693 protein-coding genes, 13 tRNA genes, 1 other RNA gene, 2 pseudogenes, 3 CRISPR repeat arrays and 2 riboswitches (2 of these 714 running past the window's edge) are annotated in these 922,746 nt (G+C 44.4%); of the genes and pseudogenes, 344 read left to right on the forward strand and 365 right to left on the reverse strand.

Annotated elements, in window-relative coordinates; translation table 11 throughout:
• A protein-coding gene (locus dnm_RS17205) for an RpnC/YadD family protein (protein ID WP_207678146.1) crosses the window boundary here: on the forward strand, positions 1 to 613 show its 3' portion. Its footprint begins 350 nt before the window's first position; only the last 613 of its 963 coding nucleotides appear in the window; the start codon falls outside the window, past its left edge; its stop codon occupies positions 611 to 613.
• Positions 614 to 790: 177 nt separating this feature from the next.
• Positions 791 to 928: a hypothetical protein gene (locus dnm_RS17210; RefSeq protein WP_207678147.1), complete on the forward strand. Its 138-nt coding sequence runs from the start codon at positions 791 to 793 to the stop codon at positions 926 to 928.
• A gap of 206 nt (positions 929 to 1,134) precedes the next feature.
• Here the strand turns inward: dnm_RS17210 and dnm_RS17215 are convergent, their stop codons facing one another.
• From dnm_RS17215 to dnm_RS17235, 5 genes are all read right to left on the reverse strand, one after another.
• The gene (locus tag dnm_RS17215; protein ID WP_207678148.1) at positions 1,135 to 1,512 is read right to left on the reverse strand and encodes a DUF1667 domain-containing protein; all 378 of its coding nucleotides are present in this window, start codon (positions 1,510 to 1,512) and stop codon (positions 1,135 to 1,137) included.
• Positions 1,509 to 2,750, reverse strand: coding sequence for an NAD(P)/FAD-dependent oxidoreductase (locus dnm_RS17220; RefSeq protein ID WP_207678149.1), 1,242 nt, complete (start codon positions 2,748 to 2,750; stop codon positions 1,509 to 1,511). The genes dnm_RS17215 and dnm_RS17220 overlap by 4 nt, the downstream gene beginning before the upstream one ends.
• Positions 2,751 to 2,763: 13 nt before the next feature.
• Positions 2,764 to 4,224 (reverse strand): NAD(P)/FAD-dependent oxidoreductase, encoded by a 1,461-nt coding sequence (locus tag dnm_RS17225; protein ID WP_207678150.1) that lies wholly within the window; start codon positions 4,222 to 4,224, stop codon positions 2,764 to 2,766.
• A gap of 305 nt (positions 4,225 to 4,529) precedes the next feature.
• Positions 4,530 to 5,966: a 4-hydroxyphenylacetate 3-hydroxylase N-terminal domain-containing protein gene (locus dnm_RS17230; RefSeq protein WP_207678151.1), complete on the reverse strand. Its 1,437-nt coding sequence runs from the start codon at positions 5,964 to 5,966 to the stop codon at positions 4,530 to 4,532.
• Positions 5,967 to 6,036: 70 nt separating this feature from the next.
• The gene (locus dnm_RS17235) at positions 6,037 to 6,738 is read right to left on the reverse strand and encodes a GntR family transcriptional regulator (protein ID WP_207678152.1); all 702 of its coding nucleotides are present in this window, start codon (positions 6,736 to 6,738) and stop codon (positions 6,037 to 6,039) included.
• 1,037 nt (positions 6,739 to 7,775) lie between these two features.
• Here dnm_RS17235 and dnm_RS17240 point away from each other — a divergent pair.
• Together dnm_RS17240 and sucD (dnm_RS17245) are read left to right on the forward strand one after the other, a co-directional pair.
• Positions 7,776 to 8,918, forward strand: a complete 1,143-nt coding sequence (locus dnm_RS17240; RefSeq protein WP_207678153.1) for a succinate--CoA ligase subunit beta — start codon at positions 7,776 to 7,778, stop codon at positions 8,916 to 8,918.
• Positions 8,919 to 9,026: 108 nt separating this feature from the next.
• Positions 9,027 to 9,899: a succinate--CoA ligase subunit alpha gene (gene sucD, locus dnm_RS17245; protein ID WP_207678154.1), complete on the forward strand. Its 873-nt coding sequence runs from the start codon at positions 9,027 to 9,029 to the stop codon at positions 9,897 to 9,899.
• A 381-nt stretch (positions 9,900 to 10,280) separates the two neighbouring features.
• On the opposite strand, the gene dnm_RS17250 is transcribed toward sucD (dnm_RS17245), so the two are convergent.
• The 4 genes from dnm_RS17250 to dnm_RS17265 all read right to left on the reverse strand — a co-directional run bounded on the left by dnm_RS17250 (position 10,281) and on the right by dnm_RS17265 (position 16,968).
• Positions 10,281 to 10,925 carry a hypothetical protein gene (locus dnm_RS17250; RefSeq protein ID WP_207678155.1) on the reverse strand — a complete coding sequence of 215 codons (645 nt, stop codon included), beginning with the start codon at positions 10,923 to 10,925 and terminating at the stop codon, positions 10,281 to 10,283.
• 441 nt (positions 10,926 to 11,366) lie between these two features.
• Positions 11,367 to 14,915, reverse strand: coding sequence for a chromosome segregation protein SMC (gene smc, locus dnm_RS17255; protein WP_207678156.1), 3,549 nt, complete (start codon positions 14,913 to 14,915; stop codon positions 11,367 to 11,369).
• 853 nt (positions 14,916 to 15,768) lie between these two features.
• On the reverse strand, positions 15,769 to 15,951 hold the full coding sequence (locus dnm_RS17260) for a hypothetical protein (protein WP_207678157.1): 183 nt from the start codon (positions 15,949 to 15,951) through the stop codon (positions 15,769 to 15,771).
• A 111-nt stretch (positions 15,952 to 16,062) separates the two neighbouring features.
• Positions 16,063 to 16,968 carry a hypothetical protein gene (locus dnm_RS17265; RefSeq protein WP_207678158.1) on the reverse strand — a complete coding sequence of 302 codons (906 nt, stop codon included), beginning with the start codon at positions 16,966 to 16,968 and terminating at the stop codon, positions 16,063 to 16,065.
• On the opposite strand from dnm_RS17265, the gene dnm_RS17270 reads away from it, so the two are divergent.
• Entirely contained in the window at positions 16,952 to 17,191 is a 240-nt protein-coding gene (locus tag dnm_RS17270) for a hypothetical protein (RefSeq protein WP_207678159.1), read from the forward strand. The genes dnm_RS17265 and dnm_RS17270 overlap by 17 nt on opposite strands.
• A gap of 286 nt (positions 17,192 to 17,477) precedes the next feature.
• Here dnm_RS17270 and dnm_RS17275 read toward each other — a convergent pair whose 3' ends face one another.
• The 7 genes from dnm_RS17275 to dnm_RS17305 form a co-directional block, all read right to left on the reverse strand.
• Positions 17,478 to 19,583 carry a TonB-dependent receptor plug domain-containing protein gene (locus dnm_RS17275; protein WP_207678160.1) on the reverse strand — a complete coding sequence of 702 codons (2,106 nt, stop codon included), beginning with the start codon at positions 19,581 to 19,583 and terminating at the stop codon, positions 17,478 to 17,480.
• Between the two features lie 116 nt (positions 19,584 to 19,699).
• Positions 19,700 to 20,854 carry an ABC transporter substrate-binding protein gene (locus dnm_RS17280; protein ID WP_207678161.1) on the reverse strand — a complete coding sequence of 385 codons (1,155 nt, stop codon included), beginning with the start codon at positions 20,852 to 20,854 and terminating at the stop codon, positions 19,700 to 19,702.
• Positions 20,855 to 20,884: 30 nt separating this feature from the next.
• Positions 20,885 to 22,969: a TonB-dependent receptor plug domain-containing protein gene (locus dnm_RS17285; protein WP_207678162.1), complete on the reverse strand. Its 2,085-nt coding sequence runs from the start codon at positions 22,967 to 22,969 to the stop codon at positions 20,885 to 20,887.
• A 77-nt stretch (positions 22,970 to 23,046) separates the two neighbouring features.
• On the reverse strand, positions 23,047 to 24,546 hold the full coding sequence (locus tag dnm_RS17290) for a methyl-accepting chemotaxis protein (RefSeq protein ID WP_207678163.1): 1,500 nt from the start codon (positions 24,544 to 24,546) through the stop codon (positions 23,047 to 23,049).
• A gap of 839 nt (positions 24,547 to 25,385) precedes the next feature.
• Positions 25,386 to 25,895, reverse strand: a complete 510-nt coding sequence (locus dnm_RS17295; protein ID WP_207678164.1) for an ATP-binding response regulator — start codon at positions 25,893 to 25,895, stop codon at positions 25,386 to 25,388.
• Positions 25,896 to 26,660: 765 nt separating this feature from the next.
• Complete coding sequence (locus dnm_RS17300) at positions 26,661 to 26,930, reverse strand: transporter substrate-binding domain-containing protein (RefSeq protein ID WP_207678165.1); 270 nt, start codon at positions 26,928 to 26,930, stop codon at positions 26,661 to 26,663.
• Between the two features lie 89 nt (positions 26,931 to 27,019).
• Positions 27,020 to 27,469: a transporter substrate-binding domain-containing protein gene (locus dnm_RS17305; RefSeq protein WP_207678166.1), complete on the reverse strand. Its 450-nt coding sequence runs from the start codon at positions 27,467 to 27,469 to the stop codon at positions 27,020 to 27,022.
• Positions 27,470 to 28,193: 724 nt separating this feature from the next.
• Here dnm_RS17305 and dnm_RS17310 point away from each other — a divergent pair.
• Positions 28,194 to 29,150 carry a cohesin domain-containing protein gene (locus tag dnm_RS17310; RefSeq protein WP_207678167.1) on the forward strand — a complete coding sequence of 319 codons (957 nt, stop codon included), beginning with the start codon at positions 28,194 to 28,196 and terminating at the stop codon, positions 29,148 to 29,150.
• Positions 29,151 to 29,441: 291 nt separating this feature from the next.
• Here dnm_RS17310 and dnm_RS17315 read toward each other — a convergent pair whose 3' ends face one another.
• Positions 29,442 to 30,359, reverse strand: coding sequence for a tyrosine-type recombinase/integrase (locus tag dnm_RS17315; protein ID WP_207678168.1), 918 nt, complete (start codon positions 30,357 to 30,359; stop codon positions 29,442 to 29,444).
• A 590-nt stretch (positions 30,360 to 30,949) separates the two neighbouring features.
• Between dnm_RS17315 and dnm_RS17320 the strand changes: the two genes are divergently transcribed.
• On the forward strand, positions 30,950 to 31,174 hold the full coding sequence (locus tag dnm_RS17320) for a hypothetical protein (RefSeq protein ID WP_207678169.1): 225 nt from the start codon (positions 30,950 to 30,952) through the stop codon (positions 31,172 to 31,174).
• 136 nt (positions 31,175 to 31,310) lie between these two features.
• Here the strand turns inward: dnm_RS17320 and dnm_RS17325 are convergent, their stop codons facing one another.
• The 3 genes from dnm_RS17325 to dnm_RS17335 all read right to left on the reverse strand — a co-directional run bounded on the left by dnm_RS17325 (position 31,311) and on the right by dnm_RS17335 (position 34,630).
• On the reverse strand, positions 31,311 to 31,463 hold the full coding sequence (locus dnm_RS17325; protein ID WP_207678170.1) for a hypothetical protein: 153 nt from the start codon (positions 31,461 to 31,463) through the stop codon (positions 31,311 to 31,313).
• Positions 31,464 to 31,473: 10 nt separating this feature from the next.
• Complete coding sequence (locus dnm_RS17330) at positions 31,474 to 33,786, reverse strand: chemotaxis protein CheA (protein ID WP_207678171.1); 2,313 nt, start codon at positions 33,784 to 33,786, stop codon at positions 31,474 to 31,476.
• 538 nt (positions 33,787 to 34,324) lie between these two features.
• Entirely contained in the window at positions 34,325 to 34,630 is a 306-nt protein-coding gene (locus dnm_RS17335; protein WP_207678172.1) for a hypothetical protein, read from the reverse strand.
• Positions 34,631 to 35,503: 873 nt separating this feature from the next.
• Here dnm_RS17335 and dnm_RS17340 point away from each other — a divergent pair.
• Entirely contained in the window at positions 35,504 to 36,247 is a 744-nt protein-coding gene (locus dnm_RS17340) for a class I SAM-dependent methyltransferase (RefSeq protein ID WP_246556024.1), read from the forward strand.
• 137 nt (positions 36,248 to 36,384) lie between these two features.
• Here dnm_RS17340 and dnm_RS17345 read toward each other — a convergent pair whose 3' ends face one another.
• Together dnm_RS17345 and dnm_RS17350 are read right to left on the reverse strand one after the other, a co-directional pair.
• The gene (locus dnm_RS17345; protein ID WP_207678174.1) at positions 36,385 to 36,723 is read right to left on the reverse strand and encodes a hypothetical protein; all 339 of its coding nucleotides are present in this window, start codon (positions 36,721 to 36,723) and stop codon (positions 36,385 to 36,387) included.
• A 97-nt stretch (positions 36,724 to 36,820) separates the two neighbouring features.
• Complete coding sequence (locus dnm_RS17350) at positions 36,821 to 37,660, reverse strand: radical SAM protein (RefSeq protein WP_246556386.1); 840 nt, start codon at positions 37,658 to 37,660, stop codon at positions 36,821 to 36,823.
• 319 nt (positions 37,661 to 37,979) lie between these two features.
• On the opposite strand from dnm_RS17350, the gene dnm_RS17355 reads away from it, so the two are divergent.
• On the forward strand, positions 37,980 to 39,299 hold the full coding sequence (locus dnm_RS17355; RefSeq protein ID WP_207678176.1) for a transposase: 1,320 nt from the start codon (positions 37,980 to 37,982) through the stop codon (positions 39,297 to 39,299).
• Positions 39,300 to 39,527: 228 nt separating this feature from the next.
• On the opposite strand, the gene dnm_RS17360 is transcribed toward dnm_RS17355, so the two are convergent.
• The 3 genes from dnm_RS17360 to dnm_RS17370 form a co-directional block, all read right to left on the reverse strand.
• A complete protein-coding gene (locus dnm_RS17360) occupies positions 39,528 to 41,102 on the reverse strand; it encodes a hypothetical protein (protein ID WP_207678177.1) in 1,575 nt (524 codons plus the stop codon).
• Between the two features lie 356 nt (positions 41,103 to 41,458).
• The gene (locus tag dnm_RS17365; RefSeq protein WP_207678178.1) at positions 41,459 to 43,657 is read right to left on the reverse strand and encodes a PEP/pyruvate-binding domain-containing protein; all 2,199 of its coding nucleotides are present in this window, start codon (positions 43,655 to 43,657) and stop codon (positions 41,459 to 41,461) included.
• Positions 43,654 to 44,106, reverse strand: coding sequence for a pyridoxamine 5'-phosphate oxidase family protein (locus dnm_RS17370; protein WP_207678179.1), 453 nt, complete (start codon positions 44,104 to 44,106; stop codon positions 43,654 to 43,656). Before dnm_RS17370 ends, dnm_RS17365 begins: the two co-directional genes overlap by 4 nt.
• A gap of 2,121 nt (positions 44,107 to 46,227) precedes the next feature.
• Here dnm_RS17370 and dnm_RS17375 point away from each other — a divergent pair.
• Positions 46,228 to 47,538 carry a YcaO-like family protein gene (locus dnm_RS17375; protein WP_207678180.1) on the forward strand — a complete coding sequence of 437 codons (1,311 nt, stop codon included), beginning with the start codon at positions 46,228 to 46,230 and terminating at the stop codon, positions 47,536 to 47,538.
• A gap of 160 nt (positions 47,539 to 47,698) precedes the next feature.
• Here dnm_RS17375 and dnm_RS17380 read toward each other — a convergent pair whose 3' ends face one another.
• Positions 47,699 to 47,986: a hypothetical protein gene (locus tag dnm_RS17380; protein WP_207678181.1), complete on the reverse strand. Its 288-nt coding sequence runs from the start codon at positions 47,984 to 47,986 to the stop codon at positions 47,699 to 47,701.
• A gap of 266 nt (positions 47,987 to 48,252) precedes the next feature.
• Positions 48,253 to 48,423, reverse strand: a complete 171-nt coding sequence (locus tag dnm_RS17385) for a hypothetical protein (RefSeq protein WP_207678182.1) — start codon at positions 48,421 to 48,423, stop codon at positions 48,253 to 48,255.
• Positions 48,424 to 48,527: 104 nt separating this feature from the next.
• Here dnm_RS17385 and dnm_RS17390 point away from each other — a divergent pair, with 104 nt between their 5' ends.
• From dnm_RS17390 to dnm_RS17445, 13 genes are all read left to right on the forward strand, one after another.
• Entirely contained in the window at positions 48,528 to 48,713 is a 186-nt protein-coding gene (locus dnm_RS17390) for a hypothetical protein (RefSeq protein ID WP_207678183.1), read from the forward strand.
• Between the two features lie 179 nt (positions 48,714 to 48,892).
• Positions 48,893 to 49,156, forward strand: coding sequence for a DUF4007 family protein (locus dnm_RS17395; RefSeq protein WP_207678184.1), 264 nt, complete (start codon positions 48,893 to 48,895; stop codon positions 49,154 to 49,156).
• Positions 49,157 to 49,187: 31 nt separating this feature from the next.
• A complete protein-coding gene (locus tag dnm_RS17400) occupies positions 49,188 to 49,355 on the forward strand; it encodes a hypothetical protein (RefSeq protein ID WP_207678185.1) in 168 nt (55 codons plus the stop codon).
• 23 nt (positions 49,356 to 49,378) lie between these two features.
• Positions 49,379 to 49,510: a hypothetical protein gene (locus dnm_RS31325; protein ID WP_276571809.1), complete on the forward strand. Its 132-nt coding sequence runs from the start codon at positions 49,379 to 49,381 to the stop codon at positions 49,508 to 49,510.
• Positions 49,511 to 49,648: 138 nt separating this feature from the next.
• Positions 49,649 to 52,267 (forward strand): HsdM family class I SAM-dependent methyltransferase, encoded by a 2,619-nt coding sequence (locus dnm_RS17405; RefSeq protein WP_207678186.1) that lies wholly within the window; start codon positions 49,649 to 49,651, stop codon positions 52,265 to 52,267.
• Entirely contained in the window at positions 52,260 to 53,618 is a 1,359-nt protein-coding gene (locus tag dnm_RS17410) for a P-loop NTPase family protein (protein ID WP_207678187.1), read from the forward strand. Before dnm_RS17405 ends, dnm_RS17410 begins: the two co-directional genes overlap by 8 nt.
• A gap of 63 nt (positions 53,619 to 53,681) precedes the next feature.
• Positions 53,682 to 53,897 (forward strand): hypothetical protein, encoded by a 216-nt coding sequence (locus tag dnm_RS17415; protein ID WP_207678188.1) that lies wholly within the window; start codon positions 53,682 to 53,684, stop codon positions 53,895 to 53,897.
• 3 nt (positions 53,898 to 53,900) lie between these two features.
• A complete protein-coding gene (locus dnm_RS17420) occupies positions 53,901 to 54,182 on the forward strand; it encodes a hypothetical protein (RefSeq protein WP_207678189.1) in 282 nt (93 codons plus the stop codon).
• A gap of 216 nt (positions 54,183 to 54,398) precedes the next feature.
• Positions 54,399 to 55,907 carry an ISKra4 family transposase gene (locus dnm_RS17425; protein ID WP_207678190.1) on the forward strand — a complete coding sequence of 503 codons (1,509 nt, stop codon included), beginning with the start codon at positions 54,399 to 54,401 and terminating at the stop codon, positions 55,905 to 55,907.
• A gap of 36 nt (positions 55,908 to 55,943) precedes the next feature.
• Positions 55,944 to 56,186 (forward strand): toxin-antitoxin system TumE family protein, encoded by a 243-nt coding sequence (locus tag dnm_RS17430; RefSeq protein WP_207678191.1) that lies wholly within the window; start codon positions 55,944 to 55,946, stop codon positions 56,184 to 56,186.
• Positions 56,187 to 56,226: 40 nt separating this feature from the next.
• Positions 56,227 to 56,502 (forward strand): UPF0175 family protein, encoded by a 276-nt coding sequence (locus dnm_RS17435; RefSeq protein WP_207678192.1) that lies wholly within the window; start codon positions 56,227 to 56,229, stop codon positions 56,500 to 56,502.
• A gap of 196 nt (positions 56,503 to 56,698) precedes the next feature.
• Positions 56,699 to 58,051: an AAA family ATPase gene (locus dnm_RS17440; protein WP_207678193.1), complete on the forward strand. Its 1,353-nt coding sequence runs from the start codon at positions 56,699 to 56,701 to the stop codon at positions 58,049 to 58,051.
• 1 nt (position 58,052) lies between these two features.
• On the forward strand, positions 58,053 to 58,457 hold the full coding sequence (locus dnm_RS17445) for an RloB family protein (protein ID WP_207678194.1): 405 nt from the start codon (positions 58,053 to 58,055) through the stop codon (positions 58,455 to 58,457).
• Positions 58,458 to 58,512: 55 nt separating this feature from the next.
• Here dnm_RS17445 and dnm_RS17450 read toward each other — a convergent pair whose 3' ends face one another.
• A complete protein-coding gene (locus dnm_RS17450; protein WP_207678195.1) occupies positions 58,513 to 60,150 on the reverse strand; it encodes a hypothetical protein in 1,638 nt (545 codons plus the stop codon).
• A 768-nt stretch (positions 60,151 to 60,918) separates the two neighbouring features.
• Here dnm_RS17450 and dnm_RS17455 point away from each other — a divergent pair.
• The 20 genes from dnm_RS17455 to dnm_RS17550 all read left to right on the forward strand — a co-directional run bounded on the left by dnm_RS17455 (position 60,919) and on the right by dnm_RS17550 (position 88,978).
• A complete protein-coding gene (locus dnm_RS17455; RefSeq protein ID WP_207678196.1) occupies positions 60,919 to 63,744 on the forward strand; it encodes a DEAD/DEAH box helicase family protein in 2,826 nt (941 codons plus the stop codon).
• A gap of 199 nt (positions 63,745 to 63,943) precedes the next feature.
• The gene (locus dnm_RS17460; protein WP_207678197.1) at positions 63,944 to 66,316 is read left to right on the forward strand and encodes a phosphoadenosine phosphosulfate reductase domain-containing protein; all 2,373 of its coding nucleotides are present in this window, start codon (positions 63,944 to 63,946) and stop codon (positions 66,314 to 66,316) included.
• 60 nt (positions 66,317 to 66,376) lie between these two features.
• On the forward strand, positions 66,377 to 69,766 hold the full coding sequence (locus dnm_RS17465; protein ID WP_207678198.1) for a DUF6079 family protein: 3,390 nt from the start codon (positions 66,377 to 66,379) through the stop codon (positions 69,764 to 69,766).
• Position 69,767: 1 nt separating this feature from the next.
• Positions 69,768 to 72,161 carry a BREX-4 system phosphatase PglZ gene (gene pglZ, locus dnm_RS17470; protein ID WP_207678199.1) on the forward strand — a complete coding sequence of 798 codons (2,394 nt, stop codon included), beginning with the start codon at positions 69,768 to 69,770 and terminating at the stop codon, positions 72,159 to 72,161.
• Positions 72,161 to 73,588, forward strand: a complete 1,428-nt coding sequence (gene brxL / locus dnm_RS17475; RefSeq protein ID WP_207678200.1) for a BREX system Lon protease-like protein BrxL — start codon at positions 72,161 to 72,163, stop codon at positions 73,586 to 73,588. Before pglZ ends, brxL begins: the two co-directional genes overlap by 1 nt.
• 248 nt (positions 73,589 to 73,836) lie before the next feature.
• Entirely contained in the window at positions 73,837 to 74,346 is a 510-nt protein-coding gene (locus tag dnm_RS17480; RefSeq protein WP_207678201.1) for a phosphorothioated DNA-binding restriction endonuclease family protein, read from the forward strand.
• Positions 74,347 to 74,491: 145 nt separating this feature from the next.
• Positions 74,492 to 75,646, forward strand: coding sequence for a hypothetical protein (locus dnm_RS17485; RefSeq protein WP_207678202.1), 1,155 nt, complete (start codon positions 74,492 to 74,494; stop codon positions 75,644 to 75,646).
• A gap of 52 nt (positions 75,647 to 75,698) precedes the next feature.
• Positions 75,699 to 76,463: a hypothetical protein gene (locus dnm_RS17490; protein WP_207678203.1), complete on the forward strand. Its 765-nt coding sequence runs from the start codon at positions 75,699 to 75,701 to the stop codon at positions 76,461 to 76,463.
• A gap of 237 nt (positions 76,464 to 76,700) precedes the next feature.
• The gene (locus dnm_RS17495) at positions 76,701 to 76,811 is read left to right on the forward strand and encodes a ParA family protein (RefSeq protein ID WP_207678204.1); all 111 of its coding nucleotides are present in this window, start codon (positions 76,701 to 76,703) and stop codon (positions 76,809 to 76,811) included.
• Between the two features lie 293 nt (positions 76,812 to 77,104).
• Positions 77,105 to 77,389 (forward strand): hypothetical protein, encoded by a 285-nt coding sequence (locus dnm_RS17500; protein WP_207678205.1) that lies wholly within the window; start codon positions 77,105 to 77,107, stop codon positions 77,387 to 77,389.
• A gap of 8 nt (positions 77,390 to 77,397) precedes the next feature.
• Complete coding sequence (locus tag dnm_RS17505; RefSeq protein ID WP_207678206.1) at positions 77,398 to 77,988, forward strand: hypothetical protein; 591 nt, start codon at positions 77,398 to 77,400, stop codon at positions 77,986 to 77,988.
• A gap of 161 nt (positions 77,989 to 78,149) precedes the next feature.
• Positions 78,150 to 78,497 (forward strand): hypothetical protein, encoded by a 348-nt coding sequence (locus dnm_RS17510; RefSeq protein ID WP_207678207.1) that lies wholly within the window; start codon positions 78,150 to 78,152, stop codon positions 78,495 to 78,497.
• A 440-nt stretch (positions 78,498 to 78,937) separates the two neighbouring features.
• Positions 78,938 to 80,905, forward strand: coding sequence for a methyl-accepting chemotaxis protein (locus dnm_RS17515; RefSeq protein ID WP_207678208.1), 1,968 nt, complete (start codon positions 78,938 to 78,940; stop codon positions 80,903 to 80,905).
• Between the two features lie 58 nt (positions 80,906 to 80,963).
• Complete coding sequence (phnD, locus tag dnm_RS17520) at positions 80,964 to 81,836, forward strand: phosphonate ABC transporter substrate-binding protein (RefSeq protein WP_207678209.1); 873 nt, start codon at positions 80,964 to 80,966, stop codon at positions 81,834 to 81,836.
• A 92-nt stretch (positions 81,837 to 81,928) separates the two neighbouring features.
• On the forward strand, positions 81,929 to 82,189 hold the full coding sequence (locus dnm_RS17525; RefSeq protein WP_207678210.1) for a hypothetical protein: 261 nt from the start codon (positions 81,929 to 81,931) through the stop codon (positions 82,187 to 82,189).
• Between the two features lie 493 nt (positions 82,190 to 82,682).
• On the forward strand, positions 82,683 to 83,879 hold the full coding sequence (locus dnm_RS17530) for an FmdE family protein (RefSeq protein ID WP_207678211.1): 1,197 nt from the start codon (positions 82,683 to 82,685) through the stop codon (positions 83,877 to 83,879).
• 354 nt (positions 83,880 to 84,233) lie between these two features.
• Positions 84,234 to 86,348, forward strand: a complete 2,115-nt coding sequence (locus dnm_RS17535) for a TonB-dependent receptor (protein WP_207678212.1) — start codon at positions 84,234 to 84,236, stop codon at positions 86,346 to 86,348.
• A 211-nt stretch (positions 86,349 to 86,559) separates the two neighbouring features.
• The gene (locus dnm_RS17540) at positions 86,560 to 87,642 is read left to right on the forward strand and encodes an FmdE family protein (RefSeq protein WP_207678213.1); all 1,083 of its coding nucleotides are present in this window, start codon (positions 86,560 to 86,562) and stop codon (positions 87,640 to 87,642) included.
• Between the two features lie 13 nt (positions 87,643 to 87,655).
• A complete protein-coding gene (locus dnm_RS17545) occupies positions 87,656 to 88,264 on the forward strand; it encodes a flavin reductase family protein (protein WP_207678214.1) in 609 nt (202 codons plus the stop codon).
• A gap of 165 nt (positions 88,265 to 88,429) precedes the next feature.
• Positions 88,430 to 88,978 carry a dTDP-4-dehydrorhamnose 3,5-epimerase family protein gene (locus dnm_RS17550; protein ID WP_207678215.1) on the forward strand — a complete coding sequence of 183 codons (549 nt, stop codon included), beginning with the start codon at positions 88,430 to 88,432 and terminating at the stop codon, positions 88,976 to 88,978.
• 100 nt (positions 88,979 to 89,078) lie between these two features.
• Here dnm_RS17550 and dnm_RS17555 read toward each other — a convergent pair whose 3' ends face one another.
• Both dnm_RS17555 and dnm_RS17560 read right to left on the reverse strand, forming a co-directional pair.
• The gene (locus tag dnm_RS17555; RefSeq protein ID WP_337833620.1) at positions 89,079 to 89,786 is read right to left on the reverse strand and encodes a response regulator; all 708 of its coding nucleotides are present in this window, start codon (positions 89,784 to 89,786) and stop codon (positions 89,079 to 89,081) included.
• A gap of 27 nt (positions 89,787 to 89,813) precedes the next feature.
• Positions 89,814 to 90,824 (reverse strand): histidine kinase dimerization/phospho-acceptor domain-containing protein, encoded by a 1,011-nt coding sequence (locus dnm_RS17560; protein WP_207678217.1) that lies wholly within the window; start codon positions 90,822 to 90,824, stop codon positions 89,814 to 89,816.
• Positions 90,825 to 91,973: 1,149 nt separating this feature from the next.
• Here dnm_RS17560 and dnm_RS17565 point away from each other — a divergent pair.
• Together dnm_RS17565 and dnm_RS17570 are read left to right on the forward strand one after the other, a co-directional pair.
• Positions 91,974 to 92,594: a YcjF family protein gene (locus tag dnm_RS17565; protein ID WP_207678218.1), complete on the forward strand. Its 621-nt coding sequence runs from the start codon at positions 91,974 to 91,976 to the stop codon at positions 92,592 to 92,594.
• Positions 92,595 to 92,830: 236 nt separating this feature from the next.
• Entirely contained in the window at positions 92,831 to 93,040 is a 210-nt protein-coding gene (locus dnm_RS17570) for a hypothetical protein (RefSeq protein WP_207678219.1), read from the forward strand.
• Between the two features lie 103 nt (positions 93,041 to 93,143).
• On the opposite strand, the gene dnm_RS17575 is transcribed toward dnm_RS17570, so the two are convergent.
• From dnm_RS17575 to had, 4 genes are all read right to left on the reverse strand, one after another.
• On the reverse strand, positions 93,144 to 93,350 hold the full coding sequence (locus dnm_RS17575) for a hypothetical protein (RefSeq protein WP_207678220.1): 207 nt from the start codon (positions 93,348 to 93,350) through the stop codon (positions 93,144 to 93,146).
• Positions 93,351 to 93,802: 452 nt separating this feature from the next.
• On the reverse strand, positions 93,803 to 94,660 hold the full coding sequence (locus tag dnm_RS17580; RefSeq protein WP_207678221.1) for an amidohydrolase family protein: 858 nt from the start codon (positions 94,658 to 94,660) through the stop codon (positions 93,803 to 93,805).
• Positions 94,661 to 94,873: 213 nt separating this feature from the next.
• Positions 94,874 to 96,019, reverse strand: a complete 1,146-nt coding sequence (gene oah, locus dnm_RS17585) for a 6-oxocyclohex-1-ene-1-carbonyl-CoA hydratase (protein ID WP_207678222.1) — start codon at positions 96,017 to 96,019, stop codon at positions 94,874 to 94,876.
• Between the two features lie 64 nt (positions 96,020 to 96,083).
• Positions 96,084 to 97,187, reverse strand: coding sequence for a 6-hydroxycyclohex-1-ene-1-carbonyl-CoA dehydrogenase (gene had, locus dnm_RS17590; protein WP_207678223.1), 1,104 nt, complete (start codon positions 97,185 to 97,187; stop codon positions 96,084 to 96,086).
• Positions 97,188 to 97,595: 408 nt separating this feature from the next.
• On the opposite strand from had, the gene dnm_RS17595 reads away from it, so the two are divergent.
• Positions 97,596 to 97,937 (forward strand): cupin domain-containing protein, encoded by a 342-nt coding sequence (locus dnm_RS17595; protein ID WP_207678224.1) that lies wholly within the window; start codon positions 97,596 to 97,598, stop codon positions 97,935 to 97,937.
• Between the two features lie 15 nt (positions 97,938 to 97,952).
• Here dnm_RS17595 and dnm_RS17600 read toward each other — a convergent pair whose 3' ends face one another.
• Both dnm_RS17600 and dnm_RS17605 read right to left on the reverse strand, forming a co-directional pair.
• On the reverse strand, positions 97,953 to 98,288 hold the full coding sequence (locus dnm_RS17600) for a hypothetical protein (protein ID WP_207678225.1): 336 nt from the start codon (positions 98,286 to 98,288) through the stop codon (positions 97,953 to 97,955).
• Positions 98,285 to 98,626 carry a hypothetical protein gene (locus tag dnm_RS17605; protein ID WP_207678226.1) on the reverse strand — a complete coding sequence of 114 codons (342 nt, stop codon included), beginning with the start codon at positions 98,624 to 98,626 and terminating at the stop codon, positions 98,285 to 98,287. Before dnm_RS17605 ends, dnm_RS17600 begins: the two co-directional genes overlap by 4 nt.
• Positions 98,627 to 99,591: 965 nt before the next feature.
• Between dnm_RS17605 and dnm_RS17610 the strand changes: the two genes are divergently transcribed.
• Positions 99,592 to 100,788, forward strand: a complete 1,197-nt coding sequence (locus dnm_RS17610) for a M24 family metallopeptidase (protein WP_207678227.1) — start codon at positions 99,592 to 99,594, stop codon at positions 100,786 to 100,788.
• A 426-nt stretch (positions 100,789 to 101,214) separates the two neighbouring features.
• On the opposite strand, the gene dnm_RS17615 is transcribed toward dnm_RS17610, so the two are convergent.
• Both dnm_RS17615 and dnm_RS17620 read right to left on the reverse strand, forming a co-directional pair.
• On the reverse strand, positions 101,215 to 101,535 hold the full coding sequence (locus dnm_RS17615) for a cupin domain-containing protein (RefSeq protein WP_207678228.1): 321 nt from the start codon (positions 101,533 to 101,535) through the stop codon (positions 101,215 to 101,217).
• A 480-nt stretch (positions 101,536 to 102,015) separates the two neighbouring features.
• The gene (locus dnm_RS17620; protein ID WP_207678229.1) at positions 102,016 to 103,299 is read right to left on the reverse strand and encodes a (Fe-S)-binding protein; all 1,284 of its coding nucleotides are present in this window, start codon (positions 103,297 to 103,299) and stop codon (positions 102,016 to 102,018) included.
• A 612-nt stretch (positions 103,300 to 103,911) separates the two neighbouring features.
• Here dnm_RS17620 and dnm_RS17625 point away from each other — a divergent pair.
• The 5 genes from dnm_RS17625 to arcC all read left to right on the forward strand — a co-directional run bounded on the left by dnm_RS17625 (position 103,912) and on the right by arcC (position 108,311).
• Positions 103,912 to 104,454 carry a PocR ligand-binding domain-containing protein gene (locus tag dnm_RS17625; RefSeq protein ID WP_207678230.1) on the forward strand — a complete coding sequence of 181 codons (543 nt, stop codon included), beginning with the start codon at positions 103,912 to 103,914 and terminating at the stop codon, positions 104,452 to 104,454.
• A gap of 957 nt (positions 104,455 to 105,411) precedes the next feature.
• Entirely contained in the window at positions 105,412 to 105,762 is a 351-nt protein-coding gene (locus tag dnm_RS17630; RefSeq protein ID WP_207678231.1) for a DUF4258 domain-containing protein, read from the forward strand.
• A gap of 181 nt (positions 105,763 to 105,943) precedes the next feature.
• Complete coding sequence (locus dnm_RS17635) at positions 105,944 to 106,372, forward strand: PilZ domain-containing protein (RefSeq protein ID WP_207678232.1); 429 nt, start codon at positions 105,944 to 105,946, stop codon at positions 106,370 to 106,372.
• Between the two features lie 286 nt (positions 106,373 to 106,658).
• On the forward strand, positions 106,659 to 106,871 hold the full coding sequence (locus dnm_RS17640) for a hypothetical protein (RefSeq protein WP_207678233.1): 213 nt from the start codon (positions 106,659 to 106,661) through the stop codon (positions 106,869 to 106,871).
• A gap of 474 nt (positions 106,872 to 107,345) precedes the next feature.
• On the forward strand, positions 107,346 to 108,311 hold the full coding sequence (gene arcC, locus dnm_RS17645) for a carbamate kinase (RefSeq protein ID WP_207678234.1): 966 nt from the start codon (positions 107,346 to 107,348) through the stop codon (positions 108,309 to 108,311).
• A gap of 107 nt (positions 108,312 to 108,418) precedes the next feature.
• On the opposite strand, the gene dnm_RS17650 is transcribed toward arcC, so the two are convergent.
• From dnm_RS17650 to rocD, 3 genes are all read right to left on the reverse strand, one after another.
• Positions 108,419 to 109,174, reverse strand: coding sequence for a substrate-binding periplasmic protein (locus dnm_RS17650; protein WP_207678235.1), 756 nt, complete (start codon positions 109,172 to 109,174; stop codon positions 108,419 to 108,421).
• Between the two features lie 153 nt (positions 109,175 to 109,327).
• Complete coding sequence (locus tag dnm_RS17655; protein WP_207678195.1) at positions 109,328 to 110,965, reverse strand: hypothetical protein; 1,638 nt, start codon at positions 110,963 to 110,965, stop codon at positions 109,328 to 109,330.
• 390 nt (positions 110,966 to 111,355) lie between these two features.
• Entirely contained in the window at positions 111,356 to 112,555 is a 1,200-nt protein-coding gene (rocD, locus tag dnm_RS17660; RefSeq protein WP_207678236.1) for an ornithine--oxo-acid transaminase, read from the reverse strand.
• 1,098 nt (positions 112,556 to 113,653) lie between these two features.
• On the opposite strand from rocD, the gene dnm_RS17665 reads away from it, so the two are divergent.
• From dnm_RS17665 to dnm_RS17715, 11 genes are all read left to right on the forward strand, one after another.
• On the forward strand, positions 113,654 to 114,700 hold the full coding sequence (locus dnm_RS17665) for a hypothetical protein (RefSeq protein WP_207678237.1): 1,047 nt from the start codon (positions 113,654 to 113,656) through the stop codon (positions 114,698 to 114,700).
• 35 nt (positions 114,701 to 114,735) lie between these two features.
• Positions 114,736 to 115,548: a cobamide remodeling phosphodiesterase CbiR gene (cbiR, locus tag dnm_RS17670; RefSeq protein WP_207678238.1), complete on the forward strand. Its 813-nt coding sequence runs from the start codon at positions 114,736 to 114,738 to the stop codon at positions 115,546 to 115,548.
• Positions 115,545 to 116,333: a dihydropteroate synthase gene (locus dnm_RS17675; protein WP_207678239.1), complete on the forward strand. Its 789-nt coding sequence runs from the start codon at positions 115,545 to 115,547 to the stop codon at positions 116,331 to 116,333. Before cbiR ends, dnm_RS17675 begins: the two co-directional genes overlap by 4 nt.
• Before the next feature lies 1 nt (position 116,334).
• On the forward strand, positions 116,335 to 117,147 hold the full coding sequence (gene fdhD, locus dnm_RS17680; RefSeq protein WP_207678240.1) for a formate dehydrogenase accessory sulfurtransferase FdhD: 813 nt from the start codon (positions 116,335 to 116,337) through the stop codon (positions 117,145 to 117,147).
• Positions 117,148 to 117,455: 308 nt separating this feature from the next.
• A complete protein-coding gene (locus dnm_RS17685) occupies positions 117,456 to 118,154 on the forward strand; it encodes an MBL fold metallo-hydrolase (protein WP_207678241.1) in 699 nt (232 codons plus the stop codon).
• 21 nt (positions 118,155 to 118,175) lie between these two features.
• Positions 118,176 to 119,183: a hypothetical protein gene (locus dnm_RS17690; RefSeq protein ID WP_207678242.1), complete on the forward strand. Its 1,008-nt coding sequence runs from the start codon at positions 118,176 to 118,178 to the stop codon at positions 119,181 to 119,183.
• Between the two features lie 98 nt (positions 119,184 to 119,281).
• Entirely contained in the window at positions 119,282 to 120,187 is a 906-nt protein-coding gene (gene speE / locus dnm_RS17695) for a polyamine aminopropyltransferase (RefSeq protein WP_207678243.1), read from the forward strand.
• Positions 120,188 to 120,495: 308 nt separating this feature from the next.
• Positions 120,496 to 120,951: a pyridoxamine 5'-phosphate oxidase family protein gene (locus dnm_RS17700; RefSeq protein WP_207678244.1), complete on the forward strand. Its 456-nt coding sequence runs from the start codon at positions 120,496 to 120,498 to the stop codon at positions 120,949 to 120,951.
• 3 nt (positions 120,952 to 120,954) lie between these two features.
• Complete coding sequence (locus dnm_RS17705) at positions 120,955 to 122,193, forward strand: AAA family ATPase (protein WP_207678245.1); 1,239 nt, start codon at positions 120,955 to 120,957, stop codon at positions 122,191 to 122,193.
• 253 nt (positions 122,194 to 122,446) lie between these two features.
• Positions 122,447 to 123,469 carry an FAD:protein FMN transferase gene (locus dnm_RS17710; RefSeq protein ID WP_207678246.1) on the forward strand — a complete coding sequence of 341 codons (1,023 nt, stop codon included), beginning with the start codon at positions 122,447 to 122,449 and terminating at the stop codon, positions 123,467 to 123,469.
• 23 nt (positions 123,470 to 123,492) lie between these two features.
• Entirely contained in the window at positions 123,493 to 124,074 is a 582-nt protein-coding gene (locus tag dnm_RS17715) for a GNAT family N-acetyltransferase (protein ID WP_207678247.1), read from the forward strand.
• Here dnm_RS17715 and dnm_RS17720 read toward each other — a convergent pair.
• Positions 124,043 to 124,702 (reverse strand): diacylglycerol/polyprenol kinase family protein, encoded by a 660-nt coding sequence (locus dnm_RS17720; protein ID WP_207678248.1) that lies wholly within the window; start codon positions 124,700 to 124,702, stop codon positions 124,043 to 124,045. The genes dnm_RS17715 and dnm_RS17720 overlap by 32 nt on opposite strands.
• A gap of 274 nt (positions 124,703 to 124,976) precedes the next feature.
• Here dnm_RS17720 and dnm_RS17725 point away from each other — a divergent pair, with 274 nt between their 5' ends.
• Complete coding sequence (locus tag dnm_RS17725) at positions 124,977 to 126,587, forward strand: B12-binding domain-containing radical SAM protein (protein WP_207678249.1); 1,611 nt, start codon at positions 124,977 to 124,979, stop codon at positions 126,585 to 126,587.
• 305 nt (positions 126,588 to 126,892) lie between these two features.
• Here the strand turns inward: dnm_RS17725 and dnm_RS31455 are convergent, their stop codons facing one another.
• The gene (locus dnm_RS31455) at positions 126,893 to 128,041 is read right to left on the reverse strand and encodes a PocR ligand-binding domain-containing protein (protein ID WP_207678250.1); all 1,149 of its coding nucleotides are present in this window, start codon (positions 128,039 to 128,041) and stop codon (positions 126,893 to 126,895) included.
• A 665-nt stretch (positions 128,042 to 128,706) separates the two neighbouring features.
• On the opposite strand from dnm_RS31455, the gene dnm_RS17735 reads away from it, so the two are divergent.
• The 6 genes from dnm_RS17735 to dnm_RS17760 all read left to right on the forward strand — a co-directional run bounded on the left by dnm_RS17735 (position 128,707) and on the right by dnm_RS17760 (position 135,081).
• A complete protein-coding gene (locus dnm_RS17735) occupies positions 128,707 to 129,813 on the forward strand; it encodes a radical SAM protein (RefSeq protein WP_207678251.1) in 1,107 nt (368 codons plus the stop codon).
• A 10-nt stretch (positions 129,814 to 129,823) separates the two neighbouring features.
• A complete protein-coding gene (locus tag dnm_RS17740) occupies positions 129,824 to 130,639 on the forward strand; it encodes a menaquinone biosynthesis protein (protein ID WP_207678252.1) in 816 nt (271 codons plus the stop codon).
• Positions 130,640 to 130,713: 74 nt separating this feature from the next.
• Positions 130,714 to 131,793 carry a CofH family radical SAM protein gene (locus dnm_RS17745; protein WP_207678253.1) on the forward strand — a complete coding sequence of 360 codons (1,080 nt, stop codon included), beginning with the start codon at positions 130,714 to 130,716 and terminating at the stop codon, positions 131,791 to 131,793.
• Complete coding sequence (locus dnm_RS17750; protein WP_207678254.1) at positions 131,790 to 132,602, forward strand: 1,4-dihydroxy-6-naphtoate synthase; 813 nt, start codon at positions 131,790 to 131,792, stop codon at positions 132,600 to 132,602. Before dnm_RS17745 ends, dnm_RS17750 begins: the two co-directional genes overlap by 4 nt.
• Positions 132,584 to 133,216 (forward strand): 5'-methylthioadenosine/S-adenosylhomocysteine nucleosidase family protein, encoded by a 633-nt coding sequence (locus dnm_RS17755; protein ID WP_207678255.1) that lies wholly within the window; start codon positions 132,584 to 132,586, stop codon positions 133,214 to 133,216. The genes dnm_RS17750 and dnm_RS17755 overlap by 19 nt, the downstream gene beginning before the upstream one ends.
• A 293-nt stretch (positions 133,217 to 133,509) precedes the next feature.
• Entirely contained in the window at positions 133,510 to 135,081 is a 1,572-nt protein-coding gene (locus dnm_RS17760) for an NAD(P)H-hydrate dehydratase (RefSeq protein WP_207678256.1), read from the forward strand.
• Between the two features lie 439 nt (positions 135,082 to 135,520).
• Here dnm_RS17760 and dnm_RS17765 read toward each other — a convergent pair whose 3' ends face one another.
• Positions 135,521 to 136,117, reverse strand: coding sequence for a polyhydroxyalkanoate synthesis regulator DNA-binding domain-containing protein (locus dnm_RS17765; RefSeq protein ID WP_207678257.1), 597 nt, complete (start codon positions 136,115 to 136,117; stop codon positions 135,521 to 135,523).
• 597 nt (positions 136,118 to 136,714) lie between these two features.
• Between dnm_RS17765 and dnm_RS17770 the strand changes: the two genes are divergently transcribed.
• Together dnm_RS17770 and dnm_RS17775 are read left to right on the forward strand one after the other, a co-directional pair.
• The gene (locus dnm_RS17770) at positions 136,715 to 137,092 is read left to right on the forward strand and encodes a hypothetical protein (protein WP_207678258.1); all 378 of its coding nucleotides are present in this window, start codon (positions 136,715 to 136,717) and stop codon (positions 137,090 to 137,092) included.
• Positions 137,093 to 137,138: 46 nt separating this feature from the next.
• The gene (locus tag dnm_RS17775) at positions 137,139 to 137,735 is read left to right on the forward strand and encodes a hypothetical protein (RefSeq protein ID WP_207678259.1); all 597 of its coding nucleotides are present in this window, start codon (positions 137,139 to 137,141) and stop codon (positions 137,733 to 137,735) included.
• Positions 137,736 to 137,851: 116 nt separating this feature from the next.
• Here the strand turns inward: dnm_RS17775 and dnm_RS17780 are convergent, their stop codons facing one another.
• Positions 137,852 to 138,298: a hypothetical protein gene (locus dnm_RS17780; RefSeq protein WP_207678260.1), complete on the reverse strand. Its 447-nt coding sequence runs from the start codon at positions 138,296 to 138,298 to the stop codon at positions 137,852 to 137,854.
• A 148-nt stretch (positions 138,299 to 138,446) separates the two neighbouring features.
• On the opposite strand from dnm_RS17780, the gene dnm_RS17785 reads away from it, so the two are divergent.
• The 3 genes from dnm_RS17785 to dnm_RS17795 are packed head-to-tail and all read left to right on the forward strand — an operon-like array spanning position 138,447 to position 141,393.
• Positions 138,447 to 139,439, forward strand: coding sequence for a hypothetical protein (locus dnm_RS17785; RefSeq protein ID WP_207678261.1), 993 nt, complete (start codon positions 138,447 to 138,449; stop codon positions 139,437 to 139,439).
• Positions 139,415 to 139,834 (forward strand): hypothetical protein, encoded by a 420-nt coding sequence (locus dnm_RS17790; protein ID WP_207678262.1) that lies wholly within the window; start codon positions 139,415 to 139,417, stop codon positions 139,832 to 139,834. Before dnm_RS17785 ends, dnm_RS17790 begins: the two co-directional genes overlap by 25 nt.
• On the forward strand, positions 139,831 to 141,393 hold the full coding sequence (locus dnm_RS17795; protein WP_207678263.1) for a sensor histidine kinase: 1,563 nt from the start codon (positions 139,831 to 139,833) through the stop codon (positions 141,391 to 141,393). The genes dnm_RS17790 and dnm_RS17795 overlap by 4 nt, the downstream gene beginning before the upstream one ends.
• 700 nt (positions 141,394 to 142,093) lie before the next feature.
• On the opposite strand, the gene dnm_RS17800 is transcribed toward dnm_RS17795, so the two are convergent.
• On the reverse strand, positions 142,094 to 143,416 hold the full coding sequence (locus dnm_RS17800) for a cyclic 2,3-diphosphoglycerate synthase (protein ID WP_207678264.1): 1,323 nt from the start codon (positions 143,414 to 143,416) through the stop codon (positions 142,094 to 142,096).
• 449 nt (positions 143,417 to 143,865) lie between these two features.
• Here dnm_RS17800 and dnm_RS17805 point away from each other — a divergent pair, with 449 nt between their 5' ends.
• On the forward strand, positions 143,866 to 144,627 hold the full coding sequence (locus tag dnm_RS17805; RefSeq protein ID WP_207678265.1) for an alpha/beta hydrolase: 762 nt from the start codon (positions 143,866 to 143,868) through the stop codon (positions 144,625 to 144,627).
• 680 nt (positions 144,628 to 145,307) lie between these two features.
• Positions 145,308 to 146,363, forward strand: a complete 1,056-nt coding sequence (locus tag dnm_RS17810) for a deoxyguanosinetriphosphate triphosphohydrolase (protein WP_207678266.1) — start codon at positions 145,308 to 145,310, stop codon at positions 146,361 to 146,363.
• A 119-nt stretch (positions 146,364 to 146,482) separates the two neighbouring features.
• Here dnm_RS17810 and dnm_RS17815 read toward each other — a convergent pair whose 3' ends face one another.
• The 3 genes from dnm_RS17815 to dnm_RS17825 all read right to left on the reverse strand — a co-directional run bounded on the left by dnm_RS17815 (position 146,483) and on the right by dnm_RS17825 (position 150,081).
• Positions 146,483 to 147,178, reverse strand: a complete 696-nt coding sequence (locus tag dnm_RS17815; protein WP_246556026.1) for a YiaD family glycine zipper/OmpA-like lipoprotein — start codon at positions 147,176 to 147,178, stop codon at positions 146,483 to 146,485.
• A 284-nt stretch (positions 147,179 to 147,462) separates the two neighbouring features.
• Positions 147,463 to 148,800 carry a VWA domain-containing protein gene (locus dnm_RS17820; RefSeq protein ID WP_207678267.1) on the reverse strand — a complete coding sequence of 446 codons (1,338 nt, stop codon included), beginning with the start codon at positions 148,798 to 148,800 and terminating at the stop codon, positions 147,463 to 147,465.
• Between the two features lie 516 nt (positions 148,801 to 149,316).
• Positions 149,317 to 150,081 carry a DUF3108 domain-containing protein gene (locus tag dnm_RS17825; protein ID WP_207678268.1) on the reverse strand — a complete coding sequence of 255 codons (765 nt, stop codon included), beginning with the start codon at positions 150,079 to 150,081 and terminating at the stop codon, positions 149,317 to 149,319.
• A gap of 855 nt (positions 150,082 to 150,936) precedes the next feature.
• On the opposite strand from dnm_RS17825, the gene dnm_RS17830 reads away from it, so the two are divergent.
• Positions 150,937 to 151,788 (forward strand): EFR1 family ferrodoxin, encoded by an 852-nt coding sequence (locus tag dnm_RS17830; RefSeq protein ID WP_207678269.1) that lies wholly within the window; start codon positions 150,937 to 150,939, stop codon positions 151,786 to 151,788.
• A gap of 225 nt (positions 151,789 to 152,013) precedes the next feature.
• Here the strand turns inward: dnm_RS17830 and rsmG are convergent, their stop codons facing one another.
• A complete protein-coding gene (gene rsmG, locus dnm_RS17835) occupies positions 152,014 to 152,718 on the reverse strand; it encodes a 16S rRNA (guanine(527)-N(7))-methyltransferase RsmG (RefSeq protein ID WP_207678270.1) in 705 nt (234 codons plus the stop codon).
• A gap of 55 nt (positions 152,719 to 152,773) precedes the next feature.
• Positions 152,774 to 154,666, reverse strand: coding sequence for a bifunctional acetyl-CoA hydrolase/transferase family protein/GNAT family N-acetyltransferase (locus tag dnm_RS17840; RefSeq protein ID WP_207678271.1), 1,893 nt, complete (start codon positions 154,664 to 154,666; stop codon positions 152,774 to 152,776).
• Positions 154,667 to 155,353: 687 nt separating this feature from the next.
• Between dnm_RS17840 and dnm_RS17845 the strand changes: the two genes are divergently transcribed.
• The 10 genes from dnm_RS17845 (at position 155,354) to dnm_RS17890 (ending at position 166,421) form a co-directional block, all read left to right on the forward strand.
• The gene (locus tag dnm_RS17845; RefSeq protein ID WP_207678272.1) at positions 155,354 to 156,082 is read left to right on the forward strand and encodes a cobalamin biosynthesis protein CbiA; all 729 of its coding nucleotides are present in this window, start codon (positions 155,354 to 155,356) and stop codon (positions 156,080 to 156,082) included.
• Between the two features lie 177 nt (positions 156,083 to 156,259).
• On the forward strand, positions 156,260 to 156,496 hold the full coding sequence (locus tag dnm_RS17850; RefSeq protein ID WP_207678273.1) for a 4Fe-4S dicluster domain-containing protein: 237 nt from the start codon (positions 156,260 to 156,262) through the stop codon (positions 156,494 to 156,496).
• Positions 156,497 to 157,573: a 3-methyl-2-oxobutanoate dehydrogenase subunit VorB gene (gene vorB / locus dnm_RS17855; RefSeq protein ID WP_207678274.1), complete on the forward strand. Its 1,077-nt coding sequence runs from the start codon at positions 156,497 to 156,499 to the stop codon at positions 157,571 to 157,573.
• Between the two features lie 63 nt (positions 157,574 to 157,636).
• Complete coding sequence (locus dnm_RS17860) at positions 157,637 to 158,377, forward strand: thiamine pyrophosphate-dependent enzyme (RefSeq protein ID WP_207678275.1); 741 nt, start codon at positions 157,637 to 157,639, stop codon at positions 158,375 to 158,377.
• 81 nt (positions 158,378 to 158,458) lie between these two features.
• Positions 158,459 to 158,995 (forward strand): 2-oxoacid:ferredoxin oxidoreductase subunit gamma family protein, encoded by a 537-nt coding sequence (locus tag dnm_RS17865; protein ID WP_207678276.1) that lies wholly within the window; start codon positions 158,459 to 158,461, stop codon positions 158,993 to 158,995.
• 186 nt (positions 158,996 to 159,181) lie between these two features.
• Positions 159,182 to 160,270: a histidinol-phosphate transaminase gene (hisC, locus tag dnm_RS17870; protein WP_207678277.1), complete on the forward strand. Its 1,089-nt coding sequence runs from the start codon at positions 159,182 to 159,184 to the stop codon at positions 160,268 to 160,270.
• A gap of 749 nt (positions 160,271 to 161,019) precedes the next feature.
• Entirely contained in the window at positions 161,020 to 163,890 is a 2,871-nt protein-coding gene (locus tag dnm_RS31330; RefSeq protein WP_207678278.1) for a nucleotide sugar dehydrogenase, read from the forward strand.
• Between the two features lie 3 nt (positions 163,891 to 163,893).
• Positions 163,894 to 164,976 carry a tRNA-queuosine alpha-mannosyltransferase domain-containing protein gene (locus dnm_RS17880; protein WP_207678279.1) on the forward strand — a complete coding sequence of 361 codons (1,083 nt, stop codon included), beginning with the start codon at positions 163,894 to 163,896 and terminating at the stop codon, positions 164,974 to 164,976.
• A complete protein-coding gene (locus dnm_RS17885) occupies positions 164,973 to 165,449 on the forward strand; it encodes a PaaI family thioesterase (protein WP_207678280.1) in 477 nt (158 codons plus the stop codon). Before dnm_RS17880 ends, dnm_RS17885 begins: the two co-directional genes overlap by 4 nt.
• A 171-nt stretch (positions 165,450 to 165,620) precedes the next feature.
• Positions 165,621 to 166,421 carry a purine nucleoside phosphorylase YfiH/LACC1 family protein gene (locus dnm_RS17890; RefSeq protein WP_207678281.1) on the forward strand — a complete coding sequence of 267 codons (801 nt, stop codon included), beginning with the start codon at positions 165,621 to 165,623 and terminating at the stop codon, positions 166,419 to 166,421.
• Here the strand turns inward: dnm_RS17890 and dnm_RS17895 are convergent.
• Positions 166,418 to 166,579: a hotdog fold domain-containing protein gene (locus dnm_RS17895; RefSeq protein WP_207678282.1), complete on the reverse strand. Its 162-nt coding sequence runs from the start codon at positions 166,577 to 166,579 to the stop codon at positions 166,418 to 166,420. The two genes, dnm_RS17890 and dnm_RS17895, sit on opposite strands and share 4 nt — an antisense overlap.
• Before the next feature lie 188 nt (positions 166,580 to 166,767).
• Between dnm_RS17895 and dnm_RS17900 the strand changes: the two genes are divergently transcribed.
• The 6 genes from dnm_RS17900 to dnm_RS17925 all read left to right on the forward strand — a co-directional run bounded on the left by dnm_RS17900 (position 166,768) and on the right by dnm_RS17925 (position 173,255).
• Positions 166,768 to 167,184: a PilZ domain-containing protein gene (locus tag dnm_RS17900; RefSeq protein ID WP_207678283.1), complete on the forward strand. Its 417-nt coding sequence runs from the start codon at positions 166,768 to 166,770 to the stop codon at positions 167,182 to 167,184.
• Positions 167,185 to 167,596: 412 nt separating this feature from the next.
• Positions 167,597 to 169,300, forward strand: coding sequence for an arginine--tRNA ligase (argS, locus tag dnm_RS17905; RefSeq protein ID WP_207678284.1), 1,704 nt, complete (start codon positions 167,597 to 167,599; stop codon positions 169,298 to 169,300).
• Between the two features lie 9 nt (positions 169,301 to 169,309).
• A complete protein-coding gene (locus tag dnm_RS17910) occupies positions 169,310 to 170,182 on the forward strand; it encodes an SPOR domain-containing protein (RefSeq protein WP_207678285.1) in 873 nt (290 codons plus the stop codon).
• A gap of 100 nt (positions 170,183 to 170,282) precedes the next feature.
• Complete coding sequence (gene gatC, locus dnm_RS17915; protein WP_207678286.1) at positions 170,283 to 170,570, forward strand: Asp-tRNA(Asn)/Glu-tRNA(Gln) amidotransferase subunit GatC; 288 nt, start codon at positions 170,283 to 170,285, stop codon at positions 170,568 to 170,570.
• A 77-nt stretch (positions 170,571 to 170,647) separates the two neighbouring features.
• On the forward strand, positions 170,648 to 172,111 hold the full coding sequence (gene gatA, locus dnm_RS17920) for an Asp-tRNA(Asn)/Glu-tRNA(Gln) amidotransferase subunit GatA (RefSeq protein WP_207678287.1): 1,464 nt from the start codon (positions 170,648 to 170,650) through the stop codon (positions 172,109 to 172,111).
• 55 nt (positions 172,112 to 172,166) lie between these two features.
• Entirely contained in the window at positions 172,167 to 173,255 is a 1,089-nt protein-coding gene (locus dnm_RS17925) for a VWA domain-containing protein (RefSeq protein ID WP_207678288.1), read from the forward strand.
• Positions 173,256 to 173,621: 366 nt separating this feature from the next.
• On the opposite strand, the gene dnm_RS17930 is transcribed toward dnm_RS17925, so the two are convergent.
• A complete protein-coding gene (locus dnm_RS17930) occupies positions 173,622 to 173,867 on the reverse strand; it encodes a hypothetical protein (RefSeq protein ID WP_207678289.1) in 246 nt (81 codons plus the stop codon).
• Positions 173,868 to 174,321: 454 nt separating this feature from the next.
• Here dnm_RS17930 and dnm_RS17935 point away from each other — a divergent pair, with 454 nt between their 5' ends.
• The 3 genes from dnm_RS17935 to cooS (dnm_RS17945) all read left to right on the forward strand — a co-directional run bounded on the left by dnm_RS17935 (position 174,322) and on the right by cooS (dnm_RS17945) (position 178,391).
• Positions 174,322 to 175,659: an NAD(P)/FAD-dependent oxidoreductase gene (locus dnm_RS17935; protein ID WP_207678290.1), complete on the forward strand. Its 1,338-nt coding sequence runs from the start codon at positions 174,322 to 174,324 to the stop codon at positions 175,657 to 175,659.
• Between the two features lie 131 nt (positions 175,660 to 175,790).
• The gene (locus dnm_RS17940) at positions 175,791 to 176,393 is read left to right on the forward strand and encodes a 4Fe-4S dicluster domain-containing protein (RefSeq protein WP_207678291.1); all 603 of its coding nucleotides are present in this window, start codon (positions 175,791 to 175,793) and stop codon (positions 176,391 to 176,393) included.
• 3 nt (positions 176,394 to 176,396) lie between these two features.
• The gene (gene cooS / locus dnm_RS17945; protein ID WP_276571810.1) at positions 176,397 to 178,391 is read left to right on the forward strand and encodes an anaerobic carbon-monoxide dehydrogenase catalytic subunit; all 1,995 of its coding nucleotides are present in this window, start codon (positions 176,397 to 176,399) and stop codon (positions 178,389 to 178,391) included.
• 778 nt (positions 178,392 to 179,169) lie between these two features.
• Here cooS (dnm_RS17945) and dnm_RS17950 read toward each other — a convergent pair.
• Positions 179,170 to 180,033, reverse strand: a complete 864-nt coding sequence (locus dnm_RS17950; protein WP_207678292.1) for a hypothetical protein — start codon at positions 180,031 to 180,033, stop codon at positions 179,170 to 179,172.
• Between the two features lie 19 nt (positions 180,034 to 180,052).
• Here dnm_RS17950 and dnm_RS17955 point away from each other — a divergent pair, with 19 nt between their 5' ends.
• A complete protein-coding gene (locus tag dnm_RS17955; RefSeq protein ID WP_207678293.1) occupies positions 180,053 to 180,970 on the forward strand; it encodes an ISL3 family transposase in 918 nt (305 codons plus the stop codon).
• A gap of 85 nt (positions 180,971 to 181,055) precedes the next feature.
• Here dnm_RS17955 and dnm_RS17960 read toward each other — a convergent pair whose 3' ends face one another.
• The 4 genes from dnm_RS17960 to dnm_RS17975 all read right to left on the reverse strand — a co-directional run bounded on the left by dnm_RS17960 (position 181,056) and on the right by dnm_RS17975 (position 185,894).
• A complete protein-coding gene (locus dnm_RS17960) occupies positions 181,056 to 181,913 on the reverse strand; it encodes a transposase (RefSeq protein WP_207678294.1) in 858 nt (285 codons plus the stop codon).
• 207 nt (positions 181,914 to 182,120) lie between these two features.
• Positions 182,121 to 183,278: a pyridoxal phosphate-dependent aminotransferase gene (locus tag dnm_RS17965; protein ID WP_207678295.1), complete on the reverse strand. Its 1,158-nt coding sequence runs from the start codon at positions 183,276 to 183,278 to the stop codon at positions 182,121 to 182,123.
• A 130-nt stretch (positions 183,279 to 183,408) separates the two neighbouring features.
• Positions 183,409 to 184,185 carry an EI24 domain-containing protein gene (locus dnm_RS17970; RefSeq protein WP_207678296.1) on the reverse strand — a complete coding sequence of 259 codons (777 nt, stop codon included), beginning with the start codon at positions 184,183 to 184,185 and terminating at the stop codon, positions 183,409 to 183,411.
• A 740-nt stretch (positions 184,186 to 184,925) separates the two neighbouring features.
• Complete coding sequence (locus dnm_RS17975; protein ID WP_207678297.1) at positions 184,926 to 185,894, reverse strand: RpnC/YadD family protein; 969 nt, start codon at positions 185,892 to 185,894, stop codon at positions 184,926 to 184,928.
• 110 nt (positions 185,895 to 186,004) lie between these two features.
• On the opposite strand from dnm_RS17975, the gene dnm_RS17980 reads away from it, so the two are divergent.
• Positions 186,005 to 186,325: a hypothetical protein gene (locus tag dnm_RS17980; protein ID WP_207678298.1), complete on the forward strand. Its 321-nt coding sequence runs from the start codon at positions 186,005 to 186,007 to the stop codon at positions 186,323 to 186,325.
• Here dnm_RS17980 and dnm_RS17985 read toward each other — a convergent pair.
• The 11 genes from dnm_RS17985 to dnm_RS18035 form a co-directional block, all read right to left on the reverse strand.
• Entirely contained in the window at positions 186,274 to 187,089 is an 816-nt protein-coding gene (locus tag dnm_RS17985) for an SDR family NAD(P)-dependent oxidoreductase (protein ID WP_207678299.1), read from the reverse strand. The genes dnm_RS17980 and dnm_RS17985 overlap by 52 nt on opposite strands.
• Positions 187,090 to 187,413: 324 nt before the next feature.
• A complete protein-coding gene (locus dnm_RS17990; protein ID WP_207678300.1) occupies positions 187,414 to 188,118 on the reverse strand; it encodes a YkgJ family cysteine cluster protein in 705 nt (234 codons plus the stop codon).
• Between the two features lie 706 nt (positions 188,119 to 188,824).
• Entirely contained in the window at positions 188,825 to 189,193 is a 369-nt protein-coding gene (hypA, locus tag dnm_RS17995) for a hydrogenase maturation nickel metallochaperone HypA (protein WP_337833583.1), read from the reverse strand.
• Positions 189,194 to 189,572: 379 nt separating this feature from the next.
• On the reverse strand, positions 189,573 to 190,445 hold the full coding sequence (gene sucD / locus dnm_RS18000) for a succinate--CoA ligase subunit alpha (protein ID WP_207678301.1): 873 nt from the start codon (positions 190,443 to 190,445) through the stop codon (positions 189,573 to 189,575).
• Positions 190,446 to 190,519: 74 nt separating this feature from the next.
• Positions 190,520 to 191,680: an ADP-forming succinate--CoA ligase subunit beta gene (sucC, locus tag dnm_RS18005; RefSeq protein WP_207678302.1), complete on the reverse strand. Its 1,161-nt coding sequence runs from the start codon at positions 191,678 to 191,680 to the stop codon at positions 190,520 to 190,522.
• Positions 191,681 to 191,754: 74 nt separating this feature from the next.
• Positions 191,755 to 193,824, reverse strand: a complete 2,070-nt coding sequence (locus dnm_RS18010; protein WP_207678303.1) for a pyruvate carboxylase subunit B — start codon at positions 193,822 to 193,824, stop codon at positions 191,755 to 191,757.
• 99 nt (positions 193,825 to 193,923) lie between these two features.
• Positions 193,924 to 194,139, reverse strand: coding sequence for a hypothetical protein (locus dnm_RS18015; RefSeq protein WP_207678304.1), 216 nt, complete (start codon positions 194,137 to 194,139; stop codon positions 193,924 to 193,926).
• A 48-nt stretch (positions 194,140 to 194,187) separates the two neighbouring features.
• Positions 194,188 to 195,744: an acyl-CoA carboxylase subunit beta gene (locus dnm_RS18020; protein WP_207678305.1), complete on the reverse strand. Its 1,557-nt coding sequence runs from the start codon at positions 195,742 to 195,744 to the stop codon at positions 194,188 to 194,190.
• Between the two features lie 948 nt (positions 195,745 to 196,692).
• Positions 196,693 to 197,736 carry a methylmalonyl Co-A mutase-associated GTPase MeaB gene (meaB, locus tag dnm_RS18025; protein WP_207678306.1) on the reverse strand — a complete coding sequence of 348 codons (1,044 nt, stop codon included), beginning with the start codon at positions 197,734 to 197,736 and terminating at the stop codon, positions 196,693 to 196,695.
• Positions 197,737 to 197,884: 148 nt separating this feature from the next.
• Positions 197,885 to 200,017 (reverse strand): methylmalonyl-CoA mutase, encoded by a 2,133-nt coding sequence (gene scpA, locus dnm_RS18030; RefSeq protein WP_207678307.1) that lies wholly within the window; start codon positions 200,015 to 200,017, stop codon positions 197,885 to 197,887.
• Positions 200,018 to 200,282: 265 nt separating this feature from the next.
• Entirely contained in the window at positions 200,283 to 200,870 is a 588-nt protein-coding gene (locus dnm_RS18035; RefSeq protein WP_207678308.1) for a TetR/AcrR family transcriptional regulator, read from the reverse strand.
• 409 nt (positions 200,871 to 201,279) lie between these two features.
• Between dnm_RS18035 and dnm_RS18040 the strand changes: the two genes are divergently transcribed.
• Positions 201,280 to 202,521, forward strand: a complete 1,242-nt coding sequence (locus dnm_RS18040) for an ISAzo13 family transposase (protein ID WP_246555998.1) — start codon at positions 201,280 to 201,282, stop codon at positions 202,519 to 202,521.
• Between the two features lie 113 nt (positions 202,522 to 202,634).
• Here dnm_RS18040 and dnm_RS18045 read toward each other — a convergent pair whose 3' ends face one another.
• Positions 202,635 to 203,876 (reverse strand): ISAzo13 family transposase, encoded by a 1,242-nt coding sequence (locus dnm_RS18045; RefSeq protein WP_246555998.1) that lies wholly within the window; start codon positions 203,874 to 203,876, stop codon positions 202,635 to 202,637.
• Positions 203,877 to 203,969: 93 nt separating this feature from the next.
• Between dnm_RS18045 and dnm_RS18050 the strand changes: the two genes are divergently transcribed.
• From dnm_RS18050 to dnm_RS18075, 6 genes are all read left to right on the forward strand, one after another.
• The gene (locus dnm_RS18050) at positions 203,970 to 204,563 is read left to right on the forward strand and encodes an LVIVD repeat-containing protein (protein ID WP_207678309.1); all 594 of its coding nucleotides are present in this window, start codon (positions 203,970 to 203,972) and stop codon (positions 204,561 to 204,563) included.
• A gap of 28 nt (positions 204,564 to 204,591) precedes the next feature.
• Positions 204,592 to 205,335 carry an LVIVD repeat-containing protein gene (locus dnm_RS18055; protein WP_207678310.1) on the forward strand — a complete coding sequence of 248 codons (744 nt, stop codon included), beginning with the start codon at positions 204,592 to 204,594 and terminating at the stop codon, positions 205,333 to 205,335.
• Between the two features lie 90 nt (positions 205,336 to 205,425).
• Positions 205,426 to 206,745 (forward strand): transposase, encoded by a 1,320-nt coding sequence (locus tag dnm_RS18060; protein WP_207678311.1) that lies wholly within the window; start codon positions 205,426 to 205,428, stop codon positions 206,743 to 206,745.
• 619 nt (positions 206,746 to 207,364) lie between these two features.
• Positions 207,365 to 208,702, forward strand: coding sequence for a Na(+)-translocating NADH-quinone reductase subunit A (locus dnm_RS18065; protein WP_207678312.1), 1,338 nt, complete (start codon positions 207,365 to 207,367; stop codon positions 208,700 to 208,702).
• A gap of 99 nt (positions 208,703 to 208,801) precedes the next feature.
• Positions 208,802 to 209,986 carry an NADH:ubiquinone reductase (Na(+)-transporting) subunit B gene (locus dnm_RS18070; RefSeq protein WP_207678313.1) on the forward strand — a complete coding sequence of 395 codons (1,185 nt, stop codon included), beginning with the start codon at positions 208,802 to 208,804 and terminating at the stop codon, positions 209,984 to 209,986.
• The gene (locus dnm_RS18075) at positions 209,979 to 210,689 is read left to right on the forward strand and encodes an FMN-binding protein (RefSeq protein WP_207678314.1); all 711 of its coding nucleotides are present in this window, start codon (positions 209,979 to 209,981) and stop codon (positions 210,687 to 210,689) included. The genes dnm_RS18070 and dnm_RS18075 overlap by 8 nt, the downstream gene beginning before the upstream one ends.
• Positions 210,690 to 210,833: 144 nt before the next feature.
• On the opposite strand, the gene mdh is transcribed toward dnm_RS18075, so the two are convergent.
• On the reverse strand, positions 210,834 to 211,766 hold the full coding sequence (mdh, locus tag dnm_RS18080) for a malate dehydrogenase (protein ID WP_207678315.1): 933 nt from the start codon (positions 211,764 to 211,766) through the stop codon (positions 210,834 to 210,836).
• A gap of 588 nt (positions 211,767 to 212,354) precedes the next feature.
• Here mdh and dnm_RS18085 point away from each other — a divergent pair.
• The 5 genes from dnm_RS18085 (at position 212,355) to dnm_RS18105 (ending at position 218,077) form a co-directional block, all read left to right on the forward strand.
• Entirely contained in the window at positions 212,355 to 213,335 is a 981-nt protein-coding gene (locus dnm_RS18085; protein ID WP_207678316.1) for a tetratricopeptide repeat protein, read from the forward strand.
• Between the two features lie 121 nt (positions 213,336 to 213,456).
• Positions 213,457 to 214,065: a GTP-binding protein gene (locus dnm_RS18090; RefSeq protein WP_207678317.1), complete on the forward strand. Its 609-nt coding sequence runs from the start codon at positions 213,457 to 213,459 to the stop codon at positions 214,063 to 214,065.
• 48 nt (positions 214,066 to 214,113) lie between these two features.
• Positions 214,114 to 215,298 carry a cyclic nucleotide-binding domain-containing protein gene (locus dnm_RS18095; protein WP_207678318.1) on the forward strand — a complete coding sequence of 395 codons (1,185 nt, stop codon included), beginning with the start codon at positions 214,114 to 214,116 and terminating at the stop codon, positions 215,296 to 215,298.
• A 310-nt stretch (positions 215,299 to 215,608) separates the two neighbouring features.
• The gene (locus tag dnm_RS18100) at positions 215,609 to 216,817 is read left to right on the forward strand and encodes a phosphoribosylaminoimidazolesuccinocarboxamide synthase (protein WP_207678319.1); all 1,209 of its coding nucleotides are present in this window, start codon (positions 215,609 to 215,611) and stop codon (positions 216,815 to 216,817) included.
• Between the two features lie 195 nt (positions 216,818 to 217,012).
• A complete protein-coding gene (locus dnm_RS18105) occupies positions 217,013 to 218,077 on the forward strand; it encodes a ParB/RepB/Spo0J family partition protein (RefSeq protein WP_207678320.1) in 1,065 nt (354 codons plus the stop codon).
• Positions 218,078 to 218,822: 745 nt separating this feature from the next.
• Here the strand turns inward: dnm_RS18105 and dnm_RS18110 are convergent.
• From dnm_RS18110 to dnm_RS18180, 15 genes are all read right to left on the reverse strand, one after another.
• The gene (locus tag dnm_RS18110; RefSeq protein ID WP_207678321.1) at positions 218,823 to 220,202 is read right to left on the reverse strand and encodes an efflux RND transporter periplasmic adaptor subunit; all 1,380 of its coding nucleotides are present in this window, start codon (positions 220,200 to 220,202) and stop codon (positions 218,823 to 218,825) included.
• 260 nt (positions 220,203 to 220,462) lie between these two features.
• Positions 220,463 to 220,855, reverse strand: a complete 393-nt coding sequence (locus tag dnm_RS18115; protein WP_207678322.1) for a PilZ domain-containing protein — start codon at positions 220,853 to 220,855, stop codon at positions 220,463 to 220,465.
• 18 nt (positions 220,856 to 220,873) lie between these two features.
• Complete coding sequence (locus dnm_RS18120) at positions 220,874 to 221,638, reverse strand: ZIP family metal transporter (protein WP_207678323.1); 765 nt, start codon at positions 221,636 to 221,638, stop codon at positions 220,874 to 220,876.
• A gap of 343 nt (positions 221,639 to 221,981) precedes the next feature.
• Positions 221,982 to 222,452, reverse strand: coding sequence for a thioesterase family protein (locus tag dnm_RS18125; protein WP_207678324.1), 471 nt, complete (start codon positions 222,450 to 222,452; stop codon positions 221,982 to 221,984).
• A gap of 104 nt (positions 222,453 to 222,556) precedes the next feature.
• Positions 222,557 to 222,877, reverse strand: coding sequence for a YbjQ family protein (locus dnm_RS18130; protein WP_207678325.1), 321 nt, complete (start codon positions 222,875 to 222,877; stop codon positions 222,557 to 222,559).
• A gap of 15 nt (positions 222,878 to 222,892) precedes the next feature.
• Positions 222,893 to 223,096 carry a hypothetical protein gene (locus tag dnm_RS18135; protein WP_207678326.1) on the reverse strand — a complete coding sequence of 68 codons (204 nt, stop codon included), beginning with the start codon at positions 223,094 to 223,096 and terminating at the stop codon, positions 222,893 to 222,895.
• A 32-nt stretch (positions 223,097 to 223,128) separates the two neighbouring features.
• On the reverse strand, positions 223,129 to 224,196 hold the full coding sequence (locus dnm_RS18140; RefSeq protein ID WP_207678327.1) for an AAA family ATPase: 1,068 nt from the start codon (positions 224,194 to 224,196) through the stop codon (positions 223,129 to 223,131).
• 481 nt (positions 224,197 to 224,677) lie between these two features.
• Positions 224,678 to 225,097, reverse strand: a complete 420-nt coding sequence (locus tag dnm_RS18145; RefSeq protein ID WP_207678328.1) for a DUF3592 domain-containing protein — start codon at positions 225,095 to 225,097, stop codon at positions 224,678 to 224,680.
• A gap of 492 nt (positions 225,098 to 225,589) precedes the next feature.
• Entirely contained in the window at positions 225,590 to 229,189 is a 3,600-nt protein-coding gene (locus dnm_RS18150; RefSeq protein ID WP_207678329.1) for a proline dehydrogenase family protein, read from the reverse strand.
• Positions 229,190 to 229,246: 57 nt separating this feature from the next.
• Positions 229,247 to 229,981 (reverse strand): aspartate/glutamate racemase family protein, encoded by a 735-nt coding sequence (locus dnm_RS18155; protein ID WP_207678330.1) that lies wholly within the window; start codon positions 229,979 to 229,981, stop codon positions 229,247 to 229,249.
• Positions 229,982 to 230,886: 905 nt separating this feature from the next.
• Complete coding sequence (locus tag dnm_RS18160) at positions 230,887 to 231,393, reverse strand: HNH endonuclease (RefSeq protein ID WP_246556027.1); 507 nt, start codon at positions 231,391 to 231,393, stop codon at positions 230,887 to 230,889.
• Positions 231,394 to 231,420: 27 nt separating this feature from the next.
• A tRNA-Leu gene (locus dnm_RS18165) sits at positions 231,421 to 231,505 on the reverse strand.
• A 5-nt stretch (positions 231,506 to 231,510) separates the two neighbouring features.
• A tRNA-Leu gene (locus tag dnm_RS18170) sits at positions 231,511 to 231,595 on the reverse strand.
• 12 nt (positions 231,596 to 231,607) lie between these two features.
• Positions 231,608 to 231,695 (reverse strand) — tRNA-Tyr (locus tag dnm_RS18175).
• A 188-nt stretch (positions 231,696 to 231,883) separates the two neighbouring features.
• On the reverse strand, positions 231,884 to 233,473 hold the full coding sequence (locus dnm_RS18180; RefSeq protein ID WP_207678331.1) for a TROVE domain-containing protein: 1,590 nt from the start codon (positions 233,471 to 233,473) through the stop codon (positions 231,884 to 231,886).
• Between the two features lie 161 nt (positions 233,474 to 233,634).
• On the opposite strand from dnm_RS18180, the gene dnm_RS18185 reads away from it, so the two are divergent.
• Entirely contained in the window at positions 233,635 to 234,114 is a 480-nt protein-coding gene (locus tag dnm_RS18185) for a hypothetical protein (RefSeq protein WP_207678332.1), read from the forward strand.
• Positions 234,115 to 234,184: 70 nt separating this feature from the next.
• Here dnm_RS18185 and dnm_RS18190 read toward each other — a convergent pair.
• The 18 genes from dnm_RS18190 to dnm_RS18275 form a co-directional block, all read right to left on the reverse strand.
• Positions 234,185 to 234,309, reverse strand: a tRNA-Phe gene (locus tag dnm_RS18190).
• 39 nt (positions 234,310 to 234,348) lie between these two features.
• Positions 234,349 to 234,481 (reverse strand) — tRNA-OTHER (locus tag dnm_RS18195).
• A 110-nt stretch (positions 234,482 to 234,591) separates the two neighbouring features.
• Positions 234,592 to 234,731, reverse strand: a tRNA-OTHER gene (locus dnm_RS18200).
• A gap of 20 nt (positions 234,732 to 234,751) precedes the next feature.
• Positions 234,752 to 234,878: transfer RNA gene (locus tag dnm_RS18205), tRNA-OTHER, on the reverse strand.
• 36 nt (positions 234,879 to 234,914) lie between these two features.
• A tRNA-OTHER gene (locus dnm_RS18210) sits at positions 234,915 to 235,053 on the reverse strand.
• Positions 235,054 to 235,421: 368 nt separating this feature from the next.
• A tRNA-Met gene (locus dnm_RS18215) sits at positions 235,422 to 235,497 on the reverse strand.
• A 13-nt stretch (positions 235,498 to 235,510) separates the two neighbouring features.
• Positions 235,511 to 235,601: transfer RNA gene (locus dnm_RS18220), tRNA-Ser, on the reverse strand.
• 155 nt (positions 235,602 to 235,756) lie between these two features.
• Positions 235,757 to 237,394, reverse strand: coding sequence for a hypothetical protein (locus dnm_RS18225; RefSeq protein WP_207678195.1), 1,638 nt, complete (start codon positions 237,392 to 237,394; stop codon positions 235,757 to 235,759).
• A gap of 1,045 nt (positions 237,395 to 238,439) precedes the next feature.
• Positions 238,440 to 239,414 (reverse strand): glucosyl-3-phosphoglycerate synthase, encoded by a 975-nt coding sequence (locus tag dnm_RS18230; protein WP_207678333.1) that lies wholly within the window; start codon positions 239,412 to 239,414, stop codon positions 238,440 to 238,442.
• Positions 239,407 to 240,564, reverse strand: coding sequence for a M20/M25/M40 family metallo-hydrolase (locus dnm_RS18235; RefSeq protein ID WP_207678334.1), 1,158 nt, complete (start codon positions 240,562 to 240,564; stop codon positions 239,407 to 239,409). The genes dnm_RS18230 and dnm_RS18235 overlap by 8 nt, the downstream gene beginning before the upstream one ends.
• Positions 240,565 to 241,011: 447 nt before the next feature.
• Positions 241,012 to 242,037, reverse strand: coding sequence for an NAD-dependent epimerase (locus dnm_RS18240; RefSeq protein WP_207683706.1), 1,026 nt, complete (start codon positions 242,035 to 242,037; stop codon positions 241,012 to 241,014).
• Entirely contained in the window at positions 242,027 to 242,329 is a 303-nt protein-coding gene (locus dnm_RS18245; protein ID WP_207678335.1) for a hypothetical protein, read from the reverse strand. The genes dnm_RS18240 and dnm_RS18245 overlap by 11 nt, the downstream gene beginning before the upstream one ends.
• Before the next feature lie 215 nt (positions 242,330 to 242,544).
• Positions 242,545 to 243,486, reverse strand: coding sequence for an SDR family oxidoreductase (locus tag dnm_RS18250; protein WP_207678336.1), 942 nt, complete (start codon positions 243,484 to 243,486; stop codon positions 242,545 to 242,547).
• Between the two features lie 275 nt (positions 243,487 to 243,761).
• Positions 243,762 to 246,251 carry a hypothetical protein gene (locus dnm_RS18255; RefSeq protein ID WP_207678337.1) on the reverse strand — a complete coding sequence of 830 codons (2,490 nt, stop codon included), beginning with the start codon at positions 246,249 to 246,251 and terminating at the stop codon, positions 243,762 to 243,764.
• A gap of 600 nt (positions 246,252 to 246,851) precedes the next feature.
• Entirely contained in the window at positions 246,852 to 247,595 is a 744-nt protein-coding gene (locus dnm_RS18260) for an ATP-binding protein (protein ID WP_207678338.1), read from the reverse strand.
• Complete coding sequence (locus dnm_RS18265) at positions 247,595 to 248,329, reverse strand: HD domain-containing protein (protein ID WP_207678339.1); 735 nt, start codon at positions 248,327 to 248,329, stop codon at positions 247,595 to 247,597. The genes dnm_RS18260 and dnm_RS18265 overlap by 1 nt, the downstream gene beginning before the upstream one ends.
• 180 nt (positions 248,330 to 248,509) lie before the next feature.
• The gene (gene hcp, locus dnm_RS18270; protein WP_207678340.1) at positions 248,510 to 250,138 is read right to left on the reverse strand and encodes a hydroxylamine reductase; all 1,629 of its coding nucleotides are present in this window, start codon (positions 250,136 to 250,138) and stop codon (positions 248,510 to 248,512) included.
• Positions 250,139 to 250,331: 193 nt separating this feature from the next.
• Positions 250,332 to 252,989, reverse strand: coding sequence for a PAS domain S-box protein (locus tag dnm_RS18275; protein ID WP_207678341.1), 2,658 nt, complete (start codon positions 252,987 to 252,989; stop codon positions 250,332 to 250,334).
• Between the two features lie 1,020 nt (positions 252,990 to 254,009).
• On the opposite strand from dnm_RS18275, the gene dnm_RS18280 reads away from it, so the two are divergent.
• Positions 254,010 to 255,743 (forward strand): AarF/UbiB family protein, encoded by a 1,734-nt coding sequence (locus dnm_RS18280; RefSeq protein ID WP_207678342.1) that lies wholly within the window; start codon positions 254,010 to 254,012, stop codon positions 255,741 to 255,743.
• 212 nt (positions 255,744 to 255,955) lie between these two features.
• On the opposite strand, the gene dnm_RS18285 is transcribed toward dnm_RS18280, so the two are convergent.
• The 7 genes from dnm_RS18285 to dnm_RS18315 form a co-directional block, all read right to left on the reverse strand.
• The gene (locus tag dnm_RS18285) at positions 255,956 to 256,471 is read right to left on the reverse strand and encodes a hypothetical protein (protein WP_207678343.1); all 516 of its coding nucleotides are present in this window, start codon (positions 256,469 to 256,471) and stop codon (positions 255,956 to 255,958) included.
• Between the two features lie 126 nt (positions 256,472 to 256,597).
• Positions 256,598 to 258,799, reverse strand: a complete 2,202-nt coding sequence (locus tag dnm_RS18290) for a TonB-dependent receptor (protein ID WP_207678344.1) — start codon at positions 258,797 to 258,799, stop codon at positions 256,598 to 256,600.
• Positions 258,800 to 259,198: 399 nt separating this feature from the next.
• Entirely contained in the window at positions 259,199 to 259,945 is a 747-nt protein-coding gene (locus dnm_RS18295; RefSeq protein WP_207678345.1) for a DUF6125 family protein, read from the reverse strand.
• Between the two features lie 96 nt (positions 259,946 to 260,041).
• Positions 260,042 to 260,605 (reverse strand): AmmeMemoRadiSam system protein A, encoded by a 564-nt coding sequence (gene amrA / locus dnm_RS18300; RefSeq protein ID WP_207678346.1) that lies wholly within the window; start codon positions 260,603 to 260,605, stop codon positions 260,042 to 260,044.
• Positions 260,606 to 260,914: 309 nt separating this feature from the next.
• Positions 260,915 to 261,133 (reverse strand): hypothetical protein, encoded by a 219-nt coding sequence (locus dnm_RS18305; RefSeq protein WP_207678347.1) that lies wholly within the window; start codon positions 261,131 to 261,133, stop codon positions 260,915 to 260,917.
• A 115-nt stretch (positions 261,134 to 261,248) separates the two neighbouring features.
• On the reverse strand, positions 261,249 to 263,138 hold the full coding sequence (locus dnm_RS18310) for a peptidylprolyl isomerase (protein WP_207678348.1): 1,890 nt from the start codon (positions 263,136 to 263,138) through the stop codon (positions 261,249 to 261,251).
• Positions 263,139 to 263,799: 661 nt separating this feature from the next.
• Positions 263,800 to 264,048: a hypothetical protein gene (locus dnm_RS18315; RefSeq protein ID WP_207678349.1), complete on the reverse strand. Its 249-nt coding sequence runs from the start codon at positions 264,046 to 264,048 to the stop codon at positions 263,800 to 263,802.
• Positions 264,049 to 264,629: 581 nt separating this feature from the next.
• On the opposite strand from dnm_RS18315, the gene dnm_RS18320 reads away from it, so the two are divergent.
• The 7 genes from dnm_RS18320 (at position 264,630) to dnm_RS18350 (ending at position 275,961) form a co-directional block, all read left to right on the forward strand.
• On the forward strand, positions 264,630 to 266,201 hold the full coding sequence (locus tag dnm_RS18320; protein WP_207678350.1) for an efflux transporter outer membrane subunit: 1,572 nt from the start codon (positions 264,630 to 264,632) through the stop codon (positions 266,199 to 266,201).
• Positions 266,198 to 267,337, forward strand: coding sequence for a hypothetical protein (locus dnm_RS18325; RefSeq protein WP_207678351.1), 1,140 nt, complete (start codon positions 266,198 to 266,200; stop codon positions 267,335 to 267,337). The genes dnm_RS18320 and dnm_RS18325 overlap by 4 nt, the downstream gene beginning before the upstream one ends.
• The gene (locus dnm_RS18330) at positions 267,337 to 268,716 is read left to right on the forward strand and encodes a beta-barrel domain-containing protein (RefSeq protein WP_207678352.1); all 1,380 of its coding nucleotides are present in this window, start codon (positions 267,337 to 267,339) and stop codon (positions 268,714 to 268,716) included. Before dnm_RS18325 ends, dnm_RS18330 begins: the two co-directional genes overlap by 1 nt.
• A gap of 96 nt (positions 268,717 to 268,812) precedes the next feature.
• A complete protein-coding gene (locus dnm_RS18335; RefSeq protein WP_207678353.1) occupies positions 268,813 to 269,565 on the forward strand; it encodes a peptidylprolyl isomerase in 753 nt (250 codons plus the stop codon).
• 244 nt (positions 269,566 to 269,809) lie between these two features.
• On the forward strand, positions 269,810 to 272,863 hold the full coding sequence (locus tag dnm_RS18340) for a peptidase domain-containing ABC transporter (protein WP_207678354.1): 3,054 nt from the start codon (positions 269,810 to 269,812) through the stop codon (positions 272,861 to 272,863).
• A gap of 3 nt (positions 272,864 to 272,866) precedes the next feature.
• The gene (locus dnm_RS18345; RefSeq protein ID WP_207678355.1) at positions 272,867 to 274,129 is read left to right on the forward strand and encodes a sigma-54 interaction domain-containing protein; all 1,263 of its coding nucleotides are present in this window, start codon (positions 272,867 to 272,869) and stop codon (positions 274,127 to 274,129) included.
• An 800-nt stretch (positions 274,130 to 274,929) separates the two neighbouring features.
• Positions 274,930 to 275,961 carry a DUF933 domain-containing protein gene (locus dnm_RS18350; protein WP_207678356.1) on the forward strand — a complete coding sequence of 344 codons (1,032 nt, stop codon included), beginning with the start codon at positions 274,930 to 274,932 and terminating at the stop codon, positions 275,959 to 275,961.
• Between the two features lie 319 nt (positions 275,962 to 276,280).
• On the opposite strand, the gene dnm_RS18355 is transcribed toward dnm_RS18350, so the two are convergent.
• Entirely contained in the window at positions 276,281 to 278,221 is a 1,941-nt protein-coding gene (locus tag dnm_RS18355; RefSeq protein WP_207678357.1) for an ASKHA domain-containing protein, read from the reverse strand.
• Between the two features lie 538 nt (positions 278,222 to 278,759).
• Positions 278,760 to 278,946, reverse strand: a riboswitch (cobalamin riboswitch).
• An 888-nt stretch (positions 278,947 to 279,834) separates the two neighbouring features.
• Between dnm_RS18355 and dnm_RS18360 the strand changes: the two genes are divergently transcribed.
• Both dnm_RS18360 and dnm_RS18365 read left to right on the forward strand, forming a co-directional pair.
• On the forward strand, positions 279,835 to 280,662 hold the full coding sequence (locus dnm_RS18360; protein WP_207678358.1) for a UPF0236 family transposase-like protein: 828 nt from the start codon (positions 279,835 to 279,837) through the stop codon (positions 280,660 to 280,662).
• A gap of 430 nt (positions 280,663 to 281,092) precedes the next feature.
• The gene (locus dnm_RS18365; protein ID WP_207678359.1) at positions 281,093 to 281,335 is read left to right on the forward strand and encodes a hypothetical protein; all 243 of its coding nucleotides are present in this window, start codon (positions 281,093 to 281,095) and stop codon (positions 281,333 to 281,335) included.
• A gap of 259 nt (positions 281,336 to 281,594) precedes the next feature.
• On the opposite strand, the gene dnm_RS18370 is transcribed toward dnm_RS18365, so the two are convergent.
• On the reverse strand, positions 281,595 to 282,755 hold the full coding sequence (locus dnm_RS18370) for a transposase (RefSeq protein WP_207678360.1): 1,161 nt from the start codon (positions 282,753 to 282,755) through the stop codon (positions 281,595 to 281,597).
• A gap of 403 nt (positions 282,756 to 283,158) precedes the next feature.
• Here dnm_RS18370 and dnm_RS18375 point away from each other — a divergent pair, with 403 nt between their 5' ends.
• Complete coding sequence (locus tag dnm_RS18375) at positions 283,159 to 285,675, forward strand: fibronectin type III domain-containing protein (RefSeq protein WP_207678361.1); 2,517 nt, start codon at positions 283,159 to 283,161, stop codon at positions 285,673 to 285,675.
• 147 nt (positions 285,676 to 285,822) lie between these two features.
• Positions 285,823 to 286,035 carry a hypothetical protein gene (locus dnm_RS18380; protein WP_207678362.1) on the forward strand — a complete coding sequence of 71 codons (213 nt, stop codon included), beginning with the start codon at positions 285,823 to 285,825 and terminating at the stop codon, positions 286,033 to 286,035.
• 493 nt (positions 286,036 to 286,528) lie between these two features.
• Here dnm_RS18380 and dnm_RS18385 read toward each other — a convergent pair whose 3' ends face one another.
• The 4 genes from dnm_RS18385 to dnm_RS18400 form a co-directional block, all read right to left on the reverse strand.
• On the reverse strand, positions 286,529 to 286,822 hold the full coding sequence (locus tag dnm_RS18385) for an addiction module antidote protein (RefSeq protein WP_207678363.1): 294 nt from the start codon (positions 286,820 to 286,822) through the stop codon (positions 286,529 to 286,531).
• Between the two features lie 17 nt (positions 286,823 to 286,839).
• A complete protein-coding gene (locus dnm_RS18390) occupies positions 286,840 to 287,130 on the reverse strand; it encodes a type II toxin-antitoxin system RelE/ParE family toxin (RefSeq protein ID WP_207678364.1) in 291 nt (96 codons plus the stop codon).
• A gap of 266 nt (positions 287,131 to 287,396) precedes the next feature.
• On the reverse strand, positions 287,397 to 287,678 hold the full coding sequence (locus dnm_RS18395) for a hypothetical protein (RefSeq protein WP_207678365.1): 282 nt from the start codon (positions 287,676 to 287,678) through the stop codon (positions 287,397 to 287,399).
• A 116-nt stretch (positions 287,679 to 287,794) separates the two neighbouring features.
• On the reverse strand, positions 287,795 to 288,085 hold the full coding sequence (locus tag dnm_RS18400) for a hypothetical protein (RefSeq protein WP_207678366.1): 291 nt from the start codon (positions 288,083 to 288,085) through the stop codon (positions 287,795 to 287,797).
• Positions 288,086 to 288,283: 198 nt separating this feature from the next.
• Here dnm_RS18400 and dnm_RS18405 point away from each other — a divergent pair, with 198 nt between their 5' ends.
• Together dnm_RS18405 and dnm_RS18410 are read left to right on the forward strand one after the other, a co-directional pair.
• Positions 288,284 to 289,138, forward strand: a complete 855-nt coding sequence (locus dnm_RS18405; protein ID WP_207678367.1) for a hypothetical protein — start codon at positions 288,284 to 288,286, stop codon at positions 289,136 to 289,138.
• Between the two features lie 179 nt (positions 289,139 to 289,317).
• The gene (locus dnm_RS18410) at positions 289,318 to 289,956 is read left to right on the forward strand and encodes a hypothetical protein (protein WP_207678368.1); all 639 of its coding nucleotides are present in this window, start codon (positions 289,318 to 289,320) and stop codon (positions 289,954 to 289,956) included.
• 174 nt (positions 289,957 to 290,130) lie between these two features.
• Here the strand turns inward: dnm_RS18410 and dnm_RS18415 are convergent, their stop codons facing one another.
• Positions 290,131 to 290,904, reverse strand: a complete 774-nt coding sequence (locus dnm_RS18415) for a transposase (protein WP_207678369.1) — start codon at positions 290,902 to 290,904, stop codon at positions 290,131 to 290,133.
• A 92-nt stretch (positions 290,905 to 290,996) separates the two neighbouring features.
• On the opposite strand from dnm_RS18415, the gene dnm_RS18420 reads away from it, so the two are divergent.
• The 4 genes from dnm_RS18420 (at position 290,997) to recO (ending at position 297,073) form a co-directional block, all read left to right on the forward strand.
• Positions 290,997 to 292,316, forward strand: a complete 1,320-nt coding sequence (locus dnm_RS18420; RefSeq protein ID WP_207678370.1) for a transposase — start codon at positions 290,997 to 290,999, stop codon at positions 292,314 to 292,316.
• Between the two features lie 230 nt (positions 292,317 to 292,546).
• Positions 292,547 to 293,755: an AI-2E family transporter gene (locus dnm_RS18425; RefSeq protein WP_207678371.1), complete on the forward strand. Its 1,209-nt coding sequence runs from the start codon at positions 292,547 to 292,549 to the stop codon at positions 293,753 to 293,755.
• A gap of 337 nt (positions 293,756 to 294,092) precedes the next feature.
• Entirely contained in the window at positions 294,093 to 295,829 is a 1,737-nt protein-coding gene (locus dnm_RS18430) for an aldehyde ferredoxin oxidoreductase family protein (protein WP_207678372.1), read from the forward strand.
• 482 nt (positions 295,830 to 296,311) lie between these two features.
• Complete coding sequence (gene recO, locus dnm_RS18435; RefSeq protein WP_207678373.1) at positions 296,312 to 297,073, forward strand: DNA repair protein RecO; 762 nt, start codon at positions 296,312 to 296,314, stop codon at positions 297,071 to 297,073.
• A 291-nt stretch (positions 297,074 to 297,364) separates the two neighbouring features.
• Here recO and dnm_RS18440 read toward each other — a convergent pair whose 3' ends face one another.
• Positions 297,365 to 306,403, reverse strand: a complete 9,039-nt coding sequence (locus dnm_RS18440; protein ID WP_207678374.1) for a tandem-95 repeat protein — start codon at positions 306,401 to 306,403, stop codon at positions 297,365 to 297,367.
• 387 nt (positions 306,404 to 306,790) lie between these two features.
• Here dnm_RS18440 and dnm_RS18445 point away from each other — a divergent pair, with 387 nt between their 5' ends.
• Positions 306,791 to 307,942 (forward strand): hypothetical protein, encoded by a 1,152-nt coding sequence (locus dnm_RS18445; RefSeq protein WP_207678375.1) that lies wholly within the window; start codon positions 306,791 to 306,793, stop codon positions 307,940 to 307,942.
• A 377-nt stretch (positions 307,943 to 308,319) separates the two neighbouring features.
• Complete coding sequence (gene nhaA / locus dnm_RS18450; protein ID WP_207678376.1) at positions 308,320 to 309,690, forward strand: Na+/H+ antiporter NhaA; 1,371 nt, start codon at positions 308,320 to 308,322, stop codon at positions 309,688 to 309,690.
• Here the strand turns inward: nhaA and dnm_RS18455 are convergent.
• On the reverse strand, positions 309,660 to 310,295 hold the full coding sequence (locus dnm_RS18455) for a cytidylate kinase-like family protein (protein ID WP_207678377.1): 636 nt from the start codon (positions 310,293 to 310,295) through the stop codon (positions 309,660 to 309,662). The genes nhaA and dnm_RS18455 overlap by 31 nt on opposite strands.
• A gap of 485 nt (positions 310,296 to 310,780) precedes the next feature.
• Here dnm_RS18455 and dnm_RS18460 point away from each other — a divergent pair, with 485 nt between their 5' ends.
• From dnm_RS18460 to dnm_RS18470, 3 genes are all read left to right on the forward strand, one after another.
• Complete coding sequence (locus dnm_RS18460; protein WP_207678378.1) at positions 310,781 to 312,058, forward strand: diguanylate cyclase; 1,278 nt, start codon at positions 310,781 to 310,783, stop codon at positions 312,056 to 312,058.
• A gap of 102 nt (positions 312,059 to 312,160) precedes the next feature.
• Entirely contained in the window at positions 312,161 to 313,402 is a 1,242-nt protein-coding gene (ilvA, locus tag dnm_RS18465) for a threonine ammonia-lyase (protein WP_207678379.1), read from the forward strand.
• 490 nt (positions 313,403 to 313,892) lie between these two features.
• On the forward strand, positions 313,893 to 314,231 hold the full coding sequence (locus dnm_RS18470) for a zinc-ribbon domain-containing protein (RefSeq protein ID WP_207678380.1): 339 nt from the start codon (positions 313,893 to 313,895) through the stop codon (positions 314,229 to 314,231).
• Positions 314,232 to 314,334: 103 nt separating this feature from the next.
• Here the strand turns inward: dnm_RS18470 and dnm_RS18475 are convergent, their stop codons facing one another.
• The 32 genes from dnm_RS18475 to dnm_RS18630 form a co-directional block, all read right to left on the reverse strand.
• Positions 314,335 to 315,084, reverse strand: coding sequence for an AAA family ATPase (locus dnm_RS18475; RefSeq protein WP_207678381.1), 750 nt, complete (start codon positions 315,082 to 315,084; stop codon positions 314,335 to 314,337).
• On the reverse strand, positions 315,081 to 316,688 hold the full coding sequence (locus dnm_RS18480; protein ID WP_207678382.1) for a GumC family protein: 1,608 nt from the start codon (positions 316,686 to 316,688) through the stop codon (positions 315,081 to 315,083). The genes dnm_RS18475 and dnm_RS18480 overlap by 4 nt, the downstream gene beginning before the upstream one ends.
• Before the next feature lie 321 nt (positions 316,689 to 317,009).
• Entirely contained in the window at positions 317,010 to 318,260 is a 1,251-nt protein-coding gene (locus tag dnm_RS18485) for a porin family protein (RefSeq protein WP_207678383.1), read from the reverse strand.
• 38 nt (positions 318,261 to 318,298) lie between these two features.
• A complete protein-coding gene (locus tag dnm_RS18490) occupies positions 318,299 to 319,063 on the reverse strand; it encodes a polysaccharide biosynthesis/export family protein (RefSeq protein ID WP_207678384.1) in 765 nt (254 codons plus the stop codon).
• A gap of 59 nt (positions 319,064 to 319,122) precedes the next feature.
• On the reverse strand, positions 319,123 to 319,272 hold the full coding sequence (locus dnm_RS18495) for a hypothetical protein (protein ID WP_207678385.1): 150 nt from the start codon (positions 319,270 to 319,272) through the stop codon (positions 319,123 to 319,125).
• A 24-nt stretch (positions 319,273 to 319,296) separates the two neighbouring features.
• Positions 319,297 to 321,705 carry a tetratricopeptide repeat protein gene (locus dnm_RS18500; RefSeq protein WP_207678386.1) on the reverse strand — a complete coding sequence of 803 codons (2,409 nt, stop codon included), beginning with the start codon at positions 321,703 to 321,705 and terminating at the stop codon, positions 319,297 to 319,299.
• An 819-nt stretch (positions 321,706 to 322,524) separates the two neighbouring features.
• A complete protein-coding gene (locus tag dnm_RS18505; RefSeq protein WP_207678387.1) occupies positions 322,525 to 323,451 on the reverse strand; it encodes a polysaccharide deacetylase family protein in 927 nt (308 codons plus the stop codon).
• 521 nt (positions 323,452 to 323,972) lie between these two features.
• Complete coding sequence (locus tag dnm_RS18510) at positions 323,973 to 324,455, reverse strand: acyltransferase (protein WP_207678388.1); 483 nt, start codon at positions 324,453 to 324,455, stop codon at positions 323,973 to 323,975.
• A gap of 94 nt (positions 324,456 to 324,549) precedes the next feature.
• Positions 324,550 to 324,771 carry a hypothetical protein gene (locus tag dnm_RS18515; RefSeq protein ID WP_207678389.1) on the reverse strand — a complete coding sequence of 74 codons (222 nt, stop codon included), beginning with the start codon at positions 324,769 to 324,771 and terminating at the stop codon, positions 324,550 to 324,552.
• 355 nt (positions 324,772 to 325,126) lie between these two features.
• Positions 325,127 to 326,191 (reverse strand): 3-oxoacyl-[acyl-carrier-protein] synthase III C-terminal domain-containing protein, encoded by a 1,065-nt coding sequence (locus dnm_RS18520; RefSeq protein WP_207678390.1) that lies wholly within the window; start codon positions 326,189 to 326,191, stop codon positions 325,127 to 325,129.
• A gap of 19 nt (positions 326,192 to 326,210) precedes the next feature.
• Positions 326,211 to 326,447: an acyl carrier protein gene (locus dnm_RS18525; protein WP_207678391.1), complete on the reverse strand. Its 237-nt coding sequence runs from the start codon at positions 326,445 to 326,447 to the stop codon at positions 326,211 to 326,213.
• Between the two features lies 1 nt (position 326,448).
• Positions 326,449 to 327,324 carry a formyl transferase gene (locus dnm_RS18530; RefSeq protein ID WP_207678392.1) on the reverse strand — a complete coding sequence of 292 codons (876 nt, stop codon included), beginning with the start codon at positions 327,322 to 327,324 and terminating at the stop codon, positions 326,449 to 326,451.
• Positions 327,311 to 328,837, reverse strand: coding sequence for an amino acid adenylation domain-containing protein (locus tag dnm_RS18535; RefSeq protein WP_207678393.1), 1,527 nt, complete (start codon positions 328,835 to 328,837; stop codon positions 327,311 to 327,313). The genes dnm_RS18530 and dnm_RS18535 overlap by 14 nt, the downstream gene beginning before the upstream one ends.
• A gap of 174 nt (positions 328,838 to 329,011) precedes the next feature.
• Positions 329,012 to 329,257 (reverse strand): acyl carrier protein, encoded by a 246-nt coding sequence (locus tag dnm_RS18540; protein ID WP_207678394.1) that lies wholly within the window; start codon positions 329,255 to 329,257, stop codon positions 329,012 to 329,014.
• Positions 329,236 to 330,489, reverse strand: a complete 1,254-nt coding sequence (locus dnm_RS18545) for a hypothetical protein (protein ID WP_207678395.1) — start codon at positions 330,487 to 330,489, stop codon at positions 329,236 to 329,238. The genes dnm_RS18540 and dnm_RS18545 overlap by 22 nt, the downstream gene beginning before the upstream one ends.
• Positions 330,467 to 331,567, reverse strand: coding sequence for a DegT/DnrJ/EryC1/StrS family aminotransferase (locus tag dnm_RS18550; protein WP_207678396.1), 1,101 nt, complete (start codon positions 331,565 to 331,567; stop codon positions 330,467 to 330,469). The genes dnm_RS18545 and dnm_RS18550 overlap by 23 nt, the downstream gene beginning before the upstream one ends.
• 250 nt (positions 331,568 to 331,817) lie before the next feature.
• A complete protein-coding gene (gene xrtD, locus dnm_RS18555) occupies positions 331,818 to 333,380 on the reverse strand; it encodes a VPLPA-CTERM-specific exosortase XrtD (protein ID WP_207678397.1) in 1,563 nt (520 codons plus the stop codon).
• A gap of 174 nt (positions 333,381 to 333,554) precedes the next feature.
• Positions 333,555 to 334,565 (reverse strand): Gfo/Idh/MocA family protein, encoded by a 1,011-nt coding sequence (locus tag dnm_RS18560; protein ID WP_207678398.1) that lies wholly within the window; start codon positions 334,563 to 334,565, stop codon positions 333,555 to 333,557.
• 151 nt (positions 334,566 to 334,716) lie between these two features.
• Positions 334,717 to 336,174, reverse strand: a complete 1,458-nt coding sequence (locus dnm_RS18565) for a sugar transferase (RefSeq protein WP_207678399.1) — start codon at positions 336,172 to 336,174, stop codon at positions 334,717 to 334,719.
• Between the two features lie 353 nt (positions 336,175 to 336,527).
• Complete coding sequence (locus dnm_RS18570; protein WP_207678400.1) at positions 336,528 to 337,010, reverse strand: acyltransferase; 483 nt, start codon at positions 337,008 to 337,010, stop codon at positions 336,528 to 336,530.
• Positions 337,011 to 337,524: 514 nt separating this feature from the next.
• On the reverse strand, positions 337,525 to 338,757 hold the full coding sequence (locus dnm_RS18575) for a glycosyltransferase family 4 protein (RefSeq protein ID WP_207678401.1): 1,233 nt from the start codon (positions 338,755 to 338,757) through the stop codon (positions 337,525 to 337,527).
• Positions 338,758 to 338,784: 27 nt separating this feature from the next.
• Entirely contained in the window at positions 338,785 to 340,149 is a 1,365-nt protein-coding gene (locus dnm_RS18580; RefSeq protein WP_207678402.1) for a phenylacetate--CoA ligase family protein, read from the reverse strand.
• Positions 340,150 to 340,159: 10 nt separating this feature from the next.
• Complete coding sequence (locus tag dnm_RS18585; RefSeq protein WP_207678403.1) at positions 340,160 to 340,333, reverse strand: hypothetical protein; 174 nt, start codon at positions 340,331 to 340,333, stop codon at positions 340,160 to 340,162.
• Between the two features lie 261 nt (positions 340,334 to 340,594).
• Positions 340,595 to 341,716, reverse strand: coding sequence for a glycosyltransferase family 4 protein (locus tag dnm_RS18590; protein ID WP_207678404.1), 1,122 nt, complete (start codon positions 341,714 to 341,716; stop codon positions 340,595 to 340,597).
• A 145-nt stretch (positions 341,717 to 341,861) separates the two neighbouring features.
• Positions 341,862 to 342,248, reverse strand: a complete 387-nt coding sequence (locus dnm_RS18595; protein ID WP_207678405.1) for a hypothetical protein — start codon at positions 342,246 to 342,248, stop codon at positions 341,862 to 341,864.
• A gap of 211 nt (positions 342,249 to 342,459) precedes the next feature.
• The gene (locus tag dnm_RS18600; RefSeq protein WP_207678406.1) at positions 342,460 to 343,692 is read right to left on the reverse strand and encodes a glycosyltransferase; all 1,233 of its coding nucleotides are present in this window, start codon (positions 343,690 to 343,692) and stop codon (positions 342,460 to 342,462) included.
• Positions 343,693 to 344,256: 564 nt separating this feature from the next.
• Positions 344,257 to 345,729, reverse strand: coding sequence for an oligosaccharide flippase family protein (locus tag dnm_RS18605; RefSeq protein ID WP_207678407.1), 1,473 nt, complete (start codon positions 345,727 to 345,729; stop codon positions 344,257 to 344,259).
• 76 nt (positions 345,730 to 345,805) lie between these two features.
• Entirely contained in the window at positions 345,806 to 347,143 is a 1,338-nt protein-coding gene (locus dnm_RS18610) for an O-antigen ligase family protein (RefSeq protein ID WP_207678408.1), read from the reverse strand.
• Positions 347,144 to 347,176: 33 nt separating this feature from the next.
• Positions 347,177 to 348,004, reverse strand: a complete 828-nt coding sequence (locus dnm_RS18615) for a polysaccharide deacetylase family protein (protein ID WP_207678409.1) — start codon at positions 348,002 to 348,004, stop codon at positions 347,177 to 347,179.
• A 159-nt stretch (positions 348,005 to 348,163) separates the two neighbouring features.
• A complete protein-coding gene (locus dnm_RS18620) occupies positions 348,164 to 349,048 on the reverse strand; it encodes a hypothetical protein (RefSeq protein ID WP_207678410.1) in 885 nt (294 codons plus the stop codon).
• A gap of 543 nt (positions 349,049 to 349,591) precedes the next feature.
• Positions 349,592 to 350,212 carry a class I SAM-dependent methyltransferase gene (locus tag dnm_RS18625; RefSeq protein ID WP_207678411.1) on the reverse strand — a complete coding sequence of 207 codons (621 nt, stop codon included), beginning with the start codon at positions 350,210 to 350,212 and terminating at the stop codon, positions 349,592 to 349,594.
• Between the two features lie 50 nt (positions 350,213 to 350,262).
• Positions 350,263 to 353,292, reverse strand: a complete 3,030-nt coding sequence (locus dnm_RS18630; RefSeq protein WP_207678412.1) for a LamG-like jellyroll fold domain-containing protein — start codon at positions 353,290 to 353,292, stop codon at positions 350,263 to 350,265.
• Positions 353,293 to 354,309: 1,017 nt separating this feature from the next.
• On the opposite strand from dnm_RS18630, the gene dnm_RS18635 reads away from it, so the two are divergent.
• The 5 genes from dnm_RS18635 (at position 354,310) to dnm_RS18655 (ending at position 361,287) form a co-directional block, all read left to right on the forward strand.
• The gene (locus dnm_RS18635) at positions 354,310 to 355,221 is read left to right on the forward strand and encodes an ABC transporter ATP-binding protein (RefSeq protein ID WP_207678413.1); all 912 of its coding nucleotides are present in this window, start codon (positions 354,310 to 354,312) and stop codon (positions 355,219 to 355,221) included.
• 462 nt (positions 355,222 to 355,683) lie between these two features.
• A complete protein-coding gene (locus dnm_RS18640; RefSeq protein WP_207678414.1) occupies positions 355,684 to 356,730 on the forward strand; it encodes an ABC transporter permease in 1,047 nt (348 codons plus the stop codon).
• A gap of 255 nt (positions 356,731 to 356,985) precedes the next feature.
• The gene (locus dnm_RS18645; protein ID WP_207678415.1) at positions 356,986 to 358,053 is read left to right on the forward strand and encodes a cyclic nucleotide-binding domain-containing protein; all 1,068 of its coding nucleotides are present in this window, start codon (positions 356,986 to 356,988) and stop codon (positions 358,051 to 358,053) included.
• A gap of 451 nt (positions 358,054 to 358,504) precedes the next feature.
• Entirely contained in the window at positions 358,505 to 359,824 is a 1,320-nt protein-coding gene (locus dnm_RS18650) for a 3-deoxy-D-manno-octulosonic acid transferase (protein WP_207678416.1), read from the forward strand.
• 392 nt (positions 359,825 to 360,216) lie between these two features.
• The gene (locus dnm_RS18655; protein ID WP_207678417.1) at positions 360,217 to 361,287 is read left to right on the forward strand and encodes a patatin-like phospholipase family protein; all 1,071 of its coding nucleotides are present in this window, start codon (positions 360,217 to 360,219) and stop codon (positions 361,285 to 361,287) included.
• Between the two features lie 233 nt (positions 361,288 to 361,520).
• Here dnm_RS18655 and dnm_RS18660 read toward each other — a convergent pair whose 3' ends face one another.
• The 17 genes from dnm_RS18660 to dnm_RS18740 form a co-directional block, all read right to left on the reverse strand.
• Positions 361,521 to 362,396: a radical SAM protein gene (locus dnm_RS18660; RefSeq protein ID WP_207678418.1), complete on the reverse strand. Its 876-nt coding sequence runs from the start codon at positions 362,394 to 362,396 to the stop codon at positions 361,521 to 361,523.
• A gap of 9 nt (positions 362,397 to 362,405) precedes the next feature.
• On the reverse strand, positions 362,406 to 362,843 hold the full coding sequence (locus dnm_RS18665) for a PIN domain-containing protein (RefSeq protein ID WP_207678419.1): 438 nt from the start codon (positions 362,841 to 362,843) through the stop codon (positions 362,406 to 362,408).
• Positions 362,840 to 363,118, reverse strand: a complete 279-nt coding sequence (locus dnm_RS18670) for a hypothetical protein (RefSeq protein ID WP_207678420.1) — start codon at positions 363,116 to 363,118, stop codon at positions 362,840 to 362,842. The genes dnm_RS18665 and dnm_RS18670 overlap by 4 nt, the downstream gene beginning before the upstream one ends.
• A 154-nt stretch (positions 363,119 to 363,272) precedes the next feature.
• Positions 363,273 to 365,258 carry a glycosyl transferase gene (locus tag dnm_RS18675; protein WP_207678421.1) on the reverse strand — a complete coding sequence of 662 codons (1,986 nt, stop codon included), beginning with the start codon at positions 365,256 to 365,258 and terminating at the stop codon, positions 363,273 to 363,275.
• 288 nt (positions 365,259 to 365,546) lie between these two features.
• The gene (gene purM, locus dnm_RS18680; protein ID WP_207678422.1) at positions 365,547 to 366,590 is read right to left on the reverse strand and encodes a phosphoribosylformylglycinamidine cyclo-ligase; all 1,044 of its coding nucleotides are present in this window, start codon (positions 366,588 to 366,590) and stop codon (positions 365,547 to 365,549) included.
• Between the two features lie 689 nt (positions 366,591 to 367,279).
• Complete coding sequence (locus tag dnm_RS18685; RefSeq protein ID WP_207678423.1) at positions 367,280 to 367,660, reverse strand: hypothetical protein; 381 nt, start codon at positions 367,658 to 367,660, stop codon at positions 367,280 to 367,282.
• A 13-nt stretch (positions 367,661 to 367,673) separates the two neighbouring features.
• A complete protein-coding gene (locus tag dnm_RS18690) occupies positions 367,674 to 369,227 on the reverse strand; it encodes a polyamine aminopropyltransferase (protein ID WP_207678424.1) in 1,554 nt (517 codons plus the stop codon).
• Between the two features lie 4 nt (positions 369,228 to 369,231).
• The gene (locus dnm_RS18695) at positions 369,232 to 369,447 is read right to left on the reverse strand and encodes a DUF350 domain-containing protein (protein WP_207678425.1); all 216 of its coding nucleotides are present in this window, start codon (positions 369,445 to 369,447) and stop codon (positions 369,232 to 369,234) included.
• 62 nt (positions 369,448 to 369,509) lie between these two features.
• Positions 369,510 to 369,713 (reverse strand): hypothetical protein, encoded by a 204-nt coding sequence (locus tag dnm_RS18700; RefSeq protein ID WP_207678426.1) that lies wholly within the window; start codon positions 369,711 to 369,713, stop codon positions 369,510 to 369,512.
• Positions 369,714 to 369,742: 29 nt separating this feature from the next.
• Entirely contained in the window at positions 369,743 to 370,351 is a 609-nt protein-coding gene (locus tag dnm_RS18705) for a hypothetical protein (protein ID WP_207678427.1), read from the reverse strand.
• Positions 370,352 to 370,933: 582 nt separating this feature from the next.
• Complete coding sequence (locus tag dnm_RS18710) at positions 370,934 to 371,158, reverse strand: hypothetical protein (RefSeq protein ID WP_207678428.1); 225 nt, start codon at positions 371,156 to 371,158, stop codon at positions 370,934 to 370,936.
• Between the two features lie 281 nt (positions 371,159 to 371,439).
• Positions 371,440 to 372,942 carry a class I adenylate-forming enzyme family protein gene (locus dnm_RS18715; protein ID WP_207678429.1) on the reverse strand — a complete coding sequence of 501 codons (1,503 nt, stop codon included), beginning with the start codon at positions 372,940 to 372,942 and terminating at the stop codon, positions 371,440 to 371,442.
• Between the two features lie 301 nt (positions 372,943 to 373,243).
• The gene (locus dnm_RS18720) at positions 373,244 to 374,389 is read right to left on the reverse strand and encodes an acyl-CoA dehydrogenase family protein (protein ID WP_207678430.1); all 1,146 of its coding nucleotides are present in this window, start codon (positions 374,387 to 374,389) and stop codon (positions 373,244 to 373,246) included.
• A gap of 75 nt (positions 374,390 to 374,464) precedes the next feature.
• Positions 374,465 to 375,436 carry an electron transfer flavoprotein subunit alpha/FixB family protein gene (locus tag dnm_RS18725; protein WP_207678431.1) on the reverse strand — a complete coding sequence of 324 codons (972 nt, stop codon included), beginning with the start codon at positions 375,434 to 375,436 and terminating at the stop codon, positions 374,465 to 374,467.
• Positions 375,437 to 376,228, reverse strand: a complete 792-nt coding sequence (locus dnm_RS18730) for an electron transfer flavoprotein subunit beta/FixA family protein (protein WP_207678432.1) — start codon at positions 376,226 to 376,228, stop codon at positions 375,437 to 375,439.
• An 86-nt stretch (positions 376,229 to 376,314) separates the two neighbouring features.
• Entirely contained in the window at positions 376,315 to 378,306 is a 1,992-nt protein-coding gene (locus dnm_RS18735) for a heterodisulfide reductase-related iron-sulfur binding cluster (protein ID WP_207678433.1), read from the reverse strand.
• Positions 378,303 to 378,887: a TetR/AcrR family transcriptional regulator gene (locus tag dnm_RS18740; protein ID WP_207678434.1), complete on the reverse strand. Its 585-nt coding sequence runs from the start codon at positions 378,885 to 378,887 to the stop codon at positions 378,303 to 378,305. The genes dnm_RS18735 and dnm_RS18740 overlap by 4 nt, the downstream gene beginning before the upstream one ends.
• A 484-nt stretch (positions 378,888 to 379,371) precedes the next feature.
• Here dnm_RS18740 and dnm_RS18745 point away from each other — a divergent pair, with 484 nt between their 5' ends.
• Entirely contained in the window at positions 379,372 to 379,572 is a 201-nt protein-coding gene (locus dnm_RS18745) for a hypothetical protein (RefSeq protein ID WP_207678435.1), read from the forward strand.
• 27 nt (positions 379,573 to 379,599) lie between these two features.
• Here dnm_RS18745 and dnm_RS18750 read toward each other — a convergent pair whose 3' ends face one another.
• Positions 379,600 to 380,538 carry a polyprenyl-phosphate transporter gene (locus tag dnm_RS18750; RefSeq protein ID WP_207678436.1) on the reverse strand — a complete coding sequence of 313 codons (939 nt, stop codon included), beginning with the start codon at positions 380,536 to 380,538 and terminating at the stop codon, positions 379,600 to 379,602.
• A gap of 20 nt (positions 380,539 to 380,558) precedes the next feature.
• Positions 380,559 to 381,218 (reverse strand): protein-L-isoaspartate(D-aspartate) O-methyltransferase, encoded by a 660-nt coding sequence (locus dnm_RS18755; RefSeq protein ID WP_207678437.1) that lies wholly within the window; start codon positions 381,216 to 381,218, stop codon positions 380,559 to 380,561.
• Between the two features lie 429 nt (positions 381,219 to 381,647).
• On the opposite strand from dnm_RS18755, the gene dnm_RS18760 reads away from it, so the two are divergent.
• Positions 381,648 to 382,649 (forward strand): potassium channel family protein, encoded by a 1,002-nt coding sequence (locus dnm_RS18760; RefSeq protein ID WP_207678438.1) that lies wholly within the window; start codon positions 381,648 to 381,650, stop codon positions 382,647 to 382,649.
• A gap of 96 nt (positions 382,650 to 382,745) precedes the next feature.
• On the opposite strand, the gene dnm_RS18765 is transcribed toward dnm_RS18760, so the two are convergent.
• Complete coding sequence (locus dnm_RS18765) at positions 382,746 to 383,336, reverse strand: 5-formyltetrahydrofolate cyclo-ligase (protein WP_207678439.1); 591 nt, start codon at positions 383,334 to 383,336, stop codon at positions 382,746 to 382,748.
• Between the two features lie 322 nt (positions 383,337 to 383,658).
• Between dnm_RS18765 and serS the strand changes: the two genes are divergently transcribed.
• Positions 383,659 to 384,930 carry a serine--tRNA ligase gene (serS, locus tag dnm_RS18770; RefSeq protein ID WP_207678440.1) on the forward strand — a complete coding sequence of 424 codons (1,272 nt, stop codon included), beginning with the start codon at positions 383,659 to 383,661 and terminating at the stop codon, positions 384,928 to 384,930.
• Positions 384,931 to 385,080: 150 nt separating this feature from the next.
• Here the strand turns inward: serS and dnm_RS18775 are convergent, their stop codons facing one another.
• Entirely contained in the window at positions 385,081 to 386,607 is a 1,527-nt protein-coding gene (locus tag dnm_RS18775) for a sigma 54-interacting transcriptional regulator (protein WP_207678441.1), read from the reverse strand.
• Between the two features lie 753 nt (positions 386,608 to 387,360).
• On the opposite strand from dnm_RS18775, the gene dnm_RS18780 reads away from it, so the two are divergent.
• Positions 387,361 to 387,750 carry a response regulator gene (locus dnm_RS18780; protein ID WP_207678442.1) on the forward strand — a complete coding sequence of 130 codons (390 nt, stop codon included), beginning with the start codon at positions 387,361 to 387,363 and terminating at the stop codon, positions 387,748 to 387,750.
• A gap of 12 nt (positions 387,751 to 387,762) precedes the next feature.
• On the opposite strand, the gene dnm_RS18785 is transcribed toward dnm_RS18780, so the two are convergent.
• From dnm_RS18785 to dnm_RS18810, 6 genes are all read right to left on the reverse strand, one after another.
• Positions 387,763 to 388,563, reverse strand: coding sequence for a ParA family protein (locus tag dnm_RS18785; RefSeq protein WP_207678443.1), 801 nt, complete (start codon positions 388,561 to 388,563; stop codon positions 387,763 to 387,765).
• Between the two features lie 47 nt (positions 388,564 to 388,610).
• On the reverse strand, positions 388,611 to 389,516 hold the full coding sequence (locus tag dnm_RS18790) for a response regulator (RefSeq protein ID WP_207678444.1): 906 nt from the start codon (positions 389,514 to 389,516) through the stop codon (positions 388,611 to 388,613).
• A 281-nt stretch (positions 389,517 to 389,797) separates the two neighbouring features.
• Complete coding sequence (locus dnm_RS18795; protein WP_207678445.1) at positions 389,798 to 390,853, reverse strand: HD domain-containing phosphohydrolase; 1,056 nt, start codon at positions 390,851 to 390,853, stop codon at positions 389,798 to 389,800.
• A 57-nt stretch (positions 390,854 to 390,910) separates the two neighbouring features.
• Positions 390,911 to 393,295, reverse strand: coding sequence for a hybrid sensor histidine kinase/response regulator (locus dnm_RS18800; RefSeq protein WP_207678446.1), 2,385 nt, complete (start codon positions 393,293 to 393,295; stop codon positions 390,911 to 390,913).
• A 791-nt stretch (positions 393,296 to 394,086) separates the two neighbouring features.
• A complete protein-coding gene (locus dnm_RS18805) occupies positions 394,087 to 395,340 on the reverse strand; it encodes a transposase (protein ID WP_207678447.1) in 1,254 nt (417 codons plus the stop codon).
• Between the two features lie 792 nt (positions 395,341 to 396,132).
• Entirely contained in the window at positions 396,133 to 397,047 is a 915-nt protein-coding gene (locus tag dnm_RS18810) for a C40 family peptidase (RefSeq protein WP_207678448.1), read from the reverse strand.
• A 1,599-nt stretch (positions 397,048 to 398,646) separates the two neighbouring features.
• Here dnm_RS18810 and dnm_RS18815 point away from each other — a divergent pair.
• Positions 398,647 to 399,453: a hypothetical protein gene (locus tag dnm_RS18815; RefSeq protein WP_207678449.1), complete on the forward strand. Its 807-nt coding sequence runs from the start codon at positions 398,647 to 398,649 to the stop codon at positions 399,451 to 399,453.
• Between the two features lie 149 nt (positions 399,454 to 399,602).
• Here dnm_RS18815 and dnm_RS18820 read toward each other — a convergent pair whose 3' ends face one another.
• The 6 genes from dnm_RS18820 to dnm_RS18845 all read right to left on the reverse strand — a co-directional run bounded on the left by dnm_RS18820 (position 399,603) and on the right by dnm_RS18845 (position 408,381).
• A complete protein-coding gene (locus dnm_RS18820) occupies positions 399,603 to 400,397 on the reverse strand; it encodes a sporulation protein (RefSeq protein ID WP_207678450.1) in 795 nt (264 codons plus the stop codon).
• A 454-nt stretch (positions 400,398 to 400,851) separates the two neighbouring features.
• Positions 400,852 to 401,505, reverse strand: a complete 654-nt coding sequence (locus dnm_RS18825; RefSeq protein WP_207678451.1) for a class I SAM-dependent methyltransferase — start codon at positions 401,503 to 401,505, stop codon at positions 400,852 to 400,854.
• A 289-nt stretch (positions 401,506 to 401,794) separates the two neighbouring features.
• The gene (locus dnm_RS18830) at positions 401,795 to 402,523 is read right to left on the reverse strand and encodes a methyl-accepting chemotaxis protein (protein WP_207678452.1); all 729 of its coding nucleotides are present in this window, start codon (positions 402,521 to 402,523) and stop codon (positions 401,795 to 401,797) included.
• A 72-nt stretch (positions 402,524 to 402,595) separates the two neighbouring features.
• Positions 402,596 to 405,385 carry an Hsp70 family protein gene (locus dnm_RS18835; protein ID WP_207678453.1) on the reverse strand — a complete coding sequence of 930 codons (2,790 nt, stop codon included), beginning with the start codon at positions 405,383 to 405,385 and terminating at the stop codon, positions 402,596 to 402,598.
• Positions 405,386 to 405,641: 256 nt separating this feature from the next.
• The gene (locus dnm_RS18840) at positions 405,642 to 407,438 is read right to left on the reverse strand and encodes an Hsp70 family protein (protein WP_207678454.1); all 1,797 of its coding nucleotides are present in this window, start codon (positions 407,436 to 407,438) and stop codon (positions 405,642 to 405,644) included.
• Positions 407,439 to 407,502: 64 nt separating this feature from the next.
• The gene (locus tag dnm_RS18845; protein WP_207678455.1) at positions 407,503 to 408,381 is read right to left on the reverse strand and encodes a DUF2760 domain-containing protein; all 879 of its coding nucleotides are present in this window, start codon (positions 408,379 to 408,381) and stop codon (positions 407,503 to 407,505) included.
• Positions 408,382 to 409,154: 773 nt separating this feature from the next.
• Between dnm_RS18845 and dnm_RS18850 the strand changes: the two genes are divergently transcribed.
• Positions 409,155 to 410,300, forward strand: coding sequence for an MlaE family lipid ABC transporter permease subunit (locus dnm_RS18850; RefSeq protein ID WP_276571811.1), 1,146 nt, complete (start codon positions 409,155 to 409,157; stop codon positions 410,298 to 410,300).
• Between the two features lie 1,310 nt (positions 410,301 to 411,610).
• Here dnm_RS18850 and dnm_RS18855 read toward each other — a convergent pair.
• The 5 genes from dnm_RS18855 to dnm_RS18875 form a co-directional block, all read right to left on the reverse strand.
• Positions 411,611 to 413,479 carry an O-linked N-acetylglucosamine transferase, SPINDLY family protein gene (locus dnm_RS18855; RefSeq protein ID WP_246556391.1) on the reverse strand — a complete coding sequence of 623 codons (1,869 nt, stop codon included), beginning with the start codon at positions 413,477 to 413,479 and terminating at the stop codon, positions 411,611 to 411,613.
• Between the two features lie 35 nt (positions 413,480 to 413,514).
• Positions 413,515 to 415,848: a tetratricopeptide repeat protein gene (locus dnm_RS18860; RefSeq protein WP_207678458.1), complete on the reverse strand. Its 2,334-nt coding sequence runs from the start codon at positions 415,846 to 415,848 to the stop codon at positions 413,515 to 413,517.
• A 422-nt stretch (positions 415,849 to 416,270) separates the two neighbouring features.
• Positions 416,271 to 417,476, reverse strand: a complete 1,206-nt coding sequence (locus dnm_RS18865; RefSeq protein WP_207678459.1) for a methyltransferase domain-containing protein — start codon at positions 417,474 to 417,476, stop codon at positions 416,271 to 416,273.
• A 44-nt stretch (positions 417,477 to 417,520) separates the two neighbouring features.
• Positions 417,521 to 418,645, reverse strand: a complete 1,125-nt coding sequence (locus tag dnm_RS18870; RefSeq protein ID WP_207678460.1) for an ABC transporter substrate-binding protein — start codon at positions 418,643 to 418,645, stop codon at positions 417,521 to 417,523.
• A gap of 156 nt (positions 418,646 to 418,801) precedes the next feature.
• On the reverse strand, positions 418,802 to 419,650 hold the full coding sequence (locus tag dnm_RS18875; protein WP_207678461.1) for an MBL fold metallo-hydrolase: 849 nt from the start codon (positions 419,648 to 419,650) through the stop codon (positions 418,802 to 418,804).
• A 1,125-nt stretch (positions 419,651 to 420,775) separates the two neighbouring features.
• Between dnm_RS18875 and dnm_RS18880 the strand changes: the two genes are divergently transcribed.
• The 6 genes from dnm_RS18880 (at position 420,776) to dnm_RS18905 (ending at position 427,748) form a co-directional block, all read left to right on the forward strand.
• A complete protein-coding gene (locus dnm_RS18880; protein WP_207678462.1) occupies positions 420,776 to 421,579 on the forward strand; it encodes a potassium channel family protein in 804 nt (267 codons plus the stop codon).
• A gap of 900 nt (positions 421,580 to 422,479) precedes the next feature.
• Complete coding sequence (locus tag dnm_RS18885) at positions 422,480 to 423,058, forward strand: D-sedoheptulose-7-phosphate isomerase (RefSeq protein ID WP_207678463.1); 579 nt, start codon at positions 422,480 to 422,482, stop codon at positions 423,056 to 423,058.
• Positions 423,059 to 423,149: 91 nt separating this feature from the next.
• Positions 423,150 to 423,392, forward strand: coding sequence for a four helix bundle protein (locus dnm_RS18890; RefSeq protein ID WP_207678464.1), 243 nt, complete (start codon positions 423,150 to 423,152; stop codon positions 423,390 to 423,392).
• A 263-nt stretch (positions 423,393 to 423,655) separates the two neighbouring features.
• Complete coding sequence (locus dnm_RS18895) at positions 423,656 to 424,606, forward strand: GSU2086 family protein (RefSeq protein WP_207678465.1); 951 nt, start codon at positions 423,656 to 423,658, stop codon at positions 424,604 to 424,606.
• Positions 424,607 to 424,711: 105 nt separating this feature from the next.
• On the forward strand, positions 424,712 to 425,278 hold the full coding sequence (locus dnm_RS18900) for a DNA N-6-adenine-methyltransferase (protein ID WP_207678466.1): 567 nt from the start codon (positions 424,712 to 424,714) through the stop codon (positions 425,276 to 425,278).
• A gap of 505 nt (positions 425,279 to 425,783) precedes the next feature.
• Complete coding sequence (locus tag dnm_RS18905) at positions 425,784 to 427,748, forward strand: phosphoenolpyruvate carboxykinase (GTP) (protein WP_207678467.1); 1,965 nt, start codon at positions 425,784 to 425,786, stop codon at positions 427,746 to 427,748.
• Positions 427,749 to 427,876: 128 nt separating this feature from the next.
• Here the strand turns inward: dnm_RS18905 and dnm_RS18910 are convergent, their stop codons facing one another.
• Together dnm_RS18910 and dnm_RS18915 are read right to left on the reverse strand one after the other, a co-directional pair.
• Complete coding sequence (locus tag dnm_RS18910) at positions 427,877 to 430,771, reverse strand: M16 family metallopeptidase (RefSeq protein ID WP_207678468.1); 2,895 nt, start codon at positions 430,769 to 430,771, stop codon at positions 427,877 to 427,879.
• A 457-nt stretch (positions 430,772 to 431,228) separates the two neighbouring features.
• On the reverse strand, positions 431,229 to 431,783 hold the full coding sequence (locus dnm_RS18915; RefSeq protein WP_207678469.1) for a glycine cleavage system transcriptional repressor: 555 nt from the start codon (positions 431,781 to 431,783) through the stop codon (positions 431,229 to 431,231).
• Between the two features lie 451 nt (positions 431,784 to 432,234).
• On the opposite strand from dnm_RS18915, the gene tkt reads away from it, so the two are divergent.
• Positions 432,235 to 434,256, forward strand: a complete 2,022-nt coding sequence (tkt, locus tag dnm_RS18920; RefSeq protein WP_207678470.1) for a transketolase — start codon at positions 432,235 to 432,237, stop codon at positions 434,254 to 434,256.
• 220 nt (positions 434,257 to 434,476) lie between these two features.
• On the opposite strand, the gene dnm_RS18925 is transcribed toward tkt, so the two are convergent.
• Positions 434,477 to 434,707: a hypothetical protein gene (locus dnm_RS18925; RefSeq protein WP_207678471.1), complete on the reverse strand. Its 231-nt coding sequence runs from the start codon at positions 434,705 to 434,707 to the stop codon at positions 434,477 to 434,479.
• An 817-nt stretch (positions 434,708 to 435,524) separates the two neighbouring features.
• Between dnm_RS18925 and dnm_RS18930 the strand changes: the two genes are divergently transcribed.
• From dnm_RS18930 to dnm_RS18940, 3 genes are all read left to right on the forward strand, one after another.
• A complete protein-coding gene (locus dnm_RS18930; protein WP_207678472.1) occupies positions 435,525 to 435,923 on the forward strand; it encodes a Rieske (2Fe-2S) protein in 399 nt (132 codons plus the stop codon).
• A gap of 509 nt (positions 435,924 to 436,432) precedes the next feature.
• Positions 436,433 to 437,539: a cyclic nucleotide-binding domain-containing protein gene (locus dnm_RS18935; protein WP_207678473.1), complete on the forward strand. Its 1,107-nt coding sequence runs from the start codon at positions 436,433 to 436,435 to the stop codon at positions 437,537 to 437,539.
• Positions 437,540 to 437,553: 14 nt separating this feature from the next.
• Positions 437,554 to 438,636 carry a DUF4388 domain-containing protein gene (locus tag dnm_RS18940; RefSeq protein ID WP_207678474.1) on the forward strand — a complete coding sequence of 361 codons (1,083 nt, stop codon included), beginning with the start codon at positions 437,554 to 437,556 and terminating at the stop codon, positions 438,634 to 438,636.
• Between the two features lie 144 nt (positions 438,637 to 438,780).
• Here dnm_RS18940 and dnm_RS18945 read toward each other — a convergent pair whose 3' ends face one another.
• Together dnm_RS18945 and dnm_RS18950 are read right to left on the reverse strand one after the other, a co-directional pair.
• Positions 438,781 to 440,745, reverse strand: a complete 1,965-nt coding sequence (locus dnm_RS18945) for a serpin family protein (RefSeq protein ID WP_207678475.1) — start codon at positions 440,743 to 440,745, stop codon at positions 438,781 to 438,783.
• 723 nt (positions 440,746 to 441,468) lie between these two features.
• Positions 441,469 to 441,945, reverse strand: a complete 477-nt coding sequence (locus dnm_RS18950) for a PilZ domain-containing protein (protein WP_207678476.1) — start codon at positions 441,943 to 441,945, stop codon at positions 441,469 to 441,471.
• 434 nt (positions 441,946 to 442,379) lie between these two features.
• Between dnm_RS18950 and dnm_RS18955 the strand changes: the two genes are divergently transcribed.
• Positions 442,380 to 443,666 carry a citrate synthase gene (locus dnm_RS18955; RefSeq protein ID WP_207683707.1) on the forward strand — a complete coding sequence of 429 codons (1,287 nt, stop codon included), beginning with the start codon at positions 442,380 to 442,382 and terminating at the stop codon, positions 443,664 to 443,666.
• Positions 443,667 to 443,814: 148 nt separating this feature from the next.
• The gene (gene queF, locus dnm_RS18960; RefSeq protein WP_276571812.1) at positions 443,815 to 444,216 is read left to right on the forward strand and encodes a preQ(1) synthase; all 402 of its coding nucleotides are present in this window, start codon (positions 443,815 to 443,817) and stop codon (positions 444,214 to 444,216) included.
• A gap of 215 nt (positions 444,217 to 444,431) precedes the next feature.
• On the opposite strand, the gene tmcC is transcribed toward queF, so the two are convergent.
• Together tmcC and tmcD are read right to left on the reverse strand one after the other, a co-directional pair.
• The gene (gene tmcC, locus dnm_RS18965) at positions 444,432 to 445,091 is read right to left on the reverse strand and encodes a TmcC family electron transfer complex membrane anchor subunit (protein ID WP_207678477.1); all 660 of its coding nucleotides are present in this window, start codon (positions 445,089 to 445,091) and stop codon (positions 444,432 to 444,434) included.
• 135 nt (positions 445,092 to 445,226) lie between these two features.
• Positions 445,227 to 446,480: an electron transfer complex subunit TmcD gene (tmcD, locus tag dnm_RS18970; RefSeq protein ID WP_207678478.1), complete on the reverse strand. Its 1,254-nt coding sequence runs from the start codon at positions 446,478 to 446,480 to the stop codon at positions 445,227 to 445,229.
• A gap of 918 nt (positions 446,481 to 447,398) precedes the next feature.
• On the opposite strand from tmcD, the gene dnm_RS18975 reads away from it, so the two are divergent.
• The 10 genes and pseudogenes from dnm_RS18975 (at position 447,399) to dnm_RS19015 (ending at position 458,102) form a co-directional block, all read left to right on the forward strand.
• Positions 447,399 to 447,731 (forward strand): hypothetical protein, encoded by a 333-nt coding sequence (locus dnm_RS18975; RefSeq protein ID WP_207678479.1) that lies wholly within the window; start codon positions 447,399 to 447,401, stop codon positions 447,729 to 447,731.
• A 94-nt stretch (positions 447,732 to 447,825) separates the two neighbouring features.
• On the forward strand, positions 447,826 to 451,284 hold the full coding sequence (locus tag dnm_RS18980; protein ID WP_207678480.1) for a two-component regulator propeller domain-containing protein: 3,459 nt from the start codon (positions 447,826 to 447,828) through the stop codon (positions 451,282 to 451,284).
• 795 nt (positions 451,285 to 452,079) lie between these two features.
• Complete coding sequence (locus dnm_RS18985; RefSeq protein WP_207678481.1) at positions 452,080 to 452,541, forward strand: Hsp20/alpha crystallin family protein; 462 nt, start codon at positions 452,080 to 452,082, stop codon at positions 452,539 to 452,541.
• A 46-nt stretch (positions 452,542 to 452,587) separates the two neighbouring features.
• A complete protein-coding gene (locus dnm_RS18990) occupies positions 452,588 to 453,067 on the forward strand; it encodes an Hsp20/alpha crystallin family protein (RefSeq protein ID WP_207678482.1) in 480 nt (159 codons plus the stop codon).
• A gap of 18 nt (positions 453,068 to 453,085) precedes the next feature.
• A complete protein-coding gene (locus dnm_RS18995) occupies positions 453,086 to 453,481 on the forward strand; it encodes an Hsp20/alpha crystallin family protein (protein ID WP_207678483.1) in 396 nt (131 codons plus the stop codon).
• A 94-nt stretch (positions 453,482 to 453,575) separates the two neighbouring features.
• A complete protein-coding gene (locus dnm_RS19000; RefSeq protein ID WP_207678484.1) occupies positions 453,576 to 454,034 on the forward strand; it encodes an Hsp20/alpha crystallin family protein in 459 nt (152 codons plus the stop codon).
• 29 nt (positions 454,035 to 454,063) lie between these two features.
• Positions 454,064 to 454,180, forward strand: a pseudogene (locus dnm_RS31460) (hypothetical protein); the annotation flags it as partial.
• Positions 454,175 to 454,495: an Hsp20/alpha crystallin family protein gene (locus dnm_RS19005; RefSeq protein WP_337833621.1), complete on the forward strand. Its 321-nt coding sequence runs from the start codon at positions 454,175 to 454,177 to the stop codon at positions 454,493 to 454,495. The pseudogene dnm_RS31460 and the gene dnm_RS19005, both read left to right, overlap by 6 nt.
• 1,285 nt (positions 454,496 to 455,780) lie before the next feature.
• Positions 455,781 to 456,833, forward strand: a complete 1,053-nt coding sequence (gene rfbB / locus dnm_RS19010) for a dTDP-glucose 4,6-dehydratase (RefSeq protein WP_207678486.1) — start codon at positions 455,781 to 455,783, stop codon at positions 456,831 to 456,833.
• Positions 456,834 to 457,463: 630 nt separating this feature from the next.
• Entirely contained in the window at positions 457,464 to 458,102 is a 639-nt protein-coding gene (locus tag dnm_RS19015; protein WP_207678487.1) for a hypothetical protein, read from the forward strand.
• A 143-nt stretch (positions 458,103 to 458,245) separates the two neighbouring features.
• Here the strand turns inward: dnm_RS19015 and dnm_RS19020 are convergent, their stop codons facing one another.
• Positions 458,246 to 458,506, reverse strand: a complete 261-nt coding sequence (locus dnm_RS19020; protein ID WP_207678488.1) for a DUF3467 domain-containing protein — start codon at positions 458,504 to 458,506, stop codon at positions 458,246 to 458,248.
• A gap of 1,179 nt (positions 458,507 to 459,685) precedes the next feature.
• On the opposite strand from dnm_RS19020, the gene dnm_RS19025 reads away from it, so the two are divergent.
• The 8 genes from dnm_RS19025 to dnm_RS19060 all read left to right on the forward strand — a co-directional run bounded on the left by dnm_RS19025 (position 459,686) and on the right by dnm_RS19060 (position 470,725).
• Positions 459,686 to 462,649 (forward strand): BPTD_3080 family restriction endonuclease, encoded by a 2,964-nt coding sequence (locus tag dnm_RS19025; RefSeq protein ID WP_207678489.1) that lies wholly within the window; start codon positions 459,686 to 459,688, stop codon positions 462,647 to 462,649.
• Positions 462,650 to 462,903: 254 nt separating this feature from the next.
• Complete coding sequence (locus tag dnm_RS19030) at positions 462,904 to 465,423, forward strand: site-specific DNA-methyltransferase (protein ID WP_207678490.1); 2,520 nt, start codon at positions 462,904 to 462,906, stop codon at positions 465,421 to 465,423.
• A 19-nt stretch (positions 465,424 to 465,442) separates the two neighbouring features.
• Positions 465,443 to 466,969 carry a HEAT domain-containing putative sorting protein gene (locus dnm_RS19035; RefSeq protein ID WP_207678491.1) on the forward strand — a complete coding sequence of 509 codons (1,527 nt, stop codon included), beginning with the start codon at positions 465,443 to 465,445 and terminating at the stop codon, positions 466,967 to 466,969.
• Between the two features lie 38 nt (positions 466,970 to 467,007).
• Positions 467,008 to 467,703 carry a CPBP family intramembrane glutamic endopeptidase MrtD gene (gene mrtD, locus dnm_RS19040; RefSeq protein ID WP_207678492.1) on the forward strand — a complete coding sequence of 232 codons (696 nt, stop codon included), beginning with the start codon at positions 467,008 to 467,010 and terminating at the stop codon, positions 467,701 to 467,703.
• Positions 467,704 to 468,108: 405 nt separating this feature from the next.
• Positions 468,109 to 468,654, forward strand: coding sequence for a periplasmic heavy metal sensor (locus dnm_RS19045; protein ID WP_207678493.1), 546 nt, complete (start codon positions 468,109 to 468,111; stop codon positions 468,652 to 468,654).
• A 125-nt stretch (positions 468,655 to 468,779) separates the two neighbouring features.
• Positions 468,780 to 469,346 carry a GAF domain-containing protein gene (locus tag dnm_RS19050; protein ID WP_207678494.1) on the forward strand — a complete coding sequence of 189 codons (567 nt, stop codon included), beginning with the start codon at positions 468,780 to 468,782 and terminating at the stop codon, positions 469,344 to 469,346.
• Positions 469,347 to 469,349: 3 nt separating this feature from the next.
• The gene (locus dnm_RS19055) at positions 469,350 to 470,261 is read left to right on the forward strand and encodes a protein kinase family protein (protein WP_207678495.1); all 912 of its coding nucleotides are present in this window, start codon (positions 469,350 to 469,352) and stop codon (positions 470,259 to 470,261) included.
• Positions 470,262 to 470,281: 20 nt separating this feature from the next.
• Positions 470,282 to 470,725: a universal stress protein gene (locus dnm_RS19060; protein WP_207678496.1), complete on the forward strand. Its 444-nt coding sequence runs from the start codon at positions 470,282 to 470,284 to the stop codon at positions 470,723 to 470,725.
• Positions 470,726 to 470,745: 20 nt separating this feature from the next.
• Here dnm_RS19060 and dnm_RS19065 read toward each other — a convergent pair whose 3' ends face one another.
• From dnm_RS19065 to thrS, 5 genes are all read right to left on the reverse strand, one after another.
• Entirely contained in the window at positions 470,746 to 471,270 is a 525-nt protein-coding gene (locus tag dnm_RS19065; protein ID WP_207678497.1) for a hypothetical protein, read from the reverse strand.
• A 20-nt stretch (positions 471,271 to 471,290) separates the two neighbouring features.
• Entirely contained in the window at positions 471,291 to 471,746 is a 456-nt protein-coding gene (gene trxC / locus dnm_RS19070; RefSeq protein ID WP_207678498.1) for a thioredoxin TrxC, read from the reverse strand.
• Positions 471,747 to 471,922: 176 nt separating this feature from the next.
• Positions 471,923 to 473,023, reverse strand: a complete 1,101-nt coding sequence (locus tag dnm_RS19075; protein WP_207678499.1) for an MAE_28990/MAE_18760 family HEPN-like nuclease — start codon at positions 473,021 to 473,023, stop codon at positions 471,923 to 471,925.
• Positions 473,024 to 473,028: 5 nt separating this feature from the next.
• Complete coding sequence (locus dnm_RS19080; RefSeq protein WP_207678500.1) at positions 473,029 to 474,210, reverse strand: DUF262 domain-containing protein; 1,182 nt, start codon at positions 474,208 to 474,210, stop codon at positions 473,029 to 473,031.
• Between the two features lie 383 nt (positions 474,211 to 474,593).
• Complete coding sequence (gene thrS, locus dnm_RS19085; protein ID WP_207678501.1) at positions 474,594 to 476,504, reverse strand: threonine--tRNA ligase; 1,911 nt, start codon at positions 476,502 to 476,504, stop codon at positions 474,594 to 474,596.
• A gap of 357 nt (positions 476,505 to 476,861) precedes the next feature.
• Between thrS and dnm_RS19090 the strand changes: the two genes are divergently transcribed.
• Positions 476,862 to 477,221, forward strand: a complete 360-nt coding sequence (locus tag dnm_RS19090; protein ID WP_207678502.1) for a hypothetical protein — start codon at positions 476,862 to 476,864, stop codon at positions 477,219 to 477,221.
• A 154-nt stretch (positions 477,222 to 477,375) separates the two neighbouring features.
• Here the strand turns inward: dnm_RS19090 and dnm_RS19095 are convergent, their stop codons facing one another.
• Complete coding sequence (locus dnm_RS19095) at positions 477,376 to 478,977, reverse strand: hypothetical protein (protein WP_207678503.1); 1,602 nt, start codon at positions 478,975 to 478,977, stop codon at positions 477,376 to 477,378.
• A 189-nt stretch (positions 478,978 to 479,166) separates the two neighbouring features.
• Here dnm_RS19095 and dnm_RS19100 point away from each other — a divergent pair, with 189 nt between their 5' ends.
• Both dnm_RS19100 and hpt read left to right on the forward strand, forming a co-directional pair.
• The gene (locus dnm_RS19100; RefSeq protein WP_207678504.1) at positions 479,167 to 481,791 is read left to right on the forward strand and encodes an IPT/TIG domain-containing protein; all 2,625 of its coding nucleotides are present in this window, start codon (positions 479,167 to 479,169) and stop codon (positions 481,789 to 481,791) included.
• Between the two features lie 295 nt (positions 481,792 to 482,086).
• Positions 482,087 to 482,605 (forward strand): hypoxanthine phosphoribosyltransferase, encoded by a 519-nt coding sequence (hpt, locus tag dnm_RS19105; protein WP_207678505.1) that lies wholly within the window; start codon positions 482,087 to 482,089, stop codon positions 482,603 to 482,605.
• 9 nt (positions 482,606 to 482,614) lie between these two features.
• On the opposite strand, the gene mtnP is transcribed toward hpt, so the two are convergent.
• Entirely contained in the window at positions 482,615 to 483,364 is a 750-nt protein-coding gene (gene mtnP / locus dnm_RS19110; protein WP_207678506.1) for an S-methyl-5'-thioadenosine phosphorylase, read from the reverse strand.
• A gap of 372 nt (positions 483,365 to 483,736) precedes the next feature.
• Here mtnP and dnm_RS19115 point away from each other — a divergent pair, with 372 nt between their 5' ends.
• Positions 483,737 to 484,003 carry a hypothetical protein gene (locus dnm_RS19115; RefSeq protein WP_207678507.1) on the forward strand — a complete coding sequence of 89 codons (267 nt, stop codon included), beginning with the start codon at positions 483,737 to 483,739 and terminating at the stop codon, positions 484,001 to 484,003.
• Between the two features lie 395 nt (positions 484,004 to 484,398).
• Here dnm_RS19115 and dnm_RS19120 read toward each other — a convergent pair whose 3' ends face one another.
• Positions 484,399 to 485,229: a biotin--[acetyl-CoA-carboxylase] ligase gene (locus dnm_RS19120; RefSeq protein ID WP_207678508.1), complete on the reverse strand. Its 831-nt coding sequence runs from the start codon at positions 485,227 to 485,229 to the stop codon at positions 484,399 to 484,401.
• On the reverse strand, positions 485,226 to 485,681 hold the full coding sequence (locus dnm_RS19125) for a hypothetical protein (RefSeq protein ID WP_207678509.1): 456 nt from the start codon (positions 485,679 to 485,681) through the stop codon (positions 485,226 to 485,228). The genes dnm_RS19120 and dnm_RS19125 overlap by 4 nt, the downstream gene beginning before the upstream one ends.
• Before the next feature lie 1,656 nt (positions 485,682 to 487,337).
• On the opposite strand from dnm_RS19125, the gene dnm_RS19130 reads away from it, so the two are divergent.
• The 3 genes from dnm_RS19130 to dnm_RS19140 all read left to right on the forward strand — a co-directional run bounded on the left by dnm_RS19130 (position 487,338) and on the right by dnm_RS19140 (position 495,225).
• Entirely contained in the window at positions 487,338 to 492,539 is a 5,202-nt protein-coding gene (locus dnm_RS19130; protein WP_207678510.1) for a PKD domain-containing protein, read from the forward strand.
• Positions 492,540 to 493,151: 612 nt separating this feature from the next.
• Entirely contained in the window at positions 493,152 to 493,544 is a 393-nt protein-coding gene (locus dnm_RS19135; protein ID WP_207678511.1) for a PilZ domain-containing protein, read from the forward strand.
• Between the two features lie 112 nt (positions 493,545 to 493,656).
• Positions 493,657 to 495,225 (forward strand): tetratricopeptide repeat-containing sulfotransferase family protein, encoded by a 1,569-nt coding sequence (locus dnm_RS19140; protein WP_207678512.1) that lies wholly within the window; start codon positions 493,657 to 493,659, stop codon positions 495,223 to 495,225.
• Here the strand turns inward: dnm_RS19140 and dnm_RS31660 are convergent.
• The 4 genes from dnm_RS31660 to dnm_RS19160 form a co-directional block, all read right to left on the reverse strand.
• A complete protein-coding gene (locus tag dnm_RS31660; protein WP_207678513.1) occupies positions 495,154 to 495,477 on the reverse strand; it encodes a Panacea domain-containing protein in 324 nt (107 codons plus the stop codon). The two genes, dnm_RS19140 and dnm_RS31660, sit on opposite strands and share 72 nt — an antisense overlap.
• A complete protein-coding gene (locus tag dnm_RS19150; protein ID WP_207683804.1) occupies positions 495,417 to 495,584 on the reverse strand; it encodes a hypothetical protein in 168 nt (55 codons plus the stop codon). The genes dnm_RS31660 and dnm_RS19150 overlap by 61 nt, the downstream gene beginning before the upstream one ends.
• A gap of 488 nt (positions 495,585 to 496,072) precedes the next feature.
• On the reverse strand, positions 496,073 to 498,112 hold the full coding sequence (locus tag dnm_RS19155; RefSeq protein ID WP_207678514.1) for a protein kinase family protein: 2,040 nt from the start codon (positions 498,110 to 498,112) through the stop codon (positions 496,073 to 496,075).
• 364 nt (positions 498,113 to 498,476) lie between these two features.
• On the reverse strand, positions 498,477 to 498,998 hold the full coding sequence (locus dnm_RS19160; RefSeq protein WP_207678515.1) for a cysteine hydrolase family protein: 522 nt from the start codon (positions 498,996 to 498,998) through the stop codon (positions 498,477 to 498,479).
• A gap of 1,443 nt (positions 498,999 to 500,441) precedes the next feature.
• Between dnm_RS19160 and nifU the strand changes: the two genes are divergently transcribed.
• The 4 genes from nifU (at position 500,442) to cysK (ending at position 504,644) form a co-directional block, all read left to right on the forward strand.
• A complete protein-coding gene (nifU, locus tag dnm_RS19165; protein WP_207678516.1) occupies positions 500,442 to 501,272 on the forward strand; it encodes a Fe-S cluster assembly protein NifU in 831 nt (276 codons plus the stop codon).
• Complete coding sequence (gene nifS / locus dnm_RS19170) at positions 501,269 to 502,447, forward strand: cysteine desulfurase NifS (RefSeq protein ID WP_207678517.1); 1,179 nt, start codon at positions 501,269 to 501,271, stop codon at positions 502,445 to 502,447. The genes nifU and nifS overlap by 4 nt, the downstream gene beginning before the upstream one ends.
• Positions 502,448 to 502,629: 182 nt before the next feature.
• Complete coding sequence (gene epsC, locus dnm_RS19175) at positions 502,630 to 503,586, forward strand: serine O-acetyltransferase EpsC (RefSeq protein ID WP_207678518.1); 957 nt, start codon at positions 502,630 to 502,632, stop codon at positions 503,584 to 503,586.
• 134 nt (positions 503,587 to 503,720) lie between these two features.
• Positions 503,721 to 504,644 carry a cysteine synthase A gene (gene cysK / locus dnm_RS19180; protein ID WP_207678519.1) on the forward strand — a complete coding sequence of 308 codons (924 nt, stop codon included), beginning with the start codon at positions 503,721 to 503,723 and terminating at the stop codon, positions 504,642 to 504,644.
• A 316-nt stretch (positions 504,645 to 504,960) separates the two neighbouring features.
• On the opposite strand, the gene dnm_RS19185 is transcribed toward cysK, so the two are convergent.
• The 13 genes from dnm_RS19185 to dnm_RS19245 all read right to left on the reverse strand — a co-directional run bounded on the left by dnm_RS19185 (position 504,961) and on the right by dnm_RS19245 (position 525,482).
• A tRNA-Leu gene (locus tag dnm_RS19185) sits at positions 504,961 to 505,047 on the reverse strand.
• A gap of 171 nt (positions 505,048 to 505,218) precedes the next feature.
• On the reverse strand, positions 505,219 to 505,884 hold the full coding sequence (locus tag dnm_RS19190) for an L-threonylcarbamoyladenylate synthase (protein WP_207678520.1): 666 nt from the start codon (positions 505,882 to 505,884) through the stop codon (positions 505,219 to 505,221).
• Entirely contained in the window at positions 505,853 to 506,365 is a 513-nt protein-coding gene (purE, locus tag dnm_RS19195; protein ID WP_207678521.1) for a 5-(carboxyamino)imidazole ribonucleotide mutase, read from the reverse strand. The genes dnm_RS19190 and purE overlap by 32 nt, the downstream gene beginning before the upstream one ends.
• Positions 506,366 to 506,580: 215 nt before the next feature.
• Complete coding sequence (locus dnm_RS19200; RefSeq protein WP_207678522.1) at positions 506,581 to 507,540, reverse strand: D-alanine--D-alanine ligase family protein; 960 nt, start codon at positions 507,538 to 507,540, stop codon at positions 506,581 to 506,583.
• A 4-nt stretch (positions 507,541 to 507,544) separates the two neighbouring features.
• A complete protein-coding gene (locus dnm_RS19205) occupies positions 507,545 to 508,042 on the reverse strand; it encodes an SHOCT domain-containing protein (protein ID WP_207678523.1) in 498 nt (165 codons plus the stop codon).
• Positions 508,043 to 508,095: 53 nt separating this feature from the next.
• Positions 508,096 to 508,491, reverse strand: coding sequence for a DnaJ family domain-containing protein (locus dnm_RS19210; protein ID WP_207678524.1), 396 nt, complete (start codon positions 508,489 to 508,491; stop codon positions 508,096 to 508,098).
• A 222-nt stretch (positions 508,492 to 508,713) separates the two neighbouring features.
• A tRNA-Met gene (locus dnm_RS19215) sits at positions 508,714 to 508,790 on the reverse strand.
• A gap of 139 nt (positions 508,791 to 508,929) precedes the next feature.
• Positions 508,930 to 515,937 (reverse strand): zinc-ribbon domain-containing protein, encoded by a 7,008-nt coding sequence (locus dnm_RS19220; protein ID WP_207683709.1) that lies wholly within the window; start codon positions 515,935 to 515,937, stop codon positions 508,930 to 508,932.
• 1,014 nt (positions 515,938 to 516,951) lie between these two features.
• Complete coding sequence (locus dnm_RS19225) at positions 516,952 to 517,869, reverse strand: DnaJ C-terminal domain-containing protein (RefSeq protein WP_207678525.1); 918 nt, start codon at positions 517,867 to 517,869, stop codon at positions 516,952 to 516,954.
• Between the two features lie 393 nt (positions 517,870 to 518,262).
• A complete protein-coding gene (locus dnm_RS19230; protein ID WP_207678526.1) occupies positions 518,263 to 519,063 on the reverse strand; it encodes an ABC transporter permease in 801 nt (266 codons plus the stop codon).
• Positions 519,035 to 519,676: an ABC transporter ATP-binding protein gene (locus dnm_RS19235; RefSeq protein WP_207678527.1), complete on the reverse strand. Its 642-nt coding sequence runs from the start codon at positions 519,674 to 519,676 to the stop codon at positions 519,035 to 519,037. Before dnm_RS19235 ends, dnm_RS19230 begins: the two co-directional genes overlap by 29 nt.
• 214 nt (positions 519,677 to 519,890) lie before the next feature.
• Entirely contained in the window at positions 519,891 to 523,466 is a 3,576-nt protein-coding gene (locus dnm_RS19240; protein WP_207678528.1) for an SIS domain-containing protein, read from the reverse strand.
• 402 nt (positions 523,467 to 523,868) lie between these two features.
• A complete protein-coding gene (locus dnm_RS19245) occupies positions 523,869 to 525,482 on the reverse strand; it encodes a cobaltochelatase subunit CobN (RefSeq protein ID WP_207678529.1) in 1,614 nt (537 codons plus the stop codon).
• Between the two features lie 56 nt (positions 525,483 to 525,538).
• Here dnm_RS19245 and dnm_RS19250 point away from each other — a divergent pair, with 56 nt between their 5' ends.
• Positions 525,539 to 525,961, forward strand: a complete 423-nt coding sequence (locus tag dnm_RS19250; protein WP_207678530.1) for a MutS N-terminal domain-containing protein — start codon at positions 525,539 to 525,541, stop codon at positions 525,959 to 525,961.
• Positions 525,962 to 526,845: 884 nt separating this feature from the next.
• Here dnm_RS19250 and dnm_RS19255 read toward each other — a convergent pair.
• From dnm_RS19255 to thrC, 3 genes are all read right to left on the reverse strand, one after another.
• On the reverse strand, positions 526,846 to 527,892 hold the full coding sequence (locus dnm_RS19255; protein WP_207678531.1) for a hypothetical protein: 1,047 nt from the start codon (positions 527,890 to 527,892) through the stop codon (positions 526,846 to 526,848).
• Positions 527,889 to 528,125: a hypothetical protein gene (locus tag dnm_RS19260; protein WP_207678532.1), complete on the reverse strand. Its 237-nt coding sequence runs from the start codon at positions 528,123 to 528,125 to the stop codon at positions 527,889 to 527,891. The genes dnm_RS19255 and dnm_RS19260 overlap by 4 nt, the downstream gene beginning before the upstream one ends.
• A 404-nt stretch (positions 528,126 to 528,529) precedes the next feature.
• The gene (gene thrC, locus dnm_RS19265; RefSeq protein ID WP_207683710.1) at positions 528,530 to 530,038 is read right to left on the reverse strand and encodes a threonine synthase; all 1,509 of its coding nucleotides are present in this window, start codon (positions 530,036 to 530,038) and stop codon (positions 528,530 to 528,532) included.
• A gap of 631 nt (positions 530,039 to 530,669) precedes the next feature.
• Between thrC and metG the strand changes: the two genes are divergently transcribed.
• The 8 genes from metG (at position 530,670) to holA (ending at position 539,893) form a co-directional block, all read left to right on the forward strand.
• Positions 530,670 to 532,607: a methionine--tRNA ligase gene (gene metG, locus dnm_RS19270; protein ID WP_207678533.1), complete on the forward strand. Its 1,938-nt coding sequence runs from the start codon at positions 530,670 to 530,672 to the stop codon at positions 532,605 to 532,607.
• A gap of 247 nt (positions 532,608 to 532,854) precedes the next feature.
• Positions 532,855 to 533,136, forward strand: a complete 282-nt coding sequence (locus dnm_RS31665; protein ID WP_207678534.1) for a toxin-antitoxin system HicB family antitoxin — start codon at positions 532,855 to 532,857, stop codon at positions 533,134 to 533,136.
• Positions 533,137 to 533,208: 72 nt separating this feature from the next.
• Positions 533,209 to 534,450, forward strand: a complete 1,242-nt coding sequence (locus dnm_RS19280; protein WP_246555998.1) for an ISAzo13 family transposase — start codon at positions 533,209 to 533,211, stop codon at positions 534,448 to 534,450.
• Positions 534,451 to 534,518: 68 nt separating this feature from the next.
• Complete coding sequence (locus dnm_RS19285; RefSeq protein WP_207678535.1) at positions 534,519 to 535,010, forward strand: hypothetical protein; 492 nt, start codon at positions 534,519 to 534,521, stop codon at positions 535,008 to 535,010.
• Positions 535,000 to 535,539 carry a hypothetical protein gene (locus dnm_RS19290; protein ID WP_207678536.1) on the forward strand — a complete coding sequence of 180 codons (540 nt, stop codon included), beginning with the start codon at positions 535,000 to 535,002 and terminating at the stop codon, positions 535,537 to 535,539. The genes dnm_RS19285 and dnm_RS19290 overlap by 11 nt, the downstream gene beginning before the upstream one ends.
• A 530-nt stretch (positions 535,540 to 536,069) precedes the next feature.
• A complete protein-coding gene (locus dnm_RS19295) occupies positions 536,070 to 536,240 on the forward strand; it encodes a hypothetical protein (RefSeq protein WP_207678537.1) in 171 nt (56 codons plus the stop codon).
• A 317-nt stretch (positions 536,241 to 536,557) separates the two neighbouring features.
• A complete protein-coding gene (locus tag dnm_RS19300) occupies positions 536,558 to 537,973 on the forward strand; it encodes a penicillin-binding transpeptidase domain-containing protein (RefSeq protein WP_207678538.1) in 1,416 nt (471 codons plus the stop codon).
• A 456-nt stretch (positions 537,974 to 538,429) separates the two neighbouring features.
• Positions 538,430 to 539,893, forward strand: a complete 1,464-nt coding sequence (gene holA / locus dnm_RS19305) for a DNA polymerase III subunit delta (RefSeq protein WP_207678539.1) — start codon at positions 538,430 to 538,432, stop codon at positions 539,891 to 539,893.
• Between the two features lie 341 nt (positions 539,894 to 540,234).
• On the opposite strand, the gene dnm_RS19310 is transcribed toward holA, so the two are convergent.
• The 13 genes from dnm_RS19310 to dnm_RS19365 all read right to left on the reverse strand — a co-directional run bounded on the left by dnm_RS19310 (position 540,235) and on the right by dnm_RS19365 (position 555,755).
• Positions 540,235 to 542,277: an ATP-binding response regulator gene (locus dnm_RS19310; RefSeq protein ID WP_207678540.1), complete on the reverse strand. Its 2,043-nt coding sequence runs from the start codon at positions 542,275 to 542,277 to the stop codon at positions 540,235 to 540,237.
• A gap of 195 nt (positions 542,278 to 542,472) precedes the next feature.
• Positions 542,473 to 545,244, reverse strand: a complete 2,772-nt coding sequence (locus dnm_RS19315) for a response regulator (protein WP_207678541.1) — start codon at positions 545,242 to 545,244, stop codon at positions 542,473 to 542,475.
• A 277-nt stretch (positions 545,245 to 545,521) separates the two neighbouring features.
• Positions 545,522 to 545,863, reverse strand: a complete 342-nt coding sequence (locus tag dnm_RS19320) for a DVU0524 family FlgM-associated protein (RefSeq protein WP_207678542.1) — start codon at positions 545,861 to 545,863, stop codon at positions 545,522 to 545,524.
• Entirely contained in the window at positions 545,835 to 546,344 is a 510-nt protein-coding gene (locus dnm_RS19325; RefSeq protein WP_276571813.1) for an NUDIX hydrolase, read from the reverse strand. Before dnm_RS19325 ends, dnm_RS19320 begins: the two co-directional genes overlap by 29 nt.
• A 123-nt stretch (positions 546,345 to 546,467) precedes the next feature.
• Positions 546,468 to 547,739: a class II fructose-bisphosphate aldolase gene (locus dnm_RS19330; RefSeq protein ID WP_207678543.1), complete on the reverse strand. Its 1,272-nt coding sequence runs from the start codon at positions 547,737 to 547,739 to the stop codon at positions 546,468 to 546,470.
• Positions 547,726 to 548,013, reverse strand: a complete 288-nt coding sequence (locus dnm_RS19335) for a hypothetical protein (RefSeq protein ID WP_207678544.1) — start codon at positions 548,011 to 548,013, stop codon at positions 547,726 to 547,728. Before dnm_RS19335 ends, dnm_RS19330 begins: the two co-directional genes overlap by 14 nt.
• 823 nt (positions 548,014 to 548,836) lie before the next feature.
• A complete protein-coding gene (truA, locus tag dnm_RS19340) occupies positions 548,837 to 549,574 on the reverse strand; it encodes a tRNA pseudouridine(38-40) synthase TruA (RefSeq protein ID WP_207678545.1) in 738 nt (245 codons plus the stop codon).
• Between the two features lie 31 nt (positions 549,575 to 549,605).
• Positions 549,606 to 549,770 carry a dual CXXC motif small (seleno)protein gene (locus tag dnm_RS31335; protein WP_276571814.1) on the reverse strand — a complete coding sequence of 55 codons (165 nt, stop codon included), beginning with the start codon at positions 549,768 to 549,770 and terminating at the stop codon, positions 549,606 to 549,608.
• 202 nt (positions 549,771 to 549,972) lie between these two features.
• Positions 549,973 to 550,779: a PSP1 domain-containing protein gene (locus tag dnm_RS19345; protein ID WP_207678546.1), complete on the reverse strand. Its 807-nt coding sequence runs from the start codon at positions 550,777 to 550,779 to the stop codon at positions 549,973 to 549,975.
• Positions 550,780 to 551,402: 623 nt separating this feature from the next.
• Entirely contained in the window at positions 551,403 to 552,500 is a 1,098-nt protein-coding gene (holB, locus tag dnm_RS19350) for a DNA polymerase III subunit delta' (RefSeq protein WP_207678547.1), read from the reverse strand.
• 92 nt (positions 552,501 to 552,592) lie between these two features.
• Positions 552,593 to 552,868 (reverse strand): HU family DNA-binding protein, encoded by a 276-nt coding sequence (locus dnm_RS19355; protein WP_207678548.1) that lies wholly within the window; start codon positions 552,866 to 552,868, stop codon positions 552,593 to 552,595.
• Positions 552,869 to 552,954: 86 nt separating this feature from the next.
• The gene (locus dnm_RS19360; RefSeq protein ID WP_207678549.1) at positions 552,955 to 553,482 is read right to left on the reverse strand and encodes a UpxY family transcription antiterminator; all 528 of its coding nucleotides are present in this window, start codon (positions 553,480 to 553,482) and stop codon (positions 552,955 to 552,957) included.
• Entirely contained in the window at positions 553,479 to 555,755 is a 2,277-nt protein-coding gene (locus tag dnm_RS19365; RefSeq protein WP_207678550.1) for an LPS-assembly protein LptD, read from the reverse strand. Before dnm_RS19365 ends, dnm_RS19360 begins: the two co-directional genes overlap by 4 nt.
• A 204-nt stretch (positions 555,756 to 555,959) precedes the next feature.
• On the opposite strand from dnm_RS19365, the gene surE reads away from it, so the two are divergent.
• The 9 genes from surE to dnm_RS31340 all read left to right on the forward strand — a co-directional run bounded on the left by surE (position 555,960) and on the right by dnm_RS31340 (position 564,705).
• Positions 555,960 to 556,712 (forward strand): 5'/3'-nucleotidase SurE, encoded by a 753-nt coding sequence (surE, locus tag dnm_RS19370; RefSeq protein WP_207678551.1) that lies wholly within the window; start codon positions 555,960 to 555,962, stop codon positions 556,710 to 556,712.
• A gap of 174 nt (positions 556,713 to 556,886) precedes the next feature.
• Positions 556,887 to 557,543 (forward strand): site-2 protease family protein, encoded by a 657-nt coding sequence (locus dnm_RS19375; protein ID WP_207678552.1) that lies wholly within the window; start codon positions 556,887 to 556,889, stop codon positions 557,541 to 557,543.
• Between the two features lie 208 nt (positions 557,544 to 557,751).
• Positions 557,752 to 558,738 (forward strand): tryptophan--tRNA ligase, encoded by a 987-nt coding sequence (gene trpS, locus dnm_RS19380; protein ID WP_207678553.1) that lies wholly within the window; start codon positions 557,752 to 557,754, stop codon positions 558,736 to 558,738.
• Between the two features lie 26 nt (positions 558,739 to 558,764).
• A complete protein-coding gene (locus tag dnm_RS19385; protein WP_207678554.1) occupies positions 558,765 to 559,481 on the forward strand; it encodes a segregation and condensation protein A in 717 nt (238 codons plus the stop codon).
• A gap of 314 nt (positions 559,482 to 559,795) precedes the next feature.
• On the forward strand, positions 559,796 to 560,899 hold the full coding sequence (gene scpB, locus dnm_RS19390; protein WP_207678555.1) for an SMC-Scp complex subunit ScpB: 1,104 nt from the start codon (positions 559,796 to 559,798) through the stop codon (positions 560,897 to 560,899).
• A 42-nt stretch (positions 560,900 to 560,941) separates the two neighbouring features.
• Positions 560,942 to 561,016: transfer RNA gene (locus dnm_RS19395), tRNA-Val, on the forward strand.
• 989 nt (positions 561,017 to 562,005) lie between these two features.
• Positions 562,006 to 563,109: a DUF262 domain-containing protein gene (locus tag dnm_RS19400; protein WP_207678556.1), complete on the forward strand. Its 1,104-nt coding sequence runs from the start codon at positions 562,006 to 562,008 to the stop codon at positions 563,107 to 563,109.
• Positions 563,106 to 563,531, forward strand: coding sequence for an MAE_28990/MAE_18760 family HEPN-like nuclease (locus dnm_RS19405; protein WP_207678557.1), 426 nt, complete (start codon positions 563,106 to 563,108; stop codon positions 563,529 to 563,531). The genes dnm_RS19400 and dnm_RS19405 overlap by 4 nt, the downstream gene beginning before the upstream one ends.
• Positions 563,532 to 563,577: 46 nt before the next feature.
• Positions 563,578 to 564,705, forward strand: coding sequence for a methyl-accepting chemotaxis protein (locus dnm_RS31340; RefSeq protein ID WP_207678558.1), 1,128 nt, complete (start codon positions 563,578 to 563,580; stop codon positions 564,703 to 564,705).
• 306 nt (positions 564,706 to 565,011) lie between these two features.
• On the opposite strand, the gene dnm_RS19415 is transcribed toward dnm_RS31340, so the two are convergent.
• The 9 genes from dnm_RS19415 to dnm_RS19455 form a co-directional block, all read right to left on the reverse strand.
• The gene (locus dnm_RS19415) at positions 565,012 to 566,622 is read right to left on the reverse strand and encodes an acyl--CoA ligase family protein (RefSeq protein ID WP_207678559.1); all 1,611 of its coding nucleotides are present in this window, start codon (positions 566,620 to 566,622) and stop codon (positions 565,012 to 565,014) included.
• Between the two features lie 238 nt (positions 566,623 to 566,860).
• A complete protein-coding gene (locus tag dnm_RS19420; protein WP_207678560.1) occupies positions 566,861 to 568,450 on the reverse strand; it encodes a sodium:solute symporter family protein in 1,590 nt (529 codons plus the stop codon).
• 71 nt (positions 568,451 to 568,521) lie between these two features.
• Positions 568,522 to 568,749: a hypothetical protein gene (locus tag dnm_RS19425; protein ID WP_207678561.1), complete on the reverse strand. Its 228-nt coding sequence runs from the start codon at positions 568,747 to 568,749 to the stop codon at positions 568,522 to 568,524.
• A 277-nt stretch (positions 568,750 to 569,026) separates the two neighbouring features.
• Positions 569,027 to 570,655 carry an AMP-binding protein gene (locus dnm_RS19430; protein ID WP_207678562.1) on the reverse strand — a complete coding sequence of 543 codons (1,629 nt, stop codon included), beginning with the start codon at positions 570,653 to 570,655 and terminating at the stop codon, positions 569,027 to 569,029.
• Positions 570,656 to 571,223: 568 nt separating this feature from the next.
• Positions 571,224 to 572,345, reverse strand: coding sequence for an SPOR domain-containing protein (locus dnm_RS19435; protein ID WP_207678563.1), 1,122 nt, complete (start codon positions 572,343 to 572,345; stop codon positions 571,224 to 571,226).
• A 10-nt stretch (positions 572,346 to 572,355) separates the two neighbouring features.
• Complete coding sequence (locus dnm_RS19440) at positions 572,356 to 573,867, reverse strand: L-lactate permease (RefSeq protein ID WP_207678564.1); 1,512 nt, start codon at positions 573,865 to 573,867, stop codon at positions 572,356 to 572,358.
• Positions 573,868 to 574,400: 533 nt separating this feature from the next.
• Positions 574,401 to 578,366, reverse strand: a complete 3,966-nt coding sequence (locus dnm_RS19445) for a methyl-accepting chemotaxis protein (RefSeq protein WP_207678565.1) — start codon at positions 578,364 to 578,366, stop codon at positions 574,401 to 574,403.
• A gap of 211 nt (positions 578,367 to 578,577) precedes the next feature.
• On the reverse strand, positions 578,578 to 579,654 hold the full coding sequence (locus dnm_RS19450; RefSeq protein ID WP_207678566.1) for an ABC transporter substrate-binding protein: 1,077 nt from the start codon (positions 579,652 to 579,654) through the stop codon (positions 578,578 to 578,580).
• 585 nt (positions 579,655 to 580,239) lie between these two features.
• On the reverse strand, positions 580,240 to 582,435 hold the full coding sequence (locus dnm_RS19455) for a chemotaxis protein CheA (protein WP_207678567.1): 2,196 nt from the start codon (positions 582,433 to 582,435) through the stop codon (positions 580,240 to 580,242).
• A gap of 614 nt (positions 582,436 to 583,049) precedes the next feature.
• On the opposite strand from dnm_RS19455, the gene dnm_RS19460 reads away from it, so the two are divergent.
• The 5 genes from dnm_RS19460 (at position 583,050) to dnm_RS19480 (ending at position 589,597) form a co-directional block, all read left to right on the forward strand.
• A complete protein-coding gene (locus dnm_RS19460) occupies positions 583,050 to 583,610 on the forward strand; it encodes a DNA-3-methyladenine glycosylase I (RefSeq protein ID WP_207678568.1) in 561 nt (186 codons plus the stop codon).
• Between the two features lie 237 nt (positions 583,611 to 583,847).
• On the forward strand, positions 583,848 to 584,813 hold the full coding sequence (locus dnm_RS19465; protein ID WP_207678569.1) for a nucleoside recognition domain-containing protein: 966 nt from the start codon (positions 583,848 to 583,850) through the stop codon (positions 584,811 to 584,813).
• Between the two features lie 530 nt (positions 584,814 to 585,343).
• Positions 585,344 to 586,333 (forward strand): beta-ketoacyl-ACP synthase III, encoded by a 990-nt coding sequence (locus tag dnm_RS19470; RefSeq protein ID WP_207678570.1) that lies wholly within the window; start codon positions 585,344 to 585,346, stop codon positions 586,331 to 586,333.
• 323 nt (positions 586,334 to 586,656) lie between these two features.
• Positions 586,657 to 588,153 carry a sensor histidine kinase gene (locus dnm_RS19475; RefSeq protein WP_207678571.1) on the forward strand — a complete coding sequence of 499 codons (1,497 nt, stop codon included), beginning with the start codon at positions 586,657 to 586,659 and terminating at the stop codon, positions 588,151 to 588,153.
• A gap of 25 nt (positions 588,154 to 588,178) precedes the next feature.
• A complete protein-coding gene (locus dnm_RS19480) occupies positions 588,179 to 589,597 on the forward strand; it encodes a sigma-54-dependent transcriptional regulator (RefSeq protein WP_207678572.1) in 1,419 nt (472 codons plus the stop codon).
• Here the strand turns inward: dnm_RS19480 and dnm_RS19485 are convergent.
• The 4 genes from dnm_RS19485 to dnm_RS19500 form a co-directional block, all read right to left on the reverse strand.
• Positions 589,562 to 589,756 (reverse strand): hypothetical protein, encoded by a 195-nt coding sequence (locus dnm_RS19485; RefSeq protein ID WP_207678573.1) that lies wholly within the window; start codon positions 589,754 to 589,756, stop codon positions 589,562 to 589,564. The genes dnm_RS19480 and dnm_RS19485 overlap by 36 nt on opposite strands.
• A 5-nt stretch (positions 589,757 to 589,761) precedes the next feature.
• The gene (locus dnm_RS19490) at positions 589,762 to 592,920 is read right to left on the reverse strand and encodes a hypothetical protein (RefSeq protein WP_207678574.1); all 3,159 of its coding nucleotides are present in this window, start codon (positions 592,918 to 592,920) and stop codon (positions 589,762 to 589,764) included.
• Positions 592,921 to 594,036: 1,116 nt separating this feature from the next.
• Positions 594,037 to 594,726, reverse strand: a complete 690-nt coding sequence (locus tag dnm_RS19495; protein ID WP_207678575.1) for a response regulator — start codon at positions 594,724 to 594,726, stop codon at positions 594,037 to 594,039.
• Positions 594,727 to 594,784: 58 nt separating this feature from the next.
• Complete coding sequence (locus tag dnm_RS19500; protein ID WP_207678576.1) at positions 594,785 to 597,115, reverse strand: ATP-binding protein; 2,331 nt, start codon at positions 597,113 to 597,115, stop codon at positions 594,785 to 594,787.
• Between the two features lie 450 nt (positions 597,116 to 597,565).
• On the opposite strand from dnm_RS19500, the gene dnm_RS19505 reads away from it, so the two are divergent.
• From dnm_RS19505 to lpdA, 15 genes are all read left to right on the forward strand, one after another.
• Positions 597,566 to 598,321 (forward strand): ATP-binding protein, encoded by a 756-nt coding sequence (locus tag dnm_RS19505; RefSeq protein ID WP_207678577.1) that lies wholly within the window; start codon positions 597,566 to 597,568, stop codon positions 598,319 to 598,321.
• Between the two features lie 38 nt (positions 598,322 to 598,359).
• On the forward strand, positions 598,360 to 600,531 hold the full coding sequence (locus dnm_RS19510) for a DEAD/DEAH box helicase (protein ID WP_246556037.1): 2,172 nt from the start codon (positions 598,360 to 598,362) through the stop codon (positions 600,529 to 600,531).
• Between the two features lie 657 nt (positions 600,532 to 601,188).
• Positions 601,189 to 603,168, forward strand: coding sequence for an alkaline phosphatase family protein (locus dnm_RS19515; RefSeq protein WP_207678578.1), 1,980 nt, complete (start codon positions 601,189 to 601,191; stop codon positions 603,166 to 603,168).
• 62 nt (positions 603,169 to 603,230) lie between these two features.
• Positions 603,231 to 604,061: a phosphate ABC transporter substrate-binding protein gene (locus tag dnm_RS19520; protein WP_207678579.1), complete on the forward strand. Its 831-nt coding sequence runs from the start codon at positions 603,231 to 603,233 to the stop codon at positions 604,059 to 604,061.
• Positions 604,058 to 604,912 (forward strand): PstC family ABC transporter permease, encoded by an 855-nt coding sequence (locus dnm_RS19525; protein ID WP_207678580.1) that lies wholly within the window; start codon positions 604,058 to 604,060, stop codon positions 604,910 to 604,912. The genes dnm_RS19520 and dnm_RS19525 overlap by 4 nt, the downstream gene beginning before the upstream one ends.
• Positions 604,909 to 605,790, forward strand: coding sequence for a PstA family ABC transporter permease (locus dnm_RS19530; protein WP_207678581.1), 882 nt, complete (start codon positions 604,909 to 604,911; stop codon positions 605,788 to 605,790). The genes dnm_RS19525 and dnm_RS19530 overlap by 4 nt, the downstream gene beginning before the upstream one ends.
• A 4-nt stretch (positions 605,791 to 605,794) precedes the next feature.
• On the forward strand, positions 605,795 to 606,487 hold the full coding sequence (locus tag dnm_RS19535) for a phosphate ABC transporter ATP-binding protein (protein ID WP_207678582.1): 693 nt from the start codon (positions 605,795 to 605,797) through the stop codon (positions 606,485 to 606,487).
• A gap of 245 nt (positions 606,488 to 606,732) precedes the next feature.
• Positions 606,733 to 607,554 (forward strand): phosphate ABC transporter substrate-binding protein, encoded by an 822-nt coding sequence (locus dnm_RS19540; protein ID WP_207678583.1) that lies wholly within the window; start codon positions 606,733 to 606,735, stop codon positions 607,552 to 607,554.
• Positions 607,555 to 607,885: 331 nt separating this feature from the next.
• Positions 607,886 to 608,779, forward strand: coding sequence for a phosphate ABC transporter permease subunit PstC (gene pstC, locus dnm_RS19545; protein ID WP_207678584.1), 894 nt, complete (start codon positions 607,886 to 607,888; stop codon positions 608,777 to 608,779).
• A 92-nt stretch (positions 608,780 to 608,871) separates the two neighbouring features.
• Positions 608,872 to 609,849 carry a phosphate ABC transporter permease PstA gene (pstA, locus tag dnm_RS19550; RefSeq protein WP_207678585.1) on the forward strand — a complete coding sequence of 326 codons (978 nt, stop codon included), beginning with the start codon at positions 608,872 to 608,874 and terminating at the stop codon, positions 609,847 to 609,849.
• 248 nt (positions 609,850 to 610,097) lie between these two features.
• The gene (pstB, locus tag dnm_RS19555; protein WP_207678586.1) at positions 610,098 to 610,862 is read left to right on the forward strand and encodes a phosphate ABC transporter ATP-binding protein PstB; all 765 of its coding nucleotides are present in this window, start codon (positions 610,098 to 610,100) and stop codon (positions 610,860 to 610,862) included.
• A 17-nt stretch (positions 610,863 to 610,879) separates the two neighbouring features.
• Positions 610,880 to 611,554: a phosphate signaling complex protein PhoU gene (gene phoU / locus dnm_RS19560; RefSeq protein ID WP_207678587.1), complete on the forward strand. Its 675-nt coding sequence runs from the start codon at positions 610,880 to 610,882 to the stop codon at positions 611,552 to 611,554.
• Between the two features lie 115 nt (positions 611,555 to 611,669).
• Positions 611,670 to 612,362: a response regulator gene (locus dnm_RS19565; RefSeq protein WP_207678588.1), complete on the forward strand. Its 693-nt coding sequence runs from the start codon at positions 611,670 to 611,672 to the stop codon at positions 612,360 to 612,362.
• 840 nt (positions 612,363 to 613,202) lie between these two features.
• Positions 613,203 to 614,981: a two-component system histidine kinase PnpS gene (gene pnpS, locus dnm_RS19570; protein ID WP_207678589.1), complete on the forward strand. Its 1,779-nt coding sequence runs from the start codon at positions 613,203 to 613,205 to the stop codon at positions 614,979 to 614,981.
• 430 nt (positions 614,982 to 615,411) lie between these two features.
• A complete protein-coding gene (gene lpdA, locus dnm_RS19575; RefSeq protein ID WP_207678590.1) occupies positions 615,412 to 616,845 on the forward strand; it encodes a dihydrolipoyl dehydrogenase in 1,434 nt (477 codons plus the stop codon).
• Positions 616,846 to 616,900: 55 nt separating this feature from the next.
• On the opposite strand, the gene dnm_RS19580 is transcribed toward lpdA, so the two are convergent.
• Together dnm_RS19580 and dnm_RS19585 are read right to left on the reverse strand one after the other, a co-directional pair.
• Positions 616,901 to 617,743, reverse strand: coding sequence for an aminotransferase class IV (locus dnm_RS19580; RefSeq protein WP_207678591.1), 843 nt, complete (start codon positions 617,741 to 617,743; stop codon positions 616,901 to 616,903).
• A 736-nt stretch (positions 617,744 to 618,479) separates the two neighbouring features.
• Positions 618,480 to 618,884: a PilZ domain-containing protein gene (locus tag dnm_RS19585; RefSeq protein ID WP_207678592.1), complete on the reverse strand. Its 405-nt coding sequence runs from the start codon at positions 618,882 to 618,884 to the stop codon at positions 618,480 to 618,482.
• Between the two features lie 681 nt (positions 618,885 to 619,565).
• On the opposite strand from dnm_RS19585, the gene dnm_RS19590 reads away from it, so the two are divergent.
• A complete protein-coding gene (locus dnm_RS19590) occupies positions 619,566 to 619,787 on the forward strand; it encodes a hypothetical protein (RefSeq protein WP_207678593.1) in 222 nt (73 codons plus the stop codon).
• Positions 619,788 to 619,830: 43 nt separating this feature from the next.
• The gene (locus dnm_RS31670) at positions 619,831 to 620,046 is read left to right on the forward strand and encodes a response regulator (protein ID WP_353740326.1); all 216 of its coding nucleotides are present in this window, start codon (positions 619,831 to 619,833) and stop codon (positions 620,044 to 620,046) included.
• 83 nt (positions 620,047 to 620,129) lie between these two features.
• On the opposite strand, the gene dnm_RS19600 is transcribed toward dnm_RS31670, so the two are convergent.
• From dnm_RS19600 to dnm_RS19635, 8 genes are all read right to left on the reverse strand, one after another.
• Entirely contained in the window at positions 620,130 to 623,669 is a 3,540-nt protein-coding gene (locus dnm_RS19600) for a PAS domain-containing hybrid sensor histidine kinase/response regulator (RefSeq protein WP_207678594.1), read from the reverse strand.
• Positions 623,630 to 623,989, reverse strand: coding sequence for a hypothetical protein (locus dnm_RS19605; RefSeq protein ID WP_207678595.1), 360 nt, complete (start codon positions 623,987 to 623,989; stop codon positions 623,630 to 623,632). Before dnm_RS19605 ends, dnm_RS19600 begins: the two co-directional genes overlap by 40 nt.
• Positions 623,990 to 624,196: 207 nt before the next feature.
• Positions 624,197 to 626,191, reverse strand: a complete 1,995-nt coding sequence (locus dnm_RS19610; protein WP_207678596.1) for an ATP-binding protein — start codon at positions 626,189 to 626,191, stop codon at positions 624,197 to 624,199.
• Positions 626,192 to 626,205: 14 nt separating this feature from the next.
• Entirely contained in the window at positions 626,206 to 627,495 is a 1,290-nt protein-coding gene (locus dnm_RS19615) for a SpoIIE family protein phosphatase (protein ID WP_207678597.1), read from the reverse strand.
• Positions 627,485 to 628,513, reverse strand: coding sequence for an adenylate/guanylate cyclase domain-containing protein (locus tag dnm_RS19620; protein WP_207678598.1), 1,029 nt, complete (start codon positions 628,511 to 628,513; stop codon positions 627,485 to 627,487). The genes dnm_RS19615 and dnm_RS19620 overlap by 11 nt, the downstream gene beginning before the upstream one ends.
• Before the next feature lie 5 nt (positions 628,514 to 628,518).
• Positions 628,519 to 629,016, reverse strand: a complete 498-nt coding sequence (locus dnm_RS19625) for a Rab family GTPase (RefSeq protein WP_207678599.1) — start codon at positions 629,014 to 629,016, stop codon at positions 628,519 to 628,521.
• Between the two features lie 6 nt (positions 629,017 to 629,022).
• Positions 629,023 to 630,951, reverse strand: coding sequence for an OmpA family protein (locus tag dnm_RS19630; RefSeq protein WP_207678600.1), 1,929 nt, complete (start codon positions 630,949 to 630,951; stop codon positions 629,023 to 629,025).
• 58 nt (positions 630,952 to 631,009) lie between these two features.
• On the reverse strand, positions 631,010 to 631,699 hold the full coding sequence (locus tag dnm_RS19635; RefSeq protein ID WP_207678601.1) for a hypothetical protein: 690 nt from the start codon (positions 631,697 to 631,699) through the stop codon (positions 631,010 to 631,012).
• Between the two features lie 585 nt (positions 631,700 to 632,284).
• On the opposite strand from dnm_RS19635, the gene pyk reads away from it, so the two are divergent.
• The 6 genes from pyk to dnm_RS19665 all read left to right on the forward strand — a co-directional run bounded on the left by pyk (position 632,285) and on the right by dnm_RS19665 (position 640,746).
• On the forward strand, positions 632,285 to 633,688 hold the full coding sequence (gene pyk, locus dnm_RS19640; RefSeq protein WP_246556038.1) for a pyruvate kinase: 1,404 nt from the start codon (positions 632,285 to 632,287) through the stop codon (positions 633,686 to 633,688).
• A gap of 560 nt (positions 633,689 to 634,248) precedes the next feature.
• Entirely contained in the window at positions 634,249 to 635,445 is a 1,197-nt protein-coding gene (locus tag dnm_RS19645; protein WP_207678602.1) for an alginate export family protein, read from the forward strand.
• Between the two features lie 273 nt (positions 635,446 to 635,718).
• The gene (locus tag dnm_RS31465) at positions 635,719 to 637,680 is read left to right on the forward strand and encodes a chemotaxis protein CheW (protein WP_207678603.1); all 1,962 of its coding nucleotides are present in this window, start codon (positions 635,719 to 635,721) and stop codon (positions 637,678 to 637,680) included.
• Between the two features lie 96 nt (positions 637,681 to 637,776).
• Entirely contained in the window at positions 637,777 to 638,559 is a 783-nt protein-coding gene (locus dnm_RS19655) for an ABC transporter ATP-binding protein (protein WP_207678604.1), read from the forward strand.
• On the forward strand, positions 638,556 to 639,779 hold the full coding sequence (locus dnm_RS19660) for an ABC transporter substrate-binding protein (protein WP_207678605.1): 1,224 nt from the start codon (positions 638,556 to 638,558) through the stop codon (positions 639,777 to 639,779). Before dnm_RS19655 ends, dnm_RS19660 begins: the two co-directional genes overlap by 4 nt.
• A gap of 166 nt (positions 639,780 to 639,945) precedes the next feature.
• Positions 639,946 to 640,746 carry an ABC transporter permease gene (locus dnm_RS19665; RefSeq protein WP_246556039.1) on the forward strand — a complete coding sequence of 267 codons (801 nt, stop codon included), beginning with the start codon at positions 639,946 to 639,948 and terminating at the stop codon, positions 640,744 to 640,746.
• 445 nt (positions 640,747 to 641,191) lie between these two features.
• On the opposite strand, the gene dnm_RS19670 is transcribed toward dnm_RS19665, so the two are convergent.
• On the reverse strand, positions 641,192 to 642,691 hold the full coding sequence (locus dnm_RS19670; protein WP_207678607.1) for a UDP-N-acetylmuramoyl-L-alanyl-D-glutamate--2,6-diaminopimelate ligase: 1,500 nt from the start codon (positions 642,689 to 642,691) through the stop codon (positions 641,192 to 641,194).
• A 706-nt stretch (positions 642,692 to 643,397) separates the two neighbouring features.
• Between dnm_RS19670 and dnm_RS19675 the strand changes: the two genes are divergently transcribed.
• Together dnm_RS19675 and dnm_RS19680 are read left to right on the forward strand one after the other, a co-directional pair.
• A complete protein-coding gene (locus dnm_RS19675) occupies positions 643,398 to 644,183 on the forward strand; it encodes a DUF362 domain-containing protein (protein WP_207678608.1) in 786 nt (261 codons plus the stop codon).
• A 224-nt stretch (positions 644,184 to 644,407) separates the two neighbouring features.
• Entirely contained in the window at positions 644,408 to 645,070 is a 663-nt protein-coding gene (locus dnm_RS19680) for a chemotaxis protein CheD (RefSeq protein WP_207678609.1), read from the forward strand.
• 67 nt (positions 645,071 to 645,137) lie between these two features.
• Here dnm_RS19680 and dnm_RS19685 read toward each other — a convergent pair whose 3' ends face one another.
• A complete protein-coding gene (locus dnm_RS19685) occupies positions 645,138 to 645,725 on the reverse strand; it encodes a metal-dependent hydrolase (protein ID WP_207678610.1) in 588 nt (195 codons plus the stop codon).
• Positions 645,726 to 645,758: 33 nt separating this feature from the next.
• On the opposite strand from dnm_RS19685, the gene dnm_RS19690 reads away from it, so the two are divergent.
• A complete protein-coding gene (locus dnm_RS19690) occupies positions 645,759 to 646,214 on the forward strand; it encodes an N-acetyltransferase (RefSeq protein ID WP_207678611.1) in 456 nt (151 codons plus the stop codon).
• A gap of 246 nt (positions 646,215 to 646,460) precedes the next feature.
• Here dnm_RS19690 and dnm_RS19695 read toward each other — a convergent pair whose 3' ends face one another.
• Positions 646,461 to 648,065, reverse strand: a complete 1,605-nt coding sequence (locus tag dnm_RS19695; protein ID WP_207678612.1) for a response regulator — start codon at positions 648,063 to 648,065, stop codon at positions 646,461 to 646,463.
• 214 nt (positions 648,066 to 648,279) lie between these two features.
• Complete coding sequence (locus dnm_RS19700; protein ID WP_207678613.1) at positions 648,280 to 648,663, reverse strand: response regulator; 384 nt, start codon at positions 648,661 to 648,663, stop codon at positions 648,280 to 648,282.
• Between the two features lie 975 nt (positions 648,664 to 649,638).
• On the opposite strand from dnm_RS19700, the gene dnm_RS19705 reads away from it, so the two are divergent.
• Positions 649,639 to 650,553, forward strand: coding sequence for a hypothetical protein (locus dnm_RS19705; RefSeq protein ID WP_207678614.1), 915 nt, complete (start codon positions 649,639 to 649,641; stop codon positions 650,551 to 650,553).
• Between the two features lie 177 nt (positions 650,554 to 650,730).
• Positions 650,731 to 651,750, forward strand: a complete 1,020-nt coding sequence (locus dnm_RS19710; RefSeq protein WP_207678615.1) for a molybdopterin-binding protein — start codon at positions 650,731 to 650,733, stop codon at positions 651,748 to 651,750.
• A 245-nt stretch (positions 651,751 to 651,995) separates the two neighbouring features.
• Here dnm_RS19710 and dnm_RS19715 read toward each other — a convergent pair whose 3' ends face one another.
• The 5 genes from dnm_RS19715 to dnm_RS19735 all read right to left on the reverse strand — a co-directional run bounded on the left by dnm_RS19715 (position 651,996) and on the right by dnm_RS19735 (position 656,252).
• On the reverse strand, positions 651,996 to 652,199 hold the full coding sequence (locus tag dnm_RS19715; protein ID WP_207678616.1) for a hypothetical protein: 204 nt from the start codon (positions 652,197 to 652,199) through the stop codon (positions 651,996 to 651,998).
• Between the two features lie 76 nt (positions 652,200 to 652,275).
• Positions 652,276 to 653,097 (reverse strand): hypothetical protein, encoded by an 822-nt coding sequence (locus tag dnm_RS19720; RefSeq protein ID WP_207678617.1) that lies wholly within the window; start codon positions 653,095 to 653,097, stop codon positions 652,276 to 652,278.
• 195 nt (positions 653,098 to 653,292) lie between these two features.
• Positions 653,293 to 653,787, reverse strand: coding sequence for a 3-isopropylmalate dehydratase small subunit (locus tag dnm_RS19725; RefSeq protein WP_207678618.1), 495 nt, complete (start codon positions 653,785 to 653,787; stop codon positions 653,293 to 653,295).
• Positions 653,784 to 655,043: a 3-isopropylmalate dehydratase large subunit gene (gene leuC / locus dnm_RS19730; protein ID WP_207678619.1), complete on the reverse strand. Its 1,260-nt coding sequence runs from the start codon at positions 655,041 to 655,043 to the stop codon at positions 653,784 to 653,786. Before leuC ends, dnm_RS19725 begins: the two co-directional genes overlap by 4 nt.
• A gap of 96 nt (positions 655,044 to 655,139) precedes the next feature.
• Positions 655,140 to 656,252, reverse strand: coding sequence for a 2-methylaconitate cis-trans isomerase PrpF family protein (locus dnm_RS19735; RefSeq protein ID WP_207678620.1), 1,113 nt, complete (start codon positions 656,250 to 656,252; stop codon positions 655,140 to 655,142).
• A gap of 222 nt (positions 656,253 to 656,474) precedes the next feature.
• Here dnm_RS19735 and dnm_RS19740 point away from each other — a divergent pair, with 222 nt between their 5' ends.
• The gene (locus dnm_RS19740) at positions 656,475 to 656,636 is read left to right on the forward strand and encodes a hypothetical protein (protein WP_207678621.1); all 162 of its coding nucleotides are present in this window, start codon (positions 656,475 to 656,477) and stop codon (positions 656,634 to 656,636) included.
• A gap of 21 nt (positions 656,637 to 656,657) precedes the next feature.
• Here the strand turns inward: dnm_RS19740 and dnm_RS19745 are convergent, their stop codons facing one another.
• The 3 genes from dnm_RS19745 to dnm_RS19755 form a co-directional block, all read right to left on the reverse strand.
• The gene (locus dnm_RS19745; protein ID WP_207678622.1) at positions 656,658 to 657,521 is read right to left on the reverse strand and encodes an isocitrate lyase/PEP mutase family protein; all 864 of its coding nucleotides are present in this window, start codon (positions 657,519 to 657,521) and stop codon (positions 656,658 to 656,660) included.
• Positions 657,522 to 657,582: 61 nt separating this feature from the next.
• Positions 657,583 to 658,194: a type II toxin-antitoxin system RelB family anti-toxin gene (gene relB / locus dnm_RS19750; protein WP_207678623.1), complete on the reverse strand. Its 612-nt coding sequence runs from the start codon at positions 658,192 to 658,194 to the stop codon at positions 657,583 to 657,585.
• Positions 658,195 to 658,226: 32 nt separating this feature from the next.
• Complete coding sequence (locus tag dnm_RS19755; protein WP_207678624.1) at positions 658,227 to 658,766, reverse strand: hypothetical protein; 540 nt, start codon at positions 658,764 to 658,766, stop codon at positions 658,227 to 658,229.
• A gap of 718 nt (positions 658,767 to 659,484) precedes the next feature.
• On the opposite strand from dnm_RS19755, the gene dnm_RS19760 reads away from it, so the two are divergent.
• The 4 genes from dnm_RS19760 to trpC all read left to right on the forward strand — a co-directional run bounded on the left by dnm_RS19760 (position 659,485) and on the right by trpC (position 663,445).
• Positions 659,485 to 660,960: an anthranilate synthase component I family protein gene (locus dnm_RS19760; RefSeq protein ID WP_207678625.1), complete on the forward strand. Its 1,476-nt coding sequence runs from the start codon at positions 659,485 to 659,487 to the stop codon at positions 660,958 to 660,960.
• Positions 660,961 to 661,036: 76 nt separating this feature from the next.
• Positions 661,037 to 661,609 carry an anthranilate synthase component II gene (locus dnm_RS19765; RefSeq protein ID WP_207678626.1) on the forward strand — a complete coding sequence of 191 codons (573 nt, stop codon included), beginning with the start codon at positions 661,037 to 661,039 and terminating at the stop codon, positions 661,607 to 661,609.
• Between the two features lie 28 nt (positions 661,610 to 661,637).
• A complete protein-coding gene (gene trpD / locus dnm_RS19770) occupies positions 661,638 to 662,654 on the forward strand; it encodes an anthranilate phosphoribosyltransferase (RefSeq protein ID WP_207678627.1) in 1,017 nt (338 codons plus the stop codon).
• Positions 662,654 to 663,445 (forward strand): indole-3-glycerol phosphate synthase TrpC, encoded by a 792-nt coding sequence (gene trpC / locus dnm_RS19775; RefSeq protein ID WP_207678628.1) that lies wholly within the window; start codon positions 662,654 to 662,656, stop codon positions 663,443 to 663,445. Before trpD ends, trpC begins: the two co-directional genes overlap by 1 nt.
• Positions 663,446 to 663,934: 489 nt before the next feature.
• A CRISPR array of direct repeats spans positions 663,935 to 665,384; the repeat unit is 37 nt; unit sequence GTCAGGACAGACACCCGGAATCTTTATGTGATGGAAC.
• A 151-nt stretch (positions 665,385 to 665,535) separates the two neighbouring features.
• Here trpC and dnm_RS19780 read toward each other — a convergent pair.
• The 3 genes from dnm_RS19780 to dnm_RS19790 all read right to left on the reverse strand — a co-directional run bounded on the left by dnm_RS19780 (position 665,536) and on the right by dnm_RS19790 (position 668,649).
• A complete protein-coding gene (locus tag dnm_RS19780) occupies positions 665,536 to 665,847 on the reverse strand; it encodes a hypothetical protein (protein WP_207678629.1) in 312 nt (103 codons plus the stop codon).
• Between the two features lie 393 nt (positions 665,848 to 666,240).
• Positions 666,241 to 667,926: a DUF4407 domain-containing protein gene (locus tag dnm_RS19785; protein WP_207678630.1), complete on the reverse strand. Its 1,686-nt coding sequence runs from the start codon at positions 667,924 to 667,926 to the stop codon at positions 666,241 to 666,243.
• Between the two features lie 150 nt (positions 667,927 to 668,076).
• Positions 668,077 to 668,649, reverse strand: a complete 573-nt coding sequence (locus dnm_RS19790) for a hypothetical protein (protein WP_207678631.1) — start codon at positions 668,647 to 668,649, stop codon at positions 668,077 to 668,079.
• A gap of 53 nt (positions 668,650 to 668,702) precedes the next feature.
• Between dnm_RS19790 and dnm_RS19795 the strand changes: the two genes are divergently transcribed.
• Entirely contained in the window at positions 668,703 to 668,930 is a 228-nt protein-coding gene (locus dnm_RS19795) for a hypothetical protein (RefSeq protein ID WP_207678632.1), read from the forward strand.
• A 192-nt stretch (positions 668,931 to 669,122) separates the two neighbouring features.
• Here dnm_RS19795 and cas1 read toward each other — a convergent pair whose 3' ends face one another.
• The 7 genes from cas1 to dnm_RS19830 form a co-directional block, all read right to left on the reverse strand.
• Positions 669,123 to 670,049 (reverse strand): CRISPR-associated endonuclease Cas1, encoded by a 927-nt coding sequence (cas1, locus tag dnm_RS19800; RefSeq protein ID WP_207678633.1) that lies wholly within the window; start codon positions 670,047 to 670,049, stop codon positions 669,123 to 669,125.
• 151 nt (positions 670,050 to 670,200) lie between these two features.
• The gene (gene cas2 / locus dnm_RS19805) at positions 670,201 to 670,572 is read right to left on the reverse strand and encodes a CRISPR-associated endonuclease Cas2 (RefSeq protein ID WP_207678634.1); all 372 of its coding nucleotides are present in this window, start codon (positions 670,570 to 670,572) and stop codon (positions 670,201 to 670,203) included.
• Complete coding sequence (locus dnm_RS19810) at positions 670,572 to 670,850, reverse strand: CRISPR-associated endonuclease Cas2 (RefSeq protein WP_207678635.1); 279 nt, start codon at positions 670,848 to 670,850, stop codon at positions 670,572 to 670,574. Before dnm_RS19810 ends, cas2 begins: the two co-directional genes overlap by 1 nt.
• A complete protein-coding gene (locus tag dnm_RS19815) occupies positions 670,847 to 671,692 on the reverse strand; it encodes a reverse transcriptase domain-containing protein (protein WP_207678636.1) in 846 nt (281 codons plus the stop codon). The genes dnm_RS19810 and dnm_RS19815 overlap by 4 nt, the downstream gene beginning before the upstream one ends.
• Positions 671,693 to 671,965: 273 nt before the next feature.
• Positions 671,966 to 672,106, reverse strand: coding sequence for a hypothetical protein (locus dnm_RS19820; RefSeq protein WP_207678637.1), 141 nt, complete (start codon positions 672,104 to 672,106; stop codon positions 671,966 to 671,968).
• Between the two features lie 73 nt (positions 672,107 to 672,179).
• The gene (locus dnm_RS19825; RefSeq protein ID WP_207678638.1) at positions 672,180 to 672,500 is read right to left on the reverse strand and encodes a hypothetical protein; all 321 of its coding nucleotides are present in this window, start codon (positions 672,498 to 672,500) and stop codon (positions 672,180 to 672,182) included.
• Between the two features lie 130 nt (positions 672,501 to 672,630).
• Entirely contained in the window at positions 672,631 to 673,731 is a 1,101-nt protein-coding gene (locus dnm_RS19830) for a hypothetical protein (RefSeq protein ID WP_207678639.1), read from the reverse strand.
• A 960-nt stretch (positions 673,732 to 674,691) separates the two neighbouring features.
• Positions 674,692 to 676,156: direct repeats of the CRISPR family, unit length 37 nt; unit sequence GTCAGGACAGACACCCGGAATCTTTATGTGATGGAAC.
• 252 nt (positions 676,157 to 676,408) lie between these two features.
• A CRISPR array of direct repeats spans positions 676,409 to 676,791; the repeat unit is 37 nt; unit sequence GTCAGGACAGACACCCGGAATCTTTATGTGATGGAAC.
• Between the two features lie 263 nt (positions 676,792 to 677,054).
• On the opposite strand from dnm_RS19830, the gene dnm_RS19835 reads away from it, so the two are divergent.
• The 7 genes from dnm_RS19835 to csx30 all read left to right on the forward strand — a co-directional run bounded on the left by dnm_RS19835 (position 677,055) and on the right by csx30 (position 685,128).
• A complete protein-coding gene (locus dnm_RS19835; RefSeq protein ID WP_207678640.1) occupies positions 677,055 to 677,594 on the forward strand; it encodes a helix-turn-helix domain-containing protein in 540 nt (179 codons plus the stop codon).
• Positions 677,570 to 678,112 carry a transposase gene (locus dnm_RS19840; protein WP_207678641.1) on the forward strand — a complete coding sequence of 181 codons (543 nt, stop codon included), beginning with the start codon at positions 677,570 to 677,572 and terminating at the stop codon, positions 678,110 to 678,112. Before dnm_RS19835 ends, dnm_RS19840 begins: the two co-directional genes overlap by 25 nt.
• Before the next feature lie 198 nt (positions 678,113 to 678,310).
• Positions 678,311 to 678,652, forward strand: a complete 342-nt coding sequence (locus dnm_RS19845; RefSeq protein WP_207678642.1) for a hypothetical protein — start codon at positions 678,311 to 678,313, stop codon at positions 678,650 to 678,652.
• A gap of 541 nt (positions 678,653 to 679,193) precedes the next feature.
• Positions 679,194 to 681,662 (forward strand): type III-E CRISPR-associated TPR-CHAT protein Csx29, encoded by a 2,469-nt coding sequence (gene csx29 / locus dnm_RS19850; protein WP_207678643.1) that lies wholly within the window; start codon positions 679,194 to 679,196, stop codon positions 681,660 to 681,662.
• On the forward strand, positions 681,663 to 682,301 hold the full coding sequence (locus dnm_RS19855) for a type III-E CRISPR-associated RpoE-like sigma factor (RefSeq protein WP_207678644.1): 639 nt from the start codon (positions 681,663 to 681,665) through the stop codon (positions 682,299 to 682,301).
• 3 nt (positions 682,302 to 682,304) lie between these two features.
• Positions 682,305 to 683,456: a type III-E CRISPR-associated protein Csx31 gene (csx31, locus tag dnm_RS19860; protein ID WP_207678645.1), complete on the forward strand. Its 1,152-nt coding sequence runs from the start codon at positions 682,305 to 682,307 to the stop codon at positions 683,454 to 683,456.
• A complete protein-coding gene (gene csx30, locus dnm_RS19865) occupies positions 683,440 to 685,128 on the forward strand; it encodes a type III-E CRISPR-associated protein Csx30 (protein ID WP_207678646.1) in 1,689 nt (562 codons plus the stop codon). The genes csx31 and csx30 overlap by 17 nt, the downstream gene beginning before the upstream one ends.
• Here csx30 and dnm_RS19870 read toward each other — a convergent pair.
• Positions 685,109 to 685,330 (reverse strand): hypothetical protein, encoded by a 222-nt coding sequence (locus dnm_RS19870; protein WP_207678647.1) that lies wholly within the window; start codon positions 685,328 to 685,330, stop codon positions 685,109 to 685,111. The genes csx30 and dnm_RS19870 overlap by 20 nt on opposite strands.
• Here dnm_RS19870 and dnm_RS19875 point away from each other — a divergent pair.
• Positions 685,324 to 685,512: a UPF0175 family protein gene (locus dnm_RS19875; protein ID WP_207678648.1), complete on the forward strand. Its 189-nt coding sequence runs from the start codon at positions 685,324 to 685,326 to the stop codon at positions 685,510 to 685,512. The genes dnm_RS19870 and dnm_RS19875 overlap by 7 nt on opposite strands.
• A 199-nt stretch (positions 685,513 to 685,711) precedes the next feature.
• Positions 685,712 to 691,069 carry a type III-E CRISPR-associated gRAMP effector Cas7-11e gene (gene cas7-11e, locus dnm_RS19880; protein ID WP_207678649.1) on the forward strand — a complete coding sequence of 1,786 codons (5,358 nt, stop codon included), beginning with the start codon at positions 685,712 to 685,714 and terminating at the stop codon, positions 691,067 to 691,069.
• Here the strand turns inward: cas7-11e and dnm_RS19885 are convergent.
• Together dnm_RS19885 and gdhA are read right to left on the reverse strand one after the other, a co-directional pair.
• On the reverse strand, positions 691,062 to 692,345 hold the full coding sequence (locus dnm_RS19885; RefSeq protein WP_246556394.1) for a cupin domain-containing protein: 1,284 nt from the start codon (positions 692,343 to 692,345) through the stop codon (positions 691,062 to 691,064). The two genes, cas7-11e and dnm_RS19885, sit on opposite strands and share 8 nt — an antisense overlap.
• A 582-nt stretch (positions 692,346 to 692,927) precedes the next feature.
• A complete protein-coding gene (gene gdhA / locus dnm_RS19890; RefSeq protein WP_207678651.1) occupies positions 692,928 to 694,277 on the reverse strand; it encodes an NADP-specific glutamate dehydrogenase in 1,350 nt (449 codons plus the stop codon).
• Positions 694,278 to 695,625: 1,348 nt separating this feature from the next.
• Between gdhA and dnm_RS19895 the strand changes: the two genes are divergently transcribed.
• Both dnm_RS19895 and dnm_RS19900 read left to right on the forward strand, forming a co-directional pair.
• Positions 695,626 to 697,092 (forward strand): FMN-binding glutamate synthase family protein, encoded by a 1,467-nt coding sequence (locus dnm_RS19895; RefSeq protein ID WP_246556040.1) that lies wholly within the window; start codon positions 695,626 to 695,628, stop codon positions 697,090 to 697,092.
• A 195-nt stretch (positions 697,093 to 697,287) separates the two neighbouring features.
• Positions 697,288 to 700,257, forward strand: coding sequence for a PEP/pyruvate-binding domain-containing protein (locus dnm_RS19900; protein WP_207678653.1), 2,970 nt, complete (start codon positions 697,288 to 697,290; stop codon positions 700,255 to 700,257).
• 103 nt (positions 700,258 to 700,360) lie between these two features.
• Here the strand turns inward: dnm_RS19900 and dnm_RS19905 are convergent, their stop codons facing one another.
• Both dnm_RS19905 and dnm_RS19910 read right to left on the reverse strand, forming a co-directional pair.
• The gene (locus dnm_RS19905) at positions 700,361 to 701,548 is read right to left on the reverse strand and encodes a DegT/DnrJ/EryC1/StrS family aminotransferase (protein WP_207678654.1); all 1,188 of its coding nucleotides are present in this window, start codon (positions 701,546 to 701,548) and stop codon (positions 700,361 to 700,363) included.
• A gap of 54 nt (positions 701,549 to 701,602) precedes the next feature.
• Entirely contained in the window at positions 701,603 to 703,057 is a 1,455-nt protein-coding gene (locus dnm_RS19910; protein WP_246556041.1) for a glycoside hydrolase family 130 protein, read from the reverse strand.
• Positions 703,058 to 703,763: 706 nt separating this feature from the next.
• Here dnm_RS19910 and dnm_RS19915 point away from each other — a divergent pair.
• The gene (locus dnm_RS19915) at positions 703,764 to 705,011 is read left to right on the forward strand and encodes a THUMP domain-containing class I SAM-dependent RNA methyltransferase (RefSeq protein WP_207678656.1); all 1,248 of its coding nucleotides are present in this window, start codon (positions 703,764 to 703,766) and stop codon (positions 705,009 to 705,011) included.
• A gap of 85 nt (positions 705,012 to 705,096) precedes the next feature.
• On the opposite strand, the gene dnm_RS19920 is transcribed toward dnm_RS19915, so the two are convergent.
• On the reverse strand, positions 705,097 to 705,345 hold the full coding sequence (locus dnm_RS19920) for a hypothetical protein (RefSeq protein ID WP_207678657.1): 249 nt from the start codon (positions 705,343 to 705,345) through the stop codon (positions 705,097 to 705,099).
• Positions 705,346 to 705,738: 393 nt separating this feature from the next.
• Here dnm_RS19920 and dnm_RS19925 point away from each other — a divergent pair, with 393 nt between their 5' ends.
• The 5 genes from dnm_RS19925 (at position 705,739) to dnm_RS19945 (ending at position 708,219) form a co-directional block, all read left to right on the forward strand.
• On the forward strand, positions 705,739 to 706,149 hold the full coding sequence (locus tag dnm_RS19925) for a hypothetical protein (protein WP_207678658.1): 411 nt from the start codon (positions 705,739 to 705,741) through the stop codon (positions 706,147 to 706,149).
• Between the two features lie 52 nt (positions 706,150 to 706,201).
• A complete protein-coding gene (locus tag dnm_RS19930; protein ID WP_207678659.1) occupies positions 706,202 to 706,702 on the forward strand; it encodes a Spy/CpxP family protein refolding chaperone in 501 nt (166 codons plus the stop codon).
• Positions 706,703 to 706,827: 125 nt separating this feature from the next.
• Positions 706,828 to 707,490 (forward strand): RNA polymerase sigma factor, encoded by a 663-nt coding sequence (locus dnm_RS19935; RefSeq protein WP_246556042.1) that lies wholly within the window; start codon positions 706,828 to 706,830, stop codon positions 707,488 to 707,490.
• Positions 707,487 to 707,810, forward strand: coding sequence for a hypothetical protein (locus tag dnm_RS19940; protein ID WP_207678660.1), 324 nt, complete (start codon positions 707,487 to 707,489; stop codon positions 707,808 to 707,810). Before dnm_RS19935 ends, dnm_RS19940 begins: the two co-directional genes overlap by 4 nt.
• Positions 707,811 to 707,814: 4 nt before the next feature.
• Positions 707,815 to 708,219: a hypothetical protein gene (locus dnm_RS19945; protein ID WP_207678661.1), complete on the forward strand. Its 405-nt coding sequence runs from the start codon at positions 707,815 to 707,817 to the stop codon at positions 708,217 to 708,219.
• Here the strand turns inward: dnm_RS19945 and dnm_RS19950 are convergent.
• From dnm_RS19950 to dnm_RS19970, 5 genes are all read right to left on the reverse strand, one after another.
• Positions 708,203 to 708,703 (reverse strand): cyclic nucleotide-binding domain-containing protein, encoded by a 501-nt coding sequence (locus dnm_RS19950; RefSeq protein ID WP_207678662.1) that lies wholly within the window; start codon positions 708,701 to 708,703, stop codon positions 708,203 to 708,205. The genes dnm_RS19945 and dnm_RS19950 overlap by 17 nt on opposite strands.
• Before the next feature lie 833 nt (positions 708,704 to 709,536).
• Positions 709,537 to 710,328, reverse strand: a complete 792-nt coding sequence (locus dnm_RS19955; protein WP_207678663.1) for a DsbA family protein — start codon at positions 710,326 to 710,328, stop codon at positions 709,537 to 709,539.
• A 221-nt stretch (positions 710,329 to 710,549) separates the two neighbouring features.
• Complete coding sequence (locus dnm_RS19960) at positions 710,550 to 711,740, reverse strand: vWA domain-containing protein (protein ID WP_207678664.1); 1,191 nt, start codon at positions 711,738 to 711,740, stop codon at positions 710,550 to 710,552.
• Between the two features lie 109 nt (positions 711,741 to 711,849).
• Positions 711,850 to 712,698 (reverse strand): AAA family ATPase, encoded by an 849-nt coding sequence (locus dnm_RS19965; RefSeq protein WP_207678665.1) that lies wholly within the window; start codon positions 712,696 to 712,698, stop codon positions 711,850 to 711,852.
• A 91-nt stretch (positions 712,699 to 712,789) separates the two neighbouring features.
• The gene (locus tag dnm_RS19970) at positions 712,790 to 713,863 is read right to left on the reverse strand and encodes a uroporphyrinogen decarboxylase/cobalamine-independent methonine synthase family protein (protein ID WP_207678666.1); all 1,074 of its coding nucleotides are present in this window, start codon (positions 713,861 to 713,863) and stop codon (positions 712,790 to 712,792) included.
• A 466-nt stretch (positions 713,864 to 714,329) separates the two neighbouring features.
• Between dnm_RS19970 and tatA the strand changes: the two genes are divergently transcribed.
• Positions 714,330 to 714,521: a twin-arginine translocase TatA/TatE family subunit gene (tatA, locus tag dnm_RS19975; RefSeq protein ID WP_207678667.1), complete on the forward strand. Its 192-nt coding sequence runs from the start codon at positions 714,330 to 714,332 to the stop codon at positions 714,519 to 714,521.
• A gap of 305 nt (positions 714,522 to 714,826) precedes the next feature.
• Here tatA and dnm_RS19980 read toward each other — a convergent pair whose 3' ends face one another.
• The 8 genes from dnm_RS19980 to dnm_RS20015 form a co-directional block, all read right to left on the reverse strand.
• The gene (locus dnm_RS19980) at positions 714,827 to 717,664 is read right to left on the reverse strand and encodes a PAS domain S-box protein (RefSeq protein ID WP_207678668.1); all 2,838 of its coding nucleotides are present in this window, start codon (positions 717,662 to 717,664) and stop codon (positions 714,827 to 714,829) included.
• Between the two features lie 70 nt (positions 717,665 to 717,734).
• Complete coding sequence (locus dnm_RS19985) at positions 717,735 to 718,628, reverse strand: CheR family methyltransferase (protein ID WP_207678669.1); 894 nt, start codon at positions 718,626 to 718,628, stop codon at positions 717,735 to 717,737.
• Positions 718,625 to 719,758 carry a protein-glutamate methylesterase/protein-glutamine glutaminase gene (locus dnm_RS19990; RefSeq protein ID WP_207678670.1) on the reverse strand — a complete coding sequence of 378 codons (1,134 nt, stop codon included), beginning with the start codon at positions 719,756 to 719,758 and terminating at the stop codon, positions 718,625 to 718,627. The genes dnm_RS19985 and dnm_RS19990 overlap by 4 nt, the downstream gene beginning before the upstream one ends.
• A gap of 7 nt (positions 719,759 to 719,765) precedes the next feature.
• Positions 719,766 to 721,952: a methyl-accepting chemotaxis protein gene (locus tag dnm_RS19995; RefSeq protein ID WP_207678671.1), complete on the reverse strand. Its 2,187-nt coding sequence runs from the start codon at positions 721,950 to 721,952 to the stop codon at positions 719,766 to 719,768.
• 200 nt (positions 721,953 to 722,152) lie between these two features.
• Entirely contained in the window at positions 722,153 to 722,629 is a 477-nt protein-coding gene (locus tag dnm_RS20000; RefSeq protein WP_207678672.1) for a chemotaxis protein CheW, read from the reverse strand.
• 10 nt (positions 722,630 to 722,639) lie between these two features.
• Positions 722,640 to 725,720, reverse strand: a complete 3,081-nt coding sequence (locus tag dnm_RS20005; protein WP_207678673.1) for a hybrid sensor histidine kinase/response regulator — start codon at positions 725,718 to 725,720, stop codon at positions 722,640 to 722,642.
• A gap of 59 nt (positions 725,721 to 725,779) precedes the next feature.
• Entirely contained in the window at positions 725,780 to 726,538 is a 759-nt protein-coding gene (locus dnm_RS20010; protein WP_207678674.1) for an ATP-binding protein, read from the reverse strand.
• Between the two features lie 42 nt (positions 726,539 to 726,580).
• Complete coding sequence (locus tag dnm_RS20015) at positions 726,581 to 727,807, reverse strand: SpoIIE family protein phosphatase (RefSeq protein ID WP_207678675.1); 1,227 nt, start codon at positions 727,805 to 727,807, stop codon at positions 726,581 to 726,583.
• Between the two features lie 197 nt (positions 727,808 to 728,004).
• On the opposite strand from dnm_RS20015, the gene dnm_RS20020 reads away from it, so the two are divergent.
• The gene (locus dnm_RS20020; RefSeq protein WP_207678676.1) at positions 728,005 to 728,298 is read left to right on the forward strand and encodes a hypothetical protein; all 294 of its coding nucleotides are present in this window, start codon (positions 728,005 to 728,007) and stop codon (positions 728,296 to 728,298) included.
• Positions 728,299 to 728,496: 198 nt separating this feature from the next.
• On the opposite strand, the gene dnm_RS20025 is transcribed toward dnm_RS20020, so the two are convergent.
• From dnm_RS20025 to dnaE, 7 genes are all read right to left on the reverse strand, one after another.
• Positions 728,497 to 729,171, reverse strand: coding sequence for a DUF1847 domain-containing protein (locus dnm_RS20025; RefSeq protein WP_207678677.1), 675 nt, complete (start codon positions 729,169 to 729,171; stop codon positions 728,497 to 728,499).
• Positions 729,172 to 729,294: 123 nt separating this feature from the next.
• On the reverse strand, positions 729,295 to 729,672 hold the full coding sequence (locus dnm_RS20030) for a thioredoxin family protein (RefSeq protein WP_207678678.1): 378 nt from the start codon (positions 729,670 to 729,672) through the stop codon (positions 729,295 to 729,297).
• A 1,140-nt stretch (positions 729,673 to 730,812) separates the two neighbouring features.
• On the reverse strand, positions 730,813 to 732,057 hold the full coding sequence (locus dnm_RS20035; RefSeq protein ID WP_246556043.1) for an OS_HP2 family (seleno)protein: 1,245 nt from the start codon (positions 732,055 to 732,057) through the stop codon (positions 730,813 to 730,815).
• The gene (locus dnm_RS20040; RefSeq protein ID WP_207678680.1) at positions 732,044 to 732,541 is read right to left on the reverse strand and encodes a rhodanese-like domain-containing protein; all 498 of its coding nucleotides are present in this window, start codon (positions 732,539 to 732,541) and stop codon (positions 732,044 to 732,046) included. Before dnm_RS20040 ends, dnm_RS20035 begins: the two co-directional genes overlap by 14 nt.
• The gene (locus dnm_RS20045) at positions 732,541 to 732,753 is read right to left on the reverse strand and encodes a hypothetical protein (RefSeq protein WP_207678681.1); all 213 of its coding nucleotides are present in this window, start codon (positions 732,751 to 732,753) and stop codon (positions 732,541 to 732,543) included. Before dnm_RS20045 ends, dnm_RS20040 begins: the two co-directional genes overlap by 1 nt.
• Positions 732,754 to 732,783: 30 nt before the next feature.
• Entirely contained in the window at positions 732,784 to 733,047 is a 264-nt protein-coding gene (locus dnm_RS20050) for a hypothetical protein (protein WP_207678682.1), read from the reverse strand.
• A 287-nt stretch (positions 733,048 to 733,334) separates the two neighbouring features.
• Entirely contained in the window at positions 733,335 to 736,850 is a 3,516-nt protein-coding gene (gene dnaE, locus dnm_RS20055; protein ID WP_207678683.1) for a DNA polymerase III subunit alpha, read from the reverse strand.
• Positions 736,851 to 736,995: 145 nt separating this feature from the next.
• Between dnaE and dnm_RS20060 the strand changes: the two genes are divergently transcribed.
• Positions 736,996 to 737,385: a hypothetical protein gene (locus tag dnm_RS20060; RefSeq protein ID WP_207678684.1), complete on the forward strand. Its 390-nt coding sequence runs from the start codon at positions 736,996 to 736,998 to the stop codon at positions 737,383 to 737,385.
• Positions 737,386 to 737,883: 498 nt separating this feature from the next.
• Positions 737,884 to 737,960: riboswitch (cyclic di-GMP riboswitch) on the forward strand.
• Between the two features lie 566 nt (positions 737,961 to 738,526).
• The gene (locus dnm_RS20065) at positions 738,527 to 744,316 is read left to right on the forward strand and encodes an ExeM/NucH family extracellular endonuclease (RefSeq protein WP_207678685.1); all 5,790 of its coding nucleotides are present in this window, start codon (positions 738,527 to 738,529) and stop codon (positions 744,314 to 744,316) included.
• 143 nt (positions 744,317 to 744,459) lie between these two features.
• On the opposite strand, the gene dnm_RS20070 is transcribed toward dnm_RS20065, so the two are convergent.
• The 7 genes from dnm_RS20070 to dnm_RS20100 form a co-directional block, all read right to left on the reverse strand.
• Complete coding sequence (locus dnm_RS20070; RefSeq protein WP_207678686.1) at positions 744,460 to 745,026, reverse strand: GAF domain-containing protein; 567 nt, start codon at positions 745,024 to 745,026, stop codon at positions 744,460 to 744,462.
• Between the two features lie 108 nt (positions 745,027 to 745,134).
• Complete coding sequence (locus dnm_RS20075; protein WP_207678687.1) at positions 745,135 to 745,599, reverse strand: universal stress protein; 465 nt, start codon at positions 745,597 to 745,599, stop codon at positions 745,135 to 745,137.
• 817 nt (positions 745,600 to 746,416) lie between these two features.
• On the reverse strand, positions 746,417 to 747,736 hold the full coding sequence (locus dnm_RS20080; RefSeq protein WP_207678688.1) for a transposase: 1,320 nt from the start codon (positions 747,734 to 747,736) through the stop codon (positions 746,417 to 746,419).
• A gap of 1,000 nt (positions 747,737 to 748,736) precedes the next feature.
• Positions 748,737 to 749,402 (reverse strand): response regulator, encoded by a 666-nt coding sequence (locus dnm_RS20085; protein WP_207678689.1) that lies wholly within the window; start codon positions 749,400 to 749,402, stop codon positions 748,737 to 748,739.
• Between the two features lie 105 nt (positions 749,403 to 749,507).
• Complete coding sequence (locus dnm_RS20090; RefSeq protein WP_207678690.1) at positions 749,508 to 750,017, reverse strand: hypothetical protein; 510 nt, start codon at positions 750,015 to 750,017, stop codon at positions 749,508 to 749,510.
• Positions 750,018 to 750,424: 407 nt separating this feature from the next.
• Entirely contained in the window at positions 750,425 to 751,819 is a 1,395-nt protein-coding gene (locus tag dnm_RS20095) for a sigma-54-dependent transcriptional regulator (RefSeq protein ID WP_207678691.1), read from the reverse strand.
• A gap of 31 nt (positions 751,820 to 751,850) precedes the next feature.
• Positions 751,851 to 753,677 carry an ATP-binding protein gene (locus dnm_RS20100; RefSeq protein WP_207678692.1) on the reverse strand — a complete coding sequence of 609 codons (1,827 nt, stop codon included), beginning with the start codon at positions 753,675 to 753,677 and terminating at the stop codon, positions 751,851 to 751,853.
• 257 nt (positions 753,678 to 753,934) lie between these two features.
• On the opposite strand from dnm_RS20100, the gene dnm_RS20105 reads away from it, so the two are divergent.
• Together dnm_RS20105 and dnm_RS20110 are read left to right on the forward strand one after the other, a co-directional pair.
• Positions 753,935 to 755,041 carry an ABC transporter substrate-binding protein gene (locus dnm_RS20105; RefSeq protein WP_207678693.1) on the forward strand — a complete coding sequence of 369 codons (1,107 nt, stop codon included), beginning with the start codon at positions 753,935 to 753,937 and terminating at the stop codon, positions 755,039 to 755,041.
• Between the two features lie 21 nt (positions 755,042 to 755,062).
• Positions 755,063 to 756,571 carry a class I adenylate-forming enzyme family protein gene (locus dnm_RS20110; protein ID WP_207678694.1) on the forward strand — a complete coding sequence of 503 codons (1,509 nt, stop codon included), beginning with the start codon at positions 755,063 to 755,065 and terminating at the stop codon, positions 756,569 to 756,571.
• A gap of 528 nt (positions 756,572 to 757,099) precedes the next feature.
• Here dnm_RS20110 and dnm_RS20115 read toward each other — a convergent pair.
• The 5 genes from dnm_RS20115 to tilS form a co-directional block, all read right to left on the reverse strand.
• Positions 757,100 to 757,870, reverse strand: coding sequence for a tetratricopeptide repeat protein (locus dnm_RS20115; protein WP_207678695.1), 771 nt, complete (start codon positions 757,868 to 757,870; stop codon positions 757,100 to 757,102).
• Between the two features lie 63 nt (positions 757,871 to 757,933).
• Positions 757,934 to 760,087, reverse strand: a complete 2,154-nt coding sequence (locus dnm_RS20120; RefSeq protein ID WP_207678696.1) for a DUF1156 domain-containing protein — start codon at positions 760,085 to 760,087, stop codon at positions 757,934 to 757,936.
• Between the two features lie 294 nt (positions 760,088 to 760,381).
• A complete protein-coding gene (gene folP / locus dnm_RS20125) occupies positions 760,382 to 761,248 on the reverse strand; it encodes a dihydropteroate synthase (RefSeq protein ID WP_207678697.1) in 867 nt (288 codons plus the stop codon).
• A gap of 167 nt (positions 761,249 to 761,415) precedes the next feature.
• Complete coding sequence (gene ftsH / locus dnm_RS20130) at positions 761,416 to 763,266, reverse strand: ATP-dependent zinc metalloprotease FtsH (RefSeq protein ID WP_207678698.1); 1,851 nt, start codon at positions 763,264 to 763,266, stop codon at positions 761,416 to 761,418.
• Between the two features lie 131 nt (positions 763,267 to 763,397).
• Positions 763,398 to 764,882 (reverse strand): tRNA lysidine(34) synthetase TilS, encoded by a 1,485-nt coding sequence (gene tilS, locus dnm_RS20135; RefSeq protein ID WP_207678699.1) that lies wholly within the window; start codon positions 764,880 to 764,882, stop codon positions 763,398 to 763,400.
• Between the two features lie 133 nt (positions 764,883 to 765,015).
• Between tilS and ffs the strand changes: the two genes are divergently transcribed.
• The 4 genes and pseudogenes from ffs to gatB all read left to right on the forward strand — a co-directional run bounded on the left by ffs (position 765,016) and on the right by gatB (position 770,531).
• An RNA gene (gene ffs, locus dnm_RS20140) (signal recognition particle sRNA large type) lies at positions 765,016 to 765,260 on the forward strand.
• A gap of 693 nt (positions 765,261 to 765,953) precedes the next feature.
• Entirely contained in the window at positions 765,954 to 766,553 is a 600-nt protein-coding gene (grpE, locus tag dnm_RS20145) for a nucleotide exchange factor GrpE (RefSeq protein WP_207678700.1), read from the forward strand.
• Between the two features lie 144 nt (positions 766,554 to 766,697).
• A pseudogene (gene dnaK, locus dnm_RS20150) lies at positions 766,698 to 768,631 on the forward strand (molecular chaperone DnaK).
• Positions 768,632 to 769,103: 472 nt separating this feature from the next.
• On the forward strand, positions 769,104 to 770,531 hold the full coding sequence (gatB, locus tag dnm_RS20155) for an Asp-tRNA(Asn)/Glu-tRNA(Gln) amidotransferase subunit GatB (protein ID WP_207678701.1): 1,428 nt from the start codon (positions 769,104 to 769,106) through the stop codon (positions 770,529 to 770,531).
• Between the two features lie 395 nt (positions 770,532 to 770,926).
• On the opposite strand, the gene dnm_RS20160 is transcribed toward gatB, so the two are convergent.
• Both dnm_RS20160 and hisS read right to left on the reverse strand, forming a co-directional pair.
• Positions 770,927 to 771,259 carry a DUF6955 family protein gene (locus dnm_RS20160; RefSeq protein WP_207678702.1) on the reverse strand — a complete coding sequence of 111 codons (333 nt, stop codon included), beginning with the start codon at positions 771,257 to 771,259 and terminating at the stop codon, positions 770,927 to 770,929.
• A 233-nt stretch (positions 771,260 to 771,492) separates the two neighbouring features.
• A complete protein-coding gene (hisS, locus tag dnm_RS20165) occupies positions 771,493 to 772,887 on the reverse strand; it encodes a histidine--tRNA ligase (RefSeq protein ID WP_207678703.1) in 1,395 nt (464 codons plus the stop codon).
• 2,131 nt (positions 772,888 to 775,018) lie between these two features.
• Between hisS and hypB the strand changes: the two genes are divergently transcribed.
• The 9 genes from hypB (at position 775,019) to lptF (ending at position 785,988) form a co-directional block, all read left to right on the forward strand.
• Positions 775,019 to 775,693: a hydrogenase nickel incorporation protein HypB gene (gene hypB / locus dnm_RS20170; protein WP_207678704.1), complete on the forward strand. Its 675-nt coding sequence runs from the start codon at positions 775,019 to 775,021 to the stop codon at positions 775,691 to 775,693.
• Between the two features lie 94 nt (positions 775,694 to 775,787).
• Positions 775,788 to 777,176: a 23S rRNA (uracil(1939)-C(5))-methyltransferase RlmD gene (gene rlmD / locus dnm_RS20175; RefSeq protein WP_207678705.1), complete on the forward strand. Its 1,389-nt coding sequence runs from the start codon at positions 775,788 to 775,790 to the stop codon at positions 777,174 to 777,176.
• Positions 777,177 to 777,690: 514 nt separating this feature from the next.
• Positions 777,691 to 778,077, forward strand: coding sequence for a hypothetical protein (locus dnm_RS20180; protein WP_207678706.1), 387 nt, complete (start codon positions 777,691 to 777,693; stop codon positions 778,075 to 778,077).
• Positions 778,078 to 779,026: 949 nt separating this feature from the next.
• Entirely contained in the window at positions 779,027 to 779,998 is a 972-nt protein-coding gene (locus dnm_RS20185) for an AAA family ATPase (RefSeq protein WP_207678707.1), read from the forward strand.
• Positions 779,999 to 780,081: 83 nt separating this feature from the next.
• Complete coding sequence (gene phaZ / locus dnm_RS20190) at positions 780,082 to 780,975, forward strand: intracellular short-chain-length polyhydroxyalkanoate depolymerase (RefSeq protein ID WP_207678708.1); 894 nt, start codon at positions 780,082 to 780,084, stop codon at positions 780,973 to 780,975.
• Between the two features lie 384 nt (positions 780,976 to 781,359).
• Positions 781,360 to 782,721, forward strand: coding sequence for a replication-associated recombination protein A (locus tag dnm_RS20195; protein WP_276571815.1), 1,362 nt, complete (start codon positions 781,360 to 781,362; stop codon positions 782,719 to 782,721).
• Between the two features lie 325 nt (positions 782,722 to 783,046).
• Entirely contained in the window at positions 783,047 to 783,664 is a 618-nt protein-coding gene (locus dnm_RS20200; RefSeq protein WP_207678709.1) for a hypothetical protein, read from the forward strand.
• Between the two features lie 299 nt (positions 783,665 to 783,963).
• Positions 783,964 to 784,764, forward strand: a complete 801-nt coding sequence (locus tag dnm_RS20205; RefSeq protein WP_207678710.1) for a peptidase MA family metallohydrolase — start codon at positions 783,964 to 783,966, stop codon at positions 784,762 to 784,764.
• Between the two features lie 48 nt (positions 784,765 to 784,812).
• The gene (gene lptF, locus dnm_RS20210; protein ID WP_207678711.1) at positions 784,813 to 785,988 is read left to right on the forward strand and encodes an LPS export ABC transporter permease LptF; all 1,176 of its coding nucleotides are present in this window, start codon (positions 784,813 to 784,815) and stop codon (positions 785,986 to 785,988) included.
• Positions 785,989 to 786,096: 108 nt separating this feature from the next.
• On the opposite strand, the gene dnm_RS20215 is transcribed toward lptF, so the two are convergent.
• The 3 genes from dnm_RS20215 to dnm_RS20225 all read right to left on the reverse strand — a co-directional run bounded on the left by dnm_RS20215 (position 786,097) and on the right by dnm_RS20225 (position 788,856).
• Positions 786,097 to 788,016: a SpoIIE family protein phosphatase gene (locus dnm_RS20215; RefSeq protein ID WP_207678712.1), complete on the reverse strand. Its 1,920-nt coding sequence runs from the start codon at positions 788,014 to 788,016 to the stop codon at positions 786,097 to 786,099.
• A 47-nt stretch (positions 788,017 to 788,063) separates the two neighbouring features.
• Entirely contained in the window at positions 788,064 to 788,345 is a 282-nt protein-coding gene (locus dnm_RS20220) for a hypothetical protein (protein WP_207678713.1), read from the reverse strand.
• 187 nt (positions 788,346 to 788,532) lie between these two features.
• Positions 788,533 to 788,856, reverse strand: a complete 324-nt coding sequence (locus dnm_RS20225) for a hypothetical protein (protein ID WP_207678714.1) — start codon at positions 788,854 to 788,856, stop codon at positions 788,533 to 788,535.
• A gap of 1,120 nt (positions 788,857 to 789,976) precedes the next feature.
• Between dnm_RS20225 and cooS (dnm_RS20230) the strand changes: the two genes are divergently transcribed.
• A complete protein-coding gene (gene cooS, locus dnm_RS20230) occupies positions 789,977 to 792,007 on the forward strand; it encodes an anaerobic carbon-monoxide dehydrogenase catalytic subunit (protein ID WP_207678715.1) in 2,031 nt (676 codons plus the stop codon).
• Between the two features lie 89 nt (positions 792,008 to 792,096).
• Here cooS (dnm_RS20230) and sfsA read toward each other — a convergent pair whose 3' ends face one another.
• On the reverse strand, positions 792,097 to 792,831 hold the full coding sequence (sfsA, locus tag dnm_RS20235) for a DNA/RNA nuclease SfsA (protein ID WP_207678716.1): 735 nt from the start codon (positions 792,829 to 792,831) through the stop codon (positions 792,097 to 792,099).
• Between the two features lie 254 nt (positions 792,832 to 793,085).
• Positions 793,086 to 794,792 carry a glutamine--tRNA ligase/YqeY domain fusion protein gene (locus tag dnm_RS20240; RefSeq protein WP_207678717.1) on the reverse strand — a complete coding sequence of 569 codons (1,707 nt, stop codon included), beginning with the start codon at positions 794,790 to 794,792 and terminating at the stop codon, positions 793,086 to 793,088.
• 845 nt (positions 794,793 to 795,637) lie between these two features.
• On the opposite strand from dnm_RS20240, the gene dnm_RS20245 reads away from it, so the two are divergent.
• The 3 genes from dnm_RS20245 (at position 795,638) to dnm_RS20255 (ending at position 799,814) form a co-directional block, all read left to right on the forward strand.
• On the forward strand, positions 795,638 to 797,497 hold the full coding sequence (locus tag dnm_RS20245) for a GNAT family N-acetyltransferase (RefSeq protein ID WP_207678718.1): 1,860 nt from the start codon (positions 795,638 to 795,640) through the stop codon (positions 797,495 to 797,497).
• A gap of 573 nt (positions 797,498 to 798,070) precedes the next feature.
• Positions 798,071 to 798,706: an MBL fold metallo-hydrolase gene (locus dnm_RS20250; protein WP_207678719.1), complete on the forward strand. Its 636-nt coding sequence runs from the start codon at positions 798,071 to 798,073 to the stop codon at positions 798,704 to 798,706.
• A gap of 499 nt (positions 798,707 to 799,205) precedes the next feature.
• Positions 799,206 to 799,814 carry a CAP domain-containing protein gene (locus dnm_RS20255; protein ID WP_207678720.1) on the forward strand — a complete coding sequence of 203 codons (609 nt, stop codon included), beginning with the start codon at positions 799,206 to 799,208 and terminating at the stop codon, positions 799,812 to 799,814.
• Here the strand turns inward: dnm_RS20255 and dnm_RS20260 are convergent.
• Genes dnm_RS20260 through dnm_RS20270 form a run of 3 tightly spaced genes read right to left on the reverse strand, consistent with a single transcriptional unit; the run spans position 799,811 to position 801,834 of the window.
• Positions 799,811 to 800,812 (reverse strand): electron transfer flavoprotein subunit alpha/FixB family protein, encoded by a 1,002-nt coding sequence (locus dnm_RS20260; protein WP_207678721.1) that lies wholly within the window; start codon positions 800,810 to 800,812, stop codon positions 799,811 to 799,813. The genes dnm_RS20255 and dnm_RS20260 overlap by 4 nt on opposite strands.
• Positions 800,809 to 801,654, reverse strand: a complete 846-nt coding sequence (locus tag dnm_RS20265) for an electron transfer flavoprotein subunit beta/FixA family protein (RefSeq protein WP_207678722.1) — start codon at positions 801,652 to 801,654, stop codon at positions 800,809 to 800,811. Before dnm_RS20265 ends, dnm_RS20260 begins: the two co-directional genes overlap by 4 nt.
• Positions 801,655 to 801,690: 36 nt before the next feature.
• The gene (locus dnm_RS20270) at positions 801,691 to 801,834 is read right to left on the reverse strand and encodes a hypothetical protein (RefSeq protein ID WP_207678723.1); all 144 of its coding nucleotides are present in this window, start codon (positions 801,832 to 801,834) and stop codon (positions 801,691 to 801,693) included.
• An 885-nt stretch (positions 801,835 to 802,719) separates the two neighbouring features.
• On the opposite strand from dnm_RS20270, the gene dnm_RS20275 reads away from it, so the two are divergent.
• From dnm_RS20275 to dnm_RS20295, 5 genes are all read left to right on the forward strand, one after another.
• Positions 802,720 to 803,562: a DUF8740 domain-containing protein gene (locus tag dnm_RS20275; protein ID WP_207678724.1), complete on the forward strand. Its 843-nt coding sequence runs from the start codon at positions 802,720 to 802,722 to the stop codon at positions 803,560 to 803,562.
• A 242-nt stretch (positions 803,563 to 803,804) separates the two neighbouring features.
• The gene (locus tag dnm_RS20280) at positions 803,805 to 804,632 is read left to right on the forward strand and encodes a hypothetical protein (RefSeq protein WP_207678725.1); all 828 of its coding nucleotides are present in this window, start codon (positions 803,805 to 803,807) and stop codon (positions 804,630 to 804,632) included.
• 137 nt (positions 804,633 to 804,769) lie between these two features.
• On the forward strand, positions 804,770 to 805,354 hold the full coding sequence (locus tag dnm_RS20285) for a Uma2 family endonuclease (RefSeq protein ID WP_207678726.1): 585 nt from the start codon (positions 804,770 to 804,772) through the stop codon (positions 805,352 to 805,354).
• A gap of 305 nt (positions 805,355 to 805,659) precedes the next feature.
• A complete protein-coding gene (locus dnm_RS20290) occupies positions 805,660 to 806,331 on the forward strand; it encodes a hypothetical protein (protein ID WP_207678727.1) in 672 nt (223 codons plus the stop codon).
• 37 nt (positions 806,332 to 806,368) lie between these two features.
• Positions 806,369 to 808,210, forward strand: coding sequence for a hypothetical protein (locus tag dnm_RS20295; RefSeq protein WP_207678728.1), 1,842 nt, complete (start codon positions 806,369 to 806,371; stop codon positions 808,208 to 808,210).
• A 155-nt stretch (positions 808,211 to 808,365) separates the two neighbouring features.
• Here dnm_RS20295 and dnm_RS20300 read toward each other — a convergent pair whose 3' ends face one another.
• A complete protein-coding gene (locus dnm_RS20300; RefSeq protein WP_207678360.1) occupies positions 808,366 to 809,526 on the reverse strand; it encodes a transposase in 1,161 nt (386 codons plus the stop codon).
• Positions 809,527 to 809,988: 462 nt separating this feature from the next.
• Between dnm_RS20300 and dnm_RS20305 the strand changes: the two genes are divergently transcribed.
• From dnm_RS20305 to dnm_RS20330, 6 genes are all read left to right on the forward strand, one after another.
• Positions 809,989 to 811,224, forward strand: coding sequence for a hypothetical protein (locus dnm_RS20305; protein ID WP_207678729.1), 1,236 nt, complete (start codon positions 809,989 to 809,991; stop codon positions 811,222 to 811,224).
• 99 nt (positions 811,225 to 811,323) lie between these two features.
• Positions 811,324 to 811,518 (forward strand): hypothetical protein, encoded by a 195-nt coding sequence (locus dnm_RS20310; protein ID WP_207678730.1) that lies wholly within the window; start codon positions 811,324 to 811,326, stop codon positions 811,516 to 811,518.
• Positions 811,519 to 812,409: 891 nt separating this feature from the next.
• Positions 812,410 to 812,964, forward strand: a complete 555-nt coding sequence (locus dnm_RS20315; protein ID WP_207678731.1) for a GxxExxY protein — start codon at positions 812,410 to 812,412, stop codon at positions 812,962 to 812,964.
• Between the two features lie 306 nt (positions 812,965 to 813,270).
• A complete protein-coding gene (locus dnm_RS20320; RefSeq protein WP_207678732.1) occupies positions 813,271 to 814,863 on the forward strand; it encodes an AAA-like domain-containing protein in 1,593 nt (530 codons plus the stop codon).
• 52 nt (positions 814,864 to 814,915) lie between these two features.
• On the forward strand, positions 814,916 to 815,170 hold the full coding sequence (locus dnm_RS20325; protein ID WP_207678733.1) for a type II toxin-antitoxin system HicB family antitoxin: 255 nt from the start codon (positions 814,916 to 814,918) through the stop codon (positions 815,168 to 815,170).
• On the forward strand, positions 815,170 to 815,397 hold the full coding sequence (locus dnm_RS20330) for a type II toxin-antitoxin system HicA family toxin (RefSeq protein ID WP_207678734.1): 228 nt from the start codon (positions 815,170 to 815,172) through the stop codon (positions 815,395 to 815,397). The genes dnm_RS20325 and dnm_RS20330 overlap by 1 nt, the downstream gene beginning before the upstream one ends.
• A gap of 740 nt (positions 815,398 to 816,137) precedes the next feature.
• Here dnm_RS20330 and dnm_RS20335 read toward each other — a convergent pair.
• The gene (locus dnm_RS20335) at positions 816,138 to 816,680 is read right to left on the reverse strand and encodes a transposase (RefSeq protein WP_207678641.1); all 543 of its coding nucleotides are present in this window, start codon (positions 816,678 to 816,680) and stop codon (positions 816,138 to 816,140) included.
• A complete protein-coding gene (locus tag dnm_RS20340; RefSeq protein WP_207678640.1) occupies positions 816,656 to 817,195 on the reverse strand; it encodes a helix-turn-helix domain-containing protein in 540 nt (179 codons plus the stop codon). Before dnm_RS20340 ends, dnm_RS20335 begins: the two co-directional genes overlap by 25 nt.
• A 209-nt stretch (positions 817,196 to 817,404) precedes the next feature.
• Between dnm_RS20340 and dnm_RS20345 the strand changes: the two genes are divergently transcribed.
• The 19 genes from dnm_RS20345 to dnm_RS20435 all read left to right on the forward strand — a co-directional run bounded on the left by dnm_RS20345 (position 817,405) and on the right by dnm_RS20435 (position 844,652).
• Positions 817,405 to 823,551: a toxin TcdB middle/N-terminal domain-containing protein gene (locus dnm_RS20345; protein ID WP_207678735.1), complete on the forward strand. Its 6,147-nt coding sequence runs from the start codon at positions 817,405 to 817,407 to the stop codon at positions 823,549 to 823,551.
• Positions 823,552 to 824,108: 557 nt separating this feature from the next.
• The gene (locus dnm_RS20350; RefSeq protein WP_207678736.1) at positions 824,109 to 824,855 is read left to right on the forward strand and encodes a DUF8740 domain-containing protein; all 747 of its coding nucleotides are present in this window, start codon (positions 824,109 to 824,111) and stop codon (positions 824,853 to 824,855) included.
• An 871-nt stretch (positions 824,856 to 825,726) separates the two neighbouring features.
• Entirely contained in the window at positions 825,727 to 826,050 is a 324-nt protein-coding gene (locus dnm_RS20355) for a hypothetical protein (protein WP_207678737.1), read from the forward strand.
• Between the two features lie 4 nt (positions 826,051 to 826,054).
• Complete coding sequence (locus dnm_RS20360; RefSeq protein WP_207678738.1) at positions 826,055 to 826,489, forward strand: DUF2283 domain-containing protein; 435 nt, start codon at positions 826,055 to 826,057, stop codon at positions 826,487 to 826,489.
• A 147-nt stretch (positions 826,490 to 826,636) separates the two neighbouring features.
• A complete protein-coding gene (locus dnm_RS20365; RefSeq protein WP_207678739.1) occupies positions 826,637 to 827,713 on the forward strand; it encodes a Uma2 family endonuclease in 1,077 nt (358 codons plus the stop codon).
• 622 nt (positions 827,714 to 828,335) lie between these two features.
• On the forward strand, positions 828,336 to 828,716 hold the full coding sequence (locus tag dnm_RS20370; protein WP_207678740.1) for a DUF433 domain-containing protein: 381 nt from the start codon (positions 828,336 to 828,338) through the stop codon (positions 828,714 to 828,716).
• Complete coding sequence (locus dnm_RS20375; RefSeq protein ID WP_207678741.1) at positions 828,677 to 829,096, forward strand: DUF5615 family PIN-like protein; 420 nt, start codon at positions 828,677 to 828,679, stop codon at positions 829,094 to 829,096. The genes dnm_RS20370 and dnm_RS20375 overlap by 40 nt, the downstream gene beginning before the upstream one ends.
• 224 nt (positions 829,097 to 829,320) lie before the next feature.
• Entirely contained in the window at positions 829,321 to 829,512 is a 192-nt protein-coding gene (locus dnm_RS20380) for a hypothetical protein (RefSeq protein WP_207678742.1), read from the forward strand.
• A complete protein-coding gene (locus dnm_RS20385) occupies positions 829,505 to 829,780 on the forward strand; it encodes a type II toxin-antitoxin system RelE family toxin (RefSeq protein WP_207678743.1) in 276 nt (91 codons plus the stop codon). The genes dnm_RS20380 and dnm_RS20385 overlap by 8 nt, the downstream gene beginning before the upstream one ends.
• A gap of 502 nt (positions 829,781 to 830,282) precedes the next feature.
• Positions 830,283 to 830,606: a hypothetical protein gene (locus dnm_RS20390; protein ID WP_207678737.1), complete on the forward strand. Its 324-nt coding sequence runs from the start codon at positions 830,283 to 830,285 to the stop codon at positions 830,604 to 830,606.
• Between the two features lie 4 nt (positions 830,607 to 830,610).
• Positions 830,611 to 831,045 carry a DUF2283 domain-containing protein gene (locus dnm_RS20395; RefSeq protein WP_207678744.1) on the forward strand — a complete coding sequence of 145 codons (435 nt, stop codon included), beginning with the start codon at positions 830,611 to 830,613 and terminating at the stop codon, positions 831,043 to 831,045.
• A 244-nt stretch (positions 831,046 to 831,289) separates the two neighbouring features.
• Positions 831,290 to 832,141 (forward strand): DUF8740 domain-containing protein, encoded by an 852-nt coding sequence (locus tag dnm_RS20400; protein ID WP_207678745.1) that lies wholly within the window; start codon positions 831,290 to 831,292, stop codon positions 832,139 to 832,141.
• A 44-nt stretch (positions 832,142 to 832,185) separates the two neighbouring features.
• A complete protein-coding gene (locus tag dnm_RS20405) occupies positions 832,186 to 832,767 on the forward strand; it encodes a Uma2 family endonuclease (protein ID WP_207678746.1) in 582 nt (193 codons plus the stop codon).
• Positions 832,768 to 833,756: 989 nt separating this feature from the next.
• Complete coding sequence (locus tag dnm_RS20410; RefSeq protein WP_207678747.1) at positions 833,757 to 835,016, forward strand: glycosyltransferase family 4 protein; 1,260 nt, start codon at positions 833,757 to 833,759, stop codon at positions 835,014 to 835,016.
• Positions 835,017 to 835,866: 850 nt separating this feature from the next.
• Positions 835,867 to 837,711, forward strand: coding sequence for an Lcl domain-containing protein (locus dnm_RS20415; RefSeq protein ID WP_207678748.1), 1,845 nt, complete (start codon positions 835,867 to 835,869; stop codon positions 837,709 to 837,711).
• Between the two features lie 139 nt (positions 837,712 to 837,850).
• Complete coding sequence (locus tag dnm_RS20420) at positions 837,851 to 838,048, forward strand: hypothetical protein (RefSeq protein WP_207678749.1); 198 nt, start codon at positions 837,851 to 837,853, stop codon at positions 838,046 to 838,048.
• Positions 838,049 to 838,288: 240 nt separating this feature from the next.
• A complete protein-coding gene (locus dnm_RS20425) occupies positions 838,289 to 838,654 on the forward strand; it encodes an EF-hand domain-containing protein (RefSeq protein ID WP_207678750.1) in 366 nt (121 codons plus the stop codon).
• 62 nt (positions 838,655 to 838,716) lie between these two features.
• Positions 838,717 to 841,926: a metallophosphoesterase gene (locus tag dnm_RS20430; RefSeq protein WP_207678751.1), complete on the forward strand. Its 3,210-nt coding sequence runs from the start codon at positions 838,717 to 838,719 to the stop codon at positions 841,924 to 841,926.
• Positions 841,927 to 841,988: 62 nt separating this feature from the next.
• Positions 841,989 to 844,652, forward strand: coding sequence for an SMP-30/gluconolactonase/LRE family protein (locus dnm_RS20435; RefSeq protein ID WP_207678752.1), 2,664 nt, complete (start codon positions 841,989 to 841,991; stop codon positions 844,650 to 844,652).
• Between the two features lie 406 nt (positions 844,653 to 845,058).
• On the opposite strand, the gene dnm_RS20440 is transcribed toward dnm_RS20435, so the two are convergent.
• The 10 genes from dnm_RS20440 to dnm_RS20485 form a co-directional block, all read right to left on the reverse strand.
• Positions 845,059 to 845,577, reverse strand: coding sequence for a chemotaxis protein CheW (locus dnm_RS20440; RefSeq protein WP_246556045.1), 519 nt, complete (start codon positions 845,575 to 845,577; stop codon positions 845,059 to 845,061).
• A 146-nt stretch (positions 845,578 to 845,723) separates the two neighbouring features.
• Positions 845,724 to 846,110 (reverse strand): hypothetical protein, encoded by a 387-nt coding sequence (locus dnm_RS20445; protein WP_207678753.1) that lies wholly within the window; start codon positions 846,108 to 846,110, stop codon positions 845,724 to 845,726.
• Positions 846,111 to 846,217: 107 nt separating this feature from the next.
• The gene (locus dnm_RS20450) at positions 846,218 to 846,778 is read right to left on the reverse strand and encodes a hypothetical protein (protein WP_207678754.1); all 561 of its coding nucleotides are present in this window, start codon (positions 846,776 to 846,778) and stop codon (positions 846,218 to 846,220) included.
• Positions 846,779 to 846,792: 14 nt separating this feature from the next.
• Positions 846,793 to 847,125 carry a hypothetical protein gene (locus dnm_RS20455; protein ID WP_207678755.1) on the reverse strand — a complete coding sequence of 111 codons (333 nt, stop codon included), beginning with the start codon at positions 847,123 to 847,125 and terminating at the stop codon, positions 846,793 to 846,795.
• 196 nt (positions 847,126 to 847,321) lie between these two features.
• Positions 847,322 to 847,615, reverse strand: a complete 294-nt coding sequence (locus dnm_RS20460) for a hypothetical protein (protein WP_207678756.1) — start codon at positions 847,613 to 847,615, stop codon at positions 847,322 to 847,324.
• A 45-nt stretch (positions 847,616 to 847,660) separates the two neighbouring features.
• Positions 847,661 to 847,870 (reverse strand): hypothetical protein, encoded by a 210-nt coding sequence (locus dnm_RS20465; RefSeq protein WP_207678757.1) that lies wholly within the window; start codon positions 847,868 to 847,870, stop codon positions 847,661 to 847,663.
• Positions 847,863 to 848,051: a hypothetical protein gene (locus dnm_RS20470; RefSeq protein ID WP_207678758.1), complete on the reverse strand. Its 189-nt coding sequence runs from the start codon at positions 848,049 to 848,051 to the stop codon at positions 847,863 to 847,865. Before dnm_RS20470 ends, dnm_RS20465 begins: the two co-directional genes overlap by 8 nt.
• Positions 848,052 to 848,383: 332 nt before the next feature.
• Positions 848,384 to 848,680, reverse strand: coding sequence for an STAS domain-containing protein (locus dnm_RS20475; protein ID WP_207678759.1), 297 nt, complete (start codon positions 848,678 to 848,680; stop codon positions 848,384 to 848,386).
• Between the two features lie 181 nt (positions 848,681 to 848,861).
• Entirely contained in the window at positions 848,862 to 849,944 is a 1,083-nt protein-coding gene (locus dnm_RS20480; RefSeq protein ID WP_207678760.1) for a protein-glutamate methylesterase/protein-glutamine glutaminase, read from the reverse strand.
• 72 nt (positions 849,945 to 850,016) lie between these two features.
• Positions 850,017 to 850,988: a CheR family methyltransferase gene (locus tag dnm_RS20485; RefSeq protein ID WP_246556047.1), complete on the reverse strand. Its 972-nt coding sequence runs from the start codon at positions 850,986 to 850,988 to the stop codon at positions 850,017 to 850,019.
• A 771-nt stretch (positions 850,989 to 851,759) separates the two neighbouring features.
• Here dnm_RS20485 and dnm_RS20490 point away from each other — a divergent pair.
• The 3 genes from dnm_RS20490 (at position 851,760) to dnm_RS20500 (ending at position 856,584) form a co-directional block, all read left to right on the forward strand.
• Complete coding sequence (locus dnm_RS20490) at positions 851,760 to 852,629, forward strand: radical SAM protein (RefSeq protein WP_207678761.1); 870 nt, start codon at positions 851,760 to 851,762, stop codon at positions 852,627 to 852,629.
• 146 nt (positions 852,630 to 852,775) lie between these two features.
• Positions 852,776 to 854,515, forward strand: coding sequence for a 4-hydroxy-3-methylbut-2-enyl diphosphate reductase (ispH, locus tag dnm_RS20495; RefSeq protein WP_207678762.1), 1,740 nt, complete (start codon positions 852,776 to 852,778; stop codon positions 854,513 to 854,515).
• A gap of 218 nt (positions 854,516 to 854,733) precedes the next feature.
• Complete coding sequence (locus dnm_RS20500) at positions 854,734 to 856,584, forward strand: acyl-CoA dehydrogenase (protein ID WP_207678763.1); 1,851 nt, start codon at positions 854,734 to 854,736, stop codon at positions 856,582 to 856,584.
• A 73-nt stretch (positions 856,585 to 856,657) separates the two neighbouring features.
• Here dnm_RS20500 and dnm_RS20505 read toward each other — a convergent pair whose 3' ends face one another.
• The 3 genes from dnm_RS20505 to dnm_RS20515 form a co-directional block, all read right to left on the reverse strand.
• Positions 856,658 to 857,191, reverse strand: coding sequence for a hypothetical protein (locus tag dnm_RS20505; RefSeq protein ID WP_207678764.1), 534 nt, complete (start codon positions 857,189 to 857,191; stop codon positions 856,658 to 856,660).
• 320 nt (positions 857,192 to 857,511) lie between these two features.
• Positions 857,512 to 858,054: a hypothetical protein gene (locus dnm_RS20510; protein ID WP_207678765.1), complete on the reverse strand. Its 543-nt coding sequence runs from the start codon at positions 858,052 to 858,054 to the stop codon at positions 857,512 to 857,514.
• Positions 858,051 to 858,641, reverse strand: a complete 591-nt coding sequence (locus tag dnm_RS20515) for an RNA polymerase sigma factor (protein WP_207678766.1) — start codon at positions 858,639 to 858,641, stop codon at positions 858,051 to 858,053. Before dnm_RS20515 ends, dnm_RS20510 begins: the two co-directional genes overlap by 4 nt.
• Before the next feature lie 1,042 nt (positions 858,642 to 859,683).
• Here dnm_RS20515 and dnm_RS20520 point away from each other — a divergent pair.
• The gene (locus tag dnm_RS20520) at positions 859,684 to 861,354 is read left to right on the forward strand and encodes a PAS domain-containing sensor histidine kinase (protein ID WP_207678767.1); all 1,671 of its coding nucleotides are present in this window, start codon (positions 859,684 to 859,686) and stop codon (positions 861,352 to 861,354) included.
• A 174-nt stretch (positions 861,355 to 861,528) separates the two neighbouring features.
• Positions 861,529 to 861,888 (forward strand): DVU0772 family protein, encoded by a 360-nt coding sequence (locus dnm_RS20525; RefSeq protein ID WP_207678768.1) that lies wholly within the window; start codon positions 861,529 to 861,531, stop codon positions 861,886 to 861,888.
• 181 nt (positions 861,889 to 862,069) lie between these two features.
• Here the strand turns inward: dnm_RS20525 and dnm_RS20530 are convergent, their stop codons facing one another.
• From dnm_RS20530 to dnm_RS20540, 3 genes are all read right to left on the reverse strand, one after another.
• Entirely contained in the window at positions 862,070 to 864,337 is a 2,268-nt protein-coding gene (locus tag dnm_RS20530; protein WP_207678769.1) for a CHASE2 domain-containing protein, read from the reverse strand.
• A 183-nt stretch (positions 864,338 to 864,520) separates the two neighbouring features.
• Positions 864,521 to 865,093 (reverse strand): hypothetical protein, encoded by a 573-nt coding sequence (locus tag dnm_RS20535; RefSeq protein ID WP_207678770.1) that lies wholly within the window; start codon positions 865,091 to 865,093, stop codon positions 864,521 to 864,523.
• A 416-nt stretch (positions 865,094 to 865,509) separates the two neighbouring features.
• Positions 865,510 to 865,818: an STAS domain-containing protein gene (locus tag dnm_RS20540; RefSeq protein ID WP_207678771.1), complete on the reverse strand. Its 309-nt coding sequence runs from the start codon at positions 865,816 to 865,818 to the stop codon at positions 865,510 to 865,512.
• Positions 865,819 to 867,053: 1,235 nt separating this feature from the next.
• Between dnm_RS20540 and dnm_RS20545 the strand changes: the two genes are divergently transcribed.
• From dnm_RS20545 to dnm_RS20560, 4 genes are all read left to right on the forward strand, one after another.
• On the forward strand, positions 867,054 to 868,409 hold the full coding sequence (locus dnm_RS20545; protein WP_207678772.1) for a sigma-54-dependent transcriptional regulator: 1,356 nt from the start codon (positions 867,054 to 867,056) through the stop codon (positions 868,407 to 868,409).
• Positions 868,410 to 868,447: 38 nt separating this feature from the next.
• The gene (gene rsmD, locus dnm_RS20550) at positions 868,448 to 869,005 is read left to right on the forward strand and encodes a 16S rRNA (guanine(966)-N(2))-methyltransferase RsmD (protein ID WP_207678773.1); all 558 of its coding nucleotides are present in this window, start codon (positions 868,448 to 868,450) and stop codon (positions 869,003 to 869,005) included.
• 38 nt (positions 869,006 to 869,043) lie between these two features.
• A complete protein-coding gene (gene coaD, locus dnm_RS20555) occupies positions 869,044 to 869,529 on the forward strand; it encodes a pantetheine-phosphate adenylyltransferase (RefSeq protein WP_207678774.1) in 486 nt (161 codons plus the stop codon).
• 303 nt (positions 869,530 to 869,832) lie between these two features.
• A complete protein-coding gene (locus dnm_RS20560; protein WP_207678775.1) occupies positions 869,833 to 870,747 on the forward strand; it encodes a selenium metabolism-associated LysR family transcriptional regulator in 915 nt (304 codons plus the stop codon).
• A gap of 1,064 nt (positions 870,748 to 871,811) precedes the next feature.
• Here dnm_RS20560 and dnm_RS20565 read toward each other — a convergent pair.
• Entirely contained in the window at positions 871,812 to 873,896 is a 2,085-nt protein-coding gene (locus dnm_RS20565; protein WP_207678776.1) for a DUF8754 domain-containing protein, read from the reverse strand.
• A 287-nt stretch (positions 873,897 to 874,183) separates the two neighbouring features.
• On the opposite strand from dnm_RS20565, the gene dnm_RS20570 reads away from it, so the two are divergent.
• The 9 genes from dnm_RS20570 (at position 874,184) to dnm_RS20610 (ending at position 888,541) form a co-directional block, all read left to right on the forward strand.
• A complete protein-coding gene (locus tag dnm_RS20570; protein ID WP_207678777.1) occupies positions 874,184 to 875,911 on the forward strand; it encodes a dipeptidyl-peptidase 3 family protein in 1,728 nt (575 codons plus the stop codon).
• A gap of 12 nt (positions 875,912 to 875,923) precedes the next feature.
• Positions 875,924 to 877,201 carry an aminomethyl transferase family protein gene (locus dnm_RS20575; RefSeq protein WP_207678778.1) on the forward strand — a complete coding sequence of 426 codons (1,278 nt, stop codon included), beginning with the start codon at positions 875,924 to 875,926 and terminating at the stop codon, positions 877,199 to 877,201.
• Between the two features lie 275 nt (positions 877,202 to 877,476).
• Complete coding sequence (locus dnm_RS20580) at positions 877,477 to 878,724, forward strand: hypothetical protein (RefSeq protein ID WP_207678779.1); 1,248 nt, start codon at positions 877,477 to 877,479, stop codon at positions 878,722 to 878,724.
• A gap of 171 nt (positions 878,725 to 878,895) precedes the next feature.
• Positions 878,896 to 880,020, forward strand: a complete 1,125-nt coding sequence (locus tag dnm_RS20585; protein WP_207678780.1) for an AAA family ATPase — start codon at positions 878,896 to 878,898, stop codon at positions 880,018 to 880,020.
• Positions 880,013 to 880,690: a DUF4276 family protein gene (locus dnm_RS20590; RefSeq protein ID WP_207678781.1), complete on the forward strand. Its 678-nt coding sequence runs from the start codon at positions 880,013 to 880,015 to the stop codon at positions 880,688 to 880,690. Before dnm_RS20585 ends, dnm_RS20590 begins: the two co-directional genes overlap by 8 nt.
• 211 nt (positions 880,691 to 880,901) lie before the next feature.
• Positions 880,902 to 882,149 (forward strand): hypothetical protein, encoded by a 1,248-nt coding sequence (locus dnm_RS20595; protein ID WP_207678782.1) that lies wholly within the window; start codon positions 880,902 to 880,904, stop codon positions 882,147 to 882,149.
• Between the two features lie 492 nt (positions 882,150 to 882,641).
• Positions 882,642 to 883,676 (forward strand): hypothetical protein, encoded by a 1,035-nt coding sequence (locus dnm_RS20600; RefSeq protein WP_207678783.1) that lies wholly within the window; start codon positions 882,642 to 882,644, stop codon positions 883,674 to 883,676.
• Positions 883,677 to 883,804: 128 nt separating this feature from the next.
• Positions 883,805 to 885,490 (forward strand): DNA methyltransferase, encoded by a 1,686-nt coding sequence (locus dnm_RS20605; RefSeq protein WP_207678784.1) that lies wholly within the window; start codon positions 883,805 to 883,807, stop codon positions 885,488 to 885,490.
• Between the two features lie 417 nt (positions 885,491 to 885,907).
• Positions 885,908 to 888,541 carry a 1-acyl-sn-glycerol-3-phosphate acyltransferase gene (locus dnm_RS20610; RefSeq protein WP_207678785.1) on the forward strand — a complete coding sequence of 878 codons (2,634 nt, stop codon included), beginning with the start codon at positions 885,908 to 885,910 and terminating at the stop codon, positions 888,539 to 888,541.
• 56 nt (positions 888,542 to 888,597) lie between these two features.
• Here dnm_RS20610 and dnm_RS20615 read toward each other — a convergent pair whose 3' ends face one another.
• The 7 genes from dnm_RS20615 to prxU form a co-directional block, all read right to left on the reverse strand.
• Positions 888,598 to 888,876: a hypothetical protein gene (locus tag dnm_RS20615; protein WP_207678786.1), complete on the reverse strand. Its 279-nt coding sequence runs from the start codon at positions 888,874 to 888,876 to the stop codon at positions 888,598 to 888,600.
• A gap of 350 nt (positions 888,877 to 889,226) precedes the next feature.
• Complete coding sequence (locus dnm_RS20620) at positions 889,227 to 890,780, reverse strand: class I adenylate-forming enzyme family protein (RefSeq protein ID WP_207678787.1); 1,554 nt, start codon at positions 890,778 to 890,780, stop codon at positions 889,227 to 889,229.
• 709 nt (positions 890,781 to 891,489) lie between these two features.
• The gene (locus tag dnm_RS20625; protein ID WP_207678788.1) at positions 891,490 to 893,247 is read right to left on the reverse strand and encodes a SulP family inorganic anion transporter; all 1,758 of its coding nucleotides are present in this window, start codon (positions 893,245 to 893,247) and stop codon (positions 891,490 to 891,492) included.
• 119 nt (positions 893,248 to 893,366) lie between these two features.
• The gene (locus dnm_RS20630) at positions 893,367 to 894,941 is read right to left on the reverse strand and encodes a universal stress protein (protein ID WP_207678789.1); all 1,575 of its coding nucleotides are present in this window, start codon (positions 894,939 to 894,941) and stop codon (positions 893,367 to 893,369) included.
• A gap of 335 nt (positions 894,942 to 895,276) precedes the next feature.
• Complete coding sequence (locus tag dnm_RS20635) at positions 895,277 to 896,647, reverse strand: MBL fold metallo-hydrolase (protein ID WP_207678790.1); 1,371 nt, start codon at positions 896,645 to 896,647, stop codon at positions 895,277 to 895,279.
• A gap of 162 nt (positions 896,648 to 896,809) precedes the next feature.
• Positions 896,810 to 897,106 (reverse strand): hypothetical protein, encoded by a 297-nt coding sequence (locus dnm_RS20640; RefSeq protein ID WP_207678791.1) that lies wholly within the window; start codon positions 897,104 to 897,106, stop codon positions 896,810 to 896,812.
• 27 nt (positions 897,107 to 897,133) lie between these two features.
• Positions 897,134 to 897,853: a thioredoxin-dependent peroxiredoxin gene (gene prxU, locus dnm_RS20645; RefSeq protein WP_207678792.1), complete on the reverse strand. Its 720-nt coding sequence runs from the start codon at positions 897,851 to 897,853 to the stop codon at positions 897,134 to 897,136.
• A gap of 205 nt (positions 897,854 to 898,058) precedes the next feature.
• On the opposite strand from prxU, the gene dnm_RS20650 reads away from it, so the two are divergent.
• Positions 898,059 to 899,105, forward strand: coding sequence for a hypothetical protein (locus dnm_RS20650; RefSeq protein ID WP_207678793.1), 1,047 nt, complete (start codon positions 898,059 to 898,061; stop codon positions 899,103 to 899,105).
• Here the strand turns inward: dnm_RS20650 and dnm_RS20655 are convergent.
• Both dnm_RS20655 and dnm_RS20660 read right to left on the reverse strand, forming a co-directional pair.
• Positions 899,049 to 902,054: an insulinase family protein gene (locus tag dnm_RS20655; RefSeq protein ID WP_207678794.1), complete on the reverse strand. Its 3,006-nt coding sequence runs from the start codon at positions 902,052 to 902,054 to the stop codon at positions 899,049 to 899,051. The genes dnm_RS20650 and dnm_RS20655 overlap by 57 nt on opposite strands.
• Positions 902,055 to 902,210: 156 nt before the next feature.
• The gene (locus tag dnm_RS20660) at positions 902,211 to 902,585 is read right to left on the reverse strand and encodes a hypothetical protein (protein ID WP_207678795.1); all 375 of its coding nucleotides are present in this window, start codon (positions 902,583 to 902,585) and stop codon (positions 902,211 to 902,213) included.
• A 587-nt stretch (positions 902,586 to 903,172) separates the two neighbouring features.
• Between dnm_RS20660 and rsmA the strand changes: the two genes are divergently transcribed.
• Positions 903,173 to 904,024 (forward strand): 16S rRNA (adenine(1518)-N(6)/adenine(1519)-N(6))-dimethyltransferase RsmA, encoded by an 852-nt coding sequence (gene rsmA / locus dnm_RS20665; protein WP_207678796.1) that lies wholly within the window; start codon positions 903,173 to 903,175, stop codon positions 904,022 to 904,024.
• Positions 904,025 to 904,086: 62 nt separating this feature from the next.
• On the opposite strand, the gene dnm_RS20670 is transcribed toward rsmA, so the two are convergent.
• Both dnm_RS20670 and dnm_RS20675 read right to left on the reverse strand, forming a co-directional pair.
• Positions 904,087 to 905,985 carry an Lnb N-terminal periplasmic domain-containing protein gene (locus dnm_RS20670; RefSeq protein WP_207678797.1) on the reverse strand — a complete coding sequence of 633 codons (1,899 nt, stop codon included), beginning with the start codon at positions 905,983 to 905,985 and terminating at the stop codon, positions 904,087 to 904,089.
• A gap of 129 nt (positions 905,986 to 906,114) precedes the next feature.
• Positions 906,115 to 906,579, reverse strand: coding sequence for a DUF3015 family protein (locus tag dnm_RS20675; protein ID WP_207678798.1), 465 nt, complete (start codon positions 906,577 to 906,579; stop codon positions 906,115 to 906,117).
• A gap of 372 nt (positions 906,580 to 906,951) precedes the next feature.
• Here dnm_RS20675 and dnm_RS20680 point away from each other — a divergent pair, with 372 nt between their 5' ends.
• Together dnm_RS20680 and dnm_RS20685 are read left to right on the forward strand one after the other, a co-directional pair.
• Positions 906,952 to 907,182 carry a helix-turn-helix domain-containing protein gene (locus dnm_RS20680; protein WP_207678799.1) on the forward strand — a complete coding sequence of 77 codons (231 nt, stop codon included), beginning with the start codon at positions 906,952 to 906,954 and terminating at the stop codon, positions 907,180 to 907,182.
• A gap of 498 nt (positions 907,183 to 907,680) precedes the next feature.
• The gene (locus dnm_RS20685; RefSeq protein ID WP_207678800.1) at positions 907,681 to 909,237 is read left to right on the forward strand and encodes a GumC family protein; all 1,557 of its coding nucleotides are present in this window, start codon (positions 907,681 to 907,683) and stop codon (positions 909,235 to 909,237) included.
• Positions 909,238 to 909,463: 226 nt separating this feature from the next.
• On the opposite strand, the gene dnm_RS20690 is transcribed toward dnm_RS20685, so the two are convergent.
• Positions 909,464 to 910,537, reverse strand: coding sequence for a KamA family radical SAM protein (locus tag dnm_RS20690; RefSeq protein ID WP_207678801.1), 1,074 nt, complete (start codon positions 910,535 to 910,537; stop codon positions 909,464 to 909,466).
• A 1,116-nt stretch (positions 910,538 to 911,653) separates the two neighbouring features.
• On the opposite strand from dnm_RS20690, the gene dnm_RS20695 reads away from it, so the two are divergent.
• From dnm_RS20695 to dnm_RS20730, 8 genes are all read left to right on the forward strand, one after another.
• Positions 911,654 to 912,775: a sugar transferase gene (locus tag dnm_RS20695; protein ID WP_207678802.1), complete on the forward strand. Its 1,122-nt coding sequence runs from the start codon at positions 911,654 to 911,656 to the stop codon at positions 912,773 to 912,775.
• Positions 912,776 to 913,312: 537 nt separating this feature from the next.
• Positions 913,313 to 914,302 carry a polysaccharide biosynthesis/export family protein gene (locus tag dnm_RS20700; protein ID WP_207678803.1) on the forward strand — a complete coding sequence of 330 codons (990 nt, stop codon included), beginning with the start codon at positions 913,313 to 913,315 and terminating at the stop codon, positions 914,300 to 914,302.
• A 356-nt stretch (positions 914,303 to 914,658) separates the two neighbouring features.
• Positions 914,659 to 916,230, forward strand: a complete 1,572-nt coding sequence (locus dnm_RS20705) for a GumC family protein (RefSeq protein WP_207678804.1) — start codon at positions 914,659 to 914,661, stop codon at positions 916,228 to 916,230.
• Positions 916,227 to 917,600, forward strand: a complete 1,374-nt coding sequence (locus tag dnm_RS20710) for an O-antigen ligase family protein (RefSeq protein WP_207678805.1) — start codon at positions 916,227 to 916,229, stop codon at positions 917,598 to 917,600. Before dnm_RS20705 ends, dnm_RS20710 begins: the two co-directional genes overlap by 4 nt.
• Positions 917,601 to 917,771: 171 nt before the next feature.
• Positions 917,772 to 918,608 (forward strand): sulfotransferase domain-containing protein, encoded by an 837-nt coding sequence (locus dnm_RS20715; protein ID WP_207678806.1) that lies wholly within the window; start codon positions 917,772 to 917,774, stop codon positions 918,606 to 918,608.
• Positions 918,601 to 918,810, forward strand: coding sequence for a beta propeller repeat protein (locus dnm_RS20720; protein ID WP_207678807.1), 210 nt, complete (start codon positions 918,601 to 918,603; stop codon positions 918,808 to 918,810). The genes dnm_RS20715 and dnm_RS20720 overlap by 8 nt, the downstream gene beginning before the upstream one ends.
• A gap of 674 nt (positions 918,811 to 919,484) precedes the next feature.
• Positions 919,485 to 921,548, forward strand: coding sequence for a methyl-accepting chemotaxis protein (locus tag dnm_RS20725; protein WP_246556050.1), 2,064 nt, complete (start codon positions 919,485 to 919,487; stop codon positions 921,546 to 921,548).
• 1,010 nt (positions 921,549 to 922,558) lie between these two features.
• Positions 922,559 to 922,746: the start of an NAD+ synthase gene (locus dnm_RS20730; protein WP_207678808.1), read on the forward strand. The gene runs 1,459 nt beyond the window's last position; 188 of the gene's 1,647 nt are visible here — the first part of the coding sequence; it begins with the start codon at positions 922,559 to 922,561; its stop codon lies off the right edge, out of view.

Raw genomic sequence — 922,746 nt, forward strand, 5'->3', positions numbered from 1 at the left:
TTATTTCAAATTTCGGAAACCGGTCTTTCCCATTGCCATGTTCACCGATCCGGCAAAATGGCGGAAGCCGGTAGAAGACACGTTCAGGCTTTCCCTGTTTCAGTATCCGATATCAGAGTTCACCTATCGCCTGATCAAGCTGAAAAGATACAAGGCGGAGGAATTTGAGAGGCGGATGGAGGGCAACCCGCTGGCGTCAGCGTATCTGCCGCTGACGGACTATTCCAAAAAAGAGCGTCCTGCTATAAAAGCCAAGGCGATAAAAGGAATCACGAAATTACCGCAGGGTCAGAAACGGGCAACGCTCTTTTCGCTGATTCAGGAAAGCATGAAACTGACCGGGGAGGAGGAAAGGCAATTTCAGAAAATTGTTCTGACCGACCCGCTTTATCAGGAGGTGAAAATGTTACAGTCTGTCGAAGAAGTCGGATATGAGAGAGGGCTTGAGCAGGGGCTTGAGCAGGGGCTTGAGCAGGGCTGGCAACAGGCCATGAAAGAGACTGCCAAAAATTTACTGAAATCCGGGAAACTTAATGATGAGGAGATTGCCGGGATCACGGGCCTGACACTCAGCCAGGTCAGGGAACTGGCGAAAGCTTTAATATCTGAATGAACGGGCAAAGGGGAAGCGGGTTATGTGATCTGCCAATAAACATGAAAGATGATTGCTGATGTTGGGTTTCGTTCCTCAACCCGATGACATCGATTCCTCTTTTATGACATAATCTGTCAAACTTACCAGAATTTCAAATCAATATTTTCAGACAATCCAAAACAGGGGAGATATCAAATGGAGATAAAAAAAGTAATTGCCATAAGTAAAAATCGCATTTCAATCCTTTTTTTCGGCGTTTCATTATGTTGTGTGCTTCTGTCATTTTTTATTCTTCCTGCCCATTCTGCTGAGATCAGTGAACAGGACATCTGAAGATGCTGTTCTGGGAAGAGGAACATTCACACAGGAAGAACTGCAAGAACTGGATTTAAACAAGGACATTCAGGTGTTCATCATAAAAAAGAGAGGCCTGAGAATGATATGAGGGACTTTTACAGTTGGCGTTTATGCTTATCACACCAGACTTCCGGAGTGTCAAACTGTAAGTTTGACACTCCGGAGTGACTGGGATTTACCTCTTAGGGGGCAGGCGCAATATTTTTCGTGGCAATAATGTTACAGGATGTCCCGGCAGGACTTTTAATGAGTATGTCTCCGATGGCTACCGGAGCCTTTGTTTTGGAAGCTTTGATATCTTTCATGACATCGAATATCGCGCCCAGCGGCACAGGAGCATCTGTCCGGACACTGACCAGGGGCAAATCTCCGCCATCCACCAGAACACTGCTGATAATGGTCCTCACGGGGTTGGTCAGTTCCTGCTCTGCCCATGTGAGACCTTTTTCACACTGATTCCCGGTGATTTCCGTGACCTGAATCTCAGGCCCGCCGTTTTCGAGAGTTGCCTCCAACTGGCATCCGTTGGGGCAGACAATACAAGTCAGCTCTTTTTTCATTCTACGGCCACCTCCAGTACCTTGGCATCATTCAGTTTTTCTTTTTTGATCTTAATGCGGATCATCTCAGCCGGATGGAGCCGCGCCATTTTTTTGCGGGCAACTTTCCGTTCACCGTCCCTCACCCACACGGCACGATCCCGCATCGGTTCCGTGACTCGCAGGGACAGGGTAAAGTCTCTTATTCCGCTGATCTTCTGAGGAAGGACATATCTCACGCCCTGCCTGGGTTCAATCTTTATATAGGCGTCCGGTGATTTGATCTCACCCTCCAGATACCGCACTGCATATTCGCCGACCTGTGAGGCTTCGCTGGAAACATGATCCACCAAATCATGAACATGAAGCACATTGCCGCAGGAAAAGATTCCCGGAACACTGGTCATGAAAGTGTCATCCACAGCCGCGCCGCTGGTTCTCCCCTCCATGTTAATTCCCGCGCCGCGGGTCAGCTCGTTTTCCGGAATCAGGCCCACGGAAAGAAGAATGCTGTCACATGGGACAAGCCGCTCCGTGCCTGACACGGGACGATAATTTGCGTCGATCTGTGCCACTGTCACGCCCGTGACACGTTCTTTGCCGTGGATTTCAATCACTGATGTGCTGAGAGAGAGCGGAATATCATAATCATTAAGACATTGCTGAATATTTCTGGCAAGTCCCGAAGGATAAGGCAGAATCTCAAACACACCCTCCACCTTTGCGCCTTCGAGGGTCATTCGTCTCGCCATGATCAGACCAATATCACCTGACCCGAGGATCACAACTTTTTTGCCCACCATGATATTCTGGAGATTGATAAAATTCTGAGCTGCCCCTGCTGTATAGATACCTGCCGGCCGTGTGCCGGGCAGGGATATGGCACCCGCGGTTCTTTCTCTGCATCCCATGGACAGAATCACCGACCCCGCCTCAATCCGGGTCAGATTTTTTCGCGAACTGGCATACAGATTGCGCTTCCCGTCTGCTGAGAGAACAATGGTGTTCAGCATGGATTCAATGCCGAGTTCGCTGAATTCGTCAATGAAGCGCTGCGCGTATTCAGGCCCGGTCAGCGCTTCCTTGAATGTGTGAAGCCCGAAACCGTCATGGATGCACTGATTCAGAATCCCCCCGAGTCTTTTGTCCCGCTCAATGAGAAGCACATCTTTACACCCGTTTTTTCTGGCGGAAATCGCGGCTGCCAGACCCGCAGGTCCGCCGCCGATCACCACCACATCATGCTTTATTGTATTCATTTGGTTCCCGTCTCTACCGAACGCGGCCTGTAAAAAGCTGTGAGCCGGCGTTGCTTAATAGATAATCTTCCGGCCTGTAGCCGAAATCCTTTTGCAATATCTGAACAATCCTGGGAAGACAAAATCCGCCCTGACATCGGCCCATCATGGCTCTGGACCGGTATTTAATGGCCCCGATGGTCTTTGCGCCCAGGGGATTCTGAATTGCGTCCAAAACCTCTTTCTTGGTCACCTGTTCGCAGCGGCAGACAATTTCTCCGTAGTCCGGATCCTTTGCCACAAGATCCGCCTGTTCCTCCGGCCGCAGTTCATTAAAGAATCCCACTATGCCGGGACGTTCTGATATAAAGGACGGTTTTTCCTCCAACGGAATTTTTTCCGCGACCATGTCTCTGACCATCAGGCCGATGGCCGGTGAACAGGTCAGCCCGGGGCTTTCAATTCCCACCAGATTGATGAATCCGGGAACATCGTCACGGCTTTCAATAACAAAATCTTTGAAACCTTTGATCTCAGGCGGTGTCTGTTTGGGTCTCAGCCCGGAAAAGTTGCGGATAAAATCCGACGTGGAAAGCCCCGGAAGCAGTTCATGCCCCTCTTTTTTGAGGGTATCTATGATCTGGGCCGTACACGCGTAATCATCTGCCTCATTCACATACTCATTGCTGGGGCCGATCAGGATGTTTCCGTCAACAGTATTGGTCAGGTGAATTCCCAGACCCGCGCCGCCTTTTCGCGGGGCCGGATACACCAGCACGTTGAGACTTCCCTCAAGCCGCTTGTCAAGAATCAGATACTCCCCCCGGCAAGGATAAATGGAATAGTCGCTGATTCCCACCATCCGGGCGATATGATCCGAATAAAGTCCGGCAGCATTGACCACCACCGAAGCCGAGAGGCTTTCGCCGGCCGATGTTTTCACGGTAAAGCCCTGACCGTTGCTTACAATATTATTGACTTCATTGCCCAGGTAAAAATCCACCCCGTTTGCCTGGGCATTTTCCGCCAGCGCAATGGTCAGACCATAAGGACAGATAATGCCGGTGGTCGGGGAGTGTAACGCCCTGATTCCGCCCACCCCGGGCTGAATCTTTTGCATCTGATCCTTGTCGAGAATTTCCAGTCCCGGAACCCCGTTGGCTTCTCCCTGCTGTTTCAGACTGTGCAGGGTTTCCACATCAATATCATCCTGGGCAACCGTCAGTTTTCCTATATATTGGATTTTGACTTTCAGGTCCCGGCACAGGTCCGTCATGAGCGCATTGCCCCGGACATTGAGACGCGCACGCAGTGTTCCTGGCTTGTAATGGATTCCCGAATGAATCACGCCGCTGTTGCGGGAGCTTGTGCCTGTACTCACATCCAGGTCTTTTTCCACAACAGCCGCATTTATCTTATAGCGCGACAGTTCGCGTGCAATCGCGTTACCCACGACACCGGCACCGATTATGAGGACATCATACTGTTTTTTCATTGAATCATTCCACAAACAACAGGGATGAGTTGAACACGGATTGTAATCCCTGTTCAACTCATCCCTGTTGTTTTGTTCTTACTTATGAAATTATAAAAGCTGCCCCCGCCCGCCACAAGAATTTTATATAAAAAACGCTCATAAAAAAGCCGGGTTTTTCACCCCCCGGTCATGAAAATATGTGGTGAAAACAGACAAAAAACCCGGCTTTTCCAATGCTTATAATGCTTTTTTATACAAAATCCCTGCAAGGAAGGAAAAGGAGGAATCAGGCTTTGTGCTTATACCGAAACATTATAAAGGTATTAGTCCTCAATACCTGCCAGGCGTTTGGCTCTTTTAATCTTGCTCTTTGTATCACTTTCTCGGAAGATGGTAACACGATGGGCTTCAGGTGAACCGCCGCCGTGGATGTCGGAGATCGTGTCCGCACTTTCCATGGCAAGCTTTTCAGCCAGTCTGAACATCTTGATCCGGTTTTCCACAGGAATGCCTTCTTTTGCTTTGAGGTATTTCTTCAGCATACCGCCGATTTCCGGATTTTCAAAATCTTTGTCAGAGGGAAGGTCCGCTACGAATCCGCCGCACACGTCAATCATCAGCCGGGTGGCTTCGGCCATTTCTTTGCCCTCGTGTATTTTGGACGCGTTTGCCAGAACCGTGTCAATAAAATAGGTTCCTGAGGGTTGTTCGTTGCCTTCATAAGAGGATGCCAGGCAGCAGCCATACAGGGTTTCGGCTCTGTGGATCATGTCTATGACTTTTTGTTTGTGATGTCCGGCTTTTGAGGTGCCGTTGTAATCCATCAGGGTCAGGGCCGTACCGACCATGCAGTCAATTTTTCCTGCTTTGCATCCGCCATGGCTCTGTCTGTGGAAAGAGGAGAATTTTATCACCATATCCACGGCAAATTCTGATTCACCACACAGGAATACTCTGTCCCACGGAACAAACACGTCATTGAAAATCAGCGTGGGGCAGTATTTTGAGTATCGCATGTTTCCGGTGTCGCAGCCATCCAGCTCACGGGTGTCCAGGCTGGAGCGTCCCACCACATGAATCAGTCCCGGGGCGTCCGAAGGAATGGCAAATGCCACAGCATAATCCTTATCTTCGGGTTTCATGGCCCGGGTCGGCAGAACAATGATCTCATGAGAGGAAAGAGAACCGGTCTGATGCACTTTGGCACCTCGGACGACAATGCCGTCATCTCGTTTTTCCACCACACGCACATACATATCTTCATCTGCCTGGGCCTTGGGTCCCAGAGAGCGGTCTCCTTTGACATCAGTTACGCCTGCATTGGCGGTGAGGTCGTTTTTCTGCATGTATTTGAGAAAATTGACAAAGTTTTTATTATAACTGGTCCCGTGTTTCTGATCCACGTCATAGGTGACAATGGAAAGGGTGGAAAGACAGTCCAGACCCGTGCATCGCTGATGGCAGGTTCCCACCCAGCTTCCCAGTTTACGGTTCAGTTTGACTCTCGCAACCAGGTCCTCGATGGATTCCGGAGGCAGACAGAAGCGGTTCACGGGTTCGTCAATCAGGGGGCTATGAGTGATAACGAGATCCCGAAATTCATCAAGCTCGGCCACTTCATAAGTCGAGGCGGTTGATTCAATGCCTGCCCGAATCCGGGGATTATCCACAACATTCGTAATTTTTTCACCGAACATATAAACAACAGGGTTCATTTCCCGCAATGACTCGATATATTCCGCTTTGGTTTTCAGTCCCACTTATTATTCCTCCTTAATGATTCTAAAGTGTTGATTAAATATTGTCAGGCACGCAATGATGAATGTCTGCTCAGAATTCCAAGTTGTGTTTTTCTTCTATCATTTGCTTGTAACTTGAAACTATTTGCTCTTTGACGTTCGCAGTGTGTTTTGAAAGCAGTTTCCGGGCTTCTTTTATTTTTTTCGCTGCCACACAGTCATAAATTTTCTGGTGTTCCCGATTAAAGGCATTCAGCGAAGAGAAGGAGAGATAGCTGCCGCCGTATTTTAAAAAAAGCACATCGAAAATATTCTGAAGAATTCGTATTCGGTTATGTTTTTTTGACAGAGAGGCCAATGTCAGATGAAATTCTCTGTTTCTGAACAGTCTTTCCTTTGAATAAACATTTTTGGCCGCGGAACGATGGGCCTCAAGCGCTGATTTTAATTCCTCTAACCCTTCCTCATCCAAGTTTTCTATGACCGCCGGAATCAGCGAAGGCTCTAGCAGTTCACGAATCTCAAAAAGTTCCTCCAGCTCTTCCAGGCTACAGGGCGTGATATAATATCCGCAATTGGGTTTTCGGAATGCAAGCCCCTGAAATTCAAGCCAGCTTAAGGCTTGGATCACAGGGGTGGGACTCATGTCCAACCTTTCGGTAAGTTCCCGATAAACAATTTTCTGACCCGGGACAAGTTCTTTATGGTAAAGCATTTTCCGAATGGCATGATATGCTTTGTGACTCATATCTTCCAATCCGGCCCGGGCTTTTTTATCACTGCGTTGTTTCATTATTATAAAAACAGGTGTCAGGTGTTAGGTGTTAGGTGTTAGGTGTTAGGTGTTAGGTTGTTCGGCAATGGTTCCTTTGTTTTTCTTAACACCTAACACCTAACACCTAACACCTTTTTACAAACAAAAATTTAATTAAATTATAAATTGTATTTTTTATTAAATCTGAAGGGATGTCAAGTATTTTTTTAAATTCTTTCTGTTTTTCATCATTATTTTTTTATTTTTTATTTGCCATAGTTTTGAAAAAAAAATTAAACTTTAATGATTCTGACAAGTTATAAGATTAAGCTCAAAAAAATTATATTAATAATTTAAATTGATTAACGCTTTGACACTGTCAGAACAGAAAAAATATCGAATTATTGACTTGCGAAAATTTAATTAAATTGTTAATTACATCTTTAATTACATCTGAGGAACATTTGTCAAGAAATTTTTATAGCTTTCTCCAGGATGAATCGTCTGATCAGAATTTTTTTATTTTCTTGCTTGCGAAAATTTAATTAAATTGTTAATTGCATCCTTAATTATATCTGAGGGACATTTGTGAGTGGTGATTGGCCATTTGTTCTGACCTGCATATTTTGTTGTGAGGGGCCGATCATAACTGTTTAAGAAAAAAAACAGACTCAGCAGATCGAAAATGATCCTGAATCAGTTTCCGGGAATTGGAAAATCCGTCGGAAATGTCAAGGCGATATCAATCCTTGGCAAGCATTTTTGGAGCGTTTTCAGTCTGCTGAGTCTGTCTTAAAGAAATCGAATTTTTTCAGGCAATCTGATTTCTCGCCTGACAAACATCATCCGAAACCTATAGCGTTGTTCCCAAATAAGTAAGCCTTTCAGCCCGCTGTCATATGACGCGACGTGCGGCTCATAATGCCACAAAGATACAAAGGCACAAAGGGACACAAAGACCCTTCGTGAGCCTTCGCGCCTTCGTGTCTTTGTGGCATTATTTATTTAGGAACAACTCTTATGGATAAATTGGAGAAAAATCTTATCATCTGAATTTTAACGTAAGGAATTTGTTTATGAGATTACATGAATACGAAGCTGCAAGAGTCTTTGAATCGGTGGGTATCAAGGTTCCAAAACATAAGGTGGTCCAGACCCCGGAAGAGGCGTTGGAGGCTGCTGAAGAGATCGGTTACCCGCTGGTTCTGAAAGCCCAGGTGCTTGTGGGCGGAAGAGGTCTTGCCGGGGGCGTAAAAATCGCTTCAGACCCTGAGGAGCTTAAAACGCTTTCTGGAAAAATGACCGGTTCTGAGATCAAAGGCGTGCCAGTGGACAAAATAATGGTGACCGAAAAGGCAAACATTTCCGATGAGCTGTATGTGGCGGTCACGGTGGACGGATATTCCGGCAGACCGGTTGTCATTGCCAGTACCGAAGGCGGGGTCAATATAGAGGAAACCGCCAGAAAGACCCCTGAAAAGATTGTTTCAGTTCATGTGGATCCCCAGTTCGGTTTTTACCCGTTCCAGGCCAGAAGACTGCTGAGAAGGCTCGGACTGTCCGAGCGTCTGCTTCTCTCCTGTGCGGATGTGCTGGTCCGTTTGTATAAAGTTTTCAGCCAGCTTGAAGGTATTATCGTTGAGATCAATCCGCTGGCTGTGCTTGAAAACGGAGACTTGTGCGCGGTGGATGCCGTGTTGGAAGTTGACAACTCCGCACTGAAACGTATTGAGTATCCTTTGCCCAATTTTCTGGAACGTATTGACAACCCCCTTGAACGGCGGGGGAGACGGATCGGAGTCACATATGTGGATCTGGACGGAGATATCGGTCTCATCTCTTCCGGAGCAGGTCTGGGCATGGCGAGCATGGATATCATCGGCCAGAAACTTCGCCCTGCGAATTTTCTGGAAACCGGCGGCGGCATTACTGAAGAACTGCTCTACAAATGCATGGAACTTATCATGAGAAAAGAAAAACTCAGAGGGCTTTTCATCAATATTTACGGCGGAATCAACCCGATCCACGAGGGAGCCAAAGGGGTGGTCAGATATATCAAAGAACATGGCGTGACCATACCCATTGTGGCCAAGGCTCTGGGCAACCATCAGGAGGAAACCTGGGAAACCCTTGAGTCCGGCGGTGTCCATGTGATAACAGACGTGGCGACCGAAAAGGCCGTGGCGCGTCTGGTTGAACTGGTTGAGGCTAATGAGTAAGTTTCAATGCCGGTCCGCGCCTTTATTTTCAGGTGTCCCGCACACGGAGAAGGACCGACTATCCGCAAAATTCGCAATATTTCACCAGATAGGGAGAGTTACAATAATATGAGTATTCTTTTAGATGATTCAACCCGCGTGATTGTTCAGGGGATCACCGGGAATATCGGCAGGACCCAGACCCGTTGGATGCTGGATTACGGAACCAAGATTGTGGGCGGTGTCACTCCCGGCAAAGGCGGAACCCAGGTCGAGGGGCTTCCGGTTTTCGACAGCGTAGGAGAGGCGGTCAGGGAAACCGGAGCGACCGCTTCGGTCTTTTTTGTGCCTGCGCCTTTTGTGCTTGACGCGTTTTATGAAACCGTGGACGCGGGTGTCAGTTTTATTGTCATCGTGCCGGAGCATGTGCCGGTCCATGATGTGATGAAGATGCGTGCGTATATTAAAGACAAAGATGTTTTCACCTTGGGACCCACCACCCCGGGGATACTGGTTCCGGGCAAAGGCAAAATGGGGATTATGCCTGCGTCTCTCTTCTTTCCGGGAAGGGCGGGCATTATCTCGCGAAGCGGAACATTGTCTTATGAATTTGCCGGCATTCTTTCTGAAAAGAATATTGGTCAGAGTACTGTCGTGGGTATGGGAGCGGATCCCGTGGTGCTGACCAACCTCAAAGATATTCTCAAAAAATTCGAAGCCGATGACGAAACCGACGGGGTGATCGTCGTGGGAGAGGTTGGCGGAGAACAGGAAGAAAAAGCCGCAGAATTCATCAGAGATCATATGACAAAGCCTGTGGCCTCATATATTGCAGGCAGATTCAGCCCCAAGGGAAAACGCATGGGCCATGCCGGGGCTATTGTCAGAGGCTCGGCCGGAACATACGAGGGCAAATGCGAAGCCTTGAAAAACGTCGGTATTGAGGTGCTGAACAGCCCCATAGATGTGCTGGAATGGGCTGAAAAACACAATATCACCTGATGAATTTCTCGTTAAAGCTCAGGAGGCGGCAGACAGATTCAAAAGCCGCCTCTTAATGTAACTGGTTCTGACGGATTTTGTGGTCGTCGAATAAAAGACTTGCAAAATTCATCCGATGATATCTTCCTGATTATAACGGATTTAGGGGAGGGTCGACCAAGCCCTGTAAGGACGGCATATTTGTAGCAACAGGTTTGCAGACCCCGCCAAGCCCCGTGGGCGCGACATATTTGTAATAGCAAATCATGCTACGGATATGCCGCCCTCACGGGGCTTGGCCGGCCTGACATGATGAATGCTACAAATATACCGCCCTTACAGGGCTTGACCATCCCTCCCATAACTCCTTTATAATCAACAGAAAACCTTATGGTCTGGTATTTATATATCTTTTTTAAACAGTCTCCAAAACGAGACCGCTAGCCTGTATCCTCGTCTGATGCATTCGAGTATCCAGAACGGTATTTTCATCCCTGGTCTGCAAAATCTGACATAGAGCTTGTTGTAAAAATATTTCAGAATATCAAAATGGTAGCATCTTCCTGTTTTCATATAATCTGAAACATCTATCACATATCCTCTGCCGTTATAAATCAGAATGTTTTTGGCATGAAGATTTCGGGGGTTGAGTCCACACTCACGGGCATACGAGACCGCCTTCTCTATGTCAGACACAATCTGTTCCTGGATGAATATTCCTTTCAGCAGGCACTCGTAAACACTGGGACCCGGGATATATTGGAGCAAAAGATAATTCTCTCCGCTTCCGTAAAATTTCGGATAGAAAGAAGAGTCTCCCAGTTTACGATATACCTCCGATTCCCGGAGGGCAATATGTGTGCGGATATCTGAAAAGGTTTTTATGGCGATGTCAGGATAACTGTCATGCCGAAAAACAGCAGCGGAATTTCCGACCCCCGCACAATGCCAGCCATTTGGTTTGTTCTCCACCTGCACATAAGAGAACCAATGAGAATGCCTGAGTCTTATCTGTCTGATTTCTTGTATTAATTCTTTTATCAACATTTATATTTTTTTTAGGTGTCAGGTGTTAAGTGCCAAGTGTCCAATGTCAGGTGCGAGTATCTTAGTGCTTAATTCCATAAATAATGTCCGGTAAATTATATTTGCCACCAAGGCACAAAGGCACAAAGTCTCACGAAGTTTTTTTGTGTTTTCTTCGTGTCTTTGTGTCTTTGTGGCGAAGTAAGATTATTGTCATTCCGCCCGGACATTATTTATGGGATTCAGCACTTAGGGATTTCCCAAAAAATAAAATACCCGAAAATGCAGGGTGGGTTGCGCTTTGCTCCGCCCACCCTGCATGTCAGGAAATCAGGGGATTTTATTCGTTTGAAGTTCCCTTAGTTCTGAAATTCGTGTTTTTTCTGTCTGATTTATCCGAATTATTTTTTTGAAATTTTTAGTTTTATTCCTCTTAACACTTAACATGTGGCACTCTGATACCTATTTTTTATCAAAATTTACCGAAACAATTTTGGACACGCCTTTTTTTTCCATTGTAATTCCAAACAAGGTGTCGGCAAATTCCATGGTTTTCTTCTTATGTGTGATCACAATAATCTGAGACTGCTCTCCGATGATTCTCAGGAGTTCATTAAACCGAAACACATTGGCCTCATCCAGCGGTGCGTCAATTTCATCCATAATGCAGAACGAAGCCGGTTTGATTAAAAATATGGAGAAAATAAACGCAATAGCGGAAAGGGCTTTCTCACCGCCTGAGAGAAGACTCAGCCGGGTCAGCTTTTTTCCCGGGGGATGAACCATGAACTCCACGCCGGTCTCAAGGGGTTTGTTCGGATCCGTAAGGATAAGCTTTGCAGAACCGCCGTCAAACAGACGGGGAAAGACCTCGGCCATTTTCTCATTCACCAGATCAAAGGTTTTAAGAAACTGTTCCTGGGTGATCTTATTGATTTTTCTGATGACCTTGTGCAGATCATCCACAGCTTTAAGAAGGTCATCCCGCTGCTCACAAAGAAAGTCAAAGCGTTCTCTGAGCTGTCCGTACTCTTCTATGGCACCAAGATTGACATCCCCGATCTTTGAAAGCTTTTTTCTATAATCGGAGAGTTCTGCTTCCATCTGATCAGCAGAGATTTGAGGCTTATCTTTGCCCACAAGCTCCGGTCTGAACTGACTCAGTTGCTGCTGATAGCGTTCTTCCACCTGATTGGCGACATTTTCCCGTTTGATCTGACGCTGGGATTGTTCAATCTCAAGCATTCGGATTTTCTGTAAAATATCTTCACGTTTATTTTTTATCTCAGAAATGGAACTGTCATTCTCCCTCAGTCTGGCATCAATGGCCTCATAATCCGCCTCATTGCTTTCAAGGGTTTGCTCGAGGCTTTTCATAGTTTCATACATGGCGGACAGGGTTTGCTCATATTCTGTTATTTTTTCCTTTGAAGAGACCTGCTTTTGCTCCTTCAGCTCAATATCCCGGGTCAACTGCCCAAGCCGTGTGATGCCGTCTTCCCAGAACTGTTTCAGACGGCGTAATGAATTATTGCTGTTTTCCAATCGCGCGTTGAGAGTGGTCAGTTCAAGCTTGAGATCAACAATTTTCTGATTAAACGCCTCCATTTCAGCAGACACGGAACTGATTTTTTCCGAAGTTTCCGCGACCTGGGTCTGCCCTGCTTTCACATCATTTTCAACTTCTGCCAATACTTTGTTATATTTTTCAATTTCCTCATCAATGCCATTTTCCTCATCTGCAAGCTGTTCCTGTTCTATACGGACCATTTCAAGATGTCGCCGGGCATGTTTTAACTCCTCTGTTACTTTGTAAAAATCCCTTTCCGCCTCGGTTTCATCCTCCGTGGTTCTGTTTTTTTGCTCAATCAGCTTTTGCAGATCGCTTTCAATGGTCCGAACCTCGGATTCTATATGTTTTTGTTTGCCCCGGTCTGACTCCAGTTTTTCATCCAGCGCCGCGACCTGTCCTTCCAATGCCCTTAATTCATGCTTTTTTGCAAGAATACCGGATAAATTCTCCTGACTGCCGCCCACCATAAACCCCTCATGGGAAATCATATCGCCATTTTTGGTGACGAAGGTATGAAACCTTCCATTGTTGTTTGACAGTTCCAGAGCTTCCTGCATGTTTTCGGTGACAAGCACATGACCCAAAAGGGCCTCGGCGATTTTTTCAAAACCGCCTTTTATGGAAACATGATTCAGCAGACGGTCCGAGTTTCGAGTTTCGAGTTTCGAGTTTTCAGTTCTGACAGATGAAACCGGGATAAACCCGCTGCGTCCTGCGCCTTTGGATTGGAGGTAGTCTATGGCTTCAACGCCTGTTTCCTGATTTTTTATAAGAATGTATTGCAGGGATTCTCCTAAAACAGCTTCCAAAGGCGTTTCAAATGACGCTTCCGGCTCAATGATATCGGCCATCAGCCCCATAATATCCGAGTTTCCGGTTTCGAGTTGCATAATGGCTTTGACACCGCCTTTATACCACTCGAAATTGTCCTCCATTTTTTTCAGCGTTGAATATTTTGATTTTGCCCGGGTTCGCTCAAGTTCCAGAGATTGTACAAGCCTGACATGCTCCCCGAGGGCTTTGCTTTTTTCATCAAGCTGTGATCTTGTGGTCGAAATCTCCTGTTTCAGTTCCTCGATTTCCTGCCTGCATAATTCCAGTTCTTCTCTGGCCTCGGTCTCTTTTTTCTGGTATTCTGCAACTTTTTTGCCAGCGACCGCTTCTTCCTCATCTGTCCGCTTTAATCGCCTTTTAAGACTGTCCTTGTTGTTCGAGGCATTCTGATAGATGTTTTTATATTTGGCTTCCTGTGCCACCAGATTCATGAGATTGGTTTTACAGGTCTCAAGTTCCTGATTTAAGTTCGCCAGCCGTTCCCGGATACTTTCCGAGTCCCGGCGTTCTTTGCTGAGAACGGATTTTATTTCCTCTGTTTTTTCCTTTAAACCGATATGTTCCGTTTCTGTCTGCGCCACTTCGGACGTTATATTCTCGTTCTTTTCCTCAAGTTCCTTGTGCGCGGACCGAAGTTCCTCAGCCTCACCCGAGAGCCTTTCCACGTCTTTATGAAGATGGGCAAGATCATTTTCCAGTTTGTCAACATTGCGCTGTGTTTCGAATTTACTGGCTTTCTGAGCCGAAATTTCCTCATTTTTCTGCCAGCGTTTCAGCTTGATATCCTCAACTGCGGCATCCAGTTGTTTTATTTTTGACACATGCTGAATATCCGAGTCTTTAAGTTCTCTTAACAGGGCAGATGTCTCCTCAAGCTGGCGGGTGTAGTCATCATAATAATGAAGTGCGAGAAGGACATCTAATTTTTTAATGTGTTCTTGATATGTTTTGTATTGTTCCGCCTTCTTTGCCTGACGTTTCACACTGTTCATCTGACGTTCAACTTCGGTAATCACGTCTTTGACACGCAAAAGATTCTGATTGGTGGCGTCAACTTTCCGGAGCGCCTCTTTCTTACGCTGCTTATATCGCGTAATTCCTGCGGCTTCCTCAATGAAAAACCGCCGTTCATCAGGTCCCGCGTCCGTGATTGCACCGATATTTCCCTGTTGAATCACCGCGTAGGATTTTGCGCCCATGCCGCTGCCTAAAAAAATGTTTGTAATGTCTTTCAGACGGCAGGGCTGTTTGTTGATGAGATAGGCACTCTCACCGGACCTGTAAAGCCGCCGTGTGATCATGATCTCGGTAAAATCTTTCAGCTCTTCAGGCGCGCTGCCATTGTCATTTTCCAGGACCAGAGAAACCTCTGCCATGTTCAGAGGCGGTCTCCCGTTTGTGCCTGCAAAAATAACATCTTCCATGGACTTTCCTCTGAGCTGTTTTACGCTTTGTTCTCCCATGGCCCATCGCAACGCATCAACGATATTGCTTTTACCGCAGCCGTTCGGTCCTACAACTGCGCAAATACCGGGGGGAAATTGAATGCTGGATTTGTCGCAGAATGATTTAAATCCCGTGATTTGCAGTTTTTTAAGTTTCATGCGTCAAAAACTCCTGTAATTTTTACTCGTTCCCAGGCTCTGCCTGGGAATGCATACCCCAAGGCGTGGCACTTCATGTAAGTCATGCGTCGTATCAATGACGAGACTCAAGGCTCTCTGTCTTGTGTGACATCTCAAATAAATCCTCGCTGTACAATGATACACGAGGCGGAGCCTCGGGTATGCGTTCCCAGGCGGAGCCTGGGAACCAGTAAAAAAGGCTCTGCCTTGCGTGGCAGTTCATGTAAGTCATGCGTCGTATCAATGACGAGACTCAAGGCTCTCTGTCTTGTGTGACATCTCAAATAAATCCTCGCTGTACAATGATACACGAGGCGGAGCCTCGGGTATGCGTTCCCAGGCGGAGCCTGGGAACCAGTAAAAAAGGCTCTGCCTTGCGTGGCAGTTCATGTAAGTCATGCGTCGTATCAATGACGAGACTCAAGGCTCTCTGTCTTGTGTGACATCTCAAATAAATCCTCGCTGTACAATGATACACGAGGCGGAGCCTCGGGTATGCGTTCCCAGGCGGAGCCTGGGAACCAGTAAAAAAGGCTCTGCCTTGCGTGGCAGTTCATGTAAGTCATGCGTCGTATCAATGACGAGACTCAAGGCTCTCTGTCTTGTGTGACATCTCAAATAAATCCTCGCTGTACGATGATACACGAGGCGGAGCCTCGGGTATGCGTTCCCAGGCGGAGCCTGGGAACCAGTAAAAAAAAATTTCCTTCATTATCTGGCTATATCTTCAAAAAGAATTTTATTTTTTGCGGAGACGGAAGAAAGCTTCTTGGAAAGGCGTTTTTCGAAAATAAAGGGCAGAGCCATTGTTGGCTCCGCCAGTCAGACAAAATCATGAATCCTCACCGAAAATAACTTTTCTGAGGTCTCTTATATCCTGTAAAATGTATCTGTAGTTACTGTTCTGGGATTTTTGTGAGGGTTGTTTGTCCATATAATCTCTGGCCATATCCTGGCCGGATTTGGCAACTCTTTCAATGTTGTTTATGATATCCCTGACTTTTTCCTTATCCATATTCACCTCCGTCAGTCTGTGGCGGACAAGGCGCAGCCTGGCCCGCGGTTTAACGACTTCATCAGATTTCAGCGGGTTCTGTCACGCTTCTCCCACTTTGTCTTTGTTCTGTCACATATTTGAATTATTATCAGCCATTTTGTCAATAATGTTATCAAAAAAAATATCTGATATTTTTTCCCATTTTTTATTATTTGTAAAATTAATATAAATGGCATTGAGCTGTTTCTCATATTTCCTTAACAGACTGGTATCCATTTGTTTTATTATAAGAATAGCGTTATTGACGCCTTCTGTGTTTCTTGGATCCGTATTTTTAAAATGCTCCAGATAAAATTTTAAAATGCTTTCGTGATCAGCCCACGCCAACACCGACCGATGCTTCCCCGCATCATTCAGAATACCCTGTGACGCTCTTTTTCTTACGGTATCAGCCGAACAAACAGCGCCAGTTAAATATGCCGCCATTTTTAAATCATCATTGGGCATTTTGTCAAGCATGTCAAAATAATATAATAAGGTCTCCTGCCATTTTAAAGGCGACGAAAGAACGCTGCTATTATATATTTTATAAATATAAGGGCTGTAACCCTTCCATGTCGCGGGTTCCAATTCCAGCAGTTTTAAAATAAGCGTGGCATTGCGGACGCCATTCTTATTATTTTTTGCAATCAGATATTCCAACTGGTTAAGATAAAATCTTAAAATGCTTTCATGATCCGTGTGATCCAGTACTTTTTTTTCTTCGATAATCTGGGTAAGTGATCCTTCCCTTATGGAATCCACCGGAGAAATGGTATCCGCTAAAAATGCTTTCATTCTGATAGGGTTCACTTCGCCTTTTAACATATCCATTTCGTTTCTTGATGCTTCGTTTATTTCAGTCAGGTTTCTCTCTAACCGATTCAGACGCCCCTTTATTTCTTTTATCTCTTTTTGAAGAGATTGGGTACATCCGCTCAGGAGAATTGCCGTTATGAATGTTAATAATATCATCTGAATGAAATGTCTGACCATTTATTTTGTTCTCCTTTTGATAAAAAAACAGATGGTGTTCTCTCCCTTCGACAGGCTCAGGGAACGCCGTGTGGCCAGGGAACGCCGTGTGGCCAGGGAATGCCGCGTGATCAGGGAACGCCGTGTGGCCGGGGAACGCCGTGTGGCCGGGGAACGCCGTGTAGCCGGGGAACGCCGTGTGATCAGGGAATGCCGCGTGATCAGGGAACGCAGCGCACCCTGAGCTTGTCGAAGGGTGATCTTCGGACAGCCTATTCCGGAACACCTGTATTCTGTAATATGGCATGGCTGAAATATTGCCAAACTGCAAGTTTGGCACTCCGGAGCGACAGAAATTTTTTGAAAATGCGAATCCGTCGAAGTCAGCGGATCGAAAAGTTTTCGGGCCGTCACAGGACAAAAAAACAGACAGCGAAGAAACCCGGCTTTTTCCGGCGGGAAAGGTGCCTCATCCGGTAAAAAAGCCGGGTTTCTTTGCTGTCCCGAACACAGCCCGGACACTTTTCGATCTACTGAAAATCATAAGAAAACTGCGCCCACCACTCCCGCCCCTGTGAAGGAAAATCATCAGGATAAGTGCCTGCAGGTGCTGGATAGCGGATATCCTTGTCAAACAGGTTTCTGATCCCGGTACGCAAGGTCATCCCCCGGGTAAACACGTTAAGGAAGTTCAGCGTAAAATCCGTTGTATCATAGGCTTTCAGATCATCTCTGCCATCAGCAGGCCCCCGGCTTCGCTTTCCGACATAGTGGTATTGAAGAGACAGAACACTGTCCTCCCACAGATGATATGCCACGCCGATATTCCCCATCCATTTTGCCGCTCCCTCAACTGCTTCTCCGGTATCTGTATCCTCTGTGTCTGCAAACGAAATATTCCCATCCAGCCTGAGCGCATCTCTCATTATTTGCTGAAATTCAAATTCAAAGCCCTTCATCCTGATATCGCCGCCATTTACATACTGTATATGACCGTCAGACTGAACAGAACTTGAAGCAGGATGTTCTATGTTATCCGTCAGTTTTGAATAAAACAAGGTCATACGGACAGTGGTTTTCTCATTTCTGAAGATATAACCGAATTCAGAAGTATGGATATGTTCCGAATCCAAATCCGGGTTCCCTGCTATTATCGTGTTACGCTGGCTGTATAATTCTGTGAATGTGGGCGGTCGGAAGGCTTCCGCATACTGGACTTTAAAAAATTGATGATCTGTCAGACGCCAGACTAGGGATCCCCGCGGCGTCAGATGTTCGCCCACGTTATCAGAATATTTATCATACCGCAGCCCCAGAGTGATCGTGAAATCGTTTGCAATATCAAACATATCCTCCGCATAAAGACTGCGAATTTCTCTTTTCTGCCCTTCAGGAATAAACGCTTGGTCTCCCTGGTAGCGTTCCATCACCTTCTCTCCGGTCCGTTCATTGCTGTCTGTCCAGACATCCTGTATTTCGATGTCTGAGTATTTCAGCCCTAACAGAAAGGTATTTTTTAAAAGAAACCGGTTATTGCAAATCATCTCGGCTCCTGTGTAAAATTCTCTCTCTTCGTACCGTGAGCCGGCAATGGCTCCTTCCGGAGGATACAAGGCCACGGGTATCCCCACTGACCTGTCAAGATTGTTTTTATATCTCCGCCAACCTAACTTTAACTCGGTTTTCAATCCCTCGGAAAAATTAAGTTGCTGCCTGGCTTCGACGGCCCAGTGTTCATGGGTCTGCAATATCTGATCATCTTCCGGCGGAAGAAAATAAAGAAAACCGAAATAATCACCTCTCCCGTTTAACGCATACTGGCCTGATAATGAAAAGTCCTTATAGTCCAATGTCAGATTCATCAGACCGCTTTCCAGGGCATCATTAAAAGGAGCGGAAGCATATGAAAACTCACCGAATCCCATAGGATAAAGCTTGTCCTCACCGGATTCAGTATCAGAGCGGTCAGATTTCCAGCCGGAAAGATTGAGATTCAGGCTGAAGTCTTTTTCCGGGAGCGTATAACTGAGGATTCCGCCGCCGCCGTAACGGTCGTGGCTGGTATAATATCCGTGAATCTGATGAACACCTTTGCGGGTCGTCACAGCCACAACCCCGGCATAAGCATACTCACCATAGATGACAGACCCGGGACCCCGGATAATCTCTATTCTGTCAATTTGTTCCACAGGCATATTGTAAAGCACATAGCCCGCGGCGCTCATACTGTCATTCAGGCTGATGCCGTCCAGCAGAATTTTCAGGTTTCCTGAGAAAAATGCGCCGCCAACTCCCCGAACAGAAACCTGTTCAAGACCGACATTGTTCAGCGAAACATTCAGTCCCGGAACCAGTTCCAGGGCCTCAAAAACGGTTCGGACTCCCCGGACTTCCAAGTCAGGGCCAAAGAGTACCGTGACCATTCCGGGAACAAGTTCCGCGTCCATTTCAGTCCTGGTGGCAATCTCTGTCATGACAACAGATTCCGCGTGAAGCCATTTCAGTTCGTCTTCAAGCTCCGCGTCGGCAATCTGCATTGCTGACAAAAAATCATTCTGAGCAAGCCCGTGACTTGCGCTGATGATGGCAAAAAAAAATAACATCCAAATACTAAATATGAATTGAGTGAGCTTCATAAACGGTTACCTTGTTATTCCGACGTGTTTGTCTCGCTCGATGATCAAATTCTTTGACCTGATTCGAACAAAAAGCCTGTCGTTCCTGCTTTCTCAGGAATGACAAAAAAATTTGGTCATTGACTTTCATCAGATAAAAAATCAGGAAAATTTAAGCAATCGCTCTCTAAATTCAATTCTGAAATATTAAGCCCGATTTTCTCAGCAGTTTCAAAATTAACATGCCACTTATAAATCTGATTACAATACATGGGTAACTGACGAGGCTTTGCTCCGTTCAGGATTTTTGCTGCTGTTTCAGCATAAAACTTACCCACACGATTAAAATCTACAAAGGTGATTGTCATGAGAAAACCTTTTTTTACTTCGTCAGGACCCGCCTGAGAGAACGTGGGAATACGCTGAGAATTAACAATTTTCACCAACTCAGGCACAGTGTTTTTGTTTATACCTGATTGCAATGTAACATAAATGGCATCTGCTTTTTTCGCCAGTGTCCGGAAGCACGCTTTTACATTTTCTTCATCAGCTTTCGGTTCCATACCGCTTTTGATATGACAAGGAATAAGCTCAAATCCTCGTTCTTTTGCAAGCTTCTTTATCGTGGAAATTGCCGCGTAACTTCTGCCGTCAACTGTATTTTTATATGCCACGCCCAATTTTTTGAATTTTATAATGTCATAAAAAACTCGGATCTGCCGTTCATGGCGAAACGGGTCAACCCGGACGTGCAAATGTTCATAGCCGGAATCATCAACGCTTTTAATGATACCGGCTGCGACTGGGTCGGAACACGACATCAGCATCGCAGGTGTTTTGTGCTTATTATTAGCGATATCCTGTCCTGCCCAGGTTCCCATGATAAACATCAGATCAATATCTTTCCTGTTCAGGCGGCCGATGATCTCCGAAGTCATTTTTTTCCTGATGGCCGCATCCCATTTTGCGCTGTAGTGAAAGTCACTGACAAACCGGAGATATTTACTTTTTGCTTTTGTTTCCAGCCATTCCCAGAGTTCCCTGGTCTGAATACCTTTCTGTTGCGGAATTTCGCAAGGTTCGATCCACCCGAGTTCCATCAGCCCTTTCAGTGTTGTAATGAGATTTTTCTGATAATTAATATACTCACCGCCTTCATAATAGCCGATCCGCCACCTGGCCCCGTTGTTCAGCTTAGGTTCGGTACTCCGATCCGATGCCGATGCCGACGAAAAAAATGCAAAACATATCCATATAATTACAAGTGCCTGCTTTGTGATGCTGATTCTCATTGTTGATCCCCTTTTTTATTTCCTTCTTTTTCAAAAAGTTACAAACATACGGAGTCCGGCGTTGAGACCTTTGCTGTGCCCTCCTTCTGTGGAAACAGCGCCCGGCCATGCTTCCACATATTGTTCATCAAAAAGGTTATCCGCAAACAAGGTGACAGTAAAAAGACTTTCGCCCACAGCAACTCTTCTGGACAAAGAAATATCTGCCACCTGATAACTCTCAGCCCTGATATAATTCTTCGCGGGATCACCAAGTATATTATGGGACACTCCCCGGACAGTCAGATTTGCAGCCCATCGCTGCTGGTCATCATAAGAGAGTCCTGTGGTCCACTGATGACTGGGAACTCTGGCAATATCTTTGTCTGTCTCTTCATCTTTTCCTATAATCACTGAGAAAGTGGCAAAAGTACGCACAGTTGAAGACATCTTCCATGACCAGTCCGTCTCCGCTCCCCAAATGGTTAATCCTTGTGTGTTTGTATAAACCTTTTCCAAATTTGTATCAATATAATCCTTAGTAAAGGTATAAAACGCACAGATATCCCAGTGGATCCGATCCTGAAAAAATCTGTTCTTACTTCCCAATTCAAACTGCCAGGTTTTCTCCGGCTTCAGATCATCGGAACCTGACTTTCCGAAGACTTTTACGAATCGCTCGTTGAAGTTGGGAGAACGAAAGCCCCGGCCTGCCACGCCGTAAAGAGAATGATCATTATGGATGTGATACAGAGCAGCGAGTTTCCCGCTAACAAAGCAGCCTGATTCGGAGTCGTAATCATAGCGGATTCCGGGAATAACACTGAACTTATTCTGCCAGACATATTCTGCCTGGAAATAAGCTCCGTAATCCTGAATGTGTTTGCGAGGGTAGCCAAAAGATCTGACCTCTTCGCCGCTGCGGTAAGAAACTTGCAATTCTGAAGTATCAGCCCTGAAATCCGCGCCAAAAACCAGTTTCAAAGCATCCGAGTATCTGAAGCGGTTTTGAAATTCCCCGCCGGTCGTGAATGATAAAAGATCATAAAAAAAAGGCTGGGAAGTTGTATCTCCTGGAAATCTGAAGGTCTCAGTGGCATCCTGTACCTCCTCAAACCGGTTATGATAAAGCCGTAAGAGGTAGTCATACCGCTCGGTCGGAGAACTGGCCAGGGAAAGCACAGTATGGAGTATCCGGTCATCAAGATCGTCATTCATTCCCAAAATATCTTTCTTGTCTCTGGTATAAAAGCCGGAGAACGAAAGACCGGCAGGCATATCCATATGCCAGGAGAACTGTGCCCGCTCCTGGTCCAATTCATCACTGAAAAGCCCGGTCCGGGACTGAGGCCCGAGAAAAATCGGGGTGACTTGCCAGTTCTGACGGTATCCCTCATCACTCAGCATTTCCGCAGATAAATGATATGATACTGCCCCGGTCTGCCCGGAATGGGATGTCATGCCGGTGACAGCAATGCTCTTGTCAGACGATTCATCAATATTCTCACATGCGGAGACCTGAATCGCCATATTCGTATTGCTTCCCTGTCCGCTCTCATTTTTCTGCTTACCTTTCTTTGTGACAATATTGATCACTCCTCCGAAAGCGTTGGCACCGTACAAAGTGGAAAATGTTCCCTTTATCACCTCTGCCCGCTCGATATTTGCCATGGGCAGCCAACTGAGATCAACACCGCCGCCATGAGGCTGGAAAAAAGGAGTGCCGTCAATAGTTATCAGGGTCGCTGCTGAGAAAAAATTGTCATTTAATCCTCTCATACTCACCCTGTACCACGGACTGTCTCCGTGATTTCTGTAAACTGTGACTCCGGGAACCGTTCGCAGCAGTTCCGGAATATTGGTCTTTGTCTGGGCGGAAATGTCGCTCATATCCAGCACCGACACCGTAGCCGGGACATCCATAAGCCGCTGTTCATACTTGGATACTCCCACCACGACGGTTTCGGCTTCTGCCCGGACCCACTTTAATTCCTCATCCAGTTCCGCTTCTGCTTCCTCAAATTCTGATAATTTGTCATCTTCCTGCTGAACAATGAGATGACCTTGGGAGAAAACCGGATTTATATTAACAATGACAAAAGCAATCACGATAAGAACAGTGACAAGAGTCTTCACAAAATCTCCTTTATGATTCAATGGGGTTACGCTGAAAAACAACACAGGATGAAACATGAGACTAAGAGCCAGCTCACTCAGCTGAATTTAACTTTGAATACTGACATGGAAGCAGTCAGTTCTTCTGCGCTGGAGGCATTTCCGCGGGTTACGACGTTCATTTCATCCACGGCTTTGTTTATTGCCTCTATTCTTTTGTTCTGTTCATTGGAATCTGCGGAGATATTACTGAGCAGTTCTGCAACATTGGCCGCATTCGCAGCCACCTCCCTGAATCCTTCATCGGTCTGGCTGACGAGTTCCAAACCTTCGTTCACTTTTCTGACCGTCCCCTCAATCAGCTTTGCTGTGCTTCTGGCCGCATCTGCCGAGCGCATGGCCAGATTTCTGACCTCACTGGCAACCACTGCAAATCCGACCCCGGCTTCGCCCGCCCGGGCAGCTTCAACAGCCGCGTTCAGTGCCAGGAGATTGGTCTGAAACGCTATTTCATCAATAATTTTAATAATTTTAAAGGTTTCCTCCCCGGCTTTGGAAATTTCGTTCATGGAAATAAGCAACTGGGCCATGGAATCGTTTGCTCTGCTCACGACCTGATTGGTTTCATTCATAAAACCATCTGCCAGCTTGGCATTTTTCGCATTCTGCCGGATGATGGAAGACATTTCATTCAGCAAAGCAGATGTTTTTTCCAATGATGCGGCCTGTTCAAAAGTTGCCCCCGACAAGGTCTGTGATGTGGAAATATTTTTTCTGATAATTTCACTCAGACTTATCACCATGTTGTTCATGGCCTCGGTCAGAATTCCGATTTCATCTTTTCTGGCAATATCAAGGGTTTGTCTGAAATCACCTTTGGAAATCTGCCGGGCCGAGTCTGTAAGCCGAATAATCGGACTCGAAATCTTTGTTGAGAGGATAAAAACAATGACAAAACAAATCATCATAAATATTGATGATGCAACAATGGCTTTGCCAATCATTCTGTTTGTTTCATTTTGGATCTGGTTTCTGGAAAATTCTATTTCTTTATCAAGATGTTTCAGGGTGTAAATCAGCCTTAAAACGCCCCAGGGTTCCGTGCTGATTTGAATGGTATTTACAATTTCAATAACAGATTCATTTCCTTCTTTATATTCCGTTACAACCTTATCTTTCTGAGCCAGGGCATAGCGATCTCTTTCACTGGTCAGATCGCTTTGAGTCAGCTCAGGGTTCAGCGTATGAATAAAAATCGTACCGGAGGTATCTGTAAGAACAGCGTATTTAATATCCTTGTTATTATCAGCTCTGTCTTTGATGGTTTCCATCCCTCCTGAAAAATTAAAACTTGCAATGTCATTTTCCACCTGTTGGGCCAGGTTTGCAGCAAAAGTTTTTCCTCGCTCTATGAGGTTTTCCTTCATAAGGGCAATTCTTTTGTCCAGTTCATGTTCCAACATCTTTTTTTGCGAAGAAATCTGAGTATAGGTTAATATTGCCACCAAGGCGATCATCAGGATTGTCATAATGAACATTAACTTCCATTTGATACTCCACCTGACACCGGTTTTATCTTTTGACGATTTCTGCATCATTTGAATCAAACTCCTTTATTTGGTAAGAACTTGGGATTTAGGAAATGAGAAGTTTGCCATTTTCAATTCTTAGCCTTAACCTTGAACAGATTAAGTGGCTGGCCAGAAGTTTGCCGGTATTTTATCGGCGATGTCTTATGATAATTCTGAATCTGATTCTGGGAAATATATGGCCAGCTACTTAGCAAAGACTCCTGAAATTTTAAGAACAAGACCAAAATAAATTTTTCAAAAATTTCACCTCATTTTTCTCTCACCGGCAGGAGAAATATGGGTAATTTCGTTTTTTAAAGAGAGAAACAGTTCGTCTGCCACAGTTTATCAAGGAAGAAAATAACCCTGACTTTTGTTTAATTGTTTTAGCGAAATAAGTCAATGGGCCAGAATAAGTATTTGAAGACAAAAAATTTCTGTCTCAGAATCGCTTTATTTTTTTATTTTTCAATAACAGATAATAAATTTCTGTTTTTAATAAATATATCTTGATTTCCGATGTTCACGGGCAGGTTTGCAAAAATTTTTCCAGCCTGCCTGAGGATTCTGACATATTTTTCCAGTCAAAGCCAATTCTGAAATTTTTATGAAAGGTGATGTTTGCATGGTATCTTTATCTCTGTAACGGGTTTAATCTGGCATATCTGAAAGTTGGGAAAAAGTAATCCTGTTCCTTTTTAAAAGCTTAAAATTAAATTCATAATCTATTTTTTACTCAGAATCAACATTTTTCAGTTTTATAATCCTTTTACTATGAAAACAAATTGTTATAATCCGGGGTGACAAGCTGCCAGTTCGTAGTTCCGCGTTTAGGCGGTCTCACACCCATAAGCATAAAGCTGAGGTCACAACTCATTATTTTTATACCAATTGCGAAAACTATCCCGTCCGTCTCCGGCTTCTGAGAGTTCAGCCCCCAATGGTGAAAGCATATTCCTGAAAACAGCACGATTTTCCGGGTTGTCATCCACAATCAGAATTTTGGGAGGAATTCCCCTCATCCCAATGACTTCCTGTTTTGTTTCACAGAGCATCTCAGGGCCGGGTACTTCGGACAGTTCCAGATCAAACCGGAATGTGCTGCCAGTTCCCGGTCTGCTTTCCGCATCCAGGTTTCCTCCCATAAGCGATACCAGATTGTGGCTGACGGACAGCCCCAGACCGGTTCCCTCTGCCCGTTTTTCCCGGGTGCCTGTCTGATGAAAGGGGTCGAATATCTTTTCCAGTTCTTCCGAGGAAATACCGGTGCCAGTATCTCTGACCGTGAAACATATCCTGCCGTTGTCCGTTTCTCTGACTTCCAGCGCAATTTCTCCTTTGTCTGTAAATTTGATGGCATTGCCCAGCAGGTTCATTTTCCGCGGCCTCTGCCATGTGGCGAAGGGGGCTTCCGATAATTCTTAATCCTAAAAACATTACGATAAACCACAGCGCGAGGGTTTTGACAAATAAGTTGACAAGAATCAGAAAAAAACCGTATTTCAGTCTTTCAATGACATGTCTGTGGCTTGAATAGATGATACACTTTCCGAGAATATGTTTTTTTTCTCGCCACTGATATTCAATGGGAAATTCATAATCAAACAGAGAGGAAAAAAACAGTTTGTCATATTCAGAGGATTCCCCGAGGTGGTCAATGCGAATCCGGCCTGCTTTTTCATCAGGAATCGTGCCAACAGCCTGTTTGCGATACCCGTTTGTGTCTCTGATAACAATCCCCTCAATAACGGAGATTTCCAGCATTCCGATAAGAATCGAATGAAGCAGTTCATTATTATAAGTCCATACAGACTCTGAAATCCCGGGTCCGAAACTGTCGGGCAATGCCTGAATTTCATGGAAAATGGAATTTTTCACATGGTAATATTCCAATATCACCTGAATTCCGGTAACAAACAGCGTTACGATCAGGTAGCATCCGAATACGACTTTCATCAGATGGGTTACAACGGAATGACGAAGGCTGATGGTCGCTTTCATATTCAAATTTCCGAAAGGAGTGTTAGGCTAAAATTTTATTTCAGCTCTCCGGAAAAGCTTGGGAGGAACTCTGAAATAAAATTTCGACAGGTGCTAAAATTTTATTTCAGCACTTCGGAGAGCGATAAATCGGAGGTTTCTTATTCTAAAATAAAGGTTCGCTTTTTTAATGTTTCTGTGATCTTCTCCTGAACCTTCCGAATCCGTCCTGTTTTTTCCATTTTTTTTAACACAGATTCCAGTCTGGGAATCAAGGCCTTGTTTTTCTTATGCAGATAGTGAAATACCGGGTGTATCTCCAGCGGCGGGTTTAATATGGTAATTCCTCTGACACCGGTTTTTTTAAGAGTCCCCAGTCCCGTGATGACCGAGTTCACGACAATATCCAGCCTGTCATTATCCAGCATCATACTACCGGACGAAAAATTCGTAATCTTTGTTAAATTATTCAAAATCAGATAGTTAAACGAATCGAACATTTATACCCAATTTAATAATTTCAATAGGTTATAATTTTTTGTCCGGTAGTATGATCCAGCATATAATAAATCTGTTGCGTTTCTGTGGCCATAAAGCGGTTCATCCCTTTTGTATTGTTCTCGGAATATTGAGACCCTCTGAGAATTCCGATTTTATAGGGCGTTAAACTCTCCCATCCCTCGGGGACAAATTTTTTTGATTTGGTAAAAACAACAATTTCAGAGTACCAGATCGGAACTGGCAGCATCACCAAATTGGGATATTTCGAGCTGATCCCCTTTATTCGGTAAAGTTCCCCGTCTGTTTCACTCAAATTGGACAACTGAATGGCTCTTTCCCCTGATACCTTTACGATTTCCAAACCAATACCTGCTTTTTTATATGCCTCTCGGAGAACAGCCTCAACCTGATCTGAAAACGGGTCATTTGCAAATGTGGATATCACCAGCTTCGGAAAATCCGAAAGCATGCAGGACAGTTTTTCAGATTGTCCGAAAAAACAATTTGAAAAATTGTTTTACATCCGAACAGCCCGTCATAATCTGTGCGGTCGGGCACCAGAATGACAAAAGGGGATCAATATATTCCGATGCCCAATAACGCACTGAGGCGCTGTCTTTCCGAAAAACTCTATGCAACGTATTGTATTTCGGACGCGATGTCAACAATCAGGTAGCAAGCCTTTAATCTTTTTTTATTACTGAAAAACAGGAAAAACAGAAGTTCTGCAAAAGCAGGAAACAGGAAACCATCAGAAATATATTGATATGTCCAGGTGAATGACAGGTGTTTTCCGGTCAGAGAACATGGTTTTTAAGGCAAGGTCTCCTGCTTCCCGTCCGCAAAGTGAGAAGAATAATTTGGTGGTGTTCTAAAACTGGACATGAGCCGATATTTCCTAAATTTATTCAAATTGTTAAAGATTTTAGCTCCAGTTTTGGAACACTACCGAATATTTGAGCGGATCGCTCCGTTTTTCTGACTTTTTACGAAATCATTATTCTTTATTGTTGAAAAAAAAAATAAATTATGCGATCTAAATTCAGCAGACCGAAAAGCCATTAAGAATCCTGCTTCCAGCCAGCTTCGAATTGGCAAAACCGAAGCATGTCTTCCGGGTTTCTCAATCCGGTCAAAGCGGATCAGAGGTTTTGCAGAGAATAATAACTTTAATAAAAAATGAGGTGAAATCAATGAATTGTATTTCGGTAAAATGGACAAATGCGATTATATCTGTTGTTGTTGCGTTATTTGTAACCTCTGTAGCGTGGGGAACAGAACTCAGCATTCCTGCTCTTGAAGCAAGACCGGGGGAGTCCGTCAGTATTCCGATTATGCTTGATCTTGTGGATAACCTGGCAGGCATCAAACTGGTGATGAAGTATGATACTGAAATTCTTATATTTAAAAAAGCTTTTAAGACAAAACAGACCTCATCCCTCATGCACATTGTAAATAGTAAAAAGCCCGGAACGGTGATTGCTGTCATGGCAGGTGCCAGGGGAATTAAAGGAAAGAATTTTCCGATCCTTTTATTTAAATTTGAAATAAAAAAGGACTTGAAAAGCAGTCTTTCCACTAAAATGGAAATCCGCGAAATCGAAATGATGACGGACCAGTTGAAGGATATTAAATGCAGTATCAAGGTGAATCCTCTGGCGATCTCGGCTAAGAAAACTGAAAAGCCGGAGCAACCTGTTGAGAAGCCAAAAGAATCTGCTGAAAAGTCAATGCAAAATGTTAAAAAACCGGCCCAGGATGTTGAGAAATCGGCCCCGGATGCTATTAAAAAACCAGACCAGGATGTTGAGAAACCGGCCCAGGATGCTATTAAAAAACCGGACCAGGATATTGAGAAGCCGGCCCCGGATGCTATTAAAAAACCGGACCAGGATATTGAGAAATCGGCTTCGGATGCTATTAAAAAACCGGGCCAGGATATTGAGAAATCGGCTTCGGATGCTATTAAAAAATCGGGCCAGGATATTGAGAAACCGGCCCCGGATGCTATTAAAAAACCGGGCCAGGATATTGAGAAATCGGCTTCGGATGCTATTAAAAAATCGGGCCAGGATATTGAGAAATCAGACCAGGATGTTAAAAAATCGGATCAGGTTATTGAAAAATCGGATAAAAACAGTTCAAACTGAATTATCATTAAGTCTTACCTGACACTCGATAACCAAGTTTTCTGATCCGACCCGGCCGGACAGTTTGTCATTTCGTCCGACTGAGACTTAGGCGTGAGCGTTCGAGTGAACCTCACGCCTAAGTCTCAGCCGGGCGCTCATGCCGAACGGAATGACAAAAAAACTTGATTATCGAGTGACAACAATTCCGGTTTTAATACGGAGAAACTGGCGGAGCCATGCGGGGTTAGGCAAAGCGCACTTCTCCACGCGGCAGGATTCGTTTATTTGTGTCTTGCCCACCCTGTAATTCTATTTTCCAAATTCAGGACTTCTGCCAACCATCTCCCTGAGTTCGTCCCACTCAAAGTGGAGGTATCGCCGGGTGGTGTTCAGATTCTCATGACCCAGAAGATATTGTATCATGATGAGATTTTCTCCTGCCCGGGCTTTGAGACTCGCGCCTGAATGCCGCAGAAGATGAGGTCCCTGTTTACGCTTGATAATATTGGCTCTTCCCAGGGCCTGGCTTACAATATAATGAACCTGCCTCCGTTTCAGTTGTTTCCCGTGACTCGATAAAAACACCCAGGGTGACTCATTTCCCTTATACTCCGATCTTATGGCATACCAGTTAAGAAATTTGTTCACAATATCATCATTTAAAGGAATATTATCTGTTTTATTTCTTTTTCGTGTCACCCAAATTTCCTGAGCATCCAGACGCACATCTTCAATTTTCAGATTAACCACTTCTGACACCCGCAGGCAAAGGTCTGTAAACAGGCTGAACAACAAAAGATTTCGGTCAACCATTTTGCGAGAGGCGTTTTGGGCTTCTGACTGGTATACTTGTTCAAGTTCTTCAAAGGTCAGATAATCCGCTTTTGGGGGATATATTTTGGGCTTGCGGATTGTTGACGCGACATTATCCAATATAAGTTCCTCATCCACCAGATAGTCCATAAATCCGATCAGAACATACATTATTCCCAATTTGGATGCTTTCGATATATTTTGATCTTTAAGATAAGAAATAATCATATTTTTGTGAATATTGGCAGGTTCTTCCAAAGAATGGGACTTACAGAATTTTGCGAAACGATTTAATTCATATCTGCGGTTTTCAACAGATGACTGACTAAGTGACCCGATTGCTTCTTTTTCATTAATATAATCTTCAATTGCTTCATATATTGTAATATTCCTTTTGGGTTCGAAATATGTCATTATTTTTCCTTTATAAAAATTTTTAACCTTATTGCGTATTATTCTTTATTTTCCTTTATAAAATGCAATAATATAGTTTTAGGATATTTTGTCAACCTTATATTGCACAATAGTGATTGCCTTTATTTGAAAAGTCGCAGCAGATATCAGGGATCAGGTCTCTTGTCAGAAATAGAAAAAAGTTCAAAAAACCCCCCAATATGAAAATATTGGGGGATTTTTATGGGATATATCTTTCATATGATTTTTTTTCCTTGGAATCGTCTGTTTTTCCCTTTTTTCAGAGGCGTTGTTCTGTTTATTCCTGTGAACAAAAAAAGTTTCTGTCGGCTTTCAGGCTCTGTTTCCTTTTAAATTTCAAAATCCACCTTATTAGATCATTTTTACCACTTATAGCTTTTTAGGTTATTATTAAGTATGTTGTCTGATATAAACAAAAATAAGATACTATTCAAATCTATAATGTTTTTTTCGATAGATTATAAAATTGTTGACATTTTAAGATATTTTCGATTTTAAGAAGAATAATAGTCAAATCTGAGATATCAATTCATTTTAAGCCAAAATAAAAAAATAAGGGACAAAATAACATGGCAAGAACAAAATATCATATCACACCGGAATCAGGGCGATTAAGTGTAACTTTGAACAAAAGACAATTAAAGGAATTCAAAAAAATGTCTATCGAGTTTGAAATGTCAATTGATGAAATATTGCAGATAGCAGTTGATTCTTTTATTCAGAAGTATCAAAATGTTTCTGCGGATCAGATTGACAAAAAAGGAGTGGATTCTTTATTTGAACAGATAAAATAAGAATAATACGGAATAATATGCTATATTGCAGAATTTCGATTTTTGGTATGATTTTTGTCATTAAAGCCGAATATGAAAGAAATAGTCAGTTTTATTCTAAAACAAACCAAATGATCCCAAATAAGTTATATTTTTCTTACAAATCTTTTTTGGCCTCATTGGCCCCGTTGGCCTCGTTCCCACGCTTTGCGTGGGAATGCAGCCAAAGACGCTTCGCGTCCTGCTTCTGCCTGTTGTGTCCGGGACACGAAGCATCCCCGACACGTTCCCGCACAACATATGGAAACAATCAGACAAAATTATTGATATTTTCTCATATTTGCAAGCCTCACCAATTCCCTGACATCAAGAATCAGGCCGACCCTGCCATCGGGCATGATGGAGCTTCCGGAAATGCCGGGTATGTTCTGAATGGTTTCCCCCAATGTCTTAATAACAATTTGCTGACTGCCAATCAGCTCATCAACAAGCACGCCAGCCTGATTTTTTCCTTTCTCAATGACTATAACAATGGCCCGGGTGATATCCTGTTCAGCGTCTTCAATTTCAAAAAGGTCTGCCAGCCGGAGGATCGGAACAAGCTTTTCCTGAAGACACAGCACCTCACCCTGATGAAGAACCGTTGAAATATCTTTCGCACTCGGCTGAACAGATCGGACAATAGAAAGCAGGGGGATCACATATTTTTCCCGGCCCACACGGACAAGCATACCATCAATAATCGCCAGCGTAAGCGGAAGATTTATTTTAAAAACGCTCCCTTTTCCCAAGTCGGATTCAAATTCAATATCTCCCCGAAGGGCTTGGATGTTTTTTTTTAAGACATCCGCTTTCTCATCGCGGCCGGAGAAATCAGCAATACCTTTGTCTGCGAAAAATTCTGGTTCGAAAAGGAAATTAAAGACCTCCTGGTCACTCATCGGCTGACCAGGTATCTTTCTGATAAGCCCTTTTCTTACAGCTTTCGCGAGAATGGCCTTGCGATCAAGCCCTTGGCCGTCGTCTTCTATCTTTACCACAACATTGCTGCCGGAATGATAAGCAGACAAGTGTAAAGTTCCGCACCGGGGTTTGCCCATTTTTTCTCTGATATCAGGAAGTTCAATATTATTATTTACCACCCCCCGGAGTATATAGGCAAGAGGCCCCTTAATCATCTCCGCCATATTCCGGTCAATTTCAGTTTCTTCGCCTTTGGTGACAAGAACAACCTCTTTTCCGAGCCTCTCAGCCAGATTTGTCACCAGCCGTGTCATTTTCCAAAAAGTTTTTTTAAGGGAAATCATTCGAATCGCCATGCTCATATGTTGCAATTCACGAATAATTTTGCTTGTGCCGGCTATCTTTTTTAAAAGTTCATAATGCTTCCCTCCGGTTACTGTCTCATCTTGCACAATCATCGCATGGGCAAGCACCAGTTCCCCCACCATATCAACGAAGCGATCCAAACGCCTGACAGGAATCCGGATAAATGATTTTGTTCCCGGCCGGTCCATGGCTTTCATGCGCTTCCGAGGCTGAGGGGACGATGCAGAATCACTTAGGCACGGAGGAGGTTCGGTCCTTATCTGTCTGATGTCAGCCTGTTCTTTATCTTTAAGAGGCAGTGTTTCAGCTTTTATCTGTTTTATCTTATTCTGTTCTTTATCCTGAAGGAATGAGGCTTCGGCTTCCATCAGCTTTGGGGCAGTCCGCTCGTCATTTTCATTGCTTGCCGATGCCTTTGTCTTTTTTTCCTCTGCATTAGCTTTAGCTGGCGGAACACCGCGGAGTTTTCCCGAGGAAACTGTTTTTTTTGAGAATGACTTTTTTTTTATATGGATATCAGATAGTCCTGCCTTTTCCGGCTTGGCTAAAACGCGCATTAGATCATTATAATTATCCGGTCTTAAAAAAGGCTTATTTTCTGTCATGGCGTTCTGAACAGATCCGAAGAGTTCCTTAAACATATCAACAGATCGGAGTATCAGATCACTGCATACGGGGGTGTAACGTATTTTTCGGTCACGGATACGGTTTAGGAAAGATTCGGCCCCGTGGGCCATTTCTGACAGGAGAGAAAGTTTAAAAAAAGAGGAGGTTCCTTTGATATTATGAAAAACACGAAAAATACTATCCACAGCTTCTGTATTTTCCGGATCCGTATCAAGCAATATTAACGCTTCTTCGGCTTTTGAAATCAGCTCAGTACTTTCAGATATAAACGCCTCCAACATATCAATATCCGCGTCTTCAGATATATAATTGTATATTGCTGTGCCGGCCGTCCCCTTTTTTTCCATCACATTTACAGCATCTTTGATTAAGTCTCCGATTTCATTTACCAGGTCTGATTTTGCGGAATCTGTTTCAGGAGAAGAATTTCTATATACATCAATAATTCCTTCGATTTTTCGTGCGGCCTGAAGAATTTTTTTTCTGGAAATTTCCGGGTATGAGTCATCAACAGCAATTTTATATAGTAATTCCTGAAACGAGGACAATTCGAAAAGATCATTCGGCTTAATCTTCATAAAAAGTGCGGCCGCTTCGTTAAGAGATGCTTTCAAATCAGCCTTTTTGTTCCCGGATATACCCCCGCGGGGAGGATTTTGGGGATATTTATCAGACATATCTGATTCCTTGACTTTTCCACTTCAAAGGAAAGCTCCGATTCGGGCATATTTATAACTTAGGGGAATAATTTCAGTCCCGGAGGGACCACTGAAAATAGTCCTGCAATTTATTGCTGAAACAGATATTTCTGGTTTTCTCAGTGCCTCCGGGACTGAAATTGCTCCTCCGGATTGTACCGAACACGGGAACACGGTTCTGTTTTCAGGATATCGTTCAGTTTTTCCTTTTCTTTCTCTGTCAGCGGTGATGACAATAGCAGCCATCCTTATTGGTTATAAATCTGAGGCGGCCTGAGAACAATATTAAATACCGCTCTTCGGATTGTCAAATTCGGCCCGGAAAAAATACCAGAAAACTTTTGGCAGGGTACTTACGACAATAATAGCCTGTCATTCCCTTATTATCAGCAAATACGGACACATCCGTGCGGACAAATAAAAAAAGCAGGACGCACTTGCAGGCATCCTGCCTCTTACTGTTCTAATGACAGCCGGATATTTACTTCAGTTTCGCTGTAGCCTGTAACCCGCAAAATCACCTGCCCGTTACAGGAGACGGCATCGGCATCGCCGCAGTTGTCTGGTTCATAACGTGTCGTACCAATTCAGAAATTCTCCCTCCCAAGGTCTCATTCATATCTCTGACAACAGTTTTCACCAACGTCGGAAGGCATTTCCTCGTCATGCCATGCTTCGCATAAACTGTAAAGGGTTTGCCCTCCTGGTTCAGTCTGATCCGCTTGTTGTTCCTGGATCTGAGTGTTAGCGGCCTGCTGAATCTTTTTAAAAACCGCTCAGATTTGTTTCTGTTCAGATCGGGAAATCCGCTTATGCCGCCCACTCGGTCAGCCGGACATCCGCATTGACATCAGCATCCTGAAAAACACGGCATCCGCTCCGAATTCCTGTATGAGATCAGTGATCGCCTCGCGGAGATTTTCCACGGCCTTTCACCGGTGTGTCGCCGACGGCCGTGGCTCTCACCGCCTCACAATGGGCAATATGGTTTCCGTCATCCGAAAATTTGACGGTGACTGGCAATTTGCCATGTTTGCATAACTCCTTCCTGCTTATGCTATATGTTATGTGCCTAATGCTTAATTTTGTTTAGTATCATAATGTCCGTGATATGTCAAATAGAAATAAAAAAGGCAGGACGCTCTTACGAGCATCCTGCCTCTTACCGTTCTGCTGACAGACGGATAATTTACTTCAGTTCCGCCGCAACCTGCAAGCCGTAAATCACTTCCGCCAGACCGATTCTGTCGTCGCCGTTTATGTCAGCATCACGAATCTTGGCTCCAGTTGTTCACCCACGGGGATAAGATGTCGGGGAATCTTCCCAATTTTATAGACATGCGAATTTTTCCCGGTTTTTTTGGGACGGATACCTGTCAGCGGCGCGGCTCCTGTGAAAAAATTAAACAGAAAATGCTTGACAAATTTATTCTTTTTCTGATATTTATTTTATTTACTGATTGCCAGAAGGCAGTTTTTTATATTTCACGTTCAGCTTATTATTAAAGCCACGAAGGCTTCCGTTGCCCGAAAAGGGAAGGCGCATTCGCGGCTTTTTTTGTTGACTCAGAAGAAATCCCAAAGCCACGGAGACACCTGTCACCCAAAAAGGGGAAGGCGTATTCGCGGCTTTTTTTGTTGGGTCAGAGAAAAGAGAAAACGACTATTTTTTTTCAAAGCATTAAGGGGGATGATCATGGAAAAAATAAAAACATCAGTAAAAAAATACTGGAACTGGAGAAGTAAAAGCTTTGGCTATGACACGGATAAATCCGTATCTCTTGAGGGGAGATGGGAATCTGTTTTAAGAGAACTGGTTTCCGGTACTTCTGGCAGGCGTGCCCTTGATATCGGGACCGGAACAGGTCAGTTCGCCGTTTATCTTGCCCGTTCGGGATTTGATGTGACAGGCATTGATATTTCCGAGGAGATGATTTCCCTTGCCAGACGCCATGCCATGGCGCATCAGCTTGACATTGATTTCCGAACCGGAGATGCTGAACAACCTGATTTCGAGGATAACACTTTTGATGTGGTCGTATCCCGGAACATGCTGTGGACCCTTCCCCGACCTGACAAAGCAATCAGAGAATGGCGTCGGATCATGAAACCGGGCGGCACCCTGGTGGTCTCAGACGGGTTATGGATGAACACCACATGGAAACGGTTCCATCATCTGGCATTCAGGGTATTCAGAGGAATATTCCGAAACGGGGCGATGATTCCGGTCCGTTTTTTTTGCACCTATGCCAACATTAATAAATCGCTTCCGTTTTATGAAGGCTTATGCTTTGAAGATGCAAGCAGACTTCTGAAAACCGCTGCTTTCAATGACATAAAATCCTATGACACCTCATGTTTCGGAGAAAATCCTTATGGCGCAAAAAATCGGACAAAAAAAATGGCTCCGCCATTTTTTATCGCATATGCAAGAGGTTAGATGATGCTTTGACCATGTCCCAAATCCGGATATTCTCTGATATTCACCAGGCTGATTCAGGGAATGACAGCGTTTATATCCGGAACCGGAACACGCTCTGCTGATTCTGCCCGCGGGCCGAAACCCGTGAGACGCAATTATTGTGTGCAGTTGAGGATCATGCTGTCGTTGGGAACAAAGGTTTTATACGGCAGACCCGCATCTTTTGCAATATAACCGGGCACTGCGACCCCCGAGTCATACTGCGCGTAATTCACAAAGGTTCTTCCGTCAATTCTGACCTTCATCCCATTTACTGGTTTTTTTAACGGCACAATTGCACAGACCTCGTTGTATTTTTTCTTTAATTCCGGGTAGCCCATTGTTTCCGAGCGTTTTCCGATATTTACTTCAACATAATTTCTGGCGCCGTCAGAAATATCACCATGATATTCATTTGCAATGCTGTCAAGCACCTTATTCAGTTCTCTGTTCATATCTGTCCTCCTTTTGATATAAACCCCTGGTGTCAGGTGATTTTTCAGTTTTATACGGATTCGTCATTCAAATACCTGACTAGAAGATAGGGGTGATTCACTGATTGTCAACACAAGGGGCAGATTCCCGGGCCTGTTCCCGGAAGCTTAAATAAGCATTCTGCCAGGAACTCGACATTTTTTCTTTTTTCACGGGCCATTGAAAGCCAAAATGGCCGCACAGTCCGCAGAACGCGGACATCTGATCTGTCATGGCGTCTGATCTGTCCGGAAGGGTTTCCCTTCCCAGATGATATTGAAAGATGCGGTCTATTCCGCCGGCAATGGCGCACATATAATATCCGGAGGGGGTCAGTCCCAGACCGCAGTCTGTGATAATCCGACATCCGCAGGAATAATCTGAGAACCGGTTGATTCGTGTGTCCGCAGGTGCCACGTTAAAGGGTCTGAAAAGGTTCACACGGGAAGTCTTGAGCGTGGTCTTGATGATAATGTTATCAGGCAGTTTGTCCACCACGTCCCGGACTTTTCGGCCAAAATAATTGGTGCAGAGAACCAGCCTCAGCCCCGGATTATGAACAGACTGATATGCTGACAGCAGATCAATAATATCAAAAATCCGGCTGTGCAGGGTGGGTTCGCCGCCCAGAATTCGGATCCGCTTCCATTGTCTCCGTTGTTCAATGCTTTGCCGGATAAATGCCTCAATGGTTGACACCGGCATTTCCGTATTCCCGGGGGCCTGGGTGCAGGAACGGTTGCAGTTGATACATTTTAAATTGCATTTGTAGGTAATGTCTATCTCGACAAATTCCCGGCTCGGGGCAAACTGCCTGCCAAATCGTTCCACCATAAAAGACTGGGCGCGGATGAACTGATAAAAATCCAGAGACAGGCGTTTCAGCGTGATATTTCGATGGGGAGGAGCATGTGTCATTTTTTCCAATCTTTCGTATCATGGTAAGTAAGTACCTGAGCAAAAGTTTTTTATACATCTTTCTTTCCCCGGACGGCGGAGGAACCCGGCTTTTTCCTCCACGGACAGCGGGCCCTTCCGAAAAAAAAAGCCGGGTTTCTCAGCCGCTCGGAAAGATGTATAAAAAATTTTTGTTCAGCTACTTAGTATCTGCTGAATTTCTCTTTTTCCTTGATTTCCATGGTGTTATATGGTAATTTTTTATATATGATTTTTCAGGCTCTGAAAGTGTCGGCCGAACTTCTGACAAAATTGTAACATAACAAAGGGTGTAATAAAAATGATCAGAGATAAATTCGAAGAAGCTTTTTCTCCGGAATGGGTTGAAAGAAATATCACATATCCTGCCCACGAACTTGTCGTTCTGCGGAAAATAATTCCGTGGGAAAAAATTGTGGGACGTCTGGCAGGATTTTATGATAAAAACAGAGGGGCTGAGGGAAAGTCTCTCCGGATCATGGTTGCCCTCCTGATAGTTTCCCGGCTCCGCGGACTGAGCGACCGGGAGCTTGTGAGAGAGGTGATGGAAAATCGGTACATACAGTATTTTTGCAATGTTGCGGACGAAGGCCTGCGGACATTCCTTCATCCCTCCTCCCTGTGTGTGTTCAGAAGGCGTGTCGGCGAGGAGGGAATTGCCGCCGTTGAGGAGGAGGTTTTCGGGACACTCCGCCGCGCCGGGGTCATCCGGGGTGATGATGCCCTGACTGATTCGACCGTCCTGGAAAGCGATATCATTTATCCCAATGATGTTCAGCTGATTCACAAGGCTTTCAGAAAAATGAGAGCCTTTGCGAAAATGCACGGCATTCCTCTGTGGTGGGATGACAGGGAACTGAGGAGGCTGTGGCGGGAGTTCGGCCTGGATAAGAAGGGGAGCAGGGAGAAATGGCTGACCGTTTTCAACGGAATGTTTGTCCCCGCCCTGAAAATTTTTCAGGAAAAGGTCGGGTCGCTGAGGACTTCGGGCAGGCGGAAAAAGAAAGCTGTCAGGATGCTCGGGATTCTGAACCTTCTCGAAGAGCAGACCCTGCTGAAGCTTGCCGGGGAGCGGCATATAAACGACCGCATCGTTTCTCTCGACGACCCGGATGCCAGGCCGATAAAAAAAGGAAAAAGTCATCCGGAATGCGAATTCGGAACAAAGGTTCAGATGACGTTCGACCGGGACGGTTTTCTGATCACCGTTGAAAACTTCATCGGAAACCCCTCCGACAAAATTCTTTACGGCGACACTCTCGATCTTTTTATAAACCGGATGAAAAAATATCCGGATACGGTGGTCACCGATCTCGGATATCGGAGTTTGAAAAACCTTCAGAACACACCTTCGGAGATCGGTCATGTTTTCATGGGGCGCAGCGACGACGTGGCCGAAGATAAACAGGACTTCTGTTGCGGTGCCCGTTCCGCCACGGAAGGGTTTATTGCCGTGGCCAAAAATCTTCGCGGCTTCGGCCGCAGTCTCTGGCACGGACTGAAGGGACATCGGATATGGTCTCTCCTCTGTCAGACGGCCTCCAATCTTAAAAAATTCCTTCAGCTGTGGTTTGCTGACAAGATTGAAGAAGAAAGTATGACAAAGCTCGGCCTTGCCTGATTTGGCCGGGCTTTCGGAAACCTGATCTTCTCTCCCGATTCGAAATCTGATATTTCGAAAAGAGGAGAAGTATGTCCGGAAAATAGGATTTTCAGCAACTTTTTTCCAAAATCTTGAAAAAATCATTCGCAACACCTTAAATCGAAAATTTCAAAATGCCATATCGGAGATATGGCAACCTATCAGGTAATCTGTTGAAAGAGAAATTCAGCAGATACTACTTATGTGTCATTGCGTATTCAGAAGTTCCGGAAAGGTCATTTTCTTTTGGATACATTTCTCCATCAGAGAACAGTTCACGCTGAACTCATTTCCGGATTTTCTCAATAATTCCAAATAGGGTTTGCTTTCAAGGGCTTCGTATAAATCCCGGGTGGTCATGCGGGCAAATTTCACATATTGCGATCTGCCGGACGGTGTTGCCCCGACCCTCGGTTTTGTGAATCCGTCATACGCGGTCAGTCCGGGCGGTATCCGCAAAAAAACAGGCTCCATGTCAATGCCCACGGTTCGTATGCTTAACGCACGGTTGCAATTAAACGAGGTGTACCAGGGGGCGGAAAGTGATCCCCGGAGCATTTCAAAATTGCGGCATCCTTTGGTTTCAAAAACAAGGAATTTCCCCCGGGAAAGCCCTTCGATCTGTTCAATAAGGGCTTCGGAAATGTGGCGGACATCCATGCAGCCGGCCATGGGCCCCGCGGAAGAGACCAAAAAACGTCCCTCGCGCCGCAGCAGGGATAATTTTGCAAAAACCGGATCATCAAGCACATCCGGCAGATCATCACAGGCAAAATCATTTCCATATCTGCCGTTTCTCGGAACAAACAACAGATAAAGCTGATGGTTTCTTTGCATCATGATTTCAAATCGTTTCAGGTCAACAAGGGATTCCATATAATCATCACTGAAAAACACCAGCAGCGTCGGTTCCTCAGCATCAACAACCTCCTGAAAATACCTATCCATGGAATCAAGACCAAATCTCTCGCCGGATGCGCTGCTCAAGGATATCATCATCTTCGAAACCTGATCAAGTTCATCACGGGAAACCGCATGAACGGAGTTCATGTCTTTTATCCAGGTTTTCTCAATGGGAATCAGGTCCTGGTTTAACAGGGCCGAGGCCGCGGACGCACTGCTTTTCAAATTGATTCCCACATATCCGGACAAAACCGAGATGTGGATGAGCTGACGGATGCCCGAATCCGTGGGCCGGAGGGTTCCGTTGGCGTCCAGACAGGATATCAGGGACATGGCAAGCCGATGGCATATCTTGTTAAAGGTTTCGTATAAGTAAGGCTCATCTGGTGATGTATCTTTTTCAGTGATCATCATGATCATGCGGATAAACACATCTTCATACATCTGCTGAGGAATCAGTTCGCAAAGGGGATGACCGCGGTTGTCTCTGAATTCCAGAATAATTCTGACTTTCTCTGTCACTTCCTCTCTGAATTCGCCTGACAAGGCTGTCGCCGATGCGACAGGAGAACCATTTTTCATTCTCATAAGGGTCCGGGTCACAATACGGTTCAGCCAGTTGTCATAAGTCTCAACCCTGTCTTTCAGAGTGTCCTGAAATAGCTCCGGGAACCCTTTCCGCAGCCCAATGGAAGATGTCCCGGGCACCCGGTGCGGACCAAAAAAAGGTTCAATCCTGTTTTCGGGGGCCGCGTTGTTCTCCTTTGACAAGATCAGCCGGACCATCTCGGACTGAAATAACGGAGAAGATCCGGCCAGTTGTTCGGAAGAGGAAATCACGGCCTTGAATTTTTGATGAAATGATAATGTCAGAGTCATTTTTTACTCAGCAGATATGATTGGTTGATTCGGAATTGGGAATTGCATTACTCGATAATCAAATTTTTTCTGATTTAAGAAGCTCCGGACAGATCCGGAGTGCAAAAATTGTATTTTTGCAATTGCGAAAAAACATTTTTCGCACTCCGGAGCTGCTACAAATATGCCGCCCCCACGGGGCTTTGCCGGGCTCCCCTAAATCCGTTATAATCAGAATTTTTGATCCGATCCGGTCGGACAGTCTGCCTTTCTGTGAAAATAGGAATCCGCTTTCCGGAGATTTTACGAATTCGGAGGCAGTGGATTCCTGCTTTCGCAGGAATGGCAAAAAAAACTTGATTATCGAGTAACAGGAATTAAATGTCTCCGGCTCCCACCGTGACAATCCCCAGGAACCCATCTACTGTGACCTCGTCGCCGGTTCGGATGAAGCTGGTGGCATTGGCGATCCCGGTCACGCAGGGCAGACCATATTCCCTGGCAATGATGGCCCCATGAATCAGCATACCGCCTCTGCGTTCAACCACGCCCGAGGCCAGCGGCACAACAAAGGTCATGTTGGGATCCACCGCGTCGCACACCAGCACTTCTCCGGCCTTAAATTCCGCAAGCTCGGAATGCTGCTGAATCACCCGGGCCTTGCCTCTGCACAGCCCCGGACCCGCGGGCTGTCCCACCAGCTGCCGGGGTTTTATTTCAAAAGACTGTCCGCTTTGTTTCTGATAAGGATTCATCGGCTCGGCGCGGTGTTCCAGATCATCCAGAACTGTTTTCAGTTCTTCTGACACAGATTGTGTTTCTCCGGATTGTGAAGATGCGTTTATTCGCTCTTTTGCAACCTGAACACATATCAGAACCTGGGCCTCAATCCGTCCCAGATAAATATTGTCATCATCCCTGAGACGATAACTTGAACGGGCCAGATCGAGCAATTCGCCAGCCCAGTCCCTCTCCTGCCCCTGGAAATGACTCAGAAACCGCTCTTTAAGGTCAGAAGCGCTGTCTGATTTTCGTTTGCGTTCACCCGGAACAGGATGCGCGGCCATTTCAAGAAGAATATTGAAAAGGGGCATCGCATCTTCAACACACTGGGTTCCGCCGGTCATGGAACAGGAGAGATCGCCGAATTTCTGGATAAAGCTTTCCACCTCAGCCAGAAACGCGGGTTTTATCCGGCCAGCGTCTCCCTGTCTCAGCTGCGCGGCAAGCTGCGGATCATGACGAATCTGTTCCGCCAGTTCCGCCAGAATCTGATTTCGCTCCAGACTCGCCATTTCAGTCTGGGTCAGCAAATCAACAAATTCATAGGCATCTTTGGGCTGCATCACGTCATTATATACCTGCCCGAACAATCGCACCCCGTGAGCAAAGGGAATAAAATCCTCCCAGTAAACATTGACCCAGTTTTGATTCATCTCCCATCGCCGTCTGATCTCCTGTGCGAGTTCCTGATCTGACAGCGTATCCGGATCAGTCTCTGCCATTGTCCGGGCCGTTTCAATCATTTTGGGAATCAGCTCATGTTCGATCTTTTTACGCAGGGCCTTCAGGTTTTCAAAACTGCGATGCAGGCTCAGATACCAGCTTCGGTTGTCTCCGGGAGTCTCTCCGCCACTGCTCGTAATGGGGCGGGACTGAAGCAATAAAAGCGTGTTGTCTTTATAAGTCCATTCTGTATCCTGGGGCAGTTTAAAAAAATTTTCCGCCCGGAGCGACACATTGAAGACCCCCAGGACTTCATCCGGGTTCAGGGGCGGAACCGTTGACAGTTCAGGAGGCAGGGGACTCATCACAACTCCGTCACCATGGGGGATCATTTGTTGCTGACGCTGCGCGGGCGTATGCGTGAGAACAGTCTTTCGCTCCCGATCTAATATCCAGCGATCCGGCTCCACCAGGCCGTCCACCAGGCCCTGATTCAGACCGTAAACCGATTCGATCACGGCCTGGGACGGATGGTTGGGATTTTTGGAAAAAGCCACACCGGAGCGGTCTCCCACGATAATTTCCTGGATAACCACCGCCATGGCGCTTTTTTCCGCATCCAGCCCGATTTCCTGACGGTACAGCAGGGCCGCGTCAGACCAGAGCGAGGCCCAGACCTTGCGAATATGCGCTAAAATGGCATCCGTGCCCTGAATATTCAGATAAGACTCGTGCAATCCCGCAAACGACGCATGTGCATCATCTTCTTCCGGGGCTGAGGAACGCACCACAACCCGCTTGTCTTTAAATCGGTTTGCAATCTCCTGCCGGAGCCTCGTCCCGATCTCTTCCGGCATGGGGGTTCGCAGAAACATATTGCGAATCCGCGTGGCACAATCCCAAATTTCCTCCCATCGCATTTCTTTGAAATTCTTTCGGTTCAGTTCAATCAGGACGCGTTCGCGAAGGCCCGTGCGCAGCACGAACTGATCATACGCATCCACGGTCAGGCAAAGGGTTTCCGGAATCGTGAATCCGTTTCCGGCCAGTTGCGCCAGGGCATAGCCTTTGCCTCCGACCCGGTCCCGGTCGCCAGAGGTGATTTCAGATATGTTCAGAATCCAGTTCATTGTGTGAAATGAAACTCCATAACATTTTGAAAATTTTTGACAAGATAATAGGAAGCCGCGGTCACCCGTACCAGCGCACAGGTGGGGGATTTGGCAAATTCTTCCAAGTGGGGATGTTTTGCCAGATAAAGAGGCAGGACACGGGTCCGGTCATCTCCGGTGATTTCCTCAGCCTTGCCCACGGCTGTCACTGCAATGGCCTGGTGAAAGTCGGTGTTCTGATTGGTGCTGTTGTTGATGAGAAGTGCCACCCGGGAATCCGCACTCAGATTGGCAAATTTGCGTGTGGCCCTAGGGGTGACAAAGTAAAGATATTTCAGGTCGTCCGTGGTGACAAACGCCACCAGGTTCGCATAGGGTTGTTCTTCGTTGTGGGTGGCGAGAACTGCAAGATTTTGGGACACAAACAGTTCTCGGATTTGCCTTTGGATGTCTTCTGCTTTTTCCATGAACAGATCTCCGGGGAAAAAATTAATTTTTTCGGTCACTAATAAATCAGCGTCTCAAAGCCATGAGCCGCAGTCTTTAGTCTGCTTTGAAAAATACCAGAAACTTGTTATTTTCCTCCTCTTGGGAACAGGCTCTGCAAAGCAGGGGGGATTGGCAGAACCCTATCCTTATGTTTTGTCAATTTTAGGCAAAAGTGTATTCTTTTTTATTAATAATGGTTCGGACAGGTTTTGATAATTAGGGACGATAAAAATTTTAACCTGTTGAAATCAGAGGGATTAAATTTTTGAGTCGGAAATCGTCGAGCCTAATAAAAACAATGGGTTATAAAAATTTCCCGACAGATTAATTAATATATACCCTATAAAAAAATAATAAGCAACCGTCATTAGATCGAAAACGTTTCATTCTGCCTGTGAAACTACAGGGATTTTATTTATTAACAATATGAAATCATTAATAGAATAAAACTTTACAGTTTTCATCGGCTCGAAAAAAATTCGAATATCCAAAAATTTTCGATCTACTGACACTAACATATCACAAATGCTCTGCCTATCGGCTGTCCTTCCAACACTGAAAAACTTTTAGGAATTTCCCCAAAAATAAAATACCCGGAACATAGGGTGGGTTCCGCTTCGCTCCACCCACCCTATGTTTTTTGTATCCGGGTATGTTTATTTCGAGAAAAGCGGTGGGTTCCGCTTCGCTCCACCCACCCTACGTTTTTTGTATCCGGGTATGTTTATTTCGAGAAAAGCGGTGGGTTCCGCTTCGCTCCACCCACCCTACGTTTTTTGTATCCGGGTATGTTTATTTCGAGAAAAGCGGTGGGTTCCGCTTCGCTCCACCCACCCTACGTTTTTTGTATCCGGGTATGTTTATTTCGAGAAAAGCGGTGGGTTCCGCTTCGCTCCACCCATCCTACGTTTTTTGTATCCGGGTATGTTTATTTCGAGAAAAGCGGTGGGTTCCGCTTCGCTCCACCCATCCTACGTTTTTTGTATCCGGGTATGTTTATTTCGAGAAAAGCGGTGGGTTCCGCTTCGCTCCACCCACCCTACGTTTTTTGTATTCGGGTATGTTTATTTCGAGTTCCCTTGAAGCGTGTTTGAAAAATAATTCCAAATGCGGCCCGGGAAGTTAAAGGAGACAGATACTGTTTTTGACATCTTTATTGAGAGACATATCCTGAAAAAAAGTTTTGTCTGACCTTGACAAATAAAAAAAATTTAGTTAATTTCATCAGATTTTATAAGAATTATACTGATGATAAAGGATTTTGGGGAGGTCGGTCCGCCCCCTGAGCTTGTCGAAGGGAAGCGGCTACTGTTTCGACAAGCTCAACGATCGGTCCGGGCTGTTCCCATTTCCCCCCCGGGCCTGTCTGAGGGGCCTTTCGAAGAATCCGGAATATACGTTTTTTCCGTATGTTCCGCTGTTTTATCGGGGCCTTCCCAAAATCCGTTATAATCAGCTCTTTTTCAGAAGCGGATAGGATTAAACAAAAATTAGAGGAAATTGGCATTTATTTATACCGAATGGTTATTAATAAAGCCAGAATGCCGAATATTCCTGATCAAATTCAAAATGAATTTAAAAAACAAAAAAAATAATGTTTCCATTTGCACCAGAGCCTCTTGTTGGATTAACTCCTCTTCATCACTATATCAAAGCCGACAAAAAGATATTTATGGATTTCTAAGCTGAACTGTTTTATACGGGTGGAGAGGTTTTCAAAATGTCTTACCTTCATTAGAGAAGTGTTTGATGAACGTGACATAAAAACTATATCTGATTATTAGTATTCCCCTGGGGTGATGAAAATGTCACAAACCGAGCTGATAATTGCGATCCCATTTTTATTCCGCAATTTTTTATCATTAAAAATCAGGAAGTAAAAAAATGCGAGGAACAAAAATGGGATCAGTTTTTTCAAAGCCTTGGAAACATTTTCATCACCCCAGTATTCCCCCCTAATTCATCTGAAATCTGAAAACAAAGACAGGGGAATCGAAAATTGGAAAACAGTTTTCGAGTAAAAAAAGCCTAACCCTGTCAGATTTTCGGAGTCTTGCATTGGCTATATATCAATCCGTTATAATTATAGGGAATAATATATGAATTTTAAAAATTATATCCGCAACGAATTTGGAAAAACTGATACACCGGAAAACACTATCCGTAATATCGTCGCCGGATTTGACCGGCTGGGCTATGATATTCAATATATGCCTTTTCAGTTTTCAGACCAGATTCATTGGTCCAACATTTGTATCTATTCCATTAATATGGAATGTCAGGGAAAGGGCCTGACACCTCTGCTTTCCAAGGCCAGTGCCCACGCAGAACTGGCCGAGCGGTTCAGCGGCGGGCTGTTCTTCCAAGCATTTGAAGAACAAGTTCGCTTTAACATGCCTGCCCTTTACAGTCGGGAAGTCAACCGTTTTTTAAACTATGAATGGCTGAATGGCTATGTCAACAGCCACCAGGATAACTTGAAAACTGAATACCTGTCTGTTGAAACACTGTTAAGCAGCCAGTCCCACCTGACTTCGGAGGATATCAAGGAAATCAAAAACAGCCAGCTGGCCAGACACTGGGTAGATGGCTATTCGATAATGCAGGACAAAACCGTCAAGGTTCCCATTAATTTTATTGCCTACATTAACGCTTCCAATGGCATGGCAGCCGGAAATACTTTGGAGGAGGCCATTATTCAGGCTACATGCGAAGTCTTTGAACGGCACACCCAAATTCAGATCATCAAGCCTGAGCAAACCATCCCCACCATTGACATGAATACACTTAAAAATGACCGCCTGAAGTCCATGATCGCATTTTATGAAAACGAAAATGTTGAAATCATCCTAAAGGATTTCTCTATGGGCGGACAATTTCCAAGCATCGGTGTGCTGTTTATCAATCACAATCTGCGGGTTGGAAGACTGGAGCATAAGATTCTCATACCAGGTGTTTCTCTCAATTTGGAGGAAGCGCTCAGTCGCTGTCTGACTGAATACATGCAGGGCCGCAGCACTCTGATGACCTCCCGTCCTGATATGGACAGGCCAGTCATCCATCGTTCCCGCATCTCCAATTTTTATCTGCTGTTCAAGTGCTGTGTCTCTCAAAAAGATATTTCCTTTTTGGAAAAAGGTGATACCATTGCTCTCAGGGACAGTATAAACGGAGATATTTTATCAGAAATCGAAGCAATCAAAAAGGTATGCCGTGATCTTGATACCGATCTTATTGTTTTGGATCTCACCCATCCGGTACTGGAATTTCCCGTAGTTCGAGTTGTTATGCCTGGCATTTCGGACTTTCTTCCATTTGTTTATAAGGATATTTTAACGTCGGCTGACACCAGCCCGGGTGCTGTCTGGCGTGGAGAACATTTTAAAAACGTAATGAATTCTTTTTTTTGAAATTCGGGGGACACATAAGTACCTAACCATAAGTTTTCGATATTTGACCGGGGAAGAAACCCGGCTTTTTTTCCGGAATGATCCGTTGCCCCTGAGGGAAAAAGCCGGGTTTCTCCGCCGTTCGCAGAAAAAAATGTATAAAAAACTTTTGATCGGGTACTTACTTATAGGCTTTAAGAAAAAGATTATCCGGAGTGCGAAAACAGAGCGCAGCGGTTTTTCGCACACAACTTCTTAAAAGCTGTAGATCATATTCTGCAACAATATAGGTTTCAAGTGTATGAAATAAAGGTTTGTCAAAGTCTTCAAATCTGAAAATATTAAGACCTTTGTCCAGCCAGAGAGAACAATTCTCTTCTCCTCGAATCTGAACTCTCCTGAAATGAGGGATTTCCTTGGATGAATCCAGAAGATCGTATTTTATTTTTACGTTCTTACCCTCATACATTTTCTGAACGGTTCACGGATATAAGTACCTGATCACTCGATGTTCAAGTTTTTTGACCCGGTTCGACTAAAAAGCCTGTCATTCCTGCTTTCGCAGGAATGACAGAAAAAAACTTGAACATCGAGTGATCAAAAATTTTTTATACATGTTTTTTTCTGCGAGCGGCAGAGAAACCCGGGTTTTTCCTTTGTCGGAGAAGCATCATTCCGGAAAAAAAAAGCCGGGTTTCTTCTCCGGGCAGATATTAAAAATTTATGGTTAGGTACTTAGACATTTTTATCATCACTTGTCGTCACTTTTATTTTCAGGCTGTTACGAGAAGCTTTAAGCGCAATGGTATTTATCAACATTTCCAACCTGTTAAACTGATAGCGATTTCTCAGAAAACGGTCATAGATTTCGACATGTTTGATTAATTCCGGAGTATGCTCGGACAAAAGGTCTTTTCACGATTGTCTCAGACCGCTTTTTACCCGGGTCACTTGTGCGAGGAGGAACTGCCCCGGAAACACGCCTGCCGGACACCCCGGGGGAATCTTTTTTGAAATATGTTGAGACAGGGCTGAGTCCGAGCAAATCTTATAAGATGGTTTGTGCTTCTGAGTGTTCTGAATCTTCCGGGTACGAGTTGGAATGCCGAGGATATTGCAAGGATATCTCTGCTGATGATGATCTGGCGAAATCTCCCGAGTCTGAGAAGTTTCCGCTTTCAAGGGGGATGTTTTGAAAAGATTGATATGATTTTACTTGATTTATGATGTTAGTCGGTTATAACGTCAGGTTATTCAATATGTTTTCCGGACGGAGTCCGCAACCCCGTCCGAATCGTTCATTGCCAGTGATTAAAAAACTTGCCCCCCTGTCCGACAGGGAATTTAACACTTTAATATAAAAATTTATCCGATAATGAATCAAATTATCGGTTTTGAAATCGTTTATGCTATGACTGAATTCACTGAATTACCAAATAACGGCTTTTTTGCCAGACATGAAACCTTCTGTCCGAGATACGGATGGCTCAAAAAGGGATTTGACGGTGTCCGGGAATCTGATATTTTTGACAGCCCCGATGCGATTGAAAAACTGGGGGTCGGCAAAAATATGGTCAGAGCCATCCGATTCTGGTGCGTTGCATTTAAAATTATTGAACCTGTTTTGGGACTGTCATGATATTACGGATTTTGAGGAGGAGCTTACAGAGGTGAAAGAACCTGTCTTTGAAGGCATGGACAACAGGATTCTTTCCCTGATGCTGAATTCCGAGCAATATGACAAATTAAAACAAATTGCGGATCAGAAAAAAATCAGTAGCATGACGCTTGTCACTGAGAGGTTCGGACAATTGAACCACCTTTCAATTTGGGTTTAAGACAAAAGTTAAGGAGGTATTTTATGGAACTTATTGAGATAAAAAACGATATACAAAATACAATTGGAAAACTTTCTCATGACAAGCTTGAAATCGCTTTGGAATTTCTGAAAGAGTTGCAGGCTTACCCTGAGAAGTGGAAGAAGCTTGTCTGAGAGGCGTTTCGTTCAGAATTTGGCAACGATGACCAGAACGCGAAGATGCCTTGCCGGATATGATGTGGGAAAACTCGGTGAAAAGAAGAAGCACATTTCCTGATATTCTGAAATGGCTTGAGAGGGCGGAGAAAGAGCATGATGATATCTTCCTATAAAAAAGAACGAATCATAAAAGCTGTTATTTCCTTGGGATATACAAAGGCAATGATTCAGAAGAATTTCAGCTTTTTAGGGAGCAATGGAAAAGCAACTGCCGACATGATTGCTTTCGGCAACTGCCGACATTTTGATATGGAAACGGCTTGCCTCGGTATCCATTTTCAACAGAACGGCAATTCTGAAATACTCCGTGATTTCATAATGCTGGCAATACCTTATGCCATTCTGGCGTATTCAGACAAAGTGGAGATCTGGCCATTAAGGGAAAGCGGACCTGACAGAGAGAACAAGGTTGAACGCCCTTATGACCAACTGGATGATTTTTTTGCGGAAAATCGTATCAATTTTGCGCCTGATTCCATAATGAAAGCCAAAGAACAGGGAAGACAGCTCTCTTTTGCTGATTTGGATATGGGAATGCTTTATGACTGGAGTTTCAATGCTACAAAAAAGAGACTGAAATCGAATTTTGAATCGGCAATTGAAAATGCCAGGATGAAGTTAAAAAAAGCACAATTTCAAAGTCTCAGCAAAGTAAGTATCAAATTACTGGCAGCCGCTGTTCTTCAGGATAAAGGTTATCTGAAACCTGTCAATGGTCTGAAAATCCTGAAATCCGCTCAACACCTTTATCCGAATTATTTTTTAACAGAGGATATTCAGCGTTTGGATAAAAAAATTCTTGAAGACCTGTTAAAAGATATCCGAGCAGGCGGATGTGTCTTCACGAATCTCACTACCGAAATGTTGGATCATTTGTATCAATATGCTTTTGTGGATGAGAAACTGAGAAAGAAACTCGGTATTTATGCGACACCGCCCAAATTGGCCCGGATGATAGCAGGCAATCTTCCTTTTGAAGATATCAGACCGGAAGATTTGTTTTTATTGGACGGAGCATGCGGTTCAGGCAGTCTCCTGGCAGCCGGATATAAACGTCTTTACGATCTTCTCCCTGTGCGTAAAAGCGAGAATGAGAAACATCAGTATCTTTCTGACCATATCTTAGGAATGGACAGGGATCTTTTTGCAACGGAAATCGCCCGTCTTTCCTTACTTCACGAAAGTCTGCCTTCCGGTAATAAATGGAATATTCAAACGAAGGATTTCCTGAAAACAGGTTCGCAGGATTTTCCAGCCAGACCTTTTGTCATCTTGGCAAATCCGCCTTATCGGGAAGCCCGCGGAGAAAACCGCATCGAAATGGCAGTTCCCTTTGTGGAGAAAAATCTTGATTTGCTTCGAGACAACGGGCTCATGGCAATTATCCTGCCGGAAACATTTTTACAAAAATCAAGTTGCCGGAATGTTCGCAACCGTATTTTGCATGAATGTGAAATACTTGACCTCTGGCAACTGCCGGAAGGAGTGTTTGGAGAATCCGGTTCGGCAACCACCGTTCTGTTTTTAAGAAAGAACACAAAAAAAACTGGGAGTCTGCCTGTGCGGATAAAACGGGTGCTGAATAAGGATAAGACACTGTTTTTAAATCGCGGACATGCCAGTTTTTCTTATGTGTTTCCCGATCAGAATCATTGGATACAGACCGATTTTCAAATCATCCCCAATATTTTTAACAGATTATGGGACAGGATTTCCGAATTTCGGAAATTGGGAGACATGGCGGAAATCAGAAACGGAATAACGCCGGGGAAAGGCAGAGAAGATCAGTTTTGCCATGATGACCCGCCCGGGGAATGGAAAAAATGGCTGAATGGTCCGTCAGCCATCCGTCATTTTCTGATTGACTGGGAGAATCAGAGGAGAACAAAGAAGCCCTTTGCCAATCGTTATGTGAATTGGCCGGGTAAATTATATCGTCCGATAACCGACCTGGAAAAAATCTTTGATGCCAGGAACAGAAAAATTATAATGAATGCCCGGAGGAATCCGAATACCCGCTGGCGTATCACGGCAGCCATAGATGATGTCGGTTATTTTCCCAGCTATGACTTATTTTTACTATTTGATTTAAAACAGAATGTAACCTTGGAAGAGCTTACCGCCGTATTAAATCATTCTGTGTCAAGTGCGTGGATTGACGATCATATCCGGTTGAAATATTTGCGTAAGAATGAATTAAGGCAACTCCCGGTTCCTGAATTTGACAAGCTTCAGAAAAAGGATTTGAAACGTCTGGTCAGAAAGTTAATGCGTAACCCGAATACTGCCGAATATAAAAAAAGGATAATTCAGATTGATGAAATTTTAGACAGCGCTTACGGGCTTTCAGATGAGGAAAAGAGATGTTTAAAAGCGTCCGGGTTTGTCAGAAAAGGATTTGACGAAGATATCTTTGAAAAAGAAAAAGAGTTGTTTCCCAATAAAACCTGGACTGTTACCGGAATTGTTGAAGATATTGATGCAGGCCGTAATAAAGTCGAAGTTTGGTTCAGAGGTTGTGGTGAAGATGCTGCTGAAATCCCGATACCACGGGAGATGCCGGGCTGGGCCCTCAGAACCGAAGTTGCATTTGAGGCGGAAATTCCGTTTGAGCAACGGCATCGCCCGGATTGGTCTCAACTCCGCAATTTTCAACCAATCAGATATGGTTATATGGATGAAGAAGAACTTTTGGCAGAACTTGATGGATAAGGATAACCGGTATGAAATCTGTGAAAATAGCGTTTTTAAGTGTGGGACATGGCGATTCTTCTGTTATTGTCTTTTTCCTGATCTGACCCATGTGCTGCTTCTCCGTCCCACGCAGTCGTTTACGGTTTTTCTTCAGCAACTGGGCAGGGGACTGAGGCTTGCGCCGGATAAAGATTATCTGGTTGTCATTGATTTTGTGGGGAATTTTCGCAAAGCCCATATCGCGCCCATGGCCCTGACGGGCTGCACGTCTGCGGAGCAGTTTTTTGAGGCGTACAAGGCCAATCCCGGGGAAAAGATAAGCGGGCTGCTTCCGGAAGGGTGCTATCTGGATGCTGATATTGAGGTTCGGCGGATATGGGATGATGAAATTAAGCGGATTATCGGGAGGATGTCGCCGGATGAGCGGCTGAAAGCTCTTTATCTGGATATCAAAAATGATCTCGGAGACAAATCCCCCACGCTTACAGATTTTCTTGCCAATACTTATGATGCGGATCCGTATGTTTTCATTAAGCATTTCGGGGGATGGCTGAGAACCCGGGCCGCGTGTGAGGAAGATTTGCCCGAGGCAGAAAAACGCCTGCTGAATACCCCGGGGGAATCTTTTCTGAAATATCTTGAAACAGGGCTGAGTCCGAGCAAATCTTACAAGATGGTTGTCCTTTTGGCAGTTCTGAATCTTCCGGGAATGGCTTGGAATGTGGAGGATATTGCAAGGGGCTTCCTGGATTATTTTCTTGTGAATAAAGACCGAATTTCTGATTATGACGATCTGGCGAAGTCCGGGGAACCTGAGAAATTCCGGCTTTCAAAAGTGATGACTCATATTAAAAATATGCCGTTACGCTTTCTCAGCAATACGAATAAGGACTGTTTTATCTTTGACCGGGATAAGGGGATTTTCAGTCTTAAACCTGAATTTCATGAATATTGGAATGATGATTTTTTTAAGGGGCTTGTACAGGAACGGACGGAATTTCTGATTGCGCGGTATTTTCAGAGGCGGAGACTGCGGCAGATTGTTTATTTTACGCGGTCTGTCTTAAAAGACGGGTTTGCGCTTGGCCGGATATTTGCGGAGAGATTTCTGAACGGAAAAACGCTTTCTTCAGGGGAAAAGAAAAAAATTACATTGGTCTTGAACAAGCAGAAATTTAAGGCTATGATAAGACGCTCGGATTCGGGGAAAGATTATCGAGTTGAATATATTGGTGAAACGAATATCTTGAAAATGCTTGCGGATTGTATGAAGCCCCTGCCGAAAAAAGGTGAAAAGGCTTTTGCGCTTTCGGTGAAGAATGATGCGATTTGGGTTGAGATTCCGAAAAAGATGAATGGGATAGGGTAATTGAATCCTGATGTCATTCGGAGATTCAATTTGATTGAAAATAAACAATTAAGGAGATATCTTATGGAACTTGCTGAGATAAAAAACGATATACAAAATACAATTGGAAAACTCTCACCTGACAAGCTTAAAATCGCTTTGGAATTTCTGAAAGAACTACATGAAACCGAGGAGGAGGAGACCCGGCTGCCTCTCAGCACACCGGGATTTGTCGAAGATTACCGTGAGGCAAAAGAGGATATGAAAACAGGGAAAACCATCACTGCGGAGGATAAATAAACCATGCTTTCAAATTTACAGGAAAAAGTTTTTTCCGCCCTTCACATTTCAAAAAAAGATCTGCTGGATGAAATGTCCGTGATCTTAGCCAGCCAGCAATTGTCCGAATATTCAATGGAAGTTGATTTTTTTGAAAAAAAATACGGTAAGAAATTTGAAGAGTTTGACCGCTATTTCCGAAGTCATGAGGTCAGCTATGAGATGGAAAATGACTGGATGAACTGGAAATTTTCGGTTGAGAGCCGGAAATACTGGGAGGAAATTCTGAAACACAATGATTCTTGATATTATTCAGAAGTATTCGGATATCATCGAAAGTTACGATATTCTGAAATTCAGATCAGCGGGGAGTTCGTATCAGTTAGTTTGTAAAATTGAAATGGGTGTGGCTACTTTGGGACGACGAAGTATATGAATAATACTAATATATTGTCTTGACTTGCAGGCATATCATTGCTATGTTCCGTTGAGATAACTTTTTATGTATCTCATGGAATCGCTATGTTCAGGTCATATGTCAGAGAAGCATTTGTAAGTGCGGAAGAAAAATTTCTTCAGTTGACTGAACTGCTTGGCAGCAGTGAGGCAGGTAAAATGATGCTGAGTGAGGTTGAATCGACAATAAACGGTGAAGGTCGGGAACTGTTGCGACTTTTGCTGCAAGGTCATGTGGATGACCGGGGAATCTGTGACATCGGAAAATCCGTCGTCGGTTCGGACGGAGTTGTGAGAAGCCACAAAAGAATCAGAGAACGTGAGATAAAAACATTGTTCGGGGCAGTCAGAATAAGACGGATGGGATATTCTGTCCGTGGTGCGGACAGTCTGTTTCCGAAGGACGGTTTTCTGAACCTGCCGAAAATCTCCTATTCTTTCTGCTTGCAGAAGCTTATTACGGAAGAGGCGGTCAGAGGCTCTTTTGAGGAGGGCATGAAAAGTATCAGAAGGATGACAGGTATCACGATACCGAAACGTCAGGCTGAGAAAATTGTGTTGTCCGTGTCAGGTGATTTTCACAACTTTTATGAACAGAAAGAATATGATATGCGAAATATGCATGACTGTCCTTTGCTGATTCTGACCATGGACGGCAAAGGCATAGCTATGAGAAAGGAGTCGCTGAGGAAGGAGACAGAGAAAAGGGCGAAAGCGAATCGGCATGATATGAAACGAAGATTGTCTCCGGGAGAGAAAAAGAATTCCAAAAGAATGGCCGCTGTGGCCTCGGTTTACCTGACAGATCGGTTCGTGAGGTCCCCGGGAGATATTATCGGAGAATTGTCCGGGAAAACAGCCGGGACAGGGAAAAAACGTCCGAAGCCTTTTGAAAAAAGGGTATGGGCAAGTGCGGAACATTCCTTCGGAACAGTGGTCAGCGAGATGTTTGACGAGGCGGTGAGCAAAGACCCTTACAGAGAGAAGGAATGGGTCGCATTGGTTGACGGGGACAGGAAACAGATCATATATCTGTCCCGTGAGGCGGAAAAGCATGGGGTCGGAATAACGATAATCTGTGATTTTATCCATATGTTGGAATACTTGTGGGAGGCAGGCGGCACGTTTTTCACTGAGTATGAAAAACGTGAGGAATGGGTCAGAGAACGACTGGCAGGAGTGCTTCGGGGAAAGCCGGGTCTGACCGCTGGCGGAATGAGACGGTCGGCAACAAACAGAGGTCTGAATCAGAGTGAGAGGAAGGCTGTTGACAAATGCGCCCGTTATATTACAACTCTGGCATCCCATATGAGATATGACGAATACCTGAGGAAAGGCTATCCCATAGCCACGGGAGTCATAGAAGGCGCATGCCGATATCTTGTGAAGGACAGAATGGGCATCACAGGTGCCAGATGGGGTCTGAAAGGTGCCGAGGCCGTTTTGAAACTGCGTTCTCTGAAAGTCAGCGGAGAATTTGAGGATTATTGGAAATTTTATGAGAGACAGGAATTTAGCAGAAATCATTATGAAAAATATGCAGAACCTGAATTTTTAATGCATATTGTCACCTGATATTCCGTCGTCCTAAAGTAGCCACACCCAATTGAAATGAGGGACAAAACGCTTCTGTTTGTCCGGGACTATCTTTTTTCAGAGGGTTCCAGAAAATATTCGTTTCACTGGCAGGACGTTCACGGCAATTGTATTCTCCGATGGGATAACGCTCCGCACCATCAGGGAGTTTCCACCTTTCCGTATCACAGACATTTCGGAAAGGAGGAACATATCCAGGAATCTCAGCCCATGAGATTGGAAACAGTGCTGGAATATATTCAGGGCCAACGGGAATAAGCTTATCAAGTAAGTAATGTATGGAAAAGCGGAGGAGGATATGGAGGAATATTCCGTTATCATTCCGGATAGGATGGCAAGACAATCGGAGAGGCATTCGGAAAATGTCTCTCAGCAATTCGGAGAGGCATTGGCCATTCAGAAATATCGTACTCGTGAGTTCACGGCGTTTCAGATCGGGGAGATGCTCGGGCATACGTCCCGCTGGGAGACGGACGCTTTTCTGAAAAAGCATCATTGTCACGGATACACAGAGGAAGATTTTGAGAAGGATGGCAAAACACTTGACGAACTATTGGATGAGGCTGTCAGATGAAAGTTGTGGTGGATACATCGCTGTTTTCTCTTTTTTCTTGAACAGTTCCAGTTTCGATGTTACAGATGAGAAAAATCTTTATGGCATGTATGAGATATTCGGTATTCATAATTTTCCCCATGTAAAATTAAAGTATTGAGATTTCTTACAACCCCAAATAATATGACAAAGTAGAAATAAAAGGAGATAAGAAATCATGCTGATAAGATTCACAGTGGAAAACTTTTTGTCTTTTAACGAGCGAACAGATTTCAATATGATTGCCTCGGAAGAGGGCAGACATCCTCACCATGTGGTGAAAAAGAAGTCCGAAAATGAGATCAGCTTGTTAAGAAGTTCGGTGATCTACGGTGCCAACGCTTCAGGAAAATCAAATCTTATCAAAGCGATGGCATTTGCCAGAGAGTTTATTGTCGAAGGAATTGAAAAAAAAAAGGCTGTCAGAGTCGAACCCTTCAGATTAGACAAAGGCAATTTCAAAAGGCCTTCAAGATTTGAATTTGAGTTCCGATACAAGGGAAAACAATATGCCTATGGTTATTCTGTCGACAGATCAAAAGTACATGAGGAATGGTTGTTTGAATTCGGACATGAGATTGAAGTGGCGATATTTGAAAGAAAAGAAAATCACATTGATTTTAACTTTGAGCATGATGCCTTTTCAAATATATCTGAAGATGATAAACAAAGGCTGAGATACGAAGCAAAGGGCACAAGAGACAATCTGCTTTTCCTCACGAATTGTGAGGAGCGGAATATCACATATTTGGAATCTGTTTATGAATGGTTCGATGATATTCTGAACATCATTTTTCCCAGAACCGAGCTTCTGAGCCTTCCCTTTTTTATAGAATCCAATGAGGATATGGAAAAATTTTTTAAAGGAATTTTAGAGTGGTTTGATTTCAGGATAAAGAATATCAAAATTGAAGAAATTGATTTCGAAAATTTTGACGGAATACCAAAGCAGCTCAAAGAAAGCATAAGAAAAGACTTTTTAAACGACCATGAAAAAAAAGGAATAGGCATTTTTTCAGACAGACAGGGTGTCAATTATGTCTTCAAAAAAGATGAGGAGGGAATATTGAGGGTATTGAGGCTGACAACGATAAGAAGCGATAAGGACGGGCAAGAGGTGCTTTTTGAAATCAGTGAGGAATCTGACGGAACCCGCCGCGTTATTGATTTGCTTCCCACGATCATGGCCTTGCGAGGAGAGAGTGTTTTTATCGTGGACGAAATTGAAAATAGTCTGCATCCTCTGCTTGTCAGAGGATTATTTGATCTTGTCTTAAACAATGCGATGTTTGGAACTTCTCAGGGTCAACTGATCGCCTCGACTCATGAGGTTCATTTGCTGGATATAAAACATCTGTTCAGAAAAGATGAAATCTGGTTTATTGAAAAAGACAGACACGGCCAATCTCATGCTTATTCTCTGGCGAAGACGAATGTGGAAGATTTGGATTTGATCAAAGGATATCTGAATGGAAGATTCGGAGCCATACCTTTTATCAGAAACACAAAAGAACTGGGATGGGAAGACTGAGATGCCAAGAGAGAGAAATACAAATCATCGGGAAATTGCAGGACGCGTTGCTGATAAAGACGGCAATTGGCAGCTCTTTGTGATTGCCGCAGAAGGTGACAGAACCGAGCCTAACTATTTTACCGAGTTTGAAGCAGAGTACAAAAAAGAGTTTGATGAAAGGAATTTGCATGTGGAGTTCATAGATAAGGAAAGCTCCGCACATTCTGACCCCAATCATGTTTATGAGACATTAAAGCGGTTTTGTGAGGAACTTGAAAAAGTACGCGACCTCCAGGCATATGATGAATTATGGCTGGTTATTGATACGGATGACTATGAGAACCGGAAAGATGCGATTTTAAGATTGGTAGAAAAATGCAAAGAGAAGCCTCTGTATTATCTTGCTCTGAGCTGGGGCGTCTAAATTCACTCCGATTTCTTGACTGCTTTTTGGACCATCCCTCTGACCTAAAAAAACTTTATCCGCATGCCGCCTCTGAAATCTTAATTTCCGGGAGCGATTCAGCTCGATTTTCCAACTCGGTCAGGGGGCCGGTTATTTTTTTACAATTACTTGAAATATTTATATTTATAATTTTTTTTGCTCGTTTTTCGGACTCCGGAATAAACTCAGAATTTTCTGCTGTTTTATCCGAGAGTATTTCAAGACTGCCAGGGTTTGCCAGGATTTTACGACGTTGTTTGGTTAAAGAAAATAAAGACTCTGAAAATTCTTGTTGCTCTCTGAGACTGATATTCATGACTCTTCGGGCATCTTCTCTGGTCAGTTCACCACACATGGCGGGCATGCGCAGAGCTATGCGATTGGCGTCTTTTATCTCTCCGGTTCCATGTTGCTTTGAAACTGCGAACAGAGACTCTATATTATCAGAAGTTATTGGCATTCCTATATTTTCTAATTTAAGCTCCTTGGCAATTATGATATGTTTGTCTAACCAATTAGTAAAACCTGTACGCACAGATGATCGCGGAGGAATGGCTTCAAGCAGCTTTTTACTTTCTTCATAAGTTTCCAGGTTAAGCCCCTTAGTTTTAAGTATTTTCTGGCATTCTGAAAGAGTACCTGAGTCGCGAAGAAAACATTCTATAAAATTTCTGCACCTCGGAATCTGATCAATGCCTGCTCGCAGCTTTGAAAGGACGGATCCCTTTGGGGCACGACCTCTCGGAGAATGTCTGAGCAACTGAGCCGCCCAATTCACCAGGCGGCGGAGGTTCATAAATCTTGATTTTGTTGAAACCTTCGGAGGTGCAAGACAGGCAAGAACAGTCTGTTTGAATTTTTTTGAAACTTTACCGACCGCAGAGATAAAGATATCAAACATCGGATGATTCTGATATTCATGTTTTAAAAGATTAGCGACAGTGTGTGATATATCGTCAATGCTGACACTGGGAAGGCCTTGTTCCGCCAAAAGCCTGGTAGCTTTGGCAAGGTCTGTTCCTCCGTCTTTGAGATATGCTACCGGCATTCCCCCGATACCGATAACTTTTTTCAAAAAATCAGCTATGGCCTCACCAGTCCAGGATACTGCTACTGAAACAGCAACGCAGTTTACATCTTTAAGAGTAGGAGCGGTTTCATTCAAATCATGATGGTTAGCATTCAATGACAGCAAAGTAAGAATTTTACCTTTTCCTAAGGCAATACTGATATCTATTATATAAACAAAGCCGTTGGAAAACGGATTGCTGTTAATTTCAGCCCCGCGCAGCGGGACGGCATTTCGGAGTCTTGCTACGGATAATCGGGTGACCCAGTTAATAATTGTCTGAACACATGGGACTTTTGTTATTCCCAAGTAATCAGCAAGAACTCTGAGAACTCTCGGTACCGCTCGGAAACTTATATGAGCAACTATAAAAAGCTTCAAACAAATATAGATAAGTTCTTCTTTGTTGTGAACAGGCTGAGTATTTTTCTGACGTTCTTTTTCCAGTTGTTTTCTGGCTTCATCGGCATCTTTCTTGTATTTATCACGCTCTTTTTTAATACGGCGCTTTTCTTTTTCATGATAACGTGCATTCTTGCCACGTTCAATCGCTTTTTTCTTCCAGTTATCTCTGCTTTTTATCAATTTGGACTTTGAACTCATAATAATCCTCGTAATTTTATTAATATTGACATAATAGTATGGTAAATATGTTAAAATAACAATCAAACTATATATTATCAAGATGAATCTATAATTGATTACATGAAGAGGTCCAAATTGTAGTTAAAAAAATTAAGCCAAAAAGGCTGTTTTTAGACGCCCCAGCTCTGAGCAATCCGTGCTTTGAGATATGGGCGATGTTGCATTTTGCTGACTTGGATGATGATGTGAGGAGCTATGGCATAAATCATCAGGGAGCTTGCACGATCAAAAGGTATGTCACGTCGTTTCCCGTCAAAAAAAGACCGAAACAATGTAAGAACTTATGGAATTTGATACATACCTAAATTGAGCGATTCTTTGGCCTGAATATGATTCCCGGCTTGTAGTATAAGGGCTTCGGCGGTTTCCGGGTTTTCACCCATCGGGTGAAAAGTGTAAAATACAAAAAGCCCCGGCTGCCGGACTCTTAGCCAGTTTTTCTGAAAAGAATCGCTCAATTTAGGACATAACTATAAAAGCAGACAGCCTATATATAAAAATATGGTTGAGAATAAAGAGAGTATTAAAAACGCTATTCAGAGGGCAAAGAAACTGAACAATTGTATCCCGTTGGATAAAGACAATATCTGCACAGATGTTTATAAATTGATGGAAAAGCTGATCTGAACAGCGACCGGGTCGCGGTAATGTATCTGAAGCGTCTCGTGGAGTTTCTCATACCCTCAATATCTGCCCCGAGCTGATATTATAAGCGGTACTACATTCATGACCAAAAAAGACAGGAAGAATCTCAGCATAATTTACCGCAAGCTTGTCCGTGACAAAATTCCCGAAATCATCAGGAAACACGGGAAAGGAGCTTCCACAAGAATTCTCGATGCGGAGGAGTTCAAAACCGCAGTCGGAGAGAAAATTCTCGAGGAGGCTTATGAGCTTTACTCCCAATGGAAAAATGACGACAGGCAGGAAATTCTCAAAGAATCCGCCGATGTCCTTGAAATCATGCTCACGGCCCTTGAACTGCATGAGTTTGATCTGAATGACCTGCTTGCAAAAAGGCGGAAAAGAGCGGAGCAAAGAGGCGGGTTCACGGAAAAAATTTTTCTTGAAAATGTGGGCAAAGCATCTTCGGAGAGATACGAATTCCAGGATCATCCGGCCATGATTTTCAGCCCTGCTCAGAAAAACAAGATGGTTTCTCTGATTAAAAGCGAGCTTGCACAAAGCGAAAAAGCATGGATCGCATCGGCGTTTTACTCACCGGGGATAACAAACCTGCTGGTATCCGATTTTATCCGCTTCACAGAGAACGGGGGCGAACTCAGGCTGCTGCTGTTAACCATGGGGAATGCTGTCCGCCCGGAATATTTTACGCATCTTCCGCAATTTGTCCCTGAAATAAATCTCAGGGTGTTTCATCCCCCGGACGTGCCTTTTGACCAGTCCCCGCCTGATTTTCATCTGAAAGCGTATTTGTTCCGTCTGCGGAACGGTTCCGGCTCGTTACTCATCGGATCGTCAAATTTCACAGAAGCTGGCTTCAACCGGAATATTGAATGGAATTACTATTCTCATGGCGAGGTGAATCTGCCTTTTGATAAGCAGTCCCCTTTTGAAACAGCCCTGGCCGAGTTTGAACGGTACTGGGAGAATGAATCTGTCGAGATCACCGAGGCGTTTTTAAATGCTTATGAAACAAGATGGGCAGGGTGGCAGGTTCCAAAACCGGTGCGTCAGGAGATTTTTGAAAGAACAGACACATGGGGCCGCACTGCCCCGGAACCGAATGATGCCCAGAAAGAGGCTTTGGAAAACCTCGGGCAAATGCGGGATCAGGGGATTGACAAGGCTTCTGTGATTGCTGCCACGGGCGTGGGCAAGACGTATCTGGCCGCATTTGATTTTAAGCAGAGCGACTGCAAACGCCTGCTGTTCATTGCTCATCGTGAAAATATTCTGAACAGGGCCATGCAGAGTTTCCGGGAGGTTCTGAATAATGACGATTTCGGGGTAATACTCGGGGGCGGTAATGCGGTTCGGGGAGGGAGTCCGAGTGTGTTTGCCATGGTTCAGACCCTCAGCCGGAAAGCGCATCTTGAGAAATTTTCTCCGCATGAGTTTGATTATGTTGTGGTGGATGAGTTCCATCACAGCGAGGCGGCGAGCTATAAGCGGATTCTCGGATATTTTAAGCCGAAATTTTTCCTGGGGCTGACTGCCACGCCCGAAAGGACGGACGGGAGGGATGTCCTTGGTCTGTGTGATTATAATGTGGCTTATGAGGTGAGGCTGCTGGATGCGGTGAACCGGGGCTGGCTTGTGCCGTTTCAGTATTATGCGGTTTATGACGAGACGGATTATGAACGGATGACGTGGCGGGGAACGCATTATGATGAGGAGGAACTGACACAGGCGCTTGCAAATGACACCCGCACGGCCATTGTGGCGCATAATTTGAAAAAATTCCTGCCGTCATCGGGAAAGATTAAGGCGCTGGCTTTTTGCAGTTCTGTTGTCCATGCCCGATATACTGCAAAAAAACTGACCGGGGATCATGGGGCAGAGGCGGTTGCTCTTGTGGGGGATACGCCTGAACTTGAACGGATCATGGCGATTCAGAAGCTCCGGGATGAGAAAGACCCGCTTGAGGTGATCTGCACTGTGGATATTTTCAATGAGGGGACTGATATTCCTGATCTCACCCATGTTCTGCTTCTCCGGCCCACGCAGTCGTTTACTGTTTTTCTTCAGCAACTGGGCAGGGGGCTGAGGCTTGCTCCTGATAAGGATTATCTGATTGTGATTGATTTTGTGGGGAATTTCCGCAAGGCGCATGTTGCTCCGATGGCGTTGGCGGGCTGCACTTCTGCGGAACAGTTTTTTAAGTCTTACAAAACAAATCACCGGAGAAACATGGGCGATCTGCTTCCCGAAGGCTGTTTTCTGGATGCGGATACCGAGGTTCGGAGGATATGGGATGACGAGATTAAACGCATTATGGGGAGGATGTCGCCGGATGAGCGTCTCAGGGCGCTTTATCTGGATATCAGGGATGATCTCGGAGACAAATCTCCCACGCTTACGGATTTTCTTGCGAATACGCATGGTGCTGATCCTTATGTTTTTATTAAGCATTTCGGGGGCTGGCTGAGGGCGAGGGCAGCGTGCGAGGAGGAACTCCCGGAGGCCGAAGCACGGCTGCTGAACACCCCGGGGGAAGCTTTTCTGAAATATGTTGAGACGGGGCTGAGTCCGAGCAAATCTTATAAAATGGTTGTGCTTCTGACTGTTCTGAATCTTCCGGGGATGAGCTGGAAGTCCGAGGATATCGCAAAGGGATTTCTGGAATATTTCCTTGCTCATAAGGACAGAATTTCTGATTATGATGATCTGGCGAAATTTCCCGAGCCTGAGAATTTTCCGCTTTCAAAGGTGGTCAGCCATATCAGCAGAATGCCGCTTCGCTATCTGAGCAATACGGACAAGGACTGTTTTATCTTTGAGCGTGAGAGGGGGCGGATGACCTCATTCTCTCGTTGGAGCCGGGGAACGAAAAAAATGCTGATTTTTCCAGCAGGGGCTATAAATTAAGTTGTATAAAAAAAAATTGCATTTATATTTTTAATGTGCTATAAATATAATTTTTAATAAATTTTAATTGTGAAAAATCGCTTAGTTGTGTTATCTTCGATTTTTCAATTAACGAGTTTGCACTCTAAACTCAACAAATGAAATCCTTCTTAGACAGAATTATGGTAGGACAGTGGAGTAGAGTAGATTTGGAGCATTAATGTATAAAATTAAGTGGGAGAGTAAAATCAATGGTATTTTACTGGATGACAAAATAAATGATAAAGAAGAAATTGTTCCCCCGAGACCTGTTTTTTATCAAGAAATGGATATGTTAGGTTTTGATACTTATTGGGAATATCCTAAATCAAAGAAGCCTTTGTTGTGGGCTATCGGGAGGCGATATTATCATAAAGGCAAGTTTTTAGCAGAAGCAAAAGGAGGGAATATTTACGAACACCCTGAACTTATTGTTAAATATAAAGGCAAATTAAAAAAACTGAAGCCGATAAATATAAAATCATTAATAAAGAAAAATAAAGAAGCCATTGCCACGCTTGAAAACGAGGCAATGGATTTTGTGCAGCATGCCCATAAAAAACATAAGGACAAGGTAGATTATTTTTCGGTTTCATTCAGCGGAGGTAAAGATTCCCAAGTGGTTTTAGATATTGTCAGTCGGGTCTTAGCTCCTGATGAATATATGGTTATTTTCACTGATACTGGAATGGAAATCCCTTTTACCCATGAATCTGTAAAAAAAACAAAGGAAAAGTATCAAAAATTATATCCCGAATTAAAATTCCATACGGCAAAACCACCAAAAGATACCCTTGTATTTTGGGATAAATTCGGGCCGCCAAGCAGGTTTCAGAGATGGTGTTGTTCTGTGTGTAAAACTGCCCCTTTTGCAAATTTAATACGAAAAATTCATGATGAAGAGGAAAAAAACGGGCAACCGAATATTTTAGTATTTGAGGGGGTCAGAGCGGAAGAAAGTGATAGAAGAAGTGAATATCTTAGGGAGGCAAAAAGTGTAAAACATATCAGTATAACCAACGATAGGCCTCTTTTATATTGGAATACCACGGAAATTTATCTTTATTTACTATATCGGAATATTGAGTTAAATGAGGGGTATCTGCATGGTTTACAAAGAGTGGGTTGTTCCATTTGTCCGTTTGCTTCAGAGTGGTCAGAGTATATAATAAATTTTCTTTTTCCAGAATTAACTGATGAATATATCAGTAAGATCAAATCTACATTGAAATATGCAGGTTTGAAATCTCCGAATAAAATAAAGCATTATATTTCAAAAGGACAGTGGAAAAAAAGGGCCGGAGGAAAAAATATTAATGCCGGGGGTACAAGTTTGGATTTTGTGCAAGATAATCAGAATCTGAAAGCCATTTTAAAAAAACCGAGAGAAGACTTTTTTGAATGGTTAAACGTAGTCGGAGAAATTTTACACAAAAAAGATAAAAATAATAAAACGATTGGAGAGGTTAGGATAGGGAAAACTTTTATTACTTATGAAGTCAGTGATGATAAAAACAACAGGGTTGTTAAAATAAAAGGAATAGGGGATGATATCGTTTTACAAACCAGACTGAAAAAAGTTTTGTATAAATCAGCCTATTGTGTTCATTGCGGTGTCTGTGCTGTTGAGTGTCCGACAAAAGCACTAAAAGTTGTTCCGACTGTCAGAATTGATAAAAATCTATGCAGACATTGTTCAAATTGTCTTGACTTTACATATAAAGGTTGTTTAGTTGCAAAATCAATAAATGAGTCAACAGGAGACGGACATATGAAAAAGAAGAGTTCCGGGATTGACAGGTATTCAACTTTTGGGATGAGAAAAGAGTGGTTGGAAGATTTTTTAAACAATCCCGATGGCTGGCTTGATAAGAATAGTCTTGGCCCTAAACAAAAGCCAGCAATGAGATGGTGGTTAAAAGAGTCAGAATTGCTTGATTCAGCAACGAATAATCCAACGGAATTATGTACAATTTTAAATAATTTCAAATCTCACACTTATAACCTGATATGGGAAATTGTCTGGGTAAATTTAGGTTACGGTTCTTTAATTGTAAAATGGTATGTCAACAATGTAAGTTTTGGAAACTATACCAAAGAAGAATTATTGTTAATGTTAATGAATGATTTGCCCGGTTATGCCGAAGGTACATTAAAGAATCCCAGAGATGCTTTGGTGAATATGCTTGATAAGAGTCCTCTGGGTAATGAACTACGGTTAGGAGTTTTAACCAAAAAGGGAAACGCTGTAAAGCTGATTAAAAAAATAGGGACTGATCAAGTAACTCCGATAGCTGTTGCTTATTCTCTGTATAAATTTGCAGAAGATAAAAAGCGGTATGACCTCACTGTTTCTGAATTTTATAAGGAGCATTGTGACAGAGGCCCTTATAGGCTTTTTGGTCTTTCCAGAGGGAAATTTGAAGATATTTTAAGATACCTCCAGGAGAATAAAAACCAGGTGGTACGAGTTGATTTAGCTGCTGACCTGGATAACATTTTCCTGAGAGAGGATTTAAAGGCCGTGGACATCTTAAAGTTATTAACCTCTTAACCATATTGAGAAAGAAACCATTCATTCTTTTACCCTTAAAAGACTGCTCAAGAGGATGTTGTGAATAAATATAATGAAATTATAGGATTATACGACTATTTTCAACCAACGTATGACCTGACGAATGAAGTTGCTGATTACTGGAAACAGTTTGTTCCGAATGACAAATTTTTTAGTATCCTCCGCGGTGTTTTGAACTCATTGGAATCACAGCAGGCAAATGAGAAAAAATCGCTTTGGCTACAAGGAACTTATGGAACAGGTAAAAGCCATGCCACCGCTGTTGTAAAACATCTTCTGTTTGATGAAGCAGATGGACTGGAAGAATTTACTGAAAAGTTTGAAGACCCACAATTGAAATCCAGGATACTGGGGTTCCGAGATAAATTCCGAGTCTTTCCGGTAGTGATCAAAGGATTGTCGAATGTTACGGACAATCGGACTTTTGCGCTGGTCATCGAAAGAGCTGTCAAAGATGCCTTAAAGAAGAGTCAGATTCAAATTTCCACCAAAAGTGATTTTGAAAAAATGGTTTATCAGATTGAGACAAATCCGGGACATATCAACTGGGAAACCGTCATTCAGCAATATCCGCAAATCAATATGTATGTAAAAAATAAGAAAGCGTTGCTCAAAAAGCTGAAAGATGGTGATCTGGATACGCTCAGAAATTTAGAAGAGGTCTCTTCTGAAATCGGAATTCATTTTTCTAACGGTAAAATAGACGAATGGTTAACGGAGGTTACAGATGAATTAAGGTCTCAGAATAAAGCAAATGGTCTGATGATCTATTGGGATGAATTTACCTCTGTTCTTCAGCGATCCAACAGCGGAATGTTGCTGACCGAACTGCAACATATTGCGGAGCTTTCTGTTAATAAAGGGATTTATCTCTTTATTGTAAGCCATAAAACTTTGCAACAAACGGAGATGAATGTTACAAAAGACGATATGGAAAAAGCTTTGGGAAGATTTCAGCTACTTGATTATTCAATGGAACCCATTACCACCTATCATATTGTCGGAGCAGCAATTAAGAAGAAAGATGAGGAAATATGGAGATCTTTAAGAGACGAAAATACAGCAGTATTGGATAATATGATCCGAAGAATCGTCGGAACCGAGGGCGGTGTCAGGAATTATAACCGTCTTAAAGACCTTTTCCCCATTCATCCTTACACTGCTTATCTTTCCACCTTTATTGTGAGAAATATCGGATCAACTGAGCGAAGTATTTTTAATTTTCTATATGATGAAGATAGGGGGTTTAAAAAATTCATCAATGAAAATCCGGTAAATAACCATGTGACGCTTCTTACAGCAGATTATCTTTGGGATTTCTTTATGAACGAATTTGAAAGAGTTGATTACCAAAGATTTTCAACAGTTCTGGATAAATATAACTTATACATAAAGAGTATCGAAAAAGAAAATCACGCTTACGGTGTCATCTTCAGAGGTGTTCTTTTGCTAAATGTGCTGTATAAGACGGTTAATGTGGCTGAAACCAAAGAAACTTTTCTGGTTGCTCCCAGCATAGATAACATTAGAGCCATGTTTTCAGGTACTGAATATGAGAGTGAGACAGATGCGGCGTTGGAATTTTTTGATGCAGAGAAAAAAATTTCCAAAGATCCGGATAATCTTTTTCTGGTCATGTCATCAGTTCTTCCGTCTATAGAGGTTAAGAAAGTAAAAACAGAATTAAAAAGCCAATACAATCAGATTGATAAAATTTTAGGAGATCATACAGAAGAAATCAAAATCGCATTTACGAGTGCTATCCTCCGGGAAACCGAGATGAACATTTTTGATGCTTCTTTGAATCAGCACCTGCTAAGAAGTAAGCTAAACAAGGCTTTCAAATTTGCTTATTCTCTTCACATTGTTTTGTTAATTGCTCAAAATATTCAGGAGCGAGAACAAATCAAGGAAACAGTTCTGAACATATCGCAGGATGGTGAGACTGACAATGTTATTTTTATCATTCTTGACGATCTGTTTGACGAAAAGGTTCTTGATAAATTTATCGAATATAATGCGCGTGCTGTTGTCGCAGAACGGCGTAATTATAGAGAAGAGCAAGTTTCAAGCCATGATTATGCCAATAAGACATTGGAACAATGGGTTAATGGAATTAAATCAGGGTATGCGGATTGGTATTTGGGCAGGGATAAAGGAAAAACCCTAATCAGCGATTTCAGCACAATCGTCAATGACAATTTATCCGCGACAATATTTTATTCAGGGTTAGAAACACTTGCGGAAACAAAGAAGAATAAAAATGTTTGGGATAAAAAATCTTCCAAAGCTTCTGTTGAGCGCTTTCTTTTTGCCAATAACAGAGATGCTATGGAAAGCAATACTTCCTCTGCACCATACAAATTTACAAGAGAAGTTATAAAAAGCAATGAGGAGTACATTGTTGATAATCAACTTCAATTTAATAGAGAAGCTGATACGACTCATCCTCTTGTAGGGATGAACCGTGAAATTGAGGAAGCAATCAAGCAGAAAAATAACTCCAGTGTGTTCAATCTTGGCGAATCTTTGAAATTTTTAACCAGACCGCCTTTTGGTTTATATCCTAATATGCTTTGTATGGCGACATTAGGTTTTTTAATGAGAAATTATGTGGGCAAGTTGTATGAGTCTGGAAAGGGAAAGCCTATTGAAAAAGAGGTCATGCGGGATAAAATTCTCAGCATGTTCAAGTATTGGGAAAACGGAAAAGACTCAAACAAATTGAAGGTAAGATTAGGGACAAAAGAAGAAGAAATACTTATCAAAGAGTTAGCATTTGTTTTCAGCTTGGAAAATATCGAAAGTCTGAACGACGCAAAATGGGGAATCAGAAACTGGATAAAGGAATCGAAGTTTCCTTTATGGGTCTTTAAATTATCTGAAAATTCAAATGATGAAATTACTCTGGCGATTGACAAGATTACCGGTCTGATTGAGTCACTGGATGAGGAATTTACAGATTCAGATGTAAAGAGCTTGCTGAATATCATTAAACTTGTAGAAATTGATTTGAAACGACTTATTAAAAAAGAAAGAGCTAGAGAACTCTTTGTTTCTTGGCTGCAACGTATTGATAATATTGAAATAGAAAGAGAAGATATTGATAGTGTTATTAAATATATTCGGCAACATATGTCGGAAGAGCCCGGAGTTCATTCATGGAAAGAGGATAATGTCAGAGAAAAGGCAAAAGACTGGTTTTTGGAAAAATCAAGACCTTTGACACCCCCGCCTCCGCCGCCGCTGCCTCCTTATCCACCTGGAGGTGAAGGTAAGCTACCACTTGGTGAAGTGGGGGAGAGGAAAACTAAGGAAACGATGATCAACAAAATAGAAAAATTTGCAGGTGATTGGAAAGAAGTTCTGAGAAAAATAATTGACAAGCATCCTGAATTTATTGATATTTTAGACAGATATATGAAATAACATGATCAAAAATTTCAAATTCATAGAAGAATTATATAGTGAAATTGATAGTGAGAAAAAAGACAAATCTCCCGCCGTTCAAAGATATCCTATCAGATTGATTTTTTTAAATAGTTTTAATTCATTAAATCTGATAACAGACTATTTCTCTAAACAAGCTGTTGATGTCTTGGAATTAAATAAACTGCTCCCGCATAATGACGGGTGGCTTACGTCAGATGATATTATTAACAGCATAAAACTTCTGGAAGATGATACTGTTATTGTGCCTTTTTCCGAAATATTACGGTTTAAAAACACAGCAGAATTTAATACGATCCTAACTGGTTTATTTGAAATAGAAAACAGCGATACAAATCATTCAAAAAAGATAAAGAGAATTTATATTCCCCTGGTAGGTATGAAGGAAAGGTTTGAAAGAGATTTTTGGAAAACCTTTCACCGCAGGGGTAACTGGGCTCCAATTTGGTATTTAGAGGAACCTTTCAATAAAAAAATTAAGATTTATCAGATTTCTTTTGAAGCAGATTTATTATGTAATTTCAAAACGATAAACAATACATTGGGCTGGCTGGATTTATGGAAACAAAATGATCTTGAGGTTGTCATCTGTAAGTCAGGAACTTTGAGATATCTATACAAAGACTTTCTTCCCGACATGATGTTCTTCCCGGAGGAAATAAGCACTCCTGAAGATTACTTGGAAAAAATTATTGGTCTGAAAATACCAATTGAATATAAAAAATCAGACTCACCTTTTTGGGAAAGCCTGATAAATGAGATAAGCAGAAAAAATGATAATCCCTTGTCTTTGACTTTTGAAAACTTTATTCATCAGCACTTTAATGTAAACGACTTCGGGGCAACTTCCAAAAGCGACCTCCTGATGTACAGGTTTCAACACAGAGACAAATACAGCCGATGGCTTTTAAAACAATGGTTCATCAATCAGGATGATTTAAAAGACAGTTATCTTTTCAATATAATGTCCGACCTGAAACTTTACTCAGACGATGAATTCATAGAAAAAATCTGGCTAAAAATATTCGATGTCTCCATACCTGTTCCGAAAGATATTTTAAGTGAAAGAAAGTCCTATCTGAATATAATCCATAAAGACTACAAAATTTCTTTTCATCAAATCGAAGGCAAACTCCGAGATAAACTTAATCAGCTATCTGATAATTCCATAGAAATTCAGGCAGATTATTTGACCAATATCACATTTGTCGAAAGAAAATATCTGATTGAATCCTTCAAAAATAGTGCTGAAGCAGATCGAAGTAAATACAGAGAAGCTATCAGAACGATCTATCCCGAACTTTTTTATTATTTAAGATGGGAGAATGTCACACTAAATAGCGAAGTCTCAGACAACCGGATAAAAGAATATTTTCAGGAATACAATCTTTCAAAGGTATTGGATCAGAAATCTGATAAGCTGACAAATATTCTTAATGAAATAAACAAAAATGCGGAAACTTTTTATAAGTGGTATTATGAAGTAGAAAATTACCCTGAATTTAAAGATGGTTACATCGTTTGGATTGACGGCTTGGGTGCGGAGTGGCTTGCTCTCACTGAATATTTGATAAATACCTATGGCAGAAAAAGAAATAAAATTGTAAAAAAGAGGTGCATAAAAAAAGTAAATTTGCCAAGCATAACAGAATGTAACTATTTTGATAATGCGGTTCGTATTTTAGAATTAGACAAATATATTCATAACGAGAATCCATATAAGCATCCTGATGATTTGATAAAACAGATTGAATTAATAGAGAATATCGTCAGAAAAGAGATTATTGAGACGCATCACGATAAAATTATCGTTGTTTCCGATCACGGCTTTACATTTCTTGCTCAAAAAAAGTTTGGAAATCATAAAAAATATGACTTCTCCGAATCTAATCATGAAGGAAGATGTATGTGGACGGAGGAGAATTATCAAAACGAGTCGGAATTTATACTGCATAAAATTGACAGCGGAAAATGTAAAGAAAAAAAAGCGTTAATTGCTTTAAAACATACATCATTACATAATACACCCTATCGGGAGGTACACGGCGGAGCTACACCTGAAGAAGTTCTGGTTCCCTGTTTTGTTATTTCAAAAATTGACGACAGTATTATATATGAAATAAAATTATTGACTAAAGAACTTTCCACGAAAAATCCGATTATGGATATTTTAATAAAACCGCAGCCTTCCACTCCGCCTGTTTTAACTTTTAAAGGCAGCTTTATAAAATTAAAACAGAAAGACGAAAAATGGCGGGCATCGTTAAAGGGCTTTAAACCTGGAAATTACCAATTTAAACTAAATGTTCAGGAACAAAAATTTGAGATGGAAGTAAGTATAGAAGGTGGTATGAAAGAGAAGGAACTGTTTTGATGAATCCCTTAGATGAAAAAATTAGAAATTCGTTTCCAGACGAATCTGTATATAAAATTCCAAAGCGATATAGTGTCTTTTCCGGTAAAAGCTTACCTTCTTTCATCAAAGATTGGCTGATTCGTAAGTTTACCGACGAAGACGGCGAACTGGATTCATACGGATTGTTAAGATTTTTGGAAGAACATATACCGCATAAGAACAGTGACATAAAAAACAGGATAAGGACCCATGGAGAACAAGTTACCATACTGACAAGGTTTATCGTAGAAACAGATATACAAAAAAATGTACTCAGGTTTTCAATTCCTGATCTTGGAATAAAAACAAATGAGGGCAAGATACCGGATCGTTTGGCAAAAAAATATAATGAACTCAGAGACGGTGAAATGTGGGGTGTCATTTCATTAATCTATATCCCGCCGGAAGGTAAAGAAAAGGGGTGTATTGAACTTACGGACTTTAAGCCTTTCAAGCCTTATGAAGTTGACATTGAATATTTTAAAAATGCAAGAAAAGAGTTTTCCCTTGAAGAATGGATTGATGTATTAATACGCTCAATGGAGTACAATCCGGAAGGTTTTGCAAATCTGACCCAAAAAATTTTATTTATCAGCCGCTTATTGATTTTTGTCGAGCCGAATCTGAATATCATTGAGCTTGCCCCCAAAGGAACTGGAAAGTCTTATATCTTTGGGAATATAAGCAAATACGGCTGGCTGATTAGTGGCGGAACAGTAACAAGAGCGAAACTCCTTTATGATATTTCCAAAAATTCAATGGGAATCATCACCCATTATGATTTTGTTTCCATGGATGAGATTGAAACCATTAAGTTTGCTGATGAGAACGAATTACAGGGAGCCTTAAAAAATTATTTGGAATCCGGAGTTTTCACAGTGGCAAAAGTGAGAGGGACATCTTCTGCCGGTTTAATGTTGCTGGGAAATATTCCGTTATCAAGTGCCAATCAGCCCATCCATAATAAATACTTTTCAGGTCTGCCGCTTTTCTTCCGATCTTCCGCTTTAATGGACAGATTTCATGGTTTTATAGAAGGATGGAAATTACAGCGGGTTAATGAAAATCTTAAAGTCAGAGGCTATACGCTAAATGTCGAATACTTCTCTGAGATATTACATATGTTGAGAGAAATTCCGAATTATTCGTACATTATCGGAGAATTGTTAAATATTCCCACAAATGCGGATACAAGAGACACAACTGCTATCAAAAAACTCTCATCAGCTTATTTAAAAATATTTTTTCCGCATGTAGAAAAACCGGAAGACATAAGCAAACATGATTTTAATGATTTCTGCCTTAAACCGGCCCTTGAAAAACGAGCGATTATCAGAAAGCAACTCGCCCTTATTGACAGTGAATTTCATGAGGATTTACCCGATATCAACGTCAGAGATCGTTGATTCGGCTTTAGCAATTCAGAGAACAACAGAATCAAAAAGCGGAAAACAGATAAGTTCATTTCGCTTATAGGCTTTATCGGAAATTAACAATATCCCGGAAATCTCCCTCTGAGGGGAGTCAGGAGGATGTTTTCCGAAGAGCCGGAGCATGAAATTTCATAAAAAAGCCCCTCTGCTGCCCATCCCATAAGAAAATTTTTTCCGTAAGTTTTAATTTCCAATAAATTTTATATAACAGGTTGTCATTCATGGATAAAAATATTGTAAAGGAAAAATTCAGCAAAATTACTCTGTGGAAAAGGAGCGGAGAAAGGGCTCCGCATAAGCCATTATTGATTCTTTATGCACTTGGTCGCCTGCTTTGGGATAAAGAACGATTAATTCCGTATGAAGATATAGATAACGAGGTTGTTAAATTACTAAGAGATTTCGGACCTGATCGGGCATCATACCGCCCGGAGTATCCTTTTTGGCGATTGCAGAAAGATCAGATTTGGGAAGTGGTAAATGCGGAGAATATTGAATTGACAAAAAGCGGTGATCCGAAGAAAAGCGATCTTATCGGTAGTCATGTAAAAGGCGGCTTTTCAGAAGTCATTTTTCAAGAGTTACAAAAAGACTATCAGCTTTTTCAAGATATTATTCAGGAGCTTTTATATGCAAATTTTTCTGAAACTGTTCATGAAAATATTTTGCAATCTGTAGGAATTGATATTGATCAACCATTTGTTAATGATAAAAAAACAGAAACCATATAAAAGATTACCATATCAATATATTTTACAGTGAGGAGGAACATGACCGCCTCGTTTACGGAAGCATTCCCGAAGCATCGGATACCGAACTGTTCGGACAGCATGGGAATGGGAAGAACAGGAAAAAAATTTAACAGAGGGAGGTGCCATGTACGAATCCGAAAAAGAATACAACGTCGGATATGATCGTTTCAAACTGAAAGATAATCCGTTTCGGCCGGCATTGCCGCTCAGTCCTGAAGACATCATCTGGCTCGGAACGGACAGACTGAAAACTCAGATTGAAAAAAGAATTATGCTCGCAATGCGAACCTCGTCTTCCCGGGTGATACTCAATTGGGGAGATTATGGCAACGGAAAAACATATACGGCCGCTTATTATTCCAGAACCCGGCGGCTGAAGGAATTATCTGACAAACTTTCAGTCTCTCCTGCCAAAAGCATAAAAGTCTGTCTGCCGAGAACATCCAAAAACATTGTTCAGGCCTTCTGGAGAGCTTTGTTAGGCCAAATCCGGTTTGATGATATTATATCGGGTTTTAAGCAGCTTAAAAAAATATTCAAAGATGATTTTGACAAGATTGTTGCCGCAAATTCAGATGACAATCTGATTGGGCAGCTTTTTATCACAGTGGCGAATGAGAGTGAGTCCCAAAAAACAGATGACATAAAAAATTATTTTTACAGCGACAAAACAGAGACAATGCTCAAACAATCTGATGTGCCCCCGGGCATATCAGATGACGAACAGGTGGTCAACCTGATCAGTACAATCTTTAATTGCCTGACCTATAAAAAGAAAATTTATTCGGCAATACTGCTTTGGATTGATGAATTTGAAAACATTGACACGGTCAGAAAATCAGATGCTGACCGGTTTGCCGCTTTTTTAAAACAACTCACTGACAAGTCTCCGAACAACTTAAATATCTTCCTGAATTTCACACCGAAAAAATTCTTAGCTCTGGAAGATTTATCTGTTTATTTAGGCGAAGCTCTGCTGAACAGAGCAAAATTGAAAATCCGTTTTGATGCCCCCTCTGCTGATGAGGCAGCAGATTATCTCAGGGCATTGTTAAATCATCCCAGTTACCGAACAGAGGAGAAGCCTGAAAATAAATTCTGTCCTTTTTCAGAGGAGCTTGTAACATACATTTTACAACATATCGGCAGACTTTCCATAAGAAAAATAAATGAGGTTTTTTCAATTATTTTGGAAATGGCGCTGATCGAAGAGACAAAAGAGATAACCATTGATTTTGTCGAAACCATAAAAGAAGAAATTATTTCATGGGAAGATTAAATTGATAGCCGTGATTGATGCCTGTACAATTTTGAACTTGCTGCAAATATTTTTGGATGAAAAGTATATTGGTTATCTTGAGTCCGTGTTTCAAAACGTCTTTATCTCACCAAAGGTTTTTGATGAAATAAATGAAAACAAGTATAAAAATTTATCGGATGAAAATGCCATATCAGATATTGATACGATAATATACAGTAAAATCCACAAGTTTGTAACAAATGAGGATACTGAGGAATGTTGTGAAATAGTAAAAAATGCCACAGGTTATTTTAAAAAAAACGGAGAATTCTATTCTGTCGCATTGGCCCTCTGTTTAAGTCGTATGGAAGGAAACGATTTTAATGAAAAAATTCTCAAGGTTCATTTTGTTACTGACGATGACGGCGCAAAAGAGGATTTTTCATATTTTTTCAAAATCAGTCAGATCGGACAGATTCTTGATTCCATTGATATTGTTACTCTTTTTTATTTAAAGGGACATATTGCAAAAAAAGAGCTTTCTGATTTTTGTATCTCCTTAAAATCACTTTATAACAGAAAGATGGCAATTCTGGTCAGAGAGACTGAGCGAATTCGGGGCAGGCAGGAGGAAAGCATACTTCGGCATTTCCTGTCCGAAATTTTGGAACTGCTTAACACAGGTGAAACTGAAGAATTGAAAAAGATAAAAACGCATCGGAATTTTACAAGGGTTAAGCGAAAAGAGAAGAAATTTAACAAATTGTTTGAAGAATTTCTGAAATCTGATATCGGGCAGAAAATTGAACAGATTGAGAAACGACGGAAAAATATTGAGTATATTTGGAAAATATGACTGATCTCAGCCCCGATCTGAAACACCGCTCCGCTTTCGGAGAGACACCGGAAGAGGCTCTGAAAGAAATGCCGAGGGCAAAGGCGGCCTGGCCTGAAGCTGCAATCTCAGAAAGCAGGCCGGTTCCCAGACCCTGTTTTCGCCCAGCAATTTATCAGGCAGCTTAAATCTGAAAAAAAGGACAGTTCACTCAGATCCTTTTTCCCTTATGACGGGGCCGGAACCAGGAGAAAACTTATGTATGTTATTTCTGTTATAAATTACAAAGGCGGAGTTGGAAAAACGACAACAACTGCCAATCTTTCAGCAGAATTGAGAAGAAATCCGGCCTTTTCCGGTACTCAGTGATCAGGTTTTTTGTCGGACAGGCTCGTCTTCCTGGCATTGCAGGAAGGGGTGAGAACGCGTCCTGACTGACTTACAGATCGAATAAAGTAACAGTGGATTCCTGCTTTCGCAGGCTTCGGCGTGAGTTCAGACTTCGGCGAACTCAGTCGAGTCGTCGAACGGAATGACATATAAGAAACGGGTAAGTACCCTGCCATAAGTTTTCCAGGATTTTCTATATATAAGCAAAATACCGGAAAACTTATGGCAGGGTACTTAATAATCTGTTTTTATAAACAAGTCGGAAACACCGTATGGAAACCTCAGCCAGCGAATCGGCAATCTTAAAAAAGCGTGACAAATTCTTCAAAGGATTTGAAAGAAGGAGACCTTTTGAGCATGATGTCCGTAAAATCGGAATATTCACGCAGTTTTCCGTATCTGTCCCGGGCAACAGTCCCGGTTCTCATACCCGATGGGTCAAAGTGGTGAATCATATGGGAAAGACGGTCAGAATGTATCACGACACTTATGACAAAACAGGCCGTTTTATCCATCGCGGTGTCAAAGTCCCGCGTCCCGAAAGACATGTCATATAGGTGAAATTATGAAATATAACATATCAGAATCAGTGATGATCAGCAAAATTCACAAAGCGGCTGAGAGCGATGCCGGCTTTGAAACGCTGAGAGAGTTCATATTTGATTATTATTACGCTGAAGACGACTATGTTTTTGAATTCGGCGGAGCCGAGGAAATATTTGACGTGCTGTCCGTATATCTGGAATCCGAGGAGGCATATGGTGATCCCCTGAGAAAAACCCGGATGAGACGGCTGCATCGGGCGATTCGGAACCGGCATCGGACAGTAGAGGATATGACGGCAGCGTTAAAATATGACCGGATCGCAAATCTGCTGGACAAATTCGAAGCCGGAGTCATTTCCCGGGCAGTCTTTCTTTCTCAGCTTCGCAGCCTGTCTCCGCTCACTTCCGACGCTGAGAAACTTGTCGGGGCATACAGGCTCCTGTCCGAAACAGAGGAAATAAACACCAGCTCCTCCGACACGGAAATCCCCATCCGCTTTCCCCGTGAGATCGCCGAGAAGATTCGGAAACTGCCGGACATGGACGCATTTGTCAGCGCCGTCGTGAGGGAGGCTCTCGAAAACCGCTCCCAAGGAACACATCTCCGGTGAAATATTCAGACATGATTCGGAATAAGCTGAGATGAGATGACTCTTTTGTATTATGATCGGACCACAGAAAAGAAATCAGACAGTTATCAGAAAGATGCCTTATACCGACCGCACAACAAAAAATTCAAATAAAATCAAAATTTAATCTGAGGAGTGAGAAAATGAATGAGACCGTTATTCTTGAACTCCCGGAAGCAGTCACCGGTCAGGCCGGAGCCGTGGCTGCCATGACCCGGCAGCAGTTTGAAGAAGTGCTGACAGAACGGACTGAACGCTCTGCCACGGAGCTTCCCGCGGAATTATTATCCGATGAGCAGATACTTGCCCGGTGTGATATGCAAATGCCATCCGAACAGCAGCAGGTTCTCAGCGATCTCCTGGCCCGCAGCCGGGAGGGAGAACTAAGTGAGACAGAGACCCGGGAACCGGACAGGCTGACGCAGATCTGTCCGCGGGGACTGGTGTACACAAGGCCCGGGCCTGGAAGATGGCGGTGGAGCGTGGCCTGAAACTTGCAGCATTCATTATGCCGGGCCGACAACGCCCCGTAAAGGCGGGCATATTTGCGGCAAACCTGCTGTTGCAAATATGCCGCCCTTACGGGGCCTGGCAGGGGGGCTGCAAACCTGCTGCCACAAACCTGCCGCACTTACAAGGCTTGGTCGGCTCTCCCCTAAATCCGTTATCACCAGCTTTTTCTAACAAATTTTTCATATTAACTTAATAAAAAGCTAACATTTAATTGTCAAAGATGTTTGCAAATGAAAGAGAGTATCATAAATTTTTACGACTTGGTATCAGCAGATCGTAAAAATTCGTAATGTTGCGTTCAGGCGGTTTGTCATATAAGCACAACTGTCTGTTTTTTTTAAGACCGCATGAATCCGAAACAACGAACAGGCCCTGAGCCGCATACAACACAAAGAAAAGTATCATAAGGATAGTTAATATGTTGAAGGAAAATAAGCTGGTTATCAAATTTCTGACCATGGTGAGCATCACTTTGATTATGGTGATATTTCTGTTCCTATCCTCGGACTCCGGATTTCGGAAAATAACAAAAATCAATGAGGGAGTCCGGGTTCTCAATGATGTGAATCAGCATCTCTCAGAAGCCATCATACAGGAAAAAGTTTACCTTAACGATCATAATGAAACATTTCTTAAAAAAGTTTTGAAATCTGTGCAGGAGGCCGCGCACAAGGCTGATACGCTGGCAGGGTATTCTTTTCTGAATTCCTCTGAAATTCAAACATTAAAAAACCTTCTGAAAAACTACGAAAATTCAACTGGCAGATTATCCCAGGAAATAGCGACTCTCGTCTTATCAGACATCCGGCTTATTCAGGTGATAGCTCACTTTAACCTGGAATCTGATAAGATTATTACCCAGATTAATGCCTATGAATGTGCGTGTCAGCTTGAGAACAAAAGACCTGATCTCCATCTGTTATCACTTCGTGATGTGTCAAGAGATTCGGTTATTGCTGTCACACAGATTTTCTCGATACTGAAAGACCAGCTTTTTGACAAGGAGAACGCCAATGCGTTTACAGAGAAGAGCGGCGCGGCATTAAAAAAATTTAAAGATCTGGCGCAAAAAGCAGCTCTCATTGGAAATTACATTGAATTTGTTACATCCGAAAAAATATATTCTGAATACATAGGCCTTATAGCGAAAGATTTCAATTATCTGACCCGGGTATCGGCTGAAATTTACCGATTATGGGAAAAAAAATGTGGCTTACAGAAGGAATTGGATGTGATCCGCCAGAAAATGGTGAATACAAAAGAAAAGATACTCATGTCAGCGGCTCAGGAGATTGAGTCGCTGACGTATCATGTGATTCATGGGAACCTTATCGCTTTTGCGGCAATATCCGTAAGCCTGATTATCGGGAACCTGCTTATCGGTCGCTCTGTTATCAGACCAATTAACCACATCATCAGACCACTGCGCAGGGGTGCGGATCATGTGGCATCTGCCTCCGAATCCATGTCATCTGCCAGTCAGTCTCTGGCTGCCGGATCCTTCAAACAGGCATCATCTCTGGAGCAAACGTCCGCATCCCTTGAAGAGATTGACCTGGTCAGCAGGCTGAATGTCGAGAATGCCTTCCGCGCAAACCAGCTTATGATGGAAACGGAAACAGTGGCAGACCAGGCAAAGGATTCCATGACCGTGCTGAACACCTCCATGGAAGAAATTTTCACATCAGCTATGGATACCCGGAAAATCATCGGAACAATTGAGGGAATTGCCTTTCAGACCAAGCTGCTTGCGTTGAATGCCGCGATAGAAGCTGCACACGCCGGGGAAAACAGCGCAGGATTTGCAGTGGTCGCAGATGAGATACGGAAATTGGCAGCTCAGACTGATGACGCTGCAAAACAGACCACGGTTCTGATCAAAAATACCCTGAAAAAAATTGAAAACGGTTCGGAATTATTGGACAAAGCTGATAAATGCGTGTCAAAGGCTGAGGAAAGTGCAAAAAAAGCCGGAAATCTGGTTCGGGAGATTACTTCAGCCTCAGAGAGACAATTTAAAATGATCGAACAGATCAGCATCGCTGTGGTGGAACTGGATGGTGTTGCTCAGGAGACAGCTGCGAATTCTCAGCAATCCGCTGCCATTTCAGAAGATATGAATGCCCAGGCTGAACATATGCGAAAATTTGTCAATGAGCTTGTTCATGTGGTGGGCGGTGCCGGGAATCTGACTTCTCATAAAAAAAGTAACAGATTCAAAATGCTTTCCTGCTATCTGCCATTTAAAGCCGGGAAAGAGATGAAAGATACCCGGGCAGATGTTCCGAAGGCATCTGTCTCACGCATTGATTATAAATCTGCCATAAGATATAATTCCTTATCTCTAAAACCTTCTGAACTTTCTGAGAGATACCTTGAAATTTGAATCTCGAATTCAAATTTCAAGTTTCAAATTTCAAATTTCAAATAAGGAGATGAATATTATGAGGAAACGTCTGAAAATTTTATGTGTGGCGTTGTTTCTGACACTGTTAAGTCTGCCGGTGACTGTCCGGGCTGAACAAAAACACTTGAAAACAACGATCCGCCTGGGTCTGATCCCCAGGCAGGACAGAGACATTGTGACTCTTTTTCAACCTGTGCTGGAACATCTGAAACAGTGCCTGGGAACAGAGATAAAAGCATACAGTTCGGATAATTATGAAGGGATTATCCGCGCATTGGCGCATCAGCAAGTTGATTTTGCTTATCTGGGACCCAAAAGCTATGTGGAAGCTACGGAAAAAATTGAGGTGGAAGCCCTGGTGTCAGAGATGAATAAGCAGGGAGAACCAGGTTATTGCGGTGTTATCATTGCTAAAAAGGGAAACGGTATAGAAGATATCGAACAGGCCAAGAACAAAATTTTTGCCTTTACGGAACCTTATTCCACATCTGGCTATCTTGTCCCCGGCGTGGCATTTGCCCGGGATATCAGAATAGATCCAAAAACATACTTTAAATCGGTTCAGTTTTCCGGATCCCACAAAGCTTCCATTCTGGGGGTTAAAAACGGTTCCATAGACGTGGCAGCCACAAATACCATAGACCTTCTTACCCTGAAAGAGGGCGGAAAAATCTCTGATGAGGATTTTATCATCCTTTGGAAATCAGAGCTGATCCCCGGGTCTCCGATATGCGCCAGAAAATCACTGCCGGAGAGCCTTAAACAGTCTTTCAGATCAGCAATGACAGGCTTTAAGAACAAGAAAGCATTAGAGAGAATAGGAATTGGCGGCTTTATTTTAGCTGAGGATAAGGATTATGACATTATCCGTGAACTGAGTCGCATGAAAAAAAAGTTATCTGCAAAATAAGGATTTTTTCTCGTTCACACGCTCTGCCTTAAGAAAAAATAAAAAATGCTTGACAAATTTATTCTTTTCCTGATATCTGTCTGCTTTATTGATTGCCAGAAGGCAGTATTTTATATTTAACGATCTGTTATTACCAAAGCCACGAAGGCTTCCGTTACCCAAAAAAGGTGATGAAGGCTTCCGTGGCTTTTTTTTGTTGGTCGAAAAAAATTACCAAAGTCACGAAGGCTTCCGTTACCCAAAAAGGTGACGAAGGCATTCGTGGCTTTTTTGTTGGTCGAAAAAAAATTACCAAAGCCACGAAGGTTTTTATTGCCCAAAACGGTGATAAAGGCATTCGTGGTTTTTTTTGATCAGAATAAAATGAAAAAATATTTATTTTCAAGATGTTACTAACTCGAGGATTATTTTTTCTCGGCTGGCTGAATTTGCTGGCAATCTTCAGACGGAGATTTCCTCAGAGTTTTTCGCTACAGGGATTTTGTATAAGAAAAGGATGATAAAAAAGGGGATTCGGTCCCTTTTTTCTGATTATAATGGATTGAGGGGAGACAGGCAGCGGCTTTGTTGGGGCGGCATATTTGCAGCATGATTTACTGTAAATATGCCGCTCCCGCGAGGCTTGATTGCTACAAATATTGCCGTCCTTACAGGGGTTGGTTGATCGGTCCTCCCTTAGCTCCGTTATCATCAGGGAAATCCCTCTCAGCAAAAAGTTAAGAAAACTCCTTTCTGAAAATTATTAACAAATTCAAATAGTAAAAAGTAATCATCGGATAACAGCGGACAGTAGATTTGTGTCACCGCAAACCTGCTGTCCGCATAACAAAGAAAGGAGTATTGATTATGAAAAGAAAAATAGGTCTTATGGGAATTGGTCTGTCAGTTTTGTCTCTGATGCTTTGCTATATATGGGGATGTAACTCAGACTCCGACAGTACCGCACAGGAAATTCAGGACGTGGAATATGAGATGTGGGCAAATCTCGGAGACAAGGCCGCAAAAGAGGCGATTGATATTCTGAGCAATGCGCCTGAAACAAAATCAGCGTTTCGTGAGGACCTGATCGTACTCACCAATGCCGGGTATGCCGTGATTGACGGGCATACCACCCAGGCATGTCTGGATGGTCTGCGAAATGAAACCGGGGCTTCTGTGGGAAACACAAGGCTGATAAATGTTCATAGCGCGTCAACATCACCGCTTTGGTTTTTCCTCTATGAAAAGAATTCCGGCAACGGCGTTTATTGTGAAACAGAAACGTCTGCGATTAATCTTTCAAATTTTGAAGTTGCGGATGATCCTTTTGCCCAAGTGAAGTTGTATAACATTAAGGCAGATGACGAACATCTCTATGCGAATTTTTCCGAGGCAAATGAGGAGTTGTTTGTAAACAAGGGGTTCGGAGGAAATGAATTTCGCATTATCAGCATTGCCAATGCCGTGGCCGAGGGCGCGCCTTATGATCTGACCCGGGCATTCCTGTATCATGATCATTTCTGTCCCGGTGTCACTTCCGGCTATCTTTTGGTGAAATATTTGGAGAAACATTTTCCGCTCACAGAAACATATAACAAGTACTTTATTCTTTCAATTCCGCCCTGGTGCAAGGATGACGCGCTGATCACGATGTTGAACGAAACACCTGGAAAACGCGGATACGGCGTGTTTCATCTGAATGATGAAGACAAAGCAAAACTGAAAGACGAAGCCAAAAATATTGCAGGTATCTTCTTCCGCTGGAACGGCGACAGCAATAATCCCATGGGCGAAGGAATTGTACTCAGTTTTGATTTCAGTGAATCCAAAAAACTGAACAACTGGGGCGAGGATACTCCCTGGAACTGGTGGGAATCGAGATTTAAAATGGACATTTGGCTGCTTGATTATCTGAATATGCCTGAAGATTTCGTAGAAGTCATTCCCTTCAACGGAAATAACACCTTTTTCCTGGAAGATTTGGAAGGCATCACCCAGCCGTCCGACATGGTTCGTCCGGGCATGAATCCCCTGCAATTGTTAGGGCTTCAGAACCAGGGCTGATACCAATTATAAAACCAGAGACAAGGAGTGCCAAACTTTTAGTTTGGCAAAGCCTGTCTCCGCCGGAGGGTCAAGGAGGAATGTAGGGTGCCGCACTACATTTTTTATATCGGGTATATTATTTATTTTGAGTTCCCTAAATTTGGCACTCCGGATGTCTGGTTGCTTATTTCTGATACTCGATGATCAAGTTTTTTGACCTGATTCAAACAAAAAGCTTGTTATTCCTGCGAAAGCAGGAATTCATTTTTGACTGATGCGGCGTTCCAGGAACAGTGGATTCCTGCTTTCGCAGGAATGACAGAAAAAAATTTGATTATCGAGTGTACAGAAGTTTTCACAAAGGAGTATTGAATGAAGGTGTTAAAATTTGCTGTCATATTTCTTGTAATTTGTACTTTGGCAGCCCGTCCTGCTGAATCTGAGGACAAGAAGGAAAAAGTTTATGAACTGAAAGAAATTGTTGTCACGGCCACAGAAGTTCCCGATTATGTGCAAGACGTCGTCTCAAAAGACGAGGTCAGCCGTCCCGCCATCTCAGGATCTGTTCTGGATTCTCTCGGCAGCCAGGCCGGTGTGCAACTGCAAAGAGGCTCTGCTGCGGGAACAGAAAGCAGCAAACTGCGTATTCGCGGGTTTGGCGAAACCCGCCTGAGGATTCTTAAAGACGGGATGTCCATCCAGCGGGACGGGTCTTATGGCAACGGGCCTGTGGATTGGAGTATGTTTTCGGCTGAACATGTGGATCACATTGAAATTCATCGGGGAGCCGGGCCTGCGAAATTCGGCAACACATTCGGCGGTGTTGTCAATATTGTGACCAAAAAGCCCTCTGAACAGCCCCAAACCCGCATCAGCGGGGCTTACGGCACTTTCAATACCTGGGATACTCAAATTTCTCATACTTGGAAGGCGGGACCCGCAGGCTGGGCCATATCCGCAAGTCATTTCGAAACAGACGGATATTTGCGGAACAATTTCACAGATCGGGACAATTTTTCCGCGAATGTTTTTTTTGAATTTCCCCTGGAAGTCGAGTTCAGCGCGGGCATGAGCTATTCAGACAGTGAAACCGGAAATCCTGTTTATAACCGCCCGGACAGTCCCTATTATGACAGCGGGGAGCCAGATGCGGATGAGCGGGAACTGGGAGGCCCGGGCATCAGTGCGCGTCTTTTGCAGGGAGTTCTGGCCTGGGGAGATGAAAGCCTGGCCGAAGATGAGAATATTTCTTTTAATGCCTCTCTGACAAAGGGTTTTGACAGCGGATATGCCAGACTCGATTTCCTCTTATGGAATCAGGATCGGAAAGAAGTTTATTACGATGCCGCGGACAGCGGCAAAAAAATATACGAGCGGGAAACAGAGGCTGAGGATAATAACTGGTCTCTCCGAGGCGAGGCAGCGTTTGACCTCTCCCGGCACCGGGTTGAAGTGGGCGGCGAAACCCGGCATTACGGCTGGGGAGATCAGACTGTGAATTATATGGATGAGTCCTATTTCAACGCTTCTGTCAATTTTTTTGCCTTTATCCGAGAGGGATTCAAAGGAGAACCCGAGTGTCTGACCTATCATGCGCTTTATGCACAGGATACCTGGAAAATTCATCCCAGAGCAGACCTGGAATTCGGACTCCGGCAGGAATGGTATGAAGCAGACAGTATTGATCCCGAAGCTTTCGGATATGAATGGCCCGCGGAGGAGACCAGTGTGAGCGAGAACAACCTTGACCCCAGATTCGCACTGACCTTTCGCCCCTGGGACACAGGCGCATTTACAGCCCGTGCCGGTATTGTGCATCGCTATCCCAGTTCACCTGAATATTTCTGGTGGTATCTGAACAAGGGAATGAATTTCTTTAACGAAGATTTCAGACCCGAAGAAGCAAAACAATATGAACTCACTTATCAGCAGTCTTTCTCCGATGTGATGATGGCTGAGATACGCGGCTATTATTATGATGTGGAGGATTATATCAGTTCAACTTCTGTGCCGAAGATCGGCTCTGTTTACTATAACATCAGTGAGGTGGAGATCAAAGGCATGGAAATCGAATTGTCAGCGAATTTATCCTCTGACATGCGAATCTGGACAAATTTCACATGGCAGGAAGGAGATAAAAGCGGAGATCCGTGGGATACAGATAACAATCTGACCCATGAACTCGCTGATTTGCCGGAAACGATGTTCAACATGGGTGCGGATTATGTTTACGGAGAGAAATTTTCAGCTCATCTCTCTTTGAATTACACAGATTCGCGGGAACACTTCAAAGGTGCAGAGCTTGTCACACTGGATTCATACACGCTTGTAAATTGCTCCGCGTCCTACCGGTTTTGGGAATCCAAAGGGAACTCGTGGGAGCTTTTGTTCGCGGCCGAAAATATCCTGGATGAAGACTATGAAGAGGAAGAAGGGTATCCCATGGCCGGTACGACAGTTATGGGCGGTTTAAGAGCCATATTCTGATAAGGTGAGGAGTAAAAAGATTTCGGACAGGGTTGCAAACCTCGTCCGGAAAACAGCAAATTCCGTCCGGAAAATCCTGTGAAAACAGGATTCGTTTTTGGCCGATGCTGTGCTTCTGAAAGCTGTGGATTCCTGCTTTCGCAGGAATGACAAAAAAAAACAGGAATCACAGAAAAAAACTTGATCATCGAGTGATAACAGGAGGAGTAAAATGAAAACTCGCTTTGTGAGTGTATTGGTATTGTTGTTCATATTCATAAACCTGAATCCTGCCGCGGGGGCAGATATCTCAGATATGGAACGTCTGGGGCGGAAGGTTGTCAGCGCGGCATTTCAACGGCTCAGGGTCAGTTCCGATGCCTCTGACCTGGCCTGTCTCACAAATGCCGGATATGTGGCATATAAAGGAAAAAGTACCCGCATTCTGTATGACGTGATCTCGGAAAACACGAAAATCAGCCTAGGCAAAGGCAATCTTCTGCCTGTTCACACCCGGTGGAAAGATGATCTCTGGTTTGCCTTTGTGCAGAAAAAATCGGAAAAAGAACTGCCACTGACCTATGTTTCTCTGAATGAACAGGGTATTCACGCAACCGAACCCATCAATATTTATGTGGAGAAACGCCAGTCCTTTGAGCCGTTTAAAAAAATTTTCGGGAAAAAGGCATTTGCCCTCGTAACCCTTGCCAATGGCTGGGCAGACGGCATTCCCGATGACCTGATGTTCGGGAGTCTGTTTCATGACCATTTCTGCTGCGGTGTTGCCACAGGCTATTTCACCGCTCGCTTCATACAAAACCATATTCCGCTGAAAAACGGAGAAAAATATACTTATATCGGCGCGCCCGGGTGGTGTCAGGATGACTATCTTATCAATCATCTCAACCTGACCCCGGGAAAGCACGGATATTGCATTATGCAGTATCCCTGGTACAGACCCTGGAAAACCTCGGAACAGGTCTATGACAAACTTGGCGGCATTATCATCCGGTTTGATCCCGCGAGCAATACCGGACAGGCGCATGTTCTCCGCTTTGACTGGAAAGAAGATGATTTTAAACAATTTGTCGGCCTGCCGGATTTGAAACTTGACTGGAAAAATCAGCCCTGGCTGCATGTCTGGTATAACAAATTTTTCCTCAGACACCGCGAGCAGCCGGATAATTTTGTATCGATTTTAAAAGTTAAGGAACTGAAAACCAAAGCGGATTTTGAACGTCTGGTGAATCTGGGAGCCAATCCTCTGAAAGAGATTTTAGGCGAAGACAAATCATGGTCGGCAGCATTAAACTGAGAAAGGAAATATTTTGATTTTCAAACCATTTATGAGAGAAGGATTTATTCCGTTACCTGTGGCGTTTATCTCAACCATCAGCAACCAGGGCATTCGAAATATCGCGCCTTATTCCTGTATTATGCCCGTACTTCGTCCCCTTGATCTGATGTGCGTGGCTTCGGCAAAAAAACGGGACACCCTGGTGAACATTCGGGAAAATCGGGAATTTGTCATCAATTTACCCGGTACTGACTTTACAGACAAAGTCATTCCCACGGCAAAGTTCAGCAAGCCCGAAGTGGATGAATTCAAAGAAGCCGGTCTGGAAGAGAAGCCCTCCGAGGTCATTAAAGCTCCGGGGATTGCCGGATGTTACGCGTGGATGGAATGCGAGCTTTATAAGGAATATGAAGAGGAACAATATGTTCTGATTATGGGAAAGGTGTTAAGGCTTGAAGTGGCAGACGAATTTCTGTCGCCGGATGGTTCGCTGGATGTCCGAAAGGCAAAGCCCCTCATGATGACAGGCAGCAAAAAAGGAATGCACTTTAACACCGTATCCGACATAGATCAGTTTGAACCTTTTTCAGCCATGTTTCCGGATAATAAGGACGCATTGGCTTCAAAATACAATCACTAGATCGAAAAGTTTTCAAGCTGTCGCAGGGCGGACGGGGGAGAAACCCGGCTTTTTCCGGCGGGGGAGAGCGCCCTGTCCCGAAAAAACCCCCGGTTTTCTTTGCCGAACAGCGCACAGTCCGGAAACTTTTCGATCTACTGACAATGGTTAAAAAAGGAAATATTTATGGGCAGCGTATTAAGCATGGAAGATTTTGACAGGATGGAACGCCCGAGAATTCAGGGCAGGCCGAGTTTCTATGGTGAAACCCTTATTAAAGACGTTGTTATAAAGGAACTGAGCTTGTTTGCGGATGAACGCGGGTTTCTTGTTGAGATCATGCGTTCTGATGATGATGAGATGAAACCGCTTAATATTAAACAGGCGATTGCCTCATATTCTTATCCGGGTATGATCAAAGGATGGCATCTCCACTCTGAGCAGGAAGATTATCTGGTCTGTGTCACAGGCATGGTAAAACTCGTGTTATATGATTATCGTGAAGATTCAGAGACCTATAAAGTTATTAATGAAATATTTATGGGAGAGAAACATCCCCGTGCGGTTTATATTCCTCCGGGAATTTTTCATGGCATTAAAAACATCGGCCATGAGATGTCAGTGGTGATCGGTATGCCATCGTTGTTTTACGATCCTGAAAATGTTGATGAACGGCGTGTGAATCCTCTTGATAAAGATATTGTTCCCTATGACTGGGATTGTAAAATGGAGTGAGAAGTGAGATAAATATCCGGACAGACGTTTTTCGGAATTTTTTCCCGGACTGCTGAAATGAAATTTCCGTGGTCCGGAGTCAGAAAAAATGTGGGAAGATTTATGAACAGATACTTATCTGCTCTGTCAGTCCGATATCCGCCAATACTGACAGAAATATATCATATTCTTGCTCCAGTTTGTCCATAAGCAGACGTGCTTTGTCAAGCTCGCCTTTTTTCGCGGCAATCTCTATTTCATAAGCAACGTCACTCAGTCTGTGTGCGGCAACATTACTGGCAGTTCCTTTGATCGTATGCGCGTTCATCCGGATTCTTTTGGCGTCATTTTCATTCATATCAGCTTTTAATTTTTCAATTTCATCCTGCAAATGTTTGGGCAGCTGTTTCAGAATATTTTGGCAAAAACTCTCGTTGTCACCCACACGAGCCAAAAGTTCTTCCCTGCAAAAAATCCTTTTATCAGTGCAGTTATCACTTGTCATAGTTGTCGGTGAGGAACTATCAGCAATGACCTGTTCATTATTAACTGGCAACTGATCACTGGCAAGCGATAATTCATAACTGATCACTCTGTATAATTCTTCCGGCTGAATCGGTTTGGAAATATAAGCATTCATTCCCGCATCTAGGCAGCCCTGTCGGTCATCATTCATGGCATGGGCTGTTATGGCGATGATTGGGATATTTCGGTTGCGTACTTCCGACACGGGATCACGAATCATTTTTGTGGCTTCGACGCCGTCTATTTCAGGCATCTGAACATCCATCAGAACCAGATCAGAATCTCTCCCTTCAAGAATACGGATTGTGCCTCTCTTCCGTTTTTTGAAACATCAGCAAAGAACCACCTCTCCTTGTTCCGTAAATTTCACAGCATTGTTCACAAAATTAAGAAGAATCTGACGAAGCCGTAACGGATCCCCGTAAACACATTTCGGAATATCAGGGTCCGTTTGGCAGGTCAGCCCGAGTCCTTTCTCTTTTGCGGTTATGCTCAGAATATTCATCACATCTGCAATCATATCCCTGGGATCAAAATCAACCATGTCCAAATCAAGTTTTCCGGCTTCGATTTTAGAAAAATCAAGGATGTCATTGATTAAAGTAAGTAAAATATCGGACGAAGAAAGAACGGTTTCCACATAATCCCGCTGCTGAAGATTTAGTTCTGTATCAGCCAAAAGCCTTGTCATATTAATTATCGCATTTATGGGGGTACGGATATCATGGCTCATATTGGCTAAAAAATCGCTTTTTGCCTGATTCGCATGTTTTGCCAATTGTCTGGCTGCCTCGATTTCTATGGTCTGTTTTCTGATTTTGAAATATGTGCTGACGCGGGCCACTAACTCCTTCAGCCTGGCGACAAATGAGATATATTTACCATCTGTTTTTTCAAGGCGCTCCGCATATTCCGTGATTCGATCCATGACCCCGAGGGTTGCCATCTTATAAATCGCTTCAAGTTCTTCACAACTTGGTGCGATGAATTTTATTTCTGTTGCTTCGGGAACAGAATTTTTTTTTTCAGCAGCCGGCGTGTTTTCTCTCCTTGTTCCGCAAATTATCGGAACCGCCACCTCGAATCCGAATAAGCTTCCCTTGCCGAGTTCAGCTTTAACTTTTATTTCTCCGCCCATTAAACGGATCAGATGACTGGTAATTGCAAGCCCTGCGACAGTTCCTTCATGCCACTGTCCGGTATTTCTGATTTGTTCAAACGGCAAAAATATCTTTTCCATTTGTTCAGGCATCATGCCCGGGCCGGTATCTGCGACTTCAAAACGAAGCTTGAAATTCGAAACCGGAAACCGGAAATCTGTTTCCGAAATTCCGGTTTCCATACAACGCTTTCAGTTCTTCCTGATGCGGGGGGATGATTTTAGCTTTTTCCTAAGCTTTATCAGCGGTCACGTTTTCATCGCTCTGTTCCAGATACATAAATTTTTTCTGATTATAACGGATTTAGGGGAGGGCACAACATCCTGAAATGACTATATGTCAGAATGGAAAATCTGTCCGTCACGGGGTTCCGGGAACCGGAAATTCAGGATATTTGTTTCCCCGGAAACCGACGTTTTCCGGGAATGTCCGTCCGGCTTCCTGTGAAAACGGAAGGTCGCGCGCAGCCTCCCGAAATCGGAGCCTCCCCTGAATCCGTTATAATCAGAATTTTTTTAATAACACAAGAAGTTCATCTATATCTACCGGCTTGGGCAGAAACGCGTCAGACCCCTTCTCTTTTATGGGTGTGTCCTATCTTTTACACATCCGAAAAAATCAGCCGCAAAAGCACAATGGAACCGCGGAGAGACTTCGTGTGAAACTTTGCGGCTTCGTGGCAAAAAAACGGGCGGGGCCCGCCTTTCACACATAAAACCTGCCCTTGTGTAAAAAGTGGGACACATTCATAAAAACCTGAACAGCAGCTATTTTCTCGGATAAGTCTAAAAGTGTTGACCTTTCAATAAAATTAGCAGGTTATTTGCTTTAATATCAGGGGAATCCTGCCAAAATACAGGTGTAAATAAAATCTTTTTAAATTTCAGACTGTTAATCTAAAAAGTCAACACTTATAGACTTATCCGTATTTTCTATACACCATCTGATCATCATAAGATGTATGATTCAATCATTTATATATAAATTCAATTTATTGTAAAAAAAATAATTCCCGGATCATAAAGCATAAGCCATGAATTTATCTTGACTTATTCGTTGCGATATTTTAAAAGAATTATGGTGTTCCAAAGGCAGGCGCGGTGGAAGCAGAAATCTGTCACCGCCGGGGGGGATGCTTCCCGTTTTCGGAAAATATTACAGAATCTTTTATGATGATAAGAATTTGCAGGACAGGCTTGCAAATTCCGTCCGGCAGCCTTCGCCTGATGCAGATGGGATGCTCCCTGTTTTCGGGAAATATTATAGAATTTTTTTATGATGATAACAATCAATTATAATTAAATATTCTAATTTGTTGTGAGGAACTGAAAATGAAAGCGGAAAAGGAAAAGAAAACAGAGGAAAAGGCGGAAAAACAGGCAAAGGAAACAACGCAAACTGAAAAAATGGAAACCCTGTCAACAACGGAGGAAATAATGAAAGACGAAAAAACAGACAAACAGGCCGGGGAAACATCTGGAGAAATAACGGGAAAGGAAGTGTCTGAGGAAAAACTGGATAAGCTTATCAGACATCATGTATATGGGGCAGTGGCAGTCGGTCTCCTCCCTGTTCCCCTGGCAGATTTTGCAGGACTGACGGTTGTTCAGCTGAATCTGCTCAGAAAGCTTGCCCAGTTATACAATATCCCTTTTTCCAAAGGGCTGGTGAAAAATATTCTGTCTTCCATGGTCGGAGGGGCCTTGCCTACCGCGGTATCAGGGCCGCTGGCAGTCAGCATATCCAAATTCATCCCCGCCATAGGGACGACTGCCGGTGTTGTAACCATGCCGATTGTTGCGGGTGCCACCACTTATGCAGTGGGAAAAGTCTTTGTCCAGCATTTTGCCTCGGGCGGAACGTTTCTGACTTTTAACCCTGAAAAGGTGAAAGCGTATTACACTGAAATGTTCAAAGAGGGAGAAAAGGTTGCCGCGTCTGTCAAATCATAATGAATCTCGGATTGTCAGGTGTCAGATGTTTTAAAAACCATATGAGTTCGTTGAAACTATTTATATCGTCACGACTATCGTCTGACACTTGCACTCCTGATAGGTATCTCAACAATAATTTTTTTAACCTTTTTCTGACATCTTGTACTGAATTTCCGGACAGTTATCATTTTTAAAACGTTATAAAATTATTAAGTGGATATTTACCTGACATATTTAATGAGGAACCTTTATCAATGAAATATCTGCCTCTGACCGTCATTCTTACATTTCCTGTGAGTATTCAGGCTATTTATTTTGCATTATGTCTGGTGATTGCCTTGGCGGGAATAAATAGAAAAATGGGCTTCTGGGGTTATCTTTTCTGTTCAATAATTTTTTCGCCGCTGATCGGTCTGATGGTGGTTTTGGTGTCGGAAAAAACCAAAAAAGATGAGACTGCATGAAGTGCTGAAAACACACCGCGTCTGACAGAGCTTTTTCGAAAGTCTTTGAAAACTGAATTCAGCTTTCCCTCTGATGCTTGAAAAGCATACTGATTTCAGATAGTCAGAAGCGAATTTTGGGATAAGGAGGGGAAGTGTCTTTACTTCCCTCAAGTATCCTGTGCATTCTGTTTTGTTCAGCTTTTGTTTTTCGAAGCTGATCTTTCAGTTTTTTACATTTTTCAAAAGAAGCATTTTCAATCTGTTTTTCCAGTTCTTCCACCTCTTTCATAAGGCGATAAAGGTCTTTTGCGATCATTCGGATAGACATAACAGGCTTGTTCCTTTCATTTCTGCCCCGCGGATTTTATGATAGGGATAAGGGGTTTTCCAAAAGATAAAATACCCGAAAGATATTGAAAAATTACAAACAAGCTTTTTTCCGGCCTGACAAAGCTGCCAAACAGGACTTACTTGAGGCTCAATGTTCAGGGGGAGTTATTGTGTATGCTAAACGGTAACAGAGTTTGGTAATGTTCTAAAAGTGGAGCTGAATTTTTTAACCCTCTGAATCAATTTGGCAAATATCGGAACAAGTCCAGTTTTAGAACACCACCCAGAGTTTAAAAGACTTGAACAAAGCAAAACAGCGGATAAAAGAAAGCTTGTGAAAACGGATCCGTAAGGCTGAAAAACCATGGGACAAATACAAGTTATTGGGGCCCCGCAATTCAGAAGGGATGTCCGCGAGACCCTTCGCCCTTTTTTTGTATGCGTCTGATTCTAGTGAGTCCCCAGCAAATCCGCAATATTTCCCGCAAACACCCTGGCTTTTTCCTCATCCCCGAATCCCGCATGACCGAGCAGTTTATCAATCAATGTAATTTCGTCAGCGTAACCGAACCATGGCCAGTCAGTTCCGAAAAGAATGTGTCCGGGGCCATGACGTCTGACAAGCCGGACAAACTCCTCTTCCTGTAAGGTATGTGCGGCATTTGATGTGTCCATATAAAAATTTTCCGAACGCGGAAGATAGTCACATATTTCATCAAAAGGAGCGGTAAGACCGCCCATATGCGCTCCGATAAAATTTATCTCCGGGTAATGCCGGACGAGATTACCAAGCCCTGACGGCGACGTGTTATTGCGGGGATCTGTTCCAAAGTAGATATCGGCTTTATAGAAGGTATCCATAATCACGAAAAAACGGCCGTCCTCATTCATATTGAAATCCCGGATCGCATCGAACATCCGGAGTGTTTTCGGTGAGTTTAAAGCAAATCCCTGGGAAAAAGAACAGAGTTTTATGGTGTTAATGCCGTTGGATTTCAGCCAAAAAAGTTCTTCACGAGTCTCAGGATAATCCGGATGAAGCGTACCAGCCGTATATAAAAAATCGTTTTCCTCAGCTATTTTTTGCGAAGAAACATTGACCTTTCTCACATCCTGAGCTTTGGCAGTGGGAAGCATGAGGCAGGCGACCGCCCCCGCTGCATGGCACTCATCTTCAAGCGCGTTTGTGCCGATTCGTTTATGGGCATCACTGGTTTGCAGGTGAAGTTCCTTCACCATTTCAGACTTTGCAGAGACATTGGCGATAATCTGAGAGGAAAAAATATGGACGTGGCTATCAATTATCAATTGTCAGTTCCTAACCCGAATAAACTGGAAATAAACAAATTACAAGCACCAAATTCCAAATTACAAATTACAAGCACCAAATTCCAAAAATCCGATCATTGTGATTTGTCTTTTGATAATTGTAATTTATCCTTTTTAAAAAATATGGCAGGCGAGCCACAGGGAGCAGCTCGGCCTGCCATAAAAAGGACATGTGAGGTAAAAGAGAGATAACTACTCCTTCGGTGTCCCCATAACTTCTGCGAACATTTCCATGTTCCAGGTCTTGCACTCAGCAATGTTCTGACGGAACTTGAGGAAGTTGATGGTATCCTGACCCGTAATTCTCTTGGTGTTGAAGGCACCAAAGCCCAGGAATGCCTCACCGCCCATGTTCGCGGCCAGCCAATGACGGTTATAGTTCTTGGAGTAATCCCAGAAGAATTTCTTCTTGGCACGTACACTGTCAATGGATTTGATCAGACATCCGGGGAACAGATTGGCAAAGGTCCAGACAATATTGTCAACTTCTTTGTCCAGGAGCTCAAAATCTGCATTGGCCTGATGCTGTTTGATGAGCGCGCGGGCTTCTTTCAGTTCATCGCCTTTTTTGTACTCGCCATAGACGATTTCCCCATCCTGAATATATTTGTCAGTAATGATCATGGGATTTCTTACCCATTGTCCGTCAATCTTGAGTACCGGCACGCACTTGCTAATGAGATTTTTCATCTTCATCTTGTAGGCAGTCCACATTTCGCAGGAAACGCAGTTCCACATGGCATCTTCCATATTCAGGAACCAGGGGAGGAAATCAGAAGAACCGCCGTCAGGTGCGGAACCATGTTTGGGACCGGCCTGTCCGAAAATAGCCAAGTCTGATGAAATAGCAAGGTCGCAGGCCATTCCGATTTCCTGGCCTCCGGCAACTCTCATTCCGTTTACGCGGCAGACAACCGGTTTCTTACACGCGAGAATGGAGTCCACCATATGATTAAAGAGTTCCATGTACTGGCCGTACTCATCGGATCTCAGGCTGTAAAATTCGCTGTATTCTTTGGTGTTGCCGCCAGTACAGAAAGAGTAGGGGCCTGTCCCTGTGAACACAGCAGCCACAACACTTCTGTCCAATGAGGCGTTTTCAAAACCTGCAATAACGCCCTTTACCATCTCGGTGGTGTAGGAGTTGTACTGTTTGGGGTTATTCAGCCGAATCCATGACACATAAAGACCCTCAGCAACTTCTCCGGTCTTGGGGTTGGTCAGGGGACGTTTTTCATAAACAACGCAAGGCGCATCCGCATCTGTTCCCCAGTGAACGTCCGTGTGCAGCATGTGATCTTTGTTCTCATTGTCTCTCGGCATCCATTCTAAAGCCATAACTCTTTTCCTCCTAATACATTATTTTATAAAAGTCATTCTGGTCAAAAAACATAACTGATTGTTAGAAATCAGGGGTCAGCACAATCCGCTTTGTGGGAGACACTTTATGAGCCTCATCAAAGGTTTCCGCGATGGTACTCATGGGACGGGTCTGCACAAACTCATCAATGTTGATCTGCTTGGAAAGGACCATGTTCAGCACAATAGGATAATACTCAGGCAGACATCCCCATGTTCCGATCACCTCGGCGTCAAATGCCATCAGACGACCAAACGCAAACTCCACCTTTGCCATGCCGAACCCGACCACGATCATTTTTCCTGTGAAACTCAGCAGATTCAGTGCGATTTGCTGTCCGCCTTTGGCACCTGTTACTTCAAAAATTTTCCAGTCAGTACCCGGCAGACCATTTTCCTTGCAAATTCCTTTAAATTCTTTGGAAACAGCTCTGGCGTCCTTATCGGTTGAGTTGATGACAAAATCAGCTCCGTATTTTAAGGCCCTGTCCAGTTTTTCCTGGTTACGGGCGATTCCGATGACGGTCTTTGCGCCGAGCGCCTTGGCCACCTGTCCCATGTACTGGCCAACACCGCCTGTGATTCCTATCACGATAACATTGTCTCCGGGCTGAAGATCGGCTCTTTTGGCGGCCTGATAAGGTGTTGTGGCCGCGTCAGCAACAACAGCAAGGTGTTCAAGCGGCACATCACCGCGGTTTTTGACTTCGCAAAGATCAATGCTCGGCACCGGAATATGGCTTGAAAAACCGCCATAAAGGCCAAGACTGTTGCCTGGCATTTTCTGGGCAAGACATCTGTTGCCGCGGCCGGTTTTGCAAAGCATGCACTGACGACAAGGCATTACAGCGGGAATAATCACTTCTTTCCCGATCCATGCTTCATCACCGGCGACCACTGTCCCTGCAATTTCATGACCTAATGTCAGGGGCGGTTTTGAAACTGTGGGCACTCCGTCATAGAAGTAACCCAAATCAGTATGACACACGCCGCAGCCTGCAACTTCCACCAATACCTCACCAGCTTTTAACTCAGGTACGGGAATTTCAGTCTTTTCAAGTTTGCCCGGTGTCACCTCACCAGTTTCCCTGTTTTTTGAGGTCGGTTGAACCATCTGCCAGGTCTGTATCTTGTCCGGTACTCCCATTTATAGCCCTCCTTAAATAAGATTATTTGATTTATTGATAACACCCTTTTTTTTCTGATATTCAGACTATTCTGTGATGTTGCATCCAAAGCGCGAGACACTTGCAATTTTTCAAAACAGAACTATACTACTTTTTATCATCGAAATTACATCATAGCTACAATGTAACTAAAAAGAAAAAGTTTGTCAATATTTTTATATAACCAATCAGGACGATTGTATTAATACCCGGCTCAGTTTGTTTATCATTTAAAATAAGCGTGTTACAGAAACCGATTCCGGGGAACCAGTAAAAAAATATATTTTTAACTGTTTAATTTTTTAATTGAATATTTTTAACATATTTTTTAATGACACAAGCCTTTGATATAACTGTCCTGTGTAATGTGAACAAGGAGATTTGAATATATGATCGTCAGAAATGTGAATGATAAGGAAGTGCTGGACACCACATATCTTGCTCACGGCGGCGCGATTGCCCGCATGATTCTGGACCGCCGCACATTAAGAGAAATCGGATTTTTAGCCATCGCCACGCTGTCCCCGGGCAAAGAGATCGAAGAGCATATTGATCCCATGGAAGAAATCTATTTTGTTCTGAGCGGAACAGGAGAAATGCGCGTGGATGACGATGCCCGTCCGGTAAAACCGGGGGATGCCACATGGATACCCACCGGATCCCGTCACAGCCTGCTCAACACGGGTGACGAGGACTGCACGGTTCTGGTTGTAGCGTCTCCCTGGGACTGATACGGATGGCCCGCCTCAGGGGGCGAGAAGCACCTGATCACCGAAGCGGTCTGAAAGGGCCGCTGACAGATTTTCCGCTCCCTGCTGGTTTTCAAATTCCACCATGAGTTCGCCTTTTTCCCCCACGACCAGTTTTCCATGGGCTTCGACAACCTCAAGGACTTCAGAAGGTTCCTCTGTCCACCAGCCCCGGGTTCTGAGAAGCAGTTCCCTGCCCTTAAATTTTCTGGGTGTCACCAGGTCAATACTCCTGAACCATGAATCCCATCCGATTTCCGCGGGAGCCTTTAATACCGGGGCTACCGGATCATTGTAAATACGGCAGCGTCCGAACAGTCTCAGTCGAATCATGACATCACCTCCCGGACCAATCCTGTAAGCTGCTTATTATCAGGCAGCATGTCATCAGGAACTTTGATTCCTTTCATGCCAAGGGCTTCTGTAAAACAGGCTGTGTAGATTCCGGCATATGTTTTTTCATCCAGGTTCAGCCCTTTTCTGGCAGCAACAAAGCATGATTTTTCAAAGAATTCCTTTGCCTTTTCGCGGATATGGCGGAGCCTGCTGTCGAAAAGCGATATTTCCAATTGTTTTAATAGCTCTTTCTGGGCTTTTTCCATAGAAGAGAATACCTTTCGCATTCTCTGAACCCCGGGATCATGACCCCATTCATCAGTTCTTTTATTCATTTTTTTATATGAAAGTGTCAGGTGTTAAGTGTTAAGTGTCAGGAAAAACTGCAAAACTTTCATCCTTCGTTGTGACCGGCAGTTCATGGCCGTTTATATGAAAGTGTCAGGTGTTAAGTGTTAAGTGTTAGGAAAAACTGTAAAACTTTCATCGTTCGTTGTGACCGGCAGTTCATGGGAGTTTTATATGAAAGTGTCAGGTGTTAAGTGTTAAGTGTTAAGTGTTAAGTGTCAGGAAAAACTGCAAAACTTTCATACTTCGTTGTGACCGGCAGGTCATGGGAGTTTATATGAAAGTGTCAGGTGTCAGGTGTTAAGTGTCAGGAAAAACAGAAAAATTTTCATCATTCGTTATGGCCGGCAGATCATGGCCGTTTATATATTTGGTCCTTGTAAAAACACAATTTGAACAAATGAAACAAAAAATCATACAGATTTGTAAAATAACGCGGTTTGCAAATTTGTAAAGACCCAATTTACCGGGACAGGACAATTATTATTAAAATTCAGCATGATTTTTTTAAAACAATTTATTTTGTTCCCGTGCGTTGCGTGGAAATAAGGGGCTGTGTAAATTATTTTTTATCGGCCAGTGCTGAAATATCTGTATGTTCCTTGACATCCCTGATACTTTCGGCTAATTACCTGCTTATATTTCTGAGATAGAAATTAGGAACATTCAGCAGACATAATTACGGAGATGGCTTATCAGAAGGGAATTTTTACTGATTCGTGTTCCCTTTTTTATAAACGATCATGGCCTTCGGATCACAACAAAGCATGAAACATTGTAATTTTTTATAATTTTCAGTTCCTAGTTCCGCCTAAAGGCGGAACTAGGAACTGAAAATCTGGTATGTTCATTCTTGGAAAACACCTGAGACCTGAGAACTGACACTTAACACCTAACACTTAACACCTAACACCTAACACTTAACACCTAGCACCTGACACCTATAAAAAAAATGAAACAGCATTTCAAAATTCCGGCACCTGAGATAAAGCGGCGGATAAACAGCATTCAGGAAAAATTACAGAAAAATGAGATTCACGGACTGCTCATTGTTCAGCGGGTGGATTTGTTTTATTTTTCAGGAACCGCCCAAAACGGATACCTCTATATTCCGGCGGAAGGGGAGCCGCTTTTATTTATTAAGAAATACATGCCCAGGGCGTTGGAGGAATCCTCCGTCCGTGAAATTATTGAGATCAGATCGGTGAAAGATATTCCGGTTCTGATGTCTGATTTTTATGGAAAACTGCCTTCTGTCCTGGGGTTTGAATTTGATGTGATCCCGGTCAGGGAATTTAATTTTTATCGCAAACTGTTTCCTAATCAGGATTGCGTGGATGCTTCTCCGTTAATTCACAAGGTGCGGATGATCAAATCCGAATGGGAAATTGAGCAGATGGAGAAGACAGCAGAACTCACCCGCCAAACCTTTGAATACATGAGGACTCATATCCGGCCGGGTTACACCGAGATGGAATTTGCCGGTATGTTTGAAACTTTTTCCAGGAAACTGGGGCACGGTGCCAAACTTCGGAGCCGGGATTACCAGACTGAGGCTTATCCCTGGCATATTCTGAGCGGAAAGAACGGCGGACTGGTCGGTGTTTTGGACTCCCCTGCCAGCGGAGAAGGGACTTCCGCTGCTTTTCCGTGCGGCGGCGGAAGCAAAGAACTGGCTCCCAACGAACCGATTATGATTGATTTCGGCAGTGTCCTGAATGGCTATCATATGGATGAAACAAGGATGTTCGCGATTGACACCATGCCCCCGGACGCCATGAAAGCCTGCCAGGCGACAATTGAAATACACAATGAAGTTCTGAATCACGTGGAACCAGGGGTGAGTGTGGGCGAACTTTTTCAACTATCCGTGACCAAAGCCGAATCACTGGGATATGCTGAACAGTTTCTGGGCCCCCCGGGATATAAAGTAGCGTTCATTGGCCATGGCATTGGCGTCGAGCTGGTGGAGCCGCCTTTTATTGCTGCTGGAAAAAAAGACCGTCTGGCCCCGGGTATGACATTTGCGCTTGAGCCGAAGATGGTGTTTGAAAATAAATTCTCAGCAGGAATAGAAAGTGTTTTTCTGGTTACAGAAAAGGGGTATCGTCTGATCACCAAGGTTCCTGCGGAGATTTTTGTCTGTTAATGCTCCCGCGAATCATTCCAAAGCCTTTTGATTCCTGAATCCGGATTCATCTGCCTCCTGATCCCGCTTACCAGGCCTTTCCGAATACAGGGAAAGAAAGGTGCGGAGAAAAAGAGGAAAAGTTTTTGCAGAGGGGTTTGAGATGCGGAGCTTTCTGCCCGGTCGCATAATGGGGTACGTCCGCACCTGCATTCCTATGCAGGTGCGCGAGAACGACTTTCCGGCCGGCAGGAATTCATAAGTACCTGAGCAAAGATTTTTTATACAGCTTTTTTTCTGAGCGGCAAAGAAACCCGGCTTTTTCCTTTATCAGAGAAGCATCATTTCGGAAAAAAGCCGGGTTTCTTCCCCGGACAGATATAAAAACCTTATGGTTAGGTACTTAAAAACGAAATCAGAATTTTCTCATTTTTTATTTCTCACTTCTCACAAATAATCTTCCCGAATCGGATAAAATACGTCAATGATACTGCAATCTGTAACTGACCTGCCGGAATGAGTGACATGCGGAGGAATGACCGCGACTTCTCCGCCTTTGAGAATTCTTACTTCGCCGTCAATGGTCAGTTCAAATTCTCCTTCGATGATATTCACAACTTGTTCATGAAGGTGCGAATGCCCGGGCAGGGAAGAGTTGCCTTTGATGGTCCAGTAAGCGAGAGTCATGTTGTCAGAGTGGACAAATCGAACTTTGAAACCAGGGACAAGTTCTTTTTCTCTGAGATCTTTCAAACTGATAAACTGCATAATTTTTTTTCTTTCCTTTGGATTACACTCAAATAAGTTCAAAAGCACTTGGTAATCTCTGTCAAATTGTTATTTTTAACGGTTTAAAATATAATTGAAGTGCCGAACTTGCCGTTTGGCACTCCGAAGCAGCCAAAGAATATTTTCTTATGGTCATAGTGCATTATATAGTAAATGAAAAAAAGTTATCAAATTTTCATAATATACTAAATTATATTCATTTTTTTTAAAAAATCAAGTATTATAAAAGATATTTTTTTGGCTTTTTGCCGAACAGAATTGCAATGTTTTACAGAATCACCTGCAAAAAAATGTTTCGGACGAGAGTGCAAACTTCCGTCCGGCAAAACCCTGTCCGGCAAAACCCTGTCCGGCAAAAGGGTTGCAAACTCCGTCCGGTAAAATCCGGCAAAAGGCAAGTTTCCAGATTGCTGACATTGCAGCGCCATTCCTGCGAAAATATGAACCGTCTTTACAGGATTATTTTAACGATTCCGCATAGATTTCTATGGGATGTTTCACCTCAATGTTGTCTCCGGCTTTTGAAAGCACATCCGCGAGCTGAATCATGCAGGCAGGACAGCCGGCTGCCACTGCGGAACAATCCGTTGACACAATATTATCACGCTTCCGTTTTCCAATATCCAGCGAAAGGGCATAATATTGCAAATTAAAACTTCCCCCCAGGCCGCAGCAATGATCCGCCTGGGGCATTTCTTCAAGGCGATAGTTGGGATTTGCCGCGATAAGTATCCTGGGCGCGTCTGAAACCCCCAGGGATTTTTTAAGGTGGCAGGAATCATGATAAGTTACGATAATTATCTCATCATTTTTTTCATGAACCTCGCGCGTCACGCCAATCTCAGCCACTAAAAACTGACTGATATCCATTGTCTTTGCTGCAATTTTTTCCACTTTTGCCCTGAGATTGTTATCCTGGATCATCATCGGCCATATTTTTTTTATTACAAAAGTGCAGGTGGCGCATGAGGTGAGGAGATAATCAAAATTCCGGGCATCAAATTTTTCCATGTTATGACGGACAAGCGCATCAAATGTTTTCATATCTCCGGAGGAAATAGCCGGAATACCACAGCAGGCTTGCCCCTCCGGCATAAAGATGCCTACGCCGTGATGCTTCAGAACATGAATCGCCGCCTGAGCCACATGAGGAAAAACTTTATCTGTCAGACAGCCCACATAAAACGCGACGCTGACACCGGAGGATCCGGGAGCCGTGTCCAGATAAGGCATTATGCGATGAAATGCCGCGGGAGCCAGAGATTTGAAATGCCGTTCTCCGATCAGAGGGGAAACAAATCGCGCACGGGATGTTCCGATGATATTGTTTGCCGGTCTGGTGAAAAGTTTCTGAAATCTGGCTCCCCATTCCGAAATTTGGTCAAACCGTTCAGGTCTGGCCAGCATTCCTCTTAAAATCAGTCTCTTTGCCGGAGAAAGCCCCATGCATCGGGTAAGTATGGCTCTGGCCTTAATGAAAATCTCCAGGACATTTACGCGGCTAGGACAGTTGGCCGCACAGGACCCGCACAGAAGGCACCGGCTGAGTCGTTCACTGACCCCCCGGGGATTTTTGAACATTTCTGCGGACAAGCCATCAAGGAGGGCAAGTTTTCCTCTGGCCACATCTGGTTCACGCCCTGTCTGGGCAAAGAGCGGACAAACCGCCTGACACATTCCGCATCTTGTACAGACGGCAAGCTGGTCTTCCAACTCTTTCATCAATTTTATAATAGTTTTCATTCAGTTGTGCTTATCCATATTCGTAGTTCCGTCTTTAGGCGGTGCGACACCGCCTAAAGACGGAACTACGAACTTTTTCGATCTGCTGAGTATTCATCACTGTTCATCTGACCACGGACAGCTGATATACTGGGCACTCATAAAGTTTTGTTTAAATATCAATTGAAAGTTATATTTTCAAGCGCTGTTTATTTTATTCCTTGACGCTCTGAAATTTTTGGCATAATTATAAGATAATTGAATGATATAATTTCCCATCATATTCATTTATAATATAATTGACCAGGGGCCGGAGGTCGGCTTGCATTGTTCGTTGTGAGCGACAGATCATGGCCCTTTATAAGTACCTGAGCAAAAGTTTTTTTATATACTTTTTTCTTCGAGCGGCGGAGAAACCCGGCTTTTTCCTTTATCCGAGACGCATCATCCGGAAAAAAAGCCGGGTTTCTTCCCCGGACAGATATTAAAAATTTATGATTAGGTACTTATAAAAGTGATAATTGATAATCAAATTTTCGGGGATTTCGAAAATCTGGTCCGAATCAGAAATTGAAAACTAAGAATTTGCATTTGCGATTCTTCAATTTTATGTCAAAGAAAGAGGAGAATAAAATGAAATATCAACTTCCGGAGCTTATTGATATCAACAGACTCCAAGCACTTACAGATAGCTTTTATGAAATAACAAGAATCTCCACGGCAATAACAGATATGAAGGGAACAGTATTAACCAGCTCCGGTTGGCAGAACATCTGTTCAAAGTTTCATCGGATAAATCCTCTGTCAAGACAAAAATGCGTTGAAAGCCATACGACAATTGCAAACAAATTGCTTGAGGACAGAAAATACGCTGTTTATGAGTGCCTGAACGGATTGGTGGAAGTTGCTATTTCCATTATAATTGAAGGCGATCACGTTGCAAATTTTCTCACCGGTCAATTGTTATTCAAGCCAGCGGACCCGGAATTTTTTCGCAAGCAGGCTTATAAATACGAATTTGATGAAACCGCCTATCTTGAAGCGTTATCTGATGTTCCGGTTATCCCCAGGAAACGAATCGAACCTTCCATAACTTTTTTCTCCTATTTGTCAGAACTTATCGAAGAAACAGGAACCAAGCAAAGGAAATTACTGGACGCGGCAGAAAGACTATGATGTGCTGAAACAGAAAAGAACAGCCGGACAACAAGTTTTCAGGTTCCTGATCTTCCTTTCATACTTCCTGATATAAACCCCTCAGTAGCCATTCATCCTCTGCTTTCTGAATGTCTCATCATTGCCTTGCCTTTTATACAAGCCCTGTCTTCAGAATCCTGTCACTCAACAATTAAGTTTTTTTTCCAGTTGGATGAATAATGCTGGTAATTTTCAGACAGAAATTTTCTCGGACTTCTTGCTACAAGGACTTGATATAAGAAGCGAATTTAATCCCTTTCTTATGAATCCCATTGCTTATACTCGATGTTTAAGTTTTTTGACCCGATTCGGACAAAAAGTTTGTCATTCCTGCGAAAGCAGGAATGACAGAAAAAAGCTTGATCATCGAGTGTCATAAAATCCGCACATAATTTTACCGTGATAACAGATTTTCATGCCCGGGGATTGCCTCGGTTATGAAGGTTTAATCGGTTTTTTCCAAAAAAAATTTCACTAAATTATAAAAGAATGTAATATTCCATTATGAATGAGTGTAATTTATTATTGGGTGGCCTGAAAAGGTAGGTAATGTTCTAAAAATGGAGCTAAATTCTATAACTCTCTGAATCAATTCTGTAAATATTGGGACAAGTCCAGTTTTAGAACACCACCAAAAGGTAGAAGATGAATTTTTGTTCATTTCTCCAAATATAATCAAAATCAGAGAGCGGCATAGCGGATGTCCGGTTTCATTCTGAAGCACTGCAATTCTCAATTCTCCAAATTTGTTATTAATATTATAAAATTCAACTGGGCCAAAAAACAAAACGCCAAATATTCCGTATATCCGACCAAGTAGAAAATTTTCATCTTTGAAAGTAGTGAAATCCTACCTCCTGAATACGTTGTCCGCCCCATTGATTTATTTCTTTCTTCATTTTATTAAACAGACAACCAACAAGAAAGGAGAAAATAATGAGTCATGATTTTACAGAAAAATCCCGTCGGAGAAAAAATCAGGTAGCTAATTTTTACAGAAGTGATAAAATTCTTCCCATGACCAACCATGCCATCCGACGGACATCGCAGCGCAAGATTTCCCAGCAGGCTATTCTTGCCACTCTTCGTTATGGCAAAAAACTTCATCGTACCGGAAGTGTGTTTTTCACACTTCGGAAAAAAGATGTGGCAATGGAACCGGAACTGCGCCCCTTTGCCGGAACAACCCTTCTGGTGGCAAAAGACGGTGTCATCATTACTGCTTACATGAACAAAAATTCTCACAGCATTATTAAAAAGAAACCGAAAAGGCGTGCTAACAGATGAATAATGCAGATTGTGATTTAAATATTCCGGGTTGCGAGTTATCATGTGTCTGATAAAAACAGATGTAAACTCGTAACCCGATAAACAAACAAGGACAACTCAGATGACTCAAAAAAGAATTTTTATAAATAATGATAATAAAGCTAAATTTGTGTGTCCGAGTTGTGAGGAAACAATTGTTATGGATGTTTCCAAATACAAAGATATCAACAAAGCAGTTGCAATAGAACATTTTTGTAAATGCGGACATTACAGCAAAGTGCTTCTGGAAAGAAGAAAATTCCAACGAAGCCAGATCAATATCCCTGGTATTTATACTTTGAATGAGGGAAACAAAAAGATCAGAGGGGCGATGACTGTAAAAGATCTGTCCCGTGCCGGTCTGAAATTTGAGTTAGATGTGGAAAGAGATATCAGAGCGGGTGACAGGATGTTTGCAGAGTTCCATCTGACTGACGTAATCGTTAAAAAAGAGGTTTTTATAAGAAAAATATCAGGACGGACTGTCGGTTCCGAGTTCTGTTCCAGAGATACTGAAAGCGAAACTGACAGGACCTATGACAGAGCGATTACCCGTTATATCTTACATACAGAGCTTGCATGGCTTTAAAAAAATAAATGAAAAATGAAAAATGCTGATTACGGTTTTCATGTTTCATTGTGACCGCAATACCATGATCGTAAAAAAAAATTTTAGGATAAGTCATTCTTTTTTTCAATGTATTATCCTGATGTAAAACAATTTCGCTCCGAAGTAGGAAAATTCTCCCTCTGAATACTCTGTCCGCCCCATTGATTTATTTATTTCCTTATTCTATTTAATAGACAATATCGCGGCCGGTATCGGATAAATTGTCAAAAAACTTGATATGAATTCGGGTGGAAAGGAGAATCTCATGAAACAATTGTTGAACAGATTCTTGCTTTTGTTCAGTAAAAAGCATTTCAAAGTTCAGGTTGAAGGATGTTTTAAGTACAGAGTTGAGTACAAGGTTTTGTTTGGCAATGAATATGTTATCTATAAAACATTACCGCCAATTGGCCTCAGCCGCGGAGATGTGGAACTTCCGTTTGATTTTTCCCTGCCTGTGAACGGACAGGCTGTATAAACAATCTGTCTGCTTATGCAGAGGAGAAGGTAAATTCAGTGAACGGTTTTCAACATCTGGGCCATTGGTAAGATAACATGATGTATTATTTATTTCATCCGCCTTGGTTAAGAGACTGACATATATGCTCTTATTTGAAACTGGTTCGGACCAGTCCGTGCCCCATTTTTAAAGCTGACCCTTTCATCGGGATCAGCTTTTTTTGTTTTCGAAGGGGTTCAATTGACAATCTGAAAGCGTAAAAAGGCCAGGAAAAAACGTGGAAAAAATAAGTTTTCCTTTTTAAGTTGCTATTTTGTGATCATTCTGCTAAATTTTAACTCAATGATGAACTTACCTGCTGACAATAGTCTGGACGGAGGAGAAACCCGGCCTTTTCCGGCCACTGGAAAAAAGCCGGGTTTCTTTGCCGCACCGCGCACAGTCCGGAAATTTTTCGATCTGCTGACAGTCTGAGATCAGAAAGGCCCGATCATGAAAAAACAAACCCTTCTCATCGCCCTCGGAGGCAATGCGCTTATCAGAAAAGGCCAGGAAGGCTCTGTTAAAGAGCAGTTTGAAAACCTGAAAATCCCCATTCGGCAAATTGCCAGGCTTTCCGAAAAATACAAGATTATTATTACCCACGGCAACGGGCCTCAGGTGGGAAATTTGTTGTTACAGCAGGAATGCTGTGACGCGGTTCCCAAATTGCCGCTGGAGATTCTGGTGGCCCAGACCCAGGGACAGATCGGTTACATGATCGAATCCACTCTGGACAGCGCGCTGATGGATTTGGGAATTGACAGCAAGCATCATTTTGTAAGCCTCATCACTTATGTGGTCGTGGATGAAAATGATCCCGGATTTCAAAATCCCTCAAAACCCATCGGCCCTGTTTATACAAAAGAACAGGCAAAACTCGTTCCCTATCCCACTCGTAAAACTGCCAAAGGATACCGGCGTGTGGTGGTTTCTCCTGAACCGGTCACTGTTGTGGAAAAGAATGAAATCAGAAAACTCATTGACATGGGCTTCATTGTCATTTGCTGCGGCGGCGGAGGCATACCGGTTATCCGGGAAGAAAGAAGCTTTCATGGCGTGGACGCGGTGATTGACAAGGATTTGGTCAGCGCAAAACTGGCAGAGGAAGTTGGTGTGGATATTTTCATCATTGCAACAGATGTTGACGGCGCGTTTCTGAACTATGGCAAACCTGAACAGAAACTCCTTTGCTCCGTGACATCTGAGGAAGCTGCTTTGTATTCAGACCAGGGGCATTTCCCCCCCGGCTCCATGAAGCCCAAAATCGAGGCGGTTATGCGGTTTTTTACCCGAAACCACGGAAAAAGAGCGGTCATCACTTCTGTTGAGGCCATAGAGGACGCAGTGGCAGGCAAAGCAGGCACTGAGATTGTGAATCGCCACATCCGAAACACATCCGAATCTCAAAAAAAATAAAACCACAGGGATTTGGTTTAATATAAGAGCGGATATTTTCCTCACCGCATCTGACAGCAATTACAAAAACTCATCTGCTTTCCCGCCAGTGTATCAGATTACCTTTTTTATCTTTCTTTAAGACTTTTTAAATATTTTTCCATAACAGCTTCTGGCGTACCTTCGGCTCTGACTTCCTCAAAAGCTGCTCTCACTCGTTCTGCCAGTTCATCCGGAGTTGTTTTGCTGAAAGCCATGCAGATATCCTCCCCTCCTTCATATAGTAAGAATGCTTTTTCCAACTGATCAAAAGGCTTACCAACAGATTTCGTCAGATAGGCCAGCGAAAGTTCCGTATCAAGGATCAGAGTGATCCTTTCTGCAAATAATTTTTTGATATTTTGCTCGCCTCTCGCCACAAGTTCCAAATTTTTATTTTTTACAAATCCGTGTTTAAGAAGAAAATCAGCTCCGGCATCGCCCCTGACCTCACCCACGGTGTACTTTTTCGCATCTTCCAATGAATTAATGACAATATCAGTTCTTTTTTTCAGTTTATATAAAAACACACTTTGCGAAGGAACAAGCGGACATATCCATTTAAAAAGCGGATCCCGCTTCCGGGTTCTTCGTATCGTATAAATCAGCACGTTTTTTTGCTCTGATGCCATCCTGTATGCCCGTACCCAGGGATAAATATGAGGATATGCTTTGATACCGGCCTTATTCAGCGTGGCCTGCACAATTTCTGTGGCGATTCCTGTAACATCTCCGTTTTTTTCATAATTCATAGGGGGCCAGTTTTCCGTGACAAGTTTGATTTCCTGAGCATCTGCTAAACTGGTCAAACTGACGATCATCAGTGCAAATATAATTTTTTTCATAAACACCAGCTCCTTACATAGCGGAATATAAAATTATAAAAACTCTTTTCGCTACAAGGATTTCGTATAAGAAGGAGGATTTAATCTGGGGCGTCTAAATTCACTCCGATTTCTTGACTGCTTTTTGGACCATCCCTCTGACCTAAAAAAACTTTATCCGCATGCCGCCTCTGAAATCTTAATTTCCGGGAGCGATTCAGCTCGATTTTCCAACTCGGTCAGGGGGCCGGTTATTTTTTTACAATTACTTGAAATATTTATATTTATAATTTTTTTTGCTCGTTTTTCGGACTCCGGAATAAACTCAGAATTTTCTGCTGTTTTATCCGAGAGTATTTCAAGACTGCCAGGGTTTGCCAGGATTTTACGACGTTGTTTGGTTAAAGAAAATAAAGACTCTGAAAATTCTTGTTGCTCTCTGAGACTGATATTCATGACTCTTCGGGCATCTTCTCTGGTCAGTTCACCACACATGGCGGGCATGCGCAGAGCTATGCGATTGGCGTCTTTTATCTCTCCGGTTCCATGTTGCTTTGAAACTGCGAACAGAGACTCTATATTATCAGAAGTTATTGGCATTCCTATATTTTCTAATTTAAGCTCCTTGGCAATTATGATATGTTTGTCTAACCAATTAGTAAAACCTGTACGCACAGATGATCGCGGAGGAATGGCTTCAAGCAGCTTTTTACTTTCTTCATAAGTTTCCAGGTTAAGCCCCTTAGTTTTAAGTATTTTCTGGCATTCTGAAAGAGTACCTGAGTCGCGAAGAAAACATTCTATAAAATTTCTGCACCTCGGAATCTGATCAATGCCTGCTCGCAGCTTTGAAAGGACGGATCCCTTTGGGGCACGACCTCTCGGAGAATGTCTGAGCAACTGAGCCGCCCAATTCACCAGGCGGCGGAGGTTCATAAATCTTGATTTTGTTGAAACCTTCGGAGGTGCAAGACAGGCAAGAACAGTCTGTTTGAATTTTTTTGAAACTTTACCGACCGCAGAGATAAAGATATCAAACATCGGATGATTCTGATATTCATGTTTTAAAAGATTAGCGACAGTGTGTGATATATCGTCAATGCTGACACTGGGAAGGCCTTGTTCCGCCAAAAGCCTGGTAGCTTTGGCAAGGTCTGTTCCTCCGTCTTTGAGATATGCTACCGGCATTCCCCCGATACCGATAACTTTTTTCAAAAAATCAGCTATGGCCTCACCAGTCCAGGATACTGCTACTGAAACAGCAACGCAGTTTACATCTTTAAGAGTAGGAGCGGTTTCATTCAAATCATGATGGTTAGCATTCAATGACAGCAAAGTAAGAATTTTACCTTTTCCTAAGGCAATACTGATATCTATTATATAAACAAAGCCGTTGGAAAACGGATTGCTGTTAATTTCAGCCCCGCGCAGCGGGACGGCATTTCGGAGTCTTGCTACGGATAATCGGGTGACCCAGTTAATAATTGTCTGAACACATGGGACTTTTGTTATTCCCAAGTAATCAGCAAGAACTCTGAGAACTCTCGGTACCGCTCGGAAACTTATATGAGCAACTATAAAAAGCTTCAAACAAATATAGATAAGTTCTTCTTTGTTGTGAACAGGCTGAGTATTTTTCTGACGTTCTTTTTCCAGTTGTTTTCTGGCTTCATCGGCATCTTTCTTGTATTTATCACGCTCTTTTTTAATACGGCGCTTTTCTTTTTCATGATAACGTGCATTCTTGCCACGTTCAATCGCTTTTTTCTTCCAGTTATCTCTGCTTTTTATCAATTTGGACTTTGAACTCATAATAATCCTCGTAATTTTATTAATATTGACATAATAGTATGGTAAATATGTTAAAATAACAATCAAACTATATATTATCAAGATGAATCTATAATTGATTACATGAAGAGGTCCAAATTGTAGTTAAAAAAATTAAGCCAAAAAGGCTGTTTTTAGACGCCCCAGATTTAATCCCTTTCTTATACAAAATTTCTATAGCAAAAGAGACTGAATTCCTGACCGCAATGATTATGACGGATGACATCAGACCTCTGAGGTTTTCAAAACTTCGGAGGTCTTTCACCCGTCAGATTCATCACGGTGAGAGGTCTGATATTCGACTCACCCGTCAGAATTAAATTAGTCAGGTGTAGCAAAAAAAGATTAATTTCCGAAATCAGACACTTGAATTTATTTTTTCAGCACAGGCTCAATTCTTTCCACAGCCCAGTCAATATCTTGTTTGGTAATGATGAGCGGCGGCGCAAAACGGATGACGTTCTCATGGGTCTCCTTGCACAGCAATCCTTTTTTCATCAGTTCCTCACAAAACCTGCGTGCGCCCCCGGCTTCAGGGACAAGCTCAACCCCGATCATAAGCCCTTTTCCCCGGATTTCCTTAATATGAGGACTTTGGATATCATTCAGCCGGGACAGAAAATATGCTCCCATTTCAGCGGCATTCTCAATCATGTTCTCTTTTGTTAACACACTGAGAGCAGCACGGGCCACGGCACAGGCAAGGGGGTTGCCGCCAAAAGTGCTGCCGTGGTCTCCGGGCATAAAAACCCCCAGAATATCTGTATTGGACAGGACCGCGGAAATGGGATAAAATCCCCCGGAAAGGGCTTTGCCGATCAGTGTCACATCCGCCTCAATCCCCTCATGTTCCTCAGCTAAGAGCCTGCCTGTCCGACCCAGGCCGGTCTGAATCTCGTCCAAAATCATGATAATATTCTGCTTTTCACAGAGTGTTCTGACCTCCCTGAGATATCCCTGCGGCGGAATAATAACACCGGCCTCTCCCTGAATCGGTTCAGCCATGAACCCCACTGTGTTGGGTGTAATAGCCTTTTTCAGGGCTTCTGCATCGCCAAAAGGAACAACTTTGAAACCAGGGGCAAAGGGGCCGAATCCGTGTTTGTACTGCTCATCTGTGCTGAATCCGATGATGGCAATGGTCCGGCCATGAAAATTATTCTCACATACAATGATTTCAGCTTTATTCTCAGGCACGCGTTTGATTTTATATCCCCATTTTCGAACCGCTTTGATCACGGTTTCCACGGCCTCAGCGCCGCTATTCATGGGAAGCACCTTGTGCGAATGGGTCAGTTCACAGAGTTCTTTATAAAGGAGTCCTAACTGATCATTGCGAAAAGCCCGGGAAGTGAGCGTCAGTTTTTTAGCCTGTTCTGTCATAGCCCGCATGATTTCCGGATGGCAATGTCCCTGATTCACTGCGGAATATGCAGAAAGGAAATCGAGATATTTGTTGCCTTCCACATCCCAGACCCATATGCCTTTTCCACGATTCAAAACCACATCCAGTGGTTTATAATTGCGCGCGCCAAACTCATCTTCCAAACTGATATAGTCTTTTGTATTCATATGTCGGTTGCCCTATATTTGATGTTCAGGTTTTATATTTTTTGAGCGGGAAATCATAAAAGCCGCTTTTGCCAAAAGTGTTATGTGTTAGGTGTCAGGTGTTAGGTGTTGGGTGTTAAGTGTTAGGTGTTAAGTGTTAGGTGTTAAGTGTTAGGAAAAACTGTAAAACTCTCATCGACAAAGAAAAAAGCCGGGATTCTTTGCGTTTTAAAAGCCGGGTTTCTCTGTGTTTTAATATCAGTCCGTGGAAGAAACCCGGCTTTTTTTCCGGCATGATGCGTCTGGGACAAAGAAAAAACCCGGGATTCTCTGCGTTTTAAAAGCCGGGTTTCTCTGTGTTTTAATATCAGTCCGTGGAAGAAACCCGGCTTTTTTTTCCGGCATGATGCGTCTCGGACAAAGGAAAAACCCGGGTTTCTCCGACGCAACTTCCCGTCAGAGCGGCATATTCACAGCATTCATCATGCCGCCCCGCCCCTACGGGGTGCTTGGCAGGGGGCTTGCAAACCTGTTGCTACAAATATTCCGTCCTTAATAGAGCGTTAAAGCTGCGTCTGTATTGCCGGATAAATTCCTGACAAAATTTTTTAAAAAAAATGTAACACAATTTTTCCAAAAGGGCAAGCTTCCTTTGGTAAAATCCGATATTCATGACTGGTGATTCTGACAGCGTGTTTGAAACGTCCCGCAGGGACGGCATATTTGTAGTATTTCACACAAAGAAAAGGATTGACACAACACCCGGAACGCCCTATTCTTATGGTTAATATTTACGGATACACGCTGCCGGGGATATTCAACTTGTGCAGATTTGAAAATCATGGACACTGACTTGTAAGGAAACCGGAAATGACCCGGATAAGCTGCCTGTTTTTCACGATCCGTTCGCGGGGGCGGAGCCATTCCGCCGGAGGCGCAGAGACTGGGGTTGAAGGCGTGTGCCTCGGATCTGAATCCTGTGGCCGTGCTAATCAGCGAAGTGCCGGACGAAATCCACTCCGAGGAGGCAGGCGATCTCGACGTTGCCAGCCGTTGAGCAGTGGGATGGTTTGAGCAGAACGGAACCCGCGATGCCCCGTTCTGCCAGGCGGAAAACTTATGCAAACCCAAAAACACCTCCGTGCGGGGACTGGCAATGCTTTTGACTCAGGTAGTTCCGAACGGATCCGGAGTGCAAAAATTTTATTTTTGCGCCTGCGAAAAAGCATTTTTCGCACTCCGGAGGAACGGATCCGGAGTGCAAAAATTTTATTTTTGCGCCTGCGAAAAAGCATTTTTCGCACTCCGGAGGAACGGATCCGGAGCGCAAAAATTTTATTTTTGCGCCTGCGAAAAAGCATTTTTCGCACTCCGGAGGAACGGATCCGGAGCGCAAAAATTTTATTTTTGCGCCTGCGAAAAAGCATTTTTCGCACTCCGGAGGAACGGATCCGGAGCGCAAAAATTTTATTTTTGCGCCTGCGAAAAAGCATTTTTCGCACTCCGGAGGAACGGATCCGGAGTGCAAAAATTTTATTTTTGCGCCTGCGAAAAAGCATTTTTCGCACTCCGGAGGAACGGATCCGGAGTGCAAAAATTTTATTTTTGCGCCTGCGAAAAAGCATTTTTCGCACTCCGGAGGAACGGATCCGGAGTGCAAAAATTTTATTTTTGCGCCTGCGAAAAAGCATTTTTCGCACTCCGGAGGAACGGATCCGGAGTGCAAAAATTTTATTTTTGCGCCTGCGAAAAAGCATTTTTCGCACTCCGGAGGAACGGATCCGGAGTGCAAAAATTTTATTTTTGCGCCTGCGAAAAAGCATTTTTCGCACTCCGGAGGAACGGATCCGGAGTGCAAAAATTTTATTTTTGCGCCTGCGAAAAAGCATTTTTCGCACTCCGGAGGAACGGATCCGGAGTGCAAAAATTTTATTTTTGCGCCTGCGAAAAAGCATTTTTCGCACTCCGGAGGAACGGATCCGGAGTGCAAAAATTTTATTTTTGCGCCTGCGAAAAAGCATTTTTCGCACTCCGGAGGAACGGATCCGGAGCGCAAAAATTTTATTTTTGCGCCTGCGAAAAAGTATTTTTCGCACTCCGGAGAAAACACCGGAAAACCCGCTTACGCTTAACAGTATTGGCGAGGACTGGCAGACGCTGGCCTGATTATTTGAGAATTGAGAATTGAGAATTAAAAACCTATGCATGCATCTTTACCTAAATCATATAAAAACGCATTTCCGTTCAGACTCGGGACCACTTCCTTCATATATCCGGATAATTATATCCCCAATGTCAGAATGCTGGGGCCTTATGTGGATGAAATTGAACTCCTGATGTTTGAAAGCGCGGAAGAGGGCCTTCCGTCAAAACATGAGATAAAAACACTGTCCCGGATGGCGGAAGAATTTGATCTCACTTATAATGTTCACCTGCCCACGGACCTGTCCCTGACAGATAATGATCCGTCAGCAGCACATCTCGCAGTGGAAGCAATACAGCGGGTCATTGATCTTACCGCGCCGTTATCCCCTTCCACCCACACGCTCCATCTGCCCTATGATGAAAATTCCCAGGAAAGAGAGGTTGTGGAACGGTGGCAGGAAACCGCTTATAAAAATGTGGCGTGCCTGCTTGACACAGGCATAAGCAGCGAGTCCCTTTCAATTGAAACCCTGGATTATCCTTTTGAATGGGTGGAAAGCATCATAGATACGTTTCAGCTTCCAATTTGTATTGACATCGGACACTTCATATTATACAAGATTCCGTTTGACTTTGTTTATAACAAATATTATCAGACCACGTCAATTATCCATCTTCACGGGGTGAAAGACAATCAGGATCATATAGCCTTAAACCATCTCTCAGAAGCGGATATGAGCCTTGTTATGGGAATATTAGAAGCATTCAGCGGTGTGGTGTCACTGGAAGTTTTTTCCTATGATAATCTGAAAGATTCTTTAATGTTTCTGGAAAAATCCTGGCATCAGGAAAAGGACCGAAAAACGTGATACTTGTCGCAGATAACATACAAATCACAAACAAGACCATTGAAAACGCTCTCAAAACCATGCGACCGGACCCGATTCAGGAAATGGCAAAGCAATGTGAGGCAGCCGGTGCGGAAATGCTGGATATAAACTCAGGCCCCCTGTCCCGGGACCCTGAAGCAAAAATGACCTTTCTGGTGGAAGCTGTTCAGGAGGTTTCAAGCCTTCCCATTCTCATTGACACGGCAAACTCCAAAGCCGTGGAAGCCGGTCTCCGGGCCAACAAAAAAACAGCGGTCATCAACGGGTTCTCCCTGGAACCTGCGAAACTTGAGTCCATCCTTCCGCTGGCAAAAAAATTTGATGTTGATATCATCGGTTATCTTTTATATCCCAACAGCCATGTTCCTCCTGACGAATCAGAACGCCTGAACGTGGCCATGGAACTTTACAATGAATTTCAAAACGCGGGACTGGATAAAGACCGTCTGATCATAGACCCGGTTGTTGTGCCTGTTCTGTGGGAAAACGGAAATATTCAGGCAATGGAAGTGATGTCAGTCATAAAGACCCTTCCTGATCTTCTGGGATTTGATGTCAGAACCATTGCAGGCGTTTCAAACCTCACCACTGGCAAAGGAAACAAGGAAAAAAAGCTTGTTTTGGAAAAGGCTTATCTTCCCATGCTTGCCTCTGCCGGTCTGACCATGGCCTTATTAAACGTATTCCATTCTGAAACAATCAGAACAGCCAGGGCCTGCAATGCCCTGGCAGATCCGATGATTTTTACATGGGAGGCTTTATAAGATGACCACATATCTGGACCATCAGGTGATCCACTGGAACAAAGGGACAAGCACATCTCTCCCGCATAAGCTTGTCGGTGAAGAACCGCTTTCCATACGCATCCAGGGAAATCCTTACTCGGTTATCATGCGAACCCCGGGGGATGAAATTGCCCATGTCGCGGGGTTTTGTCTTGCAGAGGGCCTTGCGGATGACCCGGATGATTTCACCTCCATCGGGTTTTGCGACGGCTCGGAAACCAATGTCGTGACCGTGACCCTGTCAAAATCAAGACAGGAAAAAATTCCTCAGCATCTTGAAAGACGCGGCTTTATCAGCCAGACAAGCTGCGGCCTCTGCGGCAAAGAGATTGTGGATGATCTTTATCAGACGATTCACCCCCTGGAAGACGGTAAAACAACAGACCTCGGCAGAGCGGCGGACTGCCTTGGCCAGCTTCCCCGGCACCAGCCCTTACGCGGCCATACCCGCGCGTCCCATGCTGCCGCGATTTACAATTCAAATTATGAACTCTTGTCTGTCGCTGAAGATGTGGGCCGCCATAATGCGCTGGACAAGGCCATTGGAAAGCTGTTCCTTGCGCGCAAACTCCGGGACGCTTCCCTTCTGGTGCTGTCCTCCCGTATCAGCTACGAACTTGTTCAGAAGGCTGCCAGGGCCCGCATCCCTGTTATTCTTGCCGTATCCCGCCCAACCGCTCTCGCGGTGAAACTTGCGTCACAACTCAATATGTCGCTGGCATGTCTTGCCAAAGGCTCCGGGTTGTATATCTTCTGCTGCCATCACCGCCTGCTGAGTTTATCCAGTATGTAGGGTGGTCAGCCCTTTTTCTGTCCACCCTGTACTGTCTTTTTTTATACTTCCAAGCGTTATAATTTGTGATTTTTAATAACTCGACAGTTGTAAGTTCTCATAACCTCCTGAAATTAATGACACCGACATTTTCCGAGGCGGCATATGCCGCCCTGTGATTTCAAAAGGTTACGGAACAACTTCTGACGTTGAATTTTGAACGTTTCACTGCTGAGTTAATAACGATCCTGTATTTTTTCAGAGGAAATCCGGGTTTGCGCTTTTTGAGTATAATTCGCGTCAATCCATTTTAAATATGGAAAAATATTATGAAAGTCAGACAGTTGCGATATTCGTCGGATAATTTTACCTATTTGATTTATGATAAAAGATCTGCTTTGGCTATTGACGCCGGAGCAGTTGAAGCCATTTTTTCTTTTATCAGCGAACATGATCTCAGGCTTGATTTTGTCGCAAACACGCATTCCCATCCGGACCATACAACCGGAACCCGAACTGTGCTTGATCGTTCCGGAGCCAGATTTCTGGATAACAAAACTTTGCGTGACACCGGGACCATTGAAATAGAAGGAAACAAGATTACAGTGTATCACACACCCGGACATACAGCGGATTCCCTTTGTTTTCATCTGGACAAGACCCTTATCACCGGTGACACGCTGTTTAACGGAACCGTTGGGAATTGTTTTTCCGGAGACGTGGAAAGCTTTTTCAACTCCGTGAAACTGCTCACATCGTTTCATAAGGAAACCATTATTTACGCGGGTCATGATTATGTCCATGAATCCATGATATTTGCGAGGCATCTTGAACCGGATAACAAAAATATTGACACATTTCTGGAAAAATATGATCCGAATCATGTTTATTCCACATTGGATGATGAATTCAAAATAAATCCCTATCTGAGATTTAATGACGAAAAAATCATCGCCATTCTCAAAAAACAGGGGCTTTCGGTAAAAACAGAATATGATCGCTGGCGATCTCTGATGACACTGGGATGATAAAGAAGTGAGGGCATAACCATGAAATTTGAAGGCGCTGAAAAAAAACTTGAAATTATTCTTTTCTCTCCTCAGACAAGTTTGCGCTCAAACATTGACAATCGCTGGGACAACGTAGTAAAAGCAAGCAGAGCTGCTGTTATCAGCAAAATATCAACACACGCGCTAGACGCTTATCTATTGTCTGAATCAAGTCTTTTTGTGTGGGACGATCGTATTCTGATGATCACCTGCGGAAGAACTACCCTTGCAAGGGCATTGCCTGAAATTCTCAGTATTGTGGGCAGAGACAATGTCGCATTTGTTTTTTATGAACAGAAAAATTTTTTGTTTCCTCATGATCAGCCGTCAAGTTTTGAAGATGATACAGCCTTTATCACGGCCTATTGTCCGGGAAAGATTTACCGATTCGGACCCGCGAATGATGATCATGTGAATGTTTTTTATTGGTCCCAGGCAGATGCCGGCCCCGAGCGGGATGCGACCCTTCAGATTCTGTTAAATGATCCAGACCCTTTTATCATGGAAATTTTTTACGAAAAGAATTCCAGGACAGCCATTCAGGCCCGAGAGCGTTCCGGTGTGTATGATATCTGTTCCCGGGAAATGCGTATTGACGACTGTCTGTTTTCTCCGTATGGATATTCTCTGAACGGAATTTTTGAAACAAATTATTTTACGGTTCACATCACGCCTCAGCCTGAAAGTGCTTATGTGAGTTTTGAAACAAACATTATTGAAAAAGACTATTCCGGAATAATAAAGAAAGTGGTATCTGCTTTCAAACCCAAAAGATTTTCCATTGTTCTGACAACAAGTAAGGATGATCATTTCTCCTCATCACATTCTGCTGTTGCAAATGGTTTCCCGGGGTATGATATGATGGAAAAAAGCCTGTATGAGTTTGATTCCGGGTATGCGGTCACTTTTTTGAATTATAAACCGAAATTGAGTGCGCACCCGTCGGTTTTCAGTTTCCGGCCATATCATCTCAGGATGCAGCGTCCGGTCCGGCAGATGAGGAGATAACAGCCTCGGAAACCCTGATTGGGTAAGACTGACTAGACAACTGACAACAGGTCAGGGAGTACAGATAAAACAAGTTTCTTTACGGAGGGAACAGACAAATGGACACCAGTGTGGGATTAGAATTATGGGTGAAAGAAATACACCAGAATACAACCGGACTGAGCTTCAAAGTTGAAAAGACCCTTTTTTCGGGCCAGAGCCGGTTTCAGAAGGTGGATATTGTTCAGACATACGGACACGGGATCATGCTGCTCAATGACGGCATCATCATGCTGTCTGAGCGGGATGAGTTCATTTATCATGAAATGATCGCACATGTGCCTCTTTTTGTTCATCCTTCGCCAAAACAGGTGCTTGTGATCGGCGGCGGGGACGGCGGCACGGTTCGTGAGATTATGAAACACCCGGGCGTGGAACGGGTGGTTATGGTTGAGATAGACGAACTCGTGGTGAATGCCTGTCGGACCCATCTTTCCTCTGTGTCTTGTGAAATGGACAATCCCCGGGTTGAACTTTGCATTGAAGACGGGACAGAATATGTGGACAACACACAGGAGATATTCGATGTGGTCATTGTGGATTCCACGGATCCTGTGGGACCCGGGGCTGTTCTTTTCAGTCGGCCTTTTTATGAAAAAATTTCGGCCATACTTGGCCCGGATGGCATTATGATCACCCAGGCTGAATCGCCGTTTTACGATCATGACATTCAGCGAACCATGCTCCTGAATCAGCGTCCGTTTTTCAAAAAACTGCAACTCTATTTGTTTTCCACCCTTACTTATCCCGGAGGGCTGTGGAGTTTTGGTTACGCGTCCAAAGGGATTTGTCCCATAGGAGACTTTGATCCTGACCGTGTTGAAACATCAGATATTTCAACCCGTTATTATAATCCAAAAATACACATTGCCGCTTTTGCGCTGCCAAATTTTGTGTCAGAAAATCTGGAGGATATTCTTGATCCTATTGTTATTCCCTTTCAAAATGCTCAGATAAAGAAATAAGTACCTGTTTTTCTGCGGGTGACAGAGAAACCCGGCTTCTTTCCGCCGGGAGAAGGAACTGATTCTTTGAGAAAAACCCGGGTTTCTTTTCCGGGCGAATATCGAAAACTTATGGTCAGGTACTTAGGGATTTCCCCAAAAATAAAATACCCGAAACGTAGGGTGGGTGGAGCGAAGCGGAACCCACCTTGTGCGGTGGGTTCCGCTTCGCTCCACCCACCCTACGTTTTTTGTATCGGGTATATTATTTATTTCGAATTCCCTTATGCGGCAGATATTTTTCGTAGCGAGTATCAGGAGTTCACAACATGAGAAGAAAAGACAAGGAAATTACGAACAGGGCTGAAATTGAGTCTGTCATTGAAAGGTCGGAAGTTTGTCGGCTCGGATTGGCAGATGACGGATATCCATATGTCGTGCCGCTGTGTTTCGGATACAAGGATAATTCATTGTATTTTCATTCTGCCCAAAAAGGCAGAAAAACAGATATCCTCAGAAAAAATAACAAGGTCTGTTTTGAGTTTGATATTGATCACGAAATCAAAAGCGATGAAAATGCCTGCAAATGGGGAATGAAATACAAAAGCGTTATCGGCTTTGGTGAGGCATCATTTCCGGACGATCCTGAATCAAAGCGCAAAGCACTGGATATTATTATGCGGCATTATTCAGACCGCTCATTTGATTATTCAGAAACAAAATTGAAAAACACGCTGATTATAAAGGTTGATATTCAGCAGGTGACAGGAAAGCAGGGGGAATGAAAAATGGTAGCAGAGGACGAAGTTAAAGCAGAAGAAAACAATGATGAGAATCTTCCTCCCGCCTATTTCCTATCTCTTACCGTGGAAAATATAAGGTGCTTCGGCCCGAGACAAATCCTTGATCTTTCCAAAGGGAATGACCAGCCTGCCCAGTGGACAGTCATCCTGGGAAACAGCGGCACAGGAAAAACAACTTTGCTCCAGTGTCTGGCAATGCTTGAGCCTGTTTCATCTGTGCTTCTGGATGAACCTGAAGTCATGATGCCGAGAGCGTCAAAATTTCTTGGGGATTATAATTGGGAATCCAGCGTTTACAGAGGGGAAAATGAATTGTTCATATCCGGTGCCATTTTATCGGGTCACACCCTGACAGGAAGTGAACAAGGCGAGGTTATTAAAGAGTTTTATTTCCGAGGGACATATGGAAACCGTAATTCCAATTTAAAAGAAGCCGCCAAAGTTGGCGGACTTGTCTGTTACAGCTACGGCGCATTACGGCGAATGGGAATCGGTTCTCTTGCAGACAAGGCACGGTATGATTATCATGGTATCAGTCTGTTTGACGATAATGCGTCCCTTCTCAATGCCGAACAATGGCTGCTGAAATTAGATTACGCGGCCAGCAAACCTTCGGATATTCGTGACGTGTGTAAGGAAAAATTGGAACTGCTCAGAGAAGTCTTCATCGGTTTTCTTCCCGGTGTCACGGACATTGATTTCAGAATATCAGGTGAGGACCGGACCAGTCCGCAAGCTCAGTTTAAAACAAATTACGGATGGGTCTCAATGAATGATCTGAGTCTGGGATATAAGACCATGATCGCCTGGATGGCGGATTTGTCCTACCGTCTCATTAAAAGATACCCTGAAAGCCCTGATCCCCTTGCCGAACCTGCGATTGTGCTGATTGATGAGATTGATCTGCATCTTCCCCCGCAGTGGCAGCGTGATATGATAAGATTTCTGAGTGAGCGGTTCGTCAACACACAGTTCATCGTCACGGCCCATAATCCCCTGATCGTTCAGTGGACAAATGCTTCCCGAAATAAAGAGAATAAGGTGAATTTTGTTGTGTTGGAACAGGAAAAGGACTACGTTCTGGTTAAAAACGATGAAAAAGCGATCAGAGATTGGCGGATAAATCAGATCGTAGCAAGTGAATTATTCGGACTGGTCACTCATTCTTATGAATTGGAGAAAATACTGAGTAAGCGCAGAAATCTCTTTCTGAAAGATGGCTGACCCGGGCCGGTGAATCTCGGAGCTTATATTTGCTTTTTTTCTGATAATCACGCTTCTTTGTATTAAATTCTGTGAGGAGGTGCTTTTCCTCAACATATGATCGGGTGAACCCATCCGGACTGACTTCGGCTACAGCACAGACAGACTGAATCTGAATTATAGTATGGCATCCCTGCTGATCAATAATCCATGCACATGAGGGACAGGGAGATCATCTTAATTTTTTACCCTTTAATTTCACAGAAAAAATATTATGAAAAAATATATTAACAAAACAACAGGCATTATCCTTATTGCCATACTGATGGCAGGATGCGGTCAGAAAGATGAAGTTCTGATGACAGGAAAAACCATGGGAACCACCTACCATATAAGAGTTGTCACCGGGTTTTTCGAAAATGCCGAGGGTCTGAAAAAAAAGATTGACGAGCGCCTCCGGGAAATCAATCAAAGTATGTCCACATACATAAAAGAGAGTGAGATCAGCAAATTTAATGCAATAAGCAGCACTGATGAAAAATTTTATATCTCAGATGATTTTTTAAAAGTCATGATTGTTGCGAAAAATTTGCATGACCTTACCAACCACGCATGGGACGGAACCATAAAACCGCTGATAAATCTCTGGGGCTTTGGAAATTCGGAAATAAGAAATGATGTTCCTGATGCCGAGGAAATCCACACGATATTGGAAAATATCGGTTTTGATCATATTAAAATTTCAGAAGAGAGATACCTTAAAAAAGGAAAAGCGTCCATTTCGCTTGATCTTGCTTCCATTGCCAAAGGTTACGGTGTGGATCAGATTGCGGATCTGATTGAAAAAAAAGGATTTAAAAATTTTCTCGTGGAGATCGGCGGAGAGGTGTATGCTTCCGGATTCAGAAAAGACGGGGGGCAATGGAAAGTCGGCATCAACACCCCCAGAAAAGATGCGGCTTATGATGAAATTTATAATGTTGTGACTCTCCATGACAAAGCATTTGCCACCAGCGGTGATTACAGAAATTTTTTTGAGGCAGATGGAAAGCGATATTCCCATGTACTGGATCCCACCACGGGATATCCTGTGACAAACAGGGTTGTCAGTGTTTCAGTGGTGGCGGATAATTGCACATTTGCGGACGGGCTTGCAACTGCCCTGATGGTGATGGGCCATGAAAAAGGGTTGAAACTGGTCAGCACGCTTGATAACACAGAATGTCTGATTGTGCTTGAGGAAAAAGACGGCTCCCTGACAGATTATTTTTCAAAAGGGTTCAAACTTGAAAACTGAATTTATTCAAAAGGGTGTGTTCTATGAATAAGCAGCCTTCCCTCAGAACAGAACGCCTGATTCTCAGGCCCTTTGGTCTGTCAGATGCAAATGATGTCCGACGTCTGGCCGGCGAAAGAGCAATTGCATCTGTCACCCTGAACATTCCTTATCCTTATGAGGAGGGAATGGCAGAAGAATGGATATCGGGCCATCAGGAAAGTTTTGAGAAGAGGGAGACAGCCAATTTTGCAATTGTCCGAATTGAGAAAGAAATCCTGATTGGTGCAATTGGATTAATGCTGACACAGGAAGATCAGCGGGCTGAACTTGGTTATTGGATCGGAAGACCTTATTGGAACAACGGATATTGTACCGAGGCAGCCAAGACTGTCCTCAGATACGGCTTCATCCGCTTGAATCTCAACAAAATCCATGCGTCCCATTTTAAACGTAATTCCGCATCTGGAAGGGTCATGCGGAAGATCGGCATGAGCCATGAAGGATGTCAGAAGCAGCATGTTAAGAAATGGGAATTTTTTCAGGATTTGGAATTATATGGCATTCTGAGAAGGGATTATCAGGCAGAACAGTTCAGCAAAAAAACAGATAAAGATAATTCATGACAAGCCCGGCGATCACCGGAACAGCGAGGTTATCGTTCAGGGTGAAGCATTTTGTGATCTTCATAGGAATAAGCTCAAAAAAGGTGATGGCAAATGATGCGATGAAAACAAGAGGTAAAGGAACTGAATCTCCCCACGCATCAAGGAGAAGCGGAACATAAGGGAATACAGCAAAAAACAGCACCAGGCAGAGTATGAAACAGGCCAGGGACCCTTCCAAAGATTTTTTGCCAATTTTTATCTTTCCCATACTCTGACCAACAAGCGCGGCCACGGCATCTCCGAGGATGAACAGTGTCAGTGACATGAAGGAAATATGCGGAACTTTACGGAACAGAATGGAACAAATCAGCGCGGACCCGATAAGATATGTTGAACCGGTTATTTTCTGATCCTCCTCTTTTCTGAGCATAAAAGCAAAGCAGGATTGAAATATTTCATTTGTTTTCGGAAAATTGAAACGTAATATTTCAATCGCCGCAATGCTGAAAAGCAAAAAAATGAGAATGGCTGCCGGGATAAGATCATGAATATCAAAAATTTTCGGCAGATAAAAAATTCCCGCGGGAAGAAGAAGTGCAAAAAGATGGAATAATTTCCGATTAATTTCCGGTTTTGTGAGCGCCATGGTAACATCCTTTTTTTGAGTTGGGACATCCGAATTCGGCCAGAGCATGTATTACAGACCTCGTTTTCAAGCCCCGGGTTTGCGTGTTTGGGGAATCTCTGCCTGTATCACAAAATGAAAATGAACGCAAACATTGAGATGTGCAAATCTGATCTGCTGCCTGTCTGCATGTAACAATTACAAGAAAAAGGATAAGAAAGGGAAGGGCCTGATATCTTCCTTTTCTTATCCCTTTTCCTTGTACTTTTGGATTAGAAAAAATGAGCAATAACAAATGACAGATATTCTCCTGATTCAGCCTCCTATCAGAGATTTTTATCTCACAGCAAAAAGAACCATTCCATATGGGCTGACCTGTATTGCCGCGGCCCTCAGAGCGGCCGGATTTTCAACAGAACTCTTTGACAGTCTTGCCACGTCCAAATCCCGGATCATTGATCTGCCCGGAGAACTGGCTTATCTGAAAGAATATTATCCAAAACCTGATGTGTCCCCTTTCGCGCTTTTCCATCATTTCAGGCATTTCGGATACAGTTTTGAACATATCGGAAAAACAGTCAGAGAATCCGGTGCGTTTCTGGTGGGAATATCCTCTCTTTTCACTGCTTACAGCGACGAAGCCATTGAGACCGCCCGGATTGTGAAAAAATTTCATCCGAAATGTAAAATTGTCCTCGGGGGCCATCATCCCACTGCCCTGCCGGAAAAGGTCATGCAATACAGTGAGGTGGATTTTGTTCTCCGAGGCGAGGGGGAAGTTTCCATGCCTTTGCTTGCCGGAAGCTTGAAATTTGAAACTGGAAACTCGAAACTGGGGGCGATTCCGGGGATTGTGTTTCGCAGGGATGATGGCGCGCTTCATATCAATGAACCCGCTATGATGGAGACGTTGGATGATTATCCTTTACCAGCCGCTGACCTTGTGAAACATTCTTTTTATAAGAGAAGAAAAAAAGGAAGCTCGGTGATTATGTCCAGCCGGGGATGTCCTATGAAATGCAGCTATTGCTCCGTGGGATCATCTGTTTTGAAATACCGGCGAAGATCCGTGGAATCTGTACTCCGTGAAATGGAGAACGCGGTCACACAATATCATGCAGGCTTCATAGATTTTGAAGATGAGAATCTTTCTTTGGAGCGGAAATGGTTTCTGAAGCTTCTGTATGAAATAAAGGTCCGGTTCGGTGAGGCTGATCTTGAACTCAGAGCCATGAACGGACTTTTTCCGCCGTCCCTGGATGAAGAAATGATTGGAATGATGAAGGATGCCGGTTTTAAGACGCTCAATCTTTCCCTCGGAACAACCTCCGAGGACCAGCTTAAAAAATTCCAACGACCTGATGTGAGAAAAGCGGTGGAAAGCGTTATTTGCATTGCTGAGAAATATGGTCTTGAGGTCGTGTGCTATATCATCGCGGGTGCCCCGGGCCAAAATGCCGACGCGTCGCTTTCAGATATTCGCTATCTTGGTCAGAAAGGTGTTCTTGCCGGTGTATCTGTTTTTTATCCGGCCCCCGGAAGCCCGGATTTTGAATTATGCTCGGAACTGGGAATTCTTCCTGATCATTTTTCAATGATGCGATCCAGTGCCCTGCCCCTGTCTCATACCACGACAAGACTTGAATCCGCCACGCTCCTGAGACTGGGGAGAATACTGAATTTTATGAAGTCACTTGCGGATCAGGGAATATCAGTTCCATCGCCTTCGCGGTTTATAAAAGATGATATGACAGACTTGCATGACAGGAGGGAAGCAGGCAGACAACTCCTGCGCTGGTTTTTGTACGACAGTAAAATAAGAGGCGTGACACCTGACGGAGAAGTTTTTGAACATAAAATTTCAACGGAACTGACAAAAAAATTCACGCAATTTGTTGATATTTAACGATGGAAGTTCCCCTTAGACAGGCTCAGGGAGCGTGTGTGAACAACGATGGAAGTTCCCCTTCGACAGGCTCAGGGAGCGTGTGGAGACGGCGTTCGCTGAACGTGTGAAAACGGCCAGTTCGTTGAGCTTGTGAAAACGGCCAGTTCGTTGAGCTTGTCGAAACGGCCAGTTCGTTGAGCTTGTCGAAACGGCAGTTCGTTGAGCTTGTCGAAACGAACTCAGGCTGATGTCAGGAGGAATTTTTTATCTGCGGCAAATTTAACACACTCGGACTTTTCATCAATATTACTGTTTAAATCAAATCAGCAGGCCCGTGCGACTTCGCAAAGCTCGCTGATAGTTTCATGCCTTAAAATTTTATCAATATCAAGAAGAACTTTCACCTCTCCCTCTGTTTTGGTCATTCCGAAAATATATTCCGTGTCCGCGTCGCTACTGAGTATCGGTGCGTCTTCGATATCTTTGCCTTTAATGTTCAATACTTCTGAAACAGAATCCACCACGATACCCATCCGCGATTGAATATCTTCCGCGTCTTTGTTTTGTTGTGTGATTTCTGTCACGATAATGCAGGTCCGTTCCGTGTAATCTGTTGCTTCAATGCTCAATTTCAGTCTGAGGTCTGTTACCGGAATCACTCTGCCCCTGAGATTGATAACCCCTTTCACAACGTCCGATGCGCTGGGCACAGGTGTGATCGGCATCATTCCGATGATCTCTCTGATTTTCAAAATATTGATACCATAGGCTTCGCCAGCCAGAGTAAAAATAAGGTATTTCCCCTCTTTTTTCTTTATTCGTTGTTCAAATTCTTCGTTAAGTCTTAGAATTTCTTTCTCCGCTTTTTCACGCTCGGCAATTTCTTTTCTGAGATTTTCAGCAACCTGTTTATATTTTTCCCTGCTTGAGCGCAACGCCTCATTTGTTTCCATTTGTCTTTTCTGAGTCAGACCTGTCTCTCCGACAAGCTCTGCCAAATGGGACAGATAATTCATTGTTCGTTTAATCTGATCTCTTGAAAAAACAGGAACCTCAGACAGTGCTTTAAGATAAGAAGCCTCATCAAAATCATATTTGGAAGCCTGTTTTCGAAAAAATTCCGTATCAGGCGGCTCAAAAAAAAATTGCCCTGTAAAAAGGTTTCCTACATGTTCCCCTTCAATAACAACTGGCACTGCGACATCCACCAACCCGTTCAGACATTCATAAACATTGTATTTTTCACCTTTATCCAACTGACCTGCAAGGGCAGTGTCACTTTCAGTGCATCTCCGGGCTGTTTCAGGATGGACCCGATGAAATTTTGTGCAGATATCCTTCCAGCCGGACGCAACCAGCACCGTGCCGTCAGTATCAATTATGGCCGTAGTTGCTCCTGTCGCCTCAGTAAAACTTTCCATGAGCTTCTGAAATTTGTCAACATCAATAAGATCAGAAAATTTATATTTCATAACAGCTCCTGCTTTTTATCCGATAGGAAGATTATAAAATCTGAAAACATGAAATGATAAGCATCCGGATAAAAATTTCTGTGCATTTTTCAAAGAAAACTTAGCTTGTTATCCGAGAGGCACACAGTAAAAGAAATATCGTAAAATTTATCTCCGGGTACTTATCAAATCGGAGTTTCAATATCAGTTTAAATGTGTTAGCTTTGTTTATCAAGCAAATATTTAAAGTTGCCAATCTCACTCAGGCTTCAGGGCTTTGTTTTTAATTCATTGACTCTGTGATTCAGTTTTGATACAGAGGCATAAAAATTAACCAAATAAGGGAGCAAAACGATCTCTTCTCTTGAATCAGATACAAAAACCTGTGTACAGGATAAAAAGTTGCGGTGCGTTAAGAAACCCGGCTTTTTTCCCAGACGAGACACCTTCCCCCCCTCGGAAAAAGCCGGGTTTCTTTGTTGCTCATCTTTTTTTGTCCTGTACACAGTACAAAAACATAAAATTATGTCAAATTATTTATTAAAAACAATTCAGGATAAAAAGTTGCGGTGCGGGAAGAAACCCGGCTTTTTTCCCGGACGGGACACCTTCCCCCCTCGGAAAAAGCCGGGTTTCTTTGTTGCTCATCTTTTTTTGTCCTGTACACAGTACAAAAACATAAAATTATGTCAGATTATTTATTAAAAACAATTCAGGATAAAACCCTCCGCACCATTGCCGAAAAGGTTGTGGAAGGGGTTCCGGTAAACGAGGCGGACGCGCTCTGTATGCTCGGCACAAACCACATTCTCGAACTGGGTTTAATTGCCAATTATCTGAGACGGAAACTTCACAAGGCGCATGCCTTTTACGGCGTGAATATGAACCTCAATTATACCAATATATGTGAAATTCGCTGTCCCCTGTGTGCGTTCTCCTGTGATGACGGCGATGAAAAAGCATACACGCTGTCCCTTGAAGATATCGAGAAAAAGGTAAGCGAGGCTGTGGCGTTTGGCATAGATGAAGTCCATATTGTCGGCGGTCTCAATCCCCGGCTTAAAATTGAATATTTTGAAAACATGCTGACACGGATAAAGCAGATTAAGCCGGATATTTTTATCGTGGGGTTTACCGCGACCGAATACGACTATTTTGCAAAGCTGAACAACATCAGTGTGGAAGAGGTGTTTCAAAGATTCATCCGGGCCGGACTCGGGGCCTTGCCCGGCGGCGGTGCGGAAATATTCGCCGCGGATGTCAGAAACACCATCGCGCCCCGGAAAATATCAGGAAAACGATGGCTGGAGGTGATGAAAATTGCCCATTCAATGGGCCTGAAAACCAACGCCACCATGCTTTATAATCACATAGAGAAACCCGCGGATATTGCGGATCACCTCTCGCAAATCCGTTCCCTTCAGGATGAGACAAACGGATTTAAGGCATTTGTGCCGCTTCCTTATCATGACGCCAACACAGGTATCCGTGCAAAACGAGTCACGACCACGGGATTCGAAGACATCCGGCTTTACGCCACCAGCCGAATTTTTCTCCATAACATACCGCATCTGAAGGCGCTGTGGATGTATCTCGGGGAAAAGATGGCGCAGGTGCTTCTCAGTTTTGGCGTGGATGATATCGGCTCGACTTATCACGATGAAAAGGTGGTTCATGCGGCCGGTGCAAAAACACCGGATTACGGAACAGAGCCTTATCTGAGAAATCTCATTGAAAACGCAGGAATGAAGCCGGTGAGAAGTGCATCAGATTATGAACCCCTTGGAAAATGAGAATCATTAAATGAAACTCGGTTATATTAATTATCTGAACTGCTATCCCCTTTATTATGAGATGATGGAGAAAAGGCCGGTCTCAGGTGTGCAGCTTATCCCGGGCTATCCCAGCGAACTGAACGAGATGATGCGTAATGAAGAGCTCGATATAAGCCCTGTTTCGTCAGCCGCATACGCGGATATTCAGGATGAGGTGATGATTCTCCCTGAGTTTTGCCTGGGGTCTGTGGGATATGTGCGCTCGGTGATTCTGGTCAGCAATGTTCCCATAGAAGACCTGGACGGGAAAACAATCGGGCTTTCCCGTGCGTCTCAGACGTCTGTGGTGCTTTTAAAAAGTCTCCTGAAACAATATTACCATATTGATCCGATATATCAGCCCAGCGATCCGCTGCCTGTACTCAGAGACTTGGATGCTGCCCTTATCATCGGAAATGAAGCCATGACGCGTAACCCCGAAGCTGTTCCCTATGTCTATGATCTGGGAGATCTCTGGCTCAGAAAAACAGGTTTTCCAGTAGTATTTGCAGTATTCGTTGTGCGGAAAAAGGCCATGAGAGAACAGCCGGAAACGCTGAAAGCCATCATCAGTTCATATCATAAATCTCTTGGCTGTCTTGAAACCGAGAGAGATATCTTTATCCGAAAAGCCGGAGAAAAGTATCCGAATATCGCTTATGATATTTCCACTTATTTTCGCCTGATAAAGTATGAATTTACACAAGAACTGAAAGACGCGTTGCGCTTTTATTTCTCTGTTGCAGGAGCCTCAGGTTTTCTCAGACAGGTAAACACTTTGGAATTCATACCCGACAGCATATAAACTGCTGAGAGCATGTTTTAAAAGTCCCGTAGGGACGGCATATTTGTAGCGATGAACATTTAGGATTAGTCATAATGAATGAATCTTTTACAGATGAAGCACTCAGAGCAAACATATACGAAGGAAAACGCATCTCCCCGGACCAGGGATTAAGGCTCTTTGAATGGGATATTATTGAGCTGGGCCAGGCCGCGGATTACCGGCGAAAGATCGCGTTTCCAGAAGAAAACGTCGGTTTTATCATTGACAGAATTATCAACTACTCCAATATCTGCGAAGCAAAATGCGCGTTCTGCGCGTATCATGCCCATGCAGGGCGCGTTGATCCTTATGAACTCTCAATGGATGAAATCTGCCAGAAAACAGAAGAACTTATTCAGGGCCGCGGCACACAGGTCATGCTCCAGGGCGGACTCCACCCGGATCACACCCTTGACACCTACCTCACGATGGTAAAGACCCTCCGGGAACGATTCCCTGATATCTATCTGCATTCTTTTTCACCTGCGGAACTGACACATATTGCCTGCAAAAGTGATCTTTCCCTTGATGAAGTAGTGCAATCATTAAAAGACGCGGGGCTGAATTCCGTGCCTGGCGCGTCAGACCTCTTAGTGGACAGAATTCGCAACGCAGTCAGTCCGAAAAAATGCACCCGTGAACAATGGTGTGAGGTGATGCAGACGCTTTTCCGCCACAACATGACCTCCACCGCTACCATGACCTATGGCATGGGAGAAACGCTCAGGGAGCGCATTGCCCACCTTGAGGTCATACGGGAGGTTCAGGACAGCACAGGCATATTGAAAGCCTTTATTCCCTGGTCTTTTTCTCCGGCACGCACACGCCTGGAACACATCTCGCCCGCCACAGGCATGGATTATCTGAGAATGGTTGCTATTGCCCGGATATTTCTCGACAACATCACTTTTATCCAGGCAGGGTGGCTCACCGAGGGAACAAAGCTGGCACAGGTGGCCCTGACAATGGGGGCCAATGACATGGGAGGCGTTCTCACGGAAGAGGTCGTGGTAAAAGCCACTGGCATTGAAACTCAGATCACCATGACCGGGATGACCGATCTGATCCGTGACGCGGGAAAAACCCCTGTACAGAGAGATTCTCAGTACCGTGAAATAAGGAGATTCACATGAAAAACGCTTCCCGGGAACTGGAGATCGGTTTTTCTCCATGTCCCAATGACACGTTTATCTTTCACGCCATGCTTCACGGTCTTATTGACACGGGGGAATTTTGTTTTGTTCCTCATATAGATGATGTGGAGGCGTTAAATCTGAAAGCGTTTGAAGGGGCCTTTCCCATTACCAAGCTCTCTTTTTATGCGTATGTTCTTCTCAAAGAACGCTATGCTCTGCTGGATTCAGGTTCCGCTCTGGGATATAAATGCGGGCCTCTGCTTGTGGCAAAATCGCGGCTGAAAAATCTCGCTGAGGCCCATATTGCCATTCCGGGAAAATACACCACCGCGCATATGCTTCTTAAACTGTGGCATCCTGAGATTCAGCATGTAAGTCCCACCCGCTTTGATTTAATTCTTCCCGGGGTGCAATCCGGCGAATTTGACGCGGGGCTGATTATCCATGAGGGGCGGTTTATCTATCCCGAATATGGCTGTATAAAAATCATTGATCTCGGAGAATGGTGGGAAGCTGAGACCCGTCTCCCCATTCCCCTGGGATGTATTGCCATACAAAACGATCCCTCTGTCATATGTCATAAGGAAAAAATCGAATCTTTTCTGAGGAATTCTGTGAATTACGCTTTTGAAAACCGGGACGCGTCAAGGGAATTTATAAAGTCCCACGCGCAGGAGATGGATGACACGGTGATTGACAGTCACATTAATCTTTATGTAAATGATTTTACTATATCTTTGGGAGAAACTGGCAGAAAAGCTGTGGAAACTCTGGCGGAGATGGCGCAATGTCGGAAGATCATCTGATGAAAATTGGTCTGGTAATGGCGACGATGCTGGAAGCGGTCCCCTTTGTCAAAAGATTCTCATTGCAGCCATGTGAGCAAAAGCCATTTAAAATTTACGAAAATGAGAATCTCCTGCTCATTATTTCAGGCATTGGAAAAGCCAATGCTGCGATGGCATGCACCTATCTCCATCTGATGAAGCAGCCGAGATGTATCTGCAATCTTGGCGCGGCCGGTGCGTTAGATGAGGATCATCGGCTGAGAAAAATCTGTCATATCACCAAGGTCTTCGAACCTGACCGCCCCACTCTCAACAGCGGTGTCCCCCATAAACATATTCCTGATGTTCTCGATGGGTTTCCCAGAGCCACGCTCGCGACGCAGGATAAACCAGTCATTGATCCTGAAGAGAGGGCGGAAATCGCTGTCATCGCCCATCTTGCGGATATGGAGGGAGCGTCTGTTATTCAGACATGCAGGCGTTTTCACACAAAATGTTATCTCTTTAAATTTGTAAGCGATACGCCGCATGATCATCAGATTGTGGCAAATATCAGAGATTACCGGGAGGATTTCTGCTCATTTTTCTGTGAATCAATATTGCCCGTTTTAGAATCTGTGACTGGCAAATAAACCCGGCTTTTTCCGGCAGAGGAGAAGCGATCCGTCCGGGAAAAAAACCCGGGTTTCTTCCCCGCACTGTTTCCGAGATGAGAGTATTGGACAGAAACCCGGCTTTTTCCGGCAGAGGAGAAGCGATCCGTCCGGGAAAAAAACCCGGGTTTCTTCCCCGCACTGTTTCCGAGATGAGAGTATTGGACAGAAACCCGGCTTTTTCCGGCAGAGGAGAAGCGATCCGTCCGGGGAAAAAAAGCCGGGTTTCTTCCCCGCACAGATTTTTCATACAAAAAAACAAGAGGTGAGAAATGAAAATCAGTACTGTTTCCGAGATGAGAGCATTGGACAGGACTGCCATAGAAACATTCGGCATCGCAGATGAACTTTTAATGGAGAACGCGGGACATGCGGCATATGATGTACTGTCCCGGGAATTCGGTATTAAGGATAAAACCTTTCTTGTTTTCTGCGGTATCGGCAACAACGGAGGAGACGGATTTGTAATTGCGAGAAAAATCCACTCCAATGGCGGTACAGTTCAGGTTTTTATTTTAGGTGATCCGAATAAATTCAAAGGAGCGGCAAAGACCAATCTTGATATTGTCAGACGCCTGCCCGTCACTGTCCGGCAGATTGATTCCGTGGCATCCATAAAAACAGATGTGTTTCATTGTTATGCAATTGTGGATGCGATTTTCGGCACAGGGCTGACCCGGGAGGTGGGCGGATTATATCGGGAAGTCATTGAGCTGATCACTCAGAGTAAGAAAACAGTTCTGAGCGTTGACATTCCATCGGGCATTGACGGCGATACCGGTCAGATCAAAGGCGTTGCGGTGAACGCGGATTATACCGCGACATTTGGGTTGCCGAAAATCGGAAACATGCTGTATCCCGGGTATGAACGCTGCGGAAAATTATATGTCACCCACATCTCCTTTCCGCCGTCAATGTATGCGTCCGTGAAAACAGAAATCAATTCTCCTCCGAAACTTCCGCCCAGGGATAAAAACGCTCACAAAGGCGATTTTGGCGAGGTTTTGTTTATCGCAGGCGCGCGCAGCTATTTCGGAGCGCCTTATTTTGCGGCCATGTCTTTTATGAAAGCAGGTGGCGGATATTCCCGGCTTGCCGCGCCGCAGTCAGTCACGCCGTTTATTGCCACCAAGGGAAGCGAAATTGTTTTTGTTCCTCAGAAAGAGACCGCATCAGGAAGTCTTTCCCTTGAAAACAAAGCTGAGTTGCTGGCATTGGCCGAAAAAATGGATATGGTTGTCATTGGTCCGGGGTTATCTCTGGAACAAGAGACAAAGCAACTCGTCAGAGAATTGGCAGGAGAAATAAACAAACCGCTCCTCATTGACGGTGACGCGATTACCGCAATCTGTGAAACTCGTGATGGAATCATAGGAGGACGGAAAGCAGAGACAATCCTCACCCCTCATCTCGGGGAGATGTCCAGAATCACACAAAAGACGGTAAGTGAAATTAATAACGATAAGATAAACATCCTGCGACACACTGCCAAAGAAACCAATGCAAGCATTGTACTCAAGGGCGCACACTCCCTGATAGGATTGCCTGATGAGAGGATTTTTATCAACATGAGCGGGAATTCCGGCATGGCAAGTGCGGGGTCAGGTGATGTGCTGGCGGGGACCATCGCGGGCATGTTCGGACTCGGGCTGCCGGTTCAGGATGCGGTAAGAAAAGGGGTATTCATTCACGGGCTTGCCGGAGACCTTGCCGCGGAAGACAAGGGAGAGGACGGGATCACGGCCCAGGATATACTGGAATACCTGCCCCTTGCTGTAAAGACTGACCGGGAAGGTCTGAATGAAACGCTCAGACATCGTTATATCGGTGCGTGCGTGATATAAACACTCGTTCCCAGGCTCTGCCTGGGAACGCATACCCGAGGCTCTGCCTCATGCCGGGGCATCTCAGAGAAATCACAGACCGGGTGATGCCATACGGGGAAAACCTATGTGAATTGGCTCTCGGACAATGACACACGAGGCGGAGCCTCGGTTATGCATACCCGATACTCTGCCTCATGCCGGGGCATTTCAGAGAAATCACAGACCGGGTGATGCCATACGGGGGAAACCTACATGAATTGGCTCTCGGACAATGACACACGAGGCGGAGCCTCGGTTATGCATACCCGATACTCTGCCTCATGCCGGGGCATTTCAGAGAAATCACAGACCGGGTGATGCCATACGGGGGGAACCTACATGAATTGGCTCTCGGACAATGACACACGAGGCAGAGCCTCGGTTATGCATTCCCAGGCGGAGCCTGGGAACGAGGTTTTTATTTTTCCTGGTCAGAGAGATTGTCATCCTTTTTTTCAGCATATAATTTTTCCAACCTCTCAACTGTCTCAGTCAGTGCCTCGATTTTCGCTGTCAGACTGACCATATCCTCTTTTGTGGCGAGCTGCGTCATTTTCATCACTTCATTGATCCGCTGATCAATTTTATCACTGACCCACTTTTTAAAATTTTCAGCACGTCCCAGCATTTCTTTCTTGAGCCGGCTGCCTTCGGATTCGGAAAGCTCCTTGTTTTTGACCAGCAGGCTGACTATCTTATCAACCTCGTCCTCGGCCATGGTCAGTGCGCTTTGACATTGGGAAGTGTATTTCCTGGCGTAGTTGATTACAGTTCCGCCTCCCTTGCGAAGCAGGTCTATCAGCACGCCGGACGGTATCTTACTGTCGCCCTGTTTTTCCCGGGCCAGAAGCTGTGCCACAACGGATGAGGTCAGGTCTTCGCCAGTTTCGTTGTCTTCAATGGAAATTTCCTCACCTGCCTTGATCAGTGCCGAGAGATCATCAAGAGAGACATATTTTTTTTCTGTGGAATCATAGAACTTACGATTGGCATATTTTTTTATTTTGTGTGACATATTATCCTCCTTAAAAATCTGTTTGTCAGACATTCTTCAGGAGTGCCAAACCTACCGTTTGGCAATCGGAAATTTTATAATAACGTCTTTTAATCATATATGACGCAATGCGTTATCCATGTCAAGATATTTAGGTGAACAAAGGTGTTATGGGCTTATGCCGCACTGACAAAATTGAAAAACCAGTAACATTAATACAATTTAAAGCGTTTTCAGGGGCCATATCCCGCTTTTTGCCATCAGAACGGGCTTCACAGGATTTTTTTCACGAAACCGAAGCGCTTTGCCAAACATTTTTCTTCCCATATCGCTCTTTTTAGCCTCGAAAAGATAATTATAGGCACAATTTACAGCCAAAATAGACAGGTAATTTATTTGATATTAGCCAATTAGCGTGGCCCGACCCCAATGCGCACTACCCCAATGCACACTCGACAATTTTGTCGAACCTGAACGCTGATTGTCGAACCTGCGAGTCTGTATAATGAGATAACTATCTGTTTTTAAAATATATGGATTTTGGCACGGTTATTGATATATAAAATGTGTAAGTCAGCAGTTCAATCAATTTTAACAAATATAAAGGAGAAAAAACGAATGCTGAAAAAAATTTTTAAAACCGGATGTATGGTTCTGGTATTAGGACTTCTGACCGTGCCGGCATGGAGTTCGGACGGCATTGACATGAGTACCGATGATTTTCTGCTTCTTGCACGAGGCGGTCATGGTCCCGGGGACGGCGCAGGTAATGGCGGCACAGGTCCCGGAGATGGCACAGGAAACGGCTCAAAATCAGGAGATTGTCCCAATCTCGAAACCAATGGCATCCATGCGCCTCTGATGCTTGCACGAGGTGGCGGCAAAGGCAAGGGGAAAGGTGGTGGAAACTGTGGCAGAAATAGCGGCAAAGGATCAGGAAAAAAAGGCTCCGGTGGCGGCAACCGCGGCGTATGTCCGTGGGGATTGAATCAATAATCAGATTATAACTTAGAAACGTATGTAATGAAAAGGAGGTATTAAAATGAAGTATTTGAAAGGTATTGTTATCGCATCATTGGTATTGGTAATGGCTATGACAGGCCAGGCTCTGGCTCGCGGCGGCCATCATGGCGGATATGACACTGAGACGTATGGACAGGGTTCCGAAACAAACGGCGGTTTGGGAACTGTCACAGATTATGCAATAAACATTTTTGAGGATGCCCCGGGTCTCACCATCGCCGGAACTGTGTCCAATGTAATGTATTATGGCGGAGGATTTGAAATTGATACCGAAGCAGGGTCTGTCACGGTCTATGGAATCGGACCTTTTCGGTATTGGTCTTCACTTGAAATTGATCGTCCGGTTGTCGGTGACGAGATTGTCGTTGATGCTTATGAAGTCACCTTTAGTGACGGTTCTGTTAAAATTATTGCCGCAGGTGTGAGTGTGGGCGGTGAATATGTGGAACTGCGGGATCCGGAAACAAGTCTGCCTCTCTGGCGAAAAGGTTTCGGCCGTCATGGCGGCGGACAGGGCATTGGAAAAGGGCAGGGGTTTAAAAACGATGGTGTCTGTCCCCGGGGTCAGACGTTTCCTGCAATTCAGAACGCACCTGCAACAGAAAATGAAGAATAAAACTTAAACAATGATTATGGAAAGGGGCTTTCATCAGCAAGTCCCTTCCCATATTTTCTGCTTCTTGACTCCTTCCCATATTTGCCGTATAGATAAATTCAGCAGACCGCAAATTTTCATAAATCATAAATCCGGAGTGCGAAGATAAAGCGAAGCGTTTTTTCGCATAAATCATAAATCACAAATCCGGAGTGCGAAAATAAAGCGAAGCGATTTTTCGCATAATTCATAAATCCGGAGTGCGAAAATCCGGAGAGCGAAAATAAAGCGGAGCGATTTTTCGCATAATTCATAAATCCGGAGAGCGAAAATCCGGAGTGCGAAAATAAAGCGGAGCGATTTTTCGCATAATTCATAAATCCGGAGTGCGAAAATCCGGAGAGCGAAAATAAAGCGGAGCGATTTTTCGCATAATTCATAAATCCGGAGAGCGAAAATAAAGCGGAGCGATTTTTCGCATAATTCATAAATCCGGAGAGCGAAAATAAAGCGGAGCGATTTTTCGCATAATTCATAAATCCGGAGAGCGAAAATAAAGCGGAGCGATTTTTCGCATAATTCATAAATCCGGAGAGCGAAAATAAAGCGAAGCGTTTTTTCGCATAAATCCGGGCAAAAATTTTCGATCTGCTGAGTTTATCTGTCTCAGACTTCCGAAGTTTCCAAAACTGCGGAACTCTTTTGGTGAAATATGGTGAAGGGAGGTCGGAAATGGAGCGACAATTCGGAAAAATAACCGGCTGTTCATTATTACTGGTGAGTCTGTCATTTATTCTGATAACCGGAGCAGCAGCTTCGGATATGTCAGTTGAACTGGCTGCCGGATATGATGATAATGTTTCCCTCTCTTCGACAGCAGAAGGATCCGCGTTCGGGTCTTATCAGATAAAATTTTACCACCAGTTTCTTCCCGATCTTCTGTCAGCAGACTGTGACATATTTATTGACGGGTCTTATCAGGATTACTTCAGCATGGGAGATAATTACGAATTAAGACCCGGCATATCACTGACCTTTCCCTTGTCAAACGGCCGTCTGGTTCCCGGGATCATGGCCGAGGTCTTAATATATCGGGATGATTTCATTAAGGAAGATGACAGAGATGAGATCATGGCGGGCGTACAGCTTGAATGGCTGACCACAGCCCGGGTCTCCCTGGGATTTCATCATATCTGGGCATGGCTGGATTATACAGAACCCGTCATTCTTCAGACCGTTCGCCCTTCTTCAGGGCCCGGAAAAGGCCGGGGCATGCCCGGAGGCCCCCACCACCAGGAACATGACGACACTCATCAACACACATCCTCCTCACGCGATGACCATCTCCGCTCCACCGGTATCCAGGGAATGCTCTTTTTCACGCCTGAAATACAAGGCCATATTTCATTAGAATACAACCGTCTTGATTCTTCAATTGAAACAGAATCATACCGTCAGAACAGTGGGATATTGTCCTTATTATGGGCACCGGGCGATTTATGGGAAATCTCTGCCACGACATTCTGGAAACGTGCCAAATACGATCAGGATATCGAAAATACTGACCGCACAGACACGATTTGTAACGCGGGGCTGGGAATAAGCTGTTTTATTGACAAATTTGAATTTTTTTTTCATGTGGGACGGACAGAAAATGATTCCTCTTTGGATATCGAATCTTACTGTCAGACGGTGACACAATGCGGACTTATCTTTTCATTCTGATACTCTTATTCAGCCTGACACCGGGCCTTGCCGCGGCCACGGATGTTTTTCTCGGAACCGTGAAAGCAGTCAAACCGGAAAGCGGTGAAGTGGTGCTTGAGGTTGAGGATTGGCCGGCAGAGGATGATAAAGAAAAAAATACTGACACTCCAAAGGAAATCACCATAAATATTTCTCCTGACCGTCTGCCTGAAAATCTTTCGCCCGGGGAAACAGTGCGAATCTGGGGAAAATATCTACAGGGAGATATGAAAAATTTTCAGGTCGTTCATATTAGCGGAGGAGGGCTTCGGGGAGGGAAAAAGGACCCCACCGGAGTACGTTCCCGTCTGGGCAAAGGCAGGGGAATGTTTAAAAGCAGAATGCAAAAAATGCGCCATCGGGGACATAAATGACGGAGAAACCGATCCGGATACCAAAACCCTTGCGCTTACTGCCCGGATGGAAAGGCAATCTGCTTGTTTTTGGTCTGCTGATTATCATTGTCCTGGGATACTTTTTCTGGCAGGCCCGGCAGGCTCACCGGACGTTTCTCAATCATGCCCGGGAACATTCCAGAATGCTGGCCGGTGTGATCGAACTCAATGCCCGGGGGGCTGTTCTTTCCCAAGGAGCAGTCGAAGAGATCATGCAGACCTTTCTGGGAAATATGGCCCGATTTGCCGATTATCTGGACACGGTTGAGCCGTTTTCCGAGGATGAGCTGGCCGCGTTTGCTCTGGAGGCGGGACTGGCCGGCATTCGAATTATCAGGGATAACGGAGAATTTACACAAGGGCCTCCCGGGTGGTTCAGTCCCTCATACGTGACCTGTACGGAAAATGTCCGTGTTTTGCAGCATCTCGCGACAGATCATCTTTATTTTCTGACCTTACCGAGAGAAGCCGGGGAAGGATGTGTGGTTGTGGGGCTGACAGCCGTTCATATTGAAAAACTGCATGAGCAGGTCGGCTTGTCCCACCTGCTGCATACGTTGTCCGAGCTTGCCGGCATAAGATATGTACGCATTGAAAGCTTTACCAGCAATCCCCCGAAAGCGGAAGTCATTCTCATTGACAAGCCTGACAAGAAACTTGCAGAAACACGCCTTCCCTTTGATGAGGGGATTCTGGTTGTCGCATTGGAAGCAGGACATTTTTTTTTCCGTATCCGACAGCTTTGGAATGAATTTTTTCTTTTCAGCGCGATTCTGGCGATTTTAGGTGTTTTTTTCTCCTGGATTCTTCATCGGTATCAGAACGCCTATCTGAACCGGATTCGGGATGTGGAGCGGGAACTTGCCAGGCAGCGGGAAGATGCTGCCCTGGGGCGGGCTGCCGCGGCCATTACCCATGAAATTCGGAATCCGCTAAACGCCATCAGTATCGGATTGCAGCGTCTGCAAATTGAGGCTGATGATCTGGACGATGAATATCAGTCGCTCGTTTCAACCATGCTCAGAGCAGTCCGGCGAACAAACAGCATCGTCACAAACATCCGGCAATATGCCGGTCCTCTGACTCCCCAAAAAAAACCCGTGCGTCTGAATTCAATGTTAAATCATATCCTGGCGCTTTACGCTCAGAAATGTGAGGAACATTCTGTTGAGGTGAAATGCGAAATCAGGCATAATGAACCTGTCGCGGGGGATCCTGATATGCTTGAACAGGTGCTTGAGAATCTCATAAAAAACGGAATCGAGGCCCAGCCGGAGGGCGGCGATATTCGTATCATCCTTGATCATCAAGGCCGTGAGGCTGTTCTTACAATTGAAAACAGCGGATTTTCGCTTTCTGAGAGTGAAGCCGATCAGATATTTGAGCCTTATTTTACCACTAAAACAAGGGGAACCGGCCTGGGACTTGCCATTGTCAGGCGAATTGTCCATTCTCACGGGGGACGTCTGGAATTGCAGGTTCCCAGAAAAGGGGTATTGTGTGTTTTCCTGTATCTTCCTTTGGCAAATTCAGATTAAATTCAAAACACAGAAAAGATGCGCACATAAAAGTTAAATCCGTTTAAACTCGTTCCCACGCTTCACGTCCTTATTTTAAACTTGTTCCCACGCTTCGCGTCACTGCCATTAAATTTAAGGGCAGTCCCTTTAAAATCCCTCCGTTGCCGGGGGGATTTTAAATTCTGATAATAAAAAAATCAAAAATCGAATTGACACCCGGAGGAAGAATATGACCGTTATTAATCTGCCCTGCGTAACCGGTCAGGCGGAATAACCGTCTGACGTTGAAAAATGCTGATTATAACGGATTTAGGGGAGAGGCGACCAAGCCCTGTAAGGGCGGTATGTTTGCAACAGGTTTGCAAGTCCCCGCCAAAGCTCCGCGGGGGCATTTGCAGCAGTAGTAAATCATGCTGCAAATATGCCGCCCCTGCGGGACCTGGCCGGGCCTGCATGATGAATGCTGCAAATATGCCGTCCCTGCGGGGCTCGGACGGCCCTCCCCTAAATCCGTTATAATCAGAAAAATGTCTGTTAGTCCGGAGTGCCAAACTTTCAGTTTGGCAATCTTTGCGAAGTGCGGAAACCGGACGCTTCTGCCAAACTGCAAGTTTGGCACTCCGGACAATTTTTTTCTTAAAGCCTATACATGACCAAATAAGGTCTGACATTACTGCTTATCATTAATCCGTGCAGATCGGGCCTGATGCGATACACTTTACCCTGTGATTTTCAATCGGGACAAAAGGACATTCTCCAGCAGCGGTTCCCCGTGATCCCGGTATTCGTAACACACTCGGAGCGTAGGTTTGCTGATGGAGAGCAGTTTAGGAAGATTAATCGGCGTTGCAAAAAGAACCAGATCACACTCCGCGCTGTTAATGGTGCGTTCCAAATCGTGAATCTGTTTTTTTCCATACCCCATGGCAGGCAAAACCGACGCCACATGAGGATAACGCTCATAGGTCTCTTTAATGCTTCCAAAAGCATAAGCCTCAGGCTCAACAATATGGGCCGCGTGATAAGTTTTGGCAGCAATGGTTCCCGCACCATATGCCATTTCTCCATGAGTGAGCGTGGGACCGTCTTCAACGATCAGTACCCGCTTTCCCTGAATCTGTTCAGGATTTTCCACAATGAGCGCTGATTCCGCCAGGATGATTTCAGCATTGGGCGCATGGCTTTTAATGTTTTTTCGGACCTGGTCCACCCCGGCCGGATCCGCGCTGTCCACTTTATTGATCACGGCAATATCCGCCATAGCCATATTTGTTTCCCCGGGATAGTACAGCAATTCATGCCCTGCCCGGTGCGGATCAAAGACCACAACATGGACATCAGGATGATAAAACGGTGTGTCATTGTTTCCGCCATCCCAGATGATGACATCGGCTTCTTTTTCCGCGTGTCTGAGAATTTTTTCATAGTCAATTCCCGCGTAAACCACGATCCCCTGAGCCACCAGGGGTTCATATTCTTCTCTTTCCTCAATGGTGCAGTTGTGGGTTTCAAAATCTTTATAAGAGGAAAAACGCTGCACCACCTGCCTTGTCAGATCACCGTAAGGCATGGGATGACGAACCGCAACAACCTTTTTTCCCCTGTTTTTCAAAATATTGCATACATATCGGGTGGTCTGAGATTTTCCACATCCGGTTCTCACCGCGCAGACCGCGACCACGGGCTTTTTTGATCTGAGCATGGTGTATGTGGCACCAATGAGAATAAAATCAGATCCTTGCGCCATGACAGCAGAAGCCTTGTGCATGACTTCCAGATGGCGAACATCGCTGTAGGAAAACGCGACCAGGTCCACCTTGTGTTCCTGAATGAGATCGGTGAGCCGCTCTTCAGGATAGATGGGAATGCCTTTCGGATAAAGTTTTCCTGATAATTCAGGCGGATAGATACGCCCCTCAATATCCGGTATCTGGGCTGCTGTAAAGGCGACAACATTGTAGCGGGAGTTGTCTTTGAAATATACATTGAAATTGTGAAAATCACGACCGGCCGCGCCCATAATAATTACTTTTTCAATCATGGTTTTTCCTTTCTTAATTCCTATAGTGAATTTTCCTGCTGCTCGATCATCAGGTTTTCTGAGCCGATTTTGACAACATCCTGTCATTCCTGCGAAAGCAGGAATCCCCTTTTTCTCACGACTGCCTAAAAAAGGGCAGCGGATTCCTGCTTTCGCAGAAATGACAAAAAAAACTTGATTATCGAGTGCTAATGTCAGTATATCGAAAATATCCCCCCTTGTCACTCGCCTCAGATTGGCAAATCCGGCAGAAGTGTTTCGCCTGCTGACTATTGAATATTTCATAAAAAGGAATAAGTCAATGGGATGAAAAGCGTATTTTTTCGCAATTTTCCTGGTTGACAGATGTTCATGTTTCTGGTTATTTTTTTTAAATTACAAAATTCAGGCTTCTGAAATTTTCAAGTCTTGGGAAGTCCTTACAATTCATTCAGTTCCGGAGAATCCCGATGCAAAAACAGGTTTACTTTTATAATAACGAGGGAGAAAAACTTACAGGAACGCTTCACATCCCTGAAGCACCTTCTGAAAAAGGCGTGGTCATGGGGCATTGTTTTACCTGTTCCAGACACACCCGCATATTAACCCAAATTTCCCGTGAACTGGAACAGTCAGGGATCATGTCGCTACGGTTTGACTTTTCCGGAAACGGTCAGAGCGAAGGGGATTTTTCCGAATCATCCTATTCAAAGCATATTTCCGAAATGAAGAGGGCCATCGCGTTTATCTCAGAAAACGGGGCATCCTGTATAGGAGTGGCAGGTCACAGCATGGGCGCGGCCATTGCCGTGCTGACAGCATCTGAGATGAAAAACATTAGAGGAGTCTGCGCCCTGGCAGGACGATTGTCAGGGGGACATCCGGCCCATTTTCTCAACAAACTTCAGAAAAACGAACTCCGACAGACCGGAGTGGCTTCATTCATCAGCAGAGGGCGTTCGTTGCAACTTTCAAAACGTTTTTTTTCTGACATGCGCAAATATAATATCCCCGAACGCATTCGGTCTTTGCAGTCTTCGTTGCTCTTGGTCCACGGGGACCAGGATGAGATTATCCCGGTTGAAGAAGCGCGCAAAGCCTATAATAAAAATCCGTCAGGCATAAAATTGGTCATTATTCCGGGGGCGGATCATATGTTCAGCAATGATGCGCATCGTCATGAGATAGCCGAACTGACAGCAAATTGGTTTACAGAGCATACGACCAAATAAATTCTGACAGATAAAGACCTCCGATGTTTCTGAAATCTCGGAGGTCTGATGTCCTGCCTAATAACCCTCAGAATTAATCTGGTCTGTGCCGTCTGCATCAGTTAATTTTTCTTATCCGCTTTCATCTGCCCCGATCTGCCCTTCGACAAGCTCAGGGCACGGCTGACATGCGTTCCCTGAGCTTGTCGGAGGCGTTCCCTGAGCTTGCCGGAGGCGTTCCCTGAGCTTGCCGGAGGCGTTCCCTGAGCTTGCCGGAGGCGTTCCCTGAGCTTGTCGGAGGCGTTCCCTGAGCTTGTCGGAGGCGTTCCCTGAGCTTGTCGGAGGCGTTCCCTGAGCTTGTCGAAGGGAAATGTGGCTTTTATGATTTCCTGTGCAAAGAAAAAAGGCTTTCAGAATCTAAATCGCTAAATATTTCTTTACAATTAAATGTATTTGTGAAAAAAATAAATTTTTTATATAAACGGGCATGACCTGCCGGTCACAACCAAGTATGAAAGTTTTGCAGTTTTTCCTAACACTTAACACCTGACACCTGACACTTTCATATAAAGGGGCATGACCTGCCGGTCACAACCAAGTATGAAAGTTTTGCAGTTTTTTCCTAACACTTAACACCTAACACCTGACTATAATCCGCTAAGAATTTTTTTTTATCTATTTGGAATTAATATCATTAAGTTATGTCTATTCGTGAAGAGTTTGAAAAACGTGAAAAAAGCTTTATGTCTCCTTTCGGCTGTCTGAGCGCCGAATCACGAGGCCGTATAAAAACAGAAATCTCCTGCCCAATCCGGACGGCTTTCCAGGTGGACAAGGACCGAATTGTTTATTCCAACGCGTTCAGACGATTAAAACATAAAACCCAGGTTTTTCTGTCTCCCTTGGGAGATCACTACAGAACCCGCCTCACCCATACGCTGGAAGTTGCTCAGATTGCCAGAACCATCGCACGGGCCATGCGTCTTAACGAAGACCTGACAGAAGCCATTGCCCTGGGGCATGACCTCGGACATACGCCATTCGGACATAGCGGGGAAACAGGGTTAAAGGAAATATTTTCAAAAGGCTTTTCGCATAATGAACAAAGCCTGCGGGTCATCGAAGTTTTGGAAAACAAAGGAAAAGGGCTTAATCTGACGTATGAGGTCCGTGACGGAATTTTAAAACATTCAAAAGGCTATGGAAGTATTGTTCCTGACGATCCGAACGATCAGCCATGCACTGCTGAAGGAAAGGTTGTACGATTTGCCGATATTATGGCATATCTGAACCATGACCTGGATGATGCCATCCGGAGCCGGGTGATCCGGGCGGACCAGGTTCCTGAATCATGCTCAAGAGTTCTTGGACATAGCCACTGGGAACGGGCCACGACCATGATGCGGGATATTATCTTTTCAAGTGAAATTCGAGCCGAGGATTTTCAACTGAATATGAGCAGTGAGGTCTGTTCAGCGATGAGCACACTGAGACATTTCCTTTATGAAAATGTATATCGTTCACCCCAGGTACACGAAGAGTTTATAAAAGCAAAGAAGATTCTGTCCGAACTTTATGCCCGTCTTTTAAATGACAGAGATTTGCTCTGGAATGAACTTAAAAAAATGGAAATGGAAGAAGTCCGTCATAATGGTGACTCTCATGAGCGGACCGTGTGTGATCTGATTGCCAGCATGACAGACAGATATGCGCTGGACCTTTACTCTGCAATTTTCTTTCCCTCACCTTTTGTTTGAAAGCTGACAGAAAATTATATTAGAAACCCGGGTTTTTCCGACACGAAATCAACGAAGACCTCCGAGGTTTTAAAAACCTCGGAGGTCTGTGTGACGGACAAAAGTTTACGCACGGGTAGTTATGATGTCTTAGGAGCAATTTTTATTTCCACCCTGCGATTTTGCAGGCGTCCCGCGCTGGTGTTATTAGGAGCGACGGGGCTGTTTTCTCCGAAAGCCATGGTTTCTATGCGGGAGGAAGCCACACCGTTCTGGATAAGCAGGGTTTTTACCGCTTCGGCACGCTGTCTTGATAGATCCATATTATACGATTCTTTGCCCTGATTGTCTGTATGACCTTCCACAGTGATGGAGGTATCCGGATATTTAATCATCACGTCCGCGATACGTCTGAGTTCCGGATACATCTCTTTTTTTATTTTTGATGAATTCGTGTCAAACGTAACATCTCCTTTTAAGACAATGGACAACAGTTCCGCTTCCTGACGAACCACCTCTGTTCTGAGTTCTTCCTTTTGGGCGGCAGCCTGTGCATCAGAAGCAGCTAAAACCTCTCTGAACGCCTTTTCCTGCTCGTCCATCATACGCCCCAGGGCTGCGCCTGCAAGTCCCCCCACAACAGCGCCCGCACCGGTTCCCCAGAGTGTTCCCTGTTTGTCACGCCCAATGGCCTGGCCAACGGCAGCGCCCACGGCAGCGCCGGCCACAGTGCCATAAACAGCTCCTTTTTCTGTTTTTGTTTTAGGGCCGCCATTGGTCGCACAGGATGCTGCAAGAAAAATAACCACAAGGCAAAACAACAGCATTTTTTTCATTTTCTTTCTCCTTTCTGATAAGTATTTAAATGGTTATATGAAAAGGTGTTAGGTGTTATTAGGTGTTAGGTGTTATTAGGTGTTAGGTGTTAGGTGTTAGGTGTTAAGTGTTAGGTGTTAAGTGTTAGGTGTTAGGTGTTAGGTGTTAGGTGTTAGGTGTTAAGTGCTATGAAAAAATTACGAAATTTTTATGTTTTTTGTGATTGCCGAATCATGGCTCTTTGCTTTATTAATATATTTCATAAAATAAAATGGAATTTTATGTCAAGGAAAAGTGTTCTCCTTTATGGCCTGTCTGAAAATTTCCGGGCGGATTTGATGATAAGCACACAGTGTTTTTTTTCCTTGAGAAAAATGTGTTCCAATTCATATGTTTTATTGGGAACCAAATCCACGACAACCCTTAATTTGGAAACAGGGATTTTATGAAGCCCGGTTCGTATCTTTTGAATAAACTTACTGTTCACCTTGATATAAGAATCTGTATCCTTGCCAAGACGGGTATCAAAAAAGTCGCAAACCACCTTTGGGGGGTCTTCTTCAATGAAAAAGATTTTAGGCGGATGAAAGCTGTTTTGTACAAAAATGACTTTTTCCTTTCCCTCTGATGTGAGGTCAGTCCGGATGGCTCTGATTTCCCGGGTGACTTCTGCATCGGCTGTCTGATCCTGATCTGACAGGGAAAAAAGACGCTGATGAGACCAGCCGGTCCTGCCATCATCAAGTCTGATGTGAAGCCATTCTTCCTTTTTATCAATAACGGATACCGTACTTCCTTTTTTCAAGCTGAATTTGATGTCAGATTGAAGAGAGGGGGCTTTTCTGATGCGCCCGGCATTAACCTTCAGCGTCACTTTATTTTCAGATAGTTTGGGAGGCTGTGAGGAACTCATTTGGGACGGCACTGTTCTCTTTTTTTCCGATTTTTTCTCAGATTGTCGTTGACGGTCTTTGATTCCGAGCTTTTTAATTGTCTTTTTCAGTGCCAGTTTCAATTCTTTGGCATTTCCGGCTCGAAAATACCCCCCTTGTCCTGCCTGTGCAATACCTGAAAGCTGTTTTTCAGCATCACCGGTGACGTCAAAACCAATAACATGCACGGCAAATTTTATCCCTTTGGCCTTTAATTCACGGACCAATGCACAGGGATCATTCATGCAGGAATCCTGACCGTCAGCTATCAGGATAACCGCTGTTCTGCCTTTAAGATGTCTGATCTTTTCACTGGCATTCCGGATAGCCAGAGAAACAGATGTCATGCCTGTGGGGGTAATCGCTCTGATTTTTTTGATAAGAAGCGCCGCATTCATCGGGCTTACGGGGACAAGTTCTTCCACATCGTTGCAATCGCCTTTGTGTCGGTGACCGTAAGCCACCAGCCCTGCTTGCAGACTGGCCGGAAGCGTTTTTATCTGGTCAGTTAAAATGTCTCTGACAATTCCGATTTTTGTTTTTCCGTTTATCCGGAATTCCATGCTGCCTGACGCGTCAAGAATGAAAATCAGATTATCTGTGGAGACCCGGGCCCGAGAAATCCCGGTGCTGACAAACAATGTAACCAGGATTAAAAAAAGAGTCAGAACTAAAGGATTTATCTGAAATTCAAAAGGATGCCTCTGCATAACAGTACCTCCCATTTTTTTGATAAAAAACAAATTTTGATTCAAACGCGTGCGAAAATTATTTTTCACACAGACTCTGAAAAATGATTTTCAGCGTCCGGATTTCATAATGCTCGATAATCAAGTTTTTTGACCTGGTCCGAATAAAAAGCTTGTCATTCCTGCTTTCGCAGGAATAACAGAAAAAACTTGATTATCGAGTAATAAAAACCTCTCGGAGCCTCCGGATACGGGGTTTCCGCACAAGCGTATTGGAACGAATGAATTTCCTGTCGTACATGACCAAATAAGTTCCGAGGGATAAGGGAAATTCGGAAAATCCGAAAGCATGCAGAACAATTTTTCAAATTGTCCGAAAAACAATTTGGAAAATTGTTTTACATACAAAGCCCCCGTCGTTGCTGACATCATGTCGGACAATTTTTCAAATTGTCCGAAAAACAATTTGGAAAATTGTCTTACATGCGAACAGCCTGTCAGAATCAGTGCGGTCAGGAAGTCGTTGTCATTTCAAGCCTAATGCGGACCCGGGGTTACAGAGACAAGCTCTCCGACAAAACTTCCGACAGCAACCTTGCTCTTTATTTTGATGGGAATCCGCCGCTTATCTGCTGAAACCCACAGTTCAATTTTAGCGTCTTTGCTTTTTTCAAATACCCCCCCGACATGCTTGAGTTCAGGTTCCAATAAATAAGCGTCATATGTTGTGCCTGCCAATTTTATTTTGTCTTTTTTTACAACAGCGACTTTCCCCAGCACACATTTTTTTCCGTCTGTGACCGGTCTTTCGATTTTCATTTTTTCTTTGAGATCAAAAAGACGGGCGTAGTAAAAAGCTGACAACGGGTCAAAGGATCCGGGCAACAACGCAATGGGATTTTTTTTCTTCCCAAAATTAGAAAATTCCGCCTCGTTTTTTTCCCAATCAAAATGAACAACAATATCTCTGTGGGTTTTCCCTTCTTTTTGTTTTTTTTTGTACAAAACCGAACGATTCATATTTATATCCATATAAGCATCTATTCGGTCACGGACTTTATAAAAAAAATCAATAAACGGAGTGGATTTTGCTGTCATTACAAAATGATATGCTCTGACACCATTGACGGTTTCAATAGGAAGCACCTCAAGCGTGGCTTCTCCTGCCTTTATAACGCTCCATTTAAGATCAAATGTCAGCTTTTCCCCCGGATAGAAAGGGAGTTCCTGCTCGGCTGCGCTGAGATTACGGGCAAAGCCGACAACAATAATTACTGTGATAACTCTGATGAATAATTTCAATTTTTACCTGCCATAATAATTTCAATAAGAAATTGCACCCGGATCAAGATGCTGTCCAAGTAAGGGATTTTCAAAAAAATAAAACACTTGATATCCGTCCTGCATTTTTCCGAATTTCCGAATCAGGTATGTTATTTATTTGAACTTCCCTGATAAGGAGCGCAGGAAAAAGGAGTTTAATCTGCTATCCTGATATAAAATTTTTAATATTATCCTAAACAGCTAAATCTTTCAATAAAATATTTGAAGATCGAAGCGTATATTTTAAAATAATATTTTATGATAAAATCAGCAGACCTGAAAATTTTGGAACCGTGTGCGGGACAAAGAGGATGCAACAAAGAAACCGGCTTTTTCGACCTGTGCGGTTACAATTTTTGTAGGGTGGGTGGAGCGAAGCGCAACCCACCACACATATTTTAAAATTTCAAATAATTATATTTAACCACACAGGTCGAAATCTTTTGCCAGACAAGATTATAAATCCATAAATCCTGTCCGGCAAGAAAACTCAGAATTAACTTGACAGACCTGTTCAGCAAATGGAAAAAGCCTTCAGCGATTTCGTTTCCAAATTTAACGTGGGGGGAGTCCTGAACACTCGATGATCAGGTTTTCTGCCCCGGTTCGGACAAAAAACTGAGTTCACGCCGAAGCCTGCGAAAGCAGGAATGACAGAAAAAAAACTTGAACATCGGGTGAAAAAGTAATGATGTACGAAATTCAGGCTGATAATATGCAAAATGATGAATCTGATTCATCATTACTTATTCACTTATTCAGGACTGCCCGCATGGAAACGAGGATCATCAAATCATACAAAAAATTTAAGGTCAAATACAAAGGAGAGATCAAATGACAGCACAAGCAAAGAAAGGAATGATTGTTTATTGTTCACCTGCCGGCGCAACCCGCCATGTGGCTCAGGTGATAGAAAAGAAGCTCACTGAATTGGGAACTGAAGTTTCTGTATTTGATCTGGGTAAAAAAGAGGATGAAGCCGGTGCCATTTCGGAGATTCAGAACGCAAAAGATAACTTCTGCCTTTTTGTCGGTTCCCCGGTATATGTTTCCCATGCCATTCCGCCGGTGATGAACTTTATTTCCAAATTGCCTGAAAATACCGGCGCGTCTGCTGTCCCTTTTGTCACATGGGGCGGTGTCACCAGCGGAATTGCGCTCTGGGAAATGGGAAAGGCATTAACAGAAAAAGGTATAAACATGATCGGAGCGACCAAAATTCTGGCGACTCATTCCATGATGTGGCGGTCTGAAAATCCGCTCGGAAACGGTCATCCGTCTCCTGAGGATGATAAAATAATTCAGGATATGGTTCGTCATGTCTGTGAAAATCTGTCCGCTGATTTTACAAAAGGGATTCCGCTCTCTGAACTGGCTTATTATCCTGAGGAGGCCCGCGTCCAGATGGCGAACATTACTCTGAAAGCCGCCAAAGGCATTATGCCAAAGCGTGAGGTGGATGAAAAATTATGCACTAAGTGCGAGGTCTGTTCGGATGTCTGTCCGACTGACTCTGTCCGGTTTTCACCTTTTCCTGAGTTTGGTGACAATTGTATTTTTTGTTACAACTGTGTGAGAAACTGTCCTGAAGAAGCCATTAAAGCCGATTTCTCACTTGTTGAAGAACGAATCCGGGACAGGGCCAAACAGCTTTCCGAAAAACCGTTTATCCAGATATTTGTATAACTGGCGATCCGGCCGGATTGACAAATCTGACGGAGATGGCTCGGATTTGCCAATCTGAGCCAACCTCGGACGATAATACTGCTGACTTAAGCGTAAGCGGGTTTTCCGGTATTTTCTCCGGAGTGCGAAAAATGCTTTTTCGCAGGCGCAAAAATAAAATTTTTGCACTCCGGATCCGTTCGGAAGTGCCTGAGTCAACAGCATTGACCTCGGACGATACCAGGATCATGGCCGCTTTAAACAGATAATGGCTCTTTCCGCGCCGAGATAAGGCAGCTTATATTTTTTCAGCACCAGAGAAAAACCATCTTTTCCGGTTTTCAAATTTTCCCACGATTCAATTTCCGCTTCAGAGACCTTCCCTTTCAGCGCAATCATCATTCCATGTTCTGCAAGCAGCGGCCGGGCCATTGCAACAAACGCGTCCAAAGAAGAAAGCGCACGGCATATAATCACATCAAAGGCTTTTGCAAAGGGCTTCTCTCTGGCGAGGTCCTCTGCCCGGATGTGTCTGGCTTTGATATTCCCAAGTTTAAGGGTTCTGATGATGTGCTTCTGAAAACTGACCTTTTTCCGAGATGTATCAATCAGCGTAACCGATAAAGACGGGATCAGTATTTTAAGGGGAATTCCGGGAAAGCCCCCGCCCGATCCAATATCCAACAAAGACGAACTCGGAGGAATGACAGGAGCAGGCGCGATTGAATCCAGAAAATGTTTGACCGCGACTTCCAGGGGATCTGTAATCGCAGTAAGATTCATTTTTCGGTTCCATTTTAAAAGCTCAAGCCCATGGATAGCAAACTGACCGGTTTTTTCCTGGTCAGGACAGACATCAAAAGTCTTCGCACCTTCGATAATCAGATACTTCCATTGAGCTGAACCAATGGGGAATTTATGATTCGTGATTCGTAATTCGTGATTTGTCATTTGTGGTTTGCGATTTATTTTTATCCGCCGTGAGATGGGTTGCGATACCAGCCCCTTATTCATCTGTCTTTGGTTCCGGGGGCTCAATCGCGTCATCAAAATCCATAAAAAGTGTAATCTCGCTTCCGTTAATCAGTGATGTCTCTGCATTTGGATATCTTTTCCTGAACACATGAATCATTGTCCAATTTTCTCTCAGAACGGTTGCGGAAAATTCTTTGTAATTGTTTTCCTTTGCAATATTTTCTAAAACTTTGATAAGATACGAGGCGATTCCCATGCTCTGGTAATCTTCACGCACAACAAAGGCAACCTCTGCTCTGTCATCGCTTTCCATCATATATGAGCCAATAGCAATGATTTCCTTATGCCCCCTGTTCTGAATAAGGGCGATGATGGACATATTTTTCCTGTAATCCACACTTGCCCATTGTTTTTGTACCACTTCATGGGAAAAAAGCTTTATTCTGTAAAAAAATCTGTAATAAATTGTCTTTTCCTGAAGCGAATAGAAAAAATTTCTGTAAGCAAACTCATCTGATGGGAAAAGCGGACGAAACTCAGCTATTTTGCCATTTCTCAGTCTCAGTGTGCTTTTATAATTTTCCAGGAAAAGAAGATCATCCTGTGACGGCGGCAGCTGATCTGAAAAAATATAATGGCGTTTCCTTGCCACTTTAATCAGTTCCTCACGGAATTTGGGATGGGCAATCTGGGCCAGTTCCATGACTCTCTGGTAAATGCCTTTGCCCTGAAGTTCCGCGATACCGTATTCCGTAACAATAAAACTCACATCTCCCCTGGTAGTGGCCACGCCGGCCCCTTCGCTGAGATGAGGGACAATGCGGGATACCTCTCCGTTCTGCGCGGTTGACGGGAGGGCAATAATGGCAAATCCGCCTTTTGACATGGCACTGCCCCTCAGAAAGTCAACCTGGTCCCCGATACCGCTGTAAAACAAATGCCCCATGGAATCCGTGCAGACCTGCCCTGTCAGATCAACCTCCAGCGCGGAACTGATGGATATCAGGTTGTCATTGCGTGCAATAATTGTCGGATCATTCACATATTCGGAAGAACGGAAATAAAAAATAGGATTATTATCCACATAGTTATACAGTTTTTCTGATCCCATGCACAGGGACGCTACAATTCTTCCGGGAATCAGTGTCTTTTTTTTATTGGTGATAATTTTCTTCTCTATCAGGGGAATAAAACTGTCTGTGATAAGCTGGGTATGAATGCCCAGATTTTTTTTATTATCAAGATGTTGTAAAATAGCATTGGGCAGATGTCCGAAACCAATCTGAAGGGTGACACCGTCATCCACCAACTGGGAAACATAATGGCCGATTCTCTTAGCAATTTCATTATCTTTTATACTCGGGAGGCTTTCAACAAGAGGCTCCTCATGTAATACAAAATAATCAATTTCATCCACATGCACCGAACTGTCCCCCCGTGTGTTGGGCATTTTGGGATTCACCTGTGCAATAACGAGCTTGGCATTATACATTCCCGCACGGGTAATATCCACGGATACTCCCAGACTGCAATATCCGAATCTGTCAGGGGGACTCACCTGCACCAGCGCGATATCCAGACCAATCTGGCCGCTGTAAAAAAGCCTGGGGATTTGTGAGAGATAAGTGGGAATATAATCAATCTTACCTTCAAAAGCAGCCTTGCGCATGGAACTGCTGATAAAAAAAAGTTTCAAAGAAAAGCGTCTGAGAAAAGACTCATCTTCAATAAACTGGGAAAAGGTCGAAGATAGCATCTGATACACCATGATATCCTGCAAACTTTTATCGTTCACCATGGCTTTGATCAGACACTGAGGTTCTCCGCAGCCCGTGCCGATGAAGACACGACTGCCGCTTTTTATGTTTGACACAGCCTTTTCTGCTGTCCTTATTTTTTCAGGACAATATTCATATAAATCCATTTGCTATCCTTAAAAAATTATTCAGTATTCAGCAAATTTTTTCAGAGCGGTTTGTATTCCGGAGTGCCGAAAATAACATTTTGACATCGGGTTAAAAGACGATTACCTTGTTGGAAGAAGTACTAAAATATAATTTCAGCACGCGACCTTGCGCTAAAAATCTGAACACTGAGTTTAATATTCATTCTGACTTCTGACTCTATATCAACCTAAATTGAAAAATTAGTCAAGAAAACAATGGTTGAAAATAGTTCGATCTTCTGCCAATAAATTGCCGGGCTATTTTCAGCACACCGAAAAAGTTCGCAGTTCCGCAAAGTTCATAGTTCCGCCTTTAGGCGGTGTGACACCGCCTAAAGGCGGAACTACGAACTGAAAAATGTTTTTAAATGCCAAACTGAAAGTTTGGCACTCTGGATAATTTAGCTCGGTGGAAATACAGCTTATAAAAGCCGTTGCATCTGTGTTCTGTTCTCTGATAAACCAGATGAAAAAGCTTGACATAAAAAAAAATTAAATCTACAAAGTAATGCTTTTTAATAACCTGACTTCATTAAAAGACAGTATTTACAGAGAAAACCTGCTGATTTTATAAATAAAATTTGGATTAGTCATAATCCCGGATACCTGATGCGACTGATTTGTTGTCATTACAGGTAGTTCTCTGAAAGGGACCAAAATTGAACAATGGAAATTGATCTACATGGAATTGTCGTAATTGTGGGAAACTATGGCAGCGGGAAAACTGAAGTTTCCATAAATCTTGCTGTCAACCAAAAACGTGCGGGCATGGATGTTCGTATTGCGGACCTGGATCTGGTGAATCCCTATTTCAGAACACGGGAGGCAAGAAATCCCCTTTCCACATTGGGAATTGACATGGTCCTGCCCCCGGAAAAATATATGCAGGCCGATCTGCCCATCCTGACTCCGGCCATCGCAGGGATGATTCGCCAGCCCACTGAAATGACATTGCTGGACGTCGGAGGGGACGACGTCGGAGCAACAGTGCTTGCGTCTCTTGCCGAACCACTGAGGGGAAAGAACATTCGTATGCTTCAGGTGGTCAATCCTTTCCGGCCCTTTACGGACACGGTTCAGGGCTGCCTGAAAATACGTGATGAAATTGAAAAAGCCTCTAAGATGACCATAAACGGTATCATCGGCAATACAAACCTGATAGATGAAACAACCATGACAGACATATATGAGGGGTATGATTTTGTTCACGCTTTGTCTGAAGCAAGCGGATTACCCCTTGAGTTTGTTACGATTACAACAGAGTTATTCCCGGAAGCAGACATGAAACGGTTTTCCTGCCCTGTCTTACCCATCGAAAGACAACTTGTTCCGCCATGGAAAAAAGCTGCCAACCTCGGCCCGGCACTTTTAAAACCCGCTTACAATAATATCTGAAATATCTGAAGTCAGTTTTTGTTTAAATTTATGGTATAGGAATTTCTGTTTTTCACTCCCTTTTTTCATGGGAATAAGAATAACAGGCGTACCATAGAACCATAATGGAATTTCCCCTTTGAAAAGGGCAGGGGAAAAGGTGAATCATTTCACCTAATATTTAAGGAGTTTAGGTATATGGCTTATAACTATTTAATTGATGTTGACAGATGCAAAGGATGCGGTCTTTGTGTGACCGTATGTCCCAAGAAAGTTCTGGAAATATCTGACAAGGTCAACACAAAGGGCTATTTTCCTGCATATCAGGCACGCCCGGAAGACTGTATTTTTTGTACAACATGCTGCATCATGTGTCCGGATGTGGCAATAAATATAACTGAAATTGTTGAAGAAACTGCAACGGAGGAGGCATAAATGGGCAAGGTGTTAATGAAGGGAAATGAAGCAATCGGAGAGGCCGCAATCCGGGCCGGATGTCTGAACTATTTTGCTTATCCGATCACGCCGCAATCCGAAGTTGCCGAATATCTTTCCCGTCGTATGCCGGAAGTCGGCGGCATGTTCTTACAGGGAGAAAGCGAAGTCGCGGTCGCATACATGCTCTTTGGCGCGTCAGCCTGTGGCGAGCGGGTGTTCACCACCTCATCAAGTCCCGGCATCAGCCTCATGAGCGAAGGCATCAGCTATGTGGCCGGCGCACAGTGTCCGGTTGTGTTTGTGAATATCATAAGAGGCGGGCCCGGACTGGGAGGCATTCTTCCTTCCCAGGGAGATTATTTCCAGGCCACAAAAGGCGGAGGACACGGCGACTATCGCCTGCTGGTCATGGCCCCCGCGAGTGTTCAGGAGACCGTTGAAATGGTGATGATGGCGTTTCCCCTTGCTGAAAAATATCGTAATCCTGTTATGATTCTGGGAGACGGTCTTATCGGCCAGATGATGGAGCCTGTGGAATTCCCGGACCACCTTCGGACTGAGCCGACAAATAAGGACGACTGGGCCACGAATGGCATGGACACGCGCAAAGATAACAAACAGAATTTGGTGAAATCCCTCTATCTGGATCCCACTCAGCTCAACGATCATAATCTGCTTTTAAAAGCAAAGTATGAGCGCATGAAACAGGAGGATGTCAGATACGAGCCTTACAATACAGACACCGATTACAAAGTCCTTATTATAAGCTACGGAACCATGAGCAGGGTATGCCGGACCGCGATTGACAATTTAAAAGCGGAAGGCCTCGAGGTCGGCATGATAAGACCCCAGACACTGTTTCCTTTTCCTGAAAAAGCGATCCATGACGCGGCCATAAAAGAGAGCTGCAAGGCTGTTATCAGCATTGAAATGAGCATGGGGCAGATGGTGGAAGACGTGGAACGCTGTGTTCAGGGAAAACGTCCTGTTGAATGGTATGGGAAATGCGGCGGCGACGTGCCCACGCCGGAAGAAATCATGGACGTTGTCAGAAACTGGAAACTGGAAACTTGAAATTGGAAACTGGATCATCGAGTTTCAAGTTTCAAGTTTCAAGTTTCAATTTAAGGAGATATAATGGGAAAAGCGTTTAAAAGACCGGAGAGTCTTTCCGAGAATCATACCCACTACTGTCCGGGGTGTACCCACGGTGTCATTCACAGATTGGTCGCGGAAGTCATTGATGAGTTAGGTATTCGGGGGCGGACAGTTGGTATCGCGCCGGTCGGGTGCGCGGTGCTGGCTTATAATTATTTTACATTTGACTTTCAGGAAGCAGCCCATGGCCGTGCCCCGGCAATGGCTACCGGCATCAAGCGGGTCAGACCTGACCTGATGGTTTTTACCTATCAGGGGGACGGAGACTTGGCAAGTATCGGAATGGGAGAAATTATTCATGCGGCCAACCGGGGAGAAAAATTTACCACCATTTTTGTAAACAATGCGGTTTATGGTATGACCGGGGGGCAGATGGCACCGACCACCATGCCGGGGCAGCGCACCACGACCACACCGTTCGGACGTGATGCTGAAAGTATCGGTATGCCAGTGAAGATGGCCGAACTGCTGGCCGCCCTTGAGACCCCCGGGTATATAGCGAGACAGACAGTAATCAGACCTAAATATATTGTCAGAGCCAAGAAAGCAATTAAAAAGGCATTTACCTATCAAATGGAAAACCGGTGTTTCAGTCTGGTGGAACTGATAAGCACATGCCCCACCAACTGGGGACTTACACCGGCCGAAGCTGTGAACTGGGCTGAAGATACCCTGCTTTCTTATTACAAATTAGGCGAATACAAAACACCACCTGAGTAAGCATTGGTGACTTGGTGATTCGTAATTGGTGATCATGCAAGCCAAAAGTCTCGAATCACAAGTCACAAATAGGAGAAATAAATGCAAAGAGAAGTAATGTTTGCCGGTTTTGGCGGGCAGGGAATATTATTATCGGGAAAGATTCTTGCCCATGCGGCTCTGGAAGAAGGTTTTGAAGTGGCGTGGATACCTTCTTACGGCCCGGAAATGCGAGGAGGAACCGCATATTGCACGGTTGTTATCAGCGACAAATCCATTGGTTCTCCGATTATTAAAAATCCTCTGCATCTGGTCGCCATGAACCGTCCCTCTCTGGAAAAATTTGCACCCGTAGTAAAACCTAATGGAATCATACTGCTGAACAGTTCCTTAATTCCTATTCGTTCGGGTCGTGACGATGTTGATGAACTTGTCGTTCCGGTCGCGGATATTGCCATAGAACTGGGTAGTATAAAAGCATCGAATATCGTGGCCCTCGCTGCTTTTGTGGCCCGCAGTAAGATTGTTGATTTTGAATTGCTGAAAGAAGCTGTTAAAGAAGAGTTTGCTAAGAAACCAAAGCTCATTCCTCTCGAAATGGAGGCCATGGAGCGGGGTCGGAAAGCAGCTCAGGGGTAACTGAAGTCTGAAGATTAAACATTCATAATCGGGGTGATCCCCCCTGATACCCGACTAAATAAATTCTGACGGGCGAAAATTTTCAAAAATCCTTTTGTGAAAGAGGCTTACAGAATCCGGAACCCCTCATAATTTATTTGCTCGGGTATTAGTCATGAAAATAAATTTTCACGGTAAAGGTAAAAAATGAATTTATCGGTTCCGGATTGTGTTCTGTCCATAAAGCCTTATGTTCCCGGAAAACCTCTTGAAGAACTTGAGCGGGAATATGGCATTAAAGACTCTGTCAAGCTTGCTTCCAATGAAAACCCTCTGGGGTCATCTCCGATGGCTTTAAAGGCGATTCAGGATGAAATGGAAAATCTCCATCGCTATCCTGACGGAAGCGCTTACTCTCTTATAAAGAAACTTTCTGAAAAACTGGGGGTTTCCCCCGGGAATATCGTCTTAGGAAACGGATCTGATGAGGTGATCGGCATGTTGGCGTGGACACTGCTTCGACAGGGGGATGAAGCGATCCTGCCGCAGCCTTCGTTTCTTATGTATGATATCGTGGTCCGATGCGTGGGCGCGACACCTGTATATGTCCCCCTGAAATCACTTTCAATTGATCTGGACGGCATGAAAGAGAGGATTACACCGAAAACCCGCATGATTTTCGTGAATAATCCGAACAATCCCACGGGAACAATTGTCACCAAAAAAGAATTCGACACTTTTTTGGAAACTGTTCCCCCTGAAATTATTATTGTGGTGGATGAGGCCTATATTGAATTTGCGCGGGATCAGGAATGTCTGAACGGCACAGATTATCTGGATTCCGGGAGGGCCGTGGTTACGCTCCGCACCTTTTCCAAGATATACGGACTGGCAGGACTTCGCATTGGCTACGGTGTGATGCCGGAACAGGTGGCAGAGGTTCTGAACAGAATTCGGATGCCGTTTAATGCAAATTCTCTGGCACAGGTGGGTGCTGCCGCTGCACTGGATGATGATGATTTCATAAAAAAAACCCGCAGCACGATTTATGAAGGACTTGATTTTCTTTGTGATGCGCTGGACAGGCTGGGAATCAGATATTTTCCGACACAAGCCAATTTTTTTCTCATTGACGTGAAAAAGAATGCAAATGAGGTTTTTGAAGACATGCTGAGGCAGGGCGTTATTGTCCGTTCCATGATATCTTACGGATTTCCTGAATATATTCGGGTGAATGTCGGGCTTCATGAGGAGAATGTCCGGTTGATCAGGGCCCTTGAAACGGTTTTGTTTTAAAAAAATTTTCTGAGTACATGCCAGCATAAACACCCCATCCGGTCCGCACCCTGAGATAAACCCCATCCGGTCCGCACCCTGAGCTTGTCGAAGGGGGGGGGCGGTTCCCGTTTCGACAAGCTCAACGACCGGTTCGGACGGGTCCTATTTACCCGCCCCGGGCTTGTCCGCAATGCTGCTGACTCAGGCAATTCCGAAAGGATCCGGAGTGCAAAAATTTTATTTTTGCGCCCGCGAAAAAGCATTTTTCGCTTTCCGAAGAAAATACCGGAAAACCCGCTTAAGCCTAAGTCAGCAGTATTGGGGCTTATCCGAGGGGACCTTTCAGAGCATCCGGAACATACATCTTTTTTCCGTATATTCCGCGGTGTTCCCGGGGCCTTCCCAAAATCCGTTATAATCAGCAATTTTACAAATTGTTTTGGACAATTTGCAAAATTGTTCTACAGCAGAGTGTGAACTGACAAGTGAAGGAAGCCCAATTTCCAGCACATAATTTTCATGCCAGGACAAACCTGAACCTGACGACTAATGACAAATCTTTTCAGGTTCCGCCAAAACTCCCCCGGAAATACTCCTTTCACCCTATTGACATTTTGCTTTATATTTAGGAAAAAGGGGATTCAGCAAAACTCATGCGGCTCAGACAGGGGGGACGGGTCATAACCCGTCAAAAAGAATATGTTTCAGGCGGGTTATGGTTTGTTTCACCCTTCCCGCAAAAAAACTGCCCGGAGGAATAAGAACATATGATTACTTTTGAATCACTGATGTCAGGAGAGGATAAAATTGCGGTTGTCGGTCTGGGATATGTAGGACTGCCTTTGGCAGTGCAACTGTCAAAGCATTTTGAAGTTGTGGGCTATGATCTTAAATCAGAACGAATTAAAGAGCTTGAATCGGGCTATGACCGCACATTGGAAGTTTCCGGGGAAGACTTGGATAAGGCGAAAATATTTTATACGAACGCCCCGGAATATATTTCTTCATGCAGGCTGATTATTGTGGCCGTGCCAACCCCCATTGATGAGTATCGCATCCCGGATCTCAGTCCGTTACGGGGTGCTTCGAGCATTGTGGGGAAACATATGGTAAAAGGTTCGTGTGTCGTGTTTGAATCCACGGTGTATCCCGGAGCCACAGAAGAGGTCTGTGTGCCTATCATGGCCCGGGAATCCGGCCTGAAATTCGGCACAGATTTTACCGTGGGGTATTCCCCCGAGCGAATCAACCCGGGAGACAAAGTCCATACGCTTGAGAATATTGTAAAAATTGTCTCCGGTTCGGATGAGGAGACCGTCACGCTGCTTTCCCATGTTTATGCCAAGGTTGTAAAAGCAGGGCTTCATCAGGCTTCTTCGATCAAGGTGGCCGAGGCTGCCAAGGTGATAGAAAATACTCAGAGGGATCTGAACATCGCCCTGATGAACGAGCTTGCCATGATTTTTGATAAAATGGACATTGATACCCTGGAAGTCCTTGAGGCTGCGGGAACCAAATGGAATTTTCTTCCGTTCAGACCGGGTCTCGTAGGAGGGCATTGCTTATCAAAAGATCAGTTAATCTTTGCAAAGGTTGACGGAGAATTTAAAACCTTTGAAATCGAAGCGTTATACAATTCATGCTGCGAAAAAACTGAAGCAGACACCTGCCACTTTAACGCGGAACAAATTCCTGTTTCCGGACTTCGGGTCGGAAATGCCCCTGCTTATGAAGTTCCGGCTTTTCCGTGTAACAACGGGACAGGTTCCCATCTTAAACTGATAACCCGCCCGGATAAGATAAACGCGGTGAAAATTCCCAGCGACATGGAGATATTATCTTATGATTTGGATTCAGAAAAAGCGGTGTTTAAGAAAGTTGACCTTTTGACAAAGCGGAAATATTCCAATCTGATTCAGTTCAGAACGTCAACGAATCAGACCGTCAAAGTTTCAGATGACCATCCGATGATTGTGTATGACTCTGGAAAGTTCACCGTGAAACTTGCCAAGGATATCACACTTTCTGATCAATTTGTTGTCAACACAAAACTGCCTGAATTTGAATTTGACAGGAAACTGGATCTGATAGAACTTCTTGATGAAAAAACACTGAAAAATGTCAGGGTCAGGCCCATTTCGAAGCAGTTCAGGGACCATAAGAATGAGCTAAGGATACAACAGCATACTCGCGTGAAAGCGTCAAATTTTTATGCTCATAATTATCTGCCGCTTGCTTTGTATCTTGAGTTGGAAAATACGGGCGCAATGCCGATAACACGAGACGAAATTTTTCTCGCCACCGGCAGGGGGCCGTCCTATAACCAGATCAGAGCGGTTATCAATATTGATGAGGATTTTGCACGCCTTGTCGGATATTATCTGAGTGAGGGATGTATCACAAAAGACAAGTCTTACCGGACGAGGTGGACCTTTCATTCTTCGGAGAAAGAATACATTGAAGATGTTTGTGAGTGCATCTCCAAATTGGGATGTTCGTATTCTGTTTATCATTCAAAAACAGATAAGGCATCCCATGTAAAATTATCCTCGAACCTTTTTGGCAAGTTATTGTTGAATGTCCTAAATTGCGGCAGGAACAGTTATGATGCGGCTGTTCCTGATTTTTTACTTTATGCTTCCGAAGGTATAAAAGAAAATCTTCTGAAAGGACTTTTAAGAGGGGATGGCGGCGTCAAACTGACGCTCACGGATTCAAAAGCTTATGTAAAAAATGACAAGCCGTACATTGGCAGAAATTGTTCCTGCGAAATCAGTTATTTCTCGATCAGTAAAAAATTGTTTCATCAGGTTGTTTTGTTGTTGCAGGATTATGGCGTCACTCTGTCTTTTGATAAAGAAAAACCTCTGTTATATGTTCACGGGCATAAAAATATCTCGAAACTGAGAGATATGTTTCTGGGCGATAAACGTGAAAAGATTGAGGCGTATTTCAGCCACAAGGTAAGATTCGTCAAAAGTGGTAAATACGAATCATCTGACGGCTTCTTAGCTGTAAATCTGAAGCAAATCGAACGTGCAGAAGATGATTATGTGTATTCCCTTGAGGTGAAGGACACAGAGACGATTATTTCTGATTATGGGCTGGTTCTGCATAACTGCATCGGCGTTGATCCGTATTACCTGACCTTCAAGGCTGAATCCATGGGCTATCACCCGGAGATGATACTGGCCGGCCGGAGAATCAACGACGGCATTGCAAAATTTATTGCGGAACGCACCGTGAAAATGCTCATCGGACTGGGCAAACAGGTCCGCCGCGCAAAGATCGCGGTGCTGGGGATCACGTTCAAAGAAAATGTGCCTGATCTCAGAAATACGAAAGTAGTGGATATCATTGCTGAGTTAAAAGATTATGGCATGGATGTCCTTGTGCATGACCCGCTTGCAGACGCGGAAGAAGCCAAAAAATACTACGGAGTGGAACTTCAGGAAATGGAATCGCTTGTGGGCGTTGACGCTGTGGTTGTCGCGGTCTTACATGACGCGTATAAGGAACTCGGGCTTTCAAAGATTGTCCGTCTGTGTACCGAAGGAACTTCGCTTGTCATAGATTTGAAAGGGGCTTTCAGTCCCGCAGAGGCAAAAAAAATGAACATAAAATACTGGAGGCTTTAGACATTGAAATTTCTGTTTCTGGAGCCTTTTTTCGGGGGGTCTCATCGGAATTTTGCAGAGGGTCTGATCGCGAACTCACGACATGATATTGATCTTCTTACGCTGCCTGCCCGTTTCTGGAAGTGGCGGATGCGGGGGGCCGCGTTATATTTTTTAAAAAAGATTTCCTCTGTGGAAAAATATGACGGGCTGATTACCACGGATATTATGAGTTTGTCGGATTTCAAAGCCCTTTGCAAACCTTCCTGTCCCCCTGCAATGGTTTATTTCCATGAGAGCCAGATGACCTATCCGCTGGCTCCGGGCGAGCATATGGATTTTCAGTTCGGGTTTACCGATATTACCACAGGATTGGCCGCGGATCGGGTTGTTTTTAATTCTCACACTCATTTTGACACTTTTTTTTCAAGTCTTCCCGGGTTTCTGAAAATGATGCCCGAATATCATCCCAAATGGGTGACAGAGGCAATCCGTTCCAAAAGCAGCGTGCTTTATCCGGGGTGTCAGTTTCCATCTGAAAAAGAAACATTCACGCGTTCTGATGCTCCGCCGCTGATTATCTGGAATCACCGCTGGGAATTTGATAAAAATCCGGATGACTTCTTTAACGCGCTGGATGCGGTGCTTGAGCAAGGTCATGAGTTCCGCCTGGCGCTTCTGGGAGAGAATTTTCAGGTGGTTCCCAAAGCCTTTATCCGCGCGCGGGAGCGTTACGGAGACCGAATCATTCAGTATGGCTATGTGAAATCCAGAAAAGCCTATCTGGACATGTTGAGACAGGGAACCCTTGTGATAAGCACTGCCACGCAGGAAAATTTCGGCATTTCAGTGGTTGAGGCGGTTCGTTATGGCTGTATTCCTCTGCTGCCCAACCGGCTGGCGTATCCGGAGGTCATTCCCCGGGCGTTTCATTCTGATTTTCTTTATGACAATCCCACGGAACTGGTTGACAAGCTTGCGTTTCTCATTGTAAATCATTCCCAGTTTCAGGAAAAAATTCAACACCTCTCTGACATCATGGGCGGCTTTGCCTGGGAGAATGTTATTGATAAATATGACGAAGAATTGGAGCAGTTGGTGAGATGAAGACACCGAACCCGGAACATATTAAAAAACTTTCCAGCCTCATCAATATCTCCCCTTATCCTTCTCTGCTTTCCATGAAGCTGACTGACATTGGCACAGGATATGCGAGAATTGAACTTGATATCGAAAAAAAACATACCCAGCTCCGGGGCGTTGTTCATGGCGGTGTGTTTGCCACGTTAATTGACACAGTGGCTTTCTGGGCAGCTTATTATGAAATAGAAGACCCGGACGCGTGGATGGCTTCTGTTGATCTCAAGCTCAATTATCTCGCGCCTGCTGTATCCGGAAAACTTATTGCCACGGGTCAGCGCATAAAGATGGGGAGGAAACTTTGCTATGCAGATGCAAAAGTCACGAATGCGGAAGGTAAGCTCCTGGCCCATGGTTCTTCAACGCTCATGGTTTTGCACGAAACCAAAATGTCAGGAAAGTCGCTTCAGCTCCCCCCCAAATTTATTGAATCGAAATAAGCATCTGGATAAAAAATTCTCAGCAGAGTTCCAATTCTGAACATAAACTCTGAAATCCTCTGAATCAGTTTTATAAATATCGAAGAATATCCAGATTTGGGACACTACCCGGAGCAATGACAAATCACAAATCGCAAATCACCAATCACCAATCACCAATCACTTAACAATATGACAGACAAAAACTATATGATTCGGGTTCATGACGGTCTGATCCGCTTTTCTCTGACCCGCTTTCCGCTTCGACACGGATTCTTTGCGAGAACAGGAGGACGAAGCGCAGCACCTTATGCCTCGTTAAATACAGCTTATGCCACCAAAGACCCTGATGCCCCGGGTAACCGGGAATTGCTATTTCAGGCATTTGGAATTGATAATCAGTCTGTTCATATTTTAAATCCCTGTCACGGTGATCAGATTGTATTTACAGATGAAACCAGGAGACAGACAAATTTCAGAAATGTGCTGATCAAAACTGACGCTGCGTTTACGCGCACACCGGGAACGTATTTTCTGGTCAGCACTGCGGATTGCATACCAGCCCTTTTCACCGATGTTTCCCTGTCTTTTGCAGGGGTGCTGCATCTTGGATGGCGCAATCTGGTCGCTGATTTTACAGGAAAAGTGATCACAGCGTTACAAGACCATTATGACGTGCGGCCGGATTCGCTCCGGGTCGGTATCGGCCCTCTGATATACCCGTGCTGCTATGTGTTCAAAAACCCGATGCAAAAAGAGGAGCCTTTCTGGCAGCCTTTTCTTTGTTATCAGGGAGACGGAAACTATGCCATTGATCTTGCATCCGCATTTAAAGCCCAACTCATGGGGAGGGGTATCCTGGCGGAAAATATTTCGGAAACCCGTCTCTGTACCGGATGCCAGAACAATGTGTTTTTTTCCTGTTACAAAGAAGGGTATGTCTCAGGGCGATTTCCCACTGTTGTGGGGCTACAGCCGGCAGATTATCCCTAGTCCGCGAGACCGGAAATAAAGCCGCCGTGAACAAGCCCTGATTTATCCGCAGCCATATTTTCAGTGGTCACAAACTCAGCCCGGCTGAAATCCTCTTCCAGCGATACAGGCTCCCCGCACAAATCATAATGAATTAGTGTTTCATGCCGGATAAGCACAAAGCAGAGCTTTGCACTCCGGATAATCTTTTTCTTAAAATCTGTAAATACAATATCATATCATGCAATACCGTTTCTTTTTGACAAACTGACTGCTTTTCTCTATAGTTCTGTTATTTTTTTAATATGTTGAAAAACAGAGTGCCATTAATCATAAAAAGGTTTGAAAGCCAAGCAGGTGTTATAAAATGAGCGAGCTAAAATCAGATAAAGATCATCGTGAATTTCCAAGGATTTCCAAAGAAATTCCTATTGAAGTAAGCAAAATTTCTTACCCCTTGCCTGAAACGCCGGGGAAAAGCTACCTCTCCAAAAATATAAGCATCGGCGGAATATGTTTTTCCCTGACAATTCCTTATGAACCGGAAACTGTCCTTAGTCTGAAAATTAACATACCCGGCTGGGAAAGCTATAAAAAGCCTTTTTCTTTGTTTTTAGATGTATCTTCAGACGCGCCTCTGACCGCTATCGGAGAAGTGGTATGGTGTCGGAAACTTTCGGGCGGTCCCGGATATGAGATGGGAGTCAGGTTTGTGGATATATACAAGGATGACTATCAGGCACTCATGAAATACCTGGAAGCTCAGTCTGATAATGATAAATAACTGACCTCTGACCGTGCCCTGAGCTTGTCGAAGGGCAGTCGGAGCCTTTGCTGGACGAGGTTTGTAATCCATACGCATCAGGCGGGGCGGACACAGCAGACAGGGGAGAGACCCGGCTTTTTCCGGCAGGGGAGATACTTTGTCCGGGAAAAAACCCGGGTTTCTCTGTTTTCCCGCACACAGTCCGGAAAATTTCCGATCTGCTGAACAGTGATGACCTTCCGGTCACAACGAACGATGAAACTCGGGGCAAATTGCAAATCACTAATTGCAAATCACAAATCACAAATGACTTTTATATAAACGGCCATGACCTGCCGGTCACAACGAAGTATGAAAGTTTTGCAGTTTTTCCTAACACTTAACACTTAACACCTAACACTTTCATATAAAAGAGGATATCAAAAACCAAATGAAGCAAAAAATAAAAAAAATGATCATTCAGGCAGTAACAGATGCATATGAAAAAGGTGCGCTGCCTTCATCTGAATTCCCTGAGGTGGAAATTGAAGTGCCCAGAATAGAAGCTCACGGGGATTTCTCAACAAATATTTCAATGGTGATGGCATCTGTTCAGAAAATGGCTCCCCGAAAGATTGCAGAAGCTATCATCACCCATCTGAAAGACCCGGACAATGTCCTTGAAAAAACAGAAATCGCGGGTCCCGGATTTATAAATTTTTTCATCAATACATTTTCCTGGCATCCGGTTCTCTGTGAAATTCATGAAAAAGATATGGAGTATGGTGCTTCAAATATAGGCAATGGAAAAAAAGTTCAGGTGGAATTTGTCAGCGCCAACCCCACAGGGCCGCTCCATGTGGGTCATGGGCGGGGGGCTGCCGTGGGGGATGCGACAGCGAACATCCTTTTGTTTTGCGGATATGATGTCCAAAAAGAATACTACATCAATGATTCCGGCAGGCAGATCAATACCTTGGGGCGTTCTGTTTTCCTGCGGTATAAGACGCTGTTCGGACAGGAAACCGAGTTTCCCGAAGACTGTTATCAGGGGGATTATATTGTTGATATTGCAACAGAAATAAAGGATGAAAAAGGAGACGCCCTTCTTGCTCAGGATGAAGCCGAAGCCATTTCATATTGTGCGCGTCTTGCAGCGAAAAATATCCTTTCAGGTATCAGGGAAGACCTTGAATCCTTTGGCGTTGTGTTTGATAACTGGTACAGTGAGCAAAGCCTTTTTGATTCTGGCAGCGTGGATGCCATGATGGATCATTTTCGCACTCGCGGGAGTATTTATGAGAAAGATGGCGCGCTCTGGTTTAAGACCTCAGATTACGGAGATGAGAAAGACCGCGTGGTTGTGAGACAAAACGGCCTGACAACTTATTTTGCATCGGACATCGCGTATCACCAGGACAAATTCACACGGGGATTTGACCGGGTGGTTGACGTCTGGGGCGCGGACCATCACGGCTATATTCCCCGAATGGCAGCTTCCATAGAAGCGTCCGGCCGTGATAAAAATCAGTTTGATGTCATTCTTGTCCAGCTTGTGAACCTGCTAAGAGAGGGCGAACCTGTGGCCATGTCCACCCGGGCAGGTGAATTTATCACCCTTCAGGATGTCATCAGCGAAGTGGGAAGAGACGCGGCGCGGTTTATTTTTCTGACACGCCATTATGAAAGTCCTTTGGATTTTGATCTGGAGCTGGCTAAGAAAAAGACAAATGACAATCCTGTGTTTTACGTTCAGTATGTTCATGCCAGAATATCAAGCATTCTGAGAAAAGGGCGTGAAAGAGGAATAAACATGTCCGAAGGTTTCAAAACTTCCAACCCCTCTCAGGGGCAAGCTTCGGAAATCTCTGAAATCCTCAGAACACTGAAAGAACCCGAAGAAATTCAGCTCATCAAAGCGATGACCCGTTATCCTGAAACTGTGGAAATCAGCGGAGAGTGCATGGAACCTCATCGTATCACATATTATCTTATGAATCTTGCCTCTGCTTTTCATGCTTATTATAATAAGCACCGAGTGCTGGCTGATGATCCCGTTCTGACCAGCGGGCGTTTGTACCTGATAATGGCGGTTCAGAAGATCATACGAAACGGACTCAGACTCTTAGGGGTATCTGCCCCGGAAAAAATGTAAACGGTAATAATGAGGATAAACGGTAAAAATCGCTCTTTAGGGGAAAAGAGTAAATCTCGTTTTCTGCTGTTTTGCAAACGTTTTGGAAAATGGGGGCTGTGTTTCCTCTATTCCGCATGGATATTTGTACTCGGTATTCTTGTGGGAAGGGGGACTGCTCCTGTAAAATTCGACACGCAAAAGCTTCAAAAAGAATTGGCTGTTTTAAAAGAAGCGATGATGAGCGAGGAAGAAAAACGTTTAAGAATGGACCGGGAGTCATTAAATAATGGCTCGCTTAATTTCGATTTTCACAAGGAACTGACAAGTTCTGAAAACAATGTCAAATTCAAATTTGACGCGTCTGAAAAGGTCGAAAAAAACAAAGAGGAAAATTCTGAAAAATATGATGCAAAACAATCCGAAAAAAAGAATGAAATAAAACCGTTACCTGAAAAAATCCCTTTAAAAACGAAAAAGGTAAACAGTGTTCAAAAAACAGAAATCTCTAAAATAACAAAAAAATCAAAAAACAGAAAGACCATTGTTTCTTCTCGGAAATCTGAAAAAGCCAAGGTGGTCACGTCCCGGAAATCTGAAAAAGCCAAGGTGGTCACGTCTCGGAAATCCAAGTCAAAGAAATCAGGTGGGGAAGCCGGAACTGAAAGAAATATTACCATACAGGTTGCTTCATTTACAAAAAAAGAAGATGCCGGTGCCTTGGTGGCAAGACTTAAACGAAAAGGATATTCCGCATATGTGGCAGAGGGATCTGTTCCGGGAAAAGGCACATTTTACAGGGTAAGAGTGGGGTATTTCAAGAGCAGAGCAGAAGGGAAAAGTACAAGAAAGAGGTTAAACAAAGACCAAATTAATTCATTTTTTACCAGTACTAAAAAATGACAATATTTATAATAGTCAATAGTTAAATATCGAAACAAAGCCCTCTGAGGTTTTCAAAACCTCGGAGGTCTTACGGACACAATTTTCACAAGGAGTCACTATGAAAATTACAAAAAATGAAGTGATTCATGTCGCAGCCCTTTCCCGTCTCGACATGAATGAGGAATCCATAGATAAATTCGCCAGCCAGATCGGGACAATATTGGAATATGTTGACACATTAAAACAAGTTGACACGGAAGGCGTAAAACCAACTTCCCATGCCATTTTTCTCACGAATGCGTTTCGCGAAGATGAGGAAAAAGAACATCTTGACAGAGAGAATGCCCTTGCTAACGCACCTGAAAAAGAAGATGGAAATTTTGTGGTTCCCAAGGTGATTGCTTGAAATTCGAAACTTGAAACTTGAAACTTGAAACTTGAAACTCGAAATTCGGTTTTAAGGCTTAAATTGTGGGAGAAGATATGAAGTTGTATGAACTGACAATAGAAGAAGCGCATAAACTTCTGAAAGAAAAAGAAATTTCTTCACAGGAACTGACGCAGGCGGTTCTTGACCGTATCAGCGCTGTGGAGGAAAAAGTGGGGGCTTATGTCACTGTGGCGGATGAGTTGGCAATGGATCAGGCCAGGCTTGCGGATAAGGCGATTTCCGAGGGTAATATTTCGCCCCTTACCGGTATTCCTTTGGCCATTAAAGATCTGATGTGTACAAAAGGGCTTCGCACGACTTGTGCATCAGAGATTCTTGAAAATTTTGTTCCGCCGTATGATGCCACGGTGATTAAAAAATTGAAAAAACTCGATGCCGTGATTGTGGGAAAGACGAACATGGATGAATTCGCCATGGGCTCATCCAATGAACATTCAGGCATGAAGATTACGCATAATCCCTGGGACCTGACATGTATTCCCGGGGGATCAAGCGGAGGTTCTGCTGCCGCGGTTGCCGCGGATATGTGTATCAGTTCTCTGGGATCAGATACTGGCGGTTCCATACGTCAGCCCGCTTCCCACTGCGGTGTTGTGGGACTGAAACCCACTTACGGAAGGGTTTCCCGTTTCGGGCTGGTCGCGTTTGCCTCCTCCCTGGATCAGATCGGGCCTGTGACAAAAAGTGTCACAGACGCGGCCGTGATGATGAATGCCATTGCCGGGTATGATGCCGCGGATTCCACATCCGTGCCAAAAGAGACACCGGATTATACTTCTGTTCTCAATAAAGACGGTTTAAATGGCTTGACTGTGGGCATTCCCAGAGAATACAGTGAAGTCGAGGGGCTTGATCCTGATGTTTCTGCCGCAGTAAAAGACGCGATTAAAAAAATACAAGAGATGGGGGCCGAATGTATCGAAGTTTCCCTGCCTCACTCGAAATATGTTGTGGCTGTCTATTATGTGATTGCTCCTTCTGAGGCCAGCTCAAACCTTGCCCGGTACGACGGTGTGAAGTACGGGTTCAGAGACAAAGACAAAAGTGAACTGACAGACATGTATCGAAGTACACGGTCCGGGGGATTCGGGCCTGAAGTACAGCGCCGGATTATCATCGGAACCTACTGTCTTTCCGCAGGTTATTACGATGCGTATTATGGCAAAGCCTCCCAGGTGCGAACCCTCATCATGGAGGATTTTAACAAGGCATTTGAAAAGTGCGATGCGATTCTCTCACCCACAGCACCGACGCCTGCTTTTCCCATCGGAGAAAAGGTTGACGATCCATTAACCATGTATCTGTCTGACATATTTACCCTGTCCGCAAATCTGGCCGGAATTCCCGGAATATCTGTTCCGTGCGGTTTTTCAGCGCACGGGCTTCCCATCGGACTCCAGATCACAGGGAAACATTTTAACGAAGAAGCGCTTCTCAGAATTGCTTATAATTTTGAGCAGGCGACAGATTTTCATAAGAAAAAGCCATCATTATAAACTCGTTCCCAGGCTCCGCCTGGGAACGAGATAACTTTTATCAGAAAGGATGAAAATGAAAAAATACCGGTGTCTCAAACTCATAATGATCATAGGATTAAGCCTCCTGCTTATAAGTTGTTCCAGCAGCGATGACGGTTCAGATGGCTGTGACTGCAAAGGGGATCCGATTAGCGACAAAGAAGGCGGCCTGGTTCTCAGCTTTGAGGATCAGGATGAAAAAGCACCTGCAAATGTCTCGTTGCTGTTTAAAGTTGAGACAAAAGATGGCATACCCATTACAGATCTCAGATCAGATCATTTCAAAATTTATGAAGACGATGATGAAAAGCCAATTTCAGATGCTGAAAGCAAACAGGCAATCCTTCCCAAACCTGGAAAATTCAAATTTCATACCCTCTTGCTTCTTGACCTCAGCGCCAGTGTTCTGGAAAGTGACAGCCTGAAAACTTTAAAAGAAGCTGCCAAAAAATTTGCAGATGAGATCATGCCTGCTCCCAATAGTGAAAACTTCGGAGAAATAGATATGGGAATTTGGTATTTCGACGGTGCGGATGGTATCCATAGACTAGCCGAGTTTGATGAGGAATCAGACGAACTTATTTCAAAAATTTACAGCATTGATACGAAGATAAGCAATGATCCTTCAACAAACCTTTATGGTGCTATTATTAAAGGAATAGAAAAAGTGGAGGGCATGGTGGGCAAAAGAGGCAATACGATCACCGTGGGTTCTGTTGTTGTTTTTACTGATGGGAGGGACGAGGCTGACAGAAAGACAAGGGAGGAGGCTTTGCAGACGCTTTATGATACGGGGAAAAATGTTTCCGTCTATACAATTGGCCTGGGAGGTGACATAGATGATGAAACTTTGGCAGAATTCGGCAGAGATGGTTTCGTGCTTGCCGATGATATCTCCGAGCTGGTGGAAAAATTCGAGGATATTGCTGAAAGAATCCTGAAGGATGTGAACAGTTATTATCTTCTTGAATACTGCTCTCCCAAGCGGAAGGGAAGCCACGATCTGACAATTTCAGCAGAATATTATTATGATTCTGAGGATAAATATCTGAGTGGTTCGCTGACAACATGCTTTTGTGCATCAGGCTTCAGAGGCGGGTGTGAAATACCTGCTGATGATTAAAAATAACACCCTGTTGCCACACAGATTAGCAATAAGCAAAAAATTTCTGTAAAAAAAGACTGATTATAACGGATTTAAGGAAGGGCCGATCAAGCCCTGTAGGGGCGGCATGTTTGTAACAAATCATGCTGCGAATATGCCGGGCCGGTCTTCCTTAAATCCGTTATAATCAGAAAAAAGATATGAAATCCCTGGTTATTGCTAATCCGTGCAGATGATACGCCGTGCAGATAATAAGGACAAAACAACGGGGATATCAGATAAGAAGGAGATTTGGCCGTATTCCGGTTCTGGATATCATCCCTATAATATTCTAAATGAATATTTTAAATATCAAATAGTTATCCGAAATTAAGGCACAATCGGCTACTCGACAATTATTTCAAGTTTTTCATCAGCATTTTCAACTTCAATTAATGTCCCCTTGGGTCCTTCCTTTGCAAACAGTCCGCTAAGTTCCTGTAAGTCTATTCCCTCTTTTGCTAAAGAAGCTTTTACTTTGCTTGGAAGAAGCTTTTCCGAAATGTGTAAGGACGAAAGGGGAAGTGTTATCTTTGTTTCCGGTTCCTTTTTACCTGGTTTATAAATATGTATTTTCAATAATCGTGTCATTATTTTCCTCCCATAAGATTTTAGAAAAGACCAACAAATCAATTTGCGTACATCCCCTAACATAATTTGAAACATTTTTGCAACCTATAATTGTTTGTTGTAAATTTCCTTACAGACTGTCCAATGTGACATTACCTAAATTCAGACATTTCGGAGTTCAAAATCAGGAATATCCTGATTGAATTTCTGTTCAATCTGACATAGAAATGTTTGATTTATTGTTGCGGAACCCACCATACTCAAAATAAAGAATATACCCGATACAAAAAACGTAGGGTGGGTGGAGCGAAGCGGAACCCACCGCACAAGGTGGGTTCCGCTTCGCTCCACCCACCCTACATCACCCTACGTTAGATGAAACTTGAAATTTGGAACCATCACATATGCACATAGGAAAATGCGCTCAACTTCCTGATTTCAAATTTCAAGTTTCAAGTTTCAAAAGGAGGTGAGTGTGAAATATGTAATTATCGGAAACGGCGTTGCAGGTATTCAGGCGGCTGAAACCATACGCCAATTTGATTCCGAAGGCAGCATCACCATGATCGGAGATGAAACCTTTCCCCCTTACTGCCGTCCTATGATCAGCCTTGCCCTTGAAGGTTCGGTTGATCAGGATAAACTGCACATCCGAAGCGCGGGCTTTTATGATGATTTGAACATCAGGCCTGTGCTGGGAAAACGCGTCACAGGGATTGATGTGGACAATAAAAAGGTTCTTATTCAGGAGAAATCCGCCAGACCCAGTTTGCAAGCATCCTCTACGATAATGGACCTTATATGCAAACTGCTGAGTATATTCGGCGGTGATCCCGGAACCGAACCCCGGCGCGGTTCTGAAACCGGGTTTGAATTTGACAAATTGCTGATTGCAACCGGGGCTGACCCCAGACCCGTCAAAGCTACGGGCCTGAATTTGAAAAACATTTTTTATATGCGCACAGAAGTGCATGTTCGGCAAATGCTGGAAATCCTGCCGGGTGCCAAAAACGCGCTTGTCCTGGGAGGCGGTCTGGTGGGCTTCAAGGCAGCTTACGGGCTGCTTTGCCGCGGTCTTCATGTGACCATGCTGATTCGTTCAGACTATCCCCTTTCCATGCAGGTTGATGAAAAAGCAGGCAGGATGATTCTTGATCAGCTCTCAGAACATGGCCTGGAAGTGAAAGTGGGTGTTGAAGTGACAGGTTTTGAAGGCATAAAAAAAGTGGAACGCGCCAATTTGTCGGATAAAACAGCCATTGCATGTGATATGGTTGTGGTGGGCAAAGGCGTATTGCCTGCGCTCTCTTTCGTGCCCCGTGATAAAATTCAGGCTGATCTGGGCATCCTGGTGGATCAGCACATGGAAACAAATATTCCCGGAATTTTTGCCGCAGGGGATGTTGCTCAATCCGTTGATATTGCAAGAAAAATATCCTGGGTTAACGCTATATGGCCGGAAGCGGTTGAACAGGGCCGTATTGCCGGAATGAACATGGCCGGTCGTCAGACGGCCTACAAAGGAAGCCTGAGCCGCAATGTCATCCGTATTTTTGATCTTGACGTGATGACCGCAGGTCTGGTAAATCCTCCTTCTGACCCCTCTTATGAAGTCGTCAGTTCTGATAATCTCCGTCTTAACATCTATCGTAAACTGGTTTTTCGTAATGACAAACTGGCAGGATTTGTAATGGTGAATGCCATTGAACAGGGCGGCATCCTTATGTCTCTTATAAAAAATGAAATACCTGTGAAGATACCCAAAGCAGCTATGCTTGAACCATCATTTAATTATAACCAACTGATGATGTAAAAAATCCGTTCTTCTAAGAGTGTGTTTAAAGAATCCCGCAGGGACGCTATATTTGCAGCTCTGAGAACACGGGTTCTTGTTTTTACAATCAGGGAAAAGAACCCCCTATAATAAAAGAAGGAGGAGGACTTATGAAAAAAGTCGTAGTTCATCCGGAAAGATGCGTGGGGTGTATGCAATGTATGATCGCCTGCGCAACTGCCCATTCCCAAACCAAAAATCTGTTTTCAGCCACGCTGGAAGACCCTCTGCCCAGACCCCGGGTTCATGTGGGAGCCGGATTATATGGCGAAGGTTTTCCCAATCGTTGCAGACACTGTGACCCGGCCCCCTGCATGTTTGCCTGTCTGCCCGGAGCCATTTACCGTGACTGGGAAACAGACACCGTTCTTATTGATCCGGACAAATGTATCAACTGCGCTTCCTGTGCCATGGCCTGTCCCTTTGGCGTGATTCGTTATCATGAAGACGCGTCAGCGCCTTTGAAAAAAACCGTTGCAGTCAAGTGCGACAACTGCCTGGAACGGCAGAACCAGGGACTCATCCCCGCGTGCGTGGAAGTTTGTAAATCCCGCGCACTGACCTTTGAAGACCCATCTGACGCCATGAAAAGAAAAACCAATGAAGTGGCACAAAGTCTGTCATCAGATACAAGCCGGATTGAAATAGCTCCCGGCTTTACCTTGTTAAACACAATTAAACGGACCCAGGTGGAATTGAAAATTGAGAATTGAGAATTGAGAATTGAGAATTGGAACATCGAGTTTCGAGTTTCGAGTTTCGAGTTTCGAGTTTCGAGTTTCGAGTTTCAAGTTTCGAGTTTCAAGTTTCCAACGACAAAGGAGAGACATATGAGCAAGGCGTATGAAAAGAATACCATCACCGAAGATGGTCAGTTGTTGTTGAAAAAAGCGGAAAGAGATCAGATTGAGACTGTATGGGATCGTTACGAGGCTCAGTTGCCCCAGTGCGGATATTGTGAGATGGGGCTGAGTTGCCGCGTATGTGTTATGGGGCCGTGCCGGGTGGACCCGTTCGGAGAGGGACCTCAGAAAGGGGTATGCGGGGCAGACGGAGATATTATTGTGGCTCGGAATCTGTGCCGTATGATTGCGGCAGGCGCGGCGGCCCATTCAGATCACGGACGGGACCTTGTGGAAGTGCTGGCTGAGGTGGCTGAGGGCCGTGCCCCGGGCTATGAAATCAAAGATATGGAAAAGCTGAAACGGGTGGCTGCTGAATACAATATAGAAACAGAAGGAAAAGATCCTCTGAAAATTGCCGGAGAACTGGCGCACGCGATGCAGGAAGATTTTGGCACACGGAAAAAAGAGCTGACGCTTGTAAAAACTGCCCCTGAAAAACGCCAGGAACTTTGGAAAAAAATCGGTGTCATGCCCAGGGGGATTGATCGGGAAATCTCGGAAACCATGCACCGGACCCATATGGGCGTTGATAATGGCTGGCAAAGTCTCCTTCTTCATGGTATCCGCAATGCCTTGTCTGATGGCTGGGGCGGCTCCATGATCGCCACCGAGGTGTCAGATATTCTCTTCGGCACCCCTGCACCAAAGCTCACTGCCGCGAATGTGGGCGTGTTGAAAGAAGATCAGGTCAATATTGTTGTTCATGGTCACAATCCGGTGGTTTCCGAGATGATTATGCTGGCGTGTCAGTCTCCTGAAATGCTGAAACTGGCGGAAGAAAAAGGAGCAAAAGGGATCAACCTCGCAGGTGTGTGCTGTACCGGAAATGAACTGCTGATGCGGCACGGTGTGCCCATGGCAGGCAATCATCTGGTCTCGGAACTGGTACTCACCACTGGCGCTGTTGAAATGATGATCGTGGATTATCAATGTATTATGCCTTCCATGGGCGATGTGGCGGCATGTTACCATACCCGGATGATCAGTACCAGTGACAAGGCCCGCTTTCCCGGAATGACGCATCGGGAGTTCCATCCTGACAATGCCAGAGAACTGGCAAAAGAGCTGGTAACAGCAGCCATTGAAAATTTTGAAAATCGGGGAGAGGTTTATATTCCTGTGGAGCCGGTCAATGCGATCGGGGGTTTTTCAGTGGAAACTATCGTGGCCGCTCTGGGCGGAACCCCTCAGCCGCTCATTGATGCCATTGCGGCCGGGAAGATTCGGGGGGCTGTCGGTGTTGTGGGATGTAATAACCCAAAAATTAAGCATGATTACGGTCATGTGACGCTGACAAAGCGGCTCATTGAGAATGATATTTTGGTTGTGGATACGGGCTGCGCGGCCATTGCCAACGCAAAGGCCGGATTCAAAGTCGCGGATGCAATTGAATTCGCGGGACCCGGGCTGAAAGAAATATGCGGCTCCCTCGGTATTCCGCCGGTGCTGCATATGGGGAGCTGTGTGGACAATGCTCGGATTCTGGTACTGGCTTCCGCGTTGGCAAAAGCGATGAAAACCGACATCAGTGACCTTCCCCTCGCTGCAGCCGCGCCGGAATGGTATTCTGAGAAAGCAGTATCTATCGGTGTTTATACGGTGGCTTCAGGTGTTTACACAGTGCTGGGACCCATGCCGCCCATTACAGGAAGCATGAACGTGGTCAGGCTTCTCACCGACGGTCTCAACGATGTGGTCGGGGCTGCCTTTGGCGTGGAACCTGATCCTGAGAAAGCAGCGGTTCTGATTCGCAGACATATCGAAGAGAAGCGGGAAAATTTAGGGCTTCCTTTTATGAAACTATGACTTTTTCTGATATAAATGATGCCTGCGAGATTGAAAATCTCGCAGGTAAGTACCCGATCAAAAGTTTTTTATACATTTTTTTTCTGCGAACGGCGGAGAAACCCGGCTTTTTCCTTCAGGGCCGGCGAATCATGCCGGAAAAAAAAGCCGGGTTTCTTCCCCGGGCAAATATCAAAAACTTATGGTTAGGTACTGGGGTGATGAAAATGTTTCCAAGGCTCTGAAAAAGCTGATCCCGTTTTTGTTCCCCGCATTTTTTAACTGCCTGATTTTTAAGTCATAAAAAATTTGCGGAATAAAAATGGGATCGCAATTGTCAGCCCGGTTTGTGACATTTTCATCACCCCAGTTAGGTACTTATATTTTTTTTACTGATTATAACGGATTTTAGTATAAGTCACAAGATTTTGAAATTATTAAATTAAATAATCTAAAAATCTATCCGTGCCGGGGTGATGAGAATCGGAAATCCGGGACATCCGTCCCCTCCGAATCCCCGGTTTTCCGGATATGTGTGCCTGGTTACTTATATTCGATAATCAAGTTTTTTTTTCTGTCACTCGATAATCAAGTTTTTTTTGTCATTCCTGCGAAAGCAGGAATCCATTTTGGCCGATGGCACGCTTCCGGGAGCAATGAATTCCTGCTTTTGCAGGAATGACGGACTGCGCGGCCGGGTCGGAGCAAAAAACTTGATTATCGAGTTATAAAAACAGAAGGTTGCGGACAGGCTTCCGAAATCGGAGCCTCCCCTGAATCCGTTATAATCAGCGTATTTTTATTCTCTGACTGTTACCCTGTCCAAAATATAAATCACCTCTTCCAGACCGATCTTTTCATCCCCGTTCACGTCAACTCCGGATGTGGAACAGGGAGTCTGAGCGCTTTTTCCGGCTACTGATTTTAAAGCCATCAGCGCATCGGTGAGGGTGAGCGTGTCATCGCCGCTGAGGTCGCCCCGCAAGCATGATCTTCCCTTCTGGATGACGGCAATCTGCCTGGGGGCGGAGCAGAGGGGGTCCGGTTCGGTGGTGTCCAGGGCATAGACGCTGATCTCATAGGTTCCTGTCACGGCGAAGTCGTTGTAAATGCCTTCGTATCTGCTGTCTCCGTCAGGGTCTTCGAGGTTCAGGGCGGGCATGTCTAAGACGGGGGTGCCCGAGGGGCCGGGATCGTGGTCCGGGCGGCTGATGACCGCCACTACCTCCCGGATGCCGTTCGCATCGCTCACGCTGCCGACCCAGATCGTTGCTGAGGTTTCGCCGTGCAGGGTCATGTTTTCACATGCGGATCCGATGCGGGGCATGTCCGAGGCGGGTTTGTAGCCTCTGCCGATTTTTATGTTGTTTGCCAGTACGAAGTCGTCATCTTCATTTCCGATGCCGTCGCCGTCCGCGTCGAGAAGGGCGGTCTGACTTTTTTTCATCATGGCCTTGCCGAAGATGAATGCTTCGTCCAGTTCTGACCCATACAGGACGGCGGACCAGAACTGGTAGGAGAACGAAAGCCCGCCGGAGAGTCCGCCCAGGGGCGTGAAGTAGGCGCTCTGGCCGAGTTCGGCGCTGCTGATCACTATGCGTTCCTTTCCCTCGGGCGGGGTCAGCAGGGGAAGAAAGCTTCCCGAATGGCAAGCATCATACACGACGATGAGTCTGCCGGGCATGGTTTCCTGGAGACTGTCCAGCTGGGGAGAAGATGTGAGTGTTAAGGAAAATCTCGGATACGAGGCTGTGACAGGAATTATCAGCCGTCGGATTGCCGCCGAAGCAAAGTGGGACGAAATAAAGAGAATCGATATCATAGGAACTGATGAAATTTCTCTGAGAAAAGGGCATAAGGATTTTGTGACAATTGTGACATCGCTTACACAAGGAGATATCCTGATATTGGCAGTTCCCGGAGACCGTAAAAAGGAAACTGTGAGGAAATTTCTGAAAACAATTCCGAAAAGGCTGAGGAAGACAGTCCGGGGAGTATGTTCGGACATGTACGAAGGTTTTATCAATGCGGCGAAGGAGGTTTTCGGAAAAAGAATGAGAATCATAGCAGACCGGTTTCATGTCGCGAAGTTGTACAGAAAAGACTTTGACGGACTTCGCAAAAAGGAGATGAGGCATCTGAAAAAGGAATTGTCGGAAGAGGAATACGGAAAACTGAAAGGAGCAATGCGGGCATTGCGGAAAAAAAAGGAGAAACTGAGCGATGAGGAAAAGGAGGTTCTGAAACGTCTGTTCGGATATTCTCCTGACCTGAAACTCGCTTACGATTTCTGCAGAGAACTCACAGATATTTTCGAAGAAGATATTTCAAAGAGCGAAGCGAAGCGGAAAATCAGGATCTGGAAAATACGGGTCGGAGTGAGCGGGCTGAACTGTTTTGACAACTTCCTCAAAACATTGAAGAAACGCCATAATGAGATAATAAATTATTTTACTGACCGACAGACAGGCGGCTTCGCGGAAGGACTGAATAACAAGATAAAAGTGATAAAACGGCGTTGTTACGGTATTACGAATATTGAAAATCTATTTCGAAGAATATTTCTCGATCTCAGAGGATATTCTTTGTTTGCCTCATAATAATGAGAACAATAAAAATGAATTGTCAAAGAGCTACTAAAAACGATAACATATTATTTTGTATTATAAAAAGCTTTAACACGAATTACCAGAGAATCTGTTTTTTTCCTTTTTTTATCGGACGGGCCTCGGGCTCGTCAAGGGAAACTGTCCGATTTTTTATATGCCTCTCTCCGGCAATTTTCTGTTCGTTCTGTTCGTTAAGCAGTGTCAGGAGCGCGAGCAGCCGCAGGGCTTTTTCTTTTTCGCCGCCCGAAGCCGTAAGATTTCCGACCCTGTCCCCGAACGTACGGAGAGCGCTGACGAAAATCAGCGCAAATTCAAAGAAATATGCCGGAATCTCATTTTTATTCCTATTCAGATTATATTCACGCCAAAGCTCCTTTATTTCCCTGTCATCCCACCACAGGGGAATGCCGTGAGTTTCGGCAAAATGTCTCATCTTCCCGAATGCTTTAAAAATCAGTCCGATATCCGTGGGGTAAATTATATCGGCAGGCAGAACTGTCGAATCTGTCAGCATACAGTCGCCTTTTATGACACCGGCAAGACGCAGCATATCGAATATTTCCGATTCGATAACGGCAATTCCCTCCTCTCCGGGCCGCCGCCGTATTTTGCAAAGACCGCTGTCATGTATGAAAGTTTTCAGTTTTTCATCAGGGACATTGCAGAAATACTGAATATAACGGTTTTCCCTGACCTGGCTGACAACCCCCCTGTCACTGAGCAGCCGGAGCCTCGCAACAACAAACAGGCCGATGACCGTCCGGAGGGAAATACCGACACAGCCCCTGCCGCTGTCATAAAACCGGGTCAGCCTGTTTATAATTTTCTGCCACGGAATAACCTTTCGCAGAATGACAAGTTCATTGGTCAGATCGGTTATATTCTTTTTTACCCATTCCGGAGTGAAAGCTTCCTCAAATTTTTTTTCAATCATTTTATTGCCTCCGTGTTACAATTTTGTCATAAATTACGGATAAGACTCTCGGAGCCTCTCAGGGCGAAGATTAAAAAATATCATATAACACTATGGAAAAGCAAGAGAAAAGAGAAATTCAGCAGATACTAAATATAACGGACCTGCGGGGCTTGAGTCAGTGCAGAGATGGTTCGGAGGCAAATGACTGATACTCTCTGTTGCCTGCTATCCCCGTTCTTTAAGCTTCAGCAGACGCTCTCCGGCTGCTTTCAGGGTGTCCTCACGCTTGGCAAAATGAAACCGGATCAGATGATTGACGGATTCATGAAAAAAACTTGAGCCCGGAACCGCTGCCACGCCGATTTCTTTGGCAAGCCAACGGCAAAAAGCAGTATCGTCTTTCACGTCAAAGTCGGAAATATCTGCCAGCACATAATACGCGCCCTGCGGAATGGTGTAAGGCAGGCCGGTCTGATCAAGATAGCCCAGAAAGCAGTCTCGCAGTCGGGTGTATTCATTCTGCAATTGTTCGTAATAACTCAGCGGAAAATTCAGTGCCGTGACCGCAGCTTCCTGCAACGGGGAAGCCGCACCCACAGTGAGAAAATCATGCACTTTTTTTGCTCCCTCGATCACTTCCTGAGAAGCGATCACATATCCGAGACGCCAGCCGGTGATCGCATATGTTTTGGAAAGCGAACTGCATGAAACAGTCCGTTCAAACATTCCCGGAAGACTGGCAATATATGTGTGGGTATGTGGCGCATAGACAATATGCTCATAAACTTCGTCCGTGAGAATGTATGCGTCAAACTCCTGTGCCAGGTCCGCGATATATTGCAGTTCTTCTCGGGTGAAGACCTTTCCCGTGGGATTGGACGGATTACACAGCACCAGCGCTTTGACACCCTGCTTAAAGGCATTGCGTAATTCATCAGGGTCAAAATTAAATCCCGGAGGATGCAAAGGCACATAGATCGGCTTCGCACCGGTGAGAATCGTATCCGCGCCGTAGTTCTCATAAAACGGAGAGAACACAATCACCTTGTCTCCGGGATTGCAGACTGTCATCATCGCCACCATCATGGCCTCGGTGCTGCCGCAGGTCACGACAATGTTGGTATCCGGGTCCAGGTCCAGCCCCATCCAGTAACGCTGTTTACGCGCCAGGGCTTCCCGGAATCCGGCCGCACCCCATGTGATGGCATACTGATGAAATCCTTGTTCCAAAGCACGCTTGGCAGCAGCCACCAATTCAGCGGGCGGATCAAAATCAGGAAATCCCTGGGAGAGATTAATCGCGCCGCATTCATTAGAAACGCGTGTCATTTCCCGAATGACAGACTCTGTAAAGTATTTGAGATGATTTGCAATAGAAGGCATAAATATAACTCTCCGAAAATTTATAGAAAAAAGTGTTAGGTGTTAAGTGTTAGGTGTTAGGTGTTAAGTGTTAGGTGTTATGAAAGATTACAATTTTCATGCTTCGTCGTGACTGGCAGATCCTGGCTGTTTATAATCCCTCCAGCCGAGGATCATTTTCATTTATTTTATCCAGGGCGGCCAGGGTTGCGGCAATCGTGCCGTAAGCCGGGGCACTGAACCACCCGACCAGCGGGATGAGCAGCATTAACATAAACCCTGCCCCCACGCCGATGACTCTGGCCCGGTTCCCGCGTGCAAATTCAATGCTTTCCCTGACTGAATATCTTTTCCTTTCCAGTGTGTAGTCAATCAGGCCGAAACCATTATAATAGAACTGAATCAGGAACATGAGAACCGGAGAGACCATAACACCGAGAATGGGAATGAAAACCAGAATCCAGGCAAAAAAAGTTAGGATGATCGTCAGAAACAAATTTCTGAGGTTGATAATCAGCCCCCTGATAATGTCTTTGACAAAATCTTTGAAATTTAATTCCGGAGGTGGCTCGTTGTAAACCACTTTTTCTGTTACTTCAGACAAATAACTTAAAATTGGGGAAAAGAAAATCAGCACGATTTGTCTGTAAGTAATATACGCGATTAAAAACAAAACGATCCATAACAAAACAAAGGTGACGATCACCATTGCCTCCCCCTTCATAAAGGTCGGAATCCAGTTTTTGTTAATGTGGTCGGATAAACCCGAAAAGTAAATATTGCCCAGAAATATGAGCAAAAAAATGTAACAAAGGCTCATTATTCCGGGAAGTGTCATGTATGACCACAGGTTGTACTTGGAAATCGTGCGATGGGCTTTGACATAGGCTCCGATACCTTTGAAAAATTCTTTGATATTATACAGCATAAATTATAATTTTCCTGTGTGAGTGTTTTTTTACCGTGAAAATACATTTTGAAAAGCCGGGTTTTTTATCTGAAAATATTTTTATGACCGGGGGGGGAAAAACCCGGCTTTTTCATGAGCGTTTATTTCCTCTTTTTGTGTAACATGGCGAAGATTCGTCTGAATTTTGCAATCAGATAAGTAAGTACCTAATCATAAGTTTTCGATATGTGCCCGGGAAAGAAACCCGGCTTTTTTCCCCGGAATGATCCGCCGCCCCTGAAGGAAAAAGCCGGGTTTCTCGGCCGTTCGCAGGAAACAGTACCTATCCATAAGTTTTCGATATCTGCCCGGGGAAGAAACCCGGCTTTTTTCCCGGAATGATCCGCCGCCCGTGAAGGAAAAAGCCGGGTTTCCCGGCCGTTCACAGGAAACAGTACCTATCCATAAGTTTTCGATATCTGCCCGGGAAAGAAACCCGGCTTTTTTCCCCGGAATGATCCGCCGCCCCTGAAGGAAAAAGCCGGATTTCTCGGCCGTTCGCAGAAAAAAAGATGTATAAAAAACTTTTGATCGGGTACTTAACTCAATAATCAAGTTTTTTTTATGTCATTCCTGCGAAAGCAGGAATCCACTGTTCCCGGAGGCGTGGCATCTGCCAAAAACGGATTCCTGCTTTCGCAGGAATGACAGGTTGCCCGGCCGGATTGGATAAAAAACTTGATTATCGAGTATAACTGACTGCGAAGCTCTGACCTGATTCAGTGTGTATTTGTTCTGTCATCAATCCATTTTAAAACAGCATTCAGCGAATCCAGTTTCAGAATTTCGGTGCTGAGATTCAGCAAATCCTCCGCACTCAGATTTTTCAGTTTCTCCAATGCCTTTTCATCTCGGAAACCGAATTTGGCTGCAATCAGTCTTGCTATGATCAAAGCCTCACCTTCCAGCATTCCCCGTTTATATCCGACCCGTTCAACACTTGTTATGTATTGCATTTTTTTCTCCCCCTCAAATTTGGCGATTTCTTCCATAAAAGAATGATCGAGTTCTTCAGGAAGAAACATCAGCCAGTCTATGAACCGGAATAAGTTGATGATATCCTGTCTGCCGAACCCTTTCTGATAAAGATGTTTGATAATTTGGATTTTTTCATTCAGGCGTTTCTCCCTGTCTTTTGCCGTGGACTGATTTTTCAAGTGCGCCAGGGTAATGATGGCAAACGGATTGTTGCTTTGTTTCAGGAATTTCATCTGCTTTTTGTACCTGGCTAACTTTATGACCGGAAATTTGAAGGTCACTTCACAGCCCCATTTTTTCTTTGTAAATTTGTTGGGACGCCATTTCCCGCTCTGATCCCCTAAAACAGCGAAGCTGACCGCATGCACATGAAATCTGTCAAACAGACGATAATTATACACATACATACGTTCAGCAAATTCTTTTTCATATTGGGACTGAACATCCACATGAACCAAAGCCCATTCTTCTGATCCGGTTTTAAGCCAGACCCTGGCCAGTTTATCCACATATCTTCTTCCGGTTTCAGCTTCTTTGACAATTTTTTGAAATTCCTTGTCCAAAAATTCATAACCTTTGCTCCAATCAATGTCGTTACAGGCTTCCGGAAAAAAGAATTCCATGAATTCACGGAAATAAGGTTCAATGATGTCTTTCCATGGGCTGTCATAATCATCGGTTATTTCTGAAGATTTATCTTTTTGCATCATAATATGATACCATTTTGCTAATTGAATTTCAACTGATATCTTTCATCGCCCGACACACCGCATTTTTGTGAATTTCAAGATAGCTATATTTCGAAGCAGGAGCAAGTCAGATGAAAAAAATTCCGGTATGCACGGATGTCAGGCGAGGCCAGGACGCGAAGCATTCGCTCTGCATTCCCACGCAAAGCGTGGGAACGAGAAAACGAGAAAACGAGAAAAAATCCGGTATGCACGGACGACAGGCGAGATCAGGACGCGAAGCGTCCGTACTGCATTCCCACGCAAAGCGTGGGAACGAGAAACGAGAAAGACCTGCGAGGTTTCGGAAACCTCGCAGGTCTTATGTCAGATTTATACCTGAAAATTTATGTCCGGTTAGTTATAACACACCTTTCGGCATGGAACCGACTTTTTCTCCCCCCAGGACATAGCCGCCATCAAGGCGCAACACACTTCCCGTCATAAATGGCGCATCCTTTATGATAAAAAGAACCGCTTTCACCACATCCTCAATGGTTCCTGTTCGTTCCAGCAGCGTATGATCAGCAATGGCCTGTTTCTGTTCCTCAGTCAGCAGTCCCCAGCCCCTTGTCTTATCTCCGTGCCGGGTTTCAACAATGCCCAGCATGATTTCATTGACCCGGACTTCCGGGGCACCTGTTCTTGCCCATGTTTCCGTGAGCAGAGATATTCCCCGGTTTGCGGCTGCATATCCGTCATTAAAAATAAGACTCGCGGGGCCTGACCTTCCGACAATCCCCGCTATGGAAGAAAAATTGATAACAACGCTGTTTCCCGAAGCTTTGAGATGCGGAAGGGCCGAATCAAAGACCCACCTTTTGGCACGAAGCGTTGTCGCCATTTCAAGGTCCCATTGCTCCTGCACATAAGGTCCATGCACCACAGGCCATCCCCCGCGCTCAATGTTGTTGATGAGGATATCAAGACGGCCGAAATGATCCGTGACTTTTTGGATAAGCTCCGGAATCTTATTCGTCTCAAGCAGATTTGTTTTCAGAATGAGATGCTCCCGGCCAGTCTCCGCAAAATCCTGTTTCATCTCACCAAGGCTTTCCTCCCAGTCAAAATAATTGAGGGCAACCTTTACGCCTTGGTCTGCAAGGGCAAGTCCGATGGCCTTTCCAATGCCTTTTACAGAACCAAGTACCAACGCAACTTTGTTTTCAAGTTTCATAATTAAAAGGTGATTAGGTGTTAGGTGATTAAGTGTTAGGTGATTAGGTGTTAAGTGTTAAGTGTTAGGTGTTAAGTGTTAAGTGTTAGGTGTTAAGTGTTAGGTGATTAGGTGTTAGGTATATCTTTTCCTGCAAACGGCCGAGAAACCCGGCTTTTCCCCGCTAAGAAGAGATCGTCATCCTGGGAAAAAAGCCGGATTTTTTTTTCCGGGCGGATAAGTGTTCGGTGTTAAGTGTCAAATATCGAGTGTTCAGAACTTTCAGCTTTGCATTACACTTAACACTTAACACCTAACACCTAACACCTGACACCCTTTTTTATTTCAAAAAAGTGTCTTTTTTATCCATTGCATCCCCAGTTTCAGCAATTCTGTGTCATCTTTTTTTGCGGCTTCCAAGGTGTCAGCATCTAAATTAAAATTATCTAACTGGCTTCTGAACGCGTCAAGATCATAACACGCCATATGAAAAAAATGTCTGGCTTTAATGTCCAGCGGGGCAGGATGCAGCCTGTTTTTCAGACTGATGACTTCCATGAGCAGATCATTCATCTCATTATATATCTCAATGTCCTGATTTTTTACCCATTCCCGAACGGTCCAGGTCTGTTCCTGTTCAAATCCCAAACAATGTGATTCTTTTAACAAAACATATTGCTCGGTAATCTTACCGGTTTCCCTGGACCGGGACGCTAGCCGGGCAAGCGGATAGGTACGGCAGGATGATGGCCGGTCCTCATACACGCTGCATCCCGATGGCGTCACAAACGGACATTCCAACCCCGAAGCAGGATCCGTTTTGAATGTCACCACAGGAAGCCCTGTTTCGGGGCCTATGTGCTGGGCCGTATAGCGTTCTAAAAAAACACCGGATGAAATTTTCAGGTGGTTTTTAAGCCTTAATATGTCGTAAGGGGTAAGAAACTGGTTCAGGTCTCTGCAGCATTCATTAAAGCAGGGTACATTTTTTGAACATGAAAATTTGAATGTATCCTCCGGTAAAAGAGGAATCATGTTATTGTCTTCCATAAAAAAATATTATATCCTTTCGATTTTTTTCAATACTAACTGCTCAGAGGTCTTTTTTTTTACCGTGAAAATACATTTTGAAAAGCCGGGTTTTTTATCTGAAAACATTTTCATGACCGGGGGTGAAAAACCCGGCTTTTTCATGAGCGTTTATTATGAGTATTATCAGGGTGTATTTGGGAATTTACAGATTCTGTGTGAAGCTTTTGTCTAAAATAACCTCTGCCATGCCGGAAGGCAGTCAGTCCGACTGATAAACCCGATTATCGGCTTTGTCAAATTCTTTTTAAACTGAGTCTGCGTTTTTTCAAGAGAATATGGAGACGCATCATTACTTTTGACACTGTCAGTCATCTGTAAATGACTGAATGTCCCGCAAATGAATCCCGAATAACAGAACCTCTCTTTTTGTCCGAGACAAACAGTGAACAGTATAAAATTCTGTCATCAGGTTTTTTTTCTGATTATAACGGAGTTAGGGGAGGCCGGCAAAGCCCGCGGGGGCGGCATATTTGTAGCAAATCATGCCGGGTCGGCAAAGCCCCGTAAGTGCGGCATATTTGTAGCAAATTATGCCGGGTCGGCAAAGCCCGCGTCTCCGATAAAGGAAAAACCCGGGAAAAAACAGATAACTTTCTCGATGGTCGGATTTTGGGCGGATGGTTGTCAGGTTATCATTTCCGGAAGATGGTTACTTACCGAACTGTCAGTCCTCGGCAATTTCGATAGATTCTATATAAAGTTCCTGCCCCGAAAGAATCTCTACATCGCCGCTGTTACATTTTTCGCATAAAAAAACTGGCCCGGTAATGGTCCACTCTGTATTACATGCTTTGCATCTTGCAACCACCTGAATTTCTTCGATAATAAGTTCCGCATCTGAAAGGAGGGTGTCTTTGGTCACAATATCAAAACAAAACCGAAGGCTATCCGGCACGACCGCGGCCAGCTTGCCCACTCGGAGATTGATCTTTTCCACTTGTACGTCTTTCATTTCCGGCGGGACCGAAGCCGTTGCAATCTCCGCCACCTGCATGGCGATTCCCATTTCATGCATAATATTTTTATAAATCACGCAATGTGCGATTTTTGTCAGTACATTAAAAGTCAGGGATATGGTAATCCTGTTCCGATAAGATTCGTGTCTCTGAAGAAAGTCGCGTATGGAGTTAAATCCAAAATCCGAATATCGAAATCCGAAATAAGTACCTGATCATAAATTTTCAGACACGAGATATCCGAGGTTTCTCAAATCTCGGAGGTTTCTGATAGCGAAAACTTTGGGTCAGGCACTTATATTTTCAAACAGAATCATTCATAAGAATGATCAAAAATAACTAAATGGAATTCAGATAAAGATACAAAAAAATAACCGATTACATTCAGTTAATAACTTATTAAAATCCGAAGGGCATTGCTTCAGATTTGAGATTTCGATATTCGGATTTTTTTATTTACGCAAACACCTCGGCACATAGTTCCCCAAGCGAACCAAGGTCTTCACAAACATGAATGCCGCCTTCCTTCATTGCGGCGACCTTTCCCTGAGCGGTTCCGCTGCTGCCGCTGATAATTGCCCCGGCATGTCCCATGCGCCGCCCCGGAGGTGCGGTCATGCCTGCGATAAATCCTACCACCGGCTTTGTCAGATTCTGTTTAATAAATTCAGAGGCTTCTTCTTCAGCGATTCCGCCGATTTCTCCGACCATGACAATACCTTTGGTATCGGGATCTTTTTCAAAGGCATCCAAACAGTCAATAAAATTCGTGCCATTCACCGGGTCCCCGCCGATACCGATGCATGTTGTCTGTCCGATTCCCTGCATGGTCAGCTGATGCACCACTTCATAAGTCAGGGTTCCGGAACGGGAGACAACACCGATAGGGCCGCCGGGTTTGTGTGTCGGTCCTGGCATAATACCCACTTTGCACTCTCCAGGTGTAATGATTCCCGGACAATTCGGCCCGATCAGGCGTGACGGTTTTCCCTCCATATAGTTCTTGACTTTCATCATATCTAAAACCGGAATACCCTCGGTGATGGTAACAATAAGATCAACTCCCGCGTCTGTCGCCTCCATGATGGCATCCGCTGCAAAAGGGGGCGGAACAAATATCAGGCTGCAATTTGCACCAGCCTTATTAACGGCTTCTTTTACGGAATTAAAGACCGGAACATCGTCCATTTTCTGGCCGCCCTTCCCCGGAGTTACGCCTGCGACTAACTTTGTGCCATAAGCAATGCACTGCCGCGTGTGAAACTGGCCTTCTTTGCCCGTAATTCCCTGAACCAGCACGCGTGTATTTTTGTCAACAAATATGCTCACTTTGTTATTCTCCTCTGAAAGTGAGAACTGAGAATTGAATATTGAAAAATTTCAAACTTCTCACCTCACACTTCTCAATTAACAATCTCCGCCACTTTCTGGGCCGCGTCCTTCAAATCTACCGCAGAAATAAGTTTAAGTCCTGACTCGGAAAGAATTTTTTGACCTTCATCAACATTGGTTCCTTCCATACGAACAACAACAGGAACGTTGATCCCTGTCTTCTTTGCCGCCTCAACCACGCCCTGGGCCAATACATCACAGCGCAGTATTCCGCCGAAGATGTTGATCAGAATCCCCTTTACATTTTCATCACTGAGAATGATTTTGAAACCATTCTCCACCATTTCCGCACTGGCTCCGCCCCCTACGTCAAGAAAATTTGCAGGCTCGGCACCTGACCGCTTTATGATATCCATGGTCGCCATGGCCAGTCCGGCACCGTTGACCATATTTCCCACATTTCCATCCAGATTGATGTAGTTGAGGTTGTATTTGGAAGCTTCTATCTCCAGGGGATCCTCCTCATCAAGATCGCGATATTCCAAAATGTCCTTGTGGCGGAACATGGCATTATCATCAAAATTGATCTTTGCATCCAGAGCAATCACTGTTTCCTCTTTTGTGATAACAAGCGGATTGATCTCCAGCAGAGAGCAGTCACAGTTCATAAACAGATTGTAAAGATTTCTGAGCATGGGCTGAAACAGCTTCATCGCCGGCGGCGAAAGGTTCAGGCCAAAGCCTGCCTCACGGCAGTGGTACCCCTGAATGCCCAGCAGCGGATTAATATGAATCCTGATGATCTTCTCAGGCGTTTTTGCCGCGACTTCCTCGATATCCATTCCGCCGGCTTCGCTTGCCATAATGACGACCTTGGCGGTAGCCCGATCCGGGATAATGCTTAAATAAAGTTCTTTTTCAATGTTCAGACCCTGCTCCACCAGAACTTTCTTGACCAGTCTTCCCTCCGGTCCTGTCTGATGAGTCACCAGATTCATCCCGATAATCTCATCAGCGAGGCGTTTTGCCTCTTCCGCTGAATTTGCAAGTTTTACGCCGCCGCCTTTTCCTCTGCCGCCGGCATGGATCTGGGCTTTGACAACAACTGGAAAACTGCCGAGTTTTTCCGCGACAGCGGTCGCCTCGTCAGCGGTAAATGCAATGCCACCCTCTGGTATGGGAACATTGTATTTTTTGAACAATTCTTTCGACTGATATTCATGGATCTTCATGATCCCTCCTTCTGATTAAATATTGAGAAGCGAGAACTGAAAATTTTTCAGTTCTCACTTCCCATTTTTCACGACTATCCGATCACACAAAGTATATCATTTTTGGCTACGGAATCGCCGCTCTTGAAATTAATGGACTTAATTGTGCCGCTTACAGAAGCCGGAAGCGCATTTTCCATCTTCATGGCTTCCAGAACCACCACGGTTTCGCCTTCGTTTACAGAATCGCCCTCTTCTTTTTCATATCGGACGATCATGCCGGGCATAGGCGCTTTAAGCGGAGTGCCATCCGTAGGCGCTTCTGCTGCCGCGGGTGCGGCCGCGGGTTCGGGTGTAGCGGCCGGTGCGGCCGGTGCGGCCGGTGCGGCCGGTGCGGCAGGCGCAGCAGGCGCAGCAGGCGCAGCAGGCGCAGCAACTGGCATAACCGGAGCAGCAAGCGGTGCAACTGGCATCTGCGCTGGCATCTGAGCCTGTAATTGCTGGATGTAGCTGACCAACGGCGTTCCGTCCACTTCCTCAACACCCACCTCAAAATATTCATCATCAACAAATACATTAAATTTACGGAGATTCTCACCTTTGGCAGGGGCTTCTTTTTCACCCTTTTCAACAAGCTCTCCGGCCAGGGCTTTTTTAAGCAGTTCCTGCTCGGCAAGTGCCTGTTCCAGAGATCTCGGTTTTACTTCCTCAGGCACATCCTCTTTACCGTATTTCCATTTCAAAAACTTTTTGCCGGTAACCGGATAAAGCGCGTAAATAATAGTATCATCCAAGTCTGCCGCGAGCCCCTTGACATCTTCCTTGGCTTTTTCAAGCTCAGGTTCCAGAACCTCGGCCGGCCTGCATGTAATGGGTTCTTCGCCTCTGGGATAACCCTTGAGGGCTTTTTTCTGAACTTCGGGGTCAATGGGAACAGCAGTCTTTCCATACAGCCCGTAGCACAAATCTTTTACCTGAGCGGTAATCATCTTGTAACGCTCATTTTTGTCATCAAAGAGAACATTGTTGACGGTCTGAATGCCTACAATCTGGCTTGTAGGTGTCACCAGCGGAATCTGGCCGAGTTCTTTCCTTACCCTGGGAAGCTCCGCATATACCTGATCAATTTTGTCCAGTGCGTCCATTTCTCTCAGCTGGTTGACCAGGTTGGAAAGCATGCCGCCCGGGGTCTGATGCAGAAGCACATTGATATCAATGACAGACATCTTTGAGTCATCCAGCAGATGTCTGTATTTGGGCATCACTTCTTTTTCAAGTGTCTCATTAATCTTTGCCAGAAGCTGAATATCAAAACCCGTGTCTCTGTTTGTCCCGACCAGCGACATCACCAGCGGTTCAATCGCGGCATGTGAGGTACGATATGCATAAGGAGACATGCAGGTGTCAATAATGTCCACACCGGCCTCAATGGCCTTCAGATGAGACATGGGAGACATACCGGAGGTAAAATGACTGTGAAGATGAATCGGTGCCTTCACATTCTCCTTCAAAGCCTTGACAACGGCATACGCGTCATAAGGCGCAATCAGGCCGGCCATATCCTTGATACAGATACTGTCAGCGCCCATTGCTTCCAGAGCTTTTGCCTTATTGACATAGTAATCCAGGTTGTAAACCTCTCCGCCCATTCTGGGTTCTGTCATGGTGTAACAGATACAACCCTGAAAATGTTTTCCGCATTCTTTGATGACCGGAACGACCGTCTCAAAGTTGCGGTAGTCGTTTAACGCGTCAAATGTTCGGAAGATGTCCATGCCGTTTTCGGCCGCTCTTTCCACAAAGGCCCGGGCCACGTCATCCGCGTAGTTCCGATATCCCACCAGGTTCTGTCCCCTGAGAAGCATGGAAAACGGTGTTTTTTTGATATATCGTTTTAACGTCCGAATCCTTTCCCACGGATCCTCATTCAGAAAGCGGTGCATGGTATCGAACGTCGCGCCGCCCCAAGTTTCCACTGCCCAGAACCCGACTTCGTCCATCATTTCAGCCACAGGAATCATATCTTCGGTGCGCCCTCTTGTGGCAAAAAGGGACTGATGGCCGTCACGAAGGCTCAGGTCTTCTATCTTAACAGGATTTTCCGCCTTTGGTCTGTCGTTGGCGTAATTCATCTCAGTTATTTTTACTTGTGTATGATCACTCATTCTATAGTTCTCCTCTTTTCAATTGAAGATTGGGAATTGAAGATTGAAAACCGGAATATCAATCTTCAATTTTCAGTTTTTCAGTTTTTCAGTTCTCAATTATCTCAGGGCTCTCATCTGCATCAGGTTACGCATCTGCATAATGGCCTGGCGGCCGCTGATCCCCCACAGTTTCAACGGAGCCTCGGGCACACACGGTTTCTCCTCAGCAACAGGCATAACCCCCCTGCCTGCCATACAGACAGCAGCCTCTTCTTCAGTTTGGATATAGCTCATCACCGCAGACATAGCGGCCGTCATTTTCTTCTTATCCATTTGGATCTCCATTTGGAAATTCGAGTTTCAAGTTTCAAGTTTCACAACTTACATTGGAATATTTCCATGTTTCTTCGGGGGTCGGATTTCCCGTTTCGCGCACATGACCTCCAGTGCGTCAATCAGACGGGCCCGTGTTTCACTCGGCAGAATAACAGCGTCAATATATCCCCTGCTTGCGGCGCAGTAAGGATTTGAAAAGAGGTCTTCATATTCCTGAATCTTTTCTTTCCGCTTTGCATCAGAGTCATCAGCCTGTTTAATCTCTTTCCGATGGATGATATTGGCTGCTCCCCCGGCACCCATGACTGCGATTTCCGCGCTGGGCCATGCAAATGCCATGTCCGCGCCCAGGTCTTTTGAACACATGGCAAGGTAGGATCCGCCATAGTCCTTACGGGTGACTAAGAGTAATTTCGGAACAGTGGCCTCAGAGTAGCACCACAGAAGTTTCGCGCCGTGTCGGATAATTCCTCCCCATTCCTGATTGCTTCCGGGCAGATATCCGGGAACATCAGCGATGGTAAGCATGGGAATGTTAAACGCGTCACAAAAACGTATAAACCGGGTGGCCTTGTCTGATGCGTTGATATCAAGACATCCTGCCATCACATTGGGCTGATTTGCAATAATTCCGATGCTTCGGCCGTTCAGCCTGGCAAAGCATACGATCATATTTGGCGCAAAATACTCATGGGGTTCAAAAAATTCACCATTATCAACGATGGAAGAGATCACATCCTTAATGTCGTAGGATTGGTTGGGACTGTCAGGAATAATCGTGTCAAGTGCCGGGTCCGTCCGTCTGGGATCATCTCCTGAGTCCACTACTGGCGGATCTTCCATGTTGTTTGATGGCAGATAGGAAAGCAGGATTTTGATCTTATTTATGGCATCTTCATCGCTCTCACAGGCAAAATGCGCGACACCGCTCTTTTCATTGTGGGTCATGGCACCGCCAAGGTCCTCAAAATTTATCTCTTCACCTGTTACGGACTTGATCACATCAGGGCCCGTAATAAACATATAGCTGGTGTTTTTTACCATAAAAATAAAGTCAGTCATGGCTGGTGAGTAAACTGCCCCACCGGCTGTGGGACCCATGATCGCGGAAACTTGGGGAACAACACCGGAAGCAACGGAATTCCGGTAAAAAATCTGTCCATATCCTGAAAGTGCGTCCACGCCTTCCTGGATCCTGGCTCCTCCGGAATCGTTCAGACCGACAAAAGGCACGCCTGCTTTGAGTGACATATCCATCACTTTGCAGATTTTCTTGGCATGCATTTCACCGAGGCTTCCGGCTCTTGCTGTAAAATCCTGAGCAAAGGCAAACACGGGCCTTCCGTCAACAAGGCCGTGACCTGTGATAACACCGTCGGACGGAATCTCAACGTCTTCCATGCCGAAATTCACACATCGGTGGGTGACAAACATATCAATTTCCCGAAATGTCCCCGCATCAAACAGGCAGTCCAGCCGCTCCCGGGCAGTCAGCTTTCCTGGCTTTTCCTTCTGCTTTGCAACGGCTTTTTCACCACCCATCTGTAGAATCTTTTTTTCCCGATCCTGCAGATCTTTTATCCTGTCTTCTACAATACCCATTTATTAATTCCTTTCGTTTTTCCAATACTGGTGAGTTCCAAGTTTTCCGAATCTTTTGGAATATTTTTTTTATAAGCAACTGAAATCATTGATCTGACTGGTTTTAGATATTTCCTGTAAGTATTAATAATTTCAGAATGTTATGAGAACTTATGACTGTCAAGGTTTTCCAGTATTGACCATGTTGTAATTTACATTACTGGTATGTATAAATCTAAATTTTCCTGTTAAGCAACATTTTTTTTAAGGTATTTTCCCTTGAGGTGCGGAATTCCGAATATAAGGGTCTGATCTCCCGCCGAAGAGAGCAGTTGCTCAGGGTGAGAGGGGAATGCGAACGGTCACTTCCCAATCCTGATGATGTCCGTAGCTGATTTTCATTCCTGAACCAAACCTGTTTGTTCAATTTTTACCGTGAAAATACATTTTGAAAACCCGGGTTTTTTATCTGAAAATATTTTCATGACCAAGGATAAAAAATCCTTTTTTCAAATGCTTATTTGGTCAATTGCAAAATTCAGAATATTGACAGTTTCTTTAAAATTTTTCCTGATATGTCTGTACGCTTCCTTTTCGGGATTTGAGCTGTTTGTCCAAAATATGACAGCCGCCAATGTAAGTTCCGCGAGAACCAGTTTTTCCGATTTACTCCAAAAGTTGATCAAAAACCTATGCTATTATTAAATATAGAATGATTTATCAAGTAAAAAATTTACGCCAGTCCGTCAGCCGGGAGCTAAACCTCCCGCCTGAAAGCAAAAGTACGCTAAAGCGCACTGTTTAAAAACAGGCCTGAGCCTGCTTCTGATCCCAGCCCTGACATTCATGCCGGGGCTTTTCTAAAACACACTGTTAAAAAGCAGGCCTGAGCCTGCTTCTAGTCCCAGCCCTGACATTCATGCCGGGGCTTTTTCATTCTGATGTTAATGTCACTTTTTTAGCTGAAATTTATTTCAACGCTTTTTCTGAATGATGATTGTCATGTAAAAAAAGGAGTCTGGAAGCTGCTATGGTCGCTGCTGTCTGTCCTTTTTCCACTTCCCGGGTAAGTGTTGGCAACATTTCTTTCACATCAGGATTTTTATAAAACCGCTCTTTAAGCCCTTCTTCCACCAACGACCACATCCAGTCCAATGCCTGTTTCCGACGTCTGTCTTCCAGTTCACCCGTATTCAGAAGCTTTTCTCTGTGTTCTAAAACCGTTTCCCATATGGTGTCTATGCCGACTGTCTCCCGGGCGCTGCATGTGAGTACGGGGGGGGACCAGGTCGGGGATGAGGGGGTCAGAAAATGCAGGGCAGTTTCATATTCTTTTCTTGCCTGTCGTGCTTTTTCAATATTGTCTCCGTCGGCCTTGTTAATGGTAAGCGCGTCCGCGAGTTCCAGAACGCCTTTTTTGATTCCCTGAAGCTCATCACCCGCGCCCGCCAGCATCAGCACCAGGAAAAAATCGACCATGGAGGCCACCGTGGTTTCAGACTGCCCCACGCCCACCGTTTCAATGATAATCACATCAAATCCCCCTGCTTCGCAAATCAGCATGGTTTCCCTGGTTTTTCTTGCAACACCGCCCAGGGTTCCCCCTGATGGAGAGGGCCTTATAAAAGCCCTTTCATGAGCAGAGAGTTTTTCCATACGGGTCTTATCCGCCATAATGCTCCCGCCGCTCCGTGTGCTGCTGGGATCAACAGCTAACACTGCCACTTTGTATGTCTTCCGTATTTTCGTGCCTTTTTTCAACGGATGTGTCTTATCACGCGCGAGCATCATGCCGAGGCTTTCTATGAACGTGCTTTTTCCTACTCCCGGAACCCCTGTGATTCCCAAACGAACAGCGTTCCCCGTGTAAGGAAGGATGGAATCCACAACGATTCGGGCCAGCTCCTGATGTGCGGGAAGAGAACTTTCAATCAGCGTGATGGTTTTGGAAATTATCCGTTTGTTCTGCTCCAACACTCCCTGAACATAATACTGAGGATCCTGGTTTATCATTTTTTTATTCCATAAGAATGAAAGAGTTTTCCAATTTTCAATTTTCAATTCTCAATTAATAACAGACTTCCGAAGTTTCAAAAACTTCGGAAGTCTTCGTAGTCTTTGAATACTGATCTCGGTTAAGCCTGACGGCCTGATCAATAATTTATTTTCGTTGTTCCAGGGCATTCAGTATTTTGTTGGCAGATTCTGTAATAGGTGTTCCGGGGCCGAACACACCGACTGCGCCAGCGTCATAAAGGAACTGATAATCTCCCGGAGGAATAATGCCTCCCACCACCACCAGAATATCGTCCCCCCCTTCCTTTTTGAGGGCTTTGATGAGTGCGGGAATCAGGGTCTTATGTCCCGCGGCCAGACTGGATGCCCCCACGATGTGAACATCGTTTTCCACCCCCATCTTTGCGGCTTCTTCAGGGGTTTGAAACATGGGACTGATATCCACGTCAAATCCGAGGTCAGCATAAGCCGTGGCAATAACCTTGATTCCCCGGTCATGACCGTCTTGGCCCATTTTGGTGACAAGAATTCTTGGCCGTCGCCCTTCTTTCTCCATAAAGGCTTCGGTTCTTTTTCTGACAGCAGTGATGACTTCGCTGTCCCCGTATTCCGAAGCATATATGCCGGAGATGCACTGGGTCGTGGCAACATATCGCCCAAAAACCTTTTCCATGGCGTCTGATATTTCTCCCACAGTCGCCCTGGCCCGTGCCGCAGAAATACAGGCTTCCAAAAGATTGCCATCAGATTCCGCAGCGTTTGTGACAGCTTCAAGGGCCTTCTGAGTTGCATCATTGTCCCGTGTTGCCCTTATTTCTTTCAATCTTGCGACCTGCTCATCACGGACAGTGGAGGGAACTTCAAGCACATCAAGTTCTATATCTTCCTCCTTGAGCTGGTACTTGTTCACGCCTACAATAACATCCTCGCCCTTTTCGATCCGGGCCTGTTTCCGAGCCGCAGATTCCTCAATCCGCATTTTGGGCATACCGCTTTCAATGGCTTTTGCCATGCCGCCCAGTTTTTCAACTTCATCTATGATTTTCTGGGCTTCTTTAATAATATTGTCGGTCAGAGATTCAATATAATATGAGCCGCCCAGCGGGTCAACCACATGACAGACCTGGGATTCTTCCTGGACGATAATCTGGGTATTTCTGGCAATCCTTGCGGAAAAATCCGTGGGAAGTCCTATGGCCTCATCAAAGGAGTTGGTATGCAGGGACTGGGTTCCGCCCAGGGCCGCGGCCAGACATTCAAGGGTGGTTCGGATAATATTGTTGTACGGATCCTGCGCGGTCAGGCTCCAGCCTGATGTCTGCACATGAGTTCTCAGCATGGAGGATTTCGGATTTTTCGGATTGAACTGGCTCATGAGGCGGTGCCACAGAAAACGTGCTGCCCTTAACATAGCGATTTCCATAAAAAAATTCATTCCGACACCAAAGAAAAAGGACAGACGCGGGGCAAATGCGTCAACATCCAATCCGGCTGCAAGGGCCGCTTTTACATATTCCACTCCGTCTGCCAAGGTAAAAGCGGTCTGAAGCACAGAATCCGCCCCGGCTTCCATCATATGATAACCGCTGATGCTGATGGTGTTGTATTTGGGCATGTTTTTGGAACAATAGCCAATAATATCAGATACAATCCGCATGGAGGGGACGGGCGGATAAATATAGGTATTTCTGGTGAGATACTCCTTGAGGATGTCATTTTGTATGGTTCCCATGAGCTGTTCCTGCTTTACGCCCTGTTCTTCAGCAGCAACAATGTAGCCAGCCAGCACAGGCAGAACAGCGCCGTTCATGGTCATGGAAACAGACATCTGATCCAGGGGAATCTGATCAAAAAGGATTTTCATATCTTCCACAGAATCAACCGCGACCCCAGCCTTGCCGATATCACCGGCCACCCTGGGATGATCTGAATCATATCCCCTGTGGGTGGCAAGGTCAAAGGCTACGGAAAGCCCTTTCTGACCTGCGGCAAGATTCCTTCTGTAAAATGCATTGGATTCTTTTGCCGTGGAAAAGCCGGCATACTGACGGATGGTCCAGGGACGTCCCGCGTACATCGTCGCCATGGGTCCTCTGACATAAGGTGCCAGTCCCGGAAGCGTGTTTGCAGTTTCCAATCCCTCAGTGTCCTCGGCCGTGTACAAAGGTTTTACCTGAATGCCTTCCGGGGTCATCCAGTTCAGTTTGTCCGGCGATTTTCCTTTCAACAGTTTTGTTGCAAGCTCTGTCCATTTTTGTTTATCAGGATGCTCCGACATTTTTATACTCCTTTTTCAGTTGTCAGTTGTTAGGCGATTCCGGCATACTTCAGTTCGTAGTTCCGCCTTTAGGCGGGGTGAGACCGCCTAAAGGCGGAACTACGAACTGAAAAACGCCCCGGGTATGTTCATTCTTGAAAATCGCCTTAGTTGTTAGTTGTTGTTGTCAGTTGTCAGCCATCAGTTGTCAGCTATTCGTTGTCAGTTGGAAATAGTCAGTTATCAATTAATAAAAACAGGCAATTGATAACAGACAACTGATCGCTTATGTTTTACAGCTTATCGCTCTCCACACCATCTCAAACAGGGTATTTGCCTGGCCGGACAGACTTTCCTTTTGTCCCCGGGCAATCCACATAAAAAAGGATCGCTGAACCAGTCCGAGTATGAAATCAAGCAATACCCCGGCCCGTACATCTGCATTGAGAACGCCTTCTTTCTGGCCCTGGCGAAGAACATCTAAAAACAAATTGATCATCTTTTTCTGTTCAAACGTTTTGTCGGTCATCCATGTGTTCATGGGAAGCGTCATAAACAGAATTTTGCCCAGTCCCGGATTTTTTTCATAGTAATCCAACTGTACCCAAAAGACTTTTCTCAGTTTTTCTTTCAGGTCTTCTATTCCCTGAAGATGATCAATGATTCGTTCCGTCAGTTTCCCCATCCAAATGTCAACACACGCAAACAACAGTCCTTCTTTGCTGCCATAATAAGTGTAAATCGTGCTGAAACTGACGCCCGCCCTTTTAGCAATTTCTCTTATATTTGCTTTATGGAAATCTGACTCAGAAAAAATTTCCAGAACGGCCGCCTCAAGTCGCTTATGAATATCGGGCCTGAGTTCGCTGAACATTGTTTTTGTTTGTGTTTTATTTTTTTCTGTCAACAAAATAGTTACTCAAATAACATATTGAAATTAAAATATTTATATATATGAAGACTGATAACCGGATGAGGGTCTTAAAGCGTCTGATACAATATTGTTCTGATAATATCTACCACATAACCTTCTTATAATAAAATATATTTCATAAAAGCACGAGTAAATTGACAAAGAATCAGAACATTGTTCTTGTCTTCCTTCTTAAATCAAATGAAATCTGTCTGTCAAGAATAAAATAGTTAAAAATAAAAAAAATGAATGCCCATCATCATTTAGGAATGAGCATGAAATAATATGCCCATTTTGATTTTTATATGTTAAAAAATTGCGTAATCCTGTAAAGTGTATTTCAAAATCACTTTATCAAAAGGAGATTATTATGCAACCCTATTCCTTAGAAGTAGAAGAAATCATGCGGCGATACTATGAGAGTCTGAATGAAAAAGACCGCCGGCGATATGCCGGTATTGAAGCTTTGAAATTGGGACATGGCGGACAAAATTATATTGCCAAAGTCTTGGGTTGCAGCAGGCGGACTGTGCGCAAAGGAGCGATCGAAGTAAGCGGCCTGCCCGGACACATCGTAGCAAAACAAATTGGAAAATCTCCTGCTGAATCTTCTGAAATACGTAAAAAAGGTGGCGGACGCAAACAGTATCTGACTGAGCACCCTGAAATAGACGAGCAGTTTTTGAATGTGGTGCGTGAGCATACAGCAGGAGATCCGATGGATGAAAAGGTACGATGGACAAATCTGAGGGAGTGGGAAATCGCGGAGGCTCTGGAAAAAAAATACGGAGTAAAAGTGAGTCGTAACATTGTCCGTCAATTGCTCAAAAAGCATGACTATCGGTTGCGTAAAGCTCAGAAACGCAAACCTATGAAAAAAAACGTACCAGATCGCGACGCTCAGTTTGACAATATTTTGAAACTCAGATCAGAATACCGGAAGGCCGGTAATCCCGTTATCAGCATGGATACCAAGAAAAAAGAATATCTTGGAAATTTTTACAGGAAAGGCCGACTATATACGCTGGAGGAATTGCAAGTTTTCGATCATGATTTTACAAGTTTTGCCGAAGGTGTCATAATTCCGCATTGTTTTTATGACCTGCGACTCAATATCGGGTATGTTCAGGTGGGAACAAGTCATGATACCAGTGAATTTGCCTGTGACAGTTTCCGTCATTGGTGGTATGGTTACGGTTGCCGAATATATCCAAATGCCACGTCAGTTTTGATATTGTGCGATGGTGGCGGCAGCAACAGTTCCCGACATTACCTTTTCAAACAAGATTTACAAATTCTGGCGGATGAAATCGGGATTGAAATCCGAATCGCTCATTACCCGCCCTATTGTTCCAAATTTAATCCGATCGAACATCGCCTGTTTCCTCATATTACTCGTGCGTGTCAGGGAGTAATCTTTTCAAGTTTGGAGGTGGTGACTGATCTGATAGCCAAAACACATACCAAAAAAGGTTTAAAAGTCTTTGTCCATGTTATTGATAAAGTCTATGAAACCGGTCGAAAAGTTGCTGAAACTTTTAAATCAGAAATGCGAATTGTATTCGACAAAATTTTACCCAAATGGAATTATCGTGCAATTCCAATAAATTAAAATGGGAAAGTTATTTAATACCGATTCCTTAACAGAGCAAATTTTAGGGACAGGGAAAATGCCGTGCCGAAAAAATCCAAATTAAGGAATCGGTATTAAATAACTTTCCCATTTTAATTTATTGGAATTGCACGATAATTCCATTTGGGTAAAATTTTGTCGAATACAATTCGCATTTCTGATTTAAAAGTTTCAGCAACTTTTCGACCGGTTTCATAGACTTTATCAATAACATGGACAAAGACTTTTAAACCTTTTTTGGTATGTGTTTTGGCTATCAGATCAGTCACCACCTCCAAACTTGAAAAGATTACTCCCTGACACGCACGAGTAATATGAGGAAACAGGCGATGTTCGATCGGATTAAATTTGGAACAATAGGGCGGGTAATGAGCGATTCGGATTTCAATCCCGATTTCATCCGCCAGAATTTGTAAATCTTGTTTGAAAAGGTAATGTCGGGAACTGTTGCTGCCGCCACCATCGCACAATATCAAAACTGACGTGGCATTTGGATATATTCGGCAACCGTAACCATACCACCAATGACGGAAACTGTCACAGGCAAATTCACTGGTATCATGACTTGTTCCCACCTGAACATACCCGATATTGAGTCGCAGGTCATAAAAACAATGCGGAATTATGACACCTTCGGCAAAACTTGTAAAATCATGATCGAAAACTTGCAATTCCTCCAGCGTATATAGTCGGCCTTTCCTGTAAAAATTTCCAAGATATTCTTTTTTCTTGGTATCCATGCTGATAACGGGATTACCGGCCTTCCGGTATTCTGATCTGAGTTTCAAAATATTGTCAAACTGAGCGTCGCGATCTGGTACGTTTTTTTTCATAGGTTTGCGTTTCTGAGCTTTACGCAACCGATAGTCATGCTTTTTGAGCAATTGACGGACAATGTTACGACTCACTTTTACTCCGTATTTTTTTTCCAGAGCCTCCGCGATTTCCCACTCCCTCAGATTTGTCCATCGTACCTTTTCATCCATCGGATCTCCTGCTGTATGCTCACGCACCACATTCAAAAACTGCTCGTCTATTTCAGGGTGCTCAGTCAGATACTGTTTGCGTCCGCCACCTTTTTTACGTATTTCAGAAGATTCAGCAGGAGATTTTCCAATTTGTTTTGCTACGATGTGTCCGGGCAGGCCGCTTACTTCGATCGCTCCTTTGCGCACAGTCCGCCTGCTGCAACCCAAGACTTTGGCAATATAATTTTGTCCGCCATGTCCCAATTTCAAAGCTTCAATACCGGCATATCGCCGGCGGTCTTTTTCATTCAGACTCTCATAGTATCGCCGCATGATTTCTTCTACTTCTAAGGAATAGGGTTGCATAATAATCTCCTTTTGATAAAGTGATTTTGAAATACACTTTACAGGATTACGCAATTTTTTAACATATAAAAATCAAAATGGGCATATTATTTCATGCTCATTCCTAAAGTGACGCTGACAGGTAACGGATTTGATGAGGATACCAAGTTTTTAATGTATCCGGATATAGGGAACAGAAAAATGGTCATGGGGTCCCTATATATGGAAGGACTTCCTTATAGTGTCGCTGTTTCGGACGATAAAGCTTATGTGGGGTGCGGATACGAACCTGGGCTTCAGGTGATAGATATAAGCGACCCGGAAAATCCGCAGACCATCGCCTATGTGAAGACTCCGAGTACCGCTCGTAGTGTCGCCATATCAGAGGATAAAGCCTATGTTGCGTATGATGATGACTGGGGGAGGCCTGCCGGACTTCAGGTGATAGATATAAGCGATGCGAAAAATCCCATTACCATAGCGTCCGTGGATACTCAGAGTATTGCTTATGGTGTGGCCGTTTCGAATGACAAAGTTTATTTAGCAGGGAGCGGCGATCTCAAGGTAATAGATATAAGCGACCCAAAAAATCCTAGTATGATCGGATATCTGGATACTCTGGATAGTGCTTTTGATATCACAGTTTCGGATGGCAAAGCTTATGTAGCAGACGGGGAGAGCGGCCTTCAGGTTAATAGACATAAGTGACCCGAAAAACCCGACTATCATTGGCTCTGTGGATACTCCGGATAGTGCCTACGATGTGGCTGTTTTGGATGGAAAAGCCTATGTGACGGACACTGACAGTGGGCTTCAGGTGATAGATATAAGCGATCCGGAAGACCCGATTATCATTGGCTCCGTGGATACGCCCGGACTTGCAGCCAAAGTCACTGTTGTGAATGGTAAAGCTTATGTGGCGGATGGGGAGAGTGGCCTTCAGGTTATAGACATCACTGACCCAATAAATCCGACTGTCATCGCGTCTGTGGATCCTCCGGGCTTTGCTTCAAGTGTCACGGTTTCGGACGGCAAAGCTTATGTGACTAATATTAGTTTTGATGAGCATGATTGGACTGGGCTTCAGGTGATAAATATCAGTGATCTGACAAATTCGAAGGTCACTGGCTCTGCGGATACTCCGGATTTTGCTTCGGATGTCACAATTTCAGATGGAAAGGCTTATGTGGCAGACGGGGAGAGCGGACTTCAGGTGATAGATATAAGCGATCCGACACATCCGATTATCATCGGGTTTGCAGATACCCCGGGTTATGCTCGAAGCGTCACAGTTTCAGATGGAAAGGCTTACATGGCAGACGGAGACAGCGGGCTTCAGGTAATAGATATAAGCGATCCGGCACATCCGATCATTATCGGTTCTGTAGATACCCCTGGCGATGCTCTTTGCCTCGCAGTTTCGGAGGACATGGCTTATGTAGTATCTGCTGAATTTCTCTTTTCTATTGCTTTTCCATAGTGTTATATGATATTTTTTAATCTTCGCCCTGAGAGGCTCCGAGAGTCTTATCCGTAATTTATGACAAAATTGTAACACGGAGGCAATAAAATGATTGAAAAAAAATTTGAGGAAGCTTTCACTCCGGAATGGGTAAAAAAGAATATAACCGATCTGACCAATGAACTTGTCATTCTGCGAAAGGTTATTCCGTGGCAGAAAATTATAAACAGGCTGACCCGGTTTTATGACAGCGGCAGGGGCTGTGTCGGTATTTCCCTCCGGACGGTCATCGGCCTGTTTGTTGTTGTGAGGCTCCGGCTGCTCAGTGACAGGGGGGTTGTCAGCCAGGTCAGGGAAAACCGTTATATTCAGTATTTCTGCAATGTCCCTGATGAAAAACTGAAAACTTTCATACATGACAGCGGTCTTTGCAAAATACGGCGGCGGCCCGGAGAGGAGGGAATTGCCGTTATCGAATCGGAAATATTCGATATGCTGCGTCTTGCCGGTGTCATAAAAGGCGACTGTATGCTGACAGATTCGACAGTTCTGCCTGCCGATATAATTTACCCCACGGATATCGGACTGATTTTTAAAGCATTCGGGAAGATGAGACATTTTGCCGAAACTCACGGCATTCCCCTGTGGTGGGATGACAGGGAAATAAAGGAGCTTTGGCGTGAATATAATCTGAATAGGAATAAAAATGAGATTCCGGCATATTTCTTTGAATTTGCGCTGATTTTCGTCAGCGCTCTCCGTACGTTCGGGGACAGGGTCGGAAATCTTACGGCTTCGGGCGGCGAAAAAGAAAAAGCCCTGCGGCTGCTCGCGCTCCTGACACTGCTTAACGAAAAGAACGAACAGAAAATTGCCGGAGAGAGGCATATAAAAAATCGGACAGTTTCCCTTGACGAGCCCGAGGCCCGTCCGATAAAAAAAGGGAAAAAACATCCTGACTGCGAATTCGGAACAACTCTTCAGATGTCGTTCAATCGTCAGGGATTTATGGTCACGGTGGAAAATTTCATCGGAAAACCTGATGACAGCACTCTCTGGCCCGCGACATCCGAACTCTTTATAAAAAGGATGGGAGAGATTCCCGAATTCGCAATCGGAGATCAGGGATACCGGAGCGTCGCAAATCTGAGCATACCCGGAGGAACAGAGCATATTTTTCTCGGCAGAAGCTCCGATGTTGCCGAAGAAAAAAAGGATTTTTGCCGGAAAGCCCGTTCCGCCACGGAAGGATTCATCGCCGTTGCAAAAAATATCAGGGGCTTCGGCCGCAGTCTTTACCGGGGCTTCGGCGGAGACCGGATATGGTCTCTTCTGTGTCAGACCGCCTGCAATCTTAAAAAATTCCTTCAGCTTTATTTCACTGATGAAATAGGAGATGAGAGCCTTAAAACGCTCGGTCTTGCATGATTTCATATTTTTTTTCGGAAAGCTGTCTTTTATTCCGCTCCGGAATCCGCTATTCCGGGGAAGGGATATCCCTGTCCGAAAAATCGGATTTGCGGCATGCTTTTTCGAAAATTTTGTAAAAACCATTAAAAAAAACCTCTGGCCGGAAATCTGAGCCCCCGAACCGGAAGCATATCAGGGTAGCGGGTAATCTGTTCAGAGAAAAATTCAGCAGATACTAATTACCGGATTGTCTATAAATTGCAGGGAGAAAAAGTATTTATTGTGGCAGTGACGCACGGAAGTGTGGATATCACCAGAAAGTCGAAAAGAGAACGCTGGGAAATAGGCTGAAGCGAAGGTTGTCACACTGAATCTGCATGGATTAAAAATAAGAAAAGGGATGGTGTTCTGATTCTGGATATACCCTGATATTCACTTTATTGATTCAGATGGTTATAAAGTTTATATCCAGTTTTAGAACACAACCCTAATTTTCAAGCCGGATTCCGATTTGAAGTGAGAAATAAAAAAACTCTGATTCCGTTATATTGAAAAGATAATGCAGTGAGGACAACGCGTCCCCACCTGACTGATTTGACATAATTTGTTTGAACACCTGAATCTGAAAAGGCGAGAAATGATTACCATCAGCGTTAAAAAAGGCTACAAATTAAGTATTGAGGGAGTACCCTCATCTGAGTCGGAGGAACTGGCAAAACCGGCGAGCGTGGCGGTTTTGCCGGAACGGATTCCGTTTATAAAGCCGCGTCTGCTGGTCCAAACTGGGGACAGAGTGAAAATCGGTTCTGTCCTTTTTGAAGACAAGCGGAATCCTGATATTAAATTCCTGTCCCCGGGCGGGGGAGAAATTGCGGATATCCGTTTCGGTCCACGCCGGGTTATCAAAGAAATTGTGATCAGAACGGATGACGAGGAAGCATCCGAAGAATTTGAGGTCATCCCTGAAAACGATCTTAAAAACATTGAACGGGAGAAACTGATAAAAACCATTCTGGACGGCGGATTATGGCCCCTGATAAGGGGATTTCCTTTTCGGGACATTGCCGCTCCGGATGATATCCCACCGGCCATATTTGTTTCCCTGGGGGCCAGTGAGCCGTTTCAGCCTGATCCCGAGGTCTGGCTGAAAGGAAAAAAGGAGTTATTTGAATATGGTATCCATATTCTGCAACGTCTGGGGCAGAAGGTCCACGTCTGCGTTTCCCGTGACAGTCCGTTTGTTCTGAAAGAATTTAAGTCGCTTATCACTCACATATACAAAGGCGTTTATCCGGCCGATGATCCCGGAGTGTTGCTTTATCATACCAAAAAGGAGCCTTTGGAAAACCAGTCATGGTATGTCAGCGCCCAGGATGTCCTGCTTTTGGCGCAATTGCTGAAGACCGGAAAGTATCCCATTGAAAGAACGGTTGTGCTTGCAGGAAGTTCGGCAACAGAGAAAAAACATATCCGAACCCGTCTGGGGGTTCCGCTGGGGCATCTTGCCGATGCGTCCCCTGAAAATAACGGAACCCGATATGTTGTGGGCGGAATTTTCAGGGGATATACCGCCTCAGAATCATCCCATATGGGATTTTACGAAACTTCTCTGACCTTGCTCCCCGAAGGCAAAGAAAAGGAGATGTTCGGATTTATAAGGCCCGGGTTTCGCAAACCAAGTTATTCCAGAACATTTTTGTCCTCCCTGAATCCGTCTGCCCTTGCCATGGACTGCAACCTCCGCGGAGATGTGCGGGCCTGTATTAACTGCGGAAGCTGTGCCAAAGTGTGTCCTGTGGATATTCTGCCCCAGTTTACCATGAAATGTGTACTCGCGGATGAGGTTGAAGAAGCCTTGGAACATGGCCTGCTGGATTGCGTGGAATGCGGACTTTGCACCTATGTCTGCCCTTCCAAAATAGAACTTTGTACCACTCTGAAAGACGCTAAGGCAGCCTATTATATTGAGAAGTGAGAATTTGGAAGCGGGAAGTAAAATCCCATTTCTCACTTTCCCGAATCTCTGTCAGTTTTTACAAACGTGCCCAAAAACTTGTCGGTTTGAGGTTTTATAATGAAAATAATAAAAAACATTTTCGATTCTCAGCGGAAGCATTTTGACAAACGCGGAAAATGGGAAAAATTCTACCCTGTTTTTGAAGCCACGGAAACCTTTTTCTTTATCCCGGATCATGTGACCCAAAAAGGCCCGCATGTGCGTGACAGTCTCGATGTGAAGCGGTTTATGAGCTTTGTGATCCTTGCGCTCATGCCGCCGCTCTTTTTCGGTATTTATAACACCGGGTATCAGTCCAACCTTGTCTCCGGGCTTCCTCTTGATTTTTTTACGGTATTTTCAAAAGGGCTTTCCATTGTCCTGCCGCTGATTATCGTGTCTTATGCAGTGGGCTTTTTCTGGGAATTTCTCTTTGCCATTATCCGAAAACATCCCATCAGCGAGGGGCTGCTGGTCACAGGGCTTTTGTTCCCGCTCACGCTTCCTCCCACCATTCCGCTGTGGCAGGCTGCTGCGGGGATTTCCTTCGGCGTTGTGATCGGCAAGGAAATTTTTGGCGGAACCGGGAGAAATTTTCTGAATCCCGCATTAACCGGAAGAGCCTTTATTTTCTTTGCATATCCCGGGAAGATGTCCGGTGACAGTGTGTGGACAGTCATGAGCAGCGTGAAAACCAGTGCGGTTGACACATTCAGCGGTGCCACGCCTCTGGCAATTGCTTCGATTACAGAAACCTATGGAAATATAGAGGCATCTCTGTCAAAAGCAGGTTTTACTTTTTCAACGCTTTTTTGGGGAAATCATACCGGGAGTATCGGCGAGACGTCCTCATTTTTATGTCTTATCGGAGCGATGATCCTGATCGTTGTGGGCGTTGCAAGCTATAAGATCATTATCGGCGGGGTACTGGGGGCTCTGATTACCGGAGGGCTTCTGAATCTCATTGCCACGGAAGCCTCTATGCCCTGGCTTTCGCTGAATCCGTTTTATCATCTTGTGATGGGCGGATTTGCCTTCGGCATAGCGTATATGGCGACTGATCCGGTTTCTGCACCGGGAATGGAAACAGCAAAATGGGTCTATGGATTTGCCATTGGCGCATTGACAATTTTAATCCGTGTGTTTAATCCCGCGTATCCCGAAGGAGTCATGCTGTCAATTCTTTTCATGAATCTCTTTGCCCCGCTGCTGGATCATTTTGAAATAAAAGTCAGACTCAGAAGGAGGATAGCAAATGTCTAGTTATTTGAAATCATTTGTGTTTGCAGCCATTATGTGCTTTGTGTGCAGCATTCTCCTCACAGCCGCGTCATCCGGGCTGAAGGAGTTTCAGCAGAAAAATATCGCGCTGGACAAACAGAAAAATGTGCTGAAGTCCGTGGGACTGATACAGGAGGAACAGCAGTATTCGCCTGAACAGATTGAAACAGTGTATGCTGAGAATATCAGGACCCTATGGATTAACGGAGAGGGGAAGATCATTGGGGAAAAAGAAAGAGGTCCGAAGGATCTGCAAGTTTATCTGAATGTCAGGAAAGAGCAAGTGGAATCCTATATTATTCCCATAGAAACCAGGGGGCTGTGGGGAAAAATTTTCGGATATCTGGCCATAAAAAATGACGGATCAACCATTTCAGGCTTTACGGTTTACAAACATTCCGAGACCCCCGGGCTGGGCGGAGAGATCGAAAAAGGCTGGTTTCGGAAAAATTTTGAAGGCAAAAAAATCATTGACAGTGCCGGGGGACTTGTTTCGGTCTCTGTTGCAAAAGGGGCTGTGAGCGAGGTGGTTCCCAAGGAAAAGCACCCTCATTTTGTTGACGGCATCAGCGGGGCCACGCTGACTGGAAAATTTCTTTCCACGGGACTGAAGGAGATTCTGCTTGAGTATGAACCCGTGTCTGTCCGATTCAGAAAAAACAGGGAACTCAAGACTGAGGGGTGAAATATGAAGGTGTTAGGTGTTAGGTGTTAGGTGTTAGGAAAAACTATGGGACTTTCATATTTCTAAGAGCGTGTTCGATGTCAGACCTCCGAGGTTTTCAACACCTCGGAGGTCTTCACTTTTCAAAACTTATTTGGCCGGATATCAGGCCAATTTTTTCAAAACCTCTTTAAGCTCCCTGACAGCACTGGCTGATTTTTCAAGCGCTGCTTTTTCATCATCCGTAAGCTTAATTTCGATGATGTCTTCCGCGCCCTTTGTCCCCAGCTTCACAGGCACACCAATGAAAAGATCATTAAATCCGTATTCCCCTTCAAGATAGGCCGCGCAGGGGAGAATTTTTTTCTTATCTTTCAGAATGGACTCAGCCATTTCCACTGCGGCTGACGCGGGCGCGTAATAAGCGCTTCCAGTTTTCAAAAGACTGACGATCTCCGCTCCGCCGTTTGCGGTTCTTTCAACCAGGGCGTCAATGCGGTCCTTGGGCATGAGTTCCGTGATGGGGATGCCTGCCACGGTGGAATACCGGGGCAGCGGAACCATGGTGTCACCATGGCCCCCGAGGACAAACGCGTGGGTATTTTCAACAGAAACATCAAGCTCCATGGCTATGAAGGCCCTGAACCGGGCAGAGTCCAGCACGCCGGCCATTCCGATGACCCTGTTTTTGGGGAAACCGCTGGCTTCATATGCAACATGACACATGGCATCCAGCGGGTTGCTGACGATGATAAGAACAGCATCCGGAGAGAGCTTGGCAATGTGTTGTGTAACATCTTTCATAATTTTGGCATTGGTGCTGATCAGATCATCACGGCTCATCCCTGGTTTTCTGGGAATTCCTGCTGTGATGATCACAATATCAGAATGTTCCGATGCTTCATATCCGTTTGTTCCCGTAAGGTGCGCATCATGTTTTTCAATGGGTGCGGCTTCCGTAAGATCAAGGGCCTTTCCCTGGGGAACCCCTTCAACAATATCTATCAGGACCACATCACATAATTCTTTTTCTGCCAGTCTCTGGGCGGCAGTGGCTCCCACATTACCCGCTCCGACAACGGTCACTTTTTTGTCCATGACTTTCTCCTTAAGATGGATTTAAAATAAAATAATTCTGTTAAAAGCGGCTGATTCCTTAAAAAATCGGATTTTGCCTGAGAAATTTGCCAGACAATTAAAAAAGTTAATAATTTTTTGATAGCATAAATTCTGCCATTGTCAATAAATTTAAAAAAGATTTGGCTGTGTTCAGCATCATCCGATCAGAAATTTTGAGCTTTTTATAAACGGGCATGAGCTGCCGGTCACAACGAACGATGAAAGTTTTAGCATTTTTCCTGACACTTAACACTTAACACTTAACACCTGACACTTAACACCTGACACCTCTGACAGACAGGATGAAAATTTTTCAATCTGATGCTTAAATACTGTTTCCACCCCATTGACTTATCCCCTCTTTTTATGACACAAAACATCTGAACCTGCATTTTCGAATTTACCAAACTTTTAAAATTTGGGGAAACCCGATTATCAATATGGAAAACCTGATATTGACATCATAACAAAAATATAGGATAAATATATAGTTTATACACTGAGAAGTTCGTTGGTAATGAATGATCACTTATCAGCCATTGCCTGATAAGGCTGTGAGGTTGCCAGATGGAGGATGTGAAAAAAAAGATTAAATCATTTTTACAGGAGGCGGAGCTTTATCAATCCCAGGGCTTATTAAATGAAGCAAAGGAAAGATATGTGCGCGCTGGCCAACTGGTTAAAAAAAATGAAAATTTGATAAAGAATAAAAATCTGTTAAAGGTTATTTCAAAAAAAATTCATGTTCTGAAAGAAAAAATAGACAGAATTGAAAGCGGACCGATATCAGTTGAAATGCCGAAACAGATTCAGGATATCATTAAACATAAATTTTCTTTTTCAAAAAATGATGACGCGGGCGCGCTTGAAGGCGCTATTGCGCTGGCCAAATTCGGCCAGTTTGAGGCGGCGCTGAACGAATTCGATGAATTAATAAAAACAGCTTCCATAAGTGTTGAGGCCGCAAAAAACATCATCAGATGTCACAAAGCCCTGGATTCATTAGATGAAGCAGCTAACCGTTATAAGGAATGGCTTTCGGAAAATTTTTTTACTCCGGCCCAGCTGAATAAACTGCGTGTCTTTCTCCAGGGCATTCTTGACAGCCAGGGGGTTGATATAAAGCTTCCGAAAAAAGATATCATAACCTCTCCGTCATTAGAAACACTCATGGATACTGAAGTGTCTGAAACAGAGGCGGTTGAAACAGTGATACCTGAAAAAATCGTTGAGCAGGAGATTAATGATGAAGATATTATTGATATCAGTTCCGTAGGAATCACATTTACCGAGGGACCCAAAAAAGGGGAAACAATTGAATATGATGTAAGTTTTCAGGCGGGAAGCATAATCAACCTTTTAATTTCGGGCGATGACAAGGAACTTGTTGAAAACCTGAGAACCGGTGTTGTACTGAATGAAGTTCAATTTTATTCTCCCATAGCCATGTTTAATGGCAAAGCTGTTGTTTCTTCAAAATCAGAAATCGAATCAGGACCCAAGCAGGGGTATTATAGTCTGGATATAAAGGTTACAAGCATACTATAGCTGATAGCTGGCAGCCTGATTTTCATCCTGATCTCGGCTCCTTTCGGAGCGGACAGGGAATATTAACCATTTAATAGCTGCCAGTGAGCAGCTGTGAGCCAGGAGCTGCGGGCGTTGGAATATGGCGAATATTAATTTGAAAAACCGGGAGATAGAGTGCAAGATCGTCTATTACGGACCAGGAAGATGCGGAAAGACAACAAATCTTGAGTATATTTTTAAGACCTTCAGAAAACAGGCTATCGGAGAGATGGTTTCAGCGAACACAGAAGGTGACCGAACCCTTTTTTTTGACTTTCTCCCTCTGGGAATCGGCAAAATAAAAGGCTATGATGTACGGCTTCAGTTATATACTGTTCCGGGGCAGGTAAAATACAGTGCCACCAGAAAAATGGTTTTAAGGGAAGTTGACGGTGTTGCTTTTGTTGCCGATTCAATAAAAGTCCGGCGCAAAGCAAACGTGGAGTCATTAAAGGATCTCCATCAGAACCTGAAAGAATATGGCCTCAGCATTACCAAAATTCCTCTTGTGATTCAGTATAACAAGCGGGACCTTGCCAAACAGGGCATCCCTCTCCTGCCTGTTCAGCAGATGGAAAGAGATTTGAATCGTCAGCTCAAGGTTCCTTCTTTTTCAGCCAGTGCCATCAACGGTGACGGTGTGGGAGCAACTTTAAAAGCCTGTATAAAGCTGACGTTGCAGTCCATGAGAAAGCAGTTGGGATGGTAGCGAAACTTAATTATGAACACCGGAAAAAAGGATTAAATTTATTTCAACATGGATAGCAAAGTTGTTCTCAGAGGCAATTTGGATTTTCTCGGCCTGGGTGACCTTTTGCAGCTCATCGGTTCAAACGGCGGGACCGGGATTTTGCGCATCATAAGCAAATACGCTCCGGAACCAGGTCAGGTATTTTTCGTAAAAGGCAATATTGTAAACGCCTCAAATGCCTTGTTAAAGGGCAAAAAAAGCGCCGGCCTTGATGCTGCCTACTCTCTTTTCGGATGGCTCGAAGGTGAGTTTGAATTCAGCCAGGAAGATGTCCAAATTAAGAAAAACATTTCAACGAACCGGATGGAAATTATTTTAGACGGTCTGAGGATGGTGGACGAAGGGGTTGTCCCCATTCTGGGGGCCGTGTCTTTTGAAAAAAAATCATCTGATGCTTCTGATAAGGGAAGAAGCATCCCCATTGTCAAAGGATCACTTGTTGATTACCTCTATGTGGTTGATGAAGAAGAATTTCGCAAGGGACAGACCATTGTCAAGGAAAACAGCTGCGGGAGCTGGATATGGGTGATACTGGAAGGGGTTGTTGATATTATTAAAGAAACCTCACAGGGTCCCCTGACTATGCTGAAAATCGCTGACGGGGCCTTTATCGGAGGGCTGTCTTCGTTTTCATTTGACAGCCCCCTTCGCAGTTCCACGGCTGTCGCGGCAAGTGATGTGATACTGGGGGTGATGGATGCCCAGCGACTTGCCAATGATTATTCCGAAAGGCACCCTGATTTCAGGGACTTTGCCATGAGCCTTGACAGAAGACTGAAAGAGGTGACAGACCGGACCGTTGAAATCTATCTGAAAAAAAATAAATTTAAAGAATTTACACAGGATAAAAAACCATTTAAGGAAAAAGGTGAAAAACTTTTTACAATCAGACAAGGCCAGGCCTCTGTTATTCGGAAAATAAAAGAAGGATATGTGCCGTTGGCAAATCTCGGAGAGGGGGATTTTGTGGGACATGTGCCATTTTTTGATATTGGTCATGAACCTGGTTCCGCATCTGTTTTTGTATCAGATGACTTTGAAGTCAGTGAGTTGGATATTAGCTGGCTTCAGGAAGAATATGGTCTGCTCTCCCCTGCGTTAAAAAATCTGATCGAAAATATCGCAACCTGTATATCTATCACTACGAGTGCCGCAGTTAGTTTTCAGAAAAAAAATGTTCAGAAAAAATAATTACGTTGAACTAAGGATATGGGGATAAGTCTCCGATTCCTAACCCGGATAAGCCAGAACGAGAAAGGTTTAAAAAGAGTTGTTGCAAAACAAGGCCCCCGATTTAAGGTTATTTTCATAACAACGCGGTGTGTTAATTTTTAAAAGATATGGGTGAAAATAATTTTTAAACTGCACCTGTCGCCTTACTCCGTAACAACTCCTGAAGTTTGACGTTTGCCTGTATTTTTTTGATCCCTTGATATTCAAAGGCTCATTTAAAGATGGAAAAAATTTTTGACAATAAAAACAAAATATTATAGGTGCTAAAGTGAAAAACACGGATATCACAGAAAAGAGAAGACACATCAGAATTGATTCACTCAACCTGTCACACATATGGGTTGATGAAATGGGCGAAGGCATCGGCAGAACTTTGAATGTATCTGAATCCGGAATCCTTCTGGAAACCTATTTTTATCCTGGTTTGGAAGAGTTTCTGATCCTGACAATTGCTTTTGAAGATAAACTTCTTGAAATTAAAGGAAAAGTTGTTCATTACAAAAGCAGAGAGGGCGGGAGATTTGAAACCGGTATTGAGTTTCTTGAAACGGACGACTCAGCAGTTCGGTTTTTAAAAAAATTTATAAAAAGATTCAGGGAGCGAACAGTGTTTGAAAGTGATTTTAAGGAATTGAACCTCGTAAAAAGAGGCAAAGTAAGAGATATCTATGATCTGGGTGACAGCCTTTTAATGGTTGCCACGGACAGAATTTCGGCATTTGATGTGATTATGCCGAATCCCATACCTGAAAAGGGGAAAATTCTGACGCAGATTTCCCTGTTTTGGTTTGAAATTATGAAACCGCTGGTCGGTAACCACGTGATTTCCGGCAATGCGGATGACTATCCTGATGTGTGCAGGCCCTATGCAGATATGCTCAGAGAAAGGAGCATGCTGGTAAAAAAAGCAGAGCCTCTTCCCATTGAATGTGTTGTCAGGGGCTATATATCCGGGTCCGGGTGGAAGTCTTATCAGGAATCCGGAACAGTATGCGGTATCAAATTACCTGATGGCTTAAAAGAATCCGACAAACTTCCCGAACCGATCTTTACGCCTTCGACAAAGGAAGAAGTGGGGACCCATGATATCAACATAGATTTTGAAGAGACTGTCAGAAAAATCGGCAAACCCCTTGCGGAAAAAGTAAAATCGCTGAGTCTTGAAATCTACAATAAAGGGGCTGAAGTGGCAGACAAACAGGGCATCATCATCGCAGATACAAAGTTTGAGTTCGGACTTGTGGGAGACGAGGTTATTCTCATTGATGAAATCCTGACTCCGGATTCATCCAGGTTCTGGCCCAAAGCGTCCTATAAACCCGGAGGAGCCCAGAAGAGTTTTGACAAGCAATATGTCAGGGATTATCTGATTTCCATAAACTGGAACAAAGAACCTCCTGCCCCTTCGCTTCCGGAAGATGTGGTCGAAAATACCAGAAAAAAATATTTGGAAGCTTTGAGAAACTTGAAAGCTTGAAACTTGAAACTCGAAACTTGAAACTTGAAACTTGAAACTTGAAACTTGAAACTTGAAACTTGAAACTTGAAACTTGAAACTTGAAACTTGAAACTCGAAACTTGAAACTCGAAACTTGAAACTCGAAACTTGAAACTCGAAACTTGAAACTTGAAACTTGAAACTTGAAACTTGAAACTCGAAACTTGAAACTCAATGCCTGATTATCCAATTTCTAATTTCCATTTTCCAATTTTCACAGTCAGTCTGTCCTGTGTTGATTTGGAAGACTGTACTTATCAGATTACCACTGAAACCAGTGTTGATGATCTTAGTTGTTCAATTGAAAGCGTGGGGCTGATGTGCCCGCCATTGTTAATAAATCAGAGGCCGGAGACTGGGAATTCAAACGTCGGACGTGCAGATTTCGAACACTGTCCGCAGCCCGGGGGGTTCACTATTGTGTCCGGTTTCCGTCGGATTGCGGCGTGTCATTGTCTCGGATGGTCCGATATTGAAGCAAGAATTCTGAATGCCGATACTCAGAAACTCGATTGTGTGAAATTCGCAATAACGGAGAACGCGTTTCAAAGACCCCTGAATCTGATTGAAATGTCCAGAGCGGTTTATATGCTTTCCGTTTTTTTCAAAGAGGATAAGAAACTGGCTGAAGCCGCGTCTGCCATTGGTGTGTTGGCAAATCCGTCTCTTGTCAAAAAATTAAAAGCGGTCTGTCTTCTTCCCGGGGCCATTCAGGACAATGTACTTTCTGATACCATTTCTTTGTCCATGGCATTGGAGCTTGGCAGGCTTGAGGCAGATGCGGGTGTTGCATTTGCAGGGCTTTTTGAGACCCTTAAACTGAGTCTGAACAAGCAGAGAGAAATTATCACACGGGTCAGGGAAATTGCGCTTCGTGAGGATATTTCAATCCTGGATGTGATTATGGGAGATGATTTCCAGGAAATTTTAAACAATGAGGACCTTGATCGGAATCAGAAAGCCCGGGATATAAGATTTTATTTAAAACAGCGGCGGTTCCCTGCCATAACAAGGACCGAGACAGCGTTTGAGGCGCTTGTGAAAGAATTAAACCTCGGAAAGAATGTCAGTCTGAGGCCGCCCAGGGATTTTGAAGGTACTGTTTACAATTTGAATCTGAGTTTTAAAGATTTGACGGAACTGAAGGCGTGCGGGGTGTCAGTTGAGAAGATCATTCAAAATCCTGCTTTTGACCGATGGTTAAAGGGAACAGATAACGATTCATGTGTGAAGATATAGTTATTAATTGGGTCTGAACTGTTCCGGTCCGATGCTTTCAGTTTTTTTCAATAAGTGAGCGGCAGAGAAACCCGGCTTTTTTCTGCAAAGAAGAGAGCGTCTTCCCGGAAAAACCCGGGTTTCTTTTTCGGGCAAATATTGTGAGCGGCGGAGAAACCCGGCTTTTTCCTGCAAAGAAGAGAGCGTCTTCCCGGAAAAACCCGGGTTTCTTTTTCGGGCAAATATTGTGAGCGGCGGAGAAACCCGGCTTTTTCCTGCAAAGGAGAGATCGTCTTCCCGGGAAAAGCCGGGTTTCTTTTTCGGGCAAATATTGTGAGCGGCAGAGAAACCCGGCTTTTTCCTGCGAAGAAGAGAGCGTCTTCCCGGAAAAACCCGGGTTTCTTTTTCGGGCAAATATTGTGAGCGGCGGAGAAACCCGGCTTTTTCCTGCGAAGAAGAGAGCGTCTTCCCGGAAAAACCCGGGTTTCTTTTTCGGGCAAATATTGTGAGCGGCGGAGAAACCCGGCTTTTTCCTGCGAAGAAGAGAGCGTCTTCCCGGAAAAACCCGGGTTTCTTTTTCGGGCAAATATTGTGAGCGGCGGAGAAACCCGGCTTTTTTCTGCAAAGAAGAGAGCGTCTTCCCGGAGAAACCCGGGTTTCTTTTTCGGGCAAATATTGTGAGCGGCGGAGAAACCCGGCTTTTTTCTGCGAAGAAGAGAGCGTCTTCCCGGAAAAAGCCGGGGTTTTTTTTCGGACAAATATCAAATTACTTGACCGCTGATTTTCCTGTGGCTTCGGCAATAAGACGTTCACTGAGAGCTTTGTCTTGTCTGGGATTAAGAAGCATCCCGTCAATGGCCGGGATCAGATCAGACACAACAAGCCATTCATCCGGCTTTAATCCGGCTTTAATGGCGTAAAAATTCGTTTGCGGAAAATCAACAGTGACTTTTTTTCTCTTCAGACGATTTTCCGAATTTGCCACATACACATGTCCCTCATGAAGGGCAGATCGCGGAATAATAACGAGTTTCGGAATTGGCCGACCTCTCAGTTCAACTTCGCAGAACATATTGCGAACCAGGGGAGGGCGGACACCAAAAATAATTTTTTTATAAGAATCCTCCACAGAAACAATAACCCCGACTGTTCGAGTCTGCGGATCAATTGTCGCATCAATCCGGGAAACCTCCGCTTTCCAGTCCGCGTACATATCGCCGGTCCGAAGCCTCACAAATGCGGATAAGCCTAAGACTTCCGATATATCCGAAGTGGTTAAGGCAGAAAATGACGGCGGCTGATCCGCGGATTTAAACAAGTTACGCATTTTATCCATAGGAATCTGAGCCGTAATTTCAGATGTCCTGGTTCCGTCAGCAGTGGCAATGACCTGACCTTTCTGAACAAACTGGGTCACTTCAACCTTTACATCGGTAATACGGCAGTTAAACGGCGATCTGATCGTGGTATATTCAAGATCAAGCCTGGCATCTTTAAGCTTCACTTGGTTTAGCGCAAGATTTGCCCTGAGGGCTTTTCGATTCGCGGGAATGAGATTCACTGAGTTTTTCAGGTTTTGAATTCTGGTCAGATGGGCATAATAGTTCACTTTTTCCTGATCGTATTGGGAAGCTGAAATGGTCTTCTTTTCAAAGAGCTGTTTTCGACGATTCAGTTCTTTTTTGCTGAGTGACAGTGATTTTTCTTCAATCTCCAGCAAGGTTTTATAATTTTGTTCTTTGGAGTCAAGTTCTGCAAGTTGTGCTTTTATGCTCTGGATGCTGGCTTCCATCTGAGCAATGGCTAAATGATATTTTGCAGGATCAATACGGATCAGCACGGCCCCTTCTTTGCAAAGCGATCCTTTTTTGAACACGGGGCTGACTTCTGTAATCTTGCCGCTGACTTGTGCAACTGCCTGCCATGCCTGTCCGGGTAACACATAACCATAGCCGATGGCCCTTGGAATGACATCAGCCGTCTGTGCCTGTATCACTCGGACGGTACGGGCTTTTTCCTTCAACTCTGAATGTTCAGGTCCCTTGCGTGCGCGCACCAGCCCCGACACAATGACAACGGAGATGATTATCGGAATGATAATGAGAATGCGCCTGAACATATCTTTTGAAATTATTTTGCGTCTCATAACAAAGACTCCTCGAACTTAAATTAATATCCCCCTGTCCTCTTTCAAAGGGGGAAAGGCCATAATGATAATCCGATCTCTGTTTCTCATTTGAAGGAAAAAACAGGGATATTTTTGATATTATTCGATAGTCATTTTTTTTGACTCGGTTCGGACAAAAAAACTTGATTATCGAGTATTGATTATTTTTTTTAGAAAGGCGGGTTATGTTGCGCCCCTGTTCTGCAAACAGATATGAATGTCGCGAGTTTTCCGAAACCTCAGAATTGGGGATATGGCTCCGGCGGAACAAATTCAAATCCAAAGCGATATCTCCCGTTGGAAAGTCGTTTCACCCATATAAGATGTGCCCGATGCTGATGCAATTCATCTTCAAGTTCAAATTGCATTTCAAAAGGCAAATCTTCGCACAACTCGAAGCATATCCCTCCCTCGGAAATATTAATTCCCTTTGCCCTGATGATATCAAAATCAGCTATAAATTCAATATCAGCATGGAGTCTTCTCCTCGGCGGACGGGTGATTGGCTTGTTCGAATTTTTATTCTCATCAGATTCCAATTGGATGATCTTTGATTCAAGTTCGGCCATCTGATGACGCATGAGTTCCAATTGTTCAATAAGCTCTGTTTTTGTTTTTTGATAAATTTCCATAGGAAAGCTTCTTTCTGATTAGCCCAGCAGATTATCCATTGCCATCATAATTACAAATCCGATCATAACGCCGAACGTCGCCAGGCGTGATTTTCCTTTTGAATGGGTTTCCGGAATGATTTCATCACTGATCACAAAAAGCATGGCCCCTGCGGCAAAAGCCAGCCCCAACGGTAAGACAGGATGAAAAAGAGTTACAGCGGTCACACCTAACAGACCCCCGACCGGCTCCACCAGTCCCGTCAGCGTAGCAATGCCAATGGCCTGCCATCGGCTGTAACCCAGCCCTATAAGCGGCAATGCCACTGCCAGACCTTCGGGCATGTTCTGGAGTCCTATTCCCACGGCCAGACTGGTTCCCGCGTTAATATCACCGCTGCCAAATCCCACACCGACAGCCAACCCTTCGGGAAAATTATGAATCGTAATGGCAATAACAAACAGCCAGATTTTTTTCAATGAACTGGCAGGGCCTTCATGTCCCATAAGAAAATGCTCATGGGGCAGCCAGTTGTCAATTCGATCTAAGCAAACCGCTCCGAGCAGCATTCCGAATACAACAATATAAACCCCGTTGCCAGGCCATATCAGGTCGCCATGTTCGATACCGGGGACAATCAAAGAAAATGAAGTTGCCGCAAGCATGACGCCGGCCGCTCCGCCAAGCATGGTATTCAGTATCTTATCCGGAACATTTTTAAAAAACAATGCTGGTAATGCACCGACGCCGGTGGCAATGCCGGCCAGTGTGCTGGCTATAAGTCCGATTATTATCACATCCATCTTTTGAAATCCTCCTGATCCTGGATTAGGAAAAAGCCCTGCATATCTCGTTCCCACGGTTCGCGTGGGAAAGCAGGACCTGACGCTTTGCGTCCGGCCACGGCGGATTCCGGAATGCAAAGCGTCTCCGGGGTGTTTCCACACGAACCATGGGAATGAGAATTTGCCGGGGGCCTGTGCAGAAATCTCAATCTGGTGATAACTATAGATTTTAAAAAAATTTGTTAGTCCGGAGTGCCAAACTTTCAGTTTGGCAATATTTTCGAAGCCCGGAAAACGGACGCTTCCGCCAAACTGCAAGTTTGGCACTCCGGACACTTTTTTTCTTAAAGCCTATAAAAGATTATCCTACCATATATGTCCCTGTTCCGGCAGCGATCAGCAGGTCTTTGTCATTACGAAATTCGGTGCGTGTGACAGCCACTTTATTCCCTGTCCGCAAAATCGAAGCGTTTGTGAGAAAATATTTCCCCCTGCCACCTCTGAGATAATCAACCCGCAGGTCAATAGTCCCCACTCTTGTAAGCCGTGCGATTATCTCGTCTGAAGATCGTCCCTCCATTTTTTTCAGTATTCCCATCGAGGCCATCATCCCTCCGGTCAGGTCTATGACTGCTGATATTACGCCACCATGCAAAATCCCTTTTGCAAAATTTCCTATAAAATCCTCTTTCATATTAATTCTTACACAAACACCGTCCGCCTCCAAAGAGACGACCTGTATGCCAAGATGTTTGTTAAACGGCAGCTTGTCTTCATATACTTCACGAAGTACGTTTAATAAATTGGAAAAATCTGCTTTTTTATCGGACATAACTGTAGTTCCTTATTTTTTTGGGGGGTGTTAGGTGTTTGGTGTTAGGTGTTTGGTATCTTCGGCTTTGTTTCTCTTAACACCTAACACCTAACACTTAACACCTAATTCTCTTTTTTCTTCAATTTAACAGCGGTTCCATACGCGAGCAGCTCTGCTGATCCCTGCATCACGGATGAAGTCATAAGGCGTAAACATACAATTCCGTCAGCCCCTTTGTTTTTTGCCTGGGAGATCATTCTGTCAATGGCCTGCTCCCGGGATTCTGCCAGCATTTTTGTATATTCGCTAATCTCGCCGCCGATAAGTGTCCGTAACCCGGCAAGAATATCTTTCCCCACATGCCTCGCCCGGATGGTATTGCCTTTTACAACGCCCAATGTCTCAATGATTTCATACTCACCAAACTGATCCTGAGTTGTCATTAACATCTTCGCCCCTTATTTCTCAACATTTTTTGAATAATAATCATCCTCTTTATTCTCCAATCTGTCCTTTACGACTTTCGCAAAGAGAAGGCCCACACCGATGATGGCGAGTAAGCCGATGAGTCCGAAGGGAAAAGCGGCAATCATTCCGACCAGCATTCCGATGAGATAAATACCGGCCACAATCAACAGCAGGATATAACCGATTTTTTCCATTATGATATGCCTTTGAGATTGGTTGTCAGTTGTCAGCTAATTTTATGTTTTCTCACTTTTTCAAATTGCCGAAAAAATACATCCGAATAATCAATGACCTGAAATGTGTTGATCTCTTCATTTCGAGCCAATATTTTAACATTCTCTTTTGGTGTCGAGGCAATAATATGAGATGAATGTGTTGCAACGATAACCTGGTTATTTTCACCGATATTCTCATATATCTTCAGAATTTTTTGCTGCCAGGCCGGATGAAGCGAATTCTCCGGCTCGTCCACCAAAATAACGGAATTATTGACCTCAAACATCTTTAATGCCATGATGCGGAAAAAAAGTTGTTTCTCACCGGAAGACAGCCCATTTATGTCAAATTCTTTCCCAGTCTTATTTTTGAAAATGGGCATACGTGATCCATCTTTTTTTAATCCCACGAGTTTTGATTCCAAGTCCAATTTTTCAAATATGGAATTGATATCATCACAGGCTTTTCTGATGGACTCTCTGGGAGGAATATCTTCATTCTCATATACTTTTTTATCAATAAGGGTTCCAAAATAATCAGGAATAAATTTTGCAATATTCTCATCAACCTCATTAAAAAAATGATAGACATATTTATAAGGTCTGGCTGTTATTTGTATCCGATCAAAATTGATCTCCGAAGGCAGATAGATAAGCTTGGGCAACTGATGAAGATTATTTTGTTCTGATTTATCATGCAGAGGATTTTCCGCATACGTCTCAAAAACATTAGTGATATTTTCTCTGTATCCGCTCTCAGGGGTGAGTCTGAATTTCTGTATAGTTTCATTTTCAAAGGATGTAAAAAAAGGGACAATATATTCAGAAGTATCCGAGTCAAGATAGAATTTTTCTCCTAATTCGGGTATGGCCAATCCCTTAAAAGATTCTTTTAAATAAGGTCTTACGATTCCTTTTTTAAGCAGTCCTTTCATACAATTAAGAATCGTTGTTTTGCCTGACCCGTTAATTCCGGCCAATACTATCGTATCTGAAGGATTTTCCTCCGGATCAGTGAAATCTATATCAATTGTTCCAAAAAGAGGATGATCTGTTAAATGAAGTCTTGCGATTTTCATAAGCCAAGTCGTATTTTTAATGTATAGAAAACGATAAAAATGAAAGAATCAGCAGCTCAAAAAAGTTTCTAATACAGCAACTTGTAAATTCGTCCCCCCCTGTTTTAAGGATAACTCCTTTAAATTATTAAGAGCCGGAGGGGGACGGATTTATAAGTTGTTGTACTAGTTCAGCGTTCAGACGGCTGTCACATAGATAGGTGTTTGTTTTTAGCAAAGTTCCCTGTTCTCCTGATATTGTGACATTTGAGCGAGTGATGCGGATTCCCTGAGTGAGAATGTATGTTCCGGCTTTTGATGCTGACCGTTCCGAGTGCGGCCGGTAACGACTCAATGGATTTCTGAATGCCCTGAACATCAGAGACATCTCTGACACCGGCAGTCACCGAAAAGCAGTGACAGTTCTCAAAAAATGATAAAGGAGCCGGCTTTTCAAGTCAGGTGAATTCAGTTGTCAGGCTTTATATAATGACAGCAATCATCAGATTTTGCAAACGCCAAAAACAATAAGCCAAATTGCAAGCATTAATCCAATAATATTACCGAAGTTCCATCCACGTTGAAGACATGACTCTTTCGGCTTTTGAGGATTATAATAGACCCGCACTTTCTGTCCGATTCTGTAACAACTGAGCGTGTCTCTTGCATCGCTGAATGAACCCTTTGTGACTGATAAACCAACGCCTATTCGGACGACATTATTATGATACATTTGTCCCCGCACTTCGTATTCATAATAAATTTCTGCGCTTTCATAACCTCTCTGACCCGTGATAAGATCAGTTTGCATGATTCTGCCAGAGATGCTTTCCCAGGATAATGTCTGATGGCTTTTGAACATACAGAGAATACTATAGACTCCGAGCATACCCCCAAAGATAGTTAAGATATTAAATTCCATATCTTGATAACTCCCTTTCTTAAACATAAGAATCTGTTTAGGCTGACAAGGGCTTCGTAAACTCGCAACCTCGTCCGGGATGTTTTTCAGATCACCGGTGCCAAATGTTTCGGACGGGGTTGCAAACCCCGTCCCGCAACCAAACCCCGTCCGACGAATCTGCTATAAATATTTAGGCTGACAAGGGCTTCGTAAACTCGCAACCTCGTCCGGGATGTTTTTCAGATCACCGGTGCCAAATGTTTCGGACGGGGTTGCAAACCCCGTCCCGCAACCAAACCCCGTCCGACGAATCTGCTATAAATAAAAAGAATGAGTAGTGATGATTTTAGCCAGATGCATATGGGGTCGGGGGGTAAATTTAAAAATCTGGCAACAAGTACAAGGAACTTGGATAAGAAAAGGAAAAAATTCCCTTTCTTATCCAGCTTCCTTGTAGTTTTGTTCTGTTAGAGGGTGTTTGAAAAGTACACCCTCTTAGGAAATACTTTTTTACAAAACCGCCCGCTCTCCCAAATTCCCATACCGGTGATAACTGTCACAGATACTCTGTTGCTGAAAATACTGCAAAAGTTCGATTTGTCCCTCCATCATCACCTTTGTCCGGGCGATATAGAGTCCTGTCTTTGCGGCACCATCAAATACCGCGTTCGGAACCCGTTCCGGCGCGGCATAACGAATACGCTGAATCAGAGGGATCATTTCAACAACATCCTCATCCGTCTGAAAAAGAACAGGTTCTTTGCCGACAAACTGTTTTCCTTCTTTCCCGTGGAGAAATGCGGTGATCTCATTCTCCAATCCCTTTGGAATACTGACAATGAGTTTGCATCCTGAAATCTTCACAGCGGCAATTCTCGCCAGCACATCAAACAGGCTGTCCTCCTCGTGCATACGCACCACCACTCTGCCCACAGGCAGATACCGCAAAATATTATCCTGTCCCCGAAGATGAAAATAGTCGTGTTCCTGAGAAAATTCCTGCTCTGTATGATACAGATAACTCTTAACCGCACAAATCGTCTTTCTCAGGTCTGCCTCAAATTCGGAAAGCCCTCCCCAGTCCAGTTTTTGCTTCCATTCCTGTGCAATTCTCAGCAGCGCATAATCATTTTTAATCGCGCGGACCCGGGGAAAATCCGTTTCCTTAAAATCCATGAACTGAGCCACATAACTCGGACTGCCTGCTTTGATCCCCGCGCCCAGGGCGGATTTTCCCATGCCCCCAAAGGGCTGGCGCAAAACAATTGCGCCGGTGGTTCCCCGGTTGACATACAGATTTCCTGCTCTCACCTGATTTTTCCAGTGATTCTGCTCCCGTTTGTCCAGACTCTCCAGCCCCGAGGTCAGTCCGTACCCGGTCTGATTCACCAGTTCAATGGCATGCTCCAAGTTCTTCGCGGACATCACACCGATGAGCGGGCCGAAAAACTCAGTCATATGGGTATAGCTTCCCGGACTCACCCCCCATTTGATACCAGGCGTCCACATGCAGGGATTATTGCGGATGTTTTCAGGTTTCAACGCCCACGATTCCCCGGGTTCCAATTCTGTGAGGGCTTTTTTCAAGTCTCCCTGAGGCGGATGAATCAGCGCGCCCATTTTGTTATGAAAATCCCAGGCAGAACCGACATTACAGCTTTTTGCCGCATCCACAAGCTGTTTTTTGAATCGTTCATCCTTATACACTTCTTTTTCAAGAATGACCAGGGAAGTGGCGGAGCATTTCTGTCCGCAGTTGCTGAAGGCCGAATGGATGATATTTTTGATGGCCTGATCCCTGTCAGACATGGCTGTGACAATGGTGGCGTTCTTTCCGCCGGTTTCCGCAGCCAGAAAAATCCCGGGCCGTGTCTCCAAAATTCTCAGCCCGGTATTTGTTCCGCCAGTTAAAATGACAAAATTCACATCAGGATGGGCGGTCAGTTTTACGCCAGTTTCGGACCCGGAACAAGGGAGAAACTGCAAAACATTCTTGGAGATTCCCGCCTTCCAGAAACACTGACACAATTGCCACGCTGTCAGCACTGCGGCCGAAGCAGGTTTGAATATCACGGTGTTTCCGGCCGCAAGACTTGCAGCAATCCCGCCGCAGGGAATGGCAATGGGGAAATTCCACGGGGAAATGACCAGGCCCACACCTTTGCCCTGGCATTCCACATTATTTAATTCCGCGTATGCTTTTACAGAATGCGGGTAAAATTCCGTAAAGTCAATGGCCTCGGAAACCTCCGGATCAGATTCGGTAAAGACTTTGCCAGTATTGGCAGCGGCCGCTCCGAGGAGATCGCCCCGGGACCGGCGCAATTCCGCAGCTACCCTGGAAAGTATCCTGTGACGTTCCTCAGCCCTTTTTTTTCTCCATCCGTCCGGATCCGCCTTTGCAATGGTCACAGCCCGAATGACATCCTCCTCATTTGCCATAGCATATCGCGCGGTGCAAACTTTTTCTTTCTGAGAAGCGTCAAAGCATTCTTGGGTCTCTCTGCCATGATATACGTCAAGTCCTGCCACAATCAGCGGAATCTCCGTGGGAATATCCTCCGGCCCTTTTTTCCATTTGTCCCGGATGGCTTCTGCCCATTTTCGGTTGGTTCCAAGGGACCAGTCCGTATCCGGCTCATTGCTAAATTCCCCCTCATAAAAGGTTCCCTTTTTTTCAGAAAACGATTCTTTTAATCTGTTTTGAATGCGGTGAGGGGTCTGGCCAGGTTTGTCCCTGTGTTTACAAGAGGCAAGAAATTGCTCTCTGAGGAAATCCCATTCTTCGGAACCGACTTGTAATTTGGGCGAATAACGGAGAAAATTTTCCTCAGCCGTGTTTTCATCCAGGCGGCGGATGAGATAGGCAATCGCGCTGATAAATTCCTGTTTGGTGGCAACAGGTGCATAAAGCACCATTTCCTCCGACGTTTCCTGAATAGCCCGCCGCACATGATCGGCCATGCCTTCCAGCATTTCAAAAGAAAAGTATTCCGTGACGTTATTTTGTTGAGCCAGTTTGTAGGCATAAGCCAGATCAAACAGATTATGCGAACCAATTCCCAGGTGAACTGCCCTGATATTTTCCGATTCCATGCCAAAGGCCACCATTCGTTTATAATTGGCATCCACATCCGGTTTGTTGTCATAGGTCGCCAGGGGCCAGTTGTTCAGGGCAGACTCCACCTGTTCCATTTCCATGTTCGCGCCTTTGACAATACGGAGTTTGATCGGCGCTCCGCCATCTGTCATCCGGCTTCTGGCCCACGCGGTGAGTTCCTGCTGAATGGGATATGAATCCGGGAGATATGCCTGTAGTACTATGCCCGCGGAATGATTTTTAAACTCTTCTCTGTCCAGCGTTCCTGTAAATGCAGCCACCGTGATCTCCAAATCCCGGTATTCTTCCATATCCAGATTGACGAATTTCGGAACCCGGGTGCCGTCATTTCGAATAAAATGGTTATCTCTGGCAGCTCTGTAAAGCCGGGAAAGACGCTCTTTCAGAACCCCCACGGTATGATCAAAGCCAAGGGATTGGATTTGAGAATAGATGGTTGAAATCTTTACTGAGATATATTCAATTTCAGGACGTTTCAGGTCCTTCAGATAGGTACTCAGACGGGAAAGTGATTCTTCCTCTCCGAGAACTGCTTCTCCCAGATGGTTGATATTCATGCGAACGCCCTCGCTTTTCCTTTTCTCCAAGTGCGCATGAAAAATCTCTTTTTCTCCCGGAATCACGGAGCGGCTGCTGTCATCCCGCATTTTATCCACCACCCGGGGAACCGAAACCTGAGGAACATGTCTGCCAAGACCGAGGAACAGCTGCAGGAGCAGCTTATCCCCCATGGAAAAAAACTCAGGAACGCCGTACTTCTTCAGCACATAACTGATCTGATCGGCCACACGGCTGTTGTTATGGGAGCGAAAGCTCTGGTCAATCATTTTCGTCATGACAACTTTGTCCATGGGATGAGTCAGCAGACGCTTCATCTGCTTCTGAATGGTCTTTTCTTCGGAAGTTAATAAGTCATTGGCTCTTTTCTGCCATGTCTCAGCCAGATAAACAGCTTCTTTCGCCAGTTTGTCAGAATGTTGTGTGTCCATGAAAGTTGTCTCCTGTAATATCTGAGTGTCCGGTGTTCGGGAATGACACAGAACGTCTTACATAAAACCTTGAAATTCCGTTCTTATTAAAGCTGAGTGAACATAGTGTATCATGGTGATAAAATCAAATACCGGAAGACTAAGTTCTTTTTGTACTGCATAAGCGTAAGGGGACAGATCACCGCATTCCAGCAGGACAGCGCCCATGTCAAAATTCTCGGTGATGAGTTGTTTTGCAACGCCAACCACTTCTTTTTCTATCCGAGCAGAATCAAGGCTTCCTTTTTCTTCAAGTATTGCTTCTCTGAATTCTTTTTGCCCCTCCATCCCTCTGATGGCCAGAGGTATTTCTCTGTTTACGCCAATTGATATGAAATAGTCGGGGGTCAGGCACCGTGAATCAGAAGTGATAATGCCGATAGGCCGTTTTATCGTTTGGTAGATAAAGGGTATTTGAAGAAGGCTTGACAGAAACACAGGCACGCCAATGACATCTGAGACTTCTTTTTGGAAAAGCGTCATAATGCCGCCCGTGCCTGTGATCGCCTTGACACCTTCATTTTGCAGTTCAATGGCAGCGTCAATGAGGGGGCTTAACAAGGTTCTGTCCTTTTCTTTAAGGATACGTTCGACGCTGGCTTTTTCAACAATTTTATATCTGACAGGGAAAGGAAAGGTCGTGGCATTCGCCACATTGCCAGGAATGCAGGGATAAAAGGTGTTTGGCGTTAAAATGCCAATGGACTGCCCATACCAGGACTGCTTCTTATTTAGTGTGTGATATATCGTCATATTTTCATCATCCGGCGAACTGTACAGTTGTGAGGGGTTTTTAACGAATCAGGATCACAGATAATCCTTTAGTCAGGCATCCTTTATTTTATATGAAAGTGTTAGGTGTCAGGTGTTAGGTGTCAGGTGTTAGGTGTCAGGTGTTAGGTGTCAGGTGTTAGGTGTCAGGTGTTAGGAAAAATTACAAATTTTTCATGCTTCGTTGTGACCGGCAGATCATGGCCGTTTATATGAAAGCGTGTCAGGTGTTAAGTTTTAAGTGTTAAGTGTCAGGTGTTAAGTGTCAGGAAAAAATGCAAAATTTTCATCCTTTGTTGTGTCCGCGGGACATGGGAGTTTATATGAATTGTCCGGCGTGCCAAACTTGGGCGATTTCCGGAAAAGAACATACTGTTTTTTAGCCAGAAAAATTAACCTCCTAAAAAAACCAAGTTTTTTATATATGGCATACAGATATCAAATTGTCAATACCTTTGAATATATTTTACTGATATTATAAAACAATTCTTTAAATTCGGATCTGATATCTTTTTTTCGTTCCCGACAAACACATATAAGTACACTTATTGGGATTTAAACTTTTGTCAGACAGGATATCTGATCCCTAAATAAAAAATCACAACAGATTGAATGATTGGGGAAATTAATTGGTAGGAATTTGGAGGACGTAAGTACTAAGGGAACTCGAAATAAATAATATACCCAATACAAAAAATGTAGGGTGGGTGGAGCGAAGCGCAACCCACCGCACAAGGTGGGTATTTTATTTTTGGGGAAATCCCTAACCATTAGACGAAGGGGTCGAAAAGCCTAAATTATGAAATCAGACGTGCGAGGTTTTTAAAACCTCGCAGGTCTTTACCTAAACATTCTTTCCGGTGCCCCCTGAACGATTTGGATACTTGCTAATAAATACCAATTTCCACAAGCAACTCATACACCCCGGACTGCTTCAGCCTGATTCTGACAAATTCGGATATTGTGGGCTGATAAGGACGCTTTAACAGACGCATTCCTGCCTGTCTCGGGGTTTTGGAACCTTTTTTGTTATTGCAGTCCTCGCAACATGAGACACAATTATCAAAATCAGTTTTACCACCCTTTGAGCGGGGTATCACATGATCAATGGTCAGTCTCTTTGATGACTTGCCGCAATAAGCACAGGTGTGGCGATCCCGGATCAGCACGTTTTTCTTGCTGAATGGCACTCTGCTTTTGTAAATGCTTCGCACCACTTTTATGAGAACAAGAACCGCAGGTATTCTGAAGACTCCGCTGATACTTCTGATTATTTTTTCTGAGTATTTCAGAATTTTTACTTTCCCGGTAAAAACAAGCTTCATCGCCTTTTTCCAGTCAATCAGGCAGAGGAAAGTGTAATCACCGTTCAGCAAAATGCAGGAAGTGTCCATGTTTTCGCCTCCTTTATTTTTCAGCATTGGTGGGCCAGGAGGGATTCGAACCCTCAATCCTTATCGGCCCGGCGGTTTAAGCACCGGATGTATTCCGTTCCATCACTGACCCTTTCATGGTGGGGAAGATGGGACTCGAACCCATACGCCCGAAGACACAATATCCTAAATCTTGCGCGTATTCCAATTTCGCCACTTCCCCTGTTTCGTCTGATGGTGCGCCGGGATGGACTTGAACCATCAGAGTTCCAGGAACACGGGGTTTACAGCCCCGCCCGCTATCAGTTACGGTTTACCGACGCAAATTTGAAATTTAAAATTTGAAGTTAGGGAACTCGAAATAAATAATATACCCAGTTCAGGAGAATGTAGGGTGGGTGCAGCGAAGCGGAACCCACCGGACAGCGCAGACGGTGGGTTTCGCTTCGCTGCACCCACCCTGCATTTCTACATTTCTTGAAATTTGAAGTTATGAATTGAAGATCATCGCTTACTCTCGGACAAAATCCGCCATCAGGGCAGGTGTGGCTGTATCAAAACCGACCACATCCAGCATTCCCCCGTCATCAGGATCGGCAATGGAAAACCTGTTGCCAACCATTCCCACAACCACCAGCTTCGCGGGAATCCCGGTTTTGTCACGATATCGCTGTAATGCCTGTGTCGGATGAATCTTGCCGCACCATGTTTCACTGTCCGTGTAAACCACAAATACATCCGCTTTTACACGATTCTCCAGTGCCCACAGCATCGGCAGCGCACAGTCTGTCGCACCGAAAGGCATGTTGGAAAATGCACGGATCACATCATCGAGCCGCTTTTTCCGAGAAATATTCACGGGAACCATCTCATGGGAGAAGGCAACGATCTCATGATCTTTCTCCGTTTTCGCGGTGATCATCGCCATTGCACTGGCCGCGATCATCGGTGTCAGCCCGAGAACCCCGGCGACCATGCCCCAGGTCATGGAACCGGACACGTCAACCCCCAGCACCCATCGTTTGCCGGTCGGCTCGACATTTTTAAATGCCAGATAAAACGCGTCATCCAGTGCATCAACAACAGATTGTATCGGTGTCCAGGTTTTTGTTCCTCGCAGCCCTCGGCCCTGGCTGTATGTCTTTAACGCTGACAAGACTGCAATGGGATGAATCCGTGCATTTTTCAGAATCGTCTCGTCCGTAAGCCGTTTTTCAACCGTCTTCGCCGCCTGGGATGCAGGCCCGATCAGTCCCACCCGCGTCATGGTCGCGAGATTGCGGATCATCGCTGTCATGGGCATGTCCCGGAGCAGGGCTTCCCACACTTCCGGATAATTGAGCAGATGCGTGGGCACAACTTCCCGAGGCAGTTTGTACTCACAGATTAGTTTTGCAGCGTCCCGGGCAGAGGTTTTTGTGTCCTCGATAATGGAACGGATACGTTCTGTGCCTTCGATGATTTTCGGTGTACCTTCGATCATTTCTCCTTTGGTGATCCAGCGATATACTGCATTATGCTCAGAATCAGGCGGAACAGGCTTTGTCAGACGCAGAATATCCCGATGAGTCCATCCGTGGCGCTGCTGATATTTCACTGCCTGATATGCAAGCTGATCCGCGGGGCGGGTGTTGTACCACGCGGTATTGACCCGACGCAGCCATCGCCCGCGGCCCCGGAATCCCTTCACCTCTTCGTTAAACTGAAACAGATGTGTTCCAATGCGGACGATATCTCCGAATACGTCATAAGCTGCATGTTTGGTCTGCAAATCGCCATATTTCGAACACATCGCCAGCACGAACAGCGATGGATCGTTCTTTGGTGCGCGGCCTGATGCCGAGATTTCGGCAATTCGCTTCACGACTCGTACTCCGTCCTCCTGAATGCAGCGTATCACGCTTTGAGCATTCTCCTTCGTCAGTTTTTGTTCGCTCGCATAGTAAGAGCCGCCTTCTGTTCCAAGAATTAGAAACCTGTCCAGCCGGGTCCAGTTATCCACGGGATACGCATATCCGCCGGCAGAGTTTCGCACCTGCTTCGACCCCGGAATTTTCTGATGCTGCGGCGTTGCACGGGCAGAGAAATGTTTACGATACACGATACGCTCCTTTCCGGGCAATGTCAGACAGCCCGTATTATAAAATGGTCAGTAGATGGAAAATGCCCTGAACCGCTCACGGTCGAGCATTCCAGATGACAAACGAACCGCTCACGGGGGATTGACAAATCCCCCGGAAATGCCGAACCGCTCACGGGGGATTGGCAAATCCCCCGGAAATGCCGAACCGCTCACGGGGGATTGGCAAATCCCCCGGAGATGCCCGAACCGCTCACGGGGGATTGGCAAATCCCCCGGAAAAGCCCGAACCGCTCACGGGGGATTGGCAAATCCCCCGGAAATGCCGAACCGCTCACGGGGGATTGGCAAATCCCCCGGAAATGCCGAACCGCTCACGGGGGATTGGCAAATCCCCCGGAAATGCCGAACCGCTCACGGGGGATTGGCAAATCCCCCGGAAATGCCGAACCGCTCACGGGGGATTGGCAAATCCCCCGGAAATGCCGAACCGCTCACGGGGGATTGGCAAATCCCCCGGAAATGCCGAACCGCTCACGGGGGATTGGCAAATCCCCCGGAAATGCCGAACCGCTCACGGGGGATTGGCAAATCCCCCGAAAATGCCTGGGATTTGTCAATCCCAGGCGAGCATTTCAAATGAACCGCTCACGGGGGATTGACAAATCCCCCGGAAATGCCTGGGATTTGTCAATCCCAGGCGAGCATTTCGGAGTACTTTCCATCTACTGATGGTGGACCAGGAGGGAATCGAACCCCCGACAACCTTTTCGGTCGCTCTACCAGATAACCGTACATCTTCAGCCCGATGAAAATCAGGCAAGGCGTGATATACGAAAGTACTGAGCTACTGGCCCGTCAGACTTCCTGTGGTCATCATTTTTGAGAAAATGTGTTGGTGGGTCAGGAGGGATTCGAACCCCCGACCTCTCGCTTAGAAGGCGATAACCGTATATCTTCAGCCCGATGTGAATCAGGCAAGGGGTGACATACGGGTTTTTAGCGCTCTGGCCTCTGAGCTACTGACCCAGGTAAACTGGAAATAACAAATATCAATTTCCAATTTCCAAATAAATTCCAATTTCCAAATTTCAAACTCAGAATCTGCTGCCTGAATTGTTTTTTCTGACAAATACTTTTGGCGGACCGGGGAAGGAATCGAACCTCCCAACCTATAGATTATAGATAACCGTACATCTTCAGCCCGATAAGAATCAGGCAAGACATGAGTGAAATACGGGGCATTTTCTATGACTCTGACCATTTGAGCTACCGGTCCGTTAATTTCTTTATTAAATTTGGTCGGCCAGGGAGGAGTCGAACCTCCAACCTTCAGTTAAGCAACCGATAACCGTACATCTTCAGCCCGATAAAATCAGGCAAGGCGTGACATACGAAAGCGCTCTCTCCGTTGAGCTACTGGCCGTTATTTTTCCCTGTTTTTTCAAAAATAATCTTTGGTCCGGCGGGGCGGGAGTTGAACCCGCACAGCTTTTCGCCACGAAATCCCACGATAACCGTCAGCCATCAGCCCGTTTGCACGGACAAGTTATCGGCGACGTTATACATCTCGCGTGTCTGACCATTTCCACCACCCGCCGGATGATTTTTACTGATTCTGACGGCTGACCTGAGACCTCCGAGGTTTCCAAAACCTCGGAGGTCTTTCGCTAGCTGATACTACATTCTGAATTCATCGGCTGTGACAAACTTCTCCTGGTTCTGCCATTCCGTTCGACTGAGTCTTCGGCGTGAGCAGGAATCCGTTTTCCGCATATTTTACGAATTCGGAGACAGTGGATTCCTGCTTTCGCAGGAATGACAAGCTTTTTGTTCGAATCGAGTCAGAAAACTTGATCATCGAGTTATAGGGGGCGAAAAACCGCTTTGCTTTATTTTCGCACGCCGGATTCAGGGGGCGAAATACCGCTTTGCTTGATTTTCGCTCTCCGGATTTATGTATCTTTACTGGAAGCAGGGGCGGGACTCGAACCCGCGACCGCCTGGTTATGAGCCAGGAAAGCTGCCATCTGCTACACCCTGCATCAGTTCGTTTTCTGGCGGTGAGAGAGGGATTCGAACCCCCGGAGCATGTTTATTGCCCGACGGTTTAGCAAACCGCTGCCTTTAGCCGCTCGGCCATCTCACCATAATATGTTTTGTTCTCAAAAACACGCCTAAGACGCTGGAAATGAAGGACGCACCTCTCCTCTGGTTTATTCTGCCGGGGTTTAAACTGGGGCGTCTAAATTCACTCCGATTTCTTGACTGCTTTTTGGACCATCCCTCTGACCTAAAAAAACTTTATCCGCATGCCGCCTCTGAAATCTTAATTTCCGGGAGCGATTCAGCTCGATTTTCCAACTCGGTCAGGGGGCCGGTTATTTTTTTACAATTACTTGAAATATTTATATTTATAATTTTTTTTGCTCGTTTTTCGGACTCCGGAATAAACTCAGAATTTTCTGCTGTTTTATCCGAGAGTATTTCAAGACTGCCAGGGTTTGCCAGGATTTTACGACGTTGTTTGGTTAAAGAAAATAAAGACTCTGAAAATTCTTGTTGCTCTCTGAGACTGATATTCATGACTCTTCGGGCATCTTCTCTGGTCAGTTCACCACACATGGCGGGCATGCGCAGAGCTATGCGATTGGCGTCTTTTATCTCTCCGGTTCCATGTTGCTTTGAAACTGCGAACAGAGACTCTATATTATCAGAAGTTATTGGCATTCCTATATTTTCTAATTTAAGCTCCTTGGCAATTATGATATGTTTGTCTAACCAATTAGTAAAACCTGTACGCACAGATGATCGCGGAGGAATGGCTTCAAGCAGCTTTTTACTTTCTTCATAAGTTTCCAGGTTAAGCCCCTTAGTTTTAAGTATTTTCTGGCATTCTGAAAGAGTACCTGAGTCGCGAAGAAAACATTCTATAAAATTTCTGCACCTCGGAATCTGATCAATGCCTGCTCGCAGCTTTGAAAGGACGGATCCCTTTGGGGCACGACCTCTCGGAGAATGTCTGAGCAACTGAGCCGCCCAATTCACCAGGCGGCGGAGGTTCATAAATCTTGATTTTGTTGAAACCTTCGGAGGTGCAAGACAGGCAAGAACAGTCTGTTTGAATTTTTTTGAAACTTTACCGACCGCAGAGATAAAGATATCAAACATCGGATGATTCTGATATTCATGTTTTAAAAGATTAGCGACAGTGTGTGATATATCGTCAATGCTGACACTGGGAAGGCCTTGTTCCGCCAAAAGCCTGGTAGCTTTGGCAAGGTCTGTTCCTCCGTCTTTGAGATATGCTACCGGCATTCCCCCGATACCGATAACTTTTTTCAAAAAATCAGCTATGGCCTCACCAGTCCAGGATACTGCTACTGAAACAGCAACGCAGTTTACATCTTTAAGAGTAGGAGCGGTTTCATTCAAATCATGATGGTTAGCATTCAATGACAGCAAAGTAAGAATTTTACCTTTTCCTAAGGCAATACTGATATCTATTATATAAACAAAGCCGTTGGAAAACGGATTGCTGTTAATTTCAGCCCCGCGCAGCGGGACGGCATTTCGGAGTCTTGCTACGGATAATCGGGTGACCCAGTTAATAATTGTCTGAACACATGGGACTTTTGTTATTCCCAAGTAATCAGCAAGAACTCTGAGAACTCTCGGTACCGCTCGGAAACTTATATGAGCAACTATAAAAAGCTTCAAACAAATATAGATAAGTTCTTCTTTGTTGTGAACAGGCTGAGTATTTTTCTGACGTTCTTTTTCCAGTTGTTTTCTGGCTTCATCGGCATCTTTCTTGTATTTATCACGCTCTTTTTTAATACGGCGCTTTTCTTTTTCATGATAACGTGCATTCTTGCCACGTTCAATCGCTTTTTTCTTCCAGTTATCTCTGCTTTTTATCAATTTGGACTTTGAACTCATAATAATCCTCGTAATTTTATTAATATTGACATAATAGTATGGTAAATATGTTAAAATAACAATCAAACTATATATTATCAAGATGAATCTATAATTGATTACATGAAGAGGTCCAAATTGTAGTTAAAAAAATTAAGCCAAAAAGGCTGTTTTTAGACGCCCCAGGTTTAAACCCGGGACGCACAGTTATTAAGACATAGGGAATCCCGTCATTGAGCTACAAAAACACACCTGTCTTCCGGAGTTCGAAAACAGAGCGGAGCGATTTTTTGCACAAGCACATCTCACCAGCGACAAACATTCTCTTAAAAGCCATATTTCCTGGGATGAAGCTCTCCGCATTGCAAACCTGGCAGCCGAGTGAGATTATTTAATTCGCAGCTGTCACCCTGGATTAAAAAATACACACCAAGCGAAAAATAAGTTTTTGCTCTGATAGCTTATCTCCAATGGCTTTGAGATTAATAGTCCGTTGCACTCCTCATTGATCTGACGGATCAAAATTATCCCATAAAAAAAGCCCCTTTCAGTATGTTCGGATACCGAAAGGGGCTTTTATAACATACTAAAATATAACATTACTTCATAGATTCGCCTCCTTCCGGTAACATTGCACAGCTCAGGTAACTGCTGAAATCAGAGGTCAGGGAGAGCATACTCCTCTCCCCACTCACCTGATAACTGTAATCGGATATTTGTATGAAGTTATGTCTCAAATAAATTTTCATTTCGCCTTAATTTATTATATGCAGTGTTATTTGTTATTCGTCTCTCTCAAACTTGGGAGAGTTTTTCTCCTCAATTGTTAAGAGGTACTATAAACCACCTGAAAATAAAAAGCAAGTAAAAAATGTCCTAATGAACGTGAGTTCGAGAAAAATTCCCAGGAACGCCTGATTTCACGCCGGAGGATGAGAATGACGCGGATATTCTGGGAACGAGAAGTTTCCTTATACTTTTTGCGAAAATGCACTTTTATCCATCCGTGCTTCCCCTGATAATCTCCCATTTTTTTTTCGTAAAAGAGGAGGAGAATCACGAAGATTTATCTATCAAATTTTTCCTGATACTCAGGAATTTGTATCATCGGCGGTCTTTCAAAATTTTCAATTTTAAAAATATCCGGTTTAATCTCGTCCTTTACAAGATTGTACTGGATCATTTCATCGAAAACATCTTGTCTGATATCCAGTCTCCCAAGTTTTTCAATGCGATTCAGAAACGTTTTAATAATGGCAAAAGCCATGCGTCCCAGTGCTTTGGTGTCCTGATTTTTATGAACTCGCCTGTCAAGATCAACCTGCGCCATCACATCAAGTCCCCATTTTTCATAAATATCAAGAATCATGCTGGTTTCAACCCCATATCCGGTGGGAAAAGATATTTTTTCAAAAACCTCTCTGAATCCGGCATATTCACCGGAAAGCGGCTGGAGTATCTGTGTAAGCCTCGGAAAAAAAAGAGAAAGCAATGGTCTTATCACAAGTTCCGTGACCCTGCCGCCTCCGGTTGCCCTGAATTTCTCATCCCCAAAGGAAATCGGCCTGTCATAAAAGGCTTTGGTGAATTTGATATCATCTGAAAGGAGAAGCGGGCCTAACAGCCCGTAAGCAAACCGATGATGGATATTCTTTATGTCAGCGTCAATATAAAGGATGATATCACCGCTCGTAATATAGAGCGCTTTCCAGAGATTTTCTCCCTTGCCTTTGAATTTTTCAAGATCAGGCAGAATATCATTTGCTTCATAAACCCCTACATCATAAGCTTTGGCAATTTCTCTTGTTTTATCGGCGGAACCCGAATCAATGACAACAATTTCATCTAACAGCGGATAACGCGTCATCAGTTCTGATTTTAAGATGATAATTTCTTTTGCAATTGTTTTTTCCTCGTTCAGCGTGGGAAGACATAAAGATATTGAAAGATTTTTTTTTTCTTTTTCCTCTACCAGACATCTGATATCCCTGAACTCAGAATGATGGAAGGTATTTTTTTTCATCCAGTCGTTATTATTCATCACAAACTCCTCTGTCTATGGCCATAAGCACACCTAAAACCTGAGTGATCCCCTTATACATCGGCTCAATTTTGATGGTTGCGTTTTCCTGATGGAAATGATCTCCGTGGGTAATTCCCAAAGTGACTGCCGGAATATTACGGGAAAGAAAAACGGACAATTCCGATTCACTGGGTTCGCTGACCGGTTTTAAACTCAGCTTTTTCATAACTGCGACAGCATTTTTTACCAGCGGATGGTTGTATGCTAATCTGGCTGCTTTCTGATTACTTATGGTTCTGAGCTTTAGTTCAACCTCATATTCATGACTGTAACCGTTGACAATATCTTGAATCTCATTAAAAATGACTTTTACCATTTCATCAGACTTACTTTGTATCTCAAAGCCCAGTTTAGCGTCATAAGCAATAGTACCATGCTTATAACCACCTGATATTTTACCAATAATTACTCTTGCCCGTGGTCTCTGAGGCAAACGCATTGCCAGTATTTCATTAATGACTTCATTTAATGTCAGTATGGCGTTTGGTTTGAATTTATGCTCCCATCCGTCATCTCTGGATATATTGCACTCCACTTCACATCGGATCATCCCGTCAGAATAATAGTTAAGTCTGCCAAGCTCACCACTCTCTAAGCAAACCGCTCCTCTTACGGGGCCGCTCCATGTTTGCAGAAGATGTCTGATTCCCGCCAGGTTCCCCTTTCCTATTGATTGTATCACACCAGAGAGAACAATGTCAGATTCGAAACGAATATCTAACCTTCGAAAAATTTCTGGCAAAGAAGCCAGTACACCGACACCGGCTGAATTATCTAAAATCCCCGGGCCGGTAATTGAGTTTTCTGTAATGGCAAAACTATGATCACTGTCCTTATTAAAAAATGTATCAAGGTGCGCAACCACAAAAATCGGCGGCTTGGTTTCTGATGTTCCTCTGATGATTCCGACAGGATTTCCATAACTGTCTGTAGCGCATTCGTCAACCTGGAATTCAGCCATCCGTTCCAACAAAAAATCAGCACGTTTCTTTTCTTGAAACGTGGGGGAGGGTATCTGGCCGATTAATACAATGTTCGTAATAATAATCTCTCCAATGCGCCTGATTGCCTTAGCAAAGGAGGGGAGTTCATCAAGATAATCATTCATTCCGGTTCCTTTCAATCCCCTGGTATTGTTATTTTAAGTTTTAGATAGGTTCAGTTCTGTAAGACCGTGAAAGACAATTTCAGATCGGTAAATCATTCCTCCTGATCATGGAAAAACAATGAACTGAGATTATGATAAAAGCAAAAAAATAACATTCACTTATAACAAAGCACATAAAAATGTAATCAGGAGATTCCTGATTTTAGGGTTCGAAATTCCTGAAAATGAAAATTCAGGCGATTCCGAAAAAGAACATACTGGGGCATAAACCCGTAAGGGCAGCCTATTTGTAGCAGCAGGTTCGGCAGGTCCTGACAAGCCCCGTAAGGGCGGCATATTCACAGCATGATTTGCTACAAATATGCCGCCCCTACGGGGCTTTGACAACTTGATTATCGAGTATAAGAAATCCTTGCAGCAAAGCGTCTGAGGGACTATTGGTTCTGACTAACCGAATGATATGTTATAATAATTTTTATACCAGGAAACAAAACGTTCTATTCCTGTTTCAATGGGAGTGGCGGGTTTAAAACCGACATCTTTTATCAGATCATCAATATCCGCATACGTCGCAGGCACATCCCCGGCCTGAAGATCGAGAAATTCCTTTTCCGCAGTTTTCCCGAGTGCGCTTTCAATGACCTCGATAAATTTCATCAGCTCCACAGGCTGATTATTTCCGATATTGTAAATTTTGTACGGAACATATGAAGTTCCGGGATCAGGAGCATCCCCTGTCCATTCTGGATTTGATTCCGGCAATTTTCCCATAACTCTGATGACCCCTTCCACAATATCATCAATGTATGTGAAATCCCGTTTCATTTTGCCATGATTAAAAACCTTGATGGGTTTTCCCTCTAAGATCGCCTTTGTAAACAGAAAAAGTGCCATGTCAGGCCGTCCCCAGGGACCATAAACTGTGAAGAATCTGAGACCGGTGCAGGGGAGGCCATATAAATGACTGTAGGTATGCGCCATCAGCTCATTTGCTTTTTTAGAAGCCGCGTACAGAGAGACCGGATGATCCACATTATGATGCACGGAAAAAGGCATTTTTGTATTTGCCCCATATACAGAACTGGACGAAGCAAACACCAGGTGTTTGGCTGCATTGTGTCTGCAACATTCAAGGAGATTCACAAACCCTACAAGGTTTGAATCCACATACGCATGAGGATTTTCCAATGAATACCGGACCCCTGCCTGAGCCGCAAGATTGACCACAACATCAAATGGCGTATCTTTAAAAATTTTCTCCAATGCCGCTCTGTCGGAAAGATCTGCCTTAAAAAAAGAAAAGCCTGAAGATGAGTTAAGCTTCTCAAGCCGAGCCTGTTTGAGACTCACATCATAATAATCATTTAAATTATCAATACCCGTGACATGGCAGTCAGCTTCCAAAAGCCGTTTTGACAAGTGAAACCCGATAAACCCGGCAGCGCCGGTAACAAGTACGCTCTTAAAATTCATCATCAATCTCCTTTAACTCGGTGTTCAAGTTTTTTCTGTCATTCCGTTCGACGACTCGACTGAACTCGCCGAAGTCTGAGTTCACGCCGAAGCCTGAGTTCACGCCGAAGCCTGCGAAACCAGGAATCCGCAGATCCCGGAACGCCGCATCGGCCAAAAACAGATTCCTGCTTTCGCAGGAATGACAAGCTTTTTGCTGATTATAACGAATTTTGGGACGGCTCGTTTCGACAAGCTCAACGACCGGATCCGGGCGGATCCGGGCGGATCCGGGCGGATCCGCCCGGATCAACGAGCGGTTTTCGTTTTTTACCCGCCCCGGGCCTGTCCGGGGACCTTTCGGAGAATCCGGAACATATGTCTTTTTTCCGTGTGTTCCGCGATTTTCCCGGGGCCTCCCCAAAATTCGTTATAATCAGGTTTTTTGTTCGAATCGGGTCAAAAAAACTTGATCATCGAGTTTAAATGAGAAATGAGAAGTGAAAGAAATTCCTCAATTCTCAATTCTCAATTCTCAATTCCCATAAGTGTGGCTTCAAGACCTTTTTCAAATGAATATTCCGGTTCAAATCCGAGTAAAGATTTTGCGTGGTCAATATTTGCCACGGACTCCCGAATATCTCCTGCTCTTGCCGGACGATATTCCGGTTCAATATCCAGGTCAGACATACCACAGACCATTTTCCAGAGCTGATTGATGCTCACGAAACTGCCGGTTCCGATGTTAAATTTCTCACCGCTTACGCCATCGGAGCTTGCTGCGAGCAAATTCGCTTTGACAACATCTTTTACAAATATAAAATCCCTGTACTGAGTTCCGTCGCCATAAATCAGCGGTGCTTCTTTTGAAGCTGCTTTTTTCATAAAAATGGATATGACACCGGAATACGGCGATGAAGGGTCCTGCCTCGGGCCATAGACATTAAAATAGCGCAGACAGACCGTTTCAAGTTTATACAGATCATGAAAAAGGCGGGCATGAAATTCTCCGGTGAGCTTTTGAACAGCATACGGGCTGAACGGCTTGGGATTCATTGTTTCGCGTTTTGGCAACTCCGGGTCATCCCCGTAAATCGCACATGAACTGGCAAGCACCACCCGTTTTACATTGTTTCTGCGTGCGGTTTCAAGGACGAGAAGCGTTCCCATGTCATTTACCATGGCAGACTCAACCGGGTCTTCCACAGTCTGAGGCACGGAAACCACTGCCGCCTGATGAAATATCACGTTACAGCCTTTTACTGCTTTTGTTAAAATTTCTGAGTCCCGTATATCTCCTTTGTAAAATGTGATCTGGTTTTTGACATGCTCCAGGTTGGAAAGGTTGCCTGTTGAAAGGTTGTCAAGCACTGTTACCGCGCATCCTCGGGCTAACAGTGCGTCAACAATATGAGAACCGATAAATCCGGCTCCGCCAGTGACAAGCGCATTTTTAAAATGAATGTCCATAACAATCTCTAATAGTTAAAAGTTTACTCGTTCCCAGGCTCTGCCTGGGAACGCATATCGGAGGCTCTGCCTCCTACACAAAGAAAAAAGACTCTTCGATGACGACAGGCAGAGTCTGGGAAAAAGTTTCGGGCGATGAGGGCAGGCAGAGCCTGCCGGTATGCATTCCCAGGCAGAGCCTGGGAACGAGTTCTGGCTCTCTCAGGTTATGACGATTCATAAAGTAAGATTATGCAATATGTCAATGGGGCAGAAAGAGTATTCCGGGGGGAGGATTATCCTACCTCATCAACTCTGTTCATTTGCTCAAGGATATAGAGGAATTCTTCAAATCCGACCCTCTCATCTCCGTTGACATCAGCCGTTAAGATTGAATATCCCGCCCAGACTGCATCAGAAACATCCGCCCCTGCCAATATTTTTAACGCAATAATGGCGTCTATCAGGTCAACCGTCCAATCTCCGGTGAGATCGCCTTTCAGGGCCGGATTTCCGTTTGTCTGAATCACTTTTGTCTGTCCGGGCAGGGAATAAAATCCGCGGGCGTCCCTTGCATAGAATTGAATCTTATAAAGACCTTGCCGCGTAAAATCCTCGTAATTTGTCTTATAATCGCCATTGGCATCAGGTCCCTGAAGTAAGACCTCCGAAGTTTCCGAAATACCACCCGGCGGAATGATAACGGCCAATACACTGGAAATGTCATTTGAAGCTGTCACTCCGTCAGCCCGGAGTATTGCAGATGTTTCGCCATTCAGGATAAAATCATCAGACACCTCCTGAATCCCGGGAAGCTCCGAGTTTGCGACATATCCCCTGCCGATCACAATATCTTTTGACAGATGATTATCTGCTTCCTCATTCCCGATTCCGTTTCCATCAGCGTCAACCAAGGGTTCCTGATAGTATTCCATTATCCTGCTTGCAGTTTCAAATGCGTTGCCCAGACCCGCGTTTTCAAAGACAGAACTCCAAAATATATAAGAAAATGAAAGGGTTCCGTTGACTTTAAAATAAGTGTCCTCATTGGGTGATGCGCTGTTAATGACAACGCGTTCTTTTCCCTCCGGGGGCATCATGCGGTCGAGGAAATGCTTCGGTCCGGGAGCGTCATAGATGAATATTAAGTTTCCGGTCATGGTCATCTGTAAGTCATCCAGCCAGTTATCCAGCTCTTCAGCAGTGATTTTCTCCATTGGATTTCTGATGCCGTCAAGTATAAATTCGCTGCCAAAAGCATTACCCGTCATATAAAGGAGAACTTGGGAACCTGAAGCGTCAGCAGCCCAGGTTGTTATCGCATCTGATAAATTTTCAGCAGTCGCCTCAGCATCCACATCCGGAATACCGTCCTCATCAGCGTCAGTGGTCATATCCGGGCTGAGATAATAAATATTTTCCTTGAAATATCCTTGGCGGAGAAGCGCGTTATAAGCATGGATCGCACACATGTTCGCGGGTTCCCAAAGATCATTCTGGGAATAGTCACCGCCTCCCGCGACAATGATTGCTTTGGATCTCAGAATATCCGAATGCTCAGGTGAAATAAAGGTGACAGCCCCTGATAATTCGCGGCTTTCCTGTCCGTTAAAAACTTTCAGAGTGTAATGACCGGCTGTTTTAGGGCCGGGAAGCGTAAGAGAAATACTTTTTTCGCTATTCACAACGGGTTTGATTTCAAGAGGGGCCGGCACAATAAGGAGTCCGTCACTGCCGTCCGCCACATACGCCATGTCTTCAATTACTGTAACGCCCTGGGCCGAATCCGACGTATCAGCGGAACGGATAAGGCGAGGATTGGACGGATTGCTTACATCAAGCATCCGCAAACCGCTTTCTCCGTCCGCGACATAGGCAATATTTCCGATAACCGCCACGTCGGAAGCTGATCCTGGTGTGTCCGCAGTACTCATTAACACAGGATATGAGGGAATGCTGATGTCAGCCACCTGCAAACCGCTGCTGCCGTCTGCCACATATGCGACATCTCCGACCACGGATATGCCAAAAGCCGAACCCGGGGTATCCAACTCCCCGATGACTTCGGCTTCCGAAGGTGTGCTGATGTCAACAATCTGCAACCCGCTGTGTTCATCTGCCACATAAGCAAAATCTCCTGCCACCGTGACATTCATGGCCCGGCCCGGGGTATTTACAGACTTGATCAGGACAGGAGCCGAAGGTGTGCTGATATCTATGAGATGCAGACCATTATTCCAATCTGCCACAAATGCGATGTCATCCTTCACAGCAACACCCTGGGCAAACTCCGGAGTGTCCTGGGAGGCAATCACGACCGCGTCAGAAGGGGTTTCAATATCTGTCACCACCAGTCCGCCGCTTCCGTTTGCCACATAAGCGATGTTTCCGCTCACCGCGACCCCGTAAGCTTTATCCGGCAAATTCACCGATTTGATCACGGCAGGTGATGCAGAATCACTCAAAGCGATAATTTGCAGACCGCTGCTGCCGTCCGCGACATAGCCTGTATTTCCTGCCACCGCGACATCATACGCAAACCCCGGGGTATCCGCAGCATCAGTGACCATTCCCCCGTTCCCGATTTCCGGTGATATTAATATGTTGGTATTCTCATCAAATCCCTCACCTGTGAGCATTACGTCCAGCGGCTGGCCCAGAACCCCCAGAGTCGGGTAAACTGCTTTCAGGGTCAGTTCCGCAGACACAGTGGAACCCATGAAAAAAATTCCAAATATGATCAGCATGAACTGAGTGATTTCAAAGGTGTTTCTTTTTTTCCGCATAATCAATAATTCCTATAAGTTGTCAATATTATATTTTTTTGTACCCAAAGTTCTTTGCCTCGGAAAACGGTGAGTGAAACATGAAAAAATATCATCTTAATAAACTATGATTATGATAAAAATCAAGTTATAATTCACGTTCTGACTTTTTTTAGATGGATAAGCACAACTCAGGCGATTTCCAAGAATGAATATACCCGTTCGTAGTTCCGCCTTTAGGCGGTGTGATACCGCCTAAAGGCGGAACTACAAACTGAAAAAAATGAGGGGATGGGCAAGCAAAGTGGTGCGATACCGCCTAAAGGCGAAACTACAAACTGAAAAAAGCCGGTATGCTCTTTTCCGAAAATCACCTTATGGAAATCCAAAATTAGGGAAGGGAAAAAATTTGTGGGGCAATACATCTCGCCTGAGGCAAGAAAAAACCTTGTTTTTACTGTGTCAGAGAAGGATTGTCAACAGGGGAATGGATAAAAGAGAATTTGCCAGACGGGGCTTTGACTTTTGCCAGACGAGGTTTGACCTTTGCCGGACGAATTTGCCGGACGGGGTTTGGCAACCCCGTCCGGAATATTTTCCGTTTCTGTCTGACGCGCTGATTTATCCATTGAGCATCTTTCCTCTTGTGCTGATAACAATCTCTTCTATGGGAAGTATCTTTCCTGACGCTTCCATGCCTTTTTGCACAATCGTGGGAAGGCCCGAGCAGCAGGGAACCTCCATCACCGCGGTGGTCACACTTTTTACACTCGCAGTTTTGAAAATATCAGCAAATTTGTTTATATACTCCTGAACCTCATCGAATTTCGGACATCCCATCATGACCACTTTTCCCCTGAGCAAATCTCTGTGAAGCGCGGGAAATGCCACAGAAACACAATCTGCCAGCACCAGAATATCGGCCCCTCTGAGAAACGGGGCATCAGCAGGGATCAGCCTGATCTGGACAGGCCAGTGGGACAGTGCCGAGTCCTCACCTCGGGGAATGGAAGCGGGCGTGTTTTCGCTTTGACAGGATTCCGACGGAACAAAGCGCTGAATCTGTGTGGAAGGACATCCGCAGGGCATGAGCGATTCTTCTTTGCCGGCTTCCTTTTCTTTTTCCGCGAGATATTTCTCCACAGCTTCTTCGTCAAAATCCTCGGCTTCCCGCTCAATGATTTTCAGCGCACCGTTGGGACATTCTCCGATACATGCGCCCAGACCGTCACAATATTTATCCTCGACCACGCGCGCTTTCCCATCCACAATCTGCAACGCACCCTCTGCGCAGCCAGGAACACACTGTCCGCATCCGTCGCACAATTCCTCGTCAATTTCGATTATTTTGCGCAGTATTTTCATCAGACCTCCTTTAACAAGATTTTCCTTGCTTCTTTTTGTCCGCTTTCAGTCAGAAAAGATTTCTCGATCACCCGGATCAGTTTATCCGCATTAAAGGGTTTTTCCTTATGCTTTTCCTCAAGATTTACAATAAGGTCCGCATCATAAAGCACCTTGAAATTGAGGGTCTCCTCATCCCGGGGATGATGGTGATGGCCCACAATATCACATACCTCATCTTTCAGTGCCTGCTTCGCGCCCAGTTTTGTCAAAATCCCATCTGCAATAGGGGGGCCTTCTGTTTCCTGATATTTGGCTGCGGTGCTGTTGAACTTTCGTTCTGCCTCATGGATACCGATATCATGCAGATATGCGGCACATAGGATCACAGCCATGTTTCCTCCTTCGCGCTTACCGATTCGCTCCGCATAGCGTGCCACCTTTGTCGCGTGCCCGATCCGCTTGAAATCTCTTTTGAAATATTTCTTCATCTCAATAGCGACCCGGTCTTTTAAAAGGTCTTCTTTCTGAGCCATAAGTTCCGGCGGAAGATTTCCCAGACATTGCTCGGCATACTGGCAATATGCGGCACAGCCAAAATCCATGCTCGGATTTACAAACCTGTGGCCGCAGTTACCGCATTTCCGAGACGTATCATCCTTGAAAAACTCCACCTTGCTCCCGCATTCAGGACACTTTGCGTCAAAAATGGCTCCTGGTTTCCAATATTGGGTATCCTGTCCCGGACATTTCATAATTATCCCTCCGATATTTGGAAACTTGAAACTGGAAACTGGAAACTGGAAACTGGAAACTGGAAACTGGAAATTCAATATCATTTAAATTTCAAGTTTGCGGTTTCAAGTTTGCGGTTTCTGGTTTCAAATTTCAAATTCTCTCTTTCCAGTTTCAAGTCTCCAGTTTCAAGTTTCAAACTACCCAAGAATTGCTTTGAGGTCGTCGTCGGCTGTTGTAATAGGTCCGATATTAAACTTTTCCACCAGAACATTCAGGACATTGGGTGACACAAAAGCAGGAAGTGTCGGGCCCAGCCGAATGTCTTTTATACCGAGGTAAAGCAGCGTCAGGAGAATGGCACAGGCTTTCTGTTCATACCACGACAGGATCATGGACAGGGGAAGGTCATTCACCCCGCAGTCAAACGCGTCCGCTAAGGCCGAGGCAATCTTAATGGCGGAATATGCGTCATTGCACTGACCGATATCCATAAGCCTCGGAATGCCGCGGATATCTCCCAAGTCTTTGTCAAAGAAACGGAATTTGCCGCAGGCCAGCGTCAGCACCACACAATCTTTGGGAACCTTTTCAACAAACTCGGTGTAATAATTCCGCCCCGGTTTTGCACCGTCGCATCCGGCAACGAGGAAGAAGTGGCGAATGGCTTTGTTTTTCACGGCTTCGATAACCTTGTCAGCAACGCCCATTACCGCGTTGCGGCCAAAACCGACCATCACGGATTTTCCCTGTGTGTCTTCAGGAAACCCGGGGAGTTCCAAAGCCTTTTCAATCACAGGGGCAAAATTCTTGTCTGCAATGTGCGTGACCCCGGGCCAGCCCACCAGCCCGGTTGTGAAAATATTGTCTTTGTAGGACTCTCTTGGTTTTTGGATACAGTTCGTGGTCATGAGGATGGCCCCGGGAAACGCGTCAAATTCTTTGGCCTGGTTCTGCCATGCTGTCCCGTAATGCCCGTAAAAATGGGGATATTTTTTCAACTCAGGATAGCCGTGACAGGGAAGCATTTCGCCATGGGTATAAACATTGATACCTTTTCCCTCGCTCTGTTTCAGGATATCTTCCAAATCTTTCAGATCATGGCCGGAAACAAGAATGGCCTTGCCTTTTTTTGGGCCGAGCGGCACCTTTGTGGGAACCGGATGACCATACACGCCGGTATTTGCCGCGTCCAGCAATTCCATAGCCCGAAGGTTGACCTCTCCGCATTTCATCACCAGCCCCACAAGATCATCCACGCCCAGTTCCTTGTTTAATGTGGCAGCCATTGCTTCATGGATAAACGCAAAAACATTATCATCGGTCTGCCCCAGGATTCGGGCATGGTCCGCGTAGGCAGCGACCCCCTTTATGCCATAAATCAGCAACTGCTGAAGAGAAAGAATATCCGGATGAATGTCAGGATCGGATTTTACCCCCGCTTTTTCCCCCTGAGCCACCAGATTATCCAAATTTGCTTCCGGAATGAACGCGGCCGGTCCTTCTGGAAAATCCGTATTTCCGCCCGTTGCTCTGATCTTTTCTTTGAGACTGTCCCGCAATTTGACACTGGTATTGATAAGCGTTACAAATCTGTCAGGATCAAAATCCACGTTGGTCAGGGTGGAAAATATGGCTTCACAGGCAAAACGGTTTACACGTTCATCGCCTACCCCCACTTTCCAGCCTTCGACTGCATACAAAGAAAGTCCTTTGACCGCGTAGATCAACAGATCCTGCAAGGCTGCGACTTCCGGTTTTTTCCCGCACACACCGATTTTTGTACAGCCTTCTCCTTTTGCCGTCTGCTCACACTGAAAACAAAACATGATATATCTCCTTTTTTTAAAGGGTATCGTTAATTTTTTATCATATATTTATTCTGTATTCAAATGTTTTGCATTGACTTAGGTCAAAAAAGAGGTTTTTTTGAAAAAAATCCTTCGGATCAGCAGACCCGGAAACAGTTTCGCATTGGTGCATATTTTTCCGAGAAAGGTCGCGGAAAACTGAACACCGCCATCATTTTTGATCCAGCGTCCTCCGGATGATCCGGGCGATTTTGCTTCTGATCATGGGTTTCATGACAAATTCCCGAATGCCCAGGGCTTTGACTTTTTCCTCTGTAATCAGCTCACAGAATCCGGTGCAAAGAATGATCGGTATGTCAGAGCGAATCTTCATCAGTTCCCGGGACAGTTCCAAGCCTGTCATATTTGGCATGGTCATATCTGTAATGACAAGATCAAACTTTTCCGGGCGCTTACGAAATGCTTCCAGTGCTTCGATACTGGCGGTTCTGACCGTGACCTCATACCCGAGTTTTTTCAGTATGAGCCGTTCTGCTTCAAGCGACTGAATCTCATCATCAACCAGCAGAATCCGCTCCGTGCCTCCCGGGAGAGGCATATCCGACACATGCTCCGGAGCAACAGATATGTCTGAAATTATCGGCAGATAAACATGAAAAGTTGTTCCCCTGCCCGGCTCGCTGTGAACGCTGATATGTCCGTTGTGGCTTTGAATAATTCCGTGAACCACGGAAAGCCCGAGTCCGCTGCCTTTTTCCTTTTCCTTTGTTGTAAAATACGGATCAAAAATTCGTTCTGTTATTTCACGGCTCATGCCATGGCCCGTATCACTGACAATGAGTTTGACATACGCACCCGCGGGGACGCCGGGAATGTCATTCGGACCGATATCTGCTTTTTTCAGGGACAGTTCCAGCACACCGCCTTTTTCACACATGGCGTGATAAGCATTGGTGCAAAGATTCATAATGACCTGATGGATCTGCCCTGCGTCTGCCAGAATAACCCCGCAGTCTTTACTGATATTCTGATATATCTCGATGGTCGCGGGCAAGGTGGCTCTGAGCAGCTTCAGAACCTCTTTGATAATGAACTGAACCTTCAGGGGCCGCTGTTCCTGTTCCCCCTGCCGGCTGAAGGTGAGAATCTGCCGTACCAGATCCCTGGCCCGGTAAGCCGCCACAATCACCTGTTCCAGATAAGATCGGAGACTGCCGGTTTCAGACGCCTCATCCATGGCCAGATCCGTGTATCCGATGATGGGAGAGAGAATATTGTTGAAGTCATGGGCGATCCCCCCGGCCAGTGTGCCGAGTGCTTCTGTTTTCTGAGCCTGACGGAGCTGTCTTCGCAGCATTCTTCGCTCGCTTTCCGCGTTTCTGCGTTCACGGATATCACGGGCAATGGTAAGCACAGCGCGTTGTTTATTATATTCGATGACACTGCTGTTTCCCTCAATGGGAATGACCTCACCATCCCGCCGGACATGCGCGGATTCAAACACGATACGCTTTTCCTGTCGCAGCGACGCCATCCGTTGCGGCAAAAACATCATATATTCCTGGGAAGTTATTTGTTTCAGCGTCATCTGAAGTAATTCTTCCCGGGTATAATCCAGATATTTACAGGCACTCTGATTCACGTCTAATATTTCCTCACCAAAACAATGAACAAAAATGGCGTCATCTGCGTTATCAAACAGGGTTCTGTAACGTCTTTCAGAGTCCTGATGCGCCTGTTCGCTTTGTTTGTGAGCAGTCTCATCCCTGTACATGGATACGATCTCACCGGAAGGAAGCTTGTAAACATAGTTGCTTCGCCATCCCGTAATCCTTTTATCTTTGTATAAATTGAGCGGAACATATTTTGGCTCACCTGTTGCCCACACATTTTGAAACACATCAAAAAGCCCGAATTCCTTTATTCCCGGGAAGACTTCCCTTACACTTCTGCCGATAAGGTCTTTTTTGCTTACGCTGTCTATTTTTTCCCCGGCTTTGTTAATGTCCGCAAAAATAAAATCCTCACCATTATTTACAGGCAGATAAACAGCAATGCCTTCGTACAGATTTTCAAACATGGCTCTGTATCTTGCTTCGCTCTCAGCCAGTGCTTTTTCAGCCTGTATTCGCTCTTCAGCATCATGTACCACGGAAAAAAGCAATTGTTTGTTATTCACTTCCAAGGGCGTGGCATTCACTTCCACTGTTCGTATCTGTCCGTTTTTTAATTTATGAGGAAAAATAAAATGATTTTTTCGTCTGAATTTACTATGCTGCATTTCTTCGAAGACTTGTTTATCAGGCAGGATATTGATATCTGTCATCTTCATGGCTGTCAGCTCTGTATGTGAATATCCGTAGAACTCGGATGCGGCCATATTTGCATTGACAATGGAACCGGTCTCCGGTTCTATCAGCAGCATGACACTGCTGTGCTTCTCAAACATACTCCGAAATTGTTCCTCGCTTTCCCGCAGTTTCCGATTCAGCTCTTTTTTTTCCCATGCACTGATAATGGCAAAATGCAGGACTTCTGTAGAAACAGGTTTTCTGAAATAATTATTCGCGCCCATACGCAGCACTTCAATGGCATTCTTTATATCTCCGTGTCCGGTCAGGATGATGGTCTGTAAATCTTTTTGAAAATCCTTTGACTTGTGCATTAATTCAATGCCGCTCATTCCCGGCATTCTGATATCAGTGAGCAATACATCAAATTCCTCATTTTTTAAAAATGCCAGAGCCGCTTCTCCGGAATGAGCCGTTGATATAATATAACGGTCCCACTGCTCTTCAAGTGTAATTTTTAACAAATCACACAGTTCGGCTTCGTCATCTGTAATTAATAGTCTGATTTTATTTTTCATTACTCCTCCGTTCGGACCAGGTGTCAGATGTTAAGGGATTCCCAATTATTCGATAATCAAGTTTTTTTGATCCGCTCTGACCGGACAGCCTGTTATTTCTGCAAGAGCAGGAAATTTGTCCGCTTTCCGGCAACCCGGTTGCCCTTCGACAGGCTCAGGGCACGCTGTTCTCGCTCCCTTCCCCTCCCCTCCCCTCCCTTTCCCGCTTCTGTTCCCGCTCCCTGAGCTTGTCGAAGGGAGCGGGAACAGGAGCAGGAACAGAAGCAAGTTTTGCGACAGTGAGAAGGCAAATTCCCCCGAGACCGGCGAGCGGAAATGATTATCATGCGAGGAGAATATCCGTTACTGGTTGTCGCTCTGTTCCTGGCAGCCCGGATATCCGGGCATTCTCTGATCTGTCAAGGATCGGACAGAAAAAATAGCAGTCTGGAGGATGACAGATTTTGTACAATTCGACCAGATTGGTCCGCCAACATACCGAAAAAAGTTTGATATCAGCAGGATGAAAACGAAGAGACCCAGAATTATCATAATAACAGCAGACTGAAAGTTTTCATAATTCCCCATATTTTTTTAAAATTCAGTTCGTTGCTTAAATAATAATATGGTTTTGTTTGAATGATGTCAAGCCGAGCCCGATTCTGGGAAATTTGGCTGAGTTGAAATCGTAAAAATAAAGAATTAAACAAAAATAACTTTCCGAAAAATATTTTTTATGTTATGTTAAAAAATATAAAAAACGCGATGTGCAACTTATAATGCCACAAAGACACAAAGGCACGAAGTCCCGCGATGGCTCTTTGTGTATCTTTGTGTCCTCGTGTCTTTGTGGCAGTTGTTTGTCCGTGATATCCACGGTTAAAAAAAGTTGCACATGGCGTTAAAAAAGCAGCAGATTGAAAAGGTTTTGGGGCATTCTCCATTTGCCAGTTTTCAGCTTTTGTGAAGGATGCCGGTTTTGGAATATTTCCATCAGCATAAATCTGATTTTTCCCAAAAAACAGCAAAGGCGGTCTTGCCATGATAGATAATTTTAATTTTGAAGATCAGAAAGAATTTATAAAAAAACTTTCCGGGTCCATGAATCGCCATGACTTAGAGGCTTTTTTACTCTCCGCTGCCCAGGACGCGGACATGGAAAAATTCAAAACCCGGGCAGCCGAGGAGATTCTCCACATAACAAAGCCTTCTGATATCATACCCGAAATCTATGGTGATTACCGGGAGATCGTTCATGACGGGATATTGTTCCTCCTTTCCAACTTATCTTCTGCCCGGCTTATAAAACTTGTTGTTGACCAGCTCCTGCTCAAAGAAGATGCTGCTGTGGAAGAGCGGCTCCTTCATCTTGCCGGGCATATTCCCACGCTTCACAAACTGGGGCAGATCATCGCTCGCAACCGGAATGTCGAAGCCTCTTTCAGAAAATGGCTGATTTGCCTGGAAAACGATTTTCACAGCGTCAGCTTTGCTGAACTCCGGGATAAAATCAGCAATGAAATGAGCGATGTTGCCGAAACCTTTTCCATCAGAATGGACAATGAGGTGCTTGCTGAGGCCAGCGTGGGAGCTGTCATATCATTTATGTGGACAGACCCCGACACAGGCAAAAGCGCAAGAGGTGTTTTTAAAACGCTCAAACCGCTGGTAAAAGAGCATCTTGACGAAGAATTAAAACTCTTAGACGAACTGGCTTTTTTCTTTGATAAAAAAAGAGATCACTACACCCTTAAAAACTTCAGATTTGTAGAAACATTCAAAGACATAAAAATAGCCCTTGAAGAAGAAATTGATCTCCGAGGTGAGCAGGAAAATCTGAAGAAAGCGCTTCCTTTTTATGGCAAAAACACCTCAGCCACGCTCATCCCCCGCCTCCTTCCGTTTTCCACTGAAAACATTACAGTCATGGAATATATGAAAGGCTGCAAAATCACCGACGCTTATATGAATTCAGAAGACAGAAAAATGTGCGCCCGGGCCCTGTATAAAACGGTTATTTGTCATCCCCTGTTTTCCCACGAAGCACAAACACTTTTTCACGGCGATCCCCATGCAGGGAATATTTATGCGTTTGAAGATGAAATACAGGGAGATATGAAAGTGGTGCTTCTGGACTGGAGTCAGGCAGGGTATCTGTCAAAACGTCAGAGAATGAATATCCTCTGGCTGGCGATTGGTGTTGTCTTAAATGATGAGAATTTTATTCTTGACGCAATAGGAGAACTCTCAGATGAAAATTTCAAAGAAGACCCCCTGACCTTAAAAAAGGTGGATGAAATTATCTCTGAAATTATGGCCAGCCCTGAGTATGAGGACTGCCAGCTGGTGAAAAAAATATTCCTTCTCATTGATCAGACAACCCTCAGAGGTATTCGCTTTCCCCGGGATCTGCTGCTTTTCAGAAAAGCTTTTTTTACCCTTGACGGTGTGCTTTACGATATTGATCCTGCGTTTGATCCGGATATTTATACCATAAGACTCCTTGAGAAGCTTTTTGTCGAAGAACTTCCCCGGCGATGGTTGTATTTTCTGTTTCCTCATTCGGATCACCCGGAACATTATAAGACCCTTCTTTCCAATAATGATGTGCAAATGCTTGTTCACCGTGTGGCATTTGAAATTTTTAAAAAAAGCACAAATGTGCTTTCCATATTAATCGAAAGGAATGTGGAGGGCGTTACCATGACCTCGGCAAGCCTGCTGGGATGTTTTTTACAGGGGCTGGTTGATGTCAGATATAAAAAAATACTATAATTTTAAGATGTTTTAAGCATTTCGGATAAAAATATCGAAAAATTTTGTCCAGGTATTTAAGTATCTGAGCAAAAATTTTTCATACATTTTTTTTCTGTGAGGGGCAGAGAAACCCGGGTTTTTTCCGCCGGGAGAAGGAACTGATTCCATGAGAAAAACCCGGGTTTCTTCCCCGGACAAATATCGAAAAATTTTGTCCGGGTATTTAATCATCATGGTGTTTCAGCGATTCTTAGAAAAAACGGTTTGATTCGGATATCAGAGAGGTGCATGGTTTCCAGATTGAGATAAGGAAGGATTCGGTCGCTGATGAGAATTCCGCCGGATGCGCCGCGTTCCACGTCTCCTTGGAAAGGGGAAAAAATAATGATTCGATGCTTTATGCCGTAACGCATGACAGCTCCGAATTCATGTGTAACTTTCTGAGTTAAAAAAACACCTGCCACAGGCACCTTCTCATAGCCTGTCAGAGAAGCGGCCGTTTCAACCCGTATCGGTATCTTGCTGATATTTCCAATTCTCATCAGATCACGGGCCATATCTTCAGCCCGCTCCTTTTTGTCTGAATACATCAGTATCAGAAGGAGTTTGCCATCGGGTCCCTGCTTTTTGGCTATATCCTGGTCCGCGGCCAGCAAACTCGCAAACACGTCAAGCCCTGTCCGAACGCGCCAATCCTCTCTCTCACCCGCAACAAGATTCCCGGACGCAAGGAACAGAACAAGCATAAATACTGATATGAATGTCTGGCATACCGACTTTAGCTGGTCACGATACACGATACATAAACCCCTTTTGGAATTGAGAAGTGAGAAAAGAGAAGTGGGAAATTTGAGCCTCCACTTGTTATCACTTTAAAATTCATAAGCAATTTTTATCCACCACCACTGACCGGGATCGGAATCATCCGAGTCTGGAAAATTATTCTCCACTTGGTCCGGGCCGGAATAATAACGAATATCTTCTTCAAAAAGGTTCTTGACGCCTGCACTCAGGGTCAGTCCCTTGAAGCCAAGATCGAACACATTGCCGGTCAGATCCACAGTGTGATAACTCTCCGGGCTGTGTCTGTCCGGTTCTCCGTTTCGCTCACTGACATAGCGATACTGTAACGCGAATAACAGCCTGGGACAGGGCTGATATATGAGACCGACATTTGCAAGCCAGTCCGCTGCCTCAGGTATTTCTTTCCCTGTGTCCCGGTTTTCAGTCTCCGCGTAGGAAAAATTGGTGTCCAGTTTCAGAATGTCCGGGATAAGGGGCCGTTCCAACTCCAGTTCCACGCCTTTGGTACGAAACTGTTCAGGTGCCTTTTGCATGTCTTCGACTTTTGCTTTGAGATCGGAATAAAAAAGGGTGATCCGGCTTATGGTATTGAAATTCCTGAACACATATCCGAACTCATAAGTGTCAATGGTCTCGGATTCGATATCTGAAATATCCGCAAGAGGATTATCCGGCGCATACATTTCCAGAAAAGTGGGGGGACGGAACGCCCGCGCGTACTGGGCTTTCAATATATGCCGTGAGGCTGCGCCGGGGCGTTTATTTAAGCGGCAGACCGCGGCAAGTCTCGGACTGAATTTGTCTCCGATGTCATCATAATGATCATATCTCAGACCCGCGGTAAGGGTGAGCTGATCGCTGACGCGAAATTCATCCTGTGCTGTCAGACTGTTTATCAGCCGGTCTTTGCCTTCAAAATGCTGCCCATATCCGATCTCCGGGGACGAATCCCTTACGGACACGGGAGAGACCACTGGTGACTCGGCATCGTTTTCACGCCATACGTCTTTCAAGGCTGACTTGGAAAAAGCCCACTCCAAAAGTGACGTGTGCCGGTTTCCATGTTTCCACGTCAGTGCGAGGCCGCCGTGAAACAAGCTTTCATTGTAATTGAATCCGTAAATCTCAGCATTTGGATACAGATCCGTAAGTTCATCCGGATAAGCACCGCTATTTTCTGTTTCAAATTTTCGCTCCTGCCATCCCAGGTTTAAATTGGCGCAAAGCCGCGAAGAAAATTTTAATTTGTGACTGGCTGACACCCCCCACTGATCCGTCTGATAAAAATCGTCATGATCATTTTCAAACCAATGGGTGTTTAAGGAAAAATTTTTGTAATTCAGGGTAAATATGCCTGATCTGTAATCTCTTTCCTGGTCCCTGGTATTATCAGAAATATCGGAACTGTATTCTGCTTCCTCCACAGGCGGAAGCGGATATTTGTCTTCTGTTTCTGCTTCAGGAAACGGATCAGGAGGGGAGAGGACAGAAACGTCATCTGTTTCCCTGTCAGGAAGCGCATCAGGACCGGAAGGAGGCATACCCGCGGTTGACATCACACGGAATGTTCCGGGATTACTGATATCTGCCCCCGCTGAATTGAGGCCTGCGACGTTCAGACTCAGATTGAAATCTTTATCCGGATGACGCCAGGAAAACATGCCGCCGCCTTTATAAGTATTATCTCTCTCCAAATCTCCGAAAACCCGGGTGCCTTTTTTGCGAGTGATAATGTTCATCACACCGGCATAAGCAAATTCACCGTGTATGGCGGAACCGGGACCCCGCATGATCTCGATTCGTTCCACCTGTTCCATCGGCATATTGGGAACCGGATCAATGCCGAATGCTGTTGTCAGAGGGACGCTGTTTAAAAGCACTTTGATATGGCCCGATGCAAAAATTCTCGGAATTCCTCTCACCACTGTCTTTCCAAGCTTGTCAGATGTGAGAGAAAAATTGATTCCGGGAACCAAAGACATGGCTTCTGCGACTGTCCCGATTCCCCGGGTTTCCAGTTCATCCCCATAAAGCACCGTGACCATTCCGGGAACAAAATCAGCATTCACGCGGGTTTTGGTGGCTATTTCGGTATATTTTTCCAGAATATCTAACAGCTTACGCTCCTCTTCCTGATCTTCGGGCCAATCTTCCTTGGAAATCGTTCCCGTCATTTCCATGTCATGACTCTCTTCAGCAAAGCCCTCGCACAGAGGCAGCAATGCTGTTAAAGTAATGAGCATTAACATCCAAAAACATTTTTTCAGCATATTCATTGACATCCCGGGTTCCTATAAAAAAACTGCCGCCGCAGTCTTAGCAAGTTGGCAGCCACCGCCATGTTTTGCTCAATAACGCCAATTGAATTTGACATATAACAAATCGTTGTATGTGCCATATATTTCATTTACACGCGGCTTTTGTCAAAACATTTGATGGCAAATTAGAGGAAAAATCGGCTAAAAAACGGAAAATCATCCTGACTGGCATGATATTTGCTTGGGTTCGGAGACATTCAAGTGAGGGGGGATTAAATCAGAAATGGTCGGAAATTTCAGGGCAGATCTGAACCACGGATTAACGCAGATTAAGGAGATTTCGCAGATTAAAAAAATCTGTGCAATCTCCTTAATCTGTGCTAATCCGTGGTTCAACTGCGTTCTGAATTCCTATTTCTCAATTTTAAAACGCCATGCGCAGTACCATTCATCAGGATGCTCATCCGGGGGACATCCGATGCATTCGGTTATGATTCTTTTATCAATGGCCCTTGCAAAATAGGGATATTCAACATTGCCAACGGATTTGCACGGATAGTCATCAAGTCCTTTGCGTTTTCTTGCCACCTGAACGCGGCATTCATTCATTTGAAACACAATGCAGTCAGGCCCTTCATCAATAATGGACTGGGTGTTAATGGTTGCGTAAAGGCGAAAGTTCAGCGCCTTTTTCAGTCCTTCAATTCCCGGATTTTCAGGAAGGCCCAGAAAATTTTTAATAGACCATGCCTCAAACGGAGAAAAATGCGCCCAGCATGAATCATTACAACGTTTGGCGTCAATCATACCCTGGTTAAATTCTACAGATTGAAACCATACGCCGTCATTTGCAAGCCAGTTTACCGCGACAGTGTTCAGAAGTTCGTCAAGGGATTCTTTTGACATATTCAGCATAGGAGCCGGGATTCCGTCTTTCATTTCAAATCCCAGTATTTTTGAAAGTCTTTTCATTTGGATCCCATAACTCTTTTCCCATGCCGTTTTCAGCATTTCAAGGGCTTTTTCCGTACCCATCTGATGCCTTACTTCGGTAAACCAGAGGGTATGGTGAACCATGGTGCGATGAAACATATCTAAAATAAGGCGGGCAGTATCTTCATGGTTTAAATCTTTCTGAGTCTCAACATTGTCTGACATCTGGATAATTCCTTTCTATTTTAGAGAGTATTAAGTTTTAGGTGTTAGGTGTTAGGTGTTAGGAAAAACGCTAAATCTCTGACGGGTCATGGCTGTTTATTCGGAAAAATATTCCGCCTCATATACTTTTACAACCGTGTCTTTGTCCATCCAGCACGTTTTTTCCATTCCCCCTTTCTGACAAAGGTGTTCTAAAAAAATCTGTGTGTCAGGAAGCTGTTCCCATACCTGAGGCAGAAAAGTGGAACTGTGCCATCCTTTTGATAAGATGACACCGTGAACACCCGGGTTCAGTTTTGCTTTCAGTTCTTTGCCATCTTTATGTTCAAGTATCCGGGGGACCGTGAGTACACTGACCTCAATATCAATATCAGGGAGTTCGTTTGCTTTTAAAGGCGGAAAACGGGGGTCTCGGAAAGCAGCGTTTAATGCGTTATCTTCCACGCAGGAAATCAGAGGCTTTACAGGTTCAATGGTACCGATACAGCCTCTCAGGACCCCTTTTTTGTGCAAAGTGACAAAACAGCCCCGTTTTTCCGCCAGCACAGAGGAAATTTCAGCGGGTCTTTCTGTGTCCGAACTTTTTATAAGCTCTGACGTGATAACAGAACGAGCCAGTTTAAGCAGCGTTTTCTGATCTTTATCTGTCAGGGTTGGCATTTTATATCTTCCTTTCTGTATGGTAAAAAAAGTCTTTTGAAGCGGAAGGCGTGCTGAAATTACATTATATCCGGCAGGGCGGGGTCTGCAAACCAAAGCTCCCCGGGCTTCACATCCGCGTATCTGTCCGGGGCGGGCATTAGTTTGCCTCGCCGACCCCGGATTTTTCCGAATATGGTATATGATTTGCCCGGAGTTCCCGTGAAATTGCTAAAATGAAATTTTAGCACTCCTTTCCCTCCAGCTTAACAGACAAACTTTTCCCTCTTTGGAAAAAGAGGACAGGGGATGTTGAACATATAAAAATTTTTACTGCCCGCTTTCTTTCAAGAAAAAAAGCCAATATACAAAATAAATAAATCCCCCTGTCGCCACAATAGCAACAATATAACTCATCCAGTCCGTGGGTTTTTCGGCAATGCCGAACTCGTTGGGGGGACCGACTTTGTGCTTACAGCTAAAGCATTTTTTATCTTCGGCTTTCAATACAACATGACAATATGGGCATTTTTTTGTTCTTCCTGTCATTCTCAACCTCTTTATTCAGGGATTTTTTCAAAAAATAAAATACCCGAAATGTGGCGTGAACACGGCGATCTGAATCGGGTATGTTATTTACATGAAGTTCCCTCAGAAAATGCGCTTAATTCAGAAAATCCGCTTCAATGGTAATTTCACTTCCGTCTTTTACTTTTGAGAGCCAGGCATCAAAGGTTTTGAACTTCTTCTGTTGCAGCAACCGTTCCTTTATGGTTTTCTTTTCTTTGTCAAATGCTTCCGGCTCAGGCGTTTTTCTTTCTTTCAAGCGGATAACATAATAACCTTTTCTTCCTTTTATGACATCTTCCGGATAATTGTTTTCATTTGAAAGCTTAAACGCTGCCTGGATAATCTCACGTTCATATCCGATTTCAGGAATCGCCTCATTGCGCTTAAAAAAATCAGTCGTTTTCAGCGTCAGACCGGATTTTTCGCTTTCCGTGTCCATGGAACCACCGTTCTTTAAGGCTGTCAGGAACGCTTTTGCATCTTTGGCTGCCTTTTCATCCTGTTTTTCCTTTATGAAATCAGCCCGCACCTTTTCTTTCACATCTTCAAATTCAGCTATTTTTTCAGCTGTTTTCTCAATCGTCTGGATAATATAATATCCGTCTCCCAGGTCTTCGATTTCACTGATCCCCATGGGCTCAAGCTTAAACGCGGCTGTTGCGAATTTCCGACGATTCCTCACCCCTTTTGCAGGGCCTTTTTTTTGAGTAAAAGAAGCTGTGGTTTTAATGGCGAGGTTTTGCGCTTTTGCAATTTCCGCGAGATTATCTCCTTCAAAAAAAGAATCGTAAAATTCCTCTGCCTTATCATAGGCAATATCTTTTGCTTTTTTATCTGTCAGTTTTCTGGTTATTTTTTCTTTTGCTTCATCAAGTGAAAGGACGGATGCTTCATTGACTTTTTCAACCTTGATGATATGCCATCCGAACTGGCTCTTTACCAAGTCACTGATTTCTCCGGCTTTCATGGAAAACGCCGCATCAGCGAAAGGTTTTACCATTCTTTTTTTGTCAAATTCCCCGAGGTCTCCTCCCCTGACCTTGGTGCCCGCATCTTCTGAATATTCTTTTGCCAGTTCTGCAAAATCTCTGTCGCGTTTTGCCATTTCCAGAATCTCGGCAGCTTTTTGTTTTTTCTCTTCAACCACTTCAGGAGAGCTGTCTTTTTCCACCTTTATCAGAATATGCCGTGCCTGAACTGTTTTTTCTTTTTTAAATTCTTCCGGATTTGCCTCATAATAGTCCTGTATTTCGTCATCTGAAACCTCTGCCTCTGATTTGTATGTTCCAGGGACAAAACTCAGAAACTGCGCTTTTACTTCAGGTTCGGTTTTATAGGATTCTTTTTTACTATCATAATAGGCTGAGATATCTTCATCCGAAGGCTCAATATCCTTGTATTTATTTGGTTCAAACACCACATAATCAATGTTTGCCGATGCGTTGTTCCATTTGAACCATTCCATGGCCTCCTGATCAGAAACTTTTACGTTGTCCAATATAAAAGATCTGAGCTTACTGATCAGCATTCCCTCTTTCTGCATCACCTCAAACTGCTCAGGCGTCAGTCTGTTGGCATTCAAAACCCTCGTGTAAAGACGGCTGTCAAACACGCCGTCCCTCTGAAACACTTCCATTTTCTGAATGGTGTCGGCAAGCTCGTCATCAGAAACCCGGAAACTGAGTTTTTCCGCTTCCTGGCGCATAAGACTCTGGTCAATCAGTCCATCCAACGTCTGCTTTTCAAGCCGTTTTATCATATCTCCGTTCAACTTGGTTCCGAATTGCTTGTATCGCTCAATCAGTTTGTTATAGGCCCCCCGATATTCATCCATGCTGATTGACTCTCCGTTGACAAATGCGACTTTGTTGATACGTTTGTCGCGAAAGCTTCCGACTCCCCAGAATACAAACACAATAACAATTGCACCCAAAATGATTTTGATTAACCAACTCGTGGCATGGTCCCGCATTAGTCTGAGCATTACAAATTACCCCTTTTCTTACAACTTCATTTTTTTGATAAAATAAAAAACGAATTTCAGATAATGAAATTCAAAATTAGTTAAAAATTAGTTTTAATCTTTGACATGTCCTTTCTTTTGTATTTTTAGCCTGTGTACAGGACAAAAAAGATAAGTGCCAAAGAAACCCGGCTTTTTCCGACAGGGGAAATCGCCTCGTCCGGGGGAAAAAGCCGGGTTTCTTTCCTGCGCTGCAACTTTTTGTCCTGTACACAGATTTTTAGCATAATCATCCGAGCATTATTCAAAATTACAACTTTTTGATTTTTTTGATATTTACCAATTTAACAGGATTAGATATTTTGTCAGAAAATATAAAAAATATGCTTCGGATTCAGATTATTCAGGTCCGAGTGAACGAAGTACCTAACCATAAATTTTTCGATATAAAAAAGCCGGGTTTCTTCCCGAGTCTCAGCCGGGGCAAAAAAGACGGGCCTCTGAGAAACCCGGCTTTTCCCCGCCGGAGAAGCCGCTTGGTGAAAAAAGCCGGGTTTCTTCCCGCGTCCCGGCCGGGGGAAAAGACGGGCATCTGAGAAACCCGGCTTTTCCCCGCCAGAGAAGCCGCCTGGTGAAAAAACCGGGTTTCTTCCCCGCTTAAAAACTCTCGCTCATGTACTTGTCAGACAATTAATGTCATATTTTTTTCACGCCGATCTGTTTTCATTCCCACAGATTCGGCACAAAATACGCACCGATATTCATATTTATCACCCTCGGGAAGCACAAGAAGAAGTCGCTTGCGAACAGGAACCGCCCGTTTGCATTTCGGACAGTAAAGTTCAGTCGCATCCAGGTCCTTAAACATTCCCGGGCTGCGGGTTCGCTCACCAAAGGTCTCCGATGATTTCATGAATTTTTCAAAATCCATTTCTGATACCTCTATTTAACAAAAATCTTTAACAAAGTTAAATCATTTTATCCAAATAGTTATCTTTTTTAACCAATTATTGTATTTCCTTAGTTCTATTTTGTCAATAATTTCCCGCTTCCTTATATATGAAAGTGTCAGGCGTTCAGTGTTAAGTGTTATGAAAAACTCTGAAAGTTTTATCTTTCATTGTGACTGACGGGTCATAACTGTTATTTGAATTTTTTCGAACCGAAACACTCAGAATTTCCTCAGAATTAACGTGAGCTGAGAATCGTGTCTCACCGCGATGATTCTGACGGATAACATAAGTTATCCGAGGTCTTCAGAATTTCGAAGGTCTTCGGCGGCCTGATCTGTCAGAATCAAGCCGGGTCAGGCAGTAGAATATTTCCACCCCTGAATACTCCTTTCACCCCATTGACTTTTTCCCTTTGTTCAGGATAGCTTTCCCCTTCAAATGATTTTCCCTGTCATGATATGGTTTCATTTCTCTGACAGGTCTCAGGCATCAGGTGCCAGCTGTCAGATATTAAAAAATAATTTATGTTTCAAATTTTGAGTTATAAAGGAGGAATTCTATGAAAAAAGTGTTTAAGGTTGGCATCCTGATTTTAACTTTTATAAGTTTAAACTCATGCGCTGTGGGACCGGCGTACCATCGCCCTGAAATTCAAGAAAAAGACGCCTGGAGCAAATCAGGTGCTGCGGATTTGTCCCCCTCCGAAATTATTCAGGTCAACTGGTGGACAAATTTCAGCGATCCTTATCTGAACACATTGATAGAAGAAGCTGTTTCAGAAAGCCTTGATCTGAAAATCCTGTCCGAGCGAGTCCTGGAAGCGAAACTTACCACAGACCAGGAAAAAGGCGGGCATTTGCCGAATGTCAATTTTTCAACAGACACGAAATTTTACCGAGGCACACAGTACGGGTCAGAATCTTTTGATCAGCAAAATTTACACAATGAATCTGACCCATTTGATCAGAAAGATGATTCACAATATAATGCTCAAAACCTTGATAATAATACAAATCCTGGCGGATATCAATACATAAGTGCAGGAACTGATGTCAGCTGGGAAATTGATCTGTGGGGAAAAAAGAAAAGAAACCGTCTGACAGCAGAAGCAGGATATAAAGAAAGCAAGGTGAATTATCAGGGAGGATATCTGACACTGGTCTCGGAAATCGCACAGGCTTATTTTAATATTCGTCAGATAGACAAACAAAAGAATATCACACGGAAATTTTATAAAGATAACCTGAAGAGACGCTCCATTTATAAAAATCAGCATTCAGAAGGACTTATTCCTGAATGGAAAGTGTCAAGACAGGATGCTGAAGTAAAGAATTCAGAGAAAGAATTGTTGGAATTGGAACGAAACCGGAAGCGATTGGAAAATAAAATTGCAACATTGCTGGGCATGCCCGCGGGAGAAGGGGAAATACCGGATACCACATTATGGGGAGACCCGCAGATTGTCAGGATTCCTGTCGGAGTGCCTTCGGATCTTTTATCCCGCCGTCCGGATATCATTGCCGCGGAATACCGGGTGATCAAGGCGCATTATCGGGTAAATGACGCCATAGCTGACAGGCTTCCGTCCATATCTTTCAGTGGAAACGCGGGCTTGTCCGCTTCGGCATTGTCAACCTTTTTCAGCCAGTGGACATTGGGATTCGGACCGAGAATTTCATTACCCATATTTGACGCAGGTCGTCGGAAAATCCAGGTTTCTATTAACGAAGTCCAGCTGAATATCGCTGAAAATGAGTATCGTAAAACCATTATGAAAGCATTTGAAGAAGTGGAAAACCTGATGGCAGATATGGATATACGGTCAAAACAGAAGACGATTTTAGAAAAAAAGGTGGCGCATATGAGAGAGATTCACGCACAGACCCTTGCCAAATTTGAGATGGGGCTGATCTCTCAGTTGGAAATCCTGGACGCGGAACGGGAGCTTTTCACCTCTGAAAAAGCACTTTTGGACCTTCAGCGTTATATGTTGGATGATACGGTTACGTTGTTTAAAGCCTTGGGAGGCGGCTGGCCTGAAGAGACCTTTATGAGCGATTCAGTTCCCTCTGAAGACGAGAACAAGGAAAAATCTTCTGAAATTTTAAAAACTTCGGAAATGAAGGTATGAACGCTATGAAATCAGATAACAAAGATAAAACAGTTTACATAAGCAGCCCTTTATCATTCCTTAACTTGCTTTTTTGCGGATGCAAATCACAGAGAATCCGGCCGGGTGATGGTAAAAAGAGAAGACCCGGCAGACCATGGCTTTCTTTTTTCAAGACCATACTCGCGGAGTTTTGGGGTAATTCGGGGGATGCTTATAAACACAGGCGATGGCTGCTGATTTCTCTGACTCTTCTTGTGATGACAGCAACCGGATGGATAACAGTTTTCAAATCATCCGAACATAAAGCCATGAACCTGATGGAGCAGGGAAAATGCAGAGAATGCCTGGCATATGTGGAGAATGTGCTGCGTGAGAACCCCCGGAATAAAAACTTGTGTAAAATCGAAACAGAGGCGATTGTCAAAGATATTTTGCATCATGGCTGGGCACAGCAATTAAAGCACGGACATTTCAGCGAGGCACGAAAATTTCTTGAAGATATGACAAAACAAAACAGTGATCTTCCTGAGAGACTGAAAACAGTCAGACTTTTGAACTGGATTGCGGAAATTGAGGAATATTTTTTTGAGCGCAGTCCCGGAACACCCATTGTCATATTCCAGGATGAGATTCGCACAGAATCGCTTCTCACTCAGTGGGACAGAGAAAAAAATGATATTCGTTGTCTTCTTAACCAGATAGGGAAAGAAAACACGGAATTGCCACCAGATCGTATTTACCGCTGTTTGGAAAGACTTCAGGCTCAGAAACGCCTTTATTCCGGTGTGATTCAGGATTTTAAAACCACTATTGATAAGATGTTGGACACGGACAGGCCATCGGCACTGATGTTGACGATAAACGAATTTAAACGAAAATTTCCGGCGATCGGGGGTCTGGAAGCCTTAAACGAGGATTTGGCAAACTATATGAGGCTCCGGGAAAAGATAAATTCAGAACAATGGCCTGAAGACCCCGGAGTGCCGGACAATCTCTGCTTTCAAACAGAACCTTTTGTTGCCAGAGTTGACACGCTTCTCAGTACCCGAAAGGAACTGAGGCATGCCCGCTCTACTTTCAGAAACAATAAAAATCATACGATATCATTAGCAAAACTCAGATTATCATCCGAATCTTCAAAGGAAAATAACTGATGTTAGCGAAAAAAAAATCAGAACATTTTACAGATGCACTTGAAGAATGCGGTGCAGAAGGATTTGAGATTCTTACAAAAAAATCCTCACCTTTTGTTCACGGAGTTATCTATATACTCATAGGACTCCTGTTCGCCGTGTTTGTATGGTCTTTCTATGGAAAAGCCAATGTAGTTATTATGGCGCAGGGAAAACTTGACGCCAACTCAGAGATGATTCGTGTCTATACACCGACGCCCGGTGAGCTGATTGACATTTATGTGAAAGAGGGAATGCCGGTATCCAGGGGCGATCTTCTGGCCCGCATCAAGGCAGCCGGGGCTATCAGAGCCGCGGCCGACGCTGACCAGGCAAAAATGCAGCTTGAGAAGGCCGAGCTTGAGAAAAAAATTTTTCCACAAAAAAAGAGACTCTTAGAAAAAGAGATCGAAAACATTAAACAACAGCTCAGACAGAAAGGGAAGGATTACAACCAGCTTAAAAAGGAGAAATTTCAAAATCTTCCCACAACTCAGAAGCACCAGTTGAAGAAAACCAGCCTCAGCTTCGAGGAAGCTGAAAATAACAGGGACATGGCAAAACGGGCCTATGAAAAATATGTGAGGCTATATGAAACACCGGGAAACGGAGGTGTTTCCAAAAAAGAAGTTGAAGAGAAAGAACTTCAGTATATTAAAGCTGAAACGGCTTATCAGAATTTGAGGATTGACGTGGAGAAGCTGGAGCTTGAATTCAGCAAGCAGGAAACCCAGGCCGGTAAAAAACTCGGAGATGCATATATCGCACTGCTGACCTTGCGGTTCCAACGTGACAGCAAGATAATGCAGATGGAAAACGAAGAAAAACAGTTAAATATGAAATACCGTTCTGCCCATGCCGCATGGGAGGCTGCGTCTGTGGTAACATTTGATGATCTTGACGAAGATAATTTTCTGAAAGTCCGTGCCCCGGTATCCGGTGTCATCACTTATGTTGCTTCCACCCAGCGAGGAGAAAAAGTGAAATCAGAAGCCCCTCTGGTTTCCATAGCGCCAGCGGACGCTGAAAAAATTTTGCGCATTAATATCCAAGATAAGGATCGGGGGCTTCTCAAGGCAGGTCAGTCGGTAAAATTAAAATTTGCAGCATTTCCTTATCAGCGATACGGATTCATCAAAGGCACATTGGAATACATATCTCCCAATGCAGAATCCTCAAATGAAGGATCGCCTTTTTATAAGGGGCGCGTGGGGCTGGAACAGGATTATTTCATGGTAAATGACAAAAAAACAGAATTAAAATATGGCATGACCGCCGAAGCAGAAATCGTGGTTCAGAAACGCCGGTTAATAGACTTGGCGTTGGATCCCTTCAGAAAATTTAAGGGAATTGAAAATTGAAAATTATTGAAATTCGGAACAGTCATATCTGCTTGAAAATCCGAATGTCAAGTTTCGGGGTTCAATTCTCAATTATCAATTATCAGGGGAGGATAAATGAGTACATTACTCAAAATTGACGAAGAAGCTATTTCAGCAGACCAGTTTATAAAGTTTCTTAAATTTTCCAATGAATTTTCGGAACTGATGAAAAAGCTTATCCGTAACAAGGTGACTGTCCATGCAGCAAAAAAAAGGGGCATAACTGTCTCAACGGAAGAAGTTCAGCAGATGGCCGATGATTTCAGGCGGTGCATAGGGCTTCACCGGGCCAAAGAGACCCATGAATGGATCGAGAGAATTGGTATCACTCCGGAGGATTTTGAGACTTTTATCACGGAGCATGTTTTTAAGAAAAAGATGATTGACACGCTTACCACCGAGGAGGCTGTGGCCGCGTATTTTAATCTGAACGCACCCAGATTTGATACAGCGGATATCAAACATATTGTCGTGGAAGGCAGAGAAAAAGCAATGGAATTCATTGCACTGCTGGATGAGGAACCGGAGAATTTTGATGAATTTGCCAGAGAATACTCTCTTGATGATGAGACAAAAAATACAGGCGGGTATATCCCGGAAGTAAGGCGGGGGATATTGCCCGATGAGGTTGAAGCAAAAGTTTTCAACGCGTCTGCGGACGATATTCTCGGTCCTTTTCAGGTGGGCGAGGAAGAATTGTATGAGATCATCCGGGTCACTGCCATACATCCGGCCAGATTGGACAAGTCCGCCAGAGAAAAGATATCCGAAGCGATTTATGACGAATGGCTGAATGAACGTCTGAAAGAACACTCTGTAAGGTTTTAGTGAGAAATGAGAAGTCCGAACCCTGATTAAAGTGAATGAAACGAAGCCGGGTTTTTCACGCCCTGAGATGAAAAAAGACCCGTTTAAAAAACCCGGCTTCCCAGTTATATTTTCATGGTAAAAAATTTCCCGTGATTAAAGATCGCCAGCGGAAATGGCTGGTTCATCCCGTGAATCTTTTAATCCTTTAATCAGGGTTCAGAGAATATGAAAACAAATAAATACCAATAAAGGAGACCTTCCGTTGAGAACGTCATCCATCATAAAATTCCTTGAAAGTGTGGAGGTTTTTTCCTCTTTTAATCCCAACGAGCTGAAATATTTAGCCATACATGCCCAGAGCAGTCAGTATGATTTCGGGACAGCCATTTTGAAAGCCGGCGATCCCGGGCAGGGTCTGTGTCTTGTCAAATCAGGCAAGGTCAGGCTTTTCACTGAAAGCGAAGGCAAAGAAAAGAGCTTCGGTATTCGGGGGCCAGGAGATACTTTCAACGAAATCTCGGCATTGAAAGAGACGCTGACAGAGTATTCTGTACGGTCTTCGGCTAAAACAGAAATTCTGTTCTTCTCTCGCGAAGTGATCATGGATTTGTTGAACAGAAACGAGACCGCCCGGCATTTTATGACACGATATGTTGCTTTAAAGGTCACAGGCGGTTTTGTAACTCATTTTTTTAACCTCCGGTCCAAGGTCAGCCGAACAGAAATTCAGTCCATTATTGAAGAACTGGGCGTCAGACGCGTACAGGCCGGGCAGGAAATTCTTAGCCAGGATTCAGCCGAGGACCGGAGTTTGTATATTGTCCGACACGGCGAGATAAATATCGTCAGGGAGGAAGAGGGAACAACATATCCTTTAAAAGTCCTGGGAAGCGGAGAAATCTTTGGCGAAAAAGCATGTCTCAAATATTCGGTTCAGCAGGCTTCCGCTATTGCCAAAACGGACGCAGTTCTCATGGTGGTCCCTCAAAAAACAGTTCATTTTATTATAAAAAACAATCCGGATATCCGTAATGTTCTGGAGGATCGCATTGCTTTTACGGAAAAAGAGATTGAACGTCACAGAAAACTTGCGGAAGGCAGAAAAAAAGGGTTTCTGTTTGATACCCGGTCCAAGTCCAAGTCAGGAGAACAAATTATAAAGCGGTTTCCCTTTGTGGAACAGGCCGAACAAACAGATTGCGGGGCCGCGTGCCTGGCCATGATCTGCAAGCATTACGATATTCCCATGACCCTCGGCAAACTGAGGGAAATGGCCAATGTGACCACCGACGGTGCCACCATGGACAGTCTTGCCCGCGTGGGCGAATCCCTCGGATTTGTCACCAAAGGGGTCAAATGCACATACAACACCCTGCTGGGATTTGATCTTCCGTTCATTGCCCACTGGGAAGGATACCATTATATTGTTGTCTATGGTGTCTCTAAAAACCATGTATGGGTCGCGGATCCGGCTGTGGGATTCAAAAAAATGTCCTTGTCGGCGTTTGAGAAAGGATGGACAGGAAACTGCCTGCTGTTCTCAGCCACGGACAAACTCGCGGAGATTGCAGTGGAACAGTCTCCCTGGCTCCGTTTTGCAGGCTATCTCAGACCCTTTAAAAAAGTTTTGCTGGACCTGTTTTTTGCAGCTCTCATTATTCAGATACTCGGACTCGCGCCGCCCCTGATTATCCAGAATATTCTGGACCGGGTGGTGGTCCATCAAAGTCCTGATCTTCTCAATGTCATGATTTTAGGGCTGGCGATCACAATGATATTCAGTCATCTTACAGGATTCCTCAGCGTTTATCTCTCAAATTTTATGATCCGGAAGCTGGATTTCAACATGATATCTCACTTCTACAAATATGTGCTGTCACTCCCCATCAGTTTCTTTGCCAAACGCAAGACCGGTGATATCATCGCCCGTTTCCATGAAAACAATACCATCCGCCGATTTATGACGGAGGGGAGTATCAGCACGGTTTTAAACACGCTGATGATTTTCACATATTTCACGGTGATGTTCATTTATAATGTCAAACTCACCCTGATTCTGCTTGCGTTTGTGCCGCCAATTGTTCTGCTGACCCTGGCTGCGACGCCCAAATACAAAGATTATGCCCGGCGCACCTTTTACGCGGGAGCGGATGCGGAATCCATGCTTGTGGAGACTTTGGGAAGTGCGGAAATTGTCAAAGGCATGGGGGTTGAACGGGCCATGCGCCTGAAATGGGAGAAGAAATATTCAAAAACCCTTGATCTTCGCTATCGTGCGGAAATGTTCACCGCCCTTGTAGGCATCTTCAGCGGCGTGTTCAAGGCAGGGACCCATCTGACGCTTTTGTGGGTCGGAACCCGGATGGTGCTTACGCAGGAACTCAGTATTGGTCAGCTGATGGCGTTCAACGCGCTGATTGGCAGTGTCATGGCTCCGATTATGGGCATGGTGGGAATTTGGGACGAACTTCAGGAAGCCCTGGTTTCAATGGAGCGACTGGGAGATGTATTGGAACTGGAACCTGAACAGAAACCGGAGAATATCTCCTCCAGGGTCATCCTCCCGGACCTGAAGGGTGACATACGCTTTGAAGATGTTTATTTTCGCTACGGAGATAAGACGACCCCTTATATTCTGAAAAATATCAATCTGGAAATAAAGGCCGGTTCAACCGTGGCGGTTGTGGGACGCAGCGGGTCCGGGAAAAGTACATTTGCCAACCTGCTGATGGGCTTTTACAAACCTGCTGACGGCAAGATTCACGTGGATGACTACGACATTAATATGCTTGATATGGAATATTACCGCAGGCAGATCGGCTATGTCATGCAGACCAACTCGCTTTTTTCAGGGACGGTTTCTGAAAATATCGCCATTGGTGATCAGAATCCGGATCCCCGACGAATTACAGAGGTCGCCAAACTGGCGGATGCCCACGGATTCATCAGTAATCTGCCTTTGGGATATGAGCAGATGGTGGGGGAGCGAGGCACGGGCCTTTCCGGGGGACAGATTCAGCGTATCTGCATTGCCCGCGCGCTGTATCATAATCCCGGGCTTCTGATTTTTGATGAGGCCACTTCTGCCCTGGACAGTGAATCTGAAAACCATATTCAGATGAGCATGCGCGAAATCCTCAGAAAGCGGACCGCGGTCATCATCGCACACCGCCTGAGTACCATCATGAATGCTGACAGGATACTGGTGTTGTATAAAGGAACCATTGTGGAGCAGGGAACACATCAGGAATTATTTGAAAAAGGCGGCATGTATTTTCAGCTTATTCAAAAGCAGATGGGAGGCATTGAAAACTAAAAAATGAAATTTTATACTTCTCCTTCATTTTCCCGTACATTGGAGCGTCTTGAGATTGTCCGTTCAAGCCTGCGATGGACGCCTCAGCTCAACCGTGCCGGTATTCAGAAAATTCTCCGTCAGACCAATGAATTACGGCAGGATATCCTGCTTCTCTCAGGAGAGGAAAGATACAAACAAAAGCTTTGTGAAAGGATATCTCAGCAGAACACCCCGACAGGGCAGCGTCGGCAGGCGCTTTCAGACCGCAGTTTTGTGTTCGAAGGGGTGTTCGGGGATAATCCCAAATTATTGGAAGTTCTGGAAACACTTGAAAAAGCGGCAGGAACCGATTTACCTGTCCTGGTGGAAGGCGAAAGCGGGACCGGAAAGGAATTGCTCGCCAAGGTCATCCACGCCAACAGCAACCGCTCTGAAAAACCCTTTATTTCCGTCAACTGCGGTGCCATTATTTCCACGTTGCTGGAATCCGAACTTTTTGGTCATGCCAAAGGCGCGTTTACCGGAGCGGACAAAGCGCGTAAGGGAAAATTCGAGGCTGCTGACAGCGGGACCATTTTTTTGGATGAAATCGGAGAACTTCCCCCGGAGAGTCAGGTGAAGCTTCTGCGGGTGCTGCAAAGCGGAGAGATTCAGCGGGTTGGCTCAGATGAGGTGATTTGTGTAGGTCCCCGGGTGGTCGCGGCCACCAATCGTAATTTGTATGAGATGATGCTGGAGGGACGTTTTCGGGAAGACCTTTACTATCGTCTGAGCGTCATCAGCGTGACTCTGCCGCCCCTGCGTGAGCGGCGTGATGAAATACCGCTGCTCATAGACTATTTCTGTGCGGAGGCATCAAAGGAACTGAATCGCTCAAAGGTAAATCTGTCGCCGCGGCTTCGGCATTTTCTGATGAGCTATGCCTACCGGGGCAATATTCGGGAACTGCGTAACATCATTTATCGTATCTCCTGCCTGTCCGATGATGTGGCGGATCTGAAACATCTGCCGGAAACCATACGCCCGACCTCGGCAAGCACCGAGGAAACAAAAACAACAGTGTCTGAAACAAGTCTCACACTGGATGAAGTCAGGAAGGCGGCCAGCGACGCTGCTGAAAAGGCATTCCTGGAAGAACGGCTTATTGAGACAAAAGGGAATGTGACCGCGTTGTCCAAACGGCTGAATATGAATCGGTCGTATTTGCAGACTTTGCTGAAAAAACAGGGGATGAGGGCTAAAGATTTTAAGATCAGAACGCATGAGAAAAAGAAACGTGCCTGAACCACGGATTAAGATGGATTTCACGGATTTCACGGATAAAAAAAATCTGTGTAATCCGTGTAATCCGTGGTTCAAACCTGCCTTCGCCCAGATGAATGCCGGACGGGGTTGCAAACCCCGTCCGGCAAACGATTTCACGGATTTCACGGATAAAAAAAATCTGTGTAATCCGTGTAATCCGTGGTTCAAACCTACCTTCGCCCAGATGAATGCCGGACGGGGTTTGCAACCTCGTCCGAAATGTTTGGTGCCGGTGATCAGAAAACCTCTCGGACGGAGTTGCAAACCCCGTCCCGCAAAAGGCAACCAAACCCCATCCCGCAAAAACCCCGTCCCGCAAAAAGGGGTTGCAAACCCCATCCGGTAGCCTTCGCCTGATACATATGTCTGCAAACCGCGTTCTGCAAACATGACAACATTCTGTTTTTATTATTATTTAAAGACATATAGTCAGATTTGTTTTTCAAAAACCGGGCCGGAAGTCCGAAGAAGCTTTACTAAAAAACAATAGTATGGTATCTTTTTTTATCATCTGACGCTACTGGCGGGCTGATCCGGGGCGTTACCCCTGGCTGTATCAACTCGCCCTTTCAGGTCTTTTACAAAATGTTTCCGATCTGCTGACTATCAGCAGATCGAAAATGACTGAAAATTCAGGCCCCGTTCGTAGTTCCGCCTTCAGGCGGTCTCTGTGAAATCAGAGACTTATACTCATAAGACAGACCGCCTGAAGGCGGAACTACGAACTTTTTCAATCTGCTGACTATAAGAAATTTATATAATAACAGGAGGTAAAAAAAATGAAGCTTGGAATTACGGGACTTCCCGGATCAGGGAAATCAACAGTATTCGAAGCCCTCACCCAGAACATCTCTGATGCCGGACATAAAGGAGAGAGCCGTATCGGTACGCTGCGAGTGCCTGATGCCCGTATTGATGTTCTGAGCGATATGTATAAACCCAAAAAAACGATTTATGCCCAGGTGGAATATTTTCTTCCGGATATCCCGGGACGTCATGAAAATAAAGCGGACCGAAATATCCTGAATTTGATAAGGGACTGTGACGCGCTGATTCATGTGGTCCGAAATTTCGGCGGATATGGTTTTGAAGCGCCCACGCCTTATAAGGATTTCCTCACGCTTGATCAGGAACTGGTTCTTGCTGATCTTGTTGTGGTGGAGAAACGTCTGGAACGAATGGAACTTGATAAGAAACGAGGCAAATCTGTTGAGCAGGAAGAACTCTCTCTTCTGAACGAATGCCTTAAAAAACTCGAAAATGAAATTCCTTTAAGAAAATTTTCAGAACTTGCATTTGCACATCTTCTGAGAGGGTATGCTTTTTTATCAGCAAAGCCCATGCTGGTTTTGTTTAATAACGAGGATGATGATGATCATATGCCGGAACCCAAAGACGCGGATTTCACAGAAAACAGCATGGTCATAAGGGGGAAGCTCGAACAGGAGCTTGCACAGATGACGGATGAAGAGGCTGAGGATTTTCTTACAGAGTTCAATATCACCGCATCGGCCACGGACAGGGTCATCAAACGCTCATATGAGTTGCTCGGACTGATCTCTTTCTTTACTGTGGGTGAGGATGAGGTGAGGGCATGGACCATAAAAAAAGAAACCCGGGCGCTTGACGCGGCCGAGGTCATTCATTCAGATATTAAAAAGGGCTTCATACGGGCAGAGGTCATCTCATACGATGATCTGATGGACGCGGGGACTTATCAGGAAGCAAGAAAAAAAGGAACAGTACGACTTGAAGGGAAAACATATGAAGTACAGGACGGGGACATTATCAATTTTCGCTTTAATGTCTGAAAAAAGAGACACACCTCCGACATATCGGTTCTCCGCCGACGGTTCTTTTCCCCTGATGCATAAGTTTTTTGTTCGTGCATAGGAAATTATCTGATTATAACGGATTTAGGGGAGGCCGACCAAGCCCTGTAAGTGCGGCATATTTGCAGCAGCAGCTACAAATATGTCGCCCCCCGCGGGGCTTTTAGCAGCCTCCCCTAAATCCGTTATAATCAGGAAATTATAAAAGCAAGCTTCACTACAAGAATTTAATAAAATTCCTGCCTGATAATTATCAATAAATTCAGACAATCGAAAAAATTTGCTTATCAGATATCAGTTATTGCGCACGGTTTTCCAAACGTGCTTTCAGTTTTGGGAATTTGGCTATATCTGTATGGGGCAGAAAAAGGGCTGCCACATAATGATCCATATAAGACCGGGTTTCCGACAACTCGAAATTGGTCATTTTCCGAGTAACCTCTGTCACATCCGAGCGAATATGATTGCTTAACGCGCTCATTCTTGCGCCCATCAGAGAACTGTTTCCGATAAATGTGATCTTATCCGGGTCCATTTCAGGCAACAGCCCGATAGTCATGGATTTTTCCAGGTCAACATAGCTTCCGAACCCTCCGGCCAGGATAATCCGCTCGACCATGTCAATGTCCATGCCCACCTCATCTAATAAGGTCTGGCATCCGCTGTAGATGGCCCCCTTGGCCCGAATAAGATTCTCAATATCAACCTCTGTGATCACGATGTCCCTGTCAATCTGAGTGTCTTCCTGCCACACCACCACATATTCCCATATTCCGTCAGTCTGACGGATGCGGGACGTGTCCAGATCGCGATTGAATTTTCCCTGGCTGTCAAGGATTCCCATCTCAAACATTGTAGCAACCATGATGATCAGGCCGGACCCGCAGATTCCCTTAGCCCTGACATTTCCGATGGTAATGTTCATTGGTTCAAGCGTCAGCGGATTGATGGAAAAATCCTCAATCGCGCCTTTAGCCGCCCGCATACCAAACTGAATTCCGCCGCCTTCAAAAGCGGGTCCCGCGGAACATGCCGCACATGCCAGCCAGTCTTTGTTTCCGATCACGATCTCGGCGTTGGTGCCGATATCCATAAAAAGCGTGAGTTCTTCGTTACGATACATGCCTGATCCCATGACGCCTGCCACGATATCACCCCCCACATAACTGGAGATTTGGGGATAAACAAGGGCAGCCGCGTGTTCTCCCACATCCAGCCCCAGACTGGCCGCATTGATCGGCGGATAAATGGTCGCTGCCGGCACATATGGAGAACGCCGCATATATCGGGGATTGACTTTGAGAAGAAGCTGAGTCATGGTGGTATTTCCCGCCAGCGTGACAGAGGATATCTCGTCACGTTCAACACGGGCTTTTCTGATAATCTTTTTAATGATTTTGTTCATCGTGCCGACCACCACGTCATGCAGTTTTTCCAGACCCCCCGACTTTTCCGCATACACGATACGGGTGATAACATCTTCCCCATAGCTGATCTGACCGTTAAAATCAGCGGCTTCGGCCAGGGACTCGCCTGTTTTCAGATCAATCAGCTGCCCATAGATGGTGGTCGTACCGATATCTATGGCAATGGCATAGTTACGCTCTGTGGTATCTCCCGGCTCTATGCGGATAATGTGGGACTTCCGTCCCTTTTGGACAGGACGGACCAGGGTGGCTGTCACTCTGAAATTATCTTTTCTCATGATATCCGGAAGTTGTCGGATAACCGGCAGACTCACCACCAGCCGATGCTCATCGTGGTTCAGTTTCAGAAAGCTGACCAGTCTTGAGGTGTCCGGCAAATTATCTTGGACGCTCGGCTCCGGGAGTTCCAGGTATATCTTTTCCACTGGCGGTATGAAAAGTCCCTGCTCCTTCAGATCTTCAAAATTCGGTTGTACGATTTGTGCAGTTCGTCTCGCGGTGCGCTGCATATTCAGCACACTGGCATCCACTTCCGACTCCACCGGCACACGCACGGTGACGTCACCCCGAATGATCGCCTTACAGGCCAGACGGTATCCTTTTTCAAGATCATCGTCATTCAGCTTTTCAGTAATGCCTTCGTCAACATTTCCTTCTTCGATGATGACGCGGCATTTTCCGCATACGCCCTCACCGCCACACGACGCGTTAATGTGAACGCCGGCTTCCATGGCTGCGCGAATCAGGGTCTGACCATCAGGAACTGTTATTTCCTGATTATGAGGAAGAAAAAGAATTTTATGTGTTTTCATGATATTTCCCCTTTGATCTGTTACTAATGGATAAAAAAGGTGTCAGGTGTCTCAGGTGTCAGGTGTTAAGACGATTTCCGACAAAAAATATACCCGACATGTTTATTTTTGAAAATCGCCTAAGAAGAACAAAAAATACAGGAAAGTCAGATAAGATTTTGATTTTTCTTATCTGACTTTCCCGTAATTATGGCAAATTTTTATAATTTCCTATAGTAAAAACAAATCTGTAAGTTCCGAACACCTTATATCTAACACACTTAACACCCTGATACTAACACCTTAAAAAAAATCCGCTGCTTGTTTCCCGAAGCCCTGATTCCAAGTCTGGGTGAGGTATCAGAGAAAATTCCCCCGGCGGGAGACGCACCGGGAAAGTCGAATCTTTTCTCTGATACCATTCAGATAAATTCTCCGCCGGTATTCAGAGAACAAAAAAAGCCCTTCAAGCCTTAAAAAAGCCTGAAGGGCTGCACCCAGTTTACTTGACCCTTTTTCTTCATTTAAGCGCAACAGTTCTGTTACCACGCAGAAAATTGTTGTCAGTCTTTTCAAGGCAGGTCTTCTGACTCCCGGTTCATCCTAATCTCCGCACCTTCCCATCCGGCTGACACCGGACAGTGGCATATTGCGGATTTCGTCCCCGGTCACAGCGGCGGGACCGTTCCTGATTTTCACAGGATTCCCTATTAAGCCATAACAGCACCCTTTAGAATTTAAAATAGCTATCAGACACCATTATTTTTGTCAAGAAAAAATTTTAAGCTATATCTCTCAAAAGAAATAACCGTTCAGGATGACTTATAAAAAAGGAGTTTTTTCACAACAAAGTATGAAAAATTTCGACCTGTCCGGTTACAATTTTTGTAGGGTGGGCGGAACGAAGCGGAACCCACCGTTTTCTGAATTTCGGTGGGTTTCGCTTCCATAGGTGTAAAGTTAAGGAACGGATAAATTGGGTTTATATCTTTGTATAACAGTGGGTTATATCTGACAAAAAATGAAAAAAAACTGATTTTCGCCAGTTCGGGGGAAATTATATAGGCTGAAATCACAGTATTTTTCAGCCCGTCCGGTTTCCCGGCCGGTGCTGCCGGTTCCGAAAAATCCTTTGTCCGTAAGGCCGGATATGAGATAAGTACCCGATCAGAAGTTTTTTATACATCTTTTTTTCTGTGAACGGCGGAGAAACCCGGCTTTTTCCTTCAGGGACGTCGGATTATTCCGGGAAAAAAGCCGGGTTTCTTTCCCATGCAAATATCAAAAACTTATGGTTAGGTACTTAGATATCCGTAACCTGTTGAAAAATAATGGTTTTACGATTCGATCTTTTCCTCCGAAATCAGCCGGAAACGGCTGTTTTTTTCATTTTTTATCGAGACATAATCTGCTGTTATAAAAGCATATTACATTCATTTCCCAGAAGCTTGACTTTACACCTATGCGCCTGACCCGCCCGTTTTCTCAGTCTGTCGAAGTTGGTTGCAGAGGTTATTCTCTGCCTTTGCAGCGCCGGATAACAGATTTCGGAGCCGATGTTCCCTTCGGGAAGGTTTCCCGGGAAACTTGAAGAACACTGCGGAATAAGCGTTCCTCACAGTGCTGCCCGTGATATGACGGAAAAACATGCGAAAGAAATAAAGGATAATGAGAGACTGCGGAGCGTAATTCCCGCGGATTCTGTAGTTGAATACGTTATTGCCGAAACGGACGGTACGATGATTCCCATAGCTGATATAAGAGATGAAGTAACCGGGGGAGATATGGCTGACAGGCGCAGGACCCGGAAAGGCCGGTGGAAAGAGGCCCGGCTGACTCTTACCCGCCCCGAAGGTTCTGTGAATCCGTTTTTCGGATGCACTCCCGGCAGTCCCGATGAGGCAGGGGGTCATTTGCTGAACTGTGCGATCCGTTCAGGTCCCGGGCAGAATACAAAAGTGCATTGTGTCGGAGACGGTGCGCCATGGGTTGCCGGTCAGGCTGACCAGGTGTTCGGTGAGCAATCCGGATTTCTCATTGATTTTTATCATCTTTGCGATTATTTATCTTCCGCATTGAAAATCTGCGCTCCTGATGATTATGCGAACTTCTCTGACAGACAGAAACAGCTTATGAAAGAAAATCAGGTGTCAGTCGTACCTGAAGAACTGAGACCGCATATTGAACCTGACTCCGTACCTGATGAAAAGGCTCCCGTCAGATGCTGCCACCGGTATGTCAGAAACCGTCCGGGACAGTCTGATTACAAAGGTGCTTCGGAGAACGGTCTGCCGACCGGCCCGGGCGAAATTGAAAGTGCCCACCGGTATATTATACAAAAGCGACTGAAAATTGCGGGAGTCTGGTGGAAAGAAGACAACGCACAGAACATAATTTCTTTAAGAGTGTTACGCGCAAACGGAGATTGGGAAGACTATTGGAAAAATAAGAAAGCGGCATGAATAAAGAAACTAACACTTTTAATTACGCCCGAATTACTAGGATTATGATTTTTATCTTGATTTCCTGTAAAAGCCATGTTATTAATTTTTTTAGTTTCTGAAAATCAATTTTTATTATAAAATTAAAAAGCTTATTATAACCTCTTTTAATAAAAACTCAGAATATATACTACTGTTATTTGTCAAATGCAAGAAAAAAATGAACTGTGTTGTTTTTTATGGTAAAATCATAACAAATTCCATATTTTTCTGCACAAATAAAAAGTTCGGAGAGCAATATGCTCTGATCCAAAATGATCTGGTTAAATGATGAAATCAAGACTGACTTTGAAACCGGGCCGGAAGGGAACCAAAAAACTGGTCAGTCAGTCAGTATGGGAATCGTCCTGTTTGTGTAAGATATCGGTATGACGAAGTAAGAAAAAGGCGATTGAAAACTGTTGAGCTGATTGTTGAGGAAACTGAATGGAATCCCGGCAATTGTATTCCCGGGGATACAATTGCCGGTATCCGGGTGAGGCCGGAAGAAACTCAGTTGCAGTCCAAAATAAAAAAAGCGGGCGGAAAATGGGACCGGGAGAAAGGATTATGGGGAATTCGTTATGACAAAGTTTTGGAACCTGGGATTGAAGAACGCATGATGAAAGATGAGGACATGCGGAATTTAAGGTAAGGGAAATGTCCGGAAGGAAGTGAAAGCATATATATGTATATCTGATAATTCCGAAATGCTTTTATTTCTTTGATACTGTAATATTAGGAAAAAACTGCAAATGAAAATGTTCACGAATAATGTTTCCGAAACCTTTGTTCCTGCCGGCCTCTGCTTTTTTCGCACACTCGGAATTTTAAATAATATTCCGGGCTCATCAGAGAAACTGAGAGATTATGTCCGGCCGGTAATTTAAAACAAGGCATATTGTAATAACTCGTTATGTGTTTAAAATGGGAAGACAGAAATGGTTACGGAGAATAGCTTCGAGATCGCATTCCCTTCTGATTTTTCGCATGATCTCCGTGACGGACATTTTCAAAAAGGGCTTCCTCATACTGAGCCTTGTCGCAAGTATATATGCGATTACCTTTATTAACAGGGCCGCATGCAGGCCGTCACCCTGAAGGCGCATGGCCTTTATCCCGAGTACCGACTTGAGGATTTTCCAGAAACACTCGATAATATGGTGCTGCTTCCATATATGCCAGATTTCAGCGCCGCGCAGGGGAACCGGGCTGAAATCCATGAGATAATAAGTACGCGTGGAGCTTTTTCGGAAAAAGAAAAGAATGACACACCCGAAGGTCGGGCTGAAAGCAGCGGTTCTCAGGGAGGGAACATCGATTCCCCACTGATCTCTGATCAGTCCGAGCGTTTTTTTCCATGAAGAGGCTTTCTGTTTTGCCTTGCCGATTGTAAAAGTATAATTGCCCTTGCCCGCGATGATAATTTTTTCAAATCCCAGGGCGCGGAGCCGCTTTTTCAGATCGTCGGATGCGAACCATGAGTCAAAAGTGAGGGGGAAGGCGGTCAGATCAATACCTTCCCTGGAAAATTCCTCTTTAAGCCGTGTCAGCATGGAGATCAGAAGAGCCGGCTTGTCAGTGTTGGCCCGACCCTGTTTGGAACAGAAAAGCAGATGCAGAGGAAAGGCAATGCCGCCGATCGTCATCACAATTCCCATCAGATCGTTGCCGCTGACCACTTTTTTGCAACGGCCGCTGTACCAGCTCCATGTGCAGCGGAGCAGTTTTCCCAGACGCTCGATCACGCTGTTGTCAAATGTCAGAGTTATACCGGCCCGGGATATGGTCGCATCACTTTTTTCCAAGAGAGGCCCGAGTTCCTCGGCAGCCTGCCTTACCATAAAACGGACAAGCATTTCTCTGAGATAGTAAATGCTCCACCCTTCTATGGCTCTGTAAAGGCCCTGATGGGGAATGTCCAGAAAATCGGCAAGCTGTTTCGGATTGTAAAACCCGAAAAAATGAGCTGTCGCCAGAAACATGAGAGTTTCAAAGGCAATGCGTTTATCCTGACGGAACTCTCTGCTGAATATGACAAAGAACCATTTTAATTCTTTATTTAAATCCGACATAAGATTATCCTCCTTTTGTTTTTGTATGACAGTTTTTATCTAAGATAATCTTTAAATGGTAATCAGTCAATTTTTCCGAATATCCCGGAACATTATTCAGAATTCCGGGTATGCGGAAAAATCTGAATCCGGCAGGCGCAAAGGCTTCGGAAATATTATTCGTGAGCATTTTCATTTGCCTTTTTTGTTCTAAGCAAAACCTGTCAACGGGATACAATCATTTCGGAATTATCAGTATCATAATTATCCGGTCAGGGCAATCTGAATTTTTATATATGAACAAGTATCAAAAATATGAATATAATTCATTGCTACCTTTGCAGGACTACCCAAAATTTTAACCAGAAAAAATTTTTATGGACAACGAGCTGTCTATAAAAAAGAAGAGAAAGGAGAGAGATTCATGCGTTCCAAACTTATATTTTTTGCCCTTATTATTTGTTTGTGTGCCGCGGGTCTGAACACCTCCCACGCGGGATGGGTCGGAACCTGCGTCGGATCAGGAATCAGCATTTCCTGTGCCTGCCCTTCCGAGGACATAGACGACCAGAGCGACGGATATTATACTTTAACGCCCGAGGGGCTGTCGGATTGCTTTGGCATGAGTCAGGCGGACATGGATGCGGAATGTGAGACGGGGTGTTACTTATGTCAGTCCGTGGTCTGCGACGATCCCCCCGCGGATCCTTCGGGACTGACAGCATCGGCGGTTTCCGAGACAGAGATCACCCTGTCATGGACGGACAACAGCGATGATGAGACCGGTTTCAAAATTTACCGGGGCGGTGAGCTGATCACCACCGCGGCGGCCAATGCCACAAGCCACGGCGACACGGGCCTCACCTGTGGCACGAATTATGATTATCAGGTCATTGCCACAAATGACGCGGGCGATTCCTCCCCGGTCAGCGCAAGCGGATCCACCTTTCCCTGTCCTCCTTCGGGACTGACGGCCCAGGCGGTTTCCGAGACAGAGATCACCCTGTCATGGACAGACAACAGCGACGATGAGACCGGTTTCAAGATTTACCGGGGCGATGAGCTGATCACCACCGCGGCAACCGGTGCGACAAGTTACAATGACACGGGGCTTGCCTGCGGCACGGGCTATGATTATCAGGTGGTTGCCACAAATGATGTGGGGGATTCTTCCGGTGCCAGCGCAAGCGGGATCACGGCTGCCTGTCCTGCGTCCCCGTCCGCTCCTTCGGATCTGACGGCCCAGGCCGTTTCCGAGACAGAGATCACCCTGTCATGGACAGACAACAGCGACGATGAGACCGGTTTCAAGATTTACCGGGGCGGTGAGCTGATCACCACCGCGGCAACCGGTGCGACAAGTTACAATGACACGGGGCTTGCCTGCGGCACGGGCTATGATTATCAGGTGGTTGCCACAAATGATGTGGACGATTCCTCCGCTGTCAGTGCGAGCGGATCCACAGCAAACTGCGGTTCGGACACGCCTTCCGGAATGACTTCCGTATATATGGGAGGGCAGGATAGATTCTATGTGGACATGAATGGCATCGAAGGCATACAGGAAGAGAGCGACCCGTTTGCAAAATTGTTTTGGGTCAGGTTGGAGAATGCCGGAGACGACAGCGGCAAATACGCTCTGATTGCGAGAGGATACAAAGAGTTGAAAAAGGGAGATTTTGATACTGTTTTGGTCCTGGACGGCGATGTTGACGGTGACGGAAAATTTCACATCCATGAATCCGACAGAGATGTGACCTACTTGGATGATGACAACAATGAGATGACTATCAAAACATTTTGGGAGCATATCGGTGAGGAGGGATCGCGTTCCAATTGTAGCGGATATTTGCATTCTGCTGTTTTGGATATGTCCGACAGTGAAAATCCTTTTTCCGGATACAACAAGTACATCGTCAGAATTGAACATGGCGCAACCATGGGAGAGAACATCATAGAAGCCGGCATTACCATTGAATACAATGATGAGGGATACGCGGATACGATAACGTATAATGGCGGGGGTCTCATCGGCAATGTTCTGACGAACATCGGCCAGAACTTCATTACAGAATATGTGGAGAAAGATGGAAAAAAGACAGCCATCACCCATCAATTCAGTGTGAAAGGCAATATATGCAAGCTCCATATCCCTCTGGCAGACGACGGCGCCTTCAATATAACTGACGGCCTGCCTGACGGGCTGACCATTAAAGGCAGTATGCAGCCAAGGCGCGACCCGGATTCGTTTCCGGCATGGCTGCCCGGCACTGCCGGTTCGCTACAAATAGATATCCAGCCTGAGACGGCGATGAACAGCGGTGCCAAATGGCAGGTGGATGGCGGAGAATGGCAGGAAAGCAGCACCATTGTCACAGGTCTGAGAGAGGGAGTCCATACAGTCACTTTCAGCCGCTTGTCCGGGTGGTTCAAGCCAGCGGACCAGACCGTGAGCATCACCGCCGGAGAAACATCAGTTCTCACCGGCACATACCAGGTTGCCCAGGGATCCGGTTCGCTGACCGTTGAAATTCACCCCTCACAGGCTGACAGCGCCGGGGCGATGTGGAATCTGGATGACGGAGAATGGCAGGAGAGCGGGCACATGGTGTCCAATCTGGATGCAGGCGATTATGTCGTAAATTTCAAGAAAATTTCCGGATGGCTCACACCTGAATCCGTTCCTGCGGCCGTAAACGATGCCGGAGACGAAATTGTCACAGGAAATTATCTGCTTTATGGCGATGCGGACGGAAACGGGGAGATCAGCCTCGGTGACATGGTTGTCATTCAGAAAGTGCTTGTGGGCATGAAGCCTGATCTTCCGGAAAGACTTGAGGTGGCGGATGTCTCGTCTGATGGGGTTCTTGGTATGACAGATTCTTTCATTATCCTTCAATATATACTGGGTATGAAATCATCGTTGGAACCGGCAAAGTAACATATTGTAAAAATTTTCCGGAGTGCCAGACTTACAGTTTGGCGGAGACATCTTATATAGCTTTTAAGAAAAACTTTTTCCGGAATTTTGACAATCTTTTTGTTAAAAGCTATAAATTACAAAAGCTCCGTTTCTGAGGAATTTAAAATGAAAATTCGACTTGGTATCAAGACCTTTGTTGTATTGTTTGTATCTTATCTGATCATAAGGATCCTTTACGACCGTATCGTGTTCGGTTATTTTGATCTTCGCGTCTGGGCATTACTGGAACTTCTGGTGATACCGGCCGGTCTTACTCTGTTGTTTTTGACACTCGGACGGATCGTAAGATTGCATGTCAGCCATGGACAAGACAGATAGTTCTGAACACTCCGACGGAATTTTACACGAGGCACTTCCCTTTTTGATCTTGTTGCAGGGGAACCCAAAAAGACCCGCCATTCCGCTCTCCCTTTGTCATTCCTTCCCTCTTTCTTGTCATTCCCGATAAAACAGGAATCCACAGTCAGTAGATCGAAAACTCATCGGAAATCCGCCCGGGATTGGCAAATCCCGGACATCTCCGGCGGATTTGCCAATCCCCCGGGAGCATTTCGGGGGGTTTTCGATCTACTGACAGTTTCATTCTGCCGACATTCCATGAAAAAGTTCGTAGTACCGCCTTCAGGCGGTCTGTTTTGTCAGGTTAATCATCTGATTTCACAGATACCACCTGAAGGCTGGGTACTACGAACTCTGCTAAATTTTTCAGAGGTTTTCGATCTACTGAATGATGATTTCCGCATTTCTGCCAAGCATGTTTTTGAATTCAGACAGATATGACATATCTGAATCTATCTGTTAATAAAATCAGTTATGCGCATCTGGCAGTTGCATGGAGCCGAATACCTGATGCCTTTATAATTCTAAGAACTGTCGCAAATTCGGGGCTGCCTTCAGGTGACAGGATTTTAAAAAGATTGTCGCTTTCAATGCCGGATTCCCTGGCGACTTGCGCGATTCCCCTTGCGCGCGCAATGTCGCCCAGAACAGCTGTGATCAGCGCAGAATCACCCTCTTCAAGCGCGGCTTCAAGATAAGCTGCCATGTCATCCGCTGTTCTGAGATGATCTGCCGCATTCCAGGGCTTGGTCTGAATCTTTCCCATAATAATCTCCTTGTATTCTAAAGTTCTCGCGCCGGACGCAGGGCTTTTTTGATGTCCCGGGACTGGGTGCGCTTGTCACCTCCGGCAAGCAGAATCACAAGCATCTGCCCGTGCCGAGTGAAATACACCCGGCAGCCGGGTCCGTAATCAATCCGTAGTTCCGAGACACCTCCGCCCACAGCTTTTACATCTCCGGGGTTGCCCAGCGACAAGCGGCGGATACGGACATCAATGCGCGCCCTCGCCTGCGGATCACGCAAATTGCCGAACCACTTGCTGTAATCTTCAGTTTGACGAATTTCAATCATAATCAAAACTTTATAAGAATGGAAGCGTCCTGCACAATACAGCAAGCCAGAATATTCGTATCAAGCCCTAACATGAGCCGCCTCCTCTGCTGTGGATTGCCGCTTTCATTTCCTCAAGTGTTACGGGCACTGAAGGTTGTTTCAGAAATGCCTCCGGATCGGGAATATCCCGGGTTGCCTAACCGTCCGGCTCAATAGCAATGACAATCTCCGCATTTTTTCCGATCTGACTGAAAAATACCTGATTTTTATGAGGAAGTCAAGTGTTATGTACAACCTGTGGCATCGGACAGCCACGAAGACACCAAGTCACAAAGCCCCACGAAGATTCTTTGTGGTTCTTTATGTTTCCGTGTCTTCGTGGCATTCCAGTTCCGCCGGACAGCCACGAAGCCACAAAGGCACGAAGCCTCACGAAGATTCTTTGTGGCATTCCGGCTCTGCCCGGTATATTTCTTAATATTATTTTGTGGGAAATCAGAAAGTGTGATGAAAAAATTTAATAATAAAAATAAATAATTGTATCCGAACCAACAGGTTTTCCCCATATGTTTTCCCATATGTTTTCCATCATTGACAGATATCTCCCACGATTTTATAATAAATCAACAAATGGGACGAAGGACGGCTTTGAAAGGCTGCTGAAAAAATTTTGGGCAATGTCTCAGTGCCGGACAGCACGCCCCTGAACTCTGACCGTCTCATTCTGAGCGAGAACAAAGCTGCCCCGGAAGAACATAAGCCCTTCGAGAGAATATGCGGAAGATCGGAAAAAGTTGAGAAAAGAGTGATATCCGTTTCCACCGAGGCCCCAGAACCGGCAAAAAGAAGATATGCCGATGATCTCATCAGCCCCCATAAATCCCAATACAATCATACAGAACAGCAACCAGGTGCTGTTTCGGGAAAAAGCATCACGAAAAGAATACAACGCCTTATAAATATAGGTAAGCATACGGACATCCTTTTTAATTATGTTTTCAACAAAAAGGTCCATACACTTTTTTTTAAATGAGTGTAACCAAAATAAAACCTGCATTATTTGCCTGAATTATATAATTATATTTAAATTGTCATTATGCTGGAAAATGGGATTGTTTTCTGATATATCTGCCCTCTGATAAATTAAAATTCAGAATCGGAGGAAAAATATATGACAGTTATTAATTTGCCCGGCGTGACTGATCAGGCGGAACAGCCGTCTGATGTTGAAAAATATATAGACGATTGTAAAACAAAATTCAATCAGATTCTGCTCGAAGTTCTGAACGGGAAGGATCAGGAAGCCCATCATATGGAAGCGGCTATTTTCAGAAGTCTGCTTGAAATGGGACTTCTTTTGTTAAAGCTGTTTTTTGCCAACCATAATCAGGGGGATTATGGAAAAACAATGGAGACAGCCCTGGGAACAGCCGGGAGAGGCAGAAAGAGTGAGAAGACATATTTCTCAGTTTTCGGGAAGCTGAAAGTGATTCGTTACCTATATTATGTGGGCGATGAGACATTCGCCCCTTTGGACATTATACTGAATCTGCCTGTACGATGCTATTCTTACTTTTTGTCAGAAATGACAGATTTGCTGAATATCAGAGATGCTTATTCGGAAGGAGTCAGTTTTCTGAAAAAATTTTTCGGGATACAGCTTTCTGTTTCAGCTTCTGAAACAATTTCCGCTGAAAGTTCGGAACTTTACGAGAAACACTATGATCTGAGAAATACGCTCCCGAAAGCGGCTGAGGCAGGAGAATACACGGCAGTCAGTTTTGACGGGAAAGGGGTTCCGATGATTAAGAAAGAAGCTGCAAAGATTACAGGCAGGCAGGGGAAAGGAAAGAAAAAGCAGAAGAAGAAAAAGGCCCCGGTGGGAGCCAGATACGATATTAACGCAACTCCCCGGACTGCCGAAGAAGTTGCCGGCAACCTGGTTTATCCTGGGGTGATGAAAATGTCACAAACCGGGCTGACAATTGCGATCCCATTTTTATTCCGCAAATTTTTTATGACTTAAAAATCAGGCAGTCAAAAAATGCGGGGAACAAAAACGGGATCAGCTTTTTCAGAGCCTTGGAAACATTTTCATCACCCCAGGTTTATCCCGATAAAAAGGAAAAGGAACACGACCGTAAAGAAGAAAAAGCTCAGAATATCAGATAGATAGCCAGTCTTGAGAAACCTGAGAAAAAAGTAATGGAAGAAATCCGGGAACAGGTGAAAGATGAGGATTTCAGAAAGAATCCGCTGCTTTGTGTTATGGACGGATCGCTGTATCTGTGGAATTTGTTCAAAATTATCTTCGGAGATATCGAAAACAAAGTTCTCATCCTTGATATTATTCATGTTTCGGAATATATACGGATTATTGCACATATCAGGTGCGGAGAGGGGAGCGAAGATGCGAAGCAATATGTATATGAAAAACTGATCCTTATACTTCAGGGTAAAATTTCATCTTATATTATGGAACTACAGACAGAAATGCTCAACGGAAAATGGAATGAGTCACAACTGAAAAAATTCAGGAAAGCAATAACTTACTTCAGAAACCACAGAGATTACATGAAATATGATGAATATTTGGCAAAGGGTTATCCCATAGGTTCGGGGGTTGTGGAATCGGCGTGCAGCCATGTTGTCAAAGACAGAATGGAACTGTCCGGCGCCCGATGGGGAATCAGAGGTGCTGAATCAGTTCTGAAATTACGTTCCGTAGTAAAAAGCAGACACTGGGACGAGTATTGGGAATTTTATACCAGTAATGCAAGGGATAACAAATTTTTCCCTGATGAATATAACACCTTAAATGTGCAAGAAAAAATGTGTGCTTAATTTTGGTTACACTCTTTTTTAATTTTGAACACTGAAAATTGTCCATTGACTTTTGAGACCAAACTTTTTTACAATTTATAAATTAATAAGAACTTGTGACTGACGAGAAACCTAACTGAAACAAACTTAAATCACAACGGTCAGTGCGATGAATAATTTTATCCCATCCCTGTCTTATGGCCAGTGTCCCCAGAAAAATAATCCGGATATAGGCCAGCAGGCTCCCGTCATAAGACGGCGCAGTCGGTCAGGGTCGGAAAGATGACTTTTATGGATATTAAATCCCCGGCTTTTCTGATCGGAAAAAAATGTTTCGATACGGAATCGCTTGGAATAGTAACGGATGGCCTCCCGGGGTATCCTCATATTCGTGACCAGATATATGGGTTCTTTATTTTTCTCTCCCCACCAGAGGACAACCATCACAGGACCGTATTTCTTATCTGTAAACAGAACGTCCCGTATATATCGGTAACCGCCCGGCGCGCTGAAAGCTCCGAGAATATTAAGACGATGTTCCTCATTGTCCCAAAAAATTTTTACATTATGTGCCGTCCGGCACACATACTTCCAGCCCTGCCCGGACAATGTTCTCTGCAGCTCGGTTCCGTCAGACTCTCCGTCTCCCAGAAAAATCACCTCTTTTGCGGATTCCGGCATAATATTGTAAACTTCCTTAATCAGTTCAATATGAGTTTTCTCCGGAAAATGTCCCTTTTTACCTCTGACCACTATATAAGCAAGGGGCAACGCACGTTTTTTATAAATCACACTGACCATCAGTGTCACGCATCCCCTTCCCACCGTACTTCCGTCCGTCGCCAAAACAACTTCCGCAAGTCCCAGGGTGAGCAGCAGGGCCTGTGCGAACGGCAAAAAAAATATCTCCCGTTCAGCCTCCTCATTAATAAGTATCTGCTGAATTTCTCTTTTCTCTTGCTTTTCCATAGTGTTATATGATATTTTTTAATCTTCGCCCTGAGAGGCTCCGAGAGTCTTATCCGTAATTTATGACAAAATTGTAACACGGAGGCAATAAAATGATTGAAAAAAAATTTGAGGAAGCTTTCACTCCGGAATGGGTAAAAAAGAATATAACCGATCTGACCAATGAACTTGTCATTCTGCGAAAGGTTATTCCGTGGCAGAAAATTATAAACAGGCTGACCCGGTTTTATGACAGCGGCAGGGGCTGTGTCGGCATTTCCCTCCGGACGGTCATCGGCCTGTTTGTTGTTGCGAGGCTCCGGCTGCTCAGTGACAGGGGGGGTGTCAGCCAGGTCAGGGAAAACCGTTATATTCAGTATTTCTGCAATGTCCCTGATGAAAAACTGAAAACTTTCATACATGACAGCGGTCTTTGCAAAATACGGCGGCGGCCCGGAGAGGAGGGAATTGCCGTTATCGAATCGGAAATATTCGATATGCTGCGTCTTGCCGGTGTCATAAAAGGCGACTGTATGCTGACAGATTCGACAGTTCTGCCTGCCGATATAATTTACCCCACGGATATCGGACTGATTTTTAAAGCATTCGGGAAGATGAGACATTTTGCCGAAACTCACGGCATTCCCCTGTGGTGGGATGACAGGGAAATAAAGGAGCTTTGGCGTGAATATAATCTGAATAGGAATAAAAATGAGATTCCGGCATATTTCTTTGAATTTGCGCTGATTTTCGTCAGCGCTCTCCGTACGTTCGGGGACAGGGTCGGAAATCTTACGGCTTCGGGCGGCGAAAAAGAAAAAGCCCTGCGGCTGCTCGCGCTCCTGACACTGCTTAACGAACAGAACGAACAGAAAATTGCCGGAGAGAGGCATATAAAAAATCGGACAGTTTCCCTTGACGAGCCCGAGGCCCGTCCGATAAAAAAAGGAAAAAAACATCCTGACTGCGAATTCGGAACAACTCTTCAGATGTCGTTCAATCGTCAGGGATTTATGGTCACGGTGGAAAATTTCATCGGAAAACCTGATGACAGCACTCTCTGGCCCGCGACATCCGAACTCTTTATAAAAAGGATGGGAGAGATTCCCGAATTCGCAATCGGAGATCAGGGATACCGGAGCGTCGCAAATCTGAGCATACCCGGAGGAACAGAGCATATTTTTCTCGGCAGAAGCTCCGATGTTGCCGAAGAAAAAAAGGATTTTTGCCGGAAAGCCCGTTCCGCCACGGAAGGATTCATCGCCGTTGCAAAAAATATCAGGGGCTTCGGCCGCAGTCTTTACCGGGGCTTCGGCGGAGACCGGATATGGTCTCTTCTGTGTCAGACCGCCTGCAATCTTAAAAAATTCCTTCAGCTTTATTTCACTGATGAAATAGGAGATGAGAGCCTTAAAACGCTCGGTCTTGCATGATTTCATATTTTTTTTCGGAAAGCTGTCTTTTATTCCGCTCCGGAATCCGCTATTCCGGGGAAGGGATATCCCTGTCCGAAAAATCGGATTTGCGGCATGTTTTTTCGAAAATTTTGTAAAAACCATTAAAAAAACCTCTGGCCGGAAATCTGAGCCCCCGAACCGGAAGCATATCAGGGTAGCGGGTAATCTGTTCAGAGAAAAATTCAGCAGATACTAAGTAATTCAATATGTCAGAATTCAAAATTTCCGACCCCTTGTTACGAAGGATTGTGTATGCCATCGGGATCATGGGCGTGATCGCGTTTGGCTTTTACACAATGGGTCTGCTCAAAAATTCAATTGCTATTGTTCTGGATGGTCTTACGCCTTTCATTGCCGCGTTGCTCATGGCGTATATATTGGCTCCTGTTGTTTTTACTTTGCAAAGCCAACTGAGGCTGGGCCGGATAATGGGAACCCTGGTGCTTTATCTGGTTATCTTCCTGATTGTTTTCCTCCTGCTTGCGTTCCTGATTCCCAAAATTCTTTCCGAGTTCATCGAGCTGTTTAACACTCTGAAAGAGGTGTTTCCTGTACTGCTGGACAAGCTTTCCCAAAATGAATATCTGCAAATTGACGAAGAACTGATCCGGGTCATCAAAAACAAGATCAGGGAAATTGAAATTGATTATGAAAAAGCTGCTGCCCTGCTCCTGCCGGGTTTAAAAAAAGTGGCTTCAGGCGGTATCGGAGCCGTTGCAAAAGCAACAAAAGGCATCTTTACCAGTGTAAGCTCCGCGGTCAGTTTTTTTTCACTTTTTATTTTCGTGGGAATTATTAATTTTTACTTAATTATTGACTGGGAAAAAATCAGGCCGCTGTTGCGCAAGATGGTTCCTCCTCAGCATCGTGAGCGTGTGTTTGATGTGATGGACAAGATTGACAATGCTGTGGGCGGCTTTTTACGGGGACAGCTGACTGTTTCGGCCATTGTGGGAATAATGTTTGCAGCGGGTCTGTTTTGCACAGGGTTTATCGGTTTTCCGGGATTGCGTAATTACTGCATACTGATCGGCACCGCAGCCGCTATTGGCGGATTTATACCTTATCTGGGAGCGCTTATCGGTGTCACACCGGCAATCCTGATTATTCTCCTTACCATGGGCGTTCCCTGGGCTGTCAAAATCATCACACTTATTGTTGTTCTTGCCCTGTTCGCCATTATTCAGGGGATAGAGGGGTTTGTTCTTCAGCCTAAGATCGTGGGGAGAGGCGCGGGCCTTCATCCGCTGGTGGTCATACTTGCCCTGATTTTCGGTGCCCAGTTCGGCATTGGCGGCATGATCATTGCCGTCCCCCTGGCCAGTATCATCCGGGTTCTGGTTCTTGAGTTCTACTGGCTTCCCATCGAGCGCAGAGAGGCTGATCTGATTGATTCCGGTGAGGATGAAACCTGACCCGGATCTGTCGGGAAATAACAAACAAATTCCAATATTCTTTGCAGGACAGGATTGCGAATCGTCCGACAGAGAGATGGCAGCATGACTGTTTACTGTCTGATTAAGTCGGAAAAAGTAATTTCAGGTCATTTAAAATGATGAAAATAATTTTATATAAAAATACAACCTATTAATAACATTATTTTTTCTTGACATTTCCCTTCTGAAAGGGATAAAAATAAATATCTTAGATTCGTTAAATCATGCTGTCAAAATTTTACTTTGGCGGTCCCAGGTGCTGAAGCGAATATCTTGGCGGTAAAGACATCCCTGAACCAAACAGGAGAGGAAACAAATGGATAAAATTCTAAGAATTAATATGGGTGCGGAGGGCGGCCCCCAGACTAGTGAGGAGCCGCCGGACGGTTATGCAGGTCTGGGCGGACGGGCCATGACGTCAGCAATTATTTCCAAAGAAGTTCCCCCCCTATGCCATCCCCTCGGGCAAGACAATAAGCTGATTTTTGCTCCGGGAATGTTGAGCGGAACCGCTTCTGTTATGTCGGGGCGGCTGTCAGTGGGCTGCAAAAGTCCGCTTACGGGCGGTATCAAGGAGTCCAACTCAGGGGGACAGGCTGCTCAGGTGATTGCCAGGTTAGGTTACGCCGCCATCATACTGGAAGGAAAGCCAAAAGATGACACGCTTTACAAGGTCTTCATCAATAAGGACGGTGTAAAAATAACCCCGGAGAACAGCCTCAGGATGCTGGGGAATTATGATCTTGTGGATAAGATGATGTCCGAACATGGGGACAAGATCACCTGTGTTTCCATCGGACAGGCCGGTGAGATGAAAATGTCAGCGGCATCCGTGGCGATTACGGATATGGAACTGAGGCCCACCCGTCATGCAGGGCGCGGCGGTGTCGGCGCGGTCATGGGCGCAAAACGCGTAAAAGTGATTGTGCTGGATGATACCGGGATGAAAATGCGAACCCCGAAGGATCCGAAAAAATTTAAGGAAGCGAACAAAATTTTTGCTGAAGGGCTTAAGAAAAATCCGGTCACAGGTCAGGGCCTTCCAGCCTTCGGAACCAATGTTCTGACCAATGTGATCAACGAGGCAGGCGGCTATCCGACCCGTAATTTTAAAACCGGCCAGTTTGAAGGGGTGTCAAAAATCAGCGGAGAAACCCAGGCTGAGACAGAGACAGCCCGGGGCGGCCTTGCCACCCACGGATGTCACCGGGGATGTATCATCAAATGCTCAGGTATCTATAATGACAAGGATGGTAATTATCTGACCAAACAGCCAGAATATGAGACGGTCTGGGCACACGGGGGAAACTGCGGCATAAACGATCTGGACGCGATTGCGCTTATGGATCGGCTGGATGATGATTTTGGTTTGGATACCATCGAAATGGGAGCCACCATAGGCGTGGCCATGGACGCGGGCCTGGCCGAATTCGGAGATGCCGAGGCTGCTATCAATCTGATCAAGGAAGTGGGCAAAGGCACACCCCTGGGACGTATTCTCGGGAACGGGGCAGCCATCACCGGAAAGGTCTTTGGGGTGGAACGGGTTCCTGTGGTCAAAGGTCAGGCATTTCCGGCTTATGATCCGCGTGCGGTTCATGGAATTGGTGTCACTTACGCCACCAGCACCATGGGGGCTGATCACACGGCCGGTTATGCGGTTGCCACCAATATCATGAAAGTCGGCGGAGACGTGGATCCGCTGAAGCCTGAGGGACAGGTCGAACTTTCCCGGAACCTTCAGATTGCCACGGCCGCGATTGACTCCACAGGCATGTGTCTGTTTATCGCCTTTGCGATCATGGATCAGCCGGAGACTTTCCAGGCGCTTGTTGACATGCTGAATGCGTTTTACGGCCTGAGCATGACCGGTGATGATGTGACCGAACTTGGCAAGTCCGTTCTGAAAAATGAAAGAGACTTTAACGCCCGTGCCGGTTTCACTGCCAAACATGACCGGCTGCCCGAGTTTTTCAAAAAAGAAACATTACCGCCTCACAACCTGACCTTCCAGGTAAAAGATGAGGATTTGGATACAGTGTTTAACTGGTAGAAAAGAAATCCTGGTTTAAGAAACCCGGCTTTTCCGGCCGGCGCAGATTTCCGTGCGGGAAAAAAAGCCGGGTTTCTTCCCCGGAGAGATGCCGAAGGGTGAGGAAATCCCGGTTTGAGAAACCCGGCTTTTCCGGGCGGTGCAGGTTTGCGTGCGGGGAAAAAAGCCGGGTTTCTTCCCCCGAAGAGATGCCGAACGGTAAGGAAATCCTGGTTTAAGAAACCCGGCTTTTCCGGGCGGTGCAGGTTTCCGTCCGGGAAAAAAAGCCGGGTTTCTTCCCCGGAGAGATGCCGAAAGGTGAGGAAATCCCGGTTTGAGAAACCCGGCTTTTCCGGGCGGTGCAGGTTTGCGTGCGGGGAAAAAAGCCGGGTTTCTTCCCCGATCCGCAACTTTTTATCCTGTAATTTTTTACAGAGAGATGCTGTGTATGCAGTGTCTCTCTTCTTTTTGCTGACAACAAATAACTGCTCATTACCAACGCTATGAACACATTTTCCACATCTGCCATCATACTCCGCCGTATTGATTTCGGGGATTATGATCTCATTCTTACATTTTTCACATTGGACAGGGGAAAAATCTCTGTCATTGCAAAATCTGCCAAAAAAAGCAAAAAACGATTTGCAGGGATTCTTGAGCTTTTTTCTGTGTTACAGACCGTGTGCAGCCGAGGAAAAGGGCTTCCTGTCTTACAGGAGGCTTCGTTGGAACAGCCGTTTATAAAAATAAGGTCTGATATCAGAAAAACTGCTTATGCGAGCTACTGGGCCGAACTGCTGAATGAATGGACCGAAGAAGATGAAAATCAGGAGGAACTTTATTATCTGTTTCAGTATGTGCTGCAAGAACTGGATATCGGCAATATACCCGAGGCCACATTAAGCATTCTGTTTCAGATGCGATTTATGGCACTGTCCGGTTTTTATCCGAATCTGACCCACTGCGGTATCTGCGGCATTGAAACAGAAAAAATGAAGAAAAACAGCGTCAGCTTTGATCTTGCAAGGGGTGAGCTGGTGTGTGAAAAATGTGTTTCCGAAATTTCTTCCCACCGAATAAATATTTCAAAAGGGACAATTAAGCAGCTTCTGTGGGTGGGAAACGGTGATTTGAAAAAATCGGGAAGAGTCCGGTTTTCCTCTCAGACGTTAAAAGAAGGGCTGGCGTTTTCAGAAGCGTTTGTGCCATATCATCTTGGAAAAACCCCCCGCAGTCTGGCTTTTCTTCGGCAGATACGAAAATAAAATTCCCTGATGATAACGGACTTAGGGGAGGCTGATAAAAAGCCCCGCAGGGGTGGCATATTTGTAGAATTCATCATGCGGGTCGGTAAAAAGCCCGCAGAGGCGGCATATTGTGATGGCGGGCAAACATGCCTCCCCTGCGGGGCCTGACGGGGGCCTGCAAACCTGTTGCTACAAATATGCCGCCCTTACAGGGCTGAACCGGCCCTCTCCTAAATCCGCTATAATCAGAAAATTCCAAATCAGATATTTTCATTTTAAACAGACAGCTAAAGACACGGGGCCGCCGGTTTAACTCCTTTCCGAATTCAACCCTCCGATTTGCCGTAACATAAAGATCAGCTCTTCCAGACCGATCTTCCCGTCACCATTTACATCCGCATCAAGATAGGGGGTTGCATCCCCCCCGCCTGTTAAGATGTCCATGATCAGCACAGCATCCCGCATGTCAATGATTCCGTTGTTGTCAATGTCCCACTTTATCACGGAACTGCCGACTCTGATGACAAAATCCTGGGTCACCGCGGAATTAATCGCAAGACTGTCATCGGTCACGCTGATGGTAATGGTTGCCAAACCGGATTTGTCGGGAACAGGCGTTGCTGTCAATGTATATGAGGAGCAGTCCCCTTCGGAACATCTTAGCACAACCTCGCTGTTGGGAATCAGACTGTTATTTGAGGATACAGCATTCACCATCAGGGCTTCCGTGGGCGTCTCCACATCATCCACTGAAAAGGTCACCGTCACCGGCTCTCCTTCATCCGTTATCCGATCCCCAATATCAAAACCGTCATTGATCACCGGCTCGTCATTCACCGGATTCACCGTAAGCGTAAATGTAACGCTGGTGGAATTCTCCGTATCATCAGCCACCAGTCGGATAATCGCATCACCGGACAAATCCTGGGCAGGAATAATAGTCAGACTGTATTCGGCACTGTGTTCTGTGTGAGACACTCTTTCCGGGATAAGGTTGGCATATGGAACCAGCATGGCGTTCAGTGACTGGCGGGATATCTGGACTTTTTCTATGGACGTGTCCTCATCGCTCACCGTAAAATGAATCACAACCGGCTTATCCTCATCTGTGATTTTCGGAGTGGATATGCCTGAAATTCTTGGCGGAACAGTGGTTGTGACACTCGGGGTGACATCAAGCGTAAACTCGGTTTCAACGGTATCACCGCCATCCCTCACCATTATCGTAATTGTGGAAGAGCCTGTTTCATAAGAAGCAGGCGTGACAGACAATACACGGCTGGCTCCGGAACCGCTAAAAGCGATATGAGCGTTGTCATTGGGAACAACTCTGGGGTCAGACGACTTTCCCGTTATGATAAGATCATCCAGAGGCGTGTCCACATCGCTCAACGTGAATGCAATCGTGACCGGCGTATCTCTTTCCGTGGTTTGGGGACTCTCAATACTGGAAACCACAGGCTTGTCATTGACCGGCTCGACTGTAAGCGTAAAAGATGCCTCAGCAGATGCAGCGTTTTCATCTTCCACTCTTATATTAATTGTGGCATCACCGAACCAATCCGTGGGCGGCGTGACCGCCACTGTCCGATTCGCTCCGGAACCGCCCGCGATCACAGCCCCCCTGGGACTGGCCGGGGATACCCATGAAGCAGACACAAGCAAATCATCTGCCTGGGTTTCATTATCATCCACCGTAAATTTAATCTCACTGCCGGAGGTATCTTCCTTTGTTATATAATTATCAGAAAGATTTAAAATACCGGGTATGTCATTGACCGGTCTCACTGTAAGGTAAAACTTTTCCTCGGCACTCTCGAACCCGTCATCCGCGGTTACGGTGATAATGGTCATGCCGTATTCATCTGTCTCCGGGATGACCTTCAGTCTGAAGTTCTGACTTCCATTGGCCGACAACGTCAGCGGGTAAGTGGGAAAATAATAATTGTCAGTGGAATCACCGATACTGATATGATCAAAATCATATGGAACCAGCCGGATTTCTGACGGTTCAGCCGTTATTATCAGATTTCCGCCTTCTTTGTCACTTACCGTAAAGTCAAGCGTGAAATTTTGCTCATCCTCATCTATGCTTTTACTGAAACTGTCTGCTGAAATTACCGGAGGTTCATTCACATGCGACACCATCAGAATAAAAGTTTCAGAGGTCTCCAGATTATCTGTGTCTTTTACTTTTACCGTAATTTCAGCAACACCGGATATACCAGGGGCCGGGGTGAGTTTTAAGGTCAGTGAGGCAGTTTCATCAGGCTGCGTATGTATGGTATGCGTATTGCCGAACCCGTTAATATTGATATGGCTGATATCATTGGGAACCAGCGTGGCCCCCGGGGGATCAGCGTCTGTTGTTGCTGCTGTCACTGATATTTCCAGTGTCCCGCCTTCCGCATCTTTCACCCAGAATGAAACATCCACACCGGCCTGAGGTTCGCCGGATATATTCATTTCCATACTCGGATTAGAAATATCCTGGATCTCCGGCGGAGTGGTCTGATCAACCGGATAAACCGTGACATTAAATTCTTTTGTGACAGCGATGGTTTCATCATCATCCACAGTCACACTTATTTTTGCCACACCAGCCTTATTTTCAATCGGCGTAATCTGAATCGTAAACACTGCGTCTGTGCCCGCCTCCACAGGCTGGAGATATTCGGGACCGAACTGCTCATTAATCATAAGGTTAGGATAGCTGTTCGGAACCAGCTCCGTATTATCCACCGACTCAACATTGATCTTCAATGCCCCGGCCCGGTCATCTCTGACCCTCACCTGCACCTCGACCGTCTCCCCTTCAGGCACGGGGTCCGGGGGATTGGGGGTGATCCATATCGTGGGCGGCTCATCCAAATCATTGACCATAAAAGTAAAAGTACTCGAAGCCTCCTTGTGATCTTTATCTCTCACCGTTACAGTAATATCCGCCGTACCGGCACCCGGGGCAGGGGTTATTGTCAGAGACAGATTCGCGGCTTCATTGGGGGAAGTGGTAATTGTGTGTTCATCACCAAATTCTTTTGCGGCATCGGTAATCATAATATGGGCAGCGTCCTCAGGAACCAGACCAGTATCAGACGAGGTTACGGTTATTGTCAGTTCTCCTCCGTCTGTGTCTTTCACTGAAAACGGAATTTTGTCACTCGGGGTTTCTTCATTTGTCCACTGATTGCCAATGAGCGAAATCCACGGCGTATCATTCAGAGGCGTGATAATGAGATGCATCTCCTCGCTCTCGGACATATCAGAATCTTCCACTGTTATGGTCAGCGTGGTTTCGCCATATCCGTCAAGAACAGGCGTGATGATTAAGGTAAGATTTTTTTCAGGTTCGCCATCCAACAGGTTCAGTTCATAAGAGTCAGGACCGAAGTTGCCCAGTCCGTCGCTCACATTGATATGTGCGTAATCCTCCGGAACCAGTTGTTGATTTGATGAAGTGATCTTTATTGGCATCAGCCCGCCCTCATCGTCTTTCACCGTAAACTGGAACTGATAGGGACCGCCATCCTCTTCCCTGGTCTCCACACTGTTGATGATGATCTCCGGCTTTGTATTGACCTGATTGACGGTAAGCGTAAATCTCTGTTCCGTGGCAAGCGGACTCTCATCATCATCCTCGGCTCTCACAGTGACAACAGCATTGCCGGCCCATTTGTCCGGAGGTGTGATTGTCAATGTCCGTGTGGCACCGAAATCCGTTACATCAAGGGAACCGCCGGATTCGACATTTTCCAGAATCAGCGTTCTGTACTGGCCTGTCTGGTCCGTACCTATTGTTATCTCAAGCACCTGTACAAACTCATTTTCGCTTGTATATATTCTGTTTTTTAAACTTCTTAATTTAACGATGGTATCTTCGGGAACATCTTCCTCCAGATTGCTCAGAGAATCCTCGGTCAGTCCGAACAAATTCCACGAAGCAGACACAAGCAGATCATTTGCTGATGTTTCATCATCACTCACATTCACCTCAATATTTATGGCCTCTCCTTTATCTGTAGTCTGGGGACCGATTTCCTCAATCATGGGAGGATCATTTAAAGGATCAACCTTAAAGAAGAAGCTGTCTTCAGCTTTGGCCCCCTCATCGTCTTCCACAGTGACCGTAATCTCGCTAATGCCATACTCATTTGTATCAGGAATGATTCGCATCCGGAGGTTGGCACCATCTGTCGGTGAGACTACTGTCTTGTATTTTTTACCAAAAAAGCTGCCATCGGCATTTCCAATATTAATATGATCATCATCATCCGGAACCGGGGCTTCGGATGAACTGACAGTGATTGTCAGCAAGCCTCCGTCGGGATCGCTTACTGAAAATTCAATGGGCGCAATATCCTTTAAAGGGGTATCTTCGTCTATAATCATTTCAATGGGAATGCCGGAAATCACCGGCGGATCATTTTCAGCTTCAACAGTAAACTCAAAAATTTCTTCGGAGATATTGCCCTCAGCATCTTCAACTGTTACGGTGACAAATGATGATCCGTGCATATCATCAGCAGGTGTGATGGTCATTGAGACATTGGCACTCTCTTCCGCCGAAACCACTACCGACGAGGCAGTCCCGTCCCCTCCGATATCAATATGATCATCAGGAATCAGGGCCGGATTATCTGAACTCGCCGATACCGTGAGTTCGCCTCCGTCCATATCGCTTACCGTAAAACTGATGGGTTTCGGGGTCTCTTCCGGTGTGCTCTGATCCGTAATGCGGCTAATTATGGGTTTGTCAGGCGCGCCGTTGACTGTGAGGATAAACTGGGTTTTGCTTTCAACGCCCTCTTCGTCTTTTGCTGTTACAGTAATCACAGCCTTCCCCCACTGATTTTTTGCAGGTGAGATGACCAGTTCAAGCGATTCGTTCAGTTCTCCGGGTTCGCTGTCCAGCAGATAGCTGCTGCCGAATTCATTAATATTGATATGTGCATTGTCATTCGGAACCAAATCAGGGTCAGATGACGCTGCCGATATGGTCAGCTGCCCCCCCTCTCTGTCCATCACCGCAATTGAAATGGGTTCCGTGGGGGTTTCCTCGGTCGTGGTCTGGGGGCCGATATCATAAATATTTGGCCCGTCATTTGCCCCGTTGACTGTAAACGTGAACACAGCCGGATCACTCGTGCTTTCGCCGTCATCCGCGCTGATCGTGATTGTTGCAGTACCTGACTGGTCTTCCAGAGGCAGTAGGGTCAGGCTGAGACTGGCCTCTTCATCTGCCTCTGTCAGAACTTTATTGTTTTCGTCTGTTCCGATAATCGTGATATTTTCATCCGGAATCAGCCACGGATCACTTGACGTTACAGATATAGTCAGTTCTCCCCCTTCCATATCACTGACCTTAAAAGGAATTTTCTCGCTCAATGTGTCTTCATCCGTGCTGTAATCCGTCCCAATACCGGAAATCATGGGAGGATCATTGGCGATATTGACAGAAAAAAAGAACTGGGTTGTATCTGACTCATTATTTTCATCGGTCACTGTTACGGTAATTTTTGTCTTACCGGACTGATTTTTCTCAGGCAAAAGCGTCAAATCAAGTTCCACCGGCACGCCGGGCTGGGTGTTTATAGGATAATCAGCAGAACCAAAATTATTAATGTTAATATGATCGTCATCGTTGGGAACCAATGCTGGCTTGTCCGGAGATACCGACACCGTCAGCCGCCCCCCTTCCGGATCACTCACCTTGATGATGATGGGAGGGTCGGTCTCTTCATCCTCGTCCGTACTCTGAGGCGTAATATCATACACTTTTGGCGGATCATTTTCCGCTTCAACCTTAAATGTGAAGTTGACGGGCTTGCTCGTAAATTCGCCATCATGGGCCGTCACCGTAATTCTTGCCGTACCGGACATATTTGTTTCAGGCTGAATTGTCAGACTGAGATTGATCACCTCATCTGCTTCCGCTTCGATCTGATTCTCACTATCCAGGCCAAACACAGTGATATTTTCATTCTGAACCAGCCCGGGATTATTTGAGCTGACCGATACCGTTAAGATGCCGCCTTCCATATCCTGCACAGTAAATGGAATTTCCGAACTCAGGGCATCTTCTTTTGCATTCTGATTTCCAATATCGGAAATCACCGGCGGATCATTTGTTTCGCCGACCGTAATAACAAACTGGGTTTTGGCTTCGAGCCCGCCCTCCTCGTCGTCTTTTACCGTCACAACAATCGCTGCCGAACCTGTCATATCTTCCGCGGACAACAGTTTCAAATTAAAGTAAGTACGGGTATGAGAATCAAGATATACAGGATAACCCGTATAAGAACCGGAATTGTTAATATCAATATGGTCACCGTCCATCGGAAACAGAGAAGGGTACTTCGATTCCACGGACAGCGTCATCATTCCTCCTTCCGGGTCCTCTATCCAAAAAGGAATTTCTGTCCAACTGTCCTCCAGGCCCTGCTGAGGAGAAGTGATCTGGGAGATTGTCGGTGAATCGTTTACCGGATTAACCGTAAGGAAGAATCGTTTCTGTGTCTTTGCATCATTGGTATCTTTCACGGTCACTGTAATTTCCGTCTCACCGGTCTTGTCATGGGCGGGAGTGATGATCAGTTTCCGGTTTTCACCGGAACCGGTGAAACGAATATCTCTGTCAGGAATCAGAAAAGGATCATCTGCGCTCGCGTATAAGCGGAGCGATGACACGGGGTCTTCCTTGTCATCCACTTCAATAGCAATGACGGCTTGTTCATCCTCATTTGTACTCGTATTCTGAAGGTCATTAACAATTGTCGGCGGTGCGTTCACTTGAACTGTGAAGACATATGGGTCTTTGCAGTCATGTTTACCATCATTGACTGTCACCGTAATTTTTGCAATGCCATCCTGGTCTGATTTTGGGGTGATTTTCAGAGCAGGAAGGATTTCATCATCAGGGGTCTCACGGAGAAGCATCTCCATGTTCTCATCCGAAATCACTTCAGCGTTATCCGAAGTGGCCGAGGTACTCAGGCTGGATTGCGGATCATCAATATCCTGCACGTCAAAAAGGATTGTTTTACTGCTGTTCTCATTTATCGTGATGTTTCTGTTTTCAGGACCGGAAATCGTGGGCCAGTCATTCACATCGTTGACTTCAAGCACAAAGCTGTCACTGGAGACAGCGCCATAACGATTCCGAACGCCCACGGTAATCCTGGCCTCCCCGGACTCGTTATGAGGAGGTGTGATTTTCAGTGATCGTTCAGCCCCTGACCCGTCCAGGACAATCTTTCCTTCGGACATATCCACAGACATCCATGAAGCAGCCACCTCCAGATCATCAGCGCCGCCTTCATCATACACCGTAAAATTGATAGTCTCGGTGGTATCCTCATCCATGGATTTATTCGAAAGCCCTTCTATTTTTGGCACGGATATGACGGTAAGCGTAAAGGTTTCTGTCGCTGCATAGCCATATTCATCTGTGATGATCACTGTAATATCCGCGGTCCCGAATTCTCCGGGAACAGGGATAATTTTCAATGTGCAATCCCCATTATCCTCACACTCAATTTTGATATGATCATCATCGTTCGGCACCAGATCGGTATTTGATGATTCATGCGATGTTATCAATTTTCCTGCCGAAGTTGTCTCATCACTTATCTGGAACTCGATAACCTGTGTTTCGCTATTCTCATAAATTGTTGTAACTGAGTCGTCAAGATCATCGGGCCACTCAATGCTCGGGGGTTCTGTGGAGGTTACTTTTATTGTAAATTTTACGCTGTCTTCCTGCGCCTTATCATCTCTCACCGTCAGCGTAATTTCTGAATCTCCCTCTTTAGTTTCAGCAGGACGGACGGATAATGTATATCTGGTTTCAGATTCCGAAATCTGGGTTGTTTCTGAAATGTTCAGTCCGAAAAGGGGTATCACACTGGTATTTGAGGATTTGTATGAAATGTTCAAATCAGTGGCAGGGGTATCAACATCAGTGACTGTGAACGTAATGTCGGTTTCTGCATTCATAGGGACAGGGACGACCTCATTCTCAGTAATGCCCTCAATTGTCGGCGTCACAATTGGTGTGCCGTAAATATACGCTGTTCCGGTATTGTTATTATTACCAGAGGCGCCTATAATATAATTTATGCCGGAAATGGCAACAGACTTGCCCAGATAGTCGTTTGCCGAACCATCATTTGCTGTCAGCTTATCCCCTTCGGTTTTCCAGGTGCCGTTTTTGAGCCTGAAAATATAGGCCGAACCCGCCTTACTCCCTTTTTCATCATCTCCGTAAGCTCCTATAATGGTATATTCACCGGAAAGAGATACAGAACTGCCGAAATAGTCATGTGGTGAAAGTTCCAGGGGAATGACAGTGATATTTGAGAAAATGTCCTTGTCTTTATTTTCATCAGTGTCAGCCGTCAGTTTTGCATTCAGTTTCCACTTATCATCCGCACGCTTAAACATATACGCTGAACCGGCATTGTTATTGTCGCCGTAGGCTCCGACAATGGCATAATCTCCGGAAATGGAAACAGCCCTGCCAAAATAGTCATCTGTATCGCCATCATCAGCAGTCAGTTTGTATGTTAATTCATCTTTCTCTGTTTTTGACAATTTTGCCCAGACAGACCAGCCATCGGAAGGTCTTTTAAAAATATAGGCCGCACCGAAACTTGTATTGCTGATGCTGTTATTATGAAGATGTGCGCCCACAATGATATATTTGTCCGAAACAGAGACCGACGTGCCAAAAAAATCTTCTTTTGCTCCGTCACTGCCGGTCAGTTTTGCCTGCTGAATCCAGCGGGTCCCATCATATTTGAAAACATAAACTGAACCGGATTCTGCCCCTTTGTCATCGTCATAAGGTGCGCCGATGACAGCATAGTCTCCGGCTACTGAGACAGATGAACCAAAAAAGTCACTCTGTGCGCTGTCACTGGCCGTCAGTATCTGACTTTGAATCCAATGACCTGATTCACGATTGAAAATGTATACCGCGCCCGAATTCTTTTTACCATCTTCGTCATAATAAGAAGCTCCGACAACGGCGGAATCAGAGGATATGGCCACAGATGTGCCAAATTTGTCAGCGGCCTTGCCATCGTTGGCTGTCACTTTTGCCTGCTGAGTCCAGTTGCCGCCTTGATTGTAATATATGTAGGCTGCACCGGCACCGTCTCCCTTTTCATCATCCCCGTCCGCACTTATAATGGCATAATTGCCTGAAACAAAAACTGAAGCGCCAATATAATCATCTGTATTGCCATGAATATCTATTTTTCCCAGATCCGCCCCGTATGCTATCGGGAAAACGAAAAAAAACAGTGATACAGCTAATATAAAACAGATCTCCAATCTTGATTTCATTATGTATCCCCCTTAACTTAATTTTGTTTTTTTGTTCTCCCGCATTTATCCTTGGTTGCAAAAATTTGAATTTCTTATGCCGGAGATTTTTTATATGAAAAAGTGTCAGGTGTTAAGTGCTATGAAAAATAACAATTTTTCATGCTTTGTCGTGAGCGGCAGATTATGGCCGTTTATTGGTATAAATATTCTGTGATGTAAGGTGTCACCACGCTGCATGGTCTTCTTAAACAAGTTGTTGAGCCTGTCTGCCTCTGCCACAGAATGATTTACAGCAGAAATTTTTTCAAATTTTTTATCATAAACTTTCCGGAGTTTCAACACTATCTTAAAAAATATATTACACAGTGGTTCAGGATATATTACATACAGTAAAATAAATCCGGAGTGCAAAAAACCGCTTCGCTCTATTTTTGCACTCCGGAAGCGATTTTCAGCCTGCTCTGCTGCAAAAAACCGCTTCGCTCTATTTTTGCACTCCGGAAGCGATTTTCAGCCTGCTCTGCTGCAAAAAACCGCTTCGCTTTATTTTTGCACTCCGGAAGCGATTTTCAGCCTGCTCTGCTGCAAAAAACCGCTTCGCTTTATTTTTTGCACTCCGGAAAGGTTCTGCTCTGCTGCAAAAAACCGCTTCGCTTTATTTTTGCACTCCGGAAAGGTTCTGCTCTGCTGCAAAAAACCGCTTCGCTTTATTTTTTGCACTCCGGAAAGGTTCTGCTCTGCTGCAAAAAACCGCTTCGCTTTATTTTTGCACTCCGGAAAGGTTCTGCTCTGCTGCAAAAAACCGCTTCGCTTTATTTTTTGCACTCCGGAAAGGTTCTGCTCTGCTGCAAAAAACCGCTTCGCTCTATTTTTGCACTCCGGAAAGGTTCTGCTCTGCTGCAAAAAACCGCTTCGCTCTATTTTTGCACTCCGGAAGCGATCTTCAGCCTGCTCTGCTGCAAAAAACCGCTTCGCTCTATTTTTGCACTCCGGAAGCGATTTTCAGCCTGCTCTGCTGCAAAAAACCGCTTCGCTTTATTTTTGCACTCCGGAAGCGATCTTCAGCCTGCTCTGCTGCAAAAAACCGCTTCGCTCTATTTTTGCACTCCGGAAGCGATTTTCAGCCTGCTCTGCTGCAAAAAACCGCTTCGCTCTATTTTTGCACTCCGGAAGCGATCTTCAGCCTGCTCTGCTGCAAAAAACCGCTTCGCTCTATTTTTGCACTCCGGAAGCGATTTTCAGCCTGCTCTGCTGCAAAAAACCGCTTCGCTCTATTTTTGCACTCCGGAAGCGATCTTCAGCCTGCTCTGCTGCAAAAAACCGCTTCGCTCTATTTTTGCACTCCGGAAGCGATTTTCAGCCTGCTCTGCTGCAAAAAACCGCTTCGCTTTATTTTTGCACTCCGGAAGCGATCTTCAGCCTGCTCTGCTGCAAAAAACCGCTTCGCTCTATTTTTGCACTCCGGAAGCGATTTTCAGCCTGCTCTGCTGCAAAAAACCGCTTCGCTCTATTTTTGCACTCCGGAAGCGATCTTCAGCCTGTCTTTTAGTCAGATAAGCTTGATTTTTCTTCAGAGACAGGGTATTTCATTGAATAACATACCCAATAGGTTGAAACGCACAAAGCAAGCTTTGAAATCCGCATATTTTTTCACGCGGAAAAAAAGTGTTATTGTCAGTAGATCGAAAAGTTTCCGGGATGTGTGCGGGACAGTAAAAAAACCCGGCTTTTTTCTCGGACGAAGTGTCTCCCCGGCCGGAAAAAACCGGATTTCTCACCCGTCCGTCGTGTCCGTCATGCGACAGCCTGAAAATTTCTCGATCTGCTGATTGCCAATGACCACTTCAGAGCGATTCCATAAAATAGTCTGTCAGGGAAGCGTTCAATATTTTAACCCTCCGCAATATTCTCTCAGTTGAAAGCGGATATATCCAATGGAAATATCAGTATTGAATCATTCCGGCCAGGAATATAAACCATTCCGCTGGTTTTTTAACAAGGAAATCTTCAGCAGCATTCTGCTCATGCTGGCCTCGGTCAGTGCCATAATTATTGCCAACTCAGCATTGTCATATAAATATCTTCACTGGCTGCATTTGGAAATTTCACTGGTTTTCGGAACAGCTAAGATCAGCTACTCCCTGCTGCATTGGATTAATGACGGGTTTATGACCCTGTTTTTTTTCACAGTGGGTCTTGAAATCAAACGCGAAGTCCTGGTGGGAGAACTTGCTTCTTTCAGGATAGCGCTTTTGCCAGTGGTCGCGGCACTGGGCGGTATGCTCGTGCCCGGGATCATCTATACGGTATTCAACTTTGGCAATCCGGGCATGAGCGGATGGGGAATTCCCGTGGCAACGGATATTGCGTTTTCTCTGGGTGCCATCGCACTCCTGGGAAACAAGCTGCCCCCGGGACTCAGGGTCTTTCTGACAGCATTTGCAATTGCCGATGATCTGGGAGCAGTGTTCATCATTGCGATTTTTTATACAAAGACCATCGTGACCAGTTACCTGATCGCCATGGCTGTATGTGTGGTGATTCTTTTCATTGCCAATCTGATGTGGGTCCGCTGGGTCCCGTTTTATATTGTGTTAGGCATAAGCACCTGGCTTTGTATGATGGGATCCGGAATCCATGCCACTGTGGCCGGCGTGGTGGTAGCCATGCTGGTTCCGGCCCGGAGCAAATATAACACGGCCCGTTTTGTGAAGAAAGCCCGGGGGATCATTGATAATATGCATACGGACCGGCTCATTGACGGACACTGGTATTCCATTTTTATCAGGCCCGAACACCTTAACTCGGTTCACGCCCTGGAAGTGGCGTGTCATAATGTGGAAACACCGCTCCAGCGATTGGAACATGCGTTGCACCCCTGGGTGGTCTTCGTTATTCTGCCCATATTCGCGTTTTTTAATGCCGGACTTTCCCTTCAGGACATACCCCTTGCCAGCGCGGTCACCCATCCGGTGACAATGGGCTGCGCCCTGGGACTTCTCATTGGCAAACCTATTGGTATCACACTGGCCTCATACCTGGCTGTGCGTTTCGGAATCGCGATCCTGCCCGCGGATGTCCGCTGGCCCCATATTACTGGTGCTGCCATGCTGGGCGGTATCGGCTTCACGATGTCTCTGTTTATATCGGGTCTGTCATTTACAGATGCCCGGTTCCTGAACTACTCCAAACTGGGTGTGCTTTCAGGCTCCTCATTCTCCGTGCTGGGCGGTCTGGTTTTTTTGTCCGTTGTCGCGTTCAAGGATGGCAAAACCTATGAAGCAGATACTCCGGAAGCCAATTGAACAACGGTGTTTACGGCCTCCTCCATCCTGACTTTGTCCATATTGAACACCATATGATAAAGCTTGGGATGATTGTAATCGGTCTTGGCAAAATACCGGTAAAGATTGAGTCGGCGTTTGTCCTGCTTATCTACGACGATCTGAGCCTGTTTCCGGTTCAGGTTATAGTTTTCCATCATAAAAGTGATGCGATGTTCCAGTTTCGCGATCATCAGAAAATGATAGGTATTGGGATGATCCGAGAGGATGTACTGCCCCCCCCGGCCGATGATGATCACGTTGTCCTGGGATGCAATTTTAGGAATGATATTGTGCAGAATAGATATGTAGAGATCACCGTCAATGTAGCCCGGATTTTTTTCCATGGCTATGCCCACATAGCCTTTACGATAGGGTCCTATCTTTTTAATTAATCTCGGCAGGAACCCCTCGCTGCCTGTTTCTTTGGCAATGGAATCCACCCAGTCAGGAGAGACATTTGCCTCTTTGGCGACCATTTCCACGATTTCCTCGTCAATAAGTGTGTAGCCCAGTTTATCAGCCACCTTTGTGCCCAGGGTTTTCCCACCGGCACCAAACTCCCTTGCAATGGTTATGACTGCCATGGTAAACTTCCTTTCCGCGGATTGAAAAAATTTATGATTTGGGCGAATACAACTTCATGTAAGATATTATATAAATCAGATATAAATCAACAGCAAAGTCGCTTTCTGACCGACATTCTCTGTACAGGTCAGAAAATGATATAGGCTTTAAGAAAAAGATTGTCCGGAGCGCCGAACTTGCATTTTGGCAGAAGTGCCCGGTTTCCGGGCTTTGGAAATTTCAGACCCCCGGGTTTGAACTGCCATATTTTTCTATTGAATCTATATTTTACTATGTTATATTATTATTTTTTTATGAATACCAAAGGATTCTTAATACTCGATAATCAAGTTTTTTTGATCCGACCCGGGATCACAGCCTGTTATTCCGTTTGAAAACCCGGGTTTTTTATCTGAGAATATTTTCATAATCAGGGGGCAAAAAAACCCGGCTTTTTTTATGAGCGTTTATTATTGAGGATAATTTTTCACGACAGATAAGTGAAATGGAAGATGTTATGCATGAGATACTGATGGTAGAAGACAGTAAGTTATTTGGCACAATGATCAAAAAAAAATTACAGTCTGATTTGCAAATAAAGGTAAAATGGGTTCAATCTTTTTCAGAGACCGTCAAACTCCTGAGTGACAACAAATCGCATTTTTCCATTGCGCTTTTGGACCTTTATCTCCCTGATGCGACAAGAGGTGAAATTGTGGATGTTGTGGTATCAAAAAACATTCCTTCAATTATTTTCACAGTGGAATATAGTGAAAAGGTGCGAAAGTATATCTGGTCCAAGAAAAATATTGTGGATTATGTGATAAAAGAAGGGGTCCCCACCATCGGATATGTCACTTCTCTGATTCAGCGTATTCATCAAAACAAAACCATTAAAATTCTCGTAGTTGATGATTCTACAGCATTCCGAACATTTGTATGCAATTTGTTACGAGTCCATCAGTATATTGTATTTGAAGCCTGTGACGGAAACGCAGCCATAAAAGTGATGAACAGAAATAAAGATATAAAAATGATGATCATTGATTTCAGTATGCCGGATATGAACGGGGTTCAGCTCACAAAAATTATTCGGCAGAAGTATAAGAAAGAACAGGTTGCAATCATTGGAATATCAGCTCATGAAAAAAATATTTTGTCAGTCCAGTTTATTAAAAACGGGGCAAATGATTTTATTCATAAACCGTTTTTAAGCGAAGAATTTTATTGCAGAGTCACACAGAATATTGAAATGCTGGAACGCATACAAAAAATTAAAGAATTCTCAAATAAGGATTATCTGACGGACCTCTATAACCGCAGGTATTTTTTCGAATCGGGCCGTAAAATGCTTGCAAGCGCAAAAAGGCAAAACATACCGATTGTCATTGCCATGGTTGACATTGATTTCTTTAAAAATGTAAATGATACTTACGGTCACGACGCTGGGGATGAGGTCATAAAGAATATATCACGGATTTTAAAGAGTCGTTTCCGGGAATCAGATATTGTTTGCCGTTTTGGCGGAGAGGAATTTTGCATATTGGCAGTAAATATGGATCCGGAACAATCTGTCAGAATATTCGAAGAATTAAGAAAACATATTGAAAAATCAGAAACCCATGTTGATGGCAGAATCATCAAAAACACAGTCAGCATGGGGATATACGCTGAGTCCGCTGACTCCCTTGACAGAATGATAAAACAAGCTGATATGATGTTATATGAAGCAAAGAAAAGAGGAAGAAACAGAATTGTCTGTAGCGGAAATCTGTCAGCGTAATGCTGCCGGGGCCGGAGTAAAAGAAAAAATATTTTCGTGATACAGCGGCTGATGTTGAAAAAAAATATAAGATTCCGTATAAGAAACTGAGGGGCGGATTTGGTGGAAAAAACCAGTTGGGGAAAGGGAACACAAATGATTACCATAGACACAATTCAGCAGGCGGCAACGATAATAAAAGGCAGAGTGATTCGCACGCCCCTTGTTCATTCACCGACCTTCAGCCGGATGTTTGGCGGAGAAATATATCTCAAGCTGGAAAATCTTCAGAAAACAGGTGCTTTCAAGATCAGGGGCGCAACACATAAATTACTGAAACATCTGAAAAAAATCGGTTCCGGAGGGGTGGTTGCCGCGTCCGCGGGAAATCACGCCCAGGGCGTGGCGCTTGCGGCAAAACAGGCAGGTATCGCATCTACTATTGTCATGCCTGAATGGGCATCCATCAGCAAACAGGAGGCCACGCGAGGCTATGGCGGTAAGGTTGTCATCGCGGGTCAGAGTGTGGCGGAAAGCCTCAGCAAAGCACAGGAACTGGCAGGAAAAGGCAAGACCTTTGTCCATCCTTTTGATGATGCGGATATTATCGCAGGTCAGGGGAGCATTGCATTGGAGATACTTGAAGACCTGAAACACGCTGATATCATTCTTGTTCCCATTGGCGGAGGCGGACTGATTTCCGGAATTGCTGTGGCTGCAAAAACCATAAGACCTGATATCAAAGTCATCGGGGTTCAGGCTGCTGTCTGTCCCTCGGCTTTTGAATCCTGCCGACAAGGGAAAGTGACAAAGGTGGAATCAGAAGCCTTATCCATCGCGGACGGAATAACGGTCAAACAGACAGGCGAACTCACTTTTAAGATCATCCGAAAATATGTGGATGAGGTTGTTTTGGTGGAAGAACAGCACATCGCAGCCGCGATACTCATGCTTTTGGAGCGAAAAAAGGTTCTGGCCGAAGGGGCAGGCGCGGTTACTCTGGCCGCGCTTTTAAGCCGGACTATTGTTATTCCCTCGGGAAAAAAAGCGGTGCTTCTGATCAGCGGAGGCAATCTGGACAGCCCCCTTCTGGGACGAATCATTGGCAAAGGGCTGGTGACACACGGACGAATCATGCGTTTAAGGGTTCATTTAAGCGATACTCCCGGGTCCCTGTCACGGTTGCTGGATCAGGTGGCTTATCTGAAAGCGAATGTGCTTCATATCTATCATGACCGCAATGTGAAAGATATCCCCATAAATATTTCATGTGTGGAAATAGAACTGGAAACACGCAGTTCCGCCCACATTGATCATATCTGCGGAGAACTGCAAAAGGCCGGATATGAAATGGAGTTAAAGTAGGGCGGGGTTCTGTCCCGCTAAGTTCAGATAAGTCAGGATTGGTCAGGCAGAACTTTCTTGCCGGACGGGATTTGCAATCCCGTCCGGCACAAGTTTATCCGCTGTGATCCGAAAATATCCCGGACGGGTTGCAAACCCCGTCCGGCACAATCAGACTTAATAAAGTCCGGCACAATCAAACTTAATAAAAACAATAAATTGTGATCTTAGTCTGATATATATGGGGCAGAACCCCGCCCTACAATATTAGAAAAAAATTTTAGAAAGGTCAGGAGCGGACATATCTGTTTACGAAATCTTGAAATGAATAAAATCCGGCCAGTTTCACCAAAAGGTGATCTGTTTGTCTCGAACTTTTTAAAGAACAAAGTCAAAGCGTCTGAACCACAGATTAACACAGATTAAGGGTTCGCGTTCATCAGCGTTTCTGACCTGTCGTGATCGGATTTTATAATTTTTTATGTAATAAAAAAATAGTTAAGGATTTCAAATGAGAATATGTCCCCAATGCAACAGGAAAAACCTGGATAAAGCTAAAGTTTGTGAAAAATGCGGCGCATCCCTGATAATGAGTAAGAAAGGAACAAAGTCATCTGTCAGCGCCAGGAAAGTTGTTTCCGCAGTAAAAAACCGTAATCAGCAGGAAGTTGTCATAACAGACATTAAGATACCTTTTTGGTCAATGGTAATGTTTATGGTCAAATGGGTCTTCGCCTCCATACCGGCAATTATCATCGTGGCTTTGTTAATCCTTTTGTCTGTTTCAGTTGCCAGCGGTCTGGGGAATTTTTTTAAAATTCTTCTGCAATACGTCAGACAGTTTTTATAACCATATTGTTCCGGTGAAGACAGTTTTTTTATAGCTTTTTTTTATCTGCCTCATAAAACACACCCGTGGCGATATCACATGACTCCCGCTTGTTCAAAGGTGGTTACATCTGATTCAGTATAAAGCCCAAAAATTTATCTTTAGGAATCAGTTCAAGAGCCTTTCTGACATCATGGACAGAGGTCCTTCCCGCCTGAACCACCATGAGAATACAGTCAGCCAGAGGCGCAAGGGCAATGGCATCCGCTTTTCCGAGGATGTGAGGAACATCTAAAAATATATAACGATCTTCATAACGGCTCTTCATCTCTGCAACAAGTGTTTTCATCTTCTGAGAGCCGAGAAGTTCCGAGCTGTCCTGGATCATCCGCCCCCCGGAGATGACTGACAGTTTTTCAACATCCGGCCGGATAATAATATCTTTAAGGGGCCGGTTATCCAGAAGATAATCAGCCAGCCCTCTTTTACTCGGAAAACCCATGTAATGTTGGATATTCTGGTGTTTCAGATCGCAGTCCGCCAGCAGCGCGTTTCCGTCAAAGGCTTTGGCAAAAGTGACAGCCAGATTAATCGCAGTCAGGGTCTTTCCTTCTCCCGGGTGCGCGCTGGTGATCATCAGTGTGTTCCAGTCTTTTTCCCGGGTGCGCTGCTGGATCTGTTCCCGGAGAACTCTGTAGAAATCCGTCTCCTTGGCATATGGAAATATGCACACGCATCGGTTTTCACCCGCTTTTTTAAGATCAACCTCGGCAAATCCGGGGTCGGAAGAGGCCGCCGGATTTTCAATTGGTATTGCTGACCTGTTTTCCCATAGTGATTTTTTTCTCCTGCTCAACAGTTTTTTCAGTTTCATGGTCTTATCATCTCCATGACCACCTCGGGTAAAATTTGATGTTTATCCAGTAATCGTGCAACCTTGGCCCGGAATATGTCAAGATCCATGACCAGATAGTGAAACGCGGCCACGCCCGCGGCAATCACCAGAATCACCCCGATCATAAGGATAATACGTTTTATTCTTATGATATTTCTGTCCCTTTTGGTGACGATTACGGGAATACTCGCCAGAACAGGAAAAGAGGTGGCAGCGACAAGGGTTCCGGCATTTCGTACCGAAGGATCAGTGAACTCCTTTAAAGCCCCGATGCCGGCTCCGGCTCCCATACCAAGTACAACCCCGATTAATATGATTGCCTTTCGGTTCGGTTTAAAGGGTTTTTCCGGAAGTCCGGGCGGATCAATCAGCGTAAAGCGTTCTCCTTTCTGTCCTTCCTCAAGGCCGTATGCCACCTTGGCCTCCATCAGTTTTCTCATAAGGTCATTCAGCTTGGCATGTGTGTTGTTCCTCTCCATGACAAACTCATTATATTGCTCTTCGAGCTTGGGCGTGGCTTCGATCCTGCCGCGATATTCATCCATATTCCGTTCGAGTTTGCGGATCTGCTGTTTAACGGATTTAAGATCAGCCCGGGTGCTGGCAAGCTGGGACGCCAGTGTGATGTATGCCGGGTTATCCGGGCGATCATTTTCGGCGTCAGATATACCGGGCAATTCCCCCATTTTTTTTTCAAGTTCTGCAATTTCATTTGCTGTTTTGATCACATCCGGATATTCATCGGAAAACTGACTTCTGAGATATATGAGCTGAATCTTCAATTCTTCCAGCCGGTTTTTGTCCTGGTCCAGTTCTGGAGGAATACTGGCGAGCTGGGTCTGAAGATAGCCCTCTCTCTCCTTCAGACTGCGTAACTGCTCTTCCAGGCGTTCAATATTGCGTTCAATATTGTTCAGCCCCTGAATATTAAGCTGGAGCATCTCAGGAAGCTCGTTAATATGCTCCTTTTTGAAATCTGAAATATTTTTTTCAATCGTGGCAAGGTCAGTTTTCACTTTTTCCATCTCATCTTCCAAGAACAGGGAGGTTTCTTTGGTCTGACGCTTTCGAACCTGGAGGTTTTCTTCAAGATACAGAGAAGCGAGCATGTTGGTAACCTGCTGAACCTTGGTCGGTGATTTTCCCTCATAAGAAAGCGTAAAAGCAATAGTGGCAGACATGGCTCTTCCGGTGCGGCGGTCCATTACCTCGGTGCTGATGGTATTCAGCATGATATCCTCACGCATCTTTTCAATAATTTCCTCAGTGGTCCATCTGCCCTGCAGGTCCTTATATAGTCCGAAACGGCTGATCATCTCAGAAAGTCTTGAAGTACTCATAATTCGCTGATTAATGGATTGCAGACGCTGCTCAACATAACTTGTCACTGTGGCCATGACAAAATCAGAGGGAATCTCCTGTCCTTCAATGAGAATCGTTGCCGTGGATTTGAAGACAGAGGGTAGCATCATGGCAACAGCCGCGGCAACTGAAAATACGATAAAAGCTGGGAGAATTATGCTCCATTTTCTCCGCTTCACAGCGTCAACATAATCGTTCAGCGTCATCTCATTTGCTTCCATGTAAAATAACTTCCTCCTGAATTTTTTCTGAGTCAGAACTTTTTAAGAACGCTGACTAAATAAAATAATAAAATTCCCATTGCTTTGCTTACCGAGGCTTGATAAGTACCAGATCATAAGTTTTCTGATATCTGTTCGGAAAAGAAACCCGGCTTTTTTCCCGGAATGATCCGCGGCCTCTGAAGGAAAAAGCCGGGTTTCTCCGCCGTTCGCAGGCAAAGATATATAAAAACTTTTGTTCAGGTACTTAAATCCTCATGAACGTCTCGGATTTGCCAATCCGAACCGAGCATGACGGGAATGTTATTCAACATTCATTGGTTACTCGAAAAAAGGATAGCGGAAAATAAAGCGTGTGAAGATAAGATTCCGGTGTGTTGTTGTGTCCGCTTCCCTGTCTATGACGGTGGTGAACGCATAAGACGCTTCAAGACTGATATCTCTTGTAAAATCGTAACGAAGCCGGGAACTGATACGCAGGGTATGTTCCTCATCTGTCGTGACACCTTCCTGGTCCGCCAGGTTCAGGTAGTATCTTGCAGACAAATTTCCCCGAAACTTGTCTGTAAATCTTTGATTAATATTGAATGCCAGCATTGTCCTTTCAGTTGTTCCGACTCTGCCGCTGGCCGCTCTGATATCCTGGGAAAGCGTAAATGTCCATTTCATAAGCTCGCCTGTAAAGGTCAGATCAACTTTCCCTGTTGTAGCCCATGCTTCATCTTTTTCAACATAAGGCACAAGCTGATAATCTGATGTCCATGCATATTTATTGTATTCGGAAAAAGTGTAACGACCGCCAAAATCAACGAGAAGGCTCAGGGTTTCACTCAGCTCCCAGCTTGCGCCGACAGTCAACAGATAATTCTCTGTTATTGCGCTCGTAAAATCATATCGGGCATATCCCAAGTTCATGCGTCCCACCATCAGCGGGACAAAGTAACTCAGGTTATGTGTGAGACCGATATTTACGCTATCAGAACGGTAAGTGACGAACTCAGGGTCATCAAAAGCATCCTCATCATACGCGTATGACAGGGCCATTGCAGTTATTTCCGAAACAAGATAGCTCCCTGAGAAAGCACAGTGATATCGCTCACGCGTTGCTGTGCCCAGAACAAGACCGGTTTCTTCCACATCCCTGTCCCGTCGGGAATCCTTTATGTAGGATGCCTCAGAAGAAGCCCGCATTCTCTCTGTCAGGCGATAAGCGATTTGCCCTGTATAATGATGATTCAGCGCGTTATATTCATTGTTTTCAGCATATATGACCTGATCAATCCGACCGGAAAGACCTGAATCGAGTCGCTCTGTCCTCTCTGTGAGTTTTACTCCCGGTGAGACGGTTGTGATGAAATCTTCCGCATATTCATTATATTCCTGCTTCAAAGCCATTGAAGGAATGAGTATGAATTCATCCCCCCTTATGTTGTATGGGGAAAAAAGCACCTGAAGAATAACTGACAAAGATAGAAGCGTAATAATTTTAAAACGATGCATGAAAGTTCTCATTGAAGCCTTGAGTTTCGAGTTTCGAGTTTCGAGTTTCGAGTTTCGAGTTTCAAGTTTCAAGTTTCAAGTTTCGAGTTTCAAGTTTCGAGTTTCAAGTTTCAAGGCACAACAATCACATCCGCCCTTTTGAGCCGGATGTTCTGTTCCAAGTGGATTCCGTCGGAAACATCGTCATATCTGAATTCAAATATCTTTGTCTGATCTCCCTCCTCCCGGAATATTTTAATTTTATTTCTTTTTGCAAAAGGATTCAGCCCCCCGGCCATAGAAAGCGCCTGCAAAACATTAATATTGGTATTCAGAGCAAATCGGCCGGGATTATTGACCTTTCCGATAATATAAATCAGCATGCTGTTTACTTGCTGAACTTCCACAGAGAGAACCGGTTCAAGTATGAACCGGGGAGATATCCTGGCTTCCAATTCTTTTTTTAACTGAGCGGCCGTCTTTCCCGCGGCCAAGATTTCTCCGATCAAAGGAAAGGACACCTTTCCATCCGGAAGGACCGTTGCCAACCTTGTCATATCATTATTTTTCCAAACAGATATATAAAGAACATCCCCGGAACCGATAATATAAGGCGGTCTTGGCCACCCCTCTGCAACATCAGAAACCTTTTTCGACCCCTGATCAGGGAGAATTTCCTCTTCAGTCGCCATAGGAAATTCAGAAGTCTGTTCCGGCCCCTGTTCAGGGATTTCCTTTTCAGTCATTATAGGAAGTTCAGAAGTCTGTTCCGGATGCTTACCGGAGATTTCTTCTTCAGTCATTGTAGAAATTTCAGAAACCTGTCCCTGAACAGGAATTTCCTGTTCAGCAGTTACAGAAAATTCATTTTCCTCAACGGCCCATACAGATGCCACTATTATACATATCCAAATGAAAAACAATAGCTTTATTATACATTTCATCATTCATGTTTTCAGTTTCGAGTTTCGAGTTTCGAGTTTCGAGTTTCAAGTTTCAAGTTTCGAGTTTCAAGTTTCGAGTTTCGAGTTTCGAGTTTCGAGTTTCGAGTTTCGAGTTTCAAGTTTCGAGTTTCAAGTTTCGAGTTTCGAGTTTCGAGTTTCAAGTTTCGAGTTTCAAGTTTCGAGTTTCAAGTTTCAAGTTCCGACAATATCTTTTTTGCTTCTTCTTTTCCATAGAAGCTTTCATCCGCATCAACTGCTTTTCGGAGTTTTTCTTTTGCCTCGCTCATCTGTCCGGTTTTATAAAAAGCCATGCCCATATGGTAATTAAGGACAGAACTTTCAGGATCATTGGAAAGGGCTTTTTCGATGAGAGCCAGTGCGCGGTTAGGTTCGCCTTTTTTATAGTAAATCCATCCGAGGGTATCCATAACCACGGGTTCATCAGGCCGAAGTTTCAGAGCTTTCTGGGCCAGAGTGAGTGCTTTTTTAAGGTCTGCCTCGGACTCAGAATGCTCACAGAGCAGAAAAGCGAGGTTGTTTGCCGCGGTCCAGAGGTTCGGATTCATTTCAAGCGATTTTTCGTAAACCTCCCGGGCTTTGGGATAATCCTCGCTTTGTTCGTAAAGATGCCCCAGAGACAAATAAGCAGCAATATTTTTGGGATTGGCCTTTAATGCGGCCTCAAATTTTTCAACAGCTTCTTTTTTCTTACCCTGGATCAGGTAAAGTCTGGCAAGGTTGTTATGAGGTGCCTGCCACAGCGGCCGAATATCAATGGCTTTCTGAAACGATTCCTCTGCTTTGTCATAATCTTTTCGGGTGGTATGGATTCGGCCCAGCAAATCATGGGAAAATGCTTCTTTGGGGTTTTGCCGGATACGCGCTTCACAGATTGAAATGGCAGTATCAAATTTTTTCTGTATCATACAGATCCGAATCAGAGAGGTGAGTATGGACGCGGAACGCGGGTTGGCTTTGTATCCTTGTTCCATCTCAGTCATTGCTGCTGCCCATTTTTTCTGTTTGGCGTACACGCGACCGAGTTTCAAATAGCTGAGAGGATTTTCCGGAGCCTTCTCCTTTATTTTTTTATATTCTCTCTCGGCACGATCAACGTCTTTCAGACCAAGGAATAAATCTCCCAGGTTTGCCCGAACTTTGTGATCATCAGGATTATTTTCCAATATTTTTATCAGTTGATTTTCAGCTTCTTTATAGTCTTTTTTAAGCACATAAACGCGTGACAAAATCATCCGCGCATCCCTTGATCCGGGATCAATCTTCAAGACTTTCTGAAGTGTGTCAATGGCAAGCTCAGTTTCCTGATTCAATATATGGGCCTGTGCCAGCCGAAGAAGCCCGGTTACGGACTGTGGTTTCTCATTTACAACAGTCCTGAATTCGGAAATGGCGTTCATCCCGTCACCTTTCAGGAGACAAATATTTCCTTTTGTAAAATGAGCATCCACATTTTTAGGACTCTCTCTGAGTACTTCATCCACATATTTTTCCGCTTTGTCAATGTCCTTCAGCAAGAGATAAACCTTTGCAAAAGCATTTTTAGTCCGGATGATACCCGGACTTGCGGGGTCTTTATCAAGCGAGAGGCATTTTTGTAACACCTCAAGAGCCTTATCTGTTTTTTTGAGATTCAGATATAAATCACTCAGCAGAAAGCGAAGATCAAAGCTCTTTTCAATCTCGCTGATTCCTGCTTTAAGTTCCCGTTCGGCATCCTCAAATTGTTTTTTTGTAACATAGAATTTGGCGATATTTATCCGATTTTCCTCATTTCTCGGATCTGATGAAATGATTTCACTGAGCAGACCAGCAGCCTCTGTCTTACGGTCAAAATCCCAATAAATACTGGCCAGAGTAAATTTGTGACTCATTTTGTCCGGCTCCAGTGCGATGATCTTTTTAAGCACTTCCGCAGCGTCTTCTGTCCGCTTATTTTTGTTGTAAAATATGGCCAGTTCAATATGAAGTCTCACAGACTCAGGATTTGCCCTGATCCCGCTTTTAAGCGAATCTTCTGCATTCCGGGCATCTTTTGTTTTCGAATACGCTGAAGATAGCAACCGATATACATCAGGTTTTTTTATACCCTTTTCCAGAAGCCCTTTCAAATGTGCGATAGCCCCTTCGGCATCTTTTTCAGCCAGCAAAACAGCTCCTTTCAGAATGAGCGCCTCCTGATTTTCAGGATCCGCTTTCAGAATCAGTTCTGCTTTTTCCCTGGCCTTATCAGCAACCTTTCCACCGAGGAACAATTTCCCGAGTTGCAGGTGGGCATCCAAATGGTCCGGAGAAAGTCCCACGGTTTTCAAAAAAAGTCCGTAAGCTTTTTTGAAATCTCCCTGTTTAAACGCTGTCATTCCGAGCATGTAATAGGCATCTGCAAATTCAGGATCAATCTGAAGCGCGTTTTTGAATTCCAACCGGGCCTTTATATAGTCCGCGTTTTCATAAAGCGATTTGCCTTTTTCCAGGAACTTTATTTTTTTTTCTTCAGGACTGCTACAGGCCATTATCAAAATACCCATGAGCATTATCCAGAATGTTACAGAAAATCTGTTAAGCAAAATTTGCATTTTTCCTCCTGTAAAATATAACCACCAATAATTAAAATTATTTCATTCAAAAAACACAAGAATCCCCTCTGTTCTGTCAGACGGGATTCTCTTGTTATCAAATACTATGAAAATATTCAAGACTGTTTCGTTTAAAAAGTATAAAAATTTTTTCTCTCCCATCACACGGAATTTTTCTTGTTACTCGATAATCAAATTTTTTTTCTGTCATTCCTGCGAAAGCAGGAATCCACTGTCTTCGGATTCGTAAAATCTGCGGAAAACGGATTCCTGCTTTCGCAGGAATGACAGGTTTTTGTTCGATTCAGGTCAAAAACTTGATTATCAAGTGTTAATAAATTTTTTAGTTAGGAATAAGGACAAAAAAATTTCCCCATAAAGCCCGGAAGGTTGTCAAAATCTTCCGGGGCCGGCAATTGCAAACAGACATGTATTTCATCCATATTTCTTACGAACTAATGGCAGTGTTTCAGTACGGTAAAAGAAATGTTCACTCGATGTTCAAGTTTTTTCTGTCATTCCTGCGAAAGCAGGAATCCACAGCTCCCGGAATCGCCGCATCGGTTAAAAATGGGTTCCTGCTTTCGCAGGAATGACAAGTTTTTTGTTCGAATCGGATCAAAAAACTTGATCATCGAGTGTTCAGTGATCTGGCTTTAACATTGCCACTATTCTGTCAACAATACTTTGCAAGGCGGGGCGTTTGGTATTTTCGGGTTGTACGGGATTACCCTTTTATTATCGGATAAGAGAACAGCACATGGGGTGAATTCTCAAAATCAGTCCGAATTTTTTTTGCTCTGTTTTCGTAATGATTTTTCATTTCTGATACTCGGCTGTTAAGAAAGATGTGACTTCCCTGGGCAATGCATGCCAATACTGCCCCTCATATTTCGTTTTTATGTAATTTAAAAAATTTGAATAATACGTGGCCGGGTATTCCTCAAATCCCGATTTTTCTGAATCAAAATTCATATAATCAGGGTGGGTGTTCACAAGGGCCATTCCGCGTTTTTGCATAATCCAATCCAGTTTTTGCTTCCAAATAGCTATGTTTTTCTCTTTCATGAGAACAAATAATGTGAAACCCTGGGGCAGGGTATAGGGAAGTTCCATATATCCCTCACAATTGGAATTTTTTGTCACCCAAAACGGAAAAATCGTAGCAACCCCGTCAGGCTGAGGTTCAAAAGGATCTGTATCAAATGTGGATGAATCATATTCAATAGCCAGATCATGGATCCAGTCCAGGTTGTGATGCATGGCCGGAGAACGAAAACCCACCGCGTCCCATGCTTTTAAGTAATGATTAATCCTGAAGGAACGTTCCTGGAATATTTCCTTTGACTGAAAAAGCTTGCCATCATGATTCAGACCATGAACCCCCACCTCAAATCCGTTACTCTTCAGGTGATTACGCAACACAGCGGAGACTCTGTAACGTTCAGGAACAAAATTAAAAGCAGATCGAAATCCTAACTTTTTCTCAAGTTTCATTAGGTTAAGAGATTTTTTCTGACCTTTTGCAGTGTCCACATCATGAGTCAGGACTAAGGCAAACTTTTTCTTATCAGGCCATCCGGGCCATTTCATCGGTGGCTTGCTGGCTTTTTCAAGAATCGGCCAGACATTTGAGAAGGCCGGACGTTTTCGACGGATGTATTTGCTCCGCATCCATATTTGAAACCTTCTCGGAATCATTGGTTTTAATTGATAATAAGCTGAATTCATTTTCAATCTGTCCATCTTCAGATTCCTTTCTTTCCTATTCTGTTATAAGCAGATATCAGAAAACTTTGCGGGTGCTTATTACTCGATGTTCAAGTTTTTTGACCCGGTTCGACTAAAAAGCCTGTCATTCCTGCGAAAGCAGGAATGACAAAAAAAACTTGAACATCAAGTATTAGGAATTTATAAAAATCTAAACCATACAAGTGTCTGAATTTTAAATTGAAAGGCTCAGATACTCAGACACTTTTCTTATTCTCAGCAGATCGAAAAGCTTTATTACTTCTCTGAAATTCCAAATAATTTCTGGCATCATCCTGAAAAATAAGGACAAATCTCTCGGACACAACTTTCTGTTTTTTCCGAATCTCTATGGAAATTCGGAAAAAACATTTTTTAGTTAGTTATGTTTTAAACATACTGTTTTTATAATCTTTTTTGATTGGAAAAGTCCAAAAATTAAAATCAGTATGTTGAAAAAAAATTTCGATCTACTGATTCTGCTTTTTTCTCTGAACAGGACAGAAAACAAATATAAATTAAAGTTTTCGTAACCCTGAAAGAAATTCCTTATGACTTACACCCTTTATAAGCGGACGCGTCACCCTTGCCAAAGGCGATGCTGAAGGGGGCCCGTATAAAACACCCGGAGGGACGTTTTTATTTATCACGGAACCCGCGGCGATGACCGATCCTTCGCCTATGGTCACATCATGAAGGATAACGCAATGCGCTCCGATGTAAACATTCTTTTCTATCACCACCTTTCCGACTCTTTTACCGGGCTTGTACTTTCCCCAGTAAAAATGAGCAAATATTGTGCTTCTGAGTCCGATCCCGACATTGTCTTTTATAATGACATTTTCAGGATGAACCTCATCTATGTAAACATATTGGCTGATCCATACATTCTCTCCCATCTGAACGCCTCGGGCCCTGTGCAGCCACGGTCTGAATGTAAATCCTCCGGGAGCAAAAAATGCAATTTTGGCAAACAGTTTCTTGGTCAGTGACGAAGCCATTTCAATCCTCCAATTATCTCCTGATAATGTTTAACGCCTAAGGTTTTACTTCTATTTGTCCCCTTCGACAGGCTCAGGGAACGCCGCTCCGGACTCAGGGAATGCCGCTCACGCCGCTCCGGGTTCGGACAACGCCGCTCCGGGTTCGGGGAATGCCGCTCACGCCGCTCCGGGTTCGGACAACGCCGCTCCGGGTTCGGGGAATGCCGCTCACGCCGCTCCGGGTTCGGACAACGCCGCTCCGGGTTCGGGGAATGCCGCTCACGCCGTTCCGGGTTCGGACAACGCCGCTCCGGGTTCGGGGAATGCCGCTCACGCCGTTCCGGGTTCGGACAACGCCGCTCCGGGTTCAGGGAATGCCGTTCCGGGTTCGGGGAATGCCGCTCCGGGTTCGGGGAATGCCGCTCCGGGTTCGGGGAATGCCGCTCCGGGTTCGGGGGAACGCCGCTCACGCCGCTCCGGGTTCGGACAACGCCGCTCCGGGTTCAGGGAATGCCGTTCCGGGTTCGGGGAATGCCGCTCCGGGTTCGGGGAATGCCGCTCACGCCGCTCCGGGTTCGGGGAATGCCGCTCACGCCGCTCCGGGTTCGGGGAATGCCGCTCACGCCGCTCCGAGGCTCAGATCACGCCGCTCCCTGAGCTTGTCGAAGGGAGGGAGGGGACGACGGCTTTTACTTCTCTACCAGCTCGCAAAATTTCAAAGGCCCCATATCCATAATAAGCCCTCCCCAGGAAAGGCCCACGCCAAACCCGGACATACAAATCTTCATTGTTTTTTCTGATAAAAGATGGCTGATATTGTGGCAAATGTTTACCGGGACAGATGCGGAACTGGAATTTCCATAATTTTCAACCACATTGGCCGGCATTTTTTCCACAGGGACATCCAGTTTTCGCGCAAGCTTTTCAAGCATAAAACGATTGGGCTGATGAAACATAAAATAATCTATCTCATCCATGCCCATGTCTGCAAATTGAAAGAGCGATTTTATTGCATCAGGCACGTCTGTCTGAGAAAAAGTAAACACCCCGGCCCCGTTCATATAAAAATCCTCGTCACTCCTCTTATTGCCGTCCGGCAGTATCCTGACCTCACGCGTTTCCTCGGTGGAGGGGGCCCGAAAGGCTCCTGCCGGTACAATAAGCCAGTCACTGCGGGAACCGTCCATTTTCAGATTCAGAAAAATATCATTATCCTCATCTGTATTTTCCACAACAGAAATTGTTCCGGCATCACCGATAAGCGGATAAATATTCCGATCTTTGGGACATGAACAACGGCTCAGGGTATCACCGTTCAGAAGAATCACTTTGCTGATAGTGGGTTGTCCCAGCAGCATAAATGCCTGGAGAAGACCATACAAATACCCCGCACATCCATGATTAATATCAAAACACAATACATCGGGTCCGAGCCCCAGTTTGCCATGCAGAATCGCACTGGTGGGCGGAATAAAATGATCCGGCGTCTGGGTGATAAAAATCAGCGCGTCAATGTCATCTTTGTTCAGCAGCTTCTTATCCAACAGATATTCAAGCCCGAAAAGGCAGAGGTCCGAAGCGCATTCATCCCCCTCTACGATACGGCGTTGGTTAAATCCCATTACTTTCTGAAGTTTCAGGCATTTTCCTTCTGAAAAACCATAAGAGTCCATTTCATCCAAAAAATTCACACAATGACTCGGAACCACCGACAAAATACCTGAAATTTTTTTGTTAAAAAACTTGAAATCCATGATAACCTCCTTGTGAAAATTAAGGATGACTGAGGGACAGATAATGCTGTACGAACTGCCCAAGGGTTTCAAGATTCATGAAATTTTCCGGCGTGACATCTTCCCCGTCAATGGTAAAAGCAAACTTTTCTTCCAATGCGGCAACGATGGTCACAATATCAAATGAATCAAGGAGACCGTCTGAAATGAAATTCTCAGATTCGGAAAAATCATGCTCAGGATGAATATCCTTTAAAATGTCCAATACCTCACGCATATTAAGCCTCCTTTTGCAGAAAGAGTCTGATTCTTCCTTGTTTGTAAATAAATTCAGCTTCGTTTAAATTCCCGTCCGAAGAGCGTTTAAGAAGTAATTCCCGACCTCCGGGCCTGGTTTCTTTGTTTATTTCATACCGAGGTGCGACATATATTTCTCCGTTTATGCTGATTTTCGGAGACGGCATCAGTTTAAAAGGCCCGTAGTCTGTGCTGCGCAGGAAGCGTCCCATGAGATCGAAATCCCAGGAAGTCTCTATATATCCGTTATTTGGTATGTCATTACGCTTACACATCCGGCCTTGTCCCGGACCCTGGGGGCGTCCTGTACACTCAGGAGAAATAAATGTTTGCCAATATCTGGAAAAAATATCCGTGCCCAGTGATATTGCACGCATCATGACTTTCAATGCCGTATCTGTCTCAGATATGGAAAATTCTTCCTGGCGCAGTATGTCGCCGTTGTCAATACCGGCATTTACCAAATGCCATGTCACACCGTGCCGGGATTCCCCGTTGAATATTGCCCAGGTGGTTGTGCTTCGTCCGTGACCCGGATATGACGGAAGGAGTGAATTATGAAAATTTATAATTCTCAGATTATCCTTTTTTAATACGGTCTCCGGAAATAAATAGTTGTTGTTAATGCTGAACACCACCGTGGGATCTGTCAGCGAATTTAACAACGCTGTTGTCTTATTCCGGGACGGTCTTTCAAAAGGAATATCAAATCTGGCGCACAGCCCCTCAAGCGTGGGAAGCCCGCTTTGCTCTGTCTCCCATATGCATTGAACCGGGACATTTTCAGAGAGCAGAATGTTGGTGCAATCTGCCGGCATTTTCCCAAAGCCCATTACGATGATATTAAAAGAACTCATTTTTCAACGCCTTTCTGTCAATTTTGCCGTTGGGATTAAAAGGTAATTTTTCAAAATAATGAGACTTCCTCGGAATCATATAATTGGGCAGGGTCTGAATCAGCGATTTCCTTAAATCACTTACAGAGATTTCCGCTTTTCCTTCATAAAAAAGTGTGATCTCCTGTTTGTCTTCATTGTAAAGAACACAACAATTATCAATATGAGGAATCGCCATGACCGCGGTTTCGATTTCTCCCAGCTCAATGCGGTTTCCCATGTGCTTAATCTGGGAATCTTTTCTGCCCACATAGATAATTTCATTACGGCCATTCTGATACACAAGGTCCCCTGTCCGATAAATGCGGTCAGGATAGTTCTTCTGAAGGGGATTCTGGGTAAAGACCTGTTCGGTTTTTTCAGGATTGTTCCAGTATCCTAAGGCAAGAGATGATCCTCGGACACAGAGTTCTCCCTGCTCTCCGGCCCTGGCAGGGCGATCCTCATCATTGAGAATGAGAATGCCTGAATTATGGCATGGAAATCCGATGGGCAGACTTTCATGGGGTTCATACTTCTGATTTACAATAAAATAGGTGCAATCCACTGTGATTTCCGTAGGCCCGTAGAGATTCACATATAATTTATCCGGCAAAATTTCCTGCCAATAGGCCAGATGTTTTGTGGGCATGACTTCACCGGCAAAAACCACCTTTTTAAGGGCTGGCAGCCGGTCCGGGCGCAAGAGGTTCATTTTGGAAATATTGACCAGCACCGAGGGAACGAAAAAGATAAAGGTGATCTCCTGTGCTTCCATGTATTCGATGAGTCTCACCGGAAACACGAACAGACCGTCGGGAATCAGGTCAAGTTTTGCCCCGACAGCCCAGCTCAGATAAATATCCAGGGTTGAATTATCAAAGTATAACGGGGCCTGGCTGCCGATAACCTCATTATTAGCGACGTTAAGACAGGGGATAGCCCATTCAATATAATCAATAACGCCCCGGTGCGGAATGACCACCCCTTTTGGTATTCCCGTGGAACCGGAGGTGTGCATCACATAGCAGGGGTCCGTGTCAATAATCTGATCGGTTGTCTCACGGGCTTTTGCAATTAATTCGTCCACAGGGCGGGTACCTTGGGGAATATCTTCCAGGAAAATAATGCGTTCATCAGGTACGGATAACTCCTGCAAGTCTTCCGCATAGGCCCGGGCGCTCACGATCCGATACGGAACAAGGTTTTCAATAATTGCCTTTAGGCGGTTTTTGGGTGATCTGATATCCACAGGCGCATAAAAATTTCCTGAAATCAGAATGCCTGCAAAAGATACAATGGCCGAAATTCCCTTGGGCAGATAAACAAGTATCGGCTGGTTTGTTTCGCGGCCCTGTTTCAGTTCTTCCGCGAGATCCGAGGCGCTTGAAAAGAGCTGACCAAAGGTTAGGACGCCCTGACCATCTGTGACACAGGGAGCGGAAGGATAGTCGCCGGCCGTGAGATAAAGAAAATTGATCACACTGTTTTTCATTTTTTTTGGCCTCCTCTCTTTTTCCGAAACCTTTGACGTCCCGGATGTTTTATTTAACCACAAAAGAAAAATATTCTGCTGCTGCCTGTTTTCACCCTCTTTTGTCCGGAGATATGCCCGCTGATGGGAAACTTCTAAAAACCGAACCACACGATTTATGGTTAAATTTTATTTTTAACCAAGCTTCTTCTCAATAAAGGCGATGATGGCAAGCACCGAATCAAAGTTTTCAGGATCAAACTCATCTTCGGCCGGAACAATACCAAATGCCTCATCAAAAAAATCTATCAATTGCAGTGTGGTCAGAGAATCTAAAATCCCCAGATCAACCAGTGACGCATCATCCTGAACTTCATCATCAAATCCCTCATCTTCAAAGGCTTTGTTCATAAATGTTCTCACAATTTGTCTGGTTTCCATTTGTTCCTCCCCAAAGCAACTGCGGCAACAGGGGCTTTGATACCGATATCCCGAAATACTGCTTTCCGGGATTCATCTAAAAGAATGGCTTCGTAAGCGATATCAGAAGCATATGCCTGGAGTAAGATATTCATCATCTGATATCCCACTTCCCAGAGCGATCTCCCAAAAGTTTCGTTTCTTCCCAGGACAATAAACGTATCATCTGACGGAAAATGCTTTTTCAACTGCTCATTAAGCTCTTTCTCTGTCTGGCCTATTTCCTCCAAAGAATGGGTGGGCCTGTTTTTTCTCCAATTGACATACCTGAATATTTTACCATTTAAGATCAGATAAACACCTGATATATTCTGTTCTCCCCCCCAGGTCGGTATGGTCATCCCCCAGGCTCTTGATTTATAAAGGTGAGGGGTTCTTCCTCTTGCGGCCCAGAGGAGCTGACCTAGAGAATGCGCTGTTAATGCTTTGGCAGACTTATGGTGAATTGTCAGGCTGCTCAGAGCAGGGATCAGCGGTTTGCTCCCTTTTCTGTCAGGATCCGGAAACGTCCCTTTCAGCCAGGGTTTGTTCCCGACAGGGGGTGAGGTAATCCAAAAACGGCCGGAATACGTGGGCTTCATGGCGTCCACTCTGATGTTCACAGTGGAATGCTCGGTCTCTGACATCCGTGTTCCGTCCTTTCCGAGATTCTTAAAAACCATGCCGATTCCCAGGGCCGAACAGATCAGCCCCGCAGTCTGCTGCTGCATTCCGCTTTCGACCATGAGCCAGTCTCTATCAATCCCGGAAACACGGTTATCAATGATAAAAGTGAGGATGTTTTCTCTGATCCGGACATCCAAATGGTGAGGGGTAAAACGGGGGATTTTGATAAATTCTCTGACTTGGCTGATTTGCTCCGGGGACAGTTTTCTGTTTTTGTCAAACATTCCCCAATGAAATATCTCAGGCGCTTCGTTATAATCGCTGGTGCATCTGGAATTCAAAGCGGTTTCAACTGGGATGCCCGGGCCTTCACGCGGAAGCTCGGGCACAGTTCTTTCGCTGTCCGTCGGTATTTTAACAGGCTTCATAAAAAAACGACCTTTGATAAGGTTGATCAGTTCTGACACCGACGGAAATCCGTAAGCCGGAAGGGCGATGAAAGATAACCCCAGGGTTCCGGCATACTTCAAAAAAGTTCTTCTTCTGACAGAGATAAGAAAATGACTAAACCAACTGGCTGATTTCATAAGTCACCTTTTCAAGCTGTTCTCTTTTAAGCTCCGGAAACATGGGTAAAGACAGCAATTCTTTGGCGTATTTTTCAGCGACAGGGAAATCCCCCTCTCCATATCCCAGCGACTGATAAGCCTCTGTAAGATGTATCGGCACAGGATAGTGGATCCCGCAATAAACATCCTTTTCCGCTAACGCGCTCATCAGCGTATCCCGATTTTGAACACGTATTCCGTAAATATGATAAACATGCCGGTTATACGCTGCTTCTTTCGGAAGAATGACATCACTTATACCGCCCATCAGCTCATTGTAAATTTTTGCGTTGGTTCTTCGTTCGTTATTCCATTCTGTAAGATGCTTTAATTTTACACTCAGGATAGCGCCCTGAATCCCGTCCATACGGGCATTCCATCCGATCATTCTGTGGTGGTACTTCTTTGACTGTCCGTGGTCCCGCAAAATACGAATCTTATCTGCCAACTTAGGGTTGTTTGTGGTCACAGCCCCGGCTTCTCCGCAGGCCCCCAGATTTTTTCCAGGGTAAAAGCTGAAACATCCCGCATCTCCCACAGACCCGGCAAGTTTGCCTTTGTACTTAGCACCTTGGGCCTGACATGCATCTTCGATAACAAAAAGTCCGTGTGCTTTGGCGATGTCCATAATGGGGTCCATGTCCGCCATCTGACCAAAAAGATGAACCGGGATGACCGCTTTGGTTCTCGGGGTGATCGCAGCTTCAAACAACTCCGGATCCATCGTATATGTTTTTTTATCCACGTCCGCAAGCACAGGCGTCGCATTACAGAAACTGATGGCCTCGGCAGTTGCGATGAAGGTATTCGGCACTGTGATGACCTCATCATTCTGACCAATTCCCAGGGCCAGGAGTGTCAGCCAGAGGGCTTCTGTGCCGCTGCCCACGCCAATGGCATGTCGGCATTGACAAAAATCGGCGAATTCCTTTTCAAACTGTTCTACAAAAGGGCCGCCCGCGAAAGCAGTCCTGTCCATCACCTGCTGTATCGCGTCTGTAATTTCATTGCCTATGGATTCATACTGCGCCTTGAGATCTAAAAATGGGACTGTCATGTTATTTTCCTCAGTGTTTTGGCAGGGTATCCTGCAACGATTTTCAAAAATTCCCCGAACCATTAAAACAAATATTAATATACATATAACATAGTAAATGGCGGGTCAATCAGGAATTTCCTGAATTTAGCCTTGAATTTCCTGAATTTGATATAATTGCCCTGGTACGGAGGAAAGAAACCCGGGTTTTTTCCGGTAGCGGAGAAGCCGGTCTGTCCGAGAAAAAAGCCGGGTTTCTTTGTTTCAAAGATCAGAGCGGCACATACCGGGGCAAAAGGGGCCAAAGATGCGATATGAACGCTTCCAGTTGGATGTAAGCATCCTCAGCTGACTGACCCGGTGCTGCCATCAGTTCCACCCGAACCAGGGAACCGTCCGTACGTCCGGGTATGATGCCATCCCATGTAATCCGCCCCTGTGTGATGGCATCCTGCATCAGGTAAAATTTATTTACCCAGGGACTTGTAACCACCCTTCCTCTCCCAAAAAAGAAATAGCTGGCCAACATTGCTGTATCGCCTTTTTTCATAACCATAACCTTTATTTTAACTTCTTCGGAAGCATTCGGCCTTATCAGACGCTCATTCTCTCTGAGCAGTGTCCAGCCCCCTCCGATCAGGCAGGACTGGGGCGCATGAGCAGTATGGCGGGTTTTCTGATATTCATAAAACGGGATAAGAAGATGAATTATGTTCATGGATCCCTCTTTGTAATACGTTGCACTCACATAGTCATCGGCCCAGAGCGAATCCATTATTTCTTTTGAAAGATAGCTTCTTTTTCCTTTCCACTCGCCGATTTTCATGGGAAAAGATTCAAAAGTCATCCTTTCAGGATAGGTCTGAGCAGAGGAAACTGATTTCAGCATCCAGCCGCTGACCAGAAAAAATGTGCAAAAAACCGTCGTCAGGACAGCAGGCATAACAAAGCCAAACGGCTTTCCTCCGGGATCTGTCTCAGATTCTCCGGTGGGATTCATTCTGATTTTTTTCAAAAAAAAAGCCATTGCGACCAGCACAGCGCCCGCGACCATAAAAACCAGCCATCCTGAAAGATCATGATAAACATCTTCGGTCAGCTCTTTATGATGATTGATGATGAGCAGGCCGGATGCAAATATCCTGAACCCGTTTACAAAAATTGACAGCGGCGGAACCAGAAGCAGCAGAAGTGTTTTCCGGCACCAGCCTTTATTGAAAAAATACCCCAGGAGAATCGCCATGAGTATCATTGGCATGAGATAACGTAATCCGCTGCATGCATCTGCCACCTGTAATTTATCAATGCCGATATCCAGAATATTTCCTTCCCGGAAAACAGGAACCCCGGCCATTCTGAGCATGCCTGTGGCCAATATGCTCGCGGCTATTCTCAGTTTAAATGTCAGCATACGGTTAACAAACGGCGGCAGCGGAACAATAAATAAGAGGATAATCAGCGGAAATATTAAGAATCTGGTTCGGGGGCCGTACAGTGTGACAGCCAGGCTTGTCGCACATCCCCATATCCCGATGTATAAAAAGGTTTCAACTGATCCGAGTTCTCCCACTATAATCAGGCTCACAGACAGAAGCATGAGAAAAATGCCGGAAGGCGTCAGCGTAAGCTCATGAAAATGAAAACTGGTTTTTCTCTCCCAGCAGAGGTAGAAAAACAGAGGGACAATCAGGTAGCAATAGCTGTTATCTTCTTTGGCCCAGTGGATTCCGAGTTTCTGAAAAACAGGCCAGTAAGCTGTGACAAAACAAACCGCAATCGCCACCGGGAAAATCGTTTTAATTATGTGATCCGTGCTGAATTGAATTTGATTCATTGAACAGATTTCTTTCCTTTGCAGTGGAAGCAAATCAGAATATCTCCACAATCGGGCGGAGAAGTACAGGGAAAACAGATAAGAAAAGGAAAACAGTGTGTTCTCCGAAATGAGTATTTTCCTTTTCTTATCCTCTTTCCTTGTACTTTTGAATATATCCCGAATCCTCAAATCTTAGCTAAGAGCTACCCCGACATTTCCATTATCCAGGGATTTCTGAGCGGCCTCCAGAATTTTTACCACATGAAGCCCGCTTTCACCATCACTCAGCGGCTTTTCGTTATTCTCGATACATTCAATAAAATGACTCAGTTCCGTGCGAAGCGGCTCGGACCCTCCGATTTTAGGAATAACGATATCCCCGTATTTGTATGAATAATGAAACTCGGTGTAGGTGTCGTAGTGCATGGGCTTTTCAACACTCTTGTCATAAATCCTTATTTTCTCAGTGGGCTGAACATCATCATAGACCATCATCTTCTTGCTGCCCACGACGGTCATTCTTCGGATCTTATCAGGATCCAGCCAGCTCGTCTGGATGAAACCAAGGAGGCTTCCTGCAAATTGGAGGGTTAATACAGCGACATCCTCAACCGCCGGATTGATATGAGACGCGCCTATGGCAGTGACCATTTGCGGTTCCTGGTCCAGCAGATACAGAATAATGGAAATATCATGAGGGGCCAGGTCCCATATCACATTGATATCCTGCTGAAAAAGTCCGAGATTCAGTCTCTGCGAACTAATGTAATAAAGTTCGCCAAGTTCACCGGAATCAATGATCTCCTTCATTTTTCGCACAGCTTCTGTATAGAGAAACGTATGCCCCACCATCAGTTTCCGCTGCTGTTTTTCCGAAAGTGCGATCAGCGCATTGGCTTCATCCGCGGACGCGGCAATTGGTTTTTCGACAAATACATGTTTACCGGCTGAAAGCGCTTCCCACGCAAGTTTGTAATGCGTATGAACCGGTGTGGCAATGGTCACAATGTCAATTTCAGGATCCGCAATAATTTCTTTGTAATCTTTTGTGGTTTCAATGGTGTGATAAAGCCTTTTCATATGAGCCAGGCGTGCCTCATCCAGATCTGCCACACATATGACATCGCTTTTTTTCAACTGAATAAAGTTTCTGATCAGGTTGGGTCCCCAGTAACCACATCCGATAACACCGACTTTAAACATATTTTCCTCCTCTGTAAATCGAAACTTGAAACTCAAAACTCGAAGCTTGAAATCCGGAGGTTCTGCGGATTTTCTTATGTGCATATGCGACTGTTCCGAGTTTCAAGTTTCCAGTTTCCAGTTTCCAGTTTCCAGTTTCCAGTTTCCAGTTTCAGAATCCGCCTTTTCCAAAAAAGATGACCGGAAATGTTGCTAAAATGACCTCGGCATCCAGAACTAATGAAATGTTGTTTATATAGTAAAGGTCAAGGATCACCATTTCTTCAAAACTGACAGAACTTCGTCCCAGCGCCTGCCATAATCCTGTGCATCCGGGAAGAATATTGAGACGCTTCTTGTGCCATTCCTCATAACACTCCCACTCGTAAGGCAGACAAGGTCTCGGACCCACCAGGGTCATATCCCCTTTGATAACATTAAGCAGTTGCGGGAATTCATCCAGACTGGTTTTTCTGATAAATTTTCCAAATTTAAAAATTCTGGGATCATCAGTGATTTTAAATATTTTTATATCATCGTTCTCGCCTTGGTTTCCATTTTGGATAAAATCTTTAACATATTCCTGATGTCTGGAATCATCAGTGCCCATGTGCATGGAACGGAATTTATAGAACTCAAAAGGGCGTCCGTCTTTGCCAATTCTTGTCTGTTTGAAAATCACAGGGCCTTTGGAAGACAATTTGATTCCCAGAATAACGGCGATAAACAGGGGGGAAAGTATTACTATGGCCAGCAAAGCTAAAATAATATCAAGGTCTCTTTTCAGATTACGGGCATAACCGTCAAGAGAGTTCATATGAAGTGTGGCAATGGGAATGTTTGAATAAAACTCCAATTTCATCTTCTCAGCAATCACCCTCAGAAGGTCCGAATAAATTCTGACAACCTTACCCGTTTCCAGGCTTTTTTCAACAATACAGACCATTCTTTCATAAGGGGCATTATTGATTGCAATGAGTATTTCATCCACATCACGGTCTCTGACCACTTTGTCAAGGTCATCTAATTTTCCCAGGTTATGAAACTGCTTATAAATTTTTTTACCGACCGCTTTATAATCGTCTAAAAACCCGGCAATATGAAAATTGGATAAAATATCATGCTGTAATGACTCCGCCACATATTTAGCAGCCTCATCCCCTCCGACAATCAGCACTCTTGTCTGATAAATATTTTTTTGGGCAAGGAAGATAAGAATTTTTTTGGTCAGCAGCGCTCTCAGCAAAGTAAACATGACCAAGTTATACAGAGAAAAATACAGAACTAATTTTTTTCCGTATATTAGAAAATAGTCAACATTACAAACCACCATAAACATGATGCTCATCAAAGCGCCAAACACAAGAGACTTCACAATAAGGATAAACTGCCTGTATTGGGTAAGTACAATATTTCTCATATAAAGGTGGCTGTGGTAAAAAGCGAAGATATAAAAAATCAGTACAATAAGATATAAATTAAAATGACTGAAGAAAAAATACAGATGATTTTTAGAAGCGGGCCAGAAATTCGGTATGCATTTATCAAGGGCCATGAAGAATGATATCGTCAGGATAATAAAATCTGACCCCAGAAGGATATATTTGAATTTGGGCTGATTCTCTATCATAAATTGCCTCTGCCTTTATTTTTCCTGATTATAACGGATTTAGGGGAGGGCCGACCAGACCCCGTAAGAGCGGCATATTTGCAGCGGCAGGTTTGCAGGCATCCCGACAAGCCCCGTAAGGGCGGCATATTTGCAGCGGCAGGTTCGCACGCCCCGCGGGGCTTTGCCGGCCTGACATGATGAATGCTACAAATATGCCGCCCCCACGGGGCTTTGTCGGCCTCCCCTAAATCCGTTATAATCAGTATTTTTTTTTCTATCACTCGATGATCAGGTTTTCTGACCTGATTCGAATAAAAAGCCTGTCATTCCTGCTTTCGCAGGAATGACAAAAAAAATTTGATTGTCGAGTGTTATAAAGTTCGGTGTCGTAATATGTTAGCGGGGTTCCCTGCCACAATCGTATTCGGAGGCACATCTTTAGTGACGACCGCGCCGGCACCGACCAGCGCGCCTTCACCAATGGTGATTCCGCACATAATTGTGGCATTGGATCCGATAACGGCTCTTTTCTTTACCAGGGTGGGGACACAGGTCCAGTCAGCCTCGGTCTGAAGAGAGCCATCAGGATTGACGGCCCGCGGTTCCCTGTCGTTAATAAACATGACACCGTGGGAAACCATGACCTCATCTTCAATGGTCACTCCTTCGCAGATAAACGTATGACTCTGAATTTTACAGCGTTTTCCGATTTTCACATTTTTTTGGATCTCTACAAATGTGCCGATTCGGGTCTCGTCTCCGATTTCACATCCGTAGAGATTTACGAAATTATAGATCACAACATTTTTTCCCAGCTTCACATCGGGAGTGATAACATTTATGTCATGGTTCATAGTTACCTCGTTTTACACAGCCCTGAAGGGGTATTTATTACAGTCCGAGGCTGAAACCCCGGTTTAAGGTTGCTGATATGCCTGATGGTTCCGATAATTTGGGAATTGACCTTTTTAATTTAAAATCTATGTAACAAACAAAAGGTTACAGATAGGTTACAGATTCGAAAAAAAATAAAAATCTGGTTCTGATGAGTGCAAGCAGATCGAAAATGCCCTGAACCGCTCCTGGAGGATTAACAAATCCGCCGGAAATGCCTGGGATTTGTCAATCCCTGGCGAGCATTTCGGAGTACTTTCCACCTTTGCCGAACGGGATTTACCTTTGCCGGACGGGATTTGTAATCCCGTCCGAAATGTTTGCTGCCTGGGACCGGTAAACATTTCGGCCGGGGTTTCCGAACCCTGGCGGGGGATTTGTCAATCCCCCGCGAGCAACAGGCGGGTATTTTATTTATTGAGAAATCCCTATTATTTGGTAAGCCTTCGGAGGGTAAGATGAGAAGACATGGAACTACTTCCCTTTCAGCGCAGTTTGGTAAGCCCTCAGAAGGTTTTGCTTTTGATGTTCCCATCCTAAAAATTCTGATATCCTCTGAGAGCCGACACGTCCCATTTGCTCCCGTTTTTCCGGATGATCCATCATATCTGAAATGGCCTGGGCAAATTGCTGAATGTCCCCGGACGGCACATAAACAGCGGCCTCCTGAGCAGTATATCGGGTTTCTTTAAGATCATATGCGACAATTGGCTTGCCGATTGCCATGTACTCTCCGTTTTTTATAAAAGTTGAAAGAGCATTTAACGGTGTCCAGGGTTCCGGGGACAGAAACACATCTGCAACAGACATATAAGAACGAAGTAAAAAATCATCTCTGATCGTACCGGGCATATCAACGAATGCACTGAGACCTTTCTCAGATAACGCATTCAGTACTTTCATGCGCTCGGACCCATCGCCGACCAATAGAAAAAGAATATCCCGCCGACCTTTCTCCTGCACGATATATCGGATGACGTCAACTAATCCGAAAACCCCGTCCTCCTCTCCCATCACCCCCACGTAACAGGCAACAAAAGGAAACCCTTTTTTCAGGTCCGGATTTTTTTTCACCGGTACAAACTCTCTGATTTTAGGACCGTTTCTGACAACGAATATTCGATCCGGGCGGATATGATTTCTTTCCGTCCCAATTTGTTTATAGGATTCGTTAGTTGTGATGACCGCATTTGAACTGCTGAATGTGAAATATTCTGTCACACGGGCCAGCAGATACAAAAGCTTCCCCTTTATCCCTCGGAAACGCCAACGAATCATCTCCGGAAACAAATCATGATGGTCAAACACAAATTTAGAACCGAGAAAGCGGTAAAACAGAGCAATTGGAAAGAAAATATCAGGCGGATTACACACATGAAGAATATCAAAACGTTCCTTGCGCCAAACCTTCCAGGAAAGTCCTGTAATTGAGATAAATGCTTTGAGATATTCGACGATGTATGCTTTAGTGCCTTTTTCCGCAAATATCAGCGGAAAAAAGTAAACACTGATTCCGTCCAGCATTTTATGTTTTGCGATAATGTTATATTCCGGTGACTCAGTGCCGGCATGTGCCCCTCGCGCTGCGGGACAGATTACCGTCACCTTCCACCCGGCATCCCTCAGTGTTGTGGCTTCATACCACACACGCCGATCTATGGGAACCCAGCTATTTTCCAGGATAATTAAAACGTTACCCGGCTTCATATTTTATCCACCCATCTCCGTTAAGTTTTATGAACTGACCGTCCATATATTATCAACATCCGATATAACTGTTCTGTGTTTTCTGCTTATGCTGCTTTCTCTGAAATTTCCTTCCTCAAGAGAAATGCTTACCTGATTTTTGAAATTTTCTTCCAATGATTTGACAATATGATCAAAATCAGATATTTTCGCTCTGTCAGCGAGTGCCAGATGAATTTCCAACTTGTCAGCAGCAGGCTGTATGATCTGATATCGGGTGATGCGATCATCCTGATAGAATTCGGGCAGATGGTTGAAAAAAGCACCGTGAAGCATGTGCCCGTCCGGCAATGTGATAATATCTCTCTGCCTTCCCATCAACCGGCGTATTTTGCTATGAGATCTTCCGCATGGACACATTCCAGTTCTTCCCAACTGACCAATGTCCCCTGTGTCGTATCTGACAATGGGAAACGCATAGTTGGAAAGATTGGTGGATATGATTCTGCCGACGCCGTTTTCATCTTTATCCGCGATGTCAATATGGCAGGTTTCCATATTATAATGGTAGCCGTCATGCTGATCGCATTCATTGGTTAACACACCGGCTTCCGGACATCCGTAGTTATCATACACTGGCGCTCCCAGATGTTTTTCTATCAGTTTTCTCTGATCAGGAAAGAGCATGTCACTTGTTGTGAAGATTGCCCTGAGACCATCAATAAACCTTTTTTTTGACATCAGAAACCTTGCTAATTGCAGAATAACTGAAGCATATCCGAACAGATATTTTGGTTTTTCCTTATGAAAAAAACGAAATATCTCATCCAAGTTTTCCTTTTCAATATGATAGCTTGGAAAGGTGACTGTGTTTTGAAACCAAAAATATAAAGGCATCCCGAATCTCAGCTTCCTGGGTCTTAATGAGCCATAGGCTAATGTGACGTATCTTTCTCCCAGTCTGTACCCGCCATAGCCAAATCCCCTGTACATATTTGCCCACATGGTTCCGTGGCTTCTGGCGTCATGGTAGAGTTTCAAAGGTTCCCCTGTGGACCCTCCGGTTCCTCTGAGTTTTGGTCTGAACTGCATGATATTGTCTGCTTTGAGCCGTGAAAAATTATTCCGTATGTCATCTTTTGTCAAAACAGGCAGGCATTCCATATCAGAAGGGGATAAGATAACTTCCGGATCGAACTTGTATTCAGAAAACAACTGTCTGTAGTAAGGGACATGCTTCTTACAGTGAACAAGCAATTCCTTAAGTCTTTGAAACTGAATGGCCTCAAGTTCATCAATATTGCAGTACTCTGTTTCAAACAGTTCATCCAGAATTTTACATGTTGTAGTTCTCCGAGCCAGATCAACGATTCGAATTCCGATTTTTTTTGTAAACAACTCTTTCAGGTTCATAACTAACCTCCTAAGTCTTACAATCTTCAATTATCAGTTCTGCAACAGAAGCCCATGAGGATTTTCTGATAAAATCACGGCGGGCCTCCTTCTGCTGCTGCTGCTTATTTAAAGCCTTTTCAATTGCTGCTACAAAACTGGGGCCGTCATTGGCAAATTCCACAAAGCGAGAATATTTTTTCACTTCTCTTTTGCCTTAATCCACAAGAATTTGCTACAAAATTTTGAAAAAATATAGAACTGCGGTTGTACTGGGGTGATGAAAATATTTCCAAAGCTCCGAAAAAACTGATCCCGTTTTTGTTCCCCGCATTTTTTAACTTCCTGATTTTTAAGTTATAAAAAATTTGCGGAATAAAAATGGGATCGCAATTATCAGCCCGGTTTGTGACATTTTCATCACCCCACGGTTGTACTAACTTGTCGTTCGAGTGCTATATGCCATTTAGTCTGCTTCTAAGACTGAAAAATATATTTTTTTAAGTTGTTTCATTACTTTTTCCTGAATCAATTTTTCCTCAAACACTTTTTTTGCCCGCCTGCCCATTTCAATTGCTTCATTAGGATGACTAATCATCCATTCTATTTTCTTTCCCAAATCATCAGCATCCTCAAAATTAACGAATAAGCAAGATACACCATGTTTCAAATATTCAGGAACCGCACCTACGGGCGTGCAAATGATAGGGCGGCTTGCTGACATAGCTTCTATAATTACAAGAGGAAAATTTTCCCGATTGGAAGGAAAAACAAAAATATCACTTTCAGAGAACCTTTTTATCTTTTCCTTACCATATATAGGTCCTGTAAATTCGTAATATTTATCAGATATAAATTCTGAAGCCAGTTTTCGCATTGCCCGAAAATCTCCAGGGCGTGCTTCCGGCCCGACGAGTTTGATATGAAAATTTTTCTGATGAGTTACGACTTTACCTAAAGCGCGAAGTATGGTATCTACTCCTTTGAGCTTACTTATCCGGCCTATGAAAAGCAGATTTGTTTTATTATTTTGAAACGGGGGTTGAAAGACGTGGTTAGCGAAATTTTCATCAATCGGATTTGGCAAGATGAAAATTTTATGTTCAAAACAGCCTATATTACTCAGAGCTTTCTTCCATTTTTCACCAAGAACAATCATACCATCTGATAAATTTAAAACTTTTTTTCCGATGAACTGGAATGGCTTATATAATTTATTCCAAAACGTTTCAAAGGCCCCGCCATGAAGATGCCCGATTGTCTTACATTTGAAAAATTTTGCAGATATTAAAAAAAACATCGATTTAGGAAAATTCCAGAAAGAAGTAACTGGATAATGAACTATATGTGGCCTGTATTTAACGACCATATAAATCCAAGATATATAATGTCTTATAAAAAAAATTATATTTGTCAAATTAAACTGGGCTGCGTTACTTAACCCCTTGGTCCTTTCAGTGTAATAAGGAATAAAAATAAAATGTTCCTGTAACAAAGGACTGTTTATGATCGCGTTTGTAATCGTAGGCAAAGGACCTTGAAGATTACTAAGCCCTCCTATCAAAATAATATGTTTCTCAGATTTCATTTTGCTACCTTATATTTTTTACACAAACTGATAGTTAGCTTATTGATTTATATGGTTATAAAGTTTATGTTCAGTTTTAGAACACTAATAAAATTCATCAGCGAATATATCAATATTGTATTTTTTCACAACTGGTATGACATGATCAATATTCCCTTTCCATCCATCGTCTAAAGATATCCAGATTGTTCACCGTAAAAGTTTTGGGAACATCCCAGCCTTCTTTTATTGAGAGTTCATAAAAGCTTGATTTTTCCATTAAGACTTCCACAACATCTTCCAAAGGTAATATGAAACGATAATATGGTTCAAGTTCGCTTCTTCTTTTTGAAATTTCAACAACATGCGCATCTGAAGTCAACAGAATTTTAGGCAGGTCCGTAAATTGATTTTTTATATTCAACAAACAGTTAACCAGCCCTTCTTCCTTAGTAAAGGTGATTTTCCGATCAGGAATGTTTGAAAAAAAGCAAGGATTTTTCTTCTGATCTTGTTCTCCGACCGACCAGATTCTCACATTCTCTTTTTTCAAATGCCTTAAACATCTTATAGTAGAAAGAAATGTGCTATAAAAACCGGGAACAATTATCGTATCAAATTTTTTCATTTTTTTACCGTGAAAATACATTTTGAAAAGCCGGGTTTTTTATCTGAAAACATTTTCATAACCGGGGGCAAAAAACCCGGCTTTTTTATGAGCGTTTATTTTTCATGCTTTTAATCCCTCTTTCAAAAATAAAGCTTCACTTCCTCCCGCTGTCTTTCCTATAACAATCTGTGAAGTAAGGCAGTATCTTTTTGGCTATTTTCCGATAACTATAATGATTTATCACATAATTTCTTCCCTTTTTAGCCATTTCTTTTCTCAAATCAGCATTATTTAACATCTCAACAATTGCATTACTCAAGGATATAATCTCATAATCAACAAGAAAGCCGCCGCCAGATTCCAAAACCACCTTTTCTTGTTCATATATGCCCTTGTTTGCCACCACAGGCACACCATTTCCCAAGCTTTCATAAAGCTTGGTGGGAGAACTTATTTTATAATAACTGTGAGGAGGTATAATCGAGAGGCTAAGATCACAATAGTAAAGATAATCGTAAAGATCATTTCGGTCCAACTGACCCGTAAAAATTACATCTTTTTCTATTCCCAAATAAGAGCAAGTCAACTTTAATTCTTTTTCTTGCCAGGAGTATGCTGTCTTTCCCATTAAAATCAGTTTGCATTCAGGACATTGTTTTTTTACTTCAGCAAATACTTTTAAGATAAATTGGGGGTTTCTAAGAAATCCTAATGTGCCAAAATAGGTGATGAGAAAGTATTTTTCCTTCATTTTTTTCAGAAATCCTATTTCTTTTTTATCCTTATTCAGCAAATCTTCGTCCACACCCATTGTTATTGGAATCATTTTCTCCTCGGCAACATGGACAAGAAGCGTTTTTTTGAAAAAATTTGTAATGGGAAAAATGATATCCGCTGTTTTTATAACCTTTTTTACAAAAAAATTATGATAATGCCCTTGAAACAGATGCCAGAATCTTATTAATGTATTATCAATCTCAGAGTTCCCAATGTGCATATCACCTAGCGGACTTGAATACTGATAATAAAGTTTAAATTTAAAAAAGAGCCTCAGAGGAGCAATTAAAAAAGCTTCAAATGGTAAGTCTCTGACCAAAACAATATTTATGTCACCGGACATCAAGAAACGTAACAATTGAAAGAGTTTTTGCCATCCCATTAATTTATTAATAAATTTGATGAGATAATGATTTCCTTTAACGGCTCTGCTCAAAACAACCTGAGAATTATGCCATCTTTGTTTTTTGTCCTTACTGAATTCTCCCTGAAAAAACCATAACATATCTACTTTTTTGCCTAACTCTTTCGCAAAGACATTTTCTAATACAGCATGAGTACAGGGAAAGCGGTAGTAACTAAGAATAACAACCTTTTTTTGCTTTTTCATTTCGTGCATTACAGAATTCAAAGCCTTTCAATTTGCGATATTAATTAAATCATATACAAACAACGGTTCGGACAATTTTTAAAAATTAAGGCAGTATAAAATATAATCCATTGAAAACAAATGATTTATTTTTTTGTTCAGAAAACCATCAGATTTTATAAAATCAATTTGGCTTTCTTCATTTATCAGTTTACACTTTACAAGTGCTTTGTCAGGATTGATTTTAGGCGTTGACATATATAAAATCAACTCGCAAAAACAAAATTGACAACGCAGTAGTACGCCACTTTGTAAATACGTGACCCCCCTCCGGGAAGCCGGAAGGCTGATTTCAAATGACCGGCCGGAGTCATAAGGGGGTCACGGACTTTCAAAGTGGTGTAGTAGAACAATTTTGCAAATTGTTCTACTGCTCAGAAAAAGCGTAAGTTACTTTGTTTTTATGAAAGATGTCATCAACTCATACAAAAACCTATCCAACCTATTGATAAAAAAGGGTTTGATGTATTTTTGTCGAAAAAAGATATTGTTTATACTCCATGAATGAAGCCAGTAAAGTCAAAATTACTCCGATGCATATTGTCTTAAACGCAAAAGACCTTTTAGCTTATCATCTCTGTAAATTATCAAAATATAATAGATAAGTGTCATAATGCCACTTGATAACATTAAGAAAATCGGAGAATACTGAAAACCAAACTTTAACAGAACGAGCGTTCCTATAAATGGAAGTGAAAACAGGACTGAATGGAAAAGCACAACAAATGTTTTGCGATAAGAAGCATCAACGAGATCAAACAACCAGAAAATACAAATTAAATATATGATTATACTGCATATCGAATATAGTATCATAGCGAGCAGAACATTGTCCATTAGTCCACCAATAAACAGAGAACAGATTCTGACAATCAGAAATGCGCTATCAAAATAAAAACGAACTTCCTGTCTCTCTAATACATTAAAAAAGGCGAAGAAGGGACGGGAAATAAATGTGAAAAGATAAACAAAGCATAATATCTGTGCAAATGTTCCGGCTAGTACCCAAGTATTCCCAAATAAGATAATAAAAACTTCCCGACCAATGATGGATATAAAAGCGATTGGGACAACAACAATTGAAATTAAATATGTTAAGAGTTTAAGGGAAATATCTCCCAATTCCTTGCCCTGATTCTTCAATTCCGCAATTTTTTGGAAAAAAACCCGAAAGATTGCATCCCCTATCAGTTTCATCGGCATACCAAGTACTCGGGTTGTCAAAGCATAAATACCAACAATATCCGGAGAAAAAAAGATTGCTATCATAATTATCGGAACCTGTCTGGAAATATTACCCAACAGCACAGACCAGTTAGAGATTAATGGGAACTTACGATATCTCTTTGCGCTTTGAGAAATCTTCACAATAGTTATACTTGATTTAATAGCATCCCTGTCTTTTTTCCAAATAGCATGGCCTAATGTCAGAATAGAAAAAAAGACTCCTATCAAACGGGAAACAATTAAAATAGAAGCGTGAACATAACCCAACAAACCACAACATAGGGACAGACATTTATCACAAGATGTTGCAACAATTTTGCTAAGAGATAGCTGAGTGAACCGCTTTTTTCTTAAAGACCAGTAATTAAGGGCTGAGTATATACCATCAATAAAAATACTGGCTGGCAAAATCCATAAATACGATTCCACTTGTGTTATATTGAAGTAATGACAGACTTGTTTGCCCCCAAGTAACACAATGATACAAACTAAAAACGAAACACCTGTCACTGTTAAGACTGTTAAACCGAAAACATTGCTTGCTTCGATATCATTTTTTGGTAATAAGATTGCCGAAACATATGATAAGGATGAAGTTAGCGTGAATAGTACTGTAATTGATAAGTAAAGCGAAAAAATACCGTAATCATCAGGTGAAAAAAGGCGGGTCACAATCGGAATGACTAAAATTGATATAACCTGAGCAGTAGCGTTGCCCACCATTAATTTGGCAATATTGCCAGCAAAGGTGTCTTTTTTGGTTTTTACCATTTAAGAACCAGTTTTTATAAATTGATTTAACCTATTTTTAGTTTATTTTACTTATTAATCTGAAAAGATAATTTTTTCAGCTAACTGCTAAATTTGTCTGGGCAGATGCATCAGTTTCCGGCTCAACAGAAGAACTTAATAGTTTGATACGGGCTTCATTAAACCCCATGAAAATAAATCCAATATAGGGCATCGTGCCGTGCATAAATCCATTGCCTAAGCTGTTACAGAGTATTATAAATATAATCATAAGGTTAATTGCGACAAACACATCTGATTTGGCTTTAGTCATAGCAATTTTAAAATGAATTAGAAACAGTGAAGAATAGAGAATATAGCCGAATATCCCACCGAATTCTAACCATTCGATATGGAAATTATGATTGGTAGAGTAATTCTCTCCTTTATGTATTCCAACACCGAAAAAAGGAGACCTTTCAAAATCAGAAAGTCCATCTAAATAAGATAATGATCGTCCGTAAATTGTATTTTTCCAATAATCCATATCTGCGACTCTCATAAGTGTCTTATTTGTCTGTTTTGATATTTTTATGTTTTTGAATATGTAAGGCGAAGATGCAAGGAGCAGGGTTAATATCAAGGTAGATATCAGCATTAAAAACATGAGGATAAGTGCTTTACCGCGTCTTATAGCCACATATAAAGCAGGGCTGATTAGCATGCTCAGAATATAAACTCTGGACATTGCAGAAAGAAAGGCTAAAGATAATATTATAAAACATATGAACCCGATAAAACGTCTCCACCATCTTGCATAAAAAAGATAAATTAGCGTTGGAACGTACATTGTCGCTATGCTAACTGGCGGCAACGAGAAAAGATATACTCTTTGCAGTGTAACAGCAAATTCAATGATAGCGAAACATCCAAAAACAGTTATGCCTCCAATGAAAAAAAATATTGCAGCTTTATATTCATCTGATGTTGTAATGATTCCTTTAATAACATAATATGAAACTACTGGAATAAAAATAGAATGAAATGCAAGGAAACCACTATCAATTAATGTTTCCGAAATAATTGTCGATGTTAGAAATGTAAAACATATTAAAATAATAATAAAATCAGTCGATGTAAATCCATATCTGTATTTTTTTAAAAAAGTTTTATAAATGGTAAAGATAATGAGACCATTTATTCCTATAATATACGGATTAAAAGTAATGATACCAATTTCGACCCGGCACAATCCCTTAAAAGAGATACATGCGAGAACAAGACAAAACAGGCCAAATGAGTCAAGACATATCGCTACTCCCAAAAAAATCGCATTAACAGGTATGAGATAAAGCAGGATATCTTCAGATTTCAAATGGCCTATCATCTTAACAACTAATATCTCAAATGCAACAATTGCACCAAAACTTCCGTATATTAAAATGGTTTTCTTCAATATACACCACCAACATAATGAAAAGTGTCATTATCAAGTCGTGATATCATCGTAATTGATATTCAAGCATGATAAAAAGTAGTTATACATGAAATCAAATGGTAGTATCTTTACATCTTTTCTTTCTGACAAACCAGCGATAAACTCTTCAAAAACTATTAATCTGCTATTATCTTTTCCTTGAACCCACGGATGAAAACCAATCGCTCCATACTTTTTCTCTTTGCATATTTCATCGACACATTTTTGAAGTTTCTGTAACATGGCATCAGGGGTGATATTCATTGATTGATAGCTCCAATCATCTATTATCACAGGCATTCTTACAAGATATCTGTTCTGTTTTTTCTTAATTATATAAGGAAAGTTGGCATTATCACCTTCAGCGCTCCAGTACAATCCTTGGTTTAATAATACTGACATCTGCTTGAAGTTCCATTTAGATTGTGGAGAACGAAAACCTTTAAGTTCGATTCCGATGGATTTGAAATTTTCTTTCGTGTGTATAATGTCAGAAATTATTTCTTTCTTTGAAAGCATTGTCATAATGCTGTGATTATATGAGTGGCTTGCAATTTCATGACCATCTGACAAAATTCGGGAAACTACCTCTGGAACTTCGTTCATTAATTTGCCTACAATATTATAAGTCGCCTTTATTTTGTATCTTGCTTCGATATCTAATATTGTATTTACACCTTTGTGGGAAATTTTTTTCAACCCCCTGCCAGCATAATCTCCTTCATAATCATGAAAAATTGTAATGTAAGCAAAGTCTTTATTATTTCTTTTTTTCTGCATTGTTCTTATAAGAAAACATCTTATCGCATTAAGTTTTCTTATAAATTTTTGTTTATACATCTCAGCATCCTTATATGATAGTTTATAAAATGTATAGGTCTGCAAATTTTGACGTTTTAATAAAATTAATAGGTTATCTGCTGAATTATCAATAAGTTTTGGTCAGAACACAGCATTTTATCAATTTCATTTAAATTACAATGCGTTATCTTAATTTGTTTAATATTTAAAAAAATCTCTTGCTTTTTGTGTTTCTGAAATAAATTCATTTTCCTCTTGTTTATTCCAAGTATAACTTCGTTTCTTCCCCTTACCAGGTTTAACTTTTTTAATTTTTTCAAATTTTTTTTTAGAAAAAGGTAAAAGACCGCCAATAAAAGAATGAAGACTTGAATACATATTATAATCAATCTGTTCCAATTTTACTATCATATATTGTTCTTGAGGGATTTGGTTCAGCTTGTTCTTTATTTCCAAATTTATAGTATTCCACATCCAGGCAATTTTTCCAATCTGAGTTAAACTCAGCCAGCGAGAAAATTCTTGCCTATGTGGGACAATACGTCCAAAAAATTTATTAGGGGCATCATGATGATATTGGTATCCCAAACTTAAATCTAAATTTTCTTTAAGTGGAGCAACCCTGTACCATCCCTTATTATAATGTGATTTCACGGTGTCTCGAGGGTTACGAATCATAAAAATAAATTTTGCTTTAAATTGGTCATAGAGGATAGGTATAGCTAATGATAAATAAGGATTAGCTTCAAAATATACTTTTTTTAATGATGTTGAGGAGTTGGTTAATTCCTGTCGTTTTGCTAAAAAACCATATAGATCAATAGGCAGTCTGTTCCACAGGCAATATTGAAGAAAACTGTCGCCAATCATTCCCCCTACGGTATCCGTGTGAAAAGATGCTATCATGTGGTCTTCTTCCATTAATCTGGCTATAAAGTGAGTACCACATCTCCCTGTACCAATAGCAAAGACAGGTGGTTGCTTTGAGGTAATAGGAGTATTACAATACCTGACATCTTTTTTTATACGTGAAACTATATTTTTCTTTATTTGTCCAATTTTATGATACATTTTTTTCTTCAATTGTTTTTTTTCTGATTATAACGGATTCAGGGGAGGGCGCGGTATGCTGAAACTATCATGTCACAGGACGCCGTCCTCCCCGGATGTCATTCAGGGGAAAAGCGGCGCGATGTGCGACCTGCAATAATGCCACAAAGGCACGAAGGCGCGAAGTCTCACGAAGGCTCTCTGTGCTTCTTTGTGTCTTCGTGTCTTTGTGGCATTGAAGCCCCGCGGGGGCGGCATGTTTGCAGCATGCAAATATGTCGTGGCAGCCTCCCCTGAATCCGTTATAATCAGTTTTTTGGCTCTCTGGTAATTCGTGTTAAAGCTTTTATTAAATTAAAACAGAATGATATCATATTTTACAGCATTTAAAAATGCGCAAAAAATCTTCCGCATTAAAAATGCAAAAAGCATATTTGACGTAACATACTGAATTTACATATTATGCAAAATGTCGGCATCTATGCCGGACGAATTCATAATATTCTGTTATTAAAGGATATGCTATCTTTAACGCGGATTACCAAAGAGCCATATCGGATTTGTTTTATGGTGGTATTAATGTGTTATGAGAACTTTACAATCGAATATATGCTTTTTTTTATTTATTATAACTGTCGAATCAAACACTTTGTAAACAGATTCCACCTTTTTCCAAATTCCTAAAGGTCTTTTTCCATGCCTGTACATTGAAATTATAAACAAGCCATCATCATTAAGAAATTTTTCGTAATATTGCAGTATTTGTAAGGGATTATTAAAATAATATAATGTTTCTATGATCAAAATTGCGTCAAAACGTTCTTTTGTAACAAACTCTGCCCCCTCAGTATTTAGAAAAATCGTTTTTTCATCCGCCCTGCTGTATGCTTTTTGAATTGCTTCTTTTGAAATATCAATACCAATATATTTAAAATAGTTATCCTTATTGAGCGATTCGGTCAGCAATCCTTCCCCACATCCGACTTCTAATAAGGTTCCTCCTGGTTTTAAGCGATGTACATATCCTGCCATGATGCTGAAACGCCCCAATTGATCCAGATATTTCAGGTAACTCCATTTTCCTTGTCTATAGGTATTTTCCCAATATCCATCTGGGGAAGAAACACCATACCCTAATTTCAACCACAACTTGGTTTTATATTTTTTATATTGATTGTGAATAATAGTTTTTATCAACGATATTTTTCCCTTCTTGTATAATTGAAAAGAATTCGAAAAGATAGAGTTTAGAAAGCGTTCTCAACGCCCTCTGCATATTCAAGCGCCCCTGCATCTCGACATTTTCCCATTATGGGGCGTCCATAAAAATCTTTAAGAAATGGGCCATTAAATTCCCAGTTGTACAATTCGTCAATAGTTGTCTCTGCATTTTCAAGCGTTCCTCGTGATATACGGAGAAAATCAATAGCACCTTTGAAAAATTTTTCTTCTGATCCCGTAGTTTTTCCTACAGTGAAGTTTGTCGTATTGGATAAAGATGTCTTGTTATCCATAACCCCTTTCCAATATCCATTGGAAAGCTTGCCATCCACATAAATATTTATTCCCTTGGATATTGTTCTGTCTGCTTCCGCAACAACATGATGCCATTTTCCATCGTTAATCTTATCTGCACTTGATCTGGAACATTCGGACCTGCCAAAATGTAATCCCAGTCTTATTCTTCCGTTCTTTTCAATATCCAGTATATAACCCTTATCATCACGCTTACAAACAATGCCGCCTCTGGTAAGTCCTTTATCGGTTTGGAAGATCACTTCAATAAGAAAATTATTCGTTCCCATATCCACAGTGACACGTTTTTTACCATTGTAGTAACCCTGACATGGACGTCTTTCTTTACATCTTAACTTTGACCAATTGTATCCTTTTTTCAGAAAATCATCGGGGATGTCACAATATTGGTTTTTACCGTTAAAGCAGAGCGCACCTTTTATCCAATCTTCAAGAATTCCAGATTTAAAATCAGAGCGACTGATGTTATGCGTTATTAAGTCGTTTCTGGGAATATCTTGATACATAGATCTGTGGAACCACTCCTCATTCCAGTTTATATTTTCCCCCAGAATTATTTTTGGATTATCAGGATGGTGAAAAAATCCCCATTCCCCCACAACAGCATAGAGACTCCAAGGAACAAAAACCTTTGCACCACTGTCAATTGCAACAGAATCAGGCTTTAAACGAAAATCATGCTCCCTTTCATTTATCACCGGAGTGTCTTTGACTACTTTACCCGTTTCTGGCACTCTGGCGCTATTTACTTTGAGATTTCTTTTCCATTTATCCAAAGAAGGAAAAACTATTTTTCCAAGTTTGCCAAAATGGGAAGGGGCTCCTTGAAAAATATTTTTTGCATAAGCAAGGCTGTTATATTCAATTATCTCTGGTTTTGGCTCATGCTGAATGAATTTATGTCCCATATCCAGCACTAAATTACCGAGGTAATAGCAACGGTTGTGTTGTGTCATCCCCTTATGAAGTCCGACACCAAAGCGATACATGGTATTGTTAAACACAGTATTCATAAAACCCATGGCTTCCTTGAACGCACATGAATTGTAGATACGATCAGTTACATTATTGTTCTTACCCCATAGAATATTGTTGAAGGCATAACCTTTGTACTGACCATCAAAGTAAATTCCGATTCCGAAACTGTTTGTTCGATACCAGTTTTTCTTTTCAGCTCTTCGGTAATGCCCATGTTTATAACCAACCGGATTTCCTGAAATGTTACAATACACATAGCTTGGTCCGCCCATCCAGGATGCAATTCCGCCGTAGTCCTGAATTCCAAGTAGGCTGTTCGTAACTTTGTTGTGATGAATCAGTGATCTCATCAGAGGACGTTCGACTTCTCCTCTTGAATAGTCACTTCCGGTAAAAACAAGTATGCCCGCTCCCCAGCTTCGATCAACGACATTTCCGGCAACTTCAGTCAGTTCTCCGCCCTCAACATGCAAGGTATGAGAACCAATTGCTCCGCGATTCAGTGATCTGTATCCCACATTTTTTACTCTGTTTCTAAGTACACTCACATGGATAAGTCTTGCCCCGGTCTTTTTAAGACGATAATGGCTTCTTCCATTTAAAAGAGCAACTGCCGGACCATCAATATCATGAATATAGTTGTCCGATACTTCGATATAATCAAGTCTATCTCCTTTTTTTTCCGGGTAAGCAACCACCCCGGCCGGTGCATTACTGATTTCCGAATTAAATATTCTGATGTTTGAGCAGTTTCCAATTATCCGAATTGCAGATGCATATAAAACAGAATGACGAGCTTTTTTGGCACCACAGCTTATTGCGTTTGAAAATCCCAAGTCAATGCCTGAAATTGTTATATTACTTTTATTTTTTATATCGATTAGGACAAACTTTTTAGCAGCTTCTGTAATTGAAACATTAGGATTGCGGTCTTCCGGAAGTCGGATGAAAACTCTTCCAGATTTATTCCCTTTTTCCGCGTAATAAAATTCTCCCGCACTATCCAAAAATTTCGGAAGATTCTCAAGATAGTAACGATCATACTTTTTGGGTGTATTCATTTCGCGATGATAATTTACCCGAAGTGAATGCTCCGAGGGATCATATCCGATGACTTTGTCAGCATCTGGTTTGGGCATTGACTCCTTTTCCGACCAGATCGTCGCACCGACATAATATTCAGGATCATTCTGGCTGAGATGTTTTATATCCGCTAGTCGAAAAATCACATCATACACGGATACTTTAAGCACCTTTGCTTTGATCTTTCCATTTGTAATATATGATCCCTGCCTTATTTCTCCTTTTTTCCAGTTCCATGCATCAATTTTGATATAGTCTTTTCCAATTTCGGTGACGCTGTTGTTATCTTCCCCCAGATTCTTCCAAGCCGTGCCGGTAATCCGATCTCCCACCCTAAACTTGTAAGCTTTGTCAAGATAAATTCTGACCTCAAGAATGCTGCCACTCAATTCCCACCATTCACTCCTCGGATCATCAGTATCAACTATTTTCCAATCTGGTGTTCTGGCAATGGGGATTCGAATCACTCTGTCACCCTGAATTTCCCATAGCATACAAGGCACAAAATTTTTGTCTGTGTCAATATACCAAGTCTGATGTCTCCCCACAGATGGTATTTCCAGACATTCTGAGTCATTACATTGTTTCCAGCCATCTTTTATTTGAAGTGATCCATATATGCTTGCTTTTCCTTTTCCCCATGACGGATCCATGCTGAGGTGAATCGGATCATTAGGCAATCCTGATTCCTTAGCTGTCAAACCCCCTCTATATATCACTCCTTTTTTGAAGTAATAGGTATGAATTCCTCTGCAATTAGCAACGTTTCTTTCAGCGGCTTTATCCCATGGATGATGTTTCCAGGGCTTGTTTTTGGTACCAGGATTACTATCATTGCCATTTTCATAATCAATATAACGGGGTTCAGAGTTTGGTTTAACTGTGTAACTTCTTGGTTTCCATTTAATATCCGGATATTCACCATCTACTTGGAACATATTTGCGGCGATATGTTCTCCCGGCAATAACACGATGCTTCCCATGAAAATTACGGATAGCACAATCATCTGAAAAATTAAAATTGTCTTTCGACTTTTCACTATTAACTCGAATGATAAGTATGGCAGTGATGTTCTGAATCTGAATATCTTTTAATAGTTATCTTATTGATTCAAATGGTTATAATGGCTTATATCCAGTTTTAGAACTCATTATTCATCTACTTCTTTATTTTTAAATATTAATATGTTATGGTGATAAGCTGTAATATTCGTCGGTTATTATAATGATATTAAATAATAAAAAGTCATATTCACTAACTGCAAAAAGGTTAAATTGCTACATAAATAATTAATATTGTTTAATATAAAATTAATAGAAGTCCATTTTTATTAAACCGAATAATGGGTTAAAACACTATCAATAATTTAATAAATAAAGTTAAATTTACTAAACAATATTCAGACTGATATATTTTTAATATAATAAATATACTTAAAACTTTACAGATTTGTCAATAAAAAATAATTCTGATTATATGGATTCGGAGAAAAAGCAGCCTGCCGACAGATACTGAATCACCCAATAACAATCCGAATATCAGACAGCAGGGATTGTTGGAAATCAGGTATGACAGAGATTATTAAAATCAAAAAGTTATATATGATAAGCTATGTCAGAACCTTTCTAAAATCCATTATCATTAGGAATAATATATTTTGTAGCATTCAGCAATAAAATATGTTAAAGGCAGAAACATGAACACCATACTTGAAGTCAGAAATTTGGTAAAACATTATCCCGGGGTGAAAGCTGTGGACGGGCTTGATCTGTCAATTCAGCCCGGAATCTGCTTTGGGCTTCTGGGACCCAACGGGGCAGGCAAAACCACCACTATTGAAATTATTGAAGGCATCATTTCACCCACATCAGGTGAAATTTTTTATAAGGGGTCCCCCCCGACATCTGATTTCCGTGAAGAAGTCGGTATCCAGTTTCAGTCCACATCCCTTTTGTCTTTTCTGTCCGTGCGTGAGACACTGGAAACCTTTCATAATCTGTACCGAAATCCCATGCCCCTTGAAGAACTTGTCAGTCTCTGTCAGCTTGAGGATATTCTGGACCGCTACAATGACAAAATTTCAGGGGGACAAAAACAGCGCCTGATGCTCGCCATGGCCCTGGTGAATGATCCTGAACTGGTTTTCCTGGATGAGCCGACAACCGGTCTTGATCCCCAGGCAAGACGCCATGTGTGGGAAATCGTTGAAAAAATCAAGACAAGAGGAAAGACGGTTGTGCTGACCACCCACTACATGGAAGAAGCCCATATCCTTTGCGATGAAATTGCCATTGTTGACAAGGGAAAAATTATTGCCAAAGGGTCGCCGGATGATCTTCTGAACAAGCATTGTTCCGGTGTTACTGTCAGCCTTCCGAGGGAAAGCTTTCCCAAATCTCCGGAAGAAATTTTTCCCGAGGGGAGCGGCAAATGCGGTGCCTGGAAGTTGTTTGAGACACAGAAACGCTATGAATTTCGCACAAACAACGTCAACGAATGTGTGAATGCGCTCTTAAATATCGGAACCGACCTGTCTTATATGACAGTGCGTTCTCAAAATCTTGAAGACCTTTTTCTTGAACTTACGGGGCATCAGCTCCGGCAATAGTTATGAACGTGTTAGGTGTTAAGTATTGTTAGGTGTTAGGTGTTAAGTGTCAGGTGTTAAGTGTCAGGTGTTAAGTGTCAGGTGTTAAGTGTCAGGTGTTAAGTGTCAGGTGTTAGGTGTCAGGTGTTAAGTGTCAGGTGTTAGGTGTCAGGTGTTAGGTGTCAGGTGTTAGGTGTCAGGTGTTAGGTGTCAGGTGTTAAGTGTCAGGTGTCAGGTGTTAAGTGTCAGGTGTTAGGAAAAACACTGACACATTCAGATTTCGTTCGGTCCGGAGTGCCAAAGTTGCACTTTGGCAGATTTCGTTCGGTCCGGAGTGGCAAAGTTGCACTTTGGCAGATTTCGTTCGGTCCGGAGTGCCAAAGTGCAACTTTGGCAGGGCCTCGGAAATATTGCCAAAGTGCAACTTTGGCACTCCGGAAGGAAGCCTTTATTGCAAAACAGTCTGAAACTCTGAAAAATATTATGCTAAAACGTTTTTGCTCCATTTTTATCGCGCGTAATAAGGAATATTTCCGGGACCGTGCTGCTTTTGGATGGAATTTTTTGTTCCCATTTCTTATCATAGCGGGCTTTGCCATCATGTTTCAGCGGGACGGACACACCGAATACAAATGCGGCGTGATTCCGTCGGAAAATCCCAAAAAGATTCATGAACCGCTTCCCCACATATTAAAAGATATAACGCTTCTGAAGTTTGTCGAATTTCAGAACCGTGATATCGGTTTTGAAAAGCTTAAACATCACAGGCTTGACCTGGTTTTGGAACAAGGCTCGGATCCGCTCCGCTATTGGATCAGCGAGACTTCACCCAAGGGAACCGTGGCGGAAAGTCTTCTTCTGAAGGCCCTTTATGACCCCGGATACCTGGCAGACAAAGTGAGCAGAGAAAGTGTGAAAGGGCGACAGATTCATTATATAGACTGGCTCTTTCCAGGGATTCTTGCCATGAACATGATGTTCAGCGGGCTGTTCGGTGTGGGATATGTCATCGTCCGCTACAGAAAAACCGGCGCTCTGAAGCGATTTAAAGCCACTCCGCTCACGTCTTTTGAATATCTTACTGCACAGGTGGTGTCGAGAATGTTTCTTCTTCTTTTCACCAATGTCATTGTGTACGCGGGATGCGCCTTTCTGTTCAACTTCCACTGTCAGGGGTCATACTTTGATCTGATACTGCTGTTCAGTCTCGGAAGTGTCAGCATTATTTCGCTGGGGCTTGTGGTCGCGGCAAGAGCCAGCAGCGAGGAATTTGCAAGCGGTATTCTGAACATGATCACCTGGCCCATGATGTTTCTTTCCGAAGTCTGGTTCTCACTTGAAGGCACTCCTGACTGGGTTCGCACGTTTTCCCAGTTTTTTCCGTTAATTCATGTCACAGAAGGAATGCGGCGGATTATGAACGAAGGTGCCAGTATCGGGGACCTTGGTTTTCAAATCATGGTACTGTCAATGATGTCAGTGATATTCATGCTAATCGGTTCAATATTGTTCAAATGGACAAAAGAGTGAAGCAGCCCCAGAAAGAGAAGAGAAGATTCTGATTATAACGGATTTTGGGGAGGCCCCGGGAAAACCGCGGAATACACGGAAAAAAAGACGTATGTTCCGGATTCTCCGAAAGATCCCCTTGTACAAGCTCGGGGCGGGTAAATGGAAACCGCCCGGAAGCGCCCGGAACCGCTCGTTGAGCTTGTCGAAACGAGCCGCCCCCCCCCAAAATCCGTTATAATCAGAAAAGATTAAAAAAAATAAAGAGGTGATGGAATGCGTATTTCTGAAGTCATTTTTAGAATTATCGAGGAGAAGAACTGCCCCCTTTATGAAGAGGGGGATGAATTTGAACTGTCAGGTTTGTCCCTTTCGTTGCCCCTTGATAAATCTGCTTGTATCAGACTTGTAGGAGATATAAAAGAAGTTCTCACATTATGTGAGAGTCTTAATGAATCCGGAAAAGATGAGGATTATGGAAAATTTGACTGTAGCGGTTGCACAGGATCCGTCTGGTTAGAGTATAGAAAAGGCGAGAAAATTACCGACACCGGAACCATTACAAGAGATGATTATGAAATCAGCGCCACGGCAAATCTGCTGGGCAATTTTTCAATGTTCAGGGCGCTTGACAAGCGCAGTATCAAACAGATTGTTTCCACTCTGAAACTTAAAAAATTTCCCAAGGGGATTCCCATAATCAAAAGAGGGGATCCCGGTATCAATCTCTTCATCATTGTCTCCGGAAAAGTTGAAGTATTAGGTGATGACGGACTGAGCATCACCTTTCTGGAAAAAGGGGAGGTTTTTGGTGAGATGAGCCTTCTCAGTGGTGATCCTGTGGGCGCGACAATAAAAGTTGTGGACGATGCAAAGGTTTTATATATTAATGGTAAGGATTTCAGAAAAATATTAAACCGATTTCCTTCTCTTCAGATGTATTTTGCCCGTCTGCTTGCCCGGAGACTTGCCCAGACAAATATTGTAAGGTCCGAAGAATATGCATCCGGAATGGTGGGAAGGCTTTGTGAAATGCCGCCTACGGAATTGTTTCAAACCCTGAATCAGAACCAGAAAACAGGTATTTTAACATTACAGCATATGTCCAAAGGTGCCGCGACTTTCTCTTTCAGAGAAGGAGGGCTTATTCGCGCCAAATATGGTGAAAAACAAGGACAGGAAGCCTTTTTTGAAATATTAAAGGAAGATGACGGGCGATTTAAGTTTGTTCCCGGGCTGCCGCCAGAAGACATGGATACTCCTGAACTAGCTGATTTTATGTGGCTTTTAATGGAGGGATTAAATAAAATAGACGAGGGAAAGGAGAAAGTATGTCATCTGTAAATGTCAGACGTCCGCAAAAACTGGAAACAAGGAGTGCCAAACTTTCAGTTTGGCAAAGCATAGAACATTGTCAAACGGTGTAAGTTTGACACTCCGGAAGTCTGAGAGGAACAAGGAGTGCCAAACTTTCAGTTTGGCAAAGCATAGAACATTGTCAAACGGTAAGTTTGACACTCCGGAAGTCTGAGAGGAACAAGGAGTGCCAAACTTTCAGTTTGGCAAAGCATAGAACATTGTCAAACGGTAAGTTTGACACTCCGGAAGTCTGAGAGGAACAAGGAGTGCCAAACTTTCAGTTTGGCAAAGCATAGAACATTGTCAAACGGTAAGTTTGACACTCCGGAAGTCTGAGAGGAACAAGGAGTGCCAAACTTTCAGTTTGGCAAAGCATAGAACATTGTCAAACGGTAAGTTTGACACTCCGGAAGTCTGAGAGGAAAACAGGATATTTATGTCAAAAAGCATAACAGTCAAAACAGCTTTCTGGCTCTATAATGCGGGCTGGAATCTGGCTATGCCGATACTTCGCCGAAACCAGCGGCTTGCCGAGGGCTTTGAGCAAAGAACCCTTCGTGAAAATATGCCGGAAAGCGCGGACATCTGGATACAGGCCGCGTCCGCGGGAGAATCCTATCTGGCATGGCTGCTCATTAAAAACTTAAAACCTGATTGCCCCATAAAAATTTTGCTGACATCCAACACCCGCCAGGGAATGGAAATTCTGGCGCGTGCCATTGATGACATCAGCCCGAATGACAGGGGGGTGAGCGCCCGGGCTGCCTATTTTCCTTTTGATAAACCCGCAATCATGGAAAAAGCAGTCAGATTTGTTCGTCCCCGGATCATGGTTCTGCTGGAAACGGAGCTATGGCCCGGCCTCCTTTCAGCATTAAAAAAATATGGGTCTGAAATCCTGCTCATAAATGGCAGAATCAGCCCCGGAAGTCTGGAGAGATATTGCTTATGGCCGTCTTTTTGGCATTCTCTGAGCCCGGATAAAATTCTTGCTATTTCTGAAAACGACGCCAGACGATTTGGCACTTTATTCGGCATAAAACAGCCAGATGTGATGCAGAACATGAAATTTGACCGAATTGACAGGGCAGACGCCTGCCTGAAAAATCCGCTTGAAAAAATTTTTCCTTCTGACACCCCTTTGTTGGTACTCGGTTCCACCAGACAGGAAGAAGAACCCCTTATTGAAAAAATCATTCTCAGCATCCGCCGCAGACACCCTGACGCAGTGATCGGACTGTTTCCCAGGCATATGCACAGGATAGAACACTGGAAAGCGGCTCTGGATCGAATGGAGATTCCCTGGACCCTGCGCTCTGAACTTACAGATAAGACTCAGAAATCTCCTTTTAACGGGATAACCATTCTCTGGGATATGTTTGGCGAGTTATCTCTGGCTTATGAACTCTCAAAAGCAGCGTTTGTGGGCGGAAGCCTTGCGCCTCTGGGCGGACAGAATTTTCTCGAAGCCCTGGTATGCGGCGTGATACCTGTGATCGGTCCGTTTTGGGAAAATTTTGCCTGGGTCGGTCATGACATTTCAAAACAAGGGCTTGTTCACGTTGCAGGAGACTGGAAAGCGGCCGCGGATATGTTGACAAAAAATATGGAATCGTCTCCGCCGCATGAAGCAGTACGCGAGGCGGCCCTTACCTATGTGAAAAACCGACAGGGCGGGACGATTCAGGCGTGTAATCTTATTCTTCAATGCCTCAGTCAGTCCTTTTTTCGGAAATCATCACTTCCGTATCTCTGAACCACCCGGAGAAATCGAAAATTTTTGTAGGTCTCACCTTACGCCGGTCCAAAAAAACAATTCACTCAAAAATCAGGTAATTCTGACCCTAAAATCAGGAAAATCCCTATTGTATTTTATCAAATATCAATATAGAAATGATCAAATCTGACCGAAATTACAAGAAAATTTAATTGATATAACTTTTAAGAAGGAACCACAGCTAACTGTCCGGCTTTGCTGTGGCGAGTCCGGCCTCATCAATCAGATTTTCTGTCGCTTCGGAGTGCCAAACTTACAGTTTTGCGATTTTTCCAATGCCCCCCGGGCCAGGGCCTTTCTGCCAAACTGTAAGTTTGGCACTCCGGACAATTTTTTTTAGTCTGTATCAAACTTTGATAAGGAGTTTTTTTATGAAAAAAAACAAAATTGCCATTGCCTGCCAGGGAGGCGGCAGTCAGACAGCATTCACAGCGGGTGTTCTGAAATCATTTTTTAAGAACGATGTTCATAAAAAAAAAGATATTGTCAGTTTCAGCGGGACTTCGGGCGGAGCCGTGTGTGCCACGCTGTCATGGTATTCCCTGCTAAAAGCCGAAAACGGAGACACCACGCCTGTTGATCAGAGACTGACGAATTTTTGGAGAGACAATTCCACCCAGAACCCCATGGAAGAAGCATTTAACGATTCTCTGGTTAAATCCGTCCAACTCATTGACAAAGGAATGATACCGGAATGGAAAATCAGCCCGGATTCGTTTTTCAGCAAAACAATGCTTTCCGCGTCTGAGGCCATGCTTCCGCGTAAAGATTTCTATGATTTTAAGGGATTGCTGGAATCGTACATAGATTTCAAGGAACTGAAAACCCTGGTTAAGCCGTCAAGCCCTGTTCTGATGCTCGGAGCAGCCAATGTGCTTTCCGGAGAGTTCAAGAAATTCAATTCTCGGAAAATAGATGAAATTCAAGTTGAAGCGATTCTGGCATCGGCTGCGGTTCCTTCAATTTTTCCCGCGGTGCAAATCGGAAAAGACGCTTACTGGGATGGCCTGTTTTCCGACAATCCGCCCACAGATGAACTGCTGGATCGGGATTTTGTCGGAGAAAATCACATACCGGACGAACTCTGGGTCATTCAGATCAACCCTAAAACCTGCAAGACTGTCCCCAGAACCCCCGCAGAAATTGCTGACCGCCGTAATGAAATGATCGGCAATGAATCCCTGTTTCAGGACCTCAAACATATTCATATGGTAAATAAATTCCTGAAAAAAAGAGCATTTACCAAAGAATTTGTTGAGCAACGCAAATTAAAGCCAGTGGATATTTTCATCATAGAAATGTCGCAGGAATTGCTGGACAACCTGGATTATTCCTCCAAGCTGAACCGCAACGCAAAGTATATCCGACATCTCATGGAAGATGGTGAGAAACAGGGGGAACGTTTTTTGAAAAATCCGTCTGAGATGAGACATTCACTTTGAAACTTGACACTTAAAACTGATGTCAAAGGAGAGAGAGGCTTGTTGTGATTTTTTTCGGGGAACCGGTTCGAAACTGGTTCCCCGTTTTTTTTGCGGAGTTCGCTTGTGAAGATGCCATATCAGGCGAGCCGCTTCACTTTCAAAGTGTTCTGAATTTGGATGCTGACTCATATTTACCGAACTGATCCGTATGGCTGTATGATTCACCTCCGGAACCGGAATATCGCCTGTTTTCATGTGGTTCCGATAAAAAACGGTCTGAAAGAGGATTCATCCCTTTTCAGCGACATATTTATTTGTTCAAGAAATTTCGTTTTTTCCCGGGGAAGTCTTCCCTCAAGATTAATATAGTTCGTGTAATGATCGCTTGCCAGATACGAACGGGCTTCAAGGTTTTCTATGAGCAGCCCGGTTTCTTTTAAAACCTCATGAGGACCGAGCGGCTGAAATTCACCTTTTTCAATTTCTTCTAAAAGCGGTGTGTTGATTTTCGGAACAAGGGTGCGAAGCCTTATAAAATCAGGTTCCACATTATTCAATACCTTTGCAGTCTCAATCGCGTGAGGCTCTGTTCGGTCTTTGCCACCAATACCCAGAATCACATACATGCTGAGTTCCATGCCCGCTTCCATGATCCATTTTCCTGCCTCGGTCTGCTGCAAGCTGTGTGTCCCTTTTCTGATACGTTTCAGTATCACATCATCGCCGGATTCCAACCCCACATGAATCCTTGAAAGACCGGCCTCGGCCAGACGTTTCAGATCTTCCAGCCCTTTTTTATGGATAAACTGCGAAGAACCATAAACAGTAATTCGCTCCAAATGCGGAAAGGTCTTTCTTGCAAAAGAACAAATTTCGCAGAGATCATCTGTCTTCATGGCAATGGTGTTTCCCGCGGGAAAAAACAGGGTCCGGACATATTCTCCGTAAATTTCCCGTGCTTCTGATATGTCTTCCTTTATGTCCTTGTTTTTTCGTATTTTAAACCGGGGGCCGTTTTTGTAGATCATGCAGAAGGTGCAGCGATTGTGGGGACACCCCGCGGTGGCCTGAATTAAAAGCGAGTTTGCCTCGCTGGGAGGACGATATATGGGGCCTTCGTAACGCATAAATAAAACCTATGGAGAAACAATTTTACCGGCAAGGTCGGGATATACGCTGAGAAAACTCTCTTTGTTAAGGGTCACGACCTTGTCAATGTTTACTTTAAAAGCAGTGTGCAAAATCAATGCCGCGTCATAAATCATGCCGCCGACAATTCCCAAATCAGACAAATGTTCGATGATAGCCGCGTAGTCCTCGACAGACAGCGACACCACCTCAAATGAATCAAGAATATTGTATCGGATCAGTTGCCGGGCCGCCGGCGGGGAAATACGAGGCTGAATAGGCAGCGTGGTCAGAATTGCATAGAGTTCAGCAAGGGAATGGGCCGCCACAACACCGATATAATTTTTGTTTTTCACTTTTTCCAGCCAGGGAAGCGCTTTTGAATGGATGGGATGAGATTCAACCATGGCTGCCACCAAAACTGAAGTGTCAGGCAGAATTTTCATAAATTAACTCGCTCTAATCGTTCGCTTTTGTGATGATCACGTTCATCTTGGGTGATATTTGTCAGGTCTGTCAATGGTTTGCCTCTGGCCATGAGTACGCCGTTTTTCTCAACCAGTATTGTTTTCTGAGGCTGGATGCATAATCGCACATCTTTATCCTCTCCTTTTTCCACAATCAGCGTCATTCCCGGCAACAGTCCTAATCGCCTCTGTATCTCAGGAGGAATCAGAATTCGTCCCTGGACATCTAATGATAATTCAATTTGCTGGGTCATTTTTTCTCCTTTGAAATTCGAAACTCGGAACCCGAAGCTTCATATATCATACAGCATCGTAACAGACACAAAATCCGTTATAATCAGCTACTATTTTAAGTGGGGGCAGTCATAAACTAACTCACTTTGTAACTCATATCCTTTTGCACTCCGGTCAGGGGGAATTTTCGATCTGCTGATGCTGGCTGTCCCGAAGATCAACGTCCTCAATATCAATGAAAAACCATTTTAAAAACAGGCCGTTTGCTTTGCAAAATTCCTTAACAGCGTCAATATTTCTTGAATCTCTGTTGTTAAATGATATGAGCATCCCTCGGACGCGGTATTTTATAACAAGCAGTTCAGCTTCCTGAAAACTGCCGAGTATGGGATATCCCTGAAGTTTTTTTCCGAATTTCAACGGATCATCATCAATGAAGCCCACAGGTTTTATTTCCCGTTTCTTGTTATTTAATATCTCCCGCACCAGTATCTCACCGCCCCGGCCTGCGCCATAGATCAGAACAGGCTCACCTTTAAGGGTTTTGCGTTTCATTGTATCCAGGGAAATGCGAAAAGACCCGCGGCTTCCGAGGATAAGGCCGGTTGTCAGAAGCCAGTCTATCACAAATATTCCTTTTGAAAAATCATCAAACCGGTAAATAAACGTGACCGTGACAACAGACAACAGTGTGGCGACCACAGACGCTTTAAGATATACGAACACATCATTTGTACTCATATAACGCCAGATCCCTCTGTAAATTCCCATGGTAAAGAACGCCACAAATTTGCACGCGATCACGGCCGGGAGTGAATGCAGAAACACTTTGAAATAAACATGGAATTCTTTGGAATCAAAGCGGAGGCGATAGGAAAGATAATACGCAAACGCGATGAGACAGAAATCAAGCATCACCAGGATGATCTGCCGTTTGTAGGTCAGGTCAATGAGTATGGGCGTGTAAGCGCGGCCCCGTAAAAGTGAAAATTCTTTTTCAGGATAGACGCGTATCTGAGCCAGATAAGTTGCCATCAGAAGAATCGAAAGGGCCAGCGGAATAATCACAGCCGGTGATGTTAATGAGTCATTTCTGCTTACAAACAGAGCTGCCACACCTGATATGGCACCAATTCCATATAAGGAGATCACTGCTCCTTTTTCACTGAATCCCATGAGAACCAGCCGGTGGGAGGTATGGTCTTTTCCCCCGACCGAAGCCTTGCGACCGCTTAAAAGCCGTATGAATGTAACCATTGTGGTGTCCAGAATCGGGACCATCAGTATCATGACAGGGACAGCGTAAGATGATAATTTGCTGGCTGTTCCTGTTTCGGAATAGTGAAGACTCAGCATTGAAAGCATAAAGCCGATCATGAGGCTGCCGCAGTCTCCCATAAAAATTGAAGCCGGGTTGAAGTTATAGAACAGAAAGGCCGTGAGCGAACCGGCAAGGATCATGGCCACAAATGCGGCGATATCCGGCCCGCTTTCTGTTTCAAAACCGCGTATGGAAATTTCTGTTGCGGCCGCGCCCCAGCTCTCCCGAATTCCAAAGTCCCAGCCCGGAAGGGAAAGGACATTTCGAACGTCTCCTGTAAATAACAGCACAAGGTACAACGCCGCAATTACCCCCACGCCCGCGCATAACCCGTCCATGTTGTCAATCAGGTTAAACGCATTGGTGATTCCCACGATCCAGACGATGGTGACAATGGTGTCCGATGTCAGGGAGGTAAACCAGTGGAGCCTGAATCCCAGAAAAGTGACCATTGAGGCGACCAGTATTTGTCCCACCAGTTTTGTATGAGGTTTGATATGAATGAAATCATCCAACAGCCCCAGAATAAAAAGAAGGGTCATGCCAATCCATATCACAGCGTCTATTGAGGGTCCCCCGCTGTGCCCCGCTGTTCTTATGACATGAGGCAGAATGGTCGTAAAATCCGCAACAAAAAAAAGGGGAATGGCCATACCCAGATATATGGCAATTCCGCCGGTGATCGCGGTGGGTTTATTATGCCACCGCTCCTTTCTGGGATATGCTATCCAGCCTTTTTTTATTGCAATACGTCGGACAATGGGTGTAAAAGCAAGACATAAAAAGAATGATATAAAAGAGAAATATAACATATTGACAACAAAAAAAACGGCCAGCATCAGACAGATTTCCCCCTTCTCAGGATTGTAAGACCTCAGAAGTTTCCAACAGTCTCATCCCCTGACCTTTAACATAAATTACCAACTGATTTTTTAAAAGAACTATGCTTCTTATCTGTCGCTACACCTTCCAGGTGTTTGTTTTTTTGGGCACTCAGCTCTTACAAAGGGTTTTTCCCTGCTGGCCCTTTGCAATCCACTCAGTGAGTCTCGAAAAATATCTCACTATTTTTTTGAAAAAATTGTCTTGTTTTAAAAAAAATGACATACCAGTTTTATTTTTCATGGTCAGCTCCATTTAAACCGTGTATCCGAAGTTTTCCCTGACACAACCTCTCCGATGACAGAAGGATTTTCATTCATGGCACTGAGGCGTTCCAGAACATCCGAAGCTGCTTTTTCAGGCACAACAGCAATCAGACCGATGCCATTGTTAAATGTGCGCATCATCTCTGTGTGAGATACGTTTCCCGCGTTCTGAAGAAAATCAAAAACAGGCGGTATTTCCCAACTGTTTTTATACATCACGACATTACATGCTTCCGGTATAATCCGAATGATATTTTCCGGGATGCCGCCGCCGGTGACATGGACCAGCCCGTGAACCGGCAGGTCTTTTTTAATGAGCCGAATTGTTTCTGTATATATTCTTGTCGGTGTAAGCAGTTCCTCACCGATGGTCTGCCCGAATTCCGGTATGTGTGTATCAATTTTTAATTTCAGGATATCAAAGCATATTTTCCGTACCAGCGAAAATCCGTTACTGTGAAGCCCGCTCGAGGGAATGCCGATAAGTCTGTGTCCCACACGGATTTCCGAGCCGTCAATGATTTTGTTGTTATCCACGATGCCCACAACAAATCCGGCCAGATCATATTCATTCTCTTTGTAAAGTCCCGGCATTTCAGCGGTTTCACCCCCGATCAGGGCACACCCGGCATCCCGGCATCCTTCACCGACTCCCTTGATGATGTCCGTGGCAATTCCGGTGTCCAGCTTTCCTGTCGAAAGATAGTCCAGAAAGAAAAGAGGCTTTGCTCCCATTACCGCGATATCATTGACACTCATGGCAACAAGATCAATGCCGATGGTGTTATGCTTGTTCATCATAAAGGCGATTTTGAGTTTGGTTCCCACACCGTCTGTGGAGCTTACGAGAACGGGACTTTCCATATTGGCGAGGTTGGGGGAGAAAAGCCCTCCGAAACCGCCGATTTCACCAATAACACCGGATACGGCTGTCTGCTTTGCAATATCTTTAATTGTGCCTATCAGCCTGTTTGCCTTATCAATGTCAACGCCTGCATCCGCGTAAGTAAGAGATTCTGCCATATTGATCTGTTCCTTAAAATGTACTCAGTTAAAAAGACTTCTGATTCTGTCAATAAATTATCTGCCAATGCAAAGATAGCGGGGCAAAAAGAGTTTTAATCCGCACCGCTTTTTTGCGCCCGCTTCGCTGTTATTCCAGTTTGGGAGGGAGTGTGGATTTTTACTCATTAATTATATTTCTCATATGAAGTTCCATGAGGTCCTTCATTTCAGAATGGTGTTGAAGAACAAAATGTTAACCACGAACCACACAAAAAAAACAGAGTGAATATGATTTCATGTTGTTCGCGGTTAAAAGTCAGTTTTATAATTTCTCGCGGATAAGTCTGTAAATTTTTATGTTTTAATAAAATTAACGAGTTATCTGCTTAATTATCAACGTTTTTTGGTCAGGGCGTGGTGTTCTGTTTATTTTATTTAAATTACAAAGTGTTAGCTTAAAATATCAAAACGTGCGGACCTGTCCACTTTTTTTAACTCGATCATAAAGTTTTTTTTCTGTCATTCCTGCTTTCGCGGGCTTCGGTGTGAGTTCAGACTTCGGCGGGCTCAGTCGGGTCGTCGAGCAAAATGACAAATTTTTCGGCCGGACCGGATCAGAACATTTAATTATCGAATTTAAGATATAAAACTAAACTGATTCAAAATAAAAGTCAACAGAATTTCAGAAGTTGTTTTAATTAAATAAATCATATAATTATTTCTTTTATAACAATAACTGACCCGATAATTTCATAGGGCAAAAATTTTTTCCGGAGTGCAAAAATAGAGCGAAGCGATTTTTTGCATAATTTTTTTTCCGGAGTGCAAAAATAGAGCGAAGCGATTTTTTGCATAATTTTTTTTCCGGAGTGCAAAAATAGAGCGAAGCGATTTTTTGCATAATTTTTTTCCGGAGTGCAAAAATAGAGCGAAGCGGTTTTTTGCATAATTTTTTTTCCGGAGTGCAAAAATAGAGCGAAGCGGTTTTTTGCATAATTTTTTTCCCGGAGTGCAAAAATAGAGCGAAGCGATTTTTTGCATAATTTTTTTTCCGGAGTGCAAAAATAGAGCGAAGCGGTTTTTTGCATAATCAGCAGCAGATCATTTGTTAAACTTTTTCCAGCCGCTTTTATAATAATTATACAAAACCGGATGATCCATGCGGTTGATTTGTATATCTTCGGACGGTTGCATATCTCTGGAAAAGCTGAACATGGCATAAAGCGTTTCCGAATTTAAAAACCGGGTGGGAACTGAGGGGGAGAGTGTTTTCAGAATAATTTTCCGCTTTCCGGCAAGAACAAAGCCCCACTCTCCAAATGAGGGCACATTGACATGATAGGGTGCGGTAAAGATTTCTGAAACAATCGGATGGCCGGATACAGATTCCCTGATTGTTTTCACAATACACCAGAACGCGTCCGGGGCAAAAAAAGGGGAGGTTGCCTGAGTGACCAAAAGTCCTTCCTGTGAAAGGCAGCGGACGCAGAGGGCATAAAAAGATTTGGAATAAAGCTTGGACAGCGATTCTGAATTGGGGTCAGGAAGATCTGTGATGATCACATCGAAAAAACCCCGTGTATTTTCCAAGAATTTCATGGCATCTGTGTTGACAACAGAGACTTTGGGAGAATTGAGTGCCCCCTTGTTCATCGCCACAAACTCGGGGCGGTTTCTGGCAAGCTCGGTTATGGCAGGGTCAATATCAGCCAGAACAACATGCTTTACCGTGTCATATTTCAGGACTTCCCTTGCGGCCATGCCGTCGCCGCCGCCCAGAATCAGGATGTTTTGCGGATTCGGGCTGGCTTCCATGACCGGAATCACGAGAGCCTCATGGTATCGCGCTTCGTCAATTGAACAGAACTGAATATGACCGTTCAGATACAAACGGATGTCATCCCGCCACCGGGTCAGAACAATGCGCTGATAACGCGTTGTTTTTGTGTAAACAATGCTGTCCTGATACAGCATATCCTCCATAAATCCGACCAGGCGTGTGGAAAAGAACAGAGCTGAGAAAAGGAGAACCCCTGTCAGTATAAGACGTATGATGACCCCGCGTCCGGGACCGGAGAGAAGTCTGGCTCCTCCGCCCGCGACTGCGAGATTCAGGAGTCCGAACACCACCGAGGCCCGGCTCAGTCCCAGAAAAGGAAGCGCCAGCAGCGGAAACGCGAAGGAGCCTGCCAACGCGCCCGCGTAGTCCAGGGCCAGCACATGACTGACGGATTCTGAGAAATCCTGGTTTTCTTGTAATATTCTTATCAGCAGAGGGATTTCAATACCAATGAGTATTCCCAGAAGTGCGCAAAGGGAATAGAAAAATATCGGAAAGAGAGCGTCCGCGAAAGCGCTCATTGCAAACATGGCAATAGAACTGCATCCCCCGAGGAGCGCGATCCATATCTCGATCTCAATAAAGATTTTAAGGAGTTCCCGGGTGATGAATTTGGCCAGAAAGGACCCCGCCCCCATGGCACACAGGAAAACCCCGATCACCAGCGAAAACTGTGTGACCGCATCACCCATGAGATAACTGGATACAGCTCCGGCAACCAGTTCATAGACCAGACCACAGGCAGCGACAACAAACACCGAACATAAAAGCAGAATCCGGCCTCCCCGGGATATTCCCTGCTGTGTTTTTATCATCTTATTATGTGATGGCTGAGGCAATGATAATGGCTAAAGCGATGACCACGGATCCGATGATAATCGCCAGGGCAATGTTCTGATCCTCCTCAATTTCTTTACGGACAGAGAACGGCGTGAGTTTTTCAAAAATCAGATAGCCCAGACCGAATATGATCAGCCCCAGCACAACATAAACGAGCGTCAGTATCAGTTGGACAATATGCGTTTGTGTGAACATTTTTCCTCCCAATTCTCAATTTTCAATTCTCAATTCTCAATTACTTTCTTCTCAATTCTCAATTACTTTCCGCCGCGAAGACCCCCGCCATAATGAGAGCGGGTGTGGTAATAAGAAAAAAAACCTATGCCTCCGGTTCTGAGACTTTTTTGCCTCAGACTGAGGCCCGCGGGGTGTTCGATATCTTCGGCTCCGATTTTACCAAGCACGGCCATGAGCGAACAGCCTGAAATACTGAGCAGAAGGATTATTGCAATGATTTTCATTGAAGTTTACTCCTGATATGCCGAAGTTATCAACTGTCAGTTTTCAGCATTTTTTTTCTCCATTCAGAGTAAGCGATAAAGCTAATCAAAAGAATTATACACGAAAAAATAAAGGCAAAAATAGAAAAGGATGGTGTCACCGCCCCTGATTTCACCTGAATTTCTGCTCCGTGAGACGACGTTGCAGCATCGCTTATGTTTCCTCCGGCACTGACAGCATGGACAAGAAGCCGATAATTCCCTGGCTGGGGAATTCTGACATATGCTGAATCTCTCCGGCTGCCCTCACTCCAGCTTTCGCCACCTTCCACGCCATGATAATACGAAAGATCACTGTCATAAACATGAATGACTTTGTCATCGCTCCGGACAACAGCCACATCCAGGGCCATCCAGGCGTTATTCAGGGAAGTGCTGACACTTATTTTGATGATATCATCTGTGTCCTGAACAGTGAAAGGTTTTGAGTAAGCTTCATTGGTCAGCTGGGAGGGAGAGAAATTCTGAACAAGAACAAGGTTTCCGGACATGATGCAGTGATATACAAGAACAGCGTTGCATACGGTAGCGGCCATGGCTATCAGTATCAGGCCTGCATACCAATTAAGGGTACGAGCTTCATCAGTTCCTTTGTTCATTGACACTGTTCCTCCGGCCAGTTTCGGTTTGTTTGTTACCCGGCGAACTCTGATTTCCGTGGCTCCCATTAATTTTTATTTTTGAGTAACAGAAACCTGAGGCTATTTTATTTGTGTAAACAAATATATTGCATATGCAATACAAAAATTCAAGCCTTTTTGATCATGACCAAAAGGGGGGTAAAACCAAGCCCTGTAAGGGCGGCATATTTGTAGCAGCAGGTTTGCAGGCCCCCTGCCAAGCCCCGTAAGGGCGGCCCGGCATGACGGATGCTACAAACATGCCGCCCCCACGGGGCTTTGCCGGCCCTCCCCTAAATTCGTTATAATCAGGTTTTTTTATAGACAAAAGAACAAAACTATAGATTTAAAGAAAATGTCTCTCAGTCCGGAGTGCCAAACTTGCAGTCTGGCAATATTTTTGATGCCCGGAGACCGGACATTTCTGCCAAACCTCAAGTTTGTCACTCCGGACATAAAGTCTGTACGATTTTGCAAATTATCCGAAACAATTTGCAACATTGTGCTACGATTCAGAAAAATAAAGAATTGCTTTTCAGATATTATGAAACGTTTTGAAAATCATATAAGAATCAGAATTTTTTTCTTATCTGATTTCTTTGTAATTGTTGTCAGATTTGAAGCAGGGTGAAGAGAAGGACTATAAAAAGACAGAACAGTAAAATCCATCAGTTTAAGGAGCAGATAAACAGAAAATACAGGAGGCAGTTTGACAGGTATACCTGAAAAGAGCGCATTCCCATTTTCCTGGTCATCACTGTAAGTATCTGATTTATAACGATTCAATTTTATAATCGTTTTAAGATCAAATCAGTTAAATCAGTTGGTTGCATAAGATACCGGGAAAATGGGAATGCGCCCCCTGAAAACTATAAGAATATCTTTTTGAAATTATTTTATTTTTTATTAATATTCATCCCTGTGGTGTACGACCAAATAAATTTTGAGGGATGAAGACCTCCGAGGTTTTGAAAACCTCGGAGGTCTGACATCCGGCTCACCTGTCAGAACTTATTTGGTCGGACAGTAGTTTCATTTTTCACAACAAAATATTATTCAGAATCCGCTTAACTTTCCAATGCCTGATCCCTCAGCACCCGCTTGAGGATTTTTCCGGTGGCACTTTTGGGCAACTCATCTACAAAATCAACCGCGGCAGGCGCTTTGTAAACAGCCATGTTTTCGCGGCAGAATGCAATGATATCATTATCAGTCACCTGCTCCCCTTCCTTAGGCACAACTGCTGCCCGGACAATTTCTCCTTTTTCGGGATGGGGCACGCCGTAAACAGCCAGTTCTTTTATCGCAGGATGACGGTAGAGATGCTGCTCAACTTCGGCCGGCCATACCTTGAAACCTGACACATTGATCATGTCTTTGACCCGGTCCACAATAAAAACATATCCCTCATCATCCATTGTGCCGGTGTCACCGGAGTGGAGCCAGCCGTTTCGCAGGGCTTTTTCGGTTTCTTCGGGCCTGTTCCAGTAACCTTTCATTACTCCGGGACCTTTGATACAGATTTCTCCCCATGTTCCCAGAGGAACTTCCTTGTCATTTTCATCAAGAATACAGACCTCAACATTTTCCACAGGTGTGCCTACACTGCCGAATTTATGGCGGAAATCATGATTATAACAGGCAAACGGCGAAGACTCGGTCAGGCCATATCCTTCATATATGGGGCGGCCAAAGCGTTCTTTCCAGCGTGACCAGATTTCCTGAGGCAAGGTGCTGGCAGCGGAGAATTCATAGCGGATCGAAGAAAGATCATATGGGGAAAGATCCATATTCAGCAATGAAATATAGATGGTCGGCACAGCAAAAAACATGGAAACATGGTTTTTTGCGATGGAAGTAAGCACTTCGTCCGGTACAAACCGGCGGTATAACGCAAGAGTTGCACAGGACATAAAGGTCGCGTTCATCACATAGTTCTGTCCAAAAACGTGGAAAATGGGCAGAAACAACGCTGTGGAATCATCCAATCCGAACTTGGAGTGGTGCGCTGCCGACCACGAGTTGGAAATAACGTTTCCGTGGGTGAGGGTGGCTCCCTTTGGTGCGCCTGTGGTACCGGAGGTATAGAGCAGCACTGCGGAATCTTCCGGGTTCATATTCACAGTTACAATCTGCTCAGAACCCTTGGCGATCCAGTCTTCCAATGTGGGATTGCCCTGGGCATCGCCTTCGCACACCAGCACATGCTTCAGATTTGTATAGCTGTCCCGTGAGACATTGGGCAGCAGCTCGCCAACTGTGCAAAGCACCACGGAACCGGAATCATTGACAACATATTCGAGTTCTGCGGCTTTGAGCATGGGATTGACTGAAACAGCGATTGCCCCAATTTTTACCGCTGCGAGATAACATATCACAAATTCGGGGATGTTGGGCAGATAAAGGGATACCCGGTCTCCTTGTTGCACGCCATTTGCTTTAAACGCATTGGCCAATCGGCTGACACGGCTGTTCAGGTCGGCGTATCGGATATTTTTGCCTTCAAAAACAATAGCAGTCTTATCTGGAAAAAATTTTGCTGCCTGTACGATATGCTGGGAAATATTCATAACTCTCTCCTATGTAAATCGAAACTGGAAACTGGAAACTGGAAACTGGAAATCCGGAAGTGACGCGGATTTTCTCTTGTGTGCATATGTAAGTACCAGATCAAAAGTTTTTTATATATCTTATTTCCTGTGAACGGCGGAGAAACCCGGCTTTTTCCTTCAGAGTCGGTGAATCATTCCGGGAAAAAAGCCGGGTTTCTTCCCCCGGGCAAGTATCGAAAACTTATGGTTAGGTACTTAACACTGTTCCGAGTTTCAAGTTTCGAGTTTCGAGTTTCAAGTTTCAAGTTTCAAGTTTCATTTAAGATTGAAGCAGGGAGCGTGAGATAATGGTTTTTTCCATCTCTTTGGTTCCCTCATAGATTTCCAGAACCTTGGCCGCCCGATAAAGCCGATTGACCTTGGTTTCGTCTATAAAGCCGTAGCCGCCGTGCATCTGAACCGCCTCATCCGCGCATCGCACAGCAATCTCCCCTGCGTACCATTTTGCCATGGCGATCAGGGCATGATCCGGTTTTCCCTTGTCCACGGTCCAGGCTGCTTCATAATAGAGATTCCGGGCAGCTCTGACCAGCGTGGCCATCTCGGCGATCTTGAACTGAATGCTCTGAAACGAGGCCAGGGGCTTGCCGAACTGATATCTTTCCTTTACATGACGGATGGATTCCTCCAACGCGGCCTGGGCAAGTCCCACACCCTGAGCGCAGACATGGGGGCGGGTTCTGTTAAAAAATTCCATGAGCTGGGAAAACCCCTTGCCTTCCTTGCCTACAAGGTTCTCCAGGGGAACCCGGACGTTGCTCAGAGAAATTTCAGAAGTGTCCGATGCCCGTATCCCCATTTTACCGTGGATTTTATCTGCCTCCAATCCGGGAGCCTCTGTGGGGACCAGAATAAAACTGTGTTGTTTATGACGGGAGGAATTCTCCGGATCGGTCTGACAGAAGACCACCAGATTTTTGGCAGTGCTTCCGTTTGTGATAAACATCTTGTTGCCGTTAATCACCCAGCTGTCACCGTCTCTGACAGCCTTGGTGGTGGCACTGGCCGGATCAGATCCGGCATTGGGTTCTGTGATGGCTGTGCCGATCATGGCTTTTCCTTCCACCAGATCAGGAAGGATGGCCTGTTTCTGTTCTTCTGATCCAAAGAGCAGCAAAAGCTCCGCACCGAAGCTGGCGGACATAATGGCCTGTCCGATGCCCGGGTCTGCTGCCCAGAATTCCTCGGTTATGAGGGAATGCTCGAAAAATCCCATGCCCGCGCCGCCATATTCCTCATCTATAAAGACCCCCACAAAACCGAATTCACAGGCTTTGCGCCAAAGGTCAAGGTCAAATGTTTCCTGGCGGTCAAATTCCAAAGCCCGGTCAGGAAACTCTCCTTCTGCGAATTTTCGTGCGGCCTTTTTGATATCCCTTTGTTCTTTGGTCAGTTTGAAACTCATAGACAGTCTCCGATTGAAAGTTTGCAAATTGAAAAATAAATCATTGTTTGAAAAAAACTCCGCTCTGATGAACGATTAAGCGTTTTTGAACTTCTCCGTGAGTACGGGAATCACCTGGAGCAGATCGCCCACAATGCCGTAATGAGCCACGCTGAAAATAGGCGCTGCCGCGTCTGTGTTCACAGCAATGATGGTGTCGGCATTCTTCATTCCGGCCTGATGCTGAAACGCGCCGCTGATACCCAGGGCAATATATATCTTAGGCTTTACAGTTTTTCCGGAAACCCCTACCTGACGGCTTTTGGGAAGCCATTCTTTGTCAGCCACAGGCCGGGAACAGGAAACCGTCGCACCGATGGCTGTCGCGAACTCCTCAACCATCGGAATGTTTTCCGGCTTTCCGATCCCCCGTCCTACGGATACCAGAATATCCGCGGCCGCGATGTCCACATCTTCTGTTTCAGAGGTCAGATATTCCAGAAAATGCCTTCCTCTCAGGTTGGTCCACTCTGGCACGGGAATGGTATCTGTTTCCGCGGATTTTCCCAAATCCCCTGCATCTGGAAAGCATCCGGGTCTGACAGTGACCATGTAAGTTGCCGAAGGCTTGAGCGACAGTTCCGCGTTGATCTTACCGCCGAAAACCTGCCGGGTCGCTTCAAGCGTATCCCCTGTGAGCCGGACATCCATACAGTCTGTTGCCAGGGGTGCGCCAGTTCGCACGGAAAGAGGCGGGGCAAGGTCCATCCCGGCTGATGTATGTCCGATCAGAACCAGACGGGGGGTTTTCTCCTTAATGATTCCCTCCAATGCGGCAAGATAATAATCCGCATTGTAGTCCGCCAGTTCGGGCGCGTCCATGACAAGCACACGGTCAGATGCTTTTTGTAATTTTTCCTGTATATCTCCGGTGTCCTTCCCGAGAAGCACCGAGGTCACGGTCATATCGTTTTCTTTTGCCAGACTGTTTCCGAGATTCAGCATTTCAAAGGTGATGTCCCGAATCTCCCCCTGCCGATGTTCCGCTATAACGAAAATGTTTTCCATTTAGACCAGCCCTCCTTTGTCCTGAATAATCTGGGCAGCCTTGTTACAGATATCATCAAGACTACCTGTGAGCATTTCCGCGGCCCCACCTATTGAGGGAATCACCAGTTTCCGGGACGTGACGCAGGACCCTTCCGCGCCAATCTCATCTTCAGACAGGTTCAGTTCGTCCGCGTCGGTTTCTTTAATCTTAATCTTACGAACCTTTTTGATGCCCAGAATGGAGACGTATCGGGGAGTATTGATGCCCGTCTGAACTGTCATTGCCGCAGGCAGCGGAAGCTCAACTTTTTCCTGGGTGTCGGATTCCAGTTCTCTGAACACCGTTGCCTTGCCATCTCCCATTTCAATGCCCACAACCAGAGACGCGTACGGCAGTCCCAGAAGTTCTGCAAGGATAAGTCCCACCTGGCCCCAGCTGTTATCTGAACTTTGGACACCTGTGAGGAGAATATCAAAAGAAAGGTCTTTTACAACGCCGTGAAGCCCCTTTGCGATTCCCGCGGCATCTGACATCTCAAATCCGTCCTCATCAATAAGAATCGCTTCATCAGCCCCCATAGCGAGGGACTGTCTCAGCACATCCTCACAATCCTCATCCCCCAGGGTTATCACTGTCACATGGCCGCCATGGGCCTCTTTGAGACGGACGGCTTCCTCGACCGCGTAGTTGTCCCATTCGTTGATCTCAAATTCCAGGTCCTCCCGGTCAATGTCACTGCCTTTCCTGTTGATTTCAAGATCCGCGTCACTTACTTCGGGAACCTGTTTTACACAAACCACAATGTTCATAATTGCCTCCCAATTTTCAATATTTCGCAATCAGATCGGTTCTGTCAATTTGGTAAGAAACGAATTTTTTAAAAAAATCAGTTTCGTTATTTAAGCTCCAGGGCCATGGCAACCAGTTCGTTCAAATCCATGATCCGCAATTTATTCTCCAACCCTGATGTCTTGAGTGCGTCTTCCAGCATGATCAGACAGAGGGGACATGCGGTAATCACCACATCCGCGCCCGTGGCTGCTGCCTCCTGCATCCGAATCTCGGACATTTTGGGGTCTCCGTCCATTTCCTCCTGCCACATCCGGTCGCCGCCGCCGCCGCAACAGAGACTGTTCTCCCTGTGGTGCGTCATTTCCAGAAGCTTCACTCCGGGAATCGCCCGGATGACTTCCCTGGGAGCGTCAAAGATCCGGTTGTACCGCCCCAGATAACAGGGGTCATGATAGGTGACTTTCAATCCCAGGGAATTCTCAAATTTCAGCGATCCTTTGCCCAGGAGTTCGGCCAGCACCTCTGTATAGTGGCGCACCCGGAATGACACCTGCTCATCCGGCTCTCTCAGTGTCATGTAAGGCGGATATTCGTTTCGGAATGTGTGAAAGCAATGAGGAGAAGAGGTCACCACGTCCTGAATCCCGCAACTTTGGAAAAGGTCGCTGCAATCCTCCATTTTCATTTCAAAAAGCCCGTCCTCTCCGGCACGGCGTGCAATATCTCCGCAACAGGGTTCCTTTTTTCCCAAGGTACCAAAAGGAACCTCCGCATGATTCAGTATCTTCACAAAAGACTGAGCCAATGCCTGGGCGCGAAGTTCCATGGAAGTGGTGCAGCCCACGAAATAACACAGACGATTCCCATCCGCTTCTTTGGTCAGGTTCGGGATGTCCAAATCCGAAGCCCATTTGGCCCGTTTCTTTTTGGTGGCTTCCCAGGGATTGTGATATTTATAAACATTTTTCAGGGACCGGGCCAGCAGGTCAGGCATCTCGGTTCCCTGTTCCACGACTTTTGACCTCGCGCTTCGGATGGCGTCCGGAGTGGCAACATACACCGGACAGACTTCGAGGCATGCCCGGCAGGTGGTGCAATGCCATATTTTGGACGCGTCAAACTGTCCGTTTTCGGTTCCTCTTTGTTCCATCCAATTTTTGAATCTGTCAACGCTGTTTAAAAGATGATAATCTGTCAGAAGCCCTTGTTTGGCCCATGCAATAAAATCTCTGGGCGTAAATGGTTCTCCTGCTCCGGCAGAGGGGCAGACCTCCACGCAGCGACCGCATCGGGTACATGCGTCAAAAAAAATGGCTTCCCGGTAGGAAAAGACTTCTTCTTCCCTTGATTCCACCGGTATGATCTGAAGCGGCTGGTTTTCCAGGTAAATACTCACAGGCGCGGCCAGTATGTGAAAAAGTTTGGAAAAAGGAATATACGCGATGAATCCCATACTCAGCAATGCATGAAGCCACCAGAACCAGGGATAGGCAGACATCGCCTCTTTCTGACCACTCCACAGATGGCTCAGTCCGTATCCCACAAATGACCAGCCTGCCCATTCCGGGGACTGGGCACCAAGGCGGGAGCCTTCTGCCAGATAGCCTGAAATTGCAACGGCCAGGAGCCATACCGGAACCAGAAGGTCCTCAAACCGTCTTTCCAGACGCGGCACACGCTGGACATAGCGACGGATCAATGCCCATATAAGACCGGTAATGAGCATCAGACCGGCGAGTTCCAGACAAAACGAATACAACAGATAAAAAGAACCATGCAGAAAGGGAAACATCCAGTAATCAGCAGACAGGGCAAGTGTTCCCACAAAGAGTATTAAAAACCCCCATATAATAAGGCCATGCATCGTTCCCGCGGCAACATCTCCTTTAAAAATACGAGTTCCCAAGATACCTTCTTTGATAACCTTGAAGATATCCTTCAGGGAGAACGAGACGGATTGCCGCTTAATGCCCTTTCTCCACACAGATACATGAATGGCGATGCCGAGTCCGAGGACTGTCAGCGTTGCTATTGCCAGCAGGTAAAATATCCAAACGGGCTGGATATGCCAATAAGACACGCGAAAAGGTATCATGATTTCAAAATCCCCCTTGTAAAAATTTCCACAAAAAAATTAGCCAGATCATCCGGCATTATTCTTCCGTCTTTGTTGTACCATTTAACAGTGTAGTGGACCATGCCGAAAAATGCGAAAGTCGCCACAGTCGGATCAATATCCTTCATTTTATGATCGGTCGCGAGTTCATCCAGGATGGACTTGATCAGAAACACATATTCCCTTTGTCTTTCGCGGAGGAGCACATAATGACGTTCGCTCAGGGAGTGCATCTCGCTGACCAGGAGCGTCAGACTCTCCTGATCCCCCGCGTAATACCGGGTATAAAACGCTAGAATTCTGCTCAGTTTCTCCTCTGCTGAAATATCGGATGTGCAGATGTCATTCAGGACAGGCAGTCCCTTGTCCATGGCATCATTCATCAGCGTGTAAAGAATATCTTCCTTGCTTTTAAAATAATGATAAAGGGATGCCTGATTCATGCCCAGTTCTCTGGCGACTTCCCGCATCGAGGTGGCATGATAACCTTTGTCCGCGAACAGACGCGCCACCACCTGCTTTATTTCCTCGGCTCTTTCCAGATTCTTTGGTTTTGCCATTCCCCCTCCTTAAAACAAACGTTCGTTTGATTCAAAAATAAAAAAAATTATCTCAGTGTCGCATCCGTCAGAGAGTCTGTATCTGATATCTGTCTATTCCCAAACAAACGTTTGATTTAAATAACGGTAAAAAAAAATTATGTCAAGCTTTTTTTTAATGTGCTTCAAATTTAATATGAAAAAGCTTCAGTCAGTTCCTTAACCGATTATATATATTTCCCATTTGTCCGCTCACATTTTCAGAACAATTCGCAACATTGTTCCACTGGTCAGAAAACGTGCAAACGTACTACACCACTTTGAAAGTTTGTCACCCCCTTTAATGCGTTTGCCAGTTCTTATAAAATCAGCCTGTTGTGTTCTGTAAAGGGGGTAATGTATTTACGAAGTGGTGTAGTACATTTGGACTGTTATGGTCATATACACTTGTGCCAGGGCCTGAGCATGGGCAACATGTGGCAACGTCCGCTTTCTGAACTGGTGCTTGAATACGATGCTGGCTCGCCATCCGATATGCGGTCCGCTGACCAAAGGCGGCTCCGCCCTGTTGGCGAGGCAATATGATTTGGAACCTGAGGCAGGATATGTTGATGAATGCCGTTTCTGCTATCTTGTCCGTCGCGCGCTTACAGACAGGTTGCCGGAATATCTGGGTCCGAGGCAGGTCTATGGATTCGAAGAGTAATTGATCAGGGTTCGGACAATCAGCGTCTCATGCTTTGAAGGAATTTTCAGGGGACATTTTCTCAAGGTAATACACCACCGCAAAGCCGATAATTCCCAGTGCCACAGCGTAAATCAGATACGGTTCTTTCCCTGTTATGTCAAAATAAGCAGTGGGCAAGATATTTTGTTCGATCAGCGGTTTTATTTCGCCTTTGTGGGTGGTGTAAGTTTCAATGACCTTTTTCCAGGGCCACACCTTGTTGAGGGAGCCGACCATGATGCCGGTCAGCGCGGCAATGGTGATATTATGAAAACGCCTGAGCGTCCAGTTCAGCAAATGCGAAAATGACAAAATCCCTATTGCAGCGCCGCTTGAAAAAATAATGATCACCAGCAGATTAAACTCTTTCAGTGCGCTCAGTACATATTCATACATCCCCAGCAGCACCAGAATAAAACTCCCTGAAATACCGGGCAGGATCATGGCGCAAATGGCAATCATCCCCGAAATAAAAACAAACCATAATGTGGCCGAAGTTTCAGCAGGCGTTGCCACTGTAATGTAATATCCGAACAATATGCCCAGCAATCCGCTGATAATGACAGGCCCGTTCCATTGTTCTATTTTTTTACTTACCACAATAGCGGATGCCACCACCAGACCGAAAAAAAATGCCCAGAGCATTTCAGGATAGTATTTCAGACAATACAGGATCAGCCTTGAGAGTGAAAGAATGGCCGTGCCTATGCCGGAGAGTAAGACAAGCAGAAAAATACCGTTCACATGGTTCCAAAAGCCTTTTATATCGTATTGAAACAATAAACGAACCGCTTTCCTGTCAAATGAACGGAGAGAATTTACAAGCACTTCATATATCCCTGAAATAAAAGCAATTGTACCGCCGGACACACCGGGGACAGCATCAGCGCAACCCATTGCGATTCCTTTAAAGTACAGAATCAGAAAATTTTTTAATCCTCTCATTATCCTCCTTTATCCGTCACCTATGATTCTTTCCATCCGTGTTCGCCCACAAGTTTTACAAACCTGCATCCGCCAAGCTTTGTTATATGAATCCCTTTTTGGTCTTTATATATTTTAACCAATTCCTGTGAATACTGATTTCCGACAGGTATGATCATCCGCCCTCCCACAGCTAACTGGCTGATCAGAGGAGCAGGTATGTCAGGCGAGCCGGCCGTGACAATAATGGCGTCAAAAGGGCTTTCGTCTTTCCATCCGAAAGTGCCGTCAGAATACCGGGTCACGATATTGTGATAGCGAAGCATGTCAAACAGTTTGCGTGTTTTGGTGAAAAGTGTATGTATCCGCTCGACAGTGTAAACCCGGAAGACAATTTCAGCAAGAATTGCAGCCTGATATCCTGATCCTGTTCCGATTTCAAGCACCCGGTCTTCTTCATTCAGTTGCAATGCCTGGGTCATTTCCGCCACGATATAAGGCTGTGAAATGGTCTGCTGTTCTCCGATGGGAAGGGGATAATCACCATAAGCCTGATCAATCAACGCCTCATTCACGAAAAGATGCCGCGGGACCTTCCGCATGGCCGCGAGGACCTTCGCATCTGTTATTCCGCGCGCCTGAATTTGCTTTCTGACCATTTCATCACGCTGGCGGTCATATTTCATAAATTCTTTTTCCATAATTCACGTTTTTTATCAAATGAACTGTTTTACGTCAAGAATTTAACGCTTGAAAATTAAATTGATTTTTGTTAAATCAGACAATATATGAAAGTGTCAGGTGTTAGGTGTTAAGTGTTAGGAAAAAATATGAATATTTCATGTTTTGTTGTGATCGCGGGGTGATGACTGTTATTTGAACAATATATTTATGGCATCCTTCATTTAGGGATTTCCCCAAAAATAAAATACCCGCCTTGTGCGGTGGGTTGCGCTTCGCTCCACCCACCCTACATTTTTTGTATCGGGCATATTATTTATTTCGAGTTCCCTTAGCAGTTCACTCTTTGCTGTAAAATAATTTTGCAGTTCGGAAAAAGTGCAAATCACTTTTCAGCTTTTGTGAAGGATGCCATATTTATTAATAAAAGCGTTGTATCGCAGGGACACGTGGACAATACAAGACATCTCATTATATCAGGCTTTTTATCAATATTCATTGCTGTATGCGGCACTCTCGGGTACATGATAATCGAGGGCTGGGATATTTTCGATTCTGTTTATATGACGGTTATTACCCTTGCCACTGTGGGATATGGCGAAGTTCATGAAGTGAGCAGACTCGGGCGGATCTATACCATGTTTCTTATCTTCATCGGAGGCGGTTTCTGTGTCTATGTCGCGGGGCTGGCCGTACAGTTTATGGTGGAGGGACAGATCAGAGCTATTCTGGGGAGAAAAAGATTGGACAGAAAAATCAGACGGTTGAAAGATCATTACATTATATGCGGATATGGGCGCATTGGTCGGGTCCTTTGCAGTAAATTAAAAAAAGGCAAGTCTTTTGATCTGGTGGTTATCGAAAAAAACAGAAAACTGGTTCCCGTGATGGATGAAGATAAGATTCTTTATATCGCCGGAGATGCCGCGGATGAAACAAATCTGATCAATGCACATATAAAACGCGCCAAATGCCTGGTTGCTGTTCTGGCTACGGATATTGATAATGTCTATCTTGTCCTGACGGCAAGACAACTGAACCCGGATATTTATATCATGGCACGGGCAGGGAGCCAGGAAGCAAAGTCTAAACTACGGGCGGCCGGAGCAAACAAAGTGGAATCACCATATGAGATGGGCGCACTGAGCATGGCTCAGAGAATACTTCGTCCCACAGTGACAAATTTTCTGGACCTCGCCCTTGCTTACAAGCATAAAGATATCCAGATGGAAGAGATACCTGTCACTGCTTCCTCTGAACTGGCAGATGTGATGTTGAAAGATTCAGGTATCCGACAAAATTACAATCTGATTATCATTGCAATAAAAAAACCTGATGGCAGTATGCTGTTTAATCCTTCATTTGACACCAGGCTTAATGCCGGAGATACAGTCATCACGGTAGGGGAAGGGGCAAATCTCAACAAACTGGAAAAAGTATTAAATCCGTGAATTTGTGATTTGTGATTTGGAATTTGTGATTTGAAATCAGAGTACGGACCAATCCTCAATCCCAAGTCACAAATCCCCGGTTCCCAATCTCCCAATTTAAATTTTATAAATTATCCGTTTATCTGTAATAATAATGTCAACATGCCTATCATGAGACTGCATTGGTACCTGCTGAACGATCTGACTCTCAAAGGCAAGTCCGACCTTTCGCGTGGTGGCTGACAGTTTCGGGATAAGCTTGTCATAATATCCGTCCCCTGATCCGAGGCGTGATCCTTTTTCGTCAAATGCAACTCCTGGAATAATTGCGATGTCAACACGTTCAATAGGTACTTTTTTACATCTGCTTTCATCTGGTTCCAGAATACCTTTTGAACCCAGTTTCATGTCCTCACCAAGATTATCAACTTTCATCAGTTTTATTTTATATTTTTCTGTGGAATTAAAGGCAGGAAGAACGACAATTTTATTGTAAGCAAGGCATCTTTTCAATATTCCCCGCGTGTTCACCTCAGCGCCGAAATTTACATAAAGCAACGGAATTTTTGATTCCAGAAAATTAGCAAAGTCAAAAAGCCGGTCTTCCAATCTTCTTATTTTAGCGGATCGCTCGCTGTCGGAAAGTTCGTTCAGCATTTTGGTGATGTTATCACGTAATTCACGTTTTCTTTCTTTAATTTCCTCCATATATCCTCTCCAAGGCAAGTATGTTTGATATAAGCATACGAATTTCGACTAGAGTCAACTTATAATAATCATTGACTAAACAGCCTGTCTATGATACGGATTCCGGCATTCTGCCTGATATTGGATCAATGGTGGCAAACCAACTAAGTTACTGATCGCCATAAATACGACACAGGTTGTAGAAAAGCTTGCTAAAATTATATTTTAGCTTACACCCGAAGGAGTGTCAAAATTATATTTTAGCATGTACTCAGATACCGGATGCGTAATTTACGGTGATTTATACCAAGATAATTATTATTCTTTGAATATAGGGATGATTATGCTGGAAATCAAGTTTGTGAGACAAAATTTGTCAGAGGTTCAGAAATCGCTTTCAACGCGAGGAGATACAGCCGATCTGGAAACATTCAAGACCTGTGATGCCAAACGCAGGGAAATATTACAGGAGATTGAAGATTTAAGGCACCGCCGGAATGTGGTTTCCGAAGACATTGCAAAAATGAAAAAAAAAGGGGAAGACGCTGAAAGCCTTGTGCTTGAAATGCGTGAAGTTTCAGGTAAAATTAAGGAACTGGACAAAATTTTGTCAGAACATGAAGAAATCATCAGTAAAATTCTTATGGGACTGCCAAATATCCCCCATTCGTCGGTTCCTGTGGGAAAAAATGAAACAGATAATCCCATGATAAAACAGGTCGGCAAAAGACCGGTTACTGACTTTGAACCCAAAGCGCACTGGGACCTGGGAGAAAACCTCGGCATACTTGATTTTGACAGGGCTGCCAAAATTACTGGCGCACGGTTCCCGCTGTATCTGGGAGCAGGGGCAAGACTGGAGCGGGCTTTGATCAATTTTATGCTCGATATTCACACCGCAGAACATGGTTACAAAGAGACCCTGCCGCCTTTTATGGTAAATCGCCAGACCATGACTGGCACGGGCCAGTTGCCCAAATTTGAAGAAGACCTCTTTAAATTGGAAAACTGGGATTATTTCCTGATTCCCACCGCGGAAGTTCCTGTGACCAACATCCATCAGGGGGAAATTCTGGATGAAGCGTCTCTGCCGCTTTATTATACAGCTTATACGCCGTGTTTCCGTTCCGAAGCCGGGTCTTACGGAAAGGATACCAGGGGACTGATCCGACAGCACCAGTTCAACAAGGTGGAACTGGTCAAGTTTGTCAAACCGGAAACCTCTTATGATGAGCTTGAAAGCCTTTTGGATAATGCGGAAACCATTTTAAAACGCCTTGAAATTCCTTATCAGGTCATTGCGCTTTGCACAGGTGACTTGGGATTTTCCGCGGCAAAGACATACGATATTGAAGTCTGGATGCCGGCCCAGGGCGTTTACAGGGAAATTTCATCGTGCAGCAATTTTGAAGACTTTCAGGCCAGACGGGCGAATATCCGCTTTAAGAGAAAAGGGAAAAAAGGCACAGAACTGATTCATACATTAAACGGGTCAGGTCTTGCCGTGGGGCGGACCTTCGCGGCAATCCTTGAAAATTATCAGCAGGCGGACGGATCTGTGATTATCCCTGAAGCGTTAAGGCCGTATATGGGAGGAATGGATAAAATATCGTAAAAAATCTGCATGGATTGGTGATAACCAAGGATTTTTTATTCCTGAAAATTTCTTGGTTATCTCCTGCGTTATTTGCATGGATCAGTGATAAGCGAGGATTCTCTATGGCATAATCCACCAAAGTCCCTGCTTATCAATCATCCATGCAGATCATCGGTAATAATGATATTCTATGCCGTACTTTTTTGACTTGTAGGCAAATTTTCTTACCGTTGTTTTAAGCAGCCGGGAAGCCTGAGTGATATTTCCCCGCGTATTTTTTAACGCATCAATGAGCATTTCTTTTTCCAGATTCCCCAGGGCTTCATCAAGTGACCGGCTGGGCAGCGTGTCGGATTCAGTGCCGGTTTGCAATGTGGGCGGAAGATGATAACTGTTAATCACCCCCTCTTCGCACAAAAGCACGGCGCGCTCAATGCAGTTTTCAAGCTCTCTCACATTTCCGGGCCAATGGTAATCCATGAGCATATCAATGGCAGGCGTGGAAAATCGCCGGATATCTTTAAGATTTTCCTTGGCGTATTTTTCAAGAAAATGGTCGGCCAGCAGGAGAATGTCTGTCTTTCGTTCTCGCAACGGAGGCATATAGATAGGAAAAACATTCAGACGATAATACAAATCTCCCCTGAATGTTTCGTCATCAACTGCCTTCTCCAGATTTTTATTGGTCGCGGCAATGATCCGGACATCTGTTTTAATTGTCTTATGTCCTCCCACACGCTCAAATTCTTTTTCCTGTAGCACACGGAGAAGACGAACTTGCACATCCGGGCTGATCGAGCCGATTTCGTCAAGAAAAAGTGTTCCCTTATGCGCCAGCTCAAACCGCCCTAATTTCTGTCTGACAGCCCCGGTAAACGAGCCTTTTTCATGCCCGAACAGCTCGCTTTCAATCAGATTGGAAGGAATTGCCGCACAGTTCAGCTTGACAAAAGTGTTTTTTACTCTGAGACTGTTATAATGTATGGAATTGGCGACAAGCTCCTTACCTGTGCCGCTTTCGCCCCGAATCAGGACAGTGGCGTTGCTTTTGGAAACTTGGGTGATCATCTGAAAGACTTCCCGCATTTTGTTGCTGTTTCCGATGATATTGGTGATGCGGTATTTGTTTTCCAGCTCATTCCGGAGCCTTTTGTTCTCTTCTCTTAATTGCTCTTTTTCCAGACGAATGGTTTCCAAATTAATCACATGCCGGGCAAGCATGGTCGCCACCACTGACAGAAGTTTCTTCCCTTGTTTCAGCGGGTAGGATTCGTCAAAGGGCTTGTCAACACTTAACGCTCCGATGACCTGATTGCTCTTTTTCACAGGGACACATATAAAGGACATTTCCTGATGATCAATTTTTATTTTTCGGGAATGTGTCCGGTCAAGAAACAAAGGTTCCTCACTGATTTTAGGGATAGCCACAGGCACTCCGGTTTCAATGACTTTGCCAGTGATTCCCTCTCCCAATTTGTATTTCACGTTTTCAATGGCGGTTCTGGAAAGGCCATGGGCCACTTCTATGACAATTTCATCCCGCAGAGGGTGCAGGATGGTGACAGTGCCGCGCACCATGCCCATTGAATTAGACAGAATATCCAAAACTTTGTATAAAGATTTCTTCAGTTCCAGGTGTTCGTTGAGTGCTTTGCTGATTTCGTAGAGTAAGGTAACTTCTTCTATCTTTTTCATGGCATATTCTAACACGTTGTCTCATTGATTAGTTTTTTAATTCCGCTTCCCGCGACGAGATATTTGCAGAAGGATATGTTTCATGTTTCCGAGTCCCGCAGGAGCCGTATATTACAGCATAAGCGTCCCGCTCGCGAACACGTCGTATCCGAATTTTAAATCATATCAGGCTATTTTTCAAGCATTAAATGAACTATTGTCCGACCGCACTGATTATGACGGGCTGTTCGGATGTAAAACAATTTTTCAAATTATTTTTTCGGACAATCTGAAAAACTGTCCTTCATGCTTTCGGATTTTCCGAATTTCTCCCACCCCTCATGTTTAATGCGGTGAGCTGCTATTCTTTTCTCCTGTTAATCTGTTTCAGCCTTTTTCCAAAACATGCCCTGGTATGTTTATTCGGTAGTGTTCTAAAACCGAACTAAAACTTTTTAACCTGTTGAATCAATCTGGCAAATATCAGATCAAGTTCAGTTTTGGAACACCACCGTTTATTCTTGAAAATCGCCTGACAGCCACTGGTGATTTTCGACCTGCTATTATCTTTCAGGCAATTTTTGTGCCATGACAATGTTAAATCTTCCAACTGTTGAACTGTCTGCTATTTTTCTGTTGAAATTCCCTCCTGCTTACTATAATATTCTGCCATGTTAAAACTGATGCCAGTGACTGACCACAAAACTATCTGATTTCTTTATTCAACCTGATCTGCCTGACTGTGTGATTGCTACGTTGAAAGGATAATCCGAGATGAAACATATAATCGTTGCAGACGACGATCCTTTGATAAGAAGGCTTCTCCGGTCCGTGTTAGAGGACGGAGGCTACAGAGTAACAGAGGCATCGGACGGCAAAATAACCATAAAACTTTATCGTCAGAAACCTGCGGATCTTGTTATACTGGATCTTATTATGCCGGAAAAGGAAGGCATAGAAACCATTATAGAACTCAGGCGTGATTTCCCGAATATTAAGATTATCAGCATATCCGGAGGGCTTATGGGCGAGGCAGAGGCATTCTTAGACGCGGCCAGAAAACTTGGCGCGTTGCGGACATTTAAAAAACCTTTAAATCCTTTTGAAATGCTTAGAGCGGTAAAAGAACTGACCGGGGAAAAAAAAAACAGATCAGATATCTGATATCGGATACGCTCAGAAGAGTCCTTCGACATCCTTGTCACTTATATCTTTTTTTCGGCCGCTCAGTTCTCTCGTCTTCAGCTCCATTGCCAGATTCATATATGCGCGTGCGGCAGATTCTCCGCCGGGAATCAGTGCCACAGGCGCTGCTTTGACACTGGCGGTTTCAAAAGACTCATCAAAAGGGATCACCGTTTGAAACAGCACTGATGGCGGAACAGCGTTTCTGAGTTCTTCGCAGAACTCAGAGTCCTGCGGATCAATCATTGTGATGATCACTCCTTCTATGTAAAGGTCAGGGTTAAGTTTTTCCCTGATTTTCTGTGTCAGTCTGAGAAAGGAAGGAAGCGTTCTGACAGCGATGGTCCGGCAATGTATGGGCATGAGAATGCTGCTGCTTATACCGAGCAATGCTGTGACAATATTGCCGATGCCGGCCGGAGAATCTATGAAAACATAGTCATATGCCTTGGCAATGGAACGGATTATTTTTCCAAGATTCCCCTTTCTGGCTTCTCTTTCAAAAAAGAAGACATCCTCAGGTTCAGTAATACCGTTCCCCGCGATAGCCATTAAATTATCTTTGGTATAAACAACAACATCCTCGGGCAAAGCATCATTTTTCAGGAGATTCACCAATCCCAGAGTTGTCCGTTTTTTCAAGTTGCTGGCAATAGCCATTGCCCCCTGGGGGTCCGAATCTATCAGCAGAACCTTCTGACCAAATCGGCTCAGGCTGAATCCGAGATTCAATGCGGTTGTTGTTTTACCAACACCTCCCTTATGACATGCAACCGTAATAATTTTTCCCATTTTGAGACTCCCTTTTCCCGGTTCCGGTCAGCAGCCAGCGGTCGCAGCTACCTCACGATTTTAAGCTTTCCTTTTTTCGAGGCCATAATCAGGATTTTAAGATTGTTTTTAACTTCTCCTTCCATCAGCACCAGCAGATTGATAAAAGATATGGGAGAAATCGCTTTGAATTTTTCCAGGGCAGGAAAATCCGAAATATTATCATCTATTTTTATCAGCTGATTTTCCACGCCCATACGGCTGATAATATCCTCGGTTTCATCCACCTCGGCCAGAACGCCCATCAGAACAGACATGAGCGGCTTTGCTCCTTTTCCGGCTATATCCGGGGGCAGTTCGCCGAACCTTACGGAAAAAGCTCCCTGTTCAAGTAAAAAAATACGAATCAGAGCCTGTTCTCCTGTGAAATTTCCCTGACGGACATGCACCAGAGAGCCGTTTTCAATAAAAATATCTCCGTCAATTTCTTTCATAAAAATACTGGCGGTTTTTGATCCGAGTTCCATACTTTGCAGAAGGTCGGAAAGGCCGAGATCAGAAAGGTTTCCTTCCATCACTCCTTTTGACCGGCTGTCACGCGTCACGCGGCGAAGTGCGGCTTTTATCCGGGCAAGAACCTCCTCCCGGTTGAAAGGCTTGGTGATATAATCATCCGCTCCCAGTTCCAAACCTTTTATCTTTAATGTTTCACGAACCAGGGAAGTCAGTAAGAAAACAGGAATATCTCTGAAGGCTTTCTTTTTCCTGATCAGCTCAAGCGTCTTAAATCCGTCCATCACCGGCATCTGAATATCAAGTAAAACCAGGTCGGGTTTCTGAGTTTCCATAATCTTCAGGCCCTGAGACCCATCTTTTGCATGAATCACCTCATATCCTGATGCCCTAAGATATCCCTCCAAAATCACATGGTAAGTCTGATCATCATCAATAATTAGAATCAGGTAATTATCCAATATTTTTCCTTCCTGAAGAAATTTTTTTACCGTGAAAATACATTTTGAAAACCCGGGGTTTTTATCTGAAAATATTTTCATAACCAGGGGCGAAAAACCCGGCTTTTTCATGAGCGTTTATTTAGAGATGTTCAGCAGATCTCAAATCGCAAATCGCAAATCTCAAATCTCAAGTCACAAGTCACAAGTCACAAATCACAAATCCAAAATCTCAAGTCACAAATCCCAAGTCCCAAATCCCAAATCTCAAATCCCAAGTCACGAATCCCAAATCACGATTTTCAAAGGCACTCATTCGGATTCCTTCTGTCCATCTCATTCCATCCGATTCTGAATCTTTGTTTTATGGCAAGGCAGGCGTCCTCCTGCCGGAGAAAGGCGTCAACCACCTTCGGATCAAAATGATGTCCTCTCTCTTGGAGAATAATGCCTCTGACTTTTTCATAAGGAAAAGGGTCTTTATAGCATCGTTTGCTGTTCAGGGCGTCATAGACATCAGCCAGCGCCATGATTCTGCCTGATATGGGAATATCTTCTCCTGCAAGTCCCAAAGGATATCCCCTGCCATCCCAGCGCTCATGGTGGTACATGGCGATCTCATGGGCAAGCCAAAGATAGAGAGACCCGGTCATATCATATATATCCTTAATGATTTCCCCGCCAATAGTCGTGTGAGTCTTCATCACACTGCACTCTTCAAGTGTGAGTCTCCCGGGTTTATGAAGAATTCTGTCCGGTATGGCGACCTTTCCGATATCATGGAGAGAACTGACCATGCCGATCTCATCCGCCATGCTGAGACTCAGTCTGAGTTCAGGGTGGTTTTTTGAAATGTCTCTGGCAATCAGACGGGTGTAATGAGACACCCGCTCCAGATGAAAACCAGTCTCCTGGCTTCGGTATTCAGCCAGTTTGGCCATGGAAAAAATCAGTAAATCCTGGCTTTCCAGTTTAAGGAGTCGTGTGCCTCCTCTCAGGCGAAGCTTGAGTTCATCCGGAAAAACCGGCTTGGTCAGATAGTCATCTGCTCCCACGGACAATCCCCGCAACAGTGACTCTCTGTCATTCATTGATGTGAGAATAATAATATAGGTATATCGCAGCTCTTTCTCTCTGATGGTCCTGATCAGTTCGTATCCGTCCATTTTGGGCATATTCAGATCTGTCAGCAACAATCTGATATCCGGCTCAGAGGCCAGCTTGTCCACGGCCTCAGAACCGTCTTCTGCCTCCCATACCTCGTACCCGTCCGTTTCCAGGCAGGCGCGAAGGAGCAAACGCTGCGCCATGTCATCATCTGTAACCAGCACTTTGGTCATTTTCCGTGGTGCGTTCATTCCTTTCCCCCTTGTGTCAGCGTTTCAGTATTTAGCCAGTTAATCCCTTACCAGTCACTAAAAACTTTCTTCCATCAGGGAAAGTACCGCTGCTTTCAGACGTTCTATTTCCTCTTTCAGAACAGCATAAGTTTCCTCGGCCCGGGTCAGGTCGCCTGTCCGTCCCATTTCTTCCAATTCCAATGCTGCCCGGGCAACAGTCCGTGCCGATAAATTATAGCTCATACCTTTGAGAGAATGAGCGGCAAATATGAGAAGTTTGTTGTCATGTGAGGCTATCCCTTTTTTTATCTGGAGCATAAGCTTCGGAAGATTTTCCAGATATAGCATGATCAATTTTTTTACCAGTTCCATGTTTCCGCCGACAATATCCATAAGTGCGCTCCTGTTCAGCACTTCTTCAGATTTTTTCGGACATTCTGGGATGTTATGTTCATGCCCTGCCGTATCATTTGGTACAGCTTCAATCTTAGCCAGAAATTCATCACGACGAATCGGTTTGCTGATATAATCAGCCATTCCCTTTGCCAGACATCGTTCCCGGTCTCCCCGCATGGCGTGAGCTGTCATGGCAATAATGGGTATATGCTTTCCGCCTTCCAAATTCCGAATTTGTTCTGCTGCTTCGAAACCATCCATTTCCGGCATCTGAATATCCATGAGAATCATATCAAAATGCTTTTGCTGAAAAGCTTTTACAGCCTCCCTGCCATTTGCAGCAGCAATAACCTCATGCCCTCTTATTTTGAGGATTGTCATGGCCAGTTTCCGATTCATAAGATTATCTTCGGCCAGTAAAATTCTGAGCTTTTTTTTGACTTGGCCTGCAAATTTTTCATGAAAAACCGGTATCGAGGACTGAACAGATCGGAAAGCCGGTCTGAATCTGATGGTAAAATGAAAGATACTGCCTTTTCCCATACAACTTTCCGCCCATATGCAGCCGCCCATCATTTCAATCAGTTTTTTGGAAATCGTCGTACCCAGGCCCATGCCACCGAAACGTCTGGTCGCGGAACCATCCGCCTGGGTAAAGCCGCTAAAAATCTGCCTGATCTGTTCAGAGGAAATGCCGATACCGGTATCAGATACCTTGAAATAAAGGCAGAATCCGGAATTATCCGCGTCTGTTTTTTCGTGTTCCGCTTCTTGTGTCACCATAAGTCCCACAGCCCCCTTTTCAGTGAATTTGATGGCGTTATCCAGTAAGTTTACCAAAATTTGGCGCAAGCGGTCAGGGTCTGCTCTGACGATATGAGGCACATCCGGGCTTATGTCGGCACTGAAGCCGATACCTTTCTGGTGTGCCCTGATAGAAAATGTTTTTTGTATTGTCTCCAGCAATTCACGAAGATCAAAATCTGTCTCCTCCAGTTTCAGACGGTTAGTCTGAATCTTGGAAAAATCAAGAATATCATTGAAGAGTTGGAGAAGTGAAGCAGCCGAAATTTTGGCTGACTCCAAAAAATCCTGTTGTTCAGCATCGAGTTTGGTGTTCAGAGCAAGATCAATCATACCGATAATGGCGTTCATGGGTGTTCGGATTTCATGACTCATATTTGCCAGAAATTCGTTCTTAGTCCGGTTTGCCGCTTCAGTGGCTTCTGTTGCCGCTTTCAGTATTTCCTCATTTTGTTTTTTCTGAGTAATATCTCTCAAAATAGTCATCTTTGAAACAGAACCATCCTGATGAAATATGGGAGAATTGAAAACATGATAAAAATGACCATCTTTGGGACTGTGTATTTCAAAATCAGATCGCTCGCCTTTTTGTGTTTTCCAGTGAAGACACCACAGACATTTTTTTTCACGACCATGCAACGCCTTGTAACAGCGTTCTCCTAAGGCATTTCGTCCTGTTCGTCGGATCATTGCCGGATTCATGTATGTAATACGAAAATCCGGCGAGCAGATATACACGGGGTCTTCTGTCGCGTTCATCACGGATTTATACTTTTCTTCAGTCTCCCGCAGTAATTCTTCCGCTGACTGAGAAGCCAGGCGATCTTTTCTCCTTTGCACCACATTCGAAAAAATTATAGGAATCAGTTCCAAATAGAACTGACCGGAGTCTTTTATCAGATAATCCTCAGCCCCGGCTCTGATTGCTTCGGCAGCAAGACTTTCTGTGCCAGCCTCAGTAAGGAATACAAGCGGCAGGGAAATGTCTTGTTTAAGCAGCTTTCGGCACAGATCCAGACCGGACATTCCGGGTAATTTGTAGTTAATGACAATCAGATCATAGTTCAGATTTACGATTTTTTTTAAACCTTGAAAGGATTCCTCTCCAATTCGTTCATAAATTTCTTCAGCTCTTGCATAGTGAGTGATCTCGGCAGCGACATTATGGATTTCAAATGTCCGGCGGAAACTGAGAAATTCTTCTTCGCTAGTTCCGACCAGTAATATTCGAATCCGGGGTAATGTTTTACCGGTGTTCATAATTCCTCCGATGGGGTCAGCGGCAACGGCCAATCGCCAGTGACCTGTCTTACAATTGACAATTGATGTTTATCTTATCGAACGTCTGAAGAAGCCTTTTGATAAAAAGGCTGGCCAGTACCTATGAATTACCGGTCATCAACAGGCTTTTCTCTGTGTAAGCCAATGTTTTGTTAAATACTGAATGATGTGCAGGATAAAAAACATATTCCGGGATAAGTTTTAATAGCAAACAGTTAAGTGATTTTCACCCCAAATAATCACATTTGATAGCATCAAAGACTTCTTAATTTTTTGTCCTGTACACAGAATATTGAGAAAATATGTGTTCTGATGTGCAGGGCAACCATATGAATATTGCTTATATGCGGCAGATTATGCTTTTAAAAAGCCTGTTTGCAAATTCCGATACCATCTTGGTTAAAGCATCTGATTTTTCTAAAAACAATTATTTTAACATTTAAAATCTCTTACAGTCAAGAAAGTTTTTTTGAACCAGTGATTCAGAAACAAAATTAATAAAAAGGTAAAGAATAAAAAATGCCTGTGACAAAAAACAACTCCCCTCTCTTCCGGCTCTGAGCTGATTTTTTTTCCGCTCGGGATTTTTTTCATATCGGCTTGTCTTTACTTAAATGTTGCCCGAAATTTTGTTCCTAATCTGTAAATCCTTGCCAGGAAGGGATTCAGCGTTTATCGTTCATATAAGAGCCGTTATTTATTACTTAAAACTTTCCCGAAAATTTAATTCTGACTCTCAGAGCCTTATTTGGTGAGGATTTACAAATTCGTCATGCGGCAAGAACCGATTTTAACTCATTTTTATATCTGTCGGGACCTCCTATTTTGGTTAACTCATGAATAATATTTGCTGTTTTTTTATTTTCCGGAATTTTTACAACTCTCCGCTGCTTTTCCGGAATCGTGCCGTCTGTTCCGATTCCCGGAAGACCGGCATTCAGCAGAATATAGGCACAGTAAATGAGACTGACATGCGATTCGACGGAGGAGAAATGCTTTGCGGAAATATCTCCGAATCCGAGATGCATTTTGACATGTTTGTGAAAAATTTCGATTTTCCACCTGAGCCGGTATGCGGTGAGAATCTGACAGAGGGTTGCCTTCAGGTCGCCGCATGCGAGATATTTGCGACGTCCGTCGCGTTTTCTTTTAAATTCGGAACATACCGCTCTTATTTTTCCCACACCTTTGAGAAAAACCTCGGCATGTCGCACGCGGAACTCCTTCCGCCTTCTTTTCGGGCCGTCCGTGAGAATACGCACGGTCTGCCATGCAAGCTTCCGATATTTTTTAAAAAACAATCCGACCCCGTCCCATCCGGAGGACTTCGGAGTTTTCGCATACCTCGCCTCCGACTTCACGCCCCGGCAAATTTTCAGGGCGGTGACAAAATGCCATCCTCTGTTCAGAACCGTGTTTTGTATCTTTTTATTGTCATAGCCGCTGTCGGTCAGAACGACAACCTCATTATCTTTGTGAAAACCGACATATTCATACAAATTCAGATCATTAAGATATCCGACAACTCTGTCATGTTCTGTCATGTACGTCAGCCCGTTTTCCCGGCAGTATTTTTTCGTATAAAAAGGGATCGGAGGAAGAGGAATTATTATTCCGTTAAAAAACAAAAGGATATTTGTCCACCGGTGTCCGATGACAAAACCTTTCCCATGATTGAATTTCTGCACATTTTCGGATTTCAGGCTGCTGCGATTTTGCATCGTGCTGTCGATGAGAATAAAAACACGCCACGGAAGAGACTTCGTTTTTTCAAGGACTTTCGAATATATTTTGGCCTGTTTTTTCGAAAGACTTTCCAAAGAATATTTTGCAACATCCTTATTATTCTTTAAAAATTTACTGAAAGCGGACTTTTCCGTCCCCGACAGTTCGGATGCGAAAGTCAGAGAATGTTTCCGGGTTTCAGCCATGAGTGATATCAGATACCACAGACAGACAATCCGCAATCTGAATTTCATACTGATTTTATTCAGTACGGCGTCTCTGAATTTATGAAATCTCATAACCTGACCTCCCGAATTTTTAAATTTGAAGGATTTGTATGACAACTGTCAGAAAATGTAAACAAAAAAGCGGATTGCGATAAAAAGCGGTTTAAAATTAGGTACTTATATAAAGGAGATATTGTGATCTCTTATTTTAAAACAGATTACAGCGCAGAAATAAAATTTCGGGAAACCTTTAAGTGATATGTTTGTTAAAAAATGTTTTATTTTGCGAGGGCGGCCGCATGCAGATCGCTATCAGGGCTGTTTTTTGTTCGTAAAACTCGATGATCAGGTTTTCTGACCCGATTCGGACAAAAAATCTGTCATTCCTTTCGACAACCCGACTGAGCTTGTCGAAGTCTGAACTCACGCTGAACGGAATGACAGAAAAATTTGAACGTCGAGTAAAATTACTACTGTCTGACCGCAATGATTATTCTGACGAACAAAATATCTCCGAAGTTTTGAAAACCTCGGAGGTCTGATATTGATCGGACATTACGGGGAAAAGGGATAAAAAAAGGAAAATATCCCGTTTTTGTTCTTATTTGTGAGGCACTGTGGCTGTTAGCAAAAACGCAAAAACAAATATGAGAAAGCTGTGAGCGGATATAAGGAAGTGAACATCGGAAACGAATCATTCATGGATAATGATTGAAAGCAGAAATTTGAAGACAGATAACGGTAAGATTACTGTAACGCGAGAACTGGCTATTTTTCAATTCACAGTTCAGTGTTCACGCTGTATCACACAGCGTGAACACTGACTTGAAAAACACGCCGGAGTATATTTTTTCCGGAGATCACCTAAATATTTCCTGCTGTTTTATTTTCCGGAGCAGAGGCTGACGCACGATAACGCTTGGAACATTTTGATTTTTTTGCAAGCTTCACATTTGCATCATACAGTGATTCGAAAATCAGTAATTTACTCAGTTTTATATTTGATGACGAACGAAAAGTACGTGCCCAGAATGAAGTTTTTACCACAGGCTTTTCTTTCATCCCTTTTACGCGTCCGGCTGCAAAAAATCTTTTCTTGTAATAATTTTTACTGAGATCGCCAATCGTCACTCCTTTTTTAATTGCGTGGGCAAATTTATTGTTTTTCAAATAAATGCCCACATGCGAAATCTTTTTGCCCTCCATTTTAAAACAAAGAATATCCCCTTCCTGTAGCTCGCTTTTCTGAATAGGAATCAAATCATTATAATACATACTGCGTGAGGTGCGGTTTAAATTTATGCCATAGACATCCTTATAGACAGATTTGACAAAACAGGAACAATCTATCCCATACTTTGAACAGCCTCCCCATTTGTAACGGGTTCCCAGCCATTTATCTACTGACATAAGTAAATCCCTGTTTTCTGTGCCGTTAAAATTAATCCCTAATTTTTTGGAATATTTTGAATAAAACAACAGATCACGGGATGTGACAGATACTGCTTCATTTTTTTTGTGAGTGTTATTATTTCCCGAAATAAATTCTTTATCATTACAGTTGTCTGTTGTATTATTTTTATTTATCTCATCATCTGTCATATCTGTTTCAATATTTCCGGCCTGATAAAAAACGGGTCCGGTCTGATGAATAATAACCGTCTCAATTGGCGAGCAGGAATAACTGTTTATTATCAGTGAGACAGCAATCACATATTTAAAGGAAAGTTTTAGTAATGAGGGAACAGCAGCATCAGTCGTTGTAATAGTGAAAGTCATAGATTCCTCCGAAAACAATATGATATTAGCAACGGTTCACAGGGTTTTTGGGTAGTGTTCTAAAACTGGATTTGAGCCGATATTTCCTAAATTGATTCAAAGAGTTAAAAAATTTAGCTCCAATTTTTGAACATTACCGGTTTTTATAACTATCAGCAGATCGAAAAGTTTCCGGGCTGTGGGCGGGACAGCCGAGAAATCCGGCTTTTTTCCCGGACAAAGTGTCACCCTCCGGAAAAATCTGGGTTTCTTTCCTGTCCGCCCCCGGGGGCCTGAAAATTTTTTCGATCTGCTGACTATGAAAATATGTCAGGTGTCAGACGAGTCTCAGGAAAAATTTCAGAACTTTCCTGTTTTTGTTGTGGCTGCTAATGTATCATCGCCTATATTTTTTATATAGTTTTTAAAAACTGTTCAAAGTATTATTTAAATAAAATCAAAATATTACTGACTAAATATTCTGATTTTTTCCGGATATGATTCATTTGTTTATATTTTTTATCTGAATATTTTTTATTTGTAAATATAAAATAAATCAATAGTGCGGAAGGAGTATTTCGGCATGGAAATATGCTACTCTACAGATAGACATTTTTTGGAATGGCAGATAATAAGTACCTAATCATAAGTTTTTAATATCCGCCCGGGAAAGAAACCCGGCTTTTTTTCCGGAATGACGCGTCTCCGACAAAGGAAAAAGCCGGGTTTCTCCGCCGCCCGCAGAAAAAAATATATAAAAAATTTTTGCTCAGGTACTTATCATTGCTGTCCGGCTTGCTGAAAAAAAGCAGAATACTGACGCTGTTTTTTATCATCATATCTGACACTCGATGTTCAGGTTTTTTTCTGTCATTCCGTTCGGCGTGAGTTCAGACTTCGGCAGGCTCAGACGGGGCGCGGACGGAATAACAGGGTTTTTGTCCGAATCGGGTCAGAAAACCTGATCATCGGGTGACAGCAAACACATCGAGCGGACAGATGATAATTTTTTGGCCTCCCTTCTGACAGATAGCGGTGCTGACCTAGGCAAATCCGAACGTATCCGGAGTGCAAAAATTATATTTTTGCACTTGCGAAAAAGTATTTTTCGCACTCCGGAGAAAATACCGGAGACCTAGGCAAATCCGAACGTATCCGGAGTGCAAAAATTATATTTTTGCACTTGCGAAAAAATATTTTTCGCACTCCGGAGAAAATACCGGAGACCTAGGCAAATCCGAACGTATCCGGAGTGCAAAAATTATATTTTTGCACTTGCGAAAAAGTATTTTTCGCACTCCGGAGAAAATACCGGAGACCTAGGCAAATCCGAACGTATCCGGAGTGCAAAAATTATATTTTTGCACTTGCGAAAAAATATTTTTCGCACTCCGGAGAAAATACCGGAGACCTAGGCAAATCCGAACGTATCCGGAGTGCAAAAATTATATTTTTGCACTTGCGAAAAAATATTTTTCGCACTCCGGAGAAAATACCGGAGACCTAGGCAAATCCGAACGTATCCGGAGTGCAAAAATTATATTTTTGCACTTGCGAAAAAATATTTTTCGCACTCCGGAGAAAATACCGGAGACCTAGGCAAATCCGAACGTATCCGGAGTGCAAAAATTATATTTTTGCACTTGCGAAAAAGTATTTTTCGCACTCCGGAGAAAATACCGGAGACCTAGGCAAATCCGAACGTATCCGGAGTGCAAAAATTATATTTTTGCACTTGCGAAAAAGTATTTTTCGCACTCCGGAGAAAATACCGGAGACCTAGGCAAATCCGAACGTATCCGGAGTGCAAAAATTATATTTTTGCACTTGCGAAAAAGTATTTTTCGCACTCCGGAGAAAATACCGGAGACCTATGCAAATCCGAACGTATCCGGAGTGCAAAAATTATATTTTTGCACTTGCGAAAAAATATTTTTCGCACTCCGGAGAAAATACCGGAGACCTAGGCAAATCCGAACGTATCCGGAGTGCAAAAATTATATTTTTGCACTTGCGAAAAAATATTTTTCGCACTCCGGAGAAAATACCGGAGACCTAGGCAAATCCGAACGTATCCGGAGTGCAAAAATTATATTTTTGCACTTGCGAAAAAGTATTTTTCGCACTCCGGAGAAAATACCGGAGACCTATGCAAATCCGAACGTATCCGGAGTGCAAAAATTATATTTTTGCACTTGCGAAAAAATATTTTTCGCACTCCGGAGAAAATACCGGAGACCTAGGCAAATCCGAACGTATCCGGAGTGCAAAAATTATATTTTTGCACTTGCGAAAAAATATTTTTCGCACTCCGGAAAAAATACCGGAGACCTAGGCAAATCCGAACGTATCCGGAGTGCAAAAATTATATTTTTGCACTTGCGAAAAAGTATTTTTCGCACTCCGGAGAAAATACCGGAGACCTAGGCAAATCCGAACGTATCCGGAGTGCAAAAATTATATTTTTGCACTTGCGAAAAAATATTTTTCGCACTCCGGAGAAAATACCGGAAAACCCGCTTACGCTTAAATCAGCAGCATTGCCCTGACATGGGGAAAGAATGTGACTGTTTATATTAACTTCGGCTATCAATGATTTCATAAATTTTATCAGTCAGATCCGGAATATCTTCCGCATCAAAGGTGAATTTTACCCGGGTTTCGTCCATGTCTGCCATCTCCGCAAAAAAGCCGACGACCCCCTTGGCTTTGCGATCTATTTCCATCAAAACTTCAACATAATCCGCTTCCGGAAAACATACAAATTCCAATTCATCCAGTCTGCTTTGAAAGGGGCCGCTGAAAGGCTTGAACTCAAATTCCTGAACAAAGGGCAGTTTTCCAGGGAAACCGGAAGATATCGCTTCACATTCGGCCTCTGTCAGTTCAAATCCCAGTTGCCTTACAGAATCAAACAATGCGCCGACCAAATCGCCCGGGATAACCTCAATATAGTCTTTGTCTCCCGGGTCTATGGCCATTTTGATATCCAGCCCCGTGTGTATCCAGACTTTGGTCTTACCCAGAGTAAGCGGGGTATGCAATGGCAGATCAAAAGACAGGGAAATTTCTTTTTCCTCTTCCTGCCCTATGACAAACACATCTGCCAGTTTGAACTTATCCAATAACGCTGTTTCAGTGATATCGGTCTCAGTCATTTCCCCCTCGTCATCCATTTCTGTCCTTTTTGCCTCATAGGTGCAATGGATGGAAAAACAGAGACCTTCGATCTGTTGTTCTGTTTTCCCGCCAGTTATTTTTACCAGAATGTCAACGGGATCCCCGGGAGTAAACTGATCCTTTTGCAATATTGTATCTACTTTGGCCGAACCTATTCCGATACTGGAAAGCATACGTTTTATAAATGACATAAAATAGCTCCTTGTTTAAGCCTGTGACCTGGCCAGTTTAAGTTTGTCTTAAGTACCTGAGCAAAAGCGCGGACGGTGGGTTTTGCTTCGCTACACCCACCCTACATTTTTAGATTTCGGGCAGATTATTTTTTTGGAAATTCCTAAGTCTGGTGGGTTCCGCTTCGCTGCACCCACCCTACATTTTTAGATTTCGGGCAGATTATTTTTTTGGAAATTCCTAAGTCTGGTGGGTTCCGCTTCGCTGCACCCACCCTACATTTTTAGATTTCGGGCAGATTATTTTTTTGGAAATTCCTAAGTCTGGTGGGTTCCGCTTCGCTGCACCCACCCTACTTTTCTTTGGGTTTATGAAAATTTGCGGTCGAACGGAATGACAAGAAAGATTTGATCATCGTCATCGAGTAAAGCCTTCTTTCATCGTTCTGCTCTGCTTTCGGATGAGACAACCTGTTTAATATTTTTTCAGAGATTGTATGATCATGATGTCCTGCAAAACTATCGGGCAGGTGTCCAGTTTCGCTCCCATCAGATCGGATATTTGCAGGACAGTATCGGCATCAAAAGACATATCATAATACTCAAAGAGCGATTGGTATAAATCTTGTTTGTTTTCAAATATCCACTTGGCATGAAATACTTCGGAATGTTCAAGATTCAGACCGCTTTCGCTGATTGATTTCTGCACTTCCAGCGTTGCCTGATCTTCATTACGAAGAAAAGCAAATATTCGTTCAACCTCCCCTTCATTAACCGGTTCTATAATCAGGATGTTGCAGCTGTCTTTAACCACTCTGCCTGCTTCTCTGATAGCCAGTTTGCTGTTCTGATGATGAAGTGAGAGGGTGAATATGACCAAATCGAAACATTTATCCGGAAATTTCAGGTTTTCGCCTGAGCCAATTCGAAAGTCAGCTCCTGATACTTTTTTCCGAGCTTCTCTGATTTTCTCTGCATCCGGCTCAATGGCAGTCAGTTGTTTTGGTTTGCCAACCATCAGTGATGTGATGCGTCCGTCCCCGCATCCGATTTCAAGAACTTGTTTATTTTCCAAGTCGGCAACTTGTAAAATTTTCTCAGCTATTCTCTGATCACTGTCTGTTTTCATAAGTCACTTTTAGAATTGTATGTCCATGGCCTTGAGTCAGGCATTCTAAATCATTCACTTTTATCTGTCCTCCGACAGGCCCGGGGCACGCCTTCGGCACTCGGGGTTTCCTGAGCTTGTCGAAGGAAAGGAAAACCATCGGGTAAAAAACAGGACAGGATTGCGCCTGGGAGAAATTCTAATAATTTTCAAAATTTGAATCCTCATCCGATGTTATTTCATTTTCGAGGAACTTTTTTTCAAATTTTTTATCCTCAGAAACATCGCCAGGATTTTCTTCGCTCTTTCCTTATGAACCATCTGATCTTGCAATGAAAGACTGTAGCTTTCTGATATCCTCATCTGATAAGACCTCATCATCTGTCCGCATTGTCTTTTTATATTCTTCTTTTTGAATATGATCAGCGTGTTCATTCGCTGTTTTGAAATATGCAACAGCATTCCGGAGTCTTTTCACCTGAACACCTGTCAGTCCCTGAGAACTTGATGAGAGTTCCTCAGCCGTGGCTGAGAGTTCCTCTGAAATCTGGGCATTATGCTGAATGATCTGATCCAACTGCTGCATGGCCTTATTAATCTCTTCCGCGGCTGATTTCTGTTCATTGCTTGCCGCACTGATTTCCTGAACCAGATACGCGGTCTTTTGAATATTCGGCACAATCCTGTTAAGCATTTCGCCTGCCCTTTGTGCGATATCCACACTGTCCACTGAAAGCTTGCTGATCTCAGATGCGGCCTTCTGACTGCGTTCCGAGAGTTTTCGAACCTCGGACGCGACTACTGCAAACCCTTTTCCGTGTTGTCCGGCCCGTGCCGCTTCAATCGCGGCATTCAGCGCAAGCAGCTCGGTCTGCCGGGCGATATCTTCTATTATCGTAATTTTTTCTGATATTTTAAGCATTGCAGCCACAGTATTCTCAACTGCTTTTCCGCCTTCTCCCGCGTCTTCTGCGGCTTTCAGCGCAATTTTTTCAGTCTGTGACGCGTTATCTGCATTCTGTCGGATATTAGCGGACATCTGTTTGGAAACCTTGGTCCGAGAGACGCTAAACCCGGCCGGCGGTTCGGATTTCTCAATCCGAACCGACTGTTATGTATGCAACACAATCCCTGAAGGAAGAGAATCTCCGAAGATGGTATTTTCCTCGTGTTTTGCCATTGGGACAATCTCTTTCAACATTTTTTCATGAGAATTCAGCAAATCATGCTCCGACAGCCAATCAATAATCCGGTCAGTCATAGAAACATCAATATCTCTCACACGGTCTCCGGTTTTACGCGCCATATGGACAAGGGCCGTTCCCACCGGCTTAGGATTGCCCCAGTCCCGCGACAAAATGGTTTCAATCCACGAGGAAACTTCATCAGGAGGGATAACTCTGTCCGCGGGACCATATAAAAGCTCCCTGGCTCCCATACGTGAAAGGGACCAAAAATGCTGAGGCTTGTATTTTTTAGAGGGAATTTCCGAAAGCAGCTGCCTGCCCCATTTGACTTTGTCCTTGACCAGAAGCCCTTCCATATTTGCCACTGCCATCCAGATTTCCAGATGTTCCTGGGGCGGTATTTTTGATTTTATTCCTTTTTTGGGCATCATCACCGGTGTGAGGTCCTGGATAAACTGACGCTGCTGTCCGGGTTTCAGACCGCCCGCGACCCTGCGCCATAATATCCACCATTCAGAGCGGACCTGGGCATTTTTTCCATGAAGCGGACCCCTTTTATAAATTTTCCATAATTTTTTTATCCGATGCTCATCAAAGCCGTCACCGAATCCGGGGCGCATACAAAACCCTGTGAGATTGAGCCATCGACTTTCAAATTTATTTGAAATATTAGGAAGTTTGATCAGTTCCAGCAATTCATCGGACATGGCCCGAATAAGACCGAGGGGCCATTTGTCTCTGGGTCTTTCCACCATTTTGGTAATATCTTTAACCAGAGAATCAAGAAGCTGGGTGTCCGAATCATTCGAAAAAGCCTTACGGACTTTTAGGCAGATATCCTTCACCACAGCCTCCTCAAAGACCTCTCCGTCTGAAACAGCGGTGGGCGAGGCGGTCTCACCCCGCAGTTGAAACTGAAGCTGCCAGCGATGGCTGCTTACATCCGAACGGCACCAGAGCGCAAGCGTTCCCATCTCTGTATAGGCCGCTTCAATCTGCACGGGAATTTTGGTCTTAACGCCCTTTTTTCCAAATTGAACAACCGTCTGAATCGGCGGAAGAGATGTCAGGGAATCGTCTATCTCCACAAGATCGCCGCACCTGTCCCCGGACCGAAAGCTGGAACTGTAAATATCAAAACTCACGGGCTGATTTGCCAAAACCTCAAATTTTTTGTCCGCCAGTTCAATATGGCTGCCCTCGTCAAGTCCCCGCTCCACAATACAAATGGCGTATTTTTTCTGAGCATCTCCGGCTTTGTCTGTTTTCTCCTCTTTTTTTGCGACACCCAGATAAAACGCTCGTGCGCTTCCGCTTCCCACACGCACGCCCTCTCCCATTTTGACCAGGCCGTAATAGGACGCGCCCAGGGCAACAGAAAGATCCGGATCAGGATTTTCAAGGATTCTCGGAACATTGGTGTCCTTTTCTTTAAACCAATGGCGGATGGCACTTCTGATCCGTTCCTGAATGACCTCGGCTTTCAATGACCCCCCATTGAAAAGAATCAGGTCCGGCGCACGAAATTCTCTGCCTAAGACATTTTCCACATCCGCCCTGTGCCGCTCCAAAAACCAGCCCAGATGGCGGGTAATGGCAGGTTCCTGTTCATATGGAAGCCCAAATTCCGTGATGCCCTTGCGTTCGGTTTTTTTCTTCCGGGTTTTGGCATGTGCAAGCGGAAAAAAGCCTTCCAGTATGGCTTTCTCCACGTCTTTACGTTTCAGATTCGCTGAAACTGTGCCGCCGATAAGCTTCTTTCCTTCTCCCATCAGGGTAATTCTTTTCGAATCCGCGTCTCCGTTCAGTATGATTTCCTTTGCCTGCCTGCACTGATGACAAAGGGTTTTCCATTTGTCTCCGGTCAGAGACACTTTTTTTTTGGAAAAACGCTTTTCCAGACGCCTCGCCAGGGCAAGGTCTATGTTATCTCCTCCGAGAATAAGATGATCCCCCACCGCGATCCTCTCAAACCGGGGGCTGCCATCTGCTTCTCTTAATGTGATGAGCGTAAAGTCCGTTGTTCCGCCACCCACATCACAGACAAGAATCAGCTCATTTGGCTTTACAAATTCGCTCCAGTGATGTTCATGGCGAATGAGCCAGTTATAGAATGCTGCCAGTGGTTCTTCCAGCAAGGTGACATGACTCAGACCGGCCAGCGACGCAGCTTCCAGCGTGAGGTCCCGTGCCACTTCGTCAAAAGACGCGGGAACCGTGATAACAATCACCTGGTTCTCAAGATACAGATCCGCGTCATCCCCTTTTGCGTTGTTCCAGGCGTTCTTAATATGTTTCAGATACGCCGCGGTGGCCTGAACCGGAGAAACTTTGAAAACTTCATCTCCCGACCCCCAGGGAAGGATTCTTGCTTTTCTGTCCACATTGGAATGGCACAGCCAGCTTTTTGCCGATGACACGAGCCGGGCCGGTACTTTTGCCCCGTGATCCCTGGCATAAGCCCCTGTAAAATTATCATCATCCCTTTTCCACGGAACAGACACGGATTCCTTTGCAATGTCATATGTTCCGGGAATGTAAAGAAAAGATGGTAAAACCGGAAGCTTTGAGAATTCTCCGGGTCCTGTCATCTGGGGCACATTAAATATTCTTATTTTTCTGTCCTCATCTGTCTGCAAATCCACATAGGAAACAGCAGAATTGGTCGTTCCGAGATCAATACCGATGATATAATGTTTATCAAGAAGATTCATTGGTGTGTTTGGGTGTTCTGAGTGTTCTGAGTGTTTTGAGTGTTTGAAGATCAGCACATCGAAAAGGCCATGACTGCTCCCGCCGGATGGGTAAATCCGGCTGTCCGGGTTCGGATTTGTCAATCCGAACCGGGCAGAAAGGACAGATACAGAGCAGGGAAGCCGAATATAACGGGCCGTCAGATCAGATACCGAGTTATATTTTCAATCTGCTGAGTAATTAAATCGGATATTCATATAAGGGAGAGATTTCGATCTACTGGCTTTCCTTTTCACGTACATTGAATTCGAGTTTCCATCTTTGCTTTTTGTTTTCTCTGGATACACACCAGAGTTCAAGGGTCCCGATTTCAGTCGCTTTTATCTCAAGCGTTACAGGGATGGGTGTGCCAGGCTCTCCGTCCAAAGTGGTTTCTATGGTGGTTATTCCCTCAACTTCCTCTTCCCAGTCATCAATAATCGTCCCAACCGTATCATGGAGCCGCAAGGATGAACCCAGAAAATCAAATTTGGCAGGTTCGCCGACCACAAGAACAAATTCCTGGTCCAGCGTGGCTGATGTTCCCTCTTCCATTCCAAAAGGTGCCACGCACAGGGCTTTTATCGGAGGCGGCATACCCGGGACACTCGGTAACGAGGCGGCCACACCAATATAATACGCCTTGTTGAGACCGCCTCGTATGCGGATACCGTTCCCCCGGCGGGCCATGCCGTAATATGCGGCTCCCCTGGCAACGCTCAGATCAAAGTCCTTTGTCTCAATTTCACGAAGGGTTGCCTTGGAACTCGGTTTTATCCACGATGAAATGACATTCACAATCTGCTGCCTGACAGATTCGGATTTCATCACACCGCCATTAAAGAGTATGGTGGTGGGCAGCTTCTGGTTTTCCTGACGATTGAGAAAATACGCGACATGGTGGGTTATGGCCGGATCTGCTTCATAAGAGAGCCCCACCTCTTTGATACCTACGGTTTTATTTACAGCCGGTTTTACAGTTTTTGAGCAACTGGGGAAAAAGCCATTCAGAATGACGGTCTCAATTTCTTTTCTTGAAAGCTTTGTTTTTTTTGTACCCCCGATCACACTTCTGCCTCCTCCCAGAATCGTCACAGGGTAATCTTTCATTTCAGGGTCCGCCAGAATGCTTTCTTTTGCTTTTCGGCAACTGTGCCAAAGTGCGCGCATCTGCCAGGTATCCAGCCTTTTCCCTTTCTGGAACATCCGTCTAAAAACAGCGTAGGCAAGAGCGAGGTCCATGTTGTCGCCGCCGATCAGCAGATGGTCTCCCACCGCGACCCGCTCCAGTACAAGTTCCCCATTTTCATCGGTAACATTGATGAGACTGAAATCAGAAGTACCGCCTCCCACATCGCAGACAAGGGCAAGGTCCCCTTTCTTAATATTATCCCGCCATTTGTCCCCTGATGATTCAATCCAGGCATAAAAAGCGGCCTGAGGCTCTTCAAGCAGGGTGATGTTGGTAAGACCGGCCATTTCAGCAGATTTTACAACAAGGTCCCTGGCAACCGCGTCAAAAGACGCAGGAACGGTTAGCAACACATCCTGGCTTTCCATTCTGAGCGTTTCATCATCCGCTGCCATGGTGTGATTCCATGCGTCACGGATGTGTTTTAAAATAATCGAAGCTGACTCCACGGGGGAGATTTTTGAGACCTCTTCCGGGGCTTCCCAGGGAAGAATCGGCTTGTTCCGATCCACCAGCGTATGACAGAGCCATGATTTGGATGAAGATATCAGGTGATGGGGGATCTCACTGCCCCGTTCTCTGGCAAACTCACCTGTTGCAATTTTGCTATCCTTATCCCAGGGCAGGTGGAGCGCATCCTCTGAGACATCGTGTTTTCCGGGTAAAAGCACAAAAGAAGGAAGAACCTGACGTTTTTCCACTGCTCCGGCTTCTACAAGCTGGGGGATTTCAAGAACATGTATATCCGGCTTCTGGCCTTTTTTTATATTTGTTTCTGTATAAGCGACAACACTGTTGGTTGTACCTAAATCAATTCCAATGATATAAGTTGGATCTGACACAATTTCACCTCCTTAAATTAATTGAAAACTGAAGGCTGATGCTTCAGATTTCAGTCTTCAATTTCTAGAGAATTTCAACTTCGGCAGGGGCAATGATATCCGGATTTCGGCTGGCGGACAGGGTTGGCAGTTCAAGCCTTGTCACTTTCCATCCCCTGTGATGCACAACACCTTTGAATGGCGGTTCACCAGTTACGTTACCGATTAATTTAATCGCTGTCGGATCAAACCCGGGCTGAATCATGATCTCATCGTCCTCATCTTCATCAAGCACGGCTCCGGATGTCAGGTATTTGCTCATGACTTTCTTACAGCTTTCATGGACACTGCGGACAGCAGCCCCGATCTGATCATCTTCATAATCTTCGAGGTCTTCTGAAAAGAAATCCAGCAGGCGTCCTTCTTTCTGAAATACAGACAGCAAATGTAAAAACAACCGTCTGTCATTTTGTATTTTTTCCTGTTTGTCAGAATTCGTTTCTTTAGCGGTCGTTTCCGACTTCTTTTTAGCTTTTGCGCTGATAAGATATGATTTTTCCATCAGTTTCACAAAAGAATAACGCAAGAAAAGCCACAGAAGCAATCCGAACAGGAAGAAGAATCCAGTTGAAACAGGTACAAAATACAATTTAAGCATGTCAATAATTGTAGAAGCCTGCCGAATAAATTCCCCTGTCTCAGAACTGACAGTGTTAGCTTGTGACAAAAACAAAACTATTTTCTGAGAACTGATATTCAACGCAAAATGACACGCGGAATCAATCGCAATGCACAACATACTTGTAAAAAAAATTATCCAGAACAACGAACGACGAGAATACAACCTGATAATGTCCATACTTAATTTATCTCCTCTGTAAATCGAAACTTGAAACTTGAAATCCGAAAGCCCGCGGATTTTCATGCAGGCAATATATAACGGATTCCAAGTTTCAAGTTTCATCAAATAAAGCTGATGGCTGAGACCTGCTTAGATTCTCAACGAAATTTAACGGCCGGCTCAGGCAATCTGAAACATATCTTAATAATTTTTTTTTGTAAAGCTGCCAACACCGAGTAAAAATATACCATTAAATATATTATAGATAGCCTGTCAAGCATCATTTGAAATATCTATTTTAAAAATATATGTTTTTTAGAAAATCATTTCAAAAAAATTTGTTAAATTGAACAGGCATTTTAACTTGTTACGGTTAAAAACTTATGATAAGCATTGGAAATTAATATTACAAGAAAACTCAAAAAAATTTAAAATTGGAAAAATGACTTTTTACAAATACAAATTTGATTTTGAAGTCGGCACTCTCGTCAAAAGTCCCTGTAGGAAATGTGACAAAAGAAAAGATTTTCCTGCATGTACTGAGGATTGTAAAATGCTGGACAAAATACAAAGCGTTTTGGCTGAAACAAGGTCCTGTTCAAAAGACACCTGGCCCAGTATGTAAATCTGACCTGTCTTATTACCATGAAAATCCATTTTCATAGCCGGGACTATCACCCTGATCATGAACGTTTTTTATGAATTTCGCTTCATCTGCATGAATTAGTGATAAGCAGGGATTATTACGCTCCGGCTATACATAATGGAAGCAGGGGACCGGCTTTTATAATTTTCTGTGCAAACAAAATAACAAGGAAAGGATATAAGAAGAGGACGTTTTTTCCTTTCTTATCTCTTTTCCCTGTACTTCTTACAAATTTTTATAATTTTCTGCCATGACAAAAACAAAACAAAAATCCTTCTGTTCTTATGAGATTACAGAAAGAACTAAGGGAGAATTGACAATTCATTTCATCGGAAGGATGGATATTGAAACGTCGCCACCTGTTCTTAAAGAAATGCTTGTGCTGATACGGGAGAAATCCCCCTTTTCTGTCATAGCGGACCTTGAGAGGGTGACATATTTTGATGATTTCGGCTCCCTTGTCCTGTTTGAAATAAAGCAGTTCATGACCGCACAGAAGGGGAAATTCGATATTGTCAACATCAGCGGCAAAGCAGAGAAAATCCTTTCTCAGACAGATTTTAATTCAGATGAACTCTGTACGCCCCTCAAAAGAAAAAGGGCATTTAACCTCATCATTCATTTAGGTGAATCGGTCATAAAAGATGCCTCAGGCATAAAATTCATGGTTTCTTTTATCGGATCTGTGATGATTTCATCTGTCCGTGTCTGTTTTCATCCCAAGTCCCTGCGTGTGAATGATACCATTACCCATATGGAAAGAACCGGCGTGGATGCTCTTCCCATTGTGGCGCTGATAAGTTTTCTTCTGGGACTGATCATGGCGTTTATGTCATCCATTCAGTTTCGGCAGTTTGGCGCAAGCATTTATGTTGCTTCGCTGGTGGCCTTTGCAATGGTTTCGGAGTTAGGCCCGATCATGACAGCCATTGTGGTGGCAGGAAGGTCCGGTTCCGCGTTTGCTGCAGAAATAGGGACTATGAAGATTTCTGAAGAAATTGACGCGCTTTCCACCATGGGATTTGATCCGATTCTGTTTCTGACTGTCCCGAGGCTTATTGCTTCTGTTATCGTTGTTCCGCTTCTGATACTTTTTTCAAATCTTTTTGCTATTTCAGGCGGTCTTATGGTGGGCGTGTTTATGCTTGATCTGAGTCCCAATACCTATATTAAAGGGACCATCGAAGCCCTTACGCTGACCGAAGTGCTGTGGGGAATGATGAAAGGCGCTGTTTTTGCAATGCTGATTGCCTGGGTCGGATGTCTCAGGGGATTTCAGGCAGAGGGGGGCGCGTCTGCTGTGGGAAGCGCAGCGACCTCGGCCGTTGTCACCAGTATTTTTTTGATCATCCTTTTTGACTCGGTTTTTGCTGTTACCCGAAGTTACTGGGGGTAATCTTCCGAGCTAAGAAACCCGGCTTTTCCCCCCGGTCCGGGAAGTATCCCTGAAAAAAGAAAGCCGGGTTTCTTCTCCGGAGCAAATCCGGGAGGTCAGGCTTATGAATCAAGAAACCCGGGTTTTTCCTCCTGGCCCGGAAGCTTCCCCGAAAAAAAAGCCGGGTTTCTTCTCCGGCCCGAATTGTGAACCCCGATTTTATGAATCAAGAAACCCGGCTTTTTCCTCCTGGCCCGGAAGTATCCCTGAAAAAAAAGCCGGGTTTCTTCTCCGGAGCAAATCCGGGAGGTCAGGCTTATGAATCAAGAAACCCGGGTTTTTCCTCCTGGCCCGGAAGTATCCCTGAAAAAAAAGCCGGGTTTCTTCTCCGGCCCGAACTGTGAACCCCGATTTTATGAATCAAGAAACCCGGCTTTTTCCCCTGACTCGGAAGTATCCCTGAAAAAAAAAGCCGGGTTTCTTCTCCGGCCCGAATTGTGAAACCCGATTTTATGAATCAAGAAACCCGGCTTTTTCCTCCTGGCCCGGAAGTATCCCTGAAAAAAAAGCCGGGTTTCTTCTCCGGCCCGAATTGTGAACCCCGATTTTATGAATCAAGAAACCCGGCTTTTTCCCCTGACTCGGAAGTATCCCTGAAAAAAAAAGCCGGGTTTCTTCTCCGACCCGAACTGTGAACCCCGATTTTATGAATCAAGAAACCCGGGTTTTTCCTCCTGGCCCGGAAGCTTCCCCGAAAAAAAAGCCGGGTTTCTTCTCCGGCCCGAATTGTGAACCCCGATTTTATGAATCAAGAAACCCGGCTTTTTCCTCCTGGCCCGGAAGTATCCCTGAAAAAAAAGCCGGGTTTCTTCTCCGGCCCGAATTGTGAACCCCGATTTTATGAATCAAGAAACCCGGCTTTTTCCTCCTGGCCCGGAAGTATCCCTGAAAAAAAAGCCGGGTTTCTTCTCCGGCCCGAATTGTGAAACCCGATTTTATGAATCAAGAAACCCGGCTTTTTCCTCCTGGCCCGGAAGTATCCCTGAAAAAAAAGCCGGGTTTCTTCTCCGGCCCGAATTGTGAACCCCGATTTTATGAATCAAGAAACCCGGCTTTTTCCCCTGACTCGGAAGTATCCCTGAAAAAAAAAGCCGGGTTTCTTCTCCGACCCGAACTGTGAACCCCGATTTTATGAATCAAGAAACCCGGCTTTTTCCCCCGGCCCGGGAAGTATCCTTGAAAAAAAAGCCGGGTTTCTTCTCCTGAACAAATTCGGGAGGCCGGGGTTATGAATCAAGAAACCCGGGTTTTCCCCCTGACGTTTTTTTTCTCTACATAATCTGCCTCGGCTTTCCCCTGCTCAGAAAAATTCTCCACATTTCTTTGTAAACGCTTTCCATATCTCTGACAAACCCGGGCGTATCAAACAACGGTTTTGTTAAGCGATTTTTCTCAAGCTTCATTCGTAATCTCCCGAGTTCGGCCGGCGTATTTCCTAGGCGCACCGCAAGATTTTCATAATCTTTCAGAGAATGTGTCACCAGTTCAGGCAGTCCCACTGCTCTGAGAACACTGGACGCGACACGGGAAGCATAATGGGTTCCCTCCAGGGTGATCACCGGAACACCGGCCCACAATGCATCACTGGTGGTGGTGTGTCCGTTATAAATCCGCGTGTCCAGCACCACATCTGCGAGTCTTATCCGCGCCAGATATTCGCCTTTTGTCGGCAATCTGTCCGCAAAAAAGAGCCGTTCAGAACGGATGCCTCTTGCTTCCGCCTCCTGTCTCAGATTTTTTTCGCCGGTTTTGCTTTTCCTCGGCATCCACAAAATGCTTTTGGGAACCTGGTGAAGAATCTTCATCCACACATCAAACATGACAGATTCAATTTTGTAACCATGATTAAACGAACAAAATACAAAACTGTCCTCAGGCAGTCCGAAATCTGTTTTTTTCCAGTTTTTCTCCGCAATGGCCTGGGTGTTGTCGTTGATCTGAAAACAATGGGGCATATAAGCGAAATTCTCCGTGTAATACGGTGCATGTGCCTCAGGCGTTACAATTTTGTCCGTGAGAATATAATCAAAAAAATCAGCACCGGTCGTACCTGCAAATCCGAGGTAAGTCACCTGAACCGGAGCCGGCCGAAGCGCACAAATCTCTAAGCGGCCATCTTTTGTGTGTCCTGTCAGCTCGACAAGAATATCCACCTGATCCTCATAAATCCGCTTTGCCGAATCCGCATGTCCCAGCGCTCGGATGTCAACAAATTTGTCACAATCTTCCTGTATTTTTTTTCTGTAGTAACTTCCGTCATCCGGCCCGTGTGAATAGCAGAACACATTAAACTCATCCCGGTTGTGCAGTCCGAACACCCCCAGCATAAGATGCGATACCGCATGATTACGGAAGTCGCTTGAAAGATAGCCCACTGTGATTTTTCGCTTCTCTGATCTCCTGTTGTCAAATGAAAAATTCAGATTCAGATTCGAAAAGGGTTTTGCGGCCGCCGCGGCCCATGATTTTGCCACCGCGAGATTGTGAGCTAACTCCCTGGATCTCGTGAGATTCATGAAAGGGCTTTCCGATGTTTTTGCGCCGCGTTCCAGTTCCTCTTTGGTCAGGGCTTCGAGTCTGGGAGAGAGTTCTGCAAGTTCCTGCCACGCGCATGTCTGCTGCAACTGGCGGACAAGATAGCTGTAAGCTTTTGTATAATCAGGTCTTAACTCCAGGGCTTTTTTATAGCATGAGACAGATTCATCAAATTTGCTCTGGTCTTTATATGCATTTCCCAGGTTATTGTAAGCTTCGGGATAATTGGGTCTGATTTCCAGGGCTTTCTGATAACATGCCACAGCTTCATCCACCCTGCCCAGGTCCTGAAACGCGGTTCCCATGTCATTGTATGCCACAGCGTCATTGGGATTAATTTTCAGGGCGTTCTGATAGCAGGTGATGGCCTCGGCTGTCCTTCCCTGGTCCTGAAGCGCAAATCCGATATTGCTGTATGCCTCAACAAAATTCGGTTTGATTTTCAGGGCGTTTTCATAGCATGAAATCGCCTCGTCCAATTTCCCCAGATGCTGAAACGTAATCCCCAGGCTGTTGTGATAACATGCTTTTTCAGGGCCAATCTGAATGGCCTTTCTGATGAGATTCTCTCCGATATCTTTTTTACCGGACTGATGCGCGATCACACCGGACAAATGCAATGAATCCGAATGATTCGGATTTATTTCAAGTATTTTTTATAAATCTCCTCAGCTTTCCCCGTTTCCCCTGCTTCATGATACTGAACCGCTTTTTTAAATTCATTCTCAATATCGAAACTTGAAACTTGAAACTTGAAACTTGAAACTGGAGATACTTCTATTACAGCTTTTTCAAAGAAATCCTCCAGTTCATGTACCATTTCAATATCCTCAAATAAGACATCCGCGTTGGCTCTGATTTTGCTTCTGACTTCATCTCTCCAGGTTTTGTCGTTGGCGAGTCGGAGGGCAATGTTGATATAGGACGGTGCATCATTGGCAACGCAATCTGTCACGCCCATCTGTTTACAAAGGGCCAGCGTCACCCGCCCCCGCATAAAGGGGCCGGGCCATGTAACCACGGGAACTCCGCATGCAAAGGACTCATAACTTGTATTGCCCCCTCCGAAATACGGCGGATCAATCAGAACATCCGAGAGCATCAGGAGAGACAAAAAGTTTTTATGACTCATAAAGGAGATGAATCGTATCCGATCTGTCATATCAGGAAACTGACGGATAAAACGGTTCCGCCATAATTTCGTAAAATGCGGATATGATCCTTCAAGTAAAACAAATAATCCGAGAGGATCACGGCGCAGAATCGCGCCCAGGGCAAGGTCAAAATCAGGATGAAATTTAAAAATCGCCTGGGGACATACATACAAATGGCGATCAACAGGAAGACCAAATTCTTCCCGTGACAGAGGAATATCAGGTATTTTCGGACGTTCATAACAGATATTCAGCCGCTTCAGACGAACCAGACATTCCGAATAATGTTCATCTCCGTCAGGGGGTTCTATTGTGTCCGAGGAAATAAAATAATCTATGTTCGGAATGCCCGTTGTCACCGGATGCCCCGATGTCACACACTGGACCGGGGCCAGGCGTGAAAATGCGAGAAAATATGTCAGGGAATCCATGCCAATGTCAGGATAAAACAAAATATCCAATGAATGTTCGGCAATTTTTTCCCGGGCCTTTTTTAAATGATTCGGCAAAACCACAACTTCATCCGCGCCAAAGGTGTCTGCAACAGTTTTTTGTTTTTCTGAAAAGCAAAACAAAGTGACATGAAATTTTTCTTTGGACAGATTTTTTATAATGCCCTGATTTAATTTTCCAACCGTCTGCTGGGAAGGATGGTAAAGGTGCATGGACACAAAGCCAATTTTGATTGGAAACTTGGAACTTGGAACTTGAAACTTGAAACTTGATGCTGAAATGGAGGATTCTGAGTTTCGAGTTTCGAGTTTCGAGTTTCGAGTTTCAAGTTTCGAGTTTCGAGTTTCGAGTTTCGAGTTTCGAGTTCCGAGTTCCGAGTTTCGAGTTTCAAGTTTCGAGTTTCGAGTTTCAAGTTTCGAGTTTCGAGTTTCGAGTTTCGAGTTTCGAGTTTCAAGTTTCAAGTTTCGAGTTTCGAGTTTCGAGTTTCGAGTTTCAAGTTTCGAGTTTCGAGTTTCAAGCTCCGGGCAGGCGTGGATATAAAAATCGGCAATTTTTTTCTGTATGTCTTTATCGTTCAATCCGTGATAGGCAAGGTAAAAATTTGTTGTTCCTATCTGCTGATTCGGGTCCTCAAGACGGATGCCTTTGTTTTTTAATGCGTCAAGCTGTTGGATTAAGTGTTTTCTGGATTGCGAAATCTGTTCTTTTGATTCGTTTATGACCGGAACCAGCAAGGCTTTTTTTACTTCAATTCCGAAGTCCGGTTTTATTTGGAGTGCGCTTTGATAACAGGACATTGCCTGGTCTGTTTTTCCCTGATCTCTGAACGCGTTCCCCATTCTGTCATAAGCTTTCACATCATCCGGCTGTATTTCCACGGCTTTTTGATAGCAGGAAATGGCTTCGTCTATCTTGCCCTGATCTCTGAACGCGGCCGCGAGGTTGTTATATCCCCTCATTAACCCGGGTCTTAACTGTAAGGCTTTTTGATAACAGGAAATGGCTTCATCTGTCCTGCCCATCTCCCTGAAAACATTTCCCATGTTATTATAGGCTTCCGCGTAGTCCGGTTTTACCTGTAAGGTTTTTTGATAGCAGGAGACAGCTTCGTCAAGTTTGCCCTGATTTCTGAATGACGCTCCGAGATTGTTGTAATAATTCGGATTGTCAGGATTAAGCTGAATCGCTTTGGCGATCAGATTTACAGCCTTTTCGTTGTTACCGACCTGATGCGCGGCAACCCCCAGGAGATGTAACGCATCCGGGTGATTCGGATGAATCTCAAGAATTTTTTTATATATCTCTTCAGCCTGTTGCAGTTGTCCTGCCTGATGATATTGAATTGCTTTGTTTAATTCTTTGTCCATTTATATGAAATAAGTGTCAGGTGTTAAGTGTTAAGTGTTAGGTACTCCGCTTTGGGCCGATGCCACCACCTGTTTTCTCAATCCAACCCATTGCAATTAAGCAGAAGGTTCGCCTATTATTCTAATCCGCCCCTTCTGCTTTTCCGGGTGTGTCCCACTTTTTGCATATCCGAAAAAATTAGCCACAAAGGCACAAAGGAACCACAAAGAGACTTCGTGAAACTTTGTGGCTTCGTGGCAAAAAAAACGGATGTGTCCCGACTTTTACACATAAAATCTGTCCTTGTGTAAAAGGTGGGACACACCCAGATAATCCGCTAATTGCCACAAAGGCACGAAGGCACAAAGAAACACGGAAAGCCTTCGTGAGCCTTTGTGTCTTTGTGTTTTCGTGGCGTTTAAGTTGCGCATCGCGTCAATTATCAATTATAAGGGTGTTTTTCATTCTCATAATCAACCAGCCGCCCTTCATGTTCTATGAGAATCTTTTCCGCCCGGATTTTGTGCTGCTTCATTTCTTCCATAATATCTCTTGCTCTCCATTGAGGCGGTATAATAATCACATCCGCGGGATGTTCTGTCAGCCAGTCACTAAAGCGTATTTCCTGCCCTGTTCCGGGGACAAAAGTGCCGACCTTGTTCATATCAGAATCTACCACCACCGGGAAACGCGTGGCATCAGCACCGTAACGGTTGACAAACGCTGCGGATTTTCCTGTTCCGCCCCATATGGCAATTCGCTTACCGCTTTTATGGAGGGAATCAAGCTGCTGAATGATAATATTCTCTGATGCTCTGGTTCTGTCACGGAAGCCAAGAGCAGCTTTAGCTGTTCGGACATGCTTCTGATAACACCCTAATTTCACAAAAGCATAAATCACTTCTCCGTCATAGACATGATCAATCATACGAATTTCCACACCGCACCGCTCAAGCATTTTTGTAAATGACTCGGTGGTAAACTGAGAATTGTGTTCATAATAAAAATCCACAGTTCGCCCTGTTTCTATTGCCTGGTCTATGCAAGGCACTTCGATATAAAGTTCAGGCTCTGACCCGAGGCAGGACGCTGAGAATGAAAGACTTTGTATGAATCCGAGAGGATTTATCAGATGCTCAAGAACATGGCGGCTGATAATTAAATCCGGCCGGATTTTGCTCACATGCAGATTGGGTTCAAACAGACACGCATTGAATTGAACCGATGGCATATCTTTATCAGATTTGGCTCCATGAGGATCAAATCCGATATATTTTCCGTCAGGGCATTCTGCTGCCAATCCCATTAGAAAACCGCCGTCACCATGTCCGATCTCCACGACAACCGGTTTTTTGGGCAATCGTTCCAGGATTTTTTTTCTTACAGAAATAATATTGTCCGCCCAGATAACCCCTTTGTTAAACATCAGATTGGGTTTTCTGGTATATGGCACTTTGGAATAGTCAAAAGCCGCATTATAGACATGCCCGCATTCCACACACCTGACAAAATCCAATGGCAGGCGCTGCATGGATTTGGCTTCGTCACAACTCCGGGGCCAGGCAACTGTGGCAATCGGCTGCAATGAGGGATCAAGGAATGGCACAGCAATATAATGACCACATGCAGGACAGGTTTCCTGACGCATTGAATTAACAAGTGTATCCGTCATATTTTTTTTTAATATCATTTTTAAGGTTTGAAGATTTTCAGATAACGGGCCTCACCATTTGTAATTTGCATAATCACGACATCTTTGATCGCGTCGCCATTTTCATCCATGGTGATATCGCCTGTCACTCCTTTAAAATTTCGGGTTTTCGCCAAAGCGCAACGAATTTTTTCACGCTCAAAAGAGCCGGATCTGCGTATGGCATCAGCTAAAAGATGCGTCGCGTCATAAGCAAGGGCTGCGTCTCCGAACACGCTGTTGGGATTACCCGCATATTTTCTCAAATATTCACGAGTAATGTCCCTGTCTGTGTTTTTGGACCAGTGCGTGCTGAAATAGCCCTGTTTTAATGATTCCCCTCCGATTCTGTAAAGTTTTGTGCTGCCCCATTTGTCTCCGCCGAGGGGAATGGCAGAAATTTTTTTATCCTGGGCCTGTTTTGCAATCACTTCGCTTTCATCCTCGCCAGGAATAAAAAGTATGTCCGGGGAATATGCTTTGCTCTGCTCAAGTATTTTGTCAAAATTCTGATCCTCAGAGGTGTAGGTCAGTTCAAGTAAAACACGGCCTTTCAGTTTTTCAAAATATTTACGGAATTCATGAGCCAGTCCTATGCTGTACTCACTGTTAATATTTTTGAGAATAACAGCCTTGGAAGCTCTGATATCTTTTCTGGCAAATCGGGCCATCACCTGCCCTTGAAAAAGGTCAGAGAAACAAACTCGGAATATGTAATTTCCTGTCCTGGTAATATCAGGATGGGCTGAGGCATTGCTGATCATGGGAATATGACAGTCCTGGGCAACTTTGGCAACTTCCATGGAATGCGCGTTCCAATTCGCCCCGATAATAGCGACAACCCCTTGTTCCGCAGCTTTTTCAGCAGCAGCTTTCGACCCCTCGGGTGTGCTGCGATTATCAATTTCTAATAATTCAATTTTTTTTCCCAGGATTCCCCCTTGTTTGTTGATTTCACTGACAGCGATTCTTACACCTTGAATTGAGGGAGCGTTACTAACAGAGGCGACACTCGTCTGGGCAAAAACAGATGCGATTTTAACGGTCTCGGATGCAACAACCTGCCCGGCAGCAACCAGACTCAGATACAAACAAATCACATTCAGCATTAAAATTTTTTTCATCATTCCTCCTCTGAAACTTGGAACATGGAATGCCGGCGGCCCGGCGGATTTTAATTTATGTTTATGTAACCTGTTCCGAGTATCAAATAAAGCCTGTCATTCTGTTCGGCGTGAGTTCAGTCGAACGGAATGACAGAAAAAAAACTTGATTACCGAGTTTTAGAAAATATATCTGACTCCCTGCTCACACCAGCCACCGAAGCCTGTTATATCTTGTTTCTTCCAATCGTCACTATAGTGTATGAAATACATTTTCTTTTTTATTTCAGGGGCTAAGGTCTTAAGATCATCAAGCGGGGCATGAACTGCCCCCGGGAAAAACTGCACATCATGAAACATGACTTGCGACTTATCAGCATATAAATTGATCAGGTCCGGATCAAATTGCGTATCCCCGGAAACAAATACATTGTTATCCACATACAATCCATAGGAGATAAACGAAGCTTCCCAGGATTCCGCCTGCTCCGGAATGTGTTTTGTTCTGAAGAGTTCCAAATGAATGTCATCCATATCCACTTCAAATATCTCTCTTGGCTGATGGGCTTTCCACTTAGGACGAACTGCTTTGAAAAAATCTGAAAATTGCAGTTTTTCCACAGAATCGAAACCTTTCTCATTCCATTCGAGTCCGCCTTGTAATGTATGGGTCCATAACACACGCTGATAATCTTCATTGATAATCATCGTTAATTTGGGTTTGTTTAAAAATCTCATGCCGACATATCTGTTCAATAAAGCCAGTGCCTCAATTCCTCCCACATGATCTGCATGCGAATGTGTCGGAAGCATAACTTCGATATCCGTGGGTTCCAACTGAGCGGTCTGGTACAAGGCTTTGGGTCCTGTCATCCCAAAGTCAACCATGATATGCGTATTTCCCTTTATGATTAAAAAATTGGTCTGATTTAACGTCTGGGCAAAAGCCGAGCCTGTTCCGATAAAAAAAAGTTCAAGTTCTCCCTTGTTTTTCAAAGACAGTTTCTGATTCGGTTTTACTTTTTTCATCCCTTATCTCCTCCCCCACCTGTGAACGGACAGGCTGTTTGCAGGTTCAGTAAATCGGAAATCTCCCGGTTTCGCTCCGCTCCCTCCGGCCTGAACAAATCTGGCTGAAATTTTTTGTATCTGCCAATCTGAAGCGGGCCGGGGCAGAATTCTCAATGAATTTTCGGGTATCGCTCCAAATTCGGATGTTATCCTATAGTTACAAAACTGATTCAGAGCGTTATATGAGCTTATATTCATAACTGGGAGAAACCCGGCTTTTTTGGGCCGGAGAGGCCCCCCGTCCGGGAAAAAAGCCGGGTTTCTTTGCATTTCCGAACACATTCCGGAAATTTTTCGACCTGCTGATATTTACAAAACTGATTCAGAGCGTTATATGAGCTTATATTCATAACTGGGAGAAACCCGGCTTTTTTGGGCCGGGGAGGCACCCCGTCCGGGAAAAAAGCCGGATTTCTTTGTATTTCCGCACACAGTCCGGAAATTTTTTGACCTGCTGATATTTACAAAACTGATTCAGAGCGTTATATGAGCTTATATTCATAACTGAAACATTACCAGACTTTTATCAGATTCAGTATGCCAGTTCAACTTTTTTTTGAATTTGCATTTGTCAAAAATGTTACAACAGGGTATAAATACAAAATAAACATTTATGAAACCTGATGATCAGTTCTTCTGACTTGGTTCGGATAAAAAAGCCTGTAATTCCTTTCGGGATACGACGTAACTTGCCTAAGTCTGAATTCACGCCCAACGGAATGACAGAAAAAAATTTGATTATCAGGCGAAAAGAAACCGGGTGTTTCCCATATGCATCAGGCTAAGAATGCGGGACGGCTGCCGGACGGGGTTTGCAACCCCGTCCGAAACGTTTGCGGGCGGCGATCCGGAAAATATTCCGGACGGGGTTGCAAACCCCGTCCTGCAAAAAAATTTGATTATCAGGCGAAAAGAAACCGGGTGTTTCCCCCTGACCATGAAAATAAACGCTCATGAAAAAGCCGTGTTTTTCGCCCCTGGTCATAAAAATATTTTCAGATAAAAAACACGGGGTTTCAAAATATATTTTCACGGTAAATAAAAAACGGTTTTTTAAATATATTTCTACGATAGAGGTTTAAAATGGAAAGATTACGACTTATTATATTTACACTTGTATTTCTGATCGTTGTTTTTTTCGGAACCTTCGGCTTTATGTATGTTGAAAAATTATCAGTCACAGATGCGATTTATTTCAGCATTGTAACAATTTCCACAGTGGGATACGGGGACCTTCATCCTGTAAGTCAGACTGGCAAATTTTTGGCAATCCTCTTAATTATCTCAGGCGGCGGAACCTTTTTCGGGATACTTGCCTCTGCTACAGAACTGGTCCTGAACCGGCGGGAGAAAAGAGCACGTATGGAAAAGCTGAACATGATCATAGGAGTGTTCAACAGCGAGGTCGGATCGGAGATGCTCACCCGTTTTGCCGACGCAGATACCGACGCTGATATACTGGAAAAATATCTCAACATTGATGCCAAATGGTCAGCGCAGCATTTCATTAAGGCAAAAAAATTCCTTCAATGTCATAACTTCAAAATTGACATTGATATTGCTGATCTGCCCGGCTTAAAAAATTTTCTTGAAGAAAAATCGAATATTTTGCTTCGGTTGCTGGAAAATCCCAATATCCTTGAACATGAATCTTTCACACAGCTTCTCCGGGCTGTTTTTCATGTAAAAGAGGAACTGGCCTATCGTGATGATTTAAGAAATCTTCAAAAAAGTGACTATGACCATCTTACAGGGGATATTCAAAGAGCTTATTCCCTGCTGGTTATCGAATGGCTGGATTATATGAGATATTTGAAAAATAATTATCCCTACCTGTTTGTCTTTGCCATAAGGTTGTCTCCCTTTGCCAGCAAAAACAGAATATGATACTCGATAATTAAGTTTTTGACTTGGATCGAACAAAAGTTTGTCATTCCTGCAAAAGCAGGAAACTGTTTTTACTTGATAATCACTCGATGATCAAGCGTTTGACCTGGATCGGAAAAAAAACTGATTGTCGGGTTTTAGCTTATGCGCCGGTTCCGGGCGCAGTGGATTCCTGCTTTCGCAGGAATGACAAGAAAAACTGATTGTCGGGTTTTATAAAATCCTTGCATCTGAAAAATCAGCACACTGACAGCCATAAAAAATCTGCTGATCAAATAAAACAAAATTTTAGAATATTTTTTCATGGTCCTGTATCAATACCGTTCGGCACGATTTTTGCATACATTTGTAACTAACTGAATTCATATATCCGGAAAACTGAAATCCCGAAATGCCCGCCGGGCGTTTTTCGGAAACAATTTCTCCAAAATGCGGAAATGCCGGGCATTTCCGTCCGGCTGTGCAAAAATCATGCCGAACGATATTGGTCCTGTATCACAGAAGAACGAAATGTCTCCTGTAATAAATGATTAAAAATCAGTTTTTATTTCAGTGTTAAAACATCGTGTTGGTATCATATAATAAAGATTGCAATCAATAAAAAATCGGTTTATATGGATTAATTCACTAAATTGTCAAAGTAAAAACTCACAATATCCGAACCATCTGAGTTTTTGATACAGATGCTCAGAACCTGTGATCACAACGAACGACGAAAGCTGTAGCAGATGACAAATTTTCAAATTACAAATCACAAATGAGTTTTATATAAAAAAACAATAATCATTTACTCTTATAGTATATTTTAGAGCTATGTTTTTCTGTTTCATGGATAAAAAAGTAGCTGTCTTAATTTAATTTTGACATCAGAGATTGTTTAATTTAGGTAGGAGACGAAATATGAAGGATATTATTATGAACATCCTTGATCAGAGCATCAGAGTTAAAGAGATGTTCATAAAAAATAATATTGATCTTATTGTTAAAGGGGCAGACAGAATTGTCATATCTCTTGCTTCCGGTCATAAGCTAATTATTTTTGGAAACGGAGGGAGTGCCGCGGATGCCCAGCATATTGCCGCTGAATTCGTGAACCGTTTTCAGATCGAGCGTCCCCCTCTGGCCGCCCTTGCTTTGACAACAGACACATCTGTCATCACAAGTATTGGGAATGACTATCACTTTGATGATATTTTTGCCAAGCAGATCAGGGCACTGGGCAAAAAAGATGACATTGCCATTGGTATCAGCACCAGCGGCAATTCAGCAAATGTAATCAAAGCGATGGAAGCAGCAAAAGAAATGGGGATATTTACAATAGGGTTCACTGGCAGCGGCGGCAAATTGGCAGAAGTCGCTGACATGACCTTTTCCGTAGAATCAGATACCACTGCCCGAATTCAGGAAACACATATTCTCCTCGGTCATACGTTGTGTGACCTTGTTGACAGAATCCTGTTTCCACATTTAATGAAATGAATGGATAATTGATAATTGATAATTGATAATTGATAATTGATAATGAATAATTGATAATGAATAATTGATAATGAATAATTGATAATGGATAATGAAAGAGAATCCGGTTTTAGACAAAAGTTTCGATTTTTCCATACGAATTATTAATCTTTATAAATATTTATGTAAAGAAAAGAAAGAATTTGTACTTTCAAAACAGGTTCTGAGAAGCGGCACTGCCATAGGTGCGTTGGTTCGCGAAGCACAGCATGCGGAAAGCAACGCGGATTTCATACATAAATTGTCAATAGCATTGAAAGAAGCAAATGAAACTGAATACTGGAACTGTTATTGAAAAAAACGGATTTTATATCCGAGTATCAGGCAAAAGATATGCTGGCAGACTGCACGGAGCTTCTTAAACTGCTTGTTTCAATTATAAAAAAATCAAAAAAATCAATTAAGAATTGAGAAATATAAGGTGTATCCCAAATCTGGAATCAATTACCAATTACCAATTATCAATTACCAATTATCAATTACCAATTATCAATTACCAATTATCAATTATCAATTACCAATTATCAATTATCAATTATCAATTATCAATTATCAATTATGTTTAAGCCTATAGATTTAAGTGAGTTAAAGACCTATTCTCTTTCAAAGCGGAAAAGCAAAGTCTGTACGGATGATTTTGCAGGCGTCTGGAAAGCTGGATCAGGTTTTAAGGATTTTTTTGACTGCCTTCCTAATATACTTGCCGCGGGAGATATCCGTGAGGTCATATCTTCCATGGCAACGGCTTTTGAGAATAAAAAAACCATCGCAGTTGCCATGGGCGCTCATGTGATCAAGGTGGGCCTGAATCCCATTATCATTGATCTTATGGAGCGCGGGATTATCAAAGCTGTGGCGATGAACGGCGCGGGGATTATCCATGATTCTGAAGTTGCCATGACAGGCCAGACCTCGGAAGATGTTGCAGCGTCCCTTGGTGACGGAATGTTCGGCATGGCGCGTGAAACAGGTGCTTTTCTAAGCGATGCTATTCAGAAAGCCGGGCAGGACTCTCTCGGACTGGGCCAGGCTGTGGGGCTGTCAATTATTGAAAACAAACTGCTATTTATGGATAAAAGCATCCTTGCCGCGGGTGCCCGTCTCGGTGTGCCAGTGACAGTTCATATTGCTATCGGAACGGACATTATCCATATGCATCCGCAGTTTGACGCAAAAGAGGCTGGCGGAGCAAGCCACAGGGATTTCCGGACGTTTGCGTCTGTGGTTGCCACGTTGGAACACGGCGTCTATCTGAACGTAGGTTCAGCCGTGATTCTGCCGGAAGTGTTTTTAAAGGCGATTACCCTTGTCCGTAATCTGGGGCACCATGTGGAGAATTTCACCACGGTCAATATGGATTTCATCCGGCATTACCGCCCCATGACCAATGTGGTAAACCGTCCCACGTCAGAAGGCGGAAGAGGATTTAATCTTGTGGGACATCATGAAATTATGCTTCCGCTCATTGCCGCGGGTGTTATTGAGGTGTTAGGTGGTGTTAAGTGTTAGGTGTTAGGTGTTTAGTGTTAGGTGTTAGGTGTTAGGTGTTAGGTGTTTAGTGTTAGGTGTTTAGGTGTCAGGTGCTAGGTAACTACTATGACCGCGGGAAGAACTGTGAACTCACAAAGCCAGGAATGGGGAACGCCTCACAAATATGCGGAGGCTGTCAGGTGTTTTTTTGGCGGGGCAGTCGCATTGGATCCCTGTTCAAACGAATATTCCGTAGTTCATGCCAAGACAGAATTCATGCTTCCGAAAAATGACGGACTTCAGGAAGACTGGAACTACCCGACAATATATGTGAATCCGCCATATGGCGCTGACAGGGAAAGAGGGACAACCATCAGGGACTGGCTGGCAAAATGTGTTCTGACAAACCAGAAATACGGTTCCGAAATTCTGGCCCTGGTTCCGGTCGCGACAAACACAGGCCATTGGAAACAGAGTGTTTTCGGAAAGGCGAGGGCTGTCTGCTTTCTCTATGACACAAGGCTGAAATTTCTTGAAAACGGCAACGGAGGCGGCAAGGGCGCGCCCATGGCGTGTGCGATGGTTTATTGGGGAAGGGATTACAACAAGTTCTGTAACGTATTTATTGAATATGGCGCTGTGGCAGACTTGTCAGGGCTGATCGGTACAGAGATAGGGCCGACAAAATCACAAATAAAGTTGCAATTTTGACAAGAAATACTTAGATTCAAAATAAGGAATTGAAATCTCATATAACCTGTCACCGTGCCGGACTCAAAAAAGCCTGCGCGGGTAAGCTTAACCATCGTGATCGTTTGTCTGAATTAAGCAGAAAGCTTAAAATGAAATTTTTTTCATAAATTGAACCATATTATATAACACCAGGCGAAAAAAAGGAGAATCTAAGCAGGCAGTTCCGGAATTAATTTGGGTCTTCCCCAATTATATATTTTTCTTTTTTACTTAAAGAATAACATTCGTCAGCCAAAAAGCAGCATCCTCTCCCCTGACGATTAAAAAATTTCCAGTACTCCTTCCAGTTCTTACTTTACTCCGTCCATTACGCAATTCACTGTTTTATGTAAAATCGTGTCACCGTAATATTCAGAATTCGTACAATATGATGCATGTATGACGGGAAATCATAAAATAAAGGGCGGACAGGTACGTCTGATGATGTAATTTAATCGAAAAATCCAAAAGAAAGGAAATTTAAATGTTTCAGAGAAAAAAAGGAACAGACATTGTAATTGAACTCGGAAGTATCACGACCGTTGAAGCCGCGATGCAGCTCTTTGAGGATAAATTGGATAAAGAACATCTGTCCAGAATTCAACAAATAAAACACCCGGAAGTCATTCTTAAAATCGCAAACGCTATTGCCATGTGCGAACCAGACACAGTCTTTATCAACACTGGCTCTGAAGCGGACAAACAATTTATCAGGGATTTGGCGGTGAAACAGGGAGAAGAGGCAAACCTTCCCATGGAAGGTCACACGATTCATTACGACCTCAAAGATGAACAAGGCCGGATTATAGATCGCACCTTTTATATCGTCAATGAAGATGAAAACGTGAGTTCCCTGGCAAATAAAATGCTCAGACACGATGCGCTTGCGGAACTCCGCGATAAAATGAGCGGAATTATGCGCGGCAGAACCATGGTTGCAGGGTTTTATATGCGAGGTCCTGTGGGATCGCCCGCGTCAAATCCGGCCCTGGAGATTACCAGCTCCGCGTATGTGTCTCACAGTGCTGAAATCCTTTATCGAAACGCATTCCCTGATTTTGAAAAAGAGGTTGAACGTCTGGGGCATTTTTATACCAATATACACAGCGAAGGAACAAATCGGACAGAAGACCTGCCTGACGCACGGGTCTTTATGGACCGGAGCCACCGGACCACCTACAGTATGTATTGCACATATGCTGGTAATACGTTGCTGATGAAAAAAGGAAATCACAGGTTTTCCGTTGACAAGGCCGTATATGAAAACCGGGGAAATGAATTATCCGAACATATGTTCATCACAGGTATCAGCGGACCCGGAGGCCGTACAACCTGGTGCGCGGGTGCTGCCCCCAGCGGGTGCGGAAAAACCACCACAGCTATGGCCGGGAACGCTTTTGTGGGCGATGACCTTGCTCAGATGTGGATCGCGGAAGATGGAACCATCCGCTCAGTAAATCCGGAATGCGGTATCTTTGGCATTGTCGAAGATGTGAACTGGGAAGGGGATCCCAAACTGATGGAACTGCTCAGAAATCCCGGAACTGAAGTCATTTGGACCAATGTTCTCATTGATGAGAACGGTGTGCCTCACTGGACCGGAAACGGCGAGGAGCCGCCTCTCAAAGGGAAGAATTTTCAAGGTCAGTGGGAGCAGGGAATGAGAGATGAAAATGGGAAACCCGTGCCCATATCTCATCCCAATGCACGATGCACAGTATCCTCATCAGCCCTGGCAAATTATTCTGAAATGGCAGAAAATCCTGAAGGTGTGGAGACACGGATAATCACATATAGCGGCCGGGACAGTGATACCATGCCCCCGGTCTGGGTCGGGAAAAATTCTGATCATGGTGTTGTCATCGGTGCCTGTATTGTCTCCGCAGCCACAGCGACAGAAGTGGGAGCAACAGGCGTCAAGCGGTCACCCTGGGCAAACGCTCCGTTTATTCCGGGCGCATTGGCGGATTATATGGATGCTCAGTTTAAATTCTTTGGCAATGAAAAGATCGCAAAAGATAAAAAACCTGTGATGGCGGGGCTGAATTACTTCCTGACCCACGAAGCCAGAGGCGGTGACTCCAAAAAACTGCTCGGAGAAAAGAAAGATGTAAAAGTCTGGCTGGCATGGCTGGAAAGAAGGGCGCATAATGAAGCCGATGCAATTGAGACACCAATCGGATATATCCCCAGGTTTGAGGATTTGAAGCACCTGTTTGAAACCATCATTGAGAAACCATATTCAGAGGAATTGTATGTAAAACAGTTTTCCCTGTATATTGACAATATCGTTGCAAGGATTGACATGCAGAGAGAAGCGTATTCCAAAAATCCGAGTACGCCTGAGAAATTGTTCGAGGTGCTTAAAGAACAGCGGGAAGGTCTGATGGTACTGAAAGAAAAATACGGGCCGGTTGTGAAGCCGTTTCAGTTGGAACTTTTTAATTAACTGACTTCTCAGTCACAACGAGAATAAACAGTTCCCCTGATTATCAGGTGGTGTTCCATGTCCGGATATTCCCCGTTATATGGCTTATATCCGGACATGGAATACTATCGGATTTTCCTCTCTCCGGGTTATTTCCCTTCAGTTCCTCCGCCCGAAGGCCTCTCCGCTGTAACAGGCTTTATTACAATGGCTGTTGCTTTTTTATTATTCAAATAAATTTTTGCCAGGTTTGAAACATCCTCAGCTGTTATGGAAGCATAGTCTTTTCGAACAGACCGGCACCAGTCCAGTTGCTCAGGATATCTGGTAGAAAGATTCAGCACCGTGTCCAGCCAATATCGGTTGGTACGCATCATATCCTTTATACTGGTCAGGACAGGATCAACTGCCCGTCTGAGCTCATCTTCTGTAATGCCTTTTTTTGTAAGGTCAGCAGCGATCTTTTTTACTTCCTGTATGATTTTTTCCGACATCTGAGGATCAATGAAAAGAATGCTGCGAAATACGCCATAGCCGGTATAAGTGCGGCTTGAATCATTGTACGCATATTGAGAATAGGTCGCCCCGAGGTCTTCGCGTATATCTTCCCTGAGCCGGTTGCTGAAAACATGCCCCAGGGCTGAAAAACGGCGGACCCGGTGAATATCACTGAAATCTTCCGTGGGCCAGGCAACAAGGACCATTCCTCTGTTAATGGAGGTTTCCACATCCAGAACAAGGTTTTTTCCTGTCGGGAATTTCAGAGATTCCTTTTTTTCTCTGATTTTCTTCTGAAGAGGCAGTGATCCGAAATACCGGGCTGCCAGCGTTTTTACAAGCTGAGGGTCAAAATCTCCCACAACCGATATTTCCAAGGGGGTATTTCTGACCGGATCAATCCATGCACGGATCTGATCCAATGTCAGATTTCGGATGTCTTTGTATGGCGGAATACCGAAACGGCTGTCTCCGCCTGCCAGAAATCGCTGCCCGGACAATTCCATTGCCCCCTCAATGGTATGGGAGAGTTTTTTATACATCTGCTCAAATTCCCGCATCACCAGAAGATGCGCTTCCTTACGGTATCCGGGGTCTTTCAGGTGCGCATAAAGCAACTGAAATAAAAGCGGAACTTCGGCAGACACAGCTTTCCCCCTGAGTGAAAAGCTGTTTTCCTTAATATTGAACTGCACATGTGTATTTTTTCCGGCAAGGGCTCGATCCAACTCATTCTCGGTGAGATTTCCCAGGCCGCTTCTGCTCAGAACCGCGTCTGCAAGCATGGCAAGTCCCGGGACAGGCTCGGTTTTTTTTCCAAAACCGAAATTTATGACGGCAATGACTTCATTTTTCTCAAAATCCGTTTTTTTCAAATTCAGCCGGACTCCGTTTTCAAAATCAATCTGCTCAATGCCCAGATCAGAAAGTTCTGTCTGCTGACGCACGGGTCCCGGATTCTCAGGCTCAGGAAGATACGGAAACTGAATGGCCTGCTTTGCCACCGGTTTTTTCACCTGTGTTTCAGCGGACGCGTCAAAAACCGCCTGTATGGTATCCTCAGGGGTTTTGTCTTTTCCACTGATACGCGCATTTCCGGTCACCAAAACAAGACGGTGATCGCGGTCCCATACCTTTACGAAAGCTTCATGAACCTGCTCAGGCGTCAGACGCTTAATAAAAGGTCCGTACAGTTCTTTTTCCTGTTCAGGGGACTGAAATACTTTGTCATCGTTGAGATTATCTATGATCAGGCTTGATAATTCGTCACTTTTTCGTGTATCTTTTTTTAAAACCGACTTATCCAGATCAGCCAGAAAATCTTTTTTAACCCGCTCCAGTTCCGATGCTGTGAATCCGAATGCAATGGCCTGTCTGAGAGTTTGCTCCAGAAGACCAAGGACGTTTTTCCAGTTTTCAGGCGCGGATTTGGCGGCAAGTTTCGCATAGCCCAGACTGCCCAGAAAGACACCTGAATAGACAGACGCTGAAGTAAAAGGGTTATCCGGCTTTTCGGTCATGGCTTCCAAACGGTTATTCAAAATAGTATCCGCGATATAGCTGGTGAGAATCGCTTTCTCATACGCGAGCGAGTCGGGTCTCGGGTCCGTGGTCCAGGTCACCTGGACAGAGGTTTTTGTATCACCGGCTTCTTCTTCAAAATGATAAAATGTTCTGGTTCCTTTATTTTTTATCGTTCCCATTTCCGGACAGGATCGGACTGTCGCCCTGGGGACAATATCCGCAAACATGGATTTTATGAGGGATTCCGCCATCTCAGTATCCACATCGCCCACCATGACCAGAATCATGTTTTCCGGCCGGTACCAGGTGTCATAATAATCCTTGAGAATAGCCTGGTCCGCTTTTCTGATGATATCTTCGGTTCCGATAGGCATTCTGTTGTTAAGTCTGATACCCGGAAACAAAAATTTCATGGAGGCAACATAGGTTCTGTATCCCACGGAGTTCCGGTCACGCTTTTCCGCCAGGATGATGCCGCGTTCACGGTCAATTTCCGATTCAGAAAGCAGCGCGCCTGCCGCGTAGTCGTGAATGACCAGAAGCCCCTTTTCCACATCTTGTTTGTCTCCCTTAGGCAACATCACATCATACACGGTTTCACTGAAGCCGGTATGGGCATTGGCATCTGCTCCGAAATCCATGCCAATGGACTGAAAATAGTTTACCAGTTCTCCGTTGGGAAAGTGTTCGGATCCGTTGAACATCATGTGTTCCAGATAATGGGCCAGCCCCTGCTGGTCATCAGTTTCATGCAGGGAACCTGCCTGCACATTGAGACGCAGGCTCACTCTGTCCCTGGGTTCGCTGTTTTTCATCAGCACATATCGAAAGCCGTTGGAGAGTTTGCCGAAAATCAGATCAGGGTCCGGCGGAAGATCGCTTTTTTCATGCGGCCACAGGGTTGAAAGACAGGGGGATGACGTTTTTGCCCAGGTTTCTGATGCAAACGGTACAAAAATCAGCCCAATAAAAATGAGCAGGCAGACGACAAAATGAAACAGATGATATTTTATTCTTTTCATAGATTGACCTCTTCTTGTTGTTTAACAGAATAGTGCCTTACTGCTATAATTCTGACAGGTGACATCAGACCTGCGAGGTTTCCAAAACCTCGCAGGTCTTTGGCAGTCCGATCCGTCATAATCAGTGCGGTCAGGTAATAGCCCGGCAATGAACAGCCGGGCTATTTTCAGCTGTTCCCTCCGGGACTTCATTTCACAAGAGCGTGTTTGAAAAGCAGAATGAGTCCTGTAGGGGCTTTTCAAACATGCTCTAACCGATTTTAATGGCAGGAAATTTTTCCGAGGACACCGGCGATAAGAATATAACCGTGCCTTTCCCGGTAATAAATTCCTGTCCCTCTGAAGAAAGTGTCACAGCGACCGTATTGATATCTGAGGCGTTCACCTCCTTTTCATGCCCCTTGACAAACTGCGACGATGCCAGATTAAGATCATTTCCAATTTCTATTTTTAAATTTCAAATCTGGTTTATGGCCTCAAAAATATTCCGATGCTGGATACTGATATCCAGTCCGAGGGCCGCGGCTTTTTCTCTGAGTTCTGTATAAAGAGACTCCTGATCCGTGTATTTCGGAATATCCACTTCATATATCATAAGGTTTTTATTCGGATCATCTCCTCCCTTAAAAACCGCCTGCAAATTCGTAACATTCACGCCATGCCGGGCAATGATTTCAGTAATATTTGCAACCAGCCCCTTACGATCCGGCCCTTTGGTGGTGATAATAAAAGGTTCGGGATCCGGGGAATTGGTATTTAATTCCTTTTGTTCAAGGTTCTTGACATAAGCCTGAAGACTGAGAGGCCTGAGTTGTTTTGTTAAATGCTCATGAAGATCATTCGCTGACAAATCCTCCGAAACCGTGGCAATGAATATGCCGGAAAATTCTGTCTGAAGGATCGTCTGGCTTACATTTTCAATGTTACAGTTCTGCTCAAACAAAATTTTGGAAACCGCGGCGATAATTCCGGGTTTGTCCTGTCCAAGTATGGAAATTATAACTTTTTTCATATTATCAGACTCCTTTTTTTGTCTTGAATATCATATTATTTTTGCGCTATAAAGATAAATTTGATCTGATTTAAATAATTGTCAATTTTACAGCGCATGGATTCAGATTTGTCACAGCACGAAAATTCTCTGGCAAATTTGTCACCCTGATTCAGCTTGTCAGTTCATCATTTGTCAGTCGCTTTCCTGGGTCTTCTGACAAGGGACAGAATCCGCTTGCTGAAAATTCTTGCATATAAATAAAAACAATTGTATCAAGCGCACCAGTAAATCCAATGATAAGTACCAGAGCAAAAGTTTTTTATACATCTTTTTTCCGCGAAAGGGGGAGAAACCCGGCTTTTTCCGTCATGGGCAGCGGGTCATTCCGGGAAAAAAGCCGGGTTTCTTTTCCGGGCAGATATCGAAAATTTATGGTTAGGTACTTAATTCCTGAAAGGAGAAATTTAACATGAGTAACGGCTTTCCAGAAAGCCAGGCAAAGATGGATGAGCAGTGTGTCAACACCATCCGAGCCCTTTCCATAGACGCAATTCAGCAGGCAAATTCCGGGCATCCCGGGGCACCCATGGGACTTGCACCCGCGGCCTATGTCCTGTGGACCCGCTTTTTGAAGCATAATCCCAAAAAACCCGGGTGGTCTGACCGGGACCGGTTCATACTCTCAGGCGGCCATGCATCCATGCTGCTTTACAGTATGCTTCATCTCACCGGCTATGATGTGAGCCTTGATGACATTAAAAATTTTCGTCAGTGGGGAAGCAAGACCCCGGGACATCCTGAATTCGGAAATACCCCCGGGGTGGAAACCACCACCGGCCCTTTGGGACAGGGCTTTGCAAACGGCGTGGGCATGGCAATGGCCGAATGTCATCTTGCGGCCTGTTTTAATCGTCCGGGACATGAAATCGTTGATCATTACACTTATGTGATGTGCGGTGACGGAGACATGATGGAAGGCATTAGTTCCGAAGCCGCGTCTCTTGCCGGACATCTGGGCCTCGGCAAACTGATCTGTCTTTATGATGATAATCAGATTTCCATAGAAGGCAGCACCAATATCACATTTACAGAAGATGTGGGACTCCGGTTCAAGGCTTATAACTGGCATGTGGCGGTTGTGGAGGATGGAAATGATCTGAATGAGATTTATAAGGCAATTGAATCTGCCAAGGCGGAAACAGAACGCCCCACCCTCATCATGCTGAATACCCATATTGCTTATGGCAGTCCCAATAAACAGGATTCGGCCGACGCGCACGGCGCGCCCCTGGGAGAAGAAGAGGTCCGGCTGACCAAAAAGAACCTGGGATGTCCTGAAGAAGAATGTTTCTTTGTGCCTGAGGACAGTATTGACGCATGCAAGGCATGCCTTGAAACAGGCAGCTCGGCTGAATCGCTGTGGCAGGAAAAATTCGAAGCTTACCGTAAGGCATTTCCCGAACTTGCAGAACAGTTCACAGATGCCATAAAAGGGACCTTAAAAGAAGGATGGGACGCGGAACTTCCGGATTTTTCAAAAATGGAAGGTCCCATAGCCACGCGGGCCGCATCAGGCAAAGTTCTCAATGCCCTTGCTGAAAAACTTCAGCCCCTTATGGGCGGATCCGCAGACCTTGCACCATCCAACAAAACCGTGATTGAATCTTCCCATGATTTTCAGAAAAACGCTTACACAGGCAGAAATATTCGGTTCGGTGTCAGGGAGCATGCCATGGGAGCGATTTTGTCCGGCATGGCCCTTCATCGGGGAATTCGTCCTTACGGAGCGACATTTCTGGTGTTTGTGAACTACATGCAGCCGGCCGTGCGCCTTGCTGCCCTGATGAAACTGCCGGTCACTTACGTTTTTACCCATGACAGCATTGCTGTTGGTGAAGACGGGCCTACACACCAGCCAGTCGAGCATCTGGCAAATCTGAGATCCATTCCCAATCTGACAGTCATCCGGCCCGCGGATGCCACGGAAACATCAGAAGCCTGGAAAATGGCGATAAAGAATGTATCCGGCCCTGTGGCTCTGATTCTGAGCCGACAGAAGCTTCCCATCCTGGACAGAGCAAAATACAGTCCCGCGGACGAGCTTGCAAACGGCGCATACATTCTTGCGGATTCCGAGGGCAAACCAGATATTATCCTCATTGGCACAGGCGCGGAGACCCACCTTGCCCTTGAAGCCAAAGAGACGCTCGGGAAAAAAGGAATTTCAGCCAGGGTCGTGAGTATGCCAAGCTGGGAACTGTTTGAAGAAACTTCTCAGGAATATAAAGACAAGGTGCTTCCTCCGGATGTGAGTGCCCGCCTTGGTGTGGAAGCGGCGATTCCCATGGGATGGAAACGGTATGTGGGAGACAAGGGCGATATCGTCGGCATGACAGGGTTCGGGGCTTCTGCTCCGGGTGGCGTGATGCTGGAGAAATTCGGGTTCACCGCTGAAAATGTTGTCCAAAAGGCAATGGCTTTGTTGAAATAATCGGTAGTGTTCTAAAAATGGAGCTAAACTTTATAACTCTCTGAATCAATTCTGTAAATATTGGGACAAGTCCAGTTTTAGAACACCACCGAAATAATCTTTCTGAAATATTCCCCATTGTTTTTGTAAAAGTCCTGAAAAGACGTGTTAGCCCGGGGCAAGGCCCCGGGTCAGCATTCAAAAACAGCCGTTATTGAATTGCGACAGTTTTGTCCGGGTTTCAGACGACTGCCCGTTCCGGTATTTTTTCAAACTCCCCCTTGTCTTCTTGCATCTCATCACCTGTCTCAGCCTTCTTTTCTGTCTGTCTGAGGGCTTCTGAGAATGCCCGAGTGACTGCCATTCCGCATTTTTTTACCTTCTCCAAAATCTGCCTGGCACCATCACCGTTTTCCCAAGCGGTCTTATGACTAATCAGAATTCGGTCTGACTCATCTTTTATAACCATCATTGGGGAAACCTCGCAGGTCTTAGGGATTCCCCCAAAAATAAAATACCCTACGTTTTTGTATCAATACTTCGGACAGTTTTTGTAACCTATTGTTTTTATTGACTCTGACGATTTTTGTCTCAGAAATTAAAACCTTTTAATTTCAATAAGTTAGAATCTTATTATTCTTGATTCTCAAAAACTGTCCGAAGTATTGTTGTATCGGGTATATTATTTACCGTGAAAATACATTTTGAAAAGCCGGGTTTTTTATCTGAAAACATTTTCATAACCGGGGGCAAAAAACCCGGCTTTTTTATGAGCGTTTATTTCAAGTTCCCTTATGTCAGATTTATACCTGAAAATTCATGTCCAACAGCTTATTATCAGAAAACATGCTGAAAACATCATCTGAAAACGGTAATATAATTATGATGACAAGGTAAATTTTACAGCATTCTTTCAGTTCAGGCCAGGGTGACTGTCGGAAAAAAATGTCCGGTATGTTTATTCTTGGAAATTGGCCTAAAAATAAAATCACCGGATCGAACATTGCCAAATCAGAGGCTTTCTCAGCCCCGGGGCTGAGTGCTTCCAAAATTTCGTCGAACCTGAATTTTTCAACTGAACCCGAAGCTTTTCGATCTCCTGAAAATATGTCTTTATTGACATAAACCTATATTTGAGTGTAACTTAAAAAAAATTTGTCAGGAATGAAAGAAATCGGCTGTTTTCTCGGAAATTACATATGGGGTTTTCATTCCCCTGTTGTATAAATATTCCTTGGAAAGACAGATATGGCCGGCTTATTATTTTTTTTCATCATTAAGGAGGTAAAATGGGGTTGCTCTCACGCATTTTCGGAATTTGTAAGACCAAACCTCCCGGGGATCCCGGGTGTTGGACCTGTTCCCACGGGAAATTGGAAATTGATTTGGCGCGTGTTCCTGAATTTTCAGAATCCGGGAAAGCCATTCGCCTGGAAGGAAAGGGACTTTCGGAAAGAATTTTGGTGGTTTATGGAAATGATGGGCAAATTCATGCTGTTGAAAACAGATGTACCCATATGGGCAGGCGTCTGGATCCTCTCGCAGGGGATGAAGCTGTCCAATGCTGTAGTGTATCCAAATCAACTTTTAGCTATGCCGGCACAGTGATTTCCGGTGCGGCGAAAACTCCTCTGAAAACTTTCAATGTAGAAATGAAAGACGGGAAGGCAATTATTTTATTAAACTGACTCTGAACCGAAGTTTATACCCGGACAAAAGCTTTCCAGATATTAACACTTTCCTGAGTCGTAAACTTTTGGTATTATATTTATTTTTATTAAAAAAGCATATAATCCGGCGACATCTTGCAAACTTCTGTCTTGTTTCTTTTTTTTCTGATTATAACGGAGTTAGGAAAGGCTGCTAAGGCCATTCATCATGCCGGACAGGCAAAGCTCCGTCAGGGTGTCATATTCGCCTGGCCGCTACAGATATGCCGCCCTTGCAGGGTCTGACCGGCCCTCCTCTGAATCCGTTATAATCAGCTTTTTTTCATGTTCCGGCATTTTCTGTCCATTTTGTATTTCGGAGAAAAGGTTATGATTATCATCTGGTCCGAAGCTCAGAGCAGGGGACGTACATATAATTTCTCTTAAATCGTTTGTTATCAGTGACAAAGGCTTATGCCGGACTTCCCCCGTGCTGCACTGATTTGTGTGGTCAGAGCTATGATCATGGCCGGAGAATATAAAAAAGAATGAGTTATCCCGAAGCAATTTTTAAAATTATTGAAGAAAATAACTGTCCCCTTTATGAATTGGAAGATGAATTCAAATTATCAGGCAAAGCCCTTTTGTTAAAAAAAAGAGAAAAAACATTTATCACCACCTCAGTTATTAAAATGCCATATGGCAAAGCTGCCTGTCGCATACTTATCGAAGATATCACTGCAATTCTTATCAAGTATGAAAACATGGAGAATGTTCGCAGATGCGTAATCAATTGCAGTGGCTGCTCAGGATTGGTTCGGTTAGAATACAGGAAAGAAGAACTTCATTTAATACCAGAGGATGAAAAAGATGAAGATGATATCAACGCGCTTGTAAGTTTATTGTATATATTTCCGATTTTTCAAACGCTTGATGAACATGATATCGAAAGAATCGTTCCTTTATTAAAGATGAAAAAATTTGCCAAAGGTAAATCCATAATAACAAAAGGACAGCCTGGCACAAATTTATACATCATCATATCCGGGCTGCTTGAAGTCCTGGCAGATGAAGGCATAAGCATCGCCACTATGGAGAGAGGCGATGTTTTCGGAGAAATAAGTCTTCTCCTTGGTACGCCTGTGGGTGCCACAGTAAAGGTTCTGGAAACTTCAAGGGTTTTATATCTGAGCGGGAAGGATTTCAGAAATATTCTGGATCAGTTCCCCTCCCTTCAAATTTATTTTGCCCGTTTGTTGGCAAAAAGGCTTTCTAAAACAAACAGTGACAGGTTTGAAGATTTTTCATCCGGAATCATCGGGAATTTTTCGGAAATGACTCCCGGAGAGTTGTTCCAGACCCTTAATTTAAATCGTAAAACCGGTGTGTTGGATATGGCTTTGTCCAAAGGGCCTGCAAAAATGTGTTTCAGAGAGGGAAGTCTTATCCGTGTTGAATATGATGAAAAAAAAGGTAAGAAAGCCTTTTTTAGCATATTAAAAGAAAAAAAGGGACGATTCAAATTTCATAAGGGGCTGTCCTCTGAAGAAATGAAAGGTCATGAAATAGGGGACTTTATGTGGCTTTTAATGGAAGGAATTCGGAGAATGGACGAAGAAAATAAGACCGCACAGGCTTCTTTTCCTAATACATAAGAAGAGGAATAAGAATGAGTTTTCCCGAAGCAATTTTTAAAATTATCGAAGAGAGTAACTGTCCCCTTTATGAATTGGGAGATGAATTCAAATTGTCAGGCAAAGCTGTTTTGGTAGGGGACAGCGAAGAGAAAAAATTTATTAACACCTCGGTCATCAAAATACCTGAGGACAGGCCCGTGTGCCGAATACTTATTTCGGACATAACAGCTGTTCTTGTGGAATACGGAAGCATGGAGAGCCTTCCGAAATACGTGACAAATTGCAGCGGCTGTACCGGACTCATCAAGCTGGAGTATAACCAGGAAAAGAAATTTAAAACAACAGCCATTGACAAACAGGATAATAACATCAAGTTTGCTGCAAAATTGCTGAAGCGGTTTCCGATTTTCCAGACCCTTGACGAGGCGGATATCAAAAGACTGACACCGATGTTAAAGATGAAAAAATTTGCCAAGGGGGCCACCATCATAAAAAAAGGAGATCCTGCCAGTAATTTATATATCATCGTGTCCGGCAAAGCCGAAGTACTGGTTGATGAGGATACCAGCATTGGCTACATGGGAAGCGGAGAAGTTTTCGGTGAGATAAGTCTTCTCATCGGAACGCCTGTGGGTGCGACAATAAGAGTCGGGGAACTTGTAACTGTTTTATTTATCTATGGCAAAGATTTCAAAAAAGTTCTGAATATGTTTCCGTCTCTTCAAATGTATTTTGCCCGTCTGCTTGCTCAGAGGCTTGCAAAAACAAATGTCGAACGGCTTGAGGAATTTGCGTCCGGAATGATCGGAAGGCTCTCTGAAAATCCCCCCTCTGAATTACTTCAGACCCTTAATCTGAACCATAAAACCGGTGTGCTGACCCTGACACTCTCCAAAGGCACGGCAGAACTCTCTTTCAGAGAGGGGGGTCTTATCCGTGCAAAATACAGTAAAAAAGAAGGCAAGGAAGCTTTCTTTGACATATTAAAAGAAAAAGAAGGCAGATTCAAGTTCAGTCCGGGGTTATCCAAAGAAGAAATTAAAGCCCCCGAACTGGGGGACTTTATGTGGCTCTTAATGGAAGGGATGAGGCGTATAGATGAGGAAGATATCTGATATAATTGATAATGGACAATTGATAATTGCTGAGGATTAAGAAATTCCTCATTCTCTGGTTCTCGCTTTAATTATCAATTATCAATTATCAATTATTCATTCTCAATTATCCATTATCAATTATCCATTATCAATTATCCATTATCAATTATCAATTATCGTCACCATTCTGCCGATAAAAAGGATGGCTTTTGTTTCAATGTCACGGATTAGGAAGATAAAGGGACGGTTTATTGTCACTTCTATGGGTTCGGGAGGAACGGATTCATCCATAATCACCGCGGTGGCAGCAGCGGCTTCTGTTCCGGCTTCATCTACCGACACAAATGCTTTGTGTATTACATCGCTGATAAAGAGATTGCGGGTTCCGTCCATTCCGGAAAAATCCGCCCCGTCGCCAAAAGCGATTGGCATGCCCATCTGAGCAAGGGTCTCGCTCAGACTGACGGAATCTGATTCATATTTGAATTTGGGCATTTTCAACTGCATATTTTTCAACTCAAGACTTTCTGTGATTGTACTTAGCTGTTCAGCCGTAAGCGAGCTTTCAAATGTGCCAAAGTCACGGGAGCTTCGGCGGAAAAGACTGCCGAAACTTGTGACACTGGTTGTAACCGAATCGCCGGATGTATCCGGCGCATCAGGAAGCAGAATCACCATTGAGAGTTCATCGCCGTCATACAGGAGTTCCACGGCCTCATAGCCCTCGCCTTTTGCGTAGCCGAAAGGCTTTGTCTGGGACATCATCGGTACTGACATCTCTGTCCCGTCAGCTAAATAAAAGGTGTCATTTTGGGTGGCTTCTTCCTCAAAAGGGAATTTCCATGCAGCATTAAAATAAATGGCATTGGTAAGCACAAGGCGTGTGAAAGATGAGATTGCTCCGGGGGGAATCAGGTCTTTTATCTTTTCCTCGGTCTGATCGCTGACCCACTCATTGATGGCGATACGGGAATCATTGGGTGATTTGGCAAAGTCAAGAAGATTCAGACCTGCCCCGTAGTTTTCAGCCAGCACATCAACAAACGACGAAAGAAAGGGATAGCTGGTCTGTCCCCATATGGAATTGGCAATATTCAGCCTGAAGCCTTCCCCGTCCTGGCCTTCAGCGCCATGACCCCGGGTGGAGAGTTCCAGGTCAAGGGCATTGAAGGCGGGATGCAGGCGATCCTGGGAGAGAAAATGAAGGGTGTCTTTCATTTGCTGTTCGGTCTCGTTTTTAGCGCCCGAGTAAGTCATTGCAAGGGCCTGAGAGATGCTATACGGAGAATAAAAGAGATTTCCTTCATTTTCAGAGAGTTTCTGATAGAGTGCAAGGGCAAACTCGGTGTTTCCGGCAACCAGATCCCGCAGGTCATCTGCGCTGACATCCGGCGATGTCACCCTGGGCTTTTCTGACTGCATGATTTCTATCTGATCGTCTGACGGCTGAGTCAGACCTGCGATGACCCGTAAAATATAAACTGCGTCTTCTGTTCCGGTCTTACCGTCTTCATTTATATCTGAATTTATACCCTCCTCAGCCATACCCGCCAATATCTTTAAAACCAGTATCGCATGTGTCAGATTGAAATTCTCAGCCTTGTCTGATCTGACAATGACTTTGACCTTATCTGAAATTGTCTCATTTACTCCAAAACCGGATTTACCGGATACCGGCATCTCATTACATTCAAACTTTTCAAATGACAGCAGGGAACTGTCGCCAAACCGCCCGATAATCTTGAAGTCCACAAACGCAAAAGGTGTTTCCGTGCTTCCGGGGGATAATTCCCGGCCAGAGTAAATTGAAACCTTTGCCTTACCCTCATCATCTGTGTTTATTGGTATTAACGTATAATCTTTGTTTTCCAATATCCCACCAGCTAATGTCACGCCAGTTGCATCAAGCACATCTTTATCATACTCAATAGCTAAAGTAATTCCTTCAATTTCTTTTTCCTGCTCTAAAAAAAGGGGCATTGTCAATGTGGAATCCTGAACTTCAATTTCAGGTATATTCTGGGCCATGACCATAAAAGGCATGAATGCGGATATACCCAATATAATAAATACTGCAAACAAGATGTACAAAGCTGATTCTGAACTTTTAAATCTGTTTTTAAACATAATTTTCACCTATTTTTTTGAAAAATTTTGGAATATTGATAAATAAGCAATAGAAAAAAACAGAATGTTTTTTGCAATATCAGATTTCATGCTAAATAATACGGAACTTTTCTTGCAAATTGCAAATCACAACAGGCTTTCATATAAACGGCCATGAGCTGACGGTCACAACGAACGATGAAAGTTTTATAGTTTTTCCTAACATTTAACACCTAACACTTTCATATAAACTCCCATGAACTGCCGGTCACAACAAAATATGAAATTTTTATAGTTTTTCTTAATACTTAACACCTAACACCTAACACTTTCATATAAACGGCCATGATCTGCCGGTCACAACGAACGATGAAAGTTTTGTAGTTTTTCCTGACATTTAAAACTTAACACCTGACACTTTCATATAAACGGGCATGAACTGCCGGTCACAACGAATGATGAAAGTTTTGCAGTTTTTCCTAACACTTAACACCTAACACTTAACACTTTCATATAAACTCCCATGTCCTGCGGACACAACGAATGATGAAAGTTTTGCAGTTTTTCCTGACACCTGACACCTAACACCTAACACTTAACACTTTCATATAAATATAGAGGTATTATTTAAAAATTTCAAGAAAATTATGGTGGATCCGTCCTCTGGCAATAAATTGCCGGGCTATTTTCAGCCGTCTCTTCGGGACTGGGATGTTTATTGATTTTTGAGGATATAAGTCCGGGTTATGGAATGACATAAAATTCAATAGCTTTGTCAGTGGGATCATCAGGTTCCACATTACAAAATTCAGCGCCGATAAAAGAACCGAATATTTTTTTTACCAAAACCTTTTTTCTGATCAATATTTCCTGATCGTTATCCAAAGAAAATTTTACCAAAACTTCATCACCAACCGCAAAATTTTGTTTGCTCTGGGCATCGAATTTAAGACCGATAAGCGACAGATCTTTTACGACCATCGGCTTTTCGATGTTATCTTCCAAGACATATGTTCCGGGCAAATTTGTCTCTTTTCTGTAAAATTTTCGCCTTTCCAAAAGAACATCAGAAGTATATCCGCATGTACATTTGAATTTTATCCTGGCAATCTTATCGCTATTTTTATTCTGAGAAACATTAATTGTCTTTATCTTTGAACATTTCGGGCACATAAATGTAACCATTCCGTCATTGCTGATAAAAAGTTTTTTTTCTGCCATTTTTTATACACCTGAAATTTTATGGATTATTAGGTATCTTTCATTTGACAGTTTACACTTTACTGTAAAACAATTTGCAAAACTGTTTTACAGCCCGGAAAAACTATAAACTACTTTTGAGCTTTTGTGAAGGATGCCGATTATTAAATTGACAAATAAATCTGTTATTAAATATAATAAAAAAGATACAAGTCAAGAATAAAAAATAAAAAACAGACACCGAATATCTGATATGTAAGCGTTTTTTTGTAGAAGGATGAGACAGGAATGCTGATTTAATGTTCATAAAAAGGTAGTCCTGCACAAGTAGTGATGAACAAGATTCAGTGTCCCGATATTCATGGGACTGAACGGGATTCATCACTGCCTTTGCAGGACTACCCATGAAAAAACTGTCTTATATCCTGGTATCTGGTAAAAAGAAAGGACAGAGTATGGCTGCTGAACACGTAAAGATCATATTTGAAGGAAAAACGTATGAATTTCCTCTTATTGTAGGCACTGAAGGTGAAAAAGCCGTTGATATTTCAAAACTTCGCCAACGGACCGGGCTTATTACACTTGATCCGGGATTTGTCAACACAGGGAGTTGCAAGAGTGACATTACTTTTATGAATGGAGAGAAGGGTATTCTGCGTTATCGGGGGATTCCGATTGAAGAACTGGCCGAACATTCAAGTTTCAGGGAAACCGCATTTCTTTTAATCCGGGGAATACTGCCCACCCAGAAACAAATCAATCGTTTTTCAGTCCTGTTAAATGATCATTCTCTTGTGCATGAGGATATGCGAGACTTTTACGGGAATTTTCCCAGAGCTTCTCATCCCATGGGCATACTCTCATCAATGGTTTCGGCCCTGAGAAGCTTCTATCCTTATCTTGAAGATGTGGAAGAAGAAATTGACATAACAGTTACCCGCCTTCTTTCCAAAGTTCGTACGATGGCAGCCATGTCCTATAAGATGTCAAGGGGCCACAGAGTGGTTTATCCCCGTCCTGATCTGTCATATTGTGCAAATTTTCTGAACATGATGTTTGACTCACCTGTAAAACCTTATGAAATTGATGAGGAAATTGTCAGAGCTTTGGATGTGTTCTGGATTCTTCATGCTGATCATGAACAGAATTGTTCCACTTCGGCTGTAAGAATTGTGGGCAGCGCTATGGTAAATCTTTATTCCACAATTTCTGCGGGAATTGCAGCACTCTGGGGCCCCTTGCACGGAGGCGCAAATCAGGCTGTTATAGGAATGCTTTCTGAAATTTTAAAAGAAGGTACCACTGTAAAACAGATTGTTGAAAGAGCAAAAGACAAGAATAATCCTTTCAGAATGTTCGGATTCGGACACAGGGTTTACAAGACGTATGATCCCCGGGCAAAAATTATGAAAAAAATGTGTGACATTGTTCTTTCAAGGCTAAAACTTAGCGATCCTTTGCTTGATATCGCAAAGGAACTTGAGGAAGTCGCATTAAAGGATGATTATTTTATTGAGCATAATCTTTATCCGAATGTGGACTTTTACAGCGGTATTGTTCTGCGTGCTATCGGAATACCCACAAAAATGTTTACAGTCATGTTCGCAATCGGCAGACTCCCGGGATGGATTGCTCAATGGAAAGAGAGTATAGATGATCCGTCATCGAAGATCAGTCGCCCCCGCCAGATTTACATAGGCCCCCGGCAAACAAAATATGTTCCCATTGAGGAAAGAGAATAGTTTTTTGTGATTGGGAGGTTGTGATTGGTGATTTGTGATTGGGAAGTTGTGATTTGTGATTTGAGCAGTCACCAATTACCCATCACAAATCACAAATTACAAATTATAAATCACAAATCACAAATCACCAGTCACCAATAAAGAAAGGATGATGATGTCAGAACCATCTAAAAATAAGTTGCCTTATAATACACATAAACAGAACAATGTCTCAAAGGATATTCTTGAGGCTATTCCATATGAATATGAAGGCCGGAGAAATATTGATATTACGATACAGCAGCCGGAATTTACGTCGGTATGCCCCATGACCGGGCTGCCGGATTTCGGAAATATCATAATAAAATACAGACCGGCAAAAAAAATAGTTGAATTAAAATCGCTGAAATTTTATTTGCTGCAATATCGAAATATCGGTATTTTCTATGAGCATGTGGTAAACCGTATTTTAGATGACCTTGTTGCTGTTCTTGATCCCAGGCGGATGGAGGTGACAGGAGATTTTACGGCAAGAGGGGGAATTTCGACCCGTGTGACCGCAGTCTATTGACACTGGCGACACACTTGAAACCTGACTTCAGCAGATGAAAACTTTCAGAAAAATCGCTGAAAGGGCGATTTGTCAAGGCCCGGGGGCAAAGCTCCGGCTGAAATTCAGTAAAAAATTAAAAAGGGGTCAGGTGAACAGGTGTGTCCGGCGGGGAGAAGACTTCCGAAATTTTGAAAACTTCGGAAGTCTGGTTTGGTAAAAGAAGAGAAATATTCTCACCAGTCCTTGACGTTTCTCACAGCTCCGAATTCAGATCCCATATATCCTCTTGTAAATGGGAAAAAAAGCATGTGACTTAGCCGGGAAAAGGGGATGGCAATCAGCATGATTTCCCCTGAAAGCATGTGGAGAATCAGCATCATTCTGTATCCGATCCACTGATGATACGCCCAGAAACCCGTTATGAAAGGGGCCGCGACAATGGCAAGTATAATAAAATCCGAATAAGAGGTAAGATACCTGACCTCGGGTCGGACAAGTCGTCTCACAAGAAAAAAGACACAGGAGCCAACCACAATCAGCGTCATAAAATCAGCAGTGCCATCTGATATATACCCCCAACTGATATTCCATGATTCTTTCCAAAGCGTAATATGGGCAAAAAGGAAAATCGGAACACATAACATGCAGATATGAAAGGCAAATGTAACCACTGTCATTGCCGGATTTTTTTTCATATTCTCGCTTCCGAAAGGAATGATCCAGTGGAAAATTGAGCGAAACGCGTAATAGGGATTCATGTAAATATAAACGACCGGATCTTTTTCCTTTGCCAGACTCGCCATGGAAATCAGGCGATAAAGGCTTCCTCCGATAAAAAGGATAAAGGAAATCCAGACCATCGGACCACTCACAAAATTATAAAGACCATGCATCTGTTTTTTTCTCCTTCTGGTGTTTGGTCATTCGTTATTTCTTTTAATAAACGGTCATGACACATCGGTCACAAAGGAATATGGAAATTTCAGTGTTCTTCCTGACACCTGAAATTTTTAACACCTGAAATTTTTTTAGGATAATGTCAGAATCTGACGGTAGTATTTTTCTCCTCTGATTCCCCTGATAAGCATCTTTTTTCCATCAGAACTGAAAATCGGATCCCACACCATATCAAATTCCCCGGTCAGAGGCTTTCCGTCTGCCATAATGATGTAACGCCCGTTTTTTTGTACTTTTGCAGCGACACGCTTACTGTCCGGGCTGAAAACAGGCTGCCATGCCATGTCACACCCCTCATTCCATGCTACGCCGTCCACGGCAATCATCCATTTTCCGTCTTCCTTGCCGACGCAGGCAATCCGGTTTCCGTCGGGGCTGAACACCGCATCTGTGACAAGGTCCCCGAAGGTGAGGTCCCAGGCCGTATAATCCACTGCCACGGTCCATCTGCCGAACCGAGGTGCGACAATGGCGGCCACTTTTTTTCCGTCAGGACTGTACATATGATGCCACATCTGAAAAAATTTGTTGCCCCAGACAGGTTTTCCATCCTGTGCCAGTGTCCAGTTTCCTCCGATCTTGACAGGAGCGGTGACAGAGTCGCCTTCAGGGGAAAACAGCGGCTTCCATACAGATGAGAATCTTTGGTCCCAGGGAACGCCATCCACGGCAATTGTATAGTCATAGAGGCTTGTTCTTACTTCTGATGCCACATGTTTGTCATCATGGCTGAAAGATATTTCCCACGCGTTGACAAAATTTTTATCCCAGACCTTTCCATCCACTGCCACTGAATAACACCCTTCCTGAAACTTGAAGATTTCCAGTTCTCCCACCGGAATTGTTTGTACAACAGCAGCGGATCTTCTGCCGTCATGACTTGTTGTGAGGTTTGTTATGTTGGAAAAGCCCTCTTCCCATGGTGTGTCATTTACCACTGCAAAATATTGTCTTCCTTTCTGAGCAGCTATGACGATACTTTTTCCATCTTCGCTGAATTCAGCATTCCACACAAATTCAAACCGGCTTTCCCATGTCTGACCATCAACGGCCACTGTCCATTCCCCCATGTCCGATACCAGACCTGTAAGTCGGTTATCCGCTGTAAATCTCAGATGCCATACTTTGTCAAAAGTGCTTTCCCAGGCAGTGCCGTTTTCACAAACACTGAATTCCATTTCACCCGTTTTTACAACAGCTGCGACCTTTTCACCGTCCGGGCTTACATACGGCTCTTCTACCCATTCAAAACTATCTTTCCATTTACTAATATCGGCAATGGCTTTTTCGCTGATATCCCAGTCCCAGTTGTTTGAATCGTACATTATCTGTTCTCCTTTTACAATGCTTTATGTATTCTTTTCAGCATATAATATTTTCAACAGGTTGAAAAAATACGTAGTTTTGCGTTCAGGGGGGCTGTCACATGGGCGCGGTCATCTGTTTTTAAGACCGTGTGAACGCAGAACTGCGAACAGGTCCTGAATTTTTTAACCGTTTTCGATGTGCTGATTTTGAATAATAATTATTCAGAATTCGGATAAGTCTGTAAATGCCGGCACTTGAGGTAAAAATTAATTTTCTGATTTTACTAAAGAGCCGAAGCCCGCGGACTTATCTGTCGGAGTTCGGGAGTCTGCCAAATTCCTCTTTTTTTGAGGGGGGTTACAGGTGTTATAAAAAGCACTTTTTTATTACATTTATTCGTATAAATTTCAAGATTAAACATGCACAAATTTATATTTTTTTAATAATAGTCCGCTCAATTTTTATAACCAACTGATTTTATAAGATTCGATAATTTTCAATCTGAAAACAAAAGGGTTAGGTGATTTCCGGAAAAGAATATGTCTGGCATATGCTTTCTTGAAAATCGCCTTATTTTTTATATCAAAAATCCTCAATTTTTATAAAATTAATTGGTTATAAAAGCGGTCCGAGCTGTTTGTTAAAAATAACAACTTAATTTTATTGGTCTATTTTTTTATTGAATCTATATCTTAATATGCTATTTATATTATTATTTTTTCATAACACAGGCAGATGATGACATCAGCCGGGTCGGAGTTCTCAAACTTTTGAAATTATACAGTTTTTTACTGATGAGTTCAGGCTTTTGTTTTTATATGCTCGATGGATCAATTCCGTTTGACTGATCTCACGCCGAAGCTTGCGAAAGCAGTGTTTGTTCGAGCCAGGTCAAAAAATTTGATCATCGGGTGTATAGGAAATAATAAGAAATCATGCCATCTGCATTGATTATTTTAAAATTGTCCGAAGTGAACTGGCATTGTCTTAAAATCTGTCTTCCCAAAGAACTTGAAATAAACAACATACCCGATGCAGGTCGCGGGGCGGGCGTTGCAAAGTCCGTCTTATGCGGATATGCGGATGTGATGTTCGGCGGATTTTGCTTCGCCGCGTTCGCCCTGCATTTCGGGTATTTTATTTTTTGGAAAATCCTTTGTTCACATACTCCATACAGACAGGAGATGATACTATCCGAAGTTCTTAAATTATTTTTCAGAGCCATTATGAAAGATGATTTTCACACGCCTTCAGAACAGGCGATTTAATAAATTTTAATGTTCCGAAGAAAGAAAAAACTTAATGACTGTAATTTCTAAAAGAACAAAGTCAGGATGTCCATTATGTTACGGAAATTCACGGATGACATTTATTTGTCTGGTAATTCTGTTTTTTCTGAATCTGACAACCCATTTATTCGCCAAAGAGGGCAGCATTAAATTTGAACATATCTCAATTGAGCAAGGGCTTTCTCAAAACTCGGTGCATTGCATTTTACAGGACAGCAAAGGCTTTATGTGGTTTGGGACGTGGGACGGACTGAATAAATATGACGGATACAGTTTTACGGTGATTAAGAATGACCCGGATAATCCCAACAGTCTGAGCGGAAACGGTATCAGATCAATCATTGAAGACCGGTCAGGATATCTCTGGATCGGAACAGAGACCGGGGGCCTCAGTAAGTTTGATCAGGAAAAGGAAACATTTACCCGGTATCAGCACAAGCCAGATGATCCGGCCAGTCTGAGTCATAACAATGTCAGGGCGATTTATGAGGATAGCGAAAAAATGCTGTGGATCGGGACAGAGGGCGGAGGTCTCAATAAATTTGACCGGGAAAAGGAAACATTTGCCCGGTATCAGCACACCCCTGATGATCCGGCCAGTCTGAGCCATAACAATGTCAGGGCGATTTATGAGGATAGCGAAAAAATGCTGTGGATCGGGACAGAGGGCGGAGGTCTCAATAAATTTGACCGGGAAAAGGAAACATTTACCCGATACCTTCATCATTCTGATGATCTGTCCAGTCTGAGCCATAACAATGTGAGGGCGATTTATGAAGACCGGTCAGGATATTTCTGGATCGGAACAGAGAACGGACTGGATAAATTTAATCGGGAAGCGGCGCAGTTTATTCATTATAAAAACAAGCCTGATGACCCTTACAGCCTGAGTCATAACGGAGTTTGGCTGATCTTTGAGGATATGGCCGGGGGGCTATGGATCGGGACGGAGGGCGGAGGTCTTAATAAATTTGACCCTGAAAAAGAAAAATTTATCTCCTATAAAAATGACCCTGATGACCCCCGCAGCCTGAGTCATAATGTTATCTGGTCTGTTTATGAAGATCGCTCAGGGGTGTTCTGGATCGGAACTTATACAGCGGGTCTCAATAAATTTGATCGGGAAAAGGCACAGTTTGTTCATTATAAAAATGATCCCGGGAATCCTCACAGCCTGAGTCATAATGTTGTCTGGTCCGTTTATGAAGACCGGCTGGGGAACATCTGGATCGGAACAGACAAGGGTTTAGACCGGTTTGACCGGGAGAATGATCAATTCATCCACTACCAAAATAATCCTGATGATCCTCATACTCTGAGCCATAATGAAGTCTGGTCCCTTTATGAAGATCACGAAGGAACACTCTGGGTGGGAACCTATGGCGGATTAAACAGCTTTGACCCAAAAAGTGAAACATTTACGCATCATCTGAACACTCCCGACAAACTCACGAATAATAAAATCAAGGCAATCAGCGAAGATCGTTCAGGGACGCTTTGGATCGGAACGGAGAACGGATTAAATCAGTTTGATCGGGAAAAAGCGCAATTTGTTACTCATTATAAAAATGATATTGGTGATCCTCACAGTCTGAGCCACGACGCTGTATGGGTGATTTATGAAGATCGTTCAGGAATACTTTGGATCGGAACGGAGAACGGATTAAATCAGTTTGATCGGAAGAACGGAAAGTTTATCCGCTACCAAAAGGATTACAACAATCCTAACAGTCTCGGTGACAACTGGATATTGTCAATTTATGAGGATCGTCATAACATGCTTTGGCTCGGAACCATTGGCGGATTGAATAAATTTGATCCGAGAAAAAAAATATTCACCCGGTACAGAGAAAAAGAGGGGCTGCCAAATGACGTGGTGTATGGAATAGCAGAGGACGATAACGGCCGTCTCTGGATCAGCACTAATAAAGGTCTGGCAAGGTTTGATCCGAAAACAGAAAAATTTAAAAACTATGACGTGAGAGACGGGCTGCAAAGCAACGAGTTTAATGTGGGAGCATACCATAAAACCAGACGAGGTGAGATGTTTTTCGGCGGTATCAATGGCTTTAACATATTTCATCCCTCAGATGTCAAAGATAATCCGCATATTCCTCCGCTTGTCATCTCGGACTTTCAGATATTCAACGAATCTTTGAAAGTGAAGGATGAAAATTCGTTCTTACAAAAATCCGTCACATATACCGAAGAGATTGAATTGTCCTACAAAGAAAGCGTCTTTTCATTTGAATTTACCGCGCTTCACTATGCATATCCGGAAAAAAATCAGTACGCCTATATGATGGAAGGGTTTGACAAAGATTGGATTTACTCAGGCACAAGGCGTTTTGTCACATATACCAATTTACCCGCAGGCAGATATATTTTCAGGGCCAGGGGATCAAACAATGACGGGGTATGGAATGAGCAGGGTGTCGGAATTAAAATAATAATTACGCCTCCGCCGTGGAAAACGTGGTGGGCATACAGTCTGTATGTGGTCATGCTGTCAGGGGCGGTGTTCGGATACATACGGCATATCACCAAAGCGCAGGCAGAAAAGTTGGAACATCAGCAAAAAGTATTAGAACAGGAGCGTCTGGCCGCGGAGCAGTTAGAGCGAAAGGTGGAAGAGCGGACACAGGAACTGAAGGAGAAAAACAGGCAGATTATGGACAGCATCCGTTACGCCCAGATGATACAGGAATCTCTGCTGCCAAATCCGGACGAGGTAAGGAACTTTCTCCCGAACAGCTTTTCTATATGGATGCCCAGAGATATTGTCGGCGGAGATATTTTTCATATTGATTTTTTTCCTCCGTCCGGGAAAGCTGACCGCGGCAGTTTTGTTGTGGCAGTAATTGATTGCACGGGTCACGGGGTTCCCGGAGCGTTTGTGAGCATGATCGCGTCCTCCGGTTTAAGAAGAATCATAAGAGATGAAGGCTGTCATGACCCTGCTGAAATTCTGAAGCGTCTGAACTTTATTGTTAAAATGTCACTTCATCAGGACACTGAATATGCCCTTTCCGATGACGGCCTGGACGCTGCGATTTGTTTTATTCAGTTATCATCTGTCAGTGAGGAATTGTCATCTGCCAGTTGTCAGCCCTCAGTAAAAACAGATCCATTCTTTAAAAAAAAACAACCGAAAACTGATAACTATTCCCTGATTTTTGCCGGAGCCAGACTACCGCTGATTTACACCCGGGATGGCGAAGTAATGGTTATTAAGGGTGACAGGCAAAGCATTGGCTATAAGAAATCTGATTTAAATTTTAACTTCACTAATCACACAGCGATAATCAGAAAAGGCATGTGTTTTTATCTGCTCAGTGACGGTTTTGCAGATCAGCTGGGTGAAAAAAGTGACCGGCGCTTCGGTACAAAGCGGTTAAAAAATCTTCTCAGAAAAATCAGCTACCTTTCTTTTGATGAGCAGAAAAAAAAAATCATCGAATCATTTGAGCAACACAAAGGCGAAAATGAAAGACAGGATGATGTCACAGTGGTGGGGTTCGGTTTTTTATAAAGCCAGGACAAATTTCAAATCTTAAATTTCAAATCCCAAATCCCAAATCCCAAATCCCAAATAAAAAAAATATTGGCGATGCATTTTTTTCTTGACAGGCCCTCTCACATGATTATCTTTTTTCAGGTGTGAAAAGATAACATTTTGATATTAAAAGAAATTAAATTATTTTTTCCTTGACATGCCTGCCAGCATGTTTAAGTTTCAGAGAAAGAGCGGAAGAGAACGAAGCATTTAGAAATCACAACTATTCAGTTTTATATAAACGGCCATGAGCGGTTCGCTCACAACGAAATATGAAAGAACTTTTAACTTTAGTCACTTCAGACACTTTCATATAAACGGCCATGAGCTGCCGGTCACAACGAAAAATGAAAGTTTTGCTGTTTTTCCTGACACTTAACACTTAACACCTGACACTTTCATATAAACGGCCATGACCTGCCGGTCACAACGAAAAATGAAAGTTTTGCTGTTTTTCCTGACACTTAACACTTAACACCTGACACTTTCATATAAACGGCCATGATCTGCCGGTCACAACAAAGGATGAAAGTTTTGCAGTTTTTCCTAACACTTAACACTTAACACCTGACACTTTCATATAAACGGCCATGATCTGCCGGTCACAACGAATGATGAAAGTTTTGCAGTTTTTCCTAACACTTAACACCTGACACTTTCATATAAACGGCCATGAGCTGCCGGTCACAACGAAAAATGAAAGTTTTACAGTTTTTCCTGACACTTAACACCTAACACCTAACACTTTCATATAAACAAGGAGGTGCAACCATGTTTAATCTCATATCATGCAGAAAACCTCAGCGGAATGAAATCGCCCGTTTTCGCAGTGAAACAGATGATTTTTTTAAGCGATTTTTTGATATAAGTCCGTTTGACAAAAGAAGTTTATTCTCGGAAAAGGCATGGTTTCCTTATACAGATGTAAGCGAAGGAGAAAAAGATATAACTGTCAAAGCTGAGATTCCCGGAGCTGACAAAGAGGACATTGACGTACAAGTCAGCGGCAGAACCCTGACCATTAAAGGCGAGAAAAAGCAGGAGACCAAAGAAGACAATGAGGACTACCATCGGGAAGAGCGGTTTTACGGGACGTTCAGGAGAAGCATCAGGCTTCCTGCCGGGGCAGATACGTCAGACATTGACGCATCATATAAAAACGGAATCTTGAACATTACCATGAAAAAGATAAAACCGTCCGCATTCAAGAAGATCGAAATCAGCGGCACATAATGCGATGACACAGCGAACCATATTTTTCTTTTAAGGAGGTGACATTATGACAATTATCAGGAGAACAACTCCGGGTTATCCGGGAACATATTTTGGATGGGGCCTTACAGACCGTGATTTTGGACTGCCAGTAAACGAGATGACTCGGCTGTTTGAAAATTTTTTCAAACGCGGATACCTGGCAACATCCCGCCGAGCCTTTCCGCCGGTAAATCTCTATGAAGATAATGAGAATTTTTATATGACCGCGGAACTTCCCGGTATGACGGAAAAGGACATTGAGATCAATGTCGAAGCAGACAGCATTCGTCTGAAAGGTGAACGAAAAATAGTCAGTGATGAATGCAAAAATGTCTGTTACCATCGTCGGGAGAGAGCAGGCGGCGCTTTCAACAAAAAGGTAAATCTCCGGAACCGCATCTCAACCGACAAGGTGACAGCGAACATGAATAACGGTGTCCTGAAGATCACCATGCCCAAAACTGAGGATTCAAAACCCAAAAAAATTGAAGTCAAGGTGAATTAAGAAAGGAGGTGGAGAAAAATGGAAGCTGGAGAACTTAATGTTCAGGATAAAAAGGAAGCAGAGGCCCAGGGAGAACTGACAAGACCCGGTGATTTTTTCACACCTGTTGCGGATATTTTTGAAGACAGGGATTCAGTGATCTTGGTTGCAGATATGCCCGGGGTCAATAAAGACGGCGTAACGATTCAGGTTGAGGATAACAAACTGAGCATTCAGGGTGAAGTCGGCACTGAGAGACCCGGCAGGCCCATATTTTCAGAATACCCCATAGGCGGCTTTATGAGAACATTCACGCTTGCGGAGATTATTGACCAGTCAAAAATTGAGGCCAGCATAAAAGACGGTGTCTTGCGAGTTGCGCTCCCCAAAGCCGAAGCAGGCAAACCCAGAAAGATAAGCGTAAAGGCAGAATAATGGAGAAAATGATCAGTGATTGAAGATTGAAGGCTTTTTTCAGACTGGCAATCTTCAATCTTCAATCAAGAATTAAAATAAGGAGGAATGAATAATGAGAATCAGGAGAATGTTCAATACGCCCGTATGGGGATGGAAAACGCCGTTTGACGAACTGGATCGGATGAGAGGTCAGTTGGATAAATTTTCCGAGGAACTGGAGAAAGGGTTATTACAGCGGCGTTGGTCAGGTGTTTTCCCACTGATCAATGTGACCGAAGATAAGGATAATTATCAGGTTCGTGCGGAACTTCCCGGATTAAAGACAGATGACCTGGATATCTCTGCAACCGGAAAAACCCTTACTGTATCAGGTGAGCGGAAGATACCTTCCGAGAGCAAAGAGGTCAATTATCACAGAAGGGAGCGGGAAGCAGGAAAATTCAGCAGAATCGTCACATTACCGAATCAGATTGATCCGGCAAAGGTTGAGGCCAGCCTTACTGACGGAGTTTTAACGGTTGTTTTGCCCAAAGCTGAGTCAGCAAAACCCAGACAAATTACAATCAGCTAAGAACCGGGTTTTCAAACCCGGTTTCCGGCAAATTTAAACATAAGGAGGAATGGAAAATGACAGAATCCAAAGATATTCAGGTAAAGGAAAAACAGGAAGTGAACGCTTCCGCGGAACAGACAAAACCAGGTCCGACTTTTGTGCCGGTTGCAGATATATTTGAAACAGAGCTTGAAATCACCCTGCTCGCGGACATGCCGGGGGTGAAGCCGGAAGACCTGGATATTGACCTTCGTGAAAATACCCTCACTTTGGCGGGAGAAGTGGAACCGCCCGAAGGTGCTGAAGAAACAGATATATTCAGAGAATATCAGACAGGCAGATATTTCAGGCAGTTTACCCTTTCCGAAGTCATTGACCAGTCAAAGATTGACGCCAAGTTAAATGACGGTGTCCTGAGGTTGACCCTGCCGAAAGTTGAAAAAGCAGCGCCCCGGAAGATTATGGTTAAGGCGGGCTAAATCACGTCTGATATTCAAATAAGGTTATCAGACCCGATATTTTAAATTTCAACTCGTTACGAGGCCATGCTTCGTAACGCGAGACCGGGAGGCTTTGCCTCCCGTATAGAAGGGGAAAAGAAATTTTATCTTTTCCCCTTTTGAATACAGTCACCCACCTCCGCCACACACGGAAAAACCTTTGCCAGTCTCATCTGTCCTGTCCCCGCATTAATCGTGAAAATGAAAAAATCAAGAGCGCACCCGCGGAAACCCGGCTTTTTTCCAGGCTTAAGCGTAAGCGGGTTTTCCGGTATTTTCTCCGGAGTGCGAAAATGCTTTTTCGCAATGCCGCCTGCCCAAATGCCAACGCCAGAATCATGAATGTATTTTCTCCGGAGTGCGAAAATGCTTTTTCGCAATTGCAAAAATAAAATTTTTGCACTCCGGATCCGCCCGGAACTTCCTAAGTCAACAGCATTAGGGGAACCTCCCCGGTCGGAAAAACCCGGGTTTTTCCCCCGTCTGTCGTGTCTGCTCTGTGACAGCCCGGAAACTTTGCGATCTGCTGAGAGTTCATGTTTTGCAGCGTAATGTTGAAAATGGAACTTGATTATCAGGTGATAAAAGACTATTTTAAGGTAAGATTTTAAGAAAATTTTTACCCTTCCGGAGTGTCAAACTGCAAGTTTGGTACTCCGAATAATCTTTTTTTTAAAGTCTGTACATGACTATATTTTATACTCAGTGATCAAGTTTTTTGTTTCTGACTCTGTAAATAATGAAATTTGAATATATCAAAGACAGGGAACAGATGTCCGGTTTTTCAGACCTTAAAAAAATCAGAGCGTAACCAAAACCGAACACGACTTACCTGTTTTTACACTTTAAAAAAATTAAAATGTTCAGCAGACCGAAAATGTGTCCATGAAAATTTTTCGATCTGATGACACTCATACAATTTTCAAGAAAGAACATACCAGGTATATTCTTTCTGAAAATCATCTAAGGGATTTTCTAAAAAATAAAATACCCGGAATGTAGGGTGGGTGAAGCGAAGCGGAACCCACCTTACGCGGATGTCCGGTGGGTTCCGCTTCGCTTCACCCACCCTACGTTTTCCACATTTTTCCGAACCGGGTATATTATTTATTTGGAGTTCCCTAAGTTAGTGACCGGAATAAAGATTCCTTGTTTAAAAATTATCACCAAGCTCAGTCAGTAAAAAAAAACTTTATCATCAGATGATTAATACTAAATGATAAATATCTGTCAAATTCAAAAAATTTGGCAGTCAGGGGGATTTATGAAAGCGATGCTTGTTACAGGCGGCTGCGGATTTATCGGGACAAATTTTATCCGGTATCTGCTTTCCAAATCTGACTTTACAGGACGCATTGTCAATGTGGATAAGCTCACATATGCCGGAAATCTTGAAAATATGACTGAAATTGATAAAAAATTTATAGGACGGTATAAGTTCATAAACGCGGATATATGCGATTCCGAAGCCATGTCAGAATTATTTGAAAAATATAAAATTGATACGGTATGCCATTTTGCAGCAGAATCTCATGTTGACAGATCTATCGCGGAGCCGGATGCTTTTATCAAAACCAATATTGTCGGTACATTTAATCTCATTGAACTGGTCCGAAAACATAAAGATCAGATGCTTCTCTTTCACCATGTCAGCACCGATGAGGTTTATGGCGCCCTTGGTCCTTATGGCTTTTTTACCGAAGATACGCCTTACAATCCGAGCAGTCCTTATTCCGCGTCCAAGGCATCTTCCGACCATCTTGTAAGAGCCTATCATAAGACATATGGAATACCTGTGACCATTTCCAACTGTTCAAACAATTACGGGCCATACCAATTTCCGGAAAAACTTATTCCCATGATGATACTGAACGCCCTTGAGGGAAAAAGTCTTCCGGTTTACGGTGATGGCCGTAATGTAAGGGACTGGCTCTATGTGGAAGATCATTGCAGTGCCATATGGGAAATCATGAAAAAGGGAAGGCGGGGCCAAACCTATAATATCGGGGGCAGGTGTGAGATGTACAATATTGATGTGGTAAGAAGAATATGCGACCTTTTGGATGAGCTGAATCCGATGCCAGGCGGCGGATCACGAAGAGGACTGATAACTTTTGTCAAAGACAGACCCGGTCATGATTTCAGATATGCAATTGATTTCAATAAATTACGCGGAGAGACCGGTTGGGAGCCGAATGAGTCCTTTGAAACCGGAATGAGAAAGACCATTCAATGGTATCTGGATAACCAGGAATGGGTAAGCAGAGTCAGAACCGGAGAATACATGTCGTGGATGGAGCAGCAGTATAATCTCTGAATCAAAGACTTCCGAAGTATTATAAGCTTTGGAAGTCCTGTGTTCAACAGATTGGAAAAAATTTTTGTAAAAAAACGCTTCGCTCTGTTTTTGCGCTCCGGAAAAAATTTTTGCTGATTATAACGGATTTAGGGGAGGGCTGATTCAGCCCTGTAAGGGCGGTATATTTATAGCAGATTTGCTCCGGAGGGATCCGGAGTGCAAAAATTATATTTTTGCAGTTGCGAAAAAACATTTTTCGCACTCCGGAAAGAACACCGGACGGAGCCGGAGTGCAAAAATTGTATTTTTGCAATATCCGGAGTGCAAAAATTGTATTTTTGCAGTTGCGAAAAAACATTTTTCGCACTCCGGAAAGAACACCGGACGGAGCCGGAGTGCAAAAATTGTATTTTTGCAATATCCGGAGTGCAAAAATTGTATTTTTGCAGTTGCGAAAAAACATTTTTCGCACTCCGGAAAGAACACCGGACGGAGCCGGAGTGCAAAAATTGTATTTTTGCAGTTGCGAAAAAACATTTTTCGCACTCCGGAAAGAACACCGGACGGAGCCGGAGTGCAAAAATTATATTTTTGCAGTTGCGAAAAAACATTTTTCGCACTCCGGAAAGAACACCGGACGGAGCCGGAGTGCAAAAATTGATTTTTGCAATATCCGGAGTGCAAAAATTGTATTTTTGCAGTTGCGAAAAAACATTTTTCGCACTCCGGAAAGAACACCGGACGGAGCCGGAGTGCAAAAATTGTATTTTTGCAGTTGCGAAAAAACATTTTTCGCACTCCGGAAAGAACACCGGACGGAGCCGGAGTGCAAAAATTGTATTTTTGCAGTTGCGAAAAAACATTTTTCGCACTCCGGAAAGAACACCGGACGGAGCCGGAGTGCAAAAATTGTATTTTTGCAGTTGCGAAAAAACATTTTTCGCACTCCGGAAAGAACACCGGACGGAGCCGGAGTGCAAAAATTGTATTTTTGCAGTTGCGAAAAAACATTTTTCGCACTCCGGAAAGAACACCGGACGGAGCCGGAGTGCAAAAATTGTATTTTTGCAATATCCGGAGTGCAAAAATTATATTTTTGCAGTTGCGAAAAAACATTTTTCGCACTCCGGAGAGAACACCGGAAAATTTGTTTTTTACGGTTTTCACACCTTTAACATGTCCGATCCAATATACGCCGCGGTCAATATCATGGAACTGGCCTTCAGCAATCGCAGCATCAACGTAATTGGCACGACCACCAAAATGAATCGGCACATAGCGGGATAAACGCGCAATCATATCTGCCGGGTATCTTCCCCCGTCATAAGGGCCTGGCTGCAACACAGGATCGCCGATTTTAGCATTGTTTGAATTGGCCAGAACGTGATTGTTGCTCAGGAAGTCCCGTGATCCACTGACGAGCTTGTCTGCTATTTATTTTTTTCCAGGATGCGCCCAAAACTCCGCTCATACTGCTCAACAGACTGCCGAAGCACTTCCAAAAAAGATTTCGCATAAACCGGACTCGTAACAATACGGATATAAATATCCCCTTCTCCGTTTTCAGAATAAAACTGCCCGAAATCGAATAAGAACTCAGAGGCATTGTGCCCGACCTTGAAATAATTGGCGTAACGTCCCTCAAGTTTCTTATCATCACAGTCAGTTTTTGATGTGCGAACCTTTTTCATGTTGATGATCTTTCCAATGTTGTTCCGTCCGGATGACGGGAAGGATTAATCTGTGAATAAATATAAGCAAGATGAGTGCCAACCCGGGCCAAACAGAAGTTTATTTTATAACCTTCTGATAAATAAAGATTAATTTTAAATGAAGCGTATCGGAAGTTCTCATTCTTCTGGTGAGAAATGTTACACATTCTGTTACACATAAAATTTTTGTCACACCCAAAAAAATGAGGTTTTATGATTATAATATGCTGAAAACATATCTTTTCATTTGGTATAAACCGAGGAGGAAGGAAAGTGCGGAGGTGTAACATTTTTATGTTACAGAATCATGTGACAGTGTTACACTCGACGACCAAGTTTTGGTAGTCCTGCAAAGGTGGTGATAAATCTCGTTCAGTTCCCCGATTATCGGGACACTGAATCTCATTCATCACTGCTCGTGCAGGACTACCCAAATTTTTTTTGCCATTCCTGCGAAAGCAGGAATCCGCTGCTTTCAGAAAGCCTGGGGGTGTCCCACCTTTTACACATCCGAAAAAATCAGCCACAAAGACACAAAGGAACCGCAAAGAGACTTCGTCAGACTTCGTGTCTTCGCGGCAGAAAAAACAGGCGTGTCCCGCCTTTTATCCGAAAAAATCAGCCGCAAAGACACAGAGGAACCGCAAAGAGACTTCGTGAGACTTTGTGTCTTCGTGCCTTCGTGGCAAAAAAACCGGATGGGTCCCGCCTTTCACACATAAAACCTGTCCTTGTGTAAAAGGTGGGACACACCCGAAAGCCTGATCATCGAGATTACAGTTAATGGTTAATTATTTTTTTAAAACTGCGCAAAATGATAGGGGTATTTTATTTTGGGGAAATCCCTTATTGTTGTTTCATCATTCTGCTGCCTGTATGTGATTGACATTATATAAGTCATAGGGTAGTTTTTTTCATTGTCATGGAATACCTCATATAAACAGACATGACCTGCCTGTCACAATGTCACATGAAAATTTTTTAATTTTTCTTAACACTTAACACTTAACACCTAACACTTAACACCTAACACTTAACACCTAACACTTAACACCTAACACTTAACACCTGACACTTAACACTTAACACCTAACACTTAACACCTAACACCTAACACTTAACACCTAACACTTTCATATAAAAAATTAAGGATAAGGCATGTCTTCATCATTTAATCCCATATTAAACAGCCCTTTTGAAGAACCGGATCATTATTATGATACCCAGCTGGACGGAAGTTTGGATTATGACAACATCATCAGCGGGAGGAGGCCCTTTGTTCCGGATGTTCCCCTCGCGCCGGTGAAGCCGGGGAAGCAAAAACAGGTCTTTACCGTAAAAGATGTTTCTGATACCTATGACACCCATCTGGTGAATCTCATCCGCAGGGAAGCAGGCGCGTGGCGAACTGCGGGATATCCCAATGTCACCCGTGTGACCGGGGAGCTGCTGACCTTCTGGTTTCTGAATCCTGAACGGAATAACAAACTGTTTTTTGCCCAGAGAGAGGCCATTGAAATCGCAGTCTGGCTGAACGAAGCCGCGGAAAAATCCAACGCGGGGCAGAATATTCTGAACCGGATCCGTGAGGGGCAGGTTATAAGAAAGACACATACTGGATTTAATTTGCCCCGAATTGCGTTTAAAATGGCCACAGGAACAGGAAAAACCGTGGTCATGGCCATGCAGATTCTTTATCATTTCTTTAATCGGACCGAATACAGAAATGATGTACGGTTTGCAGATTATTTTCTTATCCTGACCCCGGGGATAACCATCAAGGATCGTCTCGGGGTCTTATTTGCGGATACAGAGGCCCGGCATAAATATGATGCAAAAGATTATTATCATATCCGGGACCTGGTGCCATATGCTTTTGAAAACCGATTGTCCGGGCTGAATGCAAAGCTTGTGATTACCAACCGCCATTCCCTTGAACGCCGGGTGCTGAAGGGCAACAAGAAAAGCCCTTTTGACGGCAAAAAAGGAAGAAACAAAGACCATGGCATGGAAGATTATGCCCGTGTCATCCAAAAGGTCCTGGGGAAATTCAGAAAAGGCCGGCGGGTGGTGGTCATTAATGATGAGGCCCATCACTGCTACCTCCCAAAAGTAAAAACAAAGCAAAAGGAAAATCAGCGGGCCGCGGTCTGGATCACAGGAATTGCTGAGATTGCAAAGAAATTCAAAGTCCGGGCCGTGTATGACCTGAGCGCGACACCCTATTATCTGAATGGGTCAGGCTATGATCCTTATACCCTGTTTCCTTGGGTGGTGAGTGACTTCGGGCTGGTGGAGGCCATGGAGTCGGGGCTGGTGAAGATTCCCTTTATGCCTGAGACAGACACCACCCAGGAGATTGAAATGCCCAAACTCCGCAATATTTACGAGTTTGTGAAAGATGATCTGCCTAAAAAAAGCGCAAAGAAACAGAAATTTACAGCGCATCCCCAACTGCCGGAACTGGTGAGGATCGGTTTGGAGCAGTTTTATTCCCATTATAAAAAGGAATATGAAAAGGTCCGGGAATTGTTTGACAGCCCCCCTGTTTTTATCGTGGTCTGCAATAACACCAGTATTTCTTCAGAAATTTTCAGATATATCGCGGGATATGAAATTGAGCGAGAAGAGGGGGAGACTCAGGTGGTGAACGGGAAATTCGAGTTGTTTGACAATTTTGACCCGAATACCCGCCAGCTCCTCAGAAAGCCGCCCACGTTGCTTATTGATTCAGAGGAGCTGGAGAATTCCGATCAGATCACGCCGCAGTTTAAAAAAATATTCGCGTCCGAGATTGAGCGGTTCAAAGCAGATTATCGCAGACTCCGCCCGGACAGGTCCGTAGATCAGATCACAGACTCGGATTTGTTGCGGGAGGTGGTCAACACGGTGGGTAAAATGGGAACCCTGGGCGCGCATGTCCGATGCGTGGTGTCCGTGTCCATGCTCACAGAGGGATGGGACGCGAACACGGTCACACATATCATGGGACTGCGGGCTTTTGGGTCCCAGCTGCTGTGTGAGCAGGTGGTGGGACGTGCGCTCAGGCGGGTGAATTATTACAGGGACGAGACCGGCCAGTTCCCGCCGGAATATGCCCATGTGATCGGTGTGCCTTTTAAATTCTTCAAGGGCGGGAAAACTGCTGTGACACCGCCTAAGGGAGATATGGTTCAGATCAGGGCACTGCCGGAACGGGGCGCGTATGAGATTTGTTTTCCCAATATCACGGGTTACAGGATTGAGCGATTAAATGATGAGATCAGAGCGGATTTCAGCCAGATAGAACCGTTTGAGATTGATGGCTCAAAATTGCCTGCTGAGACCAAACTGACAACAGCGTTTTCGCCGGCATCCAAAACGTTGTCGCTGGAGGAGCTGAAAGAAAAACGGGAACAGGAGCTGATTTATCATATCACCCAGTCTCTGATTTCCCTTTGTTTCAGGGATGATGACGGAAATCCCCTGTTTTACCATTTTCCTGTCCTGAAAAAAATTGTTCAGGAATGGGTACGCACAAAGGTTTGCTGTATTGGCGACGCATTTAAAAACATGCTGTTTCATCTGGATGAAATGCGATATTGCCACCATATCATGCGGGGGATTCATGCGGATCAGCAAAAGCATGACAGTATCCTTCCTGTGTTTAATTCGTACAATAAATTCGGTTCCACTTGTCATGTGAACGGGGTGACAAGGAAAAAGATTTATCAGACCACGAAAAGCCATGTGAATTTTGTGGTTGCAGATACAAATGCCTGGGAACAGATCGCGGCAAAGACTCTGGAAGAGATGGATGAGGTGGTTTGCTATGTGAAAAATGAATTTCTGGGGTTTGCGATTCCATATCTGAAAGATGGCAAGGATGATAAGCATTATTATCCTGATTTTATTGCACAATGTAAATCTGAAAATGGGAAGAGGATTCAACTGATTATTGAAATAACAGGAATGAATAAGGACAAGGCGGAAAAAAAATGGTATGTGGAGAATCGCTGGCTCCCCGCGGTGAACACTGTCAGAGAAAAATACGAGTATGATGAATGGCGGTTTGTCGAGATCGCGGACGATATCAGGGATATTAAAAATCAACTCATTGAAAAAATTCGGGAATGTGTCTGATCCCTGGTTTACAGGATGACAGAACTTTCAAGATCAGAACGCGTTCCGCCTCCCTTGGCCCGGAGTAAAGAAAATGTATCGAGACATATTGATAAAACAAGTAAAAAAAGCTATCCTCGAGATGGAGCCTGACGCGGAGATTATTCTTTATGGTTCCCGCTCACGGGGCAATTCAACATTACTCAACTTATCCGAAGGGGTTAAATTAAAATAACATGCCCATAAAATCCATCAAACATAAACACGAAAAGCGTATGCACATTCCGTCTAAAGAAGAGGCCGGTTATGAGAAGGCAAATGCGAAAGTCCGGGAAAAAAAAACGGCCGCGTTTCCGCTGAATCCGGTGACGCATCGGGGGCAGGACCCGGAATTGTTTTGGCTGAACAAATATGCAAATGATGACCGGGAAACATTGCTGAAGGTGGATATCCGGTCCCTGTATCGCCATGAACATATTTCGCCTGAAATTTTAATTGAAAATTTGTATAAACTCAGAGAAGAAGAAAATCAGGAGCAGTTGTCTTTGTTTGAGCTTTTTGGCAATGGAATCCAAATGGATGAACTGGATAAGGTGGCGGAATATTACAGACATCAGGATGATTGGACAAATCGGATGATTCTGGGGGATTCTCTGTTGGTGATGACGTCTCTGCTTGAGCGGGAGGGCATGGCCGGGAAGGTCCAGATGATTTATATTGATCCGCCATATGGGATCAGATATGGCTCAAATTGGCAGATGAAGCTGGATAATCGTAATGTCGCAGATGGAAAAGATGATCATTTAAGCGGAGAGCCGGAGCAGATAAAGGCGTATCGGGATACGTGGGAACTCGGGATTCATTCTTATCTGAGTTATTTGCGGGACCGGCTTCTTGTGGCAAAAGACCTGCTCACGGAGAGCGGTTCCTGCTTTGTGCAGATTTCAGATGAAAATGTCCATCTGGTGAGATGTCTGATGGATGAGGTGTTTGGGAGTGAGAATTTTGTGAGACAAATTATTTTTTTTAAAACTACCTCAAAAGGAGGAAAATATCTTGATGAAAATGCTGATTATATTATCTGGTATGGAAAAAATTCAGAATTCCTTAAATATCGCCAATTATACCTTCCCAAAAAAATTGGAGGACCTGGGGCTAAAGAATATAAATACTTGATGTTAAAAAATGGAGAATGGAAAGCTTTGAGGCAGTATGATCTGTTTAATCCTAAAATTACGAGTCAGGATAAATTATTTAGCCACGATAATTTTACTTCACAATCCGGGGGAAGTACGACTCAATATTCTTTTGAATTTGATGATAAAAAAATAAATCCTCCTTCAAGAGGGGGCTGGAAAACAAATTTGAGGGGTCTGGAGAATTTAATTAAGAAAGATAGGATTATATTAGTTGGAAATACCCCAAGATTTGTTCGTTATTTTAATGATTTCCCTATTTATCCAATTTCAACCCATTGGGATGACACTCGGATCAGCGGTTTCAGTAATGAAAAACATTATGTAGTTCAAACATATACCAAAGTTATCCAACGTTGCCTGCTTATGACCACAGATCCCGGGGATTTGGTCTTAGACCCCACCTGCGGCAGCGGCACAACCGCTTATATGGCCGAGCAATGGGGCCGCCGCTGGATCACCATTGACACGTCCCGCATTGCGCTGAACATCGCCAAAACCCGGGTAATGACAGCGACATTTCCCTTTTACAAGCTCCACGATGAAAAGACCCATGACATCTGCCAGGGATTTATCTATAAAAAAGTGCCGCACATCACCTTAAAATCTTTGGCAAATGACGAGTCCCCTGCTGAAGAGACCCTTTATGATCAGCCCTATGAAGACAAAAAAAGGCTCCGGGTTGCCGGACCGTTCACTGTTGAAACCCTGCAAAGCCTGGACATCGCCTCCCCTGAATCTTTGGAACAGACCCACGATCCCCAGGACAAATTTGAAGCGCGTATCTTTGAGCATCTCATGTCCGCGGGCGTGAAGAACGGCATAAAAAACGAACATGCGGTATTTACCCGCGTGGATGCGCTGAACAGCCCCTATCTCCATGCGGAAGGCTTTTACCAGGGTGCGGACGGAGAAAAAAAAGCTTACCTCCACATCGGGCCCAAATTCGGAACCGTGAACAAGCTCATGGTGAACGAAGCCGTGAAAGAATGCCGCACCAGAGGAGATGCGGACTGGCTCATTATTCTTGGTTTTTCTTTTGACAGCGACATTTCAAACCGGAATGAAACCACAAGCTTAGGCTCCTTTGAAGTCACCAAAGTCCGAATGCACGACGATCTCATGCAGGAAGGGCTGCTCAAAAAGGACAAAAAGGCGGCTTCATTTGTCACCATTGGCGAACCAGACGTGAGATTGAACAGGAACGGAAAAACCGTTCAGGTGGAGCTTCTCGGTCTCGACATTTACGACCCCATCAGAGACCAAATCAAGGCACGAAATATTCATGACATTGCCTATTGGATGACAGATGATGATTATGATGGCAGTAATTTCATTGTCAGACAGGTGTTTTTCTGCGGCGGCAATAAAAAGGAAATGGACAACTGGAAAAAAGGATTGGACAAAACCGCTTCCGCAAGAGCCAGAAAAACCGCTGAAAAAATATTTAAAATCGAAATTGACCAACACGCATTTGACAGGCTGTATGGTCATTTGTCCCATCCCATTGAGATCAAAAAAAACAGACAGAAAATTGCGGTCCGTGTGATCTCACAGTTTGGCGAAGAATCTATGAAGGTGTTGGAAATTGAGAATTGAGAATTGAGAATTGAGGCCAATGAAAACACATAAAAAAATAATGAATTATATAAACAGACATTTTTATGTTTTCAAAGTCATATTTGTGGGGCTGATGATCTCACAAGTGTTATCAACCATCGGGGTTTACAAATCAAATACTGAGCTTTTGGAGAGGGTTGAAGCCATTATCTATGCCGGGTATCTTGCGGTTCCCAATTCATATGTCATGGACAGCCTCGGGACATTCACATCCGCATTTCTCGGGGGTCTTTTTTTTACGCTGACCGTGGGAATATGCCTTACTTTCCTCTCTTTCGGGGCGGTTTGGGCCTGGGACCGTATTTTTTTCAGAAACAGCTGCTTTTTTCTTTGTTTCATGATTGCCTGGCTTTGGTGCGTGTGCGAAATTAACAGCCAGGGGTTTTCGAAAATCCCCAGCGCGTTTTTCCTTCTGATACCTGTCATCGTGGCTTCGCTCACAAGACTGTGGCTTCCGGATCCGCCTGAAAAAATGCCTTTGAAGCTGATGGTTCATTTTATTTCTCTGATGATTCTGATGGTTATCGGTGCAAAATCAAACCTGATGAATGATCAGATATTTTTAAAAACCCGCGACAACCTGCTGCTGTCAAATCCTGTAGGTATAAAACTGAATGATTTCTATTATAAATATACACTTTACGCGGCACGGCTTTTTAAATCTCAGAACCAGAAACTTATCAAAACATGCAGTCTCGCGTTAATAGATGACATGGCTCTGCGAGAGCGTATTGAAAAAATATTGCTTAATCATGATTATCTGATTCTTGAAAGAGGAGAACCCACGGATCTTGATATTATAAAAATAAGAGGTCGTCTCATTTTTAAAATTCAGGTCTGGACAATTCTTGAAACCACCCCCGGAGAATTTCTCCGCTCCCCTCGGGAGATACTAAAAATGTTTTCCGAAAGAAGCGACAAATACGTGTTTTTTAGGAAATTCACCTTTCTCTCCCTTTTGCTCGTCCCTTCGGTAACCTTGTATGTCGGGATTTATGTGGTGTTTCGTATTCTGTCAGGATTCTTTATGAAACCGGCTTCGGCTTCGGTGCTTGCAGGAATATTCTGTTTCATCATAGGACTGAGCCTGCTTCTGTCCTTGCGTTTCGATACTGAGGAATATATTGAGACCACAGAATTGGCTGACTATCTGGAATCTGATAACTGGCACCGCAGGGTCGCGGCTCTGAAAACCATAAGGAAAAGAAGGATTGATATCAGCAAATTTCCTTCTTATACAAAAATAATGGAAAGTCCTCATATTCCGGAACGTTACTGGTTGGCAAGAGCCATGGGGGGCAGCCGGTCTCCCAAGGTGTATTACGACATATTGAAACTTCTTGATGATCCTAATTTCAATGTGGTTTACAGCGCGTTCTACGCGCTGGGGCAGAGAGGCGAAAAAAAGGCTGTCGGGAAGATTCTGAGGCGGATAAGAACATCTGATAACTGGTATGTCCAATGGTACGCATATAAAGCACTCAGAAAACTCAGGTGGAAGCAGAGAAAGGGAATTGAGAATTGAGAATTGAGAATTGAGAATTGGATATCGGAAATTGAAAATTGAGAATTGGATATCGGAAATTGAAAGCTTTGCGATCTTTGTATGTTATGTATAATCGTCATTTCCAAATGACTGTTGAAATAAAACCTTTTTTTATATGTGTCGGTGTTCTGCTTTTTACCGAACTGGTGGCAAGTGTCATTTTGTCAATGGATATGATTCCCCGGATGCTTGTCATAGGAGCGATTCGTTTGCTTCAGATTCATCTTTTTCTTCTGATTTTTATTGTCTGGGGCAATGGCTTATCTTCCTTAGGACTGGGAAAAAATCAGTTATGTTCCGGGCTGTGGCGGGGAATGCTCTGGTCCGCTGCTTTCGGGATTGTGGTATTTATTGGTTTGGGTATTCTGTTTTTTTATGGGCAATCCCCTTCAACGCTTATTCATACCCGCTTTCCCGAACAAACAGGAGAGTTACTTCTTTTTCTCTTTGTGGGCGGATTTGTGGCACCTGTTGCGGAAGAGATTTTTTTCAGGGGAATGCTTTACGGATTTCTGAGACCCCTGGGCATATTTGTCGCTCTTTTTCTGAGTACACTGATATTTGTACTTCTCCATTCTGTCAGAAGCCCGACACAGGCAGTGGGCGGAGTCTTGTTTGCCGTTGCTTATGAAACAGAAGGCAAACTTATGGTTCCCATTACCATACATGTTCTTGGTAACATGGCCATATTTGCTGTTTCAGCTTTATTTTGACACAATGGAATGCAGGTTTTTTGATCCGATCCGGCAGGACCCCTTGTCATTCCTGCGAAAGCAGGAATGACAAAAAAACTTCTGATTATAACGGATTTAGGAGAGGCCGGCCAAGCCCCGTGGAGGCGGCATATTTGTAGCATTCGAAGATGCCGCATCAGCCTAAAATGGATTCCTGCTTTCGCAGGAATGACAAAAAAACTTGATTATCGAGTATCAAAAAGTTAAATTTTAGTCGCTTATATCTCACCCTGCTGATTTTTCTGAAAAAAGTAGCCGGAGACTTGACATTTTGTTCATACTCTATTATTTTCATTATTGAGTTTTAAAAAAGTATTTTTCCATAAATCCCGGGACGGGTTCTGCCCCGTCCGAATTAAAAGTCGAATTCAAAGGAGGTTTACAATGAAAAAAAATTATGTAATCCGATGGGTTATGGCGTTGGCGCTGATTGCCATGACAGGTTTCGGTGCAAATGCTTTTGCAGACTGGGGAATGGGATATGGTGGCTGTCCGGGCAAGCGCTTTCACGCTCAAAGTCGTTACGGAGGCCCCAGCTGGATGGCAGATCTCAGCGCGGATGAAATAAAAAAGGCAGAGGAAGAACGCAGTGCTTTTTTTACCGCAACAGAGGACATCAGGCAAAATATCTATGAAAAAAAACTTGAACTGAAAAGTGTGATGGCTAAGAAAACGCCGGATGTTGAAAAAGCAAAAACATTGCAAAAGGAACTTTCCGAGTATAAAGCCCGGCTTGACATGAAAAGACTCGAGCATATTATCCGAATGAAAAAAATTAATCCCTACTTAGGCAGAGGATTTTTAGAAGGAAAATTCAGAGGTCGGGGGTTTGGCTGTATGAATTGCCCTATGAATACGATGACACGCGGCAAAGGATACAAGGGTAAAGGATACGGCAAAGGGTCTCCTTACGGCATGACTCAGGAATGATAAAAAAGAACATTCAAAGACCTCCGAAGGTTCCGAAACCCCGGAGGTCTTCTGCAACAAAAATTTTTGTCCTGATAGTTAAAAAAAACAACAGCCTGAACCATTGGTATCTAGGAGAACTAACAATGAATGAAAAACCGGTCAGAAGGATCCATCTTCAAGAATTCAAGGCTATCAGCCGAGCGATTATCACTTATGAAGATTTGAATATGCTGCTCAATCATACTGTTGAGGGGGTATGCCGGGCATTTCAAGTCAAAGGATGCAGTATTATGCTTTTTGACGACAGGGAAAAGGAGTTTTTCCGCGTAAGCAGCCACGGAATCAGTGATGAATATCTTGGCAAAGGTCCCTTGCCTGTGGATAAAAAATACTGTTCCTTTGTCACAGGAGAGCCTATTTTTATTGAGGATATGCAAAATGATCCTCGTGTGAAATATCCCGAGGCAGCCGACAAGGAAGGGCTGGTTTCCATGTTGTCTGTTCCCATAAAATGCCGGGAAAGAATCATCGGCATCATAAGAATCTATAACAACGAATCCTGGACACTTGATGAGGATGATGTGGATTCTTTTTGTCTGCTGGCCGAGCAGCTGGGATGTGTGATAGAAAATAACGGTCTGAAGAATTTCCTTGATCAGGTAAAGATTTCTTTGGGAAGCCTTCCTTTACGGATGTTAGAGGGGCTATAGTCTATGAGAAAAGGACGGTTATTTACAGATACCACAGATTTTTTTTCAATAGACTGCGGAGACCAGATTCTCATCGGAGAGAAACAATATACGGTGACAGGTTATGAGCGGGAACGCCGTTTTGGTATCAGTGACCCCAAATTCTGGGTGAAGCGGGCTGTGGATTCGGAAACCGGAGAGAAGAAACTCATAAAACTCAGCTATTTTGAATCTTTTGAAACGTCCTTGGGCGGTGTGAAAATAAGATGTTTCAGAAATCCTGATAAAGAAGGCGATATTTTGGAGCTTGTGAAAGATCATCCCTATTTTATGCACGGAACAGCGTACAGGGATTCAAAAAACAACAATATCCGTGTATTGGATATTATACGGGGGAAAAATCTCTTTGTTTATATAGACTCCCTCAATATGAACCATGAGGTTTATTTCCGAACCATACTGCCGGATATTCTGAAAAAGCTGCTAAAAGCATTTGAGGCCATGCGCTTTCTCCATATTAACGGATTCAGACATGGTGATATAAGAAATGATCATATTATCATAGAAAATTCTACCGGAAACTATGTATGGATAGACTTTGATTATGATTATGATGCCCCTGAAAATCCGTTTGGCCTGGATGTATTTGGTTTGGGAAACATATTGCTTTGTACAATCGGAAAGGGATTTCATAGCCTTTATATGATAAATGACGATACAGCGACCTACGGAGACCTTATCCATCGTCTTGAGCCGGAAGATTTTTCTATTTTAGATAAATGGAGATTGGTGAATTTACGAAAATTATATCCCTATATTCCCAAAGTATTTAATGATATTCTTATGCACTTTTCAAGAGGCTCGGAAATATATTACGAATCTGCGGATGAAATTATTGAGGATGTGAGCAGGTGTCTGTATTCTGTTTTTGAATAAAAAAAGAGGGTGAAAAGATTATGAATTCAATTCTTGTGGCGTTGAAAGATTCGATGAGTTCCCGGAGCGCGGTGGATTATATTGCGGGGTTGCCTTTCTGTCCGGATGATGTGCATGTTACTTTGCTTCATGTGTTCAGGCAGATGCCGGCCAGTAAGGAATTCATGGGCGAAGCATTTACAAAGGAGGAGCCGGCAAGGCTGCTGGCTGTGTTGCAAAGCGCCAAAGACAAACTGGTGGAAAATGGTTTCAATCCCGACAACATTGATATAGAATTAGGGACAGAATCTTATCCGACAATATCTGACGGAATCATCAGCTATTTTCGGAAAGGGAATTTCGACATGGTGGTTATTGCCCGTAAGAATAAATCAAAAGCTGAAGAATTTGTTTTGGGTGATGTGAGTATCAAACTGGTCAGAGCGCTTGCGGGAACAGCCGTTCTGGTGGTTAAGCCCATGTAAAATAAGGTGCTGGTTTTCAGCTAACTGATAACCCGAATAAACGCTTCTTCCATTTTCTTCCGCGTGTCTTTGATCCCTTGGAGCGTCTGGTTGAATTTTTCCCGGACAGGACCGGCTTTTTTGCGGAGCCTGGTCATCTGAGGGGGACAGATATACCAGGCGCAGACCCACGGACGACTTATCCGAGGCAGGGTGCATCCTTTATGCCCCAGATATCGGCAGGTCTCTTCTTTTAAATCCCGCATCAGCTGGGCCGGAGGAATCTCCTGACCGCTGAGATGTAAAAACAGCAGATCCCGAAAATCAAACCAGACCTTTGCCTTGAGACAGCAGGAATCAGGACACCAGAGACAGGTGCCCGCGCATAACTCGTCCAAGATTGGAAAAACAGATTCCAATCCGGTCTGAATGTCCCGGGCAAGCTTCACAGGATGATCCAGTTCTGTGCGGTAAAGACGAATAAGATCACGGATGGTCCGGTTTGCCTCGTCCCATTCGGAAGGTGACCGCCACGGCGGCGCAAGCAGGTAAAAATCAGCAGACATAATCCCCCTCTGATGACAGCTCAGATATACGGAGCCATTTTCTGAATAATCGTCTGTTTCGGCATTGCCCCTACGAGGGTGTCCTTTAACTGACCATTATCAAATATTAATATGGACGGAATGCTCCTGATCTGAAATTTTGCAGAAATCCCGGGATTTTCATCAGAGTTCAGTTTGGCAACTCTTACTTTCCCTTTCCATTCCGACGCGAGTTCTTCAATAACAGGACCGAGCATCTGACACGGCCCGCACCAGGGGGCCCAGCAATCCAGAAGTACCGGCAAAGGCGATTTTAACACCTGGGCGTCAAAATTATTGTCCGTGATAATCACAGGCTTTTCCGTAAACGCATCAGCCGTGTGAATTGACGCACCGCATTTTCCGCATTTTGCCGTGAGACCGACTTTGTCCGAGGGAATTCTGTTTTTTGTTCCGCATGCCGAGCATCGGAGCAAATATGAATTGGGCTGACTCATTTGGATTTCCTCCTTTCAATATTTTGGGGTGTTAGGTGTCAGGTGTTAAGTGTTAAGTGTTAGGTGTTAGGTGTTAAGTGTTAAGTGTCAGGTGTCAGGTGTCAGGTGTTAAGTGTTAAGTGTTAGGTGTTAAGTGTTAGGTGTTAGGTGTTAGGAAAAGACTGGACTTTATCCGTTTACGACATGGTTTTTCTTTTGTCTGTTTTTCTGACTAGGAAAAACGTATGGTTCTCTTTTGCTCTGAATGATACGCGTATGCCAATATCTGTTCCTGACGAACTTGCGGGCACTTCTTTAAAACTATCCTTATTGACTTGGAGTTCCTCTATTTTTCCGGCCATGTATGGAAGAATATCATTGGTTGTTTTGGCAATAAGCAAATCACCTACTTTAATATCTGTATTTTTCACTGATATGCCAATAATCTTTCCCTTCTTATATATTCCGATGGCTGGTCCCAGTTCTGTCCCATTATATTTTACTTCATATTTTAATATATCGCTATAGACAACTTCATACAATGCTTTGCCATATATTTCAAGAAGGCCGATGTAATCCAGGAGTATGCCATTGTCGAGAAGCTCATCCGGAACTTCCCCGTGTGCCACTTCATTTCTGCGTCTGACCAAATCATTCAGATCAGATAAGGCTTCTTTCGGTTCTGTGTGATCCACGCTTCCCGGATCCTTCTCTTTCAAATATCTGGTAAAAACAGGGCATTTTATTACACGACCTGAGACATTCCTGACACCGATACTGGCAAATGATCTGGCGATCACCTCCGGCCGGAAATTGGCCGTGTGATGGACAAAGGGATACGGATTGAGCCGATATTTTGCTGAATCACTGATACAGGAGTGAAGGTCTGATATTAGCTGTTTTTTTGTAACCAATTCTTTTTCTTTATATTTCAATTCATCAATATGTTTTATAAACTCGACAGAGAGGTCTATGTGATTTTTGGTTATATCTTCCGGAAGCTTTGCATAGAGAGGAATTATTATATTCAACTGTTTCAGATAGGATTCAATCAGCGACTCGATAAACTGCTCAAGAAATCCGTAAAGCGATACGATGATACTGTTATAATCAAATTGCCGCTTTTTTTTCCGAGCTTCCAATATGTGTTCCTGATATGCTGAAACCAGAGATTCACATTCCGTTTGCAAGTTTTTGCTGACTTTAAGCGAAATCAGACGGGATTCCAATTCGAGTCCATGAATGTAATGGCGCAAATCATCAAGTCTTTTTTTAAAATACAGATGTGTATTTTCCACCGTAATTATCCTATTATATTCGCTATGATATCCTCAAAAAGTGCGATTCTCCTCTCAATATCATCCTGGTGAATGTACTTCTTCCCCTTGAACTCATCATACTTTTCCCTGTAAAGTTCTTCGACAGCATATAGAATTTTCTCACGGGAATCAAAAATCTGTTTCTTATTTCCAAGATGCTGACTAAAAACATACATCAGCGGATCATAGACCGTCATTCTCGCTCTTCTCTCCCAATGCCATCCATCATTCCAGGGACGCCTCAGCCAAAACGCTTTTTCCCCAAAAGTTCCGTAAACCAGACTGATTGTCTGGCTAAACAAATCTTCCAACTTTTCCAGCAATTCCTGAGAGAACTCCTGATTACCGTATCGGAGAAACTGATCCAAATAATGCTTTAGCGACTCTCTCGAACGCATCAGTTGCCGCCGCTGTCTGGTTGCAAAAAATCGTAATACCAGTTCCACATCTTTCATTTCCCGATAATGCTTATTTTCAAATAACGATTCCTCATCATCTGTCTCCGGAATACCCCATGTCCTGCATAAATATTTATTGCGGGATAATTTGCAGCAAAGATCATTCAGCGGCCCTCTGAGAATGGCATTCCGACTTTCCTGGGGGGTGAGTCTGACCCCTCCGCTGTTGATTCGCTCAAAAACCATCTGTTTCAACTTTTGCGCCTCTTTTTCATCCTTGGCGGTTTCATAGAGCAAAATGATGGAAGAAAGATAACGCCTGTCAATGCCCTTTGTTATCTGCTCAGGAAGCTGGGAATACCTGCGTCCGTTGAGTTCAGACCATTTTTCCAGCCCTTCAAGGACCAGTTTGTCCGTATAAAACTCGTATATGGCAGTAAGACGCTGAAGACCGTCCATTACTTCATAGTGTGAAGGACTGTCCTCATAGAGAAAAATCGGCGGGATAGGCACATTCATTATAAATGATTCAATCAACTGAGACTTTTTAGAATCGTACCATCTGTGCCGTCTCTGGAAATCCGGTTGTAATTCATAATCACCGCTGTCAAGCATGCTGACGATTGTCTTTAGCGGATACCGGGCCTGCTCGGTTACGATTCTGACTTCGCCTTTCACATATTTTTCATTGATATCCTCATCAGACATCGAATCAGCAGCTTCTTCATGATGTGTAAAGGTAAGTTTTTCTTTTGGAAATAAGGACATATATCCTCCTTCTGCTTTTATCTGGTCAAACTCCGCAACCAAGAGAGGCATAGCTAATAAAGTAAGTACCTGTGCAAAAGTTTTTAATATTTTCCAATCTGAGAATAAGCAGACAACAGGCAATGAGATTTATAAAAAAATATAAAAAATTTTTGATGAGGTACTTATGCAGATAGCTGGCATAAATTTTGCTGATGCAAAAACTATTCCGTTCTTTATTGGAAACAGAATATGATATTCTATTTCAGGTTTTTTTCAGACATGATTTTTGCTGCGGCGGAAAAGATGCGAAAAACCAATTTTCCGGTTGGAAAATTTGCCGCAGCAACATCAGAGTTAGTGTCTGTTTTTAAAGGCCATATGGCCGGAATGCGCCTGATCTGCTAAAACATATCCAGTTCCTGCTTTCGTTCCTTTATATGTGCAAGGACTTGGTCTAAGAAGTCCTTGTGTGTCACCCCGTATTTGACTTTGCCGTCCAGGGTTCTCACAGAAAGCGTTCCTGAATCTTTTTCTTTTCCGCCAATGGTCAGAATCAGCGGGATATAATTTAACTGGGCATCCCGGACTTTTTTCTTCAGGCTCTCAGTTCTGTCATCCACTTCTGTGCGCAGCCCCTCTTTTTCAAGTGACTGTTTAACCTCATTCGCGTAGGACACCAGCTCATCATTCATGGGCAGGACAATGGCCTGAACCGGGGCCATCCATAAGGGAAATTTTCCTGCAAAATGTTCAACCAGAATGCCGAAAAACCGCTCAATGGAGCCGTAAACAACCCTGTGGATCATAATGGGACGATGCTTTTCACCGTCTTTGCCGATATATGTGAGATCAAATCGTTCCGGCAGGGACATGTCCAGCTGCACGGTTCCGCACTGCCAGGTCCGGCCCAGCGCGTCTTTGATATGCACGTCAATCTTAGGCCCGTAAAATGCGCCGTCGCCCTCATTGATCTTATACTCTGCCCCGTAAGCGTCCAAAGCAGCCCTCAGCCCTTCCGTGGCCATTTCCCACTGCTCATCGGATCCGATGGATTTTTCAGGACGGGTGGAAAGTTCCAGATGAAAACCAAGCCCGAAAGTGCTGTAAATCCGTTCAGTGAGTTTCAGCACCCCCAGTATTTCATCCTGGATCTGATCCGGTGTCATGAAAATATGGGCATCATCCTGATGAAAGGCTCTGACCCTGAACAGGCCCGACAAAACGCCGCTCAGTTCATGCCGATGAACCAGTCCCACTTCCCCGGCACGAATGGGCAAATCCTTGTATGAATGGGGCTTGAGACCGTAAAGCAGCATTCCCCCGGGACAGTTCATGGGCTTTATGGCATATTCAAAATCATCAATACTGGAGACATACATATTTTCCCGGTAATTTTCCCAATGACCGCTTCTTTCCCACAGATCACGGTTCAGCATGATGGGGGTCTTGGTTTCAACATAGCCAGCGGCCCGGTGTTCTTCCCGCCAATAGTCCAACAGCGCGTTCCAGACATCCATTCCTTTGGCGTGAAAAAAAGCCATTCCCGGGGCTTCTTCATGGAAACTGAACAGGTCCAGCGCGGTTCCGAGTTTGCGATGGTTCCGCTTTTTGGCTTCTTCGAGAAAATGCAGATATGCTTTGAGTTCTTTCTTGTCAAAAAAAGCAGTGCCGTAGATTCGCTGAAGCTGGGCTTTTGTCTGATCCGCCCGCCAGTATGCCCCGGAAACCTTCATCAGTTTGAAGGCTTTGACAAAGCCAGTGTGGGGAACATGGGGCCCCCGGCATAAATCCGTAAAATCTCCCTGCTCATAAAAGGAAATGGTCCCGTCTTCCAAATCTGATATCATTTCAAGCTTATACGGCTCATTTTTATAAAACTCCGCGGCTTCGGATTTTGAAACAAGTTTCCGCTCAAGCGGGAGTTTTGCCTTGATGATTTTTTTCATCTCAGCTTCGATTTTGGGGAAATCATCCTCTGAAACCGGTTCCATATCAATATCGTAATAGAAGCCATCTTCCACCACCGGGCCGATGGTCAGTTTGGCATCTTTGTAAAGATGTAAAATGGCCTGGGCCATGACATGGGCCGCGCTGTGACGAAGAATTTCCAATGCTTCTTTGTCCTTTGTCGTGATCAGCCGGATTTGGGAATCCTGTGTAATTTCAGAATGTAAATCCACCAAGTTGCCATTCAGTTCCATGGCCACGCAGTTTCTCGCCAACCCCTCTGAAATGCTCTTTGCCACATCCGAGCCAGTCGGGGAATTTTCAAAAGCCTTTATCGTTCCGTCGGGAAATGTTATATTTATCATAAGTTAACCACCAGGTAAAAAGTTTATAAATTTTCCATAAAGTAAAGATATTTAGGAAAAATGACTTGTTTGGTCAAGAAAAAAATGAAATATAACCTTGTGAATACAAGCCAAAGCCCCTTGACTTTTTTTTTAACCCGCTTGAAAATCAGAAAGATAAATGATAATGAACTTATATTGAAAGGATTCCTGTGGCTAACCTGTTCAGACAGATGGAAGAAAAACAGGCTTTGAAGATTATCAGAAAAATTGCAGAGGTGGACAATGGGATTTAAATAAAAATTAGCTAAATTATCTGAAATAAATAAATATCGTGCTGGTCAGCTGGAAAAGGTCAGAGAAACATGGATTCAGGAGGTGAACAGGCTATACGAAGAAATTCGGAACTGGTTTGCCGAATATTCGGAAGAAGGTTATATATCATTTGAATACAGGGAATTACAATACGCTGAATCTGAGGAAATTTTCCTGAGTACCCGAATACTGGAATTAAACCTCGGGGGCGGAGTTTCGGTTGTTCTTGAACCCACCGGAACCAATGTGATAGGTGCTTTTGGCAAGATAGACCTCTATCTCAGGGGGCACAAAGACAAGAAACTCTTTCTTTTGCTTATTAAAGAGGAAGAGAAGGATGAAAGGTTTCACTGGGAAGTATGGAAAAATACAAAGCAACAGGAGCAGATTCTGTTTAACAAAAAAAGGCATCCTTCATATTAATATAAAAGTAGTTGACACTTTTTAAAAGCTTGTTTTCGGGCACACTTCCGGTGTCAGAAGGCTGGCGGACGAACCTTCAGTTATGGTGATATGATATTACGATTTTGTGAATTGGCGGCCGGAAACGGATTTTTCTGAAAAAACCGGTTCCTTTTTACGAATTCACAGTGACCGCAAAAGACGGATCCGTTTTTTCCACAGTATCAAACAGAAGTTCGATCCAGTCTTTTTCCTGTTTCCTTCCGGTCAGAAGTTCATAGGGAGTCCTGCCTTTTCTCTTACCAGCCCTGTAACGGCGGTGATTATGGTAAAACATGATCAGGTTCAGAGTCTCCTGATTTATATTGTTTTTTGAACTGTTCAGGTAGGGACGGATTATCGAATTTATGCATTCGACCAGAGACGAACTCCGAACTATTCGGTCCAGTTCGTTGTAAACCTGCTCTCTGACATATTCATAATCGGCCTGAAGATGACCTGTCGCGGTTTCGAGACAGAATTCCTCGTTCATTTCACAGTGCTTCCGTGCTTCGGGGGTTTTCGCCTTAATCATCTCTTTTCTCCATTGCCATGCCAGACAAAGCGCCCGCAATGCCTCCTGACTGACCGGCAGTCCCCTGAGTTCTGAGACAATCGGAGCTGCCACATCGAAATACCCGAGCAGGTCAGGCAGAGTGCGGCGGACCTTTCCGACAGCTTTGGCAATGTCGGGTTTTCCCAGTGATTCCAGAAGATTCAGCCCCTCTCCGATATTGGCTTCCGCCTCCTCACGTTCCCTGAGATTGCCGTTATTGTCGAACAGTCTGAGTTCATTTATGACAGAAAGATAAAGATAACTGAAGTTGTCGTACAGTTCGATTTTTTCATCGGCAATCCTTTTTGCCTCCTCGTATTCTTTGATTCTCCGCGAAATGACAGCGTCACTTCTGGCGGAATCGAGCTTACGCCAGCGTTCCTCCTCTTTCCCAATGGCTTTGTATGCGGCATTTTCAAGGATTCCGACCCGTCTGCCAAGCCGGTGTGCCACAGCGTGATAAGTGTCCGGCTGCCTGAAAATATGGGCCAGGGATTCTTTCTGAGCTTTGCACAGACCTCTGCCTTCGTCACTGACCACATAAACTGCCATATATCCGTTATTTTCCAGGCAGTTCCAGTGATTCTTCCAGTCTTCGGCCTTCCGCGTGTCGTTCAGCCCGATTTTCAGTATTGCCGAACTGACCGGGTCAGCCGTGACCAGTATCGGCACCCTTTTGGAAAATATCTCATCACTCAGATAAACGAGCAGCCGTATCTCGCCATTGTCAGTTTTAAGAGTGTCAGGCAGCAGGGAACCGAAATATTTCAGAGTCTGACTGATGAAACCGACAGATGCGTTGTCAATACCGAAACGCCTCATAATCGTTGATACGGCTTCCAGAGAACACCGGCCTTCAAGTCTCAGAGACAGTATGTGGCTGAATACCGATCTCTGTCCGGTCACAGACGGCTCACAGGAATCATATCCGAAAGCGGCCTCACCCGTCTCTTTCAATGTCGCTGCCAGCATATAAACAAAGGTGCGGGAAATCATAAACTGCTTTGAAAGAGCCGTCACTGTTCCCCACGCTCCGGTAACCATTGCCGTGAGAGCAGCACATGCAATATGCAGCCTTGTAACAGGAGACAGATCACCGCGCCGTACGAATTTTTTCGGAGTCAGTTTTATATTTCCCCGCTCTGACAGACTTTCATTTTTTATGACAACAGGTGCGCACATAATTCCTCCTTTCCGTTATAAAGATTTTCGTTTGCAAAATCGTTTTCCCTGTGTCATATACCATGTTAAAAAAATTATGTCACCCCCTGACATCCGATTCATATCCGACTTTTGTTTTTATAAAGTGTAAACTGATAAATGAAGGATGCCATTATAGTATATTAAATCTGTTTCCAAAGGAGAATAAAAATGATGAGAAAAATGTCACCAATAACATTAATCATTATTTTGGCTGTGATGTGCTGCATAAGTTTTGCCAGCCCGTCACAGGCCGGTATCATTTATACGGACAAAGCGGCCCTTGGTGAAAACAATGGTACCTCATGGGAAAACGCTTATAGGAATTTGCAGACAGCCATAGAAAATGCAGTCTCCGGTGATGAAATATGGGTGAAGGCAGAAACATACACTCCCCATTCCTCTGATCGCACAATAAGCTTTGAATTGAAAGATGGCGTGGCGATTTACGGCGGTTTTTCCGGCAGCGAATCTGTCCGTGAGCAAAGAAACTGGACAACAAATGTCACGATTCTCAGCGGCGATATCGGGACAGAAGGTGAGGACAGTGACAACACTCAGCAGGTCATCAGAGCTGAAAACGTGGAAGACTCTGCTATTTTAGACGGGTTCACAATTACAAAGGGAAATGCAGACAGCCTCGATGGCGGTGGGGTGGTAATTGACGGAGCGAGTCCCACAATAAGAAATTGTATTTTTTCAGCAAACTCTGCTGACGACGGAGGCGGAATATATATTCGAAAAGGGAGTCCTGTAATAGAAAATTGTATTTTCTCAGCAAATTCTGCCATAGATGATGGGGGCGGGATATACAACGAAAGCCTTTCTTCTCCCAGCACTCCGACCCTCATTAACTGCATTTTCAGCGAAAACACTGCCAGCAGCAGCGGCGGCGGAATTTACAACAGCGGCAGTAATCCGAGCCTTACTGACTGCATCTTTGAAAATAATACCTCTGAAAACAGCCATGGCGGAGCGATATTCAACAAAGGAACCCCGAATTTCACCAACTGTATTTTCAGAAAAAATACTGCCAAATATAATGGCGGTGCAATATATAGCTTAAATACCAGCAGTCCGCTGATGAACTGTATATTCAGCGGAAACATCTCAGGCAGTAACGGTGGTGCGATGTTTAATAGCAGCGGCAGTCCCGAGGTAATCAACTGCACTTTCAGCGGAAACACTGCCGGAGTCAATGGCGGCGGTATAAACAACGACAAGAACAGTTCTTCAAAAATATATAACAGCATTTTCTGGGGCAACACTGCAAGCGATGGAAAAAGTATTTATAATCAGGAGTCTTCCCCCATTGTGGCCTACTGTATTGTTGAGGGAGGTTATGCAGATGGCACGAATATCAGCAGCAGTGATCCGAATTTTACTGACGCGGATGGCGAAGATGATATTTTTGGCACGCCCGATGATAATTTGCATCTGAAAGACCACACTTCTCCTGCCATTGACGCGGGGGATAACACCCAGCTGACAAGAAACTTCAAATTAACTGATGAAATTTTAAACGAACTGAGAAATCAGGAACTTTCCGAAGAGATTATCGCTGACCTGGAAACACTGAAAGATCAGGAATATACAAACGAAAATGAATTTAAAACTGCTTTGCAAAATAAAATAGGCGAGGACCGGACAACGCAGTATGGCTCACTGATTTTGGAATATGCCTGTACCGCCACGGACACAGATGGCAACCGCCGATTTGTTGATATCCCGACAAAGACTGACACCGGCAATGGTACGCTGCTTCCTGTCGCGGATATGGGGGCATATGAGCATATTCCCCCCTCGCCGCCTGTCATTACAAGCTTCACACCGCTCTCAGGGGGGGAGAACACATCTGTCACCATCACCGGAACCGAGTTTATCCCCGGAGCCACGGAGGTCAAATTCGGAGGCACAAACGCTATAAGTATTACAGAAGAAACATCAACATCGCTTATTGCCGAGATAGGAACCGGAACCACAGGTAAGATTACAGTGACAACACCCGGAGGAACAGCCACAAGTACCGAGGATTTCACCTTTATTCCTGCTCCCACCATCGCAACAGACTTTACATCGCTCTCGGTCAGCACGGGTGAATCTGTTATCATCACCGGAACAGATTTCATCGAAGGTGCTGAGGTGAAGTTCGGTGTTACCGGAGAGCTTCCTGAAGGTGTCGCCGCAAGTGTTGTCACGCTGGATTCGGAAACTCAGCTCACTGCTGTGGTGGCTCCGAATACCTTTACAGGCAAAGTCACGGTGACCACAGCCGGCGGAACCATAACGAGCGGGACCATCTTAACAATAGATGAACTGCCCACAGTGGTCGAAGCCAAAAAAATAGCCGACATGGTGGTTAAGACTGATGATAACACCACGCTGGAACCCACAGACCTGACCGGCTTGTTCACCGACCCTGACAGCGAGGATGACGCAATTCAGCTGACTGCGGAATCTGACAATTCAGACATTATAACGGCTGCAATTGATGGAAATATGCTGACGCTTGTTCATCATAACAAATGCGGAACAGCGAACATAACAATTCATGCGGATTCCGGCGGAAAAACCGCGGCACATACATTTGTTGTCACAGTTTCACCGGTTCCCGGGGATATGAACTGCGACAGGGAAGTTAATCTGAATGACGCCATTATTCTTTTTAAAATTTTGACAGCAACAGAAGACGAAGATACCCGTAATGCTTATAACGCAGATGCAAACGATGACGGAAGGGTCGGCGTCGGAGACCTGGTTTATATCTTAAAGACAATTTTGAGACAAGGTGAGTGATACGGATTTTCAGAAGTTCGGTACCCCATCAAAAATTTTTCAGTATTTTTCCGGAGTGCGAAAATAAAATTTTCGCACTCCGGATCAGAAAACGTGCTGGAAAATTTTTAATAAAATGAACTCTCTTGTTAAAATCCGATTTTTTTAAATTTGAAATTTTCGGCATCCTTCACAGAAGCTGAGAAATAATTTACACTGGTTTCAGCCTGGGCAGCAATTTTACAAGTTGTTCCACCGTAAAGTGCAAACTGACAAATGAAAGGTGCTGAAAATTCAACACGGAGAATTTATGATCATGCCTGAACTTACCCCATTTCTGACAAAAGATGATATTGATAAAAAAGTGGCTGAGATTGCCCGGAAGATTTCATCTGACTATCAGGGGCGTGAACTCGTCCTTATCGGCATTTTGAAAGGCGCGTTTATATTTATGTCCGATCTTGTACGGCATCTCACGGTCCCGGTCCAAGTTGATTTTATACGTGCTGCCAGCTATGGTTCTGAGACTTCCTCATCAGGAACCATTACCATAACCAAAGAAATAGAGACAGATGTAAAAAACAAACACGTATTAATCATCGAAGATATTATTGATACGGGTCTGACAATTGGCTATCTCATTGACCACTTGAAATCCTTTGGTCCGAAGAGCGTCAGGGTCTGTGCCTTGCTTGACAAAAAAGAACGCCGCAGCACAAATGTCAGCGTGGATTATGTATGCTACACGGTGGAAAACGGGTTCCTTGTCGGTTACGGACTTGACTATGCGGAAAATTACAGAAATTTGCCTGGCATTTACCACCTGAAATTATGATAAACTTACTCAGCTTCCCACTTTTTCAACAACCTTTATGAGAAGTTCGGTGACGTTGTGCGCATTCCGTTCAAACACTTTCAGAATTTCCTGCCATGAGACAATTTCCTCGTCTTCTTTCCAGCAGTCGTAATCCGTTGACATTGCAACAGCAGCATATGGAATCCCGGCTTCGTTTGCAAGGGCGACCTCCGTGGCCACGGACATATTGATGACATCTGCTCCCCATATCCTGAACATCTTAGATTCCGCTCTTGTGGAAAATCTTGGCCCTTCAATCGTTACCACGGTTCCGCTGTTGTGAGTTCTGAACCCCAGTTCAACCGATGTTTCATAAAGGGTCTTTCTTAACGTTGCATCAAACGGATCTGCCATCACGGGATGTTCCATTCCGTTTTTAAAAGATTCATGAAAAGTGTTTTTCCTGTGTTTTGCAAAATCAATGAACTGATCAAGAATTATAAAATCTCCCCTTTTAATATCTTCCCTCAGACTGCCGCACGCGGTTGTCGCAAGAATATGAGTGACCCCCTGATCTTTTAATGCCCGGATGTTTGCCCTGTAATTGACTTCTGTGGGACTGAGTTCGTGCTTTTTGCCGTGTCTTGTGAGAAGTACCGTGTCAACATTGCTGATTCTGCCCAGGGTCAGCGCTGAAGACGGTTTTCCATAAGGCGTGTCCGCGTTTATTTCTTTCGCGTCCTGAAGAATCTGAGGGTCGTCCAGACCTGAGCCGCCAATAAGTCCTATTTTTACCATCTGTTTTTTTCCCCCTTTCCTTGAGTTTATATGAAAGTGTTAGGTGTTAAGTGTTAAGTGTTAGGAAAAAATGCAAAACTTTCATGTTTCGTTGTGAGCGGCAGATCATGGCCGTTTATATGAAAGTGTCAGGTGTTAAGTGTTAAGTGTTAGGAAAAACTACAAAACTTTCATTGTTCGTTGTGACTGGCAGGTCATGCCCGTTTATATGAAAAAGTGTCAGGTGTTAGGTGTTAAGTGTCAGGGTGTTAGGTGTCAGGTGTCAGAAAAAACTGTAAAACTTTCATGTTTCATTGTGAGCAGACCAATCATAGCTGTTTATAAAATTTGTTTTTATTCCATATGTCTTACAATTTTGCAAGTGATTTTCTGATGGGGTTGGAAAGTAAGGGGCCCGAGGCTTTTGGCTTATCTGAAAAAAAACAGTTAGAAAAATTCAGACGGGAATTTTTCGCCTGGCCAGCCAATATCAGCAGATGGAAAGATCCCCGAATGATCTCGTTCCCGCGCTTCGCGTGGGAATGCAGAACAGACGCTTCGCGTCACGAAGCTCCCCATGACACGGGACGCGAAGCGTCCGGAAGGCATTCCCACGCGAAGCGTGGGAACGAGTGTCTGTCTGAATTTTCCATCTGCTGAATATCGTGTTCTGCCTCTGACATGCAGCTACAAGAATTTTTTATAAAAAAAGGATTATAAAAAAGGGGAGTTAATCCCTTTGTTATAACTCCCGTTTCTTATATGAAATCCTTGTAGCGAATGCCGCGGCTTTTATGATTTCCCAACTATCCGGAGAACTCCCCGGTTAAATTCTCAACAATCAAAAAACAGGATATGACAGGACAGAACGGACTTGGAAGGAAGAGAACAACCTCATCTCGCAAAAAATATTATCTTAGTCATAAAACTACGGCCAGCCCCCCTAATCCGACCGAATGCCTGGGGAGAAGAAGTTCATTCTCTGCAAATTTTTTTGTTTAACAACTGCCTTTATTTCGAACGGGCCGGGAATTATTCCGAAAGCCCCTGAGTCTTCACTTCAGGACTGAGTGATGCTGATGAAAACAATCCCCGTAAATCACCCTTTTTATTGATCCGTCCTCAAGTCTTAATATCAGTGCGCCCTCTTCATCCACATCTGTCGCAAGGCCCTCTGACACATCATGGGTGGTCACGACTTTGACATGACGATTAAGGGTGATGGCGTATTTTTTCCATTCGGAAATCAGATTATCAAAATCTCCGTGATTCATCTGATGTTCAAATTCATTCAGGAATTCGAGAAGAAGTTCTTCTCTTGAAATTTCTCTGTTCAGGATATTTTTTAATGAAGATGCGTTTGGCTCTTCAGATGTGGGATCATTATTCACATTAATGCCGATGCCGATATTAATAAATGATATCTCGTCACCCTCTGTCTCCATTTCAGAAAGTATCCCGACAATCTTTTTTTCATCTGCCAGGATATCGTTGGGCCATTTTACCATGGCATTGACACCGAACATCCTGCGAAGTGTCCGGACAAGGGTCAGAGATGCGCAAAAATTAATTCTGAATCCCAGCCCTGGCACTATCCGGGGCCTAAGCACAATGGTGAACCAGAGCCCGCCTTGCGAAGAAATCCAAACCCTTTTCAAACGTCCCCGGCCGGCATTCTGTTGTCCTGCGACGACAACGGTAAACTCCGGACAGCCTTTCTTAGCCATCTCCCTGGCCATATCCATTGTAGAATTAATTTCTTTGAAATAATGAATTTTCCAGTTTCCGGTTTCCGGTTTCCGGTTTCCAGTTTCCGGTTTCCGGTTTCCAGTTTCCAGTTTCCAGTTTCCAGTTTCCAGTTTCCAGTTTCCAGTTTCCAAGTTCAAGCATGCCCCCAGGTTTCTATATCTTCGAGTCCGGAAGCATGTTCACCGAGTTCCACCTGAATTCCGGACAGATTTTTATAAAATTCAATCATGTAAATGATCTTTGAGATAAAAAGACCTCTGACGAGATAGCCTATGGCAAATCTCTGAGAATCACTCATATTTTCCTGATATAATGACTCAAGAATTTTTGTTATAACAGGAAATATACTGCTATGAATTTCTTTTTGTGTCGCTGTAAGATCACCGTCTTTCAGGGCTCCCCAGACCGCTGGCACGATATAGACATTTGACTCTGCCAGTAAAATTTCATTATATCTTTTGAATATTGTCAGACAGGTCTCATCCATTACTTTTTCAATTGTTCTGGCAAAAGCGACAACGTCGTCGCTTTCTTTTTTTTTAAATTTTTCTGATTTTCCTAAAATTTTTGAAAAAATTTTGCGTATCATATTTATCCTCCTGTGAATCAGCTATAATGTTCAATATTGTAAATCTTTGAAATTATTTTTTTATTATATAAAAAAGCAGGATTGTCCGGACGTTCCGAGCCTTGGGAACCTCAGTCAGGCTTTTGTTTTTGCTGATTATAACGGATTCAGGGGAGGCTCCGATTTCGGGAGACTGTGCGCAACCTTCCGTTTTCACAGGAAGCCGGACGGACATTCCCGGAAAAAGTCGGTTTCCGGAGAAACAAATATCCTGAATTTCCGGTTCCCGGAACCCCGTGACGGACAGATTTCACATTCTGACATATAATAATTTCAGAATGTTGTGCCCTCCCCTAAATCCGTTATAATCAGTGTTTTTGCAGTCCTTGTCACGGGAATTCCTGCGCATTTATGGGTATGTCCCACCTTTTACACAAGGACAGGTTTTATGTGTGAAAGGCGGGACACATCTGTTTTTTTGCCACGAAGGCACGAAGGCGCGAAGTCTCACTGAGTCTCTTTGCGGTTCCTCTGTGTCTCTGTGTCTTTGCGGCTGATTTTTTCGGATGTGTAAAAGATGGGACACACCCGCATTTATTCTTATCGTTCGATAATCAAATTTTTTTTCTGTCATTCCTGCTCTCTTATGAATACCAGGCTGTCCGGCCGGATCAGAACACCTGATTATCGAGTATCAGAAATGATAAAATCCGAAGCGCAAAAAATTAAAGTAGCTGAACTCTCGATGTTCAAGTGTTTTTCTGCTGACTGACCCTTTGTCGCCTTTCAGACTTTTATGCCAATAAAAATTCTTATTCCATAATGTATGGGAAAAAGTCAATGGAAGGAACGAATTTCAGAGGTGAAAATATTTTATTTCTGAAAATAGCGATACAGCCGATTAAAAAATATCATACTCTGCTTGAAATCTCTTTTATAACATATAAAAAAATATTGTAAATCAGGAAAATCCCCATTTTATCGGAAAAATTCCTTAAAAAGGCATCTTTTATTTGACAGTTTACACTTTACTGTAAAACAATTTTGTAACCCGGAAAAAGTGTAAACTAAGTACCCGATCAAAAGTTTTTTATACATCTTTTTTTGTGAACTGCGGAGAAACCCGGGCTTTTCCGTCACAGGCGGCGGCTTAATCCGGGAAAAAAGCCGGGTTTCTTTCCCGGGCAAATATTGAAAACTTATGGTCAGGTACTTACTTTTCAGCTTTTGTGAAGGATGCCCTTAAAAACAAAAAAATCAGATTGAAAAAAACATTTTTTCACTTTGTAGTTGTGCGTTCAGGCGGAGTGAGAGCGTCTGAATGCCGAACCGTTAAGGACCTGTTCATTTTTGACCACTGTCTGAGACACTCATATTTCAGTATTAATAATACCGGATAGTTATCGCTTCCTTACTAAATTCAGGAGAATCTGAAAATTGCTTGCGTTTTGCATAGATAACTGATAGTATTTGATTATTTTTTATGATTTTAACAAAATGTCATTTTTTTTCTGTGTACAGAATAAAAAATGAAAATTCTCTCACCCTGTTGAGCGTAAAAAAAGAATATTGTGTCCGACGCGATCCGGATAAAGCCAAACCGGAGACTGGAACGCCTCCTGTGTGTGTTGAATATAATATTGCGCTCACTGCCAAAGGAGATAAAGGATATCGCGAATGAATAAACTGCCTGGCTTTTTGTTATGGATGTTAATTATCATCACAACACCCGGGGCTTTTGCCCAGGAAAATATCCTGCTGATTACCTATGGGGCTGATTCCCGAACCATTGAGGGCGACAATGATCATCAGCAGGAAATTATTATTCGGATTCCTGAGACAGTTAAAGATAATCTTTATGTGCGGATTTTTGATCCTGATGTGGGCGGTGTCCTGGACGATAAATTCGGATTTCATAAGGGCTTTGATACAAAAACCCGGTTTACACTTTATGGTGCCGGTCAGATCAAAAGTGAAATATTCGCCGCTGATAAGACAAAAGACAACTCCTGGCACACGTTTGCCCGGTTTTCGCCGAAAGAGGGTGATCTGAAAGATGGTCATTATTTTTTTAAACTTAGGATTGAGGGGCTGGAGGGTGATGACGGCAATGTTTTTGACGTTGCAGTAAGTGAATTCCCTGATAAGAACCGAAAACCCGGGGGAGCGGAAATCATCAACTATGAACCGACAATTCGTCTGCCCAAAGAGGGGGTTTCGGCTGAGATGCGTTTTTTTGTTCCGGAAGATGCTTCCGAACTCACTGTCCGGGGCTTTGACATGGCAGAAGCCAAAGTCCGTGTCACCACGCCGTTTCGCTCCGGTCTCCGGGTCAGGGCTTCGGGACAGGATGAATGGGCCGACAGTAAAATCGAACTGACAGAAATTGAAAATCAGCGCATGTTCGGACTGACTTTCACCGGGGGGCGGGAAATCCCCAATGACGCCACTTTTACAATAAGCACTCAGAACGGAGAAAATCTCCCGGTTCAGTTACCCATCCCCGTCCCCCAAAAAAACCATCGGCCGGTTCCGCATATCCGCGTAACATATCTTTCAGATTGCTACTCGGTCAGGTTTGATGCTTCAGGATCAAGAGACAAAGACGGGGACCGCCTCTCCTATTCCTGGGATTTTGGTGACGGAACAACGGATAAAGGTGTCCGCGTCACCCATCGCTATGATGAACAATCTGCTTTTGAGGTGACACTGGTGGTGACGGATGATTCCGGTCAGGTCGGCAACGCTGCATCTGAAACAGCGAAAATTTATATCAATCAGCCCCCCAGGGCCAAAGCCGGCAGTCCGCAGGCAGTTAGCGGGCAAATTAATGCTGCCCCGGAACAGGAAATCACTTTTGACGGTTCAGCTTCCGAGGACCCCGATGGTGAAATCAGATATTATTTTTGGATGTTCGGGGACAGCAAAACCCGATTTGGAAAAAAAGTGACCCATGCTTTTAAAAAACCTGGTAATTATAAAGTCTCACTCCGGGTTGGAGATAAATCCCAGCGACCCTGTAACAAAGATACCGATACCCTGAATGTGCTGATCAATGCCCGGCCATTTGTGAATATTGGTAAAAACCGAATCGGTGCCGTGGGGGAAATCCTTCATTTTGATGCTGAAAAGGTTTATGACAGTGATGGTGAAATCATTAAATATTTATGGGAGTTTGGTGATGACACACAAAAAGAGGGCAAAACAGTCACTCACACCTATGCTGAACCCGGGAACTATACAGTCATCCTGACTGTGGAAGATGATTCCGGTACATTAAACAGTGTTGCTTCGGATAAGATCGTTATGGTCACGAATGATCCGCCGGTGGCGGAATTTGAAATCCGAAATTTGAAACTTGAAACTCGGAACCGGGGGACAGCGGGGGAAATAATGACCTTTGATGCTTCCACGTCCTTTGACCGGGATGGAAAAATTATTTCCTATTCCTGGGATTTTGGAGACAATAATACATCTGTGGGAAAAAAAGTCACTCATGCGTATCAGCAGCCAGGGACCTACCATGTCACGCTGACTGTTGAAGATGACAGCAAAACCTCCTCTTCGGAACACTCGGAAACATTGCCTGTCATCATTAATGATCCGCCGGTGGCGAAGTTTGAAACTCGGAATTCGGAACTTGAAACCGGAAACCGGGGCGCTGCCGGGGAAGTCATGACCTTTGACGCGTCCGAATCTTTTGACCGGGATGGGGAACTTATTGCTTATTTATGGGACTTTGGCGATAACAGCGAAGGCACAGGGGTAACGGTCACTCATGCGTATCAGCAGCCAGGGACATATCATGTCAGGCTGACTGTGGAGGATGATTCCGAAACCTCATCGTCCCAACATTCACACTCATTGATCCTTATTGTTAATCATCCGCCCAAGGCAGACGCAGGACCGGATCAGCTTGTGAGCGCCAGCGCAGTTCAGTTTGACGCCACAGGCTCACAAGACCCGGACGGTGAAATTATCAGTTATCATTGGGAGTTCGGAGACGGAAGCGCGGCCCCGGACGCTGGCCCGTCACCTGTTCATGTCTATGGAACTCCGGGCGATTATACTGTAAGACTGACTGTGAGCGATGACTCGGAAACACTCAGCAGCCAGAACAGTGACCACATGAAAGTCATCGTGAATCATAAGCCCATTGCCGATGCAGGCCCGGATCAGACTGGGGTGCCAGGTCAGCCCGTACATTTTGACGGATCAGCCTCTTTTGACCCGGATGGTCATATCCGCGGATTTCAGTGGAACTTCGGGAACGGCAGCGTGTCTGAAATTTCCAAAAAACCGATGATATCTCATACCTATACAACCCCGGGCATTTACAATGCCCAGCTTACTGTTCAGGATAACACGGGCCATAAAGAAGCAACAGATACAGATGATCTTGTCATTGTCATCAATGCCCCTCCGGTTGCGAAAATTAGTTCCCAATTTCCCATTCTGAATTCTCAGCTGACAGCAGCCCCCGGTCAGCGCATCACTTTTGATGGCAAAAGGTCTTATGACCCCGACGGTGAGGTTGCAGAATACCGATGGGATTTCAGTTCATCAGATGCTGAACTCATTGAAACCCTGATGGGACCGGAAGTCAGTAAAGAATATCCTGACCCGGGTATTTACAGCGTTGTTCTCACCGTCAATGATGACAGCATCGCTGAAAATGCCAGATCACAGGATAAGATGCTTATTCATATAAACCATTCTCCCGAAGCCAGCACCGGTAAAAATATTGTCACCTGTGACCGAACCATTCATTTTGACGGGTATAATTCCGCGGATGCGGACGGAGATCCACTGAATTATTCATGGGACTTTGGCGACGGCACACCGCATCAGTCAGGCGGCAGAGTGATTCATACTTATAAAGAAAGCGGAACCTATCCTGTTATCCTGACGGTTGACGACGGCAGGAACTTGGAGAACTCAAGGAATGTGGCTGCTTTTACCGTGAGCATAAACCAGGCGCCTGTCGCGGACGCGGGCGAAGATCAGATGGTTTGCGGGGGGGATGTGGTTCTTTTCAGCGGGGGACGCTCATATGATCCCGAGGGAGGGTTGTTGAAATATCACTGGGATTTTGATGACAACACCACCGCGGAAGGGCTGAATCCGACAAAGGTGTTTAAAAAAGGCGGAACCTATCAGGTGACACTGACCATTGAAGATGATTCTGGTTTGGAATGCAACCGTTCCTCGGATCAGATGGTTGTCCGGGTGACAGACGCGCCCATAGCTGATGCTGGTAAGGATTTGACGGTCTGTGCGAATACTGAAGTTCATTTTGACGGCTCAGGCTCATGGGATACAGACGGAGAGGTCAACAGCTTTCTGTGGGATTTTGGCGACGGTGCGACTGGCGGCGGTTCCAAACCTTCTCATATCTATACAGAACCGGGGATTTATCCGGTCAAACTTTCCATCACCGGCGATTCCACAGGGCTTTGCGATAATACAGACACTGCCGAGATCACCGTTACCGTTCATGAATCGCCGCATGCCGTCATCAGCGCACCTTTTCTTGTTCCTGTTCACAAATCCGTTGAATTTGACGGTTCGGCATCTGAGAGTAATGAAGGAAAAATTGTGTCATGGAAATGGGATTTCGGAGACGGACATTCAGGAAAAAATGTAAAAACAGCGCATTCCTATCATAAGCCAGGGCGATATCCGGTCAGATTGACAATCACAACAGATCCTGAAAATATATGCAATACAGTTACGGCTCACCATATGATTGTTGTCAACGGGCCGCCTGTTGCAAACGCGGACGCTGATAACTTTGTCGGTGTTAACGAGGTTGTTGTATTTAACGGATCCGGTTCATCTGACAAAGACGGAGCCATTATCAGATATGAATGGGATTTCGGAGACGGAGAAACCGCGGACGGCGTGGAAGTTCGTCATCGCTATCAGGCAGGGGGACGCTATCTGGTCACGCTTAAAGTTACAGATGACACGGATGCTGAAAATAACTGGGATACGGATAACATCCGGGTTGCTGTCAATAACACGCCTCAGGCGGTTATTGAAACTGGAAACTCGGAACTGGAAACTGGAAATTCGGATTTTTGGGCATGCCCTGGTGAAAAAATTCGATTCAGCGCTGAAAATTCATCTGATCCTGACGGAGATATTTTGAAAAGCAAAACCAGTCATTATTATTGGGATTTCGGGGACGGTCAAAATGCCGAGGGTCTCAGGGTTTCTCATACATATGAGACTTGGGGAAAATATCTTGTGACGTTAATTGCTGATGATGGCTCAGGGGTCGGCAACAGCCAAGATGAGGCCAATGAGCGGATTATTGTTAACCACCCGCCTATGGCCGACGGGGGGCCGGACCGGATTGTCTGTCCCAGAGAAACAATCTCTTTTGATGGTTCGAATTCCACCGATCCTGATAGTAAATCACTTACATATCATTGGGATTTTGGGGACGGAAACACGGCTCAGGGGGCTGAAGCCACGCATGTTTTTGAGAAACCTGGCTCATACAAGGCATATCTGACGGTTACAGATGACTCCGGAACAGCTTGCGGAACAAGCAAGGATATGATACTTGTCAAAGTGAATGCGGCACCTGTAGCCGATGCCGGTCCTGATAAGGAGGCTTTTGTCGGCGGCGCTCACGACGCTGTTCTTTTTGACGCAACCGGGTCCTACGATCCTGATGGCGATCCTCTGGCCTGTTACTGGGATTTTGGCGATGGTACGCATGAAACCGGGGTCAGAGTGTTCCATACATATGTTCAGCCAGGTACTTACACCGTCCGTGTGCGGGTGAGGGACAGTGTGAAAACCAGTTGCAGTGAAGTCCGGGATCAGCTGACCGTAACTGTCAGGCAAAGGGAAAATGTTCAATAGTTCACATAAGTACCCGATCAAGAGTTTTTTATACATCTTGTTTTCTGCGAACCGCGGAAAAACCCGGGTTTTTCCTTCAGGGGCGGCGGATCATTCCGGAAAAAAAGCCGGGTTTCTTCTCCGGGCAGCTATCGGAAACTTATGGTTAGGGATTTCCCCAAAAATAAAATACCCGAATACCCGGGATGTAGGGTGGGTGAAGCGAAGCGTAACCCACCGCACTCAGGGCAGGCGGCTCAGGGCACGGAGGCTCAGGGCATGGTTGCTCAGGGCATGGCTGACATGCGTTCCCTGAGCTTGTCGAAGGGGGAACAGAGACGAACAAAAAATAATGGCGAAAAGTGGTGTACTGGTCATGGCCTGTCAGTCACAATGAATGATGAAAATTTTATAATTTTTCATAGTAGTTAACACTTCAAATTAAAAATATTTTTTTTAAAACTGACTCCGCGAATATGAAATCTGAAAAATTGTCAAATTGAAAGTCACAAATTATGACTGTCAGTGGTATATTATATATAAATGGTCATGACTTGCCATTTATAATGGAACATTATTGTAAAAAAGTCGTGATCATTTCAAAAACAGATTTGGTGACGGAGGAAAATGATAATGGGCCAATTACAGCAAAATAATGATAAGCGTACATTTTTACGAACTTCCAGAGAAGTTTTTGCCGAAGTAAAAAAATTTTCTTCGCCCCCCGAAGAACCGGGAGAAAAAGGGATGAGCAGGGATATAAGCGGAGGCGGAATGTGTCTGACTGTTTCTGCTCCATATGAGCCGGAAACCGGGGTCCGTTTAAAATTTAACATACCTGCCCGGCAGAGCCATAAAAAGCAATTGTCATCCCCTTTGGTCATTATTGGGAAAGTGGCCTGGTGTCGGGAACGTCCGGGGGATTCAGGCTATGATATCGGAATTGAGTTCAGACCTCGCAGCTTTGCAGATGCTAAAAAAATATATTCAACCTTATATCCTTATGTTATGTCGCTTATCTCATAATCTGAGACATTCATAGCATGGGTTCGGTTAAACAGAATCTTCAGAAGGTTGCCTTGTATTGTATTTGAAAATCACCCCATTTAATTTTTTTAATCAGGAGACCAACCTGCGGATGACAAATCATTCTGAAACATTGAGGCAAGGGATTCAGCACCACCGGGCTGGCAAACTCAGGGAGGCAGAGTCTGCTTACCGTCGTGTTCTGCAACAGGATCCCAATCATCCCGATGCCTTGCATTTGTCCGGCGTAATTGCCCATCAGATGGGAAAGAACACTGTCGCGGCGGACTTTATTCGCAAAGCCATTGCCAATAATCCTGAACAGCCCGAGTTTCATACAAACCTCGGAATCGCTCTTGAGATGCTTGGAAAAACAGAAGATGCCATCCGTGCTTATACAGAAGCGTTACATCTCAGACGGGATGATGTCAGAACGCTCTGTAATATGGGAAAAGCCCTGATCATTCTGGGGGACTTCGAAGCCGCGACCGAGAAATTACGGAAGGCATTGGCACTTGATCCGAAATGCGCGGACGCATATAATTACTGGGGGCTTTCCCTGCAACATCAGGGAGAAATTAACGCTGCAATTGAAAAATTCCGGGAGGCTCTTCGCCTCAGACCGGACTATGCCGAAGCATTGTATAATCTGGCATTATCCGGCAAATATGACTCGGCTGATCATAAAGATATCTCCGATATCCAGACGTTGCTGAAGCGCCCGGGAATTTCCCGGGAAAATGTCATTCGTCTTGGTTTTGCCCTGGGCAAGATTTATGATGATTGCGGATTATATAAAGAGGCATTTGCCCATTATCAGAATGCCAACCGGCTCAGACATAAGAGTTCCCGTTTTAATACCCGGGCGCTTGCTGATTTTATTGACAGGCTTATTCATACATTTGATTCTGAATTTTTTGCACAGCAGACAAGATACGGCTCTGATTCCGAACTCCCTGTGTTCATTGTCGGCATGTTACGTTCCGGAACCACCCTGGTGGAACAGATTATCAGCAGTCATTCCCACGCACATGGAGCCGGAGAGCTGAAAAAAATAGGAGACATGGTCAATGCATTGTCAGCCCGGTTTAAAGGGAAAGTATTGTATCCGGAGTATGTCAGACACATCAGCGCCAGGGCAATGAACACACTGGCCCGATCCTATGAAGACTGTCTGCGGCGCGGCACTGGCACAGATATTCTCAGAATATCCGATAAAATGCCCCAGAATTATTTCCATTTGGGGCTGATCAGCCTTTTATTTCCAAAAGCCAGGATTATTCACTGTCGCCGTCATCCCATGGATATCTGCTTATCTAACTATTTTCAATACTACGGACCAGGATCTGACCCGGCTTATGATCTGGCAGGCATCGGGGCTTATTATCGTCAGTATAAGCGGCTTATGGCACATTGGCGCAAGGTTCTGCCTTTAAAGATGTATGAAATTCAGTACGAGGAGCTGATTGCCAATACCGAAGATAATGTAAGAAGGCTGATCCGTTTTCTTGGTCTGGAGTGGGAGGAGAGGTGTTTATCGTTTCACCGGAATCCCCGGGCAGTGCAGACCGCAAGCGTCTGGCAGGTCCGTCAGCCCCTTTACACCCGGTCAGTACATCGTTGGCAGAATTATGAGGATTTTCTGGGGCCGTTGAAAAAAAGCCTGGGGTTTGAAGATTGAAAATAGCGAAATTAAACTGTGCCATAATACTCGATATTGTCCGAACACGGCATGCACCTCATCCAGCAGACTTCTGGTCTCCTCATCGAAAACGGAGAAATCCGTATCCGTCGGAGAAGGTATGTGCCCGGAACCGTATTTTTTATATTCGGAATACAGTTCAGGGACAGCCGGTCCGTATGTCCATACCTCTATCTCCTCATCAAAGAGAGGCTTGTCATGTATGGCCAGATGAAACCGTTTCTCATCCACACCCGGAAGAGTTTGTCCGCCAGATGCCCGCCGGTTTCCGCATCACGGGTGATCTGGCGCAGTTCCTTGTCGAGAGAATTGTAGCCCCTGCCCCAGTCAATTTTCAAAGCAGTCAGATACGGCGGCAGACAGAACAGCCCTCCTCTCCGGATCCTCCTCCGGTATCCGGACGGTTTCCGGCATGTTCATTTCCTTTGGCAGTGTGCAAAAAAAATGTTTTCCGGTGCGGCAGTTGTCTCAGTCAGATCAGACAATAATTCCCGCTGCCGCCCTCTGCCAGCTCTTTAGGAAATCGGGCATTCGACGGCATCGGTATCCCGTATCCGTGACACCGGTCTGACCGGGTGAGAGTATGAGGCTGACAAAGGAACATTGGCTGAGAGATGTGTTTTCAGGTAGTTACATCCCAAGGCTTTCTTCGGAGGGGAATTTCCATCTACTGATTATGACGGGGTGAAAACCTCAGAGGTATGGGGTTCTGTTTCATTGAGTTTCAGCAGATCGAAAACTTAGGATTCATCCGGAAAGTTCGGAGTTCCGCCGGCATGACAGACCACCTGAAAGCGGAACTCCGAATTTTTTTGAGCTGCTGAATTTATGAAGGCTCCACCCAGTCCGTAAATACGCCTTCAAAGGTGTCTTCGAACACAATAGGCATTTCAGGTAGTTTGTCATATCTCATGACAGGCTCTTCTGAAAGCTTTTCCCATTCTTCATTGTACATGGCGTTTAAAATGGTATTAAACATGATTTTTAATAATTCATAAGCTGATATCCTCGGGACATCCTGTTCCAATATTTTTATACGCTCCTCCTGTTCCTGAGCCTGTATTTTCAACTGTTCCAGGTCCCGCAATAATGTTATTATTTTTCCTTTTATTTTTTCGGAAGCTTCCGGAATATTATCTCCTTTTTCCCATTTTTCTCTGTACTGGCTGATTTCATGAACTGAACTCTGAATAAGGTTATGACGGTTTTTTTTATTTCTGAATACGACCTGAGAGGCCACATATTTTCGGATGGCGTTGGCAATATTATCTTTTTCATTAACAACATGTTGTAAGAAAATATCCTGAGCGTTTTCAGGAATAACCACTTCCACGGCCTTCAGTATTTCCGCGTTTGCGTCTGTTTTTTCTTTAAATTCATTCACCGCGTTCTTCCAGAATATATGACTGCCTTTTTTAAAAACATCTGTGAGCGACCTTTTTTTTATGGCTGCTTTCCGTGCGGCGCTTGTTATTTTGGACAACACTTTCTTTGTGTTTTCAAACAGACATTCTCCGGTGACAATATTGTAAATCATTCCAACGGACGCCTGCCAGTCCTGAAGGTATAAAATGCGGGGCAGGTCATCAAACACATTTTCCAATAATCTGTTTTTAAACAGATGGGAAGGCGTGGAATAAGAAGGGGTCCCGGCCAGCAGGGGCTGTTCAATTTTTTGATGAGTTTTATCCATGCCCGGATGTCCGAATTTGACCGCTGTCTCAAAATCTATAAGTCCCAGGGAATAATCTTTCGCGGGCCTTTCCGAATCTCCTACGACAAACAAATTATCAGGTTTCAGATCTCTTATTGCCACACCTCTTTCTTTTAACGAAGCTAACAGGCTGATCAGATTGGTTATAATTCCGGAAATCTTTGTCTTGTTTTGTATGAATGTTGTCTTGCTTATATAATTCCATATGGCTTTCTTGTAAGCTGAAATATTTTTCTGGTTTTCTTTTATGATTTTTCCGAGCAGCAGATTCAGGTCGGAAATAAAGCCAGAAGGAAGGCCGTCTTCTTCTTTGACCTTGTTATGAGCCAGATAAACTAAAAACCATTTCTGTTTTTCATAGGCAGATGCAAAATGTCTGTGTTTTTTTATCAATGTTCTGATTTTTGTTTCGTAATCAGAATAAATCCGGTTCATATCAAAACAAATAGAAAGGTTTTCACTTCCGTATTTTCCCTCAAATCCCAGGATATCCCATAAGAGATTGTGAGATCCGATGATCTCCTCATAAATTCTTCTTTTAAAGACTTTTTTATTATGTATGGTGTCCACGACCTGGGAAAGAAAAGAATATTTGGACAGATCCATAAAAAATACAAAAGCGTCCTCTATCTTTAAATATTCCTGGAACTCCGAATTTTCTTTCAGCCACTCCACATATTTTTTTTCAAGTTCCACAGGTGACAGGGCTGATCCGTCGGGAAATGCGTGTATTTTTTTCAAAATAGCTGTCACCCCGGGAGCCACAAATTCTATTTTCGGAGCCAGCTGAACTGCAATACGAGTTTCTGCTCTGACACTCCCGATGTATTCATCAAAATCTGTTATGGGAGACGGCGGAATTTTAACGACAATGAGATTGTCATAAATCACTTTAAAGCACTTGCTCTTGCTGCCGCTGCCCTCTCCCAGGGTGGCGATTGTCATGCGCCTGGATGCGTATTTGTTTTCAGATTCCAGATACACATGCAGTTCATATATATAATCCGGGCCGTTGCTCTGAGGATTGACAGGTATGATTTTCGAAGGTGCCGATTTCGGAGCATCAGATTGAAGCTTATACAGGTTGAGACAAAACTCCGCAACGTTCACGATATCACTGTTATTGGAAATAGGGACGCTTTCTGTTTCCATTTTTCTTAACCCTTGTTATAACTATTCAATGATCATCGGATTTGAGTCTTTCCGTGCGCAATTTTTGCGTTCGGAATCAGGACAGCACAGATTCTTCTGTTTTCCTCTGAAACTTCAGCAGAACAGGTTGAAAAATGCTGAGTTGCCGCATGAGCAAATTTGAGCTCGCGAAAAACTGAAATCTGATGGTATCAGGTTTTAAGATAAATCGTTTTAAACCGGCTTATTGTAATCAGGTCATTAACTGATGAGGATGAAATCTGATTTCTGAATCTGTATCATGTCTTGCAAAATTCGACAATCAGCAACCGGATATTCGGAATTGTCAGACAAGCAGCGATGTGTAACCATTTTTGATCTTCTGTCATGAAACTTCGGCTCCGTAGAGTTGTTTCATTCTTTTTAAAGCGAATTCATGAAATTCCGGGTCAAAATCAGCAACCCCCCTGATGGGAACCGATATTTTATAATCCCGGTTTGCAAGTCCCCCCACCGTGTCCATGACACAGATGGACGTGCAAACCCCCACCACTTCAACCGCATTCACTCCGGCTGACGCAAGAACATTTTCAAGATCGGTTCCGTAAAAGCCGCTGAAACGTTTTTTGGGAATGATCTTTTCATTTGGCAGGGGAGCAAGTTCGGGAATGATCTCACTTCCCCGGGATCCCGACACACAGTGTTTGGGAAACCGTTCGAACTCCCTGTCATTCTCGTCATGTGAATCCTGAAGGTAAATGACAAATTCGTTGAGATATCTGTATTCTTTAAGCCGTTCCTGAATAAAAGGGACAATGGCCTGCGCTTCTTTGCCACAATAAAGGGTTCCTTTTTCATCAAGAAAATCATTTAGCATATCAACAATAATCAGCGCTTTTTCTGACATGATGGCCTCCTTCTTTTCAAAATTTTTTCAATAAAAGCATTGCCTGCCGGATCAGGTGATTCAGCCTGTCCGCTTCGAAACAGGTCCGGGGGTCTTACATTTTTCAGCAGATCGGAAATTAGCCGGAAGGATCGCTGAAATGAAATGCCGGCAGATGCCCTTTGGCAGTTGTAATATTTTGAAAACAATGCTGAATTTTCATTTCATCACGCCTGTGGAAATGTGCCTGTGAAAATTTTTCGATCTGCTGATTTTGAAATAACATATTCTTTTCATATCCAACTTTAATTATGATATTACGAAAAATCAGTTCTTTCAAGAAGATTTTCTTTCAGATGATAAAGCAGGTTTTTATATATCATTCGTCAGTCTCAGTTTATCATAACCAACTTAAATAATTGATATTATAAAGACACACGCTAAACAATCGGAATCAATGATTCCAAATGGTTATCATAAAACATCTGACAAAAATTCCTTTACTATGGTGATATCCATTTGACTTTATATGAAAGTGTCAGGTGTTAAGTGTTAAGTGTTAAGTATCAGGAAAAACTACAAAACTTTCATCGTTCGTTGTGACCGGCAGTTCATGGGAGTTTATATGAAAGTGTTAGGTGTCAGGTGTTAGGTGTTAGGAAAAACTACAAAAATTTCATTGTTCGTTGTGACCGGCAGATCATGCCCGTTTATGTGAAAGTGTCTGAAGTGACTAAAGTTAATAAAGTGACTGAAGTTAAAAGTTCTTTCATGTTTCGTTGTGAGCGGACCGCTCATGGCCGTTTATAATAAAGTTTACCCCGCGTAGTCAAAAAAATATACAATCAGCAGATCGAAAAGTTTCCGGGCCGTCACAGAGCGGGCACGAGGGACGGGGGAGAAACCCCATATGCATCAGGCTAAGAATGCGGGACGGCTGCCGGACGGGGTTTGCAACCCCGTCCGAAACGTTTGCGGGCGGCGATCCGGAAAATATTCCGGACGGGGTTGCAAACCCCGTCCGGCAAAATCAGAGTTAATAAAAACAGTAGGTTGTAATCTTAGCCTGATGCATATGGGGAGAAACCCGGCTTTTCTCGGCCGGGAAGTCCCCGTCCGGGAAAAAAACCCCGGGTTTCTTTGCAGTCCCGCACACAGTCCGGAAACTTTCCGATCTGCTGACAATAGCATCCGAAAAAAAATAGCACATATTCAGTGGCCCCGGAGTTGAGAAAAAGTTTGACTTTCCTTTTTCAATATAGTGATTAGCTTTGTTTTTAAGAACACAGACCACCAGCTTAAACTGGAATACTGCGTTGTTTTGAAGTTCTTTACCATGAAAATATATAACCAGAGATGAAAATTTTTCATGGATGTTCTGAGCTGGCTGGCAGAATGAAAAAATTTTGAGAGTAATCTTTTTTTTATTACGCTCAGAGAATATAATGACAAGGGAGGTCAACTATGTGGGAATACACAGATAAAGTTAAAGATCATTTCCTTAATCCGCGTAATGTGGGAGTGATTGACGATGCTGACGGTACAGGGGAAGTCGGTTCCCTGGCATGCGGAGATGCCTTGAAACTGACCTTTAAACTTGACGATAACGGTAAAATCAACGATGCGAAATTTCAGACTTTCGGATGCGCAAGTGCCATTGCATCTTCCTCTGCCCTGACAGAAATGCTCAAGGGGATGACGCTGGAAGAAGCCGAAAAAATAACAAACGATGATATTGCAGCGTATCTCGGGGGCCTTCCCAAAGAAAAAATGCACTGCTCTGTAATGGGGCGCGACGCGCTTGAAAAAGCAATTGTCTGTTACCGAGGTGAGCCGGAAAAGAAAATTGAAGGTGAGATTGTCTGCGAGTGTTTCGGCGTGACGGATCTGGAAATCGAGCGGGTGATCAAAGAGAACGGTCTTATAGCCATTGAAGATGTGACGGATTATATCAAAGCGGGCGGGGGCTGCGGCAACTGCCATGAAAAAATCCAGATGACTCTCGACACAATTATGGGAAAGGATATGTCAGAAAAGAAAAAAGCTGTAAAACTGACCAATATCCAAAAAATAAAACTGATCGAAGAAACCCTGGAACGGGAAATCAAACCTGGCCTGAAACAGGACGGCGGTAATATTGAACTTGTTGATGTTGACGGAGACAGGGTTTTTGTGAAGCTGCTCGGCACATGCGCGGGGTGCAGCATTTCCCAGGTTACGCTCAAGGATTATGTGGAGAAGAAGCTCCGTGAATTTGTCGCACCTGATCTTGTGGTGGAGGAGGTGAAGTCATGAATATCATTTATCTGGACAACAACGCGACCACACAGGTTGCCCCGGAGGTATTGGAGGAGATGCTTCCTTATTTTAGTGAATTTTATGGCAATCCTTCAAGTATGTATAATTTTGCCGGACAGACCGCACACAAGCTGGAAGAGGCACGCTCAAAAGTGGCGTCGCTTCTGGGGGCCTCGTCTGAGGAGATCGTTTTTACCAGCTGCGGCACGGAAAGCGACAACACCGCAATTCAGACAGCAATTTTGTCAAATCCTGATAAGAAGCACATCATTACCACCAGGGTCGAGCATCCCGCGGTAAAGAATATGGGAGAATACCTTTCGGGAAAAGGATACCGGGTGACATCTGTGCCAGTTGACAGCAAGGGCCGCCTTGATCTTGATTATCTTTATAAAAACCTTAGTGATGACACCGCTATTGTCAGTGTCATGTGGGCAAACAATGAAACCGGCGTGATTTTTCCCATAGAAGAGATTGCTCAGGCTGTAAAGGAAAAGGGAATTGTTTTTCACACGGACGCGGTTCAGGCCGTGGGAAAGATCCCCATTGATGTCAGCAGTACCAGTGTTGATATGCTTTCAATTTCCGGCCATAAGCTTCATGGTCCCAAAGGGATTGGCGTGCTTTATGTGCGCAAAGGCACTAAATTTTTTCCGTTCATGATTGGCGGACATCAGGAAGGCGGACGAAGAGGCGGGACAGAAAATGTCGCTTCCATCGCGGGCCTTGGAAAAGCATGCGAACTGGCTGCTGCTCATATGGAAGAGGAAAATACCCGGGTCAAGGCGTTAAGAGACAGGCTTGAAAGCGAGCTGTTGAAACGTATCCCAAATGCCAAGATCAACGGAGACACAGATAACCGCCTCCCCAATACCACAAGCATCGGCTTTGACTATGTGGAAGGCGAATCCATCCTGCTGATGATGAATGAACTGGGGATTTGCGCCTCGTCAGGCTCGGCATGTACGTCCGGCTCGCTTGAACCGTCCCATGTTCTGCGTGCAATGGGCGTACCTTTTACCGCTGCCCACGGCTCAATACGTTTCAGCCTGAGTGTTTACAATACAGAAAAAGACATTGATGTTGTCATTGAAAAACTTCCGCCCATTATCCAACGGCTGCGGGAAATGTCTCCTTTCTGTGAAGCCGGAAACTTGAAACTTGAAACTTGAAACTTGGAACTTGGAACTTGAGACTGGAAACTTGGAACTTGGAACTTGGAACTTGGAATTTGGAATTTGGAACTTGGAACTGAAAACCGGAAGCTGAAAGATTGAAAGCTTTCGAATTTCCAGTTTCCAGTTTCAAGTTTCCAGTTTCAAATTTCAAGTTTCAAAACAGGGAGGGTTTTAAGATGGACGAAGATATAAGATCAGACAGACCAACGTGCAGAATAGATGCGGAATCTTTTTCGCATTACAGAGAAAAGCTTCCCGGGGTCGTCGAGAGCATTCTTGAAAGCTGCGATGATGTGGAATGCCATACCCATACGCATATTGATTATGAACCGATCCCGTCCCGAGAATCCGTCATTAATATTATAAACAAGTTAAGAGAAATTCTCTTTCCCGGATATTTTAACAATGAAAAGCTCGACCCTGTCAATTTGCGATACAGCATGGGACAGTCTGTTTCTGTTCTGTTTGACATGCTTTCCGAGCAGGTCTGCCACAGTATCCGCCATGATTGCTTCAGATACAATCAGTCATGTACGCATTGCGTTGAAAAAGGAAATGAGATTGCGCTTTCCCTTCTTGAATCCGTTCCCGCGATCCGCAAAATACTTGCAACAGATATCAATGCCGCGTATGACGGAGACCCTGCCGCAAAAAGCCATGATGAGATTGTTTTCAGCTATCCCGGTGTTTTTGCAATCATGGTCTATCGGATAGCGCATAAGCTTTTTGAGGCTGAAGTGCCGCTTCTTCCGCGTATTATGACGGAATACGCTCACAGCATCACAGGCATTGATATCCATCCCGGGGCTGAAATCGGGGAAAGTTTCGTTATTGATCACGGGACAGGCGTTGTTATCGGCGAAACTGCTGAAATCGGAAATAATGTGCGTATCTATCAGGGGGTAACCCTCGGAGCCCTGTCTATCCCCAAGGATGCCGGTGAGCAATTGAGAGGGAAAAAACGTCATCCCACCATAGAAGATGAGGTTATCATCTATGCTGGTGCCACCATTCTGGGAGGAGATACCATCATCGGCCGACGTTCCGTCATCGGAGGAAATGTGTGGATAACGGAATCTGTCCCGCCAGATACAAGAGTGCTGATGGAGCCTCCTCGGCTGATTTATAAGTAAAGGGGGGCGAGAGGCGAGGGATGAGAGGCGAGGGGGTATGATTTGTGACTTGCGGTTGGGTGCTTTAAGATTGATTTACCAATCATCAAGCTTTTACCCAAGCCTCTCGCCTCTCGCCCCCAAAGGAGGTGCCTATGAAAATCTTTTCAGATATGCAAAAAACCATCGGCGCGACGCCTCTTGTCCGGCTGAACAAAATTTGTAAGGGGCTTGAAGCTGAGGTTTTCGCCAAGGTTGAATTTTTTAATCCGCTGGGAAGTGTAAAGGACAGAATCGCCGCTTCAATGATTGACGCGGCAGAGCGTGACGGTTCCATTGGCCCGGATACGCTTATTGTGGAGCCGACGAGCGGAAACACCGGCATTGCGCTTGCGTTTATATGCGCGGCAAAAGGATATCATCTTTGTCTTACAATGCCGGAAACCATGAGCGTGGAAAGGAAAAAGCTTTTAAAACATCTTGGGGCGGAGCTTGTCCTGACGCCGGGTGAAAAAGGTATGAAGGGAGCCATTGAAAAGGCCGAGGAGATACTGGCGGCTGAAAAAAATGCGTTCATGCCCAATCAGTTCAGTAATCCTGCAAATCCGAAAATCCACAGGGAGACCACCGCGGAAGAGATATGGAAAGATACGGACGGGAAGGTTGATATCTTTGTGGCCGGTGTGGGAACCGGCGGAACCATCACAGGGGTGGCTCAGGCCATAAAGGAGCGGAAACCCTCTTTTAAAGCCATCGCGGTGGAACCTGAAGCATCTCCGGTATTGTCCGGCGGAACCCCGGGACCGCATAAAATTCAGGGAATTGGCGCGGGCTTTGTCCCCAAGGTTCTTGATACCTCTGTGATTGATGAAATTATCACGGTAAAAAATGAGGACGCATTTCAAATGGCCAGAAAGCTTGCAAACACAGAAGGCATCCTTTGCGGAATTTCATCCGGAGCAGCCATGTCCGCGGCGACCCGTGTTGCAAAACGCAATGCATCCGCAGGAAAAAACATTGTTGTCGTACTGCCCAGCACCGGAGAGCGATATATCAGCACAGATCTCTTTAAGGCATGAACCCTATAACGACACTTATTCTTCATCAAATGGTGATGGTAAGGAAACGGGGTCCCAAAACCTCCTTGAATCCGGTGGTGTTCTAAAAGTGGACTTGTTCCGATATTTATCAAATTGATTCAGATGGTTAAAAAGTTTAGCTCCACTTTTAGAACATTACCCTTGAATCCTTACCCCTCGGTCATCAAGTTTTTTTTTGTCATTTCTGCGAAAGCATGAATGAGAGGCTTTTTTCTAACTCAGCTTGGAAAATTGGGTCATCGAGTCTTCATAAAAAAAGGGACATCCGATAATTTTGGATGTCCCTTGTTTTTTATGGTACCGGGGGTCGGAATCGAACCGACACGGAGTTGCCCCCGGAGGATTTTGAGTCCTCTGCGTCTACCAGTTTCACCACCCCGGCTTGAAAATAACTTCTATATTTGAATTCGAAGCAGTTGTCAAGCAAATTCAGAAATGTTTGTATAAAAGTGTTAGGTGTTAGGTGTTAAGTGTTAGGTGTCAGGTGTTAGGTGTTAAGTGTTAAGTGTTAGGAAAAATAATGGAATTTTCATGTTTCATTGTGATCAGCAGGTCATGCCCATCTGTCAGAAACAGCAAAAATATCCTTTGCCGATACAATGCCCTCCCTTAAAATTTGGGGAACATCAGGTGTGACATCCACCACTGTGGAACCCATTCCCCCTTTGAGCAGGCCCGCATTCAGTATCAGATCAAGTTTCTCAGCAACTTGGGAATCCAGATCAGCAACTTGTGAGCATCCAGCCTGTCCTGAGAGATTGGCGCTCGTTCCGGTGACAGGGCCTCCCACAGCACTGACCACAGCCGAAGCCACAGGATGTCCGCACAAGCGCACACCGATTTTGCCTGTGCCTGCGGTCAGACTGTCTGGCAAAGTATCCTTTGCCTCAAATACAAGGGTCACTCTGCCCGGCCAAAAGTTATCCATAATATAAGATGCAGCAGGAGGGACAGATTTCACAAGTCCGGCCAGTTCCTTTTTATCATGAATCAGAACAAGAATCGGTTTCTGATAAGATCGCTGCTTTATATCAAATATTTTGTCAACTGCCTGAGCATCAAACGCATCTGCTCCCAGCCCGTAAAGGCATGTTGTGGGAAACAGAATAATCCCGCCTTTTTTTATGATGTCAGCGGCTTTAAGAATCTGGTCCGTCTGAGGGGCAGCGGGGTTTATCCTTAATATTTTATTGCTGAAGTTTTTTTGCTTTTTGCTCAACTTGCTCTGCCATCTCAGTTTTAAATGCTTTCAGCTTTTTTTCAAGTTCAGGATCAGAAAGTGCGAGAATCTGCACTGCAAGAATCCCCGCGTTTCTTGCCCCCGGCTTTCCAAGAGCGACAGTGGCAACGGGAATACCCGGGGGCATCTGAACCGTGGAAAGCAGCGAATCAAGCCCCTGAAGACAGGAAGAATCAATAGGAACGCCGATAACCGGAAGGCTTGTATGGGCTGCCATGACTCCTGCAAGATGGGCCGCATGACCCGCACCTGCGATAATGACCTTTATTCCCCGGTTCCGGGCAGATGATGCAAATGTTGCCGCTCGTTCCGGACTTCTGTGGGCTGATGCAATGGTCATTTCAAAGGGGATACCGAATTTTTTTAAAATCGTTGCAGCTTCTTCCATCACCCCAAGATCAGAATCGCTTCCTATAACGATTCCCACTGTTGCGCCTTCAATAAATTCACTTGAAACCATTTTTAAAATTTTGTCTCCAATAAGTAGGTGGTTAGGTGTTTAGGTGGTTAGGTGTTAGGTGTTAGGTGTTAGGTGTCAGGTGTTAGGTGTCAGGTGTTAGGTGTCAGGTGTTAGGTGTTAGGTGTTAAGTGTTAAGTGTTAGGTGTTAAGTGTTAGGTGATCAGGCGTCAGAGTTGGAGAATCATGTCCTTTCTTAACACCTAACACCTAACACCTTAGTAACACCTTGTTTTCTGTTTATGCGCTTCAATCCCCAGTTCAATTAATTTGTCAAGCAGTTGACTGAAAGAAATTCCTGCGGCCTTTGCTGCCCGGGGAAAAAGACTGGTCTGGGTCATGCCGGGAATGGTATTGGTCTCAAGAACATATATTTCCTGATTCCTAAGGATCATATCTGTCCGGCTATACCCCTTGCAGCAAAGGGCCTGATGCGCCATTTTGGCATAAGTCCGGGCTTTTTCAGCTAATGACTCATCAATACGTGCCGGGCATATTTCCTGTGTCAGCCCTGCCACATATTTTGCTTCGTAATCAAAAAACTCATGAGCTTCATCAGGGATGATCTCGATAAGCGGGAGCGCCTGAAGATCATCATTATTGCCGATAATCCCGCAAGTCAGTTCAGTACCTTTAATATAGGCTTCGATCAGAACTGTATCATCATAAGCAAAGGCTTTATCCACAGCTTCTTTTAAAAATTCTTCAGATCTGACAATGGACATTCCAATGCTTGAACCGCCGGCCGCGGGTTTGATCACCAACGGCAGGCCCAGATGTTCTGTATATTCTTCGGGGTCAGCAGGTTTGTCATACCTGACAGAAGCAATGTAAGGCGGCACAGGAAGCCCTGCTTTTTCATAGCATTCTTTTGAAACCAGTTTGTTCATGGCAATGGCACTGCCAAGAACACCCGTGCCCTGGTAGGGAATATCAAGAAGATCAAGCATTCCCTGGATGGTTCCGTCTTCACCATAAGGGCCGTGAAGGATGATCAGCGCGACATCAATCTCAGCCGCATCTGATACCAGGCGGCCAAGGTCTGTCTCAGGATCATATTGGATAATATTGTATTTTTCTTTGTCCAACGCTTCAAAGACCTGGCTACCGCTTTTCAGGGAAACCTCCCGCTCTGAAGATATGCCGCCGGAAAGAAGTGCAACAGTAAGTTTTTTCATGATGTTACGCTCTGTTATTAAAGAGTTCCTGTTTGGTTCGATTGTATTCGTCAAGGGTGATCAGATTATCTTCAAGCAGACGGGCAAGCTCTTTAAGTTCTCTGATGCGGACCGTGGTCGGATCTTCCAACCGGGGGATATGTTCAAATGTGTTCCCAATACCCAATGCAGGGGTCGTATTATCCGGACTGCCTATTTTGACAGATGCAAAGCCTCCCAACAGACTTATTTCAACTGGCCTGCCGCTGAAAGTGGAAGAATTCAGCGTGTCCTTCAATGACTGTCCTTGTAATTTCATGCGTCTGTAAAAAAAATATCCGGAAAAAATAACCAGGGCTAAACTGCCTGCAAGTATCCATGCCATGTATTCGGTGACACCACGAAAAAAAAGGACAAGGCATCCCACCCCTGCCATCAGAAGAACATGAAGGATAAGAATGGAATATGCCATTAAAACGCCTTTAAAAAGGCCGGTTTCCTCTTTTTTGTTCTTAAAAGCCATAAGTATAAATTATATCTCCCTGACAAACCAGCTTTTTTGATAAAAGTCGGCTGTTATTTCTTTTTATCAGCGGAATTCTTTGATTTGACACGACCTGTCAGTTTTGTCATATATTTTTGCGGAACTTCAAAAACAATCGAAGTGTCTCGTATGGAATTCAGCTTCATAATAAGGAAATTCAGTTTCTTCATGGTCTTGTATTTTTCAGTTGTATCTTCCATACCTGACAGAATATCTTCTGTCTGTCTGATCTCTTTTTTCAGTTCAATTTCCGGGGGAACACAATCAGCGTTTTTCAATATCTTATAAGCAAGACGCAGATCCTCCGGAATATGGCCGTCATTCTCAAGCACAATGGGTTCGCCTGACCCGGGAAGATTTTCAAACTCCCCTTTTTTCTGAGCCTTTTTTATCCGCTCTTCCACAATTTTTTCAAAGCCTGTAAACATAATAGCAATTTTTACCTTTTTAGCGTTTAGCGAATGGAATAAGATGGGAATTCTGTTTTCTGACTGTCATTCCAACGAAAACGTTACAGCAGGGGAACAGAGGGCAGGAATTCCATCTTTAAATAACACGGGTCCCTGATTTCGGAGGCATGACATTATCTAAAGAAAAAAAACAAAAAGCCCGCTCTGACTTGTATCAGAGGGGCCTTATTTAATCATAAATGGTGGCGATGCAGGGAATTGAACCCCGGACACTGCGGATATGAGCCGCATGCTCTGACCATCTGAGCTACATCGCCATAATTAACAGGCCGCTCTTAAATTCTTTTTTGAAAACAGATGTAATCAGCAGCCTTCTCAGTGTTAATGAAACGTCTTCTAACAGCTAATATTCACTTAGTCAAGTCTAAAAGTCATTTTCAGTCATTTTTTTTAAATTTAACCCTGAGAAGGATCAGAACCGGCAACTTCAACAGTAAATTCATCTAAATTATCCGGAAGGTTAGAAAATACCATCATAAACGGAAGTGTCTTTCCGGGATTAACCTTTTCATTTGATCCGTTGTCACCGGAACGGTTTGAAAGCCGTTTTTTTATCGCTTCCGGATCCAGGTTGGAAAGGTCTTTGTCTGATAAAATATTACCACAATAAAATGTTTCCTGTTTTGCAAGGGTTTTATTTTTTGTATAAAGAATTCCTCTCATTTTTATAAAATTACGGGCATTGGAATATTCATTTTTAATCTTTCCGGTTATCACAAGAAGGGTTCCGGCTTTAGGGTTATTTACCACAAATTTGTTTTTTATGGAGCTTTCTATGGCTATTATCTCACCAACATTCTGAACTTCAGGCTCTGGCTCCTTTTCAAGATCAAGATAAGGGATTTTTGCCACCATACCTTTGACCGTATCCAAAAATGTGTCTGTGCCCATGGTGTAAAGTCCGTAACCGGCAGCTCCGAAAATCATCAGTCCGCCCAGCAAAACAAGAACAGGCATCTTCCTTTTTTTTTCGACAGGTTCAGCGTCTTCAGCGTCGGTCTCCTGTTTTTCCCCAGACTCGGGTTCCAAATCCATATCCAGGTCGAACACTTCCGCAGAAGGTATCGGCGGAGGCTTTTTTTCATCATATTCATCTTCTTCAAAGCCGCCTTCCGGGATTCCCATATCAAAGACCTGTGTCAGACTTCCGGCCTCCTCATCATCCTTTTCCTCGTCCTGTCCGGCACCATCCTTAAAAATCTCTTGCTCATCTTTTTCGAAGTCAAAAGATTCGCCCTCTGAGTCATCTTCAGATGTATATTGGGATTCATCTTTATCTTCAATATCAAAGTTGAAATCAAAGTCACCTGAGTCATCTGTTATTTTTTTTTCGGTTTCAGATTCGGAGTCCGCATCCAGATCAAATCCAAAATTTTCTTCATCTCTTTTGTCTTCTTCCGAAAAGTCAGATTCCAAATCTATGTCAAAATCAAAGTCCTCTTTTTCGTTATCTTGGTCAGGTTCAGCATCCATGTCTAAATCCAAATCAAGATCAAGATCAAAGATTTCTGTTCGTTCCTCATCCTTTTTAGTCTTGGCTTTAATTTCGGGTTCCAGTTCCAGTTCCAGCTCAAATTCCTCTGCCTCTTCCTTATTATCTTCGGAATCAGAGTCTAAATCGAAATCCAGCTCAAAATTGTCTTCTTTAGCCTCTTCTTTGGAATCAGGCTCAAAATCTATATCAAGCTCAAAATCTTCCGTGTCTTCCCCGCTTTCAGATTCCAGATCAAAATCAAGCTCAAAATATTCTTCCTCTTTATCCTCTTCCTTTTTTGCCTCGGACTCGGACTCCAAATCAAGGTCAAGCTCGAATTCTTCTTCCTTTTTTGCCTCGGACTCAGACTCCAAATCAAAATCAAGCTCAAAATCCTCCTCTTTTGCCCCGGACTCGGACTCCAAATCAAGATCAAGCTCGAATTCTTCCTCCTTTTTTGCCTCCGACTCAGATTCCAAATCAAGATCAAGCTCGAATTCTTCTTCTTTTTCCCCCGCATGAGGCTCCAAATCAAGATCAAGCTCGAATTCTTCCTCCTTTTTTGCCTCCGACTCAGATTCCAAATCAAGATCAAGCTCGAATTCTTCTTCTTTTTCCCCCGCATGAGGCTCCAAATCAAGCTCAAGCTCTAATTCTTCCTCTTTTGCCCCGGACTCAGATTCCAAATCAAGATCAAGCTCGAATTCTTCTTCCTTTTTTGCCTCGGACTCGGACTCCAGATCAAAATCAAGCTCGAATTCTTCTTCTTTTTCCCCCGCATGAGGCTCCAAATTTACCCCGGACTCAGGCTCCAGATCAAGATCAAGCTCGAATTCTTCTTCCTTTTTTGCCTCGGACTCGGACTCCAGATCAAGGTCAAGCTCGAATTCTTCTTCCTTTTTTGCCTCGGACTCGGACTCCAAATCAAGGTCAAGCTCGAATTCTTCTTCTTTTTCCCCCGCATGAGGCTCCAAATCAAGGTCAAGCTCTAATTCTTCCTCTTTTGCCCCGGACTCGGACTCCAGATCAAGATCAAGCTCGAATTCTTCTTCCTTTTTTGCCTCGGACTCGGACTCCAAATCAAGATCAAGCTCCTCTTCTTCAGACTTCAAATCAAGATCAAGCTCGAATTCTTCTTCCTTTTTTGCCTCCGACTCAGGCTCCAAATCAAGATCAAGCTCGAATTCTTCTTCTTTTTCCCCCGCATGAGGCTCCAAATCAAGGTCAAGCTCTAATTCTTCCTCTTTTGCCCCGGACTCGGACTCCAAATCAAGGTCAAGATCGAATTCTTCTTCCTCTTTTGCCCCGGACTCAGGCTCCAGATCAAGATCAAGCTCGAATTCTTCTTCTTTTTTTGATTCGGACTCAGACTCCAAATCAAGATCAAGCTCCTCTTCTTCAGACTTCAAATCAAGATCAAGCTCGAATTCTTCTTCCTTTTTTGCCTCCGACTCAGGCTCCAAATCAAGATCAAGCTCGAATTCTTCTTCTTTTTCCCCCGCATGAGGCTCCAAATCAAGCTCAAGCTCGAATTTTTCTTCTTTTTCCCCCGCATGAGGCTCCAAATCAAGGTCAAGTTCAAAATTTTCCTCTTTTGCTTCGGCATGAGGTTCCAAGTTAAGATCAAGCTCAAAAGCCTCTTCACCTTTTGCTTCGGATGGAGTTTCCAAATTCAAATCCAGATCAAGTTCGAATTTTTCTTCTTCTTTTATTTCGTTAGCGTTTTTTTTCACTGATGATTCTCCATCCAATTCAAGCAACTTATCTATTTCAGAAACTAAGTCTGTATTTTCCGGGTGTTCAGGTTTGATTCTTTCCTCTGAATTTAAATTTATTGATAAGTCGTCAGATTCTTTCTCAGATTCTGTTTCAGGTGATAGCTCTCCGTCCATTTCGAGCATTTCATCAAGGGCGTTATACATATTTTCAGCGTTAAACTCCATCGTCTTAAATTCGTCCGGATCTTCCGCGTCTGTATGATGCTCTGCATTATTTTGATCATCATCCTCATCATCCTCATCGTCATCTATAAAATCTTCATTTATTTCGAGCATTTGATCAATATCAGACAAATCAAGCTCATCTACTTCTTTAAGTCCGACCCTTGCTCCTAAATCTTCTGGAATACTTTCAACTGATTCTGAAGACAAATCCAAATCAAGTGATAAATCCTCGTATTCATCACCTTTAACATCTTGTTTTAACAAATCATTATTTTCATCAGCATCCGGCTCGAGGGCAATGTCCAGGTCCAGAGAAATATCTTCCGGCTCAATTTTCCGGTCTTTGCTTTCCGCCTTGTCTTCGGCATCCGGCTCGAGGGCAATGTCCAGGTCCAGAGAAATATCTTCCGGCTCAATTTTCCGGTCTTTGCTTTCCGCCTTGTCTTCGGCATCCGGCTCAAAGTCAATATCCAGGTCCAGAGAAATATCCTCCGGCTCAATTTTCCGGTCTTTGCTCTCCGCATCGTCTTCGGCATCCGGCTCAAAGTCAATGTCAATGTCCATGTCCAGGGAAATATCTTCCGGTTCAATTAGCCGGATGTCCTTATCTGTATCCTCTTCAGCATCCGATTCGAGGGAAATGTCCAGGTCCGGGGAAATATCTTCCGGCTCAATTTTCCGGTCTTTGCTCTCCGCTTCGCCTTCGGCATCCGGTTCAAAGTCTATGTCCAAGTCCAGGGAGATATCCTCCGGCTCAATTTTCCGGTCTTTGCTCTCCGCTTCGTCTTCGGCATCCGGTTCAAAGTCTATGTCCAAGTCCAGGGAGATATCCTCCGGCTCAATTTTCCGGTCTTTGCTCTCCGCATCAGCTTCGGCATCCGGCTCGAGGGCAATGTCCAGGTCCAGAGAAATATCCTCCGGCTCAATTTTCCGGTCTTTGCTTTCCGCATCAGCTTCGGCATCCGGCTCAGAGTCAATGTCCAGGTCCAGAGAAATATCTTCGGGTTCAATTTTCCGGTCTTTGCTTTCCGCCTTGTCTTCGGCATCCGGCTCAGAGTCAATGTCCAGGTCCAGAGAAATATCTTCGGGTTCAATTTTCCGGTCTTTGCTTTCCGCCTTGTCTTCGGCATCCGGCTCAGAGTCAATGTCCAGGTCCAGAGAAATATCTTCCGGCTCAATTTTCCGGTCTTTGCTTTCCGCATCGTCTTCGGCATCCGGCTCGAGGGCAATGTCCAGGTCCAGAGAAATATCCTCCGGCTCAATTTTCCGGTCTTTGATCTCCGCATCGTCTTCGGCATCCGGCTCAGAGTCAATGTCCAGGTCCAGAGAAATATCTTCGGGTTCAATTTTCCGGTCTTTGCTTTCCGCATCGTCTTCGGCATCCGGCTCGAGGGCAATATCCAGGTCCAGAGAAATATTTTCGGGTTCAATTTTTCGGTCTTTGCTCTCCGCATTGTCTTCGGCATCCGGTTCAGAGTCAATGTCCAGGTCCAGAGAAATATCTTCGGGTTCAATTTTCCGGTCTTTGCTTTCCGCATCAGCTTCGGCATCCGGCTCAAAGTCAATGTCCAGGTCCAGAGAAATATCTTCCGGCTCAATTTTCCGGTCTTTGATCTCCGCATCGTCTTCGGCATCCGGCTCAAAGTCAATGTCCAGGTCCAGAGAAATATCTTCCGGCTCAATTTTCCGGTCTTTGCTCTCCGCTTCGTCTTCGGCATCCGGTTCAAAGTCAATGTCCAGGTCCAGGGAAATATCTTCCGGCTCAATTTTCCGGTCTTTGTTTTCCGCCTCAGCTTCGGCATCCGGTTCGAGAGCAATGTCCAGGTCCAGGGAAATATCTTCCGGTTCTATTTTCCGGTCTTTGTTTTCCGCCTCAGCTTCGGCATCCGGTTCGAGAGCAATGTCCAGGTCCGGGGAAATATCTTCCGGCTCAATTTTCCGGTCTTTGCTCTCCGCTTCGCCTTCGGCATCCGGTTCAAAGTCTATGTCCAAGTCCAGGGAGATATCCTCCGGCTCAATTTTCCGGTCTTTGCTCTCCGCTTCGTCTTCGGCATCCGGTTCAAAGTCTATGTCCAGGTCCAGAGAAATATCCTCCGGCTCAATTTTCCGGTCTTTGCTTTCCTCCTTGTCTTCGGCATCCGGCTCAAAGTCAATGTCCAGGTCCAGGGAAATATCTTCCGGTTCAATTTTCCGGTCTTTGCTTTCCGCATCGTCTTCGGCATCCGGATCGAGGGCAATGTCCAGGTCCAGAGAAATATCTTCCGGCTCAATTTTCCGGTCTTTGCTCTCCGCTTCGCCTTCGGCATCCGGTTCAAAGTCTATGTCCAGGTCCAGGGAAATATCCTCCGGCTCAATTTTCCGGTCTTTGATCTCCGTATCGTCTTCGGCATCCGGCTCGAGGGCAATATCCAGGTCCAGAGAAATATTTTCGGGTTCAATTTTTCGGTCTTTGCTTTCCGCATCAGCTTCGGCATCCGGCTCAGAGTCAATGTCCAGGTCCAGAGAAATATCTTCGGGTTCAATTTTCCGGTCTTTGCTTTCCGCATCGTCTTCGGCATCCGGTTCAAAGTCTATGTCCAAGTCCAGGGAGATATCCTCCGGCTCAATTTTCCGGTCTTTGCTCTCCGCTTCGTCTTCGGCATCCGGTTCAAAGTCTATGTCCAGGTCCAGAGAAATATCCTCCGGCTCAATTTTCCGGTCTTTGCTTTCCTCCTTGTCTTCGGCATCCGGCTCAAAGTCAATGTCCAGGTCCAGGGAAATATCTTCCGGTTCAATTTTCCGGTCTTTGCTTTCCGCATCGTCTTCGGCATCCGGATCGAGGGCAATGTCCAGGTCCAGAGAAATATCCTCCGGCTCAATTTTCCGGTCTTCCTCATCTTTAGTAGAATCTGAGTCAGGAAATAAAACATCAGACGCTTTTTCCGTTTCAGATGATTTATCCACGTCAGACAATCTGAGGCTTTTCCTTTTTTCAGATTCATCTGTATCGGACAAAACAAGCCTTTCAGGATCGTCCGAATCTGAAGCCGCTTCAAATTCTCCCTCGGAAAAAGATTTTTCTGGCATTTCAAATTCGTCCGCGTCGAAAAAATCAGGAGTTTCAGGTTTGCCAGTCGGGATTCCCTCAGATTCAAAGGCGTCATCCATATCGGACGACAGATGAAGGTTTTTTATTGTCTCAGAATCGTCTGCATCAGAGATATCAGAGCCTTTCAGTTCATTTGGCTCTGAAACCGCCTTTGTTTCAAGTTTCGCCTCAGCATCTGAGTCAGGAGATAAAAGCCTTGATTCTTTTTCTGTCACACCTTCCGGTACCAACTCTGATATTTTATTCGTGTCGGATCCGCCAAGTTTTTCCGATTTATCAAATTGTACATCCGCATTTGGTTTTACATCCAAATCCAAATCAAATGATAAATCCTCAACGTCTTTCGTTTTTATGTCCTCAGTCGTGTCTTTTTCGATCTGCGGAGCCGTGCCTGAATCCGAGTCCGCCTTTTTCTTCAGATATGACGGACTTTCTGTCTCAGACCGTTCATCCCTGTCTGAATCAGGCTCGGATTGCCCCGTATCTTTTTCAATTTCTGGCTTTACGTCTAAATCCAAATCAAAAGAGAGATCATCTGGCTCTTTTTCCAAAAGATCCAGTTCATCATCTTCTATTTCGAGCAAATCTTCAATGCCTGATAAGTCAAATCCGCCGGTTTGTCCGGGGTCAAAATTCGACATTGTTTCATAACGCTCTTTTTTTTGCTGTTTTGCCTGTTCTTCTTCTGCCTTGCTGATTCTAAGCGCCTGAGTTTTCTTTGCTTTAAAATCATCTCTGACTCTGAGAGCAGTTGATTTGTCAGATTTATATTTGAATTCAGTAGGATATACTATAAAAATGTTATTGCATTTTGAGCATTGTACCCTGGATCCTGTCTGTTTCAAAAGACTTTCATCCAAATTGAAACTGGTATTACATTTTTTACACGTAATAATCATAATAGTTACCCAAATAATAAAATCTGATAGAAAAACTATCAGTCAGGTTTTGAAACCGGCATGACATTATCCGGTGGCTAACCGGTTCAGAATATTGAATGATCTGGCAATGTCAGCCTGTTCGGAGTACCCGCCACTCAGACGCTTAAAAAGATTCAATTGCCGGAACCTTGGCTGAAAACATACACAAAAAATCAACTTTAATCGGAATGGTAAGAGGTTACATAAGATCGGATGCAGATATTTTTTTGTATTGACAAGAACAAAGTCAGCTTTGATTTTCTGGCTCAGAACCAACAGACCTGACAGAATATCCGAATGTTAACTCCCTGCCTGAAACTTTGGCAGAACACTGATTGGAAGTTATAAAAAATAAGTTACTTGTAAGTTTCAGAAAAATAACCTGATTTGCTACTGACTGAAATTTTTTTTGTTTTGAACAACAGGAAGTCCCTGAAAAAATCAGTCCGCAACTGAACACACTTTTACAGACTGAAATACTATTCCAAATATATTATATATAACATTAAGCTTTCTTAAAAAGCAACAAAAAAAAGCCTTGGCCCTGTCTGAAGAAAGGGATGGCTCTCGGAAACAAAGTTTTCAATGTTAAGTATCAGATGCTAAGTATCAATACTTCGGACACTTTTTGTAACCTGTTGTTTTTATTAGGTCTGATGATTTTTATCCCGAAAATTAAAACCGTTTAATTTCAATAAGTTATTTTTTTCATCATTCTGATTTTCAAAAATTGTCCGAAGTATTGAAGTATTAAGTGTTATGAAAAATTATGATTTTTCATACTTCATTGTGAGCGACAGGCCATGAAATTGTTGTAAAACAACTCGTTATAAAATGTCATTCCTATGAAAGCAGGAATGACATTTTGGGGAACTTCAAATAAAAACCATACGCGATTCAGATCGCCATATCTGCCCTGTATTTTGAATATGTTATTTTTTAAAAAATCCCTTACGACGGACAGGAGTTCAGACCGGGACAAGTTTGCTTTTTTCAGATCCCTGTCTCTGCCAGATTTTCTATCAGTTTTTTTTGTTTTTTACTGAGATTTGTCGGCATATTGAAATATATGGAAACATAAAGATCGCCTTTGTTATTCCCTTTCATATGCGGAAGGCCGTAACCGGAAAAACGCATTTTGGTTTTATGTTTTGTACCCGGAGGTATTTTTACACTTAACTCCTTACCTTCAATCGTCGGAACAAGGATATTCGTACCGAGGACAGCCTCTGTCAGTTTTATTTCCTGATTTATATGCAGGTCATATCCTTCCGGCTTGTAAACCGGATCATGAAGCACTTTGGATTGGATGAAAAGATCTCCCGGAGGTCCCCCGTAAGGGCTGGGTTCGCCTTTTCCGGCAAGCCTCAGTTTCTTACCTGTAACCATGCCTTTTGGTATCTTTACTGTCAGATTTTCAGACCGCCCCTTATGTTGAAAATTTATGGTCTTACTGGTTCCGGTTGCCACTTCATATAAGGTCAGAGGCAGTTCATATACCAGATCAGACCCTTTGGTCTGCTGGGGCTGCTGTCTTGAATAGGGGTTAAATGACCCGTCACTGCCAAATGAAAACCGGGTTCCGCCCCTTTTTCCGCAAGCCTTTCCAAAAATATTCCCTCCGAATCCCAGATCTTCAAAAATACTTGAAAAATCAAAATTTTTAAAGATATCTTCCTGCGAATAACGCTGCTGGAATCCGGTTGACCCGAATGTGTCGTACTGCTGACGTTTTTCTTTGTCGCTCAGAACAGCATATGCCTCACTGACCTGCTTGAATTTTTCTTCAGCACTTTTATCCCCTTTGGTATGGTCAGGATGATATTTCATGGCAAGCTTCCGATACGCTTTTTTAATGTCTTCATCAGAAGCGTTTTTACTGATACCAAGTATTTTATAATAGTCGGACATTTTTCATTTCCCTGTTATTTTAGTATGATTTCGTGATCTTCCTTTTTTGAAAACTTCAGAACTTTCTGATGCTTTAAAAATAAGTTGAAAGTGGTAAGGTGTCAAGAATATTCAGAGGTTCACGATTCACACTTTCCGGGTTGGCAAATCCGAACTGTGCCCGTCTGGTCTGCCAATCTGTCAGGAGCAGTCAGATCAAAATTGTGAACACTCGATGATCAAATTTTTTTCTGTCATTCCTGCGAAAGCAGGAATCCACCGGTTCCGGATTCGTAAAATCTGCAAAAACCAGATTCCTGCTTTCGCAGGAATGACAGACTTTCCGAACGAATCGGATCAAAAAACCTGAGCATCGAGTGAACAGGGAATATCCGCGGACCAGCGGACGCTTAATCAGTTTGCGTTTTTCAGACGATCCAGCCGAAGTCTCTGTCGTTCATCAAACAGACGGCGGGACCCCAGCCATACAGCAGCCATTGTGCCGAATCCTGTTCCCCCGGCAATCAGAAACATGATTAAAATCTGATATTTCACAGCCTCCATAGGCGGATTCCCCCCGAGAATCTGGCCGGTCATCATGCCGGGGAGGCTGACCAGTCCTGCAACGGTCATGGAATTAATAATGGGAATCATGCCGCTTTTTATGCTCTCTTTACGAATATTTTCAATGGCCCGTGTCCATTCATGCCCCAGCATCAGGCGGGCTTCGATAATGGCTCGCTGGTCATATGCGGTCTGTGTGAGACGGTCAAGCCCGATGGAAATACCGCTCATGGTGTTTCCCAGCAACATACCGAGCAGGGGAACAGCATACTGAGGTTCGTACCAGGGTCTGATATTAATAATGACTGTTAAGGCCAGAATGGTTATGGAAAAAGAGGACACGGACATGGACAGCGTTCCCACACCGAACCCCCACCATCCTGAAAATCGTCTTTTCTGACGTATCATAACCTCACGGCCCGCAACCATCAGCATAAAAAATGAAATAAGTGTGATCCAGCCGATATGGACATGGGAAAAAAGGGTTTTCAAGACAAAGCCGATAAGAAGCAGCTGAATGGTGGTCCGCAATCCGGCAACAATGATCTGCCGGGTCATTCCCAGATTCATGCGTATGGAAAGAAAACTGAGGGCAACAATAAGCAATGCCGCGATGGACAGATCAGACGGTGTCAGGGAAATGATGTTCATTTGTGATTTGTGATTTGTGATTTATGATCAGACTTTTGTTTTTTAATATAAAACAGCGGGTTGAAATCCGGCTGAGTTGTTCGCTGTCATGACTTACCCATATGACAGACGGCTTATTTTCACGCTGATAGGTCTCAAGGAACTTTTCAACCCGTGTGATGTTTTCAGGATCCAGGTTTGCCGTGGGTTCGTCAAGAAGCAGGCATTCGGGGCGGTTGGCAAGCAGGCGCAGTAATGCCAGACGCTGGCGTTCTCCGCTTGAAAGTCGGCTGATTTCCCATTTTGCCACATCAGCATCAAAACCGACTGCACTGAGCCATTTCTTGTTAATATTTTTATCAAAATGCTCTCCCACAGTGTCCAGCCACCAGGAACTTTCCGCAGGAAGCAGTCCCACCTGTCTTCTCCATTGATGTCCTGATATCTGAGCGGATTCGGTTCCGTTAAGAAAAATTTTCCCGGTGTGAGGGTCCATGTCCGCAATTGCTCTGAGAAAAAGCGTTTTGCCTGCCCCGGAAGGTCCCATAATCCCCACACATTCCGATTTGGCAACGCTGAGACTGACAGGGCCGATGGTGTGAAAATAAAGATTTTCGATTTTTAAGCCGTTCAAAAATACGCCTTTGTCTTTCTGTCTGATCAAATAGCAAATCGGATGTAAGAGATTTTAGGTATGGTCAAGCGTCAGGGATAAGTGCCTGGCCCATGTTTTTCAATATAAGTCGGGCAGCACTTCCTTTTTTGCGGGACGGGATTTGCAACCCCTTCCCGCAAAAAAAACATCCGCCAAACTGTGCAAGGCAGAAAAAAATTGAATATCAAGTATATCAGCTCGTTTTATTTAAGCAGGATACAATAAACTCTCCTATTTTTTCAGCCGATATTCCGAAAAGGTCCTCTGTTTCAACATATTCAAGATGCTTATCGTCCCAGGCGATGCTGTTTTCCTGGACAATATTTTCAATACGTTCGTATTTGCCGCCCAGAGCCTTTATTTTTAAAGGAAGCGGAATATTTTCCTTAAAGGTGATATTCAGCAACAGCAGGTATTCAATCATATTGGGCGTGGAAGGAGAGGCCGAAATGATGGGAATGACAAGAATGCTCCGGTTGTCTTTCCGGCCTTTGCCGATATACACATTGCCTTCCTGAACGATGATCTTCTTGGTCCCCTTGAGTACGTTGTCCTTTTTCACACGGGACATAAGTTCTTCTGAGGTTCCTTCCTGTCTTACCACCTCAATTGTGGTTTTATCAGTGGGTTCGCCCAGAAGGTTCAGGCCGGAAATTCTGTAAAGCGTTATCCCTTTTATATCTGAAATAATACCCTGGAGATTTTTGAGGACAAGAATATTGCTGGCTGTGAGCTGCGAAGTCTTGAAATCATGAGCAGCCAGGGATTCAAAAAGCAATCCCTCTGTTTTTTCACTGATGCGGCTTGTGCCCACAGTCACGGTTTTTGCCTGGTGCTTGATGGCATCCACAGGACGGGCCATGCCGTTTATGGATTTTCCCAGACATTCGAACAAGGTATCCAGCATGTTTTTGGCTGTGCCTTTTACGCCAAAATCAAGCTCAAAGTCAGATACCGGCAGCCTTCCTGTAAGATATTTAAGCAAAAGGATCAGATCCGAGGACGCGACAAATCCCATGGAAGAGGGCAAACGGTTTTCAGCTTTTTTGGTTTTGAATTCATTATAAAACCGGGCGATTTTTTCCCTGAAAGATTTTTCAAGGATAAGTTCGTAAACATCCAGTCCTTTTTCCGCATAATCATCTATCGCAGCCTGAATATCTTCCCGGAAATTATAAAGAAACCGGGATCCGTCGTTAATGGCAAGGGCTGCGTAATACCCCCAGATATGTCCCACCAGCGTGTTTACGATGGGTGCGAAATGTTCGCTGACAACAGGAACATGAAAAACATCTTCCGCATAGGGCGCAAATCTGTCCTCGCCCTCATCTGCGATGACAATCGGAATGGCTTTGTGTGCATGAAATATTGCAGTGTCCTTTATGATATCCCCGATGACAGTCTTCCTTGTTCCTGCCGCACACACGATAATGAGCGGCTCAGAGGAAAGATCAATATGTTTCTTATCTTCAACATAATCAGATGAAATGGTTTTATAGCAAAGCTCGCTGAGTTTGATCCGTATCTCATCGGCCGAGGTTTTGTTGGGACCGCTGCCCACGGCTGCCCAGTATGCCCTGGTTGTGGCCACTTTGCTCGCGGATTTTTCGATCTGCTCCCGCATGGAAAGAATTTTCCGCATATGATCCGGGAGCTTTTGCATTTGTTTTATTTCTTCAGTTATGAAGTCCTTACCTCGGGCACCTTTCAGACCTGCCATATAAAGCCCGATAATAACGCCGGAAACAATCTGAGAATAAAATGCCTTTGTGGAAGCCACGGACATCTCAATATCCCGGCCGCTGCTGGTGTACATCACACCGTCAACTTTGAAGGTGATATCCGAATCTCTCCGGTTCACAACGGCAAGAGTATGCGCGCCCCGTTCTTTCACCATATCCACAGTGCGGTTTGTGTCTGTTGTGGTCCCGGACTGACTGATGGCAATAACCAGCGTATCCGCCATGCTGCGTTCATCATCATGTTCATTAAGGCTGAACCCGCTCAGTTCCGATGCCTTCATGGAACGGATGAGAAGTGAGGGATCATTCATATAATGGCTCAGGATATCAGCGCATCCCTGGGCTGCCACCCCCGCGGTTCCCTGTCCCACGAAAAAGATGCGCCGTATCTGGTTTTCAATGATCGCTTTTTTCAGGGAATCCGGAAACACCGTTTCATCCAGCGCAATGGCATAATGTTCTTTGTCGCGTTCCGCAATTTTCCAGCGGTTCTGAAGGGTTCTTTCCACGGAAACCGGAGATTCCGAGATTTCTTTCAGAAAATAATGGGGAAATCCCTGGCGGTCAATATCTCTTGATGTGATTTCCGTATGCCTGATATCGTGTTTCCCGATATTCAGCGGGGTTCCGTCATAAAACATGGCGCTGATACCCTCGATACCGCCGCCGGAGTCCTGGTTCAGCACAAAAATTTGCCCCCGGGTCTCGCCATCCTTACCTTCCACAGTCTTTTCACCGTCCACTTTCAGATAAAAAGGCGTGTCTTCAATAAATCCGTAAACCTCGGATGCGGATATATAGTGATCATCTGCCAGACCGATAAAGATGGCCTGACCGCTTCCTTTCTGGGCCAGAAAAAGTTTGCCCGGAGCCAGGTCCGTGTGCATGGATATGGCATGAGATCCCTTAAAATCATTCACTGCCAGCCGGAATGCTTCTTCCACGTCAGCCCCCTGACGGATATATTTTTCAATCTGCAAGGGAATAATTTTGGTGTCGGTGGTAATATCCTTATGAAACAGATTCCCTTTATGCTCGTATGCTTGTTTCAGATCGAGATAATTATCAATATCACCGTTCAGACACACATGAATAATTCCGTTTTGTTCGGTATTCATGGCTTTGTTGTCAACCGGATGGCAGTTCGGCTCGCTGATGGCACCGACAGAGGCCCAACGGGTGTGTGATACAACTGTGTGATACTGATGGGGAAAATTAACCAATGTCTGAAGAATATCATCGTGTTGAATCTGTTTGCGAAGAAAAGCCACATTGTCCCCGAGACACCCTATTTCCGCGGCCGTTTTGTAAGTAAAATCAATGGCAGTGCCGCGGATGCTGATGCCCATGTTTTCCAGGACATCCTTTCCTGAGCGTTCTTCTAATTGTTCAAGAAAATTTTCTTTGTCAAGACGCTGTTTAAATTGTTCAAATTCAGCATCATCCAGAATAAACATCAGGGATATTCCGGCGGAGTCACGTCCTCTGACCTCAAGGCGGTCTATGCTGTTCAGGACGGCATTAATCTTTTTGAATACATTTACGGCCGAGGGAAGGCAGGGACTGCTGTTTGTATGGAGAGACAGGTCTCTGACTTTTTTTACGTTATCTATGATTTCTTTGCTCAGACACCAGGCAATATCCTTTAACTGCTCAATATTTCGGGAGGCAATGTCAACATCATGAGAACTGAGATGACCCATTTGTTCTGAGAACAACCGGCGCTCCGTATGAATAATATCATAAAGGCGTCCTGCAAGGGCTGAGAGTTCATCCTGAATTTTATTCTGCGTGAAAATGTTAATAAAAAAGTCATCTCTTTTCAGGGACCGGACGGTCTGCCAAAGTGTGTCAAGGAGATGCTTTCCGCCTAAATAATGATCATCAAAAGAAACATTATTTTTTTTACAGAAATCAAGATTATGCTGCTGAATCTTTGTCACCATGTCATTTAAAGCAGGTGTTTCAAAATGACCATCTGTTTTTTTCTTCTTTTTTAGGGAAATAATGCCTGCAAGTCCGCACATATTTTACGACCTCCATTTGAAAAAATTCACCGATTTCAGAGAAAAATTCAAACCTGTAAATTTAAGTTTTTGACTTTATAAGTCTTTTTTTTTGTATCCAGGCTATCTGACCATTGTTTTATAACTCATTTCATAGATAAAAGGAAATTTCAATGGGGTGGTAACAGTATTTTAATATAGCAAAATTCTACTTTTGAGTAAATTGTTTTTTTTCGAAAATATGCAAGGGTCATCTCCGTCGGGGATGAAAACAAAATAAATAATATCCCTGACACTCGATGTTCAAATCTTTTTCTGTCATTCCTGCGAAAGCAGGAATGACAGGCTTTTTATTCGAATCGGGTCAAAAAATCTGATCATCGGGTGACAGGTTCCCAAAGAAGGTCTGGCCGTCTAAACCACCTATTTTTTATTTGTCCGTTTTCCGGCTGCTCTGCTGCCCTCCGACAGGAGTTCCCTTTGATAAGCTAAAGCCACACCGTTCCCGCTCCCTGAGCCTGTCGAAGGGAGCGGGATATGAACATCTATTCCGGGCCTGTTCAGCATGGCTCCGGGAATGGGTTCCACGCCGCTGACTTTATTGTTTTTATCCCACACAGGCTTCATTCCCAGAAGATGAAGGGCAGTTCCCACCTGGGTTCCCTCATTTCGCTGCAATTCGATGCTCCAGAAAATCAGACCGATTTTCTCAGGATAGGTTCCTTTTTCTTTCAGATATTTTTCCACCATTTCCTGCGCCTGCTTTTTCCCCAGTTTATAAGCATCTTTTGACGGAACCTTTGCCGGATCAAACCCGTAAAAATTGTTGCCCGTGGGAATGGCATCTATGTTTCTTAATGGATCGTTGCCCTGCGCCGAAGGAACATATTTGCCCTCCAGACCTCCAATCAGGCGGTCTGTTTCCAGATAACAACTGGTCAGATTTTTTTCAATCTCACTTAACGCAACCTCTTCGTTTCTTTCTTTGACCAACTGGCAGAATTCCTTCAGTTCCTCACCTTGGGGAGAGATGCCAAAGGTGTGCATCCCGTAAGGCGCATAAGCTTCCTGCAATTCAACCAGATAATGTTCGAGTTCCTCCACTGCTTCTTCGTCTATTTCCTCCAAAAGCAGGTCTTTGTCAAGACCCAGTTTTTTCACCATGTCTTTGATTCGCCTGAGTTTCTGTTCTGCCAGTTCCGCGCTTCGGGTCAGGGCATCATTGTATTCCGCAATTAACACCCCCATATCCCGGTATTCCTCATAAATCCCGGCTTTTTTCATTGCCGGAATCAGATAGTCAATAAGCACACCCCGTCCCCGGCGTTTTGCCTGCAATCCTTCGCCAATATTGTCCATAATATAGGGATAAAGATTTGGCAGTTCCTGGATGAGAACCTCCGGCGCACAGGACTGGCTGAGACCGGCTTGTTTGCCCGGAAGCCATTCATGGGAGCCATGTGTTCCCAGGGAAATCATCGCATCTGCCTTGAATCCGTGCTTCAGCCAGAGATAAAAAGCCGTGTACTGATGATGCGGCCAGAGCTGGGTGGAATGGTACAGTTTCTGGGGATCATCCCCCCATCCCCTCACAGGCTGCGGAACAAGGACAATGTTTCCCAAATTTACACAGGGAATAATAATTTCGTTGTCCCTGATCATCATCTCAGAATTTTCTGCCCGACCCCATTCGGCGATCATTTTCTCATTGTAATCCGAAACGATATGCTTGCACCATTCCAGACGGAGCTGAAAGTTTCTGTTCAGTCGCCTGAACACTGTTTCCTCATCCGGCCACGGGCCGGAAACTGTTTCACGAATAAATCTGATAAAACCTTTCAGGCCATGATTTTTAACTGTTTTTATAAGGCATTCGGAATACTGGGCAAGAATGGTGAACAGATGACCGGTTTTCATCAGATAATGATATCCTTTCATGGCATTCCAGTTGTAAGAAAAACAGTGTTCATAATTATACCCGTGACGTTTTTCAACAAGTATGCCGGTTTCAATACCCCATCGGTGACATGCTCCCATATTACAGCGTTCGTGAACATTGCCGTAGTTATAAGCGGTTCGCTGGAAATCCAGGCATGACGGGAGGTCATGACCTCAGTCTCCGCATTTTTATTAACCTTTTCCCATGTCTCCTCACATACGACAACATGGATCACAATTTTGCGCCTGTATTTCTCTCCGTACCGGTATTCCGGTCCGTTCACCCATTCAAAATGCTGCTTACGGTTCCCCCATTTCCTGTTAAACTGGTCACCCGTTATAATGAACTGAAACAGGAGGCTCCGGACTGTGTTCTGCTGATGCAGGTCGGGGCGTTCATGCAGGTGATGAATGACGACGCAAGGGCCGTGTCCGAAATCACCGGGCTGAAACTTCAAATGTTCGGTGACGCGGATGATCCGGTTGTGCTGGGCGGGTTCCCCAAATCCGGCATGGACAAGTATGTGGGCCGGCTGGTGCGGGCAGGCCGTTCCGTTGCCATCGCCCCCCCAGGATGATCAGAAGGAACGCCATATCAGAGAACGCATAAATATTAACAGTCCGGAGTGCAAAAATTGCATTTTTGCATTTTTATCCGGAGTGCAAAAATTGTATTTTTGCATTTTTATCCGGAGTGCAAAAATTGCATCTTTGCATTTTTATCCGGAGTGCAAAAATTGTATTTTTGCATTTTTATCCGGAGTGCAAAAATTGTATTTTTGCATTTTTATCCGGAGTGCAAAAATTGCATTTTTGCATTTTTATCCGGAGTGCAAAAATTGTATTTTTGCATTTTTGCATTTTTATCCGGAGTGCAAAAATTGTATTTTTGCATTTTTATCCGGAGTGCAAAAATTGCATTTTTGCACTTTTATCCGGAGTGCAAAAATTGTATTTTTGCATTTTTATCCGGAGTGCAAAAATTGTATTTTTGCATTTTTATCCGGAGTGCAAAAATTGCATTTTTGCATTTTTATCCGGAGTGCAAAAATTGCATTTTTGCATTTTTATCCGGAGTGCAAAAATTGCATTTTTGCATTTTTATCCGGAGTGCAAAAATTGCATTTTTGCATTTTTATCCGGAGTGCAAAAATTGCATTTTTGCATTTTTATCCGGAGTGCAAAAATTGTATTTTTGCATTTTTATCCGGAGTGCAAAAATTGCATCTTTGCATTTTTATCCGGAGTGCAAAAATTGCATCTTTGCATTTTTATCCGGAGTGCAAAAATTGCATTTTTGCATTTTTATCCGGAGTGCAAAAATTGCATTTTTGCATTTTTATCCGGAGTGCAAAAATTGCATTTTTGCATTTTTATCCGGAGTGCAAAAATTGCATTTTTGCACTCCGGATTCGCTGCCCGCAAAGATGCAAAAATTGCATCTTTGCACTCCGGATATTCATTAGGGCGTTGCGTTTACCACACGGAAATCAGCAGGAGCCTCAAACCGGCTTTTGTCTGATTTGTTCAATAAAACCTCCCTTAGCTGCATCAATTCCTCTTTGATTTCAAATGAATGCGTTGTGGGAGAATCTTTATCTGTGTCTTTTGTATATTGCCCCTCAACCGTGAGAATGCTTTTTACGGGATAGCCTCTGATATCCTTCAAAGATTCACGGATGGGATCAAGGGAACCCTTCCAGTATCGAAGCAGAAAACTCAGGCTGCCGAGACGTTGTGCGTCAAGCCCTGTTCGTTTGCCCAGTTTTTTATGAAAATCATCGTATTCATCAAAACCGGGAACCTCATCTGATACCCACACCTTTTGGTTTACCAGCGTCACACTCATGGCATTTTTTTTCACATCCCTGGTCTCCAGGCGCAGACTTGCCTCCGCACGCTGACACAGATAATGATTTATTTTTTCTTTTTCAGGAAAGCTGTTTATTGAGAACCGGGGTTCTGAAACCCGGTATCGGGCTTTAAGGAATTCTTCCAGTTCCTCAGTCTCTTTTTTCGGTTTTTTTATCAAGGTAACATGGGACAGCTTTGCAAAAGGGAAAACAATGATTTTATCCCCGTACCAGTCAATTTCACATATCTGATTTTTTTTTAGCAGAAAATGGGTTGTTTCCCTGTTTTCTTCAACTTTGCCAAAAAAACGCTTCATCCACGTTCCGGTATAACGGGTATTTTTATCAATAAACATTCCCTCATCCGTATAAGCAATGGCCAGTTCGGCCTCTTTTTCTCCGACAAGGTATTCTCTGATCTTGTAATCATGGATAAACAGAGCATCTCCATGACATGGGGCAGCACACAGAAAAAAGAGTATCAGCAGATATAAAAACCCCCTGCCCGATTTTGTTCCCACGCTTTGCGTGGGAATGCAGTGCGGACGCTTCGCGTCCTGATTCTGCGTGCTGTACAGGACGCGAAGCGTCCCGAAGGCATTCCCACGCAAAGCGTGGGAACGAGGACGAGGAGTGTAAAACCATAAATATTTCATAAGCTCAGAATTTTCTGATGAATGTAGGACAATACGAATATTGTCAGGAGGGGAATGCCCAGTCCCAGAAAAGCACCTAAAAATATGCTTTTTCCAGGATCAAGGCCATAGGGTTTGGTGAAGTGGATAAGGAAACAAATCCCAACACCGATCAAAAGATAAATATAATACCACATCCGTTTTTTTTGTTCCCATCGTACCAGACGGGCATTTATTTTTTTCTGTTTTTCCATGAAATTAAAAAAATATTCTAAACTCAGGATGATAAATCGTCAGCGCGTTCCTGAAAGCTTCCGGAGAGTTAACAATTAATTTTTATATCCATTTTTGCTAATACTTGCAAGACTAAACTATCATATGCTGTTTCAGGTCCCGGGCACAAGAAGTACAGGGAAACCAGATAAGAAAAGAAAAATGCTCATTCCCCTTCTTATCCGTCATTCCTGTAGTTGTTAAGTATCCGGCAAAAGTTTTTCGGTATTCGAAGACCTGCGAGGTTTCCTAAACCTCAGAGGTCTGATGCCGGATTTATACTTGGAGATTTATGTCCGGGTACTTATTCAGGCTCCCTGTTTTCAAGGCATCGGAAAAATTGCCAAACTGTAAGTTTGGCACTCCGGATAATCATTCCATAAAATTAATCGCTGATTGCTTTTAAATCCAGCCTGTTTGCAATATCCTCAGACGTCCGCCTCACAAACTGCTCAAAATCCTCTCCTTCCAGCGGCTTTCCGGGAGCCGGTACTTTCTCAAGGTCATCGGGACGGACAAGCGTGGGAGCGTTCACAAGCTCCGGTTTGGGAGACACTTCAAATTCCGCCGGAAATTTGTTTTCAAAATACATCTCCTGAAATCCGGAAAATTTCAGGGCATGGGCTGTTGAATCAATAATTGCCACATCTTTTTCATCAATAATCCCCTGTTTTCGTGCTTCCACAAGACCGGCCAGGGATTCGCCCCCGTGAGTGCAGGCGATATGCCCGTTGTGGTTTGCCAGCAGTTCCCAGTCCATAATGGCCTGTTCTGTGACTTCGACAAAGAAGACGTTTTGTCTGTCTGATTTCTGATTATAAAGGTCAGCCAGATGAATCACCCGGGGCATGGAAACCGGATTGCCGATCATGGCGGCCTGGGCCACACTCGGCTTTACCGTGACCGGAACGAATTTCCGCTTTTCTGCGTCTGTCTCCTGGTAATACAGATAAACCGGATTGGCATGTTCTGACTGCACACCGATGATCTTTGGCAAGGCATTGATCACGCCTGTTTCATAGAACTTGAGAAATCCGCTCATGACAGCCGTGATATTGCCTGCGTTGCCGATAGGCACAATAATGACCTTGTTCTCCATGTCATATTCAAAATCCTGTGCGATTTCATAGGAATAGGACTCCTGCCCCAGAATTCTCCAGGCATTTTTGGAATTTAAAAGGGCCACATTATAATTTTCTGCCAGACGCTCCACCACCTTCATGCAGTCGTCAAACACACCGGGAATTTCGAAAACAGACGCTCCGCTTCCCAGCGGCTGGGAAAGCTGCTGGGGTGTCACTTTTTTGTGGGGAAGAAGCACGGCAGATTTGATATGCGGTTTAAGATAAGACGCATAGAGCGCGGCAGAGGCGGATGTATCACCTGTGGACGCGCATATGGCCAGCACATCGGAAACCAGCCCGCTTTGCACCAGAAAATGAATATAGCTCAGAGCACTCGCCATTCCCCGGTCTTTGAACGATGCGCTGGGATTTTGTCCGTCATTTTTAAAATAAAATTTCCCCCCTGCCTTTTCCTGCATAAACGCATTGGCTTCCACAACAGGCGTGTGTCCTTCGCCCAGCCAGACCACAGCCTCGGGGGGAATAACCGGGCCGATAAACTCGTGATAAAGATAAATTCCCTTTAAGGCCGGAATTTTCAGCATCTTACGATAATCGAAAATCTGCTGCCACAGGGTCCCCGGAATATCTTTTAATCGGTCAAAATGACTGTCATAAATAAGAAGCACCTGGCCGCAGGCCGGACAGGTGTAAAGTAATTTTTCAATGCCATATTCCAAACCACAGCCCAGACAGCGATAGACCATCTGTCCTTTTTGCTTCGGAATAATGTAAGGTCGGATTTCTTTTGGAAAATTTTCTGTTTTCATCATGCTATCCTTAAATTGGGTGAGTTGTCCGTTATTCGCTGCCTGTTAACCGCCGCAATAAACCACAGACCACGGACAACAGACATCTGTATGTGTTAAATTCAATGTTTGATGGAAAATGTCCGGTTTGTCAAGTCAGGAATGGAGGCCGAACTTTTTGTCACTCGACAATCAAGTTTTTTGCCCCGGTTCGGACAAAAAATTTGTCATTCCGTTTGACGACCCGACTGAACTCGCCGAAATCTGAAATAAGAAACAATAAAACTAAAGATCAGGGATAACAATTTAAAATCACGAAATTTTCAATTTTCAATTCCCAATTCCCGGTTCAAGAAAGGGAAGTTGCTTGACAAATTCCGTAAAAAAAGAGAATATTCACTTGTCTGAGAGCGATTATAATTTCCTGTACAGACAAAAAATAGTGATGAGGTAGAAAAAAATATGGAACAAAATTTAGCACATTGTTTAAAATGGCACTGGTTCAGTTCAATGGGATTTTCCGGAAAAATCGCCTGAAACCCTCTGAAAACACAGCGAATTTCCGGAAAACCGGAGGTGCCTTCAACTATCTGATTTTACAGGGATTCCCATTGAACTGAACCAGTATCCAATTATTTAAAGGAGAATATTTGTGACTGAACCTTTTTATATTACAACACCGATTTATTATGTAAATGCAAGACCTCATCTGGGACATGCATATACAACGATTATTGCTGATATTACATCCAGGTTTCATTCCATGCTCGGATCTGAAACATTTTTTCTTACGGGTACGGATGAACATGGCGACAAAATCATACGTGCCGCGAAAGAGGAAAATCTGAGTCCCCGGGCATATGTTGACAATATCAGCGGACTTTACAGTGACCTCTGGCCTAAACTGAATATTAAATATAATAAATTTATACGCACCACTGATCCCGCACATATGGCAGTAGTGGAACAGATACTTCAGAAAATCTATGATTCGGGTGATATTTATTTCAGCGAATATGAGGGACTTTACTGTTTCGGATGCGAACGCTTTTACACAGAGCGTGAACTGGTTGACGGGAAATGCCCTGATCATGAAACAAAGCCGGAGGTGATCAAAGAATCCAACTATTTCTTTAAAATGAGTAAATATCAGGACTGGCTCATTGAACACATTCAGACACATCCGGATTTCATACGTCCTGAACGCTATAAAAATGAAGTGCTGGCTTTTCTGAGAGAACCGCTCGAAGATCTGTGCATATCCCGTCCCAAGACACGCCTGAAATGGGGAATTACGTTACCTTTTGATGATGATTATGTTACATATGTGTGGTTTGACGCGCTGTTAAATTATGTTTCCGCACTGGGATACCCGGACGGTGAGTTGTTTAAAAAATACTGGCCCCATGTCCGGCATATTACCGCCAAAGATATTTTAAAACCCCATGGTATTTATTGGCCCATCATGCTCAAGGCCGCGGGAATTCCGGTGTATAATCAGTTGAATGTTCACGGATACTGGAATGTTGATGAAAGCAAGATGTCCAAAAGCCTCGGAAATGTCATTGATCCTCTTCAGCTCAGAAACATTTACGGACTGGATGCATTTCGCTTCTTTCTGACACGGGATATGGTTTTCGGGCTGGATTCCAATTTCAGCGAAACTGCTCTGATTCAGCGCATTAATGCGGAGTTGGCAAATGATCTGGGGAATCTGTTCTCCCGGGTGCTTGCAATGGTTCATAAATACTTCAAAGGAATTGTTCCTGAAATGGACCCTGATGTTGAGCAGGAACTACAGTTTGGTCTGAAACCCGATGCGCTGAAAGCTGTTGACAACTTTGCAGAGGAAATGAACGACTTTGCATTTCACAAGGGGCTGATCGCCGTATGGGAATTTATCGGCAAGATGAACAAATATGTTGATGTGACAGCCCCGTGGGTTCTTGCAAAGCAAAAATCAAGCAGAAAACAGCTTGAAGTGGTAATGTATAACCTCCTTGAAGGACTCCGAGTTGTATCGGGTCTTATTTATCCTGTCATGCCGGACACAGCCATTATAATGCAGAAGCATCTCGGGGTGATGGATCCGGAAAGCGGGGAAAAGCCTTTTTATCATCTGGATACGCTCAGAACCTGGAAAACCATAACTCCGGGCATAAAACTTCCGAAATCAACTGCCCTTTTTCCGAGAATTGATATTAAAAAAATGAAAGCAGAGATGGCTGAGAAAGTGCCTGATGAATCCGGCCCAAAACCTGAGATCAAGCCTGAGATTTCCATGGAAACATTTGCTGAAGTTGATCTCAGGGTCGCCACGGTGATTCATGCGGAAGCCATTCCCAGGGCAAAGAAACTCCTGAAACTGGAAGTTGATATCGGTGAGAAAAGAACCATCGTGGCAGGTATTGCTCAGAATTATACACCCGAAGAGATGGTGGGAAAGCAGGTCATTATTGTGGCAAATCTGAAGCCTGCCAAATTAATGGGCGTTCTGTCCAAAGGAATGCTGATTGCGGCTGTTGATGACAACGGATGCACAGTTGCAACTCTGGATAAGCAAGTAAAGGCTGGAACACGCCTGAGCTGAAATTCAGTTTTTTGAGATAAAGATGTGCAGCTTGTAATGCCACAAAGACACGAAGGTGCGAAGTCCCACGAAGGTTTTTTTGTGTGTCTTTGTGCCTTCGTGTCTTTTCAGCCTTTTGATACGGTACAAAGTCCGAATCGTCAGTTGTATGATTTACCGCACTCTGTTTGACTTTTTTATTTGATAAAAAAAACGCTTAATCTGTCATTGGAAGCGGGCAAAAAAGTTCCATTTCACTCTGCTTTTTTTGTCGCTTAATTCACCGGTTATATTTTTTCAAGGTAACTACTCAGGAAAATTTAATCTTCGCATCTCTCCCGAACTTCATGAACGACTGGCTGTCGTTACCGAAGCCGAGGGAAAGACGCTGAGTTCATTGGCACGGGAAGCATTACAAAAGTTCGTTCAACAGACTGGCTGCCCCATTACTGAACCGCACATTAAAAAGTTGGAAAACATGATAAGCCGATTTCTGAAAACACACCGTGAGAAGCTAAGGAATGAGCATGAAATAATATGCCCATTTTGATTTTTATATGTTAAAAAATTGCGTAATCCTGTAAAGTGTATTTCAAAATCACTTTATCAAAAGGAGATTATTATGCAACCCTATTCCTTAGAAGTAGAAGAAATCATGCGGCGATACTATGAGAGTCTGAATGAAAAAGACCGCCGGCGATATGCCGGTATTGAAGCTTTGAAATTGGGACATGGCGGACAAAATTATATTGCCAAAGTCTTGGGTTGCAGCAGGCGGACTGTGCGCAAAGGAGCGATCGAAGTAAGCGGCCTGCCCGGACACATCGTAGCAAAACAAATTGGAAAATCTCCTGCTGAATCTTCTGAAATACGTAAAAAAGGTGGCGGACGCAAACAGTATCTGACTGAGCACCCTGAAATAGACGAGCAGTTTTTGAATGTGGTGCGTGAGCATACAGCAGGAGATCCGATGGATGAAAAGGTACGATGGACAAATCTGAGGGAGTGGGAAATCGCGGAGGCTCTGGAAAAAAAATACGGAGTAAAAGTGAGTCGTAACATTGTCCGTCAATTGCTCAAAAAGCATGACTATCGGTTGCGTAAAGCTCAGAAACGCAAACCTATGAAAAAAAACGTACCAGATCGCGACGCTCAGTTTGACAATATTTTGAAACTCAGATCAGAATACCGGAAGGCCGGTAATCCCGTTATCAGCATGGATACCAAGAAAAAAGAATATCTTGGAAATTTTTACAGGAAAGGCCGACTATATACGCTGGAGGAATTGCAAGTTTTCGATCATGATTTTACAAGTTTTGCCGAAGGTGTCATAATTCCGCATTGTTTTTATGACCTGCGACTCAATATCGGGTATGTTCAGGTGGGAACAAGTCATGATACCAGTGAATTTGCCTGTGACAGTTTCCGTCATTGGTGGTATGGTTACGGTTGCCGAATATATCCAAATGCCACGTCAGTTTTGATATTGTGCGATGGTGGCGGCAGCAACAGTTCCCGACATTACCTTTTCAAACAAGATTTACAAATTCTGGCGGATGAAATCGGGATTGAAATCCGAATCGCTCATTACCCGCCCTATTGTTCCAAATTTAATCCGATCGAACATCGCCTGTTTCCTCATATTACTCGTGCGTGTCAGGGAGTAATCTTTTCAAGTTTGGAGGTGGTGACTGATCTGATAGCCAAAACACATACCAAAAAAGGTTTAAAAGTCTTTGTCCATGTTATTGATAAAGTCTATGAAACCGGTCGAAAAGTTGCTGAAACTTTTAAATCAGAAATGCGAATTGTATTCGACAAAATTTTACCCAAATGGAATTATCGTGCAATTCCAATAAATTAAAATGGGAAAGTTATTTAATACCGATTCCTAAAATTGAAACTCATAAAAAATTGATAAGGAAGTTTGCAATGGATGAAAAAAACAAAGCAATTTTAGATGAATATTTAATTAATATTTCAATTTTTTATACGACGGTTACAGAATGGATGAAAGATAAATCATTATTCTGTGAGGAAAAAGATTATAACATAAACGAAAAAGCATCAGGCGACTATGTAACTAAAAAACTGGTTATTTTCAGAGACACAGGTAACCAGATTGCAGAAATCTGTCCTGTCGGAGCATGGGTGATTGGCGCGAACGGACGAATTGACTTAATAGGTGACTTTGATCGGCAGATTCTTATATATTTAAAAAAAGATTTGAAAACAAAGGGTTCGACAGCAGTATCTTCTGATGAAGAACAGTGTGATGTATCAGAAATCAGTCATTCTCTTTATAAGGGGTTCGGGCAGGACGGATGGTATTGGATTGAAGACAAACGACTTGGCAAAGCTCATGCTGTAAACAAAGAATTATTCTTTGATTTATTGGCGGAGGTATCCGATTATGAGTTTTGAAACTCCGCTTGACCGGATATGGGAATCATATCAGGTGATGTGTGACTGCCTTAAAATTGCCCAACGGGGTGTAGTTGAAAAAAATATGCGCCTTTTAAACAAAACCGGCTTCTGGAGCAGTTCGGAAGAAGAGGCAAGAATGCAGATTAAAAAAGGCAGAAGCGATGCAAATGATTATGTCATTTTATCTCTATGGGCGGCATTTGAAAGAATTATAACGGAATATCTGCTAATACAGGGGCGTAAGATTTTAGACAGTCCTCCGACCGAATTCAATCAGAAAGTTTATCGGAAAATAGAACATGAAATGGAATATTGGAAACCAGATGATATCCTCAATATGTTCAAATCAGTTATTGATTCCAGTCTGATAGGACAAGCCAAACAGATAAAGCAGTATCGGGACTGGGTGGCTCACCGTAATATCAGCAAAGGTGCTCCCGCAAATGTTCCGCCAAAGAAAGCATATGAAATACTGTCTGAAATTCTTTACAGATTAGAAAATCATCCTGATGTTGATACAAATTAAAAAATTGTGAAACCCGATGTGTACTACACCACTTTGAAAGTCCGTGTGAGTCCCCTTATGACTCTGGCGGGTCATGTAAAATCAGCCTTCCGGCTTCCCGAAGGGGGGGCATGTATTTACAAAGTGGTGTAGTACTCTTTTGCGCCAGTTATCATTTATACGAAAAACAGAGTGAAACGATGAAATGGATTCTGCTGACAATTATTTTAGGGCTTATACCAATATCGTTCGGCATGATTTTTGCACAGCCGGACGGAAATGCCCGGCATTTCCGCATTTTGGAGAAATTGTTTCCGAAAAACGCCCGGCGGACATTTCGGGATTTCAGTTTTCCGGATATATGAATTCAGTTAGTTACAAATATACGCAAAAATCGTGCCGAACGGTATTGGGCTTATACCATTTCTCTAATGAAATTATACATTGATTATGTCCATAACTTCATTCGATAAGGAACATTTATTGTATAATTGCAACAGTGAATCGGTATTACATTGACAGGGTGTGACAAATCAGAATTCGGACTTTTAATGATATCTTTGGAAAAGAAAGATGAAACCAGACAGGTAAAGTACAACAAATATACGGGTGAGGCATGGTGGGCGAGCAATACTTCCTGGAAAAAAATCAAAGAGATGGAAAAAAGTATCCGGGAAATCATGGAAATATACTTCGGGTATATGGAAGGCATTTACCATTGAACATGACCAATAGCGAAACGTATAAATAACAGGCTGGTGCGGACATCTCTGAGTTTGGCTGAAAAACGCTGAATTCAACGTCGCACACAACCCGGCCTTATCGAAACAGACAAGTTCACTAGGAATGAACAATGTCAGCTGATCGAAATTTTGTTCTGATTCTTTGATTTTTCTGATCTGCTGAATAAGGTTCTCATTCCTGGTAATATCGTCTCAACACCGTACCTTAAGGACAGGAGATGCGAAATCAAGACAGATGTACCCTCTCGTTTCCATGCACTGGTATGGGCACAGGAGGGAAATACAGAAGCAAAAGAATGAAAAAAAGGACTTCGGTTCAGCGTCCTGAATTGCTGATTCCCCGTTCCAACTGGAAATATTATCGTTCAAATGTGAAGAGCAGAAATGTCAGAAAAAAACCCTTGGCATCCGTTTGCAGAAAGATATTTAAATATGCGACATCGCTCTTTCTTTTGTTTGTTGTTATTTACGGAATATCAGGCGGAGCAGTGTATCACTACATGCCGACACGGCCTGATGATTTTTCAAATATGCTCTCTGAGGAAGAAAGCAAATCTGACAATCCTCTCCTCAATGATGAGCGATCCATTGGTAAGAAAGATATCCGGACGTTGCTGGATAGCAGACGTTTTATTAATATCAGAAATAAGCAATTTGATTTTATTTCTGAAGGGCATTGTTTTCAGGTAGATACAACGCTTGATATTCCTTTGCAGAATTTTCTGTTAGAGAAGTTAGACAGATCCACAGCCAGATATATCGGGATTGTGGCAATGGAACCCTATACAGGCAGGGTTCTTTCAATGGTAAGTTTTGATGAAAATGATCCGTACAATAATCTTTGTACTGACAGCAGGTTTCCCGCTGCAAGCGTTTTTAAAATCGTAACCGCAGCAGCCGTGATTGAAAAATGCGGTTTTAATTCCGACTCTAAAATTGCATACAGCGGCGGGAAACATACATTATACAAATCTCAGCTGAAAAAAAAATCAAAAAGAAGAAGAATGAGAGATATAACGCTTCGAGATTCTTTTGCCCAGTCAGTCAATCCTGTTTTCGGAAAAATCGGTGTGCATTATCTTGGAAAAGATGCCCTTGAAGCATATGCCGATGCTTTCGGATTTAATCAGGATATCGGTTTTGAAATTCCGGTCGCGCCCAGCATGATTACGGTTTTTGATGATCCTTATCATTGGGCCGAAGTTGCCAGCGGATTTAACCGGGAAACAACAATATCCCCTCTTCACGGGGCATTGATGGTCTCGACGATACTGAATCATGGCAGGCTGGTAGAACCGGTCCTTGTGGAGGAGATACTGGACGACAATGGCAAACTTCTGTATCAGAGCGAGCCTGTCACCCTTAACCGGGTGATTACCTCTGACGCGTCAAAAATCGTCAAACGCCTCATGGGGGCCACCATAGCATCCGGTACTTGCAGAAAGGCATTCAGAGGGTATAAAAAAGATACCGTCCTTTCCCGGCTCAACATCGGCGGGAAAACCGGGACCATCAGCAATAAAAAAAGAGATGCCCGTTATGACTGGTTTGTGGGTTTTGCCGAAGAAAAACAGGGACCAGGAACAATTGTCATATCAGCCGTTGTCGCACATGGCAAATATATCGGCATCAAAGCAAAGCAATATGCCCGTTTTGCAATAAAAGAATATTTTAACAATTATTTTGAAAAACAGAAAAGAGTTCAAAATTGAGAATTGAGGGCAGGATTTTATAGTTTCCCATGTCCTTTGCCAGCATCGGGCGCATTTACGACTTGGAAGAGCAGTTTTTCAGTCCCGGAAATGACTGCCCCCCCGGGCGTCTCGTGTCCGACCTTTTCTTTCACTCGGTAATCAAGTTTTTTGGGTGGTCCTGCACAAGCAGTGATGAATGAGATTCAGTGTTCCGATAATCGGGGGACTGAACAGGATTCATCACTACCTTTGCAGGACTACCGTTTTTTGATCCGATACAGCCGGACAGACTGTCATTCCCGCAAAAGCAGGAGTCAATTCATTTTTGGCCCATGCTGTGTTCAGGGATCTGTGGATTCCTGCTTTCTCAGGAATGACATAAAAAAACTGGATTATCGAGTTTCAGGGCGTTAAATGTCCGTTTGGATAAACGCTTTATTGGAAAATCCCTAATTCCCTAATCTGAAACAAACAATGCCTGAAATCCGTCATAAAACCTTACAAAAATATCTGAAAGACGTAAAGGGGCAGTTCTCTCCGACCTATCTGGTTTACGGAGAAGAATTGCTCTGCAAAACTGCTTTTAATGCGCTGCTGGATGCGCTGATTCCTGTTTCGGAACGCAGTCTTAATTATGAACCTGTTGACAATGATAATATTTACGAAGCCATTGAACGGGTCAACACCTTTTCACTTTTATCCGGCATAAAGGTGGTGGCCCTTTGTGACTCACAGATATTCTATTCAAAACAGAATGACATCATTTTTCTTGAAAAAGCAAAGGACGCTTATGATAAAAAGAATATGAAAAAGGCTGCGAAATACATGGCCAGCCTTCTGGGTGTGCTGAATCTTTCCTTTGATGATGTGGACAGCCAGGCAAACCGAAGCAAGAATTTAAAACTGGATTCGGAACTGCTGAATGAGGACAAGTGGCTGGATGAAATTATCAGTCATTGCGCGGACAGTAAGATATCCGTAAGTGTTGCAAAAGATAATGCCGGAGAGTTGCAGAAAGCCATTGAAAAAGGTTTTCCAGAAGGAAATCATCTGATTATCACCACGGATATTGCTGATAAAAGGCGAAAACTTTTCAAAGCCATAGATAAAAACGGAATGATCATTGACTGCTCGGTTCCCAAGGGAAACCTTATGGCAGATAAAAAAGAGCAGGAAATCGTTCTGCAAGAGCGGATGAAAACAATTCTGAGCCAAAATAAAAAGAAAATGGCCCGGGACGCTTACATGGCCATGTACGAAATGACCGGCTTTGATCTCCGCACATTCTCCAATAATCTGGAGAAGCTTGTCAATTATGTGGGATCCCGGGAAAATATAACCATTAAGGATGTGGAATCGGTTTTAAAACGCACAAAGCAGGATCCCATTTATGAGCTGACAAACGCGGTATCCGACCGAAACATCGGAGATGCGCTTTTTTTTATGAATTCCCTTCTTTCCGCAGGTTTTTTTCCGCTTCAGATTCTCGGTGCCATCATCAATCAGATCAGAAAAGTTTTTCTTGCCAAAGGATTTACAGAAAGTCCCCGGGGAAAATCATGGAACGCGCGGGTTTCGTACCAGCAATTTCAGAATAAAATTATGCCTGAAATTCAGGCATATGACAGGGAACTTCTGAAGCAGTTGGAAGACTGGGAAAACATGCTTTCAAAAAAAAATGAAAACGCGGGGAATGGAAAAAAGAAAAAAAAGGGGAAAAAGAAGAAACAGGCCGCAACCGATCTTCTGATTGCGAAAAATCCGAGAAGTCCGTATCCGGTCTATCTCATGCTGCTGAAATCCGAAAAATTCACAAGACAGGAACTTCTTGGCGCGATTGAGTGCCTGAGCGAAGCAGACCTGAAGCTCAAGACCACAGGACAGAATCCCAGGCTTGTGCTGGAGAGCGTCATTTTTCGCATATGCCGCGTCCGCTGAATACATTCTCATATCTTCACACTGCTACCCGACTCAATTAATACTGAGAGGTAAGCGGAGCCGAGTTTCAAAACCTCGGAAGGATAGTAGGGTGGGTGGAGCGAAGCGCAACCCACCGCACATGGTGGGTTGCGCTTCGCTCCACCCACCCTACGTTCCTTTTTTCGGGCTGTAAAACAATTTTGCAAATTGTTTGAAACAATTTGCAAAATTGTTTTACAGTAAAGTGTAAACTGTCAAATAAAGGATGCCGGATATTTTATCAAAAAAACTTATGACTCACGAGTCTGATAAGTACCCGGACATAACTTTTTGTACATCTGCCTATTTTGTCCCGGCCCCTAACTGCTCTTTAAGTTTTCCTGAATCAGAAGTCGGAGAATCACTTTCTCCAATTCTCCGTTGATAAAAGGCTTTTTTAAATATTCCCGAATCCCGCTTCTTTTGGCCTGCTCTTCTGTGATAATATCTCTGTATCCGCTACAAAGAATAATAGGAACATCGGGACGGATTCGAAGCAGTTCGCCGGCAAGTTGGATACCTGTCAGGTTTGGCATGGTCATATCGGTGATAATAAGGTCAAAATCATCAGGCGCGTCTGAAAAAGCTCTCAGCGCCTGCCTGCTGTCAGTATATGCCTTAACCTCATATCCCCAATTTTTCAATTTCATTTCAATGAGTTGGGCAATAGGTTCCTCATCATCCACGACCAGGATACTGCCAGTCCCTTTTGGCTGCGGTTCATGTTCAAATCTTTCCTCATGAAACCGCGGACTGTCGGCCCTGTGAACAGGAAAAAAAATATGAAACGTGGTTCCTTGTCCGAATTCGCTATGGACACTGATTGCGCCTCTGTGTTCCTGAACAATGCCGTAAACCATGGAAAGACCGAGACCTGTTCCTTCGCCAATTTTTTTTGTTGTGAAATAGGGGTCGAATATCTTTGTCATGACGGCCTCATTCATGCCATGGCCTGTGTCACTCACGGTCAGCCGCACATATCGTCCCGGACTCAGGTCAGGATACCTGGCAGCTTGTTCAGCGTCAATTTCTGTTTCCGCCAGTTTTAGTTCAAGCACACCGCCATCATCGCGCATGGCATGGTACGCGTTCGTGCAGAGGTTCATGATCACCTGATGAATCTGAATGGACGCGGCCAAGATGGGACTGCATTTGCTGTCTATGCTCTGCTGAATATTAATCGTTGACGGCAGTGTGCCTCGCAGCAGTTTTGATACTTCCCTGAGTACGGTCTGCATCCGAATGGGATGTTGCTCCAGATCCGTCTTTCGGCCAAAAGCCAAAATTTGTTCTATAAGCTCGGCAGCTCTTTTCCCGGCTTCATCAACCCGTTTAAGATATCGGGATATCTCGCTCTCAGGAGGGAGATTCGCCATTGCCAATTCAGTATATCCCATGATCGAAAATAAAATATTGTTGAAATCATGGGAAATACCGCCTGCAAGCGTTCCGATGGCCTCTAATTTCTGGGCCTGGCGCAGTTGGGTCTCCAATTCCACTTCTCTGGTCACATCGCGCGACACACATACAAAATTAACAATCTTGCCTGTGCTGTCAGACACCGGAGAAATCGCCGACTCTGCCTTATACAACTGACCATCTTTCCGCTTATGAGTAAACACCCCCCGCCACGTCTTTCCCTGTCGGATATTTTTCCAGATATTTTTATAGGAAACCGATTCCCCCTTTTTTCCGATTCCTTTGTATCCTCCTTTTTCCAACATCCTGATATCCTGTCCGAGCGATTCCTCACGAGAATAGCCTGTGTGATGTTCAAAAGCAGGGTTGACATAAAGGATATTCCCTTTGGGATCGGTAATGATAAAGACTTCGGAGGCCTGCTCAATGGCTGTCATCAGTCGCTTCCGGTCTTCCTCAACCCTTATCCGTTCCGAACTTTCTTCCCGGAGTTTTCTGGCGGAATCTGACAGTTTCTCGGTGCTTTCATGAAGCGTGCGTTCGAGATAGTCACGATGGCGTTTCAGCTCCAAATGTGTCCGCACCCTTGCGTTGACTTTGGCCGGAATGAGGGGTTTGGTGATGTAATCCACAGCGCCGGATTCAAATCCCCGGGCTTCGCTGCCATCTTCGCCCATTGCTGTAATGAAAACCACAGGAATTCCCCAGGTTTTTTTGTCTGCCTTCAATTTTTTACAGACCTCATATCCGTCCATATTCGGCATGATAATATCCAGCAGGATCAGATCAGGAGGTTCTTCAGACGCGGCGCATTCAATGGCTTCGGCCCCGCTCGTAGCCACAATGATATAATAGTCTTCCTCTAAGATTTCCACCAATGTTCTGATATTACTTGGCTCGTCATCCACAATCAATATTTTTTGCCTCTGAAAATCATTATCCATCTCTCCTCCGTGTGTTGTCCGAGGGTCCGCTTTTGCATTCAGGAATCTGTTCAGTTTTTTTTATGTATGATTCTCATCAGATCAAAAAACTTCGCAGTTCCGAACTCAGGCGGCGGCCTGTCTCATGAGCAAAGGTGTTCTGTTCTTACAAAGACCGCCTGAATGCGAAACTGTGAACATGGCCTGAAATTTAAGTCATTTCCGATCTGCTGATTCTGACGAGCTTATACGCCGTATAGATTCCAATACCCGGGTCAGCGCATTTTCAAAAGCATCCAGTTTAAAAAAGATGAATTCCCTGTTTCCATGTCTGATCTCCAGTTCCAGTTCCTTTGACGCCTCATGCAGATCTTTTGCGGAAATATTACCAGCTATGCCCTTGAGACTGTGAGTCAGTTTCAGGGCAGACGTGACATCACCTTTTTTCAGGGAACTCCGGATATCGTCGGCCGCATTCATATAATTTTCAAGAAACTTAATCAGAAGTTCCCTGAAGAGCTTTTTATTTCCGCCGAGTCTTTCCAGACCGGATTTAATATCAATGCCGGGCAGGCTGTACGGAAATTGGAAACAGGAATCATGAGTTTCGGGTTTCTGGTTTCCAGTTTCCAGTTTCAAATTTCCAGCTTCCGGCTTTATCCATCGGGCCAGGGTGGAAAATAGCTGAACAACGTCTATTGGTTTAGTTACATAGTCATTCATTCCGGCTTGAAAACATTTTTCTCTGTCGCTTTTCATGGCATGGGCGGTCATGGCAATGACAGGTGTCTTATCTCCTGAACTCCGGATAATTTTTGTTGCTTCAAGTCCGTTCTTTTCCGGCATTTCCAGGTCCATAAGCACAGCATCATAAGAACATCTGGAAACCGCTTCAATCGCATCTTTTCCGTTATTGGCGATCTTCACAATTATACCGGCGCGTTCAAGTATCTCCGTGGCGATTTGTTGGTTAATGGTATTATCCTCAACCAAAAGCACCCGTGCGCCTTTGAATTTATTTATAACTTTGTTTTTCCTATGCTGCGCTTTTTTCCCCGGGAATTTTTCCAGGGGCTTCCGTTTCCCCGTATCAGCCTGAGAGCGCACCTCAAAGTTTGCGGTAAAATAAAAAATACTTCCCTTCCCTGGTTTGCTTTCCGCCCAAATGTCCCCGCCCATCATTTTCACCAGATGTTTGCAAATGATCAGCCCGAGACTTTTAATACCACCGTATTTTTGTGTGACATCATCATGCTGTGTAAAAGGCGAAAAAAGGCTCCGCAGCTGCTCATGGGGTATCCCGATACCAGTATCTCCGACCGAAAACCTGAGCATGACCTGATTGTCAGGTTGTAAATTACAAATTGAGGATTTGACTTCTTTACGCTGAGTTGTAACCCATGCCTCATAACCCGTAACCCGCTCCGCCTTAATGACGATTTCGCCTTTGTTCGTAAATTTAAGCGCATTTTCTGTCAGATTTATGAGAATCTGCCCAAGCCGCTGAGAATCTCCCATCAATGCGGAAGGCACATCTTTGGCAATGGAAATAATGATTTCAATTTCCTTCTCAGCAGCCTTTCCGGAAAATATCTCGGACAGATCCTCCAGTACATCATTTAAATCAAAACGTTCCGGCTCCAGTTCCAGTTTGCCTGCTTCGATTTTGGAAAAATCCAGAATATCGTTTATAACTCCGAAAAGAACCCGGGCGGAAATGCCTATTTTGTTCAGATAATCCCGCTGTCTTTCAGTCAGATCGGTTTTCAGCGCAAGATCGGCCAGCCCCATGATGGCACCCATCGGTGTTCTGACCTTATGGCTCATGCTGGCTAAAAAATCAGTCCCTTTGCCGGCAATACCGGGAATATTTTTTTGTTCTGTATTTTTACGGAGGTGTTCCTCCATCTCATTAAATGCCTCGGCCAGTTCACCGATTTCATCTTTTTGTTTAAGATATATCCGCGCATCTGAATTTCCCCGGGTCAGGGTGCGAATGGCCGTGACCACCTGACAAATCGGCCGGGTGAATATCCTGGCTGTCAGCGTCCCTGCAATGATTGCCAGAATAAAACCCATAAGAGAACTGAACATAATCATCCGAAATGCGTCTTCTCTTCCTTGTTCAATACCATCTGATGTCATGGCAGTTGATAATATTCCGACGATCTGATCCTCCCGGTTTCGAAGCGAAGCATAAGTGGTGGTATAAAAATGAGAGCCGATATTTTCCTGTCGTTGGACAGGCAGGAATTCCAAGCCCTTCCATAAAAGTTCAAAATCGGAACCATCTCCCCATAGCTGGGTGAGGGGTTCTCCGCTCTGATCTCGAAGTGTACTTACAATACGACAGCAGTTCCTTTTCCCGGGATCTGACCGGGGAATAAAGATAAATGTCACTTCTGCCTGAATCCATCCTTTAATTACCTGAAAAAATTGTGCATTGAGCGGATTCGTGACAATGACGGCCCCCACGGGTCTCAGGCTTTGATAATCCACAACAGGACATGAGGCTTTAAACGCAAGTCCCTCCGACGCGACAACATAATCTGATTGTTTCTCCAGTTCCAGAGTTTCGGAGACAATAGGATCCTGAGAATCTGTAAAAAATTTTTTTGCCGAACTTTCCCCTGTATAAGTACGGCCAAGGAGTTGTTTTTTGCTGTTAAATACTTCCACAATGGCTGTGAGAAACAAATCCTGTCTGACGTCAATATCGGATTGTATTTCAGCCTGCCTTTTTTTGTCAGTGAGTTTTTCCTTTATTTCACCTGTTTTCGCCAGCAGCGTTGCAATATTTTTGGCATGTTTTGCGTGTTCGGTCATTATGATTTTGGCATTTTTCAATGCCTGCACCCCGGCCTCCTGAAGCTCTCTTTCTATTCGGTCTGCGGAAATCCGCATATTTATAAGTGTGATGACAGCCATCGGCACAATAATGATTGCAACAAAAATTAATACCAGTTTGAACATAATGGAAAATTTCATGAAATGGAATATCTCCCGCTCCTCCGAATAAATCGTTCTCTGGTCCCCGCGTTGCTTCTGACGAAAACGCGGCCGGCAAAAACAATACAGCGCAGCATTTTTAAAACCGATATTTTGTTCATGAAAAATTTCCTTTTCCCCTTTCCTGACCTGCCCCCGGCACGACAGCCTTTCTCAGCCTCGTGCATGACCGCAATGATGCTGACGAATCGGACCGCCGGAAACCTGCGAGGTTTTCAAAACCTCGGAAGTCTTTCACCCGTCAGCATCATTGCGGTCACACAGAAAGTCTGATTGTCTTTTTTTTATTGTTTTCATCAATAATGTTATAAACAAATGTGTTTGCTTTGCGACATTGGGATTCAACAGGGGTCGGGAAGGTGTTTTTTCGCTGTTTCATACTTTCATCGGCGGTTCTGTCCTGCGGATCATGACGGATTATTTTATCAAGAATATCACCGACAACTCTGTCAATAACTGCCTGCTGTCTTTCTCCCACAGATATGTTGTCCTGAGCTGCCAGATCACTTTGATTCAGCGACTCTGAAAGCTTTTTTTGTATGAGTTGCTTTGTGTAAACTTTCAAAACATTATGTATTCTGTAAGCGGGAATTTGCATAATATATCCTAATAAATTTTGCGTGGCTGTCAAATGCGATTTCCGGAAGTTCATGGGAATGGAAATACGCTACGTCTGAAGCATCATCTCCGGCAATAAGCGTTCCAAAAGACGGGCTGACGCTGTAGCCAAGCATAAGTATGGTATCGTACAGGGCGCTGGGAGCTGAAACAACCCCGAGCAGGCTGGAAATCTCGCCTGAAAGCCCTGTTTCCTCTTTCAACTCTCTTAATGCGGATTCTTCCGGAGTCTCTCCGAGTTCCATGAATCCCCCGGGCAGGCACCAGTATCCCTTTTTGGGATCAACACTTCGTTTTACGAGAAGAACCCGGTCTTTGTTATCAGGCACAACAAGGCATGTGGCCGGGGTCGGATTTTCATAAATGGGCATATTGCAATGATTGCAGAAAAGGCGCACTCTCCCTTCCCATAATTTTTCAATCAGATGCCCTGAACAAAAATGACAATATTTTTTTTTCATTGTGACGGGTGTTAGGTGTTAGGTGTTAGGTGTTAGGTGTCAGGTGTTAAGTGTTCGCGGGACGGGGTTCTTGTAACCCCGTCCGAAATGTTTTAGCACACCCGGAAACGAGAGGGAGAGCATTTAATCATCAAAATCGCCCTCTGCCCCTTTGTCACTGACAATTGAGGCAGCCCGTTCCACGATTTTTTCAGGTGTCCATTCATCAGGATTTTCGATTCGTTCTGCTTTGGGACCCGGATCATAAGACCCTGTTTTAAGAATTGTTTCAATGGCAATGGGAGCGGTGTCCTGAGCATTAAGGACATTTACCAGCATGTTGTAAACAAAGTCTTCCACTCGTGTCACCATCCGTTCTCTGATCTCTTTGGGCTGTCCCAGGAGTTTGTTTTCAAAAGGCAGGCTGAGTTTTTTGTAATTTCCGCGTTTAAGCCCCTTTTCTTTGGCATGGGCCGTCATTTCAGCCCACAGGGTTTCTGTTACCCCTGCGTCTTTGACCTTGATAAAATTGCCATCTTTATTAAGCTGGGCATTTCCATAGTCATTCACCTCAAGCCCCCATGAGATCATCTGGAGGGCCGTTGCGACATTGGCTTTGGTGGTTCTGGTTTTTGCGACAATTTCTTTCAGCCTGTCCGAGCTGTTCCCGGATGTGCCATGCTGTGCCCCGGAAACATTGTATTTTGCCAAAGCCTCATGAATTTCTTTTGTCAGTTCAACCTGTATCCCCTGGCCACTGGCCTCAATGCCGTGGGTGGTTCCGTTGTTCAGGGCAATCCAGTTCGGAAAGATATTATGAGCGTTCAGTCCCTGAATCAGGAATAATGCCTCTTCCACGGTTGAAAGCCCTTCTTTGCCTTTGATTTCACCAACTTCAGTTTCATATCCGGCCCATTTCGGGACAAAAGGACATAATTCCAGGCTTGCGAGCAGATTCTTGTCATCCGGCATGTGAGATGCGTCAATGGCAATGGATGTCATGCCCGCGTCAAACAGGGTCGGAATTTCAGTCTTTGCAGCTTCTATGTCTGTTTCATTTTTGATGCCGTAATGATCCGCGTGAATAGCCACGGGAATGGTGATATTCAGCTCATTGCATATGGCGTCCACCTGCCGGGCGATATTCCAGTAATTGACCGCGCAATAGGCATTGGCCCCGCCTTCTGACTTGGCAATTTCTATGATGATAACGGAATTTGCCCGCTGGGCCGCTTTCAAAGCACCCCGGATAACCATATGATTTCTGCCGTTGGCGGCCATTGAAACGGCATTGCCTTTCCGGAGCATGGCAAGGTCTATGTATTTTCCGCTGACGATCAATGCTTTTGAATTCGGGAAAAGTTTTGCCACATTGGGCGGACGGCCTGTTTCAATGGCCTTTTCAAAGTCTGTCATTGCTTTTGCCTCCTTCTGCTATAAAATTATTATAATTTTCTGATCTGACCTCATCAAGAATTTTAAGTATCTCTTCCTTGTGCGATAACGGCGCTCTGATTTCGCCCCACCCTTTTTGAAACTGAAACAATCCGTCATAAGCAGTGTCATGGTATGACCGGATCAGGTGGGGAATGTTTTCCTCTTCCAGAACAGCCCCCGTCACCTGGGCTTCTATTGTACTTTCCAGAATTGCAACTTTGATAAATTCCTTTTGTTTATCTGTGTCGTTCATATCACAATCCTTTTTTTACCGTGAAAATAAGTACCTGTGCAAAAGTTTTTTATATTTGCCCGGGAAGAAACCCGGCTTTTCTCCCGGAATGACCCGCTGCCCGTAAAGGAAAAACCCGGGTTTCTCCGCGGTTCGCAGAAAAAAAGATATATAAAAAACTTTTGCACAGGTACTGGGGTGATGAAAATGTTTCCAAGGCTCTGAAAAAGCTGATCCTGTTTTTGTTCCCCTCATTTTTTAACTGCCTGATTTTTAAGTCATAAAAAATTTGCGGAATAAAAATGGGATCGCAATTGTCAGCCCGGTTTGTGACATTTTCATCACCCCACACAGGTACTTATATTCTGAAAAGCCGGGTTTTTTATCTGAAAATACTGTCATAACCGGGGGCGAAAAACCCGGGTTTTTCATGAGCGTTTATTCTGCTGATAATTGACGATTGTTTTTTTCAATCCTTTAGAGATTTCCCCAAAAATAAAATACCCGGAACGCAGGGTGGGCAGAGCGAAGCGCAACCCACCCTGCATTTTTTGTATCGGGTATATTATTTATTTCGAGTTCCCTTATGACAATGGTTCGGACATTTTTTGTAACCTATTGTTTTTACAGAGTTCTAATATTCTGTTCCTGGAAAATAAAGACCTTTGATTTCAAAAGGTTATAATTTTACACGCCCTTAATTTGTAAAAACTGTCCGAAGTATTGTTATGAATAGGGACAAAATAATTTTCTCGCACAAGTTCACTTCGATAAATCCGAACCAGGCCCGAATTTGTCAACCCGGCGGAAGCAGAAATGAGAAAGTTGCCTAACCGCTATGCCCTTAATATCTGACATTCATCAGAAATAATCCCTGAGGCGGTGCGGTAGGGCCTGCCTGATCCCGATCTTTTGAAAGAAGAATATCTTTAAAATCATCCGGCGTTATTTTGTCATGACCCACATCCGCAAGCGTTCCCACAATGTTACGCACCATAAATTTTAAAAATCCGTTGGCTTCAATTTCAAATAACAGATATCCGTCATCCTGTTCAACAAGATTTGCATTCAAAATACATCTTGTTGTATGAGAACGGGGACTGCCGGCCCCTTCAAATGCTTTAAAATCATGCGTTCCGATGATATGAAGAATGGCAGACCGCATGGCACTGATATTCAGCTTTTTTCGTATGAACCAGACATACTGCCGGCTGACTGCCGCGGGAATCAGACGATTTAATATTTTGTAATTATATGTTTTACTTTTTGCATCATACCGGGCGTGAAATGTTTCATCTGCCTGAGTGCATTCCCTGATGACAATATCCCTGTCAGTAAGGCTGTTCAGTCCTTTTTGGAAAACATCAGGAGTAAGTTTGGTATTGCAATGAAAATTTGCCACCTGACCCAGCGCGTGTACGCCGGCATCTGTTCTGCCGGACCCGGTGAGCGTCACCTTTTTTCCCGTCATGGTCATCAGCGCTTTCTCAATTTCTTCCTGAACAGTACGGTCATTTTTCTGTCTCTGCCAGCCGTGGTAGGCGGTTCCGTCGTATTCTATTGTAAGCTTAAAATTTGTCATTTGTGATTTGTGATTTCAGTACCGTCAAAATTTACAGCCTGTTACATGGAATATTTGCCAGTGCCTCCTCAAACATCTCATCCATCAAATCAGTAAATTTCTCCAAAGGATATTCTTTGTTGCATGACCTGCAATATAAATTTACCTGCTGCCAGGTTCTTTTCACAAATAACTGTCCGCCGCATTTTAAAGGCACGGGTTCAGTTTAGTGGGAATTCCTGTAAAATCAGATAGTTGATGACACCTCCGGTTTTCCGAAAATTCGCTGTGTTTTCAGAGGGGTTCAGGCGATTTTCCCGGAAAATCCCATTGAACTGAACCAGTGCCAATAATTGAGAATTAAAAATATTCATTTTTCAGTTTTCATCCTACAATTCTCAATTCTTAATTTTCAATTTTCAATTCTCAATTATCGTATCTAATTCTGTTTCTACTTCCTGACCGTCATTTCTCCGAATCGCGATGCGGTTGCAGATAACATTATGACGGATCACCTTTCCCTCTCCCGCGGAAGTTTTTACCATCTTGCCGATTTGGGGAAAATTCTGCTTTAAGACTTGGTATGTCTCATTCTCAAACGTAAGACAGCACATCAGCCTGCCGCACAGACCGGAAATTTTAGTGGGGTTTAAGGACAGATTCTGTTCTTTTGCCATGCGTATGGAAACGGGGTCGAATTTTTCTATGAATGTTGAGCAGCAAAGTTCCCGCCCGCATCTTCCGATTCCTCCGCACATTTTAGCCTGATTGCGCACGCCCACCTGGCGCATTTCTATCCGGGTATGGAATTCATTGACAAGAATTTTTACAAGTTCCCGAAAATCAACACGCCCCTCGGCAGTGAAAAAGAATGTTAATTTGCCTGCGTCAAAGGTACTTTCAACGGTAAAAAGATTCATTTCAAGGTTAAGTTCTCTGATATATTTCAGGCAAAACTCATAGGCAGCTTTTTCAGTTTCAAAATTTTTTTCTCTCTGTTCAAAGTCTTTTTCGGTTGCCAGGCGAAACACTTTTTTATAGACACGGGGTTCTGACTGGTGCTTTTGTTCATCATATGGCTGAGGAGGAACTGTGACTCTCCCAAAACCCAGCCCCTGCTCAGTTTCCACAATCACAGGGTCTCCCTGGTTCAGTACAAAGACGCCCGCGTCAAAATCATAAACCTTGCCCGCAGGTTTGAATCTGATACCAACTATTTTTGTCATCAATTCACTTTTTCTATAAAAAAAAATTGTTTTAATTATAAGGGATTTTAAGTGCTGAATCCCATAAATAATGTCCGGGCGGAATAAAGAACAGTCTTATGTGATCCGACCTGTTGGCTTTGCCACGAAGACACAAAGACACGAAGAAAACACAAAGAAACTTCGTGAGACTTCGTGCCTTTGTGGCAAATATGACTTAAGTACCTGATCAAAAGTTTTTTATACATCTTTTTTTTCTGTGAACGGCGGAGAAACCCGGCTTTTTTCTTCAGGGCCGGCGAATCATATTCCGGGAAAAAGCCGGGTTTCTTCCCCGGGCAAATATCGAAAACTTATGGTTAGGTACTTATCTGATCCTGCACGGCCGCGGGCCGAGTCATGCGGAACAAATTGGCAGTCTGTCCGGGCGCAGTTTGAAAAATTGTGCCGCGACCCGGACATTATTTATGGGATCAGGTACTCAGCCTGATGCGTATGGGTTGCAAACCCCGTCCCGCTAATATTGTCAAAGCATCTGAACCACGGATTTGCACGGATTGCACGAATTTCACAGATTTTTTCAATCTGTGAATTCTGTGAAATCTGTATTAATCCGTGGTTCGGACTTTGCCAAAAACGAAACCTTATTCTGCAAGTTTCATCGCCAAAACCTCCAAAGTCAGCCTTAAATTGGCATTTGACCGGAGTGATTTCTGCGCTGTCTGAATTGCTTTTATTTTTGAAAGCAAGGATGCCACTGTTATCTGCCGAGAGGCATGTTGAATGCTGTTTGTCAAGTCTCTGTTAATCACTTTTTCAGGATCAATCCCCTGACCAGCCTCAAGGGCAAGCCGGCAGAGAATCACATCTCTCAGCCAGGTTTTCATGACTTCCAGTAAATCCGGAAGAATATCTTTACTTTTTAACAATCTTTCTGCAAAAGCAAAAACACGGACCCCGGGGAACGGTTTCAGACCGTTCCCCGCGATGGCTTCAAGCTCATGAATCAGCCAGTTCCTTTGATTTATCCAGTTTGAACGGCTCATGGAAATCGCTCTGGAATAACTCCCGTTTGCCAGCGTTGCAATGACCATGGCATCCTCCGACCCGAGGTTCTGCTTTTCAATCAGCAGTGTTCTGAGTTCTTCCCGGGGGACCGGATCAAACCGCATCAGCTGGCATCGGGACACAATCGTAGGAAGCAGATCAGATGTCTGGGTGGCAGTCAGTATCAGCACCGTGCGATCCGGAGGCTCTTCCAGCACTTTGAGAAGCGCGTTTCCTGCCTCAGCATTCATCGTATGGGCATTGGCGATAATCACCACACGCGTCCTGGCCTCATAAGGTTTCATACCCAGGGTATGACAAACTTCTCGGATCTGTCCGATCCTGATAAAAACACCGGACGGTTCAATCAGGGTGATATCCGGATGATTACCGGATCGGATTTTTTTGCATGATCTGCAATTGCACTTATCCGTTGTCAGAGAATAACTGTCAGTATCCTCATCTCTCTGCTTACTGACAACCGACAACTGACTGCAATTACAGGCCATGGCAAAGGCCATGGCCGCGGTGCGTTTGCCTACGCCCTCAATCCCGGTAAAAAGAAGCGCATGAGGAATGGCATCTTTTTGAAGAAAGGTGATTAACCGTTTATATGCTTTATGATGGCTCATCCTGATCATTAAAAATTCAAAATCCGAAACAAATCCGAATATCAGACGCTCAGAACAAAGCATAAAGGACCGTCTGTTTCGGATTTTGAATTTTTATCATCCCCGGATTTTCACAAGGGAATTATTTGAATTCGTTCTGGATTTCAAATTGTTACCTAATAATCTACCCGTTCTTTCAATTCTTTTCCGCATTTGAAAAACGGTAGCTTTTTCGGGGTGATGACAACTTTTTCCCCGGTTTTCGGATTTCTGCCAATATAGCTTTTGTAATCTTTGACGAAAAAACTGCACAGGCCGCGAATCTCAACACGTTCTCCCTCAGACAGGGCCTCTGCCATGTTACCGAAAAAAATTTCAACAACTTTTGCTGCCTCTGCTTTTGAAATATTTGCTTCATTTTTCAAGGTGGCGATAAGCTCCAGCTTGTTCATATATATTACTCCTTCCCATAATAATTTGGTGGACATTGAATTGTCTGAAAATCATGTTAAATATAATTTGATAAAAAGTCAAGCTCTTATGATGTTTTTTCGGGTAATATTTCAATATCCTCTTCATTTACTTCCACAGATGCGAACTGTCCCAGGGCACTGATATTAATAACCACACGGTTTATTCCCTTATATCGGACAAAAATTCCGGTCATTCCTGAAAAGGGGCCGCCAACGACCATGACCCTGTCACCTTCCTGAAGCTGATAACCGGTGATCACCTCTTTATTTGCTACAACCATAATCTTCAGGGATTCTATATCCTCTGACGGAACAGCAACCGGTCCCCGGGCATTCCCAATCAGACTCACCGCCCCGGTTGTCTTAACAATTTCAAGGTGTTCATAAGGGTTAAGATCTGTTTTTACAAATAGATATCCAGGAAAAAGAGGAATCTGTATTATTTTTTTTCTGTCACGCCGTTTGCTCGGTACCTGAATTTTCGGAAGAAAGACCTCTATTGATTTTCCCATAAGCCTTTCATTCACCACATTCTCAAACCTGCTTTTGGTATGAAGGGCATACCACGCGCGAATAAGCGTATCCTTTGTCATTTGATACTCCCGATTTCTCCCAGTCCGTAAAGGGTTATCATAAACGCATATTTATGCTCATCTGTCTCATTTGTATGGCGTAATTCTGCTGACCAGCACTGGGCATTGTATAAAATTCCCAGGCAGTTTCTTAATTCTTTTCTGTCGTATATGTTACGCTCATAATCGGCATATGCGGAAATGCTGTCAGACAGTTTTACCATAATATCAGCGTAAACGGATTCATGGGCATCCTGTGTATATCTGTGCGCCACAGACAGACGGTCCCCGCGTTCATCCCACAGGTTTATCGAAACATTACGCGATTGAAAATCATTTTCATAGACACACCATTCTGCATCTGCCTCCAGAGATACAAAACGACCCGGAACCAGCTCAATTTCAGCGGAAATCGGGGAAAACGGACGTTTTTCCTTCTGGTTTTTCCATTCTGCCGGATCTGTTTCATTTGCTTCGTTTATATCATAACTTTGTTCCAATTTGAAACGAAAGTAATTCGTGAACAGCGGGCAGTGATCAGTGATCAGCTGGTTACGGTTCGCCGGCAACGGTTCATCGGTAACGGATAATGCTTTACTGACAACTGTATTTGTAATTGAGCAGGTGATCAAGTTCTTTTTTTTAATTCGGTCTGAGTCATCAATGTTCGGATACTTACGCTGCTTTGAATGCGGTATGTATTCATAAACAATCTGAGGCGATATCGTGTGTTTTATCTGACCGGCATTTTTCCCTCTGAGACTGTAATTTTTAAAGACCTTGGTATAAAGTTCCAATTTTATGTCATATAGTTCCCGGTTGAGAAAGTTGTCTTTTTCCGCGGAGTTCCCGAATAAAACCGGATGGTTTTCTGCTTCATCAACATACCAGATGGTTTCCCGCAGCCCCACAGAGGGTTCAGCAGTGAAATAATTTTTAAACCGGTATGGCAGCGAAAATCTCGGCCAGACATCTGCCCGATGGGTTTTTGCACCTTCCTCACCATAGAAATAGGTGTATTCGGAATCAAGTTGCCAATAAAACGGCGTGTCCGAGATTTGTTGTTTTAAAGAATCAAATCGGATAAATGGCAGCTTATGCAATGGGTTATCCGGGAATGCCCCCCCTGGGGCATTCTCTTCCATAGCATTATCATACCAACGCGCACCCAGGTTCAGACTGTAGTCGGACCAGATTTTGTTCAGACTGAAACTGCTGACCCTTACCGGGTCATTATAATCATCCAGTTCTCTGCCGAAAGTTTTGTTAAAATATGCTTCTGTTTTTTCAAATCCGGTGTATCCGTCCTTGAAATCGTGAAGATAATCCTGATCGCTGACAACATCAATATCAAGCTTTGCGGAAAAACCAAATGGCATTTTCTGATCATGCTTCATCCTGAACCAGTAACGATCCGAGTTTCCGGCTTCAAATGTCCTGTCATCAAGAAAATCAAACATCAGGGTTCCCTTTGACTGGTCATCCAAAACATATCGGTATTCCGACCCAATTTTATTACCCCGCTTTTCCATATAATTAAAATACAAGGTCGCGTCCGAACTGTCATTAACAGCCCAGTAAAAAGGCTGCTGATATTCCAAGCCTTTCCGATCCGAATACCCTGTTTCCGGGATAAGCAGGCCGGACTGTCGCTTCTGCTTTACAGGAAAAACAAAAAACGGCACATACATCACAGGTATGTCTTTTGCCCACAGGGCCGCATGTTTTACAACAGCGTAACCTTCTATGGTGACTTTAAGATTTTTTCCCGTGATTTTCCATGCCGGGATATCACCGTCACACGCGGATATGCTGGCCTTGTCTGCTGTGTAGGTGTTTTTATCTGTTTTTTGTATTTTGCTGCCTTTGATATAAAAATGATTTTCTTTCAGGAAGACAGCCCCGTCATATATTGTACCGGTTTCAGTATTCAGATCCATTTCAATGCCGGTTCCGGTCAGGATATCCTCCCCTGCTGTCATGACCACATGACCCTTTGCAGATATGTTCATGGCCTTATAATCAAACCGGATAATATCCGCATTAAGTGTTTTATCATCTTTGGTGATGGATACATTTCCCTTTGCAACATACTGATCTGCTTCCTGATCATATTCCACTTCATCTGCTGAAATGTGCCACGGGGTATTCGGGTCATTACGGAACAGCAGACTGTCAGTCTCTGGAAAAGCATGAACACCGACTCCGGAAAAAACAAAGGCAATTAATCCGAAAATACCAATATAATATGCTGTCTTTTTGATAAAAATCCTATATCGTAAATATTGTTGCATAATAACATCTTGAACATAATTTAAATTTGAGTTATAAAGACAACTTAATTTGAAAAAGTCAAGATTTAGTTGCAATATAATCATTTGAATGTAAGGGAATACCCAATAAATAATCTGCCCGTTTTACAAAATGCAGGGCAGGATATATTATTTTTGGGGACATCCCTGACCTGAAACAGATTTGGAATTAGGTGTCATCCGATTATGAACATATTTTTAACAAACGACGATGGTATTTATGCAGAGGGGCTGCACGCCCTTTATAAAAGGTTTTCCCAAAAACACACGGTCACTGTTATTGCTCCGGATCGTGAACAAAGCGCGGAGAGTCATGGCATCACCCTGAATGAGCCGCTTCGCGTCACCAAGGCCAGACTGTGTGACGAATATACAGGATATGCTGTAAACGGAACCCCGGTGGATTGTGTCAAACTGGGGTTTAAGGAAATAGCTGAGGCTAAACCGGATATGGTGATATCAGGAATTAATTCCGGGGCAAACGTGGGAACCAATATTAATTATTCAGGCACAGTGGCCGCGGCCAGAGAGGCTGCCCTTTACGGAGTGACGGCAATCGCTGTTTCCATGCATGGATACGAAGGGAACCATTACAAAGATGCTGCGCTTTTTGTGGAGACACTGACAGATCATCTGGCTGAAAAAGGTCTGCCTTTTGGAACATGCCTTAACGTAAATATTCCTGATATTGCCAAGGAAAAGATCGCGGGGGTTCGGATCGTCAGGCAGGATATCGCGCTGCTTACGGAATATTTTGAAAAGCGGCTTGATCCCCGAAACAAGGCTTACTATTGGCTGACAGGTACTACCCGGAGTTTCGAAGAAGATGCTGATGTGGACGGTGCGGCTTTGTTCCGGAATTACATTTCCGTAACCCCTATTCAGTCTGATCTGACAGATTACAACACGCTTGAAGAACTCAAAGGGTGGAATATATAAAATAGCTGATCACAGTGAGTTGGTGATATGAAACCTCCGAGGTTTTTAAAACCTCGGAGGTTTTTCACAGGCTGAATTCGTGCGGTCAGACTGCTGACAATAACAGGGAAGCGCACGAACAGATTGTATTCATTCTTGAAAATCTCCCTGACACCTAACACCTAACACCTAATTATGCTAAATAATATTAACGAATTTGTTCTGATTATCGTTCCCCTGCTTTTTGCAGTGACCATCCATGAGGTGGCGCACGGCTATGTGGCATACAGAATGGGGGACAGCACTGCCAAAATGGCAGGAAGGCTCTCTTTAAATCCTGTCAGACACCTTGACCCTGTGGGATCATTTTTTCTGCCGATCATACTGTATTTCTCAGGCTCCCCCTTTCTTTTCGGGTATGCCAAACCTGTGCCGGTGAATTTTGCCAATCTTTATGATTATCGGAGGGGTACTATTTTTGTCGGGGCAGCAGGGGTTGTGGCAAATCTGATTTGTGCAGTTCTTTCAGGTTTGCTCTTTCAATTTCTGATTTACGCTGCATCGTTATGGCATGGTTCATTTTTACAGTCTCTTGTGATACCGTTTTTAAATATGCTGAACTACAGTGTGATTATTAATCTGGTTCTGGCTGTTTTTAATATGATACCGATTCCACCTTTGGACGGAAGCCGCATACTTGCCATGTTTCTGCCCGAATCGTTAAGAATACCGTTTCAGCGCATTGAACGATATGGCATGATTATTATAATTTTGTTGCTGATGACAAAATCACTTGGTAAGATTATTTTTTTTTTTGTAACCCCGTTGTGTAATTTATTACTTGGAACTTAATGCATGTTTGAAACGTCCCGCAGGGACGGCATATTTGTAGCAGATAAGAGACACAGTGTTCCGAGTCCCGTAGGGGCGGCATATTTGTAACAATTTTTAAACACATTTTTAGGAAAACATGGTTGAAATTTTGGATTCATTCGATGAAATTCAGATGTTATCACACACCAAACCATGAAAAAATAATAAAAATTACAGGAGAACTTTAATGAGTAAAAAGAAACGAATATTAAGCGGCATGCGTCCCACAGGCCCCCTTCATCTTGGAAACCTGCAAGGCGCCCTTGCAAACTGGGTAACCATGCAGGATGACTATGAATGCTTTTTTTTTATTGCGGACTGGCATGCCTTAACCACGGATTATGAAAATACCGATTCTGTTTCAGATTATGTAAAAAATGTTATGCTTGACTGGCTGAGTGCAGGGCTTTCGCCGGAAAAAAGCACGCTTTTTGTGCAGTCCCACATCAAAGAACATGCGGAACTCTTTCTGCTTCTTTCCATGATAACACCTGTGCCATGGCTTGAACGTAATCCCACCTATAAAGATCAGATAGTCCAGCTGAACAACAAAGACCTTTCAACATTCGGTTTCCTGGGATATCCTGTGCTTCAGGCCGCGGATATTATTATGTACAAAGCAGATGGTGTGCCGGTGGGGATGGATCAGATTCCCCATGTGGAACTTACACGGGAAATTGCCAGAAGATTTAATCATTTTTACGGAAAAGTCTTTCCCGAACCTGATGCCATTTTAACCAAAACTTCAAAAATACTCGGTCTGGACCGCCGTAAGATGAGCAAAAGCTATAATAACGCCATTTTTCTGTCTGACACTGTGGAAGACATAGCCGCCAAAGTCTCACAGATGATTACGGATCCCCAGCGCGCGAGGAAAAGCGATCCCGGGAATCCGGATGTATGTAATGTATTTGATTTTCATAACCTTTACAGCAGCCCGGAAACTGTGGCTGAAATCAATGAGCAATGTCGCGCCGCCCAGATCGGATGTGTTGAATGCAAGAAAATAATGGGACAGCATCTTATCAGCGCGCTTGAACCTGTTCGTGAAAAGAGAAAATATTACGAAGATAATCCTAAACTTGTTGCCGATATTATCGTAACCGGCGGCAGCAAAGCAAGGAGCGTGGCTCAACAGACCATGGAAGAAGTTCGGTCAGCAATGAAAATATAAGCAAAAACCCGGTTTCTTCATGGATTATGTCAAGCGAACGCTACGAAGTAAAACTGATGAATATCTTTGAAGGTCCCATGGACCTTCTGGTTTACCTTATCAAAAAAAATGAGGTGGATATTTATGATATTCCCATTGCTGTGATAACAGACCAGTATCTCGGATATTTGGAATGGATGAAGGCGATGAATGTTGATTTTGCCGGGGATTTTATCGTAATGGCAGCCACGCTGACCCATATAAAGTCAAAAATGCTGCTTCCTGTTCATAAAGACCAGGAGGATGAAGAAGACCCCCGGCTTGAGATCACAAGGCCCATTATAGAATATCTTCAGATGAAGTCTGTTGCCGAACAGCTGGCTGAAAGAAATCTTTTAGGAGAGGATGTTTTTCTCAGGCGTCCTGCAAAAGAAGAATTTCTGGTAAACCGGGAATACGACGAATTGATAAAAATTGATTTGTTTGAGCTGGTTGATGCATTTCACAGAATCCTTGAAAATATGCCCGGTGATCACAAAGTGGATTTCAGCAGTGACAGGATTTCCATAAAAGATAAAATATCTGAAGTTGTTGATATTCTTGAAAAAAATGGGAGCGAGACATTCGACAGGCTGTTCCCTGCAAATGCAGATAAGGGCGAGGTTATTATCACATTTCTTGCCATATTGGAAATGGCGAAACTTTCCCTGATTCGGATTACTCAGCATGTTCAGACGGGTATTATCAGAGTGTTTTATTTATGATCATAAGAAGTTATTTGGTTCGGACTGGCAAATCGGACGGATTATCTCGTTATCTCGTTTCCACGCTTTGCGTCACTGCCATTAAGTTAAGACTCATCCGGGGTGGCAAAAAGAGTTTCCGGCAGGGATGCGAAAAATAATTTTCGCACTCCGGAAGCTTAACTTAATGGCAGTGAGGCTTTGCGTGGGAATGCAGGGCGGACGCTTCGCGTCCTGATTGTGCCTGCTGTCCGGGACGCGAAGCGTGGAAACGAGAATGTGTGTGAAATTTCCATCGGCTGATTTATAACAATTAACCTATTTAAAAAACCTGAATGACGGACGATATAAAAAACATCATTGAGAGTTTGCTGTTTGTTTCAGAAACTCCGCTGACCATTGACCACATTAAGAAAATAATCACCTTTGCAGATACAAAAAAAATCCGAAATGCACTTATGATGCTTTTGAAAGAACATGAGGCCCGTAAAGGCGGTTTTTTTTTGCGTGAAGTTGCCGGTGGCTATCAGTTCCGCACCCGGCCTGAATATACAGAATGGATCAGACAATTAATGCGGCCGGCCCCGGCCCGTATCAGCAAGGCAGCGCTGGAAACCCTGGCAATTATTGCTTACAAGCAACCGATCATACGCAACGACATTGAACGTATCAGAGGTGTTGATTCCGGGGGAGTGATCCGTATGTTGCTTGAACGAAAGCTTATCCGAATTCTGGGACGCAAGGAAATTCCGGGCCGTCCTTTAATCTATGCAACGACAAAGCAGTTTCTGGAAGCATTTGAATTGAAAGATTTAAAGGATCTTCCCACTCCGAAAGAAATTGACGATCTCGGGAAGCCTTCTTCAGAAAATATAATGGTTCAGAAGCCTCTGAACAGTTTGGAACCATCTGATTCTGAAAATTCGACAATCCAGGAGTCTTCCGACCTTTTGGAACCATCTGATCATAAAGAAGAAAACCCGGATGTGCCTGAAAAGTCGCCTGCTGAAAATTCGATGATTCAGGAGTCTTCCGACCTTTTGGAACCATCTGATCATAAAGAAGAAAACCCGGATGTGCCTGAAAAGTCGCCTGCTGAAAATTCGATGACTCAGGAGTCTTCCGACCTTTTGGAACCATCTGATCATAAAGAAAAAAATCCGGATATGCCTGAAAAGTCGTCCGCTGAAAATTCGATGACTCAGGAGTCTTCCGACCTTTTGGAACCATCTGATCATAAACAAGAAAATCCGGATGTGCCTGAAAAGTCGTCTGCTGAAAATTCGACAATTCAGGAGTCTTTGGACATTTTGAAAATTTCCGATCATGAAAAAGAAAAAACAGATGCGCCTGAAAATTTATCTTCAAAAAATGAAAAAATTCAAGAGTCTTTGAACGATTTGGATAATTTTGATCATCATGAAGAAAAAAATACTTGACGCAGATCAGATTATCCGCTATATAAGTCCGATAATTCACGAGGGCGATTAACTCAGTGGGAGAGTGCTACCTTCACACGGTAGAAGTCACTGGTTCAAATCCAGTATCGCCTACCATAAAAAATAAGGGGTTACAGTTGAGACTGTATCCCCTTTTTTGTTTTTTGTGGCCATTATGAGACTCGTTCCTTTGTCACCTCCGCAAAGCTGGAATTTTATTATCCGGTATAAAACCCTTTTTGCCAGTTGCTCCCCTTCAGCCTAATACACCACTTTGTAAATTCGTTACCCCCTCTCAGGGAGCTGACAGGCTGATTTTACATCAGCCTTGCCAAATTTACAAAGTATATCAAAGATTTATGAAGCGGTGTATTAATCTGTCGCCACCAAGTTGTCCGGAATTTTGTCAAGAACTCAAAAAAATGAGATAACTATCTGAAATATTTTATCTGATGATCGGCAAATCAGGCCGGAAGCCCAGTCATGTCGGACAGCGGCACATTTTATCCCCCTCCTTTCAGGCTCAATACTGTTGACTTAGGCGTAAGCGGGTTTTCCGGTGTTTTCTCCGGAGTGCGAAAAATGCTTTTTCGCATGCGCAAAAATATAATTTTTGCACTCCGGATCTGTTCGGAACTGCCTGAGTCGGCAGCATTGCCTTTCAGGCTCTGACTGACAGGGTTATAAAAGGCTTGAAATCGGAACTCCGAAGGGATAAGCTAGCTATAAAGGCTGGCGCTGTGAAATGTTGAGAGGTCAGGTGGATGAAATTGAAGAAGACTCATAAATTATTTTGCCGGACGGGGTTTGCAACCCCGTCCGGGATATTTTCCCCGATCACTGCCGGTGAACATTTCGGACGGGATTGCAAATCTCGTCCGGCATTCGAAAGCTGTTGTCAGAAGCTCGGTGTTTGTAACTCCGTCTGTAATATTCTTTGCGAGAGGGTAAAAATCATTCCAGAGTTTCATGGGATTGACTTGGATACAAGACAAGCCCTTTCTGACATTTTGTTCATTTTTCAGGTATGTGCAAAAAAATTAACAAGATAAAAAGTGAGCAGGGTCGCAGGGACAGATAATCAAATCAAATAATGGGAGAAACAGATGACCTTACAGGATGAAATTAAAAAAGCCAAAAAAGAGATTGTATCTGATGGTTATGATATGTCTGTTGGTGAGATTATAAGCCTCTATAAAGATGAAGAAATAATAATCAACCCTGATTTCCAACGCCTTTTCAGATGGAAAGAAGAGCAGAAAACGAAATTTATTGAATCTTTATTGCTCGGAATTCCGATTCCCCCGATTTTTGTATTTCAGAACGAAGACGGGATATGGGAACTTATTGACGGGCTTCAGCGTCTTTCCACAATCTTTGAGTTTGTTGGTATTCTTCGTCTGGCAGAGGAGAAGACTGCCTCACCGATATCTTTGGAGGGTACCAGATTTCTTCCGAGCCTTGCGGGAAAATATTGGGATTCGACATCAGATCAGGAAGACAATGGTATTGGAAAGGCAAATCAGTTTCAAATCAGGAGAGCGCGTATCCGCGTTGAAATCCTCAAAAGTGAGAGCGATCCTTTTGCCAAATATGAGCTTTTTCAGAGACTGAATACTGGCGGGACCAAATTATCAGAACAGGAAGTTCGGAACTGTATAACCGTAATGTTAAACAAAGGTTTTTATGAATGGCTGAGGGATTGCGCCAGTGACCCGGGGTTCATCACAACAGTTTCCCAAACAGAACGTGCTGCTAAAAGACAGATGCTCATGGAACTGGCCTTACGGTTTTTTATTTTTCGTAATATCCCATACAATGGCAAACTGAATGTGCGTGATTACCTTGATAATGCGCTTGTAAAGATTGCCACAGATCCTTCATTTTCAAAAAAAGATGAAGGGAGCATATTTTATCGCACCTTTGCTTTGTTTGACAGGTCCCTTGGCGAAAAAGCATTTAAACTATGGGATGGCAGCGATTTCAAAGGCAAATCTCTGATGTCTCTTTTCGAAGTTATGGCCATAGGGGTCTCCAAAAATATTGATCAGATTGAACAGATGACTCAGGACGAACAGGACGAATTCATCAGAGAAAAATCCAAAGCGCTTCTGGATAATAAGACTTTCCAGAAATACAAGACAAATGTCAGCGGATCAGCACGTCTGGCTCATCTCCTGCCCATTGCCGAAGCCTTCTTAAAGCCATGAACAAAATCAGAACATTAAATCAGTTGCGGGATTTTCTTGACCGGGAATTTCTGTGGCGGTTAAAAGAAATTGCTGATTTAAAATCTTCTGTGCGTTCTTCCTCATCGTTAAGACGTAACACATTAACAAGAGCAGGGGTTCCCCTTTTATATGCACACTGGGAAGGTTTTGTCAAAAATTCATCGCTCGGATATGTCAGCTTTATTAACAGCCAAAGGCTCAGATATGAGGAGCTTGCTTCATGCTTTATTGTTTTTGGCTTAAAGGCAAAGCTGAATCAGTTGTCTTCATCAAAACAGTCCCGTCTCAACAGAGAGATTATAGAGTTTATGCTCGCTGAATTATCAGAAAAAGCTGTTCTTCAGGTGGAAAATGCTGTTGACACCGAATCAAATCTGAGTTCATCTGTTTTTGAAAACTAATGATTAAAGAACTTCAAACTTGGTGAAAGTCTCTGAGGAAATACTTATGAATAAACATGATGCACATCCGGCTAAAAATTTGAAATACATTACAGGCTGGTTCAGGAACAGACCATTCCTTATTTCACTGACAATAAGTATTGTTCCGCCATCTTTTTTTCTGTTCATCGTCCTGAACCCGACGCAGGCGACTACGGGGGCAGGCATTGTGATACTCAGTACTTTTTTGTCCATAAAAATCTACAGAGATTGCACCGGACAGGTATCGGGTTATGAGGAACTTATGGGACAAATCAGACAACGCTTATCTGCCATACAGGAAAAAACTGAAAAAGAAACACTGAACATGATCTCCATTTTACGGGAAATTGTGAATAAAACCAAAGAGGGATCAGAAGAAGCAGATGCTGTGGTGACGTATTTTTTGGGCAGAACAGACGGAAAGGAAACCTGTTTCGGTACCAGCTACATTGATCAGATGATTCAGGAAAACGAAGCAGCTCTTACAGATTCCGGTTCTGTATTCCGCACCATCGGGCAGATCAATGAAGAGTTTTTGGAAAATCTGAAAGACATGTTCGATAAAGTGGAAGCGATTCGTAAGTTTGTGTCTGAGATAAACAAAACCGCTTTTCAGACGAAAATTCTGGCCTTGAACGCAGCCATTGAGGCTGCCCGGGCAGGTGAGCATGGCCGTGGCTTTGCCGTGGTGGCCGGAGAAGTGCAAAAGCTTGCAGAACAGTCTGACAATACTGCATCGCATATCAATATCATTGTTGAAGCATCTGTGAGTACCATGGATGAACTCAGAGAAAACATAAACAAACAAATCACCCGGGGAAAAACAGAGATGAATAATACTGAGGGAAAGCTGAAAGAAAAATTTGAGCGATTCAAAAAGTCTCTGAGAGACATATCAGAAGCTATCAGTATTTTAACCCTGAATTATCATGCCATGTCACATGACATAGAAAATGCCGTGATATCTCTACAATTTCAAGATGTCATTGCCCAGGAAATAGATGATCTCAGTACTTCTATTCTGACTTTTAACAAGCAAATCGGTATGCAGAAGAACGATATAAACAGGCTGAAGTCGCTATGGTCCGATAAAATTTCCACCGTCAGAAAACCCGGGACAGATGAAGATGAGGATAATGTCGAGTTTTTTTAAAATCTCAGGAGAGGCTGAGGAAATCAGAAAACATCAAAAAATAAAATCCCCGTCAAACTATAGGCTTTAAGAAAAAAATTGTCCGGAGTGCCAAACTTGCAGTTTGGCAGAAGTGCCCATCAAAAAATAAAATCCCCGTCAAACTATAGGCTTTAAGAAAAAAATTGTCCGGAGTGCCAAACTTGCAGTTTGGCAGAAGTGCCTGGTTTCCGGGCTTCGGAAATATTGCCAAACTGCAAGTTTGGCACTCCGGAGCGACAGACCGTTTTTTTAAATTCACAGAGGGTCTGACGGGGAAAGTTCATATTAATGAACCATGCGGTCCCGGCCCTTCCACTCTTTTTCCCTAAGTTTGTACTTCTGAATCTTTCCTGTAGCTGTTTTTGGTAACTCACCGAATTCAATAACTTTAGGAGCTTTGAAGCGGGCAAGATTTTCTTTACAGAAACCAATGATATCTTCGGCTGTGGGGTTTGCCCCCTCCTTGGGAACCACAAAGGCTTTGGGCACTTCTCCCCATTTTTCATCAGGTACCGGAACAACGGCCACTTCCAGAACATCCGGATGCCGATAAATGACATTTTCGATTTCAACAGTGGAAATATTTTCCCCGCCACTGATGATAATATCCTTTTTGCGGTCCATGATCTGCACATAATTATCCGGGTGCATCACTGCCAGGTCGCCGCTGTGAAACCAGCCGCCTTCAAAAGCCGTGGCCGTGGCCTCAGGGTCTTTGTAGTACCCCATCATCACGTTGTTCCCCCGCATTACAATCTCACCAATGGTCTGCCCGTCACGGGGAACCGGTTCCATTGTGCCGGGGTCCACAACATCCATATACATGGCGATAACATACGGGACACCCTGCCGTGATTTCATTTTTGCCTGCTCTTCAGCGGGCAGGTCTGCCCATGCGGGCTGCCACGCACAGATACTGTGAGGTCCGAAAACTTCAGTCAGCCCGTAGGTATGGGTGATATTTGCGCCCATGGACTCCATGTTCTGGATAATCGTTGGCGCGGGAGGCGCTCCTGCTGTCATGATTTGCAGTTCATCTTTTATCTTGACATTATTGGCTGTGGCATAAGTGGACATGGTAATCAGGACCGTGGGTGCAGCGCACAGATGGGAAACATTTTCTTGTTCTATAAGACGATAAATCTCCTCAGCTACGACTGCCCGAAGACAGACATGCGTACCGCTCACGGCAGTGACCCCCCAGGTAAAACACCATCCGTTACAATGGAACATGGGCAATGTCCAGAGATACACGGATTCGGAGTTAAAGCCTGATTCCAGCATTTCTCCCAGCGCATTCAGGTATGCCCCGCGGTGATGATACATCACACCTTTGGGAAGTCCTGTGGTGCCGCTGGTGTAATTGATTGTTGCCACATCATACTCATCTTCCACAGCGATTTCCACGGGTTCGGCAGAACCGGTATTCAGGAATTCCTCGTATTCCATGCCGTCCAGAGGCTTTTCATCACTGATGTCGCAAATATTAACAAAGGTTTTTACCTGGGTTAACTCGTTCGCTATAGGTGCCACCAGCTTGGAAAATTCATTATCAACAAAAAGCGCTTTGGCGTCTGAGTGATTAATAATGTAAGAGACTTCATTTGAGGACAGCCGAATATTAACGCTGACAAGGGCCGCGCCGATCATGGGCACGGCATAATGGGCTTCCAGCATGGGGGGAGTATTGGGGCAGACAAACGCGACTTTGTCTCCCTTGCCTACGCCTATCTTCTTGAGCGCGCTGGCCAGCTGGTTTACTCTGTCATAGAACTCTTTGTAAGTGTAACGTTTATCTCCGTGAACAACCGCAACCTTGTCAGGATAAATCGAGGCAGATCGCCTCAAAAAGATCACAGGGGTGAGGACATCAAAACAGACTTTGTTCTGAGACATTTTTCCATTCTCCTTTTGATTAATTTAGAAGTTTTCAGGATAGTTAAGATTTTTTAAATATTATTAAGGTGTGAAACGCCGGGGTGAAATTTTGGGACCACAGAAACCGAATATCCGACTTCTGAATCCCGAATTCCACTTTTGCATTCGCCAAATAGAACATGAGAGGCTCAAAGCATAAATCACAAATAAAAAGCTATGGAAACCAGGTATTCCCAAACGCCCGGTTTTCTCTTCATTATTCTTCAGGTCTCAAATCAAGAGAGTATTTCTGTATTGCTTTGTCACTGTTTGGTTTGGTAATCAGACTCACCAGAATGAAGAAGATGAACCCAACAAAGACCCAGTAAAACTGGTGGGGAGTTACAATTGTTTTGTCCAGGAAAAAAACATGGGCTGTCTTATGGACAGAATTCGCGTACATCCATGAAAAACAGGACAAAAAGGTCATCACCAGAACATTTGTCGCGGCCGCGGCAGTTGTGGCTCTGGTCCACCAGATGCCCAGAATAAGCGGCGGTCCGCATGAACAAAGAATCACGACAAAGGCTGCTCCCGAAATATCCAGAACAAGTGCCGGCGGTTTAAAAGCAAAAAGCATACAGACAAATATCACAATTGTTGTCATCACACGGGCACACTGTACAGGTTTTTCTTCGGGCCATTTGTTTCCAAATACTTTTCCGAGAAGGTCCCGTCCCAAAAGAACATTCAGCACCATGGTCCAACCGGCTGCCGTGGCCATGGCCATGGCCAGTCCGCCGGCTGTAATAATCGCTAAAAGAAAGGGACTTTTCAGAGATTCCATAGCCGCAATCATCGAGTAATCTGTAACAGTTGCTCCGGCCACACCAAAAGCAGTCTTCATATGCTTCAGAACATCTATGGCGCTGCTGATGCCCTCTGTCTGCATCAGGGGATGCATGGTTTCAATCAGAACCCTTGCACCGGTTCCGATAATAATCAGTCCCGCGTACATGGCTCCGCCCAAAATAACTGCCCAGAAAACACTCCGCCGGGCCGCGTTGATATCCTGTGTGGTGAAGAACCGGACCACCGTGTAAGGCATGGCGGAAAAACCAAAATGCCAGGTGAAAAAGAAACCGACCACACCTGTCCACATGGACATCAGTTTGTGAGAGGGCGTTTCAGTGACATAAGGCATGTTGAAAAAATGGGGGCTGTTGGCCAGAACCGCATCTGTAAGCCCGTTCAGTCCGCCGTAATTTGAGATGACATAAGCGGTTGCAAGCAGAGACGCCATGGTCATCATGATTCCCTGAAAAGCTGTTGAAATGGTTGTGGCCACCATGCCGCCCAAATAAATATAGGCATATACCACAACTGCCGCGAGGACCACGGATAAAGCAAAATCGAGCCTGAGGATCGCCATCATGAAAAGGGCAGTACTCACAATGGAAAGGATGACATATGCAAACCCGCCGATAATGGTGGGAATACCTGCGATAAGCCGCATCCATTTTGTTTCATAACGATCCGCGTAATAATCAGTAAAAGAAGTGGGAGCATACTTACGCAAAGGCGCAGCGGTCAGGAGTGTGGCAATGGGCATTCCCCCGATAATGCCGACCAGGGCCCACCAGAACGGATATCCAAGAATGAAGATAAAAGCAGGAAGTCCCAGAAAACTGGCAGGACTGAAATACGTGGCAGCAAGTGCGGAGCCGTTTACAAAAGGGCCTATTTTCCGGCCGGCAACATAAAATTCAGAAGCATCCGAAGATGCTTTTCGAGATGACCATCCGATCCAGAATAAAACCGCAAAATATGTCAGCGCCCCCATAATGACAATGGGATTAACTTCCATTTAAAATTCTCCTTTGATCAGCGTGTTCAGTATTTGGATATCTCCAAAAAAACTCAGACCTAAAGCATCTGCTATTGTTTTGCTTCTCTTTTTTCTTCCATTTTAACATAAAGGAAGGAAACAATAATATTAACTATCCACAATCCGAATATCCAGTTATAAATATAACACGCGGGAACACCCATAAATTTTGTCAGCGGCAGCTCCGGAATCGTCATTTCAAGAAACATGAAAAAAAAACACCATCCGTACATGACAGCCATTCCGACCCAGAATATTTTCGGCATACCTTTAAACATACTTTCAGACCTCCTTTTCTACTAGTCAGATGTCGGTAGTCAGTTTTTGGTAATCAGATATTGGTTGTCAGCAGTACACCACTTTGAAAGTTTGTCACCCCCCTGATGCGTTTTGTAATTCTTATAAAATCAGACTTTTGTGTTCTGAAAAGGGGGTGACGTGTTTACAAAGTGGTGTCGTAGTCATTTCTTGGTTGTCAGTTTTTAGTTATCAGCTATCAGTTATCAGCCACTGATTAAAACGGATAACTTTTAACGGATAACTAAAAATTAAAAACTATTTTTTGCTCCATTCGTTATTTCTAAGTTCAACCCGACGGATTTTACCACTGATGGTTTTCGGCAGGGTCTCGCAAAATTCAATCTTCCGGGGGTACTTATAAGGAGCAGTAACCTTTTTTACATGGTCCTGAATCTCTTTGAGCAGTTCATCGCTTCCTGTGTAACCCGGTGTCAGAATGATGAATGCCTTGACAACTTCTCCCCGGGTCTCATCCGGGCTTGAAACTACGGCTGACTCGGCAACAGCCGGATGCTCGAGCAGAGCGCTTTCCACCTCAAACGGACCGATACGATATCCTGATGTCAGGATAACATCATCAGAACGTCCCACAAACCAGAAATAGCCGTCTTCATCCACATAAGCCCTGTCACCGGTGAGATACCAGTCTCCCCGATAAACAGATGCGGTTCTGTCAGGTTCTTTCCAGTATTCTTTAAAGAGTCCCACGGGTCTGTTCGGCTTGACACGAACCGCGATGTCTCCCTCTGTATTCGGGGGAAGAACATTTCCGTCCTCATCAATCACTTGCAGATCAAAACCAGGGGTACGTTTGCCCATGGAGCCGAACCTGGGTTCAAGACATGGAAAACTGCCTGCCAGAATAACGGTCTCTGTCTGTCCGTAACCATCGCGAATCGTACATCCGGTGGCTTTTTTCCAAACGTCGATGATTTCAGGATTCAGGGGCTCACCTGCTCCCACGCAATGGCGGAGCGTGGGGAACTTATACTGGCTCAGGTCTTCCAAAACCAGCATTCTGTAAATCGTCGGTGCCCCGCACATAACAGTGACCGGATATTTTGACAGCAGATTCAAAGTTTTTTTGGGATCAAAACGGTCCGTATAATGGATGAACTGAGCCGCGCCGCAGTTCCAGGGGCCGAAATAACTGCTCCAGGCAGCCTTTGCCCATCCGGTATCACTGATGTTCCAGTGCATATCTTCGGGTTTCAGATCCAGCCAGAATCTGCCTGTGACCTGATGAGCGAAGCCATACGAATGGGTATGAAGCGCCATCTTGGGAAGTCCCACTGTTCCTGAGGTAAAGTAAACAAGACAGTTGTCATCGCTTCTGGTTTTGGCAGTTTCAAATTCATCCGATGCCTTATCCACTTCATCTGTATAAAAAAGCCAGCCGTCTCTTGGTTCGGTGATGACGATTTTATTTTTGACAGTGGTGCATTTGTCCGCAACTTCGTCAAACTTGGCAGCAATTTCGTTATTGGTGATAATACATACGGCTTCTGAGGTGTTGGCGCGGTATTCAAGGTCTTTTCCGGTCAGCTGGGTGGTTCCGGGAGCAAGCAGGGCACCCATGCGGATACATGCGGTGAATGTTTCCCACCATTCAATGTTGCGAGGCAGGATAACCATCACCACATCCCCTTTTTTGACTCCCCTGGAAGTCAGGAGATTGGCAAGTTTTTTGGAAGCCTTGCTGAGATCAAGAAAGGTTTTCTTAATCTCTGTGCCGTCGTCATCAACCCACCACATGGCAAGTTTTTCAGGGTCCTGAGCCCATTTGTCAATCATTTCTCCTGCAAAATTAAAATACTCGGGAACTTCCCATTTGAATTCCTCATAGGTCTTGTCGTAATCGGTCATATTACTTGTCTGGCTCATATTTTCTCCTTACTAAAGATATTATTTAGTTACAGCATCTGTTTTTGTTTACAACCTGATTGAAATATAGTTAAACTAAAAAGTTAAGTTATAAACAGCCTCAGACCACCTCCCTTCAGAAGTATTCAGAATACATAGTATGTCCTGCTATATTTTTAAAAATAAATACGCTTCGGAATTATTTTATAAAAACCATTCTAAAACCCTATTTTACCGTTATATCCGCGGTAAGAAACTGAATCTTATTCATTGTAAAAAAAATTCAGTGTCCCTGAAAATAAATCCCCTGAACACCTTTCCCTTTGGTCCTCTTTGTTTTAAGGTGCTTTTAAAAATTGTTTCTTGTTCATAAGCAAAAAAATAAAAAAAATGTATATGAATATGAACGAGCGCTCAGTCATAACATAAATGCACTCTATATTCATAATTTTAGAATTTGTCAAACTATTTTTCTACGCGTATTAAAATTTAATAAATCAGCAATACAAAATAACTCATATTTTAAACAATGGATATGAGTTCAGTCAGAAACAGAAACTTTCGAGTCAGATATCCCTAAAGCTGTGACTTATTGCCGAACCACTTTGGGCCTGAACCCTTTTTTTTCTAATTTTTCAAAAGCGTTATTCGCATCTTCAGGGGTTTCATATCTCCCGACAAAAACATGATGCCAGTTTCCCTTGCCAGGAATATGGACGGACATGGCAAAGGCAGGAATTCCTTTTTTTCTTAATCCTGCTGCTGCACGGTCGCACATTTTTTTGTCATTCAGATAAGAAAGAATATGAATTGTATAGATACAGGTTTTTTTTTCATGAGGGATAGCAGTTTCCTTTGTTAAACAAGGGGAAGAATCAGCCGTTTTTTTGTCATCTGATGCCCGGGTGGCAGAGTGTTCCCGCCACGGCTTATGCGCCGCATAGGACTTCAGATGTTCGGCATATTCTGCCAAAACTTCAATTTTGCCTTCTGAATCTGACAAAGCAATGGCATTTTTCTGGGTTGTTATTGCATTTTCAAAATTACCTGTTTCAGCATAAGCTGCTGCCAGCGTGTCCAGAAAATTCGGTTCCGAGTGAATTTCCACAGCTTTTTTCGCCAGTTCCACAGCCCTGGGACCGTTTCGATATCTGACATCCGGGCAGGTGGCCAGGGTCCAGGCGATTTGCTGATATGCATCAGCATAATTCGGATTTATTTTCAGAGATTTATTATGATCATCAATGGCCTTGTCATATTCGCCCTTGCAAAACCAGACCGCCCCGCGGTTGTTATATGCCTCAAAGTCATTCGGATTGATTTCCAAGGCCCGGGTGCAATCCGCGATGGCTCTGTCGTAATCCCCTTTGTGAAACCAGGCCCCTCCCCGGCTGTAATATGCTTCAGCATAGTTCGGGTTGATTTCCAAAGCCTTGCTGTAATCCGCAATGGCCTTGTCATAATCTTTTTTGTAAAACCATGCGACTCCCCGATTGTGATATGCTTCGAAATCATCCGGGATGATTTCTATTGTGATGGAAAAAGCCGCTATTGCTTCATCGCACTGCCGGGATTTTAAAGAAGAGACACCTTTTTTAAACCAGTTCACAAAACCTGTTGATGATTCAGGGACCAGCAGGTACGCAACCATCACGAAAAGACCCAGGATAATTCTGACGCTTCTTTGTTCTTTTTTTAAAAAATTCAGCATATACATTATGTTATAGATAGAGCGTGATCAGCCACAGGATCAGACCGATAAAAAACGATGAGGCAACACCTATCGGAATGGTCCAGCGAAGGATCGCGCCTTCCTGTCCCATAGCGCCGCACATGGGGGTGGCAATGGCAATTTTAAAGGGGGAGGAAACAGATCCCACTGATGCGCCGACGGCCAGGCCCGCGGACAGCCAGGTTGCTGAAATTCCCAGAAGCCCCGCAGCCTGAACCTGAAGCTGACCAAATAGCATGAGTGAGGCAACCCCGTAGCCTGTAAGGAATGTGCCGACCCACCCCAGCAGAGGGACAAATATGGGGTACAGGGTGCCAGTATAAATTTGCAGACTGTGAGAAAGCACCAATGGAATATTATGGCTCTGGTCAAGCCGGACAAATCCCGGATCATAACCTGAATAGGCGATCATCTGGCCCATGGCACCGAAAAGTCCCATCGCGATGCAGGCCCGCCATCCTTTTTCTGCTCCGGCTAAAAGCACTTCCCGCACTTTGGTCTTGGAAACTTTGAGAAGAAATACCGACAGTCCGAAGGCAAGAAAAAGGTAAATATAGGCAGAGAAAAAAGGACGGAACGTGACCGTGTGAATGGGAACAGCGCTGATTTCCACACTCAGGCGATGAAAGGTCAGTTTTTTGAGAAAAGGCACGGTATTGACCATGAGAAGGGCTGCCAGCATGAAGATAAACGGGGCCAGATCATATATAATCTTCCGGTTTATTTCCAATTCCCGGGGCCCCAGTAATATAAGGAAAAGAATCAGTCCGAGACCTGCAAGCATGCCGGAAATGGAAATGCCTATAAACGCGACTGCCCCAAGTGCGATCATTCCCAGTAAAAGGCCGCACATCAGAACCAGGGAAAGCCGACGAACTCCCCCGGAAGGCCGGGGCAGAAAAATCGGAACACATATTGCCATGGACACGGTGGCCGGTACGGACAGCCAGGCTGAGGCAATGCCCAGATCATGCACGGGCAGACCTGTTACCAGGGAAAGTACCGTGACAATGACCCCGGTCAGTTCCAGTGTCATAAGCCCGGCATATCCCACAATGGAAAGCGCGGCCGCGCCCATAGGTGCGACACCGGCCGCATGAAGCATGGGGGCCACAACCGGCTCCGCGATGACGCTTGCACCTTCCATGAAATTGCCCACCCCCAGTGTAATGAGAAGATTTCGGTGAAACGCGTCACGAACCCCGCCCATGAGCCAGTCCACAATTCGGGTGAGAGAGCCTGTGTTCATAAGGAGGGTGGAAAGAAGGATACCCGCAAAAATGACCAGGAGCAAAGGTCCTGTGGTGAGAATTCCGTCCGCACCGGCCAGAAGGGCTGTGTTCAGAGGCGTATTAAAAAAGAAAACCACAAGCCCCAGGGTAAAAAAGGAGCTGTAGATGGACAGCTGAAAAGCAGGCAGACGGAACCCCACTGCAAGCAAAGTTAAAAGGAGAACTGGTGTCCAGCAAAGGAAAAAAAGAATTATTTCGGCAGATTCCATTTTGTTATTCCTTCTGTAATGAGCATCCTGTCCGACCTGTGTTGTGTCAGGATACCAATATTTGTTTCCACACAGAAGCGTGAAAACGAAATGAATTAACATATGAGGATAACTCGATGATCAAGTTTTTTTCTGTCATTCCTGCGAAATCAGGAATCCTGTGCCTCCGGATTTGTAACATCTGTGGAAAACAGATTCCTGCTTTCGCAGGAATGACAGACTTTTTATTCGAACCAAGTCAAAAAATTTGATCATCGAGTGTAAATAACATTTTTTTAATTTTGTCAATAGAACTTGACAGAACTTTATCATCAGCCTGCCTTAGCTGACCGAAATAAACGCTCATGAAAAAGCCGGGTTTTTTGCCTCCGGTCACGAAAATATTGACAGATAACAACCCGGCTTTTCAAAATGTATTTTCACGGTAAAGAAGAACAAAAGATGATAACTGCTGAAATTTCAGACAGTGAGAAATTTCCGAAGCTGGAAACTTCGGAAATTTGATGGGGCTTATTGCTCATTTATTAAGCTATTCAGTATTGTTCAAAGCTGCTGTCATCGAGTTCATCCACAAGCAGGACAGTTCCGGTCGTCCCCTTTTTTGCATTTTCTGTGTGATCCGCCTTGACAAAAAGCGTTTTTTTCGGCTCTGCTGTCATTATTATCTTCCGAGAGCTTTCCGTTTTTATCCTCTTTGCCGGTTCCGAATTCTTTTTCCGTTTTTCTGTCTCAGCATTGGAAATCCTGAAAAATGAGGCCGATTTCAGAAGATGTTCTGCCTGGGACGAAAAATCCCGGCTGGCCGACGCCATTTCCTCAATCGAAGCAGCGTTCTCCTGAATAACATGATCCAGTTGCTGAATGGCCTTGTTCACCTGGGCAATGCCCCCGGCCTGCTCGGTGCCGGACACACTGATTTCCTGAATCAGTTCGGCTGTCTTCTGTATCCCGGATACCATCTCCCCCAGAAGCCTGCCCGCGTTTTCCGCTATTTCGAGGTTGGAAACTGAAAGGGAGTTAATTGACTTGGCCGCTTTCTGACTGCGTTCCGCGAGTTTGCGGACTTCCGCAGCCACAACCGCGAATCCTCTCCCCTGCTCACCGGCCCGGGCCGCTTCGATGGCCGCGTTCAGCGCGAGCATGTTGGTCTGTCTGGCGATATCCTCGATGATGCCGATCCTCTCAGAGATGGTCCTCATGGCCCGGACAGTCTCATCCAGGGCCTTTCCTCCTTCTTCCGCATCCTGAGCCGTTTTCATGGCAATGGACGCTGTTTCCCTGGCATTGTCGGCATTCTGCCCCACCATGCTGTCCATCTCCTCCATGGAAGCTGATATCTCCTCAATGCTCGCTGCCTGCTGGGACGTGCCCTGGGACACCTGTTCCGCTCCGGAAGCCAACTGCCCGCTGCCGGTGGCGACCTGATTCGCGGCGTTCTGAACATCGGTCGCGAAATTGCCGAGATTTTCAATCATCATGTTCAGATTGTTTCGGATCTCGTCAAAGTCGCCCCTGTACTCATCCGTAATTCTTTCCGGTATGTCACCTCCTGAGATACGATCCACATAGCCTGCTGCTGTTTTCAGAGGTCCGACCACCGCGTCAAGGGTATCATTGACTCCTTTTATAATTTTGGCATACTCCCCTCCGAATCTGTCAGCGTCTCCCCGGGCGTCAAGTCTCCCTTCCAGTGTTGCATCTGTCAGTTCATTAATATTTCCCACGATGTTTTTAATTGTGCTTACCATCTTCATGAGTGATTTTCCTAAAACATCTTTTTCCGAAAGAATATTCACCTCCGCGGACAGATCCCCTTCAGCAATTTTTTCAGCTACTTGCACTGTTCCTTTGAGATTCGATATCAGTGTATTGATATTGTTTCTGATCCGGTCGAAATCGCCTCGATACTCCTCTGTAATCTTTTCAGGGATATCTCCTCTGGCGATCCGATCAACTGATTCTGCGGTCACATTGATGGGAACCACAAATGCCTCAATCAGCGAATTTATGCCGTCAACAAGTGTCCGCCACCCCCCTTCAAAGGCTTGTTCGTGTCCCCGGGTCCTCAGATTTCCTTCCCTGACCGAATGAATCAGTCCCTCGGTTTCTTCCAGAATCGCATTCAGCCGTTCTGTCATCATTCTTAAAGCATTCATGAGCCGGTCCTGTGCTGAACGTTCTCTGACATCAAGCTTCAGATTGCCTCCGGCTATGGCCTCGGCAATGCGTGTGATGTCATTCATGGCGTCAATGAGCATGTTCAGATTGCTTTTTATCTTATTGAAATCTCCCTTGTATTCTCCGGTGATCCGTTCAGGAATATCTCCGGCTGAGACTTTTTCAAGACAGGTCGCGGTCATGCTGATGGGAACGACAAAAGCGTCAATCATACTGTTCATGCCGAGGACAAGTTCCTGCCAGCCTCCTGAAAATTCTTTTGTATTGCCGCGGGTGCCGAGCCTGCCTTCCTGAATCGCACGAGTGACCTCGTTCATCTCCCCGGAAACCGCATTGATCTTCCTGATCATCGAATTCAGCGCCTTCATCAGCCGGTCATTTTCAGATCGCTCAGTAACATCCGCTGTCAGATTTCCGGAGGCTACCTCCTCGGCAATCCGGGTTGTTTCATTCATGGCATCAATGAGCATATCAAGGCTGTTCTTGATTTCGTTAAAGTCGCCCTCGTATTTCTCCGGCACCTTCTGCGGAATATCACCCTTTGCAATCTGTTCAAGAGATATGGATACCATGTAAATCGGGGCAGCAAAAGCGTCTGTCAGGTCGTTTATGCCGACAATAAGTTCCTGCCAGCCACCGGAAAACGCATCAGCCTTACCCCGGGTATTCAGTTTTCCCTTTCTGACCGCCCGAATCAGTTCGCCCATTTCTCCTGAAACCGCTTTAAGGCTGTTTATCATCGTATTCATGGCTCTCATGAGCCGGTCATTTTCAGAACGCTCCCTGACATCGGCCATCAGAGTTCCTGCCGCGATTTCCTCGGCAATGCGTGTGATGTCATTCATGGCTTCAATCAGCATATTCAGGTTGTTCTTCATCTCGTTAAAATCACCTTTGTACGCCTCGGTGATCTTTTCGGGAATATCGCCCTTTGAGATACAGTCAATTGCATCAGCTGTCATGTTAATGGGAGCCACAAACGCGTCAATCACATTGTTTGCGCCAACCATAAGATCACGCCATCCGCCCTCAAATGCTTTTGTATTGCCCCGAATATCCAGTCTGCCTTCCTGAACTGCCTGAATAAGTCCGTTTATCTCTTTTAAAACAGAACTGATGGTGTCTTTCATATTGCGAAAAGCATTTGCCAACATACCGATTTCATCTTTTTGGCGGATTTCTGTTTCCTTACTGAAATCCCCTTTGGCGATGGCATTTGCCATATCTACAATAGCTGTGACGGGCCGGGTAATTTCCCGGGTTACAAACCATAGGAAAACAAGTGCGGCCGCCACACAGAAGAAACTGATGCCCACGGATTGCCACATGGCGCGGAATGCTTTACTCATCTCTTTGTCTGCCGCCCAGGTGATCTTTTCCTCGGGAATCAGAATATTGACAGACCACGGCGTTTTTGTTTTGCCTATTTCTACAGGAGTAAAAACAGCCAGACTGCCCGGGCGTTCTTCTGTAATTGTCTCATTTTCTCGGATGTGCGCTGCATCTTTCTCCCAATTTTCCCGTAGTTCTTTTATATGTTTACCTGCAAGTTCTGATTTGCCAGTTGCTGCCGCAAGGGTTCCGTTATGGCTGAAAACAAAAATTTCCGCGGTTCCATCATACAGCTTTTTTACATCGTCAACCAGTTCATTCAACATATCTAGCCGCATATCAATTCCGACAATGCCGTAAAAGACTTCATTCAAGATAATGGGCACGACCAGAGAGGTAATCAGCGCGGGATATCCCTGAACATTACTCATAAAAGGATCAGCAATATATTCATTTTTTGTTTTCCGGGGCACCAGATAATAGTCTCCGGTTTCTTCATTATCGTAGTTTTTCAGGGGAGTGACCACAATTTCACGGTTCTCATTCCGATACCAGTAAGGAATATACCGCCCGGTTTCGTCATGTCCTTCCTCGTTTGCGTATCCCTGATCCAACGGATCAAAAGCCCCTGGTTCCCAGCCAGTATAGACAGCGGCAAACTGGGGATTTTGAGCCAAAACAATTTTCAGAATTGCATTCATCTCTTCTCTGCCAAGTTCTCCTCCGAATTCTTCGAACTTTATGCCGGAAAGCATCTGAGCGAGCGTATGTGCAGTGTCAAGTCCCTTTTGCAAACTCCCCCTGATAGCATTGGCATGTTGTTTTGCAATGGCTTCGACATAATACTGCGCGTCTCTGATTGCTTTTTCCCGGTCAGCTTTTGCCCGTGTCTTTATTTCCATGGCAAAATAAATAATAATAACTGACGCGGTGCCCAGCAAACAAATCCCTGCCCAGAAAGCAAGTTTCATCTGCAAACTTCTTTTCATAATATCTCTCCCTTTTTTGTGCGACGTATGTCATAAGTACCCGATCAAAAGTTTTTTATATATCTTTTTTTTGCGAACAGCGGAGAAACCCGGCTTTTTCCGTCACGAACGGCGGATCCTTCCGGTAAAAAAGCCGGGTTTCTTCCCCGGGAATATATCGAAAACTTATGGTTAGGTTCTTATCATCTGCCACACGCCACACGGAATCCTTTTATCGTATTGCTTTTTTCCAAATCAGCTCAAACCCCTTACGGGTGTTCCTGTCCAAAATTTCCCAGGGAATAAAATGATTCTGAAAGTAATTCGGATCATCAACATGAAACGCGTCGTTTTCTTCAGGTGTTATCCGATCTCTGATGGAGAGGTTGACAGGAAAATTATTCAATGTCCTGACCACCTGCTCCACCTGAAAGTCAGAGCTAATCGTGTAATCAATCCATTCCTCGGCGATTTGTTTCAGTTTTGGTTTGTTCCGGAGCGTATGGCTGAGCATCCAGCAATCTATATACGCGGTGGAACCCTCTTCGGGTGTCGCCATTTTCCATATCTCACCTCTTTTTTTCAGTTCGGAAAAAGCAAATCCCCAGCAGGCAGCCAGAGAAAGTCCCTGGAGATCATCGGCAGTCTCCACAGCTCCGTAGAGAGATCGGACATTTTTGACAAGGTATTTGAGCTTGGTGAGAATTTCAGGAGAAGATACAGATTGATACTGATAAATTTTGCTCTTATCGAGTCCGGCGGCAAGGGCAGTGAGGTAAATATTGGTGACATTGATGGTTGACGCAATGGTATATTTCCCGGCATATTTCGGTTCCCAGAGGATTTTCCAGCTAGTCGGAGCCTTTTTAACAATATTGGTATTATATGCCAGTCCGTAAGGCCCGTATATGAACGGAACACCATAAACCTGCCCACGTTCTGTAAGGTAAGAGGTTTTTTGCAGATCAGGCAGAATATCTTTAAAATGCGGAAGATTCTTCACATCAACAGGAATGACAAGCTTCCTCCTGATATAGTCGTGTCTGGGGTCTTTCGGATAGTTGTGCGAAGTGGTAAAAATATCAACTTCGCTGTTTATCAGTGCGTTACGGTAATCCATAAATTCTGACGCATGTTTCACCGTAAGCTTCAGGTCAGTGCCATATTTGTTTTTTACTGATTGCCTGAATACTTCAAGATGGTTTTCAGGAGCATATCCGTCCCACACCAGCATTCTCAGCTCCTCAGAAAAGGCCGGGGAAGCTGTGATAAGGATGCCAAAAAGTACAAACATTATGAAGTGTTTCATTGATGTTCCTCCTCTGTGATTGCATTGTTATTACTTTTTTCTGAATAATGTTAATAGATTATTGTTTGATAATCTGTCACCTCCTTTCACCCTTTGGAAAAGCAGCAATTCAGGTTCTCCGGTAATGTTTATATGAAAGTGTTAGGTGTTAAGTGTCAGGAAAAACTGTAAAATTTTTATCATTCGTTGTGACTGACAAATCATGACCGTTTATATGAAAGTGTCAGGTGTTAAGTGTTAAGTGTTAGGAAAAACTGCAAAACTTTCATACTTCGTTGTGACCGGCAGGTCATGGCCGTTTATATGAAAGTGTCAGGTGTCAGGTGTTAAGTGTCAGGAAAAACTGCAAAACTTTCATACTTCGTTGTGACCGGCAGATCATGGCCGTTTATATGAAAGTGTCAGGTGTTAAGTGTTAAGTGTTAAGTGTTAAGTGTTAAAAGCGTTGTTTTTTTCTGTCCGAGTATTTTGAAAAAACAGGTTGGAAAACGGATTCTGACGGATTCTGTTGACAGGCATCGCCTATACAGGACAAAAACGTGCGGAACGGGAAGAAACTTGACCTTTTTTACAAACAGGGCGCTTTCATCCGTCGGAAAACCCGGGAAACCGAACCTGCCCTTGCATGATATTTTTCAATGTCTTCTCTTCTTCCTCTCTGGCGCAGGAAATTAATTTCGGGATATCTATGATCAGCGCCACTGTTCCGTTTCCCATAATTGTCGCACCTGAAATACCATCAGCATCCTGATAATTTTTATCAAGCGATTTAATCACCGCCTGGATATTACGGATAATTTTATCTACCACAATTCCCACCCGAAAATTATCAGTTTTTACAATGACAATTTGTTCCTCAGAGGAGGGCTTCTCTGCTGATATATTGAACAGCTCACGCAAACGGATGAAGGGAATCAGACCATCCTTCTCCTGGATCATATTTCGCCCATGGCTCTTCTCAACAAGGTCTTTCGTCAACATTGCACATTTTTCCACCTGAAGCAAGGGCAGAACAAAAAGACTTCCGCCGACATCAGTCAGCAGACTGTCTATTATAGCCAATGTGAGAGGAAGGGAAAGGCTGATACGCAGATAATGTCCTTTTTTGCTTGTCAGTTGAACAGACCCGCCCAGAGAATCAACTTCGCGTTTCACCACATCCAGTCCCACACCCCGTCCTGATACATTTGTTACTTGTCCGGCGGTGGAAAACCCGGGGGTAAAGACCAGCGCAAAGAGTTCCTGTTCGGAAAGTTCCGCATCTTCTGAAATCAGTCCTTTTTCCACTGCCTTTGTTCGGATAACTTCCGGATCCATTCCCATACCGTCATCTTCGACGCTGATAATCACCCGGTCGCCTTTATGGGCGGCTGTCAGGCGAATCGTTCCTTTCCGAGATTTGTCAAAGTGTTTCCGTTCTTCTGGTGAGCGTATGCCGTGGTCAATACTGTTTCGGACCAGATGCACAAGCAGATCATCCAGGCGTTCAATAATGGTCTTGTCCAGTTCAGTTTTGGCACCGTCGGTGACCAGTTGGATATCTTTTCCCAGTTCCGCAGACAGGTCGCGTACAAGACGTCTGAATTTTCCGAAAATGGTTCCGATGGGTAACATGCGCATATTGAGCGCACACTCCCGCAGATCAGCAGTCAGCCGTTCCAATATTTCAACGGGATTCGCGAGTTCTTTTATCATTTGTTCCAATCGTTCAGAAGGAGGAGACTGTTTCATATCCTCAAAATCATCTTCAACAGTGCTGATTTGCGAAATACGCGCCTGAGTCATCACCAGTTCTCCCACAAGACTGATCAGCTTATCAAGCTTATGCGATGACACTCGGACGTTGGCAGTCCTTACTTTTGTTTTTTGTTTATTCGCGGCTTTTTGCTCATTTAAGGCTGATTTTATCTTGTCCGGCGATATGGTTCCTGATTCAATGAACAATTCTCCTATTCGGTTCTGATGGGGTATCAGAACCTTATTGATTTCTTCCGGAGTGGTGTCCCCGCGTTCAACAAGAATATCGCCTAAACGGGGGACAAGGTCGTCCTGTTCCGTTGTAGCGTCTTTCATAATTTCTTCAATTGTAATCAGGCTGTTCTCTTCAACGAAAATAAAAACATCTTTAATAGTATTAATGCCTAGCGATGTTGTAAGGCTGATATCCCAAAAAAGATAGCAATGATGAGGAATCAGTTTGTCAAGTGTCGGAATCTCTTCGGTCAGGGCTACGACCCTACATTCACCAAGATTGCTGAGTTCGTTCAGGAGCGGCGCGGGATCCGTCCCTGTTTTTATAATATCGGGGACAGGGCGAAATCGGATGCGATAGGTTGTTTCATGTTCTTCCACGCTTGTTTCAGATTCAACGGTTTTCTCACCCACATGTTCCTCATCCGGAACCAGACGTTTCAGAGCGGAAATTAATTTATTACGGATTGCGACATCAATAACCATTCCTGTATCATCGGCCGCGTCCAACATCATTTTTATCTGATCCCTTGAAGCAAGGACCAGATTTATAAGGTTGTCAGTCACAGATATCTTGTCGTTCCGAACATGATCAAGAACAGTCTCCACATGATGAGCAAACCTGGCGATATCATTGAACCCGAACATGGCTCCGGAACCTTTTATGGTATGCATGGATCGGAACAGACGATTAACAAACTCTCTGTTATGAGGGTTTTGTTCCAAGTTCAGAATGGTTTCTTCGATATCATTCAGGAGTTCCTCTGCCTCCTGACGATATGTCTCAATGTACATGTCTGTCTTACTCATTTTTACTTCCTAATCACTGTTTTTTATCTGTTTTGATTTTCTCAGCATTAATACCCGGAATATCAGGCTCTGCTTCAAATGGATTCATTATGACATTTATTTTTTTAGGTGAACCAGTGGGCTAAAATAAAGACTATACCGCAATTTTATTATTAAGTCTTCAGAAAATTGACGAACAGCCGGAAATTAAAAACTGATAAGCGGGTTATTTACGACAATATATTGACTTATAACCTATTCATTTTAAAATAACTTCATCATAAGGCCAAATAAGTTCGGGGCAGCATATTTTTTTGAGAAAATTAATACGGTGTTTTTTGAAATTCCCTATATTTTTTGGGAATACTCTGCGGATGTAATTAAAAGTGTTAGGTTTCAAAATTATTGGATAGCTACCGTATTTAATTTCAGATAGTTATATCTATGAATGGGCTTTACCTAACACTTTTAATTACACCCATACTCTGCTGTAAATGAAATTTTCATATTGCTTTTATGCAATATTCATGTTATATTAATTAATTTTTTTTATTTTTGACTCTCATTTAAAGGCGTTGTCTGTTCACGAATACAGAAAAAGGTTCAGGGAAAGAACTAACAGTTTTGGTTGAAAAATGAAAACAAGATGCAAATGGGCGGGTGATGATCCGTTGTATATCCGATACCATGACACAGAATGGGGCGTTCCGGTGCATGATGACCAGAAATTGTTCGAATTTCTTATTTTGGAAGGCGCACAGGCCGGTTTAAGCTGGATAACCATCCTGAAGAAGCGTGAAAATTACAGGAATGCTTATGACAATTTTAATCCTCGGAAAATAGCTGGGTACGATGCTGATAAAATTAAGTCACTTCTGACAGACAAAGGCATTATTCGGAACAAACTCAAGATTGAATCAGCGATTCAGAACGCCAAATCATTTCTGGCCGTTCAAAAGGAATTTGGCAGCTTTGACGCTTATATCTGGCAGTTTACGAGAGGTGAGGCAATAAAAAACCAATGGAAAACTCAGGAGGAAATTCCTTCAAAAACAAAAGCCTCCGTTGCCATGAGCAATGATCTGAAAAAAAGAGGCTTTAAATTTACAGGCCCGACAATCTGCTATGCGTTTATGCAGGCCGTGGGCATGGTAAATGATCATATTATTGATTGTTTTCGATATCATGAGGTTTAAGTTTTTTTGTCGGACAAATGCCGGAGAATGCCGGACCGGGTTTGCAACCCCATCCGGAAACGTCAGACCCTGTCCGACAGAACTAACAAAAATCATTGCAAAGACAGGGGGACTCCCTGTCTTTTTACCGATGTTCGAAAAAACTCACGGAAGCATTCGCAAAGCTTCCTGAAGTGGGCGCACCCTGTTTGCGACATCTGCGTCTGAATCCGCCCTTTTTGGGCGAAAGAAAAAAGAATGGAATCTTTTCAGGACAAACTTAAAACCGGACTGACATCTGGTATGAACAAAGGCTGGAGCGGGTTTATCTGGATGCTCAAAATCCTTATTCCCATATCCTTTTTTACCGTGCTTCTTGACTATAGCGGCTGGATAAACAGAATTTATTTTCTTCTGGAACCTGCCATGAACCTGCTGAATCTTCCGCCTATGGCAGCCCTGCCGCTTATTGTGGGGATGCTCACCGGAATTTACGGTGGCATCGCAGCTATGATCATGCTCCCCTTTTCCACAGAGCAGATGACGCTGATGGCGATTTTCCTTCTGATTTCGCATAATCTTATTCAGGAAGGAATTATTCAGGGAAAATCCGGGATGAATCCCATTAAAGCAACGGTTTTCCGGCTCACTGCTTCGGTGGTAACGGTGATCATTGTTGCCCAGTTTTTTCATCCTGAGCCGGCAGCTTCGACAGGAGCGGGCGCATCTTTTTCAAATGCCAAGCCTCTCATAATCATGCTGAAGACCTGGGGCATTGAAACTGCATATCTCAGCGTCAAAATATTTGTCATCATCCTGAGCCTGATGATGCTTCTCGGAATAATGAAGAGCTTTAACCTTATTCAGCGTATTGTCAGCGCGCTGAACCCGCTTTTAAGAATATTCGGACTTGACCGAAGTGTAGGCATATTGTGGCTTACAGCCTCTGTATTCGGGCTTGCATACGGGGCAGCCGTTATTGTTGAAGAAGTAAAAGAAGGGCATCTTACCAACGAAGAACTGACAAAACTTCATCTTTCAATCGGTATTAATCATTCGCTGGTGGAAGACCCTTCCCTTTTTCTGTCTCTTGGGATCAGTCCGTTCTGGCTCTGGATACCGAGGATTATCACAGCAATTTTGGCGGTGCATCTGATGGGACTGTGGCAACGGATAAAACCCCGGAAGAAATCGTTTGAATTGATTCAGGAATCTGTAAAATAAGGGTTTTTCTTTTTTGTGTTGCATCTTTTTCAAACTTACGGTAAAAAATTATGAAGGTGTTAAGTGTTAAGTGTCAGGTGTTAGGTGTCAGGTGTCAGGTGTCAGGTGTCAAGTGTCAGGTGTCAGGTGTCAGGTGTTAAGTGTTAGGTGTTAGGTGGTCGGTGGTAGCGAAGTCTCCGAAACTTTTATTTGGCTTTCTGGTAATTTGTTTTTAAACTTTTATTAAATTAAAACAGGTTTATATTCGTATTTCACAGCATTTGAAAATGCACAAAAATTTTCCACATCAGGAAGGCAAAAAGTGTATTCGATCATAACCTCCTGAAATTGAATATTATATGAGATACCACTCTTTATGGCGGACAAATACATAACGTGCTGTTATTCAGGAATATACTGTTTTCAACACAAAATACCAAAGAACCTTTTATTTCTTTTAAAATTCAGCGATTAACACCTAACATCTAACACCTGACACCGACCACCTGACACTTTTATCCCATAAACATATTTATTTCAGGAAAATTTTAATGCAAGCAATGATAACCGGAGTTGGCCATTTTACTCCTGAGCAAAGACTCACAAATCAAGATTTGGAAAAAATGGTGGATACAAATGATGAATGGATTATCTCCCGCACGGGAATAAAAGAAAGACGGATTCTGGAAAAAGGCAAAGGCACGTCATATATGGCTCTCAAAGCCGCACAGATGGTTCTTGACCAAAAAAATATGTCACCGGATGAACTGGATTTAATTATTGTCGGCACTGTGACGCCTGATATGCCGGTCCCAAGCACTGCCGCATTTGTTCAAAAAGAGTTGAACGCCTCAAACTGCTGGGGATTTGATATTAATGCAGGATGTGCGGGGTTCATATATGCCCTGGCCACCGGATCTCAGTTTATTGAAACCGGAAAACATCAGAAAATCATGGTCATCGGGGCAGATAAAATGAGCGCGATTATTAATTATGAGGATCGTAACACCTGTGTAATATTCGGAGACGCGGCGGGCGCAGTTCTGTTGGAGCCTTCGGAAGATGATGACCTCGGAATTGAGGATTTTATGCTTCGTCTCGATGGCTCGGGATGGAAATATCTGAATGTCGTTGGCGGCGGCAGCGAAACGCCTGCATCCCATGAGACCGTAGATAAAAAGAAACACTATCTTTATCAGGATGGCAAAACCGTCTTTAAAAATGCCATAATAGGGATGACCGATGTTTCGTCAAAGGTTATAGAAAGAAACGATCTTACAGCAAAAGACATAGACCTCCTTATCCCCCATCAGGCCAATATCAGAATTATTGACTCGGTCTCAAAAAGACTGAAAATTGATCGGGAGCGGGTTGTTGTCAACATAGAAAAGTACGGAAACACCACTGCGGGAACCATACCGGTCGCCATGTCCGAGGCGTATCAGAAAAAAATGATAAACCGGGGAGACCGGGTACTTGTCTCAGCATTTGGTGCGGGCTTTGCCTGGGGGAGCCTGCTGCTTAAATGGGCCATTGACTGACGGAATTTGGTGATTTGGTGATTTGGAATTTGTGATTTGGAATTTGTGATTAGGGAACTCGAAATAAATAACATACCCGATACAAAAAACGTAGGGTGGGTTCCGCTTCGCTCCGCCCACCCTACATTTCCGGGTATTTTATTTTTGGGGAAATCCCTTACAGCTTTAATCGCCAATCACAAATTACCAGTCACAAATCACCAATCACAAATTACCAGTCACAAATCACAAATTACCAATTACCAAATTTCAGGCTGAACGTGACCTTTCACGGATTAAAAATCAATATTTCGATAAACCTGGCGATGTTGTTAGGAATTGCCATGATTCTCATTGATTTTGTGATGACCATGTCGGTGCAAAAAATTCTCCTTGAATCCGAGATTAGCAAAGGAAATCTTCTTCTCTCCGCAATTGAAACCCATCTGATAAATTCCTCCGAATCATCGAAAAATAATATCACGAATTTGACGCCCTCTTCAGATTCAGGGACAAATTTCAATGTTCATCTGACTCATTTATCTGATGAATCAGGATGTTCCTGTGCTATGGTTCTGGATATAAATAAAAACCAGATATATTTCCACGGAACTGATTGCATGTTACAAGATAAACTTCAGGCGATGACCAGTGAAACCATTGGTTCAGGAAAGCAAATAACCGAATCTTCCGGAACGATGTGGGGGGTTTTCCGAACGCAACGGCGATATCTGATTCAGGCAAAACCCTTGCTCCGGAAAGGAAATATTGTCGGGGGAACCGGAGTTGTCTTACCATTGGAAGGCATTTATGTGGCGTTGAGACGTGTCCAGCAAATTTTATTCATATATATTTTAATCAATACGTTTGTTCTCACGCTTATGGGCGTTCGCCGCCTGTCGAGGATCATTGTGAAGCCTTTGCACAGACTCCTGAAAAGAGCTGAAGATTACAGAGATGATGCGGATTTCTTTTTTACAGGTGAAAAAGGGGAGAATGAGTTCAGTCAGTTGTCAAAAGCATTGAACCGCATGTTAAAACGAATTTCAGCAGACAAGGAAAAACTTCAGCTTACGGTACGGTCTCTTGAAAAGGCCAATGCTGATTTAAAACAGGCTCAGAAGGAGATTGTCCGGGCTGAAAAACTGGCTTCCGTGGGAAGGCTGTCTTCGGGAATTGCCCATGAAATCGGTAATCCCATTGCCATTGTGACGGGCTATCTTGAATTGCTTCGGCGAGACGATGTCGCGGATGATGAAAAAGACGAATTTATCAGCCGTGTGGAAGCTGAGATCAGCAGAATAAATACCATTATCCGACAGCTCCTTGATTTTTCAAGATCATCTGACGGAGAGCCAAAAACGGTTTCTGTACATGAACTGATTGATGATATCACAAATATTCTTAATTTTCAGCCTTTAATGTCAGATATTGATGTGGAGCTTTCCCTTTCCGCAGAAGAAGATACCATTATCGCTGATCCTGAGCGACTGCGGCAGGTTTTTTTAAACCTGGCGATAAACGCCGCGGATGCGATTTCATCGCTTAAAGATTGCTCTGAGGGAAAGCTTATCATCAGCAGTGAAATGGCATCAGAGGGCGAAAATACGGATCATCGGCCCATGTTAAAATTAATGTTTACGGATAATGGCTGCGGGATTTCAGAAGAAAATTTGGGAAATATTTTTGATCCTTTTTATACTACAAAAGACCCTGGAAAAGGTACCGGCCTGGGGCTTTCCGTTTCCTTCATGATTATTGAATCCCTGGGAGGAAAAATCAGAGCTGTCAGTGAACTGGGAAAGGGAACCCGTATGGAAATATATTTGCCGGTGATATGAATTGAGAATTGAGAATTGAGAATTGATGAATAATACAACAGATATTAAGACTTCTCCGAAACGCCTCCTGATCATTGATGATGAGGAGAATATGCGTCATATGCTGAGTGTTTTGCTCAGAAAATCCGGCTATATTGCGGATACGGCGTCTGACGGACATGAAGGATTACAGATGACGGAAAAGACACAGTATGATTTTATTCTGTGTGATCTTAAAATGCCCCGGATGGGCGGAATGGCGTTTTTGAAATCCGCCAGGGACAGGTTAAAATCAACAACAGTGATCGTGATGTCTGCTTATGGGACCATTGATACAGCCATTGAGGCCATGAAGATGGGGGCTTATGATTATATTTCAAAGCCGTTCAAAACTGATGAAGTGTATCTTGCCCTTAAAAAAGCGGAAGAGCGGGAAAACCTGAGAAGAGAGAATTTTCAGCTGAAAGAGCGGATTCGGAAAATTGAAGAAAAATATAAATTCGGCAATATGGTGGCGAAAAGCCGGGCCATGAAATCTGTATTCAAGGTCGTGGAAAAGGCTGCTCAGTATGATAGCACGGTATTAGTGACCGGTGAAAGCGGAACTGGCAAAGAACTGGTTGCAAAAGGTATCCATTATGAAGGCACGAGAGCCAAAATGCCGTTTATCCCTGTGAACTGCGGCGGTGTCCCGGAGAGTTTGCTTGAAAGTGAGTTTTTCGGATATAAAAAAGGAGCCTTTACCGGTGCTGACAGGAATAAAAAAGGGCTTTTTGAAGAAGCAGAGGGCGGCACAATTTTTCTTGACGAAGTCGGAGAAATGCCCCTGCCTCTCCAGATAAAATTCCTGCGGGTGCTACAGGAACAGGAAATAAGACCGGTTGGCGATTCAAAAATAAAGAAAATAGATGTCCGGGTCATTGCAGCGACATCTAAAAATCTGGAAGCTGAAGTGAAAAAAGGTTTGTTTCGTCAGGACCTTTTTTACAGATTAAATGTATTACCGGTGAAACTCCCGCCGCTCAGAGAACGAACCGAGGATATTCCGCTTCTGATTCAGCATTTTATTAACAGATTCAATAAAAAACTGGACAAAAACATAAAAGGCGTCGTCCCCGAGGTCATGGCGATATTGCTGAAGCACCGGTGGCCCGGAAATGTCAGAGAACTGGAAAACATCATAGAAAGAGCATTTCTGCTCACAGAAGAAACCATGCTCTCAAAGGAAAATTTTCCTCCTGATATCGGAGCAGCATCAGATAAATGTATTTCTGACTCTGATCACGAACTGAGCGAATTGTTTGAAGGATACTCTCTGAAAGCCGCCCAGAAGATTTTGGAAAAAAAGATGATTACCCGTGCCCTCACTGCAACTGGCGGCAACCGGACAAAAGCAGGGCGACTGCTTGAAATCAGTCACCCTTCTCTTTTAAATAAAATTAAAATATATAATATTGAAATTTGAAACAGGTTTCAAGTTTCCAGTTTCCAGTTTCCAGTTTCCAGTTTCCAGTTTCCAGTTTCCAGTTTCCAGTTTCCAGTTTCCAGTTTCCAGTTTCCAGTTTCCAGTTTCAAGTTTCCAGTTTCCAGTTTCCAGTTTCCAGTTTCCAGTTTCCAGTTTCAATTATCTCACGGGAAATAACTTATTGCTGAAAATTTCCTTTCGGATTCTGCGTCAGGATCATTTCCTTCAATATAGGTATGCCAATACATATCAAACCCGCTGTAAATGTCCATGTCAGTCGTTTCCACACTGGATTCACCCACCGTGTTCGGATTAAGCCATGACTTAATATCATCGGGGAGATCAGCGATTGTCCAGTTTGTTGCGTTTTCGTTCATATTTGCAGTCCAGGACAAAGGGGCGCCGTCATCCCCGACACCATGAAGTATAATGGTCATCCAGTCTTTTTCCATGGTTCCGGAAAATGACCAACTGAAAGTCATTGTCCGGGTGTCATAGCTCAGATTTTCAAAACTGAAATTCGGCATGGGAATATTCAGGGACTGAGGAATGCTGTCATATTTTTTCTCCGTACTCAGCGACGTTTCACCAGGCGCGTATTTCTTGGTTGAAGCTGAGACCTGGTAAGTATCCACAGGGAATTCATTGGGAAAACCAAGAATACCTGAAGTCCTCGGAACCTCGGCTCCCTCCTGACCCCAGACATAGCGGATGCCTTTCCTGACCCCGGAGATGATGATATCCCGCACCGGAACCGGAGGCTGTGTATTCCATGATATTTCAAAAGGTTCCATGTTCATGGGAATGGTATAGCTGATGTTTTCTGAAAGGTTCTGATCCAGAAGAAACCCGTATTTTACAAGACGCTGTCCGTAATCATCATCAAAGCGGGTGCCGGTTGCCAGGAAACTGATTTTTCCATCATCCTGGATGTTTCCCGGACATACATTTATATTGCTGAATAGCACATTATCCTGAGAAAAAGCGTTAAACGGCAGAAGAGATACCCAGGCCACGTCCGCAGGGTGTCCCCCATCTCCCCATGCCAGTGTGGCGCTGATTACAGCATCAGGGGTTTCACAGTAATATTCATCACCGGATGACGGATACACATAATAAATAACGTTGCCCACAGGCACGTTCACGAAAGTCTTGATGTAGCGCGAAGTCCAATCCCCCCATTCGCTGCTGAACGTCTGTTCATATGCAATGCTCACCGTGGCCCGCTCACGGCCAATATTTCCAAAGTCAGCGATACCGTCGGCATCTGTCTTTATGAATCGCTCTGCCCCCTTGTTATCGGTTCCATGCAAAATGACATAAACATCAGGCACAGGCTGATTGCTTTCCGAATCGTCTTTCATCGTGAATTTAAGGGAAGTTCCCTGCACAGTTCCCCCCCAGATCACAGTTCTTGTCTCACTTGTCTCGCCTGTTTTGTCATCACTCACCGTAAGCTTGATAACGGCTGTGCCTGCTCCTGAAGGGGCAGTCCACGTTGTCAGGGGGCCGGTGACACTGCTCAGGCTTCCTTCTGTTGCCTGCCATTTGTAAGTGATCGGATCGTTATCAGGGTCATGCGCCGAGGCAGTGAAAACCACCTGCTGTCCCGGGGCTGCCTCGTCTGTGGTGTCCTGATTCAGTGCGTCAATCAGAGGGACACGGTTGGGCAGAACAATGTTCACAGTTACCGGCGTGCTGTCATTTATCCGGACACTTTTGCTGATAAGCCCCGGAACAAAAAGGAGAATATCAAAATTAAGCGGCACATCCGTTTCATACTGACCATTGACATCTGTGACCCCCGCGAATCCGAAGTTTGAACAGATTTGAAAGTCAGGAGCAGGGCTGCCAGATATCTCTCTGGTGATTGTCCCCTGAATTCTTCCGTCAAATTTTACGCGGATATGATTTGACAACTCATAGCACGCACCGGAGTTGTCAGTGGTGACTGCCTGTGTATCTCCGACTTGGATGACATTGGTATTGATCTCTCCTTCAGATGCGTCTGTCACCTGATACGGAAACTCAATATTTCCGGCTCTGGCTACAATGCTCACTTTTTCGGGATGCTGAGGATCAGGGCTTTGTTTTATGTTCACACATACTCTGCCATTAATGCCCGTGAACGAAGGTTTGGAAACGCTGTTATATGAGACACCTTTTGCTACAACCTCAGTTCCCTGTATGGGGCTTCCGTTTTTATCCTCGACAATGACGCAGATACAGGCATATTCATCAATGGCTTTGCCCGCGTTCCACCATGTAAGATGATTCACTTTGCCCCGGACATACAACATGCCTTCTGTTTCTATAACTTCAGCATCCTGAATTCCTTGTATATCCGGATCAGCATCTTCTCTGATCCATGCCCCTTTGATTTCATTATAAGACCACCACGGTATTGTTCCTTTCTCAGCATCACCGGGAATATAAGTTCCTGCGTTTTCCCCGCCTGTCTGGTACTCATCCGGCAGACAAAGCGCTATCCGTGCAGGCCGGGACAGTTGTTTTATCTCGTTTTCCCGGGAGTCTGTGATGGTAATTTCGCTGAAAGCAATGCTTTCAAGCGGCGTATCCGGTTCCGAATCTTCGCTGGAAGCTGCCATATAGTCTCCTGGAAAAACAGCCTGTCCTTTGTCTGCGGACGGATCACCGATGGCAATGCTCACGCTGACATTGCCCGGGACAGCTTCTTCAAGACTATTGGGAAGAAGGTCAAATCTGGCTTTCATTTTTCCCTTGTCGTCGCTGACCTCCAATGTCTGATTTTCTGTCTGAACCACGGACTTAGTGATATCGTAACCCATCAGTTTGGCAGATACGGAATAAGCGTTTCCATCTTTCGCGGGAAGACTCCGCTGAAAGGTGGCATATTGGTCCTTTTCATATGTGATGGTTATGTTTCCGGTTTCAGAAAGCGGCACATGTTCAAGCCGGTAGTTGCCATTGGCATCGGTTGTTGTGGAAATGCCGCCAGCCGAAACCTTTACATTTGCCAATCCGCCGCTTTCAGTGACCTGACCTGCCAGATGAACTCCGGATTCCTGCTCAGAGATGAGTCCGGCCGTCTTTCGAAGTCCGTAAATAACTTCAGCAAGCCCGATTTTGCCATCACCATCAACGTCATCAGAGCCACAGAATTTTGCAGGTTTGTCGTTGCAGAGGATCTGCAAAGCAATAACAATATCATCCAGCGTCACAATATTGTCACAATTGATATCTCCCTTTGCAAAAGCTGTGTCCGTACCTGATGCAAACACTCCCAACACCAGGACAGTAATAAAAAAGCAGAAAACTGGTTTTTTATATTTATTACTCATTTTTTTCTCCTTTAAAAACAGACCAAACAGGCAATAACTGAGAATAAAATTCAATTTGACAGGAGTGATAAAATCCGGGTTTTCAAAATGTATTTTCACGCTAAAGAAATGAACCGGAGAATCTGGTCCTGTCTTGAGGGTGCAATCCCAAAATGACGTAAATACTGTAACTATCTGAAATCATTAAAACCGATATTTCGACAGAATTTCTATTTTTTTCATTTATTTCAGAATGTTATACAATTTAAGCATTTCGAATCGTCACTTTGGGAACACACCCATCGGGTGATGCAAAACAATTGGGACAGCTATTTATATGTTACACACAATTTACAATTAATGGTCATCAGATCAGAACTTTTTTTAATTTTTTTGTAATTCTGAACAGGGTTTTCAATCTCGCGGAACTTCAGGGAAGTTTTTCAGGAAGATAAAGCAAAACAGAGAACGCATTCGGCTCAGGTTATGGGGACGGGTTCCATTCAATTGAAAATTTTGTAAAATCAAGCTGTTATATGGTCATACCAAAATCCGGACCATCTGCTGATTTTTCAAACAAATTCGGACGATTTTTCCAGAAAATCCCATTGAACGGAACCAGTGCCTAAAGGGGCAGCGTTTTTATTTTCCGAGCCGCTGCGCGTTTGTGAACGCGTTTTTTATACTCGATGATCAAGTTTTTCTGAGGGATTTCCCCAAAAATAAAATACCCGGTGCAGGGTGGACGGAGCGAAGCGAAACCCACCGCACAAGGTGGGTTGCGCTTCGCTCCACCCACCCTACTATCTGACCAAATAAATTATGGAGGGTTTTGGATTCTGTAATCCTCTTTTACAAAAGGATTTTTGAACATTTTCACTCGTCAAAACTTATTTGGTCAGGTAACTATATTTTTTGTACCGGGTATATTATTTATTTCGAGTTTTCTGACCCGATTCGAACAAAAAACCTGACCATCGGGTTATAACAAAAATCCGGAAAGCAAAAATAAACGCTCATGAAAAAGCCGGGTTTTTCATCCCCGGTTATGAAAATATTTTCAATGAAAACAGATAAAAAACCCGGCTTTTCAGAATGTATTTTCACGGTAAAGCAAAGCCTTTTTTTGCATAATTATCAGATGCTGCTGTCTGGTGTCTCATCCCAGAGTTCAGGACCGATGATCCCTATTTTTATGGCATATTTTACCATTTCAACCATATTATGAATATCCAGTTTTCTCATGGTATTTGCACGGTGTTTATCCACTGTTTTTGAACTGATGCAGAGAATATCAGCGATTTCCGCATTGGATTTTCCTTCAACCAGCAGTCGGAACACCTGCTGTTCGCGCTCGGAAAGAAGATTGTAACCACTTACAGCTGGTTGTTTTTCTTCCCTGTTTTTCAAAAAAGTATGGATCAGTTTTGAATTGATCTTGGAACTCAGAAAATACTCTCCCCGGTGCGCCGCCCTGATGGCTTCGAGCACATCTGTTGTGGGAGATGCCTTGAGCACATAGCCCAGTGCGCCGGAATTCAGCGCCTGATACACATAAGCATCTTTAATATGCATTGACAGAAGCACCACCTGGGTATCAGGCGCGGATTCCTTAATCAGACTCACCGCCTCCAAACCATTTAACTGCGGCATGGCAATATCAAGCAGCGCGACATTGGGATGAAGCGATTTTACTTTTTTTACCGCCTGCATACCATCTGTGGCCTCATCCACCACTTCTATATCTGACTGTTCATCCAAAAGTTTTCGCAGCCCTTCTCTTACAACAGCATGGTCATCAGCTATTAACACTCTGATTTTTTCCATTATATTTTCTCCCTTTTTATGAAGACTGAAAATTGAAGATAATATGCCATGAAAGCCATCAGTCTTCAATATTCAAATTTCTGTTTTCCACAGGTAGTTCAGCCCTGATTGTGGTTCCTTTCCCTTTTTCGGAACGGAATTCAATGGTTCCTTTCACAGCGACGATTCGTTCCCGCATTCCCAGCAGCCCGATGCCATCCCTGCCTCTGGTCTGCTCGTCAAACCCCACACCGTCATCTGTAATGACAAAGATGACATTGGGATGATTGTAGGTCAGAGTGACATCCACCTTTTCAGCCTTTGCATGTTTGACAATGTTATTCACGCTTTCCTGAAAAACCCTGTATAAAACCAGCTCAAGATCAGGGGCTATCCGTTTTCTGAATCCGATGGCCTGAAAATCAATCTGAATATCTTCCCGCTGCTCAGTAAACTCCTTAATATACCATTCCAATGTGGGAACAAGTCCCAGATCATCAAGCAAATCGGGTCTCAGATCAGATGAAATACTCCTGATTTTATCACCCAGCTGCTCGATAAGTGTGACCAGGTCCCCGATACTTTTTCGCTGTTCTTCGTATTCTTCCGGTATGGAATTGTGCAAAGTTTCAGCCCCCATATGAAGGGCTGCCAACGTCTGACCGAATTCATCATGAAGGTCCTGGGCAAGTTCTTTTTTGCCTTCTTCACCAATAGTGATGAGCCGGCTGGAAAGATGTCTGATTTCCTTTTCGATTTGTTTACGTTCAGCGATCTCTTTCTGAAGTTCGACAGAGTGTTCTTTTTCCAATTCATTGACTTTTTTCAAGGCTTCAACCATTTTGTTGTAAGAACCGCTGAGAACACCTGTTTCTTCTTCAATAATGTCAACCGACGGATCAGAGGGTTCCAAATCATCGTCCATGGCCAAATCATCGTCCATGGCCAGGGTGTTCTTGTTCATTGTTAATTGTTCCGCTCTCATTGACAGTTCATCTATTTTTAACAGCAGATGATGATGATGATCTTTTATTGACGAATCTTCTTTTATTGGCAAAGTGTCTTCCATTAAATAATCTTCCATTAAATATTCCGCCATCAGATATTCATCTTTAAACTTTGAGGCCAGAGGCTCCATGAAGCGTCTGAATAAAATTGCTACTGTAATAATAATTAAAAGCAGCAACAATAAAAAAATGATTGAAACAAATCTGGTAATCATTTTTTTGGTCTCGGAATTCATAGTGTCCAGAATTTTCCCGACTGAGGCAAGCGCAGCGCTTTCCGGAATTACAACCCCCATACGCCATCCCGTGGAAGCCATGGAATGGAATAAAATGACATATGAAGTCCCGTTCAGACTCAGGGATATAACATCGTGATCTTTTTTAATCATACGCTGCCCTATTTCCCTGACTCGGGGGTCAGAAGAATCCGACAGGCCGTATTCAAGAACAACCCCCGCGTTCTCCAGTTTGTCCATGTCCGGTTCAAGGCCGAACTTTTCCAAATATTCCAATGGAAAAGCAATAAGTTTGCCAGTATCATCAACAAGAAAAGAAAAAAAATTGTTTGTTAGTACGCGGCCTCTCTTAGCTAAAGAAGGGGTTAATTTCTTATGGTCAAGTATGTTGTTCAAAAGAGTGTTCAGCGTGACATCAACACAGGCTGCCCCGATGTACCGTCCCGCGTTGCTATAAATCGGAGTGGTTGCAGTTATCACTAATCCGTGGCCTGCGTCATTCCGATGAATATTGGTCCATACAGTCTTACGTGCGGCATTATTTTCCGGCCTTGAAATGTTATAAGAATTTGCGTTTCTCATATCATATTCTTTGGGGGACAGAAGGCTTTCCACGGCGTGGTCATTGGGATAATAGCGACCAAAACCGGACTCGGTGACAATATAAGCCGAAACAACTTCGGGATTTTTTTTCTGAACTTCCATGATAAGCGGGTCAGTATGGGAAACCGCATTCAGTTTTTTTCTGATTTTCGGTGAGATGGCAGACGCTCCCCAATACATCACCATTGTTGTTTCAAAAGAATCATTTGAAAAAATGCCATTTGGGGGATACACAGTCAACTTTTCATTGGAATTGAAAGGCGTTTTTCCGTAGGTATCCATGTGATCCAGAAAAAAACCGGCCTGTTTTGAAATCAGAGAGGAAGACAGGGCAATTTTCTGAAAAATGCTTTCATCTCTCATCATTTGTTCATACGTCAGACGGGACAGGAAAGTATCTGCCTGTTTTTTCATGTATGTTTCATTTTTTGATGTGTAAAGATTTTCAAGTTCCGCTGTCAGCCATTTTGCACCATAAAGTATAAATATTATTAATAAAATAAAAGAAAGCAACGCAGCGATGAGTAATTTGAAGCTTTTTTTCAAGCGCATCCAGTTTAACACGATAATCACAACTCCTTAGGTGTTTTAGTGTTTTGGTATTTTGGTGTTTAAATGTTTAAGTGTTTAAGTATTTGACGTTAAACTTAAAATGCTTAACATATTATTTATCAGTCCCTTGATCTTTGGTCAAGAAAATGATAATTTGTTTTTTTTACCGTGAAAATACATTTTGAAAACCCGGGTTTTTTATCTGAAAACATTTTCATAACCGGGGGCAAAAAACCCGGCTTTTTTATGAGCGTTTATTAAAATTACATTTACGAAATTCAGCAGTTCGGAAGTCTGCTGGGATATCCGGTCAGGGACAGCTTCGGATTGATACATTTGAAATATTTATGCCGGACTTGTCAAGCTGACAGAAGCGGGTCAGAGAAATTTTTTTGAGTCACCAAAGTTTTCAATCCCGCAGAACAATCTCAACTGCTGAGTTAAATTGAAAGGAATATACAAATGAAATTAGCAATAAGCGGAAAAGGCGGCGTAGGCAAAACAACGTTTTCGGCGCTTCTGATACGGACGCTCAATGAACAGGGAAAGCATGTCCTGGCCATAGACGCTGATCCGGATGCAAATCTTGCGGCCGCCGTGGGCATTGCCGATTCTGACAAAGTAACGCCCATTTCTGAAATGAAAGAACTTATTTTTGAAAGAACAGAGGCAAAACCGGGAACCATAGGGGGATTTTTTAAACTGAATCCCAAGGTGGATGATCTTCCGGATGCCTTGTCAGTGAAACTTGACAATATCAAACTGATGCGTCTCGGGGGGGTCAAAAAGGGCGGGGGCGGATGTATCTGCCCGGAAAGTACGCTGCTAAAGGCGCTTGTCACATATATCGCTCTTCAGAGGGATGAGGTGGTGGTCATGGACATGGAAGCAGGGATTGAACACCTGGGCAGAGCAACGGCTCAGGCCGTCAACAAGCTTATTGTGGTCGTGGAACCGGGCCGCCGCAGCATTGATACCGCGGGACATATCAGAAAACTTGCATCGGAAATCGGACTGCGGAATATTGCTGTGGTGGGAAACAAAATCCGCAGCAGCAAAGATGAAGAATTTTTAAGAACGCATCTGTCGGATTTGGAATTTCTTGGCTTTCTTCCGTATGATGACGCATTAATTGAGGCGGATTTAAATGACACCTCACCGTTTGACGTGGATTCATCAGCAAAAGCAGAGATTAAAGAAATGATTAAAAAATTATAACTCAAGAAAACCGGGTTTTTTTAACTCGGTTTTTCGTCATGGCAATTATGCAAAAAAAAAATCCCATAGGTCCGAAGCGCAGAAACGAAAATTTCTCAAAAAACAGAGTTCATACAAAACCCAGACGGAATTTCAGAAAAAAGCGGAACAAACCGCAGCCCCTGAAGATTAAGCCCGGAGCGGACGGCAGGCTGAAAAAAGTTTTTGCATCCATCGGGGTTCCTGAAAAGGGGACATTCACACCGGACGCGTTTCAACTTGAAGCGATTTCCGCTGTCAGACACTCGGACTGCCTCGTATCCGCGCCCACAGGTTCCGGAAAAACGTGGATCGCGGAGCAGGCCATCGCCCGGGTCATGGAAAAAGGGGGAAACTCCTGGTACGCGTCACCGTTAAAGGCATTAAGTAATTCAAAGTATGCAGAATTTTCAGAAATTTTCGGTTCGGAAAATGTCGGTATCCTGACAGGTGACAGAAAGGAAAACCCGGATGCGCCTGTTATCGTAGGGACCACAGAAATTTTGCGCAATCAGTTGTATGATTCCATGCACCAGGGACAGGATCTTGCCACTGATTTTGTAATTCTGGACGAAGCCCATTTTCTGGGGGATGAGGACAGGGGCGTTGTCTGGGAAGAGATTATGATCTATCTGCCCATCCGGATTCCGCTTCTGATGCTCTCCGCGACCATTGGAAATTCAGATCAGATCGCGGGATGGCTTTCCGAGATACGCTCAAAAGAATGTGTTGTTGTTGAAGAGACAAAAAGGTCCGTACCGCTTTTCCCTCTTTTTTTCCACCCTTCGGGAACTTTGCTTCCACTCCTGTCGCAAAACGGTTCAGGGAAAAAGCTTTATAAAAAAGTAAGTACTTATACAAACAACAAGCTGTCACCGGGCTTTGAGATATCACGACAGTTGCCGCCTTTTGGGGAAATTCTGGATGTTTTAAAAAAATATGATCTCCTTCCTGCGATATTTTTCCTGAAATCACGGGCCGACTGTGACAATGCCCTGGGACTTTGTAAGAATAATTTTGTGGATGACCCGGATCGGAGAACACGGCTTTCACAGAGAATTCGGGAACTTGTGGGACAGAGTGACCACTTTGCCAAACACCGGCAGTTGCGGGACCTTGAACATCTGGCTGTGGGTGCGCATCATAGCGGGCAATTGCCCGCATGGAAGCTGATGCTGGAAACCCTTATGACAGAAGGGCTTTTGGATGCGGTCTTTGCAACATCCACTGTCGCGGCCGGTGTGAATTTCCCTGCCAGAACCATTGTTTTTCTCAATTCAGACCGGTTCAACGGCAGGGAGTTTTTGCCGCTGAGTTCCACGGAATTCCACCAGATGACCGGAAGGGCCGGACGCCGGGGCATGGACAATATCGGTTTTGCAGTGGCAATTCCCGGGAAATTCATGGACATCCGGTTAATTGCAAATCTTGTCCATTCTCCGTCATCTTATGTGTTAAGCCAGATTAAGATCAATTTTTCCATGGTCCTGAACCTGCTTCTTTCCCATACCCCTGATCAGATTGAAGAATTGCTTAAAAAGTCATTTGCCACATATATGATCCTGAGAGGAAAGAAAAAAAGAAAGGCCCAGCGTCTTATCGGAAATGAACACAAATACTTGTGGCGGGATTTTTTGCAGCATTTCAACTTTCTTCAGGAAACAGGATATGTCATGAGAGACGGACAACTGACTTATGACGGGGTGTGGGCCTCCCAGCTGAGGGTTGACCAGCCACTCATGATCGCCGAAGGATTCAGGCTCAGTCTTTTTCCCGGATCTGACCCCGCGCTGCTCGCGGCCATTATCACTTCCTTTGTCAGCGAGCAGGACACAGATGACAGAATTGACAAGGACCTCATTCCTGAAAAACTGATGAAAGCCTTTGTCAGTGTAAAAGCAGGACTGAGACCTTTTGCAAAACATATGCTTATGCGGGGATTTGAACCCAGACCGTTTTTTTTGCGACCGGCCGCAACAATTTACGCCTGGGCTTCGGGCCAGGCATGGGAGGATGTACTCCCGTTTTCTGAAATGGCTGAAGGAAATCTTGCTATGCTGATTCTTCGGACTGCGGATAACCTCAGACATATCAGAGGGCTTTATGAGGTTTTTCCTGAAGCAGCCGAAACCGCAGGAAAGGCCATTGAACTGATTATGCGTGATCCTGTGACCGGGTTTTATGAAGCATAAAAAAATGTTTTTTTGCTACAACGTGTTGCATTGTAATGAGAAAAAAATAACAGGAAATCAAACGGATAATGTCCTGTTTTAAGGCATCCTTCCTTTTCCTCCCTTCCCTGTAAATTTCACCTATGCAGCGGGAAAGAAGATGCAGGCTGGATGAAACGCAGCGTAACCCACCGTTCACAATGATTATCTTTTCCAATATCACCAGTATGTCAAATTGATATTATCAATTTGACATATTATACATTCTTAATATATTCATTTCGTTTTCCTGTATTAAGTACCTGATCAACAGTTTTTTATACATTCTTTTTTCTGTGAGCGGTGGAGAAACCCGGCTTTTTCCTTCAGGGTCAGCAACTCATTCCGGGAAAAAAGCCGGGTTTCTTCCCCGGGCAAATATCGAAAACTTATGATTAGGTACTTACTTCATTATTAACCCGTCGGTCATAATCTCATAACATACTTAGCTGATGGAAATTTCATAAGGAAGCTCTCTTCGTGTTGGCAAATCCGAAGCATTTCCGCCGGATGTGTCAGTCCCGCGGTATCTAATCCGGGGAATTGCGGATCAGAGAAATTTCCATCTGCTGATACTGAAATCTTATGACTGCTGAGTTATCAATAAAACCCATTTATTTCGGAAGGAGATCAGTCTGTATGTCCAAAAAATTCACTATGTGTATGTTGCCGCTCCTGATACTGAGTCTGACATTGGTGTTGCCCTCAACAAATTGCCAGGGAGCTGAAAATTCGGAAAATCCTTACACAGGGGTACTTTCGGCCGTGACGAACATGTATCATCCGGAGCGTTTTCCCGATATTTATCTGGTGACACAGCCCAACTGCCTTTTTACCAGCCGATCCAGTTATGAAAAGATTCAGAACGGCGAAAAGCCAAGCACGGTTGCCAGCCACGGTTCCGTGTGGAATTATGACACGGATGTTCCGATTATATTTTATGGAAAAGGAATCAAAAAAGGCTATCTGGGCGGAGAAGCAAACCTGGTTGACATCGCACCGACGCTGGCGTATCTGACCGGGGTTCAGCGTCCTTCGGCTGCCAGAGGGCGGGTACTTCACGAAATCCTCGAACCCGAGTCCGCAACTTGGAACAGCGAGGAAAGGCCCAAGGTCGTCGTACTCTTCAGCTTGGACCAGGGCCGCACAGACTATCTGAGTGTTTTTGAAGATGCTTTTTCTTTTTTAAAACAAAATATCATCGCCCAGGGGGCATTTTTTACCCAGGGGCGTATCACCTACGCCAAGACCGCTACTGCTGTGAGCCATAGCTCTGTCGGTACCGGCACAATACCCGGCATTCACGGGGTTCTGGGAAACAATGTCATGCTGTCGGACGGCAGTTTTCCGCTGACAATAAATGACGGGAACGCCACTGATTACGGACATGGCGATCTCAGCCCGCACAATCTTCTTGCCGCCACCCTCGCAGACGAACTTGACCGGCGATACAATAACCAAAGTATCGTGCTGTCCTCTTCCAGTTACGCGCGGGCAGCTATCGGCGTGGCCGGACACGGAGCATGGTATGACGATAGCGATTATACCTATGCCGGAGCGGACAAGGATATTGTTTTCTCGTGCAACCGATATTCGGGTCTCCCTTATACCAATACGGACTATTACCATCTTCCCGACTACCTGAAAACGGAAAATAATCCTGATATCCATATTAAAAATTGGCTGAAAAAATATTACGGACTGGATGTGGAATCAACCCCCTGGACCCATGACCTTACCTTGACGGATAGCGGTCCTTATTCAGCTTCTGATGATCCTGTGGGCCATGCAAGTGCGGTTTTTCCGTGGAACGAAGCCTATAGTTTCAGCCATGCCCTGACCGATGAGGACGAAGCCGAACCCCATACGCTTCAACGTTATCAGGACTACGACCCGGACATGACGGTGTTGTCGAAGAAATATTATAACACCTCAGTCAGTCCGTTTCTTGATCTGTGGAACAACGATCTGAATCTTATGATCATGGAGAAGGAAAACGTGGGACAGGATAATATACCGGATTTCACGTTTTTCCACATCAAAAGCCTGGATATCGTGGGGCATAATTATGGCGTGTATTCAGGTGAAATTTATAATTACATGTTTTTTGCGGATTACATGATCAGAAAAGTTATCAAATGGCTGGACCATAATGTGGGGCAGGGCAATTATACCTGCGTATTTTTCTCTGACCACGGTGCGAACAACGTGATCACCAACGGGACATGGATCGTCAAAGAAGATGTGACAGAAGCCATGGAAGCGAAATTCGGGGCATCTGTTCTCCGCGAGTCTGCCGGGGACCAGATATGGCTTGACACCGAGGTGATGAAGCAGGCAAATGTCAGTTCGGAAGATGTCGCGACCTGGATGGAGGAGAATTTTGACTGGGTCATGCGCGCTTACACCAAGAAAGAGGTTTCCGGAGAAACAGAGACCGTGACTTGTACCTGCTCGGACGGCGATGACTGTTGCTTCATTTCTTCTGCTTTTGGTGAATCAGGTGCGGAACTCCGTATCCTGGTTTTTCTTGTTCTGACTTTGACGGCCATTATGATTTATCTTATTTTCACAGGCATTGGTCGCAGGGCAATCACGGATGCTCATGGAAAAAAATGAATAGTGATGCAGAGGCGGCGTGAAATGTCCGTCTCTGCAATTTACCGAAGGGAGGAATAAAAATGAAAAAAAAATTCTATTGGATAAGCGTTTTTTTCTGTATGATTTGCCTTGGCGCATCCCTTGCAAATGCGGGTTCCGCGGATGCCTTCAATGACTTGAAAGGGACAATCAAAATCGCGGGCGGCACGGCCCACATTCCGGTCATGAAAGCAGCTGCCAAGCGGATCATGACTGTGAACCCGGACATCCGAATCAGTATCGCGGGCGGCGGATCAGGAGTCGGCATCAAACAGGTGGGAGAGGGTCTTGTGGATATCGGCAATTCAGGCCGCAAACCCACGGATGAGGAAATCGGGAAATACGGGCTGAAATTGTTCAAATGGGCAGTTGACGGTGTCGGCGTTATTGTGCATACTGAAAATATGGTGAAGTCCCTGACAAAAGCCCAGCTAAAAGACATTTTTTCAGGTAAGATCGCCAACTGGAAATCCCTGGGCGGATCAGACAAACACATTTCCGTGTATACCCGGGACGAAGCCAGCGGCACCCGGGCTGTTTTCTGGAAAAAAGCGCTTGACAAGGGGGACATTACGGCAAAGGCTAATTTTGTCGTGTCCAACGGTGCGATGAAATCAGCGATTGCCAATGATCCCAATGGGATCGGTTATGTCTCCGTGGGTCATATGGACAAGACCGTATCGCCGGTCACGCTGGACAGTATATCGCCCAGTCTGGAAAACGTGAAAAGCGGAAAATATCCTGTGGCACGAGGACTTTACAGCAATACCAAGGGCGATCCCCGGGGGCTGGTGAAAGTTTTCATTGACTATCTGTTTTCAGCAGAAGGCCGTACCATTGCGGAGGAAAAAGGTTTCATCCCTTCGAAATGAATAGACAATTTGAAAAAACAGCGGAAATGGTGCTTTTTCTGCCCGCGTTGCTGAGTGTCATCCTGACCCTGGCCATTTTCGTTTTTATGCTGGTGTTCGGCCTCCCTCTTATGAAGGGAGGCCGTTTTTTTGAACTGATCACGGGCAGCTGGTCCCCCGGACACGGGATGTACGGGATTCAGCCCATGATCATGGGAACCATGGCAATTGCCTCCCTGAGCGTGTTTTTCGCATTTCCCCTCAGCATGGGATGCGCTTCACTGATCAGTGTCTTGGCCCCCCGGGGCTTTTCGACTTTTTTACGGCACACGGTCCGGCTGATGACCGGAGTTCCCACGGTAATTTACGGGTTTGTGGGGATTTTTCTCCTTGTCCCGATTATCAGGGAACTCTTTCAGAACGGTTCGGGATTTTGTATTCTTTCAGCGTCTCTGATGCTCGCGCTCCTGATTTCGCCGACCATGATACTGGTCTTTATGGAAAGTTTTGACCGTGTTCCCAAATCCTATCTGGACGCGGCGGACGCGCTGGGCGGAACCCCTGTTCAGAAGCTGGTGTATGTGATCATTCCCCAGGCCCGGCAAGGCATATGGATGGGTGTAATCTTGTCCATGGGCAGGTCCCTCGGAGATACACTCATTGCACTCATGCTCGCGGGAAATGCCATTGCCACTCCCGGGTCCGTGCTGGATTCGGTAAGAACACTCACAGCCCATATCGCTCTGGTTATCGCATCTGATTACGAAAGTCTGGAATTTAAGTCCGTGTTTGCATGCGGGCTTATTCTTTACGGATTTAACGCGCTGATCATTGTAATGCTTCGCTATGTGGAATCAAAAGGGACACAATGAACCGGCTTTGGGAAACATTGATAAAAGCATTCTCCTGGGCTTGTGGGATCATCCTGCTGGGAGCCATTTCCTGTATCATCGGCTACTTGTTCATGAAAGGCGCGGGTGTCATCCGTCTTGATCTTATCTTCGGCGACACCCCTCCGCTTGATGCCATCCTTTTGAAGAGACAGGTGTTGGACGGGCTTTTTCCTGCAATGGCCGGAACCTTCTTTCTGGTCTGTTTCTCCGTTTTCACGGCCCTTCCCCTGGGACTGGCCGCGGGTATTTATATGTCCGAATACGCGGGAGGGAGTATAAGACGCGTGTTCAGCTTTTCTTTCGACATTCTGGCTGGAATCCCTTCCATTGTCATTGGGCTGTTTGGTTTTTCCATCGCGGTTTTCCTGCACCGGCATTTTTCGGATCGCATCTTCCCATGTCTTCTGATTTCAGGGCTTTCACTGGCTTTTTTGGTGCTGCCTTACATTATCCGAACCACGCAGTTGTCTCTGGAAACCCTGCCGGCCCGGACACGGCTCACAGCTTTGGCCTTGGGCGCGACCCGATTTCAGAATATCCGCTATGTACTTGTTCCCCAATCCCTGTCAGGTATCCTGAGCGGTGTTGTTCTCGCTGTGGGACGGTGCGCGGAGGACACCGCTGTCATCATGCTGACCGGCGCAGTTGCCATGGCCGGGGTTCCGCAATCATTGCTGTCGAGCTACGAGGCCCTTCCTTTTTATATCTACTATATTTCTTCACAATACACGAATCCCCATGAACTGGCCACAGGATACGGGGCTTCGATCATTCTGCTCGGCATCTGCACTTTTCTTTTTTTGGCAGCTTTTATGATTCAGAAAGGATTGGCTCGCCGTGCCCTGTACTACCCATGAAACAATGAAAGAAAATCATATAAAAATAAAAGTTCGCTCTCTGGATTTTTGGTATCAGAATCGCCAAATTCTGGAGCATGTTTCCCTGGATTTTACAAGACACACAATCACGGCCATTGTCGGGCCTTCGGGAACTGGCAAATCCACTTTTCTCACGACCCTGAACCGGCTCTGGGAGAATATCCCTGATGCTCAGATGAAAGGACGCGTGGAGATTGAATTTGACGGAACATTCCGGGATATTTATGCGCGCTCTTTTTCTCTGACCCAGTTACGCAGATCCGTTGGAATGGTCTTTCAAACCCCCAATCCCCTGTCCATGAGCATTTATAAAAATGTGGCTTTTCCTCTGAAACTGGCAGGATACAAAAACAGAAAAGAGGTGGGGAACAAGGTGGAAAAAGCTTTGAAGCAGGCATATCTATGGGAAGAAGTCAAAGACCGTTTGCATGAGAAAGCATCTTGTTTGTCCGGCGGGCAACAGCAAAGGCTCTGCATTGCCAGAGCACTGATTCTGGAACCTGAGGTGTTGCTTCTGGACGAACCCACGTCATCCCTGGACCAAAACGCGGGGAGAATTATCGAAACACTCCTCCTTGATCTCAGGGAACGCTGTACCATCATTATTGTATCCCATTATCTGGATCAGGTGGGGCGGATCGCGGATACTGTCATGGAGTTTCCGCTGAAATCATGAACACTGCCAATGGCAGGACATGGGTATGCAAATCAGATGGAAATCAAATGAAAAACGCCTCCTTTCTTTTCTTCCTAATTCGAATTTTTAATTTAATTTTAACATTCTCCTAATATTCCTCTAACAATCCGTAAGTAATAGATTAAATCAGTATTCATTATTCATTTTGTCTGAAAAGCAGATGACACGCCTGCCATGACAAAATTATTTTTATTCAAATGTAAGAAAGGGGAAAAATAAGAAACATGAAAAATGTAAAAAAAGTAATGGTATTGATTTTTGTGTTGGGATTCATTCTGACAGCAGGCACGGTATGGGCAGGACAGCTTGTGATAAAAGGCTCGACAACTGTTCTGCCCATTGCGCAGAAGACGATTGAGGCGTTTATGAAAAAGAATCCTGATATAAAAATATCGCTTTCCGGAGGCGGATCAAGCAACGGGATCAAGGCCCTTGTTGACGGAACAACAGATGTTGCGAATGCTTCGCGATTTATAAAAGACAAAGAAATTAAAAAAGCAGTGGAAAAAGGTGTTTATCCGGTTCCGTTTGCCTGTGCTTATGACAGTATTATTCCTGTTGTGCATACAGACAATACCCTGAGCAATATTACCATGGCCCAACTTAAAGATATTTACACAGGCAAAATCAGAAATTTCAAGGAGATCGGCGGGCCTGACCTAAAAATTACCGTTATCTCACGTGATACTTCTTCAGGCACATATGAGACGTGGGAGAAGAAGGTCATGAAAAAAGAAAGAGTAACTCCAGGAGCATCTGTTATGGCATCCAACGGCGCTGTTGTTCAGGCCGTTTCAAGCAATAAACATGCAATCGGTTATGTTGGTATCGGGTATCTGGATAATTCTGTGAAAGCGCTGACTGCAGATGGGATAAAAGGCACAGAAGAGACAACCCTGAGCGGACAGTTTCCCATCAGCAGACCTCTTTTCATGTTCACCAATGGCTGGCCAAAGGGCGACACACTGAAGTACATCAATTTTGTCTTAAATCCCGAAAAAGGACAGAAATATGTGAGTGAAAGCGGATATGTCAAGTTGTATTAAATCCGGGACATCTGAAATTATCACATTTTGCTGTTATTCTTTGTCCGAGCCTTCGGCAGGCTCAGGGAACGCCGGGCAGCGAGTTTGCTGAAGAATGGTCGAATACGGCATAAAAAGCGGACAAATAAAAGTACCAAATCGAAAATGTTTCCCGGATCATTTCAACTGATTTTAACTTCAGGGAGTTTTATTCGGTAGATCGAAAAGCGGAACCTACCTTGTGCGGTGGGTTCCGTTTCGCTCCACCCACCCTACATTTCTACATTTCCGGGTATTTTATTTTTGGGGATATCCCTAACTCTAAACACTTAATATCTTGCAGAGGATATAAATGGCAGAAAAAGCTCAGACAACTGAAAAAATGATGCATATATTCTTCTTTTGTATTGCATCCGCTTCAATAACAATCCTTTTTTTAATCATGATATTTCTTTTTAAAGAAGGGCTTCCGATTTTTAAAACTGTTTCTGTCAAAGCGTTTATTTTCGGAGAATACTGGTATCCCACCTCTGATCCTGCTGATTTCGGAATTTTTCCGCTGATCGTGGCATCTTTGACGGTCACTGTTTTTTCTGCTCTGATTTCCATTCCTCTGGGTGTGATGACTGCCGTTTACCTGGCAGAGATCGCGTCTCAGAAAGTCGGTGAGATTGTCAAACCCGTCGTGGAACTTCTTGCGGCACTTCCGTCGGTTGTCATCGGTTTCTTCGGGATGGTCCTCGTGGCCCCTTTTTTACAGAGAATTTTTGACATTCCGACCGGGCTGAATCTGTTCAATGCATCACTGATGCTGGCTTTTATGGCGGTTCCCACTATTTGCAGTATTTCCGAGGATGCCATACACAGCGTGCCAGTTGCTTTGAAAGAAGCGTCAATGGCGCTGGGTGCCACTCATTTTGAAACCATAATCAAAGTCATTGTTCCGGCTTCGATTTCCGGAATATGCACAGCCATTATTCTTGGCATGTCCAGGGCTGTCGGAGAAACCATGGTTGTCCTCATGGTTGCAGGCGGGGCAGCAATGGTTCCTGAATCTGTATTTGATCCGGTCAGGCCCATGCCGGCAAGTATTGCCGCGGAAATGGGAGAAGCTCCGATTGGGAGCGATCATTATTATGCCCTTTTTGCCACAGGAATTGTATTGTTCATATTTACGCTTGTTTTCAATATTGTTGCGGATTATATAGCCAATAAATACAGACAGGTGGGTGAGGCATCGTTATAAGGCATCACCTTTTCAGAAAAATGTGGAAAATGTAGGGTGGGTGAAGCGAAGCGGAACCCACCGTTCACAACCGAAAGAGGACAGGTAAACAAATGGAAACAACAAATCCGGAATACTTTGAAAATAAAGCTGAGACAACAACAGACCGTGCTGTGCCGAAGGTTAAGGGTAATGAGACAGAAAAGGATATCACGGAAACAGCTGCCGCCCGGACTCGGGGACGGCGCAAAATCATGCAGAGCATTTTCTTTTTCCTTTTCAGGGGAGCCGCGGCTGTTAACGGAATTGCACTGTTTATCATTATATTTTTTCTATTGAAAAATGGTCTGAGTGCAATCAGTTGGACATTTTTAACACAACCGCCGATGGACTCAATGACCAGCGGCGGAATTTTTCCGTGTATTGTCGGAACATTATGTCTGGGTATCGGTGCAATAATTGCAGCACTGCCTGTGGGAGTGGCCTCGGGCATATACCTGAACGAATATGCCCGGCCAGGACTTATGCTGAGGATTCTTCGTCTTGGCATCAGCAACCTTGCCGGAGTCCCGTCTGTCGTATTCGGACTTTTCGGGTTGGCTTTTTTCTGTATAATACTTAAAATGGGAGTCAGCATACTTGCAGGTGCGCTTACACTGGCTACACTGACCCTGCCTGTGATTATCGGATCCACAGAAGAGGCATTGAAGTCCGTGCCTGACACATACAGAGAAGCCTCTCTCGCACTGGGGGCTACCAAATGGCAGACCATATACCGTGTTGTTTTGCCGGCTGCCATGCCCGGCATCCTGACAGGCGCTATTTTAGGACTCAGCCGGGCAGCAGGAGAAACCGCTCCGATAATGTTTACCGGAGCTGTTTTTTTTGCCCCTGGAAAATGGCCGTCATCGCTTTTGGATTCAGTTATGGCGCTTCCATATCACATCTATGTCCTTGCCACAGCCGGAACAGAAATAGAGAAAACACGCCCGCTTCAATACGGAACAGCCATTGTACTGATCGCGCTGGTGCTGGGTATAAACCTGGGCGCTCTTATCTGGCGGTCCCGCCTGCGAAAGCGTTTGAAATAACGCCGTCCTTCACATTAAAGCTGAAAGTATAATGCATTTATACTGAATTGACTCTCTAAGCTCCTTTAATTTTCGGGATTTTAGTGTGTAAAATTGACATCAAGTCATGTGAATACTGTAGCTTCTTATCTTTTTTCCAATAAAGGGTTAAAGATCAGCACATACCAGATACAGGAAGCCTTAACACCTAACACTTAACACCTAACACCTAACACTTAACACCTAACACCTGACATAAAGGATATCAGATGACGGATAACAATCTGAAAATAATATCAGCAAACTTGGATTTTTATTATAATGATTTTAAGGCATTGCACAATGTTGATCTGAAATTCACAAAACAACAGGTGACCGCCCTTATCGGTCCTTCGGGTTGTGGAAAGAGTACCTATTTGCGATGCCTGAACCGAATGAACGATCTGATTCCCGGAACCCGGGTTGATGGCGAAATTCTGATGGATGGGCAGGATATTTACGATCCCTCGGTGGATGTTGTATTGCTAAGGCGCAGGATCGGAATGGTATTTCAGAAACCCAATCCTTTTCCCAAAACGATTTTTGAAAATATTGCTTATGGAATGAGGGTGAACGGTATAAAAGATAAAGCTTTTATTGAATCCCATGTGGAAAAAAGTCTGAACCAGGCGGCCCTGTGGGAAGAAGTGAAGGACAGACTTTATGAATCCGCCCTGGGATTATCCGGAGGCCAGCAACAACGCCTCTGTATTGCCCGGGCCCTGGCTGTCGAGCCTGAAGTTCTTCTCATGGATGAGCCTTGTTCAGCCCTTGATCCCATTGCCACTCAAAAAATAGAAGAGCTGATTCAGGGGTTGAAAAAAGAATACACAATTATTATAGTTACACATAGTATGCAACAGGCTGCGAGAGTTTCTGATGTTACTGCCTTTTTTTATATGGGAAAACTTATCGAAGTCGGTGATACGGACACAATTTTTACAAAACCGAAACTCAGACAGACAGAAGACTACATCACAGGACGTTTTGGATAAAAGAAAGGCACCTACTTATGAGCAAGCTTATACGCTTTCAAAAAGAATTAGAAAAAATTAAAAAGATAATCCTCTCTCTCGGGACAATGGTGGAGGATCGTGTCCGAAAGGCCGGCAAACTCATTGAATCAAGAGATGCTTTTGACGCAGGCAGACTCATAAAATCTGATTATGAAATAGATGAAATGGAAGTGGAAGTGGAGGAAGAATGTCTTAAGATTATTGCCTTGCACCAGCCTGTTGCGGTGGATCTCCGATTTCTTATCGCTGTTATTAAAATCAACAATGATTTGGAGAGGATAGCAGACGAGGCTGTGAATATCGCACAGCGAATTGAAATCATAACAAAGAATAAGAGTTTCGAGTTTGTTTTCGACTATTCCGTAATGGTTGAAAAGGTCGAGGATATGCTGAAGAAAAGCCTGGATGCCCTTGTGTATTTTGACACAGATATTGCATTTAAAGTCTGTCTGCTGGATGATGAGGTGGATAAAATCCACAGGGACGCATATGACCGGATAAAGCAGGCCATGGAAAAGCGTCCTGAGCATATCCGCTATCTGCTTAACCTGTTTCTGATCTCACGCCACCTTGAACGTATTGGAGACCATGCCACAAATATTGCAGAAGAAGTTATTTATATGACCGAGGGAGAAATCGTGCGCCATGGAAAATATTTGAATGAGAAATAAGAAATAAACGCACATGAAAAACCCGGGTTTTTCGCGCCCGGTCATGAAAATATTTTCAGATAAAAAACCCGGGTTTTCAAAATGTATTTTCACGGTAAAAGATAAAGGAAACGCAATGCCCAAAGAAACAATTCTTGTGGTTGACGACGAGGAAGACATTCTGGAACTGGTCAGATATAATCTGGTCAGGGAAGGGTATAAGGTTATCTGTGCTGCTTCGGGCGAGGAAGCACTTGAAAAGTCTGTGTCAGCACCATCGGATGTGATCGTTCTTGATCTCATGCTCCCCGGGATAGACGGACTTGATGTCACCAGAAGATTAAAAAATGATCAGAATACCCGGGAGATACCCATCATCATGTTGACGGCAAAAGGCGATGAGGCAGATATCGTAACGGGTCTGGAAATGGGCGCGGATGACTATATCACCAAGCCTTTTTCTCCCAGGATTCTGATTGCAAGGATTCGGGCGGCTATCCGCAGGCAGAAAAAGGAAACCCACGCGGATATTTCAGAAATTCATATTCATGATCTCGTGATAAACCCCGGTATGCGAAGTCTTATGGTCAAAGGAATGCCCGTTGAACTGACATATTCTGAGTTTCAGATACTCTTTTTTCTTGCAAGGCGTCCGGGCTGGGTCTTTACCCGCACACAGATTGTTGATGCGGTCCACGGCAATGATTACCCGGTTACAGATCGGAGCATTGATGTTCAGATTGTGGGATTAAGAAAAAAGCTTGAATCCTGCGGAAAATATATTGAAACTGTCAGAGGTGTGGGCTACAGATTCAGGGAAATAAAATAATTTTGTGAAAAACATTTTTGCCACGAAGGCACAAAGGCACGAAGGTTCACGAGGTCTCTTCGTGTCTTTGCAGCTATTTTTTTGCCGCGGGGACACCGGGAGCGTGTCCGAAAGGCAGTTCCGAAAGCGGCCCCGGAGCCGGAAGGGGACGGATACTGTTTCTGACGTCTCTTTCAAAAGACATATCCTAAAAAAATATGAGTGTGACACGGAGATGTGATCATTGTCTCTTATGACTGCTCATATTTTTTATTTTTCAACCCCCCTCTCGCAGCCATTCAGGATGATGAAGTATGTCTGCCTGCACACTGCCTTTGTTCCCTCCCGATTAACGGCTTACGAAACGCACAAAATCATGGGCAGGATCAGCTAGCGGATTTTGTGCCAGATCATCTGGTCTGTCTTCTGTTTTTCCTTGCATATTTTCAGCTTCAAAATTATACATAAAAAAAATTCCCTATGTCATATGTCTTAAAGCTTTCCCTAAAATTCGTTCCTAACCTGTAAATCGTTATTTGGGAAGAATTTTGAAATGCTAAAAATGTTATCTGATTATTATCCGGTATCATCTCATAAAAATGAATTAAAATAAGATATTACAATATGGTGAATTCATAATTCTGCTAAAGCCCATACGCATCAGGCTAAGAATGCCGGACGGGGTTTGCAACCCCGTCCGAAACGTTCACCGGCAGTGATCGGGAAAATATTCCGGACGGGGTTGCAAACCCCGTCCGGCAGAATAAGGGGTTGCAAACCCCGTCCGGCAGAATAATTTTAACCTGCTGAGATTCATTTGCAACAAAAAAATAATGTGACAAAGTAGAATTAGAAAACCGTATGAAAAGAAAACGATTAATATGGCAGCTTTATTCTTCATATATGCTGATTATACTCTTTTCCCTTGTGATGGTCATCTGGTATGCATCCCATTCGTTTCAGCAGTTCTTTCTGAATCAGACTATTGCAAATCTTAAAACCCGGAGCCAAATTTTGGAAAAACAGATTTCCCAGTACCTTTCATCCCCTGATCCTGCGTCCGTTGACTATATATGCAAAGATATCGGAAAAGCCGCATCAACCCGCATCACTGTTATACTCCCTGACGGCAAAGTTATTGGTGATTCTGAAAAAAATCCGGGCAATATGGACAATCACGGGGACCGGTCGGAGGTGATCCGGGCAGCAGCAGGACAGACAGGCACCGCCATAAGGTACAGCAGCACACTTGAACAACGGATGATGTATGTCGCGACGCCGTTGAAAACAGATAACAGGGTGAAGGGGATATTACGGACATCAATCCCCTTAAATGCCATAGATGTCCGCTTGCAATCCATTCGGATCCGAATTGCATTGGGAGGATTTTTTATAGCGCTGCTTGCTTCAGGTATCTTTTTTTATGTGTCCCGTATTATCAGCCGACCCATCGAAGAAATGAAAAAAGGGGCTGATCTTTTTGCCAAAGGTGAATTAGAACACCGGCTGGCTGCCCCGAATACAAAAGAAATGGCCAGCCTGGCTGAAGCAATGAATCAGATGGCAATCCGGCTTCAGGAACGGATGGAAACAGTGATTAACCAGAGAAATGAATATAGGGCTGTTTTATCAAGTATGAAGGAAGGGGTGATTGCCCTTGATATGGAAGAATATATTCTCAGTATAAACCAGGCGGCCGAGAATATGCTCGGGACATATGCATCTGGTCTGAAAGGCCGAAGTCTTCAGGAATTAATCAGAAATCAGGAGTTAAATGATTTTGTTGCCAATACGCTTTCCACCGGGAAAACAGCGGAACGTGACATTGTTTTGTATCACAAGCGCGAACGAATACTGAATATCCGCACCACCCCTTTGTGTAATTTAAATGAGACACGCATCGGAATCCTTGTTGTGCTGAATGATGTAACACGGCTCAGGCATCTTGAAAATGTCCGGAGCGACTTTGTGGCCAATGTCTCACATGAAATCAGGACCCCTCTGACAGCAATAAAAGGCTTTGTTGAAACACTGCGCAATGATGCCGGGGATAATCCTGAAGAGGCCGGGCGGTTTTTAAATATTATTGAAAAACACGTTAATCGTCTTGTCGCTATTATTGAAGACCTGTTGCTTTTATCCAGGATTGAGCAGGAAGATCAGATCCGGCAGATTCAGCTTGATGAAAGGTCTGTCAAAAGTGTGATCCTGTCGTCAGTTCAGATATGCCAGGCAAAAGCAGAGGAAAAACATATCCGGATAATACCGTCGTATGATGACAAACTGATGGCCCGGACAGATTCTCAGCTTATTGAGCAGGCTGTTATTAACCTGCTCGACAATGCAGTTAAATACACCCGGGAACATGGAGAAATACATGCGGACGCGTTCCGAAAAGATGCCGAGATCATTATCAGCATTAAGGATAATGGCATTGGTATTGAAAAAAAGCACCTGCCGCGCCTTTTTGAAAGATTCTACAGGATTGACAACGCGAGGAGCCGCAAGCTGGGAGGTACCGGCCTCGGACTTGCCATTGTCAAGCATATCACACAGGCTCACGGGGGATATGTCACTGTGGACAGCACCCTCGGAGAAGGAAGCACGTTTAAAATTCACCTGCCTGATATCACGCCCTGATCAGAAGATTGGCCTGCCTGAAGAACCCCGGGGGGCAGATATAAAAAAGTCCTCAGATTAAAAAACAGGTCAGAAAAAAAACGTGTCAGACGCTCAGACCTTTACCGTGAAAATACATTTTAAAAACCCGGGTTTTTTATCTGAAAATATTTTCATAACCGGAGGCGAAAAACCCGGCTTTTTTATAAGCGTTTATTTATATAATAATAATAAGTTAAGTTCAGCCCTGACAAAAAGACCGTTCGGACTTGCGAATTTTTCTTCCCCTTTGATTTCCATGCTGTTATAGGGTAATTTATAACTTTTTGTCCGGAGATCGCTATCCGAGTTTTCAACAAAATTGTGACAATGCCAAAGGATACTTGACGGAAAATCTGTTATCAGAACTCTGGGACTGAAAAAGCATCATTCTGAAAAAAGGTGAAGGGTTATGACAGCAAAAATTACCATTATCGGGGCAGGCCCCGGGGGATATGTGGCAGCCATACGTGCGGCTCAGATGGGCGCGGAAGTCACTGTTATCGAAAAAGACAATGTCGGCGGAACCTGTCTGAACTGGGGATGTATTCCTTCCAAAGTGATGATGATAACAGCCGATATCATGAAAAAATTTCACAAGTCCCGGGAATTCGGTATTACCCTGGAGGGAAAGGTTTATCCTGATATGCGGGGCCTCATGGCTCGGAAGGAAAAGGTCATTCAGGATCAGGCAAAAGGGATACTCAGGCTGCTCACGCATCATAAAATTCGCTATCTGAGGGGACATGGATATATCAAAGGCCCTCATCTGGCAGCCGTGAGACAGGAAAATGGTGACATCCTTGAGGTTCCCTGGGACAGGCTGATTCTTGCCCCGGGCACCCGCCCTTCGGATATGCCCTTGTTTCCGTATGACGGTAAAAAAATTCTCTCCAGCAATGACGCCCTGAATCTCCGGGAAATTCCTGAATCCGTACTGATTGTGGGCGGCGGTGTCATTGGGTGCGAATTTGCGTTTATTCTGAATGCCCTCGGTGCAAAAGTGACCGTGGCAGAAGCGATGTCCCGCATTCTTCCGCTGCCCTCTGTGGATGAAGACTGTTCCAAAGTACTTGGGCGGGAAATGAAAAAAAACAAGATAAAATTTTTTGTTAATCGGACCGTGGAAAAAATTGAACACAGAGGAGAAAAACGCCGCGTGACCATAGGCCCGTCTCCGTTTTCAGATAATCTTTCAGAGAAAGACAAAAAACCGCTGACTGAAGAAGCAGATAAAATACTGGTGTGCATCGGACGCAGGCCCCTTACCGCGGATATCGGACTTGAAACCCTGGGGGTGAAAACAGACAAAAAAGGATGGATTCCTGTCAGTGAAAACATGGAGACCAATGTTCCCGGTGTGTATGCCATCGGAGATGTTCTCGGGCCTTCGGGAATAATGCTTGCCCATGTGGCTTCTGCCGAAGGATCTGTTGCTGCTGAAAACGCGATGGGAAACACGAAAAAAATGAACTATGATGTTGTTCCCGGAGCGATTTTCACCATGCCGGAAGTGGCTGACGTGGGATTAACCGAGGCTCAGGCAAAAGAAAAAGGCCGCACGGTCCGGGCAGAGAGTGTTCTTTTTCGAACTATCGGGAAAGCCCACGTAATGGGAGAAATATCAGGTCAGGCAAAAATTGTGTCAGATCCTGAAAATGGAAAAATACTGGGCGTTCATATCGTGGGACCGCACGCGGCTGACCTCATTGCCGAAGGAACCCTGGCCATACAGACGGGCTGCACCGTAAAAGAATTGGCAGAAACCATCCACGCGCACCCCACCCTTTCGGAAGTCATTCTGGAAGCCGCTTTCAAGTCTCTGGACAAATCTTTGCACGGATAACCGCTGGGTGAAAATCCGATATCAGCATCTGACAGATGAATGATCCGGGCGGGATTTACGCTGAATTTCTTTTCTTGCGCCGGGCAACATAGGCTTTCACCTCTTTATCGTAGTGTTCTGCAATCTTTTGCACAGCAGAATGGGAAGCCGAAGGAATTTTTTTGTTGTCAACAGAGCCAATCGGCAGGACATCAACTGTCGTGCCTGTAATAAAGGCCCCTTCGATTTCACTGATTTCATCAATATGAAAAGGGGCTTCGCTGATTTCCATTTTCAATGTGTTACAAATTCCGACCACATGCTCCCGGGTCACGCCCAGTAATACAGTTCCCGAAGGCGGTGTATGGATTTTGCCTTTTTTCAGGAAAAAAATATTGGAACGGCTTCCCTCGGTGATGTATCCCCGTTCATCCACCAACAACGCTTCATAAGCACCGGCTTTTTTTCTCGCCTTTGTGATTTTTTCCCGAAAAGATCCGCATACGATTTTTATATGCGGTTTTTTTCTTTCGCCCTGGAATAAAATGGTATGAATGCCACGGGTATAGGCATCCTGATTCGGATATTCGGGCCGGATAAAATAGATCAGAAAAAATTCTTTTTCTTCTGACAGCGTCCAAATCAGTTTTACATTAATATCCTTACATTGATTCTTTTTCACCAGTATGGAAATTTCTTCTATGATTTCCATTTCAGTTTTGCGAATATGAACCCCGGCTAACCCCGCGGAACGTTTCATTCGTTTTATGTGTTCTTCGGCAAACAACGGAACGCCGTCTGTAATCCGGAGTACTTCGTAAATGGACAAGCCCTTTATGCGGTCAAAAATATCCGTATTTTCAGTAGAATGTATTTTATGATTAACAATCAGGAAATCTGAGACTGCTTCTCTTTTCATTTCTTCTCCTGGTAAACAAAAGGGCGTATCCGCCGACCTGAGGGAATCAATTTACGTTCCCCAAACTCATAAACAGATGCGCCCGTAAACAGATTTTAAAGTGATATGCAGCAGATTGAAAATCCCCTGGCCCGTTTTTCCTGCCGGACTGACAAACCGCCGGATATGCTTGGCATTTCCTAATCCCAAGCAGGCTGACAACAAGATTTCCAACCAATTTTTGATTTACTGATATAGAGTAAATGATTTCGTTTGTACACAGTTAAATTAATCCGATTTAACAGACTCCGGAAAAAATATCAGATATTGTATTGCCAATCTGAAAAGACTTTATAAAAACCAACTGAATTAAAAACAGATATTGAAAACAGTACGGAATTTTCAGGAATAAAACCGGGGAAGACGGAAGAGCGTGTGATTCACTTAAACGGTTATAATCCGATCATCACAACGAATGGTGAAAGTTTCTGATTATAACGGATTTAGGGGAGGCCGGCAATATGACAACGGATTCAGGGGATGAAACGGATAGTACCGGCCGGTATGACAGCGGTTCCCCGAAGGGTGTTTCCGATCCGGAAAGCCCTATCCCTTATCCCGGCAGGCAGCCCGTAATCCGGTGCCGCGGGAAGCCGATCTGAAAAGTCATATCCGTTTCATCCTTTTTATCCGCTGTCATATTCACGGCCGGAGCCTCCCCAAAATCCGTTATAATCAGCACCTTTTTCATATAAAACTAATGGAAAGTGTAATAGCTGATAATTTTGTCAAAAGCCTCTCCGAAGTTTTCGGAACAAAACTCAGCGCCAATATAACAGCCTGAAATATTTCTTATCACAGCTTTTTTTTTAATCAATGACCTGTGTTCATCATCCAACTGAAATGCTACAAAGAGCATGTCTCCGATTTTCAGTTCCCCTTCTTTTTCGACTTTTAATCTCAGGCCCCCGCGCGACAGGTCTTTTACGACCATTAATTTTTTGAGGTTTTTTTTCCCAAGGGTATAACATCCTGGCAAATTTACTTTTTTTCGATGAAATCTTCTTCTTTCCAAAAGAAAGGTCTGAGAATGTCCGCATTTGCACCGATTTGTTATTCTGACCACTTCGCTTGTATTTTCAAACCAGAGAATATTCAGCATTTTTGTCCGCTTGCATTTTGAGCATACGCATACTGCTGTGTTATTATTGTTTATAAAAACTCTTTGTTCTGTCATTTTGATTCGGTGCTGCTGACGGACATTTTCAGAATATCTCAGCCCTTGTAACCTATAAATATTAATGATCAATATTTTCTCCGTTCACTGATATTCTGATATCCGGACATAGATTTCCCTGATACCCGAAAAATCGAAATTCACCCCTGAGAGGAATAAAAACGGGGTCAGCAGATCAAAAAATTTTCGGACTGTGCGCGGTGCGGCAAAAAAATCCGGCTTTTTTTTTCAGGACGGGGTGATCTGCCCCACCGGAAAAACCCGTTTGTTTCCGGCCGGAGAGGCAATTCGTCCGGAAAAAGAACGGGTTTCCTCGCTCTCTCCCTACAAGTCCGGAAACTTTTCAATCTGCTGATAATAACCAACTCGGGCATTCCTGAATAAAAAGCGGAGCGAGCATCTGAAAGCACATATCCCGAAGTTCACCTTAATTACTTATTTCATGAAATAAAGGAATAAATCAATGGGGCAGCGAGAGTATTCAAAGGGAGAAAATTTCTACTTATTACTTATATTATAGAAGAAAAAGAATAAACTCGCAGAGCAGGGGCGTATTCAAGGGAAAAAATCCGGTTTTTATAAAAAAAATTTCAGAGATTAATCAGGATGATGGCCAGTGAACTGTATCTGAAAAGCAAACTGGGGAAGGAAAACATATTCTGGTCTGATGTGGAACTGTCCCGGGTTCTGTGGACAACCGAGGAAACCAGAGCCGAAACCCGAAACATTACCGGTTACATCGGAGATAGCCGTAACATCCTGATTGCAAATGACAAATATGAAAATCGGCATTTTTTAAAAGACATGCTTTTACCACCAGGTTTTTGAAATCTCAGAGGCATATGACGGTCGCGGCGCACTGGACAACGTTGTGGAATTCCATCCGGATCTGATTCTGATGGATCCGGTGATGCTGGTTACGGATGGTTTTAAAGCAACAGAACTCATCCGGCAAATACCTGCTATCAGTGATGTGATTGTAATTTCAGTTTCAGCAAGTGTGTCTGAGAAAGTCAGAAAGAAAAGACAGTTCCTGAAGTTACTTTGTTCGAAGAAAAATTTTATTATCTTGCAGAAAAACTTATGATAAAGGAAATCAGACAATTTATTACGCAATATACGGAGGGAGAGAGATGAATGCCAAAAAATGTCAAAACACAATATTTCCCCTTACAAGGATATCTCCAGCCTGAGAGCGATATTACTGAGCGTTTTCTGTGCGCCTTTAAAATCAAAAATATCTATTTGTTCCTGAATCTGCTGTATCTCCTTATCAACCCCCCGGTTGAGCAAATGTTTTTTCACGGATTCTATATGGCTTTCGGCTTCCACACGATTTTTACTAATAAGATCGGATAACTCTGTCAGAATCGGTTGAATCTCAGACGGGCTTAATATGTTATCTTTGTCGTGTATATCAGATTGTTCAGCGATATTAGCTTCCGGAATATCTTCGAGACTTCGGACAGATTTCAGTATCTGTTCCATGGCCTGTTCCAGCTTTCTGATCTTCGGATCAAAATCAGTCAGCGCGTTTTTTTTTATGCTATGCTCAAGTTCCTGGGCTGCCTGTTGCAATTGTGTCGCGGAAAGATTCCCAGCGATCCCTTTAATTGTATGAACCTGGACGCGGGCATCCTCCATCTCCATATTGATAAGGAGGTTTTTTATCTCAGTTGCGATGCCTGCGTAATTTTTAGCCAACTCTTTGACAAGTTTTATAAAAATATTTTCTTTTCCCCCTAATCGCCGCAATGCCGTGTCCACGTCAAACGCCTTGTTTAATTCAGGACTGACAAATGGTAATTGAAAGCCTTTTTTTTGCTTGGCTGTGATGACCTCCTGAGCTTCTTCGTTTTTGTCCGGGGCTTCGCACGCTGAACATTCGGGTTTGTTTGTTATCCATCTTGCCATTGTTGCGAAAAGCGATTCAGGATCAATGGGTTTGGTAATATAATCATCCATACCTGCTTCCAGACATTTTTCCCGGTCCCCCTGCATCGCGTGGGCAGTCATGGCGATAATCGGAATTCGGAATTTATGATTTTCCTGGTTTTGTATTTCATTCTCTGTTTTCCGAATTGACCTTGTGGCCTCATAACCGTCCATCTCAGGCATCTGCACATCCATGAGTACAACATCATAAGGAAAGGGAATTTGTTCAGATGTTGAATGTCGCCTCACCTTGCAGAACGGATCGAATTTTGAGCATATCGCGTCAACCGCTTCTTTCCCGTTATTTACTGTTTCCACAATAATTTCAGAGTCACGCAATATCTCCATAGCCACCTGCTGATTGATGGGATTGTCTTCTGCCAGGAGAACCCGCGCTCCCCTGACACATTCCATTGCATAAGGTTCATTGGTCACGTACTGATCCTTTTCAAATAGGTTCTCAGCTTTCATCTCAAAAACTTGCATGATTGTATCAAATAACAAGGATATTTTTACAGGTTTGGTCAGAAATGCCTTTATATTTGTCATTTCAGCACATGGTATATCTTCTTCCTGACCAAAGGCAGTCATTATGATAATCGGAATCCGTGTTCCGTTTTCCTGGATTCGAATCGCTTTTATTGTCTCAATTCCGTCCATTTCCCCCGGCATCTTCCAGTCAATGAATAGCAGGTTATATGAATTCCCATTGCGAGTCTGCTGTAATTCCTCCAGTACTTGTCTGCCCGAACTTACTGATGAGACGGTAAAACCAAAAGTTGTCAGTGCGTCCTCCAAAAATTCCCGAAATGTTTCGTTGTCGTCCGCTATAAGGATTCTCTTATCCCGGAGGTCCGGGGGGATAACAAACCGCTGCTCCGTGTCTTCCGGACGGACCGAGAATTTTGCTGTGAAATAAAAACAGCTGCCGTCCCCGGGATTGCTCTCTATCCAGATATCTCCCCCCATCATTTCCACCAGCCATTTACAGATGGTCAGCCCCAGACCTGTGCCGCCATATTCCCGGGTGGTGGACCCGTCAGCCTGGGTAAAAGGGGTGAACAGTTTCGATATCTGTTCTCCGGGGATTCCGATGCCAGTATCTCTGACTGAAAATCTGAGCATCACTTTTTCTTCAATTCTCAGAGAATTGTTGTCACCTGCCCTTTCCTGGTCACAGCGTTCCACATTGATGAGGATTTCCCCCTCATCTGTGAACTTAACTGCATTGTTTGTCAGATTGATGAGAACCTGCCCGAGACGAAGTGAATCCCCGATCAGCGAGCAAGGCACATTTTGGTCAATGGAAATGATCATTTCAATTTTCTTTTCAGCAGCCTTGCTGGAAAACATATCAGACAGGTTATCCATCACATCATGTAACTGAAAATCAACAGACTCCAAATCCAATTTACCGGCCTCGATCTTGGAGTAATCTAAAATGTCATTGATGATGCCGAGGAGAACCCGGGCCGAAGTTCCTATTTTTTCAAGATAATCAAACTGTTTATCTGTCATATCTGTTTTTAGGGCCAGATTTGTCAGTCCCATAATGGCATTCATCGGTGTCCTGATTTCGTGGCTCATATTGGCAAGAAACTGACTTTTGGACTGGGTGGCGGCTTCGGCCTTTTCCTTGGCAACCTGAAGCTCTTCGGTGCGCAGGTCCACCAAATCCTCCAGATGTTCCTTATACGCGATTAACTCTGCCTGGGTCCGCTTGATATCTGTAATGTCCCTCATAACACCCACCAGCGTTTTCTTTCCTGTTGCGGGATGTTTAAACAAAGCTCTCTTGGTGGATATGGTGCGCAATTCATCAGACGAATCTGTGAATTTTTCCTCATGCACATTCTCAATATTTGTGGTAAAAACTGCGTCATCTTTTTCCCAGAAAGTGTCTGCCTGCTCCTCAGAGAAAAAATCGTAATCTGTTTTTCCCAAAAGTTCCTCTTTGGGAAATCCCACGAAATCGCAATATGCGTCATTCAATATGATCCATCGGTGGTGTTCATCTTTTACAAAAATAGGGTCAGGAACGGAATTAAGGATATTGTTAAGAAAATCTCTGGATTTTTCCAGTTCGTCAGCGAACCGCTTTCGCTCTGTAATATCATGAGAAACCACCCCGACATGAGTGACTTCACCCTCCTCATTAAAATAGGGAGAATAAATCACCTGGTAATATCCAAGGCCCCGTCCGTGGAAATTAAACCAGTTTTCATATCTGGATTCCTTTCCTGCAAAGCACCGATCCACATTTTGCTTAATGCTTTTTTCGAAAATTTCATGGCCCCAGACTTCCGCCACCGTATTTCCCACGATTTTTTCCCGTGTCTTGTTATAAACATTACAATAGGCTTTGTTCACAGCCTCATATACATAATGTTTATTAATCATTGTCATCAGATCCTTGGACGCATCGGCGATAAATTCAAACTTGCGCGAAGCCTCCTGGGCCTGCTTACTCGCAGTAATATCCTGAATGTGAGCAATGAGGTGTTCAATGGAATTGTCATCCCGGCTGACCCGTGTCATAGAAATAATGGTAAAGACAATTTCACCGTCCTTACGAATGAACCGTTTTTCCATGGAATAGCTGTCAATTTCACCTCGGATAAGACGGTTGAATTCAATGATATCCGGCTCAAGGTCTTCGGGATAGGTCAGCGTTGTCCAGGTTTTTCCCAGGAGTTCCTCATGTGTATAGCCAAGAATCTCGCAGAGCCGGTTATTCACATGAATCCATCCTTTGTCAGGAGAAAGAATAGCCATCCCCCCAGATTCAGTTCAAAATATTTTTGAAACAGTTTTTCACTTTCCCGTAATGCTATTTCCATTTGGATATGTTCGTGAATCTGCTCTTTCAGTTCCTCATTTAACTGAGACAGTTCAGCAGTCCGTTCGAGAACCTTTTGTTCTAATAATGCGGTCATAAGCTGATAACGCCGCTGCTGCATTATTATTAAAATAAGGATCACAAACAACAACCCAATAATAACCCCTTCTTTATACCACACATTGTGGGTAAATATCCCCCATAATAAAACAGAGGCGAGGGCGAAAGCAGAAAACAGTGTCCAAAATCGTTTCATAGATGACTCCTAGACTTGAAATTTGAAATTTGAAACGACGTTTTTCCGTCATAACCGGAGGAACTGAAACTTAACCTTCTGATATAATATTATTACTCGATGTTCAAATTTCTTCTGTCATTCTGTTCGACTGAGACTTGGGCGAAAGCAGGAATCCGTTTTTGGCCGATGCGGTGTTTTTGGGAGCAGCGGATTCCAGCCTTCATTTTATCCGCTATGATTCACATATTCGGAGGCCAGGACAACCAGTTTTTCAAACTCCTCTTCCAGCTTATAAATAAGCGAACGGGCCTTGTCTGATTCGTTGTTTTTTCCTGAAATTTCAATTTGATATGCAATTTCACACAGTTTGTTTGCAGAAATAGTGGCGCACATTCCTTTGATGCTGTGTCCCTGCATTCTTATTTCTTCAGAATTATTTTTATCCAGGGCGCCCCTTAATTTTTCAATGTAAATCGGAATTTCCTGAAAAGCCATCGTCAGGATATCTTTGAAAAGTGATTCATTTCCTTCCACACGCTTCAGCAATTCGGCCCTGTCAAAAGTAATTTTATCTTCAGCTACTTGCGGTCGGACAGGGGAGGAGTCTGACACATCTTTTTTTAAAATCCATTTTTCAATAATATCAATAAGCCTGTCAGTTTTTATGGGTTTGGATATATAATCATTCATTCCCGCCTCAATACAGCGTTCCCTGTCTTCCTTCATGGCATGAGCAGTTATAGCGATGATGGGAATCTCATGACTGATCACTCCTGATTGCGGATCACGAATTTTTTTTGTCGCCTCCATGCCGTCCATTTCCGGCATCTGAACATCCATAAAAACAATATCGTAGGGATGTTTTTTAAGAATTTCAAGAGCTTCCAAACCATTGCCTGCAATATCCGCATAGAACCCCAGTTTATTCAGAATTGCCTGAGCCACAATTTGGTTGATCTCATTGTCTTCCACAAGCAGAATGCGGATAGTTTTTTTCAACTCATCGGAGATAGGATATTTTTTTATGGTGAAATCGGTCTGTTTATCCTCTTTAACAGCATTATCGGGGCTGTTGTCTCCTTTTTCCAAAAAAGCCGTAAACCAGAATCTGCTTCCTTTGCCGGCTTCACTTTCCACGCCGATTTCGCCTCCCATCAGCTCTGTCAGTTGCTTGGAGATAGCCAGCCCCAGTCCTGTTCCGCCGTATTTTCGGGACATTGAGGCATCTGCCTGGGAAAAGGATTTAAAAAGACGCCCCATGCGATCTTTCGGAATACCAATACCCGTATCTGCCACTGAAAAGCGTATCATGGCATGAGTATCGCTGTCTTTTTCCAAAGAAATATGGACGCTCACATTTCCTTTTTCCGTAAATTTTATCGCATTGTTCACAAGGTTGATGAGTATCTGACCCAGGCGCTCGGCATCCCCGATAAGCATCAGGGGAACATCATGATGAATAAGGCAGTCCAGTCTGAGCCCTTTTTCCGCTGCCTTTGGTTTCAGCATACGGACCACATTTCTGGTCATATTTTCGAGGTTAAAATCAAAAATTTCCAGATCAAGCTTTCCTGCCTCAATTTTGGAAAAATCAAGAATATTATTAATGAGAGAAAGGAGCAGTTTTGAGGAAGAATGAATGACTTCGGTCTGATATTGCTGTTCCTTACTGAGATTTGTATCAAGCAGGAGTCCTGTCATGCCGAGGATGGCATTCATGGGGGTGCGGATTTCATGGCTCATGTGGGCCAGAAATTCGCTTTTGGCCCTGCTGGCGTTTTCTGCTGCTTCTTTGGCCTTTTTCAATTCAGCTTCGGCTCGTTCCAGGCGATAATACGCCAGACTGAGTTCTCTGCCTTCCTGTATGAAGAACTGTTTTTCTCCGTAAGAAGAGCGGGCCAGCTCAATCAGCAGTATCTTTTTCTTGTCTAAGGAAACAGCGACGGCCTCAAGTGCGCAGTCATTCCCCTCCGAATCTGTTTCAAGCCACGGCCCCGAATTCAGTCTTCCCCTGGTTTCCGTTGCCCAGAATTCTTCCGCGTCAATCAGGAAATTTTCAAGAAAAGGGAATTTCTCCTGAGGTCTGAATTCCTCATTCTCGGCCTCGATTTCCGGAAAAAATCGCTTCAGCCAATCCGGAAAATCCCCCAACAACTGAAACACTCCCCCGTCTCTGTGTTTCATCGCTATTATATCCAGAATATCAAAAATTTCACACAAAATTGACTCCATATTCACCAAACACATTTTCCGAATATTAACTCATCAAAACAAAAACCTGCGACCGTCACGTCATCCTGTCTTTCATTTTCGCCCTGGTAAGCATTAAAAGCCTGAAGAAGCACATCCCGCTGTTTTTCAAAAGGTAATCGTGCATTTTCCTTCAGCAGATTTCTGAATCGCCTGCTGCCGAACCGGCGGTCCCTCTCCCCCCCGAGCTGATCTGTAAAACCGTCAGTAAAAATATAAAAGGACATATTCTTATCAATCGTAATTTTATGATTGGTAAAGTTAAAATTCAAATCAGACCTTTTATAACCAATGCTTTGTCGGTCGCCTTTAATGAAACAGACCTCACCATTATGAATATAGATCAGGGGAAGTCTTGCTCCGGCAAATGTCAGTGAATAGGCATCCGTTGTCTGTTTTTCTGTTTTCTGATCACTGATTGCGGGTTGAATACTGAAAATCCCGGCATCCATGCCGTCATCGGAAAGCGCATATCCCGTATCCTGCTGAAGAGACGTTTTGACAATAAAATTCAGCCGCCTGAGGATTTCCGAGGGATCACGGCATCCCTCGTCTCTTATGATTCTTCGCAGCCCGGAAGAAGCAATCATGGTCATAAAGGCCCCGGGCACACCATGTCCGGTGCAGTCAATGACCGCTCCCACGATCCCGTCCTCAAAGGAGTCAAAAAATAAAATATCTCCGCCCAGGATATCTCTTGGCATCCAGATAAAAAAACTGTGAGGAAAATAACACTTGACACGGTCCGGATCCGGAAGCAGAGACCGCTGTATCATTTTAGCGTACTGGATACTTTCCATGACCTTCCGATTGGCAGCCTCGGCAGCTTCTTTTGATTTCTTCAATTCTGCTTCAGTTTGTTCCAGACGGTGATATGCCAGACTGAGTTCTCGGCTTTTCTGTATGAAAAACTGTTTCTCTTTCTGGGAATAGCGGGCCGGTTCGACAAGCAATAATTTTCTTTTTCCTGAAAAAATCGCCGTTGCTTCAAGCTCGCAACTGTTCCCCTGATCGTCACTTTCAGCCCATGCGCCTGATTTTAAAGGTTCTGTATTTTCCGATGTCCAGCAGTCTTCCGCGTCAATCAGAAAATTTTCAAGAAAGGGAGAGTTTTCTTCAGGTCTGAATCTTTTTCCCGGGACAGCCTGCGGAAAGAAGGGTTTTAAGCATTCCGGAACAGTACCGAGCAGTTGAAAGGACGCGTCATCTCCGCGCTCCGCCACAAGAATATCCAAAAGATTAAACACATCCGCCAGAAAGGATTCATCCGTCATCTTCAGCAGCCTCATAAGAAAACACCTGTCCGGGCATGTCAGTCCCCTGTAAACTGAGTGTGGCTTTTGAAAAGTCAGCCTGAAAATCATCTGCCGCCCGGAACGTGTTTTCGTCAATCAGTATCTCATTCGGGCGTGCCTGTTTTTCAAGCTCCGATGCCAGATTCACATACCGGCCGATAACACTCAGGGTTTTTCTGCGATCCCAGCTTCCAATGATTCCCAGGACCGCCTTCCCTGATGCAATGCCAATTCCGATATCAAAAGTATCCTGCTTTTCCCTTTGTCTGACTTTGTTCAGAGATCGTACATTTTTAATCATGCGGAAGCCTGCCTTAACAGACTGAACAGAGGGAGACACGCCCGGAAGAATGCCAAAAACCCCCATCACCGCATCTCCCATAATCTTATCTGCCACACCGCCCTCGTCAAGAACAGGCCGGACAATGGCGGTCATATATTCATCCAGGGATTTTAACACCCGGACAGGGGATATTTTCTCAGAGTAGGAAGTGAATCCTCGGATATCCGCAAAAAGAACAGAAAGATATTTGCTATCTCCTGGTTCCTGAAGGGTAAGGTGAAACACTTTTTCACTATTTTTCTTTGCCAGATACTGATTCATCATTTTTAAATGTCTGTCCCTGAAAAGGCGCAACTCATTTGCCTCCTGCTGCAAAGCAACCAGATGCGCCTCTTTCAGGGTGGCATCCAGCAAAAGCAGCCAATAATATCCCTGTTCTCCGGAGAAAATATGGACATCTGCTGAAATACCGGATTCCATTGTCACACAGGACAGGGACATTTGTTCGTCATCCGGAGGAAAAAGTCCCTCCAGCAGGAGGATGCGTTCTTCCATATGTTCCCCTTTTTTAAGGTCAGTAAAGCCATATGCTTCAGGATTGCCGCCCCAGTTCATCAGACGACCATCCTTTTCCAACAGGAAAAAGGCAGGGGAACGATCTTTAAAAGAGAGGTTATAAAGATATTCGAGAACTGGCGGAGCAAGGTCTGGCATTTTTTTTATCCTTCTAACATTTTATTGGCAAGTAACAGGAAAGCGTCTTCCACGCCTGTTCCTGTTTTTGCGCTTGTTCTGAGTACGGTCAGACCGTCTTCTGACAACTGATCAATGATTTCATCATCAATCTCCCACTCATCTTCAAGGTCTGACTTGTTGAAAAGCAAAATAAACGGAACGTTGCCGATGTTTTCCTCAACCCTTTCCCGCAACTCCAAAGCAGTATTCAGCGTGGACCTGCGGGTTCCGTCCACCACTAAAAAATAGCCGGAAGCACCTCTGATATAAGACATTTGCACTTTTTGGAAATTGTCTTCTCCGTATATGTCCCACAAAAGGAGGTTCACTTCCTGTCCGTTCACTGAAATTGTTTTTTTATCAATCTTTACGCCCACAGTGGTCAGGTATTTGTCAGAAAACATACTTTTTACAAATCGCTGTACAAGACTGGTTTTTCCTACTGAAAAGGCCCCCAGCATACAGATTTTTTTCTTAATCATAAATTTTTATCCCCAGTTTGGTGGCAGGAGAGTTTCCTCTTCATTTTCGGTTTCTTCAGGTGAGGAATCCGGTTGAGCTTCACTCACCCCGTTTTTTTTATCAGATGGGTCAGATTCAGCTTTATCAGCCCCGCTTCTGTCCTCAGGTGAGATATTCTCTGATTCGTCAGATCTGGTTTCTTCAGAGTCAATAATTACCCTGAAGCTTACACAACGGTTAAATTCTCTGTCTGCTTCCGAAATTTCTTCTTTCAAAGGTTCCTCTGCTCCCACACCTTTTGATATAAACATCTCTGCGTTAAAGCCCTTTGAAACCAGGATGGAAAATAATTCATCAGCCCGCTTTTTGCTGATTTCCAGATTTCTCTCATCAGAGCCTACGCTGTCTGTATGACCGATAATTTCAATACGGACAGGTTTGTCAAAAATTTGCACCAGATCAGAAATATTCTTAACATCTTTAACCAGTTCATCCACTGCATCTTTCTGATCAGATTTGACTGTTACAGAAACCCTGTCGAAAAAAAACAATGTGTTTTCAATTTTTTCGCTGATGATTTCAATTTGTTTCAGGTCAAGATCAATGACATTGTCACTTCGGAACCCTAAAATACCGGGAATTGTCTCCGACAATTTCTCAGATTCGATAATCCACTGATGGGAAGCTTTTCCTTCAGCCCAAAGAATGCCATCCTTTAGTTCAAATGTTATGGTTTCCGGAGGTCTGAGAACACTGCTGATCCGCCGGATAATGAATGTCGGGTGGGATGAATGGTAAAGCTCCCAGTTGAATTTTACGCTGCCGGGTTTAATCTTCGCCTCTTTTAAAATTTCCACAGGATCAGCAGCCAGCGTATCCCTAAGCCCGAAAACATGATATTTGCCGGACTGTTTTTCTGTTTCAGTAATGACAATGCCCGGTTCCTCATGTAATCTGTCCAAATAATCTCTCCAACGCATATAGTCCCGAACAGAAAAAAAAGACCAGGTCCCGAGGCAGAGCATCACGAGTCCTAAAAATCCCCATAACACATAAGGATTTTTTTCTTTTGCCTTAAACTGACTTTTAAGACAGTCTGAAAGGCGGTCTTTTGTGGGTTCAAACGGAGCCGTGTCCCCGTTAAAAGACCTGAGATTGTCAAGTTGCTCAAAATGTATGGCATCCAGAGTCTCACGCAGGAGCGACGGAAACTCGGCCGGCGCGTTTCCCCAGACAACCGCGGCCAGCACAGCCTGGGAACTCTGTTCAATCCATACGCTGCGGTCCCCGAACTGTAAGTTTTCAAGGGTGTCATCCTGTCCCGCGCCAAAAGAATCCCGGACAAAATCCTGAATGGCCGTGAGCATGGCAGAGACCATATCCGGGTCCTGGGCCACGGCCTCTTCTGTCACCACATTCTGAAGCACCAGTCCGGTCTCTTTGTGAATCAGAAAAAGCTGTTCAACCTGATACACGAGGGAATGAAGCAGGGCCACCTCGCCAAAAGGCTTTTTGGTCTTAAACGCTTCAAACCGCCACTTCAGCCCCCGCATGGAAAGACCGTGTTCAAGCGTGGCGCTGAAGGTCTGGATCATTTCTTTAATCAGGGAGGTAATGGCTCTCTTAATCGCAGGCAGCATCACCGGCACAAGCGTATCCACAAGATTCGCGGGATTTTTTTTCACAGACGCTTTGATGGCTTCCTCAGTCACAGACTCCATTGCAGTGACGATCTGTTTATCCCGGGACGAACGGATCATAATGGCTTCAGGCAGAATCCTGCTGACTTCCTCAGGGTTAAGGGTCTGATCTTTCAGGAGTTCCCGAATCTCATCAAACTGGGACTGCAAGGGACCTACCAGCAGTTTGCGAAGTTCCTCCACAGGATCATCAGCTTTTATGCGCTGCTCTTCCGAAGTTTTTCCGGAAATTTTACCGGTGAATAAGTTTCTCATTATATAATTCGTCTAAAGTAGTATAATTCGTCTAAATCGCCATGCCTGTTGCTGATTTTTATGCTTTGTCATTGTTAATGCGCATTCCCAGCTCTGTAAAAAAATCGGCAAGAGCAGAACGATCAACCTTGGTCATGCGAAGTTCCTGAACGACTTTTTCAATGAGCGAGGCGGTTTCTTCGTATCTTTGCCGGATATCATTGCGCAAACTCTGAGACTGTTCCGAAATCTGCTGCTGTAATTCCTTTGAATTCCTGCCAAAGTCATCATTGAGCCTGTCAAGCCGCATTCTCAATGAGCGGGTCACATCTTTAAACTGTCTTTCAGCATCCCTGACAGATTCGGAACGGGCATTTTCTTCAGCCAGCAGGCGGTCTTCCAATGAGCGATTTATATCTTTGAGCTGTCTTTCAATATTTCTGAAAGACTCTGTCCGTGCGTGCTGTTCGGTTCTTACTTGGTCCTTTAGGGATTCGAGTTCTTTGTTAATAATTTTTTCAAGTGAGTCAAAATTTTCCCTTGCCTCGCTTTTTGAAACCGTCATTTCCTTAAACATGCGTTCTTCCAGCCGGGAAAACCTTTTTTCGTAATCCTGCATCTGGCCGCCAAAAATAAGCTCTCTGATCTTATCTATGTTTTCAGCAGGTTCTGTGTCCGTGCCCGGGGAGGGAGACGCGTCCTCTGATTTATCAGATTTTGTTTTTTCAAATGAAATCAGTGTTTTTTCCGCTTCTTCAGATTTGCTCATTATTTCTTTTTCTCCTTCGGTTATAAAAATTTTACCTTGTTTATTGGCTACGAGCCTCGTAGATGATTTTCTGTTCACATATAAAAGGGGAGTATCTTTTTTTTCAGACAGGTTCATAGCAACACGCCTTACAGAATATAAATCTCAGCAATACAGATGCGGAGTCATTTTTCATTTTACTGATATTATTGATGAAACCCAAATTTTTTAGAATTGCATAACGTATGTTATTTATTTCAAAAACAATTTTTTTGCAAGTTTTTTTTCCATTAAAAAATAAAGTCAGGTGTTCGGTGTCAGGTGTTAAGGTGTTAGGTGTTAGGTGTTAGGTGTTAAGGTGTTAAGTGTTCGGTGTTCGGTGTTAGGAAATAACCCTGAAGCTTGTATTGGTTATTATAACCATGCAGAAACAGCATCCTAATACCTCCTCTTACAGATCACAACTGATTTCGGGCATCTGCAATAGAAAAAAATAAATGTATTGAAAAAAAATGAAACATCATGTAAAAGATGTTTTTTCATAAACAGCGCATACGGTAAATTATTTTTGAAAATTTAAACGCTTAACGATATTAGAAAAAGATCATGCCAAAAACAAAAATAATCTGCACCATCGGCCCTTCGAGCGGAACATCCGAAATTATCCGGGAGCTTATCATTCATGGTATGAATGTTGCCAGACTGAATTTTTCCCACGGTACCCATGAGGAACACAAGGAAAAAATCAATATTATTCGGGCGATTTCCAAAGAACTGAACAAGCCGGTTGCGATTTTACAGGACCTTTGCGGGCCAAAAATCAGAGTGGGTAATATTTGTGAGCCGGGCATACGTCTTGAGCCGGGACAGACCTTTATTTTAACCAATCAGGCAATTCAGTCTGATCATAGGCGGGTTTCTGTTTCCTACGAGAATCTTCCGTCAGAGGTCAGGCCGGAAGACAGGATACTCTTAGCTGATGGCGTAATGGAACTGCTTGTAAAAAAAACAACTCCCACTGAAATTTATTGCGAGGTGATCACAGGCGGGATACTTACTTCACACAAAGGAATTAATCTTCCCACCGGCTCTGTCAAGGCAGATGCCATGACAGACAAGGACAAAGCCGATCTTCTTTTTGGTCTGAAGAATGACGTGGATTATGTGGCACTTTCATTTGTAAAAACAGCAGAAGATATTTTAAAGTTAAAAAATATTATCAGAAAAGAGAATAAACAGACTCCTGTTGTTGCAAAGATCGAAAAACATGAGGCATTGGACAATATCGAAGAAATTATGTCAGCGTCTGACGGCATCATGGTGGCCCGGGGGGACCTGGGCGTGGAAATCCCTCTGGAAAATGTTCCCGGAATACAGAAACAGCTGGTTAAAAAGGCCAACATCATGGGAAAACCTGTCATCATTGCCACCCAGATGCTTCGTTCCATGGTAAATTCGGTTCGTCCCACACGGGCTGAGGCAACTGATGTGGCAAACGCTGTTCTGGACGGGGCAGACGCGGTCATGCTTTCCGAAGAGACTGCAAGCGGAAATTTCCCGGTCCAAGCTGTCCGTTTTATGGTCCGTATCGCTGAAAACGCGGAAAAAAATTTTCCCCATGCCAGATATTTGCGGTTTACACCTGAAAAGAATGTGGCAGAATCTGTGGCGCATGCGTCCTGTGTCTTATCGGATCATCTGAATGCCGCGGCAATTGTTGCCACCACGCGGTCAGGTTTCACAGCCATGCAGATTTCACGTTTCAGGCCCAAAACCAAAATTATTGCCCTGTCCCCTGAGAAAAGGACCATACGCCAGCTTGCGCTGTACTGGGGCTGTTTTCCCAGTTTTGTCCCAGAAACCGGAAATACGGATGAGCGTATTGAAAAAGCTGCTGTGTCAGCAATTGAAACCGGAAAAGTTTCAAAAGGTGATCTCATCGTAATCACAACAGGGCATCCGGTGTGGGCCGCGGGTACCACCAACATGATGCGGGTCAAACGGCTCTGAGCAAAAAAAATTCGGAAAAGACTTTTTTCAGTTGGTAGTTCAGCGTTTAGGCGGTATGAGACCGCCTAAACGCTGAACTACCAACTGGTGCGGAACTACCAACCGTATATTCATTTTTAAAAATTGTCTGACAAGTATATTGCAAAAAAAAATTAAAATATTTCAGTTGTAACATCGGTCAGGAAGTTATAACTATCTGAAATCACTAAGACTGAATTTGGGCTGTCTGAATCAGCCAGTTTTAGTTGCCTGCTTTCTGTGCAGTCTTCCCCTTTGACAAGCTCAGGACCCGGGTTTTGGCGTTGTTTGGTCATACGCGGTTCCCTGAGCCTGTCGAGGGGAAAGAACAGCATCGGCAAAAAAATAATCGCAAAAAGTGAAATTTTCAAACGGTTCAGACAACATCATAACAGGAAGGGATCGTATCAGTGAAAATTCTGAAAAAAACAAGGTACATGCTTTTTTGGTGTGCCATATTATCAATATTCCATTACCCGGCCGCATCTGTGGCAAAAAGCACTTCATTTCATAGTACCGCGCTGAAACCCGGAAAGGTTGAGATGGGAATAAACCAGCGCTTCCGATATGAATATCTGGACGAGTTTAACATCAAAAAATATGGAACCGGCCATGATGATAATGTCCTGCTCAGTCGTACACAACCGTACCTGCGCTACACCATTTCCCGGGGACCGTCTGTTTTTCTTCAGGGACAGGATTCCCGTTTTTGGTTTTCCGATGACATTGATAAGGAAGATTATATTCAGGGATGCCCTTACTATAATGAATTTGATCTTCATCAGGCTTACCTTGAATGGCGAACCATCGCTGAAACACCATTTGGTTTCAAGGCTGGCCGGCAATCCGTCGGATACGGGGATACTCGGATTTTCGGCCCCGGAGGCTGGGGCAATGTGGGACGTCATCTTTGGGATGCCGGTATTGTGTATTATGAAACAAAAAATATAAAATTTGATTTTATTTATGGCAAGAAAATTTTTTATGACTGGGACAGATTTGATGAGGATCATTATGATTATCACGCTTATGGTATGTATGTTCAGACAAAGCCTCTGACTGACCATACCCTTGATTTTTTTTATGCGGTCAAAGACAGTGACAGCGGTATAAGTGAGGATGATGAATTTACCGTTCAGACAGCCGGATTTTACGGAAAAGGCAAATGGCATCAGTTCGACTATAATGCAACCGCCGCGTACCAATTCGGAGATGATGGGAAAGACGATATTGCAGCATATATGATGCATGCCGAGGTGGGATTTACAACAGCCCTTCGTTTCAAACCCCGCCTGGCAGCAGGATATACCATCGGATCCGGAGATGAAGATCCGAATGACGATGATCAGGGAACCTATGACGGGGTTTTCGGCGGGGTTGCAAAATATTACGGCCGAATGAATCTGTTTTCCGGCTCGAATCTGACGAACTGGCAAACCAGTATTGCTGTCAAACTGTACAAAGGCTTTTCCATTTGCGTGGATTATCACTGGTTTCGTCTGGCTGAAAAAAAGGATGCCTGGTATTACTGCAATAACAAGGTGATGCGTAAAGATGAGACTGGTGATTCCGGATCGGATCTGGGAGAAGAGCTGGATATGGTTTGCAAATACAAAATAAATTCTCATCTGAAACTGATGGCCGGGTATGCCTGTTTTTTTCCCGGATATTTTGTTGAAAACACCGGAACGGCTGAAGATGCCCACTGGGCATTCACCCAAGTCATATTTTCATTTTAATCCGTGAAAGAATATGCTGATTATAACGGATTTAGGAGAGGCTCTGATTTCAAAAGGCTGACCCAACCTTCTTTTTTTTGGAGGGAACCGGACGAACATTCCCGAAAAACCGGGGTTTCTGAGGGGACAGATGTCCCGAATTTTTAATTATTGCCAGCCCCTTTTAAATCAATTGGTTACAAAAATTATTCGAACTATTGGCGGATAATTTTAAATATTATCAACTAACACACCGGAAACGTTAATGACAGAAATAATGTCGGAGGTAATCATATGTCGGTGGATCCAAAAAATGTGAAAATCCTATTAGTCGAAGATGCCATGACAATGCGCAAAATCGAAATAAAAACGCTTAATTCACTGGGATATAAAGAAATCACCGAAGCAAAGGACGGAAACCAGGCCATTGAAAAGCTTCGGGAAGAGAAAAAAATTGATTTAATCATCAGTGACTGGAACATGCCGGGTATGGACGGTTACGAACTCCTGGTATGGGTACGTGCGAATGAGGAATATAAGGACATTCCTTTTCTTATGGCCACTGGTCAGGGCGACATAAAACAGGAGCGAAAGGCTGTTGTGGCCGGTGTGAGCAGCTTTGTGGCCAAACCTTTTAACGCTGATGAACTGAAAAATAAAATTGATGAGGCGTTCGGCGTCAAGGACGATGATAAAATTTTCGTAGAGGAAGTAAAATCAAGAAAGACAACGACCGGAAAGGTAAGGCTGAAAGTCGCACATATTCAGATTACCGATCATCTGGTTTTGGGCGTATTAAAACACCTGATTGAAAAGAAAACCATAAGCCCCAAATATTTTGAACTGGAAACTCAGTGTATGCGGGGATGGAATCCTGTGAAGGACTCACTGGGAAAAGGCACGGTTGATGCGGCCTGCATCCTGGCCCCGATTGCCATGGACCTTTTCAGTTTCGGAAGCCCTATTAAGCTGATACTGTTTGCTCATAAGAGCGGCAGCATATTTGTCCGTAACAAACAGGGGATATATCACAAACCTTTCCAGAATTTCTTTAAGAACAAATCATTTATTATCCCTCATAATATGTCAGTCCACCATATGCTTTGCCACATGTTTTTTACTAAAATCGGTCTTAACCCCGGGGTGGCCGGAGAAAGGGGGATTAATGTAAATTTTGAAGTGGTTGACCCGATTCTGATGCCTGAATTTCTCCGTAACAATCCCAATTCCGGAGGCTTCATGGTGGCCGAACCCCTGGGAACAAAGGCCATTGCCTCAGGCATTGCCGAGTTGCAGTTCCTTTCCAACGAACTCTGGGAACAGCATCCCTGCTGTGTGGTCGCGATGCGGGAAGACATTATCGGACAATACCCGGACGCGGTTCACGAATTTACGGAAATGCTTGTTCAGGCAGGTGAATTTATTCAGAAAAAGCCTGAACTGGCTGCGGAGGTCGCGGTGGATTTCCTGGATCCGAATAAAAAATTAGGTCTGAAAGTTCCTCTGCTTAAAAACGTTCTTACGGAAAGCCAAGGAATTAAAACAACAGATCTGTTTCCGGAAATCCAGGACCTTGATAAAATTCAGCAATACATGGCCAATCAGATGGGACTCGGCTCCCTCATTGATTTGGAAAAATTTGTTGATACCCAGTTTGCCGACGCTGTTTTTAAAGAGAGGGCAGCGCCCACAAATCCCTCAGTCCTTCATGATACAGCATCGTTGGCTATTGAACTTCTGAAACGCGGCGTGATTGAGGAAGACAAAGCCTCGTCAAAAGCCATGCTGAACAAGGAAGGGAAATATCTTACGTTTAACCTGGGTGATCAGGAATTCGGTATTGATATTCTGAAAATCAGGGAAATTATCGGAATGATACCCATCCGAACGGTTCCCCAGCTTCCGCGGTTTATCAAAGGCGTCATCAATCTCAGAGGCAAAGTGATTCCGGTGATGGATCTCAGACTCAGATTCGGAATGAAGGAATTTGAATACACAGAGCGGACGTGCATCGTGGTTTTGGAACATGAAATAGACGGCAAGTCCATACAGATGGGGATTGCCGTGGATTCGGTTTCAGAAGTGCTGCCCATCAAAGCCTCTGTTATTGAGGACACCCCTTCTTTCGGTGTCAGTCTGGATACCCGGCACATCCTGGCAGTGGCCAAAATAGAAGGAAGTGTAAAAATTCTGCTTGATATAGACCATGTTATTTTTGGTAAAGACAACAACATGTTTGTTGAGGACCTTCTCTGATCCTCGTCTGAGTCTGATGTTTCAAGCTGCAATAAAAACCTGTTGCTCCTGACCGTGCTTATACTTTAAATATGAGTGAAACAATGATCGTACCCTATGAAAATTCGAGTTGAAAATATCACCAAGACTTACCCTCTTCCAAAAGGAAAGCAATTCACCGTACTGAAGAATATAAATTTTACAATTAATGAGGGCGACTTTGTTACAATTCTGGGAGAATCAGGCTGCGGAAAGTCCACGTTGCTGAATATTCTTGCGGGTCTGTTGCCTGTCTCCTCCGGAGAAATATGGGTTGATAATAAAAAAATTGTCGGACCTCATCCGTCAAGGTCCATTCTTTTCCAGCAGCCCAATCTGCTGCCATGGCTCAGTGTGGAAGAAAATATCGTGTTTGGCTGCAAGCTTCGGGGCGAAGTTGACAATCTGAGGTTTCGGGCCAATCAGCTGATAGATATAATGGGATTGTCAGGGTTTGAAAAGGTCTATCCCCATGAACTTTCCCTGGGCATGGCACAACGGGTATGTCTGGCAAGGTCACTTATCGGACATCCGGATGTACTGCTTTTAGATGAACCGTTCGCGTCGCTTGACACATTTACCCGAATTCATCTTCAGGAAGAACTGATAGACTTCTGGCAGGTCGAAAAATTAACAGTCATCTTCGTGACACATGATATTGACGAAGCAATTCTCATGGGAAACAAAGTGATATTATTAGGGGGGCATCCGTCTGGTATTGTTAAAATTTTTGATATCAGGATGAATTATCCCAGAGATATGACAAGTAAAATCTTTTTTCTCGTCAGAACCTCAGTTCTCAAGAAGTTTGAAGAGGCATTTACAGACAATAAAAATTTGAATCCGGGAGAAAAAGAATGACGCTCTTAACCAGACGGGACTTTTTGAGAAAAACTGCTGCCGCGAGTGCCGGCGCACTGACCGGGGCATCATTAAAACCGGTTCTCTCGTTTCCGAGTTCCTTCACAGGAAAGCATGAGACGGAAACAAAGCTGCGTATCGGATATTTGCCCATAACTGATGCGGCTCCCCTGCTCATTGCCCACGCAAGGGGGTATTATCAGGAAGAAGGACTGAAAGTTGACAGGCCGATAAAGATTCGGAACTGGTCTGCATTGTCAGAATCCTTTTTTACAGGAAAATTTAACGTCACTCACATGCTGCTGCCCATGCCTGTCTGGACACGGTATAACAACAAGGCTCCTGTGAAGGTCATGGCGTGGGACCATACAAACGGCAGTGCGATCACGGTGAGAGCAGACGCAGGTATCACAGGCTTTGAGGATCTGGGCGGCAAACATATCGCGGTGCCTTACTGGTATTCGATGCACAATGTCATCCTGCAAATGGGATTGAAAAAAGCAGGTCTGATTCCTGTTATCCAGCCGCAATCCGCACCGCTCAGGCCCAATGAGGTGAATCTGTTTATCCTTCCTCCGTCTGAGATGCCTGTGGCTTTGTTCGGAAAAAAAATTGACGGGTATATCGTTGCAGAGCCTTTCAATGCCATTGCTGAAATAAAACTCAGGGCGAAAATAATGCGGTTCACAGGAGACATTTGGAAGAACCACCCCTGCTGTGTGGTGGTAATGAATGAAAACCTTGTTCGTTCAAGACCTGTTTTTACGCAAAAGGTTATCAATGCCATTGTAAGGGCGCAGTTATGGATTTTAAACAACCGGGCCGAGGCCGCCAGAATATTAAGTATTGACGGGAATAAATATTTGCCTGCTCCGGAGAAAATATTATTAAGGGTTTTCACAGGATATGATAATCTTGCGATATATGGCAAAGGAACGGTTCCCCGGGCCATTCGGCATCCTGAGTGGAATATCGGCAGAATCGGGTTTCAACCTTATCCGTATCCGTCCGCAACCCGTTTTATTGTGAAGGAAATGGCCCGAACCCTGATGGAAGGGAATACGGCATTTCTCAAACGTCTTGATCCTGATGGTGTGGCAAAGGACCTTGTTGATTACACATTTGTAAAAAAAGCCATTGCCAATGTCGGGGGACCTGAAAAATTTGACGCGATAAGCATTGAAAATCCCTGGGAAAGAGAAGAGGTTTTTGATCTCTGACAGTTCCGTATTCAGCAGCAGAAAAAATATTTTTCTTTCCGGCTCCGGATATCTGACAGCGTCCTGAGACTTCCGATGTTTTTAATATTTCATAAGTCTGATCTGGCCATTGTTATTGCATTTCAAAAAAATAATGTTATTCCTCATAAAATATTTTGACACACATTTGAACGAATCAGAGTCTGTTTCAGTGGAAAAAGGGCTGGCTTACAGAATTTGTTACGGATTCCTGGGAACGGTGATTTTTATCTTCCTATGGACACTGATCGGTTATCTGATTTTCACCAAGCCGGAGTATAAACAGTTTTCAGGCCTTTTGCCTCTGCCAACCATAAAGGCTTTTTATTCGCTGATTTTTGATAATGATTTCTGGTCTTCGGTATATGCCAGTCTTCGGCGGGTAACTGTCGGGATATCCATTGCGTTTGTCATGGGCCTTCCTCTGGGCCTGCTTATCGGGTTTTATAAGAAGCTGGAACTGATTACCTATACTCCCGTACAATTTGTGAGAATGATCAGCCCGGTGTCATGGATGCCTGTGGCGCTGCTTGTTTTCAGGAGTTTTGAATCTGCGATTTACTTTCTCATTGCAATATCAACTGTTTGGCCGATTATATTAAATACAACCCACGGTGTTTCAAGGGTGAATCCTCAGTGGATTAATATGGCTCGGAATCAGGGGGCAAAAAACTACCAGCTGTTATTAAAAATTATTGTTCCTTCATCCGTCCCATATATCCTTACCAGCCTTCGGCTAGCCCTCGGGGTGGCGTGGATTGTTCTGGTTCCAGCGGAATTCCTGGGCGTGTCAAGCGGTCTCGGATATATTATTAATGACGCGCGTGACACCATGGAATATGACCGGCTTATGGCTATCATTATTGCCATCGGTATCGTGGGGTTTATCTTAGACGGCTCTATCCAACTGATACAGAAATCATTTCCTTTTAAACGAACATGGAACTAAATTGAGAATTGAGAATTGAGAATTGAATTCTGTTTTTTCAGTTCGTAGTTCCGCGTTTAGGCGGTATGACACCGCCTAAACGCGGAACTAAGTACCTCATCATAAGTTTTCGATATTCGCACGGGAAAGAAACCCGGCTTTTTTCCCGGAATGAGTCGCCGCCCGTAAAGGAAAAAGCCGGGTTTCTCCGCCGTTCATAGAAAAAAAATATGTATAAAAAACTTTTGATCAGGTACTTATATTATTCCTTCCAATTGTCAGGCAGCCGGGGCTTCGCCCCATATATATCAGGTTGCCGGGCGGGGTTCGCAACCTGTCTGAAAAAAATATAGATTAATAGAAACAATGAGTTATGATTCTGATCTGATACAAAGAGCGGCTCGTTTTGACAGGCTCAACGAGCAGTTCCCCGCACCAGCCCCCTGAACCTGTCGAAGGGGGGCTTTTACTGCTTGTTCAGGCATCTGAGTTCTTCACGATCATCAAAAGGAAAAGTCTTATCCCCGATAATCTGATAAGGCTCGTGTCCTTTACCGGCCACCAGAATGACATCGCCTGTACGACTCATAGAAAAAGCCTTTCCAATGGCTTTCCGCCTGTCGGGTTCCACAATTACACCGTGTTCGGGCATACCCGTCAGAATGTCATCAATAATCGCATCAGGGTCTTCACGCCGGGGATTGTCAGAAGTTACCACACATAAATCCGAAAGATCAGAAGCTATTTTTCCCATTAGCGGACGTTTTCCCCTGTCCCGGTCACCGCCGCAGCCAAATACCGTGATGATCCGTTCAGAACCTGTTGCCCGTAATGTCTGCAATATTTTTTCCAAAGAATCCGGCGTATGCGCATAATCCACAATTCCCACCCGGTTTCCCGGCAGCGTTACTGTTTCAACGCGTCCGGATACCCCGTTCAGCGTGTGGCAGGCAGTCCGGATTTGTTCTGTATCAGCTCCCAGGGCCAGACAGGCGGCCATGGCTGCCAATACATTATAAACATTAAAATTCCCCACAAGAGGTGTGCTGATATCCAACGTCGTGTCCTGATAGCTGACACGGAAATTTGTTCCCCGGGAAGAACACAAAATCTGATCTGCCCTCAGACTTGCCCCGGGAGTGCATCCGTAATCTATCACAGGGCAGGGGCAAAGCGACATCATTTCTTTTCCCATCTCATCATCACTGTTAATCACGGCGGTGGCATCGGATTTTAATCCGGTGAACAATGACATTTTAGCAGCACGGTAATCTGCCATGGTCCCATGAAAATCCAGGTGATCCCGGCTTAAATTCGTGAATACGGCTACATCCGTATCCAAACCGGAGACCCGATCCAGCTTCAGGGCATGGGAAGATATTTCCATGGACAGGGTGCTGATGTCCATATCACGCAGTTCCCCCAGGGTCCCGAACAAGGTCGGAGACAGCGAGGTGGTATAAACTGTGTCAGCATATTTTTTGTGACCTGTATATAAACCCAGCGTACCCAGGGCCGCGGACGGTTCACCGCAGGCTGTGAGCATCTGGTTAATCAGGTGTGTCGTGGTGGTTTTGCCATTGGTTCCGGTAACACCGATAATATTAATGTCCTTATCTGGCGTGTCAAAAAAATATTTTGCAGCATAAGCCATCGCTTTCCGAGCATCCGGGACGATGATCTGCGGTAAGGTAATATCGGGAATCGGCCGTTCAAGCACCAAGGCCCCTCCTCTTTCCGGAAGGATTTCACTTAACGGGTCAGAGGCATCTTCTGACCTGAACGAAGTAAGCAGATTCAGTCCTTCCACCCAGTGTCCGTATTCCAAAAATTCATCAATAACGCAATACAGCGCGCCGTTCCGCAATTCTTCGGGACAGCAGGCAACGCCGCTCACAGGAACATCCTGAAAGCGTATCACTTCCCGTGGTGATAACAGTGATACAAACTCGGACAATCTTTTCATTGTTTGCTCTTTCTTTTGATTTTTAATTGCATAAGCACCTGTCCGCTACAAGGATTTCATATAAGAAACGGGATTCATAAGAAGGGATTATTTTGATCCGCTCCTTATTATCCTCTTCCTATCCGCACGGATTAGTATAATGCGACCGGAGCTTAGGAATCCCTGCTTATCACTAATCCATGTAGATGAAGACAGATTCATAAAAAAGGGATTTTGACTCGCCTCCGATAATCCTCTTCTTATACAAAATCCCTGTGGCGAAAAAGGAGGAGTCAGGTTCTGTTTCTGTAACTCCCCAGTTTTCTGCTTTTATTTTTTTGTTTTTTATTAGCAGGTTATATTTTTATTGACTGACTTTGATATTCAAAATATAATACTGATAATTTGTATTTGCAATTTAAGTACCTGATCAAAAGTTTTTTATACATCTTGTTTTCCGCGAACCTCGGAGAAACCCAGCTTTTTCCTTCAGGATCGGCGGATCATTCCGGGAAAAAAGCCGGGTTTCTTCCCCGGGCGAATATTGAAAACTTATGGTCAGGTACTTAACAGCTCTCTCGGGGACTGGTAAATCTGACGTATTCATAACTTCGGATAAATTTTAACAATTTGATTTTTTGAAATTTCATATCCGATGATGGCAGACAGAACCTGGAAAAGAGAATAAAACCTTCTAAAGCCAGGCAATTATTTATTGGAGAATTTAATGAATTTCGCAACAACTAATTTTTTGTCTTATCAGAAATCTGTTCCCGATGTTCTTGATAAGATCAGCGCAAAAGATATCTTATCCAAACAGCATTCAATTCTGATAAAGCCGAATCTGGTCAATTCATCTCCGTTTCCGGTGACAACATCGGTTAAATGTTGCGAAGCCATTGTGAATTATATAAAAGCCTCTTCAGATGCCGATATTGTGATTGCAGAAGGGGCCGGGGATGCCACACACGAAACATATGAAATATTTGATTTGCTCGGGTATACAGATTTGGCAGAACGTCAGGGCATTGAGCTTGCTGATCTGAATCATGCGCGGCTCAGAAAACTGGAAAATAAGGCCAGGCCTGTATTTCTGGAAATGTATCTTCCGGAAATTGCGTTTACTCATTTTATTATTTCCGTACCGGTACTCAAGGCCCATTCGCTGGCTGTTGTTACGGGGACATTGAAAAATATGATGGGACTTGCGCCGCCCAGGTATTATTCCGGACAAGGTCCGTGGAAAAAAGCGTTGTTTCATGAGCGTCTTCATGAGGCAATTATTGATTTGAACACATACCGTTCCCCGGACCTGTCTGTAATGGACGCGTCCGTGGGGCTTGCTGATTTTCATCTCGGAGGCCGTGAGTGTTCTCCCCCGGCCGGAAAGCTGATTGCGGGTTTTGATCCTTTGGAAACAGACCGTGAAGCTGCAAACCTGCTTGGCATTGATTGGAAAACTGTTCCTCATCTTTCGTCTGACCTTCAATTACAGGCGGAAGCCTTGACATAAAAAATTTAGGATGGGCGTGGTAAAGCAAAACCCGCAGGACATCATATCCGCATATTCGCACAGGGCGGGCCGTCCCCCTGCGGCATTTGAATCGGATGTGGCAAAAAAACGGGTTGTTGATCTGTAAGCGCCGGAGAAAAATTTCTCTTTAACTTGATAATCAAGTTTTTTTGATCCGATTCGAACAAAAAATCTGTCATTCCTGCGAAAGCAGGAATCTGTTTTTGAGCGATGCGGCAACTCCGGAAGCAGTAGATTCCTGCTTTCGCAGGAATGACAAAAAAAACTTGATTATCGAGTTCAAAGAAATTTTATCAAATATGCGAATAGCTAAAAAAGGAAAACAAAAGCAAATCATCATTGATCCGGGTGAACACTATGTATCAAATGAAGCAGTGACGCTGTCAACGCTTCTCGGATCATGTGTCGCGGCATGTCTTTATGATCCGGTTCGGTGCGTTATAGGGATGAACCATTTTCTTTTGACCACCAGGGGCTATGATGAAAATGTCCCAATTTGTGACACAGAACCGGGCAAATACGGCGTGTGTGCAATGGAATTGCTCATTGATAATATGCTGAATATGGGCGCACAACGTGAAAACCTTCGCGCCAAAGCCTTCGGAGGCGGCTCCATGTTCAAACCGTTTGAGGAGTGCAGTATCAGCAATTTTTGTCTGGGAAATATCAATGGAATTTTTATTCGGGAATTTTTGAAAAAAAGCAATATCAAGCTGATTTCCGAGGACCTGGGCGGAGACAGAGGAAGAATTATCCATTTTTCCTCTGATGATTTTGCCGTATATGTAAAAAAAATTAAGACGATTGCCAATTCCGGTCTTGTCCAAAGGGACAGAATATTATGGAAACAGACCACGGGACAGTAAAAGAGAACTTATGACGCTGCTTTCATGTCTCGCTGAGAACCGGGGCCTATGGCCGTTAAAAAAATCGTCAGTTTTGAAAAAATTTTTTACTATCAGAATATTCTGATTCCTGGTTCTTAAATTTTAATCCACAGATTATCCGGATCAGAATAACAGACAACGCCAATGGCAGCCAAATCCATAGCAATTCGCTCGTGATAACATTTAAGCCGCGTCTGCTGAGAAATGCCGTGACACTCAGCGGTGACACTTTAATCGGTGTCCAGGGGAAAAAATAGCGTGTGTTATCAAAGGGTGAAAACAATGCAACGCCTAAACCGCCGTTTGTAAATACATCCAGTATCCCATGGCTTGCCGTTACAAAGAAAAAGTAAAGCACATATCGGCACCAGCATTTTGAAAAAATTTTTTTCTGTCGGAAAAAGATCGTGACAATGAAAAGACTGAATAACAAAGCAAAAAACGGCGAGTGAAAAAAGCCTCTGTGACCCAAGAAATGACTGTATGGGATATGAAAATAAAAACCAATGACATCTGCATCAGGAAACACAGCGCAAAACACGGAGAGAAACCAGAAAGATTTAGGTGTTTTCTTCTTTGCAAATGTTTTCCCCATGGCAATACCGACAATTGAATGAGTAATGAATGAGGGCAAATCAGCCTCCTAAAATAACGGAGCAAAAATAATATGATTAGAAAAGCAAGCATAAAAGACATAAAAGCCATTCACGAACTTCTCCAGGAATACGGTAACAAAGGAGAACTTCTCCCCCGACCCTTAAGCAAGCTCTATGATCACGTAAGGGATTTTTCAGTCTGTGTTGAAGATGACAAGGTTGTGGGCTGCTGCGCCTTACAGTTCTGCTGGGAAGACCTTGCTGAAATACGCTCGCTGGCAGTAGATTCGGATTATTCAGGGAGAAGAATCGGAACAAAACTTACAGAAGCGGCCATTTCCGATGCAATCTCCTTCAATATAAATAAAATCTTCACACTGACCTACCGCCCCGGATTTTTTGAGAGGTTCGGTTTTATGGAAATTGACAGGTCCGAGCTTCCCCTGAAAATATGGGCGGATTGCATACTTTGTGTAAAATTCCCGGACTGTGACGAAACCGCAATGATGAAGATCATTAACCATTAAGTGAGTGATCAATTGTAAAACCTGCCTTTGCTACAAGGATTTTACATAAGAAACGCTCATAAAAAAGCCGGGTTTTTCACCCCCGGTCATGAAAATATATGGTGAAAAAAGACAAAAAAAACCGGCTTTTCCAAATGTATTTTCCTGGTAAAGGATTTATAATCAATTTGTTATAATCCGCTTCTTATACAAAATCCTTGTAGCGAAACCTCTCTTCTTACACCGAATCCCTGTGCAAAAATTGCTTCAGCTATCCTCCAGCACGTCCCGAATGGTCCTCGCGAGATCATTCAGCTCAAGGGGTTTTATTAACAACTTCCGAATCCCTATGGTCTCCGCTTTCTCTTTTGTTATATGTTCACTATATCCGGTACAAAGTATAACCGGAATATCCGGCCGGATTTTCATAATTTCTCCGGCTAATTTTTCACCGGTCATATTCGGCATGGTCAGATCAGTAATCACTATATCAAACCTGTGAGGATTTTTACGAAAAAAATTCAGCGAATCCACAGAATTTGTTCTGCTTTCAACCTGATACCCCAGATGCTCCAGTGCTTTTTTCCCCATATATGCCAGCACATTATCGTCATCAACAAAAAGGATGGATTCATTGCCCCGGGAAAGTCTGTCATCTGACCGGGGTTTTGAAATCTCCTCTGCCTCCTCTGCCCTTGGAAAATATACATCAAAAACAGTTCCTTTTCCCGGGTTGCTTGTAACAGTGACAGCACCTTCGTGGCTCTTTACAATACCATGCACCACAGCCAGCCCCAGCCCTGTGCCTTCTCCCTGCTCCTTGGTGGTAAAGTAAGGATCAAATACCCGCTCTGTCATATCAGGCAATATGCCATAACCCGTGTCTTTCACACTGAGTTTAAGGTATTTACCGGGTGTTAAATCAGGATGCTGAACTGTCTCATGGTCATTTAACTGTGTATTTGCCAGACAGATTTCCAATACTCCGCCTTTTTCTTCCATTGCATGGGCCGCATTCGTACAAAGATTCATTAATACTTGGTGGATTTGGGTGGGATCCGCTTCAACCGTTCCTGTGTCAGATTCTATGTGTTCACGAATATCTATGGTGGAAGGTATCACCGCCCTCAGCATTTTGAGGTCTTCCTTTATAACAGAGCTGATTCGAACCGGTTTTTTTTCCTGTTCTGTCCGGCGGCTGAACATGAGAATCTGATATACCAAATCCTTGGCGCGATAGCTTGCATTCAGAATCTGATCAAGATAGTGTCGGAAAGGGCTGTCTCCGGGCAGTTTGTAAATTGTCAGCTGTGCATACCCGATAATGGCTCCGAGGGTGTTATTGAAATCATGAGCAATACCGCCGGCAAGGGTTCCGATGGCTTCCATTTTTTGCGCCTGGCGCAATTGTTTGTTGGCTTCTTCCAGTTCCCGGGTTCTCTGACGAACGATTTCTTCCAGATGCTCTTTATAGTATCGGGTTTCCCGGATCAGAGCGGCTTTTTCCAGGGCATTTTTCACCGCAAATTCAAGAACAGCCATATCCTCAATGGGTTTGGTGAGATAATTCCACGCCCCTGAGCGAAGGGCCTCAACAGCATCCTGCAAAACGCCGGTTCCGGAAACAACGATAACAGGGGTTTCCGGTGACTCATTCACCACCGTGGATAAAACTTCAAGTCCCTCAACCTCCGGCATTCTCAAATCCACAAGAATGAGATCAGGGGTTTTCTCTCGAAACAACTTCAGCCCGATTTTTCCATTTTCAGCCTTTATAACTGTGTATCCGGAATCTTCCAAAAAATCTCCGATTGTCATACGAATCATTTCTTCGTCATCAATGCAAAGTATTGTTGCTTTTTCCTTGTTCATAGTCGCTCCTTAGGAATTGAAGGCTGAGGAATCAGAATTAAAAATCAGCAAATCGAAAACTTAAGTTCGATCATAATTTTTCTGTAAGGGAAGGATTCCAAATGATAACAGAAATTTTCAATCTGTTAAAAATTGAAACATTTTAAGCAGATCGGAAATTCATGAATTGCTCATGATCCAATGATAACGAGTGAATTTTTCGATGTGCTGATTTTTATTTTTTTGTTTGCAATTTTCTGATTGCCCGGGTTAATATCTCCATATCCGACAGAGGCTTTAATAAAACTTGTTCCTTTGTTATTCCCATGTCTCTGAATTCTTTGGGAAGGGTATAGAAAGCCGAGCCTGTATGAATGATAAAGTTCAGAAGCGGTTGTATTTTGTTTGCCTCTTTGATGAAGGTATTTCCATCCATCCCGGGTAACCGCATATCCACAACGACGATCTCAAATTTATACTCGCCCAAAAGCTCCATCCCCAGTTCTCCGCTATCGGCTGATTTCACTTCAAAACCGTCATCTTCGAGGAAATCTTCCAGGTTGATACGGACCATTTCCTCGTCTTCTATGATAAGTACTTTGATTGGCTGTTCATTCATATTTCACTCCAGTTTTTTAAGGTCGCCAGTCAAACTTATTTTGTGTCGGGGGGTATTGTCAAATAAATTTATTGATATCTTGTCATCAGAATGTCTCAGAATTACAAAAAAATGTCTTTTTAAACTGATGATCAGATTTTCTGAACTGATTTTGACAAAAGCTTGTCATTCCTTATTTCGCAGGCTTTCGGCGTGAGTTCGGACTTCGGCGAGTTCAGTCAGGTCGTCGAACAGAATGTCAGAAAAAAAACGCCATGACCGAGTTTAAATAAATTTAGTAAATCGAAAAAGTTTTCAGGACCCCGCGGGGCAGACAGACGGGGAAGAAACCCTGCTTTTTCCGGCGGGGGACAGTTCGGGAACCCCCCCGGGTTTCTCCGCTGTCCCGCGCACAGCCCGGAAACTTTTCGATCTGCTGTTGCCGGATGCATATGGGTTGAGAACTTCGTCCGGCAACAACCCCCGTCCTGCAAATAGCAAATGAGCAACTCCGATGTCATGCTTACAACCTTCCGAGAATAAAATAAATTTATTAAAGCATATAAAAATCTGATATAAAAAAGCACTTGATACAATGAATTTTTTATGTTTAAATAATATGTATCATTTTATAAAACTGATGATAATGAGTATTATTCAAAAATTTGAAGAGGTTTCAAAATGCCACAGGTCTGATGATGCCTCTTAAAATCAGTTTGATGAGTTGGGTAAGTACTTATATAAAAATTTTTCGGTATTTTTTCCGGAGTGCTGAAATGAAATTTCAGCACTCCGGAAAAAAATGGCAACAAATCAGTCCCAAGCACTTCTTTAATTTCAAAATATCCTGAAAGCCCTCGGTAAGAAAGCTCTTCCCCTGCTGTTCAGATGACGCTCATCATAAGTGTCATGGAGGCCTCCGGAACCTTAAAGGGGCTAAAGAAATAAAGATATCTGAGGTCTCTGAAACTTCGGAGGTCTCCATGAGGCTACAAAATGTCATATGGTGAATTTACACTGAAAGAAATAAAAAGCAAGTTTGGTATCCGAATAAAAGGAGAGGATTCTCTGTTTTCAGAGGTACAAAAAAGTAATCTTTCCGATTTCTTATCCGAAGCCCTGGAAACCGGTGTCCCTCTTGCCCGCGGAATTGGGACAGATAAGGCAAGGTCTGAGTTTATTATTGCGCCTGTTCTGGCAGAAGTCAGAAAAATGTTAAAAAATAAAATCAGTCTGTTCTCAGGTATCAATTTCAACGTCAACCAGAGGCGGGGCCTGTCCGGTCTGTGTGATTTTATTCTCACTCCCTGCGAACAACAATTGGAATTAACCATGCCTGTCCTTACGGTGGTGGCAGCAAAAAATGAAAACATAAATGCCGGTATTCCTCAATGTATGGCTGAAATGATAGGGTCCAGGATATTTAATGCAAGGGAAGGGAACGGCATTAAATATGTTTTCGGATGTGTTACAACAGGCACTGTCTGGAAATTTTTGAAATATAATAAGGGAACGATCTTTGTGGATATTGATGATTATTATATTCGGGAAGTCAATAAGATATTGGGCATTTTTTTAGAAATAATGTCGCTTTTTATTTTTCGCCTGACAGTTTTTCCATGTTCCGTCACCTCAAAAGGGCTGCTTTATAATTCTCAACAATTGGAGAGAATTATAAACGCAGGCGAGAAATCAGGGAGAATTTTACAGAAAACGGCTGCTGCTAATTCTCAAAAAACACACAGAACTTATGCACCTGCCGAGAATTCTCAGAAATCAGATGAGAACGGGGCTGCTCTCCCCCATTCTCAGAAAACAGACAAGGCAGAGCGCGTTGCCCGTGATTCTCAGCAGACAGATGTAAAAAAAATTGTTGTCGGTAACCAGGCAAACAAAAACACACCCGACTGAATGAGAAAATTACTATTCGGACTTATGTTTTTTTGTACAGACCTCGCCGAAGTTCCTGAGACTTGGGAACGCTTCAAATACCGAGAAACTTTGTCCGGGTACCAAATCACAGTTTGAATACTTAGTCATTTTCCAGTGTTTTTGAAACGCTGAAATCAATACTTATCAGGAGATTATATGAAGAAAGTCAAAGTTGAAGACGCAGTGGGGATGGTGCTGGCTCATGATCTGACACGCATTGTGCCCGGAGAGTTCAAAGGTCCGGGATTTAAAAAAGGACACGTGGTGAGAAAGGAAGATATTCCGGAACTGATGAAAATGGGGAAGAATCACATTTTTATTCTGGATCTTTCAGATACTCACCTTCACGAAAATGACGCGGCCTTACGAATTGCAGAGGCCATGTGCGGTGAAAATATTCGGTGGACCGAACCCAGTGAAGGAAAGTCGGCCATGATCAGCAATGCAAACGGTCTTCTTAAGATCAATACCCACGATCTTCTCAGGGTCAACAAGATGGACAACATCATTGTTTCCACGCTGAAAAATAACTTTCCCTGCCAAAAAGACCAGACCGTCGCAGCCACCCGGATCATTCCTTTAACCATTGAGCGGGAGAAAATTGAAAACCTGGAATCCATGACCCGGGAAACAGGTCCCATCATTCGCATATTGCCCTACAGAACCATGAAGGTGGGCGCGATCATTACGGGCACTGAAGTTTACAAGGGACTGATTAAAGACGAATTTGATGAATTTGTGGGCTACAAAGTCAGAGAATACGGGTCTGAACTGCTGAAAAAGATACTGGTTCCGGATGATATCGAGGCCATTTCAGAAGCGATCCGGGAACTCAGAGATTTGGGATGTGATGTGATTCTCACCACTGGCGGGCTTTCTGTTGATCCGGATGATGTAACCCGGCTGGGGGTTCAACAGTCCGGGGCGGACATCATTGTTTATGGTTCCCCCATTCTTCCGGGAGCCATGTTTCTGTATGCTCTTCTTGACGGGATGCCTATTGTGGGCCTTCCGGCCTGTGTTTATTATCACCACATAACGATTTTTGATTTGGTGTTCCCGCGGGTTTTGGCGGGAGATGAAATCACACGGGACAAAATCGCCGAGCTGGGGCATGGCGGCATGTGTATGAATTGCGATGTCTGTCGCTACCCTGTCTGCCCATTTGGAAAATAACCCCCCTTCGACAAGCTCCGATACTGTTGACCTGAGAGCGGGCGAATTTCTCCGGAGTGCGAAAATGATTTTTCGCAATTGCAAAAATAAAATTTTTGCACTCCGGATAGGTGAGTCTGTCCGCCGCTCGCTGAGAATGCTTTTTCGCATTTTTTCTCCGGAGTGCGAAAATGATTTTTCGCAATTGCAAAAATAAAATTTTTGCACTCCGGATAGTTGAGCCTGTCATCCGCTCGTTGAGCCTGTCATCCGCTCGTTGAGCCTGTCATCCGCTCGTTGAGCCTGTCGAAACGAGCATTCCCCTCTTCGACAGGCTCCGATACTGTTGACCTGAGAGCGGGCGGATTTCTCCGGAGTGCGAAAATGATTTTTCGCAATTGCAAAAATAAAATTTTTGCACTCCGGATAGGTGAGTCTGTCCGCCGCTCGCTGAGAATGCTTTTTCGCATTTTTTCTCCGGAGTGCGAAAAATGATTTTTCGCAATTGCAAAAATGAAATTTTTGCACTCCGGATAGGTGAGCCTGTCAGCTGCTCGGTGAGAATGCTTTTTCGCATTTTTTCTCCGGAGTGCGAAAATGATTTTTCGCAATTGCAAAAATAAAATTTTTGCACTCCGGATAGGTGAGTCTGTCCGCCGCTCGCTGAGAATGCTTTTTCGCATTTTTTCTCCGGAGTGCGAAAAATGATTTTTCGCAATTGCAAAAATGAAATTTTTGCACTCCGGATAGGTGAACCTGTCCGCCGCTCGGTGAGAATGCTTTTTCGCATTTTTTCTCCGGAGTGCGAAAATGATTTTTCGCAATTGCAAAAATAAAATTTTTGCACTCCGGATAGTTGAGCCTGTCATCCGCTCGTTGAGCCTGTCGAAACGAGCATTCCCCTCTTCGACAGGCTCCGATACTGTTGACCTGAGAGCGGACGAATTTCTCCGGAGTGCGAAAATGATTTTTCGCAATTGCAAAAATGAAATTTTTGCACTCCGGATAGGTGAGTCTGTCCGCCGCTCGCTGAGAATGCTTTTTCGCATTTTTTCTCCGGAGTGCGAAAATGATTTTTCGCAATTGCAAAAATAAAATTTTTGCACTCCGGATAGGTGAGCCTGTCAGCCGCTCGCTGAGAATGCTTTTTCGCATTTTTTCTCCGGAGTGCGAAAAATGCTTTTTCGCAATTGCAAAAATGAAATTTTTGCACTCCGGATAGGTGAGTCTGTCCGCCGCTCGCTGAGAATGCTTTTTCGCATTTTTTCTCCGGAGTGCGAAAATGATTTTTCGCAATTGCAAAAATAAAATTTTTGCACTCCGGATAGGTGAGTCTGTCCGCCGCTCGCTGAGAATGCTTTTTCGCATTTTTTCTCCGGAGTGCGAAAAATGCTTTTTCGCAATTGCAAAAATAAAATTTTTGCACTCCGGATAGGTGAGCCTGTCCGCCGCTCGCTGAGAATGCTTTTTCGCATTTTTTCTCCGGAGTGCGAAAAATGCTTTTTCGCAATTGCAAAAATGAAATTTTTGCACTCCGGATAGGTGAGCCTGTCGAAACGAGCTTCACTTGGAATCAATTTTTTGACGGGCATAAGCAATCAGCCCGCCCGCGTCAATCAGTTCGCGAATGAAATCCGGATAAGGGGCTGCTGAAAAGACTTTGTTTTTGGTAATGTTTTCGATTTTGCCGGAAGTAAGATCAATCTCCAGCACATCGCCGCTTTCAGTTCCTTCAACCGCGTCAGGACACTCCAACAGGGGGAGGGCGATATTGATGGCGTTGCGGAAAAAAATCCGGGCAAAACTTTTCGCTATAATGCAGGAAACCCCCGCCCCTCTGATGGACCACGGGGCCTGTTCCCGGGATGATCCGCAGCCAAAATTGGTGGTTGCCATTAAAACATCACCGGTCCTGACTTTTTTCACAAACCCGTCGTCCAAATTTTCCAGACAATGCGCGCCCAGTTCTTCAGGGGTGGGCAGATTGGCATATTTCGCGGGAATGATGACATCCGTGTCAATATTCGCGCCGTATTTATGTACGGTTCCTCTGATCATCTCACCACCTCCTCAGGATTTATAATCTCTCCGGCCACTGCACTGGCAGCCGCGACCGCGGGGCTTGCCAGATAGACTTCTGCCTCGGGGCTGCCCATCCGGCCGACAAAATTACGGTTAGTGGTGGAAATGCACCGTTCCCCCGCAGCCAGAACGCCCGTATGTCCGCCAACACACGGACCGCAGGTGGGTGTACTCACAGCAGCTCCGGCTTCAATAAATGTCTCAATGAATCCTTCTCGCAGCGCCGCGAGATAAACTTCCTGAGAGCCAGGGATAATAATGCACCTAAGCGACGGATGAACTTGTCGTCCCTTTAATACCTGAGCTGCTTCGGCCATGTCTTTTAACCTGCCGTTGGTGCAGCTCCCGATCACAGCCTGATCAATCTTAACTCCCGCGGTCTGACTGACCGGAACAGTGTTTTCTGGCGAATGAGGGCAGGACACCTGGGGTTCCATTTCAGAAAGATCATATGTGATCACTTGCGCATATTCCGCGTCCGGGTCCGAAGCATAGACCTCAAAGGGCCGTCTGGCTCTGGCGTTCACATATTCCAAGGTCTTCTCATCCACAGCGAAAACACCGGCTTTGGCTCCGGCTTCAATGGCCATGTTGGCCATGGTGAAACGGTCGTCCATGGTTAGCTGGTCAATAACTGATCCAGTAAATTCCATGACCGAATAGAGCGCACCGTCCACGCCGATCTGACCAATGGTATGAAGAATCAGGTCTTTTCCGCCAATCCACGGGCCTGGCTGACCTGAATACACAAATTTGATGGTAGGGGGAACTTTCAGCCAGATTTCGCCGGTCGCCATTGCCACGGCAATATCCGTGGATCCCATGCCAGTGGAGAATGCACCCACGGCCCCATATGTGCAGGTATGCGAATCCGCACCCACCACCACATCTCCGGGAAGCACAAGCCCCTTTTCCGGTAAAATTACATGCTCGATGCCGCTTTTCTGGCCGCATTCAAAATAAATAATTTGCTGTTCCCGGGCAAACTCCCGCAAATTCTTGTTGACCTCGGCCGAAGCAATATCTTTGGTCGGTACAAAATGATCTGGAACCAGTGCCACCTTGTTCGGATCAAAGACATTTTTCGCGCCCAGTTCCTTAAACTGGCGGATCGCGATGCTGGCTGTCAGATCATGCGCCATGACCAGATCAACATTCACATTGATAAACTGGCCCGGGCTGACTTCTATGAGACCGGCCCGAGCGGCCAGTATTTTTTCCACAAGGGTCATTTTTTATCCTCCGTTATCATTATCAGGGAGAGAAACCCGGTTTTTTCAAAAAACCGGGTTTCTTTAGGACACTTTTCACTTTTCACTTTTCACTTCTCAGATGTAAACATGGCCTTCCATAATGCGGCGGGCCGTGCGATAAATTTCAGCGGCTTTCAATTTGAAAGCCCCCTCTTCAAACTCTCCGCCAATTTTCATGGGGAGCAGCCCGGAAAAATGACCGATCACAAAATCCGCATCTTTGTCTTGTTTCTCAGACGCGCATTCATGGGCAATGGTTCCGGGAATGCAGGCGGCCGCGCCCGTGGCAATTGCACCTGTGACCGGATAAGCTTTGTGCATCATACCGGCAGCATACACTTTTGCCACGATATTAAGGTCCTGTGCGGGAACAGTTTTTCCTGAGACAAAATTTTTATAGTCCAGCGGCGGAGACACCACCGCCAGCATGGGCAGCAGGGGACTTCGTCCGGCCAGATTCGTCAGTTCTGCCACCCTGAGACGGATGGCTTCCATCTTGCCAATAAGCGACTTATCGCTGTCAATATCCTGAGGCATTTCTGTGCCGCTGAGTCCCAGATCAGCTCCTCGAACAAACGCCACCACTGTGGACGTATCCACAATGGAGACCTCAACCGACCCCACACCTTCGACTGCTATGGAATCCACCATATTTCCCGTGGGCAGCAGCGCACCGGTAATCAGCCCTGCTGTATCGGAAAAATCAATGGAAATACGAGAACCGGTTCCGGGTACGCCGTCCATGTTATAGTCGCCTTCATACACAGCCTTGCCCTGTTTTACTTCCACCTGTGCGCCCAGATAGCGTCCCACGGTCGGACACCAGATTCTCACAGTGGTATGCGGTTCATTTCCCCTGACCAGACCCTCATCAATGGCAAACGGTGCCACAGCCGCGGACAGATTGCCGCAGAGGGTGTTGTAATCAACAGTCGGCGCGGTGATGCCCACCTGCCCGAAGATATAATCCACATCCGCGTCCGGGCGGCTGGGCGGGCCGATGATGATCGCCTTGGAAGTCAGAATATCCGCTCCTCCCAGACCGTCTATCTGTCGTTTGTCAGGACTGCCCATGACACGCAGGATTGTTGCGGTACGCTCCTCCAAATCCCGGGGCAGTTCGTTTTCATGAAAGAAAACCCCCTTGCTGGTACCGCCCCGCATGATGACACATTTCAATTTTTTCATGAATATCCTCTTTTGAAACTGGAAATTTGGAATTTAGGATTTGAAACTTGAAATCCGCATGACCGGTGAATTCTCATGTATGCACATGCATCTGTTCCGAGTTTCCAGTTTCCAGTTTTCTGATTATAACGGATTTAGGGGAGGCTGGGAAAGCCCCGTGGGGGCGGCATATTTGTAGCATCCGTTTATCATGCCGGGCCGGGAAAGCCCCGTGGGGGCGGCATGTTTGCAGCATCCGTTTATCATGCCGGGCTGGGAAAGCCCCGTAGGGGCGGCATGTTTGCATGCTACAAATATACCGCCCCTACGGGGCTTGGCGGAGGGGCCTGCAAACCTGCTGCTACAAACATGCCGCCCCTACGGGGCTTGGTCGGCATCCCCTAAATCCGTTATAATCAGCCGGTTTTATTTGTAGAAACTTTGTTCCAGCTCACGCATTTCTTCGAGTCCGATGAATTTGTTGAACTCCTCGAAAGTGATCATTCTGTCCAGGAAACCTTCTGTGGTGCCGTTATTTTTGATCTCAGTCATCAGGTCTGTGACGGCCCGGGCAATGGCATAAGTGACAGCCACCGGGAACACTACCACGTTATATCCGATTTCCTCCAGTGTTTTGGCAGGTAAGAGCGGACTTTTTCCCCCTTCCAAATCATTCGCCAGTGTGGGCGCGTTGACTTCCTGGTTAATGCGGCGCATTTCTTCCATGGTGGTCGGGGCTTCGATAAAGATCATATCCGCGCCGGTCTCCCGGTAAAGATTCGCCCGCTCAATGGCCTCATCCAGTCCGTAAACAGCCAGCGCGTCCGTCCTCGCCATGATGACGAAATCCTCGTCCGTCCTCGCGTCCAGGGCAGCCTTGAGTTTTCCCACCATTTCCTCACGGTCCACCACCTGTTTGCCTTCCATGTGACCGCAGCGTTTGGGAAAAAGCTGATCCTCGATAAACATCCCGGCAGCCCCGATCTTTTCAATTTTTTTAACCGTGCGCTGAACATTCAGCACGCCGCCGTGTCCGGTATCGCCGTCTGCAAAAAGCGGAATATCCACCGCGTCCGCCATGCGCTCCATGTAATCCACCATTTCGGTCATAGATAACAAAGAACCGTCCGGTCTGCCCAGCAACGCGGCCGTGCTTGCGTATCCGCCAATGGTCACTGCCTTAAATCCCACACTTTCAATAATCTTTGCCGACAGCACATCATGCGCGCCAGGCATCACCAAAATCTCATCATCCAGAATGTATTTTTTTAACAGGGTTGTTTTTTTCATTGTGTCTGCTCTCCTGATTTAAAATATGTTTGCTGTTAGTGAACTCAATGGGCAAAAAAAATTAGCCGCCGAATTCGTCCAGACGCCTCGGATTAAGAAACACAGCCAGAAAACGGGCGGGTCTGCCGTCCAGACTTCGGCCCTGATGCGGCCGGTCTGACTCAAAATAAAGGCAGTCGCCAGCCTCGACAATATGGGACTGGCCATCATAAATAAATTCTTTTCGCCCTTCCAGCATGAAAACCAGTTCCTGCCCTTCATGCATCAGCGGTCCTTTGGATACTTCAGAATCCAGGGTGACAATGTAAGCGTCCATCAGCCGGTCCGGCTTTTTATAAGTGACCGATTCATAGGAATACCCGCTGGCCGCCCCCGGATGAAGAATGGAACGCCGTTCCCCCGCGCGAACAATGGTCAGCTTGGATTTTTCTTTCCCATCTTCCTCCGTGTTCCAGAAAGACTGGACATTTTCCCCCAGTGCGTATGCAATTTTGGTTAATGTGCTGATGGTGGGAATTTTTTCATGGTTTTCGATTTGTGACAGATAACTTTTGGACAGACCCGTTACCTCAGCCAGCTTTTCCAGGGTCCAGTTTTGCTCCAGCCGCAGTGATCTGATCCGTTTGGCAATGGTCTCCTCCACTTTTCTGCTTTCGCGTTCCAAATCATTCATGGGCGGCTTTGTACACTCTCAGCAAACAAATGTCAAGTTTTTCTTTTTTTGTCAGCCAGCATAAAACCGTAAAACCGTAAAAATCCGGAGTGCAAAAATAAAGCGAAGCGATTTTTTGTATAAAACCGTAAAATTCGGAAATCCGGAGTGCAAAAATAAAGCGAAGCGATTTTTTGCATAAAACCGTAAAAATCCGGAGTGCAAAAATAAAGCGAAGCGATTTTTTGCACAAAAACCGTAAAAATCCGGAGTGCAAAAATAGAGCGAAGCGCTTTTTTGCATAAATCCGGAGTGCAAAAATAAAGCGAAGCGATTTTTTGCACAAAAACCGTAAAAATCCGGAGTGCAAAAATAGAGCGAAGCGCTTTTTTGCATAAATCCGGAGTGCAAAAATAGAGCGAAGCGCTTTTTTGCATAAAAACCGTAAAAATCCGGAGTGCAAAAATAAAGCGAAGCGATTTTTTGCACAAAAACCGTAAAAATCCGGAGTGCAAAAATAGAGCGAAGCGCTTTTTTGCACAAAAACCGTAAAAATCCGGAGTGCAAAAATAGAGCGAAGCGCTTTTTTGCATAAATCCGGAGTGCAAAAATAAAGCGAAGCGATTTTTTGCACAAAACCGTAAAATCCGGAAATCCGGAAATCCGGAGTGCAAAAATAAAGCGAAACGCTTTTTTGCATAAAACCGGAGTGCGAAAATAGAGCGAAACGCTTTTTTTACACCGGATATTTAAAAATGCAAAAAACCGCTTCGCTCTATTTTTGCACTCCGGAAAAGATTTTCGATCTAATTTTTTTAATAACAAGTAGTTATATAGATAACCCGAACCACTGACCTCCAACCCACTGAAAAAAAACTTGACAGGCATAGCGAAATACAGATATTGTCATTTTCAATAAATTCTGGAGCAGAAAATGAAACAAATCATAATTCACATTCATAAAAATTTTACAATAAAAGGCTGGTGGTGGCAGACCCAAATGAAAAGGTATGCCAGCGGTACCATATCAGCCTGATTTTATAATAAATTCAGATAAACAAAAAAGACCGTGGGCAGCCATCAAGCGCCGCGGTCTTTTTTTATTTTGTGTGTTTCAGAATTAAAAAAGGTCGCGGAAAACCCCGCGGCCTTTTTTTTATGCTCTGAACCCAGTGGAAACAGCCATGATCGGAATGATCACCTCCGGCCATAAAAAGATACTGTCACCTAACGCTTAACACTTAACACCTAACACCTAACACCTAATAACACTTAACACCTAACACCTGTTTTAAAGAAAGGAAGCACATCATGCTTATTAATCAGTTCCCGGACAAAGCTCTTTTTTGCCAATTGGCCGAGGAAAAAAATGTAATTCCGGTTTGTCGGGAAATTTTGGCAGATACAGAAACGCCGGTATCGCTTCTGAAGAAAATCAGCAAAAACAGCGATAATGTTTTTCTGCTGGAAAGTGTCGAAGGGGGAGAACGATGGGGACGTTACAGCTTTATGAGCGGTTCGGCCCATTGTCATATTCGTGTCTATTCACAGGTTGTGGAAGTTCAGGAGAACGGCGCTGTGAGAGAAATTCCGCACAACGGAGACCCGCTTACTGTTTTAAGGGAGCTGATGCGCCAGTATCAGCCGGCCCAGGTTCCGGGGCTTCCGCGGTTCTGGGGCGGAATGGTGGGATATCTGACGTATGAAATGGTTTCTTTTTTTGAACCTGTCCCGAATCTTCTCCCAGAAAACAAAGCGCTTGCACATTTTATTATTCCTGATGAGCTGCTTGTTTTTGATAATATCCGTCATACATTACTGTGTATTGCCATTTCATTTTTGGACAGAGAGGAGAATGCGGAGCAGGCTTATGACTCAGCAGACACCCGCGTCAGGTCTCTGTTGGAACAAATGGAACTGAGTGTGCCTGACACAAAGCCATGTTCGGAAAAAACAGCGTTCATGCTGAAACCGCTCTGGGAGGAGGACAAATACCGATCTATGGTAAAGCAGGTAAAGGCGTATATCCGGGCTGGTGATATTATTCAGTCTGTGATTTCTCAGCCTTTTATTTGCAAGCCCGCGCCTGATCTCTGGACGCTTTACCGGGCACAGCGGTTTATCAATCCCTCGCCTTATCTGTTTTTTCTCCACCTCAATGACATGGCGCTTGTGGGGTCTTCTCCGGAGACCATGGTGCGCCTGGAAAATGGAATCGCTTCTCTTCGCCCCATTGCCGGTACCCGGCCCAGAGGAAAGACCGAGCAGGAAGACAGAATGCTTGCGGATGAGCTGCTTCAGGATGAAAAAGAACGGGCAGAACATCTTATGTTGGTGGACTTGGGGCGGAATGACCTGGGGCGGGTGGCGGAAACCGGAACGGTTCAGGTAACAGACTTAATGGTTGTGGAGCGATATTCTCATGTGATGCATCTGGTATCAAACATCTGTAGCGACCTGAAACCGGAATATGACGCGTGGGATCTGCTCAAAGCGACTTTTCCCGCAGGCACGTTATCCGGAGCGCCCAAAGTCAGAGCCATGGAAATTATCGCTGAAATGGAAAAAGAACCCAGAGGGCCTTACGGAGGGGCAGTGGGCTATATCTCGTTCAGTGGAAATATGGACATGGCTATCACCATCCGCACAGCCTCCGTTGAAAACGGAGAACTCAGACTTCAGGCAGGTGCCGGCATTGTCGCGGATTCTGACCCGGAACGGGAACGCGTGGAAACCGTCAACAAAGCAATGGCTATACAAAAAGCATTACAGATAATTGATAATTGATAATTGATAATTGATGATTGATGATTGATAATTATTCGTTCTCAATTCTCAATTATATTAGGGGGGGGATAATAAAATGATTCTAATGATTGATAATTACGATTCATTCACTTATAATCTGGTTCAATATTTGGAGGAACTTGGCAGTGAGGTCAGGGTGTTCCGAAATGATGCGATATCTGTGTCGGAAATTGAAAGCCTTAATCCTTCGGGGATTGTTATTTCTCCGGGGCCTGGCCGTCCGCAATCCGCGGGAATATCACTTTCTGTGGTAAAACATTTTTCAGGAAAAATCCCCATACTTGGTGTGTGCCTCGGTCATCAGACCATCGGAGAGGCTTTCGGAGGGGAAATCGTTTCCGCCAAACAACTTATGCACGGAAAAACCTCTGAAATACACGCTGACGGGAAGGCAATATACCAGGGAATCCGCAAGCCGTTTCAGGCTATGCGTTATCATTCGCTTGCCATATCAAGAGAAAGCCTTCCGGAGTGCTTTGAAATCACCGCATCCTCCGAGGATGACGAAATCATGGGAATCCGCCACCGGGAACATCCCACAGAAGGCATTCAGTTTCACCCGGAGTCCATTATGACACCTGTTGGTAAAAGACTTTTAAGAAATTTTGTGAACCATTCGGAAAATTGAGATTTGAGATTTAAGAGAGGATAATTATATGTTTCGGGAGAATCTTAGTAAAATCGTTAAGAGAATTGACCTGAGCGAAGAGGAAATGTCTCAGATGATCAGTGAAATTTTTTCAGGAAATATCACGGATGCTCAGATCGGGGCCATGATGGGGGCGCTTGCCACCAAAGGCGAGACGTTTGAGGAACTGGCCGGAGCGGCAAAGGCCATGCGTCGGAAAGCACGGCGTATTCAAACTTCAGCGTCCACGGTGATGGATACCTGCGGAACTGGCGGAGACGGCGCTCAGACGTTTAACATTTCCACGACTACGGCCTTTGTTGTTGCTGCCTGCGGTGTCACAGTTGCCAAACATGGAAATCGCTCCATATCAAGTCAGTGCGGCAGTGCGGACCTTCTTGAGATTCTGGGCGTGAAACTGGACAGTGACCCGGAAATTGTGGAAGAGGCGGTTGAAGACATCGGTATTGGTTTTCTGTTTGCGCCGCTTTATCACAGTGCCATGCGATATGCGGCCAATGCCAGAAAAGAGGTGGGACTTCGTTCCATCTTCAACATGCTGGGGCCGCTGACAAATCCGGCTGCTGCAAATTGTCAGCTTCTTGGTGTGTATGCGCCTGAACTCACGGAGATGTTTGCCCAGGCCCTTCGTCTTCTCGGCACAAAACGGGCCTTTGTGGTTCACGGGCATGACGGACTGGATGAGATTTCCGTGTGTGCGCCCACCCGTGTATCTGAACTCAATGACGGCATTATTCGCACTTATGATATCCATCCTGAACAGTTTTTCGGAGAACAGGCCGAACCTGAAGACCTTGTGGGCGGAACACCGCAGGAGAATGCGGAAATAACAAAAAAAATTCTTGCCGGAGAAAAAGGGCCTAAGCGAAACGTGGTTGTGCTGAACGCCTCAGCCGCACTTGTCGCGGCAGGAAAGGCAGAAGATTTCCGGGAGGGCATCCGTATTGCTGAGGCATCCCTTGATGACGGAACCGCATCCGAAAAACTGGCGTCACTTATTCGTTTTATGCAGGAGAATGGATAATGACAGACTTTTTAAGCAAGATTGTTGAACAAAAAAAACAGGAAATTGCCGCGGCTCAGAAACGTCTCCCTGAAACTCAGGTCCGGGAACAGGCGTTTATCCCTCGAAAACGACGTGGTTTTTTAAAAAATATGGAACGGCCCGGAACAAATATCATTGCTGAAATCAAACGTGCGTCTCCGTCCAAAGGCGTTATTTGCCCGGATCTGAATCCCGCGAGGTATGCGTCACAATATGAGCAGGGCGGGGCTGCTGCTTTGTCTGTGCTGACGGACACGCCTTATTTCCAGGGAAGTTTTGAGGATTTCAAAGCTGCACGGGAAGCCGCGGGGCTGCCCATGATTCGGAAGGATTTTCTTATTTCTTCGTATCAGATTTATGAGTCTTCGGTTCTGGAGGCGGATGCTGTTCTTCTTATCGTCCGGATTCTGTCAGCAGAACAGCTGCGGGATTATCTGAGTCTTTGTGCCGAACTTGAGCTGGACGCGCTGGTTGAAGTGCATTCAGAGGAAGATATCGAGGCCGCGTCCCGGGCAGGTGCGAAACTCATCGGGATCAACAATCGGAATCTGAGTTCTTTTGAAACCAATATTGAGACAGCAATAAACATGGTCTCGCTTCTCGAACCGGGTCAGATTCCGGTTGCGGAGAGCGGCATCCGAGGGCCGGAGGATGTTCAAAAATTACGACAAGCAGGGATTCGGAATTTTCTTATCGGGGAAAGTCTTGTGCGGGCTTCGGATCCCCGGGCGTTTCTTAAATCACTTATACTCGATGATCATGTTTTCTGACCCGGTTCGGACAAAAAAGCCTGCCATTCTGCTCGGCGTGAGTTCGGATTTCAGCCAGCTCAGTCGGGTCGTCGGACGGAATGAGAAAAAAATTTGAACTCTGAGTTGCAGATTCTTTGTCTTTCCGGCCGAGGCAGGAAAATAGTTTGACAATCGGAAGATAAAAAGTTAGATATGAAAAAGTCCGGGTGTCGGTTTTGCCGGCAATCTGATTATCAGAAAAAAAAATTTCATTTTCTGAAGATTGAAATTTGTAACTGTCTTATTTTAAACAATATGTTAATTCCGGGTGCGTTTTTTCGAAAAAAGTTAGTTTATTCTGAGTTAAAACAAGGTCTTGACAGGTTTTTAGCAGTAAACAGGGTGAAAAGCCGAAATGACACTTACGAGCCTTAACAAAAAAAGTGACAGACATTATCTCTCTGATAATAAAACAAATTCGATTGGCATTCAAAATCGGAACTGTCAGTTTTTGAAATTTCCGAGGGGGTCAGGACAGACACCCGGAATCTTTATGTGATGGAACCCGAAAACCGAGAAGCTCTGCCCGCAGAGTTTTGGTCAGGACAGACACCCGGAATCTTTATGTGATGGAACACAAATAAAAATCTCTCCTGAAATATCCTTTCTTGTCAGGACAGACACCCGGAATCTTTATGTGATGGAACTAACTGCCATTTCCGTAACCGCATCACTCTTGACGTCAGGACAGACACCCGGAATCTTTATGTGATGGAACTTTTTACCACTCCCCCCATCTCTCTCCACTCACGTCAGGACAGACACCCGGAATCTTTATGTGATGGAACCCCTATCACAGCGGAGCGAACATCTACTTCTCCGCTGTCAGGACAGACACCCGGAATCTTTATGTGATGGAACTGGACGACTAATTTAGCCTTTTTGGCCATCTGAGTCAGGACAGACACCCGGAATCTTTATGTGATGGAACTTTCATATGCCGTCCGAAAACCAACTAGAGAACCGTGTCAGGACAGACACCCGGAATCTTTATGTGATGGAACGATCAACCAAGGTCGATCAGATTTTCCGGTGACGTCAGGACAGACACCCGGAATCTTTATGTGATGGAACACTGAGCCTTCGGGTCTGCTGTAATAGCACCACCGTCGGTCAGGACAGACACCCGGAATCTTTATGTGATGGAACAGCCAGGGATGGCGTTGCAGAGAATGTAGCCACAGTCAGGACAGACACCCGGAATCTTTATGTGATGGAACTTCTTAACACTCTCTTAATGACAACAGGGGTTGTTGTCAGGACAGACACCCGGAATCTTTATGTGATGGAACACTGCTTTGGCGACATCCATTTGTCCAACGTAAAACAGTCAGGACAGACACCCGGAATCTTTATGTGATGGAACCTCCAGAGCAAGAGTAGTTTGGAATAAACCAGTCTGTCAGGACAGACACCCGGAATCTTTATGTGATGGAACCATACAATTCCACAGTGACGTGATCGGTTTCTGTCAGGACAGACACCCGGAATCTTTATGTGATGGAACTATCTCTTCTTTTTATTGTTAGCCCTGAATCTAAGTCAGGACAGACACCCGGAATCTTTATGTGATGGAACAAACTTCAACCGTACCGCTAACCTCATTTCCGTCAGGACAGACACCCGGAATCTTTATGTGATGGAACTCTACCGCGGGGCTCATCCCTGCCATAACCTGTGTCAGGACAGACACCCGGAATCTTTATGTGATGGAACCGCCATCAGCATCGCTAAAGCTTTTCTCATTGTCAGGACAGACACCCGGAATCTTTATGTGATGGAACAATTGACCCGCGCAGAAGGGCGGCAAACTCAGTCAGGACAGACACCCGGAATCTTTATGTGATGGAACGTGATTTTGGCCGTCCATCAAAACATGGTGTCAGGACAGACACCCGGAATCTTTATGTGATGATGGGGCGAGAGGCGAGGGGCGGGAGGCGGGAGGTGGGAGGCGAGAGGTGTCAGATGCGGAGAGCCATCCCCGACCTCTGACCCCTTGCCATTCGCCCTTTGCCCCTCGCCATTCGCCCTTTGCCCCTTGCCATTCGCCCTTTGCCCCTCGCCCCTCAGGGCAGACACCCGGAATCTTTATGTGATGATGGGGCGAGAGGCGAGGGGCGGGAGGCGGGAGGCGGGAGGCGAGAGGTGTCAGATGCGGAGAGCCATCCCCGACCTCTGACCCCTTGCCATTCGCCCTTTGCCCCTCGCCATTCGCCCTTTGCCCCTTGCCATTCGCCCTTTGCCCCTCGCCCCTCAGGGCAGACACCCGGAATCTTTATGTGATGATGGGGCGAGAGGCGAGGGGCGGGAGGCGGGAGGCGGGAGGCGAGAGGTGTCAGATGCGGAGAGCCATCCCCGACCTCTGACCCCCTTGCCATTCGCCCTTTGCCCCTCGCCCCTCAGGACAGACACCCGGAATCTTATGCGATGGAACCCATCAAACCAGGGTTGCTCCACAAACCGACCAAGCCCTGTAAGGGCGGCATATTTGTAGCAGCTCGAAATAAATAACATACCCTACGTTTCCACACATTTCCACATTTCCGGGTATTCTATTTTTGGGGAAATCCCTAATTGCCGGAACAGCAATTGCCAGCGATGCCGTTCCGGTCACACATAATACAAAAAAATCATTAGAATTAATGGGTTATCAGCAGAAGACCGGGATTGATATTTTTTCCTGATTCACCAGAAACAAGGCCGCATTTCTGAAAAAAAAAGGCAGGCCTAAGGCCTGCCTTTGTCTGATTAAATGAAAAAGGAAAAACAATTCAATTATATACGTCAAATCCCTGCCGGTCAATCCGGGATATTTTCTTCTCATTCCTGAGCAGCTCTCTGAATTTATCAAACGAAATATCCTGCGCCTCGCTGAAAACCTCTGTCATGGTCTCAATCCCGGCCTCTGACTTCTCTTTTAACCCGGGATTTTGCATTCTGTCTGCAAGCGAAATCCATTCCTGAATTTTTTTATCACTCTCTTCCGACTGACAGATGATGTCATCTAAGAACACATTGCATTTTTCAAGAGATAACATCACCTCCTCATATGCGGTTTCCGACATGCGCTTTGCTTTCAGATACGCGTGATATTCATTTGCCAGAATCTCCTTATTCACCTCCTGAGTCACCCGCTGTTTCTGATCAAATTCGTCGCTGACAGTCTGAAGGAGGCGGTCATAAGACCCTTTGGGCTGCATCCATTTTGAGATTATGGGAGACGTTTCTATCACCATGAACAAAAGACTTATGATCAGCATCATAACCCCCAGATCATTTTGTTTTACCAGCTCTTTCAAAGCAGTGTGACGAGCTAAAAACCCCTGCGATGAAAGCTCTGTAACCTGAATAATCTGTGTGTTTCTGAGCCGTTCCAGCTTCGATATTTCAGCTTCGATATTGCTTCTGAACACTTGCCATTCATCTTCAATTTTCTGCTGACGCTGCTGTTTGAGGCCGTCCTTCCGGGCAATTTCATCTTCCAGAACAGCAATTCTCTCATAATTTGTCTCTATAATTTCGGCCCGTTCATTTTCGGTTTTCCTGAGTGCCTCCTGATGACAGTTGTTTCTGTCCTTCTTTTTTTCTGCAATTTCCCTTTCCAACTGAGCAATTTTCCTGTTGTTAAAATTCCTGAGCGACTCCCATTCATTCTCAGCCGTCTTAAAAGCCTCATAAGTTCTTTTACATTCCGGCCCGTCCCCCTCGATCATTGTCCCTGCAAGTCCCGCACACTCCCGGAGATGGAATTCGTGCAGCTTCTGTTTGTAAGCATCTTTTTGGGCAATCTCCGATTTCAGCCTTTTTATCTTTGCCTTATTTGTTTTACTTGTTTCCCGCCACTCATTTTCCAAAATTTCACAACTGCCCTGCACAAGAAGATTCCGGCCTGCAACCTCCCCTTTTAACTGAGCAGCCCGGGCATTGTTCGTGTCTCTGAGAGCCAGCCACTCTGCCTCAGCTTCCCTCTGAAGTTCAAGCTTTGCAAGCCGCCTGTCTTCCGCGTCTTTTTTCAGCAGAGCAATTTTTTTGTCATACATGCTGTGAATCCGGGCTTTTTTTTCTTGAAATTTGTCATTCAGGCGCTCGGTGATCTCACCTTCGAACAGCTTCAGCTTGAGGGGTTCGGATATGGTCAGTCCGATAATGATCGCCAGGATGATTCGGGGCAATCCTGCGTTCAATTTTTGCCAAAAGTTGCCGTCCTTGCAGAATGTCAGAATGAAATATTTGTCCAGATTAAAAATGATCAATGCCCATATCAGCCCGAAAATAATTGCCGCCCACACGCTTTTGAAAATCGCAAAAAGCGCATATCCTCCGGAACAGAATGCCAGCACCGCGGTTCCCAGCACGATGCCGCCGATACTTGCCTGCCTGATACGTTCCTGTTCGGGACAAAGAGCGACAAGTCCCTTAACCGTGCCTGAACAATAAGTGAGGAAAGAATTAATCATGCTTTGCTCCTTTGATTTTTTCCTTAAAGGAAGGTTCGGGATGTTGCAAAGGCGGTGATGAAGTATGATTCATCACCCCTTTGCGGATTCAGCCATGTGAATTTGGCCTTCTTATGACTGTATGGTCGGAGGGGAGGGGGAAAATCTGACTCAGGTTTCGTAACTTTTTATTTTTTCCTTCACAATATTCTGGAAATCCTCCATAATATATTCCAGCCAGTCGAAATATTTTTCCTGCTCCCTTTCAATCTTCCGTTGGTAAACCTCTGCCATGCTCGGCATCTCCTTGTAATTTTCGATCAGCTGGTATCGCTTCCGCATGAGGCTGAAGAATTCCTGCTCCCTCTGAAACATGGTCTCCTGCAACAGACTCACCTTGTCAGTGACAAAGCTGTAGAACTGCTCCCGATAGTTGACCTTGATGACCCTGAGCCACGTCTGGTATCTTTCTTCGATGGCCTCCAGCTTGAAACGGACTGACATCTTCAGAAGATTGTGGTCAAACTCCAGTTCGGTTTTCACCTTTTTTATCTTTCCGTCATTGATGACCCTCTGAAGCTCGCTGGGACGGAACCGGGCGAGGATGCCGACTCTTTTTTCAAAATAACCCCTGACCCGCTCACTGATTTCCTCCTGATTTTGCTGAAGCACCTCTCTGAACTCACGCTGCTTGGTCACATGGGTGGTCTCTCTTTCCAATGGAATTGTTCTCTGATATGTCATGGGATAAGCCTCCTTAGTTGTTGAAACTTGAAACTTGAAACTGGAAACTGGATATGACTCCCAAGTTTCAAGTTTCGAGTTTTAAGTTTCAAGTTTCAAGTTTCGAGTTTCAAGTTTCGAGTTTCAAGTTTCAAGTTTCAAGTTTCGAGTTTCAAGTTTCAAGTTTCAAGTTTCGAGTTTTAAGTTTCAAGTTTCGAGTTTCGAGTTTCAAGTTTCGAGTTTCAAGTTTCAAGTTTCGAGTTTCAAGTTTCAAGTTTCAAGTTTCAAGTTTCGAGTTTTAAGTTTCAAGTTTCAAGTTTCGAGTTTCAAGTTTCAAGTTTCAAGTTTCGAGTTTCAAGTTTCAAGTTTCAAGTTTCAAGTTTCAAGTTTCAAGTTTCGAGTTTCAAGTTTCAAGTTTCGAGTTTCAAGTTTCAAGTTTCAAGTTTCAAGTTTCAAGTTTCAAGTTTCAAGTTTCAAGTTTCAAGTTTCAAGTTTCAAAAATAGCGAACCATTTCATTTATAATTTCTTTGGCGAATTTCTTCAGACTGTTGTCGTTCTCATCCGCCTCCTGCCACGCTGACCAGGCGGCATAATAAGCTTTGCGCCCTTTTTTGTTCAGAAAGCATCCGTCTTTTTTGCCGGTGGTGAAATCCTTCGGGCTCACGTTTTTGCCAAGCAACTGAAACACAAACCAGTCTGTTTTGGGACGCAGCGGTTCAAGCACATCAAGCATCAGGCTTTCCCTTCCGTTTTGCGAAATATGAAGAAATCCCGCGGCCGGATCAAGCCCTGTATCCTGTATCGCACGGCTCACCTCGCCCCCTGCAATGGTATAACTCAGAGACAACAGCGCATTGACCGGGTCTTTCGGAGGTCGGCGATTACGCCCTTTGAATTTCCATTCTCCGGGAATGAGCGTGCTGATCATTTTAAAGTAATGCGATGCTGCCGAACCTTCGTATCCCATAAGGCTGTTGCGGTTATCCGCCTTTTGGATATCCGCACGGTATTTTCGGACAGGTTCTGATACATCTGAATTGTCCGACAGTTTTTCCAACACCGATTCCTGTCCTTTGAGTTTCAATGAAAGGAGCCAACGGGAAATTGCAAGCACGGTTTTTTCCTCATGGATAGCCTTGTGCTGGGCTGTTCTTTTTTCCACAGACATGGACAGACCGGAACCCACATAAGCGGCAGACCCTTTGCCACGAAGCGGCAGCAATGTGACCGGAATGTTTTTTTCTGCCAATGCCCGCCATACCCCGCAGGAAACCATGGGATTGCCTTTGACAATGAGTCTTGAAATCATGTTTATCGGAATTCTTTGCAATTGGCATCCCGGACGGTCAACACGGACGGTATCGCTGTCCAGAGTCACCACCATATCTTTTTGGTCGAGTATCACTGTTAATTCGGACATGTTCTTATCCTTTCCTTAATTTCAGCAAATCAGAAAAGTTCGCAGTTCACAGAAAAGTTCGTAGTTCCGCCTTTAGGCAGTCTGTTATCTGACTGATATCCCCCTGTTTCTGACAGAGCCGCCTAAAGGCGGAACTACGAACTTTTTCGGATTAACCAGAAGTTTTCGCTCTGCTGAATTTGATGATCTTAAAAATCTGTTTGAACCAGCTTGCCTGCTTATTTTTCTGTATTTTTCTGGCCGCCTCGAACTGAACAACCGGAAAATCAGTCAGGGGATTCGGGCCGGTCGCCCATACCTCCCTGGGATGAGAGACCGGATATGCCCTGAGATCATCTTCCTTAACCGCCATGACAGATACAAGCTCGTCAAGAAGCTGATTCACCCATGAGGCAGTGCCTTTGACAAAAAACACTGATTTCTGAGCTGAAATCCCCTGTTTTTTGAGAAGCCTGTGAACCTTTCCCAGCCGACGGGGATTTGCAATGTCATAAACCACCATGTACCAGCCTTTTCGTTCCATTATCCGATATGCCTCACTTTGCTGCTGATGTCACCGTTTCCGAGTCCTCTGTGAAGAACCTTGCGGTAAGGTTGCAGCCAGACCATCAGCAGACTGTCCGTTTTTTCGTTCAGATGTTCGGCAATCTGAAGATAAAGCTCCTCGGCCTCTCGCAAGGTCAGCCTGCACTCATGAACTGACTTCTGCCCTCCCACCCGCCAGGATTTCATTATCCTGAAGACCCTGCCCCTGGCCTTGTTGTCGCTGATGTCATAGGCGACAATGACAGATTTTTTCATATCTTCCTCCCTCCGATTTTCGGAAGTTTTCTGCCCAGGAACCGGACTTTGGGACTGCACGGCACAACCCTTGTTTTTTCAGGATGCAGGCTTAACCCCAGGCGGTTCAGAACTTTCCCTGTATAATCATGTGCCTGTCTTGCCTCTTTCTCCGATTTTGCAAAAATCAGGAAATCATCCACATACCGCACAAAAGGGTAATTTTTTGCCGACATTTCATTGTCAAAGGAAGTGAGATAAATATTACAGAGAAACGGAGACAGCACTGCCCCCTGGGGAATCCCCTTCGCAGCCGACAGAAAACCTCTTCTCACCGCCCCGACATCAAGCCATCGTTGTATCAGACCGATCAGCTCTTTGTCGGAAATCAGGTTTTGTAATATTCTGATAAGCGGTTTATGAGGAATGTTGTCGAAATAGCTTTTTATGTCGGCATCCACCAGCCACGTAAGGCCGCAGAACACATATTCCCTGACTTTGGCATTTGCCATTTCAAGATTGCGCCCCGGTCTTGACCCGTAGCTGTCATGATGGAAGAAGCGTTCTCCGATAGATTCGATCACACTCAGCACCGCCCTCTGAGCCACCTTGTCCCGCAAAGTGTTGGCGGAAATAATCCGCTTGCTTCCGTCTCCCTTGTTCACCGGAAAAAAACGCACGGGATTAGGGATGTAAGTGCCGGTTCTGAGTTCATCAGACAGCCTGAGCAGATGATAACCGAGATTCCTTTCCATCTCCTGGCGGGACAGACCCGGCTCCCATATTGCCTTGTCCCTGCGGAAACGCTTCCATGCTCCGTTGATGACTTGGGGTGATGCGGCTTTTTCAAGTAACTGACTCATGACACCTCCTTATGATAATTGATAATTGATGTATCTCTGTTTTTCAAAAGGAGTGCGGAAATGGAGCCGCTAGGCGGAATTTTCGCATTTAAGTTCGCCATCATTCCGGGGAAAATCAGAAGATGAGTATCTTTCGATTTTAACCCGGAATCCGCTGTCTGCAAAAACTTTTCGATCTATTGACATTCTTTTCTTAGGCGAAATTTTCGCATTTCAGCACTATGCGAAAATTCCGCCTAGCGGCTCCATTTCCGCACTCCTTTTTTTATATTGTTAACTGTTCGATATGATAAAGAATAAGATCAAAAGGACAAATATAAGGGCATACACTCCGATTTCCATCAGCCATTTGCCAATCCTGACAATAATCCCCAGTAGTGCCAATGCCAGAATTAGTCCTATTAATTCGAGCATCTCTCCCTCCTTCCTGCATGATCAAAAGAATCCTCGTTCCCACGCTTCGCGTGGGAACGAGATCGGTGAGGGTTTATTTCAGTTTCTCCGAAAGCCACTGATGAACGGCTTCTTCAAATTCCCTCAGTTTCAATTTTGCAGGGACGGTATTCTGCCTCAGCATTGCCATGAGAGCCGGATAATGTTTTTCGTAAATCAGATAGTTCCGAATGCGGGGCGAATGGGAAATGTAATCTGTAAATCTCCACTTGCGGACGTCTGTGAATGTGTCCCTGAATGTCATGGAATCTTTGGTGATAACTTCAATTCCGTCATGGGTTCGGATGATGTGAAGGTTCAGCAGAGAAACCAACACGATAAGCATGACTGTAAATAAGACTGTTGTTTTTCGCATAACCTCCTCCTTGTGTGATTTTAATTATCTTGTCGCTCTTCTGATTAAAAAACGGACAGGACATGATATTTTTTTTAAAAAAAGAGGAGGCTGCAAATCTTTTATGTCTCCTCTTTTTTTTGAAAGATTGTCAGCTCCTTTCTTTTCTGTATGCGGAGTGAATGGTGATCATCATAAGGATGATCGGAATGATGACCAGATTGGGACGGGCAATTTCCAACGCCCCGAATCTCTGTATCTGCCAGACCGACACCAGCCAGCCCAAAGACAGGGATATGAGGGGATCGGTAAAAGCGATGATGGAAAGCCAGCCATTCACTCCGACACCTGTGTTCTTTTTGTTTCCATATTGATAAAGGGCAGCCCCGAGCGCCTCGGTAAAATAAGCAATCGCAGTGCCGAACGCGCCGACACCGATAAATATGACGAGAAAGGAGGGCTGAACTGACCTGAATGCGGAAATGACAGATTCAGGCTGTTTTATGTAACTGTGGAACAGGAATATTCCCCAGGGAACGGCTGTCAGAAGATGGATAAGTCCCTGCTGAAGAGAAAGGGTCAGAATTTTGCCGGCAAGGGTGAGTTCAGATGTTTTGCTGATAACGGAGATAATGTCAAAATAAAGGGCAAGGAAGGTTGCCGATGTCAGGGCAAAAAAGAAAGGAAGAAAAACGCCGATGTTCAGAGGAATATCTCCCTGCATGGCAAAAACAGTCACGAGCGCTCCGACAAGAATCGGAAGGCTCAGAAATATTTCCCCGGAGCGTATTCTCTCTGATTCTTTTCCGAAAAAGAATGTTTTGACGAACCTGATGGCAAAGCTGCCCACATAAACCAGGGCCACGGAAAAGACACAGGCAAATGTCACATATTCGGATCCTCCGCATCGGATGATTTTGTAATCAAACCATCGGCATGTGGTGAGACATAGGGCGGCGATGACCAGCAGGATCCGCTGTTTTTTAAACTGATACCATATTGTCTGTCTTTCCTTTCGGGAGGTATTGAAAAACGAGATGATGATAATCATACAGACAAAGCAGGGAATCGCACCGGCTGTGCGGAAAAGAATCAGCCATGCCATAACGGCTGCCGGAATATTGTCCAGAACGTCTTTGGGTATCATGCCATAAAAAACAGGAAACATCCCCCATATGAACGCGGCAAAAAACATAAGAGACAGACCAATGTTCGTGTAAAAGCTGTTGTCAGACCTTTGATAATCTTTCATGATATTCTCCTTTTGAGTTAAATTTGCCGCTTTGCCGGTATCAGATCACGCTTGACTTTTTTTCGAATTTTTTTTATCTTTGAAAAACAGATGCCCTCTGTGAAAAATACCGGCACACCGACGGTTTTTGTTTCTGAGAGGGTTACAGAGGAGCCGCCCCCACGGCTCCTCTCCCCCTTATTTTTCTAACCTTGTTTTGTCCTCCCCTTTCCTGTATGTTTATGTTGTCGGTTGATAATTGGAAAATATGACGAAGCTTGCGTTTTTTTCCAAATCACTCTCTTTGTCCGCTTTTGATCAGATAGTCGCTGTTCAGTTTGAAAATCTGACGGAATATTATTTTTTATTTCAGGATCACCTTTCCGGTGTGTCTGTCTGTATCGTCGCCCGATAATCGAAAAAGATGACCGGCTTTGTCATTTTTTTTTCAAACAACTTTTGTTCTCCGGTTTTGGTGAGATAGTCGCTGTTCAGATGAAAAATCTGACCGGACTGTGATTTTTTTGAGCGGAACTGTCTCGTTTGATTTGGTTTTGTCAATTTGGTGAAATATGAATAACTGCATTATAATAAAAATAATTGTTATCTGAAAAGAGATTCAGAAGATAAGAAAAGCGTTTGACAATCGGAAAGTAAAAAGTTAGATATAAAAAATCCGGGTGTCGGTTTTGCCGGCAATCTGATTGTCAGAAAAAAAATTTTCATTTTCTGAAGAGTGAAATTTGTAACTGTCTTATTTTTAAAGATATGTTAAATCCGGGTGCGTTTTTTCGAAAAAAGTTAGTTTATTTTGAGTTAAAACAATGTCTTGGCATGTTTTTAGCAGTAAACAGGGTGAAAAGCCGAAATGACAGTTACGAGCCTTAACAAAAAAAATGGCAGGTATTATCTCTCTGATAATAAAACAAATCCGATTGACATTCAAAATCGGAACTGTCAGTTTTTGAAATTTCCGAGGGGGTCAGGACAGACACCCGGAATCTTTATGTGATGGAACCTCTCCGGATAATTCTATCTCTTCTGTCCGATAGAGTCAGGACAGACACCCGGAATCTTTATGTGATGGAACTCTTTTATGAAGACATAATCTCCTCTATTCCAAGTCAGGACAGACACCCGGAATCTTTATGTGATGGAACCCTGAGGCCCTTTCCGGAAGATAAAGGTTGAAATTGTCAGGACAGACACCCGGAATCTTTATGTGATGGAACCCGAAACAGAAACAGAGAAGTTAAGCTGCTTCGTCAGGACAGACACCCGGAATCTTTATGTGATGGAACTATTTATTTGCTCTACTAAATACCAGAAACCCAGTCAGGACAGACACCCGGAATCTTTATGTGATGGAACCTTTTTAGGCTCTCTCATGTTGTGCTTAGGGTGTCAGGACAGACACCCGGAATCTTTATGTGATGGAACCCTGAGGAGCAGAAATGCTATCCCCTTGAATGTCCGTCAGGACAGACACCCGGAATCTTTATGTGATGGAACATTCTCTCCTCCATTTTTTGTTGTGCCAGTTTAGTGTCAGGACAGACACCCGGAATCTTTATGTGATGGAACGACCTGCATCCACTACTGATAATTCTTTTCTCCTTTGTCAGGACAGACACCCGGAATCTTTATGTGATGGAACCATCATCCAGTCCGGTATGGCAGGAGTTGTTGTCAGGACAGACACCCGGAATCTTTATGTGATGGAACATAAATCTCATCTGCCCCTTCTGGCAGATAAAATGTAGTCAGGACAGACACCCGGAATCTTTATGTGATGGAACTCCGTCAGCCTGAGGTAACCAGCTTGAGCCTGAGGTGTCAGGACAGACACCCGGAATCTTTATGTGATGGAACTCCCAGCGAGGATTTGAAGGGCTATGAATTCATGTCAGGACAGACACCCGGAATCTTTATGTGATGGAACGCAGTAAATCGGAGTTGTCCCGACCTTCATCCCCAGTCAGGACAGACACCCGGAATCTTTATGTGATGGAACTAAATTCGGTCCCGTCGGCGAGGGTGGTCGATATTTGTCAGGACAGACACCCGGAATCTTTATGTGATGGAACTAAATTCGGTCCCGTCGGCGAGGGTGGTCGATATTTGTCAGGACAGACACCCGGAATCTTTATGTGATGGAACCTTAACGTACCCTTCTTCCCCTTCCAGAGCATAAAGTCAGGACAGACACCCGGAATCTTTATGTGATGGAACTCCCCTTTTCAATTATCAGGGTGTCCAGATTATCAACATCGTCAGGACAGACACCCGGAATCTTTATGTGATGGAACCCCCGGCGTCTCGGTTGCCAGCCGAGACCCGTCAGGACAGACACCCGGAATCTTTATGTGATGGAACCCCTAGACCATCTAATACAGGAATTTTTACAAGTCAGGGCAGACACCCGGAATCTTTATGTGATGATGGGGCGAGAGGCGAGGGGCGGGAGGCGGGAGGCGGGAGGCGAGAGGTGTCAGATGCGGAGAGCCATCCCCGACCTCTGACCCCTTGCCATTCGCCCTTTGCCCCTCGCCCCTCAGGGCAGACACCCGGAATCTTTATGTGATGATGGGGCGAGAGGCGAGGGGCGGGAGGCGGGAGGCGGGAGGCGAGAGGTGTCAGATGCGGAGAGCCATCCCCGACCTCTGACCCCTTGCCATTCGCCCTTTGCCCCTCGCCCCTCAGGGCAGACACCCGGAATCTTTATGTGATGGAATTCAATCTCTCTTTCCTCAATTCCAAATGGAACGTCAGGACAGACACCCGGAATCTTTATGTGATGGAATCAGAATTCCCTAATTGCTCTGGGGTTATCTGGGTCAGGACAGACACCCGGAATCTTTATGTGATGGAACTCTGCCCCTTCAGGGACAGAACAAGGTATTGTCAGGACAGACACCCGGAATCTTTATGTGATGGAACTCTATTCGAGGCAATGGGGCGGGACTCCCCAAAGTCAGGACAGACACCCGGAATCTTTATGTGATGGAACCCCATTCAATCCTTATATTTAAAACAATTCCACTGTCAGGACAGACACCCGGAATCTTTATGTGATAGAACCTTCTCGTAAGAAGGATCAACAACTTCTAAGTAAGTTGCAAAAAGTCTTTTCACAATATATTAATCATTTAATATCAGATGGTTAGTATGAGGCTATCTGATGATACTCCGGTTATTCTTAATCACGGTGCGGATCGTCCGGAAGAAATACGCAGAATACGGGGCACAGATCGGACATTCCTTCCTCCTGTCAGACAGTTACAAAAACATTTTGACAAAAGGAAATATATATGATATCTTCCGGTTAAAAAAAGAGGAGGTGAATGATGAGAGCTTTTTTTAAACTCGGCAGTGAAGATAAATCGGCTTTGGAATCCGTGCTCACCGCGGGAAACGAGGTCGGACAATTCCGTCGCGCCCAGGCTCTGCTCTGGCTTGATGAAGGAATGTCCGTTCAGGATGTCGCACATCTTTCGCGTGTTTCCCGCCGGACAATTTATAACTGGGTAAACAGGTTCCGTGCTGGTAAGGATATTTCTCCGCTCCGGCGGATCGGAGATGTTCAGCGTAGCGGTCGTCCCTGTACGGCATTGGGAATTGTCGATCCGCTTATTGACAGAATTATTGATAAGGATCCGCGTGACTTCGGCTACCGCTCCTCTGTATGGACATCGGATCTGCTTGTCCGATATCTTTCAGACACATACGGTATCGGAGTTTCGAAACGCAGCGTAAGCTACGCGCTGAAACGCCTCGGCATCCGCTGGAAAGTTCCTCGCTATGATCTGATCCGTCGTTCGCCGACCTGGCGGCAGGCAAAAGGGGGCTCCTCCGAGGATTGTCAGATCGGAAGCGCACCGTGATTCTCATGCTTGATGAGACTATCATTACGGAGAATCCTCCGCTTCGCGGGTGCTACGGACGAAGGGGAGAGCAGGTCAGAGTCCCGATATCAGGCAATCATGACAGGCGCGTTATTCACGGAGTCATTAATATCCGCAGCGGCGATGTTTTATTACTGATTACGGACATCTGGGATGAATATACACACCGGTGCTTCCTGAAGATGATCCGTTCGCACTGGCGTGGCTGGAATATCATTCTCTTCGAGGATCGGGGAACGCCGCATACTGCGGATGACAGTCTCGGACTGGCCGGCGAACTGAAAATTGAAATCAGGCTTCTGCCCACGGCAACTCCGGAACTGAATGCCATGGATCATCTGTGGAAAAGTGTCAAAGGACGTGCCTTGGCAAACCGTCCCACGGAGAACATCGACACCTCCGCGGATGAAGCTTGTCGGTACATTCTCGGAATGTCCCGTCATCAGAGACTGAAGGCGGCCGGAGTATTATCGGACGACTTCTGGCTGACCGGCTGAGGAAAAAAACTGTCAGACATATGTTCAACATATTGATATTAAACAGTTAGGATTATGTTTCTCCGGGCAGGTATTTCCATGCGGACAACTCGGAATTTTAACATTTATAATTAGCCGCATTCCCATTCAGACTGACTCAGTATTGAATTACCGGTTCATCCCTACTCGGAGAAATCAGGCAATCTTTCCTGAATATCAATGAAAAACATATCTGACAGGATCACAGATGCCCGGAAATTGCTTTCAGATGCGCCTTTACCGTTTGTCAAAGAACTTTTTGCAACTTACTTAGTTTGTCAGGACAGACACCCGGAATCTTTATGTGATGATGGGGCGAGAGGCGAGGGGCGGGAGGCGGGAGGCGGGAGGCGAGAGGTGTCAGATGCGGAGAGCCATCCCCGACCTCTGACCCCTTGCCATTCGCCCTTTGCCCCTCGCCCCTCAGGGCAGACAACCGGAACCTTTGTGCCATCTACATGGATTAGGGATAAGCAAGGATTTCCGGCCCCCCCGTCGCACATCATCCGTGCTTATCACTAATCCATGCAGATATTGTCCGAACTCGGGGATAAAAAAAGGATTTCTGTCTCAGGACAGACGCCTGGAACCCTTTTGCCATCCGCATGGATTAGGGATAAGCAAAGATTACCGGCCCCCCGTCGCACATCATCCGTGCTTATCACTAATTCATGCAGATATATTGTCCGAACTTAGGGATATAAAAAAAGGATTTCTGTTCTTTTGCCAGAGTCCCGGAGGGACATCTGAAAATAGCCCGGCAATTTACTGCCGGGCATAACGACCTGATTTTTATTTTATTGCTTATTCAGAAGGACACTATTATTTTTTTGCTTTGGGATTGCCGGAAAAAACACCCAGGATATGACAAAAAAATATTTTTTTCTCCATGTCATTTTTTCGAAAAATCATCCGACTATAATTATAGGAAAAGACGTTCTGAATGTTAAAATGTGTATAACTATCATTAATTAAATATTTTTTTTAATTAAAGGCTTGACTTTTTCAGTCTCACAGACTATTTACTGAATTTCATTTAACCGTTAAGAATGGAGATAGCCTTATGTCTTCTGCTTTTTCCGGATTAAAAATTCCCGAACTCTCTGTTGATCCAGCCGAAGTTTTCAAATCTGACAACCCTCAGCTTGTGTCCGTGCTTTTAGATGAATTTGAATTGCAGGAGCAGCGTCCCTTTTTCAGCGGACTGATTCCCGAAAAGCAAATTAATATTGCTCTTAAAAAATCACCCCAATTAAAAAAACTGGCCTGCCATCTGTTAGAAGCATACGAAATCAATGGCAGACGATGGAAACATGCGGATCGGAGGCGTGTTCTTGAAAAAGCCATTCGGCTTTTGGAGAAGGTGAGTAATGAGTTAAAAGGAGATATTCAAAAATTAGAAAACAATGTGAAAGAGTCAGGAAAAGACAGCGAGGAATTAAATAAAACCAGGGAAAAACATGGAGAAATTTTGGCAGACATGGGCAGGGCTTATTTGCATCGGGCGAAAATTATCCGCCCCAAGGGCTTTACCATTCCGGCAAAGAAAAAGGAATCTCTGAGAAAGGCACTTGATTTTTGCAAAGAGGCCAAAGCCAGACATCTGGCAGGTCTGGTGGGGCTGGAGATGGACAGATGCGACATGTCCGATTTTGATTCTGAAAATTCTCTTGAAAAACTGCTGAGGGATGCGACCACGGGAGTTAGTCTTTCCAAAGATCAATATTATAGTAATGAATACCGGAAAGCAGAATACTACCAGATGTGTATCCGCCTGGCAGAGATTGAGGAAGACAAGCACGGGGCTACGGATGAAGGCTCTGAGAATAACAGATATAAACGTCTGGAAGGAATCCTCGGACCAAAAAAGAGTCAGGGGAAAAAAAAGGGGAAAAAGAATAAGAAAAAAAAGGGGACGAATTCAAAAAGCGCATTGGAAAAAATAATGGCGTTTGAGAAATTCAAAGTTGCCGTATATTTGGGAGAGGGTAAGGAAAAAACACATTGGAACGATTTTTCCGAATTTCTGATGAGATATCCTTTTTCACACCCTTCATGGGAAGATTCGGTTCGGTTTCTTCGCCGTCTTTACAAAAAAGGGAATGACAAATGGAGAGAGTTGTCAGTCGCACTTTGGGAAATTGCGAAAAAAAATTCAGCAAAGACATCTTCCATTCATTTGCGCTGGTACTGGTCAAGACAGAGGGATTTATATGATCTGGCTTTTTTATCTGCTCTTGAACAGGCAGATATTGCAGAAGATGAATCAGTCAGACAAGAGAAACTGAGGCTTGCCGCCAAAGTCGCCGACTCTGCAAAAAACAGACCCGCTCTGACCTGGCAGGCAATGGAGCAGATGGCAGATAAGGATGAGGCACTTAAAAAAGAGATTGAAAACTACGCCCAGGCACTCGGGGGAGGATATATTGAACAGTTTGAGAAAACTGAACTCCCAAAAAATACAAATCCGCAGGATGACATTCCAGATGACCTGAAAACATCGGGACTTGTAGTTCAGTTTTATCTTGTCCATCTGAAAGATTATGAAAACGGCTATGCCCTGATATATGACGGAAAAACAAAAAAGTGGTCGTGTGAAATGTTCAATTTTTTTCCCATTTGGGAAAAATACCTGCAATGGCAGAGTGTTTATTTTGATTTGCCGGCCAATCAGAAAGAAGAGTCCGCGGATCAGCTAAAAGCGCTTTGTCTGGAACTTGGCAGACATTTATATTTTCTTTTTGATTTTGAAGAAAATCGGAAGGCTCATGAAAAAAATCAAGATACTGCTAAGGAAAATTGGGACATGCTTTTTATTCCTCATGATTTTTTACACAGGGTTCCGATTCATGGAGCTATCAAAAAAAATGGAACCAATATTTTACTGAAAAAATTTAATTGTACCTATTTTCCGACACTGCCAAATGCTTCTATTACGCCTGAATCACCAAAATCTGATAACGTGGCAGAACTGATTGAGTATTTCAGTGAACATGAGAAAGATTATTCTGAATATTTTGACAAAATTGAACATATTTTTGATAAGAAGAACAGAGCAGCAACATCTCAGGATTTACTTGACGCTGCCATTTCTCCCCCAAGAACGCTAACTATTTATTGTCACGGGCAGTCAGATGTTAACAATCCTTTTTATTCCAGATTACTGCTTAAAGACAAACTTGAATTAATAAAACTGGCAACTTTACAGGAACATTATTCAGGAACTCATATCTTTCTTGGCGCATGTGAGACAGATTTAATGCCGCCTTTGTCTGCTCCCTTAGATGAACAGCTTTCTATGGCAGCTATGTTTTTGCAAAAAGGGGTAGGATCGGTCTTGGGAACATTATGGGAAGCATATCCCCGGGCTGTAAAAGACATTGTAAAAAATATTTTGTCTGCCGATGATACCCAATATTTTGAAAAGCTGTTTAGCCTAAAGAAAAAAATATCTGTGAATCAAAAAAAATCACTCTACTATTATTTATGTTTCAAATTATATCGTTCTTTTGATCAGATAGGAAAAGAATAAATGAAATCAGAAGAATTCAGGCGCTACCCAAATGAATGTCTGAGAGTTCGGGGAAACGGAACAGGCTGTGAAAAATGCGCTGTCAAAATACGGAATTTTTGTCCTGATGTGATGATAGAACTTATTGAGAAGATGAGTCGTCATTTGTCTGCCAGTTTTAAAGAAATGTCTCAAACAGATCAGGATGCGATATTATCAGACACAGTGTTTGCGATATGGCAGGGAGTTGAGCGTTTTGAAGGACGAAGGGGTGCAAGGTTTTCCACTTGGGCATGGCGTATATTCAATAATAAAACAACAGATTATCTTCGTCATCAATACCGTTACAGGAAAAAAGAACTCAGTCTGTCAGAGCTTCTTGCAGATGATGAACAGCATCCTGCTGCTTCTGATTCCATTGATGAAAATAAGGAAACAGAGCAAATCCTTATTGGTCTTAAACAAAACATGCCTGATGATGTGATGAACTGCATTCAGCTCCTGATTGAATTGGATGAAGCCAAACAAGATAAAAAAACTCAGGAATACCTTGCAGATAAATATGGCTTAAAAACTAACACGCTGACAAAACGTATTGTGAGATGTCGTAAACGGATATTACTATATTCTGAATCCATAAAAAATATGATAAGAGGATGACTTATGTATTCTCCGGGAGATATTGTTTCAGAAGCATTTATAGGAAGCCACAGCAATATAGACGGAAATTATCCTGTCTTAATAGACGGTAATATCGTTGGCTATATTAGCTTTGAATATCTTAAAGGAAGATTGAAAAAGAGAATTCAGAAAAAAAAGCATAAAGGAGAATCTGTAAAAATTTATGAACTTATTTGTATTTCAAAAAAAGGGAAACATGCATATTTTATTCCTAAATATTATAAAACCAGACTCATTGAATTTTTTTATAATGGTGAAGAAATAGAAAATACAGATATATGGAGCCTCAAGTGGAAAAAAGCAGCCTGTAATTTCAACAATATAACATTTGAAAACCCTAATGAAAATGATCAGCCACCTTGTCATGGATATAAAAAATCTTGGCAGTTTGTAGTTACTCCTAAGTGGATTATGCCTGTAACAATTTCCCAATATAGTGATTTTCTGAAGTCAGAAAAAGCTTTTTGTCCAAATACTCTGAAAAAATCTGACGATCGGAATTATGTGCTTCCTTCGGTTTACAAAATAAAACTATTCGGGGAAAATGAACATCTGCCTTTGTGCTATAAGGGTAAGATTGAAAATAAACCTGTAAAAATTTATCTGCATGGCACACTTGATCCCAGAAAATGGCACTATGGAATCCGATGTCATATGTTGAATAACAGTGGCGAACGAAAATGGTGGGAAAGCTGGCTGGGAGGAGCCTTTGATATTGATTCAGGACAGCTATTTCAGGATTGCCCTCCGCCAACCCAAAAGAATTGCGGGGGGTGTTCACTGGATCAGTTTCAGAAAATTAATGAGAATAACGCATTTATTGATCTGAGAGATAAATATTGGAATAAAGCAGTCACTTTTTGGGAATCTGAAACGACAAAAAAAACAGTAAAGCGTGAACCGCATGGAACTTATGATTCTTTTGAGATTTTAATATTTAAGAAAGAGTTGTTAAATACAAACGGAGAAGAGGATTTCAAGTACCCGCTTCTTGTTCTTAATGGATGGAGCTATGACTACGATCCATCTGTTTCTGATGAAGCAATACTGCATGTGAATATTCTTACATTTTATATAAAAAATGGCAGACCTCGGATTGAAGTGAAGGAACTGAAAGATGTTCAGAGATTATAAAAATAGAAAATTCGAAGATTTTCTGTATTCCCCGGCAACAGATATCCTCATAAACTGGGGCAGAGCGCATATTCTTCGTCCTGAGTATTTACAGGAAACAGAAGATGAATGGAATTTTCTCAAAAAGAAATCAGATACCAGAGGCTTGTTGGAAACAGGAACAGCAAGTCTGGAAAAAGATACAGAAGATGCCTTAAATTTTCTCCACGGTCAGGAAACGCTTGATCTGTATGATGATATGGCAATACAGGCACAAACCGCTCTTGAAATTCTGGATAATGCCGTAATGTTGTCCGAGGCTGTGGAATTTTTTCCCGATCAATCAGATTTCTCTGAGGATTTTACAAGGAAGGCAGATCATTTGCTTCAAGAGATTACCATTGACTGTGAACCCCCTTCGCTTCGGCTTATTCCGATAAACCGCTGGCGCAGGGAAGTGTTACAAGATATTCCTGCGGAATTTCAATATCTGTTTCCGTGGTATGTCAACTGGTCGGAGCTTCCGCCGGAGACCCTTGAAATTCTGATTCAGCACTGGAAAGACATAGAAAATAATCAGCTTGAAATGATTGAAACTGATTCGGTGACACTTGATGGTGAGACGCTTTATGTTTTATTAACCGCATTGACAAAAGATCACGTTTTGTTAAATCATATTCGTCATCAGTCCCGCACCGCTGAGGTATTGTCTCAGGCCGTAAAAAAAGATTTCAAATTACAGCTTCTTTTAAAAAGAAACAGCGATGCGCCGAAATATTTTGTATCGGACGAAGTGGAAGATAAAGGGCTTTATATTTCCGCCTGCAAAAATATTGACACCAGAGATCCGCTTGATCCGAGAGAAGTTTTAAATCCTCTTCGATCCAAAGAAGACAGGACAGAACGGCTTTTTCTCGCAGCTTTTTGCGGCCCCGGACTGACCGATGAAAAAAGAATTGATCTGTTTGGCAGAGTTGAAAATAACTTAGATCGCCTGGATTTTTCAAAAATAAAATCAGACAGTCCGCTAAAATTAATTGACCAATGGAAAAAACAAGGGGACTCCCAGCTTAAAAAATTGTCAGATATTGTTTTAGAAAGCTGGCTTGATAATTTGACTGTCCAAGCGAAAAAAGTTGCCGAACCCGTTCCCAATGAAAATATTTCTTTTCTTGATACAGTCAATCGAATAATGACAGATGCCATCGTTGAGCCAACAACAGTTCTGACTGGTTTTATTGAATGGATTAAAAATTTTTGTGCGTCCGAATTATATACTGAAGCAGCGAAATCAGCAGGGCCTTTAAGTAAAGAGTCAGTAGCGTCTCAGGATATAAAGAAATCTTTAAATTTGGATAAAAATATCTTTGAGGACGATCTGTATATTGAGGACGACAGTCTGAAAATACGAGACGATTCTCCGTTACAGCAACTTGATAATATAGAATATTATTGGAACGGTTGGTATGAGCCTCTTGACGGAGATATGGAAAACATTTATTCTGATGCGGAAGAGGGCGATATAACGCCGTCTTTTGAAATCGGAAAAGACAAGGAGTATAAAACAGTTGTTGTCTGCATAGCTACAGATGAAGAAATAGTAAACACTGTTGTTTCAAAGATAAATTCAAAGGAAGAGCCTCTGCCGGAAGAGAAGAAAAATACGATATGGCTCATTTATACAAAAAAATGAAGTTAAGCCGGGGGATCAATCCCCCGGCTGAAAGCAAAAGCAGCCTGAAGGCAGCTATAATCCAACCGTTCTTAGCTGGCTTCAGCCTGCTTTCGCTATCAGCCCCGGCATTGATGCCGGGGCTTTCTGGCGTATCATCAACCAGCAGATGATTGTTGCGGCGCAAGCTGCCTGAAATTTTGAAAGGAACAAAAAATGACAACCCTCTCCATTCAACTCCCTGAAACGGTGTTTTCAGCCCTTCGCCAGCCACCCGATGAGTTTGTCCGGGAAATGCGAATCGCTGCCGCTGTAAAATGGTTTGAAATCGGTAAAATTTCCCATGAAAGAGCGGCTGAGATCGCTGGAATGTCACGGTCTGAATTCATGGACGTAGCTCAGTGAATTCAAAGTGTCTCCTTTCCAGTATTCAGCAGATGAATTAGCCGCGGAGTTACGAGATGCGGATTGATCGGATTGTAATTGACGCATCTCCTTTAATCGTATTGTATCAGATGCTTTGGCAAAATTACTGAAAGCTGGTCTGTGGCTTTCTCCTGAAGTTATCCATATTCTTAAACAACAGGCAGGAGAGTAAAAAACAATGCAACACATCATCCCTCTCACCATCACATTTCTTGAATCGTTCCGTGTAATAGAATGGCACAAATCATCAGATCGAAACAGCCTGCGTTTTTTGCGGGGATATGCCTATGCCCGGTGGCACAGGAGCCTGAAGAACAACAAGGGAAGACCTTATATCACCGGCACGCTGGTGCGCTCCGCCATCATCCGGGCGGCTGAGGAACTGCTCTGGCTGAATGACGGAAATTACAAAGGAGCGATCTGCTGTCCCGGGGAATTTAACGGAAGCAATGCAAAAGTGTTTCGGGAAGGAAAAGCCAGACGGCTTCGCCGGAGACAGACGCTGACATGGCCGACCAAGTGCGCCTGCCATGAAAAAGAACCCTGTCCCTTCTGTCTCTTGTTAGGACGGTATGAGAAATCGAGCAAGACCTCAAAAAGCCCGGTGCTGAACAATGTCAACTTCTCCAATTTTAATGTGCTGGGAAAGGAAAAGGAATTTCTGAATATTGAAGATGTCGCGGATATGCGGGTTGTCAACCGGGTGGATCAGCAGAGCGGCAAGGCTGAGGATTTTTTCAACATATGGGAAATAACAGATGGTGCGTGGAAAATCTTCAGGGGGGAGATTCAGGTATCAGACAAAGGATGGAGTGATGAAGAAAATTTTTCAAAGTTTCTGACGCTGCTCAAAGGCGCGTCGGTTCTGGTGGATAAGATTTCAGGAGGACTGTGTTATCTGACGCTTGACAAGCCAGAGTTAGCGGAACTGCCAGCCGTGAAAACGGAAAAAGATGTTCTGGAACCGGGAGACGATGCCAGTGTTTTGGAGATATCCAGACCGCCTTACTGGAATAATATGCTGAATCTGGCAGGAACGATCAGCGAGGCATTTGAAAGAGAGGACAAGCTGGTTCATCTGAGGCTTTTTGCTGATACGGTACGGGAACTGAGAAGATCGGATATTGAAACGCTTGACTTGCCAAAAGGTCATGCGGATCGCCTGGGCAAACCGTCCGACCACTTTATTTGGGATATCGAAATAAACAAAAAAGTTAAGTTGAGAAACTGGCTGTTCTGGATTTTTAATGAATTCAGAGATACATACGCCTACTTTGATTGGCGAACCTTTTGCGAAGCATTGGGACAGGCATTATATCTTGAGGCAAAAAAACAGGTTCCCAATCAGTTCTCCAGCGAGAGACCTGTGGGAGCGACCCCTGCCATGGAAGTCAAAACACCGGAACATGATCCTGGCAGAGCCGCCCAGGGTCCCCGTTATGAATGGCTGATTAAGGGCGAACTGGTTTCCCAAACTCCTTTTTTCTTTGGATGGAGCACGGAAGCAGACAACCGTGAGCACACCAATCTGAAGCTTCTGGCTGCAAGGGACGGAAGGCTGCGGCTTCCCCTGTCAGTTCTGAGAGGAATTTTACGACGGGACATAAAGGTTGTCCTTGACAACAAATGCAGAGCGGAACTGGCGATGAAACAGCCCTGTTCCTGCCCGGTGTGCAATCTGATGAAAAAAATAACCATCAGAGACAGTTTCTCGTCAAATTATGCGGAGCCGCCTAAGATTCGCCACAAGATTCGGCTTGATCCCAAAAGCGGAACAGTCGCAAAAGGGGCTTTGTTTGATTCGGAAGTGGGACCCAGAGGCGTGGTCTTTCCTTTTGAACTTCGGCTGCGATCCGCAGATGACACTCTGCCCCAAGCTCTGAAAACGGTTTTTTCCTGGTGGCAGCAGGGGACTGTCTCGTTTTCAGGGGATGCGGGCACGGGAAAAGGCATCTTTTGTCTGAGAAATCTGAAAAGCATCAGATGGGACTTGAAAACAGAGATGGACAAGTATGCTGCCACTCTTGGCGGACGCAAGACACCAGTTGGGAAATGGGATAAATGTCATATTCCCGATGATAAAACATATCCGTGGGTAAAAGAAACAGTGGAGATTTCTGTATGCTCGCCTTTTATAACAAAGGATCCGGTCAACAGCCTGATTGACTCTGCCGGATATGATGCGATTTGTTATACCACGGTTGATTTGGAGAAATCGGAAAATATCAATTCATTGCCTGAAAGCGAAATAAGCCTTTTATTTGAAATGTTTGATTTGCAATATCCAATGAGTTATTTATTTCCGAATAAGGACATATATCTTCTCAAAGGAGAATCTTTCCGGGGGATGCTCAGAACTGCCGTGGGAAGAGGAGAAAATCTGCTGCTCAGGGAACATGAGGATTGTTCCTGTACGCTTTGCAGAATTTTCGGCAATGAACATAATGCGGGCAAGATACGGGTGGAAGATTTTATCATCCAAGGAGAACCGAGAACAAAGCTTGTGGACAGGGTTGCCATAGACCGTTTCACCGCAGGGGCAAAGGACAAATTCAAGTTTGACGCCGCGCCGATTGTCGGAACTCCGACGAATAAATTGAAATTCAGGGGAAACATATGGATTCACCGTGACTTGGATGGCCTGGCCTGCGAGTCCCTGAAACTGGCGTTGGAAGATATTGAAAACGGGCTTTATCCTTTTGGCGGGCTTGGCAATGCCGGGTTCGGATGGGTGAATTACAACCCTTTGTCCCATCCGGCCCAGGAGGAAAACAAGGCTGATTTCTCTTTGACGAAAAAAATGGAATTGAATTGGAGCATGAAGGAACTGTCAACAGATAAGATTTACTGGCCCCACTATTTTCTGCCATTTGGAAAAAAAGTGCTGCGGGAAAAAACACCGCCCAGCCATGCCTGTATAGACGAGAATGAAGATTCTGAATTATATTCCGGGAAGATCGTATGTACTCTTGAAACTCGAACTCCGCTCATTATTCCTGACAGTGAATTTCAGGGGGAGGAACATAAGTCTTACGATTTTTTCAACCTGAATGGTGAACTATGTATCCCCGGCTCTGAAATCAGGGGAATGATATCTTCAGTATTCGAAGCTCTGACCAATTCCTGTATGCGAATTTTCGATGAGAAGAAACGGCTTTCATGGCGGATGAATCCGAACAAAAAGGATAAAAAGAATAATAACAGGAGAGAACTGGACGATTTCATTCCTGGAAGGGTTACAAATGATAGAAAAATGGAAGAAATGAAGGAATATCGCTATCCGTTTTATGATCAGGCTATCACCGCCAATGATAAGCAAAATAAATATTTCGATCAGTGGGAAGCGACGATTGAATTGACGGATGAATCCCTGGAGAAATTAAAAGCGGAAAAAATTCTCCAAAGTGTTTTGGATGCCCTGCGTCCGTTAACAAAAAAAAAGGAAAAGTATAAAAATACGGAAACATTCGTATTTGATTTGAAAAAATTCATAGGGAAAATAGATGATAATCAGCAGATGATTTCTGAGGCGTTGGAGAGAGGCAAAGTCAGATTAACTGGCAACTCCTTGAAACAGATATCTAAAACTAAAAAAATTCCTCGGCAGATTTTAAATCAGTTGAAAGGCTTAAAAGACAACACATATGAAAATCGGGAACAATTTATCTCTGTTTTAAAAACAACTGTCAGAGGAATAAATGATGAACAAATTTCTTTGATTCTGGATAATATTGATGAGGATGTGAGATTAACTGACCTCTCTTTGACTAAAATAAGAAAAGCTAAGGTTCCTCAGACCTTGGTTGATATGCTGGCTGACTTAAAAAAAGACGAACCATATAAAAATGAGAAAGAATTTCTATCTGAATTTAAGAAAAAAATGGGTGAAATTATCGGGCTGATTTTAAAACATGCCGCGAAAACAGGAGGAGATGTCCCGCGTTATAATCATCCCACGCCCACAGACAAGATGCTATTATCTCTGGCAGCGTATAATCGGAACCATAAGCATGAAAACGGGAAGGCAGAATACAGAATTGTCAAGCCCAAGCATAATCTGAAAGTGGATTTTATGTTTGCCGTAACTCCTTTTGAAAATCCGTTTAAAGGTTACAATCCTGCGGCTGTCGTGGAGGAACCTGTTGGGGGTTATCTTAAAGTCAGCGGTCCCAACAAAATAGAAAAAGTAAAAAAAGTCAATCCGAACTCCGTATCTGTGCGAGACGACAAAAATCAGGAGATTATCCATAACGGAGTCTATCTGCGTAAGATCACAGTGGCAAATGCCAAAAGCAAAAATAAGCTGCGGGAACGTCTTGTGCCGGAATTTGCCTGGTATGATAAGGATAGTGAGGCTGCTTATGCCATGACCAAGCGATGTGAGCGAGTCTTTGTAGAAATCGGAGCAAAGCCGATTCCTATTCAGCCCAGTGCCAGAGAAAAATTTAAGATTCTCACACAGGAATATCAGAAAAACGCAAAACAGCAGAAAACGCCCGAAGCTTTTCAGACAATTCTTCCGAAAGATGGTGAGCTAAGACCAGGAGATTTGGTTTATTTCCGGGAAGATAAAAAGACCAATACTGTTACGGATATCATCCCCGTCCGCATCTCCCGCACCGTGGATGATGAGGTGCTGGCTCGGAAAATACCGGATGATGTGGGAGATGTGAGACCTTGCGTCCGGGAAATCCTTGATAAAGAAAAACAGAAAGAGATAGCAGATGCCGGGGTGAAAGAGGTTTTCCAGCACCATCCTGACGGGCTGTGTCCGGCCTGCTCCCTTTTCGGAACCACCTTTTACAAGGGACGAATTGCCTTCGGATTTGCCTTTCACAAAGACAAAGACCCGGAACTGGCAAACAACGGCAAACACATCACCCTGCCCCTTCTGGAGCGTCCCCGTCCCACATGGTCCATGCCTAAAAAAGAAAGCAGAGTTCCCGGCAGAAAATTTTATGTTCATCACCAGGGATGGGAGCGGGTTATCAAACACTCAAATTTGGATGAGTCGGATCCAAACGCCACAAAGCAAACTGTAAACAACCGTTCTGTTCAGGCAATAAAAGAAGAGCAGAAATTTCAGTTTGAAGTCAGGTTTGAAAATCTGAGAGAATGGGAACTTGGTCTGCTGGTGTATGTTTTGCAATTGGAGCCCCAGTTTGCTCATAAGCTTGGAATGGGAAAGGCATTGGGATTTGGCAGTGTCAGAATAAGGGTGGGTGAGATTCATTCCGGCCCAAAAGAACTTGATGAATCCCGCCTGGTATCATCTGCCATGAAAAAAATGGAGGAAATATGGGACAGGGACAAGAATGTTTTAGAGAAGCTGTTCCGATTGCTTTATTTCAATGAAAGCAAGGATATCAAAGTCCGCTATCCGAAACTGCAAAAGGAAAAAGAAGAAGAAGAAGAAGAAAGCGGCTATATGGAATTGGCAAAAGAAGAATACCAGCCTGAACAAAGAAGAAATAAATTGACCAATCCGTGGGAAGGCTGGGGAAACATTCTGAAAAAGCCCGCTATTCTCATCTGACCTTAACCCAGAACAGCCGGGCAACATCAGTCCCCGGGTTTTTCCACCAAATCGGCATTTCAGAGGTCAGGCGAACCACATCCCCGGGTTTCATGGTGTATTCCTCTGTTCCCAATATGAACTGCAATTCCCCTGACAATAAATAGCCGACTTCCTCTCCCTTATGTGTAAAAAAATGAAAAGGCAATTTTTTACCCGGTGCAATCTCAATAAGATAAGATTCTGTTGAGGTTTCAGAATCAGCAGAAGTGAGCTGCTTTATGTAAATGCTTCCTTCCGAAAAATTCTGATTTTTTATATCTGCGGCATCTCTTGCCAAGAACACCACGCGATTTCTCAGACCAGTTTTCTCCTGGAAAAAATCGCTCACCTCGGCAGAAAGAACTTCCGCCATTTTAATCAGGGCCGGAAGAGAGGGATAGATGAGATTGCTTTCCACCTGTGAGATGCTGCTGGATGTCACCCCCACAAGTTTCGCCAGTTCTCTCTGGGAAAAACCTCGCAGCATACGGAGTGCTTTCAGACGCATGCCAAGGTCAATAGGCCCCGTGGTTCGTTTTTCAAAATCAAAAGAAACGCGCAGACCTTTGGACCAATAATTATAAGGTTTGTTCTGAGCGTCCAAATTCCGTTTTTCAGCCTTCAGAATGGTCAGGGAGGTTGTTCCCCTTTTGACAGACAGATCAATGGCCACCTGGGCAATTCGGTTGATCTGAGCCCTGAGACGAGGCGAATGTGCGCGTTTTTCCATGATCCAGTAAGCAATGGTGTTCAGTTCATACAGCCGGGGACAGGAATGCACGTAAAAATTAAGGACATGAACTTCCTCACCCCAGAGTTCCTGCATACCGGTCAGGCTGTCAAAAACAAATCGCACGTCTCCTTCCAGTGTCGCATGGGTATCATAAAGCACGTCCATTACCTTGTCCACTTTGTCCGGCTCTTCCACTCTGATAATCTGACAGGTATGCTGAACAGCATCTTCATAAAATTTTAAAAAGACAGGTGTTCCGGATCCTTTTCCGTGGGTGAAACAATCCAAAACAATCAGCCTCGGATTATCAGACAGGGGCCCGAGCTTATCCAGCAGATTTTTCGGAGAACGGTCAAAGCTGACATAAATGATAGGCTTTTCCTCAGCCCGGGATGCCTGAATAAAATTAAGACAGAACACAGACGCGAGACGGCCTGAATCATCATGCCACACAACATTGTCGCCGATGTAAAGTCCCTCCAGCAGACGGTTCAGCTGAGGCACACCTGATGATATCTTCATTTTTTTCAATATGATACCCCTTAATTTTAATGAATTTCAGACACTCACCGCATCGGAAACGTTTAGGAAAAGCCTTGAAAAGGTGATGTATTAGCTAGTCCTGCACAAATAGCAATGAATGAAATTCAGTGTCCCGGTCATCGGGGGACTGAACGGGATCCATCACTACCTTTGCAGGGCTACCATGTATTGCAGTCCGAGATGAAGCCCCAATGCTGTTGACTTAGGCAATTCCGAACGGATCCGGAGTGCAAAAATTATATTTTTGCGCTTGCGAAAAAGCATTTTTCGCACTCCGGAGAAAATACCGGAAAACCCGCTTACGTTTAAGTCAACAGTATTGAGGTGAAGCCCAGGCCCGAAAATACTGCATAAACGCGCACAGCCCCGAAGGGTCGCATTCTGACACGCTCCTCCGGGGCCGGACGTTTTTTGCATACGGACCCGGACCGTTGCCCCGGGCTGTATAAACACACCTTTTCATCCGATAATCAAGTTTTTTTCTGTCATTCCTGCGAAAGCAGGAATCCACAGCTTTCTGATCACAGAGTTCTCAGGGTTTTTTCCGAATCATGCCGTTTTTTATACCAGTCCCTGATCCAGCATGGCGTTGACCACCTTTACAAAGCCTGCAATATTGGCACCTGCCATGTAGTTGCCAGGTTTGTTATATTCGGCTGCCGCATCCAGACAGGTCTGATGAATATTTTTCATAATGCCTCTGAGACGGCCGTCAACCTCTTCTTTAGGCCAACTGATACGCATACTGTTTTGCGCCATTTCCAAGCCAGACACAGCCACGCCACCAGCATTGGCTGCCTTGCCCGGAGCATAAAGAATCTCCTTGTCCAGAAAAATGTTGATGGCTTCCGGCGTGCTGGGCATGTTCGCACCTTCGCTGACCACCTTGATTCCGTTGTTGATGAGATTGTAAGCATCTTTTTCGCTGATCTCATTCTGGGTGGCGCTGGGAAAAGCACAGTCTGCTCTGTGATTCCACAACGGATTATAATCCAGAGAGGTATCTGCTTCTGTATAAACCGACTGGGAATATTTGTCAACATATTCGCTGATCCTGCCCCGCCTGATATTCTTGAGGCGTTTCACAAATTCCAGTTTTTCTGTGTTTATGCCCTCTTCGTCATAGATATAGCCGGATGAATCAGAAAGCGTGACCACCTTCGCGCCCATTTCAATGAGTTTCTCAACAGTGTATTGAGCCACATTTCCGGCCCCTGATACCAGACAGGTCTTCCCCTTGAGGGTCTCATTTCTGGTCGCCAGCATTTCAGCAGCAAAATAAACAGAACCGTATCCGGTTGCCTCGGGACGAATCAGACTGCCACCCCATCCCAGGCTTTTGCCGGTCAGCACGCCGGTGAACTCGTTGCGAAGTTTCTTATACATACCAAAAAGATAGCCGATTTCCCTGGCTCCCACGCCAATATCCCCGGCCGGGACATCCGTGTTCGGGCCGATGTGCCGGGACAGCTCGCTCATAAAGCTTTGGCAGAAGCGCATGACCTCGTTGTCTGATTTTCCTTTGGGATCAAAATCAGATCCGCCCTTGCCGCCGCCCATGGGAAGGGTGGTCAGCGCGTTTTTGAAAACCTGCTCAAAGGCCAGGAATTTAAGAATGCTGAGATTCACTGAAGGGTGAAAACGCAGACCGCCTTTATACGGACCGATGGCGCTGTTCATCTCTATCCTAAAACCCCGGTTCACCTGTACCTGTCCCTGATCATCCATCCAGGGAACCCGGAACATGATGACCCGTTCTGGCTCTGTGATTCTTTCCAGAACAGCGGCCTGACGGTATTCGGGATTCCGGTCCAGCACTGGCTTGATGGTCTCTATGACTTCTTTTACGGCCTGATGAAATTCCTTCTGCCCCGGATCCCTGTCTTGTATGATTCTCAAAATATCTGACATTAAATATCCTCCTGTTAACTTTTTTATTTTTTACAGCCTGTCTTATTTTTCGCAGTCTGTTTTTAAAGGAACGCGGAACAATAATATCCTCTTCTCTTTCATCTGTTTTCGAATTGGCAGATCCGAAATGTCTCTGCCGAATTTCCCAATGCCTCGGAAGCAGAGAACAGGAAAGGTATTTGTTCCGTGATCCTAAACGTAATCTGAAATTTTAAAATGTAAGTAAGGGATGAACCAACAATTAAAAATCAGTTGGTTAAAGAAAAATCTTCTTATCATCAGATCGGAAATCCTTTTTCGCGGGAAACCGCCTAAACGCGGAACTAGGAACTTTTCCAATGTGTCAAACTTTTTAAGATAATGTTTTGAATGTTAAGTGTCACTCACACCTCTGTGATATATTGACCGACGACAGCAATACTTAGCATCTGAACCGCTCTCAAATTTTCTTAAAAGTTTGCAAGATTAATAACCTGTTGTTTTTAATAGTATAATTATCCAAATACCCAATTGATGCTAAAGAATTATCTGTTTTTCTCTTTTAAATCAAGTCTTAAATTATCACGCGATCAAATGTGCAATACTTGAGATGATTTTTGAAAATAGCATCTTTTAAAATGATAAACATCTGAAATTATATAAAATAAAATAAAATTAAAATTATATCTAAAAAATATATAAAAACAGATGGTTATATAGACTATCCGCATAATATCAAGTAAGCATTAAAAAGACTGGCTATGATGCTTGTAATTTTATTTTTTAGTAAAACTTGAAAAGTGATATTTTAACTGTATTTTTTTAGTAAAACTTAAAAAAAAATTGCTATTTTTTTGAAAAATTTTTTTAGTAAAACTTGAAAATAGATATCCAGACGTTCTCTTTTTTAGTAAGACTTAAAAAACAGTTATTATTACAATTATAGCTTGACAAATAAAAATAAATCCGAATAATGAATGAATATTGATGCTCCATCTCTGAAGGTATTTATTCTGACTTAAACATATATATACTGCCCATTGGCATAAATTGCGTTTTTTCAGAACCCGGTTTCTCCGAAGCGATCAGCGTCGGAAGTGAAAATTCGGCAAAAACGGAAAGCCCAGTTTATGGTGGTGCCGACTATATTCCATCTCAGTTTAAATTAAAGATGGAATTTTTTTCGGGTTGGACAGTTGTAACCCATAAAAAAATAAATAAAAAAGCCAAAAGAAAAAATAGGAGAATTATGAATCTGCAAAGACCGAACGCTAATGAGGCAATTCAGACTTCAAATCGTTCCAGAAATGTAGTCCCGCAGTCAGGAATATGCAGCCGATGTTTTGACGGCTGTAAGGGAAATTGCGATATGTTTAAAGCCACCTTTCGGGGACGGGAAGTCCTTTATCCGGAACCTTTCGGAAGTGTGACCGCAGGCGCTGACAAAGATTATCCTGTTGATTATTCCCATCTGAATATCATGGGGTATGCCATGGGAGCGGAGGGAATAGAGGCGGATCCTGACAAAGCCACTTTTCCGGCAGTCAATACGGAAACATGTTTTGGCGCGGGTGAGGATAAAATTAAAATGAAGGTGCCTGTGTTCACAGGCGCGCTGGGCAGCACGGACATTGCACAGAAAAACTGGGAACACTTTGCAATCGGCGCGGCAATCACCGGTATCACCCTGGTCTGCGGTGAAAATGTATGCGGAATTGACAGGGATCTGGAGCTTGACGGTCAGGGCAAAGTCAGGAAATCTCCGGAAATGGACCGCCGGGTGGAAACCTACCGCCGCTACCATGAAGGTTACGGCGACATACTGGTTCAGATGAATGTCGAAGATACCCGCAATGGTGTGGCCGAATACGTCATTGACAAGCTCGGGGTGGAGACGATTGAACTGAAATGGGGGCAGGGAGCCAAGTGCATTGGCGGGGAAATCAAAGTTAATTCTTTGGAGCGGGCCATTGAGCTGAAAAAACGCGGCTACATTGTGACCCCGGATCCGGAAGTCCCCGCTTTCCAGGCAGCTTTCAGAGCCGGCCCTCTGAAGCAGTTTGAGCGTCATTCCCGTCTCGGCTTCATTGATGAGGACAGCTTTATGGATGAAGTGGAGCGGATCCGAAAACTCGGGGCCAAACGGATCACCCTGAAAACAGGGGCCTATCCTATGAGAGAACTGGCCATGGCCATCCGCTGGTCAAGTGATGCGAAAATTGATCTGCTGACCATAGACGGCGCGCCCGGAGGTACGGGAATGAGTCCCTGGAGAATGATGACAGAATGGGGGGTACCGTCCATATACCTGCATTCCATGGCTTACGAACTGTGCGAACGTCTCGCACAAAAGGGAAGATTTGTTCCGGATCTTGCCTTTGCAGGCGGTTTCTCCTCAGAAGATCATGTGTTCAAGGCTCTGGCCCTGGGCGCACCTTACTGCAAAGCCGTGTGCATGGGCCGTGCCCTGATGATTCCGGGAATGGTGGGCAAAAATATTGAAAAATGGCTCAGAGGCGAAGACGGCGGGCTTCCGAAAAGCATTTCCAAATATGGCATGACCAAAGAAGAAATCTTCATGAACTACGAAGTCCTGAAGGAGAAATACGGCAACGAGGCTGACAAACTTCCGCTGGGCGCTGTGGGGATATTCAGCGCGGTTGACAAGCTTAAAGTGGGACTTCAGCAGCTTATGGCCGGATCCAGAAGCTGGCAGGTAAACTACATCAGCAGGAAAGATATCTTCTCTCTGACCGAAGAATGTGCTAAAATAACTCAAATTCCGTATGTTATGGATGCTTACAAAGCAGAGGCTCTTGAGATCATAGATGCCTGAGTTTGATTCACTCGATGATTAAGTTTTTAACTCGATTCAAATAAAAAGCCTGTCATCCTGTTCGACTGAACTCAGTCGAACAGAATGACAGAAAAAAACTTGAAGATCGAGGATTAAAGATTGAAAGAGGAAGATTGATTCGGTCAGTCATCTTTAATCTTCAGTCAAAAAATTTTCAGCTAAAAAGATGCCGATATGATGCTTAACAACAGCGAATCGCCTGACAAATTTTATGCAAACTTCAACTTGTTCCATGAACTGATGTCGGTCAAGGTGCGGGATATTCTGCTGGTCTCCAGCCCTTATGATGCTTTTATCATAGAAGAAGATGAGAGCCTTACATCAAAAATTATTAATGAATACAGGGGTCTGAATCTGAGTCTGCCTCCGAGAGTGACCCGGACTTCCTCTGCGCATGAGGCCCTGGCCCTTCTGAAGAAGATGAGCTTTGACATGGTCATTACCATGCCCCATCTGGATGAAATGGATGCTTTTTCCCTGGGCACAAAAATAAAGGAGATTCATCCAAATCTGCCTGTGATTCTTCTGGCGCACAGCGTCAGAGGAATTTATCCTATTCCGGGAAATGAAAAACATGAAGCCATTGATGATATTTTTATATGGTCCGGTAATTCCGACCTGCTTCTGGCTTTGGTCAAGAATGCGGAAGACCGCCTCAATGCGGAGCGTGATACCCAGAAAGCCATGGTCCGCGTTCTGATCCTGGCTGAAGATTCTCCGGTTTACCGCTCCTTTTTTCTGCCCCTGATATACAAAGAAATCGTGAGGCAGACACAGAAAATATTGGGAGAAGGTATTAATGAGGAACATCGGCTCCTGAAAATGCGGGCAAGGCCCAAAATACTGGTTGCCGAAACCTATGATGAGGCTGTGAGGCTTTGCCGGAAATTCCGTCCCTTTCTTCTCGGGGTCATATCAGATACCCGTCTTCCCAAAAGTGGCAAATTACAGGCCGATGCAGGCACTACTCTGCTTTCTCAGATCAGAAACGATATCACTGACCTTCCTCTTCTGCTGATGAGTTCGGAATCGGAAAACAGAGAGAAGGCATGTCAGATTCCCGCGGTATTCTTTGATAAAAATTCACCGAATTTCCTCGCGGATGTCCGCAACTTTTTCCTGACTCATCTGGGATTCGGAGATTTTGTTTTCCGCATGCCGGACGGGGAGGAAGTGGACCGTGCGGACACGCTTCGCGCACTTGAGGAAAAAGTCGCCCACATACCGGATGAATGCCTTTACTATCATGCGGAACGCAATCACTTCTCCAGATGGATCATGGCTCGGTCCGAAATTTTGCTTGCCTCTGAATTCCGTGAGGTCCGGGCCTCTGAATTCAGCAACGCGGATGATATGCGTCAGTATATCATTTCCAATATCCGTAAACTGCGTAAATGGCGTCAGAAAGGTGTGGTTGTCCAGTTCAGTCGAGATAATTTTGACGCGGAGGTGAAGGATTTTGTTAAGATCGGCCAGGGATCTCTGGGCGGAAAGGCCAGGGGGCTGGCTTTTATGTCTGCCATGCTTCGGGAGTATCTGGAACTTCATGAAAAATATTCGGATGTCAATATTGAAATCCCCAAAACCCTGGTTATCTCCACAGACGGGTTTGAGTCTTTTGTGACCCTGAACAAGCTGAGTTACCTTGCCGGTGACGAATTTTCAGACGAGGAAGTTACAGAAAAATTTTTAAAATCCGTGATGCCGGAATGGCTGCTAAGAGATTTGGAATTCTTCCTGAGCCGAGTCAAAAATCCCCTGTCCGTGCGCTCCTCCAGCCTGCTGGAAGATGCCCAGTTTCAACCCTATGCGGGACTTTATGAAACATACATGATTCCCAATAATCATTCTGATTTTTCGGTGCGGCTCCGGCATCTTATCCAAGCCATAAAACTGGTCTATGCTTCCACTTATTACGAAGGGCCCAAGGCATTTTCCAAGAATACGTCAAACAAACCCCAGGAAGAGGCCATGGCGGTGATTATTCAGCAGGTGGCCGGAAAAGAATGCAAAGACTGGTTTTATCCGGCCATCTCCGGTGTGACGCAGTCCCATAATTTTTATCCGGTTTCTCATATGAAAGCCGAAGAAGGCATTGCCCATATTGCCATGGGCATGGGCAAAACCGTCGTGGAAGGAGAAAAAACGTTGCGGTTTTCTCCCAGGCATCCGAATATTATGCCTCAGTTTTCAACGGTTGATGATATTCTGAAAAACGCGCAGCGTTATTTTTACGCATTAAGAATCAGGAATTATCCTGAAGATTTGAACTTCCGGCAATATTCCAATTTGGAAAGAAGAGAAGTAGATGAAGCGGAAGATGAACTGCCTGTAAAGACGCTCTCCAGTACTTACATTCCTGAAGAACACCGTATCCGGGACTCGGGACACCTGCCAGGTCCTAAAATTCTGACCTTCGCACCTGTATTAAAATATCATACCTTTCCTCTGCCTGAATTATTGTGCGATTTGCTGGAACTGGGCAGAAAAGGCATGGGATGTCCTGTGGAGATAGAATTTTCGGTAAATCTGAGTTCTGATGGCGGCAAATATAAAGGCGACTTCTTTTTTCTTCAGATGAGACCCATGGCCGCGGATCAGGAGCGTTTTGAAGTGGAAATCCGCCAGAAGGAAATTGAAAACGCGTTCTGCTATTCCACGCAGGCCCTTGGGAACGGAAAAAACGAGGTCATTGCAGATATTGTCTATGTCAAACTCGAGGACTTTAAGGCGGAATCCACGGTGCAGATTGCATCGGAAATAGACCAGATCAATGCCGAACTGCTGAAAGAAAACCGTCCGTATCTGCTAATCGGCCCGGGAAGGTGGGGGTCGTCTGACAGATGGCTCGGTATTCCGGTGCAGTGGCGTAATATTTCAGGAGTGAGGGCCATTATCGAACTTAGAAATGAAAAGCTGAAAGCGGATCCCTCCCAAGGCTCTCATTTTTTCCAAAACATAACCTCTCTGGGAATTCATTACATTACCCTTACCGAAGATTCCCAGGACTATTTTAATTGGAAGTGGGTCTGTTCCCTGCCTGCTGTCCGGGAGACAACTTTTTTACGTCATGTAAGACTGGATAATGCCATGACACTTAAAATTGACGGCAGAAAATCGGAGTGTGTGATGATTCGGAACTGAAAAAACACAGTTGGCTCTTTAACATTCAGGCGGTGTCACATCGCCTGAACGCTAAACAGCCAATTGAAAATGCCCTGGTATGTTCTCATTCTTGAAAATCACCTTATGCTTTTATAACCTCAGTCATCTTATCAATTCGTTGAACAAGTTCCTGCTCTGTCCAGGAAAGTTTGATCAGCATGGAAATGGTCCGGCTCATAATCCCGTCGGACTGAGGCAGGTTTAGCTGCTGATAATCCGGGCAGTTTTCCAAAAGCTGTATCGCAAGTCTGGCCGAAGTCTGAAGTTTTTTCAGATGATCCCACTGACGGATATAATGCCAGTTATTCTCATACCAGTAGAAGCAGCCGTCAACGCCTGCCTGACCCAGATCATGGGCGATTTTCCGGGTCACGGACGCATCAGGCAGGAAAAAAGAAAGGAACGTGGCCGAATCTCCTTTTTTATCAGGAATTTTTCGGAAAGAAATTCCCGGAATATCTGCCAGTGCGGCTTTGATGGCTTTTTTATGGGAACGCTGTTTTTCCAGCATAAGATCAAGTTTTCTCAACTGCGCAAGTCCCACAGCCGCATTCAGTTCGCTGATACGGAAGTTCATCCCGAGATTGGCATGGCCTTCAAGCCCTCTGTCATCGCCAATATGATCATGTCCATGATCCGCATAAGCATCGGCTTTTAAATAAAGTGACTTATCATTGGTGACAACGCCTCCGCCCTCACCGCAGGTGATGGTTTTCACAGCGTCAAATGAAAAACAGCCCATCCGGCCGAAGGTGCCCAGGGATTTTCCCTGGAAGCTTCCTCCGACCGCCTGACATGCGTCTTCTATCAGAATGAGTCCCTTCTGATCACAGAGCATTCTGATTTCATCAATACGGGCCATGGAACCGCACATATGAACCGTGAGTACGGCTTTGGTACGCGGGCTGATAACGGCCTCAACAGCTCCGGGGTCAAGACACAATGTGTCATCTATTTCAGCAAAAACAGGGACGGCACCGGCATTCAGCACCGCCTCAATGGTGGCAATAAAGGTAAAGGGCGGGACAATGACCTCATCTCCGGCCCCGACACCGCATGAGGCCAACGCAATATTCAGTGCGGCAGTGCCGCTGGAGCAAAGAAGGCAGTAACCTGCTCCGACCCGTTTTGCCAGTTCCGCTTCAAATGTCTTTGCCTTCCAGTGACCTTTTCTCGCCTGATCAAACCCGTAACGGAAGAGAATTCCCGTATCAAGAACATCCTGAACTTCTATTCGTTCCTCATCACCAAAAATTTCAAAACCTGGCATAAAATCTCCTTCATGCGATTAAAAAGTAGATGGGTATAACTCCTGTTATTTTTTTCATTGCAAAAGTCTTTCTAACAGTGGATTCAAACCAATGACGGCAATACCCGAAGTGGTGTCCGAGGCAGCATAAGGGATCACCAGTTTGTCATTATGAACTATGGCACCGCAGGTATAGACCACGTTCGGAAGATAGCCTTCTCGTTCGTATTCATTGGGCATAATCAGCGGGGTTTTTGACCTGCCGATAATCTTGGAAGGATCATTCAGGTCCAGGAGCTGAACCCCGATACAATATTTTCTTAACGGCCCCACACCGTGGGTCAGAAGCAGCCATCCGGCTTCAGTTTCAATGGGCGGTCCGCAATTGCCGATCTGAATAAGTTCCCAAGTTTCTGTCGGGGTTTGGAGTTTCTGAACGCTGTCCCAAAAATGGATATCATCAGAAGACATGAGGTAAAGATTTTCTCCGTCATAACGAGAGATCATCATGTACTTCCCATTGATTTTCCGAGGAAACAGTGTCAGTCCTCTGTCTCTGACCGGCTTGCCGCTGAGTGCCCGCATCCTGAATCTCAGAAAGTCCCTGGTTTCCAGCAGCATCGGTAAAATTGTGTGTCCGTTGAAAGCTGTATAGGTGGCGTAGTAGCGTATATCCCCGTCATCGTCAGTAAAGCGTACAAAACGGGCATCCTCAATTCCGTTACTTTCATTTCTTGCCACGGGAAAAATTACCCGCTCAGAAAGATCGGTCTGATGGTGAAAACTTGCTTCATAATCGGACCGGGCAACCCAGAAAATCAGTTCAATGGTCTCCCGCACCGCGATAGAAGAGGGATAAGCCATTGCCACCTCCCTGATGCTTTCCTGCAATTCATTAAAAAGAAACCTGTTGGGCAGTTTTTCAAAAATCCGGGCGCAAACATCTTCATAAACCCTTGCCTCTTTCAGTTTTGTAAGAAAATCTTTCTTATCATAAGTGGGGTTAAGTTCCACAATGGGGGTCTTTAAAAAGGGCCTGACACAATCCATGATGAAATTACAGTTTGCATCCAGAACCCCGCTGCGAAATATGATAGAAGATATCTGTCCCTCCCCGATGGCCCGGAAGCTGAGAATACATCTGACTGATCCTTCTTCCAAATTTGTCTGATCAGGATGCGCCACAATGGAAGGATTAAATAAGGCAGCGGATTCTATGGAATATTCCTGGGTAAAATATGCCCCCAGCAGCAGCTTGCGCTTCCGTGAAAGTTCCTCAGCTGTCTCCACAAGGTACTCTGTTTCCTGATAGTTTGCCAGCAGGTCGCTTTCAAGGTTCAAATGGCGGTCGGAAAAATCTTCAAGTACATTTTGAACGGCTGCCTCGCATTCTTCATCAGAAAGAGAAAGAACTCGTTGAATAATGCGCTTCATCCGGGCTTCCCCCCCGGGACCGTAAAATTTTGTAATGACTCGTGAGGAATCAGAAACAAATTTCTGTCTTTTTCTTTTTATTTGAAGTGATTTCATATAATTTATCCTCCTCTCCATGAATGAGGACAGGCTCTTCATCAGAATCGCTTATCTTTATTCGTGTTTTTGGATATTCAGGGATGGGGGTAAAAAACATTTATAAATATATGAGGCAGTTATAAATCCGATGTTTTCTGCCTTTGTCTGATACGATTTTCAGATGATATGCTAATAAAACTATGCTATATTATATCATACTTGTCAACATCAGATTATGAATATGAGTAACCAGATAACCCGGAAGGAGCGCCGGCCAGGGAACCCGTGTTCGGAAATATTTGCAGACCCGATCTTACAGAATGAAAAACAGTGATACTGATCCTTTCCAAACATCGTAAAAAGGAATTCTACTTGACATATCCCTATGCTATCCCTATCATTTTTGTTTAAGACTTGCTGATTATAGCGCTTCGCTCCACCCACCCTGCATTTTCTACATTTTTGGGTATTTTATTTTTTAGAAAATCCCTAAATATCAGGTGTCCGATAGCAGGTGTTAAGTGTTTAAAAAAAATCATAAATTTTTCATGCTTTGTTGTGACTGACAGGTGATGACTGTTTAATTGGAAATTCATAAAAACCTTATTTCTTGATGATTAGGTTTTTCTGGGTTCCCGTACAGAAAATTATAAAACCTGCCTCCCTCGTAGGAAAATGTCGGAACCGGAAGATAATTCCGGCCGGTCAAATAGGAAATTCCATTGTGACAGAACATCCGCTTTCAAAACGCATCAAACGCCATGTAACAGGCCGAATACGAGAATTTTTCGCGGTAGTTTCCCCTGGCTTTGAAAAACTCTGCTTTGATGAGTTAACATCTCTTCCGCTCTCTGTGAGAAGTGCCATCGTGGTTTCAGGCGGTGTTGAGTTCAGGGGACGCATACATGACTGTTATCTTACCAATCTGAACCTCCGCACAGCGACCAGAATCCTGATGCGAATCGGAATGTTCAAAGCCACCAACTTCTGTCAGCTTGAAAGAAAACTAGCTGAACTCCCCTGGGAGCTTTTTCTCCCTTTTGTTCCCGGGGCCGAGGCAGGGAATAAAACAGAGGCTTATGCGGATTTTCTGCCGCAAATTTCTGTAACAGCGAGACATTCCAGGCTTTACCACAAAGCAGCCATCACTGAGCGATTTCAAAAAAGTATTTCAAAACGCTTTGCTCAGACGGGTTTACTTTTCAATTTTGAAGCGAATTCCGAATTCACGAAAAATCTTTCATTTTGCAGCCAGCAGATTTTTGTGCGTGTGCTGGAAGATCGCTTTACTGTATCCATTGACAGCAGTGGGGATATTCTTTACAAACGGGGAATCAAAACTCACGGTGGCAACGCACCCATCCGTGAGACCATCGCGGCCGCAGCGTTAAAGCTCGCGGGCTATAATTGTAATGAGCCGCTTGTGGATCCTATGTGCGGCTCCGGCACCTTTTCCCTTGAAGCTGCTATGATGGCGACAAACACTCCCCCGGGCTGGTTAAGAAATTTTGCATTCATGGGCTGGCCCTCGTTCAGACCCCGACGCTGGTCATATATAAAACAGGAATCTGAAAAGAATTTTATTCAGATAGATACACCGCTAATCTTTGCTTCTGATAAAGACAAATCCGCCTGCGACATACTTCAAAAACGCATAGAGAGAAATGACTTATCCGGTATAATCAATGTTTCCTGTTCGGATTTTTTTGATGTCTCTCCGTCAAAACTGACAAAGCAAACCGGGCTGGTAGTTCTTAATCCGCCTTACGGACTCCGCATCGGAACAAAGCAGGAAAGCGATCATCTGTTTCACGCTGTATGCCGCAAACTGAAGCAAGAATACAAGGGATGGAAAATTGCCCTTATCGCTCCGGACGCGCATCTTGTTAAAAAAGTTCCTTTTAAACTGACAGGTCACCGCTTTAGCCACGGCGGCCTGGAACTGACGCTGCTCGTGGGAAACATCACATAACCTCGTAACATCCCGCACCGTTTGGCCACAAGTTCTTCCCCAACTGAACACACCACAAGACATTCAGGCGGCGATACTCAGCAGATCAAAAAAGTTTCTTATTGGTCTCGTTGATCTCGTTCCCACGCCTGATCTCGTTCCCACGCCTGATCTCGTTGATCTCGTTTCCACGCCTGATTTCGTTGATCTCGTTCCCATGCTTTGCGTGGGAATGCAGTGCGGACGCTTCGCGTCCCGAATCCGTCCGCCATCCGGGACGCGAAGCGTCCTGAAGGCATTCCCACGCGAAGCATGGGAACGAGATCGCTGACGGTTTTTTACACTCGATAATCAAGTTTTTTGACTTGGTTCGGACAAAAAGTTTGTCATTCCTGCGAAAGCAGGAATCCGTTTTTGGCTGATGCGGTGCTTCCGGGAGTTGTGGATTCCTGCTTTCGCAGGAATGACAAAAAAAATTTGATTATCGAATTACATCTGGTGAATTTTTTTTTGTAACCTTTTCGAAACACCTCCCGACTATTGTAAGTGAAAGGGAGGTGTGAACATGATAGATTTCATTAAGAAAGGAAAATCTGTTATCGGCTCGGCCAATGAATGTTTCTTTCTGTCGTTGTCATTACGGGGGCCGCCACTCTGAATGCTGCAAATATACGGCCCTTACAGGGCTTAATCGGCCATCCCCTAAATCCTTTAAAATCAACAGTTTAATTTAAAAAAGGAGTTTTCAATGAACATAAGAAAAGTTTCAACAATGGCAGTTATTTTCGGAAGTCTCATCATTTTTCTGGCGGCATCGTATGCCGCGGCGCAGAAGGGCAGATTCAGAGGGACAGAGAGAAATCCGGATCAGATTATGTCTGTCCTGAAAGATCGGCTCAGTCTGACCGAGGAACAGGAGGCACAGGTTCGTCCGATTATGGAGGAGCAAATTGAAAAACAGCGTGCGCTTTTTGAGAAATACAGAGGAAAGGGCCGGGCAGACAGACGCACCATGAGGGATGAGATGCAAAAAAATCAGGAAGATACTGAAAAGCGTCTTGAAGGGGTTCTCTCAAAGGAACAGATGGATGAATTCAGAAAAATTCGAGATGAAAAACGTAACAAAATGCGCGGAAAAGGACGCAATCGTCGCGGTTAAAAACTGTCCGTCATTAGCAACATAAACACTTTTAATAAGAGGAGGCAACAAAATGAAGGCAATGAAAACATTAAGTATGGTATTGGTTCTTGTGATGCTTTTCAGCGGAGCGGCAATGGCCGGAAAATTTGGGAAACATCATCACGGGTTTGGCATGGACGGCGGATTCATGGGATTCAGAGGACTGATCAGACAGCTTGATCTTTCCGAGGCTCAGAAAACCGAGGTGGCGAATGTTCTCACGAAGTATCGGGACAATATAAGAAACACCGCTGACAGTCTTGCAGAGACCAGAGGAAACATGAACACTGTGATGCTTACCGAAGAATTTAACGAAGCCAATCTCCGAGAAGCTTTTCAAAAGGCGGCATCTCTTCAGGAAGATTTTTTTGTGTTGCGAGCAAAAATTTTTTCTGAAATAAAGCCCCTGCTGACACCTGAACAACTTGAGCTTCTGAAGCAAAAAAAAGCAGAAATGACAGAGAAAATGAAAGCGCGTATGAATTTCAGACACTCAAAATTCGATGCCTGGCTTGAATCTCACGGTGAATAGAGCTTGCCAAAAGGCTCAGAAAGGGATATGTTTTATTTTCTGAGCTGCAAACCCGATGCAAAGGGCTTAGTCAGGGCGTGCCTGTGTAGTGAGACGTCCGAGGTTTTGAAAACCTCGGACGTCTCATGTCACCAACTTTGGCACGCCGAACTGACGGACAGGCCCGATGTAAAAAGAATTCTGAAACCATGCATAATCATTCAGACAGTGACGTTGAAATTGTTCGCCGGGTCATTGAGGGCGATGTAAACGCTTATGAACATTTGCTGAAAAAATACAAAGATTATGTTTTTAAAATTGTCAATAAGCATATTCCTTATGATCAGGTGGAGGAAACTGCCCATGATGTGTTTATACGGGCTTATCAGTCTTTGCCGAAATTCAAAAACAAGGGCAGTTTCAAACAATGGTTAGCCAGAATTGCCGTGCGGACCTGCTATGATTTTTGGAGAAAAACATATCGTTCCCGGGAACTCCCCATGAGTTCTCTGACTGAAAAACAGCAGCACTGGGTAGAAAAGGTCATCTCGGACCAGTCTGAGCAGTCATTCAGCGAAAACGAATTGCAAAAAGAAGCCAGAGAGGTTTTGGATTATGCTTTGGACAGATTATCACCCGAGGACAGAATGGTTTTGGAGCTGATTTATCTGAAAGGCTTATCAGGAAAAGAAGCCGCGGAACTTCTGGGATGGAGTATTGCCAATGTAAAAATCCGCTTATTTCGTTCTCGTAAAAAACTTCATAAGCTGCTTACCGGATTCATTGAAAGACAAGAGAGGGAGATATGAAATTCTTTAAGAAAGATCATATGAAGCTAAAAAAAGCATTTATCAGAGCTTATCATGAAAAAGAAAACACTGAGACCGGCGAAGAATGGCAGATGAATGTAATGCGTCATATCCGGCTTCTGGGGCCGCTCAGTTCCGAAATAAATTATGTTAAGCTGTTTGACCAGTTTGTATGGCGTTTTGCCACGGGTGCCTGTTTTTTAGCGCTTATTTTATCTGCTTATGCGCTTCAGACAGGTTTTCAGCCCGAATATGAACTGGCAAAACTCTTTATAACTGATCCAATGGATTTCACTTTTACACAATATTTCGGAATATAAGCCGATGAAGATGAATAAAATAAAAATAATTGCAGGTGTGGTCTTTGTTTTTTTTCTGGGTGGTGTCATCGGTTCAGTGGGAACCGGAATATATATCAGACACAGGATTGAAGCTTTTGCAAAGGGAGGGGGTCCTTTAGGGAAAAGGGTTCTGGCCATGAAAAAACTCTCAGCCGAACTTGATCTGACACCTTCCCAGCGTCTTGAAATTGAAAAAATCGTGGATAACACGCTGACCCGGCTGCATGAATTCAGACGAAAACACCACCCTGAGTTGGAAAAAATATTTGATCATGCAGTGCTGGCAATAAAGAAACATCTGAACGACGAACAGAAACAGAAAATGGATGAACTCAGTGAAAAATTAAAAAAACGCTGGTGTCGCAAGAAGTTCAGGCACCGCCCCTGAGTCTTTCAGCTTCTTTTTTAGTCTTAACCAGCTCATCGTTGATCAGACGCAACCGGATGGCAATGAATTCCATAAATATCCTGTATAATAACAATAAAACATCTGTTATCTCATCAGAGGTAAGCCTGTTTGCAAAGGAAGGAGGGTTCACTGCCAGACAAACCACTTTGCCTTCCGCGTACACAGAGGCTGTTGTCACCAAACCATCCAATATTTCCATTTCTCCGAATATTTCCCCCTGCCTGTCAATTATTTCGCTTTTTGCTCCTTCTTTCCTGACGCGTACCTTACCGGATAAAAGAAAATAAATACACGGATCCCTGTCGTTTTTTTCAATAATAAGCTCCCCATCTTCGTAAGCTTTTATCCTGCTCAGTCTGAGCGACTGCCTGAGATTTTTGATTTCAAATTTTCTCAGGGGCGGATTTGTTATAAGCCTTTGTATATTCAGAATGTTATTCTTAAAATATTTTGATCGGAACATTTTTTATACTCCTGTCATGCGCTTTAAAAATGCTTTAATCCGGGCGTATTCATAAATTGAGGTGAGGAAGTGCGGAAATGAAATTTCAGCATCAGCTCATGCCATCGGCCTTTTGAAAATTGGTTTCACGCTTCAGCGTGGGAAAAATATGAATTTCCTTCTTTATTCCTGATTACAACAATTCAATAAATTATTTTACACTTCCTTGAAATGAACAGACCAACGTCACAGGTTCGTACACAATTTTTCAGCCCGACAAAATCCATTTAAATCAGGATATCAAGCTCTTGTCAACAGTGTACGAATTTAGAGAACACCAAATAAATAATATCAGCAGATCAAAATTTTTTTCCGAAGAGCAAAAACAGAGCAAAGCCGATTATTTTATTATAACGGATTTAGGGGAGACTGGCAATCCACTGTAACGTTTTTTATTTATTGAAAAATTATACTGAGGATATGCGGCCCTTACGGGGTCTGGCGGGGCAACACTGTTGACCTGATAGCAGGCAAATTTTTCCGGAGTGCGAAAAATGCTTTTTCGCAAATGCAAAAATAAAATTTTTGCACTCCGGAAGCGCTTACTGCCACAAAGGCAGATAAGGAAATAAAAGGGTTTGACATTACAGAACATGGCACCAATGCTTATCCTGATTTTGAGAGGTTACATGGTTACATGGTAGCGGAACGGGGATAGTCGGAGGTTTTGGGAAGCCGGGGATTCCGGAGAAAAACCAGAAACCAGGCACCCTGGTTCCGAATAACGAAGCTGCTTGAATCTAAGGCAAGCAAACCGGGTTTTTGAAAAACCCGGTTTGCTATGATATTATGATTTATTTTTGTTTTTTTTCTGCTTTTTTTTCTGCCAAAAGGCGATCAACAACTTTTGAAAAATAGTCTATCTTCTGGGCACCTCTTATAACAATGCCATTTGCCACAAATGACGGGGTTCCTTTCAATTTATATTTTTCTGCTTCTTCCCTCTCAGCTTCTATCTGAACGATTATTTCATCAGAATTCCGGTCTTTGTTGAATTTTTCCACATCAAGGGATAGATCTTCAGCAAATTTGACAAACATCTCTTCATTTAAATCTGAGGCATTTTTAAAGAGGAGATCATGGTATTCCCAGAATTTTCCCTGTTTATTGGCAGCCAGGGCCGCACTGGCCGCAGGCAAAGCCTGTTTGTGAAAATCAAGCGGATTGTTCTTTAATGCCAGTCTGACTTTGCCAGGATATTTTTTTAAGACCCTTTCAACGGTTCTGGCTGCTCTTGAGCAATACGGGCATTGAAAATCTGTAAATTCAATAATGGTAATCGGAGCGTCTTTCGACCCCATTACCGGATTTATTTTCTCATCAACAGTAAGACCATTTATCCGATTTTTGAAACTTGATTCCAGCCTCTCTGCCAGTTTTCTCTTTTTTTCATGCTTTGCATAGGCATTAATGGTCTCGTAGATCAGTTTCGGATTTTCCTTAATTACTTCCTTGATAACCTCACGCAACCTGTCTTCATCAATGGTGATCTTGCCATCAATGGCGACTTCGCCCGCGGAGGTTGCCGCGGCACTAAAAAGGATCAGTCCCATAAAAGCCATAAATTTCATCAGCATTTTTTTCATTACTTTCTATCTCCGTTAAAAACTCATCCGGGCTCGGGAAAGTGATTCTCTGTTTTATTTCAGCAACTATCTTTGATTTCCGTTAATCAGTGGTTCTGAGCCACTGATTACCACTGATTAAAGGGATTGCACAAATTTTTTTCAATCGATGAAATCAGCGAAATCCGTGTTAATCAGTGGTTCCGAACCCTTGCGACCTTGCACACAGCCTGAATTCTGATCTATTTTGCCATGAGGTGGGTTATCGCACTTTCCAGCCCGTCAATTGAGAGCTCAAACATGGGAAAAATCTGGCGAATAATGGTAATCGTCCGGGTATAATCCCACATATTTGAAGACACAGGGTTCAGCCATACACAATGGGGAAAAGTTTCCGCCATAAATTTCAGACGCTCAAGGCTCGCTTTTCCGCTCCGTTCATGCACATAAATTGACCCGTCCGTAGCCATTAGCTCATAAGGTGCCATGCTCGCGTCGCCCACGATAACCAGCCGGGTTTCCGGGTCAAAACGGGCGAACTCATCCACTTTTTGAGGCTTTCTGTATCTTGACGGGTCCTCCCATACACTGTCATAAATGGTATTGTGAAAAAAATAGGTTTTCAGTTCCTTAAACTGTCCCCTGGCATAATCAAAAATGGTCTGAACAACTGGGATATAAGGATCCATGGACCATCCCCCGTTATCAATGGCAAGGATGACCTTGAGACGGTCTTTCAGACTTCTTTCAAAAACAATCTCAATTTCCCCTCCGTTCTTCAAGGTCTGGTAAATGGTGGCATCAACATTCACCTGATCTTTGGGACCCGAGGGGATCATATTCCGGAGCCGTTTCAGGGCCTCGCCCACCATGGCCTGCGTCAGCGGACCGCTCAAGGAATAATCTTTATACCTGCGTTCCATGGCGACCTTTACAGCAGACTTATTCCGGGATACGCCTCCCACACGCATTCCTCCCGGATGATACCCGGAATGCCCCACCGGGGATGTTCCCCCGGTTCCGATCCACTTGCCTCCGCCGTCATGGCGTCCTGTCTGCTCTTTAAGACGCTCCTTGAAATAGTCAAGGAGTTCGTCAGGATTAAGCTTGTTGAGTTTTGACTCATCAACACCAAGTGCATCCGCAAGCGTTTTGGGGTCCTGCAACCATTGTTCCAGCAACTCCTTTGCCATTTGGGAAAATTCAGCCTCATCATAATCCGGCAGTTCGGCCCCTTCAAAATGATGGGCGAATATCTGATCAAACAGGTCAAAATATCGTTCACTTTTCACCAAAATTGACCGGGCGCAAGTGTAGAACTCATCCACAGAATTGATAAGCCCCCTGCTTAACGCTTTTTGAAGGGTCAGAAACGAAGTCGGGCTGACAGGTATTCCTAAACTCTTTAATTTATAAAAGAAATCTATAAACATTTTTTTATCAGTTATCAGTTGTCAATTATCAGTTATCAGGCATCAGTTATCAGTTTCAAGTTCCGAGTTTCGAGTTTCAAGTTTCAAGTTTCACTGATAACTGACTCAATTAAAATAATCTGCGGCGGCTGGTGAAATTCGTAGCCCGGCCATAATCCTGGCTTTTTTTGAACAGAACACCCAGAAACGGCACCTCACCTTTGATCAGTTTTTTGGGCTTAAAGTCAGGATCAGCGTTCAGGGCACGTATCCAGTTAATCAGCTCCCTGGTGGCGGGTTTTTTCTCTATGGCTTCAAGCTCCCGAAGTTTGTAAAAGGTGGAGACTGAATTTTCCAAAAGTTCCGAATCAAGTCCTGGAAAATGGACATCAATGATTTTGCGCATCATCTTGGGATCAGGAAAGGCAATATGATGGAAATTACACCGGCCCAGAAACGGATCTGACAGATCTTTTTTGGCATTGGACGTAATGATAATGACCGGGCGGTGTTTGGCTGTTATGGTTTTATCAATTTCAATAATGTCGAATTCCATCTGATCCAGCACATCCAGCATATCATCCTGAAAGTCTGTGTCTGCCTTGTCAATTTCATCAATTAACAAAACGGTTCTGGTATCAGCAGTAAATGCCTGGCCGATCTTTCCCATTTTTATGTAGTTTTCAATATTGCTGACATCTCTTTTGGAATCACCGAACCGGCTGTCATTTAACCGTGTGAGCGTGTCATACTGATAAAGCCCTTCAATCAGTTTCATGCTGGATTTCACATTCAGCACAATCAGCGGCATTTGCAAGCTTTCCGCAATGGCATGGGCGAGCATGGTTTTGCCGGTTCCTGGTTCACCTTTCAGCAGAAGCGGCATTTCAAGTGACATGGATATGTTCACAATACTGGCCAGTTCACTGTCTAAAATATAACGAGTTGCTCCTGAAAATTTTGTTTTGTTATCAACCATTAAAAAAAACCTCGTCTAAAAAATTTTTTTAAGTGTCTGAGTGTTCAGATATCCGATTATTGGTGAATAAATACTCAGACACTCAGACCACCTATCGAATATCACTTCTTAACTTTTCCGAAACGTCTTTTGTCAATTTAAGCACTTTCGTTGCATGGTCAAGGCTTAAAGAACCTGTTCCGCAGCTCGGGGTAATAAGGGAGTTTGCCAATATGATGGATTTATTAATACCCAGTGCCTCAATCTCCTTCATCTGATCTTTCCACTTGTTCACCAGTGAATCCGCTGTTTCTCTTTCAATATCATCTGCTTGTGAGGTCGGAACAATCCCCCAGGCAACAATACGTCCTGATTCGATAAATTTTTTAATATGGTCTGCAAAAAGTATAAATTTATCAAAAAAAGAATACGCGTCAAAGCTGACAATATCCGTAGGAGATTCCAGGACCACAGGCCATTCAGTATTTGCACACACATGGATGCCTGCCAGACCGCCTTCAGCGTGTACGGCTTCAATAACCTCCTCAAAACATGCGGCAACTTCCTCATTGGAAATGCTGATAAATTCAGATGAACCAAATCCGGCAAGAGCAGGTTCGTCAAAAAAGATAATCACAGGGCATCCGAATCTGGACAATTGTCTTACCTGCCAACTGGCTTTCCGGGCCAGAAGCTTTACAGCCGCATCCCTCAGTTGTTCATCATAAAAAATGGCTCTTCCGTTCTGATTTTTCACTGCTGTGGCAAAGGTTATGGGGCCGGCTATCTGTCCTTTGACAGCAATCGGGGGCTTGGGAAGTGCCCCGATATGTTCTGTCAATGTAAAAAATCCTTTGGCAGTATCTGCTTTCAGGGCAAATCTGGAGTTGTAAGTATCTGCTTTTCCTTCTATATCTGCCATATACTCTTCATAAAATTTAAGGAGATCATCATCAAATGTTTCACCTGCCGTATTTATGAAAGCCTTGTCACCTTCGATTGTAAGCCCCGGAAAACCCGGTAAAAACTGAAAAATCATCCCCTCTTCTTTATAAACCGGCAGCTGAACCCACAAAGGAACTTCAGGGGTGTGATTTAAGACAAGCTCGATAGCGTCCTCATGATCTCCCATGGGAAGGCTTCCGATCAGAACCGGGAGAGCATTTGCCTGAAAATTTTTTACCATTATTCAATCTCCTTTCTTTCTTTATTTATTGTATAGGAAATCATAAAACTGCGTTCGGACCTCCGAGACACTCAGACCTCCGAGGTTTTGAAAACCTCGGAGGTCTTCGGTCAGATTTTGTTTTTATATACCCGATGATCAGATTTTTTGACCCGATTCGAATAAGGAATTTCCCAAAAAATAATTGATCCGAAATGTAGAAATGTAGGGTGGGTGGAGCGAAGCGAAACCCACCGAACAGCGCTGAAAGTTAAGGTCAGGAATTGAAAATTATCAATTATCAATTATCCATTATCAATTATCAAGTTTTTTTGGAGCTTAGAAACGATACAAAAGGTTGTATGCAATGATCAAGTTTTTTCTTGATAAAAATATGAAAAATGTGGCATACAAATTAATTATACATTCAGGCTTCTGAAATTTCCAATGGTTCGGAAGTTCTGATCTTATGAAGAGGAGGTTTTTTATGTTTGGAATTGGAATGCCAGAACTTATTGTAATTCTTGTTATTATCCTGATAATTTTCGGAGCTGGCAAACTTCCGGAGATCGGTGCCGGTATGGGTAAGGCAATAAAGAATTTCAAAACTGCCACCACAGATGCAGAAAGAAAAGAGGAAGAAAAGAAAAAGCTTGAAGACGGGGACAAAATCACCTGATCTTCTTGTTCGGCGTTAAAGGTCTGAATCATGGATTCGGCTATAATCGACCGCGGATTAGCGGAAAATTTTATATTCGATGAGTGTCCCAAAATCCGTGATTCAGCCAGTTAGCGCATGAAAAATCGAAATCAGAACGGATGAGTTAATTTGGGCAGAGATGCAGCTATTTGAAATTACATATGGTGGTTATCCAATAATTTTAAAATCTAAGAGCGTGTTTGAAAAGTAATTCCGAACGCGGGCAGGGAAGCCGGAAAGGGGACAGACAGCGTTCCTAAACATAAGCCCTGTTCGACTTTCATTTAAACTTGATCACTCCTTGCCACAGGAAGCCTTATTCTGAAACTTGTTCCGTCAGGGCTGGTTTCAGCCACTTCAATATGTCCTCCGTGTGCCTCGATGATTCCGTAAGCAATGGAAAGTCCCAGGCCCGTGCCTTTTCCCACTTCTTTGGTTGTAAAAAACGGATCGAAAATATTTTCCATGTTATCCTGAGCAATACCGCTGCCAGTGTCTGAAACCCAAATTTCCACAGTCTTTTTATCTGTTTTGGAGAGCCTGGAGATGATTTCCAGCACCTTTTTTTCTGAGATGACATATCCTTCATCATTATCTGTATCTCCTTGTTTTTCTTCTTCAATTGCATCCCTGGCATTTGAAAACAGGTTCAAAAAAACCTGCTCCAACTGATTGGCATCCCCATAAACTTCGGGAATATCCCGGTCCAGATACTTTTTCACTTCAATATTATGCACATGTAATTGTTCGTATATCATCAAAAAAGTGTCTTCAATAACTTTGTTTATGTCTGTCAGTTGGAAATTTGAGTTGGACTGTCGGGAAAAAATGCGAAGGTGCTTGATGATATTCATCATCCTTGTAGTATTTCTTTCAATTATCTCAAATATTTTTATAACTTCATCTTTATTGACGCCATTTTCCTTAAGGCATAGTAAAATAAACTGGGCATTTCCCCGGATGACCATCAGGGGCTGATTCAGCTCGTGAGCCATCCCGGCCGCCAGTTCTCCGATGGAGACCAGTTTTGCTGATTGAATAAGCTGGGCCTGAGTGTCTCTGAGTTTTTCATAAGCCTGTTTCAGTTCATCCTGCGCCAGTACGTTATCGGTGATGTCAAAAGCAGTTCCCAGGAAAGCAGATTCTCCCTCATATTCTATCGGAGTCATAGTGAAATCAATCCATCGGGTTTCCTTTTTTTGTGTCAGAATTTTGGCCTTGTAAGAAGAAATCACAGGTTCACCTCGCAGTCTGGCCTGATGCCGTGAGTGAATAATCTTTGCCATATCAGGGTGAATTATATTTCGGTATGACATTAAAGCAAGTTCTTTCCTGGTATAACCTGTCAGGGTTTCGAATGCCGGATTTGCATAAACATAGCTGTCTTTCTGATAGATAAAAATACTTGAGACAGTGTTTTCCGCGAGGGCCCGGAATTTGGCCTCGCTTTCTTTCAGTGCTTTCTCAGCCGTCACCTGGTTTGTTATGTCCAAGGCAATGCCACCAATAAGAAGAGGTTTCCCTTCCTGAATAATTGGAAATTTGATTGTCCGATAGGTATGACTGACTCCGTACTGATCCAGTATCGCTTCATTGATCATCTGAATGCCTTCGGCAATGACTTTTTTATCTTCTTCAATAAAGTTATCCGCGATTTCTTTTGAAAATAATTCGTATGGTGATTTACCGATCACACCTTTGTTCAGAATATTCTCCATATATTTATTGATATAGAGATGATTAAAATTTTCATCTTTTATAAATACCACACCCGGGAGATTATCCATGAATAATGAAAATCGTTCTTCGCTTTCTCTGAGTGCGTCCTTTGCCCGCCTGTGTTCTGTCTGGTCAGATGAAAACACCGCGACATGGGTAATTTCATTTTTTTCGTTAAAATAAGGATAATAACTGACATCATAATAGCCTGAGCCTTTCCCATGAAATTCAATCCATCCTTCGAAGTGACCTTCTTCCCCTGCAAAACATTTGTCCAGTTTCGCTTTGATATAATTGGCAAAGACATCCTGACCCCAGACATCTGCCACTGTTTTCCCAACGATCTCTTCTTTGGACATGTTAAAATATTCGCGATAGGTGCGATTCACAGCTTCATAAACATAATCTCTGTTAATGAGTGTCATGAAATTTTTGGAACTGTTGGCAATGAACTCAAATTTACGCTGATTCTCTTCAGCCCTATGCCGCCTGGTTATATCTTCGGTATGAATCATAACCAAATCCGGCGGAATAAAAACATAGCTGATATCAAGAAGCCTGACCTCTCCTGTTGCGCTGATTTTATAACGGGTTTGCTTACGGATGGTTTTCTTTTTTTTATAGCATTCGTCACAGTCTGCAATAACATTCGGATTATCCTGACAATATACGCTGATTTTTTCCCCGATGTATTTTTTAATCTTTCCTTTGCTAAAAATTTCCGCCGCGATATTGTAATCTGTCAGAACAAAATCATCATCCTGCTTTTGCCATGTATATGTAGGCACCTGAATCCCCATATAGCGGGCCTGGAACTGTTTTTCACTTTTTTGAAGCGACTTTTCTCTTTGTTTAATCTCATCAATATCTGTCACGACCATCTGAATTTGACTCAGATTTCCCTCAGAATCCTGTATGGCATTGCTTTGAAGAACTGCATAAAACTGAGTGCCATCTTTTTTCACAAGTTTCAGCTCGCAAGATTGCCTGGTTCCGGTTTCAAAAACTTTTTTATGATGATCATAAAAAATATCCTGAACATCAGGCGCAATAAAAACCAACAAGCTCCTTTTTATCAGCTCGTGTTTTTCAAAGCCCAAAAGATCAGCTCCTTCAAAATTTACCTCAAGGATCAGCCCATTTTTATCCGCAACAAAATATCCCACAGGCGCAAAATCATACAGATCCGCATATTTTTTGTGTAAGCCTTCCAGTTCTGACTGACACCTGAAAAGTTTTTTATTCTGAAGTTTCAATTCAGTCTGATGAATTTGCAGTTCCTTAATAAGACTGAGGGTTTCTTCGGGTGATAAGGCTGAAATGTCTTCCTTTTGAAGCGGATGTGGCATTTTTTCAAAATTTATCAAGTTATTAAATGGTTCTGACTGGGTTTTATTTTTCATCTCTTTTCTCTCAGTTTATTTGACAAAGGGGCGGAACATCGCATAATGACAGAGGCATCCTGCAGGCCAGCTAAATAACGGCTTTTTTCTTATAGAGAAGCGTCTCTCCGTAATGAAGAGAGTCAAATTTATCTGTGAGGGCATAAACATTTTCTGTTGTCCCGAGAATGAGAAGTCCGTTCTCGGAAAGCATGGTGTGGAATTGGTCAATGATACGGGACTTTGTATCAATATCAAAATAAATGAGCACATTGCGGCAAAAAATCACGTCAAAGCCGCCCAGCACGGTAAAAGTGTTCATAAGGTTCATTTGCCGGAATTCCACCATGCTCCGAATCGAACTGTTGATGAGCCAGCGTCCCCCGACCTTTCCGAAATATTTTTCCACACGCTCGGATGAAAGCCCTCGCCGGAGTTCCATCTCACCATATTCACCGACTATTGCCCGTGAAAGCACCTCGCTGGATATATCTGTGGCAAGTATTCCGAAGTCTTCCTCAGATACAGAAACCGGGAAAGCTTTCTCTTTTTGAAAGGATCTGTTTTCCTCCACATATTCATGAATCACCATGGCAAGGCTGTATGGTTCCTGGCCCGTGGATGAGCCTGCGGACCAGAGGCCGACTTTTGAGCCTTTCCTGGAGTTCCCGCGCAATTTCCGTTCCCGGATCATCTCACTCAGTCTCGGAAGAATGTATTCTCTGAAGGTAAGGAAAGGATGCGTATCCCGGAAAAAAGAAGTTTCATTGGTGGTGATAGCATTGATGATCTGCTCCTGATAGATGGGGAGAGGACTGTATTTGATCTTCCGATAAAATTCACCAAAGCTCCTGCATTTTGCAGCTTCGGCAATGGGTTCAAGCCGTTGCCGGATCAGATATGCCTTGTTATCAGGAATAAAAAGACCGCATATATTATAAATATAATTTCGCAGCAGTTCAAATTCATTTTCGGAAAGTTTCATTGTCCTGCTCCTTTCAATCTGTGAATAATATCGCTTACGGCTTCGGGAATATTCTCAAGGGGCAATATCTTGTCCACATTGCCGGAAGCTTCGGCACTCCCGGGCATTCCCCATACCACGCTGCTTTCTTCATCCTGGGCAATCACATAGGCTCCCGACCGTTTGAGGGTTCCTGCGCCTTTTGTGCCATCCGCTCCCATGCCGGTAAGGATGATGGCGATGACATCTCCCCCATATACGGTCGCAGCGGACCGGAAAAGCACATCGGCCGAAGGTCTGCACCCTTTCTCCGGGGGCTGTTTGTTCGTAATAATCAGAATATTGCCGCGCCTTCGGCGAAGCAGCATATGCCTTCCTCCGGGCGCGATATACACATGACGCTCCTGAACAACACTGTTGTTCAGGCCTTCGGTCACGGTATAAGAACACCTGAGATTCAGACTGTTGGCAAGGGATTGCGTAAAAGTCGGAGGCATGTGCTGAACAATAAATATCGGCACGCTTACTTTTTCACAAAGCGGGGGCAGGATTTCGGCCAGGGCCCTTGGTCCGCCTGTGGAAACTCCGATAAGTATTGCCTTGATTCTTGAGGAAACAAAAGCTCCGGGCCTCGCTGACATAGTCCCGGACCGAGCCGATTTTTGCTTATAAACAGGGGAAGAGGACAGTCTGACCGGGCCTTTTGCAAGATATGAAGAAATACGCCTGGATGCGAAATAACGAATCTTTATCACCAGTCGGCGATGCAGGATTTCAATGCTTTCTGCCAACATCTTTCCTTCAGGTTTTGTTATAAAGTCAAACGCGCCTGCTTCCAGTGCTTTGATTGTGATATCCGCGCCTTTGTTCGTGACAGAACTAACCATGATCACCCCGATAGGCGGAATATTATTGTCTGAGGCATTGATTTTCCGAATCTCTTTCAGGGTCTCCAGTCCGTCCATATCCGGCATCTCAATATCAAGCGTGACAAGATCAGGGCGATGTGACCGAATGAACTCAATGGCTTTGATGCCGTTCCTGACAGAACCGATCACTTCAATGTCATCTTCGCCTGACAGACTTTCCTCTATCGCACTGCGGAAAATACGGGAGTCATCAACAATGAGAATTTTTGTCTTTATACGCATTGATTTTTTATTCAATTTTAAACTTACCAACCATTTCCTGAAGTTCCCGCGCGATCCGTGCCAATTCTCCCGCGGAAGTGTTGATATCCCTGGCCCCGGAATTGGCGTTCCCGGCAGCATCGCTGATGCTCTGGATATTGGACGCGACATCATTGGCTCCTCTGGCAGCCTCGCCGGCGTTCATAGACATATCATTGGAACCTCTGGCGAGTTCCGCGATGGAGGTGGCAATGTTGCCTGCCCCTGAATTTACTTGCTGAACGCTGGCTGAGATATTGTTGGCGGTCAGGGTCTGCTGTTCAACAGCTTTCATGATCACGGTACCTGATTCATTGATATTATTAATAATATCCGAAACTTCATCTATCACTTTCACCGCCTCGATGGTGTTTTTTTGTACGTCTTTGATTCGTTTAGCTATGTTTTCAGCGGCCTGTGAACTCTGGTTAGCAAGGTCTTTAATTTCCTTTGCAACCACGGCAAAGCCCTTTCCTGCGTCACCCGCGGAAGCCGCTTCAATGGCAGCATTGAGCGCCAGCAGATTTGTCTGCTCTGCGATCTTTTTGATGGCCTCGGTCACCTCATCAATCTCCATAGCTGTGTCACCGAGGGTATTCATTACCAGCGTTGCCGCGCTTGCCATCTCCATTGCCTGTGTTGAAATATTGGAGCCTTTCTGGGCATTTTTGGCAATATCATTAATCGCCATTGACATTTCTTCTATGGCCGAAGCCACAGAATTCATGTTCTGGGCCATCTGCTCCGCTGTGGAGGAGATACTTTGAACATTTACACTCATTTCCTCAGCAGCAGAGGCCATGGTATGAATATTCATTGACATCTCCTCGGTTGCCGATGCAACATTATTGGATTTGGATGATATTTCATCGGTGACGGTATTCATTTTGCCTGAGATATCAAAAAGAATGGCGGAAGAAGTGTTCAGTATCTCAACTTTCCAGACAATTTCTTTGATAATACTCCGAAAATTATTCAATAATTTGTTAAACCATTTTGATATCTTTCCCACTTCGCCATCCGCGTCTGACCTGATTCGTTTTGTAAGGTCTCCATTTGAAATATATTTAAGCATATCAGATATTTCATGTATATGTGCGGATATGGTGCCAGTCAGGTGCCGCAAGAGCGCAAGTGCCGCAAGAATACAAATTACCGCGGTTATCACTATTCTCCAGATGTCCCTGCTCACCTGGCGTGTCTGCTCACTCGCGGATGCTGTGAACTTTTCTGTTGACATAAGAATATTGACAGACCAGGGCGTCAGGGTCCGGCCGATGTCCAGGGGGGTAAATAACTCGATATGGTTTTCTTTTATTTTAGTGACTTCTTCGCCGCTTTTTATATTGCGGAGGGCTTCTTCAAAATTTTTATGAAAATTGCTGAGATGCTTGCCTGCCAATTCAGGTCTTTCAGTGACCGCGGCCAATATTCCGTTGTGACTGATCAGGAGAAGTTTCGCAGTGTCATCATAGCGTTCCTTTGCATGATCCGCTATTTCCTGCAGAGCATTGAGCCGCAGATCCACACCGGCAATCCCGTAAAAGATATTATCAACAATAATCGGCGCAACCAGGGAGGTAATCAGCGAGGACTTTCCCTGAACAATGTAAGGATAAGGATCTGTAATGCATTCCCTGCTGGTTTTTTCCGGCACCAGATAATAATTGCCAATCCCTTCTTTTTCGTAATCAACCAGAGGGGAAAGCGTGATTTTTCCCATATCATCCCAGCTCCAGTACGGAATGAAACGCCCTGTTTCATCATGGCCGTTGTCATTTTTATATCTTTCGTCCATCTGGTCAAACGCGTTCGGTTCCCAGCAAGTGTAAACCCCTGTAAAATGAGGATTCTGAGCCAGAACGGTTTTCAGAATGCTGTTGGCGTCATCGCGGTCCAGCCTGAGCGTGTTCTTTTTATTTTTAGTGACTGACAGCACATGGGCCAGGGTGCGTGCCGTGTCAAGTGCCTCTTCCAGAATAATTCTGACATGGTTGGCTTGTTGTTCTGACATGGCGCTGACGTATTTCTGAGCATCTCTGAGAGCCTCTTCCCGGAGCATATTTCCTCTGTGTTTAACGGCCATAACAGAGTAATTAATGATAAACACTGCCACAAGCAGCAGGAATATCCCTCCATATACAATGAGTTTCATTTGAAGGTTTTTTAATTTCATCCAATATCTCCTTTTTCCGACTAAGTCCCAGTCCAAAAAATTTCGCATATTTTCAATCAGATGCAGATATCATAAGTTTTTAATATCTGCCCGGGGAGGAAACCCGGCTTTTTTTTCCGGAATGATGCGTCTCCGACAAAGGAAAAAGCCGGGTTTCTTCCCGCACCGCAACTTTTTGTCCTGCACACAGCCCTCGGACATTACCAAATATTTTTCAATAAGCTCCGGGAATTCAAAATAACCAGAAGTCCGTTTTCCAGTTTGCACACGCCGCTCAGGAGGTTTAACGCGCCGCCCTGTTCGCCGCCTTCGGGAAGTTCATGTTCCTCCCTGACACGCTCTTCAATCCGGGCCTCATCCACCTCAAAGACATCGCCAATCTGGTCCACCAGAACACCGAAAGGGTCTCCCACCTCGGGCTTAAATAAAATAACCCGGCTTGCGTCATCTGTTTTCTTACTCTCAAACCCTAAAAAAAGCCGCAGATCAAGGATCAAATGAATCTGGCCGCGGATATTGACGTAGCCCTTGACCTTCTTAGGGGCATGAAAGATAGGTGTGAAGTCGGTTTCCTGATTGACCTCTTTCACATCTAAAATATCAACGCCGAAAAGACGTTCAGATATCTGAAATGTGCAAAACTGGCGGCTGGGTTTATCAATATTCTCTTTCTTCATTTCTCACTTCTCACTTTTTTAACATCTCTGCGACCGTTGTCAAAAATCGTTCCCTGTCAAGTTTGATTTCATAGCGGTCATAGCCGCATTTTATAGCCTTTTCCCGGTCTTTTTCCGCGTCAAGCGCAGTCAGAGCCACGGCAGGAATATGGTTTTTTTGTTCATTTTTACGGACATTCTCCATGAAATCCCAGCCATCCATCACCGGCATCTCAATATCAGAGACAATCAGGTCGAACTGAGTTTCGTTCATGCGATCCAGACCTGCCTGACCGTTTTCAGCCGTAATGACTTTATAGCCATCTGCTTTCAGATACCCTTTGATCAGTTGTCTGAAAAACGAAGCATCTTCCACCAGAAGCACTTGTTTTATTGCGTCAGGGGGCGGATTTTCTGTTCGTCGTTCGTCAAACCATTCAGGTTCTGCCTTTTCTATTAAGCGATAAATATCTATAAAAAGTGTCATATGATCCCGCACAACAGAGGTTCCCAGAAGACCGTCCTCCATATAGCTTTCAACATTCAGTTCAACACTTGCCTCCTGAATATCAACAAGCTCCGAAGCCAGTAATCCCATGGGCTGGCGGATGTATTTGGGAATAATGAGAAACATATCATCCCGTTCCGCCCCCGGAGAAACCGTCAGCACCTTGTCGGGCCGGAGAATCCATGTGGATATTCCGTTAATTGTAACAAATTCTTTTTCACCGATATATTCAATGTCGGATATGGAAATCCGCTCAATGCGCCGAATAAGCGGGAGAGACATGGCAAATTGTTCTTTTTCACCGTATTTGAAAAGAAGAACAGTCTGCAAATTTTCATCACTTTTCATTTTGTTTGTCCTGGCTTCTTCCGCGGAGTTGTCCGTTATTATTCCGGCATACGCGGCAATCCCTTCCACATCCAGAATCAAAGCCACTTTTCCATCGCCCATAATAGTGGCTCCGGAATATATGCTCAGGGATTTTACAGCAGGATGCATGGGTTTCACCACAATTTCCTCTGTTCCCAGAACCCGGTCAATAATCAGGCCAAAACATAAGTTGCCGACTTTGAGTACGGCAAAGCTGAGGGACTCAGGCACGTTGTCAGTTAGCTGATTCCGGTATTTTTCAGTAATTTCGGCTTTTGCCTTATGGGTAAACATTGTGGGTCTTGCCAGAACCTCTGAGAACCGTATCATGGGCAAAAGCCGGTCACGAAGGCGATAAATCTCCTGATTCTCTGTACATTCTATTTTTGTTGTCACATCTTTGTCATACAGACAGACCAGTTCCACCAGGTTGATTTGCGGGATGGCATATCTGTTTTCCCCTTCGACAACGACCAGACAGGGAATAATGGCAAGGGTCAGCGGCAGTCTCAGATGGATCTCCGTGCCTTTTCCGGTCGTGGATTCAAGATCAAGGGTCCCGCCCAGTTTGTCAATGCCGGTCTTCACCACGTCCATCCCTACGCCCCGGCCTGAGAGATCAGTCACTTTGTCCGTGGTGCTGAATCCGGGTAACAGAACCAGGCGAAGAATATCCTTGTTGCTCATCCGTTCCAATTCATCTTTTGTCTTTATCTGATTCTCCATAGCTTTTTTTCGTATGAGATCCGGATCAATTCCTCTTCCGTCATCCCTGATGTCAATATTAATATGACCTGCTTCATGGTAAGCGCTGAGGGAGATGCATCCGGCTTCGGGTTTTTTGGCCCGTATTCGCTTTTCAGGCGATTCAATCGCATGATCACAACAATTGCGAATGAGATGTGTCAGGGGGTCTGCCAGAAATTCCAGAATAGTCTTGTCCAATTCAACATCACTGCCGCTGATGCTGAGTTTTATCTGTTTGCCGTGCTTTTTCCCAAAGTCCCGGACAAGACGGGGAAGTTTGCCGAATAATTTTCCAATAGGCTGCATCCGCGTCCGCATAATGGTTTCCTGTAATTCGGTGGTGACAATGTCCAGTCGCTGGACAGCGGATCGGGAAAGTGCGGCTGATGTTTCTGCGAAAAGAAGCTGCTGATTGCGTACCAGAACAAGTTCACCGGCCAGCATCATCAGCTTGTCAAGGACATCCACATCAATACGCAAGGTCCGGCTCAGATTGACGCAGGATTTGGAGGGAGAGACAGGTTTGCCGCGCGCTGGCTCGCGATTCTCTGTTTCGATTTCAGGCGAAAGTTCCGAAGCCCGATAATTCTGAGCAGAGATTCGCGGCTCCTGACACGGAGAAGAGGAATCAGGAATTTCAGACTCAGCATCCGGAATCTCCGGCTCAGCATCCGGAATCTCCGGCTCAGAATCTGGCTCCTGTAATTGCGGACTGGGAACAGTTTTCCGAAGACCGTCTCTTCTGACATGAAGAATCTGGTCGCTCTTCAGCCCTGTCACTTCCTGAATGTCATCAGGAAACAAAATGGTGGCATACAAGACCTCATATAGTAAATGTTCTTTGGGAAGTCCCTCCCGTAAATCATAAGAAGGAACATCAATCTTTGCGTCTATGATATCGCCGGTACTGAGCAGTTCTCTGATCAGTACCAGCGGCCCCTTGTTCTCATGCCGGGCAAGCTCGGTAAGATCATATCTCAGAACATAAAGAGACATATTCGAAGGAATATTTTTCAAGGTGAATTCATTAATATCAAAGCTGATTTCATTTCCTTCGGAACAGGAAAGCTTCACAGCGGTATTCAGTTCGCTTTTTACTTTCGGAGACAAGTCAAGCATGCCGGAGAGCCGCTCATGCACGGTGGTTATATCCACCTCATTACTGTGCCTGACATCGTCCACCATGGTTGCAAGAATATCCGCTCCTGACAAAAGTGCGTCAATAAATTCGGATTCAGGACGAAGTTCTCCTGCCCGCATCATGGACAGTAATGTTTCCATAACATGCGCCAAATCTCCTATCTTGCGTAATCCCAGAAATCCGGAGGCTCCCTTAATCGAATGAATTGCACGAAACACTTTGTCAACAAGCTTCCGATCAGGATTATCTTTCTGTTTCTCCAGGTTGAGCAAATCTTCTTCGATGGTGTCGAGATGCTCCTTTGCTTCTGTGACAAAATCGTCAATCATCTCTGTATCGTTTTCCATACCCTCCTCCGGGACCGGAGCGCTGTCCGTTATGAATGTTCAGTTTTCAGATCATGGGCTTAATAATGGCTGACAGGTGAGATCGCTTTACTGATCACTATATAGATTCTGTCCATACGGGTCATATGAAAAAGTTCTGTCAGCCCCTTGCCCGCGTTCACAATTTTCAGTTTTTTGTCCGGATTTTTTTGGGCAAGCATCTTGGAAAAGACAATCATAACACTCAGTGCCACAGAGTCAATATCTTCAACGTGGGTAAAATCAAAACAATACTGACCATATCCCTGATCAAGCAATCGGACAAGAACAGCACGAAACCTGTCTGCAATGCTCGCTGTGAGGTCCCCGGATGGTGTGATCACCTGCCAGCCATTTTCTTCGCAGATACTCAGCGTTGTCATCTCGGGGATGCTGATGTAGGCTATGACGCGATTGCCTTTGTTATTGAATTCCAAGCGATCTGTAAAGGTGTTTATCAGCGCGTAGCCGCGTTTGCGGATCTGGTGCGGGTCACTGGGGAGTTTCATGTCAAGCGACTTGTAATCAAAGCCATCGCCCTCATCTTCCACTGTGATTCTGAACTGCCATTTGTCCAGATGCTCAATGCTGCACATCACCACCCGGTCAGCAATTTTCAAATTGCCATGCTCAACCGCGTTGAGCAGAAGTTCCCGAAATGCCTGTCTGAAATGGGAAAAGTCCGAAACGTCAAATCGTTTCAGATAGTCCCGGCACGTTTGGATAACACGGTCCACCAGATGCATCTCAGAGGAAAAATTTAAACAGATGGTATTGTCATTTTCACTCATTTCAAACATGGTTTTCTCCTCTGTCAGTTTTCAGTTGTTAGCTGATGGGTGTCAGCTGACTGCCGGAATCTCCACTCCGACAAGCAACATATCGTCATTAAATTTGTAGCCGTGGAATTCAGATATTCCTTTTGCGATGTTCCTGACCATATTTTTAAGTGATGGCTGATCCTGTTTTTTTATCAGATGATCAAGTCCGTTTCGTCCGAGTTTCTCTTTTTTTCCAGTGTGAGTGTTCAGACGGTACGCATTGGTAAGGCCGTCGGTGTGGAGAAAAAAACGATCACCCGGCGCAAATGAAAAACGTTGGCTGTCAAAGCTGACGCTGTCATGTATCCCCAGTACATCTCCGCATGTTGCTATCCGGCTGATTCCCGGCAATTTTTTTAAGAGTTTAATTAAAGGCGGATGTCCGGCTGACAGAACTTCGCCATGCATTGTTTCCAAATTCAGACGAAGGAACAGGGCGGTTACCATGCGCTCATTCTTACCATTTTCAAGAAGCTGTTTATTCAGAAGACGGAAGAACGAGTCCCCGTGATTGCCGGTACGGCAGTTTTCATCAAAAAACGCTTTAATCAGGACAGTATGATAAGACGCACCCATGTCATGCCCCGCGACATCAGCCACCAATATGTCACATCCTGTGGGAGTGTTTCGTATATCGAAAAAATCACCCCCGAGTTCCGAAAGCGGCTGATGGTGACGCGCGATAAGTACGTTATGACCGTCTTCCCGGATATCAAACAGGTCATGGCAGGTTTCCACCGCTGAATCAACCTGTTTCCGTAATGTTTTAAAGTTATGGATATATGATTCGATTTCCCGGGTGAGTTCGGCTTTTTCATAAGCCTGCTGAACCTGTTGCTTTTGCTTTTCTGCGCGTTCCTTTTCTTTTTTTTCAAAAATTGGAAGAAGCCGCCCAAGCAAATCCGGGGGGCTGAACGGTTTGTCAATAAAGTCCGAACATCCTCTGCGCATCAGTTCAACGACCATGTCCTTATCCCCATAGCCGGTTATGACAAAAACAGGGAGTGACACATCCAGCTTTTTGAGTCTGTCAATCAGTTCTATGCCGGACATGCCAGGCATCCGAATATCTGTCAGCAAAAGATCAGGAGGAGTGCCGGCCGCTTTCAGTGCTATAATTTTTTCCAAGGCTTCCTGTCCGTTTTCGGCAAGTGTTACTTTATAACCGCGTTTACTGAGAGTGACAGACAAGGAAAGTCGGATATATTCATCATCTTCCGCCAGAAATATGTGTCTCTCGGATATCATCTTCACTCCTTGAAGAGTTAAAAGTGGTCAGACGATTTTTAAAAACGAATATAACTGGTTGCAGTTCCGCGTTTAGGCGGTGCGACCCCATACGCATCAGGCTGGAACTAGGCCGTCTAAATCACCTATTCTGATTATAACGGATTTAGGGGAGGCTGTTAAAGCCCCGCGGGGGCGATATATTTGCGGCATTCATCATGCCGGGCCGACAAAGTTCCGAATGTATCCGGAGTGCAAAAATTATATTTTTGCGCCTGCGAAAAAGCATTTTTCGCACTCCGGAGAAAATACGGGAAAACCCGCTTACGCCTGAGTCGGCAGCATTGGGCCTGGCAGGCAAAGCTCTGACCCGGGCAGTTCCGAATGTATCCGGAGTGCAAAAATTATATTTTTGCGCCTGCGAAAAAGCATTTTTCGCACTCCGGAGAAAATACGGGAAAACCCGCTTACGCCTGAGTCGGCAGCATTGGGCCTGGCAGGCAAAGCTCTGACCCGGGCAGTTCCGAATGTATCCGGAGTGCAAAAATTATATTTTTGCGCCTGCGAATATGCCGCCCTTACAGGGTCTGGTCGGCCGTCCCCTAAATCCGTTATAATCAGAATTTTTTCAAACTGTCTGAAAAACAATTTGAAAAATTATCCTACATCTCAGCAACCCGTCAGCATTTATTCGGTCGTGTGATAGATAATTATTTTAAGTAACGATAATAAGCGTCTATGTTATAAATTGCCGCCAAAGGATTATGACCCAGCAGGCGGTCTTTGACCGCGAGAACCGTACACGGAGCCTCTGCATATTTTAAAAACAGTGAATCATGCCCCACACACAGTCCCAGCAAAATATTCAGTTCAGTGTTCTCATCATTGAGCAGCAGAGCCTGAAGAATCGGATTGCACATTGCCTCAAACTTGCCAGGAGAAAGCTTATGCTCCTCACGAAGTCCGATTTTTTCCTTTGGAACCCGCCCGATCTTACATGCGACAGAAATAACCGTGAAGCCTTTGTCAGAGAGAAGTTTTCCAACGGTTTTCGCCTCCTTCCTGAGTCCGATACAGAATGCAAGTCCCAGACGCTCATAATTCATCTTTCTTGCAAAATCAATCACTTCTTCCATACGGGGCTTTAAAGGTTTTAACCGCTCATATCCGAATTCCTTTCCTGCATATCCGTCCGACTCCTGAATGGCCGATTGTTTTGCAAATTCCAAAATATCGGGCTTTTCATATTCTTTCAGGCATTTTTCAATGAGGTCGGTTCTGTTTTTTGTGGGACAGGAAGGCGGATATTTACCGTTCTCTGTTTTACAAAGTCTGTCTGACATTTTATAAGGACATATCGCACATTCAGGCACTTCATTTTTCATATTCCGTTCCTCTGTAAATTGAAAGCTGAAGGAGCGTGTCACTGACATTTTTTTTCGGTCCTGAGGAAAAAACACATCAGCCACAAGCCCCTTTGTTTCTCATCTGATCTCCGAGCGAAAAAACTATTTTCCACCTTCGGCTTGTTCTTTTTCAATCGCAGCGCGGACGTCTTCCATATCAATATCTTCGATCTTAGAAACAAGCTCGTCCAGCATCGCCTCGGAAAGAACGCCCGGCTGCTTAAAAAGCAGAATTTTTTCTCGGAACACAGCAAGAGTCGGAATAGACTGAATTTCAAAGGCCGCAGCCAGAGACTGCGCGTTTTCAGTGTCACATTTGGCAAACACTATATCCGGATATTTCTCAGAAATTTTCTCATATGTTGGCCCGAACATTTTACAAGGACCGCACCAGTCAGCCCAGAAGTCAATCAGTACCATATCGTTGTTATCAATTGTCTTTTGAAGCTCTTCCACGGTTGTCAGATTCGTCGTTGCCATGTTTTTCTCCTTAAATCCCTTTTTTCAGGGCTATTTTTTAAAAAACCCAGTTTGTTATCCCGCAGTCTCACGCGGAAACAAGTATCGTAAAATTTATGTCCGGTACTTACTTAACTGTCACACTTTCAGAAATTTTATATGAATTCAATAGCAAAATTTTTGAAAAAATTAAAAAGAATCTGAAAAAACATGATAATTCAATAAGATAATTATGAACAGATGACAATAAATTTTATTAAGCTTCGTGGGGGGGGCGATATTTGAAGCCACAGGTTCGCAGGCTTCGCGGGGCTTTGTCGGCATCCCTTAAATCCGTTATAATCAGAAAAAAAGGAGACGCATCACGAAGGAAAACACATTTTCTATCCCAAACATCAGTTTCGGACATTGTGTGATGGCTACCGTCTGAATCACCTACTTTTATCTGTCTGCTTTTTGTATCGCCTCCCACCGCCCTCCGACAGGCTCACCGCAACGACGTTCCCCTTCGACAGGCTCAGGGAACGTCGTTGCGGTGAGCCTGTCGGAGAGAGAGAAACATCATCAGGCAAAAAAGCAGCAAAAAGTGATATTTTTAGACAGCCTGCGTGATGGCTATCGGAAATGGACTGATGATTTCAAAACTTCAGGAGGGGCAGAGGTTCAGGCAGTCAGATGCCAGAGAAATGCTTGTGGGAAAACCCGGTTGGTTTGATGAGACAGGCTTCTCTTCCGAGGCTATGAATAAACAAATATTACTGTTGTTTCAAACAGTTTGCGATGATAAGTACCAAACCATAAATTTTTTGATATCTGCCCGGAAAAGAAACCCGGCTTTTTTCCCGGGATGACGCTCTTTCCCTCGCAGGAAAAAGCCGGGTTTCTCCGCAGTTCGCAGGAAAAGACATATAAAAACTTTTGCTCAGGTACTTATAAAAGCAGTTAAGTGCTTAAACAAAGGAGTGCCAAACTTCCCGTCTGGCAAGATATGTCTCCGAGGGGAGGGATACGGAAACATTGCCAAACAGTAAGTTTGGCACTCCGGTTTAGATAAGAACTACGGGGAAACCAGATAAAAAAAGGAAAATACTCATTTCCGTTGTTATCTGCCATCTCTCCGGGTGTCAGGGAACTTGGGCCGTAATATGCGCTGCCTTGTTCTCACGATTTGTTCTCCGCTATCGCGCCATAAACATAGATAATAATTTCAGGTTTGACAGCACTGTCGGTTTTGAGATAGATTTTACCCCGGTAGCTTCCGGAAGTTTCCGAGAGATTATTTATTGTACAGAAATATTTATCCTGTTTTTTCTCCAGGATGAAACCGGCTTTTTTTTCAAGGTTATCTGAATAGGATTTCACAATATTAAAAGGATATTTCTTTTCCGGTGTAATTGAGACAACGGATTGAATTTTATCCCCTGTGCTGCCTCGTAAAAAGACTCTTTCAGGCTGAATCAGGGCAAATCGTTCGACCTTACCTGAAATTCTGAGCCTGATCTGTTTTTGTTGCGGATCATTTGTATGAAGGGTGACGGTCTTGGCAAATTTTTTGTCTGCATAGCCCCTGGTATCGGCTTTTACGATTATTTTGTCCTTGTCTCCCGGTTTGATTTTTTTTGGATAATCAGCTGTCGTACATCCGCAGCTTGTTGCCACCTTTGCTATGGATAAAGGCTTATTTCCCATATTTTCAATAATAAAATCATGGGTGATAACTGTGCCGTCAAGAGCAGGAGAAAATTGGAAGCGGGGTTCCCTGACAACAGCAACCGGAACTCCGGCTACGGATTCACCTGTATCCTCCGTGTCACTCTGAATTTGAAATTTTTCCAAACCCTGATCAGCATCAGCCGTGGGAATCATAAGTAAACACGCGATCAGCAATAAACTTGTCACCGTTTTTTTTCTCATAAATATTCCTCTCCTAATTAAAGTTGTCATCTGTGTGAGGCTCCCGCTCTCGGGTCTGTCAGAAAAAAACACATAAAGACCCATCATAAACATCAAGATATCCCGAATCAGCAACTGTGCTGTGGAAGAAGTATGGCCCGCCTCTCCGAAAGAAATGCAGCCGCAGTCAAATTCATGTCCTCTCACAAGATTGACAGACAGGGCAATGATAAAGGCAAAAAGCATTCCGTTAATGACGAGTACGGCAGATCTGGGATAAATCCCCAGAATCAGTGCCAGTCCTGAGTAAAACTCCAGATAAGGCAGAATGATGGCAATGAGATTAATGGAGAAACTTGGAAAAAGGTCATAGCCATAGATTATTTTCGCAAACTGTGCAGGTTCGGTAATTTTATGGTAACTGGCACAGACAAACACAATCCCCAGCAGCCAGCGCACGGACAGTTCAGTCCATTTGTTATTGTATAATTTAATAAAGTTATTGTTTTTCAATTGGATATCCCCCCTCTTTCCATTCATCATAGCCATCCACATAAACCTTTATATTTAAATATCCCATTTCTGAAAAATACCGGGCGAGATGGTGAGAGTCTTCACATTCTCTCCCGGTACAATAGGTAACAATCGTCAGGGAAGCCGGATAATTGTTCATAAATTCTTCGAACAGCTCCTCAAATTCATATAAAGGCAGGGACACCGCGTTTTTTATATGGCCTTCTTCGTAGAGTTCGCGAGTACGGGCATCAACAAAGACACTTTTATCGTTAAGATATATCTCTCTGGCTGCGATAATGTCAATTTCAAGTTCATGGTCAACAACATCATCTTTGGCCTTGGCCGTAATAACCCCCTGTGAGGTATCCCAGTCCCCCATCAGGGCAATGCCTTTGGGGGAGAAAAAGTTTACTGTAAACGCGGTGATCAGCGCAAGGCTCACAAGGCATAAAAGTTCTTTCATCATATGTCTGTAATACATTACTTTCTTTCCTCTTTCGTGTTTTCAGTTTCAAATTCACGGACAGAAGTTTTTGGCGCGGAGACTTCCGAAGTTTTATATAAAAATTTTATTATATTTTGCATGGCGCTGTCAAAAGTTTTGGTGGTAAATTGGGGAAAAAGGTGGTAAATAAGGGTAAATTTTCCAGGTATGGCACGATATTTGCTTATGCTTATCCCGAACTTTAACATATCATTCTCAGAAGGATACTTCCGATTCCTTTACCATGAAAATACATTTTGAAAATCCGTTTTTTTTGCCACAAAGGCACGAAGACACAAAGTTTCACGAAGTCTCTTTGCGGCTGATTTTTTCGGATAAAAGGCGGGACCCACCCGTTTTTTTGCCACGAAGACACGAAGGCACGAAGTTTCACGAAGTCTCTTTGCGGTTCCTTTGTGGCTTTGTGGCTTTGTGGCTGATTTTTTCAGATGTGTGAAAAGCGGGACTGGCCGTTTTTTTGCCACGAAGGCACGAAGTTTCACGAAGTCTCTTTGCGGTTCCTTTGTGGCTTTGTGGCTTTGTGGCTGATTTTTTCAGATGTGTGAAAAGCGGGACTGGCCGTTTTTTTGCCACGAAGGCACAAAGTTTCACGAAGTCTCTTTGCGGCTGATTTTTTCGGATAAAAGGCGGAACCCACCCGTTTTTTTGCCACGAAGACACGAAGGCACGAAGTTTCACAAAGTCTCTTTGCGGTTCTTTTGTGTCTTTGTGGCTGATTTTTTCAGCATATTTTCATATACCGAAACAAGGCATACCTTGTCTCTGTGTTTTATCTTGTCTGCCGATATTTATTTTTTGGCTGAACATTTTCAGAAGAAGGGGCTTTGCACGTTGTTCTCACCGCATCATACCCCACCAATCCGTTGATCTCACGGGTGAGCGACGACCCCGGATTCAGTTTCATTGTGTCAGCCAGGGCAATTTTGATATCTGTCTTTTGGTTTATCAGATGAAGATATGTCTGGCATGATCCGGGATGTTTCTTCATAATCTCATGTAATTTGAGCAGTGAATCCTTGGTCGTCTTGTTGATATCCAGCTTTAAATGAATATTTGCGGTCCACGTCTCCTCTGCTTTGTCCAGCGGAATAATCTTGTTTGCCACCAGCTTTACCGAATTTTCCTCCTTTTGCACCTCAGCCTCGATAATAATGGGCGCGTCATCCGTGAGAATATCTCTCATGGGCGTGTAAACCGAAGAAAAAACGGTTGTCTCAACAGAACCGTGCAGGTCTTCTGTGGTAATAAACGCCATATTCCCGCCCTTTCTGTCCTTATACCCCTTTACATTTGTGACAATCCCGGCAATTCTCACCATCTCGCCATTATTTTTCTCTTTTAACGTGAGGGCATTTGCATTGGTAAACTTGCTGACCGTATCCTCAAATCGGCTCAGGGGATGTCCGGTGATATAAAAACCCAGAGATTCTTTTTCTAAAACCGAGCGATTCTTGTCATCCCATTCCTCTATTTTCGGCAGGGAAGGGGCGTTGATCTTCTCGGTATTTTCTCCCATATCAAACAACCCCATCTGGGGACTGTTTTTCTCTTTCTGAACCCTTTGCCCGTAATCAATGGCATCCTCAGTTGCGGCCGCCATCTGGGAACGGAAAGCCCCGGTGGAATCAAAGGCCCCGCATTTGATCAGGTTTTCAATGACCCGCTTGTTGACTTTTTTCAGATCCACATTTTCGCAAAAATCAAACAGGGAAGAAAATCTGCCTTTGTTTTCTCTTGCCTCGATAATGGCCTCAATGGCCCCCTCCCCGACATTTTTGACAGCCACAAGCCCGAATCTGATCTTGTTTCCGCTGACCGTGAATTCTTTGCCGCTCTCATTGATATCCGGCGGAAGCACAGGAATGTCGTGACTGCGGCATTCTGCAATATATTTTACCACCCCGTCTATGGAGTGCATTTCACTGGTGAGAAGCGACGCCATGAACTCCACGGGATAATGGGCTTTCAGGTACGCGGTCTGATAGGCAATGAGGGCATAGGCCGCGGAATGAGATTTGTTAAATCCGTACCCCCCAAATTTTTCCATTAAATCAAAGAGCTGCTTTGCCTTGTCAGCCGGGATATTATTCTCCGTGGCCCCTTTTACAAAACGCCCCCGATGCTCGGCCATGATCTCAGCAATTTTCTTTCCCATTGCCTTACGCAGCCCGTCGGCCTCGGCCATGGAATAATTCGCCAGGACCCCCGCAATCTTCATGACCTGTTCCTGATAGACAATCACGCCGTAAGTCTCATTCAGGATCGGCTCAAGTTCGGGAACAATATATTCCACCTTTTTTCTGCCGTGCTTTCTTTCCACAAAATCATCCACCATGCCGCTGTCAAGGGGCCCGGGACGATACAGCGCGACCAGTGCCGTAACATCCGCGAAACATGCGGGCTTTAATCTCACAAGGAGGTCTTTCATGCCGGAGCTTTCCAACTGAAACACACCGGTGGTATCCCCGGAGGAAAGGAGGTGATACGTTTCAGCGTCATTGAAATCCAGGTCCAAAAGATCAGGGGCGTTGCCATGCTGGGCCTCGATGAGCGAAAGCGCGCTTTCAATCACCGTGAGGTTGCGAAGTCCCAGGAAATCGAATTTCACCAGCCCGATTTGCTCGACATATTTCATGTCAAACTGGGTCACAACTTCGCCTTTTTTACCTTTGTACAGCGGGAGATATTCCGCAAGAGGCTTGTCACCGATCACAACACCGGCTGCGTGGGTTGACGCGTGTCTCGGAAGTCCTTCAAGCACACGGGAAATTTTTATCAGATCCGCAATTTCAGCCCGTTGTTCCGCCAGTTCCCTGAGTCTCGGTTCCTGCTTTAACGCGTCCTCAAGGCTGATGTTCAGGACATCCGGGACCATCTTGGCGATGGCATCCACATCCCGCAGGGGAATGTCAAGGGCACGTCCCACGTCACGAATGACAGCCCGGGTTTTGAGCTTTCCGAAGGTGATGATCTGGGCCACATAATCACCCCCGCCATATCGTTCCACCACATATTTAAAGACCTTTTCCCTGCCATTAATACAGAAATCCACATCAATATCCGGCATACTGATACGGGCAGGATTCAGAAACCGCTCGAAAATAAGGCCGTGTTCAATGGGGTCCAGGTCGGTAATTCCCATGGAATAGGCAACAATGCTGCCCGCAGCAGACCCGCGACCCGGGCCTACCGGCACATGATTCTCTTTGGCATATTGTATAAAATCCGCGACAATCAGAAAATATCCCGGAAATCCCATCTTTTTTATGATTGAAATCTCGTATTCCAGACGCTCTTTGTAAACCTGTTCGTCAATATCGGGATTTTTTTCTTTTATAAATGCTAATCTTTTTTGGTATCCCTCCCGGACTTTTTGATCAAATATTTCATCCGCGGTCAGATCGGACTCAGAATCAAATTTTGGGAAATGATAGGTATTGAAATCAAATTCAATATTGCATCGCTCCGCAATACTCACCGTATTTTCAATGGCTCCGGGATAATCCTTGAAATCCGCGTACATCTCCTCCCCGGATTTAAAATAAAGCTGGTCTGTTCCGAACTTAAACCGGTCCGGATCATTCATGGTCTTGCCGGTCTGGATACACAGCAGCACCTCATGGGCGCGGACATCTTCCTTGTTGAGATAGTGGCAGTCATTGGAAGCCACCAGGGGAATTGAAAGACGCTGGCTCATATCCAAAAGGGCCTGATTCACCTTTTCCTGAATCTCAATGCCATTATTTTGAACCTCAAGAAAGAAATTGTTCTCCCCAAAAAGATCAAGATAAAACCGGGCCGCCTTATCAGCCTCCTCTGAGCGATTCTCCGCGATCAGACGGGGAATTTCCCCGTGCAGACATGCGGACAGGGCAATCAGTCCTTTGCTATGCTGTGTTAAAAGCTCTTTGTCAATTCGGGGTTTGTAATAAAATCCCTCAAGCTGGGCCACACTCGCCATTTTGCAGAGATTACGGTATCCCTCGGGGTTTTTCGCGAGGAGAACCAGGTGGGAAAGTCTTTTGGCATCGGCCGCGCTTTTGTCGGTAAGGCGGCGCGGGGCAAGATAACATTCGCAGCCGATGATCGGTTTTATCCCGGCTTTTTTGGTTTTTTCATAAAATTCAACAGACCCGAACATGGTGCCATGGTCTGTAATGGCCACAGCATTCATGCCGAAATCCGCCACGCGCTTTAAAAGGGCGTCAAGCCTGATGGCACCGTCCAGAAGGCTGTACTGTGTATGGACATGAAGATGAACAAACGGAGGTGTTGTTTTTGTCATTGAACTGCTCGCTAAAAAATGTATCTGTATGTTTAAAGTTTTGCCGGACAGAATTTGCAACCTCATCCGGAGTGCCAAACGGAAAGTTTGGCAAAAGTGCCATCCGGAGTGCCAAACTTGCAGTTTGGCAGAAGTGTGATCCGGAGTGCCAAACGGAAAGTTTGGCAAAAGTGCCATTCCGGAGTGCCAAACTTGCAGTTTGGCAGAAGTGCCATCCGGAGTGCCAAACTTGCAGTTTGGCAGAAGTGTCATCCGGAGTGCCAAACTTGCAGTTTGGCAGAAGTGCGGTGTTTTTTCTGGCATTGGAGATATCGCCAAACTGCAAGTTCGGCACTCCGGAGTTGAGATATTGCCAAACTGCAAGTTTGGCACTCCGGAGTTGAGATATTGCCAAACTGCAAGTTTGGCACTCCGGAATGGAGATATTGCCAAACTGCAAGTTCGGCACTCCGGAGTTGAGATATTGCCAAACTGCAAGTTTGGCACTCCGGAGTTGAGATATTGCCAAACTGCAAGTTCGGCACTCCGGAGTTGAGATATTGCCAAACTGCAAGTTTGGCACTCCGGAATGGCCGAACTTGTCCGGATTCGTTCCCAAACTTCTATCCGGAAACACAAATATCAGCTTTGCATTTTAAGGGATTCCAACGTGCTGCAAACGAACCCGTCCACTCAGTTCCTCTGCTTTATATAATCATTAGCAATCAATATGTCACGCTGCTTCATTCTTGGAAAAATGTTTTTTTACACTGAATATTCGTATTCTGCAATTATTTTATTCAGATAAGCAACTAAATTTATTTTCTGTTTTTTTCTAACACCTAACACTTAACACTTAACACTTAACACCTGACACTTAACACTTAATACCTAACACCTGACACCTGACACCTAACACCTAACACCTAACACTTAACACTTAACACTTAACACTTAACACCTGACACCTGACACTTTCATATAAAATTTTATGAATTATAACATTTTCTATTGACATTAATTTAAAAAGGGGATAATTAAAGTTTTTAATTTTCACAGATAAAGCCAAACCCGTCGTGAGGCGGGGACGGAAAGCCGCGGGTCTCGGAGGGAGACAGCCAGGTTGCCTTGAAAATGCCTTGGAATCAATTCCGAGGCTGAGAGCGAAAGCTGGACAAAGCCATGCTACCGGGCGGTACGCTTTAATGACTGTGTTAAAATGTCAGGTAGTTTTTTTGCATATGTCGTCCCCGAATGCCGGTCACGGACCATCGGAGGCGGTTTTCTTAATTTTCCCGGCTGGAAACCGGCTCATTATAAAATTTTCTGATAACCAAGTTATAGGGGATTGTGCCAATAAAGGTGACTTCTGAATGCGGACTTGTCTGCCGCAGATATGATATCTCCCTCTGATCCTGCCACTGTCCGAACGTGACTTCTGAATGCGGGTTTGTCTTCCGCAAACATGACTTTTCTCTCTGATCCTGCCACTGTGTTCCTGAAATGCTTCGTCGAAAAGCGGCCTGATGTCGGACATATTGTTTCTGCAAAACAGGCAACAACCTAGACGTCTGTCTCTCTGATAATTTTACCCTAATTTTTTTATGATTTTCAATAGATAACGTACTTTCGTTTTCAGCTTGAGAATTGATTCCCCTGTGTCAAAATGTTCAATACATTTGAGAAAGGGGGAACAAATGAAGAATCTGGCGATTTTATTTCAGACTATGGCGATGGTGGTTTTGATGCTGATGGGATTGATTCCCGGTATTGTCGGAGTGGCTCATGCCCAGGAATCATTACCTGTGAACATAGATTTCACAGGCTTCGCTGGCAACGGCTTTGCCTCTGATCCTTCGACAGGGCAGTTGGACTCTGATTCCTGGATTGTAAAAGGATTGTCCGATGGTGATGGAACCTTTGGAGAAGAATATGAAAATGGCGATGTCTATGGCGATTTTATCAGAGGCGAATCTCCAGGAGGAGTGAGTTCAGGCGGCGTATACGCGTTTGATGTCGGTGACGGCAATTTAATTTTAGGGATTCAGCCTATGGGGACTGACTTCACGCCTGGTGAAATCATCCTCAGAATTCAAAATAACACCGGATCAACAGTAACAAAGCTGGATATCTCTTATGATATGTGGCATCATAATGATCAAAACCGGGCAAACTTCCTGAACTTCGCCTATTCTTCAGATAATTCGGCTTACACAGATGTATCCGAGTTTAATTTTACGACCCCCGAGGCTGCCGACGCTTCTCCGATTTGGCAATCGGAGAAGCGTTCAACGTTATTGAGCGGTCTGAGTATCGCTGATGACGGCTTTTTTTATCTTCGCTGGCAGGGAGATGATGTCAGCGGCTCTGGCAGCCGGGATGAATATGGCATTGACAATGTCCGTGTCATCGTACCGCCACCTGAGATATTTATCTCCGAATATATTGAAGGTACCAGTTATAACAAAGCCATTGAGCTATACAATCCCACAGGCGCGGATATTGATCTCAGCGCGGGAACATACTCCCTTGAATTGTATTCCGACGGCGATTCAACAGCCAGTCAGAGTTTAGAACTGACAGGCATAATCCCTGCCGACGATGTTTTTGTGCTTGCTCATCCCAGTGCCGGCGACACTATTCTGGCTATAGCAGATGTGACTGATGCTTCGGTGATCAATTTTAACGGTGATGACGCAGTCGTACTCAGAAAAAACAGCACAATTATTGATGTCATCGGAAAAATTGGCAAAGACCCTGGCACCCAGTGGGGAAGCGGCGATATTTCCACACAAAATAAAACCATCCGCCGCAAGCCTGACATCACCTCCGGAGATGCTGATCCTGACGATGCTTTTGATCCTTCTGTTGAATGGGAGGGCTTTCCCCAGGATACATTTGAAGGGCTGGGATGTCATCCGGCAGCGTCCTGCTCCGGCATCACCAGAATCCACACCATCCAGGGCAGCAGCACAACCAGTCCCGAACTCGGCAACACGCACACCATCAAAGGCATTGTGGTGGGTGATTTTCAGGATACGAGCGACGGACTGGGTGGCTTCTTTGTTCAGGAGGAGGATGCGGATGCGGACACGGACACGGCAACCTCCGAAGGAATTTTTGTTTACAATCATACCGCGGATGTGAATGTGGGAGATCAGGTTCAGGTGACAGGTACGGTTCAGGAGTACGCCAGCGATGGCACCAGCCTGACCCAAATCAGCAGCGTGACAGAGGTGACGCTTCTCAGCAGCGGCAACCCCCTGCCGAGTGCGGCGAGCGTTTCCCTGCCAGTCACTGATGTTTCAGAATGGGAACGCTATGAAGGGATGCGCGTCAGCATGTCTCAGACGCTTTATGTGACCAGTCTTCATAACCTGGGAACCTATGGCGAGGTGTCGTTATCTTCTGATGGCCGTGTCACGCAATTTACCCACGCAAATACTCCGGATCCTGACGGGTATGCGGATCATCTTGCAGAGACTGAGAAACGCCGGATAATCCTTGACGACGCGAAGACCTCAGTCCATCCGGACCCGATTATTCATCCCAGTCCCGGAGTCAGCGCGTCCCACACCCTGCGGGGCGGGGATAGTGTTTCAAATCTGACAGGCATATTAGATGATCGGTTCGGGAAGTATCGTATTCAGCCCACAAAAACTATTGACTTCACCCCCGCCAATCCCCGTCCTGTGTCCCCTTCTGTTGACGGAAGGCTCAGGGTGGCAAGCATGAATCTGCTGAACTACTTTGACGGTTCAGGAGGAGATGTCTGCGGCCCTTCGGGAAATCAGGAATGCTGGGGGGCGGATAATGCGGACGAATTCACCCGGCAGCGAGATAAAACCATCAGCGCCATCATCACCTCAGACGCGGATATCATCGGCCTGATGGAATTGGAGAATGACTCCACATCTCTCCAAAACCTGGTGGACGGGATAAACGCCGTGGCTGGTGCAGACGCATATAATTTTATTGACACCGGCATCATCGGCACCAATCTGATCCGGGTGGCCATGATCTATAAAGCTTCCACAGTCTCCGCAGTGGGCGATTACGCCATCCTTGACCGTACCGCCGCACCGAGCGGAACAACATTTTACGACAATAAGAATCGCCCATCACTGGCCCAGACCTTTCAGGAAACCGAAACAGGAGAGATTTTTACAGTGGTGGTCAGCCATCTTATATCAAAGCGGTCCTCCTGTGACGAATCACCATACAATGATCCGGATCAAAGCGATGGTCAGGGGAAATGTAACGGTGTCCGCACAAAAGCGGCCCAGGCCCTTGCAGCCTGGATCGAAACCGACCCGACAGACAGCGGAGATGCTGATATTCTCATCATCGGCGATATGAATTCATATGCCAGGGAAGACCCGATAACCTCACTTATCAAAGCTGATTACACTGATTTAATTGCCAAATTCAGCGGTGCGAATGCCTATTCATATGTCCATGACGGCCAATGGGGGTATCTGGATCATGCCCTGTCCGGCGAATGCCTCACCCCCCAGGTGGCAGGCGCATCGGTCTGGCATATCAACGCGGACGAACCTGAACTCCTTGATTATAACACTGAAAATAAATCCTCGGCACAAATCTCCGACCTCTACAATGATGATCCCTACCGTGCCTCGGATCACGATCCAATTGTGGTTGGCCTGAATCTGGGAGCCGCACCGAGTGTCCGCAGCGTCACTCCTCTCAACCATGCCGTGAATGTCCCGGTCAACACAGATATCACCATCGCGTTCAGCGAACCGGTCAGCGTAAGCGGAGAGTGGTTTCAGATTGTCGCGGAAACAAGCGGCACACGAACCGTGAGCGACACGGTGGTGAGCGGCGGCCCCACAAACTGGAGGATCCGGCCCGATACGGACTTCGCAAATGGCGAAAGCGTTACCATCACAATATTTGCATCCAAAGTCGCGGACCAAGACAGCACAGAGGATCATCTGGCTGAGGATTATACTTGGTCTTTCGATATGTATGATCGGGATCTGTTCATCTCGGAGTATGTGGAAGGCGGCAGTAATGACAAAGCCATCGAACTCTATAATTGTACTGGGTCAGACATTGACCTTGATTCCGGGAATTACATGATTGAAATGTACTTCAATGGCAAGGATTCTCCGGACCGCACCATTGCGCTGAAGGGGATTGTTGAGGATAGCAGTGTTTTTGTCATAGCGAATTCCAAAGCATCCTTTATTTCTGAAAACGAGGGGCCGCTTTCAGCAGATCAGGTTGATTCAAACAGCATCTGGTTCACCGGCGACGATACTGTCATACTCAGAAAAGGCGGCCCTGGCGGAACAATCCTCGATGTCTTCGGACAACTGGGCTATGATCCCGGAGATGAATGGGGAAGCGGCCTCACCTCCACCATGGACAACACTCTTCGCCGCAAGTCAGCCATCTGCCACGGCGACAGAGACCCTTCTGATCCCTTTGACCCTGCTGCCGAATGGGAGGGCTTTGCAAACAACACCTTTGACGGTCTTGGCGCACACACGGCATCCTGTGAACCGCCTGATGCTCCGCCTGAATCTCCCATTCCCAACAGTGCCTGCACTGACATCATCCTGAGCGGCCTCACAGTGGTTGAAAATCAGCCAGTGGGCACATATGTCGGCACACTCTCCGCTGTTGATCCTGATCCCGGGGACAGCCACACCTTCTATCGGGTCGTGCATATCTACAACGGCTGGATGAACAACAACGCCTTTATCCTTGAGCGGGACGGCATCATCAAACGCCCCTATGAAGGGAACATCCTCAGAACTGATGAAGTCTTTGACTACGAAAAGCAGAACAGCTACGGCATCTATATCCGTTGCAACGACAGCACCGGAGGATCATGCTTCAAGGTCTTTACCTTAACTGTCATTGACATCAACGAACCCCCGACCGGTCTGGCCCTCAGTTATCGCTGGGTGGACGAAGAACTGCCGGCCGGAACCGAGGTGGGATTCTTTACGACATTGGGCGATCCGGACGCTGACGAGACTTCCTCCTATACCCTTGTTCCTGGTGAGGGGAGTGAGGACAACGGACTTTTTTCGATCCGGGAAAACATTCTGAGGACGGGCCGGTTCTTTGACTACGAAACCGAAGAAAAGCATGATTTCAACATCCGGGTCCGCACATCAGACAAAGGCGGCCTGAATTATGAGCAATGCTTCACCGTGATCCTGAAAGACCTCAACGAACCGCCCACGGCCATCAGCCTGAACTGCACTGAGGTGGATGAAAATCTCCAGCCTCCTGTGACAGCCGTGGGAACTTTTTCCACTGAGGATATCAACCCGGATGACCACCACACTTATACGCTGGTTCCCGGGGAAGGGGATGCGGACAATGAGCTTTTCAGGATCACTGGCAGCACCCTCTGCACACGGATCAGGTTTGACCATGAGGAGAAGGAAAGCTATACCATCCGGGTCAGGACAGATGACGGTCATGGCGGAATTTTTGCCACGCACTTCAACATTACCGTAAACGATCTGAACGAGCCGCCGGCCCTCTCCGCCATCCCGGATCAGACAGCGAACTTCAGCATCGCCGGAGATACTGACACGCATGTCGCGGCCTTCACCATCAGTGATCCGGAGACGCCTGCGGCGCATCTGACCCTCTCGGCCGAGTCCTCTGACCCGGAACTGATGCCGCCTGAAAATATCGCTTTCACCGGCTCCGGCACTGCAAGAGACGTCACTCTGTCGCCAATGCCCGGCATATCCGGAACAGTGATCATCACCGTCATCGTCAGCGACGGAGAACTGAGTGTGAGTACTGATTTCACGCTGACCGTCATCCGGGGACCGGTGCTGGAGGAGAGTTCCGTGGAACCCGCATATGACCCGGATACCCCGCTTTTTCCCGGGGATGCGCTGACTTATGCTGCTGTCATCCCGAACACCGGGGATCAGAAGGCATCTCACATAGTTTTCACGCTATCCGTTCCTGAAAATACAAGTTATGTCCCGGACAGTCTTGATGCCCGGGTCGTCAGGACGTCCGGCGATGATGAAATTGAGGATACGGAATTCCCGGTCCCCGCATATAACAATGATCTGAACCAGATTGAATGGGTCGGTGATATCCCCGCGGGCGTGACCGTGGAAATACGCTTCGATGTCTGTATAAACGGAGATGTGCAGGCAGGCGCGGTGATTCCTTCCCCCCGATGGCGAATTGTCCATGATCCGGATGGGGACGGTGTGAGCGATGCTGTTGCGGAATATGATGAAACCGGGGACTCTGAAAAGCGTCCGCCTATCTGCATCGAAATTCCGGATACGGAGTGTCTCCGGGGAGATATGAACAATAACGATATGGTTGATCTGTCTGATGCAGTGCTGGTGTTGCAAATCCTGACCCAAATGCGGGAACACGGGGTCAGCGTCTGTGCGGATGTGAACAGCGACGGACGAGTCGGCATGGAAGAGGTGATTTATATCATGAGGAAAATTTCGGGATAAGTTGGGGATCCCGGGCCGTTATTCCCACGGAATTCAGCGACAACAACAAGTTCCATCCCTCTACCCACCGGTGATTCCGGTGGGTTTTTTTGGCGATAAAATATTTGTCTTCTTAAAAGCAGATAACATAAGCATGGCGGATTTCAGCCCTTCTTGGGATACAGCCATACCGTATGAATATCATTCACACTGTCCATTACAGATTGCAGGGCGTTCAGGATTCGGGTGTATGTTATCGCCATGCCAATATTTCCGGCAAGAATCTGCAAAGAGTCAATATCCCGTTCTGAAATATCCCACACATCATGGTGATACAATCGCAATACACCGATCATCCTGCCATAATAGTTAATAGGAAGAGACACAATCCCTTTTATCCCCTCCTGCTTTGCATTTTGCGGATACTGGAGGCGGTCAGATTTTTCAATGTCGCTGATGATAATGGGTTCTTTCCTTAACTTTGTGTCAATACTCTTTTTAAGTAAAACAGGCCCTTTGTTCAGATATTTCATGCTCAGTCCGAAACTGGCGAGCGATTCAAGCGCTTCTGTCTCCGGGTTCAGGACAAATATGGTACATCCCTTAATTTCCAGTGCTCCGACCAGAAGCTGGGTCAGTTGAGCGGTCATGGTCTCCAGATCATCAGACTCCGTAACAGCATTGATGACCACCTTAAACACATCTATGTCTATCTTATCTTTGATGTCCATGAAATCCCTCCTCATCCGTCAATAGGTTAAACCTTTCAATATCAACGCGTCCGATCTTCACGGTGGCAACATTGTATCATAGCGTAATATCGGCGGTTCCAATGAAGGTCAGGTGACAACGCAAACGACCATGTCTTCCAACGCACCGACCACTTTACTAAAAACGCTTCCGGTAAAAAACCGTCCGACCTTCTCCTTGCTCCGATTCAGGACAACCATGTCAAAGTGATCTTTCCGACAAAGATCAACAATATCACGGGCAACATCCTTTTTCCTGGCTTCAAAGATATAGCGGATCCGGTCTTCTGAAAAACCGTTTCGTATAAGTTCCTCTTTGGTGGTCTTGAGAGCAGCTTCCTGATCATCAATCTTTTTTGAGAGATAGTTCACATTGCTCATCATTTTTTCCATAATCGGACTGCCGCGCACTTCAATCTGAGGTGCGGGTATATAAGTGTTAAATAAGGTGATTTCAACATCTTTCTGGTGGGCAAACGTGCGGATGACAAACTCTGCTGCCTTTTGGTCCTCACTGGTAAAGTTATAAGGCAACAATATTTTCTGACTGGTCATAATGATTCCCCCCTCTCTGCCTGTGTTAGCGTTCTATTGTTAAATATCACAGCCCGTGTGGCGGAAATAATAAGCACCAGAACATATATTCCTACAAACAAAAACATCTGTCCGGATGCTCAGGGCAAAATTATACCATATAACATAACTATATTTTTATATCGGATTTAAAATAATTGTCAACAAAATAATTTTATATGACAGCTAACCTGCTTATTTCATATAGATAAAATATATCACCACCTTTTTCGGACAAACAAAAGCAAACTCCGGCCCTTGTTTCTCCCTGATCCTGTGGGATTGAGAAATTTCGCGGTGACAGATGCGTTCGGGTTTGTCTATCCGAACTGAGCGAGGGGAATCATGGCAAAATAAATTCTGATTGTAACAGATTCGGGGCAGGCCGGTAACGTCCCGCTGGGGCAGTATATTTGTAGCCTTTGCTGAATACTCGATAATCAAGTTTTTTTGTCATTCCTGCGAAAGCAGGAATCCACTGCTTCCGGAACCGCTGTATTGGCCAAATCGCAGGAAAAAGCCGGGTTTCTTCGCCGTTCGCAGGAAAAGATATATAAAGACTTTTGCTCTGGTACTTAAATAGTATCTGCTGAATTTTTCTCTGAACAGATTACCCGCTACCCTGATATGCTTCCGGTTCGGGGGCTCAGATTTCCGGCCAGAGGTTTTTTTAATGGTTTTTACAAAATTTTCGAAAAAACATGCCGCAAATCCGATTTTTCGGACAGGGATATCCCTTCCCCGGAATAGCGGATTCCGGAGCGGAATAAAAGACAGCTTTCCGAAAAAAAATATGAAATCATGCAAGACCGAGCGTTTTAAGGCTCTCATCTCCTATTTCATCAGTGAAATAAAGCTGAAGGAATTTTTTAAGATTGCAGGCGGTCTGACACAGAAGAGACCATATCCGGTCTCCGCCGAAGCCCCGGTAAAGACTGCGGCCGAAGCCCCTGATATTTTTTGCAACGGCGATGAATCCTTCCGTGGCGGAACGGGCTTTCCGGCAAAAATCCTTTTTTTCTTCGGCAACATCGGAGCTTCTGCCGAGAAAAATATGCTCTGTTCCTCCGGGTATGCTCAGATTTGCGACGCTCCGGTATCCCTGATCTCCGATTGCGAATTCGGGAATCTCTCCCATCCTTTTTATAAAGAGTTCGGATGTCGCGGGCCAGAGAGTGCTGTCATCAGGTTTTCCGATGAAATTTTCCACCGTGACCATAAATCCCTGACGATTGAACGACATCTGAAGAGTTGTTCCGAATTCGCAGTCAGGATGTTTTTTTCCTTTTTTTATCGGACGGGCCTCGGGCTCGTCAAGGGAAACTGTCCGATTTTTTATATGCCTCTCTCCGGCAATTTTCTGTTCGTTCTGTTCGTTAAGCAGTGTCAGGAGCGCGAGCAGCCGCAGGGCTTTTTCTTTTTCGCCGCCCGAAGCCGTAAGATTTCCGACCCTGTCCCCGAACGTACGGAGAGCGCTGACGAAAATCAGCGCAAATTCAAAGAAATATGCCGGAATCTCATTTTTATTCCTATTCAGATTATATTCACGCCAAAGCTCCTTTATTTCCCTGTCATCCCACCACAGGGGAATGCCGTGAGTTTCGGCAAAATGTCTCATCTTCCCGAATGCTTTAAAAATCAGTCCGATATCCGTGGGGTAAATTATATCGGCAGGCAGAACTGTCGAATCTGTCAGCATACAGTCGCCTTTTATGACACCGGCAAGACGCAGCATATCGAATATTTCCGATTCGATAACGGCAATTCCCTCCTCTCCGGGCCGCCGCCGTGTTTTGCAAAGACCGCTGTCATGTATGAAAGTTTTCAGTTTTTCATCAGGGACATTGCAGAAATACTGAATATAACGGTTTTCCCTGACCTGGCTGACACCCCCCCTGTCACTGAGCAGCCGGAGCCTCGCAACAACAAACAGGCCGATGACCGTCCGGAGGGAAATACCGACACAGCCCCTGCCGCTGTCATAAAACCGGGTCAGCCTGTTTATAATTTTCTGCCACGGAATAACCTTTCGCAGAATGACAAGTTCATTGGTCAGATCGGTTATATTCTTTTTTACCCATTCCGGAGTGAAAGCTTCCTCAAATTTTTTTTCAATCATTTTATTGCCTCCGTGTTACAATTTTGTCATAAATTACGGATAAGACTCTCGGAGCCTCTCAGGGCGAAGATTAAAAAATATCATATAACACTATGGAAAAGCAAGAGAAAAGAGAAATTCAGCAGATACTAATTATCAATTAAAATAAGTATCGAAAATCTTTTCCGGAGTGCAAAAATAAAACGAAGCGATTTTTTGCATCCATCCTGTCGCAATTCATTAAGGTAATTTCCAAGAATGAACTAAGAACTGAAAAACTGAAAAAGCCTGTATGTTCTTCTCCGGAGTGCAAAAATAAAGCGAAGCGGTTTTTTGCATCCTGTCGCAATTCATTAAGGTGATTTCCAAAAATGAACTAAGAACGGCGGAACTAAGAACTGAAAAAGCCTGGCATGTTCTTCTCCGGAGTGCAAAAATAAAGCGAAGCGGTTTTTTGCATCCTGTCGTAATTCATTAAGGCGATTTCCAAAAATGAACTACGAACTGAAAAAGCCTGGCATGTTCTTCTCCGGAGTGCAAAAATAAAGCGAAGCGGTTTTTTGCATCCTGTCGTAATTCATTAAGGCGATTTCCAAAAATGAACTACGAACTGAAAAAGCCTGGTATGTTCTTCTCCGGAGTGCAAAAATAAAGCGAAGCGGTTTTTTGCATCCTGTCGCAATTCATTAAGGTGATTTCCAAAAATGAACTAAGAACGGCGGAACTAAGAACTGAAAAAGCCTGGCATGTTCTTCTCCGGAAATCGCCTAAATATCCGGTACAAAAAACTGCTTCGCTTTATTTTTACACTCCGAATTTATGAAAAACTGCAATCATTTTGAAAATGACTTGTTTTTTACAGATAGTCAAGAAGAAATTTAGGGAGGAAAATGTGAAAGATTTGCTTATTACTCTTTAATATCTCGTTTCACTTATTAGAAAAAAATAAATAACTCAATGAAATAATGTTTATCTGGTACGATTGTTCTGTTCCATGGATAATCTCTGATGCGGAATATCTCTATTCCCATAGCTCAGGACCGATAATTCCGATTTTTACGGCGTATTTCACCAGTTCAACCATGTTATGAATATTCAGCTTTTTCATAATATTGGCACGATGTTTTTTTACAGTCTTCAGGCTTATAAAAAGGATTGCCGCGGCCTCACCGGTGTCTCTCCCTTCGGCCAGCAGCCGGAACACCTGCTGCTCCCGGTCAGAAAGAAGATTGTAGCCACTGATCTCTTCTTTTTCTTTCCGGTTTTTCAAATAAGTGTCAATGATCTGTGCATTGACTTTGGAACTTAGAAAATATCTGCCCCGATGCACCGCACGAATGGCTTCAAGCACATCAGACGTGGGCGATGCCTTGAGTACATATCCCAGTGCCCCGTAAGACAAGGCCCGGTCCACATAGGCATCTTTTTCATGCATGGAAAGTATGACAATCTGAACTTCCGGCACTGCTTCCTTAATCAGATTTGTTGCTTCCAAACCACTTAACTTGGGCATGGCAATATCAACAAGCGCGACATCAGGACGAAGCGATTTCACTTTTTTCACTGTCTGCATACCGTCTATGGCTTCGCCTACCACCTCCATATCCGGCTGTTCATCCAAAAGTTTCTGTAACCCGTTCCGCACGATAGCGTGGTCGTCCGCTACTAACACTCTGATTTTGCGCATTTGTTATTCCTCTTAAAACATACACGGAAACACCCTGTTCCCGCATTCCCGAAAATTTAATTTCATTTTTATCTTGCAGTTCAGATTTCAGCTTTGCAATATGAATTATTTTTTTCCTCGGATAATAGAATTTTTGTCAGAACTGCCCTTGGATGAACCGAAAAAAAAATTTACCACGGCACCGAAGCTGGCAGAAAGGGTTCCGAAGAGCAGGTAGGCAGCTTCTTTGCTTCCTTCGGGAATCTCAATTTTCATCAGAAAGCCCATAAGAGCTAAAAAACCGATCACGATTATAGTGGCCAGCGTGTACATAGGCCATCTTATCTGATCCTTTGCCAATGGTGATTCTGTCTCACGCTGCCAGGAAGCCTGCATATCTGTCAGAATCAGTTTTTCCAGCTCACTATGGTGTTCCAATTGGAACTTGCTCAACTTGGTATAAGCATCCGGATCAGCAGCCATCCTCTCTGCGATATCATCCGGTTCATCCGGATCAGCCCCGAACATTGGAGCCACAAGCCTGCCAAGCGCAACGCCTCTGGGACATCCCAGAACTCCCCCGAGCAATGGCGCTCCGTTTTGAACAATTCGTGTTCCAAGGTCCTTCCAATCCATATTATTTCACCTCCCTTTTCCTGGTCTGCCGTGTATATCTCATTAATTTATTTTATAAATCATCATGCTCCGCAGTCACGGATAAAACATGAAAAAGCATTATTATTCTTAATTGTGAGCGAAGAACTTTCCGCTAAGACTTTATTTACTTATTTAAAGTAAAATAATAAAGAAATCAATGGGGTGAGAAGAGTATTCAGAGGTAGCGATATCCTACTTTGGCGGTAGAAATCCCCTCCTTTGAATCAAGGGCGAATCACCATAATTACACGGCAGATGGGAACGTATGCGGATATTATTTTTTTACAGGAGGGGGCTTGGGAACGAGTCACGAAGATTATGACTTCGCGTTCTCAACGCAGACATAAAATTTTCAGAGTTTTTTCATGGCAGTCAGGAATTAAAACCTAAAATTTAGAAATCCCGTAACGCCCAATTTTTTCATAAAGTGTTTTTCTGGAAATGCCGAGACATTGGGAGGCAAGACTTTTGTTACCATTGCATTTTTCCAGCGTCTTTCTGATGAGTTCGCTTTCCATGTCCCTAAGTGTGATGCCCTTTTCAGGCAGTTCCGTAAGAAGTTCTTTACCCGCGTTTCTGACAGAAGGTCCGGCACCGGACACAATGCCTTCTGACAACTCATCCGGCATCAGCCTGGGACCTTTGGAGAGAAGCACTGCTCTTGCCAGACAATTTTTCAATTCCCGCACATTCCCGGGCCAGTTGTAACGGGTCAGTATATCCATTGTCTCCGGCGTGACACCGTCAACGACTTTTTCGTATTGTACGGCATAGTGTCTGACAAAATGACTGACCAACAGGGGAATATCCTCCCGGCGGTCACGCAACGCCGGAACCCGGATCGGAATCACTTCGATGCGATATAAAAGATCACTGAGAAAGCGGTTTTTGCGGATTTCCTCCTGAAGATCAAAATTTGTGGCAGCAATGACCCGGACATCCACCTGGCGGGAACTTGTGGCTCCTACCGGCTCAAATGTCTTTTCCTGCAAAAAGCGGAGCAGCTTTGCCTGAAGTCTGAGACTCATATAGCCGATTTCATCAAGGAAAAGTGTTCCCTGATCCGCTAATTCCAGACGCCCTTTTCTTCCTTCGCCCGCGCCGGTGAACGCCCCTTTTACATGTCCGAACAATTCAGCTTCCAAAAGGTTTTCGGTCAGTGCGGCAGAGTTGATGCAGACCATTTCGGCTTTTTTCCGGCTGCTTTCCATGTGCAGGGAACGCGCTAAAAGCTCCTTGCCGGTTCCGGTTTCCCCATATATCATCACCGACGCGTCCGTAGGCCCCACGGTGCGGACCATATCAAAGATAGCTCTCATCTTCCGACTGGTACCGATGATGTTATGAAAAACATATTCGCTTCTGACCTGCTTTTTAAGATTACGGAGTTCCCGGGAAATTTCATATTCATGGATCGCTTTATTTAAAATAATGGTCAGTTCCTCATAATCAAGCGGTTTGATAAGATAATTCGTCACCCCTTCTTTCAAAGCCTCCACAGCGGATTTGACGGTTCCGTAAGCAGTCATAATAATAAACGGCGGCGCTTCCCGAATAGCAGTTATTTTGTGATAAAGCTGCAAGCCGTCCGTTCCGGGCATCTTCAGGTCTGACAGCACAAGGTCAATATCTTCATGGGAGTCGTATATTTTCAGGGCTTCTGTCCCGTCAGCCGCTTTCAGCACTTCATAGCCCTCATCGCTCAGGATGGCTGTCACTACCTTCAGGCTGTTGATGCGGTCATCAACCACCAATATTTTTTTCTTTACTTCCAAGTTCATGTTCCTCCGATAACTGTGCTAAAATTGCATTTCAGCACTCCGGATGATTGGCTAAAGGCCATTCAAGGCTCACCAAAACCCCGCGGCCTTGTTCGCTCGAAATGCTTATGGTTCCGCCATGATTTTCCATGATGCCCAGACTTAGCGGAAGTCCGAGACCGCTTCCGGTTTCTTTTGTGCTGAAAAACGGATCAAAAATATTCTGCAAATGATTTTTCGGAATGCCGATGCCGCTGTCTTCAATCGTAAGTCTGACCCGCTCGGATGATGCTTCATTTTTCACAAGCATGGAAGAAAAGATGATTTCTCCGCCTTCGGGCATGGCATCAATGGCATTGATTATAATATTGACCAGCACCTGCTGAATCTGGTGGGGATCAATCTGCATCACGGGAAGATCATCCGCTAGGCGGTTATGAAAACAAATCCCCTTTTCCTCAGCCTGTTTTTCAAAAAGATTCTGATTGGAAAGCACCAGTTTGTTCAGATCAGCAGGCACAGGTTTCGGCGAGGATTGCCGGGCAAAATAAAGAAACTCGTTCACAAACTCGTTCAGCCGGTCAATTTCTTCCATAATCAGATCCGAATACTCAGTGATAAGCAGGTCATCAGAACGCCGGCGTCGCAGATAAACGACCGCGCCTTTCATGGCGTTCAGGGGATTTCTGATTTCATGGGCAACGCCTGCTGAAAGCCTTCCCAATGCCACGAATTTTTCTGAGCGAACCAGTTCGTTGTGTATGCGGGTGAGGTTCTGTGTCATTCGGTTAAAAGACCGTGTCAGATCCCCCAGCTCGTCGCGGGTCCGCACAGGTATCTCCTGCGTGAGATTCCCCCGGGCAATGCGATGGGTTGCCGTGACAAGACTGCGTACTGGCCGCAACAGATAATAGGAGATGAGACTGACGCATATCACCGTAAATATCAATGTCAGCGCCACCACCTGGATGACACGGGTCTGAATGGCCCGGGCCTCTTTTCTGAATTCGTCAATGGAAATTGTCACTGCCAAGGACCAGCCCATGACAGGAATCGGTGCAAAGGCCGCCACTCTGTTTTTCTCTTCAAAGAAATAGAGCTTTCTGTCGCTCGCGCCTGACATCATTTTCAATATCAGTTCCTTAAAACTTAGATCAGGGGAACTTTTCAAATCATGGGTGTAAGGCTCAAAACGGGGATGAGTGATATTTCTCCCCGAGTGATCCACCAGAAAGGCATATCCCTGCTCTCCGATACGGATGTTTTTTACAATTTCCAATATATTCTGATAATCAAGATCAATAACGACAATGCCGATAAATTCACCCTGACCGCTGAAGATTGCCTTTGCCCAGCGAATAATAAAACCTTTCCGGAAGTCCGGCCGGACAATTTCGGAAATATAAATGCCATCAGGTCCGAGTCTGCGTGTTTCGGTAAAAAATTTCTGATCGCTCTGATTTGAGAATTTGTTTAATACGCTGTTTTTACGAACTTTTATCTGTTCCAAGCCCTGTTCGTCCACATAACGGATTTGAAAATAATAAGGTGTTCTGTCAATGAAATCCCTGAACAGACGGACCGCATTATCATAGTTGAACTCTGCTTCCGCGTTCAGCCGGAAAGTGCGTGCAATGTGGTATTCTTCCAAGACCGGCAGGCTCGCAATGGTCTTCAGATCCATACGGCAATAATAAAAAATATCATTGATCTCATTGGCTGTTGCTTTTGCCTGAACCATTTGCTCACGGCTCACAAGGTGATCCACCCGGTCCGCAGATGCACGGATGGAAAAATATCCCACAGCCGCAATCGGCGCACAGACCAGCGGAAGAATAAACACAAGAAGTTTCAAGGATATTGAAAAACGGATTTTCATGCGTCGTTGTATATCAATTTAAAAAAAATATTTCAAGACGCTCTTTGTTTGGAAATTGGAATGTTGTATGGTATCAGTAGATCGGAAATATTTTGTAACAGATCCAAAAGGGTATGTTTATATAAAAATCGGGGCAAGACGAGATGTTTATCTGCGGATATCCGAAAATATTCCGGACAGGGTTGCAAACCCCGTCCTGCAAAAAGGGATAACCCTGCCCTCACAAAGGAAACATGAAAATTAAGAAAAGAAAAAAAATGATAAAAGTAAGTTGGCAGTTTTTGATTTTTTCAGGGCTTCTGCTGGCCTTCTGTTCAGTCTGTAATGTGGCGGCCCAGGAAAAAATCATCATCGGGGTGGCCACTTCTCTGAGCGCACCCGAAGGCAGGGAAAGCCTCAACGCTGTTTTGCTGGCAGCAGATGAGATCAACACCAAAGGCGGGGTGAATGTCTGCGGGAAAAAGATACCTCTCAGCATCGAATCGGTCAGTCTTCGAGGTGATTTTTCGGACGGTTCGGTGTCGGACGCACTTCAGGATTTGGAAAAAATCATTGTTGAGAAAAAAGTCCATGCAATCGTGGTGGGTCCTTTCCGATCCGAAGTCTTTCTGACTGGTATGGATGTCATCGCAAAATACAAAGTGCCGATGCTGGAGACCATTGCCCTGTCGCCCACTCCCGAAGCCAAAATTATGAGATATCCCAAATATAAATACATTTTCAGGCTGTGTCTTAACTCCAAATATTTAGTGGAATATCTCATCAGCACCATGAAATTCATGAATAAAAAATTCGGATTCGACAAAGTTTATATTATGAGTCAGGATGCGGCCTGGGCCCGTACCACCGTTTCTCTGATGATCAAATTATTTTTCGCCAAAGCAGGCTGGAAAATAGTGGGCATGGATAATTATCCCCGTGGAAGCTCAGATTTCACGGCCGGTCTGAAAAAAGCCAGTGACAGAGGCGCACAGATTTTGCTGACTATATTCGATACGCGCGGGAGCGCCACTTTGGTCAGACAATGGCATACGATGCAGGTCCCCGCATTTTTATGTGGTTATCTTCCGATGATGAATTCTCCCGGAGCATGGCAAAGCTTTGACGGTAAGATTGCCGGTACGCTGAATGTTGTTTTTGAAATAGGCAATGTGCCTTCGGCAAAATATATGCCTGCCACGGATTTTTACGAAGCTTACAGCTTCCGTCATTACCGGAAAGGATTTTACCTTTGTGGCAAGAGCGATTCTGCCAATGCTCGCCATCTGTGTTGTGATGCTCTTTGTCATCACTTTTATCCCTCCCATCTCGACAGCAATACCCCGTTTTCTGTTCGGAGGATGAGAAAAATAAGACTTGGCTAAAAATTGAAAAGGAGTTTTACTGTGAATATCGCAAATATTCTTACAAGAACCGCGATCTTTTTTCCAGACGCTGTGGCGGTTGTGGAAGGGGAGCGGAATATTACCTATAAACAATTTGATCAGGAATCCGGCCGCATTGCCGCGGCGCTCACACAAGCAGGCATCAGACCCGGAGACCATGTTGCCCTGTGCGCGCCCAATTCCTACGCATGGCTGGCTTTTTATTTTGGTGTCATCAAGGCCGGAGCTGTTGCCGTTACCGTTGCCAGCCTTCTGAAAAAGCAGGAACTTCATCCCATCATAGATGACTGCCAGCCAAAAATCATATTTACCTGGGATGAAAAATTAGAAGACTTGGAAGAGATACGGGATCGGGATTATCTCAGATTCATCGTGTCCAAAAGCGAGGAAAACACTTTTGAGGGTCTCCTTGGCAAAGGACATTCGAATTTTAAAACCATTGACCGGGACCGGAAAGATACCGCGGCCGTGCTTTATACCGGCGGAACCACCGGCACATCCAAAGGCGTGCTTCTGAGCCATGAAAACCTTCAGACCTCAGTACATAATGTGGCGTTCAGCGAGCGCTCTGTTCATACAGACCGTGCCCTCTGCTTTCTGCCTCTGAACCATGTGTTTGCCCAGGTTCATATCATGGGGTCAACGGTATTCAGCGGCGGCACGCTGATTGTTCAGCCGTCATTTGACATGGACAAACTGCTTTATGCGGTTGAGCATCTTGGCGCGACAAAGGTTTACAGCGTGCCCACGGTTTATATCCGTCTGCTCGCGTTGGATGATCTGGAACAAAGATTTGCTTCTGTGCGTTATTGCATGTCTGCCGCGGCCACCATGGCGGCTGAACTGGTAAAGGCATGGAAAGGCCGGACCGGTCTGGATATTCATGAAGCTTACGGCATGACAGAAAGCGCGGCCATGGTGACTTTTAATCATTATTACCGTCATGTGGTGGGATCAGTGGGAACACCGCCAAATCTTGTGGAGGTTCAAATCAGGGACCTGGACGGAAATATCCTGCCGACCGGACAGGAAGGGGAAATCTGCATTTGCGGCCCCAATATCATGAAAGGCTATCTTGGAAAACCCGAAGAAACCGCAGCATCTTTCTGGGGACCGTGGTTCAAGTCAGGCGATATCGGTTTGCTGGATGATGACGGGTATCTCTACATCGTGGATCGGCTGAAAGACCTGATTATCACCGGCGGTGAGAATGTATATCCGAGGGAAATCGAAGAGCTTTTATATGCCCGTGAAGAGGTCCAGGAATGCGCGGTGGTGGGTTTGTCCGATAAAGAATACGGAGAACGGGTGGTGGCGACGATTGTGCCAAAAGAAAAGCAGAAGGTTGACCCGCAGGCAATTAAAACATTTCTAAAGGAACAGCTCGCATCATATAAGGTTCCCAAAGCCTATATTGAATTGGAGGAAATGCCTAAAAGCAATACCGGAAAAATTCTCAAGCGGGAGATAAAAAAACACTTGGCAAAAACTGAAACACAGAAAAATTGATGAGCAAATCCCACGTTAAAATTGTGCGTATCACTCGATGATCAGATTTTCTAACCCGGTTCAGACAAACAGCCTGTTATTCTTGCGAAAGCAGGAATGACAGAAACGCAGATGCGGCGTTTCCGGGATATGTGGATTCCTGCTTTCGCAGGAATGACAAAAAAACTTGATTATTGAGTATCAGCAGATCGAAAAGTTTCCGGACTGTGCGCGATGCGACAAAGAAACCCGGCTTTTTTTTCGGGACAGAGCGCTTTCCCCCGCCGGAAAAAGCCGGGTTTCTCCCCATAAGCATCAGGCTAAGGATATGACATTCTGATTTCATTGAAACTGCCCGGGCGGCAGCCGAAAAGCAAACCTTTTATTTTCGGGCGTTCCGGAATCATAAAAATCCTTAGCCTGATGCGTATGAGGTTTCTCCCCGGTCCGCCCTGTGCCTGTTCAGGATATAAACCATGTAATATCCTGAATTGACATTGTGAATATCGGAGAATGTCCGGATTTGGGGCATGACCGGGAATCCGATTGTTATAACTGTCTGAACCCTCCGATCTTTCGGAGTTCTTTTTTGGCTTTGTCCGCAAGGGGATCATCCGGATCAAGCTCAATTACTTTGCGATACGCGTGAATTGCTTCTTTATACTTATGTGATAATGTGTAAGCCTCTGCGAGATCGAAATATATCTCGGGAAATCTTGGAGAATTTTTGACGGCCTTTTTAAGGATTGCCACAGCTTCCGGAATTTTTTCCATAGCAATGTAGGTCTGACCAAGCCCCCTTAGCGCAATGACAAAGTCAGGTTTTATTTTAAGGCTTTCTTTATAATACGTTTCCGCGAGTTCATATTCTTTTTTATTATAATAGGCCCATCCCAGATTGGAAAGCGGATAATGAGGCGTTGCATAGAGAATATCTTCAGTGAGCGCTTTGAATGTGACAATGGCAGCATTCCAATCCTTTTTGGCAAGATAGGCTGTTCCCAGATTATTTCTGGCAGGACCATAATCAGGGCTTAATTCTATGGCTTTCTTAAAATGCCCGATTGCCAGTTCCAGCTTTTCTTTTGCCATATAGGTCAGCCCCAGATCATTGTGAAGATGCCGGTCTTCGCCATAAAACTTTTCTGCTTTAAGGAATTCTCTGAGAGCCGCGGTGTAATTTCCCTGGGCCATGTATGCCTCACCCAGTTCTCTTGAGGCTTCTTCCTGTCTCTTTTTTACTTCCAGATTTGCCGAACATGAAACAATGCAAAATATAAACAGTGTAAGTGCTGTCCCAAAAAACAGGTTTTTTCTCATATCCTATCGGGTCCCTAATTTTGAAAAATAAAGGTTTTCAAAGTCTGGTTCAGTAGATGATTTCTAAATTGATTCAAATAGTTTTAATTGGTCCGGTTCTGATCTGTGGTGATATTTCACTTTCTGTGCGGGTAATTTGCGCAAATCAGAAACAAACAAACTCACCTCATTTTCAAGGTCGGGTAAAACTTTTACCTCTTTTTCCATATCCGCCATCTGACTCAGTTCGCATAAAACACGCCCCATAACTGCGACTTTGGCATCACCTGATGAAGTATTTATTCCCCATTTGTTTAACTCTGTGATCTGACCTTTTGCTTTTTTAACAGATTTTCGCAGGATATGTTTTGTGTCATAATCAACTATCTTACCAGAGGAATCTGATTTTCCACACACAAGAATAAGATCAAGATGTATGGGAATTTTAGCCTGTTGAATAGGTATTGATACGGACATCTCAGCTTTAATGGGAAAAGATTGTATGCAGGTAAAACCTGCCTGACGTATTGCTTTATACACAGAAATCCATCCTTCGGGTTTGGAATGATGATAAGTAAATATTAAAAGTCCTTCATTTTTCAGAACTCTGTTACATTCCAGGAAAACCCCGCGGAGTTTTTCAGAAAATTTATCTGAATCTGTGTCCTGAACTTCGGCTTTATGCCGGGTCGTGCGAATATCTTCTGATATGTCTAACATCTGATTTAGCCAATAATAGAAAAAATCAGCTAACTGAGAATAATGCACATTATCAAAAAATGGCGGGTCTGTGATCACCAAATCAACAGAGCCTGTCTCAATATCTGTATGGGCAGAATCTCCGTAAGAAATATAAACAGACGCGCCATTTTTTTTAAAATCAGAATAGCTCTCAACAATGTTGCAATTTAGCGGTATGTTAATATTTGGAACTTTTAAGCCTTTGTTACCTTTTAATTTCAGTTCAAACGGATCTGATTTATAATTTAATGCTCTGAGAATCCTGCTTTTATATAATGTGGAAAATGAGCCGGATGATTTTGGCGTGCCCCAGATATTTGCCTCTATTGGCATCATTTCAGGTCTGAGAATATGATGTGAAAACATATGACGAACCGCTCCGGTACCTTCGCCCTTGAAGGAGCAAAACATATTATTAAACTCCAATACCCCTGATAACAGGCAGGAAAACAGGCGTTTTAAGGGATAGTCAGATATTTTTTTTATCTCATTGCAAAGATGATACACAGAGATTAACTGTCTCGGGGAAAACATCTGATGCCAAAATTTGTAGTTATGTTTCAGAACCTGGTTCGTGTTATAGCCTTCTTTTATTGGGATAAACGGAATCTTTTTATTTAAAGATTCAAATTCTGATCGGAGATCATCTAAGACTTTAAAATCATAATCATTAGGAATTTCATATTTTTTTGTGCCATCATCTGATAACACGAGTTTTGCGTAAAGCTTATGATATGATGGTTCATTTGTTTTTTTCAAATAATCAGTCAGCCTGAATTTAAACAGACAGTGCGGGCAAGTTACCAGAGCGCCATTTACATTTCCATTCTGAGGATTATAAGTGGTATTACAAACAGAACACGTTGTTTGTTTATTGTCATAGCATATCTGGTTTATATTATGGCATTGTGGGCAAATTGCTCTGGCAGACGGGTCTTTTTTAGGCATCGCATTTTTTGAAAAAATTCGTGATTTAAACAAATCTGTCTCTTTACCACAATTCGGGCAGTTGAGCGTTTTCACCCAGAAATAATAAAGCACATCTGCGATATTTCCGTTTTCAGACCTGGTTTTATAAAATGATCGGATTTTCTTTTTTATATTTCTTTCAATTGTCTTAAATGTCTTATCAACGCCGGCTATCTCATATTTTTCCAAACTGGCCTGAACAATAATGGCTGACACCGGATTAATATCCTGGCCCATCACCATACATCCCAGTTTGGCTGCTTCGCCCACAGTCACGCCGCTTCCCATGAAAGAATCAAAAACAGTGACATCTGAAAAGCAGTTTTTTGAATAATAATCCTTTAGGATGTCAGCATCTTCATTTTCGCAGGCTGCTAAAATAATACCTCGAAAAACTGAACCCAGTCTTTTGGCCCACCATTTATGAATATAATATGGGGGTCTGTAAATCTCTTTTCTCCACGATTCTCTTTCAGCCAATTGGCTGAAAATACCTATTGGGAAATCTTTTTCTATATATTTTGTCATTCCGCACTGTCTGATGATTATGGCACAAGCTTAGGCATTGATGCAACACGTTCCTTTGGTTTACGTTCTTTGCAAGCTTTGAATATATCTCTTCTGACAGGTATTTTGTCTGGCTTATAAAAATAGACACTTCCACCCACATGCAACTTTTTTTAACCGGAGAGAACACGGACAGACAGCGAATGTCACAAAGGCACGAAGACACGAGAATCTTCGTGAGACTTTGTGCCTTTGTGGCATTATAAGTGTACATTGCGTGAGAATGTTTTTTTGAGAAAAGCAGCCTCTCATTCTTTATACATTTTTAATCGCATCAATGATTTTGAGTGTCGCACAGGTATTCACGACATTATGAACCCTTACGATGTGGGCACCGTTTAAAACTGACGCCGCAACTGAAGCCTGAGTCCCGGTTTCCGCCTCGGGGCTGGCAGGGTCTAAATCTTTGTCCGTCTCATTTTTAAGCAGATTTCGTATAAAAGCTTTTCTGGAGGTTCCCATAAGAATCGGAGTGTCAAGCGACTTGAATTCATCTAATCTCTGAATTAATAACAGATTATGCTCAACCGTCTTGCCAAATCCGATACCAGGGTCAATGATGATTTTTGATCTTGGAATTCCCCTTTTTTCAGCATTGCTGATTTCATCTTCAAAAAATGTTATGACTTCCTTGACAACATCATCATATGTGGGAGAAACCTGCATGGTTTTAGGCGTTCCCTTCATGTGCATCAGAATAACCGGAACACCGTATTCAGCGGCAACGTCAGCCATGTCAGGATCAAGGTGCAGGGAACTGATATCATTTATAACAGAAGCCCCGGCTTCAATGGCCTGTCTGGCCACGCCCGCTTTTGTGGTATCAATGGAAATCGGGACAGAAATACGTTTGGCAAGTTTTTCAATCACCGGAATCACCCGCTGTATTTCTTCCTGGGCAGATACCTCTTCGGAAAAGGGGCGGGTGGATTCTCCGCCGATATCAATGATATCAGCCCCGTCTTCAACCATTTTTTCGCCCTGAGCAACAGCCTCGTCACAATTGAAAAATTTTCCCCCGTCTGAAAACGAATCCGGTGTCACATTCACGATACCCATGACACAGGTACGCTTACCCAGCTCAAGGGTATGATTTTCCCATGAAAGCGTGTAGGTTTTCATAATATAAGTATCTTTGTGGTCTGGTATTTGTGGTTCAGCAGTCCCTGACTCAATTGCTTCTTATAGGCAAAAACCTGCGAAGTTTTGGAAACCTCACAGGTTTTATTTAAAGTCGGTCAGAACCAGGAATATCTGAGCGTCTGAACGATTGGAACAACTTAAGACGCTTATTTCATTTTTAAATCGCCATCGTCCTTATCTTCAGGCTTTATTGACGGAAGTTTTATTCCGGGTCTCATGGAAAAAATGAGCTCGTCCAGTTCTTTTCCCAGAACAGTTTCTTTTTCAAGCAAAAGGTCTGCCAATTTGTGCAGAATATCCATATTCTCTTTTAACACCTGTGTTGCACGTTCATGCGCTCTGTTGATCAGCTTGCTTATTTCACTGTCAATTCTTTTTGCCGTTTCTTCGGAATAATCCCTGTGCTGGGAAATTTCCCGTCCGAGAAATATCTGTTCCTCATCTTTGGCATAAGACAGCGGCCCCAGTTCCTTACTCATACCCCATACCCGCACCATGTTCTGGGCAATATCCGTTGCCTGCTTGATATCGTTGGATGCCCCTGTGCTGATCAGTCCGAAAGTAATCTCTTCAGCCGCTCGTCCCCCGAAAGCAACAGCCAATTTGCTTTCCAACTGTTCCTTGGACATGAAATCCCTCTCTTCAGGAAGAAACCATGTCACACCGGCCGCACGTCCCCGGGGAATGATGGTGATCTTATTCACAACATCCGTATCCGGCAGAAAACGGGCCACAAGCGCATGTCCGCCTTCGTGATATGCGGTATTCTTTTTCTCTTCTTCCTTGATGATTTTTGATTTCCGTTCCAACCCCATATAAACCTTATCCTTGGAATCTTCAAGGTCAGACATATCCACTTTGTCTTTGTTTCTTTTGGCGGCCAGAAGAGCAGCTTCGTTTACAAGATTTTCCAAATCAGCCCCGGAAAAGCCAGGGGTTCCTTTTGCGATGACAACAGGATCAACATCCGGAGACACAGGGGTTCTTTTCATGTGAACCCGCAGAATTTTTTCACGGCCTCTGACATCCGGAAGCGAAACAACCACCTGCCGGTCAAAACGCCCGGGGCGCATGAGCGCGGGGTCCAGCACATCGGGCCGGTTTGTGGCGGAAATAAGGATCACCCCTTCATTGGATTCAAATCCGTCCATTTCCACCAGCAACTGATTCAGGGTCTGTTCTCTTTCATCGTGTCCGCCGCCAAGTCCAGCACCCCGATGCCTTCCCACTGCGTCAATCTCATCAATAAAGATAATACAAGGGGCATTTTTTTTGCCTTGCAGAAAAAGGTCTCTGACCCGGGATGCTCCCACCCCCACAAACATTTCCACAAAATCCGAACCGCTGATGCTGAAAAACGGAACACCGGCTTCCCCTGCAATAGCACGTCCCAGAAGGGTTTTACCCGTACCCGGAGGTCCCATCAGAAGAACCCCTTTTGGAATTCGGCCCCCGAGCCGCGTGAATTTTTTGGGTTCTCTGAGAAACTCGACAATTTCGCCCAGTTCTTCTTTTGCCTCGTCAATGCCCGCGACATCTTCAAAAGTCACCTTTTCTGACGAGTCAGAAAGCAGACGGGCGCGGCTTTTTCCGAAAGAAAGGGCTTTGCCGCCTCCGGACTGCATCTGACGCATGAAAAAAATCCATACGCCAATCAGCACGATCATGGGAAACCATGAAACCAGAACAGAAACAAACCAGGGCGATTCAGCAGGCGGTTTTGCCTTGATCGTGACGCCCTTTTGTCTGAGGATATTGATGAGTTCGTCATCCTCAGGGGCAAATATCTTAAAGCGTTTCTGATTCTTATCCGTAATAATAAGATCTTGCCCCTGAATAAGAACTTCTCTGATATCTTCCCCCTCCACCATTGCAAGAAAGTCTGTGTAACTGACACTTGGTTCGGTTGTTTTCTGTTGGTTGAAAAGATTATAAAGCATGATCATCATCAGTGTGATGACAAGCCATAACGCCAGATTTTTATAAAACGGATTCAAAAAAATACCTCCTGGTTTTGTGATTTTGTGATTTTGTGATTTTGTGACTTGTGATTTTGTGATTTATTTATTAGCACCAATCCCCAATCACAACTCCCCAATCACAAATACTATTAACCACCATTTATAAATTAGGCAAGAAAAAGTTCCACTTTAAGTATATTTTGAGTTGACGGTGTCACTTTGGCAAATTCATCCATTCTATGCCCCACAACCCATATAATTTTTTCCTGACATAATAAAATCGGACAGTTTGCCCGTTCTTCTCTTGAAACTTTGTTGTTGATAAAATATTTTTTCACCTTTTGTTGCCCGCCCATACCAAGGGGGGCAAAACGGTCCCCGGGTCTGCAATTTCTGATTATCATGGGAAAGTTTAAAATATCCATGTCAAAATAACTTGAGACTTGAGACTCGAAATCTGAGACCTGAGACTTAAAACTTGAAACAGGCATATTTTCCCTGCTTATCTGAGAAAACTTGAAACGGGCACCGATTTCTTTTATGAATATTATTCCAGGTCTGAATATATTGTATTCAAAAGACGGACAGCTCACATGCTTTTTTTGCTTTGATCGCTGTGCCCTGAATGTTGCCCTTTCAACTCTTGAAAAGAAAAGCCTTTCACCTTTTCGTTCTGTTCGGATACGGTCCGGCAGGTCAAGCGATCCAAAAGCCGGACCGTTTTGCAAGAGATTTAATATTGTTTTTATATGAATATAGGTAACACGCCTGAGATTCCCCTTAACCCGGGCAATTGCTTTTCGAATAATCCGTCTCTGCCCTGCTATATGGATTTTTTTCAATTCTGCAACGGAAAGAACAATTTTTTCTTCTTCCACGTCAGAAATACAATTTTTAAACACAGGATCTGTTACATTCTCAATCCATTCATTTTCATCTCTTATAATGGAAGAAAGCCGGTTCAGGGTTTCAGTTATTTGGGGATTGTAGGAAGCCTTTAATGTCGGAATCAAATGGTGGCGTATCCTGTTCCGAAGGTATCTGGTATCTTCGTTGCTCGCGTCTGAAACGTATTTTAACCCGCTGGCAGATAAAAAATCAATAATTTCCGATCTTGTCAGACGGATAAGCGGACGGACGAACTTATTATCCCTTACAGGCGGTATTCCTGAAAGCCCCAGAGGACCGCTTCCCCGCAACAGATACATTAAAACAAGCTCCGCGTTATCATCAGCATGATGGCCCAAAGCGATTTTACTGAACCTGTTTTTTTCTGCCACATTTTCATAAAAAGCATAACGAACACGCCTGGCTGCCTCTTCCAAAGAAAGCTTGTTTTTATGCTGATATTTTCGAACATCTTCCGTACCTATATAATAAGGCAGATTAACTTTCCTGGCAAGAGACCCCACAAATTCAGCGTCATTATCCGAATCTTTTTCACGGAGACAGTGATTCAGGTGGGCAATGCCAAGTCTGAGAGAAAACTTGGAAGCAAAATGAAGCAGCATACAGAGAAGGGCAACGGAATCAGGTCCCCCTGACACACCTACAAGGACAGAATCCCCGTGCCGAAACATTTTATAGGCTGTAATGGTCTGTTCTACAGTATGAAATATTTTATTATTTGAATAGTTAAATATTAATGACATAGATTAACAGGGCTCAGATTTTCAGATGCTCCGAGCATCAGATACTTAAATTTTTATGACAGAGATGACCGGATGTCAACAAAATTGATTTTTTACTTGAAAAACGAAATTTATGTGTTATAGTAATAAAAGGTTGCGCTAGGTGGGGCGTTAGCGGTGCCCTGTTCCTGAGATCCGCTATATGCAGGGCTGAAATCCCTCTGGAGGGTTTTATCCGAAAACTTGCGGTCAGGCTGATCGGCCGCCGCGCAACAGACAGTCACGAACCTCGTCAGGTCCGGAAGGAAGCAGCGATAAGTGATGCCGTCTGTGTCGTGGATCGATCCCGGTCATTTTTGGCTCATGTCTGAGGAAAGAGATTCGATGGGGGGTGCGCAACCCCTTCAATTTTTCCCATCTGTTTTTAACCTATCTAAATATTTTTCTCAATGTCCGAAGTTTTCTAAGTTTTATTGCGTTCTAACCTTTTGATTAAAATGATATTTTTTAATTCTTCAGCTAAATATTCAACAGCAGATTGAATATGAGGGGTGACGGTTTTTTAAATTGGAAAATAGTCTTTTAGGGATTTCCAGAAAAATGAAATAACTGAGATACCGCGTCCCCCCTGCATTTTCCCGAAAAGGGCATATGATTTATTCGGAGTTCCCTTAGATCCGGACAGCCCGTCAGAATCAGTGCGGTCAGGTCGTAAACCTCCCCCAATTTCTGTAGTTTCGCAGTCGGAATGAGAACTTTCCGACTTTCCGGAAAGGTATTTTTATGAGTCTTGTCGCTGTTGTTTTGTCAGATTTGGCAATTTCCTGAGACTTTTTTGCGGAATTTTTCTGAACAGTCTTGAAACTATGGCGTTTTCACTTGGGAATTATACCTTGACATTGTTTCATATAGAATTATTTTCTTATCAACATTAAGTCAGTTGAAATGGTGATGAATTTTAATAAAAAAATTTGGGGTTGGATTTTAAAGTTTGCATGTTTTGTGAAACCGAATGCACACACAAAACAGGCTTCGCATCCCACGAATATTGAAAAAGCTGATGAATCAATAAACCGGGAGAAAATTTTACCGATGACAAATAAAGATAAAATAAAAAATAATCCTGAAGCCGAAGAAGCGGCCGAAGATGATAAAATATCTGAAGAAGGTGATTCACAAGATGAGAATGATACAGAAGCCGATGACCCTTTAAAAGCGTTGAAATCAAAAGCTGAATCCGCGGAACAGGAAGCCAAAGACAGTTATGACCGTTTTCTCAGGGTTTCGGCCGAGTTTGAAAATTATAAAAAACGGTCTGCCCGCGAGATGGAAGGATTCAAAAAGTTTGCCAATGAGGCGCTGATAAAAGAGATGCTTCCTGTAGTAGATAATCTGGAGCGGGCCATTGACTCTTCAAACAGCAACGGAGGTTCTGATGACAGTATCGTAGAAGGGGTGAATATGACCCTGAAAGAGATACTGAAAATTTTTGAGAAATTCCATGTTCAACCGATTCAATCAGTGGGAGAAATGTTTGATCCTGGTTTTCACGAAGCTGTTATGCAGGAAGAATCTGAGGAGCATTCTGAAAATACTGTTCTGAAAGAATTGCAAAAAGGATATCTGATACATGACAGACTTCTGAGGCCTTCCATGGTGATTGTTTCCAAGTCAAAAGAAAATAAAAAATAGAAAAAAATAGAAATTGGAAATCAGGATGCATATCAGAACCATATGATCAGTTAAGTTTTCTTGGAGAATTTTCATCTTTAGCTTCTTCACAAAAAAACATTCAAAAAAAAAGCATAAAGATATATAAATGAAGGAGGATAGAACATGAGTAAAATAGTAGGCATAGATCTGGGTACCACAAATTCATGTGTTGCCGTCATGGAGGGGGGGAGTCAAATGTGATTACGAATCCCGAGGGGGGGCGTACCACACCTTCAATTGTCGCTATTTCAGAGAGTGAGGAACGTCTGGTCGGCCAAATCGCAAAACGCCAGGCAATCACAAATCCTGAGAATACGGTATTTGGTGTAAAACGCCTGATCGGGCGTAAATATGAGTCACCTGAAATACAGAAAGACATAAAGGTACTTCCCTATAAGATCAACAAGGCAAGTAACGGTGATGTTCGTATTGACCTTCGGGGAAAAGAGAGCAGTCCCGCAGAAATATCATCTTATATATTGGCAAATATCAAGCATACAGCCGAGGAATATCTTGGCGAAAAGATTACAGATGCGGTTATTACAGTCCCTGCCTATTTTAATGACAGCCAGCGTCAGGCAACAAAGGACGCGGGGAAAATCGCGGGCCTGAATGTTTTAAGGATCATCAACGAGCCCACGGCCGCGTCCCTTGCATATGGCCTGGATAAAAAAGCTGAAGAAAAAATTGCTGTTTTTGATCTTGGCGGCGGTACATTTGATGTATCCATACTGGAAATCGGCGAAGGTGTGTTTGAGGTGAAGTCAACAAACGGTGACACCCATCTCGGAGGAGAAGATTTTGACCTTCGCATCATTGATTATCTGGCAGACGAATTTAAAAAAGACCAGGGAATTGATCTGAGGGGAGACAAAATGGCGTTGCAGCGGCTCAAGGAAGCGGCTGAAAAAGCAAAGATGGAACTCTCCTCCTCAATGGAAACCGATGTGAATCTTCCCTTTATCACTGCCGATGCCACCGGACCCAAGCATCTGAATATAAAAATAGGCAGAGCCAAGCTTGAAGCCCTTGTCGGGGATCTTCTGGATAATCTGGAAATGCCTTGCAGGACTGCGCTCAAAGACGCGGGAATGTCTCCCAATGAGGTGAATGAAGTTATCCTGGTGGGCGGTATGACACGTATGCCTGCGGTTCAGGAACGCGTGAAAAAAATTTTTGGCAAAGAGCCCCACAAAGGCGTGAATCCTGATGAAGTTGTTGCCCTGGGTGCCGCGATTCAGGGCGGTGTTTTAAAAGGGGATGTCAAAGATGTTCTTCTTCTGGATGTCACCCCCCTTTCGCTGGGTATTGAAACCCTCGGGGGCGTCATGACAAAACTGATTGAAAAAAATACCACCATCCCGACCAAAAAGAGCCAGGTTTTCTCAACTGCCGCGGATAATCAGCCGGCCGTGTCCATTCATGTGCTTCAGGGTGAGCGGGAAATGGCATCAAACAATAAGACCCTGGGACGCTTTGAGCTTGTAGGCATTCCGGCTGCGCCCAGAGGCGTGCCTCAGATCGAGGTCACTTTTGATATTGATGCCAACGGCATTGTGAATGTGTCTGCAAAAGACATGGCCACTGCCAAGGAACAGTCCATCCAGATTACAGCATCCAGCGGTCTGTCACAGGACGAGATTGACAACCTGGTCAAAGATGCGGAGCTTCATGCTGAGGAAGATAAGAAGAAAAAAGAGCTGGTGGAGGCCCGTAATTCAGCCGATGCCCTGATCTATCAGACAGAAAAATCCATTAAGGAACTTGGCGACAAAGTTGACAGCGAAACAAAGAGCAATGTTGAAAATGGCATAAGCAACATTAAAAAAGCAATGGAAGGGGATGATGCCGCAGAGATCACCCGGTTATGCGAAGAACTGACCCAGACTTCCCATAAGTTGGCTGAAGCAATGTATAAGCAGGCATCAGAGGCCGGCGGACAGCCAGGCGGACCTGAAGGAACACCCGGCGCGGATCAGGCAGGACCTTCTGCACAGCCTGATGATGATGTGGTTGACGCTGATTTTGAAGAGGTAAAAGATAAGAAACAGAATTAAAAAAACTGTTTTTTTCCTTATGATCTCCTAAATCCCGTGTGTACAATGTGCCACGGGATTTTTGTTGGCTCAGTATGGCTTACATTGTTGACACAATGCTCATCTTATATCATAATCAGATCATGATTGTCAGCTCTGTTCTGCAAACGATGAAGGGAGCGCATCCCAAAAAACCGGAAAAAAAACCGGAAAAATTCTCGTTCCCAGGCTCCGCCTGGGAATGCATTCCAGAGGCTCTGCCTCGTGTGTCAGCAGTATCGTTCCCAGGCTGATCCTGATCTTCCTGCCAGGAATATGGCATTGAATCACGCAAGGCAGAGCCTTGGGTATGCGTTCCCAGGCGGAGCCTGGGAACGAGTTTTTTTGAATTTCAGATAAGTACATGCCAACTTTTTTGGAATGCTCCCCTGTGAAGGGCAGTGTGACCCGCCCGCCATCAATAAATGATAAAAAATGGAAATAAGGACAAAAAATGGAATTTGAATCTGTTATCGGTCTTGAAGTTCATGCCCAGCTGAAAACAAAAACAAAAATTTTCTGCAGCTGTTCAACCGCATTCGGATCACCGCCGAACACGCACACCTGTCCCGTGTGTCTGGGAATGCCGGGGGTACTTCCTGTGCTGAACAAAAAGGTTGTTGACTATACCATCCGCATGGCCCTTGCCACAAACTGTGAGATTGAGCGTGAAAGCAGGTTTGCGCGCAAGAATTATTTTTACCCTGATCTTCCCAAAGGCTACCAGATATCCCAGTATGAACTGCCCATTGCCCGATTCGGACATATTGATATTGAAGTCGGCGATGAGACAAAACGGATCGGTATTACCCGGATACACATGGAAGAGGACGCGGGCAAACTCACCCATGATCCTGACCGGCCTGTGAGCCGGGTTGATTTTAACAGGACCGGGGTTCCGCTTATGGAAATTGTCAGCGAACCAGATATTCGGACACCTGAGGAAGCCGGGGCATATCTCAGAAAACTGCGGTCCATTGTACGATACATCGGTGTCTCCGACGGCAACATGGAAGAGGGAAGTTTCAGGTGTGATGCAAATGTGTCCATCATGCCGAAAGGTTCGGAAACCTTCGGAACTCGTGCAGAGTTAAAAAACCTGAATTCATTCAAGCATGTTGAAAAGGCCATTTACTATGAAATAGAAAGACAGAAGGAAATCATCGGAGATGGCGGGGAGGTAGTTCAGGAAACACGATTGTGGGATCCGGTCAAAAATGTGACAACTTCCATGCGGTCCAAAGAAGAAGCTCATGATTACCGATATTTCCCGGACCCGGACCTGTTGCCCCTTGTGGTGGAAAATGAATGGATTGACGCGGTAAAAGCGGAGCTTCCTGAACTGCCGGATGAAAAAAAAGACCGATTCATCAAGGCATTTGGCCTGCCGTCTTATGACGCGGAGGTGCTGACATCAAGCCGTGAGCTTGCAGATTATTTTGAAGACTGCTTAAAAGTTTTTCCCAATGCCAAACCTGTAAGCAACTGGGTCATGGGATCGCTTCTGGGGCTGCTGAACACCGAGGGAAAAACCATTGAAGATTCTCCGATTTCAGCGCATGATCTCGGACATCTTCTGAAGCTTATTGACGAGGATGTTATCAGCGGAAAAATTGCAAAAACCGTGTTTGATGAAATGGCAAAAACAGGCAAGCCTCCCAAAAAGATTGTGGAAGAAAAAGGACTTGTCCAGGTGACAGATGTATCTGCCATTGAAGCTGTGGTGGCAAAGGTGCTTGAGCGTTCTCCCAAAGAGATTGAGGAGTATAAGGGTGGAAAGACCAAAGTGCTGGGATTCTTTGTGGGTCAGGTTATGAAGGAAACCAAAGGCAAGGCCAATCCGAAAATTGTGAATGAGATACTGAGGGATAAACTGGGTTAAAATTTGAAATTCGAATTAAATTCAGATGACAAAAAATCAGAATTTGAAACAGCCGCTCTTGCTCTTAATCGAATAAAAGCGGGCAGGATTAAGAGCCAATGCTGTTGACCTAGACAGTTCCGAACGGATTCGGAGTGCAAAAATTATATTTTTGCGCCTGTGAAAAAGCATTTTTCGCACTCCGGATAAAATACCGGAAAACTCGCTTACTCTTAAGTCAACAGCATTGGGATTAAGAGCAGGGAGTCTTGACTTGCCAAAACAATCAGTGATGAGAGACAGCAGGGGCAAAAAAGCTTTGATAATGACATGTTAATAAAAAATTCAGTCCAAATGCTCAAGAGAGAAGCCCCTTGCTGTCCTTTCAATCATTTTGTCACACAAGAGACAGACTGCTAACGCCCACCTGTACCCCTTCCGGAAATACTCCTACCAGCGAGTGGATTGTAGAGCTTTGTAATCGCAAACTTCATAACTTCCAAGGACTTCATGTCCAATATAATATTTGTCAAAGTGTTATTTCCTTCTTCAGGAAGTACACAGGCATTGTTTGCGTCAAAGGTTAAGCCCTCAAACCCTTTCATTAATTTTTTTTGGTCTTTCTTGGTCATGCCTACCTGAACTGCTTTTTTTCCATCTATTTCCTGAACCTGGTCAGCCAATCCGACAGCCTCAATTTTTTTGAATTTCTCATCATCCAAAAAAACATTGATGTAAAAATCTGACATAATAAAACCTCCTTTTAAAAAGTAAAAATTAAAGTATTCAATTACATGTCCCAACAGTCATAAGTTCTCTGGAAATTTTGAAGATCATTCCGATAACTGACTGAAATGATCAGCTCCGCATATTTCATACTTATTTTTACGGTACTGACGATTTCAATATGTTATGAAAATTTATGACTGACGAGTTATAGCACTATCATCTTATTCCCATGGTTTGCGCGGCTCGGAAAACATCAGTTTTCCCTCTTGAAATAATGTATCATTTCATTTCTTGGAATCTCTTCCTGTTTCCGGGTTTGCAGATTTTTGACCTGAACCGTTTGTGTTTCAAATTCATTGCCGCCGCAAATGATGGCAAACTTCATACCTCTGGTGATTGCAAAGTTAAACTGGTTTTTGAATGTTGTGTCATCCGCGAGGCAGACTTCCGCATTCATCCCCGCGCCGCGCAACTCCGCGGCCATCTGAAGATAATCCGCGTCACGGTCTTTTTCGAGTCTGAGAACCATCACCTCGGTCACGGTTTGTTCCGCACGATCAATGGCACCGAGGTGACTCAGCGCGGCAAACAGACGATCAACGCCGATAGATGAGCCTGTCGCGGGGAGTTCCGCGCCTGTGAAACGACTGACCAGACCATTATACCGACCCCCTCCGAACACACTTCCGAACTCCGGGGCATCCAGAAGTATTGTCTCCATCACCGGACCCGTGTAATAGTCCAGGCCCCGGGCAATTGAGAAATCAATATCCACAGCTTCAGCCGGTATTCCCATGCCCGCGATGTAATCTAAAATCTGGCGAAGTTCATCAATTCCTTCCTCAGCCACACTGATCTCCTGAAAGACATTTCCGCACAGCTTCAGTTTCTCTTCATTACTCCCCTTTAAATCCAGAAACGCCCTGATTTTCACGATAGCGTCCTCAGACAGTGCGGGTGCCGGATCAAAAGGGGTTTTTGGCTCGGACTGAAGCTCCGCCAATACTTTTTCCAAACCAATTTTATCAATCTTATCAAGGATGCGCATCATTTCCTTGGTGATATCATCCGCTTTCACTTCTCCCCGGTCATGAATATCCGCCAGTATTGCCAGCCCATTAAGTATCTTGCGATTGTTCAGGCGGATTTTAAATTTTTTAACTCCCAGTGCCTCCATTGTCAGAAACATTATCGCCACAATTTCAGCATCTGCCAGCATTGAAGAAGTTCCGGCGATGTCCGCGTCAAACTGATAAAACTGCCGATAACGGCCGCTCTGGGGGGTATCCGCACGGAATACCGGCCCGACTACCATTCGCCGCCATGGCAGACGGATACCTGTTCTTTTTTTTGCATTATAAGGATTTGCCGCCAAAATACGGGCAAAAGGAACCGTATGATCAAAAGGTATTGCCAGCGGTTCGTCATCATGGGTACTCTTTATATGAAAAATATTTTTTCCGGTGTCGCTGGTTTCGCCAGCCAGGGTTTTCAAAAACTCGATGCGAGGGGTCTCTATGGGATCGAATCCGAATGAGCGAAAAATTTTCTGAATCGTCCCGAGCATCTTTTCCCTTGCCAGATAATCAGGGGGAAGAAAGTCTAAAAAGCCGCCGGGACGTTCCGGTTTAACAACATTGTCTGCCATTTGTATATTCCTCTTGTTCTTCTTTACTGACGCTTCATTATCAGTCATAGCATGAGTCAGCTAAATATTTTGTCTGTAACTACCCGGACAAACGTTTTTCGGTATTCGAAAGCGTTCCGACGTTTTGAAAACGCGGGAACTCCAATTTGTTCAACCGGAAAAATATATGATCAGGTACTTATTTAAGGTTAATTCTGATAAACGGTCATGACCTGTCGGTCACAACGAGTGATGAAAGTTTTACATTTTTTCCTAACACCTAACACCTAACACCCAACATTTTTTCATATAAACGGCCATGAGCCGCCGGTCACAACGAATGATGAAAGTTTTGTAGTTTTTTCCTAACACTTAACACTTAACACCTGACACTTTCATATAAACGGCCATGAGCGCTCCGCTCACAACGAAACATGAAAGAACTTTTAACTTCAGTCACTTTATTAACTTTAGTCACTTCAGACACTTTCATATAAACGGCCATGAACTGCCGGTCACAACGAACGATGAAAGTTTTGCAGTTTTTCCTGACACTTAACACTTAACACCTGACACTTTCATATAAACGGCCATGATCTGCCGGTCACAACGAAGTATGAAAGTTTTGCAGTTTTTCCTAACACTTAACACCTAACACCTAACACCTGACACTTTCATATAAACGGCCATGATCTGCCGGTCACAACGAAGTATGAAAGTTTTGCAGTTTTTCCTAACACTTAACACCTAACACCTAACACCTGACACTTTCATATAAACGGGCATGACCTGCCGGTCACAACGAAAAATGAAAGTTTTACTGTTTTTTCCTAAGACTTAACACTTAACACTTAACACCTAACACCTGACACTTTCATATAAACGGCCATGAGCGCTCCGCTCACAACGAAACATGAAAGAACTTTTAACTTCAGTCACTTTATTAACTTCAGTCACTTCAGACACTTTCATATAAACGGCCATGAGCGGTCCGCTCACAACGAAACATGAAAGAACTTTTAACTTCAGGCACTTTGGTTACTTTAGCTCACTTCAGACACTTTCATATAAACGGCCATGATCTGCCGGTCACAACGAAGTATGAAAGTTTTGCAGTTTTTCCTAACACTTAACACCTAACACCTAACACCTGACACTTTCATATAAACGGTCATGAACTGCCGGTCACAACGAACGATGAAAGTTTTGTAGTTTTTCCTGACACTTAACACTTAACACTTAACACCTGACACTTTCATATAAACGGCCATGAACTGCCGGTCACAACGAACGATGAAAGTTTTACAGTTTTTCCTAACACTTAACACTTAACACCTGACACTTTCATATAAAAAATATAGAACTAATATAATGGGAATCCATACCTGTCAACTTTTAAATAACCTTTCCAAAGATAAGCCATTTTACAGGTTCTGACAATTTTCCATAGAACAGACAGCAGGCATGAATTAGCGGAAAATCTAAAAAAAAGACTTGTTTTCAGATTCGGGAAGAGATTATAAAGAAATTCACACCGAATACTGTATTTTTCTTATAAGCACGATGAGTGTCAGAAAAAAAGCTGTGTACAGGACAAAAAAAGATGAGCAACAAAGAAACCCGGGTTTTTCCGAGGGGGGGGAAGGTGCATATGCATCAGGCTAAGATTACAACCTACTGTTTTTATTAACTCTGATTTTGCCGGACGGGGTTTGCAACCCCGTCCGGAATATTTTCCGAATCGCCGCCCGCAAACGTTTCGGACGGGGTTGCAAACCCCGTCCGGCAGCCGTCCCGCATTCTTAGCCTGATGCATATGGGGGGAAGGTGTCCCGTCCGGGAAAAAAAGCCGGGTTTCTTCCCGCACCGCAACTTTTTGTCATGTACACAGAAAAAAAGTTTAAAACCCCTTTTAAACATTCACCAGATCGAAAAGTTTTCGGGCCGTGTACAGGGCAAAGAGGACGGACGGCAAAGAAACCCGGGTTTTTCCGGCAGGGGAGGGTGTCCTGTCCCGGGGAAAAACCCGGGTTTCTCCGAGGTCCTCCGCACAGCCCGGAAACTTTTCGATCTGCTGACATTAAAACATTTTGCTCCGTACTTAACAACAATGCGCCTTTATTCATTATAATTTTACAACAAGGATATTGAAATGGAAATAAAAGTCGTTCGCAAGGTTTTGGATGTTAACGATACAATGGCGGAACAGAACCGGAACATATTTACAGAAAAAGGAATTTTTGTCCTTAACATGATGAGTTCTCCGGGTGCGGGTAAGACCACAGTGCTTGAAAAGACGCTCTCTCATATCATGCCGGAAATCAGAACAGCGGTCATTGTGGGAGATATCTGCACCACAAATGATGCTGACCGGCTTGCCAAAACCGGTGTGCCTGTGGTGCAGATTAATACGGATGAATTTGGCGGAGACTGCCATCTCGCGGCCCATGTCATCGCAAAGGCCGCTGTAAATCTTGACCTTGATGCCACAGATCTGCTGATTGTGGAGAACGTGGGTAATCTGGTATGCCCTGCGGAGTTTGACATTGGCGAGGATGCGCGTGCGGTGATTCTCAGTGTGACCGAAGGGGAAGACAAGCCTCTGAAATATCCTCTGATGTTCCGGGTTTGCGACGCTGCTTTGGTAAATAAGACAGACTTGCTTCCGTATCTTGACTATGATATAAAGGATACCATAAAGAATATCAGCCAAATACATGCTGACATGTCTGTTTTTGAAATATCCGCAAAGACAGAACAGGGATTTGATCCCTGGCTGGACTGGCTCAGGCGTTGTGTGAAGCAAAAAACAGAAAAAAGAAACTGATTCCGAGTGTTGTGAAAAACTGAATTGAAAGCTGAGACAAACCGGGTTTTTGTAAAAACTCGGTTTTTGTTTTTTTTAAATAAGGATTATAATTATGGCAATTAAAAAGGGAGATATCATTGAACTTAAAATTTCTGATATCGCGTTTGGCGGAAAAGGACTTACGCGGGTTAACGGACTTGCTGTGTTTGTGGATCAGTCCGTGCCTTCGGATTATGTAAAAGTTCGCATCATAAAGAAAAAAAAGAATTATGCGGAGGCCCGGATTCTTGAAATCATTGAGCCTTCCCCCCTCAGAACAGATCCGCCGTGTAAATACAGCAATTATTGCGGGGGATGCAAATGGCAGTTTTTAGATTACGATAAACAGGTTGAATACAAACAGCAGCATGTCTCGGAATCCATTGAGCATATCGGCGTGATAGAAAATGTTCCGGTTCATCCGACAATCCCTTCGGAACTGATCTTTGGTTACAGAAATAAAATGGAGTTTTCATGTTCGGATAAAAGATGGCTCCTGCCTGATGAGATGGGCAGAGAAGATATTGACACGGATTTTGCTCTCGGGCTCCATGTGCCAGGCACGTTTCACAAGGTTCTTGACACGGACGCGTGTCTGCTTCACCCGGACCTCGGAAACCATATTCTCGAAGATATCAGAAAATTTATAAAACATTCCCGCGTGCCTGTCTATGGACTTCGCAGCCATGTCGGGTTCTGGCGTTTTGTCATGCTGAGACATTCTGTGGCTTATGATCAGTGGATGGTAAATATTATCACAGCGTCAGAAGACCGGGACACGGTGCAGCCCCTTGCCGACTTGCTCATGGAGAAATATCCCGGGGTCGTGTCCGTCATAAACAACATCACGTCGCGTAAGGCAGGCATTGCCATCGGAGAATATGAAATCCTTCTTGCCGGGGAATCTGTTCTGAAAGATAAGATCGGTCCCTTTGAGTTTGAGATATCTGCAAATTCTTTTTTTCAGACAAATACACGGGGGGCAGAACGTTTATATGAAACTGTGAAAAACTATGCCGGACTTACGAGCGGGGAAACGGTTGTTGATCTTTACAGCGGTACAGGCACGATTGCTTTATATCTTTCGGGATTGGCGAAAAAAGTAATTGGTATGGAAATTATTGAAAGTGCAGTGGCGGATGCCGAAAATAACTGCCGAGTCAACAGTGTTTCCAATTGCCAGTTTATACGCGGGGATATAAAGAATTGTCTTTCACAGCTTACGATTACCCCCGAGGTGATGATTATTGATCCTCCGAGGGTCGGGATGCACAAAAATGTTGTGAAACAGGTCATGGAAATGGCTCCGGAACGGATTGTTTATGTCTCCTGCAATCCCTCGACGTTGGCACGGGACATGGGTATGATGAAAGAAGATTATGATATTTTGGAAGTCCAGCCTGTTGATATGTTTCCGCACACATATCACATAGAATCTGTGGCAAAGCTTCAAAAAAAATAAACTGAAGGAAGCAGGATAAGAAAAAAAATTTCCCTTTTTATCCAATATCGTTCGGCATGATTTTTTGCATAGCCGGACGGAAATGCCCGGCATTTCCGCATTTTGGAGAAATTGTTTCCGAAAAACGCCCGGCGGACATTTCGGGATTTCAGTTTTCCGGATATATGAATTCAGTTAGTTACAAATGTATGCAAAAATCGTGCCGAACGGTATTGCTTTTTATCCTGCTTCCCTGTTGCTCTGTTCTTATATCGTCTGAATTTTCGAAAACGGTCTGAATTTTAAATTTTATGATAAACACGGTCTGTTCAGCCGAATATTATCACTGTGAATATCTGTTGCACGGACAATACGCAAAATCAGCTTTGTGCAAAGGGCGGATTCAATTTTTTACAAAAGGTGTAAGAAAGAGAATCTTTCTGTGTATATCAGATATAGAGAAGGGGGGAATTCTTTACTTCAAATCTGCGATTGCTTAAATGCGAATTCAGCTGGAAACAGAAAGGCGGTAACTATGTTTTTTGGGAAAAAGAAACGTCGGTGTAAAAAGCGATACATGGTTTTTTGGGATGGATTGCTTGAAGCCCGGTTTCCTGATTTTCAGGAAAAGATAGAAGTCAGAGTGGATAATTTCTCGTGTTCCGGGGCCACGCTTCATTCTGACCGGGTTTTTCTGAACGGACATCACCTGATTGCCGCTGATCAAAAACCTGAATTGGACTTAAAGATTCTTTCACCGGAGGGTGTTCTTGAATCAAGGATAGAAATACGATGGTACAGATGGCTGGCTGAAAAAAATATTTTTGAGATTGGCATTCGATTTATGGATATCTTAAAAGAAAAAGAGGAATTTATTGACAGAATAATAAATAAACTTCGCCGAGGATACTGTTATTTATGATGTTTATGAAAAAAAGTGTTAGGTGTCAGGTGTTAAGTGTTAGGAAAAAAATTGTAAGACCTTCATATTGCGTTGTGACTGGCAGGTCATGAGCCTTTATAAAACAAAAGCGTCAGGTGTCAGATATCAGACGTTAACGCTTTGCATTATTCATTTTTTTATTTTAATATCTGACATCTGACAGTTAAGAAGTTTGCTCTGTCCGCATCTCCCCGCCATAAGAAATACTGAGCAAATATTCCGCTGTAACACAAAAATATTCTCTGTCTGTTCTTATCATTCAGAGTCTGTTCTTATCATTTTGTCAAGCTGGTTTTGCCGAACTTCAGCTTTATCCATATTTTTTCTACCAAATTCTTCATTGACTATCTCCTTTGTTTTGGTTATTTTTATAGCCACTGGATTTTGTTTTTATGGCATGAAAATTGCATATTTCACAGCATATATTTTTTAATCTGTTTTATTGAAATTTTCGAGGCAAATTTTGTCAGAAAACAAAATCAGGTAAGGGATTTCCCCAAAAATAAAATACCCGGAAATGTAAAAAAGTAGGGTGGGTGGAGCGAAGCGCAACCCACCGCACTGAAATTTATCTCGTTTATCTCGTTCCCATGGTTTGCGTGGGAATGCAGTGCGGACGCTTCGCTTCCTGATTTTCATGTTGCTGTCCGGGACGCGAAGCACGGAAACAAGGGGGGGGCGTGTCCTGGCAATAACTGAGATTCAGTCTTATCCGGCATTCGCATATTGAAATCTGAAATTTACTTGAAATTCGGAGCCTGAAATTTGTTATTTCCGGTTTATCCGGATCAGGTTTTTTTATAAACGCTCATGAAAAAGCCGGGTTTTTTGCCCCCGGTTATGAAAATATTTTCAGATAAAAAACCCGGGTTTTCAAAATGTATTTTCACAGTAAAAAATAAGCGTGACCAAACCAAGCAAATCTCTTATGGTATCGAATAATAATATAGATATTCTGAAAAAAGTCCTGGCCCGAGCAAAAGAAGAAGTTGCCAAAGTCATTATCGGACAGGATCATGTGGTGGATAAGTCGCTGATTACGATTTTTACCGGCAGTCATGCCCTGATTGAAGGCGTTCCCGGAGTAGGAAAGACTCTGCTTGTACGGACGCTCTCGTATGTGCTGGGATGTGAGTTTTCCCGAATCCAGTTCACGCCGGACCTTATGCCCGCGGACATCACCGGGACCCATGTGTTTGATTTGAAAAAGGACGAATTTTCCTTAGTCAGAGGTCCTGTGTTCACGACGTTCCTACTCGCGGATGAAATCAACCGGGCACCTGCCAAAACACAGTCCGCGCTCCTTCAGGCCATGCAGGAAAGAACCGTCAGCATTGACCGGGAGACTCATGTTCTGTCACCAAATTTCACGGTGTTTGCCACCCAGAACCCCATTGAATACGAAGGCACATATCCGCTGCCCGAAGCTCAGAAAGACCGTTTCATGCTCAGAATCACAATGGATCATCCTGACCGGGAGGAAGAACTGATGCTGGCCAATAGGATGCTTGGTACAGAATCGCCTGAGGCGACGCTGGCAGGCGGCGCTGTAAAACCGATCATCACGCCTGAAATTCTGACAAAACTGCGTACCTGCCTGGAAGGGCTTCTGATAAAAGAGGAGCTTGTGGGATATATTGTTGATATTGTGCGCAGAACACGCACACACCAAAGCGTACTCGTCGGCGCGGGTCCCCGGGCGACCCAGTCGCTGCTTCTGGCCAGCCGGGCCTTTGCCGCTATCCAGGAACGGGATTTTGTCACGCCTGATGATGTCAAACTCATGTCCGTACCCGTTCTGGAACATCGCCTGATTCTTCGGCCTGAATATGAAATTGAGGGGCTCACGGTTACGGAAGTGATTCAAAATATTTTGGAGGATATCGCCGTGCCGAGATGATTTTTTTTAAAACTGACTTGACGCGTTATGCTATGGTCTGACCTTCTTATGATCTGTCCTTAACTTTTATGAAGGAGTTATTAATGAGTGAAGAAATCCTTTTAAAATCTGTAAAACTGACAAACGGGGAAACAATAGGCTACAGAGAGAGAAATCATGGAAACCGAACCATATTTCTCATTCATGGAAATATGACATCTTCAAAGCATTGGGACATGCTTATGGAAAAAATTCCCAAAAACTATAAGATCATTGCCATTGATCTGCGAGGATTCGGAATTTCTTCATACAATACCCCTGTCACTTCTCTGAAAGATTTTTCTCAAGATATAAAATTGTTCGCAGATACTCTCGGGTTGGAACATTTCACCCTTGGAGGCTGGTCCGCGGGCGGAGCGGTTGCCATGCAATTTACGGCCGATTATCCTCAGCAGGTCAGCAAACTGGTCTTAGTGGAATCTGTCGGGATAAAGGGGTTTCCGATGCTGAAATTTAATGATCAGGGAGAGCCTCTGGGAGAATTTGTAAAAACAAAAGAAGAAGTTGAAAAACAGATTGCGCCGATAGTGAACGCAGTCACAAACAAAGACAAGGCCTATCTGCGGGCATTATGGAATAAGCTGATCTACACGCAAAAACAGCCCTCACCTGAAAGATACGAAGAATATTTGGAAGATATGCTCACGCAAAAAAATCATACAGATGTATATCTCTCGCTTATAAAATTTAACATTTCAAATGAAAACAACGGGATTATCAACGGATCAGGAGAAGTGGATAAAATTGATGTTCCCACCCTCGTCATTCAGGGAGATAAGGATCGTGTTATCCCTGTGATGATGGCAAAGGAAATAGCGGACGGGATAGGGGGTAACGCGAAACTTGTTGTTCTGGAGAACTGCGGACATTCTCCGCTGACAGATTGTCCGGATAAGCTTATTTCTTATCTGACAAGTAAAACAAATGCATTTTCATAATTTATCTGAGCAGAGAGTTCTGACTAGTAGAACCAGCAATTCATAACCACGTTTCAGAATCTTTATACCTTATCTGAAGTATCATCCAATTTTTATGCTGCCTTTTTGTTATCAGGGGGTTACGGATACCCGGGTGTTTTTATAATTCTCACCCCGATAATGAATTGCCGCGGGATATCAGACATTATTTCAAAGCCTATATTGTACGGTTTCCGCTTCTCCACTCATCAGTCAAAAAACGGAACATCATTCGCATTCTGTTATTTCTTCCAATTTGCTTTCTGACTTTACATCATCATTAAGTTTCTGTATTATCCTACCGGCTGACCGTTCAGCGCCACAGGTTTGTCAAAATTTTGTAATCAGCTATGAAAGGGATAATCATTGGATATTTTTGAATACCAGGCTCAGAAAGCAGCAAAAGCGTCAGGTCCCCTTGCAGAAAGAATGCGTCCGAAAAATCTGAACGAGTTTGTCGGGCAAACCCATATTACAGGCCAGGGGACTCTGTTCCGCCATGCCATTGAAAAAGACCGCATCTTCTCCATGATTCTCTGGGGACCGCCCGGATGCGGAAAAACAACCCTTGCCAGGATATTGGCAGGAGAAACCCGCGCTTATTTTGTCCATTTTTCAGCAGTGCTGTCCGGTGTGAAAGAAATCCGCTCGGTGATTCAGGATGCCAAGGACCAGCAAACGCTTTACCGGAAAAAGACAATTCTTTTTGTTGATGAGATACACCGGTTCAACAAAAGTCAGCAGGATGCTTTTCTTCATCATGTGGAAAGCGGTCTGATCACGCTGATCGGCGCGACCACTGAAAATCCCTCCTTTGAAGTCATCGCGCCCCTTTTATCCCGATGCCGGGTGATCACCCTGAAGACCCTTTCATCAGCAGATATTGCCGCCATACTTGAACACGCCCTTAAAGACAGGGAACGAGGGCTCGGGGATATGAACCTTGTTTTGGATCAGGATGCCCTCTCCCATCTCATACGCATCGCAGACGGTGATGCCCGTTCCGCTTTAAACTGTCTTGAGATCGCAGCATCTCTGCTCGTGTCGGAAAATGATGTTTCCCATGAGAGCAACTCACAGAGCATAACCCTTCAGGTCTTGGAAAATGCTTTGCAGAACAAGTCGCTGCTTTATGACAAGGCTGGAGAAGAACATTATAATCTTATATCCGCATTTCATAAAAGTCTGCGGGGAAGTGACCCGGACGCGGCTCTTTACTGGCTCGGTCGTATGCTGTCCGCGGGAGAAGACCCGATGTATGTGGCCCGAAGGATGGTGAGGTTTGCGTCCGAGGATGTGGGAAATGCGGACCCTTCGGCCCTTGGAATGGCACTGAGTGCGACAGAGGCGTTCAAATTTCTCGGACATCCCGAAGGGGACCTGGCACTTGCCCAGGCAGCAGCCTATCTTGCAACCGCTCCCAAAAGCAACAGCATATACGCTGCCTACGGAAAAGTTAAAGAAGTGATTCAGCATTCAGGGTCACTTCCTGTCCCTTTTCATATACGAAATGCGCCCACGGGGCTGATGAAAAATTTAGGATATGGCAGAGATTACAAATATGCCCATGATTATAAGGAAGCATATGTTTCCCAAGAATATCTTCCGAAAAAACTCCGGGAACAATTATACTACTTCCCCACGGAGAGAGGTTATGAAAAGATCATAAAACAGAGGCTCGACAAATGGAGAAGTCTGAAAAAAGGGAACGCGGGCAGGAAAGGATAGCAGCTTAATATCTGAATATTAAGAGAACTGACAGGCATTCGGAGTTTCATAATTTTTTTTATACGAACCATAAGAAAAAGATTGCCAAAATAAAAAAAAAGTCGTATTTTTCCAAAATAACGGAATGAGGAACAGGCCCTGATCATTGTTTTTCTCAGTTATCAGACACGACAGACACGAATATTCGAAAACCTTTGAGTTTCCGACACTCCCGGGTCTGATGTCCGGTTTGTACTTTCCGGGTACTCCGTTTAATGAGATATCGGAGGAAACGATGATCATGCCCGGAACCGTGTTAAATCTGAAAAAAATTTGTGAGGTGACTATGAAAAAACAAGGGAAAAAGAGCAACGCTCAACTGATTATCGGAGTGTTGCTGACAGGAAAGGATTTGAAGTCTCGGGAAATTTCTGAGAAAATCGCTGAAACTGAGGGAAGAACGATCAATGTCCAGGATGTCGCGAGTATGCTTTCAAAGATAAGTGACCACAATAAATGCCATCTGGGGTATTTTATAGAAAGAGAGCAAAAAGGAAACGGGTTTGTTTATCATATGGTTCAGGAGGCTTTGGCCTTCTCGGAAAAAAAGGCATATGACCTGACCCTTAAGACAGGAAAAGACAGATACACGCTTGCTCAGGCTTTGGAAGAATTTCCCGGATTAAATCAGTATGTCGAATCTCCCAAAGCCAGACCCGGAGTCAAAGACATCCCCAAAAAACCTGCTGCTAAAAAAGCTGCCAAGGCAGTTAAGCCAGCCAAACCCGTAAAAAAAGAAAAAGCAACAGTAAAACCGTTGTCTGAGTCGAAGGTTGCCGCATCGGTTTCAGAGGATAAAAAAGTTGAAGATATGGCTGCCAGACTGATTCAGAAAATTGATGAGCTTGGCGGATTAAACCTTAATGTCAAATTATCCTTCCAACTTGAAGAGGCTGAAAAATAATTTATCTGTTCCGGCAACCGATGGCTTTTTTAGCTTTACTCAGACTGGCTTATAAGAACTGCCCCTGTATGCATCAGACTAAGGGGCAGTTCGGTTTCTGTGAGTGTGGCTTTTCTTCTGAATTAATAAAATTTTGCGACCTGCTACTTGGTCTCTCTGCTCCAAAAAAAAACATTAATCTTTCATCCATATGGTTTTCAGTGATCAGACTTTTATTCTTCATATTTCTGCTTTTTATTGTTTCTTTTGAATCCCTTTATGCAGCACAGCGGTCTGTCATACAAACCAATGAGCTCGTTGTGATATTTGATGAGTCGCTGGGCGCGGCCGCGAAAGAAGTCACAACAATCTATCCGGAGATTAAATCGGAACTGGAGACACTTCTCAGATGGAAACTGAATTTGAAACCTGCTGTTCTGCTGGTTAAGGAGAATCAGACGTTTCAAAGAATGACAGGGAATAATTTTTTTGTGGCATTTGCAGTTCCTCGGAAAAAGCTGATCGTGATTGACTACTCAAAAATGCACAATCATCCTTTTACTCTCAGAATAACACTGAAACATGAATTATGCCATCTCCTGCTTCATCATCACATCGGAACCGACAACCTGCCCAAATGGCTAGATGAAGGCATCGCTCAATGGGTAAGTGACGGTATGTCAGAACTCATCATGGATAAGAAACGCGTACTTGATGAGGCAGTGTTAACTGGAAATTATTTGCCTCTGAATGCCCTGACTTACCGCTTTCCCAGGGACAGACGATCTGTTTCCCTGGCTTATGAAGAGAGCAAAAGTTTGGTGATGTATATGGAGAAAGAATTCGGTGAAAATGAAATTATAAGTCTGCTCAACGATCTGAAAACGGGTGATGAAATTGATTCGGCAATCCGAAAAAATTTTTCAATTTCCCTGGATGAACTTGAAAAAACATGGCATCAGCATCTCACAAGGACAACCACCTGGTTTGTGTATGTGGCGATCCATATCTATGACATTCTCTTTTTCCTCACCGCATTGACAGCGATATACGGATTCGTAAGATTGGTGATTAAAAAAAGAGCATATAAAGATGACGATGGGGATGATGATGAGTTCTAAGTCGTAACAACCAAATCACAAATCACAAATTCCAAATCATAAATTTTTATGAAACTCAACACCGTTATCTATAAATATTTATTCAAAGAGATGCTAGCGCCTTTTTTTATTAATGTGATATTTTTCGCATTTGTTTTTCTCCTGACACGGATACTTGATATTACCAACATGATTGTAAACTATAAAATCGCTGTATCCGATGTTTTGCTGATAATTCTTTATTCCATGCCCCATTTTCTTATATTCGTTATTCCCATATCAGTGATGATGACCACGCTTCTCACCTTTCTTCGTCTGTCAGGCGATAATGAAATTATCGCTCTTAAAGCCGGGGGGGTAAGTCTTTATGAATTACTTCCGCCAGTATTCATGTTCTGTCTGGTCGGATGTCTTCTTACAGCAGGTATGACTGTTTACGGCTCCCCCCGGGGGACAACGGCCTTGAAAGAACTGACTGTTGAAGTTGCCGCGTCCAATGTGAATATCGGTCTTAAAGAAAGGACATTTAATGATTATTTCAAAGATGTGATGATCTATGTCAATAAGATAAATGCAAAAGACAAGTCACTGACAGATGTTTTTATCGAAGATCAAAGAAACAAAAATCTTGTTATCACGATTGTGTCCCCAAGAGGGGAGTTGTTTAACGAACCGGACAAGCCCGTATTTCATCTGAGACTCTTTAACGGCACTGTCAGTCAGGTTGATCTTGAAAACAGGTCGGTCAATTCAATTCATTTTGAAACTTACGAAGTCAGCCTTGATCTTGCAGGTACGCTGTCAACGACAAAAGTCAGAAAGAAAAACAGAAAAGAAATGAATCTTGATGAGCTGCGCCAGTATATCAAAGAAGATACCAAAAAAGACGCGCAATATTATGTCATCCTGCTGGAGTGGCATAAAAGATTTTCAATTCCGTTTGCCTGCTTTGCCCTGGGCCTCCTTGCTGTTCCCTTAGGGGTAAGGTCAAAATCCGTAAGACGATCCTTTGGTCTGGGCCTGGGACTCGCGTTCTTTCTGTTTTATTATCTCTTACTATCCGCAGGCATGGTCTTTGGGGAAGCCGGTGTCTATCCGCCGCTGGTCGGCATGTGGGTTCCGAATATTGTCACAGGGGGAATGGGATTGTATTTTTTGGTAAGAACTGCAAATGACCGTCCCATATGGATAAATTTTTTTCCAAATCTAATCATAACACGCTTAAAATCTTTGGTTACTCGGTGACACCCTTTCATGCGGAGACTTCAGAAGGTTTATGCGAAAGTGTTAGGTGTCAGGTGTTAAGTGTTAGGAAAAACTATAAAACTTTCATCGTTCGTTGTGACCGGCAGCTCATGCCCGTTTATATGGGGGAGTCTCCGGCACTCGTCGCACGGTCAGCAACGTAATATCATCCGATTGTTCCGCCCCTGCTGTATAGTCGCTGAGACTGGTTTCAATTCGGTCAAGCAATGCGCCGGCCGAAGCAGCCGGATCCGCCAGCACTGAAAAAAGTCTTTCCTTACCGTAAAAACCTCCGTCCTTTCCGACCGCTTCTGTGATACCATCGGTAAAAGTAACCAGCATATCACCGGGTTCGATGCTGATCTTTCCGGAATCAAAGGGGATACCGGGAAACATGCCCACGGCCGGGCCGGTAGGTTCCAAAAGTTTTTTTACGCCATCCGTGCCAGTAATGACCGGCGGTTCATGTCCCCCGTTAATATAAGTGAGCATGCCGGTTTCCGGATCAATCACCCCCAAAAAAAGTGTGGCAAACATATTGGACTTGCCGTGGTTCAGCGCGATATAATCATTGGTGAGGGCAATAACAGTCTTTAAGGCGTTTTCATGATCTGAGCTTATTGAACGCTGCCTCTCGGTCATCTGACCGGGATCCGCATCAGGAGAGGTTTCTCCTTCTTCAGACAGCGTCATCCGGCTGCCGGAATAGTGCATATTGGCAAAGGCCCGAATCAGACTGCGGAACAATCCCATGAAGAGGGCCGCGCCCACACCTTTGTCACACACATCCGCGATGACGATCCCCACGCTCTGTCCCCCGGAAAGTAAAAACGCATCATAGAAATCTCCGGAGACCTGGCGCGCGGGACGAAACCAGGCTGCAATTTCCCAGCCCGGCAACTGCGGCAGCAAATCCGGAAAAAAACTGGTCTGAATCTGCCGGCCGATTTCCAATTCCCCTTCCAGACGTCTGAGATAAAGCTGTTCTTTATCTCGGAGCCGTTTCTTTTCCAGAACCGCCCCGATCCTGGCTTTTAATAATATCGGGTCAAAAGGCTTGGGCAGATAATCTTCTGCCCCCATCTCAATGCACCGCACCACACTGTTCATCTCATTCAGCGCTGAAATCATAATCACCGGAATATCTCGCCATGCCTCGCTGCTTTTTAAATGCTGTAATACCTGGTATCCGTCCATTTCCGGCATCATAATATCAAGAAGCACCACATCGTAGGTATGGGCCTGAATCATTGACAGGGCCTCACGCCCGTTTTCGGCAACAGTGACGCTATGCCCCTGACGTTTAAGATGGCGGGACAGCAAATCACGGTTCATGTCATTGTCGTCCACCACGAGCAAATCTCCGCAATCGGCCGTCACCGCAACAGTATCATCATGTTTCCCTGATGTGCGGGCGGTCTGATTCCCGGCCGGCAATAATATGTCGGGCGGGGTCTGTCTCGGTGTCATAATGCCGACATCGGTCATTGACAAATTTTCAGTCCCCCTGATAAGTGACAAAAAATTTTCTGCAGCGGAATGAATTCTCTTAAAATCAGGAATACTGCTTTCTATAAAACCATTTTCATAATGCAGTTCCTCTGCATTCTTCAGTAAAATTTCAGTAAAACTGACGATTGCATTTGAAGGCGTGGAGAGTTCCTGGCGCAGATTTGCTCCGAAGGTCTCCAAACCGATTTTGGTTTCTCCGGCCTCTGTTTTCTCAGGATCAAGGATCGTGTTGACAAGTTCAAAAGACTGTTTGCCAGTTGAAAGAATATTTCTGAGTACAAAGATCAAATCCTGATGTCCTGTCATATCTTCAGCATCTTCCAACAGCATTTCACTATAGCCGATGACTGCATTTAATGGTGTGCGGAGATCATGCCGCAGTTTCGCGAGAATCTCGCACCGAACCTGGTCTGTCACCTCTGTTTTCAAAGGAGCCTTGAATTTGGCAGCACGTCGGGGACGCGCCCTTGCTATTCGATGTTTGGTTTTTCGATATTTTCTTTCTTTTGTTATCATGCCTTAATCTGCTTTCTCAGAATGGCCCTCATATTCTTTTTCTTTAATCAGAGATATCTGTCCAGCCTATTCCTGAATTTCAGCAGATGGAAATATCCTATAGATTTTAAGAAAATGTCCGTCACTCCGGAGTGCCAAACTTGCAGTTTCGCGAAAGCTTCCGGTTTCCGGGCTTCGGAAAAATTGCCAAACAGTCCGGAGTGCCAAACTTGCAGTTTGGCACTCCGGATAATCTTTTTCTTAAAGCCTATAGACCGCTTCTCTCGGGCTGACAAATCTGCCAGAAATGCCCGGGACTTGTCAGTCCCGGGCGAGCTTTTCGGAAGCATTTTCCTTCTGCTGAATTAAATGAGATATGAAAAGGTCTTAAATGTTTTGCCTGAAATATCAATCAGAACTTATTTTTACTGTGAAAATACATTTCCCAAAAATCCGATTTCTTATTTTTACATTATTCAGAGAGGCATTCCTCTCCGCTGTTTTTATCCTAGATACCACGATCAGATGATTCATCGGTTATCGTAATATGGGCCTTTTTACCCTTTTTCCCTTTACTATGATCAGAAGTTCTTTTACAAACTGCTCCATATGTTTCGCCTGAGACACCAATTTTTCGAAAGTGAAGTTCAGTTCTTCGGCGTCATAGGTGACGTGTCGCTGGATATCATTGTCAAGAAGACTGTCAGCCATTTCGATTTCCCTGATAAGGTTTGGGAATCCATTTACGATCCTCTGCTGAAGCTGTACGATGTTTCTGCCGCGTTTCTCCAATGAGACAATGTCTTTCCGAACTTTTTTAGTCAGACCTTTCTCTTTCTCTGTTTTGACAGCTTTGAACAATTCATCTTCTGCCGCGTCTATATCACTTCGGATTTCTGCTCTCCCACATTGATCTCTATCTCCATTGCATATTTTTTTCTATCGGTACTGCATGGTTCGTCAGATCATCCAGTTCTTCCCTGTCGTGTCTGAATGTAAGATAACTTATGATTCCTGCAGTCGTCAGAAATAAGGGATTTCCCCGAAAATAAAATACCTGGTGTAGGGTGGGTTGCGCTTCGCTTCACCCACCCTACATTTTTTGTATCGGGTATATTATTTATTTTGTGTTCCCTAACGTCATGATGACATAGCCAATCGCAATATTCGAGCAAAGTCTCATTTTATTCATATTGAGCATGTTTAAGCCTCCGTTTACCGACATGTTTCCGATATGTCTGGCGGAATAATGATAAAAAACCCCGCCTTTTTTCCGAAATAATCTGCTGTCCGTGACGAAAAAAGTCGGGTTTTCCTGCTGCCCGCGGAAAAAAAGATGTATGAAAAACTTTTGCTCAGGCATTTATTTAGGATTTTACATAAACCATTTTCATAAAAACAGCAAGTCCGAAGAATTGGACAAAAATTTTTTTCACTTTTTCTTGACAAACAAAAAGGACACGTTTATTTTAAATAGTAATTATTCTTAATAGCAAATAAAATTTTTAAAATTAAACCAATTTGCTATTTTTTATGATGCTTTAAATTTTATAACAAATTAAAAATCATAATAATTTTAGAAAAAAACATCTGTACTCTCAGCCGCGGGATCAGCCTTTCCTGCTAAATTCTCTATGTCCGCAGATTTTAAAAAGAGATTTTCATACGCCTATTTGTTCTGGCTAAAATGGGTTATGATTTCCGAGTAATGATTTCCAAATAAATAAATTGTCTGGCCTAACCGCTGCGCCGGAAATGACATTCTGTTCGTGTTGTTCCGGCCACAAGGATAAGCTTCTGAAAAACAGACAGACTATTTTTCAGGAAATTTTTACCATTTTTACCATGAAAACGGACCGCCCGAAAATTTTTTTTCAGACGGCGGGATGAAATTTTTTATGGTCGTTTATGAAAAATTTAAAGCATTCGCTTTTTGTTCAACCTTATACAAACCTTACCATGAAGGAAGGACTCAGACAAAATGGAAAAAAAAGAAAAAGCTGTAAAAAAGGAAAAAGCCTTGAAAGTTGCTGACCCTGTCAAAGCCTCTATTGACAAAGCAACTCAGGAAATGATCGCACGGGCCCAGGATCTGGGAATTGACACGATCTTTGACCGGGCAGAGAGCATGAAACCGTGTAATATCGGAATGCAGGGAATCTGCTGTAAGAACTGCTCCATGGGACCGTGTCGGCTTCCGCTTCCCAAGGGCGGCATTGAGGGCGAGGACACAAGAAAGGGGCTTTGCGGCGCGACGCCGAACACCATCGCGGCCCGTAACTTCATCAGAATGATCGCGGGCGGTGCCGCAGCCCATTCGGACCATGGCCGCTGCGTGGCCGAGGTTTTTCTGTCCGTGGCAAGAAAAGAGTCCCACGACTATGCGATCAAAGATGCGGACAAACTTCTGTCCATCGCTCCCTATTTTGATGTCGCCACCACAGTTGAGGTTGACGGAGAAGTCTTGGACAGGGACATTGACGAGATCGCTGTGGAAGTGGCTGAAAAAGCCCTGAACGAATGGGGCAAGGCAGAGGGCGAGCTTTACTACCTGAAGAGAGCGCCCGCACCGCTGTATGAGAAATGGAAAAAACAGGGCGTGCTTCCCCGGAACATTGACAGGGAGATCGTGGAGATCATGCACCGCACCCATATCGGCGTTGACCAGGATTACAAGAACCTGATCAAACAGGGGACCCGGGCCGCCATTGCTGACGGATGGGGCGGTTCCATGCTGGCCACGGATCTTCAGGACGTGCTTTTCGGGACCCCGTACCCGGTTCAGTCCGAGGCAAACCTGGGCGTTATGAAGGACGACCATGTGAATCTCATTGTTCATGGCCATGAGCCCGTTCTTTCCGAGATGATTGTGGCAGCTGCCCAGTCTCCGGCAATGGTCGAGTACGCGAAATCCAAAGGCGCGAAGGGCATTCAGCTCGGGGGCATCTGCTGCACAGCCAACGAGATTCTCCAGCGTCACGGCATTCCCACCGCGGCAACCTTTCTGCAACAGGAGCTGGCCATCATCACTGGCGCGTGCGATGCCATGGTGGTTGATATCCAGTGCATCATGCAGAACCTCGCCAACGTGGCCAAATGCTTCCACACCAAGCTCATCACCACCCACCCCATTGCCAAAATGGAGCAGGATAATGTGATGCATATTGAGTTCGATGAGCATCACGCCATGGAAGACGCTGAGAAGATTGTGAAACTGGCCATTGACAATTTTAAGAACAGAGGCGCCGAGGTCATGATTCCGCGGCAGAAGAACACCCAGATCGCGGGTTTCGGTGTTGAGTCCATAGAATACCACCTCGGAGGATCGTTCCGCGGCACTTACTACACGCTGAATGACAACATCATCAACGGCCGGATCCGGGGTATTGCCGGCGTGGTGGGCTGCAACAATGCCAGGACACGCCACAATGAGGGTCATATTGCGGTTGTCAAAGAGCTGATCAAAAACGACGTGATCGTTCTCACCACCGGCTGCAACGGCATTGCCTGCGCCATGGAAGGACTGCTCACCCCCGAAGCCGCATCCGTCTATTGCGGTCCCGGGCTTGCCGAGGTCTGCGAGACCGTGGGGATTCCGCCCGTGCTTCATCTGGGGTCCTGCGTGGACAACAGCCGCATCCTCCTGGCCGCGACCGAGGTCGTCAAAGCGGGCGGTCTTGGCAAGGACATCTCCGATCTCCCCGCAGCAGGAAGCGCGCCCGAATGGATGAGTGAGAAGGCCATCAGCATCGGTCATTATTTTGTCACCTCAGGTGTTTACACAGTCTTCGGTTATATGCTGCCCACGTCCGGAGCGCCCGTGTTCCATGATTATCTGAGCAAGGAGCTGGAAAAGATTTACGGCGGCATGTGGGACCTTGAAGTGGATCCTGTTAAGCACGCTCAGAAGATGATCGCCCATATAGACAAAAAGCGTAAGGCTCTCGGCATTGACAAGGCCAGGGAAAGAGTCCTTATGGATATGGCGAGTCGCCAGGCGCTTGAGGCCTAGTTTTAGTATTTTTTAATTTTTGCGGGCTGCGAGTTGTTGTTGGATTAGCCTCCTGATACCTGCAAGTCACAGCAGAGAGTTTATGTATCTCATCTCTGCTGTGACTTCGCAGCCTGCAAATCATAAGGTATTTTATTGTTTAAACAAATTCTCTCAAGATTAATCCGCACATCATAGGCCATAATCTCCACACCGTGATTCACAGCACGTCTCAGTTCCTTTCCATATGCCGGATCAATATGATCCGCAGGTCTGAAAATCTTTGCGTCCGTCCGTTGAATGAGGTAGAACATGACGCAGCGATACCCGGATGAAACCAGATTTTGCAATTCAACAAGATGTTTTAACCCTCTTGATGTCACCGCATCAGGAAAACACGCGATGCCGTCTTTTACCAGCGTGCAGTTTTTAATTTCCACATAACACGCATCATTCTCCCCTTTTTTCAGAAGAAGATCAAGCCGGGAATGGCTTCCGACCCTGGGTTCCCGATTAACCGTGTCATAGCCTCGGAGTTCTTTCACTCTTCCCTGGTCAACGGATTTGAAGACCAGTCGGTTCGGCACCAACGTGTTGACCCCCACGAGCGAAGTGGACATTCTGATGAGTTCCCAAGTGTATTTTAACTTTCGTTTGGGATTGTCATGATATGACAGATAAACCGGATTTCCGGGATCGCAGCATTCTTTCATCGTGCCGGAATTGGGACAGTGGGCAGTGACAACCTCCCCGCTTTCCAATTTTACATCAGCCAAAAAACGCTTATATCTTCTGATGAGGGTTCCGGGGATGAGTGCCGGCCAGGTAAGACCTTCTGATTTCATAGTGTTATATGTCTGTGAGTACGCCATAAAATTTTTGAAAAGGAGTGCTAAAATTTTATTTTAGCAAAAAATCCGCTTTGTTTTTTTCCTGATTATAACGGATTTAGGGGAGGGCCGACCAAGCCCTGTAAGGGCGACATATTTGTAGCAAATCTTTACCGAACCGGCCTGGCATGATAAACGCTGCAAACATGCCGCCCCCACGGGGCTTTACCGGCCTCCCCTAAATCCGTTATAATCAGCAAAAATTAAACTTATGATTTCTTTTTTTTCTTCTGTGCTTTCTGAATCTTAGCCCATTCGTCACGCAGCGTCACTGTCCGATTGAACACCGGCGACGTATCAGAAGAATCTCGGTCAGCACAAAAATAGCCCAGTCGCTCAAACTGGTAACGGCTTTCAGGGGCAGCGTCTGCCAGACTCGGTTCGACATAACATTCTGTCAGTCTCTCCAATGAATTCGGACTGAGAGAGGATTTCCAATCAGAAGATTTTTTTTCATCGGTCGGATTTGTTTTTGTAAAGAGATGGTCATACAAACGCACTTCAGCCTTGACTGCATGAGCAGCCGAAACCCAATGCAGCGTGGCCTTTACCTTACGTCCGTCCGGAGCATCTCCGCCTCGGGTTTTCGGGTCATAAGTACAGCGCAGCTCGATGATTTCGCCAGTCTGTTCATCTTTTACCACATCCGTGCATTTGATGAAATACGCGTATCGCAGACGGACTTCACGACCCGGAGCCAAACGGAAGAATTTTTTCGGCGGGTCCTCACGAAAATCATCCTGCTCAATGTACAGCACACGGGAAAACGGAACCTTCCGCGTTCCCATGCCGGGGTCTTCGGGATTGTTTATGGCATCCAACTCTTCCACCTGATCTTCGGGATAGTTTTCAATAACAACCCGAAGCGGACGCAGCACTGCCATCACCCGCGGGGCATGTTTGTTCAGATCTTCCCGAAGGCAGTATTCCAGAAACGCCATATCCACGATGCTGTCCCGTTTTGCCACGCCAATGCGTTCGCAGAAATTCCGAATCGCCTCCGGTGTATAGCCGCGTCGCCTCAGCCCTGAGATCGTGGGCATCCGGGGATCATCCCAGGCGCTGACATGGCCGCCCTCCACCAGCTCGATCAGTTTCCGCTTGCTCAGGACCGTGTAAGTCAGGTTGAGGCGGGCAAATTCAATTTGCTGGGGATGATAAACCTTGAGCTGGTCAAGAACCCAGTCATATAATGGGCGATTATTTTCAAATTCCAGTGTGCAGATGGAATGTGTGATCCCTTCAATGGAATCCGAAAGGCAGTGGGTAAAGTCGTACATGGGGTAAATATGCCATTTGTCGCCTGTCCGGTGATGGGAAACCTTTCGAATGCGGTAAAGGGTGGGGTCCCGCATGAGCATATTGGGAGATGCCATATCTATTTTTGCCCGGAGTACATGCGTTCCGTCCTCGAATTCCCCTGCTTTCATGCGCCCGAACATATCCAGGTTCTCCTCGACTGAGCGGTTACGGTACGGGCTTTCTTTGCCCGGCTCGGTCAATGTGCCCCGGTGTTCCCTGATTTCATCTGCACTCAGGCTGTCAACATATGCCTTGCCCTCTCTGATTAACTGAATTGCATAATCATAAAGTTTGTCAAAGTAATCCGATGCGTAATAAAGATGCTCTCCCCAGTCAAATCCGAGCCATCGGACATCCGCTTTGATGGATTCCACATATTCGACTTCCTCTTTGGTGGGATTGGTATCGTCAAACCGAAGGTGGCACTCATCCTTATATTCGGCAGCAAAGCCGAAGTTGAGACAGATGGATTTGGCATGTCCGATATGCAAATAGCCGTTGGGTTCCGGTGGAAATCGGGTGATAACCCTGCCGCTGTATTTGTCTGTTTTTAAATCTTCCTCAATGATATTTCGAATAAAATTCGGGGGCGGGGCGGAATCGGTTGTGGTCATATTTATAACTGCTCCTTTCTTGTTTTATATTAAAGTGTTAGGTGTTAGGTGTTAAGAAAAATTACAATTTTTCATGCGTTGTTGAGACCGAAACACTGTGACTGTTATGCAGAACTGATGTTCGTGTTTTGTTTTTTTCTGATTATAACGGATTTAGGGGAGGCCGGGAAAGCCCGCGAGGACGACATATTTGCAGTATTCATCATGCGAGCAAAGCCCTGTGGGGGCGGCATATTCACAGCATGATTTGCTACTGCTACAAACATGCCGCCTCCGCAGGGCTTGGTCGGCCCTCCGCTAAATCCGTTATAATCAGAATTTATCCTCTTTGGCTTTTAATAAATTTAAGGCATTAGCCCTGACACAGAGGGAAATGAGTTTATAATTTATTATACGACGAATATCTATAACTCGATGATCAAGTTTCCTGACCCGATTCGAACAAAAAGTTTGTCATTCCTGCGAAAGCAGGAATCCGTTTTTTGGCCGATGCGGCGTTCCGGGTTCTGTGGATTCCTGCTTTCGCAGGAATGACAGAAAAAAACTTGATCATCGAGTATAAGCTTAAAGCTCCCAAAATGCAATCTCAATTTTTTTGAAATTGCTTTCAGAAGGATTTAAATGTATCACAATGAATATCATATTGTAGAAACAAATCACAACTGACTTAACACAATACTTCGGACAGTTTTTGTAACCTATTGTTTTTATTGGGGCTGACGATTTTTGCTTCAAAAATTAAAATCATTTAATTTCAATAAGTTAATTTTTTATCATTCTTGATTTCCAAAAACTGTCCGAAATATTGTTAACACAGAATGTTTAAAAAATGAGGTCTGAAAAAAATGAATGAATCAAGCAATAATCAATGGAAAGAACGAATTGTTTCTCCTGACAAAGTACTTGAAAGAATTAAACCAGGAATGAATATTTTTCTGGGAACCGGTGTGGCTGAACCTCGGACTCTGGTCCAGCGTCTGATGGCCTCGGATGCCTCTAATTTACGGGATCTGGAATTGTCTCAGCTGGTCAGTCTCGGGGATGCCATTTCGTTAAAAAAGCATCATTCCCACAAGTATCGCCTTAAAACTTTTTTCTCAGGATGGCAGGCTAATGAGGCCATTACCGCGGGGCTGGCAGATCTGATTCCGAGCCGTTATTCCCAGATTCCCCAAGTGATCGAATCTGGAAAAATTCCTTTTGATGCGGCCTTTGTACAGATTACGCCTCCCAATGAATCCGGCTATTGCAGTCTTGGCGTATGCATAGATGTGGCCCGACAGGCTATGGAGCTGGCTTCATTTTCAGTGGGAGAGATCAACCCTCTGCTCCCGCGTACCTTTGGCGACACCTTTGTTCATATTTCGGATTTTGACTTGCTGGTAAACGCGACCGAACCCCTCATTTATTTTGACCGATGGCCTGTAGATGATGTTTATGAACAAGTGGGAGCCAACGTGGCTTCGGTCATTGAAGATAAAAGCTGCCTCGCGTTTTCCATTGGTCCGTTGTACGAGGCACTGAGCCGGCACCTGGTCCATAAACATCATTTGGGAATCCATTCGCCTTTTCTGATTGATGCCCTCATGGATCTGATAAAAAGCGGTGCTGTCACCAACCGATACAAGGATAGTTACCGGGGCAAGTGTCTGTGTTCCTACGCATTTGGAACACAGGAACTCATGGCCTGGCTCGACAACAATCCTCTGGTGGAATTTCAGGGGATTGACAAGGTATTCAATCCCATCCAAATCGGTGCCAATCCACAATTTGTGGCTGTGCTGCCGGCCCGTAAGGTGGATCTGTCCGGACGAATTGCACTTCATATCGGAAAGGGGAACGTGGCTTCCGGCCCCGGGGAAGTGGTGAATTTTTTCGACGGCGCCTTGCTTTCCGAAGGGGGGCGAACCATATTCGCCCTTCCCAGCCGGAACCGAAAAGGAGAACCTAATATTCTGATATCAGTAAGGAATTTTCCGAATCAGTTCACCCCGTGGGAGTCGGTAAACATGATTATCACGGAATACGGCGTGGTCAGCCTGAACGGACGCACGGTGCGGGAGCGTGCCCAGGCGCTGATTGACATTGCCCACCCGGATGACCGGCCAAAACTCGTGGAACAGGCCAAAGCAGAAAAAATATTATATCCGGATCAGATTTTCCTGGCAGAATCTGCCCACCTCTATCCGTCAGAAATTGCCTTCAGACACACATTTAAAAACAATACCCAAGTGAGGTTCAGGGCAATCAGACCCTCTGACGAAGAAGAAATGCGCCGCCTGTTTTACCGCTTCTCTGACATGGCCGTTTACTACCGGTATTTTACAAAGGTCACGACCATGCCTCATGCCAGAATGCAGGAATATGTCAATATTGATTATAATCAGATCATGTCTGTTGTCGGACTTGTTGGGGAACCAGGACACGGACATATCATAGCGGAAGCAAGATTTGTCAAAGAAAAACATAATCCTTACGCTGAAGTGGCTTTTGTCGTGGATGAGCATTACAAGGGGCTGGGGATCGCGACGTATCTTTACAAATTGCTTGTCCATCTGGCAAAAAAGCAGGGGATACAGGGCTTCACAGCCGATGTGATGGCTTCAAACAAAGGGATGATAAAGGTTTTTGAGAAAGGCGATCAGCCCATACAGGCGAACATGCAATATGGAACATACAGATTAACCATTGCGTTTGAGTCCTGATTTATATGAAAAAGGTGTTAGGTGTTAGGTGTTAAGTGTTAGGAAAAACAGCAAAATTTTCATCATTCGTTGTGACCGGCAGATCATGGCCGTTTATATAAAAAAGGTGTTAAGTGTTAGGTGTCAGGTGTTAGGAAAAATTACAAATTTTTTGCTCGACCCGATTCAGCAGCCCGCTTGTCATTCCTGCGAAAGCAGGAATCCATTTTGGGCGATGCCACATTTTCAGGAGCTGTGGATCCCTGTTTTCACAGGCTTCGGCGTGAGTTCAGTCGAACGGAATAACAAAAAATTTGATCATCGAAAGTTAGGAAACACTGAAACTTTCATACCTGGTTGTGAGCAGACCGGTCATGATGGTTTACAATAAAAAGATTCCATTACCCCTGATCTTTAAATTTTCTTTCTTGATCATTCTTAAAATTTTAGGTAATAAATGCCGTTAGTCATAAGCTTATCTTTTGGAAACATACAGAGAATGTTTTCAAAACAGATAAGCACATTAAACAACTGAAACTGGCTTGTTGAAAAAAATCAGAGTCAGCAAGACAGATTATATTGGGAAATGAACCAATGAAAATTACGATTCTGTATGACAACGAAGTATGGGATAAAAATCTTAAGCCAGGCTGGGGGTTTTCCTGCCTAGTGGAAGCAGAAGGAAAAATTCTGCTTTTTGATACAGGTGCAGACGGTCATATCCTTTTGGATAATATGAAAAAACTTCATATTGATCCGATGACTGTTGATACTGTTTTTATTTCACATTACCATTGGGACCACACCGGCGGACTGGCTGATTTCCTCAGGCTCAATCCTGCCAGGTTGTATATCCCCTCTTCATGTTTGGAACCCCGTAACGCAAAAGAAGTCGTCAGAGTAAAACATCTGCTTGAAATTCATGAAAATATATTTTCAACAGGTGAACTCATGGGAATAGAGCAATCCCTTGTCGTAAAGCAGAAACAGGGGGTGATTCTGATTGCAGGGTGTTCCCATCCGGGTGTCAGAGAAATGATTAAAGCAGCTTCGCAAGTCGGGGAAGTTCGAGGAATTATCGGAGGCCTGCACGGATTCGACCAATTCAGTTTGCTCGAGAATATGGAAATTGTGTGCGCCACACATTGCACCCTCTTTAAACAAGAAATCAAAACATACTATCCGGACACATATGTGGAAGGGGGCGCGGGCAGAATCATTGAAATCTGAGTACCGGGGATTGTCAGGATTAATGGTGTGTTTCCGATCTCTTCAGGGATTTTCCCTGATAAAATTAGGATTTTCCTGATTTACAATATATTTTCGTTCAGATATGAAACAGACCATAGCGCCTGCGAAAATATTTTTCCGAATCTTACTTGTCACATTTTTGAATACCAACAAGTTATAAACTTATCTGTGGAAAAGCATTCTCTTAAAACTTAAAACTTATATCTGAGGCGACTGTTCCCCTTTTCCATATATTGGGAACAGTCTTATCGTTATGCACAGGGGAAGCGCAGTGTAACCCTTTTTTGCCGAAGCTGATACGGTGGGTTACGCTGCTCATCCATCCTAAACCTCTGAATATCCGAAATCGTGAATTATGAAAGTGATGTACAGAAAATTTATTTTTCTTATGCGGAGGGTGTTCATTTTTACTTTATGTACAAACTTCTGTTCAGCGTATTCGGCCGATGTTTACCAATACGGTTGGAATGATATTTTTGTGAATACCGCCCGTGAAGTGTCTTATCTGACAGAAGCCGAAAAACAGGTCATTATAGTATTGAACAAAGCGCGTACAAATCCGCCATTATTTGCCGAAAAATACCTTGCCGAGTGGGCTGACAAAAGCCATGTCGCGAAGGATTGTTATGATCGGTTAAAAGGAATGCGGCCGATAAAACCGTTATATCCTTCAAAAGCCTTATCTATGGCAGCCAGAGACTATGTAAATAAGACATATAAAAACACTGAAAGTGCTTTATTGTGGACCCGGCGGCTTGAAAGTTATGGCAAATGGAACGGAGATATCGCTGAGAGTATTTTTTACGGGCGGCGTGATCCGTTGGAAATTGTTGTTCAGCTGATGATTCGCAGAGAAGAATCTGCTATGAAGCATCAGGAAAATATTCTTAATCCCCTGCATCATTTTGTAGGGGTGGCCATGGGACCGCATAATATATACCGATATGTATGCGTGGCAGAGTTTGCAAGTGATATCAAAGAGTCAGGACGGTCAGACAGGAATCACCGCGGGGAAAGCTTTTCCGCATCTGAGACTTCCGAAATTTTGAAAACTTCGGAAGTCCGATCTGACCCGAAAAGGGACTAATTTCTGATTCTTTTTTTCAGTTCTTTCATAAGGGCAATACAGAGCTGATTGGCATCAGCGACAATGGCGACATCAGCCATTTTCATCATGGTGGCATTGGGATTTTTATTCACCGCGATGATGAAGTCCGCGTCATTTATGGCCGCGGTATGCTGAATCGCGCCGCTGATGCCAAAGGAGAAAAGCACCTGGGGACTGATATGTCTGCCGGCCTGGCCAATGAGGGATTCATGGTCCGCCCATTTGGAATAAACCACCGGACGGGTGGCTCCGAGTTCACCGTTCATGAGGCGGGCCAGTTCAAACAGTTTTTTAAATTTATTTTTACTGCCCATGCCTCTGCCGCCGCACACCACCACGCGGGCATCTTCAATTCTCTGATCTCGCTGCGGCTGACGTTCGGCGATTATCAGCCGCACACGCGCCTTGGGCACATCATCCGGCAGAGGGACCTGTATGATCTCACCTGTGCGCTCATAATCATGCGGAAGCTCCTGAAACATGCCGGGGCGGACCGTGGCCATTTGCGGACGACGATCCGGCGTGACAATCTTTGCCAGCAGGTTTCCGCCAAATGACGGCGCGGTCTGCACGAGAAGGCCATCCTCGTTTATGTCAAGTCCCACGCAGTCCGCGGACAGTCCCGTACCGAGCCGTTTGGCAACCCGGGGCGCAAATTCCCTGCCAAAAGAGGTGGCACCGATAAGAATCGTTTCCGGCTGATGTTCTCTGACAAGCCGCTCTGTCAGTGCCACATATGTCTCCACATTGTAATCTTTCAACCGCGGATGATCAGTGACATACACCTTATGAGCGCCGTGCGCGATATATTCATTGACATATTCATCCACATCGCGGCCCAGCACCACAGCGCCAACCTCTGCATCTGTCTTACTGGCGAGATCCGTGGCTCTGGCCAGCAACTGAAGGGTTACACGGTTTTGGAAGTAATTCCGGTAGTCCCCGAAAACCCATATTTCTCGTTTATTTTCTTTCATTCCTCTTCTTCTTCGTCGTGGTCGTGGGTTTTAAGATCTTTTCCAATGGCACCGCTGATTTTGTCGCCAAAATTTTCAAACAACTGATCCACAATTTTTCTGGCGGCACCCTTCATCACGATATTCTCTTTCTCCGCGGTAGGAGAGTAAACATCCAGTATTTTTGTAGGTGAAGCTTTTATGCCTGTCATTTCAGGATCAAGTCCGAGATCATCTGAGCCGATGGTAAGGATATCTGCTTTGTCAAAAAAAGCATCCTGCACACCCGCGAAGGATACATACCGAGGTGCGTATTGCTGTGTTGTCACAGTGATCAGCCCCGGAGCGTCCATTTCCAGCGTTTCCAGGAAGTTGTCTGAGACCCTTCGCATACGAAATGTGTGTTTGTCAAGCTCGATGTGTTCAACATAAGCCACCCCGGGGATATCAAGCTCCTCGGCCAACTGTGGCCCGACCTGTGCGGTTTCACTGTCGCTCGTGTAGCAGCCGCAGAGAATCAGATCAAAATCCGGACATTCTTTTTGAATGGCATGTGCCAGGATAAAGGATGTCACAAAAGTATCAGCGCCTGCCATGCGTCTGTCTGTGAGCAATACCCCGCGATCCGCGCCTGCCGCGACCGCTTCGCGCAGCACTTCCTCGGCCATGGGCGGTCCCATGGTGATTGCGGTGATATGTCCGCCATATTCATGTTTAAGTTGCAAGGCAGCTTCAAGTGCGTGCCTGCACGCCGGATTCATCATGCCGTCAGCCAGTTCCCGGCGAAGCGTGCCTGTTTTCGAATCCCACGGCAGTTCAGATACCATGGGAACCTGTTTTATACAAACAACCAGTTTCAGCATTTTTCCTATTCATTCATTTTATATCATATTATATTGTCATGTTATTTCAGCGACACGGCATATATTACGATGTGCCGGTATTTTCTCTTCCGAACCCGCTGTCACGCGGGCATCCCCGTCGCAGATCATCTCCCCGTCCGGAAAATATGCGGAAGATCCGGTCACTTTGTACTCTGACATCTGTGTTCCCTGCCGTGAGGCTTAATATAACGACCAAATTCACCAACGCAAGGGGCGGGGTGACTGAACAGTTTCATTCAAGAACCCTTAGCCCCTTGCGTCCGGTGCAGCGTTTTGTTATGCACTTTTTGTATCATATATTTCTGATTATAACGGATTTAGGGGAGGCCTGGCCAAGCCCCGTGGGGGCGGAGCGGCATATTTTCAGCATAATTTACTACCAGTACAAACAGATCGCCCCTACGGGGCTTGGCCGGGGCTTGCAAACCTGCTACAGATATACCGCCCTTACAGGGCTTAGTCGGCCTTCCCCTAAATCCGTTATAATCAAATTTTATCGAATTTTTGATAAATTTTTTCTGATTTTAACGGATTTGTTGGATAAATTTACTATTGATTTTCAAAAGATTTATAGCATACTTCATAAAAAAAACAACCTTTAAATTTAAAAGGAGGTATGGCTATGTCAGCAATAAACCTTCCCTCTCCCGTCGGTTCTGCCGGAGGAAGCGGAAGTATCTGTACCCGGTGTTGCCGAAGAGTTGAGGTTTAAAAGTGGCTGAACCACAGATTACCACGGATTACTCGGATTGCTCTGATTGAAAAAAATCCGTACAATCTGTGTAATCAGTAATAATCCGTGGTTTAAAAGTGGCTGAACCACGGATTACCACAGACCGCTTGGATTTCACTGATTGAAAAAAATCCGTGTCATCCGTCTAATCCGTCTAAATCTGCGGTTCAAAACTGTCCGAACCACGGATTACCACAGACCGCTTGGATTTCACTGATTGAAAAAAATCCGTGTCATCCGTCTAATCCGTCTAAATCTGCGGTTCAAAACCGTAACAATAACAACTCATAAAACGAAAGGAGTAAAGAGAAATGAAACAGATTGTATTGGCTGTAACCATCGTTGTTTTTCTGGCGAGCCTTGCGGCTCAGGCGCAGGAGACATCCGTGCCGCCACTGGTGAATTACCAGGGAATGCTGACAGATGCTGACGGCAAACCACTCACGGGAACTAAAAACCTGGAGTTCAACCTGTACGGTGCGTCAACAGGCGGCGATCCTGTCTGGGGTCCGCAAATTTTCAAAGATGTGCCGCTGGTGAACGGCATGTTCAACGTCATCCTTGGCACTACCGATACCGAAGGCCGTTCCATTGCCGAGGCGTTTGGCGGGAAAGATCGTTATCTTGGCATCAAAGTGGATGGTGAAACTGAACTTGTTCCCCGACAGCAGATTCTGAGTACGCCGTTTGCGATTCAGGCAGAATATGCGGTTAAAGCTGAACATGCAGTTACGGCTGACCATGCTACCAAAGCAGATATTGCTACCGAGGTTGAATCGTTAAAAGGTTTGCCTCCCGCGGATTATGATAGCGGATGGTTTGATGTTGAGGCAGGCAATACTTACGCAAAAGAAGTCGGATTTATAGGGCTTCCCAGACTCATCACATCTTATTATAAACGGTCAAATGGTCAGATAATTCCATGGGGTGTCAGCCAATTTGGTTATCAATATAGTGATAAAAATGTAATAACTGGAATTGTGTTAGATTTTGATGAAGCCGGCCATTTATATGTAAGAACACCTTCTGGAAATTCTTATAATTTTATCTTGGACTTAGGAGCATATCGTAACCGCACTAACGATGGCAATGATGGTTATAGGCAAATGCGTGACTCAACAGGTGTCCAGTTTAGACTTTTGTTATGGAAATAAACAGGCTTTGAACCACAGCTTACCACAGATTACTCGGATTTCACTGATTTTTTTGAATCCGTGCAATCAGCGTAATCCGTTCAAATCTGTGGTTCGGAGGCTCATCTACATGGATTATGTGTAAGAAAGGGATTTCTTCCCGGAGTCTTGGCGTAATCCTTTCTTAACCATAATCCATGTAGATGAAGATATTTAATCAGTGTAATCCGTGGTTCAAACGTTCACTCAAACAAGGAGAAAATATGAAACAATTACTGATAGTTCTGTTTATCACATTCCTGCTGGCAGGAACGCCGATTCATGCAAACGCAGCTCCGGAACTGAGCTTTGATTCGGCAGAGGTGTTGCCGGGCCAGACTGTATCATTGAATCTCAATTTTGCTGGCGGCACAGAAGCATATGCCGGCATCAATGTCACCATCCAACTGCCTGAAACCGTAGCCATCAACACGGTTTCAAAGGGCGCACTGCTGACTTCTGTTTTTACATTGGATTACTCGTCTGATGGCAATAAGGTAATGATTATCGCTTATTCAAAAAGCAGCACTTTTTCAGGAAGCGGAACCTTGTTCACTTTGAGCGTCAAGGCAGATGATGACGCATTATCCGGGGAACAGGATGTTATCTTTGTAACAGATAGTTCCGGTCTGATTAATCCCAATGCGCTTTCAAACTCAGATGGCTCGAAATCCGTTTCTCCCACGCTGAACAATGGGAAAATCGTTATATCGAAATTGGAAGATGATGACGGAGATGGCCTTTCCGATGAGTGGGAAATGAAATATTTCGGGAATCTGAATCAGGGCGCAAATGGTGATCCGGACGAAGATGGCCATACCAATTTGCAGGAGTATCAATATGGTACTAATCCGACAAAATCAGGCGATGTGGACGGAAATAAAACCCTTAATCTCAAAGATGCCATCATTGCCCTGCGAATTGCCTGCGGTAAAAGCCCTTCGGAACAGCCCGTACAGGTTAATATGGCTGGAGATGTGAACGGAGACGGGCAGATCGGTATTCATGAGGCGATTTTTGTTCTTGATCAGCTTTCCAGAATCACCGATTAGAAGGATAAAAACTACACGGATTGCATTTAGTCAGGATTGATTGAAATTTAAGAAGGATAAAGCGTTATCCTGTCTAAGTGACAATCAATCCTTATTAAATATAATCCGTGTAGCTCAGAGGGAAGGAGGCAAAACTTATGCTGACAAATGTCCGAAGAAAGATGTTTACGACAGATGAATACCACCGCATGACGGAACTGGGTATTCTGGGAGAGGATGATCATCTGGAACTTATTGAAGGGGATATTATTCAAATGGCAGCAGCTATCGGAAGCTATCACGCTTCGTGTGTTGACAGGCTAACACAATTATTTGCAGCAAATTTTGCCGGAAAGGCGATTGTACGGGTGCAGAATCCTGTCAGTATCGGAAAACATTCGGAACCAGAACCGGATATTGCATTGCTGAAATTCCGTGAGAACTTTTATGCGGAAACCCACCCCGGACCGAAAGATGTCCTACTGATCGTAGAGGTTTCAGATAGCACTCTTAAATATGACCGGGAGACAAAGCTTCCTTTGTATGCAAAAGCAGGTATCAAAGAAACTTGGATTATCAATCTGCAAGAGGGATGTGTGGAAGTTTACACAGGCCCTTCAAAGCAGGGATATGACACTTTGAGAAAATTCCGTAAGCAGACAGTCATAACCTCGGACAGCTTTCCTGACCTGCATCTCAGTGCGGATGATATCATGGGACGGAAATATCCGCTGGCTGTCTGATTTTTGAATCACGGATTACTCGGATTTTCACTGATTTTTATGTAGGGTGGGCATGAACATGCCCACCATTTCGTCTGTCTAAACCATGTTTCACAGGATGAAAGGATTTGCAGATATCTACATGGATTAATGATAAGCAAGGATTCAGGCCTTTGGTGCATAAAATTCCTGCTTATCCCTAATCCGTGCAGATAGAGCTTTGAACCACAGATTACCGCTGATTTCTCAGATTTCTCAGATTTAAAAAATCCGTGTCATCCGGGAAAATCCGTGGTTCAAACCCATTAATGAAAGGAGAATATAAAATGAAAAAAATTATTGTGTTTCTGTTTGTAGTATTTCTGGTTTTTCCCACGCCTTCATGGGCGGCCGACTGGCAGGACATCCGAGATGCCATCCTGGGCAAAGAGGCTGTCACACAGGAAATGGATGTAAACAAGGATGGCAAGGTGGATGTTGCAGATGTCTTGAAAAATCTGAAGGATAGCCCGGTTTCTCCTGATGAGAACGGAACCAGGTATATCGGAACCATGTCATTTGATCCCCAATTTGCTCTGTCGCCCCAGTCTGTGGACATGACAATCGGCGAAACAGGAGCAGAAGCCACCTTTAATGTTGAAAACTCACCCTTCTTTCCCGCCAGCTTTAAAATGAGCGGAAGTTTTTCTGACAACATGATTGCGTTTGATTCCGAGGGTGCAGGCACTCTCCAAAATGGCGATGCCCGCAATCCCCTTCCCAGAGATATTTCATGGAACCTGAATATCACGGATGTAACACCTGTTACAGTTCAGGATTCAGATGAAATGATGTTTCAGGCTGATTTCACCATGACTTACATTGGATTTAAAGCCGAAGATAAGCCATTGGATGTTACCGGCACATTGTATCTGAAAGAGCAACTTGCAGGCGAGGGGTTATCATTTGAACAAGCCGATGATATGGAATTATTGGCTGAAAAATATCCGGTTCAGTAACTCCGGGTTTTGAATCAGAAAAAGGAGGATTTCCAACATGAAATTGAATTTCAAAATGATGCTGGCATTGCTGATGCTCCTTGTCTTTACAGGTGAATCATTGGCAGAAGTGACACAGGTTTTTGTTACCGCTTCTTTTGAAAACAGGAGCACGGATAGTGTGATTTCCATCGGTTCAGGAGGAAATTCGGCTAATTATCCGAATCCAGACGGACAAATACCGGGTGCCGGAACTGTCCGGCTTCAGCAGTCTTCTTTTGGTTTTATGATTGCTGGAAATTTGGGCTATCCTGATGCCATTAAAGATTTGCGTTCTGATGCACAAAATCTGATTGCCAAAGGAACCCAGTATAAAACGCCTGAAAGTTTGGGCGGAGAAGGACAAACCGGAGCCGGAGAAATCGGAAGCGGCGCATGGGATATTCATTTTCCCGGCGCAAGGCTTTATTCAACAGGCGAGTTGTTTGAAGAAGGTACGGATGAACAGAATTATTTTGAATCTGATCTTCTCAAAGCTGCGGAACGGTACCGGGCAATCCTGTTCATTGACCCCTCTGACGAAGAAGCAGCCAAAGGATTATTGCAAACCTATTATGAACGGATGGTGCCGCTGATTTTTGCAGGAAACACGGCTCAGGTATGCACCTTCCGAAGCAGGTTTGCGATGAATTCTCTTGGTTATGAAATCGGTGTGTTGGATGAAGGCGTGGCCCATTACAGAGACGCGGCAGGGGTGTTTGTAGAGCTGTCTGAAACCCTGTCAGATTTGAAATATCTTGACGACACTGCAACCATTTATGGGGAATATGAAGATGTTTTAACCTACGATGCGCTTGCCAAGCCTGATTCGGGAGATGACATGGCAATTGTCCCGAAAGTTCTTGAAACTTATGCCCGTGCGGTTGCATTTCAGGCAGAGGCGCTGGCGCACCGGGTTGACAGAAAATATATGGATATTTTTGAATACCCGGTTCTGCCTTATGAATATGCGCCAAAACGCAGGGAACTTGTGGAATATCTGCATGAACAGGCCGCATATCTTCAAAACGAAATTCTTCTGGCAAATGCCTATTCCCATGTTTTTACGACATCAGACTGGCTGAATGTCACGGATATCGGAAGGGCATCCGGTGTTGTCACCAATCTGCTTTCCCTCAAAGACCTTATCCGAGACGGCATGGTATGTTTTACCATCGCAAGAAATGCAACCGGCGCAGTGACCGGAGACTCTTACGGGGCTTATCCGCCTGAGTATGTGCCGTTTCTTGCATGGGATCCGGAGAGAATGATCGCCGAACCTACTTCCTATCAGAATTTCTATAACTGGGCTTATGAAATTGTGAGTTCGGCTCAGAATTTTCAGGATATTGCCAAGGCCGAGACACGCACATTCGATGCAAATCAGGAGGCAATGAGGACTCAGTTTGAAAACATTCGGAGTCAGTATTTTATAGAGCTGGGCGAATTATGCGGAAGGATTCGGGATGCTGAGGACGGCGAACTTTATCCGGATGTTGTGTATGCGCTTTTCCCTCCGGAAGAACGTGATGAGCAGCATACTTACAACGAATCTTTTGGCGAAAGCAAAGGTGCCATACACCAACAATGGCTGGCTATTCAGCAGGCTGAGACAGAAGTTGACGCGGCCATGATGGATTTGGAAAATCTCATAAAAGAGATGGAAAAGAAAGAGGAAATTGCTGAAAAAATCACTGGTGTATATAACAACCTCGCCCAACTCATTCTTGACAGCGGTGAAAAACTTGCTGCGCTTGAAATTCAGAAAGGAGAACTTGAGGCAAAAAAAATAGAATATCTGATAATTCCGAAATGCTTTTATTTCTTTGATACTGTAATATTAGGAAAAAACTGCAAATGAAAATGTTCACGAATAATGTTTCCGAAACCTTTGTTCCTGCCGGCCTCTGCTTTTTTCGCACACTCGGAATTTTAAATAATATTCCGGGCTCATCAGAGAAACTGAGAGATTATGTCCGGCCGGTAATTTAAAACAAGGCATATTGTAATAACTCGTTATGTGTTTAAAATGGGAAGACAGAAATGGTTACGGAGAATAGCTTCGAGATCGCATTCCCTTCTGATTTTTCGCATGATCTCCGTGACGGACATTTTCAAAAAGGGCTTCCTCATACTGAGCCTTGTCGCAAGTATATATGCGATTACCTTTATTAACAGGGCCGCATGCAGGCCGTCACCCTGAAGGCGCATGGCCTTTATCCCGAGTACCGACTTGAGGATTTTCCAGAAACACTCGATAATATGGTGCTGCTTCCATATATGCCAGATTTCAGCGCCGCGCAGGGGAACCGGGCTGAAATCCATGAGATAATAAGTACGCGTGGAGCTTTTTCGGAAAAAGAAAAGAATGACACACCCGAAGGTCGGGCTGAAAGCAGCGGTTCTCAGGGAGGGAACATCGATTCCCCACTGATCTCTGATCAGTCCGAGTGTTTTTTTCCATGAAGAGGCTTTCTGTTTTGCCTTGCCGATTGTAAAAGTATAATTGCCCTTGCCCGCGATGATAATTTTTTCAAATCCCAGGGCGCGGAGCCGCTTTTTCAGATCGTCGGATGCGAACCATGAGTCAAAAGTGAGGGGGAAGGCGGTCAGATCAATACCTTCCCTGGAAAATTCCTCTTTAAGCCGTGTCAGCATGGAGATCAGAAGAGCCGGCTTGTCAGTGTTGGCCCGACCCTGTTTGGAACAGAAAAGCAGATGCAGAGGAAAGGCAATGCCGCCGATCGTCATCACAATTCCCATCAGATCGTTGCCGCTGACCACTTTTTTGCAACGGCCGCTGTACCAGCTCCATGTGCAGCGGAGCAGTTTTCCCAGACGCTCGATCACGCTGTTGTCAAATGTCAGAGTTATACCGGCCCGGGATATGGTCGCATCACTTTTTTCCAAGAGAGGCCCGAGTTCCTCGGCAGCCTGCCTTACCATAAAACGGACAAGCATTTCTCTGAGATAGTAAATGCTCCACCCTTCTATGGCTCTGTAAAGGCCCTGATGGGGAATGTCCAGAAAATCGGCAAGCTGTTTCGGATTGTAAAACCCGAAAAAATGAGCTGTCGCCAGAAACATGAGAGTTTCAAAGGCAATGCGTTTATCCTGACGGAACTCTCTGCTGAATATGACAAAGAACCATTTTAATTCTTTATTTAAATCCGACATAAGATTATCCTCCTTTTGTTTTTGTATGACAGTTTTTATCTAAGATAATCTTTAAATGGTAATCAGTCAATTTTTCCGAATATCCCGGAACATTATTCAGAATTCCGGGTATGCGGAAAAATCTGAATCCGGCAGGCGCAAAGGCTTCGGAAATATTATTCGTGAGCATTTTCATTTGCCTTTTTTGTTCTAAGCAAAACCTGTCAACGGGATACAATCATTTCGGAATTATCAGAATATGAAAACCGTAAGAAACGAAGAAGTGGAATATTTGGTTCAGTTATTAGCGCCGTAGGTTCAGCTATCGTAGGCGGCATTATAGGTGGTCCGGCAGGCGCAGCAGTAGCTTTGGCTTCGGGAGGGGCAGGCATAGCTCAGGCATATCTTAATATTTCCAGTTCCAATTCAATTGCCAGAAACGCATCTGATTGCGCCCGCCAAATTGGTCGGATAAACGCTCAAATGCAGCGAATCCAGCATTTTGAAAGTGCCAGTATGCAATTTGCTCAACGTGACATAAATCTGTATCAGACAGAGGAAGCCTTGTTTGCGATGGTTCTTCAGGCTGAACGGCTCAAGCTGAACATTCTTTTGGCGGAACAAAGAGAAGACATGGCACGTGCGGAACTCTCCAACATGATCAGCAGAGTTGCGTTTCTGCTTCAGGAATGGAGCCGCTCCACATATTTCGCCACAATCAGTCCGCTGAACCGGGCAGATTACCGGCTGATTCTCTCTCTTGCCATGCGTGATGCCAATGAAATGTTCAGCTATGCCCAGGAGCGGTGTTATCTTGCCGCAAAGACCGCTGAATACCGGATTAATCCTGACCCGGGTGCCGCGTATATCAACGGCACAATTGAAAACATCATGAAAGCCCGGCGCACAGAGGATTTGCTGACCTATCTGAACGGACTGAAACAGGATGTTTACGGACAGCAGATCAAGCAGGGGGCAAGACAGACGGACAGCCTGAAACTGTCTGTTCGGCATTTTATTGTTCAGAACAATATCATTAAAACGGATGCCGAGGGAGAGATTGTTCCGGGTGAAAGCACGTTTGAAACCCACTTGGACGAGAGCGGAGAACCCTCAGACGCTGAGGCGGTTTCAGATTCGGACTGGCTCGCTTTTCTCAACAGCCATTGTGTGTTTGATTCCAAAATCAATGCCAGGAAGCTGGAGTTTGTGTTCAGCACCTCGCTGACTGCCAGAGCAAAGAATCCGCTTCATATTCCCACATCCAGAGGCATGCTTTTGTCATGGAACGGTGATAAGCCGAGCAAGCAAAACGGCGTGACCATCAATATTTCCGGCAGAGGACTGAGTATCGGGACAGATGAACGGGTGAGGATTAATCTGAAGCAGGAAGGAAGCTCAGTCATTCGATATAAAAAATGGGATACTGAACCAACTGCCATGCGGCTCTGGAACCTGGAATCCGTAATGTCCAATGCAATTGCCGCCATCAATGGAAAAGCGCCCACAGTGCTTACCGGAGACAGTTATCGTCCTTCAACCCCGCAGTTCCATGAAAGAAGCCCTGCGAATGACCGCTGGGTGTTCACCATAAGAGGCGACATGGGCGGCGGCGTGAATGCCAAGCTGCTTGAAGAGTTGGATAAGATCAGGGACATTGAGATCACCTTTGATGTCACCTACTTCACTCCGAGCTCAAGGAAGAGGACCGAAGATTAGCAGCTAAAGACCTGCGAGGTTTTGTAAACCTCGCAGGTCTGATTAGAAATCTCATTTTAACGCCATATTTGAAACATCAGACAAGGAACTGTTCAAGTTATGACGCATACTGAAAAAAACTGCAACTCGGAACGGAAGATAATTATTGAGATGATTGAAGCATCAATGGAACCCTCTGAAAAATCAGGAAAACATCCGAGCAAGCCAGGATGCAACAGTATCGTCTGTGTCAACAAAAGAAAAGAACTTCTGAACTTAAAAAACTCAGACCGGAAATGGGAATTTTATCTTTAAACCCTGTGAAGCATTGTAGGGTGGGGTTCAAGGCAGATTTTGAACCACAGATCAGGGCAGATTCAGAAGATTTCGCAGATTGGCTTCAGGCTGCGGAATCTGTGATAATCTGAGCAATCTGCGGTTCAAGGCAGATTTTGAACCACAGATCAGGGCAGATTCAGAAGATTTCGCAGATTGGCTTCAGGCTGCGGAATCTGTGATAATCTGAGCAATCTGCGGTTAAAAGCAGATTTTGAACCGCAGATCAGGGCAGATTCAGAAGATTTCGCAGATTGGCTTCAGGCTGCGGAATCTGTGATAATCTGAGCAATCTGCGGTTCAAGGCAGATTTTGAACCGCAGATCAGGGCAGATTCAGAAGATTTCGCAGATTGGCTTCAGGCTGCGGAATCTGTGATAATCTGAGTAATCTGCGGTTAAAAGCAGATTTTGAACCGCAGATCAGGGCAGATTCAGAAGATTTCGCAGATTGGCTTCAGGCTGCGGAATCTGTGATAATCTGAGTAATCTGCGGTTCAAGGCAGATTTTGAACCGCAGATCAGGGCAGATTCAGAAGATTTCGCAGATTGGCTTCAGGCTGCGGAATCTGTGATAATCTGAGTAATCTGCGGTTAAAAGCAGATTTTGAACCACAGATCAGGGCAGATTCAGAAGATTTCGCAGATTGGCTTCAGGCTGCGGAATCTGTGATAATCTGAGCAATCTGCGGTTCAAGGCAGATTTTGAACCGCAGATCAGGGCAGATTCAGAAGATTTCGCAGATTGGCTTCAGGCTGCGGAATCTGTGATAATCTGAGCAATCTGCGGTTCAAGGCAGATTTTGAACCACAGATTAGGGCAGATTCATCTGAGCAATCTGCGGTTCAAAAGACACAAAAGGAGGACTAATTGAGTTTTATTGAAATTGAGTCAGATCAAATCAAGCTTCCGCCGGAAGTGGTCAGAAAACTGAAGGGAAAGAAGATTCAGTTTGTTGAATTTCAGAATGGCTTTCTGATGAAGCCTGTTTCCGAAGCTCTCAAAGGCAGCGGTGCTTCTTCAGGTGTTCAGAATTACCAGAATTTCAAATACAAAGACATCACAGGAAGAATCATTGATTGCGCCATGCGTGTTCATTCAGCCCTTGGTCCGGGCTTTCTGGAGGTGATCTATCAGCGGGCATTGGCCATAGAGTTCCAGCGGGAACATCTGGTATTCAAAAGAGAAGTGGAGATGCCGATCTATTACCCGGGGCATCATGAGTCCATCGGTAAAAGAAGAGTGGACTTTCTGGTGGAAAATGTCGTGTTTGTAGAATTGAAAGCAAAATCAAAACTGACGAATGATCATTATGCACAGACGATTAACTACCTTGAGGCTCACAGAGTGATAGAAATCTCCTTATTGTTCAATTTTGGCGAAAAAAGTTTGAAATGGAAACGGTTTGTTAAAAGTAAATCATAACCGCAGATGACACATATTAAGAGGATATCGCTGATTATCCTCAGTCTGCGATAATCTGAGTAATCTGTGGTTCAAAACTGAACAACTCATAAAAACGAAAGGAGTGATTCCTCAGTTCAGGGTTTTCCTGTGGAAGTAAGCAGGCTTTGAACCGCAGATTGACACGGATTGGCTCCAATCAGCGAAATCCCAATAACCTGTGTCATCTGCGGTTCAGAGGCTTAATTCGAGAAACAGACAGCAAAGGTGTCAGACAAAATGAAACGGTCAGAACAGAGTGCGAAACCATGAAGAAAGGAGTTTATTATGCGAAAATTTTCATCTTACGGCGCTGTCAGCAAGAATTTGCATTATTATGTGCCAAGAGAATCTTTAATTCAAAGAGCCTATGCTCAACTTCTCGGTGAGTCCCCGGATGAAGAAGGCGGACATTACATCACTGTCTGGGCTCCTCGGCAATGCGGAAAGACATGGATCATGCGGGAAGTGCTTTGGAAACTGATGAAAGATGAGCGGTTCCATGTACTCAAGCTGAATCTGGAGCATCTCAAAATGACCGAGGACACCGATGATATCGTCTCGACGATTGCGGAACAAGTCGTCGAAGGACTGGGATTAAAAAATATCCGAGTCACTCGTCTCAAAGAATTTGATCGGATATTCAAAAAGGGAACGCTGGACAAGCCGCTGATTCTCATCATGGATGAGTTTGACGCGCTGACTGAGGATGCGATCAGCGGCATTTCAGGGGTTTTTAGAAACATTTATAACATCCGCCAGGAGGATCCGAACCCCTCGGCTGAAAAGGAATACCTGCTGCACAGCGTGGCCCTGATCGGTGTACGGAGCGTTCTCGGTATAGAGAATGTCAAAGGCTCGCCGTTCAATGTCCAGCGGAGCGTTCACATTCCCAATCTTACTTACGAAGAGGTTCGCAGCATGTTCGAATGGTACGAGCAGGAGAGTGGACAGAAAGTGGAACCAGCGGTCATTGACAGATTGTTTAACGAAACCCGGGGACAGCCGGGGCTGGTCTCCTGGTTCGGCGAGCTGCTCGCCGAGGGACATGACTATTTCCGGCCGGATCACAGCAAGCCTCTCACGGCTGAGATATTCGAGGAGGTTTATTCGGCTGCCCTTCAGGTGCTTCCCAACAACACGGTGCTGAATATCATCAGCAAGGCAAAACAGGAACACTGCAAAGATTTCGTGCTTGAAATGTTCAAAACCAGGGACAAAATCCCTTTCAAATTTGATGAGCCCACGTTTAATTTTCTTTATATGAACGGTGTCATCGGCGTTGAAAAAAGCGGATTCTTCCTGAGATTCTCCTGCCCCTTTGTCCAGAAACGGCTGTTCAATTATTTCTCCGGCCAATTGTTTCATTACATGGGTCAGATATTGGAACCATTTGAGGACACGAGCGACACCATCAGCGAGGAAGGGCTGAACATCAAAAATCTCATCCGCCGGTATGAGAGGCATCTGCAAAAGAACCGGGACTGGATGCTGGAGGACGCGCCCCGGCGCAAAGACCTGAGAATATTCGAAGCTGTGTTTCATTTCAACCTTTACGAGTATCTGAACCATTTTCTTGCCAACAAAAAAGCAAAGGTATGGCCTGAATTTCCCACGGGAAACGGGGTCATTGACCTCATCATCCGTTACCGGGAAAAAATCTACGGACTCGAACTCAAAAGCTACACCGATGAAAGCGACTACAGGGAGGCGCTGAGACAGGCCGCACGCTACGCCGTATCTCTGAAGCTGACAGTCATTCATCTGGTCTTTTTCGTGGAGTACATCAATGACGAGTATCGCAAAAAATACGAGGCTGAGTATTACGAGGAAACAGAAAAAGTAAAAGTTGTGCCGGTGTTTGTAGGCACTGGGAAATGAACCGCTTACAGCTTTGTGAGCAAGAAAAAAACTTGGAGAAAAGGAGCATACAATGCAAAACGGAAAAGTATCATACATAAATATCGTCATTACAGTCAATGATGACGGATATTTGGCCCGGTGTCCCGGCATTCAGGGTGCTTTTGCAGAAGGGGATACCATCGAGGAAGCCATTTTTAACTGTGTTGATGTTTTAAAGATGATCGCCGACTACAGAAAAGAACGATCCGAAACCATGAATTTGGATGCGCTTCAGATGACCTCGGATATGCAGATTTCTGTTGCGCTGCCTGTGAATGTGAGCTGATGGTAAAGTTAAAGGAACTGCGATACGGGGAAGTCGTGAAACGTCTGCGAAAATTTGGCTTTCGTTTCTACCGCCATGGGCAGGGGTCTCACGAATTATGGGTGCGTGACACTGACGGCAGGGTTGTTCCTGTGCCCCGACATAAGGGAAAAACAGTTCGCAAAGGAACCCTGAGAGCAATTATTCGTGAAATTGGTGTCAGCACTGACGAATTTATGAAAACATAAGATGTTATCGGAAATAAATGATCAAAAAAATTTTTCATCTGTCATTTATTTCCGAATAATGTCTATAACTCGATAATCAGTTTTTTTGATACAATTCGGCCGGAAAGTCTGTCATTCCTGCGAAAGCAGGAATCCATTCCGGGCCGATGCCGCGGTCCCGGGAGCAGTGGATTCCTGCTTTCACAGGAATGACAAAAAAAATTTGATTATCGAGGCTCAGGTACTTAAGCCACGGATTATTCAGATTACAAGAGTTCACGGAGACTTTCTGCCCGTTTGAGATTGATAAATCCCTGACATTGTCAGACAGATCAGACAATTCAACGAGAGCGGAACCCAGAAGTTTTTAATCCGTGACATCTGCGTAATCCATTTCAATCCGTGGTTCTAAACCTCATCAATAAAATAAAGGAGCAACAAAATGAAGCAAATCCTCTCAGCCATAATTATAAGTAAGTTGCAAAAAGTTCTTTGACAAACGGTAAAGGCGCATCTGAAAGCAATTTCCGGGCATCTGTGATCCTGTCAGATATGTTTTTCATTGATATTCAGGAAAGATTGCCTGATTTCTCCGAGTAGGGATGAACCGGTAATTCAATACTGAGTCAGTCTGAATGGGAATGCGGCTAATTATAAATGTTAAAATTCCGAGTTGTCCGCATGGAAATACCTGCCCGGAGAAACATAATCCTAACTGTTTAATATCAATATGTTGAACATATGTCTGACAGTTTTTTTCCTCAGCCGGTCAGCCAGAAGTCGTCCGATAATACTCCGGCCGCCTTCAGTCTCTGATGACGGGACATTCCGAGAATGTACCGACAAGCTTCATCCGCGGAGGTGTCGATGTTCTCCGTGGGACGGTTTGCCAAGGCACGTCCTTTGACACTTTTCCACAGATGATCCATGGCATTCAGTTCCGGAGTTGCCGTGGGCAGAAGCCTGATTTCAATTTTCAGTTCGCCGGCCAGTCCGAGACTGTCATCCGCAGTATGCGGCGTTCCCCGATCCTCGAAGAGAATGATATTCCAGCCACGCCAGTGCGAACGGATCATCTTCAGGAAGCACCGGTGTGTATATTCATCCCAGATGTCCGTAATCAGTAATAAAACATCGCCGCTGCGGATATTAATGACTCCGTGAATAACGCGCCTGTCATGATTGCCTGATATCGGGACTCTGACCTGCTCTCCCCTTCGTCCGTAGCACCCGCGAAGCGGAGGATTCTCCGTAATGATAGTCTCATCAAGCATGAGAATCACGGTGCGCTTCCGATCTGACAATCCTCGGAGGAGCCCCCTTTTGCCTGCCGCCAGGTCGGCGAACGACGGATCAGATCATAGCGAGGAACTTTCCAGCGGATGCCGAGGCGTTTCAGCGCGTAGCTTACGCTGCGTTTCGAAACTCCGATACCGTATGTGTCTGAAAGATATCGGACAAGCAGATCCGATGTCCATACAGAGGAGCGGTAGCCGAAGTCACGCGGATCCTTATCAATAATTCTGTCAATAAGCGGATCGACAATTCCCAATGCCGTACAGGGACGACCGCTACGCTGAACATCTCCGATCCGCCGGAGCGGAGAAATATCCTTACCAGCACGGAACCTGTTTACCCAGTTATAAATTGTCCGGCGGGAAACACGCGAAAGATGTGCGACATCCTGAACGGACATTCCTTCATCAAGCCAGAGCAGAGCCTGGGCGCGACGGAATTGTCCGACCTCGTTTCCCGCGGTGAGCACGGATTCCAAAGCCGATTTATCTTCACTGCCGAGTTTAAAAAAAGCTCTCATCATTCACCTCCTCTTTTTTTAACCGGAAGATATCATATATATTTCCTTTTGTCAAAATGTTTTTGTAACTGTCTGACAGGAGGAAGGAATGTCCGATCTGTGCCCCGTATTCTGCGTATTTCTTCCGGACGATCCGCACCGTGATTAAGAATAACCGGAGTATCATCAGATAGCCTCATACTAACCATCTGATATTAAATGATTAATATATTGTGAAAAGACTTTTTGCAACTTACTTAGCTTTGATTTTGGCATCCGTGTCTCACGCGGGTGTTGACAAATCCGGCGTAACCCCCAACGTCATCTCCCTCCCCTCCGGCCCCGGTTCCATCGAGGGCCTGGGAGAATCATTCGAGCCGCAACTGAACAGCGGCACGGCATCTTATCGGGTTCCGCTGAACCTTCCCAAAGTGCGGGGAAATTCCCCTGGATTGGCTTTGGAATACAACTCAGGCTATGGAAATGGTTATCTCGGCATGGGCTGGCGATTGAATATTCCGTTTCTCCAGCGTCAGACAGACAAAGGACTTCCGCTTTACCAGGATGATGACACCATTATCGAATCAAACGGAGAGGAACTTGTGCTGACAGATGCGGCCGGCATATATCGCTGTGAAAACGAATCCTCATTTACCAGATTTCAGAAAATGGAGGATGGTTCATGGCAGGCACATCATAAAAACGGAAGTTTGTCCGTTTTTGGCGGCACTGAGGATTCCCGCCAGAATCGTGCGGCAGGTGAGACATTCCGATGGATGATCTCATCCGGGCAGGACACCAACGGCAATCAGACAACCTATCAGTATTTTCAGGATAACGGACAGGTTTATATCAAAGAAATCCGATACGGAAAACATGCAACTGCCTCATCCTCCGAATATCGTGTTGAATTCGCCTATGAGACTGGCCGCCCCGACCCTGTGACAGATTACCGAGGACGGTTTAAATGTGTCACCAGCCAGCGACTTGTCAGCATCACCGTTTATGACGGAACCCGGCGGATTCGCCACTGGGCTTTGGGATATGCGGATTCTCGGCATTCGCTGCTCACGGAAGTTAAAGTTTTCGGCGATGACAACGCAAATCTCGGAACCGATGCCCAAGTCAATAGGGATTTTCTTCCGCCCATGAAACTGGGCTATACGTCTGAGCAATTTAATCCGGCCATGATGAATGCGGAAAATACGCCGTCTGTTTCGTTTCAGAACGGAGAAGCAGAACTGGTGGATATTAACGGTGACAGCCTGCCTGATATTCTCTTAAATGAGTATGACGGAACCTATTACTCCGCAATCAACAAAGGCGAAGGAAAAAAATGGGAGGCACTTAAACCGTTTAATTTCAGCCCTTCTGCCAGCTTGTCAGCCCCCACAACCCAGCTCGCGGATTTGAACGGAAACGGAAAATCAAAACTGCTGGTTCAGGATTATACGGGCGCGTATTACTACCATCCGTTTGACGCGCCTCAGACATTTGGAAAAGATGTTGATTTCGTCATTCCCGGTCATTTTCCCATTGATGATCCGAATGTGCGTTTTGCAGACATCAACAATGACAAGGCCATTGACTTAATGGCAACGGATCCGGGTTCGTTTTCGTTTTTAATCAACAAAGGCGAGGGCACACAGAATTATTTTCTGGAAAATCCTCCGGAACCGCCTGCCTCCGGAATCAGTTTTTCCAGTGGCTGGCAACTCGCGGATATGAACGGCGACAGGCTTCAGGATTTGGTTCTGCTGGGAACACAGGAACAGGGCGGAACCCTGTTCCATGCAAACAAGGGATGGGGAGAATTTGATACCCGCGAAGCCATGACCGGAGGCCCCAAAGACAGCGAATTGGGAAATCTTGGAACAGAGCGGCTTTTTATTTCAGATATCAATCATGACGGACTTTCAGATTTGGTGTTTGTGGATTCGGGCATTGTAAGATACTGGCTGAATGAGAACAATAACAAATGGGGCGTGACACAGGAAATCACAAACGGAATTCCGGATTATGACGCGGTGAATGTGGCGGTGCGGTTTGCAGACATGAACGGAAACGGTTCAACCGACATTGTCTGGAACAGCTCAGGTATTGGTTTGAAATACCTTGACTTTTTCCCTGCGGAAAAGCCTTTTCAACTGAGTCGGATTGAGAACGGTATTGGCAGAACTATTGAAATTAAATATGCCACCTCAACAAGTTACATGGTTTCCGCCATGGACACGGAGGATGAATGGACATCTGTTATTCCGTTTCCGGTGGATGTTGTCAGCAGTTTTACGGTTTATGATGGTGCGGGAAATACCTATCGCAGCACCCTGACTTATCGGAACGGTTATTATGACGGAGAGAAAAAAGAGTTCCGGGGTTTTGAATTTGCTGAGAAACGGGAGATCGGCGATGCAAGCGTTCCTGATCTGATCATGGCTCATGTGTTTGATATGGGAGATGTGGATGAGGCATTAAAAGGCAAGCCGCTGGCTGTGGAGGCGCAGAATGAGAAAGGTGAGGTTTTTTATCGTGAGAATTATGCGTGGGATATACGAAGTCTCGCACAGGGGATTAATCACGATGACCGGGATGTGACTTTTCCCTATCAGAGAGAAAAAACACGGGATATTTTGGAGAAGGGGAATGGCGCGCCGGTTCGCTTAAAATGGGAATTTGAATATGACGATTACGGCAATATGACAAAGCAGGTGGATCATGGCCGTCTGGATGAGGTATGGGATGATGAACGGATCACCATCACTGCTTTTTCCTCGGCGTATGAATCCGGCGTTTCAGCGTGGATTCTGGATAGACCTGTTGAAACGTCCGTTACCGATGAAAGCGGAACGCTTGCTGCAAGAAAACGGAATTATTATGACGGATTTTCAGTTCTCGGACAGGTCAGCAAAGGCAATCTCACCAAAACCGAGGATTGGATAAGCGGAGATCAGTACGCGCTGACGGTCAGAAATGATTATGACGAATACGGAAATGTTATTGCAACGTATGATGCGCTTTACGGAACAGCACCCGGGCATTATCGGGAACTGACGTATGATTCGGTATTTCATACGTTTCCGGTTCAGGAAGTCATTTATACCGGAAAATCAGATTTGCCAAGCCTCACCATGTCCGCAACTTATGATTTCGGATTGGGCGTAATGACCTCTTCCACAGATTTTAACGGATTTACAACAAATTACGGATATGATACTTTCGGAAGACTGACTTCAATGTCAAAACCACCGGATACAGGCCATACTCTTGAATATGATTACATGCTGGCTTATGATCTGGGAGACGGCAAAATCATCAACTGGGTGGAAACCCGGCAGAAGGACAACAGCGCTGACGGTTTTCTCAGCTCCCGAACATTTCATGACGGCCTGGGAAAAAAAATCATGACCCGTGCGGAGGGCGAAACTTCGGGGCAGATTGTGGTGACAGATACGGTAAAATTCAATGCACGGAAAACCGAATGGAAAAAATATCTCCCGTATTTTGAAACCGGAACGCTTGATTTTGCTGATCCAAAATTTAATACTGGATTTACGGAACATTTTTACGATGCCATGGGCAGGGAAATCCGGGTGAATCAGCCTGCGGATTCGGATGGCACGATTGTTTATTCCGCCACAACTTACGAGCCGCTGATAAAATTTGTCCAGGATGAGGAGCAGACAAACCCTGCTTCTCTGCATTATGGCTGCGGGATGCGCTATGCTGAGGACGGCTTGCAGGACAAAGACGGAAATGGCCGTCTGAGGCAGGTTTATGAAGTTGTTAAACTGACGGACGCGGGCGAATCCGGGGGGCTGACAGAATGGCTGACCGCATACACTTATGATCTGAATGACAATCTCACTAGGATCACGGATTCTTTTGGAAATCAGAAATTCATGGCATATGACGGGCTGAAGCGGAAAACTTTTATGAATGATCCGGATCGGGGCAAGATGTATTATGAATATGATGATGCGGGAAATCTGATAAAAACCACAGATGCAAAGGGACAGGTCATTGAATATGCTTATGACGGCGTGAACCGGCTGACTGAGGAATATTACGGCGGAGGAAAGAGTTCGCCGGATGTGCAGTATCATTATGATACGCCTTTCGGAGCCATAGACAGGGGGGATTTTTGGGAATCGGATTCTGCGGAAAAGAAAATTGCGGACGGCATTTTAGGCAAAGTCGAGCTTACCAGCGATGACGACCTGAACAGCGACGGAAAGATTGATGTGGCAGATGTGGTTATGGCGGCCAGACCTGCGAGGTTTTTAAAACCTCGCAGGTCTTCTTCAAAACCTCGCAGGTCTTCCGCTCTCACAGCTGAGAATACCAAAGGATTTCTCTCTTATGTGCAGGATCAGTCCGGCGAGGAGCATAACTCCTATGATGAGCGGGGGCGGGTTTCATGGGTGATCAAGCGGATTGGTGAGGCAGATCATCTGCAAAATTTCTATACTGCAATGGCCTATGATTCAATGGATCGGGTCACGAGGCTGACGTATCCTGATCAGAGCAGTATCAGCTATGGTTATAATTCACGGGGGCTGCTGGAGTCTGTGCCGGATGTGATTGAGCAGTATGATTACAATCCTGCGGGACAAAATGCCGTGCTCAAGCTTGCCTGCGGAACAGACACGGGCTATTCGTATGATCATCGCCTGCGCCTGGAGCATCTTTATACAAAACGAAGCAGCGATAATCTGACCTTGCAGGATTTGAATTATGCGTTTGACGGGGTTTCCAATATCACCGGTATCCAAGATAATCGTCCAGATTCGCTGCTGGATAGTGTTGGCGGCGAACTTGGGATTACTTCTGATGAGGCTTGCAGGTTTAATGCCACGCAGTCCTTTGATTATGACTCGTTATATCGTCTGACAAAGGCGGAGAATGCTTTGGTTTACGGCACGATAAATTACCGGTATGACAGAATCGGCAATATGATTCACAAATCCGCAAGCCTGAATACGCCGGATGCGCTCATGGATTTGGGCGGAATGACCTGCGGCGGTGATATGGGAACCCGAAACCGTGCCGGAAGAGATGCGGGAGATGCTCCGGGGCCTCATGCGATTACGGCCACGGAAAAAGGCGTTTCAGGTGCGATGCAGTTTGAATATGATGCCAACGGCAACATGACTTCCGATAACGGCATGAGTTTGTCATGGGATTTCAGAGACCGGCTTGCAGGTCTGAAAAAAGGGACAACCAGTGCAGATTATCTCTATGATTATTCTGATACCCGCAAGAGGAAAACTGTAACCGATTCAGAGGGGGCGACAAATGAGGTGCTGTATATTGATAAGTATTCGGAAATCAGAGAGGGGAACCTGATAAAATATGTTTATGCCGGGAACAGCAGGATTGCCCGTATTGAAAATGGCGAGATGACACCCACAGGGTTTTATCTGCATGACCATCTGGGCAGCACCTCATTTACTTTGTCTGATAACGGATCGGTTACAGAGCAGCTTGTGAATTATCCCTATGGAAATCCGAGGTTGGAGAAACGGGCGGAATTTGTAAATGCGGCGGCGGATTATAAATTCACTGGCAAAGAACGGGACTTGGAAAGCGGGTTGCAGTATTTTGAGGCGCGGTATTATTCGGGAACGCTGGGGCGGTTTAATCGGGTGGATCCGATTGTTAGTAATGTCTGGAGTAATTCCAATATAAAACTGTTATTGCTACCTCAGAGTCTTAACACATATGCTTATACATATAATCGTTGCTTAATTGCAAATGATCCAAATGGTGAAGTTGCTAATTTTGTCATAGGTGCTGTTATTGGCGGTGTAGTGGGGGGAGCTACAAATATTATTGCTGCCAAGATACAAGGGAAACCTATAAATTTAGAATCATTGGCTTTTGATGTTGTGATGGGAGCAGGCACTGGTGCTATAACTAGCGGAGCCAGTGCTTGGGTACAAGGAGCTAATTTAACTACAAAAATATTGGTAACTCAAGGGGTCGGAGTAGTTACTGATGTTACAGCGAGTGCCATTAACCAGTATTATTATAATGGAAAAGTAGATACTGGTACATTAGCTAAGGATGTTGTGGTAGGTAGAATATTAGATATAGGTGCAGGAGACGTGTTGAAGGAAGGTTTTGATGATTTGGCAAAAGTAAGATCTCTATCTAACTATGGTTATTCAGAGCTGGATCATATTTTAAACCGTGTTCCTGGATGGGTTCAAAAGCGTGTAGATGACGCATTTCCTCAGGCAGGGTTTATAGGAAAAACATTCGAGGATTCTTCAAAGGCTTTAATTAGCTTACCTAATAAACTTAGTGCTTCAGATTCTCCCGTACAAGGTATCAGCATAAGTGAACCCTCAACAGGTGTAACTTTATGGCACAAGTAGCCATGTAAACTGGCATGAATATGCCCACCGTTTCATCAACTGTCTGAACCATGATTCACAGGATGAAAGAATTTTGAACCACGGATTACCGCCATCTCGCTACATGGATTAGGGATAAGCAGGGATTCAGGCCTTTGTTGCATAAAATCCCTGCTTATCGCTAATCCGTGCAGATGGCCCCTGAACCACGGATTATACGGATTTCTCGGATTTCTCGGATTAAAAAATCTGTGCAATCTGTGTAATCCGTGCTAATCTGTGGTTCAGATGCTTATCTACACGGATTATGTGTAAGAAAAGGATTTCCGCCCGGAGTTCAGCGTAATCCTTTCTTAACCACAATCCATGTAGATGGGAGTGAAAAATCCGTGTAATCCGTGTAATCCGTATAATCCGTGGTTCAGAACCGTTGCGAAACCGCTCAACCTGTCCGAACCATGATTTGCAGGATTAAAGAATGACCATGATTCAAACCTCAGTCATGGAAATCCCTGAATCCTGAGAATTATGGTTCGGACAATGAATAACAACCCATAAAAACGAAAGGAAAAAGGAAAATGAGACAGATCGTATTGGTAATGTTTTTTGTAATTCTGGCAGGAGCCATGACACAGGCGCAGGAGACATCCGTGCCGCCGCTGGTGAATTATCAGGGGATGCTGACAGATGCGGACGGCAAACCGCTCACGGGAACCAAAAAAATTGAGTTCAACCTGTACGATGCGGCAATGGGCGGAACAAAAATCTGGGGGCCGCAGATTTTTGCCAGCGTTCCTCTTGTAAATGGAAGTTTTAATGTCATTCTCAGCGTGGCTGAGGACGGAAAAAGTTCCATTGCAGATGCGTTTGGCGGGAAAGACCGATATCTCGGCATCAAGGTGGGGGATGAGGCGGAACTTGCGCCGAGGCAGCAGATTCTGAGTACGCCGTTTGCGATCAATGCAAAAAGTCTGAATGGTTACAATTTGCAAGAACTGATTGATCTGATCAGATCGCCTGATTATGACAGCGGATGGTTCTTCGTGGAGCCAGGCAATAACTATGACAAAGAACATAATCTGGGATCGTTGCCCAGATCAGCTACGATATGGGGTGCTACCGATAGCGACGGAAGCAATATGTATTTACTGACGGATGGTCACAAGTGGACAAACGGCGGCCATGGTTGCTGGCTTCAGAAAGTTACGACAAATTCTTATAGAATTTCAACAGGAACTAAGAGTGCCATGTGGGCCGGAGGGACGGATTATTTTACTGACTGGAGCAATTTATCCGGTTACATAAAAGTTCTGATGTGGAAATAGATTTTGAACCACAGATTACTCGGATTACACGAATTTTTGTAATCAGCGAAATCAGTGCAATCCGTATAATCAGTGGTTCAGAGGCTTATCTACATGGATTATGTGCAAAAAGGCATTAGGCATTGTTCGGTTCAGAATTTTCTTATGGAAATAAAGGGATTTTGAACCACGGAGTATCACAGATTTTCCGGATTTCTCGGATTAAAAAAATCTGTGCAATCTGTGTAATCCGTATAATCCGTATAATCCGTGGTTCAGATGCTTATCTACACGGATTATGTGTAAGAAAAGGATTTCCGCCCGGAGTTCAGCGTAATCCTTTCTTAACCATAATCCATGTAGATGGGAGTGAAAAATCCGTGCAATCTGTGTAATCCGTATAATCCGTGGTTCAGAACCGTTGCGAAACCGCTCAACCTGTCCGAACCATGATTTGCAGGATTAAGGGATGACCATGATTCAAGCCTCAGTCATGGAAATCCCTCAATCCTGAGAATCATGGTTCGGACAATGAATAACAACCCATAACAACGAAAGGAAAAAGGAAAATGAAACAGATCGTATTGGCAATGATTTTGTAATGCTGGCAGGAGCCATGGCACAGGCGCAGGAGACATCCGTGCCGCCGCTGGTGAATTATCAGGGCATGAATAGCTTTTGAACCACTGATTACCGAAGATTACACAGATTGCACGAATTTTTTTAATCCGTGAAATCCGTGAAATCCGTATAATCTGTGGGTGGTGTTCTAAAACTGGACTTGTTCCGATATTTGCCAAATTGATTCAGAGGGTTAAAAAATTTAGCTCCACTTTTAGAACATTACCCATCTGTGGTTCAGAGCTTGAAAACAGAACGGAATATCCTTAAAATGAAAAAGTGGACTGTCCAAGACCGATATGGTAACATGATTTACATGACTGAGGAACGCTGGAATCACATTCTGGAGTCCCGTCCCGAGCTGGAGCCGTTTCTTGATGAGTTTCTGGAGACAATACGAACCGGACGGCGCAGACAGGATGCTCTGATACCCAATGAATATCGTTATTATAAACAATTTGACGAACTATTGCCCGATAATAACCACTTGGTTACGGTTGTCATCTTCAAGACCCGCGTGGATGATGCGGGAAATTATGTGCGTAACAACTTTGTGGTTACAGGATGGGCAAAATCTATTATCCTAAAAAGGTGAAAAAATGAGTGATATCAGATCATATGAAGCAAAGACAGAGTCTGCGGAGTCTGAGGATATCCGTCTTGTATATGACGAAGATATGGATACGCTGGACATTTTCTTCGGTCAAAATGAACCGGCAACCGGTGTCGAACTGACCGACCACATTCTTCTTCGCCTGAATCGGACAACAGGATGTGCGGTGAGCCTGACATTTCTTCATTTTTCGATTCTCACGGAACAGACCGAATACGGACCGCGCAGTTATCCCCTTGATAAACTCGGGGAGTTACCGGAGGATCTTCGGGAATCAGCAATCCGTGCTGTGAGCAGGCCGCCTGTCAATCAGTTTCTGAAGATGTCGTTCTTTCAGGAATCGTCCTCAAGGCACATACCTCTTACTTATGTGGAGCAAGTTCCGAAACTGGTTCCAGAGGCGGCCGCCCAAGGGGCTTGAAAAAACTGATCCGAACCATGATTTGCAGGATAACAGGGTGACAATGATTCAAAACCAATGCATCATCAATCATGGAAATCCCTCAACCCTGGGAATCATGGTTCGGACAATGAATAACAACCCATAAAAACGAAAGGAAAAAGGAAAATGAGACAGATCGTATTGGCAATGGTTTTCGTAATTCTGGCAGGAGCCATGGCACAGGCGCAGGAGGCATCCGTGCCGCCGCTGGTGAATTATCAGGGGATGCTGACAGATGCGGACGGCAAACCGCTCACGGGAACCAAAAAAATTGAGTTCAACCTGTACGATGCGGCAACGGGCGGGACAAAGTTCTGGGGGCCGCAGATTTTCAGCAGTGTGCCGCTGGTGAACGGCATGTTCAACGTCATCCTTGGAGAGAAAGATGAGGAGAAGAGGCTGATAACAGATGCCTTCGAATCAAGCGGGCGATATCTCGGTATCAAAGTTAATGACGGAGATGAACTCTTTCCCCGCCAGCAGATTCTCAGCACCCCTTACGCCATAAGAGCTGAAAAAGCCGGAAAAATATTGCAGGTTGTACATAATGACGGTCACGGAGATAGCGAAATAATAATTGATTCCCCGCTTAATCCGGCTGAAAAAAGGAGAAACCTCATGCTGACCAGAGCAAAAAGAAAGACATTCACCACAGATGAATACCATCAGATGATCGAAGCAGGTATTCTCAGGGAAGGTGATCGCCTGGAACTTATCCAAGGAGAAATCATTCAAATGGCAGCTATCGGAAGCAATCATGCATCATGCGTAGGAAGACTGACCCATCTGTTTTCAGCGAATTTTGCAGAAAATGCAATTGTATGGGTGCAAAATCCTGTTTGTCTGGGGAAGCACTCGGAACCTGAACCGGACATCTCACTTTTGAAACCACAGCCCGACTTCTATGCCAGCCGCCATCCTCGGCCCGAAGACGTGCTGCTAATTGTGGAGGTGGCCGACACATCGCTTGAAGATGACCGTGAGATCAAACTTCCCCTGTATGCAAAAGCAGGGATCAGGGAAGTGTGGATTGTGAATCTGAAAGCATCGTGCGTGGAGGTATCCACCAGTCCATCGGGTCATAAATACCTGAATGTCAGGGTATTTCACAGAGATTCCGTACTGAGCCTCGGGATTTTTCCTGATGCGAAAATTCTTGTAGATGACATCATCGGTCAGAGCTATCCCCTGACAGCCATGTAGGATGGGTATGAACATGCCACCATTTCATCTAAAAGAATTCTGAACCACAGATTACCGCCATCCCGCCACATGGATTAGTGATAAGCAGGGATTCGGGCCTTTGGTGCATAAAATCCCTGCTTATCGCCAATCCGTGCAGATGGCCCCTGAACCACGGATTATACGGATTTCTCGGATTTCTCGGATTAAAAAAATCTGTGCAATCTGTGTAATCCGTGCTAATCTGTGGTTCGAATGCTTTATCTACATGGATTAGTGATAAGCAGGGATTCGAGCCTTTGGTGCATAAAATCCCTGCTTATCGCCAATCCGTGCTGATGGCCCCCGAACCACGGATTATACGGATTTCTCGGATTTCACTGATTAAAAAATCTGTGCAATTCGTGTAGCTTGTGATAATATGGACTTCGAACTTATGAAAACCTAAATTGAGCGATTCTTTGGCCTGAATATGATTCCCGGCTTGTAGTATAAGGGCTTCGGCGGTTTCCGGGTTTTCACCCATCGGGTGAAAAGTGTAAAATACAAAAAGCCCCGGCTGCCGGACTCTTAGCCAGTTTTTCTGAAAAGAATCGCTCAATTTAGGGAAAAATCTGATTCATACAAAAAAGGAGGTGAAAACATGGGTAAAAGTATTTATCGTCCGACCATTGTCCGAACAGAGCGGGGACTGACCATAGGCGGAACCCGGCTGACGCTGTATATGATTATGGAGTTTCTCAAAACCGGCTATTCGTGGGATGAGATACAGGATGAATTCAGGCTGACCTTCAGACAGACAGATGAGATAAGAGAATTTCTTGAAACCCATCGTGAGGAGGCTGAGAAAGAATATGAGCAGGTGACGGCACTGGCGGAGTCAAACCGCCGGTACTGGGAAGAACGAAACCGTGAGCGGTTTCGGCAGATTGCTGAGAAACAGCCCGAACCTGAAAGACTTGAACTCTGGAGGAAATTGCAGGAATGGAAAAAACGTCTGGCACAGCAGGAATTACAATATTAGCCGACCATGATATCGAAGGAAAGGCCCGTCTGCTGTATCATACGCTCAGGAAAGAGGGGTGGACGGAGCTGTGTTCTGTCAAAATGATTTTGTTTGCCGACGTGGGGCTGGCAGATAACAGCACAGACAGGGAGGTATGGCGGTTTGCTCAGAAAAACGGCATGATTCTGCTTACGGGAAACCGCAACATGGAAAATGAGGATTCATTGGAGCAGACCCTTCGGGATGAGAACACCCCGGAGTCTCTTCCTGTACTGACGGTCAGCAGAGCCGGAAGATTGGACGGGAGAGTGTATCGTCAGAGATGTGCTGAGAAGATAATGGAGATAGCTGTGTATCTTGAAGATTATCTCGGAACAGCAAGAATCTTTATCCCTTAACACAATTTTTTTAAAAGCGCTTCAATCCGGTGTGAATCTTCGGTTCAGAAGCTTATCTGTAAGGATTGTGTGTGCGTCATCAGATGGAAAATTATGTATAGGAAAGGAATTTTCACCCGCAGTTGCAAAGTAATCCTTTCTCCACACGCAATCCATGCAGATGGGACTGTGTGAATCTGCGATTTGGATTCATTACGAAATTTTTTAAAAAGGAGATGAACAAAATGAAAGGCATCCAATTTTTGGTAGATGACAAAGGAGAAAAAACGGCAGTTCTGATTGACCTGAGGGAGCATGGCCGGCTGTGGGAGGATTTTTATGACGCATTGATCGCCCGTTCAAGAAGTAACGAACCCAGGGAATCTTTGGAATCTGTCAGAAAAAGATTAAAACAGCAGGGGAAACTGAATGGATGATTACACCATAACATTCGCACGATCCGCCCGCAAAGAGCTTGAAAACCTCGACAGTGCCTCAGTCGGCAACATCTTTTCGAGAATTGAAAAACTCGCAGAAGTTCCCCGTCCGAGAGGTTGCAGCAAGATACAGGGCCGCAAGAATCTGTGGCGTATTCGTGAAGGCAAATATCGTATCATTTATTCCGTTGATGATAAGAAACGGCTGATAGACATTATAGCCATACGTCATCGGAGAGAAGCTTACAGAGCAATGAGGTTTTCATAGTATAACAGGTGGTGGTATGAAACAGTTCAGAACCGTTGCGAAACCGCTCAACCTGTCTGAACCATGATTTGCAGGATTAAAGGATGACCATGATTCAAACCTCAGTCATGGAAATCCCTGAATCCTGAGAATTATGGTTCGGACAATGAATAACAACCCATATAAACGAAAGGAAAAAAGGAAAATGAGACAGATCGTATTGGCAATGATTTTTGGGTAGTCCTGCAAAGGTAGTGATGAATCCCGTTCAGTTCCCCGGTTGTCAGGACACTGAATCTCATTCATCACTACTTGTGCAGGACTACCGATTTTTGTAATTCTGGCAGGAGCCATGGCGCAGGCGCAGGAGACATCCGTGCCGCCGCTGGTGAATTATCAGGGCATGAATAGCTTTTGAACCACTGATTACCGAAGATTACACAGATTGCACGGATTTTTTTAATCCGTGAAATCCGTATAATCTGTGGTTCAGAGCTTGAAAACAGAACGGAATATCCTTAAAATGAAAAAGTGGACTGTCCAAGACCGATATGGTAACATGATTTACATGACTGAGGAACGCTGGAATCACATTCTGGAGTCCCGTCCCGAGCTGGAGCCGTTTCTTGATGAGTTTCTGGAGACAATACGAACCGGACGGCGCAGACAGGATGCTCTGATACCCAATGAATATCGTTATTATAAACAATTTGACGAACTATTGCCCGATAATAACCACTTGGTTACGGTTGTCATCTTCAAGACCCGCGTGGATGATGCGGGAAATTATGTGCGTAACAACTTTGTGGTTACAGGATGGGCAAAATCTATTATCCTAAAAAGGTGAAAAAATGAGTGATATCAGATCATATGAAGCAAAGACAGAGTCTGCGGAGTCTGAGGATATCCGTCTTGTATATGACGAAGATATGGATACGCTGGACATTTTCTTCGGTCAAAATGAACCGGCAACCGGTGTCGAACTGACCGACCACATTCTTCTTCGCCTGAATCGGACAACAGGATGTGCGGTGAGCCTGACATTTCTTCATTTTTCGATTCTCACGGAACAGACCGAATACGGACCGCGCAGTTATCCCCTTGATAAACTCGGGGAGTTACCGGAGGATCTTCGGGAATCAGCAATCCGTGCTGTGAGCAGGCCGCCTGTCAATCAGTTTCTGAAGATGTCGTTCTTTCAGGAATCGTCCTCAAGGCACATACCTCTTACTTATGTGGAGCAAGTTCCGAAACTGGTTCCAGAGGCGGCCGACCAAGGGGCTTGAAAAAACTGGGTGGTGTTCTAAAACTGGACTTGCTCCGATATTTACCAAATTGATTCAGAGGGTTAAAAAGTTCAGCTCCACTTTTAGAACATTACCAAAAAACTGATCCGAACCATGATTTGCAGGATAACAGGGTGACAATGATTCAAAACCAATGCATCATCAATCATGGAAATCCCTCAACCCTGGGAATCATGGTTCGGACAATGAATAACAACCCATAAAAACGAAAGGAAAAAGGAAAATGAGACAGATCGTATTGGCAATGGTTTTCGTAATTCTGGCAGGAGCCATGGCACAGGCGCAGGAGGCATCCGTGCCGCCGCTGGTGAATTATCAGGGGATGCTGACAGATGCGGACGGCAAACCGCTCACGGGAACCAAAAAAATTGAGTTCAACCTGTACGATGCGGCAACGGGCGGGACAAAGTTCTGGGGGCCGCAGATTTTCAGCAGTGTGCCGCTGGTGAACGGCATGTTCAACGTCATCCTTGGAGAGAAAGATGAGGAGAAGAGGCTGATAACAGATGCCTTCGAATCAAGCGGGCGATATCTCGGTATCAAAGTTAATGACGGAGATGAACTCTTTCCCCGCCAGCAGATTCTCAGCACCCCTTACGCCATAAGAGCTGAAAAAGCCGGAAAAATATTGCAGGTTGTACATAATCAGACCAATGAGTTCAAAACTTCAGACCAGGCAATACCATGGGATGATACGATTCCTCAGCAGACAGAAGGCGTTGAAGTGCTGACGGTGGCAATAACGCCCGGAGATTCATCTAATCTCTTATTGGTGGAGGCTGCTGTTCATGCTACAGAAGACAATAATACAGCAAACCGGCTCATGCTCGCTTTGTTTGAAAACTCGGAATCTGATGCAATTGCCACCGCTGTCGGAGATACTAATGTTGTCAGAGATTCGTTGCAAACTATTCCCTTTAAGCATATAATGACTGCCGGTACGACCTCGGAGATTACATTCAAGCTCAGAGCCGGACTTGAGGCCGGTATCATAAATATTAACGGAGGATATTTGGGAAGGAAATTAGGGGGAACATTATACAGCACTTTGACGGTCACGGAGATAGCGAAATAATAATTGATTCCCCGCTTAATCCGGCTGAAAAAAGGAGAAACCTCATGCTGACCAGAGCAAAAAGAAAGACATTCACCACAGATGAATACCATCAGATGATCGAAGCAGGTATTCTCAGGGAAGGTGATCGCCTGGAACTTATCCAAGGAGAAATCATTCAAATGGCAGCTATCGGAAGCAATCATGCATCATGCGTAGGAAGACTGACCCATCTGTTTTCAGCGAATTTTGCAGAAAGTGCAATTGTATGGGTGCAAAATCCTGTTTGTCTGGGGAAGCACTCGGAACCTGAACCAGACATCTCACTTTTGAAACCACAGCCCGACTTCTATGCCAGCCGGCATCCTCGGCCCGAAGACGTTTTGCTGGTTGTGGAAGTGGCCGACACATCGCTTGAAGATGACCGTGAGATCAAACTTCCCCTGTATGCAAAAGCAGGGATCAGGGAAGTATGGATCGTGAATCTGAAAGCATCGTGCGTGGAGGTATCCACCAGTCCATCGGGTCATAAATACCGGAATGTCAGGGTATTTCACAGAGATTCCGTACTGAGCCCCGGGATTTTTCCTGATGCGGAAATTCTTGTGGATGACATCATCGGTCAGAGCTATCCCCTGGAAGTCTGAAGTCACAGATCAGAGGTTTGTGTGTCATTTGTATGTCGCTCCTATCGGGAGTTTACCGTTGCGAAACCGCTCAGACGATGAATAACAAGCCATCAGCACGGATTGGTGATAATCAGAGATTCGGGCCTTTGGTGCATAAAATCCCTGCTTATCGCTAATCCGTGCGAATGACCTCTGAACCACGGATTATCACAGATTTTTCGGATTTCTCGGATTAAAAAAATCAGTGCAATCCGTGTAATCCATGCTAATCAGTGGTTCGGAGGCTTATCTCATCTACACGGATTATGTGTAAGAAAAGGATTTCCGTCCGAAGTTCGGCGTAATCCTTTCTTAACCATAATCCATGTAGATGGGAGTGAAAAATCAGTGCAATCAGTGCAATCCATTCTAATCAGTGTAGATGGGAGTGGAAAATCCGTGAAATCCGTGTAATCTGTGTAATCCGTGGTTCAGAACCACAATTTATAAAATCAGATCATACGAATCTTCAGTTTAGAGACTGAATAGAATTACAAAAAGCTGATTATATAGATGCTTATAAGTATCAGCCTGTGTTTTCGGAATATTGTCGCTGATCTGTCCGGGTGACAAAAAAAGTCTTTGCTGATTCTTCCGTGGATTATTTATGTGAATAACATAAGGGGATCCGGATTTCAATACCTGCTGAAAAAGACTTGGAAATTTTTTCTCTGTAACGGTAGGATATATCTACTCTTAAATACGCTTTCCGCCCCATTGACTTTTTTCCCCTTTTTTTTAATATAGGTGTTACTCAATAATAAAATTTTTTGATCCGATCCGGCCGGATAGTCCGTCATTCCGTCCGACTGAGACTTTGGCATGAGTTCAGTCGAACATTCACGCCGGAGTCTGCGAAAGCAGGAATGACAGAAAAAAATCTGATTATCGAGTGTTGGGAAAAACACACTTGGGAATTCTGAACATCCGACACCTTACACTTTTTACAACAAGGATAATAGAGAAAAATGTGTGTATCTGTTGAAGGAGTACAAAATATCGGATTTGTTTCAACCCGTTTTGCCGGAACAGAGGGCGTTCCTGTGGAGACTGCAAAATGGGCTGACGTTTTTGAAAAAGAGGGTCTTTCCTGCTTCTATTTTGCCGGAGAGATTGATCGGCCTGCGGATATCTCTTATCTGTTAGAAGAGGCTCATTTTCGGCATCCTGAGGTCAGACACATTTTCAAAAATTGCTTTGGTGTGAACTTTCGGCCCCGCAGTCTGACCAAAAAGATTCATGAAATAAAGGAACATATCAAGGATCATCTGTACAAATTTATCAAGAAATTCAAAATAGAGCTTTTAATCGCGGAAAATTCCCTGACCATACCGCTGAATATTCCTCTCGGGCTTGCGATTACCGAGCTGTTATCGGAAACTGGCATTTCCGCCATTGCCCACCACCATGATTTTTTCTGGGAACGTCAGGAGTTTAAGACAAATGCCATATGGGAATATCTGAACATGGCCTTTCCACCTCATCTTCCCACGATCCGGCATGTGGTCATCAATTCTGCCGCAAGCAACCAGCTAAGTCTCAGAACTGGCATTTCATCATCCATTATTCCCACAGTAATGGACTTTGAAAACCCGCCCCTGCGTCCCAACGGCTATACATCGGATGTGCGGAAAGCCCTGGGAATCGAAAGCGATGAGTTGTTTGTGCTTCAGCCGACACGGGTGATCAAACGAAAGGGGATCGAACATGCCATAGAGCTCGTCAGCAGATTGAAAATGAAAGCCAAACTCGTTATTTCCCATGCCTCCGGCGATGAAAAAAATGATTACGAACGCAGAGTAAGAGAATACTCAAAACTGTTGAACGTGAATACTGTTTTTGTTTCAGACATCATTAACGAATACCGGAGATCTTCTGAAGACGGACGAAAAATTTATACCCTGAATGATATTTATCCCTACGCTGATCTTGTGACATATCCTTCAAATTTTGAGGGGTTCGGCAATGCTTTTCTTGAGGCGGTGTATTATCGTAAACCAATACTGGTCAATACCTATTCGATTTATCGGATTGATATCCAGCCCAAAGGATTTTCAGCCATTGAAATTGACGGATATGTCACGGAAAAGGCAGTACGTCAGGCAAGAGAGGTATTACAAAATTCAGAGCTTCGTGAAAACATGGTGAATGAGAACTATAAAATTGCAAAACAGTATTATTCTTATTCTGTTCTTCACAAAAAATTGATGAATCTTCTGATGCGATAGATGGAAGCAGGGACTTTTTTTTCTGTGAACAGCGGAAAAAACCGGGTTTTTCCATCACGGGCAGCAGATCGTTCCGGTAAAAAAAGCCGGGTTTCTTCCCCGGGAAGATTTCGGAAACTTATGGTTAGGTACTTATAACGGATTTGGACGCTGTTTTCGAATTTTCTGGTTTTAAGGCGATTTCCGGAAAAGAATAGAGTTGTTCCTAACAATATGTCGGACAGTTTTTATAACCCATTGTTTTTATTAAGCCCGACGATTTCCGACTCAAAATTTTAACCCCTCTGATTTCAATAGGTTAAAATTTTTATCGTCCCTAATTATCAAAACCTGTCCGAACCATTGTCCTAAATAAATAATGCCACAAAGACACGAAGGCGCGAAGGCTCACGAAGGTTCTTTGTGTCCCTTTGTGCCTTCGTGTCTTTGTGGCATTATGAGCCGCACGTCGCGTCATATGACAGCGGGCTGAAAGGCTTACTTATTTGGGAACAACTCTAATATACCCGGGGCGATTTTCAGTTCGCATTTCCGCCTTTAGGCGGAACTGCGAACTGAAAATCGCCTAAGAAAAATACTGGCTGATTAATTTTCGCAATTTTCTTCGCAATTTTCTTCGCAATTTTCTTCGTATTTTCTTCATATTTTCTTCACAATTTTCTGCTATCATATTCATATTATGTTAAGGGCTAAGAACCAGGGGAAAAGGGGATTCAAAGTGAATATTTTGAAATCCGCACAGTGTTCACGTATTTTCCTCTGTATTTCCTCACATTTTGATGTTATGTTAGCGGATAATAACAAGTTGCCGGTTGTTGCCTGGCCGGAAACCGGAAAAGGAGATATTGAATTGAAAATATTCATAATTATTAAGAAAAACGTTTTTGAATTTGGCATGGTGTTTCTGATTCTGATGGTTCTGCTGCCTGTCATATGCGCTCAGGCGCAGACCCCTGATATGATCAAAAGTGTTTCACCGCTAAGTGCCAGGCAGGGAGAGACGATTACACTCACAATCACCCTGGATGAAAGCCTGAGTTCGCCCCCTCTCCCGCCTTCGGAGATAATGCCGGAGAGCGTGAAAATAGGAACACTTGAAGGCACGAGCATCAGCCGAAGCGATTTTGTCATAACCGCGATATTCAGCATTCCGGTGGGCGAATCAGCAGGAACCAAAGATGTTTCCCTGGAATTTTCAGCCCCGCCGGATCAGCCAGATATGGGATCGCTGATTTCCGCAGAGAACGATGCTTTTGAGGTTCTGTCAGGCGAAGATACCGATTCTCCGGCGGAAGAGCCTTCTGATTCCTCGCAGGAAACGGTCATTACCGACGTACTCTATACAGTAACAGATACGGGTCAGGAAAAATGTTATAATGCCAGTTCAAATATTGCCTGTCCCGGGTCCGGTCAGGCATTTTACGGTCAGGACGCACAACACACAGGCGCCGTCCCTGATTTCACCGACAACGGAGACGGAACCGTCACCGACAACAACACCGGCCTGATGTGGCAAAAAAGCGCGGACACCGACGGCGACGGCGATATTGACGCGGCAGACAAACTCACTTGGACAGAAATTCAGGCTTATCCGGTCACACTCAACGTCCAAAATTTTGGCGGATACAGTGACTGGCGTGTGCCAAGCATCAAGGAACTTTACTCTCTGACAGAATTCAGCGGGTCCGATCCCAGCGGGTATGAAGACACAGACACATCCGGGCTGACACCTTTTATTGACACAGATTACTTTGATTTTGCCTATGGCGATACGGATGCCGGAGAGCGGGTGATTGACGCTCAGTATGCCTCAGACACGCTTTATGTCGGTACCACAAGCGACGGCAGCACACTTTTCGGGGTGAACTTTGCGGACGGCAGGATCAAGGGATACGGTCTGAGCATTCATGGGTCGGATAAAACCTTTTTCCTGATCTGTGTGCGCGGGAACACAAGCTACGGTGACAACAACTTTGCAAATAACGGAGATGGAACCGTCACGGACTCTGCCACCGGCCTGATGTGGTCCCAGGCGGACAGCGGAACCGGAATGACATGGGAGGACGCCTTGGCCTGGGTTGAGCAGAAAAATGCGGAGAATTACCTGGGTTATGACGACTGGCGTATGCCTAACGCCAAGGAACTCCAAAGCATCGTGGATTATACCCGCTCACCGGACACCACCGCTTCGGCCGCGATTGACCTGATCTTCAGCGTCACATCCATCACCAATGAGGCAGGGCAGACTGATTATCCGTTTTACTGGGCCGGCACCACACACACCACATGGAACGGCATGGGCGGCGGTGCGGTCTATGTCGCGTTTGGAAGAGCATTGGGCTACATGAACGGCTCATGGCAGGATGTTCACGGCGCGGGCGCGCAGCGCAGTGATCCCAAAACCGGGGACCCTGAGGAGTATCCCACAGGTCATGGTCCCCAGGGGGATGCGATCCGCATTTACAATTATGTGCGGTGTGTGCGAGATACAGGAGAAAGTCCCGGGGATACCTGCATGGCAGGCAATATTGACGGGACCGGTTCCGTCACCGTCAAAGATGCCGTCATGGTATTGCAGATACTAACCAGCATAAATCCGGATAATGTTCAGCCTTGTGCCGATATAAACGATGATGGGAAAATCGGACACGAAGAACTTGTTTATATTCTGCGGAAAGTCGCCGGATTCATATAACACTTTTTTGCCCAGAACGGATTCAGAGGAGGCCCCCGCCATTCCGGAAAACCGTGATATTTTCAAATGTCAGACCATGTGCAATTTTTTTTAACTGAAAAGACAATGCCACAAAGACACGGAGACACAAATAAACACAATGAACCTTCGTGAGACTTCGCACCTTCGCGCCTTCGTGCCTTCGTGGCATTACAAATCGCACATGGAAAAGTACAATGTGGACCGGGTGACTTTTCGGACCGCCACGGATGCGAAAATTCTCGAAGTGGTTCAGAAAGCTCTCGGAGACGGGCGCATCACCCAGACACAGGCTGATGATATTCTTAAAAAAAAATGAATAATCGTCCCCAGCATCCCGCGGCGGAGCGTACCACAACCGGAGACGGACAAATAAAATCCTTCTGCTCATAAAAGATCCGTTTTATCTCCTCAACCTCTCATTTTTTCTCGTTCCCACGCTTCGCGTGGGAATGCAGAAGGGACGCTTCGCGTCCCGAATACATCGAAAGGAGGTGAAAACAAAGAGAGTCTTTCAAATTTTTTAACAGCATCAGAAACTTTTAACCAAGGAGAAATTATGAAAAAAACAACACTGAGATATGCGTTTATGATTGCCGGTATTATCGGATTTATATGTGTCATTGCGCTGACAGTCCCGCATCCTGCGGCTGCTCAGTCAGCAGACCCGGACCCGGCACAACTGGAGGAACAGTCCGGTTCTGAGGACAGACCCGACGGAAAAAAACCAGGTCGTCGCTCCCGGCTCAAGGGCGGTGCTCCCCTGATGCGCGCACTTGATACTGACAGAGACGGCCAGTTGTCCGCAGAGGAGATAGAAAATGCAACGAACATTCTGAAAACGCTGGATAAGAACGGTGACGGCATACTCGGCCGCGATGAATTACGTCCGCCCCGGGGCGCTCGCAGCGGACAGCAGAACTGATGTGTAACCGGTGATAATTAATGCGTGAAGCGTGATGCTTCACGCATGACAGGAGCCTTTTTATGTATCCTAAAACTAATTTTTTACTTGCATTCTTTTTCTTTGCTGTTGTAATTTTTTCATTAACAGTCGGTTGGCCGTCCTGTGCATATGCAGAGACTGAAGCAAATGTTGTTCTCGGTGTCCCTGCTGAATCTTCAATAAAGATAAGTGTCCTTTTCACAAAAACGCCTCCGGCTCAGTTTCATATTGAGTACGGCACAGCACCCGGGACTTACACCAGGCAGTCCGAAACTGTTTCCGGCCCGGTCCGGGGGGCCCCGAATGTGATAACCCTGACCCGCCTCACAGCAAACACGCGTTATTTCTACAGACTGGTTTATGACGGATCATCTTATGGCGATGAATATTCATTCCGCACAAAAGCCTCGCCCGGGACTGAATTCTCTTTCACGGTCCTGGCAGATTGTCATTTTGATCCCCGTCTTGTGGGACTGACCAGAGATCAGTATGCTGGCGTGGGCGATCCGCCAGTTGATCATGACCCCGGCGTATGGATCGCTGCCTCACAAAACATAGCTGATTTTCATCCGGTGGCAGATAATAACGGACACAAGGCAGGGCACGGAGATGACATTCAGGATTATTATACAGATAACTCCCCTGACTTTCTCATTGATCTCGGAGACACATTCATGGTGGAGAAGGTCATCACAAACCACTATTACAGCGATGATGACATTGACGGCATGAACGGTCAGTTTGACTACGATGATGTTGACTACTGTTATGAATATGTACGAACTCAGTTTTTCTCTCATGCCACCCATTCTGTTCCCATATTCCTGGTCACCGGGAACCATGAAGGAGAACTCGGAAAACTTTGGAACAATAAGGATGAGGAGAAAAAAAACCTGGCGTTATGGTCTGTCACTGCAAGAAGAAAATACTTTGTCAATCCGGTCCCTGACGGTGAATTTTATACTGGCAGCACTGTGACCGACGACTTTGACGGAAGCATTCGGGACACCTGGTTTTCCTGGAAATGGGGAAATGCACAGTTCATCGTTCTTGATCCTTACTGGTATTCCACCGGGAGTTTCAACAACGAGGGCGGATGGGCATTCACACTGGGTCAGGAGCAGTATGACTGGCTGAAAGCGTTGCTTGAGGAGAAGGACGAAAACATAAAATACAAATTTGTCTTTGTTCATCATCTCGTAGGCGGTTCCCAGTCAGACACGGGCAAGGGCCGGGGCGGAACAGAGACTGCCGGATGGTTTGAATGGGGCGGATGGGAACCCAATGACGAATCTGATCCCAGTGACGATGAATATATGTTCGGTACAAAACGGGAAGGCTGGGATGCCCCGATCCATGACCTGCTGGTGGCGGGCAATGTGAACGCAGTGTTTCACGGGCATGACCATGTGTTTGTCAAACAGCAGCTTGACGGCATACACTACATCGAAATGGGGCAGGGGTCCTCTGACAAATATGATAACACTGACCTTGCATCTGACTACGGATATGTCAGCGGAGATGTTGTCAGCAGTTCAGGGTACATGCGTGTCACAGTGAACAGCACAGAAGCAACCTTGCAGTATGTGAGGGCATACCATCCGGATGATGAAGGGCTGTCACGCGGCAATGACAAAGCCCCGTATGGTTACACCGGAGATGTGGATTATGAATTCGTCATCCAGGCGGATCCTGCCCCGGGAGATATCAATAAAAGCGGATCAGTTGATCTGCCAGACCTTATTCTCTGTTTGCAGATTGTGAGTGAGACAGAGACCGAAAATCAGAGAATCAGCATTGCGGCAGATGCGAACAAAGACGGAAAAATCGGCATTGCCGAAGCCATTTATATTCTGAGGATGCTTGTCGAGAGTTCCGAAGATCAGGAAGGAAAATTTCCCGGCACTGTATTGCTGGGACGCCCCACCGACACTTCTGTCACCGTGAACGCACTTGCGGATGAGGATATGGAGGCTTATGTTGAGTACGGCACGGAATCCCGCGGTTATGACGCTCGGACAGATACTGTCACGATTCAGGCTCAAATTCCTTTTGAAACAGTTCTCGAAAATCTTCAGTCCGAGAGCCGGTATGACTACCGAATGCGATGGCGGAAACCCGGGAAGCAAAGCGGATTCACTACCGGAGAAACCTGTTCGTTTCATACACAAAGACACCCGGGCAGTCCGTTTACGTTTACGGTGCAGGCGGATTCGCATCTCGGCACGAACAAGCATTGTGATCCCGAACTTTACAAAAGGACAGTGATGAACGCTGTTGCTGACGACCCTGATTTTCATATTGACCTCGGAGATACGTTCCGTTCAAGCAAAGTCTCTGATCCTGATTATGACAAAATAGCTCAGTTGTATATTGATCAGCGGGCATATTTCGGGCTGCTTTGCCACTCAGCGCCGCTGTTTCTGGTACTCGGAAATCATGAGCTTGAATATGGCTGGCTGCTGGACGGAACTGAGAACAATATTCCCATATGGTCAACAAAAGCGAGAAAGCTCTATTATCCCAACCCCGAGCCTGATGATTTCTACACAGGCAACGCCCGGGAATATGATTTTATAGGAAAACGGCAAAACTACTACGCCTTCACATGGGGAGACGCGCTGTTTGTCGCACTTGATCCGTATTGGACAACCATGAGTGATCCTCATGCTGCCGACAAAACCCTGTGGGATTCGACTATCGGCGATGAGCAGTATCAGTGGTTTAAGGAAACGCTTGAAAAAAGCACTGAAAAGTTCAAATTCGTATTTGTTCATCATGTCCTCGGCGAAACACGGGGCGGGGCAGATGCTGTAACAAACGGGGAATGGGGGGATGCGGCAAACCTGGAAACATACCGTCCGGGCTGGGAAAAAACAATTCATCAGCTAATGGCGGATAACAAGGTCAGCATATTTTTCCAGGGACATGACCACATTTTTGTTCGGGAGGAACTTGACGGTGTTGTTTACCAGACTTGCCCCATGCCCGGTGATCCTTACTATTCCCTGTATAATGCGGATGCCTTCCCCGCAGGCGACAAGCTGCCCAACTCGGGGCATATCCGGGTTTTGGTTTCCGAGTCCGAGGTGAAAGTGGATTACATCCGCGCCTATCTGCCCAAAGATGAGACCGATGGCCGAACAAACGGCGAACTTGCCTGCACCTATACGCTTACTTCGGAAGGTGGCGTCAGGCATAGCAATCCGGGTCCTCAATATCACCTGATACAGCAGGCTGAAGGGAGGTGAGACAAATCAGCTCTGCTCAGGATTTTTTAAACAACTAAAAAACACCAAATAAGGAGGACACAATGAAAACAATCCGTTCAACCCCTTTTCTCTTTATTCTTTTCGTAGGTATATCCTTTATATCAGCGGTCTGCTGTTCAGAGACTCTGGCTCTGACTTCCGATTCTTGTATTAACAACACGGAGAGCGAGGGCCAGTGCAAAGACTGCTGTGACTGTCTGGAGGATGCTGATGCGGCCACGCGGCAGGCCTGCCGGGATGCCTGCCCAACTCAGGACTTCAGCCAGAATTCCGATTTTATCACATTCGATGCGCCGTCAACTCTCGGACCTGACGGAGATTATTCCGTTGCCACCGGAACCGAAAGCGAGTCGGCCTGCAAGGCATACTGCGACGGGTCATCGGAACTGTCATGCGGAGACCGTCGGTATTGCCGGGATGCATGTAACACCAAATATTCCGATACAGATCCGGGGAACGGAGAACCCACGGATCCGGGAAACGACAGCAACATATCTCCGGCCCAGTCCATCTCTGAAGAAGCCCAGATGAAAACCATTGCCTTCAGCGCTCTGGCATTTCTCACCGGAGACCTCTGTTCATACACCTTTTTTCCGCCCGGGAAAGTGTCCGACTTTTTCGGTTTCCAGTATCTGCGTGACATCACGCCCAACGGATTTGGTCACAACACGGAATTTGCAGGCAGAATCTCAGACGGTGTCCTGACGATCCTGACCGATGCCCAGGTTCAGCAGCTGGTGGATATGGCAAACACCCAGGCGGAACAGGTTGACGCTTACGGATACAAGCGTTTTGTCCTGATAAAAGCGTTCAAACGTCTTTTGGACAAGGAGGACCTTCCGGACGGGGCCACCGGGCTGGATAAAAGCGCTGTTACGGAATTCACGGGAGAGTTGTACGAAATTGATGCGGAAATCAGTTACAACCGCGCGGAAGTACTCGGCGGGATTCTGGCGGAAATGACCGCTTCTCAGAAGACAGAACTGGCGGAATTGCTGACTGCATTTAATACGCTATTTGAAACAGCGGGCCAGGGAGGAACCATTGCTTCCGAGGACTGGCCCGAAGCAAGCCGGAACAAGGTAAAACTGGAGGGACTTACAGTCAGTGACGGGGCAGTGCTTGTAAGCACTTATGCGACCCAGTTGTTTAGCTGGTACCTGGGTTCGGTCGTGGGGGACACCTATTTCTGCCCGGAACGTCATGGCACATATTTCGGTTCCTTTTACATGAAGGACATCCCGCCGCTGACGGCAACGGAACCGGTCACCATTGACAGCAATCTGACCGCGGACATGGGCCAGGCATTTCTGGATGCGCTGAACGATACCCAGGAGGCATTGGTGACCGACTTGGTGGATATCCAGGAAACCGATTTGAATAATATTGTTTCAAAGCGTCAGGAAATATCTGAAAAACTGCGGCTTTTTATGGATGCCGCATCTGTGGACAAAGACGAGGTCACGGCCCTGGTTCGTCAATACGGGGAATACGAAGGCGCGATGATGTATCACTATGCGACCCACTTTGCAACCGTGGGAAATACTCTGACAGATGCCCAGGCCACGGCACTGATGAAACTTCGCACAGATTATTATGAGGAATTTCCTGACTACCAGGCAGATTCCAATGCGTATGACTGTTCCGGAGCGTGGCTGTACGCATCGAAGGTTGACATGCCTGACATTGAAAGCATTGGAAACACGGACCTTCTGTTCGGTGTCACAGATGATCCGGGAACAGGTACGGAAAGTGTGGTCCTGGACGGGGCAGAGATCACCCAGATTGCCGATGGTTTATCCTTCGCAGAAGGCCCGGCTGCGGATGCGAATGGCAACTTGTATTTCTCAGATATTTCCGCGAATCGGATTTACACCTGGTCCGAGGCCGGAGGAGCCACCGTGTTTCGGGAAGATTCCGGGGGAGCAAATGGTCTTTTCTTTGACAGCGAAGGCAACCTGCTGGCCTGCGAAGGAACAAACGGACGGCTGGTTTCCATTGACTCGCAGGGTAATGTGACGGTTCTGGCTGATGAATACAATAGTAAAAGCTTCAACGAGCCGAACGACCTCTGGATTGATGCCAAAGGCGGAGTTTACTTTTCCGACCCGGTTTATATCAAGGCGTCGGCAGTGCAGGATGGGGAGCATGTCTATTATCTCACACCCAAGCGGGATAATATCATCCGTGTCATCTCGGACATGACCAGACCCAACGGCATCATCGGCACCTCTGACGGCACAACGCTTTATGTGGCGGATCACGGCGAAGGAAAGACTTACAAATATGACATCGCTGAGAACGGAACCTTGTCAGATAAAACACTTTTTGTCGCGGCAGGGTCCGACGGCATGACCATTGACAGTGAGGGGAATATCTATCTGACAAATGAAAACGGGGTGCAGGTGTATGACGCTTCCGGCACACTGATTGAAACCATAGCGGTCACGGATCCCACCAATGTCTGTTTCGGCGGGGCTGAGGGACACACGCTTTTCATAACAGCAAAAACTTCGGTTTACTCGCTTCAGATGCGGGTGGAAGGCGTATCTGCGGCGTATCTGCCCAGAGTTATTTCAGCTTTGCAAATAATGGTTGGCCTAGAACCTGCCGCAAACCTGAGCAACGAAGCGGATATTAACGAAGATGGGAAAATCGGGCTGCAAGAAGTGATTTATTGGCTGCGGAAAGCTGGCGGATTCTGAATAAGTATCTAACCATAAGTTTTCGATATTCGTACGGGAAAGAAACCCGGCTTTTCCCCCGGAATGATCCGCCGCCTCTGAAGAAAAAAAAGCCGGGTTTCTCCGCCTATTCTCAGAAAAAAAGATGTATAAAAAACTTTTGATCGGGTACTTATCATTTCTGATTATAACGGATTTTGGCGAGGCCCCGGGAAAGACCACCGAATACACGGAAAAAAGACGTATGTTTCGGATGCTCCGAAATATCTCATCGGACAGGCCCGGGGCGGGTAAACGGAAACCGGTAGCGAAACCGCCCGAAACCGCCCGGACCGGTCGTTGAGCTTGTCGAAACGAGCCGCCCCCCTTCGACAAGCTCAGGGTGCGGACCGGCCTCCCCAAAATCCGTTATAATCAGGGAATTTTCTTACGCAATTTCTGAGGTATCTGGCAAAATTTCATCCGGGGTATGATGAACTTTTGCCAATTCATTATGAGCTAAGACTCTGTCTATATCAAGAATAATCATAAAGTTATCACCATATCTTCCAATACCTTGAATACATTCTGTATTCAGTTTTGTTCCGATTTTCGGAGCCTGCTCGATTTGGGAAGGGTCAAGATCAACCACTTCCTGAACTGAATCCGCCAGAATACCTATTGAAAGGAATTCTCCGTCCATATTTACTTCTGCGATCACGATGCAGGTGTCCATGGTTTTCTCAATGGCAGCCATGCCTAATTTCAGACGCAGATCAATTACGGAAACCACATTGCCCCGCAGGTTGATCACGCCGCAGAGGTGTTCCGGCATACGAGGCACTTTGGTGATATTTGTGTAATCCACGACCTCACGAACCCTGGCGATTTCCAGCGCGAATTCTTCTCTCCCGAGCGTAAACGTGAGATACTGACTGAGTTCCGTTATGTGATTCTCATTCATCATTGCATCCCTAATAAAATTTTTAGTTCGTAGTTCCGCCTTTAGGCGGTGTGACACCGCCTAAAGGCGGAACTACGAACTGGTATGGAAATAGCTTTAATGTCAGGCCGCTGATGAGGCTGAAGTTCTCCCCGTCTGAAGCTTCTTTGTCAAATCACCACGGCGGTATGTTGCAGTTCGGCAGCGGGATCAAACAAATATTTAATCGCATTGATCAGGGCTGTCACCCCGGTTTCCGGAAAATTGGCATTGCCTTCCAGACTGTTTTTATACTTTCCCTGGAACAGACTGACGGTGAACTCGCCGTCGTATTCTTCGGAAATGTGCATGGCATCCACGCCGAACTCCCCGCCGCCTTCGGTGAGACAGTCAAAAGCTTCGGCATCTTCCAAATCCAGCATGATTTTGACGCACAGATACACAAACGCCTTAAGCCTGTTCGCTTCAGTGATACCCTGTTCTTCACCAGCCTGCTGCCGAATTGCATCAGCGACTGAAGCCAAGCGTTGGTCAATAATGGATGCGCTGATATTCATTGGTTTTGTCTTTTAGGTTTTGTTTACCGCAGTCGTGTTTTATTTAAATTTCCTCCGGCCTTACGTTTCTATCTATGCGGATTTATCCTGACACAAACATTGGCAACTTATTTTTTTGAATCTTTGTCAAATAATTTTTTCAGATCAAAAGGAAATTCTGAAAAAACTTTTCGTAACTCGTATCTGGCTTTACTACCTGCTTTTCTGCCACTTATTGCCTGACATATATCTGCATGAGATTTATCTTTGTCTGTAGCAGTGTCATAGATACAGAACAACCTTGTTTCTGAGTCCTTCTCTTTCTGCTTCAATCCCCTTATTTCTGAACATTTCGCTATGGCAACACCTTTGCAACTTCTTTTCTTTCCTCTGTTTTCATCAATTTTCAACTTTTTGGATATCTTTCCTTCCAATTCCTCTTTTGAGATATAATTTTTTTTGTTAACTGACATTCCACGGTTTGACGCATCTTCAAAAGCAAGAGGTTTTAATCTGCCGTCCTCATCAACATGAATTGGTGAATAGATTTGCCTTATCAAATCTTCGTTATCCTGAACAGCACATGGAGAATATTTACTGACAGATTCTTTTTCACAAATACAATCTTCAGCCTCCGACCGATACGCTTTACATTTACTACTTTCAGATGCTATTTTCTTACAGTCCATAAGCTGTGAAATCATTAAAATTGTTTGAGAAACAGAATCAGATCATCAGGAAGTGTTTCTGTATTCAGAGATACAATATCCTCTCCTATTTCGTTACTGCTATCTTTGGCGTAATACCAGAAGGTTTCATCACCTTCAAAGCATATTTCAGCATAAGAATTTCCTTTTTCCCAGTAAAATCCGACAGTGCCAGAATTTCCCAGAGTTGGCTTTGGGACGGAAATATGCTTTGGTAATAAACGGAGCAGGTGAATTGCATCATCAATCGTCTGTCTGTTCGGAGCAACCCCCTCATAACCGTCCCAATCATCCGGCAGCGAAAAATAACTGTTTAACTGACCGATCAAATCACTAAATCTGTTTTTTGTTATGCCATATACGAATAAAAGCTTGTTCCCGTCAGATTTGAGGCTTTTAAAATCAGATATCTCAACATTATGTGTGGTCCTCCAACAATCACTTTTTTGAGAAACAGGCATACCAGAAGACTTGAATAAGTGAAACGGAGAACCCCCCTCAATATGAAAAATTTTTTGGCGAGGCTCACGCGATCTGTTTATCGTCTGCATCGGTTTCGTTCTCCATTAATTCTTCAATTTCATCCGAAATCAGTATCTTCTGTTTTGTTTGCACTTCAAATTCACTGATCGCCTGATTAAGTGCGTTTGCAAGCGATTTTACTGCGATATGAGAAGCATTTAGTATGGCTTCTTCCTTTCCGTTTCTTCTTAACAGGATAAAAACGTCGTTTTTTGATATCCCCACTCCGAACTCATTAAAATAAATACTGGGCAGGTCGCCGGATATCATTACATCCATAATATGTTTTTCATCCATAACCACCTCCTGATCATAGTAAAAATTTTTTAAGCAGAAAATATATTATTTCTGAATAGTTGTCAACCACAACCAGCGACTGCCGGCCCTGAAGTGATATGCACGGATTCCGAAGAAATCTCCCGTAAGCTCTTTCCCGGCACCGGATTCGGAGAGAATCGTCAGGATATGCTCTTCCCTAATTTTTTTACGAAACTGAACATCAGGTTTTTTCAGGTCTTTTTTTACTCCGGGATGATATTCGTCTTCATACATCGAAAACTTCCTCTCCGAACAACAATTTCACTTTCCCTGATTCAATATCCCGCTTCCGCTCCAAAAGCTCGTTTCCCTCTTCTGTCAGAAGCATGACAAGAGTCTCAATTTCCTGCCTGTTCATTGCCATGATAATTCTGGCAACCTCATTGACAGGTATGTCAGTTCTCATTTCCTGCATAAAAACCTTTTTCTCAACTGATAAAATTTATTCTCAGTCGCCCTCTGATTCGACTGATTCAGGGATTTTCAGGATTTCAGTTTCATCATGGTTTGGCTGTTTACAGAACAAAAAAAGGCGGAGAAACCCGGCTTTTCCCTCACAGGCTGCGGCTTGTCACGGAAAAAAAGCCGGGTTTCTTTCCCGGACAGATATCGAAAATTGGTGGTGTTCTAAAACTGGACTTGTTCCGATATTTACCAAATTGATTCAGAGGGTTAAAAAGTTCAGCTCCACTTTTAGAACATTACCCGAAAATTTATGGTTAGGTACTTATCTCCCGGGTTTGTTCTTCACAGAATATCCTCGGGTTTCAGTCCCACCAAAGTCATGGCATTAATAACTGAGGGGGACGGATTCGAAATATCAAAAGACTTACCAGTATCTCTGACGGTTATGCGGGCAGAATACAACAGTTGGACACCGGCAGTGTCGCATTCGTCCACCTCACTCAGATCAAGGCGCAGGCCGTCATATGTTTCAAGGCATTCAAGAAATTGATCGCGAAGCTCTGCCACCTCGTACACTGACAAAGGCCCTTTTATCTTTAAAACTGTTTCTCCGTACTTATGTTCTCTTGTGATTGTCATGGTTATATTATTTTCAACTCGTTAAGTGTTGAATTATCCGATGTCTGATATTTTAAGCTGTTTCAAACACTCAGATATTTTTTACCGTGAAAATACATTCTGAAAAGCCGGGTTTTTTATCTGTTTTCACTGAAAATATTTTCAGAACCGGGGGCGAAAAACCCGGCTTTTTCATGAGCGTTTATATCAGACATTCCCGTAAAACCGCTGAGGAAATTGCCTGCAAAGGAAGCACTTTGTCCACAGCGCCCCGTTTAATGGCTTCATGGGGCATACCAAAAACCACCGAGGTTGCCTCATCCTGGGCAATGGTTGCGGCACCGGCCTGCTTCATCTCCAGCATTCCCTGTGCTCCGTCATCTCCCATGCCGGTCATGATGACACCCACGGCATTGGATCCCGCATACCTTGCAGCAGAACGAAAAAGCACGTCCACAGAAGGCCGGTGCCGGCAGACCAGGGGACCGTCCTTAACCTCGACATAGTATTGCGCACCGCTCCGTTTCAGAAGCATATGATGGTTTCCCGGTCCGATCAATGCTCTGCCCCGAAGCACCCTGTCTCCGTTCGCAGCTTCTTTCACCTCAACACGGCATATGGTGTTGAGCCGGTCGGAAAACGCCCGGGTAAAATGTTCCGGCATATGTTGGACAATGACGATGCCAGGAGCGTCAAGGGGAAGATTTTCCAGGAAAAGGCGTAGGGCTTCGGTCCCGCCGGTGGAAGCACCCACCGCCACCACTCGTTCCGTTGTCCGGGCCATGGCTCTGCCTGTGGGCGGCGGAAGAACTGCATCCGCGGTAAGCTTTTTTTCTACTCTGTTCAGTCTCGGGAAAAATCTTCTGGAAATCAGTCTGACACGGGCCCGGGCAGCGGCTTTTACAGCATCACAAATGATTATTCGTGATTCTTCAAGAAATTTTTTCACCCCCATTCTGGGTTTGTTAATGATCTCAACAGCCCCGTATTCCAATGCTTTAAGTGTTGTTTCACATCCTTCCTCGGTCAGGGCCGAACACATGACCACAGGCATCGGATGCTGCGTCATGATTTTCTGAAGAAAAGTGATACCATCCATCCGGGGCATTTCCACATCAAGCGTAATAACATCAGGGGCTTCCTTCATTATTTTCTTGGCTGCGATAATCGGATCCGGAGCCGTGGCCATTACTTCGATAGCGGGGTCCGACGATAAAATTGCTTTAAGGGTCTGACGGACCACCGCTGAATCATCCACAATCAACACTTTTATCTTTGTCTTCATTTAGAACTCAACCCTCTTATTTTATTAATATTAAAAAATGACGGTCTCACTTCTCAGTTCTCACTTTCTGAGTTATCCTATCTTTCGGTAAACAGCGGTTGCCACCGGAATCAGCGGCACATCCAGGCTGTTCAGTGTTTCGGAATGTCCCATAAACATGAAGCCTTCCGGCCTCAGGTGATAACAAAGGCGATTCAGCACAGATTCCTGAGTTGTTCTGTCAAAGTAAATCAGAACGTTTCGGAAAAAGATGATGTCCATTGTCTCGCGGATACAAAGAGATTTTTCCATAAGATTAAGGCGCCGAAATTTAACAGCCGCTCTGAGTTCGGGAACGATCCTTACAATATCTTTGGTCTTATCTTTGCTCTTGAGAAGATATCTTTTTCTGAATCTGAGGGGAACCGGTTCCACCCGCTCATGATCATATATGCCGAGAATTGCCTTTTTGAGAACTTTTGTGGAGATATCCGTGGCAAGGATCGAATATGTAAATCCGGGATAGCGGAATGCAAAATCACTTAAAACCATTGCCAACGTATAAGGTTCTTCTCCGCTGGAACACCCCGCACTCCAGATCATGGCTGTTTTTCTCAGCGCGGAAACCGGGTCATCGTCTGTTTTTAAAAATGCGCGGTTTCTTCTGATCAACCAGGGCAATACGGTCTGAGTCAGATAATCAAAATGCTGGGGTTCCCGAAAGAAGTCGGTCTTATTCGTTGTGACCACATCAATCATATTCGGCAGTTCTTTCTCTATTCCCCGGGGGCTGAACACATAATCATAATATTCTTCAAATGTGGTGATCCCCAGTTTGCGGAGTCTTTTCTGAAGACGAGCCTGTAACATGGTCTTTTTTACTTCTGGCATTTTTATTCCCAGTTCATTATGAATAAACGCGCTGAAGCGAAAAAAAATTTTATCGGGCATGGATTGAAACTGAGGATTTGGATTTACAATTTCTGAATTCAGACGCGATACGGAATTATCCGAGTTCGAATTTTTCATGTCGCATTCCGCTTTTGCTATGCTGGTTTGGCTCATTACTGATATGCTTTTGTAATTTATCTTTAAAGGAAGTTTGTAAAACACATATAAACCATAGCATTGAAAACGCATTATTGTAAAGCATTTTATACACGCTGAAATTAAAGAATATCCTTTGCTCAGACAACCTTTAAAGTTCACATCAGTCAGTACCCGGACAAAGGTTTTTCAGTATTTTTTCCGGAGTGCTGAAATTTCATTTCAGCCCTTTGGATCATGAAGACCGGGTGAGGGATCATGAACCTTTCTGATTTTCTGATTTTCTGATTTTGTATTTTTTAAAAAAATAAACAATTATTACACAGGGACCAGCCCTGGGGTGATGAAAATGTCACAAACCGGGCTGACAATTGCGATCCCATTTTTATTCCGCAAATTTTTTATTACTTAAAAATCAGGCAGTTAAAAAATGAGGGGAACAAAAACGGGATCAGCTTTTTCAGAGCCTTGGAAACATTTTCATCACCCCAGACCAGCCCTTATTTTGCTCTGAATTCAAAAAAGAGAAATTTTATCGTGAAAAAAACTTGCATCACTCCTTTGGATTACGATAAGTATTAAATATTGGTTTCTGGTTCGTCAAGTTAAGTCAATACCTCGGACATTTTTTATAACCTATTGTTTTTATTCAGTTTGAATATTCTATTCCTAAAAAATTTAAATTTTATAATTTCAACAGGTTAAAGTTTTGGACATTTTTAATTTCCAAAAACTGTCCGAACTATTGTTAAGTATCAAATGCCAAAAAATAAATTTGGAGAAATATTAATGCATTACGAAGGAAATATCATTCGGCCTCCGAGCGAGGCAAACAGTATTCTGCTGCAAGTCACAGTGGGATGCTCACGCAACAAATGTACATTTTGCGGAACATTCATGGGAGAACGTTTCCGTATCAAATCTGATGATATTATCATGCAGGATATTGCTTTTGCAGCAAAATATTGCAAAAAACAGCGACGGATCTTTCTCTGTGACGGGGATGTCATGATTGTTCCTCAGAAAAGACTGCTGCATATTCTTACAGAGATTAAAAAACAACTGCCCTGGGTGACACGGGTGGGCGTGTATGCCAATGCCAAAAGCCTGAAAATGAAAACCGTTGACGAACTCAGAACGCTTAAAGATAATGGCATAGGAATTGCTTACATGGGTCTTGAAACCGGTGACGACGTGACACTTAAAAATATCAACAAAGGGGCAACATCGGAAACCATGATTCAGATGGGGAAAAAAGCAAGGGAAGCAGGCATAAAACTCTCAATTACGGTATTGCTGGGAATTGCCGGACGGGAACGGTCTCAGATACATGCCAGGGAGACCGGGAGGGTCCTTTCCGCGATTGATCCCGAATATACGGGCGCGCTGAGTCTGATGCTGATTCCGGGAACCCCCCTTCACAAAGATTATGAAGCTGGAAAATTTACACTGATCGAACCGGATGAAATGCTTCAGGAACTCAGAACCATGATTGCCCATACCCATATGTCAAGGGGGCTTTTCCACGCCAATCATGCCTCAAACTATCTGCCCATAAGGGCAAGACTTCCCAGAGACAAAGAAGAGACATTAAAGCTGATTGACCAAGCACTTGAGGGCAGCGTGGCTCTGAAACCGGAATGGCTCAGGGCACTTTAGCCGCGAATAGCTTCGGTCCTTTCTTGTCCTCAGATTCCCGCTTTCTGTGTGGGAACCCATGGAAAATCGCTCAGACTTCCCAAGTTTTTTAAACTTCGGAAGTCTTTTTCAATCAGGTTTTTTGCGCTTGTACTGGAAATTCTGTTATGAAAATATTAATTGCGAAAACCGCAGGCTTCTGCATGGGGGTGCGCAGGGCTGTTGAGATGGTTCTGGACGCGCCCCGCAAACATGAAACGCCTATCTTCACATATGGTCCTCTGATACACAATCCCCAGGTGCTGGGCCTTTTGAAAGAAAAAGGAATAACGGTCATCAATGATATTCCGGATCAGGGGAACGGCACGGTACTGATTCGGGCGCACGGGGTTCCCCCGCAGGCAAAAGACAAACTCGGAAAAGCAGGCTTTACGGTTGTTGACGCCACATGCCCCCGGGTGATCAGGGTCCAGACCATCATAAAAAAACATGCGAATCAGGGGTATGAGACCATCATTATCGGAGACAGGGATCACCCCGAAGTTATCGGTCTGCTGGGGTATGCGGAGGAAAAAGGGCATGTGGCCGGCACCCTGAAAGACCTTGAGGCGCTTCCGGCTTTTGACAAAGCCATTATTGTTGCCCAGACCACGCAGAATACGGTTTTTTTTGAGTCTGTAAAAAAATGGGGTCTTCAAAAATTTCCTCATTATAAAATTTTTAACACCATTTGCGATTCCACAGAAAAAAGACAAAACGAGGTAAAAGAACTCACTGCCTCTGTGGACAGCATGATTGTTGTCGGGGGGCATAGCAGCGGAAACACACAACGTCTTGCTGAGATAGCACAACTGAGCGGCAAACCCGCTTATCACATTGAAACAGAGGCGGAACTGGATATGAAAGCGATTGCCTCTGTCCGGACTATCGGCATAACAGCCGGTGCGTCCACCCCCAACTGGATCATAAAAAGAATTTACAGGGCCCTTGAGACATTACCTTTGAACAAGGGCCAGCACTGGCACAGATTCTTTTTTGCCCTGCGCCGCACGCTTCTTCTTACAAATATTTATGTGTCTCTCGGGGCCGGATGTCTGTGTTACGCGTGCAGCAAATTACTTGGAATACCGAATTATTATTCTTATGTGTTTATCGCCATGCTGTATGTTCAGGCCATGCACATTTTTAACAATCTCACAGGCAGAGAGGCTGATCATTACAATGACCCTGAGAGAGCTTTTTTTTACAGCAAATATAAATGGCCCCTTGCGATCCTCGCTTTTCTCGCCGGGGCGGCCGGTCTCATAAAAGCATGTTTCATGGGTGTGTTTCCTTTTCTGATCCTTCTTTTCATGAGTGTCATGGGGCTTTCCTATAATCTGACCCTGATACCGGAAAAGATTTCTGATGGAAACTACCGGAGAATACGGGATATTCCCGGATCAAAGACCGTTCTGATTGCCGTGGCATGGGGGATTGTCACTTCGGTCTTTCCCTCTTTGTCTGTATCCGGTGAGATAGACCTTGGCACGATATTGGTATTTACATGGGCCACAGGAATGGTTTTTGTGAGAAGCGCGTTTTTCGACATTCTTGACATGCAGGGAGACCGGGTCGTAGGGAAAGATACCATTCCCATATTGCTGGGAGAAAAACGAACCCTTGGTCTTTTAAAGTCTGTGTTGATGATAATCACGCTTATTTTAATTTTTTCAAGTGCATTTCACATCATCTCACGCCTTGGTTTTACGCTTGCAATCTGTCCCATTTTCATGTATCTAATTGTCTCAGCCCATGAACGAGGATATATGCTTCCCGGTATTCGGCTCGAGTTTCTGGTTGAAACTCATTTTGTTCTGGCAGGCATCATCACGTTTATTCAGTTATCAGTTATCGGTTATCAGTAAGCAGAACCGTAAAACAATTTAGAGATGTAGGGTGGGTGGAGCGAAGCGCAACCCACCGACAGCTGACAGACGGTGGGGCACCCTACATTTTCTGTCCGCTTTCTGTGCCAGCTCCGATTGCCCCACCCCTTCGACAAGCTCAGGGAAAGATTGGGTATTGGTTATGAATTCGGGCTGTTAATATGAGGGGTTGCCCACTGACAAGGAGGAATGAAATTATGGCACAGGTCATTGCAGATCGGAGAGATATTGATTTTGTCCTTCATGAACAAATGAAGGCTGAGGAACTGAGCAGACACCGGAAATTTTCCGAATTTAACAAAAAAACAGTGGATATGATTGTCACCGAAGCACGCAACCTGGCAATTAAGGAGATGCTTCCCACCCAGAAAATCGGAGACGAGGAAGGATGCAGGTTTGAAAACGGAAAGGTGGCCGTACCAGAATGCTTTCACAGAATTTACAAGCTGTTCAGAGAAGGCGAATGGAATGCCATGACCGAACCTCCTGAGTGGGGAGGGCAGGGAATGCCGACAATTGCAGCGATGGCGGCTTCTGACTATTTTAACGGCTCGAATCATGCGTTTATGATATACCCGGGGCTGACTCTCGGTGCCGGAAATCTCATCAGAATATTCGGAACAGAAAAACAAAAAACACTTTTTCTCAGGAAAATGTACACTGGCGAATGGGGCGGAACCATGCTGCTCACAGAGCCTCAGGCCGGGTCGGATGTGGGCGCGCTGACCACATCCGCCGTAAAAAATGATGACGGAACATATTCCATCACCGGAAATAAGATATTTATCTCCGGAGGAGAGAATGATCTGACAGAAAACATTATCCATCCTGTTCTCGCCAGAATACAAGGCGCACCTCCGGGAACCCGGGGCATTTCACTCTTTCTTGTTCCCAAAGTATGGGTGAATGATGACGGAAGTCTTGGTGAATTCAATGATGTGGTTTGCACCGGTATTGAAGAAAAGATGGGAATCCACGGGAACGCGACGTGTTCGCTCACCCTCGGGGGAAAGGGAAAATGCAGGGGAACGCTTCTGGGTCAGGAAAACAAGGGCATGAGCGCCATGTTTCATATGATGAACGAAGCCCGTCTGCTTGTGGGAATGCAGGGATTCAGCTGTGCGTCTGCTTCTTATATGAACGCGGTAAATTACGCGAGAACGCGAATACAGGGAAAGAATGTTCTTATGCAGATGAGTGATCCCAACGCGCCGTCAGTTCCCATTATCGAACATCCTGATGTAAGACGTCAGCTCTTAACAATGAAGGCTTACGTGGAAGGAATGCGGAGTCTTATCTATTACGTTGCCCTGTGTACAGATAAGGCCAAAGTCAGCGATAATGAGGAAGAAAAAGCCAAATATAAAGGCTTTGTGGAAGTCCTCACGCCCATTGCCAAAGGCTATGTCACGGACAGAGCTTTTGATGTCTGCAATTATGGCCTTCAGGTCTATGGCGGATACGGATATATCAGAGATTTTCCCCAGGAACAGCTTCTCCGGGACTGCCGGATTACCATGATTTATGAAGGAGCCAACGGTATTCAGGCCATGGACCTTCTGGGAAGAAAATTAAGAATGAGAAACGCGATGAATGATCTTCTTGAAGAAGGGGGAAAAACCATTGCCGCGGCCAAAGAGATATCCGGCCTGAAAGACTTTGCGCCAAGAGTGGAAAAAGCAGCAGAGAAGCTGTCCCGGGTGGGGGCCCATCTTAGAAAAACGGTCATGTCTTTCAAGGCCCTGAACGCGTTTGCCTATGCATATCCTTTTATGGAAGTCTGCGGAGACCTTGCCATGACGTGGATGCTGCTATGGCGTGCGGTGACAGCGGCTCCGAAACTGGAAAAACTGGTGGGAGCCACTGATTTCTGGGAAAGGCGGGAGGAAATAGAAAAGAATAAAAATGCCGCTTTTTACGAGGGACAGATGAAAAGTGCGGAATTCTTTATCCATAATATTCTTCCCATTACCATGGGAAAAATGGATGTCATTCTTGAGACACACAGCGGGGCCATAGATATTACGGATGTTTCTTTCGGAGGATAGTTTTCAAAAAAAGGGCAAAGCCGGCTTCGGGTTTTGCCCTTTATCGTGTAGGATACTTCCGTATAAACCGTTTCTATTCAGCCTTTTCTTTCTTATGAGCCTTTTCTTTTTTATCACTTTTCATGGGCTTCTTCTTTCTTTCCTGTATCCTCTTCATCCGATTCATCCGACGCTCCTGAAACATTGCTGTAAGTTTCTGATAACGGTCAATCCCCAGAAGTTTGCGTACCTCAAGCAGATATTTGAAACGTTCGGCCGCGAGGTTTTTGTTAGCGTCCTGAAGTTTCAGAAACCGGCTCATGCAGCCGGATTCATTAATATTCTTTTTATCAAGAATTTCTTCCAGTTCAAGCTTTTCTTTTGACACGGTGCTTTTCAAATCAATCATCTTCCGACGGTTTTCCATGAACAACTTGTCAAGCCTGGCCTGTTCCACACTGCTCAGAGCAAGCTCCTTGGCCATTTTCGGCATTCGCCACCATTTACCACCGGGTATTGTCAGCCCTCCCATGGCAGAACCGGATCTCATCATATAATCAGATGCCTGTGCCAGACTTATACCGACCGTAAAAAAGCAAATCAGTATAAAACATACTATTTTTTTCATTCCTGTCTCCTTTTAGTTCCCTGTTCATGTTAAGTTTGGTTCTGATTCGTCAGAAACAATTATCAGGCGCTGTCCGGTCCCGAAATCAGCAAGCGATTCAGCATACTTTCGCTTTCAGCCGGGAGACTGATCTTCCGGATCCCGCTACAGGAATTTTGTATAAGAAGAGGATTTATACTAAGAAAATTTTTTTATCCTTTTCTTATGAATTCCTATTCTTATACAAAATCCCTGTAGCGAAAGGGAGGAACTGATCTGTGATATTGGATCACGGCTTAATAATTTATTTTTACGAATGTCATAAAGCTCGCTTTTCTGGCTTAACTAATTAAATGTATCAGACGGACCGGACGGGCCGAACCTGTGGAACGAATCTGATTTTCTTCCAGCGGAACAACAAACTCCAAAAATTCATCGCCAAAATACCCATAAGATTCTCCGGCAATGTCCATATAAAGATCAGGCAGAGCATATTCTTCCACCACACGGATTTCAACCACAAGTTGTGAATCATCTTCCATTTCTCCGACAGCCTGAGTCATTCGGTTTTCCTGAGAAACAGGGAATGGTGATGACCACCAGATTCCCATTATCAGCAGGACAAGGGCGAACCCCGAGACAAAAGCCGGCCGCAGCCAGTTGCGGAATATCTGAACAACAGGTACCGGTTTTTCCCGGGGCAAAGGCGAAAATGCTTTTGTCATGTTCCCGAGGTTATTCAATTCCTGTTCAAAGTGGCGTTTTCTTTCCTGACATACGGGACATGAGGAGAGGTGATTTCGCACGGCCGGGGCCAGGTCATTTTCATCCACAACAGACCAGATGAGCTGGTCTTCATCCAAATGGATGGTTTTAGATTTCACGGTACACCTCCTTTCAGAAGATCATGGAGTCCGGGAGTCTGTCTGAATTTTTTCAAGGCTCTGTACAAATGGGTCTTGACCGTGCTTTCATTTTTTTTCAGGGTCTCGGCAATCTCCCTGATTCCCAAATGATCTGCAAATCGCAATATGAACACTTCCCGTTCCCATCGCGGCAGCCCCTCTGTAAACTGACGGAACTGTTCCCAGAATTCTTTTCGCATCAGTTTGTCTATGGGATCATCATCATTCTGACTGATTTCCTGATAAGACTCATCAACTTCCGTACTTGTTCCAAAAAAATTCAGAATGCTTTTTTTACGATAAAAATCTTTGATACGGTTTAAAGCAATTCGAAACAGCCACGATTTGAACCGGCTCGTTTTTTTCAGGCCCGGCAGGCTTTTAATCATTTGCATAAAAATCTCCTGGGTGAGGTCCTCAGCGTCCATGCGTGAGCGGGTTCGATAATACACCATACGAAAAATATCCTCATGGAAAAGCATTACCAGCTGATCCGTTGAATTCCTGTTTCCGTGTCTGGCTTTATCCACCAGTTCCGAAACCTGCTGATATTTACTATCTGCCATCAGACCAGAAATCCCCCCCTTTTAATCTCGGCGTTCCGGGCAGAGACATTATCAAATGCGCTATTTCCGCTTATCTCCCGGATTTTATTTCTGAAAACCGAAGCCGCATCCAAAAGAAACGGAGCCTTGCCAATTTTTTCCGACCATATCCCCGAACCTCCTTTTTTATGACTGTTTTGACTTATATGACGAATGTTCCTGTGATTTTGTTTACAATGATACAAAATTATTCCACCTGTAAATTTCTGTGATATGGTCTGAAATCATTTTTTGACATATGTAAAATCAAAGAGTTATCTCAGAAAGTATGTGTCATCACAGGAAAATTACAGGTGGGAAATTTTTAGGGCAGTCGCAGGGCAGATACGACGGACAGGGGAAGACACCCGGGTTTTTCCGACTGTGCGACCCCATATGCATCAGGCTAAGAATGCCGGACGGGGTTTGCAACCCCGTCCGAAACGTTTGTTTTCGGGGGTCGGAAAATATTTCGGACGGGGTTGCAAACCCCGTCCGGCAGATCACGGATTAATAAAAACAATGAGTTACGATCTTAGCCTGATGCATATGCTGTGCGACCCCCCCGGGTTTCTTCGCGGCCCCGAACACAGCCAGGAAATTTTTAGGACTGCTGAGAATGGCTGTTTTTCAAAAACACTCAAAAGAATTGGCATCCTTCATTTAGTAGTTTACACTTTCAGCTAAAATGAATTTTTTATGTTTTTTTTAATTCATGATAATTTTGATTATTTTTATAATATAAACAACCTATTACAAAAAAAACTACAAATTTTGTAGTTAATTTTAGCTAATCATGTTTGAAGTGTGTAAAAAACTACAAAATTTGTAGATTTTACAATATCTATTTGTAAATATTACTTTTATTTAGCTACAAAATTTGTAGATTGAAAAAAAATGGACTTTTTTTCAAATCACCAAAAGTGTAAAGTACTTTTGGGCAAATATGAAGGATGCCAAAGAATTGACCTTTTTCCGTAATTCTGGCATAAATGTTTTTGATAAAGTATCGGAGGGTGACTTTATGGCAAAAAAAACAATCTATGAAGATTTGGAACAAAAAATCAGCGAGTTAGAGAAAAAAATTTCTGAACACAGATACGCGGAAAAAATGCTGATAATATCTTATAATGAACAGAAGCGACAGACAGAGCAACAAATCGCCGAACTGACAAAAGCAAATAATGACCTGAAGAAAAGATTGGAAGACTGTAAGCAGACTGAGGCCGCGCTGAGGAAAAGCAATGGCAGATACAAAGGAATATTCGAATTCACCAAAAACAGTATCGCAGTTTATGAAGCCATAAATGACGGAGAGGATTTTATGTTTGTGGATTTGAACACATCGGCCGAACACATGGAAAATCTTAAACGAGAAGAAGTTATTGGAAAAAGTGTCCTTGAAATATTTCCGAAGTTCAGATCGTTCGGTCTTTTTCAGGTGTTTCAACGGGTCTGGGAGACAGGAAAAACTGAATATCATCCGATCAGCATGTATGAAGATGAACAACGCAAAGGATGGCGGGAGAACTTTGTCTATAAGCTGCCTTCAGGAGAAATTATAGCAATCTATAATGATAAGACAGATCAGAAACAGGCCGAAGATGCCCTGAGAAAAAGCGAGGCCCAAAAAAAAGCCATACTTGACGGAATCACCATAAATCTTGCTTTTGTTGATGAAACCCTTTCAATATTATGGACAAACAAGGCCGCTGAAAAGTCTGTTAGTAAATTCCCTGAGAAAATGCTCGGACATAAATGCTATGAATTATGGGCTGATTCGAAAAAAATTTGCAATAACTGCCCTACAGCAAGGGCATTTAAAACAAAAAAAACAGAAGTGTCCATAATGTGTATGCCGGATGGAAGAGTCTGGCATGAAAAAGCTGAACCGGTTTTTGATGAGAGTGAAAAAATGATCGGTGTTGTTCAGATAGCAAAAGATATTACAGATAAAATTCGTCTCCAGGCCCACCTCCAACAGGCCCATAAAATGGAGGCTATCGCTTCTCTGGCCAGAGGGATCGCCCATGAATTCAACAATGCTTTGTTTGGTGTTACCGGAAACCTCGAACTGCTTAAAATAGCTTCAGCCGGGAACCAAAAAACAGATAAATATATTCACTCAATGAGTCACTCTGTCAGACGAATGACCCGTCTGACCGAACAACTCACAGCTTATGCTCACGGCGGAAAATATCAGCCTAAAACCATATCGCTGAGTGATTTTGTAGAAGACACATTGCCTCTGATTCGGCACACCGTGAATCCCTCTGTCAGTATAACCACGGAGCTGGACAAGGATATCCCCAATGTCAATGTTGATGTTCACCAGATGGAAATGATCCTTTCAGCCGTAATAAGCAACTCAGCAGAAGCAATTGACGGCAAAGGCCATATTCATATTCTTATTGCAAAAGAAGATTATGACGAGGAATATAAAAAATTTCCTAGCGGCTCCGATCCTCAGGGTTATGCCTGTCTGATAATCAAAGATACGGGAAAAGGCATGGATGAGGAAACAAAGTGCAGAATATTTGAACCCTTTTTTACCACCAAAAAAAAATTTCACGGACGGGGACTCAGTATGGCAGCTGTGTATGGTATTATCAATGATCACGATGGCCGAATTTCGGTTGAATCCGAAGTGGGAAAAGGAACTGAGGTTTACATCTGTCTGCCCATTGTTAATTGAGAATTGAGAATTGGTCTCGTTTCCACGCGAATCATGGGAACGAGAAAGCGAGAAATAAGAATATGTCTGAATTTTTCATCTGCTGAATCTTTTTTGGAAAAAAAACTTGATCACCGAATGAAGGATATTATCTTATGGATTAACATAAAAACCATAACATCAGGGAGGTGCGAGATGATGCGACTGGAAGATATACGAAAAGATACAGAACTGTTAAATGCCATAGACTGGGACATGACGCCGGAAGAGGCAGTCAGACTTTATCTTGAATGGGGAAATAACTGGGCGCGTGGCAATTATGTTATCCGATCCAAAAATGATGTGACGCATTATTTTGTGGTAAATACCTGGAAAGAAAAACCGATAATCTATTTTATACGGCGAAATTCGGAAGAAGCGCTTGAACTGGCTGAAATCACCATGCCTGATGACATGAGCCATCGTTTTCTTGCTTCAGTGGGTCGCAACAAAGGGGTTTATGCTGTTGAGGGAGAAGTAAGAAATTGGCTGAAAAAAGAACTCCGTATGACATAAAAACCAGAAAAAGTCTCGTTCCCGGGTTCAGCCTCACTCCCATTAAGTTAAGCTTCCGGAGTGCGAAAATTATTTTTCGCATCCCTGTCGGAAACTCTTTTTGCCACCCCGGATGCTCCTTAACTTAATGGCAGTGGGGTTCAGCCCGGGAACGAGTGACATACTGAATTTAAACCCCCCGCTATTTTGTTTTCATAGTAAATGCGCCGTTCCAATATGCACCCGGGGGATTTGCCTTTAATTCTTCGCACCGGGCCAGCATGACTTTGGCGGGCTTATCCTGATCAGAAGTCAGATCCAAAACCTTTTTAAAAAAATCTCTGGCATTATCCCACTCCTGATTTCTGTATGCTTTCAGTCCGCGGGTGTAATTTATGACTGTCTCTTTCATAAGATCGTCAGCATCTTCGGCATAGCCCATCAGTTGGTAAATCTTAATGGGTTCTTTTTTTCCCACAACATTTATCAGGTCTATCTCTCTTGTCATCATACTGTCACCTGCTTCCTCCCGGGTTCTTTCACCGATCAGGTTATAAATGCCATAGACCTTGTTCACCCCTTCTAATCGTGCAGCAGTGTTTACAGTATCTCCCATCATGGTGTAATCCATGCGTTTTTTTGATCCCATGTTCCCCACGACCGCGGGGCCTGTGAAAAGACCGACCCGCATATGAAGTTCGGGCCTTCCTGTTTCTTTCCAGGATTTCCGAAGCTGAACCAGCCGGTTCTGCATATCCGCACATGCTTTGCAAGCGGCTTTGGCCTGATTATCAAGCTCATTGGGCGCACCGAAAAACGCAATAATGGCATCTCCTTCGAATTTATCCACGGTCCCTTTATGATGCAGGATGATATTTGTCATTTCCGTTAAAAATTCATTTAACAATTCCACAAGTTCTTTGGGAGAAAGTTTTTCAGAAATACTTGTAAATCCCTGGACATCTGAAAAAAATGCCGTGATGACCCGTTCCTCCCCCCCCAGTCCGAGCTTTTCAGGGGATTGAATAAGCTCCTCAACCACTGACGGGGCGAGGTAGGTGGAAAAGGCATTTTTGATAAATTTTTTCTGTGCGGATTCTGTCAGGTATTTGTATATGGTAATGCTGATGTACAAAAAAATGATCACACAAAGGGGATAAACAAGGTTGAGGATCACCCCCCGGTGTGAAAAGAAATACTGGCACAGAAAAATATAGCCCATAAACAGAGAAAATGTCACTGCCGCGCCAGATACAACCTCTGTCCGGGGAAGCACAATTCCCAGGACAATCCCTGCGATGATAATGGCCATGAGATCAAAAACAGCGGCCCAGACCGGCTGGTGCAGAAAATTTCCGGACAGGATGGTATCCACAACATTTGCATGGATTTCAGTACCCGGAAAAACATTCTCAAAAGGCGTGACCCGCATATCATGCGTTCCTATGGCGGTTACGCCGACAATGACAATCTTATCTTTCAGGTCCTTATCGGGAACTTTTCCGCTTAATATATCTGTAATGGAAATATGGGGAAAACTTTTTTCTTTTCCCCGGTAATTGATCAGAATTCGTCCGAACTCATCTGTCACAACAGGACGGTCCCCGATGTGTACGGCCCGGATGCCGTAATGGGCGATTTTAACCGAAAGCGGCATGTCCAGATAGGCGCTTGCTATGATGAGAGACAATGGCGCATACAACTTGTTTTCGAATTTCATGACCGCGGGAATCCACCGCACCACGCCGTCTTTATCAGGAAACATATTGAAAAATCCGGAGTAGTCTGCTGAATCTGAAATCATCCTGATGTTGGACTGAGGGGCCGCTCCTTGTTTAATGATCATGTCGGATATCTCAACACCCCGGGGACCACATACCAGCTTATACAGAGAACCTCGGATATTTTTTTCATGATCAGAAAGTTCCTCCTCAGTGATATGAGCCGGTTTTTCAGCTTCTGTATGAAAAAAATATCCAAGTACGATTTTTGCTTTGGAATTTTTTATGGCATCAGCCAGAAGCCTGTCATTACTCGCGCGTAATTTCAAATTTTCCAAATAGGTTTCAATCTCACGGGCCTGAACATCGGAATACGGAAGCTTTTTCTTCAGTTCCTCTATAATTTCAATGAGTTTTTTGCTGTTAATATCCGGTTCAAGAAATCCGATATCAAACGCGATGACTCTGGCTCCGGCTTCGGAAAGCTTTGTAACCAGCGATGCCAGCTTTGACCTGGGCCACATCCATTTTCCTTCCTCAGCAATACTTTTCTCATCAACCACTGCCAGAACCACATCTGAAAGCGGAGAAATCGCTCCTCTGGATGCAAATCTCAAATCAATTGTTTTTAATTCCATAAAATCCAGAAAAGGAATTCCGATGGTATAGGCAAAAACACCGACAAGGATGGCAACCAGGGAAATGAGGAAGGTGATATGCTTTTTTATGAACTTGTTATATTTTTTCATAATAGACGCTCAAGAAAAAGCCGGGTTTTTCGCCCCCCCGGTCATAAAAATATTTTCAGATAAAAAACCCGGGGTTTCAAAATGTATTTTCACGGTAAAGGACTGCTGAAATCCGAAATAAAACAATTTTCAATCAGGCTGGCTTTTATTTTTTGTTTTATTTCGGATTCCGTGCTTACGGGTCTATGGATACTGACGCTGTATTCGGCTCATCCTTTCCTCATAAACCGAAAGGACAAGTATTGTTGCCAGGGGCTGCGTGAAAAGCCATCCGATGACAACAAAACTCCCCACCCAGGAAATCCCCAGGAATAAAACCACAACAATAACATGATCTGTGATATTTTCCCGTAATGACATTGAAATACTTTCTTTAACAGCGTCTGTCAGGTTCAGCTTTCTGTCTGTCATAAGGGGCATCATATAAAGGCAGCCAAAAGATACGGCCAATACAATAAGGATGCCGGGCAGAACCAGCATCCAAAATCCGATTATCGTTGCAATAACAACGATGACCTCAAATCCCAGCAAAGGCAAAAACAGTTCCATCTGAGAAAAGACATCCTGAATCTTTGGTTCACGCCCCTCTCTTACCATCAGAAGAATGCCGTGCATATATCCGGCCATGGTAACAGGCGCAAGAATTCCGAAGGTCAGACAGCTCACTGTGACCATCACCAGTGTCATAAAAATAAGCGGGACAATAAATTTAAGTGTGAGATTCCATGATTTTTCAAGATGAGTTTTAAAATCCATTGATTGTTCCTTTAAATATTGTGAAAAGATCCGTCTGACAACAGGATGTCAGATACCATTAATAAATATGGTGTATAGAGGAACGGGGGTCATTTGTCAAGCAACAGCAGCGTTTCCGGTGATTCAGAATAAAAATGGCATCAGATGATCGGAAACATAACGATATGCCTTTTATCCTCGTTCCTGAACTTTGGTTTAGGAATGCTCCTGCACACGCGCCCGAATTTGCGTGTCCGAACATACAGACGTTTTTATAAACTCCCGTGGCCTGCCAGTCACAACGCAACATGAAAATTTTATAATCTTTTCCTGACACTTAACACCTAACATGAAAAATTTGTAATTTTTCCTAACACCTAACACCTAACACCTAACACTTAACACCTTTTTCATATAAAAACCAGAAAAACAAGGTTTTATGCCTTTGTAATAGGAAAAATGGTGTCCAGTTTTAACACGCTGAACAGGTCATAGAGCGTATCAGAAACATTTTCAACCCGCATACTTGCTCCGGATGCAGCCAAGTCTTTATAAAACAGCAGCAATTTGCCAATCCCTTTGCTGCCGATATTGCTGACTGCTCTGAAATCAAAAATAACTTCCCTGAAAGAAGACTTGTCCAATTCAAAAAAGCGGGACATGAGGACCTCGGCACCCTGATCTCCTATTTTTCCCTTTACTGTAAAACAAACACGCTCTTCTTTGTATGCAACTGAAATTTCCATATTAATAAGTCCTTTCCTGCCGGATGTTCTCTACAGAGAATAAAAAAAATAAAAATTTCCCCGGCCCTGACGGATTTGGGATCATTAAATCAATATCGTTCGGCATGATTTTTGCATAGCCGGACGGAAATGCCCGGCATTTCCGCATTTTGGAGAAATTGTTTCCGAAAAACGCCCGGCGGACATTTCGGGATTTCAGTTTTCCGGATATATGAATTCAGTTAGTTACAAATGTACGCAAAAATCGTGCCGAACGGTATTGTCATTAAATTGTCTTAGTTTTCAAATTTACCGTTTTTTTTCTGTCACCGGAAAATTTAATGGTCTGTCATCCGCCTCCCTATTTTGTCATTGGTTTTGAAAATCATATCTGACAATGATATTTACTCATTAAATGATTAATAATCAATAAAATTCATCACCAGCTTTTCTCCTTTCCTTACATTTTCCGGTTGACATATCGGAAATTATAAAATCTGGTCACAGCAGATCCGAACCTCAGATTAACGCGGATAACAACGGAATTCACAGATTTTTTCTTAGAAGAAAGCAATGAATATGACAATATTTCTAATTGACAAAAAATTCTCACCTGCTATAAATTCCCAGTTCTGTAACATTGGGAATTTCAGGAAATCAAATTCAACATCGGTTAAAGCAGTATCTGATAATGTCGAAGACATGATAACACGGCTTAAAATAAGGTGCAATGAGTTTATGATCAGCTTTCAGAAAGATACGCCCCCTCTTTTTATTGATTGCGACAATTGGATTTTATAATAGAGTTGTTCCCAAATAAGTAAGCCTCTCAGCCCGCTGTCATATGACGCGACGTGCGGCCCATAATGCCACAAAGACACAAAGGGCCACAAAAACCCTTCGTGAAGCCTTCGTGTCTTTGTGGCATTATTTATTTAGGAACAACTCTGATAAATAGACACAAAGACTCTTCCTTCGTGAAGCCTTCGTGTCTTCGTGTCTTTGTGGCATTATTTATTTAGGAACAACTCTGATAAATGACCACTGTCATCAGTTCAAAACGTTCGGATGGTTACAAGCTTTAAATTCTGTTCCGGGCCATACTTTCGGAATCAGAACATTCTCAACGAAAAAATAAATGCTCATGAAAAAGCCGGGTTTTTCGCCGCCGGTTATGAAAATATTTTCAGATAAAAAACCCGGGTTTTCAAAATGTATTTTTACGGTAAAAAAATAATCAAGGAGTCTCCCTGTATATGTTTCCATCTATTATGATTATTGACGATGAACCATCCATACGTCAGTCTTTAAGCGGCATTCTTTCCGATGAGGGGTTTGATGTCATTACAGCCTCTAACGGATACGAGGCATTGAAGATCATTGACTCGGAATCTCCTGACCTTGTTCTCCTTGACATATGGATGCCGGGTATTGATGGTATTGAAACCTTAAAAGAGATAAAAAAAAACAATGCCTTTATTCAGGTTGTCATCATAACAGGACACGGAACAATTGAAACTGCCGTGAAAGCCACGAAGCTGGGCGCATTCGATCTGATTGAAAAACCCCTTTCAATTGACAAGGTGATTGTGACAATTAACAATGCCCTGAATTTCAGACGACTTGAAGAAGAAAACAAGTATTTGCGTAAAAAAACTATAGAAAAAAACGCTATCAACGGAAACAGCCCTCTTATTGCGGAACTGAAAAAACAGGTTGCCATTGCGGCTCCCACGGATTCATGGATTCTGATTACAGGAGAAAACGGAACAGGTAAGGAGCTGGTGGCCCGAACCATCCATCAGTTAAGCACTCGTTCTGATCAGCCGCTTATTGATGTGAACTGTGCTGCCATTCCTGATGAACAGATTGAAATTGAGTTGTTCGGCCAGGAAAAAGGCTTTTCTTCGGAAATGAGCGCCCGGAAAAGAGGTAAATTTGAAATGGCAAACAGCGGAACCCTCTTTCTGGATGAAATCGGTGATATGAGTCTGAGGAATCAGGCAAAAATACTCCGGGTGCTTCAGGAACAGAAATTTCAGCGGACCGGCGGGGACAGAATGATAAGTGTGGATGTAAGAGTTATCGCCGCCAGCAACAAAGACCTCGAAAATGAGATTAAAAAAGGAAATTTCCGAGAAGAACTTTACTATCGTCTGAATGTTGTCCCCATCGAAGTTCCGCCATTAAGAAATCGTTTGGAAGATATTCCTATTCTCGTTGAAACATTTCTTACAGAATGTGCGGACCACCATCACACCCCGAAAAAACGGCTGACTGAAAAAGCCCTTAAAACGCTGTGCAATTATTCATGGCCGGGAAATGTCAGAGAACTGAAGAATTTTATCGGAAGACTGGCGATTATGGTGGAAAAACAACTGATTGATGATTATGACATATCTGTTCCCTGTAACCCGGGATCCGAAGGAAACACAACATCAGCAGAAGCAAAATTATTTTCCATCGCTCGCTTGGAAGAAGCAAAGAAAATATTTGAAAAAGAATTTATCCAAAGAAAGCTTGTGGAAAATCAGAACGACATTGATAAGACAGCCCAAATAATCGGCACGGAACGGAGCTATCTTGAGAAAAAATTAGGAATTAAGAATTAAGAATAGGAGTTTCAAATTTCAAGTTTCAAGGTATAAAATTGAGAATTATCAGTGGTGAATTAAAAGGCAGAAAACTGCATTCGGTTCGAGGTATGGCAATAAGGCCCACGGCTGACCGTGTTCGGGAATCCTTATTTAACATTCTTTCTTCTCATGTTCGGGAAGCAGTGGTGCTGGACCTTTTTGCCGGAACCGGGGCTTTTGGGATTGAGGCATTAAGCCGGGGGGCGGCATTTGCGGTGTTCATAGACAAACATAAGAGTGCGCTTTCCACCGTGGCCCGGAACATTCGCTCATGCGGTCTTGAGAACAGAACAAAAACTATTAAATGGGATATTCAAAAGAATCTTAACTGTATAAAACTGACAAGCTTTTCAGCTTTTAATCTCGTATTCATGGACCCGCCTTACAACAGAAATCTGATAAAACCTTCTCTCTGCAATCTCCGCGCCAGCGGCTCTTTGGAAAAAGGAGCGATTGTTGCTGTTGAGCACAGTCTCTCAGAGGCGATTCCGGAAAATTATACCGAGTATGTCATAGCAGATCAGAGAAAATATGGAAAAACACTTGTATCATTTTTAAATTATATGATATAGAATGCCTTATTTTTTAACCATTAAGGATGAATAAACTGATGCACAGAACAGCTATCTATCCGGGATCATTTGATCCGGTGACAAAAGGTCATGTTAATATCATTGAACGGGGACTTAAAATTTTTGACAAAATTATTGTGACGATTTTATGTAATCCTTCCAAAAAGTCATTTTTTAGCGTCGAAGAACGGACAGAAATGCTTCAAGTAAGCCTGAAAAAATTTTCAAATGTTGAAATAGATAGTTACAACGGGCTGCTTGTGGATTACGCGGTCAAGCGGGAAGCCAATGCGATATTGCGCGGAATGCGGGCCGTATCTGATTTTGAATATGAGTTTCAGCTGGCGCTGATGAATCGCAAACTGAACCGGGAAATTCAGACGGTTTTTCTGATGACCAGCCTCCGATGGATATTCACCAGCTCATCCATTATCAAAGAAGCGGCAAAGTTTGGCGGTGATATCAGCGATATGGTTCCGTCCGTAGTGAGCCAGAAGATAAAAGAGAAATTCGGCCCTGTCTGAAATTTCATCGATCATGGATCTTTTTCTAAAATTAGTCTCTGCCCCGTGTGTACATATTTGCGCCTCGGTGTACCGGGCAAGGGGAGAGAGACAAGGTATGCCTTGCTTCTGGCTGTGTAGTACATAGGGAACTCAAAATAAATAATATACCCGATACAAAAAATGTAGGGTGGGTGAAGCGAAGCGTAACCCACCTTGTGCGGTGGGTTACGCTTCGCTTCACCCACCCTACGTTCCTTGGTGTACCAGACAGTGACCAATGACCAGTCACAAATCACAAATCGCAAATCACAAATTATTAAAATGGACCTTTGGCAACTTCATATTTTCTGCAAAGTCACTGAATTGAAAAGCTTTTCCAAAGCAGGAAAAGCCATTCATCTGTCTCAGCCTACTGTCAGCAGTCACATCAAGTACCTGGAAGAACATTTCGGATGCCGTCTGATTGATCGTCTTTCCAAAGAGGCGGTTCCCACAAAAGCAGGGGAACTGCTTTATGAATATGCCCGTAAACTGATTGCATTACGTGATGAAGCGGAAACTGCCATGTCCGAATTTCATGGGAATATCAGAGGAAGTCTTGTCATCGGGGGGAGTACAATTCCGGGAGTGCATATCCTTCCGCAGATTATCGGGGCCTTTGTGAGAATTTACCCGGATGTTACCATTTCTCTTATCATCGGAGACACAGAGAAAACAATCAGTGATATCCTTTCCGGCGTGTTGGAGCTCGGCATTGTGGGAGCTGAAACAAGAACCAAAGGGATTCTTCAGGAAAAACTGATAGAAGACGAAATGCAACTAATTGTTCCGGCGACTCATAAGTGGGCCCGGAAAAAAAACATTGATCTGCGTAAGCTGTCTGAGGAACCGTTTATTGTCCGCGAGAGCGGTTCAGGAACGCTGAAATCTGTCAGGGACAGTCTCACCCGGGCAGGTTACAGCATTGACGCCCTTAAAATTATAGCTGAGATGGGGAGTACGCAGGCTGTGATTCAGGGAATAAAAAATAATGTGGGGATTTCTGTTCTTTCCACCATTGCTGTATCTGAAGATCTGAAGGCAGGCACATTAAAGGCGCTGGCGATAAAAAAACTGAATCTCAGACGGTGTTTTTATCTGACACGGCATAAATACAGGACCCTCTCTCCGCTGTGCCAGATATTTATGGATTTTATAAAAAAGGAATTGCTTAAATCAGAAGGTTGTAAGGAATAAGGTTTACCAAATTTTTTGTCAAAGTATCTGAAGACTCGATTTTTTTCTGTCCTTATGAAATCCGACCTGCCGCCTTCGCCACAAAGACACAAAGACACGAAGAAAACACAAAGAAACTTCGTGAGACTTTGTGCCTTTGTGGCAAATATAATTCACCTGATTTTGCGCAGTCGCAGGCTGAGTCATTTAGTGCTGAATCCCATAAATAATGTCCGGGCGGAATGAACAGTGATCTTATGAAATCCGACCTGCCGCCTTCGCCGCAAAGACACAAAGACACGAAGAAAACACAAAGAGACTTCGTGAGACTTTGTGCCTTTGTGCCTTTGTGGCAAATATAATTCACCTGATTTTGCGCAGTCGCAGGCTGAGTCATTTAGTGCTGAATCCCATAAATAATGTCCGGGCGGAATGAACAGTAATCTTATGAAATCCGACCTGCCGCCTTCGCCACAAAGACACGAAGAAAACACAAAGAAACTTCGTGAGACTTTGTGCCTTTGTGCCTTTGTGGCAAATATAATTCACCTGATTTTGCGCGGTCGCGGGCTGAGTCATGCGGAACAGATTTGAAGTCTGTTCAGGCACAGTTTGAAAAATTGCGCCGCAACCCGGACATTATTTATGGAATTAAGCACTTCACCTGATGCATACGGGGTTACAAATCCCGTCTGATAAATCATAATTCAGATTAAGAGGTTTTACCGCGAAATTTTATTTTTGCATAAACATAAATAAAAATAACAAACGGCCATGTAATCAGCAAACTGGAAAGATGTGACAAATTTTTTTTAAACGACCACTTTGTTCCCATCTCCTTTGCCTTGGAGACAGAAGACAAAATATATGTGACCGAACACAATAGCCATATTAAAAGCCATATAATTATAAATAGTCGAATCATACTCATAATAAATTTACAGAAAAAATAATATTAAACTCACTGGCATGCCAGCTTCGTTTTTTTCACATTTTACTTTGAAATGTTCGGGAAATGCGATATCCGGGAGCAGAAAGCGTAAGTCAGGTTATCACAACAGCATTTCTAATAATATCAGGAAATTTCAGTTCTGTTTTTTCACACGGACGCTGTTTCTCTTTCTATCTTCAAGCGCAAGGGATCTCACCTTGGCAATGTCCTCATCCGTAAGCACTCCGTTCACTCCTGAAATAGCAGCCAGTTTCATGCCGTGTCTGAGACCTGTTTTATAGATTTCCCTCACTTTTTGCCATTCAATATCGCGGCCCGTGGTAAAGTTTTCAAAGCGTCCTTCCAATGCCAGAACAATCGTTTCAGCAAGGGAGGGATATGCCACCTTCGGGGGCAGACCAATATTTTTCATTTCAGGGTTCCCGGGAAGCTCAATTTCCCCGGATTCAATAACCAGAACATCAGGACGTTTTTTCACATCTTCCGGAAACAGAACCGGAGAACTGGCCATATCCGCAATCACACATCCGGATTTGACTCTCATGATGTCCGGCAGAGCTTCTCCTGCTTCCGAAGCTGCAATGATAATGACATCCATATCCGGTAAATACTTATCTGACTGTGTTGAAACACTGAGCCTGACATCCGGTGTCTCTTCAAGCACAGATGCTTTCAATGCCAGTAATTTTGCCATATCTTGTCCTGTCATACGGACGTCTTCAAACGCGTGGGATAAAAGACGGCAGCAAACCGACCCCACGGTTCCGGAGGCACCGATAACCATTGCCCTGGCATTCAGCCGCTTTCCCTTTTCCCCCCTGATCAGCCCCATGCGCCGCACCGCATCCGCAACAGCCCACAGGGTTCCGGATATGGTGTAGCTGTAACCTGTGGTAACGGGAATGTCCGCCAGGTTTGCCGCAGTCACGCCCGCGTCTCCCACTGCCCGGGTAAAGGTTCCCAGCCCCACGATCTGTGCGCCCAGGCGTTTTGCCAGTTTGGCGGCCTGGACCAAACGTTTATCCGTGAATTCAGGGGACCGGGACAGCATTTGCTCAGAAGTTCCCCCCAGAATAATGAGCCAGCCCTCGGCTTCCGCTCCTGTGGGAGATTTTATTCCGGTTACCTTGGAATAAATCCAGGGGGGCGCGTAGGAAACAATTTTTTCCGCGACATCCAGAAATACAGGCGGCGTAAGCCCGGATAAAATTTCAACCGTCTTATCCTTTTTCAAATGTTCCTGAGAAAGCGGATGAATCACAAAGGCAAAGCGGCTGACCCGTCCGGGACGGCCGGAAGAATAAATCATCCGGGGTTCTGTTCCCTGTTTGCCCACGATCTCCGACAAGTCGTCATCTGTGACTTTATCAGGAGATTTTTCCAGGGCTGTAATCATCATCGCTTCCAATACATTGACACTCACAACGCTTTCCAATAGTTTGGGGACGGTGTCAATAATCACATCCGCACCTTTTTCTTTCAAAAACTGAACCCGGTCATCAGAAATCGTTGAACTGATAACGGTTTTTCCTCTCAAATCTTCAGCAGGACATTTTTCCGCATATTTACGAAAGTCATAACAGGGAATCACGATGATGTTTGCTTTTTGAACAGACTTACGCATGATGTACCCATTCCATCTCCTTAATGGTAAGCCTGAAGCATTGAGACGCGTGCCGGGAAACCATTTTAAAACGTCATGAAATCCTTTGGCGTATATCTCCAATTCTTTTAATGAACTCAAAATCTTGGATATGCAATTTTCCAAAATCGGGTCTGCAAAGGCAAGGTTGTCCGTATATTCGGACATGACTTTCGCCATTGTATAATGCGTCATGCCTGAAAAGAACAGGACCCTGGCATTGTTAAAATAATTGCCGCCGAATTTAAACTGAATATGACGAAGCGTCCGCTCATGTCCGATCCTGCGGAGATTTTCTCCTGTAACAACAGGGGTTTTAATCTGAGAAGTCAGCTTTTTTAACTTTTCAGAATGGTTTTGTGTGAGTTTTTCAGGTCCGATGTCATAAGGAAACTTCACATTGCCCAGACCTATGGCATCTGCTTTTTTATCCCATTGAACTAGGATATCCGCGGCTTTTTCAAGATTTCTGTCCGTGCCAAAACGCCGGATATGAAAATCCTGACCCAAAAATTTTGTTGCAAATTCGTAATCTTTGTCACCGGTTCCGAGGCTGATGCTGACAATTTTTTTCATGACATCTCCCTTTTAAATAAAAACAGTATGATTCATGACAATTTATTGGTTTAATGTCAATAAAATAACCGCATGATCAGAATGTCATACAAATGTGAATAACAATTTTAACTGAACGAAAATAATAAGAACAGCAGGTTATGGCAGGATATCGTTGAAAGGTTTAATGATGCAACCCCTTCGACAAGCTCAGGGTGCGGCTGGCTGGTTTTTTTAGAAAGCCGAAGGTCTCTTATACCGGAAAAGCCTGTTGACAACATTGTTAAATTACCTTATTAAAAAAATTTATGAAATCAGATAAAAACATAGTAAAAAAAAAATTTTTATTTTCAAACAACGGATTAAAATTCATTTCGTTTCTTCTCATCGTTACTTTGACTCGCTGCGGCTATAAAAATATTTCTACAACCGAAGAATTTCCAAGCAAAGTTATCTCAAAAGTGTCGTTGCGGCATATCAACAAGCAGCTTTCCAAACTTGTCCCCGTTACTTTGGATCATGACATTTCGTATTTGCCACCCGCGGAGCAGGAAGTGACGGATCTCCTGATTCGGGCATCTGATTATATGAACAGGGCTTTTCTGAAGCAGGTTTATGAAGATAATGAGTTACTTCTGGCAGAGCTTGAAACATACAAAGGGGGTAAAAACAAGCCGTATTATGATTATTTCAAAATCATGGCCGGTCCCTGGGACAGACTGGATCAGGATAAGCCCTTTATTAACACCATGTTGAAATCCGCCGGTGCGGGTTTCTATCCCGCTGATATGACTCCGGAAGCGTTCAAAGCTTGGCTCAAAGCCCATCCCGAAGATGAAAAGGCATTTAAAGATGCTTTTACCATAATCCGGCGGGAACGTGGCAAACTCAGCGCTGTCCCATATTCCGAGTATTTCAAAGACCTGCTCGATCCTGTTGCCGATCTGCTCAGACAGGCTGCTGAAAAGACATCAGACCCATCTTTGGCGACCTTTCTTAAGAGCCGGGCCCATGCTTTGCTTTCAAATGACTACCGCCGGAGCGATATAGATTGGATTGCTCTCTCAGGCGATATTGAAGTGGTCATCGGACCCTATGAGGTTTATGAAGACTGTCTCTTTGGTTATAAAGCAGCATTTGAATCCTTTGTGTGCATGGTGGATAAGGAGGAGACTCAGAAACTGGAATCTGTCGCCTCATTTCAAAATGACCTGACAGGCAATCTCCCTGTCCCTGAGGGATATGAAATCTTTCCAAAAGGATTATCCTCACCCATCAAAGTGGTCAACCAGATTTACGCCTCGGGCCTGGCAGCCGCGCTCGTTCCCACTGCTTTCAACCTGCCTAATGACGAGCGGATCAAGTCTGACAACGGATCAAAGAACGTTTTGCTGAAAAACGTCATGAAAGCCAAATTTGACAAAATACTTGTGCCTATTTCCCATAAAGTGCTGGCGGAAAAGGACAGAACCCGGGTATCCTTTGAGGGCTATTTTAACTATGTTCTGATGCACGAAATCAGTCACGGACTTGCTCCGGGAAATATTACGGTAAATGGCAGGGAAACAACAGTAAAATCAGAACTCAGAGAGCTTTATTCCACGCTTGATGAATGCCAGGCAGATACCCTGGGTGTTTATAATGCCCAGTTCCTCATTGATGCTGCGAACAGCCCCATGTCCGAGGGACTTGAAGAGACCCTCTATGCCTCAAACCTTGCCAGCATGTTCCGTTTAATCCGCTTTGGGATCACCAGCGCGCACGGGGGAGGCGTGGCAATTCAGCTGAACTATTATCTGAAAAAAGGGGCCGTTAAGGTGGATGAGAACGGTCTCTTTTTTTTGGATGATGAGAAAATCAGAGACGCTGTCCGGGAACTGGCTCAGAAAGTTCTTATGATTGAGCTTACAGGGAACTATGATGCGGCCCGGAAACTCGTTGACAAATACTGTTATATCAGTGAGGATGTGGCAGCTGCGCTGGATAAAATCAGTGACATTCCCATTGATATTCGGCTCACTTATCCGGCACGATAGAAAGGAAAGGCGATGAAACAGGAAATAAGAAAAACCCTTCTGTATGACTGGCATGTGGAACAGGGGGCAAATATGGCAAATTTCGGGGGATATGAGATGCCGCTCTGGTATCCCTCGGGTGTCAGGAATGAGCATTTGGCGGTTCTGACGAACGCGGGTATGTTCGACACAAGTCATATGGCCATGGTCAGAATTACAGGGCCTGATGCTTATGACTTGCTCCAACTCTGTTTCACAAAGGATCTGAACGCCTGTCTGGGCATAAATAAAAAAATTGCTCTGAAAAACAACAGATGTGTCTATGGGGCCTTTCTGAACGAACAGGGCGAAGTCATTGATGATGCGATTGTGTATCAGGTGGAAAAAGGACATTATCTGAGTGTTGTGAATGCAGGCATGGGCGGAGAAATCGCAAGACATCTGGCCGCTCACAAACGCGGCAGAAACGTTGAGATAACAGACCTTACGGACAAAGTGGGCAAACTGGACATCCAAGGCCCCCTGTCCGCCAAAATTCTGATGAAAGTGCTGGCAGACCCCGGAAAGGTCTTTGAGAAAATGCCTTATTTTTCATTCAAAGGCCATTTTGACCCGTCATGTCCGTCAGCCAACGCTGTCTGTCTTACGGATGGCACGCCAATTCTGCTTTCCAGAACCGGCTACACCGGAGAATTCGGCTTTGAAATTTTCATCGCGCCCGAACATTTTGTCAGGCTCTGGAAGATGATTTTCAATGCAGGCAAAGAATACGGCCTGATATCCTGCGGACTTGCCGCGAGAGATTCTCTCCGAGGCGGGGCAGTGCTTCCCCTGTCCCATCAGGATATTGGTCACTGGCCCTTTATCAATAATCCCTGGCCCTTTGCTCTGCCTTATAATGAGGATCAGACCGACTTTACCAAATCATTTATCGGTGACGAGGCCCTCAGAAACATTGTGGATTTTGAATTTACTTACGCGTTTGCAGGCCATGACCTCCGCAAAGTTTCCGCTGAGGACCCGGCGATTGTTCTGAATGCCGAAGCAAAGGAGATCGGGACGGTTCTGACCTGTGTGACCGACATGGGGATCGGCCGTCACAAAGACCGGATTTACAGTGTTGCCAGTCCTGACAAACCCAAAGATTTCAAACCAAAGGGGCTGTGCTGCGGATTTGTAAAAGTGACTTCAATGCTGAGTTTCGGGGAGGTTGTGGAACTCAGAGATAAGCGGCGGAAGGTAAAAGTCGCAATTGTGGAGGATATACGCCCTGACCGCACGGCTCGTGTTCCAATTAAGAACATGATCTGATTCCCCGGCAATTCATTGCCGGGACAACGTGGCATCAGATTGCAGAGTCCCGCAGGGACGACCGAAAATAGCCTGGCAATTCATTGCCGGGGTGATTTATGAATCAGATTATTTCGTTGTCCGAACCCTGATTAAAAGATTAAAAGATTTTCAGGATTAAGTATCTGTTTTGGCTGTAGATACTTAATCCTGAAAATCTCTGAATCCTTTAATCAGGGTTCAGACCCCTTAGGCTGAGGCTGCGGATAATCATCAGATATTCGAAGAAATAAAAAATGGAACTGAAAACTGTGTTTGATATTCCCGATCATATTTATGCGGGCATTCTCAAAGGAAAATATGTCAGAACCGGCGGGGTTATTCAGGGTGCTGCCGGCACACCTGAGGCGGGCAACGTGGTCATGTGGCTGCGTGAGATATCCTCCGGGCCTCTCCCGTCGGATTCTCTGATGAAAAGCAGTCCGTTTTTACCCAATGCTCTGGGAATGGCGGGATCGGTTGCCAGCATTCTGAATCTCGGAGCGACGGTCTGTTTCGGAATTAAAATTCTGAAAAAATTAGGCTCTGTTGAGCAAAAGATGGATCATCTTGACCAGAAAACAGATCATCTTCAACAGACAACCGAACTCGGATTTGCCTCGGTTCTGAACCAACTGGGAGCAATTGAGCAAAAGGCAGACCATCTTCAATGGACAGTCGAACTCGGATTTGCCTCGGTTCTGAATCAGCTTGACAGGCTGGCAGAATATCATGAGGCTGAAATCATTGCAGAACTGAAAACCGCAGCGGAATTATCATGGACAGCGCAGTTTCTCGAACCGGATTCCCAGCAGAGAATATTCAGGATTGAGCAGGCACTTGCTATGGCAGCTAAAAGTTTGGAAAAATTAACTGTTTTAGCTAAAAACAGTCTAAATGACAATATTGAAAATTTCAGAAGAGGGGCAATGCTTCGTAACGCTGATGAGTCTGTAATCTCAAATCTTCAAAGACTGCGTCAGGCCATACTTGCCTTATCTTTACGGGCTTCGATTCATGCTGAGGCAGGCGATTTCAAATCCTGCTCACAGCGTTTGGAAAATTTACACAGGGAGTTTAAAAGTTTGTTTATCGAATTCGGCCATGCTTTTTTTCGTGGAAGAGGAAAAGGGCTTATATATGATGATCTCTTAAATAAAAGCTGGAAAGGTGTTATTTCACCTCAGAGAGTTGACATATGGTCAAGGCGGTTTGACCGAAAAACAAAAGGAATCTTCAATATTCTCGAAGAATTCAGAGGGACAAACGTGACTATGACATCCATAGATAAAGATAGACCTTGGGCTTATTCAACCATGAAAAACATCCCTGTTTTTTGCGACCTCCTTGACGGCATATACGAGGATTTGGAAAGGCTGGAGGGGCATCTGGCGGAATACAAAAATGCCGCATCACAGGATTTGTCTGTTCACGAATATAGAAAAATGCTGGAGATAAAAGAGATTCAGGAAGAAGAAAATCTGGCGTTTTTGGTGAAAAAGTAAAAGAATGATTCGTGAGTTTTGAACTCATTCCTAATCTCCGCTTTTAGTGGGTGACACACGAGGCGGAGCCTCTTGTATGCGTTCCCAGGCGGAGCCTGGGAACGAGAAGCAAATTCGTCCCGGATATTGGGAACGAGCTTGAAACCACAGCTTGAAAAAGAGACATAAAAAATGGAAAAAGCTTTGGACAGGCTGACTATAAAAGGCTTTAAATCAGTTAAATCCCTTGAAGATTTTGAACTGAAAAATCTGAATGTGCTGATTGGTGCCAACGGAGCCGGAAAGACCAATTTCATAGATTTTTTCCGTTTGTTACGTGCCATGATGGAACTGAGTCTGCCGGGACTCGGCAATGCAAATCTTCAGGCTTTCATAAAAGACGGCGGCGGAATTGATGATTTTCTCTTTAACGGGCCTAAAATAACAGCACAAATTGAAATCAGGCTGCATGTTGGCGAGAATGGTTATGGTTTCAAGCTGGCTCCCACTGCTGATGAAAATGTCCTTATCAATGATGAGGAAATATACCATGCACATTCCCACGGTGCCTGGCAGCAAATCGGCAGCGGCACCTTCAGACCGGAACTGCTGAATGAAAAAAGCAAAAAAAGCGCAAATGCCGATCACAATGTTGCCTGTCAGGTATATGAAGCAATAAAATCCTGGAGAATTTATCACTTTCACGATACCAGCAAAACTGCCTCCGTGCGTCGTTCCGAAATAACTGAGGACTGCGATTTTTTACGTTTTGATGCTGCAAACATCGCACCTTTTCTCTTAAAATTGCGGGAGGAGCATAAGACATTTTACAATGAGATAGTTGAAACAATCAGACTTGTGACCCCGTTTTTTGATGATTTTATTTTAAAACCGGATAAAGGGGAAAAAGTTAAATTGCGCTGGAAACAGCGGGGGTCCGACTATCCCATGCGTCCCCATCTTTTTTCAGACGGTACACTTCGTTTTATCTGTCTGACCGCGGCATTGTTGCAGCCAGAATCTCCGACAACAATGATCATTGACGAACCAGAACTCGGACTGCATCCTTACGCAATAGAAATTCTGGCAGAACTGATCGAAGCCGCATCTGAGAAAACACAAATAATTGTCTCAACCCAGTCCCCGGCCCTGATTGATTATTTCAATGCGGAAAACATTATTGTAGTTGTCCGTGACAACGGTGCATCAGCATTCAGAAGATTAAATACAGCAGAACTGACACATTGGCTGGACGAGTATTCACTGGGCGATCTCTGGCGGAAAAATGTCATCGCGGGAGGCCCGGTTCATGAGTAATGTTGAAGTTTATGTTGTCGTCGAGGGACAGACAGAGCAGACTTTTATCCGGGAGATGCTTGCTCCGGTGTTAGGCTGTCAGGGGATTTACCTGCATCCGGTTTTGATAGGCAAACCCGGACATAAAGGCGGAGATATCAGATTTGAACGGGCTAAGACTGACATAGGTAATTTCTTAAAACAGCGTGCGAATATCTGCATATCAACCATGTTTGATTATTTCAGAATAGACCCGGACTGGCCGGGACGTGCGGATATACGAGATAATGACACTGCCATAAAAAAAGCCAGGAGAATTGAAGAGCGGACCTTGTCTGAAATTATAAAACTGTTTCCGAACCTAAATGTCAGTGAACGATTTATACCGTATATTCAGATGCATGAATTTGAAGCCTTGTTATTTAGTGACGAATCAGCATTGGCTAATATGATCGGAGCAAACACTTTGGAAATAGCCGCTCTTTTAAATGACTGCGGCGAACCAGAAGAAATTAATGACAATCCTCAGACAGCACCCTCAAAAAGATTACAATATTTGTGTGGTAAAAAATATCGTAAGGTCACTATGGGCAAAAGCATAGCTGATGCCGTAGGCATACAGACCATGCGTAAAAAATGCCCGCATTTTGATGGATGGTTAAAACGTCTTGAATTACTTACTAAAAAATAGCGTTTTATTTCTGATTCCCAGGGGGACGACCGAATATAGCCCGGCAATTCATTTTGTCCGAACCCTGATTAAAAGATTAAACGATTTTTAGGATTAAGTATCTGTTTTGGTAGTTGATACTCAATCATGAGAATCCTGAAATCCTTTAATCAGGGTTCAGACCAGTAAGCAGAGGTTGCGAGTAACCATCAGATATTCGGAGAGATAAAAAATGGAACTGAAAACTGTGTTTGATATTCCCGATCATATTTATGCGGGCATTCTCAAAGGAAAATATGTCAGAACCGGCGGGGTTATTCAGGGTGCTGCCGGCACACCTGAGGCGGGCAACGTGGTCATGTGGCTGCGTGAGATATCTCCCGGCCCTCTCCCTTCAGATTCCCTGATGAAAAACAATTCTTTTTTGCCCAATGCTCTGGGGATGGCGGGGTCGGTTGCCAGCATTCTGAATCTCGGGGCAACGGTCTGTTTTGGGATGAAGATCCTGAACAAATTAGGCTCTGTTGAGCAAAAGATGGATCATCTTGACCAGAAAACAGATCATCTTCAACAAACAACCGAACTCGGATTTGCCTCGGTTCTGAACCAACTGGGGGCAATTGAGCAAAAGGCAGATCATCTTCAATGGACGGTCGAACTCGGTTTTGCCTCGGTTCTGAATCAGCTTGACAGGCTGGCAGAATATCATGAGGCTGAAATCATTGCAGAACTGAAAACCGCAGCGGAATTGTCATGGACAGCTCAATTTCTCGAACCGGATTCTCAGCAGAGAATATTCAGGATTGAGCAGGCACTTGGGATAATAGTTAAGACTTTGGAAAAAATAACTATTTTAGCCCAAAACAATCTGGATGATAATATTGAATATTTCAGATCTACATCGGGAGGAATTGGTATGGCTGGTGAGGCTGTAATCTCAAATCTTCGGAGATTACGTCAGGCCATACTTGCCTTGTCTTTGCGGGCTTCGATTCATGCGGAAGCAGGCGATTTTAAATCCTGCTCACAGCGTTTGGAAAATTTACACAGGGAATTTAAAAATTTATTTATTGAATTCGGCTATGCTTTTTTCCGCGGAAAAGGAAGAAGATTTATATATGATGATCTTTTAAATAAATGCTGGAAAGGTGTTATTTCACCTCAGAAAGTTGACATATTGTCAAAACGGTTTGATCCGAAAACAAATGGAATCTGCAATATTATAGAAGAATTCAGAGAAGCAAAGGGCGTAATCCCCATCCAAAGAGATGTTAGCTGGTCTGATTCAACTATGAAAAATTTCCCTGTTTTTTGCGACCTCCTTGACGGCATATACGAGGATTTGGAAAGGCTGGAGGGGCATCTGGCGGAATACAAAAATGCCGCTTCGCAGGATTTGTCTGTTCACGAATACAGAAAAATGCTGGAGATAAAAGAGATTCAGGGAGAAGAAAAGTTAGCGTTTTTGATTGAAAAGTAAAACTCGGTGATCAGGTTTTTCTCTGTCATTCCTGCGAAAGCAGGAATCCACTGCTTCCGGATTCGTAAAGTTGGCAAAAATCGGCTTCCTGCTTTCGCAGGAATGACAAACTTTCCGCTCGGTTCAGGATAAAAAACTTGATCATTTGAGTAAAAGGGTAATTCGTGAATTTTGAAGTCGTTCCTCTTTTCCGGTTTTGGTCGGTGACTCACGAGGCAGAGCCTCTTGTATGCGTTCCCAGGCAGAGCCTGGGAACGAGGTCAAACTGTTTCCGAACCTAAATGTCAGAGAACGATTTATACCGTATATTCAGATAAGTCTGTCATTCCTGCGAAAGCAGGAATCCACTGCCCTTTTATCGGCAGGCCCCGGCAAAAACGGATTCCTGCTTTCTCAGGAATGACAGGCTGTTGTCGAAATTGAATCAGAAAACTTGATCATTGAGTGGGAACGAGGTCAAAAATTAATTAATAAGTTGAAATCGCTATCATAATGCCTCAGAAAAATTATCGCAGAAGTGTTGACGAATTACGAAAATTGGCTTCAATGTTCTGGCCTTCGGAACTGTCTGAACAGGCAGCTAAAATCAGCGTAATTCCCGTTCTTTTAAAAACTCAGGACCAATTTATAGCTATTCTGAGTGTCCCTGTGCCGAGCCTGCAAAATCTCTTTAAAATTGTAACAGCCTCATCTTTTTCAGGAAATCTGTTTCTCAAACATCTGGTCATTCTGGCTGATTTCGGCGGTGAGCAGTTGCAACGTATAAATTCCAATTTTAAAAGACTTTTTCCATCCGGAAAGATTGATTATTTGTGGAACAATGCTTCACATACTTACAAGTTTCAGGAATTACCCGTGTCTCATCTGACAAATGCCAGGCTCGGTCTGGCAGGCAAAAAACTTTTCAAAAAACGTGAATTTGACGGATTGTTGCAGGATGTAACAGCAATTCTTATGTTTGGAAGCTCGTGCTTAAATGAAACAAACGCCGCAGTTCTGACTAATTGTGAAATTGGAAATTATCTGGGGCAACCTGAGAAATTGGGAAAGTTTATCAAACAACGTTATATTTGGGTAAGCCGCATTACTATGGGGTCCCAGTCTAACAACCTGGGCCAGTTTGCTCAGAAATTCGTCACTGATTACCTTGAAAAAAATCTGAAGATAAAAAAGGCGGTTATTTCATCAAATGCCGTCATCCCTGGTGTAACACATACGGATGAACAGACAAATTGTCTGACATCATTTGATATTGTTGTTTCAAAAAACAGCAGATATGTTGCCATAGAAGTCAGTTTTCAAGTCACAACCAACAGTGTTATTGAGCGAAAAGCCGGTCAGGCTCAGGCACGATATTATCAGATAAATCGTTCTGGTTATAAAATAGCATATGTGCTTGACGGAGCAGGAAATTTTCAAAGAGAAACAGCCCTCCGGACATTATGTTCATATAGCCACTGCACCGTGGCTTTTTCCGGCTCTGAACTCGGAGTTCTGTGTAACTTTATTGAAGGCTATTTAAAATGACACATTTTTCAGAAAACAGTAAGCAACTTGATATAAAACCATTTTTAATCACCAAAAAAAATTCCTCATTTAAACAGTTTCGTAAATTTGATGATGTATGTCTGATAATTTTGCCGTCTGATTTCCGGATGAACAATTCCAAAGTGATAAACGGGATCATCCAAAAGGTCGTTGACAGATTAGGGACAGAAGCAACAATGATCATAATAGGTGAGACAACCGCCCTGGTTCATACACACGCAACGATCTCATCAGCGACGCAATACCAGCTCTGGATCAGCATAAAACGCACTCATGCGAAATCTGTCAGGGATAATTCCGCGTTACCGAACTGCCATTTCGGAGCGTTGGTTCACACAAAATACAAAGGCTCGCTCAGGCATACGAAAACAAGAATCCGATATACTTATTGTCCTGCCTGTGATAAAACAACCAAGGATTACGGCGGTAAAAAGCATACCTACAACTCCTATGGGACACTGATATCAGACGTATGGCGGGATATCTCCGCTAATCCGGCTGGTGATCTGAGCCATGTTATTGAACGGTTTGCAGGCTTGTTCGGCATTGATACTTACAAAGAACTCATTGTTCTTGATTGCCGAGAACTGGGGGCGGATGTTCGGAAAGATCATTCAGACAAGCTGGCTGAAGAATGCTCTGAATACGCTGTTCAGGCTTCATTATTCACTTCTCCGAACAAAAAGAATAACGACAACAGCGGTCTGATATTGGGGGACGCACTTGAAAAATTACGTCAGTTGCCTGATAACAGTGTTGATTTTGCTTTTGCGGATCCGCCTTACAATTTAAAGAAAAAATATAATAATTATACAGATGATTTGTCCATAACAGAATACTTTGAATGGTGTGACGAATGGATCGGGGAGCTTGCCCGTGTACTCAGACCCGGCAGAACCTGTGCCATTCTGAACATTCCGCTCTGGGCTGTCCGTCATTTTCTTTATATGGAAAAGATACTTAAATTTCAGAATTGGATTGTCTGGGAAGCATTATCCTTTCCAGTCCGATTTATCATGCCCGCACATTATTCAATTATCTGCTTTAGCAAGGGTGAGTCACGGCCACTACCCGGTTTAAAGGCTTCTTCCGGCGATTTTGACTTCCTGAATCTGCCAAAAGCGTTTCATCCGCTCAGACCGCTGGCAGAATGGTATTGCCTGCGAAATCAATGTGTAAAAGCGAGGCAGAGAAAACAGGTAAATGATCGTGCCTCACTGACTGATTTGTGGTGGGATATTCATCGGCTGAAGCATAATACCCGGCGTGTTGATCATCCCTGTCAGCTTCCCTCGCCGCTGATGTATCGTCTCATTTCCATTTTTACCGAACAGCATGAAGCTGTCCTGGACTGTTTTAACGGGGCAGGCACGACCACGCTGACAGCGCATCAGTTGAACCGACGGTACATAGGGATAGAAATGTCAGAAAAATATCACGCCATGGCCGAATCTCGTCATGGAGAAATAGAAAGAGGAATTGATCCGTTCAGAAAAGCCAAACGAAAACTGACTGAAAAAAACAGCCCTGTCGGACGAATGCCCGTACAGCACTATGAAATACCCAAGAGAACATTGCAGTTGGAAGTGAGACGGGTGGCAAGAAAATTAGGCAGACTGCCAAATCGTGAGCAGATGATCGAATATGGAAAATATCCGATCAGATATTATGATGATTATTTTGCCAGTTGGGGAGAAGTCTGTGCGGCAGCACGTCATGACGGAATGTCGGAAAATCGGGGAACAGATAAGAATACCGAGCCGCTGACTGAGCAGTTGGAGCTGTTTAACTAAAGAAAATTTTAATGAGTTCAATGGCAAAGCTTTTGAACCTTATGTGATTTCCTGAAAAGGGCTTTTGACCGGGGTGAGTTTATAATTTGGAGAAAAGTTTTGCCAAGTTCCGTAAGGATGACCGAACCCGGGTTTCTCTGCTCCCCATCTTTTTTGTCCTGTACACAAATTTATATTATAACTCAATACAATTCAAAATTTACAAGCTTCCCCTTTCCGTCCGTATCATTCATATTTAAGAATCTCTTTACTTAGATTGGTTATTCATGTTACACAGACTGGCAAGACGGGTTATGCTCTGCCTGACCCCTCCGGTGTACCGGCTTTTCGAAATTTTTATATCTATTTGAGATATTTATTTATTGTTTTAAATACTACCAAAAAAATATGTGATTTTTAAAATAGCGGATATTAATAATGTTAAAATCAGTAAGATTCAGAATAACCCAGTTCAGAACAAAGATAAAAACATGGACAGACACCGCCCTTCGTGGCACACACCACCATTACAGCTGCTATCTCCCGAGGGATATCGGCTCCATATCCTCCTGTATGTTCAAACTTTTTTTTTCCGGCATAGAGGTCAGAAAAGATCAGACAGCCATCATCAAAAATATCCCAAAAGATGCCATAATCGTATATGCCAGCAAATACAAAAGCTATTTTGAGTATCTTTTTTATCATACACGCTATAAACAAAACGGAGTGCCGCCCCCTGAAATTGGTTTTGATTATGAAGTGTTGCTGTTGCAGCCGGTGTCCCGTATTTTCAGAATGATTTTTGCACACTTGGATTATCTCTGCCAGAAATTCGGTCTGCTTGATCCTTATAAAAGCGGATATATCCGAGATGAACTCACTAACGGACGGGCAGGAATACTGTCACTGGTTGAAAAAAAGGGGTTTTACCGCAGGTTTGTCAAAGACTATACAGACCCGATGCGTTATCTTATTGAAATGCAGAAAACCATTGACCGCCCTGTTTATATCATCCCTCAGCTCATGTTTTTCAGTGTGACACCGGCCCGTTCTGTTCCAACACTGATTGACATGATATTCGGTACCAAAGAAAAACCAAGGCTGGTAAGACGGCTTGTGACCCTTCTTAATAATCCGGGAAAAGTTTTTGTGGAAATATCAGAACCCCTGAATCTGAAGGATTTTTTAGCGTTTCCGGAAAATTCGGATCTGAGTGTTGAAAAACAGGCCCTTGTTTTAAGACGTCGTCTTCTGATTCGGATGAACCGGCACCGCCAGAGTATTACCGGCCCGATACTTAAATCAAGAGAGGAACTGAAAGAAAATATTCTGACAAATGACCGGCTTCGAAGTTTTATGGACCGTCATTCGGAAAGCCGAAAAATTCCAATATGGAAAATACACAAAGAAGCCGATGCCTATCTTGATGAAATTGCTGCCAACTACAGCCCGGCCATCATAAGGATATTATCCTTAGGGGTGAAATGGCTTATCAATGTCATGTTTGAGGGGGTCACGGTCAATATAGAGGTGCTTAAAAAAGCAAGAAGCATGGCCCAGAAAGGGCCGCTGATTCTTGTTCCCTGCCATAAAAGCCATATTGATTATCTGATACTGTCATATGTTTTGTATCATAATAATATGCCCTGTCCCCATGTTGCAGCGGGAAAGAATCTTTCTTTCTGGCCCCTGGGCCCCGTATTCAGAACAGCGGGCGCTTTTTTTATTCGTCGGACATTCAGAGGAGCCGTGCTGTATTCCAGGGTCTTTACCGAATATGTCTATAAGCTCATTGAAGAGGGGTTTAACCTGGAATTCTTCATTGAAGGGGGACGGAGCCGGACAGGCAAACTGCTTCAGCCAAAGCTTGGTCTGCTTTCCATTCTTCTCAACGCCTATAAAGAAGGGGCTTGCGAAGACATGATATTTGTGCCGGTATATGTCGGATATGACAGAGTGCCGGAAGAGAGTTCGTATATGCATGAGCTTGAGGGCGGAGAAAAAAAGCCGGAAAGCCTTTTACAGATCATAAAAGCCCGGAAATTCCTGACCAGAAGGTATGGAATAATATACATTCAGTTTCATGAACCCATCTCGCTGAACACACTTTGCTCTCAGAACGGGAGACATATCAAAGAGATGACATCCAAAGAGCAAAATTTGTTTTGCCGTAATCTCGGAAACCGGTGTCTGAATGCCATTGACCGTGTCACCGTTATCACACCTCATGCCATTGTTGCCAGTGCCATCCTGAATTGTCCCAAGCAAAGATTTTCTTACGGGAATCTGATGTCTGATATTGAAATATATATGAATTATATGTTTTCACAGGGAGTTACATTGGCAGATACGCTGCTTATTGATTACATCCACGCGATTAAATATGTTTTTGATACATATGTTCAGAGAAAATTCATCGAGCGGGTTCCCAGTGACAAAGAAACTCAGTCTTTTGCCGAACAGTTTATAGTCAATGAAAGCAAGCGTCCGCTTCTGGAATATTATAAAAATAATGGCATCAATTTTTTTATTCCGGCAGCGTTTACAGCCATCACAATTCTTGAAAAAGATGCGTTTCAGTTTTCAATTTCAGATATTTATGAAAGCTATACCTTTCTTCAGGAGTTTTTTGCGAATGAGTTTACTTATGATGTTGATAAAACACCTGAACATTTTTTGCAAAAAAACATCGGAATATTTGTTGATGAGGCCATACTCATCCCTCATCCCACGCTGGCAGATACCTATAATCTGACTTCCGCGGGTTTCAGGACATTGAAACTTTTTTCCAGTTTTCTTAAAACGTATTTTGAATCTTATTGGATTGTGTTAAATTTTTTCATGCGTTATCCGAAAAATTTTGTTGATCCCAAAGACCGTCTGAAAAAGGTTCAGTCCATAGGAAACCGTATGTTTAAAAGAAGAGAAATTGAGCGGCCCGAAGCGCTTTCCAAAATGAACTATAAAAACGCTTTGGATTTTTTTATCAGTCATGGTGTAAAAAGCTCGGATGACAGTGAAAAAATCAAATTTTACTCAGATAAAATAAAAAGCTACAGCGAGCGTATTTAGATTTACCATGAAAATCAGGTTTTGAAAAGCCGGGTTTTTACCTGAAAATGATGTTTTTATAAACGGGGGTAAAAAAAACCGGCTTTTTCATGAACATTTATCATGAGATTATAAAGAGTTCTGATTAAAGTGACTCCGCTGCTTCCTCTTTTATGTCTCCCGTGTCCGGTCCGCTGAAACAGACAACATTGTAATCGCCGTTCAGCTCTTTCAGGAGAATTCCGCATAAAGACCTGCCTTCCTGCCTGCTCATCTTCTCCGCTGGCAAAGCCTGACAGCACAGGATTATCCGGATTCAGGGTGGTGTCATACCTTTCTGTCATTTTTGAGTTCATAAGCAATCCTTGCGGAACTGCCATTTTATATTAAAATCAGAAGAAGCTTGCAAGTATTTCCTGTGGTTTTTGGTGAGTTTTTCCGGGAATCCGGGCGCATCTGGCCAGAGCAATGGGCTGTGTCTTCCACTGGGTGAGGCAGAGCCTCATAATGAGGAAAAATCCCGGACATTTCCGGCAGATTTGTCAATCCTCCGGGAGCGGTTCAGGAACATTTTCCATATAGTAATCGAATATCCGTCCGCCTTGCCCTTGCCAAACTGCAAGTTTGACACTCCGGATGTTTTCCTGATACTGACGGATGTTGGATAAAAATATAGCCCGGTAATAAAATTACCGGGCTGTTTATTTTAACTGGAGTACCTTTCCCTGAGTATTCGGTGAAGTATCTTGCCGGTAGGTGTTCTCGGCATCTCATCCGGCTTGATAAGCATCACATCTTTGGGTCGCTTGTAACCGGCCATCTTATCCTTGCAGCGTTCCTTGATTGTCTGCTCATCCAGCTGACCTTCGGCCTCTTCCTTCGGAATAACCACGGCAGCCACCCGCTCTCCCCATTTCTCATCCGGGAGACCAATGACAGCCACATCAAAAACATCAGGATAGCTGCCAATAATTTCCTCGATTTCACTGGGATGGACATTCTCACCACCTGTGATGATCATATTGTCTTTTCGGTCAACAATTTGATAAAAGCCCTCCTCATCTTGGCGGGCCATGTCTCCAGCGCTGAACCATTCGCCGACAAAGGAACTCGCGGTTTTCTCAGGCATTTTATAATACTCGTCAAAAAGCATAGGCCCTCTGGAATAGAGTTCGCCAACTTCCCCGGCAGGTACTTCATTTCCCTCTTCGTCCAGAATTTTGACAAAATCCGTGCCCAGCGACTCGCAACCAATGGACCCCAGCTTTCTTAGCTGATCTTCAGGCTTCAGCACGGTGACAATTCCCGCCTCTGTGGAACCATATCCCTCATAGAGCTCAACACCGGGGAAGAATTCCATGATTGCCAGTTTCATGCTCTTTCTCACCGGAGCGGAGGAACACAGAAGTTTTTTGATGGAGCTGACATCACGTTTTTTGGCTTCCTCAGATACGTTCAGGATGAGATTGTAATGCGTGGGGATGAGCGAAATAAAATTAATTTTCTCCCGCTCAATGATCTCCAGAATCTCGTCAGCCCTGAAAGACTGCGCGGGATGGATATACACGCTCCCGCCGATGTACAGAAAGATAAAGGTAAAATAAGTGGAGTTAATATGGCACAAGGGCATGACATTCATACAGGTATGATCCGGCCTGAATCCGAAATCAATGGCATTGATGAAATAGAATGCAATATGAGATTCATGGGAACGCACAACTCCCTTGGGTCTGCCTGTGGTGCCGGATGTATAGATCAGTATCCATGTGTCTTTCGGCTCCACAACCGCTTCCGGTTCAGTTTCCGAAGCGTCTGCGATAAAGTCCTCATAGGGCTTGTATCCTTCTTTTTTCTCACCGACAACAACATATTTGTCAGATCCCACATTTGTCAGATTCGGTTTTACCGGATCCACTGTGTCTGCAAACATATCATGAACGATAAAGGCCTTGGCATCCGAGTCATTCACGATAAATTCTATTTCTGCCCCGACCAGACGAAAGTTGATAGGCACGATAACAATTCCTGTTTTCGCCGTGGCCAGATAAATTTCTACAATTTCAATGCTGTTCTCCATCAGCACTGCAACCTTATCCCCCTTTTTTAAGCCAAGAGAAAGAAGGCTGTGAGCCAGTTTGTTCACTCGCTTGTTTACTTCGGGATATGTGAAACTTTTTTCCCTGTCCTTTAATGCGACGGTGTTTGGAAATTTCTTTGCGTTTACCTTAAGTGTTTGACCTAAGTTCATCCAGAGGGCCATTTTTCTCTCCCTGTTGAAGATTGAAGATTGAAGATTGAAGATCGGAGCATCTGACGCTGATTTTCAATACATCACCTTTGTCAAAATTGGGTTGCCAGCTTAAATCGAGGTCAATTAAAGTCAGTCGTTCTGAAAAACCCGCCGATGTCCGGTTCCGGATTGACAAATCCGAACCTGACCCGCCGAATTCGTCAATCCGGCAGGAGTGCGGGGAATTGTATTTTTTAATTATCCGCTTTTAAATCCGACAACCTCAAAATTTAACCGCACTATGCAATACTTTTTGCAGATTTGTCAACATCTTTAAAATCATCAGGCTGGGAACAGAAAACCTTTTGAAATCATAATATTTCCAATGAAAACTAAAATTGACCGGGGATTTGTGATTTGTGATTTGTGATTTGTGATTTGCGATTTGCGATTGTTCCGTACAAAATTTACAATATCGAAAATCACCGGCATAAATCAGGGGCGAGCGTTTCAAATCTGGATATTTCCATATAATTACCTAACCATAAGTTTTCGATATCTGCCCAGGGAAGAAACCCGGCTTTTTTTTCGGAATGACCCGCCGCCCGTGAAGGAAAAAGCCGGGTTTCTCCGCGGTTCGCAGAAAAAAAGATATATAAAAAATTTTTGATCGGATACTTAATGGCCGAACTGATTCAGGTGATTATAAGGCTTACATCCAAAATCGGAACATTGTCGCTTACTTGACAGAGGAGCATTCAGTATAAAGAGAGTAGGGGCAGATTTTCCGACAGTATTCATGATCAATGTCATGGAACAGGTGGGTAATCGCATCGCCCTTGTTGGCAATCACTCCGCGAGAGGACAGTTCGTTCCAAAACCCGCTGGTTTTAAATACGTTCATAACAGGAATGTGGACACCTGTGAGGACCAGCCGAATGTTACGTGTTTTCAGTTCCTGCCGGAGTATGGAAAGCTCATCTGTGCCGGTGATATCAATAAATCCGATTGCTGTGCAATCCAGCAGAAGGAACTTTAGCGGCGTTTCCACTTCATCCGCCCGCTCCAGTATGTGTTCGACAGTATATTCCGCATTGGCAAAGTAGATCGCGTTATCCGACCGCAGATGAAGAATCTGGGGGCAGGACGGTTTGTTGTAAAGGTCGGCATTGATAAGCATGTTATGCACCGGATCTTTGGAAATACGGACGATTCTCGGATGCATCGTTTTCCACAGAAACAACATCAGAGAAATCATCACGCCGATCAGCAGAGCATAATCCGGTTTTGCAAGCAGAGCCAGTACGAAAACCGTAACTGCCACCGCACCGTCGTGATGGTTTTTTTTCCAAAGAATGAAGACTTCTTTCGGATGAAACAGAAGCAGGACCGCTGAGATGACCAGGGCCGCCAGGGCCGCCTTGGGAATATAGGTGAAAAGAGGGGTCAGAAAAAGAAGCGCAAAAATTACGATGATGCCCGAAACCACGCCTGATATCCCAGTTCTGGCCCCCGCGGAAAAATTGATGGCAGTTCTGGAAAAGGACCCGCTGACCGGCGGGCATTGGAAGAATGAGCCGATGATATTGGCCAGCCCCTGGCCAATGAATTCCTGGTTCACATCCACCTTTTGCCCGGTTTCGGAAGAAATGACTTTGCCCACGGAATAGATTTCGGCAAAACTGACAAGCGCGATGATGACGGCCGGTCCTATCAGTGAAAAACCGATGTCCATGTCAAATATGGGCAGCTTAAATATCGGCAGCCCCCCGGGGAATTCTCCCACAATTCGGACTCCGGAATTGTGAAGATTAAAAAAATAAACCGCCGAAGTCGTCAGCAGCAAAGCCAGAAGGCTGGCCGGGAAAGCCGGACGGATCCGTTTGAGTCCGTATATGATGGCAAAAGAAATGACACCGATAAGCGCGGTGGAAGCGTGAAGCGACGGGACCCCTTTCAGTATTTCCAGAAGCATCGGGAGAATATACTCATGTTTTTCCACGGTCAGTCCCAGAAGATTCGGCATCTGCGTGGCAATGATGATCAGAGCCGCGGCCGCGGTAAAGCCCCGAACCGCTGAATGGGAAATAAAGGCCATGACATGACCCATGCGTAAGACCCCCATGATCAGGTACAGAATCCCGACAATATGGCCCAGCAGGATGGCCAGTTCGATAAAATGCGGGCTTCCGGGTTCGGCCATCGGTGTCAGGGTCGTCAGCACAAGAAGACTCATAATGGCAATGGGACCCGTGGCAAGCTGGCGCAGGCTTCCCCAGAGTGCGGCAATTATCGGCGCAATTGCCCCTGCATAGAGGCCGTATATGGGCGGCAGGCCCGCCAGCATGGCATAGGCCATGGACTGGGGAATGAGGACGACTGCCACGGTAATGCCCGCGACCATATCGGCTCGGAAAACTGAACGATCATAGTCTTTCACCCAGTTCAGGAAAGGGAACAGATGATGTAACAGCAATGACAGAGGATTATTTTTCATGGATAGCCTTTAATTACGCGGGTTCCGCAACCCGAAGGATATGATCGGACATGTTTTTCAGAGCAGAGCTGGTAGCGGAGCATCGGCCAGACCGGTTTTCGGCATAAAGCCGGAATTTATCACTTCCCATTTCTTACTTCCTCATGAGGCAGCCGCACCACAAGCACAGGTTTGGAACATCTGCTGATAACTCCTCCGGCAACACTTCCCATAATGGCACCTTCCAGTTTTCCATGTCCGTGGGTTCCCATGATCACAAGATCATAATTCCCCTCTTCTGCAACAGATGCGATACGAGCCACGGGATTTCCCGCTTCCACAAGGATATTTCCCTGTGCCAGCGGACAATAGGGGATTTCCTTTGTTATCTGTTCGGATGTCTCCTGAATACGCATGCGTATGGTTTCTTTTGCCATATCAATACTTTTTGCGTTAAATTCATCCCATTTCTTTCCAAAGCGTTCTGTGAGATCAATTCCCGCACCCGAAGAGAATTCCTCAAGCATGTCAGGCACAACATGAAGCACAGTCACCTCTGCCTCATATTTGTTACCAATACTGCATGCATACCGCACCGCATACCGGGCAGTTTCTGAGAGATCCGTCACATAAAGAATTTTTCGGATATCCGGGACAATCGCGCCGCCATGCACGAAAAACGGATCATCAGACAGTTTTTCAGGAGGACGGACTTCTTTTTCCGGGGCAGGCGGCCCGGAAGGCTCGGGCACAAGAATCTCTCCGAATATCCTGTCTGTAAATTTCACATACCAGGCAGCCGACTGAACCTGAATGATGTAGGCTATGGCAATCACCAGAGCCGCACTTGATCCCTCAGGACCGAAAGCATTGATGGCGATAGCCAGAGCAATGGAGAGATTCCGCATCACCGAACCATAAACCAGCGCGATGGCATCTCCCCTGGGCAGCAATGACTTGCCGAGCGCTGTGCTGAAAACATAATTGATGGTATAAATCAGCGACAGCGGTATCAGGATATACAAAATCATTCGGGGCGAACTCGCGATGCCTTTGGCTTTCAGCGCTATGGCAATAAAAACAATACCCACGACACCGAGTGTGGATATCGCCGGGAACCGGGGTGCCCATCGCTGCTGAAATTCCTTTATTCCGTATTTTTTCATCAGGCCCTGCTGGGTGAGAAATCCGGCAATCATGGGAATAAAGACAATGACAGCGATCTGCTTCATCACTGAAAGGATATTCACCTCAAGTGTCGCGCCCATAAGGAATTTGACATAAAAAGGAGTGGCAACCGATCCGAAAGTCAGCCCGACCACTGTCATTTTTACAGCAGCTTCCACATTTCCCTTGGCAAATCCGGTCCAGGAGATGGTCATGCCGCTGGTGGGAACAAGCCCTGCCAGAAGCAAACCCAGCGCCATGTATGGCTGATCTTTGAAAAACAGGATTCCGAATCCGAACGCGATAAAAGGGACAATCCCGAAGTTGATGCACTGGGTCAGCACCTGAGCCTTCATATCACCCCCCTCAAAGACCTTTCTGATCTTGAGCGTGACCATCATGGGATAGACCATGAGGAATGTGAACGGAATGATCAGATTTTTCAGAAATGCAGGTTGAAATATGATCCCGAAAAAAAATCCGAGAATCATCATCACCGGAATGGCAATGATCAGATTTTTGTTGATCAGACTGAGATATTTCCACATATATTTTAATCTCCTCTTTTTTATTGATCCGCTGTCCTGCCATACAGGCAGATACGCTGTAACAAGAGGAGGTATGCCAAATCAGACCTCCTCACACATTTTTTGCAAAGATTCAGCAGATCAAAAATTTTCATAAATCCGGAATGCAAAAATTTTCGATCTGCTGAGATTATAAGTAGCTGGACATATGTTTTTCAAAATCAGATCCTGAATTATCAGGGGGCAACGCCGATAAAATATCGAAAAACTTTTGGTCAGATGCTTATCTGCTAAATCAAAGAGACAGAATTTGCTTTCCGCTATTCCAAATCATAAGCAATGCCAGCGGGCTGACATCATTTGATTTCATAGCCCGCGTTAATCCAAGCTTTCATTCCGCCGGCCAGGCTATGCACATGACGAAATCCCCGGGACTGGAGATAACTGGCTGCGATATTGCCCCGGTACCCCATTCCGCATGTGACAATGATTTCTTCGTCTTCAGGCAGTTCAGGTTTTTCTTTTAAAAGCTCGGTGAGCGGGAGATGCCTTGCCTGGGAAATATGACCGCCATCCCATTCAGCCGGAGTCCTGACATCTAAAAGGTTTGTGTGATTACGTTGCAATTTTTCCCTGAGCTTTTCAGCCGAAATCTGCCATAATTGGGAAATCGGGTACCCTGCTTCCTGCCATGCGGCAATTCCGCCGTAAAGATATCCGAGAATGTTGTCATATCCGATCCGATGCAGGTTTATACTCATTTCATCAAAATGTTTCTCATCGTCCACGACCATGATGATATCGGCCCGGGGATCAATGACCATCCCGATCCAATTGGCAGTCTGCTTTGCCAATCCGATGTTAATACTGCCGTTAATATGAACACCGCCGAAAGCAGCTGTGTTTCTGGCATCCAAAATGGTGGCCCCTTTATCGCTCAGGCTTTTTACCTGAGCCAGCGAAAGGTCCCGCGTGACAGGACACCGCTCCATCAGTGGCGCTCCCTTGCGATTTGTTTCAATGATGTGGCTGAAACTCCTGGGCCTTTCAGGAAAGGTCCGGGTAAATTCCTGTCGGAAAGATTTTTCATCCAGGGACAGCACAGGGTTACTTCGAATTTCATATCCGATAGTTGAACTGGATTTCGGACTCATGCCTTTGCCGCACAGGGAGCCTTCTCCGTGGGCCGGAAAAACTTCGACACTTTCAGGCAGATTGCCGAGTTTGTGCAACGAATGATACAGATTGCCAACCTGTTCGTCAATCATTTCCTGCCCCGCGAGATCCGGTCTTCCGACATCGCCTACGAACATGCAGTCCCCGGTGAGGACCATCCACGGTTCTGTTCCCCGGGCAGTATCGCTGACAATCAGCGACATGGAAAAGGGAGTATGTCCCGGGGTGGACATGATTTTAACACTGGCTTTGCCAAACTCAAAGATGTCTCCTTCTCTTACGGTTTTATGTTCAAATTCGACTGGCGAACCTTCGAGAAAATAGATATCTGCCCGGGTCCGGGACCTCAGTTCCTGGTTGCCGCTCACATGATCAGCATGGATATGGGTTTCAAAAATATGGGTGATCCTCATATCGTTTTTGCGGGCAATATCAATATAATCCTGAACATCTCTTTTCGGATCCACAACACAGGCTGTTCCGGCCTGGGGACATCCGATAACATAGGAAAGGCAACCCATCCCTTCGACAGTGACTTGTTTGAAATACATTTTATCCTCTGTTTTAAAAATAGTGTCAGCAGATGTAAAATTCGTGGGAAAACTTGCTTCGGACTGGCAAATCCGAGGCATTTTCGACGCGGCGGATTTGTCAGTCCGGCAAAAACGGATCAGGGCAATTTTCCATCTGCTGAGAGTTGAATATCAACTTGTTCAATCAGCAGATGGCAAATTCACCCACACGCCAATCTCGTTCCCACGCTTCGCGTGGGAATGCTTTTCGAACGCTTCGCGTCCCGCGGTTGGTCGGACTTGCGTGCGGCAACGTGCGGATTCGGGCCGCGGACTGTGGGGAACGAACTTAATGAGATTACTAAAATTTTTTTTCCATCTGCTGATTATGTTCAGAGTGCCAAGCTGTAGTTTGGCACTCAATCGGAGAGACAAACATTGTTTCAGATTTTTCAGCAAACTGAGCGGTTCCTCCAATGAGGGACCGAGTTTTCTCATGCGTAAGTCTGCCTCTTTCCTGACTCGTTAGTCAGATGCTTCCCGGGTTTTCCATACTTCCCATACTTTTCCGACCAGATCCGGACCTGGTCGGAGCGTTTTCTTTCCCGTTCTCCATCCCGATGGCGTGGCCTCGGTTCCCTTGGTTTCTCGAACCAGCTGGAACGCCTGAAGCTGACGCAGTGTTTCACTCACGTTTCTTCCTACCGGAGGCGTGAGAATTTCGTATCCTTGGATGACACCATCAGGATCAATCAGAAATCTTCCCCGCATTTCAACGCCTGCATCTTCATCATACACGCCATAGACTTTTCCGACGCGTCCTCCGCCGTCCGACAGCATCGGAAACGGAACCCCTCCTTCAACCATTTTGGAGAGTTCCTTATCGTTCCACATTTTATGGACAAAAACACTGTCCACGCTGCAAGACAGGACTTGCGCACCAAGACGCTCGAATTCGCTGATTTTTTCGGCGACCGTCGAAATTTCGGTGGCTCAGACAAAGGTAAAATCTCCAGGATAGAAACAAAGTACGACCCATTTACCAAGATAATCAGAAAGATTCACATTAACAAATTTACCCTTATGATAGGCCGGAGCTGTAAAATCAGGGGCCTTTTGTCCAAGTTTGATCATAGTACGTTCCTCCTTTACTGGTGTGTTATCTGCGGGTTGTAGTTCATCAGGTTCTCTGCCCACAGGTCCCCCTGTGGGGCGCGCACAGCCAACTTTGATTTCTTCTGGCATAAACTTTCCTTTCTTTAAATACTCCCCGAAAGTCATCAGGGCGTAAGCGTTGTATGAACAGATGCAACAATTTTTGTTTTTGAATACAAAAATAATGGCAACTGGCAGAGATAAGGCATGCCTTGTCTCTGCGGTCGTCCGAAATCCGAATGCAAAACATACTGATTATAACGGATAATGGTTCTTCGCAAGTGCGAAAGCAAAAATGCAATTTTTGCACTCCGGAGCCGGCCGGAACTATCCGGAGTGCGAAAAATACTATCCGGAGTGCGAAAAATACTTTTTCGCAAGTGCGAAAGCAAAAATGCAATTTTTGCACTCCGGAGCCGGCCGGAACTATCCGGAGTGCGAAAAATACTATCCGGAGTGCGAAAAATACTTTTTCGCAAGTGCGAAAGCAAAAATGCAATTTTTGCACTCCGGAGCCGGCCGGAATTATCCGGAGTGCGAAAAATACTATCCGGAGTGCGAAAAATACTTTTTCGCAAGTGCGAAAGCAAAAATGCAATTTTTGCACTCCGGAGCCGGCCGGAATTATCCGGAGTGCGAAAAATACTATCCGGAGTGCGAAAAATACTTTTTCGCAAGTGCGAAAGCAAAAATGCAATTTTTGCACTCCGGAGCCGGCCGGAACTATCCGGAGTGCGAAAAATACTATCCGGAGTGCGAAAAATACTTTTTCGCAAGTGTGAAAGCAAAAATGCAATTTTTGCACTCCGGAGCCGGCCGGAACTATCCGGAGTGCGAAAAATACTATCCGGAGTGCGAAAAATACTTTTTCGCAAGTGTGAAAGCAAAAATGCAATTTTTGCACTCCGGAGCCGGCCGGAACTATCCGGAGTGCGAAAAATACTATCCGGAGTGCGAAAAATACTTTTTCGCAAGTGCGAAAGCAAAAATGCAATTTTTGCACTCCGGAGCCGGCCGGAACTATCCGGAGTGCGAAAAATACTATCCGGAGTGCGAAAAATACTTTTTCGCAAGTGCGAAAGCAAAAATGCAATTTTTGCACTCCGGAGCCGGCCGGAATTATCCGGAGTGCGAAAAATACTATCCGGAGTGCGAAAAATACTTTTTCGCAAGTGCGAAAGCAAAAATGCAATTTTTGCACTCCGGAGCCGGCCGGAATTGTCCGGATGAATCTCATTCATCACTACTTGTGCAGGACTGCCAGGCTTATTTCCTAAAATCCGAACTAAATCCTGTAAAGCTTAAGCGGATTATCGGCCATTTTCTCATTTGCGGCCTTTAACTTCTCTTCACTTGAGATCACTGCCACCGCCTGTTTCCTGCTGCTGTCAAAATATCTTTCCGCAACCTTTATGACCCGGTCCCGGGTTAATGTAAGCAACTGCTTTTTAAAATGCTCCCTTGCCTCATCTGACAATGAAATGATTTTCCTGTAAAACGCCTTTCTTGCCGCAGGCCCCGGAGGATCCGGTTTGTCAATCTCAGAGCATACCTGGAGAATGGCTTCCTTAACATCCTCACTGTCATAGTTTCCTGATTTTATAAAATCCCCTGCATTATCATATACGTTCAGGGTGGAAACAATGTGAGGATCTCTGTAAGACCCGAAACAAAACAAGCCGTCTTCAGGGTTATACATGGAAAATCCTCCGTAAGCGCCGCCTTTTTCCCGAATCTCGCGATGTAAGAACAAAGAACGAAGCATTTTGCTGATCACCGACAATACAGGGGAATCCTCATGATCCATACGCACTGTCTCAAATGCCTGAGCCACGAATGACACTGCCGAAGAGGTACTCCATCCCTCCCTGGGAATCTGATCCCCGAGCGTAATTGCCGGAGGCAAAAACCCCATGCCCGATGTCTGCTGCCTGCTGTCCGCAAGAAGCTTTGACGTCAGCGGCATGGCGTCGTATAAGGCCCCTTGTTCGCCCACCATGGCCACCTTAAAATTGTTCCCGATAAAAAGGCTTTTTCCGATGGACATGAGATCATCTGAAAATGCTTTCAGCTTATCATCCGTAAGGTCTGTGGTGATTTTCTTTATGGTTTGCAACTGATGAACACCGTTCCAGGTTTCGCTTAATGCGCGAGTGACTGAGAAATTCCTCGAGGCAAGCGAAATAGCCAGTCCGTGCCCGTTATGCACAATCATGGATTCCAGACCTGCCCGGTACTGAAGCAGAAGACTTTTTAAGCGGGTGAGGTCGGAAAAATTGAATTCATAAAGCAGCTCCTGCATGATGTCAAACATTTTATCCAGATTTCGGACAAGACATTTTCCGGTAAATCCGATAAACGGCAGACAGTCCCTTGTTTCACCAAAGTTGTTACGCGCGTGGACAGAAAGCCCCACACCGCCAGTATAAGCGTCAATCAGTCGCGCCATCTCAATGTAATCCCGCCGTGCCGTGCCGACTTTGGAAAACGCATAACAGAAAAACGGCACAAGCGGAAGCATCTCTTTCCGCAATCCTCCGGCTCCGGCGGCCGAATCAAAATAAAAAATACCGGAAGTCGGCTGCTGGTAAATGGAAATTGGAAATTGAAAATTAGAAGTTGCCTCTCCGGCTTCCGAATCTCCGCTTTCAAGTTTTAAGTCGGTTTCTTTTACAATATGAACCGAAGGCGGAATATCTTCAATCTCCAGGGTGGGCAGCTTGGAAAGGTCTTCCCCTGATTCCTGAAGTTTCGCCAAAGCTTCGGCATCTTGTTTTATCTTCTGAAGTTCGGCAGGGGACAGGCCGGATTTGATATGCTCAAGTTCTGTTCTGACCCGTTCATTTTCTTTCTGCTCCATGAGCTGATCCGGTGTCAGTTTGAAAAGTACCCTGTGGGGATTATTCAGAAAACACGTTTTTATCCGGTTTTCAAAAAAAGGACCTTTGGCGAGTTCCTCGTTCAGATGTTTAAAATCATCATCAAATCTGAGTATTCTGACAGGATCTCCCCCGTGAAACCAGCTTCCGGAAAAGAAAAGCAGCAGCTTGATGCCATAAGGATAGGGGGTGTTTGTGATCTCTTTGTGATGAAACTCCACCTGATGGATGGCAGACGCAATCAGTTTCGGATCAATGCCTTTGTCCGCGAGATTTTTTAACTCATCAAAGATAATTTTTTCGATCTTCTCTGCCGCGGATTCCTCAACGTCCTTGAGTCCGCAGACAAAATAGGTGTCCCGGTTATCCGCGTCAAATCCGGTTCCGTCGGAAAGGGCCGTTCCGAGTTCCGAATCAATCAGGGCTTTCCGCAGAGGAGAACCGGAATTGCCAAGAAGGATATGTTCAAGCAGGCTGATAACCAGCACCTCAAAGGTGTCCTTAATATCGGCCAGGAGCCATGCCACACATACCTGATATTTTTTTACAGGGTCTTCATTGGGTCCGAGCGGATACGGATAGCTCACCACTTTGGCACGGTCCCACCGGGGCTGGGAAGGCACATCGGTTTTCGGATCAATGCGCTCAAATTTTTTTAATATCTTATCATGAATAAATGACAGATGGTCTTTCAGAGGCAGATTCCCATATGTGTAAAAAAACGAGTTGCTGGGGTGATAATGCTGTTTGTGAAACGCTGTGAGCTGTTCATGCGTCAGTGTGGGAATCACAGCAGGCTCCCCTCCTGAGTTATGACGGTACGTTGTGGAGGGATAAAGCGCGTTCAGAAGCGACCTGCCCAGCACCTGATCCGGCGAAGACATGGCACCTTTCATCTCGTTATACACAACTCCTTTATAGACAAGTTCTTCCCCATCAAGTTCCAGCCGATGCCCTTCCTGCTTAAAATTGAGCATATTCAGGTTGGGGAAAAACGCAGCGTCAAGATAGACATCCATGAGGTTGTAAAAATCTTTTTTGTTCTGAGTGGAGAACGGATACATGGTCCAGTCCGACGCGGTAAAGGCATTCATAAAGGTACTCAGGCTCCTTTTCAGCATCGAGAAAAAAGGATCACGCACAGGGAATTTTTCAGAGCCGCACAGGGCAGTATGTTCCAGGATATGCGCAACACCGGTTGAATCCGAAGGAACTGTCTTAAACGCCACACTGAATGTATTTTCCTTGTCATCATTGCTGATATGGACATGCCTGGCCCCTGTGGGTGTATGCTCCAACTCATAAAAAAAAGAGCTGATTTCCTTCAGTTCCACCACTCTCTTTATACAATAGTCACCAATACGGTCGCCTGAGTTAAGGCCCGGATTGTTGTGATCTGTAAATGTGTTCATAAATTATCCTTTTCCAAAAGGTGGTTGGGGAATTGATAATTGATAATTGATAATTAAGAATTGATAATTAAAGTTGCAATCCCAAATTCCAAATCTCAAATCCCAAATCTCAAATCTCAAATCCCAAATCTCAAATCTCAAATCCCAAACACCAAACTAGGAGGCAATATATATACCGCGCTCCTTGCGTTGAATTTTACCGGTGTTGTTCAGACGAAAAATGATATTGCGAAGTTTTTTCTCGCCATAGCCTGTCCTGTCCTGGATTTCAGAAAAGCCGACGCCGTCTTTAAAATTCTTTATGATCTCCAAAACCGTATCCGAAGCTGTCATGGGGGCCTTGCCGCGAGAGGTTCTCCCGCCGGACAGACGTCTGCCCGAGGCTCCCCCTGATGTGGTGATAACAAGATGCTCCAGGCGATCCATCCGCTCTATCAGCTTCTCAAGGTCCTTTGTGGTCGGGATGTCATAATTTTGAATAAAAAATTTTACCATTGCGTCAAAACTTATTTTTCCTTTTTTTCTTGCCATGTGTTCCTCCTTGAATTAATGATTGTTTTAAAAATGATGGGATCAGTCAGAAAGAGGCCCTGGTGGAAAATTGCCTCTGTTTTCCTCATACAACAATTGAGAAAGGTTGTTTACACCTCTTTCATCGCTCAGATGTCAGAATGAATAATCCGACAAAACTGTATAAGCGGTTTTGCAGAGTTCCCGAGATATGCCGCTGATATGAGAATAATCCGGCAGAATTCCGTAAACAGTTTACAGCGTTCTTAGCAAATGTCGCAGATATGAGAATAATCTGGCAAAAATTTTCGGAAGCTGTGTAAGGAAAAAATCTGACTTTCAACTACAGGTTTTAAGAAAAAACCTTTCAGGTTATATGTTTTTAAAAGCCTTTATTATCATGGGATTACAAATCCGAATTCCCGGATCCCGGCTCTTAATTCCTGTAGTTACAAAATACCTAAAGTAATAATTACTCAGTAATTGAATAAAAAGTCAAGTTAAAGCACTGGGAAATCGAAAAAAATAAGTAAAAACAAAAAAATTAGGAGAAAGCTGACAACTGAAAGCTGACAACTGAAAGCTGACAACTGACAACTTATAAAAATATGACATCACCAATAACACTCGTCAAGGCATGGAATTTGTACCCTAAGAAACAATTGGGGCAGAATTTTTTATCTGATCCTTCCACAGCGGAAATGATTGTGGCCCGTTCCCGAATTTTACCGGAAGATGTTGTTCTGGAAATCGGAGCCGGGCTGGGCGCACTCACAATGCCTGCGGCCCGTGCGGCCCAAAAGGTTTATGCTGTGGATAAAGATCATCAGCTTATTGAGCTTTTAAAAACAGAACTGCTTGCAAACCGGCTTTCAAATGTTGTTTTAATGGAAAAAGATATTCTGAAGCTTGACATTGAAGCATTGGCGGAAACTGCGGCCGGCAAATTCATTGTTATGGGAAACCTCCCTTACAATATTTCTTCACAAATTCTTGTCCGACTGATTCGCTCCAGGACGATAGTGACCCGGGCGATTCTGATGTTTCAGAAGGAACTGGCAGAACGCCTCATGGCGGGTCCCGGGTGCAAGGACTACGGACGGCTCACGGTAATGCTCCGCTACTGCTCAGATATAAAATCCCTTGCACATATCCGGGCCTCTCTTTTTTATCCCAAACCCAAAGTGGATTCGCAGGTTATCCAGATAAAATTTAAGGATGCGCCGGAATATCGGGCAGATGATGAGGAAATGCTTTTCAAGGTTGTCAAAGCAGCTTTCGGGAAAAGACGGAAAACCCTCAGAAACGCGCTGGCAGGAAGCGAACTTCATATTGATGCGAAAATAGCCGCGGGAACGCTGGGAAATGCGGGGATTGATCCGATGCGCCGGGCTGAGACCCTTGATGTGGAAGAATTTGTCAGGCTGAGTAATTGCCTGGGGAAGGTTCTGAATGACTGAAGACCTGCAAGGTTTTGAAAACCTCTCAGGTCTGATACCGACTCCTGGCAGCGTTTGGTTTCTTAAAAAAAGAGATTCCAATACAAACCCGCTTCCGTATGAGACGAATCAAACGACTCCTCCCATGAGAGATTCAGACTGATGCTGTTATTCCGGTTTAATCGGATACGCTGGGATAAGGAAACGTCATGGGACCGGTGTTTATCCCCGAATTCAAAACACATTGTTCTTGCAGACAAATGACATTTCCACGAGTCACTGATGCGTTTCAGCACGCCCGCGGAAAGTCCGAGACCAAGAGCATAACTATCTTCAAGATCGCCGCCGACATTTAATTCCGGCTCTATGAACAGATAATATAACCCGATATTATCATCATAAAAAGCAAGCCCTCCGCCAGTATTGAGGTTGCAGATCAGAGATTCTTCGCCATCTGACATTGTTTTTTGTTTCAGGCCGGTATTCACTTTCCAGGAATAGGGTCTGAAAAAGCGGCTCATGGGTGAAACAGATATAATATCAATAACATTCAGCGAAACCAGCTCAAATTTTTTATCAGAAGAATAATATCTCAGTTTGCCGGAAAAAAACTCAATCTGAATACCTTCCTCATATCCGTAATCCGTGTCCAGCAAATTACTGAACACCGGCCGATAAGCGACCTCCTGGAAAAAATCACCTTGCCTGCTCCCTAGTCCCAAGCTTAATTTTTTGGATTCATGAACATTATCCGGTCTTGGCGGCAAAGGAACATTATATAAACCTTTATCACGCATTCCCAGCTTGCTCCGCACTTTTAATGTGTTTAACAGGAAATTTTGGTAGTCTTTTTTTGATATTTTTTTTCTGGCATATTGATATCGGATATGATCAGCAGCCAGATCAGTAATTCTGATCTGCTCATCTTTCCTGATGTCAAGGCCAAAGACAGACTCCGGAGGCATTTTCTTATTGATAATATCAAGCACAATCTTCCGGCTGCTTTCGGACAAGAGAGAAATCTTATATTTTATCTTTGTGGCCTGTGACGGTCTGTAGTCAACATCTCGGAAAAGCCCTTGTTTTTTCATGGCTTTGATGGTGTCAATGGGCAGCACCCAGGCCGGAAACTGCCCTGTGAGATCCAGGGACGGTCTCGCGGCTTCGAGCAGAAACAGGAGATTATATGAGCAATTTTCGTCAAAAAAATAGTATTCTGTATAGATTCCCCGGAGTTCCCATAAGTGCATGATCATCTGTTTTACTTCGGATTCGGTCATATCCAATTCATATTCCCAGATATCCCTTTGGCTTATATCGCTATATTCCTGGATTTTCTGATAATACGGAAGCGTTGAATAATAGCCTTTGTAGAAACCGAAAAGCCCCTTTGTCACAAAAAGAAAGCCATTGGTTTCATCTGCCAGGGCAGAATAATTCACTGCATGAGATAACAGCTTGTTTTTATAATCTGTTCCAATACAAATCAGCGTGTGACCGAACATCGAGGCAGGGCTGTTCATGTAATAAGTCGGAAAGACAATGCTTGCTGATTTGGGACTGATTTCACGGACAATCCGATTAAATTCCTCACATTCAGCCACAGGCAGTTCTGATTCATCAATATCCAGCTTTTCCTTTAACCAGGAGTACCTTGCAACGAACCTGCACACCGGATGATCTGTGTCTTTCGGGTCTGAAACAATGTCAGCAGGATCATACATGCGTTTTTCTCTGAAGAACGCTCTGACAGTGGCTTCAAGCTCGGATTTAGGATTGAACTTGCCATCCGGAGCCAGGAAAAAACGGGGATCATCTATGGTGCTTTCCACACCTGAAAGGGTCTTTTTATAGTGAAGCAGAATCCGCCAATATTTTTGTTCATGGAGCTTTTTTTGGCGGGCCAGCTCAATCAGACGGTCTGCATAAGAGAGAGACGAGTTTCCAGTTTCCAGTTTCCAGTTTCCAGTTTCCAGTTTCAAATTTCCGGCTTCAGCTTTGTGCGGAAGGACCAGAATGAAAACGACCAGGACAATTGACAAAAAAGGAGATACGGCATATAAACTCCGTCCGTATCTCCTAAAAATATATCGCAAAATATCAGACACTGCCTAGATTTGTTCGACTATGGTGATGATTTTTTCAGTGACATCGGCATGGCTGACATCGGCTGAAGGATAAATTTTTTCAAAATTATTCTGAAGCGCTGCAAAAAGCTTTGTGCGTTTTTCGCCGGACACTTCAATAAGTTCGGCCATTGCCCCCAGCGTTTCTCCCTGTCCTGAGGCAATATCCACAGCCAGATTATCCATATTTTCAGCGATAAAAATATCCAGCTTTTCATTTCTTTTGCCCAGGTCTGTGGCACGTTCACATCCGAGGGTACCAAATGTGATACCAAAGGTCTGGTTTCCGAAACAGCCGTTTATCACACCCGCGGTGCCCTGAGACAGAAGCCCGTCCTGGTCTCCAATCACCATGGACCCGAGTCCGCAGCCACAGTTTTCCCTTGTTCCGGCATGAGCTGCATTCAGTACCAGAAAGAAGACCGCCAATCCGATAATAACCTTTTTCATTCTTTTTTTTCTCCTTTAATTAAAAATTAGCAAATCAAAATAAACTTAACTTCAATTTATTTAAAACAAAAAAATTTATCACCTCCTTATCATTAATGAGTGTCAGGATCTTAAGGAAAACAAAACCGACATATGACAGATCACATGAACCTGCCTGGTTCTGTTTTCCGAAACCGTTTTTCTTGTTATCGGTATTATATAATAATTTCAAGCTGCTGAAGGCCAGAGTTTTCCGATGATTCGACGATCATATCCGCAAAACGATATTTGGCACCGAAGCATAAATGCTAACCATAGTATGTAGTGTTACAGCTTAAAAGCCATTATAGCATTCATATCTTACAGGACAAAACGCTGTATGAATATCCTATTATGAACAAAAAATCAAAAGAAAAATCTATCCTGATTTTATTTGGTGAAAAAGTGCGGGCAGAGAGGCTGAAACAACATCTGTCACAGGAAAAGCTGGCTGAAAAAGCAGGCTTGCACAGAACTTATATAGGAATGATTGAGAGGGCTGAAAAAAACATCACTTTGGAGAATATCAAAAAAATAGCAGATGCTTTGAAAGTGAAGATAACAAATTTGTTTGAGGAATTATGACGACCTACGGAGAGATACTCAGAAAGGCATCTGACAGCTTATTGACACTGACAGGAGATACATTATAAAACCCATATAACTCAAATCCTGACAAATCCTGACATGGCTTCCCAAGTCAGGGCAAGTTTATGTAATTTCAACAGAAAGAGGCGCATTCCCATTTTCCCGGTATAAGTATCAGACCATAAGTTTTTTGATATTTGTCCTGAAAAGAAACCCGGGTTTTTTCCCGGGATAACTCTCTCTTCTTCACAGGAAAAAGCCGGGTTTCTCCGCTGTTCGTAGGAAAAGATATATAAAAACTTTTGCTCAGGTACTTATTATGCAACCAACGGATTTAACTGATTTGCCCTTAAAACGATCATAAAACTGAATCGTTATAAATCAGATAGTTACAGGGCTGACCGGGAAAATGGGAATGCGCCCCATAGGGGTAAGCTCCTGATTTTAATATTTATGACTCCTCATAAGCAATTTGTTCCGGCAAATTTGTAATCAATGTCGGGGCTGAAAGCCAAAGCAGGGTCCAAGCCTGCTATTCCAGTGCGCCTGAGCGCACTTGAGCTTTTCAGCCGGAAGATTGATCTCCCGGCTTTTACCCAGGAAAACATCACTATGGATAAACAACTCGGAAACAGCATTCGATTTTTGAAAAAGAATAAAGAAAGATTAAGAAAAAGCCGAAGGGATTTAAGGCAGAAACTTGTCCTGATAAGAAAGCCACAAAAATTAAAACAGGAATCAGAGGGAGTTGGTGCGGAACTTGCTCATATAAGATATGAGCAACCTGAAAGAAAGCATGAATCTGAAAAACTCAAAAAAGATTCTAAAGAACTTAGGACGCAGCTTGCCCATATAAAATCAGGGGTAAAGAAACGAGAACAACAGCAAAAAACAGGAAAAACCAGAAAAAGAACCTTTAAAAAAACAAACAGCTTAAAATTTGATTATTTTATTGATTTAATTATAAGATATCGCTGGTTACTCCTTATTTCGTTTTGTCTTGCCATGATAGGCGGAATGTTTGTCTCAGTCACAACCCCCAGAATTTATGAGGCAAACACGTTAATCCTGGTAGAACCCAAAAGCATCCCTGACAAATATGTGGAGCCGCTCACAGAAGTCACTGTCAAGGAGAGGGTAAGCACGATCACGCAGCAGATAAAGAGCCGCACATATATTGAACGGGTGATAAACGGGGCCGAACTTTTCGCAGGCCCGGAATATGAGAACATGCTTTCGGAAGAAAAAGTCGCGGCCGTGCGCGGAAATATGAAAGTGAAAGTGACAAGAGGCCGGAGGGGAGCGGATTCCTTTACAATCTCATTCAGGGGGAATGACCCTGAAAAGATTACAAGAGCGGTGAACATCCTGGCAGGCTATTTTATTGATGAGAGCATCAGATTTATGGCAGAACAGGTCTTTGCCGCGAGCGACTTTATCCAGGAGGAACTGAGGGACAAAGCTGAAGATCTCATTGCTGTTGAAAATGCTCTGAGGGAGTACCGCACAAGATACATGGGAGGGCTGTCTGAGCAACTTGATTCCAATCTCAAAATGCTTGATATATTTTACACACGACTGAATGAAAGAGAAAAAGGTCTCAGAGATGAAAAGAGAAGGCTGATTCAACTTGGAAAACAGGCGAATACGCATAAAGAAATAAAAGATCAGTATGAGGATACTCAGAAGAGCATAAAACAGTATGAGGAAGATATCTCAGAGATACTTAATAAAATAAGTCGGTTCGAGAAAAGAATTGAGGACACCCCGAAAAGAGAGCAGGAACTCATGTCCTTAACCAGAGATTATAAGAACCTTCAGGATTCATATAATAAACTGTTGTCAAAAAAATTGGATGCGGACATGGCTGTCAGAATAGAAAGGAAATCAATAGGGCAGCGGTTCCGTATCCTGGATTCAGCCAAAGTCTCCGAGAAACCAGTGTCGCCTGACATAAAAAAGTTATTTATAATTTCTGTGCTGACGGGTCTGGGAATCGGCATCGGACTGATGCTTCTGCTTGACATTCTTGATACATCTGAGAAGACCTGAGGATATTGAAGCAAAACAAGGCACGGCGTTCCCTGAGCCTGTCGAAGGGAGGGAACAGCATCAGGCAAAAAATATAGGTTTCCTTACGATGGACAGAATTTGCAGATGGGAAATCCCCTCAGCACCCCATTTTGAAAGGAGAGCATCCGGCCTATATATTCCCCTTTCTCAACAGGGCCGAGGGATTTTTCATCTCCTGTAAATTTGCTTCTTAAAAACAGTCCGATTATTCAGGTATATTTGGTATGGTGGTATATTGTCCTTTATAGTTTTTAAGTCTGTATTCCTTTTCTGTTTTTTCCATGATGTAGTAATCCGGCATGAGCGGAATTTTTCCGATATTTGTCGCAATAACATACATGGGCTGGGCAAGGCCCGTGGTATGGCCCCGAAGCGCGTCCCGTATCAGTTCGGCTCCTTTTTCAACTGATGTGCGAAAATGATCAATTCCGGGAGCAGGTTCGCAATAAAACACATAATAAGGCCGGATGCGAACCGACAAAAGCTTCTGATGGAGCGTTCTGAAAGTTTCCACATCATCATTAATCCCTTTTAGCAAAACCGCCTGATTGCCCACATTGACGCCGCAGGAAAGCAGATCATAGACCGCCCTGGCTGTTCTCTCTGTAATTTCTTTGGGATGATTGCACTGGGTATTCACCCATATGGGAACACGGTGATATCCTTTCAGGACTTTTTTGAGACCCTCGGTAATCCGATGCGGCAGCACAATCGGTGTTCGGGTGCCAAACCGGATCATTTGTATGTGAGGAATTTCCCGCAGTTTGGCGATAATATATTCTATTTTGTCGTCCGAAAGAATAAAGGGATCCCCGCCTGTCACCAGAACATCACGGATTTCCTTATGTTCGCTGATCCACTGGATCCCTTCATCAACATCCATGCGGAGTTTAAGATCACGGTCCACCACAAGTTCCTTACGAAAACAATGGCGACAGTAGTTTGCGCAGACATCTGTCACGGTAAAAGCAATACGATCATAATACTGCCTGGCAATGCTGTCAGGCCGGACCTCGTCGGTATCACGGTTTTCTTTCCAGATCAGATAGTCGGAAATCCCGTAATGATTCTCTTTTTCCTTTAAAGAGGGAATCACCTGTTTTCTTATGGGACAGGTTGCATCATCAGGATCCATCAGAGAAGCAAAATAGGGCGTGGTTCCCCATTTTGTGTTCAGTGTTGTAATGGCTTTTTCCTCTTCCGGAGTGATGCTGATATATGCTTTCAGCTTTTCAAGCGTGCTGACACTGTTTCGGAGTTGTTCGATCCATTCTTCCATAATATTCTCCTTTTTCCAGATATCGTAAAACTCGCCGGAATCCTGCGTGTTATGAGCGCATTGCCGGCTTTTTTAAATATTTTATTATAAGAGGCAGCCTCTTCTCTGTCAAACGGGGTTATCTGCCGAACAGGGGTTGCAGCCCGTCTGAAATTTGCATAGGCGAACGGATCTGCTGCATGAGCAAATAAATCTGACAGGTGAAAAAATTTGGAAAATCCGAAATCATGCCGGACAATTTGAAAAATTGTCCGGGAAACAATTTGAAAAATTGTTTTACATCTGAACAAGCTGTCAGAATTTATCAGGTCGTGTTAGCGCTCCTGGTCAGACTGAATGTTTCGGACAAGCAACAGCTTATTTTCACAATAAAAAAATCCTCAGATAAATTTTATGCCAAGATAAATCTGAATCGGACTACTATAAAATAGAAAACAAGTCAATAAGGACATTATTGCAAAAAATTATTTCAGTAAAAACCAACATCAGATGACATATTTTAAAATTTTTTATTGCAATAAAATTAAATTTCATATAGAAAAAAAAGTTTATTAAACAGACATAAGGAAGCATGTCCACCCTCCGCTGATCTTCAAGAATAATAACGAAATGAAAGAATCTGAAGAGGTTTGTGTATTTTTAATATGCAACGGCTCGGACAGTTTTTCAAAATTAAGTGTATGTCAGAATATAACATCCTGAAATCAGAGGAATTAAATTCTTCAGAGCGGAATAAACAAAACCTGGAAAAACAATTGATTATATACTGCTCACTGGCATAAATTGCACTTTCTGAAAATCGGATTCCTGCTTTCGCAGGAATAACAGTTCGATATATCTCTGAAATAACAGAGAATATCATTCCTGCGAAAGCAGGAATCTGCACCGCTGGAAGCTCAGTTTATGGCTGTGACAAGCATAAAAACTATCCGAACCATTGATCATAATAAACGCTCATGAAAAAGCCGGGTTTTTCGCCCCGGGGTTATGAAAATGTTTTCAGATAAAAAACCCGGCTTTTCAAAATGTATTTTCACGGTAAAGATAGGGTAAAAATCACTGCTCATGGTGGTTTGCTTTCCTTCAATAAAATTTGTTCCGGAGGTGTTTGATTAAATGATGATACAACGCGGGCCGCGTCGGTGCGGCCGAGTTTCCGGTTATCTGGTCACTTATAAATTTTTTTACCGGGTATGGAATCTCATTCTTTTAATTCCTGTTTTGTTTGCGGCGCTCCCTGTCATTTCCTTACTATATGTGATATTATTTTTCACCCAGGGGTTTCCGGTTTTTTACAAAGGGCGGCGTCTTGGTAAAGATAAAAAACCGTTTGATATGTATAAGTTTCGGACATTGGTTGTTGGCGCGGACAAGCATACAAAAGACTGTGTGCTTCCTGTCCGATCCGGACTTGAGACCCCTCTGGGAAAATTTCTCAGGGAATCCAGACTCGATGAACTCCCCCAGCTTTTTAATGTTCTGAAAGGTGAGATGAACTTTATCGGTCCGCGGCCGGTACGTCCGGAAATTGCAAACAAGGCGGCTGATAAAATAAAAAACTATGATATTCGTTTTTGCGTAACACCGGGCCTGGTGGGATATACACAACTGTTTATGACCCACCGCACTCCCAAAAAGATTCGGGCGCGGTTCAATTCCTATTTTTGCCGTCGTAAAGTTATTTTTTGGAAAGAGCCTCTGATTCTGGCCATGACAATCATGGGAATGATTCGAAAAATGCGGGTGTTTTTATGGTCACGTTTCTCTGGTTTCATAAAAAAAGAACAATCAGAGAACAGACAGCTAACAGCCCTGACACAGAAAGCAGCCCCGTTAAAACCGGATTTCAAAGAAAAAAGATTCTTCCTGTCATATTCGTTAGCTGAAAAAAAGGTTGTCATTGTCTCAATAACTGATCACAAATTCACATGCGCCTGTGTATTGTCAGATATAGATGACAACACATTTACATTTTTTTCTTCGATACCGCTGTCCGAAGGGGATAGCAGATTTTTATTACAGATGAACATTGCTTCTTCCAAAAAACAGATAAAGGCTTACTGCTTTGGAACTGTTGTAAAAAAAGAGATGATACCCGGGGAATCTGAAAACACGGATGTAAAAACAGACAATGGTTCAGGCTCAGGTTATTTTTACTGGGTCTGTTACAAACCTGTGAGTGATTTTGATTTTTATAAAATAGACAAATATTTTCTCAACAACTCTATTTTGTGTTAGACTGAGGCGTTTTCCGGAGAAATGAATATATCCGTTTCAGACTAGGTCACAGGCCCGTGTGAAGTCATGTGTTTGGTTTTTGTGGTCTATTCTTTTTCGGAAATTATCTGGGAACTGATTTTAAGGGTGTGTCCCACCTTTTACACAAGGACAGGTTTTATGTGTGAAAGGCGGGACACATCCGTTTTTTTGCCACGAAGCCGCGAAGACACGAAGTTTCACGAAGTTTTACGAAGTCTCTCTGCGGTTCCTCTGTGTCTTTGCGGCTGATTTTTTCGGATAAGAGGTGGGACACACCCGTTTTTTTACCACGAAGCCGCGAAGGCGCAAAGTTTTACGAGGCCTCTTTGTGCTTCCTTTGTGTCTTTGTGGCTTTGTGGCTAATTTTTTCGGATGTGTAAAAGGTGGGACACACCCGATTTTAACTGAGTGTCGCCAAAAATGGAACACTGGTCCGAATCCTGATTATCGGACTGATGAGGTGTGTTCTGTTTTGGTTACACTCATTTTTATTTCTGACTTATGCGGATGAAGACATTGAAAACAGCGTTACATATTCTGCTTACCTTTTTTCTTTTTTCCTGCGGCGGAGGGGGGAAGGACAGACACGCCGTTCCCCTTGTTGAAAATGACAGCGGCCCGGTACCGGAATATTTTCACGAATACCGTCTGATGAGCGGTGATCTGCTTGATATCATATATAAAATCAACCTGATAAAAACAGATAAATATCGCCTGAACACAGCCGATGTTGTGGAAATACGTTTCCCTTCCATGTCTGACCACAACACTCAGCAGGTCATACGGTCCGACGGCATGATCACCCTTCCCTATGTCGGTGATATCAGCGTCATCGGTCTGACCACTCAGGAAGCTGCGGAAAAATTACGTGAGGCGTATAAGACCGTGCTGCGCTTCCCTGATATCTATTTGCTGCTGAAAGAAGAATCCGGAGCCAGGATCAGAGAACTCAGAAGAGTTATTACAAGCTTCTCCCAGGGGCAAACCCGGGTGCTTACGGTTCGGCCCGATGGTGTTATCACATTCCCTCTGATCGGTGATATGTCTGTTGCAGGTAAAACCATTCCTGAGGTATCTGAAGCAGTTAATCAGTCCTATAAACAGCAATATCCCGAACTTCAGGCAGATATTATCCTTTCTGAAACAGCGGGTTTTTTTGTTTATGTATTCGGAGAGGTGGGCCGTCCCGGGGCTTATGAAATGAAACAGTCCATGACACTCATCAAGGCCCTTGCTATGGCAGGCGGACCCAAAGCTTCTGCAAGGCTGCGTAATGTCGCACTCTCACACCGCAAAGGTTCTGTAATGGAATGCCGTATCATTGATCTGGAAGCCCGTCTTAAAGGAGAAAAAAAATGCGTGTCTCAGCTACTCAGACCCGATGATATTATTTATGTGCCAAAACGCCCTCTGGCAACAGCGGCCCAGATAGCCAAAGAAATTTCAGGTATTACCTTCTTCAGAGGTTTTTCGCTGGGGGCTTCGTGGAAACTGGATGACGAGTAAGTCAGGAGTGCCAAACTTGCAGTTTGGCAATAAGTATCTAACCATAAGTTTTCGATATTCGCACGGGAAAGAAACCCGGCTTTTTCCCCGGAATAAGCCGCCGCCCCTGAAGAAAAAAAGCCGGGTTTCTCCGCTGTTCGCGGAAAAAAAGATGTATAAAAAACTTTTGATCGGGTACTTATCTCCGAATATCGCGGTTCTCCCGGAAACCGGGGCGCTTCTTTCAAACTGCAAGTTCGGCAGTCCGGAGTGTGCGTTTCTGCCAAACTGCAAGTTCGGCAGTCCGGAGTGTGCGTTTCTGCCAAACTGCAAGTTCGGCACTCCGGAACATCGTAATAAATATGAAACAAAATCCCATGAAAAGTTTTTCAGAATGGATGGAAATACTGCTGACAGCTTTTTTCCCCCGGCTTCATCTGATCATCTGTGTCCCGCTCCTTTGCGGCTTATGTATGGCAGCTGTATGTTTGTCCCTGCCGTCTGTTTATCAGGGAAAATTTTCCTTGCTGATAACTGTCCCGGAAGTAGATGAGGCGGCTTTTGGCCCTGATATGAAAGTTGACGTAACCCCGGGGGTTGTCAAAACAAATCTGATATTAGATGAGATATATATCTTGCAAAGCCATGGGTTACACAAAAATATCGCACAAAACATCAAAGATAAGGACGCTTTGATATCGGGCTACTGGCAGACAGTTCTGCCAGGTTTTTTTACATATATTTCAGAAACAAAGGAAAAAATAAAACAACAATTGGTCTCTTTTCTCAAAAAAGGAGAAGCAGCCGAACCCGTGGCCGAAAATACCCTTGAAACATTTGCCTCATGCATCAGCGAAATGTGCGTGACAGAAACCCTGAGAGATTCCGATATTATCGAGATCAGGTGCAGGCATCATCATCAGGATTTAATAAAAGCAGTTCTGGACGCCTATCTCAGCGAATACCATAAGCTGAGAAATACCATCTGGTTTGACAAAGACGCGCCGAACTTTTTTCAAAAGCATTCAGCCAATTATTTTAAGCAATGGCAGGAACATCTTGATGAACTGATGAAGCTGAAAGAGACGCCTGATATCATTGATCCGGTTCAGGAAAAGGCAAAACTGGAGGATCAACAGATGGGCTATCTGTCTGAAATTCTGAGTCTGAAAACCCGGGTGAAGGAGCTTAAAAATCAGGCAAAAATATTCAGTGATCTCACGCCGGAGGAAGCCGTCATTTTTACGACCGAAGGCATTGAAAAGGATCCTTTGCTGAAGGAATTAAAAATGCGGATCGGTGTGGCCATGGCGGACCGGTCCGAACTATTAGGAAATTTCCAGCCAGGAGCCTCCTCAGTTGTAAAACTGAATTATCAGATCGCTGACCTGTATGCTGAATATAAAAAACTGACAGCAAATTTTTTTGAAAAGGAAACAGAAAAAAACCGTATCCGGATGAGGGCCTTTTCTTCTGCTGTGAAAAAAACCGAGGACAGAATATGTGAGCTGAATCAAAGACTTTTTCAGATGGATAAACACAGATACCAGATCAAAATGCTTGAAGAAAAGCTGGAGCGATATGAAAAACAATATGCTGACTATGAAACAAAAGCCATGAAGATCACTCTTCAGGAGGAACTTAGGAAGACCGTTACGACCATCAAGGTTGTTTCTCCGCCGTTTGTCAGTGAAAAGCCCGTATGGCCAAAGAAAACAATGCTGGTGATTCTGGCAATAATGCTGAGTTTCTTTTTCACGCTTCTTTTCATCGTGATCATGCAGATGATGGATGATTCATTTCATCTGCCCCGGGAAGTGACCCGGGAACTGAATTTGCCGGTACTGGCGTCTTTTCCTGTAAAGCCGTGGCAGAAAATCATAAGGAACCCCGCGGACAAACCGGGCTTTTTCAAAAAACTCGGTTCTAAAAAAAAGGTTCGGATATGAATGCCAAATTTTCATCTGTTTCTTTCGCGGTGTTTCTTGCACCGGCAGTCACATTCCTTGTGGTGGCGGCAAGCTTTTTCCAACCTGACAAAGCAATATATGTATTGGCAATTCCGATGGGATTGTTGCTGATCCTGGCGACATGGCAGGCTCCTCATCTGGTGGCATTGTTCATTGTTGCCCTGATTCCCATGGGAACCTTCGCGGAACTATCCGAAACAATGAGAAAGATTACCCTTTTCAAACTTCTTTTTTTCTTCCCTTTTTCTGTGCTGGTTTTAGGTCTCGTGTTCAGACGGTTTGAACTGCTCCCCCTGAATACCATGGACAAATGGATTGTCTGGTGGATCATGGTGAATATCTTTCTTATTTTTTCATCTCTGGACAAGGGCCAGGCTGTGACATTTTGCAGAAGACTTCTCAGCCTGGCTTTTTTTTATTTCATGCTGACCCGCCTTTTTTATCGTACTGACAGATTTGATATATTAATCCGGACAATTATTCTTTCAACACTCCCTTCGGTTATCATCGGATTCGGTGTATATCTCAGCGGGAACAACCTTTTTTTCTCCCGTCAGAATCTTCGTGTCACAGGCGCGTCAGGCATCGGCCCCGGAAGCTACACCGCCTCCCTTTTTCTCCCCATATGGCTGGCCGTCTCCGTGGCCATGTCCGCCCGTAAGCGCAGCATGAAAATGTATATTTATTATACCTTTGCCATTATTATTGCGGCAGTTATTCCGCTGACATTGTCCAGGTCCGGTGCGCTGGTGTTTGCGATCTTATTTTTCCTGGCGATTATTGTATGGCGGAAAAAGCTTACCTCGTTTCATTATGGCACATTGGTGGCGGGGCTGCTTATCGGAATGATGTTTATCCCCCAGAGTTTCTGGGAACGATCTTCCAGATTAAGCCAGATGGGAGATGTGAACATATCAGATGGTTCGCTTTGGCGTCGTATAAATTATCTGGAAGTGGGATTGAACATTGTGAAAGACTATCCGATTTTAGGGGCAGGCCCTGGTAATTTTCGGAGGCTTCATGCGGATCCCAGATATCAGAAGGAAATTTCTCTTATCGGAATGGAACGCCTTCCCCACAATATGTACATGCAGGCCATCACCGAGACAGGGATATTAGGAATAATTTTTTTTACGGGTTTTATCATAAGTATAATCATAACGACATTAGGCGGGCTGGGAGATGAACATATGGACGGCGTGGCAAGAGGATTACTTCTGGCACTGCTCGGTCTGTTGCTCATGGGCATGTTTTCTCATATCTTGCTGACCAAATATTTCTGGCTGACCTTGTCGCTGATACGGATACTTCCGGAGGTGGTCAGATATCATTCTCAGGCTGAGTGCTAAACTACCTGAATATTTAATACAAAAGTGCTGTGTACAGGACAAAAAAGATGAACAACAAAGAAACCCGGCTTTTTTCTGACGGGAGAAGGTGTCCCGTCCGGGAAAAAAGCCGGGTTTCTTCCAGCACCGCAAATTTTTGTCCTGTACCCAGACAAAAGTGAGTACGTTCCAATGGTAAGAAAAATCATTAAACACGCTGTGGCACATCCTGATAAAATTCCGTTGTCCGTCAAGCAGACAGCCAGAAAATTTCTGATTCTCACGGGCCGCCTCACTTATTATCTCAGACCCCTGCCGAATTTTATCCTCATCGGCGCTCAGAAATCCGGCACAACATCCTTATACAGTTATCTGATACAGCATCCCCGCATTACCCCGGGTTATAAAAAAGAGGTTCATTTTTTCGATAATCCCGGGCATTTCAGAAAAGGGATGCCTTGGTACAGAGCGCACTTTCCTGCTGCTTTTACTCAGCCGGGGAGTTTTGTCACCGGAGAAGCGACTCCCTCTTATCTTTGTCATCCGCAGGTTCCGGAGCGGATGTATGAAGCTGTTCCCGGTGTAAAACTCATTGTATTGCTGAGAAATCCTGTTGACAGAGCATATTCTCAATATCATCACCGGATAAGGCACGGAACTGAAACGCTGCCGTTTGAACTGGCTTTGAAAAAAGAGGAACATAGATTTTCCTCTTATCTGGCCAGAGGGATGTATGCGGATCAGTTACAAAGATGGATGTCTATTTTTCTCAGAGAACAGTTTCTGATTCTCAGCACTGAGGATTTTTTTCGTAATCCCCGAAAAACGCTTCTGAAAGTCACAGCCTTTTTGGAACTGCCGGACTGGCACCCTGATCCGAAAATGTTCAAAAAATATAATTCCAGCCATTATTCAGATATGAAGCCTGAGACAAGAAAATATCTTGCGGATTATTTTGCGCCGCATAATGAAAAACTATATCGTTATTTGGGTATGGATTTCAAATGGGAGACCGAATTTTTTGAATAATGAGATTTTCATAGGCACGATGAAAGGATATCCTGAGAATTACAATCCCGGCTCAGTCTGGCATTCCACGGACGGAGGAGACCATTGGAATGACATCACCAATGATCTCCAATTGAAAAGAATCAGCGATGTTGTTTATAAAGGCGGCTATCTTTATGCCGCGACATGGTGCGCCAATGCGTATCGTTTAAAAATCAGGTAATCTTAACCTGCGACAACTCGAAAGTCGCATGAATGCAACAATAAAATGACGCAATCCTCGCCTCGCAAATAATATGTGCAGGAACGGGGAACTTCCGGGCGGTTCATCAGCCTTTCACCAGCGTTGTTGAATAAGATTTCATTCTCATTCTCATCCGCCGTGGTATTCACACTCACAGTTTTATTCTCATTTTTATTCGCCCTCACACTGACACTCGCAGTGGCATATGAGTCCTGTCAGGTAAGGGGCGCGGACGCTGCATGATGAGTACTGCGTATGCTGTCATGGCTAAAAATTTTCTTGAATTTTCCGATAATTCGTTGTAAGTAATATTCTGAGCTTGTGTTTTTTTTGTAAAAAATGAAACCAACAGGTATGGTGACAGAATCACTGACGAATAACAGCACAATGATTTTCTGACCGTTGACATCCCCTTATCCTGCGGCTTTATTTTGCTGTTTGTAACTTTTGCGGATGTGCTTGCAGATTTGGAACGGCTTCTGTTTGTTTTATCAATAATGAATTGGCCCTCGGTAATTTCGTACCAGATAAAAATCAGCTTAATAATTTTTTTCTGCCTGATGTCTGTCATTGGTAAGTGGTGGCTGGCGACCGACTGATAATAACGGATAGTTTATCATTGACAACTGACAGCTATTAAAAGGAGATACGAAATGGAATTGAAAAGCCTGCAAATGAAGCTCACCTTCTCAGCAGGAATTTGTCTGCTGGTCACGGCAGCAATAATCATCACTTACTCTGCCATAGCCATGAAACACAGGGCTGAAATCACCCGGGAAGAGGCTGTCAGAGACGCGCAGAAATATACCGGTGCCACTGCAAGGCAATATGCCAAACATATCAAAGCAGAGCTTGGTGTCATCTTTGAAGCCGCACGTACCCTTTCCAAAGTCTTTTCGGGCATCAAAGATGAAAATATCGGACTTGAACTCAGTCGGGATGAAGCCAACAGCATCCTGAAAACCGTTTTAATCCGGAACCCTAAATTTGCCGCTGTCTTTACCTGTTGGGAGCCGGATGCCTTTGACGGAAAGGATCAGGGATATATAAACGAAAAAGGCCACGACCAGACAGGACGTTTTATTCCCTATTGGACCCGGGATAAAAATGGCAGAATTAACGTGGTCCCCCTGCCTGACTATGAAAAAACAGGAGCTTATGGCAATTATTATCTGCTGCCGAAGAAAACGAAAAAAGAGTGCATTCTCGATCCGTATCTCTTTCCTATCCAGGGAAAACCCACGCTGATCATATCTATGATCGTGCCGATTATTGTTGACGAGATATTTTATGGTATTGTCGGAATTGATCTGAGCGTTGACATTTTGCAGAAAGCGGTTGATGTCGGCATGGAGAAATTATTTTATGATGATGCTGTGCAGATTCTCGTAATCAGCCATAATGGCACACTGGCTGCGGTCACTGACAGACCCGAACTCATGGGCAAGCATATGAAAAGTATTCATAAAAAATGTTTTGAAAAAGATATGCGAAATATTAAAGCGAATAAGGAACAGATTGAGATAATGGGAGATCATCTTTCATTATTCTCACCTCTGAGGCTGGGCAATACGTCAACGCCCTGGTCCGTCAATGTCATCATGCCTATGGAAAAAGTCATCCAGGGGGCGGAGAGACGAACCTATCTGTCAATTCAGACAATATGGAAGACAATAAAAATCAGTATTTTATGCGTAATTATCGCTCTGGTTTCTCTGTGGTTTGTTATTCGGAAGATTGTCACGCCTATCAGAGAAATCATTAAAGCTTTAAGCGAAATAGCGAATCAGGTGGCCTCTGCTTCGGATCAGGTGTCATCCGCAAGTCAGGAGGTATCAGGCGGCTCTTCGGAACAGGCCGCTTCCGTTGAAGAAACCTCTTCCTCATTAGAAGAGATATCTTCCATGACCAGACAAAACGCGAACAATGCCAATCACACGAATACTCTCATGAAGGAAGCCAGCCAGGTAGTTCGGCAGGTCAATAAGTCTATGGCAGAACTGACTGAATCCATGAAAGATATTTCCCAAGCAAGCGAAGAAACTTCCAAAATCATTAAGACAATTGATGAAATAGCTTTCCAGACCAATCTTCTGGCTCTGAATGCGGCCATTGAAGCAGCCAGGGCAGGGGAGGCAGGGGCAGGGTTTGCCGTGGTGGCTGAGGAGGTGAGAACCCTTGCCATTCGCTCGGCAGAGGCTGCAAAAAATACGGCAACGCTCATTGAAGGCACTGTCAGGCAGGTAAAAGACGGGGCATCAATTGTGACAAAGGCAGATGAAGTTTTTATCAGATTAATTGAAATTACACAAAAAGTAAAAAAACTCATAGAAGAAATCTCCGCAGCTTCTCAGGAACAGGCCCGGGGCACGGACCAGATGAATAAGGCTGTGAACGAAATGGACAAGGTCACGCAGCAGAATGCCGCTAATGCCGAGGAATCAGCTTCCGCGTCTGAAGAACTAAGGGAACAGGCCGGGCAGATGAAAGGATTTGTAGAGGAACTGATAGCAATTGTCGGCGGAGAAAGAACATATGACAGCAGAGTGACAAGAACTTCAGCCAGAAAAAAGATACCTGATATTCAGGCCGGTATCAGGGACAGAAGCACCCTTGTCGTTTCCGCGACAAGAGAAAAGACAGTGATGTTGCATTCAAAAAAAGTGAAACCTGAACAGCTTATTCCTCTGAGTGATAAAGATTTTGAGGATTTTTGAATTTTTAAAAAAAGTTGATATTTCAATTCTGTGTACAGGACAAAAAAGATGGGTGCTAAAGAAACCCGGCTTTTTCCGGAAGGGGAAAGCGCACCCTCTGGGAAAAAAAGCCGGGTTTCTTCCCGCTAGTGGGTGACAAAGAAACCCGGGTTTTTCCAGAAGGGGAAAGCGCACTCTCCGGGAAAAAAAGCCGGGTTTCTTCCCGCGAGCGATAAAGATTCTGAGGAGTTCTGAATTTTTAAAAAATGTTGATATTTCTATTCTGTGTACAGGACAAAAAAACTGGGTGACAAAGAAACCCGGGTTTTTCCGGAAGGGGAAAGCGCACCCTCCGGGGAAAAAAAGCCGGGTTTCTTCCCGCTAGTGGGTGACAGAGAAACCCGGGTTTTTCCAGAAGGGGAAAGCGCACCCTCCGGGGAAAAAAGCCGGGTTTCTTCCCGCGCCGCAACTTTTTGTCCTGTACACAGATTTCAATTATAATTTAACTAAAGTATAACAGGTTTTTAATTCTACCTATTGTATTATCAGTAAGTTACAGATCATATTTTAGGCAGATTCAGTGCAAGTTGCTGATAGTATTTGTTTTTAATTTTTAATATAATTAAATCATAAGGTTATGAATTCATAGAATCAGCCATGACATAATTCGGACATCTGAGAAAAATTTTTCGGCTTTCCGACAAATTTTTATGATTACTGCTTATACTTGCTGTCATATTATAATTATCTCATTATAAATAAAAGATATTTTTATCGCACACCGTGTGTTGTAAGTAAGGCATAAGTAATTCGAAGTCCGCCGGACGAAAAAGGCAGAGGAAAATCTCAGGATTTTCATCCGGGGCTGTTTCGATTTTAACCATCCGTAAAATAATAAAATATTAATATATCATTTTAAATAAGCAACTTGCATTAAAATTGTCCGAAATATGGTTCGTAACCCACTGAAAATATAACAGGTAGAATTATAAAGCCGATATACTTTAGTAATTTAAGAAGAGAGGATTATCATGAAAATAGCAATTGCACAAATGAATCCCATCATCGGTGATTTTAAATATAATGTCGGGAAGATAAAAAAATTTGCGAACAAGGCCAAAGAGAATTCTTATGATCTTATTGTTTTTCCCGAACTTGCGATATCAGGATATCCGCCGCGTGATTTTCTTGAAAAAAAGGATTTTGTGGATACCAATCT

It is taken from the genome of Desulfonema magnum, from assembly GCF_017377395.1.
Lineage (GTDB): Bacteria > Desulfobacterota > Desulfobacteria > Desulfobacterales > 4be13 > Desulfonema_C > Desulfonema_C magnum.

Coding starts and splice junctions, on each gene's coding strand:
- dnm_RS17210 (WP_207678147.1), top strand. CDS start 791: ATGGAGATAAAAAAAGTAATTGCCATAAGTAAAAATCGCATTTCAATC.
- dnm_RS17215 (WP_207678148.1), bottom strand. CDS start 1,512: ATGAAAAAAGAGCTGACTTGTATTGTCTGCCCCAACGGATGCCAGTTG.
- dnm_RS17220 (WP_207678149.1), bottom strand. CDS start 2,750: ATGAATACAATAAAGCATGATGTGGTGGTGATCGGCGGCGGACCTGCG.
- dnm_RS17225 (WP_207678150.1), bottom strand. CDS start 4,224: ATGAAAAAACAGTATGATGTCCTCATAATCGGTGCCGGTGTCGTGGGT.
- dnm_RS17235 (WP_207678152.1), bottom strand. CDS start 6,738: ATGAAACAACGCAGTGATAAAAAAGCCCGGGCCGGATTGGAAGATATG.
- dnm_RS17240 (WP_207678153.1), top strand. CDS start 7,776: ATGAGATTACATGAATACGAAGCTGCAAGAGTCTTTGAATCGGTGGGT.
- sucD (WP_207678154.1), top strand. CDS start 9,027: ATGAGTATTCTTTTAGATGATTCAACCCGCGTGATTGTTCAGGGGATC.
- dnm_RS17250 (WP_207678155.1), bottom strand. CDS start 10,925: ATGTTGATAAAAGAATTAATACAAGAAATCAGACAGATAAGACTCAGG.
- smc (WP_207678156.1), bottom strand. CDS start 14,915: ATGAAACTTAAAAAACTGCAAATCACGGGATTTAAATCATTCTGCGAC.
- dnm_RS17260 (WP_207678157.1), bottom strand. CDS start 15,951: ATGGATAAGGAAAAAGTCAGGGATATCATAAACAACATTGAAAGAGTT.
- dnm_RS17270 (WP_207678159.1), top strand. CDS start 16,952: ATGAAATGTCTGACCATTTATTTTGTTCTCCTTTTGATAAAAAAACAG.
- dnm_RS17265 (WP_207678158.1), bottom strand. CDS start 16,968: ATGGTCAGACATTTCATTCAGATGATATTATTAACATTCATAACGGCA.
- dnm_RS17275 (WP_207678160.1), bottom strand. CDS start 19,583: ATGAAGCTCACTCAATTCATATTTAGTATTTGGATGTTATTTTTTTTT.
- dnm_RS17280 (WP_207678161.1), bottom strand. CDS start 20,854: ATGAGAATCAGCATCACAAAGCAGGCACTTGTAATTATATGGATATGT.
- dnm_RS17290 (WP_207678163.1), bottom strand. CDS start 24,546: ATGATGCAGAAATCGTCAAAAGATAAAACCGGTGTCAGGTGGAGTATC.
- dnm_RS17295 (WP_207678164.1), bottom strand. CDS start 25,895: ATGAACCTGCTGGGCAATGCCATCAAATTTACAGACAAAGGAGAAATT.
- dnm_RS17300 (WP_207678165.1), bottom strand. CDS start 26,930: ATGATGCTGGATAATGACAGGCTGGATATTGTCGTGAACTCGGTCATC.
- dnm_RS17305 (WP_207678166.1), bottom strand. CDS start 27,469: ATGCTTTCGGATTTTCCGAAGCTGGTGATATCCACATTTGCAAATGAC.
- dnm_RS17310 (WP_207678167.1), top strand. CDS start 28,194: ATGAATTGTATTTCGGTAAAATGGACAAATGCGATTATATCTGTTGTT.
- dnm_RS17315 (WP_207678168.1), bottom strand. CDS start 30,359: ATGACATATTTCGAACCCAAAAGGAATATTACAATATATGAAGCAATT.
- dnm_RS17320 (WP_207678169.1), top strand. CDS start 30,950: ATGGCAAGAACAAAATATCATATCACACCGGAATCAGGGCGATTAAGT.
- dnm_RS17330 (WP_207678171.1), bottom strand. CDS start 33,786: ATGTCTGATAAATATCCCCAAAATCCTCCCCGCGGGGGTATATCCGGG.
- dnm_RS17340 (WP_246556024.1), top strand. CDS start 35,504: ATGGAAAAAATAAAAACATCAGTAAAAAAATACTGGAACTGGAGAAGT.
- dnm_RS17345 (WP_207678174.1), bottom strand. CDS start 36,723: ATGAACAGAGAACTGAATAAGGTGCTTGACAGCATTGCAAATGAATAT.
- dnm_RS17350 (WP_246556386.1), bottom strand. CDS start 37,660: ATGACACATGCTCCTCCCCATCGAAATATCACGCTGAAACGCCTGTCT.
- dnm_RS17355 (WP_207678176.1), top strand. CDS start 37,980: ATGATCAGAGATAAATTCGAAGAAGCTTTTTCTCCGGAATGGGTTGAA.
- dnm_RS17360 (WP_207678177.1), bottom strand. CDS start 41,102: ATGACTCTGACATTATCATTTCATCAAAAATTCAAGGCCGTGATTTCC.
- dnm_RS17365 (WP_207678178.1), bottom strand. CDS start 43,657: ATGAACTGGATTCTGAACATATCTGAAATCACCTCTGGCGACCGGGAC.
- dnm_RS17370 (WP_207678179.1), bottom strand. CDS start 44,106: ATGGAAAAAGCAGAAGACATCCAAAGGCAAATCCGAGAACTGTTTGTG.
- dnm_RS17375 (WP_207678180.1), top strand. CDS start 46,228: ATGAATTTTAAAAATTATATCCGCAACGAATTTGGAAAAACTGATACA.
- dnm_RS17380 (WP_207678181.1), bottom strand. CDS start 47,986: ATGTATGAGGGTAAGAACGTAAAAATAAAATACGATCTTCTGGATTCA.
- dnm_RS17395 (WP_207678184.1), top strand. CDS start 48,893: ATGAATCAAATTATCGGTTTTGAAATCGTTTATGCTATGACTGAATTC.
- dnm_RS31325 (WP_276571809.1), top strand. CDS start 49,379: ATGGAACTTATTGAGATAAAAAACGATATACAAAATACAATTGGAAAA.
- dnm_RS17405 (WP_207678186.1), top strand. CDS start 49,649: ATGATGATATCTTCCTATAAAAAAGAACGAATCATAAAAGCTGTTATT.
- dnm_RS17410 (WP_207678187.1), top strand. CDS start 52,260: ATGGATAAGGATAACCGGTATGAAATCTGTGAAAATAGCGTTTTTAAG.
- dnm_RS17415 (WP_207678188.1), top strand. CDS start 53,682: ATGGAACTTGCTGAGATAAAAAACGATATACAAAATACAATTGGAAAA.
- dnm_RS17420 (WP_207678189.1), top strand. CDS start 53,901: ATGCTTTCAAATTTACAGGAAAAAGTTTTTTCCGCCCTTCACATTTCA.
- dnm_RS17425 (WP_207678190.1), top strand. CDS start 54,399: ATGTTCAGGTCATATGTCAGAGAAGCATTTGTAAGTGCGGAAGAAAAA.
- dnm_RS17430 (WP_207678191.1), top strand. CDS start 55,944: ATGAGGGACAAAACGCTTCTGTTTGTCCGGGACTATCTTTTTTCAGAG.
- dnm_RS17435 (WP_207678192.1), top strand. CDS start 56,227: ATGGAGGAATATTCCGTTATCATTCCGGATAGGATGGCAAGACAATCG.
- dnm_RS17440 (WP_207678193.1), top strand. CDS start 56,699: ATGCTGATAAGATTCACAGTGGAAAACTTTTTGTCTTTTAACGAGCGA.
- dnm_RS17445 (WP_207678194.1), top strand. CDS start 58,053: ATGCCAAGAGAGAGAAATACAAATCATCGGGAAATTGCAGGACGCGTT.
- dnm_RS17450 (WP_207678195.1), bottom strand. CDS start 60,150: ATGAGTTCAAAGTCCAAATTGATAAAAAGCAGAGATAACTGGAAGAAA.
- dnm_RS17455 (WP_207678196.1), top strand. CDS start 60,919: ATGACCAAAAAAGACAGGAAGAATCTCAGCATAATTTACCGCAAGCTT.
- dnm_RS17460 (WP_207678197.1), top strand. CDS start 63,944: ATGTATAAAATTAAGTGGGAGAGTAAAATCAATGGTATTTTACTGGAT.
- pglZ (WP_207678199.1), top strand. CDS start 69,768: ATGATCAAAAATTTCAAATTCATAGAAGAATTATATAGTGAAATTGAT.
- brxL (WP_207678200.1), top strand. CDS start 72,161: ATGAATCCCTTAGATGAAAAAATTAGAAATTCGTTTCCAGACGAATCT.
- dnm_RS17480 (WP_207678201.1), top strand. CDS start 73,837: ATGGATAAAAATATTGTAAAGGAAAAATTCAGCAAAATTACTCTGTGG.
- dnm_RS17485 (WP_207678202.1), top strand. CDS start 74,492: ATGTACGAATCCGAAAAAGAATACAACGTCGGATATGATCGTTTCAAA.
- dnm_RS17495 (WP_207678204.1), top strand. CDS start 76,701: ATGTATGTTATTTCTGTTATAAATTACAAAGGCGGAGTTGGAAAAACG.
- dnm_RS17500 (WP_207678205.1), top strand. CDS start 77,105: ATGGAAACCTCAGCCAGCGAATCGGCAATCTTAAAAAAGCGTGACAAA.
- dnm_RS17505 (WP_207678206.1), top strand. CDS start 77,398: ATGAAATATAACATATCAGAATCAGTGATGATCAGCAAAATTCACAAA.
- dnm_RS17510 (WP_207678207.1), top strand. CDS start 78,150: ATGAATGAGACCGTTATTCTTGAACTCCCGGAAGCAGTCACCGGTCAG.
- dnm_RS17515 (WP_207678208.1), top strand. CDS start 78,938: ATGTTGAAGGAAAATAAGCTGGTTATCAAATTTCTGACCATGGTGAGC.
- phnD (WP_207678209.1), top strand. CDS start 80,964: ATGAGGAAACGTCTGAAAATTTTATGTGTGGCGTTGTTTCTGACACTG.
- dnm_RS17530 (WP_207678211.1), top strand. CDS start 82,683: ATGAAAAGAAAAATAGGTCTTATGGGAATTGGTCTGTCAGTTTTGTCT.
- dnm_RS17535 (WP_207678212.1), top strand. CDS start 84,234: ATGAAGGTGTTAAAATTTGCTGTCATATTTCTTGTAATTTGTACTTTG.
- dnm_RS17540 (WP_207678213.1), top strand. CDS start 86,560: ATGAAAACTCGCTTTGTGAGTGTATTGGTATTGTTGTTCATATTCATA.
- dnm_RS17550 (WP_207678215.1), top strand. CDS start 88,430: ATGGGCAGCGTATTAAGCATGGAAGATTTTGACAGGATGGAACGCCCG.
- dnm_RS17560 (WP_207678217.1), bottom strand. CDS start 90,824: ATGGAAACCGGAATTTCGGAAACAGATTTCCGGTTTCCGGTTTCGAAT.
- dnm_RS17565 (WP_207678218.1), top strand. CDS start 91,974: ATGAAAGCGGAAAAGGAAAAGAAAACAGAGGAAAAGGCGGAAAAACAG.
- dnm_RS17570 (WP_207678219.1), top strand. CDS start 92,831: ATGAAATATCTGCCTCTGACCGTCATTCTTACATTTCCTGTGAGTATT.
- dnm_RS17575 (WP_207678220.1), bottom strand. CDS start 93,350: ATGTCTATCCGAATGATCGCAAAAGACCTTTATCGCCTTATGAAAGAG.
- oah (WP_207678222.1), bottom strand. CDS start 96,019: ATGGCTTTAGAATGGATGCCGAGAGACAATGAGAACAAAGATCACATG.
- had (WP_207678223.1), bottom strand. CDS start 97,187: ATGGGAGTACCGGACAAGATACAGACCTGGCAGATGGTTCAACCGACC.
- dnm_RS17595 (WP_207678224.1), top strand. CDS start 97,596: ATGATCGTCAGAAATGTGAATGATAAGGAAGTGCTGGACACCACATAT.
- dnm_RS17600 (WP_207678225.1), bottom strand. CDS start 98,288: ATGATTCGACTGAGACTGTTCGGACGCTGCCGTATTTACAATGATCCG.
- dnm_RS17605 (WP_207678226.1), bottom strand. CDS start 98,626: ATGAATAAAAGAACTGATGAATGGGGTCATGATCCCGGGGTTCAGAGA.
- dnm_RS17610 (WP_207678227.1), top strand. CDS start 99,592: ATGAAACAGCATTTCAAAATTCCGGCACCTGAGATAAAGCGGCGGATA.
- dnm_RS17615 (WP_207678228.1), bottom strand. CDS start 101,535: ATGCAGTTTATCAGTTTGAAAGATCTCAGAGAAAAAGAACTTGTCCCT.
- dnm_RS17620 (WP_207678229.1), bottom strand. CDS start 103,299: ATGAAAACTATTATAAAATTGATGAAAGAGTTGGAAGACCAGCTTGCC.
- dnm_RS17625 (WP_207678230.1), top strand. CDS start 103,912: ATGAAATATCAACTTCCGGAGCTTATTGATATCAACAGACTCCAAGCA.
- dnm_RS17630 (WP_207678231.1), top strand. CDS start 105,412: ATGAGTCATGATTTTACAGAAAAATCCCGTCGGAGAAAAAATCAGGTA.
- dnm_RS17635 (WP_207678232.1), top strand. CDS start 105,944: ATGGATGTTTCCAAATACAAAGATATCAACAAAGCAGTTGCAATAGAA.
- dnm_RS17640 (WP_207678233.1), top strand. CDS start 106,659: ATGAAACAATTGTTGAACAGATTCTTGCTTTTGTTCAGTAAAAAGCAT.
- arcC (WP_207678234.1), top strand. CDS start 107,346: ATGAAAAAACAAACCCTTCTCATCGCCCTCGGAGGCAATGCGCTTATC.
- dnm_RS17650 (WP_207678235.1), bottom strand. CDS start 109,174: ATGAAAAAAATTATATTTGCACTGATGATCGTCAGTTTGACCAGTTTA.
- dnm_RS17655 (WP_207678195.1), bottom strand. CDS start 110,965: ATGAGTTCAAAGTCCAAATTGATAAAAAGCAGAGATAACTGGAAGAAA.
- rocD (WP_207678236.1), bottom strand. CDS start 112,555: ATGAATACAAAAGACTATATCAGTTTGGAAGATGAGTTTGGCGCGCGC.
- dnm_RS17665 (WP_207678237.1), top strand. CDS start 113,654: ATGCAAACCCAAAAACACCTCCGTGCGGGGACTGGCAATGCTTTTGAC.
- cbiR (WP_207678238.1), top strand. CDS start 114,736: ATGCATGCATCTTTACCTAAATCATATAAAAACGCATTTCCGTTCAGA.
- fdhD (WP_207678240.1), top strand. CDS start 116,335: ATGACCACATATCTGGACCATCAGGTGATCCACTGGAACAAAGGGACA.
- dnm_RS17685 (WP_207678241.1), top strand. CDS start 117,456: ATGAAAGTCAGACAGTTGCGATATTCGTCGGATAATTTTACCTATTTG.
- dnm_RS17690 (WP_207678242.1), top strand. CDS start 118,176: ATGAAATTTGAAGGCGCTGAAAAAAAACTTGAAATTATTCTTTTCTCT.
- speE (WP_207678243.1), top strand. CDS start 119,282: ATGGACACCAGTGTGGGATTAGAATTATGGGTGAAAGAAATACACCAG.
- dnm_RS17700 (WP_207678244.1), top strand. CDS start 120,496: ATGAGAAGAAAAGACAAGGAAATTACGAACAGGGCTGAAATTGAGTCT.
- dnm_RS17705 (WP_207678245.1), top strand. CDS start 120,955: ATGGTAGCAGAGGACGAAGTTAAAGCAGAAGAAAACAATGATGAGAAT.
- dnm_RS17710 (WP_207678246.1), top strand. CDS start 122,447: ATGAAAAAATATATTAACAAAACAACAGGCATTATCCTTATTGCCATA.
- dnm_RS17715 (WP_207678247.1), top strand. CDS start 123,493: ATGAATAAGCAGCCTTCCCTCAGAACAGAACGCCTGATTCTCAGGCCC.
- dnm_RS17720 (WP_207678248.1), bottom strand. CDS start 124,702: ATGGCGCTCACAAAACCGGAAATTAATCGGAAATTATTCCATCTTTTT.
- dnm_RS17725 (WP_207678249.1), top strand. CDS start 124,977: ATGACAGATATTCTCCTGATTCAGCCTCCTATCAGAGATTTTTATCTC.
- dnm_RS31455 (WP_207678250.1), bottom strand. CDS start 128,041: ATGAAATATAAATTTTCTGATCTTATTGATGTTGACAAATTTCAGAAG.
- dnm_RS17735 (WP_207678251.1), top strand. CDS start 128,707: ATGTCAGATTATTTATTAAAAACAATTCAGGATAAAACCCTCCGCACC.
- dnm_RS17740 (WP_207678252.1), top strand. CDS start 129,824: ATGAAACTCGGTTATATTAATTATCTGAACTGCTATCCCCTTTATTAT.
- dnm_RS17745 (WP_207678253.1), top strand. CDS start 130,714: ATGAATGAATCTTTTACAGATGAAGCACTCAGAGCAAACATATACGAA.
- dnm_RS17750 (WP_207678254.1), top strand. CDS start 131,790: ATGAAAAACGCTTCCCGGGAACTGGAGATCGGTTTTTCTCCATGTCCC.
- dnm_RS17755 (WP_207678255.1), top strand. CDS start 132,584: ATGTCGGAAGATCATCTGATGAAAATTGGTCTGGTAATGGCGACGATG.
- dnm_RS17760 (WP_207678256.1), top strand. CDS start 133,510: ATGAAAATCAGTACTGTTTCCGAGATGAGAGCATTGGACAGGACTGCC.
- dnm_RS17765 (WP_207678257.1), bottom strand. CDS start 136,117: ATGTCACACAAAATAAAAAAATATGCCAATCGTAAGTTCTATGATTCC.
- dnm_RS17770 (WP_207678258.1), top strand. CDS start 136,715: ATGCTGAAAAAAATTTTTAAAACCGGATGTATGGTTCTGGTATTAGGA.
- dnm_RS17775 (WP_207678259.1), top strand. CDS start 137,139: ATGAAGTATTTGAAAGGTATTGTTATCGCATCATTGGTATTGGTAATG.
- dnm_RS17780 (WP_207678260.1), bottom strand. CDS start 138,298: ATGAATTATGCGAAAAATCGCTCCGCTTTATTTTCGCTCTCCGGATTT.
- dnm_RS17785 (WP_207678261.1), top strand. CDS start 138,447: ATGGAGCGACAATTCGGAAAAATAACCGGCTGTTCATTATTACTGGTG.
- dnm_RS17790 (WP_207678262.1), top strand. CDS start 139,415: ATGCGGACTTATCTTTTCATTCTGATACTCTTATTCAGCCTGACACCG.
- dnm_RS17795 (WP_207678263.1), top strand. CDS start 139,831: ATGACGGAGAAACCGATCCGGATACCAAAACCCTTGCGCTTACTGCCC.
- dnm_RS17800 (WP_207678264.1), bottom strand. CDS start 143,416: ATGATTGAAAAAGTAATTATTATGGGCGCGGCCGGTCGTGATTTTCAC.
- dnm_RS17805 (WP_207678265.1), top strand. CDS start 143,866: ATGCAAAAACAGGTTTACTTTTATAATAACGAGGGAGAAAAACTTACA.
- dnm_RS17810 (WP_207678266.1), top strand. CDS start 145,308: ATGTCTATTCGTGAAGAGTTTGAAAAACGTGAAAAAAGCTTTATGTCT.
- dnm_RS17815 (WP_246556026.1), bottom strand. CDS start 147,178: ATGAAAAAAATGCTGTTGTTTTGCCTTGTGGTTATTTTTCTTGCAGCA.
- dnm_RS17820 (WP_207678267.1), bottom strand. CDS start 148,800: ATGCAGAGGCATCCTTTTGAATTTCAGATAAATCCTTTAGTTCTGACT.
- dnm_RS17830 (WP_207678269.1), top strand. CDS start 150,937: ATGACAGCACAAGCAAAGAAAGGAATGATTGTTTATTGTTCACCTGCC.
- rsmG (WP_207678270.1), bottom strand. CDS start 152,718: ATGACAAATCACGAATTACGAATCACGAATCATAAATTCCCCATTGGT.
- dnm_RS17840 (WP_207678271.1), bottom strand. CDS start 154,666: ATGGATTTATATGAATATTGTCCTGAAAAAATAAGGACAGCAGAAAAG.
- dnm_RS17845 (WP_207678272.1), top strand. CDS start 155,354: ATGGAAATTGATCTACATGGAATTGTCGTAATTGTGGGAAACTATGGC.
- dnm_RS17850 (WP_207678273.1), top strand. CDS start 156,260: ATGGCTTATAACTATTTAATTGATGTTGACAGATGCAAAGGATGCGGT.
- vorB (WP_207678274.1), top strand. CDS start 156,497: ATGGGCAAGGTGTTAATGAAGGGAAATGAAGCAATCGGAGAGGCCGCA.
- dnm_RS17860 (WP_207678275.1), top strand. CDS start 157,637: ATGGGAAAAGCGTTTAAAAGACCGGAGAGTCTTTCCGAGAATCATACC.
- dnm_RS17865 (WP_207678276.1), top strand. CDS start 158,459: ATGCAAAGAGAAGTAATGTTTGCCGGTTTTGGCGGGCAGGGAATATTA.
- hisC (WP_207678277.1), top strand. CDS start 159,182: ATGAATTTATCGGTTCCGGATTGTGTTCTGTCCATAAAGCCTTATGTT.
- dnm_RS31330 (WP_207678278.1), top strand. CDS start 161,020: ATGATTACTTTTGAATCACTGATGTCAGGAGAGGATAAAATTGCGGTT.
- dnm_RS17885 (WP_207678280.1), top strand. CDS start 164,973: ATGAAGACACCGAACCCGGAACATATTAAAAAACTTTCCAGCCTCATC.
- dnm_RS17890 (WP_207678281.1), top strand. CDS start 165,621: ATGACAGACAAAAACTATATGATTCGGGTTCATGACGGTCTGATCCGC.
- dnm_RS17900 (WP_207678283.1), top strand. CDS start 166,768: ATGAGCGAGCTAAAATCAGATAAAGATCATCGTGAATTTCCAAGGATT.
- argS (WP_207678284.1), top strand. CDS start 167,597: ATGAAGCAAAAAATAAAAAAAATGATCATTCAGGCAGTAACAGATGCA.
- dnm_RS17910 (WP_207678285.1), top strand. CDS start 169,310: ATGAGGATAAACGGTAAAAATCGCTCTTTAGGGGAAAAGAGTAAATCT.
- gatC (WP_207678286.1), top strand. CDS start 170,283: ATGAAAATTACAAAAAATGAAGTGATTCATGTCGCAGCCCTTTCCCGT.
- gatA (WP_207678287.1), top strand. CDS start 170,648: ATGAAGTTGTATGAACTGACAATAGAAGAAGCGCATAAACTTCTGAAA.
- dnm_RS17925 (WP_207678288.1), top strand. CDS start 172,167: ATGAAAAAATACCGGTGTCTCAAACTCATAATGATCATAGGATTAAGC.
- dnm_RS17930 (WP_207678289.1), bottom strand. CDS start 173,867: ATGACACGATTATTGAAAATACATATTTATAAACCAGGTAAAAAGGAA.
- dnm_RS17940 (WP_207678291.1), top strand. CDS start 175,791: ATGAAAAAAGTCGTAGTTCATCCGGAAAGATGCGTGGGGTGTATGCAA.
- dnm_RS17955 (WP_207678293.1), top strand. CDS start 180,053: ATGGTTTCCTGGAGACTGTCCAGCTGGGGAGAAGATGTGAGTGTTAAG.
- dnm_RS17960 (WP_207678294.1), bottom strand. CDS start 181,913: ATGATTGAAAAAAAATTTGAGGAAGCTTTCACTCCGGAATGGGTAAAA.
- dnm_RS17965 (WP_207678295.1), bottom strand. CDS start 183,278: ATGCCTTCTATTGCAAATCATCTCAAATACTTTACAGAGTCTGTCATT.
- dnm_RS17970 (WP_207678296.1), bottom strand. CDS start 184,185: ATGCTGTATAATATCAAAGAATTTTTCAAAGGTATCGGAGCCTATGTC.
- dnm_RS17975 (WP_207678297.1), bottom strand. CDS start 185,894: ATGATGCAAAAAGATAAATCTTCAGAAATAACCGATGATTATGACAGC.
- dnm_RS17980 (WP_207678298.1), top strand. CDS start 186,005: ATGAAAAAAATTCCGGTATGCACGGATGTCAGGCGAGGCCAGGACGCG.
- dnm_RS17985 (WP_207678299.1), bottom strand. CDS start 187,089: ATGAAACTTGAAAACAAAGTTGCGTTGGTACTTGGTTCTGTAAAAGGC.
- dnm_RS17990 (WP_207678300.1), bottom strand. CDS start 188,118: ATGGAAGACAATAACATGATTCCTCTTTTACCGGAGGATACATTCAAA.
- sucC (WP_207678302.1), bottom strand. CDS start 191,680: ATGAAGATCCATGAATATCAGTCGAAAGAATTGTTCAAAAAATACAAT.
- dnm_RS18010 (WP_207678303.1), bottom strand. CDS start 193,824: ATGAGTGATCATACACAAGTAAAAATAACTGAGATGAATTACGCCAAC.
- dnm_RS18015 (WP_207678304.1), bottom strand. CDS start 194,139: ATGGATAAGAAGAAAATGACGGCCGCTATGTCTGCGGTGATGAGCTAT.
- dnm_RS18020 (WP_207678305.1), bottom strand. CDS start 195,744: ATGGGTATTGTAGAAGACAGGATAAAAGATCTGCAGGATCGGGAAAAA.
- meaB (WP_207678306.1), bottom strand. CDS start 197,736: ATGATAAACCAGGATCCTCAGTATTATGTTCAGGGAGTGTTGGAGCAG.
- scpA (WP_207678307.1), bottom strand. CDS start 200,017: ATGTCGGAGCATCCTGATAAACAAAAATGGACAGAGCTTGCAACAAAA.
- dnm_RS18035 (WP_207678308.1), bottom strand. CDS start 200,870: ATGTTCAGCGAACTCAGGCCCGATATTCATAAGCGACTTGAGGCGGCC.
- dnm_RS18040 (WP_246555998.1), top strand. CDS start 201,280: ATGCAACCCTATTCCTTAGAAGTAGAAGAAATCATGCGGCGATACTAT.
- dnm_RS18045 (WP_246555998.1), bottom strand. CDS start 203,876: ATGCAACCCTATTCCTTAGAAGTAGAAGAAATCATGCGGCGATACTAT.
- dnm_RS18050 (WP_207678309.1), top strand. CDS start 203,970: ATGCTCATTCCTAAAGTGACGCTGACAGGTAACGGATTTGATGAGGAT.
- dnm_RS18060 (WP_207678311.1), top strand. CDS start 205,426: ATGATTGAAAAAAAATTTGAGGAAGCTTTCACTCCGGAATGGGTAAAA.
- dnm_RS18065 (WP_207678312.1), top strand. CDS start 207,365: ATGATTACCATCAGCGTTAAAAAAGGCTACAAATTAAGTATTGAGGGA.
- dnm_RS18070 (WP_207678313.1), top strand. CDS start 208,802: ATGAAAATAATAAAAAACATTTTCGATTCTCAGCGGAAGCATTTTGAC.
- dnm_RS18075 (WP_207678314.1), top strand. CDS start 209,979: ATGTCTAGTTATTTGAAATCATTTGTGTTTGCAGCCATTATGTGCTTT.
- mdh (WP_207678315.1), bottom strand. CDS start 211,766: ATGGACAAAAAAGTGACCGTTGTCGGAGCGGGTAATGTGGGAGCCACT.
- dnm_RS18085 (WP_207678316.1), top strand. CDS start 212,355: ATGGAGGATGTGAAAAAAAAGATTAAATCATTTTTACAGGAGGCGGAG.
- dnm_RS18090 (WP_207678317.1), top strand. CDS start 213,457: ATGGCGAATATTAATTTGAAAAACCGGGAGATAGAGTGCAAGATCGTC.
- dnm_RS18095 (WP_207678318.1), top strand. CDS start 214,114: ATGGATAGCAAAGTTGTTCTCAGAGGCAATTTGGATTTTCTCGGCCTG.
- dnm_RS18105 (WP_207678320.1), top strand. CDS start 217,013: ATGCCTGATTATCCAATTTCTAATTTCCATTTTCCAATTTTCACAGTC.
- dnm_RS18110 (WP_207678321.1), bottom strand. CDS start 220,202: ATGAGACGCAAAATAATTTCAAAAGATATGTTCAGGCGCATTCTCATT.
- dnm_RS18115 (WP_207678322.1), bottom strand. CDS start 220,855: ATGGAAATTTATCAAAAAACAAAAACAGAGCTTATTGAACAATTGGAA.
- dnm_RS18120 (WP_207678323.1), bottom strand. CDS start 221,638: ATGGATGTGATAATAATCGGACTTATAGCCAGCACACTGGCCGGCATT.
- dnm_RS18125 (WP_207678324.1), bottom strand. CDS start 222,452: ATGTCCGATAAAAAAGCAGATTTTTCCAATTTATTAAACGTACTTCGT.
- dnm_RS18130 (WP_207678325.1), bottom strand. CDS start 222,877: ATGACAACTCAGGATCAGTTTGGTGAGTATGAAATCATTGAGACATTG.
- dnm_RS18135 (WP_207678326.1), bottom strand. CDS start 223,096: ATGGAAAAAATCGGTTATATCCTGCTGTTGATTGTGGCCGGTATTTAT.
- dnm_RS18140 (WP_207678327.1), bottom strand. CDS start 224,196: ATGAAAATCGCAAGACTTCATTTAACAGATCATCCTCTTTTTGGAACA.
- dnm_RS18145 (WP_207678328.1), bottom strand. CDS start 225,097: ATGGAATTTAATATCTTAACTATCTTTGGGGGTATGCTCGGAGTCTAT.
- dnm_RS18150 (WP_207678329.1), bottom strand. CDS start 229,189: ATGGACACACAACATTCTGACAAACTGGCGAAAGAAGCTGTTTATCTG.
- dnm_RS18155 (WP_207678330.1), bottom strand. CDS start 229,981: ATGACGATATATCACACACTAAATAAGAAGCAGTCCTGGTATGGGCAG.
- dnm_RS18160 (WP_246556027.1), bottom strand. CDS start 231,393: ATGGACACTTCCTGCATTTTGCTGAACGGTGATTACACTTTCCTCTGC.
- dnm_RS18225 (WP_207678195.1), bottom strand. CDS start 237,394: ATGAGTTCAAAGTCCAAATTGATAAAAAGCAGAGATAACTGGAAGAAA.
- dnm_RS18230 (WP_207678333.1), bottom strand. CDS start 239,414: ATGAATAATAACGACTGGATGAAAAAAAATACCTTCCATCATTCTGAG.
- dnm_RS18235 (WP_207678334.1), bottom strand. CDS start 240,564: ATGAATGATTATCTTGATGAACTCCCCTCCTTTGCTAAGGCAATCAGG.
- dnm_RS18240 (WP_207683706.1), bottom strand. CDS start 242,037: ATGAATTTTAAGAGCGTACTTGTTACCGGCGCTGCCGGGTTTATCGGG.
- dnm_RS18250 (WP_207678336.1), bottom strand. CDS start 243,486: ATGGACATTCATTTTAAAAATGCGCTTGTCACTGGCGGAGCCGGATTT.
- dnm_RS18255 (WP_207678337.1), bottom strand. CDS start 246,251: ATGCGGAAAAAAAGAAACACCTTTGAAATCACTCAGTTCATGCTGATC.
- dnm_RS18260 (WP_207678338.1), bottom strand. CDS start 247,595: ATGAAAATACTGCGCAAAATAATCGAAATTGACGAGGAATTGTGCGAC.
- dnm_RS18265 (WP_207678339.1), bottom strand. CDS start 248,329: ATGAAATGTCCGGGACAGGATACCCAATATTGGAAACCAGGAGCCATT.
- hcp (WP_207678340.1), bottom strand. CDS start 250,138: ATGTTTTGTTTTCAGTGTGAGCAGACGGCAAAAGGAGAAGGCTGTACA.
- dnm_RS18275 (WP_207678341.1), bottom strand. CDS start 252,989: ATGAAAAATAAAATCAGACTATTAATTACAGATGACGAAGCCGAACTG.
- dnm_RS18280 (WP_207678342.1), top strand. CDS start 254,010: ATGATAGATAATTTTAATTTTGAAGATCAGAAAGAATTTATAAAAAAA.
- dnm_RS18285 (WP_207678343.1), bottom strand. CDS start 256,471: ATGCTTGTTCTGTTCCTTGCGTCCGGGAATCTTGTTGCGGGTGAGAGA.
- dnm_RS18290 (WP_207678344.1), bottom strand. CDS start 258,799: ATGCTGAAAAAATGTTTTTGGATGTTAATGCTCATTACTTTAACAGCA.
- dnm_RS18295 (WP_207678345.1), bottom strand. CDS start 259,945: ATGTCAGACAATGTTGAGACTCAGAAAGATTTAAACCATGAAGATACT.
- amrA (WP_207678346.1), bottom strand. CDS start 260,605: ATGCCAACCCTGACAGATAAAGATCAGAAAACGCTGCTTAAACTGGCT.
- dnm_RS18305 (WP_207678347.1), bottom strand. CDS start 261,133: ATGACAGGAAGAACAAAAAAATGCCCATATTGTCATGTTGTATTGAAA.
- dnm_RS18310 (WP_207678348.1), bottom strand. CDS start 263,138: ATGCTCAGACTAATGCGGGACCATGCCACGAGTTGGTTAATCAAAATC.
- dnm_RS18315 (WP_207678349.1), bottom strand. CDS start 264,048: ATGGATTTTGAAAAATTCATGAAATCATCGGAGACCTTTGGTGAGCGA.
- dnm_RS18320 (WP_207678350.1), top strand. CDS start 264,630: ATGAAAAAAGTGTTTAAGGTTGGCATCCTGATTTTAACTTTTATAAGT.
- dnm_RS18325 (WP_207678351.1), top strand. CDS start 266,198: ATGAACGCTATGAAATCAGATAACAAAGATAAAACAGTTTACATAAGC.
- dnm_RS18330 (WP_207678352.1), top strand. CDS start 267,337: ATGTTAGCGAAAAAAAAATCAGAACATTTTACAGATGCACTTGAAGAA.
- dnm_RS18335 (WP_207678353.1), top strand. CDS start 268,813: ATGAGTACATTACTCAAAATTGACGAAGAAGCTATTTCAGCAGACCAG.
- dnm_RS18345 (WP_207678355.1), top strand. CDS start 272,867: ATGAAATTTTATACTTCTCCTTCATTTTCCCGTACATTGGAGCGTCTT.
- dnm_RS18350 (WP_207678356.1), top strand. CDS start 274,930: ATGAAGCTTGGAATTACGGGACTTCCCGGATCAGGGAAATCAACAGTA.
- dnm_RS18355 (WP_207678357.1), bottom strand. CDS start 278,221: ATGAAAACACATAAAATTCTTTTTCTTCCTCATAATCAGGAAATAACA.
- dnm_RS18360 (WP_207678358.1), top strand. CDS start 279,835: ATGACGGAAAAACATGCGAAAGAAATAAAGGATAATGAGAGACTGCGG.
- dnm_RS18370 (WP_207678360.1), bottom strand. CDS start 282,755: ATGTCGGATTTAAATAAAGAATTAAAATGGTTCTTTGTCATATTCAGC.
- dnm_RS18375 (WP_207678361.1), top strand. CDS start 283,159: ATGCGTTCCAAACTTATATTTTTTGCCCTTATTATTTGTTTGTGTGCC.
- dnm_RS18380 (WP_207678362.1), top strand. CDS start 285,823: ATGAAAATTCGACTTGGTATCAAGACCTTTGTTGTATTGTTTGTATCT.
- dnm_RS18385 (WP_207678363.1), bottom strand. CDS start 286,822: ATGGGAAAGATTCAGACCAAGCCCTGGAATGCGGCAGATCATCTCAGA.
- dnm_RS18390 (WP_207678364.1), bottom strand. CDS start 287,130: ATGATTGAAATTCGTCAAACTGAAGATTACAGCAAGTGGTTCGGCAAT.
- dnm_RS18395 (WP_207678365.1), bottom strand. CDS start 287,678: ATGGGGAAAACCTGTTGGTTCGGATACAATTATTTATTTTTATTATTA.
- dnm_RS18400 (WP_207678366.1), bottom strand. CDS start 288,085: ATGCTTACCTATATTTATAAGGCGTTGTATTCTTTTCGTGATGCTTTT.
- dnm_RS18405 (WP_207678367.1), top strand. CDS start 288,284: ATGACAGTTATTAATTTGCCCGGCGTGACTGATCAGGCGGAACAGCCG.
- dnm_RS18410 (WP_207678368.1), top strand. CDS start 289,318: ATGGAAGAAATCCGGGAACAGGTGAAAGATGAGGATTTCAGAAAGAAT.
- dnm_RS18415 (WP_207678369.1), bottom strand. CDS start 290,904: ATGGAAAAGCAAGAGAAAAGAGAAATTCAGCAGATACTTATTAATGAG.
- dnm_RS18420 (WP_207678370.1), top strand. CDS start 290,997: ATGATTGAAAAAAAATTTGAGGAAGCTTTCACTCCGGAATGGGTAAAA.
- dnm_RS18425 (WP_207678371.1), top strand. CDS start 292,547: ATGTCAGAATTCAAAATTTCCGACCCCTTGTTACGAAGGATTGTGTAT.
- dnm_RS18430 (WP_207678372.1), top strand. CDS start 294,093: ATGGATAAAATTCTAAGAATTAATATGGGTGCGGAGGGCGGCCCCCAG.
- recO (WP_207678373.1), top strand. CDS start 296,312: ATGAACACATTTTCCACATCTGCCATCATACTCCGCCGTATTGATTTC.
- dnm_RS18440 (WP_207678374.1), bottom strand. CDS start 306,403: ATGAAATCAAGATTGGAGATCTGTTTTATATTAGCTGTATCACTGTTT.
- nhaA (WP_207678376.1), top strand. CDS start 308,320: ATGGAAATATCAGTATTGAATCATTCCGGCCAGGAATATAAACCATTC.
- dnm_RS18455 (WP_207678377.1), bottom strand. CDS start 310,295: ATGGCAGTCATAACCATTGCAAGGGAGTTTGGTGCCGGTGGGAAAACC.
- dnm_RS18460 (WP_207678378.1), top strand. CDS start 310,781: ATGGAAGATGTTATGCATGAGATACTGATGGTAGAAGACAGTAAGTTA.
- dnm_RS18470 (WP_207678380.1), top strand. CDS start 313,893: ATGAGAATATGTCCCCAATGCAACAGGAAAAACCTGGATAAAGCTAAA.
- dnm_RS18475 (WP_207678381.1), bottom strand. CDS start 315,084: ATGAAACTGAAAAAACTGTTGAGCAGGAGAAAAAAATCACTATGGGAA.
- dnm_RS18480 (WP_207678382.1), bottom strand. CDS start 316,688: ATGGAAGCAAATGAGATGACGCTGAACGATTATGTTGACGCTGTGAAG.
- dnm_RS18500 (WP_207678386.1), bottom strand. CDS start 321,705: ATGCAAATTTTGCTTAACAGATTTTCTGTAACATTCTGGATAATGCTC.
- dnm_RS18505 (WP_207678387.1), bottom strand. CDS start 323,451: ATGGACAGATTGAAAATGAATTCAGCTTATTATCAATTAAAACCAATG.
- dnm_RS18510 (WP_207678388.1), bottom strand. CDS start 324,455: ATGGCTTCGTCACTGACCAAGAAACTGTTTGCCAAAATTGCATTTTTT.
- dnm_RS18520 (WP_207678390.1), bottom strand. CDS start 326,191: ATGGATTTCAAGTTTTTTAACAAAAAAATTTCAGGTATTTTGTCGGTG.
- dnm_RS18525 (WP_207678391.1), bottom strand. CDS start 326,447: ATGCGTGAGGTATTGGACATTTTAAAGGATATTCATCCTGAGCATGAT.
- dnm_RS18530 (WP_207678392.1), bottom strand. CDS start 327,324: ATGAGTTCTTTTAATATCATCGTAATGGGCTTTGGGAAAATGCCGGCA.
- dnm_RS18535 (WP_207678393.1), bottom strand. CDS start 328,837: ATGAAAAACAGTGTGATCAATTTTCTTTATCTCACGGCCGGCGACTAT.
- dnm_RS18540 (WP_207678394.1), bottom strand. CDS start 329,257: ATGGAAACCAGACAAATTGTGAGAACATTTATGAACAAAGCCTTTGAA.
- dnm_RS18545 (WP_207678395.1), bottom strand. CDS start 330,489: ATGAAATCAGCCAGTTGGTTTAGTCATTTTCTTATCTCTGTCAGAAGA.
- dnm_RS18550 (WP_207678396.1), bottom strand. CDS start 331,567: ATGACAGTCCCATTTTTAGATCTCAAGGCGCAGTATGAATCCATAGGC.
- xrtD (WP_207678397.1), bottom strand. CDS start 333,380: ATGAATCAAATTCAATTCAGCACGGATCACATAATTAAAACGATTTTC.
- dnm_RS18560 (WP_207678398.1), bottom strand. CDS start 334,565: ATGTTTAAAGTCGGTGTTATCGGATGTGGTTACTGGGGACCCAACCTG.
- dnm_RS18565 (WP_207678399.1), bottom strand. CDS start 336,174: ATGATAGAGAATCAGCCCAAATTCAAATATATCCTTCTGGGGTCAGAT.
- dnm_RS18570 (WP_207678400.1), bottom strand. CDS start 337,010: ATGAACCATGACATAAATGTTATCACTCCCGATGTGAAGCTGGGAAAA.
- dnm_RS18575 (WP_207678401.1), bottom strand. CDS start 338,757: ATGAAGCCGGGTAACGTTTTAATTATCCTGGAAAATAGCTGGGTTCCC.
- dnm_RS18580 (WP_207678402.1), bottom strand. CDS start 340,149: ATGAACCTGAAAGAGTTGTTTACAAAAAAAATCGGAATTCGAATCGTT.
- dnm_RS18590 (WP_207678404.1), bottom strand. CDS start 341,716: ATGAAATCTGAGAAACATATTATTTTGATAGGAGGGCTTAGTAATCTT.
- dnm_RS18600 (WP_207678406.1), bottom strand. CDS start 343,692: ATGAAAAAGCAAAAAAAGGTTGTTATTCTTAGTTACTACCGCTTTCCC.
- dnm_RS18605 (WP_207678407.1), bottom strand. CDS start 345,729: ATGGTAAAAACCAAAAAAGACACCTTTGCTGGCAATATTGCCAAATTA.
- dnm_RS18615 (WP_207678409.1), bottom strand. CDS start 348,004: ATGTATAAACAAAAATTTATAAGAAAACTTAATGCGATAAGATGTTTT.
- dnm_RS18635 (WP_207678413.1), top strand. CDS start 354,310: ATGAACACCATACTTGAAGTCAGAAATTTGGTAAAACATTATCCCGGG.
- dnm_RS18640 (WP_207678414.1), top strand. CDS start 355,684: ATGCTAAAACGTTTTTGCTCCATTTTTATCGCGCGTAATAAGGAATAT.
- dnm_RS18645 (WP_207678415.1), top strand. CDS start 356,986: ATGCGTATTTCTGAAGTCATTTTTAGAATTATCGAGGAGAAGAACTGC.
- dnm_RS18650 (WP_207678416.1), top strand. CDS start 358,505: ATGTCAAAAAGCATAACAGTCAAAACAGCTTTCTGGCTCTATAATGCG.
- dnm_RS18655 (WP_207678417.1), top strand. CDS start 360,217: ATGAAAAAAAACAAAATTGCCATTGCCTGCCAGGGAGGCGGCAGTCAG.
- dnm_RS18660 (WP_207678418.1), bottom strand. CDS start 362,396: ATGCGTTACGAAGGCCCCATATATCGTCCTCCCAGCGAGGCAAACTCG.
- dnm_RS18665 (WP_207678419.1), bottom strand. CDS start 362,843: ATGAAAATTCTGCCTGACACTTCAGTTTTGGTGGCAGCCATGGTTGAA.
- dnm_RS18670 (WP_207678420.1), bottom strand. CDS start 363,118: ATGACCCAGCAAATTGAATTATCATTAGATGTCCAGGGACGAATTCTG.
- dnm_RS18675 (WP_207678421.1), bottom strand. CDS start 365,258: ATGCTGGCCGTTTTTTTTGTTGTCAATATGTTATATTTCTCTTTTATA.
- purM (WP_207678422.1), bottom strand. CDS start 366,590: ATGGCAGAATCTCTTACTTACGCGGATGCAGGCGTTGACATTGATAAG.
- dnm_RS18685 (WP_207678423.1), bottom strand. CDS start 367,660: ATGCAAAAAACCGCTTCGCTCTATTTTTGCACTCCGGAAAAAAAATTA.
- dnm_RS18690 (WP_207678424.1), bottom strand. CDS start 369,227: ATGATAAAAACACAGCAGGGAATATCCCGGGGAGGCCGGATTCTGCTT.
- dnm_RS18695 (WP_207678425.1), bottom strand. CDS start 369,447: ATGTTCACACAAACGCATATTGTCCAACTGATACTGACGCTCGTTTAT.
- dnm_RS18700 (WP_207678426.1), bottom strand. CDS start 369,713: ATGAAAATCATTGCAATAATCCTTCTGCTCAGTATTTCAGGCTGTTCG.
- dnm_RS18705 (WP_207678427.1), bottom strand. CDS start 370,351: ATGAACAAAGGAACTGATGAAGCTCGTACCCTTAATTGGTATGCAGGC.
- dnm_RS18715 (WP_207678429.1), bottom strand. CDS start 372,942: ATGAATATTTCCCAGCATATCGTACAGGCAGCAAAATTTTTTCCAGAT.
- dnm_RS18720 (WP_207678430.1), bottom strand. CDS start 374,389: ATGAGTTTCAAACTGACCAAAGAACAAAGGGATATCAAAAAGGCCGCA.
- dnm_RS18725 (WP_207678431.1), bottom strand. CDS start 375,436: ATGGAAAACATTTTCGTTATAGCGGAACATCGGCAGGGGGAGATTCGG.
- dnm_RS18730 (WP_207678432.1), bottom strand. CDS start 376,228: ATGAACATTGTGGTTTGTGTAAAACAGGTTCCCGAAGTAAGTGACGCG.
- dnm_RS18735 (WP_207678433.1), bottom strand. CDS start 378,306: ATGATACCTTTTCGCGTGTCTTATTGGCATATCCAGCCCGTTTGGATA.
- dnm_RS18740 (WP_207678434.1), bottom strand. CDS start 378,887: ATGGCAAAACCAAAGAATCTGGAAAGAGCCGAGGAAATAAAGCAGGTG.
- dnm_RS18750 (WP_207678436.1), bottom strand. CDS start 380,538: ATGAGAGGATTAAAAAATTTTCTGATTCTGTACTTTAAAGGAATCGCA.
- dnm_RS18755 (WP_207678437.1), bottom strand. CDS start 381,218: ATGGAAAAAGAATTTATGAAATATGACCGCCAGCGTGATGAAATGGTC.
- dnm_RS18765 (WP_207678439.1), bottom strand. CDS start 383,336: ATGGAGGAAATTAAAGAAAGAAAACGTGAATTACGTGATAACATCACC.
- serS (WP_207678440.1), top strand. CDS start 383,659: ATGCTGGAAATCAAGTTTGTGAGACAAAATTTGTCAGAGGTTCAGAAA.
- dnm_RS18775 (WP_207678441.1), bottom strand. CDS start 386,607: ATGAAAAAGATAGAAGAAGTTACCTTACTCTACGAAATCAGCAAAGCA.
- dnm_RS18780 (WP_207678442.1), top strand. CDS start 387,361: ATGAAACATATAATCGTTGCAGACGACGATCCTTTGATAAGAAGGCTT.
- dnm_RS18785 (WP_207678443.1), bottom strand. CDS start 388,563: ATGGGAAAAATTATTACGGTTGCATGTCATAAGGGAGGTGTTGGTAAA.
- dnm_RS18795 (WP_207678445.1), bottom strand. CDS start 390,853: ATGAACGCACCACGGAAAATGACCAAAGTGCTGGTTACAGATGATGAC.
- dnm_RS18800 (WP_207678446.1), bottom strand. CDS start 393,295: ATGAACACCGGTAAAACATTACCCCGGATTCGAATATTACTGGTCGGA.
- dnm_RS18805 (WP_207678447.1), bottom strand. CDS start 395,340: ATGAGATTTCATAAATTCAGAGACGCCGTACTGAATAAAATCAGTATG.
- dnm_RS18810 (WP_207678448.1), bottom strand. CDS start 397,047: ATGACTTTCACTATTACAACGACTGATGCTGCTGTTCCCTCATTACTA.
- dnm_RS18820 (WP_207678450.1), bottom strand. CDS start 400,397: ATGTCATTTATAAAACGTATGCTTTCCAGTATCGGAATAGGTTCGGCC.
- dnm_RS18825 (WP_207678451.1), bottom strand. CDS start 401,505: ATGAAAACAGACAGTGATCAGAGAATAGCTGAGAAAATTTTACAAGTT.
- dnm_RS18830 (WP_207678452.1), bottom strand. CDS start 402,523: ATGTCCGCTAATATCCGACAGAATGCAGATAACGCGTCACAGACTGAA.
- dnm_RS18835 (WP_207678453.1), bottom strand. CDS start 405,385: ATGAATCTTCTTGATAAACATTATATCATCGGTATTGATCTCGGAACG.
- dnm_RS18845 (WP_207678455.1), bottom strand. CDS start 408,381: ATGAAACTTGAAACTTGGAATCCGTTATATATTGCCTGCATGAAAATC.
- dnm_RS18850 (WP_276571811.1), top strand. CDS start 409,155: ATGACAAAAACAAAACAAAAATCCTTCTGTTCTTATGAGATTACAGAA.
- dnm_RS18860 (WP_207678458.1), bottom strand. CDS start 415,848: ATGGACAAAGAATTAAACAAAGCAATTCAATATCATCAGGCAGGACAA.
- dnm_RS18865 (WP_207678459.1), bottom strand. CDS start 417,476: ATGCGTCAGGAAACCTGTCCTGCATGTGGTCATTATATTGCTGTGCCA.
- dnm_RS18870 (WP_207678460.1), bottom strand. CDS start 418,645: ATGATGAAAAAAATTTTAATGCTGAATGTGATTTGTTTGTATCTGAGT.
- dnm_RS18875 (WP_207678461.1), bottom strand. CDS start 419,650: ATGAAAAAAGTAAAACCGAATCAGAAACTGTCTTTGAAAAACAAGGGA.
- dnm_RS18880 (WP_207678462.1), top strand. CDS start 420,776: ATGGAAAGATTACGACTTATTATATTTACACTTGTATTTCTGATCGTT.
- dnm_RS18885 (WP_207678463.1), top strand. CDS start 422,480: ATGAAGGATATTATTATGAACATCCTTGATCAGAGCATCAGAGTTAAA.
- dnm_RS18890 (WP_207678464.1), top strand. CDS start 423,150: ATGAAAGAGAATCCGGTTTTAGACAAAAGTTTCGATTTTTCCATACGA.
- dnm_RS18895 (WP_207678465.1), top strand. CDS start 423,656: ATGTTTAAGCCTATAGATTTAAGTGAGTTAAAGACCTATTCTCTTTCA.
- dnm_RS18905 (WP_207678467.1), top strand. CDS start 425,784: ATGTTTCAGAGAAAAAAAGGAACAGACATTGTAATTGAACTCGGAAGT.
- dnm_RS18910 (WP_207678468.1), bottom strand. CDS start 430,771: ATGAAAAGAATAAAATATCATCTGTTTCATTTTGTCGTCTGCCTGCTC.
- dnm_RS18915 (WP_207678469.1), bottom strand. CDS start 431,783: ATGAAAAAAGTTATAATTTCCATACTTGGACAGGACAAACCCGGAATT.
- tkt (WP_207678470.1), top strand. CDS start 432,235: ATGAGTAACGGCTTTCCAGAAAGCCAGGCAAAGATGGATGAGCAGTGT.
- dnm_RS18925 (WP_207678471.1), bottom strand. CDS start 434,707: ATGATGGTTATAAAAGATGAGTCAGACCGAATTCTGATTAGTCATAAG.
- dnm_RS18930 (WP_207678472.1), top strand. CDS start 435,525: ATGGGGTTGCTCTCACGCATTTTCGGAATTTGTAAGACCAAACCTCCC.
- dnm_RS18935 (WP_207678473.1), top strand. CDS start 436,433: ATGAGTTATCCCGAAGCAATTTTTAAAATTATTGAAGAAAATAACTGT.
- dnm_RS18940 (WP_207678474.1), top strand. CDS start 437,554: ATGAGTTTTCCCGAAGCAATTTTTAAAATTATCGAAGAGAGTAACTGT.
- dnm_RS18945 (WP_207678475.1), bottom strand. CDS start 440,745: ATGTTTAAAAACAGATTTAAAAGTTCAGAATCAGCTTTGTACATCTTG.
- dnm_RS18950 (WP_207678476.1), bottom strand. CDS start 441,945: ATGGCAGAAAAAAAACTTTTTATCAGCAATGACGGAATGGTTACATTT.
- dnm_RS18955 (WP_207683707.1), top strand. CDS start 442,380: ATGGCTGCTGAACACGTAAAGATCATATTTGAAGGAAAAACGTATGAA.
- queF (WP_276571812.1), top strand. CDS start 443,815: ATGATGATGTCAGAACCATCTAAAAATAAGTTGCCTTATAATACACAT.
- tmcC (WP_207678477.1), bottom strand. CDS start 445,091: ATGCATGGTCTTTATAATTTTGTGAGTGGTCCGATGGTCTGGATTTCC.
- tmcD (WP_207678478.1), bottom strand. CDS start 446,480: ATGTACGATTCAAACAACTGGGACTGGGATATCAGCGAAAAAGCCATT.
- dnm_RS18975 (WP_207678479.1), top strand. CDS start 447,399: ATGCCATCTGCATTGATTATTTTAAAATTGTCCGAAGTGAACTGGCAT.
- dnm_RS18980 (WP_207678480.1), top strand. CDS start 447,826: ATGACATTTATTTGTCTGGTAATTCTGTTTTTTCTGAATCTGACAACC.
- dnm_RS18985 (WP_207678481.1), top strand. CDS start 452,080: ATGTTTAATCTCATATCATGCAGAAAACCTCAGCGGAATGAAATCGCC.
- dnm_RS18990 (WP_207678482.1), top strand. CDS start 452,588: ATGACAATTATCAGGAGAACAACTCCGGGTTATCCGGGAACATATTTT.
- dnm_RS18995 (WP_207678483.1), top strand. CDS start 453,086: ATGGAAGCTGGAGAACTTAATGTTCAGGATAAAAAGGAAGCAGAGGCC.
- dnm_RS19000 (WP_207678484.1), top strand. CDS start 453,576: ATGAGAATCAGGAGAATGTTCAATACGCCCGTATGGGGATGGAAAACG.
- rfbB (WP_207678486.1), top strand. CDS start 455,781: ATGAAAGCGATGCTTGTTACAGGCGGCTGCGGATTTATCGGGACAAAT.
- dnm_RS19020 (WP_207678488.1), bottom strand. CDS start 458,506: ATGAAAAAGGTTCGCACATCAAAAACTGACTGTGATGATAAGAAACTT.
- dnm_RS19025 (WP_207678489.1), top strand. CDS start 459,686: ATGTCTTCATCATTTAATCCCATATTAAACAGCCCTTTTGAAGAACCG.
- dnm_RS19030 (WP_207678490.1), top strand. CDS start 462,904: ATGCACATTCCGTCTAAAGAAGAGGCCGGTTATGAGAAGGCAAATGCG.
- dnm_RS19035 (WP_207678491.1), top strand. CDS start 465,443: ATGAAAACACATAAAAAAATAATGAATTATATAAACAGACATTTTTAT.
- dnm_RS19045 (WP_207678493.1), top strand. CDS start 468,109: ATGAAAAAAAATTATGTAATCCGATGGGTTATGGCGTTGGCGCTGATT.
- dnm_RS19050 (WP_207678494.1), top strand. CDS start 468,780: ATGAATGAAAAACCGGTCAGAAGGATCCATCTTCAAGAATTCAAGGCT.
- dnm_RS19055 (WP_207678495.1), top strand. CDS start 469,350: ATGAGAAAAGGACGGTTATTTACAGATACCACAGATTTTTTTTCAATA.
- dnm_RS19060 (WP_207678496.1), top strand. CDS start 470,282: ATGAATTCAATTCTTGTGGCGTTGAAAGATTCGATGAGTTCCCGGAGC.
- dnm_RS19065 (WP_207678497.1), bottom strand. CDS start 471,270: ATGTCTGCTGATTTTTACCTGCTTGCGCCGCCGTGGCGGTCACCTTCC.
- trxC (WP_207678498.1), bottom strand. CDS start 471,746: ATGAGTCAGCCCAATTCATATTTGCTCCGATGCTCGGCATGCGGAACA.
- dnm_RS19080 (WP_207678500.1), bottom strand. CDS start 474,210: ATGTCCTTATTTCCAAAAGAAAAACTTACCTTTACACATCATGAAGAA.
- thrS (WP_207678501.1), bottom strand. CDS start 476,504: ATGATAAATATAACATTTCCCGACGGAACGATAAAGGCTTTTGAAAAT.
- dnm_RS19095 (WP_207678503.1), bottom strand. CDS start 478,977: ATGTGCGCACCTGTTGTCATAAAAAATGAAAGTCTGTCAGAGCGGGGA.
- dnm_RS19100 (WP_207678504.1), top strand. CDS start 479,167: ATGATGAGAAAAATGTCACCAATAACATTAATCATTATTTTGGCTGTG.
- hpt (WP_207678505.1), top strand. CDS start 482,087: ATGCCTGAACTTACCCCATTTCTGACAAAAGATGATATTGATAAAAAA.
- mtnP (WP_207678506.1), bottom strand. CDS start 483,364: ATGGTAAAAATAGGACTTATTGGCGGCTCAGGTCTGGACGACCCTCAG.
- dnm_RS19115 (WP_207678507.1), top strand. CDS start 483,737: ATGGGGTTGGAAAGTAAGGGGCCCGAGGCTTTTGGCTTATCTGAAAAA.
- dnm_RS19125 (WP_207678509.1), bottom strand. CDS start 485,681: ATGATACGCAAAATTTTTTCAAAAATTTTAGGAAAATCAGAAAAATTT.
- dnm_RS19130 (WP_207678510.1), top strand. CDS start 487,338: ATGAATAAACTGCCTGGCTTTTTGTTATGGATGTTAATTATCATCACA.
- dnm_RS19135 (WP_207678511.1), top strand. CDS start 493,152: ATGGGCCAATTACAGCAAAATAATGATAAGCGTACATTTTTACGAACT.
- dnm_RS19140 (WP_207678512.1), top strand. CDS start 493,657: ATGACAAATCATTCTGAAACATTGAGGCAAGGGATTCAGCACCACCGG.
- dnm_RS19155 (WP_207678514.1), bottom strand. CDS start 498,112: ATGGAAACAGAAAGCGTCCCTATTTCCAATAACAGTGATATCGTGAAC.
- dnm_RS19160 (WP_207678515.1), bottom strand. CDS start 498,998: ATGTCAGAAAAAGCGCTGATTATTGTTGATATGCTAAATGATTTTCTT.
- nifU (WP_207678516.1), top strand. CDS start 500,442: ATGTGGGAATACACAGATAAAGTTAAAGATCATTTCCTTAATCCGCGT.
- nifS (WP_207678517.1), top strand. CDS start 501,269: ATGAATATCATTTATCTGGACAACAACGCGACCACACAGGTTGCCCCG.
- epsC (WP_207678518.1), top strand. CDS start 502,630: ATGGACGAAGATATAAGATCAGACAGACCAACGTGCAGAATAGATGCG.
- cysK (WP_207678519.1), top strand. CDS start 503,721: ATGAAAATCTTTTCAGATATGCAAAAAACCATCGGCGCGACGCCTCTT.
- purE (WP_207678521.1), bottom strand. CDS start 506,365: ATGGTTTCAAGTGAATTTATTGAAGGCGCAACAGTGGGAATCGTTATA.
- dnm_RS19200 (WP_207678522.1), bottom strand. CDS start 507,540: ATGAAAAAACTTACTGTTGCACTTCTTTCCGGCGGCATATCTTCAGAG.
- dnm_RS19205 (WP_207678523.1), bottom strand. CDS start 508,042: ATGGCTTTTAAGAACAAAAAAGAGGAAACCGGCCTTTTTAAAGGCGTT.
- dnm_RS19210 (WP_207678524.1), bottom strand. CDS start 508,491: ATGTTTACAGGCTTTGAAAAAATTGTGGAAGAGCGGATAAAAAAGGCT.
- dnm_RS19220 (WP_207683709.1), bottom strand. CDS start 515,937: ATGATTATTACGTGTAAAAAATGTAATACCAGTTTCAATTTGGATGAA.
- dnm_RS19225 (WP_207678525.1), bottom strand. CDS start 517,869: ATGTCCGACTATTATAAAATACTTGGTATCAGTAAAAACGCTTCTGAT.
- dnm_RS19230 (WP_207678526.1), bottom strand. CDS start 519,063: ATGAACATCATTTCCCTGACACCGTCTGATCTGTCCATCGCGGCATTG.
- dnm_RS19240 (WP_207678528.1), bottom strand. CDS start 523,466: ATGTGCGGACTTGCAGGCATTATTTCCCTAAAAAAGAAGAAAAAAACA.
- dnm_RS19245 (WP_207678529.1), bottom strand. CDS start 525,482: ATGGGAGCATGTCACCGATGGGGTATTGAAACCGGCATACTTGTTGAA.
- dnm_RS19250 (WP_207678530.1), top strand. CDS start 525,539: ATGACGGGAGGTCATGACCTCAGTCTCCGCATTTTTATTAACCTTTTC.
- dnm_RS19255 (WP_207678531.1), bottom strand. CDS start 527,892: ATGAAATATTTATGGTTTTACACTCCTCGTCCTCGTTCCCACGCTTTG.
- dnm_RS19260 (WP_207678532.1), bottom strand. CDS start 528,125: ATGGAAAAACAGAAAAAAATAAATGCCCGTCTGGTACGATGGGAACAA.
- thrC (WP_207683710.1), bottom strand. CDS start 530,038: ATGAAAACAGAAAATTTTCCAAAAGAAATCCGACCTTACATTATTCCG.
- dnm_RS19280 (WP_246555998.1), top strand. CDS start 533,209: ATGCAACCCTATTCCTTAGAAGTAGAAGAAATCATGCGGCGATACTAT.
- dnm_RS19285 (WP_207678535.1), top strand. CDS start 534,519: ATGGATGAAAAAAACAAAGCAATTTTAGATGAATATTTAATTAATATT.
- dnm_RS19290 (WP_207678536.1), top strand. CDS start 535,000: ATGAGTTTTGAAACTCCGCTTGACCGGATATGGGAATCATATCAGGTG.
- dnm_RS19295 (WP_207678537.1), top strand. CDS start 536,070: ATGATATCTTTGGAAAAGAAAGATGAAACCAGACAGGTAAAGTACAAC.
- dnm_RS19300 (WP_207678538.1), top strand. CDS start 536,558: ATGAAAAAAAGGACTTCGGTTCAGCGTCCTGAATTGCTGATTCCCCGT.
- holA (WP_207678539.1), top strand. CDS start 538,430: ATGCCTGAAATCCGTCATAAAACCTTACAAAAATATCTGAAAGACGTA.
- dnm_RS19310 (WP_207678540.1), bottom strand. CDS start 542,277: ATGGATAATGATTTTCAGAGGCAAAAAATATTGATTGTGGATGACGAG.
- dnm_RS19315 (WP_207678541.1), bottom strand. CDS start 545,244: ATGAAATTTTCCATTATGTTCAAACTGGTATTAATTTTTGTTGCAATC.
- dnm_RS19320 (WP_207678542.1), bottom strand. CDS start 545,863: ATGCAAATTCCCGCTTACAGAATACATAATGTTTTGAAAGTTTACACA.
- dnm_RS19325 (WP_276571813.1), bottom strand. CDS start 546,344: ATGAAAAAAAAATATTGTCATTTTTGTTCAGGGCATCTGATTGAAAAA.
- dnm_RS19330 (WP_207678543.1), bottom strand. CDS start 547,739: ATGACAGACTTTGAAAAGGCCATTGAAACAGGCCGTCCGCCCAATGTG.
- dnm_RS19335 (WP_207678544.1), bottom strand. CDS start 548,013: ATGAACGACACAGATAAACAAAAGGAATTTATCAAAGTTGCAATTCTG.
- truA (WP_207678545.1), bottom strand. CDS start 549,574: ATGACAAATTTTAAGCTTACAATAGAATACGACGGAACCGCCTACCAC.
- dnm_RS19345 (WP_207678546.1), bottom strand. CDS start 550,779: ATGACAAAAATAGTTGGTATCAGATTCAAACCTGCGGGCAAGGTTTAT.
- holB (WP_207678547.1), bottom strand. CDS start 552,500: ATGCTTTGTTCTGAGCGTCTGATATTCGGATTTGTTTCGGATTTTGAA.
- dnm_RS19355 (WP_207678548.1), bottom strand. CDS start 552,868: ATGAACAAGCTGGAGCTTATCGCCACCTTGAAAAATGAAGCAAATATT.
- dnm_RS19360 (WP_207678549.1), bottom strand. CDS start 553,482: ATGACAAAGGATACGCTTATTCGCGCGTGGTATGCCCTTCATACCAAA.
- dnm_RS19365 (WP_207678550.1), bottom strand. CDS start 555,755: ATGCAACAATATTTACGATATAGGATTTTTATCAAAAAGACAGCATAT.
- surE (WP_207678551.1), top strand. CDS start 555,960: ATGAACATATTTTTAACAAACGACGATGGTATTTATGCAGAGGGGCTG.
- dnm_RS19375 (WP_207678552.1), top strand. CDS start 556,887: ATGCTAAATAATATTAACGAATTTGTTCTGATTATCGTTCCCCTGCTT.
- trpS (WP_207678553.1), top strand. CDS start 557,752: ATGAGTAAAAAGAAACGAATATTAAGCGGCATGCGTCCCACAGGCCCC.
- dnm_RS19385 (WP_207678554.1), top strand. CDS start 558,765: ATGTCAAGCGAACGCTACGAAGTAAAACTGATGAATATCTTTGAAGGT.
- scpB (WP_207678555.1), top strand. CDS start 559,796: ATGACGGACGATATAAAAAACATCATTGAGAGTTTGCTGTTTGTTTCA.
- dnm_RS19400 (WP_207678556.1), top strand. CDS start 562,006: ATGACCTTACAGGATGAAATTAAAAAAGCCAAAAAAGAGATTGTATCT.
- dnm_RS19405 (WP_207678557.1), top strand. CDS start 563,106: ATGAACAAAATCAGAACATTAAATCAGTTGCGGGATTTTCTTGACCGG.
- dnm_RS31340 (WP_207678558.1), top strand. CDS start 563,578: ATGAATAAACATGATGCACATCCGGCTAAAAATTTGAAATACATTACA.
- dnm_RS19415 (WP_207678559.1), bottom strand. CDS start 566,622: ATGTCTCAGAACAAAGTCTGTTTTGATGTCCTCACCCCTGTGATCTTT.
- dnm_RS19420 (WP_207678560.1), bottom strand. CDS start 568,450: ATGGAAGTTAATCCCATTGTCATTATGGGGGCGCTGACATATTTTGCG.
- dnm_RS19425 (WP_207678561.1), bottom strand. CDS start 568,749: ATGTTTAAAGGTATGCCGAAAATATTCTGGGTCGGAATGGCTGTCATG.
- dnm_RS19430 (WP_207678562.1), bottom strand. CDS start 570,655: ATGAGCCAGACAAGTAATATGACCGATTACGACAAGACCTATGAGGAA.
- dnm_RS19435 (WP_207678563.1), bottom strand. CDS start 572,345: ATGCTGAATTTTTTAAAAAAAGAACAAAGAAGCGTCAGAATTATCCTG.
- dnm_RS19440 (WP_207678564.1), bottom strand. CDS start 573,867: ATGGAATCTGCCGAAATAATTCTTTTTTTCCTTTGCTGGACACCAGTT.
- dnm_RS19445 (WP_207678565.1), bottom strand. CDS start 578,366: ATGAAAAGAAGTTTGCAGATGAAACTTGCTTTCTGGGCAGGGATTTGT.
- dnm_RS19450 (WP_207678566.1), bottom strand. CDS start 579,654: ATGAAACACTTCATAATGTTTGTACTTTTTGGCATCCTTATCACAGCT.
- dnm_RS19455 (WP_207678567.1), bottom strand. CDS start 582,435: ATGAGTAAGACAGACATGTACATTGAGACATATCGTCAGGAGGCAGAG.
- dnm_RS19460 (WP_207678568.1), top strand. CDS start 583,050: ATGAAAACAAGATGCAAATGGGCGGGTGATGATCCGTTGTATATCCGA.
- dnm_RS19465 (WP_207678569.1), top strand. CDS start 583,848: ATGGAATCTTTTCAGGACAAACTTAAAACCGGACTGACATCTGGTATG.
- dnm_RS19470 (WP_207678570.1), top strand. CDS start 585,344: ATGCAAGCAATGATAACCGGAGTTGGCCATTTTACTCCTGAGCAAAGA.
- dnm_RS19475 (WP_207678571.1), top strand. CDS start 586,657: ATGATTCTCATTGATTTTGTGATGACCATGTCGGTGCAAAAAATTCTC.
- dnm_RS19480 (WP_207678572.1), top strand. CDS start 588,179: ATGAATAATACAACAGATATTAAGACTTCTCCGAAACGCCTCCTGATC.
- dnm_RS19490 (WP_207678574.1), bottom strand. CDS start 592,920: ATGAGTAATAAATATAAAAAACCAGTTTTCTGCTTTTTTATTACTGTC.
- dnm_RS19495 (WP_207678575.1), bottom strand. CDS start 594,726: ATGGAAAAAATCAGAGTGTTAATAGCTGATGACCATGCTGTTGTAAGA.
- dnm_RS19505 (WP_207678577.1), top strand. CDS start 597,566: ATGAAATTAGCAATAAGCGGAAAAGGCGGCGTAGGCAAAACAACGTTT.
- dnm_RS19510 (WP_246556037.1), top strand. CDS start 598,360: ATGGCAATTATGCAAAAAAAAAATCCCATAGGTCCGAAGCGCAGAAAC.
- dnm_RS19515 (WP_207678578.1), top strand. CDS start 601,189: ATGTCCAAAAAATTCACTATGTGTATGTTGCCGCTCCTGATACTGAGT.
- dnm_RS19520 (WP_207678579.1), top strand. CDS start 603,231: ATGAAAAAAAAATTCTATTGGATAAGCGTTTTTTTCTGTATGATTTGC.
- dnm_RS19525 (WP_207678580.1), top strand. CDS start 604,058: ATGAATAGACAATTTGAAAAAACAGCGGAAATGGTGCTTTTTCTGCCC.
- dnm_RS19530 (WP_207678581.1), top strand. CDS start 604,909: ATGAACCGGCTTTGGGAAACATTGATAAAAGCATTCTCCTGGGCTTGT.
- dnm_RS19535 (WP_207678582.1), top strand. CDS start 605,795: ATGAAAGAAAATCATATAAAAATAAAAGTTCGCTCTCTGGATTTTTGG.
- dnm_RS19540 (WP_207678583.1), top strand. CDS start 606,733: ATGAAAAATGTAAAAAAAGTAATGGTATTGATTTTTGTGTTGGGATTC.
- pstC (WP_207678584.1), top strand. CDS start 607,886: ATGGCAGAAAAAGCTCAGACAACTGAAAAAATGATGCATATATTCTTC.
- pstA (WP_207678585.1), top strand. CDS start 608,872: ATGGAAACAACAAATCCGGAATACTTTGAAAATAAAGCTGAGACAACA.
- pstB (WP_207678586.1), top strand. CDS start 610,098: ATGACGGATAACAATCTGAAAATAATATCAGCAAACTTGGATTTTTAT.
- phoU (WP_207678587.1), top strand. CDS start 610,880: ATGAGCAAGCTTATACGCTTTCAAAAAGAATTAGAAAAAATTAAAAAG.
- dnm_RS19565 (WP_207678588.1), top strand. CDS start 611,670: ATGCCCAAAGAAACAATTCTTGTGGTTGACGACGAGGAAGACATTCTG.
- pnpS (WP_207678589.1), top strand. CDS start 613,203: ATGAAAAGAAAACGATTAATATGGCAGCTTTATTCTTCATATATGCTG.
- lpdA (WP_207678590.1), top strand. CDS start 615,412: ATGACAGCAAAAATTACCATTATCGGGGCAGGCCCCGGGGGATATGTG.
- dnm_RS19580 (WP_207678591.1), bottom strand. CDS start 617,743: ATGAAAAGAGAAGCAGTCTCAGATTTCCTGATTGTTAATCATAAAATA.
- dnm_RS19585 (WP_207678592.1), bottom strand. CDS start 618,884: ATGCTGAATATTCTCTGGTTTGAAAATACAAGCGAAGTGGTCAGAATA.
- dnm_RS19590 (WP_207678593.1), top strand. CDS start 619,566: ATGATGGCCAGTGAACTGTATCTGAAAAGCAAACTGGGGAAGGAAAAC.
- dnm_RS19600 (WP_207678594.1), bottom strand. CDS start 623,669: ATGGCTATTCTTTCTCCTGACAAAGGATGGATTCATGTGAATAACCGG.
- dnm_RS19605 (WP_207678595.1), bottom strand. CDS start 623,989: ATGAAACGATTTTGGACACTGTTTTCTGCTTTCGCCCTCGCCTCTGTT.
- dnm_RS19615 (WP_207678597.1), bottom strand. CDS start 627,495: ATGACGGATGAATCCTTTCTGGCGGATGTGTTTAATCTTTTGGATATT.
- dnm_RS19620 (WP_207678598.1), bottom strand. CDS start 628,513: ATGCCAGACCTTGCTCCGCCAGTTCTCGAATATCTTTATAACCTCTCT.
- dnm_RS19625 (WP_207678599.1), bottom strand. CDS start 629,016: ATGATTAAGAAAAAAATCTGTATGCTGGGGGCCTTTTCAGTAGGAAAA.
- dnm_RS19630 (WP_207678600.1), bottom strand. CDS start 630,951: ATGAGAAACTTATTCACCGGTAAAATTTCCGGAAAAACTTCGGAAGAG.
- dnm_RS19635 (WP_207678601.1), bottom strand. CDS start 631,699: ATGAGCAAATCTGAAGAAGCGGAAAAAACACTGATTTCATTTGAAAAA.
- pyk (WP_246556038.1), top strand. CDS start 632,285: ATGCCAAAAACAAAAATAATCTGCACCATCGGCCCTTCGAGCGGAACA.
- dnm_RS19645 (WP_207678602.1), top strand. CDS start 634,249: ATGGGAATAAACCAGCGCTTCCGATATGAATATCTGGACGAGTTTAAC.
- dnm_RS31465 (WP_207678603.1), top strand. CDS start 635,719: ATGTCGGTGGATCCAAAAAATGTGAAAATCCTATTAGTCGAAGATGCC.
- dnm_RS19655 (WP_207678604.1), top strand. CDS start 637,777: ATGAAAATTCGAGTTGAAAATATCACCAAGACTTACCCTCTTCCAAAA.
- dnm_RS19660 (WP_207678605.1), top strand. CDS start 638,556: ATGACGCTCTTAACCAGACGGGACTTTTTGAGAAAAACTGCTGCCGCG.
- dnm_RS19670 (WP_207678607.1), bottom strand. CDS start 642,691: ATGAAAAGATTGTCCGAGTTTGTATCACTGTTATCACCACGGGAAGTG.
- dnm_RS19675 (WP_207678608.1), top strand. CDS start 643,398: ATGAATTTCGCAACAACTAATTTTTTGTCTTATCAGAAATCTGTTCCC.
- dnm_RS19690 (WP_207678611.1), top strand. CDS start 645,759: ATGATTAGAAAAGCAAGCATAAAAGACATAAAAGCCATTCACGAACTT.
- dnm_RS19695 (WP_207678612.1), bottom strand. CDS start 648,065: ATGAACAAGGAAAAAGCAACAATACTTTGCATTGATGACGAAGAAATG.
- dnm_RS19700 (WP_207678613.1), bottom strand. CDS start 648,663: ATGAATGAACAGCCAATCAAAGTACTTATCATAGAAGACGAGGAAATG.
- dnm_RS19705 (WP_207678614.1), top strand. CDS start 649,639: ATGTCATATGGTGAATTTACACTGAAAGAAATAAAAAGCAAGTTTGGT.
- dnm_RS19710 (WP_207678615.1), top strand. CDS start 650,731: ATGAAGAAAGTCAAAGTTGAAGACGCAGTGGGGATGGTGCTGGCTCAT.
- dnm_RS19715 (WP_207678616.1), bottom strand. CDS start 652,199: ATGCGAAAAAGCATTCTCAGCGAGCGGCGGACAGACTCACCTATCCGG.
- dnm_RS19720 (WP_207678617.1), bottom strand. CDS start 653,097: ATGCGAAAAAGCATTCTCAGCGAGCGGCGGACAGACTCACCTATCCGG.
- dnm_RS19725 (WP_207678618.1), bottom strand. CDS start 653,787: ATGATCAGAGGAACCGTACATAAATACGGCGCGAATATTGACACGGAT.
- leuC (WP_207678619.1), bottom strand. CDS start 655,043: ATGACCCTTGTGGAAAAAATACTGGCCGCTCGGGCCGGTCTCATAGAA.
- dnm_RS19735 (WP_207678620.1), bottom strand. CDS start 656,252: ATGAAAAAATTGAAATGTGTCATCATGCGGGGCGGTACCAGCAAGGGG.
- dnm_RS19740 (WP_207678621.1), top strand. CDS start 656,475: ATGTTTGCAGCATCCGTTTATCATGCCGGGCTGGGAAAGCCCCGTAGG.
- dnm_RS19745 (WP_207678622.1), bottom strand. CDS start 657,521: ATGAAAAAAACAACCCTGTTAAAAAAATACATTCTGGATGATGAGATT.
- relB (WP_207678623.1), bottom strand. CDS start 658,194: ATGAATGATTTGGAACGCGAAAGCAGAAAAGTGGAGGAGACCATTGCC.
- dnm_RS19755 (WP_207678624.1), bottom strand. CDS start 658,766: ATGCAAAAAAGCGCTTCGCTCTATTTTTGCACTCCGGATTTTTACGGT.
- dnm_RS19760 (WP_207678625.1), top strand. CDS start 659,485: ATGCTTATTAATCAGTTCCCGGACAAAGCTCTTTTTTGCCAATTGGCC.
- dnm_RS19765 (WP_207678626.1), top strand. CDS start 661,037: ATGATTCTAATGATTGATAATTACGATTCATTCACTTATAATCTGGTT.
- trpD (WP_207678627.1), top strand. CDS start 661,638: ATGTTTCGGGAGAATCTTAGTAAAATCGTTAAGAGAATTGACCTGAGC.
- trpC (WP_207678628.1), top strand. CDS start 662,654: ATGACAGACTTTTTAAGCAAGATTGTTGAACAAAAAAAACAGGAAATT.
- dnm_RS19780 (WP_207678629.1), bottom strand. CDS start 665,847: ATGGCAAGGGGGTCAGAGGTCGGGGATGGCTCTCCGCATCTGACACCT.
- dnm_RS19785 (WP_207678630.1), bottom strand. CDS start 667,926: ATGATTAATTCTTTCCTCACTTATTGTTCAGGCACGGTTAAGGGACTT.
- dnm_RS19790 (WP_207678631.1), bottom strand. CDS start 668,649: ATGACATATCAGAGAACAATTCCATTGGAAAGAGAGACCACCCATGTG.
- dnm_RS19795 (WP_207678632.1), top strand. CDS start 668,703: ATGACTCCCAAGTTTCAAGTTTCGAGTTTTAAGTTTCAAGTTTCAAGT.
- cas1 (WP_207678633.1), bottom strand. CDS start 670,049: ATGTCCGAATTAACAGTGATACTCGACCAAAAAGATATGGTGGTGACT.
- cas2 (WP_207678634.1), bottom strand. CDS start 670,572: ATGGAACGAAAAGGCTGGTACATGGTGGTTTATGACATTGCAAATCCC.
- dnm_RS19810 (WP_207678635.1), bottom strand. CDS start 670,850: ATGAAAAAATCTGTCATTGTCGCCTATGACATCAGCGACAACAAGGCC.
- dnm_RS19815 (WP_207678636.1), bottom strand. CDS start 671,692: ATGAGTCAGTTACTTGAAAAAGCCGCATCACCCCAAGTCATCAACGGA.
- dnm_RS19820 (WP_207678637.1), bottom strand. CDS start 672,106: ATGCTCGAATTAATAGGACTAATTCTGGCATTGGCACTACTGGGGATT.
- dnm_RS19825 (WP_207678638.1), bottom strand. CDS start 672,500: ATGCGAAAAACAACAGTCTTATTTACAGTCATGCTTATCGTGTTGGTT.
- dnm_RS19830 (WP_207678639.1), bottom strand. CDS start 673,731: ATGAAAGATTATCAAAGGTCTGACAACAGCTTTTACACGAACATTGGT.
- dnm_RS19835 (WP_207678640.1), top strand. CDS start 677,055: ATGATGAGAGCTTTTTTTAAACTCGGCAGTGAAGATAAATCGGCTTTG.
- dnm_RS19845 (WP_207678642.1), top strand. CDS start 678,311: ATGAAAAACATATCTGACAGGATCACAGATGCCCGGAAATTGCTTTCA.
- csx29 (WP_207678643.1), top strand. CDS start 679,194: ATGTCTTCTGCTTTTTCCGGATTAAAAATTCCCGAACTCTCTGTTGAT.
- dnm_RS19855 (WP_207678644.1), top strand. CDS start 681,663: ATGAAATCAGAAGAATTCAGGCGCTACCCAAATGAATGTCTGAGAGTT.
- csx31 (WP_207678645.1), top strand. CDS start 682,305: ATGTATTCTCCGGGAGATATTGTTTCAGAAGCATTTATAGGAAGCCAC.
- csx30 (WP_207678646.1), top strand. CDS start 683,440: ATGTTCAGAGATTATAAAAATAGAAAATTCGAAGATTTTCTGTATTCC.
- dnm_RS19875 (WP_207678648.1), top strand. CDS start 685,324: ATGACAACCCTCTCCATTCAACTCCCTGAAACGGTGTTTTCAGCCCTT.
- cas7-11e (WP_207678649.1), top strand. CDS start 685,712: ATGCAACACATCATCCCTCTCACCATCACATTTCTTGAATCGTTCCGT.
- dnm_RS19885 (WP_246556394.1), bottom strand. CDS start 692,345: ATGAAGATATCATCAGGTGTGCCTCAGCTGAACCGTCTGCTGGAGGGA.
- gdhA (WP_207678651.1), bottom strand. CDS start 694,277: ATGTCAGATATTTTGAGAATCATACAAGACAGGGATCCGGGGCAGAAG.
- dnm_RS19895 (WP_246556040.1), top strand. CDS start 695,626: ATGTTTAAAGCCACCTTTCGGGGACGGGAAGTCCTTTATCCGGAACCT.
- dnm_RS19900 (WP_207678653.1), top strand. CDS start 697,288: ATGATGCTTAACAACAGCGAATCGCCTGACAAATTTTATGCAAACTTC.
- dnm_RS19905 (WP_207678654.1), bottom strand. CDS start 701,548: ATGCCAGGTTTTGAAATTTTTGGTGATGAGGAACGAATAGAAGTTCAG.
- dnm_RS19910 (WP_246556041.1), bottom strand. CDS start 703,057: ATGAAATCACTTCAAATAAAAAGAAAAAGACAGAAATTTGTTTCTGAT.
- dnm_RS19925 (WP_207678658.1), top strand. CDS start 705,739: ATGAACATAAGAAAAGTTTCAACAATGGCAGTTATTTTCGGAAGTCTC.
- dnm_RS19930 (WP_207678659.1), top strand. CDS start 706,202: ATGAAGGCAATGAAAACATTAAGTATGGTATTGGTTCTTGTGATGCTT.
- dnm_RS19935 (WP_246556042.1), top strand. CDS start 706,828: ATGTCACCAACTTTGGCACGCCGAACTGACGGACAGGCCCGATGTAAA.
- dnm_RS19940 (WP_207678660.1), top strand. CDS start 707,487: ATGAAATTCTTTAAGAAAGATCATATGAAGCTAAAAAAAGCATTTATC.
- dnm_RS19945 (WP_207678661.1), top strand. CDS start 707,815: ATGAAGATGAATAAAATAAAAATAATTGCAGGTGTGGTCTTTGTTTTT.
- dnm_RS19950 (WP_207678662.1), bottom strand. CDS start 708,703: ATGTTCCGATCAAAATATTTTAAGAATAACATTCTGAATATACAAAGG.
- dnm_RS19955 (WP_207678663.1), bottom strand. CDS start 710,328: ATGAAAAAAATGCTGATGAAATTTATGGCTTTTATGGGACTGATCCTT.
- dnm_RS19960 (WP_207678664.1), bottom strand. CDS start 711,740: ATGTTTATAGATTTCTTTTATAAATTAAAGAGTTTAGGAATACCTGTC.
- dnm_RS19965 (WP_207678665.1), bottom strand. CDS start 712,698: ATGGTTGATAACAAAACAAAATTTTCAGGAGCAACTCGTTATATTTTA.
- dnm_RS19970 (WP_207678666.1), bottom strand. CDS start 713,863: ATGGTAAAAAATTTTCAGGCAAATGCTCTCCCGGTTCTGATCGGAAGC.
- tatA (WP_207678667.1), top strand. CDS start 714,330: ATGTTTGGAATTGGAATGCCAGAACTTATTGTAATTCTTGTTATTATC.
- dnm_RS19980 (WP_207678668.1), bottom strand. CDS start 717,664: ATGAAAAATAAAACCCAGTCAGAACCATTTAATAACTTGATAAATTTT.
- dnm_RS19985 (WP_207678669.1), bottom strand. CDS start 718,628: ATGAAACTTTCCGAAAATGAATTTGAACTGCTGCGAAATTATATTTAT.
- dnm_RS19990 (WP_207678670.1), bottom strand. CDS start 719,758: ATGCGTATAAAGACAAAAATTCTCATTGTTGATGACTCCCGTATTTTC.
- dnm_RS19995 (WP_207678671.1), bottom strand. CDS start 721,952: ATGAAATTAAAAAACCTTCAAATGAAACTCATTGTATATGGAGGGATA.
- dnm_RS20000 (WP_207678672.1), bottom strand. CDS start 722,629: ATGAAGAAAGAGAATATTGATAAACCCAGCCGCCAGTTTTGCACATTT.
- dnm_RS20005 (WP_207678673.1), bottom strand. CDS start 725,720: ATGGAAAACGATACAGAGATGATTGACGATTTTGTCACAGAAGCAAAG.
- dnm_RS20010 (WP_207678674.1), bottom strand. CDS start 726,538: ATGTTTGAAATGAGTGAAAATGACAATACCATCTGTTTAAATTTTTCC.
- dnm_RS20015 (WP_207678675.1), bottom strand. CDS start 727,807: ATGATATCCGAGAGACACATATTTCTGGCGGAAGATGATGAATATATC.
- dnm_RS20020 (WP_207678676.1), top strand. CDS start 728,005: ATGCCGGGCCGACAAAGTTCCGAATGTATCCGGAGTGCAAAAATTATA.
- dnm_RS20025 (WP_207678677.1), bottom strand. CDS start 729,171: ATGAAAAATGAAGTGCCTGAATGTGCGATATGTCCTTATAAAATGTCA.
- dnm_RS20030 (WP_207678678.1), bottom strand. CDS start 729,672: ATGGCAACGACGAATCTGACAACCGTGGAAGAGCTTCAAAAGACAATT.
- dnm_RS20040 (WP_207678680.1), bottom strand. CDS start 732,541: ATGTATTACAGACATATGATGAAAGAACTTTTATGCCTTGTGAGCCTT.
- dnm_RS20045 (WP_207678681.1), bottom strand. CDS start 732,753: ATGTTAAAGTTCGGGATAAGCATAAGCAAATATCGTGCCATACCTGGA.
- dnaE (WP_207678683.1), bottom strand. CDS start 736,850: ATGACAAAAACAACACCTCCGTTTGTTCATCTTCATGTCCATACACAG.
- dnm_RS20065 (WP_207678685.1), top strand. CDS start 738,527: ATGAAGAATCTGGCGATTTTATTTCAGACTATGGCGATGGTGGTTTTG.
- dnm_RS20070 (WP_207678686.1), bottom strand. CDS start 745,026: ATGGACATCAAAGATAAGATAGACATAGATGTGTTTAAGGTGGTCATC.
- dnm_RS20075 (WP_207678687.1), bottom strand. CDS start 745,599: ATGACCAGTCAGAAAATATTGTTGCCTTATAACTTTACCAGTGAGGAC.
- dnm_RS20080 (WP_207678688.1), bottom strand. CDS start 747,736: ATGATTGAAAAAAAATTTGAGGAAGCTTTCACTCCGGAATGGGTAAAA.
- dnm_RS20085 (WP_207678689.1), bottom strand. CDS start 749,402: ATGCGCAAAATCAGAGTGTTAGTAGCGGACGACCACGCTATCGTGCGG.
- dnm_RS20090 (WP_207678690.1), bottom strand. CDS start 750,017: ATGGATTGGAAGGACCTTGGAACACGAATTGTTCAAAACGGAGCGCCA.
- dnm_RS20095 (WP_207678691.1), bottom strand. CDS start 751,819: ATGAACTTGGAAGTAAAGAAAAAAATATTGGTGGTTGATGACCGCATC.
- dnm_RS20100 (WP_207678692.1), bottom strand. CDS start 753,677: ATGAAAATCCGTTTTTCAATATCCTTGAAACTTCTTGTGTTTATTCTT.
- dnm_RS20105 (WP_207678693.1), top strand. CDS start 753,935: ATGATAAAAGTAAGTTGGCAGTTTTTGATTTTTTCAGGGCTTCTGCTG.
- dnm_RS20115 (WP_207678695.1), bottom strand. CDS start 757,870: ATGAGAAAAAACCTGTTTTTTGGGACAGCACTTACACTGTTTATATTT.
- dnm_RS20120 (WP_207678696.1), bottom strand. CDS start 760,087: ATGACAAAATATATAGAAAAAGATTTCCCAATAGGTATTTTCAGCCAA.
- folP (WP_207678697.1), bottom strand. CDS start 761,248: ATGAAAACCTACACGCTTTCATGGGAAAATCATACCCTTGAGCTGGGT.
- tilS (WP_207678699.1), bottom strand. CDS start 764,882: ATGTCATTAATATTTAACTATTCAAATAATAAAATATTTCATACTGTA.
- grpE (WP_207678700.1), top strand. CDS start 765,954: ATGACAAATAAAGATAAAATAAAAAATAATCCTGAAGCCGAAGAAGCG.
- gatB (WP_207678701.1), top strand. CDS start 769,104: ATGGAATTTGAATCTGTTATCGGTCTTGAAGTTCATGCCCAGCTGAAA.
- dnm_RS20160 (WP_207678702.1), bottom strand. CDS start 771,259: ATGTCAGATTTTTACATCAATGTTTTTTTGGATGATGAGAAATTCAAA.
- hisS (WP_207678703.1), bottom strand. CDS start 772,887: ATGGCAGACAATGTTGTTAAACCGGAACGTCCCGGCGGCTTTTTAGAC.
- hypB (WP_207678704.1), top strand. CDS start 775,019: ATGGAAATAAAAGTCGTTCGCAAGGTTTTGGATGTTAACGATACAATG.
- rlmD (WP_207678705.1), top strand. CDS start 775,788: ATGGCAATTAAAAAGGGAGATATCATTGAACTTAAAATTTCTGATATC.
- dnm_RS20180 (WP_207678706.1), top strand. CDS start 777,691: ATGTTTTTTGGGAAAAAGAAACGTCGGTGTAAAAAGCGATACATGGTT.
- dnm_RS20185 (WP_207678707.1), top strand. CDS start 779,027: ATGGTATCGAATAATAATATAGATATTCTGAAAAAAGTCCTGGCCCGA.
- phaZ (WP_207678708.1), top strand. CDS start 780,082: ATGAGTGAAGAAATCCTTTTAAAATCTGTAAAACTGACAAACGGGGAA.
- dnm_RS20200 (WP_207678709.1), top strand. CDS start 783,047: ATGAAAAAACAAGGGAAAAAGAGCAACGCTCAACTGATTATCGGAGTG.
- lptF (WP_207678711.1), top strand. CDS start 784,813: ATGAAACTCAACACCGTTATCTATAAATATTTATTCAAAGAGATGCTA.
- dnm_RS20215 (WP_207678712.1), bottom strand. CDS start 788,016: ATGATAACAAAAGAAAGAAAATATCGAAAAACCAAACATCGAATAGCA.
- dnm_RS20220 (WP_207678713.1), bottom strand. CDS start 788,345: ATGCTTCCGAAAAGCTCGCCCGGGACTGACAAGTCCCGGGCATTTCTG.
- cooS (WP_207678715.1), top strand. CDS start 789,977: ATGGAAAAAAAAGAAAAAGCTGTAAAAAAGGAAAAAGCCTTGAAAGTT.
- sfsA (WP_207678716.1), bottom strand. CDS start 792,831: ATGAAATCAGAAGGTCTTACCTGGCCGGCACTCATCCCCGGAACCCTC.
- dnm_RS20240 (WP_207678717.1), bottom strand. CDS start 794,792: ATGACCACAACCGATTCCGCCCCGCCCCCGAATTTTATTCGAAATATC.
- dnm_RS20245 (WP_207678718.1), top strand. CDS start 795,638: ATGAATGAATCAAGCAATAATCAATGGAAAGAACGAATTGTTTCTCCT.
- dnm_RS20250 (WP_207678719.1), top strand. CDS start 798,071: ATGAAAATTACGATTCTGTATGACAACGAAGTATGGGATAAAAATCTT.
- dnm_RS20260 (WP_207678721.1), bottom strand. CDS start 800,812: ATGAAAGAAAATAAACGAGAAATATGGGTTTTCGGGGACTACCGGAAT.
- dnm_RS20265 (WP_207678722.1), bottom strand. CDS start 801,654: ATGCTGAAACTGGTTGTTTGTATAAAACAGGTTCCCATGGTATCTGAA.
- dnm_RS20270 (WP_207678723.1), bottom strand. CDS start 801,834: ATGTCAGAGTACAAAGTGACCGGATCTTCCGCATATTTTCCGGACGGG.
- dnm_RS20275 (WP_207678724.1), top strand. CDS start 802,720: ATGAAACAGATTGTATTGGCTGTAACCATCGTTGTTTTTCTGGCGAGC.
- dnm_RS20280 (WP_207678725.1), top strand. CDS start 803,805: ATGAAACAATTACTGATAGTTCTGTTTATCACATTCCTGCTGGCAGGA.
- dnm_RS20285 (WP_207678726.1), top strand. CDS start 804,770: ATGCTGACAAATGTCCGAAGAAAGATGTTTACGACAGATGAATACCAC.
- dnm_RS20290 (WP_207678727.1), top strand. CDS start 805,660: ATGAAAAAAATTATTGTGTTTCTGTTTGTAGTATTTCTGGTTTTTCCC.
- dnm_RS20295 (WP_207678728.1), top strand. CDS start 806,369: ATGAAATTGAATTTCAAAATGATGCTGGCATTGCTGATGCTCCTTGTC.
- dnm_RS20300 (WP_207678360.1), bottom strand. CDS start 809,526: ATGTCGGATTTAAATAAAGAATTAAAATGGTTCTTTGTCATATTCAGC.
- dnm_RS20305 (WP_207678729.1), top strand. CDS start 809,989: ATGCAGCGAATCCAGCATTTTGAAAGTGCCAGTATGCAATTTGCTCAA.
- dnm_RS20310 (WP_207678730.1), top strand. CDS start 811,324: ATGACGCATACTGAAAAAAACTGCAACTCGGAACGGAAGATAATTATT.
- dnm_RS20320 (WP_207678732.1), top strand. CDS start 813,271: ATGCGAAAATTTTCATCTTACGGCGCTGTCAGCAAGAATTTGCATTAT.
- dnm_RS20325 (WP_207678733.1), top strand. CDS start 814,916: ATGCAAAACGGAAAAGTATCATACATAAATATCGTCATTACAGTCAAT.
- dnm_RS20330 (WP_207678734.1), top strand. CDS start 815,170: ATGGTAAAGTTAAAGGAACTGCGATACGGGGAAGTCGTGAAACGTCTG.
- dnm_RS20340 (WP_207678640.1), bottom strand. CDS start 817,195: ATGATGAGAGCTTTTTTTAAACTCGGCAGTGAAGATAAATCGGCTTTG.
- dnm_RS20350 (WP_207678736.1), top strand. CDS start 824,109: ATGAGACAGATCGTATTGGTAATGTTTTTTGTAATTCTGGCAGGAGCC.
- dnm_RS20355 (WP_207678737.1), top strand. CDS start 825,727: ATGAAAAAGTGGACTGTCCAAGACCGATATGGTAACATGATTTACATG.
- dnm_RS20360 (WP_207678738.1), top strand. CDS start 826,055: ATGAGTGATATCAGATCATATGAAGCAAAGACAGAGTCTGCGGAGTCT.
- dnm_RS20365 (WP_207678739.1), top strand. CDS start 826,637: ATGAGACAGATCGTATTGGCAATGGTTTTCGTAATTCTGGCAGGAGCC.
- dnm_RS20370 (WP_207678740.1), top strand. CDS start 828,336: ATGGGTAAAAGTATTTATCGTCCGACCATTGTCCGAACAGAGCGGGGA.
- dnm_RS20375 (WP_207678741.1), top strand. CDS start 828,677: ATGGAAAAAACGTCTGGCACAGCAGGAATTACAATATTAGCCGACCAT.
- dnm_RS20380 (WP_207678742.1), top strand. CDS start 829,321: ATGAAAGGCATCCAATTTTTGGTAGATGACAAAGGAGAAAAAACGGCA.
- dnm_RS20385 (WP_207678743.1), top strand. CDS start 829,505: ATGGATGATTACACCATAACATTCGCACGATCCGCCCGCAAAGAGCTT.
- dnm_RS20390 (WP_207678737.1), top strand. CDS start 830,283: ATGAAAAAGTGGACTGTCCAAGACCGATATGGTAACATGATTTACATG.
- dnm_RS20395 (WP_207678744.1), top strand. CDS start 830,611: ATGAGTGATATCAGATCATATGAAGCAAAGACAGAGTCTGCGGAGTCT.
- dnm_RS20400 (WP_207678745.1), top strand. CDS start 831,290: ATGAGACAGATCGTATTGGCAATGGTTTTCGTAATTCTGGCAGGAGCC.
- dnm_RS20405 (WP_207678746.1), top strand. CDS start 832,186: ATGCTGACCAGAGCAAAAAGAAAGACATTCACCACAGATGAATACCAT.
- dnm_RS20410 (WP_207678747.1), top strand. CDS start 833,757: ATGTGTGTATCTGTTGAAGGAGTACAAAATATCGGATTTGTTTCAACC.
- dnm_RS20420 (WP_207678749.1), top strand. CDS start 837,851: ATGAACCTTCGTGAGACTTCGCACCTTCGCGCCTTCGTGCCTTCGTGG.
- dnm_RS20425 (WP_207678750.1), top strand. CDS start 838,289: ATGAAAAAAACAACACTGAGATATGCGTTTATGATTGCCGGTATTATC.
- dnm_RS20430 (WP_207678751.1), top strand. CDS start 838,717: ATGTATCCTAAAACTAATTTTTTACTTGCATTCTTTTTCTTTGCTGTT.
- dnm_RS20435 (WP_207678752.1), top strand. CDS start 841,989: ATGAAAACAATCCGTTCAACCCCTTTTCTCTTTATTCTTTTCGTAGGT.
- dnm_RS20440 (WP_246556045.1), bottom strand. CDS start 845,577: ATGATGAATGAGAATCACATAACGGAACTCAGTCAGTATCTCACGTTT.
- dnm_RS20445 (WP_207678753.1), bottom strand. CDS start 846,110: ATGAATATCAGCGCATCCATTATTGACCAACGCTTGGCTTCAGTCGCT.
- dnm_RS20450 (WP_207678754.1), bottom strand. CDS start 846,778: ATGGACTGTAAGAAAATAGCATCTGAAAGTAGTAAATGTAAAGCGTAT.
- dnm_RS20460 (WP_207678756.1), bottom strand. CDS start 847,615: ATGGATGAAAAACATATTATGGATGTAATGATATCCGGCGACCTGCCC.
- dnm_RS20465 (WP_207678757.1), bottom strand. CDS start 847,870: ATGTATGAAGACGAATATCATCCCGGAGTAAAAAAAGACCTGAAAAAA.
- dnm_RS20470 (WP_207678758.1), bottom strand. CDS start 848,051: ATGCAGGAAATGAGAACTGACATACCTGTCAATGAGGTTGCCAGAATT.
- dnm_RS20475 (WP_207678759.1), bottom strand. CDS start 848,680: ATGACAATCACAAGAGAACATAAGTACGGAGAAACAGTTTTAAAGATA.
- dnm_RS20480 (WP_207678760.1), bottom strand. CDS start 849,944: ATGAAGACAAAGATAAAAGTGTTGATTGTGGATGATTCAGCGGTGGTC.
- dnm_RS20485 (WP_246556047.1), bottom strand. CDS start 850,988: ATGAGCCAAACCAGCATAGCAAAAGCGGAATGCGACATGAAAAATTCG.
- dnm_RS20490 (WP_207678761.1), top strand. CDS start 851,760: ATGCATTACGAAGGAAATATCATTCGGCCTCCGAGCGAGGCAAACAGT.
- ispH (WP_207678762.1), top strand. CDS start 852,776: ATGAAAATATTAATTGCGAAAACCGCAGGCTTCTGCATGGGGGTGCGC.
- dnm_RS20500 (WP_207678763.1), top strand. CDS start 854,734: ATGGCACAGGTCATTGCAGATCGGAGAGATATTGATTTTGTCCTTCAT.
- dnm_RS20505 (WP_207678764.1), bottom strand. CDS start 857,191: ATGAAAAAAATAGTATGTTTTATACTGATTTGCTTTTTTACGGTCGGT.
- dnm_RS20515 (WP_207678766.1), bottom strand. CDS start 858,641: ATGGCAGATAGTAAATATCAGCAGGTTTCGGAACTGGTGGATAAAGCC.
- dnm_RS20520 (WP_207678767.1), top strand. CDS start 859,684: ATGGCAAAAAAAACAATCTATGAAGATTTGGAACAAAAAATCAGCGAG.
- dnm_RS20525 (WP_207678768.1), top strand. CDS start 861,529: ATGATGCGACTGGAAGATATACGAAAAGATACAGAACTGTTAAATGCC.
- dnm_RS20530 (WP_207678769.1), bottom strand. CDS start 864,337: ATGAAAAAATATAACAAGTTCATAAAAAAGCATATCACCTTCCTCATT.
- dnm_RS20535 (WP_207678770.1), bottom strand. CDS start 865,093: ATGGATTTTAAAACTCATCTTGAAAAATCATGGAATCTCACACTTAAA.
- dnm_RS20540 (WP_207678771.1), bottom strand. CDS start 865,818: ATGGAAATTTCAGTTGCATACAAAGAAGAGCGTGTTTGTTTTACAGTA.
- dnm_RS20545 (WP_207678772.1), top strand. CDS start 867,054: ATGTTTCCATCTATTATGATTATTGACGATGAACCATCCATACGTCAG.
- coaD (WP_207678774.1), top strand. CDS start 869,044: ATGCACAGAACAGCTATCTATCCGGGATCATTTGATCCGGTGACAAAA.
- dnm_RS20560 (WP_207678775.1), top strand. CDS start 869,833: ATGGACCTTTGGCAACTTCATATTTTCTGCAAAGTCACTGAATTGAAA.
- dnm_RS20565 (WP_207678776.1), bottom strand. CDS start 873,896: ATGAAAAAAATTGTCAGCATCAGCCTCGGAACCGGTGACAAAGATTAC.
- dnm_RS20570 (WP_207678777.1), top strand. CDS start 874,184: ATGAAATCAGATAAAAACATAGTAAAAAAAAAATTTTTATTTTCAAAC.
- dnm_RS20575 (WP_207678778.1), top strand. CDS start 875,924: ATGAAACAGGAAATAAGAAAAACCCTTCTGTATGACTGGCATGTGGAA.
- dnm_RS20580 (WP_207678779.1), top strand. CDS start 877,477: ATGGAACTGAAAACTGTGTTTGATATTCCCGATCATATTTATGCGGGC.
- dnm_RS20585 (WP_207678780.1), top strand. CDS start 878,896: ATGGAAAAAGCTTTGGACAGGCTGACTATAAAAGGCTTTAAATCAGTT.
- dnm_RS20590 (WP_207678781.1), top strand. CDS start 880,013: ATGAGTAATGTTGAAGTTTATGTTGTCGTCGAGGGACAGACAGAGCAG.
- dnm_RS20595 (WP_207678782.1), top strand. CDS start 880,902: ATGGAACTGAAAACTGTGTTTGATATTCCCGATCATATTTATGCGGGC.
- dnm_RS20600 (WP_207678783.1), top strand. CDS start 882,642: ATGCCTCAGAAAAATTATCGCAGAAGTGTTGACGAATTACGAAAATTG.
- dnm_RS20605 (WP_207678784.1), top strand. CDS start 883,805: ATGAACAATTCCAAAGTGATAAACGGGATCATCCAAAAGGTCGTTGAC.
- dnm_RS20610 (WP_207678785.1), top strand. CDS start 885,908: ATGTTAAAATCAGTAAGATTCAGAATAACCCAGTTCAGAACAAAGATA.
- dnm_RS20615 (WP_207678786.1), bottom strand. CDS start 888,876: ATGAACTCAAAAATGACAGAAAGGTATGACACCACCCTGAATCCGGAT.
- dnm_RS20620 (WP_207678787.1), bottom strand. CDS start 890,780: ATGGCCCTCTGGATGAACTTAGGTCAAACACTTAAGGTAAACGCAAAG.
- dnm_RS20625 (WP_207678788.1), bottom strand. CDS start 893,247: ATGAAAAATAATCCTCTGTCATTGCTGTTACATCATCTGTTCCCTTTC.
- dnm_RS20630 (WP_207678789.1), bottom strand. CDS start 894,941: ATGTGGAAATATCTCAGTCTGATCAACAAAAATCTGATCATTGCCATT.
- dnm_RS20635 (WP_207678790.1), bottom strand. CDS start 896,647: ATGTATTTCAAACAAGTCACTGTCGAAGGGATGGGTTGCCTTTCCTAT.
- dnm_RS20640 (WP_207678791.1), bottom strand. CDS start 897,106: ATGAGAAAACTCGGTCCCTCATTGGAGGAACCGCTCAGTTTGCTGAAA.
- dnm_RS20650 (WP_207678793.1), top strand. CDS start 898,059: ATGCAATTTTTGCACTCCGGAGCCGGCCGGAACTATCCGGAGTGCGAA.
- dnm_RS20655 (WP_207678794.1), bottom strand. CDS start 902,054: ATGAACACATTTACAGATCACAACAATCCGGGCCTTAACTCAGGCGAC.
- dnm_RS20660 (WP_207678795.1), bottom strand. CDS start 902,585: ATGGCAAGAAAAAAAGGAAAAATAAGTTTTGACGCAATGGTAAAATTT.
- rsmA (WP_207678796.1), top strand. CDS start 903,173: ATGACATCACCAATAACACTCGTCAAGGCATGGAATTTGTACCCTAAG.
- dnm_RS20675 (WP_207678798.1), bottom strand. CDS start 906,579: ATGAAAAAGGTTATTATCGGATTGGCGGTCTTCTTTCTGGTACTGAAT.
- dnm_RS20680 (WP_207678799.1), top strand. CDS start 906,952: ATGAACAAAAAATCAAAAGAAAAATCTATCCTGATTTTATTTGGTGAA.
- dnm_RS20685 (WP_207678800.1), top strand. CDS start 907,681: ATGTCGGGGCTGAAAGCCAAAGCAGGGTCCAAGCCTGCTATTCCAGTG.
- dnm_RS20690 (WP_207678801.1), bottom strand. CDS start 910,537: ATGGAAGAATGGATCGAACAACTCCGAAACAGTGTCAGCACGCTTGAA.
- dnm_RS20695 (WP_207678802.1), top strand. CDS start 911,654: ATGATGATACAACGCGGGCCGCGTCGGTGCGGCCGAGTTTCCGGTTAT.
- dnm_RS20705 (WP_207678804.1), top strand. CDS start 914,659: ATGAAAAGTTTTTCAGAATGGATGGAAATACTGCTGACAGCTTTTTTC.
- dnm_RS20710 (WP_207678805.1), top strand. CDS start 916,227: ATGAATGCCAAATTTTCATCTGTTTCTTTCGCGGTGTTTCTTGCACCG.
- dnm_RS20715 (WP_207678806.1), top strand. CDS start 917,772: ATGGTAAGAAAAATCATTAAACACGCTGTGGCACATCCTGATAAAATT.
- dnm_RS20725 (WP_246556050.1), top strand. CDS start 919,485: ATGGAATTGAAAAGCCTGCAAATGAAGCTCACCTTCTCAGCAGGAATT.